General features: G+C 67.6%; 810 protein-coding genes, 15 tRNA genes, 14 pseudogenes and 3 riboswitches (1 of these 842 only partly in view). Of the genes and pseudogenes, 491 read left to right on the plus strand and 348 right to left on the minus strand.

Going from position 1 to position 901,734, the window contains the following annotated elements:
* Together IG194_RS20880 and IG194_RS20885 are read left to right on the plus strand one after the other, a co-directional pair.
* Positions 1 to 1,069: the 3' portion of an MFS transporter gene (locus IG194_RS20880; protein ID WP_058488631.1), read on the plus strand. The gene continues 134 nt to the left of window position 1, outside the view; 1,069 of the gene's 1,203 nt are visible here — the last part of the coding sequence; its start codon lies off the left edge, out of view; the stop codon is at positions 1,067 to 1,069.
* 31 nt (positions 1,070 to 1,100) lie between these two features.
* On the plus strand, positions 1,101 to 1,964 hold the full coding sequence (locus tag IG194_RS20885) for a LysR family transcriptional regulator (protein WP_043272399.1): 864 nt from the start codon (positions 1,101 to 1,103) through the stop codon (positions 1,962 to 1,964).
* On the opposite strand, the gene IG194_RS20890 is transcribed toward IG194_RS20885, so the two are convergent.
* Positions 1,961 to 3,100, minus strand: coding sequence for an HPP family protein (locus IG194_RS20890; protein ID WP_058488632.1), 1,140 nt, complete (start codon positions 3,098 to 3,100; stop codon positions 1,961 to 1,963). The genes IG194_RS20885 and IG194_RS20890 overlap by 4 nt on opposite strands.
* A 245-nt stretch (positions 3,101 to 3,345) precedes the next feature.
* A complete protein-coding gene (locus IG194_RS20895) occupies positions 3,346 to 3,948 on the minus strand; it encodes a glutathione S-transferase family protein (RefSeq protein ID WP_058488633.1) in 603 nt (200 codons plus the stop codon).
* Between the two features lie 139 nt (positions 3,949 to 4,087).
* On the opposite strand from IG194_RS20895, the gene IG194_RS20900 reads away from it, so the two are divergent.
* The 8 genes from IG194_RS20900 (at position 4,088) to IG194_RS20935 (ending at position 22,615) form a co-directional block, all read left to right on the plus strand.
* Positions 4,088 to 4,975, plus strand: coding sequence for a LysR substrate-binding domain-containing protein (locus IG194_RS20900; protein ID WP_058488634.1), 888 nt, complete (start codon positions 4,088 to 4,090; stop codon positions 4,973 to 4,975).
* Positions 4,976 to 5,294: 319 nt separating this feature from the next.
* Complete coding sequence (gene recC / locus IG194_RS20905) at positions 5,295 to 8,783, plus strand: exodeoxyribonuclease V subunit gamma (protein WP_058488635.1); 3,489 nt, start codon at positions 5,295 to 5,297, stop codon at positions 8,781 to 8,783.
* A complete protein-coding gene (gene recB / locus IG194_RS20910; protein ID WP_058488636.1) occupies positions 8,780 to 12,460 on the plus strand; it encodes an exodeoxyribonuclease V subunit beta in 3,681 nt (1,226 codons plus the stop codon). The genes recC and recB overlap by 4 nt, the downstream gene beginning before the upstream one ends.
* Complete coding sequence (recD, locus tag IG194_RS20915; RefSeq protein WP_058488637.1) at positions 12,457 to 14,499, plus strand: exodeoxyribonuclease V subunit alpha; 2,043 nt, start codon at positions 12,457 to 12,459, stop codon at positions 14,497 to 14,499. Before recB ends, recD begins: the two co-directional genes overlap by 4 nt.
* An 83-nt stretch (positions 14,500 to 14,582) precedes the next feature.
* Entirely contained in the window at positions 14,583 to 17,396 is a 2,814-nt protein-coding gene (locus IG194_RS20920; RefSeq protein ID WP_009618011.1) for an ATP-binding protein, read from the plus strand.
* The gene (locus IG194_RS20925) at positions 17,393 to 18,592 is read left to right on the plus strand and encodes an EAL domain-containing protein (protein WP_058488638.1); all 1,200 of its coding nucleotides are present in this window, start codon (positions 17,393 to 17,395) and stop codon (positions 18,590 to 18,592) included. The genes IG194_RS20920 and IG194_RS20925 overlap by 4 nt, the downstream gene beginning before the upstream one ends.
* Before the next feature lie 45 nt (positions 18,593 to 18,637).
* Positions 18,638 to 21,901, plus strand: coding sequence for a hybrid sensor histidine kinase/response regulator (locus tag IG194_RS20930; protein ID WP_225617129.1), 3,264 nt, complete (start codon positions 18,638 to 18,640; stop codon positions 21,899 to 21,901).
* A 63-nt stretch (positions 21,902 to 21,964) separates the two neighbouring features.
* On the plus strand, positions 21,965 to 22,615 hold the full coding sequence (locus IG194_RS20935; protein ID WP_009618015.1) for a response regulator transcription factor: 651 nt from the start codon (positions 21,965 to 21,967) through the stop codon (positions 22,613 to 22,615).
* A 9-nt stretch (positions 22,616 to 22,624) separates the two neighbouring features.
* On the opposite strand, the gene IG194_RS20940 is transcribed toward IG194_RS20935, so the two are convergent.
* From IG194_RS20940 to IG194_RS20960, 5 genes are all read right to left on the minus strand, one after another.
* Positions 22,625 to 23,356: a molecular chaperone gene (locus IG194_RS20940; RefSeq protein ID WP_009618016.1), complete on the minus strand. Its 732-nt coding sequence runs from the start codon at positions 23,354 to 23,356 to the stop codon at positions 22,625 to 22,627.
* The gene (locus tag IG194_RS20945) at positions 23,353 to 24,651 is read right to left on the minus strand and encodes a fimbrial protein (protein ID WP_009618017.1); all 1,299 of its coding nucleotides are present in this window, start codon (positions 24,649 to 24,651) and stop codon (positions 23,353 to 23,355) included. Before IG194_RS20945 ends, IG194_RS20940 begins: the two co-directional genes overlap by 4 nt.
* Positions 24,652 to 24,671: 20 nt before the next feature.
* Positions 24,672 to 27,311 carry a fimbria/pilus outer membrane usher protein gene (locus tag IG194_RS20950; RefSeq protein WP_058488640.1) on the minus strand — a complete coding sequence of 880 codons (2,640 nt, stop codon included), beginning with the start codon at positions 27,309 to 27,311 and terminating at the stop codon, positions 24,672 to 24,674.
* Positions 27,312 to 27,325: 14 nt separating this feature from the next.
* Entirely contained in the window at positions 27,326 to 28,054 is a 729-nt protein-coding gene (locus tag IG194_RS20955; RefSeq protein ID WP_058488641.1) for a molecular chaperone, read from the minus strand.
* A gap of 96 nt (positions 28,055 to 28,150) precedes the next feature.
* Positions 28,151 to 28,681: a fimbrial protein gene (locus IG194_RS20960; protein WP_009618021.1), complete on the minus strand. Its 531-nt coding sequence runs from the start codon at positions 28,679 to 28,681 to the stop codon at positions 28,151 to 28,153.
* A 353-nt stretch (positions 28,682 to 29,034) separates the two neighbouring features.
* On the opposite strand from IG194_RS20960, the gene IG194_RS20965 reads away from it, so the two are divergent.
* The 4 genes from IG194_RS20965 to IG194_RS20980 are packed head-to-tail and all read left to right on the plus strand — an operon-like array spanning position 29,035 to position 31,945.
* Positions 29,035 to 29,406 (plus strand): YciI family protein, encoded by a 372-nt coding sequence (locus IG194_RS20965; protein ID WP_009618022.1) that lies wholly within the window; start codon positions 29,035 to 29,037, stop codon positions 29,404 to 29,406.
* A gap of 49 nt (positions 29,407 to 29,455) precedes the next feature.
* On the plus strand, positions 29,456 to 30,238 hold the full coding sequence (locus IG194_RS20970; RefSeq protein ID WP_082996202.1) for a DUF899 domain-containing protein: 783 nt from the start codon (positions 29,456 to 29,458) through the stop codon (positions 30,236 to 30,238).
* 15 nt (positions 30,239 to 30,253) lie between these two features.
* Entirely contained in the window at positions 30,254 to 30,682 is a 429-nt protein-coding gene (locus IG194_RS20975) for a YybH family protein (protein WP_058488642.1), read from the plus strand.
* Between the two features lie 9 nt (positions 30,683 to 30,691).
* Complete coding sequence (locus IG194_RS20980) at positions 30,692 to 31,945, plus strand: RNA polymerase sigma factor (RefSeq protein WP_082996201.1); 1,254 nt, start codon at positions 30,692 to 30,694, stop codon at positions 31,943 to 31,945.
* A gap of 163 nt (positions 31,946 to 32,108) precedes the next feature.
* Here IG194_RS20980 and IG194_RS20985 read toward each other — a convergent pair whose 3' ends face one another.
* Positions 32,109 to 32,801, minus strand: coding sequence for a Crp/Fnr family transcriptional regulator (locus IG194_RS20985; protein WP_082996200.1), 693 nt, complete (start codon positions 32,799 to 32,801; stop codon positions 32,109 to 32,111).
* Between the two features lie 161 nt (positions 32,802 to 32,962).
* On the opposite strand from IG194_RS20985, the gene IG194_RS20990 reads away from it, so the two are divergent.
* The 3 genes from IG194_RS20990 (at position 32,963) to copD (ending at position 35,393) form a co-directional block, all read left to right on the plus strand.
* The gene (locus tag IG194_RS20990) at positions 32,963 to 33,826 is read left to right on the plus strand and encodes an SDR family NAD(P)-dependent oxidoreductase (protein WP_043272414.1); all 864 of its coding nucleotides are present in this window, start codon (positions 32,963 to 32,965) and stop codon (positions 33,824 to 33,826) included.
* A gap of 321 nt (positions 33,827 to 34,147) precedes the next feature.
* Positions 34,148 to 34,513 (plus strand): copper homeostasis periplasmic binding protein CopC, encoded by a 366-nt coding sequence (gene copC / locus IG194_RS20995; RefSeq protein ID WP_043272415.1) that lies wholly within the window; start codon positions 34,148 to 34,150, stop codon positions 34,511 to 34,513.
* Positions 34,514 to 34,532: 19 nt separating this feature from the next.
* A complete protein-coding gene (copD, locus tag IG194_RS21000; protein WP_058488643.1) occupies positions 34,533 to 35,393 on the plus strand; it encodes a copper homeostasis membrane protein CopD in 861 nt (286 codons plus the stop codon).
* 217 nt (positions 35,394 to 35,610) lie between these two features.
* Here the strand turns inward: copD and fahA are convergent, their stop codons facing one another.
* Positions 35,611 to 36,915 carry a fumarylacetoacetase gene (gene fahA / locus IG194_RS21005; protein ID WP_058488644.1) on the minus strand — a complete coding sequence of 435 codons (1,305 nt, stop codon included), beginning with the start codon at positions 36,913 to 36,915 and terminating at the stop codon, positions 35,611 to 35,613.
* 5 nt (positions 36,916 to 36,920) lie between these two features.
* Positions 36,921 to 38,210, minus strand: a complete 1,290-nt coding sequence (gene hmgA / locus IG194_RS21010) for a homogentisate 1,2-dioxygenase (protein ID WP_058488645.1) — start codon at positions 38,208 to 38,210, stop codon at positions 36,921 to 36,923.
* Between the two features lie 101 nt (positions 38,211 to 38,311).
* Here hmgA and IG194_RS21015 point away from each other — a divergent pair, with 101 nt between their 5' ends.
* Complete coding sequence (locus IG194_RS21015) at positions 38,312 to 39,100, plus strand: IclR family transcriptional regulator (protein ID WP_058488646.1); 789 nt, start codon at positions 38,312 to 38,314, stop codon at positions 39,098 to 39,100.
* Between the two features lie 208 nt (positions 39,101 to 39,308).
* On the opposite strand, the gene hppD is transcribed toward IG194_RS21015, so the two are convergent.
* The 3 genes from hppD to pobA all read right to left on the minus strand — a co-directional run bounded on the left by hppD (position 39,309) and on the right by pobA (position 42,496).
* Positions 39,309 to 40,385, minus strand: a complete 1,077-nt coding sequence (gene hppD / locus IG194_RS21020) for a 4-hydroxyphenylpyruvate dioxygenase (protein ID WP_043272420.1) — start codon at positions 40,383 to 40,385, stop codon at positions 39,309 to 39,311.
* 168 nt (positions 40,386 to 40,553) lie between these two features.
* Positions 40,554 to 41,183: a maleylacetoacetate isomerase gene (gene maiA / locus IG194_RS21025; RefSeq protein ID WP_058072715.1), complete on the minus strand. Its 630-nt coding sequence runs from the start codon at positions 41,181 to 41,183 to the stop codon at positions 40,554 to 40,556.
* 128 nt (positions 41,184 to 41,311) lie between these two features.
* Complete coding sequence (pobA, locus tag IG194_RS21030) at positions 41,312 to 42,496, minus strand: 4-hydroxybenzoate 3-monooxygenase (protein WP_058488647.1); 1,185 nt, start codon at positions 42,494 to 42,496, stop codon at positions 41,312 to 41,314.
* A 163-nt stretch (positions 42,497 to 42,659) separates the two neighbouring features.
* Here pobA and IG194_RS21035 point away from each other — a divergent pair, with 163 nt between their 5' ends.
* The 6 genes from IG194_RS21035 (at position 42,660) to pcaC (ending at position 47,795) form a co-directional block, all read left to right on the plus strand.
* Complete coding sequence (locus IG194_RS21035) at positions 42,660 to 43,532, plus strand: helix-turn-helix domain-containing protein (RefSeq protein WP_058072713.1); 873 nt, start codon at positions 42,660 to 42,662, stop codon at positions 43,530 to 43,532.
* Positions 43,529 to 44,458 carry a pca operon transcription factor PcaQ gene (gene pcaQ / locus IG194_RS21040; protein ID WP_009618054.1) on the plus strand — a complete coding sequence of 310 codons (930 nt, stop codon included), beginning with the start codon at positions 43,529 to 43,531 and terminating at the stop codon, positions 44,456 to 44,458. Before IG194_RS21035 ends, pcaQ begins: the two co-directional genes overlap by 4 nt.
* A gap of 120 nt (positions 44,459 to 44,578) precedes the next feature.
* A complete protein-coding gene (pcaH, locus tag IG194_RS21045; protein WP_058072712.1) occupies positions 44,579 to 45,298 on the plus strand; it encodes a protocatechuate 3,4-dioxygenase subunit beta in 720 nt (239 codons plus the stop codon).
* Positions 45,299 to 45,309: 11 nt separating this feature from the next.
* Complete coding sequence (gene pcaG / locus IG194_RS21050) at positions 45,310 to 45,915, plus strand: protocatechuate 3,4-dioxygenase subunit alpha (RefSeq protein ID WP_009618058.1); 606 nt, start codon at positions 45,310 to 45,312, stop codon at positions 45,913 to 45,915.
* A gap of 105 nt (positions 45,916 to 46,020) precedes the next feature.
* Positions 46,021 to 47,370, plus strand: coding sequence for a 3-carboxy-cis,cis-muconate cycloisomerase (locus IG194_RS21055; RefSeq protein WP_058488648.1), 1,350 nt, complete (start codon positions 46,021 to 46,023; stop codon positions 47,368 to 47,370).
* Positions 47,371 to 47,399: 29 nt separating this feature from the next.
* A complete protein-coding gene (gene pcaC, locus IG194_RS21060; RefSeq protein ID WP_058072711.1) occupies positions 47,400 to 47,795 on the plus strand; it encodes a 4-carboxymuconolactone decarboxylase in 396 nt (131 codons plus the stop codon).
* A 401-nt stretch (positions 47,796 to 48,196) separates the two neighbouring features.
* On the opposite strand, the gene IG194_RS21065 is transcribed toward pcaC, so the two are convergent.
* Positions 48,197 to 49,603 (minus strand): DUF2252 domain-containing protein, encoded by a 1,407-nt coding sequence (locus tag IG194_RS21065; protein WP_058488649.1) that lies wholly within the window; start codon positions 49,601 to 49,603, stop codon positions 48,197 to 48,199.
* Between the two features lie 171 nt (positions 49,604 to 49,774).
* Between IG194_RS21065 and IG194_RS21070 the strand changes: the two genes are divergently transcribed.
* The gene (locus IG194_RS21070) at positions 49,775 to 50,869 is read left to right on the plus strand and encodes a DUF1615 domain-containing protein (protein WP_058489725.1); all 1,095 of its coding nucleotides are present in this window, start codon (positions 49,775 to 49,777) and stop codon (positions 50,867 to 50,869) included.
* 75 nt (positions 50,870 to 50,944) lie between these two features.
* Positions 50,945 to 51,724 (plus strand): SIR2 family NAD-dependent protein deacylase, encoded by a 780-nt coding sequence (locus tag IG194_RS21075; RefSeq protein ID WP_058488650.1) that lies wholly within the window; start codon positions 50,945 to 50,947, stop codon positions 51,722 to 51,724.
* A gap of 21 nt (positions 51,725 to 51,745) precedes the next feature.
* Here the strand turns inward: IG194_RS21075 and IG194_RS21080 are convergent, their stop codons facing one another.
* Positions 51,746 to 52,378 (minus strand): DUF2931 family protein, encoded by a 633-nt coding sequence (locus IG194_RS21080; protein WP_043272429.1) that lies wholly within the window; start codon positions 52,376 to 52,378, stop codon positions 51,746 to 51,748.
* Positions 52,375 to 54,270: a PAAR domain-containing protein gene (locus IG194_RS21085; RefSeq protein ID WP_043272430.1), complete on the minus strand. Its 1,896-nt coding sequence runs from the start codon at positions 54,268 to 54,270 to the stop codon at positions 52,375 to 52,377. Before IG194_RS21085 ends, IG194_RS21080 begins: the two co-directional genes overlap by 4 nt.
* Before the next feature lie 125 nt (positions 54,271 to 54,395).
* Here IG194_RS21085 and IG194_RS21090 point away from each other — a divergent pair, with 125 nt between their 5' ends.
* The gene (locus IG194_RS21090) at positions 54,396 to 54,632 is read left to right on the plus strand and encodes a hypothetical protein (RefSeq protein WP_160329404.1); all 237 of its coding nucleotides are present in this window, start codon (positions 54,396 to 54,398) and stop codon (positions 54,630 to 54,632) included.
* A gap of 9 nt (positions 54,633 to 54,641) precedes the next feature.
* Here IG194_RS21090 and IG194_RS21095 read toward each other — a convergent pair whose 3' ends face one another.
* The 5 genes from IG194_RS21095 to IG194_RS21115 form a co-directional block, all read right to left on the minus strand.
* Positions 54,642 to 55,070 (minus strand): hypothetical protein, encoded by a 429-nt coding sequence (locus IG194_RS21095; RefSeq protein WP_058072709.1) that lies wholly within the window; start codon positions 55,068 to 55,070, stop codon positions 54,642 to 54,644.
* Between the two features lie 196 nt (positions 55,071 to 55,266).
* Positions 55,267 to 55,860, minus strand: a complete 594-nt coding sequence (locus tag IG194_RS21100; RefSeq protein ID WP_058488651.1) for a GNAT family N-acetyltransferase — start codon at positions 55,858 to 55,860, stop codon at positions 55,267 to 55,269.
* A 62-nt stretch (positions 55,861 to 55,922) separates the two neighbouring features.
* Complete coding sequence (locus IG194_RS21105) at positions 55,923 to 56,597, minus strand: polysaccharide lyase family 7 protein (protein ID WP_058488652.1); 675 nt, start codon at positions 56,595 to 56,597, stop codon at positions 55,923 to 55,925.
* Positions 56,598 to 56,772: 175 nt separating this feature from the next.
* Entirely contained in the window at positions 56,773 to 57,813 is a 1,041-nt protein-coding gene (locus IG194_RS21110; protein ID WP_058488653.1) for an aldo/keto reductase, read from the minus strand.
* A gap of 138 nt (positions 57,814 to 57,951) precedes the next feature.
* Positions 57,952 to 58,389: an Lrp/AsnC family transcriptional regulator gene (locus tag IG194_RS21115; RefSeq protein WP_058488654.1), complete on the minus strand. Its 438-nt coding sequence runs from the start codon at positions 58,387 to 58,389 to the stop codon at positions 57,952 to 57,954.
* A gap of 134 nt (positions 58,390 to 58,523) precedes the next feature.
* Here IG194_RS21115 and IG194_RS21120 point away from each other — a divergent pair, with 134 nt between their 5' ends.
* The 3 genes from IG194_RS21120 to IG194_RS21130 all read left to right on the plus strand — a co-directional run bounded on the left by IG194_RS21120 (position 58,524) and on the right by IG194_RS21130 (position 60,552).
* Positions 58,524 to 59,444 (plus strand): DMT family transporter, encoded by a 921-nt coding sequence (locus IG194_RS21120; RefSeq protein WP_058488655.1) that lies wholly within the window; start codon positions 58,524 to 58,526, stop codon positions 59,442 to 59,444.
* 60 nt (positions 59,445 to 59,504) lie between these two features.
* The gene (locus IG194_RS21125) at positions 59,505 to 59,906 is read left to right on the plus strand and encodes a hypothetical protein (RefSeq protein WP_082996198.1); all 402 of its coding nucleotides are present in this window, start codon (positions 59,505 to 59,507) and stop codon (positions 59,904 to 59,906) included.
* Between the two features lie 334 nt (positions 59,907 to 60,240).
* Positions 60,241 to 60,552, plus strand: a complete 312-nt coding sequence (locus tag IG194_RS21130) for a hypothetical protein (protein WP_141679698.1) — start codon at positions 60,241 to 60,243, stop codon at positions 60,550 to 60,552.
* Here the strand turns inward: IG194_RS21130 and IG194_RS21135 are convergent.
* The 4 genes from IG194_RS21135 to IG194_RS21150 form a co-directional block, all read right to left on the minus strand.
* Positions 60,534 to 61,343, minus strand: a complete 810-nt coding sequence (locus tag IG194_RS21135; protein WP_043272434.1) for a gamma-glutamyl-gamma-aminobutyrate hydrolase family protein — start codon at positions 61,341 to 61,343, stop codon at positions 60,534 to 60,536. The two genes, IG194_RS21130 and IG194_RS21135, sit on opposite strands and share 19 nt — an antisense overlap.
* A 402-nt stretch (positions 61,344 to 61,745) precedes the next feature.
* Entirely contained in the window at positions 61,746 to 62,963 is a 1,218-nt protein-coding gene (locus IG194_RS21140; protein ID WP_009618077.1) for a sensor domain-containing diguanylate cyclase, read from the minus strand.
* A 314-nt stretch (positions 62,964 to 63,277) separates the two neighbouring features.
* Positions 63,278 to 64,378, minus strand: a complete 1,101-nt coding sequence (locus IG194_RS21145) for a polyamine ABC transporter substrate-binding protein (RefSeq protein WP_009618079.1) — start codon at positions 64,376 to 64,378, stop codon at positions 63,278 to 63,280.
* 215 nt (positions 64,379 to 64,593) lie between these two features.
* Positions 64,594 to 65,157, minus strand: coding sequence for a hypothetical protein (locus IG194_RS21150; RefSeq protein WP_058488656.1), 564 nt, complete (start codon positions 65,155 to 65,157; stop codon positions 64,594 to 64,596).
* Between the two features lie 162 nt (positions 65,158 to 65,319).
* Here IG194_RS21150 and IG194_RS21155 point away from each other — a divergent pair.
* Positions 65,320 to 65,393 (plus strand) — tRNA-Gly (locus IG194_RS21155).
* 931 nt (positions 65,394 to 66,324) lie between these two features.
* Here IG194_RS21155 and IG194_RS21160 read toward each other — a convergent pair.
* The 12 genes and pseudogenes from IG194_RS21160 to IG194_RS21215 all read right to left on the minus strand — a co-directional run.
* Positions 66,325 to 66,558: a HEAT repeat domain-containing protein gene (locus tag IG194_RS21160; RefSeq protein ID WP_082996197.1), complete on the minus strand. Its 234-nt coding sequence runs from the start codon at positions 66,556 to 66,558 to the stop codon at positions 66,325 to 66,327.
* Positions 66,559 to 67,017: 459 nt separating this feature from the next.
* A pseudogene (locus IG194_RS21165) lies at positions 67,018 to 68,175 on the minus strand (TIGR03752 family integrating conjugative element protein); the annotation flags it as partial.
* A complete protein-coding gene (locus tag IG194_RS21170; protein ID WP_058488657.1) occupies positions 68,165 to 69,052 on the minus strand; it encodes a TIGR03749 family integrating conjugative element protein in 888 nt (295 codons plus the stop codon). The gene IG194_RS21170 and the pseudogene IG194_RS21165, both read right to left, overlap by 11 nt.
* A pseudogene (locus IG194_RS21175) lies at positions 69,049 to 69,618 on the minus strand (PFL_4703 family integrating conjugative element protein); the annotation flags it as partial. The pseudogene IG194_RS21175 and the gene IG194_RS21170, both read right to left, overlap by 4 nt.
* Positions 69,615 to 70,160 (minus strand): annotated as a pseudogene (locus tag IG194_RS21180) (toprim domain-containing protein); the annotation flags it as partial. The pseudogenes IG194_RS21180 and IG194_RS21175, both read right to left, overlap by 4 nt.
* A gap of 294 nt (positions 70,161 to 70,454) precedes the next feature.
* Positions 70,455 to 70,843: pseudogene (locus IG194_RS21185) on the minus strand (single-stranded DNA-binding protein).
* Positions 70,840 to 71,388, minus strand: a complete 549-nt coding sequence (locus IG194_RS21190) for a DUF3158 family protein (RefSeq protein WP_009618235.1) — start codon at positions 71,386 to 71,388, stop codon at positions 70,840 to 70,842. The pseudogene IG194_RS21185 and the gene IG194_RS21190 overlap by 4 nt, the downstream one beginning before the upstream one ends.
* Positions 71,385 to 72,173 (minus strand): PFL_4669 family integrating conjugative element protein, encoded by a 789-nt coding sequence (locus IG194_RS21195; RefSeq protein WP_043272437.1) that lies wholly within the window; start codon positions 72,171 to 72,173, stop codon positions 71,385 to 71,387. The genes IG194_RS21190 and IG194_RS21195 overlap by 4 nt, the downstream gene beginning before the upstream one ends.
* A gap of 159 nt (positions 72,174 to 72,332) precedes the next feature.
* Positions 72,333 to 72,698 carry a type II toxin-antitoxin system RelE/ParE family toxin gene (locus tag IG194_RS21200; RefSeq protein ID WP_043315149.1) on the minus strand — a complete coding sequence of 122 codons (366 nt, stop codon included), beginning with the start codon at positions 72,696 to 72,698 and terminating at the stop codon, positions 72,333 to 72,335.
* On the minus strand, positions 72,698 to 72,988 hold the full coding sequence (locus IG194_RS21205; RefSeq protein ID WP_009618238.1) for a type II toxin-antitoxin system ParD family antitoxin: 291 nt from the start codon (positions 72,986 to 72,988) through the stop codon (positions 72,698 to 72,700). The genes IG194_RS21200 and IG194_RS21205 overlap by 1 nt, the downstream gene beginning before the upstream one ends.
* Before the next feature lie 113 nt (positions 72,989 to 73,101).
* Positions 73,102 to 74,295: an STY4528 family pathogenicity island replication protein gene (locus tag IG194_RS21210; protein WP_058488659.1), complete on the minus strand. Its 1,194-nt coding sequence runs from the start codon at positions 74,293 to 74,295 to the stop codon at positions 73,102 to 73,104.
* 2 nt (positions 74,296 to 74,297) lie between these two features.
* Positions 74,298 to 74,384 (minus strand): annotated as a pseudogene (locus IG194_RS21215) (coproporphyrinogen III oxidase); the annotation flags it as partial.
* A gap of 808 nt (positions 74,385 to 75,192) precedes the next feature.
* On the opposite strand from IG194_RS21215, the gene IG194_RS21220 reads away from it, so the two are divergent.
* Entirely contained in the window at positions 75,193 to 75,603 is a 411-nt protein-coding gene (locus tag IG194_RS21220) for a helix-turn-helix domain-containing protein (protein ID WP_064987532.1), read from the plus strand.
* Positions 75,603 to 76,847 carry a type II toxin-antitoxin system HipA family toxin gene (locus IG194_RS21225; protein WP_058070491.1) on the plus strand — a complete coding sequence of 415 codons (1,245 nt, stop codon included), beginning with the start codon at positions 75,603 to 75,605 and terminating at the stop codon, positions 76,845 to 76,847. Before IG194_RS21220 ends, IG194_RS21225 begins: the two co-directional genes overlap by 1 nt.
* 21 nt (positions 76,848 to 76,868) lie before the next feature.
* Here IG194_RS21225 and IG194_RS21230 read toward each other — a convergent pair whose 3' ends face one another.
* From IG194_RS21230 to IG194_RS21260, 8 genes and pseudogenes are all read right to left on the minus strand, one after another.
* Positions 76,869 to 78,074, minus strand: coding sequence for a DUF3322 domain-containing protein (locus IG194_RS21230; protein ID WP_009618246.1), 1,206 nt, complete (start codon positions 78,072 to 78,074; stop codon positions 76,869 to 76,871).
* Complete coding sequence (locus tag IG194_RS21235; protein WP_043315146.1) at positions 78,071 to 81,448, minus strand: ATP-binding protein; 3,378 nt, start codon at positions 81,446 to 81,448, stop codon at positions 78,071 to 78,073. Before IG194_RS21235 ends, IG194_RS21230 begins: the two co-directional genes overlap by 4 nt.
* Positions 81,445 to 82,119, minus strand: a complete 675-nt coding sequence (locus IG194_RS21240) for a DUF4194 domain-containing protein (protein ID WP_058488660.1) — start codon at positions 82,117 to 82,119, stop codon at positions 81,445 to 81,447. Before IG194_RS21240 ends, IG194_RS21235 begins: the two co-directional genes overlap by 4 nt.
* 31 nt (positions 82,120 to 82,150) lie before the next feature.
* The gene (locus IG194_RS21245; protein ID WP_009618251.1) at positions 82,151 to 83,623 is read right to left on the minus strand and encodes a DUF3375 domain-containing protein; all 1,473 of its coding nucleotides are present in this window, start codon (positions 83,621 to 83,623) and stop codon (positions 82,151 to 82,153) included.
* A gap of 95 nt (positions 83,624 to 83,718) precedes the next feature.
* On the minus strand, positions 83,719 to 84,150 hold the full coding sequence (locus IG194_RS21250; protein WP_225617257.1) for a type IV toxin-antitoxin system AbiEi family antitoxin domain-containing protein: 432 nt from the start codon (positions 84,148 to 84,150) through the stop codon (positions 83,719 to 83,721).
* Between the two features lie 21 nt (positions 84,151 to 84,171).
* Positions 84,172 to 84,324, minus strand: a pseudogene (locus IG194_RS32855) (type IV toxin-antitoxin system AbiEi family antitoxin domain-containing protein); the annotation flags it as partial.
* A gap of 362 nt (positions 84,325 to 84,686) precedes the next feature.
* Positions 84,687 to 85,034, minus strand: a complete 348-nt coding sequence (locus tag IG194_RS21255) for a type II toxin-antitoxin system RelE/ParE family toxin (RefSeq protein ID WP_058488662.1) — start codon at positions 85,032 to 85,034, stop codon at positions 84,687 to 84,689.
* 9 nt (positions 85,035 to 85,043) lie between these two features.
* The gene (locus IG194_RS21260; protein ID WP_081884705.1) at positions 85,044 to 85,295 is read right to left on the minus strand and encodes a type II toxin-antitoxin system Phd/YefM family antitoxin; all 252 of its coding nucleotides are present in this window, start codon (positions 85,293 to 85,295) and stop codon (positions 85,044 to 85,046) included.
* Between the two features lie 456 nt (positions 85,296 to 85,751).
* Here IG194_RS21260 and IG194_RS21265 point away from each other — a divergent pair, with 456 nt between their 5' ends.
* The 4 genes from IG194_RS21265 to IG194_RS21280 all read left to right on the plus strand — a co-directional run bounded on the left by IG194_RS21265 (position 85,752) and on the right by IG194_RS21280 (position 90,095).
* Positions 85,752 to 87,167 (plus strand): amino acid permease, encoded by a 1,416-nt coding sequence (locus tag IG194_RS21265; protein ID WP_058488663.1) that lies wholly within the window; start codon positions 85,752 to 85,754, stop codon positions 87,165 to 87,167.
* Positions 87,168 to 87,292: 125 nt separating this feature from the next.
* Positions 87,293 to 87,829 carry a 2,4'-dihydroxyacetophenone dioxygenase family protein gene (locus IG194_RS21270; RefSeq protein ID WP_058488664.1) on the plus strand — a complete coding sequence of 179 codons (537 nt, stop codon included), beginning with the start codon at positions 87,293 to 87,295 and terminating at the stop codon, positions 87,827 to 87,829.
* A 56-nt stretch (positions 87,830 to 87,885) separates the two neighbouring features.
* Complete coding sequence (locus IG194_RS21275; RefSeq protein WP_058488665.1) at positions 87,886 to 88,791, plus strand: LysR family transcriptional regulator; 906 nt, start codon at positions 87,886 to 87,888, stop codon at positions 88,789 to 88,791.
* A 62-nt stretch (positions 88,792 to 88,853) separates the two neighbouring features.
* Positions 88,854 to 90,095: an aspartate aminotransferase family protein gene (locus tag IG194_RS21280; protein WP_058488666.1), complete on the plus strand. Its 1,242-nt coding sequence runs from the start codon at positions 88,854 to 88,856 to the stop codon at positions 90,093 to 90,095.
* A gap of 556 nt (positions 90,096 to 90,651) precedes the next feature.
* Here the strand turns inward: IG194_RS21280 and tatA are convergent.
* Positions 90,652 to 90,879: a twin-arginine translocase TatA/TatE family subunit gene (tatA, locus tag IG194_RS33370; RefSeq protein WP_058488667.1), complete on the minus strand. Its 228-nt coding sequence runs from the start codon at positions 90,877 to 90,879 to the stop codon at positions 90,652 to 90,654.
* 331 nt (positions 90,880 to 91,210) lie between these two features.
* Between tatA and IG194_RS21290 the strand changes: the two genes are divergently transcribed.
* Positions 91,211 to 92,116: a transporter gene (locus tag IG194_RS21290; RefSeq protein WP_009618267.1), complete on the plus strand. Its 906-nt coding sequence runs from the start codon at positions 91,211 to 91,213 to the stop codon at positions 92,114 to 92,116.
* A 323-nt stretch (positions 92,117 to 92,439) separates the two neighbouring features.
* On the opposite strand, the gene IG194_RS21295 is transcribed toward IG194_RS21290, so the two are convergent.
* Positions 92,440 to 94,290, minus strand: coding sequence for a sigma-54-dependent Fis family transcriptional regulator (locus IG194_RS21295; RefSeq protein ID WP_058488668.1), 1,851 nt, complete (start codon positions 94,288 to 94,290; stop codon positions 92,440 to 92,442).
* Between the two features lie 529 nt (positions 94,291 to 94,819).
* Here IG194_RS21295 and IG194_RS21300 point away from each other — a divergent pair.
* The 5 genes from IG194_RS21300 (at position 94,820) to IG194_RS21320 (ending at position 100,999) form a co-directional block, all read left to right on the plus strand.
* Entirely contained in the window at positions 94,820 to 96,295 is a 1,476-nt protein-coding gene (locus tag IG194_RS21300; protein WP_058488669.1) for an aldehyde dehydrogenase family protein, read from the plus strand.
* A gap of 44 nt (positions 96,296 to 96,339) precedes the next feature.
* Positions 96,340 to 96,675, plus strand: a complete 336-nt coding sequence (locus tag IG194_RS21305; protein WP_009618272.1) for a c-type cytochrome — start codon at positions 96,340 to 96,342, stop codon at positions 96,673 to 96,675.
* A gap of 10 nt (positions 96,676 to 96,685) precedes the next feature.
* A complete protein-coding gene (locus IG194_RS21310; protein ID WP_058488670.1) occupies positions 96,686 to 97,372 on the plus strand; it encodes a hypothetical protein in 687 nt (228 codons plus the stop codon).
* A 13-nt stretch (positions 97,373 to 97,385) separates the two neighbouring features.
* Positions 97,386 to 98,954, plus strand: a complete 1,569-nt coding sequence (locus tag IG194_RS21315; protein ID WP_058488671.1) for an FAD-binding oxidoreductase — start codon at positions 97,386 to 97,388, stop codon at positions 98,952 to 98,954.
* A 116-nt stretch (positions 98,955 to 99,070) separates the two neighbouring features.
* Complete coding sequence (locus IG194_RS21320) at positions 99,071 to 100,999, plus strand: methyl-accepting chemotaxis protein (RefSeq protein ID WP_058488672.1); 1,929 nt, start codon at positions 99,071 to 99,073, stop codon at positions 100,997 to 100,999.
* Between the two features lie 32 nt (positions 101,000 to 101,031).
* Here the strand turns inward: IG194_RS21320 and IG194_RS21325 are convergent, their stop codons facing one another.
* Positions 101,032 to 102,306 (minus strand): HD-GYP domain-containing protein, encoded by a 1,275-nt coding sequence (locus IG194_RS21325; protein ID WP_009618276.1) that lies wholly within the window; start codon positions 102,304 to 102,306, stop codon positions 101,032 to 101,034.
* Positions 102,307 to 102,592: 286 nt separating this feature from the next.
* On the opposite strand from IG194_RS21325, the gene IG194_RS21330 reads away from it, so the two are divergent.
* The 3 genes from IG194_RS21330 (at position 102,593) to IG194_RS21340 (ending at position 106,936) form a co-directional block, all read left to right on the plus strand.
* Positions 102,593 to 103,384, plus strand: coding sequence for a DNA-binding response regulator (locus IG194_RS21330; protein WP_058070500.1), 792 nt, complete (start codon positions 102,593 to 102,595; stop codon positions 103,382 to 103,384).
* Positions 103,374 to 106,049 carry an ATP-binding protein gene (locus tag IG194_RS21335; RefSeq protein WP_058488673.1) on the plus strand — a complete coding sequence of 892 codons (2,676 nt, stop codon included), beginning with the start codon at positions 103,374 to 103,376 and terminating at the stop codon, positions 106,047 to 106,049. Before IG194_RS21330 ends, IG194_RS21335 begins: the two co-directional genes overlap by 11 nt.
* Before the next feature lie 74 nt (positions 106,050 to 106,123).
* A complete protein-coding gene (locus IG194_RS21340; RefSeq protein WP_058488674.1) occupies positions 106,124 to 106,936 on the plus strand; it encodes a response regulator transcription factor in 813 nt (270 codons plus the stop codon).
* A gap of 18 nt (positions 106,937 to 106,954) precedes the next feature.
* On the opposite strand, the gene IG194_RS21345 is transcribed toward IG194_RS21340, so the two are convergent.
* The 3 genes from IG194_RS21345 to IG194_RS21355 form a co-directional block, all read right to left on the minus strand.
* Positions 106,955 to 107,767, minus strand: coding sequence for a response regulator (locus tag IG194_RS21345; RefSeq protein WP_058488675.1), 813 nt, complete (start codon positions 107,765 to 107,767; stop codon positions 106,955 to 106,957).
* 41 nt (positions 107,768 to 107,808) lie between these two features.
* Positions 107,809 to 108,267, minus strand: coding sequence for a two-component system response regulator (locus IG194_RS21350; RefSeq protein ID WP_009618285.1), 459 nt, complete (start codon positions 108,265 to 108,267; stop codon positions 107,809 to 107,811).
* A gap of 169 nt (positions 108,268 to 108,436) precedes the next feature.
* Positions 108,437 to 108,625 (minus strand): Flp family type IVb pilin, encoded by a 189-nt coding sequence (locus tag IG194_RS21355; protein WP_043272457.1) that lies wholly within the window; start codon positions 108,623 to 108,625, stop codon positions 108,437 to 108,439.
* A gap of 203 nt (positions 108,626 to 108,828) precedes the next feature.
* Here IG194_RS21355 and cpaB point away from each other — a divergent pair, with 203 nt between their 5' ends.
* The 11 genes from cpaB to IG194_RS21410 are packed head-to-tail and all read left to right on the plus strand — an operon-like array spanning position 108,829 to position 121,529.
* Complete coding sequence (gene cpaB / locus IG194_RS21360; protein ID WP_058488676.1) at positions 108,829 to 109,746, plus strand: Flp pilus assembly protein CpaB; 918 nt, start codon at positions 108,829 to 108,831, stop codon at positions 109,744 to 109,746.
* A 35-nt stretch (positions 109,747 to 109,781) separates the two neighbouring features.
* Complete coding sequence (locus tag IG194_RS21365; protein ID WP_082996193.1) at positions 109,782 to 111,050, plus strand: type II and III secretion system protein family protein; 1,269 nt, start codon at positions 109,782 to 109,784, stop codon at positions 111,048 to 111,050.
* Complete coding sequence (gene tadZ, locus IG194_RS21370; RefSeq protein WP_058488678.1) at positions 111,050 to 112,294, plus strand: type 4b pilus Flp biogenesis protein TadZ; 1,245 nt, start codon at positions 111,050 to 111,052, stop codon at positions 112,292 to 112,294. Before IG194_RS21365 ends, tadZ begins: the two co-directional genes overlap by 1 nt.
* Positions 112,291 to 113,532, plus strand: a complete 1,242-nt coding sequence (gene tadA, locus IG194_RS21375) for a type 4b pilus Flp biogenesis ATPase TadA (RefSeq protein WP_009618290.1) — start codon at positions 112,291 to 112,293, stop codon at positions 113,530 to 113,532. Before tadZ ends, tadA begins: the two co-directional genes overlap by 4 nt.
* A complete protein-coding gene (locus IG194_RS21380; RefSeq protein ID WP_058488679.1) occupies positions 113,529 to 114,425 on the plus strand; it encodes a type II secretion system F family protein in 897 nt (298 codons plus the stop codon). Before tadA ends, IG194_RS21380 begins: the two co-directional genes overlap by 4 nt.
* Positions 114,426 to 114,434: 9 nt before the next feature.
* Positions 114,435 to 115,346, plus strand: coding sequence for a type II secretion system F family protein (locus IG194_RS21385; RefSeq protein ID WP_058488680.1), 912 nt, complete (start codon positions 114,435 to 114,437; stop codon positions 115,344 to 115,346).
* Complete coding sequence (locus IG194_RS21390; protein ID WP_058488681.1) at positions 115,346 to 116,152, plus strand: hypothetical protein; 807 nt, start codon at positions 115,346 to 115,348, stop codon at positions 116,150 to 116,152. Before IG194_RS21385 ends, IG194_RS21390 begins: the two co-directional genes overlap by 1 nt.
* 60 nt (positions 116,153 to 116,212) lie before the next feature.
* The gene (locus IG194_RS21395; protein ID WP_058488682.1) at positions 116,213 to 116,494 is read left to right on the plus strand and encodes a DUF3613 domain-containing protein; all 282 of its coding nucleotides are present in this window, start codon (positions 116,213 to 116,215) and stop codon (positions 116,492 to 116,494) included.
* A gap of 23 nt (positions 116,495 to 116,517) precedes the next feature.
* A complete protein-coding gene (locus IG194_RS21400) occupies positions 116,518 to 118,266 on the plus strand; it encodes a pilus assembly protein TadG-related protein (protein WP_058488683.1) in 1,749 nt (582 codons plus the stop codon).
* Between the two features lie 45 nt (positions 118,267 to 118,311).
* The gene (locus tag IG194_RS21405; protein WP_058488684.1) at positions 118,312 to 118,770 is read left to right on the plus strand and encodes a TadE/TadG family type IV pilus assembly protein; all 459 of its coding nucleotides are present in this window, start codon (positions 118,312 to 118,314) and stop codon (positions 118,768 to 118,770) included.
* An 8-nt stretch (positions 118,771 to 118,778) separates the two neighbouring features.
* Positions 118,779 to 121,529: a PAS domain-containing sensor histidine kinase gene (locus IG194_RS21410; RefSeq protein ID WP_009618309.1), complete on the plus strand. Its 2,751-nt coding sequence runs from the start codon at positions 118,779 to 118,781 to the stop codon at positions 121,527 to 121,529.
* Between the two features lie 374 nt (positions 121,530 to 121,903).
* Here the strand turns inward: IG194_RS21410 and IG194_RS21415 are convergent, their stop codons facing one another.
* On the minus strand, positions 121,904 to 122,092 hold the full coding sequence (locus tag IG194_RS21415) for a hypothetical protein (RefSeq protein WP_009618311.1): 189 nt from the start codon (positions 122,090 to 122,092) through the stop codon (positions 121,904 to 121,906).
* Positions 122,093 to 122,326: 234 nt separating this feature from the next.
* Positions 122,327 to 122,872: a TetR/AcrR family transcriptional regulator gene (locus tag IG194_RS21420; RefSeq protein ID WP_058488685.1), complete on the minus strand. Its 546-nt coding sequence runs from the start codon at positions 122,870 to 122,872 to the stop codon at positions 122,327 to 122,329.
* Between the two features lie 459 nt (positions 122,873 to 123,331).
* Here IG194_RS21420 and IG194_RS21425 point away from each other — a divergent pair, with 459 nt between their 5' ends.
* Positions 123,332 to 124,342, plus strand: coding sequence for an MASE2 domain-containing protein (locus IG194_RS21425; RefSeq protein ID WP_160329405.1), 1,011 nt, complete (start codon positions 123,332 to 123,334; stop codon positions 124,340 to 124,342).
* A 422-nt stretch (positions 124,343 to 124,764) separates the two neighbouring features.
* Here the strand turns inward: IG194_RS21425 and IG194_RS21430 are convergent, their stop codons facing one another.
* Positions 124,765 to 125,814, minus strand: a complete 1,050-nt coding sequence (locus IG194_RS21430; RefSeq protein WP_058488687.1) for an RNA methyltransferase — start codon at positions 125,812 to 125,814, stop codon at positions 124,765 to 124,767.
* A 110-nt stretch (positions 125,815 to 125,924) separates the two neighbouring features.
* Complete coding sequence (locus IG194_RS21435; protein ID WP_009618323.1) at positions 125,925 to 126,209, minus strand: type II toxin-antitoxin system prevent-host-death family antitoxin; 285 nt, start codon at positions 126,207 to 126,209, stop codon at positions 125,925 to 125,927.
* Between the two features lie 395 nt (positions 126,210 to 126,604).
* On the opposite strand from IG194_RS21435, the gene IG194_RS21440 reads away from it, so the two are divergent.
* On the plus strand, positions 126,605 to 127,099 hold the full coding sequence (locus tag IG194_RS21440; protein WP_043272468.1) for a Bro-N domain-containing protein: 495 nt from the start codon (positions 126,605 to 126,607) through the stop codon (positions 127,097 to 127,099).
* Positions 127,100 to 127,235: 136 nt separating this feature from the next.
* Positions 127,236 to 127,796, plus strand: coding sequence for a DUF6436 domain-containing protein (locus tag IG194_RS21445; RefSeq protein ID WP_058488689.1), 561 nt, complete (start codon positions 127,236 to 127,238; stop codon positions 127,794 to 127,796).
* A 323-nt stretch (positions 127,797 to 128,119) separates the two neighbouring features.
* Here the strand turns inward: IG194_RS21445 and IG194_RS21450 are convergent, their stop codons facing one another.
* The 13 genes from IG194_RS21450 to galB all read right to left on the minus strand — a co-directional run bounded on the left by IG194_RS21450 (position 128,120) and on the right by galB (position 143,183).
* Entirely contained in the window at positions 128,120 to 129,454 is a 1,335-nt protein-coding gene (locus IG194_RS21450; protein WP_058488690.1) for a TldD/PmbA family protein, read from the minus strand.
* Entirely contained in the window at positions 129,454 to 130,890 is a 1,437-nt protein-coding gene (locus tag IG194_RS21455) for a TldD/PmbA family protein (protein ID WP_058488691.1), read from the minus strand. The genes IG194_RS21450 and IG194_RS21455 overlap by 1 nt, the downstream gene beginning before the upstream one ends.
* A 384-nt stretch (positions 130,891 to 131,274) precedes the next feature.
* On the minus strand, positions 131,275 to 132,168 hold the full coding sequence (locus tag IG194_RS21460) for an alpha/beta hydrolase (RefSeq protein ID WP_058488692.1): 894 nt from the start codon (positions 132,166 to 132,168) through the stop codon (positions 131,275 to 131,277).
* Between the two features lie 50 nt (positions 132,169 to 132,218).
* Complete coding sequence (locus IG194_RS21465; RefSeq protein ID WP_058488693.1) at positions 132,219 to 134,450, minus strand: TonB-dependent siderophore receptor; 2,232 nt, start codon at positions 134,448 to 134,450, stop codon at positions 132,219 to 132,221.
* A 75-nt stretch (positions 134,451 to 134,525) separates the two neighbouring features.
* Positions 134,526 to 135,872, minus strand: coding sequence for a sensor histidine kinase (locus IG194_RS21470; RefSeq protein WP_058488694.1), 1,347 nt, complete (start codon positions 135,870 to 135,872; stop codon positions 134,526 to 134,528).
* A complete protein-coding gene (locus IG194_RS21475) occupies positions 135,872 to 136,576 on the minus strand; it encodes a response regulator transcription factor (RefSeq protein ID WP_058488695.1) in 705 nt (234 codons plus the stop codon). Before IG194_RS21475 ends, IG194_RS21470 begins: the two co-directional genes overlap by 1 nt.
* A gap of 136 nt (positions 136,577 to 136,712) precedes the next feature.
* Positions 136,713 to 137,522, minus strand: a complete 810-nt coding sequence (locus IG194_RS21480; protein ID WP_058070514.1) for an ABC transporter ATP-binding protein — start codon at positions 137,520 to 137,522, stop codon at positions 136,713 to 136,715.
* Positions 137,519 to 138,559, minus strand: coding sequence for a FecCD family ABC transporter permease (locus IG194_RS21485; RefSeq protein WP_058488696.1), 1,041 nt, complete (start codon positions 138,557 to 138,559; stop codon positions 137,519 to 137,521). Before IG194_RS21485 ends, IG194_RS21480 begins: the two co-directional genes overlap by 4 nt.
* Positions 138,556 to 139,566: a FecCD family ABC transporter permease gene (locus tag IG194_RS21490; RefSeq protein WP_176707138.1), complete on the minus strand. Its 1,011-nt coding sequence runs from the start codon at positions 139,564 to 139,566 to the stop codon at positions 138,556 to 138,558. The genes IG194_RS21485 and IG194_RS21490 overlap by 4 nt, the downstream gene beginning before the upstream one ends.
* Complete coding sequence (locus tag IG194_RS21495; RefSeq protein WP_009618348.1) at positions 139,566 to 140,498, minus strand: ABC transporter substrate-binding protein; 933 nt, start codon at positions 140,496 to 140,498, stop codon at positions 139,566 to 139,568. Before IG194_RS21495 ends, IG194_RS21490 begins: the two co-directional genes overlap by 1 nt.
* Before the next feature lie 155 nt (positions 140,499 to 140,653).
* Entirely contained in the window at positions 140,654 to 141,733 is a 1,080-nt protein-coding gene (locus IG194_RS21500) for a 4-oxalomesaconate tautomerase (RefSeq protein ID WP_058488697.1), read from the minus strand.
* Positions 141,734 to 141,735: 2 nt separating this feature from the next.
* The gene (locus IG194_RS21505) at positions 141,736 to 142,452 is read right to left on the minus strand and encodes a 4-carboxy-4-hydroxy-2-oxoadipate aldolase/oxaloacetate decarboxylase (protein WP_058488698.1); all 717 of its coding nucleotides are present in this window, start codon (positions 142,450 to 142,452) and stop codon (positions 141,736 to 141,738) included.
* Complete coding sequence (gene galB, locus IG194_RS21510) at positions 142,449 to 143,183, minus strand: 4-oxalmesaconate hydratase (RefSeq protein WP_058488699.1); 735 nt, start codon at positions 143,181 to 143,183, stop codon at positions 142,449 to 142,451. The genes IG194_RS21505 and galB overlap by 4 nt, the downstream gene beginning before the upstream one ends.
* 156 nt (positions 143,184 to 143,339) lie before the next feature.
* Between galB and IG194_RS21515 the strand changes: the two genes are divergently transcribed.
* Positions 143,340 to 144,545, plus strand: coding sequence for a LysR family transcriptional regulator (locus tag IG194_RS21515; protein WP_058488700.1), 1,206 nt, complete (start codon positions 143,340 to 143,342; stop codon positions 144,543 to 144,545).
* Between the two features lie 494 nt (positions 144,546 to 145,039).
* On the opposite strand, the gene IG194_RS21520 is transcribed toward IG194_RS21515, so the two are convergent.
* From IG194_RS21520 to IG194_RS21535, 4 genes are all read right to left on the minus strand, one after another.
* Entirely contained in the window at positions 145,040 to 146,290 is a 1,251-nt protein-coding gene (locus IG194_RS21520; RefSeq protein WP_082996190.1) for an OprD family porin, read from the minus strand.
* Between the two features lie 89 nt (positions 146,291 to 146,379).
* A complete protein-coding gene (locus IG194_RS21525; RefSeq protein ID WP_043272481.1) occupies positions 146,380 to 147,642 on the minus strand; it encodes a gallate dioxygenase in 1,263 nt (420 codons plus the stop codon).
* Between the two features lie 21 nt (positions 147,643 to 147,663).
* The gene (locus IG194_RS21530; RefSeq protein ID WP_009618369.1) at positions 147,664 to 149,019 is read right to left on the minus strand and encodes an MFS transporter; all 1,356 of its coding nucleotides are present in this window, start codon (positions 149,017 to 149,019) and stop codon (positions 147,664 to 147,666) included.
* 217 nt (positions 149,020 to 149,236) lie between these two features.
* Complete coding sequence (locus tag IG194_RS21535) at positions 149,237 to 149,971, minus strand: siderophore-interacting protein (RefSeq protein WP_058488701.1); 735 nt, start codon at positions 149,969 to 149,971, stop codon at positions 149,237 to 149,239.
* Between the two features lie 77 nt (positions 149,972 to 150,048).
* Here IG194_RS21535 and IG194_RS21540 point away from each other — a divergent pair, with 77 nt between their 5' ends.
* The gene (locus IG194_RS21540) at positions 150,049 to 150,477 is read left to right on the plus strand and encodes a MarR family winged helix-turn-helix transcriptional regulator (RefSeq protein WP_009618373.1); all 429 of its coding nucleotides are present in this window, start codon (positions 150,049 to 150,051) and stop codon (positions 150,475 to 150,477) included.
* A gap of 341 nt (positions 150,478 to 150,818) precedes the next feature.
* Here the strand turns inward: IG194_RS21540 and ppnN are convergent, their stop codons facing one another.
* The gene (gene ppnN, locus IG194_RS21545; protein WP_009618376.1) at positions 150,819 to 152,195 is read right to left on the minus strand and encodes a nucleotide 5'-monophosphate nucleosidase PpnN; all 1,377 of its coding nucleotides are present in this window, start codon (positions 152,193 to 152,195) and stop codon (positions 150,819 to 150,821) included.
* Between the two features lie 229 nt (positions 152,196 to 152,424).
* A complete protein-coding gene (locus IG194_RS21550; protein WP_058488702.1) occupies positions 152,425 to 153,327 on the minus strand; it encodes an alpha/beta fold hydrolase in 903 nt (300 codons plus the stop codon).
* A gap of 489 nt (positions 153,328 to 153,816) precedes the next feature.
* Between IG194_RS21550 and IG194_RS21555 the strand changes: the two genes are divergently transcribed.
* Together IG194_RS21555 and IG194_RS21560 are read left to right on the plus strand one after the other, a co-directional pair.
* Positions 153,817 to 154,668, plus strand: a complete 852-nt coding sequence (locus tag IG194_RS21555) for a substrate-binding periplasmic protein (protein WP_043272486.1) — start codon at positions 153,817 to 153,819, stop codon at positions 154,666 to 154,668.
* Positions 154,665 to 157,547: an HD domain-containing phosphohydrolase gene (locus IG194_RS21560; protein ID WP_058488703.1), complete on the plus strand. Its 2,883-nt coding sequence runs from the start codon at positions 154,665 to 154,667 to the stop codon at positions 157,545 to 157,547. The genes IG194_RS21555 and IG194_RS21560 overlap by 4 nt, the downstream gene beginning before the upstream one ends.
* A gap of 118 nt (positions 157,548 to 157,665) precedes the next feature.
* Here IG194_RS21560 and IG194_RS21565 read toward each other — a convergent pair whose 3' ends face one another.
* The 3 genes from IG194_RS21565 to argF form a co-directional block, all read right to left on the minus strand.
* Positions 157,666 to 158,598: an IS110 family transposase gene (locus IG194_RS21565; RefSeq protein ID WP_058070024.1), complete on the minus strand. Its 933-nt coding sequence runs from the start codon at positions 158,596 to 158,598 to the stop codon at positions 157,666 to 157,668.
* A gap of 595 nt (positions 158,599 to 159,193) precedes the next feature.
* A complete protein-coding gene (locus tag IG194_RS21570) occupies positions 159,194 to 160,267 on the minus strand; it encodes an ABC transporter ATP-binding protein (protein ID WP_009618384.1) in 1,074 nt (357 codons plus the stop codon).
* A gap of 126 nt (positions 160,268 to 160,393) precedes the next feature.
* Positions 160,394 to 161,311, minus strand: coding sequence for an ornithine carbamoyltransferase (gene argF, locus IG194_RS21575; RefSeq protein ID WP_043272489.1), 918 nt, complete (start codon positions 161,309 to 161,311; stop codon positions 160,394 to 160,396).
* 326 nt (positions 161,312 to 161,637) lie between these two features.
* Here argF and IG194_RS21580 point away from each other — a divergent pair, with 326 nt between their 5' ends.
* From IG194_RS21580 to IG194_RS21595, 4 genes are all read left to right on the plus strand, one after another.
* Entirely contained in the window at positions 161,638 to 162,072 is a 435-nt protein-coding gene (locus IG194_RS21580; protein ID WP_009618388.1) for a hypothetical protein, read from the plus strand.
* Between the two features lie 197 nt (positions 162,073 to 162,269).
* The gene (locus IG194_RS21585; protein WP_058488704.1) at positions 162,270 to 164,363 is read left to right on the plus strand and encodes a molybdopterin oxidoreductase family protein; all 2,094 of its coding nucleotides are present in this window, start codon (positions 162,270 to 162,272) and stop codon (positions 164,361 to 164,363) included.
* A 103-nt stretch (positions 164,364 to 164,466) separates the two neighbouring features.
* Positions 164,467 to 164,793, plus strand: coding sequence for a Grx4 family monothiol glutaredoxin (gene grxD / locus IG194_RS21590; RefSeq protein ID WP_009618392.1), 327 nt, complete (start codon positions 164,467 to 164,469; stop codon positions 164,791 to 164,793).
* A 79-nt stretch (positions 164,794 to 164,872) separates the two neighbouring features.
* Positions 164,873 to 166,033 (plus strand): MFS transporter, encoded by a 1,161-nt coding sequence (locus IG194_RS21595; RefSeq protein ID WP_058488705.1) that lies wholly within the window; start codon positions 164,873 to 164,875, stop codon positions 166,031 to 166,033.
* Positions 166,034 to 166,073: 40 nt separating this feature from the next.
* Here the strand turns inward: IG194_RS21595 and bfrB are convergent, their stop codons facing one another.
* From bfrB to pyrC, 4 genes are all read right to left on the minus strand, one after another.
* On the minus strand, positions 166,074 to 166,550 hold the full coding sequence (gene bfrB, locus IG194_RS21600; protein ID WP_043315837.1) for a bacterioferritin BfrB: 477 nt from the start codon (positions 166,548 to 166,550) through the stop codon (positions 166,074 to 166,076).
* 207 nt (positions 166,551 to 166,757) lie between these two features.
* Positions 166,758 to 166,973, minus strand: coding sequence for a bacterioferritin-associated ferredoxin (locus IG194_RS21605; protein WP_009618406.1), 216 nt, complete (start codon positions 166,971 to 166,973; stop codon positions 166,758 to 166,760).
* 587 nt (positions 166,974 to 167,560) lie between these two features.
* Positions 167,561 to 168,235 carry a ribonuclease T gene (gene rnt / locus IG194_RS21610; RefSeq protein ID WP_009618408.1) on the minus strand — a complete coding sequence of 225 codons (675 nt, stop codon included), beginning with the start codon at positions 168,233 to 168,235 and terminating at the stop codon, positions 167,561 to 167,563.
* Positions 168,232 to 169,278, minus strand: coding sequence for a dihydroorotase (pyrC, locus tag IG194_RS21615; protein WP_058488706.1), 1,047 nt, complete (start codon positions 169,276 to 169,278; stop codon positions 168,232 to 168,234). Before pyrC ends, rnt begins: the two co-directional genes overlap by 4 nt.
* Before the next feature lie 141 nt (positions 169,279 to 169,419).
* Between pyrC and IG194_RS21620 the strand changes: the two genes are divergently transcribed.
* From IG194_RS21620 to gloA, 3 genes are all read left to right on the plus strand, one after another.
* The gene (locus IG194_RS21620) at positions 169,420 to 170,421 is read left to right on the plus strand and encodes a flagellar protein MotY (RefSeq protein ID WP_058488707.1); all 1,002 of its coding nucleotides are present in this window, start codon (positions 169,420 to 169,422) and stop codon (positions 170,419 to 170,421) included.
* A 117-nt stretch (positions 170,422 to 170,538) separates the two neighbouring features.
* Positions 170,539 to 171,756 (plus strand): argininosuccinate synthase, encoded by a 1,218-nt coding sequence (locus tag IG194_RS21625; protein WP_058070526.1) that lies wholly within the window; start codon positions 170,539 to 170,541, stop codon positions 171,754 to 171,756.
* Between the two features lie 93 nt (positions 171,757 to 171,849).
* Positions 171,850 to 172,242 carry a lactoylglutathione lyase gene (gene gloA / locus IG194_RS21630; protein ID WP_009618415.1) on the plus strand — a complete coding sequence of 131 codons (393 nt, stop codon included), beginning with the start codon at positions 171,850 to 171,852 and terminating at the stop codon, positions 172,240 to 172,242.
* 53 nt (positions 172,243 to 172,295) lie between these two features.
* Here gloA and IG194_RS21635 read toward each other — a convergent pair whose 3' ends face one another.
* The 11 genes from IG194_RS21635 to metG all read right to left on the minus strand — a co-directional run bounded on the left by IG194_RS21635 (position 172,296) and on the right by metG (position 181,789).
* Positions 172,296 to 172,475, minus strand: a complete 180-nt coding sequence (locus IG194_RS21635; protein WP_009620730.1) for a PA3496 family putative envelope integrity protein — start codon at positions 172,473 to 172,475, stop codon at positions 172,296 to 172,298.
* 108 nt (positions 172,476 to 172,583) lie between these two features.
* Positions 172,584 to 173,222, minus strand: coding sequence for an endonuclease III (gene nth / locus IG194_RS21640; RefSeq protein ID WP_058070527.1), 639 nt, complete (start codon positions 173,220 to 173,222; stop codon positions 172,584 to 172,586).
* Positions 173,219 to 173,926, minus strand: coding sequence for an electron transport complex subunit E (locus IG194_RS21645; protein WP_058488708.1), 708 nt, complete (start codon positions 173,924 to 173,926; stop codon positions 173,219 to 173,221). Before IG194_RS21645 ends, nth begins: the two co-directional genes overlap by 4 nt.
* Positions 173,919 to 174,563 carry an electron transport complex subunit RsxG gene (gene rsxG, locus IG194_RS21650; protein ID WP_043315824.1) on the minus strand — a complete coding sequence of 215 codons (645 nt, stop codon included), beginning with the start codon at positions 174,561 to 174,563 and terminating at the stop codon, positions 173,919 to 173,921. The genes IG194_RS21645 and rsxG overlap by 8 nt, the downstream gene beginning before the upstream one ends.
* Before the next feature lies 1 nt (position 174,564).
* Positions 174,565 to 175,602 carry an RnfABCDGE type electron transport complex subunit D gene (locus IG194_RS21655; RefSeq protein WP_058488709.1) on the minus strand — a complete coding sequence of 346 codons (1,038 nt, stop codon included), beginning with the start codon at positions 175,600 to 175,602 and terminating at the stop codon, positions 174,565 to 174,567.
* A 3-nt stretch (positions 175,603 to 175,605) separates the two neighbouring features.
* Positions 175,606 to 177,903 carry an electron transport complex subunit RsxC gene (gene rsxC / locus IG194_RS21660; RefSeq protein WP_058488710.1) on the minus strand — a complete coding sequence of 766 codons (2,298 nt, stop codon included), beginning with the start codon at positions 177,901 to 177,903 and terminating at the stop codon, positions 175,606 to 175,608.
* On the minus strand, positions 177,900 to 178,466 hold the full coding sequence (gene rsxB, locus IG194_RS21665; RefSeq protein ID WP_058488711.1) for an electron transport complex subunit RsxB: 567 nt from the start codon (positions 178,464 to 178,466) through the stop codon (positions 177,900 to 177,902). Before rsxB ends, rsxC begins: the two co-directional genes overlap by 4 nt.
* Positions 178,463 to 179,047, minus strand: a complete 585-nt coding sequence (gene rsxA / locus IG194_RS21670; RefSeq protein ID WP_058488712.1) for an electron transport complex subunit RsxA — start codon at positions 179,045 to 179,047, stop codon at positions 178,463 to 178,465. The genes rsxB and rsxA overlap by 4 nt, the downstream gene beginning before the upstream one ends.
* Before the next feature lie 43 nt (positions 179,048 to 179,090).
* Positions 179,091 to 179,402, minus strand: a complete 312-nt coding sequence (locus IG194_RS21675) for a CcdB family protein (protein WP_058488713.1) — start codon at positions 179,400 to 179,402, stop codon at positions 179,091 to 179,093.
* Positions 179,402 to 179,647: a type II toxin-antitoxin system CcdA family antitoxin gene (locus IG194_RS21680; protein WP_043272502.1), complete on the minus strand. Its 246-nt coding sequence runs from the start codon at positions 179,645 to 179,647 to the stop codon at positions 179,402 to 179,404. Before IG194_RS21680 ends, IG194_RS21675 begins: the two co-directional genes overlap by 1 nt.
* 108 nt (positions 179,648 to 179,755) lie before the next feature.
* On the minus strand, positions 179,756 to 181,789 hold the full coding sequence (metG, locus tag IG194_RS21685) for a methionine--tRNA ligase (RefSeq protein WP_058488714.1): 2,034 nt from the start codon (positions 181,787 to 181,789) through the stop codon (positions 179,756 to 179,758).
* 242 nt (positions 181,790 to 182,031) lie between these two features.
* On the opposite strand from metG, the gene apbC reads away from it, so the two are divergent.
* On the plus strand, positions 182,032 to 183,126 hold the full coding sequence (gene apbC / locus IG194_RS21690; RefSeq protein WP_058488715.1) for an iron-sulfur cluster carrier protein ApbC: 1,095 nt from the start codon (positions 182,032 to 182,034) through the stop codon (positions 183,124 to 183,126).
* A 60-nt stretch (positions 183,127 to 183,186) separates the two neighbouring features.
* On the opposite strand, the gene IG194_RS21695 is transcribed toward apbC, so the two are convergent.
* The 3 genes from IG194_RS21695 to IG194_RS33080 form a co-directional block, all read right to left on the minus strand.
* The gene (locus IG194_RS21695; protein ID WP_058488716.1) at positions 183,187 to 184,023 is read right to left on the minus strand and encodes a hypothetical protein; all 837 of its coding nucleotides are present in this window, start codon (positions 184,021 to 184,023) and stop codon (positions 183,187 to 183,189) included.
* 81 nt (positions 184,024 to 184,104) lie between these two features.
* Positions 184,105 to 184,683 carry a tetratricopeptide repeat protein gene (locus IG194_RS21700; protein WP_058488717.1) on the minus strand — a complete coding sequence of 193 codons (579 nt, stop codon included), beginning with the start codon at positions 184,681 to 184,683 and terminating at the stop codon, positions 184,105 to 184,107.
* Between the two features lie 130 nt (positions 184,684 to 184,813).
* Positions 184,814 to 184,942, minus strand: a complete 129-nt coding sequence (locus IG194_RS33080) for a hypothetical protein (protein ID WP_263866472.1) — start codon at positions 184,940 to 184,942, stop codon at positions 184,814 to 184,816.
* 72 nt (positions 184,943 to 185,014) lie between these two features.
* Here IG194_RS33080 and dcd point away from each other — a divergent pair, with 72 nt between their 5' ends.
* Positions 185,015 to 185,581, plus strand: a complete 567-nt coding sequence (gene dcd / locus IG194_RS21705; protein WP_009620709.1) for a dCTP deaminase — start codon at positions 185,015 to 185,017, stop codon at positions 185,579 to 185,581.
* Positions 185,582 to 186,365: 784 nt separating this feature from the next.
* On the opposite strand, the gene IG194_RS21710 is transcribed toward dcd, so the two are convergent.
* The 7 genes from IG194_RS21710 to IG194_RS21740 all read right to left on the minus strand — a co-directional run bounded on the left by IG194_RS21710 (position 186,366) and on the right by IG194_RS21740 (position 193,616).
* Positions 186,366 to 187,130 carry an ABC transporter ATP-binding protein gene (locus tag IG194_RS21710; protein WP_009620708.1) on the minus strand — a complete coding sequence of 255 codons (765 nt, stop codon included), beginning with the start codon at positions 187,128 to 187,130 and terminating at the stop codon, positions 186,366 to 186,368.
* A 40-nt stretch (positions 187,131 to 187,170) separates the two neighbouring features.
* The gene (locus tag IG194_RS21715) at positions 187,171 to 187,884 is read right to left on the minus strand and encodes an ABC transporter permease (protein WP_058488718.1); all 714 of its coding nucleotides are present in this window, start codon (positions 187,882 to 187,884) and stop codon (positions 187,171 to 187,173) included.
* Positions 187,881 to 188,606, minus strand: a complete 726-nt coding sequence (locus IG194_RS21720) for an ABC transporter permease (protein WP_058488719.1) — start codon at positions 188,604 to 188,606, stop codon at positions 187,881 to 187,883. The genes IG194_RS21715 and IG194_RS21720 overlap by 4 nt, the downstream gene beginning before the upstream one ends.
* A gap of 82 nt (positions 188,607 to 188,688) precedes the next feature.
* Positions 188,689 to 189,468, minus strand: a complete 780-nt coding sequence (locus tag IG194_RS21725) for an ABC transporter substrate-binding protein (protein ID WP_009620702.1) — start codon at positions 189,466 to 189,468, stop codon at positions 188,689 to 188,691.
* A 324-nt stretch (positions 189,469 to 189,792) separates the two neighbouring features.
* Positions 189,793 to 192,336: a penicillin acylase family protein gene (locus tag IG194_RS21730; protein ID WP_058488720.1), complete on the minus strand. Its 2,544-nt coding sequence runs from the start codon at positions 192,334 to 192,336 to the stop codon at positions 189,793 to 189,795.
* Between the two features lie 595 nt (positions 192,337 to 192,931).
* Entirely contained in the window at positions 192,932 to 193,123 is a 192-nt protein-coding gene (locus IG194_RS21735) for an SEC-C metal-binding domain-containing protein (RefSeq protein ID WP_009620699.1), read from the minus strand.
* Positions 193,124 to 193,130: 7 nt separating this feature from the next.
* A complete protein-coding gene (locus IG194_RS21740; RefSeq protein WP_009620697.1) occupies positions 193,131 to 193,616 on the minus strand; it encodes an LEA type 2 family protein in 486 nt (161 codons plus the stop codon).
* A 125-nt stretch (positions 193,617 to 193,741) separates the two neighbouring features.
* Between IG194_RS21740 and IG194_RS21745 the strand changes: the two genes are divergently transcribed.
* Complete coding sequence (locus tag IG194_RS21745; protein WP_058488721.1) at positions 193,742 to 194,290, plus strand: hypothetical protein; 549 nt, start codon at positions 193,742 to 193,744, stop codon at positions 194,288 to 194,290.
* Positions 194,291 to 194,294: 4 nt separating this feature from the next.
* Here the strand turns inward: IG194_RS21745 and IG194_RS21750 are convergent, their stop codons facing one another.
* From IG194_RS21750 to IG194_RS21760, 3 genes are all read right to left on the minus strand, one after another.
* A complete protein-coding gene (locus IG194_RS21750) occupies positions 194,295 to 194,921 on the minus strand; it encodes a trimeric intracellular cation channel family protein (RefSeq protein WP_009620693.1) in 627 nt (208 codons plus the stop codon).
* A gap of 247 nt (positions 194,922 to 195,168) precedes the next feature.
* The gene (locus IG194_RS21755; protein WP_043315793.1) at positions 195,169 to 195,642 is read right to left on the minus strand and encodes a YchJ family protein; all 474 of its coding nucleotides are present in this window, start codon (positions 195,640 to 195,642) and stop codon (positions 195,169 to 195,171) included.
* Between the two features lie 2 nt (positions 195,643 to 195,644).
* On the minus strand, positions 195,645 to 196,133 hold the full coding sequence (locus tag IG194_RS21760) for a DUF6231 family protein (RefSeq protein WP_009620689.1): 489 nt from the start codon (positions 196,131 to 196,133) through the stop codon (positions 195,645 to 195,647).
* A gap of 140 nt (positions 196,134 to 196,273) precedes the next feature.
* On the opposite strand from IG194_RS21760, the gene IG194_RS21765 reads away from it, so the two are divergent.
* The 3 genes from IG194_RS21765 to IG194_RS21775 all read left to right on the plus strand — a co-directional run bounded on the left by IG194_RS21765 (position 196,274) and on the right by IG194_RS21775 (position 198,059).
* The gene (locus IG194_RS21765; protein ID WP_009620687.1) at positions 196,274 to 196,906 is read left to right on the plus strand and encodes an OmpA family protein; all 633 of its coding nucleotides are present in this window, start codon (positions 196,274 to 196,276) and stop codon (positions 196,904 to 196,906) included.
* Positions 196,907 to 197,026: 120 nt separating this feature from the next.
* Positions 197,027 to 197,302 (plus strand): DUF1145 domain-containing protein, encoded by a 276-nt coding sequence (locus tag IG194_RS21770; RefSeq protein ID WP_043315788.1) that lies wholly within the window; start codon positions 197,027 to 197,029, stop codon positions 197,300 to 197,302.
* Positions 197,295 to 198,059 (plus strand): hypothetical protein, encoded by a 765-nt coding sequence (locus IG194_RS21775; protein WP_058488722.1) that lies wholly within the window; start codon positions 197,295 to 197,297, stop codon positions 198,057 to 198,059. Before IG194_RS21770 ends, IG194_RS21775 begins: the two co-directional genes overlap by 8 nt.
* Before the next feature lie 54 nt (positions 198,060 to 198,113).
* Here IG194_RS21775 and IG194_RS21780 read toward each other — a convergent pair whose 3' ends face one another.
* On the minus strand, positions 198,114 to 198,578 hold the full coding sequence (locus tag IG194_RS21780) for a CopD family protein (protein WP_058070166.1): 465 nt from the start codon (positions 198,576 to 198,578) through the stop codon (positions 198,114 to 198,116).
* Between the two features lie 387 nt (positions 198,579 to 198,965).
* Here IG194_RS21780 and dinG point away from each other — a divergent pair, with 387 nt between their 5' ends.
* From dinG to IG194_RS21810, 6 genes are all read left to right on the plus strand, one after another.
* On the plus strand, positions 198,966 to 201,110 hold the full coding sequence (gene dinG / locus IG194_RS21785) for an ATP-dependent DNA helicase DinG (RefSeq protein ID WP_058488723.1): 2,145 nt from the start codon (positions 198,966 to 198,968) through the stop codon (positions 201,108 to 201,110).
* Between the two features lie 85 nt (positions 201,111 to 201,195).
* Positions 201,196 to 203,484, plus strand: a complete 2,289-nt coding sequence (locus IG194_RS21790) for a beta-galactosidase (RefSeq protein WP_064987533.1) — start codon at positions 201,196 to 201,198, stop codon at positions 203,482 to 203,484.
* Positions 203,485 to 203,591: 107 nt separating this feature from the next.
* Positions 203,592 to 204,737, plus strand: coding sequence for an EstA family serine hydrolase (locus IG194_RS21795; protein WP_043314158.1), 1,146 nt, complete (start codon positions 203,592 to 203,594; stop codon positions 204,735 to 204,737).
* A gap of 264 nt (positions 204,738 to 205,001) precedes the next feature.
* Positions 205,002 to 205,790: an OmpA family protein gene (locus tag IG194_RS21800; protein ID WP_058488726.1), complete on the plus strand. Its 789-nt coding sequence runs from the start codon at positions 205,002 to 205,004 to the stop codon at positions 205,788 to 205,790.
* An 83-nt stretch (positions 205,791 to 205,873) separates the two neighbouring features.
* On the plus strand, positions 205,874 to 206,521 hold the full coding sequence (gene pdxH, locus IG194_RS21805) for a pyridoxamine 5'-phosphate oxidase (protein ID WP_058488727.1): 648 nt from the start codon (positions 205,874 to 205,876) through the stop codon (positions 206,519 to 206,521).
* Between the two features lie 401 nt (positions 206,522 to 206,922).
* Positions 206,923 to 208,062 (plus strand): glycerate kinase, encoded by a 1,140-nt coding sequence (locus IG194_RS21810; protein WP_058488728.1) that lies wholly within the window; start codon positions 206,923 to 206,925, stop codon positions 208,060 to 208,062.
* Here the strand turns inward: IG194_RS21810 and IG194_RS21815 are convergent.
* The gene (locus IG194_RS21815) at positions 208,047 to 208,283 is read right to left on the minus strand and encodes a hypothetical protein (RefSeq protein WP_058488729.1); all 237 of its coding nucleotides are present in this window, start codon (positions 208,281 to 208,283) and stop codon (positions 208,047 to 208,049) included. The genes IG194_RS21810 and IG194_RS21815 overlap by 16 nt on opposite strands.
* Before the next feature lie 185 nt (positions 208,284 to 208,468).
* On the opposite strand from IG194_RS21815, the gene IG194_RS21820 reads away from it, so the two are divergent.
* The 9 genes from IG194_RS21820 to IG194_RS21860 all read left to right on the plus strand — a co-directional run bounded on the left by IG194_RS21820 (position 208,469) and on the right by IG194_RS21860 (position 217,238).
* Positions 208,469 to 208,933 (plus strand): glycine zipper 2TM domain-containing protein, encoded by a 465-nt coding sequence (locus tag IG194_RS21820; protein ID WP_009620666.1) that lies wholly within the window; start codon positions 208,469 to 208,471, stop codon positions 208,931 to 208,933.
* Positions 208,934 to 209,144: 211 nt separating this feature from the next.
* Positions 209,145 to 211,940 (plus strand): monovalent cation/H+ antiporter subunit A, encoded by a 2,796-nt coding sequence (locus IG194_RS21825; RefSeq protein WP_058488730.1) that lies wholly within the window; start codon positions 209,145 to 209,147, stop codon positions 211,938 to 211,940.
* Positions 211,940 to 212,272, plus strand: a complete 333-nt coding sequence (locus IG194_RS21830; RefSeq protein ID WP_009620662.1) for a Na+/H+ antiporter subunit C — start codon at positions 211,940 to 211,942, stop codon at positions 212,270 to 212,272. The genes IG194_RS21825 and IG194_RS21830 overlap by 1 nt, the downstream gene beginning before the upstream one ends.
* Positions 212,269 to 213,768, plus strand: a complete 1,500-nt coding sequence (locus IG194_RS21835; RefSeq protein WP_058488731.1) for a monovalent cation/H+ antiporter subunit D — start codon at positions 212,269 to 212,271, stop codon at positions 213,766 to 213,768. Before IG194_RS21830 ends, IG194_RS21835 begins: the two co-directional genes overlap by 4 nt.
* Entirely contained in the window at positions 213,765 to 214,265 is a 501-nt protein-coding gene (locus IG194_RS21840) for a Na+/H+ antiporter subunit E (RefSeq protein WP_058488732.1), read from the plus strand. Before IG194_RS21835 ends, IG194_RS21840 begins: the two co-directional genes overlap by 4 nt.
* The gene (locus IG194_RS21845) at positions 214,250 to 214,519 is read left to right on the plus strand and encodes a K+/H+ antiporter subunit F (protein WP_043272521.1); all 270 of its coding nucleotides are present in this window, start codon (positions 214,250 to 214,252) and stop codon (positions 214,517 to 214,519) included. The genes IG194_RS21840 and IG194_RS21845 overlap by 16 nt, the downstream gene beginning before the upstream one ends.
* Positions 214,516 to 214,845 (plus strand): Na+/H+ antiporter subunit G, encoded by a 330-nt coding sequence (locus IG194_RS21850; protein WP_058488733.1) that lies wholly within the window; start codon positions 214,516 to 214,518, stop codon positions 214,843 to 214,845. Before IG194_RS21845 ends, IG194_RS21850 begins: the two co-directional genes overlap by 4 nt.
* Positions 214,846 to 215,218: 373 nt before the next feature.
* The gene (locus IG194_RS21855; protein ID WP_058488734.1) at positions 215,219 to 216,121 is read left to right on the plus strand and encodes a DMT family transporter; all 903 of its coding nucleotides are present in this window, start codon (positions 215,219 to 215,221) and stop codon (positions 216,119 to 216,121) included.
* Positions 216,122 to 216,140: 19 nt separating this feature from the next.
* A complete protein-coding gene (locus IG194_RS21860; protein WP_009620656.1) occupies positions 216,141 to 217,238 on the plus strand; it encodes a PLP-dependent cysteine synthase family protein in 1,098 nt (365 codons plus the stop codon).
* Between the two features lie 9 nt (positions 217,239 to 217,247).
* Here IG194_RS21860 and IG194_RS21865 read toward each other — a convergent pair whose 3' ends face one another.
* Entirely contained in the window at positions 217,248 to 217,916 is a 669-nt protein-coding gene (locus IG194_RS21865; RefSeq protein ID WP_058488735.1) for a COG3650 family protein, read from the minus strand.
* 97 nt (positions 217,917 to 218,013) lie between these two features.
* Here IG194_RS21865 and IG194_RS21870 point away from each other — a divergent pair, with 97 nt between their 5' ends.
* Positions 218,014 to 218,412 (plus strand): DUF488 domain-containing protein, encoded by a 399-nt coding sequence (locus IG194_RS21870; RefSeq protein ID WP_043272526.1) that lies wholly within the window; start codon positions 218,014 to 218,016, stop codon positions 218,410 to 218,412.
* 344 nt (positions 218,413 to 218,756) lie between these two features.
* On the opposite strand, the gene IG194_RS21875 is transcribed toward IG194_RS21870, so the two are convergent.
* The gene (locus tag IG194_RS21875; protein WP_058488736.1) at positions 218,757 to 219,356 is read right to left on the minus strand and encodes a short chain dehydrogenase; all 600 of its coding nucleotides are present in this window, start codon (positions 219,354 to 219,356) and stop codon (positions 218,757 to 218,759) included.
* 102 nt (positions 219,357 to 219,458) lie between these two features.
* On the opposite strand from IG194_RS21875, the gene IG194_RS21880 reads away from it, so the two are divergent.
* From IG194_RS21880 to IG194_RS21890, 3 genes are all read left to right on the plus strand, one after another.
* Positions 219,459 to 220,373, plus strand: a complete 915-nt coding sequence (locus tag IG194_RS21880; RefSeq protein WP_058488737.1) for a LysR family transcriptional regulator — start codon at positions 219,459 to 219,461, stop codon at positions 220,371 to 220,373.
* A 115-nt stretch (positions 220,374 to 220,488) separates the two neighbouring features.
* Positions 220,489 to 220,971, plus strand: coding sequence for a glycine zipper 2TM domain-containing protein (locus tag IG194_RS21885; protein ID WP_058070179.1), 483 nt, complete (start codon positions 220,489 to 220,491; stop codon positions 220,969 to 220,971).
* Between the two features lie 23 nt (positions 220,972 to 220,994).
* On the plus strand, positions 220,995 to 221,453 hold the full coding sequence (locus IG194_RS21890; RefSeq protein WP_058488738.1) for a hypothetical protein: 459 nt from the start codon (positions 220,995 to 220,997) through the stop codon (positions 221,451 to 221,453).
* A gap of 13 nt (positions 221,454 to 221,466) precedes the next feature.
* On the opposite strand, the gene IG194_RS21895 is transcribed toward IG194_RS21890, so the two are convergent.
* Both IG194_RS21895 and IG194_RS21900 read right to left on the minus strand, forming a co-directional pair.
* Entirely contained in the window at positions 221,467 to 222,789 is a 1,323-nt protein-coding gene (locus IG194_RS21895; RefSeq protein WP_058488739.1) for an aspartate aminotransferase family protein, read from the minus strand.
* Positions 222,786 to 223,850: a phosphotransferase gene (locus IG194_RS21900; RefSeq protein WP_058488740.1), complete on the minus strand. Its 1,065-nt coding sequence runs from the start codon at positions 223,848 to 223,850 to the stop codon at positions 222,786 to 222,788. Before IG194_RS21900 ends, IG194_RS21895 begins: the two co-directional genes overlap by 4 nt.
* Before the next feature lie 152 nt (positions 223,851 to 224,002).
* Here IG194_RS21900 and IG194_RS21905 point away from each other — a divergent pair, with 152 nt between their 5' ends.
* Positions 224,003 to 224,737 carry an SDR family NAD(P)-dependent oxidoreductase gene (locus tag IG194_RS21905; protein WP_009620642.1) on the plus strand — a complete coding sequence of 245 codons (735 nt, stop codon included), beginning with the start codon at positions 224,003 to 224,005 and terminating at the stop codon, positions 224,735 to 224,737.
* A gap of 64 nt (positions 224,738 to 224,801) precedes the next feature.
* Entirely contained in the window at positions 224,802 to 225,491 is a 690-nt protein-coding gene (locus IG194_RS21910; RefSeq protein ID WP_058488741.1) for a GntR family transcriptional regulator, read from the plus strand.
* 525 nt (positions 225,492 to 226,016) lie between these two features.
* On the opposite strand, the gene vapC is transcribed toward IG194_RS21910, so the two are convergent.
* From vapC to IG194_RS21945, 7 genes are all read right to left on the minus strand, one after another.
* On the minus strand, positions 226,017 to 226,430 hold the full coding sequence (vapC, locus tag IG194_RS21915) for a type II toxin-antitoxin system tRNA(fMet)-specific endonuclease VapC (RefSeq protein WP_058488742.1): 414 nt from the start codon (positions 226,428 to 226,430) through the stop codon (positions 226,017 to 226,019).
* Positions 226,430 to 226,660 carry a type II toxin-antitoxin system VapB family antitoxin gene (gene vapB, locus IG194_RS21920; RefSeq protein WP_009620639.1) on the minus strand — a complete coding sequence of 77 codons (231 nt, stop codon included), beginning with the start codon at positions 226,658 to 226,660 and terminating at the stop codon, positions 226,430 to 226,432. The genes vapC and vapB overlap by 1 nt, the downstream gene beginning before the upstream one ends.
* Before the next feature lie 184 nt (positions 226,661 to 226,844).
* Positions 226,845 to 227,546: an ATP-binding cassette domain-containing protein gene (locus tag IG194_RS21925; RefSeq protein ID WP_009620638.1), complete on the minus strand. Its 702-nt coding sequence runs from the start codon at positions 227,544 to 227,546 to the stop codon at positions 226,845 to 226,847.
* 3 nt (positions 227,547 to 227,549) lie between these two features.
* Complete coding sequence (gene livG, locus IG194_RS21930) at positions 227,550 to 228,317, minus strand: high-affinity branched-chain amino acid ABC transporter ATP-binding protein LivG (protein ID WP_009620637.1); 768 nt, start codon at positions 228,315 to 228,317, stop codon at positions 227,550 to 227,552.
* On the minus strand, positions 228,314 to 229,567 hold the full coding sequence (locus IG194_RS21935) for a high-affinity branched-chain amino acid ABC transporter permease LivM (protein WP_058488743.1): 1,254 nt from the start codon (positions 229,565 to 229,567) through the stop codon (positions 228,314 to 228,316). The genes livG and IG194_RS21935 overlap by 4 nt, the downstream gene beginning before the upstream one ends.
* On the minus strand, positions 229,564 to 230,484 hold the full coding sequence (livH, locus tag IG194_RS21940) for a high-affinity branched-chain amino acid ABC transporter permease LivH (RefSeq protein ID WP_009620635.1): 921 nt from the start codon (positions 230,482 to 230,484) through the stop codon (positions 229,564 to 229,566). Before livH ends, IG194_RS21935 begins: the two co-directional genes overlap by 4 nt.
* A 119-nt stretch (positions 230,485 to 230,603) precedes the next feature.
* The gene (locus IG194_RS21945; protein ID WP_009620634.1) at positions 230,604 to 231,725 is read right to left on the minus strand and encodes a branched-chain amino acid ABC transporter substrate-binding protein; all 1,122 of its coding nucleotides are present in this window, start codon (positions 231,723 to 231,725) and stop codon (positions 230,604 to 230,606) included.
* Between the two features lie 305 nt (positions 231,726 to 232,030).
* Between IG194_RS21945 and IG194_RS21950 the strand changes: the two genes are divergently transcribed.
* Complete coding sequence (locus IG194_RS21950) at positions 232,031 to 232,348, plus strand: DUF2288 domain-containing protein (RefSeq protein WP_043272537.1); 318 nt, start codon at positions 232,031 to 232,033, stop codon at positions 232,346 to 232,348.
* Between the two features lie 65 nt (positions 232,349 to 232,413).
* On the plus strand, positions 232,414 to 232,779 hold the full coding sequence (locus tag IG194_RS21955) for a DUF5064 family protein (protein ID WP_043314178.1): 366 nt from the start codon (positions 232,414 to 232,416) through the stop codon (positions 232,777 to 232,779).
* Positions 232,780 to 233,073: 294 nt separating this feature from the next.
* On the opposite strand, the gene phnE is transcribed toward IG194_RS21955, so the two are convergent.
* The 4 genes from phnE to IG194_RS21975 are packed head-to-tail and all read right to left on the minus strand — an operon-like array spanning position 233,074 to position 236,325.
* Positions 233,074 to 233,856, minus strand: coding sequence for a phosphonate ABC transporter, permease protein PhnE (phnE, locus tag IG194_RS21960; protein ID WP_058488744.1), 783 nt, complete (start codon positions 233,854 to 233,856; stop codon positions 233,074 to 233,076).
* Positions 233,853 to 234,674: a PhnE/PtxC family ABC transporter permease gene (locus tag IG194_RS21965; protein WP_058488745.1), complete on the minus strand. Its 822-nt coding sequence runs from the start codon at positions 234,672 to 234,674 to the stop codon at positions 233,853 to 233,855. The genes phnE and IG194_RS21965 overlap by 4 nt, the downstream gene beginning before the upstream one ends.
* Positions 234,668 to 235,471, minus strand: coding sequence for a phosphonate ABC transporter ATP-binding protein (locus tag IG194_RS21970; RefSeq protein WP_058488746.1), 804 nt, complete (start codon positions 235,469 to 235,471; stop codon positions 234,668 to 234,670). The genes IG194_RS21965 and IG194_RS21970 overlap by 7 nt, the downstream gene beginning before the upstream one ends.
* Complete coding sequence (locus tag IG194_RS21975) at positions 235,468 to 236,325, minus strand: putative selenate ABC transporter substrate-binding protein (RefSeq protein WP_058488747.1); 858 nt, start codon at positions 236,323 to 236,325, stop codon at positions 235,468 to 235,470. Before IG194_RS21975 ends, IG194_RS21970 begins: the two co-directional genes overlap by 4 nt.
* Positions 236,326 to 236,494: 169 nt before the next feature.
* Between IG194_RS21975 and IG194_RS21980 the strand changes: the two genes are divergently transcribed.
* The 3 genes from IG194_RS21980 to IG194_RS21990 all read left to right on the plus strand — a co-directional run bounded on the left by IG194_RS21980 (position 236,495) and on the right by IG194_RS21990 (position 239,982).
* Complete coding sequence (locus IG194_RS21980) at positions 236,495 to 237,382, plus strand: NAD(P)-dependent oxidoreductase (RefSeq protein WP_058488748.1); 888 nt, start codon at positions 236,495 to 236,497, stop codon at positions 237,380 to 237,382.
* Positions 237,383 to 237,393: 11 nt separating this feature from the next.
* Positions 237,394 to 238,185: a hydroxypyruvate isomerase family protein gene (locus IG194_RS21985; RefSeq protein WP_058488749.1), complete on the plus strand. Its 792-nt coding sequence runs from the start codon at positions 237,394 to 237,396 to the stop codon at positions 238,183 to 238,185.
* Between the two features lie 132 nt (positions 238,186 to 238,317).
* Positions 238,318 to 239,982, plus strand: coding sequence for a phosphoethanolamine transferase (locus tag IG194_RS21990; RefSeq protein WP_058488750.1), 1,665 nt, complete (start codon positions 238,318 to 238,320; stop codon positions 239,980 to 239,982).
* Positions 239,983 to 240,150: 168 nt separating this feature from the next.
* Here the strand turns inward: IG194_RS21990 and IG194_RS21995 are convergent, their stop codons facing one another.
* On the minus strand, positions 240,151 to 240,600 hold the full coding sequence (locus IG194_RS21995; RefSeq protein WP_009620619.1) for a universal stress protein: 450 nt from the start codon (positions 240,598 to 240,600) through the stop codon (positions 240,151 to 240,153).
* An 873-nt stretch (positions 240,601 to 241,473) separates the two neighbouring features.
* Entirely contained in the window at positions 241,474 to 244,329 is a 2,856-nt protein-coding gene (gene rapA, locus IG194_RS22000) for an RNA polymerase-associated protein RapA (protein WP_176707177.1), read from the minus strand.
* A 230-nt stretch (positions 244,330 to 244,559) separates the two neighbouring features.
* Here rapA and IG194_RS22005 point away from each other — a divergent pair, with 230 nt between their 5' ends.
* From IG194_RS22005 to ccoM, 4 genes are all read left to right on the plus strand, one after another.
* A complete protein-coding gene (locus tag IG194_RS22005) occupies positions 244,560 to 244,853 on the plus strand; it encodes a hypothetical protein (RefSeq protein WP_043314185.1) in 294 nt (97 codons plus the stop codon).
* 49 nt (positions 244,854 to 244,902) lie between these two features.
* Positions 244,903 to 245,496 (plus strand): alpha-ketoglutarate-dependent dioxygenase AlkB family protein, encoded by a 594-nt coding sequence (locus IG194_RS22010; RefSeq protein WP_058488752.1) that lies wholly within the window; start codon positions 244,903 to 244,905, stop codon positions 245,494 to 245,496.
* A 2-nt stretch (positions 245,497 to 245,498) separates the two neighbouring features.
* Positions 245,499 to 245,660, plus strand: a complete 162-nt coding sequence (locus IG194_RS22015; protein ID WP_009618525.1) for a hypothetical protein — start codon at positions 245,499 to 245,501, stop codon at positions 245,658 to 245,660.
* A 212-nt stretch (positions 245,661 to 245,872) separates the two neighbouring features.
* Positions 245,873 to 245,983 carry a cytochrome c oxidase subunit CcoM gene (ccoM, locus tag IG194_RS33170; protein ID WP_009618523.1) on the plus strand — a complete coding sequence of 37 codons (111 nt, stop codon included), beginning with the start codon at positions 245,873 to 245,875 and terminating at the stop codon, positions 245,981 to 245,983.
* A gap of 418 nt (positions 245,984 to 246,401) precedes the next feature.
* On the opposite strand, the gene IG194_RS22020 is transcribed toward ccoM, so the two are convergent.
* The gene (locus IG194_RS22020; RefSeq protein ID WP_009618521.1) at positions 246,402 to 246,872 is read right to left on the minus strand and encodes a MaoC family dehydratase; all 471 of its coding nucleotides are present in this window, start codon (positions 246,870 to 246,872) and stop codon (positions 246,402 to 246,404) included.
* On the minus strand, positions 246,869 to 247,819 hold the full coding sequence (locus tag IG194_RS22025) for an alpha/beta hydrolase (RefSeq protein ID WP_058488753.1): 951 nt from the start codon (positions 247,817 to 247,819) through the stop codon (positions 246,869 to 246,871). Before IG194_RS22025 ends, IG194_RS22020 begins: the two co-directional genes overlap by 4 nt.
* 221 nt (positions 247,820 to 248,040) lie before the next feature.
* On the opposite strand from IG194_RS22025, the gene fadD2 reads away from it, so the two are divergent.
* From fadD2 to hrpA, 4 genes are all read left to right on the plus strand, one after another.
* Complete coding sequence (gene fadD2 / locus IG194_RS22030) at positions 248,041 to 249,729, plus strand: long-chain-fatty-acid--CoA ligase FadD2 (RefSeq protein ID WP_058488754.1); 1,689 nt, start codon at positions 248,041 to 248,043, stop codon at positions 249,727 to 249,729.
* Positions 249,730 to 250,066: 337 nt separating this feature from the next.
* Positions 250,067 to 251,752, plus strand: a complete 1,686-nt coding sequence (gene fadD1 / locus IG194_RS22035) for a long-chain-fatty-acid--CoA ligase FadD1 (protein ID WP_009618515.1) — start codon at positions 250,067 to 250,069, stop codon at positions 251,750 to 251,752.
* Between the two features lie 71 nt (positions 251,753 to 251,823).
* Positions 251,824 to 253,509 (plus strand): methyl-accepting chemotaxis protein, encoded by a 1,686-nt coding sequence (locus IG194_RS22040; protein WP_058488755.1) that lies wholly within the window; start codon positions 251,824 to 251,826, stop codon positions 253,507 to 253,509.
* Positions 253,510 to 253,649: 140 nt separating this feature from the next.
* Positions 253,650 to 257,702 (plus strand): ATP-dependent RNA helicase HrpA, encoded by a 4,053-nt coding sequence (gene hrpA, locus IG194_RS22045; protein ID WP_058488756.1) that lies wholly within the window; start codon positions 253,650 to 253,652, stop codon positions 257,700 to 257,702.
* A 363-nt stretch (positions 257,703 to 258,065) separates the two neighbouring features.
* Here hrpA and IG194_RS22050 read toward each other — a convergent pair whose 3' ends face one another.
* Positions 258,066 to 258,770: a glutathione S-transferase N-terminal domain-containing protein gene (locus tag IG194_RS22050; RefSeq protein ID WP_058488757.1), complete on the minus strand. Its 705-nt coding sequence runs from the start codon at positions 258,768 to 258,770 to the stop codon at positions 258,066 to 258,068.
* Positions 258,771 to 258,891: 121 nt separating this feature from the next.
* On the opposite strand from IG194_RS22050, the gene IG194_RS22055 reads away from it, so the two are divergent.
* On the plus strand, positions 258,892 to 259,329 hold the full coding sequence (locus IG194_RS22055; RefSeq protein ID WP_009618509.1) for an HIT family protein: 438 nt from the start codon (positions 258,892 to 258,894) through the stop codon (positions 259,327 to 259,329).
* Between the two features lie 36 nt (positions 259,330 to 259,365).
* Here the strand turns inward: IG194_RS22055 and IG194_RS22060 are convergent, their stop codons facing one another.
* On the minus strand, positions 259,366 to 259,785 hold the full coding sequence (locus IG194_RS22060) for a hypothetical protein (protein WP_058488758.1): 420 nt from the start codon (positions 259,783 to 259,785) through the stop codon (positions 259,366 to 259,368).
* A gap of 214 nt (positions 259,786 to 259,999) precedes the next feature.
* On the opposite strand from IG194_RS22060, the gene IG194_RS22065 reads away from it, so the two are divergent.
* Positions 260,000 to 261,061, plus strand: coding sequence for a GGDEF domain-containing protein (locus IG194_RS22065; RefSeq protein WP_058488759.1), 1,062 nt, complete (start codon positions 260,000 to 260,002; stop codon positions 261,059 to 261,061).
* On the opposite strand, the gene IG194_RS22070 is transcribed toward IG194_RS22065, so the two are convergent.
* Positions 261,058 to 262,071, minus strand: a complete 1,014-nt coding sequence (locus IG194_RS22070) for an acyltransferase family protein (protein WP_058488760.1) — start codon at positions 262,069 to 262,071, stop codon at positions 261,058 to 261,060. The two genes, IG194_RS22065 and IG194_RS22070, sit on opposite strands and share 4 nt — an antisense overlap.
* A gap of 484 nt (positions 262,072 to 262,555) precedes the next feature.
* Here IG194_RS22070 and IG194_RS22075 point away from each other — a divergent pair, with 484 nt between their 5' ends.
* From IG194_RS22075 to IG194_RS22085, 3 genes are all read left to right on the plus strand, one after another.
* Complete coding sequence (locus IG194_RS22075) at positions 262,556 to 263,677, plus strand: beta-ketoacyl-ACP synthase III (RefSeq protein ID WP_058489730.1); 1,122 nt, start codon at positions 262,556 to 262,558, stop codon at positions 263,675 to 263,677.
* Between the two features lie 70 nt (positions 263,678 to 263,747).
* Positions 263,748 to 264,290: an RNA polymerase sigma factor gene (locus IG194_RS22080; RefSeq protein WP_232244912.1), complete on the plus strand. Its 543-nt coding sequence runs from the start codon at positions 263,748 to 263,750 to the stop codon at positions 264,288 to 264,290.
* Positions 264,284 to 264,523, plus strand: a complete 240-nt coding sequence (locus IG194_RS22085; RefSeq protein WP_009618502.1) for a zf-HC2 domain-containing protein — start codon at positions 264,284 to 264,286, stop codon at positions 264,521 to 264,523. The genes IG194_RS22080 and IG194_RS22085 overlap by 7 nt, the downstream gene beginning before the upstream one ends.
* A gap of 415 nt (positions 264,524 to 264,938) precedes the next feature.
* Here the strand turns inward: IG194_RS22085 and IG194_RS22090 are convergent, their stop codons facing one another.
* Both IG194_RS22090 and IG194_RS22095 read right to left on the minus strand, forming a co-directional pair.
* The gene (locus IG194_RS22090; RefSeq protein WP_141679796.1) at positions 264,939 to 265,130 is read right to left on the minus strand and encodes a hypothetical protein; all 192 of its coding nucleotides are present in this window, start codon (positions 265,128 to 265,130) and stop codon (positions 264,939 to 264,941) included.
* Positions 265,131 to 265,464: 334 nt separating this feature from the next.
* A complete protein-coding gene (locus IG194_RS22095; RefSeq protein WP_058488761.1) occupies positions 265,465 to 266,400 on the minus strand; it encodes a DedA family protein/thiosulfate sulfurtransferase GlpE in 936 nt (311 codons plus the stop codon).
* 294 nt (positions 266,401 to 266,694) lie between these two features.
* On the opposite strand from IG194_RS22095, the gene IG194_RS22100 reads away from it, so the two are divergent.
* The 3 genes from IG194_RS22100 (at position 266,695) to IG194_RS22110 (ending at position 270,885) form a co-directional block, all read left to right on the plus strand.
* Positions 266,695 to 267,993 carry an OprD family porin gene (locus IG194_RS22100; RefSeq protein ID WP_082996333.1) on the plus strand — a complete coding sequence of 433 codons (1,299 nt, stop codon included), beginning with the start codon at positions 266,695 to 266,697 and terminating at the stop codon, positions 267,991 to 267,993.
* Between the two features lie 505 nt (positions 267,994 to 268,498).
* Positions 268,499 to 269,638 (plus strand): acyl-CoA dehydrogenase family protein, encoded by a 1,140-nt coding sequence (locus tag IG194_RS22105; protein WP_058488762.1) that lies wholly within the window; start codon positions 268,499 to 268,501, stop codon positions 269,636 to 269,638.
* A 65-nt stretch (positions 269,639 to 269,703) separates the two neighbouring features.
* A complete protein-coding gene (locus IG194_RS22110) occupies positions 269,704 to 270,885 on the plus strand; it encodes a CaiB/BaiF CoA transferase family protein (RefSeq protein WP_058488763.1) in 1,182 nt (393 codons plus the stop codon).
* Positions 270,886 to 270,887: 2 nt separating this feature from the next.
* On the opposite strand, the gene IG194_RS22115 is transcribed toward IG194_RS22110, so the two are convergent.
* The 3 genes from IG194_RS22115 to IG194_RS22125 all read right to left on the minus strand — a co-directional run bounded on the left by IG194_RS22115 (position 270,888) and on the right by IG194_RS22125 (position 273,192).
* Positions 270,888 to 271,385, minus strand: coding sequence for a SprT family zinc-dependent metalloprotease (locus IG194_RS22115; RefSeq protein ID WP_009618490.1), 498 nt, complete (start codon positions 271,383 to 271,385; stop codon positions 270,888 to 270,890).
* 452 nt (positions 271,386 to 271,837) lie between these two features.
* Positions 271,838 to 272,434 (minus strand): Yip1 family protein, encoded by a 597-nt coding sequence (locus tag IG194_RS22120; RefSeq protein ID WP_009618488.1) that lies wholly within the window; start codon positions 272,432 to 272,434, stop codon positions 271,838 to 271,840.
* A 161-nt stretch (positions 272,435 to 272,595) separates the two neighbouring features.
* Positions 272,596 to 273,192 (minus strand): DNA-J related domain-containing protein, encoded by a 597-nt coding sequence (locus IG194_RS22125; RefSeq protein WP_058488764.1) that lies wholly within the window; start codon positions 273,190 to 273,192, stop codon positions 272,596 to 272,598.
* Positions 273,193 to 273,281: 89 nt separating this feature from the next.
* Between IG194_RS22125 and ttcA the strand changes: the two genes are divergently transcribed.
* Together ttcA and IG194_RS22135 are read left to right on the plus strand one after the other, a co-directional pair.
* Positions 273,282 to 274,109: a tRNA 2-thiocytidine(32) synthetase TtcA gene (gene ttcA / locus IG194_RS22130; RefSeq protein ID WP_058488765.1), complete on the plus strand. Its 828-nt coding sequence runs from the start codon at positions 273,282 to 273,284 to the stop codon at positions 274,107 to 274,109.
* 13 nt (positions 274,110 to 274,122) lie between these two features.
* Positions 274,123 to 274,794, plus strand: coding sequence for a DNA-3-methyladenine glycosylase I (locus IG194_RS22135; protein WP_043314198.1), 672 nt, complete (start codon positions 274,123 to 274,125; stop codon positions 274,792 to 274,794).
* On the opposite strand, the gene IG194_RS22140 is transcribed toward IG194_RS22135, so the two are convergent.
* Positions 274,791 to 276,206 carry a basic amino acid/polyamine antiporter gene (locus IG194_RS22140; RefSeq protein ID WP_058488766.1) on the minus strand — a complete coding sequence of 472 codons (1,416 nt, stop codon included), beginning with the start codon at positions 276,204 to 276,206 and terminating at the stop codon, positions 274,791 to 274,793. The two genes, IG194_RS22135 and IG194_RS22140, sit on opposite strands and share 4 nt — an antisense overlap.
* Before the next feature lie 122 nt (positions 276,207 to 276,328).
* Positions 276,329 to 277,093 carry a dimethylargininase gene (gene ddaH, locus IG194_RS22145; protein ID WP_058488767.1) on the minus strand — a complete coding sequence of 255 codons (765 nt, stop codon included), beginning with the start codon at positions 277,091 to 277,093 and terminating at the stop codon, positions 276,329 to 276,331.
* A gap of 177 nt (positions 277,094 to 277,270) precedes the next feature.
* On the opposite strand from ddaH, the gene IG194_RS22150 reads away from it, so the two are divergent.
* The 6 genes from IG194_RS22150 to IG194_RS22175 all read left to right on the plus strand — a co-directional run bounded on the left by IG194_RS22150 (position 277,271) and on the right by IG194_RS22175 (position 281,567).
* Positions 277,271 to 278,665, plus strand: coding sequence for a sigma-54 interaction domain-containing protein (locus IG194_RS22150; protein ID WP_058488768.1), 1,395 nt, complete (start codon positions 277,271 to 277,273; stop codon positions 278,663 to 278,665).
* Positions 278,666 to 278,678: 13 nt separating this feature from the next.
* Positions 278,679 to 279,443: an NAD-dependent deacylase gene (locus tag IG194_RS22155; RefSeq protein WP_058488769.1), complete on the plus strand. Its 765-nt coding sequence runs from the start codon at positions 278,679 to 278,681 to the stop codon at positions 279,441 to 279,443.
* Between the two features lie 65 nt (positions 279,444 to 279,508).
* A complete protein-coding gene (locus IG194_RS22160) occupies positions 279,509 to 280,141 on the plus strand; it encodes a C40 family peptidase (RefSeq protein ID WP_089391873.1) in 633 nt (210 codons plus the stop codon).
* An 82-nt stretch (positions 280,142 to 280,223) separates the two neighbouring features.
* A complete protein-coding gene (locus tag IG194_RS22165) occupies positions 280,224 to 280,754 on the plus strand; it encodes a C40 family peptidase (protein ID WP_043314203.1) in 531 nt (176 codons plus the stop codon).
* A gap of 16 nt (positions 280,755 to 280,770) precedes the next feature.
* Entirely contained in the window at positions 280,771 to 281,433 is a 663-nt protein-coding gene (locus IG194_RS22170) for a class I SAM-dependent methyltransferase (RefSeq protein ID WP_058488770.1), read from the plus strand.
* A 58-nt stretch (positions 281,434 to 281,491) separates the two neighbouring features.
* Positions 281,492 to 281,567 (plus strand) — tRNA-Ala (locus IG194_RS22175).
* A 54-nt stretch (positions 281,568 to 281,621) separates the two neighbouring features.
* Here the strand turns inward: IG194_RS22175 and IG194_RS22180 are convergent.
* The 5 genes from IG194_RS22180 to IG194_RS22200 all read right to left on the minus strand — a co-directional run bounded on the left by IG194_RS22180 (position 281,622) and on the right by IG194_RS22200 (position 285,796).
* Entirely contained in the window at positions 281,622 to 282,320 is a 699-nt protein-coding gene (locus tag IG194_RS22180) for a pirin family protein (RefSeq protein WP_058488771.1), read from the minus strand.
* A gap of 129 nt (positions 282,321 to 282,449) precedes the next feature.
* The gene (gene tcyN, locus IG194_RS22185) at positions 282,450 to 283,214 is read right to left on the minus strand and encodes an L-cystine ABC transporter ATP-binding protein TcyN (protein ID WP_009618464.1); all 765 of its coding nucleotides are present in this window, start codon (positions 283,212 to 283,214) and stop codon (positions 282,450 to 282,452) included.
* Positions 283,211 to 283,882 (minus strand): cystine ABC transporter permease, encoded by a 672-nt coding sequence (gene tcyL / locus IG194_RS22190; protein ID WP_024128231.1) that lies wholly within the window; start codon positions 283,880 to 283,882, stop codon positions 283,211 to 283,213. Before tcyL ends, tcyN begins: the two co-directional genes overlap by 4 nt.
* On the minus strand, positions 283,882 to 284,685 hold the full coding sequence (gene tcyJ / locus IG194_RS22195; protein ID WP_009618462.1) for a cystine ABC transporter substrate-binding protein: 804 nt from the start codon (positions 284,683 to 284,685) through the stop codon (positions 283,882 to 283,884). The genes tcyL and tcyJ overlap by 1 nt, the downstream gene beginning before the upstream one ends.
* A gap of 112 nt (positions 284,686 to 284,797) precedes the next feature.
* On the minus strand, positions 284,798 to 285,796 hold the full coding sequence (locus tag IG194_RS22200; protein ID WP_058488772.1) for a D-cysteine desulfhydrase: 999 nt from the start codon (positions 285,794 to 285,796) through the stop codon (positions 284,798 to 284,800).
* A 192-nt stretch (positions 285,797 to 285,988) separates the two neighbouring features.
* On the opposite strand from IG194_RS22200, the gene hflK (IG194_RS22205) reads away from it, so the two are divergent.
* The 9 genes from hflK (IG194_RS22205) (at position 285,989) to IG194_RS22245 (ending at position 295,093) form a co-directional block, all read left to right on the plus strand.
* Positions 285,989 to 287,962 carry a protease modulator HflK gene (gene hflK, locus IG194_RS22205; RefSeq protein WP_058488773.1) on the plus strand — a complete coding sequence of 658 codons (1,974 nt, stop codon included), beginning with the start codon at positions 285,989 to 285,991 and terminating at the stop codon, positions 287,960 to 287,962.
* Positions 287,959 to 288,984: a protease modulator HflC gene (gene hflC, locus IG194_RS22210; protein WP_058488774.1), complete on the plus strand. Its 1,026-nt coding sequence runs from the start codon at positions 287,959 to 287,961 to the stop codon at positions 288,982 to 288,984. The genes hflK (IG194_RS22205) and hflC overlap by 4 nt, the downstream gene beginning before the upstream one ends.
* A complete protein-coding gene (gene hflK, locus IG194_RS22215) occupies positions 288,977 to 290,002 on the plus strand; it encodes a protease modulator HflK (RefSeq protein ID WP_058488775.1) in 1,026 nt (341 codons plus the stop codon). The genes hflC and hflK (IG194_RS22215) overlap by 8 nt, the downstream gene beginning before the upstream one ends.
* 99 nt (positions 290,003 to 290,101) lie before the next feature.
* The gene (locus IG194_RS22220; RefSeq protein ID WP_009618457.1) at positions 290,102 to 290,590 is read left to right on the plus strand and encodes a hypothetical protein; all 489 of its coding nucleotides are present in this window, start codon (positions 290,102 to 290,104) and stop codon (positions 290,588 to 290,590) included.
* 12 nt (positions 290,591 to 290,602) lie between these two features.
* Positions 290,603 to 292,573 carry a cation-translocating P-type ATPase gene (locus IG194_RS22225; RefSeq protein ID WP_058488776.1) on the plus strand — a complete coding sequence of 657 codons (1,971 nt, stop codon included), beginning with the start codon at positions 290,603 to 290,605 and terminating at the stop codon, positions 292,571 to 292,573.
* 69 nt (positions 292,574 to 292,642) lie between these two features.
* Positions 292,643 to 292,846, plus strand: a complete 204-nt coding sequence (locus tag IG194_RS22230) for a hypothetical protein (protein WP_009618454.1) — start codon at positions 292,643 to 292,645, stop codon at positions 292,844 to 292,846.
* Between the two features lie 103 nt (positions 292,847 to 292,949).
* Entirely contained in the window at positions 292,950 to 293,207 is a 258-nt protein-coding gene (locus IG194_RS22235) for a hypothetical protein (RefSeq protein WP_009618451.1), read from the plus strand.
* A 2-nt stretch (positions 293,208 to 293,209) separates the two neighbouring features.
* Positions 293,210 to 293,977, plus strand: coding sequence for a precorrin-6A synthase (deacetylating) (gene cobF, locus IG194_RS22240; RefSeq protein ID WP_058489732.1), 768 nt, complete (start codon positions 293,210 to 293,212; stop codon positions 293,975 to 293,977).
* A gap of 90 nt (positions 293,978 to 294,067) precedes the next feature.
* Complete coding sequence (locus tag IG194_RS22245; RefSeq protein WP_058488777.1) at positions 294,068 to 295,093, plus strand: Fic family protein; 1,026 nt, start codon at positions 294,068 to 294,070, stop codon at positions 295,091 to 295,093.
* Positions 295,094 to 295,292: 199 nt separating this feature from the next.
* Here IG194_RS22245 and IG194_RS22250 read toward each other — a convergent pair whose 3' ends face one another.
* From IG194_RS22250 to IG194_RS22265, 4 genes are read right to left on the minus strand one after another with little or no spacing between them, the layout of a single operon-like run.
* Positions 295,293 to 295,913 carry an ABC-type transport auxiliary lipoprotein family protein gene (locus tag IG194_RS22250; protein ID WP_058488778.1) on the minus strand — a complete coding sequence of 207 codons (621 nt, stop codon included), beginning with the start codon at positions 295,911 to 295,913 and terminating at the stop codon, positions 295,293 to 295,295.
* Positions 295,910 to 296,848: an MlaD family protein gene (locus IG194_RS22255; protein ID WP_009618444.1), complete on the minus strand. Its 939-nt coding sequence runs from the start codon at positions 296,846 to 296,848 to the stop codon at positions 295,910 to 295,912. Before IG194_RS22255 ends, IG194_RS22250 begins: the two co-directional genes overlap by 4 nt.
* Positions 296,849 to 297,637, minus strand: coding sequence for an ABC transporter ATP-binding protein (locus IG194_RS22260; protein WP_009618442.1), 789 nt, complete (start codon positions 297,635 to 297,637; stop codon positions 296,849 to 296,851).
* Entirely contained in the window at positions 297,634 to 298,782 is a 1,149-nt protein-coding gene (locus IG194_RS22265) for an MlaE family ABC transporter permease (protein ID WP_058488779.1), read from the minus strand. The genes IG194_RS22260 and IG194_RS22265 overlap by 4 nt, the downstream gene beginning before the upstream one ends.
* A 131-nt stretch (positions 298,783 to 298,913) precedes the next feature.
* Here IG194_RS22265 and IG194_RS22270 point away from each other — a divergent pair, with 131 nt between their 5' ends.
* The 11 genes from IG194_RS22270 to IG194_RS22320 all read left to right on the plus strand — a co-directional run bounded on the left by IG194_RS22270 (position 298,914) and on the right by IG194_RS22320 (position 310,447).
* Positions 298,914 to 300,953 carry an FUSC family protein gene (locus IG194_RS22270; RefSeq protein ID WP_058488780.1) on the plus strand — a complete coding sequence of 680 codons (2,040 nt, stop codon included), beginning with the start codon at positions 298,914 to 298,916 and terminating at the stop codon, positions 300,951 to 300,953.
* A 22-nt stretch (positions 300,954 to 300,975) separates the two neighbouring features.
* A riboswitch (cobalamin riboswitch) is annotated at positions 300,976 to 301,197 on the plus strand.
* A 226-nt stretch (positions 301,198 to 301,423) separates the two neighbouring features.
* Positions 301,424 to 302,035, plus strand: a complete 612-nt coding sequence (gene cobO, locus IG194_RS22275) for a cob(I)yrinic acid a,c-diamide adenosyltransferase (RefSeq protein ID WP_043267745.1) — start codon at positions 301,424 to 301,426, stop codon at positions 302,033 to 302,035.
* Entirely contained in the window at positions 302,035 to 303,330 is a 1,296-nt protein-coding gene (locus tag IG194_RS22280) for a cobyrinate a,c-diamide synthase (RefSeq protein WP_058488781.1), read from the plus strand. The genes cobO and IG194_RS22280 overlap by 1 nt, the downstream gene beginning before the upstream one ends.
* Positions 303,327 to 303,977, plus strand: coding sequence for a 5,6-dimethylbenzimidazole synthase (bluB, locus tag IG194_RS22285; protein ID WP_043314224.1), 651 nt, complete (start codon positions 303,327 to 303,329; stop codon positions 303,975 to 303,977). Before IG194_RS22280 ends, bluB begins: the two co-directional genes overlap by 4 nt.
* Positions 303,974 to 305,011, plus strand: coding sequence for an adenosylcobinamide-phosphate synthase CbiB (gene cbiB, locus IG194_RS22290; RefSeq protein ID WP_058488782.1), 1,038 nt, complete (start codon positions 303,974 to 303,976; stop codon positions 305,009 to 305,011). Before bluB ends, cbiB begins: the two co-directional genes overlap by 4 nt.
* Entirely contained in the window at positions 305,004 to 305,990 is a 987-nt protein-coding gene (cobD, locus tag IG194_RS22295; RefSeq protein ID WP_058488783.1) for a threonine-phosphate decarboxylase CobD, read from the plus strand. The genes cbiB and cobD overlap by 8 nt, the downstream gene beginning before the upstream one ends.
* Before the next feature lie 17 nt (positions 305,991 to 306,007).
* Complete coding sequence (locus IG194_RS22300; protein WP_058488784.1) at positions 306,008 to 307,468, plus strand: cobyric acid synthase; 1,461 nt, start codon at positions 306,008 to 306,010, stop codon at positions 307,466 to 307,468.
* Between the two features lie 72 nt (positions 307,469 to 307,540).
* Entirely contained in the window at positions 307,541 to 308,062 is a 522-nt protein-coding gene (gene cobU / locus IG194_RS22305; protein ID WP_058488785.1) for a bifunctional adenosylcobinamide kinase/adenosylcobinamide-phosphate guanylyltransferase, read from the plus strand.
* Entirely contained in the window at positions 308,059 to 309,114 is a 1,056-nt protein-coding gene (cobT, locus tag IG194_RS22310) for a nicotinate-nucleotide--dimethylbenzimidazole phosphoribosyltransferase (RefSeq protein ID WP_058488786.1), read from the plus strand. The genes cobU and cobT overlap by 4 nt, the downstream gene beginning before the upstream one ends.
* The gene (gene cobC, locus IG194_RS22315) at positions 309,111 to 309,716 is read left to right on the plus strand and encodes an alpha-ribazole phosphatase family protein (protein WP_043314229.1); all 606 of its coding nucleotides are present in this window, start codon (positions 309,111 to 309,113) and stop codon (positions 309,714 to 309,716) included. Before cobT ends, cobC begins: the two co-directional genes overlap by 4 nt.
* Positions 309,713 to 310,447 carry an adenosylcobinamide-GDP ribazoletransferase gene (locus IG194_RS22320; protein ID WP_058488787.1) on the plus strand — a complete coding sequence of 245 codons (735 nt, stop codon included), beginning with the start codon at positions 309,713 to 309,715 and terminating at the stop codon, positions 310,445 to 310,447. Before cobC ends, IG194_RS22320 begins: the two co-directional genes overlap by 4 nt.
* 195 nt (positions 310,448 to 310,642) lie before the next feature.
* Here the strand turns inward: IG194_RS22320 and IG194_RS22325 are convergent, their stop codons facing one another.
* Complete coding sequence (locus IG194_RS22325; RefSeq protein WP_058488788.1) at positions 310,643 to 312,307, minus strand: MFS transporter; 1,665 nt, start codon at positions 312,305 to 312,307, stop codon at positions 310,643 to 310,645.
* A 205-nt stretch (positions 312,308 to 312,512) separates the two neighbouring features.
* Between IG194_RS22325 and IG194_RS22330 the strand changes: the two are divergent.
* A pseudogene (locus IG194_RS22330) lies at positions 312,513 to 313,830 on the plus strand (phospholipase); the annotation flags it as partial.
* Between the two features lie 57 nt (positions 313,831 to 313,887).
* Here the strand turns inward: IG194_RS22330 and IG194_RS22335 are convergent.
* The gene (locus tag IG194_RS22335; RefSeq protein ID WP_009618416.1) at positions 313,888 to 314,151 is read right to left on the minus strand and encodes a DUF2790 domain-containing protein; all 264 of its coding nucleotides are present in this window, start codon (positions 314,149 to 314,151) and stop codon (positions 313,888 to 313,890) included.
* A gap of 630 nt (positions 314,152 to 314,781) precedes the next feature.
* Positions 314,782 to 316,950: an FUSC family protein gene (locus tag IG194_RS22340; RefSeq protein WP_058488790.1), complete on the minus strand. Its 2,169-nt coding sequence runs from the start codon at positions 316,948 to 316,950 to the stop codon at positions 314,782 to 314,784.
* 322 nt (positions 316,951 to 317,272) lie between these two features.
* Here IG194_RS22340 and IG194_RS22345 point away from each other — a divergent pair, with 322 nt between their 5' ends.
* The 25 genes from IG194_RS22345 (at position 317,273) to IG194_RS22465 (ending at position 344,635) form a co-directional block, all read left to right on the plus strand.
* A complete protein-coding gene (locus IG194_RS22345) occupies positions 317,273 to 318,220 on the plus strand; it encodes a LysR family transcriptional regulator (RefSeq protein ID WP_058488791.1) in 948 nt (315 codons plus the stop codon).
* A gap of 221 nt (positions 318,221 to 318,441) precedes the next feature.
* Positions 318,442 to 319,440: a TRAP transporter substrate-binding protein gene (locus IG194_RS22350; RefSeq protein WP_009620733.1), complete on the plus strand. Its 999-nt coding sequence runs from the start codon at positions 318,442 to 318,444 to the stop codon at positions 319,438 to 319,440.
* A 46-nt stretch (positions 319,441 to 319,486) separates the two neighbouring features.
* A complete protein-coding gene (locus IG194_RS22355; protein ID WP_058488792.1) occupies positions 319,487 to 320,125 on the plus strand; it encodes a TRAP transporter small permease in 639 nt (212 codons plus the stop codon).
* Positions 320,122 to 321,402, plus strand: coding sequence for a C4-dicarboxylate TRAP transporter large permease protein DctM (gene dctM / locus IG194_RS22360; RefSeq protein WP_009620736.1), 1,281 nt, complete (start codon positions 320,122 to 320,124; stop codon positions 321,400 to 321,402). Before IG194_RS22355 ends, dctM begins: the two co-directional genes overlap by 4 nt.
* Positions 321,403 to 321,551: 149 nt before the next feature.
* Complete coding sequence (gene acs, locus IG194_RS22365; RefSeq protein ID WP_058488793.1) at positions 321,552 to 323,507, plus strand: acetate--CoA ligase; 1,956 nt, start codon at positions 321,552 to 321,554, stop codon at positions 323,505 to 323,507.
* A gap of 1,005 nt (positions 323,508 to 324,512) precedes the next feature.
* Positions 324,513 to 325,292 carry an ABC transporter substrate-binding protein gene (locus IG194_RS22370; protein WP_009620740.1) on the plus strand — a complete coding sequence of 260 codons (780 nt, stop codon included), beginning with the start codon at positions 324,513 to 324,515 and terminating at the stop codon, positions 325,290 to 325,292.
* Between the two features lie 425 nt (positions 325,293 to 325,717).
* Complete coding sequence (locus IG194_RS22375; protein ID WP_009620741.1) at positions 325,718 to 326,407, plus strand: ABC transporter permease; 690 nt, start codon at positions 325,718 to 325,720, stop codon at positions 326,405 to 326,407.
* A gap of 13 nt (positions 326,408 to 326,420) precedes the next feature.
* On the plus strand, positions 326,421 to 327,119 hold the full coding sequence (locus IG194_RS22380) for an ABC transporter permease (RefSeq protein ID WP_009620743.1): 699 nt from the start codon (positions 326,421 to 326,423) through the stop codon (positions 327,117 to 327,119).
* Between the two features lie 16 nt (positions 327,120 to 327,135).
* Complete coding sequence (locus IG194_RS22385) at positions 327,136 to 328,248, plus strand: succinylglutamate desuccinylase/aspartoacylase family protein (RefSeq protein WP_058488794.1); 1,113 nt, start codon at positions 327,136 to 327,138, stop codon at positions 328,246 to 328,248.
* Between the two features lie 15 nt (positions 328,249 to 328,263).
* Positions 328,264 to 329,028, plus strand: a complete 765-nt coding sequence (aotP, locus tag IG194_RS22390; RefSeq protein ID WP_009620746.1) for an arginine/ornithine transport ATP-binding protein AotP — start codon at positions 328,264 to 328,266, stop codon at positions 329,026 to 329,028.
* Positions 329,029 to 329,062: 34 nt separating this feature from the next.
* Positions 329,063 to 330,046: a transcriptional regulator ArgR gene (gene argR / locus IG194_RS22395; protein WP_058488795.1), complete on the plus strand. Its 984-nt coding sequence runs from the start codon at positions 329,063 to 329,065 to the stop codon at positions 330,044 to 330,046.
* Positions 330,047 to 330,678: 632 nt separating this feature from the next.
* Complete coding sequence (locus IG194_RS22400; protein WP_058488796.1) at positions 330,679 to 331,899, plus strand: aspartate aminotransferase family protein; 1,221 nt, start codon at positions 330,679 to 330,681, stop codon at positions 331,897 to 331,899.
* A 159-nt stretch (positions 331,900 to 332,058) separates the two neighbouring features.
* On the plus strand, positions 332,059 to 333,075 hold the full coding sequence (gene aruF / locus IG194_RS22405) for an arginine/ornithine succinyltransferase subunit alpha (protein WP_058488797.1): 1,017 nt from the start codon (positions 332,059 to 332,061) through the stop codon (positions 333,073 to 333,075).
* A 90-nt stretch (positions 333,076 to 333,165) separates the two neighbouring features.
* The gene (astA, locus tag IG194_RS22410; protein ID WP_043267706.1) at positions 333,166 to 334,185 is read left to right on the plus strand and encodes an arginine N-succinyltransferase; all 1,020 of its coding nucleotides are present in this window, start codon (positions 333,166 to 333,168) and stop codon (positions 334,183 to 334,185) included.
* 28 nt (positions 334,186 to 334,213) lie between these two features.
* Entirely contained in the window at positions 334,214 to 335,677 is a 1,464-nt protein-coding gene (gene astD / locus IG194_RS22415) for a succinylglutamate-semialdehyde dehydrogenase (protein WP_058488798.1), read from the plus strand.
* Positions 335,677 to 337,023, plus strand: a complete 1,347-nt coding sequence (gene astB / locus IG194_RS22420) for an N-succinylarginine dihydrolase (RefSeq protein WP_043314240.1) — start codon at positions 335,677 to 335,679, stop codon at positions 337,021 to 337,023. The genes astD and astB overlap by 1 nt, the downstream gene beginning before the upstream one ends.
* A gap of 5 nt (positions 337,024 to 337,028) precedes the next feature.
* Positions 337,029 to 337,310, plus strand: coding sequence for a hypothetical protein (locus IG194_RS22425; RefSeq protein ID WP_058072811.1), 282 nt, complete (start codon positions 337,029 to 337,031; stop codon positions 337,308 to 337,310).
* 51 nt (positions 337,311 to 337,361) lie between these two features.
* Positions 337,362 to 338,360, plus strand: a complete 999-nt coding sequence (gene astE / locus IG194_RS22430; RefSeq protein ID WP_058488799.1) for a succinylglutamate desuccinylase — start codon at positions 337,362 to 337,364, stop codon at positions 338,358 to 338,360.
* Positions 338,361 to 338,660: 300 nt separating this feature from the next.
* Positions 338,661 to 339,665 (plus strand): low-specificity L-threonine aldolase, encoded by a 1,005-nt coding sequence (gene ltaE / locus IG194_RS22435; RefSeq protein ID WP_009620768.1) that lies wholly within the window; start codon positions 338,661 to 338,663, stop codon positions 339,663 to 339,665.
* 121 nt (positions 339,666 to 339,786) lie between these two features.
* On the plus strand, positions 339,787 to 342,411 hold the full coding sequence (gene alaS, locus IG194_RS22440) for an alanine--tRNA ligase (RefSeq protein ID WP_058488800.1): 2,625 nt from the start codon (positions 339,787 to 339,789) through the stop codon (positions 342,409 to 342,411).
* A gap of 100 nt (positions 342,412 to 342,511) precedes the next feature.
* Positions 342,512 to 343,747, plus strand: coding sequence for an aspartate kinase (locus tag IG194_RS22445; protein ID WP_009620772.1), 1,236 nt, complete (start codon positions 342,512 to 342,514; stop codon positions 343,745 to 343,747).
* Between the two features lie 186 nt (positions 343,748 to 343,933).
* A complete protein-coding gene (gene csrA / locus IG194_RS22450; protein ID WP_003085981.1) occupies positions 343,934 to 344,119 on the plus strand; it encodes a carbon storage regulator CsrA in 186 nt (61 codons plus the stop codon).
* 61 nt (positions 344,120 to 344,180) lie between these two features.
* Positions 344,181 to 344,271: transfer RNA gene (locus IG194_RS22455), tRNA-Ser, on the plus strand.
* Positions 344,272 to 344,380: 109 nt separating this feature from the next.
* Positions 344,381 to 344,457 (plus strand) — tRNA-Arg (locus IG194_RS22460).
* Positions 344,458 to 344,558: 101 nt separating this feature from the next.
* A tRNA-Arg gene (locus IG194_RS22465) sits at positions 344,559 to 344,635 on the plus strand.
* A 68-nt stretch (positions 344,636 to 344,703) separates the two neighbouring features.
* Here the strand turns inward: IG194_RS22465 and bamE are convergent.
* Positions 344,704 to 345,213 (minus strand): outer membrane protein assembly factor BamE, encoded by a 510-nt coding sequence (gene bamE, locus IG194_RS22470; RefSeq protein WP_064987628.1) that lies wholly within the window; start codon positions 345,211 to 345,213, stop codon positions 344,704 to 344,706.
* Between the two features lie 323 nt (positions 345,214 to 345,536).
* Between bamE and mgtE the strand changes: the two genes are divergently transcribed.
* Entirely contained in the window at positions 345,537 to 346,979 is a 1,443-nt protein-coding gene (mgtE, locus tag IG194_RS22475) for a magnesium transporter (protein ID WP_009620782.1), read from the plus strand.
* A 420-nt stretch (positions 346,980 to 347,399) separates the two neighbouring features.
* Here mgtE and amrZ read toward each other — a convergent pair whose 3' ends face one another.
* Positions 347,400 to 347,729, minus strand: coding sequence for a transcriptional regulator AmrZ (gene amrZ / locus IG194_RS22480; protein WP_009620783.1), 330 nt, complete (start codon positions 347,727 to 347,729; stop codon positions 347,400 to 347,402).
* Between the two features lie 451 nt (positions 347,730 to 348,180).
* Between amrZ and phnN the strand changes: the two genes are divergently transcribed.
* The 11 genes from phnN (at position 348,181) to IG194_RS22535 (ending at position 361,551) form a co-directional block, all read left to right on the plus strand.
* On the plus strand, positions 348,181 to 348,753 hold the full coding sequence (gene phnN, locus IG194_RS22485; RefSeq protein WP_058489734.1) for a phosphonate metabolism protein/1,5-bisphosphokinase (PRPP-forming) PhnN: 573 nt from the start codon (positions 348,181 to 348,183) through the stop codon (positions 348,751 to 348,753).
* Between the two features lie 122 nt (positions 348,754 to 348,875).
* A tRNA-Arg gene (locus IG194_RS22490) sits at positions 348,876 to 348,950 on the plus strand.
* 129 nt (positions 348,951 to 349,079) lie between these two features.
* Positions 349,080 to 349,946 carry a LysR substrate-binding domain-containing protein gene (locus IG194_RS22495; protein ID WP_058488801.1) on the plus strand — a complete coding sequence of 289 codons (867 nt, stop codon included), beginning with the start codon at positions 349,080 to 349,082 and terminating at the stop codon, positions 349,944 to 349,946.
* Positions 349,947 to 350,249: 303 nt separating this feature from the next.
* Positions 350,250 to 351,311, plus strand: coding sequence for a putative 2-aminoethylphosphonate ABC transporter ATP-binding protein (locus IG194_RS22500; protein WP_058488802.1), 1,062 nt, complete (start codon positions 350,250 to 350,252; stop codon positions 351,309 to 351,311).
* A gap of 1 nt (position 351,312) precedes the next feature.
* Positions 351,313 to 353,025, plus strand: a complete 1,713-nt coding sequence (locus IG194_RS22505; protein WP_058488803.1) for a putative 2-aminoethylphosphonate ABC transporter permease subunit — start codon at positions 351,313 to 351,315, stop codon at positions 353,023 to 353,025.
* Between the two features lie 74 nt (positions 353,026 to 353,099).
* Positions 353,100 to 354,122 carry a putative 2-aminoethylphosphonate ABC transporter substrate-binding protein gene (locus IG194_RS22510; RefSeq protein WP_058488804.1) on the plus strand — a complete coding sequence of 341 codons (1,023 nt, stop codon included), beginning with the start codon at positions 353,100 to 353,102 and terminating at the stop codon, positions 354,120 to 354,122.
* A 212-nt stretch (positions 354,123 to 354,334) separates the two neighbouring features.
* A complete protein-coding gene (locus IG194_RS22515; RefSeq protein WP_009620792.1) occupies positions 354,335 to 355,465 on the plus strand; it encodes a TIGR03364 family FAD-dependent oxidoreductase in 1,131 nt (376 codons plus the stop codon).
* Positions 355,466 to 355,565: 100 nt separating this feature from the next.
* Complete coding sequence (locus tag IG194_RS22520) at positions 355,566 to 356,585, plus strand: transporter (RefSeq protein ID WP_009620800.1); 1,020 nt, start codon at positions 355,566 to 355,568, stop codon at positions 356,583 to 356,585.
* A gap of 176 nt (positions 356,586 to 356,761) precedes the next feature.
* Positions 356,762 to 358,375 (plus strand): inorganic phosphate transporter, encoded by a 1,614-nt coding sequence (locus IG194_RS22525; protein WP_043314323.1) that lies wholly within the window; start codon positions 356,762 to 356,764, stop codon positions 358,373 to 358,375.
* Positions 358,376 to 358,787: 412 nt separating this feature from the next.
* On the plus strand, positions 358,788 to 360,026 hold the full coding sequence (locus tag IG194_RS22530) for a glutamine synthetase family protein (RefSeq protein ID WP_176707178.1): 1,239 nt from the start codon (positions 358,788 to 358,790) through the stop codon (positions 360,024 to 360,026).
* Positions 360,027 to 360,219: 193 nt separating this feature from the next.
* Complete coding sequence (locus IG194_RS22535) at positions 360,220 to 361,551, plus strand: MFS transporter (protein WP_009620814.1); 1,332 nt, start codon at positions 360,220 to 360,222, stop codon at positions 361,549 to 361,551.
* An 18-nt stretch (positions 361,552 to 361,569) separates the two neighbouring features.
* Here the strand turns inward: IG194_RS22535 and IG194_RS22540 are convergent, their stop codons facing one another.
* From IG194_RS22540 to flgA, 4 genes are all read right to left on the minus strand, one after another.
* The gene (locus IG194_RS22540) at positions 361,570 to 362,319 is read right to left on the minus strand and encodes a flagellar brake protein (protein WP_141679795.1); all 750 of its coding nucleotides are present in this window, start codon (positions 362,317 to 362,319) and stop codon (positions 361,570 to 361,572) included.
* Positions 362,320 to 362,409: 90 nt separating this feature from the next.
* Positions 362,410 to 362,877: a flagella synthesis protein FlgN gene (locus IG194_RS22545; protein ID WP_043319397.1), complete on the minus strand. Its 468-nt coding sequence runs from the start codon at positions 362,875 to 362,877 to the stop codon at positions 362,410 to 362,412.
* Between the two features lie 40 nt (positions 362,878 to 362,917).
* Positions 362,918 to 363,235 (minus strand): flagellar biosynthesis anti-sigma factor FlgM, encoded by a 318-nt coding sequence (flgM, locus tag IG194_RS22550; RefSeq protein ID WP_043319388.1) that lies wholly within the window; start codon positions 363,233 to 363,235, stop codon positions 362,918 to 362,920.
* A 133-nt stretch (positions 363,236 to 363,368) separates the two neighbouring features.
* Positions 363,369 to 364,058, minus strand: coding sequence for a flagellar basal body P-ring formation chaperone FlgA (gene flgA, locus IG194_RS22555; RefSeq protein WP_009620823.1), 690 nt, complete (start codon positions 364,056 to 364,058; stop codon positions 363,369 to 363,371).
* A gap of 138 nt (positions 364,059 to 364,196) precedes the next feature.
* Between flgA and IG194_RS22560 the strand changes: the two genes are divergently transcribed.
* The 29 genes from IG194_RS22560 to IG194_RS22700 all read left to right on the plus strand — a co-directional run bounded on the left by IG194_RS22560 (position 364,197) and on the right by IG194_RS22700 (position 394,067).
* Positions 364,197 to 365,129: a chemotaxis protein CheV gene (locus IG194_RS22560; protein ID WP_009620824.1), complete on the plus strand. Its 933-nt coding sequence runs from the start codon at positions 364,197 to 364,199 to the stop codon at positions 365,127 to 365,129.
* Positions 365,130 to 365,240: 111 nt separating this feature from the next.
* The gene (gene cheR / locus IG194_RS22565; RefSeq protein ID WP_412536094.1) at positions 365,241 to 366,047 is read left to right on the plus strand and encodes a protein-glutamate O-methyltransferase CheR; all 807 of its coding nucleotides are present in this window, start codon (positions 365,241 to 365,243) and stop codon (positions 366,045 to 366,047) included.
* Positions 366,048 to 366,523: 476 nt separating this feature from the next.
* Entirely contained in the window at positions 366,524 to 366,931 is a 408-nt protein-coding gene (gene flgB, locus IG194_RS22570) for a flagellar basal body rod protein FlgB (RefSeq protein WP_009620829.1), read from the plus strand.
* A gap of 5 nt (positions 366,932 to 366,936) precedes the next feature.
* Positions 366,937 to 367,377: a flagellar basal body rod protein FlgC gene (flgC, locus tag IG194_RS22575; protein WP_009620831.1), complete on the plus strand. Its 441-nt coding sequence runs from the start codon at positions 366,937 to 366,939 to the stop codon at positions 367,375 to 367,377.
* 16 nt (positions 367,378 to 367,393) lie between these two features.
* Positions 367,394 to 368,095, plus strand: a complete 702-nt coding sequence (flgD, locus tag IG194_RS22580) for a flagellar hook assembly protein FlgD (RefSeq protein ID WP_043267665.1) — start codon at positions 367,394 to 367,396, stop codon at positions 368,093 to 368,095.
* Between the two features lie 27 nt (positions 368,096 to 368,122).
* The gene (gene flgE, locus IG194_RS22585; protein WP_009620835.1) at positions 368,123 to 369,430 is read left to right on the plus strand and encodes a flagellar hook protein FlgE; all 1,308 of its coding nucleotides are present in this window, start codon (positions 368,123 to 368,125) and stop codon (positions 369,428 to 369,430) included.
* Positions 369,431 to 369,623: 193 nt separating this feature from the next.
* Positions 369,624 to 370,367, plus strand: a complete 744-nt coding sequence (flgF, locus tag IG194_RS22590) for a flagellar basal-body rod protein FlgF (protein WP_009620836.1) — start codon at positions 369,624 to 369,626, stop codon at positions 370,365 to 370,367.
* 46 nt (positions 370,368 to 370,413) lie between these two features.
* Entirely contained in the window at positions 370,414 to 371,199 is a 786-nt protein-coding gene (flgG, locus tag IG194_RS22595) for a flagellar basal-body rod protein FlgG (protein WP_009620838.1), read from the plus strand.
* 58 nt (positions 371,200 to 371,257) lie between these two features.
* Positions 371,258 to 371,950, plus strand: a complete 693-nt coding sequence (gene flgH / locus IG194_RS22600) for a flagellar basal body L-ring protein FlgH (protein WP_058488805.1) — start codon at positions 371,258 to 371,260, stop codon at positions 371,948 to 371,950.
* Positions 371,951 to 371,964: 14 nt separating this feature from the next.
* Positions 371,965 to 373,074, plus strand: a complete 1,110-nt coding sequence (locus tag IG194_RS22605) for a flagellar basal body P-ring protein FlgI (protein ID WP_009620845.1) — start codon at positions 371,965 to 371,967, stop codon at positions 373,072 to 373,074.
* 10 nt (positions 373,075 to 373,084) lie between these two features.
* On the plus strand, positions 373,085 to 374,302 hold the full coding sequence (gene flgJ, locus IG194_RS22610) for a flagellar assembly peptidoglycan hydrolase FlgJ (RefSeq protein ID WP_058488806.1): 1,218 nt from the start codon (positions 373,085 to 373,087) through the stop codon (positions 374,300 to 374,302).
* Positions 374,303 to 374,328: 26 nt separating this feature from the next.
* Positions 374,329 to 376,335: a flagellar hook-associated protein FlgK gene (gene flgK / locus IG194_RS22615; protein ID WP_058488807.1), complete on the plus strand. Its 2,007-nt coding sequence runs from the start codon at positions 374,329 to 374,331 to the stop codon at positions 376,333 to 376,335.
* A 10-nt stretch (positions 376,336 to 376,345) separates the two neighbouring features.
* Positions 376,346 to 377,935 carry a flagellar hook-associated protein 3 gene (locus IG194_RS22620; RefSeq protein ID WP_058488808.1) on the plus strand — a complete coding sequence of 530 codons (1,590 nt, stop codon included), beginning with the start codon at positions 376,346 to 376,348 and terminating at the stop codon, positions 377,933 to 377,935.
* Between the two features lie 239 nt (positions 377,936 to 378,174).
* The gene (locus IG194_RS22625) at positions 378,175 to 379,617 is read left to right on the plus strand and encodes a flagellin (RefSeq protein ID WP_058488809.1); all 1,443 of its coding nucleotides are present in this window, start codon (positions 378,175 to 378,177) and stop codon (positions 379,615 to 379,617) included.
* A gap of 76 nt (positions 379,618 to 379,693) precedes the next feature.
* Entirely contained in the window at positions 379,694 to 380,038 is a 345-nt protein-coding gene (locus IG194_RS22630; protein ID WP_064987625.1) for a flagellar protein FlaG, read from the plus strand.
* Positions 380,039 to 380,122: 84 nt separating this feature from the next.
* Positions 380,123 to 381,526 (plus strand): flagellar filament capping protein FliD, encoded by a 1,404-nt coding sequence (fliD, locus tag IG194_RS22635; RefSeq protein WP_058488811.1) that lies wholly within the window; start codon positions 380,123 to 380,125, stop codon positions 381,524 to 381,526.
* Positions 381,527 to 381,659: 133 nt separating this feature from the next.
* Complete coding sequence (gene fliS / locus IG194_RS22640; protein ID WP_058488812.1) at positions 381,660 to 382,040, plus strand: flagellar export chaperone FliS; 381 nt, start codon at positions 381,660 to 381,662, stop codon at positions 382,038 to 382,040.
* Between the two features lie 26 nt (positions 382,041 to 382,066).
* A complete protein-coding gene (locus tag IG194_RS22645; protein WP_043267646.1) occupies positions 382,067 to 382,363 on the plus strand; it encodes a hypothetical protein in 297 nt (98 codons plus the stop codon).
* Between the two features lie 222 nt (positions 382,364 to 382,585).
* Entirely contained in the window at positions 382,586 to 384,061 is a 1,476-nt protein-coding gene (locus IG194_RS22650; protein WP_024128246.1) for a sigma-54 dependent transcriptional regulator, read from the plus strand.
* 122 nt (positions 384,062 to 384,183) lie between these two features.
* Positions 384,184 to 385,389, plus strand: coding sequence for a sensor histidine kinase (locus IG194_RS22655; protein WP_141679798.1), 1,206 nt, complete (start codon positions 384,184 to 384,186; stop codon positions 385,387 to 385,389).
* A gap of 4 nt (positions 385,390 to 385,393) precedes the next feature.
* A complete protein-coding gene (gene fleR / locus IG194_RS22660; protein WP_058488814.1) occupies positions 385,394 to 386,809 on the plus strand; it encodes a sigma-54-dependent response regulator transcription factor FleR in 1,416 nt (471 codons plus the stop codon).
* Positions 386,810 to 386,896: 87 nt separating this feature from the next.
* Positions 386,897 to 387,298 carry an endonuclease domain-containing protein gene (locus IG194_RS22665; RefSeq protein WP_412535688.1) on the plus strand — a complete coding sequence of 134 codons (402 nt, stop codon included), beginning with the start codon at positions 386,897 to 386,899 and terminating at the stop codon, positions 387,296 to 387,298.
* A gap of 300 nt (positions 387,299 to 387,598) precedes the next feature.
* Positions 387,599 to 387,934, plus strand: a complete 336-nt coding sequence (gene fliE, locus IG194_RS22670; RefSeq protein ID WP_009620871.1) for a flagellar hook-basal body complex protein FliE — start codon at positions 387,599 to 387,601, stop codon at positions 387,932 to 387,934.
* Positions 387,935 to 387,957: 23 nt separating this feature from the next.
* Positions 387,958 to 389,748: a flagellar basal-body MS-ring/collar protein FliF gene (gene fliF, locus IG194_RS22675; protein ID WP_058488816.1), complete on the plus strand. Its 1,791-nt coding sequence runs from the start codon at positions 387,958 to 387,960 to the stop codon at positions 389,746 to 389,748.
* Between the two features lie 6 nt (positions 389,749 to 389,754).
* Positions 389,755 to 390,771, plus strand: coding sequence for a flagellar motor switch protein FliG (gene fliG / locus IG194_RS22680; RefSeq protein WP_009620873.1), 1,017 nt, complete (start codon positions 389,755 to 389,757; stop codon positions 390,769 to 390,771).
* Positions 390,772 to 391,557, plus strand: a complete 786-nt coding sequence (gene fliH / locus IG194_RS22685) for a flagellar assembly protein FliH (RefSeq protein WP_058488817.1) — start codon at positions 390,772 to 390,774, stop codon at positions 391,555 to 391,557.
* A complete protein-coding gene (gene fliI, locus IG194_RS22690) occupies positions 391,547 to 392,902 on the plus strand; it encodes a flagellar protein export ATPase FliI (RefSeq protein WP_058488818.1) in 1,356 nt (451 codons plus the stop codon). The genes fliH and fliI overlap by 11 nt, the downstream gene beginning before the upstream one ends.
* A 32-nt stretch (positions 392,903 to 392,934) precedes the next feature.
* Positions 392,935 to 393,378 (plus strand): flagellar export protein FliJ, encoded by a 444-nt coding sequence (fliJ, locus tag IG194_RS22695; protein ID WP_058488819.1) that lies wholly within the window; start codon positions 392,935 to 392,937, stop codon positions 393,376 to 393,378.
* 38 nt (positions 393,379 to 393,416) lie between these two features.
* On the plus strand, positions 393,417 to 394,067 hold the full coding sequence (locus IG194_RS22700) for a DUF1345 domain-containing protein (protein ID WP_058488820.1): 651 nt from the start codon (positions 393,417 to 393,419) through the stop codon (positions 394,065 to 394,067).
* A gap of 6 nt (positions 394,068 to 394,073) precedes the next feature.
* Here IG194_RS22700 and IG194_RS22705 read toward each other — a convergent pair whose 3' ends face one another.
* The gene (locus IG194_RS22705) at positions 394,074 to 395,528 is read right to left on the minus strand and encodes a TrkH family potassium uptake protein (protein WP_009620890.1); all 1,455 of its coding nucleotides are present in this window, start codon (positions 395,526 to 395,528) and stop codon (positions 394,074 to 394,076) included.
* Positions 395,529 to 395,680: 152 nt separating this feature from the next.
* On the opposite strand from IG194_RS22705, the gene IG194_RS22710 reads away from it, so the two are divergent.
* A complete protein-coding gene (locus tag IG194_RS22710; RefSeq protein WP_058489736.1) occupies positions 395,681 to 396,058 on the plus strand; it encodes a YkgJ family cysteine cluster protein in 378 nt (125 codons plus the stop codon).
* A gap of 708 nt (positions 396,059 to 396,766) precedes the next feature.
* Positions 396,767 to 397,327, plus strand: a complete 561-nt coding sequence (locus IG194_RS22715; RefSeq protein ID WP_043267628.1) for a nitroreductase family protein — start codon at positions 396,767 to 396,769, stop codon at positions 397,325 to 397,327.
* On the opposite strand, the gene IG194_RS22720 is transcribed toward IG194_RS22715, so the two are convergent.
* The 7 genes from IG194_RS22720 to IG194_RS22750 all read right to left on the minus strand — a co-directional run bounded on the left by IG194_RS22720 (position 397,308) and on the right by IG194_RS22750 (position 401,958).
* Positions 397,308 to 397,787, minus strand: a complete 480-nt coding sequence (locus IG194_RS22720) for a hypothetical protein (RefSeq protein WP_058488821.1) — start codon at positions 397,785 to 397,787, stop codon at positions 397,308 to 397,310. The genes IG194_RS22715 and IG194_RS22720 overlap by 20 nt on opposite strands.
* 15 nt (positions 397,788 to 397,802) lie before the next feature.
* Positions 397,803 to 399,143 (minus strand): sensor histidine kinase, encoded by a 1,341-nt coding sequence (locus IG194_RS22725; protein WP_058488822.1) that lies wholly within the window; start codon positions 399,141 to 399,143, stop codon positions 397,803 to 397,805.
* Positions 399,144 to 399,237: 94 nt separating this feature from the next.
* The gene (locus IG194_RS22730; RefSeq protein WP_009620895.1) at positions 399,238 to 399,699 is read right to left on the minus strand and encodes a Spy/CpxP family protein refolding chaperone; all 462 of its coding nucleotides are present in this window, start codon (positions 399,697 to 399,699) and stop codon (positions 399,238 to 399,240) included.
* Positions 399,700 to 399,839: 140 nt separating this feature from the next.
* Positions 399,840 to 400,517, minus strand: coding sequence for a response regulator transcription factor (locus tag IG194_RS22735; protein WP_058488823.1), 678 nt, complete (start codon positions 400,515 to 400,517; stop codon positions 399,840 to 399,842).
* Positions 400,518 to 400,531: 14 nt separating this feature from the next.
* Positions 400,532 to 400,942 (minus strand): hypothetical protein, encoded by a 411-nt coding sequence (locus IG194_RS22740; RefSeq protein WP_058488824.1) that lies wholly within the window; start codon positions 400,940 to 400,942, stop codon positions 400,532 to 400,534.
* Between the two features lie 118 nt (positions 400,943 to 401,060).
* Positions 401,061 to 401,360: a YciI family protein gene (locus tag IG194_RS22745; RefSeq protein ID WP_043319343.1), complete on the minus strand. Its 300-nt coding sequence runs from the start codon at positions 401,358 to 401,360 to the stop codon at positions 401,061 to 401,063.
* A 1-nt stretch (position 401,361) separates the two neighbouring features.
* The gene (locus tag IG194_RS22750; RefSeq protein ID WP_009620899.1) at positions 401,362 to 401,958 is read right to left on the minus strand and encodes a septation protein A; all 597 of its coding nucleotides are present in this window, start codon (positions 401,956 to 401,958) and stop codon (positions 401,362 to 401,364) included.
* A 147-nt stretch (positions 401,959 to 402,105) separates the two neighbouring features.
* On the opposite strand from IG194_RS22750, the gene IG194_RS22755 reads away from it, so the two are divergent.
* From IG194_RS22755 to IG194_RS22785, 7 genes are all read left to right on the plus strand, one after another.
* A complete protein-coding gene (locus IG194_RS22755; RefSeq protein WP_058489737.1) occupies positions 402,106 to 402,975 on the plus strand; it encodes a PHP domain-containing protein in 870 nt (289 codons plus the stop codon).
* A complete protein-coding gene (locus IG194_RS22760; RefSeq protein WP_043319341.1) occupies positions 402,972 to 403,601 on the plus strand; it encodes an L-threonylcarbamoyladenylate synthase in 630 nt (209 codons plus the stop codon). Before IG194_RS22755 ends, IG194_RS22760 begins: the two co-directional genes overlap by 4 nt.
* 40 nt (positions 403,602 to 403,641) lie before the next feature.
* Positions 403,642 to 404,856, plus strand: a complete 1,215-nt coding sequence (locus IG194_RS22765; RefSeq protein ID WP_058072072.1) for a tryptophan--tRNA ligase — start codon at positions 403,642 to 403,644, stop codon at positions 404,854 to 404,856.
* Between the two features lie 457 nt (positions 404,857 to 405,313).
* On the plus strand, positions 405,314 to 406,162 hold the full coding sequence (locus IG194_RS22770; protein WP_225617239.1) for a segregation and condensation protein A: 849 nt from the start codon (positions 405,314 to 405,316) through the stop codon (positions 406,160 to 406,162).
* 83 nt (positions 406,163 to 406,245) lie between these two features.
* Complete coding sequence (gene scpB / locus IG194_RS22775) at positions 406,246 to 407,235, plus strand: SMC-Scp complex subunit ScpB (RefSeq protein WP_058488826.1); 990 nt, start codon at positions 406,246 to 406,248, stop codon at positions 407,233 to 407,235.
* Between the two features lie 215 nt (positions 407,236 to 407,450).
* Positions 407,451 to 409,739 carry a beta-glucosidase BglX gene (bglX, locus tag IG194_RS22780; RefSeq protein WP_058489738.1) on the plus strand — a complete coding sequence of 763 codons (2,289 nt, stop codon included), beginning with the start codon at positions 407,451 to 407,453 and terminating at the stop codon, positions 409,737 to 409,739.
* A 148-nt stretch (positions 409,740 to 409,887) separates the two neighbouring features.
* Positions 409,888 to 410,070: a DUF1289 domain-containing protein gene (locus tag IG194_RS22785; protein ID WP_009620910.1), complete on the plus strand. Its 183-nt coding sequence runs from the start codon at positions 409,888 to 409,890 to the stop codon at positions 410,068 to 410,070.
* A gap of 284 nt (positions 410,071 to 410,354) precedes the next feature.
* Here the strand turns inward: IG194_RS22785 and gap are convergent, their stop codons facing one another.
* Positions 410,355 to 411,359, minus strand: coding sequence for a type I glyceraldehyde-3-phosphate dehydrogenase (gap, locus tag IG194_RS22790; protein WP_058488827.1), 1,005 nt, complete (start codon positions 411,357 to 411,359; stop codon positions 410,355 to 410,357).
* A 128-nt stretch (positions 411,360 to 411,487) separates the two neighbouring features.
* Here gap and edd point away from each other — a divergent pair, with 128 nt between their 5' ends.
* The 11 genes from edd (at position 411,488) to IG194_RS22845 (ending at position 424,302) form a co-directional block, all read left to right on the plus strand.
* Positions 411,488 to 413,314: a phosphogluconate dehydratase gene (gene edd / locus IG194_RS22795; protein ID WP_058488828.1), complete on the plus strand. Its 1,827-nt coding sequence runs from the start codon at positions 411,488 to 411,490 to the stop codon at positions 413,312 to 413,314.
* 67 nt (positions 413,315 to 413,381) lie between these two features.
* Positions 413,382 to 414,380: a glucokinase gene (locus IG194_RS22800; RefSeq protein WP_058488829.1), complete on the plus strand. Its 999-nt coding sequence runs from the start codon at positions 413,382 to 413,384 to the stop codon at positions 414,378 to 414,380.
* 42 nt (positions 414,381 to 414,422) lie between these two features.
* Positions 414,423 to 415,151, plus strand: coding sequence for a response regulator (locus tag IG194_RS22805; protein WP_043267606.1), 729 nt, complete (start codon positions 414,423 to 414,425; stop codon positions 415,149 to 415,151).
* The gene (locus IG194_RS22810) at positions 415,151 to 416,599 is read left to right on the plus strand and encodes an ATP-binding protein (protein ID WP_043319330.1); all 1,449 of its coding nucleotides are present in this window, start codon (positions 415,151 to 415,153) and stop codon (positions 416,597 to 416,599) included. Before IG194_RS22805 ends, IG194_RS22810 begins: the two co-directional genes overlap by 1 nt.
* 170 nt (positions 416,600 to 416,769) lie before the next feature.
* The gene (locus IG194_RS22815; protein WP_058488830.1) at positions 416,770 to 417,132 is read left to right on the plus strand and encodes an endonuclease domain-containing protein; all 363 of its coding nucleotides are present in this window, start codon (positions 416,770 to 416,772) and stop codon (positions 417,130 to 417,132) included.
* A 295-nt stretch (positions 417,133 to 417,427) separates the two neighbouring features.
* Complete coding sequence (locus IG194_RS22820; protein WP_058488831.1) at positions 417,428 to 418,687, plus strand: ABC transporter substrate-binding protein; 1,260 nt, start codon at positions 417,428 to 417,430, stop codon at positions 418,685 to 418,687.
* Between the two features lie 100 nt (positions 418,688 to 418,787).
* The gene (locus IG194_RS22825; RefSeq protein ID WP_058488832.1) at positions 418,788 to 419,714 is read left to right on the plus strand and encodes a carbohydrate ABC transporter permease; all 927 of its coding nucleotides are present in this window, start codon (positions 418,788 to 418,790) and stop codon (positions 419,712 to 419,714) included.
* Positions 419,707 to 420,546 (plus strand): carbohydrate ABC transporter permease, encoded by an 840-nt coding sequence (locus IG194_RS22830; protein ID WP_058488833.1) that lies wholly within the window; start codon positions 419,707 to 419,709, stop codon positions 420,544 to 420,546. Before IG194_RS22825 ends, IG194_RS22830 begins: the two co-directional genes overlap by 8 nt.
* Positions 420,547 to 420,552: 6 nt before the next feature.
* The gene (locus tag IG194_RS22835) at positions 420,553 to 421,707 is read left to right on the plus strand and encodes an ABC transporter ATP-binding protein (protein WP_009620925.1); all 1,155 of its coding nucleotides are present in this window, start codon (positions 420,553 to 420,555) and stop codon (positions 421,705 to 421,707) included.
* Between the two features lie 36 nt (positions 421,708 to 421,743).
* Positions 421,744 to 423,099, plus strand: a complete 1,356-nt coding sequence (locus IG194_RS22840) for a carbohydrate porin (RefSeq protein WP_058488834.1) — start codon at positions 421,744 to 421,746, stop codon at positions 423,097 to 423,099.
* 357 nt (positions 423,100 to 423,456) lie between these two features.
* Entirely contained in the window at positions 423,457 to 424,302 is an 846-nt protein-coding gene (locus IG194_RS22845; RefSeq protein ID WP_058488835.1) for a D-hexose-6-phosphate mutarotase, read from the plus strand.
* A 251-nt stretch (positions 424,303 to 424,553) separates the two neighbouring features.
* Here the strand turns inward: IG194_RS22845 and IG194_RS22850 are convergent, their stop codons facing one another.
* Positions 424,554 to 425,411, minus strand: a complete 858-nt coding sequence (locus IG194_RS22850) for a MurR/RpiR family transcriptional regulator (protein WP_058488836.1) — start codon at positions 425,409 to 425,411, stop codon at positions 424,554 to 424,556.
* Positions 425,412 to 425,611: 200 nt separating this feature from the next.
* On the opposite strand from IG194_RS22850, the gene zwf reads away from it, so the two are divergent.
* Genes zwf through IG194_RS22865 form a run of 3 tightly spaced genes read left to right on the plus strand, consistent with a single transcriptional unit; the run spans position 425,612 to position 428,454 of the window.
* Positions 425,612 to 427,081: a glucose-6-phosphate dehydrogenase gene (zwf, locus tag IG194_RS22855; RefSeq protein ID WP_043267599.1), complete on the plus strand. Its 1,470-nt coding sequence runs from the start codon at positions 425,612 to 425,614 to the stop codon at positions 427,079 to 427,081.
* Positions 427,068 to 427,784: a 6-phosphogluconolactonase gene (pgl, locus tag IG194_RS22860; protein ID WP_058488837.1), complete on the plus strand. Its 717-nt coding sequence runs from the start codon at positions 427,068 to 427,070 to the stop codon at positions 427,782 to 427,784. The genes zwf and pgl overlap by 14 nt, the downstream gene beginning before the upstream one ends.
* Positions 427,785 to 427,803: 19 nt before the next feature.
* Entirely contained in the window at positions 427,804 to 428,454 is a 651-nt protein-coding gene (locus IG194_RS22865; protein ID WP_058488838.1) for a bifunctional 4-hydroxy-2-oxoglutarate aldolase/2-dehydro-3-deoxy-phosphogluconate aldolase, read from the plus strand.
* A 329-nt stretch (positions 428,455 to 428,783) separates the two neighbouring features.
* Here the strand turns inward: IG194_RS22865 and IG194_RS22870 are convergent, their stop codons facing one another.
* Positions 428,784 to 429,218: an NUDIX hydrolase gene (locus IG194_RS22870; protein ID WP_058488839.1), complete on the minus strand. Its 435-nt coding sequence runs from the start codon at positions 429,216 to 429,218 to the stop codon at positions 428,784 to 428,786.
* 137 nt (positions 429,219 to 429,355) lie between these two features.
* On the opposite strand from IG194_RS22870, the pseudogene rluB reads away from it, so the two are divergent.
* Positions 429,356 to 430,579: pseudogene (rluB, locus tag IG194_RS22875) on the plus strand (23S rRNA pseudouridine(2605) synthase RluB); the annotation flags it as partial.
* Positions 430,580 to 430,888: 309 nt separating this feature from the next.
* Here rluB and IG194_RS22880 read toward each other — a convergent pair.
* From IG194_RS22880 to IG194_RS22900, 5 genes are all read right to left on the minus strand, one after another.
* A complete protein-coding gene (locus IG194_RS22880; protein ID WP_058488841.1) occupies positions 430,889 to 431,818 on the minus strand; it encodes a GGDEF domain-containing protein in 930 nt (309 codons plus the stop codon).
* Positions 431,819 to 432,063: 245 nt separating this feature from the next.
* Complete coding sequence (locus IG194_RS22885; protein WP_058488842.1) at positions 432,064 to 432,807, minus strand: YciK family oxidoreductase; 744 nt, start codon at positions 432,805 to 432,807, stop codon at positions 432,064 to 432,066.
* Positions 432,808 to 432,897: 90 nt separating this feature from the next.
* Positions 432,898 to 433,578: an N-acetylmuramic acid 6-phosphate phosphatase MupP gene (gene mupP / locus IG194_RS22890; protein ID WP_135499859.1), complete on the minus strand. Its 681-nt coding sequence runs from the start codon at positions 433,576 to 433,578 to the stop codon at positions 432,898 to 432,900.
* Positions 433,575 to 434,273: a bifunctional 2-polyprenyl-6-hydroxyphenol methylase/3-demethylubiquinol 3-O-methyltransferase UbiG gene (gene ubiG / locus IG194_RS22895; RefSeq protein ID WP_043313483.1), complete on the minus strand. Its 699-nt coding sequence runs from the start codon at positions 434,271 to 434,273 to the stop codon at positions 433,575 to 433,577. Before ubiG ends, mupP begins: the two co-directional genes overlap by 4 nt.
* Before the next feature lie 116 nt (positions 434,274 to 434,389).
* A complete protein-coding gene (locus IG194_RS22900; RefSeq protein WP_009620950.1) occupies positions 434,390 to 435,715 on the minus strand; it encodes a TRZ/ATZ family hydrolase in 1,326 nt (441 codons plus the stop codon).
* Between the two features lie 157 nt (positions 435,716 to 435,872).
* Between IG194_RS22900 and mtnA the strand changes: the two genes are divergently transcribed.
* The 22 genes and pseudogenes from mtnA (at position 435,873) to IG194_RS23010 (ending at position 465,093) form a co-directional block, all read left to right on the plus strand.
* Complete coding sequence (gene mtnA, locus IG194_RS22905) at positions 435,873 to 436,949, plus strand: S-methyl-5-thioribose-1-phosphate isomerase (protein WP_043267580.1); 1,077 nt, start codon at positions 435,873 to 435,875, stop codon at positions 436,947 to 436,949.
* 212 nt (positions 436,950 to 437,161) lie between these two features.
* The gene (gene gyrA / locus IG194_RS22910; protein WP_009620952.1) at positions 437,162 to 439,921 is read left to right on the plus strand and encodes a DNA gyrase subunit A; all 2,760 of its coding nucleotides are present in this window, start codon (positions 437,162 to 437,164) and stop codon (positions 439,919 to 439,921) included.
* 15 nt (positions 439,922 to 439,936) lie between these two features.
* On the plus strand, positions 439,937 to 441,022 hold the full coding sequence (serC, locus tag IG194_RS22915; RefSeq protein ID WP_058488844.1) for a 3-phosphoserine/phosphohydroxythreonine transaminase: 1,086 nt from the start codon (positions 439,937 to 439,939) through the stop codon (positions 441,020 to 441,022).
* On the plus strand, positions 441,022 to 442,119 hold the full coding sequence (pheA, locus tag IG194_RS22920; protein ID WP_058488845.1) for a prephenate dehydratase: 1,098 nt from the start codon (positions 441,022 to 441,024) through the stop codon (positions 442,117 to 442,119). The genes serC and pheA overlap by 1 nt, the downstream gene beginning before the upstream one ends.
* Before the next feature lie 106 nt (positions 442,120 to 442,225).
* Positions 442,226 to 443,338, plus strand: coding sequence for a histidinol-phosphate transaminase (gene hisC / locus IG194_RS22925; protein ID WP_058488846.1), 1,113 nt, complete (start codon positions 442,226 to 442,228; stop codon positions 443,336 to 443,338).
* Entirely contained in the window at positions 443,331 to 445,556 is a 2,226-nt protein-coding gene (locus IG194_RS22930) for a bifunctional prephenate dehydrogenase/3-phosphoshikimate 1-carboxyvinyltransferase (protein WP_058488847.1), read from the plus strand. The genes hisC and IG194_RS22930 overlap by 8 nt, the downstream gene beginning before the upstream one ends.
* Entirely contained in the window at positions 445,556 to 446,260 is a 705-nt protein-coding gene (gene cmk, locus IG194_RS22935) for a (d)CMP kinase (RefSeq protein ID WP_009620966.1), read from the plus strand. Before IG194_RS22930 ends, cmk begins: the two co-directional genes overlap by 1 nt.
* Positions 446,261 to 446,618: 358 nt before the next feature.
* On the plus strand, positions 446,619 to 448,355 hold the full coding sequence (locus IG194_RS22940; RefSeq protein WP_058488848.1) for a GspE/PulE family protein: 1,737 nt from the start codon (positions 446,619 to 446,621) through the stop codon (positions 448,353 to 448,355).
* A 4-nt stretch (positions 448,356 to 448,359) separates the two neighbouring features.
* Positions 448,360 to 449,550: a type II secretion system F family protein gene (locus tag IG194_RS22945; protein WP_043313495.1), complete on the plus strand. Its 1,191-nt coding sequence runs from the start codon at positions 448,360 to 448,362 to the stop codon at positions 449,548 to 449,550.
* 14 nt (positions 449,551 to 449,564) lie between these two features.
* Positions 449,565 to 450,050, plus strand: a complete 486-nt coding sequence (gene gspG / locus IG194_RS22950; RefSeq protein WP_082996332.1) for a type II secretion system major pseudopilin GspG — start codon at positions 449,565 to 449,567, stop codon at positions 450,048 to 450,050.
* Positions 450,019 to 450,433 (plus strand): annotated as a pseudogene (locus IG194_RS33375) (prepilin-type N-terminal cleavage/methylation domain-containing protein). Before gspG ends, IG194_RS33375 begins: the two are co-directional and overlap by 32 nt.
* A gap of 17 nt (positions 450,434 to 450,450) precedes the next feature.
* A pseudogene (locus IG194_RS33380) lies at positions 450,451 to 450,861 on the plus strand (type II secretion system protein J); the annotation flags it as partial.
* Positions 450,858 to 451,460 carry a prepilin-type N-terminal cleavage/methylation domain-containing protein gene (locus IG194_RS22965; RefSeq protein WP_058488849.1) on the plus strand — a complete coding sequence of 201 codons (603 nt, stop codon included), beginning with the start codon at positions 450,858 to 450,860 and terminating at the stop codon, positions 451,458 to 451,460. The pseudogene IG194_RS33380 and the gene IG194_RS22965, both read left to right, overlap by 4 nt.
* Complete coding sequence (locus IG194_RS22970) at positions 451,450 to 452,439, plus strand: hypothetical protein (RefSeq protein WP_058489740.1); 990 nt, start codon at positions 451,450 to 451,452, stop codon at positions 452,437 to 452,439. Before IG194_RS22965 ends, IG194_RS22970 begins: the two co-directional genes overlap by 11 nt.
* Positions 452,423 to 453,457 (plus strand): hypothetical protein, encoded by a 1,035-nt coding sequence (locus IG194_RS22975; RefSeq protein ID WP_141679794.1) that lies wholly within the window; start codon positions 452,423 to 452,425, stop codon positions 453,455 to 453,457. The genes IG194_RS22970 and IG194_RS22975 overlap by 17 nt, the downstream gene beginning before the upstream one ends.
* A complete protein-coding gene (locus IG194_RS22980; RefSeq protein WP_064987624.1) occupies positions 453,458 to 454,051 on the plus strand; it encodes a hypothetical protein in 594 nt (197 codons plus the stop codon). It abuts the gene before it with no gap.
* Between the two features lie 193 nt (positions 454,052 to 454,244).
* Positions 454,245 to 454,733 carry a hypothetical protein gene (locus tag IG194_RS22985; protein WP_176707175.1) on the plus strand — a complete coding sequence of 163 codons (489 nt, stop codon included), beginning with the start codon at positions 454,245 to 454,247 and terminating at the stop codon, positions 454,731 to 454,733.
* Positions 454,717 to 457,029: a type II secretion system protein GspD gene (locus IG194_RS22990; protein WP_058488850.1), complete on the plus strand. Its 2,313-nt coding sequence runs from the start codon at positions 454,717 to 454,719 to the stop codon at positions 457,027 to 457,029. The genes IG194_RS22985 and IG194_RS22990 overlap by 17 nt, the downstream gene beginning before the upstream one ends.
* 354 nt (positions 457,030 to 457,383) lie before the next feature.
* Positions 457,384 to 459,186, plus strand: a complete 1,803-nt coding sequence (locus tag IG194_RS22995) for a hypothetical protein (RefSeq protein ID WP_082996334.1) — start codon at positions 457,384 to 457,386, stop codon at positions 459,184 to 459,186.
* Between the two features lie 355 nt (positions 459,187 to 459,541).
* On the plus strand, positions 459,542 to 461,224 hold the full coding sequence (gene rpsA / locus IG194_RS23000) for a 30S ribosomal protein S1 (protein WP_043267558.1): 1,683 nt from the start codon (positions 459,542 to 459,544) through the stop codon (positions 461,222 to 461,224).
* A gap of 309 nt (positions 461,225 to 461,533) precedes the next feature.
* Complete coding sequence (locus tag IG194_RS23005) at positions 461,534 to 462,616, plus strand: IS110 family transposase (protein WP_083540393.1); 1,083 nt, start codon at positions 461,534 to 461,536, stop codon at positions 462,614 to 462,616.
* Between the two features lie 602 nt (positions 462,617 to 463,218).
* Positions 463,219 to 465,093 carry an MFS transporter gene (locus IG194_RS23010; RefSeq protein ID WP_058488852.1) on the plus strand — a complete coding sequence of 625 codons (1,875 nt, stop codon included), beginning with the start codon at positions 463,219 to 463,221 and terminating at the stop codon, positions 465,091 to 465,093.
* 49 nt (positions 465,094 to 465,142) lie between these two features.
* Here IG194_RS23010 and IG194_RS23015 read toward each other — a convergent pair whose 3' ends face one another.
* The 4 genes from IG194_RS23015 to rdgC form a co-directional block, all read right to left on the minus strand.
* Positions 465,143 to 465,352: a cold-shock protein gene (locus IG194_RS23015; RefSeq protein ID WP_009620558.1), complete on the minus strand. Its 210-nt coding sequence runs from the start codon at positions 465,350 to 465,352 to the stop codon at positions 465,143 to 465,145.
* Between the two features lie 191 nt (positions 465,353 to 465,543).
* The gene (gene sugE / locus IG194_RS23020; protein ID WP_009620556.1) at positions 465,544 to 465,858 is read right to left on the minus strand and encodes a quaternary ammonium compound efflux SMR transporter SugE; all 315 of its coding nucleotides are present in this window, start codon (positions 465,856 to 465,858) and stop codon (positions 465,544 to 465,546) included.
* A 142-nt stretch (positions 465,859 to 466,000) separates the two neighbouring features.
* The gene (locus tag IG194_RS23025) at positions 466,001 to 466,945 is read right to left on the minus strand and encodes a bile acid:sodium symporter family protein (RefSeq protein WP_043271076.1); all 945 of its coding nucleotides are present in this window, start codon (positions 466,943 to 466,945) and stop codon (positions 466,001 to 466,003) included.
* A 62-nt stretch (positions 466,946 to 467,007) separates the two neighbouring features.
* The gene (gene rdgC, locus IG194_RS23030) at positions 467,008 to 467,928 is read right to left on the minus strand and encodes a recombination-associated protein RdgC (RefSeq protein WP_058488853.1); all 921 of its coding nucleotides are present in this window, start codon (positions 467,926 to 467,928) and stop codon (positions 467,008 to 467,010) included.
* 178 nt (positions 467,929 to 468,106) lie between these two features.
* Between rdgC and IG194_RS23035 the strand changes: the two genes are divergently transcribed.
* The 7 genes from IG194_RS23035 to IG194_RS23065 all read left to right on the plus strand — a co-directional run bounded on the left by IG194_RS23035 (position 468,107) and on the right by IG194_RS23065 (position 471,364).
* Positions 468,107 to 468,182 (plus strand) — tRNA-Val (locus tag IG194_RS23035).
* A 15-nt stretch (positions 468,183 to 468,197) separates the two neighbouring features.
* A tRNA-Asp gene (locus tag IG194_RS23040) sits at positions 468,198 to 468,274 on the plus strand.
* 231 nt (positions 468,275 to 468,505) lie between these two features.
* Complete coding sequence (locus IG194_RS23045) at positions 468,506 to 469,243, plus strand: FKBP-type peptidyl-prolyl cis-trans isomerase (protein ID WP_009620550.1); 738 nt, start codon at positions 468,506 to 468,508, stop codon at positions 469,241 to 469,243.
* A gap of 368 nt (positions 469,244 to 469,611) precedes the next feature.
* Positions 469,612 to 470,037 carry a YkvA family protein gene (locus tag IG194_RS23050; protein WP_009620548.1) on the plus strand — a complete coding sequence of 142 codons (426 nt, stop codon included), beginning with the start codon at positions 469,612 to 469,614 and terminating at the stop codon, positions 470,035 to 470,037.
* A gap of 171 nt (positions 470,038 to 470,208) precedes the next feature.
* Entirely contained in the window at positions 470,209 to 470,526 is a 318-nt protein-coding gene (locus IG194_RS23055; RefSeq protein ID WP_043271074.1) for a helix-turn-helix domain-containing protein, read from the plus strand.
* Complete coding sequence (locus tag IG194_RS23060; RefSeq protein WP_009620544.1) at positions 470,523 to 470,888, plus strand: hypothetical protein; 366 nt, start codon at positions 470,523 to 470,525, stop codon at positions 470,886 to 470,888. Before IG194_RS23055 ends, IG194_RS23060 begins: the two co-directional genes overlap by 4 nt.
* Positions 470,885 to 471,364: a hypothetical protein gene (locus tag IG194_RS23065; protein ID WP_058488854.1), complete on the plus strand. Its 480-nt coding sequence runs from the start codon at positions 470,885 to 470,887 to the stop codon at positions 471,362 to 471,364. The genes IG194_RS23060 and IG194_RS23065 overlap by 4 nt, the downstream gene beginning before the upstream one ends.
* A gap of 7 nt (positions 471,365 to 471,371) precedes the next feature.
* Here the strand turns inward: IG194_RS23065 and IG194_RS23070 are convergent, their stop codons facing one another.
* Entirely contained in the window at positions 471,372 to 473,120 is a 1,749-nt protein-coding gene (locus tag IG194_RS23070) for a GGDEF domain-containing protein (RefSeq protein ID WP_058488855.1), read from the minus strand.
* Between the two features lie 96 nt (positions 473,121 to 473,216).
* A complete protein-coding gene (locus IG194_RS23075; protein WP_058488856.1) occupies positions 473,217 to 475,298 on the minus strand; it encodes a carboxy terminal-processing peptidase in 2,082 nt (693 codons plus the stop codon).
* A gap of 152 nt (positions 475,299 to 475,450) precedes the next feature.
* Here IG194_RS23075 and IG194_RS23080 point away from each other — a divergent pair, with 152 nt between their 5' ends.
* Entirely contained in the window at positions 475,451 to 476,413 is a 963-nt protein-coding gene (locus tag IG194_RS23080) for an NAD(P)H-quinone oxidoreductase (RefSeq protein WP_058072896.1), read from the plus strand.
* 241 nt (positions 476,414 to 476,654) lie between these two features.
* Here the strand turns inward: IG194_RS23080 and IG194_RS23085 are convergent, their stop codons facing one another.
* The 6 genes from IG194_RS23085 to IG194_RS23110 all read right to left on the minus strand — a co-directional run bounded on the left by IG194_RS23085 (position 476,655) and on the right by IG194_RS23110 (position 481,843).
* Positions 476,655 to 477,308, minus strand: a complete 654-nt coding sequence (locus tag IG194_RS23085) for an HAD family hydrolase (RefSeq protein WP_058072895.1) — start codon at positions 477,306 to 477,308, stop codon at positions 476,655 to 476,657.
* A complete protein-coding gene (locus IG194_RS23090) occupies positions 477,308 to 478,303 on the minus strand; it encodes an ABC transporter ATP-binding protein (RefSeq protein WP_043271062.1) in 996 nt (331 codons plus the stop codon). Before IG194_RS23090 ends, IG194_RS23085 begins: the two co-directional genes overlap by 1 nt.
* A complete protein-coding gene (locus IG194_RS23095; protein ID WP_058072894.1) occupies positions 478,300 to 479,088 on the minus strand; it encodes an ABC transporter permease in 789 nt (262 codons plus the stop codon). The genes IG194_RS23090 and IG194_RS23095 overlap by 4 nt, the downstream gene beginning before the upstream one ends.
* Positions 479,072 to 479,914: an ABC transporter permease gene (locus tag IG194_RS23100; RefSeq protein WP_043271058.1), complete on the minus strand. Its 843-nt coding sequence runs from the start codon at positions 479,912 to 479,914 to the stop codon at positions 479,072 to 479,074. The genes IG194_RS23095 and IG194_RS23100 overlap by 17 nt, the downstream gene beginning before the upstream one ends.
* Positions 479,911 to 480,720, minus strand: a complete 810-nt coding sequence (locus tag IG194_RS23105; protein WP_058488857.1) for an alkaline phosphatase family protein — start codon at positions 480,718 to 480,720, stop codon at positions 479,911 to 479,913. The genes IG194_RS23100 and IG194_RS23105 overlap by 4 nt, the downstream gene beginning before the upstream one ends.
* Before the next feature lie 64 nt (positions 480,721 to 480,784).
* On the minus strand, positions 480,785 to 481,843 hold the full coding sequence (locus IG194_RS23110; RefSeq protein WP_058488858.1) for an ABC transporter substrate-binding protein: 1,059 nt from the start codon (positions 481,841 to 481,843) through the stop codon (positions 480,785 to 480,787).
* Between the two features lie 349 nt (positions 481,844 to 482,192).
* Here IG194_RS23110 and IG194_RS23115 point away from each other — a divergent pair, with 349 nt between their 5' ends.
* Positions 482,193 to 482,909 carry a UTRA domain-containing protein gene (locus tag IG194_RS23115; protein ID WP_009620522.1) on the plus strand — a complete coding sequence of 239 codons (717 nt, stop codon included), beginning with the start codon at positions 482,193 to 482,195 and terminating at the stop codon, positions 482,907 to 482,909.
* A gap of 306 nt (positions 482,910 to 483,215) precedes the next feature.
* Here the strand turns inward: IG194_RS23115 and IG194_RS23120 are convergent, their stop codons facing one another.
* The 6 genes from IG194_RS23120 to minC form a co-directional block, all read right to left on the minus strand.
* Entirely contained in the window at positions 483,216 to 484,505 is a 1,290-nt protein-coding gene (locus IG194_RS23120) for a M18 family aminopeptidase (protein ID WP_058488859.1), read from the minus strand.
* A gap of 511 nt (positions 484,506 to 485,016) precedes the next feature.
* Complete coding sequence (locus tag IG194_RS23125; protein WP_058488860.1) at positions 485,017 to 485,595, minus strand: class I SAM-dependent methyltransferase; 579 nt, start codon at positions 485,593 to 485,595, stop codon at positions 485,017 to 485,019.
* Positions 485,596 to 485,607: 12 nt separating this feature from the next.
* Positions 485,608 to 486,243, minus strand: coding sequence for an RluA family pseudouridine synthase (locus IG194_RS23130; RefSeq protein ID WP_058488861.1), 636 nt, complete (start codon positions 486,241 to 486,243; stop codon positions 485,608 to 485,610).
* 66 nt (positions 486,244 to 486,309) lie between these two features.
* Positions 486,310 to 486,564 (minus strand): cell division topological specificity factor MinE, encoded by a 255-nt coding sequence (gene minE, locus IG194_RS23135; RefSeq protein ID WP_009620516.1) that lies wholly within the window; start codon positions 486,562 to 486,564, stop codon positions 486,310 to 486,312.
* A complete protein-coding gene (minD, locus tag IG194_RS23140) occupies positions 486,561 to 487,376 on the minus strand; it encodes a septum site-determining protein MinD (protein WP_009620514.1) in 816 nt (271 codons plus the stop codon). The genes minE and minD overlap by 4 nt, the downstream gene beginning before the upstream one ends.
* 61 nt (positions 487,377 to 487,437) lie before the next feature.
* Complete coding sequence (gene minC / locus IG194_RS23145) at positions 487,438 to 488,307, minus strand: septum site-determining protein MinC (protein WP_058488862.1); 870 nt, start codon at positions 488,305 to 488,307, stop codon at positions 487,438 to 487,440.
* 158 nt (positions 488,308 to 488,465) lie between these two features.
* Here minC and IG194_RS23150 point away from each other — a divergent pair, with 158 nt between their 5' ends.
* The gene (locus IG194_RS23150; RefSeq protein ID WP_058072890.1) at positions 488,466 to 489,395 is read left to right on the plus strand and encodes a lipid A biosynthesis lauroyl acyltransferase; all 930 of its coding nucleotides are present in this window, start codon (positions 488,466 to 488,468) and stop codon (positions 489,393 to 489,395) included.
* A gap of 72 nt (positions 489,396 to 489,467) precedes the next feature.
* On the plus strand, positions 489,468 to 490,649 hold the full coding sequence (locus IG194_RS23155; RefSeq protein ID WP_043271042.1) for a patatin-like phospholipase family protein: 1,182 nt from the start codon (positions 489,468 to 489,470) through the stop codon (positions 490,647 to 490,649).
* A gap of 360 nt (positions 490,650 to 491,009) precedes the next feature.
* On the opposite strand, the gene IG194_RS23160 is transcribed toward IG194_RS23155, so the two are convergent.
* The 4 genes from IG194_RS23160 to IG194_RS23175 form a co-directional block, all read right to left on the minus strand.
* Positions 491,010 to 491,867, minus strand: a complete 858-nt coding sequence (locus IG194_RS23160) for a pirin family protein (RefSeq protein ID WP_058488863.1) — start codon at positions 491,865 to 491,867, stop codon at positions 491,010 to 491,012.
* Positions 491,868 to 491,977: 110 nt separating this feature from the next.
* The gene (locus tag IG194_RS23165; RefSeq protein WP_043271038.1) at positions 491,978 to 492,808 is read right to left on the minus strand and encodes a VacJ family lipoprotein; all 831 of its coding nucleotides are present in this window, start codon (positions 492,806 to 492,808) and stop codon (positions 491,978 to 491,980) included.
* Complete coding sequence (locus tag IG194_RS23170; protein ID WP_058488864.1) at positions 492,809 to 494,155, minus strand: serine/threonine protein kinase; 1,347 nt, start codon at positions 494,153 to 494,155, stop codon at positions 492,809 to 492,811. It lies immediately after the preceding gene.
* Between the two features lie 110 nt (positions 494,156 to 494,265).
* Positions 494,266 to 494,751, minus strand: coding sequence for a GNAT family N-acetyltransferase (locus IG194_RS23175; RefSeq protein WP_058488865.1), 486 nt, complete (start codon positions 494,749 to 494,751; stop codon positions 494,266 to 494,268).
* Between the two features lie 170 nt (positions 494,752 to 494,921).
* Here IG194_RS23175 and IG194_RS23180 point away from each other — a divergent pair, with 170 nt between their 5' ends.
* The gene (locus tag IG194_RS23180; protein WP_009620497.1) at positions 494,922 to 495,293 is read left to right on the plus strand and encodes a hypothetical protein; all 372 of its coding nucleotides are present in this window, start codon (positions 494,922 to 494,924) and stop codon (positions 495,291 to 495,293) included.
* A 1-nt stretch (position 495,294) separates the two neighbouring features.
* Here IG194_RS23180 and IG194_RS23185 read toward each other — a convergent pair whose 3' ends face one another.
* A complete protein-coding gene (locus IG194_RS23185; protein ID WP_412535690.1) occupies positions 495,295 to 496,902 on the minus strand; it encodes a beta (1-6) glucans synthase in 1,608 nt (535 codons plus the stop codon).
* Positions 496,903 to 497,148: 246 nt separating this feature from the next.
* Here IG194_RS23185 and IG194_RS23190 point away from each other — a divergent pair, with 246 nt between their 5' ends.
* From IG194_RS23190 to IG194_RS23235, 10 genes are all read left to right on the plus strand, one after another.
* Positions 497,149 to 498,006, plus strand: coding sequence for a glycine betaine ABC transporter substrate-binding protein (locus IG194_RS23190; RefSeq protein WP_043315653.1), 858 nt, complete (start codon positions 497,149 to 497,151; stop codon positions 498,004 to 498,006).
* Positions 498,007 to 498,637: 631 nt separating this feature from the next.
* Entirely contained in the window at positions 498,638 to 498,949 is a 312-nt protein-coding gene (locus tag IG194_RS23195; protein WP_024128557.1) for a DUF485 domain-containing protein, read from the plus strand.
* The gene (locus IG194_RS23200) at positions 498,946 to 500,601 is read left to right on the plus strand and encodes a cation acetate symporter (RefSeq protein ID WP_009620490.1); all 1,656 of its coding nucleotides are present in this window, start codon (positions 498,946 to 498,948) and stop codon (positions 500,599 to 500,601) included. The genes IG194_RS23195 and IG194_RS23200 overlap by 4 nt, the downstream gene beginning before the upstream one ends.
* A gap of 77 nt (positions 500,602 to 500,678) precedes the next feature.
* Positions 500,679 to 502,469: a DUF294 nucleotidyltransferase-like domain-containing protein gene (locus IG194_RS23205; RefSeq protein WP_058488866.1), complete on the plus strand. Its 1,791-nt coding sequence runs from the start codon at positions 500,679 to 500,681 to the stop codon at positions 502,467 to 502,469.
* A complete protein-coding gene (locus tag IG194_RS23210; protein ID WP_058488867.1) occupies positions 502,466 to 503,092 on the plus strand; it encodes a 3'-5' exonuclease in 627 nt (208 codons plus the stop codon). The genes IG194_RS23205 and IG194_RS23210 overlap by 4 nt, the downstream gene beginning before the upstream one ends.
* A gap of 138 nt (positions 503,093 to 503,230) precedes the next feature.
* Positions 503,231 to 503,383, plus strand: coding sequence for a DUF3309 family protein (locus IG194_RS23215; protein WP_009620484.1), 153 nt, complete (start codon positions 503,231 to 503,233; stop codon positions 503,381 to 503,383).
* Between the two features lie 114 nt (positions 503,384 to 503,497).
* Positions 503,498 to 503,803 (plus strand): hypothetical protein, encoded by a 306-nt coding sequence (locus IG194_RS23220; RefSeq protein WP_009620483.1) that lies wholly within the window; start codon positions 503,498 to 503,500, stop codon positions 503,801 to 503,803.
* Positions 503,804 to 503,932: 129 nt separating this feature from the next.
* A complete protein-coding gene (locus IG194_RS23225) occupies positions 503,933 to 504,745 on the plus strand; it encodes an SDR family oxidoreductase (RefSeq protein ID WP_009620482.1) in 813 nt (270 codons plus the stop codon).
* 234 nt (positions 504,746 to 504,979) lie between these two features.
* A complete protein-coding gene (locus tag IG194_RS23230) occupies positions 504,980 to 505,405 on the plus strand; it encodes a hypothetical protein (RefSeq protein WP_043271029.1) in 426 nt (141 codons plus the stop codon).
* A gap of 18 nt (positions 505,406 to 505,423) precedes the next feature.
* On the plus strand, positions 505,424 to 505,753 hold the full coding sequence (locus tag IG194_RS23235; protein ID WP_009620480.1) for a YnfA family protein: 330 nt from the start codon (positions 505,424 to 505,426) through the stop codon (positions 505,751 to 505,753).
* Between the two features lie 417 nt (positions 505,754 to 506,170).
* On the opposite strand, the gene IG194_RS23240 is transcribed toward IG194_RS23235, so the two are convergent.
* From IG194_RS23240 to IG194_RS23255, 4 genes are all read right to left on the minus strand, one after another.
* Entirely contained in the window at positions 506,171 to 506,401 is a 231-nt protein-coding gene (locus IG194_RS23240; RefSeq protein WP_043315660.1) for a YheU family protein, read from the minus strand.
* A gap of 69 nt (positions 506,402 to 506,470) precedes the next feature.
* The gene (locus IG194_RS23245; RefSeq protein WP_058488868.1) at positions 506,471 to 507,673 is read right to left on the minus strand and encodes an osmoprotectant NAGGN system M42 family peptidase; all 1,203 of its coding nucleotides are present in this window, start codon (positions 507,671 to 507,673) and stop codon (positions 506,471 to 506,473) included.
* Positions 507,670 to 509,442 carry an N-acetylglutaminylglutamine synthetase gene (gene ngg / locus IG194_RS23250; RefSeq protein ID WP_009620475.1) on the minus strand — a complete coding sequence of 591 codons (1,773 nt, stop codon included), beginning with the start codon at positions 509,440 to 509,442 and terminating at the stop codon, positions 507,670 to 507,672. Before ngg ends, IG194_RS23245 begins: the two co-directional genes overlap by 4 nt.
* A 61-nt stretch (positions 509,443 to 509,503) precedes the next feature.
* The gene (locus IG194_RS23255; RefSeq protein WP_058488869.1) at positions 509,504 to 511,273 is read right to left on the minus strand and encodes an N-acetylglutaminylglutamine amidotransferase; all 1,770 of its coding nucleotides are present in this window, start codon (positions 511,271 to 511,273) and stop codon (positions 509,504 to 509,506) included.
* Positions 511,274 to 511,413: 140 nt separating this feature from the next.
* Between IG194_RS23255 and IG194_RS23260 the strand changes: the two genes are divergently transcribed.
* Positions 511,414 to 511,884 (plus strand): MarR family winged helix-turn-helix transcriptional regulator, encoded by a 471-nt coding sequence (locus IG194_RS23260; RefSeq protein WP_043300126.1) that lies wholly within the window; start codon positions 511,414 to 511,416, stop codon positions 511,882 to 511,884.
* 276 nt (positions 511,885 to 512,160) lie between these two features.
* On the opposite strand, the gene mnmC is transcribed toward IG194_RS23260, so the two are convergent.
* Complete coding sequence (gene mnmC / locus IG194_RS23265; protein ID WP_058488870.1) at positions 512,161 to 514,128, minus strand: bifunctional tRNA (5-methylaminomethyl-2-thiouridine)(34)-methyltransferase MnmD/FAD-dependent 5-carboxymethylaminomethyl-2-thiouridine(34) oxidoreductase MnmC; 1,968 nt, start codon at positions 514,126 to 514,128, stop codon at positions 512,161 to 512,163.
* A gap of 107 nt (positions 514,129 to 514,235) precedes the next feature.
* Between mnmC and pap the strand changes: the two genes are divergently transcribed.
* Entirely contained in the window at positions 514,236 to 515,726 is a 1,491-nt protein-coding gene (pap, locus tag IG194_RS23270; protein WP_009620467.1) for a polyphosphate:AMP phosphotransferase, read from the plus strand.
* An 11-nt stretch (positions 515,727 to 515,737) separates the two neighbouring features.
* Positions 515,738 to 516,070, plus strand: a complete 333-nt coding sequence (locus IG194_RS23275) for a hypothetical protein (protein WP_058488871.1) — start codon at positions 515,738 to 515,740, stop codon at positions 516,068 to 516,070.
* Between the two features lie 224 nt (positions 516,071 to 516,294).
* Here IG194_RS23275 and IG194_RS33175 read toward each other — a convergent pair.
* Together IG194_RS33175 and IG194_RS23285 are read right to left on the minus strand one after the other, a co-directional pair.
* Positions 516,295 to 516,504, minus strand: a pseudogene (locus IG194_RS33175) (EAL domain-containing protein); the annotation flags it as partial.
* A gap of 62 nt (positions 516,505 to 516,566) precedes the next feature.
* Entirely contained in the window at positions 516,567 to 517,442 is an 876-nt protein-coding gene (locus IG194_RS23285) for a LysR family transcriptional regulator (RefSeq protein WP_058072880.1), read from the minus strand.
* Positions 517,443 to 517,684: 242 nt separating this feature from the next.
* Between IG194_RS23285 and IG194_RS23290 the strand changes: the two genes are divergently transcribed.
* The 4 genes from IG194_RS23290 to IG194_RS23305 are packed head-to-tail and all read left to right on the plus strand — an operon-like array spanning position 517,685 to position 521,615.
* Entirely contained in the window at positions 517,685 to 518,167 is a 483-nt protein-coding gene (locus IG194_RS23290; RefSeq protein WP_058072879.1) for a MaoC family dehydratase, read from the plus strand.
* Positions 518,168 to 518,220: 53 nt separating this feature from the next.
* A complete protein-coding gene (locus tag IG194_RS23295; RefSeq protein ID WP_064987663.1) occupies positions 518,221 to 519,585 on the plus strand; it encodes an MFS transporter in 1,365 nt (454 codons plus the stop codon).
* Positions 519,586 to 519,606: 21 nt separating this feature from the next.
* Entirely contained in the window at positions 519,607 to 520,827 is a 1,221-nt protein-coding gene (locus IG194_RS23300; protein WP_064987664.1) for a CaiB/BaiF CoA transferase family protein, read from the plus strand.
* 23 nt (positions 520,828 to 520,850) lie between these two features.
* A complete protein-coding gene (locus tag IG194_RS23305) occupies positions 520,851 to 521,615 on the plus strand; it encodes an enoyl-CoA hydratase (RefSeq protein ID WP_141679838.1) in 765 nt (254 codons plus the stop codon).
* A 91-nt stretch (positions 521,616 to 521,706) separates the two neighbouring features.
* Here IG194_RS23305 and lapD read toward each other — a convergent pair whose 3' ends face one another.
* The 4 genes from lapD to IG194_RS23325 all read right to left on the minus strand — a co-directional run bounded on the left by lapD (position 521,707) and on the right by IG194_RS23325 (position 525,432).
* Complete coding sequence (gene lapD, locus IG194_RS23310; protein ID WP_058488874.1) at positions 521,707 to 523,659, minus strand: cyclic di-GMP receptor LapD; 1,953 nt, start codon at positions 523,657 to 523,659, stop codon at positions 521,707 to 521,709.
* 9 nt (positions 523,660 to 523,668) lie between these two features.
* Entirely contained in the window at positions 523,669 to 524,370 is a 702-nt protein-coding gene (lapG, locus tag IG194_RS23315; RefSeq protein WP_058488875.1) for a cysteine protease LapG, read from the minus strand.
* A 62-nt stretch (positions 524,371 to 524,432) separates the two neighbouring features.
* On the minus strand, positions 524,433 to 524,834 hold the full coding sequence (locus tag IG194_RS23320; protein WP_009620458.1) for a YbaN family protein: 402 nt from the start codon (positions 524,832 to 524,834) through the stop codon (positions 524,433 to 524,435).
* 10 nt (positions 524,835 to 524,844) lie between these two features.
* A complete protein-coding gene (locus tag IG194_RS23325; RefSeq protein WP_043271008.1) occupies positions 524,845 to 525,432 on the minus strand; it encodes a YecA family protein in 588 nt (195 codons plus the stop codon).
* A 954-nt stretch (positions 525,433 to 526,386) separates the two neighbouring features.
* Between IG194_RS23325 and recQ the strand changes: the two genes are divergently transcribed.
* The 5 genes from recQ (at position 526,387) to IG194_RS23350 (ending at position 533,816) form a co-directional block, all read left to right on the plus strand.
* Positions 526,387 to 528,531, plus strand: a complete 2,145-nt coding sequence (gene recQ / locus IG194_RS23330; RefSeq protein WP_058488876.1) for a DNA helicase RecQ — start codon at positions 526,387 to 526,389, stop codon at positions 528,529 to 528,531.
* A gap of 125 nt (positions 528,532 to 528,656) precedes the next feature.
* Positions 528,657 to 529,814 (plus strand): diguanylate cyclase, encoded by a 1,158-nt coding sequence (locus IG194_RS23335; protein ID WP_058072873.1) that lies wholly within the window; start codon positions 528,657 to 528,659, stop codon positions 529,812 to 529,814.
* A gap of 93 nt (positions 529,815 to 529,907) precedes the next feature.
* Positions 529,908 to 530,924, plus strand: coding sequence for a DUF2804 domain-containing protein (locus IG194_RS23340; protein ID WP_192353601.1), 1,017 nt, complete (start codon positions 529,908 to 529,910; stop codon positions 530,922 to 530,924).
* Between the two features lie 94 nt (positions 530,925 to 531,018).
* Entirely contained in the window at positions 531,019 to 531,453 is a 435-nt protein-coding gene (slyA, locus tag IG194_RS23345; protein ID WP_009620445.1) for a transcriptional regulator SlyA, read from the plus strand.
* A gap of 281 nt (positions 531,454 to 531,734) precedes the next feature.
* The gene (locus IG194_RS23350) at positions 531,735 to 533,816 is read left to right on the plus strand and encodes a FimV/HubP family polar landmark protein (protein ID WP_058488878.1); all 2,082 of its coding nucleotides are present in this window, start codon (positions 531,735 to 531,737) and stop codon (positions 533,814 to 533,816) included.
* A gap of 707 nt (positions 533,817 to 534,523) precedes the next feature.
* On the opposite strand, the gene IG194_RS23355 is transcribed toward IG194_RS23350, so the two are convergent.
* Complete coding sequence (locus tag IG194_RS23355; protein WP_058488879.1) at positions 534,524 to 536,710, minus strand: patatin-like phospholipase family protein; 2,187 nt, start codon at positions 536,708 to 536,710, stop codon at positions 534,524 to 534,526.
* A gap of 66 nt (positions 536,711 to 536,776) precedes the next feature.
* Here IG194_RS23355 and IG194_RS23360 point away from each other — a divergent pair, with 66 nt between their 5' ends.
* The 3 genes from IG194_RS23360 to IG194_RS23370 all read left to right on the plus strand — a co-directional run bounded on the left by IG194_RS23360 (position 536,777) and on the right by IG194_RS23370 (position 538,815).
* A complete protein-coding gene (locus IG194_RS23360; protein WP_009620440.1) occupies positions 536,777 to 537,061 on the plus strand; it encodes a SelT/SelW/SelH family protein in 285 nt (94 codons plus the stop codon).
* Between the two features lie 109 nt (positions 537,062 to 537,170).
* A complete protein-coding gene (gene rfaD / locus IG194_RS23365) occupies positions 537,171 to 538,169 on the plus strand; it encodes an ADP-glyceromanno-heptose 6-epimerase (protein WP_058488880.1) in 999 nt (332 codons plus the stop codon).
* Between the two features lie 160 nt (positions 538,170 to 538,329).
* Positions 538,330 to 538,815 carry a hypothetical protein gene (locus IG194_RS23370; RefSeq protein ID WP_043270992.1) on the plus strand — a complete coding sequence of 162 codons (486 nt, stop codon included), beginning with the start codon at positions 538,330 to 538,332 and terminating at the stop codon, positions 538,813 to 538,815.
* Positions 538,816 to 539,293: 478 nt separating this feature from the next.
* On the opposite strand, the gene IG194_RS23375 is transcribed toward IG194_RS23370, so the two are convergent.
* The 3 genes from IG194_RS23375 to IG194_RS23385 all read right to left on the minus strand — a co-directional run bounded on the left by IG194_RS23375 (position 539,294) and on the right by IG194_RS23385 (position 541,402).
* Positions 539,294 to 540,157: a DMT family transporter gene (locus IG194_RS23375; RefSeq protein ID WP_082996378.1), complete on the minus strand. Its 864-nt coding sequence runs from the start codon at positions 540,155 to 540,157 to the stop codon at positions 539,294 to 539,296.
* A gap of 64 nt (positions 540,158 to 540,221) precedes the next feature.
* On the minus strand, positions 540,222 to 540,563 hold the full coding sequence (locus IG194_RS23380) for a tRNA-binding protein (protein ID WP_009620426.1): 342 nt from the start codon (positions 540,561 to 540,563) through the stop codon (positions 540,222 to 540,224).
* A 77-nt stretch (positions 540,564 to 540,640) separates the two neighbouring features.
* Entirely contained in the window at positions 540,641 to 541,402 is a 762-nt protein-coding gene (locus tag IG194_RS23385; RefSeq protein WP_058488881.1) for a helix-turn-helix transcriptional regulator, read from the minus strand.
* A gap of 124 nt (positions 541,403 to 541,526) precedes the next feature.
* On the opposite strand from IG194_RS23385, the gene IG194_RS23390 reads away from it, so the two are divergent.
* A complete protein-coding gene (locus tag IG194_RS23390) occupies positions 541,527 to 542,339 on the plus strand; it encodes a UDP-2,3-diacylglucosamine diphosphatase (protein WP_043270987.1) in 813 nt (270 codons plus the stop codon).
* On the plus strand, positions 542,336 to 543,364 hold the full coding sequence (locus tag IG194_RS23395; protein ID WP_058488882.1) for a glycosyltransferase family 4 protein: 1,029 nt from the start codon (positions 542,336 to 542,338) through the stop codon (positions 543,362 to 543,364). Before IG194_RS23390 ends, IG194_RS23395 begins: the two co-directional genes overlap by 4 nt.
* A gap of 3 nt (positions 543,365 to 543,367) precedes the next feature.
* Here IG194_RS23395 and IG194_RS23400 read toward each other — a convergent pair whose 3' ends face one another.
* Entirely contained in the window at positions 543,368 to 543,619 is a 252-nt protein-coding gene (locus IG194_RS23400) for a hypothetical protein (RefSeq protein WP_009620418.1), read from the minus strand.
* A 211-nt stretch (positions 543,620 to 543,830) separates the two neighbouring features.
* Between IG194_RS23400 and IG194_RS23405 the strand changes: the two genes are divergently transcribed.
* On the plus strand, positions 543,831 to 544,958 hold the full coding sequence (locus IG194_RS23405; RefSeq protein WP_058488883.1) for a GNAT family N-acetyltransferase: 1,128 nt from the start codon (positions 543,831 to 543,833) through the stop codon (positions 544,956 to 544,958).
* A gap of 88 nt (positions 544,959 to 545,046) precedes the next feature.
* Here IG194_RS23405 and IG194_RS23410 read toward each other — a convergent pair whose 3' ends face one another.
* From IG194_RS23410 to IG194_RS23435, 6 genes and pseudogenes are all read right to left on the minus strand, one after another.
* Positions 545,047 to 545,313: a DUF2790 domain-containing protein gene (locus tag IG194_RS23410; RefSeq protein WP_009620414.1), complete on the minus strand. Its 267-nt coding sequence runs from the start codon at positions 545,311 to 545,313 to the stop codon at positions 545,047 to 545,049.
* A 413-nt stretch (positions 545,314 to 545,726) separates the two neighbouring features.
* Positions 545,727 to 546,190, minus strand: a pseudogene (locus tag IG194_RS33385) (REP-associated tyrosine transposase).
* A gap of 148 nt (positions 546,191 to 546,338) precedes the next feature.
* A complete protein-coding gene (locus tag IG194_RS23420) occupies positions 546,339 to 548,171 on the minus strand; it encodes an ABC transporter ATP-binding protein (RefSeq protein ID WP_064987665.1) in 1,833 nt (610 codons plus the stop codon).
* 75 nt (positions 548,172 to 548,246) lie between these two features.
* On the minus strand, positions 548,247 to 548,807 hold the full coding sequence (locus IG194_RS23425; protein ID WP_064987669.1) for a peptidylprolyl isomerase: 561 nt from the start codon (positions 548,805 to 548,807) through the stop codon (positions 548,247 to 548,249).
* A 30-nt stretch (positions 548,808 to 548,837) separates the two neighbouring features.
* Positions 548,838 to 549,629, minus strand: coding sequence for an alpha/beta fold hydrolase (locus IG194_RS23430; RefSeq protein ID WP_058488885.1), 792 nt, complete (start codon positions 549,627 to 549,629; stop codon positions 548,838 to 548,840).
* A 15-nt stretch (positions 549,630 to 549,644) separates the two neighbouring features.
* Positions 549,645 to 550,568: a LysR family transcriptional regulator gene (locus tag IG194_RS23435; protein ID WP_009623637.1), complete on the minus strand. Its 924-nt coding sequence runs from the start codon at positions 550,566 to 550,568 to the stop codon at positions 549,645 to 549,647.
* Between the two features lie 55 nt (positions 550,569 to 550,623).
* Between IG194_RS23435 and IG194_RS23440 the strand changes: the two genes are divergently transcribed.
* The 4 genes from IG194_RS23440 (at position 550,624) to rarD (ending at position 553,780) form a co-directional block, all read left to right on the plus strand.
* Entirely contained in the window at positions 550,624 to 550,938 is a 315-nt protein-coding gene (locus tag IG194_RS23440) for a hypothetical protein (protein WP_009623635.1), read from the plus strand.
* 149 nt (positions 550,939 to 551,087) lie between these two features.
* Positions 551,088 to 551,687 carry an FMN-dependent NADH-azoreductase gene (locus IG194_RS23445; RefSeq protein WP_043270972.1) on the plus strand — a complete coding sequence of 200 codons (600 nt, stop codon included), beginning with the start codon at positions 551,088 to 551,090 and terminating at the stop codon, positions 551,685 to 551,687.
* A gap of 327 nt (positions 551,688 to 552,014) precedes the next feature.
* Complete coding sequence (locus tag IG194_RS23450; RefSeq protein ID WP_043312756.1) at positions 552,015 to 552,878, plus strand: carboxylate/amino acid/amine transporter; 864 nt, start codon at positions 552,015 to 552,017, stop codon at positions 552,876 to 552,878.
* Positions 552,875 to 553,780, plus strand: a complete 906-nt coding sequence (rarD, locus tag IG194_RS23455; RefSeq protein ID WP_058488886.1) for an EamA family transporter RarD — start codon at positions 552,875 to 552,877, stop codon at positions 553,778 to 553,780. The genes IG194_RS23450 and rarD overlap by 4 nt, the downstream gene beginning before the upstream one ends.
* A gap of 196 nt (positions 553,781 to 553,976) precedes the next feature.
* On the opposite strand, the gene IG194_RS23460 is transcribed toward rarD, so the two are convergent.
* From IG194_RS23460 to IG194_RS23475, 5 genes are all read right to left on the minus strand, one after another.
* On the minus strand, positions 553,977 to 554,579 hold the full coding sequence (locus tag IG194_RS23460) for a C40 family peptidase (protein WP_009623631.1): 603 nt from the start codon (positions 554,577 to 554,579) through the stop codon (positions 553,977 to 553,979).
* A gap of 368 nt (positions 554,580 to 554,947) precedes the next feature.
* On the minus strand, positions 554,948 to 555,076 hold the full coding sequence (locus tag IG194_RS32865) for a hypothetical protein (RefSeq protein WP_412535691.1): 129 nt from the start codon (positions 555,074 to 555,076) through the stop codon (positions 554,948 to 554,950).
* Positions 555,073 to 555,603: a dihydrofolate reductase family protein gene (locus IG194_RS23465; RefSeq protein WP_043312759.1), complete on the minus strand. Its 531-nt coding sequence runs from the start codon at positions 555,601 to 555,603 to the stop codon at positions 555,073 to 555,075. Before IG194_RS23465 ends, IG194_RS32865 begins: the two co-directional genes overlap by 4 nt.
* Before the next feature lie 118 nt (positions 555,604 to 555,721).
* Complete coding sequence (locus tag IG194_RS23470; protein WP_058488887.1) at positions 555,722 to 557,032, minus strand: mechanosensitive ion channel family protein; 1,311 nt, start codon at positions 557,030 to 557,032, stop codon at positions 555,722 to 555,724.
* Positions 557,033 to 557,194: 162 nt separating this feature from the next.
* Positions 557,195 to 558,559, minus strand: a complete 1,365-nt coding sequence (locus IG194_RS23475) for an MFS transporter (protein ID WP_058488888.1) — start codon at positions 558,557 to 558,559, stop codon at positions 557,195 to 557,197.
* A gap of 133 nt (positions 558,560 to 558,692) precedes the next feature.
* Between IG194_RS23475 and IG194_RS23480 the strand changes: the two genes are divergently transcribed.
* Positions 558,693 to 560,057, plus strand: coding sequence for a DEAD/DEAH box helicase (locus IG194_RS23480; protein ID WP_141679839.1), 1,365 nt, complete (start codon positions 558,693 to 558,695; stop codon positions 560,055 to 560,057).
* Between the two features lie 196 nt (positions 560,058 to 560,253).
* Here IG194_RS23480 and IG194_RS23485 read toward each other — a convergent pair whose 3' ends face one another.
* Entirely contained in the window at positions 560,254 to 562,074 is a 1,821-nt protein-coding gene (locus IG194_RS23485; RefSeq protein WP_058488890.1) for an acyl-CoA dehydrogenase C-terminal domain-containing protein, read from the minus strand.
* 144 nt (positions 562,075 to 562,218) lie between these two features.
* On the opposite strand from IG194_RS23485, the gene IG194_RS23490 reads away from it, so the two are divergent.
* From IG194_RS23490 to IG194_RS23500, 4 genes are all read left to right on the plus strand, one after another.
* Positions 562,219 to 562,635: a MarR family winged helix-turn-helix transcriptional regulator gene (locus IG194_RS23490; RefSeq protein WP_058488891.1), complete on the plus strand. Its 417-nt coding sequence runs from the start codon at positions 562,219 to 562,221 to the stop codon at positions 562,633 to 562,635.
* A gap of 75 nt (positions 562,636 to 562,710) precedes the next feature.
* Positions 562,711 to 563,907 carry an MFS transporter gene (locus IG194_RS23495; protein ID WP_141679843.1) on the plus strand — a complete coding sequence of 399 codons (1,197 nt, stop codon included), beginning with the start codon at positions 562,711 to 562,713 and terminating at the stop codon, positions 563,905 to 563,907.
* Positions 563,904 to 564,026, plus strand: a complete 123-nt coding sequence (locus IG194_RS33085; protein ID WP_263866500.1) for a hypothetical protein — start codon at positions 563,904 to 563,906, stop codon at positions 564,024 to 564,026. Before IG194_RS23495 ends, IG194_RS33085 begins: the two co-directional genes overlap by 4 nt.
* Positions 564,027 to 564,084: 58 nt before the next feature.
* The gene (locus IG194_RS23500) at positions 564,085 to 564,639 is read left to right on the plus strand and encodes a glutathione peroxidase (RefSeq protein ID WP_009623611.1); all 555 of its coding nucleotides are present in this window, start codon (positions 564,085 to 564,087) and stop codon (positions 564,637 to 564,639) included.
* Positions 564,640 to 565,140: 501 nt separating this feature from the next.
* Here IG194_RS23500 and IG194_RS23505 read toward each other — a convergent pair.
* From IG194_RS23505 to IG194_RS23515, 3 genes are all read right to left on the minus strand, one after another.
* Positions 565,141 to 566,418 (minus strand): outer membrane protein transport protein, encoded by a 1,278-nt coding sequence (locus tag IG194_RS23505; RefSeq protein ID WP_058488892.1) that lies wholly within the window; start codon positions 566,416 to 566,418, stop codon positions 565,141 to 565,143.
* A gap of 175 nt (positions 566,419 to 566,593) precedes the next feature.
* Positions 566,594 to 567,073 (minus strand): hypothetical protein, encoded by a 480-nt coding sequence (locus IG194_RS23510; protein ID WP_009623606.1) that lies wholly within the window; start codon positions 567,071 to 567,073, stop codon positions 566,594 to 566,596.
* A 250-nt stretch (positions 567,074 to 567,323) separates the two neighbouring features.
* Positions 567,324 to 568,178, minus strand: a complete 855-nt coding sequence (locus tag IG194_RS23515; protein WP_043270950.1) for a sulfurtransferase — start codon at positions 568,176 to 568,178, stop codon at positions 567,324 to 567,326.
* A gap of 106 nt (positions 568,179 to 568,284) precedes the next feature.
* On the opposite strand from IG194_RS23515, the gene IG194_RS23520 reads away from it, so the two are divergent.
* Positions 568,285 to 569,082 (plus strand): lysophospholipid acyltransferase family protein, encoded by a 798-nt coding sequence (locus tag IG194_RS23520; protein WP_043312774.1) that lies wholly within the window; start codon positions 568,285 to 568,287, stop codon positions 569,080 to 569,082.
* Positions 569,083 to 569,088: 6 nt separating this feature from the next.
* Here the strand turns inward: IG194_RS23520 and IG194_RS23525 are convergent, their stop codons facing one another.
* Positions 569,089 to 570,147 carry an SMP-30/gluconolactonase/LRE family protein gene (locus tag IG194_RS23525; protein ID WP_058489744.1) on the minus strand — a complete coding sequence of 353 codons (1,059 nt, stop codon included), beginning with the start codon at positions 570,145 to 570,147 and terminating at the stop codon, positions 569,089 to 569,091.
* A 134-nt stretch (positions 570,148 to 570,281) separates the two neighbouring features.
* Between IG194_RS23525 and rnd the strand changes: the two genes are divergently transcribed.
* The 3 genes from rnd to IG194_RS23540 all read left to right on the plus strand — a co-directional run bounded on the left by rnd (position 570,282) and on the right by IG194_RS23540 (position 573,015).
* Positions 570,282 to 571,421 carry a ribonuclease D gene (rnd, locus tag IG194_RS23530; protein WP_058488893.1) on the plus strand — a complete coding sequence of 380 codons (1,140 nt, stop codon included), beginning with the start codon at positions 570,282 to 570,284 and terminating at the stop codon, positions 571,419 to 571,421.
* Positions 571,418 to 571,711, plus strand: a complete 294-nt coding sequence (locus IG194_RS23535; protein ID WP_058488894.1) for a YcgL domain-containing protein — start codon at positions 571,418 to 571,420, stop codon at positions 571,709 to 571,711. The genes rnd and IG194_RS23535 overlap by 4 nt, the downstream gene beginning before the upstream one ends.
* Before the next feature lie 371 nt (positions 571,712 to 572,082).
* Positions 572,083 to 573,015, plus strand: a complete 933-nt coding sequence (locus tag IG194_RS23540; protein WP_058488895.1) for a D-2-hydroxyacid dehydrogenase — start codon at positions 572,083 to 572,085, stop codon at positions 573,013 to 573,015.
* Between the two features lie 32 nt (positions 573,016 to 573,047).
* Here the strand turns inward: IG194_RS23540 and IG194_RS23545 are convergent, their stop codons facing one another.
* On the minus strand, positions 573,048 to 573,641 hold the full coding sequence (locus IG194_RS23545) for a nitroreductase family protein (RefSeq protein ID WP_058488896.1): 594 nt from the start codon (positions 573,639 to 573,641) through the stop codon (positions 573,048 to 573,050).
* A 212-nt stretch (positions 573,642 to 573,853) separates the two neighbouring features.
* Here IG194_RS23545 and IG194_RS23550 point away from each other — a divergent pair, with 212 nt between their 5' ends.
* Entirely contained in the window at positions 573,854 to 574,303 is a 450-nt protein-coding gene (locus IG194_RS23550; RefSeq protein ID WP_058072849.1) for a YcgN family cysteine cluster protein, read from the plus strand.
* A 456-nt stretch (positions 574,304 to 574,759) separates the two neighbouring features.
* Here the strand turns inward: IG194_RS23550 and IG194_RS23555 are convergent, their stop codons facing one another.
* Positions 574,760 to 576,820 carry a S9 family peptidase gene (locus IG194_RS23555; protein WP_058488897.1) on the minus strand — a complete coding sequence of 687 codons (2,061 nt, stop codon included), beginning with the start codon at positions 576,818 to 576,820 and terminating at the stop codon, positions 574,760 to 574,762.
* A 98-nt stretch (positions 576,821 to 576,918) separates the two neighbouring features.
* On the opposite strand from IG194_RS23555, the gene IG194_RS23560 reads away from it, so the two are divergent.
* From IG194_RS23560 to IG194_RS23570, 3 genes are all read left to right on the plus strand, one after another.
* Positions 576,919 to 577,395, plus strand: coding sequence for a hypothetical protein (locus IG194_RS23560; RefSeq protein WP_058488898.1), 477 nt, complete (start codon positions 576,919 to 576,921; stop codon positions 577,393 to 577,395).
* Positions 577,396 to 577,566: 171 nt separating this feature from the next.
* Positions 577,567 to 578,340: a class II glutamine amidotransferase gene (locus tag IG194_RS23565; protein WP_009623588.1), complete on the plus strand. Its 774-nt coding sequence runs from the start codon at positions 577,567 to 577,569 to the stop codon at positions 578,338 to 578,340.
* A gap of 13 nt (positions 578,341 to 578,353) precedes the next feature.
* Positions 578,354 to 578,878, plus strand: coding sequence for a DUF2937 family protein (locus IG194_RS23570; protein ID WP_058488899.1), 525 nt, complete (start codon positions 578,354 to 578,356; stop codon positions 578,876 to 578,878).
* A 133-nt stretch (positions 578,879 to 579,011) separates the two neighbouring features.
* Here the strand turns inward: IG194_RS23570 and IG194_RS23575 are convergent, their stop codons facing one another.
* Positions 579,012 to 579,641, minus strand: a complete 630-nt coding sequence (locus IG194_RS23575) for a cysteine hydrolase family protein (RefSeq protein ID WP_009623584.1) — start codon at positions 579,639 to 579,641, stop codon at positions 579,012 to 579,014.
* A 121-nt stretch (positions 579,642 to 579,762) separates the two neighbouring features.
* On the opposite strand from IG194_RS23575, the gene IG194_RS23580 reads away from it, so the two are divergent.
* Complete coding sequence (locus tag IG194_RS23580) at positions 579,763 to 580,716, plus strand: GlxA family transcriptional regulator (RefSeq protein WP_009623582.1); 954 nt, start codon at positions 579,763 to 579,765, stop codon at positions 580,714 to 580,716.
* Between the two features lie 205 nt (positions 580,717 to 580,921).
* Here the strand turns inward: IG194_RS23580 and aceK are convergent, their stop codons facing one another.
* The 3 genes from aceK to cysK form a co-directional block, all read right to left on the minus strand.
* Entirely contained in the window at positions 580,922 to 582,646 is a 1,725-nt protein-coding gene (gene aceK / locus IG194_RS23585; RefSeq protein ID WP_412535692.1) for a bifunctional isocitrate dehydrogenase kinase/phosphatase, read from the minus strand.
* A gap of 134 nt (positions 582,647 to 582,780) precedes the next feature.
* Positions 582,781 to 583,878: a polyamine ABC transporter substrate-binding protein gene (locus tag IG194_RS23590; RefSeq protein WP_058488901.1), complete on the minus strand. Its 1,098-nt coding sequence runs from the start codon at positions 583,876 to 583,878 to the stop codon at positions 582,781 to 582,783.
* 173 nt (positions 583,879 to 584,051) lie between these two features.
* The gene (cysK, locus tag IG194_RS23595) at positions 584,052 to 585,026 is read right to left on the minus strand and encodes a cysteine synthase A (protein ID WP_009623576.1); all 975 of its coding nucleotides are present in this window, start codon (positions 585,024 to 585,026) and stop codon (positions 584,052 to 584,054) included.
* A gap of 284 nt (positions 585,027 to 585,310) precedes the next feature.
* Between cysK and IG194_RS23600 the strand changes: the two genes are divergently transcribed.
* The 3 genes from IG194_RS23600 to IG194_RS23610 all read left to right on the plus strand — a co-directional run bounded on the left by IG194_RS23600 (position 585,311) and on the right by IG194_RS23610 (position 588,687).
* Positions 585,311 to 586,156 (plus strand): AAA family ATPase, encoded by an 846-nt coding sequence (locus IG194_RS23600; RefSeq protein WP_058488902.1) that lies wholly within the window; start codon positions 585,311 to 585,313, stop codon positions 586,154 to 586,156.
* A 170-nt stretch (positions 586,157 to 586,326) separates the two neighbouring features.
* The gene (locus IG194_RS23605; protein ID WP_009623572.1) at positions 586,327 to 587,508 is read left to right on the plus strand and encodes a vWA domain-containing protein; all 1,182 of its coding nucleotides are present in this window, start codon (positions 586,327 to 586,329) and stop codon (positions 587,506 to 587,508) included.
* A 159-nt stretch (positions 587,509 to 587,667) separates the two neighbouring features.
* Positions 587,668 to 588,687, plus strand: a complete 1,020-nt coding sequence (locus IG194_RS23610; protein ID WP_058488903.1) for an AraC family transcriptional regulator — start codon at positions 587,668 to 587,670, stop codon at positions 588,685 to 588,687.
* 290 nt (positions 588,688 to 588,977) lie between these two features.
* On the opposite strand, the gene IG194_RS23615 is transcribed toward IG194_RS23610, so the two are convergent.
* Together IG194_RS23615 and csiR are read right to left on the minus strand one after the other, a co-directional pair.
* The gene (locus IG194_RS23615) at positions 588,978 to 590,021 is read right to left on the minus strand and encodes a class I SAM-dependent methyltransferase (RefSeq protein ID WP_058488904.1); all 1,044 of its coding nucleotides are present in this window, start codon (positions 590,019 to 590,021) and stop codon (positions 588,978 to 588,980) included.
* Positions 590,022 to 590,263: 242 nt separating this feature from the next.
* On the minus strand, positions 590,264 to 590,965 hold the full coding sequence (gene csiR / locus IG194_RS23620) for a DNA-binding transcriptional regulator CsiR (protein WP_176707190.1): 702 nt from the start codon (positions 590,963 to 590,965) through the stop codon (positions 590,264 to 590,266).
* A 193-nt stretch (positions 590,966 to 591,158) separates the two neighbouring features.
* On the opposite strand from csiR, the gene glaH reads away from it, so the two are divergent.
* The 6 genes from glaH (at position 591,159) to IG194_RS23650 (ending at position 598,962) form a co-directional block, all read left to right on the plus strand.
* Positions 591,159 to 592,136 (plus strand): glutarate dioxygenase GlaH, encoded by a 978-nt coding sequence (glaH, locus tag IG194_RS23625; protein ID WP_043270924.1) that lies wholly within the window; start codon positions 591,159 to 591,161, stop codon positions 592,134 to 592,136.
* Positions 592,137 to 592,257: 121 nt separating this feature from the next.
* Complete coding sequence (lhgO, locus tag IG194_RS23630; RefSeq protein WP_058488906.1) at positions 592,258 to 593,511, plus strand: L-2-hydroxyglutarate oxidase; 1,254 nt, start codon at positions 592,258 to 592,260, stop codon at positions 593,509 to 593,511.
* Positions 593,512 to 593,542: 31 nt separating this feature from the next.
* Positions 593,543 to 594,991 carry an NADP-dependent succinate-semialdehyde dehydrogenase gene (gene gabD, locus IG194_RS23635; RefSeq protein WP_058488907.1) on the plus strand — a complete coding sequence of 483 codons (1,449 nt, stop codon included), beginning with the start codon at positions 593,543 to 593,545 and terminating at the stop codon, positions 594,989 to 594,991.
* A gap of 36 nt (positions 594,992 to 595,027) precedes the next feature.
* Entirely contained in the window at positions 595,028 to 596,302 is a 1,275-nt protein-coding gene (gene gabT / locus IG194_RS23640; RefSeq protein WP_058488908.1) for a 4-aminobutyrate--2-oxoglutarate transaminase, read from the plus strand.
* Between the two features lie 143 nt (positions 596,303 to 596,445).
* Positions 596,446 to 597,846 (plus strand): GABA permease, encoded by a 1,401-nt coding sequence (gabP, locus tag IG194_RS23645; protein ID WP_058488909.1) that lies wholly within the window; start codon positions 596,446 to 596,448, stop codon positions 597,844 to 597,846.
* 306 nt (positions 597,847 to 598,152) lie between these two features.
* On the plus strand, positions 598,153 to 598,962 hold the full coding sequence (locus IG194_RS23650; RefSeq protein ID WP_058488910.1) for an MOSC domain-containing protein: 810 nt from the start codon (positions 598,153 to 598,155) through the stop codon (positions 598,960 to 598,962).
* Between the two features lie 456 nt (positions 598,963 to 599,418).
* Here IG194_RS23650 and IG194_RS23655 read toward each other — a convergent pair whose 3' ends face one another.
* Positions 599,419 to 601,347 carry a transglycosylase SLT domain-containing protein gene (locus tag IG194_RS23655; RefSeq protein WP_058488911.1) on the minus strand — a complete coding sequence of 643 codons (1,929 nt, stop codon included), beginning with the start codon at positions 601,345 to 601,347 and terminating at the stop codon, positions 599,419 to 599,421.
* A 195-nt stretch (positions 601,348 to 601,542) separates the two neighbouring features.
* Here IG194_RS23655 and IG194_RS23660 point away from each other — a divergent pair, with 195 nt between their 5' ends.
* Complete coding sequence (locus IG194_RS23660; RefSeq protein ID WP_058488912.1) at positions 601,543 to 603,444, plus strand: ATP-binding cassette domain-containing protein; 1,902 nt, start codon at positions 601,543 to 601,545, stop codon at positions 603,442 to 603,444.
* 66 nt (positions 603,445 to 603,510) lie between these two features.
* A complete protein-coding gene (locus IG194_RS23665) occupies positions 603,511 to 604,194 on the plus strand; it encodes a DUF6901 family protein (RefSeq protein ID WP_058488913.1) in 684 nt (227 codons plus the stop codon).
* A 36-nt stretch (positions 604,195 to 604,230) separates the two neighbouring features.
* Here the strand turns inward: IG194_RS23665 and IG194_RS23670 are convergent, their stop codons facing one another.
* On the minus strand, positions 604,231 to 604,671 hold the full coding sequence (locus IG194_RS23670; protein WP_043267328.1) for a universal stress protein: 441 nt from the start codon (positions 604,669 to 604,671) through the stop codon (positions 604,231 to 604,233).
* Between the two features lie 65 nt (positions 604,672 to 604,736).
* Between IG194_RS23670 and IG194_RS23675 the strand changes: the two genes are divergently transcribed.
* Positions 604,737 to 605,174 carry a hypothetical protein gene (locus tag IG194_RS23675; RefSeq protein ID WP_009621349.1) on the plus strand — a complete coding sequence of 146 codons (438 nt, stop codon included), beginning with the start codon at positions 604,737 to 604,739 and terminating at the stop codon, positions 605,172 to 605,174.
* 21 nt (positions 605,175 to 605,195) lie between these two features.
* Here the strand turns inward: IG194_RS23675 and IG194_RS23680 are convergent, their stop codons facing one another.
* Positions 605,196 to 606,002, minus strand: coding sequence for a hypothetical protein (locus IG194_RS23680; protein WP_043267327.1), 807 nt, complete (start codon positions 606,000 to 606,002; stop codon positions 605,196 to 605,198).
* Positions 606,003 to 606,437: 435 nt separating this feature from the next.
* Here IG194_RS23680 and fadB point away from each other — a divergent pair, with 435 nt between their 5' ends.
* The 6 genes from fadB (at position 606,438) to IG194_RS23710 (ending at position 613,775) form a co-directional block, all read left to right on the plus strand.
* Positions 606,438 to 608,585: a fatty acid oxidation complex subunit alpha FadB gene (fadB, locus tag IG194_RS23685; RefSeq protein WP_043267325.1), complete on the plus strand. Its 2,148-nt coding sequence runs from the start codon at positions 606,438 to 606,440 to the stop codon at positions 608,583 to 608,585.
* 29 nt (positions 608,586 to 608,614) lie between these two features.
* Complete coding sequence (gene fadA / locus IG194_RS23690; RefSeq protein WP_043319022.1) at positions 608,615 to 609,790, plus strand: acetyl-CoA C-acyltransferase FadA; 1,176 nt, start codon at positions 608,615 to 608,617, stop codon at positions 609,788 to 609,790.
* Between the two features lie 120 nt (positions 609,791 to 609,910).
* Positions 609,911 to 610,168 carry a DUF1653 domain-containing protein gene (locus tag IG194_RS23695; RefSeq protein ID WP_009621354.1) on the plus strand — a complete coding sequence of 86 codons (258 nt, stop codon included), beginning with the start codon at positions 609,911 to 609,913 and terminating at the stop codon, positions 610,166 to 610,168.
* 96 nt (positions 610,169 to 610,264) lie between these two features.
* Positions 610,265 to 612,874: a type I DNA topoisomerase gene (gene topA / locus IG194_RS23700; RefSeq protein ID WP_043267321.1), complete on the plus strand. Its 2,610-nt coding sequence runs from the start codon at positions 610,265 to 610,267 to the stop codon at positions 612,872 to 612,874.
* A gap of 66 nt (positions 612,875 to 612,940) precedes the next feature.
* Positions 612,941 to 613,462: a DUF6586 family protein gene (locus IG194_RS23705; RefSeq protein ID WP_058488914.1), complete on the plus strand. Its 522-nt coding sequence runs from the start codon at positions 612,941 to 612,943 to the stop codon at positions 613,460 to 613,462.
* A 79-nt stretch (positions 613,463 to 613,541) separates the two neighbouring features.
* Complete coding sequence (locus tag IG194_RS23710) at positions 613,542 to 613,775, plus strand: hypothetical protein (protein ID WP_009621357.1); 234 nt, start codon at positions 613,542 to 613,544, stop codon at positions 613,773 to 613,775.
* A 12-nt stretch (positions 613,776 to 613,787) separates the two neighbouring features.
* Here the strand turns inward: IG194_RS23710 and sulA are convergent, their stop codons facing one another.
* Together sulA and lexA are read right to left on the minus strand one after the other, a co-directional pair.
* Positions 613,788 to 614,261, minus strand: coding sequence for an SOS-induced cell division inhibitor SulA (sulA, locus tag IG194_RS23715; protein ID WP_058488915.1), 474 nt, complete (start codon positions 614,259 to 614,261; stop codon positions 613,788 to 613,790).
* Between the two features lie 11 nt (positions 614,262 to 614,272).
* Complete coding sequence (gene lexA / locus IG194_RS23720) at positions 614,273 to 614,887, minus strand: transcriptional repressor LexA (RefSeq protein WP_043267317.1); 615 nt, start codon at positions 614,885 to 614,887, stop codon at positions 614,273 to 614,275.
* Between the two features lie 231 nt (positions 614,888 to 615,118).
* Between lexA and IG194_RS23725 the strand changes: the two genes are divergently transcribed.
* From IG194_RS23725 to IG194_RS23740, 4 genes are all read left to right on the plus strand, one after another.
* The gene (locus IG194_RS23725) at positions 615,119 to 615,826 is read left to right on the plus strand and encodes a TetR/AcrR family transcriptional regulator (protein ID WP_058488916.1); all 708 of its coding nucleotides are present in this window, start codon (positions 615,119 to 615,121) and stop codon (positions 615,824 to 615,826) included.
* Positions 615,827 to 615,892: 66 nt separating this feature from the next.
* Positions 615,893 to 616,417 (plus strand): L,D-transpeptidase, encoded by a 525-nt coding sequence (locus tag IG194_RS23730; protein ID WP_058488917.1) that lies wholly within the window; start codon positions 615,893 to 615,895, stop codon positions 616,415 to 616,417.
* 10 nt (positions 616,418 to 616,427) lie between these two features.
* Positions 616,428 to 617,426, plus strand: coding sequence for a beta-N-acetylhexosaminidase (gene nagZ, locus IG194_RS23735; RefSeq protein ID WP_058488918.1), 999 nt, complete (start codon positions 616,428 to 616,430; stop codon positions 617,424 to 617,426).
* 9 nt (positions 617,427 to 617,435) lie between these two features.
* Entirely contained in the window at positions 617,436 to 618,173 is a 738-nt protein-coding gene (locus tag IG194_RS23740) for an S-methyl-5'-thioinosine phosphorylase (RefSeq protein ID WP_058488919.1), read from the plus strand.
* Between the two features lie 297 nt (positions 618,174 to 618,470).
* Here the strand turns inward: IG194_RS23740 and IG194_RS23745 are convergent, their stop codons facing one another.
* From IG194_RS23745 to mfd, 3 genes are read right to left on the minus strand one after another with little or no spacing between them, the layout of a single operon-like run.
* Positions 618,471 to 621,779 carry a DEAD/DEAH box helicase gene (locus tag IG194_RS23745; RefSeq protein ID WP_082996380.1) on the minus strand — a complete coding sequence of 1,103 codons (3,309 nt, stop codon included), beginning with the start codon at positions 621,777 to 621,779 and terminating at the stop codon, positions 618,471 to 618,473.
* Between the two features lie 17 nt (positions 621,780 to 621,796).
* On the minus strand, positions 621,797 to 622,450 hold the full coding sequence (locus IG194_RS23750; RefSeq protein WP_009621368.1) for a CsiV family protein: 654 nt from the start codon (positions 622,448 to 622,450) through the stop codon (positions 621,797 to 621,799).
* Between the two features lie 10 nt (positions 622,451 to 622,460).
* Complete coding sequence (mfd, locus tag IG194_RS23755; RefSeq protein ID WP_058488920.1) at positions 622,461 to 625,910, minus strand: transcription-repair coupling factor; 3,450 nt, start codon at positions 625,908 to 625,910, stop codon at positions 622,461 to 622,463.
* A 139-nt stretch (positions 625,911 to 626,049) separates the two neighbouring features.
* Between mfd and IG194_RS23760 the strand changes: the two genes are divergently transcribed.
* Positions 626,050 to 627,516, plus strand: coding sequence for a glyceraldehyde-3-phosphate dehydrogenase (locus IG194_RS23760; RefSeq protein ID WP_043267306.1), 1,467 nt, complete (start codon positions 626,050 to 626,052; stop codon positions 627,514 to 627,516).
* Between the two features lie 116 nt (positions 627,517 to 627,632).
* Positions 627,633 to 629,033, plus strand: coding sequence for an amino acid permease (locus IG194_RS23765; RefSeq protein ID WP_058071953.1), 1,401 nt, complete (start codon positions 627,633 to 627,635; stop codon positions 629,031 to 629,033).
* Between the two features lie 396 nt (positions 629,034 to 629,429).
* On the opposite strand, the gene IG194_RS23770 is transcribed toward IG194_RS23765, so the two are convergent.
* A complete protein-coding gene (locus IG194_RS23770; protein ID WP_058488921.1) occupies positions 629,430 to 630,110 on the minus strand; it encodes a TetR/AcrR family transcriptional regulator in 681 nt (226 codons plus the stop codon).
* A gap of 116 nt (positions 630,111 to 630,226) precedes the next feature.
* Here IG194_RS23770 and IG194_RS23775 point away from each other — a divergent pair, with 116 nt between their 5' ends.
* The 7 genes from IG194_RS23775 (at position 630,227) to sthA (ending at position 639,422) form a co-directional block, all read left to right on the plus strand.
* Complete coding sequence (locus IG194_RS23775; RefSeq protein WP_058488922.1) at positions 630,227 to 631,249, plus strand: efflux RND transporter periplasmic adaptor subunit; 1,023 nt, start codon at positions 630,227 to 630,229, stop codon at positions 631,247 to 631,249.
* The gene (locus tag IG194_RS23780) at positions 631,249 to 633,012 is read left to right on the plus strand and encodes an ATP-binding cassette domain-containing protein (protein WP_058488923.1); all 1,764 of its coding nucleotides are present in this window, start codon (positions 631,249 to 631,251) and stop codon (positions 633,010 to 633,012) included. The genes IG194_RS23775 and IG194_RS23780 overlap by 1 nt, the downstream gene beginning before the upstream one ends.
* Positions 633,009 to 634,130, plus strand: a complete 1,122-nt coding sequence (locus tag IG194_RS23785; RefSeq protein ID WP_058488924.1) for an ABC transporter permease — start codon at positions 633,009 to 633,011, stop codon at positions 634,128 to 634,130. The genes IG194_RS23780 and IG194_RS23785 overlap by 4 nt, the downstream gene beginning before the upstream one ends.
* Before the next feature lies 1 nt (position 634,131).
* Positions 634,132 to 635,247, plus strand: a complete 1,116-nt coding sequence (locus tag IG194_RS23790; protein WP_058488925.1) for an ABC transporter permease — start codon at positions 634,132 to 634,134, stop codon at positions 635,245 to 635,247.
* A 12-nt stretch (positions 635,248 to 635,259) separates the two neighbouring features.
* Positions 635,260 to 636,777, plus strand: a complete 1,518-nt coding sequence (locus tag IG194_RS23795) for an efflux transporter outer membrane subunit (RefSeq protein WP_058488926.1) — start codon at positions 635,260 to 635,262, stop codon at positions 636,775 to 636,777.
* A 63-nt stretch (positions 636,778 to 636,840) separates the two neighbouring features.
* Positions 636,841 to 637,848, plus strand: coding sequence for an FAD:protein FMN transferase (locus IG194_RS23800; RefSeq protein WP_082996381.1), 1,008 nt, complete (start codon positions 636,841 to 636,843; stop codon positions 637,846 to 637,848).
* Between the two features lie 179 nt (positions 637,849 to 638,027).
* The gene (sthA, locus tag IG194_RS23805) at positions 638,028 to 639,422 is read left to right on the plus strand and encodes a Si-specific NAD(P)(+) transhydrogenase (protein ID WP_058488927.1); all 1,395 of its coding nucleotides are present in this window, start codon (positions 638,028 to 638,030) and stop codon (positions 639,420 to 639,422) included.
* A 42-nt stretch (positions 639,423 to 639,464) separates the two neighbouring features.
* Here sthA and IG194_RS23810 read toward each other — a convergent pair whose 3' ends face one another.
* The 3 genes from IG194_RS23810 to IG194_RS23820 are packed head-to-tail and all read right to left on the minus strand — an operon-like array spanning position 639,465 to position 641,076.
* Positions 639,465 to 640,187 carry a glycerophosphodiester phosphodiesterase gene (locus IG194_RS23810; RefSeq protein ID WP_058488928.1) on the minus strand — a complete coding sequence of 241 codons (723 nt, stop codon included), beginning with the start codon at positions 640,185 to 640,187 and terminating at the stop codon, positions 639,465 to 639,467.
* Positions 640,184 to 640,501, minus strand: coding sequence for a hypothetical protein (locus IG194_RS23815; protein WP_058488929.1), 318 nt, complete (start codon positions 640,499 to 640,501; stop codon positions 640,184 to 640,186). The genes IG194_RS23810 and IG194_RS23815 overlap by 4 nt, the downstream gene beginning before the upstream one ends.
* A complete protein-coding gene (locus IG194_RS23820) occupies positions 640,498 to 641,076 on the minus strand; it encodes a PilZ domain-containing protein (protein ID WP_058488930.1) in 579 nt (192 codons plus the stop codon). Before IG194_RS23820 ends, IG194_RS23815 begins: the two co-directional genes overlap by 4 nt.
* A 135-nt stretch (positions 641,077 to 641,211) precedes the next feature.
* Here IG194_RS23820 and IG194_RS23825 point away from each other — a divergent pair, with 135 nt between their 5' ends.
* The 3 genes from IG194_RS23825 to IG194_RS23835 are packed head-to-tail and all read left to right on the plus strand — an operon-like array spanning position 641,212 to position 644,408.
* Positions 641,212 to 642,465 (plus strand): lipoprotein-releasing ABC transporter permease subunit, encoded by a 1,254-nt coding sequence (locus IG194_RS23825; protein WP_009621388.1) that lies wholly within the window; start codon positions 641,212 to 641,214, stop codon positions 642,463 to 642,465.
* Complete coding sequence (lolD, locus tag IG194_RS23830; protein WP_009621390.1) at positions 642,458 to 643,141, plus strand: lipoprotein-releasing ABC transporter ATP-binding protein LolD; 684 nt, start codon at positions 642,458 to 642,460, stop codon at positions 643,139 to 643,141. The genes IG194_RS23825 and lolD overlap by 8 nt, the downstream gene beginning before the upstream one ends.
* A 16-nt stretch (positions 643,142 to 643,157) precedes the next feature.
* Positions 643,158 to 644,408, plus strand: a complete 1,251-nt coding sequence (locus IG194_RS23835; protein WP_009621392.1) for a lipoprotein-releasing ABC transporter permease subunit — start codon at positions 643,158 to 643,160, stop codon at positions 644,406 to 644,408.
* Between the two features lie 396 nt (positions 644,409 to 644,804).
* Here IG194_RS23835 and IG194_RS23840 read toward each other — a convergent pair whose 3' ends face one another.
* Positions 644,805 to 645,335, minus strand: coding sequence for a DUF2062 domain-containing protein (locus tag IG194_RS23840; RefSeq protein WP_043316177.1), 531 nt, complete (start codon positions 645,333 to 645,335; stop codon positions 644,805 to 644,807).
* Between the two features lie 136 nt (positions 645,336 to 645,471).
* Here IG194_RS23840 and IG194_RS23845 point away from each other — a divergent pair, with 136 nt between their 5' ends.
* From IG194_RS23845 to murB, 8 genes are all read left to right on the plus strand, one after another.
* Positions 645,472 to 647,679: a DNA internalization-related competence protein ComEC/Rec2 gene (locus IG194_RS23845; RefSeq protein WP_176707191.1), complete on the plus strand. Its 2,208-nt coding sequence runs from the start codon at positions 645,472 to 645,474 to the stop codon at positions 647,677 to 647,679.
* Between the two features lie 72 nt (positions 647,680 to 647,751).
* Positions 647,752 to 648,387: a MotA/TolQ/ExbB proton channel family protein gene (locus IG194_RS23850; protein ID WP_009621398.1), complete on the plus strand. Its 636-nt coding sequence runs from the start codon at positions 647,752 to 647,754 to the stop codon at positions 648,385 to 648,387.
* Complete coding sequence (locus IG194_RS23855) at positions 648,384 to 648,830, plus strand: ExbD/TolR family protein (protein WP_009621400.1); 447 nt, start codon at positions 648,384 to 648,386, stop codon at positions 648,828 to 648,830. The genes IG194_RS23850 and IG194_RS23855 overlap by 4 nt, the downstream gene beginning before the upstream one ends.
* Positions 648,830 to 649,828, plus strand: a complete 999-nt coding sequence (lpxK, locus tag IG194_RS23860; RefSeq protein WP_009621402.1) for a tetraacyldisaccharide 4'-kinase — start codon at positions 648,830 to 648,832, stop codon at positions 649,826 to 649,828. The genes IG194_RS23855 and lpxK overlap by 1 nt, the downstream gene beginning before the upstream one ends.
* A gap of 40 nt (positions 649,829 to 649,868) precedes the next feature.
* Complete coding sequence (locus IG194_RS23865; protein ID WP_009621404.1) at positions 649,869 to 650,054, plus strand: Trm112 family protein; 186 nt, start codon at positions 649,869 to 649,871, stop codon at positions 650,052 to 650,054.
* A gap of 20 nt (positions 650,055 to 650,074) precedes the next feature.
* On the plus strand, positions 650,075 to 650,839 hold the full coding sequence (kdsB, locus tag IG194_RS23870) for a 3-deoxy-manno-octulosonate cytidylyltransferase (protein ID WP_058488932.1): 765 nt from the start codon (positions 650,075 to 650,077) through the stop codon (positions 650,837 to 650,839).
* Positions 650,839 to 651,303 (plus strand): low molecular weight protein-tyrosine-phosphatase, encoded by a 465-nt coding sequence (locus IG194_RS23875; protein ID WP_058488933.1) that lies wholly within the window; start codon positions 650,839 to 650,841, stop codon positions 651,301 to 651,303. The genes kdsB and IG194_RS23875 overlap by 1 nt, the downstream gene beginning before the upstream one ends.
* Positions 651,300 to 652,319: a UDP-N-acetylmuramate dehydrogenase gene (gene murB, locus IG194_RS23880; RefSeq protein ID WP_058488934.1), complete on the plus strand. Its 1,020-nt coding sequence runs from the start codon at positions 651,300 to 651,302 to the stop codon at positions 652,317 to 652,319. The genes IG194_RS23875 and murB overlap by 4 nt, the downstream gene beginning before the upstream one ends.
* Before the next feature lie 336 nt (positions 652,320 to 652,655).
* On the opposite strand, the gene rne is transcribed toward murB, so the two are convergent.
* Complete coding sequence (gene rne / locus IG194_RS23885; RefSeq protein ID WP_058488935.1) at positions 652,656 to 655,943, minus strand: ribonuclease E; 3,288 nt, start codon at positions 655,941 to 655,943, stop codon at positions 652,656 to 652,658.
* 579 nt (positions 655,944 to 656,522) lie between these two features.
* On the opposite strand from rne, the gene rluC reads away from it, so the two are divergent.
* Genes rluC through sppA form a run of 3 tightly spaced genes read left to right on the plus strand, consistent with a single transcriptional unit; the run spans position 656,523 to position 659,137 of the window.
* The gene (gene rluC, locus IG194_RS23890) at positions 656,523 to 657,479 is read left to right on the plus strand and encodes a 23S rRNA pseudouridine(955/2504/2580) synthase RluC (protein ID WP_058488936.1); all 957 of its coding nucleotides are present in this window, start codon (positions 656,523 to 656,525) and stop codon (positions 657,477 to 657,479) included.
* Complete coding sequence (locus tag IG194_RS23895; protein ID WP_058488937.1) at positions 657,472 to 658,167, plus strand: HAD-IIIA family hydrolase; 696 nt, start codon at positions 657,472 to 657,474, stop codon at positions 658,165 to 658,167. Before rluC ends, IG194_RS23895 begins: the two co-directional genes overlap by 8 nt.
* Positions 658,157 to 659,137 carry a signal peptide peptidase SppA gene (gene sppA / locus IG194_RS23900; RefSeq protein ID WP_058488938.1) on the plus strand — a complete coding sequence of 327 codons (981 nt, stop codon included), beginning with the start codon at positions 658,157 to 658,159 and terminating at the stop codon, positions 659,135 to 659,137. Before IG194_RS23895 ends, sppA begins: the two co-directional genes overlap by 11 nt.
* 218 nt (positions 659,138 to 659,355) lie before the next feature.
* Here sppA and IG194_RS23905 read toward each other — a convergent pair whose 3' ends face one another.
* Entirely contained in the window at positions 659,356 to 659,934 is a 579-nt protein-coding gene (locus IG194_RS23905) for a Maf family protein (protein WP_058488939.1), read from the minus strand.
* A gap of 110 nt (positions 659,935 to 660,044) precedes the next feature.
* Here IG194_RS23905 and IG194_RS23910 point away from each other — a divergent pair, with 110 nt between their 5' ends.
* From IG194_RS23910 to IG194_RS23970, 13 genes are all read left to right on the plus strand, one after another.
* Positions 660,045 to 660,575: a YceD family protein gene (locus IG194_RS23910; RefSeq protein WP_058488940.1), complete on the plus strand. Its 531-nt coding sequence runs from the start codon at positions 660,045 to 660,047 to the stop codon at positions 660,573 to 660,575.
* Between the two features lie 13 nt (positions 660,576 to 660,588).
* Positions 660,589 to 660,771, plus strand: a complete 183-nt coding sequence (gene rpmF / locus IG194_RS23915; protein WP_009621425.1) for a 50S ribosomal protein L32 — start codon at positions 660,589 to 660,591, stop codon at positions 660,769 to 660,771.
* A gap of 3 nt (positions 660,772 to 660,774) precedes the next feature.
* Positions 660,775 to 661,782: a phosphate acyltransferase PlsX gene (gene plsX / locus IG194_RS23920; protein WP_082656923.1), complete on the plus strand. Its 1,008-nt coding sequence runs from the start codon at positions 660,775 to 660,777 to the stop codon at positions 661,780 to 661,782.
* A gap of 205 nt (positions 661,783 to 661,987) precedes the next feature.
* Positions 661,988 to 662,926 carry an ACP S-malonyltransferase gene (gene fabD / locus IG194_RS23925; RefSeq protein WP_043316160.1) on the plus strand — a complete coding sequence of 313 codons (939 nt, stop codon included), beginning with the start codon at positions 661,988 to 661,990 and terminating at the stop codon, positions 662,924 to 662,926.
* A 15-nt stretch (positions 662,927 to 662,941) separates the two neighbouring features.
* Positions 662,942 to 663,685 (plus strand): 3-oxoacyl-ACP reductase FabG, encoded by a 744-nt coding sequence (fabG, locus tag IG194_RS23930; RefSeq protein ID WP_009621431.1) that lies wholly within the window; start codon positions 662,942 to 662,944, stop codon positions 663,683 to 663,685.
* 194 nt (positions 663,686 to 663,879) lie between these two features.
* Positions 663,880 to 664,116, plus strand: coding sequence for an acyl carrier protein (acpP, locus tag IG194_RS23935; RefSeq protein ID WP_007160597.1), 237 nt, complete (start codon positions 663,880 to 663,882; stop codon positions 664,114 to 664,116).
* Between the two features lie 128 nt (positions 664,117 to 664,244).
* Positions 664,245 to 665,489, plus strand: coding sequence for a beta-ketoacyl-ACP synthase II (gene fabF / locus IG194_RS23940; protein WP_009621439.1), 1,245 nt, complete (start codon positions 664,245 to 664,247; stop codon positions 665,487 to 665,489).
* Positions 665,489 to 666,304, plus strand: a complete 816-nt coding sequence (gene pabC / locus IG194_RS23945; protein ID WP_058488941.1) for an aminodeoxychorismate lyase — start codon at positions 665,489 to 665,491, stop codon at positions 666,302 to 666,304. The genes fabF and pabC overlap by 1 nt, the downstream gene beginning before the upstream one ends.
* Positions 666,305 to 666,310: 6 nt before the next feature.
* Entirely contained in the window at positions 666,311 to 667,393 is a 1,083-nt protein-coding gene (gene mltG, locus IG194_RS23950) for an endolytic transglycosylase MltG (RefSeq protein ID WP_043267255.1), read from the plus strand.
* 21 nt (positions 667,394 to 667,414) lie between these two features.
* Positions 667,415 to 668,047 carry a dTMP kinase gene (tmk, locus tag IG194_RS23955; protein ID WP_058488942.1) on the plus strand — a complete coding sequence of 211 codons (633 nt, stop codon included), beginning with the start codon at positions 667,415 to 667,417 and terminating at the stop codon, positions 668,045 to 668,047.
* Positions 668,040 to 669,026, plus strand: a complete 987-nt coding sequence (locus tag IG194_RS23960; protein ID WP_043267251.1) for a DNA polymerase III subunit delta' — start codon at positions 668,040 to 668,042, stop codon at positions 669,024 to 669,026. Before tmk ends, IG194_RS23960 begins: the two co-directional genes overlap by 8 nt.
* Before the next feature lie 34 nt (positions 669,027 to 669,060).
* Complete coding sequence (locus tag IG194_RS23965) at positions 669,061 to 669,417, plus strand: PilZ domain-containing protein (protein WP_009621447.1); 357 nt, start codon at positions 669,061 to 669,063, stop codon at positions 669,415 to 669,417.
* 79 nt (positions 669,418 to 669,496) lie between these two features.
* Positions 669,497 to 670,273, plus strand: a complete 777-nt coding sequence (locus IG194_RS23970; RefSeq protein WP_058488943.1) for a TatD family hydrolase — start codon at positions 669,497 to 669,499, stop codon at positions 670,271 to 670,273.
* Between the two features lie 1,083 nt (positions 670,274 to 671,356).
* Here the strand turns inward: IG194_RS23970 and IG194_RS23975 are convergent.
* Positions 671,357 to 672,490 (minus strand): aminotransferase class V-fold PLP-dependent enzyme, encoded by a 1,134-nt coding sequence (locus tag IG194_RS23975; RefSeq protein WP_058488944.1) that lies wholly within the window; start codon positions 672,488 to 672,490, stop codon positions 671,357 to 671,359.
* An 84-nt stretch (positions 672,491 to 672,574) separates the two neighbouring features.
* On the opposite strand from IG194_RS23975, the gene IG194_RS23980 reads away from it, so the two are divergent.
* The 5 genes from IG194_RS23980 (at position 672,575) to IG194_RS24000 (ending at position 676,418) form a co-directional block, all read left to right on the plus strand.
* Positions 672,575 to 673,213, plus strand: coding sequence for a TetR/AcrR family transcriptional regulator (locus IG194_RS23980; protein ID WP_009621451.1), 639 nt, complete (start codon positions 672,575 to 672,577; stop codon positions 673,211 to 673,213).
* Positions 673,214 to 673,296: 83 nt separating this feature from the next.
* The gene (locus IG194_RS23985) at positions 673,297 to 674,265 is read left to right on the plus strand and encodes a GTP 3',8-cyclase MoaA (RefSeq protein WP_058488945.1); all 969 of its coding nucleotides are present in this window, start codon (positions 673,297 to 673,299) and stop codon (positions 674,263 to 674,265) included.
* A gap of 29 nt (positions 674,266 to 674,294) precedes the next feature.
* Positions 674,295 to 675,185 carry a radical SAM protein gene (locus IG194_RS23990; RefSeq protein ID WP_009621455.1) on the plus strand — a complete coding sequence of 297 codons (891 nt, stop codon included), beginning with the start codon at positions 674,295 to 674,297 and terminating at the stop codon, positions 675,183 to 675,185.
* 64 nt (positions 675,186 to 675,249) lie between these two features.
* Entirely contained in the window at positions 675,250 to 675,861 is a 612-nt protein-coding gene (locus IG194_RS23995; RefSeq protein WP_058488946.1) for a DUF4823 domain-containing protein, read from the plus strand.
* On the plus strand, positions 675,858 to 676,418 hold the full coding sequence (locus IG194_RS24000) for a DUF1285 domain-containing protein (protein ID WP_058488947.1): 561 nt from the start codon (positions 675,858 to 675,860) through the stop codon (positions 676,416 to 676,418). Before IG194_RS23995 ends, IG194_RS24000 begins: the two co-directional genes overlap by 4 nt.
* Positions 676,419 to 676,740: 322 nt before the next feature.
* Here IG194_RS24000 and IG194_RS24005 read toward each other — a convergent pair whose 3' ends face one another.
* Complete coding sequence (locus IG194_RS24005) at positions 676,741 to 678,396, minus strand: electron transfer flavoprotein-ubiquinone oxidoreductase (protein WP_043316143.1); 1,656 nt, start codon at positions 678,394 to 678,396, stop codon at positions 676,741 to 676,743.
* A 346-nt stretch (positions 678,397 to 678,742) separates the two neighbouring features.
* On the opposite strand from IG194_RS24005, the gene IG194_RS24010 reads away from it, so the two are divergent.
* From IG194_RS24010 to fabV, 3 genes are all read left to right on the plus strand, one after another.
* Complete coding sequence (locus tag IG194_RS24010) at positions 678,743 to 679,492, plus strand: electron transfer flavoprotein subunit beta/FixA family protein (protein ID WP_009621462.1); 750 nt, start codon at positions 678,743 to 678,745, stop codon at positions 679,490 to 679,492.
* Positions 679,492 to 680,421 (plus strand): electron transfer flavoprotein subunit alpha/FixB family protein, encoded by a 930-nt coding sequence (locus IG194_RS24015; RefSeq protein WP_058071006.1) that lies wholly within the window; start codon positions 679,492 to 679,494, stop codon positions 680,419 to 680,421. Before IG194_RS24010 ends, IG194_RS24015 begins: the two co-directional genes overlap by 1 nt.
* A gap of 203 nt (positions 680,422 to 680,624) precedes the next feature.
* The gene (gene fabV, locus IG194_RS24020) at positions 680,625 to 681,821 is read left to right on the plus strand and encodes an enoyl-ACP reductase FabV (RefSeq protein WP_058488948.1); all 1,197 of its coding nucleotides are present in this window, start codon (positions 680,625 to 680,627) and stop codon (positions 681,819 to 681,821) included.
* A 58-nt stretch (positions 681,822 to 681,879) separates the two neighbouring features.
* On the opposite strand, the gene IG194_RS24025 is transcribed toward fabV, so the two are convergent.
* Positions 681,880 to 682,830: an alpha/beta fold hydrolase gene (locus IG194_RS24025; protein ID WP_058488949.1), complete on the minus strand. Its 951-nt coding sequence runs from the start codon at positions 682,828 to 682,830 to the stop codon at positions 681,880 to 681,882.
* 212 nt (positions 682,831 to 683,042) lie between these two features.
* On the opposite strand from IG194_RS24025, the gene IG194_RS24030 reads away from it, so the two are divergent.
* From IG194_RS24030 to IG194_RS24070, 9 genes are all read left to right on the plus strand, one after another.
* Positions 683,043 to 683,861 carry a substrate-binding periplasmic protein gene (locus tag IG194_RS24030; protein ID WP_043267233.1) on the plus strand — a complete coding sequence of 273 codons (819 nt, stop codon included), beginning with the start codon at positions 683,043 to 683,045 and terminating at the stop codon, positions 683,859 to 683,861.
* A 25-nt stretch (positions 683,862 to 683,886) separates the two neighbouring features.
* Positions 683,887 to 684,228: a DUF4398 domain-containing protein gene (locus tag IG194_RS24035; RefSeq protein ID WP_058071003.1), complete on the plus strand. Its 342-nt coding sequence runs from the start codon at positions 683,887 to 683,889 to the stop codon at positions 684,226 to 684,228.
* A complete protein-coding gene (locus IG194_RS24040) occupies positions 684,225 to 685,037 on the plus strand; it encodes an OmpA family protein (RefSeq protein WP_009621473.1) in 813 nt (270 codons plus the stop codon). The genes IG194_RS24035 and IG194_RS24040 overlap by 4 nt, the downstream gene beginning before the upstream one ends.
* 140 nt (positions 685,038 to 685,177) lie before the next feature.
* A complete protein-coding gene (locus IG194_RS24045) occupies positions 685,178 to 685,813 on the plus strand; it encodes a response regulator transcription factor (RefSeq protein WP_043267231.1) in 636 nt (211 codons plus the stop codon).
* A gap of 129 nt (positions 685,814 to 685,942) precedes the next feature.
* Complete coding sequence (locus IG194_RS24050) at positions 685,943 to 687,382, plus strand: PLP-dependent aminotransferase family protein (RefSeq protein ID WP_058071001.1); 1,440 nt, start codon at positions 685,943 to 685,945, stop codon at positions 687,380 to 687,382.
* A gap of 89 nt (positions 687,383 to 687,471) precedes the next feature.
* Positions 687,472 to 689,133, plus strand: a complete 1,662-nt coding sequence (locus IG194_RS24055) for a vWA domain-containing protein (protein WP_058488950.1) — start codon at positions 687,472 to 687,474, stop codon at positions 689,131 to 689,133.
* A gap of 1 nt (position 689,134) precedes the next feature.
* Entirely contained in the window at positions 689,135 to 689,719 is a 585-nt protein-coding gene (locus tag IG194_RS24060) for an RNA polymerase sigma factor (protein WP_082996383.1), read from the plus strand.
* Positions 689,716 to 690,348 (plus strand): hypothetical protein, encoded by a 633-nt coding sequence (locus tag IG194_RS24065; protein ID WP_058488951.1) that lies wholly within the window; start codon positions 689,716 to 689,718, stop codon positions 690,346 to 690,348. The genes IG194_RS24060 and IG194_RS24065 overlap by 4 nt, the downstream gene beginning before the upstream one ends.
* A gap of 108 nt (positions 690,349 to 690,456) precedes the next feature.
* Positions 690,457 to 690,990 carry a hypothetical protein gene (locus IG194_RS24070; protein WP_064987667.1) on the plus strand — a complete coding sequence of 178 codons (534 nt, stop codon included), beginning with the start codon at positions 690,457 to 690,459 and terminating at the stop codon, positions 690,988 to 690,990.
* Between the two features lie 310 nt (positions 690,991 to 691,300).
* Here the strand turns inward: IG194_RS24070 and IG194_RS24075 are convergent, their stop codons facing one another.
* The 8 genes from IG194_RS24075 to IG194_RS24110 all read right to left on the minus strand — a co-directional run bounded on the left by IG194_RS24075 (position 691,301) and on the right by IG194_RS24110 (position 703,029).
* Complete coding sequence (locus IG194_RS24075; RefSeq protein ID WP_058488953.1) at positions 691,301 to 693,127, minus strand: long-chain-acyl-CoA synthetase; 1,827 nt, start codon at positions 693,125 to 693,127, stop codon at positions 691,301 to 691,303.
* A gap of 176 nt (positions 693,128 to 693,303) precedes the next feature.
* Positions 693,304 to 694,125 carry an SDR family oxidoreductase gene (locus IG194_RS24080; RefSeq protein WP_058488954.1) on the minus strand — a complete coding sequence of 274 codons (822 nt, stop codon included), beginning with the start codon at positions 694,123 to 694,125 and terminating at the stop codon, positions 693,304 to 693,306.
* Positions 694,126 to 694,349: 224 nt separating this feature from the next.
* Entirely contained in the window at positions 694,350 to 696,338 is a 1,989-nt protein-coding gene (gene atuF, locus IG194_RS24085; RefSeq protein WP_058488955.1) for a geranyl-CoA carboxylase subunit apha, read from the minus strand.
* Positions 696,339 to 696,402: 64 nt separating this feature from the next.
* Complete coding sequence (gene atuE, locus IG194_RS24090; protein ID WP_058488956.1) at positions 696,403 to 697,200, minus strand: isohexenylglutaconyl-CoA hydratase; 798 nt, start codon at positions 697,198 to 697,200, stop codon at positions 696,403 to 696,405.
* A 107-nt stretch (positions 697,201 to 697,307) separates the two neighbouring features.
* On the minus strand, positions 697,308 to 698,468 hold the full coding sequence (atuD, locus tag IG194_RS24095; RefSeq protein ID WP_058070993.1) for a citronellyl-CoA dehydrogenase: 1,161 nt from the start codon (positions 698,466 to 698,468) through the stop codon (positions 697,308 to 697,310).
* 162 nt (positions 698,469 to 698,630) lie between these two features.
* Entirely contained in the window at positions 698,631 to 700,247 is a 1,617-nt protein-coding gene (gene atuC, locus IG194_RS24100) for a geranyl-CoA carboxylase subunit beta (protein WP_058488957.1), read from the minus strand.
* A 3-nt stretch (positions 700,248 to 700,250) separates the two neighbouring features.
* Entirely contained in the window at positions 700,251 to 701,126 is an 876-nt protein-coding gene (locus tag IG194_RS24105) for an SDR family oxidoreductase (RefSeq protein WP_058488958.1), read from the minus strand.
* Between the two features lie 106 nt (positions 701,127 to 701,232).
* Positions 701,233 to 703,029, minus strand: coding sequence for an acyclic terpene utilization AtuA family protein (locus IG194_RS24110; RefSeq protein ID WP_058488959.1), 1,797 nt, complete (start codon positions 703,027 to 703,029; stop codon positions 701,233 to 701,235).
* Between the two features lie 222 nt (positions 703,030 to 703,251).
* Between IG194_RS24110 and IG194_RS24115 the strand changes: the two genes are divergently transcribed.
* Entirely contained in the window at positions 703,252 to 703,875 is a 624-nt protein-coding gene (locus IG194_RS24115) for a TetR/AcrR family transcriptional regulator (RefSeq protein ID WP_009621522.1), read from the plus strand.
* On the opposite strand, the gene IG194_RS24120 is transcribed toward IG194_RS24115, so the two are convergent.
* On the minus strand, positions 703,876 to 704,640 hold the full coding sequence (locus IG194_RS24120; protein WP_009621524.1) for a CPBP family intramembrane glutamic endopeptidase: 765 nt from the start codon (positions 704,638 to 704,640) through the stop codon (positions 703,876 to 703,878). It lies immediately after the preceding gene.
* A gap of 108 nt (positions 704,641 to 704,748) precedes the next feature.
* Positions 704,749 to 704,922, minus strand: coding sequence for a DUF2897 family protein (locus IG194_RS24125; RefSeq protein ID WP_009621525.1), 174 nt, complete (start codon positions 704,920 to 704,922; stop codon positions 704,749 to 704,751).
* A 194-nt stretch (positions 704,923 to 705,116) separates the two neighbouring features.
* Between IG194_RS24125 and IG194_RS24130 the strand changes: the two genes are divergently transcribed.
* The 3 genes from IG194_RS24130 to pyrF all read left to right on the plus strand — a co-directional run bounded on the left by IG194_RS24130 (position 705,117) and on the right by pyrF (position 708,167).
* Positions 705,117 to 706,418, plus strand: coding sequence for a sensor histidine kinase (locus IG194_RS24130; RefSeq protein WP_058488960.1), 1,302 nt, complete (start codon positions 705,117 to 705,119; stop codon positions 706,416 to 706,418).
* A 1-nt stretch (position 706,419) separates the two neighbouring features.
* Positions 706,420 to 707,379: a response regulator gene (locus IG194_RS24135; protein ID WP_058070989.1), complete on the plus strand. Its 960-nt coding sequence runs from the start codon at positions 706,420 to 706,422 to the stop codon at positions 707,377 to 707,379.
* Between the two features lie 89 nt (positions 707,380 to 707,468).
* Positions 707,469 to 708,167 (plus strand): orotidine-5'-phosphate decarboxylase, encoded by a 699-nt coding sequence (gene pyrF / locus IG194_RS24140; protein ID WP_058488961.1) that lies wholly within the window; start codon positions 707,469 to 707,471, stop codon positions 708,165 to 708,167.
* A 539-nt stretch (positions 708,168 to 708,706) separates the two neighbouring features.
* Here the strand turns inward: pyrF and IG194_RS24145 are convergent.
* Positions 708,707 to 709,150, minus strand: a complete 444-nt coding sequence (locus IG194_RS24145; protein WP_058488962.1) for a multidrug/biocide efflux PACE transporter — start codon at positions 709,148 to 709,150, stop codon at positions 708,707 to 708,709.
* A gap of 114 nt (positions 709,151 to 709,264) precedes the next feature.
* Between IG194_RS24145 and IG194_RS24150 the strand changes: the two genes are divergently transcribed.
* The 6 genes from IG194_RS24150 (at position 709,265) to IG194_RS24175 (ending at position 716,168) form a co-directional block, all read left to right on the plus strand.
* Positions 709,265 to 710,125, plus strand: coding sequence for a LysR family transcriptional regulator (locus IG194_RS24150; protein WP_058488963.1), 861 nt, complete (start codon positions 709,265 to 709,267; stop codon positions 710,123 to 710,125).
* Positions 710,126 to 710,219: 94 nt separating this feature from the next.
* Positions 710,220 to 711,137, plus strand: a complete 918-nt coding sequence (locus IG194_RS24155; RefSeq protein ID WP_043267198.1) for an AAA family ATPase — start codon at positions 710,220 to 710,222, stop codon at positions 711,135 to 711,137.
* A 13-nt stretch (positions 711,138 to 711,150) separates the two neighbouring features.
* Positions 711,151 to 712,104 (plus strand): DUF58 domain-containing protein, encoded by a 954-nt coding sequence (locus IG194_RS24160; protein ID WP_058488964.1) that lies wholly within the window; start codon positions 711,151 to 711,153, stop codon positions 712,102 to 712,104.
* Positions 712,101 to 714,092 (plus strand): DUF3488 and DUF4129 domain-containing transglutaminase family protein, encoded by a 1,992-nt coding sequence (locus IG194_RS24165; RefSeq protein ID WP_058488965.1) that lies wholly within the window; start codon positions 712,101 to 712,103, stop codon positions 714,090 to 714,092. The genes IG194_RS24160 and IG194_RS24165 overlap by 4 nt, the downstream gene beginning before the upstream one ends.
* A gap of 95 nt (positions 714,093 to 714,187) precedes the next feature.
* Positions 714,188 to 714,949, plus strand: a complete 762-nt coding sequence (locus IG194_RS24170) for a CHAD domain-containing protein (RefSeq protein WP_009621543.1) — start codon at positions 714,188 to 714,190, stop codon at positions 714,947 to 714,949.
* A gap of 418 nt (positions 714,950 to 715,367) precedes the next feature.
* The gene (locus IG194_RS24175) at positions 715,368 to 716,168 is read left to right on the plus strand and encodes an acyl-CoA thioesterase (protein ID WP_043316103.1); all 801 of its coding nucleotides are present in this window, start codon (positions 715,368 to 715,370) and stop codon (positions 716,166 to 716,168) included.
* A 3-nt stretch (positions 716,169 to 716,171) separates the two neighbouring features.
* On the opposite strand, the gene IG194_RS24180 is transcribed toward IG194_RS24175, so the two are convergent.
* From IG194_RS24180 to IG194_RS24190, 3 genes are all read right to left on the minus strand, one after another.
* A complete protein-coding gene (locus tag IG194_RS24180; RefSeq protein ID WP_009621548.1) occupies positions 716,172 to 716,531 on the minus strand; it encodes an Mpo1-like protein in 360 nt (119 codons plus the stop codon).
* 156 nt (positions 716,532 to 716,687) lie between these two features.
* Positions 716,688 to 718,166, minus strand: a complete 1,479-nt coding sequence (locus IG194_RS24185) for a methyl-accepting chemotaxis protein (protein ID WP_009621550.1) — start codon at positions 718,164 to 718,166, stop codon at positions 716,688 to 716,690.
* 138 nt (positions 718,167 to 718,304) lie between these two features.
* Positions 718,305 to 719,120: a TatD family hydrolase gene (locus tag IG194_RS24190; RefSeq protein WP_058488966.1), complete on the minus strand. Its 816-nt coding sequence runs from the start codon at positions 719,118 to 719,120 to the stop codon at positions 718,305 to 718,307.
* 492 nt (positions 719,121 to 719,612) lie between these two features.
* Between IG194_RS24190 and IG194_RS24195 the strand changes: the two genes are divergently transcribed.
* On the plus strand, positions 719,613 to 721,037 hold the full coding sequence (locus IG194_RS24195; protein WP_058488967.1) for a transglycosylase SLT domain-containing protein: 1,425 nt from the start codon (positions 719,613 to 719,615) through the stop codon (positions 721,035 to 721,037).
* A 117-nt stretch (positions 721,038 to 721,154) separates the two neighbouring features.
* The gene (locus tag IG194_RS24200; protein ID WP_058488968.1) at positions 721,155 to 721,589 is read left to right on the plus strand and encodes a DoxX family protein; all 435 of its coding nucleotides are present in this window, start codon (positions 721,155 to 721,157) and stop codon (positions 721,587 to 721,589) included.
* Positions 721,590 to 721,655: 66 nt separating this feature from the next.
* Here the strand turns inward: IG194_RS24200 and IG194_RS24205 are convergent, their stop codons facing one another.
* The gene (locus IG194_RS24205; RefSeq protein ID WP_058488969.1) at positions 721,656 to 722,687 is read right to left on the minus strand and encodes a YeiH family protein; all 1,032 of its coding nucleotides are present in this window, start codon (positions 722,685 to 722,687) and stop codon (positions 721,656 to 721,658) included.
* A 93-nt stretch (positions 722,688 to 722,780) separates the two neighbouring features.
* Here IG194_RS24205 and IG194_RS24210 point away from each other — a divergent pair, with 93 nt between their 5' ends.
* Positions 722,781 to 723,674 (plus strand): LysR family transcriptional regulator, encoded by an 894-nt coding sequence (locus tag IG194_RS24210; RefSeq protein ID WP_043316088.1) that lies wholly within the window; start codon positions 722,781 to 722,783, stop codon positions 723,672 to 723,674.
* On the opposite strand, the gene thpR is transcribed toward IG194_RS24210, so the two are convergent.
* Positions 723,664 to 724,197 carry an RNA 2',3'-cyclic phosphodiesterase gene (gene thpR, locus IG194_RS24215; protein ID WP_009621562.1) on the minus strand — a complete coding sequence of 178 codons (534 nt, stop codon included), beginning with the start codon at positions 724,195 to 724,197 and terminating at the stop codon, positions 723,664 to 723,666. The two genes, IG194_RS24210 and thpR, sit on opposite strands and share 11 nt — an antisense overlap.
* Before the next feature lie 192 nt (positions 724,198 to 724,389).
* Here thpR and IG194_RS24220 point away from each other — a divergent pair, with 192 nt between their 5' ends.
* Positions 724,390 to 724,710, plus strand: a complete 321-nt coding sequence (locus tag IG194_RS24220; RefSeq protein ID WP_009621564.1) for a hypothetical protein — start codon at positions 724,390 to 724,392, stop codon at positions 724,708 to 724,710.
* Between the two features lie 824 nt (positions 724,711 to 725,534).
* Here the strand turns inward: IG194_RS24220 and greB are convergent.
* Genes greB through IG194_RS24235 form a run of 3 tightly spaced genes read right to left on the minus strand, consistent with a single transcriptional unit; the run spans position 725,535 to position 729,259 of the window.
* Positions 725,535 to 726,032 (minus strand): transcription elongation factor GreB, encoded by a 498-nt coding sequence (gene greB, locus IG194_RS24225; RefSeq protein WP_009623511.1) that lies wholly within the window; start codon positions 726,030 to 726,032, stop codon positions 725,535 to 725,537.
* A gap of 37 nt (positions 726,033 to 726,069) precedes the next feature.
* Positions 726,070 to 728,562, minus strand: coding sequence for an ABC transporter permease (locus IG194_RS24230; protein WP_141679844.1), 2,493 nt, complete (start codon positions 728,560 to 728,562; stop codon positions 726,070 to 726,072).
* A gap of 13 nt (positions 728,563 to 728,575) precedes the next feature.
* A complete protein-coding gene (locus tag IG194_RS24235; protein WP_009623509.1) occupies positions 728,576 to 729,259 on the minus strand; it encodes an ABC transporter ATP-binding protein in 684 nt (227 codons plus the stop codon).
* A gap of 10 nt (positions 729,260 to 729,269) precedes the next feature.
* Here IG194_RS24235 and IG194_RS24240 point away from each other — a divergent pair, with 10 nt between their 5' ends.
* The 3 genes from IG194_RS24240 (at position 729,270) to IG194_RS24250 (ending at position 731,276) form a co-directional block, all read left to right on the plus strand.
* Complete coding sequence (locus tag IG194_RS24240) at positions 729,270 to 729,875, plus strand: arylesterase (RefSeq protein ID WP_058488971.1); 606 nt, start codon at positions 729,270 to 729,272, stop codon at positions 729,873 to 729,875.
* A gap of 71 nt (positions 729,876 to 729,946) precedes the next feature.
* Entirely contained in the window at positions 729,947 to 730,225 is a 279-nt protein-coding gene (locus IG194_RS24245; protein ID WP_058488972.1) for a hypothetical protein, read from the plus strand.
* Between the two features lie 76 nt (positions 730,226 to 730,301).
* On the plus strand, positions 730,302 to 731,276 hold the full coding sequence (locus tag IG194_RS24250; protein ID WP_009623505.1) for a L,D-transpeptidase family protein: 975 nt from the start codon (positions 730,302 to 730,304) through the stop codon (positions 731,274 to 731,276).
* Positions 731,277 to 731,403: 127 nt separating this feature from the next.
* Here IG194_RS24250 and oprI read toward each other — a convergent pair whose 3' ends face one another.
* A complete protein-coding gene (oprI, locus tag IG194_RS24255; RefSeq protein WP_024128796.1) occupies positions 731,404 to 731,655 on the minus strand; it encodes an outer membrane lipoprotei OprI in 252 nt (83 codons plus the stop codon).
* Positions 731,656 to 732,534: 879 nt separating this feature from the next.
* Here oprI and IG194_RS24260 point away from each other — a divergent pair.
* On the plus strand, positions 732,535 to 733,119 hold the full coding sequence (locus IG194_RS24260) for a recombinase family protein (RefSeq protein WP_058488973.1): 585 nt from the start codon (positions 732,535 to 732,537) through the stop codon (positions 733,117 to 733,119).
* A 49-nt stretch (positions 733,120 to 733,168) separates the two neighbouring features.
* Here the strand turns inward: IG194_RS24260 and IG194_RS24265 are convergent, their stop codons facing one another.
* Genes IG194_RS24265 through IG194_RS24275 form a run of 3 tightly spaced genes read right to left on the minus strand, consistent with a single transcriptional unit; the run spans position 733,169 to position 739,208 of the window.
* Positions 733,169 to 736,351: a type I restriction endonuclease subunit R gene (locus IG194_RS24265; protein ID WP_058488974.1), complete on the minus strand. Its 3,183-nt coding sequence runs from the start codon at positions 736,349 to 736,351 to the stop codon at positions 733,169 to 733,171.
* Between the two features lie 15 nt (positions 736,352 to 736,366).
* A complete protein-coding gene (locus IG194_RS24270) occupies positions 736,367 to 737,629 on the minus strand; it encodes a restriction endonuclease subunit S (protein ID WP_160329407.1) in 1,263 nt (420 codons plus the stop codon).
* Complete coding sequence (locus IG194_RS24275; RefSeq protein ID WP_058488976.1) at positions 737,622 to 739,208, minus strand: type I restriction-modification system subunit M; 1,587 nt, start codon at positions 739,206 to 739,208, stop codon at positions 737,622 to 737,624. Before IG194_RS24275 ends, IG194_RS24270 begins: the two co-directional genes overlap by 8 nt.
* A 502-nt stretch (positions 739,209 to 739,710) precedes the next feature.
* Here IG194_RS24275 and IG194_RS24280 point away from each other — a divergent pair.
* Together IG194_RS24280 and IG194_RS24285 are read left to right on the plus strand one after the other, a co-directional pair.
* A complete protein-coding gene (locus IG194_RS24280) occupies positions 739,711 to 740,046 on the plus strand; it encodes a hypothetical protein (RefSeq protein ID WP_141679842.1) in 336 nt (111 codons plus the stop codon).
* Positions 740,025 to 740,558 (plus strand): annotated as a pseudogene (locus IG194_RS24285) (transposase). Before IG194_RS24280 ends, IG194_RS24285 begins: the two are co-directional and overlap by 22 nt.
* On the opposite strand, the gene IG194_RS24290 reads toward IG194_RS24285, so the two are convergent.
* Entirely contained in the window at positions 740,524 to 740,982 is a 459-nt protein-coding gene (locus IG194_RS24290) for a hypothetical protein (protein ID WP_058167250.1), read from the minus strand. The pseudogene IG194_RS24285 and the gene IG194_RS24290 sit on opposite strands and share 35 nt — an antisense overlap.
* Before the next feature lie 597 nt (positions 740,983 to 741,579).
* On the opposite strand from IG194_RS24290, the gene IG194_RS24295 reads away from it, so the two are divergent.
* Positions 741,580 to 741,726, plus strand: a complete 147-nt coding sequence (locus tag IG194_RS24295) for a hypothetical protein (RefSeq protein ID WP_168190971.1) — start codon at positions 741,580 to 741,582, stop codon at positions 741,724 to 741,726.
* Between the two features lie 245 nt (positions 741,727 to 741,971).
* Here the strand turns inward: IG194_RS24295 and IG194_RS24300 are convergent, their stop codons facing one another.
* A complete protein-coding gene (locus tag IG194_RS24300) occupies positions 741,972 to 742,373 on the minus strand; it encodes a MarR family winged helix-turn-helix transcriptional regulator (protein WP_058488977.1) in 402 nt (133 codons plus the stop codon).
* 386 nt (positions 742,374 to 742,759) lie between these two features.
* Here IG194_RS24300 and IG194_RS24305 point away from each other — a divergent pair, with 386 nt between their 5' ends.
* Positions 742,760 to 742,966 (plus strand): hypothetical protein, encoded by a 207-nt coding sequence (locus IG194_RS24305; protein ID WP_058488978.1) that lies wholly within the window; start codon positions 742,760 to 742,762, stop codon positions 742,964 to 742,966.
* A gap of 90 nt (positions 742,967 to 743,056) precedes the next feature.
* Positions 743,057 to 743,821, plus strand: coding sequence for a Bro-N domain-containing protein (locus IG194_RS24310; protein WP_082996385.1), 765 nt, complete (start codon positions 743,057 to 743,059; stop codon positions 743,819 to 743,821).
* Positions 743,822 to 743,990: 169 nt separating this feature from the next.
* Here IG194_RS24310 and IG194_RS24315 read toward each other — a convergent pair whose 3' ends face one another.
* A complete protein-coding gene (locus IG194_RS24315; RefSeq protein WP_058488979.1) occupies positions 743,991 to 745,706 on the minus strand; it encodes a site-specific integrase in 1,716 nt (571 codons plus the stop codon).
* Positions 745,707 to 745,802: 96 nt separating this feature from the next.
* Positions 745,803 to 745,892 (minus strand) — tRNA-Ser (locus IG194_RS24320).
* A gap of 160 nt (positions 745,893 to 746,052) precedes the next feature.
* On the opposite strand from IG194_RS24320, the gene earP reads away from it, so the two are divergent.
* A complete protein-coding gene (gene earP, locus IG194_RS24325) occupies positions 746,053 to 747,183 on the plus strand; it encodes an elongation factor P maturation arginine rhamnosyltransferase EarP (protein WP_058488980.1) in 1,131 nt (376 codons plus the stop codon).
* Between the two features lie 43 nt (positions 747,184 to 747,226).
* The gene (efp, locus tag IG194_RS24330) at positions 747,227 to 747,793 is read left to right on the plus strand and encodes an elongation factor P (protein ID WP_009623501.1); all 567 of its coding nucleotides are present in this window, start codon (positions 747,227 to 747,229) and stop codon (positions 747,791 to 747,793) included.
* Between the two features lie 561 nt (positions 747,794 to 748,354).
* On the opposite strand, the gene IG194_RS24335 is transcribed toward efp, so the two are convergent.
* From IG194_RS24335 to IG194_RS24350, 4 genes are all read right to left on the minus strand, one after another.
* Positions 748,355 to 749,374, minus strand: a complete 1,020-nt coding sequence (locus tag IG194_RS24335; protein ID WP_058488981.1) for an alpha/beta hydrolase — start codon at positions 749,372 to 749,374, stop codon at positions 748,355 to 748,357.
* A gap of 26 nt (positions 749,375 to 749,400) precedes the next feature.
* On the minus strand, positions 749,401 to 749,829 hold the full coding sequence (locus IG194_RS24340; RefSeq protein WP_043267177.1) for an organic hydroperoxide resistance protein: 429 nt from the start codon (positions 749,827 to 749,829) through the stop codon (positions 749,401 to 749,403).
* Positions 749,830 to 749,976: 147 nt separating this feature from the next.
* On the minus strand, positions 749,977 to 750,429 hold the full coding sequence (locus IG194_RS24345; protein ID WP_043316076.1) for a MarR family winged helix-turn-helix transcriptional regulator: 453 nt from the start codon (positions 750,427 to 750,429) through the stop codon (positions 749,977 to 749,979).
* Positions 750,430 to 750,474: 45 nt separating this feature from the next.
* Complete coding sequence (locus IG194_RS24350) at positions 750,475 to 751,446, minus strand: LysR family transcriptional regulator (protein ID WP_058488982.1); 972 nt, start codon at positions 751,444 to 751,446, stop codon at positions 750,475 to 750,477.
* 102 nt (positions 751,447 to 751,548) lie between these two features.
* Between IG194_RS24350 and IG194_RS24355 the strand changes: the two genes are divergently transcribed.
* Positions 751,549 to 752,289 (plus strand): sulfite exporter TauE/SafE family protein, encoded by a 741-nt coding sequence (locus IG194_RS24355; protein ID WP_058488983.1) that lies wholly within the window; start codon positions 751,549 to 751,551, stop codon positions 752,287 to 752,289.
* A 6-nt stretch (positions 752,290 to 752,295) separates the two neighbouring features.
* Here IG194_RS24355 and IG194_RS24360 read toward each other — a convergent pair whose 3' ends face one another.
* The gene (locus IG194_RS24360; protein WP_009623491.1) at positions 752,296 to 753,150 is read right to left on the minus strand and encodes a LysR substrate-binding domain-containing protein; all 855 of its coding nucleotides are present in this window, start codon (positions 753,148 to 753,150) and stop codon (positions 752,296 to 752,298) included.
* A 97-nt stretch (positions 753,151 to 753,247) separates the two neighbouring features.
* Here IG194_RS24360 and IG194_RS24365 point away from each other — a divergent pair, with 97 nt between their 5' ends.
* From IG194_RS24365 to IG194_RS24375, 3 genes are all read left to right on the plus strand, one after another.
* Positions 753,248 to 753,481, plus strand: coding sequence for a DUF1127 domain-containing protein (locus IG194_RS24365; RefSeq protein ID WP_058488984.1), 234 nt, complete (start codon positions 753,248 to 753,250; stop codon positions 753,479 to 753,481).
* 35 nt (positions 753,482 to 753,516) lie between these two features.
* A complete protein-coding gene (locus IG194_RS24370) occupies positions 753,517 to 753,987 on the plus strand; it encodes a DUF3291 domain-containing protein (protein ID WP_009623485.1) in 471 nt (156 codons plus the stop codon).
* Between the two features lie 62 nt (positions 753,988 to 754,049).
* Positions 754,050 to 755,273, plus strand: coding sequence for a winged helix-turn-helix domain-containing protein (locus IG194_RS24375; protein ID WP_058488985.1), 1,224 nt, complete (start codon positions 754,050 to 754,052; stop codon positions 755,271 to 755,273).
* Between the two features lie 3 nt (positions 755,274 to 755,276).
* On the opposite strand, the gene IG194_RS24380 is transcribed toward IG194_RS24375, so the two are convergent.
* Entirely contained in the window at positions 755,277 to 756,140 is an 864-nt protein-coding gene (locus IG194_RS24380; protein WP_058488986.1) for a universal stress protein, read from the minus strand.
* 179 nt (positions 756,141 to 756,319) lie between these two features.
* On the opposite strand from IG194_RS24380, the gene IG194_RS24385 reads away from it, so the two are divergent.
* A complete protein-coding gene (locus IG194_RS24385; RefSeq protein ID WP_058488987.1) occupies positions 756,320 to 756,925 on the plus strand; it encodes a tRNA-(ms[2]io[6]A)-hydroxylase in 606 nt (201 codons plus the stop codon).
* A 296-nt stretch (positions 756,926 to 757,221) separates the two neighbouring features.
* On the opposite strand, the gene IG194_RS24390 is transcribed toward IG194_RS24385, so the two are convergent.
* The 3 genes from IG194_RS24390 to IG194_RS24400 all read right to left on the minus strand — a co-directional run bounded on the left by IG194_RS24390 (position 757,222) and on the right by IG194_RS24400 (position 758,747).
* Entirely contained in the window at positions 757,222 to 757,431 is a 210-nt protein-coding gene (locus IG194_RS24390) for a YgdI/YgdR family lipoprotein (RefSeq protein ID WP_043267162.1), read from the minus strand.
* Positions 757,432 to 757,504: 73 nt separating this feature from the next.
* Positions 757,505 to 758,248 (minus strand): UDP-2,3-diacylglucosamine diphosphatase, encoded by a 744-nt coding sequence (gene lpxH, locus IG194_RS24395; RefSeq protein WP_058488988.1) that lies wholly within the window; start codon positions 758,246 to 758,248, stop codon positions 757,505 to 757,507.
* A 4-nt stretch (positions 758,249 to 758,252) separates the two neighbouring features.
* On the minus strand, positions 758,253 to 758,747 hold the full coding sequence (locus IG194_RS24400) for a peptidylprolyl isomerase (RefSeq protein WP_009623469.1): 495 nt from the start codon (positions 758,745 to 758,747) through the stop codon (positions 758,253 to 758,255).
* 123 nt (positions 758,748 to 758,870) lie between these two features.
* Here IG194_RS24400 and IG194_RS24405 point away from each other — a divergent pair, with 123 nt between their 5' ends.
* Both IG194_RS24405 and cysS read left to right on the plus strand, forming a co-directional pair.
* Positions 758,871 to 760,553 carry a glutamine--tRNA ligase/YqeY domain fusion protein gene (locus tag IG194_RS24405; RefSeq protein WP_058488989.1) on the plus strand — a complete coding sequence of 561 codons (1,683 nt, stop codon included), beginning with the start codon at positions 758,871 to 758,873 and terminating at the stop codon, positions 760,551 to 760,553.
* Positions 760,554 to 761,939 carry a cysteine--tRNA ligase gene (gene cysS, locus IG194_RS24410; protein WP_058488990.1) on the plus strand — a complete coding sequence of 462 codons (1,386 nt, stop codon included), beginning with the start codon at positions 760,554 to 760,556 and terminating at the stop codon, positions 761,937 to 761,939. It begins immediately after the preceding gene.
* 887 nt (positions 761,940 to 762,826) lie between these two features.
* Here the strand turns inward: cysS and folD are convergent.
* Positions 762,827 to 763,681 carry a bifunctional methylenetetrahydrofolate dehydrogenase/methenyltetrahydrofolate cyclohydrolase FolD gene (folD, locus tag IG194_RS24415; protein WP_058488991.1) on the minus strand — a complete coding sequence of 285 codons (855 nt, stop codon included), beginning with the start codon at positions 763,679 to 763,681 and terminating at the stop codon, positions 762,827 to 762,829.
* 264 nt (positions 763,682 to 763,945) lie between these two features.
* Here folD and IG194_RS24420 point away from each other — a divergent pair.
* The 9 genes from IG194_RS24420 to IG194_RS24460 all read left to right on the plus strand — a co-directional run bounded on the left by IG194_RS24420 (position 763,946) and on the right by IG194_RS24460 (position 772,882).
* A tRNA-Arg gene (locus IG194_RS24420) sits at positions 763,946 to 764,022 on the plus strand.
* Positions 764,023 to 764,051: 29 nt separating this feature from the next.
* Positions 764,052 to 764,127: transfer RNA gene (locus IG194_RS24425), tRNA-His, on the plus strand.
* Between the two features lie 52 nt (positions 764,128 to 764,179).
* A tRNA-Leu gene (locus IG194_RS24430) sits at positions 764,180 to 764,264 on the plus strand.
* A 142-nt stretch (positions 764,265 to 764,406) separates the two neighbouring features.
* Positions 764,407 to 765,717, plus strand: coding sequence for a trigger factor (gene tig / locus IG194_RS24435; RefSeq protein WP_009623462.1), 1,311 nt, complete (start codon positions 764,407 to 764,409; stop codon positions 765,715 to 765,717).
* A gap of 91 nt (positions 765,718 to 765,808) precedes the next feature.
* A complete protein-coding gene (clpP, locus tag IG194_RS24440; RefSeq protein WP_009623460.1) occupies positions 765,809 to 766,447 on the plus strand; it encodes an ATP-dependent Clp endopeptidase proteolytic subunit ClpP in 639 nt (212 codons plus the stop codon).
* Positions 766,448 to 766,554: 107 nt separating this feature from the next.
* On the plus strand, positions 766,555 to 767,835 hold the full coding sequence (gene clpX, locus IG194_RS24445; RefSeq protein ID WP_009623458.1) for an ATP-dependent Clp protease ATP-binding subunit ClpX: 1,281 nt from the start codon (positions 766,555 to 766,557) through the stop codon (positions 767,833 to 767,835).
* A 134-nt stretch (positions 767,836 to 767,969) separates the two neighbouring features.
* On the plus strand, positions 767,970 to 770,366 hold the full coding sequence (gene lon / locus IG194_RS24450) for an endopeptidase La (RefSeq protein ID WP_009623456.1): 2,397 nt from the start codon (positions 767,970 to 767,972) through the stop codon (positions 770,364 to 770,366).
* Positions 770,367 to 770,502: 136 nt separating this feature from the next.
* On the plus strand, positions 770,503 to 770,775 hold the full coding sequence (gene hupB, locus IG194_RS24455) for a nucleoid-associated protein HU-beta (protein ID WP_003087931.1): 273 nt from the start codon (positions 770,503 to 770,505) through the stop codon (positions 770,773 to 770,775).
* Between the two features lie 229 nt (positions 770,776 to 771,004).
* Positions 771,005 to 772,882, plus strand: a complete 1,878-nt coding sequence (locus tag IG194_RS24460; RefSeq protein ID WP_009623432.1) for a SurA N-terminal domain-containing protein — start codon at positions 771,005 to 771,007, stop codon at positions 772,880 to 772,882.
* Between the two features lie 416 nt (positions 772,883 to 773,298).
* On the opposite strand, the gene IG194_RS24465 is transcribed toward IG194_RS24460, so the two are convergent.
* A complete protein-coding gene (locus tag IG194_RS24465; RefSeq protein ID WP_058488992.1) occupies positions 773,299 to 774,069 on the minus strand; it encodes a DODA-type extradiol aromatic ring-opening family dioxygenase in 771 nt (256 codons plus the stop codon).
* 339 nt (positions 774,070 to 774,408) lie between these two features.
* Between IG194_RS24465 and IG194_RS24470 the strand changes: the two genes are divergently transcribed.
* Complete coding sequence (locus IG194_RS24470) at positions 774,409 to 774,600, plus strand: hypothetical protein (protein ID WP_009623417.1); 192 nt, start codon at positions 774,409 to 774,411, stop codon at positions 774,598 to 774,600.
* A 98-nt stretch (positions 774,601 to 774,698) separates the two neighbouring features.
* Positions 774,699 to 775,352, plus strand: coding sequence for a thiopurine S-methyltransferase (locus tag IG194_RS24475; RefSeq protein ID WP_058488993.1), 654 nt, complete (start codon positions 774,699 to 774,701; stop codon positions 775,350 to 775,352).
* Positions 775,353 to 775,388: 36 nt separating this feature from the next.
* Here the strand turns inward: IG194_RS24475 and htpX are convergent, their stop codons facing one another.
* The 3 genes from htpX to IG194_RS24490 all read right to left on the minus strand — a co-directional run bounded on the left by htpX (position 775,389) and on the right by IG194_RS24490 (position 778,078).
* On the minus strand, positions 775,389 to 776,276 hold the full coding sequence (gene htpX / locus IG194_RS24480; protein ID WP_009623413.1) for a protease HtpX: 888 nt from the start codon (positions 776,274 to 776,276) through the stop codon (positions 775,389 to 775,391).
* A 144-nt stretch (positions 776,277 to 776,420) separates the two neighbouring features.
* The gene (locus IG194_RS24485; protein ID WP_058488994.1) at positions 776,421 to 776,864 is read right to left on the minus strand and encodes a hypothetical protein; all 444 of its coding nucleotides are present in this window, start codon (positions 776,862 to 776,864) and stop codon (positions 776,421 to 776,423) included.
* A 2-nt stretch (positions 776,865 to 776,866) separates the two neighbouring features.
* Positions 776,867 to 778,078 (minus strand): pyridoxal phosphate-dependent aminotransferase, encoded by a 1,212-nt coding sequence (locus IG194_RS24490; RefSeq protein WP_058488995.1) that lies wholly within the window; start codon positions 778,076 to 778,078, stop codon positions 776,867 to 776,869.
* Between the two features lie 302 nt (positions 778,079 to 778,380).
* On the opposite strand from IG194_RS24490, the gene msrB reads away from it, so the two are divergent.
* From msrB to IG194_RS24505, 3 genes are all read left to right on the plus strand, one after another.
* Positions 778,381 to 778,782: a peptide-methionine (R)-S-oxide reductase MsrB gene (msrB, locus tag IG194_RS24495; protein WP_058070094.1), complete on the plus strand. Its 402-nt coding sequence runs from the start codon at positions 778,381 to 778,383 to the stop codon at positions 778,780 to 778,782.
* 110 nt (positions 778,783 to 778,892) lie between these two features.
* Complete coding sequence (locus IG194_RS24500; protein ID WP_009623405.1) at positions 778,893 to 779,378, plus strand: glutathione peroxidase; 486 nt, start codon at positions 778,893 to 778,895, stop codon at positions 779,376 to 779,378.
* Positions 779,375 to 779,842 carry a MarR family winged helix-turn-helix transcriptional regulator gene (locus IG194_RS24505; RefSeq protein ID WP_058488996.1) on the plus strand — a complete coding sequence of 156 codons (468 nt, stop codon included), beginning with the start codon at positions 779,375 to 779,377 and terminating at the stop codon, positions 779,840 to 779,842. The genes IG194_RS24500 and IG194_RS24505 overlap by 4 nt, the downstream gene beginning before the upstream one ends.
* Positions 779,843 to 779,855: 13 nt before the next feature.
* Here IG194_RS24505 and IG194_RS24510 read toward each other — a convergent pair whose 3' ends face one another.
* Positions 779,856 to 782,180: an ATP-binding protein gene (locus tag IG194_RS24510; RefSeq protein ID WP_058488997.1), complete on the minus strand. Its 2,325-nt coding sequence runs from the start codon at positions 782,178 to 782,180 to the stop codon at positions 779,856 to 779,858.
* Between the two features lie 141 nt (positions 782,181 to 782,321).
* Here IG194_RS24510 and IG194_RS24515 point away from each other — a divergent pair, with 141 nt between their 5' ends.
* Both IG194_RS24515 and IG194_RS24520 read left to right on the plus strand, forming a co-directional pair.
* Complete coding sequence (locus IG194_RS24515) at positions 782,322 to 783,215, plus strand: ATP-binding protein (RefSeq protein WP_058488998.1); 894 nt, start codon at positions 782,322 to 782,324, stop codon at positions 783,213 to 783,215.
* Positions 783,212 to 783,694, plus strand: a complete 483-nt coding sequence (locus tag IG194_RS24520) for a GAF domain-containing protein (RefSeq protein WP_058488999.1) — start codon at positions 783,212 to 783,214, stop codon at positions 783,692 to 783,694. The genes IG194_RS24515 and IG194_RS24520 overlap by 4 nt, the downstream gene beginning before the upstream one ends.
* Before the next feature lie 998 nt (positions 783,695 to 784,692).
* Here IG194_RS24520 and IG194_RS24525 read toward each other — a convergent pair.
* Complete coding sequence (locus IG194_RS24525; protein ID WP_058489000.1) at positions 784,693 to 785,370, minus strand: glutathione S-transferase family protein; 678 nt, start codon at positions 785,368 to 785,370, stop codon at positions 784,693 to 784,695.
* Between the two features lie 10 nt (positions 785,371 to 785,380).
* Positions 785,381 to 786,148 (minus strand): hypothetical protein, encoded by a 768-nt coding sequence (locus IG194_RS24530; protein WP_009618909.1) that lies wholly within the window; start codon positions 786,146 to 786,148, stop codon positions 785,381 to 785,383.
* Between the two features lie 217 nt (positions 786,149 to 786,365).
* On the opposite strand from IG194_RS24530, the gene IG194_RS24535 reads away from it, so the two are divergent.
* The 3 genes from IG194_RS24535 to IG194_RS24545 all read left to right on the plus strand — a co-directional run bounded on the left by IG194_RS24535 (position 786,366) and on the right by IG194_RS24545 (position 786,680).
* Positions 786,366 to 786,441: transfer RNA gene (locus tag IG194_RS24535), tRNA-Glu, on the plus strand.
* Positions 786,442 to 786,443: 2 nt separating this feature from the next.
* A tRNA-Gly gene (locus IG194_RS24540) sits at positions 786,444 to 786,519 on the plus strand.
* A gap of 85 nt (positions 786,520 to 786,604) precedes the next feature.
* Positions 786,605 to 786,680, plus strand: a tRNA-Gly gene (locus tag IG194_RS24545).
* A 41-nt stretch (positions 786,681 to 786,721) separates the two neighbouring features.
* On the opposite strand, the gene IG194_RS24550 is transcribed toward IG194_RS24545, so the two are convergent.
* Positions 786,722 to 787,318: a hypothetical protein gene (locus IG194_RS24550; RefSeq protein ID WP_141679776.1), complete on the minus strand. Its 597-nt coding sequence runs from the start codon at positions 787,316 to 787,318 to the stop codon at positions 786,722 to 786,724.
* A 290-nt stretch (positions 787,319 to 787,608) separates the two neighbouring features.
* Here IG194_RS24550 and IG194_RS24555 point away from each other — a divergent pair, with 290 nt between their 5' ends.
* On the plus strand, positions 787,609 to 788,970 hold the full coding sequence (locus IG194_RS24555) for an OmpA family protein (protein WP_058489002.1): 1,362 nt from the start codon (positions 787,609 to 787,611) through the stop codon (positions 788,968 to 788,970).
* Positions 788,971 to 788,997: 27 nt separating this feature from the next.
* Here IG194_RS24555 and IG194_RS24560 read toward each other — a convergent pair whose 3' ends face one another.
* The gene (locus IG194_RS24560; RefSeq protein ID WP_058489003.1) at positions 788,998 to 790,044 is read right to left on the minus strand and encodes an ornithine cyclodeaminase; all 1,047 of its coding nucleotides are present in this window, start codon (positions 790,042 to 790,044) and stop codon (positions 788,998 to 789,000) included.
* A 137-nt stretch (positions 790,045 to 790,181) separates the two neighbouring features.
* Here IG194_RS24560 and IG194_RS24565 point away from each other — a divergent pair, with 137 nt between their 5' ends.
* Complete coding sequence (locus tag IG194_RS24565) at positions 790,182 to 790,676, plus strand: Lrp/AsnC family transcriptional regulator (protein ID WP_009618932.1); 495 nt, start codon at positions 790,182 to 790,184, stop codon at positions 790,674 to 790,676.
* Between the two features lie 293 nt (positions 790,677 to 790,969).
* Here IG194_RS24565 and IG194_RS24570 read toward each other — a convergent pair whose 3' ends face one another.
* From IG194_RS24570 to IG194_RS24580, 3 genes are all read right to left on the minus strand, one after another.
* A complete protein-coding gene (locus IG194_RS24570) occupies positions 790,970 to 791,380 on the minus strand; it encodes a PA2817 family protein (RefSeq protein ID WP_058489004.1) in 411 nt (136 codons plus the stop codon).
* A gap of 78 nt (positions 791,381 to 791,458) precedes the next feature.
* A complete protein-coding gene (locus IG194_RS24575) occupies positions 791,459 to 791,875 on the minus strand; it encodes a PA2816 family glutamine-rich protein (protein WP_058489005.1) in 417 nt (138 codons plus the stop codon).
* A 143-nt stretch (positions 791,876 to 792,018) separates the two neighbouring features.
* The gene (locus IG194_RS24580; protein ID WP_058489006.1) at positions 792,019 to 794,457 is read right to left on the minus strand and encodes an acyl-CoA dehydrogenase; all 2,439 of its coding nucleotides are present in this window, start codon (positions 794,455 to 794,457) and stop codon (positions 792,019 to 792,021) included.
* 146 nt (positions 794,458 to 794,603) lie between these two features.
* Here IG194_RS24580 and IG194_RS24585 point away from each other — a divergent pair, with 146 nt between their 5' ends.
* The 4 genes from IG194_RS24585 to IG194_RS24600 all read left to right on the plus strand — a co-directional run bounded on the left by IG194_RS24585 (position 794,604) and on the right by IG194_RS24600 (position 797,810).
* Complete coding sequence (locus tag IG194_RS24585; RefSeq protein WP_058070105.1) at positions 794,604 to 795,275, plus strand: transglutaminase-like domain-containing protein; 672 nt, start codon at positions 794,604 to 794,606, stop codon at positions 795,273 to 795,275.
* Positions 795,276 to 795,390: 115 nt separating this feature from the next.
* The gene (locus IG194_RS24590) at positions 795,391 to 796,011 is read left to right on the plus strand and encodes a glutathione S-transferase family protein (RefSeq protein ID WP_009618939.1); all 621 of its coding nucleotides are present in this window, start codon (positions 795,391 to 795,393) and stop codon (positions 796,009 to 796,011) included.
* A 93-nt stretch (positions 796,012 to 796,104) separates the two neighbouring features.
* A complete protein-coding gene (locus IG194_RS24595) occupies positions 796,105 to 797,037 on the plus strand; it encodes an ABC transporter ATP-binding protein (protein WP_009618940.1) in 933 nt (310 codons plus the stop codon).
* Positions 797,034 to 797,810 carry an ABC transporter permease gene (locus IG194_RS24600; RefSeq protein WP_058489007.1) on the plus strand — a complete coding sequence of 259 codons (777 nt, stop codon included), beginning with the start codon at positions 797,034 to 797,036 and terminating at the stop codon, positions 797,808 to 797,810. Before IG194_RS24595 ends, IG194_RS24600 begins: the two co-directional genes overlap by 4 nt.
* A gap of 443 nt (positions 797,811 to 798,253) precedes the next feature.
* Here IG194_RS24600 and IG194_RS24605 read toward each other — a convergent pair whose 3' ends face one another.
* The gene (locus IG194_RS24605) at positions 798,254 to 800,299 is read right to left on the minus strand and encodes a TonB-dependent receptor (RefSeq protein WP_058489008.1); all 2,046 of its coding nucleotides are present in this window, start codon (positions 800,297 to 800,299) and stop codon (positions 798,254 to 798,256) included.
* 622 nt (positions 800,300 to 800,921) lie between these two features.
* Between IG194_RS24605 and putP the strand changes: the two genes are divergently transcribed.
* Positions 800,922 to 802,439, plus strand: coding sequence for a sodium/proline symporter PutP (putP, locus tag IG194_RS24610; protein ID WP_009618943.1), 1,518 nt, complete (start codon positions 800,922 to 800,924; stop codon positions 802,437 to 802,439).
* Positions 802,440 to 802,490: 51 nt separating this feature from the next.
* On the opposite strand, the gene IG194_RS24615 is transcribed toward putP, so the two are convergent.
* A complete protein-coding gene (locus tag IG194_RS24615) occupies positions 802,491 to 803,681 on the minus strand; it encodes a sugar transporter (RefSeq protein ID WP_058489009.1) in 1,191 nt (396 codons plus the stop codon).
* 235 nt (positions 803,682 to 803,916) lie between these two features.
* Here IG194_RS24615 and IG194_RS24620 point away from each other — a divergent pair, with 235 nt between their 5' ends.
* The gene (locus IG194_RS24620) at positions 803,917 to 804,141 is read left to right on the plus strand and encodes a VF530 family DNA-binding protein (protein ID WP_058489010.1); all 225 of its coding nucleotides are present in this window, start codon (positions 803,917 to 803,919) and stop codon (positions 804,139 to 804,141) included.
* 583 nt (positions 804,142 to 804,724) lie between these two features.
* Here the strand turns inward: IG194_RS24620 and IG194_RS24625 are convergent.
* A complete protein-coding gene (locus IG194_RS24625; protein WP_064987611.1) occupies positions 804,725 to 808,081 on the minus strand; it encodes a patatin-like phospholipase family protein in 3,357 nt (1,118 codons plus the stop codon).
* 144 nt (positions 808,082 to 808,225) lie between these two features.
* Positions 808,226 to 811,237, minus strand: coding sequence for a transglycosylase domain-containing protein (locus IG194_RS24630; RefSeq protein ID WP_058489747.1), 3,012 nt, complete (start codon positions 811,235 to 811,237; stop codon positions 808,226 to 808,228).
* A gap of 304 nt (positions 811,238 to 811,541) precedes the next feature.
* Between IG194_RS24630 and IG194_RS24635 the strand changes: the two genes are divergently transcribed.
* From IG194_RS24635 to IG194_RS24645, 3 genes are all read left to right on the plus strand, one after another.
* Positions 811,542 to 811,772 carry a hypothetical protein gene (locus IG194_RS24635; protein ID WP_009618948.1) on the plus strand — a complete coding sequence of 77 codons (231 nt, stop codon included), beginning with the start codon at positions 811,542 to 811,544 and terminating at the stop codon, positions 811,770 to 811,772.
* A 362-nt stretch (positions 811,773 to 812,134) separates the two neighbouring features.
* Positions 812,135 to 812,455, plus strand: coding sequence for a class I SAM-dependent methyltransferase (locus IG194_RS24640; RefSeq protein ID WP_058489013.1), 321 nt, complete (start codon positions 812,135 to 812,137; stop codon positions 812,453 to 812,455).
* 276 nt (positions 812,456 to 812,731) lie between these two features.
* Positions 812,732 to 814,114 carry an amino acid permease gene (locus IG194_RS24645; RefSeq protein WP_064987612.1) on the plus strand — a complete coding sequence of 461 codons (1,383 nt, stop codon included), beginning with the start codon at positions 812,732 to 812,734 and terminating at the stop codon, positions 814,112 to 814,114.
* Between the two features lie 211 nt (positions 814,115 to 814,325).
* Here the strand turns inward: IG194_RS24645 and IG194_RS24650 are convergent, their stop codons facing one another.
* Both IG194_RS24650 and IG194_RS24655 read right to left on the minus strand, forming a co-directional pair.
* The gene (locus IG194_RS24650) at positions 814,326 to 816,284 is read right to left on the minus strand and encodes a M48 family metallopeptidase (protein WP_058489015.1); all 1,959 of its coding nucleotides are present in this window, start codon (positions 816,282 to 816,284) and stop codon (positions 814,326 to 814,328) included.
* A 15-nt stretch (positions 816,285 to 816,299) separates the two neighbouring features.
* Positions 816,300 to 816,896: a LemA family protein gene (locus IG194_RS24655; RefSeq protein WP_058489016.1), complete on the minus strand. Its 597-nt coding sequence runs from the start codon at positions 816,894 to 816,896 to the stop codon at positions 816,300 to 816,302.
* Between the two features lie 143 nt (positions 816,897 to 817,039).
* A riboswitch (cobalamin riboswitch) is annotated at positions 817,040 to 817,246 on the plus strand.
* A gap of 92 nt (positions 817,247 to 817,338) precedes the next feature.
* Between IG194_RS24655 and IG194_RS24660 the strand changes: the two genes are divergently transcribed.
* Genes IG194_RS24660 through IG194_RS24670 form a run of 3 tightly spaced genes read left to right on the plus strand, consistent with a single transcriptional unit; the run spans position 817,339 to position 820,905 of the window.
* Positions 817,339 to 819,288 carry a TonB-dependent receptor plug domain-containing protein gene (locus tag IG194_RS24660; protein WP_141679778.1) on the plus strand — a complete coding sequence of 650 codons (1,950 nt, stop codon included), beginning with the start codon at positions 817,339 to 817,341 and terminating at the stop codon, positions 819,286 to 819,288.
* Positions 819,289 to 819,295: 7 nt separating this feature from the next.
* The gene (locus IG194_RS24665; protein ID WP_058489017.1) at positions 819,296 to 820,003 is read left to right on the plus strand and encodes a (2Fe-2S) ferredoxin domain-containing protein; all 708 of its coding nucleotides are present in this window, start codon (positions 819,296 to 819,298) and stop codon (positions 820,001 to 820,003) included.
* The gene (locus IG194_RS24670) at positions 820,000 to 820,905 is read left to right on the plus strand and encodes an ABC transporter substrate-binding protein (RefSeq protein WP_058489018.1); all 906 of its coding nucleotides are present in this window, start codon (positions 820,000 to 820,002) and stop codon (positions 820,903 to 820,905) included. Before IG194_RS24665 ends, IG194_RS24670 begins: the two co-directional genes overlap by 4 nt.
* 6 nt (positions 820,906 to 820,911) lie before the next feature.
* Here the strand turns inward: IG194_RS24670 and IG194_RS24675 are convergent, their stop codons facing one another.
* The 7 genes from IG194_RS24675 to IG194_RS24705 form a co-directional block, all read right to left on the minus strand.
* Positions 820,912 to 821,937: a spore coat protein U domain-containing protein gene (locus IG194_RS24675; RefSeq protein WP_058489019.1), complete on the minus strand. Its 1,026-nt coding sequence runs from the start codon at positions 821,935 to 821,937 to the stop codon at positions 820,912 to 820,914.
* A gap of 15 nt (positions 821,938 to 821,952) precedes the next feature.
* Entirely contained in the window at positions 821,953 to 824,334 is a 2,382-nt protein-coding gene (locus IG194_RS24680) for a fimbria/pilus outer membrane usher protein (RefSeq protein ID WP_058489020.1), read from the minus strand.
* A 3-nt stretch (positions 824,335 to 824,337) separates the two neighbouring features.
* A complete protein-coding gene (locus tag IG194_RS24685) occupies positions 824,338 to 825,084 on the minus strand; it encodes a molecular chaperone (protein WP_058070116.1) in 747 nt (248 codons plus the stop codon).
* Between the two features lie 19 nt (positions 825,085 to 825,103).
* Positions 825,104 to 825,649 carry a spore coat U domain-containing protein gene (locus IG194_RS24690; RefSeq protein WP_009618968.1) on the minus strand — a complete coding sequence of 182 codons (546 nt, stop codon included), beginning with the start codon at positions 825,647 to 825,649 and terminating at the stop codon, positions 825,104 to 825,106.
* A gap of 49 nt (positions 825,650 to 825,698) precedes the next feature.
* Positions 825,699 to 826,232, minus strand: a complete 534-nt coding sequence (locus tag IG194_RS24695) for a spore coat U domain-containing protein (protein ID WP_009618970.1) — start codon at positions 826,230 to 826,232, stop codon at positions 825,699 to 825,701.
* 270 nt (positions 826,233 to 826,502) lie between these two features.
* On the minus strand, positions 826,503 to 827,261 hold the full coding sequence (locus IG194_RS24700) for a CbtA family protein (protein WP_058489022.1): 759 nt from the start codon (positions 827,259 to 827,261) through the stop codon (positions 826,503 to 826,505).
* 17 nt (positions 827,262 to 827,278) lie between these two features.
* Complete coding sequence (locus IG194_RS24705; RefSeq protein ID WP_043267075.1) at positions 827,279 to 827,494, minus strand: CbtB domain-containing protein; 216 nt, start codon at positions 827,492 to 827,494, stop codon at positions 827,279 to 827,281.
* A gap of 58 nt (positions 827,495 to 827,552) precedes the next feature.
* Positions 827,553 to 827,616: riboswitch (cobalamin riboswitch) on the minus strand.
* A 72-nt stretch (positions 827,617 to 827,688) separates the two neighbouring features.
* Between IG194_RS24705 and IG194_RS24710 the strand changes: the two genes are divergently transcribed.
* The 4 genes from IG194_RS24710 to ddlA all read left to right on the plus strand — a co-directional run bounded on the left by IG194_RS24710 (position 827,689) and on the right by ddlA (position 831,081).
* Positions 827,689 to 828,237: a histidine phosphatase family protein gene (locus tag IG194_RS24710; protein ID WP_058489023.1), complete on the plus strand. Its 549-nt coding sequence runs from the start codon at positions 827,689 to 827,691 to the stop codon at positions 828,235 to 828,237.
* A gap of 49 nt (positions 828,238 to 828,286) precedes the next feature.
* Complete coding sequence (locus IG194_RS24715) at positions 828,287 to 828,700, plus strand: VOC family protein (RefSeq protein ID WP_009618981.1); 414 nt, start codon at positions 828,287 to 828,289, stop codon at positions 828,698 to 828,700.
* Positions 828,701 to 828,718: 18 nt separating this feature from the next.
* Positions 828,719 to 829,543, plus strand: coding sequence for an aldo/keto reductase (locus IG194_RS24720; protein ID WP_058489024.1), 825 nt, complete (start codon positions 828,719 to 828,721; stop codon positions 829,541 to 829,543).
* Positions 829,544 to 829,986: 443 nt separating this feature from the next.
* Positions 829,987 to 831,081: a D-alanine--D-alanine ligase gene (ddlA, locus tag IG194_RS24725; RefSeq protein ID WP_058070121.1), complete on the plus strand. Its 1,095-nt coding sequence runs from the start codon at positions 829,987 to 829,989 to the stop codon at positions 831,079 to 831,081.
* A 21-nt stretch (positions 831,082 to 831,102) separates the two neighbouring features.
* Here the strand turns inward: ddlA and IG194_RS24730 are convergent, their stop codons facing one another.
* The gene (locus tag IG194_RS24730; protein ID WP_141679779.1) at positions 831,103 to 831,330 is read right to left on the minus strand and encodes a hypothetical protein; all 228 of its coding nucleotides are present in this window, start codon (positions 831,328 to 831,330) and stop codon (positions 831,103 to 831,105) included.
* Between the two features lie 546 nt (positions 831,331 to 831,876).
* Here IG194_RS24730 and IG194_RS24735 point away from each other — a divergent pair.
* The 3 genes from IG194_RS24735 to IG194_RS24745 all read left to right on the plus strand — a co-directional run bounded on the left by IG194_RS24735 (position 831,877) and on the right by IG194_RS24745 (position 834,037).
* Entirely contained in the window at positions 831,877 to 832,305 is a 429-nt protein-coding gene (locus tag IG194_RS24735) for a hypothetical protein (RefSeq protein WP_134163460.1), read from the plus strand.
* A 237-nt stretch (positions 832,306 to 832,542) separates the two neighbouring features.
* Entirely contained in the window at positions 832,543 to 833,136 is a 594-nt protein-coding gene (locus IG194_RS24740; protein ID WP_058070123.1) for a histidine phosphatase family protein, read from the plus strand.
* A gap of 91 nt (positions 833,137 to 833,227) precedes the next feature.
* Positions 833,228 to 834,037: a class I SAM-dependent methyltransferase gene (locus tag IG194_RS24745; RefSeq protein ID WP_058489026.1), complete on the plus strand. Its 810-nt coding sequence runs from the start codon at positions 833,228 to 833,230 to the stop codon at positions 834,035 to 834,037.
* A 474-nt stretch (positions 834,038 to 834,511) separates the two neighbouring features.
* Here IG194_RS24745 and IG194_RS24750 read toward each other — a convergent pair whose 3' ends face one another.
* The 5 genes from IG194_RS24750 to IG194_RS24770 form a co-directional block, all read right to left on the minus strand.
* The gene (locus tag IG194_RS24750; RefSeq protein WP_058489027.1) at positions 834,512 to 834,868 is read right to left on the minus strand and encodes a type II toxin-antitoxin system PemK/MazF family toxin; all 357 of its coding nucleotides are present in this window, start codon (positions 834,866 to 834,868) and stop codon (positions 834,512 to 834,514) included.
* The gene (locus IG194_RS24755; protein WP_009618989.1) at positions 834,862 to 835,101 is read right to left on the minus strand and encodes an AbrB/MazE/SpoVT family DNA-binding domain-containing protein; all 240 of its coding nucleotides are present in this window, start codon (positions 835,099 to 835,101) and stop codon (positions 834,862 to 834,864) included. Before IG194_RS24755 ends, IG194_RS24750 begins: the two co-directional genes overlap by 7 nt.
* A gap of 130 nt (positions 835,102 to 835,231) precedes the next feature.
* The gene (locus tag IG194_RS24760; RefSeq protein ID WP_043315086.1) at positions 835,232 to 835,837 is read right to left on the minus strand and encodes a LysE family translocator; all 606 of its coding nucleotides are present in this window, start codon (positions 835,835 to 835,837) and stop codon (positions 835,232 to 835,234) included.
* Positions 835,838 to 835,888: 51 nt separating this feature from the next.
* Positions 835,889 to 836,725: an AraC family transcriptional regulator gene (locus IG194_RS24765; RefSeq protein WP_058489028.1), complete on the minus strand. Its 837-nt coding sequence runs from the start codon at positions 836,723 to 836,725 to the stop codon at positions 835,889 to 835,891.
* Positions 836,726 to 836,807: 82 nt separating this feature from the next.
* Positions 836,808 to 837,305 carry a MarR family winged helix-turn-helix transcriptional regulator gene (locus tag IG194_RS24770; protein ID WP_058489029.1) on the minus strand — a complete coding sequence of 166 codons (498 nt, stop codon included), beginning with the start codon at positions 837,303 to 837,305 and terminating at the stop codon, positions 836,808 to 836,810.
* Positions 837,306 to 837,422: 117 nt separating this feature from the next.
* Between IG194_RS24770 and IG194_RS24775 the strand changes: the two genes are divergently transcribed.
* Positions 837,423 to 838,583: an MFS transporter gene (locus IG194_RS24775; protein WP_058489030.1), complete on the plus strand. Its 1,161-nt coding sequence runs from the start codon at positions 837,423 to 837,425 to the stop codon at positions 838,581 to 838,583.
* A 35-nt stretch (positions 838,584 to 838,618) separates the two neighbouring features.
* Here IG194_RS24775 and IG194_RS24780 read toward each other — a convergent pair whose 3' ends face one another.
* Positions 838,619 to 840,235, minus strand: a complete 1,617-nt coding sequence (locus IG194_RS24780; protein WP_176707173.1) for a hypothetical protein — start codon at positions 840,233 to 840,235, stop codon at positions 838,619 to 838,621.
* A 306-nt stretch (positions 840,236 to 840,541) separates the two neighbouring features.
* Here IG194_RS24780 and IG194_RS24785 point away from each other — a divergent pair, with 306 nt between their 5' ends.
* Positions 840,542 to 841,201, plus strand: coding sequence for a glutathione S-transferase family protein (locus tag IG194_RS24785; RefSeq protein ID WP_043267061.1), 660 nt, complete (start codon positions 840,542 to 840,544; stop codon positions 841,199 to 841,201).
* A gap of 64 nt (positions 841,202 to 841,265) precedes the next feature.
* On the opposite strand, the gene IG194_RS24790 is transcribed toward IG194_RS24785, so the two are convergent.
* Positions 841,266 to 841,541, minus strand: a complete 276-nt coding sequence (locus IG194_RS24790; RefSeq protein ID WP_009618996.1) for a hypothetical protein — start codon at positions 841,539 to 841,541, stop codon at positions 841,266 to 841,268.
* Positions 841,542 to 842,327: 786 nt separating this feature from the next.
* Here IG194_RS24790 and IG194_RS24795 point away from each other — a divergent pair.
* Together IG194_RS24795 and IG194_RS24800 are read left to right on the plus strand one after the other, a co-directional pair.
* Positions 842,328 to 843,560 (plus strand): S-type pyocin domain-containing protein, encoded by a 1,233-nt coding sequence (locus IG194_RS24795; RefSeq protein ID WP_225617131.1) that lies wholly within the window; start codon positions 842,328 to 842,330, stop codon positions 843,558 to 843,560.
* Between the two features lie 3 nt (positions 843,561 to 843,563).
* Positions 843,564 to 843,815 (plus strand): bacteriocin immunity protein, encoded by a 252-nt coding sequence (locus IG194_RS24800; RefSeq protein WP_082996321.1) that lies wholly within the window; start codon positions 843,564 to 843,566, stop codon positions 843,813 to 843,815.
* A 214-nt stretch (positions 843,816 to 844,029) separates the two neighbouring features.
* Here the strand turns inward: IG194_RS24800 and IG194_RS24805 are convergent.
* Positions 844,030 to 845,013: pseudogene (locus IG194_RS24805) on the minus strand (methyl-accepting chemotaxis protein); the annotation flags it as partial.
* Positions 845,014 to 845,730: 717 nt separating this feature from the next.
* Here IG194_RS24805 and IG194_RS24810 point away from each other — a divergent pair.
* From IG194_RS24810 to IG194_RS24820, 3 genes are all read left to right on the plus strand, one after another.
* Complete coding sequence (locus IG194_RS24810; RefSeq protein ID WP_058489032.1) at positions 845,731 to 847,164, plus strand: ABC-three component system protein; 1,434 nt, start codon at positions 845,731 to 845,733, stop codon at positions 847,162 to 847,164.
* 199 nt (positions 847,165 to 847,363) lie between these two features.
* Entirely contained in the window at positions 847,364 to 847,876 is a 513-nt protein-coding gene (locus IG194_RS32870) for an ABC-three component system middle component 1 (RefSeq protein ID WP_318652541.1), read from the plus strand.
* Positions 847,873 to 850,251: an AAA family ATPase gene (locus tag IG194_RS24820; protein WP_058489033.1), complete on the plus strand. Its 2,379-nt coding sequence runs from the start codon at positions 847,873 to 847,875 to the stop codon at positions 850,249 to 850,251. Before IG194_RS32870 ends, IG194_RS24820 begins: the two co-directional genes overlap by 4 nt.
* Before the next feature lie 719 nt (positions 850,252 to 850,970).
* On the opposite strand, the gene IG194_RS24825 is transcribed toward IG194_RS24820, so the two are convergent.
* Positions 850,971 to 851,684, minus strand: coding sequence for a Crp/Fnr family transcriptional regulator (locus tag IG194_RS24825; RefSeq protein ID WP_058489034.1), 714 nt, complete (start codon positions 851,682 to 851,684; stop codon positions 850,971 to 850,973).
* A 151-nt stretch (positions 851,685 to 851,835) separates the two neighbouring features.
* Here IG194_RS24825 and IG194_RS24830 point away from each other — a divergent pair, with 151 nt between their 5' ends.
* Genes IG194_RS24830 through IG194_RS24850 form a run of 5 tightly spaced genes read left to right on the plus strand, consistent with a single transcriptional unit; the run spans position 851,836 to position 856,769 of the window.
* Positions 851,836 to 852,732, plus strand: coding sequence for an ABC transporter substrate-binding protein (locus IG194_RS24830; RefSeq protein WP_082996323.1), 897 nt, complete (start codon positions 851,836 to 851,838; stop codon positions 852,730 to 852,732).
* 10 nt (positions 852,733 to 852,742) lie between these two features.
* Positions 852,743 to 853,504, plus strand: a complete 762-nt coding sequence (locus IG194_RS24835) for an ABC transporter permease (RefSeq protein WP_058489035.1) — start codon at positions 852,743 to 852,745, stop codon at positions 853,502 to 853,504.
* Entirely contained in the window at positions 853,497 to 854,186 is a 690-nt protein-coding gene (locus tag IG194_RS24840) for an ATP-binding cassette domain-containing protein (RefSeq protein ID WP_058489036.1), read from the plus strand. Before IG194_RS24835 ends, IG194_RS24840 begins: the two co-directional genes overlap by 8 nt.
* Positions 854,183 to 854,626, plus strand: coding sequence for a CopD family copper resistance protein (locus IG194_RS24845; protein WP_009619009.1), 444 nt, complete (start codon positions 854,183 to 854,185; stop codon positions 854,624 to 854,626). The genes IG194_RS24840 and IG194_RS24845 overlap by 4 nt, the downstream gene beginning before the upstream one ends.
* Before the next feature lie 28 nt (positions 854,627 to 854,654).
* On the plus strand, positions 854,655 to 856,769 hold the full coding sequence (locus IG194_RS24850; protein ID WP_064987614.1) for a TonB-dependent receptor family protein: 2,115 nt from the start codon (positions 854,655 to 854,657) through the stop codon (positions 856,767 to 856,769).
* Here IG194_RS24850 and IG194_RS24855 read toward each other — a convergent pair.
* The gene (locus tag IG194_RS24855; protein ID WP_058489037.1) at positions 856,766 to 857,770 is read right to left on the minus strand and encodes a D-2-hydroxyacid dehydrogenase family protein; all 1,005 of its coding nucleotides are present in this window, start codon (positions 857,768 to 857,770) and stop codon (positions 856,766 to 856,768) included. The two genes, IG194_RS24850 and IG194_RS24855, sit on opposite strands and share 4 nt — an antisense overlap.
* A gap of 157 nt (positions 857,771 to 857,927) precedes the next feature.
* Here IG194_RS24855 and IG194_RS24860 point away from each other — a divergent pair, with 157 nt between their 5' ends.
* Positions 857,928 to 858,548, plus strand: coding sequence for a LysE family translocator (locus IG194_RS24860; RefSeq protein WP_058489038.1), 621 nt, complete (start codon positions 857,928 to 857,930; stop codon positions 858,546 to 858,548).
* 351 nt (positions 858,549 to 858,899) lie between these two features.
* Here IG194_RS24860 and IG194_RS32875 read toward each other — a convergent pair whose 3' ends face one another.
* From IG194_RS32875 to IG194_RS24885, 5 genes are all read right to left on the minus strand, one after another.
* Positions 858,900 to 859,493, minus strand: coding sequence for a hypothetical protein (locus IG194_RS32875; protein ID WP_197674165.1), 594 nt, complete (start codon positions 859,491 to 859,493; stop codon positions 858,900 to 858,902).
* 110 nt (positions 859,494 to 859,603) lie between these two features.
* Complete coding sequence (locus IG194_RS24870) at positions 859,604 to 860,083, minus strand: hypothetical protein (protein WP_009619018.1); 480 nt, start codon at positions 860,081 to 860,083, stop codon at positions 859,604 to 859,606.
* A 235-nt stretch (positions 860,084 to 860,318) separates the two neighbouring features.
* Positions 860,319 to 860,510: a hypothetical protein gene (locus IG194_RS24875; RefSeq protein ID WP_058489040.1), complete on the minus strand. Its 192-nt coding sequence runs from the start codon at positions 860,508 to 860,510 to the stop codon at positions 860,319 to 860,321.
* Positions 860,511 to 860,721: 211 nt separating this feature from the next.
* Positions 860,722 to 861,738, minus strand: coding sequence for a zinc-dependent alcohol dehydrogenase family protein (locus tag IG194_RS24880; RefSeq protein WP_058489041.1), 1,017 nt, complete (start codon positions 861,736 to 861,738; stop codon positions 860,722 to 860,724).
* Between the two features lie 55 nt (positions 861,739 to 861,793).
* On the minus strand, positions 861,794 to 862,921 hold the full coding sequence (locus tag IG194_RS24885; protein ID WP_058489042.1) for a zinc-binding dehydrogenase: 1,128 nt from the start codon (positions 862,919 to 862,921) through the stop codon (positions 861,794 to 861,796).
* 223 nt (positions 862,922 to 863,144) lie between these two features.
* On the opposite strand from IG194_RS24885, the gene IG194_RS24890 reads away from it, so the two are divergent.
* The 3 genes from IG194_RS24890 (at position 863,145) to IG194_RS24900 (ending at position 866,111) form a co-directional block, all read left to right on the plus strand.
* Positions 863,145 to 864,185, plus strand: coding sequence for a LacI family DNA-binding transcriptional regulator (locus IG194_RS24890; protein ID WP_064987615.1), 1,041 nt, complete (start codon positions 863,145 to 863,147; stop codon positions 864,183 to 864,185).
* 122 nt (positions 864,186 to 864,307) lie between these two features.
* A complete protein-coding gene (locus IG194_RS24895; protein ID WP_197674166.1) occupies positions 864,308 to 864,688 on the plus strand; it encodes a GFA family protein in 381 nt (126 codons plus the stop codon).
* A 46-nt stretch (positions 864,689 to 864,734) separates the two neighbouring features.
* The gene (locus IG194_RS24900) at positions 864,735 to 866,111 is read left to right on the plus strand and encodes an aldehyde dehydrogenase family protein (RefSeq protein ID WP_058489044.1); all 1,377 of its coding nucleotides are present in this window, start codon (positions 864,735 to 864,737) and stop codon (positions 866,109 to 866,111) included.
* A 127-nt stretch (positions 866,112 to 866,238) separates the two neighbouring features.
* On the opposite strand, the gene ykgO is transcribed toward IG194_RS24900, so the two are convergent.
* Both ykgO and IG194_RS24910 read right to left on the minus strand, forming a co-directional pair.
* Positions 866,239 to 866,388 carry a type B 50S ribosomal protein L36 gene (gene ykgO, locus IG194_RS24905; protein WP_009619020.1) on the minus strand — a complete coding sequence of 50 codons (150 nt, stop codon included), beginning with the start codon at positions 866,386 to 866,388 and terminating at the stop codon, positions 866,239 to 866,241.
* Positions 866,388 to 866,651: a type B 50S ribosomal protein L31 gene (locus tag IG194_RS24910; protein WP_009619021.1), complete on the minus strand. Its 264-nt coding sequence runs from the start codon at positions 866,649 to 866,651 to the stop codon at positions 866,388 to 866,390. The genes ykgO and IG194_RS24910 overlap by 1 nt, the downstream gene beginning before the upstream one ends.
* A gap of 499 nt (positions 866,652 to 867,150) precedes the next feature.
* Here IG194_RS24910 and IG194_RS24915 point away from each other — a divergent pair, with 499 nt between their 5' ends.
* On the plus strand, positions 867,151 to 868,917 hold the full coding sequence (locus IG194_RS24915; RefSeq protein WP_058489045.1) for an FAD-dependent monooxygenase: 1,767 nt from the start codon (positions 867,151 to 867,153) through the stop codon (positions 868,915 to 868,917).
* A 264-nt stretch (positions 868,918 to 869,181) separates the two neighbouring features.
* Here the strand turns inward: IG194_RS24915 and IG194_RS24920 are convergent, their stop codons facing one another.
* The 10 genes from IG194_RS24920 to IG194_RS24965 form a co-directional block, all read right to left on the minus strand.
* The gene (locus tag IG194_RS24920) at positions 869,182 to 869,697 is read right to left on the minus strand and encodes a DUF2846 domain-containing protein (protein WP_009619023.1); all 516 of its coding nucleotides are present in this window, start codon (positions 869,695 to 869,697) and stop codon (positions 869,182 to 869,184) included.
* Between the two features lie 17 nt (positions 869,698 to 869,714).
* The gene (locus IG194_RS24925; protein WP_009619025.1) at positions 869,715 to 870,389 is read right to left on the minus strand and encodes a hypothetical protein; all 675 of its coding nucleotides are present in this window, start codon (positions 870,387 to 870,389) and stop codon (positions 869,715 to 869,717) included.
* A 191-nt stretch (positions 870,390 to 870,580) separates the two neighbouring features.
* A complete protein-coding gene (locus tag IG194_RS24930; protein WP_141679780.1) occupies positions 870,581 to 871,072 on the minus strand; it encodes a hypothetical protein in 492 nt (163 codons plus the stop codon).
* A gap of 470 nt (positions 871,073 to 871,542) precedes the next feature.
* Entirely contained in the window at positions 871,543 to 871,785 is a 243-nt protein-coding gene (locus tag IG194_RS24935; protein ID WP_009619027.1) for a YdcH family protein, read from the minus strand.
* A gap of 727 nt (positions 871,786 to 872,512) precedes the next feature.
* Positions 872,513 to 872,752: a hypothetical protein gene (locus IG194_RS24940; protein ID WP_058489046.1), complete on the minus strand. Its 240-nt coding sequence runs from the start codon at positions 872,750 to 872,752 to the stop codon at positions 872,513 to 872,515.
* 356 nt (positions 872,753 to 873,108) lie between these two features.
* Positions 873,109 to 874,719, minus strand: a complete 1,611-nt coding sequence (locus IG194_RS24945) for an FMN-binding glutamate synthase family protein (protein ID WP_058070149.1) — start codon at positions 874,717 to 874,719, stop codon at positions 873,109 to 873,111.
* Between the two features lie 285 nt (positions 874,720 to 875,004).
* Positions 875,005 to 876,276: a carbohydrate porin gene (locus IG194_RS24950; RefSeq protein ID WP_058489047.1), complete on the minus strand. Its 1,272-nt coding sequence runs from the start codon at positions 876,274 to 876,276 to the stop codon at positions 875,005 to 875,007.
* A gap of 81 nt (positions 876,277 to 876,357) precedes the next feature.
* The gene (locus tag IG194_RS24955; RefSeq protein WP_058489048.1) at positions 876,358 to 878,775 is read right to left on the minus strand and encodes a glucose/quinate/shikimate family membrane-bound PQQ-dependent dehydrogenase; all 2,418 of its coding nucleotides are present in this window, start codon (positions 878,773 to 878,775) and stop codon (positions 876,358 to 876,360) included.
* Between the two features lie 102 nt (positions 878,776 to 878,877).
* Positions 878,878 to 880,257, minus strand: coding sequence for an L-serine ammonia-lyase (locus IG194_RS24960; RefSeq protein ID WP_058489049.1), 1,380 nt, complete (start codon positions 880,255 to 880,257; stop codon positions 878,878 to 878,880).
* A gap of 725 nt (positions 880,258 to 880,982) precedes the next feature.
* Positions 880,983 to 881,768: a helix-turn-helix transcriptional regulator gene (locus tag IG194_RS24965; RefSeq protein ID WP_009619040.1), complete on the minus strand. Its 786-nt coding sequence runs from the start codon at positions 881,766 to 881,768 to the stop codon at positions 880,983 to 880,985.
* A 194-nt stretch (positions 881,769 to 881,962) separates the two neighbouring features.
* On the opposite strand from IG194_RS24965, the gene IG194_RS24970 reads away from it, so the two are divergent.
* Together IG194_RS24970 and IG194_RS24975 are read left to right on the plus strand one after the other, a co-directional pair.
* The gene (locus IG194_RS24970) at positions 881,963 to 882,784 is read left to right on the plus strand and encodes a carbon-nitrogen hydrolase family protein (protein WP_058489050.1); all 822 of its coding nucleotides are present in this window, start codon (positions 881,963 to 881,965) and stop codon (positions 882,782 to 882,784) included.
* A gap of 153 nt (positions 882,785 to 882,937) precedes the next feature.
* Entirely contained in the window at positions 882,938 to 884,260 is a 1,323-nt protein-coding gene (locus tag IG194_RS24975) for an APC family permease (RefSeq protein ID WP_058489051.1), read from the plus strand.
* A 1-nt stretch (position 884,261) separates the two neighbouring features.
* On the opposite strand, the gene IG194_RS24980 is transcribed toward IG194_RS24975, so the two are convergent.
* The gene (locus IG194_RS24980; RefSeq protein WP_058489052.1) at positions 884,262 to 885,671 is read right to left on the minus strand and encodes an MFS transporter; all 1,410 of its coding nucleotides are present in this window, start codon (positions 885,669 to 885,671) and stop codon (positions 884,262 to 884,264) included.
* Positions 885,672 to 885,831: 160 nt separating this feature from the next.
* Positions 885,832 to 886,746: a LysR substrate-binding domain-containing protein gene (locus tag IG194_RS24985; RefSeq protein WP_058489053.1), complete on the minus strand. Its 915-nt coding sequence runs from the start codon at positions 886,744 to 886,746 to the stop codon at positions 885,832 to 885,834.
* A gap of 119 nt (positions 886,747 to 886,865) precedes the next feature.
* On the opposite strand from IG194_RS24985, the gene IG194_RS24990 reads away from it, so the two are divergent.
* Both IG194_RS24990 and IG194_RS24995 read left to right on the plus strand, forming a co-directional pair.
* Positions 886,866 to 888,584 (plus strand): acyl-CoA dehydrogenase family protein, encoded by a 1,719-nt coding sequence (locus IG194_RS24990; RefSeq protein ID WP_058489054.1) that lies wholly within the window; start codon positions 886,866 to 886,868, stop codon positions 888,582 to 888,584.
* 39 nt (positions 888,585 to 888,623) lie between these two features.
* Positions 888,624 to 889,811 (plus strand): CaiB/BaiF CoA transferase family protein, encoded by a 1,188-nt coding sequence (locus IG194_RS24995; protein ID WP_058489055.1) that lies wholly within the window; start codon positions 888,624 to 888,626, stop codon positions 889,809 to 889,811.
* A 315-nt stretch (positions 889,812 to 890,126) separates the two neighbouring features.
* Here the strand turns inward: IG194_RS24995 and metR are convergent, their stop codons facing one another.
* Together metR and IG194_RS25005 are read right to left on the minus strand one after the other, a co-directional pair.
* On the minus strand, positions 890,127 to 891,047 hold the full coding sequence (gene metR / locus IG194_RS25000) for a transcriptional regulator MetR (RefSeq protein WP_058489056.1): 921 nt from the start codon (positions 891,045 to 891,047) through the stop codon (positions 890,127 to 890,129).
* Positions 891,048 to 891,147: 100 nt separating this feature from the next.
* A complete protein-coding gene (locus IG194_RS25005; protein ID WP_009619061.1) occupies positions 891,148 to 891,591 on the minus strand; it encodes a CopD family copper resistance protein in 444 nt (147 codons plus the stop codon).
* Between the two features lie 190 nt (positions 891,592 to 891,781).
* Between IG194_RS25005 and IG194_RS25010 the strand changes: the two genes are divergently transcribed.
* Positions 891,782 to 892,777 carry an alpha/beta fold hydrolase gene (locus tag IG194_RS25010; protein ID WP_058489057.1) on the plus strand — a complete coding sequence of 332 codons (996 nt, stop codon included), beginning with the start codon at positions 891,782 to 891,784 and terminating at the stop codon, positions 892,775 to 892,777.
* 316 nt (positions 892,778 to 893,093) lie between these two features.
* Here the strand turns inward: IG194_RS25010 and IG194_RS25015 are convergent, their stop codons facing one another.
* On the minus strand, positions 893,094 to 895,121 hold the full coding sequence (locus IG194_RS25015; protein WP_141679787.1) for a DEAD/DEAH box helicase: 2,028 nt from the start codon (positions 895,119 to 895,121) through the stop codon (positions 893,094 to 893,096).
* A gap of 426 nt (positions 895,122 to 895,547) precedes the next feature.
* Complete coding sequence (locus tag IG194_RS25020) at positions 895,548 to 896,411, minus strand: DMT family transporter (protein ID WP_058489059.1); 864 nt, start codon at positions 896,409 to 896,411, stop codon at positions 895,548 to 895,550.
* Positions 896,412 to 896,535: 124 nt separating this feature from the next.
* Between IG194_RS25020 and IG194_RS25025 the strand changes: the two genes are divergently transcribed.
* The 4 genes from IG194_RS25025 to IG194_RS25040 all read left to right on the plus strand — a co-directional run bounded on the left by IG194_RS25025 (position 896,536) and on the right by IG194_RS25040 (position 900,460).
* Positions 896,536 to 897,927 carry a PLP-dependent aminotransferase family protein gene (locus IG194_RS25025; RefSeq protein WP_058489060.1) on the plus strand — a complete coding sequence of 464 codons (1,392 nt, stop codon included), beginning with the start codon at positions 896,536 to 896,538 and terminating at the stop codon, positions 897,925 to 897,927.
* A 384-nt stretch (positions 897,928 to 898,311) separates the two neighbouring features.
* On the plus strand, positions 898,312 to 898,605 hold the full coding sequence (locus IG194_RS25030) for a DUF3649 domain-containing protein (protein ID WP_009619068.1): 294 nt from the start codon (positions 898,312 to 898,314) through the stop codon (positions 898,603 to 898,605).
* On the plus strand, positions 898,602 to 900,131 hold the full coding sequence (locus IG194_RS25035; RefSeq protein ID WP_058489061.1) for a PepSY-associated TM helix domain-containing protein: 1,530 nt from the start codon (positions 898,602 to 898,604) through the stop codon (positions 900,129 to 900,131). Before IG194_RS25030 ends, IG194_RS25035 begins: the two co-directional genes overlap by 4 nt.
* Positions 900,131 to 900,460: a DUF3325 domain-containing protein gene (locus IG194_RS25040; RefSeq protein ID WP_058489062.1), complete on the plus strand. Its 330-nt coding sequence runs from the start codon at positions 900,131 to 900,133 to the stop codon at positions 900,458 to 900,460. Before IG194_RS25035 ends, IG194_RS25040 begins: the two co-directional genes overlap by 1 nt.
* A 340-nt stretch (positions 900,461 to 900,800) precedes the next feature.
* Here IG194_RS25040 and IG194_RS25045 read toward each other — a convergent pair whose 3' ends face one another.
* On the minus strand, positions 900,801 to 901,676 hold the full coding sequence (locus IG194_RS25045; protein ID WP_058489063.1) for a helix-turn-helix domain-containing protein: 876 nt from the start codon (positions 901,674 to 901,676) through the stop codon (positions 900,801 to 900,803).
* Positions 901,677 to 901,734: the final 58 nt, after the last annotated feature.

The following is a 901,734-nucleotide window of genomic DNA, read 5'->3' on the forward strand; positions in this document are numbered from 1 at the left end:
CTTCGACGCCACCACCGCGGGCCTGGTGATCGGCGCGCAATACCTGGCGACCCTCGCCTCGCGGCCGCTGGCCGGGCGCCTGACCGACACCCTGGGGGCCAAGCGCGCGGTGATCTACGGCCTGCTCAGCCTGGCCGGCGGCGGGGCGCTGGTGCTGCTGGCCACCAGCCTGCAGGCGCTGGCCTGGGTGAGCCTGGCGCTGCTGCTGGGCAGCCGCCTGCTGATCGGCTTCGCCCAGGGCCTGATGGGCATCGGCACGGCGAGCTGGGGCATCGCCCGGGTCGGCGCGCAGAACACCGCGCGGGTGATCTCCTGGAACGGCATCGTCTGCTACGGCGGCATCGCCCTGGGCGCGCCGCTGGGCGTGGGCATGGCCGCGCAGCTGGGGCTGTGGAGCCTGGGCGCCGGCATCCTGGCGCTGGCCGGCCTGGGCCTGCTGCTGGCCCGCGGCAAGGCGCCGGCGCCGATCATCGCCGGCACGCGCATGGCCTTCTTCGCCGTGCTCGGCCGGGTACTGCCCTACGGTATGTGCGTGGCCCTGGGCTCCATCGGCTTCGGCAGCCTGGCCACCTTCATCACCCTCTACTATGGCAGCCGCGGCTGGGCCGACCCGGCCTGGTGCCTGAGCCTGTTCGGCATCAGCTTCGTCGGCGCGCGGCTGCTGCTGTCCTGGACCATCAACCGCTTCGGCGGCTTCAACGTGGCGGTGCTCTGCCTGCTGGTGGAAAGCGCCGGCCTGCTGCTGTTGTGGCAGGCGCCGAGCCCGGCCTTCGCCCTGCTCGGCACGGCGCTGACCGGCGCCGGGCTGTCGCTGGTGTACCCGGCGCTGGGCGTCGAGGCGGTGCTGCGCATCCCCGCCGCCAGCCGCAGTTCGGCGCTGGGCGCCTACGCGCTGTTCTTCGACCTGGCCCTGGGCCTGGCCGGCCCGCTGATGGGCGCGGTGGCCGCGCACTCGGACTACGCCAGCATCTTCCTGGTGGCCGCGCTGCTGGCCGCCTGCGGCTTCCTCATCTGCCTCTGGCTGCTGCGCTTCACCCGCCAGCGCCACGAGGAACTGGACTTCGACTAGACTGCGGCATCCCCCGTCGTGACCGCTTCCCATGGACATCGAACTGGCGCGCACCTTCCTGGAAATCGCCCGTGGCGGCAGCTTCGTCGCCGCCGCGCAGCGCCTGCACGTGACCCAGACCACGGTCACCGCGCGGGTGCACAACCTCGAGACGCAGCTGGGCTGCCGGCTGTTCCAGCGCAGCCGCGCCGGCGCCCGGCTGACCGATGACGGCGAGCGCTTCCTCGGCTACGCCAACCAACTGGTGCAGACCTGGGACGCGGCGCGCCGCGACCTGCCGCTGCCGGCGGGCTACCGCGAGGTGCTCAACATCGGCGGCGAGCTGAGCCTGAGCAACCCGCTGATGCTCGCCTGGACGGTGCGCCTGCGCCAGCGCATGCCGGCCCTGGCCCTGCACGCCGAGATCGGCAGCGGCGAGCGCCTGCAGAAGCAGCTGGAGCTGGGCGTGCTCGACGCCGCGCTGGTCTACCGCCCGGACTACTGGCCGGGCATGCAGGTGGAGCAGTTGCTGGAGGAGAAGCTGATCCTGGTGCGCTCGACGCAGCAGCCGGAGCCCTACATCTACATCGACTGGGGCGAGGAATTCCGCCGCCAGCACGATGCCGCGCTGCCCGACCGGGCCCACGCCGCCACCAGCTTCAGCCTCGGCCCGCTGGCCCTGCAGCACCTGCTGCAATGCGGCGGCAGCGGCTACTTCCGCACGCGGGTGGTGCACAGCTACCTGCAGGCCGGGGTGCTGGAGCGGGTACCGCTGGCGCCGGAATTCATCTACCCGACCTACCTGGTGTATTCCCGCGAGAAGGATTCACCGGCGCTGCAGAACGCCCTGGCCATCCTCCGCGAGGTGGTGGCCGGGGACATCGACTGGTCGCAGCGCTGGGACTACGAGGCCTAGACCGCCACCTGCAGGGCGCGCTCGGCCTGCACCTGCGGCTGCAGCCAGAGGTGGCGGAAGGCGGCGATCAGGTCGGTCTGGCTGAGCATGCCGACCAGCCGGCCGGCGCCGTCGACCACCGGCAGGCAGTGGCGGCCCTGGTCGGAGAGCAACTGGATCAGCTCCGGAAGCTGGGCGTCCTCGCGCAGCGATTGCACGCGGTGCGTCATCAGGTTGCCGACGCGCTGGCCGAAGGGCGAGCGCAGGCGGCGCTGGCCGCGGAACAGGTCGCTCAAGGTGAGGATGCCCACCAGGTGGCCGCGGTCGAGCACCGGCAGGGCCTTGAGGTGGTGCTTGTCGAGCAGGCCCCAGGCTTCCTCGATGCGCGCGTCCGGGCTGACCGAGCGGATGTCGCGGGACATGATGTCGCGCGCGCGGATGCCGCCCAGCAGGCGTTCGCTGGCGTGCTTCTCGGCGGCCAGCAGCAGGCGTTCGAGGTCCTCGGGGGTGACGTCGACGAAGCCGCCGGCGCTGGCCAGGGCGCTTTCCAGGTCGTCGGCATGCAGGCCCAGGCGCTCGCCGGGCAGCGGGTCGGCGGTCAGGTGCGGGTTGCTGGCCGGGACGGCGAGCTTGCGCGGGTAGGGCGCGCGGGTGAGGTTGTTGTAGACCAGGGCCACGCCGATCAGCGCCAGCGAGGCCACGCCCACCGGCAGCAGCAGGTGCAGCAGATGCTGGTCCACCAGCGGCCCGCCTACGGCCAGGCTGAAGGCCATGGCCGTGCTCGGCGGGTGCAGGCAGCGCAGGCCGAGCATCAGCAGCACCGCCACCACCATGGACAGCGACGCCTGCGGCCAACTGTGGCCGAGCCAGTGGCCGAGCAGCAGGCCCACCAGCGCCGCCACCAGGTTGCCGCCCAGCAGCGACCAGGGCTGCGCCAGCGGGCTGGACGGCACGGCGATGGCCAGCAGGGCCGAGGCGGCCAGCGGCGGGCCGATGCGCAGCATGGTGTCGACGCCGAACAGCCAGGCGCACAAGGGCATGCACAGGCCCAGGGCGAACCCGCAGCCGAGCACGGCGCGCAGCCAGTCGCGGTTGGACGAGGGGCCGGCGCAGGGCGCCAGGCGGTGCAGCCAGGCGCCGAAGGCAGCGGCTTTCATCGCGGCACCTCGCGGGAGGCGCCGGGAAGGGGGGCAGTCAATGGATGCATGTCACGCAGGCACCGCGCATCACGATTCCGGCCTGGGGCCGGTCGGGCGGGCGCTTCCTTATGGTTGGTCGAGCGGCGTTCTGTCGCAGGGGCGAGGCCGACGGCCATCCTAGACAGCGTGACGATCCATATCCAATGAATGTTATTGCTGTTTGAGTGCAATATCGGTGAAGTGTGGGCTCGCCCGCGCGGGCCTCACACCGGCGGGAAGGCCTTGAACGCCTCCAGTGTCTCGGCATGGGCGGTCCAGTCGCGCAGGGCCGGGTAGTCGTCGGCGGCCACGCGCTCGGCATGCACCAGCTGGATGAAGGTCCAGGCCACGGCGGCGCTCAGGCCGGCCTGGTCGAGGCGGCCGTCGCGCGGCAGCGGCTGCGTCAGCAGCTCCAGTTCCAGGCCGGCGCAGGCGGCGCGCAGCTGCTGGTCCACCCGGGCGTACCAGGCGGCGTCGCGGCGGGCCTCGTCGCGCTGCAGCTCGTAGTACAGCTGCACGGCCTTCTCGCAGGCCGCCAGGGCCAGGCCCAGCAGGCGCGTGGCGCGCACCCGCTCGGCCGGCTCGGCGGGCATCAGGCTGCGCCCGGCCTGGTGTTCGGCCAGGTCGATGATCAGGCTCGAATCCATCAGCACCTGGCCGTCGTCCAGCACCAGGCTGGGCGCCTTGACCACCGGGTTGATGGCGCGGAACTCCTCGACGTGGCGGAACACCGAGAGCGAGCGGTGGCTGAAGTCGACGTCCAGCAGGCGCAGGCTGATGGCCACGCGGCGGACGTAGGGCGAGTCGAGCATTCCGATCAGTTGCATTGAGGCATCCTGTTATTGGAGATTACATGGGGTGGCCGGCTGCGAAGGCCGCATGGCAGCGCTGCTGTCGCTAAATCTAGCGGCTGGAAAGGCCGGAAAAAATCGACGATTTATAACTGCAAGGGTTAGCAGAACTTACATGAGCGCCTATCCACCCCTGTCCGCGCTGCGCAGCTTCGAGGCCGTGGCCCGGCTCGGCAGCGTGACCCAGGCCGCCGCCGAGCTGCACGTCACCCACTCGGCGGTCAGCCAGCAGGTGCGCCAGCTGGAGGAACTGCTCGGCGTCACCCTGCTGCAGCGCGAGGGCCGCGGCCTGCGCCTGAGCGAGGAGGGCCGCCTCTACGCCCTGCAGGTGCGCCGCGCCCTGCGCGACATAGCCGAAGCCACGCGCCTGGCGCGGGCGCGGCCCAGCGAGGGGGAACTGGTGGTGGCGGTGCTGCCGTCCTTCGCCCAGCAATGGCTGCTGCCGCGCCTGCCGGCGTTCCGCGAACGCCATCCCGAATACCGCCTGCGCCTGCTGGCCAGCCTGGAAGTCATCGACCTGCGCCAGGGCCTGGCCGACGTGGCCATCCGCATCGGCCAGGGGCACTGGGAGGGCCTGGCCCAGCAACGCCTGTTCGACGACGAACTGCTGGCGGTCTGCGCCCCGCACTTCAACGGCGGACGCCTGCCGCGCACGCCGCAGCAGATCCTCGCCGGCCCGCTGATCCACGGCTTCGAATCCTGGCTGCCCTGGTGCCAGGCGGCGGGCGTGGCGCTGCCCGAAGGCGACGGCCTGTTCACCGTCAACGACTCCAACCTGGTGGTGGAAGCCCTGCGCCTGGGCCTGGGCATAAGCGTCGAACGCCGCAGCCTGGTGGCCGGCGCCCTGGCCCGCGGCGAACTGGTGCAACTGGGCGAGGTCAGCGCGCCCTACGCCTACCCCTACTGGCTGGTGTGGCCACAGCGGGAGGAGACGCGGACCAAGGTGGCGGTGTTTGCCCAGTGGTTGGCGGAGGAGGTGGATGGGTATTTGGGGTGGGGGTGATGCGCGTCCAGCGTAGGGCGAATAACCGTTCGCGGTTATCCGCCGTTTCACAGAGCTTATGCCCGGCTTCGCGGTCGAGTCCGGAGTGCCCGGAAGCAGGTGCTTCGTGGCCCAACCCGAAGCGCGCCTGGGGTCGAGGTCAAACGGCGGATAACGCCGTAGGCGTTATGCGCCCTACACCTGGCCCAGCCAAAGCACGCGCTTCACGACACAGACCGTCGCCCCACCCCGATAAAATCCCCCCTCGCAGGAAAAACCCTCCCACCCCACCCCGGCTTCTGCTCAAATTGCCGGGCCCCCCGGCAAACCTGGAGAAACGATGAGCGAAGCCCTGAGCCCCGGCCTGATGGTCATCCACGGCAACCACCCCGAGGCGCTGCGCGACCTGCTGGTGGCCTGGATGGCGCGCTACCCGCTGGCGCCGCTGGAAAGCGAAACCATCCTGGTGCAGAGCAACGGCATCGCCCAGTGGCTGAAACTGGCCCTGGGCCGCGACGTCGCCGACGGCGGCTGCGGCATCACCGCGGCGCTGGACGTGCAGCTGCCCGCGCAGTTCCTCTGGCGCGCCTACCGCGGCGCGCTGGGCAAGGACCAGGTGCCGGAAGTCTCGGTGCTGGACAAGGCGCCGCTCACCTGGCGCCTGATGCGCCTGCTGCCGGCCCTCCTGGCGCGCGAGGAGTTCCAGGCCCTGCGCCGCTTCCTCGCCGACGACGCCGACCTGCGCAAGCGCTACCAGCTGGCCGAGCGCCTGGCCGACCTGTTCGACCAGTACCAGGTGTACCGCGCCGACTGGCTGGAGGACTGGAGCGAGCACCGCGACCAGCTGCGCACCGCCGGCGGCAACCTTCGCCCGCTGAACGACGACGAACGCTGGCAGGCCGAGCTGTGGCGCGCCCTGCTGGCGGAAGTGGGCGAGGACGGCCTGGCCGGCAGCCGCGCCGGCGTGCACCGGCGCTTCCTCGAACGCCTGCGCGAAGGCGCGCCGCCCAAGGGCCTGCCGCGCCGGGTGGTGGTGTTCGGCATCTCCGCCATGCCGGCGCAGACGGTGGAAGCCCTGGCCGCGCTGGCGCAGGTGGCCCAGGTGCTGCTGTGCGTGCACAACCCCTGCCGCCACCACTGGGCCGACATCGTCGCCGACAAGGACCTGCTGCGCCACGAGTACCGCCGCCAGCAGCGCCGCCCCGGCGTGCCGCTGCAACTGGACGACGACCTCCAGCACCAGTACGCCCAGCCGCTGCTGGCCGCCTGGGGCAAGCAGGGCCGCGACTACATCAACCTGCTCGACCAGTACGACAACCCCGAGAGCTACCGCAGCCGCTTCGGCGAGGTCAGCGGCGGGCGCATCGACCTGTTCAGCGAGGAGTCGCCGGCGCACCTGCTCGGCCAGTTGCAGGACGACATCCTCGAACTGCGCCCGCTGGCCGAGACCCGCGCGCAATGGCCGGCGCTGGAGCCGGCGCGGGACCGCTCCATCCGCTTCCACCTGGCCCACAGCGCCCAGCGCGAGGTGGAGGTGCTGCACGACCAACTGCTGGCGCGCTTCGACGCCGACCCCACGCTGCGCCCGCGCGACGTCATCGTCATGGTCCCCGACATCGACGCCTACGCGCCGCACATCCAGGCGGTGTTCGGCCAGCTCGGGCGCGACGACCGGCGCTTCATCCCCTTCACCCTGGCCGACCAGGGCCAGCGCGGCCGCGAGCCGCTGCTGGTGGCCCTGGAGCACCTGCTGCAACTGCCCGACAGCCGCTTCGCGGTGAGCGAAATCCTCGACCTGCTGGACGTCGGCGCCCTGCGCGCGCGCTTCGGCATCGGCGAGGCCGACCTGCCGCTGCTGCAACGCTGGATCGACGGCGCCGGGGTGCGCTGGGGCCTGGACGGCGAGCAGCGCGAAGACCTCGGCCTGCCCGCCGCCGAAGAGGCCAACACCTGGCGCTTCGGCCTGCGGCGCATGCTGCTGGGCTTTGCGGTGGGCGAGGGCGAGGCCTTCCAGGGCATCCAGCCCTATGCCGAGATCGGCGGCCTGGACGCCGCCGTGCTCGGCCCCCTGGCCGGCCTGCTGCAGCGCCTGGCCGAGGCCTGCGAGCGCCTGGCCGAGCCGGCGCCGCCGGAGGTCTGGCGCGAGCGCCTGCGCCAACTGCTCGACGACTTCTTCCTGACCCGCGACGAGCACGACGAACTGCTGCGCCAGCAACTGCTGCAACTGCTCGAACGCTGGCTGGAAACCTGCGGGCGCGCCGCTTTCGGCGAACCGCTGCCGCTGTCGGTGGTGCGCGAGGCCTGGCTCGGCGGCCTCGACGCCGGCGGCCTGAACCAGCGCTTCCTGGCCGGCGCGGTGAGCTTCTGCACGCTGATGCCGATGCGCGCCATTCCCTTCCGCGTGGTCTGCCTGCTGGGCATGAACGACGGCGACTACCCGCGCCAGCAGCCGCCGCTGGACTTCGACCTGATGCGCAACGACTACCGTCCCGGCGACCGCTCGCGGCGCGAGGACGACCGCTACCTGCTGCTCGAAGCCGTGCTCTCGGCGCGCGACCAGCTGTATGTCAGCTGGGTGGGCCGCAGCATCCGCGACAACAGCGAGCGCCCGCCGTCGGTGCTGATCGGCCAGCTGCGCGACCACCTGGCGGCCGGCTGGTCGCTGGCCGGCCAGCCCGGCGACGGCAAGGCGCTGCTCCACGCGCTGACCACCGAACACCCGCTGCAACCCTTCAGCCGCCGCTACTTCGAAGGCCGGGGCGAGGGCGTCGACGGCTTCTACACCTACGCCCGCGAATGGCGCGAGGTGCACCGCGACGACGAGCCGGCGGAACAGGCCGAGGCGCCGCTGCCCGAACTGCTGCCGGACGCGCCCATCGGCCTGCGCGCGCTCGCCGACTTCCTCGCCAGCCCGGTCAACGCCTTCTTCCAGCAGCGCCTGAAGGTGCGCTTCGCCGAGGAAGACCTGACCGGCCACGACGAGGAAACCTTCGCCCTCGACGGCCTGCAGGTCTGGCAGCTGCAATTCGAACTGTGCGAGCGCCTGCGCCCGTGGATCGAGCAGCACTGGGCCGACGGCGAACTGCCCGGCCGCATCGAGGGGCAGCTGGCGCGCCTGCGCGGCGAGGGGCGCCTGCCGCTGGCGGCCTTCGGCGCCTTCAGCGCCCGCGAGCTGAGCGCGCCGCTGGGCGAACTGCTGACGCGCTACCGCGAGGAACTGGAGCACTGGAGCGAGGCCGAGGAAGGCCAGCGCGAGCTTATCCACAGCCACGCGGCCAGCGGCGTGGAGCTGGGCGACTGGCTCGGCGGCCTGCGGCGCAACGCCGAGGGCCAGTGGGCCAGCGTGCAACTGGTCAGCGGCAAGCTGCACGAAGGCCGCGGCTACAAGTGGCACAGCCTGGTGCGCCACTGGGTGCGCCACCTGGGCTTGCAACTGTGCGGCGCGCCGGTGCGTAGCCTGCTGGTCAGCCAGACCGGCACCCTGGAGCTGCCGCCGCTGACCGCGGAGATCGCCCGCGGCCACCTGGACGCGCTGATCACCGCCTGGCTCGAAGGCCTGCGCCGGCCATTGCCGGTGGCCTGCAAGGCGGCCTTCGCCTGGCTGGGGGCCGACGGTGACGAGGCCCGCGCCGCCAGCGAGGCGGCCAAGCGCTACGACGGCGGCTTCGGCAGCAGCGGCGAGGCGGCTTCCTCGCTGGCTCTGGCGCGGGTCTACCCGGACTTCGCCAGCCTCAACGCCAGCGGCGAATTCGCCAGCTGGGCCGAGAACCTCTACGGCCCGCTGTACCAGCTGCTGCAACGCCGCGACGACGAGGAGCAAGGCCAATGAGCCGCGAACTGCGCGCCCTGGAATTCCCCCTGCACGGCAGCCGCCTGATCGAGGCCAGCGCCGGCACCGGCAAGACCTTCACCATCGCCCTGCTGTACCTGCGCCTGGTGCTCGACCACGGCGGCGAACTGGCCTTCGGCCGGCCGCTGAGCCCGCCGGAAATCCTCGTGGTGACCTTCACCGACGCCGCCACCCAGGAACTGCGCGAACGCATCCGCGCGCGCCTGGGCGAGGCCGCCGCCTGCTTCGCCGAGCCGGCGCTGCAGCACGACGCGCTGCTGGTCGAGCTGCGCGCCAGCTACCCGGAGCAGCGCTGGCCCGGCTGCGCGCGCCTGCTGCGCCTGGCCGCCGAATGGATGGACGAGGCCGCCGTGTCGACCATCCACAGCTGGTGCTACCGCATGCTCCGCGAGCACGCCTTCGACAGCGGCAGCCTATTCACCCAGGACCTGATCACCGACCAGAGCGAACTGCTCGCCGAAGTGGTGCGCGACTACTGGCGGCGCAACTTCTACCCGCTGCCGGCGCCGGCGGCGAAGGTGGTCGGCGACATCTACAAGGGCGGCCCCGAGGCCCTGGCGCGCCTGCTGCAGCCCTTGCTGGCGCAGCAGGAGGCCGGCTTCCGCTATGCCGACCAGCCGCTGAGCGCGCCCGGCTCGCTGCGCGAGCTGCTGGAGGAGACCGGCGCCTTCTACGCGCGCCTGGACGAACTGGAGCAGCAGGCCCGCGCCGCCTGGGCCGCCAACGCCCAGGGCCTACGCCAGCTGCTGATCGACCTGCGCCCGCAGCTCAACGGCAACAGCTACCGCAACAAGGACGACGACGCCGTCTTCGAAGGCTGGCTGCAGGCGCTGGAAGCCTGGAGCCTGGGCGGCGCGGCGCCGGAAAACCTCCACCGCTTCGGCCAGACGCGGATCAAGGTGAAGGGCAAGACGCCGGTGCCCGAGCATGCCGCGTTCCAGGCCATCGATGCCTGGCTGGAGGCCGCCGAGCAGCAGCCGGACATCGCCCCGCAACTGCTGCTGCACGCCCTGGGCGAAGTCAGCCGCGCCCTGGAGGCGGAGAAGCAGCGCCGCGCCGAACTGGGCTTCGACGACCTGCTGGCGCGCCTGGACCGCGCCCTGGCCGGCCCCGGCGGCGAGCACCTGGCCGAGCGCATCCGCCAGCAGTTCCCGGTGGCGCTGATCGACGAATTCCAGGACACCGACCCGCTGCAGTACCGCATCTTCGAGCGCATCTACCGCATCGCCGAGAACCCCAGGGATTGCGGCCTGTTCATGATCGGCGACCCCAAGCAGGCGATCTACGCCTTCCGCGGCGCCGACATCCACACCTACCTGCGCGCCCGCGCCGCCACCGCCGGGCGCCACTACACCCTGGGCACCAACTACCGCTCGACCCTCGCCGTGGTGGAGGCGGTGAACCACTGCTTCGCCTTCGCCGAGGGCCACGAACGCGGCGCCTTCCGCTTCGCCGCGCAGGGCGACAACCCGGTGCCGTTCCAGGCGGTGGCCGCCAAGGGCCGCGACGAGCGCCTGCTGATCGACGGCGAGGAAGCCGCGGCGCTGACCCTCTGGCAACTGGAGAACGACGGTCAGGTGGTCGGCAGCCGGCTCTACCGCGAGCAGATGGCCGCCGGCGCCGCCAGCGCCATCCGCCACTGGCTGAGCCTGGCCCAGCAGGGCCGCGCCGGGCTGTACAAGGCCGATGGCACGGGCCGCGCGCTGCGCCCGGCGGACATCGCCATCCTGGTGCGCGGGCGCAGCGAGGCCGAGGCGGTGCGCGCGGAACTGGCGGCGCGGCGCCTGGCCAGCGTCTACCTGTCCGACCGCGACTCGGTGTTCGACAGCCCCGAGGCCGGCGACCTGCTGCACTGGCTGCGCGCCTGCGCCGAGCCGGGCAACGACGCCCTGCTGCGCAGCGCCCTGGCTACCCGCACCCTGGGCCTGGGCTGGCAGACCCTGGAGCGGCTGAACCAGGACGAACAGTTCTGGGAAGGCATGCTCATGCGCTTCCGCGACTACCGCAGCCAGTGGCAGCAGCAGGGCGTGCTGCCCATGCTGCGCCGGCTGCTGGCCGACTTCGAACTGCCGGCGCGGCTGCTGCGGCGCGCCGACGGCGAGCGCAGCCTGACCAACCTGCTGCACCTGGCCGAATGGCTGCAGCGCGAGGCCGCCGAGCTGGACGGCGAGCATGCCCTGCTGCGGGTGCTGGCCGAGCAGCTGGCCAGCCCGTCGAGCGAGGAAATCCTCCGTCTGGAAAGCGACGCCGACCTGATCAAGGTGGTGACCATCCACAAGTCCAAGGGCCTGGAATACCCGCTGGTGCTGCTGCCGTTCATCTGCAGCTGGAAGGAGCTGGACGGCAAGAGCCAGACGCCGCCCAGCTTCCAGGGCGAGGACGGCAAGGTGATCGAGCTGGCGCGCGGCAAGGACTTGGCCGAGGCGGCCTACCGCCTGGCCAACGACGAACGCCTGGGCGAGGACATGCGCCTGCTCTACGTGGCCCTGACCCGCGCCCGCCACGCCCTGTGGCTGGGCGTGGCGCCGCTGGTGGCGGGCAACGCGAAGAACCCCGAGCTGCACAAGGGCGCCTTCGGCTACCTGCTCGGCGGCGGCGCGGCCATCGCCCTGGACGGCTTCGCCGGCTGCCTGCAGGCCCTGGGCGGCGGCTGCCCCGGCATCCGCATCGAACCCGTGCCGGCGGTGGACGCCACGGCCTACGACGAAGCCCGCGCCGGCCTGCTCGGCCAGGCCCGTGAACCGCAGCGGCGGGGGGCGGAGAAATGGTGGATCGCCAGCTATTCCGCGCTGGCCACCCTGGATGCCGAAGGCGACGCGCCGGCGCCGGCCAGCGAACCCATCAGCGCCGAGGAGGCCACCCTGCGCGAAGGCGACGCCGACAGCGCCGCGGCCGAACTGGCCCAGGCCGCGCCGGCCGCCGGCAGCCTGCACGCCTTCCCGCGCGGGCCCAACCCCGGCAGCTTCCTCCACGGCCTGCTGGAATGGGCCGCCGACGAGGACTTCGCCGTCGTGGCGGAGCAACCCGAGGCGCTGCGCGACCTGATCGCCCGGCGCTGCCAGCTGCGCGGCTGGGAAGCCTGGATCGAGCCCCTGGCGCAGTGGCTGCCGGCCTTTCTCCAGGCCGAACTGGCGGTGCCCGGCGCGGCGCCGGTGCAACTGGCGGCGCTGGCCAGCTACCAGAAGGAAATGGAGTTCTGGTTCGCCGTGAAACCCACCGACAGCACCCGCCTCGACGCCGCCGTGCGCGCCCACGTGCTGCCCGGCGAGGCGCGCCCGGCGCTGCAGCCGACGCAGCTGGGCGGCATGCTCAAGGGCTTCATCGACTTGGTCTTCGAACACGAGGGGCGCTACTACGTGGCCGACTACAAATCCAACTGGCTCGGCCCCGACGCCGCTGCCTACACCGCGCCGGCCCTGCGCGCGGCGGTGCTGGAGCACCGCTACGACCTGCAGTACGCGCTCTACCTGTTCGCCCTGCACCGCCTGCTCAAGGCGCGCCTGGCGGACTACGACTATGACCGCCACGTCGGCGGCGCGCTCTACCTGTTCCTGCGCGGCGGCGAGCACGGCGTGTTCCACGAATGCCCGCCGAAGGCGCTGATGGAGGCGCTGGAAGCGCTGTTCAGCCAACACGCCGAGGAGGTGCCGGCATGACCCGCGAGCAACTGCTGGAACTGCTCGGCCAATGGGCCGAACGCGGCTGGCTGCGCGAGCTGGACCGCGCCTTCGCGGCCTTCCTGGTGGAACAGGCGCCCGACGCCGAGCCGCTGCTGATCCTCGCCGCCGCCCTGGCCAGCCACCAACTGGGCCGCGGCCATGTGTGCCTGGACCTGGCCGCGACCCTCGCCGACAGCCGCTTCGCCCTGTCGCTGCCGCCGGACGGCGAGCTGGAAGGCACGCCGCTGACGCTGCCCGGCGAACTGCTCGATGGCCTCGACCTGGCCGCCTGGCAGGCCGCCCTGGCCGACCCGCGCCTGGTGGGCGAGGGCCCCGGCGCCACGCCGCTGGTGCTGGCCGGACCGCGCCTGTACCTGCGCCGCTACTGGCAGTACGAACGCGAGGTGCGCGCCGGCATCGACCAGCGCCTGGCCCGTGGCGAGGCCCTGCGCGCGGCGCTGCCGGCGGATGCCCTGCGCCAGGCCCTGGACGCGCTCTTCCCGAAACAGGCGAATGCCCCGGCGGACTGGCAGAAACTGGCCTGCGCCCTGGCCGCCGGCAACGCCTTCGGCATCGTCACCGGCGGCCCCGGCACCGGCAAGACCACCACAGTGGTGCGCCTGCTGGCGCTGCTGCAGAGCCTGGCCCTGGGCGGCGAGGGCGGGCGGCCGCTGCGCATCCGCCTGGCGGCGCCCACCGGCAAGGCGGCGGCGCGGCTCAACGAATCCATCGCCAACGCCATGGACCGCCTGGACCTCGGCGCCTTCGCCAACGGCGAGCAGATACGCCAGCAGGTGCCCAAGGAAGTCACCACCCTGCACCGCCTGCTCGGCAGCCGCCCGGACAGCCGCCAGTTCCGCCACCACCCCGGCAACCCGCTGGCGCTGGACCTGCTGGTGGTGGACGAAGCCTCCATGGTCGACCTGGAAATGATGGCCGCGCTGCTCGGCGCGCTGCCGGACAAGGCGCGGCTGATCCTGCTCGGCGACAAGGACCAACTGGCCTCGGTGGAGGCCGGCGCGGTGCTCGGCGAACTGTGCAGCCGCGCCCGCGAAGGCCACTACCGCGCGGCGACCCGCGACTGGCTGCAGGCGGTCAGCGGCGAGCAGGTCAACGACGACCTGCTCGACGCCCACGGCCAGCCCCTCGACCAGGCCGTGGCCATGCTCCGCCACAGCCACCGCTTCGACGCCGCCAGCGGCATCGGCCAGCTCGCCGAGGCGGTCAACGCCGGCGACGTGGCGGCCATGCGCGCGGTCTGGGAACGGGGCTACGCCGACCTGGCGCGCCTGGCCCTGGACGCCCGCGACGACCGCGGCCTGCGCGAACTGGTGGTGGAAGGCGGCGGCCGCTACTTCCTCGACGCCGCCGCCCGCCCGGATGTGGCGCCGCCCCAGGGCTACCGCCACTACCTGCAGGTGCTGCGCGACACCCGCCCGGCGCCGGACGCCGCCCAGGCCGAGTTCGACGCCTGGGCCGGGCGCGTGCTCGCTGCCCACGGCCAGTTCCAGGTGCTCTGCGCCCTGCGCCGCGGCCCCTGGGGCGTGGACGGGCTGAACCTGCGCATCGCCGAGCTGCTGCAGGACGAGGGGCTGATCCAGCCCCACAGCGGCGCCTGGTACCTCGGCCGCCCGCTGCTGGTCACGCGCAACGACTACGGCCTGGGCCTGATGAACGGCGACATCGGCATCACCCTGGCGCTGCCGCGGGAGGAGGGCGGCGAGCGCAAATGGCCGCTGCGGGTGGCCTTCGCCGACGGCCGCGGAGGCATCAAGTGGGTGCTGCCCAGCCGCCTGCAGGCGGTGGAAACGGTGTTCGCCATGACCGTGCACAAGTCCCAGGGCTCGGAGTTCACCCACGCCGCCCTGGTGCTGCCCGACGCGCTCAACCCCATCCTCACCCGCGAGCTGGTCTACACCGGCATCACCCGCGCGCGCAGCTGGTTCAGCCTGGCCAGCGCCGGACGCGGCCAGTGGGTGCTGGAGGCGGCCATCGAACGGCGGGTGCAGCGGGCCAGCGGGTTGCTGGAGGGCTGAGGGCTGCTTTCGTTACATGTGCTGGACGTCACAATTAGAATCGTCTGATAGAGGGGGTGGCACCATGCCGACATGCTGGCGGCATGAAACTCAAGCAATTCCTACAGCCGCTCGATGCCGGTTTCTCCACGCCCAGCGCTGCGCGCAAGCTACTGCGTATGCTCAGTTGCGCATTGATGTTCTGCCTGCTGTGCAGCCTGGCGTTCGCCTTGAGCATGGCGTTCAACCACGAAGTGTCGCTCAGGCGCCGCACCATGAACGCCGCCATGTACGAGGCCCAGCTGTACCTGAGCCATCGTGAGTCGTTGATTGACCATCTCAGCCGCAACGTGATGCCCGTATCGGTGGGCAGGACGTTGGTCGGCGAGGCCCTGAGCCGCGGGCAGGAACACGTGCCGACGATCCTGTCGTTGAATGCCGGCCAGGGGCTGCTGCTTTCCGCCCGCGACCTCGCCGAGCTGCAGGACAAGCGCCTGGGGCTGCTGTACGTCGTCGAGGCTGGCGCGCGCCCGGTGGTCGACCGCCTGATCCCTACCGGCATGCCCGAATCGCCATTGCCCGTGGCAGTGCTCGAAGCGCTACGCCAGGCGTCGTCGACGGCGCCGGCGGTGCGCGTGCACTGGCTGGCAGACGCCGAGGACAGCGAGCGCCGGTTGTTCCTGTTCGAGCCCCTGGGCGACGGCCATGATGCCGGCTGGCTGGGGCTGGAGATCCGTGGTGACGACCTCGACGCGGTGTTGCATGGGGCGGGTGCCGGCGAGTACCTGCTTCTCGACCGGCGACATCAGGTCGTTTTCGCCAGCGACGCCGGGAGCACCCAGGTCGATGCCCTTCGCACGCTCTGGGATGGCGACAGCTTCGACATCACCGGCTACGGCCCGCTACCGCAGCGCATGGTGCTGCTCAAGCACCTGGGCGCCTCGAACTGGATGCTGGTCTATTACCTGGGCATCGGGCAGTTGCTCGTGGCGTTGTGGTTGCCTCTGGTGCTGGCTTTCAGCCTGGCGCTGAGCGTCGGCATGTTGCTGTACCGGCTGGGGCGGCGTATCGACCAGCGGCTGATCCGGCCGGCGCAGCAGCGCCTCGAGGCACTGAAGGAGAGCGAGGCCTTCTCCCGCGCGGTGATCCAGACGGCGCCTGTGGCCTTGTGCGTGCTGCGCCGTGTCGATGCCGCGGTGGTGCTGGAGAATCCGCAGGCGAAGCAGTGGCTGGGTGATGGCCGGGTGATCGCCCGCGAGGGGCCGCGCTGGATTTCCCGTGCTTTCGCCGGGTCTGGCGAGGCGACCGGGGAGGAGATCGAGACCGAGGCCGGGTTGCATCTTTACCTCTGCTACGCGACCACTCGCTACAAGGGCGAAGACGTACTGTTCTGTGCCTTCAGCGACATCAGCGCGCGCAAGCAGACCGAGGCGGAGCTGGCCCGTGCCAAGCAATTGGCCGATGCTGCCAACGAGGCCAAGACGTTGTTCCTGGCCACCATGAGCCATGAGATCCGCACGCCCCTGTACGGGGTGCTCGGTACGCTCGAACTGCTCGGCCGTACCGAGCTGGACCTGCAGCAGACCGGCTATCTGCAGGCTATCCAGCGCTCCTCGTCGACCCTGCTGCAATTGATCAGCGATGTGCTCGACGTATCCAAGATCGAAGCCGGGCAATTGGACCTGGAGCCGGTGGAGTTTTCCCCGGTGGAACTGACCGAGGACGCGGTTCAGTCCTTTGCCGCCGCGGCCCAGGCCAAGGGCCTGCAGATATACGCCTGCCTTGACCCGGAGCTGCCGGCGCGGATGCGTGGCGACGCCGCGTGCATCCGGCAGGTCCTCAACAACCTGCTGAGCAATGCGGTGAAGTTCACCGATAGCGGACGTATCGTAGTGCGGGTGAAGGCTGGCGCAGCGGATGCCGAGCGCATGATGCTGACCTGGCAGGTCACCGATACCGGCTCGGGAATCGGCACCGAGGAGCAGGCCCGCCTGTTCGAGCCTTTCTACCAGGTGCGCCGTTCGGTGCACCAGGTTGGCGGCACGGGCCTGGGACTGTCGATCTGCCAGCGCCTGACGCAACTGATGAACGGCAGCCTGAAGCTGGTCAGCGAGCCGGGCCTGGGTAGCAGCTTCAGCCTCGGCCTGCCGTTGGAGCGTATCGCCGCGCCCACCGAGACCCAGGAACTGGTCGGTTGCGCGGTGCAAGTATTGGCCCCGGTGCGTGAGTTGGCGGACAGCCTGTGTGGCTGGATCGCACGCTGGGGCGGGCGGGCCCGGGTCGCCGTACCCGAGGTGCTGGCCGAGGCGGACGAGCGCACCCTGCTGGTGGAGGTGCAGTTGCCGGAGGCTCCTCAGGCGTCGGTGCCGCAGTGGCCCGGCTGCCGGGTGATCCTCTCCGTGGAGGGTTATGTCGAGCCGCGCCTGCAAGGCTGCGACTGGCTGGTGGGGCTCAACAGCCTGGATGGGTTGCGCCGTGCCCTGGGTCTGGCTCAGGGCTGCGTAAGCAGCGCCGTCGCCTGCCAGGGACCGGCCAAACCGGTGCGCGACCTGGGTATTCGTGTGCTGGTTGCCGAGGACAACGTGATCAACCAGTTGATCCTCAAGGATCAGTTGGAGGCGCTCGGCTGCGTGGTGGAACTGGCCTCCGACGGTCAGGAGGCGCTGCAGCGCTGGCGCCCGGAACGTTTCGACGCGGTGCTCACCGACATCAACATGCCGCGCTTGAACGGCTACCAACTGGCTGCCGAACTGCGTCGACGTGGCTGCCAGCAGCCGATCATCGGCGCCACCGCCAATGCCATGCGCGAGGAACGCGAGCGTTGCATGGCCGCCGGCATGAGTGATTGCCTGCTCAAGCCGGTGGACCTGGACTCGCTGCAGCGCTGCCTGGTGGCGGCGCTCGAGGTGGAGCTATGAGCACGCAATCCTATCGGGTGCTGGTGGTCGAGGACCAGCCGTTCCAGCGCGAGTATCTGCTCAACCTGTTCCGTGAGCGAGGCGTGGAATACCTGGTGGGCGCCGGCGATGGAGCAGACGCCCTGCGTTGGCTGGAGCGGGAGGAGTTCGATCTGATGCTCAGCGACCTGATGATGCCGGGTATGGACGGCGTGCAGATGATTCAGCAACTGTCGCGCCTGGAGCATCGCCCGCAACTGGCGCTGATGAGCTCGACTTCGCGACGCATGATGGTCAGCGCCAGCCTGGTGGCGCAGAGCCTTGGCCTGTCGGTGATCGATCTGCTGCCCAAGCCGGCTCTGCCCAGCGCCATCGGCCGCCTGCTGGCGCGCCTGGATAAACGCCTGCGGCAGGGGGGGGAGTCCCACGTCGGAGTCGGCCGCAGCGGCCGTTCGGCTCTGTCCGAAGCACTGGACAAAGATCAACTGCAGGCCTGGTTCCAGGCCAAGAAGTCCCTGCACACGGGGCGCATCGTTGGTGCCGAGGCACTGGTACGCTGGCTGCATCCACAGCAGGGGCTACTTCTGCCAGGTTGTTTCATGGCCGACATCGAGGCCCATGGCCTGCAGGAAACGCTGCTCTGGCACATGCTCGAGCAGACCCTGCGGGCCCAGACGCTGTGGCGTGAGTCGGGCTACGAAGTGCCGGTGTCGGTGAACCTGCCGACCCAGTTGCTGGACATCCCGGACCTGCCGGATCGCCTCGGCGAATTCGTTGGCGATCATGGTGCCAACCCCGGTTCGCTGTGCTTCGAGCTGACCGAGAACAGTGCCACGACATTGCCGGGCAACTACTACGCCGGAGCCTGCCGCCTGCGCATGAAGGGCTTCGGCCTGGCCCAGGACGACTTCGGGCAAGGCTACAGTTCGCTGTACAACCTGGTCTCGACACCCTTCACCGAGCTGAAGATCGACCGCTCCCTGGTGCATGGCTGCGTGGAGGACAGCGATCTGGCCGCCGCCGTGGCAAGCAGCATCGAACTGGGCCGCCAGCTACGCCTGGACGTGGTCGCCGAGGGCGTGGAGACCTGGGAGGAGTTGAGCCTGCTGCGCCGCCTGGGTTGCGACCGGGTGCAAGGCTTCCTGATTTCCGAGGCGGTCACCGCCCGCGTATTCGAGCAGCAGTTGCAAGAGGACGGACCAAGCGCCGGTGGCTAGCGCCGGCTGTCGCGGAATCGGTCGCGGGCATCTACAGTCAGCGCATTGTCGCTGCTGAAGGAACCGTGTCTCGTGAAGTCCGATCGCTCCGTGGAACACGACAACAGTTTGTTGCTGAAATGGGCGAGCATTTCGCAGGGCCTGAACATCGGCCTGCTCTGCGTAGCGGTGCTGGCCGTGTCGCTGTTCGGCATCTGCTACTGGGCGCTGGGGCGGGTGGTCGAGGAAGAGAAGGACAAAGTCAGCTTCCACTTCACCCGCCTGATGGGGGATATCCGCGAGCATGAGACCTTTCTCGCCCGCATTGCCCAGAAAAGCGATGATGCCACCCAGAAGAAGGACCAGGATGTCGTGCCATTGCAACGTCGGCTGCTGACGCGGGAAAGCGGCCTGGAAATCTATGAAGGGCGCGAGTTCTCCTTTGCCATGCCTTTCATCCTGGCCACCGGGCGCGAGCTGGACGAAGGCGGTTCGTGGGGACCCTTCTCCCTGGGCGTGCTGCTGGCCAACTTCTATGGCAGCTTCTGGAGTATCTCGCCATACCCGGCGCCGCAGCTGCTGGTCTTCGACCTGAACGGCGACACCAACCTGGCGGTGCCGGCCATCGATACCTCGGCGACGCATGACGGTCCGCGCGATACCTACCCTGAGCTCGCCGCGCGTATCCTCGCGCGTCTGCACGAGCGGCCACCAGGGAGCGACGACCTGCGCGTGCACTGGGCGCGTGCCGACCACTACCGCGGTCAGGCCCGGGAGCTGCTCGGCTACGTCGGCGTTGAGCTGCCCGCTCCGCTGTGGTGGCAGGGCGAAACGCGCCGCTCGATCGTCGCCGCGAGCCTGCTCGACCTGGGGCGTATCAACGATTTCGAACAATTGATGGAGCGTCCGGCCTTCGCGTCCTTCAGCCTGGCTTCGCCGAATGGCGAGATACTGGTGGGGACAGCGCCGCCGGCGGACCTGGTCGATGGCCTGAACCTGAGTCGCCAGGGCATTCTGATCCAGTTGCGCAGCCAGCCGGAGAGCGGCTGGACTGCCGTCTACCGGATCGACTACGCCAGTTTCTTCCGCCAGGCCCAGTGGCTGTTGGCGGGCCTGCTGCTGCTATTGCCCGGCTTCCTGCTGGCCGGCTGGTTGGGCTTGCGCTGGTATGCCCGCCGCGTGGTGCGTCCGGTGCACCGGGCGCACCGGCAACTGGTCGAGAGCGATACCTTCAGCCGTACCCTGATCCAGACCGCGCCCGTGGCTCTGGTGGTGCTCAGCCACGACGGCCGGAAACTGGTCACCTGCAATCACCTGGCCGCGCAGTGGTTGGGCGACGAGGCGGACATCCTCGCCCTGACCGCCGGCTGGAACCTTTTCGAGTCGCATGGCCAGGTGCCCGGAGGCATCTGCATCCAGGTCGGCGGACGCTACCTGCAGGCAGCCTTCGCGGCGACCCGCTATGCCGGTGTCGAGGCGGTGCTGTGCGTGTTCAACGATATCACCGTGCACTGCGAGGCGGAGGAGGCGCTGGCCAGCGCAAAGCGCGCGGCCGATGCCGCCAGCCAGGCCAAGACGCTGTTCCTGGCGAGCATGAGCCATGAGATCCGCACCCCCCTGTATGGTGTGCTCGGCACTCTGGAACTGCTCGGCCTGACCGACCTGGACAGCCGGCAGCGAGCCTACCTGCGCACCATCCAGAACTCCTCGTCGACCCTCCTGCAGTTGATCAGCGACGTGCTCGACGTTTCCAAGATCGAGGCCGGGCAGATGGCCCTGAACCCCGCCGCATTCAACCCCGCGGAGCTTGTGGAGGAAGTGCTGCGCAACTATGCCGCCAGCGCCGCGGCGAAGGGCTTGCAATTCTATGCTTGCATTGATGCGGGGGTGCCGGCGCAACTGCTGGGCGACGCCGCACGCATCCGCCAGATCCTCAACAACCTGGTGAGCAACGCGCTGAAGTTCACCGATATCGGTCGTGTGGTGCTGCGCCTGAAGTTGCTGGCCCGCGAGAACGGCCGTGCCAATCTGCAATGGCAGGTCGCCGACACCGGCGCTGGCATAGCCGAGGAACAACAGGGGCGCTTGTTCGAGGCCTTCTACCAGGTGCCCGGGGTACACCACACCAGCGGTACCGGCTTGGGGTTGTCGATCAGCTGGCGCCTGGCCGAGATGATGGGCGGCAGCTTGCGAGTGGTCAGCGAAGTGGGCTTGGGCAGCAGCTTCAGCCTGTTGCTCGAACTGCCCGAGGGTGGGCGCCAGGGGTTGGCCTTCCATCCGGCGTGCCTGCGGCCCGGCCCCGTATACGTCCATTCGCCGGTCCGCGAACTGGCCGACAGCGTTGCTGCCTGGCTGGAGTGCTGGGGCTGCAATGTGCTTGGCGGCGAGCCATCGTCCGACGGCTACGGGGGCGCGGTATTGCTGGAACTACTACCGGCGGCGGAGCCCCGAGCCTGGTCGGGGCCGCGGGTATGTGCGACGGCTGATGCACCCACCCAGCCTGAGCTGCGCGAGGATGGCTGGTACGTCAGCCTCTATAGCCTGACGGGCATTGCCCTGGCCCTGGCGCTGGCCCAGGGTAGCGAGCTGCCGGCGCCGGCCCGCGCGGCCGCGAACATCCGCTCCGAGGGCCTGGGTCTGCACGTGCTGGTTGCCGAGGACAATCCGATCAACCAGACGCTGTTGTGCGAGCAGCTCGAAGAGCTGGGCTGCAGCGTGAGCCTGGCCAGCGATGGTCGGGAGGCCCTGCGGTTATTCGACGACCGCCACTTCGATGTGCTGCTCAGCGACGTCAACATGCCTAACATGAATGGGTATGAGCTGACCCAGGCGTTGCGCGGGCGCGGAGAGACTCTCCCGATCATCGGCGTCACCGCCAACGCCTTGCGTGAAGAGGGCGAGCGCTGCCGGGCGGTGGGAATGGATGCCTGGCTGGTCAAGCCGATCAGCCTGCGGACCCTCAACGATCTGCTCGGCGAACTGGTCGGTAAGCCCGGCCTGGTTGCGCCGCAGGAGTCCAGCGAGCCGGCCATGGCGGAGGAGCCCTTGCAGGTGCCCGAGCGCATGCGCTCGCTGTTCCTGGAGACCATGGGCAAGGATCTGGCGGCGACCCGCGAGGCTGCCGGCCGGGGCGACGCGGAGGCGCTGCGGCAGGGCGTGCACCGCATGGCCGGGGCCCTGGCGGTGGCGCGCGCGCAGGCGCTGGTAATGGCCTGCCGGGAGGTCGAGGAAGGCCTCATGGAGGGCCGCCTGGGATGTACGGCCAGCGAGACGGCGCAGGTACTCGGACGCATCGAGCAGGCGCTGGAGCGCCTGAGGGAAGCGGGCTGACGAGGTCCCCGCCGACGGCGGGGCCAGTGGTTCGGCAATGCAGTCAGGATCCAAGAGAGGTTTATGGACAAGTTCAAAGTCGTGGTAGCCGATGACCATCCGATCGTGCGCATGGGCGTATGCGACATGCTCGAGCGCGACGGCCGCTTTCAGGTGGTGGGCGAAGCCTCCAGCCCCAGCGAACTGGTGACGCTGTATCAGCAGACCGATCCGGACATCGTCATCACCGACTACAGCATGCCCGGGGACGAGCGCTATGGTGATGGCCTGAAGCTGATGGACTACCTGCTGCGCAACTTCCCACGTACCCGGGTGCTGATCTTCACCATGCTCAGCAACAGCCTGATCCTTTCCAGCCTGTATGACCTCGGTGTGTCCGGCGTGGTGTTGAAGAGCGGTGACCTCGACGAGATCCTCAGGGCCCTCGACGTCATACTCCAGGGCCGTGCCTACCGTGGGCCCGGCATGCAGGATCCGAACAGCGTACTGGCCAGCCACGACGACGTGGAAGGGCGTATCGCCCGTTTGTCGCTGAAGGAATTCGAGGTGCTGCGCCACTTCGTCTCCGGGCTGAGCGTGCGTGACATCGCGCGGGTGCTCAACCGCAGCGTGAAGACCGTCAGCGCGCAGAAGATCTCGGCCATGCGCAAGCTGGAGGTGGATAGCGACCAGGCCCTGCTGACCTTCTGCGTGAAGGCCAATCTGTTCCAGTAACCGCCCGCCTCAGGGGGCCAGCGGCGCTTCGCCGGGAATCGGGAAGCCGGTGTCGTCCACCAGCCTGAAGCTGACCCGTGCGCCATTGGGGAGGGCGCCCTCTTCGAGCTGGTAGCGTTTTTCGCTGAAGGGCGGGGTCATCATGTCCATCTGCTGCTGCGCGGCCAGGGTACGGCCGTCGCCGCTGAGGCCCAGGGTGGTGAAGGAGGCATGGTAGGGCGTTGGGTTGCGGCACACCAGGAACCAGGCGTCGCCCTCGCGGCGCAGGTCGAAGGTCAGCTTTCCGGCGACCTGGTCCGGCGGCAGCGGCAGCTTCGCCGGGCGATAGAACAGCTTCAGCTGGGTGTTCATCGCCAGCTCCACGCGCGCTGGGTCGGGCTCCTTGCGCCCGGCGAGGGGGGGGATTTCATAGAGGTTCAGCCAGAATACCGATTCGCGGTCGCGCGGCAGCGCCTCGCCAGTGTGGATGATGCGCAGGCCCTGCAGGCCGCCCGGTTGCATACGGAACACCGCCGGCAACACGATGAACGGCGCCTGGGCGTTTTCCGGCGCGCCGCCGCCGCCGTCCACCCAGGTCTGCACCACCACCGGGTAGGGGTTGGTGTTGGCCAGCATCAGCGAGCGTTCGCGCAGGCCCTCGTCGTAGATCACCCGGGTGCCGCCGGCCAGCACCCCGGCCTGGGCCGCCGGCAGCCCGGCGGCCAGCAGGGCGAGCAGCAGGAGCCGGGCAAGGGTGTTCATTGCACCTTCACCAGGACGTAGGCTGTGGCGTGTACCTTGCCGGGCGTGGCGGTATTGCCCGGCAGTTGCTGCAGGCTGGCGGTGAAGGTCTGCAGGTAGTTGGTGTAGCCGGACTGCGAACTACCCAGGGGATTGGCGCCATCCAGCACCGGGTACCAGCCGGCGTTGGGGCCGGTCGGGTACTGGCTGGGCAGGTTGCCGGTGTTGCCGGGCTGGCCGACGAAGACCATCGCGGTGCCGGTTCCGGCATTCCTCAGGGTGATGCCGACCCCCTGGGCCAGGTTCGGATCGTTGCCGTAGTTGTCCGAGACCAGGGCCTCCACGCCACCGCTGCCGTTGACCAGGCCCAGGCTCTGGGCCGCGCTGTAGGCGCCCGGCGACACCTGGATGCCGATGGCTGTTTGCCCGCTGGCGGTGCCTGAGGCCGCCGAGTTGCTGCATTCGATCTGTACGTTGAAGTTTGCCTGGGTACTGGCGCCGGCCTGCAATTGCTGCACCGAGATACTCTGGAAGAGCACCAGCGGGGTGGCGTTGCGCGCCACGCAGGTGGCGGTCTGGGTGATGCTGGCAGCGTCGCGCATACCGTAGCCGAAACCGTTGTCGACACCCCAGAAATCGTAGTGGCTGTAGCTGTCCTCACCGATTTCGTCGTGGCTGATGCCCGGTCCTACCAGTTGGATGTAGGCGTTGGGCTGCACGCAGGTGTAGTTGCGCGGCGGGGCCAGCGGGCCGCCGCAGGCATAGGCGCCGGAGGGGGGGAGTGTGCTGATGCGGTACAGTTCGGCCTGCAGGGGGGGAATGTCCTGTAGGCGAATCTGGATGTTGTTGCCGGATTCGACGTAGGTGGTGAGCGGGACCTTCTGCCAGTAGCGGCTGACGGTGACCCCGGACATGGTCAGCTTGAGCCCGACGTAGGAGAAGTAGGTGGCGTAGACCCCGCTCAAGCCGTCGACCGCCCCGGTTTCGTGCTGGCCGCCGACGCGGCTGTCGCCATTGGTCGCGACCAGGAAGTAGAGGTTCGGCAGGTCGGTCTTGGCGCAGGTCCACAGCACCGTCGAGGCGGTGGCGCCGCCGTAGGTGTAGTTGGTCGGCGGCACCAGGGCGCTGCCCAGCAGGCTGCCCACCGGCTGCAGGTAAGTGTCGGTGAGGTTGATTTTGCCGAAAGGAATCTGCGCCGTGCGGGTGTCTTCAGTCTGGGCCTTGCCGCTCATGGTGCAGGCGGCGTGGCCGAGCAGCGGCAAGCCCAGTAGGGTGCAGGACAGCAGGGCGGCGGAGAGGATAGGTCGTCTGTGCATGCTTGTCTCCTTGGCGGCCGTCATTCGGGGGTGCAGGTGGCTTCCAGGCGGATCAGCACCTGTTCCAGGTCCTTTCCGGTGGTGTCGTAGGGCAGGCTGCAGCGCTCGTCGCTGTCCTCGCCCCAGCGCAGGCTCAGGCGGCCCCGGGGCTTGTCGCTGCGCACGTAGACCTGGCTGCCCTGGCCGACCATGCCGATCACGCTGCCGCTTTCGTCGTAGGCCTCGGCGCCCGGCGGCACGGCCTGGCCGTTGGCCAGGCGGGTGCGGATCAGCAGGGCATTGCCGGTACGGGTCTTGAACCTGACCTTCACTGCGGCGCCGGCATAGGGCGCCACGCGCTGCTCGCCATCTTCCAGTTCGGCCTTGCCCTGCATGCCCTGGGGGTCGAGGGCCACGCTGTTGTAGCGGTACGGCGTGACCGCAGGCACCAGGGCGTAGCCGTTGCCGTCGATGGTGGTGCCCTGGGCGTTGAGCACCTTGGCTCCAGTGGCGCCCTTGGCCTCGACAAGGGCGAAGGTGTCGCCCAGGTAGGGCCCGAAGGTGACCCCGCCGGAGTGGATGGCCAGGGCGCCCTGGGCGTTGCCCGCGGCCTGCCAGTAGTCGTCGCCGCGCGAGGCGCTCAAGCCCAGGCTGGTGCTGGGCAGGCGCTTCTGCAGGTTGCCGTTCCATACCGTCTGGCGCATTTCCTGGTCGCGGGTGACGCCCAGGCTGTAGCTCAGAGTCTGGTCCTGGTCGGCCATGCCGGAGACTGTGCTCTGGTACTGGCTGCCACCGCTGGTGCTGTGGCTGTAGGAGTTGCTCAGGGTTGGCGTGCGGGTGTTGGCCTGGCTGCCCAGCGGCAGGGACACCGAGAGGGTGGTGATGGTGTCGACGTCGCCGGAAATGCTGCCGTTGTAGCCGAAGCCAGGGTAGGACGGGTCGTTCTGGTCATAGCCGCCCGGCACCCGCGAGTCGTAGCCGCCGATGCGCTGGCGGGCGACGGATAGGTTGACGCTCACACCGTTGTTGAAGGCGTTGCCGTAGCCCAGCTGCAACTGGGTATCGCGGTCGCGGCCGTCGCGGTAGTTCTGCGTCGAGCCGGAGAGGAACAGGTTGCCGTAGAGTCCCAGGCTCTGGTTGACCGAGACCTCGAAGCGTGACTGCTGCAGGTAGGTGTTGGATTGCCAGGTATAGCCATCGCGCGCCGCGTCGCGCACCCCGAGCACGTCGCCGAGGTCGCGGTAGCCGCTGGTGGAGTAGCGGTAGCCGGCGATGGACAGGGTGGTGTTGGTCGGCTGGAAGGTGCGGCTGTAGGACAGGTGCGCCATCCAGCCGTCGAGGTAGCCGATGTCCGGCAGGTCGGCGCGCGAGTAGGTCAGATCCAGGCCGAAGGCGCCCAGGCTGCTGGCGTACACGCCACCGAGCATCAGCGCCTGGTAGCCGTCGGCGACGCGTACGCCGCTGTTGGCGGTGACGGTATTGCTCAGGCCGCGCTGGTAGGTGAGGTCGCCGAACAGCGAGTCGTCGCCGATGTCACGGGTGCGGCCCAGGGAGAAACTGTAGCGCGAGATGCCCGGGCGCAGGGATTCGGGCACTGCCGAGAAGGGCACGCTGAAGCGGCTGGTGGAGCCGTCGGCCTCGGTCACCTCGACCTCCAGGTCGCCGTTGTAGCTGGTCGGGTAGAGGTCGGCGATCTCGAAGGGGCCGGGGGCCACGGTGGTCTGGTAGATCTCCTGGCCGTTCTGGCGGATCGATACCCTGGCGTTGGTCCGCGCCACGCCGCGCACGGTTGGCGCATAGCCGCGCATGGAGTCCGGCAGCATGCGCTCGTCGCTGGACAGGTTCAGGCCGGTGTAGGCCAGGCCGGAGAAGAAACGTCCGGTGGTGTAGGTCTGGCCGAGCGACAATTGGCTGTCCATGGACGGCAGCGGCCGTTGCACATAGCTGCGGATGTTCTGCCAATGATTGCCGTAGTCGCGGTCGTAGGTCAGGTTCGACTGCTGGCGGTACTGCCACATGCCCAGGTTCACCCCGCCATTGAGCGACAGGTAGGCCGAGTCCTGGCTGCCGGAATAATCCCCGGTGTAGGACACGTGGTAGTAATTGCCGATGTAGTTGACGAAGCCGATGGCGCTGCCGGCTTCCAGGTCGGCAGGGTTCACGTAGCCGCGTGGCATGCGTTTCATCAGGCTCTGGGGCACGCTCAGGTCCAGGCGCAGGCGGGCCATGTCCAACTGGCTAGAGCTGCCTTTCAGCGCCTGATCGAGCAGCACGCAGTCACCTTTGGCAGCATGCTCCGGTGTGCCGTCGCCGATGTTTTCGGCATTGATGCCAGAGGCTTGCAACTGGTCTGGCGTCAGGCAGGGTTGCACCTGGCTGTCGGCGACATTGACGAAGCGTATGTCCGTGCGGTCGACGAAACGGTTATTGATGAACAGGTCGACCTTGTAGGTACCCGGGGCGACTGCGTTGACCTTGTTGAAGCGCGACAGCGTCGCCTGGCTCAGCGGGCCGCCACGGAACAGGCTGGAATCGAAGACGTAGCTGTCCGCCAGCAACTCCTCCGTGGACTTGCTGCCCCCCACCGCCATGGCGACGGCGGAGCACAGCAGCAGGACCGGCCCGGCGAGTCCTGCCGACTGGCGCGCGACGCGACGCGGAGGCGTGAATGGGAAGGCCATGGCGCGCTTCCGTATCAGGGCAGCAGGGGCAGTTCGCGGGTGACGTCGACGCCGTAGTCGTTGACCAGCGTCAGGCGCAGGCGGGCTTTGCCCGGGGCGCCGAGCGGGGTGCGTGGGCGCCACTGGGTCTGCGAGTGCGGCGGCACCATCAGCGAATCGGCCAGGGGCACGCTCTTGCCGTTCAGCAGCAGGCTGGCCTGGCGCACCACCGCGTGATAGCCGGTGGGGTTGGTGACCTGCAGGGAGCCGTCACGCAACTGAAAGGACAGCTGTCCAGCCAGGTCGTCCGGCGAGCCGGCCAGGCCCTTGGGTCGATAGAACACCTTGAGGCGGCTGTTGAACATCAGTACCAGCTTGTTGGCGTCCTGGTCGCGGACCTTGATCGCCGGCACCTGGCTGAAATTGAGGTAGAACACCGACTCGCGGTCTTGCGGCAGGCCCTCGCCGGTATAGACCAGCCGTACCATCTGCCCGGCGTGGGGCTCCATGCGGAAGATCTGCGGGCTGGCGACGAAGGGCGCATCGGCACTTTCCACGGTGGACTTCGGGTTGCCCTTGTCCAGCCAGACCTGCACCAGGTTGGGGTGTGCGTCGGTATTGGTCAGTTGGATGGTCTTTTCCCTGGCTGCGGCGGGGTAGATCACCCGCGTCCCGGTCATCACTACGCTGGCCTGTACCTGGCCTAGGCACAGGATGCCGATCAGGGTGAGGGCAGTGGACAAGTGCTTCAGATTCATGGACATGACAACCTCCCGCGCGCGACACAGCGCACGCCGAGACGGAGTTCGGGAATAACGTCCGCCCGCCGTGCCATCAGCCGGCAGGCGGACGTGGGGTGCTTACAGGTAGCTGAGCGTGTACTCGGCGACCGCGGTCACCGCCCCGGCGGTGGCGCCGCCGTCTTCGGAGATGTACTGGGCACCGAACTGGTAGCTGGCGCTGGTCTCGCCGTCGGACAGCACCAGGCCGGACACCGGGGTCACGCCGTTGAGCACGATCGGCGTGGTGCCGGCAGCGTCGCTGGTCAGCTGGATGGCGACGTTGCCAGCCGGGTTACTGGCGGCGATGTTGCCCAGGTTGCCGCCAGTGGTGACGTTGTGGCCGAGGAAGTTGGTGGTGATCTGCAGGTCGCCGGTCGGTGCCTGGCAATCGCTGACGGAGATGGTGAAGGGAGTCAGGCCGGCCTTGGCGCCGGCGCCGCTCAGCTCGGTGGCGGTGACGGTGGGCAACAGCACGATGCTGTTGGTTTCGCCGTTGATGGTGGCCTGGCAGGTCTGCGCGGTGACCTCGCCCTGGAAGGTCACGGTCGGGGCGGCGAGGACGATGCCCGGAAGCGCGCCTACAGCGAAGAGCAGAGTCGAGAGTTTCATGGTGTTCACCCAGTGATCGAGATTGTCGGTGGTGTTTCCCCTCAAGGTGCGTGTCGTGGGTAGCGGAACAGCCTCTGCCCAGGCGTCGGCCCTTCTTCGGAAAACACCTACAACTATTTCCGAGTGGCCATCTGTCAGATATCAGATGTTTCTTAATCCCGATCAGTTTTGTGGGATCTAGTCGATTGATTTAGATCAATTTTTCTCGCCGTTCCGAAGCGGCGAATCGTCTCTCTCCGCCACGCCCTGGCTGACCGTTGGTCTGCCAGCCGCGTTTTTTCCGGTCCGGTGTCGATCCCTGTATGTCCGGCGCGACTATAGGTATCTGCGTCCCACCGCCGGAGGAGCCGAGGATGAAATACCTGTGCCTGATCTACCTGGACGAGAAAGCCGCCGCGCAGCTGCCCGCCCATGACTACCGCGCCGTGGTGGAAGAGTGCCTGGGCTACGAGCAGCAGCTGCGCGAGCGCGGCCAGCTGCTGGCGGTGGAGGCCCTGCAATCGGTGGACAGCGCCACCACCCTGCGCCACCGCGACGGCCAGTTGTCGGTCACCGACGGGCCCTTCGCCGAGACCCGCGAGCAGCTCGGCGGCTTCTACCTGATCGAGGCGCGCGACCTCAACGAGGCCATCCAGATCGCCGCGAAGATCCCGCCGGGGCGCCTGGGCTGCATCGAGGTGCGGCCGATCCGCGACTGGGAGCAGCACTTCGCCGCCCGGGGCTGAGCCCCGCCACCCGCCGCGGCGGCGAGCCGCGCGAAGAGGAGAGCCAAGCATGAGCATCGACAACTTCACCCTGCCGCCCGTGGTGCCCCGCGAAGACTGGCTGGCCGCGCGCAAGCGCCTGTGGCGGCTGGAGCGCGAGGCCACCCACGCCCGCGACGCCCTCAACGCCGAGCGGCGCAAGCTGCCGCTGGTGCGCATCGACAAGGACTACCGCTTCGAAGGCCCCAGCGGCCCGCTGCGCCTGCTCGACCTGTTCGAGGGCCGGCCGCAGCTGATCGTCTACCACTTCATGTTCCACCGCGACCGCGGCGAGGGTTGCGAGGGCTGCTCCTTCCTGGTCGACAACCTCGGCCGCCTGGAGCACCTGCACGCCCGCGGCACCACCCTGGCCCTGGTGTCCCGCGCGCCGCTGGCGGAGATCGCGCCGTTCCGCGTGCGCATGGGCTGGCGGCTGCCCTGGTACTCGTCCTTCGGCAGCGACTTCAACTACGACTTCCACGTCACCCTCGACGAGAAGGTGGCGCCGATCGAATACAACTACCGCGACCTGGACGAACTGCGGCGCCTGGGCCAGGACTACCACATCCAGGGCGAGCAGCCGGGCATGAGCGTCTTCCTGCGCGACGGCGACAGCGTCTACCACAGCTACTCCGCCTACGGCCGCGGGCTGGAGGCGCCGCTGTTCACCTACCACCTGCTCGACCTCACGCCCCTGGGCCGCGGCGAGGGCTGGGGCGGCATGGCCGACCTCGACGGCAAGGGCATGAACTGGCTGCGCTACCATGACCGCTACGACGACGAGCAACCGCCGCACGGCTGCTGCGCGTCCTGAGGAGGAGGAATCGCCATGGGAAGTCCCATCGACCCGGCCATCCAGCGCCTGCTGGACGGCTGGCTGGAAGCGGTACAGGCCGGCGACGTGGCGGCCATCGTCCGCCACTACAGCGACGACGTGCTGGCCTTCGACGCCGTGGCCCAGCTGCAGTTCGTCGGCCGCGAGGCCTACGCGCAGCACTGGCGCACCTGCCTGCAGGCCTGCCAGCAGACGCGCTTCGAGCGCCACCACCTGGCGGTGGAGCAGGGCGGCGACGTCGCCTTCGGCCACTACCTGTCGTACTGCGGCGGCAAGGACGAGAAGGGCGAGGAGAAGGCCTCCTGGGCGCGGGCGAGCTTCGGCCTGCGGCGGGTGGATGGGGAATGGAAGATCGTCCACGAGCATTTCTCCATCCCCTTCGACATGCACACCGGGCAACTGCTGTTCGACGCCCAGCCATGAGCCGGCCGCATGCATGACTACGCGCCGCCTTCGCTGCGCGATACGGTGGATGACATCTACCGCCGCGAATCGCGGCGCGTGCTGGCCACGCTGATCCGCCTGCTGGGCGACTTCGACCGCGCCGAGGAAGCGTTGCACGACGCCTTCGCCGCCGCCGTGGAGCAGTGGGGGCGCGATGGCCTGCCGCACAACCCGCGGGCCTGGCTGGTGTCCGCCGGGCGCTTCAAGGCCATCGACCACCTACGCCGGCGGGTGCGCTTCGACGCCTCGCTGGAGCAGATCGCCCGCCAACTGGAGATCGACGCCCAGGGCGAGGAGGAGGCCGAGTACGAGGGGCTGGAGGACGACCGCCTGCGCCTGGTGTTCACCTGCTGCCACCCGGCGCTGGCCGCCGACGCCCAGGTGGCGCTGACCCTGCGCGAAGTCTGCGACCTGCGCACCGAGGAAATCGCCCGGGCCTTTCTGGTGCAGCCTGCGACCATCGCCCAGCGCATCGTCCGCGCCAAGCAGAAGATTCGCGATGCGCGCATTCCCTACCAGGTGCCGGAGCCGGCCGAGTTGCCGCAGCGCCTGGCCAGCGTGTTGCGCGTGGTGTACCTGGTGTTCAACGAGGGCTATGCGGCCTCCAGCGGCGAATCCCTGACCCGCGCCGACCTCTGCGCCGAGGCCATCCGCCTGGGCCGCCAGTTGCTGGAGCTGCTGCCGGAGCCGGAAGTGCTGGGCCTGCTGGCGCTGATGCTGTTGCAGGAGTCGCGGCGCGCCGCGCGCAGCGACGAGCACGGCGAGCTGGTGCTGCTGGAGCATCAGGACCGCTCGCGCTGGGACGCCGGGCTGATCGCCGAGGGCCAGCGCCTGGTCGGCCTGGCCCTGGCCAGCCGCCGCTTCGGTTCCTACACCTTGCAGGCGGCCCTGGCCGCGGTGCACGCCGAGGCGGCGGACCTGGCCAGCACCGACTGGCCGCGGATGCTGGCGCTGTACGACGCGCTGCTGCAACTGCAGCCCTCGCCGGTGGTGGAACTCAACCGCGCCGTGGCCCTGGCCATGCGCGACGGCCCCGAGGCCGGGCTGGCAGCGGTGGACGCCATCCTCGCCCGCGGCGAACTGGCCGACTACCACCTGGCCCACGCCGCCCGCGCCGACTTCTGCCGACGCCTGGACCGCCCCGCCGAAGCCCGCGAGGCCTACCAGCGCGCGCTAACGCTGACGCGCCTGGAACCGGAACGACGCTTCCTCGAACAGCGCCTGCGGGAGTTGGAAACGTAACCGCGCCAAGCCCGACCACGACGTAGGGCGCATAACGCCTACGGCGTTATCCGCCGTTTGACCGTGGTCCAGGCGGCTCCAAGGCTGACCTTGGCGTGGCTGTGACCTGGGCCAAACGGCGTATAACCGCGAACGGTTATACGCCCTACGCCCAGCCCATCCTTTACGTTTGCGCCGCCATCTCCCGCAGCCGCTCCAGCGAGACGATGCGTAGCTGCCGGTAGCCCAGCTCCAGCGCGCCGCCGGCCACCAGTTCGCGCAGTTCCAGGGACAGCGTCTGGCGGCTGATGCCGAGCATCATCGCCAGCTCGTCCTGGCTGATGCGCACCAGCTGGCGCTGTTCGCCGTCGATGCTGCCGTCGCCGCGCGCCAGCTGTTCCAGGCGGCTGGCGATGCGGGCGCGGGTGGAGCGCAGCATGGCGTCTTCCAGCAGGCGGTAGACCAGGCGCGTGTGCTGCGCCTGGAGCACGCAGACGGCGCGGGCGAAGCCGTTGTCGAGCATCAGCCGGTCGAAGGTCGCCTGGTCCACGCCCAGCACCTCGCTGTCGCGGCTGGCGAGCACGTCGTGGGTGCGCGGCAGGCCGTCGAGCATCGACGCCTCGCCGAACCAGTGGCCCGGCTCCAGCACCGCGAGGATCGCCTCCTTGCCGTCCTCGCGCAGGGTCGAGGCCTTCAGCTTGCCCTGCAGCAGGGTGAGGAAGTGCTCGCCGCGGTCGCCCTGGCGGAACACGAACTCGCCGGCGCGCAACGGCTGGCGCCGGCCCTCGGCGGCCAGGGTGCGGCGCACCGTGGGCGCCAGGCGGGCGAACCAGGGGTTGGCGCCCAATTGCTGCAGGAGGTCTTCGGTATCGGGCATGGGGCGGGTTCGGGCAGTGGGTCGAGGCACTTTGACCGCCTTGCCCGGCCGCTGCAAGCCAGGGCCAATTGTCGGGTTTCCGGCAGTCCTGCGCCGCGCGCTGGCCTAGCCTGCCTGGCAACGCGGGCGGCGTGCGCCCGCAGGCCAAGGAGAACAACAAGATGAGTTTCGCAGCCAAGGTAGTGTGGATAACCGGCGCCTCTTCCGGCATCGGCGAGGCGCTGGCGCTGGCATTGCTGGAGCAGGGCGCCGAGGTGATCCTCTCCGGCCGCCGCGTCGAGGCCCTGCAGGCGCTGGCCGGACGCGCCCCGCAGCGGGCCCTGGTGCTGCCCTTCGAAAGCACCGACTACGAGCGCCTGCCGGCCCTGGTGGAGCAGGCCTGGGCCTGGCGCGGGCGCATCGACCTGCTGGTGAACAACGCCGGCGTCAGCCAGCGCAGCCTGGCCCTGGATACCGGCCTTGCGGTCTATCGCCAACTGATGGAAGTGGACTACCTGGCCCCCGTGGCCCTGACCCAGGCCCTGCTGCCGCGCCTGGTGGAGCAGCGCGGCGGGCAACTGGCGGTGGTCAGCTCGGTGGCCGGCAAGGTCGGCGCGCCGCTGCGCACCGGCTACTGCGGGGCCAAGCACGCGGTGGTCGGCTACTTCGAGGCGTTGCGCGCGGAAGTGGAGGCGGCCTACGGCATCGGCGTCAGCGTGATCCTGCCGGGCTCGGTGCGCACCGCCATCGCGCTGAACTCCCTGGAAGGCAACGGCACCCAGCGCGGCCGTTCGGACACCAACATCGACAACGGCATCGACCCGGCGGTGGCGGCCCAGACCATCCTCGCCGGCCTGGCTGCGCGGCAGCACGACATCGTGGTGGCCGAGGGGATGGAGAAGCTGGCCTTGCAACTGCGGCAGGCTGATCCGGAGAAGCTTTTTGCGCTGGTTGCGCAGGAGGGGGCGCGTCTGGCGCAGCAGCGGGAGGAGTTGGGGGCTGGGGCTTCCATTGATCCGGGGGATGTGAGTCGGTTGCAGGGGTGATGTTGTCTTGCTCGCGAATGGTGCTTCCAGGGGAGTTGGGTGGCTGGGTTCTAGAGCGCCCTCTCCCTAACCCTCTCCCTGAAGGGAGAGGGGACCGTTCGGTGTGCTTGGGTACTCCTGAGTCAGCCGGCGAACACCATTCTCTCCGCTGGCACGGACAAGCCCCCTCTCCCTTCAGGGAGAGGGCTGGGGAGAGGGAGCGGAGTAAAACCACCGCACCAAAGCCACCAGCAAGCACCAACCCCCTACACCCCCAACCTCTTTGCTAAGCTGCCGGGTTTGCTAAGCTGCCGGGCGCCGCAATCCATTCGAGGTCCCGCCATGCGCCGTTCCCCCCTGTTCGCCACCCTTGGCCTGCTCGCCCTTCTCAACGCCCCCGCCGTCTTTGCCCACGCCCACCTGAAGAGCGAAACCCCCGCCGCCGACAGCACCGCCGCCGCCCCCAGGGAGCTGCGCCTGACCTTCTCCGAGGGCGTCGAGGCGAAGTTCACCAAGGTCACGGTCACCGCCGCCGACGGCAAGGCCGTGAAGGTGGCCGGCATCGCCACCACCGAAGGCGACGCCAAGGTGCTGGTGGTGACCTTCGACCAGCCGCTGCCCGCCGGCGAGTACAAGGTGGAATGGCACGCCGTTTCGGTGGACACCCACAAGAGCAACGGCAGCTACGCCTTCAAGGTCGCGCCCTGAACCATGAGCCGCATCCGCCATGGATGACGCCCTGGTCTTCTGCCGTTTCCTGCATCTCGCCCTGACCCTGACGCTGTTCGGCGTGGCGCTGTTCCGTGCGGTGCTGCGCCGCCAGGAGCCCGCCGTGCTCGCTGCGCTGGACGGCCACGTGCTGGCCGGGCAACGCGTCGCCGCCGCGCTGGCGCTGCTCGGCGGCCTGGCCTGGCTCGGCCTGGTGGCGGCGAGCATGGCCGGCGACTGGTCCGCCGCGCTGGACGGCCCGACGCTGCGGCTGGTGCTGGGGCAGACCTTTTTCGGCCAGGTCTGGGCCTGGCACCTGCTGGCGAACGTCGCGCTGCTGGTTGCGCTGTGCCTGCCGCTGTCGGCGGACAACCCGCTGCGCGTGCTGCTGGCCGGCGCGGTGCTGGCCAGCCTGGCCCCGGTAGGCCATGGCGCCATGCTCGACGGCTGGGCCGGCGTCGGGCTGATGCTCAACCAGGCGCTGCACCTGCTCTGCGCCGGCGCCTGGCTCGGCGGCCTGCTGTTGCTGGCGGCGCTGCTGTACCGCGCGCCGGATTCCACCCATGGCGAGGCGCTGCGGCGCTTCAGTGGCGTCGGCTACCTGTTGGTGGCCGGGGTTGCGGCCAGCGGGTTGGTGAACGTCTGGGCGCTGGTCGGGCAATGGCCGGACCCGCGCACCTCCACCTTCGGGCTGGTGCTGACGATCAAGCTGCTGCTGGTGGCGGGGATGCTCGCCCTGGCCCTGCTCAACCGCGTGGCGCTGGCCTTCCGTGAGAAGCGCCTGCTGGCGCTGCGGCGCAGCGTGGTGCTGGAGTGGGTGTGCGGGGTGGCCGCGGTGGCCGTCGTGTCGCTGTTGGGGACGTTGTCACCGGCGGGGTAGAGGGACGTCAAGGTTGGCTCCGCGCGATGCGGGGCCAAGGTCAGGCGGCGGATAACCGCGAACGGTTATTCGCCCTACGTCAAGGTCGGGCCTGGCGTAGGGCGCATAACGCCTACGGCGTTATCCGCCGTTTGGCCTTGGTCCCCGGCAGCTCCGGGGTTGACCTGGGCGTTGACTGTGGCCCCGGTGTATCGGCGGATAACCGCGAACAGGTGTTTCAACGCGCCGGCAGGATAACTCCGCGGCACTCGCCGAAGCCGATGCGCGGGTAGCCTTCGCGTTCGCACCAGGCGCGGAAGATCACTTCGTCGCCGTCCTGCAGGAAGGTGCGTTGTTCGCCGCCGGGCAGCTGCAGCGGCTGCTTGCCGCCGAAGGTGCTCTCCAGCAGGCTGCCGAAGGCTTCCGGCGCGGGCCCGGAGAGGGTGCCGGAGCCGAACAGGTCGCCGGCCTGCAGCTTGCAACCGCCGACGCTGTGGTGGGCGACCATCTGCGCCACCGTCCAATACATGTTCTGCGTGTTGCTCAGCGCCAGGCGCAGCGGCTCGATGCCCTGCTCGCGCATGGCGGCGGTCTGCAGCAGCACTTCCAACTGGATGTCGAAGGCGCCCTGGGCCTGGTCGTGTTCGTCCAGCAGGTAGGGCAGCGGCTGCGGGTCGCCTTCCGGGCGCGCCGGCTGGGCCTTGCGGAACGGCGCCAGGGCCTCGGCGGTGACCACCCAGGGCGACACGCTGGTGGCGAAGTTCTTCGCCAGGAACGGGCCCAGCGGCTGGTATTCCCACGCCTGCACGTCGCGCGCCGACCAGTCGTTGAGCAGGCAGTAGCCGGCCACGTGCTGCTCGGCCTGGCCGATGCCGATGGCCTCGCCCATCTCGTTGCCCGGGCCGATCCAGATGCCCAGCTCCAGTTCGTAGTCCAGCCGCTTGCTCGGGCCGAAGCCCGGGGCCTCGGCGCCCGGCGCCAGGGTCTGGCCGTTGGGCCGGCGCACCGCGGCGCCGGAGGCGACCACGGTGGAGGCGCGGCCGTGGTAGCCGATGGGCACGTGCTTGTAGTTGGGCAGCAGCGGGTTGTCCGGGCGGAACAGGCGGCCGACGTTGTTGGCGTGGTGGATGCCGACGTAGAAGTCGGTGTAGTCGCCGACCTGGGCCGGCAGGTGCAGCTGGCAGCTGGCCTGGGCCGGCAGCAGGCTGGCGCCCAGCTCCTGCATCCGCGCCTGCTGCGGGCTGCCTTCGGCCAGCAGCGCCTGCAACTGCTCGCGCAGCACGCGGCGCGGGCCGGCGCCCAGGGCGAAGAAGGCGTTGAGGCTGGCGCCGCTGGCGGCTTCGGCGGCGTGGCGGGCCTCGCCTTCGAACAGGTCGGCGGCCAGCGCCGCCTTCAGGTCGAGGATGTGCTCGCCGATGGCCACGCCGCCGCGCGGCTCGCGGCCGGGGCTGCTGAACACGCCCAGCGGCAGGTTCTGCAGGGGGAAGTCGGGGTGGCCGTTGGCGGAGTCGATCCAGCTGCGGCGGGTGTCTGCCTGGTTCATGGGGTTCAGTTCCTCTGGAAGGTCTTGGCCATGCCGCTCCAGCAGGCGTCGTAGTCGCGCTGCAGTTGCGGGCATTCGAGAGCGTAGCGGCTCGGGCGCAGCACGCGGCCGGTCTCGAACATGAAGGCCATGGTGTTTTCGATCTTGTGCGGTTTCAGCTCGGCGGCGATGGCCTGCACGGTGCTGGCGTTGTCCGGGCCGTGGGCGCTCATGCAGTTGTGCAGCGAGGCGCCGCCGGGGGCGAAGCCGTCGGCCTTGGCGTCGTAGGCGCCCTGGAGCAGGCCCATGAATTCGTTCATCAGGTTGCGGTGGAACCACGGCGGGCGGAAGGTGTTCTCGGCCACCATCCAGCGCGGCGGGAAGATCACGAAGTCGACGTTGGCCATGCCGTGGGTGTCGCTGGGCGAGGTGAGCACGGTGAAGATCGACGGGTCCGGGTGGTCGTAGCTGACCGTGCCGAGGGTGTTGAACAGGCGCAGGTCGTACTTGTAGGGCACGTTGTTGCCGTGCCAGGCGACCACGTCCAGCGGCGAGTGGTCCAGCTCGCAGGCCCACAGCTCGCCGAGGAATTTCTGCACCAGCTGCACCGGCGCGTCGATGTCTTCGTAGTGGGCCACCGGGGCGAGGAAGTCGCGGGGGTTGGCCAGGCCGTTGCTGCCGATCGGGCCCAGGTCGGGGATGCGCAGGGCGGCGCCGTGGTTCTCGCAGATGTAGCCGCTGGCGCTGGCGTCGAGCAGTTCGACGCGGAACTTCATGCCGCGCGGGATCACCGCGATCTCCAGCGGCTCGATGTCCAGCCGGCCCAGCTCGGTGGCCAGGCGCAGGCGGCCCTGTTGCGGGACGATCAGCAGCTCGCCGTCGGCGTCGTAGAACACCCGGTCCATGGAGCGGTTGGCGCGGTACAGGTGCACGCTGACGCCGCTGGCCTGCTCGGCGTCGGCGGTGGCGGCGAGGGTCAGCAGGCCGTCGAGGAAGTCGGTGGGCTCGCCGGGGATGTCCTGGGGGTTCCAGCGCAGGCGGTTGGGGTTCACCTGGCCCGGCTCGCGGCCGGGAATCTGCCGCGCCAGGCGCTCGAAGCGTGGGTGGCTGGCCGAGGGCTTGATGCGGTACAGCCAGGTGCGCCGGGCCTCGCTGCGCGGCACGGTGAAGGCGGTGCCGGAAAGCTGCTCGGCGTAGAGCCCGAAGGGCACCTGCTGCGGCGAGTTCTGCCCCTGGGGCAGGGCGCCGGGCAGGGCTTCGCTGCTGAACTGGTTGTTGAAACCCGACAGGTAGGTGAGCGATTCGGCGGACGACATGGCGACCTCGTTGTTTTTGTAATCGAATTACGAATAACGTAATTTGAACGCCGGAAGGGGTCAAGCTATAACAGCGCCTCCATCGACGAACGAGTCATTGCATGGCCATTCCCAGGGACACCGGCGACGCGCCGAAACGCCAGAAAGTGCAGGCCGCCGAAGTCGGCACCGACATCCTCAAGGGCCTGGCCGACCTGGCCCCGGCCACTTCGCTGTCGCGCCTGGCCGAGCACGTGGGCATGCCCGCGGCCAAGGTCCACCGCTACCTGCAGGCGCTGATCGCCAGCGGCTTCGCCGAGCAGGACGCGGCCACCAACCACTACGCCCTGGGCCCGGAGGCGCTGTTCGTCGGCCTGGCCGCCATCGGCCGGCTGGACGTGGTGCGCGCCGCCACGGCGCACCTGAGCGCGCTGCGCGACGAGCTGAACGAAACCTGCTTCCTCGCCGTGTGGGGCAACAAGGGGCCGACCGTGGTGCAGGTGGAGCAGCCGCTGCGCGCGGTGACCCTGGTCACCCGGGTGGGCTCGGTGCTGCCTCTATTGGGCTCGTCCACCGGCCTGGTGTTCAACGCCTACCTGCCCGACGGCGAGACCGCGCCGCTGCGCGAGGAGGAGAAAGGCATGCCTGGCGCGCTGGACGAGGCGGAGTTGCACAAGCAGACGTCGGAAATCCGGGCTTCCGGCTTGCACCATGTGCATGGGCTGTTGATGCCGGGGGTGAATGCGCTGTCGGCGCCGGTATTTGCGGTGGGTGAGCAACTGGCCGGGGTGGTGACGGTGGTGGGGGCAGCGAGTGCCTTTCGTGCGGAGACCCAGGGGCGGGCGGCGGAGTTGCTCAAGGAAGCGGCGGCGGCGATTACCGCGCGGATGGCGGGGCGTAGGCCGGAGTAGGGCGGATAACCGTTCGCGGTTATCCGCCGTTGGCCGGAACACCGTTGCCGGGGACGATGGCGGATAACGCCGTAGGCGTTATGCGCCCTACGGGGCCAAACAAAGCTCCGTAGGATGGGTTGAGCGAAGCGATACCCATCACCGTGGCCCGATGGGTATCGCAAGCTCAACCCATCCTACGAGAGCGCTTCGGAGCGGTGGGTCTGGCTCACTTCGTCTCCAACACCCCACGGCGAATCTGGTCGCGTTCGATCGACTCGAACAGCGCCTTGAAGTTGCCTTCGCCGAAGCCGTCGTCGCCCTTGCGCTGGATGAACTCGAAGAACACCGGGCCCATCAGGGTTTCCGAGAAGATCTGCAGCAGCAGCCGGCGGCTGCCGCCCTCGGAGGTGCCGTCGAGGAGGATGCCGCGGTTGCGCAGTTCTTCCACCGGTTCGCCGTGGTTGGGCAGGCGCTCTTCGAGCATCTCGTAGTAGGTCGCCGGCGGCGCGGTCATGAAACGCATGTTCAGGCCCTTGAGGGCATCCCAGGTCTTCACCAGGTCGTCGGTGAGGAAGGCCACGTGCTGGATGCCCTCGCCGTTGAACTGCATGAGGAATTCCTCGATCTGCCCGGCGCCCTTGGAGGATTCCTCGTTGAGCGGGATGCGGATCATGCCGTCCGGCGCGGTCATGGCCTTGGAGGTCAGGCCGGTGTACTCGCCCTTGATGTCGAAGTAGCGGATCTCGCGGAAGTTGAACAGCTTCTCGTAGAAGTCCGCCCAGTAGGCCATGCGCCCGCGGTACACGTTGTGGGTGAGGTGGTCGATGATCTTCAGGCCGGCGCCTTTGGGGTGGCGGTCCACGCCCTCGATGAACTCGAAGTCGATGTCGTAGATCGACGAGCCCTCGCCGAAGCGGTCGATCAGGTACAGCGGCGCGCCGCCGATGCCCTTGATCGCCGGCAGGCGCAGCTCCATCGGCCCGGTGGGGATTTCCACCGGCTGCGCGCCCAGCTCCAGGGCGCGGGCGTAGGCCTGGTGGGCGTTCTTCACACGGAAGGCCATGCCGCACACCGAGGGGCCGTGCTCGGCGGCGAAGTAGGCCGCCAGGCTCTTGGGCTCGTTGTTGAGAATCAGGTTGATCTCGCCCTGGCGGTACAGGTGCACGTCCTTGGAGCGGTGGCTGGCCACCTTGGTGAAGCCCAGGCTGGCGAAGATGGGTTCCATCACGCCGGGGGTGGGGGAGGCGAATTCGATGAATTCGAAGCCCATGAGGCCCATGGGGTTGTCGAAGAGGTCTGCCATGTTCGTGTTCCTCGCGGTGGACGGCGCTCGGCGGCGCGTCCGGGATTCGGAAAGTCGTGGGGTCAGCTGCGCGGCTGGCGCGGCGGCGAGCAGGGCACGCCGCGTACGCTGCGGGCGAGGAAGTCGCCGATGGTGACTTTGAATCCGAGGCTTTGCATGGCGCGCTCCTCAGGCCGGCTTGTCGGCCTGGACGTCCGGGTGGGCCTGGCGGAAGGCCGGGTGCTCCAGGGCCAGGCGCTCTACCCTGAGTATGCGCGGGAATGGGCTCAGGTCCACCTCGAAGCGGCGGGCGGCGTACAGCTGCGGTAGCAGGTAGACGTCGGCCAGGCCCGGCTGCGGGCCGCAGCAGAAGCCTTGGTCGCCGATCAGCGCTTCCACGGCCTTCAGCCCTTCGCCGATCCAGTGGGCGATCCACTGGTTCACGCCGTCCTCGTCTATGCCCAGGGCGCGCAGGCGGTTGAGCACGGCGACGTTGTGCAGCGGGTGGATGTCGCAACCGATGAGCGCCGCCACGCCGCGCTGGTGGGCGCGCTGCAGGGCGTCGGCCGGCAGCAGGGCGGGCTCGGGGTAGCGTTCTTCCAGGTATTCGATGATCGCCGGCGACTGGATCAGCAGTTCGCCTTCGTCGGTGCGCAGGGCCGGCACGCGGCCTTGCGGGTTCAGCGCCAGGTAGGCGTCCTGGCGGTGCTCGCCCTGCAGCAGGTTGACCGGGACGTGCCGGGGCTGCAGGCCCTTGAGGGCCAGGGCGATGCGCACGCGGTAGCTGGAGGTGGAGCGGTAGTAGGTGTAGAGGTCCATGGACTCTCACTCGCAGGCAGCGTGCGCGTCGTGGCGGGCACTGTTGTTTTCGTAATTGCCTTACACTCTGCGTAATTTTTCCGCCGAGGGCAAGCCCCCGCCTCCTTCGGGGGCTCGCCGCGCTGCCTTCAGTCGATGCGTTCGAAGGGCAGGCCGACGTAGTTCTCGGCGATGCAGGTGCGCCCGGCCTGGAAGTCGAGGAAATAGGCCAGTTCAGTATCGAGCATCTTCTGGGTGAAGGCGTCGTTGTCGGGGAATTTGTGCAGCATGCTGGTCATCCACCAGCTGAAGCGCTCGGCCTTCCAGATGCGCCGCAGGGCGACTTCCGAGTAGCGCTGCAGCAGCTCGACGCGGCCTTCGCCGTAGACCTTCACCAGGATGCGGTACAGGGCATCGACGTCGCTGGCTGCCAGGTTCAGGCCCTTGGCGCCGGTGGGCGGGACAATGTGCCCGGCGTCGCCGACCAGGAACAGCTTGCCGTATTGCAGCGGCTCCACCACGAAGCTGCGCAGCGGGGCGATACTCTTCTCCAGCGACGGGCCGGTGACCAGGCGCGCGGCGGCGTCGGCTGGCAGGCGGCGCTTGAGTTCGTCCCAGAAGCGTTCGTCCGACCAGTCCTCCACCTTCTCCTCCAGGCCCACCTGCAGGTAGTAGCGGCTGCGGGTGGCCGAGCGCATGCTGCTGAGGCTGAAGCCGCGCTCGCTGCTGGCGTAGATGAGTTCGTGGTTGACCGGCGGGGTGTCGCTGAGCAGGCCGAGCCAGCCGAAGGGGTAGACGCGTTCGTAGATCTTGAGTTTGTCGGCCGGGATAGTCTGCCGCGATACGCCGTGGAAGCCGTCGCAGCCGGCGATGTAGTCGCAGTCCAGGCGCGCCGTCTCGCCATCCTTGCTGAAGGTGACGTAGGGTTTCTCGCCCTGCACCTCGTGCAGTTGCACGTCGCCGGCTTCGTAGATGCTCAGGGCGCCGCTGGCCTGGCGGGCTTCCATGAGGTCGCGGGTGACTTCGGTCTGGCCGTAGACCATCACGTTCTTGCCGCCGGTCAGGCCCTTGAGGTCGATGCGCTCGCGGCGGCCGTCCAGCACCAGCTCGAAGCCGTCGTGGGGCAGGCCCTCGGCGTCCATGCGGGCGTGGGCGCCGGCCTCGCGCAGCAGGTCCACGGTGCCCTGCTCCAGCACCCCGGCGCGGATGCGCCCGAGCACGTAGTCCGGGCTCTGGCGTTCGAGGATGACGTTGTCGATGCCGGCGCGTTGCAGCAACTGGCCGAGCAGCAGGCCGGAAGGGCCGGCGCCGATGATGGCAACCTGGGTTTTCATTGTTGTTTTCCTCGTCGTCGCGGGCCGGGGCCTGGTCGTAGGCACGCCCCCTGGCCGCGTAGTTGTTATTGGCACCTGCATTTTTGGTGGATGAATCGCCGCGCAGAAGGCAATATCCAACAGATAACCTGGATTTTTCGTGGATAGCCCCGGCGGCCTATAAATGCACAAGACGCCCGCTTCGAATCCGGTCCCGGTGTTCCAGCTCTACGGCGAGACCCACGCCTGGCCGACACCCGACCCCCTGCACTGCGAGACCATCCCATCGCGCAGCAGCCTCTACGACTGGGAGATCCGCCCGCACCGCCACGCCGACCTGGTGCAACTGCTCTACGTGCGCGCCGGCGAGGCCGAGCTGGAAGTGGAGGGCAGCGTCACCCGCGTGCGCGAGGCCACAGTGCAGGTCTCGCCGCCCCTGTGCGTGCACGGCTTCCGCTTCACCGCGCAGATCGACGGCTACGTCCTCAGCCTGGCCCAGCCCTTCGCCGAGGAACTGCTGCGCCAGTTCGACCGCGCCGTGCTGGAGCAGCCGCAGTGCTACGCGGTGGGCGAGGACGAGCGCTACCTGAGCACCCTGTTCGACTCCATCGAGCGCGAATATTCCCGCCAGGAGCCGGGCCGCGAGCTGATGCTGCGCTCGTTGGTCAGCGCCCTGCTGGTGTGGCTGGGCCGCCGCCACCTGCAGGCCAGCCACGCCGCCAGCGCCGCGCCGGACCGTGGCCGCGAGCACCTGCAGGCGTTCCGCCGGCTGGTGGAGAAACACTTGCGCGAGCACCTGCCGATCGAGCGCTACGCCGAGCGCCTGGGCATCAGCGCGGCGCACCTCAACGCCCTGTGCCGGCGCCTGGCCGGCGTCTCGGCGCTGCAGCTGATCAGCCAGCGCCTGCTGCTGGAGGCCAAGCGCAACCTGGTGTACACGGACATGACCGTGCAGGAAGTCTCCGACCAGCTGGGCTTCTCGGAGCCGGCGTACTTCTCGCGATTCTTCAAGCGCGGCACCGGGCAGTCGCCCAGGGCCTTCCGGGGTAACCGATGAACATCGACTCACGCATCAAGTTCCGCCACCTGCTGTGCTTCCTCGAAGTGGCCCGCCTGGGCAGCCTGGCGCGCGCCGCCGACCGCCTGGCGGTGAGCCAGCCGGCGGTGTCGAAGACGCTCAAGGAGCTGGAAGAGGTGCTCGACGCCAGCCTGTTCGAGCGCGGCAAGGGCGGCGCCGTGCTGACCGAGGCCGGCATCGCCTTCCTGCGCTATGCCGGGCCCTGCGTGCAGGCCCTGCGCGACGGCGTGGAGAGCCTGCGCGGCGGCGAATACGCGGCCAGCAGCGCGCGCCTGGGCGTACTTTCCACCGTGGAGGGCGCCTTCCTCCCGGAAGTGGTGCGGCGCCTGCACGCGCGCCACGGGGCGCTGGTGGTCAGCGTGGTCACCGGGCCCAGCGCGCACCTGCTCTCGCAACTGCGCGTCGGCGAGCTGGACCTGGTGGTCGGGCGCATGACCGACAGCCCGCAGATCCAGGGCCTGACCTTCGAACACCTGTACAACGAGCCGCTGACTCTGGTGGTGCGCGCCGGCCACCCGCTGCTGGGACGGCCGCTGGACGCGGCGGAGCTGGAGGCATACCCGCTGGTGCTGCCCACCGCCGGCACCACCATCCGCAAGCGCGTCGACAGCCTGTTCGTCGAGCACGGCCTGCGCCAGTCGTCGCGGCGCCTGGAAACCCTCTCGCTGAGCCTGAGCCGGCGCTACGTCGACGACAGCGACGCGGTGTGGATGGCGCCGCTGGACGCGGTGCGCGCGGCCCTGGGCAAGGGCGAGCTGGCCGAGCTGGCGCCGCAGTTGCAGGAGGCCGGCGGCTCGGTGGGCATCTGCAGCAACGCCTCGCTGCCGCTGTCCCTCGGTGCGCACTGGTGCCAGGAGGTGCTGCGCGAGGTGGGGCAGGAATACCGCGAAGGGGTTTATCCATAACCATTTGGTTAAGGGTGGCGGGCAGCTTTTCAATTTTCCTGCGCGTCGAGCTGGCGGAAACTGCGGAGCACATGCCTGGTGCTCTACAGGCTCCTATAACTCCAACAACAGGAGACCGTCATGTCCGAAGTGGACAGCAGCCGGTTCGTCATCCGTGACCGCAACTGGCACCCCAAAGCCCTCACCCCCGACTACAAGACCTCCGTCGCCCGCTCCCCGCGCCAGGCGCTGGTGAGCATCCCGCAGTCGATCTCCGAGACCACCGGCCCGGACTTCTCGCACCTGAAGTTCGGCGAGCACGACAACGACCTGCTGCTCAACTTCAACACCGGCGCCCTGCCCATCGGCGAGCGCATCGTCGTCCACGGCCGCGTCGTCGACCAGTACGGCAAGCCGGTGCCCAACACCCTGGTGGAAATGTGGCAGGCCAACGCCGGCGGCCGCTACCGGCACAAGAACGACCGCTACCTGGCGCCGCTGGACCCGAATTTCGGCGGCGTCGGCCGCGCCATCACCGACAGCGACGGCCGCTACATCTTCCGCACCATCAAGCCCGGCCCCTACCCGTGGCGCAACGGCCCCAACGACTGGCGCCCGGCGCACATCCACTTCTCCATCAGCGGCCCGTCCATCGCCACCCGGCTGATCACCCAGCTGTACTTCGAGGGCGACCCGCTGATCCCGATGTGCCCCATCGTCAAGTCGATCGCCAACCCCGAGGCGGTGCAGAGCCTGATCGCGCGCCTGGACATGGGCATGGCCAACCCCATGGATTGCCTGGCCTACCGCTTCGACATCGTCCTGCGCGGCCAGCGCCAGACCCACTTCGAAAATCGCTGAGGAGCTTCGCCATGCCCGTTCAACTGCTCCCCGAAACCCCCTCGCAGACCGCCGGCCCCTACGTGCACATCGGCCTGGCCCTGGAAGCGGCCGGCAACCCGACCCGCGACCTGGAAATCTGGAACCAGATGGCCAAGCCCGGCGCCGCCGGCGAGCACATCCTGCTGCTGGGCCACGTCTACGACGGCAACGGCCACCTGGTGCGCGACTCCTTCCTGGAGTTCTGGCAGGCCGACCACGAAGGCAACTACGACAGCCGCTACGACGCCGAGAAGGCGTTCAACGGCTTCGGCCGCACCGCCACCACCTTCGATGCCGGCGAGTGGACGCTGAAGACCATCAAGCCGGGCGTGACCAAGGCCGCCGATGGCCGCCCGCAGGCGCCGCACATCAACGTGTCGCTGTTCGCCCGCGGCATCAACATCCACCTGCAGACGCGCCTGTACTTCGAGGACGAGGCCGAGGCCAACGCCAAGGACCCGGTGCTCAACCTGATCGAACAGGCGCCGCGCCGCGAGACCCTGGTGGCCCGCCGCTGCGAAGTGAACGGCCAGCTGGCCTATCGTTTCGACATCCGCATCCAGGGCGAAGGCGAGACGGTGTTCTTCGATTTCTGATGCGTTCCGACGCCTGAACGGGCGGTCCGCGCGAGCGGTCCGCCCGTCGGCGTTCACGGCATGGCGTAGGCTGTGCCTGATGACGAAGAAAACTGGAGCCCTTGCGTGAGCAACCGACTTTTCGACGCCTACTTCACCCAGCCGGCGATGCGCGAGCTGTTCTGCGACCGCGCGCGCCTGCAGGGCATGCTCGACTTCGAGGCCGCCCTGGCCCGCGCCGAGGCGCGCTGCGGGGTGATCCCGGCCAGCGCGGTGGTGCCCATCGAGGCCGCCTGTCGCGCCGAGCTGTACGACTTCGACGCCCTGGCCACGGCCATCTGCAGCGCCGGCAACTCGGCCATCCCCATGGCCAAGGCGCTGGGTCGCCAGATCGCAGCGACGGACGTGGAAGCCGAGCGCTATGTGCACTTCGGCGCCACCAGCCAGGACGCCATGGACAGCGGCCTGGTGCTGCAACTGCGCGCCGCCGTCGGCCTGCTGGAAGACGACCTGGCGCGGCTGGGCGCGGCCCTGGCCGAACAGGCGCGCCAGCACGCCGACCTACCCATGGCCGGGCGCACCTGGCTGCAACACGCCACGCCGGTGACCCTGGGCATGAAGATCGCCGGCTGGCTCGGCGCGGTCACCCGCCACCGCGAGCGCCTGGCCGAACTCAAGCCGCGCCTGCTCAGCCTGCAGTTCGGCGGCGCCTCCGGCAGCCTGGCGGCGCTGGGCGACGACGGCTTCGCCGTGGCCGAGGCGCTGGCCGAGGAACTGCGCCTGCAACTGCCGGAACAGCCCTGGCACACCCAGCGCGACCGCCTCGTCGAATTCGCCGCCTGGCTCGGCCTGGTGGCCGGCAGCCTGGGCAAGCTCGGCCGCGACCTCAGCCTGCTGATGCAGACCGAGGCCGGCGAAGTCTTCGAACCTTCCGCGCCGGGCAAGGGCGGCTCCTCGACTATGCCGCACAAGCGCAACCCGGTGGGCGCCGCCGTGCTGATCGGCGCCGCCACCCGCGCGCCGGGCCTGGTGGCGACGATGCTGAGCGCGATGCCCCAGGAGCACGAGCGCAGCCTCGGCCTGTGGCATGCCGAATGGGAAAGCCTGCCGGAGCTTTGCTGCCTGGTCTCCGGCGCACTGCAGCAGGCGCTGCTGGTGGTGCCGGGCCTGGAAGTGGACGCCCAGCGCATGGCCCGCAACCTCGACCTGACCCGCGGCCTGGTGCTGGCCGAGGCGGTGAGCATCGCCCTGGCCCGGCGCATCGGCCGCGACGCCGCGCACCACCTGGTGGAGCAATGCTGCCGCCAGGCCGTGGCCGAAGGCGCGCACCTGCGCCAGGTGCTGGGCGGCAACGCCGAGGTCTGCGCGCAATTGAGCGAAGCCGAGCTGGATCGGCTGCTGGATCCGGCCCACTACCTGGGCCAGTGCCGCCGCTGGGTGGAACGCGCCCTGGAAGAACACGCGCGCCTCGGCTGAGGCGCGACAGACAAGCGAGAGAGAACCCGATGGACGAGAAACAACGCTACGAAGCCGGCATGCAGGTCCGCCGCGCGGTGCTGGGCGACGCCCACGTCGACCGCAGCCTGCAGAACCGCACCGCCTTCAACGAAGAATTCCAGGAAATGATCACCCGCCACGCCTGGGGCGACATCTGGACCCGCCCCGGCCTGCCGCGCCACACCCGCAGCCTGGTGACCATCGCCATGCTCATCGGCATGAACCGCGAAGGCGAACTGAAACTGCACCTGCGCGCCGCCCGCAACAACGGCGTGAGCCGCGAGGAGATCAAGGAAGTGCTGCTGCAGAGCGCGATCTACTGCGGCATCCCGGCGGCCAACGCCACCTTCCACCTGGCGGAGGAAGTGTGGAACGAGCTGGGGACGGAGTCGCTGGAGGGGTGAGCCTGATCTAACGGCGTATAACCGCGAACGGCCCTACGCTATGGCGCTTTTCGTAGGAGCGAGCTTGCTCGCGAATGGTGTCTACCTTCGGCGATGGAGTATCAGAGGGATTCCGGCCCCCTCTCCCCAGCCCTCTCCCTGAAGGGAGAGGGGGCTTGTCCGTGCCGAGAGGAGGAATGGTTTCAGCCGGTAATCACTGTGCTAGCCGGCTAACGCCGAAGTATCAGTATCTGCCCAACGGTCCCCTCTCCCTTCAGGGAGAGGGTTAGGGAGAGGGCGCTCTTGAGGGTGCACACCAAACCTGCCCGGTAGAACGCTTTGGTTCCCGGCGGCTCCGAGGCTGACCTTGGCGTTGGCTGTGGCTTCGTGTAGCGGCCTATAACCGCGAACGGTTATACGCCCTACGGCATCCGATCCGCGACGAAATCCGCCTCCGAACGCGCCTCCAGCTGCCCCTTGCGGCAAGCGCGCTGGAACCGCTCGAAGTCCCGCTCGTTCTGCAGCGCGTAAGCCTTGGCGTAATGCACCAGCGCATCGTTCAGCGCATCGCTCTTGCCGATGTAGCCGGCGATCCGCGCCGCCTGGCCGCCGGACTTGGCGTGGGCGCAGGCCAGGGCCCGGCCGCACACGCGGGCGTAGGCGAGGAAGGCGTTTTCGTCGAAGGTCTCCAGTTCCGCCGAGACCTTCATGTCACGCAGCTGGCGCACGTAGAAGTGGCGGCCGCCGGGGCCGGTGGTCCAGCCGAGGAAGAGGTCGCTGGCCGACTGCATCAGGCGCTGGCCGTCCACCACCCGCTGGCCCTGGTGGCGGGTGCGCAGCTTGCTGCGCACGTAGCCGGCCAGCACCGAGGGACGGGCTTCCTTGTACTGCAGGAACAGCGGCTGTTCCTGGGCGTCGATCAGCAGCGCCACCAGGCAGCGGGTGCCGACGCTGCCCACGCCCACCACCTTGAACACCAGGTCCTGCACCTCGAAGCGGTCCAGCAGGTCGCGGCGGTCGGCCTGCAGGGTGGCGCGGTAGTCGCGCATGAAGGTGTCGTGCAGGTCCTGCCAGTGCTCCAGGTCCATCCAGTCGTCGTCCTTGTCCAGCAGCGAGGTCGAAGCGTGCAGGTGGAAGATCTCCGGCAGGTCGTCGCGGATCTGCAGGCGGCCCTTGGCGTCGCGCTCGGCGATCTTCGGCAGCAGCTCGGCGTGGGTGCGACGGTTGGCCTTCTCGATGGCGCGCTGCACGTGTTCGCGCAGGTCCTTTTCCTTCTCCTGCTCCAGCGCCACCTCGTAGTCGATGCGCCCGTACCACAGCTCCAGGGCGCCCATCTCGGCGCACTCGGCCATGTTCTGCTGGTAGGAGGCGACCAACTCGTGGCAGGCGTTCTCTTCCACGGTCTCGCCGTGGCGCAGGTCGCGGGCGGCGATCAGGAAGCTCGCCACCAGGCGCTTGAGGTCCCATTCCCAGGGGCCGGGGTGGACCTCGTCGAAGTCGTTGACGTTGAACAGCAGGTTGCGCTCGGGGGAGGCGAAGCCGCCGAAGTTCATCAGGTGGCAGTCGCCGCAGATCGGCAATTCCATGCCCATGTCCGGGGTGCCCGAGAGGTCGTGGGCCTGGAGCAGGGCGCTGCCGCGGAAGAAGGTGAAGGGCGACACCAGCATGCGCCCGTAGCGCAGCGCCACCAGCGACTGCACGCGGCCGGCGCTGGAGGCTTCGATCAGCGGCAACGGGTCGCGATCGATCTTCCCGGGTTCGGAGTGGCTGCTGCGCGGGCACTTGTCGCGGGCGTCCTTGCCCTGCTTGCGGAGTTCCTTGATGTCCATCGTTCACCTCGAATCCGGGGGTCATGAATTCGAGCTTAGAGGCTGGCCAGGGGCCTGCAAGTCGGCGCGTTGGGCTGGCCTGGAAAGGGCATTTCTGCGATGGTCGCGGCGTCTCGTCGTCAGGAAGCGTCCATGTCCGCCATCGCCATTGTGCTCGCCCGTCCCGCCAAAATGCCCTGGCGCGCCCTGGGCATCGCCCTCGGCCTGCTGGCCCTGGCCGGCTGCAGCTCGCAGTCCGCCCGTCAGGCGCCGGAGCCGACGCCGGCGCAGGTGCGCGCCACCCTGGCGCAGTTGCTGCCGGCCAAGGTGAGCGACCGCAGCGGCTGGGCCACGGACATCCAGGCGGCCTTCGCCGCCCAGCGCATCCGCCCGAGCACCGAGAACCTCTGCTCGGTGCTGGCGATCACCGAGCAGGAATCCAACTTCCAGGCCGACCCGCAGGTGCCGGGCCTGGGCCGCATCGCCCGCGGCGAGATGCAGAAGCGCGCCGCGCGCCTGCACGTCCCCAGCTTCCTGCTCGACGCCGCGCTGGCGCTGAAGTCGCCCACCGGCAAGAGCTACAGCCAGCGCCTGGACGCGGTGCGCAGCGAGCGCGAGCTGAGCGCCATCTTCGACGACTTCATCGGCATGGTGCCGCTCGGCCAGCAACTGTTCGGCCGCTTCAACCCGGTGCGCACCGGCGGGCCCATGCAGGTCGGCGTGGCATTCGCCGAGCAGCACGCCGAGGGCTACCCGTACCCGCTGAAGGGCAGCGTGCGCCAGGAGGTGTTCAGCCGCCGCGGCGGCATGTACTTCGGCATCGCCCACCTGCTGGGCTACCCGGCGGACTACCAGCGGCCGCTGTACCGCTTCGCCGACTTCAACGCCGGCTGGTACGCCAGCCGCAACGCCGCCTTCCAGCGCGCGGTGAGCCTGGCCACCGGCATCCCGCTGGCGCTGGACGGCGACCTGATCCGCTACGACTCCAGCGCCGCCGGCGCCACCGAGCTTGCGGTGCGCACCCTGGGCCCACGCCTGGGCCTGAGCGACAGCCAGATCCGCCGCGACCTGGAGCAGGGCGAGCGCGCCGAATTCGGCGAGACGAAGCTCTACGCCAAGGTCTTCGCCCTGGCCGAGAAGAACGAAGGCAAGCCCCTGGCCCGGGCGGTGCTGCCGGGCATCACCCTGCACAGCCCGAAGATCACCCGCAACCTCACCACCGCCTGGTTCGCCCAGCGCGTGGACGAGCGCTACCAGCGCTGCCTGGCGCGCGCTGGCAAGCGCTGACCGCCGCAGGCCGCCTTGCGCAGGCCGCCCGGCGCCGCGAATAATCCCGGGCCCACTCCCGACGAGGCGCCCGGTATGCCCGCATCCTTCCCTCCCGTCCTGCTCGATGCCCTGCGCCAGGCGCGGCACCTGGTGGTGTTCACCGGAGCCGGAGTTTCCGCCGAGAGCGGCATCCCCACCTTCCGCGATGCCCTGAGTGGCCTGTGGCAGCGCTTCGATCCCGCCCAGTTGGCCACCCCCGAAGCCTTCGCCGAAGACCCGGCGCTGGTCTGGGGCTGGTACGAATGGCGGCGCATGAAGGTGCTGGCCGCGCAGCCCAACCCGGCGCACCGGGCCATCGCCGAACTGGCCGCGCGGGTACCGCGCCTGAGCCTGGTGACGCAGAACGTCGACGACCTCCACGAACGCGCCGGCAGCCCGGCGGCGATCCACCTGCACGGCAGCCTGCACCAGCCGCGCTGCGTGGCCTGCGGCCGGGCCCACGACGGCCTTTCGACGAGCCTGCGGGAACCGGAAGAGGGCCGCCGTCTGGAACCACCACGCTGCGTCCATTGCGGCGAGCGGGTGCGCCCCGGCGTGGTGTGGTTCGGTGAAATGCTCCCGGAAGCCGCATTGGAGGAAGCCTTCGCCGCCGCCAGGGCTTGTGACTGCCTGCTCTCCATCGGCACCTCCGGCGTGGTCCAGCCCGCCGCGATGATTCCGCAACTGGCCGCGGAAAGCGGTGCCGTGGTCGCCCACGTCAACCCGCAGCCGGTGAGCGTGCGCGGGCCGCGGCAGTTCAGCCTGGAAGGGCCTGCCGGGGTGGTGTTGCCGGCGTTGAGCGAGGCGGCTTTCGGTTATCGGAGGCAGGTCTGAAGGAGGGGGGGCTTCGGGTAGCTACCAGGAGTCATAGGGAATGCCTTGTTCTCGGATATAGGCCTGGGCGGCTTCGGTCGGCGGACGGTAATAGATCCCCTTTGAATGCCCTTCATAGGGGCCCCGCTTATCGATGACTCCCTTGAAACGCCCGATTTCCTTCTCCTCGAGGCAGGGGCCGCCGACCCAGGCCTTGGCGATGCCGCCAGGGGCCATACCGATGGAGATCATCTTGCGGTAGTCAGTTACCCAACTCCTGTCGCCCAGGCAGTAGGCCTGCTGGGGTTTGAGCATCTCATCGCGGACCCACTGCGGGATGTTGATGCGCACGTTGTAGGTCTGGGGTTCCACGAGGGACTGCCAGCGGATGAAGATGATTTCCGGCAGATCGACGCCTGTTACCGGCTTCAATTTGCCCATGCCGTTCTTGGGCCAGCCGACAGGGCTTCCGCTGTAGCCGACGACCCCCCCATGTACGTGTTCGTAGGCCAGCCCGCGTCTGTCCACCACATCGACACTTTCGACCCAGACCTCCATGTATTTCGGCGCACCTATACCGACGGACCAGGCGTTGTAGGGCAGCTTGGGTCGACCTTGGCTTGTAGCGCAGCCAGTAAGCGAGACTGCAATTAGGACGAATAGGAGCTTTCTCATTCCGGGTAACCCTGCTGCGGTTTGTTGCTATAGGACAGCCGCCGATTCGGTGCGGGTTTGTTGACCATCACTCCGCTGCTGGGAGTCCAGTGGGCCGACAGGTGTATGTAGCGTATCCGTAGCAGGCGATTGTCTTCCTTGCTCAAGCGAAGAGGGGCGCCTTGGGCATAGGCCTGGATTTTGGTGGCGATAGAGTGAAGCTCGCCGGGTATTTCAAAGCGGCGATCTTCGGCGTTGAGAGTGTCGAAAGGTGCACCATGTTGTAAGGCCAATTCACGCATCACCCGAAGCGCCACCCGTGACAGTTCGCCTCGTACCCGACGCTGAATGGCTATGGCAACCAACGCCCTTTGCGACACGTCATGTTCATTGGCGTTGGGGAAATGCCAGCCGACCGGCTCCATCTGGCCATCGCCGGGCAGTCCGTCCAGTTCCAGCCGGGCGACCTCAAGCTGGGCCTCCCGCCATACCGAGCTGCGTTCCAGGGGCATGTTGGGGCTGACCCGGGTGGCGCGTGGCCGGCTCAGCAACAGTTTCTCCTGCATCAGGGCCGGGTAGCCGCCGCCGATGTCCGAATGTGCGCCGGGCAGGGAAATCTCCTGGTGGTGCGGGGCTACGCTTGTCAGGGGAAAGTTCCAGCGGCGTTCGTCGGCCGCGGTCAGTTGTACGACCTTGCGCGCGCAACCGGGGGGCAGGTAGAGGTTGATGCCGGGGTTGAGGTCGTTGGCTGGGCTCCAGTCGCCGCGCAGTGGGTCGACGATGGCGGCCACGGTATCGAACAGGCCGATGAAGTTGATGCGGACGTCGGTAGTCCAGTCGAAATCCGCCAGCAGGCCGAACTGCCCGGGCTTTAATACTTCGCCCAGGATGCCGCCATCGGGCTTGAGCACTTCGTTGGCGAAGTGGCGGGCTGCCGCCGCGCCGCGGCTGAAACCGAAGAGGTCGAATTCGAGACGGGCTATACGGGGGGCTGGGTTGGTTCTTATGAACAGCCGTAGTTGCTCTTTGATCGTTGCGGGGCTTTGTATTACGCGTTGCAGTACGCCGGTTTCTCCCAGCCCCGTTGCTTGGCTGACGCGTGAGTCCGGCGCGCCGCTGGTGGTGCCTATGCCTTCGATGTAGAAAGGCACGAAAGCCATGGTGGCATCGGGTTCTAGTGGGTCCCGTGCATGGTCTGGGTAGAGTTCAGATAGCAGGGCCACATTGCTCGGTGCATTCCCGTAGCTGTCATTCGGATGGCTCTGGAAGACGCCATGCTCGTCCGGGGCGCTGAAGCCGAAGCGTTCGCAGATGGCGATGGTGTCCAGCAGGGTTTCCTCGCCGAGCTGCTGACGGTCGTCTTGGCGGCAGCGCTCGGTCAGTGCCGCGTTGGCCAGGTTGTTGCCGGTGCCGTCGAAGAAGGCTGCCAGGCGCAGGGTCAGGCCTGGCGTCTCGTCCAGCTCTTCTTCTTCGTCTTCCTCTTCCGGTTCTTCCTGGTCAGTGGCTACTCGCACGGCCTGGCCGTCGAGCTCGAGTTGCTGGAATGCCTGCAAGGCCTCCAGGCTGGGGAAGCGCAGGTGTACGCCGCTGGCCATTTCGCCTGGCGGCTGCCAGTCCAGGCCGACGCTTTCCTCGGCCATCAGGGTGTGGGTCTGGCTGGCGATCAGTCGATGGCTGCCGGGCGGGCAGCCGCAGCTGACTACATGGTCATGGCCGGCCACCGGTTCACCGTTGGCCAGCCAGGTAGGGTTGCCTTCTGCGATCAGCCCGACGCTGCCACATCTCGGACAGCGCACCGGGTCGTTGCGCCGCGCAGCGAGGCGATGGCCGATGATCAGGTCAGGGGAGCCGGCGAGCACCTGGCCGCCGGTGGTAGTGCTGTCGTCCTTGCGAACGACGAAACGCTGGCCCATGTTGCAACTCCTGCAAGCATTCGGATGAGTCCGGCTGGCAGGAAATGCCTTTGTCGAGGGTTTGGCTGTCGGTGGTTTCTTGGCTGGGTGAGAGGCTTTTCCGGTTGCTTGCAGATTCGATCACAGTGCTCAGGCAATGCCGTCCGGCCGGGCGATTTCCAGCTCCGGCAACGGCTTGCCCAGCAGCTCCTGACCAGTACGGCGAACGTCAACGTTGCCACGCCGGCCACCTGCAGCAGCGTCTTGAAGCCACCGACGAAGGCCTGGCGCGCCAGCGGCGCCAGGGCTTCGCGCAGCGCCGAGCCGCCCAGCGCGTGGACGAGCGCTACCAGCGCTGCCTGGCGCGCGCTGGCAAGCGCTGAGGCGGCGGTTCAGTCGGTGCCGTATTTCTTGTCGATCTTGCGCTTTTCCAGTGTGTAGGCGGCGAGATCGATCTGGCCGTTCTTCAATTGGTCGTCGAGAGCGCTGAGTTCCTTTTCCGACTTCGACTCGAGGTTGGCGCGGGTGGCCTGGTAGTTGATCGACTTGGCAGCGTCATAGCCGCTGACCGGGTCCCAGAGGATCGACAGCGGCCACAGCAGCAGGTTGAGTACGCCGTAGCCGTACTCGCGACCGTAGAAGGAGCCGCCGCCCGGCAGCAGGCCAAGTGCCGCGCCGGCTCCGGGGCTCTTCTCCTCGATCAGTTGACCCTTGGCCTCGTAGCGGGCGTACTCGGCTTTCTGTGGGGCGCTCAGGCCGCTGGCGCAGCCGCTGCACAGGGCGATCAGCGCGGCCCCGGCGATAATGCGTTTAACGAACATCCTGTCACTCCATGTCATGTCACAAAACCGCCACTTGCTGGTGGCGGCGCAGACTAACATTGATAGTGGCTAGTGGCCATTTCTTTGTTCGGCAACGCGTTCGCTGCGCCCAGGTATTGGTTTCAGGTGCATTTGTGCAGGCTGGCCCGTCCCTGTTCTGCTCAGGCTGAGTCGAGCTCGGCGCGGTGGCTGAGCTTCAGCTGCGGCCCAGGCGCGCCAGTAACGCGGCCTTCACCGCCGGCCATTCGTCGTCGATGATGCTGAAGCGCACCGAGTCGCGCTTGCGCCCGTCGGGCATGATCCGCTCGTGGCGGACGATGCCCTCCTGCACCGCGCCCAGGCGCAGGAGGGCGGCGCGGGACTTCTCGTTGAGCACGTCGGTGGTGAACTGCACGCGCACGCAGTGCATGACTTCGAAGGCGTATTCCAGCAGCAGGAACTTGGCCTCGGTGTTGATCGCCGTGCGCTGCGCCGAGGCGGCCAGCCAGGTGTGGCCGATCTCCAGCTTGCGGTTGGCGCGGTCGATCTTCCAGAAACGCGTGCTGCCGACGATGCGCCCGCTGCGGCGGTCGCGGATGGCGAAGGGCAGCACGGTGCCGGCGTTGCGCCCGGCCAGGGCCTTGTCCAGGTAGGCGTCGAGGCTGTCCGGCCCCGGCACCACCGTGACCTTGAGGCTCCATAGCTCGCCGTCGGCCGCCGCGGCGAGGAGTTCGCCGGCCTGGTCGCGGGCCAGGGGCAGGAGTTCGGCGTGCTCGCCGGTGAGGCGGGGCTGGGGCTCAGGGGCGGTCATGGCGGTTTCCTTGGCTGGGCCCCCGAGCTTGCCGCGTTCGGGCGCGGAAGCAAAGCCGCACGCTAGACGTGGCTCAGCTGCAGGTCATGGATGATGCACACCGAACCGTCCGTGGCCAGGGTGGCGCTGGTGTAGTCGACCTGGTTGTACACCCCGCCGTGGAAGTCGAAGGCGTGGCCGGCCCAGTCCGGGTCGAGGGTCATGGGCGCGAGGTTGGAGGTGCGCCCGTCGCAGCTGGCCTGCACCGTGATCACGGCCGAGGCGGTGGCGTGGATGAGGATGCTGAAGCGCGCGCCCAGCGGCACCTTGTCCAGCACCGTGCTGTTCACCGGGTCGGGCTGGTCGAAGTGCTGACGAAAGCCCAGGGTGATCTTGCCCTTGTTCCAGAACACCTTGACCACCGGGCTGTCGTCGTTGAGCACGTGCATCTGCGAGATCACCACCTTCTGCGCCGAGTTCACCCGCGTCAGCGTCATCTCCTGGCGGTTGCTGTGCTCGCGCGCGCTTTCCAGCAGCCAGTACTTCGCCTCCTTCCATTCGCAGCGGGTGCGCTGGGTGCTCTTGCTGGATGCGCCGAGGGTCGGCGCGGTGAACTGCACGCTGCCGTCGGGCAGGCGTGTGACCAGCTCCGGGTACTGCTGCAGCGCCTGGCTGCCGGGGATCTCCAGGGCCACCGGGTTGGTGGCCGAGCGGGGGACGGGCAGGCCGATGGTCAGGTTGTCGATGTTCACGCTCATGTCGTCAGTCCTCTGCTGTGGGAAGGGCGCAAGCGAAAAGGCAGGCGCGGGGCCTGCTTGATGGATGCGACTGACGACGGCGGCGAATGCTCAGGATTTCCGCATGAGCGGTAGGCCGGGGCAGGGCGCCGGGGTGGCCGGGGCCCTGCCCGCGAATCGCGCGCAGAGCGCCTGCTCAGCGCCCGCCCAACTGGCCGCGGCGGTATTCGCCCTGGCGTTCGAGCATCCAGCCGGGGTATTCGGCCGGCAGCGCGCTGACCTGGGCGAGGGTGGCCAGTTCTTCGGCGTTCAGCTCGACCTGGGTGGCGGCGATGTTGTCCTCGAGCTGCTCCAGGCGCTTGGCGCCGATGATCACGCTGGTCACCGCTTCCTGATGCAGCAGCCAGGCCAGGGCCACCTGCGCCACCGATACGCCCTTGGCTTCGGCGATGCCGCGCATGGCGTCGATGCAGTCGTAGGCGCGTTCGCGGTTCACCGGCGGGAAGTCGAACTGGGTGCGCCGGCTGCCGGCCTCGGCCTGCTGGTCACGGCCGTACTTGCCGCTGAGCAGGCCGCCGGCCAGGGGGCTCCAGACCATCAGGCCGACCTTCTCGCTGCGCAGCAGCGGCACCAGTTCGCGCTCCAGGTCGCGGCCGGCGATGCTGTAGTACGCCTGCAGCGACTCGAAGCGGGCCAGGCCGAGGCGCTCGGCGGTGCCCAGGGCCTTCATGATCTGCCAGGCCGCCCAGTTGGAGACGCCGACGTAGCGCACCAGGCCCTGGCGCACCAGGTCGTCGAGGGCGCGCAGGGTTTCCTCGATCGGCGTGGCCGGGTCGAAGCCGTGCACCTGGTAGAGGTCGATGTGGTCCAGCTGCAGGCGCTCCAGGCTGGCCTGCACGCCGCCGGCGATGTGGTAGCGCGACAGGCCGCGGGAGTTGGCGCCGCGGGTGCCGGTCTCGCCGAACACCTTGGTGGCGATCACCACGTCCTCGCGGGGCACGCCGAGGTTCTTCAGGGCCTGGCCGGTGATGACTTCGGAGCGGCCCTCGGAATACACGTCGGCGGTGTCGATGAAGTTGATGCCGGCCGCCAGGGCCGCGCCGACCAGCTGCTCGGCCTCGGCCTGCTGCAGCTTGCCGATCTGGCTCCACAGCTGGCCTTCGCCGCCGAAGGTCATGGTGCCCAGGCAGAGTTCCGAGACGAACAGACCGGTGTTGCCGAACTTTCTGTAGCGCATGGCGAGCAATCCTCGGGAGGGGGCAGGGAAGGCGCCGCTGCCTCGCGCAGCGGCGGACGCCACCAGTATGGGCGCCGCGCCCTGGAAGGACGGCGCTCGATGCTGCCGCATTCTTGCCTATTGCTGCCGGCGCCCGCCTCAGGCCATGGGCGGCAGGCGGCGCTTGACCGGGGTCTTCTTGACGATGGCGGTGCTGGTCTCGGCGTAGGCGTTGAGGCGGTCGAGCAGGGTGTCCAGCTGCTCCATGTCGCGCACGCACAGGCGGGCGACGAAGCAGTCGTCGCCGGTGATCTTGTCGCACTCGGTGAACTCGGGGATGGCCTGGATCTGCCGTTCCACCTCGTGCAGCCGGCCGGGCAGCGGGCGCACGCGGACGATGGCCTGCAGCAGGTAGCCGAAGGCCTTCGGGTCCACCTCCAGGGTGTAGCCGCGGATCACCCCGCGGTCCTCCAGCTTGCGCAGGCGCTCGCCGACGCTGGGCGCGGACAGCCCGCTGACCTGGGCCAGGGCCTTGAGCGACAGGCGCGAGTCTTCCATCAGGCCGGCGATCAGCAACTGGTCGATTTCGTCGGTCATCTTCGGCTCGTTAGGTGATTGTGGGCAGACGCCTTGATAGTAAAGGCAGTATTTCGAGAGTGCCTTGCGTTTGCGATGGAAGGGCGGGGTGGCGCCTTGTCATGCTGTAGGCACACCTTGCAGGAGGAAGCCCCATGGACAAGTCCCTTCGACGCGGCACCCTGGAGATGACCGCGGCCATGCTGATCTGCGGCACCATCGGCTGGCTGGTGCTGGTGTCCGGCCAGCCGGTGCTGGACGTGGTGTTCTGGCGCTGCGTGTTCGGCGCCGCCACCTTGCTGGTCGCCTGCGCCCTGCTCGGGATGCTGCGCCCGGGCGTGCTTAGCCTTTCCGCCTTCGGCCTGGCGCTGCTCAGCGGGGTGGCCATCGTCGGCAACTGGGTGCTGCTGTTCGCCTCCTATTCGCGGGCGTCCATCGCCATCGGCACCGCGGTGTACAACACCCAGCCCTTCATGCTGGTGCTGCTGGCCGCGGTGTTCCTCGGCGAAAAGCTCAGTGCGCGCAAGCTCGGCTGGCTGGGGCTGTCCTTCGCCGGCATGCTGGCCATCGTCAGCTCCCACGGCAGCGGCGGGCCGGGCAGCGACTACCTGGGCGGCATCGCCCTGGCCCTGGGCGCGGCGCTGCTGTACGCCTTCGCCGCGCTGATCGTCAAGCGCCTGCAGACGGTGCCTCCGCATGTGATCGCACTGGTGCAGGTGTGCAGCGGCGTGTTGCTGCTGGCGCCCCTGGCCAACCTCTCGGCGCTGCCGCAGCAGCCGTCGGCCTGGGCCTGCCTGGCCACCCTCGGCATCGTCCACACCGGGCTGATGTACGTGCTGCTCTACGGCGCGATCCAGAAACTGCCGACGGCGCTGACCGGCGCGCTGTCGTTCATCTACCCGGTGGCGGCGATCCTGGTGGACTGGGTGGTGTTCGGCCACCGCCTGGGCCTGGTGCAGTGGCTGGGCGTGGCGGCCATCCTCCTGGCCGCGGCCGGCATGCAGCGCGACTGGGGGCTGCCGCGGCGGTTGGCTGCGCGCTTCGCATTGCGTGGGACGGATTACGGAAAGCGCTGAGGCGTGGGAATTTTTCCCCAGGCGGTGACTCCAACTCCCACCAAGTCACGCCATGGGTGAATGATGAACTACAAGCTGTTGCCAATGATCGGGTTCGCGGTGCTGCTCGGCGCCTGCGGCGGCAAGGAGGCGGAGGTGTGCGCCAGCAAGGACATGCGCGACCAGTTGGTGAAGGTATTCACCGACGGCCCGCTGTCCGGCCGCGGCGACCTGCTCAAGGACGTGGAGCTGCGCGACGCGGCCATCCTCGAGAAGGACCCGGACAGCGGCGTGCTCGAATGCGTGGCCACCTTCCGCGTGCCGGTGGGCCAGCAGGTGGTGCAGGGGCCGCTGGAGTACCGCATCGCCCCGGCGGCGAAGTCCGATCATGACTATCTGTTGCTGTTCACCAAGAGCGAGCGGGCGTTGGCGCTGGCCGACCGGATTCAGCGGGTGTTCCCGGCGGCGGGGACGTCGCAGTGATGATGGGAGTGTAGGAGCGAGCTTGCTCGCGAACCTCCTGGCGGTTGCGGTGTATCGGTTGTTCCCTCACCCCAGCCCTCTCCCGGAGGGAGAGGGAGCCGTTCGGCGTGAGTGGTGAATCCAGAGTCAGCCTGAAATGCCTGTCTGTCCCTGCGTTCGCAAGAGTGGCGAAGGGGAAGGATGGTGCCTGACCTCCAGACCGCTCAGGACAGCCCCCTCTCCCGCTTGCGGGAGAGGGTTGGGGAGAGGGTGCTCTTGAGCCTGGCACCTGCGCCACCGGCAGCTTCCATTCGCGAGCAAGGACCAGGCGTCCCCCTCGCTCCTACGAAAAGCCGTGCTCGCCTGCAACGTAGGCGCAACTGTCTTGGCGGCTGCGCCGAAGCGCGCCTCAACGGATGGGTTGAGCCTTGGCGAAACCCATGCGGTGGTGGTGATGGGTATCGCTTCGCTCAACACCATCCTACGAAAAGCCATGCTCGCTCATCCGCGAATCACGCCGATATCACCGGCTATCGCGGACGCGCAGGCAACTGCCAGCCTCTGCAGTGGCCCGAACGCCGCACAAACGAAAAAGCCGCTCCCCCATGAGGAGGAGCGGCTTTTTCATCAGCGCCTTTCGGCGCCCGCTCAGGCAGCGTTGCCGTAGCGGGCCTGCTTCTTCTTGACCTGCTGGCGGCACGCGTCGCCGAAGGCCTGGAAGATTTTCACCGAATCGGGGTTCTTCAGCGCCTGCCATTCCGGGTGCCACTGCACCGCGAAGAGGAAGGGCGACAGGCTCGGCGCGTGGATCGCCTCGACCAGGCCGTCTTCGGCGTGGGCGATGGGCTCCAGGCCCTTGCCGAGGTTCTTCAGGCCCTGGCCGTGCAGCGAGTTGACCTGGATCGAGTCGGTCTGCAGCAGCTTGTGCAGCCAGGTGTTCTGCGCCACGCGCACGCTGTGCGCCGGGGCGTATTGCACCTCGACCGGGTCTTCGGGGTTTTCCCGGTGGTCGTTGAAGCCGGGCTCGGCGTAGACCTTCTGGTAAATGTCGCCGCCCAGCGCCACGTTGATTTCCTGCATGCCGCGGCAGATGCCGAAGATCGGCAGGCCACGGGCGATGGCGGCCTTGATCAGGGGCAGGTCGAAGAGGTCGCGCTGCTTGTCCTGGGCCTTGCCGGGGGTTTCGTTTTCCTGGCCGTAGAGGGCCGGGTCGATGTTGCTGCCGGCGCCGGTGAGGTAGACGCCGTCGGCCATGTCGAGGTACTGCTCGAGATCGTCGATGCCGCAGCAGGTCGGCACCAGGACCGGCACGCAACCGGCGATGTCGCTGATCGGGGTGATGTACTTGTGGGTCATCACCTGATAGTCGTGGCCCTTGCGTTCCTGGGCGCCCATGGACATCAGGACGACGGGCTTGCGGAGTTTCTGATTGTTATTGCCAATGTTGCTGTTGGACATATGTCACCTTGGGACAGGCTCGGCCTGTCGTTTATGTGCAGGCGCGGCCGGGAGGGCGCTACCTGGGGCTCCGAGCACTGCCGTAGCGGGGCTGGAAGCGCCCGCAAACGGTCGAAGCCTGCCCACCAGCCTGCCAGAGCCGTAAAATATGTCAAACAATTTCGCTTTCGATCGTTAAAAATAATGGCCGAAATTCATGGCGATTTCATTTTCAACTCACTGTATTTAAAGGATTTTCTCTTTAATTCGATAAATATCGGTCCATTATTTTTTACGGATCAGACCTTTACATGAAAATTATACTGAACATTTTCACGGAAAATCGCCGGGCACGCGCCGGCCGCGCCCTTGAGCGGGCGCCGCGTCTGAAGCTTTCCTGCGGGGGCGCTGGCGCCCGGCCGGTCAGCCGGGCAGTTCGACCTTGCCGGGCGGCAGCGGCGCCTTGGCCGGATCGCCGCTGAAGGCTTCCACCCGGTTGCGCCCGCCGTGCTTGGCGGCGTACAGGGCCACGTCGGCGTTGCCCACCAGGGCTTCCTGGCTGGCCACCGGGCCCTGGGCGGTGGAGGCCACGCCGATGCTCACCGTCAGGTGGCCGCGGGCGGCCCAGGCGTGGGGCAGTTGCAGGGCCTCGACGGCGGCGCGGATGCGCTCGCCGATGGCGCAGGCGCTGGCCAGGTCGGCGCCGGGCATGACCACGGTGAACTCCTCGCCGCCGAAGCGCGCGACGAAGTCGCAGTGCTCGCGCACGTTGTCGCGGATGGCCTCGGCCACGCGGCGGATGCCGACGTCGCCGGCGAGGTGGCCGTAGCCGTCGTTGTAGAGCTTGAAGTGGTCGATATCCAGCATCAGCACGCTAAGCGGCTCGGCGTGCCGTGCGCAGCGGTGCCATTCGCGCTTGAGCGTCTCGTCCAGGTGGCGCTTGTTGGCGATGCGGGTGAGGTCGTCGGTGCGGCTGAGCACCGCCAGTTCCTGGTTGGCCAGCGCGTACTTGTGCGCCAGCACCTGGTGTTCCCAGGCCAGCTTGAGCGCCTCGTTGAAGCGGATCTGCAGGCGCCGGCCCATTTCCGCGATGAACGGGCAGACCACCCAGGCGGAGACCGCCAGGAAGGTCGCCTGGGGTTCGGGGTCGCGGAAATAGGCGATGCCCAGGAAGAAGAACATGGGCACGTGGAAGGCCAGGTGCGCCGGCCAGTAGGACACGTTGCTCATGGCCACCATCACCGAGGCCAGGGCGATGCAGCCGTAGATCACGTCCTCGTAGGGCGTGCCGTAGCTCATCAGCCAGATGGCGCCGATGCCCCAGGCCAGCCCCACGGCGCCGCACTGCAGCATGGTCAGGCGCGCCCAAGTCTGCGGCGCCAGGCGCTGCGGGTTGCGCCGCCAGGCGTACACCAGGCCCAGGCGCACGCTCATCAGCAGCACCAGCACGGCGAGCCAAAGGCAGCGCCCGAGCAGGGGCGCGCTGGCATGGTAGACGCCGAACACCATGGTGCCGGAGAACACGTTGCCCACCGCGGTGGACGGGCTGGTGGAGAACAGCGTGGCGACGCGCTCGGCCAGGTAGTCCTCGGCGGGGCGCTCGGGCAGCGGTGGCGGGTTGGTGTCGGGGTAGGCGGTCATGCCTGGGCTCCTGGGTGCGCCCCGGGACGGTGCGGCGGGGGCGGGCGCAGGCACGCGCCGGCCCGGCGCGCTGGCGCCTCGGTCCATGGCGGTGCGCTTGCCCGGCCCGACCGATGGCTTCCGTTGCGCGGGAAAATGCAGTGATGTCTCGACGCCATCATGCCTGGAGTACGATGGGAATTCGAGCCCGCGGACGACGGAAGGCAGCGCCGCCGGGCGGGAAGCGGAAAGCGAGACGCCCCCTCTCGCTGGGCGAAAAGGGGGCGTTTTTCTTGCCATTGCACCATCCTGGTGCGTTATCTCCCGGGTGCGGCTTACTTGCCGGTCTTGATGGTGGTCCAGCTGCGGGTCATCAGGCGCTGGGTGTTGGCCGGCAGGTCCGGGAAGGCGTACAGCTTCTTCATCACCTCTTCCTTCGGATAGATGCCCGGGTCGTTGCGGATTTCCTCGTTCACCAGCGCGGTGGCGGCAGCGTTGCCGTTGGGGAAGGAGGTGACGTTGCTGATCTCGGCGATCACCTGCGGCTCGAGCAGGAAGTTGACCCACTGCAGCGCGCCTTCGGGGTTCTCGGCGTCCTTCGGAATGGCCACGGTGTCGAAGAAGGCGCCGGCGCCTTCCTTCGGAATGTTGTAGAGCACGTGGACGTTGTTCTTCGCTTCCGCGGCGCGGGCCTTGGCCTGGTAGACGTCGCCCGAGTAGCCGACGGCGACGCAGATATTGCCGTTGGCCAGGTCCGAGATGTACTTGGAGGAGTGGAAGTAGGTGATGTACGGGCGGATCTTCTGGTACAGCGCGGTGGCCGCCTTGATCTCCTTCGGATCATTGCTGTCGGGCTTGTAGCCCAGGTAGTGGAGGGCCGCCGGCAGCATCTCGGTGGGCGAGTCGAGGAAGCTCACGCCGCACTGCTTGAGCTTCTGGATGTTCTCGGGCTTGAACACCAGGTCCCAGGAATCCACCGGGGCGTTGTCGCCGAGCACGGCCTTGACCTTGTCCGGGTTGTAGCCCAGGCCGATGGTGCCCCACATGTAGGGGATGGCGAACTTGTTGCCCGGGTCGCTGATCTCGAGTGTCTTCATCAGGTCCGGGTTGAGGTTCTTCCAGTTCGGCAGCTTGGACCTGTCCAGCGGCATGTAGACGCCGGCCTTGATCTGCTTGGCGAGGAAGTTGTTCGACGGCACCACCACGTCGTAGCCGGACTTGCCGGCCAGCAGCTTGGCTTCCAGCACTTCGTTGCTGTCGTAGACGTCGTAGACGACCTTGATGCCGGTGGCCTTGGTGAACTTGTCGACCGTGTCAGGGGCGATGTAGTCGGACCAGTTGTAAACGTGCAGCACTTTGTTGTCCGCCTGCGCCATACCAGCCACAGCGCCCGCCAGAGTCACGGCGAGCAGGGTCTTGCCGAAGGTCTTGAACATGCAGGTTGCTCCGATTTTCTTCTATCCGTGCGTAAGTTGGGTCTTCCGCACGGATCGACAGCAAGAACCATTCCCGATAATGGCGCCCGGCCATTCCCGGGGCGCAGGCCCCCGGCGGCTCTAGCCTGGCGCCAAGGGGCGGGAGGAGGGCAGGCGGGCACGGCGACGGAATCCCGGCGCGGGCTGTTACAAGGCGTACCGTCGTGCCAGGTGGCTCAATCGAGCCGGTAACGCGCGAGGTCCTGCGTAGAAAGCACGCGCATGCGCCCCGGCTCGATGGCCGCCATGTCGTCCAGCAGGGCGACGGGCACATCCATCTCGCGCAGATAGGCGGCAGGGCTGTAGCGGCTGGCGCCGTCGGCCAGCCAGGAATCGCCGCCGGGGAAGTAGGGACGGTGCAGGCCGACATAGCCGCGCACCCGCCGTGTGTGCCCGGCGGCCAGCAGGTAGACGCAGGTGCCCTGGCACACGCTGTTGCGCGGCACCCAGGTATCGAACCCGGCCTCGCGCAGCAGCCGGCCCATCTTGATGGCCTCGCCCAGGCTGCCGCCGATGGAATCGAGCAGGGCGATCTTGCGGGCGAACTTGCCGGGGTTGCGCTTCAGCCCCTGCAGCAGGCGCTCGTAGTCCCCCGGCGCGATGTCCTCGGTGACGCGCACCGCCAGGGTGAGCCCCAGCGACTTGTTCTGCACCGGCGCAACCTCGACCCGCGCGAACGCCGCCGTCGAACACAGCACCGAAAGACCGAGCACGGCCGCGCGCACCAGGGTATTGCCCATGAACCTGCCTCGCCTTGAACCCAGCGGGAAATCGATGGGAGCGGAAGATACCGCCGATGCTGGCATTTGGCATCCCCCGGCACAGCCGAATCGGCGAATGCCCCGAAGTGCAGCACCAAGGCTTCACTCCGCCCGCGCCTTCTGGTAAAAAGGCACCCCCAAGCGGGCGTCGTATAATGGTATTACCTGAGCTTCCCAAGCTCATGACGAGGGTTCGATTCCCTTCGCCCGCTCCAGATTCCACGGGCCTCTCAGCGGCCCAGCGAGACCTTCGCGAACAGCTGGGGGCCGTTTCGGGGGCCGTTTCTGTGAGTCTGTGCCAGCGTGCGCCGGAGTGTGAGCGCGGCAGAGTGGACCAGACTTACAACCCAGCGGCCGAAGGCATGACCTTCGTTTTATGTTGACCCATCGAAATTGGGTAATTTTGGTAATTTCATTTTTGAAATACCGTTTTTCCCTTTTTTTCAATGGATTGCAACGATTTCTTAAAGGTAATAATAGGGTAATTTTAGGGTAATCGAATTACCTTTCCCCAAGGTAAGTTTTCGGTTTTATCAAACCCTTGTAAATCAATCACTTACAGAAAAATTACCTTTCCAATTACCTCAAATTACCTTTCAAGGTAATCGCCTAAAGCCAGTAACGACGTGGCTTCCAGGGGTGTTCGAACCCCGAATTACCAAAATTACCTTTTCCCGAGGCCTCAACCGAAAACACGGCCTGGGACAGCCCTCTGCCGCGCCCAGGAAAAGGGGCTCCGGTGCAGGGATTCGCAGGTATTCCCCACCGCCGAAACGTGCAGCCAGCGCCCAGCCTGGGCCGCCTGGAGGGCTCCGCAGGGGTGAAGAAAAAGTGCCCCCTTTAGCCCGCAGGCGTGGCGGGGGGACGACTGCGCGCGCCGGGTGATTTAGGATCGAAACTTTCCGTTACTGATAAACAATCTCGTTTGCGGTAGTCGTTTAGCCTGCCCACGAGGTAAAAGGCGGCCTTCAACCGCTGGAGAGCGATACGCTGGTCATTCGTCAGGACGGGTACGGAAGGGGAAGGCTGGAGCGGAAGGTCAGTTCTTCCGGTGCGCACGGGATATGGGAGTGTTCCCCGTGGATGCGGGGATGAACCGGCGAATAGGCTGTATAGCGAAGGCCCGCAGCAGCAGGCCCTGTGATTTTAACCGATCAGATCTGCCGCTTGAGCGCGAGAAAGGAGTTGGCCGATTGCTTTAGCCGCGGCTCCCCGAACTGCTGCCGTTCCATCAGTTGTCATGGCCTTGCGCAGGGCGGACAAAGCTCCGGGGCCACCACAGTGACCAAGGCCCAAAGCCGCGCCGGCCCTTGCGTCAGGATGGCCATCTTTTTCAAGAGTGGTGATGAGTTCTTTTACGACATCTTCGAAATTAGCCATCTGTCATGCTCCGTGTTGGATGGTGCTTTGGCCTCCGTAGCCTACTCAGGCTTCTGGTAGTTTGAAATCCCTAAACTTGATCACCTCCTCCCCGACCCAGTCATTCACCTGGCGCAGCCGCGCCTGCAGCGGCGCCAGTTCGTTCGCCTCCCACACCGCCGTCGCATCCGTGATCGAGCCGAAGCCGCCGGCATTCTGCGGCACCACACCCAGCAGCTGCGGGTAGACGCGCAGCGCGGCGAGCTGGTCGTCGCGACTGATGTTCTTGATCGCCCCGAAGTCGTCCTTCGCCGCCACCTCGCTGACCGGGATCAGTTGGATCCCCTCCTTCTTCCCGTTGGGCGCGTAGATGAACAGGTTGCGGAAGTTGCCCGGGCCCTTTGCGTTCTTCAGTGCTGTGCGCAGGTTGTCGATGTCTGCCTGGTCCTGTGCGGCGTCGGTCATGTAGAGGATGAAGCCGGCGTGGCTGCCGTTGTCAGACTTGATGAGCGAAGCGGCGCCCGCGCCGGCAGCGGTGATCAACGCCTGCGATCCCAGGTACTGCTGGGCGTTGCTGCGGCGCTCGCCCGAGACGCACGGGATGCCGTAGGGATCGCTGATCCAGCTCAGGCCGTCCAGCAGACTGGTGCTGTCCTGGCTTCGACTGCGCTTGCCGTCTTCCTCCAGCACCGTGCGGATGGTGCCGTCGCTGAACACGAAGGTGATGGAGCGGACCTGCCCACGCACGCACGAGAGCGTCCAGTCGCCCGAGGCCGTGCCGCTGACCACCGCACCGGCCACGTCGGGAATCTCGATGCCGTTGGCCGCCAGGTTGTCGGCCCCGATCAGCACCTTGAAGGGAAACGGGTCGTTGACGGTGCCGTCGATGGGAATGCGCCCGATCAGCGCGGTCATGGCGACCGAGCCCATGAGTGTGGCATTGGCGGGCACCGTATAGACCGCCCGGGTGGTGTCGGCAACGGCCTGCGCCGTCCTGTCGCTGACGGCTTCCGCCGCGGCCGACAGCTCCGGCGAGGCCGGGCCGAAGCTGGAGGGAAAGGCGGGCAAGCGCGGGCTGCTCGAACCGCCCTTCGGATCGGGCCGGGCATCATCCGGTTCGATCCAGCGCATGCCGCCATCCTTGAGCGGCCCGCCGTCGTGCCCGTCCAGTCCAAGGCCGATCGGCAGGTCGGCGACATCGCCCTTGCCGGACAGCTCGTCCAGGCGGCGCTGCAGTTCCTGCATCAGCCCTTGCGTCTGCTGCCGGTCGCTGGCGGCCTGGGTGCGCTCCTGTTCCAGGCGACGGCGTTCGCTGTCGAGAGCGTTTTGGATGCGCTGGTCGATCGCACCCTCGCGGGTACGCAGGCGCTCGTTCTCGGCCTTGTGCTGGCGGTTGTCGCTCAGCGCGGTCTGCAATTCGGTACGGAGTTGCTTGACCTGCGCGACCAGGGTGGCGACGGTGTCGCGCGGGGTGTCGCCCGCGATGCCGAGCGCCTTCATTTCCTCCGGAGTGAGCTGCCCGGGGACATCCGGCTTGCCAGGTGCGGCGTCGCTGCCCGAGAACAGCCTGGCACCGACGAACACCAGCAACAATGCCATCGGAATCAGCAGCCACTTCAACAGGGGATTACTCCTCATCGGACGTCCTCCCCGCAGCGGCGGCCGGCGGCAAGTTCGTGCCGGCATCGATGGGGCTGAGCACCGGCATCAGGGACTCGGCCAGGCCGCGGTCGCGCGTGACCAGATAGACCATCGTGGTGTCGGTCGAAGCGCCCGCTGGCCCCAGGTCGGGATGCTGGAAGGTCGCGGCCACGAAGTCGCCTTGCAGCGCCCTTGGATCGAGATCGATACGGTGAGGCGAGGTGTTGGTCAGGCGCACCGCGGTGACCCACTGGTCTTCGAGTCGCCAGGCTGCCAGCGCCCGCGCCTTGAGCGGCAGCGTTGGCAGCAGTGTGTCCAGCGCGAGCGGGCGCCGCAGCGGCACGCGCCCGATGCCGGCCACGGGCTCGACGGTGCGCAGCGGTGCGTAAAGGTTCTGCGCAGCGTAGCGCGTCAGGACAACGGCTACCGGCGTCTGCCGACGCTTGGCGGGTTGCGCTGCTTGGCTCGGACCGGCGGCGGTGTCTTTGCTGGCCTCCGCGGCGGCGTCCTGCAGGACGATGCGTACAGGCTCCAGCGGCTGCTCGCCTTCCCGGGCGTCCGTGGCGGCGATGTCGACCAGCACGATGGCACCGGATTCCACGTCCTGCAGTTGCAGCCGCGTCGGCGCGATGGTCTCGCTGGCGCGCAGGTAGATGGCTCCACCCGCGCTCTGCACGCGCAGCCGCTCGCCCAGGCTCGGGGGCAGGCCGACACGCACGTTGCGGTCGATGAAGACCACGCGCTCCTGGCCGACGACCAGCGGGACGGCCAGCGGCAGCCGCTGCCAGCGCAGGATCTCGATGGCATGGCTGTCCGGTACCAGGCCGAAGCCAAGGGCCAGGCTCGCCACGATGGTGAAGACGTGGTGTTTCAAGGGTTGCCTCCCTGCGAAAGGCCGCCGCCGGGCGTGCCGGACGGAGGCACTGCCTGCGACGGTGCCTCGATCCGCTGCGGCGCGCCGTCATAGCAGTCCAGCGCAAGGCCGAAGGGGTTGCGCGGGGGATCGACGTCCAGCCGCACTACTTTCAGTGGATAGCGCACCAGGGCCCGCTTGACCTGCTCGGCGCCGTAGTACTCGTCCGCGCTGACATCGAGCGTGACGATCCAGTCGCGACTGGAAACCGTCTTTACCCGCATCGTGGGGTTGTCGCCGAAGCCGCGCCCCGGAATCTCGTAGATGCCGCGCACCCGCTGGCGCAGTTCGCCGCTGCTGCGCCGGTGCTCGTAGTCCTGGCGCAGGAAGGCCTGGCAGGCCGGTGTGAAATAGGCCGACAGCGCGTGGAGGTTGCGCGGGTAATTCTGTTCGCCATCCGTCGGCCAGCGCTGGACCTGCTGCCAGACGTAGAAGGCGAAGGCATAGACACTCTCGGGCGGCACATCCCACCAGGCGCGGGTGCTGCCCGAGCGCAGATCGGGGGGCACATGGATCGTCAGTTGCCTCCCTGGCGCCCGAGCAGGGTGAACAGCCGGCTCAGGTTCATGCCGATCAGCCAGTCGGCGCGCGATCGGGCGAGTGCGGAGAAATGCAGTGGCAGCGTCTCGGCGGACGGTTTGAGCGCGCCCAGCGCCTTGCGGATCGACGCATCGTTGAGCGCCGACAGCCACAGGCGCTGAATCGGCCCGTGGTAGCCGCACAGGTCGATGATCTCGCGGGCGATCATCTCGCCCTCGCGGTTGGCGTCAGTCGCGATCACCAGTTCGCTTGCCTTGGCGACGAGTTGCCGCACGACCTTGAATTGCGCCGCGGTCGCCGCCTTGGGCTCGACACGCCAGCGCTCGGGAAGAATGGGCAGTTGCTCGATGGCCCAGCGCTTGTATTGTTCGCCGTACCCTTCGGGCGGAACCGCCTCGACCAGATGACCGATGCACCAGGTCACGACGACCGCGGCACCGCTGTAGCAGCCGTTGCCGCGTTGGCCAGCGCCCAGCACACGGGCAATGTCCTTGCCCTGGGACGGCTTCTCGCACAGGAATACGCGCATGAAGCCTCCTCGGAAATATGCGGTTCATCGGATGGGCGTCAGCTTGGCAGGGCCAGGAGATGCCGGCAGCAAGGAAGCCGATTGAAGCAGGCGCCGCTTTGTGATCGGCAGGCAGTCCGTTGCCGCAGCGGTGCGCATAGACCGCAGGATCTGGCGCAGCAAGGACGTCGTTTCGGGAGGGGCGGCTGGAACTCCGTGGACGACCTTGGAGCCCCCCCTGGGGATGGCTCGCTGGTGCATCGCGGGCGCATGACGGTTGCTACAGCCGCCCTCGGGGGAACGGCTATGGGCGAATTACTGTCCGGCGGCGGGCCTGGCGCTGAGCGCCACCGACTCGATGCGGTACGGCAGGATGCCCACGCGCCGCGCCGCGCCTCGACCTTGAACGTGACGCGCTCGTTCTCGTCGGCGTCCTCCCATTCGTCGCGCACGGTGCGGCCCTCGACCAGCACCCGCATGCCTTTCTGGTACAGCGTCTTCCAGTGCTCGGCGTCGCGATGCCACAGCTCGACCGGTGCCCAGTAGCCGCCGCGATCTTCGTACTCGCCGTCCTTCTTCGGGATCGGGTTGTCGAAGTAGACGTTCAGGCGAAGCAGCCGGCGCGGCTCGTCGTTGCCGTTCGGAAATTCGCGATAGTCCGGCGCAGAACCGATGTTGCCCTCGCCGACGAAGTGCGTGCTCATGGTGACTCCTTGGTGGTGGGTGGAACGGCCGCGGTATGCCCGTGGACACGCCGCAGGTAAGCCGCTTCCGCCTGGGCGGCCTTGCTGGCGCATTCCAGGGCTTGGCGAGCGATGCTGTGGGTCAGGCTGATCTGCATGTTCAGCACGATGCGCTGCAGTTCCATCGCGTACAGTTCGTCGATCAGCGACGCCGGCGTCGCGGGGTTGGCCAGCAGGGCCTCCCACAACGACACGCCCATGGAGGAACGGTCCAGATTGCGCCAGCGCAGGAAGGTCGTCCCTGCGCCAGTGGCCTGCTGGGCCAGTTGCACGTCGAGCAGGCTGAAGGGGTAGGCGCGCGCCTGGGGCAGCACGCGCCGCTGCGCCAGGCCAATCACGTCGTCGCGCAGCGCTGCGCACTGGCTGGCCCAGGTCTCCAGACTCCCCTTACCCTTAAAAGGCTGTAAAAGGCCTTTTAGGTAGCCTGCGTGTTCCAGCCGCTGGAAGTCCGCCTGTTCCAGCGCCACGAAGCGCGTGGAGTGGCTGATGGGGGGCGATGCGGTCATGCGCCAGCCCCCTTGTCGCCCGCCGCACCATCGGCTGCGCCGTCCGTGGGAACCGGCGCATCGGGCTCGATGGCAGGCGCAACAGGCGGCATTCCGGGCTTGGTTGTCCGCCGCGCGATCGGTGGCGCGAAGCGCGAGCGGCGCGTGCCTTCCAGCACGTCCTGCGGCAGTTCGCCGAACTTCTCCAATGCTGCTCTCGCCGCGGCGTTCTTCGCCGCGAAGTCGTCGCGCGTCGTGCCCGAGTAGCGGTACTGCTGGGCCAGCGAGAAAAGGCTGCGCAACGCGTGCGCGCCATCATTGAGCCAGCGCTCCAAGGTGCTGCGGTCGATCAGCGCCGTGTGGTGCGCCAGGATGAGTTTGCGTGCCAGGTCGTCGTAGTCGGCCAGCAGGTACACCGCCATGAAGCCGAGTTGGGCGTTCACGAACAGCGGCAGCTTCACTGGCTGCACGTTCATGTTCTCGCCCAGCGACAGCGCCGGGGGTACATCGGCCAGCGCCTGGTCCACCTGCTCGCGCAGCGCCTGCAGCGTGCTCTTGGTCTGCTCCAGCTTGTCTTCGATACGCAGCATCCAGAAATCGGAGTACGGATCATCCTGCTCGGAACCGCGCTTCATCTTGTTCATCGCGCTGATGAAGCCGTTGAGGCCGATGATGCCGGCGCGTCCCTCCGCCGGTGCGCGGCCGTGCCAGATGCGCGAAGCGTGATGAGTGTGCAGCGTCAGCGACATCGCGCTGCGCAGCGATCCGAGATTCAGTTGCAGGGGTTCTGTGCGTTCGTTGGCCATGGGAGCGACTCGCGGTGAAGGGGCGAGTCGCCAGCATCGGCATCGGCAGGAAGGCCGTCAGTCAACAAACCGCAGCCCATGCGCGCCCGGTTTGTTCCGCACGGAAGGCTGTGTGTGCCGGCTATCCCCTGGGGATAGGTGTGCCGCAGGAGGTGCCGGTTATTCCCAGGACGCCTCGGGGTCGAGGTGTCGTGCCAGCTCCATCGCGTCGTGAAGCACACGACCGACGACGGTCACGTCGGTCTCCGTGCGGTAGATCAGGAAATGCCGCGGCCGACGTACGATGCCGCTATCGGTGCGGCCACGCTCCCGGCTCAAGTGCAGATGCCAGGAGCGCACGCCGTCGCCAAGCTCCGGTCGTTCGATACTACCGGGCCGGTCAGGTTGGGCGGAAACATCGCGCAACGCGGCCACGATCAACGCCTCGTAGCGCTTGCGTGCTACGTCGCCGAAGTGTTCGTGCGTCCAGGCCAGGATGTCGATGAGGTCCGTCTGTGCCGCAGCGGATAGTCGATATCGCGCCATCAGCGAGCTGTCTGCACCCGACCGGCGGCTTGTTGCCCCAACTGCCCGATGAAGTCTTCGAGCTTGTCATCGTCCACATCCGTATAGCGGCCGGCGGCCACATCGGCCCAGCCCGTCTTGGCGGCTTTCTGCAGCGCCTTGAGCTTGGTTTCTTCGAGTTGCTCGCGCCGCTCGATCAGGCGCAGGCCTTCGCGCAGCACTTCGCTCGCGTTCTGGTAACGCCCGGACTGAACCAGGGCCTCGACAAAAGCGTGTTGATGCTCACTGAGCACCACATTGCGGGTGGGCATGGTCTTGGCCTCCACGATGAAACAGCGTCAGAATAGCAGTGTTGGCATTTTATGCCAATGAGCCTCCCGGAAGGCTCCCTGTCCCAGCCATCCCCTGGGGATAGCCCGCTCGGTCAGGGGGCGCGCAGCGCCGCCCGCAGCCGTGCCAGGTGGGCACGCACCACCTCGGGGGATGCCGGTGCCGGTGCCGGTGCCGGTGCGGATGGCGGTGGACGAACTGCTGGCGCTACTGTGGCACCGTCGCCCGCCCACGCCTTGAACTCCCCGCGGATCGCCTTCTGGATGATGCCGAAGAGATAGCCGGCCGGGTTGCGCACCGCGCCGTTTCGGCAGCGTGCCGCCCACTCGTCGAGTACGGCCTGCCGCTGGGCCTCGTCCACCTGCTGCAGTGCCACCAGCGCACCGGCCTGCTGCTCGTCCTTCAGGCGCAGGAAACGCTCGGGCAGCCGCAGGTTCTGCAAGGCCCTCGCGCGCGGTACTGTACGTACTTCATTTATACGATCACTACGTACTGTACGGTCCTCCTTCGGAATCCGAAGAGAGCCGTCCGGCGCGGGTTTCGGCCCTGCTTCGGATTCCGAAGACGGGCGCGCAGCATTCCGAAGATGGGCTTCCTGGCCTTCTTCGGATTCGTGGTCCGCACCCTCCTGTGGATAACCTGGCGTCGTCCGGCCATGCAGCGCCATGCGCTGCGCCAGCACCTGCAGGCGGGTCGGCAGCGTGCGGCCGCTGAGCAGCGGGTCTTCGGCAATCTCCTTGAGCGTGTTCATGCCCACGATCTGCACCGCCTTGGCGGCATGGGTCAGCGCCTGGCTGACCAGGCCGAGGTAGTCGGCATCGAGCTGCATCGCCTCGAAGGGCGACAGCGGTTCGTCGTGCAGCACATAGAGGTTGCCTTGGATGCGGCCGGTCTTCGGGTCGCGCCGTCGTCGCACCAGGCTCAGCCAGCGCGTCAGCCGCAGCAGCGTCAGGGCGCGCGCCACGGTCTCGTGCGATGCCTGCGCCCCGCAGGGCATCGAGGCCAGGTAGGGGCGCAATTGGTCGTAGGTGGGAAAGGCGGTCACGCCGTCGTCGTTGAGCTGCAGGCGGAACACCTGCCAGGCGTTGCGCTCCAGCGGGGTCAGGCGCCGGTCGAGGAACAGTCGGCGCGGCACGCTCTCATGGCGGTTGCCGCTGTAGAGAAACCCGTCCTGGCTTGGCGCCGTGCCCTGCGCCGGTTCCTTCGGATCAAGGTGCCGCAGCGCCTCGTCGAACACCGCCGACAGCGCAACCGGGCCTTCGCGCCGTGGTGCGCCGGCCGTGGTCATGGCTACACCAGCCCCTGGTCGATCCAGTTCCGTATCGCCGACCAGATCACCGACATCGGCAGCCGGTTCATCCCCCTGGCGAGATCGAGGATGCGGCGCTCGAAGCGTGACAGCCCCGTCCACTGGATGGCCGCCTCGATCGGACGGTAAAAGACCTTGGCTTGGGGGCCGGATGAAGGTGGCTTTCGCATGGCTGCTCCCTGGTAACCGGATTCAGGACATCTGTTTCCCTCGTTGATTGGAATCGCTGCCGGCACGCACCTTCACGGCGCGAGACGGTGGCGGCTTGGCTTGTGGGAAAGGCCGGGATGACGGATGTTCACCAGAGCAGCCGCCTGTCGATATGGCACTTGTCCACCAGCACCGAGCCACTGCGTGGCGGTATGCTTCAAGGGGTTGACTGCTCATGGCAGGATGGCTCGATAACGAGGTTTTGCTACAGACGCCATCAAGGCGAAAGACGGATTCGGTCTTCTCGCGTTAGAGCCTGGTCGTCACCGGCATGCAAGACAGCGACGGTCTGTCAGCAGACGCGGTTCGGGCGGAATCAGGTGTAGTGATGCCGCTTAGACGGGGTGCGACGAGGTTTCGGGCAAGACTCCAGCGGTCTGCCTCCAGATCGACAAAGCATGCCCCCCGTTTCTCGCACGCGTGCGAAAGAGCCGTTTGGTGGCTCCTGCAACGCAATCGAGCGGTGAAGAGGCGAGATCACCCGTCGGATTTCAAATGGTGCTGGCAGCCCGTTGTTACCTCCCCCGAACAGGACCGCTCGCAATGGAACAGCGCGGTCACCGGAACTGCAAGGGGCAGGCATGGGCTGGATTGACCGCCCTCCATTTTTGCGTTCAAATATGAACGATTATTTGGTAAATAAGCTCATATTTGAGGCCGTAAAAGATGTCTTCTTCCGAGCAAAAGCGTTCTGGCACGCAGGTGGCGATGCCGCAGCCTGTCGCGCGCGCATTGCGCCGCCTAGGGCAGGACATCTCGGCGGCGCGGCGCATGCGCCGCCTGAGCCAGGAAGACCTTGCTCAACGCATCGGCACGTCCCTGAGCACCGTCAGGCGCATGGAAGATGGCTATCCCGGCACCGCGCTGCACACCTTCCTGCGCGCGCTGCACGTGCTGGGCCGGCTCGATGAACTGACCCAGGCGATGACCCTGGAGAACGACGCGCTCGGCATGGAACTGGTGCGGGAGCAACTGCCGCAGCGGGTACGCACCTCTGCCGGCAGGAAGCGGCAGGCAGCCCCCGTCGTCGACAAAGGCGATGTGCCCGCGCCGGCCGATGACCTGAAGGGATTCTGATGGCAGCGCCTCGGCCCACACGACGTCCGGACCTCGAAGTCCACCTGGGGGCGAGCGGCCTGGTCGTGGGGCGCCTACATCTGGGCAGCGGCCGGCGCAGCGCGTTCAGCTACGACGAAGGCTGGCTGCGGGATGCCCGTTTCTTCACGCTGTCGCCCGATCTCCAGCCGGTGGCCGGCGTGCAGCACCCCCGGCAGGTGTTCTTCCTCGCGCTGGAGGACACCGCGCCCGACGCCTGGGGCGAGCGCGTGATCCGGCGCGCCCATGCGAAGCTGCGGCAGGAAGACCGCGACACGCCCGCCCTGGACCCGGTGGACTTCGTGATGTGGGTGGATGACGAGGCGCGCATCGGCGCGCTGCGCCTGTTCGATCCGCAATCTGGCGCCTACCTGCGCGCCGGAGGAGCGAATCGGCGTGTACCGCCCCTGGTGGAACTGGACAAGGTGCTCCACGCGGCCCGCGCCCTGGAAGACGGAACGGAAAGCGTGCAGGACCTGCGCTACCTGCTGGGGCAAGGCACCTCGCTGGGTGGTGCCAGGCCCAAGTCCACGGTGCGCGATACCGATGGACGCCTGGCGGTCGGCAAATTTCCCAGCCAGGCGGATCGGCGCGACGTGATCCGGGGCGAAGTGCTGGCCATGCAACTGGCGGACGAGGCCGGCATCCGCGTGGCGCCGGCGCGCGTGGAAGTGATCGGCGGCACGGCGGTCGCCGTCATCCGGCGTTTCGACCGCACCGACGACGGCGCTCGCATCCCCTACGTGTCGGCCGCGACGATGCTCCAGTCCGATGGCCGAGACGCGACGCATGCCTACACCGAACTGGTGGATGTGCTGCTCCAGACCGGCGCCGATCCGATTGCCGACATCCATGAGCTGTGGCGCCGGCTGGTCTTCAATTTCCTGATCTGCAACACCGACGACCACCTGCGCAACACCGGCTTCCTGTACGACGCGCGCCAGCGCGGCTGGCGCCTGTCGCCGGCCTTCGACCTGAACCCGATGCCGGGCGACCGTCGGGAGAGCAAGACCTGGCTGACCGAGGATGCGGGCGTCATCGATAGTCGGGACATGCTGATGGCCGCGGCGCCGTATTTCAGGCTGGATCCAGCGCAAGCGGGAGCGATCTGGAACGAGGTGGCCCAGGCCGTGGCGGGCTGGCGCGCGGTGGCCCGGGGCTTGGGCATGCGCGGCACCGACCTGCTGGACTTCGAGCCGGCGTTCGTCGAATCGACCACGCCCTGACAACGCCGGCAGGAAATGCCGCTACGGCCGGAAATCGTCCCGGACTGTTGCGACCAACGCCGCGCACAGCCAGCGATAGCCGATGCGTTCCTGTTCCAGCCGCAGTTGTGGCCGGATTCGATCACCGCGCAAGTCGTCGTAGAGAGCGGGTTCATCATCGACCAGTCGGGACAAGGGCAACGTATGGCGTTTGTCGAGGGGCTCCTCACCCCATTGAAGTGCGTGGGCCATCAGGGTGGAGCGGTCCATGAGAAACGAAGCGGCCAGCGGGAAATACTTGCGCAGGCTGTCCAGAATGGCAAAGCCATGGGTATCGATGTCTCCCCAATAGTGCAGAGAGGCGCGATGCAGCCAGTCGGCCCGGGCGAGCGCTCCCCAGCCATAGCCAGCACCGAACACGACGATGGCACCGGACACCGGCGGAAAGGCCAGGAAGTTCACCTCGTTTTCGGTGATGAAGACACGCTGCGCAGGCAGTGCGAGCGCGGCGAAGCTGTCCTCATCCAGGGTGATGTCGGTCAGGCCGGTGCAGCCGGGAAGTTGGGGCAGTTGCGGATCGAGCAAGCGCAGGCGGATGCGAACGGGCTTTTCCAGAAAGCCGTAGCGACGGGCAAACCCGGTCATCCCGGTTGCAGCAGGCTCAATGGCTTCAGTCGGCAAGGCCAGGTCCAGCCACTGAGCCAGCGTACCGCGATGCGCTTCAATGAACTTGCTGTCCACGCCCGGAGCATCGACCTGCCGAAGATAGACGCCGGGGCGCGGATGGGTTTGCACCCAGGCCACCACGGCCAGCAGGCGCGGCCAGTGTTCGGCCAGTGCCAAGGTCTGCAACGGTGCTCTGTGCAGCCACGGCAGCAGTGCGGGTTGCGCTTCGGCAGTTTGCTGCCAGAGCGCCTGGAATCGGTGGGCATCGCCGGTCTTACCGATCATCGCCAGCGCGTCTTCCAGCGTATCGATCCAGAGCGTATCCGGCAGGCGCTGCCGTCCCTGCACCCGGTGCGTCCACTCGCGCCATTCGATGCGCACGAGTGGCATGGCGCTGATGTCGCGCACCCAGCCGCGCACGGCATCGAAACGGTTGCTGAGATCGGCGGCGGACGGCGATTTCAGCGACAGACGCAACGGCCAGCCCAGCGTGCCGTCGCCGACCACGGCACGCAGCAACTCGCCGCGCTGCCACAGCCGTTCGATCTGCGCGCGAAGGTCGGCGGGCTGGCTCCATGTCATACAGCGCCGCCCCTGGCGGCAGCCTTCTGTGCCCGGTATTCCTCGATGCTCAGGCTGCGCAGCCGCGACTCACGGCCGCCTTCGTTGTGCACGAAGCCGACGCTGGACACGTATGGCTCGATGATGTGGATCTTCTGCAGCGGCGTGATGATCAGCAGTTGCAGGTTGAGCTGGCGGAACAGTTCCAGCCCATACTGGGCCGATTCATCCGAGCCGCGCCCGAAGGCTTCGTCGATCACGACAAAACGGAACGAGCGAGAGCGCACCGCCCCCCATTCCAGGCCGAACTGGTAGGCCAGGCTGGCGGCCAGCACGGTATAGGCCAGCTTCTCCTTCTGCCCGCCGGATTTGCCGCCGGAGTCGGAGTAGTGTTCGTGCTCGGCATCGTCCTCGCGCCAGCGCTCGCTGGCGGAAAACAGGAAGCCGTTGCGCACGTCGGTCACCTTCTGCATCCAGCGCCGGTCGATCTCGGCCAGTCCCTCACGCCCCCGGAAGCGGTCGATGATGGCTTTGACCTGCAGGAACTTGGTCTCGGAATACTGTTCGTCTTCCGAGCCGCTCAGCGCGCCTTCGGTGCAGGCACGCAGATCCTGCAGGAAGTCGCGGATCTCCGCATCGGGGCTGGGTTGCGCCAGCAGCCGGATGTAGCGTCCGGGGTTGTAGTCGATCACCTGCAAGGATTGGTTGATGACATCGACCCGCTCCTTGATCGTTTCCCGCTCGCGCGCGAGCTGGGCATTGAAGTTGGCGATCTCGTTGATGGTATTGACGTTGAGCAGTTCCTTGAAACGCGCTTCGAAGCGCGGCAGGTCGTCGTGCTGCAAATCCTTCATCAGTCGCTCGAACTCGGGCAGCGCGGCCAGGCTGATGTCGATCTCGGCGGTCTCTGCCTTGAAGGCCTCCTTGAAACCGCGCATGGCGTTGATGATGCGTTCGGTCAAGCGTGAGAGACGCTTGTCTTCGGCATCGATGCGCGCCTGCAAGCCATTGCGCACGTCCTGTTCGCGGTTGTCGCAGGACTCCACCGTGAGCTGGTGGTCGCCCAGGACTTCGGCGCGCCAGCCCTCAAGAGATTGCAGCAACATGTCGTCGAGTGCGGCTTGCGTCTGGATTTCGAGAGCCTGCGCATGCTGTGCCTGGGCAGTTTCGTGTTTGCTGCGGATTTCTCCGCGTTTGCCTTGTGCCTCGCCAAGATCGTCTTCGATCTCCTTCAGGCGCTCAACGACCTGCGCCAGTTGGCTTTCCAGTTCCCGCAGGGTATCGGAGGCCGCCTTGAGGCGGTCGCGTTCCTCGGTCAGCCGGGCAATCTCGCGTGCCGGTGCCTGCCAGTCGATTTCGCTGTAGCGGGTGAAGACTTCGAGCTTGGCCAAGGCCTCCAGTTGCGCCTGGCATTGCCCGCGCAATCGCTGTGTGTTGGCAATGCGCAGACCGATGTCGCCCAGTTGCTGTTCCAAGCCCTCGCGTTCGTCGCGCAAGATGCGCAGCTTGTCGGCGTTGCTCCAGCCCAGCACGTAGCGGCTGCGGTCGTCGATGCGGCGGCGGTCGTCCTTTTCGTGGCGTCCGCTCGGGTCCTTGATCTGTCCGGCGCGGGTGATGGCGCGGGTCTCGCGGCGGAACTGCTCGGTGTTGTCGCAGCAGGCCAGGTCGAAGCGGTGGTGCAGTTCGCGTTCCAGCCAATCGTAGTGCGGCGTGTCGGGCTTGATGAGCAGCTTGCGCACCAGCGACTGGGGGGGCAGGCTGACGGCCTGCGTGGACTTGCGCGCACGCACGTGGAAGTACACCAGACGCGTGCCAAGGTGCTGGCGTTCCACCCAATCGGCCACGTCCTTGTAGTGCACATCCGGCACCAGCAGGGACAGGCCGAAGCCATGCAGCAGGCGTTCGGCCGCGCCCTCCCAGTCGCGTTCGTCCTCGCGCACCTGGATCAGTTCACCGGCAAAGGGCAGGTCTTCCTCTGCGATGGACAGGGCGGTGCACAATGCCTCGCGGATACGCACTTGGGCCGCGTCGATATTGCTCTTGCGACGCGCAAGGCTGTCGATCTCGTCGCTGAGCGCTTTGTGTTCTTCCTGACCCCGCCGCAGCGCATAGCCGTCTTCATTGATCTGCGTATCGTGGTCCGCAATGCTTGTACGCAGCGCTTCGGCGTGTTCTCCGATGGTGGATCTTTGTGTCATGAAAGCAGCTTCGTCTCCCGGCGCTGCTTCGCCAATGCACGTCAATAGCGTGGTGTACGCGTCGGCTTTCTCCTGCCGTTGCTGTTTCTCGGCCTCCTGCTGCTGAATGGCGGCAGCGAGTTGTTGCAGCCGGTCGCCGCCGTTCTCGCGCAGTGCGCCTTCGAGTTTCCCCTGCTCGATTCGGGCGTTGTCTCGTTGCTCTCCCAATTGCTTGATGCGGGCATCCCAGCGCGTCGCATCCTGAGTCAACAATTCCAGGCGCCTCTCCAGCAATGCTGCCTTCAAACCGGCAAAGTACGGGCGTAATGCATCGCGTCCTTGGCGCAGCGCCTGGATCTCGCCGGTGATTTGCCCGTGGCGAAGGCCATCCTCCACCAGCGGAGCCAACAACTCGATCTGGCGCTTGGCCTTGAGTACCGACTGGTGGGCGCGGTCGAGGTCATCGAAATGGCCGAGCAGTGCCTCGATGCGGCGCCCTACGTCGAACGGTTCGAGCATGTGGCTGCGCACGAAATCGGTCAGATTGCCAACCGATTTCATGGAAACCGTCTGATGGAACAGTTCCAGTGCCTGCTCGTGCTCGATGCCGAAGCGGCGGCGGAACCAGGCGCCGTAGGGCGGGAAGCTGTCGTTCAGTTCGCAGCCCATCGCGCGTAACTTCTTGCGCAGGCCGTTGATGTCGCTGCCGAATCCGGAAAAGTGCTCGGTGATGGACAGTTCCCGCTCTACAGCCACGAACAAGCGCGCAGGCTGGCCCTGTGGTTCGCGAAACCAGAAGACTTGCGCCAGTGTGACCGCCTGGCCGTAGCCTTCGTTGCGGAATACACCCAGGATCACGCTGTAGCTGGTGGTGTCGCGTAGCGCCACCGGGCGGGTGCTGCCGGTGGTTTCGTTGCGCTCGCTCTTGTAGTGGCCCAGCACGTAGGACCGCAGTGATCGTTCACGCGTCTCGGCGCCTGCAGCCTTGTTGTAGGCGATGCGTTGCGCCGGCACCAGCAGCGTGGTGACGGCATCGACCAGGGTGGATTTGCCCGAACCGATGTCGCCAGTCAGCAGGCCGTTGCGCCCATCGAGTTCATAGCGCCAGACACGCCGGTCGAATGTGCCCCAGTTCAGGACTTCCAGCCGCTGCAGGCGAAAGCCGACGCGGCTGTCGTCGGCCACGAAATCGAGCTCCTGTGGCGAAAAATCGTTCATCGGCCGGCTTCCTTGTCGCGATCGGCACCTGACAATGCGGTGCGATAGCCCTCCAGGCGTGCATCGAAGTCGGCCAGCCACTGTGCATCGACGAACGCCTTGAGGATGCGCCGTACCTCGTAGCGAGTTGCCTGCTGAGCTGCGCCAGCAGCGGGCTTGAGCTTGCGCAGATAACCCAGTTCCACCACCTTGGTGATGGTCGAATCCACTTGGTCGATGAGGCGCGCCTCGTTGGTGCCGTCCGGCAGGAACACGCGCATCAATTCGGCGATCTCCTCGCGCGACAGCACCAGCCGGGTATCGCTGCCGCTGGCGTCGGATTCGGCCATGCGCTTGCGCAGCAAGGCCAGCATCAGGCTGACCGGGTAGGACAGCGGCCGTCGCGCGATCAGGCGTGGCGGACGGGGTGTGGCGTCCGCATGCTCCGGCTCCGGCTGACTTTTGAGGAAGGCGTAACCCTCGGCTTCGTCCAGTACCAGATCCAGCAACAGCACCGCCGCCTGCTCCCGCACCCGCGCTTGCAGGCTCAGCAGGCTGGCCCACAGGCGCTCGTCGTCCTGACGGTACAACACGCCTTTGAGCAAATGCACCATCAGTTGCGAGAGTTCCGCGACAACGGGCGGGCGGGACTCGGTACTGCCTTCTGGATCATCCTGGTGCATGTCGTTCATGGCTCTTCGCTCTATCCGTCGCAGCTTGCATTCAACGCGCAAAAATAACGCGGGGCATTCGCGCCCGCCGTCGTACCGTTGAGCCATCGCTGTCCTGCATGGCCCATTCGACGATCTCCTGCACATCGTCATCCACCGTGGCCCTGAGGCCATCCAGCCCGCGGCTGCCCGCGTGCGCCAGTTCCAGCCAGGTCACCAGCTCGGCCAATCCCTGTTGCAGCGGCTGCGTCTCCAGCAACGCGCGCAAGCTGATCTGCGACTGCTGCCGCAATGCCTGCCGCAGGGCCTGACGCAGGCGGGTCTTGTCCACGACGTGCTGGTCGAACAGGCGTGCGGTGTCGATGTCGTCGTCACCGTCCTCAAGGACCAGTTCCGCCAGGCGTGGCTTGGCATGAAGCGCGAACAGGGGGCGTTCCTGCGGCAAGGCGATGTCCGCGCCCATCTCGTCGAGGCGTATCACGTCGCCGGCCGGAGGCATGTCGCGCAAGGCCAGCGCCTTGGTTTCGATGCCGTGCAAGAGTTCGAGGATGCGGCGGTTTTCCTGGAAGGCCCGGTCATCCAGGAAGCGGCGCAGTTGTTGCGACAACTGCGCTACCGTGCGTTGGGTATGTTCGCCCGCTTCCAGCCAATCGTGGTGCACCCGGCGGGTGCGCGGCTCCGGCTTGAGCGCAACCACGGCGGGCAGGCCGAGGATCTGGTCGAGCCGTGCGGACAGTTCTTCCTGGCGACGGCTGGACATCAGGAAGTCCCAGAATGCACGGAAGCTGCGCCCCTGGTCGGAATCCCCGATGGCGTCGCGCTCGCCCATGACCTCGTCGAGCAGCGCCCCCTTGCTCCCGTCCCACAACGCGATCTTCTCGCGGACGCTGCGGTCGAGTTGGCGGAAGTTGTGTTCCACCTGGCGAAAATCGCTCAGCAGTTCGCGCGCCAACTGCTGGAATTGCAGGAAGCGATCCTTGATGGCCGTGTCATCCATGAGCGGCACATCGCCGGACAGGACGCGGCCAATCTCGGCGTCGATCTCATCGCGCTTGCGGCGCAGTTCCTCCAGGCGCTTGGCTGGATCGGCCTCGCTTCCGGTGCTGATCTGCTCCAGCAGCGCGAACAAGGTCAGCAGGCGCGATTCGGTACCGACGAAAGGCCGTTCGGTCAGCGACACCAGCCAGGCGATGGCCTTTTCCGTGGCAGGGGTGAGATCGAACTGGGCCTCGTCGGTGCCGGGCTTGTAGAATTTGCGCAGCCAGCCCTTGTCCGGCGCGCACCAGTCATTCAGGTATTCGGTTGCGGCTTTCGGATACGCCTCGGCACCGAGCTGTTCGCGCAGGGCAAACAACTCGTCTTCCAGCATTTCGGCCAGATCCGCTTCGCTCGTCAGCCGCACGTTCGGTGCAACGAACACCCGGTACAGGAAGCTTGCTACCAATGGCGCATGTGGCGAGGCGAGCAATCGCCATGCAGGATGCCGATCGCGGTATGTCGTGAGCGTGAGGTGGTCCAGTGCCATGATGGGCTGCCTATTCGAGCCGTTCGTTGACAACGACGTCTCGATCCGAATTTACGGATCGGCTCGCCCGGCAAGCGTGAATCAAGGCAGCGTGGTCACTCATGCGAAACCGCCTCCAGGTAAGGACGCATGACATTTGCGACCCGACAGACCTTGGCATGGCGCCATAGGTCATCGGCTGAAGCCTTGCGTGTCCTCCAGGCAGCTGCCTCAATGGCCACGTCCAGGCCGATCTGGTTGCGGTGCTTGAAGCAGTCCGCCACGGTTTTTGCGGCACTGTAGATCCGCAGTCTAGCGCCGTCGCGTTCGTGCTCATCAATGCCCGAGGCATAGGCATCACCCGCCATCTGCACCATCTTGATCGGCGGCTGCTCGATACGTGGGGTGTGGCTGCCGCGAGGCATGGCAATCCAAACCTGGCGAGGCAGTTGCGTGGTCAGTTCGTGGAACTGGAGTGCCGTCAGCAAGCAGAACACGGCTTTGGGAACCTTGACTGCAATCGTGGCAAGGTCCTCGTGCTCGGACATGGGGGGGCCTGGCAAACGGTAGAGGCCGCGCCCGACACGCTCCAACTGCCCGGAAGTAGATAGACGTGTCAGCACCACCCGCGGCGCGGCGATGGTGTCCAAGTCGCTGGTGCGCAGGAAGCCCTGCTTGTGGAGCAGGGCAAGAGCGCGCTGGGCATGTGAGGATCTTTCCATCGTCCCAAAGGTGTTCCTTGATTTCGTTGATCTTATACATCAAACGATAGAATGAAACTCGCCTGCCTGGAGCGCGCGTTGATGACTGATCGCGAATGTCCGCAGACAAATGCGGACAGGATCTGGTTGCCGATGCGGTTCGACCGGTACATGATCTGGCCTGATTCCGTAGCGCCAACGGAATAAACCCGTTATCAATCAACGATATGAGTGCGGCGTGATGTTCCCTTCGCCCGCTCCAGAACACCCTGCCAAGCCCCTGAAATGCCTAGCGTTTCGGGGGTTTTGCTTTTTGGGGGCGGGAAGGTGTCGAAAAAGTGTCGAGGCATACTTGCTCATACGCACTCGGGCGCAGAGAGCCATCACCCGATAGGCCCCACCAAGCAGTAGCGAATCAATTGCTGTTCCACACTCTGCTTCTGGCGTAAGACCAGGATAACCGCGACCTCGCCTTGCTCTTCGTGTAGTTCGTAAAAGACGCGATAAGGGCCGGTATTGAGTTCGCGATAGTTCAACACCCCCAAAAGGCTTGCCTGCTGGCTGATTGGGTAACCTTGGGGTGTAAGAGAAATCTTCTCTTCAATCTCATCCAAAAGGCTCAGCACCGACTGGAGTGCAGCCTGCGAACCTTGGAATTGAGCCAAGTGGTGTATTTGGTCTTCGATGCTTTGTTCTGCGGTATCGGTGAGACGGATGACGACCTTGGACATCGAACCTCCTTATTCTGGTTGATCGAACCTCCTGGAAAGACGAGCTTTCAGATCATCTACAGAGCGATGTTTGCCTTCTGCGTATTGACGAGAGCCAATCGCAAGCAGCTTCACCAACGCAATTGCTTCGTCACGTTGCTTTCGTTCTGCATATGACTCAATCACGTAGGCAGGAACACCGTTCTGTGTGACGACCATTGGCTCGGATAAATCCAGGTCAGCCGCATGGCGTTTCAAATAACTAATTGTCTCGACTCGCATGAGTCGGTACCTCCATTGCTGTGGGAACACTCAAGGCCTGGAACTCAGGTTCTACGGTGTTCGAACTCCACCAGGCCCCATATCCAGGCAACCGATGGGATTCACACGTCGACAGTTGAATCTGCCGATCAGTTTCGTATCGTAGCCTGAATTCGGACCGAATTTGAACCGTCTGCGGACGCTTTTTTCTTTGCCTCTGCCAACACTGTGACGTTCAGCCTATGAGCGGGTTGAATCGATCATCGCTACCCAAATGGCGATCTTCAATGAGCAGCGCGGCTCCGACTGCACCGAGTCCTTCGGCTATCCCTCATCCCTATCTGTGAACCCAGTTCACAGCCCCTATGCCATCAACGGGGATTATCACCCCGCCCCCGGCTCCCTACCCTGCGCAGACCAGGGCCCGTGAGGCCCTGGACAATCACAAGAACAATCCTGCGTGCCGAGGTGCTGTCGATGAACGCGACGCCTGAGAACCCACCCAAGAACCGCCTGGGCCACGGCCTGAAGAACCGCCAGGTGACCATGATTTCCATCGGCGGCGTGATCGGCGCCGGGCTTTTCGTCGGTTCCTCCAATGCCATCGCCACTGCCGGGCCGGCGGTGTTGCTGGCCTATCTGCTGGCTGCGGTCATCGTCGTGCTGGTGATGCAGATGCTCGGCGAGATGGCCACCGCGCGGCCGGACACCGGCTCCTTCTCGTCCTATGCCGACCAGGCCATGGGGCGCTGGGCCGGGTTTTCCATCGGCTGGCTGTACTGGTGGTTCTACGTGCTGGTGATCAGCATCGAGGCCATCGTCGCCGGCAACATCCTCGCGCCCTGGCTGGGCGTGGCGCCCTGGGTGGCGGCGCTGGGCATCACCCTGGCGCTGACGCTGTGCAACTGCCTGAGCGTCGGCAACTTCGGCGAGCTGGAGTACTGGCTGGCGTTGTTCAAGGTGGTTTCCATCGTCGGCTTCATCGTCCTCGGCGTGCTGGCGATCTTCGGCTTGCTGCCGGGCTCTTCCACTTCCGGCGTGCAGCATCTGTATGCCGACGGCGGCTTCATGCCTAAGGGGCCGGTGTCGGTGGTGGCGGCCATGCTCACGGCGATGTTCAGCTTCCAGGGCAGCGAGATCGTGACCATCGCCGCCGCCGAGACCAGGGAGCCGCGCGCCAACATCCGCAAGGCGATCCGCGCGGTGGTCTGGCGCCTGGGCCTGTTCTACCTCGGCTCGATGCTGGTGGTGGTGTGCCTGGTGCCGTGGAACGCGCCGGGGCTGGCGCAGGGTTCCTACCAGTCGGTGCTGGCGGCGATGAACATTCCCTACGCGCCGCAGATCATGAGCGTGGTGGTGCTGGTGGCGGTGAGCAGTTGCCTGAACTCGGCGATCTACACCGCCTCGCGCATGGCCTACTCGCTGGCCTATCGCGGCGATGCGCCGCGCGCCTGGGGCCGCACCAACCGCCGCGGCGTGCCGCTGGGCGCGGTGCTGAGCACCGCCGGCGTGGCCCTGCTGGCGCTGGGCGCGAACTACCTGCTGCCCAAGGAGGTGTTCGACTTCCTGCTCGCCTCCAGCGGCGCCATCGCCCTGCTGATGTACCTGGTGATCGCCATCACCCAGCTGTGCATGCGCCGCAAGCTGCGCGCCAGCGGCGAGCCCCTGGCGGTGGAGATGTGGGCCTTCCCCTGGCTGACCCTGGCGACCATCGCGCTGATCGTCGGCATCCTGGCGATCATGTCGGTGTTCCCCGGCCACCGCGGAGAACTGCTCACCACCCTGGGCCTGAGCGCCGTGCTGGCGGGCATCGGCCTGTACCTGCAGAAGCGCCAGCCGCAGCTCTCCGCGCAGCGCGCACAGGGCGGCTTCGGCGAACTGGCGGCGCTGTGACGCCACTTCACAACGCCTGTGCCGGCGGCCCGGTTTTTCCGCCGCCGGCGCCCACCTAACCTGCCCGTGGTGGGGCTCGCCGAGCCCGCCGTGGCCTTCCCCAACTGCCTGATAGAGAGTGATCGATGAGCATCGCGATGAAGCCGGACGAACTGGCGATTCCCTACCAACTGCCGCAGGTGCCGTTCATGGCGCCGGACATGATCCTGCCCGGCGTGCTGGACCAGTGGCTGGAGGACGACCGGCTGTGGGTCCCGGTGACCGCCAGCGTCTCCTTCAAGCCGCTGCTGCTGAGCGTGAGCGGCGGCTACTACATCAACCTGCTGCGCGTGCGCCAGAGCGGCGTGCTGTCGCGCCATCGCCACACCGGCGGCGTGCACGCGCTGGTGCTCAAGGGCCGCTGGTGGTACCTGGAGCACGACTGGGTCGCCGAGCAGGGCTCCTTCGCCTTCGAGCCGCCGGGCGAGACCCACACCCTGTTCGTGCCCGAGGACGTCGAGGAAATGATCACCTGGTTCCACGTCCAGGGCGGCTACACCTACGTCGACCCGCAGGGCGTGGCGGTGGGCTACGAGGACGTCTTCACCAAGCTGGAGGCGGCGCGCCGGCACTATGCGTCCATCGGCCTGGGCGAGGACTACGTCGAGCGCTTCATCCGCTGAAGCGGGCCGGCACGGCGGGCGCTATGCTCGCCGCCACGGCGCATCGAGGACCGGACATGGACAACTATTCGCAACTGCTGGCCTTCATCTGGGCGGTCGAACACGGCAATTTCTCCGCCGCGGCGCGCGCCCACGAGATGACGCCTTCGGCGATCAGCAAGCTGATCAGCCGCCTGGAGGACCGCCTGCAGGTGCGCCTGTTCCAGCGCGGCACGCGGAGCCTGACGCTGACCGAGGAGGGCGCCGCCTACCTGCGCAGCGCCCGCGCCGTGGTGGAGGCGATGGCCGAGGCGGATTCGCTGGCCGAGGCGCTGCCGACGCGGGTCAGCGGCACCCTGCGCATCCACACCATGACCACCTTCGCCAAGCACCAGATAGCGCCCTGGCTGCCGGAGTTCCTCGACCGCTACCCGGCGCTGCAGGTGGAGATCCAGGTCGGCGCGCAGTACGTCGACCAGTTCGAGCAGGGCCTGGACCTGGCCATCCACAGCGGCGTGCTGCCGGACTCCAGCCGGGTGACCCGGCGCCTGGGCGAGACGCAGTGGATCACCTGCGCCGCCCCGGCCTACCTGGCGCGCTGCGGCACGCCGCGCCATCCGCAGGAGTTGCTGCGCTACCGCTGCTTCCAGTTCAGCTTCGACAGCCCGTGGAACCGCTGGAGCTTCCGCGCAGGCCCGGAGCGCCTGAGCGTACCGGTGACGCCCGCGGCGACCTTCGCCCAGGGCGACCTGCTGCGCGACATGGCCCTGGCCGGCGCCGGCATCGTGCGCCTGGCCGACTTCCACATCGGCGCCGACATCCGCGCCGGCCGCCTGGTGCAGGTGCTGGAGGAATACCCCAGCGACCTGTGCGAGCCGGTGTACCTGATCTATGCCAACCGCAAGCACCTGAGCCCGAGGATCAAGGTCTTCCGCGACTTCCTCGAGCAGCGCCTGCGGGAGGCTCCCTGGAGCCTGTCCTAGGGCAGGCCGTTACGACCCATTCACGAGGCGCCCGCACGGCGGGCGTGATGCAGGAGTAGACCATGGCCCATCTGGTGGGTGACGTATCCAGCGCCGCGCGCATTCTTCCCGACCTGGACGGCGAGAAGCTGTTCATCCAGCGGGGCAGGGGAGCCTACCTCTGGGATGCCCAGGGGCGGCGCTACATCGATACCGCGCTGGGCTTCGGCGCGGTGCTGCTCGGCCATTCCGAGCCGGCGGTGATCGAGGCGGTGGGCGCCGCCTTGCAGGACGCCGCCGCGCCGTCCTGGGCCCACGTGCGCGAGCATGCTGCCGCCGACTGCCTGGCGCGCCACGGCGGCGCGCTCGACAAGGTGATCTTCACCAACTCCGGCAGCGAGGCGGTGCACCTGGCCTGCCGCGCGGCGCGCGCCTACACCGGCCGGCCGCGCATCGCCAAGATGGCCGCCGGCTTCGACGGCTGGTTCGACGAGGTGACCCTGGGCAACGTCGGTTCCGCCGAAGCCACCTTCGCCCCTGGCGAGCGCCCGGCGAGCGAGCGCCTGACGCTGCTGCGCTACAACGACTTCGACGACGTCGAGCGGCTGTTCGCCGAGCACCACGACATCGCCGCCGTGCTGCTCGAACCCATGCTGGCCAATGCCGGCTGCATCATGGCCGCGCCCGGCTACCTGGCGCACGTGCAGCGCGTGGCCCACGCCCATGGCGCGCTGGTGATCAGCGACGAGGTGCTGATGGGCTTCCGCCGCCACGCCGGGCTGAGCAGCCTGTACGAGGGGCTGGACCCGGACCTGGCCAGCGTCGGCAAGGCCATCGGCAACGGCGTGCCGGTCTCGGCGGTGCTGGGCAAGGCGCACATCCTGGCCGGCTTCGAGGAAGGCCGGGTGCTGCGCGGCGGCACCTTCAGCGGCAACCCCATGGCCTGCGCGGCGGTGCAGGCAACGCTGGCACAGCTCGAAGACGCCGACTATGCCGCGCTGATGGCGCGTGGCGAGGCGCTTCGCAGCTGGATCGAGCAGCTGTTCCGCGAACACGGCATGCCCCTGGCCACCAGCGGCTACGGCAACGTCTTCGGCCTCTGGCCGGCCGAGCGGGCGCCGCGGGATTTCGACGAAGCCGCGCGCATCGCCAGTCCCGGCTTCAGCAAGGCGCTGCACCTGGAACTGCGCCGCGCGGGCCTGTTGCTGATGCCGTCGCCCTATGGCCGGCTGTACCTGTCCTTCGCCCACACCGATGCGGTGGTGGAGGAGATGAAGGCGGCGTTCGAGCAGGCGGTGGAGCGTTTGGCCGAGGTGCTCTTGTAGGAGGGAGCTTGCTCGCGAACAAGCGCGGTGCCATGCGGTTCGCGAGCAAGCTCGCTCCTACGAAAAGCCGTGCTCGCCTGCAACGTAGGAGCGGAGCTTCTCCGCGATAGCCGGATGTATCGGCGCGCTTCGCGGATAAGATCCGCTCCTACGCTGCCCCACCTGCGCCATTCCCCTGTAGGAGCGCGCCCTGCGCGCGAAATCGCGGGCAGGGCCCGTGCGGGAATGCGTGGTGTTTTTCCCGTAGGAGCGGAGCTTCTCCGCGATAGCCGGATGTATCGGCGCGCTTCGCGGATGAGATCCGCTCCTACGCTGCCCCACCTGCGCCATTCCCTTGTAGGAGCGCGCCCTGCGCGCGAAATCGCGGGCAGGGCCCGTGCGGGAATGCGTGGTGTTTTTCCCGTAGGAGCGGAGCTTCTCCGCGATAGCCGGATGTATCGGCGCGCTTCGCGGATGAGATTCGCTCCTACGCTGCCCCACCTGCGCCATTCCCTTGTAGGAGCGCGCCCTGCGCGCGATTTCGCGGGCAGGGCCCGCTCCTACAGGTTGTGGGCTTTCAGGCTTGCTGGCGGGCGCTTTCCTGCAGCCGCCGGGGCTCGGCGATGGCTTCTTCCCCGGCCAGCTTCTGCGCCGCCACCGGCTCGTCTTCGGCGTTGACCGAGCGGCGGAAGCCCTTGATGGCTTCGCCCAGGTCGCTGCCCAGGTGCTTCACCCGCTTGCTGCCGAATACCAGCAGCGCCACCAGCAGCAGGACCAGCCAGTGTTTCCAGTCGAATATGCCCATCACCATGTCTCCAGGTCGCGGTTCGGTTGTTGTTATTGGCGCCTGCATTCTTGGTGGGTGGGTTCTGCTGCAGAAGGCACTATCCAACAGATAACCTGGACTTTTCGTGGATCGTGCGGGTGACCGATCTACGGCGGGAAGGCAGGGCTGGAGACTTTTCCGCGAAGAGTGGAATTTTCTTAAGAGTATTCGCTTGGCTTGTCCGCTGAATATTTATAACTAATTGATTTTTAAGTATTTAACTCGTGGCATGGTAATTGATTGGGGGTCGCCGGCGCGGCACGCAAGTGGCCGCGCGCCAATCCGATAACAACAAAAGGCCGGCACTCCCATGTTCGATCAATCCGTTCGCCTTCGCGTATCCCGCCTCGCCTGCGCCATGCTCCTGGCCGGCGCCGCCACCTCGGCCCTCGCCACGGAGGGCGGCACCTCCTCCTGGCCCATGGGCATCGAGATCTACGGGATGGGCATCCTTCCACCGCCTGGCACCTACGCCCAGCTGTTCGCGGGCAACTACCTGGCCGATACGTTGCGCGACAACGGCGGCCACAAGGCCGCCGACATCGACCTGCGGGTTTCCACCCTGGTGCCGCGTTTCGTCTGGGTGACCGAGCAGAAGGTGCTGGGCGGCGACCTCGGCTTCCACGCCCTGCTGCCGCTCACCGACATGCGCCTGAACATCAAGAATGGCCCCCACGACCACAAGCGCGGCATCGGCGACGCCCACCTGGGGCCGGTGATCGGTTTCCACCCGAGCGAGAAGTTCCACGTGGCCACCGGCGTCGACTTCGTGCTGCCCACCGGCAGCTACGACAAGGACGACATCATCAACCTGGGCACCCACTACTACACCGTGCAGGCGGTGCTGGCGATGACCTACGTGGACCCGGCGGGGCCCAACGCCGACATCCGCCTGATGCACGACTACAACTTCGAGAACCGCGCCACCGACTACCAGTCCGGCCGTGAACTGCACGCCGACTACACCCTCGGCTGGGGCATGGGCAACGGCTGGGTGCTCGGCGTCGGCGGCCACGCCTACCAGCAGATCAGCGACGACAAGCTCGATGGCCATACCGTCGAGGACTCCCGCGGGCGGACCTTCTCCATCGGCCCGGCGGTGCAGTATGCGAGCAAGGACGGCTGGTTCTTCAGCGCCAAGTGGCAGGACGATACGGGCGTGCGCAACCGGCCGGATGGGCAGACCTTCTGGTTCAAGTTCACTACGCCGCTCTAAAAGCCCGAGGGCCTTTCGTAGGAGCGGAGCCTCTCCGCGATAGCCGGAACCACCGGCGCGATTCGCGGATGAGATCCGCTTGTATGGCGTTAGGGTAGGAACCTGTCGGGGGTGGAGGGACAAGACCCGCTCCTACGCTGCCCCGCCTACGCCATTCCCCTGTAGGAGCGCGCCCTGCGCGCGAATCGCGGACAAGGTCCGCTCCGGTAAACATGACGTCCCGTAGGATGGGTTGAGCCTGCGATACCCATGCGGTCGTGGTGATGGGTATCGCTTCGCTCAACACCATCCTACGACGGTATGCGCAGCTGCAGGCCCCCGCCTCAGCGCCCCTTCAGCCGGTAGCTGACCTGGGCGCGGCTCATGCCGAGCATCTGCGCGGCGGCGGTGATGTTGCCGCCGGTGCGTTCCATCGCCACCTGCACCAGGCGTCTTTCCACGTCTTCCAGTGAGATGCCGAGGGTCGGGTTGCGGCCGGAGACGAAGGCGAGCAGGCTGGCCAGTTCGGGTTCTTCCACGGCCTTGCCGGGCGCTGCCTCGGGCGTCGCTGGCGCCTGCGCGGGCGGTTCGCCGCCGGCTTCGGCGAGGGGGCGGGACAGCCGGCCTTCCGCCGTCAGCCCTATGGGCGCGGCGATCGGTGCGGCGCCGCCTTCGGCCAGGTGGATGACGTCCATCACCTCGCCATCGGCGGCGGCGATGACGCCGCGTTCGATGAGGTTCTGCAGCTCGCGGATGTTGCCCGGGAAGCGGTAGGTCAGCAGCGCGTTGACCAGGCGCGTGCTGAAGCCCGCCAGTTGCCGGCCGTGGCGCAGGCTGAACTTGCGCAGGAAGTAGCTCATCAGCAGCGGGATGTCTTCCCGGCGCTCGCGCAGCGGCGGCAGGTGGATGGGGAAGACGTTCAGGCGGTAGAACAGGTCCTCGCGGAAGCGCCCGGCCTCCACCTCGCGGCGCAGGTCGAGGTTGGTGGCCGCGACCACCCGCACGTCCACGCGGATCGCCGTGGTGCCGCCGACCCGCTCCAGCTCGCCTTCCTGCAGCACGCGCAGGATCTTGCTCTGCGCGGCCAGGCTGAGGGTGGCGATCTCGTCGAGGAACAGGGTGCCGCCGTTGGCCCTTTCGAAGCGCCCGGGCCGCGAGCGCTCGGCGCCGGTGAAGGCCCCGCGCTCGACGCCGAACAGCTCGGCCTCCACCAGGTTCTCCGGCAGGGTCGCGCAGTTCAGCGCCACCAGCGGCCCCTGGCTGCGCTTGCTGGCCTGGTGCAGGGTGCGGGCGAAGAGTTCCTTGCCCACGCCGGATTCCCCGGTCAGCAGCACCGTCGCCTGGGTCGGCGCCACGCGCTGCAGCAGTTGGCTGGCGGCCATGAAGGCGGCGGAGATGCCGACCATCGGCTGGTCTTCGTCGGGGCTGGGCAGCGTGGCGACCGTGGTCGCCTGGCTGCTGCCGTAGGTGCTGCGGCCGAGGAAGTCGCTGGCGTCCAGGTGGGCCAGGTCGGCGTCGATGTCGTCCCATTCCTCCGCCGGCTTGCCGATGATGCGGCAGGCGTGGTGGCCCATGGCGCGGCACTCCACCTCGCGGAACACCACCAGGCGCCCGAGCAGCGACGAGGCATAGCCGCTGGCGTAGCCGATGCCCATCCAGCACGAGGGCTCGCTGCCCAGGCCGTAGGTGGCGATGTGCTCGTCGGCCTCCAGCGAGTTGTGCCAGAAGAACTCGGAGTAGAAGTGGCCGATGCTGGTGTCGATCTCGAAGTTGATCGGCTCGACGTTGACCATCCCTTCGAGCATGTGCAGGCGCGGCCCGGCGCTGTACAGGCTGGCGTGGTCGCCCTCGGGCCACTGCTCGCTGACCTGCGCCGCGTCGCGCGCGCCGGCCTGCCAGCCGATGCGGGTGAGCAGGCCGCGGGCCTTGTCCAGCCCCTGGGCCTCGATCAGTTCGCGGCGGATGGCGCCGAAGGCGGAGCCCTGCAGCAGCATCATGCGCTGGCCGCACAGCCAGATGCTGCCGTCCTGCGGAGAGAAGGCCACGGTCTCGGCCAGTTGCTCGGCAGAAGGCAGGCCCCGTGGATCGAATTGGCAGGCGCGGTCGACGATCAGGCGTTTCTGCCGGCTGAGCATGTGCCGGAAGAACTCCTCATCCGCCGCGCGCCCGTTCTTGCCCGGATTTGTAATAGTCATAAGGCAGTTCAAGAAGACGCAGGCTGGTCTGGGGAGTATGCCGGCCCGGCCACGGCGGTCAATCGGATTCCAGTCTTACGGGGAGGGGCGGCGAGCGCAAAATGTACGATAACCGCACGAAATCCCGCTTTTGGCCGCGTCTGTCGAGCTTTCTCCAGCGCCGCGATTTTCTCTGCACAAAATTCCGCGGCCGCCGTGCCGCCAGCGCGAAAGGCGCCGCAGAAATCCTTCGATAAAATATCAACTATTTGTTTTTAAAGGATATTTTTATAGAAAGCGCAGCTGGCACGATAGTTGTTAATGCCGAAACACTTGCAACTGAAAAATCCATAACAAGAAACCGGTGATTTCGACATGAACATCCTCCGCGCTTTCCGCCATGCCCGTGCGCTAGCCCATCCCGCCCTTGCCCGGCGCCGCCCGGCCCGCCCCGGCGACTGACCTTCGCCCAGCCCGTTTCCCTGTTTCCGTGGCCTTCGCCCAGGCCGGCGGCGGCCGTCCCTCGTCCAGACAAGAGGCACCAGCAACGATGAGCACCAGACCCCAGCCCTACCAGAACCTCGACCTGCAGCCGATCGCCGGCGCCTGGCGCGCCGGCGGCAGCGGCCGGCACATGGAAGTCGTCGACCCCTACAGCGGGCAGAGCCTGCTGCGCCTGGCCTTGGCCGACCGCGCCGACCTCGACGCCGCCTATGCCAAGGCCACCGAGGCCCAGGTGGCCTGGGCCGCCACCGCGCCCGCCGAGCGCGCCCGGGTGATGCTCGAAGCGGTGCGCATCCTCGATGCGCGCCGCGAGGAGATCATCGACTGGCTGGTCCGCGAATCCGGCAGCACCCTGCTCAAGGCGCAGATCGAATGGGGCGCGGCGCGCGCCATCACCCAGGAGGCGGCCAGCCTGCCGAACCGCGTGCACGGGCGCATCGTCGCCTCCAACGTGCCAGGCAAGGAAAGCCGCGTGTACCGCGTGCCGCTCGGGGTGGTCGGGGTGATCAGCCCGTGGAACTTCCCGCTGCACCTCACCCAGCGTTCGCTGGCCCCGGCCCTGGCCCTGGGCAACGCGGTGGTGGTCAAGCCGGCCAGCGACACCCCGGTGTCCGGCGGCCTGCTGCTGGCGCGCGTGTTCGAGGAGGCCGGGCTGCCGGCCGGCGTGCTCAGCGTGGTGGTCGGCGCCGGCAGCGAGATCGGCGATGCCTTCGTCGAGCACCCGGTGCCGGCCTTCATCTCCTTCACCGGCTCGACCCAGGTCGGGCGCAACATCGGCCGCATCGCCAGCGGCGGCGCGCACCTCAAGCACGTGGCCCTGGAGCTGGGCGGCAACAGCCCCTTCGTGGTCCTGGCCGACGCCGACATCGAGCAGGCGGTGAACGCCGCGGTGGTGGGCAAGTTCCTCCACCAGGGGCAGATCTGCATGGCGATCAACCGCATCATCGTCGAACAGCCGGCGCTGGAAACCTTCACCCGGCGCTTCGTCGAGCGCGTCCAGGCGCTGCCCTACGGCGACCCGCGCAAGCCGGAAACCGTGGTCGGCCCGGTGATCAACGACCGCCAGCTGCAAGGCCTGCGCGAGAAGGTCGCCAAGGCCCTGGATGAGGGCGCGCGGCTGCTGGTCGGCGGCGAGCCCCAGGGCAACGTCATGCCGCCCCACGTGTTCGGCGACGTGCACGCCGGCATGGAGATCGCCCGCGAGGAAATCTTCGGCCCGCTGGTGGGCATCCAGGCCGCGCGCGACGCCGAGCATGCGCTGGAACTGGCCAACGGCAGCGAATACGGCCTGTCCAGCGCGGTGTTCACGTCGAGCCTGGAGCGCGGCGTGCAGTTCGCCCAGCGCATCCACGCGGGCATGACCCACGTCAACGACATGCCGGTCAACGACGAACCCAACGCGCCCTTCGGCGGCGAGAAGAACTCCGGCCTGGGCCGCTTCAACGGCGACTGGGCGATCGAGGAATTCACCACCGACCACTGGATCACCCTGCAGCACTCGCCGCGGCCCTATCCCTTCTGAGCGGCCGCCGGTCCCACCAATCCAATAACAAGATGGAGTACGAAATGTCCTTATCCTTCGACAGCCCGGCTGTGAAACGGACCTTCGCTGCTTGCCTTTGCGTGCCCTTGCTCGTGCTGGCCGGTAGCGCCTTCGCCGATGGCGACGGCGTGTGGAAAGGCGGCGCCAACGTCTACGAGAAAGTCTGCGGCCGCTGCCACGAGACCGGCATCGGGCCGGAACTGAAGGGGCGCCAGCTGCCGTCGCCCTACATAGTCGCGGTGGCGCGTAACGGCCTGCGGGCGATGCCGGCCTGGCCCGCCTCCTTCATCGACGACAAGGCGCTGCAACAGGTCGCCGACTACATCTCGCAGGCGCCCGCGCCGGCGGCCAAGCCCTGAGGAGCGCGCCATGAATCTCGAACGTCGTTCCCTGCTCAAGGGCATGGCCCTGGGCGGGCTGGCGGGCATCGCCATGGGCGGCTCCGGCCTGGCACTGGCGCGTGGCGTCGCCGGCAGCGCCGTGGCACAGCCGACGCTGGTGCTCATCAGCCCGGCCGTAGTCGGCTCGGCCTTCCTCCAGGGCCTCGCTGCCAACCCGGCCGCGGCCCGGGCCGAGCTGCTGCGCAGCGATGCCAGCCTGGCTTTCGTCCACGAGCTGCAACAGCGCCTGGAGGCCGGACGGCCGCAGCGCATCGTCGGCCTGCTGGACGACGCCAGCGCCGCGCTGGTGGTCGACCTGGCGCGCAGCGCCGGCGCCCGCGTGCAATGGCTCGGTGAGCACAGTGCCGATGCGCGCGCCTCGCGGCACCGGCTGATCACCGCGGACGCCGCCCACGGCCACGCTCTGCAACTGGGCCTGCAGCTGGACGCCTGCGGCGCCGGCTTCGACCTGCGCGAGCAGTGCCCGCTGGGCAGCCGCCAGCCCCTGCGCCTGGGCGCCGCCGGCCGCAACGCCGGCAATGCCGAGCAATGGGCCGCCACTCTCGGCTACGGCCTGGCCTCGCTCGGCGCGCAGCCGCCGGCGCCCGCGCCGCTGGTGGCCGGCCGCCCGAGCCCGCTGGCCGGGCATTTCGTTTCGTTCTCGATCCAGGCTTGAAGGAGCACCTCCCATGACTGACGCAACCAACAAGGCCGTGCTCCCGCGCGGCGTCGACGCCAGCCACTTCCAGCAGGCGCTGGCCAAGTTCCGCAAGCTGCTGGGCGAGGAGAACGTCCTGGCCAAGGACGACCAGCTGATCCCCTACGGCAAGATCATGATGCCGGTGGACAACGCCGAGCACGCGCCCTCCGCCGCCGTCACCGCCACCAGCCTGGAGCAGGTGCAGGGCGTGGTGAAGATCTGCAACGAGTTCAAGATCCCGCTGTGGACCATCTCCACCGGCCGCAACTTCGGCTACGGCTCGGCGGCCCCGGCGCAACGCGGCCAGGTCATCCTCGACCTGAAGAAGATGAACAGGATCATCCACGTCGACCCGGAGCTGTGCACCGCCCTGGTCGAGCCCGGCGTCACCTACGGCCAGCTCTACGACTACCTGCAGGAAAATAACCTGCCGCTGATGCTGTCGTTCTCCGCGCCCTCGGCCATCGCCGGCCCGGTGGGCAACACCATGGACCGCGGCGTGGGCTACACCCCCTACGGTGAGCACTTCCTCATGCAGTGCGGCATGGAAGTGGTGCTGGCCAACGGCGACGTCTACCGCACCGGCATGGGCGGGGTACCGGGCGACAAGGCCTGGCAGGTGTTCAAGTGGGGCTACGGCCCGACCCTGGACGGCATGTTCACCCAGGCCAACTACGGCATCTGCACCAAGATGGGCTTCTGGCTGATGCCCAAGCCGCCGGTGTTCAAGCCCTTCAGCATCGTCTACGACGACGAGGCGGACATCGCCGACATCGTCGAGATGATCCGCCCGCTGCGCATTGCCCAGATCATCCCCAACGCGGTGGTGATCGCCAACGCGCTGTGGGAGGCCGGCGGCATCAGCGTGCGCCGCTCGGACTACATCAAGGAGAAGGGCGCAACGCCGGATTCCGTGGTCCAGCAGATCGTCAAGGACAAGGGCCTGGGCCAGTGGAACGTCTACGCGGCGCTGTACGGCACCGCCGAGCAGGTGGAGGTGAACTGGAAGATCGTCACCGAGACCGTGAAGAAGTCCGGCAAGGGCCGCATCGTCACCCAGGAACAGGCCGGCGACACCCAGCCGTTCAAGTACCGCGCCGAGCTGATGAGCGGCGTGCCCAACCTGCAGGAATTCGGCCTGTACAACTGGCGCGGCGGCGGTGGCTCGATGTGGTTCGCCCCGGTCAGCCAGGCGCGCGGCAGCGAGTGCGACAAGCAGAAGGTGCTGGCCAAGCGCATCCTCAACAAGCACGGCCTGGACTACACCGGCGAGTTCATCGTCGGCTGGCGCGACATGCACCACGTGATCGACGTGCTCTACGACCGCACCGACCCCGAGGAGACCCAGCGCGCCCACGACTGCTTCGCCGAGCTGCTGGATGAGTTCGCCAAGGAGGGCTACGCGGTGTACCGCGTGAACACCGCCTTCCAGGACCGCGTGGCGCAGATCTACGGCCCGGTCAAGCGCAAGGTGGAGCACGCCATCAAGCGCGCCCTGGACCCGAACAACATCCTCTCGCCGGGCAAGTCCGGCATCGACCTCGCCAACAACTTCTAGCAACCGCAACGGCCCCTCCGGCAATCGCCGGCGGGGCCGTTTCGTGCAGCTGGATCAACAGGCCCGTTCCGCGCACGCCGGGTGCCGGGGGCCCCGGAACGGGAGCGACTCGCGCCATGCGCAACTGGTTTGACAACCTCGGCGTCACCTACAAGCTGGGGCTGGGCTTCGGCCTGGTCCTGTGCCTCACCGCGCTGCTCGCGGTGGGCGACTGGATCAGCCGCGAGAGCCTGTTGCAGCGCAGCCGGGCCCAGGAGGTCTACGGCGCACTCAACGAAGCGCTGGCGGAACTGCGCCTGTCGCTGCAGGACTATTTGCTGGACGGCGCCAAGGCAGCCAGCGAGCAGCGCCTGGGCGCGGCGCTGGACGACTTCGAGCGCCAGCAGGCGGCGATGCGCGCGCGCAAGCTGTTCGCCCGCGCGGACCTGCTCGCCCTGGAGCAGCAACAGGGCGAACTGGTCGGCGACTACCGCCAGGCCCTTGGCAAGCTGCAGGCCGCCAACCATGCGGCCAGCGCCGTTCGCGACGAGATGGCCGAGCGCGCCGAGCGGGCCTTCAAGGCGCTCAGCGCCCTGCAAGCGCTGGCGGCGGGCCTGGACGAACACGACGAGCGCCGCTTCGCCTACTACCAGGCCGGCACGCAGCTGATGCAGGACCTGCTGCTGGTCCGCTACCGCGCGGCGGGCTACGTGGCCCACCCCGGGCCGGAATCCGAGCGGCTGCTGAACGAACAGATGCGCCTGGCCATGGAAAACTTCCCGCGCCAGGCCAAGGTCTTCGGCGCACAGCCCCCCGCCGAGCTGTTGGCGGTGGCGGCGGACCAGCAGAGCTACGCCAAGTGCATCGAGGCCTACCGGGCCGCCACCGTCACGGTGGAACAGGCCCGCCAGGTGCTGGTCAAGGTCGCCGAGCAGACCCGCGAGATCACCCAAGAGCTGACCCGCCAGCAGGTCGAACTGCGCGACGAGGTGGCGGCCTTCAGCCGCCTGGCCCAGGCCAGCGTGGCCCTGCTGGCGATACTGGCTAGCGCCCTGGCCGCCTGGTTCATCACCCGCCGCATCACCCGGCCGCTGCACGAGACCCTGCAGGTGGTCGAGCGCATCGCCTCGGGCGACCTGTCGCAGAACATCCAGGTCAGCCGCCGCGACGAGCTGGGCAGCCTGCAGCAGAGCATGCAGCGCATGAGCGGGAACCTGCGCGACCTGATCGGCGGCATCCGCGATGGCGTGACGCAGATCGCCAGCGCCGCCGAGCAGCTCTCGGCGGTCACCGAGCAGACCAGCGCCGGCGCCAATAGCCAGAAGGTCGAGACCGACCAGGTGGCCACCGCCATGCACGAGATGTCCGCCACCGTGCAGGAAGTGGCGCGCAACGCCGAGCAGGCCTCCCAGGCCGCGTCCGCCGCCGACCGCGAGGCCCACGACGGCGACCGCGTGGTGAACCAGGCGGTGGAGCGCATCGAGCGCCTGGCCCGGGAAGTGGAACGCTCGGCCGACGCCATGCAGCGCCTGGAGCAGGAGAGCGAGAAGATCGGCAAGGTGATGGACGTGATCAAGTCGGTGGCCGAACAGACCAACCTGCTGGCGCTCAACGCCGCCATCGAGGCGGCCCGCGCCGGGGAAGCCGGCCGCGGCTTCGCCGTGGTGGCCGACGAGGTGCGCGGCCTGGCCCTGCGCACCCGGCAGTCCACCGAAGAGATCGAAACCCTGGTCGCCGGCCTGCAGAACGGCACCCGCCAGGTCTCCAGCGCCATGCTCGGCAGCCGCGAGCTGACCGCCAGCAGCGTGGCCCTCAGCCGCCAGGCCGGCGAGTCGCTGGGCAGCATCACCCGCACGGTGTCCAGCATCCAGGCGATGAACCAGCAGATCGCCACAGCGGCCGAGGAACAGAGCGCCGTGGCCGAGGAGATCAGCCGCAGCGTGGTCAGCGTACGCGACGTTTCCGAGCAGACCGCCGCGGCCAGCGAGCAGGTCGCCGCTTCCAGCGTGGAGCTGGCGCGGCTGGGCGGCGAGCTGCAGGCGCTGGTCGGCCGCTTCCACGTCTGAGCCCCGAACGCCGCCGGGGCCTGGGCGCGCCCTCAGTCGTGCCCGTCGTCGTGGCCCCGGCTCGGCACCATCCCGGGCGGCACCAGGCCGTCGGGCAGCCAGAGCCGCTCCAGGTTCCTGAAGCCCCAGCGCAGCGGGTCCTCGCGCTGGACGATGCGGTCGTAGATGCGCACGTCGGCCAGGTCGCGCAGTTCCTTGGCGATGGCCTGGCGCCGGTGGCTGCAGAAGAACACCTGCACCTGCGGGCGCGTCAGGTTCTCCGGGTTCTGCTGCACCACCACCCCGAGGTGCCCGGACTCCAGGCGCACCAGGCTGCCGATGGGGTAGATGCCGATGGTCTTGACGAAGGCCTGGAACAGCTGCGGGTCGAAATGCCCCTCCCAGCTGGCCATGCGCGCCAGGGAGCCGGCGGCTTCCCAGGCGCACTTGTACGGGCGGTCCGAGGTGATGGCGTCGTAGACGTCGCAGATCGCCGCCATGCGCGCCAGCAGGCTGATCTGGTTGCCGGCCAGGCGGTGCGGGTAGCCGGTGCCGTCGTAGCGCTCGTGGTGGTGCAGGCAGACGTCCAGCACCTGGGGCGACAGCCGGGTGTGCTGGCGCAGCATCTCGTGGCCGCGTTCGGGGTGGGTGCGCATGATGGCGAGCTCGGCCTCGTCGAGCTTGCCGGGCTTGTTGAGGATCGCCGGCGGCATGGCCATCTTGCCGATGTCGTGGAGCATCCCGGCCAGCCCGGCCTCGCGCTGGGCCTCGACGTCCAGGCCGAGCTGGCGGGCCAGGGCGACCATCAGCGCGCACACCGTCACCGAGTGCATGTAGGTGTATTCGTCCTTGTTCTTCAGCCGCGCCAGGCTGATCAGTGCCGAGGCGTCGCGGGCCAGCGAGGCGCAGATGTCCTCCACCAGCGGCAGGCACAGGTCCAGGTCGATCGCCCGGCCCATGCGCGCCTCGCGGAACAGCTCCATCAGCGTCAGCTTGGAGCGTTCGAGAATGCGCGCGGCTTCGAAGAACTCGTTCGGGTAGATGGCCGGCGGCGCCTCGCTGGCCAGCGCCACGACCGGCTCGGCGATGCCTGCGGCGGGCGCCGCGCCGGGGCCCTGCGCCGCCGGCGCGACGGCGTCGGTGACGCCCAGGCCGCGGGCGTCGTCGATCCACAGCCATTGCACGCCGCTGTTCTGCAGGGCGCGCAGGTCGCCGGGGTTCTCCAGCATGAAGCGGGTCTTCCAGAAGGGGTGGGACAGCCAGCTGCCCTCCAGCGACTGGATGAACATGCCCAGGCGAACCTGGTCGGTGCGAATCCGCTTAAGCATGGGGCAGGCTCCGTGGCGGTGGCGCCGGGCTGCGGCAGCCCTCCGGGGAACGCCGGCCGGGGCGGGCGGGCGAGACAGTCACGCACTCTGCTGGCATGGGGTACCTACGGGCCAAGGGGCCTCTCCTTCGTTCGGTGCCATTATCTCGGCGCCAGGAAGTAGCGCTTCTGCTGGAGTGTCATGGCCCTTTGCTAGCAGGGAAAATATTTTCGTCGTATACGGAAAATTCCCTCTGTAATGGCAAAGTAACGGTCGGGCGGGAACTGACGTGTAGGAACTCATCGGAATGCCGAGCTTTATTCCCGATGCGCTGGAGGGGCAGCGCATCCTGGTCGTCGATGATCTGGAGAGCGAACGTCGCCTGCTCGCCGAATACCTGCAGCAGCAGGGCTGCCGCATCTACCTGGCGAGCAACGGCCAGGACGCCTTCAAGAAAGTCCAGATGATCAACCCGGACCTGGTGCTGATGGACGTGCTGATGCCCGTGTGGGATGGCCTGACCTGCTGCCGGATGATGCAGGCGAACACCCATACGCGGGATATCCCGGTGGTGTTCCTGAGCGGGGCGAACACCCCCGAGGAACGCGTCCAGGGGCTGCTGGTGGGCGCCGTCGACTACATCGCCAAGCCCTTCAACCTCGAAGAAATCCGCCTACGCCTGGCCATCCACCTGCGCCGCTGGGGCACCGACCGGCAGGCCTCGCCCATGCCGCCCAGCCACGCTGGCAACCTCGACAGCATCCTCTTCCAGTCGGCCCGCCAGGTGCTGCTGCGCGCGCTGTCGCACACCCCGGAACTGCAGGAGCTGGCCGAGGCCGTGGGCACCAACAGCAAGCGCCTGAACGAGGCCTTCCGCCAGTGCGTGGGCGTGACGGTCTTCGAGTACCTGCGCGAGGAGCGCATGAAGGAGGCCTGCGTGCTGCTCAGCGGCACCGGCCTGCCGATCCAGGCCATCGCATTGGAGGTGGGTTTCACCAGCGGGGCCAACTTCTCCACCGCCTTCCGCGAGCGCTATGGCCTGTCGCCCAGCCAGTTCCGCCAGTCGCGCCTGGACCTGGAGCCCGGCGATGCGCCCTGACCCGCGCGCCGCCTTCACGGCCCTGCTGGGGAGCCTGGCGCTGCTGCTGGTCATGGGCGTGTCGCTGTTCCTCAACCGCGGCGACCTGCAGGCGCCCTACATCGACCTGACCCGCAGCGCCCAAGTGTTCGAGGAGGCCCCCGGCCAGGCGCTGACGCCCGAGCAGGCCTGGCGCCAGGCGGACTGGCGGCCGGCCGATGCCAGCAGCCTGGCGGCGCCGCGGCGGGAGTCGACGCTCTGGCTGCGCCTGCGGCTGGAAAACCCCGACGCCAGCGCCTGGGAGCGCTGGCTGGAAGTGGCGCCCTGGCGCGTCGGCGAGGTCGACCTGTACCGCCTGGACGCGGCCGGCGGGCGCGTCGACGGGCACTGGCGCATCGGCCTGTCGGTGCCCCTGGCCGAGCGTTCGCTGCACAGCCGGCGCAACCTGCTGCCGGTGGCGCTGGCCCCCGGGGAGAGCCGCGAGCTGCTGCTGCGGGTGCGCAGCGAGAGCCGCCCGAGCCTGGCCCTGAACCTGTGGGACATGGGCGCCGTGCTGGCCCAGGACAATGTCGAGCAACTGACCCATGCGATGCTGTTCGGCTGCGTGCTCACCCTGACCGTGCTGCTGTTGCTGCGCCTGGACTGGAGCTTCGCCATGCTCGCCGTGTGGCTGGGCGCGGCCTACGCCCTGGAGGCGGAAAAGGAGGGCTACCTGGCCTTCCACCTGTTCAGCGGGCAGTTCATCCACGGCCCGGGCATGCGCATCGCCTTCTGGCTGGTTTCCCTGGTCGGCTTCCTGGTCGCCGCTCGGCGCCTGCTCGGCCTGGCCGGGCAGGGCGCATGGCGGCGCCTGTACCTGGCCGGCGTGTTCGCCTGCCTGGCGCTGGCCGTCGCCCTGCCGCTGCTGCCGAACAACCTGGCGCGCACGCTGAACCTGTCGCTGAGCTTCTGCCTCCTGGCCTGCTGGCCGCTGTCGCTGTTCCCGCTGCGGCTGCGCGGCGACTTCTGCCGGCAGGTGCTGGCGGGGCTGTTCCTGCTGAGCTGGGCGGAAAGTTCCTGGTTCATCCTTCGCCACCTGCTCAACCTGGGCTACAGCGGGCAGTTCAGTGTGGACGTGGTGATGCTCAGGCTGAGCATCATCATCGGCATCATCGGCCTGTTCACCCTGCAGCAGCAGATGCGCAAGCAACGCCTGGAAACCGAGAGCCTGCAGAGCGAGCGCCGGCAGAAGGCGCAGCTGGAAGAGGCGGTATCCCGGCGCACCGCGGAGCTGCAGGCCGCCCTGGTGAAGGCCAAGGACGCCAACCAGGCGAAGATCGACTTCCTCGGGCGCGTCAGCCACGACCTGCGCTCGCCGCTGACCTCCATCATCGGCTACGCCCAGCTGCTGCAGGAGGAGGGCGGGCGCGGCACCCGCAAGGCCGGCGTCATCCTGCGCAGCGCCGGCCACATGCTGACCCTGATCAACGACCTGATCGACCACGCCCGCGGCGTTTCCAGCGACCGCCTGGATATCCAGCCGGTGTACATCCACGGCCTGCTCGACGCGGTGGCGATGGATGCGCACATCCTCGCCCAGCGCAACCGCAACGCCTTCCGCCTGACGCTGTGCGGCGACATTCCCACGGTGCTGCAACTGGATGCCAAGCGCCTGCGCCAGGTGCTGACCAACCTGCTGGACAACGCCGCCAAGTTCACCCGCGACGGGCGCATCGCCCTGCAGGTGCAGGCCGCCGGGCAGCCGCCCAAGGCGGGCCTGGCGCAGCTGCGCTTCTGCGTCAGCGACACCGGCTGCGGCATTCCCGAGCAGGACCTGCCCAAGCTCTTCACCCCGTTCTTCCGCTGCGATGCCACCGGCGTGGAAGGCGCCGGGCTCGGCCTGGCCATCGTCGAGCACTGGGTCCAGCTCATGGGCGGACGGGTGACGGTGCAGAGCGCGCCCGGCGAAGGCACCCGGGTTTCCTTCGAGCTGACCCTGGCCGTCGGCACCGAGCAGGACATGGCCCAGCCGCAGCTGTTCGACCTGCCGATGAAGAGCCTGCCGGTGCGCGGCGAGGGGCAGCTGGTGTGGGTCGTCGAGGACAACGCCGATATCCGCGACATGCTGGTGGACCTGCTCGAGGCCAGCCGCTTCCGCGTCGAGGCGGCCGTCGACGGGCAGGACTGCCTGGAGCGCCTGATGGGCCCGGGCGGGCAGCGGCCGGACCTGGTCCTGACCGACTACCTGATGCCGCGCTGCAACGGCGGCGAGCTCCTGCTGGCGCTGCGCGAGCGCTGGCCCGGGCTGCCGGTGGTGCTGATGTCCGCCACCCAGCAGACCATGCATTCCCTCGGCCAGGCGGGCGGCCTGCCGTTCGACGCCAGCCTGGTGAAGCCCATCAGCCTGGCCGACCTGGGCGTGACCCTGGCCCAGCTGCTGCGCCTGCGCGGCGGCCTGGCCGGCGTGACCGAAAAGCCTGACCGCCGTCAGCAAGCGCTGGCCGGACAGTTGGAATCCTTGAGCCGAGGGCAGCGGCAACAGCTTCAGGCGCTCGTGGAAGCGGGCGCCATCACCGACCTCATCGAATGGAGTCGAACACTCGCCGATGCCTCTGGGGAGTTGGCGGTGTACTTGCGAGAACTGGCAGAAACAGGGGACTTGGACTCCATGGAAGAAATGATGGGGTTACTGGGAAGCAACCCGTGAAGTCCCGCGTTTTATTTTTGGAAAGGAAAGGCCCTGGCGGCCTGCGGGCTTAGGGGGCGAGTGTGGGGAGTCAAATGAAAAACAAACAACGCCGGGCGTTCGAGGTGCTCGTCATCGACGATGAGCCGCTGGTCGCATCGGAGCTTTCCGAAGTGCTGGAGAGCGTCGGTTTCTCCTCGGTCGGTTGCAGTTCCATCGCCGAGGCGGTCGCGCTGTTCAAGAAGAACGCCAAGTTGCGCATCCTGGTGTGCGACCTGAACCTGGGCAGCGAATGGGGCCTGGACGCCATCAAGGAAATCCAAGGCGCCGTGGGCGACGACTACATCTTCGAAGTCATCGTCCTCACCGGGTACGGCGAAAGCGACAAGGTGGTCGAGGCGATGCGCGCCGGGGCCTCGGACTTCCTGATGAAGCCGGTGGCGCCGCAGGAGCTGATCGAGTCGGTGGAGCGGGTGGAGGGCAAGCTGCTGCAGAGCATCCGCCGGCAACGCAGGATCCTTCACCTCAACGGCCGGCTGGAACATATCGCGGAGTCGCTGAACTCGCTGTTCCAGGACGTCAGCGCGATAAAGATGGACGTCCACGGCGGCTCGAACGTCTTCGACCTGGACGATGACGAGCGCGCCGCCCCGGACAAGGTCGACATCAGCAGCCCGCTGTTCTTCAACCTGACGCAGCGCCAGCAGGAAGTCGCGCAGTTGATCTGCAAGGGCTATTCGAACTACCGGGTGGCCCATGAGCTGGGCATTTCCGAGAACACGGTGAAGCTCTACATCACCCAGATATTCAAGCTGCTGCGGGTCAGCAACCGCACCCAGCTGGCCATGCTGCTGGCCGCCTCCTCCGGCGCGCCGGGGGGCGTGGATGCCAGGGGGGCGCTGAGGTAATCCGCAATAAGCGGGCGCCTACAGGTCGTGGTTCGCCTTGCGCCTGGGCGATGACTTGAGCGCCAGCTGCGTGCGGTTGCTCAGCCCGGTGAGGCGCAGCGACTGGGAGACGTAGAGCTTCACCGTATGCTCGCTGATGCCCAGCTTGCAGGCGATCTGGTAGTTGCTCAGGCCCTTGCCGATCAGCCTGACCACGTCGAGCTGGCGCAGGGAGAGCTTGGCGAAGAAGGGGTTGGCCAACTGGTCTTCCGGCGTGTTCAACAGGGCCTCGTCGTCCTTCGAGGGCTCGCCCCTGGCGGGCCTGGACGAGGTGCTGGCGTAGTTGATGGCCTTCTTCGCATCGCTGGCCAGGGACTTCAGGCTCTCGGTCAGCACGTCCAGGCGCGACTCCGCGCGGATGACCCGCTGCCGGTCGCGGGCCCGTTCCTCCAGCTTTTCGGCCAGCTTCTCCAGCGCGGCCAGCAGGTGCTCGGGGTTCAGCGGCTTGGCGAGGAAGTCGCAGAAGCCGCTGCGCAGCACGTCGATCAGTTCGTCCTTGCCGGCCCGCCCGCTGATGGTGATGGCCTCGAACAACCGCTCGCTGCCGGCCAGCGCCTGCATGCGCTCCAGCACCCGCGGGCCCTGGCTGTCCTGCAGGTCGAAGTCGAGGATCAGCATGTCGATGCCGGGGTTGGCCTGGAACAGCGCCAGGGCCTGTTCCGCGGTGTGCGCGCCCAGGCAGGGGTAGCCGGCGCAGTCCAGCAGGTCGACGACCTCTTCGACGATGTCGGGCTCGTCGTCGAGGATGAGTGCCTGGTGCCCGTGCAGGTTCGCTTTTCTTGTCGTAGCCACTGTGTTCAGACCTTGTTGCGCAGGCGCCGGGCCCCGGCGGTTCAGCTGGATTGCGTGAGGTTCCGCGAGCGCAGTTCCAGGTATTCGCTCAGGTCCTGGAGCCTGTCGCGCTCCAGCTTCCTGCGCATGTGCGACCTGATCCGGCTGACGAAGGTGCGGGGCTCCACCGGCTTGGGGATGAAATCGGCCGCGCCCAGCTCGAAGCCTTCCAGCTCGGCTTCGGTGGTGTCCTCGCCGGTGAGGAAGATGATGGTGATGTCGCGGGTGCGCGCGTCGGACTTGATCGCTTCGCACAACTGATGCCCGTTCATGCCCGGCATGCCCAGGTCGGCGATGACGATGTCCGGCAGGGGCGTTTCCTCCAGCGTGCCGAGGGCTTCGTGGCCGGAACCCGCGGTTTTTATATTGAAGAGACTTTCGAACAACTCCGCCGTCGAGGCCAGTGCGTCCGGGTCGTCGTCAACGAGCAATATCAGCGGAAGTTCCGATCGGGTCAGCATCGCTTTTACCGAAGTTCTGCGGAGAGTGGTATTCGCCTGTTTCCTTTTGCATTTCCGCTGGGCAGGTCTTATTGATTGAACCTGCCCAGTGCGCGCGCGGATATTCATGAATTTGCCCCACTTCGATTGCGGATATGAAGTGGGGCGGTGCTATTGCCGCGGCGGGAAATCAGAGCGAGTTGGTGATCTTCTCGAAGACCGAGACCAGCTTGGGACCTAGCAGCTTCAAGGTGGCGATGATGGCCACGGAGATCAGCCCGGCGATGACCGCGTACTCGATCGCGGTGGCCCCTTCCTTGTCCTTGGCGAATGCCTTCATGGAAGAGACGAGTTTCTGGATTTTCAACTTGAAGTTCATGGTGCCTCCGTTGCGGGTATATCTTCCGATTTTTTTATGGGGAGTAACTTTTTACAACTAGTAGGAAGGGCCTAGTAGCTTTTGGTCGTTTTATTTATCGGGGCGCCAAGGTAGCTTGCCGGCCTTCTCGCGAGATCGACGAGTCTGCTTTCGATACTCGCTTCCCGAATGTGCTTTCCGCTGGCTGCAACGAAATAATCATCATGAAAAGTAAATTGTTGATGGCGTTTGCCGGGCTTCTGTTACTGGGGGCGGTGGTGGTCGGTTACCTGGGGTTGTCCATCGGCAGGCCCGAGGCGCCGGTGGTCGCCAGCGAACCCGTTCCTGCCGTGCTCCCCACCGACCCGGACAAGCTGCAGCGCACCCCCGTGGTGGTGGTCACCCGCGACCTGCCGGCGCTGGCGCTGCTGGGCAAGGACGACCTGCGCCTGGAATACCTGCAGACCGCGCCGGCGGGCAGCTACCCCAAGGTCGAGGCCTTGCTCGGCCAGCGCGTGTGGGTGCCGGTGGCGGCCGGCAGCATCCTTTCCGGCGCCGTGCTCGAACCCGGCGGCCCGCTGGCGCGGACCATCCGCGCGGACGAGCGGGCCATGGCCATCGCCGTGGACGACGTGGTCGGCGGCGGCGGCTTCGTGCTGCCGGGCGACTACGTCGACGTGGTGCTCTACGTCGCCGACCAGCAGGGCATCCAGCGCGACGTCCGCGCCCAGCTGGTGCTGCCGGGCGTGCGCGTCCTCACCTATGGCGAGCAGATCGCCGTGGCCGGCGACGGCCAGGCGCGCAACCCCGGCGACGGTCAGGACAAGGAACGCAAGGTGGCGCGCACCGCGGTGCTGGCGGTGCCGGCGAACGCCACCGCGCGGCTGATGCTGGCCAGCCAGGCCGGCTCGTTGCGCCTGGCGGTGCGCAGCAAGGACGAGAAGCTCTACGAGAAAGAGCAGCAGGGCAGCTACCAGCACACCGCCCTGAGCGCCGCGAACACCGAGTCCATCACCCTGGAGCAACTGCTCGGCCGCCGCCAGCCGGTGGCCGCGGCGGCTCCGCGCAGCCCGGCCCGGCCGCGGGCCGCTGCGGGCGTGACGGTCTACCGCGGCGGCACGGTCGCGCACGAGGCGCCTTGAATCAGCCCCTGAAGCAGGGAGAGGGAGTAGTTAGGATGGCTTGCAATATGGGATACCGGCGTCCGGCTGGTGGGGTGGGCGTTTGCCTCGCGGGCGTCATGGCATGGGCGCTGCTGGGTTCGGCGCAGGCCGCGCCCAAGGCCTGCGAAGGGCTGGCGCAACTGCCGCAGAAGCTGGTGCTGGCGCTGCAGCAGGGCGCCCAGCAGGACCAGCAGCTGCCGCTGCCGATCAAGCGCCTGGCCATTGGCGACCCGCAGATCGCCGACGTGCAGCTGCTGGACAAGCGCAATTTCCTGGTCACCGGCAAGGCCCAGGGCGAGACCAGCCTGCTGGTCTGGACCGGCTGCCCGGGCGACCCGCTGCGGGCCCAGGTGCAGGTGGCCGGGCGTTCGATCCGCGACGTGGGCGCGACCAGCGACGCCGTCGCCGCCGCCAACCTGGCCAGCCAGGTGCAGACCGACATCCGCTTCGTCGAGGTCAGCCGCAGCAAGCTCAAGCAGGCCAGCACCTCGCTGGTGCGGCGTGGCTCCAACCTGTTCATGCTCGGCGCGCCGGGCAGCCTGAGCGGCATCAGCGTGGGCTCCGACGGCGGCGTGACGGGCAACTTCGGCACCAGCGACAGCGGCTTCAATGTCATCTGGGGCGGCGGCAGCAGCAAGGTGCTGGGCTTCCTCAACATGCTCGAAGGCAGCGGCTTCGCCTACACCCTGGCGCGCCCCAGCTTGGTGGCCACCAGCGGGCAGAGCGCGTCCTTCCTGGCCGGCGGCGAGTTCCCCATCCCGGTGCCCAACGGCGATAACAACAACATCACCATCGAGTATAAGGAATACGGCGTGCGCCTGACCCTGACGCCGACGGTGATGTCCACCGGGCGCATTGCCCTGAAGGTGGCGCCGGAGGTCAGCGAGCTGGACTTCTCCGCCGGCATCCAGACCAACGGCATCGCGGTGCCGGCGCTCAACGTGCGGCGTACCGACACCAGCGTGATCCTCGCCGACGGCGAGAGCTTCGTGATCAGCGGCCTGATCAGCAGCAACACGGTGAGCAACGTCGACAAGTTCCCCGGCCTGGGCAACCTGCCGGTGCTGGGCGCGTTCTTCCGCTCCTCGCAGCTGGACAAGGACGACCGCGAACTGCTGATGGTGGTCACCCCGCACCTGGTCCAGCCGCTGGCGGCCAATACCGCGCTGCCCAAGCTGCCCGGCGAGGGCCTGCGCAACTACGACCCCGGCTTCGGCGAGTTCTACTTCCTGGAGAACGGCCAGTACGACGGCCGCGCTTCGGCCAGCGGGATGTCCCAGTGATGGCCGGCGATCCGCTGGGCCGCAGTGGCAGCCGCGTGCCCGCCGCGCAAAGCCGCAACGCCGCCCAGACCTTCGTCGCGCTGACCCAGCACGCCGGCGAGCTGGAATGGCTGCAGAGCAGCCTGGCCAGCGCCGGCCAGGTGGTCGCCGCCACCAGCGGCACCCTGGAGGAGCTGCTGGCGCTGCTGGAAGTGACCGGCGCCGGCGTGCTCTTCATCAGCCTGAACAAGGCCAACCTGATGGTCCACGGCGCCCTGATCGAGGGCCTGGTGTCGGCGCGGCCGATGCTGGCGGTGGTGGCCGTGGGCGATGGCCTGGACAACCAATTGGTGCTGGCGGCCATGCGCGCCGGCGCCCGCGACTTCGTCACCTACGGCGCCCGCGCCAGCGAACTGGGCGGGTTGGTCCGGCGCCTGGGCGGACGCCTGCCCAGCGTGCCGGTGAGCGCCGTGCAGCAGGGCGAACTGTTCGCCCTGGCCAGCGCCCGGCCGGACGCCGATGGCGCCTTCGTCGCCCTGCACCTGGCGTTGGCGTTGCAAGCCCAGGAGGGCAACCGGGTGCTGCTGGTGGACATCGGCCAGCCGGCCGGCGAAGCCCTGGCCATCCTCGGTATGGACGCGCCCTTCACCTTCGCCGACGCCATGCGCAACCTGCGCCGCCTCGACCAGACGCTGATCGACAGCGCCTTCAGCCGCCACGACTCCGGCCTGCGCCTGCTCAGCCTGACCGACGAGCCCGGGGTGCTGGAGCGCATGACCACCGCCGAGCTGTACCTGCTGCTGGGCAACCTGCGCACGGCCTTCAGCCACGTGCTGATCAACTTCACCGCCATGCCCGAAGGCGAGCTCGCCCGCCAGTTGCTGCAGCAGGCCAGCCGCGTGCTGTGGCTGGTGGACCAGAGCGTGCCCTCGTGCAAGAAGGGCCTGGAAAGCCTGCGCCGCCTGCGCGAGAACAGCCAGGCGCTGCCGCGCATCGAACTGCTGGTGGAGCGCTACCTGCCCGCGGTGCCGCCGGACGAGCAGGCCCTGGGCCGCATGTTCGGCCTGGAACTCTTCGGCGTGCTGCCGGCCTCGGCCGAGGCGCGCCTGCGGGCGAAGAACCTCGGGCGCAGCCTGTTCGAGGTGGCCCCGCGCGACCCCCTGGCGCTGAAGCTGCGCGCCCTGGCCGAGCCGCTCGGCGCGCTGGGCGGCCAGGCGCGGCGGCGCTTCCCCTGGTTCGGCCGCTTCCGGGGCGCGCGTCCATGAGCTACGCCAGCAGCCTCGGCGCGCACGAGCAGGAAATGCAGCTGCTGAAGATGCGCCTGCACCGCTACATCATCGACGAGATCGACGAAGACGGCGTGAACCTGCTGGAAGGCGCGCGCCCGGCGGTGGCCCAGTACGTCGCCGAGAAGGTCGGCGAATACGCCGCGCGGCGCCAGCTGGCGATCTCCCGCTACGAGCTGGATCGCCTGGCCGAGGAAGTGGTGGACGAGCTGACCGGCTTCGGCCCGCTGGAAGTGCTGCTGCGCGACCCGGACATCAGCGAAATCCTGGTCAACGGCCCCGACCGCGTCTTCATCGAACAGCGCGGCCGCCTGTACCAGAGCGACCTGCGCTTCATCGACGACCACCACGTGTACCGCGTCATCCAGCGCATCCTGGCGCCCCTGGGGCGGCGCCTGGACGAATCCAGCCCGATGGTCGACGCGCGCCTGCCCGACGGCAGCCGGGTCAACGCCATCATCCCGCCGGTGGCCCTGGACGGCCCGTGCATCTCCATCCGCAAGTTCAGCAAGGAGCTGCTGCAGAGCGCCGACCTGCTGGCCTACCAGAGCGTCGACGAAGCGCTGCTGGGGTTCCTCCGCCAGGCCGTGGAGAACCGCTGCAACATCCTCATCAGCGGCGGCACCGGCACCGGCAAGACCACGCTGCTCAACGTGCTGAGCGGCTTCATCGACGCGCGCGAGCGCATCGTCACCATCGAGGACACCGCCGAGCTGCAGCTGGGCCATGACCACGTGGTGCGCCTGGAGACGCGCCCGCCGAACGCCGAGGGCTACGGCGAGGTGACCGCCCGCGACCTGATCCGCAACGCCCTGCGCATGCGCCCGGACCGCATCATCCTCGGCGAGATCCGCGGGGTGGAAGTGCTGGACGTGCTGCAGGCGATGAACACCGGCCACGACGGCTCGATGAGCACGGTGCACGCCAACTCGGCGATGGATTCGCTGCTGCGCATGGAAATGCTGGTGGGCCTGGCCGGGCACAAGCTGCCCGAGCAGACGCTGCGGCAGATGATCTGCGCGGCGCTGGACATCGTGGTGCAGATCACCCGCCAGGCCAACGGCCGGCGCTGCATCAGCGAAGTGCTGGAAGTGCTGGAGGTGCGCGACGGCATCTACGTCACCAACTCGCTGTTCAGCCTGGACCGGCGCGCCAGCGGCAGGTTCGTGCGCACCGGCGTGCCGTCGGGGCTGAAGCTGCGCCAGGTGGCGGCATGAGCGCCGGGGCGCTGTTGCTGGCGGTGGCCAGCCTAGCGCTGGTGGGCCTGGCCGTGCTGCTGCTCGGCCTGGGCCTGCGCGCACGCAACAACGAACAGGTGGTGCGCCGCCTGGTGCCCGGCCAGGCCCTGGGCGACCTCGCCGCGGCGCGGCCGCGCACCCAGCATTGGCTGGTGCGGCGCATGCGCCGCGCCGGCATCGTGCAGATGCGCCCCTGGCTGGTCGGGGCGGGGCTGGCGATGCTGGCGCTGGCCGTGCCGGGCTGGCGCCTGTTGAACGTATTCGGCGTGCTGCTGGCCGTGCCGCTGGTGCTGCTGCTGTTCAACGGCCTGCTCGGCCTGCTGTACCAGCGCCGCCTGCAGAAGATGATCCGGCAGATGCCGGCATTCCTCGACCAGGTGGTGCGCAGCCTGCAGGCCGGGCGCACCCTGGGCGACGCCATCGAGCAGGCGGTGGTGGCGGCCGACGACCCGCTGCGCTCGATCTTCGCCCGCGCCAGCAGCCACGTGCAGCTGGGCATCAGCCTGCCCGAGGCGCTGCAGGACATCGCCGAACTCTACGACGTGGAGGAGCTGCACATCCTCGCCCTGGGCGTGACGGTGAACTACCGCTACGGCGGCAACACCACGGACCTGCTGGACAACATCATCAAGGTCATCCACGAGCGCGAGAAGATCGGCCGCCAGCTGCGCGCCATGACCGGCGAGACGCGCTTCAGCGCCCTGGTGCTGGCGGTGCTGCCGCTGGGCCTGGGCATGTACATCCTGGCCAGCAACCCCGGCTACCTGATGGCCATGTGGAGCGACGGCTTCGGCCGCACGCTGCTGCTGACCTCGCTGGGGCTGCAGGCGGTCGGCTGCGTCACGCTGTGGCGCATGCTCAAGAGCGTGTAGGAGACGGACATGGACGCAACCTGGTACGTACTCCTGGCCCTGCTGCTGTTCGGCGCGGCGCTGGCCCTGCTGGTGTCGCAGAGCCGCGCGGCCAACCGCGAGCAGCACCTGATCGAACAACGCCTGGGCGCCGCCGCGCAGGGCGGCGAGGACACCGCGCGCTGGGGCGCCCGGGCCATCGAACGGCTCGGCGACGGCCCGCTGGGGCGGCGCCTGCAGCCGGGCGACCAGGAGGTGCGCGACCTGCTGGCCCGCGCCGGCTGGAACGGCAACCTGCCGCGCAGCCTGTACCAGGCCGCGCAGCTGGCCGCGCCGCTGCTGGCCTGCGCCCTGGTGGCGCTGGCCGGCCTGCTGCGCGGCGACGCCCTGGACGACCTGCTGCTGCCGCTGGCCTTCGCCGCCGGCCTCGGCTTCCTGCTGCCCAAGCGCGTGCTGGCGCACCTGGCGGACAAGCGCTGCCGGCGCCTGGCCGAGGAAGTCATCGTCTTCATCCAACTGATCCGCATCCTCTTCGACACCGGCCTGACCGTGGAACAGGCGTTGCGGGTGGTGCAACTGGAGGGCCGCAACATCGTGCCGCTGCTGACCCAGGAGCTGGACCTGGTGCTGGCCCACGCCGACAGCGGCCTGGACCTGGCCGACGAGCTGGACCAGCTGGCCAGGCGCCTGCAGGTGGCCGAGCTCGCCGACTGCTGCGGCGTGCTGCGCCAGATGCTGCGTCAGGGCGGCAGCGCGCGGGCCTCGCTGGCGACGCTCAAGGCCCTGTTCGAGGACCGCCGGCTGACCTCGCTGCAGGAACGGATCAGCAAGCTGGCGGCGAAGATGAGCCTGGTGATGATCACCCTGCTGTTCCCGGCGCTGCTGATCATCCTGGCCGGGCCGGGGTTCATGGCCATCACCAAGGCACTGGGGGGAATGTGATGAGGACGTTGTGCTTGCTGGGCCTGATCGGCCTGGCCCTGGGCGGCTGCGCCAACCTGCCGGACGACCTGCGCGGCAACCTGGCGGAGAGCTTCCCGGCACTCGGCCAGAGCTGCGGCAGCCGCCTGAGCCAGGACCAGGAACTGCAGCTGGACATGGCCCGCGGCATGTTGCGCGAGGGCCGCCTGCACGCCGCCCTGGCGCACCTGCAGACGCTGCCGGCGCAGTCGCTGGACGTGCGCGAAAGCAAGGCCGTGGCGCTGCGCCGCATCGGCAGCCCGCAGGCCAGGGCCGAGTACCAGGCCCTGCTCGGCACCTGCAAGGCCGGCGAGGCGCACCACGGCCTGGGCCAGATCGCCCTGCGCGAGGGGCGCATCGCCGAGGCCGAGCGCGAACTGCGCGTGGCGGCGCGGTTGCAGCCCACCGACCGGCTGGTGCGCAACGACCTGGGCGTGGTGCTGCTGCGCAAGGGCGACCGCGAAGGCGCGCGTTTCGAATTCCTCACCGCCCTGGAACTGGACGGCGACGACAAGCTGCCGGCCAGCAACCTGCTCAGCCTGTTGCTGCTGGAGGGCAAGACCGCCCAGGCCACGGCGCTGGCCGAGAAGGCGCGGCTGTCCGACGAGCAGGTGCGCCAGGCCCGCCAGCGCGCCGATGCGCTCAGGAGCGGCGCGCCGGCGCCGCGGGTGGCTCAGGTGGCAGCGCCGCTGCCAGCCGTGCCGGCGGCGGACGGCGCCAGCGTGGCCCAGGTCCGCGTGCAGGCGCAGCCCCTGCCGCAGCCGCTGGTGGAACAGCAGATCAGGTAATCGACGGCGGGCGCCCGGCCGCAAGGCGGCCAGGGCCCGCGATGGAAACGGAGACTAGCTATGAAACGGATCATCCTCAGCGGCCTTCTGCTGGCCGCCCCCCTGAGCCTTGGCGCCACCGAGTCGGCGCGGCCGCAAGCGGGCAGCAGCGCCCGCGACCAGTGGGAAGTCGACCACTGGCTGCAACTGCAGCGCAGCGGCCAGCAGGCCTCGGCCAACCGCCAGGCCGCCACCGCGGCCGAGCGCGACCGCGCCTACCGGCGCTACCTGGACAGCTACAGCCACCCGATCCCCGAGTACCTGCTGGACGAGAACCAGGGCTTCAACACCGGCAGGAAGTGATCCCCGACGTCAAGGAGATGTCCATGTTCGGCAAACGGCAGCGCGGCGCTATCGGTGTGCTGGCGGCAGTCACCCTGCTGTTGGTGCTGATCTGCATGGCCCTGGTGGTGGACACCGGGCGCCTGTACCTGGAGCAGCGCAAGCTGCAGCGGGTGGCAGACATGGCGGCGCTGGAGAGCGCCACCCAGAGCGGCATGTGCGCTACCCAGGCGAACGCCGACGTGCAGGCGCTGGCGATCACCAGCGCGCGGCGCAACGGCTTCCCCGACGACGGCCGGCTGGTCGCAAGCCTGGGCGATGTGGTCTTCGACGGCAGCGGCCAGCGGCGCGTATTCCGCGCCGCCAATAGCAGCTGGAACGACTCGGTGCAGGTCGTCGCCAGCCGCACGGTGCCTTCGAGCCTGGTGCTGAACGTTGCCTCGGTGTTCGGCGCCGGCACGCCCACCAGTGTCACCCTCCAGGCCCAGGCGGTAGCCCGGCGCCAGGCCATGGCCGCGCTGTCGGCGGGCAGCGGCCTGCTGCGCCTGGACAGCAGCAATTCACCTCTGCTCAACGCCTTGCTCGGCGGCCTGCTGGGCACCCGGCTGAACCTCGACCTGGTGACCTACCAGGGCATCGCCGGCGCCAACGTCAGCCTGTTGGCGCTGGGGCAGGGGCTGCAGGCGGCCAAGGTGAACCTCAACCTCGGCTCGGTGGACAGCCTACTTCAGACCGATATCAGCGTGTTGCAACTGGTCACGGCGATGGCCAATGCCGCCGATGCCTCGCAGGTAGTTGGCATCAACACCGGCCTGCTGCGCACAGCGTTGGCGAAGGTGGAGGTGCCCAGCGCACGACTGACGCTAGGCCAGATCATTTCGGTCATCGCACCAGACGCGGCGCGCAATTCGGCCCTCGGGGCGAACGTCAACCTCGGCGACCTGCTGATGGCCACCGCCATGCTGGCCAACAAGGGACATGCGCTGGAACTGCCCAACCTGAGCATCGGCATCGCCGGCGCCAAGGCCACGGTAACGCTGGAAGTGATCGAGCCGCCGCAGATCGCCATCGGCTATCCCGGCAAGGATGACAGTGGCCAGTGGCGTACCGTCGCCAAGACGGCCCAGGTGCGGCTGGGGGCGACAGTGGATGCCGACCTGCTCAACCTGGGGCTGGTGCAGGCGCATATCGGGCTGGGTGTGCGGGTGGCGCAGGGCAGCGCCGCCTTGGACAGCATCCAGTGCGGCAGCGTCGGTCACTACGGCTCGGTCACGGTGCAGGCCACGCCGGGCATTGCTTCCATCGACAAATTGGAGCTCAAGGCCCATGCCCTCAGCAACCTGCTGAACGTCGAGACCGACGTTGCCACCATTGCGGGCGTGCAGATCGCCGCTTCGCCGATACAGCTCACCTACGATATCGCCGACGCCGACGACCTGCCCAGCACCGTGCAGCGCGCCTCCACCCCCCTGGGCCAGTCGCTGGCCAGCGCGCTTGGCGAACTGGGCAAGTCACTCAAACTGAAAATCACCCTAGGCAAGGACTCGAGCTGCAGGGGTTTGCTGTCCTGCCTGCTAGGAAGCGTGTGGGACAGCCTGAACAAGGTGCTCGCTGGCATCACCGATACGCTGGAGGGGCTGGTTCAGCTACTGACCGGGGCGCTGTCCTCACTGCTGGGGGCGTTGGGCCAGGCATTGCTGGACCCCCTGCTGCAACTGCTGGGCATCCAGACCGGCACCCTCGACGTGCGCATCATCGACCTGCGCACCCCGGGCGCCCAACTCCTGATCTAGGCCACGGCCGTCGCCAGGCAACCACGACTCTACCCGGGGGAACCCATGCAGCAGAAACACCCGAGCCGCCAGCGCGGCGCCGTGACCATCGAGTTCGCCGCCGCCTTCATCCTGTTCTTCACCGTGATGTACGGCGTGCTGGCGTACGGCATCCCCATGCTGGTGCTGCAGTCGTTCAACGACGCCGCGGCCGCCGGCGCGCGGGTGGCGCTGTCGGTGAACGACTCGCTGGGCTCGCAGCAGTACCAGGCGGCCCTGCAGGACACCGTGTCCCAGGCCGTGTCGAGCCGCCTGGGCTGGATGCCGAGCCGCTGGTACACCGGCTGCAGCGGCGGCAAGTACGTGGCCGCGCCGGTGGCCGAGGGCCGCTACACGCGCATCACCGTCTGCGTGCGCTACCCCGCTGATGCCACCCCGCTGGTGCCGGTGCTGACACTGCCGGGCATTGGCCCGGTGCCGCGGTTGCCCGCGGTGCTGCAGGCCCAGGCCAGCCTGCTGCTGTGAGGTCGACGATGCGAGGCCTGTTCCGTGGCCAGTCCAACGACAAGGCCGCCCCGGTACCCGGTGGCGATGCGCTGATGCAAGAGACACAGAGCGGCCTGGACGAGCCGTTCTGGCAATGGAGCCAGGCGCACTGGGACCTGTGCATCGAGCTGGATGCCGAGGACCGCGTGTGCCGCCTGGGCGGGCGCCGCGCCCGCTGCCTGGCGCAGCCGACACATGCCGATGCGGCGCGCCTGGGCGACTACCTGGAGCGCAGGTCCCGGCCCGCCGGGGCGCCGCTGGAATTGCGCCAGGGCCGCCAGGCGGACCTGGCCCTGCGCAGCCTCGACCAGCAGCCGCTGGTCTTCCGCGTGCAGGTCAGCCCGCTGGCCGGCCGCGGCTGCCTGCTGCTGGGCACCGACATCTCCGACCTGAACTGGCAGAGCGACCGGGAAAAGTCGCAGATGCAGTGCTTCAACGTGATCAAGCAGTTGCTCTCCCGGCTCAGCCACGTCGCCCTGGCCGAGCTGCCGGGCGCGCTGGGCGAAGTGCTGGAGGTCATGGCCAACAGCTTCGCGCTGCAATCCATGGCGCTGGTCCTGGCGGAGCCGGGCGGCGGCGGGCGGGTGTTCGCCTGCTACGTCCGCCCCGGCGCCCACAGCCTGCTGCGCGAAGGCCTGGCCCTGCCGGATTGCGGGCTCGCCGCCCTGGCCGACAGCACCCTGCTCGGCGCCGGCGGGCCCGGCTCGGCCTTGCTCAAGCAACTGTGCTGCGAACGCCTGCGGGTGGTGCCGGCGACGCCGCAGGGCGGGCAGGGCGCCTGGCTGATCGGCGAACCGGACGGCCTCGACGAAGGCCGCGCGGGACTGTCGCCCGGCGACTGGCAGTGCCTGGCCGAACAACTGGCGCTGCAGGTCTTCGGCCGCCTCGAACGCAAGCGCCTGCGCAATGCCCTGCACCGGCTGAACCTGCTGGAGAGCAGGGTGCAGGGCGGCTACTGGCGCTACGACGCGGCGCGCGAAGGCTTCGAGTTCTCCGCCGCGGTGGCGGCCATCCTGGAATTGCCCGAGGGGCAGACGCGGCTGTCGCGGGAGGAACTGCTGCAGCGGCTGCATCCCGCCGATGCCGACGAACTGCTGATACGCCTGCGCCAACTGGGCCCCGGCGGGGAGCTGGCGCAGGACCTGCGCCTCTGCCCGGATTCCTGGACCCGCATCCGCCGCTGGCTGCACCTGCAGGGGCGCTGGCAGGGCGGCAGCGAGCACGGTTTCCTCGACGGCGTGCTGCTCGACGTCAGCGAGGCCCGCCAGCAGGCGCAGCAGGCCGAGGCCACCCATGCGCGCCTGCGCAACCTGATCGACAAGGCGCCGGTGGTGATCTACGTGCAGCGCGTGGAAGACGGCCAGCTGATTCCGGAGTTCTACAGCGAAAGCGCCGGCAACCTGCTGGGCCTGGACCTGCAGGCGAACAGCTGGCAGGCCCTGGCCGAGCGCGTGCACCCGGACGACCTGGGCAGCTTCTTCGAGCGCGGCCGCACGCTGCTGCGCGAAGGGCGCGTCAACGCCGAATACCGCCTGCGCGACGGCGCCGGGCAATGGCACTGGCTGTACGACGAGGCCAAGCTGCTGCGCGACGCCCAGGGCCTGCCGCGGGAAGTGGTGGGCCTGTGGCTGGACGTGACCGAGCGGCACCAGGCCGCGCAGCGCATCGCCGAGAGCGAGGAGCGCTACCGGATGCTGGTGGAGGATTCGCCGGCGCTGATCTGCCGCTATTCGGCCAGCCTGGTGCTGACCTTCGTCAACCACACCTTCGCCAGCTTCCTCGGCGAGCCGGTGGAGGCCCTGCTGGGGCGGCGCCTGGACTACTGGCTGTCCGAGCGCGATTGCAGCGCCCTGCGCGCCCGCCTGGTCGAAGGGGCCGGCGGTGGCGTCGAGGAATCCTGGGAGCTGCGCTTCAACCTGCCCGGGCGCGAGTGCCGCTGGCTGATCTGGAGCGACCGCCTGCTGTTCGACGACCAGGGCCGGCTGCGCGAAGTCCAGGCGGTCGCCCGCGACAACACCTCGGTGCGCCATTCCCAGCAACAGCTCGCCCAGGGCGCCAAGATGGCCGCCCTGGGGCAGATGGTCAGCGGCATGGCCCACGAGATGAAGCAGCCCCTGCACGTCATGCGCCTGGCGCTGTTCAACGCCTGGCAGCGCCTGGACGACCCGCAGTACCTGGGCGAGAAGCTCAAGCGGGTGGATGCCCAGGTCGACCGGCTGACCCGCGTGGTCAACCACATGGGGGTGTTCAGCCGCAAGTCCGACCTGGACATGGCCCCGTTCGATCCCCAGGCCTGCTGCGAGGCGGTGGTGCTGCTGCTGGGCGAGAGCATGACCCAGCAGGGCATCACCCTGGAGCTGGAGGCGCCCCAGGCGCGGCCGAAGGTCATGGGCTTCGCCGACCAGTTGGAACAGGTGCTGGTGAACCTGCTGGCCAACGCCCGCGACGCCTTGCTGGAAAAGCGCGAGGGCGACAGGTGGATCCGCCTGGGCCAGCACCCTTGCGCCGAGCCCGGGTGGCTGGAACTGCACGTGTGCGACAGCGCCGGGGGCATCGAGCCGGCACTGCTGGAACGCATCTTCGAACCCTTCTTCACCACCAAGCCGGTGGGGCAGGGCACCGGGCTGGGCCTGTCGGTGAGCCACGACCTGATCCGCAACATGGGCGGCAGCCTGTGCGTGAGCAACGCCGAAACGGGGGCGCTATTCGTCATCCGCCTGCCCCTGGCGGAAGGCTGAAAGTTCCGGGGTGATGATTGCCGGCGAAGAAGTTCGCCGGTTTTTTCTTGCGATGTAGAAATAGATTCCGATGTTGGGCAAAGTTGCCCCCGGGGCATACTTTGTTTTTCATCATTCGAAGAACGATTGATTGCGACGATGATATAGCGAGGGCATTGATATGCTGTTGGCGATTCTTGCTGGCGTGCTTGTTGTTATTGTCCTTGAGTTTCTCCGCGTATTGAGAAACTCCGCCCGTAGGCGGCGCAATCCTGAAGACGAATGAGGTAGAAAAGGCGGGAGGCTGTCCCTGCAACGGGGCGGCCAGGTGTTGCTCAGGGGCGCGCGGCTAGGAACGTAGCGGCTGCGCGAAGGGGGCGAGGTTGCGCGCCGGGCTAGCCGGCCCGGGCCCTGGAGAAGCGGATCTTCTGCCAGCTGACCTCGCTTCTGAAGTCACCGGTATCACCCAGCAGCCTGAAGCGCATGCTGCGGTACAGGGCGGTGGGGAAGCTGCAACCTATTCTTCTGAGATGACCATACATCCAGAGCAGACCGGAGTCCTCGTATTGAACTTTCGCTTGCATGGCATTCCTTGAATGAAGGATGAGTCGTTCTTCTGGTTTTGCATAGGGCTCGACTTTTGAATTATGGAAGTGGGTGGATGAATTGGATATATCCACATGGAACTAGTTGCTTCGTCTAGTTATTGAGTAGGCGCGACTTTCCCGGGGTTATCCCGGTGGGATATCGGCGTGGGTTCTCGGGCGGCGGGTGTACTACGCAAAGGGAAGGCCTGCGCCTCCCCGGTCACCGGGCGTTCATTCCCCTGGCGGGAGCAGCGTGTCGATCTCGCGGAAGATCGCCTGCCATTCCGCCTCGCTCATCTCCATCAGGCCGAAGGAGCGCAGCAGGAAGGCGCCCTTGGCGGCGAGGAAGGCCAGGCGGGCGTTGCGGCTGCGCTCGTCGTCGCCGCCGTCCTGGATCAGCAGGGGGCGGTACCAGTCGCTGGAGCGCTGGCGCAGCTCCTCGCGGCTGAGCATCGCCGCCAGCACCGCCGCGGCGCGCTTGCCCAGGGCCTCGTCGCTGGCGGCCAGCAGTTGCACATGGGCGCGCAGGTTGTCGAGCGGTTCCGCTTCGTCTGGGGCGTTGTCGCGCACAGCCACCTCGAACTCCGCCTTCCATCGGTTGAACATGGCCTCGATCAGCCCATCCTTGGTGCCGAAGCAGGATTGCACGCCACCCTTGCTGATCCCGGCGGCCTTGGCCACCTCGCCAATGGACAGCGCCGCAACGCCTTCGCGCATGACCAGGCCTTCGGCGGCATCCAGGACCTTGCCTCTATCAATGACGGGGCGCTTACTCATCAGGCCTCTTCTGCATTAGAATACGTTCGTATTTTAAGGTTGGCCAGCCGTGCGGCCGCCCGTGCTCGTCCTGCTTTGCTGCGCCTGGCAGCCAGGGGACGGCACGGCCCTTCTCGATTCGCAGCAGCCGCTGGAGCTGCGCGCTTGCGGTAATGGCCAGGGACCCTGTCCGGCAGGGAGGCGGTGGCTTCCATTCCTGATCGATTCGTCAACGCTTGCCACCCGCCTGGCGAGGGGCAAGTCATCACTGTTCATGGCAATGGCGTTTTTTTGACATTGCCGGTCTTGCGGGTGAACGTCGCCGCTATGTGGACGGAAGGCTGACGCTTTCACCCAATGGGGAAGCATAACGCGCCCAGCGGGAAAGGCACGTCAGACATGCTGGCAATTTACAGGCGCCATTGCCGATGCCGCCTGTCGACCCTCCGCCGAAGGCCGTCTCTGGATTGATGTATGGAAATGGAAAGCAGTACTTGCGCCGGTATCGCCTTCGCCAGGCGCATCCACGCGCCACGCAGCCTGGGCTGCGGTCTCAGCTTCGTGTTCATCGCGGTGCTCACCTATCCCGGGCACCCCGCGCTCTGGGCCTGGATGCTGGTCAACGGCTTCCTCTGGCCGGGCCTGGCCCGCTTCATCGCCGTGCGCGCCGCCGAGCCCTACCGGGCCGAACTGCGCAACCTGCTGCTGGATTCGCTGTTCGCCGGCGGCTGGGTGGCGCTCATGCACTTCAGCCTGCTGCCCTCGGCGCTGCTGCTGTCGATGGTCACCATGCACAACGTGGCGGCCAACGGCCCCGGCTTCATGCTCAAGGGCCTGCTGGCCAACGCGGCGGGCATCCTGGCGATGGGCTTGCTGACCGGCTACCAGGTGGACCTGGAGACGCCCGGGCGGGTGATCTGGGCCTGCCTGCCGATGCTGTTCTTCTACCCGCTGGCGGTGGGCTGGACCAGCTACAGCCTGGCGCGCCGCCTGCACGCCCAGCGCCGCGCCTTCTCCCTGGTGGACTGCTTCGACCAGCAGTTGCTGCTGTCCTACGACGTCTGGCTGCACCGCCTGGCCCAGGAATTCGGCCGCTGCCGGCGCGGCGGGCCGCGGGCGACCCTGGCGCTGATCCGCATCGACGACCACGCCCGCCTGCGCCTGCGCTACGGCAACCTCACCGCCGAAGCCCTCAGCGTGCGCCTGGGCCACCTGATCAAGGCCGAGGTGCGCAACACCGACCACGTCAGCCGCAAGCACCCGGACGAATACCTGGTGCTGTTCCGCCAGACCCACGCCGCTGGCGCCCGGGCCTGCGTCGAGCGCATCGCCCAACTGTTCGGCAACTTCGACGAAGCCTCGCTGCCGCCGCTCTCGCTGAGCATGGGCCTGGCCGACTACTCGACCGACTTCGCCAGCGAACACGACTGGATCGAACACGCCCGCCAGGCCCTGGCGCCGTGCGCCGCCGCCGAGGACGCAGCCCCGTAGGAGCGGGCCCTGCCCGCGAAATCGCGCGCAGGGCGCGCTCCTACAGGGGAATGGCGCGGGTGGGGCCGCGCGGATCCCTTCCGCGAACCGCGCCGGTGGTTCCGGTTATCGCGGATAAGATCCGCTACGGGGGAGGAATACCGTGCTCCCCAGCAACCTGTAGGAGCGGGCCCTGCCCGCGATTTCGCGCGCAGGGCGCGCTCCTACAGGGGAATGGCGCGGGTGGGGCCGCGCGGATCCCATCCGCGAACCGCGCCGGTGGTTCCGGCCATCGCGGACAAGGTCCGCTCCTACGGGTAACTCTGGATTCGCCATTCGCTCCGAACGGCCCCCTCTCCCTTCAGGGAGAGGGTTGGGGAGAGGGCGCTCTTACCCCCAACACCACAGTCACCGGGAAACTCCCTTCGCGAGCAAGCTCGCTCCTACGAAGAGCGCCTCGGCGCGATGCTCAGCCGGCTGGTATCCACCAACTCCACCACCCGCGCCCGCAACTGCCCGCAACCACCCTCTACATCCTGCCCGGCGCTGTTGCGCACCTTGGTCAGCACCCCCCGACTGTGCAGGTAGCGCACGATCTCGACGATGCGCTCGCCGTCCGGGCGCTGGTAGGCGTCGCCTTCCAGGGCGTTGAAGGGGATCAGGTTGAGCACCGCGAACTTGCCCCTGAGCAGGCGCAGGATGCCATCCAGCTCATCCTTGCCATCGTTCACGCCCTTGAGCAGCGTCCACTGGTACTGGATGGGGTAGCCGACCTGGCGGGCGTAGGCTTCGCCCAGCTCCACCAGTTCGTCCGGGGTGAGCTTCGGCGCCTTGGGCAGCAGGTGTTCGCGCAGGTCCGCGCGGGTGGTGTGCAGCGACAGGGCCAGGGCCGGTTTCACCCGCTGTTGCGGCAGGCGCTCGAACACCCGCGGGTCGCCCACCGTGGAGAACACCAGGTGCTTGTGGCCTATGCCGCCGTCGCTGCCGAGGATGTCGATGGCCTCCAGCACGTTGTCGAGGTTGTGCGCCGGCTCGCCCATGCCCATGAACACCACCTTCTTCACCCGCCGCAGGCGCCGCGCCAGCACAACCTGGGCGACCATCTCGGCGGCGCTGACCTGGCGCAAAAGGCCGCTGCGGCCGGTCATGCAGAAGCGGCAGCCCACCGCGCAGCCGACCTGGCTGGACACGCACAACCCATCGCGCGGCAGCAGCACGCTCTCCACCATCTGCCCGTCGGCCAGACTCACCAGCAGGCGCTCGGAGCCGTCGCCGGCGGGGTGGCGAGAATGCAGGCGCGCCAGACCTTCCAGCTGCGCGGCCAGCTCCGGCACGGCGTTGCGCACCGCCAGCGGCAGGAAGTCCTCGCTGGCCTGGCGCTTGGTCCCGGCGTCCAGCGCCCGGCCCTGCAGCCAGGCACGCAGCATCCGCCCGCGATGGCGGGGCAGGGCGCCGAGGTCGGCGAGGCGTTGGTCGAAATCGGTCAGGCGCATGGGGCGCGCATGCTAACACCGGCACGGGGTGTGGCGAAGGTGGGGCGACGGATGCCGGTACTCCATGGGAGCACCGGCGCTCGCCCATGTGGCGGCGCCTGAAGAGGTGTTCAGCGGTCGCTGAAGCTTTCCACGAGATCCTCATGGCGGATCGCCTGGCCCGGTTCGAAACCGGCCAGGCGATCATGGGCGAGGTTCTCCAGGCGCAGGTCGTACAACTCATCGAGCAGGGCCTGGTAGGACTCGACGTCCAGGATGACCGCCATGGGAATCCTGCCCCTGACGACTACCAGTTTCTCGTGCTTTCGCGCCGCGACTTCCCGCAGCCTGGCGTCGAGCGTTCTTTTCAACTGGGTGAGCGAAACGGCGCGTGCCGTATGTTGGCGTGTGTTCATGGTGGTGCTCCCGATAGGCGAAGGCTGGACGATGGTTGAGCGGGCCCGCTCGGGCCATGCCCCGAACAGCGTTTCGGAGGCTTCCCACATGGCTATCCGTTACGGGCTTACATCGTGCCTCTCTATCCTCCGCCAGCCACGGCCGATCCGTGGCCGGGTTTGACGACCCGTGGAACAGGCGCGATCGCGCCGATGGCGTATGCGAAAACGGCGTAGCGTTTTTTGCAGGCCCCCGTGCGCAGTTCGATCCATCTGCCACGCTTCATGGCGGATCGCGCGGGGAGGCCTTCGGGCCTGCCGGTACCTGTTCCCGGTTCGTCAACCCCGCGCGGTCCGCCTCCCTTCGTTTGACGACGTAGCGGTGGACTCCCCCTCTCTGAACAGGAGTTCCCAGCATGCATGATGCCTATACCGCCACCACCTTCCTCCGCCACAACCGTCCCCTGCGCGGCCTGCTGATCGATGACCAACCCTGGTTCGTCGCCCACGACCTGGCGCGGCTGCTCGGGCTGCATCATCCACAGGCGCTGGCGCGGCGGCTGGATGCGCACGAAGCGCGCTCGGTGCTGTTGTGCGCGGCCTCCGGCGCCGAGGAGTGGCTGGAGGTGGTCAACGAAGCCGCGCTGTACAAGGCGTTGATCCGCTTCGGTCACCCGGAGAACCGAGCCCTGGGGCGTTGGCTGGGCGAGCAGGTGATTCCGCTGCTGCGCGACCAGGGCCGCGTCGATCCGCAACGGCCCCGGCGGGTGCTGATGAGCTGGCGCTCGCAACGGGTGACGCTGCTGGACTGGCAGGGTGAGCTATGGGTGCCGCTGCAGCAATTGCCCACCTTCAGCCCTTGCAGCGGCGAAGGAAGTGGCTGGCTGGGGCGCCTGCGAGCTTCGCTCTAGCCTGCGTATGCGAACGGGGCCGCCTGGTTTTGTCGTCATCCGGCAGGCTGCGGCCGCAGCCTGCCGGTCAGGAAAGGCTTGCCCTGGCGGCTGGACGTGGCAAGCTAGCGGCCCTCCCGTCCACCCCTTCCGCATCATGTCGCTCAATCGCAAAGTCGTTCTCGCGGGCGTGCTCATCGTGGCCTGGCTCGGCATCCTGTTCGCCGCCTTCTGGTCGTTCCACGGCCGCTACCTGCGCAGTTATCCCGATACCACCCAGCTGTTCGATGGCCAGGCGCTGCAACTGCCGGCGCAACTGGCCGGCCCGGGGCACATCCGCGTGGTGCATTTCTGGGACCCGGAATGCCCGTGCAACGTCGCCAACCAGCAGCATCTGGCCTCGCTGATCAAGCGTTTCGAACCCCAGGGCGTGGATTTCTACGCCTACCGCAAGCCCGGCACCCAGGGCCGCCTGGCCAGCGAGCTGTGGGGCCTGAAGCCGCTGCCGGAATTCCCCTCGCCGCCGCCCATCGCCGCCAGCCCCTCGGTGGCGGTGTGGGACCGCGACGGCAAGCTGGCCTACTTCGGTCCCTACAGCGAAGGCGCCACCTGTACTTCGGCCAACAGCTTCATCGAGCCGGTGATCCAGGCGCTGGTCGAAGGCCGCCAGGTGAAGTCCCCCAGCACCCTCGCCACCGGCTGCTACTGCGACTGGTAACGGCGTTGGGCGTGACGTAGGGCGAATAACCGTTCGCGGTTATCCGCCGATACACCGAGGCCACAGCCAACGCCCAGGCCAACCCCGGAGCCGCCGGGGACCAAGGCCAAACGGCGGATAACGCCGTAGGCGTTATGCGCCCTACGCCAGCCCTGACCGTGACGTAGGGCGGATAACCGTTCGCGGTTATCCGCCGTTTGACCTTGGCCCCAGGGCGCGCCGGATTCGAACCCGAAGCTCCCGTTTCCGAGCGCTCCAGGCTTGACCAGGAGGCCAGCGTCGAAATGGGTGTAACGGCGTACAACCGCGAGCGGTTGTACGCCCTACAGCGTCAGCGTGAAACGCTCCACCAGCGCGCCTGGCAGCAACTGGGTGGCCGCGCTGCGGCGTCCGTAGGTGTTGGTGTCGATGCGCAGCGAGCGTTCGCGGGTCAGCGCCTGCAGGTGTTCGCCGAGCAGGCTGTAGAGGCTGTTGTCGAAGCGCATGCTGGCCAGGGGCGCGACTATCCGGCCGTCTTCCACCCAGAAGCTGGCGAAGCGCGTCATGCCGGTGATGCGCGCGGCGGCCAGGTCCGAGTAGTTCAGGTACCAGAGGTTGCCGATGTACAGGCCGGTGCCCAGGCGCGCCAGTACTTCGTCCTCGGGCAGTTCGCCGGCGGCCATGACCAGGGACTGCGGCGTCTCGTGGCTGTTGGCGCCGTAGGCGGGCAGGTTGAACTCCTTCGCCGAGCGCGGGCTGACCAGTTGGCCGACCATGCGCCCGCCTTCGATCAGCGCCTGGTCGCGGCGCAGGAAGCCGTCGCTGTCGAACAGCGGTTCCAGGCCGGCGCTGGCCGCTTCCTCCAGGCTGACCTGCGGCGACAGGCTGGCATGGCCCAGGTGCAGCGACAGCAGCGGGCTCTGGCGGGTGGCCAGTTCGCGGGCGGAGAAGCCGCCCCAGCACAGCAGCGAGATGATTTCCTCCAGCGCCGCCGGCGCCAGGTAGGCGCGGTAGGCGCCGGGTTGCAGCGTGCGCCGCGGGCGTTGCAGGTAGTCCAACTGCTCGCGGGCGCGGGCGAAGGCCTGGCCCAGGGCGGCGGCGTCCCAGTCGCGCGCGGCGTAGGTGGTCTTCACCGCCTCGCCGTTGCTGGCGAACAGGCTCCAGTCCAGGCTGGCGCTGCCGGCGGCGTGCCAGCCGAAGCTGCCGCGGGTGTTGGCGAAGCCGCGGTACAGTGGGCCGCCGGCGTAGATGCCGACCAGGTCCAGGCTTTGCGCCTGGGCGTCCACCTGGTCGATCACTTCGCGGACTTCCGGCAAGCGGCCGGGGGCTTCCTGGATGCGGGTCCAGGGCTCGTCCTCCAGCAGCAGGTACGGGTCTTCCGGGACCACTTCCAGGGTGCCGCGCAGTTGTTCCAGGCCTTGCTGCAGGCGCTGGCGGTCTTCCTCCGCGCCGCCGGTCAGGCTCAGCTCCAGACTGGCGTGGCGGGCGCCGCGGATCAGCCGCAGCTGCGCCTCGATCTGCAGCACGCGGGTGGCCTGGCGCACTTGGGCGTGGTTGAAGCGCACGAAGTCGGAGTCCTCGGCGGCGAGCCACAGGCTGAATTCCTCGTCGCCGCGCAGCCGGCCCTTGAGCCAGTCGGCGAGTTCGCGCAGGTGGTCGGGGGACAGTCGCAGTTGCATCAGGCCTGCCCTCCGAACACGGTGACGTCCTTGAACACGCAGGCCGGCGAGGCGTGGCCGACGGTGATCGCCTGGTTGGGCTCGCCCTTGCCGCAGTTGGCGGTGCCTAGCACGCTGAAGGTGGAGGCGTCGCCCACCGCGCCCAGGCTGCGCCAGAATTGCGCGGAGATGCCGCGGTAGTTGGGGTTGCGCACCACGCCGGCGAGTTCGCCGTTTTCGATCAGCTGGCCCCATTCGCAGCCGAACTGGAACTTGTTGCGCGCGTCGTCGATGGACCAGGAGCGGTTGGTGGCCATGAGGATGCCTTTCTCGATGCCGCCGATCAGTTGCGCCAGGCTCTGGTCGCCGGGCTCGACGTTGAGGTTGGCCATGCGGTCGATGGGCGCGCGGTTCCAGCTGCTGGCGCGGCTGTTGGCCACCCCGGCGAGCTGGCTGCGGGCCTGGGACAGGGCGCCGCCCAGGGGGCGCTGGAGGATGCCTTCGGCGATCAGCAGCTGGCGCTCGGCGGGGGTGCCTTCGTCGTCGTAGGCGTAGCTGGCCAGTTCGTCGGGCACGTCCGGGGCGAAGCTGACGTTGAGCAGCGGCGAGCCGTACTGGTAATGGCCGAACATGTCCGGCGTGACGAAGCTGGTGCCGGCGTAGTTGCGCTCGTCGCCGAGGATGCGGTCCAGCTCCAGCGGGTGGCCGATGGATTCGTGGATCTGCAGGATCATCTGGTCGGGCATCAGCAGCAGGTCGCGGGTGCCTTCCGGGGTGTTGGGCGCCAGCAGCAGTTGCAGGGCCTCGTCGGCGACGCGCGCGGCGGCGCCAGCGAAGCCGCTGTGCAGCACCACTTCGGCGCCGCCCTGGCGCGCCACGTCGAAGGTGCGCGTCTGGCTCTGGCGGCCGTCGAAGGCGGTCACCGAGAGCCAGGGGTAGAGGCGCTGGGTCTCGTGCAGCAGGTCGCTGCCGTGGCGGTCGAGGTACAGCTGCCGTTCGCGCACCACGCGCAGGCTGGCGCTCCAGTCGACGATGCGTTCCTCGCGCGGCACCGCGGCGCATTCCGCGCGCAGCAGGTCCAGCCATTGCGCCAGGTCCGGCAGCGGGATGTCGAGGTTCGGGCTGCTGCGCCGCTGGCGGCCGAGGTCGGCGCCGGCCTGGGCCGGGCGCGGCAGGGCGTGGGCGGCGATGCCGGCGGCGAGCTGGCGGGCGCGTTCGAAGGCCTGGCGCAGGCCCTGTTCGCTCAGGTCGCTGGTGGCAGCGAAGGCTTCCACGCCATCGACCTCGGCGCAGAGCATGGCGCCCTGGTCGAGGCCGTGGCGCACCGGGTCGGGCTGGTCGCGGGTCACGCCGCAGTCGAGGCTGTGCCGCTGCACCAGGCGCAGGGAGCGGAAGGCCGGGTCGTGGCGCAGGGTGGAAACGAAGTGGCGCAGGGCCGCATGCAGGCTGTCGGGCATCCGGGGGCTTCCTGGGGAGGGGCGAACCTTGGATTGTGCTCCTGCCGCAAACTTCATTGCCAGTGTGAAAAAGGGGGAGGGGCGGAGGGGATGGCTTTGGTTTTTCGGCTTTTTGGCTTTTTGGCTTTTCGTAGGAGCGAGCTTGCTCGCGAAGGGTGTCTCCCGGTGGCTGCGGTGTATTGGGTTGACTCCGTTCCCTCTCCCCAACCCTCTCCCTGAAGGGAGAGGGGGCTGTCCTCTGCGGGCTGGAGGTTAGGCGCCATCCTTGTACATCGTCATTTTCGCGAACGGTTGTACGCCCTGCATCACCGGGTGGACCTGGCGTAGGGCGAATAACCGTTCGCGGTTATCCGCCGTTTGACCGTGCTCCCCGGCGCGCCTCGGTTACGGGTAATGCTCCAGCAGATAACGCAGCGACGCCGGCAACATGGGCCCATGCCCCAGGCCGTCGAAGCGCTGGTACTGCACCTGCAGGCCCGGCACCTTGGCCAGGTCGGCGCTGAGTTCGCGGGCCGGGCGTTCGGCGTCGCCTTTCAGCGGGCCGCGCGGGTTGCCCGGTTCGTCGCCGCCGCGCATCAGCAGCAGGCGCGGGCGGCTTTCGCCCAGGCGTTGTTGCAGGCCGGCGGCTTCGCGGACGATGGCGCCGTCGTGCCACCACAGCGAGGGGCTGGCGGCGGCGTAGGTGTTGAACTCGCCGGGGCGGGTGAACAGGGCGTGGAGCACGGCCAGGCCGCCGTAGGAGTGGCCCCAGAGGGTCTGCCGGCTGGCGTCGATGGGGGCGACGGCGGCGACCATGGGGCGCATGCGTTGGCGCAGCAGGTCGAGGAAGGCGTCGATGCCGCCGCTGGGCTGGCCGGTCAGCGGGTCGAGTTGCCTGGCTTCGCCGGGCAGCGGCGGGGTGTAGTCGTAGGTGCGGGCGTTGCGTTCGATGCGCTGCTCGGTCTGGTAGCCGACCGCGACCAGCAGCGGCGCCTGGCCGCTGGCGAGCTTGTCCAGGCTGGCGGCATCGAGCGCGCCGAGGGCGGCGTTGCCGTCGAGCATCCACAGCACCGGGTAGCCGGCGGCGGGCGCCGGGCGTTCGGGCTTGCCGACCCACAGGCGGTAGTGGCGCTGGCCGTCGGCGGAGTCGAGTTCCAGCTGGGTGAAGCGGTAGGCCAGGTCCTGGCGTTGCAGCAAGGTGGTGTCCATCTTCTGGTCCGGCGCCGGTTGCGCCAGGGCCGCCGGGGCCGGCGCGGCCAGTGCCAGCGCCAGGACCAGGGGCAGGGTGGTGGTTTTCATCAGGCGATCTCGTCTGCCGGCCCCCGCCGGGAGCGGGGGCCGGGTGGTCCTCAGAAGGACGCGGTCAGGCTGGTGTAGAGGGTGCGGCCGGGTTCGTTGTAGGTGGCGGCGCCGGCGCCGGCGATGTTGGTCACGCCCTGGGCGTTGCCGGCGCGGTACAGGCGCTTGTCGAAGATGTTGTCGACGCCGGCGGTGACGCTGAGGTTCTTGCTGATCTTGTAGGTGCCGCTGGCGCCGGTCAGCGCGTAGGGCGAGAGCTGGTCGTTGGCGCTGCCGGTCACGCGGTTGCCTTGGTAGTCGTACTTCTTCGGCTTCTGCTTGCCGTACCAGGCCACGCTCAGTTGCAGCGAGAGGTCGTCGCTGGCCTGCCAGTCGAGCATGGAGTTGAGGGTGTACTTCGGCGTCACCGAGAGCACGTCGCCGGTTTCCTTGTTCTTCGACTGCAGCATGTAGGTGAAGTTGTTGTTCCAGGTCAGCTGCGCGGCCAGCGGGACGCTCAGGGTGCCTTCCAGGCCCTCGACCAGCGCCTTGGGCACGTTCTCCCACTGGTAGATCGCGGCGTTGGCGTAGCTGCCGGTGCCGCCGGTCGCGTTGCCCACCGGGGTCAGGCCGGAGTCGATCTTGTTCTTGTAGTCGTTGCGGAAGTAGGTCAGCCCGGCGACCCAGCCGTCGTCCTTGAACTCGATGCCCAGTTCCTTGTTGACGCTGGTCTCGGCCTTGAGGTTCTCGTTGCCCTGCAGGTAGCAGCTGGTGCTCTGCCCGTAGCAGCCCTGGCCGCGGCTGTAGAGCAGGTAGTCGGGGTTGAGCTGGTACAGGTTCGGCGCCTTGTAGGCGCGGGCGATGCCGGCCTTCAGGGTGAGGGTGTCGGTCAGCGCGTGGGACAGGTTGAGCGACGGGCTCCAGTTGTCGCCGACGATGCTGTGGTGGTCGAAGCGCAGCGCCGGGGTGAGCATGGTGCCGGGCAGGATCTCGATGTTGTCTTCGGCGAACAGCGAGAAGATCTGCGCCTGCGAGGTGGTGTCGCGGCCGCTGCTGGTCAGGCCTGCGACCGAGCCGCCCTCGGTGGTGGTCTGGGTGTTGGCGCTGGGGTCGTCGAGCTTCTGCTGGTTCCACTCGCTGCCCAGGGTCAGGGTCTGGTCGCGCCAGGCGTGCAGCGGCAGGTTGACCTCGCCGTGGGCGGTCAGGTCGCGCAGGGTCGAGGTGTAGAAGTCGGTGTTGCTGAAGATGCCCTCGGTGCCGCCGGCCAGGCCTTCGTTGATGCGGCTGTTGCGCGTCTTCTCGTACTGCAGGTAGGCCATCGAGCTGCCGAAGTCCCAGTCGCCGCGGTGGGTGACCGAGTAGTTCTCGCGGTACATGATGTTGGTCTCGTGACCCAGCATGCTCTTCACGTTGGCGTTGCTGTTGGTGTTCTGGGTGTCGCCGGTGTAGATGTTGCCCTGGCGGCTGAAGCCGCTTTCGAACTCGAGGCTCTGGTTGGGCGCCAGTTTCCAGCTCAGCTGGCCGTTGATGTCCTTGTTGCGCACGCCTTCGCGGCCGGCGGGGAGGGTGCCGGCCTGGTTGCCGGTGCGCGCCGATTCGTGGCCGGCGTTGATGTCCCAGTCGTCGGCGTCGGTCTTGGCCAGGTTGCCGTAGACGCGGTAGCTGAGGGTATCGGTCAGCGGGCCGTTGAGGCCGAAGCTCACGCGCTTGCTGGCGCCTTCGTCGCCGTGCTGCGGGAAGTTCTGGTAGACGGTGAGGTTGCCGTGGGTTTGCTTGGCCGCCTGCTTGGTGATGATGTTCACCACCCCGCCCATGGCGCCGGAGCCGTAGCGCGCCGCCGCCGGGCCGCGGATGACTTCGATGCGCTCGACCTGGTCGGCCGGCACCCAGTTGGTGTCGCCGCGGGTGTCGCGCTCGCCGCGCCAGCCGTAGCGCACCGAGCTGCGGCTGCTGACCGGCTTGCCGTCGACCAGGATCAGGGTGTTCTCCGGGCCCATGCCGCGGATGTCGATCTGCCGGTTGTTGCCGCGCTGGCCGCTGGTGGAGTTGCCGGTGAGGTTGACCCCCGGCATGGTGCGGATGATCTGCGACAGGTCGTTGGCCGGCGGGCGCTTGGCGATGTCCTCGGCGGTGATGACGGACACGCCCGGGGCCTGCTTGGTCTCTTCCTGGGCGGTGGCGACCACGGTCTGGCTGTCCAGTTCGACGGGCTGCTCGTCCTGGCTGGCGGCATGGACGGCGCTGGCCAGCAGGCAGCTGGACAGCAGCAGGAAGGGGACTAGGGGTTGGGCACGGGACGACATCTTCGATCTCCGGAAGTTCAGCCTGAAGGCGAGAGATCGAAGATGATAATTACTCACAATTGCGAGTAAAGCGCATTAACTTTCTAAACACTTCCAGGCCGCCGGCAACAGCAGGTGCAGGCACAGGCCGGGGTGGGCGTTGGTGGCCCACAGGCGGCCGCCCTGCAGCTCGATGGCGCGGCGGGCGATGGCCAGGCCCAGGCCGAAGCCGGCGCCGCTGCCTTCCAGGCGCTGGTAGGGCTCGAAGATGCGCTCAAGGTCGGCCTCGGCCACGCCGGGGCCCTGGTCGCGCAGGCACAGGTGCCAGTGCCGGCCTTCGCGCCAGCCGTCGAGGCTGACGCGGCCGCCCGCCGGCGAATGGCGGATGGCGTTGCGCAGCAGGTTCTCCAGGGCCTGGGCCAGGCTGTCCAGGTGTACCTGCACGCAGCATTCGGTGCCCAGCGAGCAGGGCAGGCGCGCGGGCTCCCAGCCGCTTTCGAAGCAGGCGTCCTCGCGCAGCGCTTCCCACACCGAGAGCACCAGCACCGGTTCGGTGGGCAACTGCGGGCGCTCGGTGTCCATCCAGGCCAGGTCGAGGGTGTCTTCCAGCAGCCGCTGCATGTCGGCCACTTCGCGGCCCAGGCGCTGGCGCAACTGCTCCGGCGGCAGCTCGCCGTCGTGGGCGATGCGCAGCCGCGCCAGGGGCGTGCGCAGTTCGTGGGACAGGGTGCGCAGCAGCAGGCGCTGCTGGGCCAGGCTCTGGCGCAGGCGCGCGGCCATGTGTTCGAAGGCCTGGGCCAGTTCGCCCAGTTCGTCGCGGCGCTCCTGCAGCGGCAGGCCGGGGCTGTCGAGGTCGTCGGCGCGCAGGGCGTCGGCGCGGTCGCGCAGGCGGTTGAGCGGCACCACCAGGTGGCGGTACAGGGCCAGGCCCAGCAGCAGGGCCAGCAGGGTCGGCGCCACGCCGTGGGTGATGACGTGGGTCCAGGGCGTCAGGCCGCTGGGCAGCAGGCGCTCGGGCAGCTGGATGACCAGGCGGCCGTCCTCGGGGCGTTCGGGGAATTCGATGCTGACGTAGGGCAGCTCGTCCTGCAGGCGCCGGCTCATGGGCCAGTCGAGCTTGCGCATGAAGGTCAGGTGGCTGGCCTCCTCGGCGCTCAGCGGCGTGGTGCCGAGGCTTTCCAGGCGCGGGCCGACCAGGGCGACCCAGGTGTCTTCCTCGCGCTCCAGCTGGCGGCGGAAGGCTTCGGCGCCGGCCGTGCCGCCCTGGCGCCAGGCCTGCTCAGCCTGCTGGGCGTAGCGCGCGAGGTAGAGGCGGTCGGCTTCGTCGAGGAAGTAGGTGCTGCGTTCCACCGACAGGCCCCAGTTCCAGATCAGCCAGGTCAGCGTCAGGCAGAAACCCACCTGCAGCAGGGCCAGCTTCCACAGCAGCGGGTGGCGGCGCATCAGGCGCCGTCCGTTTCGACCAGCACGTAGCCCTGGCCGCGCACCGCCTGGATCTGCAGGTGCTGCGCGCCGATGGCGGCGAGCTTGCGGCGCAGGTTGCAGACGTGCACGTCCAGGCCGCGGTCCAGGCGGGTGTAGGCGCGGTGCAGCACGCTCTGGTAGAGGAAGGCCTTGCTCAGCGCCTCGCCGGGGTGTGCGCGCAAGGTCGCCAGCAGGCGATACTCGGAGCCGGTGAGGCCGGCGGCGCGGCCCTGGTGGGTGACGTCGCGGGCCTCCTCGTCGAGGGTCAGCTCGCCGTCCCGGGGGGCCTCGGCCGGGCGTCGGTCGAGGGCCACGCGGCGCAGCAGGGCGTCGACCCGGGCGTCCAGCTCGGCCAGGCTGAAGGGCTTGGGCAGGTAGTCGTCGGCGCCGCGGGTGAAGCCGCTGATGCGGTCCTGCTCGGCGCCCAGGGCGGACATCAGCATCACCGGCACGGTCTGCCGGCGGCGCAGTTCGTCGAGCAGGCTGAGGCCGTCGACGCCGGGCAGCATGATGTCCAGCAGCACCAGGTCGAAGCGGCCCTCGCGCAGCGCGGCCAGGCCCTGGGTGCCGTTCTCGCAGGCGTGCACGGCGAAGCCGCGGGCCTGGAAGTGGCGTTCCAGGGCCGGGCGCAGGTGGGCGTCGTCTTCCACGAGGAGTAGTTGCGGTGACACGTGATCGGCCATGGATGAGAACAAAAAGCAATTGCAAATGATCCCACTGGCGGTGGGGGCGGGGCAATGGCTGGGTGCTGGCATTTCGTCGCATCTGAGTGCTGGGGGAATGGGATGGTGCTTTTCGTAGGAGCGAGCAAGCTCGCTCCTACGAAAAGCAGGCTCGCACCCGACTGGCCCCGACGATCAGCGGCGTGCCGCTGTACGGATCGCTCAGCAACGTACAGCGCACGCCATACAGCGCCTCCACCAGTTCCGCCGTCACCACCCGGGCCGGCGCGCCTTCGGCCAGCACCTGGCCGCCCTTCATCGCCACCAGGTGGTCGGCGTAGCGGCAGGCGCTGGACAGGTCGTGGACCACCATCACCACCGTCTTGCCGGCCTCGGCCAGGTGGCGGATCAGTTCGAAGACCTCGATCTGGTGGCCCAGGTCAAGCGCCGAGGTGGGTTCGTCGAGCAGCAGCAGCGGGGTGTCCTGGGCGATGGCCATGGCGATCCAGGCGCGCTGGCGCTGGCCGCCGGACATGGATTCCAGCGGCCGCTCGGCCAGCTCGCCGAGGTCGGCGGCGGCCAGGGCGGCGTCCACCACCTGCTGGTCCTCGGCGCTCCATTGCTGGAACAGGCCCTGGTGCGGCTGGCGGCCGAAGCGGATCAGCTCGGCCACGGTGAGGCCGTCCGGGGCGCTGGCGTCCTGGGGCAGCAGCGCCAGGCGCCGCGCCACTTCTTTCGACGGCAGGCTGGCGATGGCCTTGCCGTCGAGCAGCACGGCGCCGCCGCTGGGCTTCTGCAGGCGCGCCAGGCCCGCCAGCAGGGTGGACTTGCCGCAGCCGTTGGGGCCGACGATGGCGGTGACCTGGCCGGCCGGCAGGCGCAGGTCCAGGCCTTCGATGATCGGCCGCTTGCCGTAGGCCATGCACAGGCCGCGGGTTTCCAGCGGGGCGACGGGGTTCGGGTTCATGGCTGTCTCCCGGAGGGTTGGCGCAGGATGATCCACAGCAGGTAGGGCGCGCCTATCACCGCCATGACGATGCCCACGGGGATTTCGATGGGCGCCAGCAGGGTGCGCCCCAACCAGTCGGCCAGCAGCGTCAGCAGGGCGCCGGCCAGGGCCGCGTTGAGCACCGGCACGCCGTGCTGGCCGCCCAGGTAGCGCGCCGCCTCGGGGGCGATCAGCGCCACCAGGCCGACCGGCCCGGCCACCGCCACGGCCAGCCCGGTGAGGGCCACGCTCAGCGCCAGGGTGGCGATGCGCATGGCGCCCAGGCGCACGCCCAGGCCGATGGCCACGCTGTCGGAGAAGCGCATCGTCGTCAGCGGCCGCGTCAGCAGGCGCGCCGCCGGCAGGCCCAGGGCCAGGCCGCCGGCCAGCAGCCACACGGCCAGCGGCGGGCGGGCGTTGAGGCTGCCGACGGTCCAGGGGTAGGCGGCGTTGGCCGCGTCTATGTCGGCGCGGGCCAGCATCAGGTTGGTCAGGGCGCCGAACAGCGCGCCTATGCCCAGGCCGACGACGATGAAGCGATAGCCGCGGGCGCCGGCCCCGGCCGCGAGCAGGAAGGTCAGCGCAGCAGCGCTGGCGGCGCCGGTCAGGGCCAGCGCGGAGGGCGCCAGGCTGGTCGGCACCGCGACTATGGAGGCCACGGCGAAGGCGGTGGCGCCGTTGTCCAGGCCGACCATGCCGGGGGTGGCCAGGCGGTTGCGCGCCAGGGTCTGCATCAGGCAGCCGGCGGCGCCCAGGGCGGCGCCGCTGAGCAGGCCGGCGAGCAGGCGCGGCAGGCGCAGTTCGCGCACCAGCAGTTGCTGGAAGGGGTCGCCGTGCCCGAGCAGGGTGGCGATGGCCTGGCCGGCGCCGAGGCCGTCGCCGCTCAGGCAGAACACGAAGGCGGCGGCCAGTGTTGCCAGCAACGCCAGGCCGACCATGAGGCTGCGGCGGTGCCAGAGCAGCGACAGCCGGCCCAGGCGCAGCAGGCCGTAGCCGTGGGGAGAGGGCGCGTTCATTGGCGTTGCAGCGTCGGCAGGCGGTGCGAGCGCACCACGGCGATGAGGATGGGCGCGCCGACGAAGGCGGTGACCACCCCCACCGGCATCTCGTAGGGGCGCACCAGCAGGCGCGCGATTATGTCGGCCAGCAGCAGTACGCAGGGCCCCAGCAGCAGGCACAGGCCGAAGCAGCTGCGGATGTCGCTGCCCACCAGGCGGCGGGCGATGAAGGGCACGATCAGACCGAGGAAGGCGATGGGGCCGGCGGCGGCATTGGCCGTGCCCACCAGCAGCGCCACCGCCAGCAGGGTGGCCAGGCGCACCCGCTGCGGGTGGTGGCCGAGGCCGCTGGCCACGCGTTCGCCCAGGGCCAGGGCGGCCAGCGGGCGGACCAGCGGCAGCGCCACCAGCAGGCCGAGCAGCAGCCCCGGCAGGCTCCAGTGCAGGGTATCCAGCGGCCGGCCGGCGAGGCTGCCGACCACCCAGAAGCGCACTTCGTCGGCGGTGCGCTGGTCCCACAGCAGCACCAGGCTGCTCAGGGCGGTGAGCAGACCGGAGAAGGCCACCCCGGCCAGCACCAGGCGCACCGGGTCGTCGCCCACCCCGCGCAGGCGCGACACCGCCAGCACCAGCAGGCAGCCGCCCAGGGCGCCGAGCACGGCCACCGCCAGGTTGAGGCCGGCGGCGGTGGCGCCGAGGTTGATCGCCAGGGTCACGGCGAAGGCCGAGCCGGCGCTGACGCCCAGCAGGCCGGGCTCGGCCAGCGGGTTGCGCGTCACCGATTGCAACAGCAGGCCGGCGGCGCCCAGGGCCATGCCCACCAGCAGGGCCAGCTCGGTGCGCGCCAGGCGCAGCACGCCGACGACGAAGCGGGTGTCTTCGTCGGCACCGCCGAACAGGGCTTGCAGGCTGGCCCAGGGCCCGGCATCACCGGCGCCCAGCAGCAGGCTGGCCAGGCACAGCAGCAACAGAAGCGAAGCCGCCAGCCCGAGGGCCAGCGGCAAGGGCAGGCGCGCGGGCAGCATCAGTTGGCCAGCGCCTTCTCCACGTCATCCAGCACCTGCTGGGCGGCCAGGTAGCCGGAGCTGCTGCTCCAGATCTGCCCGTCGACGCTGGCCAGGTGCCCGGCCCGCACCGCTTTCAGGCGGGTGAAGGCCGGCTGCCGGCGGGCTTCGGCCAGGGCCTTCTCGCCGTCGGGGTTGAGGGTGGCGAGGAAGATCCAGTCGGCATCGGCCTTGGACAGGTTCTCCAGGCTGAGGATGTCGGTGTGCGGGCGCTGGGTCTGCTGCGCCGCCAGCGGGTTGGGCTGCAGGCCCAACTGGTCGAGCAACTGGCCGGCGAACAGGTGGCTGGACATCATGATCGGCCCCTGCGGGTTCCAGCGCACCACGCTGAGGCTGGTGTTGGCCGGCAGGCGCGGGCGCAGCCCGGCGATGCGCTGGTCGAGCTCCTGCAGGCGCTGCTCGGCCTCGGCGTTCCTGTCCAGGGCCGCGGCGTAGGTGCGGAAGGCCGCGCGCCAGTCGTCCAGGGCGCCGCCCTTGGGCACCACGGTGGGCGCCATCAGGCTGAGCTTGGCGTACTGCTCGCGGGTCAGGCCGGGGCTGGCCAGGATCAGGTCCGGGCGCAGCTTGAGCACCGCCTCCAGGTTGACCTCGCGCACGGTGCCCACCAGCGGCAGCTTGCCGGCCTTGGCCTTGAGGTATTCGGGGATGTCGCTGCCGCCGCGGCTGGCCAGCGCGCCCAGGGGTTGCACGCCCAGGGCGAGGGCGGCGTCCAGGGTGTTCTCGCCCAGGGCCACCACGCGCTGCGGGTGGTCCTTGACCTGCACCGGGCCGAAGGCGGTGTCCAGGGTGGCGGCGCTGGCGCCGCTGGGCAGCAGGAGCAGGAAGGCGCTGGTGACGGCGGCGGCCGCGCAGGCCAGCAGGCGGCGGGAGAGGGGAAGGGCTCGGGCTTGCATGGAGGTTTTCCTGAGGCGCCGAAGATGGCGGGCGGTTGGGAAACGCCCATAGATACGACAGAAGCGAGTTGGAATCACTCGCATTTACCGTTTTTTTACAACTGCGATGATTTGTGTCAAAGCCGCGCGGCAGGGCGCCGCGCGGTTCGCCCGGGTCAGTGGCCGGCCCACACCGCGCGGGGAATGCACACCTGGCCGTCGAACAGCAGGCGCGCGCTGCGCACCAGGCCGCAGCCGGCTACCTGGCCGTCGCGCAGGCGGATTTCCACGCTGAATTCGCCGCTGGGGTGTTCCACCGCCAGGCGCCGCACTTCGCCTTCGCCGGCGCGAGCGACGTCCTGCGCCACCGAGCCTTCGACCAGGCAGGCGCTGGCCACGCTCACCGCGCCGAACACGCCGATGGAGGCATGGCAGCGGTGCGGGATGAACGAGCGGGTGTTGATCGCCCCGCCCTGGCGCGGCGCCGAGACCAGGCACATCTTCGGCACGTTGCGCTGGCCGACGTCGCCCAGGTTCATGCGCGGGCCGGCCTGCAGGCGGATGGATTCCAGGCGCGCCTTCAGCTCGGCGTCGGCGTCCAGTTCCTCGCGGCTCTCGCAGCCGCTGCGGCCCAGGTCCTCGGCGCGCAGCAGCACCACCGGCATGCCGTTGTCGATGCAGGTGACCTCGATGCCGTCGAAAGTGTCGCGGGCGTTGCCGGTGGGCAGCAGGGTGCCGCAGCTGGAGCCGGCCACGTCGGCGAATTCCACCACCAGCGGCGCGGCGCTGCCGGGCACGCCGTCGATGCGTGTGTCGCCGGCGTATTCCACCTCGCCGTCGGGCGTGGGGACGTGCGCCACGGCGATCTGCCCGGTGTTCTCCATGAAGATGCGCACCGCCGTGCTGGCGCCGCGCACCGGCACCAGGCCGCGCTCGAGGGCGAAGGGGCCGACGCCGGCGAGGATGTTGCCGCAGTTCTGCCCGTAGTCCACCCGCGCCTCGTCCACCAGCACCTGGGCGAACAGGTAGTCGACGTCGGCGTCCTCGCGGCGCGAGGCCTGGACGATGGCGACCTTGCTGGTCAGCGGGTCGGCGCCGCCGAGGCCGTCGATCTGGCGCTTGTCCGGCGAGCCCATCACCGCCAGCAGCACGCGCTCGCGCAACCCGGCGTCGGCGGGCAGGTCGGTGCTCAGAAAGTAGGCGCCCTTGGAGGTGCCGCCACGCATGAGCAGGCAGGGGATGCGCGTCTGGCCCATGTTCAGCCTCCCAGTTCGTCGAGGCTGTCCACGTAGCGCAGGCCCTTGGCGGCCAGGCGCGGGCGCATTTCGTAGATGTCCAGGCCGAGTTCGCCGGCGGCCAGGCGCAGGCGCTTCTGTTCTTCCAAATCGGCGCGCTTGCGTGCGGCTTCCAGCACCTGGGCCGCTTCACCGTGGCGCACCACGACCACGCCGTCGTCGTCGGCGACGACGATGTCGCCGGCGTTCACCAGTTGCCCGGCGCACAGCAGCGGCAGGTTCACCGAGCCGAGCACTTCCTTCACCGTGCCCTGGGCGTTGATGGCCTTCGACCAGACTGCAAAGCCCATCTCGCGCAGGGTGTGGCTGTCGCGGATGCCGGCGTCTATGACCAGGCCGCGCACGCCGCGGGCCTTGAGCGAGGTGGCGAGCAGGTCGCCGAAGTAGCCGTCGCTGCACGGCGAGCTGGGCGCCACCACCAGCAGGTCGCCGGGGCGGCACTGCTCGACGGCGACGTGGAACATCCAGTTGTCGCCCGGCGCCACCAGCACGGTCACCGCGCTGCCGGCCACCGCCACGCCCTGCTGGATCGGGCGGATGCCGGTGTTCAGCAGGCCCTTGCGGCCCTGGGCCTCGTGCACGGTGGCCACGCCCAGGCGGCCGAGTTCGTCGATCACTTCCGGCGCAGCGCGGGGGATGTTGCGCACCACGATGCCGGTCTTGCCGATCAGCGCGCTCATGCCAGGTTCTCCGTCACGCGTGGGAACAGGCTCTGGAAGCCTTCGGCGTAGACGATGTTGCGCGCGCTGGTGATGCCGACGTTGCGCTTGGCCTGCACGCCGCGCTGCAGGGCGACGCGGGTGTAGTACTCCCACAGGTGTTCCTGGCCGGCCATGCACTGGATGGCGGCGTACTTCCTGTCCCACACGCCGGTGATGTCGAGGAAGGTGTCCGGGCGCCACTCGCACTGCTCCGGCTGGTGCGGCTCGAAGGCGTACACCGGTGGCGCGCCGACGATCTTCTCGCCCGGCTTGTAGCCCTCGGCCTGGGCGATGATGCGTGCTTCCTGGGCGAGGTTCATGGCCAGCGGGTGGTCGTAGTTGTACGGGTCTTTCAGCGAGTGGCTGAGGACGAATTCCGGCTGCACGCGGCGGAACACGTCGGCCAGGCGGAACAGGGTGTCCTTGTCGGCGCGCATCGGGTAGTCGCCGATGTCGAAGAACTCGACGCTGGCGCCGAGGATTTCGGCGGCGGCCAGGGCTTCCTCGCGGCGCGCGGCCTTGACCTTCTCTTCGGTCATCTCGCCCTTGCGCCACAGCTTGGCGGATTCGCCGCGCTCGCCGAAGGACAGGCAGACGATGTGCACGGCGTAGCCCTGCTCGGCGTGCAGGGCGATGGCGCCACCGGCGCGCCAGACGAAATCGGCGGAATGGGCGCTGACCACCAGGGCGGATTTTTGTGCTGCGTTCATGTGGGTGGGCTCCGGTTGGGAATGTGTCGAGGATGTCACCGAGGGCCACGGCGGACTAATGCGTTCAGTTGTTGGAGGTATGCGTTCTGCTTATTGCGCTTGTCCGGAGGGCTGGGCATAGTCCCGTCGGAGTGGGGCTGCGCGCCGGGAGGGGATATGAGCGACTTCGAGCTGCCGAACCTGATGCAGGTCCGCGCCTTCGTCCGCGTGGCGGACCTGGGCAGCGTGTCGCGGGCTTCGGAAGCGCTGTTCCGCGCGCAGTCGGTGGTCACCCGCGCCATTTCCGAGCTGGAGGCGCGGCTCGACGCGCCGCTGTTCGAACGCCACGCCAACGGCATGCGCCTGACCGACTACGGCGACTGCGTGCTGCCCCGCGCGCGCCGCGTGCTGGCCGAGCTGGAGAGCGTGCCCAGGGTGCTGGGCGCGGCGCCGGTGGAGCCGCTGTACCTGTTCCAGGGGCGGCGCCTGGAGGTCTTCGTCAAGCTCTGCGAGACGCGCCACATGCAGACCGTGGCCAGCCACTTCGGCCTCAGCCAGCCGGCGGTCAGCTCGGCGCTCAAGGTGCTGGAGGGCGGCTGCGGCCGGCCATTGTTCGAGCGCACCCCGCGCGGCCTGCAGCCGACGCGGGCGAGCCACGAGATCCTGTTCCCGATCCGCCGCGCGCTCAACGAGCTGCGCCACATCGAGACCGACCTCAGCGCCATGCGCGGCAGCCTGCAGGGCGTGGTGCATGTCGGCGCGTTGCCGCTGGGGCGCACGCGCATCCTGCCCGAGGCCATCGTCCGCCTCACCGCCGAGCATCCCGGGGTGCGGGTGATCACCAACGAAAGCCCGTTCGACCTGCTGGCCACCGAGTTGCGCGCCGGCGACCTGGACTTCGTCTTCGGCGCCCTGCGCTCGGCGGACTACGCCAGCGACCTGGCCGGCGAGGCGTTGCTCACCGAGGAAATGGTGCTGCTGGCGCGCCGCGGCCACCCGCTGCTGGAAGGCACCCGCGAGCTGGCGGAACTGCAGCAGGCGCGCTGGGTGCTGCCGCGCGCGGGCTCCCCGGCCCGGGGCCTGCTCGACGCCTGCTTCGCCGCTTCGGGCATGGCCGCGCCCTGGCCGGTGGTGGAGAGCGGCGACCTGGCGACCATCCGCGGCCTGCTGCTGCGCTCGGACATGCTCGCGGCGGTGTCGGCGCACCAGCTGGAACACGAGATAGCCTCCGGCGAGCTGTGCCGCCTGCCGGTGCAGTTGCAACAGACCACCCGCGCCATCGGCCTGACCTGCCGCAGCGGCTGCCTGCATTCGCCGGTGTCGGCGGCGTTGATGCAGAGCATCCGCGAGGTGGTCCAGGGGACAGGGCCCCACACCCTGTAGGAGCGGGCCCTGCCCGCGATTCGCGCGCAGGGCGCGCTCCTACAGGGGAATGGTGCGGGTGGCGTAGGGTAGGCGGATCTCATCCGCGAATCGCGCCGGAGGTTCCGGCTATCGCGGACAAGGTCCGCTCCTACGGGGGAGAATGCCATGCCTCACGGAAACCTGTAGGAGCGGGCCCTGCCCGCGATTTCGCGCGCAGGGCGCGCTCCTACATGGGAATGGTGTGGGTGGCGTAGCGTAGCGGATCTCATCCGCGAATCGCGCCGGAACGCCCGGCTATCGCGGACAAGGTCCTACGGGGGGAGAATGCCATGCCTCACGGAAACCTGTAGGAGCGGGCCCTGCCCGCGATTTCGCGCGCAGGGCGCGCTCCTACATTGGAATGGTGCGGGTGGGGCAGTCGTAGGATGGGTTGAGCGAAGCGATACCCATCGCCATGGCCGCATGGGTTTCGCAAGTTCAACCCATCCTACGAAAGCGCCTCGGCGTGGGGCCTACAGCAGGCTCAGCGGATAGCTCACGATCAATCGGTTCTCGTCGAAGCTGTTGGTCCGCCCCCAGTCGCGGCGCATGTTGGAGTTGCGCCATTTGACGTTCAGCGTCTTCAGCGGCCCCGACTGCACGGTGTAGGCCAGCTCGCTCTCGCGGGCCCATTCGGTGCCGTCGTCGGTGCTGGCGTTGTGCACGTTGTCGCCGTGGATGTAGCGGTTCATCAGCGTCAGGCCGGGCACGCCGAGGGCGGCGAAGTCGTAGTCGTGGCGCAGCTGCCAGGAGTGTTCCCTGGCGCTTTCGAAGCTGGAGCCGAAGGCGTCGTTGGCCAGGGTGCCGCCGCTGGCGCCGTTGACGCGGAACCACTCGTCGTCGCCCATGACCTTCTGCAGGCCGACGTAGAAGGTGTTGCCGCCGACCTTCGCCGAGAACATCCCCGAGGCGGTGCGGTTGTCCAGGTCGCCGGCCTTGGCGCTGCCGTCTTCCTTACCCCAGAAGTAGCCCAGGTTGGCGCCCAGCACCCAGTCGCCGAGCGGCTGGAAGTGCTGCACCTGCAGGTACTGCTGCTGGTAGATGTCCTTCAGCTCGGCGTTCCACAGGCCGACCAGGGTGCGCTCGTGGTTGAAGCGGTATTCGCCGCCGACGAAGTCGAAGCGGTCGGAGGTGTAGGCCGTGCGGTTGAACAGGCTCATGTCCTCCATGCTGGCGTCGTTGCGCGGGCTGTTCTGGCGGAATTCGCCGCCGTAGAGGGTCAGCCCGGCGAGTTCCTTCGAGGTCACCTGCGCGCCCTGGAAGGTCTGCGTCAGCGAACGACCGTCGTCGGAACGCAGGATCGGCAGCGCCGGCGCCCATTCGCCGACTTTCAGTTCGGTCTTGGAAATGCGTGCCTTGCCGGCGACCGCCAGGCGGCCGAAGTCGTCGGCCGGGCGGCCGTCGTCGTGCACCGGCAGCAGCTGGGTGCCGGCGGTGCCGCGGCCGCCATCGAGCTTGATGCTGTACAGGCCGAGCACGTCCAGGCCGAAGCCCACGGTGCCCTGGGTGAAGCCGGACTTGAAGTCGAGGATGAAGCTCTGCGTCCATTCCTCGGCCTTGCCCTGGGCGGCATCGCCGGTGTAGTCGCGGTTCATGTAGAAGTTGCGCAGGGTCAGGCTGGACTTGGCGTCGTCGAGGAAGCCTTCGGCCAGGGCCTCCAGCGGCAGGGCCGAGGCCAGGGCCAGGGTGCAGACGAGACGGTGCTTGTGGGACGGGCGGATCATTGTTGTTGTTCTCCGTTTCTTGGGCAAAGCGTCGCCGGCCAGCGGCGCGGTGGCGTCGCTGGTGGGCGGTGAAGCTGGGGGGAGCGGGGTTAGCGCGGGGCCTTGCCGGCCACCGAGTAGCGCACCTGCTGGTTGCGCGTCTTCATGAAGTCTTCCAGGCTCTGGCCGCGCATGGCGGCGTAGATGTCCAGGTTGGAGACGCCCAGCACGGCGCCGAGTTTCTCCAGCACGAAGAAGATCACCCCGTAGTGGATCAGCCCGCGCCAGTCGCGGCGGCGCAGCAGGTCGCGCTCTTCCTCGCTGAGTTCGGCCTCGGCATACAGCGCCTCGGGTTCGGCGAGGAAGCGCTGGCGCCACTGCGGCTCGATCATGCGGTGCAGGAACTTGTTCAGCCGGTAGCCCTTGGCGCTGCGCTCCAGGGTGTAGGGGTAGGTGCCTTCGAGCTGCTCGGCGCCGGCCAGCTGGTGCTGCATGTGCTGGCGGTGGCGCTCGATGGCCGGGGCCGGCAGGCGCTGGTCGCGGTTCTGCAGCAGCAGGGTGGCGATGCCGGTCATGGACGGCAGGTAGTAGTCCTGGTGCAGCTTGTCGACGCTGGCGGACAGCGCGCCGCGCATGATCAGCCAGGTGATCACCTCGGCGCCCTCCATGCCGCCGAGGGTGGCGTATTCGGCGACGGTCATTTCGGTCAGGCGCTCGGGGTCGTTGACCAGCAGCTCGATGAACTGCGCGTCCCATTCCGGGTTGTTGAAGCCGCAGCGCTCGCCGTGGACCTGGTGCGACACGCCGCCGGTGGCGACGATGGCGACCTTGAGGTCTTCCGGGTAGCTCTCGATGGCGCGGCGCAGGGCCTGGCCGAGCTTGTAGCAGCGCCGCGCGCTGGGGATCGGCAGCTGCAGCACGCCGACCTGCAGCGGCACTATCTGCAGCGGCCAGCCGTCGGCGCAGGGCAGCAGCGCCGACATCGGCGAGAAGAAGCCGTGGTCCAGCGGCTTGTCGCGGAAGAAGCTCATGTCGAACTCGTCGGCCATCAGGCTCTGTCCGATGTGCCGCGACAGCGCCGCGTGGCCACCCACCGGCGGCAGCTCGCGCGGGTTGCCGCCCTCGTCGGCGACGCCATAGCGGTCGTCGACGCCAAGGGTGAAGGCGCTGTAGTGGTCGAAGAAGAACGAGGTGACGTGGTCGTTGAAGATGTAGAAGAGCACGTCTGGGCGCTGTTCCTGGAGCCAGGCGCGGATCGGCTCGAAGCTCTTGAAGATCGGCGCCCAGGCCGCCTCTTCCTGCTTGTCGTGGTCGACGGCGAAGCCGATGGTCGGGGTGTGGGAGACGGCTAGGCCACCAATGATGCGTGCCATGACGGGGTCCTCTGGTTCAGGTTACTGCGTGGCCAGTACCTGGCTCGCGCGGCGCCGGGCGTGGCCGTTGGCCAGGATCGCCAGGGCCGCGACGAACGCCGGCAGGCCGAGGAAGGTGAACAGCAGCGGCAGGCCCAGGCCGAGGCTGAGCACCGCGCCGCCGATGAGCGAGCCGAAGATGGCGCCGAAGCGGCCGATGCCGAGCATCCAGCTTACCCCGGTGGCGCGGAACTCGGTGGGGTAGTAGCCCGGGGCGAAGGCGTTGAGGCCGGTCTGCGCGCCGCTCATGCAGAAGCCGGCGGCGGTCACGCCGACCACCAGCAGGCTGGATTCCAGGCTCAGCGCACCGAGGCTGACGATGCACAGGCCGCCCAGGGCGTAGGCGATGGCGATGACGCGGTTGGGGTTGCGCCGGTCCATGATCCAGCCGACCACGATGGCGCCGACGGTGCCGCCGATCTGGAACAGCCCGGTGATGGTGGCGGCGCGTTCGATGGACAGGCCGCCGTCGCGCAGCAGGGTGGGCAGCCAGCCCATGGTCAGGTAGATCACCAGCAGGCCCATGAAGTAGGTGGCCCACAGCGCCAGGGTGCCCAGGCGGAAGCGCCCGTCGAACAGCTGGCGCACCGGCGCCTTGTGCTGCACCGGCGGCTCGCTGACGCTGAAGCGGGTGCCTTCGGCGAAGTGCCCGCCGAGCTTGGCCAGGGCCGCGGCGATCTGCTCGGCCGGGGCCTTGCGCGCGGCCATGAAGCGCGCGGACTCGGGCAGCAGCCACAGCAGCAAGGGCAGCAGGGCCAGCGGCAGCAGGCCGCCGGCGAGCAGCACCGCCTGCCAGCCGTGGTGCGGGATCAGCCAGGCGGCGAGGAAGCCGCCCAGGCCCGAGCCCATGTTGAAGCCGGTGAACATGATGGTGATCAGCAGCGAGCGGCTGCGCTCGGGCAGGTATTCGGCCAGCAGCGTGGTGCTGTTGGGCATGGCCGCGCCCAGGGCGACGCCGGTGAGCAGGCGCAGGAAGGCCAGTTCGTAGGGGCTGCGGGCGAAGGCGCAGGCCAGGCTGAGCAGGCTGAAACCGGTCACCGCGATCAGCAGCACCTTCTTGCGGCCGAGGCGGTCGGCGTAGGGGCCGGCGGTCAGCGCGCCTATGGCCAGGCCGATCATCCCGGCGCTCATCACCGGGCCGAAGGCGGCGCGGGACAGGCCCCACTCCTGCATCAGCGACGGGGCGATGAAGCCCATCACGGCGACGTCGAAGCCGTCGAACAGGACGATGAGGAAGCACAGCGAGAGGATGAGCCACTGGTAGGCCGAGATCGGGCGGCTGTCGATCCAGTCTTTGACATCGACGGTCTCCATGCCACCGGGGTTTTGCTTGAGCATTCGCGTTCACCTTTTGTTCTTGTAGTGGTGAAAATTCCAACAGGCTTCGAAAACGATGATGACCGGCAGGAATCACCTCGCCGTTTTTCGGCGTGGGGCGACTGTAAGGCTCAAGGGGCGGGGCCTGCCTCTGGGAAATCTTTAAGCGGGTATCGGTTTTGTTTATGAGGCGCTTGCGCAGGCGTTGCCGGGGGCGGCGACGCCTGGCGGGCGGGTTTCACTGGCTGAGTTCCTCGTGGTAGTCGGCCTGGCCCTGGCGCCAGTAGGCGGCGACGCGCATGGCTTCCTTCGGCTGGCCCTTCTCCAGCAGCAGGTTGCGCACGCGGACCATGGCCGCGGCCTCGCCGGCGCCCCAGGCGAAGCCTTCGCCGGCGGGCAGGTGCAGGGCCTCGACGGCGGCCAGCAGGGTTTCGCCGTCATCGAACCAGCGCAGTTCGAGGTCGGCGGCAGTGGTGAACTGGCGACGGTCGGCCGCTTCCACCTGCAGCAGGACGATGGCGCGGGTGCCGGCCGGCATTTCCTCCAGGCGCCGGTGCACGGCGGGCAGGCCGGTGGCGTCGGCGACGAACAGGTGCCAGGCGAAGTCCAGCGGGACGATCATCGAGCCGCGCGGGCCGCCGATCACCGCGTTGTCGCCGACCTGGGCGTGCTCGGCCCACTGGCAGGCCTTGCCGTGGCCGTGCAGGGCGAACTCCACGGTCAGCTCGCGGGCTGAGGCGTCGAAGCGGCGCGGGGTGTAGTCGCGGCGCACGATGCTGCCGTCGTCGTCCTCGAACATGAACTTGACGTGGTCGTCGAAGCCGGCAGAAACGAAATCGGCCAGGGCCTCGCCGGCGAAGGTGAGGCTGACGAAGTGCGGGCTGAGCTGTTCGCGGCGGGCGACCTGCACTTCGCGCATGCGCAGTTCGTGGCGGACGCGTTGCACGCGGCGTTGTTGGGTGGCTTGGGTCATGGCTGGCCCTCTTGGGCTATGGTTGATAATATCAACGATCATAAGAATCATTAGTTGATAAAGTCAACCGTATAGCCATGAAAGCCGACGACGTTCTCGAAACCATCCACTCCGTCATGCACCTGTACCGTTCGCGGCAATATCGCGAACTGCGCGACGGCCCCCATGACCTGACGCACATGGAATTCAAGGTGCTGGCCTTCTTCGCCCGCCGCCCGGGCGCCACCCAACGCCAACTGGTGGAGCACAGTGGCCGTGACAAGGCGCAGATCGCCCGGCTGATCCAGGGCCTGCGCAACCGTGGTTTGCTGGAGGGCAGCGCCGATGCATTGGACAAGCGCAGCGTGTGCCTGAGCCTGAGCGCTGCCGGCCAGGCGGTTTACGCCGAGGTGGAAGGGCAGGGCCGGCATTTGTCGGAGGTGGCGGTGCGGGGGTTCAGCGCGCAGGAGCGGGAGCAGTTGCAGGGGTTGCTGGCGCGGGTGGAGGCGAATTTGCAGGGGGAGTGAGGGGTGTTTTTTGTGGGGGCTCGCCGGTGGTTTCGGTGGGGTGGGTGGGGCCGTTCCCTCTCCCCAGCCCTCTCCCTGAAGGGAGAGGGGGCTAGTTCGTGCCGAGAGGAGGAATGGTTTCAGTTGGAAACCTTCGGTGTTGCCGGCTAACTCCAGAACATCCGTATCTGCCCAACGGTCCCCTCTCCCTTCAGGGAGAGGGTTAGGGAGAGGGCGCGGAGGTTGGCATGGCAGCGGAGCCGCCGGTTACCTCGTTCGCGAGCAAGCTCGCTCCTACGAAAAGCCGTGCAGTCCGGAATACCGATGCCCAAGGGCAATGGCGGCGCCCCCGTAGGAGCAGGTCAGCCCTCCACCACCCGATAGCACGGCTCATACGCCGCCCCACCCGGCAGCTTCATCCGGTGCTGCTTGACGAACGCGTGTAGCAGTTCATCCAGGCGTCGCATCAGCGCGGGTTCGCCGTGGATTTCGTAGGGGCCGAACTCCTCGATGGCGCGCACGCCCTTTTCCTTGACGTTGCCCGCGACTATCCCGGAGAACGCCCGGCGCAGGTTGGCGGCCAGTTCGTGGGCCGGCAGGTCGGTGCTCAGTTGCAGGGCGGCCATGTGTTCGTGGGTGGGGTCGAAGGGGCGCTGGAAGCCGACGTCGATCTTCAGCAGCCAGTTGAAGTGGAAGGCGTCGTTGCGCTCGCGGCGGAACTGCTTGACCTCCTTCAGGCCCTGGGCCATGTGCCGCGCTACTTCGGCCGGGTTGTCGACGATGATCTGGTAGCGCCGCTGCGCCGCCTCGCCCAGGGTGGCGCCGACGAAGGCGTGCAGTTGCTCGAAGTAGGCCGAGGCGCTGCGCGGCCCGGTGAGCACCAGGGGGAAGGGCAGGTCCTGGTTGTCCGGGTGCATGAGGATGCCCAGCAGGTAGAGGAATTCCTCCGCCGTGCCGACGCCGCCGGGGAAGATGATGATGCCGTGGCCGACGCGGACGAAGGCCTCCAGGCGCTTCTCGATGTCCGGCAGGATCACCAGTTCGTTGACGATCGGGTTGGGCGCCTCAGCGGCGATGATCCCCGGCTCGGTCAGGCCCAGGTAGCGGCCGCCGTGGTGTCGCTGCTTGGCATGGCCGATGGTGGCGCCCTTCATCGGCCCCTTCATCACGCCCGGGCCGCAGCCGGTGCAGACGTCCAGGTTGCGCAGGCCCAGCTCGTGGCCGACCTTCTTGGTGTACTTGTACTCCTCGGTGCTGATGGAGTGGCCGCCCCAGCACACGACTATCTTCGGCTCCACGCCCGGGCGCAGGGTGCGCGCGTTGCGCAGCAGGTGGAAGACGTAGTCGGTGATGCCTTGCGAGGTGTGCAGGTCGACGCGCTGGTTGTCCAGCTCGTTGGCGGTGTAGACGATGTCGCGCAGGGCGCTGAAGAGCATCTCGCGGGTGCCGGCGATCATCTCGCCGTCGACGAAGGCGTCGGCCGGCGCGTTGACCAGTTCCAGGCGCACGCCGCGGTCCTGCTGGTGGATGCGCACCTCGAAGTCGCGGTAGGCGTCGAGGATGGTCTTGGCGTTGTCGATGCGCGCGCCGGTGTTGAGGATGGCCAGGGCGCACTGGCGGAACAGTTGGTAGACGCTGCCCGAGCCGGCTTCGCTGAGTTGCTGGACTTCGCGCTGGGACAGGGTTTCGAGGGTGCCCTTGGGGCTGACCGAGGCATTGATGGTGGGTCTGGGGGACATTACAGCTTCCATTGGTGCGGATGCCCGGGAGGGCACCTGGGTACTCGACCGCGCGGGTGGCGGTGTCCTGCCCCGGGATGGCCGCAAGGGCGGCCCGGTGAGGGTGGGGCTTAAGCGGATAGTAGTGCGTGGGGAGCGAGGCCGCGAGCCCTGCGGATTGCCATCACGGCTGCGGGAAGGCCTCGGCCACCCGCCGGGAAGGCGGGAGCCGGACGACGGGACGGGGCGTTCAGCCGGCCAGGGCGGCCAGCGGAATGCCTTCGTGGTTAGGCAGGTAGCCGTTGCCCAGGGACAGGCTGACCGGCTGGCGCTGCGGCTTGAGGAAGCCGAGCAGGGCATCGCGGGTGTCCTGCCAGCCCTGCTTGTGCTCGACATCGATGAAGTGCCCGGCATTGCGGATGGTGCGGAACTCGCAATCGCGGATCAGCTGCTGGAACAGCTTGGCCTCGGCCGGCGTGGTGTAGAGGTCCAGCTCGCCGTTGAGGAACAGCAGCGGGATGTCGATGGCCGCGAACTTCTCCATGTAGCTCTCGGCGCTGAGCTTGAGCACCTGGCAGACGTGGAAGTGCATCTGCCGGTACTCGTGCTCGTCCAGGCCGGCGACGTGGCGGAAGTTGTAGCGCTTGAACAGGTGCGGCAGGTAGCGGCCGATGGTGTCGTTGACCAGGTTGGCGATGTTCGGCCGGTCGCAGGCGCCCAGGTAGTCCAGGCCGCGGTGCAGGTAGTCGAGCATCGCGGCGTTGAGCAGCGGCGAGAAGGAACTGATCACCGCCTTGCGGATGCGGCTGGGGCGCTGCGCCAGGGCCAGCAGGGTGGCCACCCCGCCCCAGGAGAAGGACATCACCACGTCGGCGCGGTAGTGCTCGATCAGCCCGAGCAGCAACTGCGCCTCGTACTCCTTGCTGATGAATTCGCGGCAGTCGTTGTGCGCCTTGGACCGGCCGGCATAGGGCTGGTCGTAGCAGACCACGTTGAAGTGCGGTTGCAGGTATTTCACCGTTTGCGCAAAGGAGGCGGTAGTAGCCAGCGAGCCGTTGACCAGGATGATGGTCTGGCGTGCTTCCCTGTTGGCGTGGAACTCCGTGTAGACCCGGTGTTGCAGAATTTCGACGACGGCGGTTTCCGGCCTCATGTCGCTTCCTCCATACGCAGCTCGAATGGATGCACCCACGATTGGGTACGAGAGAACTACCAGGCAGAAGGAAAGCGCCTTGAGGTGACAGCTTCATGTCACCTGGCGAAAGTTCATATTTCTTTTATTTTCAACAGCTTATAAGTGCAAAAGCGAAGCGCCGAACCTCTTCGGGAGGGCCGTGCGCGGGGCTTTCGAGGCAGGTAGGAAAGGCTGGGCGAGAAGTGCCGAGCGGAAAAAATCTTCTTGGACGTAATGCGTGACCGATGAGTCACGCATGGGCCAGAGTTAAGCAGGACGGTTCGCCCGCCGCAAGCCTGTGGCGGGCGTTTTCCCGCCGCCGCCGGGGTGGAATCCGACGAACTGCGTTTTTCCGGCAAAAGGCCAGCCTCCTATTACACTTTCCTACAGCTCTTTCTTACTAATTCTCCTGCCGCGGAAGAGGTCGTTGCGCTCCTCCCTGGCCGACACAACGGATGGGTCGGATTCATGGTCGTGCACCCTGTTTTGCGAACCGGGCTGGTTTTCGCCGTGCTGGCCTGCCCGGCCCCGCCCGCGGCTGCGGATGACCCCTACGGCTGCGCGCAACCGGTGCGCCTGGCGTTCTACCGCAACCAGGTGTTCTACCACGACGGCAAGGGCCTGGACGCTGACCTGGTGGCGGAGTTGGCGCGTCGCACCGGCTGCGCCTTCGAGGTCTCGGTGCGGCCGCGGGCGCAGATCTGGACGGCCCTGCAGCGCGGCGAACTGGACATGGCCACCAGCGCCGTGGCCACCGTCGAGCAGCGCCGCTACGCCTACTTCGTGCCCTACCTGCGCCTGCGCGAACGGCTGATCGTGCCGCTGGACCTGTCCGCCGACCTGCACAGCCTGGACGACTTCCATGCGCTGCCGGGCGTGCGCCTGGGCGCGGTCGCCGGCTACAACCACGGCCCCTACCTGGACGCCATGCTGCGCATCCTGCGCAGCGAGGGGCGGGTGCGCGAATACGTCGACGAGACGGCCTGCTTCAACGCCCTGCTGGGCGGCGAGGTGGACGGGCTGATCGGCCACGAACTGAGCCTGGCCGGGCTGCTCCACGAGCCGGCGCTGCGCCACCGCTTCCGTGGCATCGACGTGGCCCGCGGGCCCGGCGTGCCGCGCAGCCTGGTGCTGGCCCGCGGGCGTTTCAATGCGGCGCAGAGCGCGCAGTGGCAGCGCCTGTTCGAGGACCTGCGGCTGGACGGCTCGCTGGTCCGCATCTTCCTGCGCAACGCGCCGCTGGACGTCGCCGCGGCGCTTCTCGACAACGGCTACCGGCCGACCCCCGACGGGCAAGGCGGACAGGACGAGGCACCATGAGGGCAGACAAACGCGGCATCCCCCTGCAGGTCCTTGTGACCGGCGCCATCATCCTGAGCATGCTGGTGCTGGCCGTGTCCCTGCTGGTGCAGGGCTACCGGGGCGTGGAAGGGGCGTTGGTGACGGCGGCGGGGGAATCCGCAGCGCAGCTCGGGGTGACGGTCAACGAGCGCATCCGCCGGCTGCTCGACCCGGCGCAGAACACCCTGCGCCTGCTCAGCTACGACGGCATCTCGCAGACCGACAACCTGCCGGCGCGCCTGGAACGCCTGCCGATGCTGGCCGAGAACCTGCGCGCCAACCGTACCCTCAGCGCGCTCTACGTCGGCTACCCGAACGGCGAGTTCCTGCTGATCCGCGCCCTGCGCACGACGAAGGCGCGCCAGGCGCTCAAGGCCCCGGAGAAGACCTTCTACCTGGTGCAGAGCCAGACCCTCGGCGAGCAGGGCGCGCTGGTCGGCGAGTGGCGCTTCTACGACGCGCGCCTGCAACTGTTGCAGCGCCAGGAACGCCCCGACTACTGCTACGACCCGCGCCAGCGCCCCTGGTACAAGGACGCCTATGCCGGCAAGGGCACGGTGCTGACGCAGCCCTACGTGTTCTTCACCACCCAGGAGATCGGCCTGACCCTGGCCCTGCGCAGCGTCGACGGCGCGGCGGTGATCGGCATGGACGCCTCGGTGGACGACCTGGCCACCGAAATGGGCGGCCTGCGCCAGACCGCCAACACCGAGCTGGCGGTGCTCGGCGCGCAGAACACGGTGATCGCCTACCCGGACCTGGAGCGTTTGCTGCTGCACCAGGGCGACGAAGTGCGCCTGGCCCATCTCGACGAACTCGGCGTGCCCAGCCTGGAACGCCTGGTGGAGCTCGGCGGCCCGCCCGGCACGCCGCAGCGCTACCAGGTGGCGGGCCAGGACTGGTACGGCATCTGGGTACCGCTGGTGAGTTTCGCCAGCGGCCAGGCGCGGGTGCTGATCGGCATCCCGGCCGACGAACTGCTGGCCGGCGCGCGGCAGATGCTGCTGCGCCAGGCCGCCTGGAGCGGCGCGCTGCTGCTGGCCCTGCTGCTGCTCGGCTGGCTGATCGGCCGGCGCATCGCTCGCCCGCTGCGGGCCCTGGCCGACCAGGTGGGGGCGCTGGCGGCCTTCGACTTCGCCCGGCCGGTGGGCGTCGATTCGAAGATCCGCGAGGTGCGCGAACTGAGCCGGGTGCTCGGCGGCATGTCGCGGACCATCCACAACTTCCAGGGCATCACCCTCAGCCTGAGCCGCGAGACGCGCCTGGACAGCATGCTCGCCGAGGTGCTGTCGCGCCTGGTGGTGGCCACCGGCGTGCAGGGCGGCGCGGTGTACCTGCTGCAGGAGCAGGACAACCGCCTGGCGCAGGCCTGCGCGGTGAACGGCGAGCACTACCCGCAGTCGCTGCTCATCGAGGGCTTCGACGAGGCGCAGCTGGCCAGCCTGCTGGACCAGGCCCTGAGCGGCCGCGGCCGGCATATGGAGGTGCCGCTGAGTAATCGCAGCGGGGAGCTGCTGGGCATCCTGGTGCTGCAACTGCAGGAGGAGGGCGAGCGTCGGCGCACGCCGCGGCGGCCGTTCAAGCGCTTCGTCGAGGAGCTGTCCGGCGCCGCCGCCGTGGCCATCGAGACGCGCCAGCTGATCGAGGCCCAGCAGCGCCTGCTGGACGCCATCATCAAGCTGCTGGCCGACGCCATCGACGCCAAGAGCCCCTACACCGGCGGCCACTGCGAGCGGGTCCCGCAACTGGCCGACATGCTGCTGCAGAAGGCCATCGACGACCGCGATGGGCCCTACGCGGCGTTCGCCATGAGCGACGCCGAGCGCTACGAATTCCAGATCGCCGCCTGGCTGCACGACTGCGGCAAGATCACCAGTCCCGAGTACGTGGTGGACAAGGCCACCAAGCTGGAGACCCTGTACAACCGCTTGCACGAAGTCCGCATGCGCTTCGAGGTGCTCTGGCGCGACGCCGACATCCGCTACTGGCGCGACCGCGCCGAGGGCGGCGAGGAAAGCCAGTTGCGCGAGCGGCGCGATGCCGAGCAGCAGGCGCTGCGCGAGGACTTCGCCTTCGTCGCCCAGGCCAACGTCGGCGGCGAGTTCATGAAGGACGAGGACATCGAGCGCCTGGAGCGCATCGGCGAGCGCCGCTGGTGGCGGCATTTCGACGACCGCATCGGCATTTCCCACGACGAGGCCGAGCGCCTGGCCGCGACGCCAATCGAGCCGCTGCCGGTGGAGGAACGCCTGCTGGCCGACAAGCCCGCGCACCAGGTGCCCTGGGGCGAACGCAAGCCGCCGGTGGCCAAGGACGACCCGCGCAATACCTGGGGCTTCGACATGCGCCTGCCGGCCTTCGCCAGCCACTACGGCGAGCTGTACAACCTGGGCATCCGCCGCGGCACCCTGACCGACGAGGAGCGCTTCAAGATCAACGAGCACATCGTCCAGACGCTGATGATGCTCAGCGCGCTGCCGCTACCCCGGCACCTGCGCCGGGTGCCGACCATCGCCGCCAACCACCACGAGAAGATGGACGGCACCGGCTACCCGCGGCGGCTGTCGGGCGAGGCGATGAGCATTCCCGAGCGGATCATGGCCATCGCCGACATCTTCGAGGCGCTGACCGCCGCCGACCGCCCCTACAAGGCGCCGAAGACGCTGTCCGAGTCGCTGAAGATCCTCGCCTTCATGGCCCGCGACCGTCATGTGGACGCGGGGCTGTTCCGGCTGTTCGTGGCCAGCGGCGTGTACCGCGAGTACGGCGAACGCTTCCTGCGGCCGGAGCAGATGGATGTGGTGGACGAAGCGGCGGTGCTGGCCATCGTCGAGGCGGGGCAGGCGGAGAAGGCCTGAGCCGCGGCGCAATGCGGTTCGCTACGGCGTTATCTGCCGAATCGCGGACGGAGTCCGCTACGGGGGAGGAATACTGTGCTTCCCGGCAACCTGTAGGAGATTCTATGTCAATGACGGCTTATCCCCGGGGTTGGTAGGTCGTCTGTGTCTGCATCAGGGCAAAGGCGATTCTGGCGAGTTTGCGGGCCAGGACGGTCAAGGCCTCGGTTGTCTTCAGCCCGCGTGCCAAATAGCCCTGATAGAGCTCCCTCCAGCGTTTGGTGCGAGCTGCAGCCATGGCGGCGTTGTGCAGTAGCCGGCGGATTTCCGGATCGCCTTGCTTGGTCAGCTTCCGCCGGCCGCTGTAACGGCCAGACTCCTTGAGTCGCACATCCAGCCCCAGAAATGCGATGAAGGCGTCGCTGTTGCGGAAATGCCCTCGCAGAAACGCCAGGATCAGCGCTGCGGCCGTCAGTGGCCCGATCCCCTCGATGGCCTGGCAACGCTTGCTCTGCTCCTTCAGCCCGGCCTCCTCCAGCACGAGCTGGATCTGTGTCTCCAGGCGTTGCTCCAGGACAGCCATGCGCTTGAGGACTGGCTTCAATGCCCTTGCCAGCATAGGGTCCTGGGAGAAGCTCTGACGCAGCGACGTGACATTCCGGACGAGCACGGCTCGACGGTGCAGCAACGCCTGCAAGCGGCAGTACACCTTGCTCGGCGGCTGCCAGGGCTCCAACTGCGCCTGTTCATGGGACAGGTAGCGGGCCAGGAGCTGGGCGTCGCTACGGTCGTCCTTGTTTCGCCCACCGATCCCCTTGCGATAGTTGCTCAGGCGGAAGCCGTTGATGAGGTAGATCCGGTGCTTCCGGGCATGCGCCAGGCTGGCAACCAGCACGTGGTAGATGCCCGTTGCCTCGATTGCGATGGCGCAGTTGGATGGCAGCGTCTTGAGCCAGGCCTTGATCGCACGGGCTTCGTTAGGCAGTTCGAACACCTCACCGGTGCGGGCATCGCACAGGCTCAGTGTTTCCTTGGCAACATCGATTCCAATAACCGTGACCTGGCTTGTCATGGTGTTCTCCGACGGTGAAGATGGGGTCGACCTGTCGGGGCTCACGGTGGCGCAGGCTTGCTGATATTGTCGGTTTGAGCGGCTACTCAAATCCGATGGATTCCTTATCGGCGCTTGTCGTGAGCGCGTGGGTGGGGGAAGTCTCCTACCGTCTGGCTTGCAGAAGCGGGTCTTGTCCCTCCACCCCCGACAGGTTCCTACCCTAACGCCATACAAGCGGGCCCTGCCCGCGATTCGCGCGCAGGGCGCGCTCCTACATGGAAATGGCGTGGGTGGGGCAGCGTAGGAGCGGATCTCATCCGCGAAGCGCGCTGGTGGCTCCGGCTATCGCGGACAAGGTCCGCTCCTACGGGGGAGTGCCGTGCCTCGGGGCAACCTGTAGCGGGCCCTGCCCGCGATTCGCGCGCAGGGCGCGCTCCTACATGGAAATGGCGTGGGTGGGGCGGCGTAGGAGCGGATCTCATCCGCGAATCGCGCCGGATTGTCCGGCTATCGCGGACAAGGTCCGCTCCTACGGGGGAGGCATACCGTGCTTCCCGCAACCTGTAGGGCCCTGCCCGCGATGGGATTCACCGGCACGAACAACGGGGCGGCGTCAGCGCGCCGAGTCCAGCGCCACGCTGCCCTCGGCCTGGAACAGCACCAGGTGGTCGGCGGCCACGCCGATGCCCACTTCCTCGCCCGGCTGGTGGTCGGCATGGCTGGGGAAGATCGATTCCAGCAGGGTGCCGGTGGCCAGCTGCAGGCGGTACAGGGTGGCCGCGCCGAGGAACGACTTGCCGACGATGCGCGCCTTCAGGGTGCCCTGCGGGGCGTAGACCAGGTCGTCCGGGCGCAGCAGCACGTCCACCGCGCTGCCCTGGGGCAGGCTGTAGGCGCGGTTGCCGCGCAGCACGCCCAGTTCGGTCTGCACGCTGTCCGGGTCGAGCATCTGCCCGCGGATGAAATAGCCCTGGCCGATGAAGCTGGCGACGAAGGGCGTCTGCGGCTCGTGGTAGAGGTTGAAGGGAGTGTCCCACTGCTCCAGGTGGCCGTGCTTGAACACGCCGACCTGGTCGCTGACGGCGAAGGCCTCTTCCTGGTCGTGGGTCACCAGCACGGCGCTGGTGCCGCGCGCCTTGAGGATTTCGCGGACCTCGTGGCTGAGCTTGCGGCGCAGCTCCACGTCGAGGTTGGAGAAGGGCTCGTCGAGCAGCAGCAGCAGCGGCTCGGGGGCCAGCGCGCGGGCCAGGGCCACGCGCTGCTGCTGGCCGCCGGACAGCTCGTGGGGGTAGCGCCGGCCGAGCTTGTCGAGCTTCACCAGCTCCAGCAGCTCGGTGACGATGCGCCGGCGTTCGGGGTGCTTGCGGATGCCGAAGGCGACGTTGTCCTCCACCGTCAGGTGCGGGAACAGCGCGTAGTCCTGGAACACCATGCCGATGCGGCGCTTCTCCGGCGCCAGGGTGAAGCCGGGGCGCGAGATGGTCTCGCCGGCCAGGTGGATCTCGCCTGCCTGCACCGGCTCGAACCCGGCGATGGCGCGCAGGGTGGTGGTCTTGCCGCAGCCGGAAGGGCCCAGCAGGCAGCCGATGTCGCCGGCGTTCAGGTGCAGGCTGACGTCCTGCACCACGCGCTGCTGCCCATAGCCACAGGAGAGGTTTCTGAGTTCGAGCAACAGCGGTCGGGTCATGGATCGGGCCGTGGAGAAAGAAGCGGAGGCAGAGAGTTTACACGTGGCGAATGAGAATTACTCGCCGGCGCGAACGCGGCGACCCCGTGCCGCACGGCGGGCCGGGGCCGTGCGGCTGGGTGAAGGTCAGGCGTAGTGGGCGTGTTCGACCAGCAGTTCGAGCAGCGCCTTCTGCGCGTGCAGGCGGTTCTCCGCCTGGTCCCAGGCCACCGAACGCGGGTCGTCCAGCAGGTCTTCGCTGATCTCCTCGCCACGGTGCGCCGGCAGGCAGTGCATGAACAGCACGTCCGCGGCGGCGCCGTCGAGCAGTTCGCGGCTCACCTGGTAGGGGCGGAAGGTGCGCAGGCGCGCCTGGGCTTCGTCTTCCTGGCCCATGGAGGCCCAGACGTCGGTGCTCACCAGGTGCGCGCCGGCCATCGCCTCGCGCGGGTCGCGCACCACGCGCACGCGCTCGCCGGCCAGTTCCTGCAGCGCGGCGCTGGGCTCGTAGCCTTCGGGGCAGGCCACGCGCAGCTGGAAGTCGAAGCGGATGGCCGCCTCGATGTAGCTGTTGCACATGTTGTTGCCGTCGCCGATCCAGGCCACCGTCTTGCCGGCGATGCTGCCGCGGTGCTCGTGGAAGGTCTGCATGTCGGCCAGCAACTGGCAGGGGTGCAGGTCGTCGGACAGGCCGTTGATCACCGGTACGCGGGAGTTGGCGGCGAACTCGGTGAGGGTGCTGTGGGCGAAGGTGCGGATCATCACCGCGTCGACCATGCGCGACATCACCTTCGCCGCGTCGGCGATGGGTTCGCCGCGGCCCAGCTGGGTGTCGCGCGGGGAGAGGAAGATCGCCTGGCCGCCGAGCTGGATCATGCCGGCTTCGAAGGAGATCCGCGTGCGGGTGGAGGCCTTCTCGAAGATCATGCCCAGCACGCGGTTCTTCAGTGGCTCGTAGAGCACGCCTCGGTCGCGCAGGTCCTTCAGCTCGCTGCCGCGGCGGATCAGACCGAGGAGTTCGTCGGTCGTGTAATCCAGCATCGAGAGGAAGTGCCTTGCGCTCATGATTCAGTACCTACTGCTTGTTCTCAGAGTTGCGACCGAGGGTCTGGCCGGCTTTTCGAGAAAAAACGGACTGAACCTGCGGCCTGACCGCATGCAGCGGAAATTTAGGGGGAAGACGCGATCCTATAAGGAAATTACGCATCCACGCAAGTTTGCCGCGGAGAGCCCCGCCGGGCCCGGTGACGGCGGGTTTCGGAACATTTCGCAAACGAACGGAAAGGTCCTATTGGGTCTGGCGAGCGGGACTACATAAATGCCCGCGTCTCCCTTGATAGCTTTTCGCCGCCGCCGAGTCCGGCGGCACAAGCCATTAGGAGAAGCTTTCAATGAAGAAACTATGGATGAGCACCGCCCTGGCAGCGGTGATCGTGACCGCCAGCGGTTGCACCAGCTACAACGTCAACCAGCCGTCGGCGCCCATGGATGGCGTGGTGAGCACCGACCTCAAGGCCGACGTCCGCGTCGGCGAGCCGATCACCGGCCAATCCTCGGTGAACATCCTGTTCGGCTTCCTCAAGTTCGGCGGCGACAACCAGTTCGCCGACGGCGTGGCCTACGGCGGCACCGACGGCGGCTCGCTGCTGTCCTTCGACCCGGTGTCCAGCGTCAAGTCCGCCGCGGCCTTCAAGGCCGTCAAGAGCTCCGGCGCCGACCTGATCGTCGCGCCGCGCTACGAGGTGTCGGTACAGGACTACTTCGTGTTCAAGAAGGTCGACGTCAAGGTCACCGGCAACAAAGGCAACATCGCCGGCATCCGCTGATGCCGGCACGGTCGGCATCCCCCCTCTGCCGACCGTCGTCCCCTGGTGGAGGGCCGGCCTCGTGCCGGCCCGATTCACGTCTATATCTCTCGATTCACTGCACTTAGGCTTGTGGCGTTCGCCGCGGCGCGGTTCCATAGTGCTCGCTCTGGTAACGACCGGCCCATGAAGGCCGGCGCAACAACAAGAGGCGAGCCATGAGCAAGACCCTCCACCACCGTGCGTGCCACCTGTGCGAGGCCATCTGCGGCCTGACCATCGAAACCGAGGACCAGCGCATCCTGTCGATCAAGGGCGATGCGCAGGACAGCTTCAGCCGCGGCCACATCTGCCCCAAGGCAGTGGCCCTGCAAGACATCCAGAACGACCCCGACCGCCTGCGCCAGCCGATGCGGCGGGTCGGCAACGAGTGGCAGCCGATCGCCTGGGACGAGGCCTTCGAGCTGGTCGCCGCGCGCCTGGCGGAGATCCGCGAGCGCCACGGCAACGACGCGGTGGCCGTGTACCAGGGCAACCCCAGCGTGCACAACTACGGGCTGATGACCCACAGCAACTACTTCCTCGGCCAGTTGAAGACGCGCAACCGCTACTCGGCCACCTCGGTGGACCAGCTGCCGCACCACCTGGTCAGCCAGCAGATGTTCGGCCACGGCCTGCTGATCCCCATCCCGGACATCGACCACACCGACTTCATGCTGATCCTCGGCGGCAACCCGCTGGCCTCCAACGGCAGCATCATGACCGTGCCGGACGTGGAGAAACGCCTCAAGGCCCTGAAGGCCCGCGGCGGTCGCCTGGTGGTGGTGGACCCGCGGCGCACCGAGACCGCGGCGCTGGCCGACCAGCACCTGTTCATCCGTCCGGGGCAGGACGCGGCGCTGCTGCTGGGCATCCTCGACGTGTTGTTCGGTGAGCATCTGGGGCGCGCCAGCCACCTGCCGGTGGTTGGGCTGGAGGAGGTGCGCGCGGCGCTGGCGCCCTTCGGCGTCGAGGCCATGGCGCAGCGCTGCGGCGTGCCGGCGGCGAGCATCCGCGCCCTGGCCCGGGATTTCGCCGCCGCCGACAAGGCGGTGTGCTACGGGCGCATGGGCGTTTCCACCCAGCGCTTCGGCACCCTCTGCCAATGGCTGGTGCAACTGATCAACCTGGTCACCGGCAACCTCGACCGCGTCGGCGGCAGCCTCTGCACCACGCCGGCCGTGGACCTGGTGGCGAGCACTTCCGGCGGCGCCTTCGGCCGCTGGCGCAGCCGGGTGTCCGGCTTGCCGGAGTACGGCGGCGAGCTGCCGGTGGCGGCCCTGGCCGAGGAAATGCTCAGCGAGGGCGAGGGCCAGGTCCGCGCGCTGGTCACCGTGGCCGGCAACCCGGTGCTCTCCACCCCCAACGGGCGGCGCCTGGAGCAGGCCCTGGACGGCCTGGAGTTCATGCTCGCCATCGACCTCTACATCAACGAGACCACGCGCTACGCCGACCTCATCCTGCCGCCCACCGCGCCGCTGGAGCACGAGCACTACGACAGCACCTTCAACGTCTTCGCGGTGCGCAACGTCACCCGCTTCAACGAGGCGGTGCTGCCCAGGCCCGCCGGCGCGCTGCACGACTGGGAAATCTTCGTCGGCCTGGCCAAGGCCTATGCTGCGCGCCAGGGCACCGAGCTGAAGCCGACCATGGCGCCGGAACAGATGATCGACATGGGCCTGCGCTTCGGTCCCTATGGCGATGCCAGCGAGCACAAGCTCAGCCTGGCGCGGCTGCGCGAGCATCCCCACGGCCTCGACCTGGGCCCGCTGCGGCCGAACCTGGCGGCTCGCCTGAAGACTCCCAGCCGGCAGGTGGAAGCCGCGCCGGCGTTGTTCCTCGCCGACCTCGGGCGCTTCGCCGACACCCCGGCGCCGGCCGAGGGCCAGTTGCTGCTGATCGGCCGCCGCCACGTGCGCAGCAACAACTCCTGGATGCACAACTACCACCGCCTGGTGAAGGGCAAGCCGCGCCACCAGTTGCTGATGCACCCCCGGGACCTGGCCAGCCGCGGCCTGGTGGACGGCCAGCGGGTGCGGGTGCGTTCGCGGGTGGGCAGCGTCGAGATCGAGGTGGCGGCCAGCGACGAGGTGATGGCCGGCGTGGTCAGCCTGCCCCATGGCTGGGGCCATGCGCGCCCCGGCGTGCAACTGGCCATCGCCAGCGAGCAGGGCGGCGCCAGCGCCAACGACCTGACCGACGAGCGCCACCTCGACGCGCTGTCCGGCAACGCCGCGCTCAACGGCGTGCCGGTGGAGGTGGAGGCGGCCTGAGGCGCGCGGCAAAGCCGAGCGCTGTGCTCGGCTTTCCGGTACACTGTCGGCAAAGTACCGGCTGCATTGCCGGGCAGTAGCGAAGTTCAGCCGAGGTTAGCCAATGGACATCATCGATACCATCAAAGAGCAGATCGCCAACAACCCCATCCTGCTGTACATGAAAGGTTCGCCGAACGCTCCGCAGTGCGGTTTTTCCGCCCGCGCCGCGCAGGTGCTGATGGCCTGCGGCGAGAAATTCGCCTACGTGGACATCCTGCAGAACCCGGAAATCCGCGCCAACCTGCCGAAGTACGCCAACTGGCCGACCTTCCCGCAGCTGTGGGTGGGGGGCGAACTGGTCGGCGGTAGCGACATCCTCGTCGAGATGTTCGAAAAGGGCGAACTGCAGCCGCTGATCAAGCAGGCCGTCGGCAAGACCGAAGCCTGATCGCAGGCGTAGTCGCCGTAGCGAAGAACCCCGCGCCAGCGCGGGGTTTTTCATTTGTGCGGAGAAAGGATTCGAACCGATGGACGACCGCAAGAGAGCCCGCGCGGCCCGCTGGGCCTGCGCCTTCTGCTTCGGCGCCGGCGGGCTGGTGCATGGCAGCGCCATGGGGCGTATCCCGGCGCTGAAGAACCTCGCCGGCGTCGACGAGCAGGGCCTGGGCCAGGCGCTGCTGGGCGCCGGGCTCGGCGCATTGCTGGCGTTCTCCTTCGCTGGCTCCCTGGTGCGGCGCCTCGGCAGCCGGCGGGTGACCCTGGCCAGCGCCGCGGCGCTGCTGCTGGTGTTCCCGCTGCTGGGCCTGTGCCAGAGCTGGTGGGCGCTGGCTCTCGCGCTGCTGCTGGTAGGGCTGACCTTCGCCACCCTGGACGTGGCGATGAACACCCAGGCGGTGGAGGTGGAGCGCCTATTGGGCCGGCCCTGCCTGTCCAGCCTGCATGGCATGTACAGCCTCGGCGGCCTGCTCGGCGCGCTGGGCGCGGCCTTGCTGGCGGGGCTCACGCCGTTCCGGCATTTCAGCCTGCTCGCCGTGCTGGCGTTGCTGGCCCTGCCGCTATTCGGCCGGCGCCTGCTGGAAGGGCGCAGCGAACCACAGGCCGACGCGCAACCGCGCCGGCGGGGGCTCCGGCTGCCGCCGGCGGCGCTGGTCGGCCTGGGGCTGCTGACGCTCTGCGCCTTCGTCTCCGAAGGCGCGGTGGCGGATTGGAGCGCGCTGCTGCTGCACAGCGTGCTGGGCGCTTCGGAGCGGATGGCAGCGCTGGGCTTCGCCGCTTTCTCGGCGACCATGGTGATCGGCCGGCTGTTCGGTGACCGGCTACGCCTGCATGTCGCCGACGTGGCCCTGGTGCGCGGGCTCAGCCTGCTGGCCATCGCCGGCATGCTGCTGGCGCTGTTTGGCGGCCGCGTCGAGCTGTCGGTGGCGGGCTTCGCCCTGGTCGGCCTGGGCCTGTCGGTGGTGGTGCCGATCCTCATCGGCGCGGCCGGCAACCGGCCGGGCGTGGAGGCATCGAGCGGGGTCGCGGCGGTGGCGTCGTTCGGCTATGGCGGGCTACTGCTGGGGCCGCCGCTGATCGGCATCCTGGCCGAGCACATCGGCCTGCGCCAGGCGTTGCTGGTGGTGGTGGGGCTGTGCGCGGGGCTGCTGTTCTGGGCGCACCTGGTGCGCCGCCCGCAGCAGGCGGGGTAGGGAAGGGCGGGGGCGCCGCGCGAGGCGGCGCCCGCAACCGTCAGTCGTCTTCGTGCATGTGCGACTGCAGGTAGTTCTCCAGGCCGACCTTCTGGATCAGGCCGAGCTGGGTCTCCAGGTAGTCGATGTGCTCTTCCTCGGATTCGAGGATGTTCTTGAGCAGATCGCGGCTGACGTAGTCATGCACGCTTTCGCAATGCACGATGGCCTCGCGCAGGTCCTTCGCGGCCTTGAGTTCCAGGTTCAGGTCGCACTGCAGCATTTCCTGGGTGTTCTCGCCGACCAGCAGCTTGCCCAGGTCCTGCAGGTTGGGCAGGCCCTCGAGGAAGAGGATGCGCTCGATGAGCTTGTCCGCATGCTTCATCTCGTCGATCGACTCGTGGTACTCGTGGGCGCCGAGGCGCTTCAGGCCCCAGTCGTTCCACATGCGCGAGTGCAGGAAGTATTGGTTGATGGCGATCAGCTCGTTACCGAGGACCTTGTTCAGATGCTGGATGACTTTCTTGTCGCCTTTCATGCCGAGTCCTGCCGTGTGGAGTGGGTAGGACTGGAATTTTCGCCCTCTTATAACCGGATGTCAAACGTAAGCTATTGATTTAGTTATAAAAAGGAATATGAATACGAATGTTTTCATTCCGCAGTTAGGCGCTAAATCCTTGAATTGCGGGCATAAAAAAACCGGGCCTGGGCCCGGTTCTTCTGGCGTATGCCGAATCGGCATCGCTCAACTGGCGGCATAGGCCAGCGAGTAGTTCATCGTTTGCGCGCCCTGCAGGTCGCCGAGGGTCTCGCGGACCACCTGCTTGGCGAGGCAGGCGCACTTGCCGCACTGAGTGCCGACGCCGGTGCTTTCACGCACTTCGCGGTAACTGCAGCATCCCTCATAGATCGCGTCGCGGATCTGGGTATCGGTAACACCTTGGCAGAGGCAGACGTACATGGATGGCACTACTGGTGTGGGGTTGTTGGCGTCGATACTAATGTTAATGAGAATGATTGTCAAAGCTTGAGAAGAGACTTTTTGGCGTGTCGACGAACGGTCTTTCGGGGGGGAAGGGCCCAATCGCGGACGGAGTCCGCTCCTACGGTTCCAGGAAGCATGGCTTTTCGTAGGATGGCGTTGAGCGAAGCGATACTCATCACCCCGGCAGCATGGGTATCGCAAGCTCAACCCATCCTACGAAGAGCACCTCGGCGTAAGCCTAAGGTTCAGGGAGGTACGGGCGTAGGAGCGGACTCCGTCCGCGATGGGGTTCACCGGCCACGCCGGACGCCCCGGTGGCACGAACAGCCCCAGGCATCGATCCAATAAAAAAGCCCCGCATCGCAGGCTGTGTGAAAACCTCCGGATCGGTCCAGCTGGTTAAAAAACAACCTGGATTTCGCGTTTCTACGCGGATTCTGGGTTGGCTGAATAGCCAAGCCTTTTCAGATTTCACGTAGGAACGCACTCTTCGAAGAGCCGCTCGGGTTTTCACACAGCCTGATCGGCGGGGCTTTCTCATAGCAAAGGGCCAAGAACAAGGATCAGTCCTCATCCTCCATCCACCCACCGCATTCCTTCCAGCGGTTGACGATCCCGCAGAACAGCTCCGCGGTCTTCTCGGTGTCGTAGCGCGCCGAGTGCGCCTCGCGGTTGTCGAACTCCATGCCGGCGGCCTGGCAGGCCTTGGCCAGGACCGTCTGGCCGTAGGCCAGGCCGGCGAGGGTGGCGGTGTCGAAGCTGGAGAAGGGGTGGAACGGGTTGCGCTTGATCCCGGTGCGGTTCACCGCGGCGTTGAGGAAGCCCAGGTCGAAGCTGCTGTTGTGGCCGACCAGGATCGCCCGCTTGCAGCCGTTGGCCTTCAGCGACTTGCGCACGCCACGGAAGATCTCGGTGAGCGCCTGCTCCTCGGCCACCGCCATGCGCAGCGGGTGGTCGAGCTTGATGCCGGTGAACTCCAGGGCCGCCGGCTCGATGTTGGCGCCTTCGAAGGGCTCGACGCGGAAGAAGTGGGTATGTTCCGGGAACAGGTAGCCGTTCTCGTCCATGCCGATGGTCACCGCGGCGATTTCCAGCAGGGCGTCGGTGGCGCAGTTGAAGCCGCCGGTCTCGACGTCCACCACCACCGGCAGGTAGCCGCGGAAGCGGCGCGCCATGGGGTGACGCGGGCCGGGGGGGAAGTTGCCGTCGAACTCCTCTTCGTAATGCTCCTCGCTCATGCGCCGGCCTCCAGCAGGCGCCAGCACAGTTTCTCGCCGGCGCGCAGGGGCACCACCTCATGGTCGCCGAAGGGCAGGCTGGCCGGCGCCTGCCATTCCTCGCGGACCAGGGTGATGCTGTCGGCGTTGCGCGGCAGGCCGTAGAAGTCCGGGCCGTGGAAGCTGGCGAAGGCTTCCAGCTTGTCCAGGGCGTTGCGCTGCTCGAAGGCCTCGGCGTACATCTCGATGGCGGCGTAGGCGGTGTAGCAGCCGGCGCAGCCGCAGGCCGCTTCCTTGGCGTGGCGGGCGTGGGGCGCCGAGTCGGTGCCGAGGAAGAACTTCGGGTTGCCGCTGGTGGCGGCGTCGAGCAGGGCTTCCTGATGCACGTTGCGCTTGAGGATCGGCAGGCAATAGAAGTGCGGGCGGATGCCGCCGACCAGCATGTGGTTGCGGTTGTACAGCAGGTGGTGGGCGGTGATGGTGGCGCCGACGTTGGCCGGGGCGGCCAGGACGAACTGCGCCGCATCGCCGGTGGTGATGTGCTCGAACACCACCTTGAGCGTCGGGAAGCGCTCGACCACGCGGGCCAGGTGCTCGTCGATGAAGCGCTTCTCGCGGTCGAATACGTCCACCTCGGCGCGGGTCACCTCGCCGTGCACCAGCAGCGGCAGGCCGACCTCGGCCATGGCTTCGAGCACGTGGAAGATGTTGTCGATACTGGTCACGCCGGAATCGGAGTTGGTGGTGGCGCCGGCCGGGTACAGCTTGGCCGCGTGGACGAAGCCGCTGGCCTTGGCGTTGCGCACGTCCTCGGTACTGGTGCGGTCGGTGAGGTAGAGCACCATCAGCGGTTCGAAGCGGCTGCCGGCCGGGCGCGCGGCGAGGATGCGCTGGCGGTAGGCGTCGGCTTCGCCGGCGTTGCGCACCGGTGGCACCAGGTTGGGCATGATGATGGCGCGGCCGAAGGTGCGCGCGGCATCGCCGACGGTCTGGGCGAGGGCGGCGCCGTCGCGCAGGTGGATGTGCCAGTCGTCGGGGCGCAGCAGGGTCAGGCGGTCGGACATGGGGATACCAGAGGACGATTTGCAGCGGAATTGAAGTGGGGAAATGCTACCGGAAAAGCCCGCCGCCGGCACTCGCTATCAAGTTTCGCCGGGACTGTCCGATATCTCCTGGGTACTTTCCAGCATTACCCGGAGCCGTCCGTGCGCCATTCCTACTTTCTCCTGCTCGGCCTGTGCGCCAGCCTGCCGGCCTGGGGGCTGACCTTCCAGACGCGCCTGGAGAACGCGCGCTGGACGGCGGCGGGCGACCAGTTCGAATGCCGCCTGTCGCAACAGGTGGACGGCTTCGGCGTCGGCGAGTTCGTCTGGCGCGCCGGCGAGCAGCCGACCTTCCGCCTCAAGCCGCAGCGCAACTGGGCCGGCGGCGGTTCGGCGACGCTCCTGGCGGCGGCGCCGCCGTGGCGGCCGACCCAGGGCGACATCAACCTGGGCTCGGTGGCCCTGGTCGCCGGCGAGGTGCCCTTCACCAGCAGCCAGCAGCAGGCCGGGCGCCTGCTCGACGGCGTGCTGGAAGGGCGCAGCCCCGAGGTGCGCCTGCGCGCGACGGGCGGCCAGGACCTGCGGGTGCGCCTGCTGCCGGCGCGCTTCGCCGACGGCTACGCGCAGCTGCAGGATTGCTCGACGAAGATGCTGCCGGTGAACTTCGAGCAGGTGCGCCAGGCGCAGGTCGGCTTCCCCGGCGGCGGCGACGCCCTGGACGCCGTGGCCCGCGCCAAGCTGGACATCGTCCTGCAGTACCTCAAGGCCGACCCGACGGTGAACCGCATCGAGCTGGACGGCCATTCCGACAACAGTGGCAACCGCCTGAGCAACCGCGACATCTCGCGGCGCCGCGCGGTGGCGGTGATGGAATACCTCAAGGCCCACGGCGTGCCCGAGGAGCAGATCACCGTGCGCTTCTACGGCGAGCGCTACCCGCTGGTGAAGAACAATTCCGAGGCCAACCGCGCGCGCAACCGCCGGGTGACCCTGCACCTGTCCCGCGAGGCCGTGCCGGAAACCCCGCCGGCGCCCACCGCCGCGCCCAGCGCGACGCCGCCCGCGCCGCCAGCCCCCGCGCCCGCTGCCCCGCAGGCCAAGACACCGGCCGGCAATGCCCCGGCTTCGGCGCCGCCGGGCCAGTCGCCAGCACGCGGCGCCTAGTCGCACTCACGATAGAATCTGTCGCTTTGTCGTCAAAAGCTGTCGCGCCTCTGTAATTTCCTGAAGCGCGGCAGTAGAATCGGGGGTTTTCGTGACAACCCCCCGTGGAGTGATGGCATGGCGGACGTGAAGAAGGTAGTCCTGGCGTATTCCGGTGGCCTGGATACCTCGGTGATTCTCAAGTGGCTGCAGGATACTTATAACTGCGAAGTGGTGACCTTCACTGCCGATCTCGGCCAGGGCGAAGAGGTCGAGCCTGCCCGCGCCAAGGCCAAGGCCCTGGGTGTGAAGGAAATCTACATCGAGGACCTGCGAGAAGAGTTCGTCCGCGACTTCGTCTTCCCGATGTTCCGCGCCAACACCATTTATGAAGGCGAGTACCTGCTGGGTACTTCCATCGCCCGTCCGCTGATCGCCAAGCGCCTGATCGAGATCGCCAACGAGACCGGCGCCGACGCCATCTCCCACGGCGCCACCGGCAAGGGCAACGACCAGGTGCGCTTCGAGCTGGGCGCCTATGCGCTCAAGCCGGGCGTCAAGGTCATCGCCCCCTGGCGCGAGTGGGACCTGCTGTCCCGCGAGAAGCTGATGGACTACGCCGAGACCCACGGCATCCCGATCGAGCGCCACGGCAAGAAAAAGTCGCCGTACTCCATGGACGCCAACCTGCTGCACATCTCCTATGAAGGCGGCGTGCTGGAAGACACCTGGACCGAGCACGAAGAAGACATGTGGAAGTGGACCGTCTCCCCGGAGAAGGCCCCTGACGCCCCCACCTACATCGAGCTGACCTACCGCAAGGGCGACATCGTCGCCATCGACGGCAAGGAAATGACCCCGGCGCAGGTGCTGACCGAGCTGAACCGCATCGGCGGCGCCAACGGCATCGGCCGCCTCGACATCGTCGAGAACCGCTATGTCGGCATGAAGTCCCGCGGCTGCTACGAGACCCCCGGCGGCACCATCATGCTCAAGGCCCACCGCGCCATCGAGTCGATCACCCTGGACCGCGAAGTCGCTCACCTGAAGGACGAGCTGATGCCGCGCTACGCCAAGCTGATCTACACCGGCTACTGGTGGAGCCCGGAGCGCGAGATGCTGCAGCAGATGATCGACGCCTCCCAGGAGTACGTGAACGGCGTGGTGCGCCTGAAACTGTACAAGGGCAACGTCATCGTGGTCGGCCGCAAGTCCGACGACTCGCTGTTCGACGCCAACATCGCGACCTTCGAGGAAGACGGCGGCGCCTACAACCAGGCCGACGCCGCGGGCTTCATCAAGCTCAACGCGCTGCGCATGCGCATCGCCGCGAACAAGGGCCGCAAGCTGTTCTGATAAGCTTGCCAGCCTGAGCCAGACAAGCCCCGGCCACGAGCCGGGGTTTGCTTTTATGCGCCCGAAACGGGCCGGATGAGGAGAACGACCCCCATGAGACTGCTGCATACCATGCTGCGCGTCGGCGATATGGACAAGTCCATCGCCTTCTACACCGAAGTCCTGGGCATGACCCTGCTGCGCCGCAAGGACTACCCGGACGGCCAGTTCACCCTGGCCTTCGTCGGCTACGGCGCCGAGGACGAGAACAGCGTCATCGAGTTGACCTACAACTGGGGCGTGGACAAGTACGAGCTGGGCACCGGCTACGGCCACATCGCCCTGGAAGTGGACGACGTCTACAAGGCCTGCGAGGACATCCGCTCGCGCGGCGGCAAGATCACCCGCGAGCCGGGCCCGATGAAGCACGGCACCAGCATCCTGGCCTTCGTCGAGGACCCGGACGGCTACAAGATCGAGCTGCTGTCGCCGCAGCGCAAGGACTGAGCCGGAAAGACGAAGCCCCGCCAAGTGCGGGGCTTTTTCATGCGGGGCAAGGCTCAGAGATCGAAATCGTAGTCCGACAGCTGGCGCTGCAGGCGGCGCTCTTCGAGGTAGTTGTCGATGATGCGGCGCTTGGTGAGGTTGGTCTTGGCGACTTCGACGACGGCTTCGACGCTGTCGTCGGCATCGTCGGTGCTCACTTCGTCTTCGAGCTCGAGATCTTCTTTATCGGCCATAACGATCACTCCAACGTGCGGGGTGTGCTTGGCGCCCCTTATAGCGACAAAGCTCGGGGCGGTAAAAAAGATTTTTTCAATGAGCAGCGATGCTTTTGACGATAGCACTCAATCGTCGGAAGTCTTGTGCTTGTACTCGCACAGGTCCTCGATGCGGCAGCTGCCGCACTGCGGCTTGCGCGCCTTGCAGACGTAGCGGCCATGCAGGATCAGCCAGTGGTGGGCGTCCAGCAGGTATTCCCTGGGCACGAACTTGAGCAGCTTGCGCTCCACCTCCAGGACGTTCTTCCCCGGCGCGATGTTGGTGCGGTTGGCGACGCGGAAGATGTGCGTGTCCACCGCCATGGCCAACTGGCGGAAGGCGGTGTTGAGCACCACGTTGGCGGTCTTGCGCCCGACGCCGGGCAGGGCCTCCAGGTCCTCGCGGTTCTCCGGCACCCGGCTGCCGTGCTTCTCGATGAGGATGCGGCAGGTCTCGATGACGTTCTTCGCCTTGCTGTTGTACAGACCGATGGTCTTGATGTATTCCGACAGCCCGTCCACGCCCAGGGCGTAGATGGCTTCCGGGGTGTTGGCCACCGGGTAGAGTTTGGCCGTGGCCTTGTTCACCCCGACGTCGGTGGCCTGGGCGGAGAGGATCACCGCGATGAGCAGCTCGAAGGGCGAGTCGTAGGCCAGCTCGGTCTTGGGGTCGGGGTTGTCTTCTCGCAGTCGGCGGAAAATCTCCGCGCGCTTGGCGGCATTCATTCGATCACTCCGGTCACGCGGACGCGCTGGCGCTCTGCGGCGGGTACGTTGCCCACCTGCGCCTTGGCGCGTTCCGCCAGGCTTTCATCGATACGGTTCTTCAGGGCTATCAGCAGGCCCAGCAGGAGGAAGGCGCCGGGCGGCAGCACGGCGAGCAGGAAGCCCTGGTAATCGGCTATCTGCAGCTTCCAGCCGGCGGCGGCCGGGCCGAACAGCAGGTTCATATCGGCCAGCAGGGTGCCGTGGCCGATGAGTTCGCGCAAGGTGCCCAGTACCAGCAGCACCAGGGCGAAGCCGGCGCCGGTCATCAGGCCGTCGAAGGCCGCGCGGGCGACGCCGTTGCGCGCGGCGAAGGCCTCGGCGCGGCCGAGGATCACGCAGTTGGTGGTGATCAGCGGGATGAAGATGCCGAGGATCTGGTACAGCTCGTAGGTCCAGGCCTGCATCAGCAGTTCGATGCAGGTGGTCAGCGCGGCGATGATCAGCACGAACACCGGCAGCCGCACCGCCTCGCCGACCCAGCGGCGCGTCGCGGAGATGGCGGCGTTGGAGCAGGCCAGCACGAAGATGGTCGCCAGGCCCAGGCCGAGGGCGTTGACCATGGAGTTGCTGGTGCCCAGCAGCGGGCACAGGCCCAGCAGCTGGACCAGCCCGGGGTTGTTCCGCCACAGGCCCTGGCGGGCGATTTCGCGGTAGCTATTCATGTTGTTCGCCTCCGGCCGCCGGCGCGAGCAGCGCGGCCTTGTGCGCATCGAAATACTGCAGCGCCTTGTGCGTGGCCTTGACCACGGCGCGCGGGGTGACGGTGGCGCCGGCGAACTGGTCGAACCGGCCGCCGTCCTTCTTCACCTTCCAGCCGGCCTCGTCCGGGTCGGCCAGGGAGCGGCCGTCGAAGCCGTGCAGCCAGTCGCTCTTGCCCGGCTCGATCTTGTCGCCCAGGCCCGGGGTTTCCTTGTGCGCCACCACGCGCACGCCGAGCAGGCGGCCTTCGGCGCTGACCCCCACCAGCAGCTCGATGGCGCCGCTGTAGCCGTCCGGCGCGGTGGCCGGGAGTATGACGCCGGTGGCGCGGCCCTGCAGGCGGGCGACGAAGGCCTGGGCCGGCTGCGGCTTGCCCAGCAGCTTGGGCTCGAAGACTTCGACGGGGGCGTCCAGCGGGTGGTTGTCGTAGCTGCCCGGCGGCAGCAGTTCCAGCAGCAGGCGCCCGCGCGCCTCGCGCTGGGCCTGCTCGATGCGTGCCTGGGTGAACTGGTGGACCACCGCCACCAGGCCGACGCAGAGCACCGCGAAGGCCCCCAGCAGTAGGGCGTTCTTCAGCATGGAACGGCGGCTGTCGGCCATCTCATTCCCCCAGCTTGAAGCCGCGCTTGGGCTTCTTGTGCCCGTAGGTGCGCGGGCGGGTGTAGTAGTCGATGGTCGGCGCCGCCAGGTTCATCAGCAGCACGGCGAAGGCCACGCCGTCGGGGTAGCCGCCCCAGGCGCGGATCACGTAGGTGACGATGCCCACGCCGAGGCCGAACACCAGGCGCCCGCGCTTGCTGGTGGCGCCGGAAACCGGGTCGGTGACGATGAAGAACGCGCCGAGCATGGCCGCCCCGCTGAACAGGTGGAACAGCGGCGAGCCGTGGGAGTCCGAGCCCGAGCCGTTCCAGAACAGCAGGCTCATGACGAACAGGCCGCCGAGCATGCCCAGCGGCGCATGCCAGGTGAACAGCTTGCGCCAGAGCAGGAACAGGCCGCCGGCGAGGAAGGCCAGGTTGACCAGCTCCACGCCGCGCCCGCCGACATGGCCGAAAGCCGTACTCTGCGTCACCAGCTCGTCGATGGTCAGGCTGTGGTTGTTCTTCAGCACGTCCAGGGCGGTGGCGCCGGCCCAGGCGTCCGGCGGCGGCGCGCCCAGGCCGAGGATGCGCGACAGGCTGTCGACCAGGCCGAGGCCGGCGTCGGGGCTGGGCCAGCGCGTCATTTCCAGGGGGAAGGACACCAGCACCACCACGTAGCCGAGCATCGCCGGGTTGAACGGGTTCTGCCCGAGGCCGCCGTACAGGTGCTTGCCGAACACCAGGGCGAAGGCGGTAGCCAGCAGGCTCAGCCACCAGGGCGCGTAGGGCGGCAGGGCCAGGGCCAGGAGCACGGCGGTGACCAGCGCGCTGCCGTCCTTGAGGAACACCGCCAGCGGGCGCTTGCGCAGGTGCAGCATCAGCGCTTCGGTGCCCAGGGCCACGGCGCTGCACCAGAGCAGGTTGAACAGCGGGCCGACGCCGTACAGGGCGATCAGCGCCAGGGCGCCCGGGGCCAGCGCGGCTAGCACCTGCAGCATGACCTTCTGCGTGCGGTTGGCGCCGGTGGCGTGGGGCGAGGAAAAACGCGGCAGGGCCATGGGTCACTCCGTATCGCGCGCGGCCAGCGCGTTTTCCGCCGCCGCCAGGCGCTCGCGCGCGGCAGTTAGGCGGGCTTCGTCGGCGCCTTCGCGTTCGAGCTTCTTGAGATCGGCGCGGGCGTAGGCCAGTTCGGTCTTGAGGGCGCGGGTGGCGGCGTCCACCGGGCGCTTGTCGATGCGTTGCAGGTTCGGCGCCGGCTTGCCGCTGGCGTCCTCGGCGGCGTGCAGCTGGCGCTCGGCCTCGACCAGGGCTTCGCGCAGCAGGGCCAGTTCGGCATCGCCGGCACCGTCCTGCTCGGCTTTCCTCAGCTCGGCGCGGCGGGTGACCAGGGCGATCTTGGCCTTCTTCAGGTTCGCCATGCCGTCGCCGGCGGGTTCCGCCTTGGCTTCGGGCGCTGTCTGCAATTGCGCCAGGTGACGCTCGGCCCGTTCGGCGGCTTCGCGCAGCTGGGCGAGGGTGGCCTGCTGCTGTTCGTCTGGCGCTTCGCCAAAGGCTTTCTCGGACTTCTTCAATTGGGCGCGGGCCATGGCGGCGTCGATCTTCGCCTTCTTCAGGACCGCTTCGTCGCCGATCGCTGGTTTGGGAGCGGCGGGGGCTGGTTCGGCTTCGGCGGCTTCCAGGGCCTGGCGGGCCTGCTCGGCGGCCTGGCGCAGCGTCTCGACCTGGGCGCGCAGTTGCTCGGTGTCGTGGGCGGCCAGTTGCTTCTCGGCCTTCTGCAGGGCGACGCGGGCCATGCTGGCTTCGATCTTCAGCCGCTTGAGGTCGGCGCCGGCGTTGCCCACGGCCTTCTCCGCCTTCACCCGTTCGATGACCGACTGCGGTGCTTCCGCCACTGGCGCGGCAGCCTGGGCTTCGCGGGCGCGGGCGGCGCGTTCCAGGCGGGCCTGGCGTTCCTCGGCCTTGCGTTGCTCCTCGCGGCGCAGGCGTTCCTGGCGGTGCTCGAAGCGCAGGCGCGAGTGTTCGGCCTTCTGCTGTTTCAGCTGCAGTTCGCGGATGTCCGCCTTGGCCGCGCGGTAGTACTGCACCAGCGGGATGCTGGAGGGGCAGACGTAGGCGCAGGCGCCGCACTCGATGCAGTCGAACAGGTTGTAGGCCTGCAACTGCTCGTGGTCGTCGCCCTGGGCGAAGAAGTACAGCTGCTGCGGCAGCAGGCTGGCCGGGCAGGCCTGGGCGCAGTCGCCGCAGCGGATGCACGGCAGCGCCGGCGGCGGCGCCGGCAGTTCCTCGGCGGTCGCGGCCAGCAGACAGTTGGCGGTTTTGATCAGCGGGGCCTGCAGGTCGCCGAGGGTGATGCCCATCAGCGGGCCGCCCATGACCAGGCGGCCGAGCCGGCCGCGATTCAGCCCGGCGAATTCCAGCAGTTCGCCGACCGGCGTGCCGAGCAGCGCCTCGACGTTCATCGGCCGCGCCAGGGCGGCGCCGGTCAGGGTGGTGATGCGCGAGATCAGCGGGCGCCCGAGGACCAGCGCATCGCGCAGCGCCACGGCGGTGCCGACGTTGACGCAGACCATGCCGATGTCCGCCGGCAGGCCGCCGCTGGGCACCTCGCGGCCGCTGAGCAGCTGGATCAGTTGGCGTTCGCCGCCGGAGGGGTACTTGGTGGGGACCACCCGCAGTTCGATGGCGCGCTCGCCGATGGCCTGGCGCAGGGCCTCGATGGCCTGGGGCTTGTCGTCCTCGATGCCGAGCAGCACCTGCTGCGGCTGCAGCAGGTGCATGAGAATCTCGATGCCTTCCACCAGTTCGGCCGCGCGTTCGCGCATCAGCATGTCGTCGGCGCTGATGTAGGGCTCGCACTCGGCGCCGTTGATCACCAGGGTGTGCAGGTCTTCGGCGGCGCGGGCGGCCAGCTTGGCGGCGGTGGGGAAGCCGGCGCCGCCGAGCCCGGCGATGCCGGCCTGGCGGATGCGCTCCAGCAGGGCGGCGGGGCTTTCCTGGCGGTAGTCGGGGCAGGGCTGCAAGGGCGCCCATTCGTCCAGCCCGTCGGCGTCGATGACGATGGCTTCGGCCAGCAGGCCGGAAGGGTGTGGATAAGGTTGCTCGCCGATGGCCACCACCGTGCCGGAGGTCGGCGCATGCACGGCGGCGCTGATGGCGCTGCCGGGGCTGGCGATCATCTGGCCCTTGAGCACGCGCTCGCCGACGTCCATGCAGGGCAGGGCCGGCGCGCCGGTGTGTTGCTGCAGCGGCAGGATCAGCCGGCTGGGCAGTGGCGCCCGGACGATGGGGCCGGCGGTGGATTGCGCCTTGTTGGTCGGCAGATGCAGGCCGCCGGGGAAGTCCCAGGCCTTGGCGTTCATGCGGCCTGCTCCCGGTCGCTGGCGATCAGCCGGGCATCGGGCAGCGGCCATTTCCAGTCGCGCACGCCGACTTCCAGGTCGAGCATGTCGATGCAATCCACCGGGCAGGGCTCGACGCACAGGTCGCAGCCGGTGCATTCGGCGGCGATCACCGTGTGCATCTGCCGCGCGGCGCCGACGATGGCGTCCACCGGGCAGGCCTGGATGCACTTGGTGCAGCCGATGCACTCGGCCTCGCGGATGAAGGCCACGCGCGGCGGGGTTTCCGCCGGCGCGTCCAGGGGCGGCGCCTCGACGTCGAGCAGGTCGGCCAGGGCGGCGATGGTGGCGCTGCCGCCGGGCGGGCACTTGTTGATCGCGTCGCCCTGGGCGATGGCCTCGGCGTAGGGCTTGCAGCCGGCATAGCCGCATTGCCCGCACTGGGTCTGCGGCAGCAGGGCGTTGACCTGTTCGGCCACCGGGTCGCCCTCGACGCGGTAGCGCACCGCCGCGTAGCCGAGCAGGGCGCCGCTGGCCAGGCACAGGGCCAGCAGCACACTGACCGCGAGCAGCACGGCAGTCATAGCTTGATCAGCCCGGTGAAGCCCATGAACGCCAGGGACATCAGCCCTGCGGTGATCATGCCGATGGCCGCGCCCTGGAACGGCTTGGGCACGTCGGCGATGGCGATGCGCTCGCGCAGGGCGGCGAACAGCACCAGCACCAGGGAGAAGCCCAGCCCGGCGCCGAAGCCCTGGACGCTGGACTGCAGGAAGCCATACTCGGGCTTGTTGGCGTTGAGCAGGGCCACGCCGAGGACGATGCAGTTGGTGGTGATCAGCGGCAGGAAGATGCCCAGCACGCGGTACAGCAGCAGGCTGCTCTTCTTCACCAGCAGTTCGGTGAACTGCACCACCACGGCGATCACCAGGATGAAGCCGATGGTGCGCAGGTACTCCAGGTCCAGCGGGCGCAGCACGTAGCGCTGCAGGATGTAGCTGCAGATCGAGGCCAGGGTCAGCACGAAGGTGGTGGCCAGGGCCAGGCCGATGGCCGTCTCGATCTTGCGCGACACGCCCATGAACGGGCACAGGCCGAGGAACTGCACCAGCACGAAGTTGTTGACCAGGATGGCGCTGACCAGGATCAGGGCGAGTTCGGTCATGGCCGGGTGCCTCGGGCCGGGCGGTGGCGGAGCTTGGGCATGCTCAGATTCCCGTGATCAGCAGGTCGATGGCGGCGATGATGTCCAACCGCAGGTGCGCCAGGCTGCCCACCGGCTCGCCCAGCTCGCGGCGCGCCACGCCGGCCATCTGCGGGGTGAGCAGCAGCAGTTTCTCGCCCTCCACCGTCACCTCGGGCATCAGCCGGTCGATGCCGGCCAGGCCCTTGCCGCGGCTGAGCGGGATCACCACGCGGGTGTTCAGCGAGGCGAGCAGGTCGCTCTGCACGTCCAGCAGCAGCGGGATGTCCTCGCGGCTGCGCGGGCTGGGGTTGCGGTACAGGTCGAACTGCGGCATCAGAAGCTCCGCAGGTCGTCGGCGAACACGCCGGCGCCGTCCACATGCTGATTGTAGGCGTCGATGGCCTGGCGGTTCTGTTCCAGCCAGCGTTGCCGCAGGCGTTCGCGCACTACGTCGGCCAGCGCTTCCTCCAGCACCGCCGAGAGGTTCACGTCCAGCTCGCGGGCCTGCTTGAGCAGGTCGCTGTTCAGGCTGAGGTTGGTGGCTTTCTTCGGGGCTTGGGGATCGTAGGTCGTGTGCATGGGAACCTCCGAGGCGGATGCGCATAGGTTATGCGCATGGTCTTGCCCGGGCAAGGCAGAAACGACGACGCCGGCCCCGGGGCCGGCGTCGCGTTCGGCGCGTGCCGCTTACTTCACGCGCTGGCCCGGCTTGGCGCCGCTGTCCGGGCTGAGCAGGTAGATTTCCTCGCCGCCGGGGCCGGCGGCCAGGACCATGCCTTCGGAGACGCCGAACTTCATCTTGCGCGGGGCCAGGTTGGCCACGTACAGGGTCAGGCGGCCTTCGAGCTTGCTCGGGTCCGGGTAGGCGCTCTTGATGCCGGAGAACACGTTGCGCTTCTCGTCGCCGATGTCCAGGGACAGGCGCAGCAGCTTGTCGGCACCCTCGACGAACTCGCACTTCTCGATCAGCGCGATGCGCAGGTCGACGGCGGCGAAGGCGTCGAAGTTGATTTCCGCGGCCAGCGGGTCCTTCACCAGTTCGCCGTTGCCGGCGGGTTGGTTGGCAGCGGCGAGGTCTTCCTTGGAGGCTTCGATCATGGCTTCGATTTTCGCGGGCTCGATACGGGTCATCAGCGGGTTGAACGGGTTCAGCTGGTGGTTGGCCAGCAGTTGCTCGTGGTCGCTCCACTTCAGCGGGGCGACGTTGAGGAAGGCTTCGGCGGCCTCGGCCAGCTTCGGCAGCACCGGCTTGAGGAAGATCACCAACTGGCGGAACAGGTTCACGCCCAGGGCGCAGATGGCCTGGACCTCGGCCTGCTTGCCTTCCTGCTTGTTCAGCGCCCAGGGCGCCTTGTCGGCGATCCAGGCGTTGGCCTGGTCGGCCAGGGCCATGATTTCGCGCATGGCGCGGCCGAAGTCGCGGGCTTCGTAGGCGGCGGCGATGCTCGGCGCGGCGGCCTTGAAGGCTGCGACCAGCTCCGGCGCCGGGTCGGCGTCCACCAGCAAGCCGGCGTTGCCCTTGTGGATGAAGCCGGCGCAGCGGCTGGCGATGTTGACCACCTTGCCGACCAGGTCGGAGTTGACCTTCTGCACGAAGTCCTCGAGGTTCAGGTCGAGGTCGTCGACGCCGCGGCCGAGCTTGGAGGCGTAGTAGTAGCGCAGGTATTCCGGGTCCAGGTGGTCCAGGTAGGTGCGCGCCTTGACGAAGGTGCCGCGGGACTTGGACATCTTCTGCCCGTTGACGGTCAGGTAGCCGTGCACGTTCAGCGCGGTGGGCTTGCGGTAGCCGGCGCCTTCGAGCATGGCCGGCCAGAACAGCGCGTGGAAGTTGACGATGTCCTTGCCGATGAAGTGGTACAGCTCGGCCTTGGAGTCCTTGTTCCAGAAGGCGTCGAAGTCCAGCTCCGGGCGGCGCGCGCAGAGGTTCTTGAAGCTGGCCATGTAGCCGATGGGCGCGTCCAGCCAGACGTAGAAGTACTTGCCCGGGGCCTCGGGAATCTCGAAGCCGAAGTAGGGCGCGTCACGGGAGATGTCCCATTCCTGCAGGCCGGCGTCCAGCCATTCGGCGATCTTGTTGGCCACCGACTCCTGCAGCGCGCCGCTGCGCGTCCACTGCTTGAGCATGGCGTCGAAGTCCGGGAGCTTGAAGAAGTAGTGCAGCGACTCCTTGAGCACCGGGGTGGCGCCGGAGATGGCCGATTTCGGGTCCTTCAGCTCGGTGGGCGCGTAGGTGGCGCCGCAGGCTTCGCAGTTGTCGCCGTACTGGTCGGCGGTGCCGCACTTCGGGCAGGTGCCCTTGATGAAACGGTCGGCCAGGAACATCTGCTTTTCCGGGTCGAAGTACTGGGTCACCGGGCGGGTGGCGATGTGCCCGGCGTCGCGCAGCTTCAGGTAGATGGCCGAGGACAGCTCGCGGTTCTCTTCCGAGTGCGTCGAGTGGTAGTTGTCGAAGTCCACCAGGAAGGCGGCGAAGTCGGCCATGTGCTCGGCGCGCACGGCGTCGATCAGCTGTTCCGAGGTGATGCCTTCGCGCTCGGCGCGCAGCATGATGGCCGAGCCGTGGGCATCGTCCGCGCAGACGTACACCGCCTGGTTGCCACGCATCTTCTGGAAACGCACCCAGATGTCGGTCTGGATGTATTCCAGCATGTGGCCCAGGTGAATGGAGCCGTTGGCGTAGGGCAGGGCGCTGGTGACGAGGATCTGGCGGTTTTCGGACATGATGCTCAGGCCATTGGGGTAAATCGAGGGAAGTCGGTAACTATAACAGGCTGCAGGCAGCAGGCTATAGGCTACAGGTAGGAGCGAAGAGCGATCGGTGCTTGAAGCCCGAAGCCTGAAGCCTGAAGCCCGAAGCCCGAAGCCCGAAGCCCGAAGCCCGAAGCCCGAAGCCTGCAACCTATAGCCTGCCGCTGCTGTTAATATTCCCGCCTACCGTGCTCAGCCTTTTTTCGGGAGAACCCATGAGCGTCGTCACCCGCGCCACGGTGGAGGCCGTCCTCCGCCAGATCACCGACCCGCACACCGGCCAGAACCTGCTCGACGCCGGCTACCTGCGCGACCTCGACATCCAGGGCGGGCGCATCGCCCTGGGCCTGGAGCTGGGCTATGCCTGCGGCCTGTTCAGGAATGGCCTGGCGCAGACCGTGCAGATGGCCCTGGAAGCCCTCGACGGGGTGGACTCGGCCCAGGTGAAGGTGGACGTGAAGATCGCCGCGCACAAGGCCCAGGCCCAGGTGCCGGGCATGAGCAACGTGAAGAACATCATCGCCGTGGCCTCCGGCAAGGGCGGCGTGGGCAAGTCCACCACCGCCGCCAACCTGGCCCTGGCGCTGGCCCGCGAAGGGGCCAAGGTGGGCATCCTCGACGCCGACATCTACGGCCCCAGCCAGGGCATCATGTTCGGCATTCCCGAGGGCACCCGGCCGAAGGTGCGCGAGCAGAAGTGGTTCGTGCCGCTGGAGGCCCATGGCGTGGAAGTCATGTCCATGGCCTTCCTCACCGACGACAACACTCCTGTGGTGTGGCGCGGGCCGATGGTCTCCGGCGCGCTGCTGCAACTGATCACCCAGACCGCCTGGAACGACCTGGACTACCTGGTGATCGACATGCCGCCGGGTACCGGCGACATCCAGCTGACCCTGGCGCAGAAGGTCCCGGTGGCCGGCGCGGTGATCGTCACCACCCCGCAGGACCTGGCCCTGCTCGATGCGAAGAAGGGCGTGGAGATGTTCCGCAAGGTCAACATCCCGGTGCTGGGCGTGGTGGAGAACATGGCGGTGCACATCTGCTCCAACTGCGGCCACGCCGAGCACCTGTTCGGCGAGGGCGGCGGCGAGAAGCTGGCGGCGCAGTACGGCGTGGAACTGCTGGCTTCGCTGCCGCTGTCCATGGCCATCCGCATGCAGGCCGACGGCGGCAAGCCGACGGTGATCGCCGACCCGGAAAGCCAACTGGCGATGATCTACCAGGAAATGGCCCGCTGCGTGGGCGCGCGCATCGCCCTGAGCGAGAAGGACGCGCCGGCGATGCCGAGCATCTCCATCAGCGAGGACTGATCAAGGGCGCGGCCTGGCGGCCGCGCTCGTCATTTGCCGGACGCCGTGGCCGCGGTGGCCTCAGTTGACCTTCAGCTTGCCGCCACGGCCCAGCCCGCCCTCGACGTTCTGGGCCTTGTAGTCCTGCAGGGACACGACCATCTTGTTCCAGGCATCGATGAAGGCGACCACCGTGGCCTTGCCTTCGGGCGTGCGGGAAAAGCCGCCCAGCCCCCCGCCGACGCCACCGCCGAAGCCGGCCAGCGCGGCTCCGTAGTTGGTCGCGGTCGAGTTGCCTTCGGCTGCGGCGATCTGCACCGAGGAGCGAATGTCGAACAGCGAGAGCGTGACCACCGAGGCCTTGGTTTGCAGCGCGCCGGCGAGTTGGCCGATGGCGGCGTTGCCGATCAGCCCGCCGAGGGTTCCGGCCAGGCCGCCAATGGCGGAGTCGTTGATGATGATCTGCGGTTCCAGGTAATAGTCGGCGGCGACCCGCTGGCCCTTGTGCTGTTTAGAACCGGCGCGGTATTCGCCGGATAGCCGCTGTATCTCGGTGATGCGCGATAGGCGGGCGTCGGATCGCTGGTTGCCGATCGAGGTGATGACGAAGCAGTTCGATTGCTGTACCGCCAGGCGCAGCAGGGGTTCGATGGAGGTCATCTGCGTGGCGCTGCCGAAGGGGCCGTACCAGTCGGCCTCGCGCCCGTCGTCCACGGCGATGGTGCCCAGTGGCCTGTCGCAGCGCTGCAGCGATTGCTGCGCGCCGTTGCTGTTGCCGCCGGCCGCCGCGCCGGAAACCCCGGCATGCTGTCCCCCCGGCGAGATCAACCCCCCGCCCAGTGCCGCGCATCCATTCAATGTGCCGGCAATGGCCGCGCCCAGCATGTATTTAACAATGCTCTTCGATTTTGATTTCATGTTGTTTTGCCGTTTGGTGTTGGGGGGTGTTTGTTCTTCTGCCAGTTGCCGTTGCGGAAACTTTCGACTTGTGACTTCCAGCTAGCGCCAGTGCCAGTTGTCATCCCGCCAATAACTGCGATAGGGATAGGCCGAGTACCAATAGCGCAGGGTCATTTCCCGCCAATCGGTCTTCCACTTGAAATAGGCAGCTTCGGAGTTTTTGGCGGCGCGGGCCTGGGCCAGGAGTTGCATCGACTCCTGGTCGCCTCGGCCCGCGGCCATCGCCAGCCATTTCTCGGCTTCCTGCGGGTCGGCGCCCATTTCCTCGAGGCCGCCCAGGTAGAGGCCGCCGAGGGCCTTCTGCGCCTCCAGGTCCCCGCGCTCCGCGGCGCTGCGCATCCACTGCAGCGCCTGGTAGCTGTCCTGGGCCACGCCATCCCCGCGGAAATAGCGCAGCCCCAGGTCGTAGGCCGCGCGCGGGTCGCTGGCGGCGAGGGACAGGAGCGCGCTCGAGGCTCGGTCCGCGTCGATATCCGCGGGGTTATTGCCGGCAGCTGAAGATGACGCTGGGGGCTGTTGTGCTCCACAGCCTTGTTCATCGCAAACCGGCTTCGGGTCGTTTGTCGTGCACGCAATCAGCAACAAGGGAAACAGCAGGAGGGGAATCTTTGGATTCATGGGAGTTCCCTGCGGGGCGTTTATTGTGATTTCCGCTGTAGGCAACTTATGGCGGGGCAGGGGACAAAGTATCTTTCACGTCCGGTTCAAGGTGCAGGTGAGGTTTCTTTTGAGTCTTGTGAGATTTTTCTTAAAAATTCAGAAGTATCTCGGCAATATCTGAAATACGCGTTGGCCCGCTACTTTCGCGGCCTGCATTCGTGCATTGCTGGAAGGTCTTCGGCGGGCCTGTGCGCAACGCGTTCTCGACGTTGGTCATGCAGCCTTTGCTGCCGACGGGCGCTGCCGGTAAGATTCGCGTTTCTTTTTCAGCAGCTACGGGACGCCCGCCATGAGCATCAAATCGGACAAGTGGATTCGCCGCATGGCCCTGGAGCACGGGATGATCGAGCCCTTCGTCGAGCGCCAGGTGCGCGGCGCCGACGACAGCCGGGTGATCTCCTACGGCGTCTCCAGCTACGGCTACGACGTGCGCTGCGCGGCCGAGTTCAAGGTGTTCACCAACATCCACTCGGCGGTGGTGGACCCGAAGAACTTCGACGAGAAGAGCTTCGTCGACATCAACAGCGACGTCTGCATCATCCCGCCGAACTCCTTCGCCCTGGCGCGCACCGTGGAGTACTTCCGCATCCCCCGCGACGTGCTGACCATCTGCCTGGGCAAGAGCACCTACGCGCGCTGCGGCATCATCGTCAACGTCACCCCGCTGGAGCCGGAGTGGGAAGGCCACGTGACCCTGGAGTTCTCCAACACCACCAACCTGCCGGCGAAGATCTATGCCCACGAGGGCGTGGCGCAGATGCTGTTCCTGCAGTCGGACGAGGCCTGCGAGGTGTCGTACAAGGATCGTGGGGGCAAGTACCAGGGGCAGACTGGGGTGACGCTGCCCAAGGCTTGAGGCTTGAGGCTTGAGGCGAACGCGAGAAACCGGGCTTTGGCCCGGTTTTTTGTTGCCGGCTGACTCCTGACCTTCAACCTGCTCAGGACAGGCTCCCTCTCCCTTCAGGGAGAGGGCTGGGGAGAGGGGACGGACTTCGACGACACTCCGGCGCTGGGACTTGGCCCCGTTCCCCCTCCCTAACCCTCCCCCGCAAGCGGGAGAGGGGACCGTTCGGTGTGAAGCGGGGCTACGGAGCTCCCTGCGAGACTATGGCGTTGCCGGCTGACTCCTGATCTTCAGCCTGCTCAGGACAAGCCCCCTCTCCCTTCAGGGAGAGGGCTGGGGAGAGGGGACGGACTTCGACGATACGCCGGCGCTGGGCTTGGCCCCGTTCCCCCTCCCTAACCCTCCCCCGCAAGCGGGAGAGGGGACCGTTCGGTGTGAAGCGGGGCTACATCGCTCCCTGCGAGACTATGGCGTTGCCGGCTGACTCCTGATCTTCAGCCTGCTCAGGACAGGCCCCCTCTCCCTTCAGGGAGAGGGCTGGGGAGAGGGGACGGACTTCGACGACACTCCGGCGCTGGGACTTGGCCCCGTTCCCCCTCCCTAACCCTCCCCCGCAAGCGGGAGAGGGGACCGTTCGGTGTGAAGCGGGCTACGGAGCTCCCTGCGAGACTATGGCGTTGCCGGCTGACTCCTGATCTTCAGCCCGCTCAGGACAAGCCCCCTCTCCCTCCGGGAGAGGGCTGGGGTGAGGGGAACGGATTCCGATGGCACGCCAGCGCCGAGCCTGGCACCACCCCTACTTCAGATTCCCACTGAGAAACTGCCGCAACCGCTCGCTCTTCGGCTGGCCCAGCACCTCCTGCGGCGGCCCCTGTTCCTCGACGCGGCCCTGGTGGAGGAACAGCACCTGGCTGGAGACCTCGCGGGCGAAGGCCATTTCGTGGGTCACCAGGATCATGGTGCGGCCTTCCTCGGCCAGGGCCTTGATCACCTTGAGCACCTCGCCCACCAGTTCCGGGTCCAGCGCCGAGGTGGGTTCGTCGAACAGCATGATCTCCGGCTCCATGGCCAGGGCGCGGGCGATGGCCACGCGCTGCTGCTGGCCGCCGGAGAGGAAGGCCGGGTACTTGTCCTCCACCTGGGTCGGCAGGCCGACCTTGGCCAGGTAGCTGCGCGCGCGTTCCTCGGCTTCCTTGCGCTCGACGCCCAGGACGCGGCGCGGGGCCAGGGTGACGTTCTCCAGCACCGTCATGTGGCTCCACAGGTTGAAGTGCTGGAACACCATGGCCAGGCGCGTGCGGATGCGCTGCAACTGCGCCGCGTCGGCCACGCGCATGCCGCCGGGGCTGGCGACCATGCGGATTTCCTCGCCGTCCAGGCTCATGCGGCCTTCGTCGGGCTGTTCGAGGAAGTTGATGCAGCGCAGGAAGGTGCTCTTTCCCGAGCCGCTGGCGCCGATCATGCTCACCACGTCGCCGGTGCGGGTCTCCAGGGACACACCCTTGAGCACCTCGTTGTCGCCGTAGCGCTTGTACAGGCCTTCGATCTTCAGTGTGGTCATGGAGTCCTCAGGTTACGACCGCCGCGCGGCCGGGATGGGTTCAGCCATGGCTGGGGCCGAGGAAGGCCAGCCAGCGGCGTTCGGCGAGGCGGAACAGGCCGACCAGGGTGAAGGAGGTCACCAGGTACAGCGCCGCGGCTATGCCGAAGGACTGGAAGGAGAGGAAGGTGGCGGCGTTGGCGTCGCGGGCGATCTTCATGATGTCCGGCACCGTGGCGGTGAAGGCCACGGTGGTGGAGTGCAGCATGAGGATCACCTCGTTGCTGTAGTAGGGCAGCGAGCGGCGCAGCGCCGAGGGCATGATCACGTAGCGGTACAGGCGCCAGCCGCTCAGGCCGTAGGCGCGGGCCGCTTCCACCTCGCCGTGGGCGGTGTTGCGGATGGCCCCGGCGAATATCTCGGTGGTGTAGGCGCAGGTGTTCAGGGCGAAGGCCAGCAGCGTGCAGTTCAGGCCGTTGCGGAAGAAGGCGTCGAGGATCGGCTGCTCGCGCACCGCCGCCACGCTGTAGATGCCGGTGTAGCAGACCAGCAGCTGGATGTAGAGCGGCGTGCCGCGGAACACGTAGGTGTAGAACTGCACCGGCCAGCGCAGCAGCGGGTTGCGCGAGACGCGGGCGATGGACAGGGGAATGGCGAAGGTGAAGCCGAAGGCGATGGACACCGTCAGCAGCCAGAGCGTCATGGCCAGGCCGGTGATGTGGTAGCCGTCGCTCCAGAGGAAGGCCTTGCCGTACTGCTGCAGCAACTCGATCATCGCAGGGCCTCGCGCACGCCGATGGCGTAGCGGCGCTCAAGGGCGTTGAGCACGATGTTGGAGACGGTGGTGAAGAGCAGGTAGATGGCCCCGGCCACCAGCAGGAAGAACAGCAGGCGGTAGCTGCTCTTGCCGGCGTCCTGGGCGGCGCGCACCACGTCGGAGAGGCCGATGATGGAGACCAGCGCGGTGGACTTGATCAGCACCATCCAGTTGTTGCCCACCCCCGGCAGGGCGAAGCGCATCATCTGCGGGAAGAGCACGAAGCGGAAGCGCTGCAGGCGCGTCAGGCCGTAGGCGCTGGCCGCCTCCAACTGGCCGCGCGGCACGGCGAGGATGGCGCCGCGGAAGGTCTCGGTGAAGTAGGCGCCGTAGATGAAGCCGAGGGTGATGATGCCGGCGCTGAAGGGGTCGATCTCGATGTAGTCCCAGTCCATGTAGTCGGTCAGGTCCGCCAGCCAGGTCTGCAGGCTGTAGAAGATCAGCAGCATCAGCACCAGGTCGGGCACCCCGCGGATCAGCGTGGTGTAGCAGGTGGCGGGGAAGCGCAGCAGCCTGGAGCCGGACAGCTTGGCGCTGGCGCCCAGCAGGCCGAGGGTCACCGACAGCAGCAGCGAGCAGATCGACAGCTTGACGGTCATCCAGGTGCCGTCGAGGAGGATGGAGCCGTAGCCCTTGAGGCTCATGGTCTCGGCCAGGGTACGGAAGAAGTCCTGGAGCATGCGCAGGAAACTCCTTGTGCCTTGTCAGCAGAATAGACCGCACCCGGCCGCCTTGGCGGCAGCCGGGCGCGGTGGACGCGGGTCAGTCGTTGTAGATGTCGATGTCGCCGAAGTATTTCTTCTGCAGCTTGTCGTAGGTGCCGTCGGCGTGGATCGCCTTGATGCCCTTGTTGATCATCTCGCGCAGTTCGTTGTTGCCCTTCTTGATGCCGATGGCGATGTCGGCCGGCATCAGCGGGTCATGCACCGGCTTGCTGATCTCGAAGCCCTTGCCCTGGTCGGTGGTGAGGAAGCCCTGCTCGGCCTGCAGCATGTCCTGCAGCGAGACGTCCAGGCGCCCGGACACCAGGTCGGCGTAGACCTGGTCCTGGTTCTGGTAGCTCTTCACGTTGACCCCGGCCGGCTCCAGCTTGGCCTTGGCGAAGGTTTCCTGGATGGTGCCCTGCTCGACGCCGACGGTCTTGCCCTTGAGCGATGCGGCGGTGGCCTCCAGGCCCGAGCCCTTCTTGCTGATCATCGCGGTGGGGCTGGTGAACAGCTTGTCGCTGAAGTCGATTTCCTTCTGGCGCGCCTCGGTGACGGTCATCGAGGAGATCACGCCATCGAACTTGCGAGCCTTCAGGCCCGGGATCATGCCGTCGAAGTCGTTGGCCATCCACACGCACTTGACCTTCAGGTGCTCGCAGATGGCGTTGCCCAGGTCGATGTCGAAGCCGACCAGGCTGCCGTCCGGCGCCTTGGATTCGAAGGGCGCGTAGGACGGGTCGGTGGCGAAGCGGATTTCTTTCCATTCCTTGGCCTGCAAAGCTCCGGCGCCAGCCAGCAGCACCAGGGCGGAGAGGGTCAGCCATGCTTTTTTCATCGGTTGGAATCCTTGGTGGTTGATTCAAGCAGTGGAACCAAAGGCATAACATCAATGTGACAGCAAGTTTCGAACCAGAGGCGCAACCACGGGCCTCGGCGGTAGGAGACGGACGACAGGCGCGTTCCTACGACAGGTATAGCAGCCGGTCGGGGAAGGGATGCCCCAAGACGGGGCGAGGAGGCGGGGTTTTCGGTAACAGCCTGGTGCGCCGGTTGTGGCGTGGGCAGCAAAAAAAAGGCACCCGAGGGTGCCTTGAAGATGATCATGGAGTAAGTCGACAGATCCGACCCGCCGGCGCGGCGGAAGTTCCGCGCCGCGCGCTCATTTCTGCGGAACGAGGGTCAGGCGCTTGCTGCCGTAGACGCGGTCGAGGTTCTGGCTCTGGAACGGGAAGCTCATGTAGTCGCCCTTCAGCCAGGCGTCGATGCCGTCGGCGTAGTGCGGGCTGGCCGGGTTGCCGGACTGGCCGCTGCTGTTGACGCCGAGCATGGGCTCGCTCTGGCCGAAGTCGACGACCATGCGCATGGCCGGGATCAGCCAGGTGTCGAAGTTCTGGCCCCAGTTGTAGGCCGAGACGTTCAGCGTGCTGTGGTCGCCGCCGGCCGGGTAGGGGCCGCGGTCCAGGTAGCCCTTGATGGCGCCCAGGCCGGCGCGCTGTCCGGCGTCCAGGTAGGGCGCCATCTTGGTGCTGTCGCTGACCCAGTTGTAGGTGTGCAGCTTGCCCCACTGCCAGGCATGGCGGTCGCTGCCCAGCTTCTGTTCGCAGAAGGCGGTGGCGGCGGCCAGGCTGCGCGCGAGGATGGCCGGCTTGTCTTCCTTCTGCGGCGTTTTCACGTCGTCCCAGAAGGGGCTGTCGTCGCGGCCCAGCAGGTGGTCGGCCTGGGCCGAGTAGGAGAGGTCAGCGTTCTGCACGAAGGCCTTCCAGGCCGGGCTGTCTTCCGGGCCCAGTTCGTCGAGGAAGATCTGCTTGGCGCTTTCCTGCAGAAAGGCCTCGTAGAGGGCGGCGTCGGCGGAGCTGGCGGAGAGCTTGCCGTCGAAGGCCATCAGCCGGTCCAGGGCCTCGCGGGCGCGCTCGCGCTGGCCTTCGGGCAGGGCCTGGATCGCCTGCTTCAGCGGCGCGGCCATGCCGGGCGCGTCGAGCATGCCCTGCAGCTTGGCGGCGAAGGGCGTGGTCTGGTCGTACTGCATGGCGATCATGCTGCGCGCGTCGTGGCGGTTGCTGGCGTTGGCCAGCTGGGCGATGCGCTCGGCGCGTTCGGGGTAGTACCAGGAGCTGGACAGCTGCGCGCCGTAGCCGGGTTGCACGGTGCGGTTGTTGGCGGTGCCCAGCCAGCCCTGCTGCGGGTCCTGGTCGGAGGGATGGAGGATCGGGTCGGCATAGCCGTCCCAGTCGTAGCGCCCGTCCCAGCCGGGGGAGGGCAGCAGGCCGCGGCCGTCCTTGCGGTTGGGGAAGCGCCCGGTGACCTGCCAGCCGATGTGCTTCTCGTCGGCGAACACGATGTTCAGCGGCATGGCGCGGACTTCGCGGGTGGCGTCGAAGGCCTGCTCGACGCTCTTGGCCCGGGACAGGTCGAAGAAGGCGTCCAGGCTCTTGTCCGACACCGCCTGGATGCTCTGGTAGGCCAGGCCGTAGCCGCTGCTCATCGGCAGCGGCTGCAGGTCGTTCTTCTTCGCGCCGAGCAGGGCGCTGTTGAGCAGCGGGCCGTGGCGGGTTTCGTAGATGGTCTCGCGCACCGGGCGCTGGCCCTTGATGAAGAAGGTCTCGACGCGCTCGCTGGCCGGCTTCCACTGGCCGTCGGCCAGGTAGTAGAGCTTGCCGCCCTGGCGCCGTACCTGTTCGAGGAAGACGTCCTGGTTGTCGCCCATGACCATGGTCATGCCCCAGGCCAGCTTGCCGTTGAAGCCGGCCACCACGCCGGGTACGCCGGCGATGGTGACGCCCGCGGCGCTGTACTTCGGCGAGCGGATCTGCATGAAGTTCCAGATCGACGGCATCGACAGCGGCAGGTGGGTGTCGTTGGCCAGCAGGCTCTTGCCGCTGCGGCTGCGCTGCGGGGCGATGGCCCAGTTGTTGGAGGCGGCCACGCCGAGCATCTGCAGCCCGGCCACTGCCTCGGCGGCGCCACCGACCTCGGCCAGGCCGGGAATCTGCCCGGCGAGTTTCAGGCCCTTGAGCTTGTCGGCCTCGGCGAAGGGCAGTTCCTCGTCGGGGTAGATGGGCGTGAGCCAGGCGAGCTTCCCGGCGCCGACCTTCTGCGCGAGCACCAGAGAGTCCAGTTCCTCCTGCAGGTTCACCGCCAGGCCGAAGTTGAGCAGGGCGAAGACCAGCGCCGAGTCCTCGGGCTTCCAGTATTCCGGGCGGTAGCCGGACTCGGCGATGTCCATCGGCAGCTTGTCGCGGTAGCGGAACAGGTAGGCGTTGACGCCGCGCGCGTAGGTTTCGAAGAAACGCTTCAGGCGCGGCGAGGAGCCGGCGTAGAGGGCATTGGCGGCCTGCCTGAGGTTGACCGTGCGCATGAAACGGTCGATCTCCAGGGCGCCCGGGCCGACCATCTCCGACAGCCGCCCCTGGGCCATCAGGCGCAGGCCGACCATCTGGCCGATGCGGTCGCTGGCATGCACGTAGCCCATGGCGAAAAGCGCGTCGTGGAAGGTGCTGGTCTCGATCAGCGGCATGCCCAGGGCATTGCGGCGCACCGACACGCTTTCGGCCAGGCCCTTGATCGGCTGCACGCCGGAGGTGGGCGGCAGGCTGTCGGCGTAGCGGTCGTTCAGCCAGGTCTGACAGCCAGTCAGGCTGACGGCGGCGCTGAGGGTGGCGGCGAGGCCGAGTCGGGGAAGCGGGCGGAAGGCTCGCGAGGCCATGGAAGCGTGCTCCTGCACAGGGCTTGCGGAAAGCCGCTACGTTAGAGAGCCGCGCACCTTCGCGCAAGCCGCGGGGGCAGGGAATTCGCGGGGTGTGGGTGGTTCGGGAGGGTGGGCGCGGGGATGCTCGCGATGGGTGTTCGTGCCGCCGGGGCGTCCGGCGTGGCCGGTGAGTCCAATCGCGGACGGAGTCCGCTCCTACCCCACCGGCACACAAGGCCTCGTAGGATGGCGTTGAGCGAAGCGATACCTATCACCACGACCGCATGGGTTTCGCCAAGGCTCAACCCATCCGTTGAGGCGCGCCTCGGCGCCGCCGGTAAGACAGTTGTTCCTACGCCCTCCGGCAAATACGACGCCGCGTAGGATGGCGTTGAGCGAAGCGATACCCATCACCACGACCGCATGGGTTTCGCCAAGGCTCAACCCATCCTACGAAAAGCGTCTCGGCGCAGTCGGCACTACGATCACCGGGGAGGCATGGCATTTCCCTCGTGGGAGCGGATTGCTCCTACAGGGGCTTTTGTGCCCGCCGGATACGAAAACGCCGTTTCCCCTCACGGAAGAAACGGCGTTCTCACCTAGCCCACCCGCCTCAAGCGCCGTGGCACTTCTTGAACTTGGCGCCGCTGCCGCAAGGGCACGGATCGTTGCGGCCAACGTCCTTCAGCGGATTACGCACCGGCTCGTGGCTGTGGTTGCAGTGCGGGCCGTGCACGTGGTGATGATGGTCATGATCATGGTCGTGGTTGCAGTCGGGACCATGTACATGGGGTTCCTGGCTCATGGGTGCCTCACTCCGGGATGAAATCGCCGGGGATTATCTCGCCATTGCGCGCGATATGCACGGTGCGGCCGAACAGCAGGCCGGTCTTCACGTCGCCTTCGAGGCTGTAGCGGATCGGCTTGTCCGGGTCTTCCAGCAGCTTGACGATGTACTTCATGTGCCGCCAGAGGTTGGTCTGCACCGGCACCTCGAAGAACTGCCGGCCATTGGCGGGCACGGTGAACCAGACGCTGGATTCGCCTTCGGCCAGGTCGACGTCGTTCAGCTTGACCTTGTAGGCCAGGCCGCGCACCGGCAGGCTGAAATCGTTCGGGTTGTCGATACGGAAGTGCAGTGTGAACTGTTGCTCTAGCAGGCGGGCTTTCACCACGTCCACTTTCATCAGCTTCACGTCGGGGCTTTCGAAGCTACCGGTCATCCAGCTGCAACCGGAGAGGAGCGCGAAAATCCAGACTAGGCTGATAATTCTTATCGTTTGCGCCTGATAATTCATTTCAATCCCCCAAGACGTCCCAGTGTACCAAGCGGCTGCTTGGCCGCAAGTTGTTGTTGCGTTAAAAGAAGTTGTCCCATACTGGGCCGCCCGTCGGCAGACGGGAGAACACAGGAGTGTGATGGATGAGCCGTTTCGAAATCGTCTTTTCCGGTCAGACGCTTCCAGGCGCTGATCCGGAAGCGGTGAAGGCCAACCTGGCCAAGCTGTTCCAGGCCGATGCGCAACGCATCGCCCTGCTGTTTTCCGGCCGCCGCCTGGTGCTGAAGAATAACCTCGACGCCGCCGCCGCCGACAAGTACCGCGCCGCTCTGGAACGGGCCGGCGCGCAGGTCGAGGTGGTGGACATGGCCCCCGCGGTGGAGGAGATCGAACTGGCCCCGCCGCCCGCCGCCGAACCCGCTCCTACCCCGGCACCGGCCGCGGCTACGCCGGGACGGCTGAAGGTAGCCCCGCGCGACGAGTACATGGCGGCCTTCGCCGAGGTGGACGCGCCGGACTTCGGCCTGGCCCCGGTGGGCGCCGACCTGCAGGACGACAAGGCCGAGCCGCGTGCGCCGCAGGTCGATCTCAGCCAGTTCAGCCTGGCGCCGGTGGGCAGCGACATGGGCCAGGCCAAGGCGGACCCCGCCGCGCCGGCGCCCGACACCAGCCATCTGAAGCTGGCCGACTGAGCGCTCAGCCGTTCTGCTGGGGATCGTCCTTGTAGACGAACTTGGGCATTTCCCAGTGGAAACGGATCGCCAGCAGGCGGAACAGGAAGCCGGCGAACAGGGTGATCAGCATGGCCTGCTCGTTGGGCAGCTCCAACTGGATGCAGATCAGGTAGCACCAGGCGCTGGCGAAGGACACGCTGGCGTACAGCTCGCGGCGGAAGATCAGTGGCACGTCGTTGCAGAAGATGTCGCGCAGGATGCCGCCGAACACCCCGGTGATCACCCCGCTGACCGCGGCGATCAGCAGGCTGTGGCCCATCTCCAGGCCGACCTGGCAGCCGATCAGGGTGAAGGCCACCAGGCCGATGGCGTCGAGCACCAGGAACAGCGAGCGCAGGTGGCGCATCAGCGGCGCGATGAATACCGTGACCAGCGCGGCGCCGGCGGTGAGCGCCAGGTATTCCGGGTGGCGCACCCAGGTCAGCGGGTAGTGCCCCAGCAGCATGTCGCGCATCGAGCCGCCGCCCAGGGCGGTGACGCAGGCCACCAGCACCACGCCGAACAGGTCCATGCTGCGGCGCCCGGCCGAGAGCGCGCCGGTCATGGCCTCGGCGATGATGGCGATGATGTAGAGGGTGGTCAGCAGCATGGCGGGGCCCGCGGAAAAGCGCGCATTCTAGCCGATGGGCCCGATGCACCCAATGGGTGCATGAGGTGTCCCTTTTGGGTGGCAATGAATCCTTTGCTATCCACGCCCGCCGGAAGGCCGCTGGCTACCGGTGCAAGAGAAACGCTGACGTAGGATGGGTTGAGCTTGCGATACCCATTACCATGGCCGCATGGGTATCGCTTCGCTCAACCCATCCTACGAGGCACGCCCCGGTGCGTCCGCCGCGTCAACCGATCCACGGCCCGCAGCATTTCTTCAGCTTGCCGCCGGCGCCGCACGGGCAGGGATCGTTGCGGCCCAGCTTGAGCGGCACCGTCGGGTCGAGGAAATACCAGCGGCCGTCGCGCTGGACGAAGCCGGAGCATTCGCGGTGGCTGTGCTCGCCGTTGGCGTCGTGCCAGCGCGCGGTGAAGGTGACGCGGGCATGCTCGGGCGTGCCGCCGAGCACCTCGTGGCTTTCCACCTCCAGGCCCAGCCAGGTGCTGCCCAGGCTCCAGGCGCGGATGGCCTCCAGGTCCAGGCCGGGCTGCTGGGCCGGCAGCGTGGTGTCGCGCAGGTAGTCCACCAGGCCCAGGGCGTAGGCGCTGTAGCGCGAACGCATCAGCGCCTCGGCGGTGGGCGCCGGCTGGCCGGCGTGCAGGCGGCCGCAGCAGTCCGCCAGGGGCAGGCCGCTTCCACAGGGGCAGCAGGGCTCGGTCATGGTCACCACCAGTACTTGCCGAAGTTTTCCGGGTTGGCCCAGAACTTGGCGTTCAGCCAATCCGGGACCTGCTTGTATTCACGCAGATCGTAGGTGAACAGTGTGAGTGTCTGATCGTCGCGCTGGAAGCGTTCGCTGGCCTGCATGCCCAGGGCGTAGAAGTCGATTTCGGCGACGCCGGCTTCGGCCAGGTCGACCAGCACGGCGACGCGGCTGCTGTTGAGGTTGCGGATGCCGCCGACCAGTTGCAGCGCCGCGCGGCGCTCCAGATGCTCCAGGCAGTCGGCCAGCAGCGCCAGGTCGTAACGCTGCGCCGCCAGTTCCGCCGGCAGCTCGCCTGCGGCGGCGCCGTGCACCTGGCAATCGGGGTGGGCCTGGCGGAAGGCTTCCACGGCGGGAATGCCGCTGGCGCCTACCAGCAGCAGGCGTTGCGGGGCGTAGCGGTCGAGCAGGGCGGCCAGCGCCTGCTGGGGCGTGCGATCGGAAATCATCGGTGTGCGGAAACTCTCGTTCGGAATGCGCAGAGACTAGCCTGTGAACCCCTTCATGGCCTAGTGCTGGCGTATTCGTGCATCGCCGTCTTTACTCGGTAATTGTCGGTTCAGACCCATCTCACAGGAGAGACTGATATATGAGCATCAAAAGGACCGCTTTACCCCTGCTGCTGGTAAGCACGCTGCTCACCGGTTGCGCAGGGTTGCAGAAGTCCGACTGGCCGACCTGCGCATTGGTCGGTGGTGTAGGGGGCGCTGGCCTGGGCTCCATCGAAAGCAGTGCCTGGGCGGGCTGGGGCGCGCTGATCGGCGGCGTGCTCGGCGCGTCCTACTGCTGGGTGCATGGCGAAGGCGAGAAGGTGGTCGAGGCGCCGCCGCCCGCACCGGCTCCCGAACCGGCTCCGGCACCGCTGCCGAAGGAAGAGACCATCGTTGTCAGGGACCTGCACTTCGCCTTCGACTCGTCGAAGATCGACAACCGTGACAAGGACAAGCTCGACACCATCGCCACCCGCCTGAAAGAGGAAGCCTCCACCACCACGCTGGATATCTCCGGCCACACCGACAGCGTCGGCACCGACGCCTACAACCAGAAACTGTCCGATCGCCGCGCCCATGCGGTGGCCAACTACCTGGTGGATGCCGGCGTGCCTGCCAGCAGCATCAAGTCGGTGGAAGGCTACGGCGAAAGCAAACCGGTCGCCGACAACAAGACCAAGGAAGGCCGCGCGGAAAACCGTCGCGTGGAAATCCTGATCAAGCGCCAGTAACACCCGGCGTGTGCTGAAGCGAAAGGGGCCTATGCGCCCCTTTCGTGTTTCCACCGCCTATGGAAATCGTCACCGCCTCCGGAGTATGGTGCCGGCACAAGAAACCGGGGGAGCATCTACATGAAGGCTTTTGTGGGGCTGGGCAAGCTGGTTGCCCTGTTGTTCTGGCTGGCGGTGCTGGCCAATCTGCTGCATCCCTTCGCCCATCCGTTCGCGACCCTGCTGAAGGTCGCCGGGGGCCTCATCCTGCTGATCCACATCCTTGAACTGCTGGCGCTCGGCGCACGCCTGAAGGGGCGTTCGTCTCCCTGGCTGGACCGCATCCAGGTCCTGCTGTTCGGCATCTTCCATTTCCTCTCGCTGCCGGCACCGGCCAAGGAGGGCGGCCATGCGTAAGCTGCTGTTGGGCCTGATGCTGCTGGCGCCGATCGAGGCCGCCAGCGCCGCCTCGGTACAGGTGGAGGCCAATACCGTGCTGCGCCTGCCGGTGAAGGGCGAGTCCCTGAGCCTGGAACACGTCCGCGTAGCGGAGGGCGGCGCGCTGCTGATCCCGTCGCGGGTGAAGGTGCTGCACATCGACGAACTCGACCTGCAGAAGAACGCCCGCCTCGGCGTGTTCCCCGGCGAGCAGCCGCTGCGCATCGAGGTGGCTCGCGGGCACCTCGCCGATGGCAGCGTGATCGCCGCCCAGGGCGCTTCCGGCAGCTTCCATCGCCCGGCCAGCGCCGGCCGCACCCTGACCCTGCGCCTGCAGGACGTGCAGGTGGAGAACCTGCTGGTCGACGTGCGCGGCGGCGTCGGCGCGCCGGGCTACGACGGCCTCGACGGCGCCCACGCGCGCAGCGGCGGCTGCCTGTGGGGCGGCGCGGAACAGGGCGGCGACGGCCAGGACGCCGGCGACGGCCAGACCGGTGGCGCCGGCGGCGTGGTGCGCCTGGAAGTGCCCCAGCAATTCCCCGTGGAACTGGTCAAGGTGCGCCTGGAAGGCGGCGCCGGCGGTGCCCCGGGCAAGCCGGGCAAGGCCGGCGCGCGCAGTGGCGAGAAGGGCTGCCTGCTGTACTCGGTGGACGGCGGCAAGGCCGGCCATGACGGTGGCGCCGGCAAGCCCGGCCCCAGCGGTGCCCAGGGCCGTCTGGACGTAGTGCGTTTCTGACTGTAGTGCGTTTCTGATTGAAACCGGCGCGGGCCCCGCGGCCCGCGCCAATGCTCACCAGTGCGGGCGCGCGGCGACTATCGCCACTAGCGCCAGGCCCAGCAGCAGGTTGCCGCCCACGGTGCGGCGGATGCGTCCCAGCACCGCGCCGCCGGCGGGCCAGTCGGACGCCTCGATGGCGCGGCGCAGCTCCGGCAACTGCAGCGCCTGCACCCGCAGGAACAGCGCCAGCATGGCCACGTACAGTCCCATCATCACCTGCACGTAGCGCGGCGCGCCGGCCACGCCGTTGAAACTCAGCTGCAACATGCCGATACCAGTCACCGGCAGCGCCAGCACCGCCACCCAGACCCACACGAAGAAGCGCCGGAACACCTCGGCCCACAGCTTCAGCCGCGCCGGCGCATCCAGCGCGGCGACGGCCGCCGGACGGAGGATCATCCAGGCGAAGAACATCCCTCCGACCCAGACCAGGGCGGCCAGGACGTGCAGGGCGTAGACAGGGGCAAAGGCGGTCATTCGGCGATCTCCGCTGGCGGTTGAAAATAAGCGCGCTATCATAGCCGGCCCACAGGGTCTGTTGACGTTTTGTCGCGAGCCGCGTTGCAGCGACAAATGGCGCCAGGCTAGGCGCGGGACGCAGGCAATGGCGTTCCCTTGGCAAGTCCCGCAACGACGCATGGCGCCATTTGCCGCGCAACCCGAAGGGACGGGCCCTTTTTTGCGTGGTGCCGCGTTACTCGTCGTTCATTTGGAATGACCAAACCGCTCTCCTCGCGCCTTGCCCCACGCAAAAAATGGCTCCGTCGCGGTCGTGACAAAACGCCAACAGACCCTGCTACCACTGAAAATTTATCCAGCATCCGGACATGTCCCGATGGACAGTCCCGCATGCCCGGGAATTCCATGCTCAGCAACGAACTCAAGGCCACCATCCAGGGCGCCTACACGCGCTTCCTGGAAGCCAAGGAACTCAAGCCGCGCTACGGCCAGCGCCTGATGATCGCCGAAGTGGCCAAGGTCCTGGGCACCATCGAGACCGACGAGGAAGGCCAGCGCAGCGGCGAGCCCGCGGTGGTGGCCGTGGAGGCCGGCACCGGCACCGGCAAGACCGTGGCCTACAGCCTGGCCGCCATCGCCTGCGCCAAGGCCGCCGGCAAGCGCCTGGTGATCGCCACCGCAACCGTGGCGCTGCAGGAGCAGATCGTCCACAAGGACCTGCCCGACCTGCTGCGCAACAGCGGCCTGGCCTTCAGCTTCGCCCTGGCCAAGGGCCGCGGCCGCTACCTGTGCCTGTCCAAGCTCGACCACCTGCTGCAGGAGGGCCAGGCGCAGAACGCCACGGCCCAGCTGTTCGAGGAAGAAGGCTTCCGCATCGACGTCGACGAGAGCGGCAGCAAGTTGTTCAACCAGATGATCGAGCGCCTGGCCGGCAACCGCTGGGACGGCGACCGCGACTCCTGGCCCGAGGCCATCGAGGACGCCCACTGGGCGCAGCTGACCACCGACCACAGCCAGTGCACCAACCGGCATTGCCCGAACTTCCAGCAGTGCGCCTTCTACAAGGCGCGCGAGGGCATGACCAAGGTCGACGTCATCGTCACCAACCACGACCTGGTGCTGGCCGACCTGGCCCTGGGCGGCGGCGCCATCCTGCCGGACCCGCGCGAGACCCTCTACGTCTTCGACGAAGGCCACCACCTGCCGGACAAGGCCATCGGCCACTTCGCCCACTTCACCCGCCTGCGCGCCACCGCCGACTGGTTGGGGCAGGTGGAGAAGAACCTGACCAAGCTGCTGGCGCAGAACCCGCTGCCCGGCGACCTCGGCCGGCTGATCGAGCAGGTGCCGGAGCTGGCCCGCGAGCTGCGCACCCAGCAGCAGTTCATGTTCACCGCCTGCGAGGAGATCGGCGACTTCCGTGCCGGCGAGGACATGGAAGGCCGCGAGCGCCCGCGCCACCGCTTCGTGGGCGGGGTGGTCCCCGAGCACATCCGCGAGATGGGTATCGAGCTGAAGAAGGGTTTTTCCAAACTCACCGACCTCTTCACCCGCCTCACCGAACTGCTCAAGCAGGCCATGGACGGCGAGGGCACCGCCGGTGTCGCCAGCTACCAGGCAGAGGAGTGGTACCCGCTGTTCGGCAGCCTGCTGTCGCGCGCCCAGGGCAACTGGGAACTGTGGACCGCCTTCACCTGCGAGGACCCGCAGGACGGCCCGCCCATGGCGCGCTGGCTGACCCTCGCCGAAAGCGGCAGCTTCTACGACATCGAAGCCAACGCCAGCCCGATCCTCGCCGCCGAGACCCTGCGCCGCAACCTGTGGAACGTGGCCTACGGCGTGCTGGTGACCTCCGCCACCCTGACCGCCCTGGGTACCTTCGACCGCTACCGCATGCGCGCCGGCCTGCCGCGCGCGGCGGTCACCGCCGTGGTGCCCAGCCCCTTCCACCACGCCGATGCCGGCCTGCTGCGGGTGCCGGACCTGAAGGCCGACCCGCGCGACGCCGCCGCCCACACCGCGGCCATCGTCCGCGAGCTGCCGGCCATGGTCGAAGGCGCCCGCGGCACCCTGGTGCTGTTCGCCTCGCGGCGGCAGATGCAGGACGTGTTCGACGGCCTGGAGCGCGACTGGCGCAAGCGCGTGCTGATCCAGGGCAACCTGTCCAAGCTGGAGACCCTCAACAAGCACAAGGCCCGCGTCGACGACGGCGAGCCCAGCGTGCTCTTCGGCCTGGCCAGCTTCGCCGAGGGCGTCGACCTGCCGGGGGCCTACTGCGAGCACGTGGTGATCGCCAAGATTCCCTTCGCGGTGCCGGACGACCCGGTGGAAGCGGCGCTCTCGGAGTGGATCGAGGCGCGCGGCGGCAACCCCTTCATGGAGATCGCCGTGCCCGACGCCTCGCTGCGCCTGGTGCAGGCCTGCGGGCGCCTGCTGCGCACCGAGCAGGACCGCGGCACCATCAGCCTGCTGGACCGCCGTGTGGTGACGCAGCGCTACGGCAAGGCCATCCTCAACGCGCTGCCGCCGTTCCGCCGCGAGATCGCCTAAGGCGCGGCATCCGTAACAGGGGCGGCGCGCCGTCCCAGGTCGCAAATCCCGGTGGCGCCCGGCGCCGCCCCAAGGACAAGGTTGCATGCGTTCACTCCGTTGGCATCTGCCCCTGCTGTTCAGCCTGAGCCTCGCCTGCGCCCCGCTGTGGGCCGCGCCCAGCGAGGACGTCCTGTTCAACTTCGTCAAGCCGATGGCGGTGGTCAGCGTCGGCCTGCAGGACGCCGACCTGCCCAGCGCCACCGCCGAGGCCACGCCCGAGGGCGAGATCCTGCGGCGGGTGAAGTTCCACCCGGCGGCGCGCCCCACGCTCACCCTCAAGCCCGCCGCCGGCAGCTGGGACTGGTCGCGGGCCGACGCCATGAGTCTGCGCATCCAGAGCGCCATGGACTGGGCGCTGACCCTGGAGATCGACATCGACAACCTCGACGGCACGCCCGGCCTGCACGCCAGCGTCGCACTGCCCGCCGGCCCGGCGCAGACCCTGCTGGTGCCGCTGCAGGCCACCGCGCCGCAGCTGTTCGGCATGCGCGCCGGGGTGCCGATGCCGATGAGCCTCGACGGCCAGCGCGTGCTCATCGCCCCGGTGGTCACCGGCGAGCTGCAGCGCAACAAGGTCGGCGCGGTGCGCCTCTACCTGAACGCCCCGAAGGCGGCCCAGGACATCCTCGTCGGCCGCTTCGGCACCCGTTCCGGCGGCGACGAGCTGCGCAAGGCCTACACCGGCATCATCGACGCCTATGGCCAGTCCACCCGCAGCGACTGGCCGGAGAAGGTCAGGAGCGTCGAGCAACTGGCCAATGCCTGGAAGGCCGAGGGCGAGCAACTGAAGAAATGGCAGGCCCAGGCGCAGCCCACCGACACCTTCGGCGGCCTGCCGGAAGGCCCGGACTTCCAGGCCACCGGCTTCTTCCGCACGGAGAAGCGCAACGGCCGCTGGTGGCTGGTGACGCCGGACGGGCACCCGTACTGGTCCCTGGGCGTGAACACGGTGAACAGCGAAAGCAGCCAGACCTACGTCGAAGGCCGCGAATACATGTTCACCGAACTGCCCGCCGAGGGTGAGCCGCTGGCCGACTTCTACGGCCAGAGCGACGACCGCGACGGCGTCGGCGCCCAGCAGGGCAGGGCCTTCGGCCACGGCCGCTGGTACGACTTCTACGCCGCCAACCGCTACCGCGCCACGGGCGGGCTGAGCGGCCAGCCGGCCGCCGACGCCTGGCTGGAGCGCACCCTGGCGCGCCTCGACGCCTGGGGCTTCAACGGCCTGGGCAACTGGAGCCAGCCGGCCTTCGCCGGCGCCTCGCGGATTCCCTACAGCCTGCCGCTGGCCATCGGCGGCGACTACGCCACGGTCAGCACCGGCTACGACTGGTGGGGCGCCATGCCCGACCCCTTCGACCCGAAATTCGCCATGGCCGCCGAGCGCGCCATCGCCATCGCCACCCGCGACCACCGCGAAGACCCCTGGCTGCTCGGCTACTACGCCGACAACGAACTGGCCTGGGCCGGGCAGGGCAACGAGCCGCGCAACCGCTACGCCCTGGCCTTCGGCACCCTGGCGCTGTCCACCGACAGCCCGGCCAAGCGCGCCTTCATCAAGCAGCTCAAGGACAAGTACCACGAGCACGAGGCCCTGGCCGCAGCCTGGGGCGTCGAGCTGGGCGCCTGGGAAGACCTGGACGCGCCGGGCTACCAGGCCCCTGAAGTGCAGGCCGAACACCCGGCCATCGAGCAGGACTACAGCGCCTTCCTGCGCCTGTACGCCGACCAGTACTTCAAGACCCTGCGCGACTCCCTCAGCTGGCACGACCCCAACCACCTGCTGCTGGGCGGGCGCTTCGCGGTGAACACCCCCGAGGCGCTGGCCTCCTGCGCGCAGTATTGCGACCTGCTGAGCTTCAACCTCTACGCGCCGACGCCGCAGCAGGGCTACGACGCCGCCTACGTGCGCAGCCTCGACAAGCCGGTGCTGATCAGCGAGTTCCACTTCGGCTCCCGTGACCGCGGCCCGTTCTGGGGCGGGGTTTCCGAGGTGTACAACGAGCAGCAGCGCGGCGAGCGCTACCAGCAGTTCCTCGCCGCCGCGGTGAAGGACCCGCAGATCGTCGGCGCGCACTGGTTCCAGTACCTCGACCAGCCCGCCAGCGGCCGCCTGCTCGACGGCGAGAACGGCCACATCGGCCTGGTCGGCATCACCGACCTGCCGTTCGCCGGCTTCATCGACGCGGTGCGCAAGGGCAACCAGCAGGTGATGAAGACCATGCTGGAGGAGGCCCGCGCCGCCGCCAAGGCGGCGCCCGAGGCGCCCACTCCGCGGGTCGATCCGGACGCCACCGCCAGCGTCGCGCCGGACGCGCCGGCGGTGCAATAGAGCGGCATTCGCCGCGGCCATGATGGCCGCGGCCCTACCCTGGTCGGGTTCACAAGCCGGCAGGGGGCTGGAAGAATGCGTCTTTCGCCCACAGCCCGGAGTGCCCCATGACCCTGCAAGGCCATTGCGACAGCCGCTTCACCCCCGTAGCCGACGCCTTCGCCGCGCTCTTCGAGGACCCGCAGGAGCGAGGCGCCGCGCTGTGCATCCAGGTCGGCGGCGAGACCCTGGTGGACCTCTGGGCCGGCAACGCCGGCAAGGACGAAGGCCAGGCCTGGCAGGCCGACACCATCCTCAACCTGTTCTCCTGCACCAAGACCTTCGCCGCGGTGGCCGCCCTGCAACTGGTGGGCGAGGGCCGCCTGGAACTGGACGCCCCGGTGGCGCGCTACTGGCCGGAGTTCGCCGCCGCCGGCAAGCAGGCCATCACCGTGCGCCAGTTGCTCTGCCACCGCGCCGGGCTGCCGGCGCTGCACGAGATGCTGCCCGCCGAGGCGCTGTACGACTGGCAGGCGATGACCGCCGCGCTGGCCGCCGAAACGCCCTGGTGGACGCCGGACAGCGAGCACGGCTACGCGCCCATCACCTACGGCTGGCTGATCGGCGAGGTGATCCGCCGGGTGGATGGCCGCGAGCCCGGCACCGCCATCGTCGAGCGCACCGCCAGGCCCCTGGGCCTGGACTTCCACATCGGCCTGGACGACGCCGAGTTCCCGCGCGTGGCGCACGTCGCCCGGGCCAAGGGCAACCTCGGCGACGCCGCGGCGCAGCGCCTGCTGCGCACAATGATGAGCGAGCCGAACGCGCTGACTACCCGCGCCTTCACCAACCCGCCGTCGATCCTCACCAGCACCAACAAGCCCGAGTGGCGGCGCATGCAGCAGCCGGCCGCCAACGGCCACGGCAATGCCCGCGCCCTGGCCGGTTTCTACGACGGCCTGCTGCAGGGCAAGCTGCTGGATGCCGCGCTGCTCGCCGAGCTGACCTGCGAACACGCCCGCGGCGAGGACCGCACCCTGCTCACCGGCACCCGCTTCGGCCTGGGCTGCATGCTCGACCAGCCGGAACTGGCCAACGCCACCTACGGCCTCGGCCCGCAGGCCTTCGGCCACCCCGGCGCCGGTGGCTCGGTGGGCTTCGCCGACCCCGAGCGCAGCCTGGCCTTCGGCTTCGTCACCAACACCCTCGGCCCCTACGTGCTGATGGACCCGCGCGCGCAGAAGCTGGCGCGCATTGCCGGCGACTGCCTGTAGGAGCCCGGGCCAGACGCCGCGCAGCGCCCGGCCGACGAAGCGGCGGAACCTTCCGCCGCGGCTCCGCTCGAATGGCGACTTCATGGGGAAACCGCGCCGGGTTTCGTCGCGGTTTTTCCCCCGCTGCTACGGCCGGGGTTCCACCGCTCGTCAGTTGAAGAGCAAAATACCCATTTCCCTTAGTAAGTTATGTTCGAATCTTGATTCGCGACATTAACTTGTGTCCGTCCCTGTTGCCCAAGACCGTCCAATGGAATTCCGCCCATGAGACTGCTCAAGCTTTCCACCCTGACCCTCTGCGTCACCCTCGGTGCCTGCAGCCACTTCCAGTCCCAGGACGCCGCCGCGCCGGCGCCCAGCCAGGCCAAGGCCGACGGCGGCAGCCACTGGTGGTGGCCGTTCGGTAACAGCGCAGCCAGCGCCCAGGCCGAGGCCAAGGCCCCCGCCCAGGTGCCCAAGCCGGTGGTGGCCCAGGTGGACGCGGCCACCGACAAGTCCGCCGGCGGCCACTGGTGGTGGCCCTTCGGCGATTCCGCCTCGGCCCAGGCCAAGGCGGAAAACCCGGTGGCCGCGCCCAGCGCCCAGGACACCAAGGCCTGGCTGGACCAGCACGAAGCCGCCGTGCGCGCCGCCGTGGCCGGCAGCAAGTTCAGCGTCGAGCGCCGCGACAACGCCCTGGTGCTGACCGCGCCGGTGGACGGCTCCTTCAATCCCAAGCGCCAGGAACTGCTGCTGCCGATCACCCTGGCGCCGCTGGCCAACGTCGCCAAGATCGTCGAGAAGGACCCGCAGGCCGGCGTGTTCATCCTCGGCCACAGCGACAGCAGCGGCGACAAGGCGGCCAACGACAAGGTCAGCCAGCAGCGCGCCGTGGCCATCGCCGCGATCTTCCGCCTGAGCGGCCTGGGCAACGACCGCCTGCGCTACAAGGGCGTGGGTGACGCGCAACCGATCGCCGACGACAAGACCAAGGCCGGCCGCGCCAAGAACCGCCGCGTCGAAGTCATGCTGACCCCGCGTGGCGGCCTGCTGGCCCTCGCCCAGAGCAACTGAAGCAGCGCGGCGCTTGTCGCCGGTCAAGCAATCTCGGCTACCACTGGTTAAGCTAATGCACTGGCTTTTTCGAGGAGACGACGATGGCCCAGACCCTGGCCGACATGCGCCGCGAATACACCCGGGACGGACTCAACGAGGCCCAGGCGCCCGCCGAGCCCTTCGTCCTGTTCCAGCAATGGTTCGAGGACGCGGTGAAGACCGAGCAGTTGCCGGTCGAACCCAACGCCATGACCCTGGCCACGGTGGACGCCGACGGCCAGCCGCACTGCCGGGTGCTCCTGCTCAAGGGGCTGGATGACCGCGGCTTCACCTTCTTCAGCAACTACGACAGCGCCAAGGGCGACCAACTGGCGGCCAACCCGCGCGCGGCCATGACCTTCTTCTGGCCGGCGCTGGAGCGCCAGGTGCGCATCGAAGGCCGGGTGGAGAAGGTCTCGCCGGAAGAATCCGACGCCTACTACCGCGTGCGCCCGCTGGGCAGCCGCCTGGGCGCCTGGGCCTCGCCGCAGAGCCGGGTGATCGGCAGCCGCGAGGAACTGGAGCGGATGCTGGCGGAAACCGAGAAGCGCTTCATGGACGTCGCCCCGCACTGCCCTGACCACTGGGGCGGTTACCGCCTGCTGCCGCAGCGCATCGAATTCTGGCAGGGCCGCCCGAGCCGCCTGCACGACCGCCTGAACTACCGCCTGGTGGACGGCGCCTGGCAGCGCGAGCGCCTAGCGCCCTGATCCCGCACGGTGCTTTTCGTAGGATGGGTTGAGCTTGCGAAACCCATGCGGTCATGGTGATGGGTATCGCTTCGCTCAACGCCATCCTACGGCGGCTCGTACAAAGCTCCGCGCCCTTCCATGTAGGAGCGCGCCCTGCGCGCGATTCGCGGGCAGGGCCCGGCGGGCACGGCTTCTCGTAGGAGCGAGCTTGCTCGCGAACAGACTCCGCTGCGGGGCTCATTCGCGAGCAAGAACTAGGCGTCCCCCTCGATCCTACGAAGAGCGCTCCGGCATGAGTCCGAGTGGGATACGGCCAAGGTCAAACGGCGGATAACGTCGTAGGCGTTATGCGCCCTACGGGGAAACCCTGGGTAATGCGGTGTAGGATTCCTCCTCTCGCCTTGCCCACGGACCCGCCCATGAAACTCGTCATCGCCCCCGATTCCTTCAAGGAAAGCCTGTCCGCCCCCGAGGTCGCCGCCGCCATCGCGCGGGGCTGGTCGCGGGCGCGGCCGCTCGACGAGATATTGCTGCGGCCCATGGCCGATGGCGGCGAGGGCACCGTGGATGCGGTGCTGGCGGCCACCGGCGGCGAGCGCCGCGAATGTGCGGTGCGCGGGCCGTTGGGCGCGCCGGTACAGGCCCACTGGGGCTGGCTGGAGGAGGGCGCCGCGGTGATCGAGATGGCCGCCGCCAGCGGTCTGCACTGGGTCGCCCCGCAGCAGCGCGACGCCACCCGCACCACCAGCTACGGCACCGGCGAGCTGATTCGCGCGGCGCTGGAGGCCGGCGCGCGCAAGATCATCCTCGGGCTCGGCGGCAGCGCCACCAACGACGGTGGCATGGGCCTGCTGCAGGCCCTGGGGGTGTGCTTCCTCGACGAACGCGGCGAGCCCCTGGGCGACGGCGGCGCGGCGCTGGCCGGGTTGCATGCGATCGACCTGGCGGGCCTGGACCCGCGCCTGGCCGGGGTCGAAGTGGAAGTCGCCGCCGACGTGAACAATCCGCTGTGCGGCGAACACGGCGCCTCGGCGGTATTCGGCCCGCAGAAGGGCGCCAGCCCCGAGCAGGTCCGCCAGCTCGATGCCGCGTTGGCGCGCTACGCCGAAGTCGCCGCGCGCACCCTCGGCCAGGATCACAGCCTGTTCCCCGGTGTGGGCGCGGCGGGTGGCCTGGGCTTCGCCGCGCGGGCCTTCCTCAGGGCGCGCTTCCGCCCGGGCGTGGAGTTGGTGGCCGAGGTTTCCGGCCTGGCCGAGGCGCTGCAGGGCGCGGACCTGGCGATCACCGGCGAGGGCCGCCTGGACGAGCAGAGCCTGCACGGCAAGACGCCCATCGGCGTGGCTCGGCTGGCACGGGAGGCAGGGGTTCCGTTGATCGCCCTGGCCGGCAGCCTGGGCAAGGGCTATGGCCGCCTGCACGAGGCGGGCATCGCCGCGGCCTTCAGCCTGGTCCCGGGGCCGATCAGCCTGGCCGAGGCCATGGCCGGCGCCGCGGGTGAACTGGAGGCGCGCGCCGAGGAGCTGGCGCGGCTGTGGAGCCTGGCTCAGCCGGCGCGGTAGTCGTCGGCGGCGCGCTGTAGCCAGGCCGGCAGCTGGCTGCGCGACACGCCTTCGTCGCGGGCCAGTTGCAGGCACTGCAGCAGGTACTCGCGCTTGTGCGGGTCGTCGCCGGCCAGCGACAGCGCCAGGTCGCGGTCCATCCAGCGGCGGATGCGCACGAACAGCCACCAGTGGAAGTACAGGCCGGCGGCGGTGGTGACGACGATGATGAAGTAGTCCATGGGCCTTCCTCGTGGGGATGCTGACCTTACCCCAGGCGGGATGGGGGAATGAACGCGCGCTTTTGCCGCAGCTGTAGGACGAAGCTGTACGGCGGCTGAATCGAACGAAAACTTTGACCTGGCCGGCGTGACAGCAAGTGGCGCGGCAGAGTCTAATATTCACATATCTATCCGGAGGTTCCCGTATGCGTAAATCCGCCTTCCTGCTCGCCGGTTTCACTGCAGTGGCCCTGGCCCTCGGCGGCTGCCAGTCCAGCCTGACCGGCGACACCTACAGCCGTGACGAGGCCCGCACCGTGCAGAACGTGCGCTGGGGCACCATCGAAGCCCTGCGTCCGGTGAAGATCGAGGGCACCAAGACGCCGATCGGCGCCGCGGCGGGCGCCGCCGTGGGCGGCATCGGCGGCAGCGCCATCGGTGGCGGCAAGGGCAGCTACGTGACCGCCATCATCGGCGCCGTGGCCGGCGGCCTGCTGGGCGCGGCCACCGAAGAGGGCCTGACGCGCACCCAGGGCGTGGAGATCACCGTCCGCGAAGACGACGGCAGCTCCCGCGCCTACGTGCAGGAAGTCGACCAGGGCGCCATCTTCCGCGTCGGCGAGCGCGTGCGCATCCTGACCGTCAACGGCACCAGCCGCGTTTCCCACTGATCGGCCCGCTCCGCCCACCCGGGCGGCGGTTCCTGGCGCGCGACACCGGTTTCCGGTGTCGCGCGCTATCGTTTCCGGGTAGCGCTTTTTCCCGCGCCCAGCCTTTCGTAATAGTTCTATCCAAGACGCGCATTCGATAGATATGGATAATCGCCCGGTTCCATGGCTTTCCTGGTAAGTCAGCCATGTCTGAAGGATTAAGGAGAAGGTGATGATGCTGGCGCTGTTGATCGCGCTGCCTTTCCTGGGCTGTTGCCTGCCTGCGCTGTTCGAGCGCCTGGGCCGCAACGCCTGCGCCGCGGCGGCGGCCGTCGCGCCCTTGCTGGGCCTGGGGATTCTGTTCGGCCAACGCGGCGTGCTCGGCGGCGAGCGCCTGCTGGCGCGCTACGACTGGCTGCCGGAGCTGGGCCTGAACCTCAGCCTGCGCCTGGACGGCCTGGGCTTCCTGTTCGCCCTGCTGATCCTCGGCATCGGCCTGCTGGTGATCCTCTACGCCCGCTACTACCTCTCCGAGCGCGAGCCCACCGGGCGCTTCTACGGCTTCCTGCTGCTGTTCATGGGCTCCATGCTCGGCGTGGTGCTCAGCGAGAACCTGCTGCTGATGCTGGTGTTCTGGGAGCTCACCAGCCTGTCGTCGTTCCTGCTCATCGGCTTCTGGAGCCACCGCTCCGACGCCCGCCGCGGCGCGCGCATGGCCCTGGCGGTCACCGGCGGCGGGGGCCTGGCGCTGCTCGCCGGCATCCTGCTGATCGGCCAGGTGGTGGGCAGCTTCGAGCTGAGCGACGTGCTCGCCGCGCGCCAGGTGCTGCAGGCCAGCGCGCTGTTCCCGCTGATCCTGGTGCTGGTGCTGCTGGGCGTGTTCACCAAGTCGGCGCAGTTCCCCTTCCACTTCTGGCTGCCCCACGCCATGGCGGCGCCCACGCCGGTGTCGGCCTACCTGCACTCGGCGACCATGGTGAAAGCCGGCGTGTTCCTGCTGGCGCGCCTGTACCCGGCGCTGGCCGGCAACGACCTGTGGTTCTACCTGGTCGGCCTGACCGGCCTGGCGACGCTGCTGCTGGGCGCCTTCCTGGCGCTGTTCCAGAACGACCTCAAGGGCCTGCTGGCCTACTCGACCATCAGCCACCTGGGCCTGATCACCCTGCTGTTCGGCCTGGATTCGCCCATGGCCAACGTCGCGGCGATCTTCCACATCATCAACCACGCCACCTTCAAGGCCTCGCTGTTCATGGCCGCCGGCATCATCGACCACGAGACCGGCAGCCGCGACATGCGCCGCATCAACGGCCTGTGGAAGTACATGCCGCACACCGCGGTGCTGGCCATGGTGGCCTCGGCGTCCATGGCCGGGGTGCCGCTGCTCAACGGCTTCCTCAGCAAGGAGATGTTCTTCGGCGAGACCCTCTCGCAGAACATGGCCGGCGCCTTCAACTGGCTGATCCCGACCCTCGCCACCGTGGCCACGCTGTTCTCGGTGGCCTATTCGGTGCGCTTCATCCACGACGTGTTCTTCAACGGCGAGCCGGTCGACCTGCCGAAGACGCCCCACGAGCCGCCGCGCTACATGAAGGTGCCGGTGGAGGTGCTGGTGGGCCTGTGCCTGCTGGTGGGCATGGCCCCGGCCTGGACGGTGGCGCCGCTGCTGTCGGCGGCCGCCTCGGCGAGCCTGAACGGCGCGCTGCCGGCCTACAGCCTGGCGATCTGGCACGGCTTCAACGCGCCGCTGGCGATGAGCCTGATCGCCCTGGTCGGCGGCATCGCCCTGTACCTGCAGCGGCGGCCGCTGTTCGCCTGGTTCGCCGGCCTGCCGGCGGTGGATGCCAAGGCGGTGTTCGAGGCGCAGGTGCAGCGCTTGGTACGCTTCTCCAGTGGGCTCACCGGGTTGCTGGAGAACGGCTCGCTGCAACGTTACGTGCTCTGGCTGCTGCTGGCGGCCGTGGTGGTGGTCTGCGCTGGCCTGGCGGGCCTGCCTGCGCTGGCCGGCAGCCGCGCCTTCGTCGAGGTCGATGCCGTCACCGCCCTGTGCCTGGCGCTGCTGGCCCTGGCCGGGCCGCTGACCGTGGTGTTCCACCGCCAGCGCCTGGTGGCGCTGGTGCTGCTGAGCATCGCCGGGCTGCTGGTGGCCCTGGCCTTCGCCCGCTTCGCCGCGCCGGACCTGGCGCTGACGCAGCTGGCGGTGGAAGTGGTGACCATGGTGCTGCTGATGCTCGCGCTCTACTACCTGCCGCAGCGCACGCCGAAGGAAAGCAGCAGCCTGCGCGGCCTGCGCGACTTCCTGGTGGCGCTGGCCTGCGGCGTGATGGTGGCGCTGCTGGCCTACGCGGTGTTCAGCCGGCCCTACGACAGCATCGCCGGCTACTACCTGCAGCACAGCGTTTCCGGCGGCGGTGGGCACAACGTGGTGAACGTCATCCTGGTCGACTTCCGCGGCTTCGACACCCTGGGCGAGATCAGCGTGCTGGCCATCGCCGCGGTGGGCATCTTCGCCCTGCTCGACGGCCTGCGCCTGCCGCGCCGCGCCCGCGACGCCGAGGGCCTGGCCTGGTCGGCCGACGTCCACCCGCCGATCCTCGCCACCCTGGCCCGGCTGCTGCTGCCGCTGGCCCTGCTGGTGGCGGTGTTCATCTTCCTGCGCGGGCACAACCTGCCGGGCGGCGGCTTCATCGCCGGGCTGGTCACCGCGGTGGCGCTGATCCTCCAGTACATCGCCTGCGGCAGCCGCTGGGTGCGTACCCGCCTGCCGCTGAACTACTCGCGCACGGCGGGGCTGGGCGTGTTCGTCGCCGGCCTCACCGGACTGGGCAGCTGGGCCTTCGGCTATCCGTTCCTGACCTCGTCCTTCGGCCACTTCCAGCTGCCGCTGGTGGGCGAGTTCGAGCTGGCCACGGCCATGCTCTTCGACCTGGGCGTCTACCTCACCGTGGTGGGCGCGACCCTGCTGATCCTCGCCGGCCTCGGCGAACTGAACGCGCCGCCGCAGCCGGCGCCGGCCAAGGAGGCCCGCTGATGGAAGCGCTGTTCGCCATCACCCTCGGCCTGCTCACCGCCAGTGGCGTGTACCTGCTGCTGCGGGCACGCACCTTCCCGGTGGTGCTGGGCCTGACCCTGATCTCCTATGCGGTGAACCTGTTCCTCTTCGCCATGGGCCGCCTGGCCGGCGAGCCGGCGGTGCTGGGCCAGGTCGCCAACCCCGGGGACCCCATCCCCCAGGCGCTGGTGCTGACCGCCATCGTCATCGGCTTCGCCATGACCGCCTTCGTCATCGTCCTGGCCCTGCGCGGCCTGGCCGAGACCGGTGACGACCACGTCGACGGCAAGGCGCGGGAGGACGGCGAATGAATCACCTGCTGATTGCGCCAGTCCTGCTGCCGCTGTTCGCCGGCTGCCTGCTGCTGCTCGCCGGCCACGCCTCGCGCGCCGCGCGGGGCATCTCGCTGCTGGCCACCCTGGCGCTGCTGCCGACCGCCGCGTTGCTGCTGCAACAGGCCGCCGGCGGCCAGGTGCAGTTCTACGCCCTGGGCAACTGGCAGCCGCCGTTCGGCATCATCCTCGTGCTCGACCGCCTGAGCGCGCTGATGCTGCTGGCCAACGCGGTGCTGGCCAGCTTTGCCTTGCTGTACGCGCTGCGCGGCGACGACCGCCGCGGCAAGCATTTCCACGCGCTGTTCCAGTTCCAGCTGCTGGGCCTCAACGGCGCCTTCCTCACCGGCGACCTGTTCAATCTCTTCGTGTTCTTCGAGATCCTGCTGATCGCCTCCTACGCGCTGCTGCTGCACGGCGGCGGGGCAGGACGGGTGCGCGCCGGGGTGCACTACGTGGTGCTCAACCTGGTGGGCTCGGCGTTCTTCCTGATCGCCGTGGGCACGCTCTATGGCGTGACCGGCACCCTGAACATGGCCGACATGGCCGTCCGCGTAGCCCAGCTGGGCGCGGCCGACGCGCCCCTGGTGCGCGCCGCGGCGCTGCTGTTGCTGGTGGTGTTCGGCCTCAAGGCGGCGCTGCTGCCGCTGTACTTCTGGCTGCCGCGGGCCTATGCCGAAGCCAGCGCGCCGGTGGCGGCGCTGTTCTCGATCATGACCAAGGTGGGCATCTACTCGATCCTGCGGGTGTACACGCTGATCTTCGGCGACCACGCCGGCGAGCTGGCCAACCTGGCCCAGGCCTGGCTGTGGCCGCTGGCCCTGGCCGGCATCCTGGTCGGCACCTTCGGGACGTTGGCGGCCACCCGTCTGCAGGGCCTGCTGGCGTACCTGGTGGTGGTTTCCGCCGGCACCCAGCTGGCGGTGCTGGCGCTGGGTTCCGCGCAATCCCTGGCGGCGCTGCTGTTCTACCTGCTGCACAGCACCTGGGTGGTGGGCGGGTTGTTCCTGCTCGCCGACCTGATCGCCCGCCAGCGCGGCGACAAGGCCGGGCAACTGGTGCAGGGCCCGGCGCTGCTGCAGCCGCAGCTGCTGGGCGCGCTGTTCTTCGTCGGCGCCATCGCGGTGGCCGGCTTGCCGCCGTTCTCCGGCTTCTTCGCCAAGCTGCTGATCCTGCGTTCGGCCAGCGGCGGCGAGGCGCTGGCGCTGTGGGCTGTGGTGCTGGGCAGCGGCCTGCTGGTCACCGTGACCCTCAGCCGCGCCGGCAGCACGCTGTTCTGGAACACCGGGCGCAGCGTCCTCGGCAACGCCGAGCGTGACCCGCTGCGCCTGCTGGCGGCGGTGGCGCTGCTGGCTGCGGCCGTGCTCCTGGTGCTGTTCGCCAAGCCGCTGCAGGGCTACCTGCAGGCCACCGCCGAGCAGTTGCTGGACGTCGACCTGTACCGCCGGGCGATCCTGGCCGGAGGTGGCGCATGATCCGCCGCCTGCTGCCGCATCCGCTGCTCAGCCTGTGCCTGCTGCTGGGCTGGGTGTTGCTGGTCAACGACTTCTCCTTCGGCCACTGGCTGCTCGGCGCCATGCTCGGCCTGGCGCTGCCGCTGCTGTGCCGCGACATGCTGCTGGCGCCGCTGCGCATCCGCCGCCCGGGCCTGCTGCTGCGCTTCATCGGCCTGGTGCTGTACGACATCGTGGTGGCCAACCTGCAGGTCGCGCGCCTGGTGCTCGGGCCCACCGGCAAGCTGCAGCCGGGCTTCGTCGAGGTGCCGCTGGAGCTGCGCGAGGACTTGCCCATCGCCATCCTCGCCAGCGTCATCACCCTGACCCCCGGCACCGTCTCCGCCGACCTCAGCGCCGACCGCCGCAGCCTGCTGGTGCACGGCCTGGACGTGCCCGACCCGCAGGCCCTGGTAGCGGACATCAAGGCGCGCTACGAGGCGCCGCTGAAGGAGGTGTTCGAATGCTCGCCTACGTGATCCCGCTGTGCCTGGCGCTGATCGCCCTGGCCCTGCTGCTGACGGTGGCGCGCCTGGTGCGCGGGCCGAGCGCGGCCGACCGCATCCTGGCGCTGGACACCCTATCGGTGGAGGCCATCGCGCTGATCCTGCTGTACGGCCTGTGGAGCGGCAGCGGCCTGTACTTCGAGGCGGCGCTGCTGATCGCGGTGATGGGCTTCGTCAGCACCGTGGCGCTGTGCAAGTTCCTGCTGCGTGGAGACATCATCGAATGAACCTGTTCGTGGAAATCCTCGTCAGCGTGCTGTTGCTGGGCGGCAGCCTGTTCGCCCTGCTCGGCGCCGTGGGCCTGTACCGCCTGCCGGACTTCTACACGCGCCTGCACGCGCCGACCAAGGCTTCGACCCTCGGCGTGGGCGGCGTGGCGCTGGGTTCGCTGCTGTACTTCAGCACCAGCGGCAACGGCGTGAGCCTGCACGAGGTGCTGATCACCCTGTTCCTGTTCATCACCGCGCCGGTCAGCGCCCACCTGCTGGCCAAGGCCGCCATGCAGGCGCGCCTGCCGCGCACCCCGCGTACCCGCGGGGAGCCTTGGGAGTAGGGCTTCCGGCTGCGCCGGGGTGCTCTTCGTAGGATGGGTTGAGCCTTGGCGAAACCCATGCGGTTGCGCTGATGGGTATCGCTTCGCTCAACACCATCCTACGGGTCTCGTGCTTGCCGGAGGGGGTAGGAACGGACCTTGTCCGCGATAGCCGGAGGTTCCGGCGCGGTTCGCGGATGAGATCCGCCTACGCTGCCCCACCCACGCCATTCCCTGCAGGAGCGCGCCCTGCGCGCGAAATCGCGGACGGAGTCCGCGCCTACGGGCGGGAGAGACGCTGGCGCGGGCCATTACAGTTTTCCCCCGGCGCTGTGCCTGTCGGCCACCCGCGGCGCGCTTCTATACTGCGGGGATTCATTTCCTGGAGCGTCCCGTGCAGCAGTCCCGGCCCTTCGCCCTGGCATGCCTGGTCCTGGCCATGGCGCTGTGGGGCAGTTCCTTCATTGCGCTGAAACTGGCCTTCGCCGAATGGCCGGCGATGTGGGTGATCTTCGCCCGCATGGCCATCGGCAGCCTGATCTTCCTCGCCGCCTGGCGCTGGCGTGGGCGGATGGACTACCGGGCGGGCGACTGGAAGTACCTGGTGGGCCTGGCGGTGTGCGAGCCGTGCCTGTACTTCGTCTGCGAATCCTTCGCCCTGCAGTACACCAGCGCCGCCCAGGCCGGGATGATCACCGCGCTGCTGCCGTTGCTGGTGGCGGTCGGCGCCTTCCTCCTGCTGCACGAGCGCGTCGCCCGCAACACCTGGGCCGGCTTCGCCCTGGCGGTGCTCGGCGCGCTCTGGCTGACCCTCGCCGGCGAGCCCGACCAGCATGCGCCGCAGCCGCTGCTGGGCAACTTCTTCGAGCTGCTGGCGATGGTCTGCGCCACCGGCTACACCCTGCTGCTCAAGCACCTGTCGGCGCGCTACTCGCCCTTCATCCTGACCGCCATGCAGGCCTTCATCGGCTCGGTGTTCTTCCTGCCGCTGGCGGCTGTCGGCTCCGGCGTGCCGCCGGCGCCCAGCGGCCAGGGGCTGTTCGCCCTGGTCTACCTGGGCAGCGTGGTCACCGTCGGCGCCTACGGCCTGTACAACTTCGGCGTCAGCCGGCTGCCGGCGAGCCAGGCCACCGGCTTCATCAACCTGATCCCGGTGTTCACCCTGGTGTTCGCCTGGCTGCTGCTGGGCGAGCGCCTGAACGGCCAGCAGTTGCTGGCCGCCGGCCTGGTGTTCGCCGGCGTCGCCCTCAGCCAGTGGCGCAGCGCCACGCCCGCGCCCGCCGGGGTGCTCGACTGACCGAACGAGGAACCGCCCCATGTCCATCGACATCCGTGACTGGACCCGCGAAGCCATCCGCATCATCGAGGCGGACTTCCAGCGCAGCGCCGACACCCACCTGATCCCCCTGGAGGCGCCGGGCCTGCCCGGCATCGACCTGTACTTCAAGGACGAGTCCAGCCACCCCACCGGCAGCCTCAAGCACCGCCTGGCGCGCTCGCTGTTCCTCTATGCGCTGTGCAACGGCTGGCTGAAGCCGGGGGCGCCGGTGATCGAGGCTTCCAGCGGCTCCACGGCGATCTCCGAAGCCTACTTCGCGCGCCTGCTGGGGCTGCCCTTCATCGCCGTGGTGCCGGCCAGCACCTCGAAGGAGAAGATCGCCCAGATCGCCTTCTACGGCGGCCGCAGCCACCTGGTGGACGACCCCACGCAGATCTACGCCGAATCCGAGCGCCTGGCCCGCGAGAGCGGCGGGCACTTCATGGACCAGTTCACCTACGCCGAGCGCGCCACCGACTGGCGGGCGAACAACAACATCGCCGAATCGATCTTCCAGCAGCTGCGCCACGAGCGTTTCCCCGAACCGGCCTGGCTGGTCTCCAGCCCCGGCACCGGCGGCACCCTGGCCACCCTCGGGCGCTTCGCCCGCTACCGCCGGCACCAGACCCGCGTGCTCTGCGCCGACGCCGAGCGCTCGGTGTTCTTCGATGCCTACCGCACCGGCGACCGCAGCCTGACCCTGGACTGCGGCTCGCGCATCGAGGGCATCGGCCGGCCGCGGGTGGAGGCGTCCTTCCTGCCCGCGGTGCTCGACGCCATGGTCAAGGTGCCCGACGCCTGGTCGCTGGCGGCCATGCACTACCTGGCGCAGCGCCTGGGCCGGCGCGTCGGCGGCTCCAGCGGGACCAACCTGGTGGGCGCGCTGCTGGCGGCGCGGAGCATGCTCGCGCGCGGCGAATCCGGCTCGATCGTGGCGATCCTCTGCGATGGCGGCGAACGTTATGCGACCAGCTACTACGACCCGCTGTGGTTGATCCAGCAGGGCTTCCAGCTGGAGCCGCTGATCGACGCGGTGCGCGCCTGCGTGGAGCAGGGCAGCGCACTGCCGGAGGCGCTGCCGGCGCTGGGCTTGTGAGGGGCGGGCTTATTCCTGGTAGGCGGCGCCGGGGTAGGCGCAACCGCGCATGACCTTGTCGTCCAGGCGCAGCTCGGCGGTGAGGTTGTTCACCGCGCCGCTCATGCTGTTGACGCAGCGCGCCGGGGCCACCCACAGCTCCAGCTTCTCGCCGTTGGCCTCGGTGGAATAGCTGCTGCTGCCGCCGGGCACGCTTTCCACCACGTAGGGCAGCACCTGGTCCGGCTGCCCCGGGCGCTGCAGCAGCAGGCCCTGGGCGTTGACCATCACGCTCCAGCCCGGCTCGTTGCCGCCGGCCTGGACGATGGTCTGTTTGAAGTTGGGGTCGTCGCAGCCGTGGCCCTCGTTCTGCAGGCGGTACAGCGAGCGCACCTCGAACTTGCCGTCGGTGTTGCTGGCCTGGCCGCCGGAATAGGCGCCGCGGGCGTCGATGAACAGCTTGCCGGCGCCGTCGGCGAACAGGTCGCGGGACTCGCGGGCCACGGCGCTGTCGGCGCCGTCCACCAGGTTGAAGCGGCGCTGCTCGTTGCACGGCCGCAGCACCAGGCCGCCATCCTCGCGGGTGACTTCGCCCTGTACTCGCGTCGGCGCATCCAGGCGGGTGGGCTCGGGCTTCCACACCTGGCAGGCGGCGAACAGGGGCAGCAGGGCATAGAGGAAGAGGCGGGCTTGACGCATGAGATAGGGCTCCCGGAAAAATGCGCCCACGTTACCGAGCCAATGGCACCTGCTCAAGGGCTACAGTGGTAGGGACAGTCGCAAAAGGAGGCATCCGATGATTCGCTACAAGCGCGCCTACGAGGCCCCGGCCGCGGAGGACGGCTACCGGGTCCTGGTGGACCGGCTCTGGCCCAGGGGTATCAGCAAGGAAGAACTGCACATGGACGAATGGCTCAAGGACGTGGCGCCGTCCACCGAGCTGCGCCAGCGCTTCCACCACGATCCCGGCCTGTTCGAGGAATTCCGCCGCGCCTACCACGCCGAACTGGCGGCGCACCCGGAGCACTGGTGGAAGCTGCTGGGGATCGCCGGCAAGGGCGAGCTGACGCTGCTCTATGGCGCGAAGGATACCGAGCACAACAATGCGCGGGTGTTGGCGGAGTTTCTGGAGGATGAGATGGAAAGGGTGGGGGAGGGGAGTTCGCCGGTGTGTTATGCGGGGAAGAAGGAGTGAGGGGGTTGGCTTTTCGTAGGAACGAGCTTGCTCGCGAACGGAGTTATCCGGTGGCTTCGGTGTTTGGGGTTGACGCCGTCCCCTCTCCCCAACCCTCTCCCTGAAGGGAGAGGGGGCTTGTCCGTGCTGAGAGAGGGTCAGGTTTCAGCCGGTAGCTTTCGGTGTTACCGGCTAACTCCAGAACATCCGTGTCTGCCCAACGGTCCCCTCTCCCTTCAGGGAGAGGGTTAGGGAGAGGGCGCTCTTGAGGATGCGCACCGAAGTCGCCGGATAACCTCGTTCGCGAGCAAGAACTAGGCGTCCCCCTCGCTCCTACAAGTAGCAAGTAGCCACCCGCCCCCCACTCACCAAACCTTGTAGACCCGCCCCGTCTCCGCCCCTTCCACGCTCCGCGCGAACCCCAGCGCCGCGTCCGCCGCCGGCACCGGCTTGAAGCCGCGGAAGAACGGCCCGTAGCCCGCCATCGACTCCACCAGCACATTCGGACTCACCGCATTGATCCGCTGCCCGCGTGGCAGTTCGATGGCGGCACTGCGCACGAAGCCTTCCACTGCCGCGTTGACCAGGGTCGCCGAGCTGCCCTGGCGGATCGGCTCCTCGCTGAGGATGCCGGTGGTCAGGGTGAAGGATGCGCCGTCGTTGGCGTAGCGGCTGCCGATCAGCACCAGGTTGACCTGGCCCATCAGCTTGTCCTTCAGGCCGACGGCGTACTCGGCTTCGCCCATCTCGGCGAGCGGGGCGAAGTGCACCTTGCCGGTGGCGCTGACCAGGGCGTCGAAGGGGCCCACCTGCTCGAACAGGGCGCGGATCGAGGCGCTGTCGGTGATGTCCACGCGCAGGTCGCCGCTGCTGCGGCCGACGCGGACGATCTCATGGCGCTGGCCCAGTTCGCTGGCCACGGCCTGGCCGAGGGTGCCGCTGGCGCCGACGAGGATGATCTTCATGCTGACTCCGGGAGTGAGTGGGTGACGGAGCCAGTCTAGGGACGTATTTTGTTGAGATAACCGGGGTAATCGGCAACCTGGCGTTTTCGTGGGGAAACAATCATGGGCGAACTGGAAGACCTCTCGGCTTTCGCCGTGCTGCTGGAATGCGGCAGCTTCACCCGCGCCGCCGAGCGCCTGGGCTGCAGCAAGGGGCAGTTGTCCAAGCGCATCAGCGCCCTGGAGCAGGCCCTGGGCGTGACCCTGCTGCACCGCACGACGCGCAGCCTGGCGCTGACCGCCGCCGGCCAGGCCCTGCTGCCCGAGGCCCAGGCGCTCAACGCCCAGGCGGCGCGGGCGCGGCAGGCGGTGGCGCGGTTGCAGGAGGAGGCGCGTGGCACGGTGCGCATGAGCGTGCCGGTGTCCCTCGGCGAGACCTTCTTCGACGCCTGGCTGGTGGAGTTCTCCCGCAGCCACCCGGGCATCCGCCTGGAGCTGGATCTGGCCAACGAGCGCCGCGACCTGGTGGCCGAGGGCTTCGACCTGGCGATCCGCTCCGGCATCGGCGGCGACGAGCGCCTGGTGGCGCATCCGCTGTTCGCCCTGCAGGAGCTGACCTGCGCCACCCCGGCATACCTCGCCGCCCACGGCGAGCCGCAGCGGCCGGCGGACCTGGCCGGGCACAACTGCCTGCTCAACACCCACTACCCGGGCCCTGGCCCGTGGCTGTACCAGCGCCAGCACGAGCTGTTCCGCGTGGAGGTCGGCGGGGTGCTGGCGAGCAACCATTACACCCTGCTGAAGAAGGCGGCGCTGGCCGGCGTCGGCATCGCCCGGCTGCCGTCCTACATGCTCCAGGACGAACTGGCCGACGGGCGCCTGTGCTGGCTGCTGCGCGACTACCAGACGCGCAGCACGCCGGTGTTCCTGGTGCACCCGTACCAGGGCGGGCTGCCGCGGCGCACGCAACTGCTGGTGGACTACCTGCTGGCCTGGTTCGAGCGCGCCCGCCAGCGTCTGCTGCAATTGCAGGGCTGAAACCGGCTTCGTTCAGCTTCGTTCAGTGCGGGTTCAGCTGGAGTTCAGGGGGTGTTCAGTGACGAGGGAATAGGCTTTGTCCATTCCCTTAGTGACCGTCCGCGAGGACCTGAGCATGAAAACCCCGACCCCGAAAGCCTCCCGCTCCCTGCTGCTCGCCGCCTTCGTCGGCAGCGCCCTGGTGCTGTCCGGCTGTGCCTCGAACCTGTCCGGCAGCAGCTATTCCCGCGCCGATGCCCGCGCGGTGCAGAGCGTGCGCATGGGCACCATCGAATCCCTGCGCGCGGTGCAGATCGAAGGCACCAGGACGCCGATCGGCACCCTGGCCGGCGCCGCCGTCGGCGGTATCGCCGGCAGCGGTATCGGGGGTGGCCGTGGCGCCGCCATCGCCACCGTCCTCGGCGGCGTCGCCGGTGGGGCCGCCGGCTCGGCGCTGGAAGAAGGCCTGACGCGTACCCAGGGCGTGGAAATCGTGGTCCGCGAGGACGACGGCATGTCCCGCGCCTACGTCCAGGCTGTGGATGCCGGCCAGCGCTTCCGCGTTGGCGACCGCGTTCGCATCATGAGCGTCAACGGCGCCAGCCGCGTGACGCTCTGAGCCGCCGTGCAGGAGGCACAGTCATGAACAAGGCGCTGATCCTGCTGGCGGCGTTGCTGCTGGCGCCCGCTGCCTGGGCCGGCGAGGGCGATTCCTGGTACCTGCAGACCAGCGTGTTCACCCGGCACTGGAACCACGACCCGCAACACAACAACCACCAGGATCTGATCGGTGTCGAGCGCAACCGCGACGATGGCTGGGTGTGGGGCGGCGCGACCTTCCGCAATTCGTTCCGCCAGCGCTCCAACTACGTCTACGCCGGCAAGCGTTTCGACCTGGACGACTCGCCGTTCTACTTCAAGGTTACCGGCGGCGTCATCCAGGGCTACCGCGGCGAGTACCGCGACAAGATCCCGCTCAACCGCTACGGCGTGGCGCCGGCCGTCATTCCCTCGGTCGGCGCCCAGGTCGGCCGCTTCGCCAGCGAGTTCGTGGTGCTGGGCAACTCGGCCGGGATGATCAACCTGGGCGTGCACCTGTAGCGGCGCACCCCGCTCAGCCGGCGGTTTCGGCCAGGGCGGCGTCCAGGGTATCGATCAGCAGGTCGGCGTGTTCCTGTTCGAAGGCCAGCAGCGGGCGGATCTTGAGGATGTTCTCCTGCGGCCCGGCGGCGCTGATCAGCACGCCGCGCTCGCGCATGGCGTTGACCACCCGGCGCGTCTGCGCGGCGGCCGGGGCCTTGCTGGCGCGGTCGGCGACCAGCTCCACGCCGAGGAACATCCCGGCGCCGCGCACGTCGCCGATCAGTTCGTGGCGCCGGGCCAGGCGCTGGAAGCCTTCGCGCAGGTAGTTGCCGAGCCGTTCCGAGCGTTGCTGCAGGCCTTCGTCGCGGATCACGTCGAGCACCGCCTGGCCGGCGGCGCAGCTCACCGGGTTGCCGCCGAAGGTGTTGAAGTAGCGCACGCTGCGGCCGAAGCTTTCCAGCACCTCGGGGCGCGCCACCACGCCGGCGATGGGCTGGCCGTTGCCCATGGGCTTGCCCAGGGTGACCAGGTCCGGCTGCACGCCGTGGCGCTGGAAGCCCCACATGCGTTCGCCGGTGCGGGCGAAGCCGCTCTGCACTTCGTCGGCGATGTAGAGCAGGCCTTCGCTGCGGGCCACGGCCACCGCCTCGGCGAGGACGCCGATGGGGCCTGCGAACACGCCGTCGCTGGCGAAGATGCCATCCACCAGCAGCGCGGCGGGCTCGATGCCGTTGGCGCGCAGCTCGGCGATGGCGGCGCGCACGTCCTCGGCGAGCAGGCGGGCGACGTTCTCCGCGCCCAGGCGGTAGGCGTCCGGCGCGCGCACGGTGCGCGCGTGGGCGGGCAGGGTGATGCCGCTGCCCAATGCCGGCGAGAGTTCGGAAATGTCGCCGGTGACGCCGTGGTAGGCGAAGCGGGTGACGATCACCCCGCTGCCGCCGGTGTGGTGGCGGGCGATGCGCAGGGCCAGGTCGTTGGCCTCGCTGCCGGTGCAGGTGAACATCACCTGGCCGAGTTCGGCAGGGAAGGTGGACAGCAGGTCCTCGGCGTAGTCGAGGATGCCTTCCTGCAGGTAGCGCGTGTGGGTGTTCAGCAGCGCCGCCTGGCGGGCGATGGCCTCGACCACCCGCGGGTGGCAGTGGCCGACCGAGGCGACGTTGTTGTAGGCGTCGAGGTAGCGCCGGCCCTGCTCGTCGTAGAGCCACACGCCCTCGCCGCGCACCGTGTGCAGCGGGCGCTCGTAGAACAGCCGGTAGGCCGGGCCGAGCAGGCGCTCGCGGCGCTCGATCAGGCTGCGTTCCTTGTCGCTCAGGCGCTCGGCGTCGGCCGGGCTGTAGCCATTGGTCATGGTCATGCGGGGGACTCCTCGTGGCAGGCGCGGGCGATGCGTTCGCGCGCCTCGGATCGGGACAGCCCGGCCAGGCCCTGCAGGCTGGCGCGGGCCTGGCGGGCGTTGCGCAGGATGTAGTCGCGGTTCTCCGGGTGCAGGCTGGCGCGCCAGGCGGTGATGCCCAGGGTGAGCACCAGGCGGGTGGCCATGAGGTCGCAGAGGATGTCCTGCTCGGCTTCCAGCAGCGGGTTGCGCGCGTGATAGGCGGCGATGAATTCCAGGGCCGGGGCCAGCACGTCGCCCTCGCTGCCCAGCTGGTAGGCGGCGGCCACGCCGAGGTCGTTGACCAGCGGGGCATGGACCATGTCGCCGAAGTCGAGGATGTTGCGCAGCCGCTCGGGGTGCGCGGCGTCGACTATCACGTTGTGCGGGTTGAGATCGTTGTGGATCACCTGGGCGCGCAGCGTCGGCAGGCGCGGCAGGGCGTGTTCCTCGAAGTTGTCCAGGGCGCGCTCGACCAGGGCGCGCAGCTCGCCGTCGTCGATGTGCCGCAGCAGCGGGCGCAGGCGCTGGGCGTGCTGCAGGTCCCAGAGCAGTTCGTGGCCGGAGGCCGGGTGCTGGTAGCCGTGCAGGGCCAGGTCCAGGCGCGCCAGGGCTTCGCCCAGGTTGCGCCGCAGCGCCGTCGAGCGCTGGGGCACGCGGTGCAGCGGCAGGCCTTCGACGAAGGACATCAGCCGCGCCAGCATGTGCTGGCCGTCCACTTCCACCCAGGTCTGGTACTGGCCGTCGAGGGCCGGATAGACGCGCTGCACCGGCAGGTCCGGGTCGGCCTGCTGGACGCGCAGCAGGGCACGGTTGTGGAAGTCCACCACCTGCGGGTCCTCCAGCGGGTGGGACAGCTTGAGCAGGCGGCTGGCGCTGTCGTGGGCGCCGATCTGGAAGTTCAGGTCGCGCTCCCCGGCCAGGCGTTGCAGCGGGCCTTCCAGGCCGAAGCAGTCGCGGGCGATGGCCGCGGCCTGGTCCGGCGTGACCTGGGCGGGCGCGGCTTCCAGCAGGGGATCGTGGGCGAGGGCGGTCAGCGGCATGCGCGGGGGCTCCGGTTCTTGTCGTGCTTGTCGTTCTTGTGGGGCTGGCGGCCATTAAAGCATAAAGAAAATATGATGCATCATATTTTATTCGGCGGTCGATTGCGTCATCATCGAACGCACTCCGCAAGCCCGAATGGATGGACACGCACATGAGCGAACCCAGGACCCTGCTGCTCACCGGCGCCAGCCGCGGCATCGGCCACGCCACCGTGAAGCACTTCAACGCCGCCGGCTGGCGCGTGTTCACCGCCTCGCGCCAGGACTGGGTGGCCGAATGCCCCTGGGCCGAGGGGCTGCTCAACCACATCCACCTGGACCTCGAGGACATCGCCAGCGTCGAGGCCGCCCTGCCAGCCATCCGCGAGAAGCTCGGCGGTCGCCTGGACGCCCTGGTGAACAACGCCGGCATTTCGCCCAAGGGCCCGGAAGGCCAGCGCATGGGCGTGCTGGAGAGCGACTACGGCACCTGGCTGAAGGTGTTCAACGTCAACCTGTTCTCCACCGCGCTGCTGGCCCGCGGCCTGTTCGAGGAGCTGAAGGCGGCCCAGGGCAGCATCATCAACGTCACCTCCATCGCCGGCTCGCGGGTGCACCCCTTCGCCGGCGTCGCCTACGCCTCGTCCAAGGCCGCGCTGGCGGCGCTGACCCGCGAGATGGCCTACGACTTCGGCCGCCACGGCGTGCGGGTGAACGCCATTGCGCCGGGGGAAATCGATACCTCGATCCTGTCGTCGGGCACCGAACTGATCGTCGAGCGCGACATCCCCATGCACCGCCTGGGCAAGCCGGAGGAGGTCGCCTCGCTGATCCACTTCCTGTGCACTCAGGGGGCTTCGTACGTGAACGGCGCGGAAATCCACGTCAATGGCGGCCAGCACGTCTGAGCGGGTGGCTGGCAATTCGCCGGCGACCGCCGCATCATCGCGCCCGGAATAGCACGAGGAGCCCATGAACTATCCCATCGACGGCCTCAACCACGCCTACCTGGGCAGCGGCGTCTACGCGTTGCTGCGCGAGGCGCTGATCACCGGACGCTTCCAGCCCGACGACCGCCTGCGCATCCGCGACCTGGCGCAGCAACTGGGCACCAGCGTGACGCCGGTGCGCGACGCCATCCTGCAACTGGCCAAGGAGCAGGCCCTGGTGCTGCGCACGCCAAGGGACATCCGCGTGCCGGTGCTGAGCCGCGAGCAGTACCTGGAAATCCGCAGCATCCGCGTGGCCCTGGAGGGCCTGGCCGCCGAGACCGCGGCCGGCCGCGTCACGCCCGCGCAACTGGCGATGCTGGAGAAGAACATCCGCGACAACCTCGCGGCCATCCATGCCGACGACCTGGTGGCGGCGCTCAAGCTCAACCAGGCCTTCCACTTCGCCCTCGCCGAGATCGCCGGCATGCCGCTGCTCAGGGGCTTCCTCGACAGCCTGTGGATGCGCACCGGGCCGCTGATCGCGCGGACCTACGGCAGCTTCAACGAACGCATGGCGGTGGAACACCACTGGGAAGTGCTGCATGCGCTGCAGAAAGGCGATGGCGCGGCAGCCCGCGCGGCCATCTGCGCCGACCTCACCGACGGCAGCCAGAAGATGCTGGAGTTCCTCGCCCAGCGCGAAGAGGACGAGGCGCGGGCGGCGGGGTGAATCCCCCATGGGAATGGCGCGGGTGGGGCAGCGTAGGAGCGGATCTCATCCGCGAACCGCGCCGGTGGGTCCGGCTATCGCGGACAAGGTCCGCTCCTACGACCGTGCATCCCTTGCGGCTATCCGCCATGCCAATGTAGGAGCGGGCCCTGCCCGCGATTTCGCGCGCAGGGCGCGCTCCTACTCGCGAACGGTGTTTACCGGCGGCAACTGTGTTTCGGATTGACTCCGCTCCCTCTCCCCAACCCTCTCCCGCAAGCGGGAGAGGGGGCTGTCCGTGCGACCGGGGAGGGAGGTTTCATCCTGCCGTTTTCGCAGCTCCGCAGAGGGCGCAGTCGTAGGATGGGTTGAGCGAAGCGATACCCATCGCCATGCATGGCCGCGCGCCGGCCTTTTCGGTCATGCCATTCCAATGTAGGAGCGCGCCCTGCGCGCGATTCGCAGGCAGGGCCTGCTCCTACGCTACAGGCGTGCACGGCTTTTCGTAGGAGCGAGCTTGCTCGCGAACAGATTCCGCAGCGGCACCTAAGGCGATGGGGCTACGGTCCAGTCCTCCAGGCGCAGCCCCGGCACTCGCTCGAATTCGCGCAGGTTGTTGCTGACCAGGATCAGCCCGCGGGAACGGGCGTGCCCGGCGATCATCTGGTCGTAGGGGTCGATGGGCTTGCCGATTCGCGCCAGCTCGGCGCGCAGTTGCCCGGTGTGGGCCGCCGCGTTGCCGTCGTAGTCGAGCACTTCCAGGCGTGCGGCGAAGCCTTCGACGATGCCCAGGTTGTGTTCCGGCATGGAGGACTTCTCGGCGCCGTATATCAGTTCCATCAGCGTCACCGAACTGATCGCCAACTGCCCATGGTGCTGGTTGAAGGCCTCGCGAACGACTTGCGGCTTGTTCTTGATGGTGAAGATGCAGATGTTGGTATCGAGCATGAACTTCAGCATCAGAACCCCTCGCGTTCCTGTTCCGCCGGTTGCTCGCGCTCGCTCATGAAGTCGGCGCTGACGTTCTCGCCGTCGAACCAGCTGTCCCAGCTCTCCCCGGCCGGGGTGAGGATGCGGGTTCGGCCGATGGCCACGACGTCTACGCGCTTCACGTCTTCAGGCAGCGCGACGGCCTTGGGCAGGCGCACGGCCTGGCTGCGGTTGCTCTGGAATACGGCGCCTTGTTCCATGCTCGGCCTCCGAGAAGGGGAGGTTCCATGGTAAGGCGAACTTGGGATATGTCAACGGGATATACCAGGCTTCAATCGTAGGATGGGTTGAGCGAAGCGATACCCATCGCCAGGGCTCGACCCATCCTGCGAAGAACCAAAGAAAAACGGCCCCGAAGGGCCGTTTTCTCTTGCCGCAAGAGGCTCAACCCCCCAGGTAGGCGTCGCGTACCTTGGGGTTGACCAGCAGGTTGGCGCCGGTGTCCTGCATCACGATGTGGCCGTTCTCCAGCACGTAGCCGCGGTCGGCGAGCTTCAGCGCCTGGTTGGCGTTCTGCTCGACGAGGAAGACGGTCACGCCTTCGCTGCGCAGCTGTTCGATGATGTCGAAGATCTGCTGGATGATGATCGGCGCCAGGCCCAGGGACGGTTCGTCGAGCAGCAGCAGCTTGGGCTTGCTCATCAGCGCGCGGCCGATGGCGAGCATCTGCTGCTCGCCGCCGGACATGGTGCCGCCGCGCTGGCTGAAGCGTTCCTTCAGGCGCGGGAACAGGCCCAGGACGCGGTCCATCTGCTCCTGGTAGTCGCCCTTGCTGGTGAAGAAGCCGCCCATGGCCAGGTTTTCCTCGACGGTCAGGCGGGCGAACACCCGGCGGCCTTCGGGGACCACCGCGATGCTCTTGCGCATGATGTGCGAAGACTCCTGGCCGACCAGTTCCTCGCCGAGGTACTTGATGCTGCCGGAGGCCGCCCGCGGCGAGCCGCAGAGGGTCATCAGCAGGGTCGACTTGCCGGCGCCGTTGGCGCCGATCAGGGTGACGATCTCGCCCTGCTGCACTTCCAGGCTGACCTCGTGCAGGGCCTGGATCTTGCCGTAGAAGGTGGAGACCTTGTCGAACTTCAGCATGGCTCAGGCCTCCCCCAGATAGGCTTTGATCACGTCCGGGTTGTCGCGGATCTGCTCCGGGGTACCGTCGGCCAGGGGCGTGCCCTGGTTGATCACGTAGATGTGGTCGGAAATGCTCATCACCAGCTTCATGTCGTGCTCGATCAGCAGCACGGTCACGCCGTGCTCGGCGCGCAGCATGGCGATCAGCGCCTTGAGGTCCTCGGTCTCGCGCGGGTTGAGGCCGGCGGCCGGCTCGTCGAGCATGAGGATCTGTGGGCGCGTCATCATGCAGCGGGCGATCTCCAGGCGGCGCTGCTGGCCGTAGGCCAGGGTGCCGGCCGGGCGGTTGGCGACGTCCTTGAGGTTGACCACTTCCAGCCAGTGCGCCGCGTAGTCCAGCGCCTCGGCCTCGGCGCGGCGGAACCCGGGAGTCTTCAGCAGGCCGGCGAAGAAGTTGGTGTTGATGTGCCGGTGCTGGGCCACCAGCAGGTTCTCCACCGCGGTCATTTCCTTGAACAGGCGGACGTTCTGGAAGGTACGCACCACGCCGCGGTGGGCGATCTTGTGGCCCGGCAGGCCCTGGATCGGCTCGCCGCGCAGCAGGATCTGCCCGCCGGTGGGCTGGTAGAAGCCGGTCAGGCAGTTGAACACGGTGGTCTTGCCGGCGCCGTTGGGGCCGATCATCGAGACCACCTGCTTTTCCTCGACCTTGAGCGCGACGCCGTTGACGGCCAGCAGGCCGCCGAAGCGCATGGTCAGGCCGGATACTTCAAGAATCGGTCGACTCATTTACGCAACTCCAGGTGCGGGCGCTGCATCGGCAGCAGGCCCTGCGGACGCCAGATCATCATCAGCACCATGATGGCGCCGAACATCAACATGCGGTATTCGCTGAACTCGCGCATCAGCTCGGGCAGCAGGATCATCACCACGGCGGCGAGGATCACGCCCAGCTGCGAGCCCATGCCGCCGAGGACGACGATGGCGAGGATGGTGGCCGACTCGATGAAGGTGAACGACTCCGGGGTCACCAGGCCCTGGCGCGCGGCGAAGAAGCTGCCGGCGAAGCCGGCGAAGCAGGCGCCGAGGGTGAAAGCGGAGAGCTTGATGATGGTCGGGTTCAGGCCCAGCGCGCGACAGGCGATCTCGTCTTCGCGCAGCGCTTCCCAGGCGCGGCCCAGGGGCATGCGCAGCAGGCGGTTGATGACGAACAGCACCAGCAGCACCAGCAGCAGCGCCACCAGGTAGAGGAACACGACCTTGTAGTTGGAGTTGTAGGCGATGCCGAAGAACTCGTGGAAGGTCTGCATGCCCTCGGGGGCGCGGCGCTCGAAGGTCAGGCCGAGCAGGGTGGGCTTCTCGATGCTGCTGATGCCGTTGGGGCCGCCGGTCAGGCCGGTGAGGTTGCGCAGCAGCACGCGGATGATCTCGCCGAAGCCCAGGGTCACGATCGCCAGGTAGTCGCCGCGCAGGCGCAGCACCGGGAAACCGAGCAGGAAGCCGAACAGCGCGGCCATCGCCCCGGCGATCGGCAGGCAGGTCCAGAAGCCCAGGCCGTAGTAGTGCGAGAGCAGCGCGTAGCTGTAGGCGCCCACGGCGTAGAAGCCGACGTAGCCCAGGTCGAGCAGGCCGGCGAGGCCCACCACGATGTTCAGGCCCAGGCCCAGCAGCACGTAGATCAGCACCAGGGTGGCGATGTCCACCGCCCCGCGCGAGCCCCAGAAGGGCCAGGCCAGGGCGACCAGGATCATCACGATGATCACCTTGCGCTGCACCGAAGGCTGCGTCAGCGAGCGGTACAGGAAGTTGTTCTCGCCCATGTGCAGGGTACGGCCACGGCTGAAGCTGAAGCGGTCGCGCACCAGTTGCCAGACGAACATGGCCACGGCGCACGCGGCGATGGTCCACAGGGTGCTGGGGCTGACGCCTTCCAGCTGCAGGCCGATGCCGATGACGCTGAGTTTCAGGCCGAGGATCGGGTAGGCCACCGCCAGCACCAGCAGGGCGCTGAAGAAAGCCGTCTTGAGTCGCTTGTTCATACCTTCTCCACCTCCGGACGACCGAGCAGACCGGTGGGGCGGAACAGCAGCACCAGGACCAGCAGGCTGAAGGCCACTACGTCCTTGTACTGGTCGCCGAACACGTCGGCGCCGAAGGCTTCGGCGACGCCCAGCACCAGGCCGCCGAGCATGGCGCCCGGGATGCTGCCGATGCCACCGAGCACCGCGGCGGTGAAGGCCTTGATGCCGGCGAGGAAGCCGATGTTCGGGTTGATCACGCCGTACTGCAGGCCCAGCAGCACCGCGGCCACGGCGGCCAGGGTGGCGCCGATGACGAAGGTCAGGGCGATGATGTTGTTGGTATTGATCCCCAGCAGGTTGGCCATCTTGATGTCCTCGGCGCAGGCGCGGCAGGCGCGGCCCAGGCGGGAACGGGAGATGAACAGGCTGAGGCCGTACATGGCCAGCAGGGTGACGATGAAGATCAGCACCTGCATGTACGAGACGGTCACCCCGTAGGTGGGATCGCCGAAGACGAAGTTCCCCGGCAGCAGGTTGGGGATGGCCTTGTCCTTGGAGTCCTGGGCGAGCAGGACCTCGTTCTGCAGGAAGATCGACATGCCGATGGCCGAGATCAGCGGGATCAGCCGGTTGCTGCCGCGCAGCGGGCGGTAGGCGATCCGTTCGATGCTGTAGCCATAGGCGCTGGTGACGATGATGGCGGCGGCGAAGGTGCAGAAGATGACGATCGGCAGGCTGACGATCCCCATCATGGCCAGGCCGGTGATCACGATGAAGGCTACGTACGAGCCGATCATGTAGACCTCGCCATGGGCGAAGTTGATCATGCCGATGATGCCGTAGACCATGGTGTAGCCGATGGCGATCAGGGCATAGGTGCTGCCAACGGTAAGGCCGTTGACCAGCTGTTGCAGGTAGTGATAGAGCTCAGGCATCACCTAACTCCTCGGGCGTCGCGTGAAGCGGCGCTTGTGGCGCGACGGACCCCCGGAATACGCGGAATAAACAAAGCCCACTGCGGGCGCAGTGGGCTCTGGACCTCAGGCGGCGGACCTTATTTGACTTCGGTCTTGGTGCCGTCCTTGTGCCACTGGTAGACCACGAAGTTGAAGTTCTTCAGGTCGCCCTTCTCGTCGAAGGCCAGGGCGCCGGTGGGCGTGTCGAAGGTGTTGCTGCGCAGGGCGGCGGCGACCTTTTCGGTATCCTCGCTGCCGGCTTTCTTGATGCCGTCGGCGATGACCTGCACGGCGGCGTAGGCCGGGAACACGAACGGGCCGCTCGGGTCCTGGTTCTTGGCCTTGAAGGCGGCGACCAGGGCCTGGTTCTTCGGATCCTGGTCGAAGGACTTCGGCAGGGTCACGTACAGGCCTTCGGAAGCCGGGCCTGCGATGGCGGAGATTTCCTTGTTGCCGACGCCTTCCGGGCCCATGAAGCCGACTTTCAGGCCTTTCTCGGAAGTCTGGCGCAGCAGCAGGCCCAGTTCCGGGTGGTAGCCGCCGTAGTAGACGAAGTCGACCTTGGCCTGCTTGAGCTTGGCGATCAGCGAGGAGAAGTCCTTGTCGCCGGCGTTGATGCCTTCGAACAGGGCGACTTTCACGCCGGCGTCTTCCAGGGTCTTCTTGACCGCGGTGGCGATGCCTTCGCCGTACTGCTGCTTGTCGTGGATGACCGCGACGATCTTCGGCTTGACGTGCTCGGCGATGAACTTGCCGGCGGTCGGGCCCTGCATGTTGTCCAGGCCGATGGTGCGGAAGATCAGCTTGTAGCCGCGGCTGGTGATGTCCGGGCTGGTGGAGGCCGGGGAAATCATCAGGACGCCTTCGTCCTCGTAGATGTCCGAGGCCGGCTGAGTGGAGCTGGAGCACAGGTGGCCGACGACGAACTTGACGCCGTCGTTGACGATCTTGTTGGCGACCGCCACGGCCTGCTTCGGATCGCAGGCGTCATCGTAGACCACGCCTTCGAGCTGCTTGCCGTCGACGCCGCCGGCCTTGTTGATCTGTTCGATGGCCATCTTGGCGCCGACGAACTCCATCTCCCCGTACTGGGCGACCGCACCGGTCACCGGACCGGCCAGGGCGATCTTGATGGTATCGGCGGCCATCGAATAGCTGGCGACGCCGGCCAGGGCCATGGCGGTCAACAGTTTGGAAAGACGTTGGGTACCCTTTTTCATAATGCTCCACTCTTTCTTGTGTTTTCGTTCTTGTGGTTCGTGGCCGCGGTTCGACGGGCTTTGCGCCCGGGGGAAGCCGCCGGCAACTGTACCGGTACAGTGTAGAGTGCCGCTTCGCCGCTTGAAAAGCCGCTGGCGGCGGGGCGTTTCGCCCCATGTCGCAAAGACGAAACAAACGTATAGAAAAACGGCGTTGTGCCAGTAGCCCTCCTTTGGTCACATCCACCCCCCGCGCAACTCCCGGGAAACTTGCCTGGCGACGACCGGGCGGTATCATGGCGCCGCCTGATTTCCCGGTGAGTACCATGACTGAACAAACTAGCACCCTCTATGCCAAGCTGCTCGGCGAGACCGCGATGATTTCCTGGCAGGAGCTGCAGCCGTTCTTCGCCCGCGGCGCCCTGCTGCAGGTGGGCGAGGCCGTCGACCTGGTGGAGGCCGCGCAGGCCGTGGCCGAGGACGACCGCCAGAAGGTCGCCGCCTGGCTGGCCAGCGGCGACCTGGCGCGGGTCGACGAGGCCCGCGCCCGCGACTTCCTGGAGCGCGACCCGCAGCTGTGGGCGGTGGTGGTGGCGCCCTGGGTGCTGGTTCAGGAACGTGCGGAAAAAAACACGCTGCATTGACCCGGGGCGGCTTGCGTTGCCCGCAGGCGAGCTAGACTTGCGGGACCACTGCAAGGAGTCACGTCATGTTCGAGCCTGGTCACCTGCATCTCCACGCCCTGCCGGGCCTTGACCAGCAGGCGCTGGATATCAACCTGTACTACGAGATTCGCCACGACGCCGAGAAGGGCGCCTACGTCCACTTCACCATGGACGGCAGCATCGACGGCAATGCCTTCAAGGAAGAGTTCGACATGCCCAAGGACCAGGCCTTCAACTTCGCCAGCGATGCCACCCGCATTGCGCAGAAGCACGGTCTGCACCCGCGCTTCGGGCCGATCGTGCGTATCCACAAGGAATACGATGCGATGTTCGAGGACATCCGCGTCAAGCTGGGGACCCATCCGGGGGATCCGGTGGACCTGGACAAGGTGCTCCATGGCGGCGAGTGAGCCGCGATACGAAGAAGCCCGGCATGTGCCGGGCTTTTTCATGGGCGCGAAACCGCTGGGTTGCCACCGGGGCTGGCTGACGATGTGCCCACCGCCGAACCACCGGTAGCCGCGGACGGCGTCTCCCGCAAGGCGCAGGAGAAACACCGTCGTAGGATGGTGTTGAGCGAAGCGATACCCATCACCGCAACCGCATGGGTTTCGCAAGCTCAACACCATCCTACGAAAAGCCATGCTCGTTCATGCGGTAGGAGCGGACTCTGTCCGCGATTCGGCGGATAACGCCGTAGGCTGTCAGGCGCTGACCCACCGCTGCCGCGCCCAGGCGCTGAGGCTGTCGACGCCCAGCACCAGCACCAGCATGGCGAGGATCACCGTGGCCGCCTGGGCCTGCTGGAACAGGCTGAGGCTGAAGTAGAGCATCTGCCCCAGGCCGCCGGCGCCGACGAAGCCGAGCACGCTGGCCATGCGGATGTTGTTCTCCCAGCGGTAGAGGATGTAGGCCACCAGCTGCGGCCAGACCGCCGGCAGGGTGCCGTAGGCGAAGGCGGTGACCCGCCCGCTGCCGCCCAGGCGCAGGGCTTCGGCGGGTTCGGCCGGGGTGTTTTCCAGGGCTTCGGCGAACAGCCGGCCGAGCACGCCGCCGGTGTGCAGGGCCAGGGCCAGGGTGCCGGCGTTGGGGCCCAGGCCCGCGGCCAGCACCATGAGCGCGCCCCACACCAGTTCCGGCACTGCGCGCAGGGCGTTGAGAACGAAGCGCGCCAGGCTCTGCGCGGCGGCGCCGAAGCGGCCGGCGGCCGGTAGCGCGAAGAGCATCCCCAGCAGCGCCGCGAGCAACGTGCCCAGGGCCGACATGGCCAGGGTTTCCAGGGCTCCGCGGCCTACCGCACTCAGGTGCGTGGCGGACAGGTCCGGCGGGAAGAAGTCGCCGGCGTAGCCGAGCATCTGCCGCAGCCCTTCGCCGCTGAGCAGGCCGTCGCTGTCGACTTGCAGGTAGACGAAGGAGGCCACCACCGCGAGCAGGATCGCCAGGCTCCAGCCGATGGCGCGCAAGAGGCCGGCGCGGGCGCGGTTCATTCCAGCCTCCGGCGCAGGAAGCGGCTCAGCTGGTCGGCGCCCAGCACCAGCAGCAGGAAGGTCAGCAGGATGCTCGCCACCTCGCCGCCGGCGAACATGCGCAGCGACAGGTCGACCTGCTGGCCGAGCCCACCGGCGCCGACGAAGCCCATGACCACCGAGGCGCGGATGGCGCACTCCCAGCGGTACACGGTGTAGGAGATCATCTCGCTCGCCGCCTGGGGCAGCAGGCCGTAGGCGAAGGCGCCCAGGCGCGAGCCGCCGCCCAGCAGCAGCGCGCGGGTGGGGCGCGGGTCCACCGATTCGAAGATTTCCGCGTAGACCTTGCCGAGCATGCCGCCGTAGGTGATGGCGATGGCCATGACGCCGGCGGTGGGGCCCAGGCCGACGGCGCGGACGAACAGCAGCGCCCAGACGATCTCCGGGATGCTGCGCAGCACGATCAGCAGCAGCCGCACCGGCCAGCGCAGGGCGCGCGCCCACCAGGCCGGCAGGCCGCCACGGGGCAGGGCGGACAGCGACAGCGCGCGGGTGGCCAGCAGCGCCGCGGGGAAGGCGATGAGCCAGGCCAGGGCCATGCCGGCGGTGGCGATGGCCAGGGTTTCCAGGGTGGCGCGGCCGAGGATGGCGAGGAATTCGGCGTCGTGGGCCGGCGGCCAGAAGCCGGCGAGGAAGCCGGCCATGGTGCGCGCGTTGTCGCCAGTGAACAGGCCGGGGATGTCCAGTTCGCTCAGGCGCAGGCCGGGCCACAGCAACAGCAGCGCCAGGACGGTCAGCAGCAGCCGCGGCAGGGCGGCGGGATCGCGGGGTTTCAGCATCGCGGGATCTGCACCACGTGCAGGGGCTCGACCGGCGCCGGAGCATCCAGGCTCAGTTGCTCGTTGGCGTAGAGCTGCTGCAGGTCGTCCGGGCTGACGCTGGCGGCCGGCTTGTCGAAGACGATGCGGCCGTCGCGGATGCCGACGATGCGCGGGAAGTGCGCCAGGGCCAGGTCGACGGCGTGCAGGCTGGCCAGCAGCGTCAGGCCACGGTTGGCGGCCTCGCGGGTGAGCAGGTCGAGGGTGTGCCCGGCGAGCACCGGGTCCATCGCCGAGACCGGCTCGTCGGCCAGCAGCAGCTGCGGCTGCTGGTACAGCGCGCGGGCGATGCCGACGCGCTGCAGCTGGCCGCCGGAAAGCTGGTCGCAGCGCTGGAACAGCTTGTCGGCCAGGTCCAGGCTGCGCAGGGCCTCGCGGGCGCCGTCGATGTCCAGCGGGTAGAGCAGGCTGGCCAGGCTCTTCCACAGCGGCCACTGGCCGAGGCGCCCGGCCAGCACTGCGTTGACCACCCGCTGGCGCGGCGGCAGCGGCGGCGCCTGGTGGATCAGGCCGATGCGCGCGCGTAGGCGCTGGCGGGCCCAGCTGCTCAAGCGCCAGGGCTGGCTGCCGAGCAGTTCGATCTCGCCATGGCTGGGCTTCAGCGCGGTGGCCAGCACGCGCAGCAGGGTGGTCTTGCCGGCGCCCGAGGGGCCGATGATCGCCACCCGCTCGCCGGCCTCGACGCTCAGGTCGATGCCGGCGAGGGCGCGCTGGCCGTTGGCGTGCTGGTGCTCCACGCCGGTCAGGCGCAGGCTCACTTCAACAGGCCGGCGGCGCGGGCCGACTCCTCGATGCCCTTGTAGTTCTCGGGCTTGGTCTCGATGAAGCGGCTGGCCGCCTGCAGGTCGAGGATGGCCTTGTCGCGCGGCTTGCTCGGGTCGAGGTCGAGGAAGGCCTGCTTGATCTTCTCGGCCAGGGCCGGGTCGAGGTTGCCGCGCACCGTCCAGTTATAGTCGTAGTAGGTCGGGGTGGTGGCGAAGACCTTCACCTTGTTGGTGTCGACCTTGCCGGCGTCCACCAGCTTCTGCCACACCGAGGCGTTGAGCACGCCGGCGTCCACCTTGCCGGCCTGGACCCAGGCCACGGTGGCGTCGTGGGCGCCGGAGTAGGCCACGCGGGAGAAGAACTGCTCGGGGACGATGCCGTCCTTCTGCATGAAGTAGCGCGGCATCAGGCTGCCGGAGGTGGAGGATACCGAGCCGAAGGCGAAGGTCTTGCCCTTGAGGTCCTGCAGCGACTTCACGTTGGCATCGGCAGTGATGAATTTGCTGGTGAACTGCTGGTCCTGCTCGCGCTGCACCAGGGGGATGGCGTTGCCGGTCTTCAGCCGCGCCTGGACGAAGGTGAAGCCGCCCAGCCAGGCCATGTCCAGGCGGTCGGCGGCCAGGGCCTCGACCACGCCGGCGTAGTCGGACACCGGGATGAACTTCACCGGCATGCCCAGGCGTTCCTGCAGGTATTCGCCCAGCGGCTTGAACTTGCGCAACAGCTCGGTGGGGGCTTCGTCGGGGATCGCCGAGACCTTGAGTTCCTTCAGGGGTTCGGCCTGGGTGAAGCTGGCGGAAAGGGACAGCGCAAAGCAGGCGGCGAGCGCCAGGGTGCGTTTCAGCATGGGAGCAGTCTCCGGTTCAATAGCGGAAAAAGCCTGGGAAGTATAGTGGCGGTCTGCCGGTGCGCGTGGAAATGACCACGGCGGCGGGCTCGCAGGCTCGGCGAAGGCGGCGGTGGACGGTTAAGATGGCCGTCCCCGTGCCCGCTATTTTGCCCGACAGGAGTCATCCATGTCTGCCTTGCCCTCCATCGCCTTCGCCGGCCTCGGCCTGATGGGCGTGCCCATGAGCCGCCGCCTGCTGGCCGCCGGCTACCCGTTGACCGTGTGGAACCGCTCCGCCGCCAAGCGCGAGCTGCTGGCCGGGGAGGGCGCCCGCGTCGCGCAGAGCCCCGCGCAGCTGTGCGCGGATGCCGAGATCGTCATGCTCTGCCTGGCCGACACCGCCGCCGTGCGCGAGGTGGTGTTCGGCTCCGGCGGCATCGTCGAAGGGGCGAAACCGGGGCAGTTGCTGGTGGACTTCTCCAGCCTGGAGCCGGCCGCCACCCGCGAGATGGCCGCCGAGCTGGAGGCGCGCAGCGGCATGCGCTGGATCGATGCGCCGGTCTCCGGCGGCACCCCGGGCGCCGAGGCCGGCAGCCTGGCGATCATGGCCGGCGGCCGGGTGGAGGACATCGAGCGCGTCCGCCCCGTCCTCGCCCATCTCGGCCAGCGCCTGACGCGCATGGGCGAGGTCGGCGCCGGCCAGGTGACCAAGGTGTGCAACCAGATGATCGTCGCCTGCAACGCCCTGGTGATCGCCGAAGTGGTGGCCCTGGCGGAGAGCGCCGGGGTCGACGCCAGCCTGATCGCTCCGGCCCTGGCCGGCGGTTTCGCCGACTCCAAGCCCTTGCAGATCCTCGCCCCGCAGATGGCCGAGAGCCGCTTCGAGCCGATCAAGTGGCACGTGCGCACCCTGCTCAAGGACCTGGACACCGCGGTGAAGCTGGCCCGCGAGCAGGGCTCGGCCACGCCCATGAGCGGCCTGGCCGCGCAGCTGATGCGCCTGCACGGCAGCCAGGGCCACCTGGCGCACGACCCGGCCACCCTGGTCGAGCAGTACCGCCAACCCCGCGATTGAGGAAAGCCGCCATGCCGATCTGCGCCAACCTGTCCCTGCTGTTCACCGAGCTGCCGCTGCTGGAGCGCGTGCGCGCCGCCGCCGAGGCCGGTTTCGCCGGGGTGGAGATCCAGTTTCCCTACGAGGTGCCGGCCGCGGCATTGCAGGCCGAGCTGCAGCGCAGTGGCCTGCCGCTGGTGCTGTTCAACCTGCCGGCCGGCGACCTGATGCAGGGCGGCGCCGGGCTGGCCGCGGTGCCGGGGCGCGAGGCGCAGTTCGCCGCCGGGCTGCGCCAGGCCCTGGAGTACGCCGAGGTGCTGCGGCCGCAGAAGATCAACGTGCTGGCCGGGCGCCTGGCCGAGGGCGTCGAACGCGAGCAGGCGCTGGCGCTGCTGGCCGAGCACCTGCGGCAGACCGCCGAGGCCTTCGCCGGGCGCGGCATCGCGGTGCTGATGGAGGCGATCAACCTGCACGACATGCCCGGCTTCCTGCTCAACACCCCGCAGCATCTGCTGGACATGCTGGCGCGCGTCGGCCACCCGAACCTGGCGGCGCAGCTGGACTTCTACCACATGGCGCGCATGGGCCTGGACCTGGCCGACTGCGTGCGCCAGCTGCAAGGGCATATCGGCCACGTGCAGTTCGCCGACGCCCCCGGGCGCGGCGAGCCGGGCAGCGGCGAACTGGACTTCGAGCCGGCGCTGGCGGCCCTGCGGGCCCAGGGCTACGCCGGCTGGCTGGGCGCCGAATACCGCCCGGTCGGCGCCACCAGCGCTGGCCTGGGCTGGTTGCCGGGTTGGCGGGAACGTCTGCAATCGGCCTGAGCCGACAAACGTTGTATCGATTCAGTGGCAAATTTGACATTTTTTTGACTAACTGATCAGTAGATTCGGCGCGCCCGCCGCGACGGCGGGCGATGCCGTTCTTTCCGCTGCGCCCAGTCAAGGAGTGCCTCGATGTCCGAGGGCAACCGCCGCCTGTTACCCACCATCAGTTCCAACCGCCTGGTGCTGCTGTTTTCCCTGGCCCTGGTGCTGTTCTACAACCTCGCCACCTGGAAGGCCCTGGATGGCCTGGTGCCGCTGCAGGGGGCGTACCGCATCGCCTTCTTCGCTTCCTTCGGCGTCTTCCTCTGGGCCGCCTTCACCCTGTTGCTGACCCTGGTGTCGTTCCGCCCGCTGCTCAAGCCGGCGCTGACCCTGGTGGCGCTGTGCTCGGCGGCGGCCGCCTACTTCATGAACAGCTACGGCATCGCCATCGACACGGTGATGGTGCAGAACGTCTTCGAGACCAACCCGGGCGAGGCCGAGGCGCTGTTCAGCGGCCGGCTGGTGGCCTACCTGCTGCTGCTCGGGGCGCTGCCCTCGGCGCTGGTCTGGGCGCTGCCGGTGGCCTACAAGCCGTTCCTGCGCGGGCTGCTGAACAAGGTGCTGGTGGTGTTCGCCTGCGTGGTCGCGGTGGCGGTGATGGTGGGTAGCTTCTATTCCACCTATGCGCCGATCTTCCGCGAGGAAGACAAGCTGACCCACTTCATCAACCCGACCAACTACATCTACGCCGTGAGCAAGTACGGCAAGCAGCGCCTGGGCATCAAGAAGGCCGACCTGGTGGTACAGAAGATCGGCGAGGACGCGGTGCAGAGCGCCAAGGCCGCGCAGCGGGCGAAGAAGTCGCTGTTCGTCTTCGTCGTCGGCGAGACCGCGCGGGCCGACCACTTCTCGCTCAACGGCTACGCCCGGCAGACCAACCCGGAGCTGGCGAAGCTGGACATCCTCAACTTCACCCAGGTGCATTCCTGCGGCACCTCCACCGCGGTCTCGGTGCCCTGCATGTTCTCCAGGTTCCCCCGCGAGGACTACAGCGACAAGAAGGGCAAGACCTACGAGAGCCTGCTGGACGTGCTGCAACGCGCCGGCCTGCAGGTGCTCTGGCTGGACAACAACAGCGACTGCAAGGGCACCTGCCTGCGCGTGCCGCACCGCGACATCCCGAAGAACCAGCCCGGCCCCTTCTGCGACGGCAACCGCTGCCTGGACGAGGCCCTGTTGCAGGACCTGCAGGCGTACATCGATGGCCTGAAGGACAACGCCATCATCGTCCTGCACGCCGACGGCAGCCACGGCCCGGAGTACTACGACCGCTACCCGGCGGACATGGAGCGCTTCAAGCCGGTGTGCCGCACCAACCAGTTGGGCAGCTGTTCGAAGGACGAGCTGGTGAACGTCTACGACAACACCATCCTCTACACCGATTTCTTCCTGTCGAAGGTCATCGAGCTGCTGAAGAAGAACAGCGACAGGTACGACACCTCGATGCTCTACGTCTCCGACCACGGCGAGTCGCTGGGCGAGAACGGCGTGTACCTGCACGCCGCGCCCTACGCCATCGCCCCGGCGGCGCAGGTCCATGTGCCCATGGTGATGTGGTTCGGCCCCTCGACCCTGCGCGACCTGGGCATCGACCGCGGCTGCCTGGCCGGCAAGCGCGACGAGCAGGACCTGAGCCACGACAACCTGTTCCACTCGGTGCTCGGCCTGCTGGACGTGCGCACCAGCCTGTATCAGCCCGGCCTGGACATCTTCCACTCCTGCCGCGGCAACGCGGTGGCGGCGGGTGAATGACGCCGATGCCGTAGCCTTCCGCTTTTCGTAGGAGCGAGCTTGCTCGCGAACGAGCCCCGCTGTGGAATCCGTTCGCGAGCAAGCTCGCTCCTACAGGGTGGGGGCTCCAGGTGAAAAAAAGGCCGTGCGGGGTGACCCGCACGGCCTTTTTCGTTTCGTGGGTTGCCGTTACTTGTCGCGGACCAGCAGCACCGGGCGGTTGCTGACGCGCAGCAGGCCCTCGGCCACGCTGCCCAGCATCAGCCGGCGCACGCCGCGGCGGCCATGGGTGCCCATGACGATCACGTCGGCCTTGGCGTCCTCGGCCTCCAGCTCGATACGCTCGGCGACTTCCTCGCTGGCACGCTCCTGGCACACACGGTCGAACTTCGCCTTGACCTTGTCGCCGACCTGCTCGCGGGCCTTGGCCAGTACGTCGTCGGCGGCCTTCAGCGCGGCTTCGCGCAGCGGCTCGGGGTTGTAGTAGACGGCATAGTCGGGCAGGTGGCGCAGCGGGCTATCGACGATGGTGATGACGCGCAGCTCGCCGCCAGTCAGTTGCGCCAGCTTGACCGCCTCGCCCAGCGCGCGGTCGGAAACCGGGCTGCCGTCCACTGCTACCAGAATGCGCTCGTACATGATGTATCCCTCAATGAGTGGCTTGGTGGGAAAACTCTAGCTCTCCCCGGGGTGGATTCCCTTGCGCAGCGTCAATAGTAGACCGTGAGGGCGGATGTGCCGGCGGTGGGAGGGGAATGCCTGAGTTGTAGGAGCGGGCCCTGCCCGCGATTTCGCGCGCAGGGCGCGCTCCTACAGGGGAATGGCGGGGGTGGGGCAGCGCGGATCTCATCCGCGAATCGCGCCGGATCGTCCGGCTATCGCGGACAAGGTCCGCTACGGGGAGGAATGCCGTGCTTCCCGGCGACCTGTAGGAGCGGGCCCTGCCCGCGAAATCGCGCGCAGGGCGCGCTCCTACAGGGGAATGGCGTGGGTGGGGCAGTGTAGATCTCATCCGCGAATCGCGCCGGATCGTCCGGCTATCGCGGACAAGGTCCTACGGGGGGCATGCCATGCTTCCCGGCGACCTGTAGGAGCGGGCCCTGCCCGCGATATCGCGCGCAGGGCGCGCTCCTACAGGGGAATGGCGTGGGTGGGGCAGCGCGGATCTCATCCGCGAATCGCGCCGGGATGTCCGGCTATCGCGGACAAGGTCCGCTCCTACGGGGAGGCATGCCATGCTTCCCGGCGACCTGTAGCGGGCCCTGCCCGCGAAATCGCGCGCAGGGCGCGCTCCTACATGGGAATGGCGGGGGTGGGGAAGCCCCGTAGGATGGGTTGAGCGAAGCGATACCCATCGCCATGGCAGCATGGGTTTCGCAAGCTCAACCCATCCTACGAAGCGCACCTCGGCGCAGCCGGCAAGACAGTTGCTCCTACGGGGTGACGCCAATTGGGCAGGCATGAAAAAGGCCGCCGCGGTTTCCCGGGGCGGCCTCTTTGGCGTGGCGCGGATCAGCCGGCGACCAGCACGCGGATCGCCTCCAGGCGCAGCGAGGCCTTGTCCAGCAGGGCGACGCTCTCGTCGCGCTGGGTGCGCAGGGCTTCCAGCTCGCTGTCGCGCACGCTGGGGTTGACCTGCTTGAGCGCGGTCAGGCGCGCCAGTTCCTCGTCCAGGCTCGCCACCAGTTGCTGGCGGGCCTTCTCCACGCGCTCGGCGTGGCGCGGGGCGATCTTGGCCTCGCCGATGGCGAACTGCTTGGCCAGCACGTCGCGCTGGGCCTGGACGAACTTGTTGGCGCTGGCGCGCGGCACGCTTTCCAGTTGCTCGTGCAGTGTCTCGAAGGCCACCCGGGCGGCCAGGTCGTTGCCGTTGGCGTCGAGCAGGCAGCGCAGCGCCACCGGCGGCAGGAAGCGCCCCAGCTGCAGCTTGCGCGGGGCCACCGCCTCGCTGACGAAGAGCATCTCCAGCAGCACGGTGCCGGGCTTGAGCGCCTTGTTCTTGATGATCGCCACCGAGGTGTTGCCCAGCGAGCCGGACAGCACCAGGTCCATGCCGCCCTGCACCATGGGGTGTTCCCAGGTGAGGAACTGCATGTCCTCGCGGGCCAGGGCCTGGGCGCGGTCGTAGGTGACGGTCACGCCCTCGTCGTCGCCCAGGGGGAAGCTGGCGTCGAGCATCTTCTCGCTGGGCTTGAGGATCAGCGCGTTCTCGGAGTGGTCCTCGCTGTCGATGCCGTAGGTGTCGAACAGCTTCTCCATGTAGATCGGCAGGGCGAACTGGTCGTCCTGTTCCTCGATCGCTTCCACCAGCGCCTCGCCCTCGCCGGCGCCGCCGGAGTTCAGCTCCAGCAGGCGGTCGCGGCCGCTGTGCATTTCCGCTTCCAGGGCCAGGCGCGCGGCCTGGCCTTCTTCGAGCAGGGCGGCGAAGGCGTCGTCGTCGCCGCCTTCGAGCAGTTCCACCAGGCGCGGGCCATAGCGGTGCTGCAGGGCGTTGCCGGTGGGGCAGGTGGCGAGGAAGGCGTTGAGCGCCTGGTGGTACCACTGGAACAGGCGTTCCTGCGGGCTGTTCTCCAGGTGCGGCACGTGGATCTGGATGGTGTGCCGCTGGCCGATGCGGTCCAGGCGGCCGATGCGCTGTTCCAGCTGGTCCGGGTGGGCCGGCAGGTCGAACAGCACCAGGTGGTGGGCGAACTGGAAGTTGCGGCCCTCGCTGCCGATTTCCGAGCAGATCAGCACCTGGGCGCCGAATTCCTCGTCGGCGAAGTAGGCCGCGGCGCGGTCGCGCTCGAGGATGCTCATGCCCTCGTGGAACACCGTGGCCGGGATGCCCGAGCGCAGGCGCAGGGCGTCTTCCAGGTCCAGGGCGGTCTCGGCGTGGGCGCAGATCACCAGCACCTTGAACTGCTTGAGCATCTTCAGGGTGTCGATCAGCCATTCCACGCGCGGGTCGAAGCGCCACCAGCGGGCGTTCTCGTCGGTGTTGTCGTCGACTTGCGCCTGGAAGCTCACTTCCGGGTACAGGTCCGGATGTTCGCCGACCGGCAGCTCCATGTATTCCACCGGGTTGGGCAGCGGGTAGCTGTGCAGCTGGCGCTCGGGGAAGCCCTGCACCGCGGCGCGGGTGTTGCGGAACAGCACGCGGCCGGTGCCGTGGCGGTCCAGCAGCTCGCGGATCAGGCGCGCGCGGGCATCGTCGTCGCCACTCTCGACGGCGGCCAGCAGCTCGTCGCCGGCTGCGCCGAGGAAGCCATGGATGGCCTCGCGTGCGGTGGGGGACAGGCGGCCGTGGTCGATCAGTTCCTGCACCGCCTCGGCGACCGGGCGGTACTGGCTGCTCTCGCGGCGGAAGGCTTCCAGGTCATGGAAGCGGTCCGGGTCGAGCAGGCGCAGGCGCGCGAAGTGGCTGTCCAGGCCCAGCTGTTCCGGGGTGGCGGTGAGCAGCAGCACGCCGGGGATGATCTGCGCCAGGGTTTCCACCAGCTGGTACTCGCGGCTGGCCTGCTCCGGATGCCAGACCAGATGGTGGGCCTCGTCGACCACCAGAAGGTCCCAGCCGGCGGCGCACAGGGCGTCCTGGGCGCGCTCGTCGGCGCGGATCCACTCCAGCGCCACCAGGGCCAGTTGGCTGTCCTCGAAGGGGTTGCTGGCGTCGCTCTCGGCGAAGCGCTCGCGGTCGAACAGCGCCACTTCCAGGTTGAAGCGCCGGCGCATCTCCACCAGCCACTGGTGCTGCAGGTTCTCCGGCACCAGGATGAGCACGCGGCTGGCGCGCCCGGAGAGCAGCTGGCGGTGGATCACCAGGCCCGCCTCGATGGTCTTGCCCAGGCCCACTTCGTCGGCCAGCAGCACGCGCGGGGCGATGCGGTCGGCGACCTCGCGGGCGATGTGCAACTGGTGCGCGATGGGCTGGGCGCGGGCGCCGCCCAGGCCCCAGAGGGAGGATTGCAGCAGGCGGGTGCGGTGTTCCAGGGTGTGGTAGCGCAGGGCGAACCAGGGCATCGGGTCGATCTGCCCGGCGAACAGGCGGTCGCTGGCCAGGCGGAACTGGATGAAGTTGGACAGCTGGGTTTCCGGGAGTATCTTGGCGTCGTTGTGCGAGTTGATGCCGTGGTAGACCAGCAGGCCGTCGGCTTCCTCGACCTCGCGGACGGTCATCTTCCAGCCTTCGAAGTGCGTCACCTCGTCGCCCGGGGCGAAGCGCACGCGGGTCAGCGGGGCGTTGCGTTCGGCGTACTGGCGGGTATCCCCGGTGGCCGGATAGAGCACGGTGAGCAGCCGTCCGTCGAGCGCCAGGATGGTGCCCAGCCCCAATTCTGCTTCACTGTCGCTGATCCAGCGTTGACCCGGTTGATACTGCGCCATGGACACCTCCCGCAAAAAGCCGGCTATGGTAACGGAACACGCGGCTTTCAGCGACGCCCGTTCGCACGCAGCGGCCGGGTGGCATCGCCGCTTCGGGGGGCGATGGGCCTGCGCCGGCTCCGCGCCGCCGGCCAGGACCGGGATGGATGCGGATTGTTCCGTGAAGTGTAGCGACGGCCCCGGCGCCTGCCGCCGCCAGCCGACAACCTGAAGCCCGCGAGGAGCCAGCGACAGCCATGATCCCGCCGATCCCCAGCGACGTACTGCCGGTCACCGCGCAGCAGGACCCGGCGCGCTCGCGCCCGGACGTCGCCCCGGTGGCGCCGGTGGTTCCTGCCACGGGCGATGCCGCCGTGGGCCTGGAGCGCCGCCCGGCGGAAATGACGCCGGAGGAAGAGTACCCGCAGCACCAGCGGCGCCGGCAGCAGGCGCAGGGCGAGGAGGCTGAGCCCGAGGCACCGGAGGAGCCCGCCGACGACGGCCTGGGCGAGGCGCCGCGCAAGGGCGTGTGGATCGACATCGAGGTCTGAGCGCGCCGCGTAGTAAGCTGTTCTTTCCGACCTGCCTCCTGTCACCGCCATGCTCTTCGCCGACGCGCCCATCCACCTCGAACACGCCGAGCTGCGCCTGATCCCGCATTGGTGCGATGAAGCCTGCGCCACGGCCTGGTTCGCCGAGCTGGTCGAGCACACTCCCTGGGAACAGCCCAGCGTGCACCTGCACGGCCGCGACTACCCGGTGCCGCGCCTGCTGGCCTGGTATGGCGACGCCGAGGCCAGCTACCGCTATTCCGGCCTGGTCCACCGGCCGCTGCCGTGGACGCCGCTGCTGGCGGAAATCCGCGAGCGCGTGCAGGCCGAGGTCGGCCAGCGCCTGAACGGCGTGCTGCTCAACTATTACCGCGACGGCCAGGATTCCATGGGCTGGCACAGCGACGACGAGCCGGAGCTGGGCCGCAACCCGCTGGTGGCCTCGCTGAACCTCGGCGGCACGCGGCGCTTCGACCTGCGCCGCAAGGGCCGCGCGGCCATCGAACACTCCCTGCAACTGGATTCCGGCAGCCTGCTGGTCATGTCCGGCGCAACGCAGCATTATTGGCAGCATCAGGTGGCCAAGACGCGGCGCCCGGTCGCCCCCCGCCTGAACCTGACCTTCCGCCTGGTGCACGCCTGATCATGAGCAACGACGACAAGCTGATCGACTTCAACGCCGAGCGCGACAAGCGCATCCACGACGTCCACGAGAAGCGCCTGCAGGAAGTGCGCAAGGCCTTCGAGCAGGCCCTGCCGCTGGGCAAGGCACGCAAGAAGGGCAAGGGCAAGCCGAAGAAGCGCTGAATCCGCTCCGCCCGTTCCGAACATCCCGCCAGAAGCCGCCCCGCGCGGCCATGCACCGCATCCCAACCCGCCCCGAACTTGATCTGGATCAGTTATCCGAAGCCCCGTGAACCGGGGCTTTGCGGCCATTGATCCAGGTCAATATCGCGCCCCCGGCCGACGCTAACCTGAGCCCATCTTCAAAACGCACAGGGAATCAGGAGGCCAGCATCATGTTCATCGACGAAGTGGTTCTCGCCGGCATTGTCACCGTTGGTCTGATGGTCCTGTTCTGCGGTGGAGTCGGATATTTCATCTGGAAGGACAGCCACAAGAAGGGCTGATCGCCTTCCCGATCACAGAGCACGCAAGGCACTTGGGGCGACTTCGGTCGCCCGTTTTTTTTGCCTGCGATTTTTCATGGGGCCGGGTAGGGCAGGAGAAACGCCATCGTAGGATGGGTTGAGCGAAGCGATACCCATCGCCACGACCGCATGGGTTTCGCAAGCTCAACCCATCCTACGAAAAGCATCTCGGCGCAGTCGGCTACGACCGTGCGTCCCTGAAGAGTAGGGCGCATAACCGTTCGCGGTTATCCGCCGATACGCCGGGGCCACAGTCGATGCCAAGGTTGGCCCCGAAGGTGCCGGAGACCAGGGCCAGGCGGCGGATAACGCCCTAGGCGTTATGCGCCCTACGGTTGGCCAATGAAAAACGCCGCTTCCCCCTCGGGGGAAAGCGGCGTTTTTTTGTGGGCGCGGATCAGCCGATGGTGATCGGCGGCAGCGCCGGCAGTTCGATGTCCAGCTTCTGCTTCGGCGCCAGCACTTCGGCTTCGCCTTCGACCACCGCCTCGCCGTTCTGGTTGAGCACGCGGGTGCCGATGCGCACGCGGTTCTTCGGCAGTTTTTCCAGCACTTCCAGCTCCACGTCGAGCACGTCGCCGATCTTCACCGGGCGGGTGAAGCGCAGGCTTTGGCCCAGGTAGATGGTGCCCGGGCCGGGCAGGGTGGTGGCGATCGCGGCGCTGATCAGCGCGCCGCTGAGCATGCCGTGGGCGATGCGCTCCTTGAACAGGGTGGTGGCGGCGTAGTCGGCGTCCAGGTGGACCGGGTTGCGGTCGCCGGAGACTTCGGCGAAGAGCTGGATGTCGCGCTCGCCGACCGGGCGCTGGAAGCTGGCCTTCTGCCCGACTTCGAGCTCGGCGTAGGGAACGTTCTGCACCTGGGTCATGGCTTTTCCTCGTGGTTCGCGCCTTGGCCTGCGGAAAGGACTCCGTCCAGCCAGGCGATCAGGTTGCGGGTGACCTCGTCGCGGTTGGTCTCGTTGAACAACTCGTGGCGGGCCTCGGGGTAGATCTGCGTCTGCACGTCGCGCAGCCCGGCGCGGCCCAGCGCCCCGGCCAGGTCGCGCAGGCGCCTGCCCTGGCTGACCGGGTCGCGCTCGCCGCCAATGATCAGCAGCGGCAGGGCCTTGTCGATGCGCGCCAGGTGCTGCACCGGGGTGATGTCCTCCAGGCCGCCGAGCAGGTCCAGCCACAGCTGGTTGCTGCAGCGGAAGCCACACAGCGGGTCGCTGATGTACTTGTCCACCTCGCGGGTGTCGCGGCTGAGCCAGTCGAACTCGGTGCGGTTGGGCTTGAAGGCCTTGTTGAACGAGCCGAAGGAGAGGAACTCGATCAGCGCGCTGCGCCCCAGCGGGCCCTGGCGCCAGCGCTCGAAGCGGGCCACCAGGCGCGCGGCGCGGTACAGCGCGATGCTCTGGTAGTTGGAGCCGGAGAGCACCGCGCCTTGCAGCGTGGCGCTGTGCTGCAGCAGGTAGGCGGTGGCGATGTAGCTGCCCATGCTGTGGCCGAGCAGGACCACCGGCAGGCCGGGGTGCTGTTCGCGCGCGTGGCGGTTGAGGCTGAGCAGGTCGCCCACCACCTTGCCCCAGCCGCCCTGGTCGGCGTAGTGGCCCAGGTCGCCGTGCTCGGCGGTACGGCCGTGGCCGCGCTGGTCGATGGCCAGCAGCGACCAGCCGGCGGCGTTCAGCGCCTCGCCCAGGCGGGCGTAGCGCCCTGCGTGCTCGGCCATGCCATGGGAGAGCATCACCACGCCCTTGGCTGCGTCTGCGGTCCAATGGTGGGTGTACAGCGGGGTCTGGTCGCTGGCGGTCAGCCAGTAGGCGGCGTACGGCATGGGCAATCCTTGTGCCGGCTCGGGGTGGCGGCATTCTAGCAGCGCCTGGCGCCGCGCAGCATCCCGCCGGCGGTGGCGCAAGATTCACGAAGTAAATGGGAACGGCCGAAGTATTTGCGCTGCACCGGGCAACTGCTACTTTGCGACGGATGCCCCTGCGCCGGATGCCCGAGGGAGCCGGCCGGGAACAGCCTTGCAGGTAATAAAGAGGACAACAGCCAATGCAAGCGGAATTCTGGAACGACAAACGTCCCGCCGGCGTGCCCAGCCAGCTCGACCTGGGCGCCTACAAATCGGTGGTGGAAGTGTTCGAGCGCTCCTGCAAGCGCTTCGCCGACCGCCCGGTGTTCAGCAACATGGGCGTGACCCTCACCTACGCCGAGCTGGACCGCCTGTCCGCCGCCTTCGCCGCCTACCTGCAGCGCAACACCGACCTCAAGCCCGGCGAGCGCATCGCCGTGCAGATGCCCAACATCCTGCAATACCCCATCGCCGTGTTCGGCGCCCTGCGCGCCGGCCTGGTGGTGGTCAACACCAACCCGCTGTACACCGCCCGCGAGATGCGCCACCAGTTCAAGGACTCGGGCGCGCGGGCGCTGGTCTACGTCAACCTGTTCGGCAAGCTGGTGCAGGAAGTGCTGCCGGACACCGGCATCGAATACCTGATCGAGGCGCAGATGGGCGACCTGCAGCCGGCGCTCAAGGGCCTGCTGGTCAACGCCGCGGTCAAGTATGTGAAGAAGATGGTCCCGGACTACCGGCTGCCCCAGGCGGTGCCCTTCAAGGAGGTGCTGCGCCAGGGCCGCGGCCATGCGCTGCAGCCGGTCAAGGTCGGCCTGGAGGACCTCGCCGTGCTGCAGTACACCGGCGGCACCACCGGCGTGGCCAAGGGCGCCATGCTCACCCACGGCAACCTGGTGGCGAACATGCTGCAGGTGGACGCCTGCCTGTCGCAGCACGGCCCCGACGGCCGCCCGCTGATGAACGAGGGCGGCGAGGTGATGATCGCGCCGCTGCCGCTGTACCACATCTATGCCTTCACCGCGAACTGCATGTGCATGATGCACAACGGCAACCACAACGTGCTGATCAGCAACCCGCGGGACATCCCCGGCTTCATCAGGGAGCTGAAGAAGTGGCGCTTCTCCTCGCTGCTGGGGCTGAACACCCTGTTCGTGGCGCTGATGGAGCACCCGGAGTTCAAGGACCTGGACTTCTCCAACCTCAAGGTCACCAACTCCGGCGGCACCGCGCTGGTCTCGGCCACCGCCGAGCGCTGGAAGGCCGCCACCGGCTGTACCGTGGTCGAGGGCTACGGCCTCACCGAGACCTCGCCGGTGGTCAGCACCAACCCCTACGGCGAGCTGGCGCGCCTGGGCACCGTGGGCATCCCGGTGCCGGGCACCGCGCTGAAGGTGATCGACGACGAGGGCAACGAGCAGCCCCTGGGCGAACGAGGCGAGCTGTGCGTGAAGGGCCCGCAGGTGATGAAGGGCTACTGGCAGCGCCCGGAGGCCACCGAGGAGGTGCTGGACGCCGAGGGCTGGCTGCGCACCGGCGACATCGCGGTGATCGACGAGGACGGTTTCGTGCGCATCGTCGACCGCAAGAAGGACCTGATCATCGTCTCCGGCTTCAACGTCTACCCCAACGAGATCGAGGACGTGGTCATGGCCCACCCGAAGGTGGCCAACTGCGCCGCGGTCGGGGTGCCGGACGAACGTTCCGGCGAGGCCGTCAAACTCTTCGTCGTGGCCCGTGAGCCGGGTCTGACGGTGGAGGAGCTGAAGGCCTACTGCAAGGAGAACTTCACCGGCTACAAGGTGCCCAAGCAGATCGTCCTCAAGGAGGCCCTGCCGATGACCCCGGTGGGCAAGATCCTGCGCCGGGAGCTGCGCGAAAGCGCCTGACCGCATCAGCCCTCGCAACCCTCCGAACGGAGGCTGGTCCGCCGACCCGCCTCCGTTTTTTTCGTCTCGCTTTCCCCGGCAGTGTCTTTGTCAGACAATCCAACAAGGCCGCAGCCCTTCTGGCACGGGCTTTTCCGACCGATGGGCGGGTTGTGACCGATTTACCTGCTCTTGGTCATTTTTATGACTGGGTAGGCTGTGTTTGGTGCTGGTCGGGTTTTGGCAAAGCTGTTAATCTCGGCCCGCTTTTCGCTCCCCGACCCGGGGAAAGCGGCACAAACACAACAAAGAACCGCGTACGCGGTAAAGATAAGCTGTTGCTTAGGAGTGGGCTTCCATGATCGACAATTTCTGGAAGGACAAATACCCAGCAGGTATCGCTGCCGAGATCAATGCCGACCAGTACCCGAACATCCTCGCGGTGCTCAAGGAGTCCTGCCAACGCTTTGCCAACAAGCCTGCCTTCAGCAACCTTGGCAAGACACTGACCTACGGCGACCTGTACCGCCTCTCCGGTGATTTCGCCGCCTACCTGCAGAACGACACCGACCTGCAGCCGGGCGACCGCATCGCGGTGCAGCTGCCCAACGTCCTGCAATATCCCATCGTGGTGTTCGGCGCCATGCGCGCCGGCCTCATCGTGGTCAACACCAACCCGCTGTACACCGCGCGGGAGATGGAACACCAGTTCAACGACTCCGGCGCCAAGGCGCTGGTGTGCCTGGCCAACATGGCCCACCTGGCCGAGGAAGTGCTGCCGCGCACCGGCATCCGCCACGTGCTCATCACCGAGGTCGCCGACCTGCTGCCGCCGCTCAAGCGCCTGCTGATCAACGCGGTGGTCAAGTACGTCAAGAAGATGGTCCCGGCCTACCACATCGGCAACGCCGTCAAGCTCAACGACGCCCTGGCCAAGGGCCGCGGCAAGAGCGTGCGCGAGTCCTCACCGAAGAGCGACGACGTGGCCGTGCTGCAGTACACCGGCGGCACCACCGGGGTGGCCAAGGGCGCCATGCTGACGCACCGCAACCTGGTGGCCAACATGCTGCAGTGCAAGGCACTGATGGGCGCCAACCTCAACGAGGGCTGCGAGATCCTCATCGCGCCGCTGCCGCTGTACCACATCTACGCCTTCACCTTCCATTGCATGGCGATGATGCTCACCGGCAACCACAACATCCTGGTGACCAACCCGCGCGACCTGAACGCCTTCTCCAAGGAACTGGCGCAGTGGAAGTTCACCGGCTTCGTCGGCCTGAACACCCTGTTCGTCGGCCTGTGCAACAACGAGGCGTTCCGCAAGCTGGACTTCTCCAGCCTGAAGCTGACGCTCTCCGGCGGCATGGCCCTGCAACAGGCCGCGGCCGAGCGCTGGAAGGAAGTCACCGGCTGCTCCATCTGCGAAGGCTACGGCATGACCGAGACCAGCCCGGTGGTGTCGGTGAACCCGTTCCAGAACATCCAGATCGGCACCATCGGCATCCCGGTCCCGTCGACCCTGTGCAAGGTCGTCGACGACGCCGGCAACGAGCTGCCCCTGGGCGAGCGCGGTGAGCTGTGCGTCAAGGGCCCGCAGGTGATGAAGGGCTACTGGCAGCGCCAGGAGGCCACCGACGAGATCCTCGACAAGGACGGCTGGCTGCGCACCGGCGACGTGGCGATCATCCAGGAAGACGGCTACATGCGCATCGTCGACCGCAAGAAGGACATGATCCTGGTCAGCGGCTTCAACGTGTACCCCAACGAGCTGGAAGACGTCCTCGCTACCCTGCCGGGCGTGCTGCAGTGCGCCGCCATCGGCGTGCCGGACGAGCGTTCCGGCGAGGTGATCAAGGTGTTCGTGGTGCCGCGCCCGGGCGTGACCCTGACCAAGGAGCAGGTGGTCAAGCACATGCACGACAACCTGACCGGCTACAAGCGTCCGAAGTACGTGGAATTCCGCGAGAGCCTGCCGACCACCAACGTCGGCAAGATCCTCCGTCGCGAATTGCGCGACCAGGAGCTAAAGAAGGCTCAGGCCTGAGCCGATAACAAGAAACCCGCCCCACGGCGGGTTTTTTGATGCCGTTGCCCCTGCCTATGGAGGCTGCCACCGTGATTCCCTCCCTGCGCCTGCGCGCCAAGGTCCTGAGCCTGGCGCTACTCCCGATCCTGATCCTCACCCTGGTGCTCTGCGCCGTGACCCTGGTGGCGCTGCAGCGGCTGTCCGGCCAGCAGGAAGAACAGATCCGCCAGAGCCTGATCGAAGACCGCCAGGTCCAGCTCAAGCAGTTCGTCGACGTCGCTCTGGCGGCGGTCGGCCCGCAGTACCAGGCCGCGGCCGAAGGCGATGCGGCGGCGCGCGAGGCCGGGGTGGCGCTGCTCAAGCGCCTGGCCTACGGCAACGGCGGCTACTTCTGGGGCTACGACACCCGCTCGGTGCGCGTCTTCCAGGGCACCAGCGAAGAGCGCATCGGCGAAGACTTCAGCAGCTTCCGCGACCCCAACGGCGTCTACGCCATCCGCGAGCTGGTGCGCGCCGGCCAGGACGACAGCCACTACGTGCACTACAGCTTCACCCGCCCGGGCAACAGCGCCGTCGTGCCGAAGATCGGCTACGCGCAGTACCTGCCGAAGTGGAACCTGGTGTTCGGCACCTCGCTGAACCTGGACGACATCGAGGAAGACGTGGCCAAGGCCCGCGAACAGCTGCACGGGCAGATCAACAGCCTGCTGACGCTGATGATCGGCTCGGCCCTGGCGCTGCTGGTGATCATCGCCCTGGTGGCGGTGCCCACCGGCAACGCCATCGTCCGCCCGCTGCTGCGGATCAAGGCCAACCTCGACGACATGGCTGCCGGCGACGGCAACCTGACCCACCGCCTGCCGGTGGAAAGCCGCGACGAACTGGGCGAGCTGGCGCAGTCGTTCAACCGCTTCGTCGAGAAGATCCACACCCTGGTGCAGCAGGTGGCCGGCACCACCGGGCAACTGTCCGGGCTGGTCGGCAACGTCGCCCAGCAGGCGCAGCGCTCGGAGCAGGCGATGGCCGGCCAGCGCAGCGAGACCGACCAGGTGGCCACGGCGATCAACGAGATGACCGCCGCCGCCCAGGAAGTGGCGCGCAGCGCCCAGCGCGCCGCCGACGCCGCCCGCGACACCGACCGCGAGGGCCAGGCGGCCAAGCGCGAGGTGGACCTGTGCGTGGCGCAGATCAACGATCTGGCCGGCGAGGTGAGCAGCAGCAGCGAGGCCCTGGACACCCTCAGTCAGGACGTGCGCGGCATCGTCGGCGTGCTGGAAGTGATCCGCTCCATCGCCGAGCAGACCAACCTGCTGGCGCTCAACGCCGCCATCGAGGCGGCCCGCGCCGGCGAGGCCGGGCGCGGCTTCGCGGTGGTCGCCGACGAAGTGCGCGCGCTGGCCAGCCGCACCCAGCAGAGCACCGGCGAGATCCAGCAGATGATCGACCGCCTGCAGGCCACTACCGCCGGCTCCGTGCAGGCCATGCAGCGCGCCAGCGAGATGGCCGGGCGCACCCGCAGCCAGGCCGACCAGGCCGGGCAGTCGCTGGACGCCATGGCCAACCTGATCGGCACCATCAACTCGATGAACGCGCAGATCGCCAGCGCCGCCGAGGAACAGACCGCGGTGGCCGAGGAGATCAACCGCAGCGTGCACCAGATCGCCGACGGCGTGGACCGGGTGGCCGAGGACGCCGTGCAGGGCGCGCGCACCGCCAGCGAGCTGAGCGGCCTGGGCGAGCGCCTGCGCCAGCTGGTCGGCCAGTTCCGCATCTGATCCGCGCCTGAAACCCCGCCGCCACGCACTGGGCGTGGCGACGCGGGGCGTTACTCTGCGACAATCGCGTCTTTGCCCCTTTCCGGAAGCGGCCGCCGCCAGGCGCGCGGCCGCCTTTCGCACAGACGCCAGCGCAGCCGATGACCGACGTAACGCCCAGCCCCGAACAGCTCCTGCAACGCCTCGACCACGCGTTGATCCGCGACCGCCACCGCCTGCGCCGGCAGTTCCACGAACTGCGCAAGCACCCCGACGACGGCAAGCTGGCGCAGTGGGTGGAGCGCTTCCAGGCCTCCTGCGCCAAGGTCGAGGCGCGCCGCGCCAGCGTCCCGGCGATCCGCTACGACGACAGCCTGCCGATCGCCGCCAAGCGCGACGAAATCAAGGCCGCGCTGCTGAAGAGCCAGGTGGTGGTGATCGCCGGCGAGACCGGCTCGGGCAAGACCACCCAGCTGCCGAAGATCTGCCTGGAACTGGGCCGCGGCAGCCACGGCCTGATCGGCCACACCCAGCCGCGCCGCCTGGCCGCGCGCAGCGTCGCCACGCGGGTGGCCGAGGAGATCGGTACGCCGCTGGGTTCGCTGGTGGGCTACCAGGTGCGCTTCGAGGACCAGAGCGACGACAGCACCCTGGTCAAGCTGATGACCGACGGCATCCTGCTGGCCGAGACCCAGCACGACCGCTACCTGGAGCGCTACGACACCATCATCGTCGACGAGGCACACGAGCGCAGCCTGAACATCGACTTCCTGCTCGGCTTCCTCAAGACCCTGTTGCCGCGCCGGCCGGACCTGAAGCTGATCATCACCTCGGCGACCATCGACCTGGAGCGTTTCTCCAAGCACTTCGGCGATGCGCCTATCGTCGAGGTTTCCGGGCGCACCTACCCGGTGGAAACCTGGTACCGCCCGCTGGCCGCCGAAGTGGACGAGGACGGCGAGGCGCTGTTCGACGACCTTTCGGTGGACGAAGGTATCCTCCGTGCCCTGGACGAAATCGCCGCCCACGAGCGCGAAGTCGGCAAGCGCCCCGGCGACGTGCTGGTGTTCCTCCCGGGCGAGCGGGAAATCCGCGATGCCGCGGACATGCTGCGCAAGGCCAACCTGCGCCACACCGAAGTGCTGCCGCTGTACGCGCGGCTGACCCCGGCGGAGCAGCAGAAAATCTTCGCGCCCATGCCGGGACGCAAGATCGTCCTGGCCACCAACGTCGCCGAGACCTCGCTGACGGTGCCGGGCATCCGCTACGTGATCGACAGCGGCACCGCGCGCATCAGCCGCTACAGCTACCGCGCCAAGGTCCAGCGCCTGCCCATCGAGGCCATCTCCCAGGCCAGCGCCAACCAGCGCAAGGGCCGCTGCGGGCGGGTCGAGCCGGGCATCTGCGTACGCCTGTACAGCGAGGAGGACTTCAACGCGCGGCCGGCCTTCACCGACCCGGAAATCCTGCGTACCAACCTGGCGGCGGTGATCCTGCAGATGCTCCACCTGCGCCTGGGCGACATCGAGGCCTTCCCCTTCATCGAGCCGCCGGACGGCAAGGCGATCAAGGACGGCTTCACCCTGCTGCAGGAACTCTCGGCGGTGAACCGCGAGGGCCAACTGACCCCGCTGGGCCGCCAGTTGGCGCGCCTGCCGGTGGACCCGCGGCTGGGCCGCATGCTGCTGGAAGCGGCCCACCAGGGCAGCCTGAACGAAGTGCTGACGGTGGCCAGCGCGCTCTCCGTGCAGGACCCGCGCGAACGCCCGATCGAACGCCAGCAGGCCGCCGACCAGGCCCATGCCCAGTGGAAGGACCCGGACTCCGACTTCGCCGCGCTGATCAACCTCTGGCGCGGCTTCGAGGAACAGCGCCAGGCCCTGGGCTCCAACGCCCTGCGCGCCTGGTGCCGGAAGAACTTCCTGAATTACCTGCGCCTGCGCGAATGGCGCGATGCGCACCGCCAGCTCACCCTGATCTGCCGCGAACTCAAACTCCCCTTCGGCAAGCCGGAAGGCTCTCGTAGGAGCGAGGGGGGCGCCTCAGCCATTGCTCGCGAACAACCCAACGCTGCGAAACCCCAGGCGACCAAAGACGCGAAGAGCGTTCGCGAGCAAGCTCGCTCCTACAAAGACGGGGAGCAGTCCAAGCGCGACATCGACTACGCCGCCGTGCACAAGGCCATCCTCTCCGGCCTGCTCAGCCAGATCGGCCAGAAGTCCGAGGACGGCGACTACCTGGGCGCGCGCCAGCGGCGCTTCTGGGTCCACCCCTCCAGCGTCATCGGGCGCAAGAAGCCGCAGTGGATCATGGCCGCCGAACTGGTGGAGACCACCAAGCTGTTCGCCCGCATGGTCGCCAGGATCGAGCCGGACTGGCTGGAACCCCTGGCCGGCCACCTGGTGAAGAAGAACCACCTGGAACCGCACTGGGAGAAGAGGCGCGGCCAGGTGGTGGCCTACGAGCAGGTGACCCTCTACGGGCTGATCGTCGTCGGCCGCCGCGCCGTGCACTACGGCCCCATCGACCCTCCGGTGGCCCGCGAGCTGTTCATCCGCGAGGCCCTGGTGCGCGGCGAAATCAACAGCCGCGCCAGGTGCCTTGCCGCCAACCGCCAGTTGCTGGAGAAGCTCGACGAACTGGAGGCCAAGGCGCGCCGTCGCGACATCCTCGCCGACGAGGAAACCCTGTTCGCCTACTACGACGCGCGCCTGCCGGCGGACATCTACCAGACCGCCAGCTTCGAGAAGTGGTACGAGCGCGAGCACAAGCAGCAGCCCGACCTGCTGATCATGCGCGAGGAAGACGTGCTGGCCCGCGACGCCAGCGAAGTCACCGCCGGCCTCTACCCGGACCGCCTGCGCCTGGGCGAGCTGCAGTTGCCGCTGACCTACCACTTCGAGCCGGGCCACCCGCGCGACGGCGTGACCCTGCGGGTACCGGCGCCGCTGCTGCCGCAACTGCCCGCCGAGCGCCTGGAATGGCTGGTGCCGGGCCTGCTGGAAGCCAAGTGCGTGGCCCTGGTGCGCAACCTGCCCAAGGCCATCCGCAAGAACTTCGTGCCGGTGCCGGACTTCGTCCGCGCCGCCATCGGCAAGATGACCTTCGCCGAAGGCGCGCTGCCCGAGGCCCTGGGCCGCGAGCTGCAACGCATGACCGGCAGCCGCGTGGCCGAGGAAGCCTGGGCCGAGGCCGAAACCCAGGTGGAAAGCCACCTGCGCATGAACATCGAAGTGGTGGACGCCCGCGGCAAGTTCCTCGGCGAAGGCCGCGACCTCGCCGAACTCACCGCGCGCTTCGCCGAAGCCAGCCAGGCCGCCCTGGCCATTCCCCAGGCCGACAAGCCGCAGAAGCCGGTGGAAGCCAAGGGCTTCGCCGAAGTGGCGGAAAAGGCCCAGCAGAAGATCGCCGGGCTGTCGATGACGGTCTACCCGGCGCTGGTGGAAGAGGGCGGGGTGGTCAAGGAAAACCGCTTCCCCACCCAGGCCGAGGCCGAGTACCAGCACCGCCGCGCCCTGCAGCGCCTGCTGCTGCAGCAACTGGCCGAGCCGGCGAAATTCCTGCGTGGCAAGCTGCCGGGGCAGACCGAGATGGGCCTGCTGTACCGCGAACTGGGCCGCGTCGAGGCGCTGGTGGAAGACATCCTCCTGGCCAGCCTGGACGCCTGCATCCTCGAAGGCGAGACCAGCCTGCCCCGAGACGGCGCGGCCCTGGCGTCCCTCGCCGAGAAAAAGCGCGGTGCCTGGACCGAACACGCCGAACGCATCGCCCGCCTGGTGCTGGACATCCTCAAGCTCTGGCACGGCCTGCAGAAGCGCTTCAAGGGCAAGGTCGACCTGGCCATGACGGTGCCGCTCAACGACGTGAAGGGGCAACTGGCCAACCTGGTCTACCCCGGCTTCGTCCGCGACACCCCGCTGGAATGGCTGAAGGAATACCCGCGCTACCTCAAGGCCGTGGAACAGCGCCTGGACAAGGTCGCCGGCCAGGTCCTGCGCGACCGCGTGTGGAGCGGCGAGATGGCCGGCTACTGGGACCAGTACAAGGCCCGCCAGGCCAAGCACGCCCAGGAAGGCAAGCGCGATCCGGAACTGCTGCTGTACCGCTGGATGCTGGAGGAATACCGCGTATCGCTGTTCGCCCAGCAACTGGGGACCAAGGTGCCGGTGTCGGACAAGCGGCTGAGCAAGCAGTGGGGCCAGGTCGAGGCCTGACGAGGTTTTTCGTAGGAGCGAGGGGGACGCCTAGTTCTTGCTCGCGAACAGTGTTTCCCGGCTGCTCCGGTGTTCGAGAGGGACTCCGCTCCCTCTCCCTAACCCTCTCCCTGAAGGGAGAGGGGACCGTTCGGCGTGCTCGGGTGTTTCGGCGTTAGCCGGAAGAGGGGGCGTTGGGCCGAACGGGATGTTTTGGAGTTAGCCGGCAGCACCGAAGGTTTCCGGCTGAAACCATTCCCTCTCTCGGCACGGACAAGCCCCCTCTCCCTTCAGGGAGAGGGCGGGGGGGAGAGGGCTGCGGACTTCGACACCGCTCCGTAGCCAAGCTGGACACCATCGTTCGCGAGCAGCCCAACCCCAACCTCAACCCCTCTGCGGAATCCCCAACCCCCGCTGCACCGCCGGCCGCGCCAGGAACGCCTCCAGCACCCGCTTCACATTGCCGAAGCGCTCGAACTGCACCAGATCACCCGCCTCGTAGAAACCCACCAGGTTGCGCACCCAGGGGAAGATGGCGATGTCGGCAATGCCGTACTCCTGCCCCATCACCCAGTCGCGCCCTTCCAGGCGCTGGTCCAGCACCGCCAGCAGCCGCCGGGACTCCTCCACGTAGCGATTCAGCGGCCGCTTGTCCTCGATCTCGCGGCCGGCGAATTTATTGAAGAAGCCCAACTGGCCGAACATCGGGCCGATGCCGCCCATCTGGAACATCAACCACTGGATCGCCTCGTAGCGCCGCGCCGGGTCCTGGGGCAGCAACTGGCCGGTCTTGTCGGCCAAGTAGATGAGGATGGCGCCGGACTCGAACAGCGCCAGCGGCTGGCCGCCGGGGCCGTTGGGGTCGAGGATGGCGGGAATCTTGTTGTTCGGGTTCAGCGAGAGGAATTCCGGGCTGAACTGGTCGTTGCGCTCGAAACTGACCAGGTGCGGCTCGTAGGCCAGGCCGGTTTCCTCTAGCATGATCGAGACCTTCACCCCGTTGGGCGTGGGCAGCGAGTACAGCTGCAGGACGTCGGGGCGGGTGGCGGGCCATTTGCGGGTGATCGGGAAGTCGGCGAGCGAAGGCATGGGAACTCCGGTCTGAAAGTCGAACGCCCAGCATACGCCGCCGATCGCGCAGGGGGGAGGTGCCAGCGGCGCCGCGAGCCGGTATGGTGCCGTCTCCGATCCACCGCTCAAGGACAGCGCCATGAGCCTGCAAGGCACCTATGACCCGCAGAACATCTTCGCCCAGATCATTCGCGGCGACGCCCCCTGCTACAAGCTGTACGAGGACGACGACGTGCTCGCCTTCCTCGACCTCTTCCCGCAGTCCCACGGCCATGCGCTGGTGGTGCCCAAGCGCAGCGCCGCGCGCAACATCCTCGAAGTCGACGCCGATGCGCTGTGCAAGGTGATGGGCGTGGTGCAGCGCCTGACCCGCGCGATAGTCGAGGAACTCAACCCCGACGGCGTGCAGGTGGCCCAGTTCAACGGCGCGCCCGCCGGGCAGACGGTGTTCCATATCCACGTGCACATAGTGCCGCGCTACGCCGGCCAGGGCCTGGGCATCCACGCCGTGCAGAAGGCCGACCCGGCCGAGCTGGAGCAGCTGCAGGCGCGCCTGGTGCGACGCATCAACGGGTAAGCCGGGGAAGGGCGGGGCCGTGGCCCCGCCCGGGCGTCAACGCTGGGCCGGGAGGATGTCGAAGCCTTTGTTGGCGTCGCTGAGGATGCGGAACTGCGCGGTCTCGCCGGCGGCGAGGTCCACCAGCAGTTCGCGGCGCAGCAGGCCCTTGCTGCACAGGCCCTCGCCCTGTTCGTCGGCGCCGATGCCGACGATGTGCTGGCCGGGCGGCAGCTGGAAGCTGGCGGTCTCGCCCACGGCGATGCGCGCGGCCAACTGGCGGTCGATCTTGAAGGCGACCATGCAGCCGCCGCCGAGGAAGCCCAGGTCGCGCTCGACCTCGACCCTGGCGCCGCCCTGGGCGTCCTGCTGGAAGCCCAGCAGACGGTCGGCGGGCACCGGGCCGGTTTCCCTGGCCTGGTAGGACGAGCAGCCGGCCAGGGCCAGCAGGGACAGCGAAGCGATCAATGCGCGCATGGGCGCCCTCCGTGGTTGGGGTTCCTCGAAGGCTAGCGCAGCGGCGATGAAGCTGCCGTGAATTCACGGCGTTGGTCGCCATGCTTGCACCGTCCGGCGGGCGACGACCGGCTGTGCTGCCGGGCGGGCGGACTGGCTAGACTCCATCCACGCGGATGGGCGGTCGTTTCGTCCAGCGCTCCGCCATGCCTGGCGGGGCCAGGGAAGGGTAGCCATGCACGACAAGGCCAAAGCCAATGCGCCGGGGGAGCCGGCAGCCAGCACCAGCGGACTGGACCTGGCCGACCAGCGTCTGCTGATGCGCCTGATCTTCTTCTGCACCGGGCTGACCCTGGGAATCTTCTCGGTGCTCCAGTGCCTCAACGGCAACTACCTGCTGGCGGGCCTGGAGGCGCTGGTCTGCGCGCTGCTGCTGTGGGCCACCTCGCGCCTGGCGCGGGTGCGCGACCTGACGCCGTGGATCTACGCCTACCTGCTGCCCACCTTCTGCTTCCTGGTCTACATCATCATCATGCCGCAGGCCTCGGCCACGGCCTTCGTCTGGCTCTACCTGATGCCGGTGATGGCCTACCTGCTGCTGGGCGCGTGGCGCGGCTTCCTGCTCTCGGTGCCCTTCGTCGGCGTGGCCGCGCTGCTCTACCTGCGCCAGCACCCGCTGCGCCTGGACGCCCCGGGGATGATCGACCTGGGCAACGCCATCCTCTGCGGCCTGCTGATCATGGCCTTCGTGCACATCTACGAAACCCGCCGCGCCCAGGCCCAGCAGTTGCTGCAGCGCCTGGCGCTGAGCGACGCGCTGACCGGCGCGGCCAGCCGCGAGGCCTTCCAGCGCGCGGTGCTGCGTTGCCTGGAGGATTCCCGCGGCAACGGCCAGCGCTGGGTGCTGGTGCTGCTGGACGTGGACCACTTCAAGGACGTCAACGACCGCTGGGGCCACGACGCCGGCGACAAGGCCCTGCAATACCTCTGCGCCCGGCTGCGCCTGCACCTGCGCGCCGGCGACATGATCGGCCGCCTGGGCGGCGAGGAGTTCGCCCTGCTGCTGCGCAACACCGTCCGCTTCGACGCCGCGCCGCTGGTGGAGCGCCTGCGCACGGATCTGGCGGCCAACCCGCTGCTGTACCGCGGCCATGTCATCCCGCTGTCGGCCACCTTCGGCCTGGCCGAGTGGCCGGTGGACGGCGACGACGCCGAGGCCCTGTACCGTTGCTGCGACCACCGCCTGTACCGCGGCAAGGCCCAGGGGCGCAACCGCCTGGTCTGCGGCGACGGCTAGGCCGGCACCGGGCGCGGCGCCCAGGCCTGCTTCAGGCGCCGGCCCAGGCGCAGTTCCACCCATTCGTAGCTCAGCCAGGACAGCAGCAGGATCGCCGGCAGGCACAGCGCCAGCGTCTGGTACGGACCGAGGCCCAGGCGCTGGTGCAGCCAGTAGCTGGCCAGCCACAGCACTATCACGTGGACCAGGTACACCGAATAGCTCCAGTCGCCCAGCGCCTTGAGCGGGCGGCAGCCGGCGAACCATGGCTCCAGCGCCACGCAGGCGGCCACCAGCACCGCGCTGGGCAGGCCCCAGGTCAGCGGGCGCCAGGGATGGTCGGCGGGGAAGTGCAGCAGCACCAGCACCGCGCCCAGCGCCAGCGGCAGTGCCACCGATGCCCGCAGGCGCAGCAGGCCGCGGCGGTACAGCTCGGCCAGAAGTAGGCCGAAGAGGAATTCGCAGACGATGGGGTTGCGGTAGAAGTTGCTCAGCCACGGCGCCTTCGCCAGCACGCCGCTGACCAGTGCCAGCAACGCGCCCACCAGCCAGGGGCGCCAGCGTTCGCCCACGGCGAAGGAGAGGGCGAACAGCAGGTAGAAAAGCATCTCGAAGTTCAGCGTCCAGCCCACCGGCAGTATCGGGTAGAAGCCGAAGCCGCCGGGGTTCTGGCTGGGCAGGAAGAGCAGCGACAGCAGCAGCTGCGGCAGGGCCACGCCGTAGACCGGCATCAGGTTGCCGAAGGCGTAGAGGATCAGCGCGGTGATGGCGGTGTACAGCCAGTAGGCCGGGGCGATGCGCGCCAGCCGCTGGGCCAGGAAGGTCAGGCCGGGCACCTGGCGCCCGGCGCAGGACAGCTGGATGACGAAACCGCTGAGGACGAAGAAGATGTCCACCCCGACCTGGCCGCGGGTGGACAGCAGGCGCCCGCCGAGGCTGTCGGCGCGAAAATCGAAGAACACCTGCATGAAATGATGGAACACCACCAGCCAGGCGGCCAGGGCCCGCAGCGCCTGAAGGGAAACCAGCATCGCTACCTCTGTGCTTGCCAATGAAAAGGGGCGCCGGCGGGCGCCCCTTTCCTCGACAGCGGTTTTCCCGCCGGGGTTCAGCGCAGCTGCCCGGTGGCATGCGGGTATTCGCCCCAAGGGCATTTGCGCAAGAGCGCAGGGCGCTTCCGCCAACTCGCCCGGATGGCCTGGCTATCGAGGCTTTCGGGAATTTCAATCACCGGCCGGTACAAGGTCTGTATGCTGGAAAACTGCGCCGCGGTAGCGGCATTTGCCGACGATTTGCCGCATAATCGGCGGTTATTCGAGCGCCGCGCAGCGCCGTCGCCGTTGGGCGGTGGAAGATGCCGGCACGCCACCTTCGATGGCACACTGCCTGGTCATCAGGCCGTGCCCTCAGGCCCATGCGGGCCGAACCCCTTTTGCAGTGCCGGCCCGCGGGCGGGCACATCGATGCCTAACCATGCTGCCGGGGCCGGCAGCCAGATTGAGAAGAGGATTGACCGTGCATAAAGTCGTGATCAGCGGAACCGGTCTCTATACCCCGCCGTTCAGCATCTCCAACGATGAACTGGTGGAGTCCTTCAATGCCTACGTCCGCCAGTACAACGACCAGCACGCCGAAGCCATCGCCAAAGGCGAACTGGAAGCGCTGAGCGAATCCAGCTCGGCGTTCATCGAGAAGGCCTCCGGCATCAAGAGCCGCTTCGTGGTCGACAAGCAAGGCATCCTCGACCCGCAGCGCATGGTCCCGCGCATCCCCGAGCGCAGCAACGACGACTGGGGCATCCTCTGCGAGATGGCCGTGCACGCCGCCAAGGAGGCGCTGCACCGGGCCGGCCGCAGCGCGGCGGACATCGACGGCGTCATCGTCGCCTGCTCCAACCTGCAGCGCGCCTACCCGGCGGTGGCCATCGAGGTCCAGGCGGCCCTCGGCATCCAGGGCTTCGGCTTCGACATGAACGTTGCCTGCTCCTCGGCCACCTTCGGCCTGCAGGCCGCAGTGAACAGCGTGCAGCTGGGCCAGGCCCGCGCCATCCTGATGGTCAACCCGGAAATCTGCACCGGCCACCTGAACTTCCGCGACCGCGACAGCCACTTCATCTTCGGCGACGCGGCCACCGCGGTGATCGTCGAGCGCGCCGACCAGGCCATCGGCAAGCAGCAGTTCGACATCGTCAGCACCAAGCTGCTGACGCAGTTCTCCAACAACATCCGCAACAACTTCGGCTTCCTCAACCGCGCCGCGGAAGAGGGCATCGGCCAGCGCGACAAGCTGTTCGTCCAGGAAGGCCGCAAGGTGTTCAAGGACGTCTGCCCGATGGTGGCCGAGCTGATCGGCGAGCACCTGGCGCAGAACGCCATCCCGGTCGGCGAGGTCAAGCGCTTCTGGCTGCACCAGGCCAACCTCAACATGAACCTGCTGATCACCCGCAAGCTGCTCGGCCGCGACGCCGAGGCCCACGAGGCGCCGGTGATCCTCGACACCTATGCCAACACCAGCTCGGCCGGCTCGGTGATCGCCCTGCACAAGTACCACGAGGACCTGCCCGCCGGTTCCATCGGCGTGCTCAGCTCCTTCGGCGCCGGCTACTCCATCGGCAGCGTGATCCTGCGCAAGCGCTGACCGGGTGGGCGAAGCCGACGGCGAACTGCTGGCGCGCCTGCGCGCCGGCGAGGACGCGGCCTTCCGCGAGATGGTCGCGGCCTACCAGGGCGCCATGCGCGCCGTGGCCCTGGCCATCGTCGGCAGCCCCCACGCCGACGAGGTGGTGCAGGACGCCTGGCTCGCCGTGGTGCGCCACCTGGACGGCTTCCAGGGGCGCTCCAGCCTCAAGACCTGGCTGCTGACCGTTACCGCCAACACCGCCAAGAGCAAGCTGCGCCAGGTGCGCCGGGAAGTCTCCCTGGACGACCTGCCGGCGCCCCACGGCAGCATCGACGACAGCCGCTTCGCCGCCGACGGCCACTGGAGCGCCGCGCCCCTGGCCTGGCATTCGGACTCGCCCGAGGCCCTGCTGGCCGAGGACGAACTGCGCGAATGCCTGGAAAAGACCCTGCTGAGCCTGTCGGACCTGCAGCGCAGCGTGGTCCTGCTGCGCGAGCGCCAGGGCCTGGAATTGCAGGAGATCTGTAATCTTCTGTCGCTTTCCCTCTCCAATGTCCGGGTGCTGCTGCACCGCGGGCGGCTGAAGCTGTTCGCCACCCTGGAGCATTTCGAGGAGACCGGCCAATGCTGACCTGCAAGGAACTGGTGGCCCTCTCCAGCGACCTGCTGGACAGCCAGCTCGGCCTGCGCGAGAAACTCGCGGTGCGCCGCCACCTGCTGCTGTGCCGCCACTGCCGGCGCTTCATCCGCCAGATGCGCCTGACCCAGGCCAGCGTGCGCCGCCTGCCGGAAGACCGCGCCACCGGCCTGGACCTGCTGGCCGCCCGCCTGGCCGAACTGCGCCGGGACCATTCGCGGCGCTGAGCGCAGTCGCGGATGAGATCAGCGCGCCCGGGAATGGCGAGGGTGGGACAGCGTAGGAGCGGATCTCATCCGCGAACCGCGCCGATACGTCCGGCTATCGCGGACAAGGTCCGCTCCTACGGGGGGAATACCGTGCCTCCCGGTAACCTGTAGGAGCGGGCCCTGCCCGCGATTCGCGCGCAGGGCGCGCTCCTACAATGGGAATGGCGCGGGCGGGGCAGCGTAGGAGCGGATCTTATCCGCGATCCGCGCCGGATCGTCCGGCTATCGCGGACAAGGTCCGCTCTACATGGGAATGGCGCAGGTAGCACACCGTAGGATGGGTTGAGTGAAGCGATACCCATCACCGTGACCGCATGGGTATCGCAAGCTCAACCCATCCTACGCAAGGCGCCTCGGCGCTCAGGCCCGTTCTCTAGCGGCCTCGTAGAGCCGGGAGGCATCGCGCAGCAACAGTTCGGCCGGCGAGGGTGCCCTCGTCCGGGCAGCCCAGGTCCGGCGCGCCAGCCAGCAGGCGCAGGGCGTCGCAGGCGGCGGAGTGACGGGCCTGGGCGGCGTCGAAGAGGTCGAGGGAAGTCGCTTCTTTGGAAATATGTAATGGATGCATGGTTGTGTCCTGACGAAAAGTACCTAGAACTGCCCGTCTGACGCCAATCAGGGAGGGCAGACCGTACAGGTTGGCGTACCGGTCAGAACATCCGGCGCATCCGAAGATGCCCTGCACGGCCTGCCCATGACACAGGTACGACCATGCCGACGCTCGCCCTGAGGCTCGCGTCTGTTCTGATACCGGGACGCCAATCCCGCACCGCTCGGTTGAGCGGCTGGGCAACGGTAAGGGCTGGTCGGCGCAACGTCAATCGATGGACGCCGCGCTTTTTGTAGGAACCCTGTCTGCCCGTGATAGCTGTGGTGATGGGTATTGCTGCGCTCACCCCATCCTACGAAAGCCCATCGGCGCCAGCTTGGGCCTGGCTCGCCTGCCATGCCTCCAGCCCGCCGGACAGCGCCCAGGCGCGCGGGTAGCCGTGCTTGCGCAGGCGCTCGGCGAGCATGGCCGCGGAGAGTTCGTTGGGGCAGGCGCAATAGATGACCACGTCGGCCTGGCCGAGGCTGTCGGCGAGCCCGTCCAGCGGACTGTCCAGGGTCATCGGGATGGCGCCGGGGATGCCGTCCTCGCCGGCCTCGGCGCGCACGTCGAGGATCAGCGGGGTGTCGCCCTGGTCCAGGCGTTCGCGCAGTTCCTCGACGCTGATCCGGGGAATCCGCGCGGTGCGTCGCAGCAGGCTGTAGCGCTGCCACAGGCGCCAGGCGATGAACAGCGCGAAGGCCGCCAATAGCAACAGCAGGCCGCGGGTGGCGTAGTCGTGCAGCCAGCCCAGCAGGCTGTCGACGGTGTCGCTGAAGATGGCGCCCAGCAGCAGCGCCGAGCCCACCCATAGCGCCGAGCCGGCGAAGTCGTAGCCGAGGAAGCGGCGCAGCGGCGTGCCGGTCATGCCGGCCAGGCTGGTGGACAGCGCGCCGGCGCCGGGCAGGAATTTGCTGATCAGCAGCGCGCGCGGGCCTATGCGCAGGTACAGGCTCTGGCTCTGGCGGATGCAGCTGTCGCGCGACAGCGATACCCTGCAGATGCTGCGCAGTAGGAAGCCGCCGTAGCGGCGGCCGGCGAAGTACCAGGCGGTGTCGGCGATCAGGCAGGCCAGGGTGGCCACCGCCAGCGCTTCGCCCAGGGACACCCCGTGCCCCTGCAGCGCCAGGGCGCCGGCGACGATCAGCGCCGGGTAGGCCGGAATCGGCAGGCCCAGCTGCTCCAGCAGCACATTGAGGAAGAGCAGGGCGGGGCCGTAGCGTTCGATCAGCGGTTGCAGTTCTTGCATGGAATGGGCGCGGTGGCGGAGGGGGAGGCGACAGCATACTGCCGCTCGTCCGGTGCGTCAGTCCCCGCTGACAGCCGCTGCTGTCAGCCCATGACCGCGTAGTCGAATTTTTCGGAAAAGTTCAGCTGTAACAAAAAGTTTATATCTATGCAGCCGATCTGAAATAACCCCCCGCCAAGATTCCCCGCAACACAGAAGAGCCGCCAAACGGCTGCGCGAGACCATGGGGGCCGCGCCCTGCATGCCAGGCGCTCAGCGTGTTCAACGCTTAAAACACCATAAGGGGAAATCCTGATGATCCGTAAGAACTACGCCGGTTTTGCCATGGGCGGCCTGGCGCAGGCCGTGCTCGGCGCCAGCATTGTCGTACCTGCAGTCGCTCACGCCGACTTCATTTCGGACAGCAAGGCCAACGTTGAACTGCGCAACTTCTACTTCAACCGCGATTTCCGCAGCTCCACCCAGGCGCAGCAGAGCAAGCAGGAAGAGTGGGGCCAGGGCTTCATCCTGAAATTCGAGTCGGGCTACACCGACGGCACCATCGGCGTGGGCGTCGACGGCATCGCCGCGCTGGGCCTGAAGCTGGACTCCAGCGCCGACCGCACCGGCACCGGCCTGCTGCCCAAGACCGCCGACGGCGACGCGCCGGACGATTTCAGCAAGGGCGGCGCGACCCTCAAGCTGCGCTACGAGAAAAACACCCTGAAGATGGGCACCCTGACGCCCAAGCTGCCGGTCGTGGTGACCAACGACAGCCGCCTGCTGCCGCAGCTCTTCGTGGGTAGCGCGGTCAACTCCACCCAGCTCGAAGGCCTGAACTTCGACGCCGGCCGCCTGAACCAGACCAACCGCCGTGACTCCTCCAACTACGAGGAAATGACCGTCACCACCGGCGGCAAGAAGAACATCACCGTGCGCAGCGGCAACACCACCAACGAGTTCGACTACGCCGGCGCCACCTACAACTGGACCAAGAACTTCAGCACCGGCTACCACTACGGCCAGTTGGACGACTTCTACAAGCAGCACTACCTGACCCTCGGCTGGACCCTGCCGATCGCCGAAGGCCAGTCGCTGAAGTCCGACGTCCGCTGGGCCAAGTCCACCGACGACGGCGGCAGCAATGTCGACAACAAGGCGTTCAACGCCATGGTCACCTATAACCTGGGCTACCACGCCTTCGGCGTCGGCTACCAGAAGATGAGCGGCGACACCGGCTTTGCCTACATCAACGGTACCGACCCCTACCTGGTGAACTACATCCAGATCCTGGACTTCGCCAACAAGGACGAGAAGTCCTGGCAGGCCCGCTACGACTACAACTTCGCCGGCCTCGGCATCCCCGGCCTGACCTTCATGACCCGCTACGTGAAGGGCGACAACGTCGACCTGCTGAACGCCAGCGGCGACGACGGCAAGGAATGGGAACGCGACACCGACATCGCCTACGTCGTCCAGGAAGGCGCGCTCAAGGGCTTCGGCGTCAAGTGGCGCAACGCGACCACCCGCAGCGACTTCGCCCGCAACAGCGCCTCGTCCAACAAGGCCGACGAGAACCGCCTGATCCTCAGCTACACCATGCCGCTGTGGTAATGGCGGGCTGAAGCAAGACGTCACTCCTATGGTTTGAGCCCCGCCGCCTGGCGGGGCTTTTTTATCCGCCGAACCGCCCATCGCGGACGGAGTCCTCCTACAGGGGGAACACCGCGATTTCCCAGCTGCGGGCCCTGCCCGTGATTCGCGCGCAGGGCGCGCTCCTACAGGGGAGCGGCGCGGCTGGGGCAGCGTAGCGGATCTCATCCGCGAACCGCGCCGATACGTCCGGCTATCGCGGACAAGGTCCGCTCCTACGCCCTCCGGCAAACACAAGACCCGTAGGCTGGCGTTGAGCGAAGCGATACCCATCAGCATGGCCCGATGGGTTTCGCACGCTCAACCCATCCTGCGAAGGGCGCCTCGGCGCACCGTCAATGCTGGCTGCCGTCCAGGCATGGCGCTTGACCGAAAGCGTCAATCCAGGCTGAGCGCTGCCGTCATTGAGGCGTGGCGGGGCTGGCACCTAACCTGCCGGCACTTCCACCGACCAGGATTCGCCAGCATGCAGCGCATACACTTCGAGACCGAGCACAACCTGTTCCGCGATGCCTTCGCCGCCTTCCTCGCCAAGGAAGTGGTGCCGCACCAGGAGGCCTGGGAAGAGGCCGGGGTGGTCGACCGCAGCGTCTGGCTGAAGGCCGGCGAGCTGGGCTTCCTGCTGCCCTGGGCCGACGAGGAATACGGCGGCGCCGGGCTGAAGGACTTCCGCTACGAGCAGATCATGTGCGAGGAGTTGGCGCGCATCAACGAGCCGGGCTTCATGATCCCGCTGCACTCGGCGCTGTGCGGGCCCTACATCGCCGAATACGGCAACGCCGAGCAGAAGGCGCGCTTCCTGCCCGGGATCATCCGCGGCGAGACCATCCTTGCCGTGGCCATGACCGAGCCTGCCGCCGGCTCCGACCTGGCCGGCATGCGCACCACCGCCGTGGACAAGGGCGACCACTACGTCCTCAACGGCTCCAAGGTGTTCATCTCCAACGGCCTGCTGGCCGACCTGGTGATAGTCGCGGCCAAGACCGACCCGAACAACAAGCACGCCATGGGCCTGTTCCTGGTCGAGCGCGGCATGCCCGGCTTCGAGCGCGGGCGCAACCTGAAGAAGCTCGGCATGAAAAGCCAGGACACCGCCGAACTGTTCTTCAACGACGTGAAGGTGCCCAAGGAGAACCTGCTGGGCGACGCCAAGGGCGGCTTCTACTACCTGATGAACATGCTCGCCCAGGAACGCCTGACCAACGCCTGCGGCGCGGTGGCCGGGGCCGAAGCGGCGCTGCAGGCCACCCTCGACTACGTGAAGGAGCGCAAGGCCTTCGGCCGGCCCATCGCGCACTTCCAGAACACCCGCTTCAAGCTCGCCGAGATGCGCACCCAGGTGGACGTGGCTCAGGTGTTCACCGACCGTTGCGTGATGGACCACAACCAGAAGAAGCTCAGCCCCGAGGTGGCCGCCGAGGCCAAGCTGTTCACCACCGAACTGCTCGGCAAGGTGGTCGACGAGGGCGTGCAACTGCACGGCGGCTGGGGTTACATGTGGGAATACCCGATCTGCCGGATGTACGCCAACGCGCGCATCCAGCGCATCTTCGCCGGCACCTCGGAGATCATGAAGGAGATCATCAGCCGCGGCATGAAGCTCTGAGGCGCGGCTGCTTCACTGGGCCCCCGCGAACGCGGGGGCGCGGAAAACCAGACCCAGGAGTTCCCATGAAAGGCCCGCTCGCCTCGCTGAAAGTCCTCGACTTCTCCACCCTGCTGCCGGGGCCCTTCGCCTCGCTGCTGCTGGCCGACATGGGCGCCCAGGTGCTGCGGGTGGAATCGCCCACGCGCATGGACCTGGTGCGCGTGCTGCCGCCCCATGACGACGGCGTCTCGGCCAGCCACGCCTACCTCAACCGCAACAAGCGCAGCATCGCCCTGGACCTGAAGCGGCCCGAGGCGGTGGAGGTGGTGAAGCAACTGGTGCGCGAGTACGACATCGTCCTGGAGCAGTTCCGCCCCGGCGTCATGGACAAGCTGGGGGTGGGCTACGAGGCGCTCAAGGCGATCAACCCGAAGCTGATCTACGTTTCCATCACCGGCTACGGCCAGACCGGGCCCTACCGCGACCGCGCCGGGCACGACATCAACTACCTGGCCCTGGCCGGCGTAGCCAGCTACACCGGGCGCCGCGACACCGGCCCGCTGCCCCTGGGCGTGCAACTGGCGGATATCGCCGGCGGCTCGCTGCACGGGGTGATGGGCTTGCTCGCTGCAGTCATCCACCGGCAGCAGACCGGCGAGGGCCAGCAGGTGGACATCAGCATGACCGACTGCGCCTTCAGCCTGAACGGCATGGCTGGCGCCGGTTACCTGGCCTGCGGCGTGGAGCCGGGCATGGAGGCCCAGGCGCTGAATGGCGGCAGCTTCTACGACTATTACCGCACCCGCGATGGCCGCTGGTTCTCGGTCGGCAGCCTGGAGCCGCAGTTCATGCAGCAGTTCTGCGCCGCCATCGGCCGCCCCGAGCTGGCCGCGCGTGGCCTGTCGCCCAAGGCCGAGGACCAGCGACTGCTCAAGCGCGAGATCGCCATCGAGTTCGAGAAGCGCGATTTCGCCGACTGGCGCGAGCGCTTCGCCGCCGTGGACGCTTGCGTGGAGCCGATGCTGCCGCTGTCCGAAGCGGTGGAGCACCCGCAGATCCAGGCCCGCGGCCTGGTCACCGAAGTGCCCCGCGGCGATTGCCGCAGCCAGCGGCAGATGGCCTGCCCGATCCGCTTCTCCGCCGGCCTGCCGGCACCGAAACACATAGGCGTGGCGGCGGGCGCGCACAGCGCCGAGGTCCTGGCCGAACTGGGCTACAGCGACGAGCAGGTGGCGGCGCTTAAGGCCGCGGGCGCGGTGGGCTGAGGCTACTCGCGGACCACTTCCCCGGTGAACACCAGGGTGGTGCGGCAGCGCCGGCAGTAGTAGCGGCGGCCCTGGGCCACCAGGTTGTGGCGCTGGGCGGAGAAGGGGAAGTCGGGGTTCTCGTCGCAGCGGCAGCGGTAGATGTAGCGCGTGGCGCGGCGCCGCTTGATCTCGTAGGTGTGGCAGCGGTCCGGCGGCAGGCCGTAGACGCCGCGCATGATCAGTTGCCACTCCTCGCCGTGGGGGCGGATGCGCGGGCCGAACATCTGGTGCGCGATCAGGTGCGCGACCTCGTGGGCCACGGTCTGCTTGAGGAAGTGCTCGCGGTTCTCGCGGTAGAGCTGGGGGTTGAAGCGCAGCAGGTTCTCGTCCAGGTGCGCCACCCCGGCCTTCTGCCCGCGCAGGCGGAAGCTCACTTCCGGACGCGGGAAGCGGCGCTGGAAGAAGCTTTCCGCCAACTGGTAGCAGGCTTCGACACGGGCGTTGAGCTGTTCGGGCATACAGTATTTTCTCCGACGGCTGCCGATTATGCCGCAGGCGCCGGCGTTGTGCAGGCCGCTCGTCTGCCGTGCAGGTTCGGGCAAGCGGCAGGGAGTTTCAGGCAAGGAAGAGCAGGTGTTGTAGGAGCGAGCTTGCTCGCGAACGGAGTTTGCCGGCGGCGTAGGTGCCAGGTTCAAGAGCGCCCTCTCCCCAGCCCTCGGCTGCGCGCCCCGCCCTGAAGGGAGAGGGGGCTTGTCCGTGCCGAGAGAAGTGATGGTTTCAGCCGGAACCTGCCGGGCTGACCGGCTGACGCCATAACGCCAGATTCTGCCCAACGGTCCCCTCTCCCTTCAGGGAGAGGGTTAGGGAGAGGGGGAGGACTTCGACAACGCTCTGTGGCCAAGCCAGAAACCAAACCCCAAAAAACGAAAACCGGGCCCCCAGGGCCCGGTCTGCCTTCGCTAGTCAAGCCTCAGGTATATTCCGGCCCCACCCCGCTCCCCCAGAGGATCACCGACAGCGCGATCATCGCCACCAGCACCACCAGGCCCACCGCCAGCACCGAGCTGGAGAACAGGAAGCCTTCGTCCTTGGGAATGTTCATGAAGGTCGGGATGCCGACGTACAGCAGGTAGACCGTGTAGCAGATCGCCGCGGTGCCTATGACCATGCCCAGCCACAGGTGCGGGTAGAGCGCGGCCACGCCGCCGATGAACAGCGGGGTCGCCGTGTAGGCGGCGAACACGATGCACTGGGTCATGCTCGGAGTGGCGTCGTAGGTGCGCGCCATCCAGTGGATGAAGGCGCCCATGACGGCGACGCCGGCGAGCATCGCCACGTAGGTGAGCACGGTGAGCTGGATCGCGCTCGCCGGTGTCAACTTGACCGGTCCCGCGCTGCCCAGCACCCAACCCACCTGGGTGGTGCCAATGTAGGCGCAGATGACCGGGATGGCAGCCAATATCAGCACATGGGTCAGGTACATGTGGCTGATGCTTTCTTCTTCGCCGCGGATTTCCTGCCATTCCTGATCGGGATGGGTGAAGAGCCCCCACACATGATGGATCATCTCGGCAACCTCCTCGTTATTATGCAGGCCGCCTCCCAGCGCCGCGCCGGGGACGCATGGCCAGCGCCTTCCGGTGCCCGTCAGACTCGTGCGACCTTGTGTCGCAGTATAGGAAAGCCCCGAAGGCCGCGTCCTGCCTGAGGTTAGAGCAAATCGGAGCTTCATGGGCGGCTGTAATAGCGCTCGAGAATTTCCATCGCCTTGTTGATCGACTGCAGGCGCGTGGTGCTGCCGCCGCGGTCCGGGTGGTGCTGGCTGACCAGTTGGCGGTAGCGCAGCTTGATCAGCGCGTAGTCCACCGGGCCGTCTTCCAGCTCGAACAGGGCCAGCGCGGCGGCCTTCTCGCCGTCGCCCTGCATGCGTGTCCAGAAGCTTTCCAGCAGCTTCTCCACGTCGCGCTCGGTGGTGTCGCGCAGGTTGCTTTCGTCCAGGTAGTAGTCGCGCAGCGGGTCGCTCTCCACCAGGCCCGGCGCGCCGGGTTGCCAGGGCAGCAGGCTGATCTGCAGCGGGCCGATCTGCAGGAAGCCGGCCTCGTCGGCGCAAAGCTTATCGCGCAGGCGGTAGAGGGCGTTGAACACCAGGAAGTGGGTGCGGAACAGCACCAGCTTGTCCAGCAGCGGCAGGTGCGGGACATGGGTGGAATGCCGCGCCTTCAGCTGCTGGATCAACTGATATTCGGAAAGGCCTTCAGGGGCCTCGCGCAGCAGTTCGAGCAACTGCCCGGCGAGGTCGAGGCGGGCGTCGAGGTCGGGTGTCATGGGCATGAGCCTAGCATCAGGCTACCGATGAAGGCGGGGTGCGCGTAAAATAACCAGCTTTTCGTCTTCCCCCCGGATTCCACAGCACCATGGCCAGCACCCTTTCGGTCAACCAGAACAAACTGCAGAAACGCCTGCGCCGCCAGGTCGGCGAGGCCATCGCCGACTTCAACATGATCGAGGACGGCGACAAGGTCATGGTCTGCCTGTCCGGCGGGAAGGACAGCTACACCCTGCTCGACATCCTGCTGTACCTGCAGAAAGTCGCGCCGATCAAGTTCGAGATCGTCGCGGTGAACATGGACCAGAAGCAGCCCGGCTTCCCCGAGCACGTGCTGCCGGCCTACCTGGAGTCCATCGGCGTGCAGTACCACATCATCGAGAAGGACACCTATTCGGTGGTGAAGGAGAAGATCCCCGAGGGCAAGACCACCTGCTCGCTGTGCTCGCGCCTGCGCCGCGGCACCCTCTACACCTACGCCGACGAAATCGGCGCGACCAAGATGGCGCTGGGGCACCACCGCGACGACATCCTCGAGACCTTCTTCCTCAACATGTTCTACGGCGGCACCCTCAAGGCCATGCCGCCCAAGCTGCTGTCCGACGACGGCCGCAACGTGGTGATCCGGCCGTTGGCCTACTGCAACGAGAAGGACATCGAGGCCTACTCGGTGCTCAAGGAATTCCCGATCATTCCCTGCAACCTCTGCGGTTCGCAGGAGAACCTGCAGCGCCAGGTGGTCAAGGAAATGCTGCTGGAATGGGAGCGCAAGACCCCCGGCCGCACCGAGATCATGTTCCGCGCCCTGCAGAACGTGGTGCCCTCGCAACTGGCCGACCGCAACCTGTTCGACTTCGCCAGCCTGCGTATCGACGACAACGCCACGCCGCGCTTCGTCGACGTGATGAACCTGTAATAAAGGAAGGGCGATGCGCGACTACCAATGGCTGCACGAATACTGCCTGAACCGCTTCGGCTCGGCGGCGGCGCTGGAGGCGCGCCTGCCGCAGCCCAAGAGCCCGGCCGAACTGGCCGCGGTGAGCGATGACCGCTACCTGTCGCTGATCAGCCTGCGCATCTTCCGCGCCGGCCTCAAGCACAGCCTGGTGGACGCCAAGTGGCCGGCCTTCGAGGAAGTGTTCTTCGGCTTCGACCCGCAGAAGGTGGTGCTCATGGGCGGCGAGCGCCTGGAGAACCTGATGCAGGACACCCGCCTGATCCGCCACCTGGGCAAGCTCAAGAGCGTGCCGCGCAACGCCCAGATGATCCTCGACATTGCCCATGAGCACGGCAGCTTCGGCAAGCTGCTGGCGGACTGGCCGGTGACCGACATCGTCGGCCTGTGGAAGCTGCTGGCCAAGCGCGGCAACCAGCTGGGCGGGCTGTCGGCGCCGCGCTTCCTGCGCATGGCCGGCAAGGACACCTTCATCCCCAGCGACGACGTGGTCGCCGCGCTCAAGGCCCAGGAAATCGTCGACAAGGCGCCCACCAGCCAGAAGGACCTCGCCGCCGTGCAGGCCGCCTTCAACGCCTGGCACGAGCAGAGCGGCCGGCCGCTGTGCCAGCTCTCGATGATGCTGTCGTACACCGTCAACCACTAGAGCCCCAGGCGGCCGCTGCCGACCATCCACAGCGCGGCCAGCGCCAGGGCCAGCACCAGCGCGCCCAGCGCCCGCTCCCCGGTGTTGCCGAAGGCCGCCAGGCCGCGCTGGCGCCGGGCGTGGACGAAGAAGCCCAGCCCCGGGGCGTAGAGAATCATCGACAGCAGCAGGTACTTCAGGCCGGCGGCATACAGCAGCCAGACGCCGTAGAGCGTGCCCAGCGTCGCCATCGCCAGCAGCGCCGGGCTCGGCTGCCGCAGCACGCGCTTGAGGCAGAAGCCGGCACACAGCAGGTAGGGGATCAGCGCCATCGAGGTGGCCAGCTGGATCAGCGCGTTGTAGCCGGAGGCGTTGAGGAAGGCGACCAGCAGCAGCGCCGAGATCAGCGCGTTGGTCAGCCACAGCGCCGGGGCTGGCGTATCCACGTCGTTGGTCCTGCCGAACAGCGCCGGCGCGGTGTGCCCTTCGCCGCGGCTGGCCAGGTAGAGCATCTCCACCGCCAGCATGGTCCAGGCCAGCAGCGCGCCGCCCACCGAAACGATCAGGCCGGCGTTGATCAGCGTGGCGCCCCAGGGGCCCACGGCCGCGGCCATCACCTGGGCCATCGACGGGTTCTTCATCTGCGCCAGCTCGTGCTGCGGCACCACCCCCAGCGACAGCACCGAGACGCAGACCAGCAACAGCAGGGTGATGACGAAACCGAGCAGGGTGGCCCGGCTGACGTCGGCCGCGCGCCGCGCGTGGCTGGCATAGACGGTGGCGCTTTCGATGCCGAGGAAGACCCACACGGTGTACAGCATGGTGGTTTCCACCTGGCGGGTGACGCTGCCCAGCGCCGGGCTGCCCCAGAAGTCCAGGCGGAACACCTCGACGCGGAAGGCCAGGGCGACGCAGAGGATGAACAGGGCGATGGGCACCACCTTGGCCAGGGTGACGATGGCGTTGGTGATGGCCGCGTTGTGCACCCCGTGCAGGACGAAGGCGTGCATCAGCCAGAGCACCGCCAGCTCGCCGAGCAGCGCCGGCCAGGTGGTGCCGTCGCCGAAGAAGGCCAGCGCGCCGAACGAACCCAGGGCGCTGAACAGCACGACGAGGTAGCCGACGTTGCCGACCCAGGCGGAAATCCAGTAACCCCAGGCGGCATTGAAGCCCAGGTACTCGCCGAAGCCCTCGCGGGCGTAGCCGTAGACGCCGTCGTCCAGTTCCGGGCAGGTGGTCGACAGCCACTGGAAGACCCGCGTCAGCGTCAGCATGCCGACGAAGGTGATGCCCCAGGCGATGAGAATGGCCCCGGCGCCGGCGCCTTCGGCCATGTTCTGCGGCAGGCTGAAGATACCGCTGCCGATGATGCCGCCCACCACCAGGGCGGTCAGCGCCGGCAGGCCGAGTTTTCCTTTATCCGAAATCGACATCTTGCGCCTCCGAAACGGCAACCGGTGGCGTGGCGGCACTTGCCGCCACGCATGACGCCGACGCAGGGGAGGGGGCCCGCGCCGGCGCGACGGGCCGGCAGGCCCGCCGCTGGAGCGGCCGTTCAGAAGCGCAGGGACATGCAGCTGACGCCGCCGTCGATCTTGCGGTACTCGGAGGTGTCGACCTCGATCACCCGGTAGCCGAGGTCGGCGATCTTCTGCCGCGTGCGCGGGTAGCCGGCGGGCATGATCACCCGTTCGTTGACCCAGATGCAGTTGGCCGCGTAGGCCTCCTCCTCGGGGATCTCGACGATGTTCAGGTGCTGGAACTCCGGCTTGTCGACGAACTCGCCGGCAGCCAGCAGGTTGCCGTGTTCCAGGTAGGCCAGCCCGGTCTTCAGGTGCAGCACCTTCTCCAGGCGCACTACCGAGCCGGTGAAGCCGTGCTTGGCGAGGAGGGCGATCATCTGCCGGGCGCCCTCGGCGTTGGTCCGCGCCGATTCGCCGATGTAGAAGTGCTCGCCGACCATCATGATGTCGCCGGCTTCCACCGTGCCGGGCGCCTCGATGCGCTCGACCTTGCCCGGATAGAAGCGCTGGATGGTCTCCTCGATGATCGCGGTCTCGCCGCGCCGCGACTCGGCGCCAGGGCGGGTGATGATGGCGCAGCGCGAGGTGCAGAGCACCGGGTCCTCGACGAACACCGAGTCGGGGAAACGCTCGTCCGGCGGCAGCAGGGTGATGTCCAGGTCGCAGGTCTGCAGCGCGCGGATGTAGGCGTTGTGCTGCTCCAGGGCCCTGGCGAAGTCCGGTTTGCCCAGGTGGCTGGAGGTCAGGCCGTCGACCAGGCTGCTGGCCGGGGTGCGGGCGATGATGTGCTTGAACATGGCATTTCCTCTTGCAGGTGGATGCTTGCCGCGTTGCAAGGCGTGCGCCAGGCGGGCCGGCGTGTCGCAGACGGTTTTCCTGGCCTGGCGTTGACCCGCAGCGGGGCGGGCTCGCGCGCTTTCGTCGAAACTGGGACAGTTGTCGAAAACCGGACGGATATAAAAGGCTGGGCTGCCATGGCTGTTGTCGAGAATGCGACGGTTCCTACGGAAAAGGACGAATTGCGCTGGCTGGTGGACAGCCTGGCGCCGATCTTCGATGGGCTGCGGCAACCGGTCACGGTGGTCGACACCCAGGGGCGTTTCGTCTACTACAACCAGGCCAGCGGCCTGCTCGACGGCCTCGATCCGCGGCAGGCGCTGGGCATGCACGTGCTGCAGAGCGCGCCTTGGCTGGAGGCGGAGCAGAGCACCTTGCTGCGTTGCCTGGCCCAGGAGCGGCCATCCATCGATACGCTGCAGGCCTATGTCGGCGCCGGCGGCGAGCTGCTGCAGTACCGGCACCGGGCGATCCCGCTGCATGGCCGCGGCGGCCAGTTGCTCGGGGCGATGGAGGTGGGCGAGGTGGTGGCGGAATGCGCCGCAACGGACGACGAGCCGGACTGCCCGCCGATCCTCAGCGTCACCCCCGGCCTGCAGCGGCAGTTGCAGCGTCTGGACATCTTCGCCGCGACCGACCTGCCGCTGCTGATCCATGGCGAGACCGGCACCGGCAAGGAACTCTTCGCCCGCCGCGCCCACGCCCTCAGCCCGCGGCGCAACGGCCCGATGATCAGCCTGAACTGCGCGGCCATCCCCGAGACGCTGCTGGAGAGCACCCTGTTCGGCACCACCCGCGGCGCCTTCACCGGCGCCGAGAACCGCAAGGGCATGTTCGCCCTGGCCGAAGGTGGCACGCTGTTCCTCGACGAGATCAACTCCATGCCCATGGCCCTGCAGAGCAAGCTGCTGCGCGTGCTGCAGGACGGCAGTTATCTGCCGCTGGGCGGCCTGCGGCCGATGCGCGCGGACGTGCGCCTGGTCGCCGCGAGCAACCAGGCGCCGCGCCAGGCGATCGCCGAGGGGCGCCTGCGCGAGGATCTCTACTACCGGCTGGAGGTCGGTTGCCTGAGCATTCCGCCGCTGCGCGAGCGCCCGGCTGACGTCGAGCTGCTGGCCCGGGCCTTCGTGCGCCGCGACGCGCGCAGCCTGAACCCGCGGGTGACGGCCCTGGGGCCGCGGGCGCTGGCGCGCCTGCAGGCCTGCGCCTGGCCGGGCAACGTGCGCCAGCTGGAAAACGTGATCCGCCGCAGCCTGCTGCTGCATGGCCAGGGCGGACTGGTGCTTGACGAGGTGGTCTTCGCCGACGAGGAATCGCAGGACATGGCGGTGGCCGGAGACGAGTCGCCGGCGCTGGGCCTGCGCGAGAGGCTGGCGGAACAGGAGCGCAAGCTGATAGAAGAGGCCTTGCGCCGGGCGCGGGGCAACCTCTCGCAGGCCGCCGCCAGCCTGCGCATCCCACGGACGACGCTGCTGGGGCGCCTGCAGCGCCTGGCCATACGGCACCCACCCGCTGGCGACACGCCGGCCTGACAGGAACCCGCTCATGGACTCATCAATGGCCGCGCTCGTCCACGCCGTGCAGGCCGCCGAACGCATCCTGGTGATCACCGGCGCCGGCCTCTCGGCGGATTCCGGCATGCCCACCTACCGTGGCCTGGGCGGCCTGTACAACGGCGTGACCGAGGAGGGCATCGCCATCGAGCAGGCCATCTCCGGGCCCATGCTGCGGCGTGACCCGGCGCTGTGCTGGAAGTACCTGGCGCAACTCGGCCGGGCCTGCCTCGCGGCAGCGCCCAACGCCGGCCACGAGGCCATCGCCGAACTGCAGCGGCGCAAGCCGGAGTGCTGGGTGCTGACGCAGAACATCGACGGTTTCCACCGCCAGGCGGGCTCGCCGCTGGAGCGGCTGATCGAGATCCACGGCGAGCTGCGGCCGCTGTACTGCCAGTCGTGCGGGGCCGAGAGCGATGAGCTGGAGGAACACCTGCAGCGTCCGCTGCCACCGCGATGCGCGGTCTGTGGCGGTGTACTGAGGCCGCCGGTGGTGCTGTTCGAGGAGATGTTGCCGGAGGCGGCGATCGACAGCCTCTACGGCGAATTGCGCAAAGGCTTCGAACTCGTGCTGCTGGTGGGGACCACGGCGAGCTTCCCCTACATCGTCGAGCCGGTGCTGCGCACACGGGCCGCCGGCGGCTTCGTCGCCGAGGTGAATCCGGCGCCGACCGACCTCAGTTCGAGGGTCGATGTAAAAATTGCAGGACGAGCCTTAGACATTCTGCCGCAACTGATAGGTCACATTTCGCGATAAAAAACTTGCATCGGCTCGATCGAGCGGGCAAATTAGCGCGCTAATGGAACTAATGAGACACGGTCGTGCCCATGCTTAGACGCTTCGCACCCCTCGTGCCCATGAGTTTCGTCTTGCTGCTGGCCGCTTGCGCCAGCCATTCGCCAGAGTCCCAGCCGGGTCAACAGCAGGTCGCCGTAGAGCAGGCCACCCGCAGCTGGGCTCAGATTGACCACCATCAGGCAACGCTGGCGGATGTAGAAGACGAGGGGGCAGGAAATGATAACGGGAACCCGTCAGGGCGGGTTTCCAGCATTCTGGATCGCGCATTCGAACTGATCGGCACGCCGTATCGCTTCGGGGGCCGTTCGGAAAAAACCGGTTTCGATTGCAGCGGCTTCGTCGGCTACCTGTTCCGCGAAGAGGCTGGGATCAAGCTGCCGCGTTCCACGCGCGAGATGATCACCATGGACGTCCCGCTGGTCTCCAAGGAAGACCTGCAACCGGGCGACCTGATCTTCTTCAACAACCGTGGTCGCGGACGTGTGAGCCACGCCGGCATCTACATCGGCGATGGCCAGTTCATCCACTCCGCCAGCCGCCGCGGCGGTGGTGTACGGGTGGACAACCTGGACGACAGCTACTGGCGCCTGAGCTACATGGAAGCCAAGCGCGTCCTGGAGCCGGGTTACCAGGCGCAACAGACGGTAACGCGCTAATCTTAAAGTTTTACTTTAAGTATTGCGCTTAAGCGTTTGACGGTGCAAAGTGATGGCATTCCTGAACAGGGGATGCCATCACATGCATACCTCCCTCCGCATCATCACCCTCGCACTCGTTTCCCTGCTGGCCGCCTGCGCCAGCCATACGCCGCCCGCGCCGCCTCCGGTGGTCTACGCGCCCTCGAACAACTTCAGCGATTCCCAGGCTGCGGACGACGTGCTGATCCGTGCCATCGGCCTGGTGGGTACGCCCTATCGCTGGGGCGGCAATACCCCGGATGGCGGTTTCGACTGCAGCGGCCTGATCGGCTACGTCTACCGCGACGCCACCGGCCTGCAACTGCCGCGCTCCACCCGCGAGATGATCGGCATGCGCGCCCCCGTGGTCGGCCGCGAAGGCCTGCAGAGCGGCGACCTGGTGTTCTTCGCCACCAACGGTGGACGCAACGTCAGCCATGCGGGTATCTATGTCGGCGAGGGGCGCTTTGTGCATGCGCCCAGAACGGGCGGGACCGTACGCCTGGACAGCCTCGACAGCCCCTACTGGCAGCGGGCCTTCCTGGAAGCCAAGCGCGTCCTCGCGGTACAGAGCCTCGCCCTCCACCCCTGATCTCCAGGAGGGCCACATGACCACCCGTACGCTCAACCTCGACGACGCGCTCTACCAGTACCTGCTCGATACCTCCCTGCGCGACACCCCGCTGAAGGCGCGCCTGCGCGAGGAAACCGCCGCCCTGCCCACGGCGCGCTGGCAGATCGCCCCCGAACAAGGCCAGTTCCTGGCCCTGCTGGTCAAGCTGACCGGCGCCCGGCGCATCCTCGAAGTGGGCACCTTCACCGGCTACAGCGCCCTGTGCATGGCCGAGGCGCTGCCCGAAGACGGCCACATCCTCTGCTGCGACCTGCCCGGCGACTACAACGCCACGGCGCAGTCCTACTGGCGCGAAGCCGGCGTCGACAGCCGCATCGAACTGCGCCTGGGCCCTGCGCTGGACACCCTGGCCGGCCTGGAAAGGGCAGGGCAGGCGGGCAGCTTCGACATCGCCTTCATCGACGCCGACAAGGCCAACTACCCACGCTACCTGGAACACGCCCTGACCCTGCTGCGCCAGGGCGGCCTGGCGATCTTCGACAACGTGCTGTGGAGCGGCCGGGTACTCGAAACCAACCCGCAAAGCGCCGACACCCGCGCCATCCAGCAACTGAACCTGGCACTGAAAAGCGACGCGCGGGTGGACTATTCGCTGCTGCCGCTGGGCGATGGCATGGGGCTGTGCCGCAAGCGCTGAGCACCCGCGCAAGGGGCATTGCCTGGCGTCGCCGGCTGGGCTAGATTCTGCCTACCTCGGGCCGATAGCTCAGCTGGGAGAGCGCCGCGTTCGCAATGCGGAGGTCGGGAGTTCGATCCTCCTTCGGTCCACCAGACGAATGAAAAAGGGCACGCAAACGCGTGCCCTTTTTCGTTTCGCCACGGCCCTCAGGCAACATCCACCAGAATCACCTCGCTGTCCTCCAGCGCCGTCACCTTCACCACCGCTTCCTCGGCGATGGCCGCGCCGTCGCGGGCTTCCAGGACCACGCCGTTGACTTCCACCTTGCCAGCCGCCGGCACCAGGTAGGCGCGGCGGTCGTTGCCCAGGGCGTATTCGGCGCTCTGGCCGGCCTTCAGGGTGGCGGCGGCCAGGCGGCCGTCGGCGCGGATGCGCAGGGTGTCCTCGTCGTTTTCGTCGCCGCTGGCGAGGATCACGAAGCGGCCGGCGCGGTCGCCTTTGGGGAACGGCTTGGCGCCCCAGGACGGCGTGCCGCCGCGTTGCGTCGGCAGGATCCAGATCTGGAAGATCCTGGTCACGTCCTGCTCCAGGTTGTATTCGGAGTGGACGATGCCGCTGCCGGCGCTCATCACCTGCACGTCGCCCGCTTCGGTACGGCCCTTGTTGCCCAGGCTGTCCTGGTGGGTGATCGCCCCCTGGCGCACGTAGGTGATGATTTCCATCTCGCGGTGCGGGTGCGGCGGGAAGCCGGTGCCCGGGTCGATCTCGTCGTCGTTCCAGACGCGCAGGTTGCCCCAGCTCATGCGCTCGGGGTCGTAGTACTCGGCGAAGGAGAAGTGGTGCTTGGCGTTCAGCCAGCCGTGGTGGGCGCCGCCGAGCTGGGCGAAGGGTCTGCGTTCGATCATGGGATCAGTCCTCTTGGGGCGCCGGGCCGGCGAGTCGGCCGGCCTGCGCGGTTCATGGAGGCTATGTTGATCCCGCTTTAGTCGATATAAAAGCGCAAATATCCGAACTTTCATATCGGCTTATTTGATTTATTCAGGTCGCCCCTGGTCGGGATTGAGGAACTTGCTGAGGAACTGCCGGGTGCGTTCCTCGCGGGGCTGGGCGAACAGCGTCTTGGCGTCGCCCTGTTCGACGATCACGCCCTTGTCGATGAAGATCGCCCGGTTGGCGACGTCGCGGGCGAAGCTCATCTCGTGGGTGACGATGACCATGGTGCGCTTTTCCTGGGCCAGGCCGCGGATGGTCGCCAGCACTTCGCCGACCAGCTCCGGGTCGAGCGCCGAGGTGGGTTCGTCGAAGAGGATCACGTCCGGCTGCATGGCCAGGGCCCGGGCGATGGCCACGCGCTGCTGCTGGCCGCCGGAGAGGCGCTTGGGATAGGCGTCTTCCTTGCCGGCCAGGCCGACCTTCGCCAGCAATTGGCGGGCGCGTTGCACGGCGCTGTCGCGGGGCTCCTTCTTGACGATCACCGGGCCTTCGATGACGTTTTCCAGCGCGGTGCGGTGGGGGAACAGGTTGAAGTTCTGGAACACGAAGCCGACGTGCTGGCGCAGCTTGCGGATCAGCCCCTGCTGCGGCTTGAGCGGGCGCGAGGCGTCGATCTCGATGTCGCCGACGCGGATGGTCCCGCCGTTGGGGATTTCCAGCAGGTTCAGGCAGCGCAGCAGGGTGGTCTTGCCCGAGCCGCTGGGGCCGATGATCGCCACCACCTCGCCGGCCGCGACCGACAGGTCGATGCCCTTGAGCACTTCCTGGCCGCGGAACTGCTTGGTGAGCTTGCGTACCTCGATCATGCCTCGTGCTCCCGGTCATGGCGGTTGACCCGCTCTTCCAGGCGGTTCTGCAGGTGCGCCAGGACGCTGGCGAGCACCCAGTAGATGAGCGCGGCGGTGAGGTACATGGTGAACACCTCAAAGGTCCGCGCGGTGATCAGCTGCGCCTGGCGGAACAGCTCCGGCACCTGGATGGTGGCGGCCAGGGCGGTGTCCTTGACCAGCGAGATGAAGCTGTTGCCCAGCGGCGGCAGGGCGGTGCGCGCGGCCTGCGGCAGCACCACCCGGCGCAGCGTCTGGGCGCGCGTCATGCCGATGCTGGAGGCTGCCTCCCACTGGCCGCGATCGATGGAGCCGATGGCGGCGCGGAGGATCTCGCAGACGTAGGCGGCCATGTTCAGCGAGAAGCCGATCAGCGCCGCCGGCAGCGGGTCAAGCTCCAGGCCCAGCTGCGGCAGGCCGTAGTAGATCATGAACAACTGCACCAGCAGCGGCGTGCCGCGGAAGAACGACACGTAGATGCGCGCCAGCCAGCTGAACAGCGCATGGCCATACAGCCGCGCCAGGGCGAGGATGAACCCCAGCAGCAGGCCGAAGAACATCCCGCCGATGCTGAGGACTACGGTAAAGACCGCGCCCTTGAGCAGGAAGGGCGCGGAATCCAGAGCGAGCTGCAGGCTTTCGTCGATCATTGGGTGACGTCAGCCTGGAACCACTTCTCCGAGAGCTTTTTCAGCGAGCCATCGGCCTTGAACTTCTCGATGGCCTTGTTCAGCGCGCCGAGCAGCTCGGGGTTGCCCTTGCGCAGGGCGATGCCGGCTTCCTGGCGGGCGAAGGGCGCGCCGGTCAGGGCCATGGCGCCCTTGGTCTTGTTGACCATGTCGAAGGCGGCCAGGCGGTCCACCAGGATCACGTCGATGCGCCCGCTGCGCAGGTCCTGGAACTTGGTCGGGTCGTCCTCGTAGGTGCGCACGTCGGCCTGCGGCACGTTCTGCTTCAGCCACTGCTCGTAGTTGGTGCCCAGGCCCACGCCGACCTTCACCCCGGCGAGCTTCTCGGGCGTGTCGTACTTGCTTTCGTCGCCCTTGCGCACCAGGGCCTGGATGCCGGAGACGGTGTAGGGCTCGGAGAAGTCGTACTTCTTCTTGCGCTCCTCGGAGATGGTCACCTGGTTGATCACCACGTCCAGGCGCTTGGACTCCAGGGCGGCGAGGATGCCATCCCACTTGGTCGGCTGGAGCTTGGCCTTCACCCCCAGTTCCTTGGCCAGCAGCTCGGCGAAGTCCACTTCGAAGCCGGACAGCTTGCCGTTCTCGTCGACGAAGCTGAAGGGCGGGTAGGTGCCTTCCAGGCCGACCTTGATCGCGCCGTTGCCCTGGATCTGTTTGAGCAGGTCCTCGTCGGCCGAGGCCTGCTGGCCGAGGAAGCTGGCGCCGAGGGCCAGGGTCAGGCCGGCGAAGATGAAACCGCGTCGCAGGATGGAGAAGTTCATGGTTGCCCTCGTTCTTGGTGTTTCAAGCAGGTTAGTAGGCTGCGCGACTATAGGGGGTCAATGGTTATGCAATAAAATAATGAAATATCCTGTTCATATAACTTGAATGAATTCACAGCCGCGACGGGTAGGCGAACAGCGCCGGGGCGCCGCCGGTGTGCAGGAACAGCAGCGGGCCTTCGGCGAAGCGGCCGTGAGCCACGCCATCGAGCAGGCCGGCCATGGTCTTGCCGGTGTAGACGGGGTCCAGCAGCAGGCCCTCGGTCGCGGCGAGCAGGCGCACCGCGTCCAGGGTGCCGGCGTTGGGCTCGCCATAGCGCGGGCCGAAGTAGGCGTCCCACAGGTGCACGGCGAAGTGCGCTGCCAGCGGCCGGCCGAGCAGGTCCGCGGTGCGTTGCGCCAGGCCTTCCACCTTGGGCCGCTGGGTGGCGTCGGGACGCGAGACGGTAACGCCGATCACCGGGGTTTCCGGCAGCGCTTCGGCCAGCGCCAGGGCCAGCCCGGCGTGGGTGCCGGCGCTGCCGGAAGCGAGCACCACGGCGGCGAAGTGCCGGCCGCCGGCGCGCACCTGCTCGGCCAGCTCCAGGCCGGCACGCACGTAGCCCAGGGCACCGAGGGCGTTGGAGCCGCCGATGGGCACCAGGTAGGGCTTGCGCCCCTGGGCGCGCAGGCGCTCGCAGGCGTCCTGCAGCAGGGCGTCGGCGTCGTCGAGGTTGGCGACCGCTTCCACCTGGGTGCCGAACAGGTCCAGCAGCAGGCGGTTGCCGTTGCCCAGGTAGTTGGCGTCGTCGGTGCCGATGGGGTTTTCCAGCAGGGCCAGGCTGCCCAGGCCCAGGCGCGCGGCCAGCGCCGCGGTCTGGCGCGCGTGGTTGGACTGGATGGCGCCGGCGGTCACCAGCACGTCGGCGCCGGCGGCGAGGGCATCGGCGGCGAGGTACTCCAGCTTGCGCACCTTGTTGCCGCCCATGGCCAGCGGGGTGAGGTCGTCGCGCTTGACGAAGAGCTCCCGGCCCAGCTGCGCCGACAGGCGCTCCAGCTTGTCCAGCGGGGTCGGGGCGCCGACCAGGTCGAGGCGGGGGAAGCGGGCGAGGGCGTCGCGCAGGGAGCTCATCGGAGGGGACCTCGGCGGTACTTGAACGATCCGCCAAGATAGAACGGGGCAGGGGCGCGCGGCAATTCGCCGGCGGGGCTTTTCTTTGCGCCGCGTCTCGACGAGAATTTCACGCCGATTGTTATAAGGTTACATTTTGTTTCCCTGCGCGCCGATGTACCGGCTGGCCCCCTGGCCGCCTCTGGAGTTGTGATGCGAGTCGACCTGGACACCGCGGGCGAGGACCTGCAGGCGCTGCCGCGCTTCCAGCAGGCCGCGGTGCATGCCCGGCGCCTGTTCGCCCTGGCCCTGGGCAGCGGCCTGCTGGCCGCGCTGTTGTTCCTCCTGGCGATCCTCATCGGTCTGTTCGCCGCCCGCTCGCCCTGGCTGCCGCTGTTGTGCAACAACGCCGCGGCCTTGCTGCTGCTGGCCGCGGCGGCGCAGTCGGCCTGGCGCGTCGACGCCTGGCGGGCGCTCGCCCTGGGACAGGAGCCTTCGCTGCGCTGGTTCGGCGGGCGTGAGACGGCGGACGAACCGCTAGCCCCCGAGGCGCTGAGCGCCTATGACCGCTTCCTCGACAGCATCGGCCGTGGCATCCGTTCGCTGCTGCGGCGCATCGGCCCGGGCGCGCTCTGGCTGGCGGGGCTCTGCGTCGCCGCGCTGCTGGTGATCCGCGCCGGCTGGAGCCTGGCGCTGCCGGGCGCCGACCTTGGCCAGGCGGCTTATGTCGGCGCCGGGCTGTTGTTGCTGGGCGCCTTCGGCCTGCTGGTGCTGGAGCGCCACTTCGCCGCCAGCGGCGAGGCCCGGTGGCCGGAAGCCGCCGCCCTGGCGCCGCTGCTGCGGCTGGTCATCGCCGTGCAGCTGCTGTCGCTGCCCGGCCTGCTGTTCGCCAGCGCCGACAACCTCTGGCCGGTGCGCCTGCTAGTATTGCTCGGCTTGCTGCCCGCCGCGGTGGCCGTGGAGTTGCTGGCGCGCGCGGTGTTTTCCGCCTTCCTGCCGCAACGCGAGCGCGAGGAGCCGCGCCTGGTCGGCCGCAGCCTGGTGGCCGGGCAACTGCGCTGGCCGCCGCGGCCGCTGCAGTTCCTGCAGGACGAGCTGCAGCAGCGCTTCGGCATCGATCTGCGCCAGGTCTGGGCGTTCGCTTTCATGCGTCGCGCCTTTCTGCCGGTGGCCGCGCTGGTGGCGCTGGTCGGCTGGCTGCTCAGCGGCATACACGAGGTGTCCCTGGACGGCCGCGGTGTCTACGAGCGCTTCGGCAAGCCCGAGGCGGTGCTGCAGCCGGGCCTGCATGTTGGCTTGCCCTGGCCGTTCGGGCGGGTGATCGCGGTGGAGAACGGTGTGATCCACGAACTGGCCACCTCCGGCGATTCCGCCGTCGCCGACCCGCCGGGCCCGGCCGAAGGCCCCGCGCCGGACAGCGCCAACCGCCTATGGGATGCCTCCCACCGCAGCGAGAAATCCCAGGTGATCGCCAGCGCCGCCGAGGGCAAGCAGAGCTTCCAGGTGGTCAATATGGACGTGCGCTTCGTCTACCGCATCGGCCTGGACGATGCTGCGGCCCTGGCGGCGACCTACAACAGCGCCGACGTGCCGGCGCTGATCCGCAGCACCGCCAGCCGCGTGCTGGTCCACGATTTCGCCTCGCGCACCCTGGACGGCGTCCTCGGCGGCGAGCGCGAGGCCCTGGCGCAGGACATCGGCAAGGCCGTGCAGGCCGACCTCGACGAGCTGCACAGCGGCGTGGAAATCCTCGCCACCGTGGTCGAGGCCATTCACCCGCCGGCCGGCGCGGCGAACGCCTACCATGGCGTGCAGGCGGCGCAGATCACCGCCCAGGCCCTGATCGCCCGCGAGCGCGGCAAGGCCGCCGAGCAGGGCAACGAGGCCCGCCTGGCCGCCAGCCAGGCGGTGGACAAGGCCAATGCCGACGCCCGCGAGACGCTGGCCGCGGCCCGGGCCGCCGACCTGCGCTTCGGCGCCGAGCGCAAGGCCTGGCAGGACGCCGGCCAGTCGTTCCTGCTGGAACAGTATTTCGCCCGCCTGGGCCAGGGCCTGGGCAATGCCAACGCCCTGGTCATCGACCATCGACTGGGCGCCGGCGATGCGCCGACCCTCGACCTGCGCGGCTATTTCACCGCGCCCTTCGACCCGGCGCGCAAGCCGGCCAAACAGGAGCTCGCCCCTTGAGTTCGTCGCACAGCCACGACCACGCGCACCACGACCACGAGCATGAGCACGGTCACCCCCCTCACGAGCATGAGCACGGCGGCGCCGGGCCCTTGCCCTGGCGGCGCATCGGCCTGGCCGCGCTGCTGGTGCTGTTCGCCGTCGCCACCGCCTGCCTGGTGCAGGTGCGCTCCGGCGAGGCCACGGTCGTCACCCGTTTCGGCAACCCGGTGCGCGTGCTGCTGCAGCCGGGCCTGGCCTGGCGCCTGCCGGTGCCGTTCGAGGCGGCCATCCCGGTGGACCTGCGCCTGCGCACCACCTCCAGCGGCCTGCAGGACGTCGGCACCCGCGACGGCCTGCGCATCATCGTCCAGGCCTACGTGGCCTGGCAGGTGCAGCCCGACGCGGACGACGTGCAGCGCTTCATGCGCGCGGTGCAGAACCAGCCCGACGAGGCGGCGCGGCAGATCCGCACCTTCGTCGGCTCGGCCCTGGAAACCACCGCCAGCGGCTTCGACCTGGCCGACCTGGTGAACACCGACGGCAGCAAGGTGCGCATCGCCGATTTCGAACAGCGCCTGCGCGGGCAGATCGACAAGACCCTGCGCGACACCTACGGCGTGCGCGTGCTGCAGGTGGGCATCGAACGCCTGACGCTGCCCTCGGTGACCCTCGGCGCCACCGTCGACCGCATGCGCGCCGAGCGCGAGACCATCGCCACCGAGCGCACCGCCGAGGGCAAGCGCAAGGCCGCCGAGATCCGCTCCGCCGCCGAGCGCGACGCGCGCATCCTGCAGGCCGACGCCACGGTCAAGGCCGCCGACATCGAGGCGCAGTCCCGCGTCGAGGCGGCGGACATCTACGCCAAGGCCTACGCCGGTTCGCCCGAGCTGTACAACCTGCTGCGCTCGCTGGATACCCTGGGCACCATCGTCAACTCCGGCACCCGCCTGGTCCTGCGCACCGACGCCGCGCCCTTCCGCGTGCTGGTGGACGGCCCGCCGCAACTGCCGGCGCCCAAGCCGGGTGCGCAGCATGAGTGAGCGCGCCGAGGGCGGCAGCCCCTGGCTGCAGGCCGGGCGCCTGGCGTTCGTCGCGCTCTATGGTGTGACGCTGCTGGCGGCGCTCGGCTGGGCGCTGTCCAACGTCCGCGAGATCGGCCCGGACAGCCGCGCTGTGGTGCTGCGCATGGGCGCCCTGCAGCGCATCGCCAACCCCGGCCTGCTGCTGGCCTGGCCGCGGCCCTTCGAGCAGGTGGTGCTGCTGCCGGCGGCCGAGCGCGTCATCGAGCGCCGGGTGGAAACCCTGCTGCGCTCGGCCCAGGCGCAGAAGGCCGACCTCGACGTCAGCCTGGTCAACGACGCCACGGCCGGCTCCGGCTACCTGCTGACCGGCGACGCCGGCGTCGTGCAACTGGACGTGCGGGTGTTCTACAAGGTGGTCGACCCCTACGCCTACGTGCTCCAGGGCGAGCACGTGCTGCCGGCGCTCGACCGCCTGGTGGCGCGCAACGCCGTGAGCGTGTGCGCGGCCCGTGACCTGGACACCATCCTGGTCGCCCGCCCCGAACTGGTCGGCAGCGACAGCGCCGTGGCCGAGCGCCGCGAGCGCCTGCGCGGCGATCTGCAGCAGGGCATCAACCAGAGCCTGGCGGCACTGGCCGCCGCCGGCAGCGGGCTGGGCATCGAGATCGAGCGGGTGGACGTGCAGTCCTCGCTGCCGCGCGAGGCGGTGAGCGCCTTCAACGCCGTGCTCACCGCCAGCCAGTTGGCCGAGCAGAACGTCGCCAGCGCGCAGAACGACGCCGCGCGGCAGACCCAGGCGGCCACCCAGGCCGCCGACCGCACCCTGCAGGTGGCCCGCGCCCAGGCCGGCGAGCGCCTGGCCAAGGCCCATGCCGACACCGCGACCATCACCAGCCTGGCCGCCAGCCAGGACCCCGGCCTGCTGCTGCGTCTGTACCGCGAGCGGGTGCCGGGCATCCTCGGCAAGGCCGGCGCGGTCACCACCGTCGACCCCCGCGACGCCGGCCGCCTGATCCTCCAGGGGCCGCAGCCGTGAAGCAATGGGCGGACAGATGTCACATGGACGCGCTAGGCTCGCCGAGGGCCGCAGGCCCGACACCCACATTCCGAGAAAACACCTAGGGCGGGACACTCCATGAACGCTGTCGCTTACCGGCACTCTTCCACTTCGTCGCGGGGCAACCGCTGGCGCCCCCTGGGCGCGCTGCTGCTGGCCCTGGGCCTGCTGCTCGGCGCCGGCAGCGCCGAGGCCGGCCGCGAACTGCCCTCGGGCATGCTGGTGGGCGTGGTGGACAGCGCCAGCTTCCCGGTCATCACCCTCAAGCGGCCCAAGCCCAACCTGCTCAAGCAGGTGGTCAGCCTGGGCCTGTACCAGAAGACCGTGAGCTACCCGGTGGCGGTCTCGGTGCGCATCCGCAACGAGAACAACCTGTTCATCGTCAACGGCCTGATGCCGCAGCTGAAGGACAAGTTCGTCGCCCTGAAGAGCGGCCTCAGCGGCCAGGTCAACCAGATCTGGGTGCTGACCGAGGCCGAGGCCGAGGAATACGTACAGCGCCCGGACACCCGCTTCCCGCCCCGGGCCACCCTCCTCAAGGACGACGAGACCGCGTCGAGCCAATGACCTGAGCGATAGATGAGCGCACACCACCACCACGGCCATCACCATGGCCACAGCCACGGCCACCTCACCGGGGCCATGCTCAGCCGCGACGAGCAGCGCGCCGCCGCCCGCCAGCTGAGCCTGGCCATGCTTGCCCTCGGCCTGTTGCTGCTCGGCCTGCTCTGGCGCTGGCTGGCGCCGCAGCAGGAAGGCGTGGCGCAGATGCTGCTGGGCGTCGCCTCGCTGCTGGTGGCGGTGCCGGTGCTGCGCTCGGCCGCCGCCAGCCTGCGCCACCCCAGCCTGCACGGCATCACCGACCAGTTGATCGCCCTGGCGATGCTCGGCGCCTGGGCCACCGGCGACCTGCTGACCGCGGCGCTGCTGCCGATCATCATGATCTTCGGCCACGTGCTGGAGGAGCGCAGCGTGATCGGTTCCCAGGAAGCCATCGAGGCCCTCGGCCGCCTGACCCGCAGCCAGGCCCGGCGCATCCGCGCCGACGGCGCCGTGGAGGAAGTGGACAACGCCCAACTGCGCGCCGGCGACCAGGTGGAAGTGCGCGCCGGCGACCGCGTGCCGGCCGACGGCCGGGTGCTGGACGGCCAGGCCAGCCTGGACACCGCGCCCATCACCGGCGAATCGGTGCCGCTGGAGGCGCAGGCCGGGATGGAAGTCTACGGCGGCGCCATCAACCTCGACGGCCTGCTGCGCATCGAGGTGACACGCACCGGCGAGGAATCCACCCTGGGCAAGGTGATCGCCCTGATGCAGCGCGCCGAGCGCGCCAAGCCGCCGATCACCCGCCTGCTGGAACGCTACGCCGGGCGCTACATGGTGCTGGTGCTGCTGATCGCCGCGGTCACCTGGTTCGTCACCAACGACCCCCAGGCCATGCTCGCCGTGCTGGTCGCCGCCTGCCCCTGCGCCCTGGTGCTGTCGGCGCCGGCCACGGCCATCGCCGGCATCGCCGTGGCGGCGCGCCACGGCATCCTGATCCGCAGTTCGGCCTTCCTCGAAGAGCTGGCCGACCTGACCTCGCTGGTGGTCGACAAGACCGGCACCCTGACCCACGGCAGCCTGCGCCTGCAGGCCCTGCGCGGCGAGCCCGGGGAAGACCCGGCGGCGCTGCGCCAACTGGCCGCCAGCCTGGGCGCGGCCAGCAGCCACCCGGTCAGCCGCGCCTTGGCCGCGCTGGTACCCCACGATGCCTACCACCCGCTGGAGGACATCCGCGAACGCCAGGGCCTGGGCGTCATCGCCCACACCCCGCAGGGCGAGGCAGCTCTTGGCCGGCCCGAACTGTTCGCCCAGCTGGGCATCGCCACCGTGCCGGTGCCCGAGCACGACGGCCCCATCGCCGGCCTGGCCCTAGGCGGGCGCTTCCGCGCCTGGCTGCTGCTGGCCGACAGCCTGCGCCCGGAAGCGCCCCAGGCCATGACCGAGCTGCGCGAACTGGGCCTGGGCCGCCAACTGCTGCTCACCGGTGACCGCCAGAGCGTCGCCGAAGGCGTGGCGCGCGAAGTGGGCATCGCCGAAGTCAGCGCCCAGGCGCTGCCCGAAGACAAGCTGCACCGCGTCGGCGAGGAGATCGACAAGGGCTTCCGCCCGCTGGTGGTGGGCGACGGCATCAACGACTCGCTGGCGCTCAAGGCCGGCGTGGTGGGTGTGGCCATGGGCGCCGGCGGCGCCGACATCGCCCTGGCCTCGGCCGACGTGGTGCTGATCGGCAGCGACCTGCGCCGCCTGGGCACCTGCGTGCGGCTGAGCCGCCAGTGCCGGCGCACCCTGCAGGTGAACGTGGCGATCGGCCTGGGCTGGACCCTGGCGATAGTCGCGGCGGCCGCCTTCGGCCTGCTCGGCGCCGCCGGGGCGATGATCGCCGCCGTGCTGCACAACCTCAGCACCCTGCTGGTGCTGGGCAACGCCGGGCGCCTGCTGCGCTTCGACGAAAGCCTCGGTCAGGCGCGCCCGGAGGGGGCTTCCGGGCAGCCGGTCGGCGCCTGAGGAGCAGCGGGCACGGTGCCTATCGGGTATGATGGGCGCCGTTTCCGCATCTTTCACCCGGTCTCTATCATGACTTCCTCGCAACAGCCGCCGCGCGACGACAGCGCGGACACCCCGGCCCAGGCCCCGCTGTCCCTGGCCGAACTGACCCGCGCCGCCCTCGCCGCGCAGAAGGACGCCGCCGCCGGCTACCAGCCGCGCAAGGCCCACGACAAGGATGTACGCCGCCCGCCGGCGCCCCGCGGTTCGCGCCGCTCCATGGGCAAGCGCTGAGCGCCCCGGCGGGGAGCAAATGGCCGCCGGGCTTGTCGAAACAGGCCCGACATCCTCAGAATGACCGGCTCGCACCTTTGCCGGTCGCAGACAAGGAGAGGCAATGAAAGCGATTCCCCTGTTGCTCGGTGCCAGCCTGCTGGTGCTGGGCGGCTGCAAGACCTTCGGCGGCCACTACGAGATAGACGCCGTCGACGCCAACGGGCAGAAGCTCAACAAGAAGTCCTTCCTGGCCCAGGGCAGCGGCATCTACACGGTGCGCAACGCGCTCTGCTCCAGCTACCCCAAGGCCACGGTGATCATCCGTGACATCGACGCCGACCAGGAACTGGAAGGCGAAAGCCCCTACCACTGCAAATGACCATGAAACGACTGCTGCTGATCGGCGTGGGCGCCGGCGACCCCGAGCAACTGACCCTTCAGGCGGTCAAGGCATTGAACCGCGCCGACGTGTTCTTCCTGCTCGACAAGGGCGTCAGCAAGACCAAGCTGCTCGACCTGCGCCGCGACATCTGCGAGCGCTACGTCGAGCGCGGCGATTACCGCGTGGTGGAGGCCGAACTGCCGGAGCGCGAGCGCGGCGTGGCCGACTACGCCGGCAGCGTGGTGGACCTCAACGCGGCCAAGCAGGCGCTGTTCGAGCGGCTGATCGACGAGCACGTGGCCGAAGACGGGTGCGGCGCCTTCCTGGTCTGGGGCGACCCGGCGCTGTACGACAGCAGCATCCGCATCCTCGACGCCATCCTCGCCAGCGGCCGGCTGCGCTTCGACTACGAAGTCATCCCCGGCATCACCAGCGTGCAGGCCCTGGCCGCGCGCCACCGCATCCCGCTCAACCACATAGGCGGCGCGGTGCAGATCACCACCGGCCGCCGCCTGGCCCGCGAAGGCCTGCCCGCCGGCGTGCAGGACGTGGTGGTGATGCTCGACGCCCAGGACAGCTACACCGGCCTGCGCGGCCAGGACCTGGAAATCTTCTGGGGCGCCTACGTCGGTACCCCGGACGAACTGCTGATCGCCGGCCGCCTGGACGAAGTCGCCGAACGCATCCGCGACACCCGCCTGAAGGCCCGCGAGGCCAATGGCTGGATCATGGATACCTATCTGTTGCGGCGGGTGGAGAACCAATAACGTGCGCTCGGTGTTTGCCACGGGTGGCAGTGCCGCCAATGTACGCACTATCGCTTCGGATGCCTGCGCAGACTCGGACCCGATATCGCCATGAAGGCCTATGAACCACCGCTTGCCCTTTCCGCTTCACTGCTGCGATTGGTCGGTGAAATCTGCGAGCGGGTCGGTCGGCTTTCGGTGGGTGGCGACTCGGCATTGACGCCTCAACTACGGCGCGGCAACCGTATCCGTACCATCCAGGCCTCTCTGGCCATCGAAAACAACACCCTCAGCGTCGAGCAGGTCACTGCCGTGCTGGAGGGGAAGCGGGTGCTGGGATTGCCCCGTGAAATCCAGGAAGTGCGCAATGCCTTTCGCGCCTATGAATACCTGCCTTCCTGGCACCCGACCTCTCAACCCGATCTATTGGCAGCCCACGCCAGCCTGATGGAAGGGCTCATCGACGACGCGGGGCATTTTCGACAGGGTGGTGTCGGCATCTACCGGGGTGACCAACTGCTACACATGGCGCCGCCGGCCAACCGTGTCCCGACGCTGGTGGGGCAGTTGCTGGAGTGGCTGGGCCATACGGACTGGCACCCGCTACTGGCGAGTTGTGTTTTTCATTACGAGTTCGAATTCATTCACCCGTTCGCCGATGGCAACGGGCGCATGGGACGACTCTGGCAGACCTTGATACTCAGTCGCTGGAATCCGCTGTTGGCTTACTTGCCGGTGGAGACGGTCATCCATGCCCAGCAGGAGGCCTACTACGCGGCCTTGGCCGAGGCCGATCATGTTGCACAGGCGACGCCTTTCGTTGACTACATGTTGCGGGCATTACTGGCAGCCATGGACGAAGTCGCGCAGACCGAACAAGTAAGCGATCAAGTTACCGATCAAGTGAACGAGAGCGTGCAACAGCTGTTGCAGGCTTTCAACAAGGGAGAAACCCTCAAGTCCTCGGAAATCATGCGCAGGTTGGGGTTGTCGCACCGGCCAACCTTCCGGAAGAACTACCTGGGGCCGGCGATGGTGTCCGGATTGCTGGAAATGACCCAACCGGATTCTCCGCGCAGTCCCCTGCAGTGTTATCGCTTGACCGATCCGGGTTGGCGCAGGCGGGTTTCCGACTAGCCGTGGCGATGGGTATCGCTTCGCTCAACCCATCCTACGAAAGGCGCTCCGTAGGGCGTATAACCGTTCGCGGTTATACGCCGATACGCCGAGGCCATAGCCAACGCCACGGTTGGCCTCGGAGCCGCCGGGGACCGAGGCCGAACGGCGGATAACGCCGTAGGCGTTATGCGCCCTACGTGCCATGGAGTGCGGTCTTTCACCGCTCGAACTTCTGCGCCTGCCCCTGCTGCAACGTCCAGCCCACCACCTCTGCCGCCAGGCGGTCGGTGGCCTGGCCGAAGGCGCTGACCACTTCCGGCACCTTTTCCCCGGCGGCCGGCTGGCGGACCTCGAAGCGTCGCGTCGCGACGATGCGCTGGGTGGCGCTGCGCACCAGGCGGGCTTCGAGGATGACCACCGCTTCCACGCCCTTGTCGCGGTATTCGGCCTGGAAGGCGCGCAGGTCGCCGCCCAGTTCCAGGTCGGCCTGCAGGCTGACTTCGTCGCTGCTCAGGGCCTGGATGCGGCCGTCGGCGCGGAAGGCGTCGAGCAGGCGGTCGCGCAGCAGCGGCGGGGCGCCGTCGGCCCAGCGCGCGCCCTTGTAGACGCTGAGCAGGTCGCCCCTGGGCTGCACGGCGATGCGGTTGCTGTCCAGCACCTGGCTGGTCCTGGGCGCCAGCACCCGCAGCGACCAGTCCACCGCCGGGGAGGCACGCGGCGGTTGCTGCTGCGCCGGCAGCAGGTAGATGTCCGGGGTCTCCGCCCTGGGCAGGATCGAGCAGGCCCCGAGCAGGGCGGCGAGGGCGCTGTAGCCGAGCAGGCGCAGGGGGGCCTTCATGGTTGGAACTCCTTGGTGCGGTTGCCGCCGAACAGGTAGTTGGTCGGGTTCTCTTCCAGGCGCCGGGTGACCCGCTGCAGGTTCTCCAGGGTGGCGCGCAGTTCGCGTACCGCCGGGCCTATCTCGCCCAGGCCGTTCAGCCCGCCGTTGACCGAGTCGTAGTTGCTGTCGAGCAGGCGCTCGACCTTCTCGCTGCTGCGTTGCAGCGCGGCGAGGGTCTGCTGGGCGCTGACCAGCGAATCCTTGCCCTGGCTGCCGAGCAACTGGTTGGCGTTGCCCAGCAGCTGGCTGGCGTTGGCCAGGGTCAGCTTGGCTTGTTCGCTGGCCGCGGCCAGTTCCTGCACGGTGCGGCGGATGTCGCCGCGCTGCTCGGCGATCACCGCGGTGGCCTGGTCGATGTGGTCGAGGGTGCGGCTGATGCGGTCGACGTTCTCCTGGGAGAACATGCGGTTGACGTTGTTGATCAGGTTGCTGACGTTGGTGGCGATGTCCTCGCCGTTGGCCAGCAGCTTGCTCAGCGGCGAGGGGATGGTCTTGATCACCGGCACCTGGCCGTCCTTGCCCACCAGCGGCGGGCTTTCCGGCGAGCCGTTGCTGAGCTGGATGATGGCGGTGCCGGTGACCCCGGTGATGGCCAGCTTGGCGCGGGTGTCCTGGCGGATCGGCGTCTGGTCGAAGACGCGGATGCGCGCCAGCACCTTGCGCGGGTCGCGCGGATCGAGCCGCAGGCTGACCACGTCGCCGACCTTGATCCCGCTGTACTGCACGGTGCCGCCCTGGGACAGGCCGGTCACCGCCTCGGTGAAGATCACGTCGTAGTAGTTGTACTGCTGGTCGCTGCTGTTCTTGGCCAGCCACAGGCCGAAGAGCAGGCCGCCGGCCGCCACCAGCACGGTGAACAGGCCGATGACCACGTGGTGGGCGCGGGTTTCCATTCAGTTCTCCTCCCGCAGGCGGTCCGCCGCCTGCTGCGCGGCACGGCCGCGCGGGCCGTGGAAATAGTCCTGGACCCAGGCGTCGGGGTTGGCCGCCACCTCGTCGAGGCTGCCGACCACCAGCACGCGCTTCTGCGACAGCACGGCGACGCGGTCGCAGATGGTGTAGAGGGTGTCCAGGTCGTGGGTGACCAGGAACACGGTGAGGCCGAAGGCCTCGCGCAGGGTCAGGATCAACTGGTCGAAGGCCGCCGCGCCGATCGGGTCGAGGCCGGCGGTGGGCTCGTCGAGGAACAGGATGTCCGGGTCCAGGGCCAGGGCGCGGGCCAGGGCTGCGCGCTTGACCATGCCGCCGGACAGCTCCGCGGGATACTTGTCGCCGGCCTCCGGCGGCAGCCCGGCCAGGGAGATCTTCACCTTGGCCAGGTACTCGGCGTCGTCGCGGGTGAGCCCGGCGTGCTCGATCAGCGGCAGGCAGACGTTCTCGCTGACGGTCAGCGAGGAAAACAGCGCGCCGTTCTGGAACAGCACGCCGAAGCGCCGTTCGATCTTCGAGCGCTGCTCCGGCGGCAGTTCCAGCAGGTTCTGCCCGAACACGTGGATCTGCCCCTCCTGGGGCCGGCGCAGGCCGATGATGGCGCGCAGCAGCACCGACTTGCCGGTGCCGGAGCCGCCGACCACGCCGAGGATTTCGCCGCGGCGCACGTCCAGGTCCAGGTGCTCGTGCACCGCGTGGTCGCCGAAGCGGTTGCACAGGTCGCGGACCTGGATGATGGCTTCTTCGCTCACCAGCCCATCTCCATGAAGAACAGCGCGGCGATGGCGTCGATGAGGATCACCGCGAAGATCGACTGGACCACCGCCGAGGTGGTGTGCTCGCCCACCGACTGCGCGCTGCCGCTGACGCGGAAGCCTTCCAGGCAGCCGATCACGGCGATCACGAAGGCGAACACCGGCGCCTTCACCAGGCCCACCAGGAAGTGCTGCACGGCGATGTCGTTCTGCAGCATGACCATGAACATGCGCGGCGAGATGTCCAGCGACAGCGCGCAGACCACGCCGCCGCCGACGATGCCCGAGAGCATCGCCAGGAAGGTCAGCAGCGGCAGCACCAGCAGCAACGCCAGCACCCGCGGCAGCACCAGCAATTCCATCGGGTCCAGGCCCAGGGCGCGGATGGCGTCGATCTCCTGGTTCGACTTCATCGAGCCGATCTGCGCGGTGAAGGCGCTGGCGGTGCGCCCGGCGAGGAGGATGGCGGTGAGCAGCACGCCGAACTCGCGCAGGAACGAGAAGCCCACCAGGTCGACGGTGTAGATGGCCGCGCCGAACTTGTTCAGCACGGTGGCGCCGAGGAAGGCCACCACGGCGCCGACCATGAAGGTCAGCAGGGCCACGATGGGCACGGCGTCCAGGCCGGTCTGCTCCATGTGCGCGGCCAGCGAGGTGGGCCGCCAGCGCCGTGGGTTCAGGGCGCAGCGCGCCAGGCTTTCGAGGGTCAGGCCGATGAAGCCGAGCACGCCCACCAGGTCCTTCCAGAAGACCTCCATGGCGCGGCCGATGCGTTCCAGCAGGTCGACCAGGGCGTTGCCTGGCGGCGGCTTCTTCTCGTGCAGGCGGCACTGGGTGATGGAGCTGCCCACCGCGCGCAGCAGGTCGCGGCGCTCCCTGGGCACGTCGGCGGCGATCTCGTCCAGGCGCTGCAGGCCGCTGGCGCCGATCAGGTCGGCGAGCAGGCTGGCGCCGGCGGTGTCGAGGGCGCCGAGCCGGCTGAAGTCGAAGCCCCCGGCGTGGGTCCGCTGGCCGTCGAGGGCGCCGACCTGGCGCTGCAGGTCGGCGAAATGGGCGAGCGTCCAGTCGCCGCTGACTTGCAGCAGGGGCGGGGAGGCGGAGGTGTCCAGGCGCAGCTGGCCGGCTTGAGCGGTTTCGGTCATCCCACGGAGTCTAGCGGAGTTGTGTGACGAGACCATCCGTCGCCTTCCACTCAGGGCGGTTACAGGATGTTTCTTGACATTGTTAGCAGGCTATTTAATAGTTCGGTCAACGATTTTGCCGGTATGTCTGCATGCCTGCCTTCCTCTCGCTGTTCACCGAGTTCTTTCGCGCCGTGCTGCGCCCGCGTCGCACGGACCTGCAGTTCGCCAGCAAGTCGCTGCTGGCCGGCATTCTCGCGCTCTACCTGGCGTTCCGCTTTGAGTTGCAGCAACCGCAATGGGCGCTGGTCACGGTATTCGTGGTCAGCCAACCGCTGAGCGGCATGGTGTTGGCCAAGAGCGTGTTCCGCCTGCTCGGCACCTGCATCGGGGCCGTGGTCTCGGTGGCGCTGATCGCCCAGTTCGGCCAGGCGCCGCTGCCATTCCTGCTGGCCATGGCCGCCTGGCTGGCGTTCTGCACCGCCGGCGCCTCGCTGCTGCAGAACTTCTCTTCCTACGGTTTCGTGCTCGCCGGCTATACCACGGCGATCATCGCGCTGCCCTCCAGCGCCGCGCCCATGACGGTGTTCGACCAGGCCGTGGCGCGCTGCTCGGAGATCGGCCTGGGCATCCTCTGCGCATCGCTGGTGAGCATCGTGCTCTGGCCGCGGCGCGTGCAGCAGCAACTGGCGGAGCAGGGCAGGGGCGCCTGGGAAACCGGCCTGCAGGCGGCCGCTGCCGAACTGACCGGCGCCGACGAGCGCGGCCCGCTGATCCGCGCCATGGGCCGCATCGTGGCGGTGGACGCGCAGCGCGAACACGCCTGGTTCGAGGGCGAGAGCGGCCGGCGCCGGGCCCAGGCGCTGCGGGTGCTGAACGCCGACCTGCTGGGCCTGCTGCGCGCGGCACGCAAGGTGGCGCGGGAGTGGCGGCTGCTGGACCAGGCCGCGGCGGCCGCGCTGGAGTCCTGGCGGCGCGAGGTCATGGAACTGCTGGAGAAGGCCGGGTACCGCGCCTTCGAGGATTGCCGCGAACGCCTCGGCGCCGCCGCGCGGGAACGCGACAACGCCCAGCAACGCCTGTGCCTGGAATGCCTGGCGCGCACCCTGGAGATGGCCGGCGAGGCCCAGCGCAGCATGCAGGCGCTGGTCTACGGCGAGGCGCCGCGCAACGCGCCGGGGGTGATCGTCTGGCACCGCGACATCGAACGCGGCCTGCTCTACGGCCTGCGCAGCGCCCTGGCGTTCCTCTGCGTGTCGGCCTTCTGGCTGGCCACGGCCTGGCCCAGCGGCCTGGGCGCGGTGTCCATCACCGGCGTGGTGCTGAGCCTGTTCGCCAGCCGCGACAACCCGGCTGGCGCCGGGCTGAACTTCCTGCGCGGCATCGTCCTGTCGGTACCTTTTGCCGGCGTCGCAGGCCTGGTGATACTGCCGTTGTGCGATGGTTTCCCGGCGTTGGCGCTGGTGCTGGGCGTGCCGCTGTTCATCGCCGCGCTGTGCATGACGCGGCCGCCGATCGCCGCCATCGCCTCGTCCTTCTGCATCTTCTATGTGAAGAACATCGGGCCGAGCAACGCGATGAGCTACGACCTCGGCCACTTCCTCAATTCGGCGCTGGCCACCGTGATCGGCGTGGCCTTCGCCGTGCTGGTGTTCAACCTGGTGCGCCTGGCGCCCGGGCAGCGCCATTACCGCCGCGTGCTGGCGGCCATCCTCGCCGACCTCGCGCGGCTCACCCGCGGTCCGTTGCCGCCGCTGGAGGTCTGGTTCGACGGCCGCAGCGCCGACCGCCTGCTGCGCCTGGCGCAGTTCTACAAGAACCTGCCGGCCGAGCGCCGCGCGCGCTGGCGCGGCGGCCTGCTGGCGCTGGACCTGGGCGACGAGCTGCTGTTCCTGCGCGCGCGCCTGGCCGCTGCCCGCGGCCCCGTGCGCCGGGCCCGCGACGCCTACCTGCTGTGTTTGCACGACCTGTTGCTCGCCGGCGGCCCGCGCGCCGGCCGCGAGCAGGCCCTGGAGGCGGCCAGCATGGCGCTGTTCAAGGCCCTGGAAAACGACCACCGGCTGCCGGCCGAGGACCGCGAGCTGGCCCGCGCCACCCTGGTCCAGCTGCAGTTCATCTGGCTGCGCTGGTGCCGCCAGGACCCGGCCGCCGCACCCGCGCAGCAGGCGCGACCCATCGCCGCCTCCGATTGACCGGCCACCCCGCCTGCCTCTAAGCTGCGCGCCTGCTACAGGTGCCCTCGGCCATGGCCGAAGGTGAAACAGGGAAGCCGGTGCAACCGAGCCCATTCGGTCATTCCGGCGCTGCCCCCGCAACGGTAGGCGAGTCACGCGGACGCAACAGCCACTGTGCCAACGGCATGGGAAGGCGCAGCCGCAGAGGTCCGGTGACCTTCACTCGCGAGCCCGGAGACCGGCCCGTAGCGACGACGACGCGCAGGACGCCGTCGGGCGCTGCCCAGGCCGCGCTCCGATCGCCCCGCGTCATCCCGGTTTACTAGCCGCGCGGGTGAGAGCGGTGGAGCGATCAGGCAGATGAGCATTCTCCTTCCAGCCACGGCCCCGCGCCGCGCGGCTGCTTTCCGTCGTCCCTCCCGCACGCCCCTTCAGCCCCGGTGCCTTGGCATCGCGAGCACGGCCGCCTTCGGCCAGGAGACCCAACGATGAGCGAATCCCCGGAAAAGGACGAGCGCCACCGCGCGCGCATGCAGCGCAAGAAGGACGTGATCGACGAGAAGATCGCCCAGGCCCGGGACGAGCGCGGCGTGCTGCTGGTGCTCACCGGCAACGGCAAGGGCAAGAGCAGCTCGGCCTTCGGCATGCTCGCCCGCGCCCTCGGCCACGGCATGCAGGCCGGCGTGGTGCAGTTCATCAAGGGCGCCGCGAGCACCGGCGAGGAAGCCTTCTTCCGCCGCTTCCCCGAGCAGGTGCGCTACCACGTGATGGGCGAGGGCTTCACCTGGGAGACCCAGGACCGCCAGCGCGACATCGAGAAAGCCCGGCAGGCCTGGGACGTGGCCCGCGAGCTGCTGGCCGACCCGGCCGTCGGCCTGGTGCTGCTGGACGAGCTGAACATCGCCCTCAAGCACGGCTACCTGGAACTGGACGCCGTGCTGGCCGACATTGCCGCGCGCCCGGCGCACCAGCACGTGGTGGTCACCGGCCGCGCCGCCCAGCAGGGCATGATCGACGCCGCCGACACCGTCACCGAGATGGGCCTGGTCAAGCACGCCTTCAAGGCCGGCATCAAGGCGCAGAAAGGGGTGGAGTTCTGATGACCCGGGCGCGCCAGTGCCCGGCGCTGCTGATCGCCGCTCCCGCCTCGGGGCAGGGCAAGACTACCGTCACCGCCGCCCTGGCCCGCCTGCACGCGCGCCAGGGGCGCCGGGTGCGGGTGTTCAAGGTGGGCCCGGACTTCCTCGACCCGATGATCCTCGCCCGCGCCAGCGGCGCGCCCGTACACCAGCTCGACCTGTGGATGGTCGGCGAGGCGCAGAGCCGCCGGCTGCTCTGGGAGGCGGCGGGGGAGGCCGAGCTGATCCTCATCGAAGGGGTGATGGGCCTGTTCGACGGCACGCCCTCGGCGGCCGACCTGGCGCGCACCTTCGATGTGCCGGTGCTCGGCGTGATCAACGGCCAGGCCATGGCGCAGACCTTCGGCGCCCTGGCCGTGGGCCTGGCCACCTACCAGCCGGGCCTGCCGTTCTCCGGCGTGCTCGGTAACCGCGTCGGCAGCCAGCGCCACAGCGACCTGCTGCGCGACAGCCTGCCGGAGTGGATCCGCTGGTACGGCGCGTTGCCGCGCAGCGCCGACCTGGAACTGCCCAGCCGCCACCTGGGCCTGGTGCAGGCCGAGGAACTGGCCGACCTGGACGCGCGCCTGGACGCCGCCGCCGACGCCCTGGCCGCCAGCAGCGCAGTGGACCTGCCGCCGCCGGTGAGCTTCGCGGCGCCCACCGAGCACGAACTGCAAGCGTCCCTGGCCGGCGTGCGCATCGGCGTGGCGCGGGACGCCGCCTTCGCCTTCCTCTACCAGGCCAACCTCGACCTGCTGCGCGAACTGGGCGCCGAGCTGAAGTTCTTCTCGCCGCTCACCGGCGAATACTTGCCGGAGGTGGATAGCCTCTATCTACCCGGCGGCTATCCGGAACTGCACCTGGCGCAGCTGGAGAACAACCGCGCCATGGCCGAGGCCATCCGCGCCCACCATGCCGCCGGCAAGCCGCTGCTGGCCGAGTGCGGCGGCATGCTCTACCTGCTCGATGGCCTGACCGACGCCGAGGGGCGCAGCGGTCGGCTGCTCGGCCTGCTGCCCGGCCGCGCCACCCTGCAGAAGCGCCTCGCCGCCCTGGCCCTGCAGGAAGTGGAACTGCCGGAAGGCCCGCTGCGCGGCCACACCTTCCACCATTCGCTGCTGGACAGCCAACTGGAGCCGGCCCTGCGCGGCACCTGCCCGAACGCCAAGCCGGTGGCCGAGGCGGTGTTCCGCCTGGGTCGCCTGACCGCGTCCTATATCCACTTCTACCTGCCGTCGAACCCGGCGGCCGCCGCCGCGATCTTCCGCCCATGAACGAGCACGCCTACAGCCCCGAGGAACGCGCGGCCATCTACCGCGCCATCGCCGAGCGCCGCGACATGCGCCACTTCAGCGGCGGCGAGGTGGCGCCGGCGCTGCTGGCGCGGCTGCTGGAAGCGGCGCACCAGGCCCCCAGCGTCGGCCTGATGCAGCCCTGGCGCTTCATCCGCATCACCCGCCCGGCACTGCGCGAGGCCATCCACGGCCTGGTGGAGGCGGAGCGGGTGAAGACCGCCGAGGCCCTGGGCGAACGCTCCGAAGAATTCATGCGTTTGAAGGTCGAGGGCATCCGCGACTGCGCCGAGCTGCTGGTGGCGGCCCTGGCGGACGGCCGCGAAGCCCACGTCTTCGGCCGCCGCACCCTGCCGCAGATGGACCTGGCCTCGCTGGCCTGCGCCATCCAGAACCTCTGGCTGGCGGCCCGCGCCGAAGGCCTGGGGATGGGCTGGGTGTCGCTGTTCGAACCCGCCGCCCTGGGCGAACTGCTCGGCCTGCCGGCGGGCAGCGAGGCGGTGGCGGTGCTGTGCCTGGGCCCGGTGGCGGAGTTCTACCCGGCGCCCATGTTGGCCCTGGAAGGCTGGCGCCAGCCGCGCCCGCTGAACGAACTGCTTTACGAAAATCACTGGGGAGAACGCCCATGAGCCTGGCCCTGCTGAGCGTCGCCGGCGTGGCCCTGGACGGCCTGCTCGGCGAGCCGAAGCGCTGGCACCCGCTGGTAGCCTTCGGCCGCCTGGCCGACCGCCTGGAGCGCCGCTTCAATCGTTCACGTACTCCAGACCTGCCGGTTGGCAGCGTCGACTCCCTCGCCCTTCAGGGGGGGCCGCCTTCCGGAGAGGGCCGGGGAGAGGGCGCTCTTCTTCCAACCTCCCCAACCTCCGATAACCACACCCCCGGTCTCGGCTGGCGCAGCCACGGCGTCACCGCCTGGGCCCTGGCCGTGCTGCCACTGACCTTCCTCACCTGGCTGCTGACCCTGGTCCCGCACCTCGGTTGGCTGGTCTCCGCCATTGCCCTCTACGCCGCCATCGGCCTGCGCAGCCTGGGCGAGCACGCCGAGCCCGTGGCTCTGGCCCTGCGCGACGGCGACCTGCCCGAGGCGCGCAAGCGCGTGGGCTACATGGTCAGCCGCGAGACCGCCGGACTGGACGACAGCGCGGTGGCCAAGGCCGCCACCGAATCGGTGCTGGAGAACGGCAGCGACGCGGTGTTCGCCGCGCTCTTCTGGTTCGCCGTGGCCGGCGCGCCGGGCGTGGTGCTGTACCGCCTGAGCAACACCCTGGACGCCATGTGGGGCTACCGCAACCCGCGCTTCGAACGCTTCGGCTGGGCCGCGGCGAAGATCGACGACGCCCTCAACTACATCCCCGCGCGCCTGGTCGCGCTGACCTACGCGCTGCTCGGCAACACCCGCCTGGCCCTGCGCAGCTGGCGCCGCCAGGCGCCGCAATGGGACAGCCCCAACGCCGGCCCGGTGATGGCCGCCGGCGCCGGTGCGCTCGGCGTGGCCCTGGGCGGCAACGCCGTCTACCACGGCGAACTGCATGAGCGCCCGCAACTGGGCGAAGGCCCGGCGCCAGGCGCCCGCGACATCTGGCGGGCCCTGGCCCTGGTGCGCCAGGGCGTGCTGCTGTGGCTGCTGGCGATCCTCGGCCTGGGGGCGCTGCTGCATGCTTGAGCACGGCGGAAAGCTGCGCGCAGCCGCGCAGCGCTACGGCATCGCGCTGGAGGACTGGCTCGACCTGTCCACCGGCATCGCGCCCTGGCCCTGGCCGCTGGCGGACATCCCCGCCAGCGCCTGGCAGCGCCTGCCGGAAGAGGATGACGGCCTGGAGCAGGCCGCGCGCGATTACTACGGCTGTGACTCATTGCTGCCGCTGCCCGGCAGCCAGGCGGCGATCCAGGCCCTGCCGCGCCTGCGCGCACCGGGCCGGGTCGGCGTGCTCGCGCCTTGCTACGCCGAACACGCGGCGGCCTGGAAACAGCATGGCCATGAGCTGCTGGAACTGGCCGACGATGAGGTGGACGGCCTGGTCGACCAGCTCGACGTGCTGCTGCTGGTCAACCCCAACAACCCCACCGGCCGGCGCTTCGACAGCCAACGCCTGCTGGCCTGGCATCAGTGCCTGCGGGCCCGCGGCGGCTGGCTGGTGGTGGACGAGGCCTTCATGGACTGCACCCCCGGGCACAGCCTGCTGCCCCTGGCCGGCGGCCAGCCGGGCCTGGTGGTGCTGCGTTCGCTGGGCAAGTTCTTCGGCCTGGCCGGCGCGCGCCTGGGCTTCGCCTTCGCCGAGCCATCGCTGCTGCGGGGCCTGGCCGAGCTGCTCGGGCCCTGGGCGGTGAGCGGGCCGACGCGCTGGGTGGCCCGGCACGCCCTGGCCGACCATGCGCGGCAAAGTGAACGCCGCGCAGCGCTGGAGCAGGCCGGCGCACGCCTGGCCGCGCTTCTGAAAACGCACCGGTTGCTGACCCAGGGCACCGCGCTGTTCCAGTGGCTTGCCTACCCTCGGGCCGGCGAACTGCACGAGCACCTGGCCCGCCGCGGCATCCTCGTGCGCCTTTTCGACAGCCCGCCGAGCCTGCGCTTCGGCCTGCCCGCCGACGAAGCCGGCTGGAGCCGCCTGGGCCAGGCCCTCGGCGAATGGAGCCCGACATGACCACCGGCACTACTTTAATGGTGCAAGGCACTACTTTAATGGTGCAGGGCACCACCTCCGACGCCGGCAAGAGCACCCTGGTGACCGCGCTGTGCCGCTGGCTGCGCCGCCAGGGCGTGGCGGTGGCGCCGTTCAAGCCGCAGAACATGGCGCTGAACAGCGCGGTGACGGCCGACGGCGGCGAGATCGGCCGCGCCCAGGCGGTGCAGGCCCAGGCCTGCCACCTGGCACCGCACACCGACATGAACCCGGTGCTGCTCAAGCCCAACAGCGACGTGGGCGCCCAGGTCATCATCCACGGCCGCGCGGTGACCAGCATGAACGCCGCCGCCTATCACGATTACAAAAGGGTCGCCAAACAGGCTGTGCTCGAATCCCACCAGCGCCTGCTCGACGCCTACCAGGTTGTGATGGTGGAAGGCGCCGGCTCCCCGGCGGAGATCAACCTGCGCGCCAACGACATCGCCAACATGGGCTTCGCCGAAGCGGTGGATTGCCCGGTGATCCTCATCGCCGACATCGACCGCGGCGGCGTCTTCGCCCATCTGGTCGGCACCCTGGAGCTGCTTTCCGAAAGCGAGCGGGCGCGGGTGAAGGGCTTCGTCATCAACCGCTTCCGCGGCGACATCGCCCTGCTGCAGCCGGGCCTGGACTGGCTGGAGGAACGCACCGGCATCCCGGTGCTCGGCGTGCTGCCCTACCTGATGGACTTCCATCTGGAAGCCGAGGACGCCATCGACACCCGCCAGGCCGCCAAGGCCGGGGAAAGCCTCAAGGTGGCGGTGCCGGTGCTGCCGCGCATCAGCAACCACACCGACTTCGACCCGCTGCGCCTGCACCCGCAGGTGCAACTGACCTTCGTCGGCCCCGGCCAGCCGCTGCCGGCGGCGGACCTGGTCATCCTGCCCGGCTCCAAGAGCGTGCGCGCCGACCTGGCCTTCCTCCGCGCCCAGGGCTGGGACGCCGCCATCGAGCGCCACCTGCGCTACGGCGGCAAGCTGCTGGGCATTTGCGGCGGCTTGCAGATGCTCGGCCGCACGCTGTCCGACCCCCACGGCCTGGAAGGCGCTGCCGGCGGCAGCGCCGGCCTCGGCTGGCTGGAGCTGGACACCGTGCTGGAACCAGAGAAGCAACTGCGCAACGTCCGTGGCCGACTGGCCCTGGAAGACGCCGAGGTCGGCGGCTATGAAATCCACGCTGGCGTCACCAGCGGGCCGGCATTGGAGAGCCCTGCGGTGCGCCTGGACGACGGCCGTTGCGACGGCGCCCTGAGTGCCGACGGCCAGGTCATGGGCACCTATCTGCACGGCCTGTTCGAGTCCCCCGCCGCCTGCGTCGCGCTGCTGCGCTGGGCCGGCCTGGGCGAAGTGCAGCAGCTGGACTACCACGCCCTGCGCGAGCGCGACATCGAGCGTCTGGCGGACCAGGTGGAGGCGCATCTGGACACGCAAAAACTGAAATCCCTATGTGGCCTTTGAGCCGGGGGCAATCGATGGGTATCGCTTCGCTCCACCCATCCGACGAAAAGCGTTCCGTGCGGAGAAAACCCCATGCTTGAACTCATCCTCGGCGGCGCCCGCTCCGGCAAGAGCCGTCTGGCCGAGCGCCTGGCCCGGGACAGCGGCCTGCCGGTCACCTATTTCGCCACCGCGCAGGCCGGCGACGGCGAGATGGGCGAGCGCATCCGCCAGCACCGCGACCGCCGCCCCGCCGAATGGGGCCTGGTGGAGGAGCCGCTGCATCTGGCGCGGGCCCTCGCCGAGCACGCCGCGCCGGACCGCTGCCTGCTGGTGGACTGCCTGACGCTGTGGCTGACCAACCTGCTGCTCGCCGACGACGGCGCGCACCTGCAACACGAACTGAACGAACTGCTGGCCACGCTGCCGGCCCTGCCGGGCCGCATCCTCCTGGTCAGCAACGAAACCGGGCTGGGCGTGGTGCCCCTGGGCGAGCTGACGCGGCGCTACGTCGACGAGGCCGGCTGGTTGCACCAGGCCCTGGCCGAGGCCAGCGAGCGGGTGCTGTTCACCGTCGCCGGCCTGCCCATGACCCTCAAGGGAGACCCCGTATGAGTCTGCAATGGTGGCGCGAAGCCTGCCAACCCACGGACCGCGTGGCGCGCGACAAGGCCGCCGCGCGCCAGGACCAGCTGACCAAGCCGCGCGGCGCCCTGGGCCGCCTGGAAGAGGTGGCCGTGCACCTGGCCAGCCTGCAGGGCCGCGAGCGGCCGAGCCTGGAGCACCTGTGGATCGCCCTGTTCGCCGGCGACCACGGCGTGGTGGAGGAGGGCGTCTCGGCCTACCCGCAGGCGGTGACCGGCGAGATGCTACGCAACTTCGTGCGCGGCGGCGCGGCCATCAGCGTGCTGGCCCGCGATCTGGGCGCGCGCCTGGAGGTGATCGACCTGGGCACCGCCGTGCCCCTGGAACCGCTGCCCGGCGTGCTGCACCTGATGGTCGGCGCCGGCACCCTGAACTTCGCCCGCGAGCCGGCGATGACCGCCGCGCAGTGCCTGATCGCCCTGGAAGCCGGGCGCGAATCGGTGCGCCGCGCGCAGCAGGCCGGCAGCGAGCTGTTCATCGGCGGCGAGATGGGCATCGGCAACACCACCTGCGCCGCGGCGCTGGCCTGCGGCCTGCTGGGCGAGCGCGCGGCTGCCCTGGTCGGCCCCGGCACCGGGCTGGATGTGCAAGGCGTGGCACACAAGGCCGAGGTCATCGAGCGCGCCCTGGCCTTGCATGGCGGGCACTGCGCCGAGCCCTTCGAGGCCCTGTGCCGCCTCGGCGGCTTCGAGGTGGCGGCCCTGGCCGGCGCCTACCTGGCCTGCGCGCAGAAGGGCATCGTCGCCCTGGTGGATGGCTTCATCTGCAGCGTCGCGGCGCTCTGCGCGGTGCGCTTCAACCCGCAATGCCGCGACTGGCTGCTGTTCGCCCACAGCGGCGCCGAGCCCGGCCACCAGCGCGTGCTCCAGGCCCTGGAGGCGCAACCGCTGCTGGACCTGGGCCTGCGCCTGGGCGAGGGCAGCGGCGCCGCCCTGGCCGTGCCGCTGCTGCGCCAGGCCTGCCGGCTGCACGCCGGGATGGCCACCTTCGCCGAGGCGGCGGTGTCGGACCGCCCGGCATGAGCCTGCGCCTGGACCTGCTGCGCCACGGCGAAACCGAACTGGGCGGCGGCTTCCGCGGCCGCCTGGACGACGCCCTGACCGCCGCCGGCTGGGCGCAGATGCAGGCCGGCCTGGGCCTGGAGCAGCCCTGGGAGGCCCTGGTCAGCTCGCCGTTGCGCCGTTGCGCCGCCTTCGCCGAGCGCCTGTCGGCTGCAAGCGGCCTGCCGCTGCAGCTGGAACCGGACCTGCGCGAGATGGATTTCGGCGAGTGGGAAGGGCTTTCCGCAGCTAAGCTGATGGAGACTGATAGCGATGCGCTAGCCCGCTTCTGGAACGACCCCTACGCCTTCACCCCGCCGGGCGGCGAACCGCTCGCGGCCTTCGAGGCGCGGGTGTTCGCCGCCCTGCAGCGGCTGTACGCGACGCATGCCGGAAAGCACCTGCTGCTGGTGACCCATGGCGGCGTGATGCGCCTGCTCGGCGCGCGCGCCCAGGGCCTGCCGCGCGAGCAGTTGCTGCAGGTGAGCGTCGCCCACGGCGAACGGCTGGCGCTGCGCATCGAGCCGCAGGCCGGCGGCTGGAGCATCCAACCGGTCGAGTCCGCCGTGAGCGCGCCCCGATGAGCAACCTGTTCCTGCCGTTGATCGCCCTGCAGTTCCTCAGCCGCATCCCGATCCGCCTGGGCGAGGTGCCCACGCCCGAGCAGTTCGGCCGCGCCACCTTGTTCTACCCGCTGGTAGGCGCGCTGATGGGCGGCGGGCTCTACGCCCTGGGCTACTTCTTCTGCGAGACCTACCTGCTGCTGCACGCCGCGCTGCTGCTGGCCGTGTGGGTGGCTTTCAGCGGCGCCCTGCACCTGGACGGCCTGGCCGACACCGCCGACGCCTGGGTGGGCGGCCTGGGCGACCGCGAGCGCACCCTGGCGATCATGAAGGACCCGCGCAGCGGCCCGGTGGCGGTGGTGGTGCTGGTAGTGCTGTTGCTGGTGAAGTTCTGCGCCATCGCGGCGCTGCTCGACGCCCACCACTTCTGGGCCCTGCTGCTGGCGCCTTGGCTGGCGCGGGTGGCCCTGCCGCTGCTGTTCCTCACCACCCCCTACGCCCGCCCCGGCGGCCTCGGCCAGGCCCTGGCCGACCACCTGCCGCGCCGCGCGCTGCCCTGGATGCTGGCGTTCAACGCCGCGCTGATGCCGCTCACCGGCCTGAGCGGCCTGGTGGCGCTGGTGGTGGCGCTGGCGGTGTTCCTCTGGTGGCGCAACCGGCTGATGGCGCGGCTGGATGGCACCACCGGGGATACGGCGGGGGCTTTGGTGGAGTTGGTGGAGTGTGCGGTGTTGGTGGCTCTGGCGATTTAGCCAGGCATGCCATCGCCCTGCCCACACAGTTCCATGTAGGAGCGCGCCCTGCGCGCGAATCGCGGGCAGGGCCCGCTCCTACAGGTTGACGCCGAATTTCCAGTCCATACCGAACGGTCCCCTCTCCCTTCAGGGAGAGGGCTGGGGAGAGGGAGCGGACTTCCCGCCGGGCACCTCACCCCAAGGCGAACACCCTCACCCCAACGTCTCCGGCGGCGCCTCGTAGCTCCCCGACTCATAGCTCACCCCATGCCTCATCTTCGGCGGCGCATCCCCCGCATGCAGGCTGGTGACCGTGTCGATGATGGTCTTGTCTTCCAGCGTCATGCGGTCGAGCATCCTCAGGTGGGCGATCCAGTTGTCCACCAGGAACACCTCCTGCCAGGCCTCCTTGTCGCTGATGTCGCGGTACAGCGCCCAGCGTTCGGCGCCGTTGCGCAGGCGCAGGCGGCGCAGCGCCTTGGCCGCGCGGACGAAGTCGCGGGTGCGCTCGGCCGGGATGCGGTATTCGATGGTCACCAGCACCGAGCCGCGCTGGGTGTCGAAGACGAAGGTCGGCTCCCCCGGCAGGGTGCTGGGCGCGCGGGTGATGCTGCCGGGGTCGAGTTCCGGCAGGCGCGAGTTGTACAGCAGCGCCACCGACACCAGCAGCAGGCAGCCGGCGGCCAGCAGCGCGCCCTGCACGCCCAGGGTGCCGGCGAAGTGGCCCCAGAGGAACGAGCCCAGCGCCAGGCCGCCGTAGATGGCGGTCTGGTACAGCGCCAGGGCGCGCGCCTTGACCCAGTCCGGCACCAGTATCTGCACCGCCGAGTTGTAGCTGGCCACCGCGGCTATCCAGCAACTGCCGCCGAGGATCAGCGCCGGGAACAGCACCCAGAGGTTGTCCACCGTGCCGAGGATCAGCAGCACCAGGCCTAGGGTGCCGCCGCCCAGGCTGATCAGCCGGCTGGTGCCGATCACCTTGCGCAGGCGGCCGACCAGGGTGCTGCCGAGGATGGCGCCCAGGCCCAGGGCGCCGAGCATGTAGCCGTACACCGAGGCGTTGCCATCGGGGTTGCGGTGCGCCAGCAGCGGCAGCAGCGCCCAGACCGCGCTGGCCGACAGGCCGAACACCGCCGAGCGCAGCATCACCAGGCGGGTGACGCTGGAGTACTGGGTGAAGCGCAGCGCCGCCACCACCCCTTCGACGATGTGTTCCGGCGGCAGGGTGCGCTTGGGTACCTCGCGGCGCCATTGCCAGATGGCCCAGATCAGCGAGGCGTAGCACAGGCAGTTGAACAGGAACACCCAGGGCGCGCCGGTGGCCGACAGCAGCAGGCCGCCGATGGCCGGGCCGACCGCGCGGGCGACGTTGTAGTTGACGCTGTTGAGCAGCACCGCATCGCCTACCAGGCGCGGCGGCACCTGCTCGTTCACCGCCGCCTGCCAGGCCGGGATGGTGATGGAGCTGCCCAGCGACAGCCAGAGGATGGACGCGATCAGCAGCAGCGGGTCGAGGTAGCCGAGGAACGCCAGCAGCGTCACCAGGGCGGCGCCGGACAGTTCGATGGTGAGGCCGACGAGCATGATCTTGCGCCTGTCGTGGTTGTCCGCCAGCACCCCGGAGAGGATCGACAGCAGCACCAGCGGCAGCGCCGAGGCGACCTGGATCATCGCCACCATCAGCGGGCTGGCGTGGGCCTCGGTGACCACCCAGGCGGCGGCCACCGACTGCGCCCAGGTGCCCAGGTTGGCGAACAGGTTGCAGATCCAGATGATGCGGAAGGCCGCGATGCCGAACGGGGCGAGCACACCGCTACGCTGGGGATCGGCCTCGTTCTTCAGCGGCAGGTCGTTCTTCGGTGACACGGATTGCAGCATGGGGGAAATGCCTTCTTGCGATGGCCGGCGGCAACGGCGCCCTGCCGGCAGGTCATGCCCGGCAAGTGTAGTGGCTGGCCCCGCGCTCGCCATTGATGATGGTCAGCCTGGCCTTATCGGTGAATCGCCCTGGCCCTCTGCGACAGTGCCCCGCGGCGCCGGGATTGCTAGGCTGCGGGCATCGTCCGAGAAGAGTGGAGGCCCCATGAGCCACCGGTTGCGCATTTGCCTGCTGCTGTCCCTGCTGATCCTGCCGCGTTGCCTCTGGGCCTGGTCCAACCATGCCCTGGGCAGCTACCAGGCCCTGGCGCAATTGCCGGCCGTGGCCACTGCGCCGGCGGTGCCCATGGAGCCGCTGGAAGCCTTCCTCGCCGCCGAACGCGAGGGCCTGGTGCCGCTGCTCGACGAGCAGGAGCGCTTCGCCCGCGAGCACTTCCGCCAGTACCCGGCGCGCCCCGACGCACTGCGCTTCACCGGCGCGGAGCAGGACCTGCGCCTGGCCTTTCTCACGGCCCTGCGGCTGAACCCGGAGATCAAGCTGGCCAACGCCATCCAGCCCGAGCAGGGGCACGACCAGCCCGCGCGGCCGCACCTGAAGGCGTCCGACGTGCTGGTGTTCCACGACCTCGCCGGCTGGGCGCGCTGGCGCTTCATCGCCCTGCAGCCGGGCGAGCCGGTGCCGGCCCTGGCGGTGCTGGCCAGCGCTAGCGACGAGCCGGACTTCGGCCATGACATCCACCTGTTCAGCGACAACCCTGGAACGGCTGGCCAGCGCTATGGCTTCGGCCCGCAGCCGTTCGGCGACCCGGGCTACGAGTTCAGCTCCCAGGCGCCGTTCCACATGGGCTTCTACCACGAGTCGCCGATCATCTTCGCCGGCGCGCCCTACCTGCAGCGCAGCTGGCCGGAATGGCGCGCCTACCAGTTCCACGGCCTGGCGCGTTATGCCTTCGAACATGGCCATCCATACTGGGGCTACCGTTTCCTCGGCTGGTCGATGCATTACATCCAGGACCTGACGCAGCCCTACCACAGCACGCCATTACCCGGCGAAACCACCGCCAGCATGCTGTGGACCGCGCTCAAGGCCATGGCCGGTTTCGACGCCGACAAGAAGGCCGCCATCAGCCGCGTGGCCAGCCGCCACCTGGGTGTGGAGCGCTACCAGCTGGACTGGCTGCTGGAATCGCTGCGCAAGCCGCAGGGTTCGGCGTTGCTCGCCGCCTATGCCGATGCTTCCGGCGACGGGGGCTATCCGGCGTATTCGGCCGATTACCCGCGGGAGGTGGTGGCGGCCGAATCCCATGCCCATGCGGCGGCCTTCGATGCGGCGATCGGTCATTGGCTGGCGACGGTCCCGGCGGATGCCGGCGTCGGTTTCAGCGCCGGCAACGAACTGGCGCCGCTGCAGCACGATGCGCAGCTGGACGAACAGCTATTGGCGTTGATCCGGGCGTTCGGGGCGCACAGCCGCAACCTGGCGAGGTCGGTGCTGCAGCGTTAGGGAAGGGGGAGGGGAGAAAACCTGCAACGCGCCGCGAAGGGGGCGTGGACCCTTCGCGGTTGCGTTCCGGATGGGCCTAGCCGCCAGTGCAGCCGTTGCCCCAGACCTGGTACTCGATGGTGTGACGCTCGCCCTTCGAGTCTTCGTAGGTCATCTGCGCGGGCACGACCCCGCACTGGTTGGAGACGTCGGTGGTGGAAACCACGTGGGCGACGTCCAGGTTCATTCCGTAGGTGTATTGCTCCACTGCCGGACTCTGAGGTTGGGCAGCCTCGTCCGCTTGCGCAGCGAGGGCGAGCGAGGAGAAGCCGGCCAGGGCCAGAACGACTAGGGCTTTCATGAATTTTCCTGCCTTTTTCCCGAGCGGGAGCCGCATCCGGGCGCACGCGGCCAGGACGAAGTTCATCGGCTTCATCGGGAAGATGTCTTTAGGGATGTTGCAATCGGGTTCTTGGGTGTTGCGGCGCGCTTCAACAGCAAGCAAATGGTAGGTCCGCGGCGGGCATATTCATATGCCTGGAAGCCAGAAATACCTCGTACTAATAGGCAACAATCCAGCAACGGCGCGGGTTTTCGGGGGGCGCGCGGGCATAATGACGCTGCGCGGTCGTGTCGCAGCCGTCGCGCAATGGGTATCAGGATGCACCAATTGTAGGAGCGGGCCCTGCCCGCGATTTCGTGCGCAGGGCGCGCTCCTACATGGAATCGCGCCGGTGGGTCCGGCTATCGCGGACAAGGTCCGTTCCGACCGTGCTTCCTGGAACCGTAGGAGCAACTGTCTTGCGGGCCGCACCGAGACGCTCTTCGTAGGATGGGTTGAGCTTGCGAAACCCATGCGGTTGCGGTGATGGGTATCGCTTCGCTCAACACCATCCTACGAAAAGCCATGCTCGCTCATGCGGTAGGAGACTCTGTCCGCGATTCGCGCGCAGGGCGGGCTCCTACAGGTGGGGCACGGCGCGCGGCTTCCTCAACCCCGCGAGCTCTCCCGCAGCGGCGAGCTGGGGTCGAGCAGCGAGGTGCGGATGAAGTGCAGGTAGCTGCACATGCGCCGCAGCGGCGAGGTGTCGAAGTGCGGCGGGCGCGGTTCCTGGGTGCTGCGGGTGCTGTGGATGGCGTGCTCTACCGCCGCCAGGGCGCGCAGGCGGTTGTGCTCGCTGGGCTGGATGAACAGGCGGATCAGTGCCCGGCCCATGGCGCGGATGGCGCGGCGCCAGGGCATGTGCTCGGCGTACCAGGGCTCGTCGGGCAGCACCGCCTGTTCGCGGCGCAGCTCGATGATCGCCAGGCCCACTTCCTGCACCTGGAACATCCAGCGCAGCAGCCGGCGTTGCACGTCGGGGCGGCCGCTGGCCAGGCCGTAGGCCTGGTTGAGCAGGTCGCGGGTGCCGCTTTCGAAACCGGCCGACAGGCCCTTCAGCGGGTCGCTGATGGTGTGCACCACGCGCATGCGCAGTTCGGCCTCCAGGCGCTCCCACAGCCAGGGGCGGTTGGGCGGCAGTATCACCATCGCCGCCACCACCGCCATGCCCATGGACAGCAGCATGGCCAGGTATTCGTTGATGAAGGTGTAGGCGTCGTAGCGCGCCAGGTTGGCCGGCAGCGAGGCGATGCAGAACCACACCAGCAGGCCCACGCCGTAGCCGCTCCATTGCGGGCGGGTGATGAGGAAGGCGCCGAGGGCGAACACCGGCGCCAGCACCATGCACAGCAGCGGGAAGCCATCCAGGTGCGGCAGCACGCGGAAGGTGAGGATGAAGCCCAGCGTGGCGCCCAGCAGGGTGCCGAAGGTCAGCTGCAGCGACAGGCGCTTGGGGTTGGGCGAGGCCGAGGACAGCGCGGCGATCAGCACCGAGGTGAGGGTGAAGGTGGCGCCGCTGAGCCACGAAGTCTCGATCCAGAACACCCCGCCGACCAGCACCAGCAGCGCGCAGCGCAGCCCGGCGACGGCCGCGGCCACAGCGTTGGCCTTGGGCGTGAAGCGTTCCTTCCACTGCTCGCGGATGTGCTTGTGGGCGGCCAGGGAGGCGTGGGTCTGGGCGTAGTCGTGGAGGTCGCCGGCGAAGCGGAACAGCAGCTCGGCGGCGGTCTCGAAGTCCAACTGGTCGGCCTCCCGCGGGCAGGCGTGGGCGAGTCTGGCGCGGGCCTCGCGGATCTGCGGCATCAGCTGCTGGCGGCAGTGTTCCAGCTGGGCGGCGAGAAAGGCCGCGTCGGCGTCGCGCAGCGGCCGGCCATGCCAGCCGGCGAGCAGCCCGCCGACCTCCACCAGGCACGGCATCAGCACTTCCAGCACGGCGCCGGCCTGGCGTTCGCGCAGGCGGTCGAGCAGGCGCTGCAGGGCGTGGAAGCGCGTGGTCAGCTGCATGAACTCGCTGTTCAGGCGCGCCAGGCGGCCGCTGCGCAGGCGCATGTGCGGGTCTTCGAAGGCGGTGACGTTGCGCAGGTTCTCCAGGCCCACGGCCTCGGCGGCGATGCGCGCGGCGGCCTGCTCGAAGCGGGCGTGGTCGAGGGTGCCTTCCAGGCCGGCGGCGGCCAGCCCGGCGAAGTCGCCGAAGCGGCTGTCCAGGGCGTTGCGCAGCGCGGCGCTGCTGGTCTGCGGCAGCACCAGGGCGCTGACCAGGCCGGTGCAGAAGATGCCCAGGGTGATCTCCAGCACCCGCCACAGCGCCGCCATGAAGGCGCCCTCCGGGTGCAGGGTGGCGGGGATGCCGATCATCACCGCGGTGTAGCCGGCCAGCAGGCAGGCGTAGGCGCGGAAGTCGCGGTAGCGCGCGGCGCCGGCGGTGCACAGGCCGACCCAGAGCGACACGCAGAGCAGGAACAGCACGCGCTCCTGGGCGAACAGGGCGATGAAGGTGACCATCACCGTGAGCCCGGCCAGGGTGCCGAGGATGCGGTAGAAGCTCTTGGCCAGGACCTGCCCGCTCTGCGGCTGCAGCACGATGAAGGCGCTGACCAGCACGGTGTTCGGCTGCGGCAGCTCCAGGCGGTAGGCCAGCCACAGGGCGAGGAAGGCGGTGAGCAGGGTCTTGCCGATGAACACCCAGGTCACCCCGTCGCTATGGGCCCAGGCGGACGCCGCCTGGCGCAGCGCGTCGGCGCCGGGCAGGCGCGCGCTGATGCGGGTGAGGCTGTTCATCGGGGCAGCGGCGAGTCGGGAACTGTGCAACCGCAGGGCTGCGGGAAGGGCGACGGAGCAGGGGCGAAACGAGCCTGGCGCGTATGGCGGAACACAGCTGTGAATCCTGGGAACTGCGGAGGGGCCGCGGTGGGGAGGCGATTCTAGAAAACCGCCGGAGGCAGGATAAGCTGACAGTTGGGCGAATTATTGTTGCCTGAAAAACAACAATTCGCCGTGGGCAGTTATGCGACAATTCGCCGCCTGTCGCGAATCTGTAACAAGACTTTGCTGTAGCCGGCATCGCCCGGCACGGCGCGCGGACAGGCTCTCAGGAGAAATGATGGACCTGCTGCACAACATGCGTGCCTTCGTCTGTGTCGCCGAGACCGGCAGCTTCACCGCCGCCGCCCAGCGCATGGACCTCACCACGGCCTACGTCTCGCGTACCGTGGCCAAGCTCGAAGCCCACCTGCGTACCCGCCTGCTGCACCGCACCACCCGCCGCATCGCCCTCACCGAGGCCGGCCAGCGCTACCTGCTGCGCTGCCAGCAGATCCTCGGCTACATCGAGGAAGCCGAGGCCGAGGCCAGCGACGCCCACTCGCGCCCGGCCGGCAAGCTCAAGGTGCATGCCATGACCGGCATCGGCCAGCACTACCTGATCAAGGCGATCTCCCAGTACAGCGAGATGTACTCGGAAGTCAGCTTCGACCTGACCCTGGCCAACCGCACCACCGACATCCTCGACGAGGGCTACGACATCTCGGTGGTGATCGCCCCCGAGCTGCCCGACTCCGGCTTCGTCTCCAAGCGCCTGGGGCAGACCCACAGCGTGCTCTGCGCGGCGCCCGCCTACGTGACGCGGCATGGCTCGCCCAAGGTGCCGGCGGAACTGGCCGGGCACCGCTGCCTGCGCCTGGTGAACAGCGTGATGTCGCTGGACAAGTGGCTGTTCCACGGCCCGGACGGCGAGGAGCTGGCGCACATCGACCACACCCACTTCCAGGTCAACACCGCCGACGCCCTGACCGAGGCGGTGGTGGCCGGCATGGGCATAGGCGCGCTGCCGGTGTACTCGGCGGTGGAGGGCCTGCGCAACGGCAGCCTGGTGCGGGTGATGCCCGGCTACAGCCTGTTCCACCTGAACATCTACGCGCTCTACCCGTCGCGGCAGTTCCTCGATGCGAAGATCCGCACCTGGGTCGAATTCCTCCGCGACTGCATCCCCGGCATGCTCGCCGAGGACGAGCAACTGATGCTCGAGCACAGCGCGCGCCTGCCCAACTGAGGCGCCAGGCCGCCTGAACCGCGCCGCCCGCCCGGGCGGCGCCTTGCTTCCCGGATTCGTCCCACAGCCCGTCGCGCGTGGCCTTGTGGGCTGCGTTCCAGCAAACCGAATGCGGCTTTGGGAAAACGCGAATTCTCCGAACGCCAGCATTGCGTCAGTCTCATCGCGGGCCTACCACCCGGCCCACCTCGCCACTACAAGAACAACCTGAGGGTGACGCGATGTTCGGATCGATCCGGCGGGTTCTGCTCGCCGTTCTGGCGCTGTCCTGCGCCGTCGCGGCGCAGGCCGCCGACGCGCCCATAGTGATCAAGTTCTCCCACGTGGTCGCGGAGAACACCCCCAAAGGGCAGGGCGCGCTGCTGTTCAAGCGCCTGGCCGAGGAACGCCTGCCCGGCCGGGTGCGCGTGGAGGTCTACCCCAACTCCTCGCTGTTCGGCGACGGCAAGGAGATGGAGGCCCTGCTGCTGGGCGACGTGCAGATGCTGGCGCCGTCGCTGGCCAAGTTCGAGCAGTACACCAGGAAGGTGCAGATCTTCGACCTGCCGTTCCTGTTCGACGACATCCAGGCCGTCGACCGTTTCCAGCGCAGCCCCCAGGGCCGCAGCCTGCTGACCAGCATGCAGAGCAAGGGCATCCTCGGCCTGGCCTACTGGCACAACGGGATGAAGCAGCTTTCCGCCAACCGCCCGCTGCTGGAGCCGGCCGATGCCCGCGGCCTGAAATTCCGCGTGCAGGCCTCGGACGTGCTCAACGAACAGTTCCGCGCGCTGCGCGCGATCTCCCGCAAGATGTCCTTCGCCGAGGTCTACCAGGGCTTGCAGACCGGGGTGGTCAACGGCACCGAGAACACCTGGTCGAACTACGAGAGCCAGAAGGTCAACGAGGTGCAGAAGTATTTCACCGAGTCCGACCATGGCCTGGTGGACTACATGGTGATTACCAACGCGGCGTTCTGGAACGGCTTGCCGGCGGATGTGCGGCAAACGCTGCAGGCGGTGATGGACGAGGTCACCGTGCAGGTCAACCAGCAGGCCGAACGCCTCAACCAGCAGGCGCGCGAACGCATCCTGGCCACCGGCGCCAGCGAGATTCGCAAGCTCACCCCGCAGCAGCGCGCCGACTGGCGCGAGGCCATGCAGCCGGTGTGGCGCAAGTTCGAAGGCAACGTCGGCGCCGACTTCCTCCAGGCCGCCCAGGCCGCCAACCGCCCCCAATGACCCCCAGCAGCGCCCCGCCTGGCGGGGCGCTTCGGAGTGCGCAGCCATGAAATCCCTCGTGCGCGTCTGCAACCACCTGGAGGAGGGCGTGATCGCCCTGCTCCTGGCGGCCATGACGTTGGTGACCTTCGTCTACGTGGTGCTGACCAACGTCTTCACCGTCTTCTACGACCTCGGCGACAACCTGCCGGCCCTGCAGCGGCCGGCCTACGCCATCGGCGACGCGCTGCTGGGCGTTGCCCAGGACATGTCCTGGAGCAATGCCCTGACCAAGGCGCTGTTCGGCTGGTTGATCTTCTTCGGCATCGCCTACGGCGTGCGCACTGCCGGCCATCTCGGCGTCGATGCCCTGGTGCGCCTGGCGCCGCGCCGGGTGCAGCGGGCCATCGGCGTAGTCGCCTGCCTCTGCTGCCTGGCCTACGCCGGGCTGTTCATGGTCGCCAGCTTCGCCTGGGTGAAGACCCTGTTCGTCGCCGGCATCGGCGCGGAGGACCTCGATCACTTCGGCATCCTCCAGGCCTACATCGCCGTGATAGTGCCGATCGGCTTCGCCCTGGTGCTGGTGCGCTACCTGGAAATCCTGGTGCGTCTGCTGCGCGGCAGGCAACTCGGCCTGGGCCTGGCCGACGAGGCCGCCGAGGCCACCCGCCTGGCCGGCGAGGAAGCGAAGGAGACGCGCCCATGACCGTCCTGGTGCTGTTCCTGCTGCTGTTCCTGCTCATGTTCATCGGCGTGCCCATCGCCATCTCCCTGGGCCTGTCCGGGGCCCTGACCATCCTGATGTTCAGCCAGGACTCGGTACGCTCGCTGGCGATCAAGCTGTTCGAGACCTCCGAGGCCTACACGCTGCTGGCGATCCCGTTCTTCCTGCTCTCCGGGGCCTTCATGACCACCGGCGGGGTGGCCCAGCGGCTGATCGACTTCGCCAACGCCTGCGTCGGGCATATCCGCGGCGGCCTGGCGATCGCCGCGGTGCTGGCCTGCATGCTGTTCGCCGCGCTGTCCGGCTCCTCGCCGGCGACGGTGGCGGCGGTGGGTTCCATCGCCGTGGCCGGCATGGTGCGCTCGGGCTATCCGCGCGAGTTCGGCGCCGGGATCATCTGCAACGCCGGTACCCTGGGCATCCTCATCCCGCCATCGATCGTCATGGTGGTCTACTCGGCCGCTACCGAGACCTCGGTGGGCAAGCTGTTCGTCGCCGGGGTGGTGCCGGGGCTGCTGCTCGGGGTGATCCTGATGGTGGTGATCTACATAGTCGCGCGGATCAAGAAGCTGCCGGCGCAACCGCGGGTGAGCCTGCGCGAGTGGCTGGCCACCGCGCGCCGCGCCGGCTGGGGCCTGGCGTTGCTGGTGATCATTCTCGGCGGCATCTACTCCGGGCTGTTCACCCCGACCGAGGCGGCGGCGGTGGCGGCGGTCTATTCGGCCTTCGTCGCGCTCTTCGTGTACAAGGACATGCGCCTGCGCGACTGCCCCAAGGTGCTGGTGGAGTCGGGGCGGCTGAGCATTATGCTGATGTTCATCATCGCCAACGCCATGCTCTTCGCCCACGTGCTGACCACCGAGCAGATCCCCCAGCAGATCACCGAATGGGTGGTGCAGGAGGGCCTGACGCCGATCGGCTTCCTGCTGATGGTCAACGTGGTGCTGCTGGTCGCCGGCAGCTTCATGGAGCCTTCGGCGATCACGCTGATCCTCGCGCCGATCTTCTTCCCCATCGCCATGAAGCTGGGTATCGATCCGATCCATCTGGGCATCGTCATGGTGGTGAACATGGAAATCGGCCTGGTGCACCCGCCGGTGGGGCTCAACCTGTTCGTCACCTCGGCGGTCACCGGCATGCCGCTGGGGGCGACCATCCGCGCGGCGCTACCGTGGCTGATGATCCTGCTGCTGTTCCTGATCCTGGTCACCTACGTGCCCTTCATCTCCCTCGCGCTGCCGCAGGCGCTGGGCATGTGACGCATTGCCGCAGGCCCCGTCAGCCGGGCTGATGGGGCCTATCACTACGACTAAGGATTGGTAAGACCATGGTCGTATGGTCCCTGCGCACCCCGGCCGTTACAACTTGGTCCCAACAAGAACAACACTCCGAACCGAGGTAATGCGTCATGAGTGCGGCATCCGTGTATCCCGTGCGTCCCGAAGTGGCCGCCAATACCCTGACCGACGAAGCCAGCTACAAGAAGCTGTACCAGCAGTCGGTGGTCAACCCCGACGGCTTCTGGCGCGAGCAGGCCCAGCGGGTGGAGTGGATCAAGCCCTTCACCAAGGTCAAGCAGACCTCCTTCGACGACCACCACGTCGACATCAAGTGGTTCGCCGACGGCACGCTCAACGTTTCCTACAACTGCCTGGACCGTCACCTCGCCGAGCGCGGCGACCAGTTGGCGATCATCTGGGAAGGCGACGACCCGTCCGAGCACCAGGAAATCACCTACCGCCAGCTGCACGAGCAGGTCTGCAAGTTCGCCAACGCCCTGCGCGGCCAGGACGTGCACCGCGGCGACGTGGTGACCATCTACATGCCGATGATCCCGGAAGCCGTGGTGGCCATGCTCGCCTGCACCCGCATCGGCGCCATCCACTCCGTGGTGTTCGGCGGCTTCTCCCCCGAAGCCCTGGCCGGGCGCATCATCGACTGCCGCTCGAAGATCGTGATCACCGCCGACGAAGGCGTGCGCGGCGGCAAGAAGACCCCGCTCAAGGCCAACGTCGACGATGCCCTGACCAACCCGGAAACCAACAGCGTGCAGAAGATCATCGTCTGCAAGCGCACCGGTTCGGACATCAAGTGGAACGCGCACCGCGACGTCTGGTACGAAGACCTGATGAAGGTCGCCGGCACCACCTGCGCGCCCAAGGAAATGGGCGCCGAGGACCCGCTGTTCATCCTCTACACCTCCGGCTCCACTGGCAAGCCCAAGGGCGTGCTGCACACCACCGGCGGCTACCTGGTGTACGCCTCGCTGACCCATGAGCGGGTGTTCGACTACCGCCCCGGCGAGGTCTTCTGGTGCACCGCCGACATCGGCTGGGTCACCGGCCACAGCTACGTGGTCTACGGCCCGCTGGCCAATGGCGCCACCACCGTGCTGTTCGAAGGCGTGCCGAACTACCCGGACATCACCCGCGTCGCCAGGATCGTCGACAAGCACAAGGTCAACATCCTCTACACCGCGCCCACCGCCATCCGCGCCATGATGGCCGAGGGCAAGGCCGCGGTCGAAGGCGCCGACGGTTCCAGCCTGCGCCTGCTGGGCTCGGTGGGCGAACCGATCAACCCGGAAGCCTGGCAGTGGTACTACGAGACCGTCGGCCAGTCGCGCTGCCCGATCGTCGATACCTGGTGGCAGACCGAGACCGGCGCCTGCCTGATGACCCCGCTGCCGGGCGCCCACGCGCTGAAGCCGGGCTCCGCCGCCAAGCCGTTCTTCGGCGTGGTGCCGGCGCTGGTGGACAACCTGGGCAACATCATCGAGGGCGCGGCCGAGGGCAACCTGGTGATCCTCGACTCCTGGCCGGGCCAGGCGCGCACCCTGTACGGCGACCACGACCGCTTCGTCGACACCTACTTCAAGACCTTCAAGGGCATGTACTTCACCGGTGACGGCGCCCGCCGCGACGAGGATGGCTACTACTGGATCACCGGCCGCGTCGACGACGTACTCAACGTCTCCGGGCACCGTATGGGCACCGCCGAGATCGAGAGCGCCATGGTCGCCCACCCGAAAGTGGCCGAGGCCGCGGTGGTTGGCGTGCCGCACGACATCAAGGGGCAGGGCATCTACGTCTACGTCACCCTGAACGCCGGCGAGGAAGCCAACGAGCAGCTGCGCCAGGAACTCAAGGCCTGGGTGCGCAAGGAGATCGGCCCGATCGCCACCCCGGACGTCATCCAGTGGGCCCCGGGCCTGCCGAAGACCCGCTCGGGCAAGATCATGCGCCGCATCCTGCGCAAGATCGCCACCGCCGAGTACGACGCCCTGGGCGACATCTCCACCCTGGCCGACCCGGGCGTGGTGCAGCACCTGGTGGACACCCACCGGGCGATGAAAGCCGCCTGATCCGCCTCCGCAACGAAAAACGCCCCGGCTTGCCGGGGCGTTTTTCTTTCTTCCACTGTAGGACAGACCGAGCCAGAATGCTCTTCGTAGGAGCCATGCTCGCCTGTAACGTAGGAGCAACTGTCTTGCCGGCTGCGCCGAGGTGCTCTTCGTAGGATGGGTTGAGCTTGCGAAACCCATGCGGTGGCGGTGATGGGTATCGCTTCGCTCAACCCATCCTACGGGGCTTCCCTGGAACTGTAGGAGGACCTTGTCCGCGATAGCCGACCGTCCCGGCGCGATTCGCGGATGAGATCCTACAGGTTGATTGCCAAGGCGGTTTCCTGAGGGCTGATAGACCACTCCTACCGCCGTTTCGTCCGTTTTCGATCGTTCACCATGACGCATGCCATGCAGGATTCATGATTCTGGATGGGAGATCAGCATGACGAGAAAGCGCGACATCTTTGCCGAGCTACTGGAAGGGTTTGAAGAGCTGGCGACGATGCGTCCTGGCAATGGCGAACCACTCTCCGAGAAGAAGTCCGCCAGGTCAGATTCAGAACGACAGGGTAGGGACCGGCCTTTGCGCAAGCGGTAACACCTCCCGCCCTGCTGCGACAAAATGAGGCGCCTGGAAACATTTCGCCCGCTTTCTGTGCGCCTTTTCTGAACTCCAGAAAACTACCCCAGGCTGGAGGCCGCGTATTCATTGAGGTGTCCATTAATTGGCTCGATACCTGCAGTGAAAATTGGTTTTACTCTTCCCGCCTTGATCACCTAAAATCCGCCCCGTCAAGACGTCGGAGCCCGCTCTCCGGTGCTTCTATAATTAGTTGTCGCATTGAAGAAATAACCGCCCAGGGGCTGTCGCTAGAATGCCGCTCACCCTGGATGGCGTGGTTTTCCACGAGAAACCCGCCACGGCAATGCGCGCAGACGACAATAACCTTCACTTCTGCACGGGCAGCCTGGGCCAACCCCTTTCTCCTGCCAATCGAAGTCCTACCCTCGAAGGAGTTACTGATGAAGAAGTTCGCACTTCTCGGCGCGCTGGCGCTCTCCGCTATCACCGCTATGGCCCACGCCGACGACAAGCCCGTGCGTATCGGCATCGAAGCGGCCTACCCGCCGTTCTCCTTCAAGACTCCCGATGGCCAACTGGCCGGCTTCGACGTCGACATCGGCAACGCCCTGTGCGAAGAGATGAAGGTCAAGTGCACCTGGGTCGAGCAGGAATTCGACGGCCTGATCCCGGCGCTGAAAGTGCGCAAGATCGACGCCATCCTCTCGTCGATGACCATCACCGACGAGCGCAAGAAGTCCGTGGACTTCACCAACAAGTACTACAACACCCCGGCCCGCTACGTGATGAAGGAAGGCTCGGCGCTGAACGACCCGCTGACCGACCTCAAGGGCAAGAAGGTCGGCGTGCTGCGTGGCAGCACCGCGGATCGCTACGCTTCCGGCGAACTGACCCCGGCCGGCGTGGAAGTGGTGCGCTACAACTCCCAGCAGGAAGCCAACATGGACCTGGTGGCCGGCCGCGTGAACGCGGTGGTCGCCGACTCGGTCAACCTCGACGACGGCTTCCTCAAGACCGACGCCGGCAAGGGCTTCGCCTTCGTCGGCCCGCAACTGACCGACGAGAAGTACTTCGGCGAAGGCGTGGGCATCGCCGTGCGCAAGGGCGATAGCGCCCTGGCCGGCAAGTTCAACGCGGCCATCGCCGCGCTGCGCGCCAACGGCAAGTACAAGCAGGTCCAGGACAAGTACTTCAAGTTCGACGTCTACGGCTCGAACTGATCCCTGACCGGAAAGTGGCGCAAACCCGGGCCGAGGCCCGGGGATCGTTGCCGTTTCGGCGCGAGTCGCGTTGCTGCGACAAATGACGCCAGGCTAGGCGCGGGATGCAGGCAATGGTGTTCCCTTGCCAAATCCCGCAACGACGCATGGCGTCATTTGCCGCGCAACCCGAAGGGACGGGCTATTTTTTGTGCGGGGGCCTCGCTCGCTGTTCATCTGGGATGACCGAGCCGTGACGCGTGCACCTTGCCCCGCGCAAAAAATTGTTCCGTCGCGGCCGTGACGAAACGGTAACGGTCCCTGCTGTTTGTGCCACTTTTTTATTGGGCGGCGGACGCTGGGCGACCGCGGCCGGTTTTCCCGGGCTCCGTGGCCCGTCGTTCTGCGTTCGCCGCTGCGGCGAGCGGTTGCATGAGGTGCTGACCATGTTCAACGGTTACGCGGCCACCATCGTCGATGGTGCCTGGCTGACCCTCCAGCTCGCCCTGTTGTCGATGGCCCTGGCGGCGGTGCTCGGCCTGGTCGGCGCGGCCTTCCGCCTGTCGCCGGTCAGGTGGCTGGCCTGGTGCGGCGACGCCTACTCCACGGTGATCCGCGGCGTACCCGACCTGGTGCTGATCCTGCTGATCTTCTACGGCGGCCAGGACCTGGTGAACCGCGTCGCGCCGCTGCTGGGTCACGACGACTACATCGACCTCAACCCCTTCGTCGTCGGCGTCGGCACCCTCGGCTTCATCTTCGGCGCCTACCTCTCGGAAACCTTCCGCGGCGCCTTCATGGCCATCCCCAAGGGCCAGGCCGAGGCCGGCTTCGCCTACGGCATGAGCCACCTGCAGGTGTTCTTCCGCGTGCAGGTGCCGCAGATGATCCGCCTGGCCATCCCCGGCTTCACCAACAACTGGCTGGTGCTGGTCAAGGCCACTGCGCTGATCTCGGTGGTCAGCCTGCAGGACATGATGTTCAAGGCCAAGCAGGCCGCGGACGCCACCCGCGAGCCGTTCACCTGGTACCTGTTCGTCGCCGCCCTCTACCTGGTGGTGACCAGCGTCTCGCTGCTGTTGCTGCGCCTGCTCGAGCGCCGCTACTCGGTGGGCGTCAAGGTCGCGGATTTGTAAGGGGAGCCACGCGATGATTTTCGACTACACCGTCATCTGGGAAAACCTGCCGCTGTACTTCGGCGGCCTGCTGGTGACCCTCAAGCTGCTGCTGATCTCCCTGGCCGTGGGCCTGCTGCTGGCCGTGCCGCTGGCGCTGATGCGCGTGTCCAAGCGCCCGGCGGTGAACCTGCCGGCCTGGCTGTACACCTACGTGATCCGCGGCACGCCCATGCTGGTGCAGCTGTTCCTGATCTACTACGGCCTGGCCCAGTTCGAGACGGTGCGCAACAGCGTGTTCTGGCCCTGGCTGTCCAATGCCAGCTTCTGCGCCTGCCTGGCCTTCGCCATCAACACCAGCGCCTACACCGCGGAAATCCTCGCCGGCAGCCTCAAGGCCACGCCCCATGGCGAGATCGAGGCGGCCAAGGCCATGGGCATGTCGCGCCTGAAGATGTACCGCCGCATCCTCCTGCCCTCGGCGCTGCGCCGCGCGCTGCCGCAGTACAGCAACGAGGTGATCATGATGCTGCAGACCACCAGCCTGGCTTCCATCGTCACCCTGGTGGACATCACCGGCGCCGCGCGTACCGTGAACTCGCAGTACTACCTGCCGTTCGAGGCCTTCATCACCGCCGGGGTCTTCTACCTGATCCTGACGCTGATCCTGGTGCGCCTGTTCAAGGCCGCCGAACGCCGCTGGCTGGCCTACCTGGCGCCGCGCAAGCACTGAGGCGGAGGAGGGGAACATGCAACGCATCGATCACCTGTTGCCCTGCGCCAGCCTCGGCAGCGAACGCCGCCTGAGCCTGTTCCGCTACGGCGCCGGCCCGCGCAAGGCCTACATCCAGGCCAGCCTGCACGCCGACGAGCTGCCGGGCATGCGCACCGCCTGGGAGCTGAAGCTGCGCCTGGCCGCGCTGGAGGCCGAAGGCCGCCTGCTGGGCACGGTCGAGCTGGTGCCGGTGGCCAACCCCATCGGCCTCGACCAGTGGCTGCAAGCCAGCCACCTCGGGCGTTTCGAGGCGAACAGCGGGCAGAACTTCAACCGCGGCTTCGTCGACCTGGCATCCCTGGTCGAGCCGCGCATCGCCGGCCAACTGGGTGACGACGCCGAGGCCAACGTGCAGCTGATCCGCCAGCACATGCGCGAAGTCCTCGACGCGCTGGCGCCGGCCACCTCCGAGCTGCAAGCCATGCAGCGCCTGCTGCTGCGCCATGCCTGCGACGCCGACGTGGTGCTCGACCTGCACTGCGACTTCGAGGCCTGCATCCACCTCTACGCCATTCCCCAGCACTGGCCGCAATGGCGCTCCCTCGCTGCACGGCTGAAGGCGGGCGTGGCGCTGCTGGCCGAGGACTCCGGTGGCAACTCCTTCGACGAATCCTGCTCGCTGCCCTGGCTGCGCCTGGCCCGTGCTTATCCACAGGCCGCCGTGCCTGCGGCATGCATGGCCACCACAGTCGAGCTGGGCAGCATGGGCGATACCCGCGTCGAGCAGGCGCGCGACAACGCCGAGGCGATCCTGGCCTTCCTCGCCGAACAGGGGCTGATCGCCGGCGAATGGCCGCAAGCGCCGGCCGAATGCTGCGAAGGCATGCCCTTCGAGGGCACCGAATACCTCGCCGCGCCCCACGCCGGGGTGGTCAGCTTCCTGCGCCGCGCCGGCGACTGGGTGGAGAAGGGCGAGGCGCTGTTCGAGGTGGTGGACCCGTTGAACGACAAGGTCAGCACCGTGTGCGCCGGAACCGCCGGCGTGCTCTTCGCCCTGGAGCGGGGGCGCTACGCGCTGGCGGGACACTGGATGGCCAAGGTGGCCGGGCGCGAGCCGTTCCGTACGGGCCGGCTGATCAACGACTGAATTCGAGTAACCGACATGTACAAACTGGAAATCCAAGACCTGCACAAGCGCTACGGCACCCACGAAGTGCTCAAGGGCGTTTCCCTGGCGGCGAAAGCGGGCGACGTGATCAGCATCATCGGCTCCTCCGGCTCGGGCAAGAGCACCTTCCTGCGCTGCATCAACCTGCTGGAGCAGCCCCACGCCGGCAAGATCCTGCTCAACGGCGAGGAGCTGAAGCTGGTGCCGAACAAGGACGGCGCGCTCAAGGCCGCCGACACCCGTCAGCTGCAGCGCATGCGCTCGCGCCTGTCGATGGTGTTCCAGCACTTCAACCTGTGGTCGCACATGAGCGCCCTGGACAACGTCATCGAGGCGCCCGTGCACGTGCTCGGCGTGTCGAAGAAGGAAGCCCTGGAGAAGGCCGAGCACTACCTGGCCAAGGTCGGCGTGGCGCACCGCAAGGACGCCTACCCGGCGCACATGAGCGGCGGCGAGCAGCAGCGCGTGGCCATCGCCCGCGCCCTGGCCATGGAACCGGAGGTGATGCTGTTCGACGAGCCGACCTCGGCGCTGGACCCGGAGCTGGTCGGCGAAGTGCTCAAGGTCATGCAGGACCTGGCCCAGGAAGGCCGCACCATGGTGGTGGTGACCCACGAGATGGGCTTCGCCCGCGAGGTCTCCAACCAGCTGGTGTTCCTGCACAAGGGCCTGGTGGAAGAGCGCGGTTGCCCGAAGGAAGTCCTGGCAAATCCTCAATCGGACCGCCTCAAGCAGTTCCTTTCCGGCAGCTTGAAGTAAGCTGTCCCCCGACGAAGTCGACAGAAGCCTCCGCATGACTGCCCAACGCATCGGTTTCCTGCTCTGGCCCCAGACCCGCGCGCTGACCCTGGCGCTCGCCGAGGAGGCCCTGCGGGTCGCCCGGCGCCTGCACCCCGAAGCGCTCTACGACCCGGTGTTCATGAACGCCGAGCAACCCGCCGAGGGCGAAGGCTGGCGCCTGCCGGGGCAGGCCTGGCAGGGCGTGCTGGAGCAGTGCCAGCGCGTCTTCCTGGTCGCCGACGAGGCGCCGCAGCAGGTTTCCGCGCCGCTGGCCGCCGCGCTCAAGCAACTGGCCCGCGGTGGCGCCAGCGTCGGCGCGCTGTCCGCCGGCATCTACCCGCTGGCCCAGCTCGGCCTGCTCGACGGCTACCGCGCCGCGGTGCACTGGCGCTGGCACGACGACTTCACCGAGCGCTACCCCAAGGTCATCGCCACCAACCACCTGTTCGAGTGGGACCGCGACCGCCTCAGCGCCTGCGGCGGCATGGCCGTGCTCGACCTGCTGCTGGCGGTGCTGTCCCGCGACCACGGCGCGGAACTGGCCGGCGCGGTGTCCGAGGAGCTGGTGGTCGAGCGCATCCGCGAGGGCAGCGAGCGCCAGCGCATCCCGCTGAAGAACCGCCTCGGCTCCAGCCACCCGAAGCTCACCCAGGCGGTGCTGCTGATGGAAGCGAACATCGAAGAGCCGCTGACCACCGACGAGATCGCCCAGCACGTCTGCGTGTCGCGTCGCCAGCTGGAGCGCATCTTCAAGCAGTACCTGACCCGCGTGCCCAGCCAGTACTACCTGGAACTGCGCCTGAACCGCGCGCGGCAGATGCTCATGCAGACCAGCAAGTCGATCATCCAGATTGGCCTGTCCTGCGGGTTCTCCAGTGGGCCGCACTTCTCCAGTGCTTACCGTAATTTCTTTGGCGTTACCCCTCGTGAGGACCGGAACCAGCGTCGTGGGCAGGGGGCTGCCGATGGTGCGCTGGGGCCGGGGGAGCGGGGGTGAGCGGAGCGGGAGAGGCTCCCGGTTATGCTGGTGTTGGGCTTGGCCGCGTTCCCTCTCCCCAGCCCTCTCCCTGAAGGGAGAGGGAGCCGTCCGTGCCGAGAGGAGGCCAGGTTTCAGTCGGCGATATTTGGCGTTGCCGGCTGACGCCAGAACATCCAGCCCTGCCCAACGGTCCCCTCTCCCTTCAGGGAGAGGGTTAGGGAGAGGGGCGGAGCCGAGCCAAGGCACCGTAGCCACCGGGGAATCCCCTTCGCGAGCAAGCTCGCACCTACAAGAGCAAGCGCGGTGCTGCGTGGGCTTTTCGTAGGAGCGAGCTTGCTCGCGAACAATCGGGATTTCCCGGCACCGCCGAACGCCCCGAAGGGGAAGGGCCAGGCGTCCTCTCGCTCCCACGAAAACCCCACCCAACCTTCCCCCGTCCGACCATCGAACAAATTCCCCCGCGCCTTGTACCCGCAGGCCCGCCCTGGCTTTACACTGCGCCTTACCGACGCTTTCTGTCGCATTTCCGAAAGCCTCGGAAATCCACGGGTTGGCGCTATAAGAAGTTGTCGCTTGGCGGCAATGCCAACCGGTTTTTCGTCCCTACAATCCTTCCATCGATAGCCGCCTCACCAGGCAGGAGAACACCGATGTCCGCTCCGCACGCTCAGGTACAACGCTCCGACTTCGACCAGCTGATGGTCCCCAACTACTCCCCGGCCGCTTTCATTCCGGTGCGTGGGCAGGGTTCGCGAGTCTGGGACCAGAGCGGCCGCGAGCTGGTGGACTTCGCCGGTGGCATCGCCGTGAACTCCCTGGGCCACTGCCACCCGGCGCTGGTGGGCGCGCTGGCCGAGCAGGCCAACAGGATCTGGCACGTATCCAACGTGTTCACCAACGAGCCGGCCCTGCGCCTGGCGCAGAAGCTGATCGGCGCCACCTTCGCCGAGCGGGTGTTCTTCGCCAACTCCGGCGCCGAGGCCAACGAGGCCGCGCTCAAGCTGGCGCGCCGTTACGCCCACGACGTCTACGGCCCGCAGAAGTACGAGATCATCTCGATGGTCAACAGCTTCCACGGCCGCACCCTGTTCACCGTCAACGTCGGCGGCCAGGCCAAGTATTCCGACGGCTTCGGGCCGAAGGTCGAAGGCATCACCCACATCCCGTTCAACGACCTGGACGCGCTCAAGGCCGCCATCTCGGACAAGACCTGCGCGGTCATCATCGAGCCGGTGCAGGGCGAGAGCGGCGTGCTGCCGGCCGACAAGGCCTACCTGGAAGGCGTGCGCAAGCTGTGCGACGACAACGGCGCGCTGCTGATCTTCGACGAAGTGCAGAGCGGTTTCGGCCGTACCGGCTACCTTTACGCCTACCAGCACTACGGCGTGGTCCCGGACATCCTCTCCAGTGCCAAGAGCCTGGGCGGCGGCTTCCCCATCGGCGCCATGCTGACCACCGCGAAGATCGCCGAACACCTGGTCGTCGGCACCCACGGCACCACCTACGGCGGCAACCCGCTGGCCTGCGCGGTGTCCGGCGCGGCCTTCGATGTGATCAATACGCCCGAGGTGCTCGAAGGCGTGCGCGCCAAGCACGAGCGCTTCAAGGCGCGCCTGGAGAAGCTCGGCCAGGAATACGGCATCTTCACCCAGGTCCGCGGCCTCGGCCTGTTGATCGGCGCGGTGCTGGCCGATGCCTGGAAGGGCAAGGCCAAGGACGTGTTCAACGCCGCCGAGAAGGAAGGCCTGATGATCCTGCAGGCCGGTCCGGACGTGGTGCGCTTCGCGCCCAGCCTGGTGATCGACGACGCCGACATCGACGAAGGCCTGGATCGCCTGGAGCGCGCGGTGGCCAAGCTCACCCGCGGCTGATCCGCAGTACGGCGCCGGGCATCCCGCCGGCGCCGGTTCGATGCGGCCGGCTTGCCCGGCCGTTTTTCGCAGGCCCCGAATGCGTTGGCGCAGGCTGTGCCGTGCCCGCGACGCGACGGGGAAGTTCATATGGTTTTGTCTGGTTAGAGGAGTGACGCCATGCTGGTGATGCGCCCCGCCCAAGCGGCCGACCTGCAGCAGGTGCAGCGTCTCGCCGCGGACAGCCCGGTCGGCGTCACGTCGCTGCCGGACGACGCGGAACGGCTGAAGGAAAAGATCCTGGCCTCGGAGGCCTCGTTCGCCGCCGAAGTCAGCTACAACGGCGAGGAAAGCTACTTCTTCGTCCTCGAGGACACGCAGACCGGGCGACTGGTCGGCTGCTCGGCCATAGTCGCCTCGGCCGGCTTCTCCGAGCCCTTCTACAGCTTCCGCAACGAGACCTTCGTGCACGCCTCGCGCGAGCTGAAGATCCACAACAAGATCCACGTCCTCTCGCTGTGCCACGACCTCACCGGCAACAGCCTGCTGACCAGCTTCTACGTGCAGCGCGAGCTGGTGAACACGCCCATCGCCGAGCTCAACTCCCGCGGCCGCCTGCTGTTCATGGCCAGCCACCCGGAGCGCTTCGCCGACGCCGTGGTCACCGAGATCGTCGGCTACAGCGACGAGCAGGGCGAATCGCCGTTCTGGAACGCCGTGGGGCGCAACTTCTTCGACCTCAACTACAGCGAGGCCGAGAAGCTCTCGGGCCTGAAGAGCCGCACCTTCCTCGCCGAGCTGATGCCGCACTACCCGATCTACGTGCCGCTGCTGCCGGACGAGGCCCAGGAAGCCATGGGCCAGGTGCACCCGCGGGCGCAGATCACCTTCGACATCCTGATGCGCGAAGGCTTCGAGACCGACAACTACATCGACATCTTCGATGGCGGCCCGACCCTGCATGCGCGCACCTCGGGCATCCGCTCCATCGCCCAGAGCCGCCTGGTGCCGGTGCGCATCGGCGAGGTGCCCAAGGCCACGCGCAGCTACCTGGTCACCAACGGCCTGCTGCAGGACTACCGCGCCCTGGTCGCCGAGCTGGACTGGGTGCCCGGCAAGCCGGTGACCCTCAGCGCCGAAACCGCCGAGGCCCTGGGCATCGGCGAAGGCGCCAGTGTGCGTCTGGTAGCGGTTTAACGAGCTGGAAGCCAGAAGCCGGAAGCTGGAGGCTCAGCGCTTTCAACTTCCAGCTTCCGGCTTCCGGCTCATAGCTTGAACGGAGTGAATATGATCGTTCGTCCTGTCACCAGCGCCGACCTGCCGGCCCTCATCGAACTGGCGCGCAGCACCGGCACCGGGCTGACCACGCTGCCGGCCAACGAACAGCGCCTGGCGCACCGCGTCGGCTGGGCCGAGAAGGCCTTCCGCGGCGAAGCCGAGCGCGCCGACGCCGACTACCTGTTCGTCCTCGAGGACGATGCCGGCAAGGTCGTCGGCATCTCCGCCGTGGCCGGCGCCGTCGGCCTGCGCGAGCCCTGGTACAACTACCGCGTCGGCCTCACCGTCAGCGCCTCCCAGGAACTGGGCATCCACCGCGAGATCCCCACGCTGTTCCTGGCCAACGACCTCACCGGGCAGTCCGAGCTGTGCTCGCTGTTCCTGCATGCCGACCACCGCACGGGCCTCAACGGCCGGCTGCTGTCCAAGGCGCGCTTCCTGTTCATCGCCGAGTTCCGCGAGCTGTTCGGCGACAAGGTGATCGCCGAGATGCGCGGCATGTCCGACGCCGACGGCCGCTCGCCGTTCTGGGAAAGCCTGGGCCGGCACTTCTTCAAGATGGAATTCAGCCAGGCGGACTACCTGACCGGCGTCGGCAACAAGGCCTTCATCGCCGAACTGATGCCGAAGTTCCCGCTGTACACCTGCTTCCTCTCGGAAGAGGCGCGCAACGTGATCGGCCGCGTGCACCCGGACACCGAGCCGGCGCTGGCCATGCTCAAGGCCGAGGGCTTCAGCTACCAGGGCTACGTCGACATCTTCGACGCAGGCCCGGCCATCGAGGCGCCGACCGAGAAGATCCGCGCCATCGCCGACAGCCAGGCGCTGGTGCTGGCCATCGGCACGCCCGGCGACGACGCCGAGCCTTACCTGATCCACAACCGCAAGCGCGAGGAATGCCGCATCGCCGCGGCCCCGGCGCGGGTCGCCGCCGGCTCCCTGGTGGTCGACGCGCAGACCGCCAAGCGCCTGCGCCTGTCCGCCGGCGCCTCGGTGCGCGCGGTGCCGCTGTCCGCCGGAAAACGCTGATCCCGCGCGGATCGGAGGAGAACAAGAGATGACTACCCACTACATCGCCGGCCAGTGGCAGGCGGGCGAGGGCGCTACCCTGGAATCCCTCGACCCGGTCAGCCAGGCCGTGGTCTGGAGCGGCCGCGCCGCCAGCGCCGGACAGGTCGACACCGCCGTGGCCGCCGCCCGCGCCGCCTTCCCGGCCTGGGCGCGGCGCCCGCTGGAAGAGCGCATCGCCGTGCTGGAAGCCTTCGCCGCCACCCTCAAGGTGCGCAGCGACGAGCTGGTCCGGGCGATCGGCGAGGAAACCGGCAAGCCGCTGTGGGAAGCCAGCACCGAAGTCACCAGCATGGTCAACAAGGTGGCCATCTCGGTCCAGGCCTACCGCGAGCGCACCGGCATCAAGAGCGGCCCGCTGGCCGACGCCACGGCCGTGCTGCGCCACAAGCCGCACGGGGTGGTCGCGGTGTTCGGCCCCTACAACTTCCCCGGCCACCTGCCCAACGGCCATATAGTGCCGGCGCTGCTGGCCGGCAACTGCGTGATCTTCAAGCCCAGCGAACTGACGCCCAAGGTCGCCGAGCTGACCGTCCGCGCCTGGATCGACGCCGGCCTGCCGGCGGGCGTGCTCAACCTGGTGCAGGGCGCCCGCGACACCGGCGTGGCCCTGGCTGCGCACGCGGACATCGACGGCCTGTTCTTCACCGGCTCCAGCCGCACCGGCAATCTGCTGCACAGCCAGTTCGGCGGCCAGCCGCAGAAGATCCTGGCGCTGGAGATGGGCGGCAACAACCCGCTGATCGTCGATGAAGTGAAGGACATCGACGCCGCCGTCTACACCATCATCCAGTCCGCCTTCATCTCCGCCGGCCAGCGCTGCACCTGCGCGCGGCGCCTGCTGGTACCGGCGGGCGAGTGGGGCGACGCCCTGCTGGCGCGCCTGGTGGCGGTGACCGCGAGCATCAAGGTCGGCCGCTTCGACGAACAGCCGGCGCCCTTCATGGGCTCGGTGATCTCCCTGGCCGCCGCCGAGCACCTGCTCAAGGCCCAGGAGCACCTGCTGGCCAACGGCGCCGTGGCCCTGCTGGCCATGTCCCAGCCGCTGGAAGGCGCGGCCCTGCTGACCCCCGGCATCCTCGACGTGAGCGGCGTGGCGCAGCGCCCGGACGAAGAATTCTTCGGCCCGCTGCTGCAGGTCATCCGCTACGGCGATTTCGACGAAGCCGTGCGCGAAGCCAACGCCACCCAGTACGGCCTGGCCGCCGGCCTGCTGTCCGATTCCCGCGAGCGCTTCGAGAGCTTCCTGCTCGACAGCCGCGCCGGCATCGTCAACTGGAACAAGCAACTGACCGGCGCCGCCAGCAGCGCGCCCTTCGGCGGTATCGGCGCCTCCGGCAACCACCGCCCGAGCGCCTACTACGCCGCCGACTACTGCGCCTATCCGGTGGCTTCGCTGGAAAGCGAAAGCCTTGCCCTGCCTGCAACCCTGACTCCGGGAGTGAGCCTGTGATGACCGCCTATGAAATGAACTTCGACGGTCTTGTCGGCCCGACGCACAACTACGGCGGCCTGTCCTACGGCAACGTCGCCTCGCAGAGCAACAGCCAGGTGGCGTCCAACCCGAAGGAAGCCGCCAAGCAGGGCCTGGCGAAGATGAAGGCGCTGATGGAGATGGGCTTCAAGCAGGGTGTGCTCGCCCCGCAGGAACGCCCGGCCGTGGCGTCGCTGCGGGCCCTCGGCTTCAGCGGTAGCGATGCCGAAGTCATCGCCAAGGCGGCCAAGGAAGCCATGCCGCTGCTCGCCGCGGTCAGCTCGGCCTCCTGCATGTGGACGGCCAATGCCGCCACCGTCAGCCCCAGCGCCGACACCGCCGATGGCCGCGTGCACTTCACCGCGGCCAACCTGAACTGCAAGTTCCACCGCTCCATCGAGCACCCGGTCACCAGCCGCATCCTCGGCGCCATGTTCCGCGACGAGAAACACTTCGCCCACCACGCGGCGCTGCCGGCGGTGGCGCAGTTCGGCGACGAGGGCGCGGCCAACCACACGCGCTTCTGCAAGGGCTACGGCGAGGCCGGCGTGGAGTTCTTCGTGTTCGGCCGCAGCGCCTTCGACAGCCGCTTCCCGGCGCCGCAGCGTTACCCGGCGCGGCAGACCCTGGAAGCCTGCCAGGCGGTGGCCCGCCTGCACGGCCTGGGCGAGGAGGGCGTGGTCTACGCCCAGCAGAACCCGGCGGTGATCGACCAGGGCGTGTTCCACAACGACGTGATTTCCGTGGGCAACGGCGAGGTGCTGTTCTACCACCAGGACGCCTTCCTCGACACCGACAAGGTACTGGCCGAGCTGGACGCCAAGCTGGGCCGCCGTGGCGGCCGCTTCCAGCCGGTCTGCGTGCCGGGCGACCAGGTGAGCGTGGAAGACGCGGTCAGGTCCTACCTGTTCAACAGTCAACTGCTCAGCCGCGCCGACGGCAGCATGCTGCTGATCGTCCCGGAAGAGTGCCGGCAGAACGAGCGCGTGTGGAACTACCTGTCGCGCCTGACCGCCGAGGGCGGGCCGATCCGCGAAGTGAAGGTCTTCGACCTCAAGCAGAGCATGCAGAACGGCGGCGGCCCGGCCTGCCTGCGCCTGCGCGTGGCGCTCAACGAGGCCGAGCTGGCCGCGGTGAACCCGGGCGTGGTCATGACTCCGGCGCTGTACGACACCCTGGTGGCCTGGGTCGACAAGCACTACCGCGACCGCCTGTCCGAAGCCGACCTGGCCGACCCGCAGCTGCTGGTGGAGTGCCGGACGGCATTGGATGAACTGAGCCGGATCCTTAAACTGGGCTCCGTCTATCCCTTCCAGATGAGTTGAACATCATGAGCACCGAAAGCCTCCCGCTGATCCTCGAAGACGCCACCGGCGCCCGTCGCGAGACCCACAGCGCCCGCCTGGCCATCCGTCTGGAGGGCCGCGACCTGTGGCTGGAGGCCGACGGCAAGGGCGGCCTGCTGATCTACGCCGAGTCCTTCGAGGAGGACACCGAGGTACCGCTGCTGGTGGTCCGCCCGCAGGCGGTCAACCAGCTCAGCCTGAGCCTGGAGCTGGAGGCCGCCGAAGTCCACGAACATGGTCCAGACTGTGGATGTGACCATCACTGATCGCAGGGGCCGCCGCCCGCAGGTGCCGGCGGCCAACCGGGAGACCCGCGCATGCTAGCACTGGGCAAGCTGCTCGACCTGACCCTCGTCGGTCGCGAGCCGACCGAGAAGATCCAGCTCACCGCCGACGGCACGCGCCTGCACTGGCTGGCCGAAGGCGCCCTCGAGGTGACCCCCGCCAGCGGCCGCGACAACGGCCTGGACCTGCTGCTCTCGGCCGGCATCCACGGCAACGAGACGGCGCCCATCGAACTGCTCGACCGCCTCGTCCAGCGCATCGCCCGCGGCGAGCTGAAGCCGGCGGCGCGCCTGCTGTTCCTGCTTGGCAACCCGGAGGCCATGCGCCGCGGCGAGCGCTACCTGGAACAGGACATCAACCGCCTGTTCTGCGGCCGCCACGAGGACGGCAGCGGCAGCGAGGCCCTGCGCGCCGCCGAGCTGGAACGCCTGGCCGCGGCCTTCTTCGCCCGCGACGGGCGCCAGCGCCTGCACTACGACCTGCACACGGCGATCCGCGGTTCGAAGATCGAACAATTCGCCCTCTACCCTTGGAGCGAGGGCCGCAAGCACTCCCGCGCGGAGCTGGCGCGCCTGCGCAGCGCCGGGATAGACGCGGTGCTGCTGCAGAACAAGACCGGCATCACCTTCAGCTCCTACACCTACAGCCGCCTGGGCGCCGAGGCCTTCACCCTGGAGCTGGGCAAGGCGCGGCCGTTCGGGCAGAACCAGGTGGTCAACCTGGGCCGCCTGGAGGCGCTGCTGCAGGTGCTGGTCGACGGCAGCGAGGCGCCGGTGGAGGAGGGCGGGCTGGACGGCTTGCAGCTGTTCGCCGTGTCCCGCGAGGTGATCAAGCACAGCGACCACTTCCGCCTGCACCTGGACGACGCCGTGGACAACTTCACCGAGCTGGACCACGGCTACCTGCTAGCCGAGGACATCGGCGGCACCCGCTGGATAGTCGAAGAGAAAGGCGCGCGCATCATCTTCCCCAACCCGCGGGTGAGGAACGGCCTGCGCGCCGGCATTCTCGTGGTGCCCACCAAGCTCTGAGCGCCCGGCGTTTGGGCGCTGCCCCACCCACGTCATTCCCCTGTAGGAGCGCGCCCTGCGCGCGAAATCGCGGGCAGGGCCCGCTCCTACAGGTTGCCGGGAGGCACGACATTCCTCACGCCGTAGCGGACCTTGTCCGCGATAGCCGGACACACCGGCGCGATTCGCGGATAAGATCCGCTCCTACTCTGTTCCACCCACGCCATTCCCCTGCCCGCGAAGAGCTGCCTTCCGAGCCTTGTCCCCAGGCAGCCAAGCACATAGCATCGGGCTCTTTCCCCGCGTTCCAGGAGCCCCGTCATGTCCGTCATCGACCTTCGCAGCGACACCGTCACCCTGCCCAGCGCCGGGATGCGCGAGGCCATGGCCCGGGCCGAGCTGGGCGACGACGTGTATGGCGAGGACCCCACCGTCAACCGCCTGGAGGCCGTCCTGGCCGAACGCCTGGGTTTCGAGGCCGGGCTCTTCGTGCCCAGCGGCACCATGAGCAACCTGCTCGGGCTGATGGCCCACTGCGAACGCGGCGACGAGTACATCGTCGGTCAGCAGGCCCACACCTATAAATACGAAGGCGGCGGCGCCGCGGTGCTCGGCTCCATCCAGCCGCAGCCCATCGAGGGCGAGGCCGACGGCTCGCTGGACCTGGCCAAGGTCGAGGCGGCCATCAAGCAGGACGACTTCCACTTCGCCCGCACCCGCCTGCTGGCGCTGGAAAACACCATGCAGGGCAAGGTCCTGCCGCTGGCCTACCTGGCCGCCGCCCGCGAGCTGACGCAGCGCCGCGGCCTGGCCCTGCACCTGGACGGCGCGCGCCTGTACAACGCCGCGGTCAAGCTGGGCGTGGACGCCGGCGAGATCACCCGCCACTTCGATTCCGTCTCGGTGTGCCTGTCCAAGGGCCTGGGCGCGCCGGTGGGCTCGGTGCTGTGCGGCAGCGCCGGGCTGATCGGCAAGGCCCGGCGCCTGCGCAAGATGGTCGGCGGCGGCATGCGCCAGGCCGGCGGGCTCGCGGCGGCCGGGCTGTACGCGCTGGACCACCAGGTGCAGCGCCTGGCCGAGGACCACGCCAACGCCGAAACCCTCGGCCGCGGCCTGGCGGACCTGGGCTACGCCGTCGAGCCGGTGCAGACCAACATGGTCTATGTCGACCTCGGCGAGCGTGCCGCGGCCCTGCGCGACTTCCTCGGCGAGCGCGGCATCCGCGTCAGCGCCGCCCCGCGCCTGCGCCTGGTTACTCACCTGGACGTGAAAACCGCGGACATTCCCCGTATCGTCGAGGCTTTCGCCGCCTTTCGTCGCGACTGACTAGGATAGAGGCGCAATAGCTGCCATCTATCGTAGAAACACACTGTACCCGGTGCGCAGGGCCGATATAATGCGGCCCTTTGCCGGCGATTCGTGGCCGCATTTTTCCGTGGAAGAACCTATGAAAAGCGCTGAAATCCGTGAAGCCTTCCTCCGCTTCTTCGAAGAGAAGGGGCACACCCGCGTAGCGTCCAGTTCGCTGATTCCGGCGAACGACCCGACCCTGCTGTTCACCAACGCCGGCATGAACCAGTTCAAGGACTGCTTCCTCGGCCTGGAAAAGCGCGCCTACACCCGCGCCACCACCAGCCAGAAGTGCGTCCGCGCCGGCGGCAAGCACAACGACCTGGAAAACGTCGGCTACACCGCGCGCCACCACACCTTCTTCGAAATGCTGGGCAACTTCAGCTTCGGCGACTACTTCAAGCGCGACGCCATCCACTACGCCTGGGAATTCCTCACCTCGGACAAGTGGCTGAACCTGCCCAAGGACAAGCTCTGGGTCACCGTCTACGCCAGCGATGACGAGGCCTACGACATCTGGACCCAGGAAGTCGGCGTGCCCGCCGAGCGCATGGTGCGCATCGGCGACAACAAGGGCGCCCCCTACGCCTCCGACAACTTCTGGGCGATGGGCGACACCGGCCCCTGCGGCCCCTGCACCGAGATCTTCTACGACCACGGCGCCGACATCTGGGGCGGCCCGCCCGGCTCCCCGGAAGAGGACGGCGACCGCTACATCGAGATCTGGAACAACGTGTTCATGCAGTTCAACCGCACCGCGGACGGCGTCATGCACCCGCTGCCGGCGCCGAGCGTGGACACCGGCATGGGGCTGGAGCGCATCAGCGCCGTGCTGCAGCACGTCCACTCGAACTACGAGATCGACCTGTTCCAGAGCCTGCTCAAAGCCTCCGCCGAAGCCATCGGCTGCGCCAACGACGACGCGCCGTCGCTGAAGGTGGTGGCCGACCACATCCGTTCCTGCAGCTTCCTCATCGCCGACGGCGTGCTGCCTTCGAACGAAGGCCGCGGCTACGTGCTGCGCCGCATCATCCGCCGCGCCTGCCGCCACGGCAACAAGCTGGGCGCCAAGGGCAGCTTCTTCCACAAGATCGTCGCCGCGCTGGTGGCCGAGATGGGCGAGGCCTTCCCCGAGCTGAAGCAGCAGCAGGCGCACATCGAGCGCGTGCTCAAGACCGAGGAAGAGCAGTTCGCCAAGACCCTGGAGCAGGGCCTGAAGATCCTCGAACAGGACCTGAACGAGCTGAAAGGCAGCGTCATCCCCGGCAACGTGGTGTTCAAGCTGTACGACACCTACGGCTTCCCGGTGGACCTGACCAACGACATCGCCCGCGAGCGCAGCCTGACCCTCGACGAGGAAGGCTTCGAGCGCGAGATGGAGGCCCAGCGCGAGCGCGCCCGCTCCGCCAGCGCCTTCGGCATGGACTACAACGCCCTGGTCAAGGTCGATGGCGACACCCGCTTCCTGGGCTACCAGGGTGTGTCCGGCGCCGGCCAGATCATCGCGCTGTTCAAGGACGGCAAGGCCGTCGAGAAGCTCAATGAAGGCGAGGAGGGCGTGGTCGTCCTCGACCAGACGCCGTTCTACGCCGAATCCGGCGGCCAGGTCGGCGACTGCGGCACCCTCTCCGGCGCCGGCGTGCGCTTCGACGTGCGCGACACCACCAAGGCCGGTGGCGCCCATCTGCACCACGGCATCGTCGCCCAGGGCAGCCTGAGCGTCGGCGCCGCGGTCAAGGCCGAGGTCGATGCCAATGTGCGCCAGGCCACCGCGCTGAACCACTCCGCCACCCACCTGCTGCACGCCGCGCTGCGCCAGGTGCTGGGCGACCACGTGCAGCAGAAGGGCTCGCTGGTGGACAGCCAGCGCCTGCGCTTCGACTTCAGCCACTTCGAGGCCATCAAGCCCGAGCAGCTGAAGCAGCTGGAAGACATCGTCAACCGCGAGATCCGCGCCAACAGCGTCGTGGAAACCGAAGAGACCGACATCGACACCGCCAAGGCCAAGGGCGCCATGGCGCTGTTCGGCGAGAAGTACGGCGACCAGGTGCGCGTGCTGACCATGGGCGGCGGCTTCTCCGTCGAACTGTGCGGCGGCACACACGTCGGCCGCACCGGCGACATCGGCCTGTTCAAGATCACCAGCGAAGGCGGCGTGGCTGCCGGCGTGCGCCGCATAGAGGCGGTGACCGGCGCGGCTGCGCTGGCCTACCTCAATGGCGCCGAAGAGCAGCTCAAGGAAGCGGCCGGCCTGGTCAAGGGTAGCCGCGACAACCTGCTGGACAAGCTCGCCGGCCTGCTGGAGCGCAACCGCCAGTTGGAGAAGGAGCTGGAGCAGCTCAAGGCCAAGGCCGCCAGCGCCGCCGGCGACGACCTGGCCGGCTCGGCCGTGGACGTGGCGGGCGTGAAAGTGCTGGCCGCGCGTCTCGACGGCCTGGACGGCAAGGCGCTGCTGGCGCTGGTCGACCAGCTGAAGAACAAGCTGGGCAGCGGCGTGATCCTGCTCGGCGGCGTGTTCGAGGAGAAAGTGGTGCTGGTCGCCGGGGTGACCCAGGACCTGGCCGCCAAACTCAAGGCCGGCGACCTGATGAAGCAGGCCGCGGCAGCCGTGGGCGGCAAGGGCGGCGGTCGCCCGGACATGGCCCAGGGCGGCGGCACCGACGCCGGCAAGCTGGACGAGGCCCTGGCCCTGGCCAAGGCCTTCGTCGAACAGGGCCGGTAAGCACTGGCAAGGCCAGGCCCGCGGCGCGCCCGGCGGGCCTTGGCAAGGGGCAGCGATGTCTGTCTAATGGGCGCCCTTCAGGAATCAGGCGGCTTTTGAAATGGCTTTGATCGTACAGAAGTTTGGAGGGACCTCCGTCGGCACCGTCGAGCGTATCGAGCAGGTAGCCGAGAAGGTGAAGAAATTCCGCGAGGCGGGTGACGATATCGTGGTGGTGGTTTCCGCCATGAGCGGCGAGACCAACCGCCTGATCGGCCTGGCCAAGCAGATCATGGACCAACCGGTTCCGCGCGAACTGGACGTCATGGTCTCCACCGGCGAGCAGGTGACCATCGCCCTGCTGAGCATGGCCCTGATCAAGCGCGGTGTGCCGGCGGTTTCCTACACCGGCAACCAGGTGCGCATCCTGACCGACAGCGCGCACACCAAGGCGCGTATCCTGAGCATCGACGACGCCAACATCCGCGCCGACCTCAAGGCCGGCCGCGTGGTTGTGGTCGCCGGCTTCCAGGGCGTGGACGAGCACGGCAGCATCACCACCCTCGGCCGCGGCGGCTCCGACACCACCGGCGTGGCCCTGGCCGCGGCGCTGAAGGCCGACGAGTGCCAGATCTATACCGACGTCGATGGCGTCTACACCACCGACCCACGCGTAGTGCCGCAGGCCCGCCGACTGGACAAGATCACCTTCGAGGAAATGCTGGAAATGGCCAGCCTCGGCTCCAAGGTGCTGCAGATCCGCTCGGTAGAGTTCGCCGGCAAGTACAATGTTCCGCTGCGCGTGCTGCACAGCTTCCAGGAGGGTCCGGGCACCCTCATTACCCTTGATGAAGAGGAATCCATGGAACAGCCGATCATCTCCGGCATCGCCTTCAACCGCGACGAAGCCAAGCTGACCATCCGTGGCGTACCGGATACCCCCGGGGTGGCCTTCAAGATCCTCGGGCCGATCAGTGCCGCGAACATCGAAGTCGACATGATCGTGCAGAACGTCTCGCACGATAACACCACCGACTTCACCTTCACCGTGCACCGCAACGACTACCTGGCCGCCCTGGAAATCCTCAAGCAGACCGCCGCCAACATCGGCGCGCGCGAAGCCACCGGCGACACCAACATCGCCAAGGTCTCCATCGTCGGCGTCGGCATGCGTTCCCACGCCGGTGTCGCCAGCCGCATGTTCGAGGCGCTGGCCAAGGAAAGCATCAACATCCAGATGATCTCCACCTCGGAAATCAAGGTGTCCGTGGTCATCGAGGAAAAATACCTGGAGCTCGCGGTGCGCGCCTTGCACACTGCCTTCGAGCTGGATGCCCCGGCCCGCCAGGGCGAGTAAGAGGGCATCATGCAAAAGGCGCGGCTCATCCCGCGCCTTTTGTCGTTTTTGACCGGGCCGCCGGAACTTTCATTCCGCGCGGACTGGTCAATACTTGGGTGAAGGAGCACACACTTGATATTCAGTGGCTCTGCCGCCATTTCTTTTTTTGCAGACTGCTTATCCGAAACACGAAAGGAGAAAGGAATGCTGATTCTGACTCGCCGGGTCGGAGAGACCCTGATGGTTGGTGATGACGTCACTGTGACTGTGCTGGGCGTCAAGGGAAATCAGGTGCGCATTGGCGTGAACGCGCCGAAGGAAGTCGCTGTTCACCGCGAAGAGATCTACCAGCGCATCCAGAAAGAGAAAGACCAAGAACCAAACCATTAATTTTTCTATAAAAAATTCTTTGCAAACGGGGAAAACATGGATATCATGCGCCCCGTGTTGCGGAGAGGTGGCCGAGTGGCCGAAGGCGCTCCCCTGCTAAGGGAGTACACCTCAAAAGGGTGTCGGGGGTTCGAATCCCCCCCTCTCCGCCATTTGCACGTTCTGCTGCGAATGACGAGTCAGGTAGCTAAGCTACTGAAAAGATTGAAAAATCTGTTTGACACGTCTGAATGTTCGGACTAGAATTTGCGCCCCATCAGCGCACTCATAGCTCAGCTGGATAGAGTACTCGGCTACGAACCGAGCGGTCGGAGGTTCGAATCCTCCTGAGTGCGCCACTACACAGGCGGTACGCGAAAGCGGACGCCAGCAGCGACGAAAGGCCTCGGCCCGAGAAGCTGCACCAGTTGGTGAACCTGGCTAAACTGCACCAACCAGCGCACTCATAGCTCAGCTGGATAGAGTACTCGGCTACGAACCGAGCGGTCGGAGGTTCGAATCCTCCTGAGTGCGCCATACACCGAAAGGGCCTGCAGCAATGCAGGCCCTTTTTCTTTGTCCGCATTTTTCCAAGTCGGCCGGGCTCAGCGCCGCTTGCGTGTGGCCTTGCCCTGCACGCAGCCGAACTCGTCGAAGGTCACCGTGCGCCGGCCCTGGCCGGGCCTGGCGTCGTAGTGGTAGCGCTGCCGGTCATCCAACTGGCTGATCCGGTCCGGGCGGCCGAAGGCGCTTTCCACGTCCGCGCGGGTCATGCCGGTGCGGATGCGTTTCTGCAGGATCGCGGTGCGTCTTTCCCGGTCGTCGAGGCGGTTGCCGCAGCCGTCCTGGCGCTCGCCGACCACCACCAGCGGCGTGTCGGATGGCGTGCGCCGGCTCTCCTGGGAAGGGCGGGCGAGGGGCACCGGCCTGCCGCTGCCCGGCGTCGGGTTGTGCGCGCGCTGCCGGCTTTGCGCCTGGCCCGGCGGGCAGCCATGCTGGTGGAAGCTGACACGGCCATCGGCGGCCTCGCAGCGGAACGGCGTGGCGGCGGGATTGTCCATTGGCATGAGGGCGAGCAGCGGGAGCAGCAGGCAGTGCAGGGGCGACAGGCGCATCTCCGATCCTCCGTGACAGGGTTGCATGCAGCCTATCCCGCCTGGCCTCCGCGAAATTTCCGGGTGTCTCGACAGCTTTTTCCGGCGTCTGTGATAGCCAGTGAAGTAACCCTCAACTTTGTGCCGCAAGCGATTGTTCTAGCCGCTATTTTGTAACGCTGAACAGGCTCCGGAGTGTTATCATTTCTCCTATCTGCCCGATATGGGCGCGTGGGCACACCACCATGGACTTACCCAGTAGTTACCCAGAACCCCGATTGCCTCAACACGACCTGATGTTTTAAGCCCCCGTGCGCGCTCCGCCGCTGGGGGTGGAGCGTGCTATGACCGAAGTAGAAGCCAAGAAGCCGCAGGAAAGCCTGCAGGACCGCCTGAACCAGGTGGTCGAGCTGCTGAACAAGCACAAGCTGGTCGAAGACCTGGCGCACCGCCAGGAGGGCCAGCACCAGGACCTCGTCGAGAACCTGGTACACCGGCAGAACCTCGCCGAGCTGCAGCGCAAGCTCGATGACCTGCACCCCGCCGACATCGCCCACATCCTCGAATCGCTGCCGCTGGGCGACCGCCTGACGGTCTGGCAGCTGGTCAAGGCCGAGCGCGACGGCGACATCCTCCTCGAAGTTTCCGACGCCGTCCGCGAGACGCTGATCGCCGACATGGACGATCACGAGATCCTCGCCGCGGCCAAGGAGATGGACGCCGACGAACTCGCCGACCTGGCGCCGGAACTGCCGCGCGACGTCGTCCACGAGCTGATGGAAACCCTCGATGCGCAGCAGCGCGAGCGCGTGCGCTCGGCGTTGTCCTACGAGGAAGACGAAGTCGGCGCGCTGATGGACTTCGAGATGGTCACCATCCGCGACGACGTCAGCCTGGAAGTGGTGCTGCGCTACCTGCGCCGCCTGAAGGAGCTGCCGGGGCATACCGACAAGCTGTTCGTGGTCGACTACGACGGCCTGCTCAAGGGCGTGCTGCCGATCAAGCGCCTGCTGGTCAACGACCCGGACAAGCAGGTGGCCGAGGTCATGGCCACCGACCCGGTGACCTTCCAGCCCGACGAGGACGGCTACGACGCCGCCCAGGCGTTCGAGCGCTACGACCTGATCTCCGCCCCGGTGGTGGACAAGAACGGCAAGCTGATCGGCCGCCTGACCATCGACGAGATGGTCGACCTCATCCGCGAGGAGAGCGAGACCGAAGTGCTGAACATGGCCGGTCTGCGCGAGGAGGAAGACATCTTCGCCTCGGTGTGGAAGTCGGTGCGCAACCGCTGGACCTGGCTGGCCACCAACCTGATCACCGCCTTCGTCGCCTCGCGGGTGATCGGCCTGTTCGAAGGCTCCATCGAGAAGCTGGTGGCGCTGGCCGCGCTGATGCCCATCGTCGCCGGCATCGGCGGCAACTCGGGCAACCAGACCATCACCATGATCGTCCGCGCCATCGCCCTGGACCAGATCCAGACCAGCAACGCCACGCGCCTGCTGCGCAAGGAGCTGGGCGTGGCGCTGGTCAACGGCCTGGTGTGGGGCGGGGTGATAGGCGTGGTGGCCTTCTACCTGTACGGCAACTGGGAGCTGGGTGTGGTGATGACCGCGGCCATGACCCTCAACCTGCTGCTGGCGGCGCTGGCGGGGGTGCTGATCCCGATGACGCTGCTGCGCCTGGGGCGCGACCCGGCGATGGGATCCAGCGTGATGATCACCGCCATGACCGACAGCGGTGGGTTCTTCATCTTCCTGGGCCTGGCCACGCTGTTCCTGATGTAGGCCCGCAGTGGCCGCGAAAAACCGCCTTCGGGCGGTTTTTGCATTTCAAGGGCGGGGCTTTGCGGGCAGGAATCGGGGCTCTCGCTACATCCGTATCACAGGACCTCCTGAGCGCCGGATCGCGGACAGAGTCCGCTCCTACGGTTCCGGGAAGCACGACTTTTCGTAGGATGGCGTTGAGCGAAGCGATACCCATCATCAGGGTTCGATGGGTTTCGCAAGCTCAACCCATCCTACGAAGAGCACCTCGGCGCAAGCTTAAGGTTCAGGGAGGCACGGGCGTAGGAGCGGACCTTGTCCGCGATCGGATTCACCGGCCACGCCGGACGGGGCATGGGGCGCGGGAATGAAAAATGCCGTTTCCCCCATGGGAGAAACGGCATTTCCGTTTAAGCGAACAGCGCTTCGGTGCAGTTGGGCTCAGGCGTTGCTGGCCATTTCCGCATCGTGGGCGATCAGGGCGATCAGGGCATTCTGCTGGCGGTGGGTCAGCTGGCGGAAGCGCTGCAGCAGCTCACGCTCGTGCAGGCTCAGCTCGGGGCTGTCCAGGCGGATGCCGAGATTGTCCTGCAGGGCACCCTCTTGCAGCAGGCTCTGCTCCAGGCGGGCGATGATTTCCGAGTTCATGCTGCGATGGTGATTGCGGGCGACCTCGGCGATACGCTCGCGCATGCCTTCGGGCAGACGGACGACGAACTTGTCGGCGGTGCGACTGGAGTAGCTTGGGGTTGCCTGTTTCAATGGGCGCATACATTAAACCTGTAAGTCAGGGAAACGGTGCCAGGGGGTCTGTGTTCGAGTCCCTATGACAGCGAAATCCGTTGGCCGTTCAGCGCAAGGGCAGTAATCAGGTGGCCGACCAATTACTTGACGTCAATTCTGCGACGTATTTTGCGTCGTATGAAGGCTAAATGCCAGCACCAATCGTCCGAAATGCGAGGCTATCTGCATATCTTTCTTTCGATGGGTGGCGCGGCCCAAGGGCTCCATTCGCTCAGATTAGCTCAAGTCCCAGGTCCCGGCCGCCATTGCGCCATCATCCGACCACCCGCACGGGCAATGGTTCACGAGGGGCGCGGATGATGTCGCAACCTGGCTCGCCATGCAGCGCCGGGCCGGCCATTTTCCCGCTTCCGCGGCGCCGGCGGGCGGGTATCATACGCGGCGTCCGCGCCCCGGGAGGCGCGGTGCAGAGATGAGCATGAGCGGCAAGTTGATCTATCTGATGGGGCCTTCGGGCTCGGGCAAGGACAGCCTGCTCCAGGCCGCGGCGGCGCCGCTGGCCGAGCGGGGCGGGCAGGTCGTGCGGCGGGTGATCACCCGCTCCGCCGAGGCCCGCGGCGAGGACGCCGAAGCGGTGACCCCCGAGGCCTTCGAACGCCTGGAGCGCGAGGGCGCCTTCGCCATGAGCTGGCGGGCCAATGGCCTGTGCTACGGCATCCCGCGGCAGATCGACCACTGGCTGGCCCAGGGGCGCGTCGTGCTGGTCAACGGCTCGCGCGGCTACCTGGAGGAAGCGCGGCGCCGCTATCCGGGCCTGCTCGCGGTGCTGCTGCAGGTCGCCCCCGAGGTGCTGCGCCAGCGCCTGGTCGCCCGCGGCCGGGAAACCCTGGCGGAGATCGAGGCGCGCCTGGCGCGCAATGCCGCCTTCGCCGAGGGCCTGGCGCCGCCGCTGCGGGTGCTGGACAACTCCGCCAGCCTGGAGACCAGCGTGCGCGGCCTGCTGGCCCTGCTGGACGACGCCGGGCTCAGCGCAGCGGCAAACCCAGGCTGACGCCGCTGTTCGTTCAGGCGGACCTTCTCGGCAGGTGTGAAATCCGCGCCGCGGCATGACAAATGCGTCGACGCTGGTTAACATGCCCACCCGGTCCCGGCAGCCGCCGCGGGCCCAGGCGTGTCCCCATAGTTCAAGGGATAGAATAAGCCCCTCCTAAGGGCTAGATACTGGTTCGAATCCAGTTGGGGACGCCATCCTTCCCGCCGTTTCCTCGTTGCCCCCGGTTTCTTGCCACTGCGCCTGGCGCCGATACCCGATAGTCGAATCCAGACGTCTGGCGATGACGGAGAAGCGATGAGCCATTTCCCGGAGCGGTCCGAGCGATGCTGAGCGCCGAACTCAAGGCCTTCTATATGGTGGCCCGCCTGGGCAGCATCACCCAGGCGGCGAAGAAGCTCGGCCTCAGCCAGCCGACGGTGACCACGCAGATCCGCAGCCTGGAAGGCCAGTACGCCGTGGAGCTGTTCTACCGCGGCGGCCGCCGCCTGACCCTCACCGACGAAGGCGCGCGCCTGCTGCCCATGGTCCAGGCGCTGCTGCAGCAGGAGTCGGACATCGAGTTCTTCCTGCGCAACTGCGGACAGATGCAGGGCAGCCTGCGCATCGGCGCCACCTCGCCCTACTACGTGCTGGGGCTGATCAAGGCCTTCCGCGAGCGTTACCCGCAGATCGAGGTGTCGGTGGAGATCGGCAACTCGCAGCAGGTGCTGGAGGCCCTCTACGAATGCCGGGTGGACCTGGCGGCCTCGTCGCAGCCGGTGGAGGACGCGCGGCTGATCCACCTGGTGCTCGGCCGCGACCCGCTGGTGCTGGCGGTGCACCGCAGCCACCCGCTGGCGGCGCAGCGCTCGGTGGCCCTGGGCGAGCTGCGCAACCATTGCCTGCTGATGCGCGAGGCCGGTTCCACTACCCGCGAACTGACCGAGAAGCTGCTGCGCGAGTCCGTGGTAATGCCGGCCTCGATGCTGGAGATCGGCAGCCGCGAGTCGATCCGCGAGGCGGTGATCCGCAACCTCGGGGTGAGCATCATTTCGCGCCAGGAAGTGCCGGATAACCCCGAACTGCGCGTGCTGGAGCTGCAGGGCGCGCCGCTGATCGACGAATACCTGTTCTGCCTGAAGGAACGCCGCCAGGCGCGCCTGACCAGCGCCTTCCTCGCCCTGGCACGGGAAACCGCGCCCGCCGCGTAGCTGCGGGGTTTTTCGTAGGAGCGGACCTTGTCCGCGATAGCCGGACATCCCGGCGCGATTCGCGGATGAGATCCGCTCCTACGCTGCCCCACCCGCGCCATTCCCCTGTAGGAGCGCGCCCTGCGCGCGAAATCGCGGGCAGGGCCCGCTCCTGCAAAAAGCCTTTCGCCATCGCAAATCTGCCTATACCTCTATCGGCGCAGTTGCACCCATCGCAACAGAGCCTTCGCATTCCTTCCCTAGCATGGCCCTCCATCGAGCCCCGCGGTCTGTCGCCGCGGGTCAGCTGCAAGAGGTTCCGCCATGCACGATTCCCTCTCCACCGGCACCCCGCTGCGGGTGCGCGACATGCACAAGCGCTTCGGCCACTTCGCCGCCCTCGACGGCGTTTCGCTGGATATCGAGGGCGGCGAGCTGGTCTGCCTGCTCGGCCCCTCCGGCTGCGGCAAGACCACGCTGCTGCGCTGCATCGCCGGGCTGGAGCGCCAGGACGGCGGCATCATCCATATCGGCGAGCGCGACGTCTCGCGCCTGCCGCCCCAGGCCCGCGACTACGGCATCCTGTTCCAGTCCTACGCGCTGTTCCCCAACCTCAGCGTCGAGCAGAACGTCGCCTATGGCCTGACCGGCGCCAGCCGCGAGGAAGCGCGCCGGCGGGTGGGCGAGATGCTCGAACTGGTCGGCCTGGCCGGCAGCGAGAAGAAGTACCCCGGCCAGCTCTCCGGCGGCCAGCAGCAGCGCGTGGCCATGGCCCGCGCGCTGGCCCCGGCGCCGTCGCTGCTGTTGCTCGACGAGCCCATGTCGGCGCTGGACGCCCGGGTGCGCGAGCACCTGTGCGGCGAGCTGCGCCAGCTGCAGAAGAGCCTGGGCATCACCACCCTGATGGTCACCCACAACCAGGACGAGGCCATGCTGATGGCCGACCGCATCGCCGTGATGAACCACGGCAAGGTCGAGCAGTACGGCAGCGCCCAGGACATCTACAGCGCCCCGGCCACGCCCTTCGTCGCCGAGTTCGTCGGCCAGGGCAACTGGCTGCCCTTCGAGCGCGGAGCCGACGGCCTGGCGCGGGTCGGCGGCCTGAGCCTGCGCCTGCACGGCGAGCGCGCCAACGCCACGCGCGGCCGGCTGTTCTGCCGCCCGGAGGCGATCGGCATCAACCCGGTGGTGCACCAGGAGAACCTGTTCCGCGCCCAGGTCCGCGAGATCACCTTCCTCGGCAACCGCTGCCGCATGAGCTTCGAACTGCACGAGCTGCCCGGCCACGCGCTGCTGGCCGAGCTGGCCCCGGAGCAGATGCCGCGCCTGGGCAGCGCGGACATCTGGGTCTCGCTGCCGCCGCAGAGCCTGCAGGTGTTCGCCTGAGATGGATGCCGCAGTGAAACTCGACCCGGCCCTGGCCGCTGGCAAGTTGCGCGGCGACCTCGGCGACCGCCTGTTCATCCTCGGCGGCAAGCTGTTGCTGCTCGCCCTGTTGGCCCTGGCCGTGCTGCTGCCGCTGCTGGCCATCTTCTGGCGCGGCTTCAGCGGCGCCGAAGGGCAGGGCGGTGGCCTGGCGGCCATGGCCGAGCTGCTGGCCAGCGCCAACTTCCACTGGCTGCTGGGCAATAGCCTGAAGGTCTCGCTGAGCGTGGCGGCCATCGTGGTGCCGCTGGCCTATGGCTTCGCCTACGCCCTGCAGCGCACGCTGATCCCGGCCAAGGGCCTGTGGCGCGGCATCTCCCTGCTGCCGCTGCTGGCGCCATCGATGCTGCCGGGCATCGCGCTGATCTACCTGTTCGGCAACCAGGGCCTGCTGCGCAGTTGGGTGCCGGACAACATCTACGGTTTCTGGGGCATCGTCCTGGGCGAGGCCATCTACACCTTCCCCCACGCGCTGATGATCCTGCTTTCGGCGCTGTCGCTGGCCGACGCGCGGCTGTTCGACGCCGCCTCCAGCATGGGCGCCAGCCCCTGGAAGGCCTTCTGTAGCATCACCTGGCCGGCCTCGCGGCAGGGCGTGTTCGCCGCCTTCTGCCTGGTGTTCACCCTGACCATCACCGACTTCGGCGTGCCCGTGGTGGTCGGCGGCGACTACCAGGTGCTGGCGCTGGAAGCCTACAAGGCAGTGGTCGGCCAGCAGCAGTTCGGCCGCGGCGCGCAGATCGGCATGCTCCTGCTGCTGCCGGCGCTGTTGAGCTTCGCGGTGGACGCCTGGCTGCGCCGGCGCCAGGGCGACTCCATGAGCGGCCGCGCCCAGGTCTACCAGCCCAAGCCCTCGCGCCGCCGCGACGGCGCCTACCTGGCGCTGGTGCTGCTGGTCAGCGCGGTGATCCTCGGCGTGCTGGGCATGGCCGTGTATTCCTCGCTGGTGAAGTTCTGGCCGTACAACCTGTCGCTGTCGCTGCGCCACTATGCCTTCGAGGAAACCGCCGGCGGCGGCTGGCTGGCCTACCGCAACAGCCTGACCCTGGCCTGCTGCACCGCGCTGTTCGGCAGTGCGCTGATCTTCACCGGCGCCTACCTGTTGGAGAAGACCCGCGAGCAGGCCTGGCTGAACCAGCTGCTGCGCATGTTCTGCTTCGTGCCCATGGCGGTGCCGGGCCTGGTCCTGGGCCTGGGCTACGTGTTCTTCTTCAACCTGCCGGGCAACCCGCTGCACGTGTTCTACGGCAGCATGACCCTGCTGGTGGTGTGCACCATCGCCCACTACCTGACCACCGCGCAGATGACCGCCACCACCGCGCTGCGCCAGCTCGACGGCGAGTTCGAGGCCGCCGCGCTGTCGCTGAAGATGCCGCTGTGGCGCCACTACCTGAAGGTGACACTGCCGATCTGCCTGCCGGCGCTGCTGGACATCGTCCGCTACCTGTTCGTCTCGGCGATGACCACGGTGTCGGCGGCGATCTTCCTCTACAGCCCGGACAGCATCCTCGCCGCCGTCGCCGTGCTGAACATGGACGACGCCGGCAACGTCGGCGGCGCCGCCGCCATGTCCACCTTGATCCTGCTCACCTCGGCGGCCGCTTCCATCGTCCTGGCCCTGGCCTCGCGCGGCCTGCTGCGCCGGTCCCAGGCCTGGCGCCGGAGCGGCCACTGATTCCCCACGACCCACGTTGCACCTGACCGCCACCCCCGCGAACGCGGGGGCCCAATAAACAGAAGGAGCGCACCATGTTCAAACGCCTCGCCCTCGCCGCCGCCGTGCTCGCCGGTTTCAGCCTGCACGCCAGCGCCGCCACCGAACTGACCGTCTACACCGCCCTGGAGCCGGAACAGCTGAAGGCCTACAAGGAAGCCTTCGAGAAGCAGAACCCGGACGTCGAGATCAAGTGGGTGCGCGACTCCACCGGCATCGTCACCGCCAAGCTGCTGGCCGAGAAGGACCGCCCGCAGGCCGACGTGGTCTGGGGCCTGGCCGCCTCCAGCCTGGCCATCCTCGATGCGCAGGGCATGCTCGAGCAGTACTCGCCCAAGGACCTGGCCGCCATCGGCAAGAACTACCGCGACCCGGCCAACCCGCCGGCCTGGGTGGGCATGGACGTGTGGGCCGCGACCATCTGCTTCAACAGCGTGGAAGCCGAGAAGCAGGGCCTGTCGAAGCCCATCAGCTGGCAGGACCTGACCAGGCCCGAGTACAAGGGCAAGATCGTCATGCCCAACCCGGCGTCCTCCGGCACCGGCTTCCTCGACGTCTCCGCCTGGCTGCAGACCTTCGGCGAGAAACAGGGCTGGGCCTACATGGACGCCCTGCACGAGAACATCGGCCAGTACGTCCACTCCGGCTCCAAGCCGTGCAAGCTGGCCGCCGCCGGCGAATTCCCGATCGGCATCTCCTTCGAATACCCGGCCGTGCAGCTCAAGCGCCAGGGCGCGCCGCTGGACATAGTGCTGCCCAAGGAAGGCCTGGGCTGGGAAATCGAAGCCACCGGCATCGTCAAGGGCACCCAGCACCTGGATGCGGCGAAGAAACTCGCCGACTTCTCCGCAAGCCCCGCGGCCATGGAGCTGTACAAGGAGAACTTCGCCGTGCTCGCCCAGCCGGGCATCGCCAAGCCGCAGACCGAACTGCCGGCCGACTACGAGCAGCGCCTGATCAAGAACGACTTCGCCTGGGCCTCGAAGAACCGCGACGCCATCCTGGCCGAATGGCGCAAGCGCTATGACGGTAAGTCGGAGAAGGTGGCGCAGCAGTAACTCCCTGTGGCCGCGGCTCCCTCTCCCCAACCCTCGACTGCGCGCCCCGCCCTGAAGGGAGAGGGGCTGTTCGGCACGCGGGATCAGCTCTGGCGCATACCTGAAAGCCTCAGGAAAAACACCGCTATTGCCATCCTGCAGAGGAGGGTTCCCTCTCCCTTCAGGGAGAGGGCTAGGGAGAGGGGCTCTTCACGCACCCAAGGACCACCCCCATGTCCCAACAAAACACCGACATCGCCATCATCGGCGCCGGCATCCTCGGCCTGTCCCACGCCTACGCCGCCGCTCGCCGCGGCCTGCGCGTGCGCGTCTTCGAACGCAGCGCCACGCCGCTCGGCGCCTCCATCCGCAACTTCGGCCAGGCCCTGGTCGGCGGCCAGCCGCCGGGCGTCATGCTCGACCTGGCCCGCGCCAGCCGCCCGCTGTGGGCCGAATGGGCCGAGCGCGCCGGCTTCGCCATCCGCCGCAACGGCTCGCTGCTGTTCGCCCGCAGCGAGGCCGAGGAAAACCTGCTGGAAGCCTTCTGCGCCGGCCGCGCCAGGGAGCACGGCTACCGCGCCGAACTGCTCCGCGGCAAGGCCCTGGACGCGCTCTACGACGGCGCTTTCAGCAAGCACCGCGCGGCCCTGCACAGCCTCGATGACCAGCAGCTCTACTCTCGCGAAGCGCTGCCGGCGTTGATCGACTGGCTGCGCCGCGAGCTGAAGGTGGAATTCCACTTCTCCACCCTGGTGCGCGACATCGAGCCGGGCCTGCTGCGCACCACTGCCGGCACCTTCCAGGCCGGGCAGATAGTGGTCTGCTCCGGCCACGACTACCAGACCCTGCTGGCCGAGCAACTGGCCGCGCTGAAGCCGCAGGTGTGCCGCCTGCAGATGCTCCGCGCCCGCCCCGAGCGCGATCTGGGCCTGGGCCACGCGCTGCTGACCGGGCTGAGCTGCGTGCACTACGGCGCCTTCGCCGACCTGCCGCAGGCCCAGGCGATCCACGAACAGATCCGCCGCGAGACGCCGGCGCTGGAGAGCCACGGCATCCACCTGCTGATCAGCCCCACGCCCTACGGCGAGCTGATCATCGGCGATTCCCACGACTACGGCAGCGATGCCGCGCCCTTCAACGCCGAAGCGGTGGACCGCCTGATGCTCGACCTGGCCGAGGACACCCTGGGCATGCGCGTCGAGGTGGTCGAGCGCTGGCAGGGCGTGTACGGCGCGCGTGGCCCGGCACCGTTCTCGGTGTTGCAGGTGGAGGCGGGCATCAGCGCGGTGCTGATGCACACCGGCGTCGGCATGAGCGTGGGGCCGGCGTTGGGCGAGCGGACCATCGCCGGGCTGTTCGGCTGAGGAGCCCCGTCATGGCCCTGTCACCGGATCGTCATGCCGGCCTGCTAAGCAGGAAGGCCGCCGGCCCGGCCCAGGGCGATGCCACATTCAGCGAGCGCGCATGAACCAACGTTTCACCCAGGACCCCTGGGATTCCGACCTGTTCGGGTTGCTCTACGGCTTCCGCTTCCACCCCGGGCAGCGCGGCCAGGAACTGGATTCCAGCGCCGCGCTGCGCTGGCTGGAGGCGCCGGGGGAGGGCGAGGACTTCGTCTGGCTGCACCTGAACCTCGCCCACGCCGCCTGCGAGCGCTGGATGAAGGGCCACCTGGAGCTGCCCGAAACCTTCTTCGAGACCCTGCGCGAGGGCTCGCGCTCCACGCGCATCGAGCACGTCGACGCGGCGCTGCTGGCGGTGGTCAACGACGTGGTGTTCAACTTCGGCAGCGTCTCCTCGGACGTGGCCACCCTGTGGGTCTGCGCGCGCCGGCGCCTGCTGGTGACCGCGCGCATGCAGCCGCTGCGCTCGGTGGACCGCCTGCGCTCCTCGGTCAAGCACGGCGAGTGCTTCCGCTCGCCGCTGGAGCTGCTGGTGCATTTGCTGCGCGACCAGGGCGACATCCTCACCCAGATCGTCCGCGAGACCACCGTGGGCGTGGACCGCATCGAGGACCGCCTGCTGTCGCAGAACCTCTCCGACAACCGCGCCGACCTGGGCGCCATGCGCCGCGTGCTGGTGCGCCTGCAGCGCCTGCTGGCGCTGGAGCCGGGTTCGCTGCTGCGGCTGCTCAACCGCCCGCCGGAATGGTTGCAGGAGGCCGACGTGCGCGACCTGCGCGAGGCCACCGAGGAATTCTCCCTGGTGATCAGCGACCTCACCTCCCTGGGCGAGCGCATCAAGCTGCTGCAGGAAGAGATCGCCGCGCAGCTCAACGAACAGAGCAACCGCACCCTGTTCACCCTGACGGTGGTCACGGTGCTGGCGCTGCCGATCAACATAGTCGCCGGCTTCTTCGGCATGAACGTCGGCGGCATTCCCCTGGCGGAGAACCCCCACGGTTTCTGGCTGCTGGTGATGCTGGTGGCCAGCTTCACCCTGCTGGCCTGGCGCTGGGCCTTCCGCAAGCGCAACGACGCCTGAGCTGTCACGCGCCTGACACCGGCGCGGCCAGGGCGTGGTCGATGAGGAAGGCGAGGCGGCGTATAACCGCGAACGGTTATCCGCCCTACGCCAGGGATGTTCTCGGCCTCCCAGACATAAATTGTCACACTTGCCCGTCATGCTGGCGCGGTCATCTCCCGCAACCGGATTCCCGCATGACTAGCGAAACCCTGGCCAGGGACGGCGCCGCCGTTCTCGAAGGCCGCCCGCACCTGGACAGCAAGCCCGGCCGTCTCACCGCCCTGGCGTTCTATGCATTGCTGGCCGTCGGCCTGCTGTTCTCTGCCTGGAGCCTGGTCCACGACGTCGACGAGGTGGCCAGCGCGGTCACCACCTGGACGCCTTTCCTGCTGCTCGGCGTGGCCCTGCTGATCGCCCTGGGGTTCGAGTTCGTCAACGGCTTCCACGACACCGCCAACGCCGTGGCCACCGTCATCTATACCCATTCGCTGCCGCCGCATTTCGCGGTGGTCTGGTCCGGCTGCTTCAACTTCCTCGGCGTGCTGCTCTCCAGCGGCGCGGTGGCCTTCGGTATCATCGCCCTGCTGCCGGTGGAGCTGATCCTGCAGGTCGGCTCCTCGGCCGGCTTCGCCATGGTCTTCGCCCTGCTGATCGCCGCCATCCTGTGGAACCTCGGCACCTGGTGGCTGGGACTGCCGGCGTCGTCCTCGCACACTCTGATCGGCTCGATCATCGGCGTCGGCGTGGCCAATGCGCTGATGCACGGCCGCGACGGCACCAGCGGGGTGGACTGGGCGCAGGCGACCAAGGTCGGCTACTCGCTGCTGCTCTCGCCGCTGATCGGCTTCGCCTGCTCGGCCCTGCTGCTCCTGGCCCTGCGCCTGTTGGTGAAGAACCGCGCGCTGTACAAGGCGCCCAAGGCCAAGGCGCCGCCGCCGTGGTGGATTCGCGGGCTGCTGGTGCTGACCTGCACCGGGGTGTCCTTCGCCCACGGCTCCAACGACGGGCAGAAGGGCATGGGCCTGATCATGCTGATCCTGATCGGCACCGTGCCCATGGCCTACGCGCTGAACCGCGCCATCCCGGCCGACCAGACCACCGCCTTCGTGGTCCTCGCCGAGGCCACCCAGCAGGGCCTGCAACGCAGCGCCCAGGGCTCGGCGCCGGCCGACCCGCGCCCGGTGCTCTCGGAATACATCCGCACCCATGAAGTGAAGCCGGCCGTGGTGCCCTCGCTGGCCGCGCTGACCGGCAGCATCGGCGCCGAGGTGAAGAGCTACGGCAGCCTGGCCAAGGTGCCCGCCGAGGCCATGGCCAACGTGCGCAACGACATGTACCTGGCCTCCGAGACCATCCGCGTGATGGACAAGGACAAGGCCGGCGACTTCGACGCCGATACCCAGGCGCGGCTGATGGCCTTCAAGGGCAAGATCGACGACGCTACCCGCTTCATCCCGCTGTGGGTGAAGATCGCCGTGGCCATCGCCCTCGGCCTGGGCACCATGGTCGGCTGGAAGCGCATCGTGGTGACCGTCGGCGAGAAGATCGGCAAGAGCCACCTGACCTACGCCCAGGGCGCCTCGGCCGAGGTGGTGGCGATGCTCACCATAGGCGCGGCGGACATGTACGGCCTGCCGGTGTCCACCACCCACGTGCTGTCCTCCGGCGTGGCCGGGACCATGGCGGCCAACGGCTCGGGCCTGCAGATGCGCACCATCCGCAACCTGCTGATGGCCTGGGTGCTGACGCTGCCGGCGGCGATCGTGCTATCTGGCTCGCTGTACTGGCTGTTCACCAAGCTGTTCTGACGGATCGCCAGGTTCGCAGCGCCGCCCCTCGGGGCGGCGTTTTCGTTCATGGGCGCGGTGTGTGGCGTACCCCGTAGGAGCGGGCGGGGCAGCCCCGTAGGATGGGTTGAGCGAAGCGATACCCATCACCATGGCCCGATGGGTTTCGCAAGCTCAACCCATCCTACGAAGAGCGCCTCGGCGCAGTCGGCACACTACGGTGGCGTACGGAAATTCCCTTCATCCACCTGCTTGAAATATCGAACGACCGGTGCGTATTTTGTACAGGTCGCACAGCCTGTGTGCGGCCGTATTACAAGGATAAGAAGTCATGACTAGCGAAGGACGCAGCCCGCTCGCCGAGCGCCTGGCTGGAGTCGAAGAGATCGAATGCGTCACCCCCGACCTCAACGGGGTGCCGCGCGGCAAGGTGATGACCAGCGAGGGCTTCCTCTCCGGGCGGCGCCTGCAGCTGGCCCGCGGCGTGCTGCTGCAGTGCATCATGGGCGGCTACCCGCCGGCGCGCTTCTACGGCAGCGACGACGGCGACCTGGCCCTGATCGCCGAGCCCACCCAGGTCCACCGCCTGCCCTGGAGCGACACTCCGCGCGCCCTGGCCATCTGCGACGCGGTGGAGTTGGACGGCCAGCCCTCCGGCCTGTCCAGCCGCGGCCTGCTCAAGCAGGTGGTGGCGCGCTACGCCGAACATGGCTGGCAACCGGTGGTGGCCACCGAGCTGGAGTTCTTCGTCTTCGCCCCCAACCCGGACCCGCAACAGCAGTTCCAGCCGCCGCTGGGCCTGGACGGCCGCCGCGAGATGGGCCATTCGGCGTTCAGCGTGTCGTCCAACAACGGCCTGCGTCCGTTCTTCGAGGACGTCTACCGCTGCATGGCCGCGGTGGGGCTGGAGCGCGACACCTTCATGCACGAGATGGGCACCAGCCAGTTCGAGATCAACTTCCTGCACGGCGACCCGGTGCTGCTGGCCGACCAGACCTTCCTGTTCAAGCACCTGCTCAAGGAAGTGGCGCTCAAGCACGGCCTGCTCGTCGTGTGCATGGCCAAGCCGCTGGCGCACACCCCGGGCAGCTCCATGCACATCCACCAGAGCGTGGTAGACGGCGAGGGCCGCAACATCTTCAGCGACGCCGAGGGCGAGGCCACGCCAGCCTTCCGGCATTTCATCGGCGGCCTGCAGGCCTGCCTGGCCGACTTCACCCTGCTGTTCGCGCCCAACGTCAACTCGTTCCAGCGCCTGTGCCACCCCTACGCCTCGCCGAACAACGCCTGCTGGTCCCACGACAACCGCGCCGCCGGCCTGCGCATCCCGGCCAGCCCGCCGGTGGCGCGGCGGGTGGAGAACCGCCTGGCGGGCGCCGACGCCAACCCCTACCTGGCCATCGCCGCCAGCCTGGCCGCCGGCCTGCACGGCATCGACAACGAGCTGGAGCCCAGCGCGGCCATCCAGGGCGAGTTCGAGGTGCCGGACGAGCTGCTGCTGCCCTGCACCATGTACGACGCCTTGCGCCGCCTGAAGCGCAGCGAGCTGGCGCGGCGGATGTTCGGCGCCGAATTCGTCGACGGCTACGTGGCCAGCAAGGAGCTGGAACTGACCAGCTTCTTCGACGAAATCACCCCCTGGGAGCGCCGGGTGCTGGCCGCCCAGGCCTGAGGCCGAGCGGAGCCCGCCACGGCGGGTTCCGACCGCCGGCTTTGCCGTGGACGACGCCTTTCTTTGCGTACCCGTCAAAGGGCTCGACGCGCCTTGCGGCAGGCTCTAGGCTGGTAGCGAACGCCCGCCTTCGCGCGGGCGTGCTTCGTGTAGTACGGCGGCGTCCTGCCGCCCGTCTTGGACCGGAGGTCCGATGCGGATTTTCACTGCCTTCCGTGCGCTTTACTTCGCCACCCTCACCCTGCTCACCGGCTCCGGCCTGCTGAGCACCTACCTGGGCCTGCGCCTGGCCGCCGAGAAGGTCGACGGCCTGTGGATCGGCGCCATGATGGCGGCCTATTACCTGGGCCTGGTGCTGGGCGGCAAGATCGGCCACCGGCTGATCGCCCGCGTCGGCCACATCCGCGCCTACGTCGCCTGCGGCGGCCTGGTGGTGGCGGCAGTGCTGGGCATCGGCCTGACCAGCTGGCCGGCGATCTGGCTGCTGCTGCGCACGCTCATCGGCCTGGGCATGATGTGCCAGTACATGGTCATCGAGAGCTGGCTCAACGAGCAGGCCGAAGCGCGCCAGCGCGGCGCGGTGTTCGCCGGCTACATGGTGGCCTCCTACCTGGGCCTGGTGGCCGGCCAGCTGATCCTGGTGGCGCACCCGGGGCTGGGCCCGGACCTGCCGATGATGATCGCGCTGGCCTTCGCCCTGTCGCTGATCCCGGTGTCCATCACCCACAAGGTCCACCCCGCGCCGCTGCACCCGGCTCCGCTGGAGCCGCGCTTCTTCATCCAGCGGGTGCCGCAGTCGTTGACCACGGTGCTGGTCTCCGGGCTGGTGATCGGTTCCTTCTACGGCCTGGCGCCGCTGTACGCCACCGAGCAGGGCCTGAGCGTCGAGCAGATCGGCGTGTTCATGGGCGTGTGCATCTTCGCCGGCCTGCTGGTGCAGTGGCCGCTGGGCTGGCTGTCGGACCGCTACGATCGCGCGCTGCTGATCCGCAGCGCCGGCATCCTGCTGCTGGTGTTCGCCTTGCCGCTGGCGGTGCTGCCGTCGCTGCCGATGGAGGCCATGGTGCCGATGGGCTTCATGGTCTGCCTGGTGCAGTTCACCCTCTACCCGCTGGCGGTGGCCTTCTCCAACGACCACGTCGAGGGCGAGCGGCGGGTATCGCTGACCGCCATGCTGCTGGTCACCTTCGGCGTCGGCGCCTGCGTCGGCCCGCTGGCGACCGGAGCGCTGATGCGCGCCTTCGGCCCGAACATGCTCTACGCCTTCGCCGCGACCTGCGCGCTGATCGTCATCTGGCGCGTGCGTCCGGAGAAGGTCACCGGTCTGCACCGTGTCGACGAGGCGCCGGTGAAGCACGTGCCCATGGCCGACAGCCTGGCCAGCTCGCCGCTGTCGGCGGCGCTCGACCCGCGGGTGGCCGACGAAACGGTGGAAGAACAGATGAAGACCACCCCGGCGCCAGCGCCCGCGGTACCGGAGGCAGCCGGCGTGCCCGAGGCGGAAGAGGAAAGCCGGCCGGGGTAGGGCGGGGAAGGGCGGGTGCTAGAACAGCTCGTCCTTCTCGAAGCGCCGCGCTTCGCGCTGCAGCTGGTAGACGAAGCGCTCGATGTGGCGCTGCTCCAGGCCGCTCAGGCGGTTGAAGCGCAGGCCGGCGAAGCTGGCGTTGACCTTCTCGTCGAAGTGCACGTGGCGCAGCTCCACTTCCACGGTGATGGCGCCGAACGGCAGGCGGGCGGTGAAGCGCTCGTAGAGCTGGCCGGGTTGCAGGCGCTCGTGCACGTCGCCGGCGAAGCGCACCTTGCAGCCGGTGGCGGAGATGTCCAGCAGGTTGCCGCTCAGCGCGGCCTTGAGCTTGTCGCCGGCCAGTTCCACGGCCACCGGCTGGGTCTGCTTGAGGGGCGCGCGGTAGGCGTTGCGGCGCTGGTGGTAGAGCATCTCGGCGGGCATCGGCAGCCAGTAGCAGCGGGCGCCGTCGAGTTCGCTGAACTGCGCGGCCTGCTGGCATTCCCAGGCGATCCGCACGCCTTCATGGAAGGCTTCGATGCGGAAGTTCTCGCCATTCTGCAGGAAACGCTCGCCGTCATTGGGGATCAGTTCGTCCAGGGCCACCCGGTTGCGTTCGCGGTCCACCGCGACGACGAAGCTCTGGAAGCGCTGGTTGCGCTCGGCGAAGCTGATCACCAGCGGGTCATGGCTATCCATCAGGATTCGCAGGTTGGCCTGGATCTCCACGGCCGCCTTGAGCGTTTTCGGCGGTTGCGGGCCATTTTCCTCGGCGAACGGGCTTGCCACTGTCCTACGATCTCCAGATGTATTTATTGTGGGAATTTTCTTTTGAAAGGCGATGGCATTCTGCCGCATCGCCCTGCCGGACGCCAGGGCTCAGGCCTGGCTGAGGGGACGCTGGCGGCTGCCCTGGGTCGCGCCGCCACGGCGATCGTAGAGGCTGGGGGTGTCCTGGCCGCGGAGGATATCCAGCAGGCGGCCGGTGGCGTGCTGGTTGTTGCGGATGATGCGGCCGTTGCGCAGGTTGGCCTGCTGGCATTGTTCCAGCAGCGCCGCCAGGCGCTCGCTGAGTTCCACGGTGCCCGGCTCCACCTTGCCCTGCGCGGCCAGCGCGGCGAGGCCTGCGCGGTCGCTGCTGACGCCGGCCTGGCGCAGCGTCTCGCTGCGCTGGCGGCCATTGCGCTCCAGCTGCTGGAGCAGCGGCAGCTTGCTGTCGAGCAGGCCCTGCAGGCGCTCCAGGTCACGCGCGTCGAGGGCGTGGAATTCGTCCTCGATCAGCTGCAGAAGAGCCTCGGCGGCGCCGATATCCTCGGTGATCAGATGGAGCAGGCTGGCGTTTGGCATGGCGGCTCGGCGTTCAGGGCGTCCTTGGGGAACCCCGCGCTCAGCGCTGGGATTCGAAGTCGAGCAGTTTGCCGGCGACTTTCTGGCTGTCGACCTGGTAGCTGCCATCGGCGATGGCCTGCTTCAGCCGCGCGACCTTTTCCGAGTCGACGACGGGTTGGTCTTTCAGCTGGTCGCTGGCTTTCTGCAATTGCTGGGCGGTGCTGCTCAGTTGCACGGACTCACCGCTGCCAGTGGCCGACGCGCTGCCGGCGCTTTCGCTGCCGGCGGCTTCGCTGCGGCCGGCCTGGGGCTTGCCGGTGCTGCCGGTGGAGACCGGCGCGCTGGCATTGTTCAGCCGGTTGAAGTCGATGACCATGGTAGTGAACCTCTGCGGGTTTAGGACGCTTGCCTGTAGGTTTCGGCTGACATCCATAAAACTTTAGGGCGGTTTTTCGTGCGCCTTCGCACAGTTTAGTGAAGGCTGGCGCGCAAGCGCCAGACTTCCGCCGCTAGAGCGTGACCTGCACCGCGCCTGGCTCCACCACCCGGGCCTTGATGATGCGCTGCGAACGCAGATTGCGCACGCGAATCTGCTCGCCGGGCACCCCGTCGGCCATGGCCTCGCCGGGCATCACCACGTTGACCGCGCCGGTTTGCGCGCGGATCACCACCTGGTCGCCCTTGCGCACCGCCGCGGCCTGTTCGAGGAAGACCGGGGCGAGGATCTGGTCGCTGACCGTCGGTCGCTTGAGCTTCTGCCCCACGGCCTGCTGCGGGTCGGTCAGGTAGCCCTGGCTGAGCAGGCCGATGTCGCGCTCCATCAGGCTGATGTCGCCCGGCTCCAGCACGTGGTCGCGCTTGAGCGGCTGGGTGGTCACCACCACCTGGCGGAACAGCTTGACCTGGGCCGGCACGTATACCGACCAGGGCGAGGAGCCTTCGCAGCGCACCAGCACCGAGACGCGCCCCACGGGCTGCGCGGGGCTTTCCAGGGATTGCGTCAGGTCCTTGTCGCAGGCCGCCAGGCGCAGGCGCGGGTCGATGCGCGCCACTTCTATCTCGTAGCGTGCCTCGATGCCGCTGCGTTGCAGATAATCTTCCACCTTGAACTCAAGAAAGCCCTGGGTGGAGCCGATAAGAATCTCGGGCGCGGTGAAGTCGTCGGCCCAGGTCGGACCCGGGGCGAACGCGCCCAGCATGCCGAGCACTCCACAGAGTGACAGGGCATGGGCTCGGGACCGTCGGAAAAACGTCGTTGGCAGTTTCATGCCACGACTTCAAGCAAGGCTCGTGCCGATTGCCGCCCTGGGCGGCACGGCGGATACGAAGGGGGCGCAATGGCCGGAGTCATGGATTCGGTCAACCAGCGAACGCAGCTGGTTGGGCAGAATCGTCTCGAACTGCTGCTGTTCCGGCTGGATGGCAGCCAGTTGTACGGCATCAACGTGTTCAAGGTGAAGGAGGTACTGCAGTGCCCGCGCCTGACCGTGATGCCCAAGTCCAGTCCGGTGGTGCGCGGGGTGGCGAACATCCGTGGCGGCACCATTCCGATCCTCGACCTGTCGATGGCCACCGGCCGTCGCGGCCTGCGCGAGATCGACAACAGCTTCGTGATCATCACCGAGTACAACACCAAGGTGCAGGGCTTCCTGGTGCATTCGGTGGAACGCATCGTCAACATGAACTGGGAGGAGATCCATCCGCCACCCAAGGGCACCGGCCGCGACCACTACCTGACGGCGGTGACGCGGGTGGACAAGCAACTGGTGGAGATCATCGACGTGGAGAAGATCCTCGCCGAGGTCGCGCCCACCAGCGAGGACATCTCCGAAGGCGTGATCGACGCGGACACCCAGGCCCAGGCGGTGACCAAGCGGGTGCTGGTGGTGGACGACTCCTCGGTGGCGCGCAAGCAACTGATCCGCTGCCTGGAGACTGTCGGTGTGGAAGTGCTCGCGCTCAATGACGGACGCCAGGCGCTGGACTACCTTCAACAGATGCTGGCCGCCGGTGGCAATCCGGGCCAGGAATTGCTGATGGTGATCTCCGACATCGAGATGCCGGAAATGGACGGCTACACCCTGACCGCGGAGATTCGCCACGATCCGCGGCTGCAGGACCTGCACATTCTCCTGCATACTTCGCTGTCCGGGGTGTTCAACCAGGCGATGGTGCGGAAGGTCGGCGCCAACGACTTCCTCGCCAAGTTCCGGCCCGATGATCTGGCGGCGCGTGTCGTCGAGCGCATCAAGGCGGCGGACGCACGCTGAGGAGGGCACTTCGGGGTAGTCTGCAACGGCCGGGGGGCGACCCCGGCCGCCTGGCGTCGGGATCGACGCCCGGCCAACTGGAAAGAGGCGTGATCGGTGACATCGACCAACATGGAATTCGAGCTGTTCCGGGACTTCCTGGAAAAGGCCTGCGGCATCGTCCTGGGTGCCAACAAGCAGTACCTGGTCGCCAGCCGCCTGAACAAGCTGATGGAGCAGCAGGGCATCAGGAGCCTGGGCGAGCTGGTGCAGAAGATCCAGGTCCGCAGCCAGCTGCGCGAGCAGGTGGTGGATGCCATGACCACCAACGAGACCCTCTGGTTTCGCGACACCTACCCCTTCGAGGTGCTGAAGAACCGCATCCTCGCCGAGCTGATCAAGGCCAACCCGGGCCAGCGCCTGCGCATCTGGTCGGCGGCCTGCTCCTCGGGGCAGGAACCCTATTCGCTATCGATGACCATCGACGAGTTCGAGAAGACCAACCTCGGCCAGCTCAAGGCCGGCGTGCAGATCGTCGCCACCGACCTCTCCGGCTCCATGCTCAACGCGGCGAAGGCCGGCGAGTACGACAGCCTGGCCATCGGCCGCGGGCTGTCCCAGGAGCGCCTGCAGCGCTACTTCGACACCAAGGGGCCGGGGCGCTGGGCGGTGAAGCCGGCGATCAAGGGCCGCGTCGAGTTCCGCGCGCTGAACCTGCTGGAGAGCTACGCCACCCTCGGCAAGTTCGACCTGATCTTCTGCCGCAACGTGCTCATCTACTTCTCCGCCGAGGTCAAGCGCGACATCCTGCTGCGCATGCACGCGGCGCTCAAGCCCGGCGGCTACCTGTTCCTCGGCGCCTCCGAGGTGCTCAACGGGCTGCCGGAGCATTACCAGATGGTCCAGTGCAACCCGGGGATCATCTACAAGGCCAAGTAGCCGGGCATTACGCCGATCACAGAAGGGCGCCCCTGGGGCGCCCTTCGCCTATCCGCACGGAGTCCGCTCCTACGCTTCCGGCAAACACCACGCCCCGTAGGATGGGTTGAGCGAAGCGATACCCATCGCCACCACCGCATGGGTTTCGCAGGCTCAACCCATCCTACGGTTCCAGGGAAGCACGGGCGCGTAGGAGCGGACCTTGTCCGCGATTGGACTCACCGCCCACACCGGACGCCCTGGTGGCTCGGGCAGCCCCCTCTCCCGCTTGCGGGAGAGGGCCGGGGTGAGGGTAACCCCTTCGAATGGGCAGAACGCTTTGCCGCCGGGCGGTAAGGCCTTGCCGCTTGCCGCGATTTGCCGCCCCTTGCCGCTCTTGATTCAGCGGCAATCCATTGATTCATAAGGCTTTAACGTTTTGGCACGCACCTTGCTGAAGTGCTGGCAAGCCCACACCGGCAAACAGGTTCGTGACCATGAGCATCAGCTTCGACTCCGCCCTCGGCATCCACGCACAAGCGCTCAGCTTCCGCTCGCAGCGCGCCGAAGTGCTGGCCAACAACCTGGCCAACGCCGACACCCCCAACTACAAGGCGCGCGACCTGGACTTCGCTTCCGTGCTCGCGGCCCAGGCCGACAAGGCCAAGAGCGGCACCTTCAGCACCGCCGTCACCAACGCCCGGCACATCGAGGCCGACGGCGTGGCCATGGGCGACGACTCGCTGAAATACCGCATCCCGACCAACCCCTCCATCGACCAGAACACCGTCGACGAGCAGGTCGAGCAGGCCAACTACGCGCAGAACGCCGTGCAGTTCCAGGCCAGCTTCACCTTCCTCAACAGCAAGTTCAAAGGCCTGATGGGCGCCCTGCGCGGAGAGTGATAGCCATGTCCCTTGCCAGTGTCTTCAACATCGCCGGTAGCGGCATGAGTGCCCAGACCACCCGTCTGAACACCACCGCCTCGAACATCGCCAACGCCGAGAGCGTGTCCTCGAGCATCGACCAGACCTACCGCGCCCGCCACCCGGTGTTCTCCGCCATGTTCCAGCAGGCGCAGAGCGGCCAGGGCTCGCTGTTCCAGGACACCGACCAGGCCGGCACCGGCGTGCAGGTGCTGGGCGTGGTCGAGGACCAGAGCCCGCTGGTGCCGCGCTACGAGCCGAACCATCCGGCCGCCGACGCCAACGGCTACGTGTACTACCCCAACGTCAACGTGGTGGAGGAGATGGCCGACATGATGTCCGCCAGCCGCTCCTTCCAGAGCAATGCGGAAATGATGAACACCGCCAAGCAAATGATGCAGAAGGTCCTGACCCTGGGTCAGTAAGCGCAGAGGACGCCCCATGAGCATCGATAACACCAGCAGCACTTCGAACTCGATCCTCTCGTCGCTGAACGCCGGGTCGAGTTCCTCGTCTTCCACCTCGGAAACCGGCACCAGTGCGCTGGGCAAGGATTCGTTCCTGCAACTGCTGGTCACCCAGTTGAACAACCAGAACCCGCTGGACCCGCAGGACAACACCCAGTTCGTCTCCCAGCTCGCCCAGTTCAGCAGCCTGGAGAGCATGGAGAACCTGGATACCACCCTGGGCAACTTCTATTCCTCGTTCCAGTCGTCCCAGGCGCTGCAGGCCTCGTCCCTGGTCGGCCGCTCGGTGATCGTCAACTCCAGCAAGGTCCAGGTCGACGACCCCAGCGCCGGCGTGCAGGGCTCGCTGGTGATGCCGTCCAACGGCGATGGCGTGACCCTGAAAATCTATGACGACGACGGCGAGCTGGTGCGCACCATCGACATGGGCAGCCAGAAGAGCGGCAACATCGACTTCACCTGGGACGGCAAGGACGACAGCGGCGAGCAGGTGGCCTCCGGCACCTACACCATCAAGGCCACGGCCTCGCTGGACGGCACCAGCACCGCCCTGACCACCTACCTGCCGGCCACGGTCAACAGCGTCACGCTGGGCCAGAGCGGCGGGGAAATGACCCTCAATCTCGCTGGCATAGGCAGTGTCTCCGCCTCCAGCATTCAGACCATCGGAAAATAACGCCGTCCTTCGGCACGGGAGCTGACCATGTCTTTCAATACCGCCCTGAGTGGTTTGAACGCCGCTAGCACGGACCTGAACGTGACCGGCAACAACATCGCCAACGTCGGGACCACCGGCTTCAAGTCCTCGCGCACCGAGTTCGCCGACCTGTACGCCGCCTCGATGCTCGGCACCGGGCGCAACGCCGTGGGCAGCGGCGTGATCACCCAGTCGGTGTCGCAGCAGTTCACCCAGGGCAACCTGACCTCCACCGGCCGCAGCCTGGACCTGGCCATCAGCGGCAACGGCTTCTTCATGGTCAGCGACAACGGCAGCCGCCTGTACACCCGCAACGGCTCCTTCAACACCGATGCCAACGGCTACATCGTCGACGGCTCCGGCAATCGCCTGCAGGGCTATGGCGTCAACGGCAACGGCTCGGTCGTCAACGGCGTGATCACCGACCTGAAGGTGGACACCGCCAACCAGCCGCCGAGCCCGACCTCGAAGATCACCTCGACGCTGAGCCTGAACTCGGCGGCCAGCACGCCGACCAACGCCACCTTCGACCCGGCCGATTCCGACAGCTACAACTGGTCGACTTCGGTGGACATCTACGACTCCCAGGGCAACTCGCACACCATGACGAACTACTTCGTCAAGGACAGCAGCAACAACTGGACCATGCACACCCTGGTGGACGGCCGCTCGCCGACCGACCCGACCAGCACCACGCCGCTGACCAGCCAGCTGAGCTTCAACAGCTCCGGCCAGCTGACCGGCGTCACCTCCACCGGCATGACCGTCAATGCGGACAAGACCATGACCCTCACCGGCTGGGTGCCGGCAGCGATCACCGATTCCACCACCGACCCGGTGACCTGGGGCGCCAACGGCGCGGCCGGGGCCACCGGCGGCATCAGCCTCGACCTGACCAAGACCACCCAGACCAACGCCGCCTTCGCGGTCACCGCGGTGACCCAGGACGGCTACGCCACCGGCCAGATGTCCGGCCTGTCGGTGGACGTGGACGGGCAGATGTACGCCACCTACACCAACGGCCAGTCCAAGGTGATCGGCCAACTGGTGCTGGCCAACTTCGCCAACACCCAGGGCCTGACCCCGGTCGGCAGCACCGCCTGGAAACAGTCGCTGGCCTCGGGCGAGGCGGTGATCGGCACGCCGACCTCCGGCACCCTCGGCTCGGTGGGTTCCGGCTCGCTGGAAGAGTCCAATGTCGACCTCACCGCGCAACTGGTCAACCTGATAGTCGCGCAGCGCAACTACCAGGCCAACGCCAAGACCGTGCAGACCGAGAGCACCATCTCCGACACCATCATCAACCTGCGTTGATGGCGGCAAAGCGCTCTTGCCGCAGGCGGCAGCCCCTCGCCGCCTGACGGCCCCTCAGGCTCCTTCGGGAGCCTTTTCTTTTTCATTCGTCCTTTTGAATCAGCGGCTTGCGTTGATTTTTCAATTCTGGCACAGCCCTTGCTGAGACACCTCCAGCACCGCCGGGAATCCGACCCGGCACTGGAGGAATGCCTTGGACAGAATGCTGTATGTCGCCATGAGCGGCGCGAGCCAGAACACGCAGGCCATGCAGGCTCACGCCAACAACCTGGCGAACATTTCCACGACCGGTTTCCGTCGCGACTTCGAACAGGCGCGCGCGATGCCGGTCTTCGGCGACAGCTTTCCGGCGCGCGTGTTCGCCATGAGCGAACGCCCGGCCACCGACTTCACCGCCGGCGCCCTGCAGGAAACCGGGCGTGACCTGGACGTCGCCGCCAAGGGCGACGCCTGGATCGCCGTGCAGGCCCCGGATGGCGGCGAAGCCTACGTGCGCACCGGCAGCCTGGAAATCGACGCCCTCGGCCAGCTGCGCACCGGCGACGGTTTGCCGGTGCTCGGCAATGGCGGGCCGATCGCCATTCCGCCGGAAGAGAAGATCGAGATCGGCGAGGACGGCACCATCACCGTCCGCGGCCAGGGCAACAATCCCAACGCGCTGGCCACCGTCGACCGCATCAAGCTGGTCACCCCGGACCCGAAGCAGCTGGAGAAGGGCACCGACGGCATGATCCGCATGAAGCAGGGCCAGCCGGCGCCGCAGCCCGACGCCAACGCCACCGTGCAGTCCGGCTTCCTCGAGGCGAGCAACGTCAACGCGGTGGAAGAGATGACCTCGATCCTGGCGCTGTCCCGCCAGTTCGAGCTGCACGTGAAGATGATGCGTACCGCCGAGGACGATTCCCAGGCCATGGCGCGGGTTTTGCAATTTAGCTAATCACCAGATCGAGGCGTCATGAATCCGACGCCCGAGGAGAAGACATATGCTTCCGGCACTGTGGGTCAGCAAGACCGGCCTGTCCGCCCAGGACATGAACCTGACCACCATTTCCAACAACCTGGCGAACGTCTCGACCACCGGCTTCAAGCGCGACCGCGCCGAGTTCCAGGACCTGCTGTACCAGATCAAGCGCCAGCCCGGCGCCCAGTCGACCCAGGACAGCCAACTGCCCTCGGGCCTGCAGCTGGGTACCGGCGTGCGCATCGTCGGCACCCAGAAGAACTTCACCGCCGGCAGCCTGCAGACCACCGACAACCCGCTGGACATGGCGGTCAACGGCCGCGGCTTCTTCCAGGTGCTGACCCCGGACGGCACCGTCGCCTACACCCGCGACGGCAGCTTCCACCTGAATTCCGACGGCCAGATCGTCACCTCCAACGGCAACGCCCTGGAGCCGGCCATCGTGGTCCCGGCGGAAACCCAGACCTTCACCGTCGGCAACGACGGCACCGTCTCGGTGACCGTGGCCGGCAACTCGCAGCCGCAGATCATCGGCAACATCCAGACCGCCGACTTCATCAACCCGGCGGGCCTGCAGGCGACCGGCAACAACCTGTTCCTGGAAACCGCCGCCAGCGGCGCGCCGCAGGTCGGCACCCCGGGCCTGAACGGCCTGGGCACCGTGCAGCAGAACACCCTGGAGAACTCCAACGTCAGCGTGGTGGAGGAGATGGTCAACATGATCACCACCCAGCGCGCCTACGAGATGAACTCCAAGGTGATCTCCACCGCCGACCAGATGCTGTCCTTCGTCACCCAGAACCTTTGATGCATGACGCGGGCCCCGCGGCCCGCGAGTTAGTGGCTCTCCCCGAGAGGTAGTTGCAATGAACCGTTCCCATCTTCTCTCGCTGCTGGCGCTCGCCGCGCTGGCCGGTTGCGTCAGTCCTCCGCCGAAGCCGGACGACCCGTACTACGCGCCGGTCATGCCACGCACGCCCATGCCCGCGGCACAGAACAACGGTTCCATCTACCAGGCCGGGTTCGAAAACAACCTCTACGGCGACCGCAAGGCCTTCCGCATCGGTGACATCATCACCATCACCCTCAACGAGAAGACCCAGGCGAGCAAGAAGGCCAACTCGGACATCTCCAAGGACAGCAGCAACAAGATGGGGCTGACCTCGCTGTTCGGCAGCAAGGCCACCACCAACAACCCCTTCGGCAGCGGCGACCTGAGCCTCAGCGCCGAGTACAGCGGCAACCGCGAGACCAAGGGCGACAGCGCGGCGGGGCAGAGCAACAGCCTGACCGGCTCGATCACCGTGACCGTGGCCGAAGTCATGCCCAACGGCATCCTCGCCGTGCGCGGCGAGAAGTGGATGACGCTGAACACCGGCAACGAGCTGGTGCGCATCGCCGGGCTGATCCGCGCCGACGACATCGCCACCGACAACACCGTGTCCTCGACCCGCGTGGCGGATGCGCGCATCACCTACTCGGGCACCGGCGCCTTCGCCGACGCCAGCCAGCCGGGCTGGCTGGACCGCTTCTTCCTCAGCCCGCTGTGGCCGTTCTGAGCAGGTGACCTGAGATGTCGATGTTCTCCCGCCTGCTCTTAGTACTCGGCCTGTCCTGCCTGACGCTCGCCGCCCACGCCGAGCGCCTGAAGGACATCGCCAGCATCCAGGGCGTGCGTAGCAACCAGCTGATCGGCTACGGCCTGGTGGTCGGCCTCAACGGTTCCGGCGACCAGACCACGCAGACGCCCTTCACCCTGCAGACCTTCAACAACATGTTGGCGCAGTTCGGCATCAAGGTGCCGGCCGGCAGCGGCAACGTGCAGCTGAAGAACGTCGCCGCGGTGTCGGTGCACGCCGACCTGCCGGCGTTCGCCAAGCCGGGCCAGACCATCGACGTGACCATCTCCTCCATCGGCAACGCCAAGAGCCTGCGCGGCGGCAGCCTGCTGATGACCCAGCTCAAGGGCATCGACGGCCAGACCTACGCCATCGCCCAGGGCAACCTGGTGGTGGGCGGCTTCGACGCCGAGGGCCGCGACGGCTCGAAGATCACCGTCAACGTGCCGTCGGCCGGGCGCATCCCCTCCGGCGCCACCGTCGAACGCGCGGTGCCGAGCGGCTTCGACCAGGGCAACAGCCTGACGCTGAACCTCAACCGCCCGGACTTCACCACCGCCAAGCATATCGTCGACCGCATCAACGACATGCTCGGCCCGGGCGTGGCCCAGGCCATCGACGGCGGCTCGGTGCGCGTCAGCGCGCCGCTGGACCCGAACCAGCGGGTGGACTACATGTCGGTGCTGGAGAACCTGGAGATCCAGTCCGGAGAGGCGGTGGCCAAGGTCATCATCAACTCGCGCACCGGCACCATCGTCATCGGCCAGAACGTGCGCGTGTCGCCGGCCGCCGTGACCCACGGCAGCCTCACCGTGACCATCACCGAGGACCCGATCGTCAGCCAGCCCGGCCCCTTCTCCAACGGCGAGACCGCGGTGGTGCCGCGCTCGCGGGTGAACGCCGAGCAGGAAGCCAAGCCGATGTTCAAGTTCGGCCCCGGCACCACCCTGGACGAGATCGTCCGCGCGGTGAATCAGGTGGGCGCGGCGCCCAGCGACCTGATGGCCATTCTCGAAGCCCTCAAGCAGGCCGGCGCGTTGCAGGCCGAGCTGATCGTCATCTGAGGACGCCGCCATGGACGCACGACTGCTCAACTCCGGCGCCAGCGCCAGCGACAGCCAGGCCTACACCGACCTCAACCGCTTGAGCCAGCTGAAGAGCGGCGACCGCAACAGCCAGGGCAACATCCGCAAGGTGGCCCAGGAGTTCGAGTCGCTGTTCCTCAACGAGATGCTCAAGTCGATGCGCTCGGCCAACGAGGTGTTCGCCAAGGACAACCCGCTCAACAGCGAGACCGCCAAGCAGTACCAGGACATGTACGACCACCAGCTGTCGGTGTCCCTGGCGCGCGAGGGGCACGGCATCGGCCTGGCCGACGTGCTGGTCAAGCAGATGGAGAAGATGCAGGGCGTGCGCCACACCGGCAACAACCCCTTCGCCCAGGTGCAGGCGCAATCCGATACCCAGGCCACCCAGGCTGTAGCGGGGCAGGACCGGCAGCGGGCCAGGAGCCTGTGGTCCGCCAGCGGCAAGCCGCTGACGCAGCCCGAGCCCGGCCGCGACGACCGCCAGGCGCTGAACGCGCGGCGCCTGGCCTTGCCGGGCACGCTGGCCAAGCGCATCGCCGCCGGCATAGTGCCGGACGCCAATGCCGCCAGCGCCAGCCAGCCGACGCAGTTGGCCAGCAGCGACTGGCGCAACGGCAGGGGCTACGCCCGCCAGGACGATACCGCCGGCAGCGCCGCCGTCGCCGATACCTCGGCCATCTCGACCAAGCCGGGCAAGTCCATGTTCGCCTCGGCCGACGACTTCGTCGCCACCATGCTGCCCATGGCCGAACGCGCGGCCAAGCGCATCGGCGTCGACCCGCGCTACCTGGTGGCCCAGGCCGCGCTGGAAACCGGCTGGGGCAAGAAGATGATCGCCCAGCGCGACGGCAGCAGCAGCCACAACCTGTTCGGTATCAAGACCGGCTCGAGCTGGAGGGGCGATTCGGCGCGCGCGCTCACCAGCGAGTACGAGAACGGCAAGCAGGTGAAGGAGGTGGCCTCGTTCCGTGCCTACAACTCCTTCGAGCAGAGCTTCCAGGACTACGTCAGCTTCCTGCAGAACAACGACCGCTACCAGGGCGCCCTGGACTCCGCCGCGCGCCCCGAGCAGTTCATGAAGGAACTGCAGCGCGCCGGCTATGCCACCGACCCGCAATACGCGCGCAAGGTCTCGCAGATCGCCAGGCAGGTGCAGGTCTACCAGACCGTGGCCATGGCCGACGCCCCGACCCGTACGCTTTGAAGAATGGAACGCTCTAAGGAAAGCCCATGAGCCTGTTATCCATAGGACTGTCCGGCCTCAACGCCTCGCAAACGGCGCTGAGCACCACCGGCAACAACATCACCAACGTCGACACCGCCGGCTATACCCGCCAGCAGTCGATGCAGGTCAGTTCGGCCGCGCAGTTCTCCGGGCGCTACTACGTGGGCACCGGCACCACGGTGCAGGACGTGCGCCGGATGTACAGCGAGTTCCTGGCCAACCAGCTGCGCGGCGCGACGGCGGTGAACAGCGATGCGCAGACCTACCTGAGCCAGGTCAACCAGGTCGACTCGCTGCTGTCGGACAGCACCACCGGCCTGTCCTCGGTGATGCAGAACTTCTTCGCCTCGCTGCAGACCGCGGCCGGCACCCCGACCGACTCCGCCTCGCGGCAACTGGTGCTGACCCAGGCGAAGAACCTGGCGCAACGCTTCAATTCCATCTCCACCCAGCTGGGCACCCAGAACAGCTACGTCAACACCCAGATGAGCAGCCTGGCCGGGCAGGTCAGCGACCTGGCCAAGACCATCGCCCAGTACAACCAGGCGATCACCGCCGCCGAGTCCGCCGGCGCCAGCGCCAACGACCTGCAGGACAAGCGCGACCAGGCGGTGGTGCAGCTGTCGGACATGATCGGCGTCAGCGTGGTCAAGCAGGGCAGCAGCTACAACCTCTACCTGGGCTCCGGCCAGCCGCTGGTGGTGGGCAGCAACGCCTCGACCCTGAGCGCCGCGCCCAGCGCCAGCAACCCGTCGCAGTACAGCCTGTCGCTGAACTCCAGCTCCAGCGGCGTGACCGTGGACGTCACCTCGGTGGTCACCGGCGGCCAGATGGGCGGCCTGCTGCGCTACCGCAGCGAGGTGCTGAACACCACCCAGAACGAACTGGGGCGCATGGCCATCGTCCTCGCCGACACCTTCAACAGCCAGCTGGCCCAGGGCCTGGACCTCAACGGCAACTTCGGCGCCGCGCTGTTCAAGGACATCAACGACGCCAGCGTGATCGGCAACCGCAGCCTGGCCAACGGCCTCAACAGCGGCACCGGCAACCTCAACGTCAGCATCGACGACAGCAGCGCGCTGACCACCAGCGACTACGAGGTGACCTTCACCTCGGCCACCGGCTACACCGTCAGGCGCCTGTCCGATGGCGAGGTGATGGGCAGCGGCGACCTCACCGACGATCCGCCCAAGGAATTCGACGGCTTCAGCCTCAGCCAGCAGAGCGTCGGCACCATCCAGGCCGGCGACCGCTTCACGGTGATCCCCACGCGCACCGCCGCGGCGGACATCTCGGTAGCGATGACCGACGCCAACCGCCTGGCGCTGGCCTCGCCGCTGGTCTCCACCACCACCACCGGCAACATCGGCAGCGGCACCATCAGCGGCACCAGCCTGACCACCGAGCTCGACGCCAGCAACAGCGCCGACCTGGCGGCGGCGATCAAGGCCGGCATGCCGGTCAAGCTGGTGTTCGACGCCGCTGCCGGCGACGGCACCCAGGGCTACACGATCTACGATTCCGCCGGCAACTCGCTGGGCACCGGCAGCATAGTGCCGGGGCAGAGCAACGACATCAGCGTCACCGTGCCCGGCACGCCGTCGTTCAGCTTCCAGACCAGCATCGGCGGCTACCCGGGCAAGGGCGACAGCTTCACCGTCGCCTTCAATTCCGATGGCGATGCCGACAACGGCAACGCGCAGAAGCTCATCGACCTGCAGAGCGCCAAGACCGTGGGCAGCGGCACCGGCAGTGGCAGCGGCATGAGCCTGACCGGCGCCTACAGCAGCCTGACCGAGACCGTCGGCGCCCAGGCCAACCAGGCCAAGCTGGACGCCACCGCCACCGACGCGGTGCTGACCCAGGCGCAGAACACCCGCGACTCGCTGTCGGCGGTCAACCTCGACGAGGAAGCGGCCAACCTGGTGAAGTTCCAGCAGTACTACACGGCCTCCGCGCAGATCATCAAGACCGCGCAGACGCTCTTCGACACCCTGATCAACAACATCTGAGGCGGCCGTGATGCGTATTTCCACCCCGCAGATCTTCAGTTCCAACATCGACAACTACAACCGCGGCTACGCCAGCCTGGCCAAGACCCAGGAGCAGATCTCCAGCGGTGTGCGCATCCAGACCCCCGCCGACGACCCCGTCGGCGCCGCGCGCCTGCTGCAACTCGAGCAACAGCAGGCATTGCTGGGCCAGTACAGCGGCAACATGACCACAGCCACCAACAGCCTGAACCAGGAGCAGAGCGTCCTCGACTCGATCAATACCGCGCTGCAGCGCGCCCGCGAGTTGACCCTCCGTGCCGGCGACGGCTCCCTGAGCGATGACGACCGGGGCGCCATCAGCGAGGAGCTGGGCCAGATCCAGAAACAGCTGCTGACGCTGATGAACAGCAAGGATGCCAGCGGCAACTACCTGTTCTCCGGCAGCAAGAGCACAGTGCAGCCGTTCATCCAGAACGCCGATGGCAGCTACAGCTACCAGGGCGACCAGAGCTCGCTGAATTTGCAAGTCTCGGACAACCTGCTGATCTCCACCAACGACAATGGCTGGAGCATCTTCGAGATGGCAGCCAACGCCAGCCGCACCGTCAGCTCGCTGACCAGTGAGCCGAACGCCGATGGCGTACAGCGGGCCTTCCTGTCCCAGGGCACGGTGACCAACGACAAGAGCTACAACGGCAGCTTCCGCGATGGCGCGCCCTACACCCTGAATGTGCTCAGTGGCACCCAGTACCAGATCCTCGACAAGGACGGCAACGACGTCACCAGCGAGGCCAATACCAACGGTACCTACGACGCCACTTCCACCGACAGCAACGCCATCATCTTCCGCGGCGCGCAATTCCAGCTCGACGTCTCCCTGCCCAAGACCGACGACGCCAGCAATATGGACAGCCTGGTCGATGGCTACAGCTTCAGCTTCGGTACCGCCCCGGACACCCTCTCGGTGAAGCGCAGCGCCGCCAACACCTCGTCGGCCCAGGTCACTTCGGCCACGGTGAGCAACGCGAACACCTACACCACCCAGTTCCCGAGCAACGGCGTGCAGCTGAAATTCACCAGCGCCACCGACTACGAGGTCTACGCGCTGCCGGCAGTCCAGGGCGCCACGCCGATGGCCAGCGGTACCCTGGGCGCGACCTTCCCGCAGACCATCAGCGTCGCCGGTATCGACATGGCCATCAGTTCGGCGCCGGCGGCCGGCGACCAGTTCAGCGTCACCGCCAGCTCGCCGGAGCGGCAGAACATCCTCAATACCCTGGGCGACCTCCGCGCGGCGCTGGATACCTCCACCGCCAACGATCCGCAGGCGCAACTGAACATCCGCAACATGGTGGCCAGCGCGGTGACCAACCTCGACAAAGCCACCAACCAGGTGCTGACGACGCAATCGTCGATAGGCGCACGCCTGAACACCATCGAGGTGCTCAACCAGGAAAACCAGAGCCTGAGCCTGACCAACACCACCACCCAATCGTCGATCCGCGACACCGACATGGCAGCGGCGACGTCGCAGCTGGTGCTGCAGCAAACCATGCTCGAAGCGGCGCAGGCGGCGTTTGCGCGGATCAGTCAGTTGAGTTTGTTCAACAAGCTCTGAGTTGCCACAAAGCCGTGGTTTCAGCTTTCCGAGGCTGGTTTTCCGATGGCCCAGGCCGTTTTTCAACCTACTGATCTACTTGCATTTTTCCACCAGTTCGGCAAACCAGGAAAAAAACTGCGGGAAAAACCTAAAGCTTCCCGGTAAGCCGACGATAACCCTAACGAAGGTTCTCCACGCCACTTGGGATACTCGCCGGGGCAGGGAAACCGCATAGCCCAACATACGAGGAATTCGTCATGGCTCTTACCGTCAACACCAACGTCGCCTCGCTGTCGGTTCAGAAGAACCTGACCAAGGCCTCCAACGCCCTGTCCACCTCCATGACCCGCCTGTCCACCGGCCTGCGCATCAACAGCGCCAAGGACGATGCCGCCGGCTCGCAGATCTCCAACCGCCTGACCAGCCAGGTCAAGGGCCTGGACGTAGCCGTGAAGAACGCCCAGGACGCCAACTCCATTGCCCAGGCTGCCGAAGGCGCCCTGCAGGAGTCCACCAACATCCTGCAACGCATGCGCGAGCTGTCCCTGCAGTCGGCTAACGGCTCCAACAGCAAGGAAGACCAGGAGTCGCTGAACCAGGAGTTCAAGTCCCTGACCGCCGAACTGACCCGTATCTCCCAGACCACCACCTTCGGTGGCGGCACCTCGGGTATCAAGCTGCTCGACGGTTCGGCCGGCGGCACCGGTACCCTGACCTTCCAGGTCGGCGCCAACGCCAACGAGACCATCAGTTTCACCCTGGGTGATATGAGTGCAGCAGCTCTGAAGGGGTCTTCTAACCTGGCAACTGTGTCTGGCAGCGTCGCCATCAAAGCTGATGTCGAGGGTGCTGGCGGTACTGTCACTGCAGATAGCACTCTGACTATCAATGGCACTAGCGTTGCTATCAAGAAAGGTGCTAGTGCAAACGATATCGCAGCAGCAATTAACACCAACGTAACTGGTGTAAGCGCTACCGCTGATAAAGATGGAAAACTGCAATTGACTTCTGGTAGCGATATCAAAGTAACTGGCGCTTTGGCTTCTGCATTAGGTATTTCAGATGGTGCTGCGGCTGCTGGAGCGACCCAGACTAGCGGCACTTCCACTACGTTTGCTGCCGGTACACTTAAAATTGGTAGTGTTGATGTTGCTACTACTACGGCAGCTTCTACAGTTGACACAGTGTTGGCAGATATACAGGCAAAAATTACAGATGGTACGCTGACTAACGTAGCCGCTTCGAAAGATGCTAGCGGTGCGCTAGTACTGAGTTCTCTGGACGGAACGGCTCTTACTGTTAGTGCAGGGACTACTGGTTTGGCTTTTACTGCTTCAACTGCCGTTGCTGCAGACCCTGATTTTGGTAAAGCAGAGACTTCATATTCCTCGGTGCAGGATCTCGATATCAACACCGCTGGTGCGGCTCAGTCTGCCACCCAGGTCATCGACGCCGCCCTGAAGCAGATCGATACCCAGCGTTCCGCCCTGGGTGCCGTGCAGAACCGTCTGGACAGCACCATCTCCAACCTGCAGAACGTGTCGGAAAACGCCACCGCTGCGCGCAGCACCATCCAGGACGTGGACTTCGCTTCGGAGACCGCGGAAATGACCAAGCAGCAGACCCTGCAACAGGCCGCCACCGCGGTGCTGGCCCAGGCCAACCAGCTGCCGTCCGCAGTCCTGAAGCTGCTGCAATAAGGGCTCGCCGGAAGGTGGAAATCGAGGAAGGGCGCACTGCGCCCTTCCTTGCTTTGCGTGTGGAGGGTAAACCCTGATGGATACCAGCCTCGGATTCAATACCGTACGGACCGTGGATACACCGGCCACGTCTAGCGCCAGGCAGGCCGCTGGCAATACCTTGCCGCAAAGCGCCAAGGAATCGCCAGCCGCTGCCGGTCGTCGTAACCTGAACGATGCCGTCAGCCGCCTGCGCGAGCAGGCGCAATCGGTGCAGCGCAACCTCGAATTCTCGGTGGACGAGGCCAGCGGCGAAACCGTGGTCAAGGTTGTCGCTGCCGATACCGGCGAAGTCATCCGGCAGATTCCGTCGGAGGTCGCCCTGCGGCTTGCGGAGAGCCTGAAGGATGCGGGCAATCTGTTGTTCAGCGAGCGTGCCTGAGGCCTGGCGCGATTCTTGAATAGAGCGTCCTAGACACATGGCGTGTGTAGAAACCGCCAGAAATTTGGACAGGAGGGTGGGCAAATGGCTGGGACTTCGATCAATGGCGTGGGTTCGGGAATCGACATTGATTCCATCGTGACCTCGCTGGTGAACGCGCAGAAGACGCCGAAGCAGAACCAGATCACCAACCAGAAGACCGCCACCAATACCACGCTATCCGGTATCGGCACCCTGCAGAGCGCGCTGGAAACTTTCCAGAAGGCGCTGGACAAGCTCAACGACTCCACTTCGAACGCTTTCGCCGGTCTGGCGGTGAAGTCATCGGATACTGAGGCGCTGACCGCCAAGCTGGGCTCCGGCGCAGCAGCAGGAACCTATAAGGTCGAGGTCACCAGCCTAGCCACCAGTTCCAAGGTCGCTACCCAGTACATCGACAAGGCGACGACCTTCGGCAGCGGTTCCCTGAGCATCACCCAGGGCAGCAGTACCTACAATGTCAACGTCAGCGCCGGGGCCAGCCTCTCGGATATTCGTGACAGCATCAATACTCAACTACAGAGCAGCGGCATCACCGCGAACATCATCACCGACGATTCCGGCTCGCGCCTGGTGCTTAGCTCCAGTGTCACCGGTGCAGGTAGCGACATCAGCGTCACTGCCTCCGGTGACGACAGCCTGCAGGCCTTCGCCATCGATGGCGCCAATACCCAGGCTTCGGCCAGCGCTGGTGGCTATATCACCGCTCCTGCGGCCAATGCGGTGTACAGCATCGATGGCCTGCCGATGAGCAGTTCGACCAACAGCATCAAGAACGCCATCAGCGGCGTGGAGTTCGACCTGGTCGCCAAAGGCGAATCGACCATTACCGTCAGCACCAACACCGATGGCCTGAAGAGTTCGGTGCAGTCTTTCGTCAGTGCCTACAACGCATTGATGACCTCGATGAACTCGCTGACCAAGGTCACCAGCACCACCGACAGCGACGGTAATCCGACTACCTCTTCGGCGGCGCTGGCCGGCGACGCCATGACCCGTTCGCTGCTCAATACCCTGCGTACCGAACTGGTCGGTTCCTCGACCAATGGCGGCACCATCAAGCTGCTCTCGCAGCTGGGTGTCTCTACCCAGAACGACGGTACCCTCTCCATCGACGATGACAAGCTGGACACGGCCCTGGAGAAGAACTTCGCCTCGGTACAGGGGTTCTTCACCGGCAGTGGCGGCCTGCTCGAACGCATGAGCAGCAGTCTGGATGTGTATACCAAGAGCAATGGCCTGCTCGACCAGCGCAAGGCTACGCTGAACGATACCCTCAGCGACCTGGCTACCCAGCAGACTGCGCTGGACAACCGCATGGATAAGCTGACCGCTACTCTGATGGCCAAATACAACGCCATGGATACCCTCGTGGCTCAATTGAATGCTACCAGCGATAGCGTGCTGACCACCTTGAATGCCCTGAACAAGAAGGATTCGGATAGCTAGGTTTCGATCCGTTAGCCCCCATCCGCTCTAGGGCGGGACTGTAGGGCGAGATCTTCTCCTAAAGATATTTCCGTATGCGCCGATATCCTTGGTACCAACGATATGTTCGTTCAAGGAACCAAGGGGATATCGCATGAACGCCATGGCCGCGCTGCGCCAGTATCAGAGTGTCAACACCCAATCCCAGGTACATGACGCTTCTCCCCATCGTCTGATCCAGATGCTGATGGAAGGTGGCCTCAGTCGCATCGCTCAGGCCAAGGGCTCCATGGAGCGCGGTCAGTTCGCCCAGAAGGGGGTGCTGATAGCCAAGACCTCGGCTATCATCGCCGGCTTGCGTGAAGCACTGAACTTCGAGGCCGGTGGTGAGTTGGCCCAGGGGTATGCCAATCTCTATGACTACATGACTCGCCGCCTGGGCGAGGCCAACCGCAGCAACGACGTGGAAATCCTCGACGAAGTCTCGGGCCTGCTGCGGACCATCAAGGACGGTTGGGACGCCATCCCTCAGTGAGAGCGTCCCGCCAGGAGAGACATGACATGACCCTCGCCGTCGAGCGTATCGAACAAACCCGCAGCGCCCTGGGCACCGCCCTGGCAGAGCAGGACTGGGAAGCCATCGCCCGGCTGGACCTGGAGTGTCGCCAGCACGTGGATGCCGCCATGCACGAGCCGCTGGACGACGACAGCGACCTCAAGCGCAGCCTCGAAGGCCTGCTCGTGCTGTACCGCGAACTGGTCCAGGAAGTCACCCGCCAGCGCCAGGGCGTGGCCGAGGAGATCATCCGCGTCAATCGGTCGCACAAGGGCGCCAAGGTCTATCAGCTTTTCGGCTGAGCCCCGCGGGTCGCCCGTTCGGCGCGGCCCCTCGTTTTCGCCGTTGCCGCCGTTCGTGCCAGCAGGTAAGTTCTTCCGTCGGAAACAACGAATAAATCACGCCATAAATTTGACTCCTGCCACATTTTTGACTTTACTTGGTGGCTAAATGATGGCGGATTGTTTCCGCCTCTTTCCCGTTGCCGTTCGCCGGCCCACATGCCTTCGGAAGACAAGAGCAAGATGTGGCGTGAAACCAAGATTCTGCTGATTGACGACGACCTGGAGCGTTGCCGCGAACTCTCCACCATCCTCAACTTCCTCGGCGAGGACCAGTTGTCCTGCCGCAGCCGCGAATGGCGCCTGGCGGTCGACGACCTGCCCAACGGCAGCCGCGGCGTGCTCTGCGTGCTGCTCGGCAGCGTCGAGCACAAGGGCGGCGCCCTGGAGCTGCTCAAGCAGCTTTCGGCCTGGGACGAATTCCTGCCGGTGCTGCTGATCGGCGACTCGGCGCCGACCGACTGGCCGGAAGAGCTGCGCCGCCGCGTGCTGGCCAGCCTGGAGATGCCGCCCAGCTACAACAAGCTGCTCGATTCCCTGCACCGCGCCCAGGTCTACCGCGAGATGTACGACCAGGCCCGCGAGCGCGGCCGCCAGCGCGAGCCCAACCTGTTTCGCAGCCTGGTCGGCACCAGCCGGGCCATCCAGCAGGTACGGCAGATGATGCAGCAGGTGGCCGACACCGACGCCAGCGTGCTCATTCTCGGCGAGTCCGGCACCGGCAAGGAAGTGGTGGCGCGCAACCTGCACTACCACTCCAAGCGTCGCGAAGCGCCCTTCGTGCCGGTTAACTGCGGGGCCATTCCCGCCGAGCTGCTGGAAAGCGAACTGTTCGGCCACGAGAAGGGCGCCTTCACCGGCGCCATCACCAGCCGCGCCGGGCGCTTCGAGCTGGCCAACGGCGGCACCCTGTTCCTCGACGAGATCGGCGACATGCCGCTGCCGATGCAGGTCAAGCTGCTGCGCGTGCTGCAGGAGCGCACCTTCGAGCGCGTCGGCAGCAACAAGACGCAGAACGTCGACGTGCGCATCATCGCCGCGACCCACAAGAACCTGGAGAAGATGATCGAGGGCGGCAGCTTCCGCGAGGACCTGTACTACCGCCTCAACGTCTTCCCCATCGAGATGGCGCCGCTGCGCGAGCGGGTGGAAGACATCCCGCTGCTGATGAACGAACTCATCTCGCGCATGGAGCACGAGAAGCGCGGCTCCATCCGCTTCAACTCCGCCGCCATCATGTCGCTGTGCCGTCACGACTGGCCGGGCAACGTGCGCGAGCTGGCCAACCTGGTGGAACGCCTGGCGATCATGCACCCCTACGGGGTGATCGGCGTGGGCGAGCTGCCGAAGAAATTCCGCCACGTCGACGACGAGGACGAGCAACTCGCCAGCAGCCTGCGCGAGGAGCTGGAAGAGCGCGCCGCCATCACCGCCGGGCTGCCGGGCCTGGACTCGCCGGCGATGCTGCCGGCCGAGGGCATCGACCTCAAGGACTACCTGGCCAACCTCGAGCAGGGGCTGATCCAGCAGGCCCTAGACGACGCCAACGGCGTGGTCGCCCGCGCCGCCGAGCGCCTGCGCATCCGCCGCACCACCCTGGTGGAGAAGATGCGCAAGTACGGCATGAGCCGCCGCGAGGAGGAAGTGGCGGAGGATTGACGCCGCTTGCCTTTGCGTTTCAATAAGTGCTTGAAAATAAAGGATTAATTTTTAGGCACGCAGATTGCTAAGACTCTGCCAGCCGACGCTTTCACGACGTCGGATGGAAGAGAGACAGCATGATGCCAGCCGTACCCCAGCAGTCCCAGCCGACCTCCAGCGATGCGCCGGAGGAGAACGGCCGCGCCGGCCTGGACCAGGCCTTCGCCCTGTTCAACCAGATGTCCACCCAGCTGAACCAGTCGTACAGCATGCTGGAGGCGCGGGTCAGCGAACTGAAGGGACAGCTGGCCCTGGTCAGCGCCCAGCGCATGCAGGAGCTGGCGGAGAAGGAACGCCTGGCCAACCGCCTGCAGAGCCTGCTGGACCTGCTGCCCGGCGGCGTCATCGTCATCGACGGCCAGGGCGTGGTGCGCGAGGCCAACCCGGCGGCGCGCGGCCTGCTCGGCCAGCCCCTGGTAGGCATGCTGTGGCGCCAGGTCATCGCCCGCTGCTTCGCGCCGCGCAAGGATGACGGCCACGAGATTTCCCTGCGCGACGGGCGCCGCCTGTCCATCGCCACCCGCTCGCTGAACGGCGAGCCGGGGCAACTGGTACTGCTCAACGACCTCACCGAGACCCGCCGCCTGCAGGACCAACTGGCCCGCCACGAGCGCCTGTCGGCCCTGGGCCGGATGGTCGCGTCCCTGGCCCACCAGATCCGCACGCCGCTGTCCGCGGCCATGCTCTATGCCGGCCACCTGAGCGAGCAGGCGCTGCCGCTGGAGCAGCAGCAGCGCTTCGCCGGGCGCCTCAAGGAGCGCCTGCAGGAACTGGAGAACCAGGTGCGCGACATGCTGGTGTTCGCCCGCGGCGACCTGCCGCTGCCGGACCGCCTGAGCCCGGCGGAGCTGTTCGCCGGCCTGCGCGCCGCCGCCGAGGCCCATGTCGCCGGCCTGCAGCTGCGCTGGCAATGCGACGTGCGCGGCGGCGAGCTGCTGTGCAACCGCGACACCCTGGTCGGCAGCGTCCTCAACCTGCTGCACAACGCCATCCAGGCCGGCGGCCAGGACGTGAGCCTGAAAGTCCACCTCTACGCTCGCGGCGACAGCCTGCGCCTGGCCATCAGCGACAGCGGCCCGGGCATGGACGCCGCCACCCTGGCGCGCCTGGGCGAGCCCTTCTTCACCACCAAGACCACCGGCACCGGCCTCGGCCTTGCGGTGGTCAAGGCGGTGGCCAAGGCGCACCACGGCGAACTGCGCCTGCAATCGCGACCGGGCCGTGGCACCTGCGCCAGCCTGATCCTGCCGCTGATCGCGGCCCCCGTCCGTGAACACAAGGAATAACCCAATGCCCGCCAGAATCCTGCTCGTCGAAGACGACCGCGCCCTGCGCGAAGCCCTCTCCGATACCCTGCTGATCGGCGGCTGCGAGTTCACCGCCGTGGACAGCGCCGAGGCGGCCCTGGTCGCCCTGCAGCGCGAGGCCTTCGGCCTGGTGGTCAGCGACGTCAACATGCCCGGCATGGACGGCCACCAGTTGCTCGGCCTGATCCGCGCCCGCTACCCGCAGCTGCCGGTGCTGCTGATGACCGCCTTCGGCGCCGTCGAGCGCGCCGTCGACGCCATGCGCCAGGGCGCCGCCGACTACCTGGTGAAGCCCTTCGAGCCCAAGGTGCTGCTGGAGCTGGTGGCCCGCCACGCCCTGGGCCAGGCGCCCGTCGCCGAAGGCGAGGGCCCGGTGGCCGTGGAACCGGCCAGCCGCCAGTTGCTGGAGCTGGCCGCGCGGGTGGCGCGCAGCGATTCCACCGTGCTGATCTCCGGCGAGTCCGGCACCGGCAAGGAAGTGCTGGCGCGCTACATCCACCAGCAGTCGCCGCGCGCCAACAAGCCCTTCATCGCCATCAACTGCGCGGCCATTCCCGACAACATGCTCGAGGCCACCCTGTTCGGCCACGAGAAGGGCGCCTTCACCGGCGCCATCGCCGCGCAGCCGGGCAAGTTCGAGCTGGCCGACGGCGGCACCATTCTCCTCGACGAGATTTCCGAGATGCCCCTGGCCCTGCAAGCCAAGCTGCTGCGCGTGCTGCAGGAGCGCGAGGTGGAGCGCGTGGGCGCGCGCAAGCCGATCGAGCTGGACATCCGCGTGCTGGCCACCACCAACCGCGACCTGCTCGGCGAGGTGGCGGCGGGGCGCTTCCGCGAGGACCTGTACTATCGCCTGTCGGTCTTCCCCCTGGCCTGGCCCGCCCTGCGCGAGCGCCCGGCGGACATCCTGCCGCTGGCCGAGCGCCTGCTGGCCAAGTACGTGAAGAAGATGAACCTGGGCGCGGTGAGCCTGGCCGCCGACGCCCGCGACGCCCTGCTGACGCACCCCTGGCCGGGCAACGTGCGCGAGCTGGACAACGCCATCCAGCGCGCGCTGATCCTGCAGCAGGGCGGCCAGGTCCGCGCCCTGGACCTGTGCCTGAACGCCCCCATCGGCATGGCGCCCGCAGCGCCCGTGATCCCCCTGGTGCAGCCCGCCCCGGCGGCGGCCGCCGCCAGCGCCGGAATTCCGTCGGCGCCCGCGGACAACGCCGGCGGCCTCGGCGAAGACCTGCGCCGCCGCGAGTTCCAGATGATCATCGACACCCTGCGCAGCGAACGCGGCCGCCGCAAGGAAGCCGCCGAACGCCTGGGCATCAGCCCGCGCACCCTGCGCTACAAGCTGGCGCAGATGCGTGACGCGGGGATGGATGTGGAGGCCTACTTGTACGCCAGTTGAGTGGCGCCGGTTTCCCCTGTTCGGGCCCGCTGTTCGCGGGCCTTTTCTTTGTCTGGTGAGGGGCGTTTCCCGTGGTGGTTTCAGCGCTTGCCGGCAGTCGTGACGGCGGTGGGTGGCGCAGGGTTCTGCTTTTCCATGGAGGAAGGGCAGGGCATGTCGAGGCCAACGGAATTCGCCCGGGAACTGCGGCGTCGGCAAACCGACGCGGAGCGGTTGTTGTGGAGTCGCCTGCGGGATCGCCGGCTACTCGGCTGGAAATTCAGGCGCCAGGTGCCGCTGGGGCCGTATGTGGTGGATTTCTATTGCCATGAGCGGCAACTGGTGGTGGAACTGGACGGCGGGCAGCATCTGGGAAACGTCGCGGATGTCGAGCGGGACGCCTGGTTGAGGGGGCAGGGGCTGCGGGTGTTGCGGTTCTGGAATCATGATGTGCTGGTACGGACGGAAGGGGTGTTGGAGGCGATTCTGTTGGCATTGGAGCCTGGATAGAGCACCCTCACCCCAGCCCTCTCCCAGAGGGAGAGGGGGCCGTTCGGCGTGGCGACAAGTAATGGATTTCTCCTGGCATATAGGTGTGGCCGGCACCGATGTTCCAGGCTGCATGCCTTGATTCGTACGGCAGAGGAGGGGCTCCCTCTCCCTCCGGGAGAGGGCTGGGGTGAGGGGCTCTTGCTCCCAATTACCTCATCCTGCAAGTCCCCCCTGAAACCTGGCACCCTTGTTGCAATCCCCTATGCCAAAGCGCCGCGGCGTCAAAAAAGCCGCGGCCCGTAGTCAGAGGGAAAGCCAATGAGTCAGGGTATCGAGTTCAACCGCCTGCTACTGGAAATGCGCTCCATGCAGATGGACGCCATGGCCAAGGCCAAGCCGGCCGCCTCGGCGCCGGCTGCCGTGGAGGGCGCGCCGAGCTTCTCGGACATGCTCGGCCAGGCGGTGAACAAGGTGAACTCCACCCAGCAGGCCGCCAGCGCGCTGGCCAATGCCTTCGAGGTGGGCCAGAGCAACGTCGACCTGACCGACGTGATGATCGCTTCGCAGAAGGCCAGCGTGTCCTTCCAGGCCATGACCCAGGTGCGCAACAAACTGGTCCAGGCCTACCAGGACATCATGCAGATGCCCATCTGAGCCACGGGGTAGGTAGATAGTTCATGGCCGAAGCCACTGTAGACAACCAGGTCCCCGCCAAAGCCGGCGCAGCCGAAATGCTGAAGAAGCCGCTGATGGGCCTGCAGTTCCTCGAGAACCTCGCCGAGATGCCGGTGCTGCGCCAGGTCGGCCTGCTGGTCGGGCTGGCGGCGAGCATCGCCATCGGCTTCGGCATGGTGCTGTGGTCCCAGCAGCCGGACTACAAGCCGCTGTACGGCAGCCTCAACGGCGTCGACGCCAACAAGGTGGTCGAGACGCTGAACGCCGCCGACATCAACTACAAGGTCGACCCCAACTCCGGCGCCCTGCTGGTCAAGGCCGACGACCTCGGCCGCGCCCGCATCAAGGTGGCCGGCGCCGGCCTGACGCCCACCGACAGCAACGTCGGCTTCGAGATCCTCGACAAGGAACAGGCCCTGGGCACCAGCCAGTTCATGGAGGCGACCAATTACCGCCGCGGCCTGGAAGGCGAGCTGGCGCGCACCATCTCCAGCCTGAACAACGTCAAGGCCGCCCGCGTGCACCTGGCCATCCCGAAGAGTTCGGTGTTCGTCCGCGACGAGCGCAAGCCCACCGCCTCGGTGCTGGTCGAGCTGTACCCGGGGCGCAGCCTGGAGCCCAGCCAGGTGCTGGCGATCGTCAACCTGGTGGCCACCAGCGTGCCGGAACTGGACAAGTCCCAGGTCACCGTGGTCGACCAGAAGGGCAACCTGCTCTCCGACCAGCAGGAGCTTTCCGAACTGACCATGGCCGGCAAGCAGTTCGACTATTCCCGGCGCATGGAAAGCATGTTCACCCAGCGCGTGCACAGCATCCTGCAGCCGGTGCTGGGCGACGGCCGCTACAAGGCCGAGGTGTCCGCCGACGTCGACTTCAGCGCCGTGGAATCCACCGCCGAGTCCTACAACCCGGACCAGCCGGCCCTGCGCAGCGAGCAGGTGAACAACGAAGAACGCCAGAACAGCAACGGCCCGCAGGGCGTGCCGGGTGCGCTGTCGAACCAGCCGCCGGGCCCGGCCAGCGCGCCGCAGCAGACCGGCAAGAGCGCCGGCGGTGATTTCGTCGCCCCGGGCCAGCCGCTGAAGGACGCCAACGGCCAGACCATCATCGACCCGAAGACCGGCCGTCCGGTGCTGGCGCCGTACCCCACCGACAAGCGCGAGCAGAACACCCGCAACTACGAGCTGGACCGTTCCATCAGCTACACCAAGCAGCAGCAGGGCCGCCTGCGCCGGCTTTCCGTCGCGGTGGTGCTGGACGACCACATGGTCGCCGACCCCAAGACCGGCGAAGTCAGCCACAAGCCCTGGAGCGCCGACGAACTGGCGCGCTTCACCCGCCTGGTGCAGGACGCGGTGGGCTACGACGCCAGCCGTGGCGACAGCGTCAGCGTGATCAACGCGCCCTTCGCCCCTGAGCAGAACCTGGAGATCGCCTCGCCGCCGTTCTACTCGCAGCCCTGGTTCTGGGACATCGTCAAGCAGGTGCTGGGCATCGTCTTCATCCTGGTGTTGGTGTTCGGCGTGCTGCGCCCGGTGCTGAACAACCTCGCCGGCAACAAGAACAAGGCCCTGGTGGCCGGCGCCGGCGGCGACATGGCCCTGGGCGAGATGGGCGGCCTGGAAGGCGAGCTGGCCGAGGACCGCGTCAGCCTGGGCGGCCCGCCGAGCATCCTGTTGCCCAGCCCCAGCGAGGGGTACGATGCGCAGCTGAACGCGATCAAGAGCCTGGTGGCTCAGGACCCGGGCCGCGTGGCCCAGGTAGTGAAGGATTGGATCAACTCCGATGAGTGATGCGGTATGAGCGAGACCCGGTTGAACGCCAAACTGACCAAGGTCGACAAGGCTGCGATTCTCCTGCTGTCCCTCGGCGAGACCGACGCGGCCCAGGTGCTGCGGCACATGGGGCCGAAGGAAGTGCAGCGGGTCGGCGTGGCCATGGCGCAGATGCGCAACGTGCATCGCGAGCAGGTCGAGCAGGTGATGAGCGAGTTCGTCGAGGTGGTCGGCGACCAGACCAGCCTGGGCGTCGGCGCCGACGGCTACATCCGCAAGATGCTCACCCAGGCCCTGGGCGAGGACAAGGCCAACAACCTCATCGACCGCATCCTGCTGGGCGGCAACACCAGCGGCCTGGACAGCCTGAAGTGGATGGAGCCGCGCGCCGTAGCCGACGTCATCCGCTACGAGCACCCGCAGATCCAGGCCATCGTCGTCGCCTACCTGGACCCGGACCAGGCCGCCGAAGTGCTCAGCCACTTCGACCACAAGGTGCGCCTGGACATCGTCCTGCGCGTGTCCTCGCTGAACACCGTGCAGCCCTCGGCGCTGAAGGAACTCAACCTGATCCTCGAGAAGCAGTTCGCCGGCAACGCCAACGCCACCCGCACCACCATGGGCGGGGTGAAGCGCGCGGCGGACATCATGAACTACCTCGACAGCTCGGTGGAGGGCGCCCTGATGGACGCCATCCGCGACGTCGACGAAGACCTTTCCGGGCAGATCGAGGACCTCATGTTCGTCTTCGACAACCTCGCCGACGTCGACGACCGCGGCATCCAGGCGCTGCTGCGCGAAGTCTCCTCGGACGTGCTGGTGCTGGCCCTCAAGGGCTCGGACGAGGGCATCCGCGAGAAGATCTTCCGCAACATGTCCAAGCGCGCCGCCGAACTGCTGCGCGACGACCTGGAGGCCCGCGGTCCGGTGCGCGTCAGCGAAGTGGAGGGCGCGCAGAAGGAAATCCTCACCATCGCCCGGCGCATGGCCGACTCCGGCGAGATCGTCCTCGGCGGCAAGGGTGGCGAGGAGATGATCTAAGTGAGTGGTCCCGCGAAACCCAAGGGCGAGGAACACGATGGCCTGATCCGCGCGCGCGACGTCGCCGGCTTCGACCGCTGGGCGTTGCCCAGCTTCGACCCGGTGGTGGAACGGCCGCCGGAGCCTGCGCCCGAGCCGCAGGCGCCGGAAACCCCGGCGGTGGAGGAAGTCCCCGTCGAGGAAGTCAAACCGCTGACGCTCGAAGAACTCGAAGCGATCCGCCAGGACGCCTACAACGAAGGCTTCGCCACCGGCGAGAAGGACGGCTTCCACGCCGGCCAGCTCAAGGCCCGGCAGGAGGCCGAGGTGGCGCTGCAGGAGCGCCTGGCTGGCCTGGAGACACTGATGGGCCAGCTGTTCGAGCCCATCGCCGAGCAGGACCTGCTGATCGAGCAGATGCTGGTCAACCTGGTCGGCCAGGTGGCGCGCCAGGTCATCCAGCGCGAGCTGGAGGGCGACTCCAGCCAACTGCGCCAGGTATTGCGCGAGGCGCTCAAGCAACTGCCGATGGGCAGCGACAACGTGCGCATCCACGTCAACCCGCAGGACTTCGAACTGGTCAAGGCCCTGCGCGACCGCCACGAGGAAAGCTGGCGCATCCTCGAGGACGAGCAGCTGCTGCCCGGCGGCTGCCGCATCGAGACCGAGCATTCGCGCATCGACGCCAGCATCGAGACGCGCCTGGCGCAGATCACCAAGCAACTCTTCGAACAGCAGCGCGAGCAGGCCACCCACGCCCTGGAGCCGGACCTGCACATCGACCTGGACCAGACCGATGCGCCTTGACCGGGTAAGTTTCGCCAGGCGCCTGGAAGGCTACCTGGACGCCGCCAAACTGCCGGCGCAGCCGGTGGTGGAAGGCCGCCTGCTGCGCATGGTCGGCCTGACCCTGGAGGCTGAGGGCCTGCAGGCGGCGGTGGGCAGCCGCTGCATGGTGATCAACGACAGCGGCTACCACTCGGTGCAGGTGGAAGCCGAGGTCATGGGCTTCTCCGGCGGCAAGATCTTCCTCATGCCGGTCGGCAGCCTCGCCGGCATCGCCCCTGGCGCCCGCGTGGTGCCGCTGCCCGACAGCGGCCGCCTGCCCATGGGCATGTCCATGCTCGGCCGCGTGCTCGACGGCGTCGGCCGCGCCCTGGACGGCAAGGGCGGGATGCGCGCCGAGGACTGGGTGCCGATGGACGGCCCGACCATCAACCCGCTCAAGCGCGAGCCGATCCACGAACCCATGGACGTCGGCATCCGCTCGATCAACTCGCTGCTCACCGTCGGCCGCGGCCAGCGCCTGGGCCTGTTCGCCGGCACCGGCGTGGGCAAGTCGGTGCTGCTGGGCATGATGACCAAGTACACCAAGGCCGACATCATCGTGGTCGGGCTGATCGGCGAACGGGGCCGCGAGGTGAAGGAATTCATCGAGCACATCCTCGGCGAGGAAGGCCTCAAGCGTTCGGTGGTGGTCGCATCCCCCGCCGACGACGCGCCGCTGATGCGCCTGCGCGCGGCCATGTACTGCACGCGCATCGCCGAATACTTCCGCGACAAGGGCAAGAACGTCCTGCTGCTGATGGACTCGCTGACGCGCTTCGCCCAGGCCCAGCGCGAGATCGCCCTGGCCATCGGCGAGCCGCCGGCGACCAAGGGCTACCCGCCATCGGTGTTCGCCCGCCTGCCACGCCTGGTGGAGCGCGCCGGCAACGGCGAGAAGGGCGGCGGTTCGATCACCGCCTTCTACACCGTGCTCAGCGAGGGCGACGACCAGCAGGACCCGATCGCCGACTCCGCCCGCGGCGTGCTCGACGGCCACTTCGTGCTGTCGCGCCGGCTGGCCGAGGAAGGCCATTACCCGGCCATCGACATCGAGGCCTCGATCAGCCGGGTGATGCCCCAGGTGGTCAGCCCCGAGCAATTGCAGCACGCCCAGCGCTTCAAGCAGCTATGGTCGCGCTACCAGCAGAGCCGCGACCTGATCAGCGTCGGCGCCTACGTCGCTGGCGGCGATGCGGAAACCGACCTGGCCATCCAGCGCTTCCCGGTGATGCGCCAGTTCCTCCGCCAGGGCCTGAACGAAAGCCAGAGCCTGGAAGACAGCGCCCAGCTGCTGGACGCCGTGCTGTCCGGCAAGGCCGGCTGAGGTTGCCGCATCATGCCTGAGGCCCGCCTGCCATGAACCGCCGCGCCGACCGCTTGGCTCCTGTCGTGGAGATGGCCCTGAAGGCCGAACGCGAGGCCGCGCGCCAGCTCGGCCAGGCGCAGAACCAACTGCTCCAGGCGCAGCGCAAGCTGGCCGAGCTGGAGCGCTTCCGCGCCGACTACCAGCAACAGTGGATCGACCGCGGCCGCCAGGGCGTCAGCGGCCAGTGGCTGCTGGACTACCAGCGCTTCCTGGCGCAGCTGGAAACCGCCGTGGAGCAGCAGAACCGCAGCCTGGCCTGGCACCAGGACGTGGTGGAGAAGGCGCGTGTCGCCTGGTCGGAGAAGTACGCCCGCCTGGAGGGCCTGCGCAAGCTGGTGGAACGCTACCGCGAGGAAGCGCGGCTGCTGGCCGACAAACAGGAACAGAAGCAGCTCGACGAATTCGCCCAGCGCCTGCGGCCGCCGGTCTACTGAGCTAGGCTCAGCCCAGGTCCCCGCCTGGAACGCCACGCATGCTGCTCAGCCGTACCCTGCTGCACACCCATCCGCGCCTGCTCCTCGCCTGCGCCGCCGGCCTGGCGCTGGGGCTGGCCTGCTACCACCTGCCGCCGCTGATGCGCACGCTGGTCGGCTGGAACGTCGCCGCCTGGGGCTACGTGCTGCTGATCACCGTGCTCGCCCTGCGCGCCGGGGCGGACCAGGTGCAGCGCCTGGCTGCCATCGAGGACGAGAACGCCCAGGCGGTGCTGGTGCTGGTCAGCGCCGCGGCCATCGCCAGCCTGGTGGCGATCGTCTATGAGCTGGCCGGCGCGCGCCAGCTGCCGGGGAGCGAGCGGCTGCTGCGCTACGCCTTTACCGGCAGCACCGTTCTGGGCTCCTGGTTCCTCATCGGGACCATCTTCGCCATGCACTACGCGCGCATGTTCTACACGGCGGCGGACGGCGAGGCGCCGCTGCAGTTCCCCGACCGCGGGCGGCAGCCGGACTACTGGGACTTCGCCTACTTCTCCTTCACCCTCAGCGTCGCCGTGCAGACCTCGGACGTGGCCATCGCCTCGCCGGCGCTGCGCCGGGTGGCCCTGGCGCAGTCGATCATCTGCTTCCTGTACAACACGGCGATCCTCGGCCTGAGCATCAACATCGCCGCCGGCATCCTCGGCTGACGCGCCTCAGTGGCGCCAGAAGGCCGGGGTGAACAGCACCAGCACGGTGAGGATCTCCAGGCGCCCGGCGAGCATGCCGGCGCACAGCAGCCACTTGGCGGCGTCCGGCAGGGACGAGAAGTTGCCTGAGGGGCCGATCACCGGGCCCATGCCCGGGCCGACGCCGGAGACGGTGCTGGCGGCGCCGGTCAGCGCGGTCATCCAGTCCAGGCCGAGGAAGGTCAGAGCCAGGCCCAGGCCGCCGACGGTGGCGCCGAAGAAGAACGAGAAGGTCAGGATCGAACGCACGATCTCCTCGTCCAGGCGGTGGCCGTTGTAGCTCTGGCGCAGCACCGCGCGCGGGTGGATGAGCTGGTACAGGCTGGCCTTGAGCAGGATGTAGGCGACCTGGAAGCGGAAGATCTTCAAACCGCCGGCGGTGGAGCCGGAGCAGCCGCCGATGAAGCCCAGGTAGAAGAACACCATGATCGAGAAGTGGCCCCACAGGCTGTAGTCGCCCAGGGCGAAGCCGGTGGTGGTGACCACCGAGGTGACGTTCACCGCGACGATGCGCAACGCGTCCTGCCAGGACAGGTCGGAATTGAAGGCGTACCAGGTGCCCATCACCAGCCAGGTGAACACCAGCAGGCCGATGAAGCCGTGCACCTGGCTGTCCTTGAGCAGCGCCTTGCGATGGCCGCGCAGGGTGGCGACGTAGAGGGCGAAGGGCAGGCTGCCGAGGATCATGATCACCACCGCCACCCAGTGCACCGCCGGCTGGTGCCACTTGGCCAGGGACTGGTCGGAGGTGGAGAAACCGCCGGTGGAGATCGCCGACATGGCGTGGTTGAGCGAATCGAACAGACCCATGCCGGCCCACCACAGGCCCAGGGTGCCGAGGATGGTGATGCTGACGTACACCGCGACTATGTACTTGGCGACCATGTGCGAGCGCGGCATGACCTTGTCGCTGCGGTCCGAGGATTCGGTCTGGAACAGGCGCATGCCGCCGATGCGTAGCATCGGCAGGATCGCCACCGCCATGCCGATGAAGCCGATGCCGCCCAGCCAGTGCAGCATCGAGCGCCAGATGAGGATGCCCGGCGACATGTTGTCCAGCCCGGAAAGCACCGTCGAGCCGGTGGCGGTGATGCCCGACATGCTCTCGAAGAAGGCGTCGGTGACGCTCATGTGGCGGGCGATGATGAAGGGCAGGGCGGAGAAGAAGCAGACGATCACCCAACTGGAGACCGTGAGCATGTACATGTCCCGCGGGCGCAGGTGGGCCTGCTCGGGGCGGCCCGGCAGGACCAGGCCGAGGCCGGCGCTGAAGGTGATCAGGCTCGACCAGATGTAGGGCGAGAGTTCCTGCGGGCGGTGGTAGTAGAGCAGGGTGGCCATGGGCACCAGCATGGCCACCGCCAGGGTGATCAGGAACAGGCCGATGATGTATCCGAGGGTGCGTAGTGTCGGCAGCGCCATGAAGCGGACTCGATGGACATGAACCCTCCATTGTACCTGCCCTCGGCGCGATGCGCAGCGCGCCGGAGGGCTCTTCACAACGGCTGCGCAATCGCTAGAATTCTGCGCTGCCCGCCGGCGCTCGCCGGTTTCTTCTGGTGCATTCGCACATCATGTCCATCGACAATCCGTGTTTGAACTGTGGCGCCTGCTGCGCGCATTTCCGTGTGTCCTTCTACTGGGGCGAGTGCCGTTCCGCCGGCGGCAACGTACCCGACGACCTGGTGGTGCAGGTCGGCCCGTACCATGCCGCCATGCGCGGCACCGAGGCCAAGCCGGTGCGCTGCGTGGGGTTGCTGGGCGAGGTCGGCTGTGGCGTGCGCTGCACGGTCTACGAGCAGCGCTCCAGCACCTGCCGGGAATTCGAGGCCTCCTGGGTCGACGGCCAGCACAACCCCAACTGCGACGCGGCCCGCGCCGCCTACGGCCTGCCGCCGCTGACGCCGCCGTTGCAGCCGATCGTCACGCCGTCGCCGGAGCGGGTGGCTTGACTGTGAGCGCATGACTTTGGGCTCCCTGTAGGAGCGAGCTTGCTCGCGAATGGAGTTTCCCGGTAGCTGCAGTGTTTTCGACGGACTCCGTTCCCTCTCCCCAACCCTCTCCCTGAAGGGAGAGGGGGCTTGTCCGTGCCGAGAGAAGGAATGGTTTCAGCCGGAGGCCTTCGGAATTGCCGGCTGACTCAGGACTGTCAAAACGCACCGAACGGTCCCCTCTCCCTTCAGGGAGAGGGTTAGGGAGAGGGCGCTCTTGGAATGAACACTGAACCACCACACACCAAGCGCTCACCGGCAAATACCCCCTGGCCCCGTAGGGCGCATAACGCCTATGGCGTTATCCGCCATCGTGCTCAGGCCGTGCGGTTCCGGCCAACGGCGGATAACCGTGAACGGTTATGTGCCCTACGTTTCTGAACGCAGATGGGGCTGTCCGTGCCGAGAGAAGGAGTGGTTTCAGCCGGAGGCCTTCGGAATTGCCGGCTGACTCAGGACTGTCAAAACGCACCGAACGGTCCCCTCTCCCTTCAGGGAGAGGGTTAGGGAGAGGGCGCTCTCAGGACGAACACCAGTGTTCGCCGATAGAACTGTTCGCGAGCAAGCTAGCTCCTACACGGATACGAAGCACCCTGGCTGCAGGTGAGCAGACAGATGAGAAGCCTTTGCGATTACAATGGCCGTCCTTGTGTGTACAGGAGGTAGCCCATGGAGGCCTACGAAGCGCTGGTCAACCGTGTATCCCATGCCCGCCTGGGCGAGCCGGCGCCCACTGCCGGGCAGCTCGAGCGGCTGTTCCGCGTCGCCCTGCGCGCGCCGGACCATGGGCAGTTGCGCCCGTGGCGCTTCCTCACGGTGGAAGGCGAGGCGCGGCAGCAACTGGGTGAGTTGTTCGCCCGTGCGCTGAATGCCGAACAACCCGACGCCAGCCCCGAGGCGCTGGCCAAGGCCCGCGCCATGCCGTTGCGCGCGCCGACCCTGGTGGTGGCCATCGCGCGCCTGCAGGAGCACCCCAAGGTGCCGGAGATCGAGCAGATGCTGGCCGCCGGCTGTGCCGCCTATGGCATCGTCCAGGCGGCTTTCGTCGAGGGGCTGGGGGCCATGTGGCGCACCGGTGCCATGGCTTTCGATCCAGTCGTGCACCAGGGCCTGGGCCTGGCGGCCAACGAGCGCATCGTCGGCTTCATCTACCTGGGCACGCCCATGGGTGAGCTGCGCCAGCCGGCGCCGCTGGACCCGGCGGCCTTCGTCAGCGCCTGGCGGGGCTGAGCGGCAGGCTCAGGCGGACTTTCCAGCGCGCCCCGCCGGCCCGCCAGAGCAGCCGGCCGCCCTGCCAGGCGGCCAGGCGCTGGGCGGCGCGCAGGGCCCGGGGCAGCCAGCGCCGGGCCTGTTCGTCGGTGCCGCCGAGGTCCAGGCGCAGCAGGCCGCGCTCCAGGTGCGGTTCCAGCACGATGGCGGCGTCCTGCTGCCATTCCACCGCGGTATCCAGCAATTCATCCAGGGCTTCGTGCAGCGCCTGCGGCCAGCTGTGCAGCGGCCAGGTGCCGCCGCGCGGCAGGCTCAGGCGCAGTTCCGGCCAGCGGCGCCGCCAGCGCTGCGCCAGCAGCCCCAGTTCCACCGCCAGCACCAGGCTCTGCGGCTCGTCCCGCGGGCGCTCCCGCGGCAGGCCGGCGGCCGCCAACGGCAGGGCCGGAGTGGGGGACGGCAGGTATTCGGCGGCTAGGCTCATGATCGGGCTCCGGGGTCAGGCAGCGTGGCGCGCCAGCGGTATTTCCAGGGTGGCGACGAAACCGCCGTCGGGGTGATTGGCCAGGCGCAGGCGGCCGGCGTGGCGCTCCACCGCGCGGCGGGCGATGGCCAGGCCCAGGCCGTGGCCGGGGCTGTCCTGGTTGGGCGCGCGGAAGAAGGGCTCGCCCAGCTGCGCCAGGTGTTCGGCATCGGCTCCCGGGCCATGGTCGCGAACGCGCACGCGCAGCACGGCGCCGTCGCTGTCGGCTTCGACTTCCAGCGGCTTGTCCGCCGGGTTGAAGCGCAGGGCGTTGCGCAGCAGGTTGTCCAGCGCCCGTTCGAGCATGTCGGGCCAGCCATCCAGGGCCAGGTCGGCGGGAACCCGCAGTTGGATGTGCTGTTCCGGGGAAAGCAGCTGGGCGTCCTCGCGCAGGCGTTCGAGCAGCGGCAGCAGTTCGACGCGGCTGGTCGGCCCGGGCTCGGCGTCCAGGCGGGCGAGGGCGAGGATTTCGGCGATCAGCGCTTCCAGGCGGTCGCACTCCTGCTCCAGGCGCGGCCACATGCTGGCGCGCTGTTCGGGGCTGGCGCGCTCGGCCAGGGCCAGGGAGATGCGCAGGCGCGCCAGCGGCGAGCGCAGTTCGTGGGAAACGTCGCGCAGCAGCTGGCGCTGGCTGCTGATCAGCCGTTGCAGGCGCGCGCCCATGCGGTTGAAGTCGCGGGCCAGCACGCCCAGCTCGTCGCCGCGGCGGGCCAGGCGCGCCAGGCTGTCCTGCTGGTAGGCGGTCTGCCCGAGGTCGTGCACGGCGCGGCGCAGGCGGTTGAGCGGGCGGGTGATGGACAGCGTCACCAGCAGGCTGAAGATGGTCAGCACCACCAGGGCGATGCCCAGCGCGCTGAGCGGCCACAGCAGGCTGCCGCGGTGCCAGGCTTCCAGCGCGCCGTGGGGAATCCGGTAGATGAACAGGTAGGTGTGGTCGCTTTCCGCGCTGGTGTATTCCTGGCTGAGCTGGCGCCAGGGGAAGCGCGGCAGGTTCCGGCGGTCGAAACCTTCGTCGTTGTTGCGTCGTGGCGGGCGCGGCAGGTAGGTGCCGTCGACCAGGCGCTGGCCGCTTTCGTCGAGCACCTGCACCGACAGGTCGTAGTCGCGGCGGCGTTGCTCCAGCAACTGCTGGGCGGCGGCGGGGCCCTGGTTCTCGTAGAGCCGCGTCCATTGCTGGGCGAGGTCGTGCATGCCGGGGTAGCGGGCGATGATCCAGGTGTCCTGGTTCAGCGCGCGACCGAGCAGGATGGACAGGCCGGCAACCAGCAGCAGGGCGAGCCAGAAGGCGGCGAGGATTCGCCAGAAGAGCGAGCGCATGGTCTTTCGGTTCAGTCGCATGTCCGTTTCGGGTCAGGGGCGCGGGCACGCCGAGGCGCCGGGGGTGAGCCCGGCGCCCGGGTGGCTGGCGCTATCAGTTGGTCTTGCCATCCTTCTGCGCTTTCCATTGCTGGAACTCGGCCCATTCGGCCTTGCGCTGCTCGCGCTCTTTCTTCAGCTCGTCGAACTTCTTCTGCTGTTCGGGCGTCAGGAGCGCGCGGATGTCCTTCTGCGTCTTGTCGTGGCTGGCCTTGAGTTCGTCCTGCATGGCCTTCTGGTCGGCGGCCGAGAGTTTGCTCAGGTATTTGTCGGTGATGTCGTGGCGGCTCTTCATCGAGTCGCCCATCAGCTTGCCGACCTGCTGGCGCTGCTCGGGGCTCAGGTTCAGGGCCTTGAAGGGGCCGTTCCAGCCGCCGCGCGGGCCGTGGCCGTCCTTCATGTGGCCGCCCATCATATGGGCGGGCGGCGGAGGAGTATCGGTCGGTACCGGCGTGGCAGCCATGGCCAGGGTCGGCAGGGCGGCGGCGAACATCAGGGCGGTGAGGGTCTTGCGCATGAATCTTCTCCTTTCGTGGACCGGTTTCTGAACCGGATGTGCCCAGTCTAGGGATGGCAAGGTCAAGGGCGGTCAGGGCCGGGTAAAGCTTCGGTAAAGATTGCGTCTACCGCTCTGGGGCGGGGTTCCCGGCCGTTCGCTCAGGGCGCGTAGAAATAGCCGCGCCCGCGCAGGGCGAGGATGCGCGGACGCCCGTCCGGGTGCGCGCCGAGCTTCTTGCGCAGGTTGCTGACGTGCATGTCCAGGCTGCGGTCGTAGAGCGTCAGCTTGCGGCCCAGGGCGATCTGCGCCAGGGCCTGCTTGTCCAGCGGCTCGCCGGGCTGGCGCAGCAGCGCCTCGAGGATGCGGCTCTCGGACAGCGTCAGGCTGACCTCCTGGCCGGCGACGCTGGCCACGCCGCGGGCCAGGTTCAGGCTCAGGTCGCCGAGGTCGACCTGGGCGCTGGGCTGCGCCGGGTGGCTGCGGCGCAGCACGGCGCGCAGGCGCGCGGTCAGCTCGCGCGGATCGCAGGGCTTGGCCAGGTAGTCGTCGGCGCCCAGTTCCAGGCCGAGGATGCGGTCCAGCGGCTCGCCGCGGGCCGAGAGCATCAGCACCGGCAGGTCGGGGTGCTCGCTGCGCAGCTGCTTGAGCAGCTCCAGGCCGCTGCCGTCGGGCAGCATCACGTCCAGCACCACGGCGTCCGGCGTGCGGCTGGCCAGGGCGCTACGGGCCGCGCCGCCATCGTGGCTGGCGCGCACGCTGAAGCCTTCCTGGGTCAGCCAGGTGCACAGCAGTTCGCACAGTTCACGGTCGTCGTCGATCAGCAGCAGCTCACTCATTGCTCGGGCTTCTTTCAGTTGATCCATTCACGGCGCCGGCGGCGTCGGCCGCGGCTCAGGGCGCCGAGAACGAAGGCGACGAGGGCGACGGCGCCGCCGGTCGCGAACCAGGTCTGCTCGTCGCTGAGCAGGCGCGGCGGTTGTTGGGCCTGCAGCTCGCGCAGTTGCAGCTTCAGGCGCTGGTTTTCCTGGCGCAGGCGGCCCACCACGGCGCTTTCCGCCCCTTGCAGCTGGGCGGCGAGGTCGGTGCGCTGCTTCTCGCTCTCGTCCAGGCGCTGTTGCAACTGGGCGAGGTCGTCGCTGGCCGGAGCCGGCGTGGCGGAGGGGGTGGGCCCGGCGCCGGGGTCGGTGGCGGGCTCCTCGCCGTGGGCGGCGAGCGGCAGGCTCAGGCAGAACAGCAGGGGCAGCAGATGACGTCGGGACATCGGAACTCCTTGTACGCTGATGAGCCGCCGGGCACCGCGCTCCGGGCGCTGTCCGGTCGCGGGGCCGGGCCTGGGTGTCCGGCCATGCGGCGTCGTCCGTACACCGCCGCTCGCCGGTTTACGGCAGGACTTTCTTGAACGGCTTGACCACGACTTCGGCATAGACGCCGGCGGCGCGGTACGGGTCGGCATCGGCCCAGGCCTGGGCGGCGGCCAGCGACTCGAACTCGGCGACGATCAGGCTGCCGGTGAAGCCGGCCGCGCCCGGGTCGGGGCTGTCGATGGCCGGGTGCGGCCCGGCCAGGACCAGGCGGCCCTCGTCCTTGAGCTGCTCCAGGCGGGCCAGGTGCGCCGGCCGCGCGGCCAGGCGGCGTTCTTGGGAAGCGGTGATGTCGCGGGCGATGATTGCGTAGAGCATGTCAGTCCTTGGGCTTTTCGCCGGTTGGGGCGTCGTGCATGTGGCGGGCCAGGAACACGCCCTGGCCGATCAGGAAGAGCAGGGTCATGCCCAGGCTGCCGAACACCTTGAAGTCCACCCAGAAACGCTCGAAGGTGAAGGCGACGAACAGCTGGACGCAGCCGCAGAACACGAAGAACAGCACCCAGGCCAGGTTCAGGCGCTGCCAGATCGGTTCCGGCAAATGCACGGCATGGCCCATGATGCGCTGGATCAGCGGCCGGCGGTCGCCCACCAGGGTGCTGCCGAGGAAGCCCAGGGCGAACAGCCAGTTGACCACCGGGGCCTTCCACTTGAGGAAGGTCTCGCTGTGGAAGGCCAGGGTCATGCCGCCGAACACCAGGCAGGCGGCCAGGGTCAGCCACTGGCCCTTGTCCAGCTTGCGCTGCTTGATCAGCAGCGCGCCGTAGACCACCACCGAGGAGGCGATCAGCACCGCCGTGGCGCTGTAGATGCCGCCCAGGCTGAAGGAGTGTCCGGCGAGTTCGACCGTGCGCGGGTCCAGCTTGTAGACGATGAAGAACAGGATGAGGGGGATGAAATCGATGAATTGCTTCATTACGGCAGCCAGAGCCCAGTTGTGGCGGCATAATACCAACCTGCGGAAGAACTGAAATAGTCACCCGTCTCGTGCCGTTGCGCTCGCACGCCGTGAATCGCCGCCGCGCAGCGTCTATACAGAAGTAAAACCCGTCCCGGTATGCCCATGCGTGTCGACCTGCATTGCCATAGCACCGCCTCCGACGGCCAGCTGCCGCCCGCTGCCGTGGTGGCCCGCGCGCACCAGCGCGGCGTGCGCCTGCTCGCCCTGAGCGACCACGACACCCTGGAAGGTTTGCCCGAGGCGCGCGCCGCCGCCGAGGAACTGGGGGTGACCCTGGTCAACGGCGTGGAGCTGTCCTGCACCTGGGGCGGGGCGACCATCCACGTCCTGGGTTACGCCTTCGACAGTGCCGCCGAGCCGCTGGTTCGCGCCCTGGACGACCTGCACCGCGGGCGCTGGGCGCGCGCCGAGGAGATCGGCCGGCGCCTGGAGGCCAAGGGCATGCCCGGCGCCTTCGAGGGCGCGCGGGCCGTCCAGCGCGAGCTGGGCGACAGCGAAAATGCCCCGGCGCGGCCGCACTTCGCCGAGTTCCTGGTGCGCGCCGGCCATGTCGCCGAGCGCGCCGAAGCCTTCCGCAAGTGGCTGGGCGCCGGCAAGCTGGGCGACGTCAAGCAGCACTGGCCGAGCCTCGCCGAGGCGGTCGGCACCCTGCGCGCGGCGGGGGCCTGGGTCAGCCTGGCGCACCCCTACCAGTACGATTTCACCCGCACCAAGCGGCGCAAGCTGATCGCCGACTTCATCGACGCCGGCGGCCACGCCATCGAAGTGGTCAACGGCCTGCAGCCGGCCGAGCAGGTCGGCGTGCTGAGCATCCTGGCCCGCGAATTCGGCCTGCTGGTCAGCGCCGGCAGCGATTTCCACGGCCCCAGCGACTGGTCGGAGCTGGGGCTGTACCGGCCCGTGCCGGACGACCTTCCGCCCTTGTGGACGCGCTTCGCCGGCGCGGCCCGGGCCCTCGAGGAGACTTCATGAGCCAGTTCTTCCAGGTCCATCCTGAAAACCCCCAGCCACGCCTGATCAAGCAGGCGGTGGAGATCGTCCGCCAGGGCGGGGTGATCGCCTATCCCACCGATTCCTCCTACGCCCTGGGCTGCCGCCTGGGCGAGAAGGGCGCGGTGGAGCGCATCCGCCGGCTGCGCAAGCTCGACGACAAGCACAACTTCACCCTGGTGTGCCGCGACCTGTCCGAGCTGGGTCTGTACGCCAAGGTCGACACCCGCCTGTTCCGCCTGCTCAAGGCCCACACGCCGGGGCCCTACACCTTCATCCTCGACGCCACCCGCGAGGTGCCGCGCATGCTGCTGCACCCCAAGCGCCGCACCATCGGCCTGCGCGTGCCGGCCTGCCCGATCGCCCAGGCGCTGCTGCAGGAGCTGGGCGAGCCGCTGATGAGCGTGAGCCTGATCATGCCCGGCGAGACCGAGCCGATGAGCGACCCCTATGAGATGCGCGGCGCGCTGGAGCACCAGGTGGACCTGGTGCTGGACGGCGGCCATGGCGGCGTCGAGGCTTCCACGGTGATCAACCTCACCGGCGAGGAGCCGGAGGTGATCCGCGTCGGCTGCGGCGACCCGGCCCCCTTCGAGGCCTACGCCTGAAGCGCTCTTCCATACTGCCGCCCTTGCCGAGGTCCCGCGCTTGAGCAATGTCGAATCCCAGCGCCGTGTGCTGTCCGGCATGCGCCCTACCGGGCGCCTGCACCTGGGCCACCTGCACGGCGTGCTGCGGAACTGGGTGCGCCTGCAGCACGAGTACGAATGCTTCTTCTCCATCGTCGACTGGCATGCCCTGACCACCGAATACGACGACGTCGGGCCGATCCGCCAGCACGTCCGCGACATGGCCGTGGACTGGCTGGCGGTGGGCGTCAGCCCCAGCGCCTCGACCCTCTTCATCCAGTCCCAGGTGCCCGAGCACGCCGAGCTGCACCTGCTGCTGTCGATGATCTGCCCGCTGCCCTGGCTGGAGCGGGTGCCAACCTACAAGGAGCTGCAGGAAAAGCTCGGCCACAAGGACCTGTCGACCTACGGCTTCCTCGGCTACCCGCTGCTGCAGGCGGCGGACATCCTGGTCTACCGCGCCGGCCTGGTGCCGGTGGGCTCGGACCAGTTGGCCCACGTCGAGTTCGCCCGCGAGGTGGCGCGGCGCTTCAACCACCTCTACGGCGGCGAGGTGGACTTCGAGGACAAGGCCCAGGCCGCCGTCGCGCGCCTGGGCAAGAAGACCTCGAAGCTCTACGGCAGCCTGCGCAAGGCCTGGCAGGAGCAGGGCGACGAAGATGCCCTGGAAACCGCGCGGGCACTGCTCAAGGAGCAGCAGAACCTGACCCTCGGCGACCGCGAGCGGCTGTTCGGCTACCTCGAAGGCAGCAGCCGCGTGCTGCTGCCCGAACCGCAGACGCTGGTCGGCAGCGCCTCGCGCATGCCGGGGCTGGACGGGCAGAAGATGTCCAAGTCCCACGACAACACCATTGGCCTGCGCGAAAGCCCGGCGGAGGTGGAGGAGAAGATCGCGCGCATGCCCACCGACCCGGCGCGGGTGCGGCGTAATGATCCGGGCGACCCGCAGCGCTGCCCGGTGTGGCAGTGGCACCTGATCTACTCCGACGACGCCTGCCGCCAGTGGGTGCAGGAGGGCTGCAGCAGCGCCGGCATCGGCTGCCTGGACTGCAAACGGCCGCTGATCGAGTCGATCAACCAGGAACTGGCGCCGATCCGCGAGCGCGGCCTGGACTACGAGGACAACCCCGAACTGGTGCGCAGCATCCTCGCCGAGGGCGCCGAACACGCCCGCGAAGCGGCGCGCGAGACCTTGGTGGAAGTGCGCCAGGCCATGGGGCTGGTGTACCGCTAGGCCGCCCGGCATTGCGGACAAAATCCTGCGTTGCAGGCGAGCATGGCTCGCTCCTACAGGGGAATGGCGTGGGTGGGGCCGCGTAGGAGCGGATCGCATCCGCGAATCGCGCCGGCGGTTCCGGCTATCGCGGACAAGGTCCGCTCCTACGGGGAAACGGCATCTCAGGGAAAATTGTAGGAGCGGGCCCTGCCCGCGAAATCGCGCGCAGGGCGCGCTCCTACAGGGGATGGCGTGGATGGGCGCCATTCCGTCCAATTCCCTCACCATCGCCGCTGAAAAGCAGGGATAATGCCGCCCTGAGCCCGCCCCGCCCGACGAGAGGCCGATGAGCGACCTGACCGAGCCGCAAGCCCCTTCCAGCCCCGACGAGTACCGCGAGCCGGTGCAGCTGGCGCTCGTCTATGGCGAGGCGGTCACCGAGCTGCCCCAGGACCTGTACATCCCGCCGGACGCCCTGGAGGTCTTCCTCGAAGCCTTCGAAGGGCCGCTCGACCTGCTGCTGTACCTGATCCGCAAGCAGAACATCGACGTCCTCGACATCCCGGTGGCGGAAATCACCCGCCAGTACATGACCTACGTCGAGCTGATGAAGTCGGTGCGCCTGGAGCTGGCTGCCGAGTACCTGGTGATGGCCGCCATGCTCGCCGAGATCAAGTCGCGCATGCTGCTGCCGCGCTCGGCCGAGGCCGAGGAGGACGAGGAAGACCCGCGCGCCGAACTGATCCGCCGCCTGCAGGAATACGAGCGCTTCAAGCAGGCCGCCGAGGACCTCGACGGCCTGCCGCGCCAGGGCCGCGACTACGTGGTGCCGACCGTGGCGGCGCCGCAGGCCAAGGCGCGCAAGCTGCTGCCGCAGGTGGACATGCAGGAGCTGATGCTGTGCCTGGCCGAGGTGCTGCGCCGCGCCGACCTGTTCGAGAGCCACCAGGTGACCCGCGAGATGCTCTCCACCCGTGAGCGCATGAGCGAAATCCTCGAACGCCTGAAGGACGCCGGCTTCGTGCCCTTCATCGAGCTGTTCCGCATCGAGGAAGGCCGCCTGGGCGTGGTGGTGACCTTCATGGCAGTGCTGGAGCTGGTCAAGGAACAGCTGGTGGAGCTGGTGCAGAATCAGGCCTTCGCGCCCATCCACGTGCGCGCCCGCATCGAGGTGGAGGAGGGCGCTGCGCCGGTCGAGGCCCTGGAGGAGGGCGACGAAGGCGTGTTCGAGGAGACCGAGGCACCGGCGCCGGAGCCGACCTTCGAGGACGGCGGCTTCGACGAGACGGCGGACGCCGAGGACTTCGACGAGGAGCCGCTCTGAGCCCCCGGCGTTGCCCTGGCGCCGCGCATTGAGTAGTTTTCCCGCCAGACCGGCGATTCCCGCAACCCGAACCGAGCGACCCGATGAATCTCTCCGACCCCCACGAACTGGCGACCCTGCTCGAAGGCATCCTGCTGGCCGCCGGCCGGCCGCTGTCGCTGGAACGCCTCGGCGAGCTGTTCGAGGAGGCCGAGCGCCCGGAGCCGCAGCAGTTCCGCGATGCCCTGGCGATCCTGTCGCTGTCCTGCGCCGGCCGCGCCTTCGAGCTCAAGGAAGTGGCCAGCGGCTACCGCCTGCAGATCCGCGAGCCGCTCTCGCCCTGGGTCGGCCGGCTGTGGGAGGAGCGCCCGCAGCGCTACTCCCGCGCGCTGCTGGAAACCCTGGCTCTGATCGCCTACCGCCAGCCCATCACCCGCGGCGAGATCGAGGAAATCCGCGGCGTGGCGGTGAACACCCAGATCATCAAGACGCTGATGGAACGCGAGTGGATCCGCATCGTCGGCTACCGCGAGGTGCCGGGGCGCCCGGCGATGCTCGCCACCACCCGCACCTTCCTCGACTACTTCAACCTCAAGAGCCTGGAAGAACTGCCGCCGCTGGCCGAGCTGCGCGAGATGGAAGCCGAGCCGGAAGACGTGCAACTGGTGCCGGTCCACCTGCCCAGCCCGATCCTCGACGAAGACTACGTGCCGGCGTCGATCCAGGCCCTGGCCGACCAGGCGCTGCGCGAAGCCGGCGAAGAGCCGGAAGCCGCGGCGCCGGAGGGGAAGCCCGAGGAAACCAGCTTCCGCAGCCTGCTGGCCGAACTGGACGAGATGGAGCAGGGCCTGAAGACCGACTTCGACGACCTGATCGAACCGCCGCCGGTCGCCGAAGACGAGGCCGCGGACGACCCCGCAGCAGCCGAAGAAGCCTTGCCGACAGCGTCCGACGACGCCGTCGAGGCAGCCCCGGAACCCGCCGCAGAGCCCGCCGCGCCGGCGCCCGAGGCCGAGGAGTACGACGAGGAGCGCGCCCTGGCCGAGGCCATGCGCGAGGAACTCGAGGCCATGGCCAGGGAACGCGACCACTGATCCGCGCGTCCGAAAGTCGGGGGCGCCGCCCCTGAAAGCTTTCAACCGTTGACTTCCATCGCGCGCGGGACGACCTTATGTGCCGCGCCGCACGGGCGCCGGCGGCAGCACCTGGGGGAGCCGCCGGAACAGCGCCGGGCATGGCCATCATCGAACCTTCCAACATTCAACAGTCGGCCGCCGCCCTGGCGCGGGCCACTGAGTGCGCACACATAATGAAGAGAACACACCTCTGCCTCGGCCTCCTGCTGGGGTTGAACAGCGTTTCCCTGCTCGCTGCCGAGGGGCCGGCGGTTCCGCTGCCGGGGCAGTCCAAGGACGCCTTCATCAGCCAGCTGATGCAGCAGATGACGCAGGACGAGAAGATCGGCCAGCTGCGCCTGGTCAGCGTCGGCCCCGACCATCCCAAGCCGGTGTTGCTGGAAGAGATCAAGGCCGGCACCACCGGCGCCATCTTCAACACCGTGGTCCGCCCGGGCATCCGCGACCTGCAGGACGCGGCCATGCACAGCCGCCTGAAGATCCCGCTGTTCTTCGCCTACGACGTGGTCCACGGCCATCGCACCGTGTTCCCCATCGGCCTGGGCCTGGCCGCCAGCTGGGACATGGACGCGGTCGCCACCAGCGCGCGCATCGCCGCCCTGGAGGCCAGCGCCGACGGCCTCAACCTGACCTACTCGCCCACTGTCGACATCGCCCGCGATCCGCGCTGGGGGCGCGTGTCCGAAGGCTTCGGCGAGGACACCTACCTGGTCAGCCGCATCGCCGAAACCGTGGTCAAGGCCTACCAGGGCAAGGGCCTGGACCAGCCGGGCACCATCATGGCCGGGGTCAAGCACTTCGCCCTGTACGGCGCCGGCGAGGGCGGGCGCGACTACAACACCGTGGACATGAGCCTGCCGCGCATGTTCCAGGACTACCTGCCGCCGTACCGCGCGGCCATCGACGCCGGCGCCGGCGCGGTGATGGTCTCGCTGAACAGCGTCAACGGCGTGCCGGCCACCGCCAACAAGTGGCTGCTGCAGGACGTGCTGCGCAAGCAATGGGGCTACAAGGGCGTGCTGCTCAGCGACCACGGCGCGGTCATGGAGCTGATCAAGCACGGCGTCGCCGGCGAACCGCGCGAGGCCGCGCGCCTGGCGATGACCGCGGGCGTCGAGATGAACATGAACGACGACCTCTACGGCAAGGAACTGCCGGAGCTGCTCAAGGCCGGCGCCATCAGCCAGGCCGACATCGACCGCGCCTGCCGCGACGTGCTGGCGGCCAAGTGGGACATGGGCCTGTTCAAGGACCCGTACCGCTATCTGCAGGGCGCCGACCCGCTCGACACCGACGCCGAAAGCCGCCTGCACCGCGCCGAGGCCCGCGACGTGGCGCGCCGCGGCATGGTGCTGCTGAAGAACGAAGGCGACGTGCTGCCGCTCAAGCGCGGCGGCACCATCGTCCTGGTCGGCCCGCTGGCCGACAGCAAGCGCGACGTGATGGGCAGCTGGTCCGCCGCCGGCAAGGCCTTCCAGGCGGTGACCCTGCTCGAAGGCATGGGGCACGCCACCCGCGGCAAGGCCGCGCTGCTCTACGCCAAGGGCGCCAACGTCACCAACGACGAAGAGATCATCAAGTACCTCAACGAATACAACGAGGACGTGAAGATCGACCCGCGCAGCCCGCAGGCAATGATCGACGAGGCGGTGGCCAAGGCCAGGCAGGCCGACGTCATCGTGGCGGCGATCGGCGAGGCCCAGGGCATGGCCCACGAGGCGTCGAGCAAGACCAACCTGCACATCGCCCAGAGCCAGTACGACCTGCTCAAGGCGCTGAAGGCCACCGGCAAGCCGCTGGTGCTGGTGCTGATGAACGGCCGCCCGCTGGACCTGCGCTGGGAAACCGCGAACGCCGACGCCGTGCTGGAGACCTGGTTCAGCGGCACCGAGGGCGGCAACGCCATCGCCGACGTGCTGTTCGGCGACTACAACCCCTCGGGCAAGCTGCCGATGACCTTCCCGCGCTCGGTGGGGCAGATTCCGATCTACTACAACCACCTCAACACCGGCCGCCCGTTCGACCACGAGCACCCGAACAAGTACACCTCGCGCTACTTCGACTCGCAGAACGGCCCGCTGTACCCCTTCGGCTACGGCCTGAGCTACACCCGCTTCAGCGTTTCCGACGTGCAGCTGTCCAGCCCGCGGATGCACAAGGGCGACACCCTCAAGGCGCGGGTGACGGTGAAGAACACCGGCAAGCGCGCCGGCGAGACCGTGGTGCAGCTGTACCTGCGCGACGAGGTGGCTTCCATCAGCCGCCCGGTGAAAGAGCTCAAGGGCTTCCGCAAGGTCATGCTGCAGCCGGGCGAGTCGAAGGTGGTGGAATTCCCGATCCGCGAGGAAGACCTGCGCTTCTACGACAGCAACCTGCGCTACGCCTCGGAACCGGGCGAGTTCAAGGTGATGATCGGCCTGGACTCGGACGACGTGAAGGAAAGCCAGTTCACCCTGCTCTGAGCCGGCGTGCCGAACCACGATATCGCCCCGATTGGCCCGGCCAATCGGGGCGATGTCTTTTCTGCGTTGGACCTTTCGTCGCCTGTGCCTTCAAGTAGGCCCGGCATATCCCCATGGTGGAGGTGTGCGCGACCCATCGGGAGGCCCCGTGAAAGATCCCTGCATCAAGGTCTGCGAATTCGACGACGGCATCTGCCGCGGCTGCGGCCGCAGCCGCGCCGAGGTCAAGGCCTGGAAGAAACTCGACAAGCCCGAGCGCCTGGCGGTGCTGGCCGAAGCCGACATGCGCCTGCTGGTGCTGCAGGCGCAGGGGCGGCGCAAATACCGCTAGGCCAGCGGTTATCTGCCCTACGGGGATGCTCGGGCGTAGCGGACCTTGTCCGCGATAGCCGGGCATATCGGCGCGGTTCGCGGATAAGATCCGCTCCTACGAAGAGCCTCGCGGTGTAGCCGGCAAGACAGTTGCTCCTACGTCATGCCCACCTCCGGACCCATTTGTAGGAGCGCGCCCTGCGCGCGAATCGCGGGCAGGGCCCGCTCCTACAGGGGCCCCGTCGTTGGCCGTCGCAACGGTGTTCCGGGCCAACGGCGGATAACCGCGTTCACCGCCGCGCCTCAGGCCGGTGCCCGCCACAGCGCCAGGGCGTTGTCCAGCATGCGGTTGGAGAAGCCCCATTCGTTGTCGTACCAGGCCATGACCTTCAGCAGCCGGCCGCTGACCTTGGTGTGGTTGGCGTCGAAGATTGCCGAGCGCGGGTCATGGTTGAAGTCCACCGACACCAGCGGCTGGCTGTTGTAGCCGAGGATGGGCGAGCCCTGGCTGGCTATCCTGAACAACTGGTTGACCTCCTCGACCGTGGTGTCGCGGCCGACCTGCACGGTCAGGTCCACCAGCGAGACGTTGATCACCGGCACCCGCACCGCAAGGCCGGTGAGCTTGCCGGCCAGCTCCGGCAGCACCAGGCCCACCGCCTCGGCGGCGCCGGTGCGCGTGGGGATCATCGACTGGGTGGCCGAGCGCGCGCGGTAGAGGTCGCCGTGGTACACGTCGGACAGGCTCTGGTCGTTGGTGTAGGCGTGTATGGTGGTCATCAGGCCCTGTTCGATGCCCAGCTCGCGGTGCAGCACCTGGGCCACCGGGGCCAGGCAGTTGGTGGTGCAGGAGGCATTCGAGATGATCTGGTGCGAGGCGCGCAGCAACTCGTGGTTGACGCCATGGACGATGGTGGCGTCGACGCCGGCCCCCGGCGCCGAGACGATCACCTTGCGCGCGCCGGCGGACAGGTGCGCGGCGGCCTTGTCGCGCTGGGTGAAATGTCCGCTGCACTCCAGGACGATATCGACGTCCAAACCTTTCCAGGGCAATTGCGCCGGGTCGCGCAGGGCCGTGACGGCGATGCGGTCGCCGTTCACCGTCAGGCTCTCGTCATCGTGCTCGACCTGCCCGGGGAAGCGCCCGTGGACGCTGTCGTACTGCAGCAGGTGGGCGTTGATGGCGGCGTCGCCGAGGTCGTTGATGGCCACCACTTCGAGCTGTTGGCGGTAGTCGGCGGTATAAAGGGCGCGGAGGACGTTGCGGCCGATGCGGCCGAACCCGTTGATCGCCAGGCGAATGGTCATGGAGGTCGTCTCTTTTGTGTTTTTGTGGTAAAAACCATTAAATTTTTTCGTCAAACAAAAGTAAATATCCTTTAACCGATGATTATGTTGTAAAAACAACAATCGTTAGTCTGCAGGAGAATGCTGCCATGCACCCGCGCGTGCTCGAAGTCACCCGTCGCATCCAGGAACGCAGCGCCGCTACCCGCCAGCGCTACCTCGCCATGGTCAAGGCCGCCGCCACCAAGGGCCCGCACCGCGGCACGCTGCCCTGCGGCAACCTGGCCCACGGCGTGGCCGCCTGCGGCGAGCACGACAAGCAGGCGCTGCGCCTGATGAACCAGGCCAACGTCGGCATCGTCTCTGCCTATAACGATATGCTCTCGGCGCACCAGCCGCTGGAACGCTTCCCAGAGCTGATCAAGGACGCCCTGCGCGAGATCGGCTCGGTGGGCCAGTTCGCCGGCGGCGTGCCGGCCATGTGCGACGGCGTGACCCAGGGCGAGCCGGGCATGGAGCTGTCCCTGGCCAGCCGCGACGTGATCGCCATGGGCACCGCCATCGCCCTGTCCCACAACATGTTCGACGCCGCGCTGTGCCTGGGCGTGTGCGACAAGATCGTCCCCGGCCTGCTGATCGGCGCGCTGCGCTTCGGCCACCTGCCGGTGGTGTTCGTCCCCGCCGGGCCCATGCCCACCGGCATCTCCAACAAGGAGAAGGCCGCGGTGCGCCAGCTCTACGCCGAGGGCAAGGCCAGCCGCGAGCAGTTGCTGGCCTCGGAGATGGCCTCCTACCACGCGCCGGGCACCTGCACCTTCTATGGCACCGCCAACACCAACCAACTGCTGGTGGAAGTGATGGGCCTGCACCTGCCGGGCGCCTCCTTCGTCAACCCGAACACCCCGCTGCGCGACGAGCTGACCCGCGAGGCCGCGCGCCAGGCCAGCCGCCTGACCCCGGAAAACGGCCAGTACGTGCCCATGGCCGAGGTCATCGACGAGCGCGCCATCGTCAATTCGGTGGTGGCCCTGCTGGCCACCGGCGGCTCCACCAACCACACCCTGCACCTGCTGGCCATCGCCCAGGCCGCCGGCATCCAGCTGAGCTGGCAGGACATGGCCGAACTCTCCGAGGTGGTGCCGCTGCTGGCGCGCATCTATCCCAACGGCCAGGCCGACATCAACCACTTCCAGGCCGCCGGCGGCATGTCCTTCCTGATCCGCCAACTGCTCGACGGCGGGCTGCTCCACGAAGACGTGCAGACCGTGGTCGGCAAGGGCCTGCGCCGCTACCTGCAGGAACCCTTCCTCGACGGCGGCAAGCTGGTCTGGCGCGAGGGCCCGGCCGACAGCCTGGACGAGGACATCCTGCGCCCGCTGTCGCGCCCGTTCTCCGCCGAGGGCGGCCTGCGCCTGATGGAAGGCAACCTCGGCCGCGGCGTGATGAAGGTTTCCGCCGTGGCCGCCGAACACCAGGTGGTCGAGGCGCCGGTGCGCATCTTCCACGACCAGACCAGCCTGGCCGCGGCCTTCAAGGCCGGCGAGCTGGAGCGCGACCTGGTCGCCGTGGTGCGCTTCCAGGGCCCGCGCTTCAACGGCATGCCCGAGCTGCACAAGCTGACGCCCTTCCTCGGCGTGCTGCAGGACCGCGGCTTCAAGGTGGCGCTGGTCACCGACGGGCGCATGTCCGGCGCCTCCGGCAAGGTGCCGGCGGCCATCCACGTGTCCCCGGAAGCCAGCGCCGGCGGCCCGCTGGCGCGCCTGCGCGACGGCGACGTGGTGCGCGTCGACGGCACCACCGGCGAGCTGCGCGTGCTGGTCGACGCCGCCGAGTGGCAGGCCCGCCCGCTGGCGCTGTTGCCCGAGGACGACGGCAGCGGCATGGGCCGCGAGCTGTTCGCCTTCATGCGCCAGTCGTTCAGTTCCGCGGAGCAGGGCGCCTGCGCCTTCACCGCCGAGCTGGAGAGCTTGCGGTAGGGGCTATGCTTGGCGGAGCATTCGCCTCCCGGAACCCGCTCAAACCTTTCAGTTGCCCGAGCTTGCGATGAATTCCAACAACAAATCCCAAGCACCGACCGGCATCGCGCTGGTCGGCGACATCGGCGGGACCAACGCCCGCTTCGCCCTCTGGCGCGAGCAGCGCCTGGAGGCCATCGAGGTGCTGGCCTGCGCCGACTACCCGCGCCCGGAAGACGCCGTGCGCGAATACCTGCAGCGCGTCGGCCAGCCGCTCGGCGCCATCCACAGCGTCTGCCTGGCCTGCGCCGGGCCCGTGGGCGATGCCGACTTCCGCTTCACCAACAACCACTGGGTCATCAGCCGCGAGGCCTTCCGCGCCGAGCTGGGCCTGAGCCACCTGCTGCTGGTCAACGACTTCAGCACCATGGCCTGGGCCGCCTCGCGCCTGGGCGGCGAGGACCTGGTGCAGGTGCGCGACGGCCAGGCCCTGCCGGGCCGCGCCAAGCTGATCATCGGCCCCGGCACCGGCCTGGGCGTCGGCAGCCTGGTGCCGCTGCCCGGCGGCGGCTGGGACGTGCTGCCCTGCGAGGGCGGCCACGTCGACCTGCCGGTGACCGGCGAGCGCGACTTCGCCATCTGGCAGCAGCTGCGCGAGAAGTACGGCCACGTCTCGGCCGAGCGCGCGCTGTCCGGCAGCGGCCTGGAGAACATCTACCAGGCCAGCTGCAAGGTCGACGGCATCCAGCCACTGGCGCTCTCCGCGGCGCAGATCGGCGAGCGCGCCCTGGCCGGCGACGCCTACTGCGACGCGGTGCTGGAGCACTTCTTCGTGTGGCTGGCGCGGGTCGCCGGCAACGCGGTGATGACGGTCGGCGCCCTGGGCGGCGTGTACATCACCGGCGGCATAGTCCCGCGCTTCCTCGAACGCTTCCAGCGCAGCGGTTTCGCCGAGGCCTTCTGCACCCGCGGCAAGACCAGCGGCCCCTACCTGAGCCAGGTGCCGGTATGGGTGATGACCGCCAGCCATCCGGGCCTGTTCGGCGCCGGCGTGGCCCTGGAGCAGGCGCTGCAGGCAAAAGCCTGAACGACCAACGGCAACCACTGGAACAACAACAAGGGATGCCCCGTGAACGCACCCGCCAAATCCATCCTGCTGGTGGATGACGACCAGGAAATCCGCGAGCTGCTGGAAACCTACCTGAGCCGCGCCGGCTTCCAGGTGCGCAGCGCCGCCGACGGCGCGGCCTTTCGCCAGGCGTTGCTGGCAGAGGAGGCCGCCCTGGCCATCCTCGACGTGATGCTGCCCGACGAGGACGGCTTCAGCCTGTGCCGCTGGATTCGTTCGCACCAGCGCCTGGCCTGCATGCCGGTGATCATGCTCACCGCCAGTTCCGACGAAACCGACCGGGTGATCGGCCTGGAGCTGGGCGCCGACGACTACCTGGGCAAGCCCTTCAGCCCGCGCGAGCTGCTGGCGCGGATCAAGGCCCTGCTGCGCCGCGCGCAGTTCACCCAGGTGCGCGGCGGCGAGGTGCTGGCCTTCGACGACTGGCGCCTGGACACGGTCAGCCACCGGCTGTTCCACGAGGACGGCGAGGAGTTCTTCCTCAGCGGCGCCGACTTCGCCCTGCTCAAGCTGTTCCTCGACCACCCGCAGCAGATCCTCGACCGCGACACCATCGCCAACGCCACCCGCGGCCGCGAGGTGATGCCCCTGGAGCGCATCGTCGACATGGCGGTCAGCCGCCTGCGCCAGCGCCTGCGCGACACCGGCAAGGCGCCGCGGCTGATCCAGACCGTGCGCGGCAGCGGCTATCTGCTGGCGGCGCAGGTCCGCCCGCACCTGGGGCTGTGATGGGCGAGCGGCGGCGCTGGCCGCTGGTCCCGCGCTCGCTGCTGGGGCGCATGCTGCTGCTGACGCTGCTGGCGATCCTCGTCGCCCAGGGCCTGTCCAGCCTGTTCTGGCTCTCGCACCTGCGCTCCAGCCAGCGCGAGGGCCTGCTCACCAGCTCGCGCAGCCTGGCCTATTCCATGGCCGCCAGCGTCAGCTACTTCCGCTCGTTGCCCATCGGCTACCGCCCGCTGGTGCTGGACCAGCTGCGCAGCATGGGTGGCACGCGCTTCTTCGTCTCGCTCAACGAGCGCCCGCTGCAGATGCAGAGCCTGCCGGACACGCCGAACAAGCAGGCGGTGCTGGACATCGTCCGCGACGTGCTGCAGCAGAAGCTGGGCAAGGACGTGGAGCTGGAAGTGGAATTCGTCGCCCCGGACGACCTGCGCCTGTTCAACAGCCAACTGAAGCTGGAGGAACTGCCGCGCTCCTGGGCCCACTACGCGCTGACCCTGGAGCCGGTGAACCCGCCGGTGCTGGTGACGCAGATCCGCATCGGCGAGAACGAATGGCTCTACATCGCCAGCCTGATGCCGGCGCCCTACGTCAGCCTGGAGCCGGAGGCGCTGCAGCCGCAGCAACTGCTCTCCATCGGCCTGACCAGCCTGTTGCTGCTGCTCTTCGCCGGCCTGCTGGTGCACCAGCAGAGCCGCCCGCTCAAGCGCTTGGCCCGCGCCGCCCGCGAAGTCGCCCTGGGCAGCCCGGCGGCGCCGCTGGAAGAGCGCGGCGCCCGCGAGCTGGTGGAAGTCAGCCGCGCCTTCAACACCATGCGCGAGAGCATCGACCGCTACCTCAGCGAGCGCGGCCAGCTGTTCAGCGCCATCTCCCACGACCTGCGCACGCCCATCACCCGCCTGCGCCTGCGCGTCGAACTGCTCGACGACGAGCCGCAGCGCGACAAGCTCAACCAGGACCTCGACGAGCTGGAACTGCTGGTCAAGGGCGCCCTGCAATGCGTGAAGGACACCGACATCCACGAGAACATCGAGCCGGTGGACGTCAACCAGCTGCTGCAGCACGTCGCCGGCCCCTACCTGGCCGACGGCCGCGTGAAGCTGCTGGGGGAGGCGGGCGAACCCTATCCCGGCAAGCCCCTGGCCCTGCGCCGCTGCATCGGCAACCTGCTGGACAACGCCCTGAAGTACGGCGAGCGCGCGCAGGTGCAGGTCGAGGACGGCCTGGAAGCGCTGCTCGTGCACGTCGACGACGAGGGGCCCGGGGTGCCTGAGCAGCGCTTGGAACAGGTGTTCGAACCGCGGGTGCGCCTGTCGCAGCGGGGGCAGGGGTATGGGTTGGGGTTGGGGATCGCGAGGAATATCGCGCATACCCATGGCGGGGAGGTGAGTTTGCAGAATCGGCGGGAAGGGGGGCTGAGGGTGACGTTGAGGTTGCCGAGGTTGGTGGTCGAGTAAAGACGCTTCCTTTCCTCAGCTCAGAAGGTTCCGGCGTGCTCCATGATTGCGCCTTGCAGAGGACAGCCCCCTCTCCCTTCAGGGCGGGGCGCGCAGCCGAGGGCTGGGGAGAGGGGCTCTTCAACCAAGGCCGAGTAACTTCCCTGATCTCACAAAAAAGGAGATCAAGGATGCCGTCATACCGCGACTTCTCCCGCCAACTCCGCAAGGGCCAGACCGACGCTGAGCGGGCCCTCTGGCAACAACTCCGCGGCCACCGCTTCATGGATTTGAAGTTCAAGCGCCAGAAAGTGGTAGGCCACTACATAGTCGACTTCATCTGCCTGGAAAGAATGCTGGTGATCGAATTGGACGGCGGCCAGCACCTGGGCTCTGCTCCCGATCTGGAGCGAGACGCCTGGCTCTGTGCCCGAGGTTTCCAGGTGCTACGGTTCTGGAACCATGACGTGTTGTTGAGGATGGATTCGGTGCTGGAGGCGATACGCTTGGCGCTCGATTTGAGTCCGCAACCCTCTCCCCATCCCTCTCCCTGAAGGGAGAGGGGGCCGTTCGGCGCGGGCTGCAATCATGGAGTTAGCCGGCAACACTGGGCTATTAGGATGACTCAGGACATATAGCCCCTCAGGACCAGTCCCCTCTCCCTTCAGGGAGAGGGTTAGGGAGAGGGGCTCTTGGCTCTTCAAATCAACCCCAACCCAGCCACCCCAAATGTCACCACCCCGTGACAATCCCCCATCCCTTCGTTACCCGGAGCAGGAAATGCCTTGGATAGACTCGGACTACCGCAAGCGCAGACTTGCCCCGAATAACAAGAAAAGGTCCTCCCCCATGAATGCGCTCCGCCGCCTTTCCGCCGCTGTCTGTCTTTCCTCGCTCTATCTCGCCACCCCGGCCCACGCCGGCGAAGTCGAAGTCCTGCACTGGTGGACTTCCCCCGGCGAGGCGCGCGCCGCCGAAACCCTGAAGAAACTCGTCCAGGCCAAGGGCCACACCTGGAAGGACTTCGCCGTCGCCGGCGGTGGTGGCGAGGCCGCCATGACCGTGCTGAAGACCCGCGCCGTGTCCGGCAACCCGCCGGCCGCCGCGCAGATCAAGGGGCCGGACATCCAGGAGTGGGGCCAGCTCGGCCTGCTCGCCGACCTCAACCAGGTCGCCGCCGAGGGCAAATGGGACCAACTGCTGCCGCCGCAGGTGGCGCAGGTCATGAAGTACCAGGGCGACTACGTCGCCGTGCCGGTCAACGTGCACCGGGTGAACTGGCTGTACATCAACCCCGAGGTCTTCAAGAAGGCCGGCGCCACGCCGCCGACCACCCTCGACGAGTTCTTCGCCGCCGCCGACAAGCTCAAGGCTGCCGGCTTCGTCGCCCTGGCCCATGGCAGCCAGCCCTGGCAGGACGGCACCCTGTTCGAGAACCTGGTGCTCAGCAAGATGGGCCCGGACGGCTACCGCAAGGCCTTCGTCGAGCAGGACAAGGCCACCCTCACCGGGCCGCAGATGGTCGAGGTGTTCGGCGCGCTGAAGAAACTGCGCGGCTACATCGACGCCGACGCCGCCGGGCGCGAGTGGAACGTCGCCACCAGCATGGTCATCAACGGCAAGGCCGGCATGCAGATCATGGGCGACTGGGCCAAGAGCGAGTTCACCGCGGCCAGCAAGGTCGCCGGCAAGGACTACCAGTGCCTGCCGTTCCCCGGCACGCAGAAGGACTTCGACTACAACATCGACTCCCTGGTGATGTTCAAGCTGAGCAACGCCGAGAACCGCAAGGCCCAGGAAGACCTGGCGCGCGCGGTGCTCGACCCGGCGTTCCAGAAGGACTTCAACCTGGCCAAGGGCTCCATCCCGGTGCGCCTGGACGCCGACATGGCGCCCTTCGACGCCTGCGCCCAGCAGTCGATGAAGGACTTCAAGGCGGCCTCCGAGGCCGGCACCCTGGTGCCGAGCATGGCCCACAGCATGGCCGCATCCAGCTACGTGCAGGGCGCCATCTTCGACGTGGTGACCAACTTCTTCAACGACCCCGCCGCTGACCCGCAGAAGGCTGCCCAGCAGCTCTACGCGGCCATCGAGGCGGCGGCGCAGTAAGCCGCGCGGCGCCTTCCGCCAGGCGCCGCCCCACTCCCAGCCGACCCACTCCGGGCCATCGCCATGGCCCGGACGGCTTCACTCGCACCCGGGAAGACCCATGGCGACAGAAAACCCCACCTTCACCCCCGCGGCGGCTCCGCGCGCCTCGCTGTTCGACGGCCTGCAGCGCTGGCTGCCGAAACTGGTGCTGGCCCCGAGCATGCTCGTGGTGCTGGTCTGCGTGTACGGCTACATCGGCTGGACGCTGCTGCTGTCCTTCACCAATTCGCGCTTCATGCCCAGCTACAGCTGGGCCGGGCTTGGCCAGTACCTGCGCCTGTGGGACAACGACCGCTGGTGGGTGGCCAGCCGCAACCTGCTGCTGTTCGGCGGCCTGTTCATCGTCATCTGCCTGCTGCTCGGGGTGTTCCTCGCCGTGCTGCTGGACCAGCGCATCCGCCGCGAGGGCTTCATCCGCACCGTCTACCTGTACCCCATGGCGCTGTCGATGATCGTCACCGGCACCGCCTGGAAGTGGCTGCTCAACCCCGGCCTGGGCCTGGACAAGCTGCTGCGCGACTGGGGCTGGACGGGCTTCCGCTTCGACTGGCTGGTGGACCCGCAGCGCGTCGTCTACTGCCTGGTGATCGCCGCCGTGTGGCAGGCCTCGGGCTTCGTCATGGCGCTGTTCCTCGCCGGCCTGCGCGGCGTCGACCCGGCCATCGTGCGCGCCGCCCAGGTGGACGGCGCGAGCCTGCCGACCATCTACCTGCGCATCGTCCTGCCGAGCCTGCGCCCGGTGTTCTTCAGCGCGCTGATGATCCTCGCGCACATCGCCATCAAGAGCTTCGACCTGGTCGCCGCGATGACCGCCGGCGGCCCCGGCTACTCCTCCGACCTGCCGGCGATGTTCATGTACGCCCACACCTTCACCCGCGGGCAGATGGGCCTGGGCGCGGCGAGCGCGATGCTGATGCTCGGCGCGGTGCTGGCCATAGTCGTGCCCTACCTGTATTCCGAACTGCGAGGCAAGCGCCATGCGTGACGCGACCTTCAAGCCCAGCCTCGGCCGCCTGGCGGTCCACGCCACCCTCTGGGGCGCCGTGGCGCTGTACCTGATCCCGCTGCTGGTGATGCTGCTGACCAGCTTCAAGAGCCCCGAGGACATCCGCAACAGCAACCTGCTGGCGCTGCCGGAAGTGTTCACACTGATCGGCTGGGTGAAGGCCTGGGGCGCGGTGGGCGACTTCTTCTGGAACTCGGTTCGCATCACGGTGCCCGGCGTGCTGATCTCCACCTTCATCGGCGCGCTGAACGGCTACGTGCTGTCCATGTGGCGCTTCCGCGGCTCGCAGCTGTTCTTCGGCGCGCTGCTGTTCGGCTGCTTCCTGCCGTTCCAGGTGATCCTCCTGCCGATGTCCTTCACCCTCGGCAAGCTGGGCCTGGCCAACACCACCACGGGCCTGGTGATGGTCCACTGCATCTACGGCCTGGCCTTCACCACGCTGTTCTTCCGCAACTACTTCGTGGCCATCCCGGATGCCCTGGTGAAGGCCGCGCGGCTCGACGGCGCCGGCTTCTTCACCATCTTCACGCGCATCCTCCTGCCGATGTCCACGCCCATCGTCATGGTCTGCCTGATCTGGCAGTTCACCCAGATCTGGAACGACTTCCTCTTCGGCGTGGTGTTCGCCAGCGGCGACGCCCAGCCGATCACGGTGGCGCTGAACAACCTGGTGAACATCAGCACCGGGGTCAAGGAATACAACGTCGACATGGCCGCGGCGATGATCGCCGCGCTGCCGACGCTGATCGTCTACGTACTGGCTGGAAAGTATTTCGTGCGCGGCCTGACCGCCGGCGCGGTCAAGGGGTAATCGGACATGGCAACACTCGAACTGCGCAACCTGCACAAGTCCTACGGCAGCGGCCTGGCGGACACCCTCAAGTCCATCGACCTGGCGATCGAGTCCGGCGAGTTCCTGATCCTGGTCGGCCCCTCCGGCTGCGGCAAGTCCACGCTGATGAACTGCATCGCCGGCCTGGAGGACATCAGCGGCGGCGCCATCCTGGTGGATGGCCGCGACATCAGCGGCATGAGCCCGAAGGACCGCGACATCGCCATGGTGTTCCAGTCCTACGCGCTGTACCCGACCATGACGGTGCGCGAGAACATCGCCTTCGGCCTGAAGATCCGCAAGCTGCCCCAGGCGGCCATCGACGAAGAAGTGGCGCGGGTGGCCAAGCTGCTGCAGATCGAGCACCTGCTGCAGCGCAAGCCCTCGCAGCTCTCCGGCGGCCAGCAGCAGCGCGTAGCCATGGGCCGGGCGCTGGCGCGGCGGCCGAAGATCTACCTGTTCGACGAACCGCTGTCGAACCTCGACGCCAAGCTGCGGGTGGAGATGCGCACCGAGATCAAGCTGATGCACCAGCGCCTGAAGACCACCACGGTCTACGTCACCCACGACCAGATCGAGGCCATGACCCTCGGCGACAAGGTGGCGGTGATGAAGGATGGCATCGTCCAGCAGTTCGGCACACCGCAGCAGATCTACAACGACCCGGCCAACCTGTTCGTCGCCAGCTTCATCGGCTCGCCGCCGATGAACTTCATCCCGCTGCGCGTGCAGCGCCAGGGCAGCCGCCTGGTCGGCCTGCTGGACAGCGGCCAGGACCGCTGCGAGCTGCCGCTGGAGCTGGACGCCGAAGTGGCCGAGGGCCGCGAGCTGATCCTCGGCGTGCGTCCGGAACAGATCGGCGTGGCCGAGAACGGCAACGGCCTGGTGGACGTGCGCGCCGAGGTCGAGGTGCTGGAGCCCACCGGCCCGGACACCTTGGCCTTCGTCACCCTCAACGGCGCCAAGGTCTGCTGCCGCCTGGCCCCGGACGCCGCGCCGGCCCTGGGCTCGACCCTGCAACTGCGGCTGGACCCGGCGCGGGTACTGCTGTTCGACGCGGGCAGCGGCGAGCGCCTGCGCAAGGCGCCGGGCGGGGCGGGGGAGGCCAAGGTCACCCCGCTGGCCCGGCACAAGCACTGAACGCCGCAAGGCATTTCACCAACGAGGACGTCAGCAATGCATAAGAACAACAAGATCCGGCCCGCCCTGGGCTGCCTGCTCGCCCTGGGCGCCGTCGGCCTGAATGGCCTGGCCTGCGCCGACGAGGCCTTCTCCGTCGATTCGAAATGGGGCCTGGGGGACTGGGGCGGCACCCGCAGCGAGCTGCTGGAGAAGGGCTACGACTTCAAGCTGGACTACGTCGGCGAGGCCGCGGGCAACCTGCACGGCGGCTACAACGACGACAAGACCGCGCGCTACACCGACCAGTGGGCGCTGGGCACCCACCTGGACCTGCAGAAGATCCTCGGCTGGCACGGCGCCGAGTTCCAGCTGACGGTGACCGAGCGCAGCGGCAACAACCTCTCCAACGACCGCCTCAGCGACCCGCGCGCCGGCCAGCTCAGCTCGGTGCAGGAAGTCTGGGGCCGCGGCCAGACCTGGCGGCTGACGCAGATGTGGTACAAGCAGACCTTCCTCGACGATGCCCTGGACATCAAGGTCGGCCAGTTCGGCGAGGGCGAGGACTTCAACAGCTTCCCCTGCGACTTCCAGAACCTGGCGTTCTGCGGCTCCCAGGTGGGCAACTGGGTGGGCGGCATCTGGTACAACTGGCCGGTGGCGCAGTGGGCGCTGCGGGTGAAATACAACCTCAGCCCGGAATTCTTCGTGCAGGTCGGCGCCTACGAGCAGAACCCCTCGAACCTGGAGACCGGCAACGGCTTCAAGCTCAGCGGCAGCGGCACCAAGGGCGCCATCCTGCCGGTGGAGCTGGTGTGGTCGCCGAAGGTGGGGGCGCAGCAACTGCCGGGCGAATATCGCCTGGGCTACTACTACAGCACCGCCAAGGCCGACGACGTCTACGAGGATGTGAACGGCCAGCCCCAGGCGCTGACCGGCAACGCCTTCAAGTCCCACGGCAGCAAGCACGGCTGGTGGGTGGTGGCGCAGCAGCAGGTCACTGCGCACAACGGCGACGCTTCGCGCGGGCTGAGCCTGTTCGCCAACTTCACCGTGCATGACCAGGCGACCAACAGCATCGACAACTACCAGCAGGTGGGCATGGTCTACAAAGGCCTGTTCGATGCGCGGCCGAAAGACGACATCGGCCTGGCGGTGGCGCGCATCCACATCAACGACGATGTGACCAGGCACCAGAAGCAGATCAACGAAGTCTCCGGCATCGACGACTACGACAACCCGCTGTTCCAGCCGGTGCAGCACAGCGAATACGACGCCGAGCTGTACTACGGTGTGCACGTGACCAACTGGCTGACAGTGCGGCCGAACCTGCAGTACATCAAGCATCCCGGCGGCGTCTACGAGGTGGACAACGCCCTGGTCGCCGGGCTGAAGATCCAGTCCAGCTTCTGATGCGCCAAACGACACGCTCCTGAGGTGCTGCTGTACTTGGCCCGCCCGCCATCACCGGGGCGGGCTTTTTGTTCGTGGGGCGCATAACCGTTCGCGGTTATCCGCCGATACGCCGGGGCCACGGCCAGCGCCCAGGTCAACCTGGGAGCCGCCGGGCAGCGAGGCTGGACGGCGGATAACGCCGTAGGCGTTATCCGCCCTACGTGACCGGCCTGGGACGAAAAAATCCGGACATGTGACTGGGGTTCTATGCTTTTCAGGTAGAATCTGCGCTTTTTTCACCAACGTGTAGTAAAACTACATAGATGTCATGCCCCGGGAGCGTCCGGGAAGGGATTGATTCAGGACCTCCGGACAATGCTCGAGCATCCGCTGCAGCGCTTCTTCCATTCCATGCGTGCCAAGCGCCCCTTCGACTGGGTGCGCTTCCAGCGCCGCGACCTGCTGCTGATCGATCATCCCCTGTGCCAGGCGGTCTTCAGCCGCCAGGGCGCGCAGCTGCTGCACTTCCGGCCCCAGGGCGAGCGCTCCATGCTGTGGTGTTCCAGCCAGTGGCCGGCGCTGAGCACGGCGCCCATCCGCGGCGGCATCCCGGTGTGCTGGCCGTGGTTCGGCAGCCACCCCAGCGAGCCCGACTGGCCGCCCCACGGCTGGGCCCGCCAGCGCGAATGGCGCCTGCTCGACGCCCACGCCGACGAGAGCCTGGTGCAGGTGAGCTGGCAGCTGGACATCGAGGACTGGCACGTGCGCCTGGACGCGCGCCTGGGCCGCGAACTGGAGATGGAACTGTCCAGCTACCACGAGGACGACAGCGACTGCCTGTTCAGCTTCGCCCTGCAACCCTACTGGCGCATCGGCTCGCTGCGCCGCAGCGTGGTCCACGGCATGGAGCTGGAGGGCGGCCAGCGCCCAACGGCGCCGCTGCCCAACACCTGGACGCCGCGGGGCGCGGTCAAGCAGGTGCTGTACAACACCGGCGCGCTGGTGCTGGAAGACGCCGGCTGGCAGCGCCGCCTGCGCATCGACAAGAACGCCGCCGCCGGCAGCGTCATCTGGCACCCCGGCAGCCGCGCGGTGGAGCAGGTGGAGCCGGGCGAGGCCGACCGCTTCCTGTGCATCGGCGCCGCCGGCTACCGCCCCGGCGGCCTGATCCTGGCCCAGGGCGAGCGCATGCGCCTGCGGTTGAAGGCCGGGTTGGTCTGACGGTTTCCGCTGCGCGGGGTTTGAGCGTAGGAGAACAACGGTCTTGCCGACTGCGCCAAGGTGCTCTTCGTAGGATGGGTTGAGCTTGCGATACCCATCGAACCATGGTGATGGGTATCGCTTCGCTCAACACCATCCTACGAACAGCCGTGCTTCCTGGAACGTAGGAGCGGACTCCGTCCGCGATGGGCTGATCTCTGGCGCCGAAATCGCGGATAAATCCGCGCCTACGAAACCACCACGCCGCGGCGTCAGTCTTCCTCGTCCAGCTGGTACCGCGTCGGCACCAGGCTCTCCTTGATCTTGCGCAGGTGCGGCTGGAAGTCCACGCCGCGGCGCAGGGTCACGCCGGTGGCGAGCACGTCGAGCACCGTCAGCTGGATGATCCGCGAGGTCATCGGCATGTAGATGTCGGTATCTTCCGGCAGCGGGATGTCCAGGGTCAGGGTGCAGACCTTGGCCAGCGGCGAGTCGGCGGCGGTCAGGCCGAGCACCGAGGCGCCGTTGTCCCGCGCCAGGCGCGCCACGTCCACCAGTTCGCGGGTGCGGCCGGTATAGGAAATCACCACGAACAGGTCGCCGGTGTGCGCCACCGAGGCGATCATCCGCTGCATCAGCACGTCGCTCTGCGCCGACACCGCCAGGTTGAAGCGGAAGAACTTGTGCTGCGCATCCAGCGCCACCGAGCTGGAGGCGCCTAGGCCGAAGAAGTGGATCTGCCGGGCCTGGATCAGCAGGTCCACGGCGCGGTCCACGGCGCGCGGGTCGATCAGCTTGTAGGTGGCGTCCAGCGAGGCGATGGTGCTGCCGAAGATCTTCCGCGTGTACGCCTCGGGGCCGTCGTCCTCGGCCACTGCCTGGGTGACGAAGGCCGCGCCGCTGGCCAGGCTCTGCGCCAGCTGGATCTTCAGCTCCGGGTAGCCGCTCATGCCGAAGGAGCGGCAGAAGCGGTTCACCGTCGGTTCGCTGACGCTCGCGGCCTGGGCCAGCGCGGCAATGCTGAAGCGGGTGGCCTGCTGCGGGTTCTGCAGTATCACCTCGGCGACCTTGCGTTCGGCCTTGTTCAAGTCTTCCAGGCGCGTCTGGATCTGCTCCAGCAGGTTCTTCATCCGTTCTCCTTGGTGGCCCCGGCGGGGCAATCGACGGCCGGGGACGTACCTGCGGCCAGCGGCGCTATCCTAACGTCAGGTCGGCAGACGACCAACAGGACCGCGTCTTGGGAAAAATATGTTGTTTAATTACTACATTTTTGCCTTAATGGCCCGGTGTATTCGGCAAATGTTCCTCAAAATCTGTTTGGTAACAACAAATGCCTGATGTCCGCGTTCTGCCTTGCACCCTGGCGCTGTTCGGCGCGCTGGGCGACCTCGCCCTGCGCAAGCTGATCCCCGCCCTCTACCAGCTCGACCGTGAAGGCCTGCTCCACGGCGACACCCGCATCCTCGCCCTGGCCCGCGACGAGGGCGACCCCGCCGCCCACCTGGCCACCCTCGAGAAGCGCCTGCGCCTGGCCGTGCCGGCGCGCGAATGGGACGACGCCGTGTGGGCGCGCTTCCAGCAGCGCCTGAGCTACCTGAGCATGGACTTCCTCGACGCCGCTTCCTACCCGGCGTTGCGCGACGCGGTGCCGGCCGGCTTGCCGCTGGTGGCCTACTTCGCCACCCCGGCCGCGGTCTACGGCGGCATCTGCGAGAACCTCGCCGCCCTCGGCCTGGCCGAACGCACCCGAGTGGTGCTGGAGAAGCCCATCGGCCACGACCTGGCGTCGTCCCGCGAGGTGAACGAGGCGGTGGCGAAGTTCTTCCCGGAGAACCGCATCTACCGGATCGACCACTACCTGGGCAAGGAAACGGTGCAGAACCTCATCGCCCTGCGCTTCGCCAACAGCCTGTTCGAGACGCAGTGGAACCAGAACCACATCTCCCACGTGGAAATCACCGTGGCCGAGAAGGTCGGCATCGAAGGCCGCTGGGGCTACTTCGACCAGGCCGGCCAACTGCGCGACATGGTGCAGAACCATCTGCTGCAGCTGCTCTGCCTGATCGCCATGGACCCGCCCAGCGACCTCTCCGCCGACAGCATCCGCGACGAGAAGGTCAAGGTGCTGCGCGCCCTGGAGCCGATCCCGCCGGAGCAACTGGCCGGCCGCGTAGTGCGTGGCCAGTACACCGCCGGCTTCATCGACGGCAAGGCGGTGCCCGGCTACCTGGAAGAGGAACACGCCAACCGTATGAGCGGCGCCGAGACCTTCGTCGCCCTGCGCGTGGACATCCGCAACTGGCGCTGGTCCGGCGTGCCCTTCTACCTGCGCACCGGCAAGCGCATGCCGCAGAAGCTGTCGCAGATCGTCATCCACTTCAAGAACCCGCCGCACTACATCTTCGCCCCGGAGCAGCGCTCGCTGATCAGCAACCGCCTGATCATCCGCCTGCAGCCGGACGAGGGCATCTCCCTGCAGGTGATGACCAAGGACCAGGGCCTGGGCAAGGGCATGCAACTGCGCACCGGGCCGCTGCAGCTGAGCTTCTCCGAGGCGTACCAGGCCGCGCGCGTGCCGGACGCCTACGAGCGGCTGCTGCTGGAAGTGATGCAGGGCAACCAGTACCTGTTCGTGCGCAAGGACGAAGTGGAGTTCGCCTGGAAGTGGTGCGACCACCTGATCGCCGGCTGGGAACGCCTGGGCGACGCCCCCAAACCCTACGCCGCCGGCACCTGGGGACCTCAGGCGGCCGTGGCGCTGATCGCGAGAGACGGGAAAGACTGGTATGGCGACCATTGATCTGAAGCTGCCGGCCGGCGTGCGCTGGACGGCCTGGGAAAGCCCGGTGGCGCAGGCCCGCGGCCTGGCCGCCAATGTGGCCGAACAACTGCGCGGGGCCATCGCCGAGCGCGGCCGCGCGCTGCTGGCGGTGTCCGGCGGGCGCAGCCCGGTGGCTTTCCTAGAAGCACTGAGCGGCGAAGTCCTCGACTGGGGCAAGGTGACCGTGACCCTCGCCGACGAGCGCTGGGTGCCGGAAGTCCACCCGGACAGCAATGCCGGCCTGGTGCGCCGCCACCTGCTCAAGGGCGCGGCGGCCAAGGCGCTGTTCTGCGGCCTGTATCACTCGGCGCCGAGCCTGGAGGAAGCGGCGGCCATCGCCGACCGCCAGGTCGCCGAGCTGGCCCTGCCCATCGACGTGCTGGTGCTGGGCATGGGCGACGACGGCCACACCGCCTCGCTGTTCCCGGCCAGCCCGGGCCTGGCCGAGGCCCTCGACCCGGCCGGCGCGCGCCATTGCCTGCCGGCCTGGGCGCCGAGCGTGCCGCACCAGCGCCTGACCCTCAGCCGCGCGCTGCTGGCCGCCTCGCGGGTGCAACTGCTGGCGATCCAGGGCGAGGCCAAGCTGGCCACCCTGAAGGCCGCGCTGGCCGCCGAAGACGAAGCAAGCATGCCGGTGAGCGCCTTCCTCCGCGCTCCCCTGTCGATCCACTGGTGCCCTTGAGGCACGGAGTTACCGCAACATGAACCTCGATTCCCACATCCAGCGCATCGACGCCCTCGCCGAGCGCGCCCGCATCCTGCCGGTGATCACCATCGATCGCGAGCAGGACATCCTGCCCATGGCCGACGCCCTGGCCGCCGGCGGCATCACCGTGCTGGAAGTGACCCTGCGCACCCCGCTGGGCCTGACCGCCATCCGCACCCTGGCCGAACAGCGCCCGGAATTGTGCGTGGGCGCCGGCACCGTGCTGGACCCGCAGACCTTCCGCCAGGCGGAAGAGGCCGGCGCGCAGTTCATCGTCACCCCCGGTTGCACCGAGGAACTGCTGCAGCACGCGGTGAGCCGCCCGGTGCCGCTGCTGCCCGGCGTGGCCACCGCCTCCGAGATCATGGCCGCCTACCGCCACGGCCTGCGCCGCTTCAAGCTGTTCCCGGCCAAGGTGTGTGGCGGCGTGGAAGCGCTCAAGGCCTTCGCCGGCCCCTTCCCGGAAGTGCGCTTCTGCCCCACCGGCGGGGTAGGACCGGACAACCTGAACGACTACTACCGCCTGGACAACGTGATGTGCGTGGGGGGCACCTGGATGCTGCCCAAGGCCGCCGTCGCCAGCGGTGACTGGGCCGCGGTCGAGCGCCTGTCGCGCGAGGCCCTGGCGCTGCTCGAATCACACTGAGCTGTCCCACGATCGGACGTGCCCGGCCTTGTGCCGGGCTTTTTTATGGGGCTCTTCGTAGGAGCGAGCTTGCTCGCGAACGGTACTCGTCGGTTGTACCGACGTGGGGTTTGACTCCGCTCCCTCTCCCTAACCCTCTCCCTGAAGGGAGAGGGGACTGTCCTCTGCCTGCTGAGGTCCCCGAGTGGTCCTGTGGTTTCCGGCTGACGCCTGACTTCCCAAGCACGCCGAACGGCCCCCTCTCCCTTCAGGGAGAGGGCTGGGGAGAGGGTGCTCTTAAACCCGGCACCTACGCCACCGGGAAACCCCGTTCGCGAGCAAGCTCGCTCCTACGAAACAATCCCCTCCAGATAATCCCGCAACCGCTCCTGCAGATAGGGCACCGCTTCCCCCTCATCCAGCCCGAGGTACTCCTCCACCGCCATCAGCCGCCAATACTGCCCCTCGTCGCCGAAGCGGATCGCTGCGAACTCCGCCGCCCGCAGCCGCGCCACCAGGAACCAGGCCCAGGGCGCCGGGCCGTGGGTGGCGCGGTAGCGGCGCTGCCATTCGATGCGCTCCTGGCCCAGGCGGATGGCGAACTCCTCCTCCAACTCGCGCAACGCGCATTCGGCCGGGGTTTCCTGGCCTTCGCGGCCACCGCCGGGAAAGTCCCAGCAGCCGGGGAAGGGGATACCGGGTTTCTCGTCGCGCAGGTAGACCACTAGGTGGCCGTCGTGGAACAGCGCCAGCTTGGCGCCGGTGAAGGCGGATTGGTCGCTCAACTCGGTTTCCCCCTGAAAGCGGCGCGAATGGCAAAAGCGGCTAGGCTTTCCCGATCACGGACGGTGCTTTGCCGCGCCCAAGCGCGTATGATGCGCGACCTTTTTCTTCGTTGCATGACACACCGGGAGGTGCCCAGATGAACGACACGCACGAAACCACCGAAATTTCCCCCGCCGGCGAGAAGCTGCAGAAGGTCCTGGCCCGTCTGGGCGTCGGCTCGCGCCGTGACGTCGAGGCCTGGATCGAGGAAGGCCGGGTCAAGGTCAACGGCGTGGTCGCCAGCCTTGGCCAGCGCGTGGAAAGCCACGACGCCATCGCCGTCGACGAGCACCTGATCCGCCGCGAGCAGGCCGAAGAGCACGTGCGCCGCGTGCTGATCTACAACAAGCCCGAGGGCGAGGTCTGCACCCGCGACGACCCGGAAGGCCGCCCGACCGTGTTCGACCGCCTGCCGCGCCTGCGCAGCGGCCGCTGGATCAACGTCGGTCGCCTGGACATCAACACCACCGGCCTGCTGCTGTTCACCACCGACGGCGAGCTGGCCAACCGCCTGATGCACCCGTCCTACGAGATGGACCGCGAGTACGCCGTGCGCGTGCGCGGCGAAGTCGACGAAGAGATGATCGAGCGCCTGAAAGCCGGCGTGATGCTCGAAGACGGCCCGGCCAAGTTCAGCGACATCCAGCAGGCGCCCGGCGGCGAAGGCTTCAACCACTGGTACCACGTGGTGGTGATGGAAGGCCGCAACCGCGAAGTGCGTCGTCTGTGGGAATCCCAGGGCGTGGTGGTGAGCCGCCTGAAGCGCGTGCGCTTCGGCCCGGTGTTCCTCACCTCCGAGCTGACCATGGGCCGCTACCGCGAGATGGACCAGCGCGAGCTGGACATCCTCAGCGAGGAGGTCGGCCTGAAGCCGGTGAAACTGCCGGAGATGACCACCAAGGCCAAGGACAAGCTCGAACGCCAGCAGCGCAAGCTGGCCAAGCCGCTGCCGCGCAGCGAGCGCCCGGATGCCGGTCGCGGCAACCGCCAGCGCAAGGAATCCTTCGGCGGCGAGCGCCCGGCCCGTGGTCCGCGTCCGGTGGCCGGCGAGCGTCCCGCCCGAGGGCCGCGTCAGGACTCCGACCGTCCGGTTCGTGGTCCGCGCCAGGATTCGGATCGCCCGGCCCGTGGTCCGCGCCAGGATGCCGACCGTCCGGTTCGTGGTCCGCGCCAGGATTCGGATCGCCCGGCCCGTGGTCCGCGCCAGGACTCTGATCGTCCGGCTCGTGCTCCACGCCAGGATTCGGATCGTCCGGCTCGCAGCCCGCGCAAGGACTCCGACCGTCCGGCCCGCGGCCCGCGTCAGGATTCGGATCGTCCGGCTCGCGGCCCGCGCAAGGACTCCGACCGTCCGGCCCGTGGTCCGCGCCAGGATTCCGACCGCCCGGCCCGCGCGCCGCGTCCGGAAGGCCGTGGCAAGGCCCCGGCCGGCGAAGCGCCGCGTTCGCGTCCGGCCAAGCCGAGCGCCGAGCGTGACGAGCGCCCGTCCAAGCCGGTGGCGCGCAAGCCGTTGAACAAGCGCCGCCCGCAGCCGGCCGGCGACGGCATGCGTCCGGGCTTCAAGCGCTAAGCGTCAGGTATGAAAAAAGGGCTCCGCGGAGCCCTTTTTTTCGTCTTCCGGAAAGTCCGCTCAGCCAGCGCAGGCCAGGCGGTTACGGCCGTCGCGCTTGGCCGCGTAGAGCGCGGCGTCGGCCCGGTGCAGCAGGTCGTCGACGCGCTCGCCGGCGATCAGGGTGGCGCAGCCGAGGCTGACGGACAGCGGCACCGGCTTGCCATCGACGGCAAAGTCCAGCTCCTGGATGGCATGCCGCAGCCTTTCGCCGACCTGGGCGGCGCTGCTGCTGGGCGTGTTGGACAGCAGCACGAGGAACTCCTCGCCGCCGAAGCGGAAGACCATGTCGACGTTGCGCAGGCTGGCCTTGATCGCCCTGGCCACGCAGCGCAGGGCCTCGTCGCCGTGGCTGTGGCCGTACTGGTCGTTGATGCGCTTGAAGTGGTCCAGGTCGAGCATCAGCACCGACAGCGGCTGCAGGCTGCGCCGCGCCAGCTCGACCTCGCGGCCCAGGGCCTGGTCCATGGCGATGCGGTTGCCGGTGCCGGTCAGCGCGTCGCGCAGGGCGGCCTGGATGGCTGCGCGGTAGAGCAGCGCGTTGCGCAGCGGGTAGAGCAGGCTGGCGATCAGGCTTTCCAGCTGGCCCAGCTCGGTCTCGTCGAAGGGGCGGCGGCGGCGGAAGGCCAGCTCGCCCAGGTATTCCCCGGCATGGTTGAGGTTGTAGGTGGCGCCGTGGCTGGCCGCTTCGCCGAACTCCAGGCGCAGGTCGGCGCTGCCGTTCTGGTAGCTCAGGTAGTCCAGCGGCAGCAGCGCCTGGATCTCCTGGAAGAACAGGCCCAGGACGCGTTCGATCTCGAGGCTGGTCTGCAACTGCACGGCGAGTTGCCGGCGCACGTCCGTCAGGCTGGCCGGGCGCCGGCCGCGCGGGCGGCCGCTCTCGCCCTGGCTTAGGCGCTGGAGCTTGGCGGTATCGAAATCGATGGTGTTGGACTGCTTGGGCGGGGCCATGACGCGTGGCGACCTCTGGCGCAAAACGGCGACAGTGAGGGCTGAGCTATTTTCGTGCCAACCCGCGAAAAGTTCTGTTCTGACGGCTCAAGGGACCGTCTGGCGCGGGCTTGGTTCCGTAGGCTGGGGGTGCCTCGGAGGGTGGGATGTCAAAATGATGGCGAACTTTCCGAGGAATGCGTGGGGGATTTCCTCGGGCGTAGTCGGAAAACCGGCGGGGCGGCTGTCGCGCCGCCCCGCGCCGGTCAGGCCTGGGCGTCGAAGGCCTGGCCGTTGACGCCGATGCTGTCCGGGCCCATCAGGTACAGGTAGACCGGCATGATCTCGTCCGGCGCCGGGTTGTTCGCCGGGTTCTCGCCCGGGTAGGCCATGGCGCGCATGCTGGTGCGGGTGGCGCCGGGGTTGACGCTGTTGGCGCGGACGGCGTTGGTGCCGTCGCACTCGTCGGCCATCACCTGCATCAGGCCCTCGGTGGCGAACTTGGATACCGCGTAGGCGCCCCAGTAGGCGCGGCCCTTACGCCCGACGCCGCTGGAGGTGAAGATCACCGAGGCGTCGCTGGCCAGCTTGAGTAGCGGCAGCATGGCGTGGGTCAGCATGAACACCGCGTTGACGTTGACCTGCATGACGCGCATGAAGTTTTCCCCGGAAATCTGCTCGATGGGCGAGCGCAGGCCGAGGATGGAGGCGTTGTGCAGCAGGCCGTCGAGCTTGCCGCATTCCTTCTCGATGGTCGCCGCCAGCTCGTCGTACTGGTGCGGCTGGGCGGTTTCCAGGTTGAAGGGGATGACCACCGGCTGCGGGTGGCCGGCGGCCTCGATCTGGTCGTAGGTCTGGTTGAGGTTTTCTTCGCTCTTGCCCAGCAGCAGCACGGTGGCGCCGTGGGCGGCATAGGCCCGCGCGGCGGCGGCGCCGATGCCGCGGCCGGCGCCGGTGACCAGGATCACCCGGTCCTTGAGCAGGTCGGGGCGGGCGGAATAGTTGAACATGGAAACTCCTTGGGAGCGCTGGAAGCCTGAAGCCGGAAGCTTGAAGTCGAGCGGCGGAGCGCTTCCGGCTTCAGGCTTCCAGCTTCAAGCTCAACAGGAACAAAGCGCGCGGTCGAGCACCGCCAGCAGGTCGCGCGGGTGGTCGACGATCACGTCGGCGCCCCAGTGCGCGGGGTTGTCCTCGGGGTGGATGTAGCCGTAGCGCACCGCCGCGGTCTTGGTGCCGGCGGCGCGGCCGGACTCGATGTCGCGCAGGTCGTCGCCGATGAACAGCACCTGGGCCGGGTCGATGCCCAGCTGGCTGCAGGCCAGCAGCAGCGGCTCCGGGTCGGGCTTGCTGTTGGTCACGTGGTCCGGGCAGACCAGCACCGCCGAACGCTCGGCCAGGCCCAGCTGCTGCATGATCGGCTCGGCGAAGCGCACCGGCTTGTTGGTCACCACGCCCCAGATCAGGTTGGCACGCTCGATGCTTTCCAGCAGCTCCGGCATGCCGTCGTAGAGGCGGCTGTAGACCGCGCAGTGGTCCTGGTAGCGGTCGAGGAATTCCTGGCGCAGCGTCTCGAAACCGTCGGCTTCCGGGTCCATGTCGAAGGTCGCCGCGACCATGGCGCGGGCGCCGCCGGAGACCACGTCGGCGATGCGCTGGGCGTCGATCGGCGGGCGGCCGTGGGCGGCGAGCATGGCCTGGCACACGGCGATGAAGTCCGGCGCGGTGTCCAGCAGGGTGCCGTCCATATCGAAGAGAACCGCTCTGAGCTGCATCGCCGTCATTCCTCGCGCAGGGTCTGGATCATGTAGTTGACGTCGACGTCGTCGGCCAGCTTGTAGTGTCTGGTCAGCGGGTTGTAGGTCAGGCCGATGATGTCCTTGACCGCCAGGCCCGCATCGCGCGACCAGGCGCCCAGCTCGGAGGGGCGGATGAACTTCTTGAAGTCGTGGGTGCCGCGCGGCAGCAGGCGCATGACGTACTCGGCGCCGACGATGGCGAACAGGTAGGCCTTGGGGTTGCGGTTGATGGTGGAGAAGAACACCTGGCCGCCGGGCTTGACCATCTTGTGGCAGGCGCGGATCACCGAGGCCGGGTCGGGCACGTGCTCGAGCATCTCCAGGCAGGTGACCACGTCGAACTGCCCGGGCATTTCCTCGGCCAGCTGTTCGGCGGTGATGCGCCGGTATTCCACCGGCACCCCGGATTCCAGCTGGTGCAGCTGGGCCACCGCCAGCGGCGCCTCGCCCATGTCGATGCCCATGACGGTGGCGCCGCGCTGGGCCATGGCCTCGCTGAGGATGCCGCCGCCGCAGCCGACGTCCAGCACCTTCTTGCCGGCCAGGCTGGCGCGCTCGTCGATCCAGTTGACGCGCAGCGGGTTGATGTCGTGCAGCGGCTTGAACTCGCTCTCGCGGTCCCACCAGCGATGGGCCAGTGCCTCGAATTTGGCGATCTCGGCGTGGTCGACGTTGCTCATGGCGTACCTTCGTTGCAAATCATGGGAAATCGTGGCGCGCAGGCCGACTATGATGCCAGCTTCGCGCGGCGGATGGGCGCGGCATGACAGATTGTCGCAGCCGCGCCCGGCAGTGTTCAGGCGCCGGCGATGCGCCGGCCCCAGGCGCCGACCTCGGCGGCCAGGCGGCCCTCGTCCAGGCGCGTCAGGCGGCCGGCGTCCAGCAGCTGCTTGCCGCTGACCCACAGGTGGCGCACGCAGTCGCGGCCGCTGGCGTAGATCAGTTGCGAAACCGGCTCGTAGACCGGCTGCTGGGCCAGCCCGGAGAGGTCGAAGGCCACCAGGTCGGCGGACTTGCCCAGCTCCAGCGAGCCGATTTCCTGCTCCAGGCCCAGGGCGCGGGCGCCGTTCAGGGTGGCCATGCGCAGCGCGCGGTGGGCGTCCAGGGCGGTGGCCTGGCCGGCCACTGCCTTGGCCAGCAGGGCGGCGGTGCGCGTCTCGCCGAGCAGGTCGAGGTCGTTGTTGCTGGCCGCGCCGTCGGTGCCTATGGCGACGTTGACCCCGGCCTGCCACAGGCGTTCCACCGGGCAGAAGCCGCTGGCCAGCTTGAGGTTGGATTCCGGGCAGTGGATCACCGAGCTGTTGGTTTCCACCAGCAGTTCCAGGTCCTCGTCGCTCACCTGGGTCATGTGCACGGCCTGGAAGCGCGGCCCCAGCAGGCCCAGGCGGTGCAGCCGGGCCAGCGGGCGCTCGGCGCTCTTCTCCAGGGCCTGCTGGACCTCGAAGGCGGTCTCGTGGACGTGCATCTGGATGCCGGCGTCGAGTTCCTCGGCCAGCATCAGCACGTTCTCCAGCTTGTCGTCGCCGACCGTGTAGGGCGCGTGCGGGCCGAAGGCCACGCGGATGCGCGGGTGGTGCTTGAGGTCGTCGTGCAGGGCCACGCCCTGGCGGATCGCCTCCTGGGCGTCGCGGGCGCCGGGCATGGGGAAGTCCAGCACCGGCACGCACACCTGGGCGCGGATGCCGCTGTCGTGGACCGCCTCGCAGGTCACCCGGGGGTGGAAGTACATGTCCGAGAAGCAGCTGATGCCGCCCTTGATCTGCTCGGCGATGGCCAGCTCGCTGCCGGTGCGCACGAAGTCCTCGTCCACCCACTTCGCCTCGGCCGGCCAGATGTGCTCCTGCAGCCAGGTCATCAGCGGCAGGTCGTCGGCCAGGCCGCGGAACAGGCTCATGGCGGCGTGGCCATGGGCGTTGACCAGGCCCGGGGCGAGCAGCATGCCCGGCAGCTCGCGGGTTTCCGCCGCCGGCTGGCGCAGGGCCTCGGCGCGCGGGGCGAGGAGGGCGATGCGGCCGTCGCGGATGCCCAGCGCATGGTCGCGCAGGACCACGCCGGCGGGCTCCACCGGGACTATCCAGGTCGGCAGCAGAAGCAGGTCGAGAGGGGCTTTGGCGTCGGGCATGGGGCGCTTCCTGCGGCGCGGGAACGGGTGGCCGGCAGTATACCCGAGCACCTTGGCCTGCGGCTCGTTATACTCGCGGGTTTTCCCGGCCCTGGCCGGGCTCGATATCGGCGCGCCGTCCGGCGCGCCCGGACCTGATAGAAGAACGAGGTGTTCCATGCGTGAGCGACTGTTGGCGGCCGAGCGGGTCACGGCCATTGATTGGCGCAAGGGCACCCTTCGTCTGCTCGACCAGCGCCTGCTGCCGCTGGAGGAAACCTGGCTGAGCTACGACAGCGCCGCCGGCGTCGCCGAGGCCATCCGCCAGATGGTGGTGCGCGGCGCCCCGGCCATCGGCATCGCCGCGGCCTACGGCCTGGTGCTGGGCCTGCAGGCCCGCCTGAACAACGGCGGCGCCTGGCGCGAGGCCCTGGAGGACGACTTCCGCGTGCTGGCCGAGTCGCGGCCCACGGCGGTCAACCTGTTCTGGGCGCTGAACCGCATGCGCGAGCGCCTCGAGCGCCTGAAGCCGGGCGACGACCCGCTGCAGGTGCTGGAGGCCGAGGCCATCGCCATCCACGAGAGCGACCGCGAGGCCAACCTGACCATGGCCCAGCTCGGCGTCGAGCTGATCCGCAAGCAGCACTCCGGCCCGCAGAAGATCCTCACCCACTGCAATACCGGCGCCCTGGCCACCGGCGGCTTCGGCACCGCCCTGGGGGTGATCCGCGCGGCGCACCTGGAGGGCCTGGTCGAGCGCATCTACGCCGACGAGACGCGCCCCTGGCTGCAGGGCGCGCGCCTGACCGCCTGGGAGCTGGCCAACGAGGGCGTGCCGGTCACCCTGAATGTCGACGCCGCGGCGGCGCACCTGATGAAGACCCAGAGCATCACCTGGGTCATCGTCGGCGCCGACCGCATCACCGCCAACGGCGACGTGGCGAACAAGATCGGCACCTACCAGCTGGCGATCAACGCCATGCACCACGGCGTGCGCTTCATGGTGGTGGCGCCCAGTTCGACCATCGACATGAACCTGGAAAGCGGCGAGGACATCCCCATCGAAGAGCGCAACGGCCGCGAACTCCTGGAAATCGGCGGCAAGCGGATAGCCGCCGAGGTGGATGCCTACAATCCGGTGTTCGACGTGACCCCGGCCGACCTGATCGATGCCATCGTGACCGAACGCGGCGTGGTCGAGCGTCCGGACACCGAGCGCATGGCCCAGTTGATGAGCCGCAAGCGCCTGCATTGAGGGCGCCCGGCGGGGATAGGTGTTCCCCCGGGCTTGTGGTAAGCTCCGACGGTTCTCAGTGGGGCCTTTTTCTGGCCCCGTCGATTGCGCGGATCATTGACCTAAGTCGTTGATTTGTTGTGAGTCGATGGCGTTCTGATGGCGCTGTCGCACTCCGCCGGGCTCGGGACGGGCGAGGCGGAGTTCCATCTGCAAAAGGAACCAGGCTTCTCATGGGCGAACTGGCCAAAGAAATCCTCCCGGTCAACATCGAAGACGAACTCCGACAGTCCTACCTCGATTACGCCATGAGCGTGATCGTCGGTCGTGCCCTGCCCGATGCACGCGATGGCCTCAAGCCCGTGCACCGCCGCGTCCTGTACGCCATGAGCGAACTGGGCAACGACTGGAACAAGCCCTACAAGAAATCCGCCCGTGTGGTCGGCGACGTGATCGGTAAATACCACCCGCACGGCGACACCGCGGTGTACGACACCATCGTGCGCATGGCCCAGCCGTTCTCGCTGCGCTACATGCTGGTGGACGGCCAGGGCAACTTCGGTTCGGTGGACGGCGACAACGCCGCGGCCATGCGCTACACCGAAGTGCGCATGGCCAAGCTGGCCCACGAGCTGCTGGCGGACCTGGACAAGGAAACCGTCGACTGGGTGCCCAACTACGACGGCACCGAGCAGATCCCGGCGGTCATGCCGACCAAGATCCCCAACCTGCTGGTCAACGGCTCCAGCGGCATCGCCGTGGGCATGGCGACCAACATCCCGCCGCACAACCTGGGCGAGGTGATCGACGGCTGCCTGGCGCTGATGGACAACCCCGAGCTGTCCGTCGACGAGCTGATGCAGTACATCCCCGGTCCCGACTTCCCGACCGCCGGCATCATCAACGGCCGCGCCGGCATCATCGAGGCCTATCGTACCGGCCGCGGGCGCATCTACATCCGCGCCCGCGCCGATATCGAGGACATGGAGAAGGGCGGCAATCGCCAGCAGATCATCATCACCGAGCTGCCCTACCAGCTGAACAAGGCGCGGCTGATCGAGAAGATCGCCGAGCTGGTGAAAGAGAAGAAGATCGAGGGCATCACCGAGCTGCGCGACGAGTCCGACAAGGACGGCATGCGCGTGGTCATCGAGCTGCGCCGCGGCGAAGTCGGCGAGGTGGTGCTGAACAACCTCTACGCCCAGACCCAGCTGCAGAGCGTGTTCGGCATCAACGTGGTGGCCCTGGTCGACGGCCAGCCGCGCACGCTGAACCTCAAGGACATGCTCGAAGTCTTCATCCGCCACCGCCGCGAAGTGGTGACCCGGCGGACCGTCTACGAGCTGCGCAAGGCCCGCGAGCGCGGCCACATCCTCGAAGGCCAGGCGGTCGCCCTGTCGAACATCGATCCGGTGATCGAGCTGATCAAGACCTCGCCGACCCCGGCCGAGGCCAAGGAACGCCTGATCGCCACCCCCTGGGAATCCAGCGCGGTGGAAGCCATGGTCGAGCGCGCCGGCGCCGATGCCTGCCGTCCGGAAGACCTGGACCCGCAGTACGGCCTGCGCGAGGGCAAGTACTACCTGTCGCCGGAGCAGGCCCAGGCCATCCTGGAACTGCGCCTGCACCGCCTGACCGGCCTGGAGCACGAGAAGCTCCTGTCCGAATATCAGGAAATCCTCACCCTGATCGGCGAGCTGATCCGCATCCTGACCAACCCGCAGCGTCTGATGGAAGTCATCCGCGAGGAGCTGGAGAAGGTCAAGGCCGAGTTCGGCGACGCCCGCCGCACCGAGATAGTCGCCTCCCAGGTGGACCTGACCATCGCCGACCTCATCACCGAGGAAGAGCGCGTGGTGACCATCTCCCACGGCGGCTACGCCAAGTCGCAGCCGCTGGCCGCCTACGAGGCCCAGCGCCGCGGCGGCAAGGGCAAGTCGGCGAGCGGAGTGAAGGACGAGGACTACATCGAACACCTGCTGGTGGCCAACAGCCACGCCACCCTGCTGCTGTTCTCCAGCAAGGGCAAGGTCTACTGGCTGCGCACCTTCGAGATCCCGGAAGCCTCGCGCACCGCGCGCGGCCGTCCGCTGGTCAACCTGCTGCCGCTGGACGAAGGCGAGCGCATCACCGCCATGCTGCAGATCGACCTGGAAGCCGTGCGCGCCCAGTTCGCCGGCGAGGAAGGCGATGACGACGACGTGGTCGCCGAGCAGGTCGCCGAAGTGGTGGAAGCCGAAGAGGCCGAAGAGGGCGACGACGCCGACTTCAGCCAGGACGAGCCGACCGGCGCGTACATCTTCATGGCCACCATGAAAGGCACCGTGAAGAAGACCCCGCTGATCCAGTTCACCAAGCCGCGCTCCAACGGCCTGATCGCGCTGAAGCTGGAGGAGGGCGACTCGCTGATCGCCGCCGCCATCACCGACGGCTCGAAGGACGTGATGATGTTCTCCGACGCCGGCAAGGTGATCCGCTTCAAGGAAAGCAAGGTGCGCATCATGGGCCGCAACGCCCGTGGCGTGCGCGGCATGCGCCTGGCCGAAGACCAGCGCATCATCTCCATGCTGATCCCCGAATGCCGCGAGGCGCAGATCCTCACCGCCTCCGAACGCGGCTACGGCAAGCGCACGCCGCTGGCCGACTACCCGCGCCGCGGCCGTGGCGGCCAGGGCGTGATCGCCATGGTCATCAACGAGCGCAACGGCAAGCTGGTGGGCGCCGTGCAGGTGCTGGACGGCGAGGAGATCATGCTGATTTCCGACCAGGGCACCCTGGTCCGCACCCGCGTCGACGAAGTCCGCGGCGCGGGCCGCAACACCCAGGGCGTGATCCTCATCAAGCTGGCCGCCGACGAGACCCTGGTCGGCCTGGAGCGGGTGCAGGAGCCGACCGTGGTCGAGGGCGAAGTCGTGGACGACGAAGCGTTCGACGAGAATCAAGAAGCAGGCGAAGCCGCGGCCGAGGAAGCGCCGCAGGCCAGCGAAGACTGATTAGCGAGAGTGGATGTGAGCAAGCGAGCCTATAACTTCTGCGCAGGTCCAGCTGCGCTTCCCACCGAGGTGCTGGAGCGCGCCCGCGAAGAGCTGCTCGACTGGCAGGGCAAGGGCCTGTCGGTCATGGAGATGAGCCACCGCAGCGACGACTACGTGGCCATCGCCGAGAAGGCCGAGCAGGACCTGCGCGACCTGATGGGCGTGCCGTCGAACTACAAGGTGCTGTTCCTCCAGGGCGGCGCCAGCCAGCAGTTCGCCGAGATTCCGCTGAACCTGCTGCCCGAGGACGGCGTGGCGGACTACGTGGAAACCGGCATCTGGTCGAAGAAGGCCATCGAGGAAGCGCGCCGCTTCGGCAACGTCAACGTGGTCGCCAGTGCCTCCAAGTACGACTACTTCGCCATTCCCGGGCAGAACGAGTGGAACCTGACGCCGAACGCAGCCTACCTGCACTACGCGTCCAACGAGACCATCGGCGGCCTGGAGTTCGACTGGGTTCCGCAGGTCGGCGACGTGCCGCTGGTGGTGGACATGTCCTCGGACATCCTCTCGCGCCCGGTCGACGTGTCGAAGTTCGGCCTGATCTACGCCGGCGCGCAGAAGAACATCGGCCCGTCCGGCCTGGTGGTGGTCATCGTCCGCGAAGACCTGCTCGGCCGCGCCCGCAGCATCTGCCCGACCATGCTCAACTACAAGGTCGCCGCCGACAACGGCTCCATGTACAACACCCCGGCCACCTATTCCTGGTACCTCTCCGGCCTGGTCTTCCAGTGGCTGAAGGAGCAGGGCGGCGTCGAGGCCATGGAGCGGCGCAACCGCGCCAAGAAGGACCTGCTGTACTCCTTCATCGACGCCAGCGACTTCTACACCAACCCGATCCAGCCCAGCGCCCGTTCCTGGATGAACGTACCCTTCCGCCTGGCCGACGAGAAGCTCGACAAGGCCTTCCTCGCCGGCGCCGACGCCCGTGGCCTGCTCAACCTCAAGGGCCACCGTTCGGTGGGCGGCATGCGCGCCTCCATCTATAACGCCCTGGGCCTGGACGCCATCGAGGCCCTGGTGGCCTACATGGCCGAGTTCGAGAAGGAGCACGGCTGATGAGCGACGCTGACCAGCTCAAGGCTTTGCGCGTACGCATCGACAGCCTCGACGAGAAGATCCTCGAGCTGATCAGCGAACGCGCCCGCTGCGCCACCGACGTGGCGCGGGTGAAGATGCAGTCCCTGGCCGAGGGCGAGAAGCCGGTGTTCTACCGGCCCGAGCGCGAGGCCTGGGTGCTCAAGCACATCATGGAGCTGAACAAGGGCCCGCTGGGCAACGAGGAAGTGGCGCGGCTGTTCCGCGAAATCATGTCCTCCTGCCTGGCCCTGGAGCAGCCGCTCAAGGTCGCCTACCTCGGCCCCGAGGGCACCTTCACCCAGGCCGCGGCGCTCAAACACTTCGGCCATGCGGTGATCAGCACGCCGATGGCGGCCATCGACGAAGTGTTCCGCGAAGTGGCCGCCGGCGCGGTGAACTTCGGCGTGGTGCCGGTGGAGAACTCCACCGAGGGCGCGGTCAACCACACCCTGGACAGCTTCCTCGAGCACGACATGGTGATCTGCGGCGAGGTCGAGCTGCGCATCCACCACCACCTGCTGGTGGGCGAGAACACCAAGACCGACAGCATCACCCGCATCTATTCCCACGCCCAGTCCCTGGCCCAGTGCCGCAAGTGGCTGGACGCGCACTACCCGAACGTCGAGCGCGTGGCGGTGCCGAGCAACGCCGACGCCGCCAAGCGGGTGAAGAGCGAGTGGAACAGCGCGGCCATCGCCGGCGACATGGCGGCCAGCCTGTACGGCCTGGACAAGCTGCACGAGAAGATCGAGGACCGCCCGGACAACTCCACGCGCTTCCTCATCATCGGCAACCAGGAAGTGCCGCCGACCGGCGACGACAAGACCTCGATCATCGTCTCCATGCGCAACAAGCCCGGCGCGCTGCACGAACTGCTGGTGCCGTTCCACACCAACGGCATCGACCTGACGCGCATCGAAACCCGCCCGTCGCGCAGCGGCAAGTGGACCTACGTGTTCTTCATCGACTTCGTCGGCCACCACAAGGACCCGCTGATCAAGGACGTGCTGGAGAAGATCAACGGCGAAGCCGTGGCGCTGAAGGTGCTGGGCTCCTATCCCAAGGCGGTACTCTAACAAGCGGCTGGAAGCCGGAAGCCCGAAGCTGGAAGTTGGAGTCGCGCGGTCGCTTCCAGCTTCAAGCCTCCAGCTTTCGGCTTTCAGCTCCAGCGGAGCTGAAAAAATGTCTTGCGACTTCCTCGCCCTGGCCCAGCCGGGCGTACAGAAACTCTCGCCCTACGTGCCGGGCAAGCCGGTGGACGAACTGGCCCGCGAACTGAACCTGGACCCGGCGAAGATCGTCAAGCTGGCCAGCAACGAGAACCCGCTGGGCCCCAGCGCCAAGGTGCTGGAAGCGATCCGCGGCGAACTGGCGGAAATGACCCGCTATCCCGACGGCAACGGCTTCGAGCTGAAGAGCAAGCTGGCCGCCCGCTGCGGCGTGACCACTGCCCAGGTGACCCTCGGCAACGGCTCCAACGACATCCTCGACCTGGTCGCCCGCGCCTACCTGGCGCCGGGCCTGAACGCCGTGTTCAGCCAGTACGCCTTCGCCGTCTACCCGATCTCCACCCAGGCCGTCGGCGCCGAGGGCAGGGCGGTGCCGGCGAAAGACTGGGGGCATGACCTGGAAGCCATGCTGGCGGCCATCGACGCCAACACCCGCGTGGTCTTCATCGCCAACCCGAACAACCCCACCGGCACCTGGTTCGGCCCGGATGCGCTGGAGCGTTTCCTCTCCCGCGTACCGGAAAACATCCTGGTGGTGCTGGACGAGGCCTACATCGAGTACGCCGAGGGCGACGAACTGCCCGACGGCCTGGCCTACCTGGCCCGCTACCCGAACCTGCTGGTCTCGCGCACCTTCTCCAAGGCCTACGGCCTGGCTTCGCTGCGCGTCGGCTATGCCATCTCCTCGGCGCAGATCGCCGACGTGCTCAACCGCGTGCGCCAGCCGTTCAACGTCAACAGCCTGGCCCTGGCCGCCGCCTGCGCCGCGCTGGACGACGCCGACTACCTGGCCGAGGGCAAGCGCATCAACGACGCCGGCATGCAGCAGCTGCAGGACGGCCTGCGCGCCCTGGGCCTGGCCTGGATCCCGTCGAAGGGCAACTTCCTCGCCGTCGACCTGCAGCGCGACGCCGGCCCGGTCTACCAGGCCCTGCTGGCGGAAGGCGTGATCGTCCGTCCGGTGGGCGGCTACGGCATGCCGCAGCACCTGCGCATCTCCATCGGCCTGCCGGAAGAGAACGCACGCTTCCTCGAAGCCCTGGCCAAGGTGCTCGCCCGTGCCTGAGGTGACGCCACGCAAGCTCCGCCGCCTGGTGGTGGTGGGGCTGGGCCTGATCGGCGGCTCCTTCGCCAAGGGGCTGCGCGAGAAGGGCCTGTTCGAGGAAGTGGTCGGCGTCGACCGCGACCCGCAGACGCGCCGCCTGGCAGTGCAGCTGGGCGTGGTCGACCGTTGCGAGGAGAGCCTGCGCGAAGGCTGCCGCGACGCCGACGTGATCCAGCTCGCCGTACCCATCCTGGCCATGGAGAAGGTGCTCGCCGAACTGGCCACCTTCGACCTCGGCCATGCGGTGCTCACCGATGTCGGCAGCGCCAAGGGCAACGTGGTGCGCGCGGCCAGGGCCGCCTTCGGCGAAATGCCGGCGCGCTTCGTTCCCGGCCATCCCATCGCCGGCTCCGAGCAGAGCGGGGTGGAAGCGGCCAACGGCAAACTGTTCCGCCGTCATAAAGTCATCCTCACGCCGCTGGATAATGCCGATGCGGACGCGGTCCAGTGCGTCGAGGCACTGTGGCGCGAGCTGGGCGCGGACGTCGAGCTGATGGAAGTCGAGCACCATGACGAAGTGCTCGCCGCCACCAGCCACCTGCCGCACCTGCTGGCCTTCACGCTGGTCGACTCGCTGGCCAAGCGCAGCGAAAATCTGGAAATCTTCCGTTATGCCGCCGGCGGCTTCCGCGACTTCACGCGGATCGCCGGCAGCGACCCGACGATGTGGCACGACATCTTCCTTGCCAACCGCAAGGCGGTGCTGCGCATCCTCGACGTTTTCCGCGACGACCTCGACGCCCTGCGCGAGGCCGTCGATGCAGGGGACGGGCAGCAACTGATGGGCGTGTTCACCCGCGCCCGCGTCGCCCGTGAACATTTCAGCAAAATCCTGGCCCGCCGGGCCTATGTGGACGCCATGCACAACAACGACCTGATTTACCTGGCCCAGCCGGGTGGCCGCCTGTCCGGGCGCGTACGCGTTCCGGGCGACAAGTCCATCTCCCACCGCTCGATCATGCTCGGCTCCCTGGCCGAAGGCACCACCGAGGTGGAAGGCTTCCTCGAGGGCGAGGACGCCCTGGCCACCATTCAGGCGTTCCGCGACATGGGCGTGGTCATCGAAGGCCCGCACCACGGCCGCGTGACCGTCCACGGCGTCGGCCTGCACGGCCTGAAGCCGGCGCCGGGCCCCATCTACCTGGGCAACTCCGGCACCTCCATGCGCCTGCTCAGCGGCCTGCTGGCGGCGCAGCCGTTCGACAGCACCCTGACCGGCGACGCCTCGCTGACCAAGCGCCCGATGAACCGCGTGGCCAAGCCGCTGCGCGAGATGGGCGCGGTGATCGAGACCGCCGCCGAAGGGCGCCCGCCACTGACCATCAAGGGCGGCCAGAAGCTGACCGGCATGCATTACGACATGCCCATGGCCAGCGCCCAGGTGAAGTCCTGCCTGCTGCTCGCCGGCCTCTATGCCGCCGGTGAGACCTCGGTGACCGAGCCGGCGCCGACCCGCGACCACACCGAGCGCATGCTGCGCGGCTTCGGCTACCCGGTGGACGTGGAAGGCAGCACCGCCAAGGTCGAAAGCGGCCACAAGCTCAGCGCCACCAACATCGAGGTACCGGCGGACATCTCCTCCGCGGCCTTCTTCCTGGTCGCGGCGAGCATCGCCGAAGGCTCGGAGATCGTCCTCGAACACGTCGGCATCAACCCGACCCGCACCGGCGTCATCGACATCCTCAAGCTGATGGGCGCCGACATCACCCTGGAGAACCAGCGTGAAGTCGGCGGCGAGCCGGTGGCCGACCTGCGCGTGCGCTCGGCCAGGCTGAAGGGCATCGACATCCCCGAGGACCTGGTGCCCCTGGCCATCGACGAGTTTCCCGTGCTGTTCGTCGCCGCCGCCTCGGCCTCCGGCCGCACCGTGCTGCGCGGTGCCGAAGAACTGCGGGTGAAGGAATCCGACCGCATCCAGGTCATGGCCGACGGTCTGCTGGCCCTGGGCGTGAAGTGCGAGCCGACCCCGGACGGCATCATCATCGACGGCGGCCCCTACGGCGGCGGCGAAGTCTGGAGCCACGGCGACCACCGCATCGCCATGTCCTTCAGCGTGGCCTCGCTGCGCGCCTCGGCGCCGATCCGCATCCACGACTGCGCCAACGTCGCCACCTCCTTCCCGAACTTCCTCGGCCTGGCCGCGGGCGCCGGCATCCGCGTGGCGGAGGAGGGCAACTGATGGCCGCCTCCGACTTCGCCGCGGCCTGGCCGGTGGTCGCCATCGACGGCCCCAGCGGCTCCGGCAAGGGCACCGTGGCCGGCATCCTGGCCAAGCGCCTGGGCTGGAACCTGCTGGACTCCGGCGCGCTGTACCGCCTGCTGGCCTTCGCCGCCGGCAACCACGGCATCGACCTGACCAACGAGGAAGCCCTCAAGGTCCTGGCCGCGCACCTGGACGTGCAGTTCACCCACGCCAAGGGCGGCGAGGGCCAGCACATCATCCTCGAAGGCGAAGACGTCACCGACACCATCCGCACCGAACAGGTCGGCGCCGGCGCCTCCCAGGTCGCCGCGCTGCCGGCGGTGCGTGACGCCCTGCTGCAGCGCCAGCGCGCCTTCCTCGAAGCCCCGGGCCTGGTGGCCGACGGCCGCGACATGGGCACCGTGGTGTTCCCCGGCGCGCCGCTGAAGATCTTCCTCACCGCTTCGGCCGAAGAGCGCGCCCGCCGCCGCTACCTGCAGCTCAAGGGCAAGGGCGTGGACTGCGACATGGCCGCGCTCACCGAGGAAATCCGCGCCCGCGACGAACGCGACAGCCAGCGCAGCGTGGCCCCGCTGAAACCAGCCGAAGGCGCCATCGTGGTGGACTCCACCAGCATGAGCATCGAGGCGGTGGTGGACAGCATTCTTGGTGAGGTCGAGAGGCTAGGTCTGACCGACTGAGGCCTGGGAATCCTTCAGCTGCGGCAGTTTTCGGCGTCGCGTGCTTGAAGATATTTCTGAGGATGATTCCTCTTGATGCTGAGGACGTTTCTTCTAGAGACGTCTTGCCCGGGCTGCCAAACTTCCGCGCTATTCAATAGAGCCCACTCGACCGGAGCGGGCCGTGAATGGCATGGAGGCCCCTTGTCCCACACTCCCGTTTCCATCGCACTGTATGCTTCGCGGGGCGCATCGGCTTCGTTCGCACTGACCCGGCGTGAAATCCTAGCGTGCTATCAGGGCGTACCGGCAGGGGATGCCGGCATCGTCCTCCTGTTGGCGCCGTTGTGGTTCCGGCGTATGAAGGACGGTTTCGCCGATGTCCTCTGAACCGCTCGCCGACACCGTGCCGGCGGTCGTTGCCGATGCCCGCCCGCTGGGGCAGATGCTCGTCGAGCGCGGCCTGTGCAACGCCCAGGAGCTGGAACGCGCGCTGGAACTGCAGGCCAGGATCGGCGGGCGCCTTGGGGCGCTATTGTTGCGCTCGGGCGGTGTTTCGGAGGCGGCCCTGCTGGAAGTGCTCGCCGAACAACTGCGCCTGCCTTTGGTGGGCGTGGACCTGGAGGCCCCCGGCAACGCCGAGTTGCTGGCCTTCCTCGAAGCGACCTCCATCGGTGTGGAATGGTTCGTCGCCGAACAGGTGGTCGTCTGGAACGATGCCCAGGGCGGCCTGCTGGTCGCCTCCCGTGACCCGATGGCGTCCTTCGTCCTGGAGGTCCTGCGCTATTTCCATCCCGGGCAGTCGCTGCGCACGGTGCTGTGCCGCTCCCAGGATCTCGACGCCTGGCTGGAGCTGCTCAAGGAACGCCTGCAGCAGGAGAGCCGCGAGGGGCTGCGCTTCGCTTCCGACGACATCCGCCAGCTGCGGGAAATGGCGGAGGAGGCGCCCATCGTCGAACTGGTCAACAACGTCATGAGCCAGGCGGTGGAGAAACGCGCCTCGGACATCCACATCGAGCCGCGCGAATTCAATTTCCATATCCGCTTCCGCATCGATGGCGTCCTGCAATCGCAGCTTAGCCTGCCGCGGGAGCGCTTCGCCGCGGTGGTCTCGCGGATCAAGCTGATCTCCGCCATCGACATCGCCGAGCGGCGCCTGCCCCAGGACGGGCGGATGAGCACCAGAGTGGGCGGGCAGGACATGGACGTCCGCGTTTCCACGCTGCCCGGGGTGCATGGCGAGTCGGTGGTGATGCGCCTGCTGCCCAAGGCCCGCGAAGGTCTGCGCCTGGACCGCCTGGGAATGCTGGCGGACCACCTGGAACTGATGCGCGCCTGGATCGCCGAGCCCCACGGCATCGTGCTGGTCACCGGGCCCACCGGCTCCGGCAAGTCGACGACCCTCTACGGCACGCTCGAGGCCATCAACGACGGCATCCGCAAGATCATCACGGTGGAGGACCCGGTCGAGTACCAGGTGCCGAACATCACCCAGGTCCAGGCCCACGCCGACATCGGCCTGACCTTCGCCGCCGCCCTGCGCTCGATCCTGCGCCAGGACCCGGACGTGATCATGATCGGCGAGATCCGCGACCTGGAGACGGCGGAGATCGCCGTGCAGTCGTCCCTCACCGGCCACCTGGTGTTCTCCACGCTGCACACCAACGATTCGCTCAGCGCTTTCACCCGCCTGATCGACATGGGCATCGAGCCGTTCCTGGTCGCCTCGCCGGTACGCGGCGTCCAGGCCCAGCGTCTGGTGCGCACTCTGTGCCGGCATTGCGCGGAGCCCTATGAGCCCGGCCTGGCGGCAGAGGACAAGGCTGCGCTGGACGCGGCGATCCAGCGCCTCTACCCCGGGCAGGCACCGAACTGGCTCCGCGCGAAGGGCTGCGAGCAGTGCCAGGGCACGGGCTATCACGGGCGGCTGGGAATCTACGAGATGGTGGACGTCGGCCCCGAACTGCAGGCGCTCATCCTGCAACAGGCGCCCGTCGAGCAGATGCGCCGGCTGGCGGCCAGCCAGGGTTTCCGCAGCATGCGCGAAGACGGCTTCATCAAGGCCTGGCTGGGCCTGACCTCGCTGGACGAGGTACATCGGGTCACCAGCGGTTAACGGCATGCGCTTCGAATACCAGGCAGTGGACCGGCAAGGCCGGCGTTGCAGTGGCGACCTCGATGCCGGCTCTCGCAGCGACGCGCTTCGTCAACTGGAGGCCCAGGGCCTGACGCCCCTGAGCCTGGAGGCGGGCCAGCGTGCGCTGCAACCCGGGCGCCGGCGCCTGCGCGCGGAAGAATTGAACATGGCCCTGCACGAGTTGGCGACCCTGCTGGGGGCAGGCGTCGCCCTGGCCGATGCGGTCTCCGCCCAGGAGCGCTCTAGCAGCCATCCACGCCTCTGCGCGGCGCTGCAGAGCATGAGCGAAGGCCTGCGCCAGGGACGTTCCTTCCCTCAGGTGCTGGAGACAGCTGGCTTGCCCCTGCCGCGTTACGCCTACCAGTTGGTGGCGGCGGGCGAGCTGACCGGCAACCTGGCGGCGGCGCTGCGGGACTGCGTGACGCAGATGGAGTACGAGCGGCGCACCCGCGAGGAAGTGCGCAACGCCCTGATCTACCCGAGTGTGCTGGTGCTCAGCGGAATCGGGGCGGTCATGGTGATGTTCGTCTTCGTCGTGCCCAAGTTCGCCAACCTGCTGGAGCACGCCGACAAGCTGCCTTGGCTGGCCTGGGCAGTGCTCAGTACCGGCGTCTGGAGCAAGGCCAACGCCTTGCCGCTGCTGCTCGCCGGCCTGCTGCTGGGTGCCCTGGGGCTGCCGTTGGCCAGGAGCGAGAAGGTTCGCGGCCGCTTCCTCAACGGCTTGTTGCGTTTGCCATTGCTCGGCGACTGGCTGTTGCAGGCGGAGATCGCCCAATGGGCCAAGGTCCTCGGCACCCTGCTGGGCAACCGCGTGGCGCTGGTCGAGGCCCTGCGCCTGGCCAGCGCGGGCGTGCGCATCGGTCTGCAACGCGAGCTGCTGGAAAGGGTCACCCAGGACGTGAGGGGCGGGACTTCCCTGTCCGAGGCATTGGAACTGCGCAGGGCGATCACCGCCACGGGCGGCAACCTGGTGCGCGTCGGCGAAAGGTCCGGGCGTCTGGCCGAGATGCTCGACAGCCTCGCCGAACTCTACGAGGGGCTGGGGCGTTCGCGCATGCGCAAGGTCCTGGCGCTGATCGAGCCGCTGGCGATCCTGCTGATCGGCGCGCTGTTCGGCGTGATCATCACCGGCGTGGTGCTGGCCATCACCAGCGCCAACGACATTGTGTTCTGAAAAAGGGGAAGTGGATGCGCGACTGGCATGAGGGAAGGGGGCCCCGGCAGGGGAGCAGGAAAGTGCCGGCGCCGGGATGCGAGCGCGGTTTCACCCTGCTGGAAATGATCGTGGTGCTGGTGATCATCGGGCTGCTCATGGGGCTGGTCGGGCCACGTCTGTTCAGCCAGGCCGACAAGGCCAAGGTGCAGACCGCGGATACCCAGGTGAAGATGCTCAAGGGGGCGCTGATGACCATGCGCCTGGACATCGGCCGCCTGCCCAGCGAGCAGGAAGGGCTGGCCCTGCTCAATGCGGCGCCCGCGGACGAGCGGATCAAGGCCTTCTGGAAAGGCCCCTATCTGGACGGTGGGGTGCCGCTGGATCCCTGGAACCGCGCCTACGTATATAGCAACGCGCCCAGTGCTGAGCAGCCGTTCTCGCTGTACAGCCTGGGCGCCGACGGGCAGCCTGGCGGGGAAGGGGAGAATGCGGACATCGGCTTCCTGCCCCGGCAATGAGCGCTGCGGCGGTTTCACCCTGCTCGAACTGCTGGTGGTGCTGGCCCTGGTCGCCGCGGTGAGCGCCGTCGTCATGCCCAACCTGCTGAACATGCAGGAGGCCTGGCGTCGGCGTATCGACCTGCAGGACATCGCCAACCAGCTGCAGACGCTGGGCTACCGAGTCCGGCTGGAAGCCCGGCAGACCCTCATCGGGCCGGCTGGCGTCGAGCCGCCGCAGATGCTGAAGCTGCCCCAGGGCTGGACGCTGAGCGCAAGCGCGCCCGTCATCTACCTGGCCAATGGCGTCTGCCTGGGGGGGGGCGCTGGAGTTGCGGCAGGGGGATGTCGCTCGGCAGTTGCAACTGGTTCCGCCGCAATGCCTGCCGGAGTTCGTCCAGTGAAGCGCGGGCGGCAAGCCGGTTTCACACTGCTGGAAGCGGTGGTCGCCCTGACGTTGCTGGCCGTGGTGGGCAGCGCGCTGCTGGCCTGGCTGGGGACGGGCTTCCGCAGCCTGGAGCGAATGAACGAGGTTCAGCGCCGCATCGATGCGACCCGCACCGGCCTGGCGTTTCTCGAGGGGCTCAACCCGATGCTCCAGCCGAGCGGCAGCGCCGCCCTTGGAAGCTACCGGCTGGACTGGGAGAGCCGGCTTCTCGCCGCTCCGCGCCCCGTCGTCAGCCGCTACAGCGGCCACCCCGGACCCTTCGACAGCGCCCTGTATCGCGTCCAGGCGACCTTGTCCGGCGAGGACCTGCCGCCGCTGCCCTTGAGCCTGGAACTGGCGGGGTACCGGATGGCTCGCCTGCCGGACGGCGGGGGTGCGCCATGAGCCGGCGCATTTCGCGGGGGCGGGAGCGGGGCTTCACCCTGCTGGAACTCATCGTGGTCCTGTTGTTGGCGGCGATGGTCACCACCCTGTTGATGCAGGGGATGGACTATGTCTCGCGGGCCAACGACAGCTTCCTGCGCCAGGGCGAGTCACGGCAACTACGGGTGTTGGCCTTCGGCTGGTTCGACGACGCGATAGCGCAGCTGGCTGCGCCGGTCAGGGGGGATGCGCCGGCTCGTTTCCGCGGCGATCCGCTCAGCTTCGAAGCCGTCTCCCTGGCCAGCGCCGAGCGTATCGAAGGCGTCCCGGTGCCCTTTGCCTTTCGCCTGGAACGGCTTGGCGAGCCGGGCCGGGAGCGGACCGCGATGATCTACGTGCGCCGGTTGCAGGCCAGCCGCTGGCCACTGCTGGAATTGCAGGGGGCTGCGCATTTTCTCTATCGCGACGAGCAGGGAGCCTGGCATGACAACTGGCCGCCCTTGCCGGTGCTGGCCGACAGCCTTCCCGCGGCGGTGGCGTTGAACGCGCCCGCGGAGCGCCTGTTCCGCCTGGCCAGGGTCGCGACGCCGCTTCGACGGGTGAATGCGGATGCGGACTGAGCGTGGTTTCGTGCTGGTCGGCGTCATCTGGTTTCTCGCCATCATGACCTTGGTGGTGGCCTCGGCCGTGACCTGGATCGAACGCTCGCTGGACGGTATCGAAAAGGAGCGCCAGGGGTTGCTGCGCGACATGACGGAACGCTCCATGCTCAGCCGGCTGACCTGGCTGGCATCGACCCAGCGCTTGACCCTGGCCGGATTGACCACACCCGACAGCCCGGCGCCGAGCCTTGCCGACATGGATATGTCGGTCCTGCCGGTAGGGGCCGAGCTGGCCCTGGATGGCCGCGAATACTGCCTGGCCAACGGCTGGTGCTTCGCCTTCGTCGACCGCGCATCGCGTCTTGGCCTGGAGCAGGCCCCGCCGGCGGCCTTGGCCTCGTTGCTGGAAGGGCTGGGGATAGCGCCGGAGAGGATAGCGCCAATGCTGGCGGAGCTTGCCGGCCATTTGCGCGGCCCACCGGGTAGCGCCGTGCTGCGCAGCCTGCATGCCCCGCAGGAAGTCTTCGTCCTCGACAGCTGGCGCCCCTGGGAGGCCGCGTTGCGGGCTGCCGGCTGGGAGGAACTGGTCACGGTCGGCGAGCCGTCCCTGAACGTGAACACCGCCAGCGGCCAGCTCCTGCGGCTGGCCTGGCGGCTGCCGGAGGACAGCCTGGCGCTGTTGCTCGCGGCGCGCCATGAGCGGCCGTTGCGAGGCGTGGGCGACCTCGAGGGCGTGTTGGGCATGTATCTGCAGCAATTACCCGCGGAGAACTGGTCGCGCCTGGCCAGCGCCACCCTGTTCATCCGCCTGCGCCCCGCGGACGCCGTGGCGCGTTACGAATACCAACTGCGACTCGAGAGCGACGACCTGCAAGGGTCGCCCTGGCAATTTCTGCAACGGAGGTCCCTGCCGCGCAATGTCCCCATCACCGACACAGCGCCCATCCATCATGAGGCGCCTGGACTGCTTTCCGCCCCGCTTGTGGCAAGCCCATGACGTGGATGGCTCGCCCTGCCTGGAGTGGCGGCGCCAACCCCGTGGCCTGGGGCGGATGCTCCGCACGCAGTGGGTCATCGAGCGTTCGCAATGCCTGTACCGCTGCCTGGACCTGTCCCATGTGCCGGCCAGCGGGAGGGCCCAGGCCCTTGCCCTGAAGCTCGCCGGCCTGTCGCCGTTCCGCTTGCCGGGGCACTACGCGGTCTGGCGCGACGGCTGGGTGCAGCTGTGGCTCTGGGACGAACAGCAGCGCCAGCGGCTCGCCGAAGCGCAACAGGCTGCGTCCGGCTGCCTCTGCCTGCCGGAAACCCTGCTGCAGGCTCCGCCGGCGGCGACTCCAGAGCCAAGTGTTCGCCTGGTGAGCGTCCAGGACGGTGTGGACCTGCAGGTCTGGCGGGCCGGCGTGCTGCGGGCGAGCATCTTCCAGGATGGCCTGCCGCTGTCCGCGACGGCCTGGCAGGCAGTGCGAGGGGTTCCCGGCGTACGCCTGCCCGAGCGGCTGGAGGAAGAGGTACCGGCCTGCCTCGAGCGTCCCTGGGCCTCCGGCGCCAGTCTGGTGGGACGGGACTGGGAGCGCTGGTTGCCCTATGGCCTGGCGGCCACCCTGCTGGCGGGCAGCGCCTTCAACCTGACGCAGGGGGCGCAATGGTGGTGGGCCGAGCGCGGCCTGGCGGGGCAGCAGGTCGTGCTGGCCCAGCAGGTCGAGCCGGTGCTGGCGGCACGTACTCGGGCCATGCAGGCCGAGAGCGAAATCCAGGCTCTGCTGCGCTTGCAGGATGCACCTTCGCAGGTCGAACTGCTGCGCACCGTGGCGGGGCTGCTGCCGGAGGATAGCCGCCTGCTGAGCTGGCGCTTCCGGGAAAACGCGCTGGAACTGCTCATCCAGAGCAGTCGCGCGGACCCGCGGTTCTTCGTCCAGCGGCTGCAGGAGGGCGGCAGGTTCCAGGATGTCCGGGTCGAACCCTCGCCCAGGGGCGATGGCCTGCAACTGGCCATGAACATTCGACAGGGGGAATAGATGGACGCTCGATTACAAGAGGTGCTGCCCCACTGGTCCCGGCTGCGCGAGCAGTGGCGGGAACAGCCCCGCCTGCGCCTGGCGGGATGGATGATCCTGGCGCTGCTGGTCGTGCATCTGCTGTTGCTGGGCAACGACTGGCGCGAAGCCCGCCGTCAGGCGTTCGAGGAGTCGGCCAGGCGCCTGGCGCAGATGCGCGCGCTGGCCGCCCAGGAGCACTGGCCGGACCGCGCCGTCCAGGCGGAAGACGTGCGCAGCGCATTGCGCATGCGTTTGTGGCAGGCGCAGAACCCCTCGTTGGCCAGGGCCGATGTGCAGGCCTGGCTGGATGTCCAGACCAAGCAGAGTGGCCTGCAGGAGGCCCGCATCTCGGTGTTGCCGCCCCTGGACTTCGACAAGGAGGGCGTCGGCGCCCGGGTCCAGGCACAAGTGCGCGGACGTTTCGAGCCGAAGAGTTTCGGCCAACTGCTGCATGCGCTGGAAACGGCGGAGCACTGGGTGAGCATCGACGCCCTCGAGTTGAACGACCGCGGCTCGCCGTCGGTGAACCTGCAACTCACCTTCCATTTTCGTCCGAACGCAACGCCCCCTTGAGCGGATGAGCGCGGAACGCCCTGATTCGGACGGACATTCAGGCCATTCAGGCACTGTCGATCGTTCGCAGTCCCAGGTTGGGAAACTTCCTTCATGGAAAGCGGCAAAGGCAGCATTTCTGTAATGACAGAATCCCGCCTTCAACTTGTTTCGAATGCACCTTTCCCTAGCGGTATCGATTCATCGGTTTCCTATGACTTCCTTCTTCCCCTTCCGATTGGCCTGGGCGGCGCTTGCCGGCGGCGTCCTGCTGGCGCTGCTCTGGCAACCACGGGCAGCCATACCCGAGGCTCCGGCTGAGACTGCGCAGTGGCAGCTACCGGAGGTCCGGCCTGTCTCCCGTAATGCCAGCATTCCGGCGCAGATTGCTGGCATGTCCTGGTGGGGCAGCGCCAGGGAGGAGGCCGAGAAAGCACGCTCGGCGCGCATCAGCGTGGACGAGCAGGGCGTGGCCCGGGTCAAGGTCCAATGGCTGTTTCGCGGTGTGGTCGCCGAGGGTGGACAGCGTTTCGCCCTGATCGCCAAGGATGCCGCCGCGCCGCTGTTGCGCTATGCCCCGGGCGACCAGCTACCGGGAGGCGAACGCCTCGAACGGATCGCAGGGCAGGGCATTCGTTTCTCGCTGTCCGAGGATGGCGCAACACAGGACTTTGAAAGGAAACTCTATGTCCCCCTCGAATGACGCCCTTGCAGGTTTTCCCCAGCATCCCCTGTGGCTCGCGATCTGCCTGGGACTGCTGGGAGGTTGCAGTACGGCGCAGCTTCAACTGCCCGCGCCCTTGCTGGAGCAGCGTCAGGCCACGGAAGAAAGCCTGCCGCAGGAAGGGGGCAAAGGGCCTTCGCAGCGACCGCAGCAATCCATGGGGCCGTTGGTGAGTGCGACGCCGACGCCACCCGCTGGGCCCATCGGCGGGCGCGTGGACAAGGCCGATCGCCTGGTGCTCGATGACAAGAATGCCGATCTGCAGGTAAACGTCGAGGATATCGCCCTGCCGGGCTTCATCAACGAAGTCTTCGGCAACCTGCTGGGGCTTTCGTTCGAGATCGACGGCAACCTGAAGAATCGCAACGACCGGGTCACCCTGCGCCTGGAGCAAGCGCAGACCCGGCAGACCGTCTACGACATCGCCTCGCAGGTCATGGCCAATTACGGCGTCGAGATCGTCAAGCAGGGCGGCATCCTGCGCTTCCAGGTCAAGCAGGTCGGCCTGAGTCCCGAGGAACCGCCGATCCTCATCAGCGGCGAGGCTCGGCCGGACGTGCCTATAGCCTACCGACCGGTCTTCCAGTTCGTGCCGCTGCACAACGTTGACCCGAAGGACGTGATCCCCTGGTTGAACAGTGCCTACGACAAATCCGGACTGTCGGCCAGCGCGGACAATCCGCGTGGTGGTCTGATGCTCAAGGGCATGGCCTCCATCGTCAGCCAGGCGGCGCAGGCCGTGAGGCTGCTCGATCAACCATTCATGCGGGGCCAGTACAGTCTGCGCATCGACCCGGCATTCATCACCTCGGCAGAGATGGCCAAGCAACTGAAGACATTGCTCGAGGCCCAGGGTTACAGCGTCAGCATCGGCGAAGCTTCCGGGAGCGTCGTACTGGTGCCGCTGGAAAACTCCAATGGCCTGATCGTGTTTTCCAGCCGGCGCTCGCTGCTGGACCTGGCGCGTGACTGGGCCGGACAGGTGGACCGGGTGCCGCTGGCCAGCGCTGTGGATTCCGCTGGCGCCGGAGCGGAAAGCGAGGGGCTGTTCTTTTATGAGGTGCGTAATACCCGGGCCCAGGAGGTCGCCCGTTCCCTGCGGTCGCTGGTTTCCGGCCTGGGGGCGGGGGGAGCCTATGGGCTGACGCCTGGCCTGGGCAATAGCGCTTCGAGCCGGGCCGCGGCCGCCGCTGGCAACAATGCCCCGTCTTCGCGCCTGGCGATGGGGCGGGGCGACGGTGACATGGGGGCCGGACGATCCGGCGTCGCCCCGCTCGTGCGCCTGGCCGGCGCCCAGGCTCTGCTCTCGGGCAACAACAGTAGCCTGATGGACAGCCTGGCGGCTGGTGTATCGGGCAGCGGCACCATCGTCGAGGACGAGAATCGCAACGCCATCCTGTTCCGTGGCCCGGCCAGGGTCTGGCAGCAAATGCAGCCACTGCTGCGGCAGTTGGACAAGCCGGCGCGCCAGGTGTTGATCGAGGTGACGGTTGCCAGCGTCACCCTGGGCGACAACCAGGCCATGGGGGCGAACTGGTCGTTCCTGAGTGGGGTGGCGAATGTTGACCCCAGGTTCGCACGGGATATCTCCGGAGGGGAGTCCGGCTTCAAATACATGATCAACACCGCCGGGGGGACGAAAGCGACATTGACGGCTCTGGCCAACGACTCTCGTACGCGAATCCTGGCCACCCCTCGGATCCTGGTGAAAAGTGGCGAGCAGGCCAACATCAATGTCGGCACCGACATTCCGATCGTGACCGGCCGGCAAACCGATGGCAGCAACACCGGTGGAAACTCCAACCTGCTGCAATCGATCTCCTATCGCTCCACCGGCGTCATCCTCAATGTTTCTCCGGTCGTCTACTCGAACAACCGGGTCGACCTGACGGTCAGCCAGGAAGTCAGCGATGGTGGCGGCGGGGCCTCTACCGGGAGCGATGGAGGCGATGTTTCCTCTCCACCGATCAAGCGCACGTCGCTGGAGACCTCGCTGACGCTGCAAAGCGGCGGCTCCATCTTCATGGGCGGGTTGATCAACGAGAGCCATGTGGACAGCAATGCCGGCGTACCGTGGCTGAAGGATCTGCCGGTCTTAGGCTATCTGTTCGGCAAGCAGTCCCGGACCAAGTCCAAGGACGAGGTGGTGATGCTGATCCAGCCCTACATCATCGACGGCGCGGAAGACACCAGGGAGATCACCGAGAAGCTTCGGCGGATGATCGAACCCGCAATCAACTGTGACAGGTCGCTAGCCGAGTGTCGCAGCGTGTAAGAATCGATTTTTATATTTCTGGTTTCAGTCTGAAATAAAGTTGATGTTTAGTAGGAGATTTCCTGTTTTTTCAAATTTGCTTATGCGGTCTTATTTGAGGGAATTGTTAGGTTCATGGCGTTGCAAATTACTCATCAGGGACGGGAATATCCACTCATGGAATGCCAGGTTAGTCTGTCGTTTCATATTCAGTTCTTGGGACGGTGCCGCTGAGGCTGAGTCCCTATTCTGGTAGTGATTATGGAGCCGGCTTGATTTGTTCCGGGTGAAAAGTTTTGCTCGGAGAAAATCGGAGTTCGGTCTATTGCCAGTGTTCGACTGAATGGAGTGAGTCAAATACAAATGGAGATTGAGATGAGAAAGACAATTCTGAGTGCGGCTATTGCTTCCATGGTTTTCGCAGGTGGAGCCAACGCAGGGGTTATCAGTATTGCAAGTGGGCAGGGCGGGGAAGGTGTCATCAAGAACTCTCCGGGCGTAGTCGATCAGTATGCTCCGGGGCAGGACAACTACAAATCCGGAGCAAGCCTAGGGAGCGGCGCCGGCTATACCAGCCGAGCTGCCAACATGACCATAGCCCAGGAAGTATTCGGCAGGAATGCCGAACGAGTCGAACTGGTTCTTCCTGACGTTGAATACCAGTTGGATGCGGCCAAGGCAAAGCACATCAGGGCTGGGCACGCGATCCGTGTGTCCCTGGACCAGTCGAGCGGACGTTTTGCCAACGGCGTGACTGCAAACCAGATTCAAATAGGTACCCTTGCTCCCGGCAAGGGCTTCGTTGTCGAGGGTAGCGTGGGGACCAGCACGCTGAGCCTGACGCTGGATGAGCTTGGTGCCCTGGAGCTCGCAAAGGGGAGCGCCGAGAGTTCGATCGTTCGTTTCAATTTTCGAACGCCTAATACTTCCAGCCGGCAGTCTACTTCGGTCAATGATCTGAGCAACGCATTGCGGGGGGATTCGACTTTCCTGGGGCAGTCCGATATCGGCATAGCAGGAGGTGAGTTGTCGGATGATCGGCCGTTCCATGTGACGCTGTCCGCCCTGCTGGATACGACTGTCGGCCCCAATGCCGGGAGTGCGCAGAATAACGATTCGACTCAGCCCTTGATGATATTCACTTCCTTGCCTGCGGTATATTGGGATGTATTGAACGTCAATAAATACGGTCAGAACAGGGTTCTGTATCCCTTGAATGGCTCTGATAGGAAGTTTGATACCTCTGCCTCCGCGAATCCGGAAGTGCGTGATAACTCCAACTATGGCGATAGCTATGCTCGCTTGGGTAGCGTGCGCTTGGGAGTGAATCAGGACGTACTGAACGCTTGGAGGGAAGGGGAAAGGCGGTTCTTCATCGAAACCAGCGATCAGCTTTCCACTTACATCGCTGGTAACTTCTCTGGTATCAAGTCGGTTGCTCTGACGACATCCAGTTGCCGAGAATATAAAGAAGGCGTTGCTGGAGCTGCGCATGTATGGCAGGGGAAGGAGCTCGTTGGAAAGCCTGAGGCCGACGGTGTAACCCAGCTGTGGTTCGGGTTGTCGAATAATGATGCGAACAAGGTTTACAACATTTGCGCGGTTGCCGATGGCGTAACGCCGATGGCCGCTCAGCAGAATTTTGCCGTCGGAAACTTGATCGTGAATTTCACCAATTACAATTATGTCGATCGGGTGCTCCCTGGCGGCAAACTCGATCATTTCTGGAGAAACAGCTGCGTTGCAAGCCTGTTCAACCTTCCAAACTCGAGCAACTCCGATATCTTTTATATTCGTTTGACGAATACCAGTAACGATGGTCGTTCTGGAGGGGTGCGTGGCGTTCTATATGATGAGAATGGAAAGCGCTACCCCGCGAAAGGCAGTGCGTCCCTTGTCGACCAGAGCGGAAAAACGATGCTGCGTGCGCATGAGACGGGTATCTACACCGTTCGGCAGGTAGCCTCGGCTTTTGGTGTGGATGGCGCAAACTGGAACGGTGCGAATGGTCGAGCACGGTTGGTCCTGGAGGGCGATTTCCCGTCTTGTGAGGCTTTGGGCCTGCTGCGGATGGCGAATGGCACTTTGGTGAACATGACTGCGACTACCCAGGGCAATTTCAATGGTGATGGTCCTTCCACCACCGTTGGGCACAATGCAGGCAACAATCGCAATTGATCTGCTCTGGGGCGGGGAGAGGCGGGCTGTCTCTCTCCGCTCTTTTCGAAGGTGTCTCCCTGGGCGCTGCAGCCGCAAGCATGAGGTCTGCATGAGCAGGCTGCTCGCGAGTCTGCCGGCATTTGACGCCTGTGACAGCGATTGCTAACATTCCAGACCTTGTATTGGGAGGCTTTCGTCCATAGTTGGCGGAGCAACCCGTAAAAATTGAATGTGGAGTGCCCGGCTTCGGCCTGGCGCGGCCAGGGGCCGGCAGGATACCAGTCTCGATCCTGCTGGCTTCTTTTTCATCACTTGACCGCGTTCGCTGGTGGCGCGGAGCCGGGCCTACAGGCCTTTGACTACAGGTATAAACATGAGCGAAAGCTTCGCAGAACTCTTTGAAGAAAGTCTGAAATCCCTCGACATGCAGCCGGGTGCCATCATCACCGGCATCGTGGTCGACATCGACGGTGACTGGGTCACCGTGCATGCCGGCCTGAAGTCCGAGGGCGTCATCCCGGTCGAGCAGTTCTACAACGAACAGGGCGAGCTGACCATCAAGGTGGGTGACGAAGTCCACGTTGCGCTGGACGCGGTTGAAGATGGCTTCGGTGAAACCAAGCTGTCCCGCGAGAAAGCCAAGCGTGCCGAATCCTGGCTGGTTCTGGAAGCTGCCTTCAACGCTGATGAAGTGGTCAAGGGCGTAATCAACGGCAAGGTCAAGGGCGGCTTCACCGTCGACGTCAGCGGCATCCGCGCGTTCCTGCCGGGTTCCCTGGTCGATGTCCGTCCGGTGCGTGATACCACTCACCTGGAAGGCAAAGAGCTCGAGTTCAAGGTCATCAAGCTGGACCAGAAGCGCAACAACGTTGTCGTTTCCCGTCGTAGCGTCCTGGAAGCCGAGAACAGCGCCGAGCGCGAAGCCCTGCTGGAATCCCTGCAGGAAGGCCAGCAAGTCAAGGGTATCGTCAAGAACCTCACCGACTACGGCGCATTCGTGGACCTGGGCGGCGTAGACGGCCTGCTGCACATCACCGACATGGCTTGGAAGCGCATCAAGCACCCGTCGGAAATCGTCAACGTCGGCGACGAGATCGATGTCAAGGTTCTGAAGTTCGACCGCGAGCGCAACCGCGTATCCCTGGGCCTGAAGCAACTGGGCGAAGACCCGTGGGTTGCCATCAAGGCTCGTTACCCGGAAGGCACCCGCGTCATGGCCCGCGTCACCAACCTCACCGACTACGGCTGCTTCGCCGAGCTGGAAGAGGGCGTGGAAGGCCTGGTGCACGTCTCCGAAATGGACTGGACCAACAAGAACATCCACCCGTCGAAAGTCGTTCAGGTTGGCGACGAAGTGGAAGTTCAGGTTCTGGACATCGACGAAGAGCGTCGTCGTATCTCCCTGGGCATCAAGCAGTGCAAATCCAACCCGTGGGAAGACTTCTCCGGCCGCTTCAACAAGGGCGACAAGATCTCCGGCACCATCAAGTCGATCACCGACTTCGGTATCTTCATCGGTCTGGAAGGCGGCATCGACGGTCTGGTTCACCTGTCCGACATCTCCTGGAACGAAGCCGGTGAAGAAGCCGTGCGTCGCTTCAAGAAGGGCGACGAGCTGGAAACCGTCATCCTCTCCGTCGATCCGGAGCGCGAGCGCATCTCCCTGGGCATCAAGCAACTGGAAGACGATCCGTTCTCCAGCTACGCCGGCCAGCACGAGAAGGGCAGCATCGTTCGCGGCATCGTCAAGGAAGTTGACGCCAAAGGCGCCGTCATCAGCCTGGGCGACGAGATCGAAGGCGTTCTGAAGGCTTCCGAAATCAGCCGCGACCGCGTCGAAGACGCCCGCAACGTGCTGAAGGAAGGCGAAGAAGTCGAAGCCAAGATCATCAGCATCGACCGCAAGAGCCGCGTCATCAGCCTCTCCATCAAGTCCAAGGACGTCGATGACGAGAAGGATGCGATGAAAGAGCTGCGTAGCAAGCAAGAAGTAGAAAACACCGGTCCGACCACCATTGGTGATCTGATTCGTGCGCAAATGGAGAATCAGGGCTAAGTCCTGATTCCTCTAAGAAAAAGGGCGACCTCGGTCGCCCTTTTTCGTTTTCCAGGAAGCGCCCTTACCAAGGAATCTTGCAGGCCGCGCCGAGGTGCTCTTCGTAGGATGGGTTGAGCTTGCGATACCCATCGGGCCATGGTGATGGGTATCGCTTCGCTCAACCCATCCTACGGGGCTCGCGAATAAGCCCCCGCCGAGACCATCTGTAATTGGATGGACTCACCCTCACCGAGGCGTCAAGGCGCCACGGTGGCGGTCTAAGAAGCCACCGACAGTGAGGGTGAGTCCATGAAAAAGCATACGACGATGAATAAGCCGGTGTCTGCAACCGATGTATCGGTGTGCATGACAGTCGCCGTGGATCTGGCGAAAAAGGTCCAGGTGGCGGGGGAAGACGCCCTGGGTCAACTGGCGTACGAACAGCGAATCAAGTCGCGTGAAGCGTTTCAGGTGTTTCTGCAGAAGCTGCCGGAGGGCGTGACGGTGCTGATGGAGACCGGTCCTGGAGCACAAGCCTGGGCCCGGCTGCTGCAGGCGCAGGGCAACCTGGTGCGTATCCTGCCGGCCCAGCGGGTGGCCGAGCACCGGAGCGGAGCGAAGAATGATCGCAATGATGCCCACGCCATTCTGCGGGCGGGCCGGGATAGCAGTATTGCGTCGGTACCGGTGAAGAGCGTCGCGGCACTGGCGATGCAGGCCTGGCACCGTGTCCGGCGGGGCTATGTGCGGCGGCGCACCGCCATGGGTAATCAGATCCGCGGGCTGCTGCTGGAGCAGGGTATCGCCCTGGCGCAGGGGGATGTGGGCTTGAAGCAAGGTGTCACCCGGGTGCTGGAGGACGCCAGCCAGCCGTTGCCGGCGCTGCTGCGCGAGCTGATCGACGAGATGCTGAACGAATGGAAACGGCTGGGCGAGCGTATCGCCGCGCTGACCGGGCGTCTGGAAGCCTGTGCCGCCGCCGACCCGACAGCCAAACGGCTGATGACGGTACGTGGTATCGGTCCGATCACGGCCACGGCTTTGCTGGCCAAACAGGTCGAGCCGGAACGTTTCGCCAATGCGCGTCAGTTCGCTGCCTACTTCGGTATCGTGCCCGACCAGCACAGCAGCGGGCAGAAGGTGCGGCTGGGCAAGATGACCAAACGTGGCGACGCCTATGTGCGCAGCCTGATGGTCGTGGGCTCGCATGCGGTGTTGAAGCAACTGCGGCCCGATTCCGAACACCCGGACGATCGGCGCCTGCAGCGCTGGCTACAACGTCTGGGGCGCAAGGGCGCGGCAGTGCGACTGGCCAACCGCAACCTGCGTATCGCCTGGGTGCTGCTGTGCAGCGAACAGACCTACCAGCGCAAGCCGAATGCTTGCCGGGAGATGGAAATGAGCCACTGATCAACGAGTTCCCGCCAACGGGGCGCCAAGTCGCTCCAACCCTTGCTGAAGAACATTGACCCCTGGTCAGACCGTCGCGGATCGATGCCTACGCTCCTACCGGCCTTCGAGGCCTCTTTGTAATCGGCATTCCGCGGGCTTACCCAATGTTGGCCAGAAGCCCGACGTGGCTTCCTCGAACAGGCCTAATACATAGATGCAGTCGGGTTTTCATGTTCAAAAGCGGGTTGACGGTGGGGGTGAGTCCATACATAGGAGCGGGCCCTGCCCGCGATTTCGCGCGCAGGGCGCGCTCCTACATGGGGCCGGTGTGGGTGGGGCAGCCCCGTAGGATGGGTTGAGCGAAGCGATACCCATCGCCATGACCGCATGGGTTTCGCAAGCTCAACCCATCCTACGAAGCGCACCTTGGTGCAGTCGGAAACAACGAGCGCACTCTGTCCGCGATTTCGCCCCGGCCTGTCCGGCCATGCGAGAGGCAATTCGGAATTTTTGCCCGTGGATGTGGCCAGAGGCATCGCAGTTGCAGTCAAATCTGCGATGGACGCCGCGGCGTCCTCCCGGCCCGCTTTCGGGGTCGCCTGACCAGGTACACACGGACGATGAGCCAACACTCGCAATTCGCCCTGCTGGGCTCCCGGCGCTTTTTGCCGTTCTTCATCACCCAGCTGTTCGGCGCCTTCAACGACAACATCTTCAAGCAGTCGCTGATCCTGGCGATCCTCTACCACCTGAGCATCGGCGGTGACCGCAACCTGCTGGTCAACCTCTGCGCCCTGCTGTTCATCCTGCCGTTCTTCCTGTTCTCCGCCCTGGGCGGGCAGTTCGGTGAGAAGTTCAACAAGGACGCGCTGATGCGCGCCCTGAAGCTGGCCGAGGTGGTCATCATGCTGGTCGGCGCCGCGGGCTTCCTGCTCGGCAGCCTGCCGCTGCTGTTCCTCGCGCTGTTCGCCATGGGCACCCACTCGGCGCTGTTCGGCCCGGTGAAGTACTCGATCCTGCCGCAGCACCTGCGCGACGACGAGCTGGTCGGCGGCAACGCCCTGGTGGAGATGGGCACTTTCCTGGCCATCCTCGCCGGCACCATCGGCGCCGGCGTGCTGATGTCGCGCCAGGCCTACGCCCCGGCGGTGGGCATCGCCGTGGTGCTGGTGGCCGTCTGCGGCTACCTGGTCAGCCGCGGCATTCCCCGCGCCGCCGCCGCGCTGCCGCAGCTGCAGCTGGACTGGAACATCTTCAAGCAGTCCTGGGCCATCCTGCGCCTGGGCCTCGGCCAGCGCCCGGCGGTGTCGCGCTCGCTGGTGGGCAACTCCTGGTTCTGGTTCCTCGGCGCCGTCTACCTGACGCAGATCCCCACCTACGCCAAGGAGCTGCTGCACGGCGACGAGAGCGTGGTGACGCTGATCCTCACCGTGTTCTCGGTGGGCATCGCCCTGGGCTCGATGCTCTGCGAGAAGCTCTCGGGCAAGAAGGTGGAGATCGGCCTGGTGCCCTTCGGCTCCATTGGCCTGAGCCTGTTCGGCATCCTGCTGTGGTGGCACAGCGGCGGCTTCCCCGTCGGCGCCGCGCCGTTCACCTGGCTGGAAGTGCTGGAGCACCCGCAGAGCTGGGCGGTGCTCGGCGACATCCTCGGCATCGGCGTCTTCGGCGGCTTCTACATAGTGCCGCTGTACGCCCTGATCCAGGCGCGCACCGAGGAGGACAAGCGGGCCCGGGTAATCGCCGCGAACAACATCCTCAACGCGCTGTTCATGGTGGTCGCCGCCGTCGTCTCGATCCTGCTGCTGTCGGTGGCCAAGCTGAGCATTCCGCAGCTGTTCCTGGTGCTGTCGCTAATGAACGTCGCGGTGAACGTGTACATCTTCAAGATCGTGCCCGAGTTCACCATGCGCTTCCTGGTCTGGCTGCTCAGCCACTCCATGTACCGCGTCGACCACCAGAACCTCGAGGCCATCCCCGACGAGGGCCCGGTGGTGCTGGTGTGCAACCACGTGTCCTTCGTCGATGCGCTGCTCATCGCCGGCTCCATCCGCCGCCCGGTGCGCTTCGTGATGTACTACAAGATCTTCCGCCTGCCGGTGCTCAACTTCATCTTCCGCACCGCCGGCGCCGTGCCCATCGCCGCGCGCCACGAGGACGAGCGCATCTACGAGGAGGCCTTCCGCCGGGTTGCGCAGTACCTGAAGGACGGCGAGGTGGTGTGCATCTTCCCCGAGGGCAAGCTGACCGCCGACGGCGAGATGAACGAGTTCCGCGGCGGGGTGGAGCGGATCATCGAGGAAACCCCGGTGCCGGTGATCCCCATGGCGCTGCAGGGCCTGTGGGGCAGCTTCTTCAGCCGCGACCCGGACAAGGGCTTCTTCCGCCGCTTCTGGTCGCGCGTGCGCCTGGTGGCGGGGCAGCCGCTGCCGCCGCAGGAGGCTGGGCGCCAATACCTGCAGGCGCAGGTGGCTGGCCTGCGCGGCAACGCCCGCTGAAACGAAAAAGCCCCGGCAGAGCCGGGGCTTTTTCACAGGGGCGCGAGGTTCAGATGACCTGAACTTCGTCCGCCTGCAGGCCTTTCTGGCCTTCTACAACGATGAAGGAGACCTTCTGGCCTTCCTGCAGCGACTTGAAGCCATTGCCCTGGATGGAACGGAAGTGAACGAACAGGTCGCCACCGTTTTCCTGGGTGATGAAGCCAAAGCCCTTGGCATCGTTGAACCATTTGACGGTGCCGGTCTGACGATTCGACATGGAGTTACACCTTGAACGTTGTGGTTTGCTGCACGGCGTTACCGCCGCCTGTTCTGAGTTGCAAGGTGTGGGCCGGGCCGAACGAAGAGCGTCGCCGCCTTCAGGTCATCAGCCGTGACGATCCTGGCAAGCACAGTTGCCGCAGCATACCGGGACTTTTCCGGGAAAGCGACAGGACGGACGTGCCGATTTCAATGGCTTAACTTCAGCCCGACCAGGCCGCAGAGGATCAGCGCGATGCTGAGCAGGCGCAGCGGGGCGACGGATTCGCCGAACAGCAGGATGCCGAGGGTCACCGTGCCCAGCGCGCCGATGCCGGTCCAGATGGCGTAGGCGGTGCCCAGCGGCAGGTGTTTCATGGCCAGGCCCAGCAGGCCGATGCTGGCGGCCATGGCCAGCGCGGTCAGCACGCTGGGCCACAGGCGGGTGAAACCTTCGGTGTATTTCAGACCGACGGCCCAGGCCACTTCGAACAGGCCGGCGAGGAAAAGGATGAACCAGGACATGGGGACCTCCGAGGGTAGTCGATGGCAGGGCCGTCCCCGTCGGTGCACCAGGCGGTGGTGAGGTCGTCCTCACGATGTGCAGTATTTTGCACAATCTGGCCCGGACGGCAACCTGTGCAGGCGCCGCCCGGGCCAGCAGGTTTCAGGAGGTCTGTTCGGGCTTGTCCGTCAGGCGGCGGAACCAGCTCGACAGGGTGGCCCCGGAGATGTTGTGCCAGACGCTGAACAACGCGCTGGGCACCGCCGCCAGCGGCGAGAAGTGCGCGCTGGCCAGGGCCGCGCCAAGCCCGGAGTTCTGCATGCCGACTTCCAGGGCCAGCGACTTGCGCTGCGCCAGGGGCAGGCCGAAGACGCGCCCGGCGAGGTAGCCGAGGAGGAAGCCGAAGCCGTTGTGCAGGATCACCACGGCCATGATCAGCAGGCCGGACTCGGCGATCTTCGCCTGGCTGGCTGCCACCACCGCCGCGACTATCACCACGATGCACACCACCGAGACCAGCGGCAGCACCTCCACCACCTTGCCCACCCGCGCGCCGAACAGGCGCTGGGCGACCACGCCGAGGGCGATGGGCAGCAGCACCACCTGCAGGATCGACCAGAACAGCTCGGCGAAGGACACCGGCAGCCAGGCCGAGGCCAGCAGCCAGATCAGCGCCGGCGTCAGCAGCGGGGCGAGCAGGGTGGTCACCGCGGCGATGGCCACCGACAGCGCCAGGTCGCCGCGGGCGAGCCAGGTCATGACGTTGGAGGCGGTGCCGCTGGGGCAGCAGCCGACCAGGATCACGCCCACGGCGATCTCCGGCGGCAGGTGCAGCAACTGGCACAGCAGCCAGGCCACGCCGGGCATGATGACGAAGTGGGCGACCACGCCCAGGCACACGCGCCAGGGGTGCCGCGCCACTTCGGCGAAGTCTTCCAGCTTCAGCGTCAGGCCCATGCCGAACATGACGATGCCGAGCATCGGCACTATCGCCGGCGCCAGCGGGCGGAACCACTGCGGCGCGAGGAAGGCCAGCACGGCGAACAGCAGTACCCAGAGGGCGAAGGTGTTGCCGACGAAGCGGCTCAGCAAGGCGATGGCGCGCATGGACGGTGATCCTTGTCGTTATTGTCGGGCCGGCGCCATATAGGGCGCCGGCCGGGATGGGCTTAAATGCCCTGTGGGATTTCCTCGCCACCGAGCGCTTCGAACAGCGCCGGCAGGAACTGGCCGAAGGTCAGCATCATCAGGATGAAGCTGGCGTCGAGCTGGCCGAGGGCGTCGTCGCCGCCGTCCTTCTCGGCCTGCTCCTGCAGCAGTTCCTCGAAGCGCAGGCGCTTGATCGCCAGCTTGTCGTCGAGCACGAAGCTGAGCTTGTCCGACCAGGCCAGCGCCAGCTGGGTGACCAGCTTGCCGGAGGACAGGTGCAGCTGGATCTCGTCGCTGGTCAGGTCCTGGCGCTTGCAGCGCACCACGCCGCCGTCCTCGTGGGTGTCGCGCAGTTCGCACTCGTCGAGCACGAAGAAGTCGCCGGCGGCCTCCTGGGTCTTCACCCAGTCGGTGAGGGTGGCGCTGGGCGCGACCTTGATGCTGAGCGGGCGCACCGGCAGCGAGCCGAGGGCCTCGCGCAGGGTGGAGAGCAGGTCCTCGGCCTTCTTCGCGCTGGCGGTATCGACCAGGATCAGGCCCAGCTCCGGGGCGATCGCGGCGAAGGTCGAGGAGCGGCGGATGAAGGCGCGCGGCAGCAGGCTCTGGACGATCTCGTCCTTGAGCTGGTCGCGTTCCTTCTTGTAGACCTTGCGCATCTGCGCGGTCTCGATCTCGTCCACCTTGTCCTTCAGCGCGTCGCGCACCACGCTGCCGGGGAGGATGCGTTCCTCCTTGCGCGCGCTGATCAGGTAGAAGCCCTGGCTGACGTGGGCCAGGGGCGCGTCGGGGCCCTTGCCGAAGGGCGCGGTGAAGCCGTAGGTGGTCAGTTCCTGGCTGGCGCAGGGGCGCGCCGGCTTGCTGGCCAGGGCTTTCTCGAGGGCATCGGCATCGATCTGCAGATCCTGGGTGAGGCGGTAGACGAGCAGGTTACGGAACCACATGAGGGTCAAACTCCCGGACACAAAGGACTGCATTATTCCCACAGCGGCGGTCCAGGCCAAGCCCATGGCGTTTCGCCGGCGTTTTCCTAAGCCTTTGGAACGGCAGAAAAAATTTTTCACGCGGGGGCTTGCCAGGGTGCGAATGCCTCCGTAGAATGCGCCCCACTTCGAGAGTGAAGGGTGATTAGCTCAGCTGGGAGAGCATCTGCCTTACAAGCAGAGGGTCGGCGGTTCGATCCCGTCATCACCCACCAAACTCGAGGTCCGACGCAGCGGTAGTTCAGTCGGTTAGAATACCGGCCTGTCACGCCGGGGGTCGCGGGTTCGAGTCCCGTCCGCTGCGCCATATTCCAAGCCCTCAGGCAGAAATGCCTGGGGGCTTTGTCTTTTCCGGCTCCGGAAAAGGCCCGCGTGCGACGCCGTTCGCAACGCCTATCCCGTTAATTTTTCTATAAGTTTGCCGTGGGAACTTATCCCCCGGCAGTGGTTCCTATTGCCCATAGCCATTGGCCGCGGCGCCCTGATAAGCTCGCGGTTTCATCGAAATGCCAGCATGGCAATCAGACAAGGAATCAGCATGAAACAACATCGGTTGGCGGCAGCGATCGCACTGGTCGGCCTGGTTCTCGCGGGCTGCGATCAGCAGGCTGCCAATGTGGAGCTCAAGACGTCGGCGCAGAAGGCCTCCTACGGCATCGGCCTGAACATGGGCAAGAGCCTGGCCCAGGAAGGCATGAACGATCTGGACTCCAAGGCCGTCGCCCAGGGCATCGAAGATGCCATCGGCAAGAAGCCGCAGCGCGTCACCGATGAAGAGCTGACCCAGGCGTTCACCGACCTGCAGAAGCGTTCCGAGGAGCGCATGGCCAAGCTGAGCGAGGAAACCCTCAAGGCCGGCAAGAAGTTCCTCGAGGACAACGGCAAGCGCGAAGGCGTGGTCACCACCAAGTCCGGCCTGCAGTACGAAGTGGTGAAGAAGGCCGACGGCCCGCAGCCCAAGGCCACCGACGTGGTCACCGTGCACTACGAGGGCAAGCTGACCGACGGCACCGTGTTCGACAGCTCCATCCAGCGCGGCAGCCCCATCGACCTGCCGGTCAACGGCGTGATCCCGGGCTGGGTCGAAGCCCTGCAGCTGATGCACGTGGGCGAGAAGATCAAGCTGTTCATCCCCAGCGAACTGGCCTACGGCTCGCAGAGCCCGAGCCCGACCATCCCGGCCAACTCGGTGCTGGTGTTCGACCTGGAACTGCTGGGCATCAAGGATGCCAACCAGGCCGGCGGCGAGCAGCCGCAAGCCCCGGCGCAGAACTGAGTACATTCGTACCAAGAGGACGCCCCGCCCGTGCGGGGCGTTCCTGTTTCTGCAGGAAGATGGCGCTGCTCCGCGGCTGACCAGCCGGTCGGAAAGGGCGTAGTCTGGTGCGGGATGTTACCCTTATGCACATATATGTCGCAGCCGTGGTTACGGCCGGTGCTTGACAGCGAAGGGTGATATCGAATAGCCGCAACTGTATGATTTTTATAAGGTTTCCCGAGCTGAACAAAAAATCGCCGATCTGTCTGTAGGCCGCTGGCGACGGGCTTTCCGGCGTGGAGACCGGATACTTTCAACAGAGTTATCCACAGGAAAGGTGGATAACCCAAACGTCCCCCGGCGACAGCGCCGGGACGAGGTGCCCGATGAAGAAACCCGCCGGTTTCGACCGTTATCTGGCCCTGGCCGAACGCTTTCTCGCCCGGGGCCGGGTACCGGCGCTGCTGTTCGCCGTGGCGCGCAAGAGCGCGCGCCTGAAGCTGGTCAAGGCCGACCTGCGCCTGCTGCAGGAACTCGCCCTGGCCACCGTGCGCGGGCAGTATCGCCAGCTCAACCCCAGGGCGCTGCTGGCCGTGGTGGCGGCGCTGCTGTATTTCCTCTCGCCGCTGGACATGATTCCCGACTGGCTGCCCGGCGTGGGCCTGCTGGACGACCTGGCGGTGCTGGCCTGGGTGGTGCGCCACTGGCAGGCCGAGCTGGATGCCTTCAAGCTCTGGCGCGACGCGCAGAGCCGCGAGACGCGCCAGTCCCTGGCGCTGCTGCCGGGGCCGGAGCGGCCGGCGCGCGGCTGAGTTGCCGTCCACGCGAACCGTGCGCGGCGTTGCGATGCCGTGCGCGATGATGCGCCCGATGAGGCCGAGCGGCGTTTCATGGGCGATACTGTGAAGGGTCGGAATGCCGGGCAGGCGCCAGTGGTTGCCGTCATTGCCCGTTGAAATGCCGGCATGCAAGGAGTGTTGTCGATGAATGTGCAAGTGATCACACGAGACGGCGAAGCGGAGTACGCCGTGCTTCCCTGGGCCGACTACCAGGCGCTGCTGGCCGCTGCCGGCGCCCGCGCCGCCCCGCCAGCGGCAGCCGTCGTCACGGCGGCGGCGCCGACCGCCTCCTGGCGCGAGTTGCGCGAGGCGCGTGGCCTGTCCCTGGAGAGCGTGGCCCGCGAGGTGGGGATCAGCCCGTCCTACCTGGGGATGATCGAAAGCGGCGAGCGCGAGGTCAGCGAAGCCATCGAGCACGGCCTGCGTCGCGCACTGGGAGCGAAGTCGGAGTCGGCATCTTGAGCGTGCATATCAGCCGCAAGCACTGGCAGGGCTTGCTGGACGAGCTGGAAGACGCGCGCCGCCAGCGCCACCTGTTGACCTACCGGGCACTGATCGAGCGCCTGCAACTGCCGACCCCGGCGATGACCACCCTGACCGCGGCCCTGGAACACCTGGCGCAGCTCGATGCCCGCGCCGGCCGGCCGCTGCGTAGTTCGCTGGTGATCAGCCAGGGCGCCAGCCGCCTGCCGCGCACCGGGTTCTTCGAGTGCGTGGAGCGCCTGGGGCGCTTCTCCGGCGCTTCTGACGGCCCGGCGGCGGCGGGCTGGCATGCCGCCGAGGTGGTGCGGGTGTTCGAATTCGACTATCCGGAAGAGCCGTGAGCCGCGAGTTCGTCTGGCGCCTGCGCGCCCGCCTGTCCTACGCCGTGGCGCGACGTCTGATGGGCTGGCCCTGGCTGGTCCGCCAGCCGCGCGCCTGGCAGTGGATGCAGGGGCAGTTCTCGCGCATGGCCAACCTCGGCGACGTGGCTGCGCAGAGCTTCTACGGCCACCTGCTGCTGTTCCGCGGCCAGGGTTTCGGCGCCCGTGAGGAGGGCCTGCGCCTGCTCGCCCTGGCGGCTGCCGGTGGGGATGCCAAGGCTGCCTATCAGTTGGGCGTGCAGGCCCTGCAGGGCAGCGCGCAGCGGCAGCCGGACGGCGCCGCCGCGGCGCGTCATTGGGCCCAGGCCGCCGAGGCTGGTCACCCGCTGGCCGCGCGGCGCCTGGCCGAGCTCTATCGCGACGGGGCGCCCGGATTGGCGACCGATGCCGAGCAGGCCGCGCGCTACCAGGCCCTGGCGGCGCAACTGGGGCTTTGAGCGCCGCCTATTCCAGGGTGATGACGTGCCGGCTGTAGCCGGGGATTTCCTTGGCGTGGCGCTTGGCCTCGGAGGCGATGCTCGCCAGTTGCGCCGCGTCCAGGCGTTCGCCGGCGCCGGGCTTGAGGTGCACCACGCCGATCGATAGCGACAGCAGCGGGAACTCCTGGCGCTGGCCGCGGCGGTTGTAGGCGACGAAGCAGCCGGCCTGCAGGTGCTCCTGGTTGTAGAAGCGCCGGCACTGGCCCTGGAAGTCCTCCAGCAACTGGTTGAGGCGGTTGCGCCAGTCCCCGGAGGTGAACACCAGCATGAAGTCGTCGCCGCCGATGTGGCCGACGAAGTCGCAGCCGGGGTCCACCCGGTCGCTCAGGCATTGCGCCAGGCACAGCAGCACTTCGTCGCCGCGGGCGTAGCCGTAGAGGTCGTTGAAGGGCTTGAAGCTGTCGATGTCGACGTAGCACACCGCCGCCTCGCGTTCCTGCTGCAGCAGGCGCCCCAGGCACTGCTGGATGGGCACGTTGCCCGGCAGCAGGGTCAGCGGGTTGGCGTAGCGTGCCTGGCGGATCTTCAGTTCGGTGATCAGCTTGAGCACGTCGATCACCCGGCCCAGGCCGAGGTAGCGGCCGCCCTGGGTGATGATGAAGTCTTCCTCGATGCGCTGCCGCGCGCGGCTGGTGAGCAGGCGGCTGACCTGCTGCAGCGACTGGCTGCGCTCCACCGCGAGAAAGTCCTCGCTCATCAGCCGGCTGATCGGCTTGCGCGCGTACAGCTCGGTGCCGAAGGGCTTGAGCAGGGCATCGGAGAGCGCGTGGCGGTGGACGATGCCCACCGGCTGCTGGTGCTCGTCGAGCACCGCCAGGGCGTTCAGGTTGGCCTGGGCGCGGAACGCTTCCAGCACTTCGGCGATCGGCGTGTCGCGGCCCACCGCCGGCTGTTCCAGCAACAGCGGGCGCAGGTCGGCCTGTTCCTCGCCGTGCAGGGCGTCCGTGCGGTCGAGGTCCGGCAGCAGCCCGCGGACCTCGCGCACCGGCTGTTCCTGCGGGCGGCCGATCAGGTAGCCCTGGACCAGGTCGACGCCCATCTCCGAGAGCACCGCCAGTTCCTCCGGCAATTCGATCCCCTCGGCTATCACCTGGGCGCGGGAGGCGTGGGCCATCTTCAGGATGGAGCCGACGAACTCGCGCTTGACGCCGTCCTGGTGGATGCCGTCGATGAAGTGGCGGTCGATCTTCACGTAGTCCGGGCGCAGCTCCGACCACAGGCGCAGGCTGGAGTAGCCGGCGCCTAGGTCGTCCAGGGCGATGCAGAAGCCCATGGCGCGGTAGTGGTGCAGGGCGGTGTCGAGCAGGCCGAAGTCCTCGATGGGCGCCTGCTCGGTCAGCTCGATGACCACGTCGCCCGGCGCTATGCCGAGGGTCTGCAGCAACTGCAGGGTGCGGCCGGGCTGGTGGTTGGGGTCCAGCAGCGACTCGGGGGCGACGTTGAGGAACAGCTTGCCGCCCAGCCCCAGCTCGTGGAAGCGCTGGCAGGCGCGGCGCCGGCAGAGCACGTCCAGCTCGCTCAGGCGGCCGGCGTGGCGCGCGGTGCTGAACAGGGTGAGGGGGGAGTGCAGCGGGCTGTTGGAGGGGCCGCGGGTGAGGGCCTCGTAGCCTACCAGGCGCCGTTCGGAGAGCGACACTATGGGTTGGAACAGACAATGCAGGTCGCCGTGAGCGATGATCTGGGCCAGCGCGCTCAACTGCTCGGTGACGGTCATGACGGTTCTCTGTGGGTGAAAAGACGAAGGGCCGGTCTCCCGGCCCTTGCGCATTTCACTACTGAGTCATGACTGTTTCGTGACGACTCCGCTCTTTCAGTGCTTGGCCAGCGCCGAGCTGAGCGTCAGGTAGTCCAGCAGGATGTGCCCGGACTCGGTGAGGTAGGCGTCGTCCTGCGGCTTGGTCTTGTCGTCGTCCGGCAGGGCGTTGTCGTCTTCCTGCTTGAGTTCCTTCAGCGGCTCCTGGCCCTTGGATTTGCGCAGTGCGTTCTCCATGGCCAACTGGCGGCCCTCGATGCTGCTCTGCTGGGCGCGGCGCTTGGCCTCGTTCAGGCTGACGGTCTTCTCCTTCATCAGTTCCTGGGCCAGGGCCAGGCGCTGGCGGGCGTAGACGAAGTCGGCATTGTTCGCGGTGCGCGCGTCGTGCTGGGTCTTCAGCTGGTCGAGGAATGGCTTGAAGGGGTCGCTCTGCGCCGACAGCACCGGGCGGATGGTGTCCCAGGGCATGGAGTCGGGCAGGGCGCTCTCGCCGATTTCCTTGTCGTCGACGATGGACGGGTAGGCGATGTCCGGGATCACGCCCTGGTGCTGGGTGCTCTGCCCGGAGACGCGGTAGAACTTGGCCAGGGTCAGCTTCAGCTCGCCGTGGTTGAGCGGCTGGATGGTCTGCACGGTGCCCTTGCCGAAGGTCTGGCCGCCGACGATGAGCGCGCGGTGGTAGTCCTGCATGGCGCCGGCGAAGATTTCCGAGGCCGAAGCGGACAGGCGGTTGACCAGCACGGTCATCGGCCCGGTGTAGAAGGCCTTGCCCTCGTCATCGTTGAGCACGTCGACGCGGCCGTCGCTGTTGCGCACCAGCACGGTCGGGCCCTGGTCGATGAACAGGCCGGTCAGCTCGGTGGCTTCCTGCAGGGAGCCGCCGCCGTTGTTGCGCAGGTCGATGACGATGCCGTCGACCTTGTCCTTCTGCAGCTCGCCGATGAGCTTCTTCACGTCGCGCGTGGTGCTCTTGTAGTTCGGGTCGCCGGCGCGGTAGGCCTTGAAGTCCAGGTAGAAGGCCGGCACGTCGATCACGCCGAGCTTGTAGTTGCGGCCGTCGTGGTCGAGGGTGATTTCCGACTTCTTCGCCGCCTGGTCTTCGAGCTTCACCGCCTCGCGGGTGATGGTGACGATCTTGCTGGTCTGGTCGTTCGGCGCGTTGCTCGCCGGGATGACTTCCAGGCGCACCTGCGAGCCCTTCGGCCCGCGGATCAGCTTGACCACCTCGTCCAGCCGCCAGCCGACCACGTCGACCATCTCGCCCTTGCCCTGGGCGACGCCGATGATCTTGTCCGAGGTGGCGATCTGCTTGCTCTTCTCCGCCGGGCCCGCCGGCACCAGGCGCACGACCTTGACGTAGTCGTTGTCGCTCTGCAGCACCGCGCCGATGCCCTCCAGGGAGAGGCTCATGTTGATGTCGAAGTTTTCCGCGCTGTCCGGCGACAGGTACTGGGTGTGCGGGTCGTAGGTCTGCGCGAAGGCGTTGATGTAGGCCTGGAAGATGTCTTCGCTGCGCGTCTGCTCCAGGCGCATCAGCTGGTTCTTGTAGCGCTTGGTCAGCTGTTCCTGGATGGCCTTGTCGTCCTTGCCGGCGATCTTCAGGCGCAGCACCTCGTCCTTGACCTTCTTGCGCCAGAGGTCGTCGAGCTCGGAGCTGTTCTTGGCCCAGGGCGCGTTCTCGCGGTCGATGGTCAGGCTCTCGTCGACCTTGAAGTCGATCTTGTCGACGCCCTTGCCGAGCATCGCCAGGGCGAAGTCCAGGCGCTCCTTGAGGCGGTCCAGGTGACGCTTGTAGATGGTGAAGCCGGGGTCCAGCTCGCCGCTCTTGAGGAAGTCGTCGAACTGGGTGCGCCAGGGCGCGAACTGGGCGATGTCGCCGGCGGTGAAGTACATCCGCGACGGGTCCAGGGCCTTGATGTAGGCGTCGTAGATCTTCGCCGAACGGTCGTCGTTGAGCGGCGGCTTGCTGTAGTGATGGCGCTTGAGCAGCTCGACGATGTTGAGGCTGGCGATCACCTGGTCACGGTCCGGCTGCAGGCCGTCCCAGGAGTTCTGGCCGGCGGAGGGCGCGGCGAACGCGGACAGGGCGCTGGCGCCGAGGACCAACAGCAGGGCGGTGCGGGGCAGAAATCGCTTCATGCTTAATCGACTGGGTGCGGAGTTATGACGCATATTAGGCCGTATCTGGCGTCGCCGGGTTCCAAGCTTGTCGAGATTGGGCTCTGGCGCGACGAGCGAAGAGAAAGGCCCGACCGACGTGGTGCGGGCCGTGCAAGCACTATGGAGGTAGCGTGAACGCATTGCAAGGTATCGAAGGGCGGGTGGAGTGGGCCGAGCGCGCCGCGCCGACCTGCGGGGCGGGGCAGGTGCGCATCCGCGTGGCCGCGGCCGGGCTCAACCGCGCCGACCTGTTGCAGCGCGCCGGGCTCTACCCGCCGCCGCCGGGGGCCAGCGACGTGCTCGGCCTGGAATGCGCCGGGGTGATCAGCGAAGTGGGCGCCGGCGCCACCTGGCAGGTGGGCGACCGCGTCTGCGCGCTGCTGGCCGGCGGCGGCATGGCCGAGGAAGTGGTGGTCGACGCCCGCCACGTGCTGCCGGTGCCCACCGGCCTGTCGCTGGCCGAGGCGGCGGGATTGCCGGAGGTGTACGCCACGGCCTGGCTCAACCTGTTCCAGCTGGCTGGCCTGCAGCCGGGCGAGAAGGTCCTGCTGCACGCCGGCGCCAGCGGCGTGGGCTCGGCCGCCATCCAGCTGTGCAAGGCCTTCGGCAGCCCCTGCTGGGTCAGCGTCGGTTCCGCCGACCGCCTGGCCTACTGCGAGGCCTTGGGCGCCGAGGGCGGCGTTCTGCGCGGCGAGGGGCTGGAATCGCTGCGCGATTTCGCACCCTTCGACGTGATCCTCGATCCGGTGGGCGCCAACTACGCGGCGCTCAACCTGCAGGTGCTGCGCCAGGACGGCCGCTGGGTGGTCATCGGCCTGATGGGCGGACGCAAGGCCGAGCTGGACCTGGCGCTGCTGCTGGGCAAGCGCATCCAGCTGACCGGCTCGACGCTGCGCAGCCGCGACGCCGACTTCAAGGCACAACTGATCGCCGAGCTGGGCACCCGCGTCTGGCCGCTGTTCGCCAGCGGCCAGCTGCAGCCGCGGCTGGAACGCCAGTTCGCCGCCAAGGATGCTGAGCAGGCCTTCGAGGCCCTGGCCAGCAACCAGGTGCAGGGCAAGGTGGTGCTGCTGATCGACGAAAGCCTGGCCTGACGGGCTGTTCCGCACGGTGTTTGCCCTGAATCTGTAGGCGCAACTGTCTTGCCGGCTGCGCCGAGGCGCTCTTCGTAGGATGGGTTGAGCCTTGGCGAAACCCATGCGGCCATCGGTGATGGGTATCGCTTCGCTCAACACCATCCTACGCGGCGTCGTGTTTGCCGGTGGGTAGCGGGCCCTGCCCGCGATTTCGCGCGCAGGGCGCGCTCCTACAGGGGAATGGCGTTTCCTGGTGGACTCAGCGCCAGGCGAGGATTTCCCAGCCGTGCTTTTCCGCCTCGGCGCGCAGCACCGGGTCGGGGTTGACCGTGTGCGGGTTGCCGACGCGGCGCAGCAGCGGCAGGTCGTTGCGCGAGTCGGAATAGAAGTGCGCGGCGGCCAGCGGGTCTTCGTCGCCGCCCAGCCAGTCGAGCAGGCGGATGATCTTGCCGTCGCGGTAGGTCAGCACGCCCTGGGTGCGGCCGGTGTAGTGGCCGTTCACTACCTCCAGGTCGATGGCCAGCACGTCCTGGATGCCGATGCGCTCGGCGATCGGCTGCACCAGGTGCACGCCGGAGGCGGAGATCACCAGCGGGCTGTCGCCGGCGGCGCGGTGGCGCGCCAGGGTGCGGCAGGCGTCGTTGTAGATCAGCGGTTCGATGACGTCCTCGACGTAGGCCTCCACCTCCCGCTCCACTTCCTCGACGCTGCGCCCGGCCATGGGCTCCAGGCTGAAGGCCATGTAGGCCTCCATCGACAGCTCGCCCAGGGCGTAGCGCGCCATCAGTTCGGTGTCGCGGCGGATGAAGGATTCGCCGTCGACCCAGCCCAGCTCGGCCATGCGCCGGCTCCACAGGCTGGCGCAGTCGCCGTCGATGAGGGTTTCGTCAAGGTCGAAGATCACCAGGGCCATCAGGCCACCTCCCGGATGCTTTCATGATCGATCGCCAGCGCCAGTTGGCTGCCGGCCGGATAGAGACGTTCCGCGCTGCGGTTGAGCACGTCCACCGTGAGTTCGACGCCGTTGGCCCGCACCCGGTAACGGATGACGTTGCCCAGCAGGCTGTGGGACAGCACTTGGGCGGCGATGCCGTCGCCCGCGTCCAGGCTCAGGCGCAGGGATTCCGGGCGGATCGCCACCTGCCCGGTGAAGGGCCGGCCGAGCAGGCGGCCGGCCTGCTCGGCGTCGAGCAGGTTGTAGTTGCCGATGAAGCCGGCGGCGAAGGCGTCGGCCGGCGCGGTGTAGAGGGTTTCCGCGTCGCCGCTCTGGACGATGCGCCCGGCGTTCATCAGCACGATGCGGTCGGACAGCGTCAGCGCCTCCTCCTGGTCGTGGGTGACGAACACCGTGGTCAGCTGCAGCTCTTGCTGGATGCGCCGGATCTGCTCGCGCAGGTGCTTGCGGATGCGCGCGTCCAGCGCCGACAGCGGCTCGTCGAGCAGCAGCAGGCGCGGGCGGGTGACCAGCGAGCGGGCCAGGGCCACGCGCTGGCACTGGCCGCCGGAGAGCTGGTGCGGGTAGCGCGCGGCGTACTGGCCCAGCTCGACCATCTCCAGCACCTCGGCCACCCGGCTGGCGGCCTCCGCGGCCGGCACCTTGTGCATGCGCAGGCCGAAGGCGACGTTCTGCTGCACGGTCATGTTGGGGAACAGCGCGTAGCTCTGGAACACCATGGCGATGCCGCGCTTCTGCGGCGGCAGCGGCACCAGGTCCTGGCCGTCGACCAGGATGCGCCCGCTGTCCACCGCGGTGAGCCCGGCGATGCAGCGCAGCAGGGTGGACTTGCCGCAGCCGCTGGGGCCGAGCAGGGTGACGAACTCGCCGCGCCGGGCGGCGAAGTCGATGTCCTGGAAGACCTGGGTGTCCCCGAAGCTCTTGTCCAGGCGTTCGACGCTGAGGAAGCTCATGTGCGGTCCTTGTTCAGGCGGTTGGCGGCCCAGGTCAGCAGCAGGATGAAGAGGAAGTAGGAGACCACCACCGCGCTGGTGTAGTGGCCGCTGCTGTTGCGCATGTTGTTGAGGAAGACCTGCAGCGTCTCGTAGCGGGTGCCGACCAGCAGGTTGGCGAAGACGAACTCGCCGATGAGGAAGCTGAAGGACAGGAACAGCGCCACCATCAGGCCCTTGCGCAGGTTCGGCAGCACCACCAGCAGGGCCGCCTGCCAGGTGCTGGCGCCCAGCAGCTGGGCGGCGTCCATCAGGTCGTGCAGGTTGATCGCCTGCAGGTTGTTGCCGATGGCCCGGTACATGAACGGCAGGGCGATGGTGAAGTAGCAGCCGATGAGGATCCAGGGCGTGCCGGTCAGCGGCAGGGGGCCTGCGGCATACAGCTGCAGCAGGCCCACCGAGGAGACCACCGGCGGCACCGCGAAGGGCAGCAGGATGAGCACGTTCATCAGCGCGTCCAGGCGCGGGTAGTGGTAGTGCACCACGAACATCAGCGGCAGGATCAGCAGCACGCTCAGCAGCAGCGCGCCGAAGCACACCAGCAGCGACTGGCCGAAGGCGGTGAGGAAGCGCGGGTCGGTCCACAGCGCCAGGTACCACTTCAGTGTCAGGCCGTCGGGCAGCACGCTGGCCGACCACTGGGTGGCCAGGGAGTAGAGCAGGGTGGCGGCCAGCGGCAGCAGCAGGATCAGGAACAGGGCCCAGACCACCAGCCGGTGGTACAGCGGGCTAGCGTTTCTGGACATGGTAGCTCCGCCGCAGCAGCCACTGGTGGGCTAGGGTGATGACGGTCATCAGCCCGACCAGGATCATCGCCAGGGCGCTGGCCATGTTCGGGTCGAGGAAGACGTCGCCGGAGACCAGGCCGGCGATGCGGATCGGCACCACGTTGAAGTTGCCGGTGGTCAGCGAGTAGACGGTGGCGTAGGCGCCCAGGGCGTTGGCCAGGAGGATGACGAAGGTGCCCAGCAGCGCCGGCGTCAGCACCGGGATGCCGATGTGCCGCCAGAACTGCCAGTGGTTGGCGCCCAGCAGCGCCGCCGACTCGCGCCAGTCCTCGCGCAGGGCATCGAAGGCCGGGTAGAGCAGCATCACCCCCAGGGGAATCTGGAAGTAGGTGTAGAGGATGATCAGGCCGGTCTTGGAATAGAGGTTGAAGTCCTCGATCAGCCCGGCCTGCTTGAGCAGCAGGGTGATGGCGCCGTTGAAGCCGAGGATGATGATGAAGGCGAAGGCCAGCGGCACCCCGGCGAAGTTGCTGGTCATGTTGGCGAAGGCCATGACGAAGTCGCGCAGGCGGCTGTCCACCTGGCGCAGCGAATAGCTGCCGAGCACGGCGATGGCCAGGCCGATCAGGCTCGACCACAGGGAAATCTCCAGGCTGTAGCGGATCGCCTGGCGGTAGAAGGGCGAGGCGAATATCTCGGCGAAGTTGCCCAGGCCCCAGGCGTCTTCGCTGCGCAGGCTGTTGATCGCCACCCACAGCAGCGGGGCGATCTGGAAGGCGAAGAAGAACAGCGCGAAGGGCAGCAGGCAGAGCAGGGCCAGGCGCTTTCCGCGGTTCGCGCTCATGGCCGCAGCAGCCCTTGGCAGACCGGCTTGTCGTGGGGCGCGCCGAGGATTTCGCAGAGGCTGCCGCACAGCTCGACCTGGCGCGGGCGCACCTGGTCGTCGAGGCTGAAGGCCTCGCCGAAGACGAACAGCGGCACCTCGCGCTCTTCGGGGAGGATGCCGCCGTGGGTATGGTCGTCGTTCATGCCGTGGTCGGCGGTGACCATCACCTGGTAGCCGGCGGCCAGCCACTGGTGCAGGTATTCCGAGAGCAGCACGTCGGCCTGGCGCGCGGCGTTGCGGTACTGGGCGCTGTTCAGGCCGTGGCGGTGACCGGCGTCGTCGATGTTCATCGGGTGCGCCAGCAGCACGTCGGGCTTGTGACGGCGGCGCAGGTGCTCGGCGTCGGCCAGCAGGTGCGAGTCGGGGTAGTGGTCGGTCCAGTAGAAGTGGCCGAACTGGATCGGCAGCGCCGCGTCCTCGGTGTGGCGGTCGCGGGCCGCGTCGAAGGGCGAGCGGTTGTACAGCTCGCTGACCCAGTGGTAGGCCGCCGCCGCGGTGCTCAGGCCCGCGTCGCGGGCGTAGTGGAACAGACTGCGCTCCCTCGACAGGCGCGACACCTGGTTGTGCAGGATGCCGCTGTCAATCGGCGCGACGCCGGTGAGCAGGCATTCGTAGAGCGGCCGCGACAGCGACGGCAGCTCGCACTGCAGGCGGTAGAGGCGGCCGCGGCCGGCGTTGCAGAGTGCCTGCAGGTGGCCCATGCAGTCATGGGCGACGCCGTAGTTGAGGCCGTCGAGAATGACCAGGATGACGGGACGGGACATCGTAGCTGCCTGTGCTGGGAAACCGGAACGGGCGCCCCCGGCCATGGCCGGGGGCGGTGCCGCGTTACTGCATGTTGATGATCACGCTCTCCTGCCACATGCGCGGCAGGCGCTTGGAGGTCGCTTCCCAGGCCTGGCCGTCCTTGATCGGCTGGGCCTTGGCGTACTGCTCGTTGGGCAGCAGCTTGGCCTTGACCTCGGCCGGCAGTTGCAGGTGCTCGGCGCGGATCGGCCGGGCGTTGCCCTTGGCCAGGTTGATCTGCCCGGCGTCGCTGAAGATGTACTCGCGGGCCAGCTTGGCGGCGTTGGGGTGCTTGGCGTACTTGTTGATGATGGTGGTGTAGCCGGAGATCACCGAGCCGTCGGAGGGGATCAGCACCTCGAAGCGGCTGGGGTCGATCTGGTCGCGGTAGCTCAGGCCGTTGAAGTCCCAGACGATGCCGACTTCCACCTCGCCCTTCTCCAGGGTGTTGATCACCGGGTTGGTCAGCGACAGGCGGCCCTGCTTGGCCAGTTGGGCGAAGAACTCCAGGCCCGGCTTGATGTTCTTCTCGTCGCCGCCGTTGGCGATGGCCGCGGCCAGCACGCCGTTGACCGCCTGGGCCGCGCTGCTGACGTCGCCGATGGTGACCTTGTACTTGCCCTTGAGCAGGTCGGCCCAGCTGCGCGGCACGTCCTTGACCAGCTGCTTGTTGACGATGAAGGCGATGGTCCCGGTGTAGGCCAGGGCCCAGTGGCCGTCCTTGTCCCTGGCCCATTCCGGGACCTGGTCCCAGGTGCTCGGCTTGTAGGGCTGGCTGACGTCCTGTTGCACGGCGATGGGGCCGAAGGCGGCGCCGACGTCGCCGATGTCGGCGCTGGCGTTCTCGCCCTCGGCCTTGAACTTGGCTAGCTCCTGGGCCGAGCTCATGTCGGTGTCCATGTGCTTGAGCCCGTACTTGCTCTCCAGGTCCTTCCAGGTGTCCTTCCAGTTCGCCCAGCTGTCGGGCATGCCCACGCTGTTCACCTGGCCTTCCTTGCGCGCGGCCTGTTCCAGCGCCTGCAGGTCGGCCTCGGCGGCCATGGCGGTCGCGCTGCCCAGGGCAATCGCGGTTCCCAGCAGTGAAGCAAGCAAGCGTTTCATTCGGTGCTCCTTCGGTCATCGGGTTTGGCAGTCGGGCCCGCGCCCCGGCAAGGGCGCGGCGCATCGCTGGTCTAGATCAGCAAGACCCAGGCCAATCTACGAAGCGGGCATGACAATTTCGTGTCCGGGCGGCGGCATGGGGGTCAGCAGGTGGCGCCCGGATACAGCCTAGACCATGCACAAGACCTTGATGCGCCGGGGCTATGCCGGGCCCGGGAGCTGGCATGGGGCCTGCTTGCCATGGCATTGTCACCGGACGGTCACCGGCGATTCCTACAGTGGAAGCTGCCGCCGGTTGCGGTGAAGTGCCCCAGGTTGGGGCTGGTCTAGTCCAAAAGAGGGAAACAGCATGCGCGACGAGGCGCTACCGACGGTGACGGCGATCTGCCGGGCGCTGCTGGAACAGATCGACAGCGGCCTGCTGCCGGCCGGCGGCAAGCTGCCGGCGGAACGGCGCCTGAGCGAGCTGTTCGACACCACGCGCATCACCCTGCGCGAGGCGCTGACGCAGCTGGAAGCCCAGGGCCTGATCTACCGCGAGGAGCGCCGCGGCTGGTTCGTCTCGCCGCCGCGGCTGCTGTACAACCCGCTGGTGCGCAGCCACTTCCACGCGATGGTCGCCGGCCAGCAGCGGGTGCCGGCCACCGAGGTGCTGTCGGCGCGCCAACTGCCGGCCAGCCCGGCGATCTGCGCGCACCTGGAGCTGCCGGCGCTGTCCAGCGTCTACCAGATCCGCCGCGCACGAAGGGTGGACGGGCGCTTGGTGCTGTACGTGGAGCACTACCTGAACCCGGCCTACTTCCCCGGCATCCTCGACAGCGACCTGCGCCAGTCGCTGACCGATCTCTACGCCAGCCGCTACGACATCCGCTACGGCCGCGTGCGCTTCGACATGGTGCCCACCGCCCTGCACGGCGAAGCCGCCAGCGCCCTGCGGGTGGCCGAAGGCAGCCCGGCGCTGCGCATCACCCGCATCAACCGCGACCAGCACGGCCGGGTGATCGACTGCGACCTGGAGTTCTGGCGGCACGATGCCATTCATGTGAGCGTGGAAGTGCCGGATTGAGGGGAGGGCTCTTCGTAGGAGCGAGCTTGCTCGCGAACCTGGCTCTTCATGCGTTTGGCTGACCTTCGCCCCCTCTCCCCAGCCCTCGGCTGCGCGCCCCGCCCTGAAGGGAGAGGGGGCTTGTCCGTGCCCGCAGAGAGTAATGGTTTCAACCTGAGGCTTGATTACCGGCTGACGCCGAAATATCTACTCGCTCCGAACGGTCCCCTCTCCCTTTAGGGAGAGGGAACAGAGGTCACCCCGAACATCGGAGTGCCCGGGAAACGCCGTTCGCGAGCAAGCTCGCTCCTACGAAAAGCCGCAGCCTCAAGGCAACTCGGCACTGCCGTAGAACGCCCCCAGCACCTTGGCCAGGTAGCGCAGGTCGTGGCTGCCGGCCAGTTCGCGGATGCTGTGCATGGCAAAGGTCGGCAGGCCGATGTCGACGGTGCGCACGCCCAGCTGGCTGGCGGTGATCGGGCCGATGGTGGAGCCGCAGCCCATGTCGCTGCGGGTCACGAAGCTCTGCACCGGCACTTCGTTCTCCAGGCACAGGTGGCGGAAGTAGCCGGCGGTCTCGCTGCTGGTGGCGTAGCGCTGGTTGCTGTTGACCTTGATCACCGGGCCGCCGTTGAGCAGCGGGCCGTGGTTGCCGTCGTGCTTGTCGGCGTAGTTGGGGTGCACGCCGTGGGCGTTGTCGGCGGAGACCAGCAGCGAGCGCTGGATCACCCGCACGAAGGCGTCGCCGTCGGGCAGCAGGCGGCGCAGCACCTGTTCCAGGAAGGGGCCGTCGGCGCCGCAGGCCGAGCAGGAGCCGACTTCCTCGTGGTCGGTGCAGACCAGCACCGCGCTCTGCTCGTCGCCGCTGGCCAGCAGGGCCTCCAGGCCAGCGTAGCAGGACAGCAGGTTGTCCAGGCGGGCGCCGGCGATGAACTCGCCGCCCAGGCCCACCACCGCGGCGCGCTGGGTGTCGTAGAAGCTCAGTTCGTAGTCGAGGATGGCGTCGGCGATGATGCCGTGCTCGTTCTGCAGCTGTTCGCCGAGCAGGTCGCGGAAGTCGCGGGTCTCGCCGGCGGCTAGTTGGGCGAGGATCGGCGGCAGTTCGGTCTGGGCGTTGATCGCCCAGCCCATGTTGGCGTCGCGGTTGAGGTGGATGGCCAGGTTGGGGATCACCGCGATGGGCGCGCGGAAGTCGATCAGGCGGCTTTCCACCTTGCCGGCCAGGCGGAAGGTGACGCGCCCGGCCAGGGACAGGTCGCGGTCGAACCAGGGCGCGAACAGGGCGCCGCCGTAGACCTCGACGCCCAGCTGCCAGTAGCCCTTGCGGGCCAGTTCCGGGTTCGGCTTGACGCGCAGGCAGGGGCTGTCGGTGTGCGCGCCGACCAGGCGCAGGCCGTGCTCCAGCGGGGCGTTGCGGCCGAGCTTGAAGGCGATCAGCGAGGAGTCGTTGCGCGTCACGTAGTAGCGCCCACCGGCCTCGGTGCGCCAGGCGTCGCGCTCGTCGAGGCGCTGGTAACCGGCCTCCTCGAGGCGCCGGGCGAGGCTGGCGGTGGCGTGGAAAGGCGTCGGCGAGGCCGCGAGGAAATCGATCAGGCCCTGGTTGAGATCTGCACGCATGGGAAACTCCGGACAACGATGGGCGGAAGTTTATCGCAAATGACGGGGGCGGCGGGGCTGTGGCAATGCCGGCAGGGATTCATCGCGGACTCCGTCCGCGATTCGCGCGCAGGGCGCGCTCCTACAGGGGAATGGTGTGGGTGGGGCGGCGTAGGAGCAACTGTCTTGCCCAGCGCACCGGGGCGCTTTTCGTAGGATGGGTTGAGCCTGCGATACCCATCGGACCATGGCGATGGGTATCGCTTCGCTCAACACCATCCTACGGGGCCTTGTGTGCCGGTGGCGTAGGCGGATCTTATCCGCGAATCGCGCCGGGACGGCCGGCTATCGCGGACAAGGTCTGCTCCTACGGGGGCACCATGCCTCACGGTGAATTGTAGGAGCGGGCCCTGCCCGCGATTTCGCGCGCAGGGCGCGCTCCTACAGGGGAATGGTGCGGGTGGGGCGGCGTAGGAGCGGATCTCATCCGCGAATCGCGCCGGGATGTCCGGTTATCGCGGACAAGGTCCGCTTACGGGCGCCGTGCCACCACGGCGAAGATATGCCAGTGCTTGATGCCTCCGACGGCTGTCTTGCCTTGCCATTCGTGTTCTTCGAAGCGCAGCGTTTCCCAGCCCTCGAAAAGAGCCTGAGTGGCTTCGCGGGTGTGGAAGCTCATGCCGTCGCGCCCCTGCCACTGGTCGCGCTCGCCGAAGAAGTGCCCGGCAAACAGCCCGCCACGTTCCAGGGCGGCTTCGATGCTTTGCCACAGGTGCGGAAAATCGGCAGGCGGGCAGAAGGGCAGGGCGAAGCTGCTGTTGATCAGCTGCGCGTTGGGCAGGGCGGTGTCCTGGAAGCGTTCGCAGCGGGTTCGCAGGCGTTCGGCCTGGCCCGTGGGTAAACCGTCCATCAGGTGCTGCAGGCCGGCGGCGTTGCTGTCGATCGCCAGCACTCGCCAGCCCCGGCGCAGCAGTTCATGGGTGTCGCGCCCGGAGCCGCAACCCAGGTCGAGGGCCAGGCCGGGTGCGTCGTGCCAGTGCTCCAGCACCTGCAGTAGCGAGGGATGGGGCGGGGCGCCGCGGGTTGCCCGGTGGAAGTCTTGCCGGTCCATGGCGGTTCCCGCTCAGAACGGCGCCGGCGACTCGAAGCGCAGGCGCTCGCCGGTCTGCGGGTGGGTCAGGCACAGCAGGCTGGCGTGCAGGCACAGGCGGTCGCGCAGGGTCAGGGCTTCGCCTTCGGCGTAGAGGCGGTCGCCGAGCAGCGGGTGGCCGATGGACAGCATGTGTACGCGTAGCTGGTGCGAGCGGCCGGTGATCGGCGTCAGCTCGACTCTTGCGTACTGGCCGTAGCGTTCCACCACGCGCCAGAAGGTCAGGGCGTGGCGGCCGTGCTCGTGGTCGACGATGTGTCGCGGCTTGTTCTCCGGGTCGTAGCGCAGCGGCAGTTCGATGCGCCCGCTGTCCAGCTCCGGTTCGCCCCAGCACAGGGCGGTGTAGGCCTTTTCGGTCTCGCGGTCGTGGAACTGCCGGGACAGCTCGCGGTGGCTGTCGGGGTCGCGGGCCAGGACCATCAGGCCGGAGGTTTCCCAGTCCAGGCGGTGGACGATGCGTGCCTCCGGGTAGCCGTTTTCCTGCAAGCGGGTGACCAGGCAGTCCTTGTTGTCCTCGGCGCGGCCGGGCACCGAGAGCAGCAGGGTGGGCTTGTTCACCACCAGCAGGGCGGCGTCCTGGTGGACGATCTGGATGTTCGACAGCGGCATGGGGCCTCGACAGCGGCTAGAAATGACTGCGGCGGCCGAAGCCGCCGCAGTTCACTCCGGGAACGATCAACGTTCCGGCAGAGTGATGTTGAGTTCCAGGATCGAGCAGCTGCCCTGGTTGGCCAGTTCCACCTGGACCTGTTCCTGGTCGATCGGAACGTATTTGCGGATCACTTCCAGCAGGTCTTTCTGCAGCTGCGGGAGGTAATCCGGTTGCGAACGGTTGCCGCGCTCGTGGGCGACTATGATCTGGAGTCTTTCCTTCGCGATGGACGCGCTGTTCGGCGCTTTCCGGCTGCGAAAGAAGTCTAAAAGGCTCATTCACGTCCTCCGAACAGTCGTTGCAGGAATCCTTTCTTCTGCACATCGAGGAACCGATGTGGCATCTCTTTGCCCAGCAGGCGGTCGACCGCGTCGCTGTAGGCCTGGCCGGCGTCGCTCTGCTCGTCGAGGATGACCGGCACGCCCTGGTTCGAGGCCTTGAGCACGGCCTGCGACTCGGGGATCACGCCCAGCAGACGGATTGCCAGGATTTCCTCGACGTCTTCCACGCCGAGCATCTCGCCCTTGGTGACGCGCTCGGGGTTGTAGCGGGTCAGCAGCAGGTGTTCCTTGATCGGCTCCTCGCCCTTCTCGGAGCGCGCCGACTTGCTGGCCAGCAGACCGAGCATGCGGTCGGAGTCGCGCACCGAGGAGACTTCCGGGTTGGTCACGACGATCGCCTCGTCGGCGAAGTACATGGCCAGGTGGGCACCCTTCTCGATGCCGGCCGGGGAGTCGCAGATGATGTATTCGAAGTTCTGCTTGAGTTCTTCCATGACCTTGCCGACGCCTTCCTGGGTCAGGGCGTCCTTGTCACGGGTCTGGCTGGCGGCCAGGACGAACAGGTTCTCGAGGCGCTTGTCCTTGATGAGGGCCTGGGTCAGCGTGGCTTCGCCGTTGATGACGTTGACGAAGTCATAAACCACGCGGCGTTCGCAGCCCATGATCAGGTCGAGGTTACGCAGGCCCACGTCGAAGTCGACGATGACGGTCTTGTGGCCGCGCAGGGCCAGGCCGGTGCCGATGGCGGCGCTGGTGGTGGTTTTACCGACGCCACCCTTACCGGATGTGACTACGAGGATCTTGGCCAAGGTGATTCACCCCAAAGAAAAAACGAAGAGTTCTGGTCCCTGAAATTCGCGGCAGTATCCGTTAAAGGCGGGTGATGTTCAACACGTCTCCCGACAGGCTGACGTGTACCGCCTGCCCCCATTGCGGACTGCGCCTAAGGTCTTCTGCCACCTTGTAATTCCCGGCGATCGAGACCAGTTCGGCGCCCAGTTGCTGACAGAAGATTCGCGCGCTGGTGTCGCCCTTGACGCCGGCCAGGGCACGACCGCGCATCGGACCGTATACGTGGATGTTGCCGTCGGCGAGAAGTTCCGCACCGGGGCTCACGGGGGCGAGCACGATGAGGTCGCCGCCGGCGGCGTAGATCTGCACGCCGCCGCGTACCGGGGTGGTCACCAGTTTAGTCGGACGGACGGCCGGGGCGGCGGGTTCGGCGGCCTTTTCAGAGGTCTTTTCAGGGGCTTTTTCAGGCGCCTTGTCCGCCGTCTTGCCGTTGGCCTTGTCGATGGCTTTTTCGACCACCGGTTCGGCCAGCTTCTCGCTGCGCGGGCGGCGCACTATGCCTTCGTTCGCCGGGGCGGCGACGGCGTCCCTGGGCTCCAGCGGGCGGTCGCGGGAGCCGGAGGGCGGCAGCACCGGGATGTCCAGCATGGTCGCCAGGCGCAGGTCTTCCTCGCGGTTGGCGCGGATGGCCAGGGTGCGCAGGCCGTGGCGGCGGCAGATGTCCAGCACGCCCTGCAGGTCGAGCTGGCCCTCGCCGTCGGGGAGCTTGTCCAGGGCCAGCACCAGCGGGGTGTCGCGGAAGAAGTTGGGAGCCTGGGCGACCTTGTCGGCGAGCTGACGGTCCAGGCGCGACAGGTCGTTGTGCGCCAGTTCCAGCACGGTGACGGCGAGCATGCTGCCCTTGAGCTGGAAAACGGGATCTTGGTCGAGGAGGTCGGCTTGGCTCATGGTCGCACTGCATCGCTAAATGGCCTCGACTTATAGCGAACCCTCCCGGCAGCCGCAAGCCTGGCGCGGGGCCAGGTGCGATAGTGGCACCGGGGCGGCGGCGCAAAGGCGGCGCTCGCGGTAGAATGCCGCCTTTGCCCGTCATTTCGGAACCCTCCATGGATCGTCCCAGCTTTCGTCCCGCCTTCCTCCATCCGCGCTACTGGCCGCTGTGGCTGGGCCTGGGCGCGCTGTGGCTGGTGGTGCAGCTGCCCTATCCGGCGCTGCTGGCGCTGGGGCGCGGCCTGGGCGCGCTGATGTACCGCGTGGTCGGCAGCCGCCGGGCGATCGCCGCGCGCAACCTGGAGCTGTGCTTCCCCGAGCTGTCCGCCGCCGAGCGCACCCGGCTGCTCAAGGCCAACTTCGCCTCCACCGGCATCGCCTTCTTCGAGATGGCCATGAGCTGGTGGTGGCCCCGGGCGCGCCTGGCCAGGCTCGCCCATATAGAAGGCCTGGAGCACCTGCGCCAGGCCCAGGCCGAAGGCAAGGGTGTGATCCTCATGGCCATGCACTTCACCACCCTGGAGATAGGCGCGGCGCTGCTGGGCCAGGTGCAGACCATCGACGGCATGTACCGCGAGCACGACAACCCGGTGTTCGACTACGTGCAGCGCCGCGGCCGCGAGCGGCACAACCTGGACGCCAGCGCCATCGAGCGCGAGGACGTGCGCGCCATGCTCAAGGTGCTGCGCGCCGGACGCGCCATCTGGTACGCCCCGGACCAGGACTACGGCGCCAAGCAGAGCCTGTTCGTGCCGCTGTTCGGCATCCAGGCCGCCACCGTCACCGCCACCACCAAGTTCGCCCGCCTGGGCCGCGCGCAGGTCATGCCCTTCACCCAGACGCGCCTGGCCGACGGTTCCGGCTACCGTCTGGTGGTGCACCCGCCGCTGCAGGACTTCCCCGGCGAGAGCGAGGAGGCCGACTGCCTGCGCATCAACCAGTGGGTGGAAGCCGAGATCCGCCAGCAGCCCGAGCAGTACCTCTGGGCCCACCGCCGTTTCAAGAGCCGCCCGGAGGGCGCGCCGAAGCTCTACGACAAGCGCTGAGCGCGGCGGCCGGCTTTACCGCGGCGAGCGGCGCTGCATACTCAAATGCAGGACGCATCCAGGACTCCGGTCGTGACTGAATCTGCCGTTCCCCCATCCCCCCAGGCCGTCACCGGCCTCATCCTCTCCGGCGGCGGCGCCCGCGCCGCCTACCAGGTGGGCGTGCTGGCGGCCATCGCCGAGCTGCTGCCGGAGGGCGCGGCCAATCCCTTCCCGGTCATCGTCGGCACCTCGGCCGGCGCCATCAACGCCGTGGGCCTGGCCTGCGGCGCGTTGTCCTTCCGCGAGGCCATCCACAGCCTGACGCGGGTGTGGAAGGGCTTCCACACCGGCCAGGTGTACCGCGCCGATTTCACCGGGGTGCTCGGCCAGGCCCTGCGCTTCCTCGGCCACAGCCTGCTGGGCCTGGGCCGGCGGCGGCCGGTGGCGCTGCTCGACAGCACGCCGCTGCGCCACCTGCTGGCCCGCGAGATGGACTTTTCCGGCATCAGCGCCGCCCTGCAGCAACGCAAGCTGCGCGCGGTGGCGGTGACCGCCTTCGGCTACGACTCCGGGCAGGCGGTGACCTTCTACCAGGGCCGCGCCACCATCGAGCCCTGGCTGCGCCACCGGCGCATCGGCGTGCCGACGCGTCTGTGCCTGGAGCACCTGCTGGCCAGCTCGGCGATCCCGCTGCTGTTCGCCCCGGTGCGCATCAAGCGCGAGTACTACGGCGACGGCGCGGTGCGCCAGCAGGCGCCGATCAGCCCGGCGCTGCACCTGGGCGCCAACCGCGTGCTGGTGATCGGCGTCAGCGGGAACCCGATGCGCAACGACCCCAACGAAGGCGCCGGCCAGGCCAGCGGGCGGCCGCCGACCCTGGCGCAGATGGGCATCCACCTGCTCAACAGCACCTTCATCGATAGCCTGGAGGGGGATATCGAGGTGTTGCAGCGCGTCAATTACCTGGGCTCGCTGGTGCCCCAGGAGCGCCGTTGCCACGAAGCGGGACTGCGCGAGGTGGAAGTGCTGCTGGTGTCGCCGTCGCGGCCGCTGGACGAGATCGCGGCCAAGCACCGCAAGGAACTGCCCTGGGCGGTCCGCCTGTTCCTGCGCGGCCCGGGCGCGACGCGGGCGAGCGGGGCGGGGGTGCTGAGCTACCTGCTGTTCGAGCGCGGCTATTGCCACGAGCTGATCCGCCTGGGCTACAAGGATGCGATGGACAAGCGCGCGGAGCTGGTGCGCTTTCTTGGGCTGGAGGAGCATTGCCTGTAGGGTGGGGCAGCGTAGGACCTTGTCCGCGATAGCCGGAGGTTCCGGCGCGGTTCGCGGATAAGATCCGCTCCTACGCCGCCCCACCCATGCCGTAACCATGTAGGAGCGCGCCCTGCGCGCGAAATCGCGGGCAGGGCCCGCTCCTACAGGTTGCCGGGGGCGCGGTATTCCTCCCCCGTAGGAGCGGACCTTGTCCGCGATAGCCGGGCGTCCCGGCGCGGTTCGCGGATGAGATCCTACGCTGCCCCACCCGCGCCATTCCAATGTAGTGGTGGCGATGGGTATCGCTTCGCTCAACGCCATCCTACGAAAAGCCATGCCCGCTACAGGCGCGGGAGATCCATCCGCGACCCCGGCGGCTCAGACCGCCAGCACGCCATCCCGGTAATCGCGCAGGGCCTGTTCGATCTCCTCGCGGCTGTTCATCACGAAGGGCCCGTACTGCACGATCGGCTCGTTCAGTGGCTTGCCGGCCAGCAGCAGGACGCGCGCGCCCTGGTCGCTGTGCAGCTGTACCGCGTCGCCTTCGCCCAGGCGCGCCAGGCGGTTGGTGCCGACCTCGCCGCCGCGCTCGGCCTGCACCTGCAGGCTGCCTTCGTAGACGTACAGCAGCGCGCGGTGGCTGGCCGGCAGGTTGAGGCCGATGTCGGTGCCGGCCGGCAGCTTCAGGTCGTAGTAGTGCGGTTCGGTATCCGGGCGCTGCACGGCGCCGTCGAGTTGCACCTGGCCGTCGTCGAAGCGCCCGGCGATCACCGTCACTTTCACGCCGCCGGCGGTGGTGGTGCGCGGTACGTCTTGCGGCTCGATGTCGCGGTAGCCGGCCGGGCCGAGCTTGCTCTTGCCGGGCAGGTTCAGCCACAGCTGGAAGCCGCGCATGGCGCCGTGCTCCTGCTCGGGCATCTCGCTGTGGATGATGCCGTGGGCGGCGGTCATCCACTGCACGCCGCCGGGCTTGAGCAGGCCCTCGTTGCCCAGGTGGTCGCGGTGGCGCATGCGCCCTTCGAGCATGTAGGTCACTGTCTCGAAGCCGCGGTGCGGGTGGTCGGGGAAGCCGCCGATGTAGTCGTCGGGGTTCTGCGTGTCGAACTGGTCGAGCATCAGGAAGGGATCGAAGCGTTCGATGCCCGGGCCGCCGATCACGCGGGTCAGGCGCACGCCGGCGCCGTCGGAGGCGGGGCGGCCGATGTGCAGGTCGATCAGGTTGCGCAACTGGGTCATGGGGGACCTCCTCGTTCAGGCATGGAGGCCATGGTAGTCCCGCCGATTGAATGAATGGTTGCGAGTTTTGCGGGCCGAATATCGAATTTGTCGATATTCGGCCCGCCGTCTCATTCGCCGATCTGCAGCTTGCGCGCCTCGGTATAGAAGTAGCGCAGCTTCTCGTACTCGAAGGGCGTGTTCATCTGCCCGTAGCGGAAGCTGTTGCTGTAGCGCCGGTCGATGATCTCCAGGGTGGGGATTTCCCAGTAGTCGCCGCTGGCGCTGGCCACGCCCAGGTAGTCCACCTGCTGGCCGGCGACGAAGTCGGTGACCAGCCCGCCGGTGTCGCGCAGGTTGGACGGGCCGAGGATCGGCAGCATCAGGTAGGGGCCGGCGGGCACGCCGTAGAAGCCGAGGGTCTGGCCGAAGTCCTCGGGTTGCCGCGGCAGGCCCATGCGGGTGGCCGGGTCCCACAGGCCGAGTACGCCGAAGGTGGTGTTGAACAGCAGCCGCGCGGTGGTGTTCATGGCCCGCTTGCCTTTGAACTGCAGCAGGCTGTTGAGCAGGCTCGGCACCTCGGCGATGTTGCTGAAGAAGTTGCTCACGCCGCTGCGCACGAAGCGCGGGGTGACGTACTCGTAGCCGTGCACCACGGGCAGGAACACCCACTCGTCGAAGCGGTAGTTGAAGTGGTAGACGCGGCGGTTCCACGACTCCCAGGGGTCGTAGACGTTGAGCGCGCTGAGGGTGGCGCGTTCGAACTCGCGCTGGTCCAGGCCGGGGTTGAACTTGAGCGCGTCCAGCGGGTGCTTGAAGCCGTCGGCGTCGGGCGTCAGCTGCACCTGCCTGGCGGCCGAGGGCGGCACGGCGGGCGCCGGGCCGAGGTCGGAGGCGTTGTCGGCGTGGGCCAGCGCGCTGCCCAGCAGCAGGGCCAGCAGCCAGGGGGATCGGCGGGTCATCTAGCGCTTTCCTGTGTCGGCGGCGGCCTGCAGCGTGGCGTCCTGGCCGCGGAAGAAGTCCAGCATGTCCTGGGCGTTGACCCGGTAGTTGAGGTTGCCGCAATGGCCGCCCAGCGGGTACAGCGTCAGCCGGTCGCCGAAGGTGCGGCGCAGGAAGCCGATGTCGCCGGGGCCGAGGATGACGTCGTCGGCGTTGTGCATCACGGCGATCTTCGGCGTGTCGTGCAGGTACTGCTGCAGGGCGTACAGGCTGGCCTGCTGGATCAGCTGCGGCAGGCTGCCGCCGCCATGGCGCTTGCGCCACATGGGGATCAGCTGCTCGACCATGTAGCAGTCGAAGTCGCATTGCAGCGCGCGCTTGAAGAAGGGTTCCAGGCTGGTGCCCTCGTTGATCGGGTAGTGCGGCGGGGTGACCAGCCCGCGCTGGTTGATCAGGTCCGAGGTGAAGGCGATGTCGGCGGACGAGAAGCGGAAGCTCGTGCCGATCAGCATGGCCATCTCTTCGTTGGTCAGGTGCTGCTTGGAGTGCTGGAAGTCGTAGAGGAAGGCATCGTTGAGGTCGATGTAGCCCTTCTGCTGGAAGTAGCGCGTCAGTTTGCCGAGCACCAGCTGGTAGTAGGTCCTGGAGTCGGTGATGCCTTTGACCTGGGTCTGCACCAGGCGGTCGAGGTTGCTCACCGAGGTGTAGAGGTTCACCGGCGGGTTGAGCAGCAGCACGCGCTTGAAGTTGAAGCTGCGGCGGGTTTCGTCGAGGTGGCTGACGAAGGCCGCGTGCAGCGCGCCGAGGCTGTAGCCGGTGAGGTAGTAGCCGGTGACCGGCAGGCTCGGGTGCTGGGCGCGCACCGCCTGCATCACCCGGTACAGGTCGTCGGCGTCGTCGGGGCTGTAGCCGGGGGTGGCGCGCATCGAGGCGCCGGCCATGAAGTCCCAGCTGGTCGGCGAGGAAATCTGCACCACGTGGTAGCCGGCGCCGTAGAACAGGCGCTTGAGGTACTCCGGGGTGCTGCTGAGGTAGCTGGCGCCGGTGCCGGCGATGATGAACACCAGCGGCGCGGGGTGGTCCTGGCGGGCCAGGCGGTAGTGCAGCTTCTTCACCGGCCAGAAGTTGTCCGGCAGTTGGAACTCGCGCTCCGGACGCAGCTTGAGGGCGTAGTCGTGCTGGTCGATGTCGGCATCGTCCGGCAGTTGCGGGCGCAGTTCCGCCGGGGTGGTGGCGATGGTCGCTTCGAAGGGGTTGCCCAGGGGGTAGCCGTAACTGGCCGGGTCGACATCCCTGGCGAGCGCCGGACCTGCGAAGCCCATGACGAGGCTGCCGAGCAGGGCAGCCACGCGCGTAAGCAGAGGCATGCGGTGGATTCCTTTCAGTAGGACGCGAAATGCAGTGAAACCGAGCACTGTGACAAGTGCAAGTTCTACAAGTGCTGTAGGACGCGTCCGGAATCCTCCTGGGTGGTCGTTCAGTAGCGCCGGCCGAGGCGGGCGAGGGCATCGCCGGCCAGGCGGTAGACGGTCCATTCGTCCAGGGGCACGGCGCCCAGGCTGCGGTAGAAGCCGATGGCCGGTTCGTTCCAGTCCAGCACCGACCACTCCAGGCGCCCGCACTTGCGTTCCACCGCCAGGCGCGCCAGTTCGCTCAGCAGCGCCTTGCCCAGGCCCAGGCCACGGGCGCTGGGGCGCACGTAGAGGTCTTCGAGGTAGATGCCGGGCTGGCTCAGCCAGGTGGAGTAGTTGTGGAAGAACAGCGCGAAGCCGGCGCCGACGCCGTCCACCTCGCCGATCAGCACCTCGGCGTAGGGGCGCGGGCCGAACAGGTGCTCATGCATGCGCCCGGCGTCGGCCTTGTTCTCGTGGGACAGGCGTTCGTAGTCGGCCAGCTCGGCGATCAGTTCGAGAATCAGCGGGACGTCGTCGGGGCGGGCGGGGCGCAGCTGGATGCGGGACATGGCGATCTCCTTGAAGCGGACCGCCGAGCATGCCGTGCCGGCCCGGCGCTGGCAACCTCGGCGGTGGGGGATGCGCAGCTGCTGCAGCCGCCCACGCCAGGGGGCTGCGCCTCTTGCATCGGGCCTTGCGCTGGTTATGCTGGGCGCCCTTCGCCCGCGGAAGTGGCGCCATGCCCTCACGTTCATCGCTGATCCTGCTCTGCCTCGCCGCCCTCTGGCTGGCCGCCTGCTATGGCGTGCGCTTCGGCCTGCTGGAAAACGGCAGCTGGGTGGACGTGTGCGCCGACGATGCGGCGCTATGGGCGTGCCAGGCGCGCTCCGGGCTGGGCCTGCTGATCCATTTCGGGGTGTTCGGCCAGGCGGCGTTGGCGGCGTCCGTGCCGGCCTTTCTGCTGCCAGGGCGCATCGGCTGGTGGCTGGCGGTCCTGGCGCTGTTCGTCGGCCTGCTGGCGCTGGTGTTCTACAGCGTGAGCATGGCGGTGTTCGCCGTGGTGCTGGCCGGGCTGCGCCTGGTGCGCCAGCCACGCCCGGCGCGGGCCTGAATCAGGTGGTCGAGGCTGCGGCGGTCACGTACCTTTCCTGGCGCAGGCCGCGCCACAGGGCGCCGGCGAGCAGCAGGGCGATCCCCGCCCAGATCAGCGCCTGGCGGTTGCCCAGCCCTTCCAGCACGAGTTGCGGGACTATGCCCGCGGCGATCAGCAGCGCCAGCAGGCCGGCCTCGCGGCGCGGCGCGGTCGTTGGCCGGCAGAGGTAGACCAGCGCCGGGAACAGCAGCGCCGCGTTGGGGAAGTTGCGGTAGCGCGCGTCGAACACCAGGGCCAGCATCCACACCGCGCCGGCGAAGCCGCTGGCCAGCAGCCACCAGCCGCCGCGGGCCTCCAGCCAGGCCAGCAGGCGCGCGCGCCAACCGGCCCCGGCGCCCAGCGCCAGGGAGAGGTGTGCCAGCACCAACAGGTTGAGCAGCACCAGGTACGCCGCCCACAGCCATTCGTCGAGGAAGGTGCAGATCACCTGGGCCTGGGCGCCCCAGAGGCCAACGCAGGCAGCGCCGAGGGCGGCAGCCAGTGGCTGCAGCAGGGCGTCACGGGCGTGGGCCGGGCGGCCGCCGAGCAGCAGCGCGGCGCCCCACAGCGCCAGCGACAAGGCCAGCCAGCGCGGCCAGTCCGGCTGGTTGGAAACCGGCCCGGCGAGCACGTTCTTGTCCTGCCGGTCGGCGTCGAACAGGCCCCAGTAGCCGCCCACGGCGCCCTCGATACGGCGCTTCCACGGCTGGTCGAAGGCCTCGATCAGGTTGTAGCGCCAGCCGTGCGCCTCGGCCAGGCGCACGAAGTCGCGGATGTAGCGCGCCTCGTTGACGCGGCTGGGCAGGGCGGTCTGGCGCTGGCGGCCCTCGCTGGGCCAGCCGGTCTCGCCGATCAGGATGGCCTTGCCGGGGAAGGCCTGGTCGAAGCGCCGGCGGATGTCCGCGACGTGTTCCAGGGCGCCGTCGATGCCGCTGGGCTGGTTGTCCCAGTAGGGCAGCAGGTGCAGGGTGATGAAGTCGACGCCGCCGGCCAACTGCGGGTGCTTGAGCCAGTATTCCCAGACCTCGGCGTAGGACACCGGCTGGCGCACCTGGCTCTTCACCCGCGCCAGCAGGCCTTCGAGGTACTTGCTGGTGACCTCCTGGCGCAGCAGCGTCTCGTTGCCGACGATTACCGCCTGGACCACGTCGGGGTAGGCGTTGGCCGCCGCTATCAGCTTCTGCACCTCGCGTTCGCTGTCGGCGGGGATGGCGTTGATCCAGGCGCCGAGGATCAGCTTCAGGCCATGCTTGCGGGCCAGCTCGGGAATGCCCTCCAGGCCGCTCATGGAATAGGTGCGCACGCAGGTGAAGCGCGTCGCCAGCAGCGCCAGGTCGGCGTCCATTTGTTGAGGGCGCAGGGTGAAGGGCTGGTCGAAGGGCGACTGGTCCTTGCCGAAGGGGCTGTAGGAGGCGCACTGCAGCTTGTGCGTGGGGCCGGCCGCGTCGGGCAGGACGATGGCGCGGCCTTGCAGGTACCAGGTGGCGCAGAGGGCAAGGGTGGCCAGGAGCAGACCGAGACAGTAGGCTGAAAAAGGATGGCGCTGGAATCTGGGCATGGGCGCGGTGCTTTCGAGCAGGTCGCGCATCTTAGCAATGCCCCGCCTCCGGCGTCTGCGCAGACGAGCGTGGGATGGCTCTCTGGCATCAGTGGGGGACACGAGCATGTCGTAAATGCTCCGTGGTTGTCGCAATTGGACAGTCGTTGTCGCGTACCAGCAGGTTGCGCGTCGTTCTCGGAGCAGCCCGCCAGCCCCTCGCGCAGATGATGGAGGGGCGGCCAAGACCGTCCCGGAGCGCTCGTTCCGGTGAACCTAGAACAAGGGGAGACTCTTATGCGAATGATGCGACGACTGATGGGCCTGGGTGCGGGGCTCGTGCTGTCGGCGGCAGCGGGCCTGGCCGGTGCGGCGGCCAAGCCGGAGATCACCATCGGCTACGTGGATGGCTGGTCGGACAGCGTGGCGACCACCCACGTGGCCGCCGAAGTGATCCGCGAGAAGCTCGGCTACCCGGTCAAGCTGATGCCGGTGGCGGCCGGGATCATGTGGCAGGGCGTGGCCCGCGGCAAGCTCGACGCCATGCTCTCGGCATGGCTGCCGGTGACCCACGGCGCCTACTACGCGAAGATGAAGGACCAGGTGGTCAACCTGGGCGTCAACTACCCCGGGGCGAAGATCGGCCTGATCGTGCCGGAGTACGTCAAGGCCAACAGCATCGAAGACCTCAAGGCGATGAAGGACGACTTCGGCGGCCGCATCGTCGGCATCGACGCCGGCGCCGGGGTGATGCTCAAGACCGACCAGGCGATCAAGGACTACGGCCTGGACTACAAGCTGGTGGCCAGTTCCGGCAGCGGCATGATCGCCGAGCTGACCCGCGCCGAGAACGACAAGAAGGCGGTGGCGGTGACCGGCTGGATTCCGCACTGGATGTTTGCCAAGTGGAAGCTGAAGTTCCTCGATGATCCGAAGAAGGTCTACGGCGAGGAAGAGCACGTCGACAGCGTGGCCAACCCGGCGCTGGAGAAGAAGGCCCCGGAAGTCTGGGCGCTGCTGAAGAAGCTGCAGTGGAAGGACGGCGCGGAGATCGGCCAGGTGATGCTCGCCATCCAGGACGGCGCCAAGCCCGAGGAGGCGGCCAAGCAGTGGGTGGCCAGCCATCCGGACCGGGTGAAGGAGTGGACGCAGTAAGGCTTTGCCTGGCCTGGCGGTAGGTTGCTGCCGGGTCGGTGGAGGTTGTGAGGAGAGCCGCTTCCTTTTTGGGGGAAGCGGCTTTTTTGTTTGTTGGGGGCTGTTCGTGCCACCGGGGCGCCTGGCGTGGCCGGCGAATCCAATCGCGGACAAGGTCCGCTCCTACGCCCGGCCTTCCTGGAACTGTAGCGGGCCCTGCCCGCGATTTCGCGCGCAGGGCGCGCTCCTACATGGGAATGGTGCGGGTGGGCGGCGTAGGAGCGGCTCCTGCGAAGAGCCCACGGCGTGGCCGCCAAGGCTCAACCCATCCTACGAAAATCATCCTGGCGCGGTCGGCAAATGACGGGAGTGGAGGAGGGTGCCGGACTGGCAAGCCACTCCGAACGGTCCCCTCTCCCTCTGGGAGAGGGCTGGGGTGAGGGCGCCCTTGAACCCAGCACCATAACTCCCGGCAAACCCCATTCGCGAGCAAGCTCGCTCCTACAGGTACCTCCGCCATTTCTTCGCCGAAGGCTCTAGAAAGCCCCTCCCAGCCCGCTACGACTAAAGTCGTCTGGAGGCCTTGCACCAGAGTCCTAAAGTGGGGATCGACGACATCCGCGTCATCCCCCGCTGTGAGGACAAGAACAAAATGAACGACAGCATCTACCAGCGGATTGATACCAATCCGCGCTTCAAGGAACTGGTGGCCAAACGCGAGCGATTCGCCTGGCTGCTCTCACTGATCATGCTGGGCCTGTACGTGGCCTTCATCCTGCTGATCGCATTCGAACCACAAGTGCTGGGCACCAAGGTGAGCCCCGATTCCTCGGTGACCTGGGGCATTCCCCTGGGCGTCGGGCTGATTCTGTCCGCCTTCGTCCTCACCGGCATCTACGTGCGCCGCGCCAATGGCGAGTTCGACCGCCTGAACCAGGAAGTCCTCAAGGAGGTCCAGCAATGATCGCCCGCCTGTTCGCGGCCCTCGGCCTGGCCGCCTTCGCCCCCGCCCTCTGGGCCGACGCCCTGACCGGCGACGTGCAGCGCCAGCCAATCAACGTCTCGGCGATCGTCATGTTCGTCGCCTTCGTCGGCTTCACCCTGTGCATCACCTACTGGGCCTCCAAGCGCAGCAAGTCGGCTGCCGACTTCTACACCGCAGGCGGCAGCATCACCGGCTTCCAGAACGGCCTGGCGATCGCCGGCGACTACATGTCCGCCGCGTCCTTCCTGGGGATTTCCGCGCTGGTGTTCACCTCCGGCTACGACGGCCTGATCTACTCCATCGGCTTCCTCGTGGGCTGGCCGATCATTCTCTTCCTGATCGCCGAGCGCCTGCGCAACCTCGGCAAGTACACCTTCGCCGACGTGGCCTCCTACCGCCTCAAGCAGAAGGACATCCGCACCCTGTCCGCCTGCGGCTCGCTGGTGGTGGTGGCCTTCTACCTGATCGCGCAGATGGTCGGCGCCGGCAAGCTGATCGAACTGCTGTTCGGCCTGAACTACCACGTCGCCGTGGTCATGGTCGGCATCCTGATGGTGCTCTACGTGCTGTTCGGCGGCATGCTGGCCACCACCTGGGTACAGATCATCAAGGCCGTGCTGCTGCTGTGCGGCGCCTCCTTCATGGCGATCATGGTGCTCAAGCACGTCAACTTCGACATCAGCGCGCTGTTCTCCGAAGCCATCAAGGTGCACCCCAAAGGCGAGGCCATCATGAGCCCCGGCGGCCTGGTGAAGGACCCGATCTCGGCCTTCTCCCTGGGCTTCGCGCTGATGTTCGGCACCGCCGGCCTGCCGCACATCCTGATGCGCTTCTTCACCGTCAGTGACGCCAAGGAAGCCCGCAAGTCGGTGTTCTTCGCCACCGGCTTCATCGGCTACTTCTACATCCTGACCTTCATCATCGGCTTCGGCGCCATCGTGCTGGTGAGCACCAACCCGGCCTTCAAGGACGCCGCCGGCGCCCTGATCGGCGGCAACAACATGGCCGCCGTGCACCTGGCCGACGCCGTGGGCGGCAGCCTGTTCCTCGGCTTCATCTCCGCGGTGGCCTTCGCCACCATCCTCGCGGTGGTCGCCGGCCTGACCCTGGCCGGTGCCTCGGCGGTGTCCCACGACCTGTACGCCAGCGTGATCAAGGGCGGCAAGGCCAACGAGAAGGACGAGCTGCGCGTGTCGAAGATCACCACCGTCGCTCTGGGCGTGGTCGCGATCGTCCTCGGCATCCTGTTCGAGAAGCAGAACATCGCCTTCATGGTCGGCCTGGCCTTCTCCATCGCCGCCAGCTGCAACTTCCCGGTGCTGCTGCTCTCGATGTACTGGAAGAAGCTGACCACCCGCGGCGCCATGATCGGCGGCTGGCTGGGCCTGATCACCGCGGTGGTGCTGATGATCCTCGGCCCGACCATCTGGGTGCAGATCCTCGGCCACGAGAAAGCCATCTACCCGTTCGAATACCCGGCGCTGTTCTCCATGGCCGTGGCCTTCATCGGCATCTGGTTCTTCTCCATCACCGACAAGTCGGCGGCGGCGGACGAGGAGCGCGCACGCTTCTTCCCGCAGTTCATCCGCTCGCAGACCGGCCTGGGCGCCAGTGGCGCAGTAGCCCACTGATGCCTCGCGGCTGACCCGACGAAGCCGGAGGCTCGCCTCCGGCTTCGCCTTTTACGCACTGCCACAAGGGGCTCGCGATGCCCGAGAGCTTCAACTTCTCCGCGCCGCCGTTCGATCAGCTGCGCGCGGGCGAGCGCCAGGCCTTCGCCGAGGCCCTGAGCGTCGCCTACTACACCAGTGGCGAGACCGTTCTCGAAGCCGGCGCGGCGGTACCCTGCCTGTTCATCGTGCTCAAGGGCGTGGTGGAGGAACGCGGCGAGGACGGCCGTTTGTTCGCCCAGTACGCCGGCGACGACCTGTTCGACATCCGCGGGCTGTTCTCCGGCAGCAGCAAGCACGCCTACCGCGCGGTGGAGGAGAGCATCCTCTACGAACTGCCGGCCAGCACCTTCCACCAGTTGTGCGGCGACAACCCCGGCTTCGCCCGCTTCTTCCAGGCCGACCTCGCGGCCAAGCGCCAATTGGCGCGGCGCGACGGGCAGAACCTGGCCGAATTCATCCTCACCCGCATCGCCCGCGAGCACCTGCTGCCGGCCATCGAAGTGGACGCCGGGCTGCCCCTGGGCGACGCCGCGCGCCTGCAGCTCAGCCATGGCGCCGATGCCCTGCTGGTGCGCAGCGGCGGCGAGCTGGGCATCGTCACCCGCACCGACCTGATGCGCGCGCACTTCCGCGACGGCCGCGCCGAGGACGAGGCCATCGGCCCGCTCGCCCACGGCCCGCTGGCCAGTGTCGAGCTGGGCGACTTCCTGTTCGACGCCATGATCCTCATGACGCGCCTGCGCATCGAGCGCGTCGCGGTGCACGAGGAGGGCGAAGTGGTCGGCCTGCTGCACCTGACCCAGGTGCTCAGCCTGTTCTCCACCCATTCCCACGTCCTGGCGCTGCGCATCGCCCGCGCCGAGACCGAGGAGGAGCTGCGCGGCGCCGCCGAGACGCTGCACACCCTGATCGCCACCCTGGCCGGCAACGGCATCCGCCTGCGCTTCATCATGCAGCTGGTCGGCGCGCTCAACGAGCAATTGCTCGAACGCCTCTTCGAACTCTTGATACCGGCGCCGCTGCGCAGCCGCTGCTGCCTGGTGGTGATGGGCAGCGAAGGCCGCGGCGAGCAACTGCTCAAGACCGACCAGGACAACGCCCTGATCCTCGCCGACGACTTCCCCCAGGAACAGGCCCTGGCGCTGATGCAGCGCTTCAGCGAAGCACTGCTGGCCTGCGGCTACCCGCCGTGCCCCGGCGGCGTCATGGCCAGCCACGCGCAGTGGTGCAAGCCGCTGGCCGCCTGGCAGCGCGAGCTGAATGCCACGGCCCTGGAGGGGCGCCCGGAACAACTGCTGCGCCTGTCGATCCTCGCCGACGCCTGGCCGGTGGCCGGCAACCGTCAGCTGTTCGACGGCCTGCGCCAGGGCCTGCTGGGCTTCGCCGCGGACGGCGAGCGCTGGCTGGCGGACATCGCCGTGGCGGCCCTGCAGTTCGACACCCCGCTGACCTTCCTCGGCCAGCTGAAGACCCGCGAAGAACACCTGGACATCAAGCGCGGCGGCATCTTCCCCATCGTCCACGGCTGCCGCGTGCTGGCCCTGCGCGAAGGGCTGGAGGCGCGCGGCAGCCTGGCCCGGCTGGAGGCGCTGAAGGCGCGCGGCGTGCTCGACGAGGGCCTGGCGGAGAACCTCGCCGAAGCCTTCGAGCTGTTCCTGCAACTGCGCCTGGTCCAGCAACTGGCCGGCGAGCGCGATGGCCGCCAGCAGGGCCTGGACGTCGCCCGCCTGAGCCGCCACGAGCGCGATATGCTGCGCTTCGGGCTGCATGCGGTGAAGAAGTTCAAGCAGAGCCTGGAACGGCAGTTCCACCTGGAGAGCCGATGAACGCCCTGGTGAAGATTCCCGACCATCACTGGTCCGGCTGGCGCCGCCGGCTGTACTGGTGCCTGCACGCCCCGGAGGAGGCCGAGGAGATCGTCTCCCTGGACCTGGAGACCACCAGCCTCGACCCGCGCAAGGCGGACATCCTCAGTATTGGCGCGGTGCTCATCCGCCGCGGCAAGCTGGTGCTCGGCGAGCGCCTGGAGCTGCTGGTGGAGCCGCCGGCCAGCCTCGACGGCGAGTCGATCCGCATCCACAAGCTGCGCCGCGCCGACCTCGAAGGCCAGTTGCCGCTGGAAGAGGCGCTGCGCCGGACGCTGGCCTTCATCGGCGACCGCCCGCTGCTGGGCTACTACCTGTCGTTCGACGTCGCCGTGCTGCGCCGCCACCTGCGCGAGCGCCTGGGCGAGGCCCTGGGCAACCCGCGCATCGAGGTCTCCGCGTTGTACCAGCGCAAGATGGCGCGGCGCTACCCGGACCTGCACCTGGACCTGCGCTTCGACACCCTGGCGCGCACCCTGGGCATTCCCGTGGAAGGCCGTCACACCGCGCTGGGCGATGCGCGCAGCGTGGCGCTGATGTTCCTGCGCCTGCGCAAGGGCTCGCTGCCCGACCTGCAGCACTGAGCCCGCGGCGCAGAAAAACTGAATCCCGGCGTTGCGGCGCCAGTCCCAATAGCAGGTGGGCAGCCCGTGCGCTGCCCGTTCCGCGGACGCGGGCCGGCATTGCCGGCGTGCCGTCCGACTGCCTACGGGAGGCGCACCATGGGAACCATTCTGCTGGTCATCCTCATCCTTCTGCTCATCGGCGGCCTGCCGGTGTATCCCTATTCGCGTAGCTGGGGCTACGGGCCCTCGGGGATCCTCGGCGTGGTCCTGGTGGTGCTGCTGGTCATGCTCCTGCTGGGCTACGTATAGCGTGAACCCTTTGCGGTTCGCCGCCGGCGCAAGGTGCGCAAAGTGATCCAGGACACAGCCCGCCGTCCGCCCACGCCCTACCATGATGGCCTTTTGCAGGACGGGGGAAAGGGAATGCTCGGAGTCGTACTGGTCGCCCTGGGCAGCCTGTGGCTGCTCGGCCAGTTGCTCAGTGGCCTGGTGGCGCTGCCGGCGGCGGACTGGCTGGCGCGGGAGAGCGATCCGCAACGTTACTGGCAGTTCGTCTATTTCGCCCCGGCCCTGCTGCTGGCGCTGGGTTTCTTCCTGTTGCGCTACCGCGTGCATTCGTTCGCCGGCCTGCGCCGCGAGAAGGTCAATTGCGCGGCCTTCGTGCTGATCTTCGCGGGCGTCGCGCTGGTTCTCGGGAAGCTTTCCTGTCTGCTGCTTCCATTGTTCTGAAGGCCGCGCCTTACCTGGCTGTGGCGCCGGTTTGCCGGCGCCATTCAGCAGCCTGATTAAAGCGCAGCGCGGGCGGGGCCTTGGCTACACTGCCGGACAATTCCCCGGACAAGACAAGGCAACCCCCCTATGCAAAACCGCATGATGATCACCGGCGCCGGTTCCGGCCTGGGCCGCGAAATCGCCCTGCGCTGGGCCCGCGAAGGCTGGCGCCTGGCCCTGGCCGACATCAACGACGACGGCCTGGCCGAAACCCTGCGCCTGGTGCGCGAGGCCGGCGGCGACGGCTTCACCCAGCGCTGCGACGTGCGCGACTACAGCCAGTTGACGGCGCTGGCCCAGGCCTGCGAGGAGAAGCTCGGCGGCATCGACGTTATCGTCAACAATGCCGGCGTGGCCTCCGGCGGCTTCTTCGAGGAGCTGTCGCTGGAAGACTGGGACTGGCAGATCTCCATCAACCTGATGGGCGTGGTCAAGGGCTGCAAGGCCTTCCTGCCGCTGCTGGAGCGCAGCAAGGGGCGCATCGTCAACATCGCCTCCATGGCCGCGCTGATGCAGGGCCCGGCGATGAGCAACTACAACGTGGCCAAGGCCGGCGTGGTGGCCCTGTCGGAAAGCCTGCTGGCCGAGCTGAGCCTGGTGGACGTGAAGGTCCACGTGGTCTGCCCGTCGTTCTTCCAGACCAACCTGCTGGACTCCTTCCGCGGCCCCAGCCCGGACATGAAGAACCAGGTGGGCAAGCTGCTGGAAGGCTCGCCGATCAGCGCCGCCGACATCGCCGACTACATCCACCAGGAAGTCGAGCGCGGCAGCTTCATGATCCTGCCCCACGAGCAGGGCCGCCTGGCCTGGCAGGTCAAGCAGCAGAACCCGCAGGCGATCTACGACGAGATGACGCGCATGGCGCAGAAGATGAAGGCCAAGCAGCGCAGCCTGGCCTGAGTTTTCGCACCGCTTCGGTGCAAGCGAAAACAGCGCTTGCCCAGGGCGGTGCAAAAGCGTAGTTTTGCTTCACCGGCCTGCCTGCCGATGTAAGTTGGACCCCAGTGAAAGCCCCGCCTCCATCGCGGGGCTTTCGCTTTTCCGGGCCGGGCCACGCAACATTGCCGCCCGGCGCTTCCGTGGCGCCAGCGCCTGTGCTAGAAGGCAGCGTCGTCCAGAGGGAGTCTCACCGTCTTGCAGTCCGAATCCATCGTCTATGGTTGCATCCGCGACTGGCCCGGCGACTCCATGGAGCGGCGCCTGCGCCGCGCGGCCAACCGCAAGGTGCTGGACAGCCTGCCGGTGGGCGAGGCCTGGCCGTTCCTCGGCCGCGAGATGTTCAGCCGCTGCGAGCAGGAAGGCGCCGGCCTGTACCAGTCCCAGGTGATCCACTTCGGCGCCAGCTACCCGGCCATCGAATACGAGTGGAACCTGTGGGTGGAGCAGTTCGAGGCGCTGCTCAAGCGCCTGTACTGGGCCAGCGCGGTGGTGCACCTGGAAACCGAACTCAACGGCTGCCACACCTTCCGCTGGGAATCCGAACGCGGCTTCCACAGCCCCCAGGAAGGCGACCTGCGGGTACGCTGCGCCTGGGAACGCGAAGGCGGCCTGCGCGGCTGAGCCGCCAAGGAAAGCGAGATGCTCAACTACCTGTGGTTCCTCCTGGCCGCGTTCTGCGAGATCGCCGGCTGCTACGCCTTCTTCCTCTGGCTGCGCCTGGACCGCACGCCCCTGTGGATAATTCCCGGGCTGTTCAGCCTGCTGTGCTTCGCCCTGCTGCTGACCCGCGTCGAGGCGGCCTATGCCGGGCGCTCCTATGCGGCCTATGGCGGCATCTACGTGGCGGCGTCGCTGTTCTGGTTGGCCTATGTGGAGAAGAGCCGGCCGCTGTGGAGCGATTGGCTGGGCGTGGCGCTGTGCATCGTGGGGGCGAGCGTGGTGCTGCTGGGGCCGAAGTTGGCGCCTTGATGGGGGGCTGGCTTTTCGTAGGAGCGAGCTTGCTCGCGAACAAGCTCCCCGGTGACTCCGCTGCCGGGCCCACCTCTGTTCCCTCTCCCTAACCCTCTCCCTGAAGGGAGAGGGGACCGTTCGGCGTGCTCGGGTATTTTGGAGTTAGCCGGCAACTCCGAAGGTTGCCGGCTGAAACCATTTCCTCTCTCGGCACGGACAAGCCCCCTCTCCCTTCAGGGCGGGGCGCGCAGCCGAGGGCTGGGGAGAGGGTGCTCCAAAGCCCAGCACCTAAAGTCCCCGGCAAGCGCCATTCGCGAGCAAGCTCGCTCCTACGCGGCATCAGCCATGGCGTACCCCTGTAGGAGCGGGCCCTGCCCGCGATATCGCGCGCAGGGCGCGCTCCTACACCACCACACACCGTAGGATGGGTATCGCTCAGCTCTCCAGCCACTCCTTCGGCACTTCCACCTTGAGCATCAGCTGGCACTGCTGGCTCTCCGGATCGAACACGATCACCGCCTCGCCGCGCCTGAGCGCGTGGCGGGCCCGTTCGACGCGGGTGGCCAGGGGCGTGTCGTCGCCGTTGTCGGTGCCTTCGCGGGTGACGAAGTCTTCCAGCAGGTTGTTGAGGGTCTCGGCTTCGAGCAGGTCGTAGGGAATCAGCATGGGCGGGCACTCGGCGGAACTGGCGGCGATTCTAGTCGCGCGCCGGCCCGCCGGCGAGTGCGGAACGCCTCAGTGGTGCCCCTTTTCATCGTCCTTGCTGTTGTCCAGCAGTTCGCCCACCGGTTGCACGTGGGTGGTGCTCTCCATGTGCACCGGGTGTTCCAGCTGCTTGCTGAAGCGCTCGATGGCGCCTTCCTTGGGCTCGGCGTCGCTGTCGAACACCGGCGGGCTGAGCAGGTAGGCGCAAAGCAGGCGCGCCAGGTTGGCCAGGCTGTCGATGTGGGTGCGCTCGTAGCCGTGGGTGGCGTCGCAGCCGAAGGCCAGCAGCGCGGTGCGGATGTCGTGGCCGGCCTCGATCGCCGACTGCGCGTCGCTGTGGTAGTAGCGGAACAGGTCGCGGCGCACTGCCACCTCGTGGCGCTCGGCCAGGCGCAGCAGGTGCCGCGAGAGGTGGTAGTCGTAGGGCCCGCCGGAATCCTGCAGGGCCACGCTCACCGCATGCTCGCTGGAGTTCTGCCCCTCGGCCACCGGGGCGATGTCGATGCCGACGAATTCGCTCACGTCCCAGGGCAGGGCGCCGGCCGCGCCGGAGCCGATCTCCTCGGTGATGGTGAACAGCGGGTGGCAGTCGATCGGCGGCTCCTGGCCGCTTTCGACGATAGCCTTGAGCGCCGCCAGCAGCGCCGCCACGCCGGCCTTGTCGTCCAGGTGGCGGGCGCTGATGTGGCCGCTGTCGGTGAACTCCGGCAGCGGGTCGAAGGCCACGAAGTCGCCGATGGACACACCCAGCGAGGCGCTGTCGGCCGGGCTCACGGTGTAGGCGTCCAGGCGCAGCTCGACGTGGTCCCAGCTGATCGGCAGGCTGTCCACCGCGGTGTTGAAGGCGTGCCCCGAGGCCATCAGCGGCAGCACGCTGCCGCGCAGCACGCCGTTGTCGCAGAACACGGTGACGCGGCTGCCCTCGGCGAAGCGGCTCGACCAGCAGCCCACCGGGGCCAGGGCCAGGCGGCCGTTGGGCTTGATCTCGCGGACGATGGCGCCGATGGTGTCCAGGTGCGCCGAGACCGCGCGGTCCGGGCTGTTGCGGCGGCCGGCGAGGGTCGCGCGGATGGTCCCGCGGCGGGTCATCTCGAAGGGGATGCCGATCTCCTCCAGGCGCTCGGCGACGTAGCGCACGATGGTGTCGGTGAAGCCGGTGGGGCTGGGGATGGCGAGCATCTCCAGCAGCACCCGCTGCAGGTAGTTGAGGTCCGGTTGCGGCAGTCGGCTCATGCGGGCACCTCGCGGTCCAGGGGTTCGCGGCTGAGCGGGAAGAGCAGGTCGAGGAAGCGTTCGGCGGTGGGCTGCGGCTCGTGGTTGGCCAGGCCCGGGCGCTCGTTGGCTTCGATGATCACGTAGTCCTCGCCCTCCACGTCGGGCACCAGCAGGTCGAGCCCGGTGACCGGGATTTCCAGCGCCCGCGCGGCGCGGATGGCGGCCTCGCTCAGGGCCGGGTGGAGCTTGTCGGTGACGTCTTCCAGGGTGCCGCCGGTGTGCAGGTTGGCGGTGCCGCGCACGGCCAGGCGGCGGCCTTCGGGCAGCACGTCGTCGTAGCCGAAGCCGGCGGCCTGCAGGGTGCGCTCGGTCTCGCCGTCCTGGGGGATGCGGCTTTCGCCGCCGGTGGCGGCCTGGCGCCGGCGGCTCTGCGCCTCGATCAGCTGGCGGATGCTGTGGCGGCCGTCGCCGATCACCGTGGCCGGGTGGCGCACCGCGGCGGCCACCACCTCGTAGCCGATCACCAGCACGCGCAGGTCCTGGCCGGGGTGGTAGCTCTCCAGCAGCACGCGGCCGTCGAACTGGCGGGCGTGTTCGATGGCGGCCTCGACCTCTTCGCTGTTCGTCAGGTTCACCGCCACGCCCTGGCCCTGCTCGCCGTCCACCGGCTTGACCACCAGCGCGCCGTGCTCGGCGAGGAAGGCGGCGTTGTCCGCGGCGCTGGCGGCCAGGCGCTGCTGCGGCTGCTTCAGCCCGGCGCGTTCCAGCGCCCGGTGGGTCAGGCGCTTGTCCTGGCAGAGGGTCATGCTCACCGCGCTGGTCAGGTCGCACAGCGACTCGCGGCAGCGGATGCGCCGGCCGCCTTGGGTCAGGCTGAAGATGCCGGCCTCGGCGTCCTGCACCTGCACCTCGATGCCGCGGCGATGGGCCTCGTCGACGATGATCCGGGCGTAGGGGTTCAGGCCCTGCTCGGGGCCGGGACCGAGGAACAGCGGCTGGTTGATGCCGTTCTTGCGCTTGATGGCGAAGGTCGCCAGCTCGCGGAAGCCCAGCTTGCGGTACAGCGCCTTCGCCTGCTTGTTGCTGTGCAGCACCGAGAGGTCGAGGTAGGCCAGTTCGCGGCTCATGAAGTGCTCGATCAGGTGGCGCACCAGCGCCTCGCCGACGCCGGGCCGGCTGCATTGCGGGTCCACCGCCAGGCACCAGAGGCTGGAGCCGCCTTCGGGGTCGTGGAAGGCCTTGGCGTGGTTCAGGCCCATGACCGCGCCGACCGCATTGCCGGTCTCGCTGTCCTCGGCCAGCCAGTAGGTGGGCCCGCCCTGGTAGTGCGGGGTGAGCCGCTGCGCGTCCACCGGCAGCATGCCGCGGGCCAGGTACAGGCGGTTGACCGCCGCCCAGTCGTCCTCGCCGTGTACCCGGCGGATGCGGAAGCCGCGGAACGAGCGGCGCGCCGGGCGGTAGTCGGTGAACCACAGGCGCAGGGTGTCGGAGGGGTCGAGGAACAGCTGCTGCGGCGCATGGGCCAGCACCTGCTGCGGCGCCGCCACGTAGAGGGCGATGTCGCGCTCGCCGGGGCGCTCGTTGAGCAGCTCGCCGGCCAGCGCGTCGGGTTCGGCGAAGGTGTGCCCGATCAGCAGCCGGCCCCAGCCGCAGTGCAGGCTGTGGGGCTCGCAGCCGGGCCGCTCGTGGTCCTCGGCGAAGCGCGCCTGCAGGCGCTGGTAGGTCGGCACCTGGCCGCGCAGCAGGCGCTGGTTGTGCGGATGGGGCAGGTTGAAATGGCTTTTCATGGTTCGCTCCCTGGAGGGCGGGCCGCCGGTATGGTGCCGGCGGCCCGCGCTGCTGGCTGGGTCAGAGTCCCTGTTCGGTCAGCCAGAGGTTGAGGGCGGCCAGCTGCCAGAGCTTGGAGCCGCGCAACGGGGTGAGGTCGTCCTGCGGGCTGCCGAGCAGGCGGTCGATCTGCGCCGGCTCGAACAGGCCGCGGTCCTGGCTCGGGTCCAGCAGCAGTTCGCTGACCCAGGCCCGGGTGTTGCCCTGCAGGTGCTTGAGGCCCGGCACCGGGAAGTAGCCCTTGGGCCGGTCGATCACCTCGGCCGGGATCACCCGCCGCGCCGCGGCCTTGAGCACCTGCTTGCCGCCGTCGCCGAGCTTGAAGCGCGCCGGGATGCGCGCCGAGAGTTCGGCCAGGCGGTAGTCGAGGAACGGCACGCGGGCCTCCAGGCCCCAGGCCATGGTCATGTTGTCGACGCGCTTGACCGGGTCGTCCACCAGCATGATGGTGCTGTCCAGGCGCAGCGCCTTGTCCACCGCGTCGCTGGCGCCGGGCATGGCGAAGTGCTCGGCGACGAAGGCCTGGGCTACGTCCTCCACGCGCATGGCCGGACGCACCGTGGCCTCGTACTCGCCGTGGCTGCGGTCGAAGAAGGCCGCGCGGTAGGCGTGCAGCGGCGAGGCGGCGTCGACCATGGGCGGGTACCAGTGGTAGCCGGCGAAGAGTTCGTCGGCGCCCTGGCCGCTCTGCACCACCTTGCAGTGCTTCGACACCTCGCGGGCGAGCAGGTAGAAGGCGATGCAGTCGTGGCTGACCATGGGTTCGCTCATGGCGCGGAAGGCCGCCGGCAGCTGCTCGATCACCTCGTTCTCGCCGATGCGCAGCTGGTGGTGGCGCGTGCCGTAGCGGCGGGCGATGAGGTCGGAGTAGCGGAACTCGTCGCCGCGCTCGCCGCCGGCATCCTCGAAGCCGATGGAGAAGGTCAGCAGGTCGTCCACCCCGGCCTCGTGCAGCAGGCCGACCAGCAGGCTGGAGTCCACCCCGCCGGAGAGCAGCACGCCCACCTCGCGGGCGGCGCGCTGGCGGATGGCCACGGCCTCGCGCAGGCTGTCCAGCACGCGGTCTTCCCAGTCCTCCAGGCGCAGTTCGCGCTCGTCCTCGCGGCAGCCGTAGTCCAGGCGCCACCAGCAGTGCTGCTCGCTGCGGCCGTCGGCGTCGATGCTCATCCAGGTCGCTGGCGGCAGCTTGCGCACGCCGTTGAGAATGGTGCGCGGCGCGGGCACCACGGCGTGGAAGTTCAGGTAGAGGTTGAGCGCCTCGGCGTCCAGGCTGGTGTCGACGCCGCCGCCCTGCAGCAGCGCCGGTAGGCTGGAGGCGAAGCGCAGGCGCTTGTCGTCCCGGGCCAGGTACAGCGGCTTGATGCCCAGGCGGTCGCGGGCGATGAACAGCCGGCGGGCGTCGCGCTCCCAGATGGCGAAGGCGAACATGCCATTGAGCTTGGGCAACAGCTCCTTGCCCCAGGCGTGGTACCCCTTGAGCAGCACCTCGGTGTCGCCGCCGGAGAAGAAGCGGTAGCCGAGGGCTTCCAGCTCCTTGCGCAGCTCGGGGTAGTTGTAGATGGCGCCGTTGAACACCAGGGACAGGCCCAGGGTGGTGTCGATCATCGGCTGGCCGGAGGCTTCGGCCAGGTCCATGATCTTCAGCCGGCGGTGGCCGAGGGCCACTGGCCCTTCGCTGTGGAAGCCCCAGGCGTCGGGTCCGCGGGGGGCGAGATGGTGGGTGATGCGTTCGACCGCCGCGAGGTCGGCCGGTTGATTGTCGAAGCGTAGTTCTCCTGCTAAGCCGCACATTTTCCTTACCGGTTCTCCGTTGGGGATGAATGGGGTTCAGGCCGGGGCCCTTTTTTGTGTTAACAGAAAGACTCTTTCATGTGAAAGTAGTTCTATGATTTTTTTATGAATTACTGCGGTTTTTGAACGGACGATTGATTATGGTTGAAAGGAAAAATGCCTTGGAGGATGCCTATGCGCTGTCCATGTTCCAGGCCCTGCGGCGGCTGCAGCAGGGCAGCGAGGTGCACGCCAAGCGCCTGAGCCGCTTCGGCGGGCTGACGCCGCTGCAGTTGCTGATCCTGCAGGTGATGCTGGTGGAGCGGGAGATCACCGCCAGCCGCCTGGCCAAGCGCGTGAGCCTGTCCCAGGCTTCGCTGTCCGGGGTGCTCGACCGTCTGGAAAGCCGTGGCCTGCTGGCGCGCCGGCGTGATGAGCAGGACAGGCGCAAGCAGTGGTTGCTGCTGGAGGACGCCGGCCGCGATGCGCTGCTGTCGGCGCCGCCGCTGTTGCCGGAGTATGTGCTGGCGCGCTTCGCCGAATTGCCCGAGTGGGAGCGGCATGCGGTGCTGGCGGGGTTGTTGCGGGCGGCGGAGTTGTTCGAGTTGCCGGAGGAGGAGGAAGAGGAGTGATGGGGCCACGCAATGCCAATCGCGGTACGACCGTGCCTCAGCGTAGGGCGAATAACCGTTCGCGGTTATCCGCCGATGCACCGAAGCCACAGCCCACGCCAAGGTCAACCCAGACGCCGCCGGGAACCAAGGCCAAACGGCGGATAACGCCGTAGGCATTATGCGCCCTACGATTTTCTGATGGGTATCGCTTCGCTCGACACCATCCTACGGGGTGGTTTGCCGGCCACGCCGGACGCCCCGGTGACAATCCGTTCAGCCTTCAGCCTTCAGCCTTCAGCCTTCAGCCTTCTTCTGCCCCCGCACCAACTCGCGCAGGAAGAACCGGTTGGGATGGCAGGCCTCGGCCACGGCGCGGGGCAGGGGTAGCGGTTCGTCGTCCAGCCAGGCTGCCAGCAGTTCGCCGGACAGCGGCGCGCTGATCAGCCCGCGGGAGCCGTGGGCGCTGTTCAGGTACAGGCCGTCGAGCCAGGGGCAGGGCGCTTCGGGCACCTGGCGGGCGTCCTTGGCCAGCACGGCGTAGGCCTCGGCGAAGGCTTCGCGCGCGGCCAGCGGGCCGATCAGCGGCAGGTAGTCCGGGGTGGTGCAACGGAACGCGGCGCGGCCTTCGAGGGCTGCCGGGTCCTGGGGGCCCAGGCGCTGCAGCAGGTCCGGGGAGATTTCCCGCAGCAGTTCGAGGTTGCCCAGGTGTTCGGCGACGGTGGGCTGCAGGTCGTCGCTGTGAAAGTCGAAGCTGGCGCCCAGGGTGTGCTCGCCCAGGCGCGGCGGGGCGACGTAGCCCTCGGCGCAGACCACGGTACGCAGCGCCGCGCTGGCGTCGGTGGCCGGAAGGCGGCTGATCTGCCCGCGGATGCGCTTGAGCGGCAGGCTGGCCGCGCCGGGGAAGGCGCGTACCTCGGCCGCGGTGGCCAGGACTGCCACCGGCGCCGAGGCCAGGCGCTGCTCGCCGTCGAGGGCATGCCACTGCCCGCCGTCGCGCTCCAGGCGCACCTCGTGGCCGCTCAGCAGCTCGATGTTCGGGTGTTCGGCCAGGGCCCGGCACAGTGCCGGCGGATGCGCCCAGCCGGCTTCGGGGAAGAACAATCCGCCGGCGGGCAGGGCGACACCGGCGCGGGCCTCGGCGTCTTCCTTCGACAAGGCTTGCAGCAGGTCCTCGGGGAAGGCTTCGGCCAGCTTCGCCTGGCGCTTGCCCTCGGCTTCGTCGAAGGCCAACTGCAGCACGCCGCAGGCGTCCCAGTCGCGGCCGCGCTGCAGGCGTTCCAGCAGCCGGCGGGTATGGCCGAAGCCGGCCACCACCAGGCGCGACAGCGCCGTGCCGTGGGCCGAGAGCTTGAGGTAGAGCACGCCCTGGGGATTGCCCGAGGCCTCCGCGGCCAGTTCGCCATGGCGTTCCACCAGGCTCACCTTCCAGCCGCGCACAGCCAGGCTGGCGGCGGTGGCGCAGCCGGCCAGGCCGCCGCCGACGACCAGCGCGCGGCGCTCGCCCACGGGCGCCGGCGGGCGCGCATACCAGGGCTTGGCGGCGCCCTGCGGCTGGCCCTGGAACTCGCCCACCAGCATCTCGCGCTTCTGCCCGAAGCCCTTGACCCGCTGCATGGCGAAACCGGCGGCGATCAGCCCGCGGCGGACGAAGCCGGCGCTGGTGAAGGTGGCCAGCGTCGCGCCGGGGGCTGCCAGCCGCGCCAGCTCGGCGAACAGCGGCTCGGTCCACATCTCCGGGTTCTTCGCCGGCGAGAAGCCGTCGAGGAACCAGGCGTCGATGCGTGCGTCCAGCTCCGGCAGGGTTTCCAGCACGTCGCCCACCAGCAGGGTGAGCACTACCCGGCCACCGTCGAACAGCAGGCGCTGGAAGCCGGGGTGGATGGCCTGGTACTGCGCCAGCAACTGCTCGCTCCAGGGCCGCAGTTCGTCCCACAGGGCCAGGGCGCGCGCCAGGTCGTCGCGGCGCAGCGGGTACTTCTCCACGCTGACGAAGTGCAGGCGCGCATCCGCCGGGGCCAGGGCTTGGAACTGGCGCCAGGCGCAGAGGAAGTTCAGGCCGGTGCCGAAGCCGGTCTCGCCGATGCACAGGCGCCCGCCCGCCGGCAGTGCGGCGAAGCGTCGCGGCAGCTGGTTGCCGTCGAGGAACACGTGGTGGGTTTCCGCCAGGCCCGAGGCGCGGGAGAAGTACACGTCGCCGTAGGCGCGCGACAGGGGCTGGCCGTTTTCGTCCCAGTCGAGCTGGGCGCTGTGGTGGTCGGGCATGGGGCTACCGGCAGGAAAGCGAAGCGCGCATTTTAGCCGATCCCCCGCGCAGACAGCCTGCGTCACATCCGCTACCTTCAATGCAACCCGCAGTCAGGAGGCAGTGCATGTTCGAGTCCGCCGAGATCGGCCATTCCATCGACAAGGAAACCTACGAAAGGGAAGTCATAGAGCTGCGCGAAGCCTTGCTGGAGGCCCAGTACGAGCTCAAGCGGCAGGCGCGGTTCCCGGTGATCATCCTGATCAACGGCATCGAGGGGGCCGGCAAGGGCGAGACGGTCAAGCTGCTCAACGAGTGGATGGACCCGCGGCTGATCCAGGTGGACAGCTTCCTCTGGCCCACCGACGAGGAGCTCGCGCGACCGCCGCAGTGGCGCTTCTGGCGGCGCCTGCCGCCCAAGGGGCGCACGGCGATCTTCTTCGGCAACTGGTACAGCCAGATGCTCCACGCGCGGGTCAACGGCGACATCAAGAGCAGCCGCCTGGACGTGGCCATCGACGCCGCCGAGCGTTTCGAGCGCATGCTCTGCGACGAGGGCGCGTTGATCTTCAAGTTCTGGTTCCACCTGTCCAAGAAGCAGCTCAAGGAGCGCCTGAAGACACTGGAGAAGGACCCCCAGCGCTCCTGGCAGCTGAGCGAGATCGACTGGCTGCAGAGCGAGGTCTACGACAAGTTCGTGCGCTACGGCGAGCGCGTGCTGCGCCGCACCAGCCGCGACTACGCGCCCTGGTACATAGTCGAAGGCGCGGACGAGCGCTACCGCAGCCTGACCGTCGGCCGCACCATCCTCGAAGGCCTGCAGGCGGCGCTCGACGTCAAGGACCGGCCGCGCCGGCAGCCCCATGCCGCGCCGCTGGTGGCCAGCCTGGACAACCGCGGCCTGCTCGACAGCCTCGACCTGAGCCTGGCGCTGAGCAAGGACCAGTACAAGACGCAACTGGCCCGGGAGCAGGCGCGCCTGGCCACGCTGATCCGCGACAAGCGCTTCCGCCAGCATTCGCTGCTGGCCGTGTTCGAGGGCAACGACGCCGCCGGCAAGGGCGGCGCCATCCGCCGCGTCACCGACGCCCTGGACCCGCGCCAGTACCACATCGTGCCCATCGCCGCGCCCACCGAGGAGGAGCGCGCCCAGCCCTACCTGTGGCGCTTCTGGCGGCACATGCCGGCGCGCCGGCAGTTCACCATCTTCGACCGTTCCTGGTACGGCCGGGTGCTGGTGGAGCGCGTCGAGGGCTTCTGCCCGCCGGCCGACTGGCTGCGCGCCTACTCGGAGATCAACGACTTCGAGGAGCAACTGGTGGAGTTCGGCATAGTGGTGGTGAAGTTCTGGCTGGCCATCGACAAGGACACCCAGTACGAGCGCTTCAAGGAGCGCGAGAGCATTCCCTTCAAGCGCTACAAGATCACCGAGGAAGACTGGCGCAACCGCGACAAGTGGGACCAGTACGTCGACGCGGTGGGCGACATGGTGGATCGCACCAGCACCGAGATCGCGCCCTGGACCCTGGTCGAGGCCAACGACAAGCGCTTCGCCCGGGTCAAGGTGCTGCGCACGCTCAACGATGCGCTGGAGGCAGCGTTCGACAAGGACAAGTGAAGGAGACGGCGATGGTCTACGTGCAGCGCGATGAGAACGGCCGCCTGGTGCGGGTCGAACGCGAACCCTTCGCCGGCGGCCAGGGCGCCCCGGCCGACGACCCCGAGGTGCTGGCCTGGATGAGCGGCGCCCTGGACGCGCGCCTGCAATCCCTGCAGCGCTCGGACCTGGAACTGGTGCGGGTGATCGAGGACCTGGTGGGCGTGCTGGTGGGCCGCGGCCTGATCCGCTACACCGACCTGCCCGAGGCGGCCCGGCGCAAGCTGGAGGACCGCGCTACTACCCGCGCGGGGCTGGATGGGTTGGGGGCTTTGGTGGAGGAGGAGGATGAGCGGTTGTTATGAGGGTGGTGAATCCAATCGCGGACAGAGTCTCCTACAGCATGAACGAGCATGGCTTTTCGTAGGATGGTGTTGAGCGAAGCGATACCCATCACCACAAACGACGCAGCGGAATTTCCAGCGAACATCCGTTCGCGAGCAAGCTCGCTCCTACGAAGAGCAGGATTTCCAGAGAAACATCCAAGCGCACCGGAACGCCCCTTCAGAAGGCCGAGCGAAACCCGCGCTCAGGAGTCATGCGACATGGAAGCCCCCTTGATCCCCATCTCCCGCAACACCCGCAGTTCCCCCTCGCTCTCCACCATCTCCGCGATCAGCGGCAGGTCGATGCTGTTGGTGGCGCGGAACACCGCCTCGATGAACAGGCGCTTGGCCTGGTTCTGGTCGATGGCGCGGATGTAGCTGCCGTCGAGCTTCAGGTAGGCCAGGCCCCAATGGCAGCGGAAGCGACTGCAAAAGATGCAGTGCTCGTATGGTCTTGCGAGCCGCGTTCCGAGCGTTACGTCATGTATGAGATGAAGCTTCTGACATAGTGCGGAAGGTTCGAAAAGCTATTCGCCACCAACCACTGCTTGCGATGTCGCCAGGATTCCTCCAGGGAGACTCCGGCAATTCGATGTTCACTGATGGCTGTGCTGGCAATGCTGCGGGGCACAATGGAGACACCTACGTTTTCCTCGACCAGTTGAAGCAGCGTGGGGAAGTTCTGCACGTTCACCCGGGCATTGATGCGTTTCCCCAGTTTTCCCGCCAGCTTGGAGAGGAACAGGAAGTTGCTGCTGCGGCGATCCAGGCAGATGAAGTCGGAATCCAGTGCGGTGGCAAGGCTGACCTGCTGTGCGTTGGCCAGGGGGTGGAAAACCGCAGTGATCAATATCAGTTCATCCTGCCCATATGGCTTGGATTCGAGCGCCATCACATCGACCTCGCCTGCCAGCAGGCCTATGTCTGCCGTATTTTCCGTAACGGCAAGAACGATGTCTTCGCTCAGCCGCTCCTCCAGTTCCACATTGATATTGGGATGTGCGACCAGATAGCGGCTAAGTGGCGCGGTCAGACCGGCCAGGCAACTGCTATTGGCGACAATTCGTATTTGCCCTCTGATGTTATTGGAGAAGCGCGACAGGTCACCTTCCATATGCTGGACCGACGTGAGGATGCCACGCACATGGTCCAGGAATACGCGCCCGGCTGGCGTTAGCGCCATGCCCTTGGCGCTTCTCAAGAACAATGTGGTTCCCAGGGCCTGCTCCAGATTCTTGAGCCGGTAGCTGGCCGACGGTGCGGAGAGGAAGCGGCTGGATGCTCCGATCGAGAGGCTTTCCGATTCGGCAATGGCGAGAAACAGTCGTAGATCGGTCAACTCGTATCGCATGGGCACCTCGGGGTTTGCATTGAGTCGTCGGTAGGGGGCGCCTGGCCGAATATATCCTCACCACCATCGGAAGTTTCGGCAAGTCTGTTTTTTAAGTCTGAGCATACCCTTCCAATATCCCGATCACCCCCTTCGAATATTTCAACTGTTTTCCAGTCCGGCAGACCTCTAGTCTGATTATGTCGTTATGGCCGTACCGACCTTGAGATGTTTCTATTTCAAAAATAATAGGGCTACGATACATGCATTCTTCCCCTGATCTTCCCTGCGCGAGTCATCGGATCTGTGCGCAACGCTATTTCGAGGATTTCGAAATAGGCGAGCGTTTCATTCTTCCGTCCCGAACGATGACCGATGCGCTTTTCGCGGCCTTTCAATTGGCCAGCGGCGATAATCATCCGGTTCATTACGATATCGAATACTGCCGGGCGCACGGTATGCCGAATATGCTGGCGCACGGGTTCCAGGTCGCGATCCAGACGGCCGCCGGTGCGGGGCTGTTTCCGCACATGGTGGAAGATTCGCTGAAGGCATTCCTGGGGCAAAGCAGCGAGTTTCTCAAGCCGGTGTATGTGGGAGACACGCTCTACAGTTCACTGGAAATTATCGAACTGATTCCTGGCCGGACAACTGGTGTGCTGGAAATGGCCTCATGCATCGTCAATCAGCGAAGTGAGCAAGTATTGCGCGGCAGGCAGAGATATCTGCTTCGCAAGCGCGCGTAATCATACCGGAGCGGCGCTCTTTCCTGTGACATTAGAATAAGAACGGAGTCACTATGAGCCAGTTGGGAGTTTTATCGAAAAGCAATGTAGGAAGTGCTTCAGCGGACTTGGCGTCGGAAGCAGAAGAAGCACTACTGTACAGAAAGATTACCTGGAGACTGATCCCCTTTCTGCTGTTGGCCTACGTCATCTGTTATATCGACCGGGCCAATGTCAGCTTCGCCTACCTGAGGTTCAAGGATGATATCGGACTGTCCGACGCCGCTTATGGCCTGGGGGCCGGAATCTTTTATCTTGGATACATAGTCTTCGAGCTTCCAAGCAATATTCTGCTGGAAAAGCTGGGTGCCCGAACCACCTTGATGAGGATCATGGTGCTTTGGGGGCTGGTTTCGGCCGGAACGGCCTTCGTGAGTTCTCCCGAGCAATTCTATATCGCGCGTATCCTGCTGGGCGCCGCTGAGGCCGGGTTCTTCCCGGGCTTGATCCTGTACCTGACCTACTGGTTCCCGGCCAACAGACGTGGGCGTGTCACCTCGTTGCTGATGCTGGGACTGTGCATAGCCGGGGTCATTGGCGGCCCTGTTTCCGGCGGCATACTGGATTTGTTCGAAGGCTCCACGGTCATGAAGTCCTGGCAGTGGATGTTCCTGCTCGAAGGCCTGCCCGCCGTCATTATCGGTTTCGTGGCGTTCTTCTACCTCAGCGATGGCCCGATGGACGCCAAATGGCTGAGCGAGGACGAAAAGCGACGGGTATTGGCCAACCTGGAACGGGACCAGCAAGGCAAGGTGCAACAGCATGGAGGCAAGGCCGTGCTGCTCAAGTTGCTCACCGACCCCAAGGTCTTCATCGCCTCGGTCGCCTACTTTTTCAGCCCCTGGGCGCTGAGTGTCCTCAATGTCTGGGGGCCCGCCATCATCAAGCAGTCCGGCGTCGAGAATGCGTTCGCCATCGGCCTGCTGACCATCGCCCCGAACCTGGCGGGAGCTATCGCCATGGTTTACGTGGGGCGCCGATCCGACCGGCATGGAGAAAGGCGCTGGCATTTCATGTTCAGCGTGGGCATCACCGCTATCGGTTCCCTGATGCTCGCGTCGATGCATGACAACTGGGTGGCAGCCACTGTTTTCCTGACGCTGGTGGGGATCGGTCAGTACGCCGCCTTCGTCGTGTTCTGGAGCATTCCTCCCAGCTATTTCTCCCGTACCACGGCTGCGGCGGGCATCGCGATCATCAGCAGCCTCGGGCAGGTTTCCGGTCTCTTGTCGTCCTGGATTCTCGGAATCCTCAAGGAGGCCACGGGCAGCATGGTGGTCGGCCTGTACCTGGTCACCGCCATCCAGATCCTGGCCGGACTGTTGATCGTCTTCGGGTTTCGCGAGCGAGTGCCTGCCGAAAAGCACACGGGCCACTGAGTCATTGCACAGGTGAGCAAAATGAATACTGCATTGGAAGGTATCCGCATTCTCGATCTTTCGAGGATTCTCGCTGGCCCCTGGTGTACCCAGAACCTTGCGGACCTGGGCGCCGATGTGATCAAGGTGGAAAGCCCATGGGGCGGGGACGACAGCAGGGACTGGGGGCCTCATTACCTTGAGGTGGCCGATGGCGAGGAGCGGCTGTCCGCCTATTTCCTCAGTTGCAACAGGGGCAAGCGTTCCATCGCCATCGATTTCTCCCGGCCCGAGGGGGCCGAGGTGGTCCGGCGACTGGCCAGGCAGGCCGACGTCGTGATCGAGAACTACAAGTCCGGATCGCTGGCCAGGCATGGCCTCGACTATGAAAGCCTGAGCGATGGCAATCCGGGCCTGATCTACGTGTCGATCACCGGTTTCGGCCAAACCGGGCCGATGGCGGGGCGCCCCGGATACGACTACATCTTCCAGGGTTTCGGCGGGCTCATGAGCTATACCGGGCATCCCGACGGGGAACCCGGAGCGGGGCCGTTGCGTACCGGCGCATCCATCATCGACCTGAGCACCGGAATGTACGCAACGGCCGCAGTCCTGGCGGCGTTGATCGAGCGGGCTCGCACCGGCAGCGGTCGGTACGTCGATCTCGCCCTCTCAGACGTTGCCATCGCCATCAATGCGAACCATAACCTTGGCTACCTGATCTCCGGGCGGGTGCCCGAGCGCATGGGGAACACCCATGCGAACCTGGCTCCCTACGAAGTATTCGCCTGCGCCGATGGCTATCTGATCCTGGCGATCGGCAATGATCAACAGTTCACCAGGTTCTGTGCTCTGGCGGGCGAGCCTGGTCTTGCCAGCGATGCCAGGTTCGCCAGCAACGAGCAGCGCCTGCGCAACAGACCGGCGTTGCGCGAGGCGGTCGCCGTGCTCCTGGCGAGGAAGACCCGCTCGGCCTGGAAGGAAGTTCTCGATGGCGCCGGTATTCCCTGGGGACCCATCAATACGTTGCAACAGGCATTCGATGATGTGCAGGCCAGGCATCGCCTCGTTCGCCAGACGCTTCGGCATCCCCGCGCAGGCGACATTCCCTGCGTCAGGAATCCGCTGCTGGCCGGGGACGTGAGTGCCGGAAGGGCACCGCCGATGCTTGGCGAGCACACCAGCGAAATACTCTCCGAACTGCGCTTCGACAAGGCACGGATCGACGCGCTGAAGAACGCTGGAATCGTTGCCGGCGATTGATGACCAGCAAAGGGAATCAGCCAATGAACCATCACGTCAGCCTCTCCATCGACTCGCGAGGCGTTGCAGTGCTCTGCATCAGGAATGCAGGCCCATTGAACATTCTCGGTACCGAAGTGGTAAGCGACGTACTTGCGGCCTTGAATGCCATCTCGTCGAACGAAGCCGTTCGGGTAGTGGTCTTGAGCACATCGGGTAGCAAGGCCTTCATCGGCGGCGCCGACATAAAGGAAATGGTGGATTTCGATGCGCAGGAGGGGAGGCGCTTCATTTCCTCCCTGCGCGACCTGTGCGTTGCCTTGAGGCAGTGCAGGGTTCCCGTGGTGGCGAGAATCCAGGGTTGGTGCCTGGGAGGAGGGCTCGAAGTCGCCGCGGCCTGCGACATACGGGTGGCCGCGGGCAATGCCCGCTTCGCCATGCCGGAGGTCAGGATGGGCATTCCTTCGGTGATCCATGCGGCTTTGCTGCCTGCGCTGATTGGCAGTGGGCGGGCGCGCTGGCTCATGCTGTCGGCGGAAGCGATCGACGCGCAGACGGCCCTGGCGTGGGGGCTGGTCACGGACCTGGCCGACGACGCCGAACTGGACCAGGCGGTGGAGCGTGTGCTGGAGCCCTTGCTGCAGATCCAGCCGGGGGCGATGGTTGCCCAGAAGTGTCTGCTGAATGACTGGGAGGAGTACGCGCTGGGCGATGCCATCGACTCCAGCATCCCGTGCTTCGGTGACGCCTTCGGCACCGGCGAGCCTAGTCGATCGATGCGCGAGTTCATTTCCAGGCGCCGTGGCTGAGTCGGGGCTGTCCGCCAACAGGTTCAGACGCCTGCCAGCCTGGCGCTCGGAGCTTCGATCCTGTGCGCCGTGGGCCACCTCCTGCACTGATTCAGGACGGTTGTCCGTCCCACGGCGCCGGCGCCCCGACCAACCGCCCCATCGCCCCCTTGATCCCCATCTCGCGCAACACCCGCAATTCCCCCTCGCTCTCCACCATCTCCGCGATCAGCGGCAGGTCGATGCTGTTGGTGGCGCGGAACACTGCCTCGATGAACAGGCGCTTGGCCTGGTCCTGGTCGATGGCGCGGATGTAGCTGCCGTCGAGCTTCAGGTAGGCCAGGCCCAGATGGGTGAGGTTGCCGATCAGGCTGAAGCGCCCGCCGAAGTGCTGCAGGCCGAGGCTGGCGCCGGTTTCGCGCACGGCCTGGCCGAGTTGTTCCAGTTCGGCCGGCGGCGGCAGGTAGCGCTCGTCCAGTTCCAGGGTCAGCAGGGCGGCCTGCTGCGGGTTGGCCTTGATGGCTTCGAGCAGTTGCCGCAGCTCCCGGGGCTCGCGCACGCTGGCGGCCGACAGGCTCAGCGCCACGGGCTCGGGGTGCTGGGCCAGATGGGCCAGGGCGTGTTCGAGCATGGCCCGGTCCAGGCGGGCCGCCCAGCCGAAGCGCTCCACCCAGGGCAGGAACTGTCCGGCGGCTACTGCCTGGCCCTGCGGGTCGAGCAGGCGCGCCAGCAGCTTCTGCTGCAGCAGGGCGCCGTCGGCGCAGGCGCGTACCGGCTGGAACCACAGTTGCAGCTGGCTCTTCTGCAGCGCGCTGTCGATCCAGGCGTGCCAGGCATGGCTGTCCTGGGCCGTCTGGCCATTGGATTCGTCGAGGCGTTGCCAGGGCCGTTCGGCATTGGCCTGGGCGCTGGCCAGGGCCTGGTCGGCGCGGGCCAGGACGCTGACCGCCGCTTCCCCCGGGCGGAACGCGGCCAGACCCAGGTGCGCCACCGGCTGGACGTCGCTGGCGCCGGTGCGCTGGAGGCTTTCCAACTGGTCGCTGAGGGCTTCGGCCAGGCGCTCGGCGCCGCTGCCGTCCAGCCCCGGGGCGAGCAGGGTGAACTCGCCGCCGCGGCTGCGCGCGGCCAGCCAGTCGGGCTTGCCGTGCTGGGCCTGGGCGCCCTGCAGCAGGCCGGCGACTTCGCGGATCAGCGCGTCGGTGCGCTGGCCGCCCAGGCGCTGGTTGAGCCCGGCCAGGTCGTTCAGGCGCAGCAGCAGCAGGTAGCCGGCGGCGCTCTGCTCGCCGGGGGTCAGCTGGGCTTCCAGGCGGGCGTCGAACAGGCGGCGGTTGGCCAGGCCGGAGAGGCTGTCCTGGTAGGCCTCCTCGCGCAGCTTCTCGCTGCGCGAGGCCTCCTCGGCGAACAGCGCCTTGAGCTTCTCGACCATCTGGTTCATCGCCTGCACCACCCGGCGCAGTTCCGGGGTGCGCGGCTCGCGGGGCAGGGTGAGGAATTCGCGGCGGGTGATGGCCCGGGCCTGTTGCACCATCTGGTCCAGCGGGCGTAGCTGGGTGCGCAGCAGCCAGCCGCCGAGGATCGCGCTGACCACTCCGCAACCGAGCAGCCAGGCCAGGCTGCCCAGGGCGCTGTCCCACAGCCGCGCCAGGGCGAACTGCGGGTGGCTGACCACCTCGACCCGCGCCGCCTGCTCCCAGCCGCGCATGATCAGGGCGTCGCCGCCTTCGGCCTTGAGGTTGACCAGGCGGGCGAACCAGCCGGGTACCTCGCCGTTGCCCGGGGCGGCCTTGCGTTCCACCAGCACCTGGCCGTCGGCGATGCGCACCACGCGGATGCTGGCGAAGTAGCCGCTGTCGAAGATCGAGCTGACCATCAGCTCGATCATCGCCGGGTCGTCGACGTGGGGCGTCAGCGACAGGCCCAGGGCGGTGGCGGCGTCCTGGGCGTGGGAGCGCAACTGGCTTATGAGCTGCTCGCGGGAACTCTCCAGGCTGGTGGCGAAGCTGCCGGCGAAGGCCACCACCAGGAACAGGCAGATGGCCAGGAAGAGTTGCTTGAGTAGCGACATGCATGCCTCCTAGCGCGTCTCGTCGAGGATCAGCCCCTCGCCGCGCATCTTGGTCAACAGGTCCTGCCAGCGCGACAGCTGCTTGCTGCTGCCGCTGCGCTTGCCGCCGCCGGGGCCGGGCAGCCACAGCCCCTCGGCGTTGAAGGCGTAGACCGGGAGCAGGTCCTGGCGCTGCGAGGCGGGGCGGATCTGCAGGATGAGGTTGTCGAGCACCAGCGGCTCGGCGTCGGGGCTGGCGTACCAGGTCAGCACCATGTGCGCCTGGTTCAGGCGGAGCGCCTTGACGTAGGTGATGCGCAGTTTGTCGCTGGGGATGCCGAGCTGGCGCAGGGTGACGTACTTGGCGATGGCGTAGTCCTCGCAGTCGCCGGCGCCCTTGTACAGGGCCTCGACGGGCGTCGCCCAGTAGTCCTCCTGGCCCCACACGCTGCGGTCGTCGCGGAACGCCAGGCTGGCGTTGAAGAAGTCGTTGGCGGCCTTGAGCTTGCCGGCCTCGTCCTGGCCCCGGGCGCTTTGCAGCAGCTCGCCCCAGTCGCGGATGCGCTGGCGCGCCGGGCCCAGGTCGCCCCAGCGTTGCTCGGCGCTGCGCAGGATGGCGTCGAAGTCCCACTGCGCCTGGATGCCCAGGGCCAGGACGAGGAGCAGCGCCAGGCCGGCCCGGAGGTGGGGCAGGCAGACGAACAGCCGACGGGCTCCTCGCAATGGCTGCATCGCCAGTGCTCCAGGGGGGATGTGGCAAGTCTAGGCGCTGTTCGCCGGCTGTCGATGCCGCCTCAGAGACGGCGGGTCTTCACCTTCAGCAGGATGTACAGGCTGACCAGCACCGCGCTGGCGAGCATGAACACCCGGGCCCAGAGGTGCGGGACCAGGTAGCAGGAGAAGCCGATGCTGATCCACATCAGCCCCACGGTGTAGAGCTTGCCCTTGAGCGGGATGCCGTTGCCTTCCAGGTAGTCGCCGATCCAGGGGCCCAGCCTGGGGTGGCTCACCAGCCAGTCGTAGAAGCGCTGCGAACTGCGCATGAAGCAGGCCGCGGCGAGCAGCAGGAAGGGCGTGGTGGGCAGCAGCGGCAGGAAGATCCCGGCCACGCCGAGCGCCACGCTGAGCCAGCCGACGGCCAGCAGCAGGTAGCGCACCCAGGCGTGACGGCTATGGCGGATTTCCCGCGTTGCCATAGGCGCCGGATCAGTGTTGGCGGGGCTTGAGCAGCGCCGGCTTCTCTTCCGGGGCCTGGCAGAGCAGGAACAGGTTGGTCAGCAGCTCGGGGATCTGCGCGACCATGTCGTCCACCAGGTGGCGGTCGCGGGCGATCTCGTCGAACTCCGGCTGCTCGTCGAACAGCCCGGAACCGACCATGATCGGCAGCAGCAGCTCGCTGACTTCTTCCTCGGCCTGCTCGAACCACACGGCTTCGCGCAGGAACACGCCTTCCATGAAGCCGATGCACCAGCCGCGGATATCGGAATCGTCCGGCTCGTCGCCCAGGTAGGGCTCGCAGGGCAGCTCCAGCTCCTCGTCGCCGGCCAGTTGGCGGGTGATGTGCGCCTTGAGCAGCAGCAGGGAGCCCTCGATTTCCTCGCGCTCGGCGTCGCTGCGGTAGTGCGGCGGCTCGGCGAAGAGCGCGTCGATCCACTCGCGGTCGGGCACCTGGTCGGGGCAGATCGCCAAGGCGGTCAGGTAGCCGTGGGCCGCGACATAGTCCAAGGCTTCCTCGTGCAGGTCGTCGGCATCGAGAAAGGCTTGCAGGCGGGCCAGTTGGTCGGCGAAGGACATCGGTTACTACCTCGGCGGGGATGCGGGCCTGAATTGTAGTCTTTCCGCGGCCCGCGGGCCAGCCACGGGGCTTGGTGGCCGGCGTGGGGTTCTGCTTTTCGTGGGAGCGAGCTTGCTCGCGAACGGAGTTCCCCGGTTGCAACGGAGCCTTGGATTGACTCCGTTCCCTCTCCCCAGCCCTCTCCCTGAAGGGAGAGGGGGCTAGTCCGTGCCGAGAGGTGGTGTGGTTTCATCCTGATGGCGCGGAGTAGCCGGCTAACGCCGAAACATCAGCGCGCTCCGAACGGTCCCCTCTCCCTTCAGGGAGAGGGTTAGGGAGAGGGCGCTCTTCAGGACTCGCACCGACCCCACCCGGCAGAACGCCATTCGCGAACCTCCTGAGCGGGGGGTTCGTTCGGCCTTCTGAAGGGGCGTTTCGGTGCGCTCGGATGTTTCATCGTAGGGCGGAGTCCGCTCCTACGCCTGAACCTTAGGCGTAACTGTCTTGCGCCGAGGTGCTCTTCGTAGGATGGGTTGAGCTTGCGAAACCCATGCGGTGGCGGCGATGGGTATCGCTTCGCTCAACCCATCCTACGGGATTGCCTTGCCGGCCACGCCGTGGGGCTCTTCGTAGGAGCGGACCCTGTTCGCGATAGCCGGACATATCGGCGCGATTCGCGGGTGAGAGCCGCTCCTACGCCGCCCACCCGCACCATTCCCATGTAGGAGCGCGCCCTGCGCGCGAAATCGCGGGCAGGGCCCGCTCCTACAGTTCCGGGAAGGCCGGGCGTAGGAGCGGACTCTGTCCGCGATTGGATTCTCCGGCCACGCCGGACGCCCCGGCGGCACGAACGGCGCTCTCTTCCGTCAGGGAGAGGGCGCTCTAATAGAGCAGGTGCCTCCATCCATTGCGACGGCTGACCCACCCCCATCGCCCCGCTTGCGTATAATGCCCGGCTCGAAACGGAGTCCCCCATGCTCGACCAGGCTCAGCGCATCCTCAAAGACGTATTCGGCTACGACGCCTTCCGCGGCAACCAGGCTCGCATCATCGAACGCGTGGCCAGCGGCGGCGACGCCCTGGTGCTGATGCCCACCGGCGGCGGCAAGTCGCTGTGCTTCCAGGTGCCGGCGCTGCTGCGCGAGGGCCTGACCGTGGTGGTTTCGCCGCTGATCGCGCTGATGGAGGACCAGGTCGCCACCCTCGACGAGCTGGGCGTGCCGGTCGCCGCGCTGAATTCCTCGCTCAGCCCCGAGGCGCAGCGCGACATCGCCGCGCGCCTGCAGCGCGGCGAGATCAAGCTGCTCTACCTCGCCCCCGAGCGCCTGGTGCAGCCGCGCATGCTGGACTTCCTGCAGCGCCTGAACGTCAGCCTGTTCGCCATCGACGAGGCGCACTGCGTGTCGCAGTGGGGCCACGACTTCCGCCCGGAATACCTGCAGCTGGGCCAGCTCGCCGAACTGTTCCCGGACGTGCCGCGCATCGCCCTGACCGCCACCGCGGACATGCGCACCCGCGAGGAAATGATCCAGCGCCTGCACCTGCAGAACGCCGAGCAGTTCCTCTCCAGCTTCGACCGGCCGAACATCTTCTACCGCATCGTGCCCAAGGAGCAGCCGCGCAAGCAGCTGCTGGGCTTCCTCGCCGAGCGCCGCGGCGACGCCGGCATCGTCTACTGCCTGTCGCGCAAGAAGGTCGAGGAGGTCGCCGAGTTCCTCTCCAACCAGGGCTTCCCGGCGCTGCCGTACCACGCCGGGCTGTCCAACGAGCTGCGTGCCTTCCACCAGAAGCGCTTCCTCAACGAGGAAGGCCTGATCATGGTGGCGACCATCGCCTTCGGCATGGGCATCGACAAGCCCAACGTGCGCTTCGTCGCCCACCTCGACCTGCCCAAGAGCCTGGAGGCCTACTACCAGGAAACCGGCCGCGCCGGCCGCGACGGCCTGCCGGCGGACGCCTGGATGGCCTACGGCCTGCAGGACGTGCTGCTGCTGCGGCAGATGATGCAGAACTCCGAGGGCGACGAGCGCCACAAGCGCGTCGAACGGCACAAGCTCGAAGCCATGCTGGCCCTGTGCGAGGAGCCGCGCTGCCGGCGCCAGGCGCTGCTGGCCTACTTCGACGAGGTCATGCCCAACCCCTGCGGGCATTGCGACAACTGCGTCGACGGCGTCGAGACCTGGGACGCCACCGAGCCCGCGCGCCAGGCGCTGTCGGCCATCTACCGCAGCGGCCAGCGCTACGGCGTCGGCCACCTGGTGGACATCCTGATGGGCAAGGAGACCGAGAAGGTGCGCAGCCTCGGCCACCAGCACCTGGCGGTGTTCGGCATCGGCAAGGGCCGCCCCGAGGACGAGTGGCGCACCCTGTTCCGCCAGTTGGTGGCGCGCGGCCTGGCCGACGTCGACCTCGACGGCTACGGCAGCCTGCGCCTGACCGAGGCCTGCCGGCCGCTGCTGCGTGGCGAGGAAACCCTGGCCCTGCGCCGCGATCCCAAGCCGCAGCGCAGCAAGTCCCCGTCCTCCGGCGGCGCCAGCCCGGCCAGCCAGCTGGTGCGCCAGGAAGAGCGCGAAATGTGGGAAGCCCTGCGCACCCTGCGGCGCAAGCTGGCGCAGGAGCATTCGGTGCCGCCCTACGTCATCTTCCCCGACGCCACCCTGCTGGAAATGCTGCGCAGCCAGCCGACCACGCTCACCGCCATGGCCCAGGTCAGCGGCGTCGGCGCGCGCAAGCTGGAGCGCTACGGCCAGGCCTTCCTCGACGTGCTCACCGAGTCCGAGGCGGCGCCCGCCACGCCGGCGCCGGTGGTCGACCTCAGCCACGAACTGGTCAGCCTGGCCCGCGCCGGCATGACCCCGGCGCAGATCGCCCGCCAGCTCGACTGCAGCGAGAAGAACGTCTACAACCTGTTGGCCGAGGCCATTGCCGCGCAGCAGCTGAGCCTGGAACAGGCCCTGGACCTGCCCGAGGAGCTGCTGGCCGAAGTGCAGGACGCCTTCCTCGAAGAGGACGGCGAGCTGCCGCCGGTAGCGGCCCTGGCCGAGCGCTTCGAGGGCCGCGTGCCGCAGGGCGTGCTGCATTGCGTGCGCGCCGCGCTGCAGGCCGAGCTGGAAGTCTGAGGCCGGCGCCGGCCATGCTGGCGCTCTGATGGCTGACAGAAAAGTGGCGTTTCGAGGCGACAAACTTGTGACGCGCTTCGCAACGGGCTAAGGTGTGCCCAAGACCTCCACCAGAAGAGGCGGACGTGCCACACCATGCCTGGCTCGACGACGTGCGCGCCAACCCCTACGCCGAACAGCTCGCCCGCGGTTTCCGCCGCCTGCGCTTCGACGCGCCCGTGGAAGGCGAGTACCGCGCCTACCTGCTGGAAGACAACTTCGCCCTCAAGTGCAGCGCCCTCGGCTTCGCCGTGCTGGCCTGGCTGGCGCTGGCGGCCATCGACCTGCTGCTGATCCCTGGGCCGGAGCACTGGAGCATGCTCGCCGTGCGTGCCGCGGTGCTGGTGCTGCTGGTGGTCTGCGGCGGGCTGATCCTGCAACGGCGCTTCGTGCGCCTGGTGGTGCCGCTGAGCCTCGCCTGCATCCTCGCCGTGGGCATCGGCGCCGCCGTGGTGGTGGGCATCGCCCACCGCGTCGACCCCGGCTATCCCTACGAGGGCCTGCTGCTGGTCAGCATGGCCGCCTACTTCCTGGTCGGCCTGCGCTTTTCCGAGGCGCTGGGTTCGGCCTCGCTGATCCTCCTGGCCTACCTGGGCTGCGAGCTCTACGCCGGCCTGGCGCCGGCCAAGCTGCTGAACAACCTGGTGTTCCTGCTGCTGGGCAACCTGGTCGGCGCGGTGGGCTGCTACCTGCTGGAGTACAAGTCCCGCGAGCACTTCCTGGTCAGCCGGCTGATGCGCCAGATGGCCGACCACGACGCCCTCACCGGCCTGCACAACCGGCGCAGCTTCGACCGCCAGTTAGAGCGCCTGTGGCGCCAGGCCCAGCGCGACGGCACGCCGCTGTCGCTGCTGCTCTGCGACGTCGACCACTTCAAGGCCTACAACGACCGCTATGGCCACCAGGCCGGCGACGAGGTGCTGCGCAGCATAGGCAGGGCCCTGGCGGCCAGCGCGCGGCGGCCGCTGGACATGGCCGTGCGCCTGGGCGGCGAGGAGTTCGCCGTGCTGCTCTATGGCACCGACCTGGACGAGGCCCGGCAGCGCGCCGAGGTGTTGCGCCAAGCGGTGCAGAGCCTGGGCATCAGCCACGAGGGGTCGAGCACCGCGGCGGAGGTGACGCTGTCCATCGGCGTTTCCTGCCTGCAGCCCGGCGCCGCCTCGGCCCTGCAGGCGATCTACGCCCATGCCGACCGCGCCCTCTACGAGGCCAAGGCGTTCGGCCGCAACCAGGTGGTGGCCTGACCCATTCGGTCCCCCGTCCTGGCGCCGCCGGTGACTGCGCCTGCCGGCACGCCGGTGCTAGGATGCCGCCGACCCCGCAGCCGAGCGCCCGCCATGCAGCGACTGATCCAGGCCAACGGCCAGCCCCACTACGGGGTGTTCGCCGAGACCCCGCAGGACGTCAACCACCGCGACTTCGACTACCGCTCGCCCATGGGGCGCAAGCTGGGCGCGCTGAGCAAGTGGCGCAATTTCCACCAGTTCCAGTACTTCGGCCTGATCAGCCCGCAACTGATCGGCGGCTGCGCCCTGGCCGAACTGAGCCTGGTGGCCGTCGGCTTCGTCTACCTCTACGAGCCGCGCAGCGGGCGCATGCTCGAACGTCGCTTCAAATGCCCGCTGGGCTTGGGCACGCGCTTCTCGCAGCGCCCGGACGACGGCGCCTGCGAACTGCGCCAGGGGCGCAACCGGTTGCGTCTGGAGAACTCTGCCGGGCCGCTGCGCAAGCGCCTGCTGGTGGAACTGGACGATGGCACGCGCATCGACGCCTGTTTCGACGAGACTGAGCCGGCCTTCCAGCCCATGAGCCTGTGCACGCCCGCGGCGGTGAACGGCTGGGTATACGCACGCAAGGTCGCCGGGGTGCGCTGCGCGGGCCAGGTGCGCAGCGCCCTGGGCGATTTCGACCTGCGCGCCATCGACGCCTTCGCCCACCACGACTGGTCGGCCGGCTACATGCGCCGCGAGACCTTCTGGAGCTGGGCCTGCCTGTCCGGCGAAGCGCAGGGGAGGCGGGTGGGGCTGAACCTGTCGTGCGGGGTCAACGAGACCAGCTTCACCGAGAACTGCTTCTGGCTCGACGGTGAGCTGTGCAAGGTCGACAGCGTGCGTTTCGAGTTCGACCGCGACCGGGAGCTGGGCCCCTGGCGCATCCGCTCCTTCGATGGCCAGGTGGACCTCACCTTCGAGGCCCACGGCCTGCATCGCGAACGCCTGAACCTGGGCCTGCTGGCGAGCAACTTCAAGCAGATCTTCGGGCGCTTCCGCGGCGAGCTGCGCCCCCATGGCCGCGCGTCGCTGGTCATCGACGACCTCTGGGGCTTCGTCGAGGACCAGTACGCCAAATGGTGAACGGGTAAAGCCCTGCGACAAAATGTCATTGTACGGGCTTGATTAGCCGACTAATAATTAGCCAAATCAATTAGCCTGAAACTGCTGCAGCACAATGACAGATAAAGACAAGCACTACTTCGGCACCCAACTGGCCCAGGCCTCGCGTGCATGGCGCGCCGAACTCGACCGCCGCCTCAGCCACCTGGGGCTTTCCCAGGCCCGTTGGCTGGTGTTGTTGCACCTGGCGCGCAATTCCGGCATCCCCACCCAGCGCGAGCTCGCGCAATCGGTCGGCGTCGAAGGCCCGACCCTCGCGCGCCTGCTCGACGGCCTCGAATCCCAGGGCCTGGTGCGCCGCCAGGCGGTGGCCGAGGACCGCCGCGCCAAGCGCATCTGCCTGACGCCCAAGGCCGACGTGCTGATCGCCGACATCGAGAACATCGCCGCCAGCGTACGCAATGACGTATTGGCCGGCATCGATGAGTCGGACATAGCAATCTGTCAGAAAATCCTCTCCCGCATCCTCTCCAACCTGGAAAAGAACTGAGCGATTCTTCACACTTTTTCGAGTAGAATTGCCAAACTTCTGACGGCTCCTACGGGGGCCGTCATCCGTTCGGAGTGGTACCCAGACCTTTCGCCGGGTTTCCGACGAATTGTCTTGACCTAGACGGGGCCTGCGCCTAATCGTGATGGCAATGAGCCTTTATGGCGTTGCCGGGCCAACCCACGTCCCGGATGGGCGTCTATATTGCATGGACAGCACGACCGATCGCACAGCGAGGTCAAGGATGGCCTGCAGACCTGGACACAACTGGGATGGGACCTATGGCTCGACTCACTCGCTTGCCGCTGGCAATGGCCGTACTCTCGGCACTCATGACTTCCCAGGCCCATGCTCTGGGGCTCGGCGACATCACCGTGCGCTCGGCGCTGAACCAGCCGCTGGATGCGGAGATCGAGCTGCTGCAGCCCGGCGACCTGAGCAGTGACGAACTCATCGCCCGCCTGGCCGACATGGCCACCTTCGAGCGCATGGGCGTGGACCGCACCGCCTTCCTGCAGAACCTGCGCTTCACCCCGGTGATCCGTAACGGCCGCGGTTACATCCGTGTGGTTTCCACCCAGCCGGTGCATGAGCCCTACCTGAATTTCCTCCTCGAACTGGAGCGTCCCAACGGCCGCCTGCTGCGCGAGTACACACTGCTGATCGACCCGCCGGGCTATGCCGGCGGCAGCTATGCCCAGAGCGCTCCCACGCGCGGTGCCGACAGCGGATCGGCAGCCAGCCGCCCGGCCAAGCGCAGTGCGGCAGCGCGCCCAGCCCCCGTTCCGAGCGCGCCCATCGCCGCGGGCGAGGGGCGCTACACCACCGCCGCGGGCGACACCCTGTGGAGCATCTCCGGCCGCCTGGGCGCCAAGGGCGCCGCCCGCCAGGCGCTGATGACCCAGCTGCAGCAGCTCAACCCGCAGGCGTTCATCGGCGGCAACCCGCACCGCCTGCGCCTCGGCTACCAGTTGGTGCTGCCCGCCGGCCAGGCTGCGCCTGCGGCTGCCACGAACACCGCTGCTGCCGCCGCGCCGACCAGCGCCGCGCCTGCCGCGCCGGCGCCGAGCGAGGCGATGGTGGCCCAGGCCCAGGGGCAACTGGCCGACCTGACCGCCGAGCGCGAGCGCCTGAACCAGCGCATGGACACCCTGCAACAGCAGCTCGACACCCTGCAGAAGGCCCTGGAAAGCCGCGACCAGCAGGTGCAGAGCCTGCAGGCCGAACTGGCCCGGCGCCAGGCCGAGCAAGCGGCCGCGCCGGCCAGCGTTCAGGTGCCTGAAGCCGCGCCTGCCGCACCCGTGGCTGCACCGGCTGCTGCGCCTGCGCCGACGGCGGAAGCCGCCAAGCCGGCGCCCCAGGCGCCCGCCGCGCAGGATGAAGAAAACGCCTCCCTGAGCCGCTACTGGCCGTGGGCCGCCCTGGCAGCCCTGGTGCTGGCCCTGGGCCTGGTCTACAAGCGCCGGCGCAAGCCCAGCGGCGACGAGCCGCCCCAGGCGCAGCCCGAGGCCGTCAGCCTGCCACCGCTGGCGCCGGCCCGCCCGGCAGCACCGGCCAGGCCGGTGGTGGCTTCCGCCGTCGAGCCGCTGGCCAGCGTCAACGAAGCCTCCCTGGCACGGCTGCCGGCTGCCAGCAGCGACAGCCTGGAAGGGGCGAACATCTACATCGCCTACGGCCGCTTCGGCCAGGCCCGCGACATGCTGGTCAAGTCCGTCGCCGCCGAACCGCAGCGCCGCGACCTGCGCCTGAAGCTGCTGCTGGTGCTCGCCGAGCTCGGCGACCGGACCACCTTCCACGAGCAGGAGCGGGCGTTGCAGGCGATGGGCGGCGACCAGAAGCAGATCGACCAGCTCAAGGCCCGCTACCCCGCCATGCTCGAGCGTGAAGACGAGCAGGCCATCAGCGACGGCCTCGGCGAATGGGACGGGCTGGAGCTGGGCGACATCGGCGAGCACCCCGCGCCGGCACAGCCGCCACTGAGCGACGCCGGCGACCTGAACCTGGGCGAGCTGTCCCTGGACCTGGACTGGAACAGCCTGGACGCCTTCGATTCGCCCAAGGGCTCGCCGGCCAAGGGCGGCAAGGACGACACCGACGATCTGCTGAAGGATTTCCGCAGCAACCTGCGCGAGTTGCCCGAAGTCACCGAGTTCGACCTGGACGACGAACAGGCCGGCGCCTTCGGCCTGCCGAGCCGTTCCGGCGGCGAGCAGGACAAGTTGCTGGCCAGCCTCGACCAGGCCCGTGCCTGCATCGACCGCGGCGACCTCGACGAGGCCTACCGGATCCTCGAACAAGTGTTGCAGAAGGGCGACAAGCAGGAACAGGAAGAGGCCCGCGAGCTGTTGGCGCGGATTGCCTGAAGCATCCTGAGTCATCCGGAGCCCGGCCTTGTGCCGGGCTTTTTGTTGCCTGAAGCCGGTGAGGCTCGGCGCTCGGGCTTTCCCCTCACCCCAGCCCTCTCCCGGAGGGAGAGGGGGCAGTACGTGCCGGCTGGGAGTGAGGTTTCAGCCGGAGAATCCTTACTCTCCGGCTAACTCCAATCTCCCCGAGCACGCCGAACGGTCCCTTCTCCCTCCGGGAGAGGGTTAGGGTGAGGGAGCCGCAGGCCTGCTCCCTCAATCCCGAGGGGAATGGTGCGGGGGAGCAACTGTCTTGCAGGCCACGCCGGAGGGCTCTTCGTAGGAGCGAGCCGTGCCCGCTCGTACGGTAGGAGCGGATCTCATCCGCGAATCGCGCTGGGATGTCCGGCTATCGCGGACAAGGTCCGCTCCTACAGGGGAAGGAATACCGTGCCTCCCGGCGACCTGTAGGAGCGGGCCCTGCCCGCGATATCGCGCGCAGGGCGCGCTCCTACACCACCGCACACCCCGTAGGATGGGTTGAGCGAAGCGATACCCATCACCGTGGCCGCATGGGTTTCGCAGGCTCAACCCATCCTACGAAGAGTGCCCTGGCGCAGTCGGCAAGACAGTCGCTCCTACACCCGCGTCCGACCGTAGGGCGAATAACCGTTCGCGGTTATCCGCCGCCAGCCGGAACACCTGCGCCCGAGGACGGCAGGGCTCCCTCAGAAATTCCGCCCCAGGTTCAGGTACACCGCATGCTCATCGGCATCGTTGAGCCCGTAGCTGAACGACAGCGGCCCCAGCGGCGTCTCGAAGCCGAGCATGATGCTCATGGCGTTGATGTAGCCGGTGTCGTAGCTGTTGTCGTTGTTCCACACCCGTCCGCGTTCCAGGCTGCCGCCGAGGTAGAAGGGGAAGTCCAGGGGCAGGAACGAACGCTCGGTCATGCGCCGGTAGTAGATCACCCGGCCGAGGCTGTAGTTCTGCCCGGCCAGGGCGTCCTGGCGGAAGCCGGAGAGTTCGCGCGCGCCGCCGAGCAGGAAGCTCGACACCACCACGTCGGCGTCGTCCAGGGTGCGCCCGTAGCCGCCGCCGAGCACCCAGGTGTTCGGCCCGCTGCTCAGCGCCTTGTCCAGGCGCAGTTCCCACTGGCGGTAGCGGTCGTCGTCGCCCAGCGACGGCGTGTGCTCGCGGTAGCCGGCCTGGATGTCCTCGCCCTCGCGGGGGAAGTCGACGTTGTCCATGGTGTCGAAGGAGTACTTCAGCTCGGCGTAGCCTTCGTTGAAGTGGAAGTCCGGCAGGTCCTGCTGGCCCACGCGCACGTCGGCCTTGCCGAAGGCCTGGGCCACGCCCAGGCGGATCTCGCCGTTGTTGGCGATCTGCCGGCCGAGGTTGAGGCCGTAGCCGTAGCGCTCCAGGCGGTATTCGGCTATGGGGTCGTCGTTGTCGGTGGCCTCGACGTTGCGCGCCTCGTTGAACAGGTAGGGCGCCACGAAGTAGCGCGAGCCGGCGTCCAGCGGCTGGTAGAACTCGCTGTAGAGTTCCTGCTGGTCGCCGATCTGCAGGCGCGTCAGCCATTCCGCGCCCAGGCGGTTGATGCCGTTGACGCGATAGCTGGCGCCGACGTTGAAGGTGCTGTCGCCGCGCAGGTCGTCCGACAGGTTCAGGCCCAGGCGCAGGTAGTCGGTGCCGCTGCGCTTGCCCAGGGCATGGATGACCAGGGCGTTGCCGCCTTTCTCGCGGACCACGCGGTACTGCACCTGGTCGAAGTAGTCCAGGCCGTAGAGGGTGCTCATGTCGCTCTGCAGGCGCTCCAGGTCCAGCGGCTGGCCCAGCGGCTGGCGGATGTAGTGGCGGATCACCTCGTCGCCGACCTTGGAGTCGTTCTCCACGCGGATGCTGCCGATCACCGGGGTGCGCTCGTCCGGCGTGCGCGCCTCGGCCAGGGCCACGGCCTCCTGGTCGCGGGGCTTGCGCAGGGCCGCCAGGCGCGTGGCGAGGATGCTGGTGGCGCGGTAGCCGGCGTCGATCAGCTGCGGCACGCGGCCGAAGTCGGTGGAGCTGTAGCCGCTGAGCGGCGGCTGGATGAGCACGTCGTCGGGCTTCAGGGTGGCCAGCTGCGCCTCGGAATTCTTGCGTGTCATCAGGGTGACCGACTGGTTGAGCATGTCCACCACCGTGGTCAACTGCTTGCGTTCGAGCAGCGGGTTGCCGATGTCGACCACGATGACCACGTCGACGCCCATCCTGCGCGCCACGTCCACCGGGATGTTGTCGACCATGCCGCCGTCCACCAGCAGCTTGCCGTCGACCTCCACCGGGGCGAACACCGCCGGGATCGACATGCTGGCGCGGATCGCCTGGGGCAGGTGGCCGCGGTCGAATACCACCTTCTCGCCGGTGGCGATGTCGGTGGCCACGGCGCGGAAGGGGATGGCCAGCTTGTCGAAGTCGCGGGTGCCGCTGGTGTGCACCAGCAGGCTTTCCAGGAGCATGGTCAGGTTCTGCCCCTGGATGGCGCCCAGGGGCAGGCCGAGGGAGCCGTCGTCGCGGAAGCTGAGCTTCTGCTTGACCAGGAAGTCGCGGTCGTCCTGCTTGCGCCGGAAGGGCACGTCCACCCGCGGCGGCGAGTCGGACAGCGCCTGCTGCCAGTCCAGGCCGAGGGCGATGCGCTCCAGCTCCTTGGGCGTGTAGCCGGCGGCGTAGAGCCCGCCGACCACCGCGCCCATGCTGGTCCCGGCGATGGCGTCGATGTGGATGCCCTGTTCGTCCAGGGCCTTGAGCACGCCGATGTGGGCCAGGCCGCGGGCGGCGCCGCCGGACAGCACCAGGCCGATCTTCGGCGGGTGCCCGGCGGCGAGGGTGAACAGCGGAAGGAGCAGCAGCAGGGCGAACAGCAGGCGGCGCATGGGGCGGGGTCCGATCGGGCTTCCAGGCGGCTATTATAGGCATCCCAGAGCAGGAGCCCGGTCGCCATGAGCCAGCCCAGAGCGGAAATCGTCATCACCTATTGCACCCAGTGCCAGTGGCTGCTGCGCGCCGCCTGGCTGGCCCAGGAGCTGCTCAGCACCTTCGCCGACGACCTCGCCCGGGTGAGCCTGGAGCCCGGCACCGGCGGGGTGTTCCGCATCACCTGCGACGGCGAGCAGATCTGGGAGCGCAAGGCCGACGGCGGCTTCCCCGAGGCCAAGGTGCTCAAGCAGCGGGTCCGCGACCGCATCGACCCGCAGCGCGACCTGGGGCACAACGACCGGCCGTGAGTCGGGTATTCCGTTAGTGAGCTATCTTTTCCTGCCTTATATCAAAGGCTGCCGGCGTCGCGCGCAATAGCCTGTGGGCAACTCATTCTCCCCAGGGGAGGGGTGCCACATGAGCATCATCGTCACCGGGGCGGCCGGCTTCATCGGCAGCAACCTCGTCAAGGCGCTGAACCGGCGTGGTGAAACCGACATCATCGCGGTCGACGACCTGACCGAGGGAGACAAGGTCCGCAACCTGGCCGACTGCGACATCGCCGACTACCTGGACAAGCGCGACTTCGTCGAGCGCTACGCCCGCGGCGGCTTCGGCGTGGTCCGCGCGCTGTTCCACCAGGGCGCCTGCTCCAGCACCCTGGAAGGCGACGGCCGCTACCTGATGGACAACAACTACCGCTACAGCTGCGACCTGCTGGAAGCCAGCCTGAAGCTCGGCGTACCGTTCATCTACGCCTCCTCGGCGGCGGTGTATGGCGCCGGCCGCGACTTCCGCGAGCTGCGCGAGTACGAGCGGCCGCTGAACGCCTACGGCTACTCCAAGTTCCTCTTCGACCAGCGCGTGCGCCGCGCCCTGCCGCAGGCGCGCAGCCAGGTCGTCGGGCTGCGCTACTTCAACGTCTACGGCCCGCGGGAGCAGCACAAGGGGCGCATGGCTTCGGTGGCCTTCCACTGCTTCGAGCAGTTCCGCGCCAGCGGCAAGGTGCAACTGTTCGGCGAATACGGCGACTACCCGGCCGGCGGCCACCTGCGCGACTTCGTCTACGTGGACGACGTGGCGCGGGTCAACCTGCACTTCCTCGACAACCCCGGCCGCAGCGGCATCTTCAACCTCGGCAGCGGCCGCGCCCAGCCCGTCAACGACGTGGCCCTGGCGGTGATCAACAGCCTGCGCGCGCAGCAGGACCAACCGCCGCTGGACCTGCAGCAGGCCATCGCCCAGGGGCTGCTGGAATACGTCGAATTCCCCGACAGCCTGCGCGGCAAGTACCAGTGCTACACCTGCGCCGACATCGCCTTCCTCCGCGAGGCCGGCTACCGCGCGCCCATGCTGGGCGTGGAGGAGGGGGTGGAGCGTTATTGCCGGTGGTTGCTGGAACAGGAAGCGGCCTGAGCAGCCGAGCTCTTCGCATGAGAGCCTTCCATACGTGCGGATGTATCGGTTGTTTTACCCAGTCTTTACCAAGCGCTGACAACCGACAGGCCCCGGACGAGCGATGATAGGCACCATGAAAGGCGGGCGCTTGGCGCCCGTGTCCGGAGGTGCAATCAAGATGTCGTCGCAAGCTGTGCTCAAGTCGATCGCCGCTGCTCTGGCCCTGAGCCTGTCGGCCGCCGCCGTGGCCGGGCCGCCCGGTTATGGTCCCGGCCCGGGGCATGGCTGGGGGCCGGGCCCCGGGCATGGCCATGGCCTGCCGGATTATGCGCGGTCGCTGTGGATCGGCAGTGCGCTCTATTTCGTCGCTGCGGGCACCTACTACCTGTGGAACGCCGACCGTCGCGAATACGTGGTGGTGGAGCCGCCGCCGGCGGTGCAGCAGGCGCCGGCGGGTGTGAGCTACGACGTGATCGCCTACCCGGCGCGCGGGCAGACGCCCGACCAGCAGAGCCGTGACCGCTACGAGTGCCACACCTGGGCCGTTGGCCAGAGCGGCTTCGACCCGGCCGCGGCCAGCCAGGCGCCGGCACCGGGCGTGGCGGATACCTACCGGCGGGCGCTGGGCGCCTGCCTGAACGGGCGCGGCTACAGCATCAACTGAAACAACCGGCCCCGGGCCGGACCGAACAGGCCGCTTCGCAGGCAATCGTGCGGTGATTCCTTGGCAATCCCTCCCCAGGGCAAGGAGTCGGGTTACGCATGCTGCGGGGCGGCCTTCTTATTTTTCCCGACGCTATTGGAGCGGAATCATGCCCTCACCCCAGCCCTCTCCCGGAGGGCGAGGGGGCCGTTCGGAGCGGGGCTGAGTCCGGAGCCATCCTGAAACGTCTACGGCGTATTCGCCGAATCGCGGACAGAGTCCTGCACCTTCCGGCAGTGCCCCGTAGGATGGCGTTGAGCGAAGCGATACCCATCGCCATGGTCCGATGGGTATCGCAGGCTCAACCCATCCTACGAAAAGCGCCCCGGTGCGCTGGGCAAGACAGTTGCTCCTACAGCTCCAGGGAAGCACGGGCGTAGGAGCGGACTTTGTCCGCGATTGGATTCACCGGCCACGCCGGACGTCCCGGCAGCACAGGCTAAGCGGCACTACGCGCACTGAGGAAGGTGGCGAAGATGATCAGCGCGCCACCGGCCAGCATCCGCAGGCTCGGCTGCTCGCCGAACAGTACGGCGGCGAAGGCGATGCCGTAGACCGGCTCCAGGGCAAAGATCACCGCCGCGGTGCGCGCCTTGATCAGCTGCAGGCTGGCGACGAACAGGCTGTGCGCCACGCCCGTGCACAGCACCCCCAGCAGCACCAGCCACAACCAGTCCAGCGCGCGCACCGCGGGCAGTTCGAACAGGGCCAGCGGCGCCAGGCAGAGGACGATGGTGAGGTTCTGCGCGAAGGCCGAGAGGATCGGGTCCAGCCCGCGCACGCTGGCGCGGTTGGCCAGCGACAGCAGGGCGAACAGCAGGCCGGAGGCGATGCCCCAGAACAGCCCGGCGGTGGCGCCCTGGCTGAAGTCCAGGTTCGGCGTCACCAGCACCAGGCCCAGGCACACCAGCCCCACCACCAGGTACTCGGCGCGACGGATGCGTTCGCGGAACAGCAGCCCTTCCAGCAGCACGGTGAAGGCCGGGAAGCTGGCGAAACCCAGGGTGGCCACGGCGACGTTGCCCACCTTCACCGCGAGGAAGAAGGTCAGCCAGTGCGCGCACAGCAGCAGCCCGCTGCCGGCCAGCGCGGCGGCCTGGCGCAGGCTCGGCCGCGGTTGCGCCGCCAGGTGCCCGGCGAAGGCGCCGCCCAGCGCCGCCAGGCCGAACAGCGCGCGGCCGAAGACGATCACCAGCGGGGCGGCGAGGATGAGTTTGCCGAAGATGCCGCTCAGGCCGAACATCAGGGCGCCTACGTGCAGGCCGATCAGGGCCGAGCGGGGTGTCAGTCGGGGAACGCGCATTGCTTCTCTATCTATCGCGGGATCGCAGGTGCTCGATGAGCCAGTCGCCTGGCGGTTGAAGGCCTCAGGCCAGGCGCGCGCCGTTGGGCAGCGGCTTGTCGAAGCCGGCCAGCACCACTTTGTCGTCGCTGTCGTAGACGCCGGTGACCAGCACTTCCGAGCGCACCCCGGCGATGGACTTGGGGGCGAAGTTGCAGACGCACAGGACCTGGCGGCCGAGCAGTTCGTCGAGGGAATAGTGCGCGGTGATCTGCGCGCTGGAGGTCTTCAGCCCCAGCGGGCCGAGGTCGACCTGCAGGATGTACGCCGGCTTGCGCGCCTTGCTGTTGGGTTCGGCGTGGACGATGGTGCCCACGCGCAGTTCGACGCGCTCGAAATCCTGCCACTCGATGGTTTCTGCCGACATCGCCGATCTCCTCAGCTCATCTGCTCAATGATGGAGCGGCAGTCTAGGGCGTGGCGGGGCGTTTGTCTGTCGCGCGGCTAGCGGGAATTGTCGCGTGCCTCGCGGCGGATCTGCCGCGGCGTGCTGCCGAACTGGCGGACCAGGGCGGCGGTGAAGGCGCTCTGCGAGGCATAGCCGACCCGCGCGGCGATTTCGCCCACCGCCAGGTGCGTGGCGCAGAGCAGTTCGCGGCCCAGTTGCAGGCGGCGCTGGCGCACGTAGTCCATGGGCGTCTGCCCGGTCTCGGCGAGGAAGCGGGCGTGGAAGCGCGCCGCCGACAGCCCGGCCAGCCGCGCCAGGTCGGCGACTTGCAGCGGGTGCCCGGCGTGGCGGTCGACGTAGGCGTCCAGGCTGGCCAGCGGCAGGCGCGCCGGTTCCTCGGCGGCGTGCATGCCGGCCAGGCTGGCGAGCAGCAGCAGGGCGCCCTGGCGGGCGATCACCGGGTCCTGCAGGGGGCTGGCGGCCAGCCAGTGCACCAGTTGCCCCTGGGCCGGGTTCAGGGCCAGGGCGGCGGGGCGTTCCAGCAGGCGGCGGATGCTCTGCGCGTGCTCGCCCAGGCCGCGCAGCAGCAGGTCCTCGTCCTCCAGGTCGAACACCAGGCACTGGCTGCCGCCGGGGGCGGCGCAGGCGTGGTGCGCGCCGCGCGGGACCACCGCGAAGTGCTGGCGGGTGACGCGGCTGCCCAGGCCGCCGACCTCGAACTCCAGATCGCCGGACAGCCCCAGGACCAGTTGCGCGTGGTCGTGGCTGTGGGCGAGGTGCTCTTGGCTGTAACGGCGCAGGGAGAGGATCTGGCTCATGGCGGGCTCCGGGGGCAGGCCCACAGTCTAGCGCGGCGCAGGCTGTCACGGGACTGTCGCGCGGCCGTCACGCGCGGGTCACCGCCGGGCCGGAAAATCGACTAAACCCCGCCGGAGGCCGCCCATGACCAGCGCCCAACGCCTGATGCCGACCAAGAAACAACGGGTGCGCACCCTGTGGATATCCGACGTCCACCTGGGCACGCGCGACTGCCAGGCCGAGCACCTGGCGGGCTTCCTCAAGCGCTACCACGCCGAGCGCATCTATCTGGTGGGCGACATCATCGACGGCTGGAAGCTGCGCGGCGGCATCTACTGGCCGCAGGCGCACACCAACGTGATCCGCCGCCTGCTGACCATGAGCAAGCGCGGCACCGAGGTGATCTACGTCACCGGCAACCACGACGAGTTCCTGCGCCGCTACTCCACGCTGCTGCTGGGCAACATCCGCCTGGTCGACGAGATCGAGCACACCACCGCCGACGGCCGCCGCCTGCTGGTGATCCACGGCGACCAGTTCGACGTCATCACCCGCTACCACCGCTGGCTGGCGTTCCTCGGCGACTCGGCCTACGAATTCACCCTGACCCTCAACCGCTGGCTGAACCACTGGCGCAGCCGCTACGGCTATGGCTACTGGTCGCTGTCGGCGTACCTGAAGCACAAGGTGAAGACCGCGGTGAACTTCATCAGCGACTTCGAGGAAGCCATCGCCCACGAAGTCCACAAGCGCGGGCTGAACGGCGTGGTCTGCGGGCACATCCACCACGCGGAGATCCGCCGGATCGGCGAGGTGGAGTACCTCAACTGCGGCGACTGGGTGGAGTCCTGCACGGCGCTGATCGAGCACTGGGACGGCAGCATCCAGCTCTACCGCCTGGCCGAGGAGCAGCTCCAGCACGCCAGCGAGGCCATCGTCGCCGAGCCGGCGGCATGAGGCTGCTGATCGTCAGCGACGCCTGGGCGCCGCAGGTGAACGGCGTGGTGACCAGCCTGCGTGCTCTGGTCGCCGAACTGGAGGCCATGGGGCACCAGGTACGCCTGCTGTCGCCGGCCGAGTTCCGCAGCCGGCCCTGCCCGAGCTACCCGGAAATCCCCCTGGCCTGGGACCTGTGGAAGGTCGGCCCGGCCATCGAGGCCTTCGCCCCGGACTGCGTGCACCTGGCCACCGAGGGCCCGTTGGGCTGGGCCGCGCGGCGCTGGCTGTTGCGCCGCGGCCTGGCCTTCACCACGGCGATCCACACGCGCTTCCCGGAATACCTGAACAACCGCTGGGCCTGGCTGCCGCTGGCGTTCGGCTATGCCGTGCTGCGCCGCTTCCACGCGCCCAGCGCGGCGGTGCTGGTGAGCAGCGAGCGCATGCGTGGCGCCTTCGCCGATTGGGGCGTACAGGCCCTGGAGTTGTGGCGCAAGGGTGTGGATACCACGCAATTCCAGATGGGACCGGGGCCTGTCGAGGGCCCGGTGTTCCTCTATGTCGGGCGCCTGGCGCCGGAGAAGAACCTGGAAGCCTTCCTCGACCTGGACCTGCCCGGGCTCAAGCGGGTGGTGGGCGACGGCCCGTCACGCGGCGAGCTGCAGGCGCGTTATCCCCAGGTGGAATTCCTCGGCAACCGCCATGGCGAGGCGCTGGCCGAGGCCTATCGCGCGGCCAACGTGCTGGTGTTCCCCTCGCGCACCGACACCCTCGGCCTGGTGATGTACGAAGCCCTGGCCTGCGGCACGCCTGTGGCCGCCTTCCCGGTGCCGGGCCCGCTGGACGTGCTGGAGGAGGGCGTCACTGGCGCCATCGATAGCGACCTGCGCAAGGCCTGCCTGCGCGCCCTGGCGCTGGACCGCCAGGCCTGCGCCGAGTGGGCCGCCGGGCAGTCCTGGCGGCTCTCGGCGCAGCAGTTCCTGGCCCTGCAGCGGCCGCTCGGCGAGCCGGGTGGCATGACCGAGGCCGAGGCCCTGGTCGACTGAGGCCTAGTGGAACAGGTCGCGGTCGCTGTCCAGGCTCTGGTCCACCAGCCACTTGCCGTGGGCGATGGAGGCGTGCTGCGCGGCGTCCAGGTCGGCGAGGAAGGCCATCTTCGTCGGCAGCGGCTGGCGCCGCGTGCTGCGTCCGTCCGGGGCGATGATCTGGCAGCCGCCGGCATAGGGCGTGGGCAGCCCCGGGTGTTCGAAGACGCGGGCGATGATGGTGTAGTCGCGATGGGTGCATTGCAGGGTTTGCATGGCATGGACCTCGCTGTCGGGCCAGGGGGCGCCGCCTGCGCCATTGCCGGCGCCAGGCGCCGCGCCGCTCTGGCATGGCTGTCCCGCCGGTGGCGGGGCCTGTGCTTTCGCGTATCCCCACCTTAGAACAGCGGGCCGGCCGTGCAAGGACGGGGCGACGAAGGGCGCCGCGGCACTTTTCTTCCGCCGCGCCCGGCGCCAGACTGTCGGCATGCCTATCCATAGACTTTCCCGCCTCGGCGACCTCGCGCCCAGCCAGTGGGACGCTCTGCTGCCGGACGCCCAGCCGTTCCTGCGCCACGCCTTCCTCGCCAGCCTGGAGGACAGCGGCAGCGTCACCGCGCGCACCGGCTGGCGCCCGGCGCACCATGTGCTGCTCGACGACGCCGGGCGGCTGCGCGCGGCGCTGCCGGCCTACGTGAAGGCGCATTCCTATGGCGAATACGTGTTCGACTGGGGCTGGGCGGACGCCTGCCAGCGTGCCGGTATCCGCTACTACCCCAAGCTGCTGATGGGCGTGCCCTTCTCGCCGGTGAGCGGCGCGCGCCTGCTGGGCACGGACGAGGGCATCGCCGAATTGCTGGGCGTGCTGGCCGAGGGCACCGCGGAAGGCGTGTGGTCCGGCGTGCACGTGAACTTCACCGAGCCGCGCGCCGACGGGCTGATCGCCGCGCAGGGCGGCTGGCTGGAGCGCCTGGGCTGCCAGTACCACTGGTTCAACCGCGGTTACCGGGATTTCCAGGACTTCCTCGATGCCCTGGCCTCGCGCAAGCGCAAGCAACTGCGCAAGGAGCGCGAGCAGGTGGCCGGGCAGGGCATGGAGTTCCGCTGGATGGAGGGGCCCGAGCTGGTCGAGGCCGACTGGGACTTCGTCTACGCCTGCTACGCCAGCACCTATGAGGTGCGCGGCCAGGCGCCGTACCTGACGCGGGAGTTCTTCAGCCTGCTGGCCGAGCGCATGGGCGAGGCGATCCGCGTGGTCTTCGCCCGCCGCAACGGACGGCCGGTGGCCATGGCCTTCAGCCTGGTGGATGGCGACACCCTCTACGGGCGCTACTGGGGTTGTCTGGCGGAGTACGACCGCCTGCACTTCGAGACCTGCTTCTACCAGGGGCTGGACTATGCCCTGGCCGCCGGGCTGCGCCGCTTCGACGCCGGCGCCCAGGGCGAGCACAAGCTGATCCGTGGCTTCGAGCCGGTGCTCACGCGCTCCTGGCACCAACTGGGGCACCCGGGCCTGCGCGCCGCGGTGGACGACTTCCTCGCCCAGGAGCGCGCCGGCATCCGCGCCTACGCCGAGGAGGCGCGGGCGGCGCTGCCTTACCGGCAGGCGGAGTAAGGGGAAGGCGGGTAGAAGGTCGGCCCCCGGCCGCTACGACAGGCTCGCGGGGTGGCCAAGTCGGCCAGGGACCGAGACCGGGTGGGGCTCAGACGTGGCTCGCCTGGCCGCCCCATTCGAGGAAGCGCACGCGGTGCGTGGTGCCCTCGTGGTCCTGGTACACGAGGTAGGCGGGGACCATGCCCACCTTGTGCGAGTTGTCGGTACGGTGCAGCACCTTGTCGATATCCAGCGACATGCCGTAGTGATATTCGACCGTCGGAAGGTCGGCGCCCGGCTCCTTGATCGCGTCCTGGGCGAAGACCATGGGAGCGAGGCTGGAAAGCACCGCCGATACGACAGAAGCAATCTTCATTCTGGTGGTCCTCATAGCGAAGGGGATGAAGCCCCGCCCTGGAGCACTGGCATCCGATGTCTGGCCGCGGGTCCGGGGGCGGGCAGGGGGCGATGCTTCAGGCGTCCACCGCGTGGCGGGGCGTGGAACAGATATGACCACCGAACCACCCCACGCGAGAAATTGATGTGCTTGCTAATGATCATCGACCAGGGTGATGCGGCGACTTGTCGCAGGGTTCGGGATGGAGGCTTAAGGCTTCATTAACGGACTGGGCGATATGCCGCAGGAATCCTGTAGGAGCGGGCCCTGCCCGCGATTCGCGCGCAGGGCGCGCTCCTACAAGGTGTGGTGCTTTGCGAATGGGCTGGGCAGGAGATTCGGCGTCAACCTGTAGCGGGCCCTGCCCGCGATTTCGCGCGCAGGGCGCGTTCCTACAGCCAGACCGCGTTCCAGAAGGGGTAGTCGCCAACCTTGGCCACCAGGCCGGCACGTAGGGGATTGGCGACGACGTAGCGTGCGGCGGCACGCAGGTCCTCGTCTCGGCGCAGTGCGCGATCATGATACGCCCGTGCCCATAGTGTTCCGGACCTGCCCAGGCACTGGTTCACGTGCCGGGCACTGCATGATTTCAGACGGTTCACAAGACTGTTCAAGCTCGCCCCAGAACCGATCTGGAGCAGCCAGTGGGCATGGTCGGGCATCAGTACCCAAGCCAGCATATGGCAGTCGTCGAGGAGCCTCGGGTCGCGAAGCAGCGCGCTGCCGCACAGGCGGCAGGAAAGCAGCGAAAAATGGGGGGGCGGTCGTATGTGGTGGTCGTAACCAGGTAGGTCGTATGAGGCTGGGAAAACCGACCTTTGCGCAGCGCCGAATGGCCCGGGGATTGCTCGTCCATATTCAGTCCTCAGGGGAAAGGACTGAATATCGCTTCCAACCCCTGAGGAAAGAGCGCTGGCCGCCACCGAATGCGCTGCCTGCCCTGTAGGAGCGGGCCCTGCCCGCGAAATCGCGCGCAGGGCGCGCTCCTACAGGGGGATTGTTGGTTAATCCACCCCCACGAACCCGCCGGTCTGGTGGCGCCACAGGCGGGCGTAGAGGCCGCCGTGTTCGATCAGTTCGGCGTGGCTGCCGCTTTCGACGATGCGGCCGTGTTCCAGCACCACCAGGCGGTCCATGCGGGCGATGGTGGAGAGGCGGTGGGCGATGGCGATCACCGTCTTGCCTTGCATCAGCGTCTCCAGGCTTTCCTGGATGGCCGATTCCACTTCCGAATCCAGCGCCGAGGTGGCCTCGTCGAGGATCAGGATCGGCGCGTCCTTGAGCAGCACGCGGGCGATGGCGATGCGCTGGCGCTGGCCGCCGGAGAGCTTCACGCCGCGCTCGCCGACATGGGCGTCGAGGCCGGTGCGGCCCTGGGCGTCGTACAGCTGCGGGATGAACTCGCTGGCGCGGGCCTTGCGCACCGCCTCCTGCAGTTCTTCCTCGCTGGCGCCGGGGCGGCCGTAGAGCAGGTTGTCGCGGATCGAGCGGTGCAGCAGCGAGGTGTCCTGGGTGACCATGCCGATCTGCGCGCGCAGGCTCTCCTGGGTCACGTGGGCGATGTCCTGGTCGTCGATCAGGATGCGCCCGCCTTCCAGGTCATACAGGCGCAGCAGCAGGTTGACCAGGGTCGACTTGCCGGCGCCGGAGGGGCCGACCAGGCCGATCTTCTCGCCCGGGCGCACCACCAGGTCCAGGCCCTGGATCAGGCCGCTGCCCTTGCCGTAGCTGAAGTCCACCTCGTCGAAGCGCACCTCGCCGCGCGTCACCACCAACGGCTTGGCGTCGGGCGCGTCGACCACCTGGCGGGGGATGGCGATGGTCTGCATGCCGTCCTGCACCTGGCCGATGTTCTCGAAGATGCCGCCGACCACCCACATGATCCAGCCGGACATGTTGTTGATGCGGATCACCAGGCTGGTGGCCAGGGCGATGGCGCCCACCGAGATCAGTTCCTGGCTCCACAGCCACAGCGCCAGGCCCGTGGTGCCGGCGATGAGGATGCCGTTCATGATGGTGATGCTGACGTCCATGGAGGTCACCACGCGCCCGGCGCGCTGGGCCTTGTGCGTCTGCTCGGCGATGGCCTCGCGGGCGTAGTCCTCTTCCTGGCGGGTGTGGGCGAACAGCTTGAGGGTGGTGATGTTGGTGTAGCCGTCGACGATGCGCCCCATCAGCTTGGAGCGCGAGTCCGAGGCGGCCACCGAGCGGCGCTTCACCTGCGGCACGAAGTAGGCGAGGGCGCCAACGTAGGCGATCACCCAGAGCACCAGCGGGATCATCAGCCGCCAGTCGGCCTCGGCGAACAGCACCAGGGCGCTGATGGTGTAGATCGCCACGTGCCAGAGCGCGTCCACCACCTGCACCGCCGAGTCGCGCAGCGAGTTGCCGGTCTGCATGATGCGCTGGGCGATGCGCCCGGCGAAGTCGTTCTGGAAGAAGCCCAGGCTCTGCTTGAGCACGTAGCGGTGGTTCTGCCAGCGGATCAGGTTGGTCATGCTGGGGTTGATGCTCTGGTGCACCAGCATGTCGTGCAGGGCGTTGAACAGCGGGCGCAGCACCAGCGCCACCGCGGCCATCCAGGCCAGTTCGTTGCCGTGCAGGCGGAAGAAGTCGGCGGGCGCGGTGTTCTGCGCCAGGTCGACGATGCGCCCCAGGTAGCTGAACAGCGCCACCTCGATCAGGGCGACGATCAGGCCGACCACCAGCAGGACCGAGAACACCGGCCAGACCTGGCGCAGGTAGTAGGTGTAGAAGCGCCAGACGTCGGCCGGCGGCATGTGCTCGGGGGCGTCGCGGAAGGGGTCGATGAGCTTTTCGAAGCGGCGGTAGAGCATGATGTCTCTCGGTTGTCGCGGGCCCGTCCCGGGCCCGCCGTTTCAGGCCTCCGTCAGCGTGGGAATCGGGGATTCTCAGAGACGCTTGGCGGAGAGTATGACCACCGGCTCGGCGGGCACGTTCTGGTACATGCCGCGGTTGGTGGTGGGCACCTTGGCGATCATGTCGACCACGCCCATGCCGCGCACGACCTTGCCGAACACCGCGTAGCCAAAGTCGCGCTGGCCGTGGTCGAGGAAGTCGTTGTCGGTCAGGTTGACGAAGAACTGGCTGGTGGCCGAGTCCACGTCGCTGGTGCGGGCCATGGCCAGAGTGCCGCGGGCGTTGAGCAGGCCGTTGTCGGCCTCGTTCTTGATCGGCTCGCCGGTGTCCTTCTCCTGCATCTTCTCGGTGAAGCCGCCGGTCTGCACCATGAAGCCGGGGATCACCCGGTGGAAGATGGTGCCGTTGTAGAAGCCGCTGTCGACGTAGCCGAGGAAGTTCTTCACGCTGATCGGCGCCTTGGCGCTGTCGAGTTCCACCTCGATCTCGCCCAGGGTGGTGGAGAGCAGCACGTGGGGTTTCGCCGGGTCGGCGGCGAGCGCCGAAGTGGCCAGGACGAGGGTACAGGCGGCGAACAGGAAGCGTTTGAACAGGGTCATTTTGCGGATGTTTCCTGAGGTGTTTTAGGAATGGTCTGCCTGCTCGAGGAAGTCGAGCAGGGTGCTGTTGAAGGCTTGCGGCTGGTCCAGCGGGGTGGCGTGGCGCGAATCCTCGATCACCACCAGGCGCGCGTTGGGCAGGCGCTCCACGTAGGCCTGCTTGAGCGTCACCGGGGTGTAGTCGCGGTCGGCGCTGACCACCAGCGTCGGACAGGTTATGCGCCCCAGGCGCTCCTGCACACCCCAGCCGATGATGGCGTGCAGGCTGGAAAGGTAAGCGCGTTTGTCGTTCTGCGGCCAGCGCTGCTCGATCTTGCGCCGCAGGTCGGCCTGCTCCGGCTTGGGGAACAGCAGCTTGCCCAGGGCCTTGCCCACGGTGTCCAGGCCCAGCACGTGGGCGAGGAACAGCCGGCGCGCCACTTCCAGGTATTCGCGCAGGGTGCGCGGCTTCACTTCCGGGGCGCTGTTGACGATGGTCAGGCTCTTGAGCAGTTCCGGCCGGCGGGTGGCCAGCTCGAAGCCGATCATCCCGCCCATGCTGATGCCCACCAGGTGCACCGGGGCCAGGCGCAGTTCCTCGATCAGCGCCGCCACGTCCTCGGCGAAGCCGGCGATGCTGTAGCGCTCGCGGGGCTTGTCGGACTGGCCGTGGCCGCGCACGTCGAGGGCGATCACCCGGTGCCGCCGGAGCAGCTCCGGCACCTGGTATTCCCAGTCACGGCTGCTCGAGCCCAGGCCGTGCACCAGCAGCACGGGCGTGCCCTGGCCGCTGTCCTCGAAGTACAGGCGCTGGCCGTCGTGGTGCAGGTAGGGCATCGGCGGTTCTCCGGGTCAGGCGCTCGGCGGCGCGGCGAAGGGGGCGTCCAGGGGTACGTTGGCGAAGGTCTTCAGCAGTTCGACGAGGATCTGCGTGGCCGGGCCCAGGGGCTTTTCCTTGTTCGGATAAAGATAGAAGCGGCTCTCGCGGGTGACGCCCTGGGTCAGCGGCAGCGGCTTGAGCGAGCCGTCGCGCAGTTCGCGCTCGATCATGTGCCGCGGCAGCCAGGCGAAGCCCAGGCCGTTGCCGACGAAGGTGGCGGCGGTGGCCAGGCTGCCCACCGTCCAGCGCTGCTCGGCGCCCAGCCAGCCGACGTCGCGCGGCTGCAGGCGGCCGGAGTCGCGGATGACCACCTGCATCTGGCTTTCCAGGTCCTGGTGCGTCAGCTCGCGCTGCAGGCGGTGCAGCGGATGGTCCGGGTTGGCCACGGCGACGAATTCCACGGTGCACAGGTCGGCGCCCAGGTAGCCGGCGATGTTCAGGCCGCTGATGGCCAGGTCCGCATGGCCCTGCTGCAGCGCCTCTTCGACGCCGGAAAGCACCTCCTCGCGCAGCAGCACGCGGCAGCCGCGGCTCTGCGGCACGAACGCGGACAGCGCGCGGACCAGGCGCAAGGTGGGGTAGGCGGCGTCCACCACCAGGCGCACTTCCGGCTCCCAGCCCTGCTCCATGTGGTGGGCCAGTTCCTCCAGTTGGCCGGCGCTCTTCACCAGTTGCCGCGAGCGCCGCAGCAGCACCTCGCCGGCCTCGGTGAGCACCGCCTTGCGGCCGTCGATGCGCAGCAGCGGCACGCCGAGCTGCTCCTGCATGCGCGCCACCGTGTAGCTGATGGAAGACTGCGAGCGGTGCAGGGCCTCGGCGGCCTGGGCGAAGCCGCCGTGGTCGACCACCGCCTGCAGCGTGCGCCATTGATCCAGGGTAACGCGGGGCGCTTTCATCCTCGCCTCCTCTTGTCTAATCTGGCGCTCTGCCTGAACCGAGCGAGACCGCCACATGAAAAGAATCTGCTGTGCGTTGCTGCTGTCGCTGCCGTTGACCGCCCTGGCCTACCCGATCGAGGTGGAGAAGTCCCTCAACGGCACGGAGATCGACGTCCAGACCCAGGACATCGGCGACAGCATGGGCGCCGTGCTGTTGCAGAACTACGGCAAGCAGGACGTGGCCTGCACCGCGGTGTTCCAGAACGGCCCGGAGTCGCCCAAGGTGCGCAAGACGGTGCTCGCCGCCGGCAAGTCCAGCAACCTCACCGCCAGCTTCGGCCGCGCCATCATCAAGCTGCGCATCAAGCTGACCTGCAACCCGGCCTGAGCCGGCAGCGCATGTTCTCCAGACTAGGAGCAGACGCGGTACAAATCAACTAAATCGATATTTTGAAGCAATTATTTCTGCTTTTTTATCGATAAGTCATTCCATAAGCTGGCCTCCATCGACGCAAACGACCGCTGGAGGTCAAGCCCATGTCCCGTGTTCTGGTAATCGAAAGCAGCGCCCGCCAACAAGGTTCGGTCTCCCGCCAGCTGACCGCCGAATTCATCGCCAACTGGCGCGCCGCCCACCCCGCCGACGAGATCCAGGTCCGCGACCTGGCGCTGGAACAGGTGCCGCACCTGGACGCCGACCTGCTGGGCGGCTGGATGAAGCCGGCCGAGCAGCACAGCGCCGCCGAGCAGGCCGCGCTGCAGCGTTCCAACCTGCTCACCGAGGAGTTGCTGGCCGCCGACGTGCTGGTGCTGGCCGCGCCCATGTACAACTTCGCCATCCCCAGCACCCTGAAGTCCTGGCTGGACCACGTGCTGCGCGCCGGCGTCACCTTCAAGTACACCGAGACCGGCCCCCAGGGCCTGCTCGGCGGCAAGCGTGCCTACATCCTGACCAGCCGCGGCGGCGTGTACGCCGGCGGCCCGCTGGACCACCAGGAACCCTACCTGCGCCAGGCCCTGGCCTTCATCGGCATCCACGACGTCACCTTCGTCCATGCCGAGGGCCTGAACATGGGCCCCGAGTTCGCCGAGAAAGGCCTGGCCAAGGCCCGCGAGCAACTGGCCGCGGTGGCCTGACCCCCTGATTCCGGCTTACCACTTGCGCGCCCGTCGCTCCTGGGCGCGACGCCCGGTCGACGCACTTCCCCCCTGCGAATGTCGACCGGGCTTTTTCTTTGCCGGGGTTCGCGATGACATGGGGCGCCGGCCCTGCCGGCGGGATCGCGGATGAATCCTATCCACGTCGTTCCCATGTAGGAGCGCGCCCTGCGCGCGAATCGCGGGCAGGGCCCGCTTACAGGTCGACGCTGAACCTCCCGTTCATGCCGGACAGCGCCCTGGCCCTTTCTTCGCCCCGGCAAAACCGCTATGTTCCACGCCCCTTTTCGGTGCGCCTGTTCGGTCATGCCTTACCTGCTTTTCGTAACCGTCCTTTGGGCGTTTTCCTTCAGCCTGATCGGTGAATACCTCGCCGGCCAGGTGGACAGCTATTTCGCCGTGCTCACCCGGGTGCTGCTGGCCGGCGCGGTGTTCCTGCCGCTGACGCGCTGGCGCGGGGTGGCGCCGCGCTTCATCGGCGGGGTGATGCTGGTCGGCGCGCTGCAGTTCGGCATCACCTACGTCTGCCTGTACCAGAGCTTCCGGGTGCTGACGGTGCCCGAGGTGCTGCTGTTCACCGTGCTCACGCCGCTGCACGTGGCGCTGATCGACGACGCCCTGAACCGCCGCTTCAACCCCTGGGCGCTGCTGGCCGCGGCGGTGGCCGTGCTGGGCGCGGCGATCATCCGTTACGACGGCGTCAGCGGCGACTTCATCGAAGGCTTCCTGCTGCTGCAACTGGCCAACGCCACCTTCGCCGCCGGCCAGGTGCTGTACAAGCACCTGGTGGCGCGCTACCCCTCGGACATCCCGCAGTACCGGCGCTTCGGCTACTTCTTCGTCGGCGCGCTGCTGGTCGCGCTGCCCGGCTGGGCGCTGCTGGGCAACCCGGCCAAGCTGCCGACCACCGAGGTGCAGTGGCTGGTGCTGCTGTTCATGGGCCTGCTGGCCACCGCCCTGGGGCAGTTCTGGTGGAACAAGGGGGCTACGCTGGTGGATGGCGGCACCCTGGCGGTGATGAACAACCTGCACGTGCCGGTGGGGTTGCTGATCAACCTGCTGATCTGGAACGAACATGCCGACCTGGTCCGCCTGGCCCTGGGCGGCGGGGTGATAGTGGCGTCGCTCTGGGTGAACCGCCTGGGGCTGGCGCGGAGGGCCGTGGCATGAACATTTCCGGTCGCGGCGTCGTCCTTTCCCTGGCCGCCTCGGTGCTCTTCGTCACGCTGCCGGGCTACCTGCGCTGGCTGGCGCCGCTGGACAGCATCCAGATCGTGGCGCACCGGGTGGTCTGGTCGATCCCCATGGTCCTGCTGCTGGTGGCCTTCACCGGCCAGGGCGGCGTGCTGCGCGATGCCGGCCGGCGCCTGCTGCGCGAGCGCTGGCTGCTGCTGTGCTTCCCGCTGAGCGCGGCGATGATGCTGGTGCAGTGGGGCGTGTTCATCTACGCGCCCATGGTCGGCCAGACCCTGCAGCTGTCCCTGGGTTACTTCCTGCTGCCGCTGACCATGGTGCTCTGCGGCCGGCTGTTCTACGGCGAGCGCCTGACGCCGCTGCAGGGCATCGCCGTGGCCTGCGCGCTGGTCGGCGTGCTCCACGAACTCTGGCTGACCCGCGCCTTCTCCTGGTTCAGCCTGATCACCGCCCTGGGTTATCCACCGTATTTCATGCTGCGCCGGCGCATGGGCGTGGACGCGTTGTCCGGCTTCGTCTTCGAGATGGCGGTGCTGCTGCCCTTCGCCCTGTGGACCATCTGGCACTTCGGCGACCTCCAGGTGTTCGCCGAGACGCCGCGGCTGTGGGCGCTACTGCCGATGCTGGGGCTGATCAGTGCCCTGGCCTTCGCCGCCATGATGGCCTCCAGCCGGCTGCTGCCCATGGGGCTGTTCGGCATCCTCAGCTATGTCGAGCCGATGCTGCTGTTCCTGCTGGCGGTGCTGTTCCTCGGCGAGGCGTTCCAGCCGCAGCAGTTGTGGACCTACGGGCCGATCTGGCTGGCCATCCTGCTCACCGGCTGGGACAGCGCGCGGCTGCTGCGCAAGCAGGCGCGGCGCGAGCGGCGCATACCCTGAGCCCGTTGCGGAAAATATGGCATCCATAGGATGGTGTTGAGCGAAGCGATACCCATCACCAGGGGCCGATGGGTATCGCAAGCTCAACCCATCCTACGAAGAGCCTCCGGCGCGGCCTGCAAGGCACTCGCGCCCATGAAAAACGCCGTTTTCCCGGGCAGGGAAAACGGCGTCCTTGTTCTTGCGGCGCGGGCCCTTACTCGAAGCGATTGCCCGGCAGGTCGGCCTTGGCCAGAGTCTCCGGCAGCACGCGCTTGGCCGCCAGGTAATGGCGTTGCCAGTACTTGTCGTTGAGGTTGGCCACTTTCACCCGCTGCCCGCGGCGCGGGGCGTGGACGAAGCGGTCGTTGCCGACGTAGATGCCCACGTGGTCGACGTTGCGGCTGCGGATGCGGAAGAACACCAGGTCGCCGGGCTGCAGGTCGCGGCGCGCCACCTTGGGGTTGCTGCTCTGGTAGATGGCCCGGGCGGTGCGCGGCAACTCGACGTCGTCGACGTCGCGGAACACGTACTTGACCAGGCCGCTGCAGTCGAAACCCTTGGGCGATGTGCCGCCCCAGCGGTAGGGCGTGCCGATCATGCTGAAGGCGCGCTGGGTGACCTGGTGGGCGTCACTGGGCTGCTGCTTCGCCGGTTGGGCGATGCTCAGCAGCTCCTTGCCCTGTACCGGGACACGGAGTTCGAGAGGGGCGGGCGCGTAGGAACGCGAGGCCCGTGGGGAAGCTTCCACCCCGGTTACAACGGCGGCCAAACTGGCTGCCAAGCCTATGGAAAGGCATGTCAAAAGGGTACTGCGCATTCGGCATGTCTTCTTTCTGGTTGTGGATGTAACCCAGACTCCGCTGGATCGCCGTTGCTCTTCGGCGGGCGATGGTTTCCTTTGGTCCGCGAAAAATTCCGCGCATTCTGACCGACTTTTCGTGACAGTGTTTTGACCGTCCGTCGCTTGCGGGGAGCGCCGTGTGACTCGGCGGGCATTCGGTGACATGTGTTCGGACTGCCCGGTCGGGCGCCGACCTTATAGCCGAAAGCCCTATGCCAGGCGGGTTGCCGGGAGATGGCCAGGGGCCGCGCGAGCATGTCCGGAAGGGGGCGGGAAGGGCGCGGGGTGGGACCTGATGTCGCAGGGAAAAACCCGACGAAATGCAGGCTCTCTGACGATTTTCGTCAGTCGGCGAGGTGTTCGGGCAGCGCCGGCAGGACTTTTTCGCGCAGCAGCGGCGCCAGCGGCTCGGGGTGGCGGCCGTCTTCCAGCCAGGCCAGCTCTTCCGGTTCGGCGGCGGCGCGGGGGCTCACTTGAGGACCTGGTAGCGCACCTGCACGATGCCGCTGGGGAAGCTGCGCTGTTCCAGCAACTGCAGGCGCCGTTCGAGCCCGATGCCGAACAGCGGGATGCCGGCGCCGAGCAGGTGCGGAATGATGCTGACGATCACCTCGTCGAGCAAGTCCGCCGCCAGGCAGTTGCCGGCCAGGCTGCCGCCGCCCACCAGCCAGATGCGCTGGCAGCCGCGGGCCTCCAGGTTGGCCAGGGCTTCGCTGGGCGGGCAGTGCTGCAGTTCCACCCGGGGCGAGGCCAGCGGCAGCTGGTTGGCGCGGGTGAGGACGATGGCCGGCTTGTCCGGGTAGGGCCAGTCGCCGAAGTCCAGGCATTGCAGGTAGGTGCCGCGGCCCATCAGCAGGCCGTCGATGCCGGCGTAGAAGGCTGAATAGCCATGGTCGTCGTCATGGCCGTCGAATGCGTCCAGCCAGTCGACGCTGCCGTCGGGGCGGGCGATGTAGCCGTCCAGGCTGCTGGCCACGTAATAGATGAGGGTGGCGGACACGGCGTTTCTCCGGGAAAGGCGCGCGGAAGCGCGCGCCTGCCTTGAGCATGGCACCGGCCCGGGCGGGCGGCCAGGCCGGGGGCTGTCGCCCGTCCGATCGGAGCCTGGCGCGGGGTTCTCAGGCCTGTTCCATGTCCAGCGCCGGGTGGCGTTCGCTACGAGCCGCCGGCGCCGGCAACAGGCCCTGCAGCCCGCCACGCAGGTCCTGGCCGCTGGGTTGCTGGTAGACGCCCAGGCCGAACTCCGGCAGCACCGCCATCAGGTAGTCGAAGATGTCGCCCTGGATGCGCTCGTAGTCCAGCCACGCGGTGGTGCGGGTGAAGCAGTAGATCTCCAGGGGTACGCCCTCGGCGCCGGGCTGCAGCTGGCGGACCATGCAGGTCATGTGCGGATGGATGTCCGGATGGGCCTTGAGGTAGGCCTCGGCGTAGGCGCGGAAGGTGCCGATGTTGGTCAGCCGGCGGCGGTTGGCCGACAGCGGCACGTTGCCGGCGTTGGCCTGGTTCCACTCGGCCAGCTCGTCCTGCTTGCGCCGCAGGTAGTCGGTCAGCAGGCGCACGCCGGACAGCTTCTGCGCCTCGGCCTCGTCGAGGAAGCGCACCTGGCTGGCGTCGAGGTACAGGCTGCGCTTGATGCGCCGTCCGCCGGACTGCTGCATGCCGCGCCAGTTCTTGAACGACTCGGACATCAGGCGCCAGGTGGGCACCGAAACGATGGTCTTGTCCCAGTTCTGCACCTTCACCGTGTGCAGGGTGATGTCCACCACGTCGCCGTCGGCGCCGACCTGGGGCATCTCGATCCAGTCGCCCACGCGCAGCATGTCGTTGCTGGTCAGCTGCACGCTGGCGACGAAGCTCAGCAGGGTGTCCTTGTAGACCAGCAGCAGGACCGCGGACATGGCGCCCAGGCCGGAGAGCAGCAGCATCGGCGAGCGGTCGATGAGGATCGACACCACCACTATGCCGCCGAAGACGAAGAGGAACAGCTTGGCCAGTTGCACGTAGCCCTTGATCGAGCGGGTGCGGGCGTGTTCGGTGCGCGCGTAGATGTCCAGCAGGGCGTCGAGCAGGGCGCTCAGGGCCAGCAGCAGGAACAGCGCGGTGACCGCCATGGCCAGGTTGCGCAGGAAGGCCTCGGGCCTGCCGGCCAGGTTGGGGATCAGCGCCAGGCCGAACTGCACCACCAGCGACGGCACGGTCTGCGCCAGGCGCTGGAACACGCGGTTGTCGCGCAGGTCGGCGAGCCAGCTCAGGGCCGGCTGGCGCGCCAGCAGGTCGGCCGCGCGGCGGACCAGGAAGCGGGCCAGGCGGCCGACGATCCAGGCCACTGCGAGGAGGATGACGAGGCCGAGGGCGGCGCTGGTCAGCGGGTGTTGGTCGAGCAGGGCCCAGTAGCCCTGGAGGGTGGCGAGGGGAGAGGAAAGGTCCATAGGCCGGAAACATCCTTTGGATCGGGGCGCCAGTGCGGGGTGGCGCGTGGTGCGGAGGCTACGGGGTAGCCGCGAAGGCCCGGCCGCGGTGGCCGGGATGAGCGCGGCATTGTAACGGCAGGGTAGCGGCAGGGCCGAGCAGGATATTTCCGAAATGTAACCTCAGCCCGCCAGCTCCTCCAGGGTGCGCCCGCGGGTCTCGATGCCGAAGCCCCAGACCACCGCCGCGGCGACCAGGAAGCACAGCGCGCCGAGGGTGAACACGCCGCCCTGGCCGGCCACCGGCAGGACCAGGCCGCTGACGGTGGGGCCCAGCAGCGAGCCGACGCGCCCCACCGCCGAGGCGAAGCCCGAGCCGGTGGCGCGCGCCGAGGTGGGGTACAGCTCCGGAGTGTAGGTGTAGAGCACCGCCCACATGCCGAACAGGAAGAACTGCATGGCCAGGCCGAAGCCGATCAGCAGCGCTAGGCTGCCGCCGAACACCGCGGTCTGTCCGTAGGCGTAGGCCATGGCGCCGCCGCCCAGGAGCATCAGCACGCAGCTGGGCTTGCGGCCCCAGCGCTCCACCAGCCAGGCGGCGCAGAGGAAGCCGGGGATGCCGGCCAGGGAGATCAGCACCGTGTAGTACACCGACTGCGTCACGGCGAAGCCGGATTGCTGCAGCAGCGCGCTGAGCCAGGAAGTCAGCCCGTAGAAGCCGAGCAGGGCGAAGAACCACAGGCTCCAGACCGTCAGGGTGCGGCTGCGGTAGGCCGGCGACCAGAGTTCGGCGAAGGCGCTGAAGAAGCCCGGGCGGTTCGGCTCGGGGCGCGCCAGGGCCTGCGGCTCGGGCAGGCTGGATAGCTTCAGCGAGGCCATCACCCGCGCCTCGATGCGCTGCAGCGAGCGCTCGGCCTTGTCCGCCAGCCCGGCCTGCTCCAGCCAGCGCGGCGATTCCGGGACCATGAAGCGGATGGCCAGGACGAACAGCGCCGGGAAGGCCAGCAGCAGGAACAGGCTGCGCCAGCCGGCCAGCGGCAGCACGAAGTAGGACAGGCAGCCGGCGGCGATGAAGCCCAGCGGCCAGAAGCCGTCCATGAGGGCGATGTAGCGGCCGCGGGCCCTGGCCGGGATCATCTCCGAAAGCAGCGACTGGGCGATGGGGAATTCCATGCCCATGCCGATGCCCAGCAGCACGCGGTACAGCGTCAGGCTCTGCACGTCGCCGGCGGTGGAGCACAGGTAGCTGGCCAGGCCCCAGAGCACGATGCTCCACTGGAACACCGGCTTGCGTCCGAAGCGGTCGGCGAGCATCCCCGACAGCGCCGCGCCCAGGACCATGCCGAAGAAGCTGGAGCTGGCCAGCAACCCGGCCTGGGCGCTGGACAGGCCGAACTCGGTTTTGATCGAGCCGAGCAGGAAGGTCATCATCGCCAGGTCCATGGAGTCGAAGAAGAACGCCAGGGCGATGATCACGAAGATCAGCCGGTGGTAGGGGCTCAGCGGCAGGCGCTCGAGGCGCTCGGCGGCGGTGGGGCGATGCGGCATCTCGACACTCCTTAGGCTGTCCTGCGCCAGTCTGGGACGGGCCTGCGCGGCGGACTTGCCCGAGGGCGACACGGGGCGTGCGGATCGCGACCGGCGAATAAAACCTGCTTTCGGGCGCGGCAACCGTTAGGCTATGCAGCTATTTGGTCTTTTCGTCTTCCCGAGGTCTGCCTTGTTCGCCCAATTCGCCCTCCACGAACGCCTGCTCAAGGCGCTGGAAACCCTGTCCTTCACCGAGCCGACCGCCGTCCAGGCCGCGGCCATCCCGAAGGCGCTGGAGGGCCGCGACCTGCGCGTGACCGCGCAGACCGGCAGCGGCAAGACCGCCGCCTTCGTGCTGCCGCTGCTGCACCGCCTGCTCAGCGAGGAGAAGCCCAAGACCGGCGCCCGTGCGCTGATCCTGCTGCCGACCCGCGAGCTGGCCCAGCAGACCCTCAAGGAAGTCGAGCGCTTCGCCCAGTTCACCTTCATCAAGGCCTGCCTGATCACCGGCGGTGAGGACTTCAAGGTGCAGGGCGCGCGCCTGCGCAAGAACCCGGAGATCATCATCGGCACTCCCGGCCGGCTGAACGAGCAGTTCAACGCCGGCAACCTGCCGCTGGGCGACGTCGAGGTGCTGGTGCTGGACGAGGCCGACCGCATGCTCGACATGGGCTTCGCCGAGGACGTGCTCAAGCTCGCCGGCGCCTGCCCGGCGCAGCGCCAGACCCTGCTGTTCTCCGCCACCGCCGGCAGCGGCCTGCACGCGATGGTCGAGCAGGTCCTGCGCGAGCCGGAAAGCCTGCAGCTGAACCGCGTCAGCGAGCTGAACGAGGACATCGCGCAGCAGGTCATCCTGGTCGACGACAACGCCCACAAGGAAGCCATCCTGCACTGGCTGCTGGAGAACGAGACCTTCGAAAAGGCCATCGTCTTCACCAACACCCGCGTGCAGGCCGACCGCCTGACCGGCCGGCTGATCGCCGCCGGGCACAAGGTCTTCGTGCTGCACGGCGAGAAGGACCAGAAGGACCGCAAGCTGGCCATCGAGCGCCTGAAGCAGGGCGCGGTGAAGATCCTCGTCGCCACCGACGTGGCCGCCCGCGGCCTGGACGTCGAGGGCCTGGACCTGGTGCTGAACTTCGACATGCCGCGCCGCGGCGACGAGTACGTGCACCGTATCGGCCGCACCGGCCGCGCGGGCGAGGCCGGCCTGGCCATCTCGCTGGTGTCGCACAGCGACTGGAACCTGATGTCGAGCATCGAGCGCTACCTCAAGGTGCGTTTCGAACAGCGCACCATCAAGGAGCTCAAGGGCAGCTACAAGGGGCCGAAGAAGGTCAAGGCCTCGGGCAAGGCCGCCGGCACCAAGAAGAAAAAGACCGATTCCGGCAAGAAGGCCGGGGCCAAGCCCGCCGCCAAGCGCAAGCCGGCGAACAAGCCGAAGGCGGCGCCCTCGTCGGTGGTCAGCAACGACGGCATGGCGCCGCTCAAGCGCAAGAAGCCGGCTGCCGAGTAAGCCGTAGCCCGCGCGGGCCCTGCCCGCGATCGCGCGCAGGGCGCGCTCCTACAGGTTGACGCTGAACTTCTCGCACACGCCGAACAGCCCCGTAGGATGGGTTGAGCGAAGCGATACCCATCGCCATGACCGCATGGGTTTCGCAAGCTCAACCCATCCTACAACAACTGCCGGGACCTGGCAGACGCCCTACGGATCACTCGAAGGCGAAATGCTCCGCCTTCAGCCCCATCACCGAACGCACCGGCTTGCCCATGGCCGCCGCGTGGCCCTTGGCGCGGGGCAGCAGGCGGGCGAAGTAGAAGTCGCTGGTGGCGATCTTGGCCTTGTAGAAGTCGCTCGACTCGCTGCCGCCCTGGCGCAGGCGCTTGCGGGCCGTGGCTTCCTGCAGCGCCCAGGCGTAGGCCAGGGCGACGTAGCCGGAGAACATCAGGTAGTCGTGGCTGGCGGTGCCCACCAGGTCGCGCTGCTTGCGGGCGCTCAGGGCGATGCGCAGGGTCAGCAGGTTCCATTGCGCGCACAGCTTCAGCAGCGTCAGCGCGCGACCACGCATGGCCGGCTCGTCCTTGAGCAGCCCGGTGGCGAACTTGCCCACGACGCTGGTGAAGTCGCGCACCGCCTTGCCCTGGGTCATCAGCAGCACCTTGCGCCCGAGCAGGTCCAGGGCCTGGATGCCGGTGGTGCCTTCGTAGAGGGTGGCGATGCGCGCGTCGCGGACGATCTGTTCCATGCCGTGCTCGCGGATGTAGCCGTGGCCGCCGAACACCTGCATGCCCAGGTTGGCGCTCTCCAGGCCCAGTTCGGTGAGGCAGCCCTTGAGGATCGGGGTGAGGAAGCCGAGCTTGTCGTCCCAGCGCTCGTACTCGGCGTTGTCGTTGGTGAGCAGGCCCTGGATCATCTTGTCGGCGTACTGCGTGGCCAGGTAGACCAGCGCGCGGCCGCCCTCGGCCACGGCCTTCTGCGTCAGCAACATGCGCCGCACGTCGCCGTGGTGCATCAGGCTGTCGGCCACCTGTTCCGGTTCCTTGGTGCCGGACAGCGCGCGCATCGAGCGGCGCTCGCGGGCATAGGCCAGGGCGCCCTGGTAGGCCAGCTCGGCGGTGGCCACGCCCTGAATGGCGGTGCCGATGCGCGCGCTGTTCATGAAGGTGAACATGCATTCCAGGCCCTTGTTCGCCGGGCCGATGAGAAAGCCCGTGGCGCCGTCGAAGTTCATCACGCAGGTGGCCGAGGCCTTGATGCCCATCTTCTTCTCCAGCGCGCCGCAGACCACGCCGTTGCGCGGGCCGAGGCCGCCGCCTTCACCGGGCAGGAACTTGGGCACGATGAACAGCGAGATGCCGCGGGTGCCCCTGGGCGCGTCGGGCAGGCGGGCGAGGACGATGTGCACGATGTTCTCGGTGAGGTCGTGCTCGCCGGAGGAGATGAAGATCTTGCTGCCGGTGATGGCGTAGCTGCCGTCGGCTCTGGGCTCGGCGCGGGTCTTCACCTGGCCCAGGTCGGTGCCGCACTGCGGCTCGGTGAGGCACATGGTGCCGCCCCAGCGGCCTTCGGTGAGGGGCGTCAGGTAGGTGCGCTTCTGCTCCTCGGTGCCGTGCTGCATCAGGGTGTTCATGGCGCCCAGGGACAGCCCCGGGTACATGGAGAAGGGCCAGTTGGCGGTGCCGAGCATTTCCTGCTTGAGCGCGCCCAGGCTCATCGGCAGGCCCTGGCCGCCGTATTCCGCCGGGTGCGACAGGCCTTGCCAGCCGCCGGCCACGTAGGCGTCGTAGGCTTCCTTGAAGCCCTTGGGCGTGCGTACCTCGCCGTTCTCCAGGTGGCAGCCTTCCTCGTCGCCGGAGTGGTAGAGCGGGGCGATCACTTCCTCGCAGAGCTTCGCGCATTCGCCGAGGATGGCGTCGACCATGTCCGGCGTGGCCTCGGCGCCGTTGATCAGGTTGCGGTAGTGCTCGGGGAAGTCGAAGACCTCGTTGAGCAGGAAGCGGGTGTCGCGCAGCGGGGCTTTGTAGACGGGCATCGCGGTGATCTCGGAAGGACGGTGGGCGCAGTTATACGGCCGCGCACCCGGTCTGGCCTTGGCAGCGGCAACAGCCGGCGCCTGGCAGATCGGACAATCGACCGCGATTGACCTTCACGGGTATCGCGGGTATATACACGTATCATGCTGACCACCCAATGCCTCTGCACCCAGTTGCGCCGCGCCGCCCGAGGTGTCACCCGCGTCTATGACGATGCCCTGCAGGGCATCGGGCTGACGGTCGCGCAGTTTTCCCTGCTGCGCCACCTGGCGCGCCTGGAGCGCCCGAGCATTTCCGAACTGGCCGAGGCCATGGGCCTGGACCGCAGCACCCTGGGGCGCAACCTGCGGCCGCTGCAGGCCGAGGGCCTGGTGGAGCTGCAGGGCGACGCCGGCGACCAGCGCAACCGCCTGGTGCTGCTCACCGCCGCCGGGCGCGAACGCCTGGAGCAGGGCACGCAGCCCTGGGAAGCGGCGCAGCGGCGGATGTACGAACGCCTCGGGGTGGAGCGCCGCGAGCAGCTGATGGCGTTGCTGGGGGAGCTGGAAGCCCTCGATTGAATGCCTTGCCAAGGGCGTTCGTATGGATGAATGCGGGTATATACCCCTGTTGGAGCGAGAAGAACAATGTCCAAGCTGTCGCGTGCGGGTTTCTGGATACTGCTGTCCGGCGCCCTGATCCTGGCCCTGTCCCTGGGCGTCCGCCACGGCTTCGGCCTGTTCCTCGCGCCCATGAGCGCCGAGTTCGGCTGGGGCCGCGAGGTGTTCGCCTTCGCCATCGCCCTGCAGAACCTCATCTGGGGCATCGCCCAGCCCTTCACCGGCGCCCTGGCCGACCGCTTCGGCGCTGCGCGCGCGGTGCTGGTGGGCGGCCTGCTGTACGCCCTGGGCCTGGTCATGATGGGCTACTCGGACTCGGCAGCGAGCCTGTCGCTGTCCGCCGGGCTGCTGATCGGCATCGGCCTGTCCGGCACCTCCTTCTCGGTCATCCTCGGCGCCGTCGGCCGCGCTGTGCCGCTGGAGCGGCGCAGCATGGCCATGGGCATTTCCGCCGCCGCCGGCTCCTTCGGCCAGTTCGCCATGCTGCCCGGCACCCTCGGCCTGATCGGTTGGCTCGGCTGGTCGGCGGCGCTGCTCGCCCTCGGCCTGCTGGTGGCGCTGATCGTGCCGCTGGCCGGGTTGATGCGCGACAAGCCGCTGCCGGTGCAATCCCATGAGCAATCCCTGGGCGAGGCGTTGCGCGAGGCCTGCGGGCATTCCGGTTTCTGGCTGCTGTCGCTGGGCTTCTTCGTCTGCGGCTTCCAGGTGGTGTTCATCGGCGTGCACCTGCCGGCCTACCTGGTGGACCGCCACCTGCCGGCCACCGTCGGCACCACGGTGCTGGCGCTGGTGGGGCTGTTCAATGTGTTCGGCACCTACATCGCCGGCTGGCTCGGCGGGCGCTTCAGCAAGCCGAAGCTGCTGACCGCGCTGTACCTGATCCGCGGCCTGGTGATCCTGGCCTTCCTCTGGGCGCCGCTGACGGTGTGGACGGCCTACGCCTTCGGCATCGCCATGGGCCTGCTGTGGCTGTCCACGGTGCCGCTGACCAATGGCACCGTGGCCACCCTGTTCGGCGTGCGCAACCTGTCGATGCTCGGCGGCATCACCTTCCTGTTCCACCAGATCGGCGCCTTCCTCGGCGGCTGGCTAGGCGGCTACGTCTACGACCATACCGGCAACTACGACCTGGTCTGGCGGATCGCCATTCTCCTCTCGCTGCTCGCCGGCCTGCTCAACTGGCCGGTGCGCGAGCGCCCGGTGGCGCGCCTGGGCGCCGCGGAGGTAGCGTGAGGCCGCTATTGCGCCTGGGCGCGGCCGTGCTGGTCGCGGCGCTGTTGGGCCTGGCCTGGTGGGGCTGGCGGCATGGCGGCCTGGCGCTGCTGCAGGCCGGCCTGGGCCATTGCTTCTGAGGATTGCCGCGGGCGGGGCAGGGGAGTAGCGTCCTTCGATCGAAGAAGGAGAATCGCCATGTCCCGCTACCTGTTCCTCGGCCTGCTGTGCTGCCTGCCCCTGGCCGCCCAGGCTGCCGACTGCCCGCCGCTGCTGGCGCAGCAGGGGCACCTGCAGAAGCTGCGCTCGAAGGTCGACCTCGACCTCTGCGGGCTCTACGCCGGCAAGCCGCTGCTGGTGGTCAACACCGCCAGCCACTGCGGCTTCACCCCGCAGTTCAAGGGCCTGGAGGCGATCTACCAGCGCTACAAGGGCCAGGGCCTGGAAGTGCTGGGCGTGCCCTCGGACGACTTCAAGCAGGAGGCCGACGACGCCGCCGAGACCGCCCAGGTCTGCTACGGCAACTACGGCGTGACCTTCAACATGACCCAGGTGCAGCCGGTGCGCGGCGACGACGCCATCCCGCTGTTCCGCGAACTGGCGCGCCAGGCCGACCAGGCGCCGCGCTGGAACTTCTACAAGTACGTGGTGGACCGCCAGGGCAAGGTGGTGGCGCAGTTCCCCAGCCTGACCAAGCCGGACGATCCGGCCTTGCAGGCCGCCATCGAGAAGGCCATCGCCAGCCAGCCGTGAAGATGGAAGAACCGGTCCAGCGTGGCTCCGCTCCCTCACCCCAGCCCTCTCCCGGAGGGAGAGGGGGCCGTTCGGGGTGGGCGGATAATGCAGCGTCAGCCGGCAAGTTCGTAGGGCGGATAACCGTTCGCGGTTATCCGCCGTTGGCCGTGCCGCCGGGGTGTCCGGCGTGGCCGGTGAGTCCAATCGTGGACGGAGTCCTACGGTTCCAGGAAGCACGGCTTTTCGTAGGATGGTGTTGAGCGAAGCGATACCCATCACCACGGCAGCATGGGTATCGCAAGCTCAACCCATCCTACGAAGAGCACCTCGGCGTAAGACAGTTGCTCCTGCGCCCGTGCTTTCCTGGCGTCGTAGCGGACTTTGTCCGCGATGGAACCATGTCCCGCGCTCGCCATCCCAAATGAAAAAATGCCGTTTCCCCCATGAAGAGAAACGGCATTTTTTTAAGGGAATGGCATCAGGGCATCTGCCCGGCTCTTCCCCGTGCGCTCGCGCCTATCAGAAGCGATAGGTCACTTGCGCGGTCAGACCGTTGGCGCTGTTGTCGTACTTGGCGCTGTAGGCCGGTTGCAGACCGATGCCGGTGCCGTCCTTGACGTTGACGCTGGCGGTGTCTTCCCACAGGTAGGCGTAGGCGAAGTCGACGGTCAGGTCCGGGTTCGGCGACCAGCCGGCACCGAAGGTGACGATCTGGCGGTCGCCCACCGGGATGCGCACGTTGCGGTAGTCGTTGTCGGTCGGCGACGGATCGTAGGCATAGCCCGCGCGCAGCACCCATTCCGGGTTCAGCTGGTAGGACGCGCCGATCGAGCCGGACCAGGTGTCGTGCCACTTCAGGTCTTCGCCGATGGTGCCGAAGCCCAGTGCCTGGCCCAGGGCCGGTACGCCGCTGTTGCGCACTTCGATGGCTTCCAGGCGGCTCCAGCGGGTCCACACGGCGCCGATGTAGCCGGTCCACTTGTCGTTGAACTTGTGGGTGAGGGAGGTATCCACGGACTCCGGCAGGGTGATGTCCAGCTTGGCGTCGTAGCTGCCGTTCAGGCCCAGGGCGCCAGGGGCGTTCTTGACCTTGGTGTGGCCGCCCAGGTGGTAGTCGACCTTGGAGTGGTAGGTCAGGCCCCAGGTGGTGTCGTCGGTCAGGTCGACCATCACGCCCAGGTTGTAGCCCAGCGCGGTGTCGTCGCCCTTGATGTCGATGTGGGTGTCGCCATTGCCGCCGTTGAGCGCATTGGTCGCCAGGTCGTTCTTCAGCTGGCCGTCGATGCGGTTGAAGGTCGGGCCGAAGCCGACGGAGACCTTGTCGTTGATCTTGTAGGCGATGGTCGGCTGGACGGTGATCACCTGGACCTTGCTGTAGGAGCCGTGGTAGCTGCCCTGGAAGCCGTTCTCGTAGTCGTTGATGATGCCGTAGGGCACGTAGATGCCCAGGCCTACGGTGAAGTCTTCGTTGATCGGCGTGGAGAAGTAGCCGAACGGCACGGCGGCCAGGGGCACGGAATCGCCCTTGTTGGAGCCCGGGCCGGAGGCGCCGCTGATGTCGTCCTTGGCATCGACGATGGCCAGGCCGCCGCTGACTTCGGTGCGCTTGAGCTTGGACAGGCCGGCCGGGTTGCCGTAGATGGTGCTGGCGTCGAGCGCGGAGGAGGCACGGCCCGCGTAGGCGGTGCCGGCGCCGCTGGCGCTCTGTTCGTTGATGGCGATGCCGTTGGCCAGGGCCTGGGCAGAGGCAGCGCTAATCGTCAGTGCGAGAGTGGTTTTGAGCCATGTTGTTTTCATTGTAAGAGCAACTCCTGTGGTCAACGGCGCGCAAGCTACCAAGATTCCCAGGCCTTTGGTAGTACCTCTGGGGGCTCTATATCGGGCATCTGCGCGTAAAGTACCGTCCTTGTGCGAGGTTTTCCCTTCGTTAATGTATGTAAACGAAAGTTGACTGATCGGTCATTGATCGTGGTCAGGCTGCGAGGAGCGAATCGCCGATGTACGCCTGCCAGGCGTCGAGGAAATCACGCAGGTGGCCGTGGGGTTGGAAGACCCGTCGCCAGACCCTGGCCTGGCCGAGGTGATCGCAGGCTTCGGGCAGTGGCAGGCGTTGGGATTCCACCAGCATCCAGGCGATGGCGGTGCTGTAGCGCAGGTTCACGGTCAGTTCCAGGTGCGGAGCGTCGAGGAAGGCGTGCTGGCTGGCCAGGCCGCGCACGCGGCTGGCGAGGTTCGGGTCCAGGGCCAGGTAGCGATCCCAGAGCTGTTGGTGGCGGTGTTCGTCGATGCGGAAAAGGCCGTGTCCGCGGCCGCTGTCCAGGCTGCTGCCAAGCGCCGATTGACAGGCCGCCGCTCCCAGCAACAGCGCCTCGGCCGCCCCGCTGTGACGTTCCAGGTACAGCAGGGTGGGCCGGATGACGTGCTGTCGCAGGTCGCAGGCGGCGATTCCCATGGTCTTGTCCCTCAATGAACGGCGGGGCTGGGCGTCTTGGCAGCTTCTGATGTTCTCCTGGGCCCCGCCGTAAGCGGACTTAGCCGCTCGATTTGAAGTGTAGTGCGATAAACCTGCTGTAAAGGACTGTTTTTAAATTGTTTTGACTTTCTGCAGCGCAGGCATATTCCTCGATGTGATTAACCGGGAATGGGTTACCGCGTCGGGAAAGGAGCCCCAGGCCGCGCCAGATGCGGCCTGGGGCGGCGCGTCAGGCGCCGGTGGCCACCGGGTGCCGCGGGTCGGTGATCCACTCGCTCCAGGAGCCGGCGTAGAGACGGCCCAGGGGATAGCCGGCCAGGCTCAGGGCGAACAGGTTGTGGCAGGCGGTGACGCCGGAACCGCAGTAGGCCACCAGCTCCTGGGCCGGGCGGCCGCGCAGCAGGTGGGCGAAGCGCTGGTGCAACTGCGCCGGCGGCAGGAAGCGGCCGTCGCTGCCGAGGTTGTCGGTGAAGGCCGCGCACTGCGCGCCGGGGATGTGCCCGGCGACCGGGTCGATGGGCTCCACCTCGCCGCGGAAGCGCGGCTCGGCGCGGGCGTCGATCAGCGGCAGCTGCGGGTCGGCCAGCAACGCCGAGAGTTCGCCGGCGTCGATCAGCAGGCCGTTGTCCGGCTCGCCGTGGAAGGCGCCCGTCGGCACCGCCGGCTCGGCGGTAGTCAGCGGCAGGCCGGCGGCGCGCCAGGCGTTCATGCCGCCGTCGAGCAGGTATACGCCGTCGCGCTTGCCCAGCCACAGCAGCAGCCACCAGGCGCGGGCGGCGAAGGCGCCGGGACCGTCGTCGTAGAGCACCACCTCGTCGCTGTTGTCCAGGCCCCAGGCGCGCAGGCGCTGGATCAGCGCGTCGGCGTCGGGCAGCGGGTGGCGGCCGGTCACGCCCTTGACCACCGGGGCCGAGAGATCGCGTTCGAGGTCGGCGTACTGGGCGCCGGGAATGTGGTTCTCGGCGAACACGCGGGCGCCGTAGCCCGGGTCGTCCAGGGCGAAGCGGCAGTCGAGGATCAGCAGGCCGGGTTCGTCCAGGCGGGCTGCCAGTTGTTGCGGGCTGAGCAGGCGGGCGAGTGACATCGTGCGGGTTCCTGTGTCGTGACGGTTTCCTCGCGCATCATAAGGCTTGTGCAATGGAAAACGCCGGTTCGCGGCGGCTTTCTTCGATCCGATGGAGTTTTCGCCCATGTTCAGTCTGCAACCGGCGACCCAGGCGGCCTCGCGGGCGCGCGTCTGCGCCATCGCCCTGGCGACCGGCCTGATCACCCTCTACTACAGCCTGCTGGTGCTGTCCCTGGCCGCCATCGGCCGCCTGCGCCGCGAGCGCGTGGACCGCTACACCCGCCAATGGTCGGGCCTGCTGCTGCGCCTGGTGCGTATGCGCCTGAGCGTGCACGGGGCCATGCCGGACTTCGGCGACGGGCGGCGCTACATGATCCTCTGCAACCATTCCAGCCACTACGACATCCCGGCCAGCTTCGCCGCGCTGCCCGGCTCGATCCGCATGCTGGCCAAGAGTGAGCTGTACCGCATCCCGGTGCTCGGCCGGGCCATGCGCGCCGCCGAGTTCCCCTCCATCGACCGGCACAACAGCCAGCGCGCCCGCGCCGACCTGCAGCGCGCGCGGCAGATGATGGAGAGCGGCATAGTGCTGTGGGCGGCGCCGGAAGGCACCCGCTCGGACGACGGGCGCCTGCTGCCGTTCAAGAAGGGCTGCTTCCGCCTGGCCCTGGACACCGACGCGGTGATCATCCCGGTGGCCATCCGCGGCATCCACCGGGTGCTGCCGGCGCGCACCTTCGACCTCAACCTGGGCCAGCCGGTGGACCTGCTGGTGGGTCGCCCGGTGGACGCCGCGGCCTTCCACGGGCAGGGCCTGGATGCCCTGATGGGCGAGGTGCGCGGGCGCATGCAGGAACTGCTGGAGCCGGGCGCCGCGAAATGCGCCGAAGCGGCCCGCGAGGAGCCGCTGGCGCTGGGCTGAGGTGCTTCAGCGAATCTTCAGGCGGCCGATGCGGTCGTTTTCCAGGCTGCCGAAGTAGAGGTAGTCGCCCACCGGCTTGGCCGAGGTGATCATGCGCAGGTGCTGGCCGCTGGTGTCGTGCAGGCTGCGCACGATCTGGCCGTTCTCGTCCACGGCGATGACCAGGCCATAGGGCACCGGCTTGGGCAGCAGCGCGCGCGGCAGCTTGGTCAGCTGGCGCTTGAGCCAGGGTTGGCCGAGGATGAAGTCGGCGTCGGCCTTGCGCGGCGTCGGCAGGGCCACCCAGAAGGTGCCCTTGCGGTCGCCCTGGAGGTTGTCCGGCAGCCCCGGCAGGTTGTCGATGAAGATGTCCTGCTGCCCGGCCTTCGGGCCTTTCAGCCAGTAGCGGGCGATGCGGTAGCGGTAGGTCTCGTTGACCAGCACGAAGTCCTCGTTGGCCGACAGCGTCACGCCGTTGGCGAAGTACAGGTCCTTGAGCAGCGTCTCGGTCTTGCCGGTCGCCGGGTCGTAGCGCAGCAGGCGGCCGTGGGGGCGGGTCTCCAGGTAGTCGAGGATGTAGTCGGGCTGGTGGAAGCGGCTGGAGGCGTCGCTGAAGTAGATGCGCCCGTCGCTGGCGATGTCCAGGTCGTCGGCGAAGGCGAAGGGCAGGCCGTCGGCCTCAGTGCTGAGCACCGTGATCTTGCCCTGCGCGTCGATCTTCAGCAGGCCCTTCCAGGCGTCGGCGACGATCAGGTTGCCCTGGGCGTCGAAGTCCATGCCCAGCGGGCGGCCGCCGGTCTCGGCGAAGGTGCTGACCTGGCCGTTGTCCAGGCGCACCACGCGGCCGTCGTCCAGGCCGGCGTAGACGCGGCCCTGGGCATCCACCGCGGTGTCTTCCGGGCCCTTCACCTGGCCCAGGCCGAGCAGCTCGGCCTTCATCAGGGTGTCGTTGGGTTCCAGCACGCCGGTCATCGATGGCGCCGGCGGCGGGTTCCAGGCCACGGGGTCGATGGGGCTGGGGGTGATGGCGAGGTAGACCGCGGCGGCGGCGATCAGCAATACCAGCAGGCTTGCGAATTTCTTCATCATGAAGGCTCTTGTCATGGGTCCTGGGGCAGGAAAGATAAGCCTTCGTTCGCGTCTGTACAGCCTTGTAGGCAAAAGCGGAATGCTCGGACATCATCCAGCCCGATATACTGCGCTCCACGTGAAGCAAGGAGATGTTCGTGAGCGCCCTCGATATCCGGTGGATCCGCGACGATGCCAGCCTGGCGCAGCAATGCCGGGACTGGAAACAAAGGCCGTACCTGGCACTCGATACCGAGTTCATGCGCGTCGATACCTTTTACCCCGAAGCCGGCCTGGTGCAGGTCGGCGACGGCGAGCGGGCGTGGCTGATCGACCCGCTGCTGATCCGCGACTGGTCGCCCTTCGCCGAGGTGCTGGAGGCGTCCTCGGTGGTCAAGGTGTTCCATGCCTGCGGCGAGGACCTGGAAGTCTTCCAGCGCCTGACCGGCAGTCTGCCGCAGCCGCTGTTCGACACCCAACTGGCCGCCGCCTACCTGGGCATGGCGCATTCCATGGGCTATTCCAAGCTGGTGCTGGAGATCCTCGGCCTGGACCTGCCCAAGGACGAGACGCGCTCGGACTGGCTGCAGCGCCCGCTGACCGACATGCAGGTGCGCTACGCCGCCGAGGACGTGCAGCACCTGGCCGAGGTCTACGTGAAGCTGGCGCCGCGCCTGCCCGAGCACAAGCTGGCCTGGCTGCTGGCCGACGGCGCCGACCTGGTCGCCAACCAGACCCGCGTCAGCGACCCGCGCCAGGCCTGGCGCGACGTCAAGCTGGCCTGGAAGCTGGCCCCGCAGCAACTCGCCGTGCTGCGTGAACTCTGCGCCTGGCGCGAGGAACAGGCGCGCCTGCGCAACCAGCCGCGCAACCGCATCCTGCGCGAGCAGACGCTGTGGCCGCTGGCGCGCCTGCAGCCGAAGGACAAGCTGGCGCTGTCGCGCATCGACGAGATGCACCCGCGCACCGTGCGCCAGGACGGCGACACCCTGCTGGCGCTGCTCGCCCATGCCGCCGCGCTGCCCGCCGAGCAATGGCCCGAGCCGCTGCCCGAGCCGCTGCCGCGCGAGGTGGCGCCGCTGCTCAAGCAACTGCGCGAGGTCGGCCAGCGCGAGGCCGAGCGCCAGGGCATGGCCCCGGAGCTGATGCTGCGCAAGAAGATTCTCGAGGCGCTGCTCAAGACCGGCTACCCCGATGGCCCCTACCGCCTGCCCGATTCCCTGCAGGGCTGGCGCCGTGAACTGATGGGCCAGGCCCTGCTGGACTGCCTGGCCACCCCGGAGAAACCATGAAACGCATCTGCTCCATCTACAAGAGCCCGCGCAAGAACGAGATGTACCTGTACGTCGACAAGCGCGAGGTCCTGAGCCGTGTGCCCGAGGCGCTGCTGGCGGCGTTCGGCGCGCCGCAGCACGCCTTCGACCTGGTGCTCAGCCCCGAGCGCAAGCTGGCCCGCGAAGATATCCACAAGGTACTGGAGAACATCGAGAAGCAGGGCTTCCACCTGCAGATGCCTCCAGTGGAGGAGGAATACATCGAGCACCTGCCCGAAGAGTTGCTGCGCATGAACGACCCACTTTGAGAACCTGTCTACGCTCTGCTGCGCGTCGGCATAACTGCGTTGAAAACAGGCGAGTGATGCTCATTTAGCGGCCTAAACTGCGCTCCCTCGCCTGTTTTCGCCTTGTTCTGCTCTAGCTCGCGAGACCGTAGACAGGCTCTCAGGCGTCGAAAAGTCGTCGCCATCGCGAATTGGTACGAAATTGCTGTGCAAGTTGTAGGCTCAAGAGCATTATTGCGTCAGAAATTGCCTGAGCAGGCGGAACGCCTGGGCTTCCTGCCGGTCTACAGGCCCTTCGTTCAACTCGCACAAAATCGCCGCTGCATGCAGGGACGATAACGACAATGCCAATCAACGTGCCTACGCCTTGCCACCCCGGTGCGATCTAGACCATGCGCCTGCTCATCCTCGATCGCGAACACACCCTCTACGCTGCGCTGACCATGGCTGCCGAGCCCGGTCTCAGCGTGGTATCCGGCGACAAACCCGACAACCTCGTCGAGGCCGCCGCCGAATGCCCGGTATGGCTGGGCGAGCCCGACCTGGTGGCGCAGCTGCTGCGCAAGGGCGTGCACCCCGTCTGGGTGCAGTCCACCTGGGCCGGCATCACCCCGCTGCTGGCCGACGACCTGCCCAAGGACTATGCCCTGACCCGCGCGGTGGGCATCTTCGGCCAGGTGATGAGCGAATACCTGCTGACCTACATGCTGGCCCACGAACGCCAGTTCCTCGGCCGCCTGGCCAGCCAGGTCGGCAGCCAGTGGGACGACCGCGCCCCCGGCAGCCTGCGTGGCCGCCACGTGCTGCTGGTGGGCACCGGCGAAATCGGCCTGGCCGTGGCGCACATGCTGGCGGCCTTCGGCGTCGAGCTGACCGGCGTGGCGCGCACGCCGCGGCCGCTGCAGCCGTTCCAGCGGGTGGGCGCGCTGGACGAGTTGCCGCGTCTGGTGGAAACCGCCGACTACGTGGTCAACCTGCTGCCCGACACCCCGGACACCCAGGACATCTTCGACCTGGCGCTGTTCCAGCGGATGAAGCCCTCGACGCTGTTCATCAACGCCGGGCGCGGTGTCGCGGTGGTCGATGCCGACCTGATCAGCGCCCTGGAAAACAATCGCCTGGCAGGCGCCGTCATCGATGTCTGCCGCCAGGAGCCGCTGCCGCCGCAGCACCCGTTCTGGAACGCGCCGCGCCTGCTGCTCACCGGCCACACCGCCGCGCCGACGTTGCCGGGGCCGATGGTGGAGCTGTTCCGCGAGAACCTGTCGCGCTTCTGGGCCGGGCAGCCCATGCGCGGCGAGGTGGACTTCACCCGCGGCTATTGAAAGCGGGCGCCCCGCGCGGGGCGCCCTGTCCCTCACAGGCTGAAATCGCCCTCGGCGGCCAGTTGCTCCAGCGGCCGGCGCGGGCTGGGGATTTCGCGCGCCTGCAGGCTTTCCGAGAGGATCGACTTGTCGCCGAGCCTGCCGATGGCGATGGCGGCGTGGATCTCGTGGTCGTCCGGCACCTTCAGTTCGACGCGGGTGGCCTCGCGGTCGAAGCCGGCCATGCCGTGGCTGTGCCAGCCGGCCAGGCTCGCCTGCAGGGCCAGGAAGCCCCAGGCCGCGCCGGTGTCGAAGGTGTGCCAGAGCGCCGGTTTCTCTTCGCTGGAGCCGGGCGGGGCGAAGGTGGTCTTGGACAGCACTATCACCAGCGCCGCGGCGTTCTGCGCCCAGCCGCGGTTGAACTCGCCCAGCAGGTCCAGGTAGCGCTGCCAGTTCGGCGTGTCGCGGCGCGCGTAGAGGAAGCGCCAGGGCTGCGAGTTGAACGAGGAGGGCGCCCAGCGCGCGGCTTCGAGGAAGCCCAGCAGGGTTTCCTCGGGGATGCTCTCGCCACTGAAGGCGCGGGGCGACCAGCGATTGATGAACTGCGTGTCGATGGGATAGTCGGCAACGCGGGGATTGGCGCTCATGGCGGCTCCTGCTGGCAAAGGGGGATGGTGCCGTGGACGGCTGGGCATCGCGGATCGTGGGTGAGGCGGCGGCCCGCTCGGGCCTGATGGTGGGGGAAAGCTACCCAGCCGCGCGGCCCCTGGCAAGCGCTCCGGCGGTCACCTGCGCTTGGCCGGCGCGGCGCCTGGGCATAGACTTGGCGCCCCCGTGAAAAGCCCTACCTAGAAAAACGATGGCCGCCAAAGTCGAACCCTTCTGGAAACGCAAGACCCTCGAACAGCTCGACCAGCAGGAGTGGGAGTCGCTGTGCGACGGCTGCGGCCTGTGCTGCCTGCAGAAGCTCGAGGACGAGGACGACGGCACCGTCTACTACACGCGCATCGCCTGCAAGCTGCTGGACCTGAAGACCTGCCGCTGCACCGACTACGCCAACCGCCGCGCCAGCGTGCCCGACTGCATCCAGCTCACCCCGGCCCAGGCCGACGAGTTCCGCTGGCTGCCGCCGACCTGCGGCTACCGCCTGGTGGCCGAGGGCAAGGACCTGCCGCTGTGGCACCACCTGGTCTGCGGTGATCCCGATGCGGTGCATCAGGAGCGGATTTCGCAGTCGGGGCGGATGCTCAGCGAGACTGTGGTGGCTGAGGATGACTGGGAAGAGCATCTGATCTTCCGGGCGGGGTGAGGTTGCTGGGCGGGAATTGGTTTTCGTGGGAGAGAGCTTGCTCGCGAATGGCATTTCCCGGCTGCATTGGTGTTTCGGGGTTACTCCGCTCCCTCTCCCCAACCCTCGGCTGCGCGCCCCGCCCTGAAGGGAGAGGGGGCTGTCCTGAGCGGTGTGTCGGTCAGGCGTCATCCTCCCAACCCCGTCATTCCCCGCGAACGCGGGACGCGGCTCCATCGCGAACAAGGTCCGCTTACGGTTCCAGGGAAGCACGGGTGTAGGAGCGGACCTTGTCCGCGATGGGGTTTACCGGCCACGCCGGACGCCCCGGTGGCACGAACAGCCCCCTCTCCCGCTTGCGGGAGAGGGCTGGGGTGAGGGTGCTCTTGAATATAGAAACCACGCGAACAGCAACACACCGAACCGGCTCTTCTCCCACCCCGGCTCAGCGCCAGACAGGCTCTATGCCACCTGGCATCAGGCCGCCTCCAGCAGGCCCAGCACCTTGAGCACGAAGGCGTATTCCAGGGCCACGTCCTTCAGCCCCTGGTAGCGCCCGCTCATGCCGCCGTGGCCGGCGCCCAGGTCGGTCTTGAGCAGCAGCAGGTTGTCGTCGGTCTTGCTGGCGCGCAGCTTGGCCACCCACTTGGCCGCTTCCCAGTACTGCACGCGGCTGTCGTTGTAGCCGGCCACCACCAGCAGCGCCGGGTAGTCCTGGGCGCAGACGTTCTCGTAGGGCGCGTAGGCGCGGATGCGCTCGTAGACCTCGTGCTCCTGCGGGTTGCCCCACTCGTCGTACTCGGTGACGGTCAGCGGCAGGTCCGGGTCGAGCATGGTGTTGAGCACGTCGACGAAGGGCACCTCGGCGATGCACGCGGCGAACTGCTGCGGGCGCTGGTTGAGCACCGCGCCCATCAGCAGGCCGCCGGCGCTGCCGCCGCTGATCACGGTCCGCTGCGGCGTGCTGTAGCCCTCGGCGCAAAGGTGCTCGGCGCAGGCGATGAAGTCGCTGAAGCTGTTCTGCTTGTTGGCCAGCTTGCCGGCGCGGTACCAGGCCTCGCCCAGCTCGCCGCCGCCGCGCACGTGGGCGATGGCGAAGACGAAGCCGCGCTCCAGCAGGCTCAGGCGGGCGTGGGAGAACCAGGGATCAAGGCTCGCCCCGTAGGCGCCGTAGCCGTACAGGTACAGCGGCGCCGGGCGGCCGGCGGCGATGCCCTGCAGCACCTCGCGGCGCGCCACCAGGCTGATCGGCACCTGCACGCCGTCGACGCTGCTGGCCCAGAGCCGGCGGCTTTCGTAGGCGTCGGCGTCGAAGGGGCCTTCCACCGGGGTTTCCTTGAGCACCTTTTGGGCGCCGTCGAGCAGGCCCAGCTGGCGGATCTGCGCCGGGCGGTTGAGCGCCTCGTAGCGCAGGCGGATGACCGGGCTGTGGAATTCCAGGCTGTCCTGCACGTACAGGTTGTAGGCCGCGTCCGGCAGCTCCACGCGGCGCGGCGCCTGGCCGGCGGCGTGGACCTCGACGATCGGCAGGCCGCCCTCGCGCAGGCTGAGGGTGAAGGCGTCCTGGTTGAGGGTGAGGTCTTCGAGCATCACGCTGTCGCGGTGGGCGATCAGCTCGCGCCAGTGCTCGCGGCCGGGCGCCGCTTCGCTGGCGCTGTAGAGGGCGAAGTTGATGCCGCCCTGGTTGCTGCGGATGAACCAGGTCCACTCGCCGTCCAGCAGGCCGTGGTCGACGTGGTACTCGTGCTCTTCTTGGCGCGGGGCGACGCAGCGGAATTCGCCGCGCGGCTGTTCGGCATCCAGCACCCAGGCCTCGCTGGTGGTCTTGCTGCCCAGCAGCAGCACCAGCTGGCGCTCGGAGCTGGCGCGGTAGCAGTGCAGGAAGAAGCGCCCGTCGCGCTCCTCGAACACCTGCTCGGCGCCGGGTTCGTCCAGGGTGTGGCGGTACAGCTTGTGCGGGCGGTGGGTGTCGTCCAGCTCGCCGAAGAACAGGGTGCGGCTGTCGTTGGCCCAGGTCATGCTGCCGTCGCAGTCGTCGAAGGGCAGTTCCTCCACGGCGCCGCTGGCCAGGTCCTTGACGTACAGGCGGTAGATCTCGTCGCCGCTGGTGTCCAGGCTGTAGGCCAGGCGCGAGTGGTCGGGGCTGATGCTGAAGGCGCCGAGGGAGAGGAAGCCGCCGGCGGCCAGCTCGTTGGGGTCCAGCAGCAGTTGCTCGGCGCTTTCGTCCACGCTCAGCGAGTCGTCGGCCGGGCGCGGGCAGCGGTAGTGGCGCGGGTATTCGTCGCCGGCGGTGGTGCGCTGGTAGTACAGCCACGGGCCCCAGGGCGAAGGCAGCGACAGGTCGGTCTCGCGGATGCGGCCCTTGATCTCCTGGAACAGCTGCTCGCGCAGTTCGGCCTGGCCGGCCAGTTCGCTTTCGAGGTAGGCGTTCTCCGCTTTGAGGTAGTCGAGCACTTCGGCGCTGTCGCGCTGCTGCAGCCAGGCGTAGGGATCGGCGGCGGCTTCGCGGCGGGCGACGGGGGGCTGGCGGTCGGTCATGGCGGCTCCTTGGCGGGGCAGGGGTGACACCCGGCTGCGCACCCGTGGGGAAAAGCGGCTATCATAAGCCCCCTTCCGCCGCCATCGCACGCACGCGCATGAACGAACACGATTATCAACTCGCCTGGGGCGTCTACCTGTTCGCCGCTTTCGGACTCCTGGTCGTCTGGTTCCTGATGACCGGCTGGATGTGGCGCTGGCTGCGCGAACCGCTGCGGGTGATCGTGCCCGTGCTGTTGTTCACCCCGACGCCGGTTGACCCGGCCAACAACGAATACGCCCCGGCCATCGCCATCACCGCCCTGGACGTGCTGTTCAAGGTGGGCAACAACGCCTGGCGCGCCGTGTCCGACCTGGCCCTGGTGCTGCTGGCGGCCTTCGTCGTGTACCTGATCTTCGTCGCCGTGCGCTGGCCCATCGAGCGTGCCGCGCGCAACCGCCGCCAGCGCGCCGAGGCGGAGAACGAGCCGACCATGCGCCAGCTCATGCAGCCGCAGCTGATGCCCGACGTGGACGACAGCCGCGCCGACGAGCGCAACGGCAACCGCGGCATGCGCATCGAGCCGCGCCTCTGAGCGAGCCCGGCGCCGCCCTTGCGCGGCGCCCATCCGGCGTTCAGCATGGCGGCATAGCCGTAGCGGAACGAGCCCGATGCTGCCCCAGACCTTCGCGCCAGGCCGGCGCCTGATTTCCCTTTCCACCTTCCAGTCCGTGCCGGGCGACCGCCTGCCACAGGAGCGCTGACCATGTGCGAACTGCTCGGCATGAGCGCCAACGTCCCCACCGACATCGTCTTCAGCTTCACCGGCCTGATGCAGCGCGGCGGCGGCACCGGCCCGCACCGCGACGGCTGGGGCATCGCCTTCTACGAGGGGCGCGGCGTGCGTCTGTTCCAGGACCCGAGCGCCAGCGTCGAGTCGGAGGTGGCGCGCCTGGTGCAGCGCTACCCGATCAAGAGCGAGACGGTGATCGGCCACATCCGCCAGGCCAACGTCGGCAAGGTCTGCCTGTCCAACACCCACCCCTTCGTGCGCGAGCTGGGCGGGCGCTACTGGACCTTCGCGCACAACGGCCAGCTGGCCGACTTCGCGCCGCCGCCGGGGCTGTACCGGCCGGTGGGCGACACCGATAGCGAGGCGGCCTTCTGCGACCTGCTCAACCGCGTGCGCCGGGCCTTCCCCGAGCCGGTGCCGGTGGAGGTGCTGCTGCCGACGCTGGTCTGCGCCTGCGCCGAGTACCGGCAGAAGGGCGTGTTCAACTGCCTGCTGAGCGACGGTGATTGGCTGTTCACCTTCTGTTCCAGCAAGCTGGCGTACATTACCCGTCGCGCGCCCTTCGGCCCGGCGCGGCTGAAGGATGCCGACCTGACCGTGGACTTCCAGTCCGAGACCACGCCCAACGACGTGGTCACGGTGATCGCCACCGAACCGCTGACCGACAACGAGCACTGGTCGGTGCAGCAGAGCGGCGAGTGGATGCTCTGGTGGCGCGGCGAGATTCTCGACCAGGGCCGCGTCTGAGAGGGGGACTCCCATGTTGCGCAGCTACATCCGCCTGGTGCTTTTCGCCCTCGGCCTGCTGGTCGGGGTGCAGGTGCCGGGTTTCATCAAGGACTATTCGATCCGCGTCGATGCCCACCGCCAGGAGGCCCTGCAGGCCCTGGAGGGCTATCGCAACACCGCCGGGCAGTACTTCCAGGGCGACCTCGACGCCCTGGTGGCGCACTACCGCGGCAGCCCGGACCCGGTGTTCCAGCGCGACGGCGACAACGTCGAGCGCCTGCTGCGCCGGGCCAAGCTGTTCGACAGGGAATGGCAGGCCCTGCAGGGCCCCTGGTACGCCCGCGCCTGGCACCTGCTGAGCGCGCCGAACCGCGAGCTGCTGCAGGAGACCCTCGACGGCTACAGCTACCAGGTGGTGCTGGCGCCGGAGGCGATCGGTTGGGCCCTGGGCGGCGGTTTGCTGCTGGCCTGGATCGTCGAGCTGCTGATCGTTTCGGTCGGGGCGCTGGCGGGGCTGGGGGACAACCGCAACGTCGCGCGGCGGCATTGGAGCTGATGAGGGCCGGTTGGACGCCGTGCGGGACGGGGAGGGCGGTCAGGCGGCGGATAACCGCGAACGGTTATTCGCCCTACGTCCATGATGGTCCTCGCGTAGGGCGGATAACGCCACGGCGTTATCCGCCATTTTCCTAACCGCGGGCGTTGATGGCCCGCTGGTTGGAGGCGTAGATGTTGTCGCGCTCCAGGGCCTTGCCGCTTGCCACCGCCGCCAGCCAGTCGGCGGTGCTGGCCACCGCGGCGAACGACGAATGCAGCACCACGCTGAACACCCGGTGGATTTCCTCGGCAGTGGCCGCGCCCGCGCTATTGGCGTAGGGCAGCGAGCCGCTGGCGTCGTCGAGGAATTCCACCTGCCAGCCTTCGTGGGCGGCCTGGCGGGCGGTGGAGTCGTCGCAGTTGTGCGTCATGTAGCCAACGATCGTCAGGGTGTCGACGCCGCGTTCGCGCAGCCAGTCGCCCAGCCCGGTGTCGCTGAGGGCGCTGGCCTTGCTCTTGTCCAGCAGCAGGTCGCGGGGGCGCTCGGCCACCTGCGGGTGCAGTTCCACGCCGTGGCTGCCGGGGGCGAAGATGGGCGCGCCGGCCGGGGCCTGGTGGCGCACCACCACCACCGGGATGCCGGCGGCGTGGGCGGCGTCCATGGCGCGCAGGATGTTCGGCAGCGAGTCGCCGACCGGCGGGTATTCGATGCGCAGGTTGCCGCTGAAGTATTCGTTCTGCACGTCGATGACGATCAGGGCGCGTTTCGGGGCGTTGCTCATGCTGGGTGTCTCCGCTGGAGTGGGGATGGGGCCATTCTGCGCAGGGGCCGGCGGTCGGCGTGAGTGGCCCGCAAGACAGCTTTCGCTAGAATCGGGCCAAAGCCTTGCCCGGATGATGCCCATGGAAACCCATCGCGTGGCCGTGGTGGCCTTCGACCAGATCAGCCCCTTCCACCTCTCGGTGCCCTGCCTGGTGTTCGGCGAGGGCGACCCGGGCGGGACGCGCACGCGCTTCGAACTGCAGGTCTGCGCCGCCGAGCCGGGGCCGCTGAACACCACGGCCGGCTTCGCCATCGATACGCGCCACGGCCTGGAGGCGCTGGAAACCGCCGATACCCTGATAGTGCCGAGCTGGCGCGAGCCGGCGGAACGCCCGCCGCAGGCCCTGCTCGACGCCCTGGTGGCTGCGCATGCGCGCGGCGCGCAACTGGTGGGCCTGTGCCTGGGCGCCTTCGTCCTGGCCGAGGCCGGCCTGCTCGACGGGCGCCGCGCCACCACCCACTGGCTGTGGGCGGACTATTTCACCCAGCGTTATCCCCAGGTGCGGGTGGAGCCGGACGTGCTCTACGTCGACGATGGCCCGATCCTCACCTCCGCCGGCACCGTGGCCGGCATCGACTGCTGCCTGCACCTGCTGCGCCAGCGCTGCGGCGCCGGCCTGAGCAACCAGCAGGCCCGCCGCCTGGTGGTGGCGCCGCACCGCCAGGGCGGCCAGGCCCAGTTCATCGAACAGCCGCTGCCGGCCACGGCGCGGGACAACCGCCTTTCCGGCCTGCTCGACTGGGTACGCGAACGCTTAGACCAGCCCCACGACCTGGACAGCCTGGCCGAACGCGCGCTGATGAGCCGGCGCAGCTTCAGCCGGCACTTCCGCCAGCTCACCGGCAGCACCCTGGGCGACTGGCTGCGCGGCGAACGCCTGGCCCTGGCGCAGCGGCTGCTGGAGTCCACCGAACAGCCTATTCCGGAGGTGGCGGCGCTGGCGGGGTTCGGCTCGGTGGCTTCGTTGCGGCAGCATTTCAGCGCGGCGCTGGGGGTGTCGCCGAGTGCCTATCGGCAGGCGTTTCGGGGGTGAGCGGGGGCCCCGGCGCGGCCGGGAAATCTACGGTTACAGGGAAGCACGGGTTTTCGTAGGATGGCGTTGAGCGAAGCGATACCCATCACCACGGCAGCATGGGTATCGCAAGCTCAACCCATCCTACGAAGAGCACCTCGGCGCAAGCGGACTCTGTCCGCGATTCGGCGGCGTTATGTGCCCTACGGATTTCCAGGGAAGGCTCTTACTCCGCCAAAGCCTTCTCCGGCAACTCATTACGCCGATAGGGGAACACGTCTATCACCTTGCCCGCCCGTATCTGCGTCTGCAGCCCCTTCCAGTAATCCGCGTCGTAGAGATCGCCATGCAGCTTGGCGAACAACCGACGCAGCTTCAGGTCGACGAACAGGAAGCGCGGAAACTCCTCGGGAAACACATCCATCGGCCCCACCGAATACCAGGGCTCGGAAGACATCTCGTCCTCCTCGTAGCGCGGCGGCGGGATGTGGCGGAAGTTCACCTCGGTGAGGTAGCTGATCTCGTCGTAGTCGTAGAACACCACGCGGCCGTGGCGGGTGACGCCGAAGTTCTTCAGCAGCATGTCGCCGGGGAAGATGTTCGCCGCCGCCAACTGCTTGATGGCCAGGCCGTAGTCGTACAGCGCCTCGTGCACCTGGGCCTCGGTGGCGTGCTCCAGGTAGAGGTTCAGCGGGGTCATGCGGCGCTCGGTCCAGCAGTGGCGGATCAGCACCACGTCGCCTTCCATCACCACCGTGGAAGGCGCCACCTGCAGCAGTTCGGCCAGGCACTCGGGCTCGAACTTGGCCACCGGGAAGCGGAAGTCGGCGAACTGCTGGGTGTCGGCCAGGCGGCCGACACGGTCGTGGTTCTTCACCAGTTGGTACTTCTGCACCACGGTGGCATGGTCCACGGTCTTGGCCGGGTTGAAGTTGTCCTTGATGATCTTGAACACGGTGTTGAAGCCGGGCAGGGTAAACACGCTCATCACCATGCCGCGCACGCCGGGGGCCATGATGAAGCGGTCGTCGGTGCTCGCCAGGTGGTTGATCAGCGCGCGGTAGAACTCGCTCTTGCCCTGCTTGTAGAAGCCGATGGAGGTGTACAGCTCGGCGATGTGCTTGCCCGGCAGCAGGCGCTTGAGGAAGGCCACCAGCTCCGCCGGCACCGGCACGTCGACCATGAAGTAGGAGCGGGTGAAGGAGAAGATGATCGACACCTCCGCCTCGTCGGTGATCACGGTGTCGAAGCGGATGCCGCGGCCCTCGCGGTGGATCAGCGGGAACACCAGCGGCCACTGCTCGTCGGGGGTGAACAGGCGGCCCACCAGGTAGGCGCCCTTGTTGCGGTAGAACACCGAGCCGATCAGCTCCAGGGCCAGCTCCGGGTCCTTGCACACCCAGTCGGGCAGGTTGCTGTGCAGCAGGGCGTCCAGGCGCGCCAGGTCGCCTTCGGCATCCTCGTAGGGCACCTGGAAGCGGTAGTCGGCGAAGATCTGCTGCAGCGCCTGGCGCAGGTTGCCCCGGGGCCGGTAGAGGCGCGTGTGCGGGTCGCGCGCGTGGGGCCGCAGCGACGGCCGCGTGGTGTGCACGAACATGGTGCCGTCGCTGATGTTGTCGTGGCTGAACAGGCCGCAGAAGATCGAGTTGAACCAGGTTTCCGCCAACTCGTCGTCGTTGCGCGGGTCGATCAGGGCGATGTAGGCGCTCTTGATCAGTGGCCAGCGCTCCACGTCCAGCAGCTCCGCCGGGCTGAAGCGGCTGCCGACCCGCGCCACGGTCTCGGCGACCTTTTCCTCGTAGAGGTCGATGCGCTCGGCCGAGGTCCGCTGGATCTCCTGCCACTGCGCCTGCTCGAAGCGCGCCTGGGCGCCGTCGGTGATCTGCTTGAAGCGCTCGCGGTAGACGTCGAAGCCGTCGAGGATGGTCTGCGCGATCTGGGCATGGCTCATGGGGCGCATCTCGTTCATGGGATGTGCAGCGAGCTTAGCCAGACTCGGGGGGCGGCGAAAGCGACACGGCCGACCGGCCGGTCAGGAAGCGGGGGCGTCGCCGCCCCCGTTCGTTCAGTACCTCGCGCGGAGGCTTACTTGCCGGTCTTGACGTTGGTCCAGATGCGCGTGCGCAGGCGGTCGATCTTCATCGGCATGGATTGCAGGGCGAACAGCTTGGCCATCTTGTCCTGCGGCGGGTAGATCGCCGGGTCGGCCTTGATCGCCGCGTCCACCAGCGGCTCGGAGGCCAGGTTGCCGTTGGCGTAGTGCACGTAGTTGCTGATGCCGGCCATCACCTCCGGGCGCAGCAGGTAGTTCATGAAGGCGTAGGCGGCCTTCTCGTCGGGCGCGTCGGCCGGCATGGCGATCATGTCGAACCACAGCGGCGAGCCTTCCCTGGGCGTGGAGTAGTGGATCTCGATGCCGTTCCTGGCTTCCTTGGCGCGGGTGGCGGCCTGCAGGATGTCGCCGGAGAAGCCGACGGCCACGCAGATGTTGCCGTTGGCCAGGTCGCTGACGTACTTCGAGGAGTGGAAGTAGGCGATGTAGGGGCGAACCTTCATCAGCGCTTCCTCGGCCTTCTTGTAGTCCTCGGGGTTCTGGCTGTGGTGCGGCAGGCCCAGGTAGTTCAGGGCGATGGGCAGCAGCTCGGGGCCGTTGTCCAGCACGGCGACGCCGCACTTGGCCAGCTTCTGCATGTATTCGGGCTTGAAGAACAGGTCCCAGGAGTCCAGCGGTGCGTCTGCGCCCAGCACTTCCTTGACCTTGGCCGGGTTGTAGCCGATGCCGGTGGTGCCCCACAGGTAGGGGAAGCCGTACTGGTTGCCCGGGTCGTTGACCTCCAGGGCCTTCATCAGCACCGGGTTGAGGTTCTTCCAGTTGGGCAGTTGGCTCTTGTCCAGCTTCTTCAGGGCGCCGGCCTGGATCTGCTTGGCCATGAAGTGGTTGGAGGGCACCACGATGTCGTAGCCGGACTTGCCGGTCATCAGCTTGCCGTCCAGCGTCTCGTTGCTGTCGTAGACGTCGTAGGTGGTCTGGATGCCGGTTTCCTTGCCGAAGGTGGCGACGGTGTCGGGGGCGATGTAGTCGGACCAGTTGTAGATCTTCAGGGACTCGGCCTGGGCGCCGGCGGCGACGCCCAGGGTGAGGGAAAGCGCTAGGGCACTGGACAGCGGTGCGGTCGTTTTCATTGTTGTTTCCTGACGGCAAACGGTAGTGGCGCGGCCGGGGTGGGGCCGCGGCTGCTCAAGGAATAACCGGATTGCCGGAGGATTTGGAGGGGGCGCGGTTGCCCGCGGGTCCGCAGACAGTGGCAAAGGGCCGCCGCGCGGGGCGCCGCCCCGCAGTGGGGCGGCGCGGGGGCTTACTGCACCATTTCCTGCTCGTCGAACACGCCTTCGAAGAGCATGCTCGACAGGTAGCGCTCGGCCGAGTCGGGGAGGATGACCACGATGGTCTTGCCCTGCATGGCCGGCTCCTCGGCCAGGCGCACGGCGGCGGCCATGGCGGCGCCGCAGGAGATGCCGCAGAGGATGCCTTCCTCGTGCATCAGGCGCTGGGCCATGCTGCGGGCCTCGTCGTCGCCGACCAGCTCGACGCGGTCGACCATGGCCAGGTCGAGGTTCTTCGGCACGAAGCCGGCGCCGATGCCCTGGATCTTGTGCGGCGAGGGCTTGACCTCTTCGCCGGCGAGGGTCTGGCTGATCACCGGTGAGCTGGTCGGCTCCACGGCCACCGAGAGGATCGGCTTGCCCTTGGTGTTCTTGATGAAGCGCGACACGCCGGTGAGGGTGCCGCCGGTGCCGACGCCGGCCACCAGCACGTCCACCGCGCCGTCGGTGTCGTTCCAGATTTCCGGGCCGGTGGTCTTCTCGTGGATCGCCGGGTTGGCCGGGTTGTCGAACTGCGCCGGCATGAAGTACTGGGCCGGATCGCTGGCCACCAGCTCCTCGGCCTTGGCGATGGCGCCCTTCATGCCCTTGGCCGGTTCGGTGAGGACCAGCTCGGCGCCGAGGGCCTTGAGCACCTTGCGCCGTTCCAGGCTCATCGACGAAGGCATGGTCAGCACCAGCTTGTAGCCGCGCGCGGCGGCGACGAAGGCCAGGCCGATGCCGGTGTTGCCGGAGGTCGGCTCGACGATGGTCATGCCCGGCTTCAGGCGGCCGCTGGACTCGGCATCCCAGATCATGTTGGCGCCGATGCGGCACTTCACCGAGTAGCCGGGGTTGCGGCCCTCGATCTTGGCCAGGATGGTGACGCCGCGCGGGGCCAGGCGGTTGATCTGGACCAGCGGCGTGTTGCCGATGGACTGCGCGTTGTCTGCGAAGATGCGGCTCATGATGGGTGTCCTTGTGGATCGATGCTGACCCACCAGCCTATTCCCCGGCGCCCTGGCCGTAAAGCCGCGAAACCGTCGGAAAGGTCGGCTCCAGGCCGGCGGCCCCGGTGAGAGGGTGGTACGCGCAGGTAGCCTTCGACGAATGGATGAATGGCCGTGCATTCAGTGACTGAATGCCATGCCTGCGTTCACAGTCGACAGAGCTGCGCGGTATAGTCGCAGTCTGTCTCCCAGTTCCTGCAGCCCGGGCAGCGGCCCGGCCGATACCGTTCGAGGATTCCCCGATGAAGTTCGAAGGCACCCAGTCCTACGTCGCCACCGACGACCTCAAGCTGGCGGTCAACGCCTCCATCACCCTGCAGCGCCCGCTGCTGGTGAAGGGCGAGCCGGGCACCGGCAAGACCATGCTCGCCGAGCAGCTGGCCGAAGCCTTCGGTGCCAAGCTGATCACCTGGCACATCAAGTCCACCACCAAGGCCCACCAGGGCCTCTACGAGTACGACGCGGTGAGCCGCCTGCGCGACTCGCAGCTGGGCGTGGACAAGGTCCACGACGTGCGCAACTACATCAAGAAGGGCAAGCTCTGGGAGGCCTTCGAGGCCGACGAGCGCGTCATCCTGCTGATCGACGAGATCGACAAGGCCGACATCGAGTTCCCCAACGACCTGCTGCAGGAGCTCGACAAGATGGAGTTCTACGTCTACGAGACCAACGAGACCATCAAGGCGAAACAGCGGCCGATCATCATCATCACCTCGAACAACGAGAAGGAGCTGCCGGACGCCTTCCTGCGCCGCTGCTTCTTCCACTACATCGCCTTCCCCGACCGCGAGACGCTGCAGAAGATCGTCGACGTGCACTACCCGGGCATCAAGGCCTCGCTGGTCAGCGAGGCGCTGGACATCTTCTTCGACGTGCGCAAGGTGCCGGGCCTGAAGAAGAAGCCCTCCACCAGCGAGCTGGTCGACTGGCTGAAGCTGCTGATGGCCGACGACATCGGCGAGGCGGTGCTGCGCGAGCGCGATCCGACCAAGGCCATCCCGCCGCTGGCCGGCACCCTGGTGAAGAACGAGCAGGACGTGCAGCTGCTCGAGCGCCTGGCGTTCATGAGCCGCCGCGCCAGCCGCTGAAAAATCGCCCCAGGGACGGCTGCGCGTCGGCCATGCTGCGTTGGGGGCAGGTGAGGAATGCTCATTTACAGTCGTAAACTCCGCTTCCTCGCCTGCCCCCGCCTTGCCTGGCTCTAGCTCGCCGCCCCTGGAACGATTTTGGGTGTCAACGAATACATGAGGGTGCAGCCATGCTGCTCAACCTGTTCAACGAAATGCGCGCGGCCAAGGTGCCTGTGTCGGTGCGCGAGCTGCTGGACCTGATCAACGCGCTCCAGCAACGCGTGGTGTTCGCCGACATGGACGAGTTCTACTACCTCGCCCGCACCATCATGGTGAAGGACGAGCGCCATTTCGATAAGTTCGACCGGGCTTTCGGCGCCTACTTCAAGGGCCTGGAGAAGCTCGACGACCACCTCAAGGCGCTGATCCCCGAGGAATGGCTGCGCAAGGAGTTCGAGCGCCTGCTGACCGACGAGGAGCGCGCGCAGATCCAGTCCCTGGGCGGCCTGGACAAGCTCATCGAGGAGTTCAAGAAGCGCCTGGAGGAGCAGAAGGAACGCCACGCCGGCGGCAACAAGTGGATCGGCACCGGCGGCACCAGCCCGTTCGGCTCCGGCGGCTTCAACCCCGAGGGCATCCGCGTGGGCGACGCCGGCAAGCGCCAGGGCAAGGCGGCCAAGGTCTGGGACCAGCGCGAGTACAAGAACCTCGACGACCAGGTCGAGTTGGGCACGCGCAACATCAAGATCGCCCTGCGCCGCCTGCGCAAGTTCGCCCGCGAAGGCGCGGCGGAAGAGCTGGACATCGACGGCACCATCGACCACACGGCCAAGGACGCCGGGCTGCTCAACATCCAGATGCGCCCGGAGCGGCGCAACACCGTGAAGCTCCTGCTGCTGCTGGACATCGGTGGCTCCATGGACGCCCACGTGAAGGTCTGCGAGGAACTGTTCTCGGCCTGCAAGACCGAGTTCAAGCACCTGGAATACTTCTACTTCCACAATTTCATCTACGAGTCGGTGTGGAAGAACAACCTGCGCCGCACCAGCGAACGCACCGCCACCTTCGACCTGCTGCACAAGTACGGGCCGGACTACAAGGTGGTGTTCGTCGGCGACGCGGCCATGGCGCCCTACGAGATCACCCAGGCCGGCGGCAGCGTCGAGCACTGGAACGAGGAAGCCGGCTACGTGTGGATGCAGCGCTTCATGGAGAAGTACAAGAAGCTCATCTGGATCAACCCGTACCCGAAGGACACCTGGAACTACACCGCCTCCACCAACCTGGTGCGCGAACTGGTGAAGGACCAGATGTACCCGCTGACCCTGCGCGGGCTGGAAGAGGGGATGCGCTTCCTTTCGCGCGGGTGAGCCCGCTCTGCGCCAACCATCGCGCTCCCCTGTAGGAGCGCGCCCTGCGCGCGAATCGCGGGCAGGGCCCGCTCCTGCAATTGCCGCCTTTGCCTTGCCAAATCCCATGCCCGCGACGGTAACATCGCGGGCACGGCGCAGCGCTCCTATGGGCAAGACATGACCGGAACCAGTTTTTCCCGCAACACCTGGCTCAACTCCCTGCACATGACCACCCTGACGGTTTCCCTGCTGGAAGCCGAAGGCCATGAGCGCGACGGCATCCTCGAAGGCAGCGGCATCACCGCCGCCGACCTGGTGGACCTGCGCCGCCTGGTCAGCCCCTGGCAGGAGCAGCAGGTGTTCGCCAACGCCGAGCGCCTGGCCGCCGAACCCGCCCTGGGCCTGCGCCTGGGCCTGCGCACGCGGATTTCCGCCTACGGCCTGCTGGGCTATGCGCTGCTTTCGGCGCCGACCCTCGGCGAGGCGCTACGCATCGGCCTGAGCTACCCGGTGCTGCTGGGCACCTACTTCCACCTGGCGCTGCAGGTCGAAGGCGAGGTGGCCTGGCTGGTGGCCACCGGCTACAGCGAGGACGAGGCCCTGCGGCCGTTCAACACCGAACTCTGCCTGGGCTCGATGAAGGTCACCTGCGGCGACCTGCTGGGCCAGCCGCTGGAGCTGCTGTGCGCGGAGTTCGACTATGCCGGCCCGCCCGAGCGCGAGGCCGCCTACGCCGAAGGCTTCGCCTGCGGCCTGCGCTTCGGCGCTTCGCGTAGCGCCTTCGGCTTCCCCGCCGCCTGGCTGGAGCGCCGCCTGCCGCTGGCCGACCCGGTGACGCACCGCGAGATGCTCGAACAGTGCCGCCGGCAGAACGTCGACCTGGCCGCCCGTCGCGCCTGGCTGGACAAGGTCCGCGGCATCCTCGGCGAGCGCCTGCAGGCGCCGCCGGGCCTGGAGGAACTGGCGCGGCGCCTGAACTGCTCCTCGCGCAGCCTGCGCCGGCACCTGCAGCAACAGCAGACCAGCTACCAGCAACTGCTCGACGAACTGCGCTTCGCCCGCGCCAAGGAACTGCTGCAGGGCGGCGACATGCCCATCTACCGCATCGCCGAGGAACTTGGCTTCAGCGAAACCGCCAGCCTGCGCCACGCCTTCCAGCGCTGGAGCGGCCAGCCGCCGAGCCATTTTCGCGCCTGAAACCCGTAGGGCGCATAACGCCTACGGCGTTATCCGCCGTTTGACCTTGGTTACCGGCTCGCTCGGTGTTGAGCTTGGCGCTGGTCATGCATTTCCCCGGATCGACCGAGGCAGGGTCGATGAGAAAGGTGAGGCGGCGGATAACCGTGAACGGTTATTCGCCCTACGCAACCCCACCCGCGCCGTTCCCATGTAGGAGCGCGCCCTGCGCGCGAATCGCGGGCAGGGCCCGCTCCTACGAAGAGCAGCCCGGCGCGGCCTGCAAGACAGTTGCTCCTACGATCGACCACTCATGGCCGCGCCTCCAGGATCAGGTTGAACGGCGTCTCCGCCGCCCGGCGGAAGCGGGTGAACCCGGCTTCTTCGAACACCGCGCGCAGCCGCGCCTCGCCCGCCTGGGCGCCCAGGCCCAGGCCCACTTCCTGGGACAGCGAGTTGGGCGTGCAGATGAAGGTCGAGGCGGCGTAGAACAGCTTGCCGATGGGCGTCAGGTTGTCTTCCAGTCGGTCGCCGGCGTAGGGCTCCACCAGCAGCACCGTACCGTCCGGCGCCAGGTGGCGCAAGGCGTGGCGGGCGGCGCCCACCGGGTCGCCCATGTCGTGCAGGCAGTCGAAGTAGCAGATCAGGTCGTACTCGCCCAGGTAGTCCTTGGCGCTGGCCTGGGTGAAGGCCACGCGGTCCTCGACGCTGGCCTCGCGGGCGCGCTGGCTGGCGGTTTCCACCGAGGGCGCGTGGTAGTCGAAGCCGGCGAAGCGCGAGGCCGGGAAGGCCTGGGCCATGATCACCGTGGAAGCGCCGTGGCCGCAGCCGATGTCGGCCACCCGCGCGCCGTTCTGCAGCTTGGCCACCACGTCGTCCAGCGCCGGCAGCCACTCGTCCACCAAGTGCGCGCGGTAGCCGGGGCGGAAGAAACGCTCGGTGCCGCGGAACAGGCAGGGGTGGTGGTCGCCCCAGGGCAGGGCGCCGTCGCCGCGCATGGCGGCCAGCAGCTTGTCCTTGTCCTGGTACAGCGAGGCCAGCACGCCGGCGCCGCCGGCCACGTACACTGGCGAGTCCTCGATGGCCAGGGCCATGGCCTGTTCCTCGGGCAGGCGGAAGTTGCCGCCTTCGTGCTCCAGGTAGCCGGCGGCGGCCTGGGCGCTGAGCCATTCGCGCAGCAGCCGCGGGTTGCAGCCGGTGCGCTCGGCCAGGGCCTGCGGGCTTACCGGCTGGTTGTCGGCCATGGCCCGGTACAGGCCCAGTTCGTCGCCGAGGATGACGTTCGCCAGCATGGCCGCGCCGCCCATGTCGGCGACCAGGCGGCCCATGAAGTCGTTGAGTTTGGCTTCGTCCATGGCAGCTCCTCCGCTGTCGGGCGCCCGCGCGGCGGCGGGGGCTCCGGGTGGATGGCGGGAGGTGCCGGTTCTCCGTACGCGAGGCGAACAGCGGGGCAGGGCAGGCGCCGGCCCGGGGCGGGCGCGTGCCGGCAGCCGCGGTTCGCGCGTCATTGCCGGCCCGGGGCGGGCGGCCCCTCGGCGGGGCGTCGTTTCAGTCTAGCGCTGCGGCCGCGGCGGGTGGCGCCGGCCGACGCCCGGCGTCAGCGGGCGGAATCGCCCAGGCCGCCGTTGCGCATGATCTGCGCGATGATCGGCACCGGCGTCATCAGGTGGTTGCGCATCATCTCGCTGGCCTTGGCGGCGTCGCGGGCGAGGATCGCCTCGACCAGCGCGGCGTGCTCCTGGCGCTTGAGCTCCAGGGCCTGCTCGGAGAACACCGTGTGCGTCAGCCACAGGTGGCGGTAGCGCTCGGCCTGGTCGAACAGGTAGGTGCGCGCCTGCAGCAGGTGCTTGGAGCCGCAACCCTGGGCGATGGCGGTGTGGAAGGCCTTGTGCCGCTCGTCCCAGACGTCCAGGCGCTGCTCGCGGGTCTTCACTTCCACCACCTTGGCCAGGGTGTGCGAATTCGCCAGCACCTGCGCTTCCCAGGCGTCGTCGCCGCGCTGGATGGCCAGGCCGACGATCATCGCTTCCAGGTTGGCGCGGGCGTCGTAGATGTCCTGCATCTCTTCCAGCGACATGGGCGCCACGCGGTAGCCCTTCTGGCTGATGGCCACCACCAGGTGCTCCGCCACCAGTTGCGACAGGGCCTCGCGCAGCGGGCCCACGCCCAGGTCGTAGCGCTCCTTCAGGGTGCTCATCAGCAGCTTTTCGCCGGGTTTGAAGACGCCGCGGATGATGTCCTTCTTGAGCCACTCGTAACCGCTGACGGCCGAGTTCTGACGGGGGGCGATCGCTTCCAAATCCAGCTCCTGTGGGGATTTGCGCTGGATCATACCCAAATGTCGTAGGGACGAAAAACAATAGACAGGACGGCTATTTGTCTTCGAAAAATAAAAATGTAGACATTCTTATGTTGTGGCGATATTTTTCTCCTGCCCGCCTGATCCAGGTCATTGCCGGACGGCGCCACCCCATCATTGCCAGGACACCGCCATGAACGCCTTCACCTCCATCCAGGACCTCGCCATGCCCCTGCCGCTGGAGACCCGCGGCTACTCGGTAGCGCCCTCGGCGCAGTCGCCGCGCCTGCTGGAACTGACCTTCGCCCGTGAAACCGTGCAGGCCTTCGTCGAGGCGGTGGCGCAGTGGCCGGTGCAGGCCCTGGAGTACAAGTCGTTCCTGCGCTTCCGCGTCGCCCAGATCCTAGACGAGCTGTGCGAAGGCACCCTGCGCCCGGTGCTGCTGAACACCATCCTCGACCGCGCCACCGGCGGCATGCTGGTCAAGCCCGAGGGCCTGGACGACGTGGCCCAGGCCGAGGACATGGTGAAGTTCTCCACCGCCATCGCGCACCTGATCGGCCGTTCCAACTACGACGCCATGAGCGGCCAGTTCTATGCCCGCTTCGTGGTGGTCAACAGCGACAACTCCGACAGCTACCTGCGCCAGCCGCACCGCGTGATGGAGCTGCACAACGACGGCACCTTCGTCAATCAGATCACCGACTACGTGCTGATGATGAAGATCGAAGAGAAGAACATGGAGGGCGGCGACTCCCTGCTGCTGCACCTGGACGACTGGAACGAGCTGGACGAGTTCTACCGCCACCCGCTGGCCCGCCGCGAAATGCGCTGGACCGCGCCGCCGAGCAAGAAGGTCAGTGAGGACGTGTTCCACGCGGTGTTCGACTGCGACGCCGAAGGCCGCCCGACCATGCGCTACATCGACCAGTTCGTGCAGCCGAAGGACTTCGAGGAAGGCATCTGGCTGAATGCCCTGTCCGACTCCCTGGAAACCAGCCCGGCCAAGCTCTCGGTGCCGGTGCCCCAGGGCTGCTTCCTGCTGATCAACAACCTGTTCTGGCTGCACGGCCGCGACCGCTTCACCCCGCACGAGGGCCTGCGCCGCGAGCTGATGCGCCAACGCGGCTACATCGCCTACCAGAAACCGCTGTACCAGCGCGGCCAGTAATTCCGACAGCGTCACCCTTGCCACAGGAGTGGGCTCGCCCGCGAAGGTCCGCGCACGGTCTTCGCCGGCGGCCCGCTCCTGTGGGTCTTTTTCAGCTGAGCCAGTGCGCGAGGTAATGGCTGTGTACGATTTCATCATCATCGGCGGCGGCATCGTCGGCATGTCCACCGCGATGCAACTCACCCAGGTCTACCCGGACGCGAAGATCCTCCTGCTGGAGAAGGAAGCCGGCCCGGCCCGCCACCAGACCGGGCACAACAGCGGCGTGATCCACGCCGGCGTCTACTACACCCCCGGCAGCCTCAAGGCGAAGTTCTGCCTGGCCGGCAACAAGGCCACCAAGGCCTTCTGCGACAAGCACGGCATCCGCTACGACGAATGCGGCAAGCTGCTGGTGGCTACCAACGAGCTGGAGATGGAGCGCATGCGGGCGCTCTGGGAACGCACCGCGGCCAACGGCCTGGAGCGCCACTGGCTGAGCGCCGGCGAGCTGCGCGAACGCGAGCCGAACATCGTCGGCATGGGCGGCATCTTCGTGCCCTCCAGCGGCATCGTCAGCTACGCCGAAGTCACCGCCGCCATGGGCCGCGAGTTCCAGGCCGCCGGTGGCGAGATCCGCTACAACGCCGAGGTGACGGCGCTGGACGAGCGCGCCGAGGAAGTGGTGGTGCGCACCACCGACAACGAGTTCCGCGGCCGCTACCTGGTCACCTGCTCGGGCCTGATGGCCGACCGCATCGTGCGCATGCTGGGCCTGGAGCCGCAGTTCATCATCTGCCCGTTCCGTGGCGAGTACTACCTGCTGCCCAGGCAGCACAACCAGATCGTCAACCACCTGATCTACCCGATCCCCGATCCGTCCATGCCGTTCCTCGGCGTGCACCTGACGCGGATGATCGACGGCACCGTCACCGTCGGCCCCAACGCCGTGCTGGCGATGAAACGCGAAGGTTACCGCAAGACCGACGTCAGCCTTTCCGACCTGTTCGAGACACTGACTTCGCCGGGCATCCTCAAGGTGCTGGCGAAGAACCTGCGCCCGGGCCTGATCGAGATGAAGAACTCGCTGTTCAAGGGCGGCTACCTCAAGGAAGTGCAGAAGTACTGCCCGAGCATCGTCAAGAGCGACCTCACCGAGTACCCGGCCGGCGTGCGCGCCCAGGCCGTGTCGCGCGACGGCAAGCTGATCGACGACTTCCTCTTCGTCAACACCAGGCGCAGCGTCAACGTCTGCAACGCGCCGTCGCCGGCCGCCACCTCGGCCATCCCGATCGGCGCCTACATCGTCGAGAAGGTCCGTGAACAGGTCGCAGCCCAAGGCGGCGACTTCGCCAGGGCCGCCACCCCCGACAACAACCTGCGGGCTGCCGGCTGAGCCGCCCGCCGCCGATAACGAGGAAGAACGCGTGCAACTCAAAGACTCCAGCCTGTTCCGCCAGCAGGCCTACATCGACGGTGCCTGGGTGGATGCCGACAACGGCCAGACCCTCAAGGTCAACAACCCGGCGACTAACGAGATCATCGGCAGCGTGCCGAAGATGGGCGCCGCCGAGACCCGCCGCGCCATCGAAGCCGCCGACCGCGCCCTGCCGGCCTGGCGCGCGCTGACCGCCAAGGACCGTGCCAACAAGCTGCGCCGCTGGTTCGAACTGATGATCGAGAACCAGGACGACCTGGCTCGTCTGATGACCCTCGAGCAGGGCAAGCCGCTGACCGAAGCCAGGGGCGAGATCGCCTACGCCGCCTCCTTCCTCGAGTGGTTCGGCGAAGAGGCCAAGCGCGTCTACGGCGACATGATCCCCGGCCACCAGCCGGACAAGCGCCTGATGGTGATCAAGCAGCCCATCGGCGTCACCGCGGCCATCACGCCGTGGAATTTCCCCTCGGCGATGATCACCCGCAAGGCCGGCCCGGCCCTGGCCGCTGGCTGCACCATGGTCCTCAAGCCCGCTTCGCAGACGCCGTATTCCGCCCTGGCCCTGGCCGAGCTGGCCGAGCGTGCCGGCATCCCGAAAGGTGTGTTCAGCGTGGTTACTGGCAGCGCCGGCGAAGTCGGCGGCGAGCTGACCAGCAATCCCGTCGTACGCAAGCTGACCTTCACCGGCTCCACCGAGATCGGCCGCCAACTGATGGCCGAGTGCGCCAAGGACATCAAGAAGGTCTCGCTGGAGCTGGGCGGCAACGCGCCCTTCATCGTCTTCGACGATGCCGACCTGGACGCCGCCGTGGACGGTGCGCTGGTTTCCAAGTACCGCAACAACGGCCAGACCTGTGTCTGCGCCAACCGCCTGTACATCCAGGACGGCGTGTACGACGCCTTCGTCGAGAAGCTCAAGGCTGCCGTCGCCCGCCTGAACATCGGCAACGGCCTGGAAAACGGCGTGACCACCGGCCCGCTGATCGACGCCAAGGCCGTGGTCAAGGTCGAGGAGCACATCGCCGATGCCGTGAGCAAGGGCGCCAAGGTCGTCGCCGGCGGCAAGCCCCACGCCCTGGGCGGCACCTTCTTCGAGCCGACCATCCTGGTCGACGTGCCGAACGACGCCGCCGTCGCCAAGGAAGAAACCTTCGGCCCGCTGGCGCCGCTGTTCCGCTTCAAGGACGAGGCCGAGGTGATCGCCATGTCCAACGACACCGAGTTCGGCCTGGCCGCCTACTTCTACGCCCGCGACCTGGGCCGCGTGTTCCGCGTCGGCGAGGCGCTGGAGTACGGCATCGTCGGCATCAACACCGGGATCATCTCCAACGAAGTCGCTCCCTTCGGCGGCATCAAGGCCTCGGGCCTGGGCCGCGAAGGCTCCAGGTACGGCATCGAGGACTACCTGGAAATCAAATACCTGTGCATCGGCGTGTAAGCCGCGGCCACCCCCATTCCTGACCTGGAGACAGCTATGAACAGCAACCAGAGCCTGCAACAACGGCGCATGGCCGCCATCCCGCGCGGCGTCGGCCAGATCCACCAGATCTACGCCGAGCGCGCCGAGAACGCCACCATCTGGGACGTGGAAGGCCGCGAGTACCTGGACTTCGCCGGCGGCATCGCCGTGCTCAACACCGGCCACCTGCACCCGAAGGTGATGGCCGCCGTGCAGGCGCAGATGGCCAAGCTGACCCACACCTGCTTCCACGTGTTCGGCTACGAGGGCTACGTGGCCCTGGCCGAGAAGATCAACGGCATGATTCCCGGCGACTTCGAGAAGAAGACCCTGCTGGTGACCACCGGCGCCGAAGCCGTGGAGAACGCCATCAAGATCGCCCGCGCCGCCACCGGCCGCAGCGGCGTGATCGCCTTCACCGGTGCCTACCACGGCCGCACCCACTACACCCTGGCGCTGACCGGCAAGGTCGTGCCGTACTCCGCCGGCCTGGGCCTGATGCCCGGCGGCGTGTTCCGCGCGCAGTACCCGAACGCGCTGCACGGCGTATCGGTGGACGACGCCATCGCCAGCATCGAGCGCATCTTCAAGAACGACGCGCAGCCGCGCGACATCGCCGCGATCATCCTCGAGCCGGTGCAGGGCGAGGGCGGCTTCAACCCGGCGCCGAAGGACTTCATGCAGCGCCTGCGCGCCCTGTGCGACGAGCACGGCATCGTGCTGATCGCCGACGAAGTGCAGACCGGCGCCGGCCGCACCGGCACCTTCTTCGCCATGGAGCAGATGGGCGTCGCCGCCGACCTGACCACCTTCGCCAAGTCCATCGCCGGCGGCTTCCCGCTGGCCGGCGTGGCCGGCAAGGCCGAGCTGATGGACGCGGTGGCCCCGGGCGGCCTGGGCGGCACCTACGCCGGCAACCCGATCTCCTGCGCCGCCGCCCTGGCGGTGATCGAGGCCTTCGAGGAAGAAAACCTGCTGCAGCGCGCCCAGGCCGTGGGCGAGATCCTCGGCGCCGGCCTGCGCCAGATCGGCGAGCGTCACGCCAGCGTTGGCGACGTGCGCATCCTCGGCGCCATGGTCGCGGTGGAACTGTTCGAAGCCGACGGCCGGACCCCAGCCGCCGAGCTGACCGCGAAGATCGTCGCCAAGGCCCGCGACAAGGGCCTGGTGCTGCTGTCCTGCGGCACCTACTACAACGTCCTGCGCATCCTCGTGCCGCTGACCGTCAGCGACGCCGACCTGCAGCGCGGCCTGGGCATCATCGGCGAGTGCTTCGACGAACTGGCCTGAGGTTCCTCCGCGTGCGCCGCGGTCCCTTTCCCTGAAGGGGCCGCGCCGAAGAGAACAAAGACGGACCCCGTACCCGCCCGTGCCCACGCACGGGTGGGCCGGGCCATTTCCGCCGCAGGGACGCAGCTTTACAAGGTGAGACCATGCAACAGCTCAACAAGAACAACCTGAGCCATGGGTTGAAATCGCGGCATGTGACCATGCTGTCCATCGCCGGCGTGATCGGCGCCGGCCTCTTCGTCGGCTCCGGCCGCGCCATCGCCGAGGCGGGCCCGGCGGCCATCCTCGCGTACATGCTGGCCGGCGCCCTGGTGGTGATCGTCATGCGCATGCTGGCCGAGATGGCCGTGGCGTCGCCCGACACCGGCTCCTTCTCCACCTACGCCGACCGCGCCATCGGCAAGTGGGCCGGCTACACCATCGGCTGGCTGTACTGGTGGTTCTGGGTCCTGGTGATCCCCATCGAGGCGAACATCGCCGCCACCATCATCAACAGCTGGGTGCCGCAGCTGGACATCTGGGTGCTGTCCCTGGCCATCACCCTGCTGCTCACCGTGACCAACCTGTTCAGCGTGAAGAACTACGGCGAGTTCGAGTTCTGGCTGGCGCTGGTGAAAGTGATCGCCATCGTCGGCTTCATCATCCTCGGCGCCTGCGCCATCCTCGGCCTGCTGCCGGATACCGGCGTCAGCGGCGTGTCGCGCCTGTGGGACAACGGCGGCTTCATGCCCAACGGCTTCGGCGCGGTGCTCAGCGCCATGCTGATCACCATGTTCTCGTTCCTCGGCGCGGAAGTGGTGACCATCGCCGCCGCCGAATCGGACGCTGCCGAAAAGCAGATTTCCAAGGCCACCAACTCGGTGATCTGGCGGATCACCCTGTTCTACATCCTGTCGATCTTCATCGTCGTCGCCCTGGTGCCCTGGACCGATTCGCGCCTGGCCGCCGACGGCTCCTACGTGACCGTGCTGGAAGTGCTCGGCGTGCCCCACGCCAAGGCGCTAATCGACGTGGTGGTGCTGACCTCGGTGACCAGCTGCCTGAACTCGTCGCTGTACACCGCCTCGCGCATGCTCTACTCGCTGAGCAGCCGCGGCGACGCCCCGGCCGCCGCGCGCATCACCAGCCGCGCCGGCACCCCGGTGGTGGCGGTGCTGCTGTCCACCGCCGCGGCCTTCGCCACGGTGATCGCCAACTACCTGGTGCCCGCGCAGGTGTTCGGCTTCCTCATGGCCAGCTCCGGCGCCATCGCCCTGCTGGTGTACCTGGTGATCGCCATCTCCCAGCTGCGCATGCGCAAGCGCATGAACGCCGAGGGCCAGGTGCCGCAGTACCGCATGTGGCTGTTCCCCTGGCTGACCTGGGGTGTGATCCTGTTCATCGTCGGCGTCCTGGTGCTGATGCTGCTGCGCCCGGACCACCGCGTGGAAGTGACCGCCACCGCGTTGCTGAGCGTGCTGATCGTCTGCTCCGGCCTGCTGGTCACCCGCCGCCGCGCGCGTGGCGAGCAGGGCGCTACACGCCTGAGCGTGGCCGAGCGCTGATGGGCTTTTCGTAGGAGCGAGGCACGTAGCTCAACCGTAAGCGGACCTTGTCCGCGATAGCCGGACGTCCCGGCGCGATTCGCGGATGAGATCTCCTACAGGTTGCCCATACGCCGTGCCCTTGTAGGAGCACGCCCTGCGCGCGAATCGCAGGCAGGGCCTGCTCCTACAGGTTTCCGTGAGGCACGTAGTTCAACCGTAGGATCTCATCCGCGAATCGCGCCGACAGGTCCGCGATGCCCGATTGCGAGGCGCCGGTCTGCCCCGTATAACGGCTTCTTTGCCCGTAACAAGGAAGCCGCCAGCATGATCACCCTCAGCGCCCTCTACCGTTACCCGCTCAAGTCCGGGCAGTTCGAGCCCCTGGAGCGCATCGGGCTGGACGCCCTCGGCCTGCAGGGCGACCGTCGCTGGATGGCGGTGGAGGCTTCCAATGGGCGCTTCCTCACCCAGCGCCTGCTGCCGCAGTTGGGCCGCATCGAGGCGCGCTGGCAGGACTCTGGCAAGGCCCTGCGCCTGCGTGCGCCGGGGATGGAGGACCTGCTGGTGGCGGTGCCCGGCGTGGACGATGCGCTGCGCGGCGTGACCATCTGGCGCGACAGCCTGCAGGTGCCGGATGCCGGCGAGGCCGCAGCGGACTGGCTGAGCCGCTTCCTCGGCCGCCCGTGCCGGCTGGTGGAGATTCCCGAGCAGCGCGCCCGGCAGGTGGACACCGCCTATGCCGAGCCGGGCGAGAAGGTGCATTTCGCCGATGGCTTCCCGCTGCTGCTGATGAGCCAGGCCTCGGTGGACGACCTGGCCGCGCGCGTCGGCCATCCCCTGGAGATGCTGCGCTTCCGCCCCAACCTGGTGCTGGAGGGCAGCGCGCCCTATGCCGAGGATGGCTGGAAGCGCATCCGCATCGGCGAAGTCGAATTCCGCGTGGTCAAGCCCTGCGGCCGCTGCATCCTCACCACCATCGACCCGCACACCGGCGAGCGCGACCCCAACCGCGAACCCCTGGCGACGCTGCTCAAGTACCGCCAGGTGGACGGCGAGGCGCTGCTCGGGCAGAACCTGCTCCCCCTCGGCCGCGGCGAGCTGCGCGTGGGCATGCCGGTGGAAATCCTGGAGTGATCCAGCTCCCGCGGATGCGCATCCGCCCGCACCTGTAGGAGCGGGCCCTGCCCGCGATTTCGCGCGCAGGGCGCGCTCCTACAGAAGAGCGGCGAGGAGCGGATCTCATCCGCGAATCGCGCCGGTGGTTCCGGCTATCGCGGACAAGGTCCTACCCCCTTCGGCAGGCACAAGACCCGTAGGATGGTGTTGAGCGAAGCGATACCCATCAGCGCAACCGCATGGGTTTCGCAAGCTCAACCCATCCTACGAAGAGCATCTCGGCGCGGCCGGCAAGACAGTTGCTCCTACATTCTTCGGTAGACACAACCCTAGGATGGGTGGAGCGAAGCGATACCCATCGCCACGATTCTGGAAGGCGCTCCGGCCCGCGCTCGAAGTGCGCGGATGCGAAGGTCAGGCGGCGGATAACCGCGAACGGTTATCCGCTCTACGCCAAGCGTGCGGGAGGGGCGGTCAGAGCTCGTCGAAGAAGCGCTCGTGCCAGTCCACCAGCGGCTGCGGCACGCCGATCTTCTGGCCGTAGATGACCGCGTAGGACAGCACGTTCTGCACGTACTGGCGGGTTTCATCGAAGGGGATGCTCTCCACCCAGACGTCGAAGGACAGGTGGCGGGCGTCCTTCAGCCACTGGCGCACGCGGCCGGGGCCGGCGTTGTAGGCGGCGGTGGCGAGCACGCGGTTGCCGTTGAACTGGCCCTGCACCTGGCTGAGGTAGGCGGCGCCGAGGCGGATGTTGAGGTCCGGCACTATCAGCTGCTGCGGCCCGGCCAGGGGAATGCCGAACTTCTTCGAGGTTTCCTTGGCGGTGGCCGGCATCAGCTGCATCAGGCCGGTGGCGCCGACGCCGGAGCGCGCATCGGACATGAAGGCGCTTTCCTGGCGGGTGATGGCGAACACCCAGCTGGGGTGCAGGTCGCGGTTACGCGCTTCGCGCAGCAGGCTGTCGCGGTGCGCCACCGGGAAGCGGATGTCGAGGTCGTCCCAGTACTGCGCCTGGCTGATGGCGCGGATGGCCGGGAAGTACCACTGCATGTCGTAGGCCATGCGGGCCTGGGCCAGCAGTTCGTCGCGGTTGAACACCCGCGCGGCGTAGTACCACTCGCGGCGGGCGCTGATCACGTCGCCGCGGGCGTAGAACTCCAGGGCGCGGCGGGTGCTGGCGGCGTTGCGCACGCGCTGCATCACCTGCGGGCTGATGCTCACCGGGCGGTTGTTCAACTGGTAGGGCGCGTTGATCCGGTCGGCGGCGAGGAAGCCGTAGAAGTCGCGTTCGCGCGCCAGCGGCTGGTACAGCGCCATGGCCTGCGGGTTCTGCGGCTGGGCCAGTTGCAGGGTGCGCGCCTGCCAGTAGCGCCAGCGGTTGGTTTCGGCGAGGTCCTTGGGCAGCTGGCGCGTCAACTGGTAGGCGTCTTCCCAGCGGCCCAGGCGCATCAGCAGGCGCAGGCGCCATTCGCTGACGGTGTTGTCGCGCAGCTCGGGATCGTAGCGGGTCATCAGCGGCAGGGCGCGCGGGTCGTAGCGGCGCGCCAGGCCCAGGCCGATCTGCCGGGCGATGTTGACCTTCTCCTCGCCGGTGAACGGCAGGCTGCTCTCGTAGCCGTCGAGCAGGCCCAGGGCGCGTTCCGGGTCCTGCTTGGCCAGGCGCCGCAGGCCCAGGCCGACGACGTCGGCCATGGCGTGGGTGCGCAGGCTGAAGCGTTCGGTCTGGCTCAGCTGGGCGGGGTTCTGCGCCACCTTGACCATCAGCTCGCCGAGGCTGCCGAGGGTCGGCAGGCGCTTGGCGAGGGTGGTGGCCAGGCCGTAGTTGCCTTTCTCGGCCGCCAGCTTCAGGCGCCTCCAGACCATGTCCTCGGTGAGCTGGCCGTCGGTCTGCCAGAGATCGAACAGGGTGTCGCAGGCGTCGGGTTGCGACTTGCCCACCAGCCACAGCTTCTGCGCGGTCTCGTAGCCGGCGGCCTTCTGCCCGTGGGTGAGCTGGTACTGGCCGTACAGGCAGTCCAGCTCGGTGAAGTTCATCTTCGGGTCGTAGTAGTTGAGGAAGGTCTTCCAGTCCTGGCGGTCGGCCAGCTGGCGCAGCCAGCGCAGCTTCAGCCAGTTGATCTGCGGCAGGTCGCCGTGCTCGGTGAGGAAGCCCTCGATCTCGGCGTCGCTGGCGCTTTTCAGACGGTTGGTCAGGTCGTCGTAGCCCAGGTAGGGTTCCAACGGATAATCCGCCAGGGCCTGGCGGTAGCGCAGGTAGGGGCCGTTGTCGTTGCGCGCCAGGGCGGCCTTGGCCTCGTCGTACATCTGCCGCTGTTGCTGCAGCGGGGCAGCGTGCGCCGGCGCGGCGCTGGTCAGGGTGAGGATCAGGCAGGAGAACAATAGTGAAAGGCGACCGCGCATGACTCTTCCGCAAAGTGATTCGTGGCGCGGTCTGGCCGGCGCCGATAGGCACAAGCTTAGCCTGTTGCGCGGCGGCGGAGGAAGCGTTGCGGCGGTACCGTCGGGCACAAAAGATGACAGCCGCGGCGCTCGTGCAAGGCTCTGACTTTTTTCGAGTTTCCCTTACACTGCGGCCCCAGTTTCCGGAGATGCCCCATGACCCTGCTGAAGTTCACCGATGTATCCCTCGCCTTTGGCACCACGCCGCTCCTGGACAAGGTGTCCTGGCAGATCGAGAAGGGCGAGCGGGTCTGCATCATCGGTCGCAACGGCACCGGCAAGTCGAGCATGCTCAAGCTGGTCAAGGGCGAGCAGATGCCCGACGACGGCGCCATCTGGCGCGCCCCGGCGCTGAAGATCGGCGAGCTGCCGCAGGAGCTGCCGGTGGCCGACGAGCGCACGGTCTACGATGTGGTCGCCGAGGGCCTGGCCGAGGTCGGCGAGCTGCTCAGCCGCTACCACCACCTGAGCCTGCACATCCAGGGCGAGGACGACCTGACCCAGCTGGCGCGCGTCCAGCAGGCCCTGGAGGCCCGCGACGGCTGGCGCCTGCAGCAACTGGTGGAAACCACCCTGACGCGCCTGCAACTGCCGGCCGACAAGACCCTCGCCGAGCTTTCCGGTGGCTGGCGCCGCCGCGTGCTGCTGGCCCAGGCGCTGGTCGCCGAGCCGGACCTGCTGCTGCTGGACGAGCCGACCAACCACCTGGACATCGGCGCCATCGCCTGGCTGGAAGAGGCGCTGTCCGGCTTCCCCGGCGCGGTGCTGTTCATCACCCACGACCGCGCCTTCCTGCAGGCCGTGGCCAACCGCATCCTCGAACTGGACCGCGGTCACCTGATCGACTGGAAGGGCGACTACGCCAGCTTCCTGGTGCACAAGGAGCAGCAACTGGCGGCGGAAGAGGCGGCCAACGCGCTGTTCGACAAGCGCCTGGCCCAGGAGGAAGTGTGGATCCGCCAGGGCATCAAGGCCCGGCGCACCCGCAACGAGGGCCGCGTGCGCGCGCTCAAGGCCATGCGCAACGAGCGCGCCGAGCGCCGCGAGCGCACCGGCAAGGCCAGCTTCCAGATGGAGACGGCGGAGAAGTCCGGCAAGCAGGTGATAGTCGCCGAGAGGGTCGGTTTCGCCCATCCCGGCGGCGAGCCGCTGATCCGCGATTTCTCCCTGGTGCTGCAGCGCGGCGACCGCATCGGCCTGCTGGGCGCCAACGGCACCGGCAAGACCACGCTGCTCAAGCTGCTGCTGGGCGACCTGCAGCCGACTTCCGGCAGCATCAAGGAAGGCACGCGCCTGGAAGTGGCCTATTTCGACCAGTTGCGTCACCAGCTGGAGCCGGAAAAGACCGTCATCGACAACATCGCCGAAGGCCGCGAATTCATCACCATCAACGGCCAGAACCGCCACGTGCTGAGCTACCTGGGCGACTTCCTGTTCTCCCCGCAGCGCGCCCGCACGCCGGTCAAGGCGCTGTCCGGCGGCGAACGGGCACGGCTGTTGCTGGCCAAGCTGTTCAGCAAGCCGGCCAACCTGCTGGTGCTGGACGAACCGACCAACGACCTGGACGTGGAAACCCTGGAGCTGCTGGAAGAGGTGCTGCTGGGCTTCGACGGCACCGTGCTGATGGTCAGCCACGACCGCGCCTTCCTCGACAACGTGGTGACCAGCACCCTGGTGTTCGAAGGCGAGGGCCGCGTGCGCGAGTTCGTCGGCGGCTACCAGGACTGGCTGCGCCAGGGCGGTTCGCCGCGCCTGCTGGGCGTGGGCGAGGAGAAGGCGGCGAAACCCGAGCCGGCCCCGCAGGCAGCTGCGGCACCGGCCGCGGCGCCGGAGGCGGCGAAGAAGAAGCTCAGCTACAAGCTGCAGCGCGAACTGGAGGCCATCCCCGGGCAGATCGACGCCCTGGAGGCCGAACTGGCCGGCGTGCAGGAAGAAATCTCGGCGCCCAGCTTCTACCAGCGCCCGGCGGAGGAGACCCGCGTGGTGCTGGAGCGTCTGGACAGCCTGCAGGCCGAGCTGGACCGGCTGATCGAGCGCTGGGCCGAACTGGAAGAATGACCCGCCCCGTCGGGAAGGTGCCCGGGGGCTGCCGCTGCGGCGGCGATCGGCGAGTTGGGGAAGGGCATGGCGATCGAGTACCGCATCAATCTGGATGACGAACAGGGCTTCAGCTACCGCATCGAGCTGGAACGCCGCTTCGATGGCGAACAGGCCGTCGGGGCGCCGGCGTGGACGCGCCTGGAGCACAACCAGTGCAGCAACTGCCCGCTGTCCCGCGAGCAGCACAGGCATTGCCCGGCTGCGGTGGACCTGCACCGGGTGATCGAGGATTTCCGCGGCCTGCCGGCGCTGAAGAAGGTGGACGTGCTGGTGCGCACCCCCGAACGCGAGTACCACAAGCAGGTCGGCCTGGAGGAAGGCCTGCGGGCGCTGCTGGGGGTGATCATGGCCACCAGCGCCTGCCCGCTGCTGGGGCGGCTCAAGCCCATGGCCCAGCAGCACCTGCCGTTCGCCAGCAACCAGGAGTTCATCACCCGCGCGGTGTCGCTATACCTGATGCGCCAGTACTTCAACTACCGCGAGGGGCGCCACGCCGACTGGGAACTGAAGGGGCTGGTGCGTCTGTACCAGCAGCTGCAGCTGGTCAACCAGGCGTTCTGGCAGCGCATCCACGACAGCTGCGTGGGCGACTCCAACCTCAAGGCCTTCCTCAGCTTCTTTTCCATGTCCTCGAGCATGAGCTATTCGCTGGAGGCACAGTTGCAGAAGGTTCGCCCGGTCCTGATGAGCGGGGGAGAGGTGTTCTGAAACCGGGCGCCCGCCGCGGCAGGCGCCCGGGCTGACTCACTCGGTCTTCTGCAGGCGCACCGCCAGCACGTCGCAGGGCGCGCCGTGCAGCACGTCGTTGGCGGTGGAGCCCAGCAGCAGGGCCAGGCCGTGGCGGCCGTGGCTGCCGACGATGATCAGGTCGCAGCCCTGTTCCTTGGCCAGGCGGTGGATTTCCTGGCGCGGCTGGCCGTAGACCAGGTGGCTCTGGGCGATGGATACCTGCGGGTAGCAGAGGGTGAACTGGTGCATGCGCTCCTTGGCCTGGTCGAACTGCTGTTGCTGCAGCATCGACAGGTCCATCGGCACGTCACCGCCGAAGGCCATGGCCATGGGCTCGACCACGTGCACGGTGGACAGCTGCGCCTGGGTGCTGGAGGCCAGCGCCACGGCGCGCTTCATCACCGGATCGCATTCGTCGGTGAGGTCCACGGCGACCAGGATGTGTTGGTAGGGCATGAGCGTCTCCTCCGGGGGACAGTTATGAATGCAAGTATGGCTCTTTGGGCCGAGGTATACCCGATATGACGGTCTGGTGGTCGATTCTGCTCCTGGCGCTGGTGCTCAGCCCGCTGGCCTGGCTGATGCCCTCGCGCGGCCAGCGCGGGCAGATGGACCTGCGCCTGCAGGCGCGGCGCCTGGGGTTGGCCATGCAGATGGCGCGCCAGGAGTGGCCGCACTGGCTGGAGCGGCAGCCGCCGCAGAGCTGCGCGCAGTACCACCGCGGCCGCAGCCGTGGGCGCAACGACGAGTGGCGCTACTGGCAGAGCGCACCGGGCGTGTGGCTGGACCGCTGGCGCGAGCCTTGCGCCGATGCGCAGCTGCTCGCCGACCTGGCGACGCTGCCGGGCGACGTGTACATGGTCGAGGCTTCGGCGCAGTTCATCGCCCTGTACTGGGGCGAGCGCGGCGACGCCAGCCACCTGCAGCGCATCGCCGAGTTCCTTTCCCGGCGCGCCTGAGCGCCGTGGCGCTGCCGTCATTCAGAGCTGCGCCGCGGCATAGCGGCCGGAGACCTGCTCCAGGTCGGCGATGATGCCGTCGGAGTACTTGTCGATGAGGAAGGGCACGTTGCTCTGCGCGGCGCCCTGCAGCGATTTCTCGATGAACCGCCACTTGGTGGAGATGGCCCGCAGTTCGCGGCCGATCTCCGGGCTGGTCTGCGGCGCCTGTTGCAGTTGCAGCAGGTTGATGGCGAAGCGGTTGGTCAGGTCGTCCAGGGCCTGCTGGTCCTCGCTGCGCACCGGGTTGGCGCCCACCGAGGCGTTGCGCGACACGTAGTTCCAGGTGATCGACTGCATCAGCAGGCTCTGCTCGCGGCTCTGCTGGGTGAGCGGCGGCACCTGCTGGCCGCTGTCCTTCTGGATGCCCTCGTAGAGCTGTTCGGCGGTATCCAGCAACTGGCTGTTGCGGCGGGCCAGGTCGCCCAGGGGCTGGAAGTCGTTGTAGCCGTTCTGCTTCTGCGCCTGCAGCTGCTGCTCCAGGGCCTGGCGGTAGCCGTCCCACTGTTCCTGCAGCTTGCCCCTGAGCTGCGCCGAGGCGCTGCCGGGCATCTGCCCCAGGCGCTCCAGGGCGGCGTCGGCGTCGGCCGTGGAGCTGGCCACCAGGCCCGCGTAGCGCGGGTCCCCGGCCATGGCGTTGAGCAGGAACAGGTCGCTCAGGCTGCGCTGGGCGGCCAGGCGCATCTGGTGCAGCGCCAGCAGGTCGCCGGCGGGCTCGGCGTGGGCCAGAAAGGGCAGGGCGGACAGGACGAACAGGGACAACAGGCGGGCCAGCGGTCGGCATGGCATGGGCGCGTCTCCTTGGGGCCGTGGGGCTTCTTGTTGTTCTTCGCGATGCTCGGCGACAAGCGATTCGCCGGACTCTAACCTGCGTCCGGGCATTTTGCCAACGACGCGGCTGGCCCCGGGCCAGACAGCGGCACGGGGCGCCATGGTTTTGCTGAATGTCGCGGCAGAACCTCGCTGAATGCGGCGAACCAGAGGCCTTTCGGACAGCCGTCCGCGATTGACAAGCGCAGGCTTTTCGAAGAAGGTGTGCACACCCGAATCAAACGGGCGTATGAATCGAGCGTTTGCCATGTACGAACGGTCGAACCAAGGCCCCGACTATCGCATCGGCGGGTGTGCCGCAGGCTTTGGGACTATGCTCCGCGACTGCGGAACGGTCCCGATACACGGCGTCCGATGCGTGAGTTCAAGCTTCCCTAGCGTGGAGATCAGTTGATGATTTACCAAGGTAAAGCCATCACGGTTAAGGCTCTTGAGAGCGGCATCGTCGAGCTGAATTTCGACCTCAAGGGCGAGTCCGTCAACAAGTTCAACCGGCTCACCCTGAACGAACTGCGTGAAGCAGTCGATGCGATCAAGGCCGATGCGTCCGTCAAGGGCGTGATCGTGACCAGCGGCAAAGGCGTGTTCATCGTCGGCGCCGACATCACCGAATTCGTCGACAACTTCAAGCTGCCGGACGAAGAACTGCTGGCCGGCAACCTCGAAGCCAACAAGATCTTCAGCGCCTTCGAGGACCTCGAGGTCCCGACCGTCGCCGCGATCAACGGCATCGCCCTGGGCGGCGGCCTGGAAATGTGCCTGGCCGCGGACTTCCGCGTGATGAGCGCCACCGCCAAGATCGGCCTGCCGGAAGTCAAGCTGGGCATCTACCCGGGCTTCGGCGGCACCGTGCGCCTGCCGCGCCTGATCGGCGTGGACAACGCCGTCGAGTGGATCGCCTCGGGCAAGGAAAACCGTGCCGAGGACGCCCTGAAAGTCGGCGCCGTCGACGCCGTGGTCGCCCCCGAGCAGCTGCAGGCCGCGGCCCTGGATCTGGTCAAGCGCGCCATCGCCGGCGAGCTGGACCACAAGGCCCGCCGCCAGCCCAAGCTGGAAAAGATCAAGCTCAACGCCATCGAGCAGATGATGGCCTTCGAGACCGCCAAGGGCTTCGTCGCTGGCCAGGCCGGCCCGAACTACCCGGCCCCGGTCGAAGCCATCAAGTCGATCCAGAAGGCCGCCAACTTCGGCCGTGACAAGGCGCTGGAAGTCGAGGCCCAGGGCTTCGTCAAGCTGGCCAAGACCTCGGTCGCGCAAAGCCTGATCGGCCTGTTCCTGAACGACCAGGAACTGAAGAAGAAAGCCAAGCAGTACGACGAAGTCGCCAAGGACGTGAAACTGGCCGCCGTGCTCGGCGCCGGCATCATGGGCGGCGGCATCGCCTACCAGTCGGCGGTCAAGGGCACCCCGATCCTGATGAAGGATATCCGCGAAGAGGGTATCCAGATGGGCCTGAACGAGGCCTCCAAGCTGCTCGGCAAGCGCGTCGAGAAGGGCCGCCTGACCCCGGCCAAGATGGCCGAGGCGCTGAACGCCATCCGCCCGACCATGTCCTACGGCGACTTCGGCAACGTCGACATCGTCGTCGAAGCCGTGGTCGAGAACCCCAAGGTCAAGCAGATCGTGCTGGCCGAGGTGGAAGGCGTGGTCAAGGAGGACGCGATCCTCGCTTCCAACACCTCGACCATCTCCATCAGCCTGCTGGCCCAGGCCCTGAAGCGCCCGGAAAACTTCGTCGGCATGCACTTCTTCAACCCGGTGCACATGATGCCCCTGGTCGAAGTCATCCGCGGCGAGAAGTCCGGTGAAGTGGCCGTCGCCACCACCGTGGCCTACGCCAAGAAGATGGGCAAGAACCCCATCGTGGTGAATGACTGCCCCGGCTTCCTGGTCAACCGCGTGCTGTTCCCGTACTTCGGCGGCTTCTCCAAGCTGCTGGGCTTCGGCGTCGACTTCGCGCGCATCGACAAGGTGATGGAGAAGTTCGGCTGGCCCATGGGCCCGGCCTACCTGTCCGACGTGGTCGGCATCGACACCGGCCACCATGGCCGCGACGTGATGGCCGAAGGCTTCCCGGACCGCATGGCCGTTGAAGGCAAGACCGCCGTCGACGTCATGTACGAGGCCAACCGCCTGGGCCAGAAGAACGGCAAGGGCTTCTACGCCTACGAGACCGACAAGCGCGGCAAGCCGAAGAAAGTCAGCGACCCGCAGGCCTACGAACTGCTCAAGGCCATCGTCAGCGAGCAGCGTGAGCTGAGCGACGAGGACATCATCAACTACATGATGATCCCGCTGTGCCTGGAGACCGTGCGCTGCCTGGAAGACGGCATCGTCGAAACCGCCGCCGAGGCCGACATGGGCCTGATCTACGGCATCGGCTTCCCGCCCTTCCGTGGCGGTGCGCTGCGCTACATCGACTCCATCGGCGTGGCCGAATTCGTCGCCCTGGCCGACAAGTACGCCGACCTGGGCCCGCTGTACCACCCGACCGCGAAGCTGCGTGAAATGGCCAAGAACGGCCAGAAGTTCTTCGGTTGAGTGCGAACGAATAGAGCGAGAGTGAATTTATGAGCCTGAATCCGAGAGACGCCGTCATTGTCGACTTCGGCCGCACCCCGATGGGCCGTTCCAAGGGCGGGATGCACCGCAACACCCGTGCGGAGAACATGTCCGCGCACCTGATCAGCGGCGTGCTTGCACGCAACCCGAAGGTCGACCCGGCGGAAGTCGAGGACGTCATCTGGGGCTGCGTGAACCAGACCCTGGAACAGGGCTGGAACATCGCGCGCATGGCCTCGCTGATGACCCAGATCCCCCACACCAGCGCCGGCCAGACCGTCAGCCGCCTGTGCGGCTCGTCGATGAGCGCCCTGCACACCGCCGTGCAGGCGATCCAGACCGGCAACGGCGATGTCTTCGTCGTCGGCGGCGTGGAGCACATGGGCCACGTCGGCATGATGCACGGCGTCGACCCGAACCCGCACCTGTCGCTGTACGCCGCCAAGGCCTCCGGCATGATGGGCCTGACCGCCGAGATGCTGGGCAAGATGCACGGCATCACCCGCGAGGCCCAGGACAAGTTCGGCGTGCGTTCGCACCAGTTGGCGTGGAAGGCCACCCAGGAAGGCAAGTTCAAGGACGAGATCATCCCGATGGAAGGGTATGACGAGAACGGCTTCCTGAAGGTCTTCGACTTCGACGAGACCATTCGTCCGGAAACCACCCTGGAAGGCCTGGCCTCGCTGAAGCCGGCGTTCAACCCCAAGGGCGGCACCGTGACCGCGGGCACCTCCTCGCAGATCACCGACGGCGCTTCCTGCATGATCGTCATGAGCGCCCAGCGCGCCAAGGACCTGGGCATCCAGCCGATGGCCGTGGTCCGCGCCATGGCCGTGGCGGGCGTCGACCCGGCGATCATGGGCTACGGCCCGGTGCCCTCGACCAACAAGGCGCTCAAGCGCGCCGGCCTGACCATCGACGACATCGACTTCGTCGAGCTCAACGAAGCCTTCGCCGCCCAGGCCCTGCCGGTGCTGAAGGACCTCAAGCTGCTCGACAAGATGGACCAGAAGGTCAACCTGCACGGCGGCGCCATCGCCCTGGGCCACCCGTTCGGCTGCTCCGGTGCGCGCATCTCCGGCACCCTGCTGAACGTGATGAAACAGAACGGCGGCACCCTGGGCGTGTCCACCATGTGCGTGGGCCTCGGCCAGGGCATCACCACCATCTTCGAACGCGTCTAAGCTTTCGTCGATGGACGAGCCGGGGCCTTGTGCCCCGGCTTTCGTTTTTCCGGGCGGCGGGGTTGCCCCGATCGCCCTGGGCCTGGAGAATCGCGGCTTTTTTGCCGAGGAGGGCAGCGAATGGAACTGCAGACCGGCCTGTACCGTCACTACAAGGGCCAGCACTACCGCGTGCTGGGCGTGGCGCGGCATTCGGAGAGCGAGGAGACCCTGGTGGTCTACCAGGCTCTGTACGGCGAGTTCGGCCTCTGGGTGCGCCCGCTGGGCATGTTCACCGAAGCGGTGGAGGTGGACGGCGAGCTGGTTCCGCGCTTTGCTCTGGTGAGCGCCGAAAACGACCCGCTGGGATTGACCCAGGTCGGTTTCGGCGAATCCTGAACTTGACCTTGGGCGGACCACCACTATATATAGCGGTGCCGTTCCGGGCGCCTCCCTCCTTATATTCATCTTCTCGAAGCAGGAATCTTCCGATCCATGGGTAAATCGCTGGTCATCGTGGAATCACCGGCCAAGGCCAAGACCATCAACAAGTACCTGGGCAGCCAGTACGTGGTGAAGTCGAGCATCGGCCACATTCGCGACCTGCCCACCAGCGGTTCGTCCAGCGCGAAGGAGCCGGCCGCGGCCAAGGCCCGCAAGAGCGCTGCCGAAGCCCCTGCGCTGTCGCCGAAGGAGAAGGCCAAACGCCAGCTGTTCACCCGTATGGGCGTGGACCCGGAGCACGGCTGGAAGGCCAAGTACGAGATCCTCCCCGGCAAGGAGAAGGTGATCGAGGAGCTACGCCGCCTGGCCAAGGATGCCGACACCATCTATCTCGCAACCGACTTGGACCGCGAAGGGGAGGCCATCGCCTGGCACCTGCGCGAGGCCATCGGCGGCGACGACAGCCGCTACAAGCGCGTGGTGTTCAACGAAATCACCAAGAAGGCCATCCAGGAAGCCTTCTCGCAGCCCGGCGAGCTGGACATCAACCGCGTCAACGCCCAGCAGGCGCGGCGCTTCCTCGACCGCGTGGTGGGCTACATGGTCTCGCCGCTGCTGTGGTCGAAGATCGCCCGCGGCCTGTCCGCCGGCCGCGTGCAGTCGGTGGCGGTGAAGCTGGTGGTGGAGCGCGAGCGCGAGATCCGCGCCTTCGTTCCCGAGGAATACTGGGAAATCCACGCCGACCTGAACACCCCGCGCGGCGATAAGGCCCGCTTCGAAGTGGTGCGCGAGAAGGGCGAAGCCTTCAAGCCGCTCAACGAAGCCCAGGCCATGGCCGCCCTGGAGAAGCTCAAGGCCTCCAGCTACAGCGTGGCCAAGCGCGAGGACAAGCCGACCTCCAGCCGGCCCTCTGCGCCCTTCATCACCTCGACCCTGCAGCAGGCCGCGAGCAACCGCCTGGGCTTCGGCGTGAAGAAGACCATGATGATGGCCCAGCGTCTCTACGAGGCCGGCTACATCACCTATATGCGTACCGACTCGACCAACCTGTCGGCCGACGCCATCGACATGGTGCGCGGCTTCATCGACAGCGAGTTCGGCAAGAAATATCTGCCGGCCAAGCCGAACTTCTATTCCAGCAAGGAAGGCGCCCAGGAAGCGCACGAAGCGATTCGTCCGTCCGACGTCAACCTGCGTCCGACCCAGCTGTCGGGCATGGAGCGCGACGCCGAGCGCCTGTACGACCTGATCTGGCGCCAGTTCGTGGCCTGCCAGATGCCGCCGGCCGAGTACCTGTCCACCACCGTCAGCGTCGCCGCCGGTGACTTCGAGCTGCGCGCCAAGGGCCGCATCCTCAAGTTCGACGGCTACACCAAAGTGCTGCCGCAGCAGAGCAGGCCGGGCGAGGACGACGTGCTGCCGATGATGGACCAGGGCGATGCGATGAAGCTGCTCAAGCTCGACCCGAGCCAGCACTTCACCAAGCCGCCGGCGCGCTATTCCGAAGCCAGCCTGGTCAAGGAGCTGGAGAAGCGCGGCATCGGCCGCCCGTCGACCTACGCGGCGATCATCTCGACCATCCAGGAGCGCGGCTACGTCACCACCCACAACCGCCGCTTCTACGCCGAGAAGATGGGCGACATCGTCACCGACCGCCTCAACGAGAGCTTCTCCAACCTGATGGACTACGGCTTCACCGCCGGCATGGAAGAGCACCTCGACGACGTGGCCCAGGGCGAGCGCGACTGGAAACACCTGCTCGACGAGTTCTACGGCGACTTCAAGAAGAAGCTCGAAGTGGCCGAGGTCAGCGAGAAAGGCATGCGCGCCAACCAGCCGACGCTGACCAGCATCCCCTGCCGCGAGTGCGGCCGGCCGATGATGATCCGCACCGCCTCCACCGGCGTGTTCCTCGGCTGCTCCGGCTACAGCCTGCCGCCGAAGGAGCGCTGCAAGGCCACCATCAACCTCATCCCCGGCGACGAGATCGCCGCGGACGACGAGGGCGAGTCCGAATCCCGCGTGCTGCGCGGCAAGCACCGCTGCCCGATCTGCAGCACGGCGATGGACGCCTACCTGCTGGACGAGAAGCACAAGCTGCACATCTGCGGTAACAACCCGGACTGCCCGGGCTACGAGATCGAGGAAGGCCAGTACCGCATCAAGGGCTACGAAGGCCCGAGCCTGGAATGCGACAAATGCGGCAGCCAGATGCAGCTCAAGACCGGCCGCTTCGGCAAGTTCTTCGGTTGCACCAACCCGGCCTGCAAGAACACCCGCAAGCTGCTGAAGAACGGCGAGCCGGCGCCGCCGAAGATGGACGCCATCCGCATGCCCGAGCTCAAGTGCGAGAAGGTCGACGACGTCTACGTGCTGCGCGACGGCGCTTCCGGCCTGTTCCTGGCCGCCAGTCAGTTCCCCAAGAACCGCGAGACCCGCGCGCCCCTGGTGAGCGAGCTGATCCCGCACAAGGACGAGCTGGACCCGAAATACCACTTCCTGCTCGCCGCGCCGCAGAAGGACCCGGACGGCCGCCCGGCGGTGATCCGCTTCAGCCGCAAGACCAAGGAGCAGTACGTGCAGTCCGAGGTGGACGGCAAGCCCAGCGGCTGGCGCGCCTTCTTCGACGGCGGCAAGTGGAAGGTCGAGGACAAGCGCTGATGGGCGGCGCGCCCCGCGCAGGCGGGGCGCGCATATACTGCCGAGTGACCGCATGAGGGCGCGCTGATGGCTCAGGAACTCTACACCCGCACCAACCAGAAGCTGTATTTCGCCGGCCTGGCCCTGGAAGCCTGGCGCAAGGCGGAAGAGGCGCGGCCGATGAACGCCCAGGCGCTGGTGCAGGCCGAGCGCGAGGCGGCGCTGTTCCACCTGTATGGCGCGGTGCTGGGCGTAGCCCATGAGATCGCCGGCTACTACCGCCTGCCCGAGGCCAATGCGCCGTGCGTCGAGCTGCTGCTCAACGCCGAGGTGCTGGCGGCCTCGCCGAGCCCGGAGCTGGCCGAGCTGGTGGAGCTGGCGCAGCAGCCGGAAACCTGGCTGGCGCAGTTGCTGGCCGCCTACGCCGAGCTGTTCCAGCCGCCGCGCGAGCCGCGCAAGGCCAAGGTCGACCCGACCCAGCCGCTGATCCAGGCCGTCAGCCTGGACGAGGAAGAGCCGCAGCTCCTGGGCAACGCCGAACTGGAAGCCTGGCGCAAGTCGCTGAAGGAAATGGTGTTGCGCTTCCGCGGGGCGCTGACCGAGCTCTGAGCCTGCCGGAAGTCGGTTGGGCTAGGGGAGAGCGGCCATGACTGTTACAATGGCCGTTCTGCTGTGAGAGAACCTAGCCATGCCGACCTCATTCCTGGAAATCGTTGAACTGCCCGATGGGCGCATCGTACTGCGCCGCGCGGAAGACGAGGAGGCGCTGGTGACCCTGGAGTTCTCCAACGACGCCAAGGGCTTCCTGCAGGGCCAGCACATCGAGATCGCCAAGGCGATGTTCAACGTCGGCGTGCAACTGGCCGGCCGCCTCGCCGAAGGTGGCGAGGTCGAGCAGGACGGCCCGCGCGTCCTGCACTGATCCCTTCCTTTACTACCCCAGACGGATATTCAGGCTCTGCGCCTGCCCGGCGAGCGCCGCGCGGGACAATTGCGCGCGCGCCTTGCCGCCGAGCGCCGATAGCCAGCTGACCACCGTGTGGCTGTGGCCCAGGCGCAGCGCCTCGCAGGCCAGGCTCAGGGCGGAGGCCTGGTCGCGCGCCGGCAGCAGCAGGATGCGCTCGCGGTTCAACCCGGCCTTGCGCAGCCAGTCGTGGGTGAGGCTGGCCGGCGGGGCGATCAGCGTCAGCCAGCGGGCATCCTTCTCTTCGCTGAGTTCGCGCAGGATGGGCGCCAACAGGCTCTGGCAGTGGCCCGGCAGGCCGCGCAGCGACAGTTCGCTGAAGGCTTCGTCCTCGACGGCATCCGGTTCTGCCAGCTTGGCCAGCAGGGGCTCTTCGGCGTTGGCCCAGAGCGCCTCCTGGAACAGCGGCAGTTGGGGCAGGTCCAGCGGCTGGGGATACTGCATGGGGCCTCCTGTCAGCGGCGGATGACGCCGACGCTCAAACCTTCGATGGTCAGTTCCTGTTCCTCGAGGTCGACCTCGATGGGCGCGAACTCGGGGTTCTCGGCGATCAGCCAGACCTTGCTGCCCTCGCGCTTGAAGCGCTTCACCGTGACCTCTTCGCCAAGGCGGGCGACGACGATCTGGCCGTTGCGCGCCTCGCGGGTGACGTGCACGGCGAGCAGGTCGCCGTCGAGGATGCCGACGTCCTTCATGCTCTGCCCGCGCACGCGCAGCAGGTAGTCGGCGCGCGGGTTGAAGAAGGCCGGGTTGATGCGGCAGGCGTCCTCGACGTTCTGCTCGGCGAGAATCGGCGCGCCGGCGGCGACGCGGCCGATGATCGGCAGTTCGTCCTCGTTGGCGGCGGCCTTGGGTTCGAAGCCGGGGATGCGGATGCCGCGCGAGGCGCCGGGGGTCATCTCGATGGCGCCCTTGCGGGCCAGGGCCTTGAGGTGCTCCTCGGCGGCGTTGGGCGACTTGAAGCCGAGCTCCTGGGCGATCTCGGCGCGCGTCGGCGGGTAGCCGTTGTCTTCCAGGCAACGCTTGATGAAGGAGAGGATCTCGGCTTGGCGCGGCGTCAGCTTCTGCATGTCCCTACTCTGTCTTTTTGTACAGTGGCTGGGATTATATACAGTGGTCGGCCGCTGGCAACGAATTATTTCATCGGCCGGGGGCTGTAATTCGGCGGATTCGGCCAACGTCCCGCTGGCATCGTTCGTCGTATTGCCCGAGAATCCGCAACAATCCCCCCGCGCCAGGCTTGACAATGGATTGATTTGAAACGTAAGTTTCAAACAAGTGTTTGTCAGGTGAAATCATCCATGGCCCAGTCGGAAACCGTCGAACGTATCCTCGATGCTGCGGAGCAGCTGTTCGCGGAAAAAGGCTTCGCCGAGACCTCGTTGCGTCTGATCACCAGCAAGGCCGGGGTCAACCTGGCGGCGGTGAACTACCACTTCGGCTCGAAGAAGGCGCTGATCCAGGCGGTCTTCTCGCGCTTCCTCGGGCCCTTCTGCGCCAGTCTGGAAAAAGAGCTGGACCGGCGCCAGGCCAAGCCCGACGCGCCGCGCGCCAGCCTCGAGGAACTGCTCGAACTGCTGGTGGTGCAGGCCATGGCGGTGAAGCCGCGCAGCGGCAACGACCTGTCGATCTTCATGCGCCTGCTGGGTCTGGCCTTCAGCCAGAGCCAGGGGCACCTGCGCAAGTACCTCGAAGAGGTCTACGGCAAGGTGTTCCGCCGCTACATGCTGCTGGTCAACGAGGCTGCGCCGCGCCTGCCGCCCATCGAGCTGTTCTGGCGCGTGCACTTCATGCTCGGCGCCGCGGCCTTCAGCATGTCCGGGATCAAGGCGCTGCGCGCCATGGCCGAGAACGACTTCGGGGTGAACACCTCCATCGAGCAGGTGATGCGCCTGATGGTGCCGTTCCTCGCCGCCGGCATGCGCGCCGACAGCGGCGTCAGCGACCCGTCCCTGGCCGGCGCCCAGCCCAAGCCGCGCAGCAAGGCGCCGGCGCCGGCCAAGGTCTGAGCGCGCTGGGCCTGCCACGACCGATCGGCTAAAGTAGCGGGCCATTCCTGCTGTCGCTGGCGGACGATGCCCGATCTCGACCTGCTGCACATTTCCCTCGCCGACCAGATGCTCTACGGCTTCGCCGCGCAGCGTCTGGTGCTGCGTTTGCCCGTTTCCACCGCGCTGAACGGCGCCGGCGAGCGCCAAGGCTCCGGCTGCACGCCGCGCGGCCTGCACCAGGTGCGGGCGAAGATCGGCGAAGGCCTGCCCTGCGGCGCGGTGTTGCGTGGCCGGCGCTGGACCGGCGAGGTGTGGAGCCCGGCGCTGCACGAGCAGTTCCCCGGGCGCGACTGGATCCTCACCCGCATCCTCTGGCTGAGCGGCTGCGAGCCGGGCGTCAACCGCCTGGGCGAGGTGGATACCTTCCGTCGCTACATCTACCTGCACGGCACGCCGGATTGCGAACCCATGGGCGCGCCGTTGTCCCATGGCTGCGTGCGCCTGCGCAACGCCGACCTGCTGCAACTCTTCCCCCGTGTGCCGCTGCACTGCCCCGTGCGCCTCGACGAGGCGCCGCAGCCGCAGTGGCGCGCGGCCGAACTCTGTTAAGGATTCCCCCATGCAAGGCTCCCTGATGCTCGACATCGGCGGCACCTGGCTCACCGCCGAGGACCGCCGGATCCTGCGCCACCCCGAAGTGGGCGGGCTGATCATCTTCGCCCGCAACATCGAAAGCCCGCGCCAGGTGCGCGAACTCAGCGCGGCCATCCGCGCCCTGCGCCCGGACCTGCTGCTGGCGGTGGACCAGGAGGGCGGCCGCGTGCAGCGCCTGCGCCAGGGCTTCCTGCGGCTGCCGGCGATGCGCGCCATCGCCGACAACGCCAACGCCGAGCGCCTGGCCGAGCAGTGCGGCTGGCTGATGGCCACCGAGGTGCTGGCGGTGGGCCTGGACCTGAGCTTCGCCCCGGTGCTGGACCTGGACCACCAGCGCAGCGCCGTGGTCGGCAGCCGCGCCTTCGAGGGCGACCCGGCGCGCGCCACGCGGCTGGCCGGCGCCTTCATCCGCGGCATGCACGCCGCCGGCATGGCCGCCACCGGCAAGCACTTCCCCGGCCACGGCTGGGCCGAGGTGGATTCCCACGTGGGGATTCCCGAGGACGAGCGCAGCCTCGATGAGATCCGCCGCAGCGACCTGGTGCCTTTCCAGCGCCTGGCCGGCGAGCTGGATGCGGTGATGCCCGCCCACGTCATCTACCCGCAGGTGGATGCCGGCCCCGCCGGTTTCTCGCGGCGCTGGCTGCAGGACATCCTGCGCGGCGAGCTGGGCTTCGACGGGGTGATCTTCAGCGACGACCTGTCCATGGCCGGCGCCCATGTGGTGGGCGACGCCGCCAGCCGCATCCAGGCGGCGCTGAATGCCGGCTGCGACATGGGCCTGGTGTGCAACGACCGTGGCTCGGCGGAACTGGCCCTGGGCGCCCTGCAGCGCCTGAAGGTGAAGGCCCCCGAGCGCCTGGCTCGGATGCGCGCCAAGGCCTGGCCGGGCATCGAATACAAGCAGCTGCCGCGCTGGCAGCAGGCCGTGGGCGAACTGCGCGCGGCACAACTGATCGACTGAGGATTCGCCATGACCGTCTACGCCATCATCGGCGGCACCGGCCTGACCCAGCTGGAAGGCCTGACCCTGAAGGATTCGCTGAACCTGGACACGCCCTACGGCGTGCCCTCGGCGCCGATCCAGCGCGGCGAGTACGCCGGCCGCGAGGTGCTGTTCCTGGCCCGCCACGGCCACCCGCACCGCTTCCCGCCGCACCAGGTGAACTACCGTGCCAACCTCTGGGCGCTCAAGCAGGCCGGCGCCCAGGCGGTTCTGGCGGTCAACGCGGTGGGCGGCATCCACGCGGCCATGGGCAGCGGCCACCTCTGCGTGCCGCACCAGATCATCGACTACACCTACGGCCGCGAGCACACCTACTTCGCCGGCGACATCGATCACGTCACCCATATCGACTTCAGCCATCCCTATGACGAAGGGCTGCGTCAGAAGCTGGTGGCGGCGCTGCAGGCGCTGGGCCACCCGCACAGCAGCCATGGCGTCTACGCGGCGACCCAGGGCCCACGCCTGGAGACGGTGGCGGAAATCGCCCGGCTGGAGCGCGACGGCTGCGACATCGTCGGCATGACCGGCATGCCCGAAGCCGCCCTGGCCCGCGAGCTGGAGCTGCCCTATGCCTGCCTGTCGCTGGTGGTCAACCCGGCGGCGGGCAAGTCCAGCGGCATCATCACCATGGCCGAGATCGAACAGGCCCTGCACGAGGGCATCGGCAAAGTGCGCGAGGTGCTGGCGCGGGTGTTGGTGGGCTGATAGGCCTGCCGTCGCGATTCGTGCTGATCGCGGACAAGGTCCGCTCCTACAATGGAATGCCATGTCTCCCGGCGGCTGTAGCGGGCCCTGCCCGCGATTTCGCGCGCAGGGCGCGCGTATGGTGTGAGGGCGTACCCGTAGGCGGATCTTATCCGCGAATCGCGCCGGGACGTCTGGCTATCGCGGACAAGGTCCGCTCCTACAATGGAACGCCATGCCTCCCGGCGGCTGTAGGAGCGGGCCCTGCCCGCGATTTCGCGCGCAGGGCGCGCTCCTACATGAGAATCGTGCGGCAGGTCAGGCTTTCGGCAGGGGCGCGAAGAGGGCGTCTATATCGCTGTCCTGCAGCTGAAGACCGCTGTCCTTGCCTTCTTCCAGCACACCGGCGGCCAGCGCTGCCTTCCTTGCCTGCAACTGCTGGATCTTCTCTTCCAGGGTGCCGCGGGCGATCAGCTTGTAGACGAACACCGGCTTGTCCTGGCCGATGCGGTAGGCGCGGTCGGTGGCCTGTTGTTCCACCGCCGGGTTCCACCAGGGGTCATAGTGGATCACGGTGTCGGCGGCGGTGAGGTTGAGGCCGGTGCCGCCGGCCTTCAGGCTGATCAGGAACAGCGGCACGCGGCCCTGCTGGAAGTCTTCCACCGGCTGGCGGCGGTCGCGGGTGTCGCCGGTGAGCAGGGCGTAGGGGATGCCGCGTTGCTCCAGCTCCGCCTGGATCAGTTCGAGCATCGAGGTGAACTGCGAGAACAGCAGCACGCGGCGGCCTTCCTCCAGCAGTTCGTCGAGCATTTCCAGCAGGCCGGCGAGCTTGCCCGAGCCCGCCGCCGGCAGGGTTTGGTCCAGCAGGCGCGGGTCGCAGCAGACCTGGCGCAGCTTGAGCAGGGCTTCGAGGACCACGATATGGCTGCGCGCCAGGCCCTTGCGCTGGATTTCCGCGCGGACCTTGCTGTCCATGGCCAGGCGCACGGTTTCGTAGAGGTCGCGCTGCACGTCGCTGAGTTCCACCCAGTGGGTGATCTCGCTCTTGGGCGGCAGTTCGTTGGCCACCTGTTCCTTCTTGCGCCGCAGCAGGAAGGGCTTGATGCGGGCGTTGAGGTGGGCCAGGCGCTGGCTGTCGCCGGCCTTTTCGATGGGGGTGCGGTACAGGCGGGCGAAGCTGCGCGCATCGCCCAGCCAGCCGGGCATGACCAGGTCGAACAGCGCCCAGAGCTCGCCCAGGTGGTTTTCCAGCGGCGTGCCGGTCAGGCACAGGCGCTGGCGGGCGTCGAGCTTCGCCGCGGCCCGGGCCGACTTGCTGCTGGCGTTCTTCAGGTACTGCGCCTCGTCGAACACCGCCAGGTGCAGCGGCTGGCGGCTCAGCGCCTCGATGTCCCGCGGCAGCAGGGCGTAGGTGCTGAGCAGCAGGTCGTACTGGCCGAGTTCGTCGAAGCCCTTGTGGCGGTCGCTGCCGTGCAGGGTGAGCACGCGCAGGTCCGGGGCGAAGCGTTGTGCCTCGTCCTGCCAGTTGGCCACCAGGCTGGTGGGCATCAGCACCAGGGCCGGGCGGTCCAGGCGCCCGGCGCGTTTTTCCGTGAGAACGTGCGCCAGCACCTGCAGCGTCTTGCCCAGGCCCATGTCGTCGCCGAGGATGCCGCCCACTTCCAGTTCGCGCAGCGCCTGCATCCAGGCCAGGCCCTGCAGCTGGTAGGGGCGCAGCTCGGCCCGCAGGCCCTCGGGGGGCTGGCACGCTTGCTGGTGGTGGTCGCGCAGGCGCTTGGCGAAGCGCAGCAGGCGTTCGCCGCCCTGCCAGTGCAGGGGATGTTCGTCGAGCGGGGCGAGCAGCCCGGCGTCGGCGCTCGACAGGCGCAGGCTGTCGCCGTTGTTTTCCGGGCTGGCGAGGTACAGCCCCTCCAGAACCTGCAGTATCGCCTTGACCCGCTCCAGCGGCAGGCTGACCTTCAGCGGCTTGCCGTCGGCCTGGCGATGCGCGTGGAGCCGTATGGGCAGCTCGGCTCCGGGGGCGTTGGCTGCGCCATCACGCAGCGCCTCGGGGCGCTGGCGGAGCAGTTCCAGCAGCGGTTGCAGCAGGCTGACTTCCTGGCCGTCGACGCGGATGCCCAGCTCCAGGTCGAACCAGGCGTTGCCGGCCTCTTCCTCTATGTGGACGAACCAGTCCTCGACTTCGCTGAAGTCGAGGAGAAACTCGTCGGCCATCTCCACCACCCAGCCCTGTTCGCGCAGTTTCGGCAGGCCGCGGAGAACCGCGGGCCAGCGCTCGGCATCGGCCGAGAAGACTTCGGACTTGTACTCCAACTGGCGGGGAGTGTCGTATTTGCCGAGTTTCTCCAGGCCCAGCTTCTGCAAGCTCTTGCGCAAGGCCTGCTCGATCTTGGGTTGGCGCTCGATGGTGACGAAGCTGCCATCGACGTGGAAGCGGATCGGCTGGTCCTTGCGTGCAGGGCCATGCACCCGCTGCCCCTGGTAGGCGAAGTCCAGGGCGGCGAGGTGGCGCAGCTCCTCGACGAAGCCATAGCGTTCCCTGCTGTAGGAGCGCTGGGTCAGGCTGGTCAGGTACAGGTGGGGAACGGGGCGGACGTCTTCCAGGCGCTGTTCCGCGTAGCTCACCGGCAGGGGCGCCTGGGGCGCCAGTTCCTTCAGTTGCAGGGCGAACAGCATGGCCTCTTCCTCGCTCACCGGCGGTGCGCTCGGCAGATAGCTGGCCAGGGCCTCGGGCAGGCCGTGGTGCAGCGGGCCCACGCGCAGGTTCTTGCGGTCGAGGTACCAGGGTGGCGTCAGTTGCGTCAGCAGTTGTGGCCGGGGCTCGGCGTCGGTATCCCAGGCGACCCTGTAGTCACCGTACTCGTCCCTGCGCCAGGCGAGCCGAGCGGGCAGTTCCGGCCCTGCGAGCAACTGGCTGGCCGGCGGGCCCAGGTCGAGGAACAGGCGCCCGCTGCGCAGGATCAGCTCCAGCAGATCGGCGCCCTTGCGGCCCTTGAGCGCTATTTCGCTGGTGTGGGGCTGGGTGCCCGGGGCGTCCAGTGCGCGGACCAGGATTTGCTGGTCCACGGCATCCACGCAGGGCAGGCTCTGGGCTATCGAGGAGATGCGCAGGTAGCCCTGGAGCTTGCCGCCTGCCGTATGGGCGGCGGTGTGGATCAGTATTCGGCCGCTCTTGGTCAGGCGGTAGTACAGTGGCGACTCGTGCAGCGCCGTGCCGGGCGGCTGCTCCCTGAGGACGGCGGGCAGCTTCCTCAGCCAGTGCTGCAGGTCGTAGGACAGCTCGGTGGCGGTCCTCTGGGGTGGGCGGGCGGCTGGCGCGGGCTCCGCGGAGGTCGAGGGGGGCAGGCCTTCCAGCAGGTGCAGCAGCGCCGCCGCGCAATGCTTGCAGTCGAAGCCGACCGGGCAATCGCACTGGCACTCGAGGGTGTCGCCGCTGGCGGAAAGGCCGATGCGCTGGCGGTAACGATTGCTGCCCGAGCCATCGCACACGCTGTCCAGCGTGCGCTCGGTCAGGCGGGTGATCTGTATCCGGCCCTCGCGGGCGTAGGCTTCGCCGCGGACCAGGGTGACGCTGGGGAACAGGCGGCGCCAGGGAATGCGTCGCAGATGCTCGATGAACGGCGGCATGCTGCCCCCCTTTGCGTTTACTGCTGGTCTGGCTCGCTCGCCGGCGGGGCGTCGAAGCCGCCGTTGGCTGGGGCTTCCGGGGCGGGTTGCTGCGGTTGCCCGGCCGGCGCCTCTTCCTGCATTTCCGCCGGCGGCGGTGTGGTCGGCTTGGCGTTGAGCGGGCTGACGCGGATCAGCATGCCCAGGCTGGGATGGTCGAGGTAGGCCAGCACGTCGTTCTTCAGGCTGACGTCCTGGACCATGTGCTGGCTGTTGGCGAGCAGGCCGTCGGCGCCGAACTGGTTGATCCAGAAGTCCACCTGGGTGTCGACGAAGCGCTGCTGGCGCAGGCTGATGGTGCCTTCCACGGGGAAGTGGTCATCCTGCTGGCGGCCTTCGCTGAGGGCGATCTTCACCGGCGTGTCGCCGATGGACTGTTTCCAGGCCTTGTGCATCAGCACGTGGTAGCCCTGGGCCTGGGCCAGCTTGTTGGCCTGGGCGTCCATCGCCGTCGGCCGGCGGGCGTCCTCGCCCAGCGGCTGGGCGCCCTTGGCCCAGTCGTCGGGCGCCGGCTGGCTGGAGTAGACGACGTCGCCTTCCTGCTGGAACAGGATCAGTTCGACCTGGTAGAGGTCGTCGGCGAAGCTCGCCGGGGCGATAAGGGCAAGCAGCAGCGGCAGGTAGCGGAACATACTGGTCCTTTCAGGATGCGTTGGGCGCGAGGCGCTCGAACAGCGCCTCGAGGGTGTTGAAGCGTTCTTCCGGGCGCTCCATGGGCACCTGGAACTTGAACAGGGTCGCGCCTTCGAACTTGTAGCGGTTCGGCTGGCTCTGGATCAGCTTGATCAGCACCAGTGGGTCGACGCAGGTATCGGCGGCGAATTCTACCCGGCCTCCCTGGGGGCCGGCATCCACCTTGACGATGCCGAGCTTCTCCGCCTGCAGTTTCAGGAGCGTCAGACGCACCAGGTTCTTCGCCGGCTCCGGCAGCAGGCCGAAGCGGTCGATCATCTCCACCTGCAGTTCGCGCAGGCCGTCCTCGTCCAGCTGGTTGGCGATGCGCTTGTAGAGGATCAGCCGGGCGTGCACGTCGGGCAGGTAGTCCTCGGGGATCAGCGCCGGCACCCGCAGGTTGATGTCCGGGCCGCCGCCCAGGGGCTGCTCCAGGTTGGGCTGCTCGCCCTTGCGGATGGCTTTCACCGCGCGTTCGAGCATTTCCATGTAGAGGGTGAAGCCCACCGCCTGGATCTGCCCGCTCTGGCCTTCGCCGAGCAGCTCGCCGGCGCCGCGGATTTCCAGGTCGTGGGTGGCCAGGACGAAGCCGGCGCCCAGGTCCTGGGCGTTGGCGATGGCCTCCAGGCGTTTCTCGGCGTCGGGCGTCATCTGCTTGCGCGGCGGCGTCAGCAGGTAGGCGTAGGCCTGGTGGTGGCTGCGGCCGACGCGCCCGCGCAACTGGTGCAGCTGGGCCAGGCCGAACTTGTCGGCGCGCTCGATGAGGATGGTGTTGGCGCTGGGCACGTCGATGCCGGTCTCGATGATGGTCGAGGCCACCAGCACGTTGAAGCGCTTGTGGTAGAAGTCGCTCATCACTCGTTCCAGATCGCGTTCGTGCATCTGCCCGTGACCGATGCCGATGCGCGCCTCGGGCACCAGTTCGGCCAGGTCGCGGGCGCACTTCTCGATGCTTTTCACCTCGTTGTGCAGGTAGTAGACCTGGCCGCCGCGCAGCAGCTCGCGCAGCAGCGCCTCCTTGATCACCGCGTTCTGCTGCTCCATGACGAAGGTGCGCACCGACAGGCGGCGCGCCGGCGGCGTGGCGATGATCGACAGGTCGCGCATGCCGGCCACGGCCATGTTCAGGGTGCGCGGGATCGGCGTGGCGGTGAGGGTGAGGATGTCCACCTCGCTGCGCAGGGCCTTGAGCTGCTCCTTCTGGCGCACGCCGAAGCGGTGTTCCTCGTCGATGATGACCAGGCCGAGGTTCTTGAAGCGCACGTCCTCCTGCAGCAGCTTGTGGGTGCCGATGACGATGTCCACCTTGCCTTCGGCGAGCTGGCCGACCGCGCCTTCGACTTCCTTGGCGGTCTTGAAGCGGCTCATCACCTCCACCGTCACCGGCCAGTCGGCGAAGCGGTCGCGGAAGCTGTTGTAGTGTTGCTGGGCTAGCAGGGTGGTAGGCACCAGCACCGCTACCTGCTTGCCGCTGTGCACGGCGACGAAGGCGGCGCGCATGGCTACCTCGGTCTTGCCGAAGCCGACGTCGCCGCACACCAGGCGGTCCATCGGCTTGTCGGCGAGCATGTCGGCCACCACAGCGTCGATGGCCGCCTGCTGGTCCGGTGTCTCCTCGAAGGGGAAGCCGGCGGAGAAGGTGGCGTAGTCGGCCTGCGGGTCCTTGAATGCGTAGCCCTTGCGCGCGGCGCGGCGGGCGTAGATGTCGAGCAGTTCGGCGGCGACGTCGCGGACCTGCTCGGCGGCCTTGCGCTTGGCCTTCTGCCAGGCCTCGGAGCCGAGCTTGTGCAGCGGCGCCAGGGCGTCGTCGCTGCCGGTGTAGCGGGCGATCAGGTGCAGGTTGGCCACCGGCACGTAGAGCTTGGCCTCGTCGGCGTACTCCAGGGCCAGGAACTCGGCGTTCTGCCCGTCGATCTCCAGGGTGATCAGGCCCATGTAGCGGCCGACGCCGTGGTCGATGTGCACCACCGGCGCGCCTTCGCGCAGCTCGGTGAGGTTCTTGATGACGTTCTCGCCGCCGTCGCGGGTCTTCTCGCGGCGCCGGCGCTGCATCACGCGCTGGCCGAACAGCGGGCTCTCGGCGATCAGCGCGACTTCGCCGCTCAGCAGCAGGCCGTCGTCCAGCGGCGCGATGGTGATGGCCAGGCGCTCGGGCTGGGCGAGGAAGGCCGGCCAGCCGTCGACTTCGCCGGGGCGCAGCTTCAGCCGCGCCAGCAGTTCCAGCAGCACCTCGCGGCGCCCGGCGGATTCGGCGCTGAACAGGATGCGCCCGGGGAATTCCTCGATGAAGCGGCGCAGCCGGGCCAGCGGCTCGCTGGCCTTGGCCTCGATGGCCAGGTCCGGCAGGGGCTCGGCGGGGAAGCTCTCGCGGCCCACGCCCGGCTCGACCGGCTCGGCGCTGACCACCACGCGCGGCCAGCTCTTCAGGCGGGCGAAGCAGTCCTCCACTGGCAGGAACAGCTCGGCCGGCGGCAGCAGCGGCCGCTCGGGGTCGTAGCGGCGGTCCTCGTAGCGGCTGCGCACGTCGTTCCAGAACTGCTCGGCGGCCTGCTCGATGCCCGGCAGGGAGAACACCTGGGTGTCCTGGGGCAGGTAGTCGAACAGGGTGGAGGTCTCGCCCTCCTCGAAGAACAGCGGCAGGTAGTACTCGATGCCGGCCGGGGTCAGGCCGCTGGCCAGGTCCTGGTAGATCGGGCAGCGCCGGTAGTCGACGTCGAAACGCTCGCGGAAGCGCCCGCGGAAGCCGGTGACCGCCTCCTTGCGCAGGGGGAACTCGCGCGCCGGCAGCAGGCGGATGCTCTGCACCTTGTCGATGGAGCGCTGGTTCTCCGGGTCGAAGGTGCGCAGCGTCTCGATCTCGTCGTCGAACAGGTCGATGCGGTAGGGCAGCTCGCTGCCCATCGGGAACAGGTCGATGAGCGCGCCGCGCACGGCGAACTCGCCGTGTTCGTAGACGGTGTCCACGCAGCGGTAGCCGGCGGCTTCCAGGCGCAGGCGCATCTGCTCGACGTCGAGCTTCTGGCCGATGTCCAGCACCAGGCTGCCGCCCAGCAGGAACTTCACCGGCGCCAGGCGATGCAGGGCGGTGGCGATGGGCGCCACCAGCACGCCGCGGCGCAGCTCGGGCAACTGGTAGAGGGTGGCGACGCGCTGGGAAATGATGTCCTGGTGCGGCGAGAACACGTCGTAGGGCAGGGTTTCCCAGTCCGGCAACTGCAATACCGGCAGGTCCGGGGCGAAGAAACGCAGCTCCTGTTCCAGGCGCTCGGCGCTCTGGCTGTCGGTGGTCAGCAGCAGGGTGAAACGGCTGGCCCGGGCGGCGGCCTCGGCCACCGCCAGGCTCAGGGCGGCGCCGGGCAGGTTGCCCCAGGTTTGCTTGCCGGCCGCGGCCGGCAAGGCGGGAATACGCAATACGGACACGGGCGTAGCGGGCTCCGGTCGGAAATTTGACCGGGTGGATTGTAACTATCCCGATTGACGGCTGTCAGTCTTTGCAGCGCTGCAGATTGCCGGCGATGGCCTGCACCGTCATAATGTAGCCCCTTTTTTCTTCTCCTACATGTGGAAGGTAATGCCCGTGAATCAGAAGCCCGACCAGTGTCTCGGTGAGTGGATCGATCGTGAAGCCCTCGCGGAAGCCATGATTCCGCTGATCGGCCAGCTCTACCGCAACAACAACGTGGTGACCTCGATCTACGGCCGTGGCCTGATCAACCGTTCGGTGATCGACATTCTCAAGGCGCACCGTTTCGCCCGCCACCGCCTGGCCGACGAAGCCGAGCTGTCGGTTCACGACACCTTCCCCGTCCTCAAGGCCATGAGCGAGCTGAAACTCGGCGCCGCCTCGGTCGACCTGGGCAAGATGGTCGCCAAGTTCAAGGCCGAGGGTAACGGCCGCAGCATCGAGCAGTTCACCAAGGACGAGCTGGCCGACGTGGTCGGCAAGCAGAACGGCGCCGCCCGCGAAGGCACCGACGTCGTGCTGTACGGCTTCGGCCGCATCGGCCGCCTGCTGGCGCGCATCCTCATCGAGAAGACCGGTGGCGGCGACGGCCTGCGCCTGCGCGCCATCGTCGTGCGCAAGGGCGCCGAGAACGACCTGGTCAAGCGCGCCAGCCTGCTGCGCCGCGACTCCGTGCATGGCAAGTTCGACGGCACCATCACCATCGATGAGGCCAACAACACCATCACCGCCAACGGCAACCTGATCCAGGTGATCTACTCCAACGATCCGTCCTCGGTGGACTACACCCAGTACGGCATCAAGAACGCCCTGCTGGTCGACAACACCGGCAAGTGGCGCGACGCCGACGGCCTCGGCCAGCACCTGAAGTGCCCGGGCGTCGACCGCGTGATCCTCACCGCTCCGGGCAAGGGCGCGCTGAAGAACATCGTCCATGGCATCAACCATGGCGACATCACCGCCGACGACAAGATCGTCTCCGCCGCCTCCTGCACCACCAACGCTATCGTGCCGGTGCTCAAGGCAGTCGATGACCAGTACGGCATCGTCAACGGCCACGTCGAAACCGTTCACTCGTACACCAACGACCAGAACCTGATCGACAACTTCCACAAGGGCAGCCGCCGCGGCCGCAGCGCTCCGCTGAACATGGTGATCACCGAGACCGGTGCCGCCACCGCCGCCGCCAAGGCCCTGCCGGTGCTCAAGGGCAAGCTGACCGGCAACGCCATCCGCGTTCCCACCCCGAACGTGTCCATGGCCATCCTCAACCTGAACCTGAACAAGTCGACCTCCCGCGAGGAGATCAACGAGTACCTGCGCCAGATGGCCATGCACTCGGACCTGCAGAAGCAGATCGACTTCGTCAGCTCGCAGGAAGTGGTCTCCACCGACTTCGTCGGCTCCCGCCACGCCGGCGTGGTCGATGCCGAAGCCACCATCTGCAACGACAACCGCGTCGTGCTGTACGTGTGGTACGACAACGAGTTCGGCTACAGCTGCCAGGTGGTCCGCGTGATGGAAGAGATGGCTGGGGTCAACCCGCCGGCCTTCCCGCGCTAAGCCAGGCCTGAAAATCGAAAACGGGAGCTCTCGGGCTCCCGTTTTTCGTTAGTCTTCGCGCTTACCCGCGCACCATAACGATAAAAATGCCAACCCCTCTACCGAGGAACCCCGCAATGGATGGACACCCCCATCTGCATGAAGGCTCGCTCAAGCGTGGCCTGAAGAACCGCCACATCCAGCTGATCGCCCTGGGTGGCGCCATCGGTACCGGCCTGTTCCTGGGCTCGGCCGGTGTACTGCAATCCGCCGGCCCGTCGATGATCCTCGGCTACGCCATCGGCGGCTTCATCGCCTTCCTGATCATGCGCCAGCTCGGCGAGATGATCGTCGAGGAACCGGTCGCCGGTTCCTTCAGCCACTTCGCCCACAAGTACTGGGGCGGCTTCGCCGGCTTCATGTCCGGCTGGAACTACTGGGTGCTGTACATCCTGGTCGGCATGTCGGAACTCACGGCGGTCGGCAAGTACATCCAGTTCTGGTGGCCGGAGTTCCCCACCTGGGCCACGGCGGCGATCTTCTTCGTGCTGATCAACGCCATCAACCTGTTCAACGTGAAGGCCTTCGGCGAGACCGAGTTCTGGTTCGCCATCATCAAGGTCGCCGCCATCATCGGCATGATCCTGCTCGGCATCTGGCTGCTGGCCAGCGGCCACGGCGGCCCGCAGGCCTCGGTGAGCAACCTGTGGAGCCACGGCGGCTTCTTCCCCAACGGCATTTCCGGCCTGGTGATGGTCCTGGCGATCATCATGTTCTCCTTCGGCGGCCTGGAGCTGGTGGGCATCACCGCGGCCGAAGCGGCGGAGCCGAAGAAGGTGATCCCCAAGGCGATCAACCAGGTGATCTACCGCATCCTGATCTTCTACATCGGCGCCCTGGCCGTGCTGCTCTCGCTGTACCCGTGGGACGCGCTGCTGCAGAGCATCAACAGCTCCGGCGACCCGTACAGCGGCAGCCCCTTCGTCAAGGTGTTCTCGCTGCTGGGCAGTGATGTCGCGGCCAACGTGCTGAACTTCGTGGTGCTGACCGCGGCGCTGTCGGTCTACAACAGCTGCGTGTACTGCAACAGCCGCATGCTCTTCGGCCTGGCCGAGCAGGGCGACGCCCCGCGCGCCTTCGCCAAGGTCGACGATCGCGGCGTGCCGCTGCTGGCCATCGGCGTCTCGGCCTTCATCACCCTGGCCTGCGTGGTGGTCAACTACGTGATCCCGCACCAGGCGCTGGAGCTGCTGATGTCGCTGGTGGTGGCGGCGCTGGTGATCAACTGGGCGATGATCAGCCTGGCCCACCTGATGTTCCGCCGCGCGAAGAACCGCGAGGGCGTGCGCACCAGCTTCCGCGCCCTGTGGTACCCGTTCGGCAACTGGCTGTGCCTGGCCTTCGTGGTGTTCATCCTCGGCATCATGCTGCAGATCCCGGGCATCGACGTGTCGGTGTACGCCATCCCGGTATGGGTGGTGCTGATGGGCATCTGCTACCTGCTCAAGCGCAAGGGCGAGGCACGGGCTACCGCCTGATCCCGCCGGCGCTGGACGAGAAAGGGCCGCATTCCTACCGGGGTGCGGCCTTTTTGTTTGCGGCGGCGGATAACCGCGAACGGTCATGCGCCCTACGTCATGGTTGGGCATTGCGTAGGGCGCATAACGCCTACGGCGTTATCCGCCGTTTGACCGTGATTCCAGGCGCGTTCCGGGTCACCTGTTCCCGGGCACTCCGGGCCCGACCCGCCATGGCGATGGGTATCGCTTCGCTCAACCCATCCTACGGGGGAATGGCGTGGGTGGGGCAGCGAACCGCGCCGATACCTCCGGCTATCGCGGACAAGGTCCGCTCCTACAGATTGCCCGGAGACATGGCGTTCCCACCCGTAGGATGGGCCCCACCGGCGACGCTGTAGGCCGGCCAGCGCCGTACTACAGCCGCCCGTCGCGGTAATCCCGCGCCACCGCCTCCAGCCCCGCCTGGGCGAACAGCTGCAGGTGGCGGGCGAGGTCTTCCGGCGGCTGTTCGAACAGGCCGGTCAGCGGCGTGGGGATTTCCCGGCTGATCACCTGCAGCGTCAGGTAGGGCGCTATCACGCTGAACAGGCAACGCAGCAGCGCCGGCTCCTGGGCGGGGATGCCGGTGACCTCGCCGAGCAGCGCCAGCACCAGGCGCACCTTGGGCATGGCCTCCCGGTCGATGAGTTCGGAGAGGAAGGGCGAGGGCGTCAGCAGCTCGCGGGCCCACAGGCGCGCCTGCCAGCGCTGGCCGTTGGCAACGTTGAGGGTCAGTGCCGCGATCAGGTCGGCGAGCTTGTCGCGGGGCGGGCGCTGGCCGCAGGTCAGTCGTTCGAGCTGGTCGTAGCCGATCAGGTGCTTGTGCATGTCCTGCAGCACCGCGCGGTAGAGGCCGTCGCGGCTGCCGAAGTGGTAGTTCACCGCGGCCATGTTGCACTGCGCGCGCTGGCAGATGGCCTTGCTGGTGGTGTCGGTGTAGCCACGCTCGGCGAACAGTTCGCCGGCCGCCAGGAGTATCCGGCGACGAGTGGCTTCGCCGTCCTGGCGCGGCGCGCGGGGCGGCTCCTGGCGAGCCTTGCGGGGTGGTCCAGGCATGCTTGCACCCTGCTGGATGGGAGTCTGTGCAGACTAGAGCCGGGCTAGATCAAATTCAAATTTGAATTCGTTGTCTATGCTTGCCCCTTGTCGTCAACCGATAGCGGGTCGTCATCATGCGCAAGAAGCTCGTCGTTGTCCTGCTGCTGCTCGCCGTAGCGGGCCTGGGGGCCTGGTACTACTTCCACTCGAAGGCCGAGCAGGGCGGCGACCTGGTGCTCTACGGCAACGTCGACATCCGCCAGGTGTCCCTGGCCTTCACCGGCAGCGAGCGCATCGCCGAGATGCGCGTGGAGGAGGGCGACGCGGTCAAGGCCGGGCAGGTCCTGGCCAGCCTCGACAGCCGCACCCTGAAGCTGCAGATCGACCAGGCCAAGGCGCAGATCGCCGCCCAGGAAGCCAACGTCCTGCGCCTGCACAACGGCTCGCGCCCCGAGGACATCGACCGCGCCAAGGCCCAGGTGGACGGCGCCAGGGCCCAGGTCGAACTGGCCGGCATCCAGCTGCGCCGCCTGCAGGGCATCCGCGCCAACAGCCCCGGCGGGCGCGCGGTCAGCCAGCAGGACCTGGACAACGCCAGCGCCCAGCTGAAGGTCGACCAGGCCCGGCTGGAGGATGCGCAAAAGGCCCTGCGCCTGGCGAAGATCGGCCCGCGCGCCGAGGACATCGCCCAGGCCGAGGCCCAGCTGCAAGGCGCCCGCGCCCAGCTCGCGCTGCTGCAGCACAACCTCGACGAAACCCAGCTGCGCGCCCCGCAGGACGCCACGGTGCGCTCGCGCCTGCTGGAGCCGGGCGACATGGCTTCGCCGCAGCGCGCGGTCTACGCCCTGGCCATCACCGATCCGAAGTGGGTGCGGGTGTACGTCAACGAAACCCAGCTCGGCCACATCAAGCCGGGCATGCGCGCCAGCGTCAGCACCGACAGCCATCCGCAGCAGCCGGTGCAGGGGCGCGTCGGTTACATCTCCGACGTCGCCGAGTTCACCCCCAAGGCCGTGCAGACCGAGGAGCTGCGCACCGCGCTGGTCTACGAGGTGCGGGTGATAGTCGAGGACAAGGACAACCGCCTGCGCCTGGGCATGCCGGCCACGGTGCGCATCGCCGAGGGCGACCAGGTGCGCGACGGGAAGGCCGACTGATGGACCTGGTGATAGACGCCCGCGGCGTCGCCAGGCAGTTCCTGGTCAAGGAATCCGGGCAGATCGTGCAGGCCTTGCACGGCCTCGACCTGCAGGTGCGCAAGGGCGCGCTGACCGCGCTGGTTGGCCCGGACGGCGCCGGCAAGACCACCTTCCTGCGCCTGGTGGCCGGGTTGCTGCGCGCCGACGGCGGCGAGCTGGAGGTGCTCGGCATCGACGTCAAGGCGCACCCGCAGCGCGTGCAGGACCTGATCAGCTACATGCCGCAGCGCTTCGGCCTCTACGAAGACCTGAGCGTGCAGGAAAACCTCGATCTCTACGCCGACCTCCATGGCGTCGGCGCGCAGCAGCGCCGCCAGCGCTTCGAGCGCCTGCTGGCGATGACCGACCTGGGACGCTTCACCGACCGCCCTGCGGGCAAGCTGTCCGGCGGCATGAAGCAGAAGCTCGGCCTGGCCTGCACCCTGGTGCGCTCGCCGCAACTGCTGTTGCTGGACGAGCCGACCGTGGGCGTCGACCCGCTGTCGCGCCGCGAGCTGTGGGAAATCGTCCAGCAGTTGGTGGAGGAGGAGAGTCTCAGCGTGCTGCTGACCACCTCCTACATGGACGAAGCCGAGCGCTGCTCCGAGGTGTACCTGCTGCACCAGGGCCAGTTGCTGGCCCAGGGCCTGCCCGAGGACATCCGCCGCCACGCCGATGGTCTCTGCCGCATCGCCGTGCCGCCGGTCGGCGAGCCGGCGCGCAAGCTGCAGGCGCGGCTGCTGGACGATCCGCAGAACATCATCGACGCGGTGCCCCAGGGCGGCGAGGTGCGCTTCATCCGCCAGCGCGATGCCGATGAAAAGCGCCTGGACGAACTGCTCGACGGCGCCCCGGTGCGCGAGGTGGACGCGCGCCTGGAGGACGGCTTCATGGTCCTGCTGCGGGCCAGGAGCGGCGCCGAGCAGGTGGATACCGAGGCGCTCAAGGCCGCCGCGCCGGGCGGTACTTCCGGCAACGGCGAGGCGGTGATCGAAGTGAAGGACCTGGTGCGCAAGTTCGGCGACTTCACCGCGGTGGACCGCACCAGTTTCAGCGTGGCCCGCGGCGAAATCTTCGGCCTGCTGGGCCCCAACGGCGCCGGCAAGACCACCACCTTCCGCATGCTCTGCGGGCTGCTGCCGGCGTCGTCCGGCAGCCTGCAGGTGGCGGGCGTCAACCTGCGCCACGCCCGCGCCCAGGCGCGCCGGCGCATCGGCTACGTGTCGCAGAAGTTCTCGCTGTACGGCAATCTCTCGGTGCGCGAGAACCTGCAGTTCTTCGGCGGCGCCTACGGCCTGGCCGGCAGGCAACTGGGGCGGCGCATGGACGAGGTGTCGCGGCAGTTCGACCTTTCCGGCCACGAGGGCGAGCCCAGCGGCCAGCTGCCCGGCGGCTACAAGCAGCGCCTGGCCATGGCCGTGGGCCTGCTCCACGAGCCGGAAATCCTCTTCCTCGACGAACCCACCAGCGGCGCCGACCCCCTGGCCCGGCGCGGTTTCTGGCAGCGCATCACGGCGCTGGCGGCCGGCGGCACCACCATCATCATCACCACCCACTTCATGGAAGAGGCCGAGTATTGCGACCGCATCGTCATCCAGGACGCCGGGCGCATCCTCGCCATGGGCACGCCGCAGCAGGTGCGCGAGCAGGCCGGCGGCCAGGGTAGCTCGCTGAACATGGAGCAGGCCTTCATCGAGATCGTCGAGCAGGCCCGCCAGCACCAGCAGGAGGCGCGCGCATGAGCGGTTCGTTCTGGCGCCGGCTGCTGTCGCTGACGCGCAAGGAAGTGCGCCAACTGCTGCGCGACCACAGCAACCTGATGATCGGCATCGGCCTGCCCATCGCGCTGATCCTGATCTTCGGCTACGGCCTGTCGCTGGACGTGCGCCACAGCCTGGTGGCGGTGGTGCAGGACGACCCGGCGCCGCAGGCCCGCGACCTGCTCGCCAGCATCAGCGACTCGGAATACCTGCGGCCGCTGCCGCTGAAGTCCTTCGAGGAGGGCCGGCGGATGCTGGAGTCGCGCCAGGCCGACGCCCTGGTCTACCTGCCCGCCGACTTCAGCCGCCGCCTGCAGGACGGCAACGCCCAGGTGCTGGTGCTGGTGCAGGGCTCCGACGCCACCCGCGCCTCGGGGGTGAGCAACTACCTCAACCAGGCCCTGGCGCTGTGGGGTGAGAAACAGGCGGCGCGCAACGCCGGGCTGCAATCCGGCGGCGTGCGCATCGAGCAGCGCATGTGGTTCAACGCCGCCAACACCAGCACCTGGTACCTGGTGCCAGGGCTGATCGTGCTGATCATGACCCTGGTGGGCGCCTTCCTCACCGCGCTGGTGATGGCCCGCGAATGGGAGCGCGGCACCCTGGAGGCGCTGTTCGTCACCCCGGTGCGCTCGGTGGAAATCCTCCTGGCGAAGATCATCCCCTGCTTCCTGGTCGGCCTGCTGGGCCTGGCGCTGTGCCTGCTGGCGGCGCGCCTGCTGTTCCACGTGCCCATGTACGGCTCGTTGCTGGCGCTGCTGGTCAGCTCCATGCTCTACCTGTTCGTCGCCCTGGGCATCGGCCTGCTGATCTCGGCGGTGACCAAGAACCAGTTCCTCGCCAGCCAGATTTCCCTGCTCGCCAGCTTCCTCCCGGCGATGATGCTCTCGGGCTTCATCTTCGACCTGCGCAACGTGCCCACCGCCGTGCGGGTGATCGGCAACCTGCTGCCGGCCACCTACTTCATGGAGCTGGTGAAGTCGCTGTTCCTGGCCGGCGACTTCTGGCCGCTGATCATCCGCAACTGCCTGATCCTCGCCGGCTACGCCGTGGTCCTGCTGGGCCTGGCGCAGTTGGCCACGCGCAAGAGGCTGGACTGAGATGGGCGCCTTCGTCGAACTGCTGCGCCGCCTGGCCAATCTCTGGCGCAAGGAGCTGCTGGTGATCCTCAAGGACCCGGCCAACCGCATCGTGCTGCTGGCGCCGGTGCTAATGCAGAGCCTGCTGTTCGGCTACGCGGTGACCTTCGACCTCAACGACGCGCCCTACGCGCTGCTCGACCAGAGCCACAGCGAGTCGTCCCAGCGCCTGGCCAACCGCCTGGACGGCAGCGGCATCTTCCACCGCGTGGCGACCCTGCGCGCGCCGCGCGACATCGCCAGCGTGATCGACGCCGAGAAGGCGCTGCTGGTGATCCAGATTCCCGCCGACTTCGAGACGCGCCTGACCCGCGGCGAGCCGGCGCCGCTGCAGGTGATCCTCGACGGGCGCAACTCCACCACCGCCGGCGCCGCGGCGGCCGGGCTGGCCAGTGTGGTCAACGACTTCAACCGCGAGCGCGGTCTGGCCCAGGCGCCGGTCAGCGTGGTCACCCGCGCCTGGTACAACCCCAACCTGGAGACGCGCTGGCCGCTGATCCCGGCGCTTATCGCCTCGCTGAGCATGCTGCAGACGCTGATGCTCAGCGCGCTCTCGGTGGCCCGCGAGCGCGAGCAGGGCACCTTCGACCAACTGCTGGTCACGCCCTATTCGCCCATGGAGATCATGCTCGGCAAGGCCCTGCCGCCGATCCTCATCGGCCTGGTGCAGGCGTCGCTGGTGCTGCTGATGGCGCTGTACTGGTTCCGCATCCCCATGGCCGGCTCGCTGCTGGATTTCTACGGCGGGCTGCTGGTGTTCATGGTCTCCTGCGTCGGCCTGGGCCTGTCGATCTCGGCGGTGTCGCTGAACATGCAGCAGGCGATGCTCTACACCTTCGTGCTGATCATGCCGATCATGCTGCTCTCGGGCCTGGCCACGCCGGTGCGCAACATGCCCGAGGCGCTGCAGATGGCCACCTACATCAACCCGCTGCGCTTCGCCATCGACCTGATCCAGCGCATCTACCTGGAAGGCGCCAGCCTGTTCGAGGTGGCCCATGACCTGTTGCCGATGCTGGTGGTGGCGAGCGTGACCCTGCCGCTGTCCGCCTGGCTGTTCCGCAATCGACTCGCCTGACCGGAGGCCGCCATGCCGTCGTCGCCCAATCCCTACTTCCTCCTGCCGCTGCTGCTGGCGCTGGGCGCCTGCGCGGTGGGGCCGGACTACCAGGCGCCGCAGCCGCAGGCCCCGGCCGACTGGCGCGCGGCCCATGCCGGCGATGCCGCGCTGCTGAGCGCGGGGCAGGGCGGCCAGGCCATCCCCGCGCAGTGGTGGACGCAGTTCGCCGACCCGGCGCTGGACTACCTGCAGCGCCGCGCCACGGCGGCCAGCCCGGACCTGCAGAGCGCCGCGCTGCGCTTCGCCCAGGCGCGCATGCAGCGGCAAATGGTCGCTGCCCAGCGCGGGGTGAACGTCGACGGCAAGGCCGACGTGCAGCGCCAACGGCAGAGCGAGCGTGGCGCCAGCGCGCGGATGATCTCCAGCCTGGCGCCGGGCGACAGCGACGAACTGGCGAAGACCCTGGCCCAGCCCTTCACCCTCTACGAAGCCGGCTTCGACGCCTCCTGGGAAATCGACTTCTGGGGCCGCGTGCGCCGCTCCATCGAGGCCGCCGACGCCCGCGTCGAGCAGCAGCGCGCCTTGCTGGAACAGGCGCGGCTGCTGGTCGCCAGCGAGGTGGCGCGCGGCTACTTCGAGCTGCGCCGGGTGCAGCAGCAGATCGCCGTGACCCAGGAAGACCTGCGCGCCACCGAGGAATCCCTGGAACTGGTGCAGGCCCGCGCCGACGGCGGCCTGGTGGACGACTTCGACCTGGTGCGCCAGCGCAGCCAACTGGAAGAGCTGCGCTCGCGCCTGCCGCAACTGCAGGCGGCCGAGGGCCAGGCGATCAACCAGCTCGGCGTGCTGGTCGGCGCGCAGCCGGGCGAGCTGCAGGCGCAGCTGAAGACGCCGCCCGCGCAACCCGCCGTCTTGCCCGACCTCAGCCCCGGCCTGCCCTCGGAAGTGGCGCGCCGGCGCCCGGACATCCGCGCCGCCGAAGCGCAATTGCACGCCGCCACGGCCAACATCGGGGTGGCGGTGGCCGAGCTGTACCCGAGCATCCGCCTGGGCGCCAGCTTCGGCTATTCCTCCTTCGAGAGCGGCGACCTCTCCGACTGGGGCAGCCGCCAGTGGGCGGTGGGGCCGAGCCTGAGCGTACCGATCTTCGACAACGGCCGGCGCCGCTCCCAGGTGACCCTGCGCAAGCTGGAGCAGCAGGAAGCCGCGGTGAACTACCAGCAGACCGTGCTCAAGGCCTGGCAGGAAGTGGACGACGCCCTCAGCGGCTACGGCGCCGAGCGCCAGCGCAATGCCCAGTTGCAGGCGCGGCTGAACAGCGCCGGGCAGGCCTACGACATGGCCAAGGCGCGCTACGCCGGCGGCATGACCGATTTCCTGGTGGAGCTGGACGCCCAGCGCAACTACCTGCAGGCGCGCCGCGACCTGGTGGACAGCGACGGCCAGCTGCGCCTGGACCTGGTGGCGCTGTACAAGGCCCTGGGCGGCGGCGCGCCGCTGCAGGGCGGCGATTCGGTCAACGAACCTTTACCGCCTGGGCAACAGTAAGCCCCGCCGTTTCCGGTAGAATGTGCGCCGCCCGTGCCGGGGCAGGGGAATGGAGGTGGTGCGTTGCGAGGCATCTGGCTGTGCTTGGGGCTGTTGGCGTTGGCCGGTTGCGGTGAGCGTGTCGAGCGCTTCGGCGGCCCGACCATGGGCAGCAGCTATTCCGTGCAGTACCTGCCGACGGCGCAGAGCCCCGCGCCGCAGCGCCTGCAGGCGGAGGTCGAGGGCATTCTCGGCGAACTCGACCGGCAGTTCTCCACCTACCGCGACGACTCCGAGGTCTCGCGCTTCAACGCCCTGCCGGCCGGCGCCTGCCAGGCCATGCCGACCGAGCTGGTGGAACTGCTGCGCTACGGCAACGAGCTGTCCGAGGCCAGTGCCGGCGCCTTCGACCTCAGCGTCGAGCCGCTGATGAATCTCTGGGGCTTCGGCCCGCAGTCCCGCGGCGAGCTGGTGCCGGCGCCCGAGGCGCTGGAGCGCGAGCGGGCGCGCGTCGGCTATCGTCATGTGCGGGTGGACGGCAGCCTGGTGTGCAAGGACGTGGCGGCGCAGCTGGACTTCGACAGCATCGTCGCCGGCTACGCGGTGGACCGCGTCAGCCAGCGCCTGGCCGAGCTGGGTGTGAAGAATTACCTGGTGGAGATCACCGGCGAACTCAAGGCCGTGGGCCACAAGCCCGACGGCTCGCCCTGGCGGGTGGCGCTGGAGGTGCCCAGCGGTGAACGCGAGCGCAGTGTGGCGCGCTCGCTTGCGGTGGACGGCTACGGGGTCTCGACCTCGGGTGACTACCGCAACTATTTCGAGGAAGGTGGGCAGCGCTACTCGCACACCTTCGACGCGCGCAGCGGCACGCCGGTGCGCCACAGGCTGGCGGCGGTGACCGTGGTCGATCGCTCGACGCTGCACGCCGACGGGTTGTCGACCCTGCTCATGGTGCTGGGCCCGGACGAGGGCTACCGCTACGCCGAGCAGCACGGGCTGGCCGCCTGGTTCGTCGTGCACCAGGGGCAGGGCTTCGCCATGCGCGCCAGTACGCGCTTCGCCGAGCTCTTCCCCGATCCGGCGCGGCCATGAAAGCCGCACCAAATGTAGTGATGGCAAAATTCGCCTACCGCACGACCAAGCGCTAATGTGCAGCAATTTGTCGCGCGGCTAAGCTGCCAACATCGATTCGATCGCTCCCGGCGCCAGGCGCGCCGGGACTTTGCCGGAAGCGCCACAGGGGCGCCCCGGCCTGTTCTGAAGGAGTACGCATGGCTGTCTACAACTACGACGTGGTGATTCTCGGCACGGGCCCGGCGGGCGAGGGGGCGGCGATGAACGCCTCCAAGTACGGGCGCAAGCTGGCGGTGGTGGACAGCCGTCGCGTGGTCGGCGGCAACTGCACGCACCTGGGCACCATCCCGTCCAAGGCGCTGCGTCACTCGGTGAAGCAGATCATCGAGTTCAACACCAACCCGATGTTCCGGCAGATCGGCGAGCCGCGCTGGTTCTCCTTCCCCGACGTGCTGAAAAGCGCCGAGAAGGTGATCAACAAGCAGGTCTCCTCGCGCACCGGCTACTACGCGCGCAACCGCATCGACATGTTCAACGGCACCGCCAGCTTCGTCGACGAGCGCACCGTCGAGGTGGTCACCCCCAGCGGCGCCGTGGAGCGCCTGGTCGCCGACCAGTTCGTCATCGCCACCGGCTCGCGCCCCTATCGCCCGGCGGACATCAACTTCAACCACCCGCGGGTCTACGACAGCGACACCATCCTCTCGCTGAGCCACACCCCGCGCCGCCTGATCATCTACGGAGCCGGCGTTATCGGCTGCGAGTACGCCTCGATCTTCAGCGGCCTGGGCGTGATGGTCGACCTGATCGACACCCGCGACCAACTGCTGAGCTTCCTCGACGACGAAATCTCCGACGCCCTGAGCTACCACCTGCGCAACAACAACGTGCTGGTGCGCCACAACGAGGAGTACGAGCGCGTCGAGGGCCTGGACAACGGCGTGATCCTGCACTTGAAGTCGGGCAAGAAGATCAAGGCCGACGCCCTGCTGTGGTGCAACGGCCGTACCGGCAACACCGACCGCCTGGGCCTGGAGAACGTCGGCATCAAGGTCAACAGCCGCGGCCAGATCGAGGTGGACGAGAACTACCGCACCTCGGTGTCGAACATCTATGCCGCCGGCGACGTGATCGGCTGGCCGAGCCTGGCCAGCGCCGCCTACGACCAGGGCCGCTCGGCCGCCGGCAACATCGTCGAGCAGGACAGCTGGCGCTTCGTCAACGACGTGCCCACCGGCATCTACACCATCCCGGAGATCAGCTCCATCGGCAAGAACGAGCACGAGCTGACCGCGGCGAAGATTCCCTACGAGGTGGGCAAGGCGTTCTTCAAGGGCATGGCCCGCGCGCAGATCTCCAACGAGCCGGTGGGCATGCTGAAGATCCTCTTCCACCGCGAGACCCTGGAAATCCTCGGCGTGCACTGCTTCGGCGACCAGGCCTCGGAGATCGTCCACATCGGCCAGGCGATCATGAACCAGCCGGGCGAGCTGAACACCCTGAAGTACTTCGTCAACACCACCTTCAACTACCCGACCATGGCCGAAGCCTACCGCGTAGCGGCGTTCGACGGCCTCAACCGGCTTTTCTGAAATACCCCGACCGGCGGCCTGAGCCGGCCGGGGGCGACCCGCTCAGCGATTCCCGAGCGTGGCAGTGGCCAAACCGGGAAAGTCTGTAATCAGGCTGTCCACGCCGAAGTCGGCGAGCCGGCGCATCAGCGCCGGTTCGTTGACCGTCCACACCGACACGTGCAGCCCCTGCTTCTGCGCCTTGAGCAGCCGCTCGGGGGTGCACAGCGTCCAGTTCAGCGCCAATAGCTCGCAGCCATAGTTCGCCGCAACCTTCAGCGGGTCGAGCCAGGCGTATTCGGCCACCAGCCCGCGGGACAGGTCCGGCGTCAGCTGCTGCAGCGCGCGCAGCACGGTGCGCGAGCTGGAGGTCACGGTGATGCGCTCGCGCAGGCCGAAGCGCCCGACCAACTGGTGGATGGCCTGCACGGTGCGCGCCGCGCGCTCGCGCGAAGCGCTCTTCACTTCCAGTTGCCAATGCTCGAACTCGCAGCGCTCGAACAGCTCGGCCAGCCGCGGGATGGGGCAGGGGCGCACCCAGCCCGGGCCGCCCTGGCGCGCGTCGTAGGTGATCAGGTCCTCGGCCAGTTGCTCGGACACCTTGCCGCGGCGCCCGGTGGTGCGCTTGAGCGTCGGGTCGTGGATCACCATCAGTTCGCCGTCGCGGGACAGGTGCAGGTCCAGTTCGCAACGCGTCACGCCGTGTTCCAGGCAACGCTGGAAGCTGGGCAGGGTGTTTTCCGGCGCTTCGCCTTTGGCGCCGCGATGGCCATAGATGAGAGTCACTGGGGCTCCTTGGGAGAGGAAGGGATCGGGTTCTGCGGGCGATGCGCGCGAACCGCGTCGACCACGTGATCGTATTCGAAATAGACGCTGAATTCGCGGTAGTCCCAGCGGGTGATCGGCGGGCTGCCCACGGCCGGGTGCTCCTCGTCGGGCAGGCCGAAGCGCTCCAGCACTGCGCGCCGGCTCTCGCCGCGGGCGGGCAGAGCGATGCTGGCGTCGCCCTGGGCGCCGACGGGGATTTCCAGGGTGTCGGCCGCGGCCGGCAGGGCCATGCCCAGGCACAGCAGCAGGAAGGGGATGTGCAGGGCCTTCATGGGTCGTCGCGGTCCTTCGCCTGGCGCCGTTCGGCCGCCTGTTTCTGCAGTATGTGCCGGGCCAGCAGTTGGCGCTGCGGCTCCTCGATGTTCTCGAACAGGGTGCCGATCTCGTATTCGCCCAGCCCGCGCGACTCGCAGTGGGTGACCCGCGCGCGCAGGCTCAGGCCCAGGGCCTGGGGCAGCAGCACCAGCTTCAGCGCCAGCAACTGCCCGGGGTGGAAGGGCTCGGGGGCGATGAAGGCGATGCCGCCCTCGGAGAGGACCACCGGCTGCGCCGGGCCGACCTGCTCCAGCAGCCCGCGGGCGAGGGCGCCGGCCACCAGGTCCAGGCGCTTGTCGAGCAGCTTCAGGTAGCTGGCCAGGGGGCGGTCGCGCTCGGCGATCTGCCGCAGCAGGTGCTGCGCCTCCACTTCCAGCAGGTGCAGGTCGCCGAGCAGGTTGAACAGCGGCGAATCATCCTGTAACGCTTGCGCCACCTGCTCCGCGTCCTCCGCAAGAGGGCGAAATTCCAGTGCGAGGTGATCCTCGATACGGTAGTATTCGCGGCGGTCATCCGCGTCTGGAGTGGACATGGCGAACCCACGGCGGCAGTGATGGTCTGAGTGTAAAGCCGCCCGCCGTAGCTCGCCACAACGGCCTCCGCAAACCCTTGCGCGGTAGCGGACGCCGGCCGGACCGACGCCCCAATCCCCTGACAACGGCCCCACATGTTCAGACCTCTTTCCGTCTATATCGGGACGCGCTACACCCGCGCCAAGCGCCGCAGCCACTTCGTTTCCTTCATCTCCCTGACTTCCATGATCGGCCTGGCGCTCGGCGTCATGGTGATGATCGTGGTGCTCTCGGTGATGAACGGCTTCGACCACGAGATGCGCACCCGGGTGCTGGGCATGGTGCCGCACGCCACCGTCGAGGCCTACCAGCCGATCGACGACTGGCGCGGCCTGGCCACGCAGATCAAGGCGCAGCACCCCAACGTGCTGGAAGTGGCGCCCTTCATCCAGATGCAGGGCCTGCTGAGCAACAACGGCGTGGTGCAGAAGATTCTCATCAACGCCGTGGACCCGGCCGAGGAAGGCAAGGTCTCGATCATCGGCGACTTCTTCAGGCAGGGCAGCCTGGCCAGCCTCAAGCCCGGCGAGTTCGGCATCATCATCGGCGACAAGGCCGCGGCCAACCTGGGGGTGAAGGTCGGCGACAAGGTCACCTTCGTCGCCCCCGAGGTCTCGGTGACCCCCGCCGGCATCTTTCCGCGCATGAAGCGATTCACCGTGGCCGGCATCTTCCACGTCGGCGCCGGCGAGCTGGACGGCTACGTGGCCCTGGCCAACGTCGAGGACGCCGCGCGCATGCAGCGCTTCAAGGACGGTGAGGTCCAGGGCCTGCGCCTGAAGCTCGACGACCTGTTCCAGGCGCCGCGCACCGCCTGGGAAATCGCCCAGACGCTGAAGGGCAACGACTTCTACGCCCGCGACTGGACGCGCACCCACGGCAACCTCTACCAGGCCATCCAGATGGAGAAATCCATGATCGGCCTGCTGCTGCTGCTGATAGTCGCGGTGGCGGCGTTCAACATCATTTCCACGCTGGTGATGGTGGTCACCGACAAGAAGTCGGATATCGCCATCCTCCGCACCCTGGGCGCCACGCCGGGGCAGATCATGGCCATCTTCATGGTCCAGGGCAGCGTGATCGGCGTGATCGGCACCCTGATCGGCGGCGTGCTCGGCGTGCTCGCGGCGCTCAAGGTGAGCGACGCCATCGCCCTGCTGGAGAAGCTGATCGGCCACAAATTCCTCAGCTCGGACGTCTACTTCATCGATTACCTGCCCTCGCAGCTGATGCGCGAGGACGTGATCCTGGTGTGCGCCGCCGCGCTGATCCTGAGTTTCTTCGCCACCCTGTATCCGGCCTGGCGTGCCGCGCGCACCCAGCCCGCGGAGGCCCTGCGTTATGAGTGACAAGACCGTCCTGAGCTGCCGCAACCTGCGCAAGAGCTACGAGGAGGGCCCGCAGTCGGTCGAGGTGCTGGTCGACGTGCAACTGGAGCTGTTCCCCGGCGAGCGCGTGGCCATCGTCGGCAGCTCCGGCTCCGGCAAGAGCACCCTGCTGAACATGCTCGGCGGCCTCGACATCCCCAGCAGCGGCAGCGTCTGGCTGGCCGGCGAGGAGCTGTCGGCGCTCAACGAGAAGCAGCGCGGCCTGCTGCGCAACCGCGCGCTGGGCTTCGTCTACCAGTTCCACCACCTGCTGCCGGAATTCACCGCCCTGGAGAACGTCTGCATGCCGCTGCTGATCGGCCGCATGCCGATCCCCGAGGCCCGCGAGCGCGCCGCCGCGCTGCTGGAGCGGGTGGGCCTGAAGCCGCGCCTGCAGCACAAGCCGTCGGAGCTGTCCGGCGGCGAGCGCCAGCGCGTGGCCATCGCCCGCGCCCTGGTCAACCAGCCGCAGCTGGTGCTGCTCGACGAACCCACCGGCAACCTCGACCAGCACACCGCGCATTCCATCCAGGAGCTGATGCTCGAACTGTCGCAGTCGCTGCAGACGGCCTTCCTGGTGGTAACCCACGACCCGCACCTGGCGCAGCAGATGGACCGCGTGCTGCGCCTGGAGGACGGCCGCCTGATCGCTGCCTGATCGAGCCGCAGACGCCATGTTCAGACCCTTATCGATCTTCGTCGGCACCCGCTACACCCGGGCCAAGAAGCGCAACCACTACATCTCCTTCATCTCCCTGACCTCGATGATCGGCCTGACCCTCGGGGTGCTGGCGATGATCGTGGTGCTCTCGGTGATGAACGGCTTCCAGAAGGAAATGCGCTCGCGCATCCTCGGCATGGTGCCCCACGCCGTGCTGCAGAACGCCGACGGCAAGCCGCTGGCCGACTGGCAGGCGGTGGCCGCCGAGGCCTCGAAGCAGCGCGAGGTGGTCGGCGCGGTGCCCTACACTGAGCTGGACGGCATGCTCTCGTTCAAGGGCATGATGCAGCCGATCGAGGTGGACGGCGTCGACCCGGCCCTGGAGCCGAAGGTCTCGATCATCGGCTCGCACATGGTCCAGGGCAGCCTGGACGCGCTGAAGTCCGGCGAGTCCGGGGTGGTGATCGGCCAAATCACCGCGCGGCGCTTCCGCGTCAACGTCGGCGACAGCCTGCTGCTGATCGTTCCCGAGTCCACCTCCGCCGCCGGCGGCGTGACGCCGCGCATGCAGCGGTTGAATGTGGTCGGGGTGTTCAAGGTCGGCGCCGAGCTGGACGGCACCCTGGCGCTGGTCCACGTCGACGACGCCGCGCACCTGCTGCGCTGGGAGCCGGGCCAGGTACAGAGCGTGCGCATCGCCCTGAAGGACCTGTTCCAGGCGCCGGAAGTCGGGCAGCGCATCGCCGCCGACCTGGGGCCGGGCTTCCGTTCGGTGGACTGGACGCACACCCAGGGCAGCCTGTTCGGCGCCATGAAGATGGAGAAGACCATGATCGGCCTGCTGCTGCTGCTGATCGTCGCGGTGGCGGCCTTCAACATCATCGCCACGCTGATCATGGTGGTGGCCGACAAGCGCACCGACATCGCCATCCTCCGCACCCTGGGCGCCACGCCGGGGCAGATCATGACCATCTTCATGGTCCAGGGCACGGTGATCGGGGTGATCGGCACCCTGGTCGGCGGCACCCTGGGCGTGCTGGCGGCGTTCAACGTCACCGCCATCGTCTCGGCGATGGAGAAGGCCCTGGGCACCCACGTGTTCAGTTCCGACGTCTACTTCATCAACTACCTGCCCTCCGACGTGCAGGTGACGGACGTGCTGCTGGTGTGCTGCGCGGCCCTGCTGATGAGCTTCCTCGCCACGCTGTACCCGGCCTGGCGCGCCGCCAGGACGCAGCCGGCCGAAGCGCTGCGCTACGAATGAACGAAGCCGCCCCGAGGGGCGGCTTCTTCGTTTCGTGGGGCACTGTCTTGCCGACTGCGCCGATCTGCTTTTCGCAGGATGGGTTGAGCTTGCGAAACCCGTCGGGCCATGGTGATGGGTATCGCTTCGCTCAACCCATCCTACGGGAATGGCATGGGTGGGGCAGCGTAGGCGGATCTCATCCGCGAATCGCGCCGATACCTCTGGCTATCGCGGACAAGGTCCGCTTACGGGGAGGAATGCCGTGCCACCCGGCGACCTGTAGGAGCGGGCCCTGCCCGCGATTTCGCGCGCAGGGCGCGCTCCTACAGGGGAATGGCATGGGTGGGGCAGCGTAGGAGCGGATCTCATCCGCGAACCGCGCCGATACCTCCGGCTATCGCGGACAAGGGGGGCTCACAACCCCTGCCGCAGATTGCGCAACGCCTGGCGCCGCCGCCAGCTGCGGCCTATCCACCAGCGCCAGTAGGCCTGGGTGGCCAGGTAGCCGAGCAGGCCCACCAGCAGCCCGCAGATGATCGAACCGAGCAGGAACGGCTGCCAGAGCAGCGACAGCTCGCCGCTGATCCATTCCCAGGTGAGGTTCTCCGGCAGCGTGCGCGCCGGCACGCCCATGACCCAGGCGCCCATCTTGTAGGTGCAATAGAACACCGGCGGCATGGTGATGGGGTTGGTCAGCCAGACCAGCCCCACCGAGATCGGCAGGTTGGCGCGCACCCACACCGCCAGCGTGGCGGCCAGCAGCATCTGCAGGGGAATGGGCACGAAGGCGGCGAACAGGCCCATGCCCATGGCGCGGGATACCGACCTTCGATTCAGGTGCCAGAGGTTGGGCGAGTGCAACAGGGACCCGAAGCAGCGCAGGGACTTGTGGTTCCTGATCAGCTCGGGGTCCGGCATGTAGCGCTGGAAAAGTCGGCGCGGCATGGGGAAATCTCTGGCAGACGAACACCGGCCATTATGCCTAGCTAGATGACAGCTTCTGTTCACCAACTATGTCCATGTGTAACCGGGCGCGGTGCACCGGACTTCGCTGCCAGGGAGGCAACCCGTGCGCACAGGGATGATGGCGCTGGCCTGCGGCCTGGTGCTGCTGCGTTTCCTGCCCCAGTTGCCACCCCTGGCAGCCCTGCTGCCATTGGTCGGAATGGCGCTGCTGTGCCTGCATCGGAATCATCACGCGGTGGCGCTCTTCCTGCTCGGCTTCGCCTGGGCCTGCCTGTTCGCCCATGTCTCGTGGGAAGGGCGCCTGGCTCCCGAACTGGATGGGCGGACGCTGTGGCTGGAAGGGCAGGTTGCCGGCCTGCCGGCTACCGCGGATGGCATCGTCCGCTTCGAGCTGGAGGACGTCCAGGCGCGCCTGGACCTGCCCGGGCGCATCCGCGTGTCCTGGTATGGCGGCCCGGAGGTGCGGGCCGGGGAGCGCTGGCGCCTGGCGGTCACCCTGCGCCGCCCCCATGGCCTGGCCAACGACTTCGGTTTCGACTATGAAGCCTGGCTGGCGGCCGACGGCATAGGCGCCACCGGCAGCGTCAAGGATGGCCGGCGCCTGGCCGAGGCCACGGGACCGATGGCCTGGCGCGAAGCCTGGAAGGACCGGCTGCTGGCGGTGGATGCCCGGGGACGCAACGCCTACCTGGTGGCCCTGGTCCTCGGCGACGGCAGCGGCCTGGGCCGGGACGACTGGGACATGCTGCAGGACACCGGCACCCTGCACCTGATGGTGATCTCCGGCTCGCACATCTCCCTGCTGGGCGGCTTGCTCTACGCCCTGGTGGCGGGTCTGGCGCGCCTGGGAGCCTGGCCGGCGCGCGTGCCCTGGCTGCCCTGCGCCTGTGCCGCCGCACTGGCTGGCGCCTGGGGCTATGGCTGGATCGCCGGGCTGCAGGTGCCGGCATTGCGCGCCTGCCTGATGCTCAGCATGGTGCTGCTGTGGCGCCTGCACTTTCGTCGCCAGGGCGTCTGGCTGCCGCTGCTCGGCGCTCTGCTGGTGGTGCTGCTGGTCGATCCATTGGTCAGCCTGACGCCCGGCTTCTGGCTGTCCTTCGCCGCCGTGGCGCTGCTCGTCTACGGCTTCGCCGGGCGCCTGGGGCGGGGGGCCGGCTGGCTGGCCTGGGGGCGCGCGCAGTGGCTCATGGCTCTCGGCCTGGCACCGGTGTTGCTGGCCCTGGGCCTGCCGCTGAGTCCCGCCGGCGCGCTGGCGAACCTGATCGCGGTGCCCTGTGTCGAGTTGCTGGTGGTGCCCCTGGCGCTGGTCGGCAGCCTGCTGCTGTGGCTGCCGGCGGTGGGCGAGGGGCTGCTGTGGCTGGCCGGTGGCGTGCTCGACGTGCTGCTGGGCCTGCTCGGGCGCCTGTCGCTGTATTCCCCGGCCTGGCATCCCATGGCACCGCCGGCCTGGAGCATCGCCCTGGCCCTGTTCGGCGCGCTGCTGTGCCTGGCGCCGGCCGGGCTGCCGCTGCGCCCGCTGGGCCTGGCGTTGCTGTTGCCGATGTTCTGGCCGCATTCCACTACGCCGCCCCATGGCCATGCCGAAGTGCGGGTGCTGGACGTGGGCCAGGGGCTGTCCGTGCTGATCCGCACCCGCCAGCACACCTGGCTGTACGACGCCGGACCGCGCCGGGGCGAGTTCGACCTCGGCGAGGTGGCGGTGCTGCCGACTCTCCGTGGCCTGGGCATCGAGCGCCTGGATATGCTGCTGCTCAGCCACGCCGACAATGACCACGCCGGCGGCGCCCGCTCGGTGGCGGCGGCCGTGCCGGTAGCGCGGATCATCAGCGGCGAGCCCGGGCGTTTGCCGGACAGCCTGCCTGCCGGCCCCTGCTGCAACGAGGCATGGCAGCTGGACGGCGTGCGCTTCTCCACCTGGCAGTGGCCCGATGCGACGGACAGCAACGGCCGCTCCTGCGTGCTGCACGTCGAGGCTGGCGGCGAGAGCCTGCTGCTCACCGGCGACCTGCCGGCCGCAGGCGAGGCCGCCTGGCTGGCCAGCCATCCTGGGCTCGGCGCCGACTGGCTGCTGGCCGGCCACCATGGCAGCCGCAGCGCCTCTTCCGCGGCCTTCGTCAGGCAACTGGCGCCCCGAGCAGCGCTGGTTTCCCGCTCGCGCCACAACGCCCATGGCCATCCGTCCAGCGAGGTGCTGCAACGCTTTGCCGAGCAGGGGACGAAGGTGCACGATGTGGCCCGGGAGGGCGCCCTGCGCGTGCTCCTGGGGCAGCGCGGAACGCTGCGCGGCGTGCGCGAAAATGCCGGATTCTGGAGGGAAAAATGAGAACGGCGACGGTCGGCGGGGCAGGGGCCCTGTGCTAGAGTGTCGCCACTTTTTTTCAGGGGATTCGCCACTGTGTGGGAACTGGTCAAAGCCGGCGGCTGGATGATGCTGCCGATCATTCTGAGCTCCATCGCCGCCACCGCCATCGTCGCCGAACGACTCTGGACCCTGCGCCGCAGCCGCATCGCCCCGCCGCAGCTGCTGGGCCAGGTGTGGAAGCAGATCAAGGACAAGAAGCTGAACAGCCAGGCGCTCAAGGAGCTCAAGGCGTCTTCCCCGCTGGGCGAGGTGCTCGCCGCCGGCCTGGTCAACTCCAAGCACGGTCGCGAGATCATGAAGGAGTGCATCGAGGAGGCCGCCGGCCGGGTGATCCACGAGATGGAGCGCTACCTCAACGCCCTCGGCACCATCGCCGCCATGGCCCCGCTGCTCGGCCTGCTGGGCACCGTGTTCGGCATGATCCAGATCTTCAGCGCCTTCATGGGCGACGGCATGGCCAACGCCCCGCAGCTCGCCGGCGGCATCTCCAAGGCCCTGGTGACCACCGCCTCCGGCCTGATCGTGGCCATCCCGGCGGTGTTCTTCCACCGCTACCTGCTGCGCCGCGTCGATGAGCTGGTGGTGGCCATGGAGCAGGAAGCGATCAAGCTGGTGGAAATGGTCCAGGGCGACCGCGAGGTCGACCTCTCCGAGGATGGCAAAGCGTGAAATTCCGCCGCAGAAACGGCAGCGCCGCCCGCGATGACGTGTTCATCAACCTGGCGTCGCTGATCGACGTGATCTTCGTCCTGCTGCTGTTCTTCGTGGTCACCACCACCTTCAGCCGGCCGACGCAGCTGAAGGTCGAGCTGCCCGAGGCGGTCAGCGGCACGCCGCCGGAAGCCACCGACATCAAGCCGCTGGAACTGGACATCGACGCCGCCGGCCACTACGCGCTGAACGGCCAGACTCTGGTCAACGGCGACATCGCCACCCTGATGGCGGCGATGCAGAAGGAATCCGCCGGCGACAGCAGCCTGCCGCTGGTGATCACCGCCGACGGCAAGGCCACCCACCAGTCGGTGGTCACCGCCATGGACGCCGCCGGCAAGCTCGGCTTCAGCCACCTGCGCATCACCACCGTCGAGGCGCAGCCGGCGGCCAAGCCCTGATGGCGTTTTCCGAGCGCCTGCTGCAGGCCTGGTACCAGGGCCACCCGGCCCTCGGCCTGCTGCGCCCGCTGGAGGCGCTGTACCGGCGCATCGCCCTGCGCAAGCGCGCCGACTACCTGGAAGGCCGGCGCCAGGCCTACCGCGCGCCGGTGCCGGTCATCGTGGTCGGCAACGTCACCGTCGGCGGCACCGGCAAGACGCCGATGATCCTCTGGCTGATCGAGCACTGCCGCGCCCGCGGCCTCAAGGTCGGCGTGGTCAGCCGCGGCTACGGCGCCAAGCCGCCGAGCCTGCCCTGGCGGGTGCGCGCCGAACAGAGCGCGGCGCAGGCCGGCGACGAGCCGCTGATGATCGTCCAGCGCTGCGGCGTGCCCCTGGTCATCGACCCGGACCGCCCGGCCGCGGTGCGCGCGCTGCTGGCCGAAGAGCCGCTGGACCTGATCCTCTGCGACGACGGCCTGCAGCACTACCGCCTGGCCCGCGACCTGGAACTGGTGCTGATCGACGCCGCACGCGGCCTGGGTAACCGCCGCTGCCTGCCGGCCGGCCCCCTGCGCGAGCCGGCCGAGCGCCTGGAGTCGGTGGACGCGGTGCTCTACAACGGCGCCAGCAGCGATCCGGCCGGGGCCTTTTCCTTCGTCCTGCGGCCGAGCGCACTGGTCAACCTGCGCAGCGGCGAGCGCCGCGACCTGACGCACTTCCCGCCGGGCCAGCAGGTCCACGCCCTGGCCGGCATCGGCAACCCCCGGCGTTTCTTCGCGACGCTCGAGGCGCTACACTGGCGGCCTGTTCCGCACGCCTTCCCGGACCACGCGGCCTACAGCGCCGAGCAGCTGCAATTCAGCCCGCCGCTGCCCTTGCTGATGACCGAGAAGGATGCGGTGAAATGCCGGGCCTTCGCCGCCGCCGACTGGTGGTACCTCGCGGTCGACGCGCAGCCATCCCCGGCCTTCGTCGCCTGGTTCGACGCCCAGCTCGAGCGTCTGATCGCGCGCTGACGGGTGGCGCCGCCACCCATTGCTTTCCAAGGATTCCGCCATGGACCCGAAACTCCTCGACATCCTCGCCTGCCCGCTGTGCAAGGGGCCGCTGAAGCTCACCGACGACAAGTCCGAACTGATCTGCAAGGCCGACGGCCTGGCCTACCCGGTGCGCGACGGCATCCCGGTGATGCTCGAGGGCGAGGCCCGCACGCTGAACGTCGACGAACGCCTGGACAAGTGACCGAGAGCCGAGACCCTGCGATGAGCCAAGCCTTCACCGTCGTCATCCCGGCCCGCTTCGCCTCCACCCGCCTGCCCGGCAAGCCGCTGCAGGACATCTGCGGCAAGCCCATGGTCCAGCACGTCTGGGAGCAGGCGCGCAAGAGCGCCGCATCTCGCGTGGTTATCGCCACCGACGATGCGCACATCCTCGAAGCGGCCAACGTCTTCGGCGCCGAGGCGCTGCTGACCCGCGTCGACCACAACTCCGGCACCGACCGCCTGGCCGAGGTGGCCGATGCCCTGGGCCTGGCCGACGACGCCATCGTGGTCAACGTGCAGGGCGACGAGCCGCTGATCCCGCCGGCCATCATCGACCAGGTGGCGGCCAACCTGGCGGCCCACCCGGAAGCCGGCATCGCCACCCTGGCCGAACCGATCCACGAACTGGGCGCGCTGTTCAACCCGAACGTGGTGAAGGTGGTGACCGACCTCAACGGCCTGGCGCTGACCTTCAGCCGCGCGCCGCTGCCCTGGGCCCGCGACGCTTTCGCCAAGGAGCCGGACGGCCTGCCCCAGGGCGTGCCCTACCGTCGCCACATCGGCATCTACGCCTACCGCGCGCGCTTCCTCCGCGACTTCGTCGCCTGGGGCCCGTGCTGGCTGGAAGACACCGAGTGCCTGGAGCAGCTGCGGGCGCTCTGGCACGGCGTGCGCATCCACGTCGCCGACGCCCTGGAGGCGCCGCAGGCCGGGGTGGACACCGCCGAGGACCTGGAGCGCGTCAGGCGCATCCTGGGGGGCTGATGCGGGTTCTCTTCGTCTGCCTGGGCAACATCTGCCGTTCGCCCACCGCCGAGGGCGTATTCCGCCACAAGCTGCGCGAGGCCGGGCTGGAGGCGCGGGTGACCGTCGATTCCGCCGGCACCGGCGACTGGCACGTGGGCAAGGCGCCGGACGCCCGCACCCGCGTCGCTGCCATGCGCCGTGGCTATGACCTGTCGGCGTTGCGTGCGCGCCAGGTGAGCACTGCCGATTTCACCGACTTCGACCTGATCCTGGCCATGGACCTGAGCAACCTGGCTCATCTCGAACGCCTGGGACGGGGCGCCGGCCCGGCCGAACTGGACTTGTTCCTGCGCCGCTACGCCGGCGCGCTGGACGAGGTGCCCGATCCCTATTACGGCGGCGAGGCCGGTTTCGAGCAGGTGCTGGACCTGATCGAGCTGGCCTGCGACGCCCTGCTGCTGGAAGTGAAGGGGCGCCTGTGAGCCTGGTTTTGCAGAAAGACGTTTCCCTGAAAGCCTTCAATACCTTCGGCATCGAAGCGCGCGCGCAGTTGTTCGCCGAAGCCCGCGACGACCAGGAAGTGATGCAGGGCCTTGCCCTGGCGGTGGAACACGACCTGCCGCTGCTGGTGCTCGGCGGCGGCAGCAACCTGCTGCTGACCCGCGACGTCGAGGCCCTGGTATTGCGCATGGCCAGCCGTGGCGTGCGCATCCTCGAAGACGACGGTGATCGGGTGCGTATCGAAGCCGAGGCCGGCGAGGTCTGGGACGACCTGGTGCGTTGGAGCCTGGCGCAGGGCTTCGCCGGCCTGGAGAACCTCAGCCTGATCCCCGGCACCGTCGGCGCCGCGCCCATGCAGAACATCGGCGCCTATGGCGTGGAGCTGAAGGACGTGTTCGACAGCCTGGTGGCGCTGGACCGCCACAGCGGCGGTCTGCGCGAATTCCACCTGGACGATTGCGCCTTCGCCTACCGCGAGAGCCTGTTCAAGCGCGAGCCGGGGCGCTGGGTGATCCTGCGCGTGCGCCTGAAGCTCGCGCGCCGGGCCAGCCTGCACCTCGACTACGGTCCGGTGCGCCAGCGCCTGGCGGAGGAGGGCATAGACGCTCCTGGCCCCGCCGACGTGGCGCGGGTGATCTGCGCCATCCGCCGCGAGAAGCTGCCCGACCCGGCAGTGCTGGGCAATGCCGGCAGCTTCTTCAAGAACCCGCTGGTATCCGCCGCCGTGGCTGAGCGCCTGCGTGGCGAATACCCGGACCTGGTGGCCTATCCCCAGGCCGACGGCCAGGTCAAGCTGGCCGCCGGCTGGCTGATCGACAAGGCCGGCTGGAAGGGCTTCCGCGACGGCGCCGCCGGCGTGCATGCCCAGCAGGCGCTGGTGCTGGTCAACTACGGCGGCGCCAGCGGGGCGCAGATCCAGGCACTGGCCGAGCGTATCCGCGAGGACATCCGGCAGCGCTTCGGCGTGGAGCTGGAGATGGAGCCCAACCTCTACTGAGGTGTGCGGGCTTGGAAAAAGGCGCTTGCCGGCAACGGCAAGCGCCTTTTTTTGTCCGTGCTGCTTTTCGTAGGAGCGAGCCGTGCCCACCGGTATGGGTGTAGGAGCGGACCTTGTCCGCGATAGCCGGACATCCCGGCGCGATTCGCGGATGAGATCCGCTCCTACACTGCCCCACCACTCCATTCCCCTGTAGGAGCGCGCCCTGCGCGCGATATCGCGGGCAGGGCCCGCTCCTACAGTTGTTGTCGTGAGGCATGGCGATCTACCCCGCGCAACCCAGAAACCATAAAAAAAGGGGATGCCTAGGCATCCCCTTTTTCAGCACGCGGGCGATCAGCCGTGGTGCTTTTCCACTTCTTCGCGGTGCTGCTCGGCCTTGTCGGCTTCGACTTGCTCCTCGACGGCCTGGATGGTCTGCTCGCCTTCGGCAGCTTCGGCAGCTTCGGCAGCTTCGGCAGCTTCGGCAGCTTCGGCAGCGGGTGCTTCGGCGGCTTCGGTGGTGGCAGACGCTTCGACAGTCTCCTGGGCCGCTTCTACGACGCTTTCTTCCGCGGCCTCGACTTGCTGCTCGGCGATGGCTTCCACCTCGGCGGCCTGTTCGACCCCGGCGGTTTCTACTACGGCCGGAGCGGCAGCGGCGGCTTCCGCGGCTTCACGGGCCAGGCGCTCGGCTTCGCGCTGCAGGCGACGACGCTCGCGCGGGTCGTTCAGGGCGCGGCCGGTGGCGTTGGCTGCCGGCTGGGCTTCGTCCTGGCTCGGCGCGGCAACAGCAGGCTCGGCCTGGGCGACCGGGGCTTCGACCACCTCGGGTTCGACGTGAGCGGTCTCGACGACCGGAGCGGCTTCGACCACGGCTTGCGCAGCAGGCTGCTCGACCGGCTCGGCGGCGGCCGGGGCGGATTCGCTCGGCTGCAGGCTGAACTCGACGATCTGCTCGCCGGCGCTTTCCTCGCGGGTCTCGGTGACCACGACGGTGTCGGCGCCGGCTTCGACGGCAGCGACCGGCTCGGCGGTTTGCTCGCTGGCGGCTTCGACGACCTGCTCGGCGACCACGGCTACCGCGGCAACGCCGGTTGCGGCCAGGGCCGGGGCGGACGGCGACTCGCTGCCTTGCGGCTGCTCACCGGCCTCCGGGCCTTCCACGCCGACTTCGCGCTGACGCTCGCGGCGGTTGCTGCGGCGGCGCTGGCCACGGGAACGGCGGCGCGGACGATCGTCATCGCTGCCTTCCTGGTCGTCCTGCTCCAGCAGTTCCTCGTTGTTCGGCTCTTCGGCTTCCAGCGCGGCTTCGCGGGCCTGGCGCTCCTCGCGGGGCTGGCGTTCGCCACGTTCGCGACGCTCACCACGCTCTTCGCGCGGCTGGCGTTCTTCACGGGGCTGACGCTCTTCACCCGGCTGGCGCTCGGCGCGTTCTTCACGCGGTTGGCGCTCCTCACGGGGCTGGCGCTCGGCACGCTCTTCACGCGGTTGGCGTTCCTCGCGGGGTTGACGCTCGGCGCGCTCTTCACGCGGTTGGCGCTCCTCGCGGGGCTGACGCTCGGCACGCTCTTCGCGCGGCTGACGTTCCTCGCGGGGCTGACGCTCGGCGCGCTCTTCACGCGGCTGGCGTTCCTCGCGCGGCTGACGCTCGGCACGCTCTTCGCGCGGTTGACGTTCCTCGCGCGGCTGGCGTTCGGCGCGTTCTTCACGCGGCTGGCGCTCTTCGCGGGCCGGGCGCTCGGCGCGCTCTTCACGACGGCGCTCGTTGCGCTCGCCACGCTCCTCGCGGGGCTTGCGCTCGTCGTCGCGACGGCCGCCATCACGGCGACGGTTCTGCTGGCGGCCGTTGCGGCGCTCGTCCGGGGTCGAGCTGCGCTCGCTGGCGGGTTTCTCCGCGCTGGCGGCCGGCTTGGCCTCTTCTTCCTTGCCGGCGAACAGGCTCACCAGCGACTTGACCAGGCCCTGGAACAGGCTCGGCTGCGGCATCGGCTTGGCGGCTTCCACCGGTTGCGGCGCGGCGGCCTGTTCGGCCTGCTGCGGAGCGGGAGTCTGCGGGGAAACGGTCTTCACCGCGGCTTCCTGGCGTACCAGGGTGCGGGTGGCGCTGACCGGCTGGACTTCCTCGTGCTCGACCTGGGCCATCTCGTAGCTGGTGTGGCCGACCAGCAGGTCCGGGTTGTCGTCACGCAGGCGCTGCACTTCGAAGTGCGGGGTTTCCAGATGCTCGTCCGGCAGGATGAAGATGCGCGCGCGGGTGCGCAGCTCGATCTTGGTGATGGCGTTGCGCTTCTCGTTGAGCAGGAAGGCGGCGACCTGGAAGGGCACGCGGGCGCGGACTTCCGCGGTGCGGTCCTTCAGCGCTTCTTCCTCGATCAGGCGCAGGATGGCCAGCGACAGGGATTCCACGTCGCGAATGATGCCCTGGCCGTTGCAACGCGGGCAGACGATGCCGCTGGTCTCGCCGAGGGACGGACGCAGGCGCTGGCGGGACATCTCCAGCAGGCCGAAGCGCGAGATGCGCCCGACCTGCACGCGCGCGCGGTCGGCCTCGAGGGCTTCGCGCACGCGCTCTTCCACGGCGCGCTGGTTCTTCGCCGGGGTCATGTCGATGAAGTCGATGACGATCAGGCCGCCGATGTCACGCAGGCGCAGCTGGCGGGCGATTTCCTCGGCCGCTTCCAGGTTGGTCTGCAGGGCGGTTTCCTCGATGTCGCCGCCCTTGGTGGCGCGCGCCGAGTTGATGTCGATGGAGACCAGGGCCTCGGTCGGGTCGATGACGATGGAGCCGCCGGAGGGCAGCTTCACTTCGCGCTGGAAGGCGGTCTCGATCTGGCTCTCGATCTGGAAGCGGTTGAACAGCGGAACGCTGTCCTGGTACAGCTTCACCTTGCTGGCGTACTGCGGCATCACCTGGCGGATGAAGTTCAGGGCTTCTTCCTGGGCGTCGATGCTGTCGATCAGCACTTCGCCGATGTCCTGGCGCAGGTAGTCGCGGATGGCGCGGATGATGACGTTGCTTTCCTGGTAGATCAGGAAGGGCGCGCCGCGCTCGCCGGAGGCTTCCTTGATGGCGCCCCACAGTTGCAGGAGGTAGTCCAGGTCCCACTGCAGTTCTTCGGAGCTGCGGCCCAGGCCCGCGGTGCGGACGATCAGGCCCATGTCGGCGGGGGCGTTCAGGCCGTTCAGGGCTTCGCGCAGTTCGTTGCGCTCTTCGCCCTCGATGCGGCGGGAGATGCCGCCGGCGCGGGGGTTGTTCGGCATCAGCACCAGGTAGCGGCCGGCCAGGCTGATGAAGGTGGTCAGGGCCGCGCCCTTGTTGCCGCGCTCTTCCTTCTCGACCTGGACGATGACTTCCTGGCCTTCGCTGAGCACATCCTTGATGTTGATGCGCCCTTCGGGGTTCTTCTTGAAGTACTCGCGGGAAATTTCCTTGAGGGGGAGGAAGCCGTGGCGCTCGGCGCCGAAGTCGACGAAGGCGGCTTCCAGGCTGGGCTCGACGCGGGTGATGCGGCCCTTGTAGATGTTGGCCTTCTTCTGTTCGCGCGCGCCGGACTCGATGTCCAGGTCGAACAGACGCTGGCCATCTACCAGCGCTACACGCAACTCTTCGGGTTGAGTTGCGTTGATCAGCATTCTTTTCATGTAGTACCAATGGTTTCCGGGGCCACCGGAAACGGCAATCGGCACCCACGACTCTCACGGTCGGTGCTCAGGCGCGTACTCAGGAACGGCGGACCATTCCCGTGTCCAGCGACGTCCGGCCAGCAACGGGCCGGGTCGCGACTACGTCTCCTGCTTGTCCTGCGAACAAGCAATCAACAGGAGGAGGAATCAGCTGTCGGAGGCGGACGAAAGAGTGCGTCTGAAACAAGGCTATGCCAGCTACGCGGTCCGACAGTTGTGCATCTCCACCCTGCACGTTTCCTATTGAAGAAGCGGGTGCCGCTCGCAGAATCCGGGAGCGGGTTGGCTTTTCACGGCTACCGAGGCAGCCGTGCGTCATGTCTCAAGGCTCGGGTTCCGAATCGTTGCGGCGAGGGATTCATGGGTCCGCCACGGCAACGCTTCGCAGGACTGCCTCACGTCCGTTCAATGTGCTTGCAGGCAGCGGGGATGGCGATTTCGCTGACATCCGCGGGCCCGGCCACTTTTGGCGGCCTCCCGAATATAGCAGCAATGATTAAGTGCTTCAATTGAATGAAAAATTGCTATGATGGGCGGATGACGACTTCCTCCCCTCCGACTTCCGGCGTCCAGCTGCTTGAAGTCGCGCCGGAATATGCCGGCCAGCGCATCGACAATTTCCTCAGAACTCAGCTCAAAGGCGTACCCAAGACCTTGATCTATCGCATCCTGCGCAAGGGCGAGGTGCGGGTGAACAAGGGGCGGATCAAGCCCGAGTACAAGCTGCAGGCCGGGGACGTGGTGCGTGTGCCGCCGCTGCGCCTGGCCGAGCGCGACGAGCCGGCGCCGCTGGCCCAGGGGCTGCTCGAGCGCCTGGAGGCCGCCATCGTCTACGAAGACAAGGCGCTGATCGTGATCAACAAGCCCGCCGGCATCGCCGTGCACGGCGGCAGCGGCCTCAGCTATGGCGTGATCGAGGCCTTCCGTCAGCTGCGCCCGGAGGCCAAGGACCTGGAGCTGGTGCACCGTCTGGACCGCGACACTTCCGGCCTGCTGATGATCGCCAAGAAGCGCAGCATGTTGCGCCACTTGCATGATGCGCTGCGCAACGAGCACGTGGTGGACAAGCGCTACCACGCCCTTGTGCGCGGCAGCTGGCCGGCGGCGAAGAAGCAGATCCGCGCGCCGCTGCTGAAGAACAACCTGCGTTCCGGCGAGCGCATGGTGGAGGTCAACGTCGAAGGCAAGGACGCGCTCACCGAGTTCAAGGTGCTGCGCCGCTTCGGCGACTTCGCCACCCTGGTGGAGGCGCGGCCGATCACCGGGCGCACCCATCAGATTCGCGTGCACGCCAAGCACGCCGGGCATTCCATCGCCGGCGACGCCAAGTACGGTGACGACGAATTCTCTCGCGAAATCCGCGAGCTGGGCGGCAAGCGCCTGTTCCTGCACTCCGCGCAGCTGCGCGTGCCCATGCCCGACGGCTCCACCCTGGAGCTGGACGCCGAGGTGGATGACATCTGGCGCAGCACCCTGGAGCGCCTGGATGCCTGATTACGCGCTGCTGGTCTTCGACTGGGACGGCACTCTGGTCGATTCCGTCGGCCGCATCGTCGAGTCGATGCGGGTGGCGGCCGAGCGTTCCGGCCTGCCGCGGCGCAGCGACGAAGCCATAAAAGGCATCATCGGCCTGGGGCTGCCGGAGGCGATCCAGACGCTGTACCCGGAAGTCGACGATGAGGCGGCGCTGACAGTCTTTCGTGGCGATTACGCCGAGCATTATCTGATGCTGGAGGTCGAACCTTCTCCTTTGTTCCCCGGCGTGGCCGATGCGCTGGAGCATTTCCGCCAGTCCGGCTACCGTCTGGCGGTCGCCACCGGCAAGAGCCGCCGCGGCCTGGATCGGGTGCTGAAGGGGCGGGGCTGGGAAGGCTTCTTCGACATCACCCGCGCCGCCGACGAGTCGGCGAGCAAGCCCGACCCACGCATGCTGCATGAAATCCTCGCGCATTGCCGGGTCGAGCCGGGCCGCGCGCTGATGGTCGGGGATGCGCCCTTCGACCTGGAGATGGCGCGCCGGGCGGGCATGGATTCGGTGGCGGTGTCCTACGGGGCGCAGCCGCTGTCCGTGCTGCGCGAATACGGCCCGCGCCTGGAAATCGGGCATTTCAACGAATTGCGCGCCTGGCTGGATGGCCGGGCGCAGGACCTACGGATCGAGGTGAGCGAGCATGTCGGATGAGTGGAAGGCCGAGGAGCCCGGCAAGGAAGACGCGAAGAGCTGGAAGCTGCTGGAGAAGGCTGTGCTGGCGGGCGTGCAGGAACAGCGCCGGGCCCGTCGCTGGGGCATCTTCTTCAAGCTGCTGACCTTCGTCTACCTGTTCGGCGCCCTGGCGCTGTTCACCCCCTTGAGCGGTCTGTCCAAGTCCGCCTCGCGCAGCGGCAGCCATACCGCGCTGATCGAGGTGAAGGGCATGATTGCCGACGACGAGCCGGCCAGCGCCGACAATGTCGTCGGGGCGCTGAAGGCGGCCTTCGAGGACAGCGGCACCAAGGGCATCGTCCTGCGCATCAACAGCCCGGGCGGCAGTCCGGTGCAGTCCGGCTATATATATGACGAGATCAAGCGCCAGCGCGGCCTGCATCCGGACGTGAAGGTCTACGCGGTGATCAGCGACCTGGGGGCGTCCGGCGCCTACTACATCGCCAGCGCCGCCGATGAGATCTACGCCGACAAGGCCAGCCTGGTCGGCTCCATCGGCGTCACCGCCGCCACCTTCGGCTTCGTCGGCACCATGGAGAAGCTCGGCGTCGATCGCCGCGTCTACACCTCCGGCGAGCACAAGGCCTTCCTCGATCCCTTCCAGCCGCCCAAGGCCGAAGAGACGCAGTTCTGGCAGGGCGTGCTGGACACCACCCACAAGCAGTTCATCGACAGCGTGAAGAAAGGGCGCGGCGATCGCCTGAAGGACAAGGACCACCCCGAGCTGTTCTCCGGGCTGATCTGGTCCGGCGAGCAGGCGCTGCAACTCGGCCTGATCGATGGCCTGGGCAGTACCAGTTACGTGGCGCGCGATGTGGTCAAGGAAAAGGAAATCGTCGACTACACCGTGCAGGAAACGCCGTTCGACCGCTTCGCCAAGAAGATCGGCGCCAGCGTCGCCGAGCGCCTGGCGCTGTGGATGGGCTGGCAGGGGCCGGCGCTGCGCTGAGGCCCTGGTGCTCGAAACGAGCCGCTGCCTTTATATATAGAGGCAGCGGCTTTTTCGTTTCCGGGCGGGCCTTGTCGACCTCCGCTCCTACACCGCCCGCCCATGCCATTCCCCTGTAGGAGCGGGCCCTGCCCGCGATTCGCGCGCAGGGCGCGCTCCTACATGTTCCGGAAGGGGGCCGATTGTAGGGGGAGGGGGGCGGACTCCGTCCGCGATGCTCAGGGAACCTGCACGCCTTCCGCCAGCAGCATGTCCACCAGGCGGATCAGCGGCAGGCCGACCAGGCTGGTGCCGTCCTCGCCCTCTGTCGCGCGGAACAGGCTGACGCCCAGGCCCTCGGCCTTGAAGCTGCCGGCGCAATCGAAGGGGCGTTCGGCTTCGAGGTAGCGGCGGATGCGCGCCTCGTCCAGTTCGCGGAAGTGCACGCGGAAGGGGATGCAGTCCACCTGGCAGCGGCCGCTGGCGCTGTCCAGCAGGGCCAGGCCGGTGAGGAAGCTGACGCTGTTGCCGCTGGAGGCCTTGAGTTGCTCCATGGCCCGCTCCAGGGTGTGCGGCTTGCCGAGGATCGCCTGGCCCTGGACGGCGGCCTGGTCCGAGCCGATGATCAGGTGCTCGGGAAAGCGCGCCGCCAGCGCCCGCGCCTTGGCTTCGGCGAGGCGGCGCACCAGTTGTTCGGCGCTTTCGCCGGGCAGCGGGCTTTCATCTATATCCGGGCTCGCGCATTCGAAGGGCAGGCGCAGGCGTTGCAGCAATTCGCGGCGGTAGGGCGAGCTTGAGGCGAGAATCAGTGGGCGCATCGGGAGTCTCCTGGGCGAAGTCCGCGATTCTAGCGAAAAGGCTGTCCATACAGCGGTTTATGCCTAATTTCCTTTGACAGAGGCGGGTGCATCCCTATAATGGCGCGCTTATGTTGAATGGGCCGATACCACCTCACGTCGATCCGCGCAAATTGGTAGAGCGCGAAGCCACCCTCGAGGGTGTGCTGCCGCTCGCCAGTATGCCGCGGGTGTGCGAACAGCTGACCAGCAGCGAAGGCAACGTCCGGGCGAAGTTCTTCTTCCACCGCGACGAGCAGAAGCTGGCGGTCATGCATGTCGAAGTCGACGCGCAGGTGAGCATGGTATGCCAACGCTGCCTCGAGCCGGCGACCTTCCAGGTCACCAGCGAGTCCGACTTCGCCATCCTCTGGGAAGGCCAGTCTGCCGAAGGGCTGCCGAAGGGGTACGATGCGCTGGAAGTGGGGGAGGAACCCCTCGACCTGCCGCCTCTGGTCGAGGACGAGCTGTTGCTCGCCTTGCCCATCGTTCCGGCCCATGACCCTGAAGAATGCCAGCATCCGGCGGGATTTGCAGCAGCGCCCGAGCCGAGCGAGAACGTGGAAGAACGTCCCAACCCGTTCAGCGTACTGGCGCAGTTGAAGCGTGACCCAAACGTTTAGGAGTTAATCAATCATGGCTGTTCAGCAGAACAAAAAATCCCGTTCCGCTCGTGACATGCGTCGTTCCCACGATGCGCTCGATGCGAACGCTCTGTCCGTGGAAAAGAGCACCGGTGAAGTCCACCTGCGCCACCACGTCTCCCCGGACGGCTTCTATCGCGGCCGCAAGGTCGTAGACAAGGGCTCTGACGAGTAATCCTTGTCCGCACCAATCATCGCGATTGATGCAATGGGTGGGGACTTCGGTCCCCACTGCATTGTTCCGGCCAGCATTTCCTTCCTGGCCCGGCACCCCGCTCTGCAACTGGTCCTCGTCGGCCAGGCTCCCCTTCTCGAAGAACTCTGCGCCCGCGTTCCCGCGGTCGACCGCCCGCGCCTGCACATCCAGCACGCCAGCGAAGTCATCGGCATGGACGAACGCCCGTCCCAGGCCCTGCGCAGCAAGCCCGACTCCTCCATGCGCGTCGCCCTGGAACTGGTCCGCGACGGTACGGCCCATGCCTGCGTCAGCGCCGGCAATACCGGCGCGCTGATGGCCCTGTCGCGCTATCTGCTCAAGACCCTGCCGGGCATCGACCGGCCGGCCATGGTCACCGCCGTGCCGACCCAGACCGGGCATTGCCACCTGCTGGACCTGGGGGCGAACGTCGATTGCAGCGCCGAGCACCTCTACCAGTTCGCCGTGATGGGCGCGGTGGCGGCCGAGGCGCTGGGCAAGGCCAACCCGAGGGTGGCGCTGCTCAACGTCGGCACCGAGGAAATCAAGGGCAACCAGCAGGTCAAGCTGGCCTCGACCCTGCTGGAGCAGGCCCGCGGCATCAACTACATCGGCTACATAGAAGGCGACGGCCTGTACCGTGGCCTGGCCGACGTGGTGGTGTGCGACGGCTTCGTCGGCAACATCCTGCTGAAAGCCAGCGAGGGGCTGGCGGCCATGGTGGTCAGCCGCCTGGAGCAACTGTTCGCGTCTAGCCTGTCGGCGAAAGCCATTGGCCTGGTGGCCATGCCGCTGCTGCGCCGCCTGCGCAGCGACCTGACGCCGGCCCGGCACAACGGCGCGAGCTTCCTGGGGCTGCAGGGCATCGTGGTGAAGAGCCACGGCAGCGCGGCCGAGGAGGGCATCCAGAGTGCTCTGCGCCGGGCCCTGGCGGAAATCCGCGAGAACCTGCCGCAGCGGCTCCACGGGCGACTCGAGAGCCTTCTCTAAGTAACTGAATAGAAAGGAAATAGAGATTTCTGGCGGTAATGGAAGTATGCTTGCGCACCGCGCTCGCAAGGCCGCCCGGCGAGATGATGTCCTCGCCCTGGCGATGTGACCGCGCGGTCGAGGCCGTCATCCAACTGTCAGTTCCATGCGCCAGGCTGCTGCTGGCGTTACCCTTCGACGAAACAGACACAAGGGACCCGTTGCAATGTCCGCATCCCTCGCATTCGTTTTCCCCGGCCAGGGCTCGCAATCCCTCGGCATGCTGGCCGAGTTGGGCGCGCAGCACGCACTGGTGCGTGACACCTTCGCCGAAGCCTCGTCGGCCCTGGGCTACGACCTCTGGGCTCTGGTGCAGGAAGGCCCGGAAGAGCGCCTGAACCAGACCGACAAGACCCAGCCCGCCATCCTCACCGCCTCCATCGCCCTGTGGCGCCTGTGGCAGGCCGAGGGCGGCGCCGCGCCGGCCTACGTCGCCGGCCACAGCCTGGGCGAGTACTCGGCCCTGGTCGCCGCCGGCAGCCTGGGCTTCGCCGAGGCGGTGAAACTGGTCGAGCGCCGCGGCCAATTGATGCAGGAAGCGGTGCCCGCCGGTACCGGCGGCATGGCCGCGATCCTCGGCCTGGAAGACGCCGACGTGCTGGCCGCCTGCGCCGAAGCCGCGCAGGGTGAGGTGGTCAGCGCCGTCAACTTCAACGCTCCCGGCCAGGTGGTGATCGCCGGTGCCGCCGCCGCGGTCGAGCGTGCCATCGAGGCCTGCAAGGCGCGCGGCGCCAAGCGCGCCGTGGCGCTGCCGGTCAGCGTGCCGTCGCACTGCGCGCTGATGCGCCCGGCCGCCGAGCGCTTCGCCGAAGCGGTGGAAGCCATCGCCTGGCAGGCTCCGCAGATCGCCCTGGTGCAGAACGTCAGCGCCCAGGTGCCGGCGGACCTCGACACCCTCAAGCGCGACCTTCTGGCGCAGCTGTACAGCCCGGTGCGCTGGGTCGAGACCGTGCAACTGCTCGCCGCCAAGGGCGTGAGCGATCTGGTAGAGTGCGGCCCTGGCAAGGTCCTGGCCGGCCTGAACAAGCGTTGCGCCAAGGGCGTGAACACCCACAATCTGGATTCGGCGGACGCCTTCGCGGCGGCTCGTGCGGCTCTGGCTTGAACAGGAGATAAGAGCATGAGTCTGCAAGGTAAGGTTGCCCTGGTCACCGGCGCGAGCCGCGGCATCGGCCAGGCCATCGCCCTGGAACTGGGCCGCCTGGGCGCCATCGTCATCGGCACCGCCACCAGCGCCTCGGGCGCCGAGAAGATCGCCGAATACCTCAAGGCCAACGGCATCGAAGGCGCCGGCCTGGTCCTGGACGTTTCCAGCGACGAATCCGTCGCCTCCACCCTCGAACACATCCAGCAGCACCTCGGCCAGCCGCTGATCGTGGTCAACAACGCCGGCATCACCCGCGACAACCTGCTGATGCGGATGAAGGACGACGAGTGGTTCGACGTGGTCAACACCAACCTCAACAGCCTCTACCGTCTGTCGAAAGCCGTGCTGCGCGGCATGACCAAGGCTCGCTGGGGTCGCATCATCAACATCGGCTCGGTGGTCGGCGCCATGGGTAATGCCGGGCAGACCAACTATGCCGCGGCGAAGGCCGGCCTAGAGGGCTTCACCCGCGCCCTGGCGCGCGAAGTGGGCTCCCGTGCCATCACCGTCAACGCGGTGGCCCCGGGCTTCATCGACACCGACATGACCCGCGAGCTGCCCGAAGCCCAGCGCGAAGCGCTGCTCGGCCAGATTCCGCTCGGGCGTCTCGGCCAAGCCGAAGAGATCGCCAAGGTGGTAGGATTCCTCGCCTCCGATGGTGCCGCCTATGTGACCGGCGCCACGGTACCGGTGAATGGCGGAATGTACATGAGCTGAATGTGACCTTACTCTTCGCGGATGTGTCATATGCGCTGTCTAAAATCCGTTATATAGATGCAACTGGGTTATAGACAGAACATCGTGGTGGTCGCGAAGGGGCGTCGGCGTTCAGCTTGAAATGCAGAAAACCCTTTCTATACACTTACCCGCAGCCCAGCTGTACGGATTGTCCATAGGAGTGAAAACAAGGTATGAGCACCATCGAAGAACGCGTCAAGAAGATCGTTGCTGAGCAACTCGGCGTTAAGGAAGAAGAAGTCACCAACAGCGCTTCCTTCGTCGAAGACCTGGGCGCCGACTCCCTTGACACCGTTGAGCTGGTGATGGCTCTGGAAGAGGAATTCGAGACCGAAATCCCCGACGAGCAAGCCGAAAAGATCACCACCGTGCAGGAAGCCATCGACTACATCGTTGCCCACCAGCAATAAGTAGCCGTTTCCGACGGAAGAAGCCGCACGGCCTGCAAAGGCGTGCGGCTTTTCTTTAGCATGGCGCTGGACAGCCCTGGTCGCGGTCCGGCGCCTATGCCGTGTATTCGCAAAATGAGGAAGTCGTAGTGTCGCGCAGACGCGTCGTCATCACTGGCATGGGTATGCTCTCGCCGCTGGGCGTGGACGTGCCGAGTTCCTGGCAGGGTATCCTGGCCGGCCGCAGCGGTATCGCCCCGATCGAGCACATGGACCTTTCCGCCTTTTCCACCCGCTTCGGCGGTTCGGTGAGGGGGTTCGACGTCGAGCAGTACATGTCCGCCAAGGAAGCCCGCAAACTCGACCTGTTCATCCAGTACGGCCTGGCCGCCAGCTACCAGGCGGTGCGCGATTCCGGTCTGGAAGTTACCGACGCCAACCGCGAGCGCATCGGCGTCGCCATCGGCTCGGGCATCGGCGGCCTGACCAACATCGAGAACACCTGCCGTTCTCTGTTCGAGCAGGGGCCGCGGCGCATTTCGCCGTTCTTCGTGCCCGGCTCGGTCATCAACATGGTTTCCGGGTTCCTGTCGATCAACCTCGGTCTGCAGGGCCCCAACTACGCCATCACCACCGCTTGCACCACCGGCACCCACAACATCGGCATGGCCGCGCGCAACATCGCCTACGGCGAGGCTGACGTGATGGTCGCCGGCGGTTCGGAAATGGCCACCTGCGGCCTGGGCATCGGCGGTTTCGGCGCCGCCCGCGCGCTGTCCACCCGCAACGACGAGCCGGCCAGGGCCAGCCGCCCGTGGGACAGGGACCGCGACGGCTTCGTGCTCTCCGACGGCGCCGGCGCAGTGGTGCTGGAAGAGCTGGAGCACGCCAAGGCCCGCGGCGCGCGCATCTACGCCGAGCTGGTCGGCTTCGGCATGAGCGGCGACGCCTTCCACATGACCGCGCCGCCGGAAGATGGCGCCGGCGCTGCCCGTTGCATGAAGAACGCCCTGCGCGACGCCGGCCTGAACCCGGAGCAGGTCGACTACATCAACGCCCACGGCACCTCCACCCCGGCCGGCGACATTGCCGAGATCTCCGCGGTGAAGTCGATCTTCGGCGAGCACGCCTACAAGCTGTCGATGAGCTCGACCAAGTCCATGACCGGCCACCTGCTCGGTGCCGCCGGTGCGGTGGAAGCCATCTTCTGCATCCTGGCGCTGCGCGACCAGGTGGCGCCGCCGACCATCAACCTGGACAACCCGGACGAAGGCTGCGACCTCGACCTGGTGGCGAACCGGCTCAAGGAGCGCAGCATCGAAGTGGCGGTGTCCAACTCCTTCGGCTTCGGCGGCACCAACGGTTCCCTGGTGTTCCGCCGGTTCAACGGCTGATGTCCGCCTGGGTCGACGGCCGGCCCGCCGAGGCCCTGTCCGTGCGCGATCGCGGGCTGGCCTACGGCGATGGCCTGTTCGAGACCATTGCCGTGCGCGCCGGCCGGCCACGCCTGCTGGCGCGGCACCTGGCGCGCCTGGAAGAGGGCATCCGGCGCCTGTTCCTGCCGGTGTCGCTGGCCCAGGTCGAGCAGGAACTGCTGGCCTTCGCCGCGCAGCTGGGCGAGGGCGTGGCCAAGCTGATGCTGACCCGCGGCGAAGGCCTGCGCGGTTATGCCGCGCCGGCCGACGCCCAGGTGCGGCGCATCCTCATCGGCTCGCCGGCGCCGGCCTACCCGGCGGCCCATTTCGACGAGGGCATCGCCCTTTTCCCCTGCGCCACCCGCCTGGCCGAGCAACCGCTGCTGGCCGGCCTCAAGCACCTCAACCGCCTGGAGCAGGTCCTGGCCCGCAGCGAATGGAGCGACCCGGCCTTCGCCGAGGGGCTGATGCGCGACCAGGGCGGGCGCGTGGTCGAAGGCGTATTCAGCAACCTGTTCCTGGTCCGCGACGGCCAATTGATCACGCCCGAACTGAGCCGCTGCGGAGTGGCCGGGGTGATGCGCGCCGAACTGCTGGAGTGGGCGGCGGGGCAGGGCATTCCCACTGCGGTTCGGGATGTTGCCTACGTCGAACTGTTGCAGGCCGATGAGGTCTTTCTCTGCAACAGCCTCTATGGTGTCTGGCCGGTGCGTCGACTCGAAGCCCATGCCTGGCCGGTCGGGGCGATCACCCGTAAACTGCAAGCCCACTTCCGCGAACGCCTGGATTCCTGACCTGTGATGCGCAAATTGCTGGTGCTGCTGGAAAGCGGCCTGCTGTTGGCCGGGCTGTTGCTCGGCCTGGCCGGCTGGGAGCAGCGCCGGGCCCTGCAGCAGCCGCTGCAGCTGACCGAAGAACGCCTGCTGGACGTCCCTTCCGGCGCCACGCCGGGGGCGCTGCTGACGCGCCTGCAGGACGAGGAAGTGCTGCACGGCGCCTTCTGGCTGCGCCTGTACTGGCGCTTCAACCTGGCCGGGCAGGCCCTGCACAGCGGCGAATACCGACTCAAGCCGGGGATGAGCGGCGATGACCTGCTGGAGCTGTGGCGCGAAGGCGACGTGGTGCAGTACAGCCTGACCTTGGTAGAGGGCTGGACCTTCCACCAGTTCCGCGAACTGCTGGCGCGCCAGCCCAAGCTGGAAGCCACCCTGGCCGGCCTGAGCGACGAAGAGGTGATGAAGCGCCTGGGCAAGGCCGGCGTCGTGCCCGAGGGGCACTTCTTCCCGGACACCTACCGCTATGTCCGCGGCATGCGCGACATCGACCTGCTCAAGCTGGCCTACCAGCGCATGGAGCGCATCCTCGACCAGGAGTGGCAGGGCCGCAGCGGCGACCTGCCCTACAAGGACCCGTACCAGGCGCTGATCATGGCATCGCTGGTGGAGAAGGAAACCGGCGTGCCCCAGGAGCGCCCGCAGATCGCCGGGGTCTTCGTGCGCCGCCTGCAGAAGAACATGCTGCTGCAGACCGACCCGACCGTGATCTACGGCATGGGCGAGCGCTACAGCGGCAAGATCAGCCGCGCCGACCTGCGCGAGCCCACCCCCTACAACACCTACGTGATCGCCGGCCTGCCGCCGACGCCGATCGCCATGCCCGGGCGCGAGGCGATCCATGCCGCGCTCAATCCGGCCGATGGCCAGAGCCTGTATTTCGTCGCCCGTGGCGATGGCAGCCACGTGTTTTCCGACAACCTCGACGACCACAACAAGGCGGTGCAGGAATACCAGCTGAAGCGGCGCGCGGACTACCGGTCCAGCCCCGCGCCGATTCCCGCACCGGCGCCGGCGGAAGCTCCTGGGCAACCGCCGGCGCAGCAGTAGCACAGACAGAAGGAGAGCCGAGTGAGCGGCCTGTTCGTCACCCTGGAAGGCCCCGAAGGCGCGGGCAAGACCACCAACCGCGAGTACCTGGCCGAGCGCCTGCGCGAACGCGGCGTGGAAGTGCAGCTGACCCGCGAGCCCGGCGGCACGCCGCTGGCCGAGCGCATCCGCGAGCTGCTGCTGGCCCCCAGTGACGAGCCGATGGCGGTGGATACCGAGCTGCTGCTGATGTTCGCCGCCCGCGCCCAGCACATCGCCCAGGTCATCCGCCCGGCCCTGGCCCGCGGCGCCGTGGTGCTCTGCGACCGCTTCACCGACGCCACCTACGCCTACCAGGGCGGTGGCCGCGGCCTGCCGGAGTCGCGCATCGCCGAACTGGAACGCTTCGTCCAGGGCGAGCTGCGCCCGGACCTGACGCTGGTCTTCGACCTGCCGGTGGAAGTCGGCCTGGCCCGCGCCGCCGCCCGCGGCCGCCTGGACCGCTTCGAGCAGGAAGGCCGCGAATTCTTCGAGGCGGTGCGCCAGACCTACCTGCGCCGCGCCGCCGCCGAGCCGCAACGCTACCAGGTGCTCGACGCCGCGCAGCCGCTGGCGCGCGTACAGGCCGACATCGAGGCCCTGCTGCCGAACCTGCTGGAGCGCCTGCATGGCTGAGATCTACCCCTGGCAGGCCACGCTCTGGCAGCAGCTCAGCGGCCGCCCGCGGCATGCCCACGCCTACCTGCTGCACGGCCCCGCGGGCATCGGCAAGCGCGCCCTGGCCGACAACCTGGTGGCCCTGCTGCTCTGCCAGCACCCGGCCGGCGGCCGTGCCTGCGGCCAGTGCAAGGGTTGCCAGCTGCTGGCCGCCGGCACCCATCCGGATTTCTTCCTGCTGGAGCCGGAGGAGCCGGAGAAGCCCATCCGCGTCGACCAGGTCCGCGAACTGGTGGACTTCGTGGTGCAGACCGCGCAGCTGGGCGGGCGCAAGGTGGTGCTGCTGGAGCCGGCCGAGGCGATGAACCTCAACTCCGCCAACGCCCTGCTCAAGAGCCTGGAGGAGCCCTCCGGCGACACCGTGCTGCTGCTGATCAGCCACCAGCCCAGCCGCCTGCTGCCGACCATCAAGAGCCGCTGCGTGCAGCAGGCCTGCCCGCAGCCGAGCGCCGAGCAGAGCCGCGCCTACCTGGCCAGCGTGCTGCCCGGCGAGGACGCCGCCGCGCTCGACGAGCTACTGGTCCTGGCAGGCGGCTCGCCGCTGACCGCCCAGCGCCTGTACGGCCAGGGCGTGCGCGAACAGCGCGCGCTGGTGGTGGAGGGAGTGAAGAAGCTGCTCAAGCAGCAGATCGCCCCCGGCCAACTGGCGGAAAGCTGGAACGCCGTGCCGCTGCCGCTGCTGTTCGACTGGTTCTGCGACTGGGCGCTGGGCATCCTGCGCTACCAGCTGACCCGCGACGAGGCGGGGCTGGGCCTGGCGGACATGCGCAAGGTGCTGCAGTACCTGGCGGAGAAGTCCACCCAGCCCAAGGTCATGGCGATCCAGGACTGGCTGCTGGAGCACCGGCAGAAAGTCCTGAACAAGGCCAACCTCAACCGTGCCCTGCTTCTCGAAGCCCTGCTCGCGCAGTGGGCAAGCCTGCCGGGGCCGGGCTAGAATCGGCCAATCGGATCATCGCTAGGACAGCCCAATGAGCTTGCCACCGAACCTGGGACCGCGTAACGGTATCCTGTCCCTGACCATCAAGGACAAGTCCGTACTCTATGCCGCGTACATGCCGTTCATCCGCAACGGCGGGCTGTTCATCCCGACCAACAAGACCTACAAGCTGGGCGACGAGGTCTTCATGCTGCTCAACCTGATGGACGAGCCGGAGAAGATCCCGGTGGCCGGCAAGGTGGTCTGGATCACCCCCAAGGGCGCCCAGGGCAACCGCGCCGCGGGCATCGGCGTGCAGTTCAACGACGGCGACAACACCGCGCGCAACAAGATAGAGACGTACCTGGCCGGGGCGCTGAAGTCCGACAGGCCGACCCACACCATGTAAGTCGCGCGCCGCGGCGCGCATGAGCAGAACGCAGGAGGCGCCCGCAGGGGCGCTTCGTCATTTCCGGAGTACCCATTCGATGCTGGTCGATTCCCATTGCCACCTCGACCGCCTGGACCTCGCGGCCCATGGCGGTTCGCTGGACGCCGCCCTGGACGCCGCGCGCGCCCGTGGCGTCGGGCAGTTCCTCTGCATCGGCGTCAGCGCCGACAACGCCTGGGCGGTCAAGGCCCTGGCCGAACGCTACGCCGACGTGCACTGCTCGGTGGGCGTCCACCCATTGGACCTGGAACCCGGCGCAGCCCCGGCCCTGGACTGGCTGCTGGCCGAACTGAACCACCCGCGCGTGGTGGCTATCGGCGAGACCGGCCTGGACTACCACTACGAACCCGAGGCCGCCGAACTGCAGCAGGAAGCCTTCCGCCTGCACCTGGAAGCGGCGAAGCTCACCGGCAAGCCGGTCATCGTCCACACCCGCGAGGCCCGCGCCGACACCCTGGCGCTGCTGCGCGAGGCGGCGCTGCCCCAGGCCGGCGTGCTGCACTGCTTCACCGAGGACTGGGAAATGGCCAAGGCGGCGCTGGACATCGGCTTCTACATCTCGCTGTCGGGCATAGTCACCTTCCGCAACGCCGAAGCCCTGCGCGAAGTGGCCCGCCAGGTACCGGCCGACCGCCTGCTAGTGGAAACCGATTCGCCGTACCTGGCGCCGGTACCGCACCGCGGCAAGCCGAACCTGCCGGAATACGTGCGCGAAGTGGCCGAGTACCTGGCGGTGTTGCGTGGGGTGAGCTTCGAGGTGTTGGCTGAGCAGACTACGGCGAACTTCAAGCGGTTGTTCCCGTTGGCGGTGTGATCTGATCGCCGGCCTGTATGTAGGAGCGAGCTTGCTCGCGAACTGGCCGATGACATCCGCGCACGGGTTCAACTCCGCCCCTCTCCCTAACCCTCGGCTGCGCGCCCCGCCCTGAAGGGAGAGGGAACCGTTGGGCAGGGCTTGATGTTATGGCGTTAGCCGGCAGCCTCGGTGATGTCCGGCTGGAGCCAATTCTTTTCTCGGCACGGACTGCCCCCTCTCCCGCTTGCGGGAGAGGGTTGGGGAGAGGGCGCTCTTAACCCCAACACCTACGCCCCCGGCAAACCCCATTCGCGAGCAAGCTCGCTCCTACGAAAAGCAAAAGCGGCTCTGCTCTGGCTTTTGCTCTTGGGACTTCCAGAGAAACCTCCGCGCACTCCGAAACGCCCCTTCAGAAGGCCGAACGAAACCGGCGCTCAGGAGGTCATGCGACATGGATGTCGCGAGAGCCCCGATGGGCTACAGGGACGTACCCTCGGGGCGGGCCTCCGTGGCGGGGGAGTTCGTGAGGGTAGCCCGACTCTGTCGGGCCCGTATGTCGGGGCAAGCCTTTTTGGTTCCTTTTTGCGGGGGTGGCCTTCCACCGTTTGACAAAAGGGACTCGCCCGAGGGGGCGAAACGAGAAACATCCAAGCACTCGGTGCGGCGCGCTACACCAAGCCCCCAAGCCACTGGGTTATCCCCCTTCGGGCCAGCGCACACGCTGTTCGCGATGGAGCCGCGTCCCGCGTTCGCAGAAATGACGGGGATGGAAGTGCGGGCCAAGGCTCGCGCCTACAGGCAGGAAAGGGCACGCACAGCCCAATTATTTCACGCACATAAAAAAAACCCGGGTTCTGGGGGATGAATCCGGGTCAAGACCATTAGGAGTGTAACAATAAGGTACGCGATCCTCGGTACCTTCACTGGCGGGGCACTTGGGGGGAGATGCCGCACACCAGTAAGTTGAAGTATTGGCCAAGATGGCGGAGCTTCCACAACCGCCCGGCGGTTTTTTAAACGGATTTGGAATACTGCTCCGCCCATGGCCCGCCATTTGCCGCCTGCGCCCGGGGGCAGGCCCCCTGGCTCGCGGGTTGCGGCTTATTCCCGGGCCAGGGCCGAGATGATGGCCAATGTGTCCTCTATCACCTTTTCCGGGGTGTAGAAGTGCGGCGAGAAGCGCACCCCGGCGCCGCGCTGGATGCAGACTACCTGCTCGGCCTTCAGCCGCTCGTGCAGGCGGGCGTTGTCCCAGCCGTCGAGGCTGAAGGTCAGGATGCCGGCCCGGCGCTCGGCTTGCAGCGGGCTGTGCAGGCGCGCTCCGGGGATGCGTTGCAGGCCATCCTGCAAGGCCTGTACCCGTTCGGCCAGGGCTGCGCCGACCGCCGGCATGCCGAACTCCTCCAGCAGCCCCAGGCTGGCGTCCAGGGCCACGGCGCCGAGCATGTTCGGGCTGCCGCATTCGAAGCGCCGTGCGCTGCGCGCCGGCTGCCAATCAGTCTGGTTGTAGTTGCCGGCGTTCTCCAGCATGTGCCAGCCGTATTCCTGCAACGACAGCAGGTCGCGCTCGGCGGCGCGGCAGTAGAACACCCCCAGGCCCTCGGGGCCGAGCATCCACTTGTGGCCGTCGGCCATGGCGAAGGCGCAGTCGTAGGCCTGGGCGTCGAAGGGCAGGGCGCCCAGTTGCTGGATGGCATCGATGCAGAACAGCACGCCCCGCTGGCGGCAGCCGGCACCGAGGCGCTCCAGGTCCATGCGCAGGCCGCTGGCGTACTGCACGGCGCTGATCGACAGCAGGCGCGTGCGCGGCCCGCAGGCGGCCAGCAGGTCGGCCTCGGGATCGGCGCCTTCCAGGCTCACCTGGATGACCTCCACCCCGCGCGGCTTCAGGGCTTCCCAGACGACGCGGTTGGAGGGGAATTCCTGGTCGCTGATTACCACCTGGTCGCCGGGGCGCCAGTCGAGTCCGAAGGCCACGAAGGAAAGGGCTTCGGACGTATTCTTCACCAGGGCGACGTCGCCCGTGGTGGCGGCGCCGACCAGCTGCGCAAGGCGCTGGCGCAGGCGGTTCTCCACCTGCAGCCACTGCGGATAGTCGCGCGCGCCCAGGCGGATGTTCTCGCTGGCGAAGGCGGCAACGGCGTCGGCGCTACGCTTGGGCCAGGGCGCCACGGCAGCGTGGTTCAGGTAGCGCAGGCCGGGTTCCTGGGGAAACTCGAAAGAAAGCGGATTCATGGCGGATGTTCCGTGCATTTTGTCGCTGAATAGGCATAATACGCGGCTCCGGATTTTGACTATTTTTGACCGAACAGTCTTTTTATGCAGAAAGAGCCACGCAAGGTTCGCGAATTCCGTCGTCGCGAACAGGAGATCCTCGACACCGCCCTCAAGCTGTTCCTTGAGCAGGGCGAAGACAGTGTCACGGTCGAGATGATCGCCGATGCCGTGGGTATCGGCAAAGGCACCATCTACAAGCACTTCAAGTCGAAGGCGGAGATCTACCTGCGCCTGATGCTCGACTACGAGCGCGACCTGGCGGCGCTGTTCCACTCCGAGGACGTCGCCCGCGACAAGGAACGCCTGTCGCGCGCCTACTTCGAGTTCCGCATGCGCGATCCGCAGCGCTACCGCCTGTTCGACCGCCTGGAAGAGAAGGTGGTGAAGAACAGCCAGGTGCCGGAGATGGTCGAGGAACTGCACAAGATCCGCGAATCCAACTTCGAGCGCTTGAGCCAGTTGATCAAGGAGCGCATCGCCGCCGGCAAGCTGGAGGACGTTCCCGCGTACTTCCACTACTGCGCGGCCTGGGCCCTGGTGCACGGCGCCGTGGCGCTGTACCACTCGCCCTTCTGGCGCGAGGTGCTGGAAGACCAGGAGGGCTTCTTCCAGTTCCTCATGGACATCGGCGTGCGCATGGGCAACAAGCGCAAGCGCGACGGCGACACCCCTGCCGCCTGAGCCAATGCCGGCGGCGCTTTCGGGCCGCCGCCGCGGCCCGGCGGGGATATACTGACAGAACCACTCTCCGCCGGAGTCGATCGATGATCGTCGACCGCCAGGGCAGGCGCTTCCGCAACCTGCGCGTCAGCCTTACCGCCGCCTGCAACTACGCCTGCACCTATTGCGTGCCGAACGGCAAGCGCCTGGTCGCCGCGCAGGACGAGCTGTCCGCGCAGAGCCTGGTGCGTGGCGTGGCCTACCTGATCGAGGCCGCCGGCATCGAGCGCCTGCGCATCACCGGCGGCGAACCCCTGGTCAGCCCCAAGCTCGACGAATTCCTGCATGGCGTCAGCCGCCTGGGCTTGAAGGACATCAGCCTGACCAGCAACGGCCAGTTGCTTTCGCGCAAGCTGCCGCTGCTGCTGGAATGCGGTATCCGCCGGTTGAACGTCTCCCTCGACACCCTGGACGCCGCGGCCTTCCGCGGCATCGCCCGCGGCGGCGACCTGGCCACGGTGCTCAAGGGGCTGGACGAGGCCAGCGCCGCGGGCATGAAGGTCAAGGTCAACATGGTGCCGCTGCGCGGGCAGAACCTCGACCAGGTCGTCCCGCTGCTGGACTACTGCCTGGCGCGCGGCTTCGAGCTGCGCTTCATCGAGCTGATGCGCATGGGCCACCTGGCCCGCGACGGCAACGCCTTCGCCAGCCAGTTCGTCGGCCTGCGCGAGCTGCTCGAACTGATCGGCCGCGACCATCCCTACGTCCAGGCCGACGCCCCGGTGGACGCCACCGCGCTGCGCTATGAAGTGCCGGGGCGCGGCTTCTTCGGCGTGATCGCCAACGAAAGCGTACCCTTCTGCCGCACCTGCTCGCGCCTGCGCCTGTCCTCCACCGGCTGGCTGCACGGCTGCCTGTCCTCCAGCAACCGCCACTACGTCGGCGACCTGCTCGACAAGCCGCGCCACCAGGCCCTGCCGGCCCTGCAGCGGCTGCTGGTGAAGGCCCTGGCGGACAAGCAGGAAGTGGCCTTCTCCGGCGGCGTCACGGTGATGAAGATCATCGGCGGCTGAAACCCGACATTCCCCAAGCCAAGCGATCCATGCACGACTTCCCCATTTCCTATATCGAACCGGTGTTCCGCCCGCCGAGCGAGGCGCATTCGCTGATCCTGCCGGTGACCAACGGCTGCTCCTGGAACCAGTGCGGCTTCTGCGAGATGTACACCCAGCCGCAGAAGAAATTCCGCGCCCGCGACGAGGCCGAGGTGCTGGAGGAGATCCGCCGCTGCGGCGAGCGCCTGATCGTCCAGCGTGTGTTCCTCGCCGACGGCGACGCCCTGGTGCTGCCGACGCGGCGCCTGCTGAACGTCCTGCGGGCGATCCGCGAGCACCTGCCGGAGGTGCGGCGGGTGTCCAGCTACTGCCTGCCGCGCAACCTGCGCAAGAAGTCGGTGGCGGAACTGAAGGAGCTGGCCGACGCTGGGCTGGGCATGGCCTACGTCGGCGCCGAGTCCGGCGACGACGAGGTGCTGGCGCGGGTGAACAAGGGCGAGACCTACGCCTCGACCCTCGATGCCCTGGACAAGCTCGGCCAGGCCGGCATCAAGCGCTCGGTGATGATCCTCAACGGCCTCGGCGGCCAGGGCCTGAGCGAGCAGCACGCGGACAACTCGGCGCGGCTGATGAACGCCGCGCAGCCGGAGTTCCTCTCCACCCTGGTGGTCAGCTTCCCCACCGGCGAGCAGCGCTTGCGCGAAGGCTTCCCCGACTTCCAGCCGCTGGGCCAGGCCCAACTGTTCGCCGAGGTCGAGCGCCTGCTGCAGGGTCTGGAGTTGCGCGACACCGTGTTCCGTAGCGACCACGCCTCCAACTACCTTGTGCTCAAGGGCGTGCTTGGCGCCGACAAGCCGCGCCTGCTGGCCCAGGTGCGCGAGGCCATCGAGCGGCCGCAGCAGGCGAAGTTGCGCCAGGAATGGCAGCGCGGCCTGTGATGGCGCGGAAGCTGCATCCGTCCGGCCAACGCCGGTTTTTCGACGCCGGCCGCGGAGAGATCGAATGCGCTACCTGTTGTTGACCCTGGCCCTGGCTGCGCTGGCCGGCTGCATGAAGCCCAGCGACATGGCCGAACGCACCGGCTACTACATGGGCGACGCCGGCTTCCTCGACCACAGCCACACCCGCCGCACGGGGAACTGGCGGGTGCAGCCGGACTCCTTCATCTACATCGCCCAGGGGCACTTCGTGCCGCCGGGGCATCCCTACGCGCGGCCCAACGTGGTGGCGGAGGAGGCCTTCAAGGGCTTCGTCGAATACTTCCCGCAGGTGCGCCGGGCCAAGGTCCCGGAGGGCCTGGACGAGGCCATGCAGGAGGCGCGGGCGGCCGGCGCCGACTACCTGCTGTACACGCGCTTCGCCCGCGGCGAGGACAATGTGGGAAACTGGGAAGAGTATGAAGACACCGACAACAACGTCGGACGCGACCGCAGCGTGATCCAGGTGATGCTGATCGACACCGGCAACCGCTTCCTGCTGGACAGCGCCACCATCCGCAGCCGCGGCGGTTTCCTGACGTTCTACGACGCCCGGCCCGAGGACCTGATCGGGCCGCCGCTGGAAGACTACGCCCGCAGCCTGCTGGGGGTGAAGGCGACCGAGGAGTTCCAATGACCGATACAGGCAAGGCCGGCGACCTGCTGGCGCAGATTCCCGCCAGCAAGGGCCTGCCGCCCGTGCACCTGTGGAACCCGCCGTTCTGCGGCGACATCGACATGCGCATCGCCCGCGACGGCACCTGGTACTACCTGGGCACGCCCATCGGGCGCAAGCCGATGGTCAAGCTGTTCTCCAGCATCATCCGCCGCGATGGCGACGACTACTTCCTGGTCACCCCGGTGGAGAAGTGCGGCATCCGCGTCGACGATGCGCCTTTCGTCGCCGTGACGCTGAGCGTGGAAGGGCAGGGCGAGGCCCAGCAACTGCGCTTCACCAGCAACGTCGAGGACGAGTTCGTCGCCGGCCCCGAACACCCGATCCGCGTCGACATCGACCCGCAGACCCAGGAACCGGCGCCCTACGTGCTGGTGCGCAGCAACCTGGAGGCGCTGATCCACCGCAACGTCTTCTACCAGCTGGTCGAACTGGCCGTGCCGCGCCTGATCGATGGCCGGGAATGGCTGGGCGTGTGGAGCGGCGGCGAGTTCTTCGCCATCGGCCCGCAGTCGTGACCGGCGGGTCCCGGAGCGGCCGGTAGTTCGCGGAAGGTGTCGCTACAGCGGTTGGGGCCTCAAGCCCCTGCGCCCGTACTCCTTGTAGGAGCGCGCCCTGCGCGCGATTCGCGGGCAGGGCCCGCTCCTACGAAAAGCCGTGCTCGCCTGCAATGTAGTCGTAGGATGGGTTGAGCGAAGCGATACCCATCACCACGACCGCATGGGTTTCGCAGGCTCAACCCATCCTACGAAGAGCACCTCGGCGCAGGCACAAAAAACGCCGTTTCCTGTGAGGGAAACGGCGTTCTTTCTACGCGACGGCCTTACATGTTGGGCTGATTTACATATTGGGATAGTTCGGCCCGCCGGTGCCTTCCGGGGCGATCCAGGTGATGTTCTGCGCCGGGTCCTTGATGTCGCAGGTCTTGCAGTGCACGCAGTTCTGCGCGTTGATCTGGAAGCGCTTGCTGCCGTCGTCGTTGCTTACCACTTCGTACACGCCGGCCGGGCAGTAGCGCTGCGCGGGCTCGTCGTAGAGCGGCAGGTTCTTGGCGATCGGCACGCTCGGATCGGTCAGCTTGAGGTGGATCGGCTGGTCTTCCTCGTGGTTGGTGTTGGAGAGGAACACCGAGGAGAGCTTGTCGAAGCTCAGCTTGCCGTCCGGTTTCGGGTAGTCGATCTTCGGCGCTTCGCTGGCCTTCTTCAGGCAGGCGTAGTCCGGGGTGGTGTCGTGCAGGGTGAGCGGAATCTTGCCGCCGAAGAAGTTCTGGTCGATGAAGTTGAAGGCACCGCCGCCGATGGCGCCGAACTTGTGGATGGCTGCGCCGAAGTTACGGCTGCGGAACAGCTCGTCGTACAGCCAGCTGGCCTTGAAGGCGTCCACGTAATTGGTCAGCTCGTCGCCGCCTTCACGGCCGGCGGCCAGGGCTTCGGCGATGGCCTCGGCGGCCAGCATGCCGGACTTCATGGCGGTGTGGCTGCCCTTGATCTTGGCGAAGTTCAGGGTGCCCAGGTCGCAGCCGATCAGCGCGCCGCCGGGGAAGACCATCTTCGGCAGCGAGTTCAGGCCGCCCTTGCAGATGGCGCGGGCGCCGTAGGCCACGCGCTTGCCGCCTTCGAGGTACTGCTTGATCACCGGGTGGTGCTTGTAGCGCTGGAACTCGTCGAAGGGCGACAGGTGCGGGTTGCTGTAGGACAGGTCGATGATCAGGCCGACCACCACCTGGTTGTTCTCCAGGTGATAGAGGAAGGAGCCGCCCGGGTTGTCGTCGTTCAGCGGCCAGCCGGCGGTGTGCACCACCAGGCCCTGGTCGTGCTTGGCCGGGTCGATGTCCCAGATTTCCTTGATGCCGATGCCGTAGTGCTGGGCGTCGGCGTCGCTGTCGAGCTTGTACTTCCTGATCAACTGCTTGCCGATGTGGCCACGGCAGCCTTCGGCGAACAGGGTGTACTTGGCGCGCAGCTCCATACCCGGGGTGTAGTACCCTTCTTTCGGATTGCCTTCGCGGTCGACGCCCAGGTCGCCGGTGACGATGCCGCGGACCACGCCGTTCTCGTCGATCAGCGCTTCCTGGGCGGCGAAGCCCGGGTAGATCTCGACGCCCAGGCCTTCGGCCTGCTGGGCCAGCCAGCGGCACAGGTTGCCCAGGGAGATGATGTAGTTGCCCTCGTTGTGCATGGTCTTGGGCACGAAGAAGTTCGGCACCTTGGTGGCGGCCTGGTCGTTCTTCAGGACGTAGATGTCGTCGCGCTTGACCGGGGTGTTCAGCGGGGCTTCGAGTTCCTTCCAGTTGGGGAACAGCTCGTTCAGCGCGCGGGGCTCGAACACGGCGCCAGAGAGAATGTGGGCGCCTACTTCGGAACCCTTCTCGACCACACAGACGCTGATTTCCTGACCCGCGTCGGCGGCCTTCTGCTTCAGTCGGCATGCGGCGGACAGACCGGCAGGGCCGGCGCCGACGATGACGACGTCGAATTCCATGTATTCGCGTTCCACTTCTCGATCTCTCCTAACTCAAGGCTCTACAGGCTATTTGTTGGTATGGGGCCGGGGGCGCTACCCCGGACAGAGCGGGGCGCAATTATAGCGACAGGGCCCAGCATAGTTATACCCCCCGTTTTGGGCAATACAAACGTTTGTTTGAAATGCGCGGAAGCCTGATAGAATCGGCTTCCGCGCCTTATGAACGGGCATTCACGCGTATTGACCCGACAGGGCGATGCGGTCAAGATAGCCACGGTTTTGCGGTCGCGGTCTCGCTGGATGTAGTCGCAGATGGCGTGCACTACCGGCCAGGCCTGTCTGGCGACATTCCTATTCACCGGAGAAAAACGAGGAATCCATGAAGGTTCTTGTAGCTGTCAAACGAGTGGTTGACTATAACGTCAAGGTCCGCGTCAAGGCGGACAACTCCGGCGTCGATCTCGCCAACGTGAAAATGTCCATGAACCCCTTCTGCGAAATCGCCGTGGAAGAGGCCGTGCGTCTGAAGGAAAAAGGCGTCGCCACTGAAATCGTCGCCGTCTCCGTCGGCCCGACCGCGGCCCAGGAACAACTGCGCACCGCCCTGGCCCTGGGCGCCGACCGCGCCATCCTGGTCGAGACCAACGAAGAACTGAATTCCCTGGCCATCGCCAAGGCCCTGAAGGCCGTGGTCGACAAAGAGCAGCCGCAGCTGGTGATCCTCGGCAAGCAGGCCATCGACAGCGACAACAACCAGACCGGCCAGATGCTGGCCGCGCTGACCGGCTACGCCCAGGGCACCTTCGCCTCCAAGGTCGAAGTCGCTGGCGACAAGGTCAACGTCACCCGTGAAATCGACGGCGGTCTGCAGACCGTTGCGCTGAACCTGCCGGCGATCGTCACCACCGACCTGCGCCTGAACGAGCCGCGCTACGCGTCGCTGCCGAACATCATGAAAGCGAAGAAGAAGCCGCTGGACGTGGTGACCCCGGACGCCCTCGGCGTTTCCACCGCTTCCACCGTGAAGACCCTGAAAGTGGAAGCTCCGGCTGCCCGCAGCGCCGGCATCAAGGTCAAGTCCGTGGCTGAACTGGTCGAGAAACTGAAGAACGAGGCGAAAGTAATCTGATGGCTATCCTGGTAATCGCTGAGCACAACAACGGCGTCCTGGGCGCTGCCACCCTGAACACCGTCGCTGCCGCACAGAAGATCGGTGGCGATGTCGCCGTGCTGGTCGCCGGCCAGAACGTCGGTGCCGTGGCCGAAGCCGCCGCCAAGATCGCGGGCGTTGCCAAGGTGCTGGTCGCCGACAACGCCGCCTACGCCCACCAACTGCCGGAGAACGTCGCTCCGCTGGTGGCCGACCTCGGCAAGGGCTACAGCCACATCCTGGCCGCCGCCACCACCAACGGCAAGAACTACCTGCCGCGCGTCGCCGCGCTGCTGGACGTCGACCAGATCTCCGAGATCATCGACGTGGTCAGCGCCGACACCTTCAAGCGCCCGATCTACGCCGGCAACGCCATCGCCACCGTGCAGTCCTCGGCCCCGGTCAAGGTCATCACCGTGCGCACCACCGGCTTCGACGCCGTCGCCGCCGAAGGCGGTTCGGCTGCCGTCGAGCAGGTTTCCGGCCCGGCCGATGCCGGCAAGTCCGCCTTCGTCGGCGAAGAGCTGGCCAAGTCCGACCGTCCGGAACTGACCGCCGCCAAGATCGTGGTCTCCGGTGGCCGCGGCATGGGCAACGGCGACAACTTCAAGATCCTCTACGCCCTGGCCGACAAGCTGGGCGCCGCCGTCGGCGCTTCCCGCGCCGCCGTCGACGCCGGTTTCGTGCCGAACGACATGCAGGTCGGCCAGACCGGCAAGATCGTCGCCCCGCAGCTCTACATCGCCGTGGGCATCTCCGGTGCCATCCAGCACCTGGCGGGCATGAAGGACTCGAAAGTCATCGTGGCCATCAACAAGGACGAAGAGGCGCCGATCTTCCAGGTCGCCGACTACGGCCTGGTTGGCGATCTGTTCGAACTCGTACCGGAGCTGGAAAAGGCCGTCTGAGCCTGAACCGCTGACGAAGGAACCCGCTCCCAGGAGCGGGTTCTTTCATTTCGGGCCCCGGGTTTCCCGTGTTCGCCGCAGGGGATGACCCACTGGTCACGAATCTTCTCCCGGTTGCGCCCAAGAGAAGGTGTCTCATCTACAATGCGCGACGTCTTCAGTACCTGAACCTGTTCTAACGGCACCTGGCAAACGAGGTTTTCATGATCATCAAACCGCGCGTGCGTGGCTTCATCTGCGTCACTACCCATCCGACCGGCTGCGAAGCCAACGTCAAGGAACAGATCGAGTACGTCGAGGCGCATGGCCCCATCGCCAACGGTCCGAAGAAGGTCCTGGTGATCGGCTCGTCCACCGGCTACGGCCTGGCCGCGCGCATCAGCGCCGCCTTCGGCGCCGGCGCCGCCACCCTGGGCGTGTTCTTCGAGCGCCCCGGCAGCGAGACCAAGGCCGGCACCGCCGGCTGGTACAACTCGGCGGCCTTCGAGAAGTTCGCCCACGCCAAGGGCCTGTATGCCCGCAGCATCAATGGCGACGCCTTCTCCGACGAGGTGAAGAAGGTCACCATCGAAACCATCAAGCAGGACCTGGGCAAGGTCGACCTGGTGGTCTACAGCCTGGCCGCCCCGCGCCGCACCCATCCGAAGACCGGCGAAGTCTTCAACTCGGTGCTCAAGCCGGTGGGCAAGACCGTCAACTTCCGCGGCCTGGACACCGACAAGGAAGTGATCAAGGAAAGCGTGATGGAGCCGGCGACCCCCGAGGAAATCGCCAACACCGTCGCGGTGATGGGTGGCGAAGACTGGCAGATGTGGATGGACGCGCTGCAGGAAGCCGGCGTACTGGCCGATGGCGCCAAGACCACCGCCTTCACCTACCTGGGCGAAGAGATCACCCACGACCTGTACTGGAACGGCTCCATCGGCGCCGCCAAGAAGGACCTGGACCAGAAGGTCCTGGGCATTCGCGAGAAGCTGGCCGCCACCGGTGGTGACGCCCGCGTGTCGGTGCTCAAGGCCGTGGTCACCCAGGCCAGCTCGGCCATCCCGATGATGCCGCTGTACCTGTCGCTGCTGTTCAAGGTGATGAAGGAGAAGGGCACCCACGAGGGTTGCATCGAGCAGGTCGACGGCCTGTTCCGCGACAGCCTCTACGGCAGCCAGCCGCACCTGGACGCCGACGGCCGCCTGCGCGCCGACTACAAGGAGCTGCAGCCGGACGTGCAGGACAAGGTGAAGGAACTGTGGAACCAGGTGACCAACGAGAACCTGTATCAGCTGACCGACTTCACCGGCTACAAGACCGAGTTCCTGCGCCTGTTCGGCTTCGAGATCGCCGGGGTGGACTACGAGCAGGACGTCAATCCGGACGTGCAGATACCCGGCCTGATCCAGCTTTAAGCGCTGATCTTCGCTCCGCACAGAACCGGCGCCCAGCCGCCGGTTCTGCATTCCGGCTTCAGCGAATCGCGGTGCGCTGGGCCCTGGCCTGTTCGAGGAAGTCCAGGTAGTGGCTGGCGGTCTCTTCCGGGCGTTCGATCATCGGCACGTGGCCGCAATCGCGCAGGATGGCCACGCTGGGATGCCTGAGCAGCGGCTTCATCACCTCGATGCTGGAAACGTCCAGCACGCGGTCGCGGTCGCCCCACAGCAGCAGGGTGGGTGCGGTGATCTTCGGCAGTTCCGGCTCCAGCGGGATGTAGCGCTCGCGCAGCTGGCCGAAGATGTAGGCGTTGAGCTGGCTGCGCTGCACGCCGCGCTCGCCCAGGTACAGTTGCAGGCGCTCGGGCATCGGCGGGCGCTGGTAGAAGACGAAGTCCATCAGCCCGGAAAAGTCCTCGGGGCGGCTCAGCACCAGCGGGTTGGACTTCCCGCCGAGCAGACGCTTGAACAGCTCGCTCTGCTGCGGGGCCATGATCCCGGCGTTGTCGAACAGGCCCACGGAGAAGGCCATGTCCGGATGCCGCGCGGCCATCAGCGCGACTATCTGCCCGCCCATGGAGTTGCCCACCAGGTGCAGGCGGCCGATGCCCAGGGCCTTGGCGAAGTCCACCAGGCGCTCGGCCTGGGTGCCGACGTCGTAGCTGATGGCCTGGGGCTGGCTGCTTTCGCCGAAGCCGGGCAGGTCGGGGATGAGCACGTGGTAGCGCGAGGTCAGGTAGCGGGCGAAGCGCGGCCAGTTGTCCTTGTCGGCGCCGAAGCCGTGGACCAGCAGGACGGTCTCGGCCTCGCGCGGGCCACCCTCGTAGTAGCGGATGTCCAGGCCGTCGACGCGCACGCTCTGCTCGTCCAGGCCGGCGCGGGTGCGCTCGACGAACTGGGCGCTGGCCAGCAGGGTGGAAGGGAAGGCGTAGAGCACGCCGGCGCCGGCGGCCAGCAGCAGGACGAGGGCGAGCAGGACTTTCTTCATCGGTGATCCTTGTGACCGGGGTAGCGGAAATCGAGGGGCGGGAAGGGAACGCGACGGTTCCCGGCTTGGCGTATCCACCTGAACAGTGACATGCTGCACTGGCGTCCGAATTCGCCTAGTCTGACCCTTCGCTCAGAACTTTTTCTTACAGAAGCTAGCATGCCGTCGTCATACGCACCGCCCTCCCTTTCGCCGGTTCGCGAGGACCGCGCATGATCAGGCGCAGCCGCGTCCTGCTGGCCATGGTCGGCCTGCTGGCGCTGTATGCCCACGCCCAGAGCAGCCAGTGTTCGGTGCTGGTGGCCAGCGGCAACCCGGAATACCCGCCGTTCCTCTGGCGCGACCCCGCCCAGCCGGAGCGCCTGGTCGGGGCCAGCGCCGAGCTGCTGGAGCAACTGGGCAAGTCCATGGGCGTGAGCATCCGCGTGCGCTACACCGGCTCCTGGGCCCGCGCCCAGGAAGAGGCGCGCCTGGGCCGCGTCGACCTGCTCGCCGGCGCCTTCCTCACGCCCGAGCGCGAGGCGATCATGGACTACATCCGCCCGGCCTTCCTCAGCACCGACAACGTGGTCTGGGTGCACAAGGGCGAAGGCTTCCCCTACGCCCGCTGGGAAGACCTGCGCGGCCACAAGGGCGGCACCCTGGTGAACAACAGCTTCGGCGCCGCCTTCGACGACTTCGCCGAGCAGCAGCTGACCCTGGAAGAGGTGCCCAGCGTAGCCCAGGCCTTCCAGAAGCTGGCCCTGGGGCGCACCGACTACGTGCTCTACGAGCGCTTCCCCGGCCTGGCCACGGCGGCCCGGCTGGGCCTGCAGCAGCGCCTGCAACCGCTGGAGCCGCCGATCTCCAGCGAAGGGCTGTACCTGACCCTGGCCCACGCCTCGCCCTGCTACGGCCCGGAACTGCGCGGACAACTGCAGGAAAAGATGACAGAATTGATTGCCGCCGGCGTACCGCAGCGCCTGTTGCAGCGCAACCTGCAGCGCTGGCAGGCCGAGCAAGCGCGGTCCGCCGCCTCTCCCACGCAGTAGAGAAGATTTCGTGAGCAAGCCAAGCATGACCCTCCCCGGGCTGTTGCTGTGCGCCCTGGCGGGATGCGCCAACGACCCGCTTCCCAACGAGCAGATGCGTCTCACCGAGCAGGCCCTGGACCAGGCCCGGGCGGTCGGCGCCACGGACGCGGTGGCCGAGTTCAAGCTGGCCGAGGACAAGTACCAGGCCGCCCGCGAGGCCCTGGCCGGCGCCGCCAACAAGCGCGCCCGGCAGCTCGCCGAGCAGGCCGAACTGGACGCGCGCCTGGCCGAGGCCAAGGTGCTGACCGGCAAGAGCGCCGCGCAACTGGCCGAGCAGGGCAAGAGCATCCAGCGCCTGCGCCGTCAGCTGGGGGAAGTGAAATGAGCCCGCGCCGGTTGATGCCATGCGGCCTGGTCGCCGCCGCCCTGGCCCTGGCGGGCTGCACCCACGGGCAGCTCGCCGAGCAGTCCCTGGAGCGCGCGCGCAGCGAGTTCCAGGCGGTCAAGGACGACACCGGTGTGCTGCACAGCGCGCCGCGCGACGTGATCCGCGCCGGCGAGTCCCTGGCCCGCGCCGAGCGCCTGTCCAGCTACTGGGGCAGCAACGACGACGTGCTGCAGTACGCCTACCTCAGCCAGCGCTACAGCGAGATCGCCCGCGAGCGCAGCAACCTGGCGCTGAACCAGGAGCGCCTGGCCCGCCAGCAGCTCGACCGCGAGCGCCTGCAGCTGGCCCTGCGCGAGGCCAAGCTGGCCAGCGTGCAGGAGCAGAGCAAGTGGCTGGAAGAGCAGATGGTCAGCCTGGCCACCGACCAGACCGAGCGCGGCCTGGTGCTGACCCTCGGCGACGTGCTGTTCGACAGCGGCGAGTCCGACCTCAAGCCCGCCGCCAACCGCACCGTGCTCAAGCTGGTGCAGTTCCTCCAGCTCAACCCGCGGCGGGTGATCCGCATCGAGGGCTACACCGACAACCAGGGCGACGAGCAGGAGAACCAGCAGTTATCCCGGGACCGCGCCCAGGCGGTGGCCGACGTGCTAACCGACCTCGGCGTGGACGCCAAGCGCATCCAGGTGCAGGGCTTCGGCGAGGCCTACCCGGTGGCGGACAACGCCTCGTCCCTGGGCCGCGCGCAGAACCGCCGCGTGGAAATAGTCTTCTCCGACGACAAGGGCCAGCTCGGCGCCCAGCGCTGAGCCCCCGGCGCCGGGCGGGCCGGCTCGGCGCTGCTAACCTGTTGGCAGGGCGGCATCTCGAAGCTGTTCGAGGGTCGCCTTGGCGAAAATACGCCGATGGGACCACCCCACTCCGGGGCGTCCGCCAGCAGGAACCCGCAATGCCCTTCAAACGTGAAACTCTCAAAGCCCTCGTCGCCGATGCCCAGCCGCTGACCGGCTGGGGGTTGCAGCGCTACCTGGCCGACCAGAGCCAGGTGCAGGTGCTGGACTGGGTCACCGATACAGATTCGCTGCTGCGCCAGTTGAGCGAACGCCCCGACCTCGATCTGCTGATCACCGAGATGGCCTTGCCCGGCTCGCGCGGGCGCGATGGCGTGCACTTGCTCGAATGGCTGCAGCGCAACTACCCGCAGCTCAAGGTGCTGGTCTACTCGGTGTCGGGGGCGCCGCTGATGGCGCGGGCCTCGCTCAAGTGCGGCGCCAGCGCCTATGTCTGCAAGCGCAGCCCGTTGTCGGTACTGGACGAGGCGGTGACGCGGATTCGCCAGGGGCTGGCCTACACCGACCCCACCCTGCGCCCGCAGCGCCATACCGGCCAGCCGCTGAGCCCCACCGAGATCGACATCCTGCTCCGCCTGTCCCATGGCGCCACGGTCGGCGAGATCGCCGAGCGCACCAGCCGCAGCGTTTCCACCATCAGCACCCACAAGCGCAACGCCATGAGGAAGCTGGGCGTGACCAACGACGCGCAACTGGTGATCGCCGGCATGCTGGACTGGCTCGGGGAGTTCTGAGGCGCTCTGGCGCGCGGCCTGCGCCGATCATCGGCGGCGGGCTGTATCGGCATGTTTCCCTGCTACTGTTCTGGAACAGTTTCGAGTTTTTGGCTACTGTTTCGGTCCAATGCCCGAGGGATCGCCGCCATGAGCAATCTGCTTCTGTACCAACGCATCGCCCAGCAACTCGCCGAGGACATCCGCCGCGGCGTCTACCAGCCGGGCGAGCGCGTGCCCTCGGTACGCAAGCTGAGCACCCAGCTCAACGTCAGCCACGCCACCGTGCTGCAGGCCTACGCCACCCTGGAGGACCAGGGGCTGATCCGCGCGCGCCCGCAGTCCGGCTTCTACGTGCACCACACCCCGGCGCTGACCGCCTCGACCCCGGACATCGCGCGGGTCGAGCGCCCGGGCCTGGTGACCCGCAGCAGCATCATCAACCAGGTGCTGGCCGAGGCGCGCCGCGAGGGCGTGTTCCCCCTGGGCGCGGCGGTGCCCCACGTGGACTACCTGCCGGTGCGCGCGCTGCACCAGCAACTGGCCAAGGTCACCCGCTTCTCCAGCCCGCGGGCCTTCAGCTACATGTTCAGCCCCGGCTACGAGCCGCTGCGCCGCCAGGTGGCGATCCGCATGCGCGACGCCGGCGTGGTGGTCGATCCCAGCCAGGTGACCATCACCCACGGCTGCGTGGACGCCATCCACATGGCGCTGCGGGTGATGACGCGCCCGGGCGACCTGATCGCCACCGAGTCGCCCAGCTACTACGGCCTGCTGCAACTGGCCGACATCCTCGGCCTGAAAGTCATCGAGATCCCCAGCGACCCGCTCACCGGCATCAGCCTGGAGGCCCTGCAGCTCGCCGCCAACCAGTGGCCGATCAAGGCCCTGGTGCTGACCGCGCGGCTGTCCAACCCGCTGGGCGGGACCATCCCCGAGGAGCGCCAGAAGCAACTGCTCAAGCTCACCGCCGAGCACAACATCGGGGTGATCGAGGACGACATCTACGGCGAGCTGATGTTCGACGAGGGCCAGACCAAGTCACTCAAGGCCCATGACCGCGAGGGCCGGGTGGTGTACTGCTCGAGCTTCTCCAAGACCATCTCGCCGGGAGTGCGCATCGGCTGGATCATCGCCGAGCGCTACCAGGAGGAAATCCGCCGCCTGCAGACCTTCACCACGCACTCGGCGTGCACGGTGACGCAGATGGGCGTGGCCGCCTACCTGGAGAACGGCGGCTACGACCGCCACCTGCGCTACATCCGCCAGGAGTACCGCAAGAACATGACCGCCTACCAGTTGGCGGTGCAGCAGTACTTCCCCGAAGGCACGCAGATGACCCGGCCCAAGGGCGGCTTCATCCTCTGGGTCAGCCTGCCGGCCAAGGTGAACACCAAGGAACTGCACGTGCGCGCGCTGGAGCAGGGCATCAGCATCGCCCCGGGGCTGATCTTCAGCAACACCGAGCAGTTCAACAACTGCCTGCGCCTGACCTGCGGCATCCCGTGGAACCGCGAGGCGGAGCGGGCGATCATGACCCTCGGCATGCTGGCCTGCCAGCTGTGCCAGGAGGAGCAGATCGCTGCCTGAAACACCTGGGGTTGAATAGGGTTGATGCTTAACCCGTTTTGGCTGACGGCCTCGTCTGAAGGTTTGACTCCTTCACCGAGGCCGCCGTCATGTCCCTTCCCGCTTCCGCCTTCCGTCCCCTCGCCATCGGCCTGCTGCTGGCCGTGGGCGGTTGTGGCCAGTCCACCCAGCAACAGGCCGCCCAGCCTTCGATGACGAAACAGGCGCCGCGCGCCGACCTGGCCGCCAAGCGCGAGGCCCGCCGCGCCACGCCGGCCGCCACGCCGATGCTGGAAAGCTACGCCCTGCCCGTGGCGCCCGAGCCGTTGCCGGCCGGCTATCGCGACCAGGACCGCGAGCAATACCAGAAGCTGGCGCAGAACCCGGTACACAGCGTCGCCGAGGCGCCGGTGTCGACCTTCAGCATCGACGTGGACACCGGCAGCTACGCCAACGTCCGCCGCCTGCTCAACGAGGGCCGCCTGCCGCCCCAGGGCGCGGTGCGCCTGGAAGAGATGCTCAACTACTTCCCCTATGCCTACGCGCCGCCCAGCGACGAGAGCCCCTTCGGCATCACCACCGAGCTGGCGCCGTCGCCATGGAACCCGCACACCCGGCTGCTGCGCATCGGCATCAAGGCTTCGGAGAGCAGCGTCGAGCAACTGCCGCCGGCCAACCTGGTATTCCTGGTGGACGTCTCCGGCTCCATGGACCGCCGCGAAGGCCTGCCGCTGGTGAAGGGCACCCTCAAGCTGCTGGTGGACCAGCTGCGGCCGCAGGACAAGGTATCGCTGGTGGTCTATGCCGGCGACTCGCGGGTGGTGCTGGAACCCACCTCGGGCAAGGACAAGGCGAAAATCCGCGCCGCCATCGAGCAATTGCAGGCCGGTGGCTCCACCGCCGGCGCGGCGGGCATCGAGCTGGCCTACCGCATGGCGCAGCAGGGTTTCATCGACAAGGGCATCAACCGCATCCTGCTGGCCACCGACGGCGACTTCAACGTCGGCATCAGCGACTTCGACAGCCTCAAGGCCATGGCCGCCGAGAAGCGCCGCAGCGGGGTGTCGCTGACCACCCTGGGCTTCGGCGTGGACAACTACAACGAGCGCCTGATGGAGCAGCTGGCCGACGCCGGCGACGGCAACTACGCCTACATCGACAACCTGCGCGAGGCGCGCAAGGTGTTGGTGGAGCAGCTCAGCTCGACCCTCGCGGTGCTGGCGAAGAACGTGAAGCTCCAGCTGGAATTCAACCCGGCGCAGGTCAGCGAGTACCGCCTGCTGGGCTACGAGAACCGCGCGCTGAAGCGCGAGGACTTCAACAACGATCAGGTCGACGCCGGCGAGATCGGCGCCGGGCATACGGTCACCGCGCTCTACGAAATCGTCCCGAAAGGGCAGAAGGGCTGGCTCGAACCGCTGCGCTACCAGGCCGAGGCCAAGCCCGCCGGCAAGGGCGACGAACTGGCCTGGCTGCGGGTGCGTTGGCAGAGGCCGGAGGGCGGGCCCAGCCAGCTCGTCGAACGCCCGATAGCCACAACCGGCGCTACCGATCTGGCCCGGGCCAGCGACGACCTGCGCTTCGCCGCGGCGGTGGCGGCCTTCGCCCAGCAGCTCGACGGTGCGCGCTACACCGGCGGCTTCGACCTGGGCGATACTCTGGCCCTGGCCCGAAGCGCGCGCGGCGAGGACCCGTTCGGCCTGCGCGGCGAATTCCTCCAGCTCGTCGAGCTGGCGCGCAGCCTGCAAACCCCCTTGGCACGGAACCCCTGACTTGACCACGGACGAAGACGACGCCGCGCTGCTGCGGCGCTACCGCAAAGGCGATGCCGAGGCCTTCGCCGCGCTCTACGCGCGCCATCGCCTGGGCCTGTACCGCTTTCTCTGCGGCCTGGGCGGTGACGTCGCGCAGGCCGAGGAAGTGTTCCAGGAAACCTGGCTGAGCCTGATCCGCAGCGACAGCGAGCCCGAGGGCCGGGCCAGCTTCCGCACCTGGCTGTACCGGATCGCCCGCAACCGGCTGATCGACCACTGGCGGCGCAACGGCCGGCGCAGCGCGCAGCACGAGGCCTTCGACGAGCAGTTGCACGGCGAGGCGCTGCCCGGCGAGGCCGAGGACCCGCTGCGGCAGCTGAGCCTGAGCCGCGACCGCGAGCGCCTGCAGCAGGCCCTGGAGGCGTTGCCCGGCGAGCAGCGCGAAGTGTTCCTGCTGCGCGCCCACGGCGACCTGGAACTGCAGGAGATCGCCGAACTGACCCGCACGCCCGCCGAGACGGTGAAGAGCCGCCTGCGCTACGCGTTGCAGAAACTGCGCCGGTTGCTCGCCGACCCGGCGGCGACCCAGGAGGTAGCCCCATGACCCGCCATCCGCAGCGGCCGGACGCCGAGGAAGCCGAGCTGCTCGAGCATTTCCGCCGGCACGGCGGCGAGCAGCCCCCGGCGCAGCTGGACGCCCGCATCCTGGCCGCGGCCCGCGCCGCCGTGCAGCCGCGCGCGAATGCCTGGCAGCGCCTGGGCCGCTGGTTGTTCGGCCGGCCGCAGCGCTGGTCGGTGGCCCTGGCCGGGGTGGCGACCCTGGGCATCGGCCTGAGCCTGGCCTTGCGCACCTTCGAGGAAGCCCCGCGCTACGACGCCGTCGCGCCGGCCATGGCCCCGGCGCCCAAGGCCGAATCCATGGCCCGCTCCGCCCGCCAGGCCGCCCCGGCGCTGTACTCGGCGCCGGCCGCCCCCGCCGTGGCGCCGGCGCCGCAGCTGGAGCAGCGCAAGCAGATGGCGGAAAGCGCGGTAGCCGCTGACGAGGCAGCACCCATGGCCAAACGCAGCGCCGAGCCGGCCCCGGCGGAACCGCAGGCCAGCCTGCGGCGCCTGGCCGAGTTGCGGCAAAAGGGCGACCAGGCGGCCGCCGCGAGCCTGCGCGAGGACCTGCAGCGGCGTTATCCGCGGCTGGATATCGACGCCGAGCTGCGGCGCCTGGAGGCCCGCCCTTGAGAGCCTGAGCGCGTCCATCGGAATTGCCTTCGGATTGATCCGAGCCTCTTGTCTTACAGATCAACTAAGGCGAGGATGGCGCGCCCCTGGCCATTTGCCTGCCCCGTGATGTTGCGACGCTTCGTTCTGCTGACCCTCCTGCCGCTGTTGCTGAGCGCCTGCGGCGATGCCGACAAGACGCCACCGGCCAAGGCCGAGGCGCCCGCGGTGGCGCCCGCCGCCCCGGCGGAAAAGGCCCCGCCGCCCGAACCCGCAGCGCCGCCCAGGCCGGCGCCCGCCGCCAGCGCGAAGCCGGCCGCGCCCAAGGCGGAACTGGGCAAGCCCCTGGCCCCCGAGCGCCTGCCGGTGGCCGACGCCAAGCCGAAGAAAGCCGCCGAGCCCAGCGTGAACAAGCCGCTGCCGCCCTCCAAGCTCGACCTGCGCCTGCCCAGGGACATGCTGCACGGCCTGGAACCGGGCCGCGCCCTGCGCGAGGACCTGGACAAGCCGCTGCTGCCGCCGATGTTCGAGGAGAAGGAGAGCCCGTTCCAGGTGGGTGGCCGGTTGATCCAGCGGGAGCGCGGGGAGCGCAGCGATCCCAGTGACGACAGCTGGCATTCGGAGATTCGTGGGGCGGAGGTGCAGTTTCAGTTTCGGAATTGAGTTGGGGGGCTCTTCGTAGGAGTTTGCTCGCGAACAGCCGAGTCAAGCTCGACTCCGGAGCGATGTCGAAGTCCGTCCCCTCTCCCCAGCCCTCTCCCTGAAGGGAGAGGGGGCTTGTCCGTGCCGGCTGAAGGTATGGTTTCAGCCGGATGCCGTAACGTCCGGCTGACTCAGGAATATCCAAGCACTCCGAACGGTCCCCTCTCCCTTCAGGGAGAGGGTTAGGGAGAGGGCGCTCTTCAGGGCACGCACCACGCCCAATTTGGAAACCCCTTCGCGAGCAAGCTCGCTCCCACGAAAGAAAAGCCCGTCAGAACCGATGTTCCCCGCGCTGGATCGCCCCGAACACCCCCTCATCCAGCAGCCGATAATCCACCTCGCCCGGCAACCGCACGAACAGCGCCTCGCCAACCTGCCGCGGATCGAACCCGGCGCTCTTCAGGTCGGCCTTCTTGTACTTGAAGGTCCCGGTGGTTTCCACCTGCTGCAGCAGGCGCAGGAACAGCGGCACGGCATAGGCCGGCAGTTCGCGGTCCAGGTGTTCGGCCAGTGCCTTGCCGTCCAGCGCCTGGCCGGGCGCCAGGCGTAGCGCGGCCATGCCGCAGCGGCCGTCGGTGCCGGGGATTTCCACGCCGTAGACCACCGCGTCTTCCACGCCGGGGAAGGCGCCGAGGACGTTTTCCACCTCGGTGGTGGAGACGTTCTCGCCCTTCCAGCGGAAGGTGTCGCCCAGGCGGTCGACGAACTGGGTGTGCTTGAAGCCCAGGTCGCGCATCAGGTCGCCGGTGTTGAACCAGGCGTCGCCCTGCTTGAACACGTCGCGGTAGATCACCGCCTGGGTCTTGGCCGGGTCGGTGTAGCCGTCGAACGGCCACTTGTCGCTGATCTCGCTGATCAGCAGGCCCGACTCGCCCTTGCCGACCTTCTCCATGAAGCCCTTGGCGTCGCGCAGAGGCCGGTCGTTTTCCAGGTCGTAGCGGACGATGGCGTAGGTGGCCGGGGAGAAGCCCACGGTGTTGTCGAAATTGAACACGTTGGTGAAGCCGATGTTGCCTTCGCTGGCGGCATAGAACTCGGTGATGCGCTCGATGCCGAAGCGGTTCTTGAACTCGCCCCAGATGGACGGGCGCAGGCCGTTGCCGATCATGCAGGTCAGGCTGTTGTCGCGCTCTTCCTCGCAGGGCGGCTGGTTGAGCAGGTAGCGGCACAGTTCGCCGATATAGCCGAAGCAGGTCGCGTTGTAATGGCGCACGTCCTTCCAGAAGGCCTTGGCGGAGAACTTGCGGCGCAGGGCGATGGCCGCGCCGCCGGCCAGCACCGCGCTCCAGCACACGGTGACGGCGTTGTTGTGGTAGCAGGGCAGGGTCAGGTAGAGCACGTCGTCGCGGCCCAGGCCCAGGCCGGAGTGGCCGAAGCCGCCATAGGCCTTGATCCAGCGCCCGTGGCTCATGATCGAGGCCTTCGGCAGGCCGGTGGTGCCGGAGGTGTAGATGTAGAAGCAGGCGTCCTTCAGGCGCACCTGGGTGGTTTCCGCCAGGTTGTCGGAGCTTTGGGCCTGGGCCAGGCGCATCAGGTTGGCCCAGCCCGCCGGGGCCTGGCCGGGGTCGCGCAGGGTGTCGTCGTCGGCCACCCAGTACAGGCGTTCGGCGCCGCCTTGCAGGTTGGCGCGGACTTCGTCGAAGGCCTCGCGCAGTTCCTCGCCGACCACGAAGTGGCCGGGGCTGACCAGGTTCAGGCTGTGGGCCAGCACCTGGCCGCGCTGGGTGGTGTTGATCAGCGCGCCCACGGCGCCGAGCTTGGCCAGGGCGGCGAGGGTCACCAGCAGTTCGGCGCGGTTCTCCAGCATCACCGCGACCACGCTGGCGTGCTTCACGCCCTCGGCCTGGAAGGCGCGGGCCAGGCGGTTGGCCCAGCCGTTGAACAGGGCATAGGACAGGCGCCGCTGGCCCTCCAGCAGGGCCGGGGCGTCCGGGTACAGGCGCGCCGCGCGCTCCAGGGCCCAGCCCAGGGACAGGTTCTTCTCGCGGTTGCGGATGCCGGTGTAGTAGAGCCCGCGCAGCATGCGCGGCACGCGCCCGAGGGTGGCGGGCAGGTGGGCGATGAAGCGGGTGGGGGTGATCAGGTCGGCATGGCTCATTGACGCGGGCCCTTGTTGTCATTGTTGTCTGGCGTGTGCACGCCCGTTCGACTCTAGGACGCCGGCGAGGCTGGGGCTATGACTCTGGCGCGTTTTGCGGGGGGCAGTTGGGTCAAGGGGGAGCTGGAAGCTTGAAGCCGGAAGCTGGAAGTCAAAAGCTGCGACGCCTCCAGCCTTTAGTCCAGAAACAGATCCGGCACCAGCGGGCCGCCCTGCGGATCGAAGCGATATTGCTCGAAGTCGCTCACGCCCTGTTCGCGGAGGATTTCCTCGTCGATCAGCAGGCGCCCGCTGATGCTGCGGCCCGTGCTGTCGAGGATGGCGTGGGCGGCGTCGGCCATGATCGCCGGCGTGCGGGCGCGCTTGAAGGCGTCGCGGCTGCCCAGCTCGAACTCGATGGCGGCGGTGGCGATCATGGTCTTCGGCCACAGGGCGTTGACGCTGATGCCGTACTTCCCGAACTCCTGGTGCATGCCGAGGGTGAGCATGCTCATGCCGTACTTGGTGACCGTGTAGGGGCCGTGCTGGGCGAACCATTTTTCGGCCAGGTTCAGCGGCGGCGACAGGCTGAGGATGTGGCCCTGGCTCTGCTTCAGGTAGGGCAGGGCGGCCTGGCTGCAGACCATCACCGCGCGGGTGTTGATCTGGTACATCAGGTCGAAGCGCTTGGGCTCCAGGCGCTCCACGCCCACCAGCTTGATGGCGCCGGCGTTGTTGACCAGCCCGTCGATGCCGCCGAAGTGCTCGGCGGCGCGGGCCATGGCCTCGCGCACGGCGTTCTCGTCGCGCACGTCCAGCTGCAGGGCCAGGGCCTTGCCGCCGGCAGCCTCGACTTCCTCGGCGACGCTGTGGATGGTGCCGGCCAGCTTGGGATGGGGTTCGGCGCTTTTCGCCGCGATCACGACGTTGGCGCCGTCGCGCGCGGCGCGCAGGGCGATCTCGCGGCCGATGCCGCGGCTGGCGCCAGTGATGAAGAGGGTCTTGGCGTTCAGGGACATGGTTTGGCTCCGTGTTCTTGTTGTGTTCGGACTGCACTTGTAGGAGCGAGCTTGCTCGCGAATGGGGTTTCCCGGCGGTTCTGGTGCGTTGGGTTGACTCCGTTCCCTCTCCCTAACCCTCTCCCTGAAGGGAGAGGGTTAGGGAGAGGGCGCTCTTCAGGCTTTGCACCGAAGCCACCAGCAGAACCCCCTTCGCGAGCAAGCTCGCTCCTACGAAAAGCGTTTCAGGCGTCTTCGGCCTCCACCTCCACCAGCAACTGGCGGCTCTTGACCTGTTCGCCCTTGCTCACCTGGATGCGGCGGATAATGCCGTCGACCCCGGCCTTGAGCGGATGTTCCATTTTCATCGCCTCCAGCACGAGCAGCAGCTGGCCCTTGCTGACCCGCGCGCCTTCGCTGACCAGCACGTCGACGATGGCGCCGTCCATCGGCGCCTTGACCGTACCCGACGCCACACCGCCCTGGGTCCCGGCGGGCTCGTGGCTGACGTCGCGCAGTTCCAGGTTGCCGCCGGCGCCATACAGCCAGACGCGTTCGCCCTGGGTATGGTGGGCGATGCGTCGGCGGATGCCGTTGACCTCGGCGACCACCCAGCGCTCGTCGATGGCGATCAGGCTCAGCGCCACCACCGATTCGCCGATGTAGGCCAGCAGCTTGGGCTGCGCGCCGGGCTCCAGCACGTCCAGTTCCACCGCGTGTTTCTGTTCGCCGTCGTGCAACTGGTAGCGCCAAGGCAGGCTGCCGGCGTTGCGCCAGCCGGCCAGGCCGCCCTGGTGCGCGCGGGCGCTGGCCGAGGCCTGGTAGAGCAGGGCGGCGGCCAGGGCCAGTTCGGCGGGCTGTGGCGCCTGCGGGCGCAGGCTGGGGTCGTCTGCGAAGTGTTCGGCGATGAACGCAGTGGTGGCCTCGCCGGCGGCGAATTCGGGGTGCCGGAGCAGGTTGGCGAGGAAGCGCTGGTTGGCCTTCACCCCGAGCAGCACGCAGTCTTCCACGGCGCGCACCAGCTTGCGCCGGGCCTCGTCGCGGGTGGTGCCGTAGGCGATCACCTTGGCCAGCATGGGGTCGTAGAAGGGCGTCACCGCCTGGCCCTCCACCAGGCCGTGGTCGATGCGGATGCCGTCCAGCAGCTGCGGCTCCCAGCGCAGCACTTCGCCGGTCTGCGGCAGGAAGCCGTTGCCGGCGTCCTCGGCGTACAGGCGCACCTCGATGGCGTGGCCGCGCAGCTGGATTTCCTCCTGCTTCAGCGGCAGCGGCTGGCCCTCGGCCACGCGGATCTGCCAGGCCACCAGGTCCTGGCCGGTGACCAGTTCGGTGACCGGGTGCTCGACCTGCAGGCGGGTGTTCATCTCCAGGAAGTAGAAGGCGCCGCTGGCGTCCAGCAGGAACTCCACGGTGCCGGCGCCGACGTAGTTCACCCGCGCCGCCGCCTTCACCGCCGCCTCGCCCATGGCCTGGCGCAGTTCGGCGCCGAGCACCGGGCAGGGCGCTTCTTCGATCACCTTCTGGTGGCGGCGCTGCACCGAGCAGTCGCGCTCGCCGAGGTAGACGAGGTTGCCGTGGCTGTCGCCGAACACCTGGATTTCCACGTGACGCGGGCGGATCACCGCCTTCTCCAGGATCAGCTCGTCGCTGCCGAAGGCGTTCAGCGCCTCGGAGCGCGCGGTGCGCAGCTGCGCGGCCAGCTCGTTGGCCGCCTGCACCAGGCGCATGCCGCGACCGCCGCCGCCGGCGCTGGCCTTGATCATCAGCGGGTAGCCGATGCGCTCGGCCTCGCGGGCCAGGGTGGCGTCGTCCTGCTCGGCGCCTTCGTAGCCGGGGATGCAGGGCACGCCGGCTTCGAGCATGGCCAGCTTGGACAGGCGCTTGCTGCCCATCAGGTGGATGGCTTCCACGCCGGGGCCGATGAAGACGATGCCGGCGGCCTCGCAGGCGCGGGCGAACCCGGCGTTCTCCGAGAGGAAGCCGTAGCCCGGATGCACGGCGTCGGCGTCTGTGCGCTGAGCTGCGTCGAGGATGGCCGCAGCCTTCAGGTAGGACTGGCCGACCGGCGCCGGGCCGATGCACACGGCCTCGTCGGCCAGTTGCACGTGGCGCGCCTCGGCGTCGGCCTCGCTGTACACCGCCACCGTGCGGTAGCCCAGGGCCTGGGCGGTGCGGATCACCCGGCAGGCGATCTCGCCGCGGTTGGCGATGAGAATCTTGTCGAAGCTGGGCATGCTGGTTTCCCTCTCCCCAACCCTCTCCCTGAAGGGAGAGGGGGCTGTCTGTTGCGGCCGGCGGCTACTGCGCCCACTGCGGTTTGCGTTTCTGCACGAAGGCCAGGGTGCCTTCGGCGCCTTCCGCGCCGGTCACGGCGGCGGCGAACTGTTTTGCGGCCTCGTCCAGCAGCGGGCCCAGGGCCTCGGTCTCGCTGGCCAGCAGCAGCGCCTTGGTCTGCGCGTTGGCGCCGGGGGCACAGCGGCGCACCTGTTCCAGGCATTCCGCCAGGCGCTGGCCGAGCGCATCGGCACCGGCCTCGCTGAAGTGCACCAGGCCCAGGCGCAGCGCCTCGCGGCCGTCGAAGCGGGCGGCAGTGAGCGCCAGGCGGCGGGCCTGGGTCAGGCCGATGCGCTTGACCACGAAGGGGGCGATCTGCGCCGGCAGCACGCCAAGGCTGGTTTCCGGCAGGCCGAACTGGGCGCCGTCGGCGGCGATGGCGATGTCCGACACGCAGGCCAGGCCGAAGCCGCCGCCGAGCACCGCGCCTTCCAGCACCGCGACCAGCACCTGCGGCTGCGCCTGGGCCTCTTCCAGCAGGGCGCCGAAGGCGCGGTTCAGCGCGGCGTAGGCGTCCGGGCCGGCGGCGCGGGCGCCGGCCATGTCCTTGATGTCGCCGCCGGCGCAGAAGTGCCCGCCGGCACCGCGCAGGACGATGGCGCGCACTTCGCGTTGGTCGCGCACCGCGGCCAGCACCGCGCGCAGTTCGCCGACCATGGCCAGGCTCATGGCGTTGCGGCTGTCCGGGCGGTCGAGGGTGACGTGCAGCACGCCGCCTTCGCGTTCCAGCAGCAGGGTTTCGCAGTTCGGCAATTCGCTCATGCCGCAAATCCTCATACGATCGCTTCAGGCTTCAGGCTTCAGGCTTCAGGCTTCAGGCTTCAGGCCAGGGCGACGCATCGCCTGCCGCCTGTAGCCTGCCGCCGCTCTCAGCCCTTCTTCTTGCCCGGCAGGGTGCCCATCAGCTTGCAGATGATGCCGAGCATGATCTCGTCGGCGCCGCCGCCGATGGACACCAGGCGGGTGTCGCGGTAGGCGCGGGAGATCGGGTTCTCCCACATGAAGCCCTGGCCGCCCCAGTACTGCAGGCAGGCGTCGGTGACCTCGCGGGCCAGGCGGCCGACCTTGAGCTTGGCCATGGAGGCCAGGCGCGTCACGTCCTTGCCGCGGATGTACTGTTCGGTGGCCTGGTAGGTGAGGGCGCGCAGGCACTCGATCTCGGTCATCAGCTCGGCCATGCGGAAGTGGATAACCTGGTTGTCGATCAACGCCTGGCCGAAGGTCTTGCGCTCCTTGCAGTAGTCGATGGTGGCGTTGACGCAGTACTCCATGCCCTTGATCCCGCTGGCCGCGCCGAACAGGCGCTCCTCCTGGAACTGCAGCATCTGCATCATGAAGCCCGCGCCCTCGGCGCCGATGCGGTTGCGCTGCGGCACGCGCACGTCGTCGAAGAACACCTGGGCGGTCTCCGAGCTGCGCATGCCGAGCTTGTCCAGGTGCGGGCTGACGCTGATGCCCTTGCTCTTCATCGGCACCATGATCAGCGACTTGTTGACGTGGGGCTTGTCGTCGGAGGTGTTGGCCAGCAGGCAGATGAAGTCGGCCGACGGCGAGTTGGTGATCCACATCTTGCTGCCGTTGATCACGTAGTCGTCGCCATCCTTGCGCGCAGTGGTCTTCAGCCCGGCCACGTCGGAGCCGGCGCCGACCTCGGAGACGCCGATGCAGCCGACCATCTCGCCGGCGATGGCCGGGCGCAGGAACTCCTCGCGCAGCTCGTCGGAGCCGAAGCGGGCCAGGGCCGGGGTGCACATGTCGGTCTGCACGCCGATGGACATGGGCACGCCGCCGCAGTGGATGGTGCCGAACTCTTCGGCGGCGACCACCGAGTAGCTGTAGTCCAGGCCCATGCCGCCGAACTTCTCCGGCTTGGAGATGCCCAGTAGGCCGAGGGCGCCGGCCTTCTTGAACACTTCATGGATGGGGAAGCGGCCGTCCTTTTCCCACTGGTCGACGTAGGGGTTGATCTCCTTGTCGACGAAGTTGCGGACGGTGCGGCGGAGTTCTTCGTGTTCCTGGGTGAAGAGCATTTTTGTTGTACTCCTTGAGCCTTGTCTGGTTCCCCACCTCTGGCCCTCTCCCCAACCCTCTCCCTGAAGGGAGAGGGGGCTGTCCGGAGTGGCCGGGTGGTCCGTTGCATGCCGGGTTGCTTTGGCTCCCTCTCCCTTCAGGGAGAGGGAGCCTGTATCAGGTCAGAACCTCGCTACCCCGAAACTGTTGCCCTTCAGCGGCCGTACCGCCGCCTCCGCGCAGATGTCCAGCAGATAGCCCAGCAGCCGGCGGCTGTCGCGCGGGTCGATCAGCCCGTCGTCCCACAGGCTGGCGGTGCCGTAGAGCGCGGTGGACTGGGCGTCGAGCTTCTGCGCGGTCACCTGTTCGAGCATGTCGAGCATCTTCGCGTCGGCCTCCTTGCCCTCCTTGGCGTGCTTTTCCTCGGTGACGATGCGCAGCACCTTGCCGGCCTGGGCGCCGCCCATCACCGCGGTGCGGCTGTTCGGCCAGGCGAAGATGAAGCGCGGGTCCAGGCCGCGGCCGCACATGGCGTAGTTGCCGGCGCCGTAGGAGCCGCCGACGACGAGGGTGAGCTTGGGCACCGTGGCGTTGGCCACCGCCTGGATCATCTTCGAGCCGTGTTTGATCACGCCCAGGCGTTCGGACTCGGTGCCGACCATGAAGCCGGTGGTGTTGTGCAGGAACAGGATCGGCGTGTTGCTCTGCTCGCACAGCTGGATGAACTGCGCCGCCTTGGCCGCGCCCTGCGGGGTGATCGGGCCGTTGTTGCCGATCAGGCCGCAGGCGTGGCCCTCGATGTGCAGGTGGCCGCAGACGGTCTGGGCGTCGAACTCGTTCTTGAAGGCGAGGAAGCGCGAACCGTCGGCGATGCGCGCGATGATCTCGCGCACGTCGTAGGGCTTGCGGGCGTCCGCCGGGACCACCCCGAGAAGCTCTTCGGCCGGGTACAGCGGCTCGTCCCATTGCCTTGTCGGGCGCGCCGGCAGCTGGGCGTTCCACGGCAGGGCGGCGAGGATCTCGCGGGCCAGGCGCACGCCGTCGGCGTCGTTCTCGGCCAGGTACTCGGCGGTGCCGGCGACCTGGGCGTGCAGTTCGGCGCCGCCCAGTTCCTCGTCCGTGGCCACCTCGCCGGTGGCGGCCTTGAGCAGCGGCGGGCCGGCGAGGAACATCTTGGCCTTGCCGCGCACCACCACCACGTAGTCCGACAGCCCCGGCTGGTAGGCGCCGCCGGCGGTGCTGGAGCCGTGCACCACGGTGACCTGCGGGATGCCGGCGGCCGACAGCCGCGCCTGGTTGGCGAAGCCGCGGGCGCCCTCGACGAAGATTTCCGCCGCGTAGTTGAGGTTGGCGCCGCCGCTCTCGGTCAGGGCCACCAGCGGCAGCTTGTTCTCCAGGGCCACCTGCTGCAGGCGCAGGGTCTTCTTCAGCCCGGTGGGCGAGATGGTGCCGCCCTTGATCGCGCTGTTGCTGGCGCTGACCAGGCAGCGCACCCCGGCCACGTAGCCGATGCCGGAGATGATGCCGCCGCCGGCCTGGGTGCCGTCCTTGTCGTCGTGCAACTTGTAGCCGGCCAGGGAGCAGAGTTCGAGGAAGGGCGCGCCGGGGTCGAGCAGCAGGTTCAGGCGCTCGCGCGGCAGCAGCTGGCCGCGCTTGTCGAACTTCGGCTTGGCCTCGGCGGCCTTGTCCAGCACCTTCTGCTCGACCTCGCGGAAGCTCGCCACGGCGGCCAGCATGGCCTCGCGGTTGCGGGCGAAGTCCTCGCCCTGGGTGTCGAGTTCGGAGACGATCACCGGCATGGCTTACTCCTGGTCCTTCAGCACGTCGGGCAGGTAGGCGCGGTGGAAGCCGTTGTAGGAACGGCTCTGCCCGGGCTTGGCCTTGCTCAGCGGGAAGGCACGGCTGCCCTGGCTGGCGGCGCCATCGATGCGGATGGTGTTGCCGCTGATGAAGGCGGCGCCGGGGGAGAGCAGGAAGACGATGGCGGAGGCCACTTCCGACTCGGTGCCGATGCGCTTGAGCGGCACGTGCTCGCGCAGGGTCGGGATCACCGCCTTGAAGGCGCCCTCGTAGGTGTCCATGCCGCTGGAGGCGATCCAGCCCGGCGCCACGGCGTTGACCCGTACCCCGGCGTGGCCCCACTCGACGGCGGCGGTCTTGGTGAAGTTCTCCATGCCCGCGCGGGCGGCGCCGGAGTGGCCCATGCCGGGCATGCCGCCCCACATGTCGGCGAGCATGTTGACGATGCTGCCGCCGGTCTTGCTCATGCTCTGGTTGAACACTTCGCGGGCCATGAGGAAGCCGCCCACCAGGTTGGTGCGCACCACCGCCTCGAAGCCCTTGAGGTTGATCGAGGCCAGCGGCGCGGGGTACTGGCCGCCGGCGTTGTTGACCAGGTGCCGGATCGGCCCGCGCTCGGCGAGCACCTGCGCCACCAGCGCCTTCACCGCCTCCTCGTCGCGGATGTCGCAGCTGTGCCAGCTGGCGCTGCCGCCGTCCTCGACGATTTCGTCGGCGGTCTTCTCCAGCTTCTCGGCCTTGCGCCCGACCAGCACCACATGGGCGCCCAGGGCCGCCAGTTCATGGGCGGTGCAACGGCCGATGCCGCTGCCGCCGCCGGTGACGATTACAGTCTGGCCGGCGAACAGGCCGGGCTTGAAGATCGAGTCGTATGCCATTGTTCTTGTCGTCCTGCTCAAGCGTTCGTTCTTGTCGTAGGAGCGAGCTTGCTCGCGAATGGATTTCCCGGCGACTGCGTTGCCGGGCTGGTTCGCGAGCTCGCTCCTACGAAGAGCTGAGTTCATCGGCGATGTGCTGCGGCACCGCCACCGGGAATTCCAGCAGTTGCTGGGCGAAGGCCTTGCCCTGCGGGTCGATGCGCAGGCTGGCCACGCCGCCGCCGCCCAGGGCGTGCTCCAGCAGGAAGTTCAGGCTGTGGCTGGCCGGCAGGTACCAGCGGCTGACGCGGCCCAGCTGCGGGTCCAGCACGTGCTGCATCCACTCGGCCACTGCGCCTTCGCTCAGCGCCTCGGCGATCCACGGCAGGTACTCGGGCTTGCGCGCCATCACGCCGATGTTGCTGTGGTCGCCCTTGTCGCCGGAGCGCGCCACCGCCAGCCTCACCAGCGCCACGCTGGCCGTGGCCTGGCCGTTGGCGGCAGGGGCTTGCGCGGCCTCGGCCAGGTTCGCCGGGTCGAAGTGCTCCAGCTGCGGCAGGGCGACGGCATGGCTGTCCTCGCCGATGCGCACCGCCAGTTGGCAGCGCGCCTTGTCCACCAGGAAGGAGAACAGGCGGATCACCGGGTACACCGTGGGCCGCCCGCCGACGATGCCGGTCAGGCCCGGGGCCATGCCGGTGGCGGCCTGGGCGATCTCGCGGGAGAACAGCAGCAGTGCCTCCTTGCGGGCGTGGCGCACAGCGAGCTTGACGACGATCTCGCGGCTGTCCTGGCGCCGGCCGTGGGGGCCGTAGGTGGCTTCGCTGCCGAGCAGTTCGATGCTGGTTTCGCGGTAGGGCCCCCAGCCGCGTTCGGCGAACATTTCCTCGGTTCTGGCGATGATCGCCCGGCTCACCCGCTCGGCCTTCTTCACTGCGTCGATGCCGGCGATCAGGCAACTGGCGGTGCAGCGGAAGCCGTCGGGGTAGGTGGCGCTGACCTTGTACTGGCCAGTGGGCGGCAGGCCGTGGGCGCCGCCGAGGGCGACGCGGTCGGGGCCGGCCTGGCGCAGCTGCACGCCGGTGAAGTCGCAGACCACGTCGGGCAGCAGGTAGGCGCGCGGGTCGTCGATCTCATAGAGCATCTGCTCGCCGACGCTCAGCGGCGTGACCAGGCCGCCAGTGCCCTGCGGCTTGGTGACCACGAAGTCGCCGCTGGCCTGCACTTCGACGATGGGGAAGCCGATGTGCTCGTAGTCCGGCACGCTTTCCCAGTCGGTGAAATTGCCGCCGGTGCACTGCGCGCCGCATTCGATGATGTGCCCGGCCAGTGCGGCCTGGGCGAGTTTGTCGTAGTCGTTCCAGGCCCAGCCGAACTCGTGCACCAGGGCGGCGCTGACCACCGCGCTGTCCACCACCCGGCCGGTGATGACGATGTCCGCGCCCAGCGCCAGCGCTTCGACGATGCCGGGCGCGCCCAGGTAGGCGTTCATCGACACGCACATCGGCGGCAGCGGGGCGCCGCTGAACATTTCCACGGTCCCGGCCCTGGCCAGTTCGCCGGCCTGGGGCAGCAGGTTGTCGCCCTCCAGCACGGCGATCTTCAGCTGTACCCCGGCCTTCTTGCAGGCGGCTGCCAGGGCCTTGGCGCAGGCTTGCGGGTTGACCCCGCCGGCATTGCTGATGACGCGGATGCGCTTGCCGGCGATCTCGCCCAGCAGCGGCGCCAGCACCTCGACGAAGTCGGTGGCGTAGCCCGCCTCGGGGTTCTTCAGGCGCGCGCCGGCCATGATCGACAGGGTGATTTCGGCCAGATAGTCGAACACCAGGTAGTCCAGCTCGGCGCCCTTCACCAGCTGGGCGGCGGCGCTGCAGGTGTCGCCCCAGAAAGCCGAGGCGCAGCCGATGCGTACGGTCTTGGTCATTGTTCTGCCCGTGACGGTCGAGAGGTGCTTCGACATTACCAAGCAAGCGCTTGGTTGAAAAGAGGGCATAAGCGCCAGACACCCCAACCAAGTGATGGCCAAGCGCTTGCTTGGTTGCCGCCGCAGGCATACATTTCACCTGTATGCACAAGTACTTGCGTGGCGATCATGGAATCGCCCTGAACAGTGGTGGCCGGATGGCGGACGAGGGGAGAGCAGAGCGTGGATGACCAGAAAGCGCGCGAAGTGATGCTGGAGCTGGTGGCGAACGGGCAGGTCACCGACCCGGAGAGCGCCCGCGGCAAGCTGCTGCAGACCGCCGCCCACCTGTTCCGCGCCAAGGGCTACGAACGCACCACGGTGCGCGACCTGGCCGGCGCCGTGGGCATCCAGTCCGGCAGCATCTTCCACCACTTCAAGAGCAAGGACGAAATCCTGCGCTCGGTGATGGAGGAGACCATCCTCTACAACACCGCGCTGATGCGCGCCGCCCTGGCCGACGCCGAGGACCTGCGCGAGCGCCTGCTGGCGCTGATCCGCTGCGAGCTGCAATCGATCATGGGCGGCACCGGCGAGGCCATGGCGGTGCTGGTCTACGAGTGGCGCTCGCTGTCGCCGGAGGGCCAGGCCTACATCCTCGGCCTGCGCGACATCTACGAGCAGATGTGGCTGGACGTGCTCGGCGAGGCGCGCGCCGCCGGCTACTGCGAGGGCGACCCGTTCATCCTGCGGCGTTTCCTCACCGGCGCGCTGTCCTGGACCATGACCTGGTTCCGCCAGGACGGCAGCATGACCCTCGACGACCTGGCCGAGCAGGCCCTGCTGCTGGTCTACAAGGCCGCCTGATCAGCCCAGGCCCAGGTGCAGCGGGTAGCTCAGCAGCAGCAGGTGCACGCTGTTGACCACCCCGTGCAGGAGGATGGGCACCAGCATGCGCCCGCTGAAGTGCAGCGCCAGGCCGTAGCCGAGCCCGGCGATGCCGGCCACCACGGCGAACTGGCCGCTGAAGGGCAGGTGCGCCAGGCCGAACAGCAGGCTGCTGACAATGATCCCGGCGGGCGCGCCCAGGCGCTCCACCAGCGAGGTCTGCAACAGGCCGCGGAAGATCAGTTCCTCGGTCAGGGCGATCACCGCGAAATTCACCAATAGCCAGATCCATAGGCCGTCGGGCCATTTCGGCCGCCACACCACCAGGCCCAGGGCGGTGGCCAGCAGCGGCACGGCGAACAGGGTGGCGACCACGGTGATGCCGGCATAGTCCGGCGAGGCCCCCGCCAGCGGCGGCCGGCGCAGCCACCAGGCGAGCAGGGTGACGCCGGCCAGCGCCTTGTCCCAGGACAGGCGCAGCGCGTAGGCCGGGGCGTCGGCGGAGAGCTGCCGCGGCGGCCAGAGCGTCCACGACTGGGTGCCGGGCAGCAGGTGCGCGGCCAGGGCGAAGCTCGCCAGCAGGCACACCGGCCACCAGAGCAGCCAGGGCAGGCGTTGTTCGCCGTAGAGTGTCCAGGCGACGAAGAGTGCGCCTATCAAGAGCCCCAGGGGTTGGACGAATCCGAGGGCGAAACCGCCGAGCAGGAGCAACCCTGGCAGCAGCGGGAGTAGCTTCCTGAGCATCGTGTCCTCCATCCACCGGCCGCAGTCTAGGCAATTCGCCCTGCCTGATCCATGCCTGCGGCGGTGAATGAGGGAAATGACCTCGGGCGCCGGGGCGGCCGGCGGCGCTCAGCGCTTGTCGTCGCGGGCGTCCTGGGCGTCCATTTCGGCGTTGCGCTGATGGATGCGCTTGAGCTGCTCCTCGGTCAGCGGCAGCTTGCGGGCGCTATCGCGCAGCAACAACAGGCCGCCGAGGATGGAGCCCAGGGCGAGGGCGATGATCAACCAGGCGTACCAGGGCATGGCGTTCTCCTTGGGATGCGAGCTTTCACCATAAACCCGCGCGCCCGGCTTGTCAGTGCGTGGCGGTGGTCGGACGCAGGCTTGTTGCCGGCGTATGACCTTCCCGTGAAGGATGCGTGGCGCGCGACCGCTGTCACATGATGGCAATCTGGACCTGATTGACTGGCGGACATTTCAGCCAGCGGAGTCCGCCGATGACCACCAGCGCCCTGCACGCACTCCTGCGCGCCGTGGAACCGCTGCAGGCGCAGATGAGCCTCAGCGACGTCGCCGACCGCCTGCTCACCGCCGAGCACCGCGCCTTCCTCTCGCTGCCGGTGGTGGACGGGCAGGGCCGGCCGCTGGGGCTGATCAGCCGCTACACGCTGCAGGACATCTTCATGCAGCGCTTCGGCCGCGATCTCTGGGGCCGCCGCCCGGTCAGCGAGATGATGAATGCCAGCCCCTTGCGGGTGGACATCGAGTGGAGCCTGGAACAGGCGGCGCAGCAGGTCACCGCGCAACTGAAGTACCCGATCACCGAGGACTTCATCCTGGTCGACGGCGAAGGCGTCTACCTGGGCCTGGGCACCGTGCTCGACCTGCTCAAGGCCATGGAGGCGCGCATCGCCCAGCGCAACCGCGTGCTGCGCAAGGCCCTGGTCGACCTGCGGGAGTCCCAGGCGCAACTGGTGCAGTCGGAGAAGATGGCCTCCCTGGGGCAGATGGTCGCCGGCGTCGCCCACGAGCTGAATACCCCGCTGGGCTACGTGCGCAACAACCTCGAGCTGCTCCGCGAGCAGCTCCTGCCGCTGCTGCAACTGGCCGAGAGCCAGGCCGAGCTGGCGGACTGCCTGAACGACGCGGCCTGCGACGAGGCTCGCCTGGCCCAGGCCCTGCAAACCGCCGGGCAGGTGCGCGCGGAAGCCGCCCTGGAGCAGTTGCTGGGCGACCTCGACCAACTGTTCGGCGACACCACCTACGGCCTGGCGCAGATCGGCGAGCTGGTCGGCGGGCTCAAGGACTTCGCCCGCCTGGACCGCGCCATGAGCGAGGAGGTGGACCTCAACGAGTGCGTGAAGAGCGCGCTGCTGATCGCCCGCAACAGCGTCAAGGACAAGGCCGAGATCATCCGCCAGCTCGGCGAGCTGCCGCGCATCGCCTGCGCGCCCTCGCAGATCAACCAGGTGCTGCTCAACCTGTTCACCAACGCCGCCCAGGCCATGGACGGCTACGGCCACATCCACGTCAGGACCTGGGCCGACGAGGCGGCGGTGTACGTCTCGGTGCAGGACAACGGCAAGGGCATGCCCGCCGAGGTGATGGCGCGCATCTTCGACCCCTTCTTCACCACCAAGCCGCCGGGCCAGGGCACCGGCCTGGGCCTGTCGATCAGCTACAAGATCGTCCAGGACCACGGCGGCAGCATCCGCGTCGCCTCCGAGCCGGGGCGCGGCACGCGATTCCTCATCCGCCTGCCGCGCGCGCAGGCCAGCGACCTGAAACGGAGTGCCTGACATGACCCAGCCGCTCAAGGCCCTGCCGCAGTCCGGCCAGGCCCGGCCCACCGGCCTGACCCGCATCCTCTTCGTCGACGACGAGGAACGCATCCTGCGCAGCCTGGCCATGCAGTTCCGCCGGCACTACGAGGTGCTCACCGAGTCCGACCCGCGGCGCGCCCTGGAGCGCCTGCGCAGCGAGCCGGTGCAGATTCTCGTCAGCGACCAGCGCATGCCGCAGATGAGCGGCGCCGAGCTGCTGGCCCGGGCCCGCGAGATCGCCCCGGACTGCCTGCGCATCCTGCTCACCGGCTACTCCGACCTGGACGCGGCGGTGGAAGCGCTGAACAACGGCGGCATCTTCCGCTACCTGACCAAGCCCTGGGACCCGCAGGAAATGGCCTTCACCCTGCGCCAGGCGGCGGAGATCGCCGGGCGCCAGGCCGCCGCGCCCGACCTGCAGGCCATCAGCCGGCTGGCCGCGCCGCTCAACGTGCTGCTGCTGGACGACGACGCCGACACCCTGGCCTGCGTCGGCGACTTCTGCGCCGCCGGCAACCACCAGCTGCACCGCGCGCGCAACCTGGCCGAGGCGCTGCTGCGGCTGAACGCCGAGCCCATCGACATCCTGGTCAGCGACCTCAAGCTCGCCGGCGAGGACACCGCGCCGCTGCTCAAGTCCCTGGCCCAGGCCCACCCGCGCCTGCTCAGCCTGGTGGTGACGCCGTTCCGCGATACCCAGGACCTGCTGGCGCTGATCAACCAGGCGCAGATCTTCCGCTACCTGCCCAAGCCGATCCGCCGCGGCCTCTTCGAGAAGGGCCTGAAGGCCGCCGCCGAGCAGGCCCAGCTGTGGCGCGCGCAACCGCAGCCGCAGGTGGCGCGCCTGGCCGAGGCGCCGCGCGAGGAGCGCGAGCGGGAGAAGGTCGGCAGCCTGCTGGGCATGCTCGGCCGCCTGCGCGAGCGCCTGAGCGTATAGGGCGGGCAACGCGTCGCCGGAAGCTGCCGGCGGCGGCGCTTTCTGCGACAATGCGCGGCGTTTTTCAGAATCCCCCCGCGAGAGAGCCCATGTCCGTCTGCCAGACCCCGATCATCGTCGCCCTGGATTTCCCCACCCGCGAGGCCGCCCTGGCGCTGGCCGACCAGCTCGACCCGAAACTGTGCCGGGTGAAGGTGGGCAAGGAACTCTTCACCAGTTGCGCCGCGGGTATCGTCGAGACGCTGAACGGCCGTGGCTTCGAGGTGTTCCTCGACCTGAAATTCCACGACATCCCCAACACCACCGCGATGGCCGTGCGCGCCGCCGCCGAGATGGGCGTGTGGATGGTCAACGTACACTGCTCCGGCGGCCTGCGCATGATGGCGGCCTGCCGCGAGACCCTCGACGCCTTCGATGGCCCGAAACCGCTGCTGATCGGCGTGACCGTGCTGACCAGCATGGAGCGCGAGGACCTGGCCGGCATCGGCCTGGACGTCGAGCCCCAGGAACAGGTGCTGCGCCTGGCGGCCCTGGCCGAGAAGGCGGGCATGGACGGGCTGGTCTGCTCGGCCCAGGAAGCCCCGGCCTTGAAAGCCGCGCACCCGGCCCTGCAACTGGTCACCCCGGGCATCCGCCCGGCCGGCAGCGCCCAGGACGACCAGCGCCGCATCCTCACCCCGCGCCAGGCCCTGGACGCCGGCTCCGACTACCTGGTGATCGGCCGCCCGATCAGCCAGGCCGCCGATCCGGGCGCGGCGCTGGCGGCGATAGTCGCTTCCCTGGCCTGAACGAGGGGGCTGTTCGTGCCAGCGGGGTGTCCGGCGTGGTTGATGAACCAATCGCGGACGGAGTCCGCTCCTACGTCCGTGCTTCCCTGAACCCTAGGTGAGCGAAACCCATGCTGCCGTGGTGATGGGTATCGCTTCGCTCAACGCCATCCTACGAAAAGCCGTGCTTCCTGGAACCGTAGGAGCGGACTCCGTCCGCGATTCGGACTTCCAGAGAAACCTCCGAGCGCACCGTAACGCCCTTTCAGCAGGCCGATTTGGTCCCTTTTTGCGGGGGTGGCCTTCCACCGTTTGACAAAAGGGACTCGCCCGAGGGGGCGAAACAAGACGGTCGGGCAAACCCGGAGCGACGCAGAAACACCCAAGCCAAGGCAGCGCAAGCGCTGTTCGCGGGAATGACGAGGGTGGGAGGATGGCGCCTGACCGACGCATCGCTCAGGACAGCCCCCTCTCCCGCTTGCGGGAGAGGGCTGGGGAGAGGGTGCTCTCGAATTCAGCACCGAAAGTCCCCGGCAAACACCGTTCGCGAGCAAGCCCCCTCAACGCACCAAAACCTCCCGTGGCCGCTCCATCCACCGCGCCCGCAGCGCGTCATACACCCAGTTGAAGGCAATGGTGTACGGCAAGAAGAACAGAATCAGCCCGATATCCAGCACGAACGCCTCCACCAGACCGATACCCAGCCACCAGGCCGCCAGCGGCACCAGCATGAAGATCAACCCCAGCTCGAACAGCGAGGCGTGCAGCACGCGCACCGGCAGGGTGCGGGCGAACTGCAGGCGCCGCTGGGCGCGGTCGAACAGGGTGTTGTAGACCATGTTCCACAGCGTGGCGATCAGCGAGAACATCAGCGTCAGGGCGCCCATGTGGCCCAGCGGCTGGTCCATCAGCCAGGCCAGGGCCGGGGCGCAGATGGCCAGGGCGATGAATTCGAAGAGCAGGACGTGGAACAGCCTTTCCTTCAGCGTCTTTTGCATGCTCATGGGTTTTCTCCAGATAAAGAGGGGCCCCACCGGGCCGGCTGGCGGCTATTCTCATCGGTTGAAGGGTTGTTTCGAAGTTGGCTAGCATCGGCAAAACCGATGGACGAGGCCCCCATGCAATATTCCCCCGAATCCCTCCAGGCCTTTGCCGAGGCCGCCTGCCTGGGTTCCTTCAGCGCCGCCGCGCGCAAGCTGGGCAAGAGCCAGTCCACCGTCAGCGAGGCCATTGCCCGCCTGGAGATCGACCTGGGCCTGGAGCTGTTCGACCGCAGCGCGCGCCAGCCCAGGCTCACCGAGGCCGGCAAGGCCCTGCTCGGCCGCGTCGAGGAAGTGCTGATGGCCAACGACCGCCTCGGCCAGCTGGCCGGCCAACTGGCGGCCGGCATGGAGCCGCGGCTGACCCTGGCGATGTCCGATACCTACCAGTCCGAACCCTTCGAGAAGCGCCTGGCGGAAATCGACCAGCACTTCCCGGACATCGAGTTCGAATGGCTGATCGCCGAGCACGGCGACGTCATCGACCTGGTCGGCCAGGGCCGCGCTTCCCTGGGCCTGCTCGCCGCGCAGCCGAACTACCCGCCGGACATCGGCTCGGCCACCCTCGGCGAATGCGCCGAGTTCGGCCTGTTCGTCAGCCGCGCGCACCCGCTGGCGCAGCTGGAAAAGGTCGAGCGCAGCGACCTGCTGGGCCACCGCAACCTGCGCCTGAACACCTTCATCGACGACGCCGAGCCGCCCCTGGGCGGGCGCTGCTGGTCGGCGCCGACCTACCTGTTGCTGCTCGATATGGCAGTGCTCGGCTTCGGCTGGGTGGAGCTGCCGACCTGGATGAACCAGCGCTTCGCCAACGGCCGCCTGCACCCGCTGCAGGTGCCCGGCTGGCCGCGCAGCGTGGCGGTCGACGTGGTCTGGTCGCGGCAGCGCAGCCTGGGCCCGGCGGCGCGCTGGCTGGTGCAGCGGCTGCTGGCCAGTTGAGCCGGCCCCGTCACAGTTTGTGGCGAAGCGGCCTGTTCGCTGCCGCGGCGGGCCAGTAGGATCGGACTTTTCGTCTGCACGGCACGAGGTGAGGATGCGCGGCAAGCTGGAGCAATGCCTGGAAGCGGTGGACCGGATCCTGCTGGGCAAGCAGGTCCAGGTGCGCCTGGCCATGACCTGCCTGCTGGCCCGCGGGCACCTGCTGATCGAAGACCTGCCGGGGATGGGCAAGACCACCCTCAGCCACGCCCTGGCGCGGGTGCTGGGGCTGAGCTTCCAGCGCATCCAGTTCACCTCCGACCTGCTGCCCGGCGACGTGCTCGGCACCTCGGTGTTCGACAAGGACACCGGGCAGTTCGTCTTCCACCCCGGGCCGATCTTCGCCGAGCTGGTGCTGGCCGACGAGATCAACCGCGCCACGCCCAAGGCGCAGAGCGCGCTGCTGGAGGCCATGGAAGAGGGCCAGGTGACCATCGAGGGCGCCACCCGGCCGCTGCCCGAGCCCTTCTTCGTGATCGCCACGCAGAACCCGGTGACCCAGGGCGGCACCTTCGCCCTGCCCGAATCCCAGCTCGACCGCTTCCTCATGCGCCTGTCCCTGGGCTACCCGGGGCGCGCGGCGGAGAAGGCCCTGCTGCTGGGCGAGGCGCGGCGCGACCTGCTGCCGCGCCTGGAGCCGATCCTCACCCCCGCCGAGCTGGCGGCGCTGCAGGCCGAGGTGCCGAAGGTCCACGTCAGCGACGCCCTGGTGGACTATGTGCTGCGCCTGGCCGAGGCCACCCGCAGCCAGCCGGCCTTCGCCCTCGGCCTGTCGCCGCGCGGCAGCCTGGCGCTGCTGGCCGCGGCGCGCGCCTGGGCCCTGCTGGCCGGGCGCGACTACGCCATCCCCGAGGACGTCCAGGCGGTGCTGCCGTCGGTGGCCGGGCACCGCCTGCGCGACCAGGCCGACCCTTCCGGGCACGGCGGCGGCGCCCTGGTGCAGTGGCTGCAGCGCGAAGTCCCGGCGCTGTGAGCGGGGCCCGGCCATGCTGGTGAAGGTCCGCCCGCTGTGGCAGAGCTGGATCGCCCGGCGCATCCCGCCGTCGCCCTCGCTGCAACTGAACCAGCGGCGCATCTTCATCATCCCCTCGGGGCAGGGCGTGGCCTTCGGTGTCGCCGTGGTCCTGCTGCTGCTCACCGCCATCAACTACCAGAACAGCCTGGCCTACGGCCTGACCTTCCTGCTGCTGTCGCTGTTCATCGTCGCCATCCTGCACACCTACCGTAACCTCGGTGGCCTGCGCCTGACCGCGCTGGGTGCGCTGCCGGTGTTCGTCGGCGAGCAGGTCTGCTTCCGCGTGCGCCTGGAAGGCGAAGGTCGCGAACGCCGGGCCATCGGCCTCGGCTGGTCGGAACAGGCGCTGCAGTACGCCGACGTGCGCGCCAATGGCGCCGAGGAACTGCTGCTGACGCTGCCGGCCGAGCGCCGCGGCTGGCTGCGCCCGGGCCGCCTGCGGGTGGAGAGCCGCTTCCCCCTGGGCCTGCTGGTGGCCTGGAGCTGGCTCGACCTGGACCAGACCGGTCTGGTCTACCCGCGTCCGCTGCCCGCCGACCTGCCCCTGGAAGGCGGCCGCGCTGACGAGCACGACGAGGGCCTGCGCGCCAGCGGCAGCGGCGCCGACGACTTCCAGGGCCTGCGCCCCTACCAGAGCGGCGACTCGCGCCGGCGTCTGCACTGGAAGGCCTACTCCCGCGGCCAGGGCCTGTTGGTGAAGGACTTCGCCGCGCTCAGCGGGCGCGACCTCTGGCTGGACTTCGAGCTGCTCGGCGGCGACGTCGAGACGCGCCTGTCCTGCCTCTGCCACTGGGTGCTGCAGCTGTCCCTGCGCGGCCAGAGCTTCGGCCTGCGCCTGCCCGGCGTGCAGCTGCCGCTGGCCAGCGGCGACGCCCACCGCGGCGCCTGCTTGCGCGAACTGGCGCTGTTCGGAGTACGGCCGTGAGCCAGCAGCCGATCCCGCGCATCGCCCTGACCTGGCTGCTGGTGGCCCAGGCCCTGGTGATACTGCCGCACCTGGAGCACCTGCCGTTCTGGGTGGTGGGCTTCTGGCTCGGCTGCGCGGCCTGGCGCGTGCAGGTCTACCGCATGCGCGCGCGCTACCCCAACGGCCTGGCCAAGCTGGCCCTGGTGATCGCCGCCGGCATCGGCGTGTGGCTGTCGCGCGGCTCGCTGATCGGCCTGGACGCCGGCGTGGTGCTGCTGATCGCCGCTTTCGTCATCAAGCTGGTGGAGCTGAAGACGCGCCGCGACGCCCTGGTGCTGATCCTGCTCGGCTTCTTCGCCGTGGCCACCAGCTACCTGTTCGACGCCAGCCTGCTGGCCGCGGCCTTCAGCCTGCTGCCGGTCACCGCGTTGCTGGCGGCGCTGATCGGCCTGCAGCAAAGCAGCTTCGCCGAAGGCCCCTGGCGCACCCTGCGCCTGGCCGGCGGTCTGCTGCTGCAGGCGCTGCCGCTGATGTTGCTGCTGTTCCTGCTGTTCCCGCGGCTGGGCCCGCTGTGGTCGCTGCCGCTGCCCGGCGGCCAGGCCACCACCGGGCTCAGCGACTCGATGATGCCCGGCGACTTCGTCGAGCTGAGCCAGTCCACCGAACTGGCCTTCCGCGTCAAGTTCGACGACGCCGCGCCGCCCCAGGACCAGCTCTACTGGCGCGCCCTGACCCTGGAGAATTTCGACGGCCAGCGCTGGACGCAGTCCTGGCAGGGGCGCAGCGAACGAGCGCCGGACTGGCGCAGGCAGGGGCCATCGCTGAGCTACCAGGTGATCATGCAGCCCAGCTCGCGGCCCTGGCTGTTCACCCTCGACGTCGCCGAGGGCGGCCCGGACGATGCGCGCATGATGAGCGACTTCCGCCTGGAGCGGCGGCGCCCGGTGCAGGACGTGCTGATGTACCGCGCCAGCTCCTGGCCCCGGGCCCTGCGCGAGCCGGACAGCAGCGCCACGGCGCTGCGCCGCGACCTGCAGCTGCCGGCCCGCGGCAACCCGCGCGCGCGGGCCTGGGCCGCAGAGCTGCGCGAGCGCTACCCGCAGCCCGAGGCGCTGGTGCAGGCGGTGCTGCGCCACTTCCACGACCAGCCCTACGCCTACACCCTGCGTCCGCCGGCCACCGGCGAGGAGCGCATCGACGGCTTCCTGTTCGACACCCGCCGTGGCTTCTGCGAGCACTACGCCGGGGCCATGACCTTCGTCCTGCGCGCGGCGGGCATCCCGGCGCGGGTGGTCACCGGCTACCAGGGCGGCGAGCTGAACCCGGCCGGCGACTACCTGCTGGTGCACCAGTTCGACGCCCACGCCTGGGTCGAGTACTGGTCGCCGGGCGCGGGTTGGCGCAGCGTCGACCCGACCTTCCAGGTCGCCCCCTCGCGCATCGAGCGCGGCCTGCAGGCGGCGCTGGCGGAGGAGGGCAGCTTCCTCGCCGACTCGCCCTTCGCCCGCCTGCGCTATGGCGGTTTCGGCCAGCTCAGCCAGCTGCGCCTGAGCTGGGACAACCTCAACTACGACTGGCAGCGCTGGGTGCTGGGCTACCAGGGCGAGCAGCAGGCGGGCCTGTTGCGGGCCTGGTTCGGCGAGCGCGACAGCCTCTGGACCGGCGTGCTGCTGGTGGGCGGCGGGGCGCTGTCGCTGGGCCTGCTGGCGCTGCTGCTGTTCAAGCCCTGGCGGCGGACGCGGGATGCGCAGCTGCGCAGCTTCGAGCGCTTCGAACAGCTTCTGGCTGCCCAGGGCCTGCAGCGCCACGCCGGCGAAGGGCCGCGCGCCTTCGCCGAGCGGGCGATGGTTGCGCTGCCGGCCCAGGCCGCGAGCATCCAGGCCTACCTGGCGGCGTTCGAGCGCCAGCGCTACGCCGGCGCCGGTTCCGCGCCGCAGGAACTGCGCGAGCACCTGGCGCGGCTGCGCCGGCAACTGCCCTGGCGGCTGGCCCGGCGCGGCCGCTGAAACGCCTTGCGACCATCGGCCACGGGCGGCGGCTTGCCGCCGATGCGCCGCCAGCTAACCTCATAGATTCCAGGCCCCGACGGACGGAGTTCGCCGTGTCATCCTTCAGCGACTATCTGGTTTCCCATGTGATCGAGCAGGAGGTGGCCCTGTTCGCGGCCTCCGAGCGCCTGCGCGCGCGCTCCGACAGCGAGGCGCTGCACGACCTGCGCATCGCCGTGCGGCGCCTGCGCAGCCTGCTGCATCCGGCCCAGGGCATGCCCGGCATCGACGAGATCGAGGCGGCGCTGAGCGAACTGGGCCGCCTGAGCGGGCCGCTGCGCGACCTCGAAGTGCTGCTGCCGGTGCTGGAAGCCGAAGGCCTGGAAAAGGCCGCCGCATTGCGCCGGCCGGCACTGACCTCCGGCTACCTGGCGCTGCTCGCCAGCCCGCAGTGGGACCGGCTGATGCGCCTGCTCGACGGCTGGCCGATGCTCTGGCGCACCGCCGAACGCCACGGCGTGCTCGAAGGCCTGCACGCCCAGGTGCGCAAGCGCCTGGCCAAGCAGTGGCACAAGCTGCGCGAAGCCCTCAAGGACCCGGCCCACGACCGCCATCGCCTGCGCCTGCTGATCAAGCGCGTGCGCTACGCCCTGGAGGCCTACCCGAAGGATTCGCCGCTGCCGCAGAAGGTGCTGGCGCCGCTGAAGGAGGCCCAGTCCACCCTGGGCACCTGGCACGACTACGAGCAGTGGCTGATCCGCAGCGAGCGCGAACTCGACCTGATGCCCCTGCAGCCGCACTGGAACGCCCTGCACGACCTGGCCGAGCGGGATGCCGACGAGAGCCTGGAGCGGCTGCTCAAGGCGCTGGGCTGAGCGCCATCCGCCGTTTTCAGCGACGGATGATCGCGGACGGAGTCCTACCTTGCGCGGAGGTGCTTCGTAGGATGGGTTGAGCTTGCGATACCCATGCTGCCGTGGTGATGGGTATCGCTTCGCTCAACGCCATCCTACGAAAAGCCGTGCTTCCTGGAACCGTAGGCGCGGACTCCGTCCGCGATTGGCTCATCAACCACGCCGTTTGACCATGGCATCCGGCCGCTCCGGGTTCGGCCTTGGCGCGGCTCATGGTTTGGGTATCTCGGCGGATAACCACCACAGGGTCATGCCCCACTCCCATCTATGAACGAACATTCGCCCCTTGAGTGGACCCGCGTTCAGCCCTAAGGATGGTTGCCAGCCCCGCCGCCTTTCCCCCTAAGATGCCCCCTGGCCCAGTCAGCAGGAGGCGACGATGACCTTTCCCGAACTCATCCAGGCGGTGCGCAATGCGCCGGAAAAAGTGGTGATCCCGGCACAGTGGGGCCAGGGCCGCGCCAGCTTCGGCGGCCTGGTGGCGGCCATGGCCTACGAGGCGATGGCCGCCGTTGCCGAGGCCGGGCGGCCATTGCGTTCGCTGGCCGTTACCTTCGTCGGCCCCGTCGAGCCGGAAGTGCCGGTGAGCTTCCAGGCCGAGGTGCTGCGCGAAGGCAAGGCGGTCAGCCAGGTGTTCTGCCGCGCCGTGCAGAACGGCCAGGTGCTGACCCTGGCCCAGGCCAGCTTCGGCCTGCCGCGCGAATCGGTGGTGCAGGTCGAGGGCCTGCCGGCGCCGGCCTTCAAGGCGGTGGACGACTGCCAGGAGCTGCCCTTCATCCGCAAGCTGATGCCCGAGTTCACCCGCCACATCGCCATGCGCTGGGCTGTGGGCGGCATGCCCTTTTCGTCGAGCACTTCACGGGAGATGGGCGGCTGGATGCGCTTTCGCGGCGACGGCGTGGGCGACGAGCCGATGGAGGTCAGCCACCTGCTGGCGCTGATCGACGCCTGGCCGCCGGCGACCCTGCCGATGCTCAAGACGCCGGCGCCGTCCAGCTCGCTGACCTGGACCATCGAATTCGTCCAGCCGCAACCGGCCCTGCCGGCCAACGGCTGGTGCCAGTACCTGGCGACCATCGAACACGCCCGCGACGGCTACGGGCACATCGCCGCCCAGTGCTGGACGGCGGACGGCCAGCTGCTGGCGATCTCGCGGCAGACCGCGACCATCTTCGGCTAGGGCTCAGCGCCGGCGGTTGCGCCAGGCGCGCCACCAGGCGCCGCTGAGGACGAAGCGCGGGAAGGTGACGAACTGCTCGGCGAGCAGGCGGCTCACGGCGTCCTTGCGGTCGCTGAACGGCTCGGGGGCCTGTTCCTCCAGCTTGTGTCCGCGGCCCTGGATGGCCAGCGCCGCGACCATGCCGATGACGCCCAGCAGGATGCTGCCCAGGCTCAGCTTGAACAGCCCGCCCAGCAGCACCAGGGCGGCGACCACGAACAGCGGCACCGCCACCAGGTGCAACGCCAGGTTGGTCGGGTTGCGGTGGTTGGCGGCGTAGCCTTGCCATTGCCAGGCGAACAGGTTGGGATGACGTTTGCCCATAGGCGGACTCCTTTTCCGGTCTTGCCCGTTTTCACGGACGCTTGCACAAAGTCTAGGTCTCTGGCGGGTGCGCGGCGAGTGACTATCGCCTATGGCTTCGATAGCCGGAAACGACGCGGCCCGGACAATGCCGGGCCGCGTGGCAGGGCGGGGCGATTACAGGCGCAGTTGGCGGATCGCCCGGCTCAGCTCGCCGGCCAGCTCGGCCAACTGGTGGCTGGTGCCGGCCGAATCCACCGTCTGCTGCACGGTCAGCTCGGTGACGTCGCGGATGCCCACCACCGAGCGCGTCATCTCCTCGGCCACCTGGCTCTGCTGCTCGGCGGCCACGGCGATCTGCGTGTTGCTCTCGCGCATCAGCGCCACCGCACCGGCGATGGCCGCCAGCGCCTCGCCGGCCTCCTGGGCTTGCTCGACGCAGCCGTCGGCCTTGATCGAGCTTTCCTGCATGAATTCCACGGCGTCGCGGGTGCCGGACTGCAGGGCGTTGATCATCTGGGTGATCTCGTCGGTGGAGTCCTGCACGCGCTTGGCCAGGTTGCGTACCTCGTCGGCCACCACGGCGAAGCCGCGGCCCATCTCGCCGGCGCGGGCGGCCTCGATGGCGGCGTTGAGGGCGAGCAGGTTGGTCTGCTCGGCGATGCCATGGATGACGCTGACCACGCTGCTGATCTTCTGGCTGTCCTCGGCCAACTGCTGGATCATCTGCGCGGTCTGTTGCACACCCTGGGACAGCCCGGCGATGGACTCGCCGACGCGGCCCACCACCTGCTGGCCGGCGCCGGCCAGGCGGTCGGCTTCCTGCGACTGGTCGCGGGTGTCGGCGGCGTGCTGGGCGATGTGGTGCACGGTGGTGGACATCTCGTTGATCGCGGTGGCGGCCTGGTCGGTCTCGCTCTGCTGGCCGAGCATGCCCTGGCGCACCTGGCCCATGCTCTGGGCGAGGGTGCGCGCGCCTTCGTCGAGGCGCCCGGCGGCCTGGGCCACGGTGCCGACCACGCGCTGGTAGCCGGCCTGCATGGCGTTGAAGGCAGTGGCCATCTGGCCCACCTCGTCGCGGCTGTCCAGCGGCACGCGGGCGGAAAGGTCGCCGCTGCGCTCCACGTGCTGCATCACATCGCGCAGCTTCAGCAGGTGGGTGAGGATGAAGCGGATCAGCAGTTGCGAGGCGGCCAGCAGGGCCATCATCAGCACCAGCACCGCGCCGGCGTAAGCCAGGGCGCGCTCGCCGAACACCTGCCAGAGATCGGCCCCGGGGGCCAGCACCGCGATGCGCTGGCCGTCGCCGGCATCCCGCACCCAGGCGCCGGCCAGCGGGCCGAGGCGGCTGGAGGCGCCGCCCAGGTCGACCCAGCCGTTGCCGCGAGCCAGCGCGCCGGTGTCCACGCCCGGCAGTTGCGGGGCGCTGCCGCTGGCGAAGCTCAGCAGGTTGTCGGCGCTGGGCAGCGCCGTGCCGGCCGGCCAGTTCTGCAGCAGCCGGGCCTGGGCCTCGGCGCCCTGGCGGGCGGCCTGGTTGCGTGCGTCCACCTCCTGGTGCATGGCGAACAGCACGAGCAGCAAGGTGGTGAAGAAGGCGACCGCGTTCACGGCCCAGAACTTGTACTTCAGAGAGATATCGCGGATCCAGGCGCCCATGGGGATGCTTCTTGTAGTGGGAATGATAGCTTTTGGCCTTCATTCTCGTTGAAGAGAAGAAGTCTGTCTTGATGAGGGTCAAGACAGCTTCGCCTCCCAGGTTAGCGTCGCTTTCCGGACATTCTTGAGGGGTATTCGTCAGCCTTGTTCGGCAATTTCCGACAGGCCAAAGAAGCGCCGGGCGCAGGCCGTGGTATGGGCCGCCAGGTCGTCTTCCGTCTCGCCGCGATGCAGGGCGGTGATGCGCAACACCTCGGGGAGGAAGGCCGGCTCGTTCTGCCCGTGCTTCGGCTTTGGCCGCAGGCTGCGCGGCAGCAGGTAGGGGGCGTCGCTCTCCAGCATCAGGCGGCCGCGGGGGATTTCCCGCACCAGCTCCTGCAGGTGGGTGCCGCGGCGCTCGTCGCAGATCCAGCCGGTGATGCCGATGTGCAGGTCGAGATCGAGATAGTTGTATAGCGTGCGCCGCTCGCCGGTGAAACAATGCACCACGGCGGCCGGCAACTGGTCGCGGAAGCCCTTGAGGATGGCCAGCAGGCGCTCGCCGGCGTCGCGCTCGTGGATGAACACCGGGTGCTGCAGCTCCACGGCCAGGGCCAACTGCTCCTCGAAAGCCTTTTCCTGTTGCGGTCGCGGCGAGAAATCCCGATTGAAGTCAAGGCCGCACTCGCCCACCGCGCGTACCCTGTCTTCCGCCAGCAGGCCCCGCAGGGTGGCGGCGCTGGCGCTGTTCCACTGCGAAGCATCGTGCGGGTGGACGCCGGCGGTGCAGAACAGCCGTTGGCCGCTTTCGTCGTGTTCGCGGCACAGGTGCAGGGCGGCTTCGCTCTCGTCGAGGCTGGTGCCGGTCAGCACCATCTGCACCACGCCGGCGCCGATGGCCTGCTCGATGACCGCCGGCAAACGGTTGGCGAAAGTCGGATGAGTGAGGTTGACGCCAATGTCGATCAGTTGCATGGTTCACCGGGGTCTGAAGATGTTTGATCACGAACCGCGTTGCTGCGTCAAATGGCGCCAGGTTAGGCGCGGGACGCCGGGAATGGTGCCCCCTTGCCAAGTCCCGCAACGACGCATGGCGCCATTTGCCGCGCAACCCGAAGGGACGGGCCTGTTTTTGTGCGGTACGTCGTTGCTCGTCGTTTATTTGGAATGACCAAACCGCTCTCCTCGCGCCTAGTCCCGCACAAAAACAGGCGCCGTCGCGGTCGTGATCAAACATCTTCAGACCCCTGTGGCTTCGGGCGGGCAGCATAGCAGAATCTTCTTTTTTCTTAAGAAAGCCTTAAAAAACAGCCTGTTGAATGCACTTGTGAAAGTGCTTCGGGAATTTTGGATTGGCATCGATCTCCGCTTGTGAGACGCTCGCGCCCCTTTTTTCGGGGCCGGGAACTTGTAAGGGACGCCGGTTTCTCAGGACCGCCGGCGAATCACCAATCCTTGGAGACCTGGATGACGCGACTGCTGCTGCTCTCCCTCTGCCTGCTGGCACTGCTGCCGCAGCCGGCGGCCGCGCGCCTGACCAGCCAGCCGGACAACTGGCAGCGCGAGAGCGCCGACACCCGCGACCTGGCCAGCATCCGCAGCAGCGGTGTGCTGCGCGTGCTGGTCAACCAGAGCCGCAACAGCTCCGGCGAGATCAAGGGCGAGCCCATCGGCGTCGAGTACAACCGCCTGCGCGCCTTCGAGCAATACCTCAACGACAACGCCCCCGGGCGCAAGCCGCTCACCCTGAAGTTCATTCCCAAGGCCAAGGATCAACTGCTGGCCGCGCTGCTGCGTGGCGAAGGCGACCTGGTCGCCCCCGGCGAGGTGCTGGTGGCCCGCGACGGCCAGGACGTCGCCGCCAGCCTGCCGTGGCGCCAGGACGTGCCGCTGGTGCTGGTCTCGCGCCAGGGCAACAAGCGCTATGCGCGCCTGGAGCAACTGGCCGGCAAGCGCATCGCCCTGGCCCCCGGCAGCGCCGCCGGCGAGGCCATCGGGCAGGTCAACGAGCGCCTGGCGCAACGCCATCTGGCGCCCATCGGCATCGACTGGGTGGACCCGTCCCTGGCGGTGGAAGACGTGCTGGAGATGGTCCAGGCCGGCATCTATCCCTGCACCGTGGTGGAACAGCCGATCGCCGAGCGCTGGGCCAAGGTGTTCAAGAAGATCCGCATCGACCGCCACCTGGTGCTCGACAACCGGCGGAACATGACCTGGTACGTGCGCCGCGACGCCTCCATGCTGCACGCCAGCGTCGACCGCTTCCTCAAGGACTACCACGCCCCGGCGGAGCAGGACGGCAACTTCCAGCGCCTGTACCGCCACGCCTACCAGGTGCGCAACCCGCTGGAGAAGGGCGACCGCAAGAAGCTCGAAGCGGTGCGCCCGACCCTGCAGCGCTTCGCCGAGCAGTACCGCCTCGACTGGCTGGCCCTGGCCGCGGTGGCCTACAAGGAATCCAACCTCACCCCCGGCGCCCGCGGCGCGTCCGGCGCCACCGGGCTGATGCAGGTCACCCCGGCGGCGGCGCGCAGCGTCGGGCTGCGTTCGGTGGAAGGCAAGGAGAACAACGTGCAGGCCGCCAGCAAGTACCTGGCCATGCTGCGCCGCAGCTACTTCAACAGCCCGCGCATGGACGAACACGAGCGCCTGGGCTTCATCCTCGCCGCCTACAACATCGGCGCCGAGCGCGTCCAGGGCCTGCGCGCCCAGGCCCGCCGCCAGGGCCTGAACCCGGATCGCTGGTTCTTCCAGGTGGAGCGCGTGGCGGCCCAGGAAGTGGGCATGGGCGTGGTGAACTACGTCAGCAGCGTCAACAAGTACTATCTTGCCTATCAGCGGGAGCGCGATGGGTTGGAGTCCCGGCAGCGGGTAGCTTCCGTCCAGAAGTAATCGGTCTTTCCGATATGTTTTAGCGTGTTTTTGCGCTTTTTATATCGATTGAATGATCTATATTGCTTCTCACGCAACGACGGTTGCCTCACCCTTTCCTCTGCACAAGGACGCACCATGAACACTCTGGTCAAATCCATTCTGTCCACCAACGCCGGCGTCGGCCTGGCCGTGCTGCGCATCACCACCGGCCTGACCTTCATGGCCCACGGCTCGCAGAAGCTCTTCGGCCTGTTCGGCGGCCCGGGCCTGTCGGGCATGGCCCAGTGGCTGGAATCCCTCGGCGTGACCCCCGGTTACCTGATGGCCACCCTGGCGGGCAGCGCGGAGTTCTTCGGCGGGCTGTTCCTGGTGCTCGGCCTGCTGGTGCGCCTGGCCAGCATCCCGCTGATCGTCGCCATGCTGGTGGCCGTGTTCAGCGTGCACATCGCCAACGGCTTCTTCATCACCAACAACGGCTTCGAATACGCCTTCACCCTGATCATGATCAGCGTGGCCCTGCTCATCAGCGGCGCCGGTCCCTTCTCCCTGGACCGCAAGCTCTCCAGCTGAGCGACCCCGCGGCCATGAAAAAGGCGGATGCCCACCGGCATCCGCCTTTTTTATTTTCATTGTGCTTCAGCCCAGCAGGTGCTGCACGCCGCTGTTGATCAGGCCGCCGCCCACCAGCAGGAAGATGAACAGCCCGGCGCCCAGCAGCAGCGGTTTGGGGCCTTCGCGGCGCAGGTCGCCGAGGCGGGTGGCCAGGCCCAGGGCGGCCATGGCCATGCCCAGCAGCACGTCGTCCAGCTGCTGCAGCGGCGCCAGCCAGGCTTCCGGCACCAGGCCCAGCGAGCGCAGGCCGGTGACCAGCAGGAATGCCACGGCGAAGCCGGGGATGTGCAGGCGGCGCTTGCCTTCGCCGGCCGCTTCCTCGCTGGCGGCGAAGCGCCCCAGGCAGAGCAGCGCCGGGGCCAGCAGCAGGACGCGGAGCATCTTGCTGATCAGCGCGGCGTCGGCGGCGGCCGGGTCCATGGCGCGGCCGGCGGCGACCACCTGGGCCACCTCGTGGATGGTCGAGCCGCTGAAGATGCCGAAGGCCTTGGCGCTGCCGAACAGGTGCGGCAGGTGGGCGAACAGCAGCGGGTGCAGGAGCATGGCCAGGGTGCCGAACAGCACCACGGTGGCCACCGCCACGGCGGTGTGCTCGGCGCGGGCGCGCAGCACCGGGCTGCTCGCCATGACCGCGGCGGCGCCGCAGATGGCGCTGCCGGCGCCGATCAGCAGGGCGCTCTCGCGCGGCAGCTTGAGCCAGCGCACGCCGACCCAGCCGGCGACCAGCAGGGTGCTGGCGACCATCAGCACGTCGATCACCAGCGCCGCCGGGCCGAGGGCGGCGATGTCCTGGAAGGTCAGGCGCAGGCCGTAGAGCACCACGCCCAGGCGCAGCAGTTGCTGGCGCGACAGCTCGACGCCGGGGCGCAGGCCGCCGAAGCGGGCCAGGCCGAGGTTGCCCAGCAGCAGGCCGAGGAGGATGGCCAGGGTCAGGCTGCCCAGGCCGAGATGGCTGATGGCGGGGATGCTCACCAGCAGGTTGGCGGCGCCGGCGATCAGCAGGCAGAGCAGGGCGCCGGGGATCAGGTAGGGCGTGCGGCGCAGGCGGGTAAGCATGACGGGCTCCTTGTGTAAGGTGCTGTCATGGTGCGCGGCGGGTGCTTAGTGTAAAAACGGATTGTTCTTATTGGATCAAACGGTTTTATCGATATGGCCCCGCGAATCACCCTGCGCCAGCTCGCCACCTTCACCGCCATCGCCGAGCACGGCAACGTGACCCAGGCGGCGGCCGCCATCGCGCTTTCGCAATCGGCGGCCAGCCAGGCGTTGCAGGAGCTGGAGCGCACCCTGCAGACGCGCCTGTTCGACCGCAGCGGCAAGCGCCTGGCGCTCAACGACAACGGCCGCGCCCTGTATCCCCGGGCCTGCGCCCTGCTGGCCCAGGGCGCCGAGCTGGAGACGCTGTTCCAGCACGCGCCGGTGCAGCTGGCCCTGGGCGCCAGCCGCAGCATCGGCGGCTACCTGCTGCCGCGGGTGATGGCCGGGTTCCTCGCCGAACTGCCGGACAGCCGCCTGCAACTGCAGGTGGCCAACAGCCGCGAGATCCTGGCCGCGCTCTGCGAGTTCCGCCTGGACGTGGCCTACATCGAGTCGCCCATCCAGCATCCCCAGGTGCAATTGTTGCCGTGGGTCGAGGACGAGTTGCTGCTGGTCGCGGCGCCCGAGCATCCGCTGGCGCGGGCGGCGCAGGTGACCTTCGAGCAGTTGGCGGCGACACGCTGGATCCTCCGCGAGGCCGGCTCCGGCACCCGGGTGACCTTCGAGCAGCAGGTGCTGCCGCGCCTGGGCAGCCTGGCGGCGCCGCTGGAGGTGAGCAACGCCGAGGCGATCAAACACCTGGTGGCCAGCGGGGCCGGCATCAGCTGCCTGTCGCGGCGGGTGGTGGCCGACGAGCTGGCCAGCGGCGAGCTGGTCGCCCTGGACAATCCCCTGGGGCCGCTGCGGCGCACCTTCTTCCGCGCGCTGCACGTGGACAAGTACCCGACCCAGGGGCTACGCCGCTTCCTCGATTACGCCGAGGCGTGGGCGGCGCTCAATCGCTGAGCGGCCGTTCGCCGTCCAGGGGCCAGCGGCCGATGGCCCGGTAATGCACGCCGTGGGGACCGTTTTCCGAGCTGTACAGCACCAGCTCGCGGGCCGGCCAGGCGAATTGCGCCTCGGCATCGGGCGCATGGCGGCAGTGGCGGGCCAGGGTCAGGTGCGGGCGGAAGGGCCGCCGCTCGATCTCGAAGCCGCTGACCTGCAGGGCGTCTTGCAGGGCCTGGACCAGGCTGGGCAGCGCCGGCGGGATGGTCGTCGGCGCCAGGTGCAGGATGCCGTTGCGCCAGCGTTCCAGGCGGTCCAGCAACAGTTCGAAGGGCGTGCGCGGCAGGCTTGCGCCCAGGGCCAGCAGCTCGGCCTTGCGGGCGCGCGGCACCGAGCCGAGGAAGGCCAGGGTGAGGTGCAGGTTGGCCGCCGCCACCGGCTGGCCGTCGATGACCAGGCCGTCGCGCCAGGCGGCCAGGGGCGCGCGGATTTCCTCCGGGCAGGGCAGGGCGAAGAACAGACGCAGGGGCGGGGTGCTCATCGGGGCTCTCTCGTCAGCCGGAAGTCGCCTTGACAGTATCGCCGGGGCTTCTCTAGGATGCCGCACAGCGCCGATTTAAGTAGCAACTTGCGGGGCGCTGATGCCTCAGGGGCATCGAAATACCGCTAAAGCGCTGGTTCGGTGTGCCTCTCGCCGCGTCCAGCAGGACCCCAGAGGCGGAGACATGACACCATGACCTGTCCCAATCCCCAGGTGCGCCTGGCCCCCATCACCACCGGCCTGCTGCGGCGCAACCCGCGCATCCTCCTGTGCGGCCACCATCAGCCCACCCTGGTTCGCTACCTCGAAGGCTGGCCGAAGCGCTGGCAGGGCTCGCGCACTTTCCTTATCCAGTTCGCCGCCGACCTCGCGGAAATCGCCCGCTTCCCCCGCGACCATTTCGACTTCGCGGTGATCCAGTCGCCGCGCGCCGAGGAACTGCAGCCGCTGGTCCACGAGCTGACCCGCGTCGCCCGCCAGGGGCTGATCACCCGCCGGCCGCCGGTGTTCTGAGGGGGCGATAGCCGGAACCACCGGCGCGATTCGCGGATGAGATCCGCTCCTACGCTGCCCCGCCCGCGCCATTCCATATAGGAGCGCGCCCTGCGCGCGATTTCGCGGGCAGGGCCCGCTCCTACAGGTTGCCGGGAGGCACGGTATTCCTCCACCCGTAGGAGCGGACCTTGTCCGCGATAGCCGAAACCTCCGGCGCGATTCGCGGATGAGATCCGCTCCTACGCTGCCCCGCCCGCGCCATTCCCTTGTAGGAGCGCGCCCTGCGCGCGAAATCGCGGGCAGGCCTGCGGCCCCCTCACCCTAACCCTCTCCCGGAGGGAGAGGGGACCGTTCGGAGTGCGTTGGTGTTTCGGCGTTAGCCGGCTAGCACAGGGATCGCCGGCTGAAACCAGGCCTCCTCTCGGCACGGCCTGGCTCCCTCTCCCTCCGGGAGGGGACCGTTCGGAGTGCGTTGGTGTTTCGGCGTTAGCCGGCTAGCACAGGGATCGCCGGCTGAAACCAGGCCTCCTCTCGGCACGGACTAGCCCCCTCTCCCTCCGGGAGAGGGCTGGGGTGAGGGGAAAGCCCGTGCGCCGATGTCATTTCCCTGTAGGAGCGCGCCCTGCGCGCGATTCGCGGGCAGGGCCCGTTACAGGTTGCACGGCATTCTTCCCCCCGTAGGAGCAACTGTCTTGCGCCGAGGTGCTCTTCGTAGGATGGGTTGAGCTTGCGAAACCCATGCGCTGATGGGTATCGCTTCGCTCAACGCCATCCTACGAAAAGCCGTGCTTCCTGAGACCGTAGGAGCGGGCCTTGTCAGCGATTGCACCGCGGGGCTTCGCTCAGGGATAGTCGATCTCGACCACGAACCAGAGCTTCTCGCCCGCCGGCGTCCGCACCACTACTTCGGCGTCCAGTTCCTTGCCCACCAGGGCGCGGGCCAGGGGCGAGTCGATGCTGATCTGGTTGCTGCGCAGGTCCAGCTCGTCCGGGCCGACGATGCGGTAGCGAGCCTGTTCGCCGTCCTCGTCCTCCAGCGTCACCCAGGCGCCGAAGTAGACCTTGTTCGGGTCGCCCGGACGGTCGCGCACCACCTTGAGGTTCTCCAGGCGCTTGCGCAGGAAGCGCACGCGGCTGTCGATCTCGCGCAGCATCTTCTTGCCGTAGATGTACTCGGCGTTCTCCGAACGGTCGCCGAGCGCGGCCGCCTCGCTCACCGCCTGGGTCACCTGGGGGCGGCGCACGTTCCACAGTTCGTGCAGTTCGGCGCGCAGGCGCGCTTCGCCTTCGGGGGTGATCAACGGGGTTCCGGCGGTGCGCGGCGGGCGATAGCGGCTCATGGGGTTCCGGCTGTGGCTGGGCAGGTCAGGGAGTCTATCAGCCTTCGCGGAGCAGGCGCAGCGGGCTCAGGGTCAGCGCCCGGCGGGTGCCGAACAGCCCAGCGCCGCCCACCAGCAACGCGCCCAGCAGCGGCAGGCCGAGCAGCCAGGGGTGCGGATGCCAGGGCAACTGGAACACCAGGCTGTAGAGCAGGTAGCTGATCAGCTCGCAGCCCAGGGCCGCCAGCACGCCGCTGACCGCGCCGAGCAGGGCGAACTCGCTGCGCCGGGTGCGTTGCAGCAGCTCGCGCTCGGCGCCCAGGGCGCGCAGCAGGGCGCCCTGGCGCAGGCGCTCGTCGAGGGTGGCCTGCAGGCCGGCGAAGAGCACTACGAAGCCGGCGGCGAGGACGAACACCAGCACGTATTCCACCGCCAGGGTGACCTGGTCGAGGATGCTGCGCAGCTGTGCCAGCAGCACGTCCACCGGCAGCAGGGTGACGGTGGGGAAGGCTCGGGCCAGCTCGATGGCGCTGCGCTGGTCGCTGGCGGGCAGGTAGAAGCTGGTCAGGTAGGTCACCGGCAGGTCGGCGAGGGTGCCGGGCTGGAAGACCATGAAGAAGTTCGGCTGGAAGTTGTCCCACTTCACCGAGCGCAGGCTCTGCACCTGCACTTCGCGGGTCTGCCCGGCGACGTTGAAGCTCAGGCGGTCGCCGAGCTTGATGCCGAGGTTGCCGGCGAGCTTTTCCTCCACCGAGACGCCGGGCAGTTCGCCGGCTGGCGCATTGCCCCACCAGCGCCCGGCCACCAGCTGGTTGCCGGCGGGCAGCTTCTGCGACCAGGTCAGGCCGAGGTCGCGCTGCAGGGCGCGCTCGCTGCGCACGTCTTCGCTGAGCGCCTGCACCGGCTGGCCGTTCACCGCGACCAGACGCCCGGGGACCATGGGGAACAGCCCTTCGGCGTTGGGCGAGACCTGGCGCACGCGGGCTTCGAAGGCGTCCTTTTCCGCCGGCAGGATGTTCAGGGCGAAATAGTTGGGCGCGTTGGCCGGCAACTGGGCGTGCCAGGTGTCCAGCAGTTCGCCGCGCAGCAGGGCGATCAGCGCCATGGCCAGCAGGATCAGGCCGAAGGCCAGGCTCTGCCCGGCGGCGGCCAGCGGGTGGCGCAGCAACTGGCCCAGGCCCAGGCGCCAGGGCAGGCTGGCGCGCGACAGCAGGCGGCGCAGGCCGTTCAGGGCGAGCAGCAGCAGGGCGCCGAGGATGGCTGCGGCGACCACGCCGCCGCCCAGCAGGGCCAGGGTCAGGCGCAGGTCCAGGCTCAGCCGCCACATGATCAGGCCCAGCGCCAGCAGCGCGCAGCCGTAGGCCAGCCAACTGCGCATGGGTACTGGCAGCAGGTCGCTGCGCAGCACCCGCAGCGGCGGCACCCGGCCCAGGGCGGCCAGCGGCGGCAGGGCGAAACCGGCGAGGGCGACCAGGCCGGTGGCCACGCCGGCCAGCGCCGGCACTGGCCCGGCCGGCGGAATCTGTGGCGGCAGCAGGTCGCCCAGCAGCGTCACCAGGCCGAGCTGCGCCAGGTAGCCGAGCAGCGCGCCGAGCAGGCTGGCGGCCAGGCCCAGGCTGAACAGCTGCAGGCCATAGAGCAGCAGTGCTTCGCGGCGCGTCAGGCCCAGGCAGCGGAGCAGGGCGCTGGCGTCGAAGCGGCGGGCGGCGAAGCGGTTGGCCGAGAGCGCCACCGCCACGCCGGCGAGGAGGATGGCCGCCAGGCTGGCGAGGTTCAGGTAGCGCTCGGCGCGTTCCAGGGCGTCGCCGATCTGGCGGTTGCCGTGGTGCGCGTCGAGCAGCCGCTGGTTCGCCGCAAGCCCCGGTTCCACCGCGCGGCGGTAAGCCTGCAGGGCCTGGCCGTCGCCTTCCCAGAGGTCGCGGTAGCGCACCCGGCTGCCGGGCTGGACCACGCCGGTGGCCTCTAGGTCGTGCAGGTTCATCATGACCCGCGGGGTGAGGCTGTAGAAGTCGCCGGCGCGGTCCGGCTCGTAGGTCAGCACGCGGGCGATGCGCAGGGCCTGGCGGCCGATCTCGATGCTGTCGCCGACCTTCAGGTCGAGGCTGGTGAGCAGCCGCGACTCCACCCAGACCTCGCCGGGTTGCGGCCGGCCGCCGGCGCGTTCCGGCTCCAGGGGCGCCGCTGCGCTCTTCAGCTCGCCGCGCAGCGGGTAGCTGTCGTCCACCGCCTTGACGCTGCTGAGCTGGATGCCCTGGTCGGTGGCGATGACGCTGGAGAACTCGACGCTGTAGGCGTGCTTCAGGCCCAGGCGGTTGCCGCTGTCGATCTGCTCCGGGGCGGCCGGCTGGGTGCCGCTGAGGACCAGGTCGGCGCCGAGGAATTCCGAAGCGCGCACCAGCATGGCGCCGTTCAGCCGTGCGCTGAAGTAGCCGATGGCGGAGCTGGCGGCCACCGCCACCAGCAGGGCGAAGAACAGCACGCGCAGCTCGCCGCTGCTCCACTCGCGCAGCAATTGGCGCAGGGCCAGGCCGAACAGGCGCGACAGCGGCAGCGACTTCATCGGCTCAGGGCTCCGCGTGGTCGATCAGGTGGCCGCTTTCCAGGCGGATCTGCCGCTGGCAGCGGTGCGCCAGGCGCTCGTCGTGGGTGACCAGGACCAGGGTGGTGCGGCGCTCGCGGTTGAGTTCGAAGAGCAGGTCGCTGATACGCTCGCCGGTGGTGCTGTCGAGGTTGCCGGTGGGCTCGTCGGCGAACAGCACGTCGGGTTCGGCGGCGAAGGCGCGGGCGATGGCGACGCGCTGCTGCTCGCCGCCGGAGAGCTGGCGCGGGTAGTGGGTCAGGCGCTGGCCCAGGCCGACGCGCTCGAGCAGGGTGCGGGCGCGCTCGCGGGCATCGCCGCGGCCTTCCAGCTCCAGGGGCAGCATGACGTTTTCCAGGGCATCGAGGCTGTCGAGCAACTGGAACGACTGGAAGACGAAGCCGACGTGGGCGGCGCGCACCCGCGCGCGCTGGTCCTCGTCGAGCTCGCCCAGGCGGTGCCCGGCCAGTTCGACGCTGCCGCCGCTGGGCTCGTCGAGCCCGGCCAGCAGGCCGAGCAGGGTGGACTTGCCGGAGCCGGAGCTGCCGACGATGGCCAGGCTGTCGCCGCGCTGCAGGGCCAGGGAGAGGTCGTGGAGGATGGTCAGCTCGCCTTCCGCGCTGGGAACGACCTTGCTAAGGTTGCGCGCGGTGAGAATGCTTTCGCTCATGGAGGGTCCGATGCGTGCATGGCTATCGAGCGTCTGCCTGGCGTTGCTGCTGGTCGCCCAGCAAGCCGCGGCGCAGACGCTGCTGGTCGTCGGCGATAGTATCAGCGCCGGTTTGGGGGTGGATACCGGCCGCGGCTGGGTCAGCCTGCTGGAGCAGCGGCTGAAGGACGAGGGTTTCGACTACCGGGTGGTCAATGCCTCGGTCAGCGGCGACACCAGCGCCGGCGGCCTGGCGCGCCTGCCGGCGCTGCTTTCCGGGGAGAAACCCAGCGTCGTGGTGATCGAGCTGGGCGGCAACGATGGCCTGCGCGGGCAGGCGCCGCAGCAATTGCAACAGAATCTTGCTTCGATGGTCGCGGCCTCGCGCCAGGCCGGGGCCAAGGTGCTGTTGCTGGGCATGCGCCTGCCGCCCAACTATGGTGAACGCTATACCCAGGCTTTCGCCCGGGTGTTCCAGCAAGTCGCCGAGCAGGGCGGGGTGCCGCTGGTGCCGTTCTTCCTCGACGGCGTGGGCGGCGTGCCGCAGATGATGCAGGCCGACGGCATCCATCCGGCCGTGGCCGCGCAGCCGCGCCTGCTGGAGAACGTCTGGCCGCAGCTCAAGCCGTTGCTCTGATCGCCGGGCTGTCGGAAGGCTTCCCCGCGCGGGGGCTTTCCGCTATGTTTGCGCACCCTTCAGGAGCCGCCATGTCCCGCCCCGCCTGGACCCTCTTCGCCTACCAGCTGATCGAACCCGATTCCCAGCTCGATCTGTTCGCCTGCCGCGAGGTGCGCGTGCATCTCGTCGCCCGGCAGTTGGAGCTCGGCTCCCCCGCGGACCGCACCCTCTGCGGCGGCCTGCTGCCGGCGCAACCGCTCTGGCGCGAGGCCCGGCGGCCGCAGCTGCGTGACCGGCGGCTGTGCCCGGAATGCCTGAAACGTCTGGAACAGGAAAAACGCGGGCAACGATTTTCCTGGATATTGTGAACTCTCCCGGAAAATAGGGTCTGAGTGGTACACTACCGCCCCCTCTGTCAACTGTGCTCTCGCCAAGGATCTCCGGATGTTGTCGCGTGTTATCGCCGCCTGCTCGCTGTCTTTTGCCGCGCTGCTCTCGGCCGGCCCCGTTTCCGCCCTCGAGCTGCCGCTGCCGGCGCCCGGCGAGGATATCGTCGGCCAGGTGCAGGTCATCAAGGCCAAGTACGAAGACACCTTCGCCGACCTCGGCCAGACCTATGACCTGGGCTACCAGGAAATGCTCGCCGCCAACCCGGGCGTCGACGCCTGGCTGCCCGGCGTGGGCACCGAGGTCATCATCCCGACGCGCTTCATCCTGCCGCCGGGCCCGCGCGAAGGCATCGTGATCAACATCGCCGAGTACCGCCTGTACTACTTCCCCAAAGGCAAGAACGTGGTCTACACCTACCCGCTGGGTATCGGCCGCGAGGGTTGGGGCTCGCCCATCGCCCACACCAGCATCGTCGCCAAGACCAAGGACCCGGCCTGGTACCCGCCGGCGTCGATCCGCGCCGAGCACGCCGCCGACGGCGACCCGCTGCCGACCGTGGTGCCGCCGGGGCCGGACAACCCGCTGGGCCCGTTCAAGATGTCCCTGGGCGTTCCCGGCTACCTGATCCACGGCTCGAACAAGAAGTTCGGCATCGGTACCCGCACCAGCCACGGTTGCTTCCGCATGTACAACGGCGACGTGACCGAGCTGTTCCCGATGGTGCCGGTGGGCACTTCGGTGCGCATCATCAACGAGCCGTACAAGTTCGGCCGCAGCGAAGGCAAGATCTACCTCGAGGCCCATACGCCGATCGACGACCACGGCAACCCCTCGGTCGTGGACAAGCACACCGCGGTGATCAATGCGCTGCTCAAGCGTGAAGACATCGCCAACCAGATGCAGATGGACTGGAACGTGGTGCGCGAAGTGGTGGCCGCCGAAGACGGCCTGCCGGTGGCCATCGCCATGCCGCAGCAGCCCGGTTCCTCGGTGGCTGCCAGCGAGAACACCACCGTGCAGATGCCCTGACGCCTGCGCCGTTGTGCCGAGCCCGCCGACCGCAAGGTCCGCGGGCTTTTCATTGCCTAGGAGAAAGTCCGGGCAATAAAAAAGCCGACCTCGAGAGGTCGGCTTTTCGAACAGATCCGAGGATCTATTACTTGCGGCTGGCTTTGTCCAGCATACGCAGAGCGCGCTCGTTAGCCTCGTCAGCAGTCTGCTGGGCTTTCTGAGCAGCGGCCAGAGCTTCGTCAGCGTGACGATAGGCTTCGTCAGCGCGGGCTTGGGCACGGGCAGCGGCGTCTTCAGTAGCGGTCAGACGGGCTTCGGTTTCTTTCGAGTGGCTGCTGCAACCGGTGGCCAGAACAGCAGCCAGAGCCAGAGCAGAGAATTTCAGAACGTTGTTCATCGTGTTCCCCTTAAGGTGGACATTTCCATTAAAGCAATTCCCCATGGGACTGGGAAATTAGCCGGACTACATAGTACTCATTACTTGTAGTAAGTAAACTGACCAAGCGCAAGTACGGCACTTTTTTTTCATGCCGGGCCTGCTTGAACTCTTAATTGCCCGGTAGTTGTGCAAAAAATGTGCAAGTGTCCGCGGCTGCCCTACAGCGGGGCTGTTGGGAGGAGCCGAGGCGAGGGCGGAATATCCGAGTATAGACGTCCGAAGTAATGCTAAAACGCGATAGGACGAAAGTCTGCTGGGAACTAATGGCGACTAACTGTGTCGCCAATTGCAAGAGTGCATTGCGAGTGCAACGCGCTGGAACGAAAAAGCCCGGCTAACTTCATCAGTCAGCCGGGCTTTTTGATCTGGCGGTGAGGGAGGGATTCGAACCCTCGATCTGCATTCCGACGCCGCAAGCCCTTGATTTGCTTGGCATGTCGCCTTTCTTGTGTGGATCTTGTACTGCTTACCTGTACCAGTCAAGACACTTGAGGCGGCCATTTTTTGGCAAAAAATGCGAGCCGGTATCTATCGAGCCATGCAGTCCTGTTTCCCCCGGTACCCCCCCTCACCGCTGGGAAAAAAGGGGGCACCCCCCGCCCATCGATGGAGTCACCGGGCCAGGACAGGTGCGAGCTACGTACCGCGCGGTAAAGGCGTTCTGAGCGTATTGGGGTGGATCAGAAGGTGTACCTTCCGAGCCAAGCTAAGCACAGCTTGAGCCAGACGAAGCGCTGCGGCCACTAGATGGATCAGAACTGTTGATTTCTACCGATCCACCAAATAGCATCTTGAGCCAGCTTTGTGATCCATCTGGCACTCAAGGAGCTATTAGCCATGACCGCCACCATCGCCTACGTCCGAGTCAGTACCGACGACCAAACAACTGAGGCCCAGCGCCACGCCATTAGCCAACGCTTCAATGTGAACGAGTGGTTCTCTGATGAGGCAACCAGCGGAGCCACCAAGGCACTGCAACGGGAGGGCTTCAAGGCACTCCACGCCTATGCCAGGAAGGGAGACACGGTTGTCGTGGCAGCCATCGACCGCCTGGGCAGGGATACCATCGACGTTCTGGAAACAGTGGAAGCCCTGAAAGCCAAAGGCGTGACGGTGGTCTCGATGCGCGAAGGCTTCGACCTATCCAGCGCAGTCGGTAAGGCCATGCTCACCATGCTGGCTGCAGTAGCTGAGCTGGAACGAGCCAACATCAAGGCCCGCCAGATGGCCGGGATCGAGCGAGCCAGGGCGCAGGGCAAGAAGCTGGGCGCACCGAAGGTGATCGATGATCAGGCTGTGGCCATCTGGAGGAAAGAGAACGAGGCCAGCATCGCGGATACGGCCAAGCACTGGGGGATTTCAACGGCTGCGGTGAAGCGGGCTTGCAGAGTGCTGCGAGTGCCACAAGCTGCAGCCGTATAGGCGAGGTTGCGTGTTAGGGGGTGCATTATTTTTTGCCCCCCAAGCACCATTAACGCATGGCCGAGTACACGCTCTCACCAGCCCCGTAGTAGCTCGTGAAGATGTGGTGGAAGGCCATCTCGCACTTCTCGTTGTAGATCCCCTCGTCGTAACTCTCAGGCAATCCCCGGTCGAAGACGATCTCCAGAGTACGCTGCACATCACTTCTGGCCCTGTCTTTCTTGCGCCAGTCGAGCACCAGCTTCTCGGCCTTCAGTGTATCCAGAAGCTCCTTGCAGACCTTCTTCACCTGCGCCCTTTCCTTATCTGCAAGTTCAGGCACTGGCTTGGTCAGGATGTCGAACAGGGCTAGCTCTTCTTCCGAGAGGTTCTCGCGGATAGCTCGTTGATCCTCGACCTGTAGATCAGCAGTGAGATACACCAGCTCCTTGAAGAACACCTCGATGTTCAGGCTGCCAGAGTTGTAGGCATCGATCAGCTTCTGGAACTTCTCCATGAAGTCCTTGCGAGTGGGGTTCTCGGTCAGCATGGTTTCCAATTTCATGCTCAGCAAAGCACGGAGCTTCTCGGCCTCGGTGCGTTTGCGACCCTGATTGAACTTCTCCTTGAGCTTCTCGAAGTCGATCTGGCTGAGGTCATGCAGTGGCTGATCGTCGTCTTCCTTGATGATGTAAGGCACCGGAGCGATGGAGCGATCCAGCAATTCCTCGACCTGCTGCATTACCTCGGAGATGTCGACGGGTGGAGCCAGTGCCTTGATCTTCTGGGCAATCACGGAGATCAGCACAGCATCAGGAGCAAGCTCATTGGCATCGGGATCAGGAAGAATCGCTCTGTAGACCCGAGACACAATCCGGGCCTGACTCATAAAGCTGTTCTTGGTTTCCTCATTGGCAATGAGTTGCTCAACCGCATCGTCCAGCTTGGCCACCTTCTCGAAGCCTTGAGCATCCTTGATGGCCTGGGCATTCACACCATGCTCGGACAAGAACGAGATCCCCCTGGCAAGCAGGTGCTTCAAGTACTCGACCAGCTCGGACTTGTTCTTGATTGGCTCACCCTCACCACCTTCGCCAGAAGAAGCCCCACCGTAGATCGCCAAGGCTTCCTGCAGCTTACGGAAGACCCCAACATAGTCGACGATCAGCCCCGCCTCCTTGCCCGGATACTTCCGGTTGGCTCGAGCAATGGTCTGCATCAGGGTGTGATTCTTCATCGGCTTGTCGAGGTAGATGGTCGAGCAAGACGGCACATCAAAGCCGGTGATCCACATGGCGCACACGAAGACCAACCGCAGCGGATCCTTGGAATCCTTGAACTTCTCGCCCAGGCTCTCCTCATTCATGCGCTTACGGTGCGGGATGATATCCAGCCCTTTGTCGGCTAGCTCCTTCACCTCGTTCTGACCTTGGGAGACAACCACCGCCATGTCGGTCGATATCATCACCTGGATCTTGTGCTGCAACTCCTCCTGTTGCTCCTTGGGAGCCTTTGCGAGCTGAGCTTTCAGGTCAGCCAGATACGTCTTCCAGTGATCCTGAACCTTGTTGTACATGCGGACGGCGGTGGCCTTGTCGATGCACACCAGCATGGCCTTGCCCTGGTAACCACGCCCAACGAAGTGGTTCACCAGATCCTTGGCGATAGCCTCTAGTCGATCCTCTCGGGTGATCAGGTGGTACTCACGGGCGAAGACCTGCTCGACTTTACGCTCCTGCTCCTCATCCAGCTCAGCCTCTTCGAGAAGCGCCGCCATGTCCTCGTTGAGGTTGTCATTGATTAGCTGCATCTCGGGAATGCGGTTCTCGTAGTACAGCGGAACCGTGGCACCGTCAGCGATGGACTGGCCGAAGTCATAGACCGAGATGTAGTCACCGAAGACCTCTTTGGTCTTCTCCTCGCCAGCCATCAGTGGCGTCCCGGTGAAACCCAGGAAGGCGGCATTCGGGAGTGCCGTCCTCATGTTCATGGCCAGGGTGTCGTACTGGGAACGGTGAGCTTCGTCGGTGATGACGATGATGTCCTGGCGGTCAGAGAGCTGCGGGTAGACCTCGCCTTTCTTCGTGCCGAACTTCTGGATCAACGTGAAGACGTAGCGGTGATCTTCGCTGAGCAACTGCTTGAGGTGAGCACCGCTGGTGGCATGTGCCTCGACCTCACCCACAGCACCTGTAGCGGCGAAGGTCTTGTAGATCTGCTCGTCCAGTTCGTTGCGGTCGGTGACGATCACGAACGTCCAGTTGCCTGGGATCTTGCGAAGGATCTTCTGAGCGAAGAAGACCATCGACAGAGACTTGCCTGACCCTTGGGTGTGCCAGAAGACGCCCAACCGCCCAGCCTGATCCTTGGGACGATCCTTGGTACGCCAGACCTCGGCGATGGCTTTATTGACCCCCAGGTACTGGTGATTCTTGGCGATCTTCTTGATCACACCACCAGCCACGTCCTCGAAGACGGTGAAGTTCTCGACGATATCCAGCAGCCTGGAAGGCTCACCGATGCCCCTGATGGCTGTTTCCAGGGAGACGACGCCCTTCTCACCTTCATCATTGATCCGCTTCCACTCGAACAGATGTTCCCAAGGCGAGAAGGTGCTACCCACCACCGTCTGAGAACCGTTCGAAAGCATCAGTGCGCCGTTGTAGGTGAAGAGCTGCGGGATGACCGTGCGGTAGTCGGTGAGGTTGTCGTCGTAAGCGGCCTTGAGCGTCTTGTGCGTTGCCTTCAGCTCAACGAACAACAGCGGGATACCGTTCACGAAGCCCAGCAGATCAGTGCGCCGTGTGTGGTAGTCCCCCTTCACCCAGAACTGGGAGGCTAGAAAGAAGTCGTTCTCCTCAACGCAGCCCCAGTCGATGACCTTGGCCACCTTGAGCGTGTTGTGCCCGTGCTCATCGGTGACCGAGACAGGAACCCCATCCTTCAGCAGCCGGTAGACCTCCTGATTAGCGTTGACCGGCAGCAGCTTGGAGCGATCTCGGGCCAACTCTTCGACCACCAGATTGATAGCCTCGTTGGGCAGATCAGGATTGAGCTTGCTGAGTGCAGCCCGAAGACGCCCCTCCAGCACCACATCCTGCTGGGTCTGTCGACCTTCGCTGGAGGAGCTACCTGTCCACTCTGCGTAGAGACTCCCAGTTTCCCAGCCGAGAGACTCGAACAGCGCAATGGCTGGCTGCTCGACCAACGTGTCCTCGGAATAGTCGTGCGAATGCGGTGCTGCTGGACTCATGCGCCTGAACTCCTTTTAGGTCGGCATGGGGATATTGGATACGTCGATCTCACCGGAGATTAGCTTGGGGAGGAGAAGATCACGTTGCGCTCGGAGGTTGGCGTTCTTCCTGTAAAGAGCAAAACATAGTGTCAAAAACGGAGTCACGGCCATCTCGAATTGCTCGTGTACCTCATCAGAAGCCCTCAATAACCTGAACTTCTTTATCACATCCTGACTAATGTTTTGCTGCGCAGCGCCGGCTCTGAGATCAATCAGAGCTTGACGCCTGGAAAAAAGACTTAGATAGGCGTAGCCCCACCCGCAACCTTGACTATTTGGCAGGATCGCACAACAGGCCTGATTCGTTGCAGACTCTTCTTGAAGAACTCCCAAACGACCAATAGTCGCGCCATACATAGCAATCAGTACAGTATTGCGAGGGAATAGCTTTGCTGACGATTTTTTAAGCCCCTCCTCACTGATCCTCTCCTCAGTATCGAAGACAGGACAATCCTGGAGTTCTTTTGTTTTTACCCAGCGATAATCACTGCCATAAAACTCAGGATTCTTGCGACTCGGAGTTCCTCCCGACCCTGTTCGGTAGATATCGCCCAATGGAACGAAATCCCAGCCTTCAGGAATGAACCCAAGCTCACTCTCCTTGAACTTCACTCCCTCATACCCCGGAAAGCGGAACTGAACGAACCACTCCTCGTACAACCGCCGCGCCATTTCTTCGAGGATCTCGATGCGGCGCGTGTTGTTTTCGATTAGGTCGTCGTAAGCGGATACAATTGAAGCGATACGGCACTGATGCTCCCAGTCAGGCAAGATTAACTGCATTAGCTTTACATGAGTTGGCCCAAAGTTCGGCTGAGCGGAACCAACCACAAAACGCTCAATCTGACCTCTAAAGAAGTCTGATCTGAGAAAGGCGTACAAATAGTCCGGGTGCAGTTTATTAGAATTGATCGGATGAAACCTAATGACGCTTGTGTTCATCATAATTGGTAGGTGACAAGCTCTGACTCTACCAACCTTCCCATAGGTATTTCCCGAGCTTGCAACAACAACATCACCCGCCTCGACGGCAAAATGTGAATACTTTTGCCTGAACTCATCCAGCGAGATGAACCTACTAGTATTCGATATATCGACAGACCCATCCGAAAGAATATTGGTTACATTGATAACCTTCATTCCCTCTTCAGTCCATTGCCATTTTCTAAGTCCAGGGCCCTCCTGAAAAAAGACATAGTCCTTCAAATCCACAATAGGATAAGGGCAGTTAGTCATTGAAGACTCCTGCATTCTCATAGGCTTTGCCATCTAAGATACAAGATATGTTCGACAAAACGCTTTCTTCCAGCCCCCTTGCTTCAGAACTGAGAGCCTCTAATTCCTCAGCCAACTGCTCCAGTCGAGCAGTGAAATCGATATCCTCAGCCTCTCTAGCAGCAGCACCCACGTATCGGCCAGGATTCAACGACCAGCCCTGTGCTTCAATCTCCTCCCGAGTAGCAACCTTGCAAAGCCCAGGCACATCCACATAGCCATCGCCCAGCCCCTTCTCGGCCAGCAGCTCAGTACTGCCGAGTTCCAGCTCCGGCGCTTGCCCACGGTACAGCCGCACGATATTGGCAAGAAACTCGATCTGTTCAGGCTTGAAGTCACGGTGTGCCCGGTCGATTTGCCGGTAGATGTGGCGAGCGTCGATAAACAGAACCTTGTCTGCGCGCTCGGCATCACGCTCTTTCGCTCGGTCGAAGAACCACAGGGTGCAAGGCAGAGTCACGGTGTAGAAGAAGTTCGAGCCGACCGACACGATCACATCGACTGCACCGCTCTCAATCAGCTTCTGCCGGATCACCTGCTCGCTGCCTCGGGCATCACCTGCCGAGTTCGCCATAACGAAACCAGCGCGACCGTTCTTGTTCAGCGATGCGTAAAAGAGCTGGATCCAGAGGTAGTTGGCGTTGTCGGTCTTCGGTACTCCGAACGGAAACCGCAAATCGCCCTCAAGACGCTCCTTGTCGACACCCGATACGTTGAACGGCGGATTGGCCATAACGAAATCAAAGCGCCCACCATCACGAGTAACTGCCTCGTGAGGGTCTTCGTAGTAGGTGTTAGCAATGCGCACATCACCCGACAGGCCATGCACAGCCAGGTTCATCTTGTTGAGGTTGACCGTGACCTGCTCTTTCTCGGTGCCGAAGATGGAGATTTCTTCCATCGCCGTCTTGTGGTGACGCTTAACGAAGTCAGCCGACTGGGCGAACATACCGCCGGAACCACAAGCCGGGTCGAAGATCCGGCCATGGAACGGCTCGATGATCTCGACGATTAGCTTCACGATGGACTCGGGGGTATAGAAGACCCCGCCTTTCTGGCCTTCCTTCAGCGCGAAGTTGCCCAGGAAGTACTCGTAGACCTTACCGAAAGCATCCCCACTGAGATCCACCGGGCCGAGCAGCTTGATCAGCTCCAGCAGCACCTTGTTACCAAGCTGGACGTAGTTGCGAGGCAGAGCGCCTTTGAGGTCGACATTCTCTTCCTCAACGGCCTTCATGGCTTCGTTGATCGCCAGACCGATAACATCGCCCTCGGTAAGGGTCTGCAGATAGGAGAAGCGGGCCTTCTCTGGAAGGAAGATCACGCCCTCGGCCAGATAATCATCTTTGCTGACCTTGCGGCGACCACCAGAGCCAATCGGCCCCAGCTTCTCTTCGGCAGCGGCGTACATCTTCTCGGCATATCGCAGGAAGATCAGCCCCAGAACAGGCACCGAGAACTCCCCCGGCCTCAACCCCGTGTTGGCCCATAGTTGGTCAGCTACAGCCCACAAACGCTTCTCTACATCTCCAGTGACCAAGGCACATCTCCACGCAGTAATACACAAATGCCGATGAGCTTACTACAGACGAGAGCCAATCAAACGCATGGCTATAACCGGAGCAGACCAGAGTGCCATCACGTGCTCTGCTACCAACGAGGAGCAGCCAGCTTGCCACTAATGCCATATCAGCAAGATCGCAGCACGTTCGACGAAGATCGATTAACACACAGTTATGGAGGACAGAGCGCGCAACCTCGGACGTTCAATCCTCGACCATGACGCTCGGTCATCCCCGCCGCAAACAGCCGTAGGGATGGATTGAGTCAGGGAAAGGCAACAGCCCAGCGAGGCGACCGCCGAGTACCTACTGCTACTTTGAGCTTCAGGCGTACAGCCCCTCTCACTGCCCCGACCAATCGGCCAGCAGTCACGGGTGATGACGAACCTGACATAGCTGGCTGGGAGGTGATGGCACCCAGTCGAGGCTGGCTACCTGCGATGACTCGCGGGGTGTAGCGGTGGATGGCGAAGCCACTCTATGAGTGTCTTTGAGCTGTCCTTCATCCATGGTCATTACCATCAATCCATCAATGAAGAACGAAGCAATGAGACAGCATCAAGCCTGTCTTGCGGAGGACACTGGCAGGTGCTCTTCAAGCTGCACCGCAAGTTGCTCTTGATGCCCACCGATTCTGCTGACACAGGATCGATGATCACCGATGGCGATGTTGTCAGTGATCATCCCTGTCAGTGGCTGTCAGGAAGCGGAAGCATCTCTGTCAGCCCTCCTCCTGCTCATTTTTATGTACCTCCAGATGACTACGCCCAGGAGTCTCCCCATTCGCCTCTGTCATCCATCAGCCCTGGCAGTTGATCAAGGATCTGGCTTCCCCGGAACAGAAAATGAGCCGACCTCGAAGTCATGATCCGCTGGTGCTCAACCGCATCTTTTGGATCCTCCGCTCCAGAGCAGCCTGGTTCTGCCAGAGCGTATCGGCCCGTGGTCGACGTTTTATCAACGGCTCCGTGAATGGCGAGACGACGGCACGCTTGACCGAGTACTTGAGCGCTTGCACGTCCGGATGGATCAGAGGGGTCTGATTGACCTGGGTACGTGGATGATCGACTCCACCACAGTGTGTGCAAACCCAAGCCAGGACCATCCCGACTGTTTGATCATCCGTAATACCGACAGCGGAATATCATCGAGCGGATGTTTGGCTGTCTCAAAGAGAACCGGAGAATCGGCACACGTTACGACAACTCGCAAGGAGTTTTGCCGCAATGGCCGCGCCGGCTTGCACGCTGCGATGCCTAAGGCCGTACTTTCTTATAGAAACCAAGTGCAATCTCAGAGGATGCCAAACTGCAGCTCTATGTGATTGACCAGCGAGTCCGCACCCTGCCAGCTGTGATAAACCTCACGGCTTTCGCCGGTCAGTTTATGGCCAGCCGTGCGGGCCTTCTCGACGAGCTCCGCATAGCCTCGGACAAAGAGGTCGGCGAGTGGTCCGCGGTAGTCGTCATGGACACAGCGCATGGCCGTTAGCAGCTTGCATTCGACTGCACCAACTGGCTCGCCCAGGCTACCCTCCACTGGCAGGCAAAACTCGATCCGGAAGCGGTCGCTGGCATTGTCAGGCAGCTTGTGGGAGACGAACACCCAAGGGCCAGCGACTTGAAGTCCCCGCTCTTGGGCCACTCGTATGATTTCGGCACAACATACCTGCGCTTGCTCGGCGACTTCCGGGATGGACAACTCTTGGCCGATGAAAAGCACCCGCTGTGGGGCAATGACTTTTTCCTTCATCTATAACTCCCTGTTTGCCCGGCAAATCACCACGGGCACTTGCATCCCTTAACGAAATAACCTGTATTGCCTCCGCCCAGCTTTAGCCAATCGAAAAGAGCCATTGCTGACCCGAGCAGCTAAAAAGAACAGAAGTTGCGGCAACATCCTGGCCAGAGGCAGTCCCTGGAACCGCCGATACCGGATACGGCTATCTAGCCAAGTATTATGCCGAATAGGCTCTGCATGATCAAAGGCGGGCGCCCCCGCCACTATGTATCAGCGACTCTTCCTACAGCGACTTTTCGTACAGAACCTAGGCAGCCACTGCTGCCCTGGCTTTGGCTCATGGATGGCATCCAAGCACCAGGGAACTCTTGGGCAAGTCGCCAAGCATCAACCCTGCATCCCTTGCAGATACCCCTCAAACCCAGCCCGTTTTGTCCAGCCGTCCGAGCCGTCCGTGCTTTCCCTGTAGATGGGAGCTGGTGGCATGGATGGAAGGGACTCTGACGGCTGAACAAAAAGGAACATCTACGCCATGAAAAGCAAACGAACTGGCAATACCTACACCCACAAGCCTTTCGACCGTCTCAAGACCCCAGCGGAGGTAGCCTGATGCGTCTACCTGAACTGATCTTCCTGGGCGCCCTGCTTCTCTGGCCTTTGGTTCCCCTGGTGTACCTGCTGTGCATCGCCTGGCAGACCGACTTCAAGCTGGTAGCTCGATCCAAGCAGAGATCAACAGAAGGCTCTCGCTCATGAAGAGCATCGCCAGCGAAGTGAGGAAGACCAGGAGTCGGAGCACTTCGGGCTTGGCTGCGACTGTCGGAGGCACCGCCCAACATCCGCTGCTGAGCGAGATCCTGGCTGCAGACAAGCGCAGATGGAAAGCAGCCCAGCAGATGACTCCGGCTGGCACCAACGAGCAGCAACTGACAGAACCCCCATCACCCTTAACCTGGAAAGCCAGGAGGCCGACCTATCGGCTTGGTGCTGGGGGTTATTTTTTACCGTGCCACCTTCGAGAACGACGACAGTCGAACCGGGTTCATCACTGCCTCGGTCAGGGATAAAGCTAGTTTTTCCCCCTTCTCGGTCAACTGCACGATCTTCCTACGGCGCTCCATCGGATCTGGCGATGCCACTATCAATCCGAGTCCTGGTTTTTCAAGACGATGCCATTCCGACAAGGCCGAGACGTTTCTTGAACAGGACGATTGGGTGATCCCAAGGTTCTTCTGCAGATCCGTCATCGTGCAGCCTGGGTAGATCGCCGAGTAGAGGAACAATGCGATGCCTTGTGCCGGCATCTCTGGATCAATGCCACGGAACTCCTCAATCGCCTTGAAAAGCTGGACAAGTGCATACCGGTCATAGGCCAGGGCGTGCTTGCTGAATGGGGGCTCCATACACCTCACGCTCCATCCTTGCCGAAACAGAAACCAGTGCTATTCCAGGCCAGCTCAAAGCACCTCGGCACTCGGATATACACGTCACCGATGAATAAGCAAAAGCGTGCTTTCCCAATAGAGATGCTGAAGCCAAATTGACTACCGATCATTGGCTGAATCCTCCGATTCATTTTTCAGATTCGCTACAGATAGCAAACCGTATCGGGGCGCTTCAACGTTCCCACTTTCGCGTTATTTACAGTGCTGAATTAAATGCAAAACCCAATAGTTGGCAGCACCAGTCCGTACAAGGGCTGCAGCGGTATCGCGCCCCAACCGGCCAGCCCCACTAACCGCACACGCATAATTCGCCTCTCGGCCTTACCTCCCGACGAGAGGCCCGCATGATCCAGCTCAACAAGATCCTCAAGTCCTTCCAGAAGGTCATCGACCAGCTCGAACAACTGACCGCCGCCAACAACGTGGAGGTCAGCCGCAACACCGAGCAGATCGACCGACTGCAGGAGAAGAACCTGCTCCTGATCGCAGAAGCCCAGGCAGCCAAGGAGACCGCCGAGAACCTGAAAGCCCTGGTCGGCCCAGCCCTCTGACTTTTTTCCACGATCACGGAAAAACCCTCACTACAAGCGACACCCATAGCCCGCCTCTGAGCGGGCTTCGTCTTTTCTGGAGGACAGAACATGAGCAACGTGAGCATCTATAAGTTCGAGAACAAGGCTGATATCCGTGTACTGAGCGTCAACGAAGCACCCTGGTTCGTTGCCGTCGATGTGTGCCGAGCACTCAATCTGGCCGAGCATCCGATGGGAGGATTCGGTCATCACCTCAAAGGTCTGGCTGACGATGAGGTTACCCCCATCTCAAAACTGGGGGTAAAGCTGCCGGGTAAAGGCATGGGCAACGCGCGGGCTGTAGCCGAGTCCGGCCTGTACAAGCTGATCATGCGCTCGGACAAACCCGAAGCCCGCCGTTTCCAAGACTGGGTAACCCGCGACGTACTCCCGGCCATCCGCAAGGACGGCGCCTACATCATGGGCGAGGAAAAGGTAGCGACCGGCGAGATGGACGAGGACGCCTTCGTCTTGAAGGCCATCGAGATTCTCCAGCGGAAGATCGACCGGCTGTCCAGCGAGAACAAGCAGCTCACCACCGAGCGTGACGGTCTGTCGTCTGTGGTCGGTCAGCATCGCCACACCCTGGCCCGCTTCGCCCGCACTCTGCCGGGCATCAACATCAACTCCGTGAAGCGCGACCTGATGCGCCTGGGCTACCTGTACCGCACCCCGGCGTCCTACCGGGTGTACCGCCGCTTTGCCCACCTGCTGGAGGAGAAGATCAACGAGGACTTCGGGAAGATCGAAATCTACCCGACCGAGGAAGGTAAGCGCCTGATCACCGTCCTGGCTCAGGAAGGCAAGCTCACCAAATTGAAGTCCGCAGTATGAGCGAGTGGGTGCAAACCCACTTGCCTTGTCCCTGTGGCCAATCTTCTGACGCCTACTCCATCAACGACAAAGGTTGGGGGAAGTGCTTCTCGTGCGGGAAGAACTTCAACGAAGTAATTGCCCAGAAGGTGCATAGCCATACGGTCATCGCCGATGAGCTAGCCTGTGGTTAGCCTTCTGTTGTCCCTTGCGGTAGCAGCCCTGCGGTCCTTGCGATGCTCGGGAACTTCTCCAGCTCGCTGGCCATCCTGCATAGCGGATTGCTCCCGTAGGTAGCACCCACGTTGGGTGCCGCGTGCCCGGTGATCCAGTCGCTGACAGCAGTCTCGATTCCCACCTCCCGGCACAGCGTCTTGAAGGTATGGCGGAAGCCGTGAGAGGGGCTGGCCTGGCTGTCCAGTTTCACCACTTCTTTCAGGTACTTCGCCCAAGCCTTGCCGACTGCATGGCCGTAGCCGTTATCCGGGTGCTCCTCCAGCTTCGGGAAGAGACGCCCTGAAGCCGCTAGGCTGTTGCGGTAGTCGATGAAGCCCAGCGCCAGCAGATCGGCATGAAGGGGAACCTTCCGGCGGCTGCTGAGGGTCTTCACGGTTTTCCCCTCGCCCGGCGCGATGGACAGGTACCAAATGCCGGAGTCGTCATCCTGGCGCACATCGGCAACCAGCAGTTGAGCCAGCTCCTCCCGGCGAGCACCCGTATAGATCATCAGCAGGGGCAGCCAGTAGAGCGCCTGACCGAAGTCGGAGCGGGGCGGCTGCCAGTTCCCGGTGAACAGGGGACTGGTGAAGATAGTGGCCAGTTCAGAGCGGCTGTAGTGCTTGTCTTCTGCATCCCTGGTCTCGGCTCTGCGGGCGGCCTTGGCGATGCCCCGAAGCATCCCAGAGGCAGAGATCGGCTCTTCGTCGATGGCATCGAGGCGCTGTGCGGCGAAGTTCAACACTGCAGACATGGCCCGTAGTTGCTTCTTCACGGTGGCCAGTCCAGCAGTGGGCAGACCTTCGACCTCGGCCTTGGCGATCTGCTCAGGGGCGCTCAGTCCACGGATACCTTCGCCCTTGGTGGGCAGCTTGCTGAGGGCAGTCCTGAACTCCTGACACAAAGCACGGGTGATCCGATCCACCGGCAGGTCACCGAACAGCTCGATGAAGCGGGTGATGGTGGCCCCGAACTCCGAGATCGTCTTGTTGGTGCTGCGGGTGTCGCCATCGGTGAGGCGCTTGTCATCGGCCCAGGCACTGAAGACCTCCGACAGCCTCGGCCCGGAGCGGGTAGCCTGTTGCGCCTTCTGCTCGACAGCCAGAGGCTTCTCAGCTGCAGGAAGCTCCAGAGACTCCCTCCAGTTCCCTGTAGAGCGGGTGAAGGCTATCTGGCAGAGGTCGTGCCAGCGAGCGAAGAAGGCATCCACCAGCGCCCTGGAGGCCAGCTCCTGATCGTCCGGCATGGGCAGGTTGTGCTCTGCCAGTGTCGTCTTGAGGAACTCGATGATGGCCGCCTTGCGGGCCTTGGGGTTGCTGCTGTCCACAGCATCACAGGCGAGGGTAAGGTCGCTGCTCTCGTCGGATTGGATCAGGAAGTCCTGCACTGCATCGGGGTTGGCGTCCCAGAAATCCATTACGTCCTGTGCCCAGCGATCAGCGAGCTTGGGTGCATCGGAGGCGAGGACTCGTGGTTGCCCTGCGAGTTGGTCTCGGGCGGCAGCGAAGGTTTCCTCGCACCGGGCGAGTTCGGAGGCAAAGCGGGGGCGGGCTGCGGAGAAGTCTCGGGTTCTGAGTGAGACCTTCCACTCGCGGCGACCGATGATCTTGCGGATGTCTGCGGGGACTTCACGGCGGAAGTAAAGAATCCCCGACTGAGGATGCTTCCACGGTTTTGTCATGGCGTTCATCTGTACCACCTCTCTGTACCAATGGACGAAAGGCGGTAGGGCTGTATAACGAAAAAGCCCCTGATTCTCTAAGAAAATCAAGGGCTTATCGGAAAGTGGCGGTGAGGGAGGGATTCGAACCCTCGATACGGTTTCCCGTATACACACTTTCCAGGCGTGCTCCTTCAACCGCTCGGACACCTCACCAGGGTTTCGACAGCGCTTGTCTGTCGAGGCGCGCACTTTACTCAAAGGTTTTCCGAAAGGCAAATGTTTTTTCAACGGATTCATCGGCTTAAGGACGTCGAGGGGAAACCGGGGCGGCCCGCCTTGCTAAACTGGCGGCTTCCTTCCAAAGGCGAGTGCGATGGCGAGCTGGGACATCTTCTGCTGCGTGGTGGACAACTATGGCGACATCGGCGTGACCTGGCGCCTGGCCCGCCAGCTCGCCGGCGAGCATGGCCAGGCGGTGCGCCTGTGGGTGGACGACCTGAATGCCTTCGCGCGGCTGTGCCCCGGGGCCGATCCAGCGCTGCCCGGCCAGCGCCAGGCGGGCGTCGAAGTCCGCCACTGGCCCGCGCGCTGGGAAGACACGCCGGCCGCCGACGTGGTCATCGAGGCATTCGCCTGCCCATTACCGCCGGCTTACGTGGAGGCCATGCGCGAGCGCGCCGTGCCACCGCTGTGGCTGAACCTGGAATACCTCAGCGCCGAGGACTGGGTGGCTGCCTGCCACGGCCTGCCTTCGCTGCAGGCCAACGGCCTGCAGAAGTACTTCTATTTCCCCGGGGTGCAGCCGGGCGTCGGCGGCCTGCTGCGGGAGGCGGGGCTGCTCGAGCGGCGCCGGGCCTTCCAGGCGGACGACGCCAGCCGCCGGGCATTCCTGGCCTCCCTTGGCGTGGAAGTGGAGGGTAGGGAACGTCTGATTTCCCTGTTCGCCTACGAGAACCCGGCGCTGGCGCCCTGGCTGGACGCGCTAGCGCAAGACGCGCAGCCGACGCTGCTGCTGATCCCCGAAGGGCGGGTGCTGGGCGATGTCGCCGACTGGCTGGGCCTGCCGGGACTGGCTCCGGGCGACCGCCATCGGCGCGGCAACCTGCGCCTGCAGGTCTTGCCGTTCGTCCGCCAGGAGGACTACGACCTGCTGCTGTGGAGCTGCGACCTCAACGCGGTGCGCGGCGAGGATTCCTTCGTCCGCGCGCTCTGGGCGGGGCGGCCATTCGTCTGGCACATCTACGAGCAGGAGGAGGGCGTGCACCTGGAGAAGCTGGACGCCTTCCTCTCTATCTATACCCAGGGCATGGAGCCCGGGCTCGAGGCTGCCCTGCTGGCCTACTGGCACGCCTGGAACGGCCTTGGCAATGCGGCGACGGCCTGGGCGACGCTGCAGAAACGGGCTGGAGCCTGGCGGGAATGGGCGCTGCGCTGGAGCGAAAAGCATGCCGCACAGCCGGATCTCGCCGCGGGGCTGGTGCGTTTTTATACAAATTGGCTATGATACGTCCCCTGTTTTTTGTCTCCAATCCAAATCGGATATTCGTATGAAAACCGCTCAAGAGTTCCGCGCAGGCCAGGTTGCCAACATCAACGGCGCCCCCTGGGTCATCCAGAAGGCCGAGTTCAACAAGTCCGGCCGTAACAGCGCCGTCGTCAAGATGAAGCTGAAGAACCTGCTGACCGGCGCCGGCACCGAGACCGTGTTCAAGGCCGATGACAAGCTGGAACCGATCATCCTCGACCGCAAGGAAGTGACCTACTCCTACTTCGCGGACCCGCTGTACGTCTTCATGGACAACGAGTTCAACCAGTACGAGATCGAGAAGGGCGACCTGGAAGGCGTGCTGACCTTCATCGAAGACGGCATGACCGACGTCTGCGAAGCGGTTTTCTACAACGACAAGGTGATCTCCGTCGAACTGCCGACCACCATCGTTCGTGAAATCGTCTACACCGAGCCGGCCGTCCGTGGCGACACTTCCGGCAAGGTCATGAAGACCGCCCGCCTGAAGAACGGTGCCGAGCTGCAGGTTTCCGCGTTCTGCGAAATCGGCGACTCCATCGAGATCGATACCCGCACCGGCGAGTACAAGTCTCGCGTCAAGGCTTGAGCCTTCGCGTGATGTGAAAAGCCCGGCAGATGCCGTAGAGCTTTTCACTCAAGAAAGAATGCCGTTTCTCTGCCTGGGAGAAACGGCATTTTTTCATTCGCGAGCTCCCCGCCACGCAGGCCCGAACCAGGCGCCGCCGGGCGTAGGAGCAACTGTCTTGCCGGCTGCGCCGAGGTGCGCCTCAACGCATGGGGTGAGCCTTGGCGAAACCCATGCGGTCGTGGTGATGGGTATCGCTTCGCTCAACGCCATCCTACGGGTCTTGTGTTCGCCGGAGGGGGTAGGAGCGGACCTTGTCCGCGATAGCCGGACGTATCGGCGCGTTTCGCGGATGAGATCCGCTCCTGCGCTGCCCCAGCCGCGCCATTCCCCCTGTAGGAGCGCGCCCTGCGCGCGAATCGCGGGCAGGGCGCGCTCCTACAAGTTGCCGGGAAGGACTCCGTCCGCGATTGGAACCACCGGCCACGCCGGACGCCCCGGTGGCACGAACTGCCCCCTCTCCCTTCGGGAGAAGGCTGGGGTGAGGGGGCAGATGCCGGGCCTTTTCGGTTCTGGCGCGGGTTATTTCAGGTGCGCCTTCAACTCCTCGCCAGCCTGGCGCATGGCTGCCTGTACGGCGGGCACCTTGGCCAGCGGGTTGAGCAGGCCGTAGTCGTGGATCATGCCGTTGTAGCGCGTGGCGGTGACGGCCACGCCGGCGGCGTCCAGCTTGCGGGCGTAGGCTTCGCCTTCGTCGCGCAGCACGTCGAACTCGGCGGTCTGCACCAGTGCCGGCGGTAGGCCTTTCAGTTGCTCGGTGCTGGCGCGCAGCGGCGAGGCGTAGATCTCGGCGCGCTGCTTGGCGTCGGTGGTGTAGCTGTCCCAGAACCACTGCATCATCGGCTTGGTGAGGAAGTGCCCCTGGGCGAACTGGCCGTATGAGCCCGTTTCGAAGCTGGCGTCGGTCACCGGCCACAGCAGGGCCTGGAAGCGCAGCTTCGGTGTGCCCTTGTCCTTGGCCATCAGTGCGACCACCGCGGCCATGTTGCCGCCGACGCTGTTGCCGGCCACCGCCAGGCGCGCGCCGTCGACGTCGATTTCCTTGCCGTGCTCGGCCACCCACCTGGTGGCGGCGTAGGCCTGGTTGATCGCCACCGGGTAATGGGCCTCGGGGGAGGGCGTGTAGTCGACGTACACCGCCACCGCGCCGGAGTTCACCACCAGGTCGCGGATCAGCCGGGCGTGGGTCGGGTAGTCGCCCAGCACCCAGCCGCCGCCGTGGAAGAACATGAACGCGGGCAGGGTGCCCTTGGCGCCTGCCGGGCGCACGATGGTCAGCCTGATGCGCTGGCCGTCGGCCTGGATGGTCTTCTCGCTGACCTGGGTGCCGGAAAGGTCGACCTTCACCGAGGCCTGGGCGCCGCTCAGTACCGCGCGGGCGTCTTTCGGCGACAGGGTTTTCAGAGGTTTGCCGCCGCTGGCCTGCAGGGCTTCGAGGAAGGCCTGGGTGTCGTGCTGCACGCCGGGGCTGCCGGCGGCGAAGGCGTTGCCGATGGCCAGGGCGAGCAGGCTGCCTGCGAGGGTTTTGCTGAGCGCTTTCATGTTCGGGTCTCCTTGGGGTGCGTGGGTCAGACTGCGATGTTCAGGCGCACGTCGATGTTGCCGCGGGTGGCGTTGGAGTACGGGCAGACCTGGTGGGCCGCGGCCACCAGTTCCTCGGCGATGGCGCGCTCCAGGCCCGGCAGGGCAATGTTCAGTTCCACTTCCAGGCCGAAGCCGCCGGGGATCTGGCCGATGCCGACCTTGCCGGTGATGGAGGCGTCGGTGGGCAGTTGACGCTTGCTCTGACTGGCGACGAACTTCAGCGCGCCGATGAAGCAGGCCGAGTAGCCGGCGGCGAAGAGCTGTTCGGGGTTGGTCGCGGCGCCGCCCTGGCCGCCCAGTTCGCGCGGGGTGGTCAGTTTCACGTCGAGGTTGCCGTCGGAGGAGACGGCGCGGCCGTCGCGGCCTCCGGTCGCGGTGGCAGTGGCGGTGTAGAGGGCTTTGATGGTTTGCATGGCGGTGTCTCCGGATGTCTGTTTGTCCGTTAAAATTTTGCGCACTAACCAAGTGCGTGAGGCAGAAGTTAGTCCTGAGTTATTTTGCGCGCAAGATATTTATTGGAAGAATTCGCGATAAGGTATTCGCGATCCTGGAATAAGCGCCTAGTCCGAGCCTTGCAGGCTGCCGCGCAGGTCCACCAGTTCGTTCTTCAGCCTGCCCAGTTCTTCGAGGGACAGGCCGCTGGCGGCGAGGATGCAGGCCGGGATGCTCTCGGCCTGCTGGCGCAGCTCCCGGCCCTTGTCGGTCAGGCGCAGTTCGACCACCCGCTCGTCGCTGGCGCTGCGCTTGCGGGTGATCAGGCCTTCGCCCTCCAGGCGCTTGAGCAGCGGGGTGAGGGAGCCGGGGTCGGTGAGCATGCGCGCGCTGATCTCGCCGACGGTGATGCCGTCCTGTTCCCAGAGCACCAGCATGGCGATGTACTGCGGGTAGGTCAGGCCCAGTTGCTGGAGCAGGGGCTTGTACACCTTGGTCATCTGCAGCGAGGTGGAGTAAAGGGCGAAGCACAGCTGGTTGTCGAGCTTGAGCGATTCGCAGGCGTCCTTGGGTTGGCTCATGACGGGCCTCCGAATAGATGATTGCGCCTTAATTTAGCGCGCTGGCTATTTCTTCGCCAGTTCCTTGCCTGCCAGGTGCGCGGCGAGGGCGCTGTCCCAGGGTGGCGGGAAGCCGAAGCGCGCGACGAGGAAGGCCAGCAGGCGCTGGCTGCGCGGGTGGGTGCCGCGCTCCAGGCGCAGGGCGTGGATGCCGCCCGGTTCGGCTTCCGGCAGGCCCGGCTCGCAGAACAGCGGCTGCAGTTCGCCGCGCACCAGGTATTCGCTGCACAGCCAGGTCGGCAGATGGGCCATGCCGAGCCCCTGCAAGGCGCCTTCGACCAGGGTTTCCGCGTTGTTGGCGGTCAGCCGCAGGCGCCGCGGGCGCAGGTGCTGCAGGCGCCCGTCGACGGCGAAGCGCCAGGCCAGCGGCGGCGCCAGGCCTTCCCAGTCCAGGCCGACGTGCTCGGGCAACTGCAGCGGCGAGGTCGGCCGGCCGTGGCGGGCCAGGTAGTCGGCGCTGGCGCAGACGATGCGGCGCATGGGCGCCAGCGGCGTGGCCACCAGGCGGCTGTCCGGCAGCGGGCCGATGCGCAGCACCAGGTCGACCTGGCCGAGGTTGTCGCCCTGCAGGTCGGTGAAGCTGTCGATCAGGCGCAGTTGCACGTCCAGGCCGGGGTTGGCCTTGAGGAAGTCGGCGATGGCCGGTGCCAGGTGGCGGCGGCCGAAGGGCACGGGCGCGTCTATGCGGATCAGGCCTTCGGGCGCGGTGCTCAGCGACACCGCCTCGGCGCGGGCCTGGCGCAGTTCTTCGACTATGCGCCGGGCGCGCTCGGCGAAGGCCAGGCCCGCCGGCGTGGCGCGCACCACGTGGGTGCTGCGGGCCAGCAGCGGGCTGCCGAGGCCGCGTTCGAGGGCGTCCATGCGCCGCGCCACCGCCGAGGGCGTGAGCTGGCGCAGGCGCGCGGCGGCGGAAAAGCTGCCGCTGTCGAGCACGTCGAGGAACAGGTCCAGCTGGTCTTCCAGGGCGGTGGGAGTCATGGTGCTTGCCTATGCGTAAAGCGCAAAGCCATTGTGCTGGGCTTTGCGTTTCCCATCCAGCGGCGGTTTTCTAGCATGGTCTCGACGTATTTGGAGGTTCGCATGCTGGAGATGGGGCTGGATTTCGTCCTGGGGTTGGTCCTGGGTTGCCTGGGCGGGTTGTTCGGGATCGGCGGCGGCCTGCTGGCGATCCCGGTGCTGGGCGTGCTGTTCGGCCTCGACCAGCAACTGGCCCAGGGCACGGCATTGGTGATGGTGGTGCCCAACGTGCTGCTGGCGCTGCGCCGTTATCACCAGCGCAATCGCATCGATCCCGGCCAGGCGGCGGTGCTTGCGGTGACCGGCCTGCTCTGCGCCTTTCTCGCCTCCAGCCTGGCGCTTCGTATCGACGCGGCGCACATGCGCACGGCCTTCGTGGTGTTCCTGCTGGCCCTGGCCGGCTACCTGCTGCTGCGCCAGCGCAGCGAGGCGCAGCCGCGCGAGGAAACACCGGGCCTGCCCTGGTTCGCCGCCCTCGGCCTGGGTGCGGGTTCCCTGGGCGGGCTGTTCGGGGTGGGCGGCGGCGTGCTGGCCACGCCGGTGCTGACCTCGCTGTTCGGCTTCACCCAGGTGGTGGCCCAGGGGCTGGCCCTGGCGTTAGCCGCGCCGAGCACGGCGATGGCGCTGGGTACCTATGCGCTGCATGGCCACGTCGACTGGCGCATGGGCGCTTGCCTCGCGGCCGGCGGCCTGCTGAGCATCTCCTGGGGCGTGAAGCTGGCCCACGCGCTGCCCGAGCGCGCCCTGCGCTTCGCCTTCAGCCTGTTCCTGGTGGTTTGCGCGCTGCTCCTGCTGCGCCAGTGAGCCGGCTCAGGCGGCGAAGCCTTCGACGATGTAGTCGGCCAGCTTGTCGGTGACCGGCGACTGCCGCGCCGGGTTGCGCAGCAGCACGATGCTCGCCGAGGGCAGGGCCGGCAGGCCTTCCTCCTCGCCGATGATGCGCAGGTTGCCGGTGAGCAGGCTGCGCAGCTGGGCGGTGACCGCCAGGCCCGCGCTGGCCACGGCGAACAGCGCCGAGAGGCTGGGGCTGCTGTAGGCGATGCGGTAGTCGATCTCCAGCGCTTCCAGGGCGTTGCAGGCCCAGGCGCGGCAGAAGCAGGTGGTGTTGAACATCGCCAGCGGCAGCGGGCGCTGTTCCTGCGGGCAGAAGCTTTCCGCGGCCATCCAGACGAAGGGCTCCTGGCGCAGCAACTGGCCGATCTCGGTGCCCGGCTCGCGGGTGACTATGGTCAGGTCCAGGTCCTTGCGGGTGAGCAGTTGCGAGGAGCTCTCGCAATGCACTTCCACCTGCACCAGCGGGTAGGCCTGGGCGAAGCGCGAGAGGATTTCCGGGAGGAAGCGCATCACGTAGTCGTCCGGCGTGCCGATGCGCACCGCGCCGACCATGTGCGGCTGGCGCAGGGTGTTGAACACCTCGCCCTGCAGCCGCAGGATGCGCCGCGCGTAGCCCAGCAGCACCTGGCCTTCGGGCGTCAGGCGCACCTGGCGGCCGTCGCGCTCGAACAGGGTGCGTTCCAGCACGTCTTCCTCCAGGCGCTTCATCTGCATGCTCACCGCCGACTGGGTGCGGTTGACCACCTCGGCGGCGCGGGTGAAGCCGCCGTGGTCGGCGATGGCGACGAAGGTGCGCAGCAGTTCGCTGTCGATGCTGGGGAAGGCGCTCATACATCAATCTCCAAGATGGGATGCATAAGAATGATTCGTTGGATTGATCTTATGCCCGGCGCGAGACTGGTGCCAACCCCACAGGGAGGACGACACGATGAAAGCGCAATTCGGTTTCGTGATGACACCCTCGGCCTTCACCCGCCGGCACGCCGGCGCGGCCTTCTGGCCGCGCCTGCTGGGCCGCATCCGCCGCTGGCGGGAACTGGCCCGGCAGCGCGAGCAACTGGCCAGGCTCAGCGATGCGGCGCTCAAGGACATCGGCCTGAGCCGCGCCGACATCCTGCAGGAGGCGGAAAAGCCCTTCTGGATCGACCACCTGCGTCGCTGATCCTCTTCCATATCCACGAGCACAAGGAAAGGCCCATGCCGCAACGCTACCACCTGGCCCAGGTCAACATCGCCCGGGCCAGGGCTCCCCTCGACCACCCGCTGATGCAGGATTTCGTCGACCAGCTGGCGCCCATCAACGCCCTGGCCGAGGCCAGCCCCGGCTTCATCTGGCGCCTGCAGGACGAGGCGGGCGACGCCACCGGCGTCCAGGCTTTCGACGACCCGCGGATCATCGTCAACCTGTCGCTCTGGGAATCCCTGGATGCGTTGCGCGACTATGTCTATGGCGGCGAGCACCTGAGCGTGCTGCGCCGGCGCAAGGACTGGATGGAGAAGCTGCCGGGGCCGAGCCTGGCGCTCTGGTGGCTGCCGGCCGGGCAACTGCCGAGCCTGGCCCAGGCCCGCGCGGCCTTGCAGCGCCTGGCCGAGCACGGGCCGAGCGCCGAGGCTTTCAGCATCGCCCGGCCGTTCCCCGCGCCCAGCGCGCGAGCCCTGCCGGCCTGATGTCGGCGCTGGCGGCTTTGGCGTAGGATCGAGGGCTTCGATCCAGCCGGCAGGAAGCGCCCATGACCGACAGCCTGTCCCTCAAGCAAGCCCGCCGCCTGGCCCTGGCGGCCCAGGGCTTCGCCAGCCGGCGGCCGCGCGCCCAGGTGCAGCGCCGGCACCTGCAACAGGTGCTGGAACGCCTGGGCGTGCTGCAGATCGATTCGGTCAACGCCCTGACCCGCTCGCACTACCTGCCGCTGTTCTCGCGCCTGGGCAGCTACCCGCAGGCCCTGCTGGACGAGGCGGCCTGGAGCGCCGGGCGCCACCGGCGGATGTTCGAGTACTGGGGGCACGAGGCATCCCTGCTGCCGCTGGAACTCTATCCGCTGATGCGCTGGCGCATGCGCCGCGCGGCCGTGGGGCAGGGCATCTACAAGCAACTGGCGCGCTTCGGCGAGGAACGCCGCGAGGTGATCGAGCGCGTGCTGCAGGCGGTGCGCGAGCAGGGCGCCCTGGGCGCCGGCAGCCTGACCACCCGCAGCGAGCGGGCCGGCCCCTGGTGGGACTGGAGCGACGAGAAGCACGCCCTGGAATGGCTGTTCGCCGCGGGCGAGGTGACGGTGGCCGGGCGCCGTGGTTTCGAGCGGCTGTATGACCTGCCGGAGCGGGTGCTGCCCGCCGCTGTGCTGGATGCGCCCGAGCTGGATGCCGAGCAGGCCCAGCGTGGCCTGCTGTTGCACGCCGCGAACGCCCTGGGCGTGGCCAGCGAGACCGACCTGCGCGACTACTTCCGCCTGGAGCCGGCGGACAGCAAGGCGCGCCTGGCCGAACTGGTCGAGGCCGGCGCGCTGCGCCAGGTGCGCGTGCAGGGCTGGTCGCAGGCGGCCTACGTCGCCGGCGAGCCGGTCATTCCGCGCAAGGTGGCGGCCAGCGCGCTGCTGTCGCCCTTCGACTCCCTGGTGTGGGAGCGCACCCGCACCGAGCGGCTGTTCGACTTCCGCTACCGCCTGGAGATCTACACCCCGCAGCACAAGCGGGTCTACGGCTACTACGTGCTGCCCTTCCTGTTCGACGAACGCTTGGCGGCGCGCATCGACCTGCGCGCCGAGCGGGCGGCGGGACGCCTGGCGGTCCATGCCGTGCACGAGGAACAGCGGCCGCTGGGCGAGGAGGGGATGCTGGCGCTGGCCGGCCAGTTGCGCGAAATGGCCACCTGGCTGGGCCTGGAGGGCGTGCATGTGAACTGCCGCAAGGCGGAGGGCGTCCGCCTGCGGGCGATGCTCGGCGCCGGGGCTGGCGCCTAGCTGTCAGGCCTTGGTCGCCAGTTCGTCGAGGTGGGCGATGACTTCGTCCGGCTTGAGCACCAGCACGTCGCTTTCCAGGGCATCGAGCACCACCTCGGCGGTGTTGCCGATCAGCGCGCCGGAGAAGCCGGTGCGCGCCACGGTGCCGATCACCGTCACCGCCGCGTCCAACTGGTGCGCGGTACGCGGGATGAGCACGTCGGCCGGGCCTTCCTCGATGTGCAGGTGCTGGTCGTCCACCCCGTACTCGGCCTGGAATGCCTTGCAGGCCTCGCGGTAGCGAGCTTCGATGGTCTCGCTGAGCTGGAAGGTCGGGTCGGCGGCAGACAGCATCGGCGAGGGGTGGGCGCTGATCACGTGCAACTGGCCGTGGGTCAGCCCGGCGATGTCGTAGGCGTGGCTGACGATATTGGCGTGCAGCGCGTGGTGCTCGGCGTCGTTGTTGCCGACGTCGACCGCGGCGAGGATGTTGCGCCCGGCCCAGGGCGTGGCGCTCTTCACCAGCAGCACGGGGGCGGGGCAGTAGCGCAGCAGCTTCCAGTCGTCGGGGGTGAGCAGCGCCTTCTTCAGCGGGCTGTCGGGGTGGTGCTGCTTGACCACCAGGCCGCAGCCTTCGGCCTGCTGCTCGGCGATGATGGTGGCGTGCAGGCTGTCGTGCCAGGCCTGCCGGCAACTGCTGCTGTAGCCTTCCTCGCGCAGGCTGGCGGTCAGTTCCTCCAGCCGGGCGCCGGCATCGCCTTGCTTGCTGCAGGCCAGCAGGTGCAGGTGGGATTGAGTGACGCTGGCGATCAGCTTGGCGCGTTTGAGCGCCAGGCCGTCGGGCTGGTCGGGGGCCACTACTACGAGAATGCTGCGGATGGCTTGCATGGTCGTCTCCCTTGGCACTTGCCGTTGCTTTGCAGCAACTGTAGACGCGATCCGGCCGAGCGGTTCTTGAGGTGCATCAAGTGTGGCGCTGGCCGTGCGCCGCTGCATTCGTATAATGCTCCGCCTTTGGCCGCCGGCGAACCCTTTTGCGCGGCGGCGATGAGTGACTGGAGCCCGTCATGTTGTCCGAAATCCACGAATTCCTCGGTTGCGCCACGCCCGATGCCTGGGTCGAGGCCGCCTTGCGGGACCAGGAAGTGCTGCTGATCGACCACAAGAACAACGAGTTCAAGGCCGCCAGCACCGCCCTGGCGCTGATCGCCAAGTACAGCGCCCACGAGGAACTGGTGAATTTCATGTCGCGCCTGGCGCGCGAGGAACTGCGCCACCACGAGCAGGTGCTGGCGATCCTCAAGAAGCGCGGCATTCCCCTGCGGCCGATCTCCGCCGGCCGCTACGCCTCGGGCCTGCGCGCGGCGGTGCGCAACCACGAGCCGCACAAGCTGGTCGACACCCTGATCGTCGGCGCCTTCATCGAATGCCGCAGCTGCGAGCGCTTCGCCGCCCTGGTCGACCACCTGGATGCGGACCTGGCGAAGTTCTATGGTTCGCTGCTCAAGTCCGAGGCGCGGCACTTCCAGGGATATCTGGCGCTGGCGCGGCGTTATGGCGATGAGGCCGATATACAGCGGCGGGTGGAGCATATTCGTGGGGTCGAGGCGGGTCTCATCAGCTCGCCGGATGGGGAGTTCCGCTTTCATAGTGGTGTGCCGCAGGTGGCTTGAGGCTTTTGGCTTTCAGGTTGGGGTGAAGGGGCTCGGTGCTACCGGATAACCCAGCGTGGCCGGCGGGCCCAATCGCGGACGGAGTCCGCTCCTACACCTCCGGGAAAGCACGGTTTTTCGTAGGATGGCGTTGAGCGAAGCGATACCCATCATCACGACCGCATGGGTTTCGCCAAGGCTCAACCCATCCTGCGAAGAGCGCCTCGGTGCAGCCGGCAAGACAGTTGCAAAGCACGGGCGTAGGAGCGGACTCCGTCCGCGATTGGTGGATAACGCCCCATGCAATGGGGGCGCCTTCAGCGCTCGATGATCTGCCGAATCTGCGACTGCGGAATCATCTGCTCCTTGCCCTCGGAATCCTCGAAGCGAATCATCCCGCTGGCCTTGTCCAGCTTCGGCTTGTTGTCGGTAGTGATCATCTGCCCATCGGCGGTACTGATGATGTACTCGCTGGAACAACCGGCGAGGGCGAGCAGGCAAGCGGCGAGCAGCAGGTGTTTTTTCATGGCGATCCCGGACGATGCGGCTATGGATGGATTGAGCATAGCTGCTGGCCCGGGGCCATGAGGTTGATCCGCGTCAGTGGCCGGACGGCCCCGCTTCGAGACTGAAGGGCGCCTGGTGCAGGCCGTTGGCGTCGGCCTGCAGGGCCCAGCCTTGACGGTCCCAGTCGCCGAGGACGATGCGCCGGGCCGGCTGGCCGTCGAGCTGCAACTCGTGCACCGCCGGGCGGTGGGTGTGGCCGTGGATCAGGGTGCGCACGCCATGCTGGCGCATGACCTTGAGCACCTCGTCCGGCGTCACGTCGATGATCTCGCTGGCCTTCATGCGCGTCTGCGCGCGGCTTTCCTTGCGCAGCTTGCGCGCCAACTGGTGGCGCCTGGAAAGCGGCAGATTGCGCAGGATAAACAGCGAGACCGGGTTGCGCAGCCAACGGCGCAGCTTCATGTAGCCGACGTCCAGGGTGCACAGGCTGTCGCCGTGCATCAGCAGCACCTTCTCGCCGTTCAGGCGGATCACGCTGGGGTCGCGCAGCAGGGTGCAGCCGGCCTCGCGGCAGAACGCCTTGCCGATCAGGAAGTCGCGGTTGCCGTGCATCAGGTAGATGCGCGTGCCGCTGTCGGCCAGTTCGCGCAGGGCGCGGGCGATGGAATGCTGGAACTCGTCCATGCCGTCGTCGCCGATCCAGGCCTCGAAGAAGTCGCCGAGGATGTAGAGCGCTTCGGCCTGGCGGGCGCGGCTGCGCAGGAAATGCAAGAACGCCCGGGTGATGTCCGGGCGTTCCGCTTCGAGATGCAGGTCCGAGATGAACAGGACGTTCATCGACTCACTCGACGATCTCGGCCTTCTCGATGATCACGTCTTCGCTGGGCACGTCCTGGTGGCCGGCGCGCATGGTGGTGGCCACGCCCTTGATCTTGTTGACCACGTCCATGCCGTCCACTACCTGGCCGAACACGCAGTAGCCCCAGCCCTGCACGGTCGGCGCGCTGTGGTTGAGGAAGTCGTTGTCGGCGACGTTGATGAAGAACTGCGCGCTGGCCGAATGCGGCTCCATGGTGCGGGCCATGGCCACGGTGCCGACCTTGTTGCCGACGCCGTTGTTGGCCTCGTTCTTGATCGGGGCGCGGGTGCTCTTCTGCTTCATGCCCGGTTCGAAACCGCCGCCCTGGATCATGAAGTTGTTGATCACGCGGTGGAAGATGGTGTTGTCGTAATGACCGCTCTTCACGTACTCCTTGAAGTTGGCCACGGTCTCCGGGGCCTTGTCTTCGAAGAGTTCCAGGGTGATGACGCCATGGTTGGTGTGCAGCTTGATCATGAGGGGATTCCACTCTGTCGGGAAAATCGAAGGCCTGTCAGGGGGTTGACAGCTTCGGCTATGATAAGCGCTTTGGTTTGGCCGGCCTACCCTGGCCGAACGTCAGTAACGATCAAGGACACCATGAGCAAGCCCACCGCCGATTCGAAAGAAGCCACTGTCGCCGCCAACTTCCTGCGCCCCATCGTCCAGGCAGACCTGGACAGCGGCAAGCACCAGAAGATCGTCACCCGCTTCCCGCCGGAGCCCAACGGCTACCTGCACATCGGCCACGCCAAGTCGATCTGCCTGAACTTCGGCCTGGCCCGTGACTTCGGCGGCGACTGCCACCTGCGCTTCGACGACACCAACCCGGCGAAGGAAGACCAGGAATACATCGACGCCATCGAGGCCGACGTGAAGTGGCTGGGCTTCCAGTGGGCCGGCCCGGTGCGCTTCGCCTCCGACTATTTCGACCAGCTGCACGCCTGGGCGGTGGACCTGATCAAGGCCGGCAAGGCGTTCGTCTGCGATCTCAACGCCGAGGAAATGCGCCAGTACCGCGGCAGCCTGACCGAGCCGGGCAGGAACAGCCCGTTCCGCGAGCGCTCGGTGGAGGAGAACCTCGACCTGTTCGCGCGCATGAAGGCCGGCGAGTTCCCCGACGGCGCCAAGTCGCTGCGGGCGAAGATCGACATGGCCTCGCCGAACATCAACCTGCGCGACCCGATCCTCTACCGCATCCGCCACGCCCATCACCACCAGACCGGCGACAAGTGGTGCATCTACCCCAGCTACGACTTCACCCACGGCCAGTCGGACGCCATCGAGGGCATCACCCACTCCATCTGCACCCTGGAGTTCGAGGACCATCGCCCGCTGTACGAGTGGTTCCTGGCCAACCTGCCGGTGCCGGCGCAGCCGCGCCAGTACGAGTTCGCCCGGCTGAACCTGAACTACACCATCACCAGCAAGCGCAAGCTCAAGCAACTGGTCGACGAAGGCCACGTGGACGGCTGGGACGACCCGCGCATGTCGACCCTCTCCGGTTACCGCCGCCGCGGCTACACCCCGGCCTCGATTCGCAACTTCTGCGACATGATCGGCGTGAACCGCGCCGGTGGCGTGGTCGACATCGGCATGCTGGAATTCGCCATCCGCGACGACCTGGACGCCAACGCCGCGCGCGCCATGTGCGTGCTCAAGCCGCTGAAGGTGGTCATCACCAACTACCCCGAAGGCCAGGTCGAGAACCTCGAGCTGCCGCGTCACCCGAAGCAGGATATGGGCGTGCGCGTGCTGCCGTTCAGCCGCGAGATCTACATCGACGCCGGCGACTTCGAGGAAGTCCCGCCGGCCGGCTACAAGCGCCTGGTCCCCGGTGGCGAAGTGCGCCTGCGCGGCAGCTACGTGATCCGCGCCGACGAAGCCATCAAGGACGCCGCCGGCAACATCGTCGAACTGCGCTGCAGCTACGACGAGAACACCCTGGGCAAGAACCCGGAAGGCCGCAAGGTCAAGGGCGTGATCCACTGGGTGCCGGCCGCCGAGAGCGTCGAGTGCGAAGTGCGCCTGTACGACCGCCTGTTCCGCTCGGCCAACCCGGAAAAGTCCGAAGAGGGCGGCAGCTTCCTCGACAACATCAACCCCGAGTCCCTGGTGGTGCTCAAGGGTTGCCGCGCCGAGCCGTCGCTGGCCAGCGCCGGCGCCGAGGAGCGCTTCCAGTTCGAGCGCGAAGGCTACTTCTGCGCCGACAGCAAGGATTCCAAGGCCGGCGCCCTGGTCTTCAACCGCACCGTGACCCTGCGCGATTCCTGGGGGCAGTAAATGGCGCTTTCCGTCTACAACACCCTGAGCAAGGCCAAGGAGCCGTTCCAGCCGCTGGTCGGCAACCAGGTGCGCATGTACGTGTGCGGCATGACCGTGTACGACTTCTGCCACATCGGCCACGCCCGCGTCATGGTCGCCTTCGACGTCATCGCCCGCTGGCTGCGCCAGCGCGGCTATGAGCTGACCTACGTGCGCAACATCACCGACATCGACGACAAGATCATCCGTCGCGCCCAGGAGAACGGCGAGCCCTTCGACGCCCTGACCGAACGCATGATCGCCGCGATGCACGAGGACGAGGCGCGCCTGTCGGTGCTGCGCCCGGACGTCGAGCCGCGCGCCACCGGCCACATCGCCGGCATGCACGCGATGATCCAGACGCTGATCGACAAGGGTTTCGCCTACGCTCCGGGCAATGGCGACGTCTACTACCGCGTCGGCAAGTTCGTCGGCTACGGCAAGCTGTCGCGCAAGAAGATCGAAGACCTGCGCATCGGCGCGCGCATCGAGGTCGACGAATCCAAGGAAGACCCGCTGGACTTCGTGCTGTGGAAGGCGGCCAAGCCGGGCGAGCCGAGCTGGGAGTCGCCCTGGGGCGCCGGGCGCCCGGGCTGGCATATCGAGTGCTCGGTGATGTCCACCTGCTGCCTGGGCGAGACCTTCGACATCCACGGCGGCGGCCCGGACCTGGTATTCCCGCACCACGAGAACGAGATCGCCCAGAGCGAGGCGGCCACCGGCAAGCCCTACGCGGCCACCTGGATGCACGCCGGCGCGGTGCGCGTGGACGGCGAGAAGATGTCCAAGTCCCTGGGCAACTTCTTCACCATCCGCGAGGTGCTGGAGAAGTACCACCCCGAGGTGGTGCGCTTCCTGCTGGTGTCCAGCCACTACCGCAGCCCGATCAACTACTCCGAGGACAACCTCAAGGAAGCCAAGGGCGCGCTGGAACGCTTCTACACCGCGCTGCGCGGCCTGCCCGAGGTCGAGGCGGCCGGTGGCGAAGCCTTCGCCGAGCGTTTCGCCGCGGCCATGGATGATGACTTCAATACCCCCGAGGCCGTCGCCGTGCTGTTCGAGATGGCCCGCGAAGTGAACCGCCTGCGTGAAGCCGACCTGCAGGCAGCAGCGGCCTTGGCGGCGAAGCTTCGGGAGCTGGCCGGCCTGCTCGGCGTACTGCAACTGGAGCCGGATGCCTTCCTCCAGGCCGGCGCCGCCGGCAAGGTCGACGCCGCCCAGGTGGAAGCGCTGATCCAGGCCCGCCTGGAAGCCCGCGCGGCGAAGAACTGGGCCGAGTCCGACCGCATCCGTGACGAGCTGACGGCCATGGGCGTGGTTCTGGAAGACGGCAAGGGCGGTACCACCTGGCGTTTGGCCGAGTGATCGAGCGCTGAAAGGAAAGAAGGCCGCTGATGCGGCCTTTTTTCTGCCGATTGCGCCGAGGTACTCTTCGTAGGATGGGTTGAGCTTGCGATACCCATGCTGCCGTGGTGATGGGTATCGCTTCGCTCAACGCCATCCTACGAAAAGCCATGCTTCCTGGAGCCGTAGGAGCAATTGTCTTGCCGACTGCACCGAAGTGCTTTTCGTAGGATGGGTTGAGCCTTGGCGAAACCCATGCTGCCGTGGTGATGGGTATCGCTTCGCTCAACGCCATCCTACGAAAAGCCGTGCTTCCTGGAACCGTAGGAGCAATTGTCTTGCCGACTGCACCGAAGTGCTTTTCGTAGGATGGGTTGAGCCTTGGCGAAACCCATGCTGCCGTGGTGATGGGTATCGCTTCGCTCAACGCCATCCTACAAAAAGCCGTGCTTCCTGGAACCGTAGGAGCAATTGTCTTGCCGACTGCACCGAAGCGCTTTTCGTAGGATGGGTTGAGCCTTGGCGAAACCCATGCTGCCGTGGTGATGGGTATCGCTTCGCTCAACGCCATCCTACGAAAAGCCGTGCTTCCTGGAACCGTAGGAGCAATTGTCTTGCCGGTTGCACCGAAGCGCTTTTCGTAGGATGGGTTGAGCCTTGGCGAAACCCATGCGGTCGTGGTGATGGGTATCGCTTCGCTCAACCCATCCTACGGGGCTGCAACGTAGCGGACCTTGTCCGCGATAGCCGGGCGTTCCGGCGCGATTCGCGGATGAGATCCGCTCCTACGCCGCCCCGGCACGCCGCCCCCTGTAGGAGCGCGCCCTGCGCGCGAATCGCAGGCAGGGCCTGGGCGCGCCATGAAAAAAAGGCCGCAGATGCGGCCTTTTTTTGCTGGAGCAAGGCTGTTACGCGTGCAGCTCTTCCGCAGCGTACAGGGTGTTCTCCAGCAGGCAGGCGCGGGTCATCGGGCCGACACCGCCCGGCACCGGGGTGATCCAGCTGGCGCGCTCGGCCGCCACTTCATATTCCACATCGCCCACCAGCCGGCCGTCGGCCTGGCGGTTGATGCCCACGTCGATGACGATGGCGCCTTCCTTGATCCACTCGCCCTTGACCAGGCCCGGCTTGCCGGCGGCCACCACCACCAGGTCGGCGCGGCGCACGTGGTCGGCCAGGTCGCGGGTGAAGCGGTGGGTGACGGTCACGGTGCAGCCGGCCAGCAGCAGCTCCAGGGCCATGGGGCGGCCGACGATGTTGGAGGCGCCCACCACCACCGCGTCCATGCCGTACAGGTCGGCGCCGGTGCTTTGCAGCAGGGTCATGATGCCTTTCGGGGTGCACGGGCGCAGCAGCGGGATGCGCTGGGCCAGGCGGCCGACGTTGAACGGGTGGAAGCCGTCCACGTCCTTGTCCGGGTTGATGCGTTCCAGCAACTGCGAGGCGTCGAGCTGGGCGGGCAGGGGCAGCTGGACCAGGATGCCGTCGATCGCCGGGTCGGCGTTGAGGCGGTCGATCAGGTCCAGCAGTTCTTCCTGGGTGGTGCTTTCCGGCAGGTCGTAGGCCTGGGACAGGAAGCCCACTTCCTCGCAGTCCTTGCGCTTGTGCGCGACGTAGACTTGGGAAGCCGGATCGCTGCCGACCAGGATCACCGCCAGGCCGGGAATGCGCAGCCCTTGCTGGCGGCGCTCGGCGACGCGTTGGGCTATCTGCTGGCGGAGGCTGGCGGCGATCGCTTTGCCGTCGATCAGTTGTGCGGTCATGTCGGAGGAGCAACCATAGAGACGGGGAAAAAAGGACGCGCATTTTCGCACGCCGTCCACATAAGGCAAAGGCGGGCCGTCCCCGATTTGCCGTAACTCCTTTATCTCTTTGAAATTTTTTTGAAAAAACCGTTGACGAGGGTAGGGCTCGTCGCTAACATGCGCCCCGCTTGCCGAGCACAGCCTGAAGCAAGAAAGCCAAGGCAGTGCAAACCGGTTCAGTGGTTTCCACTGATCTGCTTAGCAAGGGTTGCAGCCACTAAAGCGCCCGTAGCTCAGCTGGATAGAGCATCCGCCTTCTAAGCGGATGGTCGCAGGTTCGAGTCCTGCCGGGTGCGCCATACTGGCGTTCGGTGAAGCATGTAATATGGTGGGCGTAGCTCAGTTGGTAGAGCACAGGATTGTGGCTCCTGGTGTCGTGGGTTCGATTCCCATCGTCCACCCCATATTCCGAAGCGCCAGGCCCCGAGCCTGGCGTTTTCGTTTCTGCGGTTCCCTGCGGACGTGGTGAAATTGGTAGACACGCCGGATTTAGGTTCCGGTGGCGCAAGCTGTGAGAGTTCGAGTCTCTCCGTCCGCACCATTCTTTTCCAGAAGCTCTCGCAGCCCGAGTATTTCCGCCGCTTTCAGCCTGGGTGACTTCTGCATTTCTTGTGACTAGAATGCTTGCCCTTGATTCTGGGAGCCGGAAGGACCGGCTTACGTCTGTGCCACGAGGAATATCCATGCAAGTTTCCGTTGAAAGCACCTCCGCTCTTGAGCGCCGCATGACCGTTGGCGTGCCGGCTGAGCGCATCGAGACCGAAGTCAACAAGCGTCTGCAGCAGACCGCTCGTCGCGCCAAGGTTCCCGGCTTCCGTCCCGGCAAGGTGCCGATGAGCGTGATCCGCCAGCGCTACGAAGCCGCCGCTCGTCAGGAAGCCCTCGGTGACCTGATCCAGGAAACCTTCTACGAAGCCGTGGTCGAGCAGAAGCTGAACCCGGCCGGCGCTCCGTCCGTCGAGCCGAAAGTGTTCGAGAAGGAGAAGGGCCTGGAATACGTGGCCACCTTCGAAGTCTTCCCGGAATTCCAGGTTGCCGGCTTCGACGGCATCGAGGTCGAGCGCCTGCAGGCCGACGTGGCCGACGCCGACGTCGACAACATGCTGGAAATCCTGCGCAAGCAGAACACCCGCTTCGAGGCCGTCGAGCGCGCCGCGCAGAACGACGACCAGGTGAACATCGACTTCGTCGGCAAGATCGACGGCGAAGCCTTCGCCGGCGGTTCGGCCAAGGGCACCCTGCTGGTGCTGGGCTCCGGCCGCATGATCCCGGGCTTCGAAGAAGGCCTGGTCGGCGCCAAGGCCGGTGAAGAGCGCGTGCTCAACCTGAGCTTCCCCGAGGACTACCAGAACCTCGACCTGGCCGGCAAGGCCGCCGAGTTCACCGTCACCGTGAACACTGTCAGCGAGCCCAAGCTGCCGGAACTGACCGAAGAGTTCTTCGCCCTGTTCGGCATCAAGGAAAGCACCCTGGAAGGCTTCCGCGCCGAAGTTCGCAAGAACATGGAGCGCGAACTGCGCCAGGCCATCAAGTCCAAGGTGAAGAACCAGGTGATGGAAGGTCTGGTGGCCGCCAACCCGATCGAAGTGCCCAAGGCCCTGATCGGCAACGAAGTGAACCGTCTGCGCGTGCAGGCCGTCCAGCAGTTCGGCGGCAACATCAAGCCCGAGCAACTGCCGGCCGAGCTGTTCGAAGAGCAGGCCAAGCGCCGCGTGGTCCTGGGTCTGATCGTCGCCGAGCTGGTCAAGCAGCACGAGCTGAAGGCCGACGAAGCCCGCGTTCGCGAGATGATCGAAGAGATGGCTTCGGCCTACCAGGAGCCCGAGCAAGTGGTCGCCTGGTACTACAAGAACGACCAGCAACTGAACGAAGTGCGCTCGGTTGTACTGGAAGAACAAGTTGTAGATACTGTCCTGCAGAAGGCCAAAGTGACCGATAAGCAGGTATCCTACGAAGACGCGGTCAAGCCTGCTGAAGCTCCTGTGGCGGCCTGATCCAACCCTTCGTTCGATCGTCATAAGCCAGCCCTCGGGCTGGCTTATGTCTTTGAGACATATCTATTTCATTAGGGAGTGATCGTCGGACATGCCGAATACCTTCATGCCGCAAGTTCCGAACATCCAGGCCGCCGGTGGCCTTGTGCCGATGGTGGTGGAGCAGTCCGCCCGCGGTGAGCGTTCCTACGACATCTATTCGCGCCTGCTGAAGGAGCGGATCATCTTCCTGGTCGGCCAGGTCGAGGACTACATGGCCAACCTGGTGGTGGCCCAGCTGCTGTTCCTCGAAGCCGAGAACCCGGACAAGGACATCCACCTGTACATCAACTCGCCGGGCGGTTCGGTGACTGCCGGCATGTCCATCTACGACACCATGCAGTTCATCAAGCCGGACGTGTCGACCATCTGCGTCGGCCAGGCCTGCAGCATGGGCGCGCTGCTCCTGGCGGGCGGCGCCGCCGGCAAGCGCTACTGCCTGCCGCACTCGCGGATGATGATCCACCAGCCGCTGGGCGGCTTCCAGGGCCAGGCCTCGGACATCGAGATCCACGCCAAGGAAATCCTCTTCATCAAGGAGCGCCTGAACCAGGTGCTGGCGCACCACACCGGCCAGCCGCTGGACGTCATCGCCCGCGACACCGACCGCGACCGCTTCATGAGCGGCGAGGAAGCGGTGCAATATGGTCTGATCGATCAGGTTTACACTCAGCGCCCCTCGGCCGCCTGAGTCTTTCCGCTCGAACACGGCCGGGCGACCGGCCGTTTCGCGGGCTTGAAAATGCCCGCATTTGCCTTCATCTTGTGTTTCAAGCCCTATCCGACTGGAACGATCTAATGACTGACACCCGCAACGGCGAGGACAACGGCAAGCTGCTGTATTGCTCCTTCTGCGGCAAGAGCCAGCACGAAGTGCGCAAGTTGATTGCCGGCCCCTCGGTCTTTATCTGCGACGAGTGCGTCGACCTGTGCAACGACATCATCCGCGAGGAGGTGCAGGAAGCACAGGCGGAGAGTAGCGCGCACAAGCTTCCGGCGCCGAAAGAGATCCGTTCCATCCTCGATCAATACGTGATCGGCCAGGAACGTGCCAAGAAAACCCTGGCGGTAGCGGTCTACAACCACTACAAGCGCCTGAATCAGCGCGACCGCAAGGACGACGTCGAGCTGGGCAAGAGCAACATCCTGCTGATCGGGCCGACCGGCTCGGGCAAGACGCTGCTCGCCGAGACCCTCGCGCGCCTGCTGAACGTGCCTTTCACCATCGCCGACGCCACCACCCTGACCGAAGCCGGCTACGTGGGCGAGGACGTCGAGAACATCATCCAGAAGCTGCTGCAGAAGTGCGACTACGACGTAGAGAAGGCCCAGATGGGCATCGTCTACATCGACGAGATCGACAAGATCTCGCGCAAGTCGGACAACCCGTCCATCACCCGTGACGTGTCCGGCGAAGGCGTGCAGCAGGCCCTGCTGAAGCTGATCGAAGGCACCGTCGCCTCGGTTCCGCCCCAGGGCGGCCGCAAGCACCCGCAGCAGGAGTTCCTGCAGGTCGATACCCGCAACATCCTGTTCATCTGCGGTGGCGCGTTCGCCGGCCTGGAAAAGGTCATCCAGAACCGTTCCACCAAGGGCGGCATCGGCTTCAGCGCCGAAGTGCGCAGCCAGGAGATGGGCAAGAAGGTCGGCGAGGCCCTGCGCGAAGTGGAGCCCGAAGACCTGGTCAAGTTCGGCCTGATCCCGGAATTCGTCGGCCGCCTGCCGATCATCGCCACCCTCGACGAGCTCGACGAGGCGGCGCTGATGCAGATCCTCACCGAGCCGAAGAACGCCCTCACCAAGCAGTACGCCCGGCTGTTCGAGATGGAAGGCGTGGACCTGGAGTTCCGCCCGGACGCCCTCAAGGCCGTCGCCCGCAGGGCCCTGGAGCGCAAGACCGGCGCCCGTGGCCTGCGTTCGATCCTCGAAGGCATCCTGCTCGACACCATGTACGAAATCCCCTCGCAGACCGAGGTCAGCAAGGTGGTCATCGACGAGAGCGTCATCGACGGCTCGTCCCAGCCACTGCTGATCTACGAGAACAGCGAGCAGCCTGCCAAGGCTGCGCCTGAGGCATAAAGAAAAGGGGGCCTTCGGGCCCCCTTTTTCCTTCCCGTCTACCGCGCTTGTTTTTTCCCTGGCCTAACCCCATCTTAGGTCCAAGGGTCTAACCCCATCTTTTTTGGCCAAGTGCCGCTGTAGAGCCGAATATCATGAAAACACTCGTCGAGTTGCCCCTGCTTCCCCTGCGTGACGTAGTGGTCTATCCGCACATGGTCATCCCCCTGTTCGTGGGGCGCGAGAAATCCATCGAGGCCCTGGAGGCCGCGATGACCAGCGACAAGCAGATCCTCCTGCTGGCGCAGAAGAACCCCGCCGACGACGACCCGGGCGAAGACGGCCTGTACCGCATGGGCACCGTGGCCACCGTGCTGCAGCTGCTGAAGCTGCCCGACGGCACCGTGAAGGTCCTGGTGGAGGGTGAGCAGCGCGGCCATGTCGAGCGTTTCATCGACGAAGACGCCCATTGCCGCGCCGAAGTGTCGATCATCGACGAGGCGCCGGTCGGCGAGCGCGAGTCCGAGGTCTTCATCCGCAGCCTGCTGAGCCAGTTCGAACAGTACGTGCAACTGGGCAAGAAGGTCCCGGCCGAAGTGCTGTCGTCGCTGAACAGCATCGACGAGCCGGGCCGCCTGGTCGACACCATGGCCGCGCACATGGCCCTGAAGATCGAGCAGAAGCAGGAAATCCTCGAAATCACCGAGCTGGCCGCCCGCGTCGAGCACGTGCTGGCCATGCTGGATGCCGAGATCGACCTGCTGCAGGTCGAGAAGCGCATCCGCGGCCGCGTGAAGAAGCAGATGGAGCGCAGCCAGCGCGAGTACTACCTGAACGAGCAGATGAAGGCCATCCAGAAGGAACTGGGCGACATCGACGAGGGCCACAACGAGGTCGAGGAGCTGAAGAAGCGCATCGACGCCGCCGGCCTGACCAAGGAGGCGCTGGCCAAGGCCAACGCCGAGCTGAACAAGCTCAAGCAGATGTCGCCGATGTCCGCCGAGGCCACCGTGGTGCGCTCGTACATCGACTGGCTGGTGAACGTGCCGTGGAAGGCCGAGAGCAAGGTGCGCCACGACCTGGACAAGGCCGAGGACATTCTCGACACCGACCACTACGGCCTGGAAGAGGTCAAGGAACGCATCCTCGAATACCTCGCCGTGCAGAAGCGTGTGAAGAAGGTCAAGGGCCCGGTGCTCTGCCTGGTCGGCCCGCCCGGCGTGGGCAAGACCTCGCTGGCCGAGTCCATCGCCCGCGCCACCAACCGCAAGTTCGTGCGCATGGCCCTGGGCGGCGTGCGTGACGAGGCCGAGATCCGCGGCCACCGCCGCACCTACATCGGTTCCATGCCCGGCCGTCTGATCCAGAAGATGACCAAGGTGGGCGTGCGCAACCCGCTGTTCCTGCTCGACGAGATCGACAAGATGGGCAGCGACATGCGCGGCGACCCGGCCTCGGCGCTGCTGGAGGTGCTGGACCCGGAGCAGAACCACAACTTCAACGACCACTACCTAGAAGTCGACTACGACCTCTCGGACGTGATGTTCCTCTGCACCGCCAACTCCATGAACATCCCGGCGCCGCTGCTGGACCGCATGGAAGTCATCCGCCTGCCGGGCTACACCGAGGACGAGAAGGTCAACATCGCCTCGAAATATCTTGTACCGAAGCAGACTGCGGCCAATGGTCTCAAGAAGGGCGAGCTGACCTTCGACGAAGCGGCCATCCGCGACATCATCCGCTACTACACCCGCGAGGCGGGCGTGCGCAGCCTGGAGCGGCAGATCGCCAAGGTCTGCCGCAAGGCGGTGAAGGAGGGGGCCAGGGCCAAGCGCATCGAGGCCAAGGTCACCACCGAGACCCTGGAGAACTACCTGGGCGTGCGCAAGTTCCGTTACGGCCTTGCCGAGCAGCAGGACCAGATCGGCCAGGTCACCGGGCTGGCCTGGACCCAGGTGGGCGGCGAACTGCTGACCATCGAGTCGGCCATCGTCCCCGGCAAGGGCGCGCTGACCAAGACCGGTTCGCTGGGCGACGTGATGGCGGAGTCCATCACCGCTGCGCTGACCGTCGTGCGTAGCCGTGCGAAAAGTCTGGGAATTCCGGCGGACTTCCACGAAAAACACGATATCCATATCCACGTCCCGGAAGGCGCCACGCCCAAGGACGGCCCCAGCGCCGGCATCGGCATGTGCACCGCGCTGGTCTCGGCGATCACCCAGATCCCGGTGCGCGCGGACGTCGCCATGACCGGCGAGATCACCCTGCGCGGCCAGGTGCTGGCCATCGGCGGGCTCAAGGAAAAACTTCTGGCGGCCCACCGCGGGGGAATCAAAACCGTGATCATCCCGGAAGAAAATGTCCGTGATCTCAAGGAAATTCCGGATAACATTAAGGCAGATCTCGTTATTAAACCGGTTAAATGGATTGACGAGGTCCTGCAAATTGCGCTGCAATACACGCCGGAGCCCTTGCCCGATGCGGCTCCCGAGATGGTTGCAAAGGATGAAAAACGCGAGTCTGATTCCAAGGAGCGAATCAGCACGCATTAGCCGGGGGGCTTTCTTGACACTGTTTTTGGGCCCTTGTTATAAAGCGGCACTTGCTTTGTCAGTTGGCAAACCAGCACCTGCTTTTGCTTACACCTAACACATAGAAACATACTCAACAGAAATAAGGGGACTTAGAGTGAACAAGTCGGAACTGATCGATGCAATTGCCGCATCTGCTGATATCCCGAAAGCTGTTGCCGGTCGCGCTCTGGACGCGGTAATCGAGTCCGTCACTGGCGCCCTGAAGGCGGGTGACTCCGTCGTACTGGTTGGCTTCGGCACCTTCGCTGTCAAAGAGCGTGCTGCCCGCACCGGTCGCAACCCGCAAACCGGCAAGCCGATCAAGATCGCTGCCGCTAAGATCCCGGGCTTCAAAGCCGGTAAAGCCCTGAAGGATGCTGTCAACTAAGCGTCTTTCTGGACTTGACCTGTCCGGTCCGGCCTAGCGTCGGATCGGCCGCGGAGCGGCGCTCGGGATGGGTTACCATCCCGCATCGCCGGGGGTCGCGGGCCTGGCCCGCTAGCTCCGCCAGTTGCGAGAAGGCGCATCCTCGGATGCGCCTTTCTCATATCCGCATATTAAATACCCACGCCTCGCCGCCACTGACGGCAGGTGCGTGGCCGCTTTTGGGGGCCGCATGCTGCAAAACATCAGGGACAATTCCCAGGGCTGGATCGCCAAGACCATCATCGGTGTCATCGTCGTGCTGATGGCGCTGACCGGTTTCGATGCCATCATCCGGGCTACCCATCATGAGAATGTCGCTGCCAAGGTCAATGGCGATGACATCAGCATCCCCGAGCTGCAGCAGGCTCAGGAAATGCAGCGCCGCCAGCTGCAGCAGCGCCTGGGCAAGGACTTCGACGCCTCGACCCTGGACGACAAGCTGCTCAAGGACGCCGCACTCAAGGGCCTGATCGAGCGCAAGCTGCTGCTCCAGGCCGCACAGAACGACAAGTTCGCCTTCACCCAGCAGCAGGTCGACCAACTGATCCTGCAGACTCCCGAATTCCTGGTCGACGGCAAGTTCAACGCCGACAAGTTCGACCAGGCGCTGCGCCAGAACGGCTACACCCGCATGCAGTTCCGCCAGATGCTCGAGCAGGAAATGCTCATCGGCCAACTGCGCGCCGGCATCGCCGGTTCCGGCTTCGTCACCGACAACGAACTGCAGGCCTTCGCCCGCCTGGAGAAGCAGACCCGCGACTTCGCCACCCTGACCTTCAAGGCCGATCCGTCCAAGGCCAAGGTCGAGGACGCCGACATCAAGGCCTACTACGATGCCCACAAGGCCGAGTTCATGAGCCCGGACCAGGTGGTGATCGACTACATCGAGCTGAAGAAGTCGTCCTTCTTCAACCAGGTCGTCGCCAAGGACGAGGACCTGCAGGCCCAGTACCAGAAGGAAATCGCCGGTCTCTCCGAGCAGCGCGACGCCGCGCACATTCTCGTCGAGGTCAACGCCAAGCAGACCGATGCCCAGGCCAAGGCCAAGATCGAAGAGATCAAGGCGCGCCTGGCCAAGGGCGAGGACTTCGCCAAGCTGGCCAAGGAGGAATCCAACGACGTCGGCTCCGCCAACAATGGCGGTGACCTGGGCTATGCCGGCCGTGGCGTCTACGACCCGGCCTTCGAGGATGCGCTCTACGGCCTGAAGGCCAAGGGCGATGTGTCCGAGCCGGTGCGTACCCAGTACGGCTGGCACCTGATCAAGCTGCTGGGCGTGCAGGCGCCGGAAGTCCCGAGCTTCGCCAGCCTGAAGCCGAAGCTGGAACAGGACCTGAAGAGCCAACTGGTGGAGCAGCGCTTCGTCGACGCCACCAAGCAGCTGGAAAGCTCTGCCTACGAAGCCTCCGACCTGGCCCAACCGGCCCAGGAACTGGGCCTGAAGGTCGAGACCAGCAAGCCCTTCGGCCGCGAGGGCGGCGAGGGCGTCGCCGCCAACCGCCAGGTCGTCCAGGCTGCCTTCAGCACCGAGGTGCTGGAGGATGGCGCCAACAGTGGCGCCATCGAGCTGGATCCGGACACCGTGGTGGTGCTGCGCGTCAAGGAGCACCACAAGCCGCAGCAGCAGACCCTGGAGGAAGTCACCGCTTCCATCCGCGAAGTGCTGCAGCGCCAGCATGCCGCCGATGCCGCCAAGGCACAGGGCGAAGCCCTGCTGGCAGGCCTGCGCGACGGCAAGACGCCGCTGGCCCAGGCCCAGAGCGGCCAGACCTGGAAAGTGGTGGAAGCCGCTTCCCGTGGCCAGGACGGCGTCGATCCGCAGCTGCTCCAGGAAGTGTTCCGCATGGCGCGCCCGGCCAAGGCCGAGCAACCGACCTTCGCCGGCGTGACCCTGGGCAATGGCGACTACGTGCTGATCCGCCTGAACGGCGTCAGCGAGCCGAGCGCCACCCTGAGCGACCAGGAGAAGGCCATGTATCGCCAGTTCCTCGCCTCGCGCAGCGGCCAGGAAGACTTCGCCGCCTTCCGTCGCCAACTGAGCGACAAGGCCGAGGTCGAGAAGTACTGATCCATCGGCTGTGAGAAAAGGCGGAGTAGGGTGACCTGCTCCGCCTTTTTCGTATCCGCCGCATACCGATGCCATCCCATGTAGGCGCGAGCCGTGCTCGTCTGCAACGTAGGAGCGGACCTTGTCCGCGATAGCCGGACGATCCGGCGCGATTCGCGGATGAGATCCGCTCCTACGCTGCCCCACCCACGCGATTTCAATTGTAGGAGCGCGCCCTGCGCGCGAAATCGCGGGCAGGGCCCGCTCCTACAGGGTGCCTTGAGGCCCGGCATTCTCACCCGTAAGTCGATCTCGATTGGTGGATAACGCCGCAGCGTTATGCGCCCTACGGGGCCGCTACGTAGGATGGGTTGAGCGAAGCGATACCCATCGCCATGGCCGCATGGACTGCCTCATCCTTCCCTTCGTAGCGAGCCTCAGCCGAAGCGGTAGATGTCCATGCCCAGGGCGCCCAGGGTGAAGCCAGCGTGCTCGACGTGCATGGCGGGGCCGCCGGCGCCGCGGGCGAAGTACAGCGGCAGCAGGTGTTCGTCGCTGGGGTGGTTTCGCGTTGCCGACGGTGCCTGCTGGCGATAGTCGAAAAGCGCGGCTTCGTCGTTGCTCGCCAGCTTCTCGACGATCCAGTCGCGGAAGGCCCGGGCCCAGGGTTCGACCACGTCGGGGCCGGCGTGCCAGTCCAGTTCGCCGAGGTTGTGGGTGATGCTGCCCGAGCCGATGAGCAGGATGCCTTCCTCGCGCAACTGGCGCAGGGCCTTGCCGACATGGTCCTGCAGGCGCGGACCGAGGCGGCTGGGCAGCGACAGCTGCAGCACCGGGATGTCCGCGGCCGGGTACATCAGGCTCAGCGGCACCCAGGCGCCGTGGTCCAGTGGCCGCTCGGCGTCCAGGCTGGCCGGGATGTTCTGGCTGGCCAGCAGTTCGACGACGCGTTGGGCCAGCTCCGGGGCGCCGGGTGCGGGGTACTGGACCTCGTAGAGGGCGCGGGGGAAGCCGTAGAAGTCGTGCCAGGTCTCCGGCCGGGGATTGGCGGTGACGCGCAGGTCCGGCGTTTCCCAGTGCGCCGATACCACCAGGATCGCCTTCGGCCGGGGCAGCTCGGCGGCCAGGCGCTGGAGAGGCGCCGCGCTGGCACCGGGCTCCAGCGCCAGCATGGGGGAGCCGTGGGATATGAACAGGGTGGGGAGCATGGAACACCTCCAGGGGAATGGCGTTATGTTCCCGCTGGGATAGATCGAAATCCAGTATGGGTTTTCGACCATAACAATCCGTTAATTCGATGCCATCAAGCTGTGCCGCGAAGCGACGGTCGGGCGGAACCTGGATGGCCAGTGGCCGCTCCAATACCAGTGGTCGCTCTCGACTGTGACGGGGTCGAGGCGTTTTTGCCGGCTGCGTCGCAAAGCCATCTATTCTCGGAAAAGAGCCACAGCAAGTTGCGGCTTGCGTCTCTTTGGCTGAGGGGCGGGGGTGAGGATAATTCGCGCCCCGCGGTGCAGTCGTCGTTTCCAGCGTTCGAGGTTCCATCCATGCAAGCCTTCAGGCAAGAGCTGATCCTTCGGGAAGGCGATCGTTTCGTGCTCGACGACGGTACCGAACTCATCGTCCGCCGCATCCGCGCGGGGCGGGTGAGCCTGGGGGTGGTCGAGCAGCGCGAGCAGGCCGAGCGCCACGGCTGGCTGCACTGGCCGCTGCGGCCGGCGTTGCTGCGCGGTCGCTAGCGGCAGACGCCCGGCTGGGCGATCATGGGCATCCGGCGGAGCCGCTCCGCCGATTCCGTGCAGGCAATCCGGCCTGCACCGCAGCAGGAATGGAGCCCATGCACGAAGACTTCTGGCAGGCGCGCTGGTCGCGCAACGAAATCGGTTTCCACCTCGCCGAGGTCAACCCCTACCTCGTTCGTCACTGGCCGGCGCTGGCCCTGCCAAGGGGCGCGCGCGTGCTGGTGCCGCTGTGCGGCAAGTCGCGCGACCTGGTCTGGCTGGCGGAGCAGGGCTACCGGGTGCTGGGGGTGGAGCTGGCCGAGCGTGCGGTGAAGGATTTCTTCGCCGAGCAGGGCTGGCAGCCCGAGGTGGAGCAGCGCGGCGCGCTGCGCTGTTATCGGCATGGCGCGGTGGAAATCCTCCAGGGCGACTTCTTCGACCTGGCGGCCGAACACCTGGCCGATTGCCAGGCGCTCTACGACCGGGCTGCGCTCATTGCCCTGCCGCCGGACATGCGCGAAAGCTACGCGCGGCACCTGTCCGCCATCCTGCCGCGGCCGCTGGATGGCCTGCTGGTCACCCTGGAATACCCTCAGGAGCAGATGTCCGGACCGCCGTTCGCGGTGCTCGCGGATGAGGTGAGGGAGCGCTTCGCGCAGTGGCAGGTCGTGGAACTGGAGCGCCTGGACGTGCTGGGCGAGAACTGGAAGTTCCTCGACCGCGGGGTGAAGCGCCTGGAAGAGGTGGTGTTCCGGCTGCACCGGGACTGAAAGAAGAAGGGCGGCCCTGGGGCCGCCCTTGTTTCATCAGCGCGCGTTGCGCAGCGCCTCGATGCGTTCTTCCAGCGGCGGGTGGCTCATGAACAGGCCGGCGAGGCCGTGCTTGAGGCCGCCGTTGATGCCGAAGGCGGTCAGGCTGTCGGGCATGTGCACCGGCACGCCCTGCTCGGCGCGCAGGCGCTGCAGCGCGGCGATCATCGCATTGCTGCCGGCCAGGTGGGCGCCGGCGGCGTCGGCGCGGAACTCGCGGCGGCGCGAGAACCACATGACGATGATGCTGGCGAGGATGCCCAGCACCAGTTCCGCGACTATGGTCGCGATGTAGTAGGCCGGGCCGCGGCCTTCTTCGGTCTTGAACACCGCCTTGTCGACGAAGTTGCCGAAGATGCGCGCGAAGAACATGACGAAGGTGTTCACCACGCCCTGGATCAGCGCCAGGGTGACCATGTCGCCATTGGCCACGTGGCCGATCTCGTGGGCGAGCACCGCGCGCACCTCGTCCGGCGAGAAGCGCTCGAGCAGGCCCTGGCTGACGGCCACCAGGGCGTCGTTGCGGTTCCAGCCGGTGGCGAAGGCGTTGGCCTCGTAGGCCGGGAAGATCCCCACCTCGGGCATCTTGATGCCGGCTTCGCGCGAGAGCTGCTCGACGGTCTGCAGCAGCCACTGTTCGTGGCGGGTGCGCGGCTGGCTGATGATTTCCGTGCCGGTGGTGGTCTTGGCCATCCACTTGGACAGGAACAGCGAGATGATCGAGCCGGCGAAGCCGAAGACGGCACAGTAGACCAGCAGCGCTTGCAGGTTGAGGTCGACGCCGTTGGCGGCCATGACCCCGTTGAAGCCGAGCAGGCTCAGGGTGATGCTGGCGACGAGCACGACCGCCAGGTTGGTGGCCAGGAACAGCAGGATGCGCATCATGGGTAAGACTTCTCCTCGCGACTTGGGCGCACGGCGCGCAGGGGCGCGCCGGTGCCCCGGGCGTGCGCGCTCCGGGGCCGGGCTGGATTATGCGGGGTATATACGGTCGGCCCCTAGGCGATTCAACGTGGGGACTATTTCAAACTATGTCTCTTTTTCCACGCCAGCACATTCGAAGAGTAGCCGGGCCAGGCGCGAGATGCGTTCGCTGTGCGCATCGGCCAGCGCGTCGCGCAGTTGCTGCGCGAGGGTGGCCTGCTGGCGCCGCACGCTGGCGGGCAGTTGCGCGTCGTCGGCGCCGCGGGGCAGGGCGCGGCTCAGGCGCAGGAAGCCCTTTTCGCTGAGCACGGCCTGGTCCAGGGCTTCGTGGCGGATGCAGCTGTCGTAGCGCAGGTAGCCTTCCTCGGCCAGCCACAGCAGCGCGCCCAGGCAGGCCTGGTGACGCTTGCTGGGCAGGCCGAACTCGTCGTGTTCCTCGCGGCCGATGAGGTCTTCCACGTATAGGGCGATCTTGCGCGGGAAGGCCTGGTAGAGCAGGAGCATCCCGGCGGCGGCGTCCTTGTAGAAGTCGTCGATCTGCAGGTCCATGGTTACTGACGATAGCTGCTGAGGAAGTTGCCGATGCGCCCGATGGCCTGCTCCAGGTCGTCGACGCGGGGCAGGGTGACCACACGGAAATGGTCCGGCCACGGCCAGTTGAAGGCGGTGCCCTGGACGATCAGCAGCTTCTCCGAGAGCAGCAGGTCGAGGACGAACTTCTCGTCGTTGTGGATAGGGCAGACCTTCGGGTCGATGCGCGGGAAGGCGTAGAGCGCGCCCATGGGCTTGACGCAGCTGACCCCGGGGATGTCGTTGAGCAGTTCCCAGGCGCGGTTGCGCTGTTCCAGCAGGCGGCCGCCGGGCAGCACCAGGTCGTTGATGCTCTGGTAGCCGCCCAGGGCGGTCTGGATGGCGTGCTGGCTCGGCACGTTGGCGCACAGGCGCATGTTGGCCAGGATGTCCAGGCCCTCGATGTAGCTCTGCGCCTTGTGCTTGGGCCCGGAGATGGCGATCCAGCCGGAGCGGAAGCCGGCCACGCGGTAGGCCTTGGACAGGCCGTTGAAGGTCAGGCAGAGCACGTCCGGCGCCAGGGAGGCGGTGGAGATGTGCACGGCCTCGTCGTAGAGGATCTTGTCGTAGATCTCGTCGGAGAAGATCACCAGGTTGTGCTGGCGCGCCAGTTCGACGATGTCCAGCAGCACTTCCTTCGAGTAGACCGCGCCGGTGGGGTTGTTCGGGTTGATCAGCACCAGCGCCTTGGTGTTGCTGGTGATCTTGGCCTTCATGTCGGCGATGTCGGGGAACCAGTTGGACTGCTCGTCGCACAGGTAATGCACCGGCTTGCCGCCGGCCAGCGACACCGAGGCGGTCCACAGCGGGTAGTCGGGCGCCGGGATCAGCACCTCGTCGCCGTTGTTGAGCAGCGCCTGCAGGGCCATGACGATCAGCTCGGAGACGCCGTTGCCCAGGTAGATGTCCTCGATGCCGACGCCTTCCACCTGCTTCTGCTGGTAATACTGCATCACCGCCTTGCGCGCGCTGAACAGGCCCTTGGAGTCGCTGTAGCCCTGGGCCGTGGGCAGGTTGCGGATGACGTCCTGGAGAATCTCGTCAGGGGCTTCGAAACCGAACGGCGCCGGGTTGCCGATGTTCAGCTTGAGGATGCGATGGCCTTCCTCTTCCAGGCGTTTGGCGTGCTTGAGCACCGGCCCGCGGATGTCGTAGCAGACGTTGGCGAGCTTGTTCGATTTGCTGACCTGCATGATGTGGCGTTCCCGAAATGAAGGTTCCCGCGCTCCGGCCCTGGCTTGGCAGGCTGTAACGCGGGTGACAGACTGGCGTCTATACGAGGTGCGGAATGTCGCGCGTCCTGGCGGTAAAACTGAAAAAACGCCTGGTTGACGGAGAAACGAACGAAAAAAAGCCCATAAAAAGGCTTTTTTATCGTAGATGATCCCCTGTGCGGCAGATTCTGCATCCAACGATGACGTCACGCATCATACGTGCGGCCCGTTTCCCGCGAAAGGGCGCGGACGGGCTTTTTTCAAGCTTGCGAGGTACAGCGATGGAAAAGATCGAGAAGCCCCTGGAAAGCTGGCGCGAGGAGCTCGACGAACAGCAGTTCCACATCTGCCGCCTGGGCGGCACCGAGCGTGCCTTCACCGGCGAGTACTACGCGACCAAGACCCCCGGCATCTACCACTGTGTGTGCTGCGGCGCGGCGTTGTTCGACTCGGACGCCAAGTACGATTCCGGCAGCGGCTGGCCGAGCTACTTCCAGCCGGTGTCCAAGGATGCCATCGCCGAACTGGAAGACTTCAGCCACGGCATGCACCGCATCGAGGTGCGCTGCGCGGCCTGCGAAGCCCACCTGGGCCACGTGTTCCCCGATGGGCCGCGGCCGACCGGGCTGCGCTACTGCATCAACTCGGCGTCGCTGAAGCTGGTGCCGCGCGACGGGGCTTGAGTGACGCAAGGCCCGCCGGTCGCCGGCGGGCCTTTTTTCGGCGGAAATAAATTGTGTGCAATTTAATTGCGAGCTATCTTGATCGTTCCCACTTTCCTGGAGCCGGTTCCATGAGCGACGCATTGTTGGATATCCCCTGCACGACCATCAAGGGCGAGCAGAAGACCCTGGCCGATTTCGGCGGCAAGGCCCTGCTGGTGGTGAACACCGCCAGCCAGTGCGGCTTCACCCCGCAGTACAAGGGCCTGGAGGCGCTGTGGGAGAAGTACCGCGACAAGGGCCTGGTGGTGCTGGGCTTCCCCTGCAACCAGTTCGGCAAGCAGGAGCCGGGCGACGAAGGCGAGATCTCGCAGTTCTGCGAGCTGAACTTCGGCGTCAGCTTCCCGCTGTTCAAGAAGATCGACGTCAACGGCGCCGGCGCCCACCCGCTCTACGTGCAGTTGAAGAAGCGCGCGCCGGGCGTGCTGGGCAGCCAGGGCATCAAGTGGAACTTCACCAAGTTCCTGGTCAGCCGCGACGGCAGCCAGGTCAAGCGCTTCGCCCCGCTGACCAAGCCGGAGGAACTCACCGCCGAGATCGAAGCGCTGCTGCGATGAGCCACCGCGAACCTGAACAGGCGCTGCTGCTGGACAACCAGCTGTGCTTCCGCCTGTACGCTGCCTCGCGGGCGATCATCCGCGGCTACCGGCCGATGCTCGACGCGCTCGGCCTGACCTACCCGCAGTACCTGGTGATGCTGGTGCTGTGGGAATGGCAGGACAAACCGCCCGCGCAGCCGACGGTGAAGGCCCTGGGCGAGCGCCTGATGCTCGACTCCGGCACCCTGACGCCGCTGCTCAAGCGCCTGGAGCAGCTCGGCCTGGTGCAGCGCCGGCGGGCGCGGCAGGACGAGCGCGAGGTGCACCTGGGCCTGAGCGGGGAGGGCATCGCCTTGCGCGAGAAGGTGGCGCCGCTGCGCGAGGCGCTGCTGTGTGCCAGCGGCCTGGACCTCAATGCGATGGACGAGCTGCGCGGACGCCTGGACGACCTGCTCGGACAACTGCTGGCGCTGGAGCCGTAAGGCGCCGCCGGCCTCAGGCATCCAGCCGGGGCTGCGCCCAGCGCTCCAGCATCGCCGCCATCTCGTCGCGGTGGAAGGGCTTGGCCAGGTAGTCGTCCATGCCGGCCAGGCGGCAGCGCTCGCGCTCGTCGGGCAAAGCGTTGGCGGTCAGGGCGATTACCGGCAGGTCCTTCCAGCGCGGCTGCTGGCGGATCAGGCGGGTCGCCTCGTAGCCGTCCATCACCGGCATGTTGCAGTCCATCAGCACGAGCTCAAAGTCTTCCTCGGCCAGGGCATCCAGGGCCTCCTGGCCATCGGCGGCGACCCGCACCCGGCAGCCGAGCTTCTGCAGCAGGCCCCGGGCCACCAGTTGGTTGACCGGGTTGTCTTCCACCAGCAGCACGCGCGCGGCGAACTGCTCCGGGGCCTCGCCCGGCAACTGCCGCTGGGGCTGTATGGCCGGGCGGCGGAGGGCCTGCTGCAGGGCCTGGTGCAGGGTGGCGCGGCTGAGCGGGCGGGCCAACTGGCGCAGGGGCGCCAACTGCTGCGCCAGTTCGGCCTCGAGGAAGCTGCCGTAGGCGGTGACCAGCAGCACCGGGCGGTCCTTGAGGTGCTGGCGCAGGCCGACCAGGCAGTCCGGGCAGTCGGACACCAGCACGTCCAGCTCCACGCCCAGCAGGCTGGCGTCGATGTCCAGGCGCCGGTAGTCCAGGCCCCAGCGCGGCAGCCAGGTCTGCAGCAGTTCGGCCAGGCCGCTGCCGGCCGGGCACTGCGCCACCACCTTGCCGCTCAGGGGCTCCAGCGCCTGCGCGGGGTCCAGGGCGGGCAGCGGCAGGGTCGCGGCGAACTCGCTGCCCAGGCCCGGTTGCGAGCTGACGCTCAGCTCGCCCTGCATGGCCTCGCAGAGCTTGCGCGTCAGCGCCAGGCCCAGGCCGGTGCCGCCGAACTGGCGGGTGATGCCGGCGTCGGCCTGGGTGAAGGGCTGGAAGATGCGCTGCAGGGCGTCGGCGGCGATGCCGATGCCGGTGTCGCGGACACTGATGCGCACGCCGTCCTCCCAGGGCTCGACGCGCAGGTCGACGCGGCCCAGGCGGGTGAACTTGAGGGCGTTGGAGAGCAGGTTGCTGACGATCTGCCGCACCCGCGTCGGGTCGCCTTCCAGCTGCGCCGGCAAGTCGGGGCTGACCAGGCAGGTCAGCTCTACCGCCGGGGCGGCGTTCTGCGACAGCAGGCTGGCGGTGTCCTCCACCAGGGTGGCGAGGTCGAAGGGGATCTTCTCCAGCTCCAGTTGGCCGGACTCGAACTTGGACAGGTCGAGCACGTCGTTGAGCAGGTCCACCAGCACCTTGCCCGAGTCGTGGGCGATGGACAGCTGCTGGCGCTGTTCCGGGCTCAGCGGGCCGTCCAGGGCCAGGCCGAGCATGCCCAGCAGGCCGTTGAGCGGGGTGCGGATCTCGTGGCTCATGTTGGCCAGGAAGGTGGCGCGGGCCTGGGCCATGTCCAGGGCGTTGAGGCGGGCGCGCTCCAGTTGCTGGTTGGACTGCGTCAGGCGGGCGTTGGCCGCCTTCAGCTCGGCGGTGCGCGCCGCCACTATGTTCTCCAGCTCGGCCAGGTAGCGGGTCAGGCGGTCCTCGGCCTCGCGGCGCTGCTCCATCTCCACGGCGATGTGGCTGAGCTGGCGGTTGGTCACCTCCACCAGCACGCCGATCTCGTCGCGCTCGTGGCCCTGGGGGCAGGGCAGGCGCAGGCGCGTGGGCGAGCGCGGGTCGTGGCGGGCGAGCACCTCGATCAGGCTCACCAGCGGCTTGGTCAGCAGGCCGTAGAACAGCACCAGGAGGATCAGCGATAGCAGCAGGCTGCGGACGAAGCCGGAGATCAGCGTCATGCCGGCGCGGCGCAGGAAGTCGTTGCCGAAGACGAAGGTGTCGATCTCCAGGCGCAGCACGCCGAGGGATTCCTTGGGTTGGTGCTCTATATACAGCGGCTCCTCGTAGACGCGCATATGCCCGAAGAGGAAGTCGCTGAGCGGGCGCAGGTTGCTTTCCGCCGGCGGCCGGCCGGCGCTGGCCAGGGCCACGTCGGCGCTGTCGATGATCTCCGCGCGGATCACCGCCGGCGAGCGCAGCAGGCCCACCACCAGTTCCTGGGCCAGTTCGGCGTCGATGTTGTAGGCGATGCGCGCCGCCGGGTTGTGGCTGACGTCCAGCAGGGCGCGTACTTCGCGGTTGATGGAGGCGTCCTGGCTGGCATAATCGACGCCCACCTGGATGAGGCTGAGCAGGGTGCCGAGGATGAAGGCGACCAGCACCGTCAGGCTGGCCTGCTTGAACGAGAGGCGATGGGTGAGCGCAATATCCATGAGGTGCGGTACTTCGCCTCGAGAATGCTTTCCAGGCGCGTAGCATAGCCCAAGCCGGCAGGCTGTCGGCAGAGGCGATGCCATCCATGTGACATGACCGAACGACAGCGTCGCTACGCTGAAGATCCCAGGGAGAAAGCCGTGGATTCCCGTCTGAATGATTTCCTGGCCCGCGCCGAAAGCGTGCTGGCCCGGCTGGAGCCGTTGCTCCCGGCGCTGCGCGAGCCCATCGACTGGCAGCGCTGCCTGGCCGCCCGCTGGCACCGCGATGGCCGCAGCGGCTACCTGCAGGCGCTGCAGGTGAGCCTCGACCTGCGCCTGGACGACCTGCTCGGCGTCGACAAGCAGCGCGAACAGCTGGCCCGCAACACCCGCCAGTTCGTCGCCGGCAGGCCGGCCAACCACGCCTTGCTGTGGGGCGCCCGGGGGACGGGCAAGTCCTCGCTGGTGCGCGCGCTGTTGGCCGAGCTGGCCGGCGACGGCCTGCGCCTGATCGAGATCGAGCGCGACCACCTGGCCGACCTGCCGCGGGTGGTGGAGCAACTGCACGGGCTGCCGCAGCGCTTCGTGCTGTTCTGCGACGACCTCTCGTTCGACGCCGGCGAGGGCGACTACCGGGTGCTCAAGAGCGTGCTCGACGGCTCGCTGGAGCAGGCCCCGGACAACGTCCTGCTGTACGCCACCTCGAACCGCCGCCACCTGGTCTCGGAGAAGCAGAGCGACAACGAGAACTGGAAGATGGTCGACGGCGAGCTGCACCCCAGCGAGGCGGTGGAGGACAAGATCGCCCTGTCGGATCGTTTCGGCCTGTGGCTGTCGTTCTACCCCTTCACCCAGGAGCACTTCCTGGACGTGGTGCGGCACTGGGTGAAAGTGCTGGCCGGCCGTTCGGGGCTGGCCTTCACCTGGGACGAGCCGCTGGAGAAGGAAGCCATCCGCTGGGCCCTCGGGCGCGGCAACCGCAACGGCCGCTGCGCCTATCAATTCGCCCGCCAGTGGGTGGGCCGTCAATTGCTCGAAGGAGAAGAACCATGATCGACCTGCAACAGACCGGCGCCGGGCTGGGTGGCTACGCGCTGCTGGCGGCGCAGGCCGAAGCGCTGTTCGCCGACGAGCGCGACTTCATCGCCAACGCCTCGCAGTTCGCCGCCTTGCTGTTCCACGAACTGGGCGACCTGAACTGGGCCGGCTTCTACCTGAACAAGGACGAGGAGCTGGTGCTGGGCCCGTTCCAGGGCAAGGTGGCCTGCGTGCGCATTCCCTTCGCCAAGGGCGTGTGCGGCGCCGCGGCGCGCACCCGCCAGACGCAGCGGGTGGAAGACGTGCACGCCTTCCCCGGGCACATCGCCTGCGACAGCGCCTCCAACAGTGAGTTGGTGGTGCCCCTGGTCAAGGACGGCCGGCTGATCGGCGTGCTCGACCTGGACAGCCCGAGCGTCGGCCGCTTCAGCGCCGAGGACCAGGCCGGCATCGAGCGCCTGGCCGAAATCTTCCTGCGCCTGACCGATTGCTGAGGCACGAATTGTAGGCGCGGGCCCTGCCCGCGAAATCGCGCGCAGGGCGCGCTCCTACAGGGGAATGACGTCGGTGCTCGGGCTTTCCCCTCACTCCAGCCCTCTCCCGGAGGGAGAGGGGGCTAGTCCGTGCCGAGAGGAGGCCTGGTTCCAGCCGGCGACCCCTGCGCTAGCCGGCTAACGCCGAAACACCAACGCACGCCGAACGGTCCCCTCTCCCTCCGGGAGAGGGTTAGGGTGAGGGGGCCGCAGGCCTGCTCGCTCGATTCCGTGCCCCTATGCGCTCCGTGAGGCACGGCGTTTCCCCCCGCACCTGTAGAGCGGGCCCTGCCCGCGAAATCGCGCGCAGGGGAATGGCATCGGCGCTCGGGCTTTCCCCTCACCCCAGCCCTCTCCCGGAGGGAGAGGGAGCCAGTCCGTGCCGAAAGGAGGCCTGGTTTCAGCCGGCGATCCCTGTGCTTGCCGGCTGACGCCGAAACACCAATGCACGCCGAACGGTCCTCTCCCGAGGGAAGGAGCCAGTCCGTGCCGAGAGGAGGCCTGGATTCAGTCGGCGATCCCTGTGCTAGCCGGCTGACGCCGAAATACCCATGTACTCCGAACGGTCCTCTCCTGGAGGGAGAGGGAGCCAGTCCGTGCCGAGAGGAGGCCTGGATTCAGTCGGCGATCCCTGTGCTAGCCGGCTAACGCCGAAACACCAACGCACGCCGAACGGTCCCCTCTCCCTCTGGGAGAGGGTTAGGGTGAGGGGGGCCGCAGGCCTGCTCGCTCGATTCCGTGCCCCTATGCGCTTCGTGAGGCACGGCATTTCCCCCCGCACCTGTAAGAGCGGGCCCTGCCCGCGAAATCGCGCGCAGGGCGCGCTCCTACAAGGGAATGGCGCGGGTGGGGCGGCGTAGGATCTCATCCGCGAACCGCGCCGATACCTCCGGCTATCGCGGACAAGGTCCGCTCCTACGGGGAGGTACGCCGTGCCCCGGCCGGCGGCGTCTTTCTATTCAGGCCGGCGCCTGGGCGATGCGTGCGCGAATCTTCTCGACGACCCGCTGTTCACCCTCGAGAAGCGCCTGCAGGGCAGGGCGCTGCAGCATGCGCTGGAAGTGCGCGGCCAGACGCGGCCAGCGCCCGGCATCCAATACTTCCCCGCCGTGGCGCATGTTCACCAGTTGGCTGGCCACGGCGATGTCCGCCAGGCTGAAGCGGTCGTCGACGAAATACTCGGCTTCGCCCAGGCAGCCTTCCAGGTAGTCGAAGTGCGGCGGCAGTTTCTCCTGCAGCGCAGCTTCCACCGCCGCCTCGTCGCACGGCTTGCCCAGCAGCGGCTTGAGCAGGCGGTTGCGGAACACGGTGAAGGTGGCCAGGGGCGCCACTTCGTAGTCGGCGTATTTTTCCAGCCAGCTGATCCGCGCGCGGGCCAGGGCGTTGCCGCCGCACAGGGGCGTGGCCTGGGGATCGCGGTCGTCCAGGTAGTGGCAGATGACGCTGGAGTCGGCCAGGGTGACGTCGCCGTCGCGCAGGGCAGGGATGCGTCGCAGCGGGTTGAGGTCGGCGTACCAGTCCGGCTGGTTGAACGGGTCGACGTTCTCCAACTGGTAGTCCAGGCCCTTCTCCGCCAGGCACAGGCGGACCTTGCGGACGAAGGGGGATAGGGCGGCGCCGTAGAGGGTCAGGCTCATGCGGGTCTCCTCAGTCGTAGAGATTCTTCTTCTTCCAGATGTCGTCTTCGTCCAGCGCCTTCAGGCCTTCGGTCAGCTCGGTGTTCTCCTCGGCGGAGGGCTTGCTGCTTTCCAGGACCAGGGCGTTGGCGCGTTCGAGCTGTTGTTCCAGTTGCTTCAGCTGGGCCTGGTAGCGGCCGAGGTCGGCCTGCTTCTGCAGGTACTGCACGCCGCGCTCGAAGGCCAGGCGGGCCTGGCGGGGCTGGCCCTGCTGCAGCGCCTGCTGGCCGATGTTGGTGAAGAACTCTATATGCAGCTGGGTGAGCAGGTGGCGGATTTCCTTCAGCCAGCGCTGGGCGTCGTTGCGCGACAACAGGCCGTCCTGGGCGAAGCGGTTGATCTGGGCGTGCAGGCCCTCGAAAAGGAAGCGGACTTCCTTGGCCTTGGCTTCGGTGAGGATCAACTGCGGGGCGTTGCGCACTTCCATGGCGCTACCCTGGCTTACCAGACGGTTGAGTTCGGCGACGCGCTCGGCGACCTGGGGCGTTTTTTCCAGCTTGAGCAGGCGTTCGCCCAGGGCGAGTTCGAAACGGCTGAGCAGCAGCTTGAGGTCCGCGGAGATGAACTGGCCGGGCAGGCTCTCGGCGATGGCGCCGCAGCGGCGGAAGCGATCCTGCAGGTCGGCTTTCTCCCGGGCCTTCTCCAGCTTGCGGTTTTCCAGCTGCTGGTTGATGAAGACGATGGCGATCAGAATGACGATGCCGGCGACGACCAGGGCGGTGATGACGAGTGGCGACACCTTGGAAACTCCCTGAAGGATTTTTCCCGAGTGTAATGGCTCGCTGACACCGGTCATAGCGGCGGCGCAAAATTTGACCAGAAGTCTTTGATTTAAAAAAATTTTTCCGGAAGGGTTGACGCCCCTCCAAAGGCTCCATAGAATGCGCGCCACTTCGACGCGAAAGCCGAAAGGCAGAGCGAAGAAGCCGGAAAGAATGTTGTAAGTTCCGGGCCGCGTCCCCTTCGTCTAGTGGCCTAGGACACCGCCCTTTCACGGCGGTAACAGGGGTTCGAGTCCCCTAGGGGACGCCATTGCGGGAATAGCTCAGTTGGTAGAGCACGACCTTGCCAAGGTCGGGGTCGCGAGTTCGAGTCTCGTTTCCCGCTCCAAATTCTCGGTCATCGCCCCGGCGGTGAACGGAAAGCGAAATGGCGTTACCCTCCGGCCGAAAGCCGGAGGTTGCAACAAGTTGATGCGGGAATAGCTCAGTTGGTAGAGCACGACCTTGCCAAGGTCGGGGTCGCGAGTTCGAGTCTCGTTTCCCGCTCCAATCCGGATCGCCTTCGCGGTGATCCACACAAAAAGGCTGCCTCAGGGCAGCCTTTTTGCGTTTCCGTCCCCTCGCTTATCCGCAGGTGCCGGCTCGCTGCCCCGCGTTTCCCGCTCCAGCGCCTGGCGCAGGCTGGGCATGGTCGGTTGCGCGAGGTCGTCCAGGCGCCAGGCTCCCCCGCGCCTGACCAGGCGCAGCAGCACGCCGCGGCGCCACTGCTCGTGCACCAGGATCACCCTGGCCGTGGCCCGGCCCTCGCCGGCCAGGTTGACGTGCAGTTGCTCCAGCTCCAGGCCTGGCGAACGCCGGCAGACGCAGAGCGGGTCGTTCTCCAGCAGCCCCGCACCTTCGTGGCGGGCTGCGCGGTAGGCCTTCAGCGCCCGCGCCAGCGCCGGGCTCAGCCAGCGCCGGGCGCGCGCCTCGCCGATATCGCCGGACAGCGCCCCGGGGCCTTCGTCGCCGTACAGCCGGCGCACGAAGCTTTCCACCTCGACCTTCGCCGTCCGCTGCCCGCCCTGGCTCTGGCCCTGGCTGCTGGGCGCCAGGCTCGCCAGCAGCACCAGCAGCAGGGCGAGGATGCTGCCCGAGCGCAGCCGCAGCCCTCCATGGCTGGTGGTCATCGGTGGAAGGTGCGGCATGGGGAGGTCCTGCGATAGCGCCTTGGCGAAGTGTTCCGGCCAGCTTGGCAAGGCTTGCCCGGCCGGTGGAATAAGGCGCAGGCGCGGGCGCCAGTGAGACGTTTCCTCGCCCCCGGGCAATGCCGGCGCCGGGCAGCGAATTCGGATTGCCCTTATTTGGTCCGCCGGGGGGATTTGCTCTGATAGCGCCGGCTTCCCCGGCGCGCATCGGCGCCTGGGCAGCATTGCAGGGACCGTGTGGCCGCAATGCCTGGCACGGGTCGATGGATATTCTCCGAGTAGTTCTTCATATGTATGACGATTTCATTGGGCGGCTCCTGGAGACGCTCGTCCGCCGCTTCGGCCTGGCGCCGGAAAACGCCGGGAAGCTCCTGGGCCTGCTGGCTCACCTGGTGCTCGACGAGCAGCGCGGCGGCTGGGCCGGTTTCGTCCAGCACCTGCGCCGGCAGGGACTGGGCGCCTGGCTGCAGGGTGGCCCCCCTGCGCAGGCGCCCGACCGCGCCCAGCTGGAGCAGGTGTTCGACGCCGAGACGCTGGGCCGCTTCGCCCGGCAGCTGGGGCTGTCCGACGAGGGGCTGGAGGAGGCGGTCGCCGCCTGCCTGCCGGAACTGCTGGCCGGGCTGGACGCCGCCGGTGGCGCGGCGCAGGCCGGGGCCGAGGGGCTGACGGTGCTGATGGCCGACACCGCCGAATTGCTGCCGGCGCTGCGGCCGGAGGCGATCGGCGAGCCGGCCGGGCCGCGACCGGAGGCGAAGCGTGGGCTGGCGCCCTGGTTGGGCGCGCTGCTGGTGCTGTCGTTGCTCACCATGGTGCTGTCGTTCCGCCATTGCTCGTCCACGCCCGTGGCCCAGGCGCGGGTGGCGGCAGCCGTGGAGGTGGTTCCGCAGCCCGAGGCCAGCCCGGTGCTGGAGGCGCCGCGCTTCATGCTCGAACTGCGCGAGGGCAAGGTGCGCATCAACGGCCAGCTCACCAGCATCGACGAGCGCGCTGCGCTGCTGGGGCGGCTGAAGGAGGTCTTCGGCGCGGAGCGCCTGCGGGGCGACATCCTGGTCAAGCGGCAAACCAGCCCCGCGGCCTGGCTCGACGGCTTGCTGGAGCTGCTGCCGGAACTGAAGGTCGAGGGGCTCAAGCTGGGCTTCAACGGCGAGCGCATCCGCATGGATTCCACCGCGCTGAGCCAGGGGCAGCGCATCGAGCTGTCGCAGAAATTGCGCGAGACCTTCGGCGGCTTCGAATTCCTGGGGCTGTGGAACCGCACCCTGGCCGCCCTCAACGGCCTGCCGCCGGGCTCCGGCGCCCGGCAACTGGCCGATGCCCTGACGCAGTTGGGGATTCGCTTCGACAACCGCTCGAGCACCATCAGCCGCGACAGCGACGAAGTGCTGGCCGAAGCCGCCGAAGCCATCCGCCAGGCGCCGCCGGGCACCCTCGTGGAAGTGGGCGGGCACACCGACGACAGCGACGATTCGCAAAGCAGCCAGCAGGCCTCCCGCGTTCGGGCCGAGGCCGTGGTGGCGCGCCTGGTGGAGCTGGGCGTGGCGCCCGACCGCCTGCAGGCCAAGGGCTACGGGCGCAGCCAGCCGCTCTTCAGCAACGCCACCGAGGCGGGCCGGGCGCGCAACCAGCGCATCGAGTTCAGCGTGCTGGAGTGAGCCGGCCCTTGCCCTGGCGCGCCAGGCTCAGCGCACGGCGCGCAGGGCCTGGCCCTGAGGCTGCCGGACCAGGCCGAACAGGTCCTTCGGGTCCTGCGGCCGTGGAACCAGCTCGATGTCGCGGCCGATGCCGCGTTCGCGCGCGGCGTCGTGCAGCCAGCGCAGGGCGGAGAAGTCTTCCAGGGCGAAGCCGACCGAGTCGAACACGGTGATCTGTTCGGCGTTCTGCCGGCCCTCGGCGGCGCCGGCGAGGATGCGTTGGAACTCGATCACCGGGAAGTTCGCCGGCATCTGCTGGATGTCGCCTTCGATGCGGGTCTGAGGTTCGAACTCGACTATCACCCGCGCGCGCTCCAGCACTTCGGCCTGCAGCTCGGTCTTGCCCGGGCAGTCGCCGCCCACGGCGTTGATGTGCATGCCCGGTTCGAGCATGTCGGCCGTGAGGATGGTGGCGTTGGTCTTGTCGGCGGTGACCGTGGTGACGATATCGGCGCCGCGCACCGCTTCACGCACCGAGTCGGCGACTACCAGCTTCAGGCCGGGAAGGCCGGCGAGGTTGCGTCGCAGCTTGGCGGTGGCCGCCGGGTCGATGTCAAACAGGCGGATTTCCTCGATGCCCAGCAACTCGTGGAAGGCGATGGCCTGGAACTCGCTCTGCGCGCCGTTGCCGATCAGCGCCATGCGGCGGGCGTCGGGGCGGGCCAGGCAGCCGGCGAACAGCGCCGAGGTGGCGGCGGTGCGCACGGCGGTGGTCAGGGTCAATTCGCCGAGCAGCAGCGGGTAGCCGCTGTCCACCGTGGCCAGCACGCCGAAGGCCATTACCGTGGGCAGGTCGACGCGGTGGTTCTGCGGGTGGCCGTTGACGTACTTGAAGGCATACAGCTTGCCGTCGTCGGCGGGCATCAGTTCGATCACGCCGAGGGCCGAGTGGTTGGCGACGCGGGCGCACTTGGTGAATTCATCCCAGCGTCGGTAGTCGGCCTCGATGTAGCCGGCCATGGCGCGGATGGCCGCGCCCGGGCCGACCTCGCTGAGCAGTCGGCCAACGTCCTGCACATCCAGATAACGGGTCATGCTGCCATCCTCCTGAGTGGGAGCGCCGCGCGTTCATCGGGCGCCTGGGGTCAGTCTATGCCGCTGGCCGGGAATAACTGTGCTTTCTGACTGCATGGGCTAGGCTTCTGCGCAATGACAGACTCAGGATGAGAGAAATGAAGAAAAGAAATTCCAGCGTGGCCGACCTGGATGCCACCGACCTGGCGATGCTGCGCCTGTTGCAGGAGGACGCCAGCCTGTCCAACGCCGAGCTGAGCGAGCGCCTGGCGCTGAGCGTCACGCCCTGCTGGCGGCGGCGCAAGCGCCTGGAGGAGGAGGGCTACATCCGCGACTACCAGGCCAACCTCGACCGCCGGCGCCTGGGCCTGGACATCCTGGCGTTCGTCCACGTGCGCTTCGCCGCCCACTCCGACGACGCCTCGGACCGCTTCGAGGCGACCGTGCGCGACCTGCCGGAGGTGCTGGCCTGCCACAAGATCACCGGCGATGCGGACTTTCTCCTGCAGGTACTGGAGAAGGACCTGGACGCTTACGCGGAGTTCGTCGAGAAGGTGCTGCGCAAGCAGCCGGGCATCGCGTCGATCCAGTCGACCCTGGCGCTGCGGGAGATCAAGGATTGCCACCGGATACGGGTGCCGGAGGAGGGGTAGGGCGGCCTGGCGGCCGGATCGCGGACGCAGTCCTCCTACGGTTCCAGGAAGCACGGCTTTTCGTAGGATGGCGTTGAGCGAAGCGATACCCATCGCCGCAACCGCATGGGTTTCGCAAGCTCAACCCATCCTACGAAGAGCACCTCGGCGCAAGACAGTTGCTCCTACGATCGTGCTTCTCTGCCAATGCCCAGGCCAACCCCGGAACCGCCGGGGATCGAGGCCAAACGGCGGATAACGCCGTAGGCGTTATGCGCCCTACGCGGTGTCCCCGTATCCGCGATTGCGCCGGCTCAATGCTTGGCCGAGTCTTCCGGCAGCGCCAGCAAAGCCTTTTCCTTGTTCCAGTCGAAAGGCTCGCCGTTTTCCTCGGCGGCGAAGCGGCGTTCGTCCAGTTGCTGGTACAGGTCGATCTCTTCGTCGGGCATGAAGTGCAGGCAGTCGCCGCCGAAGAACCACAGCAGGTCGCGCGGCACCAGGTGGGCGATCTGCGGGTAGCGGTGGAAGGTCTGGGAAATCAGGTCCTGGCCCAGGTACTGGGCGCCCACCGGGTCGCTCGGCAGTTCCTGCAGCAGCTCGTCGAAGCGTTCGAGGAACAGGCCGTGGTTCTCCTCCGGGACCTGCTCGGCTTCGCCCAGGGCGCCGAGGATCATGCGCAGGTGCTGCAGCAGGGCGAGGTGGTGGTCAAGGTAGGCGCTGGCCATGGTGGGGTCCTCTGCGGAAACGGCTGAAACGGGGGCGGAGTATATAGGGGTTTCACCGGCCCCGCCGCGCGGCGCCATTCAACGGAGCGGCCGCGATTGCGTCTGCCGGCGCTGGTTGTCGATCATCCGCCGCTGCATGTCGAGCTGCTGCTGTTGCTGCTGCAGGCGGAACTGCTGGAGGTCGGTGCGCTGGCGCTCGATGGTCTGGTCCTGCAGGCGCTGTTGCTGGCGCTGGCGGTCCAGGGCCTGCTGCTGGTCCTTGAGCTGTTGCTGCTTGAGCTGCAGGCGCTGGTCTTCGTACTGCAGGCGCTGGTCCTGCTGCTGCGCGCGGCGTTGTTCGGCCTGGCGCTGCAGGCTGTCGATCTGCTGCTGTTGCGGATCCAGGTCGACCAGCGGCGCCGGTGGCGGGCTGTTGCGGCTCGGGTAGAGCCAGGAGTCGGCCTGGGCGGTGCTCGCCAGGGCCAGGCCGACGAGAAGGATGGGCAGGATGCGCATGGGCGTTCTCCCGGTTGCCTTTGCCTGCCAGTGTGCACCCATCCGCCGGCACTGGCAGCCCCCGGGGCGAAAACGCCAAGGGCGCCGTGTCGGCGCCCTTGGCGTACTGCTCCCTTCATGGGGTAGGGAAGGGTTCTGGGTGGTCAGACCTTGCCGGGCTGGCCGAGTTCCTCCTTGGCGAAGTCGTCGACGTCGATCACCTGGCGCCGGGCCTTCTCCGCAGCGTGCAGCTGCTGGCCCTGGTCCTCGTCCAGCACCCGCGCGGCCACCGCGGCGTCGATCGGCGACTGGCCGGGCGCCGGGCGCACCTTGCCTTCCTTGAGCGCCTTGTGCAGCTGTTTCTGCAGGGGCGCGACCTCGCGCAGGGCGGTGAGGGCGCGCTCCAGGTCGGCCAGCGGGTCGTCTTGCGCCGTGGGCAGGAAGGCGCCGTAGAGGATCGCCTGCAGCGCCGGGTCGTCCAGCGGACGGCCGAGGATGCCGGCGATCTCCGCGTCCAGCGCATCGCTCGGGCCCTTGTGGCGGCGGCCCAGGGGGAACACCAGGAGCTTGAGCAGGCAGCCGACGCAGCGGTTGGGGAAGTTCTCCAGCAGGGCGGCCAGGGCTTCCTCGGCCTTCGCCAGGTTCTCCTCCAGGGCCCAGCGCAGCAGCGGTTGCAGGTGCTCGGCGTGGTTCAGGTCGTGGTAGCGCTTGAGCGCCGCCGAGGCCAGGTAGAGGTGGCTGAGGGCATCGCCCAGGCGCGCCGAGAGGCGTTCCTTGCGCTTCAGTTCGCCGCCCAGCAGCATCATGCTGAAGTCGGCGAGCATGGCGAAGCTGGCCGCCAGGCGGTTCACCGCGCGGAAGTAGGGGCGCGTCAGGCGGTCGCCGGGCACGTGGTCGAAGCGGCCGAAGCCCAGGCCCAGCAGCAGGCTGCTGGCGGCGTTGCTCACCGCGAAGCCGATGTGCCGCAGCAGCAGGCGGTCGAACTCGTGGGCGGCGTGGGCCTGGTCTTCCTGCTGGGCCAGGGCCATCTCCTTGAGCACGAAGGGATGGCAGCGGATGGCGCCCTGGCCGAAGATCATCAGGTTGCGCGAGAGGATGTTGGCGCCTTCCACGGTGATGAAGATCGGCGCCGTCTGCCAGGCGCGGCCCAGGTAGTTGCGCGGGCCGAGGATGATGCCCTTGCCGCCGTGGATGTCCATGGCGTGGCTGATGCACTCGCGGCCGCGCTCGGTCAGGTGGTACTTGAGTATGGCCGAGAGCACCGAGGGCTTCTCGCCCAGGTCCACCGCGTGGGCGGTGAGGATGCGCGCGCAGTCCATCATCCAGGCGTTGCCGCCGATGCGCCCGAGGGCTTCCTGGATGCCCTCGAAGGCGCCGATGGGCACGTTGAACTGCTCGCGGATCTGCGCGTAGCGCCCGCTGCTGTAGCTGCAGCCCTTGGCCGCGCTGGTGCCCACCGCCGGCAGGGAGATGGAGCGGCCCACCGACAGGCAGTTCATCAGCATCATCCAGCCTTTGCCGATCATGGCCTGGCCGCCGATGATGCAGTCCAGCGGCAGGAACACGTCCTTGCCCGAGTTCGGCCCGTTCATGAAGGCCGCGCCCAGGGGCACGTGGCGCCGGCCGATCTCCACCCCGGGGGTGTCGGTGGGCACCAGGGCCAGGGTGATGCCCAGGTCTTCCTCGCCGCCCAGCAGGTGGTCCGGGTCGTGGCACTTGAAGGCCAGGCCGAGCAGGGTGGCCACCGGGCCCAGGGTGATGTAGCGCTTCTCCCAGGTCAGGCGCAGGCCGAGCACTTCCTCGCCCTGCCACTGGCCCTTGCAGACGATGCCGATGTCGGTCATGCCGCCGGCGTCGGAGCCGGCCTGCGGGCTGGTCAGGCCGAAGCAGGGGATTTCCTCGCCGCGCGCCAGGCCCGGCAGGTAGCGCTGGCGCTGCTCGTCGGTGCCGTAGTGCAGCAGCAGCTCGGCCGGGCCCAGGGAGTTGGGCACCATCACGGTGGAGGCCAGATCGCCGCTGCGGCTGGCCAGCTTCATCACCACCTGGGAGTGGGCGAAGGCGGAGAAGCCCTTGCCGCCGTATTCCCTGGGGATGATCAGGCCGAAGAAGCCCTGTTCCTTGATGAAGGCCCAGGCCTCGGGCGGCAGGTCCATGCGCCGGGAAATGTCCCAGTCGTTGACCATGGCGCAGAGCTGTTCGGTGGGGCCGTTGATGAAGGCCTGCTCCTCCTCGGTGAGCTGCGGCGCCGGGGCGCCCAGCAGCTTGCTCCAGTCCGGGCGGCCGCTGAACAGGTCGCCGTCCCACCACACGGTGCCGGCCTCTATGGCCTCGCGCTCGGTGTCGGACATCGGCGGCAGCACCTGCTTGAACCAGGCGTACAGCGGGCCGCTGAACAGCTTGCGGCGCAGGTCGGGCAGGGCCAGGGCGGCGGCCACCGCCAGCCAGGGCAGCCAGAGCAGGATCATCCAGCCGTGGGCGTGGCTGAACAGGCCCATGAAGATGAGATAGACGGCGACTATGCCCAGCGCCGGGGCCGGCGCCACGCGCCGGTGGGCCAGCCAGGCGACGCCGAGCACGAGAACGATCAACCAGAGCAACGACATGCACTTTCCTCCATGACGAACGACGGGGCGATCCCTCACAGCTTAGCCGGGTGTTGGCGCCTTCCTCGGCGAGCTTGGCCGGATCGTCCTCCACGGCATGCGGACGGGCTGTTTAGACTGGCCGGAACCGTGAAGGAGATTCCCCCATGCAGGCTTACCTCGAACCCGGCCGCTACCTGGATAGTGACCACCCCGCGGTGATCGAGTTCGCCCAACGGCACCGTGGCGCCTCGCCGCAGCCGCGCGAGCAGGCGGTGGCGCTGTACTACGCGGTGCGCGACGGCATCCGCTACAACCCCTATGTGTTCAGCCTGGATGCGCAGACGCTCAAGGCCAGCCACGCGCTGCAGGCCGGGCAGTCCTACTGCGTGCCCAAGGCCGCGCTGCTGGCGGCATGCGCCCGGCATTGCGGCATCCCCGCGCGCATCGGCCTGGCCGACGTGAAGAACCACCTGGCCAGCGGGCGCATGGTGGAGATGCTGCGCAGCGAGGTGTTCGCCATGCACGGCTACACCGAGCTGTTCCTCGACGGCCGCTGGGTCAAGGCCACGCCGGCCTTCAACCGCGAGCTGTGCGAGGCCTTCGGCGTGCTGCCGCTGGAATTCGACGGGCGCCAGGACAGCGTCTTCCACGAATTCGACCAGGGCGGCCGGCGGCACATGGAGTACCTGTGCGACCACGGCCAGTTCGCCGACGTCCCCGAGGACCTGTTCTTCGGCCACCTGCGGGCCTGCTACCCGCACCTGTTCGACGCCGGCCCCACGCCGCTGTCCGGCGACATGCAGGCCGAAGCGCCGAAGCATGAAGGCAATCGATAGTCATCATCAGTCCGCACGCCTTTCTTCTTGCCGCGCCGACCGGTAGGGTGCTCGCATTCACCGGCCGACCTGCCGCGGCCGCGTTCACCCACCGAACAAGAAGAGGCTGCACGCCATGCTGAAAATCTGGGGCCGCAAGAATTCGTCCAACGTGCGCAAGGCGCTGTGGTGCGCCGAGGAGGCCGCGGTGGCCTACCAGCGCATCGACGCCGGCGGCGCCTTCGGCGTGGTGAACGAGCCGGCCTACCGCGCGCTCAACCCCAACGGCGTGGTGCCGACCCTGGAGGACGGCGACTTCGTGCTCTGGGAATCCAATGCCATCGTCCGCTACCTGGCGGCGAAGTACGCGCCCGACAGCCTCTACCCGCAGGACCTGCAGCAGCGCGCCAGCGCCGAGAAGTGGATGGACTGGACCACCTCGACCTTCGCCGGGCCCTTCCGCACGGTGTTCTGGGGTACCCTGCGCACCCCGCCGGAGCAGCGTGACGAAGCGGCCATCGCCGCCGGCATCGAGGCCTGCGTGACGGCCCTGGCGGTGCCCGAGCAGGCCCTGGGGCGCCAGCCATACTTGTCCGGCGAGCGCTTCGGCATGGGCGACATCCCCCTGGGCAGCTTCATCTACGCCTGGTTCGAGATGCCCATCCAGCGCCCGCCGATGCCGCACCTGGAGGCCTGGTATGCCCGCCTGCGCGAGCGCCCGGCCTACCGCAGCGCGGTGATGACCGAGCTGACCTGAACCGCCCGCGGCGCCGGTGAAGGTTGCAATTGCCGGCGCCGGCCCTTATCTAGCTGTTCCATTTTCATGCGCCGCCCAGCCACGGGAAATTCCATGAGTTCCGCGCTTACCCTCCGTCAACTGACGAAAACCTACGGCAACGGTTTCCAGGCCCTCAAGGGCATCGACCTGGACGTCGCCGAGGGCGATTTCTTCGCCTTGCTCGGCCCCAACGGCGCCGGCAAGTCCACCACCATCGGCATTCTTTCCACCCTGGTGAACAAGACCAGCGGCACGGTCACGGTGTTCGGCCACGACCTCGACCGCGAGCCGCTGAAGGTCAAGCGCTGCCTGGGCGTGGTGCCCCAGGAGTTCAACTTCAACCAGTTCGAGAAGGTCTTCGACATCGTCGTGACCCAGGCCGGCTACTACGGCATCCCGGCGAAGATCGCCAAGGAGCGCGCCGAGAAGTACCTCAACCAGCTGGGCCTGTGGGACAAGCGCAACTCGGCCTCGCGCGAGCTTTCCGGCGGCATGAAGCGCCGGCTGATGATCGCCCGCGCGCTGATCCACGAGCCGCGCCTGCTGATCCTCGACGAACCCACCGCCGGGGTGGACATCGAGCTGCGCCGCTCGATGTGGAACTTCCTCACCGAACTGAACCAGCAGGGCATCAGCATCATCCTCACCACCCACTACCTGGAGGAGGCCGAGCAGCTCTGCCGCAACATCGCGATCATCGACCACGGCACCATCGTCGAGAACACGAGCATGCGCAAGCTGCTGACCCAGCTGCACGTGGAGACCTTCGTGCTCGACCTCAAGGGCGCCGTGGCCCAGCTCCCGCAACTGCCCGGCTACCCTGCGCGGCTGCTGGACGACCACACCCTGGAGGTGCAGGTGGACAAGGCGGCCGGCATCAACGGCCTGTTCGCCCAGCTGAACGGGCAGGGCATCGAGGTGCTGAGCCTGCGCAACAAGACCAACCGTCTGGAGGAGCTGTTCGTGTCGCTGGTCGAGAAGAACCTGTCGAAGGTGGCGGTATGAGCGAGCTGCGCGCCAACTGGGTGGCCCTGAACACCATCGTCTACCGCGAAGTCCGCCGCTTTACCCGCATCTGGCCGCAGACCCTGCTGCCCCCGGCGATCACCATGGTTCTGTACTTCGTCATCTTCGGCAACCTGATCGGCCGGCAGATCGGCGGCATGGGCGGCTTCAGCTACATGCAGTACATAGTGCCGGGGCTGATCATGATGTCGGTGATCACCAACGCCTACGGCAACGTGGTGTCGAGCTTCTTCGGCAGCAAGTTCCAGCGCTCCATCGAGGAGCTGCTGGTGTCGCCGGTGTCGCCGCACACCATCCTTCTCGGCTACACCGTGGGCGGTGTGTTGCGCGGGCTGGCGGTGGGCGTCATCGTCACGGCGCTGTCGCTGTTCTTCACCAAGCTGCAGGTGCACCACCTGGGCATCACCGTGCTGGTGGTGGTGCTGACGGCCACCATCTTCTCCATGGGCGGCTTCGTCAACGCGGTGTACGCGCGCAACTTCGATGACATCTCGATCATCCCGACCTTCGTGCTGACGCCGCTGACGTACCTGGGCGGGGTGTTTTATTCCATCCACATGCTGCCGGAATTCTGGCAGACGGTATCGCTGGCCAACCCCATCCTGCACATGGTCAACGCCTTCCGCTACGGCATCCTCGGGGTGTCGGACATCCAGATCGGCACGGCGCTGGTGTTCATGCTGGTGGCGACGGTGATCCTGTATTTCTTCTGCATCCGCCTGCTGGTGAGCGGGCGGGGGATGCGCCAGTAGCGGCGCGGTAGGTGGGGTGGGCGCGGCTTTGATGGCGGCTCCGTGCCTGGCAGCGAGCGGGGCATGGCCAGGGCCAAGCGGCGGATAACGCCATAGGCGTTATGCGCCCTACGCCAGGCTCGACCGTGACGTAGGGCGAATAACCGTTCGCGGTTATCCGCCGCTACACCGACCTTGTCGGCCATGCCGTGGTTGAACCGGGCGCGGCTTTGATGGCGGCTCCGTGCCCGGCAGCGAGCGGGGTGTGGCCAGGGCCAAGCGGCGGATAACGCCATAGGCGTTATGCGCCCTACGCCAGGCTCGACCGTGGCGTAGGGCGAATAACCGTTCGCGGTTATCCGCCGCTACACCGTCCTTGCCGGCCATGCCGTGGTTGAACCGGGCGTGGCTTTGATGGCGGCTCCGTGCCTGGCAGCGAGCGGGGCATGGCCAAGGCCCGTTCTTCAGAACGCCACCTTCACCCCCGCCTCGATGCCGCGCCCGGCCGCCGGCACGCTGTCGCGCAGGATGGAGCTGGCGTAGCGCACCGTCTGGTTGGTCAGGTTCTCGCCCTTGACGAAGGCCAGCCACTGGCTGCCGCCCATGTCGAACCTGTAGCCGACGCTGGCGCCCAGGGTGGTATAGCCGTCGGTGGAGAGTTCCTCGTCCGGCACGCGGTGCTGGGAGGCGGCGTGTTCCACTTCCAGGCGCGCCTGCCACTGCTGCAGTTCCCAGATCAGCGCGCTGTTCAGGCGCAGCGGGGCGATGCGCGGCAGCGGCTGACCGGTGTCGCGGTTCTTCGCCCGGGTGTAGTCGCCGGACAGTTCCAGGTCGAAGTTGCCGTAGGGGCTTTCCAGCAGGTGGATGCGGTCCTGTGCCTCGACGCCGTAGAAGTCCGCGCGCACGCCGCTGTAGAGGTATTCCGGCAGGGCCTCGTCGTTGTCGGCGGCGACCACCTCGCCTTCCTCGTCGCGGTAGCGGCCGCTGGCGAGCAGGCCGATGTAGTTGGAGAAGCGGCTGTAGAACACGCCGACGCTGCCCTTGTGGATGCCGTTGTCGAAGCGCAGGGCCAGGTCGGTGGAGACCGCCTTTTCCTTGTCCGCATCGGCGTCGCCCACCTCGTAGGTGCCGGTGGCCGCGTGCGGGCCGTTGGCATACAGCTCGTAGAAGGTCGGCGCGCGCTCGGTGTAGCTGAGGGTAGCGGCCAGCGCCCAGATCGGCGTCAGCTGGTACACCGCGCCGGAGGACAGGCTGCCGGCGGTGAAGCTGCGGCTGCCGTCGTTCTCGGCGAAGCGCTCGTTGTCCTTGGCGTCGGGGTCGACGCGGCTGTGTTCGACGCGGCCGCCGAAGCTCAGCGCCAGGCGCTCGCTGGCCTGCCAGTTTTCCAGGAAGAACAGCGCCGCGCTGTCGGTTTCGGTGTGCGGCACGAAGGCCTCTTCGCCCAGGGCCGAGAAGCGGCTGTTGGCCACCTGTGCGCCGACCACGCCTTCGAGCGGGCCCAGCGGCTTGTGGCGGGCCTCGATGCGCGCCTCGTAGCCGTCGTTCTTGAAGGTGGTGCCTGTCTCGCCGTCCTCGATCTCCTTGTGCTGGTACTCGGTATAGGCGGCGTCCAGCTTCACCGAGCTGAACGGGCCTTCCAGGTCGCGGATCTCCGAGGCGAAGGCATAGCGGTCCTGCTGCATCTTCAGGCGCACGTCGTCCTCGGCGGGGGAGCCGTAGTTGCCGTCGTAGCCGCTGTAGGAGAGCCCGGCGTAGCCGTGGTCCCAGTGGTAGCTGCCGCCGATGGCGCCGCTGTCCTGGCGGCCGTCGCTGTTCTCGACGCGGTGCTTCGAATCGTCGCCGTCGATCGCGCGCTGGGCCCTGGAATGGGCGTAGCCGGGGATGCGCAGGTCGTTGAACTCGCGGGAGCCGGCGTCCAGGTGCAGGGCGAAGTTGCCGTCGCCGGCTTCCAGCGCGCCGGCGGCGCTACGGGTGGTGTCGGCGCCGCCGTAGCGCAGCTCGCCGCGGCCGTGCACACCGTCCACCGGTTCGCTGGGGATGCGGTTGTCGAAGCTGTTGACCACCCCGCCGATGGCGTTGCCGCCGTAGAGCAGGGCAGCCGGGCCGCGGACCACTTCGATGCGCTCGACCACGTTGGGGTCTTCCGGCACCGCGTGGTCGTAGGACAGCGACGAGGCATCCAGCGCGCCCACGCCGTTGCGCAGCAGGCGGATGCGGTCGCCGTCCATGCCGCGGATGATCGGCCGGCTGGCGCCGGGGCCGAACCAGGTGGAGGACACCCCCGGCAGGCCGTCGAGGGTCTCGCCCAGGCTGCCTTTCTGGCGCAGCGTCAGGTCGTCGCCCTGTAGCACGCTGCTGGGCGCGGCGGGTTGCACCTCGCCCAGCGGGTTGGCGGTGATCACCTGGGGCTGCAGCTCGGCAGGGCGGGTGTCGGCGAGCGCGGGAACGGCGAACAGCGCGAGGGTCAGCGGCGCGAGTGGCCAGCGGGGCAGGGGGCGGGACGTGGACATTGGGGACTCCTTGGTTTTTTCGGGCAGAACGCGCCCCTCCCGTGGCGATCCGGGCTGCGCGAAGGCTCTAGGCAGGGGCTTGGCGGGTCGCTCGGTGGGGTGGCCTTGATTTATATTGTTATAACATAACATTCCCTGTGGTTTGAAAATCAAGTGCTTTCAGATCCGAAAGTGCTAGCCGTTGGCTGCGAAGGACGGGCGTCCTGGAGTTTTTCGCAACAAGTCCAGAGCTTTTCGCAAGAATGCCGGGGCAGGGTGCCACTAGATTCCGCCATTCGCCCATCCGGGTTGCACCTTGAGTGCAACCGTTCGGCGATTCGGTGCAACAAGGGCTTTTCCTTGCGCTAGAATCCGCCGCCCGCGCGTGTCCCCGGACGTGCGCCGGGCAATGTGGCGACGGCTGCCCCGGGACGGTGAGGGGGCGCCGAAGAATCAGCCGCCCGCGTGGTGCAACCGCGACGGGGGGCGACAGGGGTGGTAGCGGAGCTTGCGCAGGGCCGCTGCCGCCCCGCCGTGCCGAAGGGCACGGCAGGGGGACCGACGCCAACCGCGCCGGCCCCGACGAGCAAGGGCCCGGGCTACCCTCCGGGCCTGGATAAAAACAAGCTTCAGGGGAGCCCCCATGAGCGTCAACACGCCAACACTGGTCACGTTCGTGATCTACATCGCGGCTATGGTCCTGATCGGATTCGCCGCCTACCGTTCCACCAACAACTTCTCCGACTACATCCTCGGCGGCCGCAGCCTCGGCAGCTTCGTCACGGCCCTGTCGGCCGGCGCCTCGGACATGAGCGGCTGGTTGCTGATGGGCCTGCCGGGGGCGATCTACCTCTCCGGCATCTCCGAAAGCTGGATCGCCATCGGCCTGATCGTCGGCGCCTACCTGAACTGGCTGTTCGTCGCCGGGCGCCTGCGCGTGCACACCGAGCACAACGGCAACGCGCTGACGCTCCCCGACTACTTCACCAACCGCTTCGAGGACAACAGCCGCATCCTGCGCGTGCTCTCGGCGGTGGTGATTCTGGTGTTCTTCACCATCTACTGCGCCTCGGGCATCGTCGCCGGCGCCCGCCTGTTCGAAAGCACCTTCGGCATGTCCTACGAGACCGCCCTGTGGGCCGGCGCCGCCGCGACCATCGCCTACACCTTCGTCGGCGGCTTCCTGGCGGTGAGCTGGACCGACACCGTGCAGGCCTCGCTGATGATCTTCGCGCTGATCCTCACCCCGATCATCGTGCTGTTCGCCACCGGTGGCGTGGAGCCGACCTTCGCCGCTATCGAGCTGAAGGACGCGGCCAACTTCGACATGCTCAAGGGCGCCTCCTTCATCGGCGTGATCTCGCTGATGGCATGGGGCCTGGGCTACTTCGGCCAGCCGCACATCCTGGCGCGCTTCATGGCCGCCGACTCGGTCAAGTCGATCCCGGCCGCGCGCCGCATCTCCATGACCTGGATGATCCTCTGCCTGGGCGGCGCCGTGGCCGTGGGCTTCTTCGGCATCGCCTACTTCCAGGCCAACCCGGAGCAGGCCGGCGCGGTCACCGAGAACCATGAGCGCATCTTCATCGAGCTGGCGAAAATCCTGTTCAACCCGTGGATCGCCGGCGTGCTGCTGTCGGCCATCCTCGCCGCGGTGATGAGCACCCTGAGCTGCCAGCTGCTGGTGTGCTCCTCGGCGCTGACCGAAGACTTCTACAAGGCCTTCCTGCGCAAGAACGCCAGCCAGCTGGAGCTGGTCTGGGTCGGCCGCGCCATGGTGCTGCTGGTGGCGCTGATCGCCATCGCCCTGGCGGCCAACCCGGAAAACCGCGTGCTGGGCCTGGTGTCCTACGCCTGGGCCGGCTTCGGCGCCGCCTTCGGCCCGCTGGTGCTGTTCTCGGTGCTGTGGAAGCGCATGAACCGCAACGGCGCCCTGGCCGGCATGCTGGTCGGCGCGGTCACCGTGATCGTCTGGAAGCAGTTCGGCTGGCTCGGCCTGTACGAGATCATCCCCGGCTTCCTGTTCGCCAGCGTCGCCATCGTGGTCTTCAGCCTGCTCGGCCCGGCCCCGTCCAGGGCCATGCAGCAGCGCTTCGACGAAGCCGAGGCGGAGTACGGCGAGGCCCACCTGCCGGCCTCGGCTCCCGCCGCCGGCCGCTGATCCGCTGAGCGGTAGCCAAGGCCGCGGTCCCGCAAGGGGCCGCGGCCTTTTTCATTTGTGCCCGTTGCGCAGTGCCTCGGCATAGCGCCAGCAGGCGAACAGGCACAGCGCCAGGCCGGCCATGGCCACGGCGCCGCCGACGTTGCCGATCTGCGCCAGGCCGATGCCGCCGACCACCTGGCTGCCGAGCAGCGCGCCGCCGCCGATGCCGACGTTGTACAGCCCGGAGAACATGGCCATGGCCACGTCGGTGGCGTCGTGGGCCAGCTGCAGCACCTTGGCCTGCAGGGCCAGGCCGAAGCAGAGGATGGCGGCGCCCCAGAACAGACTCAGGCCGAGCAGCGCCAGGGGCTCGTGAGCCAGCGGCAGGAGCAGCAGCAGGCAGCTGCCGAGCACGGCGATGGTCAGGCACGGGAAGCCGCGCGGGAAGCGCTCGCTGTAGCGGCTGAAGAGGATCGAGCCGAACAGCCCGGCGCCGCCGAACAGCAGGAGCAGCAGGGTGGTGCGCTGGCTGTCCAGGGCGGCCACCTCGCGGGCGAAGGGCTCGATGTAGCTGTAGGCGGTGAACTGCGCGGTGATCACCAGCACGGTGAGCACGTACAGCGACACCAGCGCCGGGCGCCGCAGCAACAGCGGCAGGCTGCGCAGCGAGCCGGAATTCTGGCTGGGCAGCAGCGGCAGCGCGCGGGCCAGCCAGAGCACCACCACCAGCGAGACGCCGGCGATGGCCAGGAAGGTCGCGCGCCAGCCCATGGCCTCGCCGAGCACGCGGCCCAGGGGAATGCCCAGGACCATCGCCAGGATGGTCCCGGTGGCCAGCAGGCCCAGGGCTTTCGCCTGCTGGCCCGGCGGCGCCACGCGCACCGCCAGGGACGCGGTGATCGACCAGAACACCGCGTGGGCGAAGGCGATGCCGAAGCGGCTGAGCATCAGCGTGGTGAAGCTCCAGGCGACGCCGGAGAGCAGGTGGCTGCCGATGAACAGGCAGAAGATCGCCACCAGCAGGCGCCGCCGCTCCATGTTGCGCGTGGCCAGCATCAGCGGCAGCGAGGTGAGCGACACCACCCAGGCGTACAGGGTGAGCATCAGCCCGGCCTGTTCCGGGCGCATGTCGAAGCTGCGGCCGATGTCGCTGAGCAGGCCCACCGGTACGAACTCGGTGGTGTTGAAGATGAAGGCGGCGATGGCCAGGGCGATGACGTTCAGCCAACTGCCGGTGCGGGTGTCTTGCGCGGTGTGCATGGGAATCCTGAGTGAGGGTGGGGCTCAGGCCGAGTCCCCCGGCCACGCGTGATGCCCCGGCGGCAAAGGGCCGGGTGCTGGCGGGCGAAGAGGAATCGTTGTTGGTATGGGGGGCTGCGGCAGTCGCGGCGGCCATTCTACGCCGCGCGCCGGGCACCTGTCTGCGCCCGGGCTGCGCGCCTGGCGGCTTGCTGCTAAGGTGCGCGCACTTACGCACCGACGACGAAGCCCGACCATGAGCGAGAAACCCAAGGACCCGCTGCACGGCATGACCCTGCAGGCCATCCTCGAACGCCTGCTGGAGCAGTACGGCTGGGAAGGGTTGGCCAAGCGCATCGACATCCGCTGCTTCAAGAGCGAGCCCAGCATCAAGTCCAGCCTGACCTTCCTGCGCCGCACGCCCTGGGCGCGGGAGCAGGTGGAGAAGCTCTACGTGCAGATGGTACGCGGGCGGGGTTGAGCGGATGGCCCGTCCCCCGGCGACCTGTAGGAGCGGGCCCTGCCCGCGATTTCGCGCGCAGGGCGCGCTCCTACAGGGGAATGACGCGGGTGGGGCAGCGTAGGAGATCTCATCCGCGAATCGCGCCGGGGCGTCCGGTTATCGCGGACAAGGTCCGCTCCTACGGGGGCGGATACCGTGCCTCCCGCGGGCCTTGCCCGCGATTCGCGCGCAGGGCGCGCTCCTACAGGGGAATGGCGCGGGTGGGGCGGCGTAGCGGATCTCATCCGCGAATCGCGCCGGGGCGTCCGGCTATCGCGGACAAGGTCCGCTCCTACGGGGGGCGGATACCGTACCTCCCGGCAACCTGTAGGAGCGGGCCCTGCCCGCGAATCGCGCGCAGGGCGCGCTCCTACAGGGGAAGGGCGTGGCGTAGGATCTCATCCGCGAATCGCGCCGATACCTCCCGGCTATCGCGGACCATACCGGTGCACATGGCTTCTCGTAGGAGCGAGCTTGCTCGCGAACCGTATGGCACCGCGTCTGTTCGCGAGCAAGAACTAGGCGTCCCCCTCGATCCTACGAAGAGCACTTCGGCGTCACCTCAATTGGGCTTCGCCTGCGCCGGCAGCCAGAACTCGATGACCCCGGGCGAGGCCTGCAGGCTTGCCGCCAGCGGCAGGGCCACGGCCTTGTCGCTGAACTTCTGCGCCAGCCAGCGGGCGCATTCGCCGTCGCGGCGGGCATGGTAGATGAAGGTCGGCCGCGGCCAGGGCAATGGCGGCGGCGAGCCGCGGCGGGCGGCGGCGCTGACCACGTTCTCGATGCCCGGGGTGCTGATGCCGCTGCCTTCCAGCAGCTTGAGGAAGTCCCGCGCCGTGCGTTGCTCGTCGGCCGAGTAGATCTGCGTGTAGAGCACCACCGGCCGCCTGCCTTCGCGCATGCAGGGGTTGGCCACCGGCTCTGCTGCGGGCGCGGGCGCGGCGCCGGCCGTGACGGCGGGCGGTGGCGCCATCTCGGCGCTGACCGGCGGCGCTGCCGGCGCCGCGGCTGGCGGTGGCGGAGGGGGCGGCGGCGGAGCGCTGGCCAGCGTCGGGTTGTCTTCGGGCAGCGGGGTGAAGCCGAACCAGTATTGCTGCACCGGGCTGTTGGGGTGCGGGTCGCTGGTGAGCTGGCGCAGGTAGTTGCAGTCGGCCGACTCGGCGCCATTGGCGCAGGCCGCGCTGGCACGCTCGAACAGGGTGCGCATGTCACTGGCGAACGCCACCGACAGGCCGTTGCGGCTGGCGAAGTTCTCCAAGTGGCCGATGCGCGTGCGCAGGGCGTCGCTGACCTTGTTGCCCTTGGCGTAGAGGTCGGCGATGGCCTCCAACTGGCTGGCGTACTTCGACTCGCTGTCGGCGATGTTGCCGCGGTACTGCTCCAGGCCCTGCCAGAGCGCCACCACCAGGCTGGCGGAGAGGCCCACGCCGAGGGTGGTGCGCACGTTCTGGGCGATGCGCTGGCGGCGGTTCGGGCCGTTGGCCGGGGCCGGCTGGCCGACTGCGGTGAGGGTCACGATGCTGGCCAGGTCGGCCCAGCCCGGCAGGCGCTGGAGGAAGTCGCGGCTGAGCACCGAGCCCAGCGCCAGGCCCAACTGGTGGTAGGCCTCCCACTGGCTTTCGTCGAAGAACTGGTCGTCGGTGCCCTGCTGCGGGAAGGCCGGGTTGCGGTCGGCGTAGCCCACCAGGTCGAAGGGCAGTTCCAGCAGCGGCGAGTCGCAGCGGTGCGGCTTGACCACCAGCAGGGTGCCGCGCCTGTGGCTGGCGTAGGTGATGCGCGCCAGCAGCAGGTATTCGCGGCCGCAATCCGGCGAGATGGACTCCGGGGTGCCGAACAGCAGAGTACGCGCGTCGCCGGCGGAGACCCGCGCCAGGCTGGCCGGGTCGATGAACTCGATGTCGGCGTCGTAGTCGATCTTGGCCTTGCGCACCAGGTTCTCCAGGTCCTCGAACAGGTAGCGCGGGTCGGCGCCGCAGTCGCTGGCGACGATCAGGTCGACCTCGCGCTTGAGCAGGGCGTAGACGCCGCTGTTGTCGAAGTGGCCGCCGTCGGACAGGTACCAGAAGGGCGCGCGCAGGCCGGGGAACTGGGCGAGCATCTCGGCGCGGGTGGCCAGGTACTTGGCCAGGCGCGCGCGCCAGCCGGTCTCGGCGGCGCGCGTCGGGTTGGGCAGCCAGAAGCCCAGGCGCAGGCCGGTCATGAACACCAGTGCGGCCAGCCCGGCGCTGGTGCGCGAGCCCATGCCGGTGCTCAGCGCGGCGCCGGAGATGGTCGCCCATTGCGCCAGGCTGCTGCGCTCCAGGCCCTGGGGCGGCCGCGGGCCGTGGGTGCCGGTCTCCACGCCCAGGGCGCTGACGGTCAGGGCCACGCCCTTGCGGTCGGCGTTGTAGCTGTGGGTGCGGTCGTCGAGGGTCTGGTTGATGCAGCAGTTGATCAGGTGCAGCGGCCCGCCGTAGGCGTGCGGCTGGTAGTCGGCCAGGGCCACGTCGTCGCCGGGCAGTATCTCCCGCAGCGACTCGATGCCCTCGATCAACCCGCGTTCGGCCGGCACCAGCAGCGAGGCCGGGAAGCGCGCCTCGGGGCCGCCGTGGTTGGCCACCGCGACGTAGGTGCGGGCCAGGCGCGAGCGGTAGAAGTAGTGCAGCGAGGCGAGGTTCAGCTGGGTGAGGTTGGCGCCGCTGATACCGATGTAGAAGCCCAGCGCGGCCAGCACCAGGGCCCAGTACAGCAGCGGCAGCCAGGGCTGCATGGCGGCGCCGGGGCTGAGCAGGTTGCCGCCCAGGTAGAGGAAGGCCTGCAGCAGCGTCAGCCAGGCCAGCAGCAGGAACGCCAGCAGGGCCAGGCCCAGCAGGTTGGCCAGCTGGCTGCCGTAGGCGCTCGGCAGGCCCTGCTGGCGCAGGCGCTCCAGCAGCGTCGGCAGCAGGGCGCGCAGCAGCACCACGGCAAGGCCCGTGGAGCCCAGTACGCTGGAGGAAATGAGGGTGAAGTTGCCGCTCTCGCGCAGGCGCACGACCAAGTGCCAGGTGACCGCCTCGCAAACGCCCAGCAGCAACACCCCGGCGCCGCCCAGCAGCACCCAGCCCAGCCAGTGGGTCAGGCGCAGGCGCTGCTGCTCCGGCGGACAGGCGCGCAGCGGCAGGCGCAGCAGCCAGCCCAGCGGGGCGATCAGCAGCGCGCCGGCCAGAACGGCGTAGGCCAGCAGCCGCGGGCCCAGCTCGATGTCGCTCTGCAACTGCGGCCACAGGCCCTGCACCGCCAGGACCAGCGCGGCGAGCAGGGCCAGCAGCACCGAGAGCAGGTCGCGCAGGGCGTGGTCCTGGCGGTCGCGGCTGAACCAGTAGGCCCAGCACAGCGCGCCGGCGGCCAGCAATAACAGCGGCACGACGAGGAACCACAGCGACCAGAGGTTGCCGAGGAACACCGGCGGCGTGCCCAGCAGCGCCAGCAGCACGTGGGGCAGCACCGTGAACATGCCGATGCACAGCAGCAGGATGCCGATCTCCAGCTGGGTGGCCATGAAGCCACGGAGCATCGAGGCGCCGGCCATCAGCAGGTCGCGGCCGCCGGCCGGGGCCAGGTAGCGGCCGTTGTTGCGCAGCCACCAGAGCAGCAGCGAGTCGTCCGCCGCCAGGCCGTTCTCCACCTCGCGGGCGCCCTGGGCGGGGCCGTACAGGCGGCCGAGCATGGCGCCGACGTAGCCGCCGCCGGACACCGTGGAGAGGTAGTCGAAGCGCTTGAGCACGTGGTTCTTCGCCAGCGCCCGCAGCAGGCCGAAGTTGAAGGTGGCGCTGCGCACGCCGCCGCCGGAGAGGGCCAGGCCCCAGCTGAAGTCACTCGGCACGTCGATGCCGGCCTGGGCGCGGCGCTGGCGCAGCAGCGCCTGTTCCTGGTCCCTGAGGTTCCCATGGCGGCGCGGCATGGCGGTGCCCTCCGGCTCCGGACCCGCGCGGCAAGGGGCGCCGCGCCAGGTCATGCTGACGGCCGGCCGGACCTCCCGGCGCCGAACCCTTGGCGCCGTGCTTCCCTGGCCTTTCCCGGGTTCAGGCCGCGGCGGCGCGCGGCCTCATAGCCAGCTCACCCGAAGGGTGTCCTGGGGCGCGTGGCACTCGGTGCCCGGCTCCAGGTAGTGCTGCAGCATCGGCGCCATGCCCTTGAGCACCTGCACCGGCAGCGCCGAGGTGAACTTGAAGTTGCTCGACGCGCTGCCGGCCACGTAGGCGGTGAGGGTGCCGAAGTGCCGCGGGCCGAGGTAGAACACGAAGGTCGCGGTGCGGTTCAGCGAGCGCGAGCTCTTCACCGCCCCGCCGCGGGTGAAGCTTTCGATGCGGTTGTCGCCGGTGCCGGTCTTGCCGCCCATCACCAGCGGGCTGCCGTCGTCGCGGCGGAAGCTGCCGGACAGCCGCCGCGCGGTGCCCTGGTCGACCACCTGGGACAGCGAGTCGCGCAGGGTGCTGGCCACCTCCGAGGTCATCACCCGGGTGCCGACGTTGGCCTGCGGCGCCAGGCTCACCTCGTAGGGCGTGCCGGCGGCGAAGTGCAGGCTGTCGATGCGCAGGGTGGGCAGGCGGATACCGTCGTTGAGGATGATGCCCATCAGCTCGGCCAGCGCCGCCGGGCGGTCGCCGGAGCTGCCCAGGGCGGTGGCCAGCGAGGGCACCAGGTGGTCGAACGGGTAGCCCAACTGCTTCCACTGCTGGTGGATGTCGAGGAAGGCCTCCACCTCCAGCATGATGCGGATGCGCTTGTCGCGGGCGGCCTTGTAGCGCGACTTGTACAGCCAGCCGTAGACCTGCTTGCGCTCGGCATTGCTGGCGGCCACCGCGTCGGCGAAGCTGGCCTGGGGCTGGCGCTGCAGGTAGCCCAGCAGCCACAACTCCAGCGGGTGCACGCGGGCCACGTAGCCCTGGTCGTTGAGGTCGAAGGCGCCGGGGCCGTAACGCTTGTAGAGGTCGGCGATGCGCTTGTCGGTGAGCTTCTCGCCGGTGTAGTGGCTCTGCTTCAGGCGGTCCTGGAGGAAGGCGGCGAAGGTCGCCTGGTCGGCCTGGGGCTGCAGGTAGCGGTGGATCGCCGCCAGGCGCACCGGCCACGGGCGCAGGCCGTCGAGGAAGGTGTCCAGGCGCTCGTCGGCGTTCTGCCCGCGGTACTTCTGCCAGAAGCGCAGCAGGTAGACGCGGCTTTCCTGGTCGACGAAGCGGTCCAGGTACAGCTGGCGGCGCGGGTCCTTGTCGTCCTGCAGCACGGTCAGCTTGTTGCCGTCCTTCTGGTACATGTCGTGGCGCACCAGGTCGCGCAGCAGGCGCACGAAGGGCAGGTTGATGGATTCGCGCAGCGCTTCGAGCAGGGTGGGGATGCGCCCGTTGTCTTCCTTGCGGAAGTTGGAGAAGGTGTGCACGCCGCCGCCGGTGAAGAAGCTCTCGTAGGGGCTGGCCGAGTACTTGCGCTGCATGGCCGCGGCGAGCATGGCCGAGAGGTCGGCGTTGGGGGTGGCGATCAGGTAGTCGATGGACCAGCGGCTGATGAAGTCCAGCGGCTCCACCGGCACCTTGCGCAGCTCGGCGGCGGGCTTGCCGTTGTAGGCGCGGTACTGGTCGGCGATGCGCTCCAGATAGTTGGACAGCACCCGCAGCTTGGCGGTGGAACCCAGCTCCAGCTTGCTGCCCTCGTTGATGTCGAAGGGCTGGTCGGTGCTGTCGGTCTGCACGCGCACGCGGTTGCCGTCGGCGGTGCGTTCGAACAGCACGAAGCTGTAGCGCACGTCGGCGGTCTTGTCCTTGGACAGCAGGTGCTCGCCGAACAGGCCGATCTGCGAGGCGAAGTCCGGATCGGCCAGTTGCTTGAGGTAGGCGCTGACCTTGTTCTGCAACTCGTCCTGCAGGGTGGTGCTGAAGCTCAGGTCGAGGCGGTCCAGGTCATACAGCGGCACGTTGAGCATCCCCGCCAGGCGGGTGCGGGCCAGGCTCACGCCCTTGTTCGGCTCCAGCGGCTGCACCGTCGGCTGGTTCTGCGGGTCGCGGAACTCCAGGCGCTGGGCCAGGGCGGCATCGCGCAGCGGCGCCTCGATCACCCCGGCCTGGGCCAGCAGGCGCAGGTAGCTGTCGGTCAGCTCGCCCAGCGGCTTGCGCCCGCGCGCCAGGTAATAGGACGGGCGGCGGTGGGCGATCATCAGCGACACCACCTGGCGCAGCGCCCGGCCCTGGGCCTCGAGCTCGGCGCCCTGGCCGACGGGCGAGGAGAGCAGGCGGTTGACCTGCTGGTAGTCGGCGCCATACCAGATCCACAGGCCGTCGGGCAGGCCGCTGACCTCGCCGTAGCCCGGCTGCGCCGAGAGCGGCACCGAGTTGAGGTAGGTGAGCACCACGTTGCGCCGCGCCGGCAGGTTCTCGGCGCCGCCCTGGTAGGCGCGCACGCTGGCCGAGGCCATCTGCCGCAGCTTGTCGCGGATGGAATTGGTGCGCCCGTCCACCGAGTGGCGGTACTTCTCGATCTGCGTGGCCAGGGTGCTGCCGCCGGGGGCGTGGTTGCCCATGCCGACCAGGCGCCCGGCCTGGGCCACGGCGGCCTGGGTGAAGCGGCTCCAGTCGATGGCCGGGTTGAGGTAGGGGCGGCTGGCGTCGAGCAGGTCGCGGTTCTCGATGTACAGCAGGCTCTGCACGATCAGCGGGGCGATGGCGTCGTAGCTGGCGTAGAGCCGCTGCGGGTAGCGGAAGTTGTAGATCGGCAGGCCGCGGCAGTCGCTGATGTCGACGCCGGCCTGGGCCTTCTCGGCGTAGGGCGGGAACATGCCGTAGCCGGCGTATTGCAGCAGGGCAGGGGAGAAGCGCGCCTGGTCGAGGGTGACGAAGTCGCGGTCGTGCAGGCGCTGCAGGAAGTCCGGCAGTTGCAGGTAGCCCAGGCGGCGGTCGAAGGGGCCGTCCTTCGGGTAGACCACCTGGTCGCTGGAACCGGCGCCGACCTGCCAGGTCAGCTCGCCGGCCAGGCGCGCCAGCTCGCGGGCCTGCAGCTTGGAGGTATGCGCCTCGTAGAGCAGCGCCGCGCCCATCGCCGCCAGCAGTGGCAGGACGAACAGGAACAGCAGCAGGAAGCGGTGGTGGCTGGGTTTTTTCGGGGAAAAGCCAGGCTCCGGCACGCCCGGTTGAGAATGCAGTTGACCGGTATGCTCCGTATGCGCCATATCACGACCTGCCCATGCTTGCGAAAGCCTGAGTAAGCGGTCTCCGCCGACGTGACGACCGGCACCCATCCCGGTGCCGCGAAAGCCCCCGTGCCAGCGGCCTCCCCTTTCTTTGAGCGTAGTAGGCGGGGAAAATTCTGCTGAATGTCGTGCCTTCGTCCGGCCCAAGCCGCGACAATGCCCGACGAGTGACCTGGAAAACGACCCGATGCGCCTGTTCCTGCTGTTCCTGCCGTTGATCGCCAGCCTGAGCGCCCATGCCGCGCCCATGCCGTTCTACCTGTGGCAGAGCCGCGTGGACGGCCACCTGACCTGCAGCCAGACCTCGCCGGGGGAGGGCTGGACGCGGCTGTCCGGGCCGTTCGGCGATGCGGGGTGCCGGCAGCCGTTGAAGAGCGGGCCCTCGACCAAGGGGCTGGCGGTGCCGAAGGGGTTGTGAGGGGCGGGCTTTTCTTTTGTAGGAGCGAGGGGGACGTCCAGTTCTTGCTCGCGAATGGAGTTTCCCGATAGCTGCGGTGCAGGTCCCGAAGAGCGCCCTCTCCCTAACCCTCTCCCTGAAGGGAGAGGGGACCGTTGGGCAGAAACGGGGGCTCTGGAGTTAGCCGGCAGCACCGAAAGTTTCCGGCTGGAACCACCCCTTTCTCTCGGCACGGACTAGCCCCCTCTCCCTTCAGGGAGAGGGCTGGGGAGAGGGTACGGAGTCCATCGAAAGCACCGTAGCCACCAGCAGAACACCCTTCGCGAGCAAGCTCGCTCCTACAACCTAAAATGGAATCTTCCCTTTCCCCTCGGACCCCCACCATGCCCGACAACCCCACCCGCATCCGCCACAGCTGGGACAGCAACGCCGGCGCCTGGACCCGCGCAGTACGCGAGCAGCGCATCGACAGCCGCCGCCTGGCCACCGACGAGGCCATCGTCCGCGCCGTGCTGGAAGGTTCGCCGCATCGTGTGCTGGACATCGGCTGCGGCGAAGGCTGGCTGTGCCGGGTGCTGGAGGCCCAGGGCTGCGAAGTGGTGGGCATCGACGCCTCGCCAGCCCTGATCGAGGCTGCGCGTCAGGCCGGCGAAGGGCAGTACGAGGTGCTGAGCCAGGCCGAGCTGGTGGGCGAGGCTGGGTAAGCCTTTGGTCTCGTTCGCACCATAAGGGGGCAGACGCCCCGGCAATCTTGTGCAACACTCCGCGGCGACCTCAGTGGTTCACTCCCGCAATGCCCACGTCCGCTCCACAAGGGCGGGCAGCCTCTTCCGGTGTGCAGTCCCGGAAGGCCCCAGACGAATCCTCCCCGTGCCCACCGGCGCGGCGGCGGCGCTTTTTCCGTCGCGGGCCTTCCTCATCCCGATTGCGCTTCGAGTCGCCGCTGATATACCCAACAACAAAATCGAGGTTGCACCATCATGTCGTCCCACGATCTCCAACGGGATCTCAACGAGCGGCACATCCGTCTCATGGCCCTCGGCGCCTGCATCGGCGTCGGCCTGTTCCTCGGCTCCGCCAAGGCCATCCAGATGGCCGGCCCGGCCATCATGCTCTCCTACATCATCGGCGGCCTGGCCATCCTGGTCATCATGCGCGCCCTCGGCGAAATGGCCGTGCACAACCCGGTGGCCGGCTCCTTCGCCCGCTACGCCCAGGACTATCTCGGCCCGCTGGCCGGCTACCTGACCGGCTGGAACTACTGGTTCCTGTGGCTGGTGACCTGCGTCGCCGAGATCACCGCGGTGGCCATCTACATGGGCATCTGGTTCCCCGAGGTGCCGCGCTGGATCTGGGCCCTGGCGGCCCTGGCGAGCATGGGCACCATCAACCTGATCGCGGTGCGCGCCTTCGGCGAGTTCGAGTTCTGGTTCGCCCTGATCAAGGTCGTCACCATCCTCGCGCTGATCCTGGTGGGCGGCGGCATGATCGTCTTCGGCCTGGGCAACGGCGGCGTGGCCACCGGCATTTCCAACCTGTGGAGCAACGGCGGCTTCATGCCCCATGGCATCACCGGCGTGCTGATGTCGCTGCAGATGGTGATGTTCGCCTACCTGGGCGTGGAGATGATCGGCCTCACCGCCGGCGAGGCGAAGAACCCGCAGAAGACCATCCCGGGCGCGATCAACTCGGTGTTCTGGCGCATCCTGCTGTTCTACGTCGGCGCGCTCTTCGTGATCATGTCGATCTACCCGTGGAGCGAGATCGGCACCCAGGGCAGCCCCTTCGTGATGACCTTCGAGCGCCTGGGCATCAAGACCGCCGCCGGCATCATCAACTTCGTGGTGATCACCGCCGCGCTGTCTTCCTGCAACGGCGGCATCTTCAGCACCGGGCGCATGCTCTACAGCCTGGCCCAGCACGGCCAGGCGCCGGCGGTCTTCGCCAAGACCTCCAGGGGCGGCGTGCCGCGCAATGCGCTGATCCTGTCCATAGTCGCGCTGCTGTTCGGCGTGCTGCTGAACTACCTGGTGCCGGAGAAGGTGTTCACCTGGGTGACCTCCATCGCCACCTTCGGCGCCATCTGGACCTGGGCCATGATCCTGCTGGCGCAGCTGAAGTTCCGCCGCGGCCTGAGCCCGGCCGAGGCCGGCAAGCTGCAGTTCCGCATGTGGCTGTACCCGCTGAGCTCCTACCTGGCCATGGCCTTCCTGGTGCTGGTGGTGGCGCTGATGGCGTTCTTCGAGGACACCCGCATCGCCCTCTACATCGGCCCGGCCTTCCTGGTCCTGCTGGTGGTGCTGTACCGCGTGTTCGACCTGGCGCCCAAGGGCGAGCAGGGCGCGGTCGCCAGCGGCGCGTGAGCGTAGCGGTGAAATGACAAAGGGCCTCTTCGGAGGCCCTTTTCTTTTGTGTGGCGAATCGCGGACGGAGAGGAAACTCCATGCCTCACGACAACTGTAGGAGCGGGCCCTGCCCGCGAAATCGCGCGCAGGGCGCGCTCCTACATGGGAATGGCGCGGGTGGGGCAGCGTAGGAGCGGATCTTATCCGCGAATCGCGCCGGAACCTCCGGCTATCGCGGACAGAGTCCGCTCCTACGAAAAGCCGTATCCGCCAGCAACGGCGGCATCGGGCAATCGAGGATGTCGGCCACCGCGCGCAGCAGTTCCGCCTCGGCCACGCTGATGCGCCCGTCGTATTCGCCGCAGCGGACCATGGCCTTGAGCAGCTGCGGTTTCTGCAATGGGCGCAGTTGCGCCAGGCGCCGCAGCGCCGCTTCCAGCTCGCGCAGGGTGCCGGCCTGCGGCGGCTGCCGCACGGCGAAGGGCAGGCTGGCCCAGGCCTGGGCGAAGGCCTGTTCGGCATGGGCCGCTTCGGCTCCGTCGACGCCGGCGAGGAAGGCCAGCAGGACCGCCGCCTCGTCGCCCAGTTCGGCCAGCGGCAGGTTGCCGATGCGCGCCGGGGCCGGGCGCAGGTTGCGTTCGACGATGCGCAGCAGCGTCCACTCCAGCAGCTTCACCCGGCGGTCGGCCTTGATCAGCAGCGCCATGTTGCCCAGCAGGCTCGTCACCTGGGTGGCGTCCAGCTGCTTCAGCGCCGGCATGGCCAGGTCCAGCAGAGGCAGGCGCTGGCCCGGATCGAGGGCGTGCAGGTGCTCCTCCAGGCGGTCGAACTGGAAGGCCACGCCCAGCTCCAGGCGCGGCTTGAGCAGTTGCAATTGCTGGGCGCGGGCCAGCGCTTCGGCGTCCAGCAACAGGCCGTAGACCAAGGCCTGCGCGCCATCGACCTTGTGCGCCGCCGTCCGCAGGCTTTCATCCAGCCGCTGCAGGGTGTGCCGCGCTTGCTCCAGGTGCGCCCCGGCCGGCTCGCCGATGGCCTCGACCGACGCCAATGCAGCGCCCGAGGGGTAGCCGCGCAGGGCGGCGTTCCAGGTCTCGCGGTCCACCAGCGGGGTGTCCAGGCGCGGCTCCAGCTTCGAGTAGAGGCCGTCCCAGCCCGGCTCGATGCGGCGGATGCGCGCCTCCAGCGGCGGGTGGGTGGCCAGGCCGAACCAGTGGTTGGCCAGGCCGTCGCTGAAGTACAGGTGGCTGAACTCGGCGCGGTGCAGGGCGCCGAGCAGCGAGCCGTAGCCGCCGACCTTCTTCAGCGCCCCGGCGATGCTGGCCGGGTTGCGGGTGAACTGCACGGCGGAGGCGTCGGCGAGATATTCGCGCTGGCGGTTCACCGCGGCCTTGATCAGGCTGCCGAAGAAGGTCCCGACCGAGCCCAGCCCCCACAGGCACAGGCCGGCGACGAAGGCCAGCGCGATGAAGCCCAGGGCCGAGCCGGAGCCGCTGTCATTGCCGGCGTTGCTGCGCTGCATGCGGATGCGCGCCACGTCGTCGGCGCGGTGGCTGTCCCACAGGCCGCGGACCATGGTCTCGCCGATCAGGCCCAGCAGCAGGATGCCGTGCAGCAGCGCCACCAGGCGGGTGTTCAGGCGCATGTCGCCGTGGTGGATGTGGCTGAACTCGTGGGCGATCACCCCCTGCAGCTCGTCGCGGCTGAGCAGGGCGATGGTCCCGCGGGTGACGCCGATGACCGCGTCGCGCGGCGTCAGGCCGGCGGCGAAGGCGTTGATGCCGCTGTCCTCCAGCAGGTACACCGGCGGCACCGGGGTGCCCGAGGCGATGGCCATTTCCTCGACCACGTTGAGCACCCGGCGCTCATCGGCGTCGCGGGCGTCCAGGTTGATCAGCCGGCCGCCCAGGCGCTCGGCCACGGCGCGGCCGCCCAGGCGCAGCTGGCGGTGCTTGTACCAGGCGCCGACCACCACCACGCCGACCACCACCAGCGCCACCCACAGGTAGAGTTCGAGGTCGGGCAGGCGCTGCGGCGAGGTCCAGTGGCTGGCGGGCTCGCCGATGTGGCGCCAGAGCCAGCCCAGGACCAGGCTGGTGAGCGTCACCAGGCAGGCCACCGCCGCGGCCAGGAGCAGGATCAGCCGGCCGGTCTGGCGGCGGGCGCGGTCCTGGTGCTGGAAGAAGTTCATCGCGCGCACCGCCCGTCAGAAGGCGATCTTGGGTGCGTCCTGGATCTGTTTGCTGTCGGCGAACTCCAGCTGCGCGACCTCGGCCTTGTGGCCGAAGTTCGCCGCCAGCACCACGGCGGGGAACGACTGGCGGTAGGCGTTGTACTCCATCACCGCGTCGTTGTAGGCCTGACGGGCGAAGGCCACCTTGTTCTCGGTGCTCGACAGCTCCTCGGTGAGCTGCTGCAGGTTCTGCGAGGCCTTGAGGTCCGGGTAGGCCTCCATGGTCACGTTGAGCCGCCCCAGCGCGCCGCCCAGGGCGCCCTCGGCGTTGGCCAGCTGGGCCAGGCCGGCGGCGGCGCCGGGCTGGCTGGCGGCGGCCTTGAGCCCGGCCACCGCGGCATTGCGCGCGGCGATCACCGCCTCCAGGGTTTCCCGTTCGTGCCTGAGGTAGGCCTTGGCGGTTTCCACCAGGTTGGGGATCAGGTCGTAGCGCCGCTTGAGCTGCACCTCGATCTGCGCGAAGGCGTTGCGGTAGCGGGCGCGCAGGTTCACCAGGCGGTTGTAGATGGCGATGACGCCGAAGAACAGCACGGCGAGGACGAGCAGGGTGACCAGGGAGGAAACCGACATGGGAGGTCCTTTTCGAGCGTCGGGAAAGGTCCGCCGATGATAGCGGAAAGCTTCCACGGCGGAAGGAAAGGCATCACGGGCTGTGCCCGGAAGCGGAAGCATGCTGTAAAGGGCTGCCCTTGACGCCCCGTCGCACCAATGATCAGATGCGGGCCGTTCCAGGTGCCTCACGCCGCCGTGCGTGAGGTGAAACGGGAAGCCGGTGCGTCGCCCTTGGCGATCAGTCCGGCGCTGCCCCCGCAACGGTAAGCGAGCGGGGCATCCACGAGGCCACTGTGCTCAGGCATGGGAAGGCGGATGCTCCAGAACCCTCGCAAGCCCGGAGACCGGCCTGGAGCGTTGTTGGCAAACCCGCGGTGGGCGGGCGTGAGCCGGATTCCGGACGCGCTCGCGCCGGAACTCGCTGCGCCGCCTGCGAAATTCCCGTTTCGAGGCGATCACCTTGCACTTCCCTTCTTCCGAATCCGCACTTCGGCTTGCCCCCTGGCTCGCCGGCCTGTGCCTGAGCCCCTGCCTGAACGCCGAGCCCCTGGGCCTGCGCGATGAAATCGTCAGCGCCCCTTCGGTGGAGTCCACCACCGTCGCCGAGATGGCCCGCTACGGCAGCAAGCTCGAAGTCATCGAGCGCGAGCAGATCGAGCGCGCCGGCCCCAGCGCCGACATCACCCGCGTGCTGCAGATGTACGTGCCGGGCCTGTTCGTGGCGCCGAAGAACGGTCCCTTCGACTACGGCACCTACTCGCTGCTGGGCGGGCGCAACGACGACACCTTGATCCTGCTCGACGGCGTGCGCCTGAACAACCGCCTGTACGGCGGCCTCTACCTGGACACCCTGCCGACCACCGCGGTGGAGCGCATCGAGGTGCTCAAGGGCGGCCAGGGCCTGCTGTTCGGCACCCAGGCGGTGTCCGGGGTGATCAACATCGTCACCCGCAGCGCACGCAGCCGCGAGGCTTCCGGCGAGGTCAACCTGGGCCTGGACAGCTTCCGCGGGCGCAACGGCGATGCGAGGGTGGAGAAGGTGCTGGAGAACGGCCTGGGCGACCTCGGCCTGCTGGCCTACGTCAGCCACAACCGCTCCGACGGCTACAAGCCGTTCCGCGAACAGGACATGACCGCCACCGTCAGCGACAAGCGCCGCTCCTACGACGTCAACGTGTTCGGCGCCAAGGCCATCCAGGCTTTCGGCGACAGCTCGCGCCTGGAGCTGTTCTACCAGTACGCCGACGCCGACCTGGACTTCGCCCGCCCGGCGGACAACCACCACACCAGCAACGACCGCATCCAGCAGATCGCCACGGCGACCTTCGAGCAGCGCCTGAACGACGACTTCAGCTGGTTCGCCAAGGCCCACCTGAACGACTGGGACACCCGCTACACGCGCATCTACAACCTCGCCGGCGGCGGCACCCGCACGCTCAACCACAACGACTACTGGGGCTTTACCGACTGGGGCGCGCAGCTGGAGGGCAAGGCGCGCCTGGCCGGCGGCCACGAGCTGGTCTTCGGCAGCGACAACCAGTGGTACAAGGGCCAGGACGACGTGCTGGTCATCGACAACGACAAGGCCGAGTCCCACGCCCTGTACGCGCAGTTGCGCCCGCAGCTGGACCTGCTGCCGAACTGGCACCCCAGCCTGGGCGTGCGCCGCGAGGAAATGAGCGGCGGCGAGGGCGCCACCGTGTGGATGCTCACCTCGCTCTACGACCTCAGCGACCAGCTCAAGCTGCGCGGCCAGCTGGGCACCGCCTTCAAGCTGCCCAACGCCGAGCAGCTGTTCGTCAACGAGCCGGGCAGCGAGATCGGCAACCGCGACCTCAAGCCTGAGCGCAGCCGCAACGCCGAGCTGGGCCTGGACTACAGCGGCGCGCTGTTCGGCCAGCCCTGGAGCGGCAGCGTCACCATCTTCCGCCGCGAGATAAAGGACCTCATCACCCTGGCCGGCGACCAGTGGGTGAACGGCGACGGCGAGATCGAGGTGCGCGGCATCGAGGCCAACGGCCAGTGGCGGCTGGGTGAGCACTGGCAACTGGACGCCGACGCCACCCGCAACCTGGTGGACACCCGCGAGGGCGTGACCGTGAACAACATCCCGCACTTCTTCGCCCGCACCCGCCTGGGCTACGACCAGGCCCCGTGGGGCTTCGGCATGGCGCTGCGCTACGTCGGCTCCATCGTCAGCCCCCAGGGCGACGACTACGGCCACTACAGGGTGCTCGACGGCGACGCCTACCGCTACCTGGACGGCGCCCGCCGTCACCGCCTGAGCCTGCTGCTGGAGAATCTGCTGGACCGCGACTACGCCACCAGCCGCACCACCAACGGCATCCGCCAGGTGGACAACCTGGGCCGCCCGCGCACCGCCGAGCTGCGCTACACCTTCAGCTTCTGAGGTGGCCATGGACCAGGCGCTGCTGATCGTCGGCCCCCTCGCGGGCGCCCAGGGCGAGGCCTTGCGCGCCGAGCTGGCGGCAACCCACCGTGCCGTGACGCTGGTCGATACCAGCGACGGCTTCGATGCCCTGTGGCCGGCCATCCGCACGCACCTGCAAGCGGGCAGGGCGCTGCTGCTGGTGGATATGGAACCGGCCAGCGACGGCGCCTACCTCGACTGGCTGCGCGGCGAGGTGGCGCAGCTGGCCGGCGACTTTCCCCAGGCGCCGTGCCCGCGGCTGACCGCCTCCGCCCTCGGCCGCCGTGGCCTGGACGCCCGGCTGGTCGGCGCGGCCATCGACGACGGCCGCCAGCAATTGGAATGCCGCGCCGTCGGCCCGGTGCCGGAACAACCGGACTGGTCGGCGCCGCCGCCGCACAAGCGCCAGGTGTTCCTCTGCACCGGCCCGCGCTGTGTGCGCCGCGGCGCCTTGCCCTTGTGGAAGTCGCTGCGCCGCGAACTGGCCAGGCGCGAGCTGATCGAAACCGCCGAAGGCGTGCTGCTGACCCGCACCGGTTGCCAGTTCCCGTGCAATCGCGGGCCGCTGCTGACGGTCTACCCGGATCGTTGCTGGTATGGCGTGCATGACGAGGCCCAGGTGCTGCGGGTGGTGGAGCAGCACCTGGCGGGCGGCGAGCCGGTGGCCGAACTGCTGATCGAGGGCGCGCCATGAAAGGCTTCGCCCTGCTGCTGGGGCTGTTGGTGGCGGCGTCGGCCCTGGCCGCCGAGGACTACCGCAACTGCGGCGAGACCTGGCACCTGGCCAAGGCGCCCGAGCGCATCCTCGCGCTCAACCAGCATGCCGCCGACCTGCTGCTGGAACTGGGCGCCGGGGAGCGGCTGGCGGGCGTGGCCTATCTGGACGACCCGGGGCCGCAGTTGCAGGGCGACCGCTACCGCGGCGTGCCCGTGGTGTCGGCGCGCTATCCGTCCACCGAACTGCTCTATGCGTTGCGCCCGGACCTGGTGGTGGGCGGCTTCGCCACGGCCTTCGACCCCGGGCGCGGGCGCGCCGAACTGGCCGCCGCCGGGATCGCCAGCTACCTGCTGGAGGCGGCCTGTGCTCAGCGCACGGGAGATGGCTTCGGCAACGTGCGCGACGACCTGCGCACCCTGGGCCGGCTGCTCGGCGCCGAGCCACGGGCCCAGGCGCTGATCGACGCCCAGCAGGCCGACCTGCGCGCGGCGGCTGCCAGGGCTGACGGCCGCGCGCCGCTGCGGGTGTTCTACCTCGACAGCAGCGACGGCGGCCTGGCCAGCCAGGGCGGGCGCGGCTTTGTCAGCGAGCTGCTGCGCGCCGCCGGGGCGCGCAACCTGTTCGAGGCGGTAGCGCTGCGCGGCTACCTGGCCAGTCCCGAGACGCTGCTCGCGGGCGACCCGGACGTGATCCTGCTGGCCGATGCGCGCTGGTCGCCGGCGGCGGAGAAGGTCCGCTACCTGCGCGCGCACCTGCTGCTCTCGCGGCTGCGCGCGGTGCGCGAAGGGCGCTTCGTGACGTTGCCGTTCAGCCAGTTGGTGCCGGGCGTGGAAAGCGGCCGCGCGGCGCGGTCGCTGGCCGAGGCCCTGTATCCCTGAGCACGCTCAGAAGCGCACATCCACCACCACGCTGTCGCTGTAGGTGCCGGCTGGCGGCGTGGGCTGGTCGGGAAGGATTTCCGCGCGGTAGTCGAAGCCCTGGTAGGTGAGGCCGTCGAGGCTGCCGGGGTTCAGTTCGGCGCTGCTGCTGGGGCGCCTTTCAGTGCCCGCAGAGCCCCAGCGCTCGCTGCCGCTGCTCGACTTGTACAGCTCGTAGGCCAGGCGGTTGCCGCCGCTGGCCATGTGCCGCTGGCCGCCGCTGGCGTTGACGCCGTCGCTCAGGCCGACGTCGTAGCTCGTGCCCTTGGAGCAGCGCACCTGGATGCGCTGCTGCACCGGGCGGAAGCCGGCGATCAGCGGCGCGCTGCCGAAGTTCACGGCGGGCGCGTTGAGCTGGCAGTCGCGGCGGACCTGCACCGTCAGTTGCAGGCTGGTGAGCACGCCCGTGCCCCAGTCGGTCGGCGCCGAGGTGCAGACTTCCAGCAGGCAGCCGCCGCTTACGCCGGGCGTGATGTCCCAGCCGGGGAAATAGCAGGCGCCCAGCACCCGGCCGGCCACGCAGATGCGCCAGTGCCAGCGCAGCTGGATGGTGGCGGTATAGGTGCCGGGCGCCACGTTGGCCGGGCGCAGGCGGGCGTGCAGGGGGAATTGCGAGACGTCCGGCGTGCCGCCGGGAAACGGGAAGCGGGAATAGTCGTAGAACAGGCCCTGCTGCAGGCGCTGGGTCAGGCCGGCGTCGCCGTACAGCTCGAAGGGGATGGTGTCGCCCGTGGCGGCGTTGCGCAGCACGCCGCCGTTGAGGTTCTCCGGGAGCAGGCGTATCCAGTTCTCGCGGATCGGATAGCCCTTGAGGCTGCATTGGGCGCCGCCGGAGAGCTGCCTGGCCGGGGCCCCGTTGGCGATGGTCATCGAGCCGTGGGTGCCGAAGCTCGCGTTGCCGGGGTTGGGCTTGCATTGCTCGGTCACGGTATGGGCCAGGCCGGTGAGTGGCGCCAGGGCCAGGAGGGGGAGCAGGTAGCGCGGTATGGTCATGGTCGACTCCGGGGTTCAGCGGCAGGGCAACGGGCCCAGCTGCGCCAGTTCTTCGGCCTGCGGGTCGAGGTCGAAGACCAGGCTGCAGGCCTGGCCGTCGGGCAGGCTTACGCGCAGGCGGTTGTGCGCCTGCAGGTGTTCCAGGTAGACCAGCCCGTCCCAGCCCATGGGCACCGGCGGGCCACCGTTGACGCGGGCCTGGGCGCCGATCGGCAGCGGCCGGCCGTGGCTGTCGTGCAGCAGCAGGCTGGCGGCCAGCACCCGCTGCAGCGGGAAGCGCAGCAGGTAGCCGCTGCCGGAGCGCACCGCCACGCGCTGCTCCACCAGCGGCGCCACGACGTTGGAGGCCAGGCCCAGCGGGTCGATCTCGTACTTGCCGGCGTAGTAGGCGCTGCTCCAGGGCACCAGCAGGTGGCCGTCGGCGTTGGTGTGGCCAACCAACTGGTTCTCGTAGCGCACCGGAACGCCGGCCTGGCCGTCGGTGCTGACCAGCACGAAGGCGTCGTGCACGCGGTTGGCGGGGAACAGCGCGCCGTCCATCCAGGCCAGCGAACCGCTGGCGTCGGCCCAGTGGGTCTGCTCCCGCGCGCTGCCATAGACGCCGCCCTGGAGCTGCAGGCGGTCGCCGCGCCAGTTCAGCGCGGCATGGCGCCAGTCGTCGGCCCGGCCGTTGTCGACGTAGCCGAGGTTCCAGCCGAAACCGCCCTCGCTGGGCGCCGACTCGCTGTAGTCGACGCGGCGGCTGCCGTCCCCGCTGGCGCTGCGTTCGACGCCGACGCTGAGGGTGCCGCGCAGGTCGAACGGCACCACCAGTTGCACGGCGCTGCTCCATTTGCCGTTGCCCAGCTCGCGGTTGGCGGACAGGTAGAGGCTGGCATCGCCCCACAGCGGCCGGCTCCAGGACAGGTTGAGCAGGCGGGTGCGGCTGCCGTCGCCGGCCTCGACGTCGAAATAGCCGGCGCCCAGGCTGCCCCAGTCGTCCAGCGTCACGCTGGCGGTGGCCTGGGTGCTGCTGCGGCTGGGGCGTAGGCGCCAGTAGCGGTCATCGTCGTCGTCCTGGCGGCGCCGGGGGCGCTGCCGGGTGTCGTCGTAGCGGGCCAGGTCGCTGTAGTCGGCATCGCGCTGCAGGCGTTGCACGGTGAAGCTGAAGCGCCGCGCGTTGTACTGGTAGCCGAAGCTCAGTTGCCGTCCGCCGTCGCCGCCGTGCTGGCCGTGGCTGATGGCGCCGTTGAGCACGCCCAGGGTGCCCAGGCGCAGCATGCCGCCCAGGCCGGCCTGGGCGAGGCCGGCGGCGGCTTCGGCCTGGGCCTCCAGGGTGAAGGTGTCGCTCAGGCCGTGGCGCAGGGCGCCGGTGAAGGCGCCTGGCCCGTAGGCGAAGTTGTCCTGGCCATAGCCGCGCCGGAGGTTGCCCAGGCCCAGGGAGAAGTCGCTCAGGCCCGGGCGCAGCAGGTCGCTGCTGACGTAGAAGGGCACGCTGGTGGAGATCTGGCGGCCCAGGGCGTCGGTGGTCTGCAGCACCGCCTGGCCGGCGCCGTTGATGTAGGGCAGGTTGCCGATGCTGAAGGGGCCGGGCTGCAGTTCGAAGCGGCCGTTGCGGTAGCCGTCGATGAACAGGTCCAGGGTGCTGGGCAACGCCGCTTCGCCGGCGAAGCGCGGCAGCGGGTAGGTCAGCACGTCGGGGCGGATGGCGAAGTTGCGCGACAACTGCAGCCCGCCCAGGCGCACCGGCGTGCTCCAGGCCAGGGAGCGGCTGACCAGGTCGCCGGCCTCGTAGGTCAGCAGGCGTTCCTCGTCGTCGTAGCGCCAGTTGCTGTCGTAGCGCAGGTAGCGGCTGGGCTGTGCCGAACCGTCATGGACCTGCTGGTAGACGCCGCTGTGGCTGAAGACGCCGAAGCCGCCGAACAGGCGCAGGTCGGCCCAGGCCGTGCTCGTATCCTGGCCGCGTCGCGGGCTGCTGGCGTAGAACTGGTAGTTGAGCAGAGCGCCGAAGCTGCTGCGTGCCGGCACGTAGCCGGTGGCGCGCGCCTGGCCGAGCTGCTGCTCGGGCAACCACTGCGGCGGCACCTGCAGCAGCAGGCGCTGGCTGGCGGCCTCGTAGCGCACCTCGACGCCGGGCAGGCCGCCGACATCGACCTGGCCGCCGCGCGGCACCGGCAGGCCGGCCGCGCGCAGGTCGGCGGCCTCGACCCAGAAGCGGCCCTGGCGCAACGTCACCGCCACCACCTGGCCGCTCGTGCGCAGGTTCACCAGCAGCTCCAGGTAGAGTTGCTGGTCGTCGGACAGGGCGCCCGCATCCCGGGGCGGCGGTGGCAGCGGCGCACTCGACAGGCGTTCCGCCTCGAACAGCAGGGTGGCGCCGGTGAGCAGCGGCAGCCAGGGGCGCGTCTGCCTGCCCATGCTTCAGGGCGCCGCGGCGGGAATCTCGCCGCGCACGCCATTGATCTCGGCCCACAGGCGCCCGCCGCTGGCGGGCTTGCGCGGCATTGGCCAGCGCATGGCGCTGCCGGCCAGCACGTAGCCGAGCAGGTCGTCGCCCACCGGCAGGGTACCGTCGCCCTGTTCGATGGCCGCCCGCGTCAGGCGGACATGCACCGCGCCGCGGTTGCGCACCTCCAGGTAGGTGCGGCCGCCTTCGTCGACCAGGCGCCAGTCCAGCCGTGCGGCCGTCGCGTCCTTCGCGCCGAGCCCGTCGCCGTAGAGGAACAGCGGCACCGAATAGCGCAGCTGGAAGCGGATGTCGCTGCCCTCGGCCGCTGGCTGCTGGGCCTGCGGCGCGGGAATCTCGTCGATGACGATGCGGTAGGCGCGCTCGCTGCCGGGGGCGGTCGGCGCCAGGCGGGTGAGGCGCACCAGTTGCCTGGCCCCCGCCGGGATGCGCAGCATCGGCGGGCTGCCGACCACCTCGCGCTGCGCCTGGAAGTGCTCCTCGCCGCCGGCCTGGCTCCAGGCGAAGATGCGCAGTTGCAACTGGGCCGGCTCGGCGCCGCGGTTTTCCAGCCAGAGCGCGCTGGCCCGCTGGTCGTGTTCCAGCACCGGGTCGATCGGCCAGATCAGGATCGAGCTGGCGGCGCGGGCCGTGGCGGCCGGCAGGGCGAGGGCGGCGAGCAGGGCCGCGACGAAGCGCAGGCGGGTATCGGGCAAGGGCATCACGGGGCTCCTGGCGCGCTCACCATGACAGGGTCACGGTGAGCCGGTCCTGGTAACGCCCGGCGGACTGGTTGCCGGGCAACTGGAGGGCGGCATGGATCGGCAGGCGGATGTCGTCGGGGTTGCCGTAGTCGATGCTCAGGTTGCCGCCGATGGGGATTTCCCGGCTGAGGCCGGCATCGGCGTACAGGCGATAGGCCAGCCGCGCGTTGCCCGCGCCAAGGTGGCGCAGGCCACCGGTGGCGTGCTGGCCGCCATCGACCGTCATACGCAGGGCGATGCCGGGGGTGCAGGCGAGAGTGATGGCGCCATTGGGCGTCAGCTGGGCGCCGATCCTGGCCGTGGAAGTGGCCGGATGGCGGCCGAAGTCCAAGCGGCCGAGGTTGCCCAGGTTGCCGCCGTTGCCGGGCGGCGCATGGTTGACCAGGCAGCCCTGGGTAACGCTGGCGGAGACGCGGAAGCCGGCCCGGGTGGCGGCATCGCTGCCCGGCGCCTGCAGCAGGCTGGCTAGCAGCAGGGCCAGCCCGGTCGCCGCGGCGCGAGGCAGCAGGTGAGGAAGCGTCATGGCGGGGAAGGACCGGCCGGTTTCGCCCTGGGCGATTGCGGCAGCGGCCTCAGAATTCCAGGGTGAGGGTCAGCGTGTCCCTGTAGACGCCGCTGCCCTTGGCGTTGGCGTTCGGTGCGATGGTGCCGTAGATCGGCACATCCACGGCCTTGCCGTCGGCGGGAACCCTGAAGGTTGCCCCTCTGTTGATGACATAGGGGCTCTTGCCGGCGGAGTCCCGGTACAGCAAGTAGCTGACCGTGTCGGTGCCGCTGCCGTTGAGCAGTGAGCGGTCACCGCGCAGGCCGCCGTCGATGATGACATTGAAGAAAGTGGTGACCGGGTCGCAGGTGACCTGAAGGCTGTTGCCGTCCGGGCCGGCCAGGCGTGCCTTGAGCGCGCGGGTCCAGGTCGGGCTGGTCCGGGGGAAGTTGAGCGTACCGAAGTTGAGGATGCCTTCGCTGGAGGCGCTGCCCTGGGTCACCTGGCAGCCTTTGGAAACCTCCAGGACGACACCCACCTGGCCCTTGATGTCCGCCGCGGCCTGGCTCAGGGGCAGGGCGAAGGCGGTGGCTAGGACGTACTTGAGCTTGTGATGCGGCATGGTCTTGGCCTCGCTAAGGGAATTGCGGAAATTTTCCCCAGGAATGACCAAGTCGAACTATCTGAAACTGCTGCTGGGTTCGTAGGCTTATTCGCCAGATCGAGAAGGTGTTTTTTGTAGGCCGATGTAGGCCTTGCAGGCCTCAAGAATCGACGGCTTTGTCTACAGTGCCGATGGGGGAGGGTGTCTGGAAAAAGCGGGGAGATGGTGGGGTAGGAAAGCGGGTCCCGATGACGGGACCCGCGGCGGAAAATGGCTGGCCGGAGGCGGTCAGGCCTTTCCTATGAGCGATTGACTCAGCGGCCGGGATTCGATCCACCAGCCGAACACCAGCCCGACGGTGCTCCAGAGGATCGCCTGGATGCCCAGGGACACCAGGCGGAACTGCCACAGCAGGTCGGCCGGGAAGTCCGCCGGCACTTCGCGCACCGCCGGGAACAGCAGGCCGGCGACGGCGCAGATGCCCAGGTACACGGCGATGCCGGCGACGGCGCCGGTCCAGGCGCCGTGCTCGGCGAGCAGGCGGCGGCCCAGGTTCAGCGAGATGACGGCGGCGGCGATGGACAGCGCGATCATCAGGAAGAACAGCGCGGTGCGCTGGCGGATGCTCTCCGGGTCGCCCACCGACGGCGGGTTGGCCGGGTATTTCAGGCTCGGCACCAGGTACAGGGCGACGAAGGCCGCCAGGGCCAGCAGGGCGCTCAGCGCGCGCGGGCTCAGGCGCCCGGTGCGGCCCAGGCCGTAGGCGAACACCAGGGCGAACAGCCCGCCCATGGCGGCGCCGTAGACCACCACGCCGGTGAGCAGGCCGAAGCTGGCCTGGACCTCGCGGCTGACCAGCTCTTCCTCGTGGTCGTGGGCGGCGCCGCCGCTGGTGGCTTCCTCGGCCTCGTGCAGGGCCGACATCTGTTCTTCGAAGGCGATGGCGCGGTCCACCTGGGGCTCGCCGAAGACGAAGGCGAACGCGAAGACGATCAGGCCCGCCAGGACGCCGACGAGCATCCCGCGCAGCAGGAGTTTTCCAGTCATGTCAGGGTGTCCCCGGGTCAGTGGCAGGGGAAGCCCAGCAGGTGGCGGCCGTCGTGGACGAATTCGTGCACGTACATGCCCTTGAACATCGAGGTGGCGCCCTGTTCGGCGCCGACGAAGTACAGCGCCAGGAGCAGCAGCAGGCCGCCGAAGATGGCCCAGGGCAGCAGCTCGGAAAGCGGGATGACGGGGAGCGATGTGCCGGTATCGGCGTGGGTGGCTGAATGAGCCATGGAAACCTCCTAGGATTGCGCGTCCTGAAACGGTTGGCGGTTCGTTTTGTGGGGAAGGGTCTGACTCTCGGTGCCGGGACCGAATACAGTGGCGCGACCGTGCCGGGTTTTCACCGGCTTCCTTCCAAGTAACAAAGTGCTACGAGAGCGTCGGGCAGTGTAAACCCCGGCGCCTGCGAATGGGAGAGAATTCGATGCCGAGCCGCCTGAGCTTCGTCTGCCACGGGCGCACCGCCGCCCAGCGCCAGGGCTGCTTCGCCCAGGCCGACGAGCCATTGGAGCCGGGCCAGGACGAACGCCTGGCCGAGCGTCGCGCCGGGCTCAAGGCGCCGCGCCGGGTGCTCTGCGCCCCCGAGCTGCGCGCCCGGCAGACCGCCGCCGCCTGGGGCGCCGAGCCGCAGCTGGTGGAAGCCCTGCGCGACTGCGACTACGGCGCCTGGCGCGGACAAAGCCTGGAGGCCCTTCAGGCCACGGCAGCGCAGGACCTGGCCGCCTGGCTGACGGACCCCGTCGCCGCGCCCCACGGCGGCGAATCCCAGGTGCAGTTGTGCGAGCGCGTGGGCGCCTGGCTCGATGCCTTCGACGAGGACGGCCACTTCATCGTCGTCAGCCATCCCGCGGTGCTGCGCGCCGCCGCGCTGCACGTGCTGCGGGCCGATGCGGCGGCGTTCAACGCCATCGACGTCGAACCGCTGGGCGTGCTGCGCCTGGTCCGCAACGGCCGCTGGCGCCTGCGCCTGTGACGGGGCGCGGTCTATGCTGTGTGGGCCCCAGCGCCACGAGGAGACCGCCATGGCCAGCCATCCCCGCCTGATCCCCTGCCTGCGCTACCGCGACGCGCCGGCGGCCATCCAATGGTTGTGCGACACCTTCGGCTTCGTCCGCCAACTGGTGGTGGACGACGGCGAAGGCGGCGTGGCCCATGCCCAGCTGTGCCTGCCCGACGGCAGCGGCATGCTGATGCTGGGCTCGGCGGTGGACAACGAGTATGGCCGGCTGATGCGCCGGCCCGAGGACGTCGGCGGCTGCACCCAGAGCCTGTACCTGCTGGTGCCCGACGCCGAGGCCCTGTACCGCCGCGCGCTGGACGCCGGCGCGCGGATGGTCATCGACATCCGCGACGAGGACTACGGCGGCCAGGGTTTCACCTGCCGCGACCCCGAGGGCCACGTGTGGAGCTTCGGCACCTACGACCCCTGGCATTGAACGAAGAAGGAGCAAGGCATGAAAGAGGTGGTATTCGCCGATGGCGCCTACGTCCCGGCCATCGGCCAGGGCACCTGGCGTCTGGGCGAGGACAGGGCGGCGCGCAAGCGCGAGGTGGCGGCCCTGCGCGAAGGCATCGAGCTGGGCCTGACGCTGATCGACACCGCCGAGATGTACGGCGAGGGCGGCTCGGAAGAGGTGGTCGGCGAAGCCATCCGCGGCCTGCGCGAGCAGGTCTTCCTGGTCAGCAAGGTCTACCCGCACAACGCCAGCGCCCGCGGCGTGCCGGCGGCCTGCGAGCGCAGCCTGAAGCGCCTGGGCACCGACTGCCTGGACCTCTACCTGCTGCACTGGCGCGGCCAGTACCCACTGGAGGAAACCGTCGAGGCCTTCGAACGCCTGCGCCAGGACGGCAAGATTCGCCGCTGGGGCGTCTCCAACTTCGACCTCGACGACATGCGGGAACTGGGCGCCCTGCACTGCGCCACCAACCAGGTGCAATACAGCCTGGAAGAACGCGGCATCGAATGGGACCTGCTGCCCTGGTGCCAGGAACAGCGCATGCCGCTGATGGCCTACTGCCCGGTGGGCCAGGGCGGCCGCCTGCTGCGCAACGCCACCCTGCGCGAAGTGGCCGAACGCCACGGCGCCACTCCGGCGCGGGTGGCCCTGGCGTGGCTGATCCGCCAGGAAGGGGTGATCGTCATTCCCAAGGCGGTGGAGGCTGTGCATGTCCGCGACAATGCGGCGGCGCTGCAGCTGCGGCTGGATGGGGAGGACCTGGCGAAGCTGGACGCGGCCTTCCCGCCGCCGCGGCGCAAGATGCACCTGGCGGTGGTTTGAGGCTGTCCGTGCTTTTGGCTTTCCGGCTTTCTGGCTTTCAGCTTTCAGCTTTCAGCTTTCAGCTTTCAGCTTTCGGCTTTTCGTAAGCGAGTTTGCTCGCGAATGGTGTTTGCCGGCGGCGTAGGTGCTGTGTTCAAGAGCGCCCTCTCCCCAGCCCTCGGCTGCGCGCCCCGCCCTGAAGGGAGAGGGGGCTTGTCCGTGCCGAGAGGAGGAATGGTTCCAGCCGGAAACCTTCGGTGCTGCCGGCTGACTCAGGAATACCCACGCACTCCAAACGGTCCCCTCTCCCTTTAGGGAGAGGGTTAGGGAGAGGGAGCGGAGCCAAGCCCGAGCACCCAGGTACCCGGTAGGCACCCTCCGCAAGCTCTCTCACCCGACCACCGCTCCTATAAAAATCCCCCCCACCATGATAAGAAGCGCCCATCAGCAAGCTGGAGGCAGTCATGGGCAAGTTGCGTGTCGGGGTGATTTTCGGTGGGCGTTCGGCGGAGCATGAGGTATCGCTGCAGTCGGCGAAGAACATAGTCGATGCCCTGGACCGCTCGCGGTTCGAGCCGGTGCTGATCGGCATCGACAAGGACGGCCGCTGGCACCTGAACGACGCCTCCGACTACCTGCTCAACCAGGAGAACCCGGCGCTGATCGCGCTCAATCGCTCCAACCGCGAGCTGGCCGTGGTGCCCGGCAAGGCCGAGCGGCAGCTGGTGGAAACCGGTAGCCGGCAGTTGCTCGACCACGTCGACGTGATCTTCCCCATCGTCCACGGCACCCAGGGCGAGGACGGCTGCCTGCAGGGCCTGCTGCGCATGGCCGACATCCCCTTCGTCGGCGCTGACGTGCTCGGCTCGGCCATTTGCATGGACAAGGACGTGAGCAAGCGCCTGCTGCGCGACGCCGGCATCGCCATCACCCCCTTCATCACCCTGACCCGCGCCACCGCCGCGCGCACGCCCTTCGCCGAGGCGCAGCGCCAACTGGGCCTGCCGCTGTTCGTCAAGCCGGCCAACCTGGGTTCCTCGGTGGGCGTGAGCAAGGTCGAGGACGAGGCCGGCTACGTCGCCGCCGTGCAACAGGCCCTGGCCTTCGACGACAAGGTGCTGGTGGAGGCCGCGGTGAACGGCCGCGAGATCGAGTGCGCGGTGCTTGGCAACGACGAGCCCATCGCCAGCGGCTGTGGCGAGATCGTGGTGCGTGGCGGCTTCTACTCCTACGACAGCAAGTACATCGACGAAGACGCCGCCCGGGTGGTGGTGCCGGCGGACATCGATGCCGCGGCCTGCGAACGCATCCGCCAGCTCGCCGTGGAAGCCTTCCAGGTGCTGGGCTGCTCGGGCCTGGCGCGGGTCGACGTGTTCCTCACCGGCGATGGCCAGGTGCTGGTCAACGAACTCAACTCGCTGCCCGGCTTCACCCGCATCAGCATGTACCCCAAGCTCTGGCAGGCCGCCGGCATGAGCTACAGCGAACTGGTCAGCCGGCTGATCGACCTGGCCCTGGAACGCCACGCCGCGCGCCGCCGCCTGCAGACCAGCCGCTGAGGCGGGCGCGGCGGGGGCCGGTTACTCCGGGCGTTCCTCGTGGGTGCGCTGGTGCGCAGCCTCGAGCAGTGCCTGGGTGTCGGCGTGGAGCATGCGCAACGTCGCGCTCCAGCGCGCCAGGTCCCACTGCGAGGCACTGGCGGCGGGGTGCTCCTCCAGCAGGTCGAGCACGCCGCCGAGCGCCCGCAGGCGCTGCAGGGCGGTGTCGAGCAACTGCGTCGAGGGAGCCAGCGTGTCGATGTAAAGCACTTCGGAGAAGGCCTGAGAGCTTTCCGGAAGGGGTTTGAACTCACGAATCCTGAAAGGCTCTTGAATGCCCGGGCGGGCGTTCTTCGCGCGGAGGGGCGCGGGCTTGGAAGGGAACTGGTGCATTTCCTTACGCTCCTTGGACCGGATGGAACCCGCCGCTTCCGTTGCGACACGGAGGGCGGCGAGCCGTGCAGGGGTCGCAAACCGGAGGTCCAAGGAGAATCCGGCCAGGCGGAAGCCTGCCCTGCACGGCCAGCCATGACCAAGGCAAACGCTAGGCGCAGGTAGCGCCTTTGCTTTGAATGCTGCTGCTGTGCTGAAGGACCTTTGGGTTGCGACACCCTGTCATGGCAAACGCCATGACGGCGGGAAGACTATCGATCCGGCTCGTGGGAGCTGAGCGTTATGTGCTGTAGGGAAATTCCTTGATGAGGGTTTTCTCGATGGCGTTCCCGGTTTACCGAGGCCATGCCCGGTGGCTGCAAATTTGACCGTCCAGCCTCTACACTCCTCGAAGTCACATTGGCCAGCCTAAGGAGCCAGACGATGAGTTCTTCCTCGCGGACGGTATTGGCGGCAGCGCTGGCGGCGCTGCTGGTTGCTGTTGTTCCGGTCGCACACAACCCGGCCTGGGCCGAGGACGCCGCACCGCCCAGCGGCATGGAGGCCGACGACCAGCAGGGCCCGCTGGGCGACCTCAGCGAATATGGCCGCCTGGCCGAGGAGTCGCTCGACGCGGTGGGCGCCGACGACTTCGCCAGCGCCCGGGCCAAGGTCGACGCCCTGCAGACCAAGTGGCGCGCCGCCGCCGCCGAGCTCAAGCGCAAGAGCCCGGAGGACTGGAAGGCCGCCAACGCGGCGGTCGAAGGCGCGGTGCGGGAACTGCACGCCAAGTCCCCGGACAAGGACCGCAGCCTGGACTCGCTGAACACCCTGCTGTCCACCTTCAACGACATCCAGGGCATCAGCGACTGACCCCCGCCCGGCCAGGGCCCGCCGACGGTCCTGGCCCTGCGGGTCGTCGGCCTCCCGAGCGGCGGCCGGCGCTCAACGAAATCCTCACATTCGCCTCGCGGAGTTTTCACCTTCGCCCGTGCAGGATGGCGGCCAGCATCCGGCAGCGTGCCGGGTGCGTCCCGAACCATCGAGCGCGAGGCCTGTGGCGAAGTGAGGCAGATTCCGGAAACCTGGCGGCGTCCATCCGGACGGGTAATGGCCCTGGCCTGTGGGCTGCTCGGCCTGCTGGCCGTGGCCCTGTGCGGCGCGGCCAGCGTCGCGGCGCAGCGCCCGCCGCTGCCGGGCGAGGACGACCTGGCCCGGCACTGGCGCCTGGGCGAGGTGGTGGTGCTGGTGCGCCACGCCGAGCGCTGCGACCGTTCCGACGCCCCCTGCCTGGGCGCCGAGGATGGCATCACCGTGCGCGGCGGGGCGCTGGCCACGGCCCTGGGCGACGACTACCGCAGCCGCTTCGGCCTGGGCAATGCCGACGTCTACGCCAGCCCGCTGACGCGCACCCTGCAGACCGCCAGCCTGATGTTCGGCGACGGCACCCTGGGCCAGGCCTGGGTCGCCGACTGCACCGGCAACCTGCTCAACCAGGTGCTGGAACACAAGGCCAGCCACCGCAACCTGATCCTGGTCACCCACAGCGAATGCATGGAGCAACTGGCCCAGGCGCTCAGCCACCGGGACCTGGAAACCCCCGGCTACGGCACCTCGCTGGTGCTGTTCAGCGACGCCCGCGGCGGCCTGCAACTGGCCGGCGAGATTGCCCCGCGGGACTGGGCCCGCCTGCAATTGCGCTGAGCCGGCGCCGCCGCTGCGCTTGCGGCATCCGCCGATGCGGTCCTAGGCTTGCGGGGGAGGGCGGTGCCGTCGTCCGCCCCGGGAGCCGCCAATGCCACGCGTCCAGCTTGGCGGGGTCAAGGAAACCCTGCTGATCACCTTCTACGCCAAGGCCATGGAAAGCCGCCTGCCCGATTCGTTGCTGCAGGACCGCTTCGCGGCCGCCGCGCTGGCGCGCCTGGACTACGACTTCGCGCGCTTCCGCCTGGGCCGCAGCAGCTACGTCGGCATCGCCCTGCGCGCCTGGAAGCTCGACCGCTGGGCCGCCGAATTCCTCGCCGCCCACCCCGACGCCTGCGTGGCGCACCTGGGCTGCGGCCTGGACAGCCGGGTGTTCCGCCTGGACCCGCCGCCCAGCGTGGCCTGGTTCGAAGTGGACTACCCGGACGTGCTGGCGCTGCGCGGCGAGGTATACCCGGTGCGCGAAGGCTGCACCCTGCTGCCCGGCGCCATGGGCGACCCGTCCTGGCTCGACGCGCTGCCCACCGGCCGCCCGCTGCTGATCGTCGCCGAAGGCCTGATGCCCTACCTGCGCGAAGCGGAGGTGAGCGCGCTGCTGCGCGGCCTGCTGGCGCGTTTCCCCCACGGCGAGCTGATCTTCGACGGCTACAACCGCTTCGGCATCCGCATGCTGGGGCTGTTCCTGCCCTTCTGGGCACGCGGCGCCCGGGTGCACTGGGCACTGGACGAGCCCAAGGAGCTGGAAGCGCTGGTGCCGGGGCTGCAACTGGTCGAGGAGCGCCTCACCTACACCCCCGAGGAATGCCGGCGGATGGCCTGGTCATCCCGCGCATTCGTGCAACTGATGCAGCGCTGGCCCACCCTGGGCCGTATCGGTCGGTTGCTGCGCTATCGCTGGTAGGTGGCTGCATGGGTGTGACATCGGCGCTCGGGCTTTTCCCTCACCCCAGCCCTCTCCCGGAGGGAGAGGGGGCTAGTCCGTGCCGAGAAGGGAGATGGAGTCAGTTGGGAATCCCGTAGTTGCCGGCTAACGCCGAAACACCCGCGCACGCCGAACGGTCCCCTCTCCCTCCGGGAGAGGGTTAGGGTGAGGGGGCCGCAGGCCTGCTCGCTCGATGCCATTCCCCTACGCTCTCCGCGAGGCACAGCACTCCCCCACACCTGTAGGAGCGGGCCCTGCCCGCGATTCGCGCGCAGGGCGCGCTCCTACAATGGGAATGACATTGGAGCTCGGGTTTTCCCCTCACCCCAGCCCTCTCCCTGAAGGGAAAGGGCTCTTCAGGCCACAAACCGCAGGCCGCGCTCAACCCCCGCCCACGTCGAGAGTGTCGGCAGGTCAGCACCTTTCGCGCAGCGTGCCTACTGGAGCCGGGGACTACTCCAGGATCGCCCCGACCAGCGAAAGCACGTAGTTGGTTACGGAATCGGGGGCCTTTTCCTTGAATGCGGCTCGGCGCGCCCTCCAGTCCAGCGTCCGCACCTGGTGGCTGTGGACATTGCCCTGGGTATCGGTGCCTTCGCCCATCAGGGTGACAAGGAAGCCCTGGTTGCGCGCCACATTGGATGCGCCTTGCGAGATGGGGCAGACCAGGGCCAAGCCCATTTCATTGAATTCGCGTTTCGACAGGACCAGGCAAAAGTGGTCGCCGATCATTTCACGGCCCGTCGAGGGATCGAACTGCAAGTGCCAGATCTCACCGCGGTTGGGAACGCTCGGCGGGCGCCTCACCATTGTTCCGCGCCTACGGCCGGCATGCTGTCCCAGTCCGGGGCGAGCGAGTCTTTGGGCGTTTCGGCGATCAGTTGGGCCAGGCTCGGGCGCGTCATCGGCTTGATCACCAGGGCTCCCTCAACGATGTCGCACTCAACCTGACTGCCAGCGTGCAGTTTGTTCTGGGCGACGAAGGCCGAGGGAACCGAAATGATCAGGGACCCCCCGGATTTGCGCAGGGCAAGCGTGGTCATGGACATGCCTCCTGTTGGGGTTTTACAGAAGTATAACTCGTCGAGTTTTATTTTTATAAAACCACTCGTCTCGAAGCCTGTCTGTTCAGGGGCGGCATCTTTCCGGGATGGATAGAACGCTCCACCCCTCCTACAAAACCCCAGCCCACGCCGACAGCACCAAAAGCACCGCCAGCCCCCGATTCAACCGCTGCAGCGCCCGCGGCGAGCGCAACAACCGCGCACTGCCGGCGCCGAGCCCCGCCCAGGCGCTCAGGCAAGGCACGCCAACCATGAAGAACAACAGCGACATCAGTTGGATGCGCAACAGCCGGTCATCGCCTTGCCCCGCATAGACGCCGATCACCGCCAGGGCCACCGTCCAGTTCTTCGGGTTCACCAACTGCAACAGCGCCGCATCCAACAGGCCAACGCGCCGTGCCGGAGCGGCATCTTCCAGCCCGGGCGGCGGGCTGCTCCAGATCTGCCAGGCCAGCCAGGTCAGCCACAGCACCCCGGCGGCGGCCATGATGCCCTGCACCTGCGGCCGCCCGGCGAGCAGCTCGCCCAGGCCGCTGCCCACCGCCAGCACCACCAGCGCCGCGCCGCCGCAGCCGCCGAAGACGATGGGTAGCGCCGCGCTCCAGCCGTGGCGGGCGCTGTTGCTGAAGATCAGCAGGTTGGTCGGCCCCGGGGTAATGGCGGCGACGAAAGCGAACAGCAGGAAGGGCAGCCATTGCTGCAGGGCCTGGATCATGGCGGGGGCTCCGTGGGACGTGGAGCCGCTATCCTCGCTGCGACCCGGGCGTCAGTCTGGAAGCTTTGAGCAGCGCTGCCGGTAGTACGCCGGGGTAACGCCATAGGCGCGGCGGAACCAGCGCCCCAGATGGCTCTGGTCGGCGAAACCGAGGTCGGCGGCGACCTGCGCCGGAGCCAGGCCGCGGCCCAGCAACTGGCGTGCGCGGGCCAGGCGTAGTTGGATCAGGTACGCGTGCGGCGGCAGGCCGAAGGCCTCCTTGAACGCGCGGCTGAGGCGGAAGCGGTCGCAGCCGGCGGCGCGGGCCAGGTCGTCGAGGTCGATGTCCTGCATCAGGTTGGCGTGCAGGTAGTCCCGGGCGCGCAGGGCCACCAGCGGCAGGCGCGGGTGGTCGTCGATGCGCTTGCGCCAGTGCAGGCGCTGGGTGAGGCCGCCGAGCAATTCGTCGAGGGCCGCCTGGCGCACGATGCGCAGGTCCTGGCCATGCACGGCCTGGAAGGCGGCGTCGATGGCGGCGGCCATGCGCGCGTCGTCGAACAGCACCTGGGGCACGCTCAGCTGGCAATCGGCCGGGGCCTCCTCGAACAGCGCGCCCACCTCGCGCTCCAGCCACTGCGGGTCGAGGTAGAGCATGCGGTAGGTGAAACCGCCGGCGGTGGGCGCGTCGCCGTCGTGGATCTCCCCGGGTTCGAGGAAAAACACCTTGCCCGGCGTGCTGACGTTGCGCGCCTGGCGGCAGCGGAACTGCTGCACGCCGGTTTCGGTGAAGCCGATCAGGTAGGCGTCGTGCCAGTGCGGATCGTAGGCGTGGCCCTTGAAATGGGCGCGCAGCGTCTCGATGCCGGTGTCGGCATCCTGCGCCAGGTCGATCCAGTTGTCGCTGTGCATGCCGCGCCTCCGCCGCGCCCGCGAGTCGTTCAGCATACCGCGCGGGTGGGCGGCGTCTGGAAGATTTGTGCAGCCGGCCAGCTCAGTGGTCGTCGTCCGGCAGCGTGGCCAGCAGTTTCTCCAGCAGTCCGGCGAGTTGCACCTGCTCGGCCGCATCGAGCCCAGCCAGCACGCGGCGCTGGTTGGCCACGTGGGCGTTCACGGCCCCGTCGATCAGCGTCAAACCCGCCTCGCTCAGGCCCACCAGGGTGCCGCGGCCGTCCTCGGGGTTGGGCAGGCGCTGCACCAGGCCGGCCTTCTCCAGGCGGTCCAGGCGGTTGGTCATGCTGCCGGAGGAGATCATCGCCGCCTCGTACAGGGTGGTGGGTGTTAGGCGGTAGGGTGGGCCGCTGCGGCGCAGGGTGGCGAGCACGTCGAATTCGCCGGGCTGCAGGCCGAAACGGGCGAACAACGGGTTGAGGTGGTCGCGGGCGATCAGCTGCGCGGCTTCGGCCAGGCGGCCGAGAACCACCATGCCGGCAGTGTCGAGCCCGGGCAACTGCTGGCGCCATTGTTCGGCGGCGAAGGTGGCTCTGTCCATGGGGGGTTCCTTTTTATCTTGATGTAGAGATAGATTGAATATGTCTTGATGTAGAGATATTTGCCCGTGCCGCTTCCCGACGCAAGGGGAAAGGCGCCCCACAGGAGGATTCTCCCCATGTCGCGTTCACTCGTTTCCCTCTGGTACCTGTCGGCCATCGTGCTGGTGGGCCTCAACCTGCGCCCGGCGCTGGCCTCCATCGGCCCATTGCTCGATGCCTTGCAAACCGGTGCCGGCCTGGGGGACGGTCTGGCCAGCCTGCTGACCAGTCTGCCGGTGCTGCTGATGGGCCTGGGCGCCCTGTTCGCTGGGCAGTTGCTGCGCTTGTTCGGCGTGCGCCTGGGTGTCGCACTGGGCCTGCTGCTGGTGGCCCTGGCCTGTGCCTTGCGCTTGTATCCGGGGGCGTCGGGGCTGCTCGGCGGGGCGCTGTTGGCCGGGCTTGGCATCGCCGTCTGCCAGGCACTGCTGCCGGTCTTCGTGCGGCAGTGCTTCGGCGCTCGCAGCGGGAGCGCCATGGGGGCCTATTCCACGGCGATCATGGGGGGCGCGGTACTGGCCAGTGTCGGCTCGCCCTGGCTGGCGAAAGCCTGGGGCGCATTGCCGGCGTTGGCCTTCTGGGCGTTGCCGGCGTTGCTGGCGCTGCCGCTATGGGCCCGTGTTACCGGACACACCGCGCCGGCCAGCAGCGCCCCGGTCTTCACCGGCATCGCTCGGCGCGGCGCCTGGCTGGCGCTGTTCTTCGGCCTGGGCACCGGTGCCTACGTCTTGGTGCTTGCCTGGTTGCCGCCGTACTACACGGCACTGGGCTGGTCACCGGCGGCGGCCGGGGCGCTGCTGGGTGGGCTGACCCTCACTCAAGTGATCGCCGGCCTGCTGGTCTCGGCCTTCATCGAGCGCCTGCCGGACCGTCGCCCGGCGCTGTACCTGGCCATTGCCACCTTGCTGCTCGGCCTGCTGATGCTGGTGGGCGCACCGCAGCAGTTGGCCCTGCTGGCCGCACTGTGCCTGGGGTTGGGCATAGGCGCGCTGTTCCCGCTGTCGCTGATCGTGACCATGGACCGTGCCGCCAGCCCGGCCGAGGCCGGTGCTCTGGTGGGCTTCGTGCAGGGCGTGGGCTACCTGATCGCCGCGCTGTTCCCACTGCTGGCGGGGCTGGCGCGGCAGTCCATGTCCAGCCTGACGCCGGCCTGGCTAGGCATGGCCATGGTCTGCCTGGTACTGCTGGCGCTGGCCAGCCGTTTCGCACCACCGCTGGCGCGGCCCTGTGCGGCCGCCTGAAATCTCTTTCCAGATGCCGTATGCCCGGAGGTGAGTCAGGGCCAACTGCCCTCCGGATTCCAGGTCGAAACCATCAACCGCACCTGCCCTTTGATGGCGGCGGCGGCGGGGTTGCCCTGGACGTCGCTGTCGATCGGCAGCAGCACCTGGATGCCGCTGCCGTCCAGCTCCTTGGCCTGCAGCGGGATGGTCGCGGTGTTCATCCCGGTGTTCTGCCAGGCGTAGCGGATGGTCCACTGGTCGCTGCTGTCGGTGGGGCGCTCCAGCTGGATGATCACGGTGTCGCGGTACAGGTAGCTGCCTTCGTAATGGCTGTTGGGCCAGAAGCGCGTGTCGATCTCGTAGTCCGGCACCCGCACGCCGAGGGTGAGGCTGTAGGCCAGGCCGGGCAGTTCGGGGTCGACCTTGCCGAACTCGGCGAGGAACACGCTGGACAGGTACAGCTGCGTGCCCGGCTTCCAGTCCGCCTGGGTGAGGCAGGCCGCGGAGTCCTCCTCCGCCGTGCGCCGCGACAGGTACCAGGGCTTGCTGCGCGGCGAGGCCAGCAGCTCGATCTGGTAGAGCGCGTTGACCGTCGCACCGTCGGCGGCATCGAGCACCTCCTTGGGCAGGCGCAGCTCGTCGATGTCCAGCCAGATGTCGACGCGCACGTTGCCGAACAGGAAGCGCACCAGGTTCTGGAAACTCTCCTCGCTGTTGACGATCCCGAAGAAGCCCGAATGCGCGCGGTAGGCGAACGCCTTGGCGCATTCCTCGCCGAGCGTGCCGTCGGCGTTCAGGCCGTGCAGGGTGGCGTTCTCGATGCGCACCAGGCCGTCGCTGCCGTGGCCGACGAAGGTGCGCGACAGGCCCGCGGCTACCTCGTAGTCGCTGCGGTTGGTGCCCACCATGCAGAACACGCGGCTGGAGGGCAGGGCGCTTTCGGGCAGCAGGTCGACCTTGTCGTAGCCCTTCGGCAGCTTGGGCAGGCGCAGGTATTCGCGCATGCGCTTGTCGCGGTTGAAGTTCTCGATGTCGAACGGCAGCGAAAAGGCCGGGACATTGAGGCCTGCGACGTCGATGCCGTTGTGCGGCGTGGCGTAGGTGAAGAACTTGTCCACCGCCGCGCGTGCCTCCGGCGAGCCGCAGGCCGGGTTCTGCAGGAAGGTGCGGCAGACCAGGCCGCCCATGGAGTGCGCCACCAGGTGGCAGCGGAAGTCTTCCTTCTTCGCCAGCTCGTTGGCCGGGTTGGCGAAGGCCAGGTCGCGCAGGTGCAGGATCAGGTCGTTCAGGCCCTGGGCGAACTGCTCCATGCTCGGCGTCTTGCCGACGCCCAGCAGCGTGGAGGCCGGGTCGTAGTAGCGGTAGATGACGATGGAGCGGGCGGCCAGCTTATTGTTGTTCTGCGTCAGCCAGTTGGGGTCGAGGACGTCGTAGCCGTCCTCGTACACGTCGCCGTAGCCGAACTGGCTGGCCAGGCGGATCACCGGCGATTCGAACACGAACTTGCGCGGCGGCGCGCCCGCGGTGGCCACCGCGCGCATCACCGTGGAACCCAGGTTGAAGCCGCAGAAGGGGTCGGCGGTGGTCTCGTCGATTTCGCCGCGGCTCATGGCGTAGCCGCGCACGTAGATGATCGGGTAGAAGGGTGCCTTCATCGGTTGCTGTTCCATGGTCGATCTCCTTGTCGGGCCGTAGCGGGGCGGGCGATGGCTCAGGCGGATTCCACCGTCTGCGGCGAAGCGCCTTCTCCGTTCGGGACAGCAAGGGGGATGATCCATGACGCCTGATCATCGGCAGCGACAGGGCGATGCATGCCAGGGGCAGCCGGGCCATACCGTTTCGTATATACGCTGGGCGGAAACTTGCAAGGACCCACCCGCCGGGCGGCGATGAGGTCGGCCGTCGGATTCGCGGCGCGGGCCGCGGGGCTGTGCTACCACTTGCCCTCTGTCCCCTCGGCAAACAGGCGGTCCGCCATGGCGCTCGTGCTCTACGGTCACCCGTTTTCCTCGTACACCCAGAAGGTGCTGATGGCGCTGTACGAGAACCAGACGCCCTTCGAATTCCGCTGCATCGGCCCCGACACGCCGCAGCACGCGGCGCAGTGGTTGCGGCTATGGCCGCTGGGCAAGTTCCCGCTATTGCTGGACGGCGAGCGCAGCCTCGCCGAGAGCAGCATCATCATCGAATACCTGCAGCTCACCCACGGCGGCCCCGTGCGCTGGCTGCCGGACGACCCGCTGGCAGCGCTGGACGTGCGCTTTCTCGACCGCTTCTTCGACCTGCACGTGATGACGCCGGTGCAACACGCCGTGGGCGGCGCGCTGACGGGCGACGCGACCAAGCGCCAGGAAGCCCTGGCCGACGCGGTGGAAAAGCTCGAACGCGCCTACGCCTGGCTGGAAGGCCAACTGCCGGGCCGCACCTGGGCCGCGGGCGAAGCCTTCACCCTGGCCGACTGCGCGGCCGCGCCCTCGCTGTTCTACGCCGACTGGACGCACCCCATCGGCGAAGCCTACCCGACCCTGCGCGCCTACCGCGCCCGCCTGCTGGCGCGCCCCTCGTTCGCCAGGGCGGTGGACGAGGCCCGGCCCTACCGCCCGCTGTTCCCGCTGGGCGCGCCCGACCGCGACTGAACCCGCACGAAAAAGGCCGGCCCCGTTGGCACGGGCGCCGGCCTGGTCAGGCAGTGGAACGGGGTTACGCGTTGGCGGGAGCTTGTGCGCGCTTGCGCGCCAGCTCGTACAACTGCCGCGCTTCGCCCACCAGCGGCACCAGGGCGGAGGCGACCCGCGCCGTTTCATGCACCAGCACATCATGGCCTTCGTGCACCTCCAGCACCCGCAGCAGGTCCTCCAGCGCGTTCATCCGGCGCTCGGCCACGTCGTAGAGATGCTCCGCAGGGGCGGAAAGGTCGACATACAGCACGCCATCGAAGGCCTGGGATTGCAGCGCTACCAGCTTGCGATCAGGCATGACGCACCTCCGGGATGGAGGCGAAGAGGAGGGAGGACAGCAAGGCACGTACAACGAACAGTGGGTGTTTAGGCATTTCCGTTGCTCCTGTTTCGGAGGAAGGAGCCGCCCGCCCGGAAAGGGCGGCGGACCGTGCGGGGTCGCAGTACCGGTTGTCGGTGTGAGCAATAACCCGGCCAGGCAGAAGCCTGCCCCGCACGGTTCGCCATAGCTGCGCCAAGCAGCAGGCGATAAAAAGCGCCTTCGCTGGGAGCGCTGGCGCTTTTCAGCTCACTGGACAATTCCGGACTGCGATCCGGGCCACGGGATTGACCGTGGCAGGAACGGAATCTATCGATGGGGTTTGTAGGCTCACAAGGGCGAATGTGGGTGGGAAATTTCGGGTGGTTTGGAAGGCCGCCGTCCATATTCAACGAGGTGTTACGAAGGGGCGTATGTGATTGGAGTAACTAAAAGCCTATTCAAAATTTTCTGAATCTTGAGATGGATGTGCGTAGTGGAGTTCTTCTCCAACTTTCCCTGGATTCTCTTGGGGTACTGGGGTGGGGCTGAGAGAATAGGTCTCTATCAATTTCCTCTGGAGCTAAAAGAAAGGCCGTTTCAATAGGCTTTCTTGTTTATGGGATGTGTCTCAGAGGGAAAAAGGAAGCTTCCTTCAGGCTTGCTACTTGCACAAGCATGCAGCGCCGCTAATCGTATTTCTTTGTTCATGGCAGTAATCAAGGAAATACCATGGGTAACCGAAGTTCAGGGCCAGGGCCAATGCCGCAGGTATGCAAACCTGCGATGCCCAATCCACCGCTCAAGAAAATGAAGTACAAGGAACAGGAGCCAGATTGGCCACGTGAGTCGTCATACCCCAGGAAAATTCCTGTACCTGTAGAAACCCGTCCTACGATACCTGGGTTTGTGTTTGCGAAATCCTGCAAGCTACCTGACGCTGTAATCGATCATGCCAATCCGATTCCTGTAGGAAACTTAGAGGATTACGGTAGCTTTGCGTTGCTGGGAGGGCGCGAAGTCGACGGTGAGGGAAGTCTCCTTCTAAAGAAAATCAGCGGGGATGTACCCTCAACCTTCGGTCGGCTGGTGTTGCAAGGGCTTTCGGTAAGAGGAGCATCTTGCGCAGGTCGTTGCACACCGCTCAGTGGGCCTGTTGTCACCACTGGCGTAGCAGCGGGCACATTCGTAGGGCTTGTTGCATTGCTGTGGCCTTCTAGCCTGGGAGATAGCGCCCTTTACAGTGAGGAACAATTGAGGTCGCTCGGCAAGGCCAGATCAAGGGTCAGGTTACGTATTGAAGAACAGCCAGATGGAAGCCTGAAGGGATATGGCTTCAATACACAGAAGAATCGCGATTGGGAAATGCTGGATGTTGTCCAGTTCAACGAGCGAAGGGTTGCTGATTTGGGCGACGGAATTACGCTGCTCTGGACTCCCGCTGTTGATTCTTCCAGCAGAATTCCTGCATTAGAAGCTCCTCCACGAGCGCCGCTTATCTGGATATTCCCGCCTACCGAAAAGGCGGAACAGATAATCGTCAATCCCATCTATCCTCCTGAATACAAGGACTTTGTTCTTGTTTTTCCGGCGGATTCCGGAGTTGAGCCGTTATATATAGTTCTGAATGTCCGGCGCGAACCGGGAGTTGTTACAGGAACGGGCGAGGATGTGCAGGGCATCTGGTTGGCTGGAGCAGGAGAGGGAAGTGGGAGTCCTATTCCTACGCAAATTGCTGATACGCTACGAGGGATGAGTTTCAACAGCTTTGATAGTTTCAGAGAAATGTTCTGGAAGTCTGTAGCAAGTGATGCTGAGCTGGCAAGCCAGTTCGGGCATGATAACCTTGAACGGATGCTAGGCGGCAATGCTCCAATTGCACGGAACAGGGATGCGATGGGGAAACGCAAGTCTTTTGAGTTGCACCATGTAGAGTTGGTGTCCGAAGGCGGTGAGCTGTATGGGATAGATAATCTCCGCGTCGTTACGCCAAAAAATCATATTGATATTCATAGGTGAGTCATGAAGAGAATTACTGACTACACGGAAGATGAGTTTATTCGGCTCGTTGACGAGATACGTGCGGCGAATAAGTCGGCTTCAGATGGTGTGCTAGGAGAGCTTTTAGAGAACTTTTGTGAAATTACTGAGCATCCGGATGGTACAGACCTTATCTACTACCCAGAAGAGGGCGCGGATAATTCGTCTGCTGGTATCGCTCTCGCTGTAAAAACATGGCGTGAGGCCAATGGCCTGCCTGGATTCAAGACTTAGAACGGTATTGTTTATCAAAAAGTATCTTCTAAGCCTTACACCATTTTAATAATGTAGCTGGAACGATTGACCGGCTTCGGGAGAAAAATAAATCCGGTCTCATTGCCCGGCATAGTTACAACCTCTTAGACGTGACGGCCCAACGCGCCATAGCAGCTATACGCCTTTTCGAGGCGAAGCGAGCGAGGTCGCACGACCTCGCTCAGCCCTGGCCCTGCTGCTTGTTGAGCATCGACTGGATGTGCAGCACCGAGTCCTGGGTGCGCTTGGCCAGGTTGCGCACCTCGTCGGCCACCACGGCGAAGCCGCGCCCCTGCTCACCCGCCCGCGCCGCCTCGATGGCCGCGTTCAGGGCCAACAGGTTGGTCTGCTCGGCAATGCCCTTGATCACGCCCGCCATCTGCGAAATCTCGGCGTAGGTGTTCTGGATGCTCACCTGCTCCCGCTCGCGCAGCGCCTCCGCAGCCTTCTCATCGGTGATTTCCCGGGTCGCGCCGGTCACCCGCAACAGCACGCCATTGGCATCGCGCAGGCAACGCCCGCGCTCGCGGAACCACAGGTCGCCGCGGGTCTTGTGGCGCATGCGGTACTCGACGACATAGACGCGTTGCCCGGTGGGGTCGGCCATCATCTCGCCGAAGGCGCGCATGACGCGCTGCTGGTCCTCGGGTTGGGTGATGGCGAAATAGCTGTCCCAGCCATCGGGAAACTCCTGGCGGTTGTAGCCGATCAACGAACGGAACTGATCCGACCAGCGAATCACGTTGGCCGGATGGTCGGGGTTGCCATCGACCACGCAGAGGTCCCAGCAACCCTCGGTCAGCGTCTGCTTGGTCAACTCCCACACCTGCTGCTCCTCCAGCAACCGAGCCCGCTCGGCTTCGACCGCAGCGGCCCACTCCTCGGCACGCTTCAGCGCCTGCTCGGCTTCGGCTTGCTGTTGCTCGCGCAAGCTGAGCGAGGCCTGCAGTTCCTGCAGTTGGGTTTCATCGACGAAGGCGTGGTGTTCCACCTGGCGCTCCAGGGTGGCGATGTTGTCCTGCCAGTGGTTCTGGACGTCCTGCAGGGCCAGCGCAAGCTCGCGGTGCCGGCTCAGCGCGGCATACTCGGCCGGGCTACGCCAATTCCCCGCCAGCCACTGCCGGCACAGCTCACCCACCTCACCCGCCAGTTCCCTCGCCCCCTTTGCGAACCACATGCCTCGCCACTCCTCGCCGCTTGCGGTGATGTCAAATTAATGTGAAATCATATCTTATATGTAAAAAGAGGTGGTGAGGGAAGGGGAGGGATGTTTTTGGGCCTGGGTGAGGGCTTCGTCTGACATCACCTGGCCTTGCTGAGCGAGGTGCTGGTTCTGGAGTTGGCAAGCTTTCCGGCCGGCTTGCGCGCTGACCCGTCCATCGACAGGGTCCAAGATGTGGGGGGGAACATGGGTTAGTGGCTATCAGCCGTTCGCCATTGGCTGCAACCGGCCAGGAGCGGCCGCTCGCCTATAGCCAGCTGCTCCTGATCCGAAACCGTCATCAAGGGTTTAGAAGCAGGGGCAACTCTCGCCGGAATTACCCCAGAACATCAGCGCCCCGGCCGAACAGTACACGCCATCGCTGATGAGTTCGAAGCTGCTACAGGTGAAGGGCAAGCATGGAGACTAGTCCGGGCGGAGGCACCTGATTGCTGGCCATCTAAACGACCGCAACGACCTGTTGGAAGGCCTGGATTTGCGCAGCCCCGAACGTCCACTGGAACCCGGTAAGCACCTTCACGCACCTAACGAGCGAAACAATCCCTACAGAAAAGTGGCACTCTGCTATGAAATTTCGCCTAATATCGGCACGTGCGTAAGGAGACGCCGAAGCCTCGCTGTCGTCCTTTCCGTGCGCGCATTTCGTCGTAGATGCAGTGCTGGAGTTTTCTAATGGCTTTCGATGCGTCTCCTTCTTGGAGCGGCTTCAATTACCAAGGCAAGGTCGCTCTCTACTACGCCCTAAGGCTGATAAACGCAGAGCCTGTAGACGCAGATCTGTCGAGTTACAGCTTGATGCTAGAGTCCACTGAGGACTTCGAGATCCGGCGCGACGGAGATCCCGTCTCGTTCCATCAAGTAAAGGCATATAACTCTAGCACTTACAGTGACTACTCCGATGCCCTGTTCGGGATTACCCTGGAGCTATACAAGCAGCCAGGCGTTACCGGGCGAATCCACACTTGGAAGTTAATACACTCCAAGCCCGATTTTCAGGACCTGACAACATCGATACGAGATGACCTGAGCACCATTCTCACTCAGTATCAAAATAAAAACCCTAAGGATGGGAGTACGGTGCTCGAAAAGGCCGTATCCGATGAGAAAAATATTCCTAAGCCAGCAGCAATACTAAGGGCCGCCTTCAAGGGTAAGACCGCAGATCAGTTATACGCTCTTTTAGACTCTATCCTAAATGGCCAAAATGACGCTCTCGCCAGACTTGACTCTTATCAATATGACGATGGCAACAGGTTCTGCAGCCTAGACGACATCAACACCAAGATAAAGTCGGAAATCTCTAACGCGCTGACTGACAGAGCGGCCATTGTCACACCTGAGCATCTGGAAAAAACCTTTCACTGCTTTCTAGGGATGATAGACCGATACATCATCCACAGGCACAAGACCAAACAACAAGGCACGAAAACCCCTATAACCTTCGAGGAGATAGTTCGAGCCCTTGAGATTGACCATGAAGATATTGGTGAAGAATACCTAGCCTGTAAATTTAAAGAAAAATTTGCCCATTTGATAGATGAATACATGGGTGACCAAGACGATTACACAGATTTAGGTCAGGGTGAATACTGCAACCTGAAAGAAGCAAGAAAACTTCTACTAGGCTTGAGCGCCACGGATCTCTGGGGGCACTATCGTAGCTTCTCTCCTCAAATTTATCTCCAGCATACCAACAATACGGAAAATGCCTTTTCCACAAACTTAGAAGGCATTCGCCATGTACTTATAAAAATCCTACACACAATTAACTTTGAGCGCGCCTCGCACAACGCAACCAAGTATAAGTTCACCTATCGCACAACGACGCTGCCGCATCAGCATTACCTGCCAACCACCATTACAAATACCGCACGAATTAGCCAGATCGAAAGGAAAATCACAGCCAATCCGAGCATGAGCGAGATACTATTCGAAGTTGAAAATCTCATATATGACGGCTTAGAGCCTCACCCATTTTCGCCCACGTCGATGGTGCATACAGAGGCTCCAAAAGCAGAAAATGCAGACCCCCGCTCTAAAAGAGACGAAGTCTTGAGGCTTATAACCCTCGTCCCTATAGCGACTGCGAAGGATGCATTAGCATAATGATAAATATCATCAACAACATCCTCTCCAGCAGTGGTTATAAGCAGGTCGAAATAGAGACCCCCTTCAATAATCAAGCTTTCTATCTTTTCTGCCTGCCCGAGGAAAGCAAGCGGGAAGAGTACTTCGTCACTATACAACTCCAAACGCAATCCGACGCAGCGGCACAGGCGTTACTAGAAGAAAAAGCGCAGGAGCTATTCGAGGCAATCAGCAACTCGGGGGAAGTAGACCGCCCCTTCGAAAAAACTGCACCATGCTCATCTGCCACGAAGAGGAAAGAATTAGCAGGCAAACAATACTTGCCCTTGAAGAAGACCAGTACAACTTCAAGAAGAATGTTATCACCTATACTCCACGTGAACTCGCAAATCTAAAAGCCCACCTCTCCGAGAGCGGGATAGAGAAAATAACCAATAACGTCATAAATGAGATAATTAACTCAGAAGGCGGAAGAAACTTTCTTACCTTCAAGGACGACCATGCGAACAGCAAAGGCTACTATTCACTCGCACTAAAGGCCGCACTCAAACTACCATTCATTACCTACAGCCCGCAGGAACAGCAACTCACCAATTTGAATGACGAGATCAAAAACTCTCTCGACCCATATCAATCTTCGATCTACAGTCAATTGATAGAGTCCGAGACAGAATGGACTGATGACAATATCCATCAGCAAGTCGCGAAAATCTGGGGGGACTTGGTATGATCAACCTCAACAAAATCACCCTCAGGAACTTCAAGATATTTGGTGGCGAGCCATACACCATCAGTTTCGAGGACAACAATCTCGTTCTGCTTGACGGGCCAAATGGATATGGAAAGACATCCGTCTTCGATGCTATTGAATTAGGCCTGACAGGAAATATTACTCGCCTTATCTCTCTAGAGAACCGTCAAAACCCAGCAGACATAGTTGTTGCACATAAAGGCGCAGAAAGCGTTGAGATCATTCTGGAATTCAAAGGCAAAGACTCAAAACTTAAGGTATTTCAACGAAAACTAAAGGATCAAGTTCCTAACATATCCAAGAGGATATCTAGATTCACAGAGCTTTGGGAACTCAATGAAATTATAGATGGAAGGTCCGTCCCCGCGCGTCAGAATGCGCTGGAGCAATACTTTGATAGCCAGGACTTTTCACGGGACTTCCTGCTATTTCATTACGTGCAGCAAGAAGAAACCTCTAGGTTCCTGAAGACGAACAACGAAACGCAGCGGGCTGAAGAGCTCGCACAACTATTTGGCAATACACGGGAAGCTGATGAGAGGCTTAGTAAGCTGACAGACATTTCGCGCAAGGTAGTAGCTTCCAAAAGAAGCGTTACGTCGCGGATCGAGGGCATCAAACACCTGTACAAAATCGATGACAATACCAGCATCACAACCGGAGCCATCGAGCCACACGCTTACGCTTTTCCATGGCTGGCCGAGACCAATAAGAGCCCATTCTGGGACGTAATTACGATCGCGGAGTTGAATCAGGAGAAACTCAACAGCTCCTTGGTAGAGATCAACAACGTCAAAAATCTTCTTGCGCATCAGCACTTTTTCGTTAGAAGCCGCCGATTTGAGAATGCCGCTCTCCAGAGAGAGGTGCTTGAGCTCTATGTTGGCTACTACAATTCGATAAATGATCATGATCTGCATGTCACAAGGAGCGGCACGTATCAATTAATCCGGCAATCCCATACGACGCTTAAAAGTGGCGATCTGAAGCTAATTCGCACTATCACGAACTTTGAGGCCATCTTCCAAGCCTTGGCCCTCGGAAGCAGCGCCGCATTTGAAGCTGCCCTTCAAGCACTCATCGAAGAGGAGAACAAAGCGAGTGGTTTGAGTTCCATTTACTCCGAACTCCTCAAACACCACGATGCCATGTCTGCTGGGCTTCAGAAGGTGCCAAACGAGGCTGCCTGCTTGCTTTGCGGGCACGACTATAAGACCCATGATGCGTTAGCTCACGCCATTGCTCAGCATGGTCATCTAATTCGATCACAACTCTCGGGGCAGGATCGGCAGTTGGTGGCGGCCAGGGATGCGTTCAACTCGACTTATCTCTCTCCCTTGCTCCAGGCCTGCGCCGCTTATCTCGAGCAGACGGCGGCTTCCACCCAGGAGGATTTACTCTCACTATCTAAAGCGTCAGCTGCAAAAGAGCGCTTTGAGAAGCTCAGCAAATGGCTACTGTCGGAACGCATTGAGTACAATGACTTGCTCGCAACGACGTTCCCGGTGCAAGGCGGAGATAACTACATTGCCGAGGCGACAGAAAACCTATGTGAGCGGATACGCTCGGCAATCGGTGCAGCACCAGAGGGCTATTACGAAGCCAACGGTGGCAACGTATTTGAAAGAATTTATAGGGATTACTTCAATGGCGAACAGGACAAGCTGGCTCTGGTGAGCATCGCTCTGCTAGACAAGAAAGAGAGCTACATCAAGAGCCTCTATTTCAGCTCGCTGAAGGAGATCTCCGAAGAGCTCGCCAAGCTGACGAAGCAGTCTCAAAATTTAGAGCGTGCTGCGGCTGACGTAGGTGAACTCATCACAATAGTTCGGACTCAGATCCGGCAGTACCGGAAAAAACTGATCACCGACATCGAGATCCCCTTCTACATCTACTCCGGCAAGATTCTCCAGACCCACCAGGCTGGGCTTGGCCATGGCATCTTCATCAAAGACCCAACGGGTGAGGATGAGCTGAAGAATGTACGCCTGGTTTCCAACTGGGAAAGCGACCACGATATTCTCAACACCATGAGCTCCGGACAGATATCTGCCGTTGTCATCGCTCTGACCCTGGCGCTGCATCGGGTCTACTCCACCAAGTTCTCTAGCATCCTCATCGACGACCCGGTCCAGACCATGGACGACATCAACATGGCCTCTCTGGTCGAGTTGCTGCGCAACGACTTCAGCGAGAAGCAGATCATCCTGTCCACGCATGAGGACAAAGTAGCCAGGTACTTCACCTACAAGTATTTGAAGCACAGCGAGAACGTCAAAATCATCAACCTGATGCAAAGGAAAGAGTACGTTCCAAGTAACAAATATCTATACAGGTCGGAAATCACCAGCTAATTCCCGCCCGACAATGTGGTTGGGCTAAACGTCAAAGTCAATATGGATCTTCGAGTGTTACAAGTCGCAGCTCAGCAGGTTCGCCGGAGGCCCGCTGAGCAGTGCGTCGGCCAAGTAAAGGACAAGGAATAGCGGGGGACTTACTGCTGATCCTTGCTGGCGTCCCACCGGAGGCCGGGAAAATGGCTGACATTTACGCCGAGTTCAAAGACTGCTTCCCGCCTACTGATCCACCTTACAAGCGGACGTTTGAACCTGTGCATTGAGCTCCTTTCGGAGGTCTGCTTCTAGCCCAGGCTGTGTAAAAACGTTTTCGAAAACGATAGCTGCTCAGAAAATGAGCAAATTTCACGTTCGCTTGCGAATTTTGGGCGAGCCAACTGGGAAAATTTCTTCAGATTTCACGTAGCAACGTGAACCTCAAAATTGGTCGAGCGTTTTTACACAGCCTCGACCGATAGCCACCACTGGCTGAAGGTCCCCCAGCGTCAGCCTGGACAATCAACCCCCTTGAACCGATTTCGAATTCATCAGGCGTAGTCCGGCTCCGGTGTGGGCGAGCCCCACTGAACGGCTTTGCACCTCCCTGGAACCTCCTGGCCGTGCAGGTGAAAAGCGCTCAGCCAAGCACGATCTTTCACCCAGTTTCCGTGTCGGCACGGCTCGCTCGACTAGCGACATGGCGATGATCAGGTGCAGGCGAGCACAAGCCGCCCCCCTCAGAAAGAGCGTACCGCCGGGCTGGCCAGTTCCTGCAGGTAGGTGAGGTCGCACAGCCGCCATTGCCGGAGGCGGCCCTGGATGCGCCCTGCCTGTTGCCAGTCGGAGAGCAGGCGGCTGAGGGATTCCGGGCGAATGCCCAGGTGGGTGGCGAGTTGGCGCTGGCTGATCGGCAGCATCAGGCTTTCGCCCTGGCGACGGTGCAGGCCCAGCAGGTAGGCGGCCAGGCGCTGGGAGGCGGAGCTGGCGGTCAGCCAGTCGACCTCGTTGACCTGGCGATAGAGACGCAGGCTGAGGCTTTCCAGCATGCGCATGGCCAATGGCGGATGGCCCTCGCAGGCCTTGTGCAGTGCGTTGCGGCTCAGTCGGAAGAATTCGCCGCTACCCTGGCAGCGGGCGTTCATCGGGTAGCGGCCGTGGGGCATGAACATGGCCGCCTCGGCGATCAGCTGACCTTCGCGGAACAGTTGGAAGACATGCTCTTCGCCGTCGCAGGTGAAGCGCAGCATTTCCACACAGCCACGCCGCACCAGCAGGAAGTGCTCGGCCGGGTCGCCTTCGCGGAACAGCAGTTTGCCGCCCTCGGCGCGCAGCGGGCTGGCCGAGTTGCACAGGCTGGCCATGAGGTCCTGCGGCAGGTCGGCGAAGAGGGGGATGGCGCCCAGCAATCGCAGGCATTCGCCGCGATCTGGCGCGAACTTAACATTTGTCATTCGTGGCGGGCGTGCGGGCTGCAATGATCTGCGAATGAAGATAAGTCTTATTCGCAAGTCAATCAATCGAAGGCTCCTCCGCCTGCTCTTTTCTTTCGTTCTGGCGGCTGGCGCGTGTCTGCAGGCGCCAGCCGGTACGGCCAGGGAAGCGGTGCTGCGGCTGGGCGGCCCCGGCGCGGTGGTGAGCTTCCCGTTGCTGCACATGGTGGAGAGCGGCGCTCTGCAGCAGTACGCCGAGCGCGTTGAATTCCGCCTCTGGCAGAACCCCGATCAGTTGCGCGTGCTGCTGGCCAAGAACGAACTCGACTACAGCGCCGCCCCGGTGAACCTGCCGGCGCTGATGGCCGGGCGCGGGCAGCCCGTGCGGCTGCTCAACGTCTCGGTGTGGGGAATCATCTGGCTGGTGAGCCGCGACCCCCAGGTGAAGGGTTTCGCCGACCTGGCCGGCAAGGAGGTGGTGCTGCCGTTCCAGCGCGACCTGCCGGCGATCCTGGTCGATGAACTGCTGCTCAGCCACGGCCTGAGGCCGGGCAGGGACCTGACGCTGCGCCCAGTCCGCGATGGCCAGGACGCCCAGGCGCTGCTGCTGGCAGGTCGCGCCGATCATGCCCTGCTGGTGGAGCCGGCGGTGTCCCTGCTGCTTTGGCGCAACCGCAGCCAGGGCGGGGCGCCGCTGTACCGCGTGCAAAGCCTGGAGAGCTCCTGGCGGCAGGCCTTTCCGCAGCAGGCCGAACTGCCTCAGGCAGGGCTGATGAGCAGCCCGCAGCGCGCCGAGGACGGCGAACTGGCGCGGGCGGTGGATGCCGCCTACGCCGAGTCCGCCCGTTGGTGCAGCGCGCACCCGCGGGCCTGCGCGGAGCTGGTCCATCGGCACCTGCCGCACCTGCCGGTGGAGGCGCTGGAAGAGTCCATCCGCGTCACGCGCCTGGAGAGTGTTTCCGCCAGCGCGGCGCGTGGGCCGCTGGAGGCGCTGTTCGGGCTGATCGCCAAGCGCCATCCACAGGCAATCGGGGGCGCCCTGCCGCCCGCCAGCTTCTATGGGCCCTGAGATGAGACCCATGACTTCCCGACGCTGGGCCTTGCTGGGCGGCGCGCTTCTGCTGGTGGGCTGGCAGTTGCTGGCGCTGCGCCTGGGCCCGCTGCTCATGGCGACGCCATGGCAGACGCTGCAAGCCATGGTCCGCCTGCCTTTCGAGGCCGACTTCCGCCTCAACGCCGGCGCCAGTCTGCTGCGTATCGTCCTGGGCGTCGGCCTGGGCTGCCTGCTGGGCTTCTGCCTGGGGCTGCTGGCCGGGCTCGACGCCCGTGTGCGCGGTCTGCTGGAGCCGCTGCGCTGGCTGCTGATGTCGGTGCCGCCGGTGGTGGTCGTGGTGCTGGCGATGCTCTGGGTCGGTCTCGGTTCGGCCATGGTGGTGCTGATCAGTGTGCTGATGCTGGCGCCGGGCATGTACGTGAACACCGTCAAGGGCATGCAGATGGTCGATCGCGGCCTGCTGGAGATGGCGCGGGTCTACCGTTTCAGCCCCTGGCAGAAGTTGCGGCGGCTCTATATCCCGTCACTCACCGCGCCGCTGGGCGCGGCGCTGTTGATCGCCACCTGCGGCGGCGTGCGCCTGGTGGTGATGGCCGAAGTGCTCGGCGCGGAAAGTGGCGCCGGTTTCGCGCTGGCCAATGCGCGCAGCACCTTCGATAGCGCCGGGCTGTATGCCTGGACGCTGCTGATCCTGTTGCTGGTCGCCGCGCTGGAGTTTCTTCTGCTGCAGCCGCTGCAGCCGCTGCAGCGGCGCATGGGCCGTTGGCAGGAGGCCGCCCATGCTTGAGTGGCACGGCGTCGATCTGGTGCTGGGCGAGCGTCGGGTGTTTGCCGACGTCTCCCTGCGCCTGCTGCCCGGCGAGCGGGTCGGCATTCTCGGGCCCAGCGGCGCCGGCAAGAGCAGCCTGCTGCGCCTAGCTGCAGGCCTTCTGAGGCCTCGCCGGGGGCGGCTGGAGAATGGATTCCGCCATCCCGTGCTGGCCTTCCAGGAGCCGCGCCTGCTGCCTTGGTGCCGGGTCGCGGAGAACCTGGAAATCCCCCTGCGGGCGAGCGGCCTCGAGCGTGCGGCTGCGCGGCGGATGGCCAGCCACTGGCTGGAACGCGTCGGCCTCGCCGGGCACGAGCGCGCCTGGCCGCATCAACTGTCCGGCGGCATGGCCCAGCGCGTTGCCCTGGCGCGGGCGTTCTCGATCGAGCCGGACCTGCTGCTGCTCGACGAGCCATTCAGCGCGCTGGACCCGGCCCTGCGCGAATCCCTGCTCGACCTCTGCCGCGACTGGCTCGCCAGCTCGGGCGCGGCGCTGCTCTGCGTCAGCCACCATCCGGCCGAGCTGATCGGCCTGGTGGAGCGCTTCGTGCTGGTCAACGACGGCGCGTTGCAGCCCTTCGACCTCACCGGATACGCCGCCGACCAGGCGGCGACGGTGCTGCATCAGACCCTGCTGGCCCTGGAGGCACCCGCGCCATGATCTATCCCATCCTGCTGACCCTGCACCTGTTCGCCGCGCTGATGTTCGTCGGCACGGTGTTCTTCGAGGTGCTGATCCTCGAAAGCGTGCGCAAGCACGTACCGGCCGCGGTGATGCGCCAGGTGGAGCAGGGCATCGGCAAGCGTGCGCGGCGGCTGATGCCCTGGGTGCTGCTGGTGCTGTTCGGCGCCGGCCTGGGCATGGTCTGGACGCGCTACCTGCCGCTGCTGGCGGACCCGCTGGCATCGTCCTTCGGCACCTTGCTGAGCCTGAAGATCCTGCTCGCCCTGAGCGTGCTCGGGCACTTCTTCAGCGCCATGTTCCTGCTCCACAGCGGGCGCATGAATTCGACGTATTTCCGCCGAATCCACCTGAGCGTCTTCAGCCACATGGTCGGCATCGTGCTGCTGGCCAAGGGCATGTTCTACCTGAGCTGGTAAGCCAGATTTCGTGCAGACGGAGCTTGTCATGAGTCGTTGTCCTTCCCCGAAACGCCATTTTCCCTCGAAACTTTCACTTCCCCTGCTGGCCCTCGGCCTGCTGCCACTGGCGGTGGCGGCGGAGGACCGCCTCGAGCTGGAGCCGATGCAGATCAGCGAAAAAAGCCTCGCGCCGGTCAGCCAGTCCGCGCAGGCCGAGCGCCAGCGCCTGGCCCGCGTACCGGGCGGCACCAACCTCGCCGAGCCGCAACAGGAAACACGCCTGGCGACCCTGCGCGATGCGCTGGACTACCAGCCCGGCCTGGTGATCCAGGACTTCTTCGGCGGCACCGACCAGCCGCGCCTGAACATCCGGGGTTCGGGCATCCAGAGCAATCCGGTCAACCGCGGCGTGCTGCTGTTGCAGGATGGGCTGCCGCTCAACGAGGCCGACGGTTCCTTCATCATCGGCCTGCTGGAGCCGCGCAATGCGTCGTGGATCAGTGCCCGCCGCGGCGCCAACGCCGGCAGCCCCGGCGCTACCGCCCTGGGTGGCGAGCTGGAGTTCAACTCGCTGACCGGCGCCGACGAAGCCGGACGCGTCCGCCTGGAGGCCGGCAGCTTCGGCCGCCAGGGCCTGCAGGCTGCCGCCGGTCTGGATGAGGGGCGGTACGATGGACGGGTGAGCGTCAGCCACGACGAGTACGACGGCTATCGCCACCACTCCGCTTCCCATCGCTCCCTGGTGCAGAGCAACTTCGGCCTGGACCTGGGCAACGGCGTACAGAATCGCAGCTACCTGTCCTACAGCGACCTGACTTTCGAGATTCCCAACGTCATCACCAAGGCGCGCCTGAAGGACGACCCGCGCAGCGTGCTGGGCGACGGCAACACGCCGCAGGACCGCCTGCTCAACGTCTACCAGCGTGACCCGCACCGCGATACCCAGCAACTGCGGCTGGCCAACCGTACGCAGTGGAGCGGGGCGGGCTGGCAGCAGAGCTTCGGCGTCTACGGGCAGAACACCCAGGACGATTTCACCGACCCGCTCAGCCACACCCTGACCGACAGCGACACGCTCGGCGCGCAATGGCTGCTCGAAGGCGAGCAGCGCCTGTTCGGCTACCGCCTGGGCGCCAGTTGGTCCTACAGCGATATGACCCGTGAGCTGTATGCCAACAACCCCCAGAACGGAAGCCGCATGCAGCGTTTCGGCAACTTCGACCTCACGGCCTCCAACCTCGATCTGCTGCTTGGCCTGGACTGGAACCTGGCGGCGGACTGGACCCTGGTGACCGAGGTGAAGTGGAGCGACGTCAGCCGCGATGCGGATTCGCGCGATGGCGCCGGCCATCTCGACCAGGGCTGGAACTTCGCCACGCCGAAGATCGGCCTGAACTGGACGCCCAGCCCGGACCTGCGCTGGTACGCCAACATCAGCCGCAGCCACGAAGCGCCGACGTTCTGGGAAATCGTTTCCGCCGAAGTCTCGCCCGCAGCCCCGGCGACGGCGCAGGCGCAACTGGTCGACCTCGACGTGCAGCGCGCTACCACCTACGAGATCGGCGGCGCCGGTCGCATCGCCCGCACCGACTGGAGCCTGACGCTGTACCAGAGCGACGTGGAAGACGAGCTGATCTCCACCAGCGACGCCTACGGGGTGAAGGTGGGAACCTACAACTACGGCTCGCGCACCCGCCACCGCGGCGTCGAAGCGGGGCTCAACGGCTTGCTGCCGACGGCATCCAGCATCGGCGGCGACCTGGCCTACCGGGTGGCGTGGACCTTCAGCGACTTCCGCTTCCGCGGCGGCGAGTTCCAGGGCAACCGGATCGCCGGCGTGCCGCGCCAGCTCTGGTCGGCCGAGCTGCTCTACCGGCGCGGGCCGTGGAGCGTCGGGCCCAACCTGCGCTGGCTGCCCCAGGACACCCCGACCGACCACGCCAACACGCGCAACAACTATCAGGACGCCTACGCGCTCTGGGGCCTCAAAGCCGCCTACAAGGCGCGCGAGGGCCTGAGTGTGTACGTGCAGGGCGACAACCTGGCGGACAAGACCTATGCCAGCAGCTACGTGATCCGCAACCGCGCCGATGCCAGCCAGCCGACCTTTCTCAGCGGCAACGGGCGCAGCCTGACCGTGGGGGCGGAATACGCTTTCTAGGGGCGCTTGCTCCCAGCCTGCTCGCCACGCCGCACCGCCAGCGCCTGCGGGTTCGCAACGTTCTTCGGCTTGCCTTCGAAGAAGGCCAGCACATTGTCGAAGGCATCGCCGAAGTACAGCTCATAGCCGTTCTTCTCCACGTACCCCAGGTGCGGGGTGCAGAGCGCGCGCGGGTGGTTCAGCAGGGGATTGTCGGGGGCGAGCAGGGGCTCCTGTTCGTAGACGTCCACGGCCGCGTAGCCGGGGCGCCCCGCGTCCAGGGCCTGGAGCAATGCGCCGGGGGCGATCAGCTCGGCGCGGCTGATGTTCACCAGCAGGGCGCTGTTTTTCATCCTGGCGAGGTCGTCGAAGGTGACGCCATGGCGCGTGCGCTCGGACAGGCGCAGGTTGAGGCTGAGGATGTCCGCTTCGGCGAAGAAGGCTTCGCGAGAGGCCGCTGCCTGATGGCCGTCGGCCGTGGCGGCCGCCCGGCTGCCTTCGCTGCCCCAGACCAGCACCGGCATGTCGAACGCCCGGGCGTAGCGCGCCAGGCGCTGGCCGATCTTGCCGTAGCCCCAGATGCCCAGCGTTTGCCCGGCCAGTGCCTGGCCCACATTGACCTGCCAGTGGCCAGCCTTGAATGCCTCGATGGCCGGTACCAACTGCCGGCGCGCATCGAGGATGAGCGCCCAGGCCAGTTCGGCGGGCGCCACGGGCGAGCCGCGGCCTTCGGTCACGACGATGCCGCGCTCGGTGCAGGCGTCGAGGTCGAGATGGCCCGAGACCTTGCCCGTCTGGCTGATCAGCTTGAGCTTCGGCAGCCTGTCGAGCAGCGCGGCATCGATGCGTGTGCGTTCGCGGGTGAGCACCAGGGCGTCGGCGTCGGCGAACCGCGTCGCCAGTTCGTCCGGCGACGCAGGGCCCAGGTCGTGGATCAGGGTGACCTCGTGTCCGGCCAGGCGGGCGAAGCAGTCGAGCGTTTGAATGGCGTGTTGGTAGTCGTCGGGGATGACGATGTGCATGTGGGTTCGGCCCCTGCGGTCATGTGAGCGACCTCGGGACGATAGCCGATTTCCGGGGGGATTTCGTGGGTGACGGCTTGCGGCCCGGAGCGTGGACCTTGCCATCAGCGCGCCTGTGCTAATGTGCGCGCACCCCACCTCCAGGTCCCGAATGCTCATGTCCATCGCCGACAGCCTGCTTGCCTTTACCTTCGCTGCCACATTGCTGGCGCTGACTCCCGGCCTGGATACCGCCCTGGTGCTCAGAACGGCCGCGGTGGAAGGCAAGCGGGAAGGGCTGCGCGCCGCGCTGGGCATCAACGCCGGCTGCCTGCTGTGGGGCGCCGCCGTCGCTTTCGGGCTGGGCGCATTGATCGCCGTGTCCGAGTTGGCCTTCAACGCGCTGAAGTACTGCGGCGCCGCCTACCTGGCATGGCTCGGGTTGAACCTGCTGCTGCGGCCGCGGCATAGCCTGGCGCCGGTCGAAACCCAGGGCAGGGCGGAAACCAACTGGTTCCTCAAGGGCATGCTGGGCAACCTGCTGAACCCCAAGGTCGGTGTCTTCTACGTCTCGTTCCTGCCCCAGTTCATCCCGCAGGGCCAGCCCCTGGTGGCCTGGACCTTCGGCCTGGTCGGCATCCACGTGGCGATAGGCCTGCTCTGGTCGCTGGCCCTCATCGGCGCGACCCGACCACTGGCGGGCGTGTTGTGTCGCGAAAAGGTCATCAGGTGGATGGACAGGACGACGGGTATGGTCTTTCTCCTGTTCGCCGCGCGGCTGGCGCTGAGCCGGCGTTGAGGCCCGCCGCGCCAAAGATGGCGTTATCCGCCGAATCGCGGACGGAGTCCGCTCCTACAAGGTAGCCGGGAAGCACGGCATTCCTCCCCCCGTAGGAGCGGACCTTGTCCGCGATAGCCGGAGGTATCGGCGCGGTTCGCGGATGAGATCCGCTACGTAGCCCCACCCGCGCCATTCCCCTGTAGGAGCGCGCCCTGCGCGCGAATCGCGGGCAGGGCCCGCTCCTACGAAGAGCAGCGCATGCTCCAGCAGGCTGCAGGCAAGAGCCTGCACCTACCCCCCCGTAGGATGGGTTGAGCGAAGCGATACCCATCACCAATGGCAGCATGGGTTTCGCAGGCTCAACCCATCCTACGAAGAGCGCCTCGGCGAGTGGCTCTTACGTTCCCCGTCCGCGATGGGGCTCACCGGCCACGCCGAACGCCCCGCTGGCACGGCCTGCTGCCGAACCACGGTTGCGGCGGGGCCTTGCGGTCGGATGCTCTGCGCAACCGGTGATAGACTGGGCCATTTCAGCGCCCCTGTCTGGCCAAGGAGATTCAGGCGGGGCAGGTCGTTGGCCCCATCGATGCCGATCGGCAGCTCGTCGGCGTAGCCATCGCCGTCGAGGTCCACCGAGCCGTAGGTGAAGGCCTTGTCCAGGTGCTGGTATTCGCCGCCGAGGGTGAATTCGTGGGTGCGGCCGGCGAACTGGAAGGGCGCGGTGACGAAGCTGTCCAGGCCGAGCGTCTTGATGCGCTCGTAGTACGAGTAGCGCGCCGCATCCGCGGTCTGGGTGTCCGGGTCGATCCCCAGGTGGTCCAGCTGATTCTGATCATTCAGGCGCAGGAAGGTGCCCTGGGCCAGGTCGGCCGCCTGGCTGGTGCAGCCCAGGCGACCGTACAGCCAACCCTTCAGCCAGCTGTTGTGCTCCATGTACAACAGCCCCATCTGATCCTTGCTCAAGCCACGACCTCCCACCCAGGAAGCGTGAACGATAATTGATAGTCATTCTCGCTTCAGTGGGTGGCCGTCGGTTCGGTGTGCGGGCCTGTCTGGGGGATCGCCGATGTCCTTTAAGCGCTTGCGTTCTTCTTCTGCAGGATCACCGACGCTTCGTTATAGGCACGCTGGAAGGCCTCGCTTTCGACCCAGGCCAATGCCGTGTCTTCGTCTTCGCCGTGGAGGATCGAGCGATAGACGATCAGCAGGCCTATGATGAAATCGGTCGCAGCCTCTTCCGGCTCCTCGGCGATCACCAGCTGCAGCAGCGGGTATTGCAGGAACACCAGGCACATGGCGAGCAGGCTGATGTCCTCGGCGTCTTCCATGGCCTGGAACAGATCGCTGAAATATGCCGGGTCGAAGCCGTTCTCCTCGATGTTCTCGAAGTCGAAGGCGCTCAAGTCGAGATCGAAATCCTCGAACGGCTCGTTGATCAGTGGATTGGCCAGAAGCGGATGGACGACATGGGCTTTCGACTTGCCCATGCGGTTCTGCTTGGCCTTGGCTTTGGCCCGTCGGGCACGCTTCTTCTGTTTGTCTGGGGAGGCCATGGAGGCGGGTTCCTTCTTGGCTGGGTTCTACGGTCGAACTGGCGACGCCGAGCCCCCGAAGCAGATCGGAGTTCGGCCACAATGCACATCTTAACTTCTGGCCGCTCTCTGTCGGTCGTGACTGGCAGAACGCTCCGCTCGGCGGCCAGGGACGGGGGCATTGATGGCGTAGCCTACATGAGCTCAAGACCTGGATGGTGAACCACCTTGCTGGATGCCAGCAGGGACCGATGCGCTAGTTCGCGGATTTGGCATTCTGCCGGATCTTCTCCAATTGCTCCTGCAGGCCGACCGTGCGGAAGGTGCCGTCGACGCCTTTGACGCAGAGATCCGGAAGCACGGGGCGTTCGAGGGTGGTGGTGCCGACGTTGCTCAGCTTGCGAGCGCGGATCACGCAGCCGCTCTTGAAAGTGCTGATCTTGAGCATTTCCAGCTGGAGTTTGTAGTCGTGTTTGGGCGACGGGCGTGCGTTGTCGCAGCGTCCCGTTCTCTCGATGACGGAAAAACGAATGCCCGCAAATCGCGGGCATCCGGGGGCAGGTGGGAGGATCCGGTGGAGCTTCCCGCAAGGTAGCGATGACGTTGCGCGGCGTGCTGTTTCTGTTGCCCTGTTGGCGGCCCGCCCCGGCCGCAAGGGCCTACACTGTGACCACGATCTTGCCGATCTGCTGGCCCTGCTCCATGTAGCGATGCGCCTGGACGATGTCGGCGAGGGGGAAGGTGCGGTCGATGCGTGGCTTCAACTGCCCGCTGTCCAGCTTTTCGTATACGTAGCGCTCGGCCTGCCGCAGCGTCTCGGGGTCGCCGGTTATCGCGAACATCGTGTAGCCCATCATCCTGAAGGGTTTGCCCTGGGCGCCCTGGGCCCAGGCCTCGAAGACCGGGAACGGCGTCGGCTCGGGGGCCAGCGTGCCGTAGACCATGATGAGCGCGTCCCTGGCCGTGGCCTTAGCGAGTTCGAGGAGCCCGGCCCCGGCGACGGCGTCGAAGATGATTTTCGCGCCCACGCCATTGGTGATCGCCATGATCCGCCCGGCGACGTCGCTTTCCTCGTTGGTCACGATCACGTGGTCGGCCCCCGCGGCGAGCAGTTCGTCGCGCTTGTCCGAGGTGCGGGTGGTGGCGATGGCGATGCCGCCTTCGGCCTTGACGATCTGGATCGCGGCGATGCCGACCGAACTGGTGGCCGCGGTCAGGACGACGTGGTCGCCCCTGGCGATGCGCCCGTTGTGCACGATGGCGCCGTAGGCGGTGATGTATTGCATCCAGATGCTCGTGCCTTCCTCGAAGGACAGGCGCTGCGGATAGGCGGCGAGGGCAGAGGCGGGGACTATCGCCACTTCGCCATACACGCCGTACTTGTTCAGGGGGAACGCCGGCACGGTCGAGCGCACCTGGCCGACCAGGCCGGCGTCGACGCCTGGGCCGACGGCTTCGACCATGCCAGAGGCTTCATAGCCGATCTTCGACGGCAGGTCGGGGGCGAGGAAATACTGGCCCTCGCGGAACATGATCTCGGCCCGGTTGAGGCCGATGGCCTTGACCCGCAGGCGTACCTCGCCGGGCCCCGGCTCCGGCAGCGGCAGTTCGTCGATGCGCAGTACCTGCGCATCTCCCGTCTCGTGGAAACGTACGATTTTCACCAGGTTCGGCATTTCGATTCTCCATGCTCAGTGGTTGGGCTTTTTCTGGAAGGGCGGTTGCGCGAGATCAGCCCCGGCTCGGGTCGATAAGGAACTTCTCGCCGGTCGCCTTGCGTTCGATGGCGCGCAACACGTCGGGTTGCAGTACCTCGGCCAGACCGATGGTCCGCGTGTAGTGGTTGGCGAAGGTGGTGGTCAGCTCGTTCGCCACGCGCTGGTGGAGACGTTTCACCAGCGCGGGCTCGGCCTTGCGGAGGAAGGGGAAGAGCAGCCAGGCCGACAGGCTCCATTCGTAGCCCAGCATGGCGCGGTCGAGTACGGTCGGCCCGTTGTCGAGGCTGCCGTAGATATAGAGTTGCTTGAAGACGTCCGAGCCGTAGCGGTTGTAGGTGGTCATCCTGCGCACGGCGGCGCGCTCCATCGCCAGCAGGATGTCGCTGCCGAGCCTTCCGCCGCCGATCGCGTCGAACGCGATGCTGGCGCCGGTCTGTTCGATCGCATCGGTCAGGCGAGCCGCGAAGTCGTCGTCCCGGCTGTTCAGCACATGGGATGCGCCGAGCTTGCGCAGGAGGGTGGCCTGCTCCTCGGAGCGCACGATGTTGACCAGGGGGATGCCGTCGGCGAGGCAGATTCTCTGCAGCATCTGGCCGAGGCTGGACGCCGCGGGGCTGTGGACGATCGCCTTGTGCCCCTCGCAGCGCGCGGTCTCGACGAAACCGAGCGCGGTGAGCGGGTTGATGAACATCGATGCGCCCTGGGCTGCGCTGGCGCCTTCGGGCAGGGGCATCACGTTCGCCATGGCGATCTTGCGGTAGTCGGCGTACATCGCGCCGCCGAACATGCCGACGCGCTTGCCCACGAGTGCTGCCGCGTTCTTTCCGGCGGCCACGACCGTGCCGGCGCCTTCGTTGCCGATGGGCAGCGACTGCCCCAGCCGGCCCGCGACCGAGGCCAGGCGTTGCGGCGGCACGCCGAGCACCAGCCTGGGCCCGTGGCTGCTATCGGAGGTCTGGATGCTGGAAAGGTCCGCCGGGCCCAGCAGCAGGCCCATGTCGCTCGGATTGATCGGCGTGGCTTCGACGCGGACTATCAGCTCATCGTCGCCGGGCTCTCCCAGTTCCACGGGTTCAAGCGACAGGACGAGCCTGCCGTTGCTGTCGATCGTGGAGCGCATTTCACGTCCTGCCCAGGTCATGTTCACCTCCTGCCTGCCGGTTGTGCTTTCGTGCGTGCCGCGTCGGTGCGCGGCGGGGGATGGGAACAGCCTGTCTCGGCAGGGGATACAATCCCGGCCGCGATAGGTGCTCGATCCGTAGAGCGTGACTCTACAGAAGAATATGACTCTACAGAAAACGTTTTCGAAATGCACCGGGCAATTCAGGCATACTCAAGCGAACGTCGGCGGTAATGGGGGAGAGATGAAGCAGCGGATCAATATCGTGGAACTCGCGCGGCAGCTGGGGTTGTCGGTTTCCACGGTCTCCAAGGCGCTCAATGGCCGGGCCGACGTGAGCGACGCCACCCGCCAGCGGGTGCGCGAAGCCGCGGAGCAGTGCGGCTTCTCGCCGGACCCCGCCGGCAGGCGGTTGCGCCGGCAGTCTTCCGAGACCATCGGCTTCGTCCTGTCGCCGCCGCAGAGCCATTTCGCCCATCCCTTCTTCCTCGATCTGCTGACGGGGATCGACCGGGCTCTGGAGAAAACCAGCTTCCAGTTGGTGATAGTCACGGCGCGGACGGTGGAGACGGAGCTGGACAGCTTCCGGCGCCTGGTCGAGCAACAGCGGGTGGATGCGGTGATGTTCGGCCGCACGCGGCGGGACGACGAGCGGATTCGCTATCTGCAGGAGCGCAACCTGCCGTTCGTCACGCTCGGCCGGAGCGTGACCGGCAACCCCTTCCCGTTCGTGGACATCGACAGGACGGTGGCCGGCAGGAACGGCACTGCCCGCTTCATCGGGCTGGGACACCGGCGGATCGGGCTGCTGAGCACGCCGGGCTACCTGATGATGAGCCACTACCTGCAGGAAGGTTACCGGGCGGCGCTGGCCGCGGCGCGCCTGCCTTTCGATCCCGCCCTGGTGATCGAATGCGCCTTCGGCGAAGAGGGCGGCCTGGAGGGCGCCCGCCGGCTGCTGGCCCTGGAGCGGCCGCCCACGGCGATCATGTGCGGCCACGACCTCATCGCCAGCGGCGCCATGCAGGCGGTCGTCGAAACCGGCCAGCGCGCCGGCACCGATGTGGCGATCATCGGCTGCGACAACCACCCGCTCGGCCCCTACCTGAACCCGCCGCTGACCACCTTCTCGGCTCCGACGATCGAGGCGGGGAGCCGGATGGTCGAGCTGCTCCTGGGCTTGATGGACGGCCAGCGTCCTGAGGCGCTGCAGGAAGTCTGGTCGCCGGAACTGATCCTGCGCTCGTCCCACGGCGCACCCCTGGAAGCGCCGCTCCCGACCTGACGCGACTGCTGTCCCTTGACATGTCCGGTCGCTGTGCTTAATTTTCGAAAACGTTTTCGATCATTTCGACAGTGGAGGAGGATCACATGCGGGATCAAGCAGGCGGGTGCTTGTGCGGGGCCGTGCGCTTCGTGCTCAAGGCCGAGCCACAGGCGGTGGTGATCTGCCACTGCACGCATTGCCGGAAGCAGAGCGGCAGCGCCTTTTCAATCAACCTGCTGATGCGTGAGGACGATGTCGAAGTGAGCGGCGAGACGCGCTTCTTCGTCGACCACGGCGACAGCGGCCTGCCGTCCTATCGGCACTTCTGCCCGAACTGCGGCTCCCCGCTCATGACCCGGGCCGAGAACCTGCCTGGCGTGGCGATCGTGAAGGCCGGCGCCCTCGATGACCCGGCCTCGGTGCGGCCGCAGGCCGAGATCTACACCGACCATGCGCTCGGCTGGTTCACCCCGGTGGCCGGCGCGGCCCGGTACGAACAGGCCCCGCCCCCGGCCCGGTAACGGCGTGGCGGCGGATTTTTCCAGAATCGAACCCAAGGAGCAGACCATGAGCTTTCAGGCGATCAACCCGGCAACCGGCGAAGCGGGGCCGGAATACCCGTTCATTTCCAACGAGGCGGCCTTCGCGGCGCTGGATACGGCGGACCGCTGCTTCCGCGACGACTGGCGCAGGCGCTCGGTCGCCGAGCGGGCCCGCATCGTCGGCCGCGCGGCGCAGATACTGCGGGAGAAGCGCGACGAGTATCAGCGCTATCTTACCCAGGAGATGGGCAAGGTGACCCGTTTCGGCTACATGGAGGTCGACCTCGCCGCCGATATCCTCGACTACTACGCCAGGCACGGCGAGCGCTTCCTGGCGTCCAAGGCCTTGCCCGACGTGCCCGGCGCCACCGTGGTTTCCGAGCCCATCGGCGTCATCCTCGCCATCGAGCCCTGGAACTTCCCCTACTACCAGCTTGCCCGCGTCGCCGGTCCGCAACTGGTCGCGGGCAACGTGGTGCTGATGAAGCACGCGCCGAACGTGCCCCAGTGCGCGCTCGCCTTCGCGCGGCTGTTCGAGGAGGCCGGCGCGCCCGAGGGCGCATACACCAACCTGTTCTGCAGCGTGGAGCAGGTCGCCGGCCTGATCGACGACTTCCGCGTGCGCGGCGTGGCATTGACCGGCAGCGAAAGGGCGGGCGTTTCCGTCGGCGAGCGTGCCGGGCGCAACCTCAAGAAGGTGATCCTAGAGCTGGGCAGCAGCGATCCCGCGCTGATTCTCCCTGGCGCGCCGCTCGACCACGCGGTGGAGCAGGTGGTGATGGGCCGCACCTTCAACTCCGGCCAGGGCTGCGTCAACATCAAGCGCGTCATCGTGGTCGGCAGGGAGCGGGGCGAACGGATGCTGGCGGCCTTGCAGGCCCGCTTCGCGGCGATCAGGGTGGGTGACCCCGGCGACGAGGCGACCGACATCGGGCCGGTGGTCAGCGAACGCGCCCTGGAAACGCTCCTGCAACAGATCGCCGCCGCGAAGGCCGCGGGGGCGGAGGTCGTCTTCGGCGGCAAGCGGGTCGATCGCCCCGGCTTCTTCCTGGAGCCGACGATCCTCACGAATATCACGCGCGACAATCCGCTGTTCGGCCAGGAAGTGTTCGGGCCCGTCCTGTCCTTCCACGTCGTCGAGAGCGAGGAAGAAGCCATCGAATTGGCGAACGCCACCCGGTTCGGCCTGAGCGGCTATGTGTTCGACGCAGACGTCCAGCATGCGCAGGAAGTCGCGGCGCGCATCGATTCCGGCATGGTGTACATCAACACCTGCTTCATGGATGCGCCGGAAACCCCCTTCGGCGGCGTCAAGAACTCCGGCTTCGGGCGCGAGCTGTCCGAGGTGGGCATCGGGGAATTCCTCAACCTCAAGCTCATACGGGTGACGGAAGTCGCCTGACGGCGAAGGGGCGCATGGAGCCCGGCCAGGGGAAGGCCATGCGTTGCCCGCGCCGGCGGCCTGGGCAACTGCCTCCGTGCGGACACGGCCAGCCCCGCCATTGCAGCGGGCGCTGGCTGGAAGGACCTCAACGCCGGACCTTCGGCTTGGGCCGGCCCTGTACGCACTTGAAGCGCGGGTTGGACTTGCAGATCACGTACAGCCGGCCGCGCCGTTTCACCACCTGGCAATCGCGGTGGCGCAGCTTGGCCTTCTTCAGCGAGGCGAGGACTTTCATCACGCCCCCTTGTTGCCGACGAACCCGGCAAAGCGCTTGTTGAAGCCGGCCACGCGGCCCTCGGCCTTGGTCTTGCGCTGCTCGCCGGTGTAGACCGGGTGCGAGGCGCTGGATACGTCCAGGGTCATGTAGGGGTAGGTGTTGCCGTCGACGTAGGTGTGAGTCTTGTCCGTCTGCGCGGTGGAGCGGATCAGGTAGAACACGTCGGCGGCCGTGTCGTGGAACAGCACGGGGCGGTACTCGGGGTGGATGCCTGGTTTCATGGTGCCTCCTTTATGCAATGTAATAATATTACATTTAGTCGAGAAGGATTCGCAATACCGCATGTCCGGAGGCTCAAGGTCGGGCCTTTCAGGGAGGAGAAGGGGCTACCGCATGGACATGCCTGCCCTTGTTGCACGTGTCTCCAACGATCAACGCGCGGGTGCGTTTGAATACACCCGTACTTGCCGCCGTCCAGCGTTCACAAAATGGAACGCTGAAGGCCATTTGGCGCGACTACCGGCAACATCGTTGCGGAATTACCGTGACTGCCGTCGGCTACGTCGAAAGCGCTGGAGGCCTCGCCCCCAGGCCGTTTCAGCTTCGACACCGGGACCGGCACGCGTCGCTCCCGGTCCGCATTCCCTTCGTATTTGCCGGCAGCCAGGGCAGGCGGCACGGGTTCGGCTTGTCCGCGCTCCGTGAATTGGGCCCAGGCCTGTGCGCCCGTCCTGGCGGGCACCTTTCCGATTTCAAGAACAAGAGTACGGAGTCACGCTCATGAACCCGCAAAACATCTCCCATGTCATCGAAGTCCCGGTCCTGATCGTCGGCGGCGGCCCCTCCGGCCTGACGGCTTCGCTGCTGCTGTCGCGCTATGGCATCCGCAACCTGCTGGTCAACAAGTACCGCTGGACCGCCAACAGCCCGCGTGCGCACATCACCAACCAGCGCACCATGGAGGTGTTCCGCGACGCGGGCGTCGAGGCGCAGGTGGTGGCCGCCGCCAGCCCCCACGAACTGATGGCCAACAACGTCTGGGCCACCAGCTTCAGCGGCCAGGAGCTGGGCCGCCTGCTCACCTGGGGCAACGCCATCGAGCGCAAGTCCGACTATGAGCTGGCCAGCCCCTCGGCCATGTGCAACATCCCCCAGCACCTGATGGAGCCGATCCTCGCCAACGAGGCCCTGCGCGCGGGCAGCGAGATGCGCTTCAACAACGAACTGCTGGACTTCACCCAGGACGGGGAGGGCGTCACCGCGCGCATTCTCGACCGCGGCACCGGGCGCGAATTCACCGTGCGCGCCCAGTACATGATCGGCGCCGACGGCGCCCGCAGCCGGGTGATGGAACTGCTCGGTATCCCCCTGGAAGGCGAGATGGGCCTGGGCTGCGCGGTGAACGTCTGGCTGCGCGCCGACCTGCGCCGCTACTGCGAGAGCCGCCCGGGCGTGCTCTACTGGATGGTCCAGCCGGGCAACGACTACTGGGTCGGCAGCGGCACCTTCATCTGCGTCCGCCCGTGGAACGAATGGGTGATGCTGTTCATGTACGACCCCGCCCAGGGCGAGCCGGACCTCAGCGAGGCCGCGGTGATCGAGCGGGCGCGGCGGGTGATCGGCGATGCCGACATCCCGGTGGAGATCCTGGCCACCAGCAAGTGGCAGATCAACCACGTGGTCGCCCAGCGCTATGCCGAGGGCCGGGTGTTCTGCTGCGGCGACGCCGTGCACCGCCATCCGCCGGCCAACGGCCTGGGCACCAACACCTCGGTGCAGGATGCCTACAACCTGGCCTGGAAACTGGCCCTGGTGCTCAAGGGCCAGGCCGGCCCCGGGCTGCTGGACAGCTACTGCGCCGAGCGCCAGCCCGTCGGCCGCCAGGTGGTGGACCGGGCCATGGAAAGCGTGCGCAACATGCTGCCGATCTCCAACGCCCTGGGCTTCAAGCCGGGCCAGAGCGAGGCCGAGGGCTGGAACAGCCTGCACGAACTGAGCGCCGACAGCCCGCTGGGCCGCGAACGCCGCGCCGCCCTGGAAAAGGCCATCCAACTGCAGCACTACCAGTTCAGCTGCCACGGCGTGGAACTGGGGCAGCGCTATCGCAGTGGCGCGGTACTCGCCGACGGCAGCGAAGAACCGGCCTACACCCGCGACCGCGAACTCTACTACCACCCCACCACCTGGCCCGGCGCCCACCTGCCGCACGCCTGGCTGCACGACACCGCCGGACGCAAGCTCTCCACCCTCGACCTCTGCGGCCAGGGCCGCCTGACCCTGCTCACCGGCCACGGCGGCGATGCCTGGTGCCGGGCTGCCGAGACCATGAGTCGCGAACTGGGTATCGACCTGGCGGTGCGCCGTATCGGCCTCGGTCTCGATTACGAAGACAGCTATGGCGACTGGGCGCGGCTGCGGGAGATCGACGAGGATGGATGCCTGCTGGTGCGGCCGGATCAGCATGTGGCCTGGCGTTCGCAGGGCGCGGCGGCTGATGCTGAGGCGGTGTTGTTGGGGGCGGTCAGGGCGGTGTTGGCGCGGGGGTGAAGTTTCGTTCCACGTTCTGCGGGATAGCGGCCCAGGGAGGGGCCGCGGTGGTTGATTGGCGAGTTGCTTGGTTTTTATTCGAGGGCAGAAAAGTAAATCTCGCTATCTCCCAGACTGTTTGTGACCGATAACTGCTTTTGGCGAGGGGTTGCTTCCGACCCATTGCGGACGCTCATGTTGCGGCCTAAAGACCCAATTTCTTGGGCCTGCCACCGGAGACTATCTGAGTTCCATCCGTTCGCTGTAGTAGCCCGAGTTTCAACCTCAGCGCACCGGTGTACTTTTCTGACACCACTTAAGCGCGCGCAGTGCTTCATCTTGGGTTACCAGGGCGTAACGGAAATAGAACGGGCTACGCTGGTAGTTGGCGTGGGACTCCAATCCAAGCAACTGGCCGTCGGCTTTGAAGGGCTCTGTGTTTTCCTGGTCGGCGATGAAGTAGGTCTTGCCACTCTCAACCTGCAGATCGAAAGCGCTATTGTCCCGGCTTGCAAGCAGGGGCGAGGTTGACGACTTGATGTGGTACTTGCCAGCTGGCAGGTGGGTGACGAAATAGCTTCCACCTAGCAGTTCGCCGGCGGTGTTGCCGTTGACGGTGATGGTTGCCGGGACCTTGGCTGCGATGGTGGGCATGACTCGGTAGAAGTACAGGGTGGCCTGGTCGGCGCGTGGCGCTTCGAGTGTGTCGAAGAATGGGCGCCCCTCCAAGTTGGAAGTGCTGCAGCCGGCGAGGAGGAGGGAGGTGGCGACCGCTACAGCGGCCAGGAAGTGCTTGATCATCGTGGGGGGCTACTCGATCAGAAGTTGCAGAGGCCTTTGCCATCGTCACGGGCATCAGACGTGGGCCAGGGGGCGAAGGGGACGCTCTCGGCGACGTTGTTGATGGGGCGGTCTTTGAGTATCGGGAACTTCTTCACCAAAGGCTCCACGGCCGGCTCCAACTGGCTGTTGCGGGTCAGACAGTAGCTCAGGGAATTAGCGGTGTAGTTGCCGATGTAAGCTACTTCTCCAGCCTTGACGGTGAAACGGTCGGCGGTGCGCCTGGCCATCGACTTGCCAGCGTAGTACTGGTACTGCCAACCGGTGACTTCATAGGTACCTGGTGGAACCTGGTACATGAAGTGTTCGCCCAGAACGAAACGGCCGTGGATGTCTTTGTTGTTGCCGAGGGTCCTGAGCTGGATACGTGTGGCGGGCTCGCCCTGACGTTGGATGTCTATCTGCAGACCGTGCGGTTGCGTGAGGAAACCTTCGGCGATGCGGCCAACTATGACGGCTTGAGTTGGGTCCAGGGGTTTGCTGTTGTCGTACTGGTTGGCAGTGCATCCGCTGAGGATGAGGGCGACCGTGACCAAGATAAAGCGGGCATACATAGGGCTCTGTTCCTTGAGGTGATCGAGGCCATTAGGCCTGTGAGCGTCCGTGTAGATCAATTCGACCTTGTTCGGGTAACGATTCAAGCGGATATGCATGTCTTGCCTCGCAACGTCTGCGAGGCGTTAAGTTGAATAGCTTTTAGTTTCGTGGGTTCCTCCTACCCTCAAATTCTGGCCATCGTGAGCGTCCGCCCCTGGCCGATTGCTGCCTTCGACCAAGGGCCGCTACCGACCCAAAGCAGCCATCCAAGGCATAAAGGTCCGATCTTGATGAGCGTCTGGCGTTATCAGCGAACGGTGACTCCGCCGTTTACACAATCGTGAATGACGCCTTCTATCTTTCGACACAAAACGATCAGCACGTCCGAAATTTCGAAATTGGAAGGATCTATCGCCGTACCAAGCGTAGAGACGGTTATCGAAGATCCATCATTAATAACTTGGTCGGTCGTGGTCGACTGGACGGCTAATCTGGCATCACATTGAGCGATTCTTTGGGCAATATCAGAGTTCGGATCGAGATCTTCCCATTCGATAATTTCCTGAATTTCCCCAGGCACCCAATCAGGATCGTCCTCTATCTGAATTAGAAAAGGGATGGGAGTCTGGACTAGCAATTGTGGCACTACAATCCCATAGCCGCTCCACTCAGTCACTGAGACGTGCCACGAGGAGTTTTCTCGCAGATGTTTGGCAATGTCTGACAAAGTCAAACTAAAGCGTTTTGAGTTGTAGCAGATGTGTGCAGAGCTAGTCATAGCAGCGCGGCTGTCGACCATCGGTTATTTGCCTGGGATGCTAACGCTCTTGTGTTTTATAAACAATTTCAAATGACCGCTAATGGCCGAAAGCGGTCGCTCAACGTGTCGAAATCAACGAGCCAGAAAGCCACGAACCCAGTTTTGGAGCCTGCGAAAACTCGAGCAACAGGACGCACTGGGCTGCTCTGTCATAGTGGTTTCAAGGGTTCGATTTTCTACTCATGAAAGGTTTGCTTCCGGCTGTGGATTCAACCGGTGGCTCGGCTACTGCGTGGTGACCTGGTACCCCAAGAAGACGAGTCAGGGGACCTTGGCAGGATCAATTCAACGACGTTGTGCCGCAGGCAGGGCAGGGGCTGAAATGATGAAACCCCAGCTAGTAGCTGGGGTTTCATTATCGGTGAATCGTTGTGGTAGTCGGGGCCCGTGGTCGTTGGCCTGATTCAACGGCTTTGCATCGAAGGCCGGGATCTATGCCCCGGGGCTAGTCAACCGCCGCAGCCATGTCCGCATTGGCAGCCATCTTTCTTGCGCAGAATTTCGTAGAGATCGTCCTTGAGCTGCAGCTTCTGCTTCTTCAGCGACTCGATGGTGTCGTGGGTTGCGGGAGTGATGCCCGCTTCCATGTTCTTGATCTCCTGGTCGAGCTCGTTGTGGCTATGGAAGAGCTTTGCAAAATGCGGATCCTCGGTCTTGAGGCGAGAAATCTTTTCGCGGAACTCGGGAAACATGAGGGTTCTCCAGGGGAGTGAAAAAGGCACTTTGCGGGATTCGAACCTGGCCAGTGTTGAGGTAGATCACTGAAGACGCCACACGAAAGGGCTTGTCCGCTCCTGGCGGATAACCACCGTCCCCTTACGGCAATCTTCGGCCCACCGCTACCGCCGAAAAGCTCACCCTCATACTGACCGGCGACTGGAACCGCCTGACCCTGGGCGGCGGCGCCAGCTGGAACTCCAGCAACTCGCTGTACTTCAGCCGCTACAACAGCCGAGTGGGGCAGGACGACTACACCGTGGTCAACCTGATGGCGCGCTACCGGCTCACCGTCCAGCTTCTGGTCTTCCTGGTTTGGGAGGTTGATACACAAGCTGGTGCAGTAATGCGGCTTTTTCTACGCGCCCGGGATTCGCGCGCAGGGCGCGCTCCTACAAGAGGCTCGGTGTGTGGCTGCCCGTAGGAGTGGATCTCATCCGCGAATCGCGCCGGTGAGTCCGGCTATCGCGGACAAGGTCCGCTCGGTCTCAGGACGCACGGCTTCTCGTAGGAGCGAGCTTCAGCAAACACTGGACCTCGTAGGATGGGTTGAGCGAAGCGATACCCATCGCCATGACCGCATGGGTTTCGCAAACTCAACCCATCCTACGAAGAGCGCCTCGGCGCAGTCGGCACGACAGTTGCGCCTATGGGATTGAAGCGCCACCCACTACTGGCGGATAGCGCTTCACGTCACGCCCCTTACGCCCGGCCGCGTTCCTCAGCGGCGGCATACAACCGCTCGGCATCGGCCGCCAGGTACTCCAGCGCGCAGAAGGCGCCGTCCAGCACATCCTCGGCGGGCGAACCCAGGTCCGGCGCGCCGGCCAGCAGGCGCAGCAGATTGACCAGGGCCGATTGGCGGGATTGGGCAGCGTCGTAAAGCTCCGACGGGGCGGTGTTCTTGAGAGGGTGGGGTAGAACAGCGGATGCGATATGCATGGGAAAATCTCCGAGTAGGCTGGTTTTCCGCGCCCTGACGCCAATCAGGGTGGGCGGACCGTGCAGGTTGGCGTACCGGACTCGGACCGGCGCATCCGAAGATGCCCCACACGGCCCTCCCATAACGCGGGTGCAGCCGTGCCAGGCGCAGGACAAAGTCTCCTGCGCCTACCGAGTACGGGACGCCAATCCCGTACCGCCCAGGTTGGGCGGCGAGGCAACGTTAGGGAGTTGCCGCGGGGCTGTCAATCGGACGGAACAGGGCGACGGCTGGGGCGAGAATTTTGAATAGGCAATCTGCTCCTGGCCAATAGCTACCGGCCACCGACCTGTTCGCTCTGCCGATCTCCTCAGGATCAGGCCCCATTGGCCTCAAAGCTGTCACTGCGCGCCATGCGCCACATGCGCTCGTAGAACTCCCCTTCGATATTGCCGCTGAGCAGTTCGCCCGGCTTGAGGAAGTAGTGCAGGTGGGCGAACAGGCGGATTTCGCTGGACGACACTCGGCGCACCAGGTGTTTGGCTTCCACTTCCGAGGGGTGGCGCAGGCCGGCGGCGGCGAGCATTTCGGCCAGGGCTTTCAGGGTGTTGCGGTGGAAGTTGTAGACGCGTTCGGCCTTGTCTGGCACTACCAGGGCGCGTTGGCGCAGTGGGTCCTGGGTGGCTACGCCGGTGGGGCATTTGTTGGTGTGGCAGCTCTGGCTCTGGATGCAGCCGATGGCGAACATGAAGCCGCGGGCGGAGTTGGCCCAGTCGGCGCCCATGGCCAGTACGCTGGCGATGTCGAAGGCGCTGACCACCTTGCCGCTGGCGCCGACGCGGATCTTGTCGCGCAGGTTCAGGCCGACCAGGGTGTTGTGCACGAACAGCAGGCCTTCGCGCATCGGCAGGCCCATGTGGTCGACGAATTCCACCGGGGCGGCGCCGGTGCCGCCTTCCTTGCCGTCGACCACGATGAAGTCGGGGAGGATGCCGGTTTCGTGCATGGCCTTGGCGATGCCCATGAATTCCCAGGGGTGGCCGATGCACAGCTTGAAGCCCACCGGCTTGCCGCCGGAGAGTTCGCGCAGGCGGACGATGAAGTCGAGCAGTTCCTTGGGCGTGCTGAATTCGCTGTGGCTGGACGGCGACACGCAGTCCTGGCCCATGGGCACGCCGCGGGTGGCGGCGATTTCGGCGGTGAGCTTCTCCTTGGGCAGGATGCCGCCGTGGCCGGGCTTGGCGCCCTGGCTGAGCTTGATTTCGATCATCTTCACCTGCGGGCTGGCGGCCTGGGCGGCGAAGCGCTCGGCGTCGAAGCGGCCGTCGTCGCCGCGGCAGCCGAAGTAGCCGCTGCCCAGTTCCCAGGTCAGGTCGCCGCCGTACTCGCGGTGGTAGGGGCTGATGCTGCCTTCGCCGGTGTCGTGGATGAAGTTGCCCATGCGCGCGCCCTTGTTCAGCGCGCGGATGGCGTTGGCGCTGAGGGCGCCGAAGCTCATGGCGGAGATGTTGAACACCGAGATGGAGTAGGGCTGCTTGCACTCCGGCCCGCCGACCATCACGCGGAAGGTGCTGGGGTCGGCCAGCGGCGCCGGGCGGATGGAGTGGGCGATGAATTCGAAGCCGGACTCGTAGACGTCGATGAGGGTGCCGAAGGGCTTGTCGGCGGTTTCCTGCTTGGCGCGGGCGTACACCAGGCCGCGCTGGGCGCGGGAGAAGGGCAGGGCCTCGCGGTCGCCTTCGAGCAGGTACTGGCGGATTTCCGGGCGGATGCCTTCGACCAGGTAGCGGATGTTGCCGAGGATGGGGTAGTTGCGCCTTACGGCGTGGGGCGCCTGCAGCAGGTCGAACACGCCCAGCAGGCTGAGGGCGAGTGTCACCAGGGTGAAGGGCCAGACCCAGTCGTGCCCGAGGAAGGGCAGGCTGAACAGGGTAAAGAGCACACAAGCGGCGAAGAAGGCGTAACGGCTTAGCAGCGACAGGTTCATGGAATCTCCAGTCGTCGGGCTTGATCACGGGGTGGGCTGCCGGCATGGCGCAGCGGACCGCCATTGAGCATGGCAGGCGTTGCGCCGCTGCGCTCGGGCGGAGGTCAATGGGCTGGGCGTTGCGGGCGGATTCTTATGCTGTGGAAGGCTTGCGAGGCCGAACTTAGCCCGAAGCGGGGAAAAAAGAAAGCAAGCTAACGATATTTTCTGTCGCTGAGAAAGCTTGTGGCGCGAACTGCAATATTGGCGCGCCGGCCGCCGCCCGCTGGCGGCCGGCGGCGGGGATCAGAGCGTGGCCTTGACCTGCAGGCCGAAGACCAGGGCGTTGTCGATGCCTTGCCCGGAGAAGGCGCCCGGTTCGATCACGTATTGCACGTCCGGGCGCAGCAGCAGCCAGGGGGTGGCCTGGAAGCCGTAGCTCAGTTCGACCAGGCGTTCGGCGTTGTCCAGCTCGGGGTAGGCCTGGCCGTTGGCCAGGGCGTCGTCTTCCTGCACTTCGCGGCTGCGCGGGTTGGGCACGGCGCGGCCGAAGCCCAGGGCGAGGGTGTCGCGTGGGCGGCTGGCGAAGGGCTGGTAGAGCACCACGCCTGCGCTGTACCACTTGGTGAAGGGCGAGGCCGCCGAGCTGGCCACCGAGGCCTGGCCGAAGAGGTGCAGGCTTTGCCCCGGGCGGTCCTGCGCGTGCCATACGGCCTGGTCGGCCAGCAGGTAGTGGCCGCCGCGCCCGGCGACCTTCTCGTCGCTGCCGATGCGCTGGGCGTCGGAGCTGTCGTAGTACCAGCCCAGCTTGTATTCGCCGGGCAGTTCGTCGAGGCGCTTGTAGACCAGTTCGACGGGCACCACGGTGCCGGTGCTGTGCTTGGGCGTGAGGTGCCAGGCGCGGCTGGAGTTGCCGTTGCTCTCGGGGTCGACGTCGAAGGCCGCCACGCGCAACTGCCAGGCCGGCGAGAAGCTGTATTTCAGGCGCACGCCCAGGTGCGCGTTGGGGTAGTTGCTCCAGCCGCTGCCGCCGGACATGTTCAGCGGATGGCCGCAGAAGCCGGCGTTCATGAAGTTGCAGAGGATGCCGCTGTCCAGGCCGCCGAGGTCGTTGCCCATGGCCATGTAGCCGAGCTTCACGTCCAGTGCCGGGGTGAACAGGCTGCGCTCGTAGCTCAGTTCGGTGAGGCGGGTGTAGAGGCCGCCGTAGTTTTCCTGCACCGGCAGGCGGTTGCCGACCAGGTCGCCGGAGCCGTCGTTGCCGCGGCGGTCGTTCACGGTCAGTTGCACCAGGCCGCCGTTGTCCAGGCCGTACAGCTTGCCCAGGTCGAAGCGCACGCCGAGCTTGAGGTTCTGCGAGTAGCGCGCCGAGCGCTTGAGGCCGCCGTCGGCGTTGTACACAGTCTCGCCGCTGTATTCGCCGGTGAAGCGGATGCCCTGGTCGTCCAGTTCGTGGCGCAGGCCGCCCCAGTCGCCGCTCAGCGTCGAGCGTTCGAGCGGGTCGTCGGCCAGGGCCAGGGACGGGGTGAGGCAGGCGGCGCCCAGCAGCAGGCGCAGGGAGGTGGAGGGGAATCGCATGACGGAACACTTACCGGATGAGGGGAGGCGCGGCCCTGGGCCGCGCCGGAAGAGGGCGCCCGCCGAGGGCGGGCGCGGGGTTCAGGGCAGGGCGTAGGCCAGCACGTAGTCGCCGCGGTCCGGCGACTGGCGGGCGCCGCCGGCGGTGACCACGATGTACTGCTTGCCGGTCTTGGGCGAGACGTAGGTCATCGGGCCGCCCTGGCTGCCCACGGGCAGGCGGGCCTTCCAGATTTCCTTGCCGTTGCCGCTGTCGTAGGCGCGCAGGTAGAAGTCCTGGGTGCCGGCGATGAACACCAGGCCGCCCTGGGTGGACAGGGTGCCGCCGAGGGTCGGCAGGCCGATGGGGATCGGCAGGTGCATGCGGATGCCCAGCGGGCCGGTGTCCTCGACCGTGCCCACCGGCACCTGCCAGGCGACCTTGCGGGTCTTCAGGTCGATGGCGCTGAGGGTGCCGAAGGGCGGCGCCTGGCAGGGGATGCCGGCCACCGAGAGGAAGCGGTTCTTGTTCACCGCGTAGGGCGTGCCCTTGAGCGGCACCGCGCCCATGCCGGTGTTCAGCGCCTCGCCGCCGGAAGCGGCCTGGCCCTTGTTGGCCGAGGGGACCATCTGCACCCACAGGCCCAGGCGCATGTCGTTGACGAAGATGAAGCCGTGCACCGGGTCGGTGGAGATGCTGCCCCAGTTCATGCCGCCCAGGGAGCCGGGGAAGCTCAGCGAGAGGTCGGTGCCAGGCGCGGTGTAGAGGCCGTCGTAGCGCATCTTCTTGAAGTCGATGCGGCACAGCAGCTGGTCATAGGGCGTGGCGCCCCACATGTCCGACTCGGTGAGGGTCTGCGCGCCTATCTGCGGCATGCCCACCGACTTCGGCTGCGTCGGCGAGTAGGGCTCGTTGGGGATGTTGGCGGCTTTCACCGGCACTTCTTCGACCTGGGTCAGCGGCTTGCCGGTGGCGCGGTCGAGCACGTAGATCTGCCCGGCCTTGGTGCCGATCACCACGGCCGGCACGCGCTTGCCGTCGGCCACGGGGAAGTCCACCAGGCTCGGCTGCATGGGCAGGTCGAAGTCCCAGAGGTCGTTGTGCACGGTCTGGAACACCCACTTCTCGGCGCCGGTGGTGGCGTCCACGGCGAGGATCGAGGCGCCGTAGGTGTGGTCGAGCTTGGTGCGCTCCACGCCGTAGATGTCGGTGGAGGAGCTGCCCATGGGCAGGAACACGGTGTTCATCGCCGCGTCGTAGGACATCGGCGCCCAGCTGTTGGGGGTGCTGCGCACGTAGGTGCTGCCCGGCGCCGGGGCCTGCTTGTCCTGCGGGTTGCCCGGGTCGAAGGCCCAGCGCATCTGCCCGCTGATGACGTCGAAGCCGCGGATCACGCCGCCGGGCATGTCGGTCTGGACGTTGTCCGCCACGCGCCCGCCGACCACTACGGTGGTGCCGGCCATCAGCGGCGCGGAGCTGAGCTGGTAGTAGGAGTCGGGCACGTCGCCCAGGCCGGCCTTGAGGTCCACCTGGCCGTTGTTGCCGAAGCCCTGGCAGAAGGCGCCGGTGTCGGCGTCCACGGCGATCAGGCGGGCGTCGATGGTGTTGGTCAGCAGACGGCGCTGGCAGTTGGCGCCGGCCGGCACGCTGACGACGGTGACCGGCGTGCTGTTGGGCTGGGTGGGCTGGGCGACGGCCTTGGTCGCGTCGAAGTAGGCCAGGCCGCGGCAGCGCTGCCAGACCTTGGATTGCGCGTTGATCTGGTTCTTCCACAGCTGCTTGCCGGTGTCGGCGTCCAGCGCGATCAGGTCGTTGTGCGGGGTGCAGATGAACACCTTGTCGCCGACCTGCAGCGGGGTGAGCTGGTCCTCGGCGCCGTTGCCGTCGCTCTCGGCCACGTCACCGGTGTGGTAGGTCCAGGCCACCTCGAGCTTGTCGACGTTGCCGCGGTTGATCTGGTCCAGCGCGGCGAAGCGGCTGCCGCCCTCGGTGTTGCCGTAGTGGGCCCAGTCCTTCTGCGCGTGGGCCGGGTCCACCGACGTCAGCCCCGGGCCGTCGCCTGCGGGGGCGACGCTGGGGTGGGCGACGAACATGTTGCCGGCGGCCACCGCCAGCAGCACGGCGAGCACCGCGGCCACGCCATAGGCGCCGCGCCCGGCGACGCCGCCGGAGGCGCGCACCAGCATGGGGTAGACCAGCGCCACCGCCAGGCCGATGGCGGCGAACATGAACAGCCGCGAGAACAGCGGCCAGAAAGCCAGCCCGGCGTCGGCCAGGGCCCAGAGGGCGGTGCCCGCCAGGAAGGCGGCGAACAGCCAGGCGCCGGCCGGCTTGCGCAGCGCCAGCAGGACGCCGGACAGGGCCATGGCCAGGCCGCCGATGAGGAAGTACCAGGAACCGCCCAGGCTGGCCAGGCGGGCGCCGCCGGCGGCCAGGGCGAGGCCGAGGAGGGCGATGACCACCCCCAGGCCGACCAGAATGAAGGTGCTGGCGCCAGAGGCGCGCTGTGCTTGTCTCATGCCGGGAATCTCGCAGTGTGGGAGTGCGAATTATACCCTTAGCAAGCTAATTAACTAGATGGTTAATGGTGTTTTGTCCGATTTCCGACCAGGCGGTCGTGCTCAGCAGGCGATCACGTTCACCGCCAGGCCGCCCTTCGAGGTCTCCTTGTACTTGTCCATCATGTCGCGGCCGGTTTCGCGCAGGGTGTCGATGGCCTTGTCCAGCGACACCAGGTGCTGGCCGTCGCCGCGCAGGGCCAGCTGGGCGGCGTTGATGGCCTTGAGCGAGGCCATGGCGTTGCGCTCGATGCAGGGCACCTGGACGAGTCCTGCGACCGGGTCGCAGGTCAGCCCGAGGTTGTGTTCCAGGCCGATTTCGGCGGCGTTCTCCACCTGTTCCAGGCTGCCGCCCAGCACTTCGGCCAGGCCCGCCGCGGCCATGGCGCAGGCCGAGCCGACCTCGCCCTGGCAGCCCACCTCGGCGCCGGAGATGGAGGCGTTGAGCTTGCACAGGATGCCGACGGCGGCGGCGGTCAGCAGGTAGCGCTCGATGGCGTCCATGGGCGCGTCGGCCTGGTAGTGGGCGTAGTAGTGCAGCACCGCCGGGACTATGCCGGCCGCGCCGTTGGTGGGGGCGGTGACCACGCGGCCGCCGGCGGCGTTCTCCTCGTTCACCGCCAGGGCCCAGAGGTCCACCCAGTCCATGGCGCCCAGGGTGCTGGCGATCAGGTTGCCGCTGCCGGCCTCGTTCAGGCGGCGGTAGAGCATGGGCGCGCGGCGGCGCACCCTGAGGCCGCCGGGCAGGGTGCCCTCGGTCTCCAGGCCGCGGCGCACGCAGGCCTGCATTTCCGCCCAGATGTGCGCAAGGCCGGCGTGGATCTGTTCTTCGCTGCGCAGGCTCAGCTCGTTGGCCCACATCAGGTCGCTGATGCGCCGGAAGCCGTGGGCATGGCACAGCCGCAGCAGTTCCTCGGCGCTGTGGAAGGGGTAGGGCATGGGGTTGTCGGGCAGGGCGCGGTCGGTGTTGAAGTCGGCCTCGTCGACCACGAAGCCGCCGCCCACCGAGTAGCAGGTGCGCTCGGCCAGCAGGTGGCCGGCGGCGTCCAGGGCGCGCAGACGCATGCCGTTGGGGTGGGCCGGCAGGCTGCCGTCGTGGAACACCAGGTCGCGGCCGGGGCTGAAGTCGATGACGTGCTCGCCGTCCAGGGCCAGGCTGTGTTCGGCGAAGATGGCGTCCACCAGCGGCGCCAGGGCGGCGGGGTCGGCGTCCGCCGGGTCGATGCCGAGCAGGCCGATCAGGCAGGCGCGGTCGGTGGCGTGGCCCTTGCCGGTGGCGCTGAGCGAGCCGTAGAGGTTGACCTCGACGCGCGCCACGCGGGTCAGTTGGTCGGCCGTGCGCAGGCGCTCGACGAACTCGCGGGTGGCGCGCATGGGGCCGACGGTGTGCGAGCTGGACGGGCCGACGCCGGGCTTGAACATGTCGAAGACGCTGAGGGTCATGGTTGTGGTCCTCCTTTGTTCAAGCATGGACCTGTTTGGGGGGATGGTCGATTGGGGCTGGTTGGTGGTTTGGGGGGGGCGGGTTCAAGAGCGCCCTCACCCCAGCCCTCTCCCGGAGGGAGAGGGGGCTGTTCGGAGTGGATGGAGAATCCGGAGCTATCCTTCCACCACGCCACTCCCGCGAACGCCGGAAGCCAGAGCCTTGCACAGGGTTCAGGGAGCTGGGTGGTTTCGCTTCACGCCGAACGGTCCCCTCTCCCGCTTGCGGGGGAGGGTTAGGGTGGGGGAGCGGAGTGCAGGGTTGGCAGTGGAGTGTCGGCGAAGTCCCGTTGCCCTCACCCCAGCCCTCTCCCGGAGGGAGAGGGGGCTGTTCGGAGCGGATGGAGAATCCGGAGTTATCCTTCCACCACGCCACTCCCGCGAACGCCGGAAGCCAGAGCCTTGCACAGGGTTTCAGGGAGCTTGGTGGTTTCGCTTCACGCCGAACGGTCCCCTCTCCCGCTTGCGGGGGAGGGTTAGAGTGGGGGAGCGGAGTACGGGGCTGGCAGTGGAGTGTCGGCGAAGTCCATTGCCCTCACTCCAGCCCTCTCCCGGAGGGAGAGGGAGCCGTTTGGCGTGGGTGGATAACGCCGCGTCAGCCGGCAAGTTCGTAGGGCGCATAACCGTTCGCGGTTATCCGCCGCCGGCCTATGCACCAAAGCCCGGCGACGCCCTACGAACTCCCCTTACCCCTGCGCCTGCAGGAACAACGAAAACAACTCCGACTGCGACTTGATCCCCAGCTTGCTGTACATGTGCTTGCGGTGCACCTTCACCGTCTCCGCCGAGATCGCCAGCTTGCGCGCTATCTCCTTGCTGGAGCAGCCGCTGAGCATCAGCCGGCCCACTTCCAGCTCGCGGGCCGTCAGCGGGGTTTCCAGGCGTTCCACGGTTTCTTCCAGACGGCTCTGCCAGCGCGGCGCCGGTGGGGTGGCCTGCTCCAGCAGTTCGCGTTCGAAGGCCATGCGCTGGCGCATCAGGCCGGCCACCCAGGGGCGCAGCAGGTCGAGCAGGGCGGCCTGCTCGGCGCTGAAGCGGCCCTTGCTGCCCAGGGACAGGCACAGGGTGCGCTCGGCGTCGAGCTGCACGTTGAACTGCACCTCGTCGGCCACCACGTTGAGGCGGAAGTAGCGCTGGTAGTAGTCGGTCTGCTCGAAGCATTCCGGGGCCACGTCGGCCAGGCGCAGCAGGCCGCTGCCCGGGGCCTCGCGGCTGGCGATGTAGAAGGGGTCGAGCAGGTACAGGCCCTTGAGGTAGTCCTGGAACAGCGGGTCGGGGCCGCCGTCCTCGCCCGGGCATTCGGCGAACACCTGCGGGCGGCCGTTGCTGAAGAGCAGCGCCACCCAGCTGTCGAATGGCACATACTCGTTCAGCAGGCGCACCAGGGCGAGCCAGAAGTTGGGCTTGTCCAGCGTCTCGATCAGTTGCCCGACCGAGCGGTGCCAGGCGATGTCCTGCAGCGTAAGGTTCATGCCTCTACCCCTGTTGGGTTACCACGTGGGCGTAATTACCCGGGCGCGATGGCGAACTGCATACTCGGTGAATGCCTTGCACCGGCCCGGCGCGCATTCTGACCCTTTTGCGCCGGGCGGTCATGTTTCCCGCCAGGATGGCCGATCCACCCCGCGCGGCGAACGAGCCCGCAACAAGAACGACAGGAGCTGCAATGAAGGTCGAACTCGTCCAACTGGCCGGCCGCGACGGCGACACCGCCTACAACCTCGGGCGTACCCTGGCGGCGATCCGCGCCTGCGCCGCGGACACCGACCTGGTGGTGTTCCCCGAGACCCAACTGATGGGCTTCCCCACCGAGGACAACGTCGCCCGCCTCGCCGAGCCGCTGGACGGCCCCAGCGTGCGCGCCGTGCAGCAGGCCGCGCGGGAGCGCGACGTCGCCGTGGTGGTGGGCATCGCCGAGGCCGGCGACGACGGCCGCTTCTACAACACCACGCTGCTGGTCACCCCCGAGGGCATCGCCCTGAAGTACCGCAAGACCCACCTGTGGGCCTCCGACCGCGGCATCTTCACCCCCGGCGACCGCTACGCCACCGCGCTGTTCAAGGGCGTGCGGGTGGGCATCCTGATCTGCTTCGACATCGAGTTCCCGGAAAGCGCCCGCGCCCTCGGCCAACTGGGCGCCGAGCTGATCCTGGTGACCAACGGCAACATGGACCCCTACGGCCCCACCCACCGCACCGCGATCACCGGCCGGGCCATGGAGAACCAGGCCTATGCGGTGATGGTGAACCGCGTCGGCGAAGGCGACGGCGGCCTGGTGTTCGCCGGCGGCAGCGCGGTGGTCGACCCCTTCGGCCAACTGCTCTGCGAGGCCGGCCGCGAGGAATGCCGGATGCGCGTGGAACTGGACCTGGCGCGCCTGCAGCAGGCGCGCCGCGACTACAGCTACATCGTCGAGCGCCGCTTCGTGCTGCCCGGCGAGACGCGCGAGCACGCCGACGGCCTGCGCGAGCTGCTGATTCCGGGCTGAGCCCCGGAAGGCGCAGGGCCGCGCCAACCGATCTTGCCAAGAAGTACCGGCGGGGGCGCCCCTCCCGCCTGCGTCTCCCGGGTGAGGGGAGGCGCCTTTGCACGCGTCGATTTCGACTCTGCCATAACAAACACAACTCGGAGTAAGCACTCAATGGCTCGACTCAAGCGCACCCTCTCGCTGGGTTCGGTGGTGCTGTTCGGCATCGCCTACATGACCCCCATCATCGTCCTCGGCACCTTCGGCATCCTCGCCGACACCACCGGCGGCGTGGTGCCCGCGGCCTACCTCGTGGCCTCGGTGGCGATGCTCTTCACCGCGCTCAGCTACGGGCGCATGGCCGCCGCCTTCCCAGTGGCCGGCTCGGCCTACACCTACGTGCGCAAGTCCATCAGCCCCAAGCTGGGCTTCCTCGCCGGCTGGGGCGTGCTGCTGGACTACCTGTTCCTGCCCATGGCCATCTGGCTGATCGGCGCGGCCTACCTGCACTCGGCCTTCCCGGCGGTGCCCCAGGCGCTGTGGGTGCTGGCCTTCATCGGGGTGACCACCGGCATCAACGTCATCGGCCTGCGCCTGGCGAAGAACGTCAACAGCGTGCTGATGCTGGTGCAGTTCCTGGTGCTGGCGGCCTTCGTGCTGCTGGCGGTGCACTACGTGCTGGGTGACGCCAGCAAGCCGCTGTGGTCGCTGGAACCCTTCTTCAAGGAAGGCGTGCAACTGCCGCTGATCATGAGCGGCGCGGCCATCGCCTGCTATTCGTTCCTGGGCTTCGACGCGGTCAGCACCCTGACCGAGGAAACCCACGAGCCGCGCAAGAACATCCCGCGCGCCATCCTGCTGATCACCCTGATCGGCGGCTTCATCTTCATCGCCGCCAGCTACTTCGTGCAGCTCGCGCACCCGTCCACCGAGTTCCAGAACGCCGACTCGGCGGCCTACGAGATCGCCCGCAACATCGGCGGCGACCTCTTCGTCAGCATCTTCCTCATCGGCCTGATCGTCGGCCAGTTCACCTCCGGCCTGTCGGCCCAGGCCAGCGCCTCGCGCCTGCTGTTCGCCATGGGCCGCGACGGCGTGCTGCCCAAGGCCTTCTTCGGCACCCTGAGCGAACGCTTCGGCACCCCGGTGGGCAGCATCGTGTTGTGCGGCGTGGTGGCCCTGCTGGCGCTGGAGATGGACGTGACCACCTCCACCTCGTTCATCAACTTCGGTGCCTTCCTGGCCTTCAGCCTGGTCAACCTGTCGGTGATCTTCCACTACTGGATCGCCCGCGGCGAACGCGGCCTGCGCGGCGCGGTGCTGTTCCTGGCCTTCCCGCTGATCGGCCTGGTCGCCGACCTCTGGCTGATGGCCAGCCTCGACCACCTGGCCATCTACCTGGGTCTGGCCTGGCTCACCGCCGGGGTGCTGTACCTGGCCGTGCTCACCGGCGGCTTCCGTCAGCAGCCGCCGGAGATGCACTTCGAGGAAGCCTGACTCAGGCCGGGTGCGGGCCGGCGGGCAACGGCCGGCCGCGCTCGGGTGCGTCGGGCTCCGCCGCGGCGCCCGCGGCTAGTTCGCGGGCGTCGGCGCGTTCGGCGCTGGACAGCTCGCCGGCCCGGAAGCCGGTGATGCGCAGCAGCGCCAGGGTGCAGGCCAGCGAGACCAGGGCGTAGAGCCCCGAGGCGATGGCCACGCCGACGATGCTGCCGGTGCTGTTGAGTATCCACTGCGCCAGCACCGGCGTGCCGCCGCCCACCAGCAGCGAGCACAGCTGGTAGGCCAGCGACAGCCCGGTGTAGCGCACCCGCGCGGGGAAGGCGCGGGCGAGGATGCCGCCCACCGCGCCGTAGAACATCGCGTGCGGCACCGTGGCCAGGCACATGCCCACGGCGGCGATCCAGTAGACGTTGGTCTCCACGGCGAAGAACATCGCCGGCATCAGGATGAACTCCGGCAGCACCATCAGGCACGCCGCCTTGCGCATGTCGATGCGCGAGGCCAGCAGCGCGCCGAACGGCTGGCTGAAGAACTGCACCACCAGGGCGATGACGATGATGCTGAGGAAGGTGCCCTGGCTGTAGCCGAGGGTCTTGGTGGCCCAGGACAGGGCGAAGGTGCTCTTGAAGTAGGTGACGTGGATGATCGGCAGCACCCCGGCGCCCAGCAGCACGATCAGCCAGTGCTCGCGCAGCACCTCCACCAGCGGCAGCTTCACGGTCTTGTTCTGCTGCAGCAGGCGCTTCATGTCCTCGGACTCTTCCAGCTTCAGGCGGATGACCATGCCGACGATCACCAGCGCCGCGGAGATCAGGAACGGGATGCGCCAGCCCCAGAGCATGAAGTCCGGCATGGGCAGGGCGCTGAGGGCGAAGAACACCAGGGTCGCCAGCAGGTTGCCGGTGGGCGAGCCCTGCTGGGCGAAGGCCGCGTAGAGGATGCCCTTGCCCTTGGGCGCGCTTTCGCTGGCGATGAGGATGGCGCCGCCCCATTCGCCGCCCACGGCGACGCCCTGGATCACCCGCAATGCCACCAGGGCCACGGGCGCCCACACGCCGATCTGCGCGTAGACCGGCAGCAGGCCGATGCAGGTGGTGGCGATGCCCATCATGATCAGGGTGATCACCAGGGTGTTCTTGCGCCCGATCCGGTCGCCCAGGTGGCCGAAGATGATGCCGCCCAGCGGGCGGGCGACGAAGCCGGACCAGAGGGTGACGAAGGACAGCAGCGTGGCCAGGCCCGGGTCCATGTCCGGCGGGAAGAACACCTTGCCGAACACCAGGGCGGCGGCCAGGCCGTAGATGTAGAAGTCGTACCACTCGATGGTGGTGCCGATGAAGGAGGCGATGCCGGCCTTGCGGGCCTTGCGGTGCAGCGCTGCGTCTGCGGAGGAGGGCGTGCTGGGCATGGGCGGGTCCTGCTTATTGTTGTTGTTCTGGTCGCCGACGCGCAGGCCCCGCGCGCGCCCTCCGGGGGAGGGCGCGGGGTGGCGACTGGCGTGCGTCGGTGTTGCCCCGGGTTGGTTCGGAGTCTATGCGGCGCCCCTGCGGATCAATAGTTTTTTAATCTTATGGTGCGATAAGCGATTGCGTATCGACGCCCTCGTCCAGGCAGGCCTTGAGCGTGGCCAGGAAGGCCTGGGCCGCATGGGGCGCGTCCTGCGTGGCGAGGATGGCGTGGATTTCCGAGCGCGCGCCGCTCTGCTCGATCTCCAGGTAGCGCACCTGGTTCTTCCAGGCCAGGCACAGCGTCTGCGGCAGCAGGGCCACGCCCATGCCCAGACCGACCATGGCCGCGATGGTCTGCCACAGCCGCGCCTCGTGGCGGATGTGCGGGCTGAAGCCGGCGTCCACGCAGCGGGCGATGATCAGGTCGTGGTAGTGCGGCGACAGGCTGCGCGGGAAGAGGATGAAGCCCTCGTCGCGCAGCTCGGCGAGGTCGATGCGCGCCCGTCCGGCCAGGCGGTGGCCGGCCGGTACGCAGCAGAGGAAGGGGTCGGCGACCAGGCATTCGGAGGCGATCCCGGCCGGCAGCCTGGCCCAGTGCACGAAGCCGATGTCGATCTGCCCGCGTTGCAGCGCCAGGGCCTGTTCCGAGGTGTTCATCTCCATCAGCAGCACCTCCATGTTCGGCTGCTCCGCCTCGAAGCGCGCCATGGCCCGCGGCAGGCCGCGGTAGAGCATGGAATTGACGAAGCCCACGCGCAGCTGGCCCACCGCGCCCTCGGCGGAGAGCAGCGTCAGGCGCTTCACCTTCTCGGCCTGCAGCAACAGGCTGCGCGCCTCGTCGAGCAGCACCTGGCCGGCGTTGGTCAGCTTCACCGACTTGTTGTTGCGCACCAGCAGCTGGATGCCCAGTTGCTCCTCCAGCTTCTTGATGTCGAAGCTCAGCGCCGGCTGGGAGATGAACAGGCGCGCGGCGGCGCGGCCGAAATGCAGCTCCTCGGCGACGGCGATGAAGTAGCGCAGTTGCTTGAGGTCCATGGCAGGGCACCCGGGTTTCTACGATTTGTTTTTCTTATCGTGGATGATTTTTATTGTATTGGATACTTATCGTCACGCACTCCTAGTCTCGGCGCCAGAACAAGACCCGGAGACGCGCCATGACCGCCATGCCTGAAGTCCGCCCCGAAGACGCCCTGAATATCCCCGACAGCCGCGGCATCAACCTGTATGCCTGCGACCCCTCGCTGCAGCGCCTGCTGGAGGTGTATCTGCCGCCGGAGGTGCTGGCGCAGTGGCGCGACACCCTCGAGCGCCTCGGCGCCCGCGCCGGCGACGAGCTGGACGTGCTGGCCCTGTCGGCCGACAGGAACCCGCCGCAGCTGGCGCCGCGCACCCGCCGCGGCGAAGACCTGCAGAGCATCCGCAAGCACCCGGACTACGTCGCCCTGGAGCGCGTGGCCTATTCGGAACTGGGCCTGGCCTCCATGAGCCACCGCCCGGACGGCGCGCCGCCGCTGGTGAAGTACGCGCTGACCTACCTCTTCGTGCAGGCCGAGTTCGGCCTGTGCTGCCCGGTCAGCATGACCGATTCGCTGACCCGCACCCTGCGCAGGTTCGGCGCGCCGGAGCTGGTGGAGCGCTACCTGCCGTCGCTGGCCTCGCGGGACTTCGACAGGCTGTTCCAGGGCGCCATGTTCATGACCGAGCAGGCCGCCGGCTCCGACGTCGCCCGCACCCGCACCCTGGCGCGGCAAGAGGACGGCGAGTGGAAGCTGTACGGCGACAAGTGGTTCTGCTCCAACCCCGACGCCGACCTGGCCATGGTCCTGGCCCGCCCCGAAGGCGCGCCCGAGGGCATGAAGGGCGTGACCCTGTTCCTGCTGCCCAGGCACCGCCCGGACGGCTCGCGCAACGCCTACCGCATCCTGCGCCTGAAGGACAAGCTGGGCAGCCGCTCCATGGCCAGCGGCGAAATCTGCCTGGAAGGCGCCAGCGCCTACCTGATCGGCGAGGTCGGCCGCGGCTTCCAGCAGATGGCCGACATGGTCAACATGTCGCGCCTGTCCAACGGCGTGCGCGCCGCCGGCCTGATGCGCCGGGCGCTCAGCGAGGCGCTGTTCATCGCCCGCCACCGCCGCGCCTTCGGCAAGCACCTGATCGACATGCCGCTGATGCAGAAACAGCTGCTGAAGCTGATGCTGCCGGCCGAGCAGGCGCGCTCCATGTTCATGCAGATCGCCACCCTGCTGCCGCGCGCCGACGCCGGCGACGCCGCGGCGCAGAAGTGCGTGCGCATCCTCACCCCGCTGATCAAGTTCCGCGCCTGCCGCGATGCCCGGCGCGTCACCGGCGACGCCATGGAGGTGCGCGGCGGGGTGGGCTACATCGAGGAATGGAGCGACGCGCGCCTGGTCCGCGACGCCCACCTGGGCTCCATCTGGGAAGGCACCAGCAACATAGTCGCGCTGGACATCGCCCGCGCCGTCACCCGCGAACAGGCCCTGGAGCCGCTGCACCAGTACCTGCGCGGCCTGCTGGCCGAGAGCGGCCTGCCGGAGGCCAGCCGCGCCCGCTTCGAGGCGCTGCTGGAGCGCAGCGTGGCGCTCATGGCCGACGTGGCCGAGGCGCGCCAGGACGAGCAGGTGCGCCAGGCCGGCAGCGCGCTCTACCACATCGCCAGCGCCATCTTCATGGCCTGGGAAGCCGGCCGCCAGGCCAGCGACCGCCGGCGCCTGGCCCTGGCCCACCTGGTGCTGCAGCACAAGCTGCTGCCGCGCGACCCGCTGGGCCTGCAAGCCGGGGCGCCGCTGCTGGCCCGGCTGCTCGACGAGGGCGAGATGAGCCTGGACGAAGCCATGCAGCTGCTGCCGGCCTGACTTCCCGCAACCGACAAGAATCGACAAGAGAGAGTTGCCATGAACCACGAGACCGGTGCCCTGCGTGGCCTGAAAGTCATCGACCTGAGCCGCGTGCTGGGCGGCCCCTACTGCTCCCAGACCCTGGCCGACCACGGCGCGGAAGTGATCAAGCTGGAACCCCTGGGCGGCGACGAGACGCGCGGCTGGGGCCCGCCCTTCGAGGGTGGCACGGCTTCCTATTTCCGCGGCGTGAACCGCAACAAGAAGGGCATCGCCGTCGACCTGTCCAGGCCCGAGGGCATCGAGTTGCTGCTGCAACTGCTGGAAGGCGCCGACGTGCTGATCGAGAACTTCAAGCCCGGCACCCTGGCGCGCTGGGGCATCGGCTACGCCGAGGTGCTCAGCCCGCGCTTCCCGCGGCTGATCCACTGCGCGGTATCCGGCTTCGGCGCCGACGGCCCGCTGGGCGGGCTGCCCGGCTACGACGCGGCGATCCAGGCCATGGCCGGGCTGATGAGCGTGAACGGCGAGGCCGAGGGCGGGCCGTTGCGCATCGGCCTGCCGATCGTCGACATGGTCACCGGGCTGAACGCCGTGGCCGGCATCCTGCTGGCGCTGCACGAGCGCGAACGCAGCGGGCGCGGGCAGTCGGTGGACATCGCCCTGTACGACTGCGGCATCTCGCTGCTGCACCCGCACCTGCCGAACCACTTCGCCTCCGGCCGCACGCCGCAGCGCACCGGCAATGCCCACCCGAACATCGCCCCCTACGACAGCTACCGCACCGGCGGCGAGCCGATCTTCCTCGCCGTGGGCAACGACCGCCAGTTCGCCAGGCTGTGCGACTACCTGGGCGCCGGCGAGCTGCTGGAAGACCCGCGCTTCGCCGACAACGGCCAGCGCTCGGTCAACCGCGAAGCGCTCAAGCAGGCGCTGGAGGGCCACCTGGCGACGCACGACGGCCGCGAGCTGGCCGAACGGCTGATCCGCCTGGGCGTGCCCTGCGGCGCCATCGCCACGGTGGACCGCGTGGTGGAGCACCCGCACACCGCGCATCGCGGCCTGGTGGTACAACTGGGCGACTACCGCGGCATCGCCTCGCCGGTGAAGCTCTCGCGCACTCCGGCCAGTTACCGCAGCGTGCCGCCGGCCCTGGGCGGGAACACCCGCGAGGTGCTCGCGGAGCTGGGCCTGGCGCCCGAGACCATCGAGGCCCTGTACCAGCGCGGCATCGTCCGCGGCTGAGCCTTTCCGGCGGCTTGGCCCGCGTGGAGGACCCGCGCCAGGCTCGACACCGAGCGGGCCGGTAACCAAGGTCAAACGGCGGATAACGCCGTAGGCGTTATGCGCCCTACGGATTGGAATGGCGTAGGTGGGGCAGGGTAGGGATCTCATCCGCGAACTGCGCCGGGACGTCCGGCTATCGCGGACAGAGTCTCCTACGTGGCAGGAGTCGCCCCGTAGGACGGCGTTGAGCGAAGCGATACCCATCACCACGACCGCATGGGTTTCGCAAGCTCAACCCATCCTACGAAGAGCGCCCAGGCGCCGCCCGCGATTTCACCCCTTCGCCGCGCTGACCCCCTCCAGGGTGGCGAAGGAGGTGTCCTTGGCCGTCAGCAGGAAGTCGCGCATGAAGGGCGCATCCAGCATGTCCGCGCGGATGGCCGCGTAGAGCGTGCAGTACAGACCCTTCTCGCCCAGGCGCTTGGCCGTTACGTAGCCGCGCGAGCTGTATTCGTGCAGCGCCCAGTTGGGCAGGCTGCACACGCCGCGGCCGGAGGCCACCAACTGCATCATCATCACCGTCAGCTCCGAGGTGCGCACCTGGGCCGGCTCGACGTCGGCCGGTTCCAGGAAGCGGGTGAAGATGTCCAGGCGGTCGCGCTCGATGGGGTAGGTGATCAGCGTCTGGCTGGCCAGGTCTTCCGGCACTATGTAGGGCTTGCCGGCCAGCGCGTGGTGGTTGTCCACCGCCAGCAGCGCCTCGTAGGTGAACAGCGGCACGTAGGTGATGCCGGCGATGTCCACCGGGTCGGAGGTCACCACCAGGTCGAGGTCGCCGCGGGCCAGGGCCGGCAGCGGGGCGAAGGAGAAGCCCGAGGCCAGGTCCAGCTCCACCTCCGGCCAGGCGTCGCGGAACTGGTCGATGGTCGGCATCAGCCACTGGAAGCAGCTGTGGCATTCGATGGCCATGTGCAGGCGCCCGGCAGTGCCGCCGGCCAGGCGGGACAGGTCGCGTTCGGCGGTGCGCAGCTGCGGCAGGATGGCGTCGGCCAGCTGCAGCAGGCGCAGGCCGGCGCTGGTGAAACGCACCGGCTTGGTCTTGCGGATGAACAGCGACAGGCCCAGGCGGTCCTCCAGTTCCTTGAACTGGTGGGACAGGGCGGACTGGGTCAGGTGCAGGCGTTCGGCGGCTTCCACCAGACTGTCGGCTTCACGCAGGGCGTGGAGGGTTTTCAGGTGACGAATCTCGAGCATGGCGCCGCTTCCAACATGAGTAAAACTTGATTACATCCGAAACTGGATTGAGTTTGTCTCATGCGCGGCCGGCTGTCGACCCGCCCGTGCCGCCGCCGATCTACCAGCTCAGATAGAACATGCCCTTGGCCAGCAGCACTATGCCCAGGACGTGGGCGAAGACGCTGTAGTGGATGATCCGCGAGCGCCTTCCGGTCATCCCGCCGCTGTGCATCAGGTACATGGCGCAGAAGAAGTGGCAGAGCACGCTGGCGGCCAGCAGCAGCTTCAGGCTCAGCAGGGTGGCGAAGGGCGAGTCCAGCGGATGGGCCAGCAGCGGCAGGTAGCGCAGTTTGAGCATACCCAGGCCGCTGCCGAAGAGGGTCAGGATCACCCAGGGCATCACCCGCCGCAGGCGCTGGCCGAGGGCGCGTTCCACGGCGCGCAGGGCGTCTGCCGGTACATGGCGGCGCACCCGTTCGAGAATCAGCACCTCGAAGAACACGGTGCCGACGAAGGCGATGGCGGCCAGCAGATGCAGGACCAGCAGGATCGGATAGCTCATGGGCGCCCCTTGGCGAACGACTGCTTCCCTGGAACCATGCCGGGCCGGCCGCGCCCGTGCCATGACGCCGGTCAGGCTGGCGGCGACCGCTCGGCGCCTTTCATCAAAGTGTCACGGTTGTGTGGCAGAGCGATGCACGGAAATTCATCAGAATCGGCTTTCACTGGGGTTCTGCATTCCGGATTTTCACATGCGTGCGTTTCTCTTGGCGCTGGCACTGTCGTGCCTGGCGCCCCTCACTGCCTTTGCCGGCGATCGTTGCGACCCACGGGTGCCCACCGACACCCTGGACCTGGGCGACGTGCGCCTGGCCTACCAGAGCATAGGCTCGCCGAAGGACCCGACGCTGCTGCTGATCATGGGCCTGGGCGGCCAGCTCATCCACTGGCCCGACGAAGTGGTGCAGACCCTCTGCCAGCAGGGCTTCCGCGTCATCCGCTACGACAACCGCGACGTCGGCCTGAGCGCCTGGCGCGTGCCCACGCCCGGCGCCAACCTCACCTACGAGGTGATCCGCTACCGCCTGGGCCTGCCGGTCAGCGCGCCCTACAGCCTCACCGACATGGCCTGGGATGCCCTGCGCCTGCTGGACGGGCTGCACGTCGAGCAGGCCCACGTGCTGGGCGCGAGCATGGGCGGAATGATCGCCCAGCACGTCGCCGACCTGGCGCCGCAGCGGGTGCTCAGCCTGACCCTGGTGATGACCAGTTCCGGCGCCGAGGGCCTGCCGGCGCCCAGCGACAGCCTGCTGAAACTGCTGGCCCGGCGCGAGGCTGGCAGCCGCGAACAGGCCATCGAGCAACAGGCCGACCTGCTCGCCGCCCTGGGCAGCCCGGAGGTGAAGGACGACCGCGAGCAATTGCTGCAGCAGGCGGCGCAATCCTTCGACCGCGCCTTCAACCCCGAGGGGGTGCAGAGGCAGATGCTGGCGATCCTCGCCGAGCCCAGCCGGGTCGACCTGCTCAACCGTTTGAATGTGCCTACCCTGGTCATCCATGGCACCGCCGATCCGTTGTTGCCGGTGATGCATGGGGTGCATGTGGCGGCGCATATCCACGGGGCGGAGCTGAAGCTGATTCCGGGGATGGCCCATCGTTTCCAGGAAGCCTTCAAGGCGCCGTTGCTGGCGGCGGTGTTGCCCTACCTGCGGGCGCATCAGACGGCGGGGCATGTGGCGCAGTTGTAGGGGACTTTCGTAGGAGCGAGCTTGCTCGCGAATTGGCGTTTGCCGGTGGCATAGGTGCTGGGTTCAAGAGCGCCCTCTCCCCAGCCCTCTCCCTGAAGGGAGAGGGGGCTTGTCCGTGCCAGCGGGAAGGTCAGTTTCAGCCGGATAGCCCAAGATTGCCGGTTGACTCAGGAATACCAAAGCGCTCCGAACGGTCCCCTCTCCCTTCAGGGAGAGGGTTAGGGAGAGGGAGCGGAGTCGGCCCCAGAAACAGTGGCCAAAGGGATACGCCCATTCGCGAGCAAGCTCGCTCCTACAGACCGCCCCACGAACCTCCTCAAACCGCCTTCGGCAAAGGCGCGAACAGCGCGTCGATATCGGCATCGTCCAGCTGCCAATCCGTTCCCGCGCCTTCTAGGATGCCGGCCGCCAGCGCGGCCTTCTCCCGCTGCAGCAGCTGGATCTTCTCTTCCACCGTGCCGCGGGCGATCAGTTTGTAGACGAACACCGGCTTGTCCTGGCCGATGCGGTAGGCGCGGTCGCTGGCCTGGTTCTCGGCGGCCGGGTTCCACCAGGGGTCGTAGTGGATCACCGTGTCCGCCGCGGTCAGGTTCAGGCCCACGCCGCCGGCCTTCAGGCTGATCAGGAACAGCGGCACGCGGCCCTGCTGGAAGTCTTCCACCGGCTGGCGGCGGTCGCGGCTGTCGCCGGTCAGCAGGGCGTAGTCGATGCCGCGTTGCTGCAGGGCTTCGCCGACCAGCGCGAGCATCGAGGTGAACTGCGAGAACAGCAGCACGCGGCGGCCTTCGGCGAGCAGTTCCTCGAGCATGTCCAGCAGGTATTCCAGCTTGCCCGAGGTCACTGCCTTGGCGCGGCCGCTGGGTGGCTGGGCGTCCTTCTGCACCAGGCGGATGTCGCAGCACACCTGGCGCAGCTTGAGCAGCGCCTCGAGGATGATGATGCGGCTGCGCGCCAGGCCGCGGCGGGCGATTTCGTCGCGGACCTTGCGGTCCAGGGCCAGGCGCACCGTCTCGTAGAGGTCGCGCTGGGCCTCGCTGAGCTCGATGTGCTGGATGAACTCGCTCTTGGGCGGCAGCTCCGAGGCCACCTGTTCCTTGGTGCGGCGCAGCAGGAAGGGGCGGATGCGCGCGGCCAGGTGGGCCAGGCGCGCCTGGTCGCCGTGGCGCTCGATGGGCGTGCGGTAGTGCTGGGCGAACTGCTTGGCGTCGCCCAGCCAGCCGGGCAGCAGGAAGTGGAACAGCGACCAGAGCTCGCCCAGGTGGTTCTCCAGCGGCGTGCCGGTCAGGCACAGGCGGTGCCGCGCATTCAGCTGGCGCGCGGCCTGGGCCGCCTTGGTGCCGGCGTTCTTGATGTTCTGCGCCTCGTCGAGGATCAGCAGGTGGTAGGCGTGCTTGCCGAGCTTTTCCGCATCGCGCGGGAGCAGGGCGTAGGTGGTGAGGATGAGGTCGTGTTCCTCGATCTTCGCGAAGTCGCGGCGCCGGCCGGCGCCGTGCAGGGCCAGCACGCGCAGGCCGGGGGTGAAGCGCTCGGCCTCGTCCAGCCAGTTGGGGATCAGGCTGGTGGGCATCACCACCAGGGCCGGCGCGTTGAGGCGCCCGGCCTGCTTCTCCAGCAGCACGTGGGCCAGGGACTGCAGCGTCTTGCCCAGGCCCATGTCGTCGGCGAGGATGCCGCTGGCGCCCACCGCGCGCAGCGTCTGCATCCAGCTCAGGCCCTCGTGCTGGTAGGCGCGCAGCTCGGCGCGCAGGCCCTCGGGCAGCGGTGCCGGCTGGGCGCGGTAGTCGCGCAGGCGCAGGGCGATCTCGCGCAACTCGTCGCCGCCCTGCCAGCGTAGCGGCAGTTCTTCCAGCTCGGAGAGCCGAGCGGCGTCCGGCGCGCCCATGCGCAGGCGGCGCACCGGCGCCTGGTCGCCCAGGTAGAACTCCGACAGCGTGCCCAGCAGCGGCTTGAGCTTGCCGAAGGGCAGGGCCACCCGCAGCGGCCGCTCCGAGGCGGTCTGCCAGCTGTGCACCGGGTTGCGCCCGGCGTCCAGGCGCAGCACCAGTTGCTCGTCGTCGGGGTGGCGGGCCAGGGCCTGCGGGTCGAGCAGCGCCGGCATGCGCCGGATCAGTTCGATCAGCGCCGGCAGCAGGCTGATGCGGCGGCCGTCGACCTCGATGCCCAGTTCCAGGTCGAACCACTGGCGGTCGTCGGTCTCCTCGATCTCGGCGTACCAGTTCTCGATGGGCGTCAGGTCGAAGACGAACTCCGGGCGCACGTCCACGTCCCAGCCGAGCTCGCGCAACTGCGGCAGGCCCTCGCGCATGAACTGTTGCCAGGTGGCGTCGTCGGGCAGCTCGAACATTTCCCCGGCGCTTTCCTCCAGGGCGTCGCTGCGGCGCATCGCCGGCTTGAAGCCGAACTGGCGCAGTTGCTGGCGTAGTTGCTGCTCGCGCTCGGGCTGGCGGCTGAGGCGGACGATGCGGTCGTCGCGGAACACCCGCAGCTCGCTGCCGGTGCGCGGGTTGATCGGCCCCGAGACGGGCATGCCGGCGTACAGGAAGGCCAGCGCGGCGCGGTGCCGGGCGATGTTCTGCATGCGCCCGCTGCGCAGGTCGAAGCCGCTGTGCACGTGGCTACCCAGGGTCAGGCGCGGGCGCGGCGCCAGGTCGGCGGGCGCCGCGGGCGGCTCGGCGGGTGGGGTCATCGGAGGTTCCTTCCGGCAAGCCCGGGGAAATACACAAACGCCCGATGATACCCCTATTTCCCGCGACGCGCTGCCACAGGCGGCTCAGCGGGCGAAGTGCCGCGCCCCCGCCACGCAGGCCACCACCGCCAGGGTCGAGACGGCCATCAGCGGGCTGACCTGCTCGTGCAGCAGCAGGCCGGCCAGGGCCAGGCCGAAGAAGGGTTGCAGCAGCTGCAGCTGGCCCACCGCGGCGATGCCGCCGCGGGCCAGGCCGTGGTACCAGAAGAAGAAGCCGATGAGCATGCTGAACAGCGACACGTAGCCCAGGCTCAGCCAGGCCGGCAGGCTGGCCGCGGCGAGGTCGGCCGGCCAGGTCCACAGGGTCAGTGGCAGCATCAGCGGCAACGACAGCACCAGCACCCAGCAGATCACCTGCCAGCTGCCCAGGTGCCGCGACAGCCGCGCGCCCTCGGCGTAGCCCAGGCCGCAGGCGAGGATGGCCGCCAGCATCAGCACATCGCCCATCAGGCTGCCGGCGCCGCCCTGGCTCAGCGCGTAGCCGGCCACCGCCGCGCTGCCGAGCAGCGAGAACGCCCAGAACGCCGGGCGCGGCCGCTCGCCGGCGCGCAGCACGGCGAAGCTGGCGGTGGCCAGCGGCAGCAGGCCGACGAAGACGATGGCGTGGGCCGAGCTGACGTGGCGCAGGGCCAGGGCGGTGAGCAGCGGGAAGCCGACCACCACGCCCAGGGCCACCACCAGCAGCGCCGGGATGTCCTGGCGCGCCGGGCGGCGCTGGCGCAGCACGAAGAGGATGGCCGCGGCCAGCAGCCCGGCGATGCTGGCCCGGGCCAGGGTGAGGAAGGTCGGTTCGAAGCTGCCCACCGCCACCCGCGTGGCCGGCAGCGAGCCGCTGAAGATGAGCACGCCGAGGAAACCGCTGAACCAACCGCCTAAAGAAGCATTCATCGAGCATTCGCCAAGAGCAGAGGGGAGTCTCGATGGTGGCGCCGGGAAGGGCGGGCGGCCAGTGACAGATCAGTACAATTCGAACAAACTGTCCTGGATTTTCATCGGTACAGTCGAGGTGGCCATGGCCGTGACACGGGTGGACGGGGTGATGCGCCAGGTGCGCGAACGCCTGGCGGCGCGCAGCCTGGTGCCGGGCGAGCGGCTGCCGTCGATCCGCGCGCTGGCGCAGAGCCTGGAGGTGTCCAAGAGCACCGTGGTGGAGGCCTACGAGCGCCTTGCCGCCGAGGGGCTGATCGCCGCCCGGCGCGGTTCCGGCTTCTACGTCTGCGGCCGGCTGCCGCCGCTGTCGCTGGCCGAGATCGGCCCGGCGCTGGACCGCAGCATCGACCCGCTATGGATTTCCCGACAGGCGCTGGAAGCCGCAGAGGACTCGCTCAAGCCCGGCTGCGGCTGGCTGCCGCCGTCCTGGCTGCCGGAGGACGAGCTGCGCCGTGCCCTGCGCCAACTGGCCCGCGAGCCGCAGTCGAGCCTGCTGGAGTACGGCCGCCCCTACGGCCATGCCGGCCTGCGCGAGCAGCTGGCGCGGCGCCTGGGCGACTACGGCCTGCAGGTCGGCGCGCAGCAGATTGTGCTCACCGACGGCGGCACCCACGCCATCGACCTGGTCTGCCGCTTCCTGCTGGAGCCCGGCGACGAGGTGCTGGTGGACGACCCCGGCTACTTCAACTTCCAGGCCCTGCTGCGCGCCCATCGCGCGGTGGCCATCGGCGTGCCCTACACGCCGCAGGGGCCGGACATCGAGGCCCTGGCCGGCATCCTGCAGCGCCACCGGCCGCGCCTGTACATCACCAACTCGGCCTTCCACAACCCCACAGGCGCGCAGCTCTCGCCGCTGGTGGCGCACCGCCTGCTGAAGCTGGCCGAGGCCCATGACCTGCTGATAGTCGAGGACGACATCTTCGCCGACTTCGAGCACGAGCAGGCGCCGCGGCTGTCCGCCTTCGACGGCCTGCAGCGGGTGATCCAGGTCGGCAGCTTCTCCAAGACGCTGTCCGCCTCGGTGCGCTGCGGCTATATCGCGGCGCGGCCGCAGTGGTGCGAGCAACTGGTGGACCTGAAGCTGGCCACGTCCTTCGGCAACAGCCCGTTCAACGCCGAGCTGCTCCACGAACTGCTGCGCAAGGGCGGCTACCGCCGGCATATAGAAGGCCTGCGCGTGCGCCTGGCCGACGCCATGGGCGACACCCTGGCGCGCCTGCGCGGCCTGGGCCTGCAACCCTGGCTGGAGCCGCGCGGCGGGGTGTTCGTCTGGGCGCGGCTACCCGGCGCTCTGGATGCCGCCGCGGTGTCCCGCGCGGCGCTGGAGCAGGGCATGGTGCTGGCGCCGGGCAACGTCTTCAGCCTGGGCCAGAACGCGCCGGACTTCCTGCGCTTCAACGTCGCCCAGTGCCAGTCGCCGCGGGTCTTCCAACTGCTCGAACGGGCCATGGAGCAGGCCCGGCGGGGGCGCTGAAAACTTTTCTGATTTTTTCTGCAGGTTTTCCACGGTCGTTCGGCCTCTGTGCAATCCCGCTTGTGCGAACGAGGAAATCCACAGCATGTCCCGCTTCCCCAACACGTCGCCGCGCCCGCTGCTGCGCGCCCTGCGCCCAGGACAACTTCCTGCCGGCCTCGGGCGCGCTCAGCCACAGCGCCTACGCCCGGCCTGGAATGCCCTGATGGTGGGGAAGAGGCGCGGGATTATTCACATCCGTTCTTGCGTATCTCTTTCAAATGCGAACGCATTTCATATAAATTTCCGCTTTTGCCCACCCCTGTTCGGGGTGAACTTCTGTCAGCAGGTGAGCACAGCCATGCACCCGTCCGGATTCCCGCCGTTCCAGCCCGAGGTACGCCCATGAGCAGCAAGGGCCGCTTCGGCGCGCAACTCAGCGCGCGCATCCTGGCCGCATTGTTCGGCGGCTATGCCCTGGCCTACACCAGCACCGCCTTCCTCAGCGTCTACCTGCCGCTGGCCCGCGCCGACCGCGTGGCCTTCGCCAGCCTGGGCTGCTTCATGGTCTGGGTGGTGGCCATCCTCTACGTGTTCGCTGCCCGCAGCACCTGGCGCGCCTGCCTGGTGCCGCTGGCGCTGAGCGCGCTGCTGGCGCTGGCCGCGTTCCTGCCCCACGACTTCGGAGTGCGCCCATGAGCCTGCGCCAGTCGATGTCCGGACTGCATACCTGGAGCGGCCTGCTGGTCAGCTGGCTGCTGTTCGTGGTGATCTTTTCCGGCAGCCTGTCGTGCTTCGAGCCGGAGCTGACGCGCTGGATGCTGCCGCAACTGCACGAGGCGCAGCAGCCGGCGGTGGGCGTGGACCAGGTCCACGCCGCCCTGGTCGAGCGCGCGCCCAAGGCCCATGCCTACTGGATGCTGCCGCCGACCGAGCGCGGGCCCTACTGGACCGCCGGCTGGGTGCCCAGCGACCTCAGCGCCTTCCGCTCCTTCCTGATCGACGCCCAGACCGGCGAGGAACTGCCGAAGACCGTTGGCGGCGGCTTCTTCTTCGAGCTGCACTACACCCTGCACGCCGGCACCCTGGGCATCTACATCGTCGGTATCGCCGGGATGTTCATGCTGGTGGCGCTGGTCAGCGGGGTGATCGTCCACCGGCGCATCTTCAAGGACTTCTTCACCCTGCGGCCGAAGGCGGCGCGCCAGCGCAGCTGGCTCGACGCGCACAACGTGCTGGGGGTGATCGGCCTGCCGTTCCACGTGCTGCTGGCCTACACCGGGCTGGTGATCTTCATCACCCTGTACATGCAGGCCGGCATCAAGGTCGCCTACAAGGGCGACTTCGAGCGCTTCGAACACGAGGTGCAGCACGCCTTCGACCGCGAGGAGCTGGGCCGCCCGGCCAAGCCGCCGAAGCCGATCTCGCGCATGGTCGAGCGCGCCCGCGAGCAGTGGGGCGATGACAGCCGGGTGGGCTGGATCAACCTCGAACACCCCAACGACGCCTCGTCCATGGTGCAGATCCGCCGGGCCGTGGACCGCGGCATGGTCAACGACCAGCGCACCGTTTCCTTCGACGCCGCCACCGGCGCGCTACTGCACGTGCAGCCGCCCTACGGCAACGGCTACAAGACCTACGCCTGGCTGACCGGGCTGCACATGGCGCAGTTCGGCGGCACCCTGGTGCGCATCCTCTACCTGCTGCTGGGCCTGGTCGGCTGCGGGATGATCTTCGGCGGCCTGCAGGTCTGGGTGGCCAAGCGCGAAGCCCGCGGCAGCGCCGGCCTGGGACTGGTGCGCACGCTCAATGCCGCGGTCTGCGGCGGCCTGCCGCTGGCCAGCCTGGGGCTGCTGGCGGCCTCGCGCCTGCTGCCGACGGAACTGGCCCAGCGCGATCGCTGGGAAATCACCAGCTTCGTGGTGGTCTGGCTGCTGGCGCTGCTGCACGCGGCGTGGCGCCAGGGCAGCGGCCGCACCGCCCGCGAGCAGGCGCTGGTCGCCGCCGTGCTGGCCCTGGGCCTGCCGCTGCTGGGGCTGTTCGGCCCCGAGCCGGGCCGCCTGACCAGCAGCCTGGCCCGCGGCGATTGGCTGCTCGCCGGTATCGACCTGGCGCTGCTGCTCACCGGCGCGCTGTGCGCCGCCCTGGCCTGGCGCCTGGGCCGCCCGCCGGCGCCCGAAGCCAAGGCGCGCCGCCGTGAACGGGTGGAAGGGGAGTACGCCTGATGCTGCTGGTCTTCGGTCTCAACCTGCTGGCGATGACCGCCGCCTGCCTGGGCCTCGCCCGCCACCACCGCGAGCTGTTCGGCCGCGCGCCCAGCGAGGCCCGCGTGCGCCTGCTGCGTGGCGTGGCGCTGGTGGACGGCGGCCTGGCGCTGGCCTACTGCATCCACCTGCTGGGCCTCGAGCTGGGCCTGGTCTACTGGGCCTGCCTGCTGATGCTCGCCACCACCACCCTGGTGGCCCTGCTGGCCTGGCTGCCGCGCCTGACGCTGCCGGCGGCGGCGGCGGCGGGGGTGCCGCTGGTGGGTGGGGTGTTGGCGGTGTTGGGGTGATTGCTGGGGGGATGGGCTTTTCGTAGGAGCGAGCTTGCTCGCGAATGGGGCCTCCCGGTTACTTGGATGCCTGGGCTTGGCTCCGCTCCCTCTCCCTAACCCTCTCCCTGAAGGGAGAGGGGACCGTTGGGCAGGGTTTGATGTTATGGCGTTAGCCGGCAGCATCGAAAGCTACCGGCTGAAACCTAGCCTTCTCTCGGCACGGACAGCCCCCTCTCCCTTCAGGGAGAGGGCTGGGGAGAGGGGACGGAGTTCATCCAAACACCAATAACGCCAGGATAAGCCCCATTCGCGAGCAAGAACTAGGCGTCCCCCTCGCTCCTACAAAAAGCCCCGTCGTTCAGCCGTTGAACGCCGCGCGGTATTCCCCCGGCGTAGCCCCCAGCGCCGCGCGGAAGCGGTTGGCGAAGTGGCTGGCGCTGGAGAAGCCGCAGGCCAGGGCTATCTCGCTCAGCGCCAGGCTGCCCTGGCGCAGCAGTTCGCAGGCATGGGCCAGGCGCCTGGCCAGCACGTACTGGTGTGGCGGCATGCCGAAGCTTTCGCGGAACATGCGCGCGAAGTGGTATTCCGAAAGCGCCGCCAGTGCTGCCAGCTCGCCCAGGCTGAGCGGTTCGGCGAGGTTCTGCTCGATGTAGTCGCACAGCCGCCGGCGCAGGGCAGGGGCCAGGCCGCCCTTCAGGCGCAGGCCGTCGCGGCGGCCGACCTGGGTCAGCAGGGCATGGTCGACGATGGCCTGGGCCAGGCTGCTGGTGTGCAGGCGTTCGCCCGGCTCGTTCCAGTCCAGTTGCACCAGTTGGCGGAAGCGCGCGGCCTGCTGCGGGTCGTCGAGGAAGGTGTGTTCGCGCAACCGCAGCTCGCGCGGTTCGCGGTCGAGCAGTTGCACGCAGCCCAGGGCGAAGCGTTCCGGGCTGAAGTACAGGTGCGCCAGGCGGATGTCGCCGTTGACGATCCACGAGGCTTCCTCGCCGGCCGGCATGATGCACAGCTTGTCCGGCGCGCCCTTGGCGCCGGGGGCGCCGCGGCGGAAGGTGCCGGTGCCGCCGGCCAGGTAGCAGGACAGCGTGTGGTGGTCGGGGCTGAGGTAGTCGCGGGCGTCGTGGCGGTTGCTCCACATGGCCGCGGACAGGCCGTCGCCCAGCTCGGCGCAACGCTCCAGGCGGGCGTTGGGCGAACTGTTCATGGACTGGAAGACCTGCAGCTGTTCGATGGCGGACATGGGGCGACTCCTTCAGGCCTCCACTCTACCCGCGCCCGCGCGCGTTGCCAGCCCGGTT

This window comes from Pseudomonas sp. ADPe (genome assembly GCF_014843515.1).
GTDB lineage: Bacteria > Pseudomonadota > Gammaproteobacteria > Pseudomonadales > Pseudomonadaceae > Pseudomonas > Pseudomonas citronellolis.

Coding starts and splice junctions, on each gene's coding strand:
- IG194_RS20885 (WP_043272399.1), top strand. CDS start 1,101: ATGGACATCGAACTGGCGCGCACCTTCCTGGAAATCGCCCGTGGCGGC.
- IG194_RS20890 (WP_058488632.1), bottom strand. CDS start 3,100: ATGAAAGCCGCTGCCTTCGGCGCCTGGCTGCACCGCCTGGCGCCCTGC.
- IG194_RS20895 (WP_058488633.1), bottom strand. CDS start 3,948: ATGCAACTGATCGGAATGCTCGACTCGCCCTACGTCCGCCGCGTGGCC.
- IG194_RS20900 (WP_058488634.1), top strand. CDS start 4,088: ATGAGCGCCTATCCACCCCTGTCCGCGCTGCGCAGCTTCGAGGCCGTG.
- recC (WP_058488635.1), top strand. CDS start 5,295: ATGAGCGAAGCCCTGAGCCCCGGCCTGATGGTCATCCACGGCAACCAC.
- recB (WP_058488636.1), top strand. CDS start 8,780: ATGAGCCGCGAACTGCGCGCCCTGGAATTCCCCCTGCACGGCAGCCGC.
- recD (WP_058488637.1), top strand. CDS start 12,457: ATGACCCGCGAGCAACTGCTGGAACTGCTCGGCCAATGGGCCGAACGC.
- IG194_RS20920 (WP_009618011.1), top strand. CDS start 14,583: ATGAAACTCAAGCAATTCCTACAGCCGCTCGATGCCGGTTTCTCCACG.
- IG194_RS20925 (WP_058488638.1), top strand. CDS start 17,393: ATGAGCACGCAATCCTATCGGGTGCTGGTGGTCGAGGACCAGCCGTTC.
- IG194_RS20935 (WP_009618015.1), top strand. CDS start 21,965: ATGGACAAGTTCAAAGTCGTGGTAGCCGATGACCATCCGATCGTGCGC.
- IG194_RS20940 (WP_009618016.1), bottom strand. CDS start 23,356: ATGAACACCCTTGCCCGGCTCCTGCTGCTCGCCCTGCTGGCCGCCGGG.
- IG194_RS20945 (WP_009618017.1), bottom strand. CDS start 24,651: ATGCACAGACGACCTATCCTCTCCGCCGCCCTGCTGTCCTGCACCCTA.
- IG194_RS20950 (WP_058488640.1), bottom strand. CDS start 27,311: ATGGCCTTCCCATTCACGCCTCCGCGTCGCGTCGCGCGCCAGTCGGCA.
- IG194_RS20955 (WP_058488641.1), bottom strand. CDS start 28,054: ATGTCCATGAATCTGAAGCACTTGTCCACTGCCCTCACCCTGATCGGC.
- IG194_RS20960 (WP_009618021.1), bottom strand. CDS start 28,681: ATGAAACTCTCGACTCTGCTCTTCGCTGTAGGCGCGCTTCCGGGCATC.
- IG194_RS20965 (WP_009618022.1), top strand. CDS start 29,035: ATGAAATACCTGTGCCTGATCTACCTGGACGAGAAAGCCGCCGCGCAG.
- IG194_RS20970 (WP_082996202.1), top strand. CDS start 29,456: ATGAGCATCGACAACTTCACCCTGCCGCCCGTGGTGCCCCGCGAAGAC.
- IG194_RS20975 (WP_058488642.1), top strand. CDS start 30,254: ATGGGAAGTCCCATCGACCCGGCCATCCAGCGCCTGCTGGACGGCTGG.
- IG194_RS20980 (WP_082996201.1), top strand. CDS start 30,692: ATGCATGACTACGCGCCGCCTTCGCTGCGCGATACGGTGGATGACATC.
- IG194_RS20985 (WP_082996200.1), bottom strand. CDS start 32,801: ATGCCCGATACCGAAGACCTCCTGCAGCAATTGGGCGCCAACCCCTGG.
- IG194_RS20990 (WP_043272414.1), top strand. CDS start 32,963: ATGAGTTTCGCAGCCAAGGTAGTGTGGATAACCGGCGCCTCTTCCGGC.
- copC (WP_043272415.1), top strand. CDS start 34,148: ATGCGCCGTTCCCCCCTGTTCGCCACCCTTGGCCTGCTCGCCCTTCTC.
- copD (WP_058488643.1), top strand. CDS start 34,533: ATGGATGACGCCCTGGTCTTCTGCCGTTTCCTGCATCTCGCCCTGACC.
- fahA (WP_058488644.1), bottom strand. CDS start 36,915: ATGAACCAGGCAGACACCCGCCGCAGCTGGATCGACTCCGCCAACGGC.
- hmgA (WP_058488645.1), bottom strand. CDS start 38,210: ATGTCGTCCGCCGAATCGCTCACCTACCTGTCGGGTTTCAACAACCAG.
- IG194_RS21015 (WP_058488646.1), top strand. CDS start 38,312: ATGGCCATTCCCAGGGACACCGGCGACGCGCCGAAACGCCAGAAAGTG.
- hppD (WP_043272420.1), bottom strand. CDS start 40,385: ATGGCAGACCTCTTCGACAACCCCATGGGCCTCATGGGCTTCGAATTC.
- maiA (WP_058072715.1), bottom strand. CDS start 41,183: ATGGACCTCTACACCTACTACCGCTCCACCTCCAGCTACCGCGTGCGC.
- pobA (WP_058488647.1), bottom strand. CDS start 42,496: ATGAAAACCCAGGTTGCCATCATCGGCGCCGGCCCTTCCGGCCTGCTG.
- IG194_RS21035 (WP_058072713.1), top strand. CDS start 42,660: ATGCACAAGACGCCCGCTTCGAATCCGGTCCCGGTGTTCCAGCTCTAC.
- pcaQ (WP_009618054.1), top strand. CDS start 43,529: ATGAACATCGACTCACGCATCAAGTTCCGCCACCTGCTGTGCTTCCTC.
- pcaH (WP_058072712.1), top strand. CDS start 44,579: ATGTCCGAAGTGGACAGCAGCCGGTTCGTCATCCGTGACCGCAACTGG.
- pcaG (WP_009618058.1), top strand. CDS start 45,310: ATGCCCGTTCAACTGCTCCCCGAAACCCCCTCGCAGACCGCCGGCCCC.
- pcaC (WP_058072711.1), top strand. CDS start 47,400: ATGGACGAGAAACAACGCTACGAAGCCGGCATGCAGGTCCGCCGCGCG.
- IG194_RS21065 (WP_058488649.1), bottom strand. CDS start 49,603: ATGGACATCAAGGAACTCCGCAAGCAGGGCAAGGACGCCCGCGACAAG.
- IG194_RS21070 (WP_058489725.1), top strand. CDS start 49,775: ATGCCCTGGCGCGCCCTGGGCATCGCCCTCGGCCTGCTGGCCCTGGCC.
- IG194_RS21075 (WP_058488650.1), top strand. CDS start 50,945: ATGCCCGCATCCTTCCCTCCCGTCCTGCTCGATGCCCTGCGCCAGGCG.
- IG194_RS21080 (WP_043272429.1), bottom strand. CDS start 52,378: ATGAGAAAGCTCCTATTCGTCCTAATTGCAGTCTCGCTTACTGGCTGC.
- IG194_RS21085 (WP_043272430.1), bottom strand. CDS start 54,270: ATGGGCCAGCGTTTCGTCGTTCGCAAGGACGACAGCACTACCACCGGC.
- IG194_RS21095 (WP_058072709.1), bottom strand. CDS start 55,070: ATGTTCGTTAAACGCATTATCGCCGGGGCCGCGCTGATCGCCCTGTGC.
- IG194_RS21100 (WP_058488651.1), bottom strand. CDS start 55,860: ATGACCGCCCCTGAGCCCCAGCCCCGCCTCACCGGCGAGCACGCCGAA.
- IG194_RS21105 (WP_058488652.1), bottom strand. CDS start 56,597: ATGAGCGTGAACATCGACAACCTGACCATCGGCCTGCCCGTCCCCCGC.
- IG194_RS21110 (WP_058488653.1), bottom strand. CDS start 57,813: ATGCGCTACAGAAAGTTCGGCAACACCGGTCTGTTCGTCTCGGAACTC.
- IG194_RS21115 (WP_058488654.1), bottom strand. CDS start 58,389: ATGACCGACGAAATCGACCAGTTGCTGATCGCCGGCCTGATGGAAGAC.
- IG194_RS21120 (WP_058488655.1), top strand. CDS start 58,524: ATGGACAAGTCCCTTCGACGCGGCACCCTGGAGATGACCGCGGCCATG.
- IG194_RS21125 (WP_082996198.1), top strand. CDS start 59,505: ATGATGAACTACAAGCTGTTGCCAATGATCGGGTTCGCGGTGCTGCTC.
- IG194_RS21135 (WP_043272434.1), bottom strand. CDS start 61,343: ATGTCCAACAGCAACATTGGCAATAACAATCAGAAACTCCGCAAGCCC.
- IG194_RS21140 (WP_009618077.1), bottom strand. CDS start 62,963: ATGACCGCCTACCCCGACACCAACCCGCCACCGCTGCCCGAGCGCCCC.
- IG194_RS21145 (WP_009618079.1), bottom strand. CDS start 64,378: ATGTTCAAGACCTTCGGCAAGACCCTGCTCGCCGTGACTCTGGCGGGC.
- IG194_RS21150 (WP_058488656.1), bottom strand. CDS start 65,157: ATGGGCAATACCCTGGTGCGCGCGGCCGTGCTCGGTCTTTCGGTGCTG.
- IG194_RS21160 (WP_082996197.1), bottom strand. CDS start 66,558: ATGGCTAATTTCGAAGATGTCGTAAAAGAACTCATCACCACTCTTGAA.
- IG194_RS21190 (WP_009618235.1), bottom strand. CDS start 71,388: ATGACCGCATCGCCCCCCATCAGCCACTCCACGCGCTTCGTGGCGCTG.
- IG194_RS21195 (WP_043272437.1), bottom strand. CDS start 72,173: ATGGCCAACGAACGCACAGAACCCCTGCAACTGAATCTCGGATCGCTG.
- IG194_RS21200 (WP_043315149.1), bottom strand. CDS start 72,698: ATGGCGCGATATCGACTATCCGCTGCGGCACAGACGGACCTCATCGAC.
- IG194_RS21205 (WP_009618238.1), bottom strand. CDS start 72,988: ATGCCCACCCGCAATGTGGTGCTCAGTGAGCATCAACACGCTTTTGTC.
- IG194_RS21210 (WP_058488659.1), bottom strand. CDS start 74,295: ATGACCACGGCCGGCGCACCACGGCGCGAAGGCCCGGTTGCGCTGTCG.
- IG194_RS21220 (WP_064987532.1), top strand. CDS start 75,193: ATGTCTTCTTCCGAGCAAAAGCGTTCTGGCACGCAGGTGGCGATGCCG.
- IG194_RS21225 (WP_058070491.1), top strand. CDS start 75,603: ATGGCAGCGCCTCGGCCCACACGACGTCCGGACCTCGAAGTCCACCTG.
- IG194_RS21230 (WP_009618246.1), bottom strand. CDS start 78,074: ATGACATGGAGCCAGCCCGCCGACCTTCGCGCGCAGATCGAACGGCTG.
- IG194_RS21235 (WP_043315146.1), bottom strand. CDS start 81,448: ATGAACGATTTTTCGCCACAGGAGCTCGATTTCGTGGCCGACGACAGC.
- IG194_RS21240 (WP_058488660.1), bottom strand. CDS start 82,119: ATGAACGACATGCACCAGGATGATCCAGAAGGCAGTACCGAGTCCCGC.
- IG194_RS21245 (WP_009618251.1), bottom strand. CDS start 83,623: ATGGCACTGGACCACCTCACGCTCACGACATACCGCGATCGGCATCCT.
- IG194_RS21250 (WP_225617257.1), bottom strand. CDS start 84,150: ATGTCCGAGCACGAGGACCTTGCCACGATTGCAGTCAAGGTTCCCAAA.
- IG194_RS21255 (WP_058488662.1), bottom strand. CDS start 85,034: ATGTCCAAGGTCGTCATCCGTCTCACCGATACCGCAGAACAAAGCATC.
- IG194_RS21260 (WP_081884705.1), bottom strand. CDS start 85,295: ATGCGAGTCGAGACAATTAGTTATTTGAAACGCCATGCGGCTGACCTG.
- IG194_RS21265 (WP_058488663.1), top strand. CDS start 85,752: ATGAACGCGACGCCTGAGAACCCACCCAAGAACCGCCTGGGCCACGGC.
- IG194_RS21270 (WP_058488664.1), top strand. CDS start 87,293: ATGAGCATCGCGATGAAGCCGGACGAACTGGCGATTCCCTACCAACTG.
- IG194_RS21275 (WP_058488665.1), top strand. CDS start 87,886: ATGGACAACTATTCGCAACTGCTGGCCTTCATCTGGGCGGTCGAACAC.
- IG194_RS21280 (WP_058488666.1), top strand. CDS start 88,854: ATGGCCCATCTGGTGGGTGACGTATCCAGCGCCGCGCGCATTCTTCCC.
- tatA (WP_058488667.1), bottom strand. CDS start 90,879: ATGGGCATATTCGACTGGAAACACTGGCTGGTCCTGCTGCTGGTGGCG.
- IG194_RS21290 (WP_009618267.1), top strand. CDS start 91,211: ATGTTCGATCAATCCGTTCGCCTTCGCGTATCCCGCCTCGCCTGCGCC.
- IG194_RS21295 (WP_058488668.1), bottom strand. CDS start 94,290: ATGACTATTACAAATCCGGGCAAGAACGGGCGCGCGGCGGATGAGGAG.
- IG194_RS21300 (WP_058488669.1), top strand. CDS start 94,820: ATGAGCACCAGACCCCAGCCCTACCAGAACCTCGACCTGCAGCCGATC.
- IG194_RS21305 (WP_009618272.1), top strand. CDS start 96,340: ATGTCCTTATCCTTCGACAGCCCGGCTGTGAAACGGACCTTCGCTGCT.
- IG194_RS21310 (WP_058488670.1), top strand. CDS start 96,686: ATGAATCTCGAACGTCGTTCCCTGCTCAAGGGCATGGCCCTGGGCGGG.
- IG194_RS21315 (WP_058488671.1), top strand. CDS start 97,386: ATGACTGACGCAACCAACAAGGCCGTGCTCCCGCGCGGCGTCGACGCC.
- IG194_RS21320 (WP_058488672.1), top strand. CDS start 99,071: ATGCGCAACTGGTTTGACAACCTCGGCGTCACCTACAAGCTGGGGCTG.
- IG194_RS21325 (WP_009618276.1), bottom strand. CDS start 102,306: ATGCTTAAGCGGATTCGCACCGACCAGGTTCGCCTGGGCATGTTCATC.
- IG194_RS21330 (WP_058070500.1), top strand. CDS start 102,593: ATGCCGAGCTTTATTCCCGATGCGCTGGAGGGGCAGCGCATCCTGGTC.
- IG194_RS21335 (WP_058488673.1), top strand. CDS start 103,374: ATGCGCCCTGACCCGCGCGCCGCCTTCACGGCCCTGCTGGGGAGCCTG.
- IG194_RS21340 (WP_058488674.1), top strand. CDS start 106,124: ATGAAAAACAAACAACGCCGGGCGTTCGAGGTGCTCGTCATCGACGAT.
- IG194_RS21350 (WP_009618285.1), bottom strand. CDS start 108,267: ATGCTGACCCGATCGGAACTTCCGCTGATATTGCTCGTTGACGACGAC.
- IG194_RS21355 (WP_043272457.1), bottom strand. CDS start 108,625: ATGAACTTCAAGTTGAAAATCCAGAAACTCGTCTCTTCCATGAAGGCA.
- cpaB (WP_058488676.1), top strand. CDS start 108,829: ATGAAAAGTAAATTGTTGATGGCGTTTGCCGGGCTTCTGTTACTGGGG.
- IG194_RS21365 (WP_082996193.1), top strand. CDS start 109,782: ATGGCTTGCAATATGGGATACCGGCGTCCGGCTGGTGGGGTGGGCGTT.
- tadZ (WP_058488678.1), top strand. CDS start 111,050: ATGGCCGGCGATCCGCTGGGCCGCAGTGGCAGCCGCGTGCCCGCCGCG.
- tadA (WP_009618290.1), top strand. CDS start 112,291: ATGAGCTACGCCAGCAGCCTCGGCGCGCACGAGCAGGAAATGCAGCTG.
- IG194_RS21380 (WP_058488679.1), top strand. CDS start 113,529: ATGAGCGCCGGGGCGCTGTTGCTGGCGGTGGCCAGCCTAGCGCTGGTG.
- IG194_RS21385 (WP_058488680.1), top strand. CDS start 114,435: ATGGACGCAACCTGGTACGTACTCCTGGCCCTGCTGCTGTTCGGCGCG.
- IG194_RS21390 (WP_058488681.1), top strand. CDS start 115,346: ATGAGGACGTTGTGCTTGCTGGGCCTGATCGGCCTGGCCCTGGGCGGC.
- IG194_RS21395 (WP_058488682.1), top strand. CDS start 116,213: ATGAAACGGATCATCCTCAGCGGCCTTCTGCTGGCCGCCCCCCTGAGC.
- IG194_RS21400 (WP_058488683.1), top strand. CDS start 116,518: ATGTTCGGCAAACGGCAGCGCGGCGCTATCGGTGTGCTGGCGGCAGTC.
- IG194_RS21405 (WP_058488684.1), top strand. CDS start 118,312: ATGCAGCAGAAACACCCGAGCCGCCAGCGCGGCGCCGTGACCATCGAG.
- IG194_RS21410 (WP_009618309.1), top strand. CDS start 118,779: ATGCGAGGCCTGTTCCGTGGCCAGTCCAACGACAAGGCCGCCCCGGTA.
- IG194_RS21415 (WP_009618311.1), bottom strand. CDS start 122,092: ATGCAAGCGAAAGTTCAATACGAGGACTCCGGTCTGCTCTGGATGTAT.
- IG194_RS21420 (WP_058488685.1), bottom strand. CDS start 122,872: ATGAGTAAGCGCCCCGTCATTGATAGAGGCAAGGTCCTGGATGCCGCC.
- IG194_RS21425 (WP_160329405.1), top strand. CDS start 123,332: ATGGAAAGCAGTACTTGCGCCGGTATCGCCTTCGCCAGGCGCATCCAC.
- IG194_RS21430 (WP_058488687.1), bottom strand. CDS start 125,814: ATGCGCCTGACCGATTTCGACCAACGCCTCGCCGACCTCGGCGCCCTG.
- IG194_RS21435 (WP_009618323.1), bottom strand. CDS start 126,209: ATGAACACACGCCAACATACGGCACGCGCCGTTTCGCTCACCCAGTTG.
- IG194_RS21440 (WP_043272468.1), top strand. CDS start 126,605: ATGCATGATGCCTATACCGCCACCACCTTCCTCCGCCACAACCGTCCC.
- IG194_RS21445 (WP_058488689.1), top strand. CDS start 127,236: ATGTCGCTCAATCGCAAAGTCGTTCTCGCGGGCGTGCTCATCGTGGCC.
- IG194_RS21450 (WP_058488690.1), bottom strand. CDS start 129,454: ATGCAACTGCGACTGTCCCCCGACCACCTGCGCGAACTCGCCGACTGG.
- IG194_RS21455 (WP_058488691.1), bottom strand. CDS start 130,890: ATGCCCGACAGCCTGCATGCGGCCCTGCGCCACTTCGTTTCCACCCTG.
- IG194_RS21460 (WP_058488692.1), bottom strand. CDS start 132,168: ATGAAAACCACCACCCTGCCCCTGGTCCTGGCGCTGGCACTGGCCGCG.
- IG194_RS21465 (WP_058488693.1), bottom strand. CDS start 134,450: ATGTCGTCCCGTGCCCAACCCCTAGTCCCCTTCCTGCTGCTGTCCAGC.
- IG194_RS21470 (WP_058488694.1), bottom strand. CDS start 135,872: ATGCGCCGCCACCCGCTGCTGTGGAAGCTGGCCCTGCTGCAGGTGGGT.
- IG194_RS21475 (WP_058488695.1), bottom strand. CDS start 136,576: ATGGCCGATCACGTGTCACCGCAACTACTCCTCGTGGAAGACGACGCC.
- IG194_RS21480 (WP_058070514.1), bottom strand. CDS start 137,522: ATGAACCCGAACCCCGTCGCCCCGCTGGAAACCCGCGGCCTGTGCATG.
- IG194_RS21485 (WP_058488696.1), bottom strand. CDS start 138,559: ATGAACGCGCCCTCTCCCCACGGCTACGGCCTGCTGCGCCTGGGCCGG.
- IG194_RS21490 (WP_176707138.1), bottom strand. CDS start 139,566: ATGCTGCCCGCGCGCCTGCCCTTGCCGCTGGCCCTCGGGCTGGCGGCT.
- IG194_RS21495 (WP_009618348.1), bottom strand. CDS start 140,498: ATGCAAGCCCGAGCCCTTCCCCTCTCCCGCCGCCTGCTGGCCTGCGCG.
- IG194_RS21500 (WP_058488697.1), bottom strand. CDS start 141,733: ATGGGCCAGACGCGCATCCCCTGCCTGCTCATGCGTGGCGGCACCTCC.
- IG194_RS21505 (WP_058488698.1), bottom strand. CDS start 142,452: ATGAGCGCGCTGATCGGCAAGACCGGCATCGTGGTGCGCAACATCCCC.
- galB (WP_058488699.1), bottom strand. CDS start 143,183: ATGAACGCAGCACAAAAATCCGCCCTGGTGGTCAGCGCCCATTCCGCC.
- IG194_RS21515 (WP_058488700.1), top strand. CDS start 143,340: ATGAGCGACTTCGAGCTGCCGAACCTGATGCAGGTCCGCGCCTTCGTC.
- IG194_RS21520 (WP_082996190.1), bottom strand. CDS start 146,290: ATGATCCGCCCGTCCCACAAGCACCGTCTCGTCTGCACCCTGGCCCTG.
- IG194_RS21525 (WP_043272481.1), bottom strand. CDS start 147,642: ATGGCACGCATCATTGGTGGCCTAGCCGTCTCCCACACCCCGACCATC.
- IG194_RS21530 (WP_009618369.1), bottom strand. CDS start 149,019: ATGCTCAAGCAAAACCCCGGTGGCATGGAGACCGTCGATGTCAAAGAC.
- IG194_RS21535 (WP_058488701.1), bottom strand. CDS start 149,971: ATGACCCAAGCCACCCAACAACGCCGCGTGCAACGCGTCCGCCACGAA.
- IG194_RS21540 (WP_009618373.1), top strand. CDS start 150,049: ATGAAAGCCGACGACGTTCTCGAAACCATCCACTCCGTCATGCACCTG.
- ppnN (WP_009618376.1), bottom strand. CDS start 152,195: ATGTCCCCCAGACCCACCATCAATGCCTCGGTCAGCCCCAAGGGCACC.
- IG194_RS21550 (WP_058488702.1), bottom strand. CDS start 153,327: ATGAGGCCGGAAACCGCCGTCGTCGAAATTCTGCAACACCGGGTCTAC.
- IG194_RS21555 (WP_043272486.1), top strand. CDS start 153,817: ATGGTCGTGCACCCTGTTTTGCGAACCGGGCTGGTTTTCGCCGTGCTG.
- IG194_RS21560 (WP_058488703.1), top strand. CDS start 154,665: ATGAGGGCAGACAAACGCGGCATCCCCCTGCAGGTCCTTGTGACCGGC.
- IG194_RS21565 (WP_058070024.1), bottom strand. CDS start 158,598: ATGACAAGCCAGGTCACGGTTATTGGAATCGATGTTGCCAAGGAAACA.
- IG194_RS21570 (WP_009618384.1), bottom strand. CDS start 160,267: ATGACCCGACCGCTGTTGCTCGAACTCAGAAACCTCTCCTGTGGCTAT.
- argF (WP_043272489.1), bottom strand. CDS start 161,311: ATGAGCGCAAGGCACTTCCTCTCGATGCTGGATTACACGACCGACGAA.
- IG194_RS21580 (WP_009618388.1), top strand. CDS start 161,638: ATGAAGAAACTATGGATGAGCACCGCCCTGGCAGCGGTGATCGTGACC.
- IG194_RS21585 (WP_058488704.1), top strand. CDS start 162,270: ATGAGCAAGACCCTCCACCACCGTGCGTGCCACCTGTGCGAGGCCATC.
- grxD (WP_009618392.1), top strand. CDS start 164,467: ATGGACATCATCGATACCATCAAAGAGCAGATCGCCAACAACCCCATC.
- IG194_RS21595 (WP_058488705.1), top strand. CDS start 164,873: ATGGACGACCGCAAGAGAGCCCGCGCGGCCCGCTGGGCCTGCGCCTTC.
- bfrB (WP_043315837.1), bottom strand. CDS start 166,550: ATGAAAGGCGACAAGAAAGTCATCCAGCATCTGAACAAGGTCCTCGGT.
- IG194_RS21605 (WP_009618406.1), bottom strand. CDS start 166,973: ATGTACGTCTGCCTCTGCCAAGGTGTTACCGATACCCAGATCCGCGAC.
- rnt (WP_009618408.1), bottom strand. CDS start 168,235: ATGAGCGAGGAGCATTACGAAGAGGAGTTCGACGGCAACTTCCCCCCC.
- pyrC (WP_058488706.1), bottom strand. CDS start 169,278: ATGTCCGACCGCCTGACCCTGCTGCGCCCCGACGACTGGCACATCCAC.
- IG194_RS21625 (WP_058070526.1), top strand. CDS start 170,539: ATGGCGGACGTGAAGAAGGTAGTCCTGGCGTATTCCGGTGGCCTGGAT.
- gloA (WP_009618415.1), top strand. CDS start 171,850: ATGAGACTGCTGCATACCATGCTGCGCGTCGGCGATATGGACAAGTCC.
- IG194_RS21635 (WP_009620730.1), bottom strand. CDS start 172,475: ATGGCCGATAAAGAAGATCTCGAGCTCGAAGACGAAGTGAGCACCGAC.
- nth (WP_058070527.1), bottom strand. CDS start 173,222: ATGAATGCCGCCAAGCGCGCGGAGATTTTCCGCCGACTGCGAGAAGAC.
- IG194_RS21645 (WP_058488708.1), bottom strand. CDS start 173,926: ATGAATAGCTACCGCGAAATCGCCCGCCAGGGCCTGTGGCGGAACAAC.
- rsxG (WP_043315824.1), bottom strand. CDS start 174,563: ATGGCCGACAGCCGCCGTTCCATGCTGAAGAACGCCCTACTGCTGGGG.
- IG194_RS21655 (WP_058488709.1), bottom strand. CDS start 175,602: ATGGCCCTGCCGCGTTTTTCCTCGCCCCACGCCACCGGCGCCAACCGC.
- rsxC (WP_058488710.1), bottom strand. CDS start 177,903: ATGAACGCCAAGGCCTGGGACTTCCCCGGCGGCCTGCATCTGCCGACC.
- rsxB (WP_058488711.1), bottom strand. CDS start 178,466: ATGACTGCCGTGCTGCTCGCGGTCAGTGTGCTGCTGGCCCTGTGCCTG.
- rsxA (WP_058488712.1), bottom strand. CDS start 179,047: ATGACCGAACTCGCCCTGATCCTGGTCAGCGCCATCCTGGTCAACAAC.
- IG194_RS21675 (WP_058488713.1), bottom strand. CDS start 179,402: ATGCCGCAGTTCGACCTGTACCGCAACCCCAGCCCGCGCAGCCGCGAG.
- IG194_RS21680 (WP_043272502.1), bottom strand. CDS start 179,647: ATGCACACGACCTACGATCCCCAAGCCCCGAAGAAAGCCACCAACCTC.
- metG (WP_058488714.1), bottom strand. CDS start 181,789: ATGTCCGAAAACCGCCAGATCCTCGTCACCAGCGCCCTGCCCTACGCC.
- apbC (WP_058488715.1), top strand. CDS start 182,032: ATGAGCGTCGTCACCCGCGCCACGGTGGAGGCCGTCCTCCGCCAGATC.
- IG194_RS21695 (WP_058488716.1), bottom strand. CDS start 184,023: ATGAAATCAAAATCGAAGAGCATTGTTAAATACATGCTGGGCGCGGCC.
- IG194_RS21700 (WP_058488717.1), bottom strand. CDS start 184,683: ATGAATCCAAAGATTCCCCTCCTGCTGTTTCCCTTGTTGCTGATTGCG.
- IG194_RS33080 (WP_263866472.1), bottom strand. CDS start 184,942: ATGACCAACGTCGAGAACGCGTTGCGCACAGGCCCGCCGAAGACCTTC.
- dcd (WP_009620709.1), top strand. CDS start 185,015: ATGAGCATCAAATCGGACAAGTGGATTCGCCGCATGGCCCTGGAGCAC.
- IG194_RS21710 (WP_009620708.1), bottom strand. CDS start 187,130: ATGACCACACTGAAGATCGAAGGCCTGTACAAGCGCTACGGCGACAAC.
- IG194_RS21715 (WP_058488718.1), bottom strand. CDS start 187,884: ATGATCGAGTTGCTGCAGCAGTACGGCAAGGCCTTCCTCTGGAGCGAC.
- IG194_RS21720 (WP_058488719.1), bottom strand. CDS start 188,606: ATGCTCCAGGACTTCTTCCGTACCCTGGCCGAGACCATGAGCCTCAAG.
- IG194_RS21725 (WP_009620702.1), bottom strand. CDS start 189,468: ATGAAAAAAGCATGGCTGACCCTCTCCGCCCTGGTGCTGCTGGCTGGC.
- IG194_RS21730 (WP_058488720.1), bottom strand. CDS start 192,336: ATGGCCTCGCGAGCCTTCCGCCCGCTTCCCCGACTCGGCCTCGCCGCC.
- IG194_RS21735 (WP_009620699.1), bottom strand. CDS start 193,123: ATGAGCCAGGAACCCCATGTACATGGTCCCGACTGCAACCACGACCAT.
- IG194_RS21740 (WP_009620697.1), bottom strand. CDS start 193,616: ATGAATTATCAGGCGCAAACGATAAGAATTATCAGCCTAGTCTGGATT.
- IG194_RS21745 (WP_058488721.1), top strand. CDS start 193,742: ATGAGCCGTTTCGAAATCGTCTTTTCCGGTCAGACGCTTCCAGGCGCT.
- IG194_RS21750 (WP_009620693.1), bottom strand. CDS start 194,921: ATGCTGCTGACCACCCTCTACATCATCGCCATCATCGCCGAGGCCATG.
- IG194_RS21755 (WP_043315793.1), bottom strand. CDS start 195,642: ATGACCGAGCCCTGCTGCCCCTGTGGAAGCGGCCTGCCCCTGGCGGAC.
- IG194_RS21760 (WP_009620689.1), bottom strand. CDS start 196,133: ATGATTTCCGATCGCACGCCCCAGCAGGCGCTGGCCGCCCTGCTCGAC.
- IG194_RS21765 (WP_009620687.1), top strand. CDS start 196,274: ATGAGCATCAAAAGGACCGCTTTACCCCTGCTGCTGGTAAGCACGCTG.
- IG194_RS21770 (WP_043315788.1), top strand. CDS start 197,027: ATGAAGGCTTTTGTGGGGCTGGGCAAGCTGGTTGCCCTGTTGTTCTGG.
- IG194_RS21775 (WP_058488722.1), top strand. CDS start 197,295: ATGCGTAAGCTGCTGTTGGGCCTGATGCTGCTGGCGCCGATCGAGGCC.
- IG194_RS21780 (WP_058070166.1), bottom strand. CDS start 198,578: ATGACCGCCTTTGCCCCTGTCTACGCCCTGCACGTCCTGGCCGCCCTG.
- dinG (WP_058488723.1), top strand. CDS start 198,966: ATGCTCAGCAACGAACTCAAGGCCACCATCCAGGGCGCCTACACGCGC.
- IG194_RS21790 (WP_064987533.1), top strand. CDS start 201,196: ATGCGTTCACTCCGTTGGCATCTGCCCCTGCTGTTCAGCCTGAGCCTC.
- IG194_RS21795 (WP_043314158.1), top strand. CDS start 203,592: ATGACCCTGCAAGGCCATTGCGACAGCCGCTTCACCCCCGTAGCCGAC.
- IG194_RS21800 (WP_058488726.1), top strand. CDS start 205,002: ATGAGACTGCTCAAGCTTTCCACCCTGACCCTCTGCGTCACCCTCGGT.
- pdxH (WP_058488727.1), top strand. CDS start 205,874: ATGGCCCAGACCCTGGCCGACATGCGCCGCGAATACACCCGGGACGGA.
- IG194_RS21810 (WP_058488728.1), top strand. CDS start 206,923: ATGAAACTCGTCATCGCCCCCGATTCCTTCAAGGAAAGCCTGTCCGCC.
- IG194_RS21815 (WP_058488729.1), bottom strand. CDS start 208,283: ATGGACTACTTCATCATCGTCGTCACCACCGCCGCCGGCCTGTACTTC.
- IG194_RS21820 (WP_009620666.1), top strand. CDS start 208,469: ATGCGTAAATCCGCCTTCCTGCTCGCCGGTTTCACTGCAGTGGCCCTG.
- IG194_RS21825 (WP_058488730.1), top strand. CDS start 209,145: ATGATGCTGGCGCTGTTGATCGCGCTGCCTTTCCTGGGCTGTTGCCTG.
- IG194_RS21830 (WP_009620662.1), top strand. CDS start 211,940: ATGGAAGCGCTGTTCGCCATCACCCTCGGCCTGCTCACCGCCAGTGGC.
- IG194_RS21835 (WP_058488731.1), top strand. CDS start 212,269: ATGAATCACCTGCTGATTGCGCCAGTCCTGCTGCCGCTGTTCGCCGGC.
- IG194_RS21840 (WP_058488732.1), top strand. CDS start 213,765: ATGATCCGCCGCCTGCTGCCGCATCCGCTGCTCAGCCTGTGCCTGCTG.
- IG194_RS21845 (WP_043272521.1), top strand. CDS start 214,250: ATGCTCGCCTACGTGATCCCGCTGTGCCTGGCGCTGATCGCCCTGGCC.
- IG194_RS21850 (WP_058488733.1), top strand. CDS start 214,516: ATGAACCTGTTCGTGGAAATCCTCGTCAGCGTGCTGTTGCTGGGCGGC.
- IG194_RS21860 (WP_009620656.1), top strand. CDS start 216,141: ATGTCCATCGACATCCGTGACTGGACCCGCGAAGCCATCCGCATCATC.
- IG194_RS21865 (WP_058488735.1), bottom strand. CDS start 217,916: ATGCGTCAAGCCCGCCTCTTCCTCTATGCCCTGCTGCCCCTGTTCGCC.
- IG194_RS21870 (WP_043272526.1), top strand. CDS start 218,014: ATGATTCGCTACAAGCGCGCCTACGAGGCCCCGGCCGCGGAGGACGGC.
- IG194_RS21875 (WP_058488736.1), bottom strand. CDS start 219,356: ATGAAGATCATCCTCGTCGGCGCCAGCGGCACCCTCGGCCAGGCCGTG.
- IG194_RS21880 (WP_058488737.1), top strand. CDS start 219,459: ATGGGCGAACTGGAAGACCTCTCGGCTTTCGCCGTGCTGCTGGAATGC.
- IG194_RS21885 (WP_058070179.1), top strand. CDS start 220,489: ATGAAAACCCCGACCCCGAAAGCCTCCCGCTCCCTGCTGCTCGCCGCC.
- IG194_RS21890 (WP_058488738.1), top strand. CDS start 220,995: ATGAACAAGGCGCTGATCCTGCTGGCGGCGTTGCTGCTGGCGCCCGCT.
- IG194_RS21895 (WP_058488739.1), bottom strand. CDS start 222,789: ATGACCATGACCAATGGCTACAGCCCGGCCGACGCCGAGCGCCTGAGC.
- IG194_RS21900 (WP_058488740.1), bottom strand. CDS start 223,850: ATGCCGCTGACCGCCCTCGCCCACGATCCCCTGCTGGAAGCCGCGCCC.
- IG194_RS21905 (WP_009620642.1), top strand. CDS start 224,003: ATGAGCGAACCCAGGACCCTGCTGCTCACCGGCGCCAGCCGCGGCATC.
- IG194_RS21910 (WP_058488741.1), top strand. CDS start 224,802: ATGAACTATCCCATCGACGGCCTCAACCACGCCTACCTGGGCAGCGGC.
- vapC (WP_058488742.1), bottom strand. CDS start 226,430: ATGCTGAAGTTCATGCTCGATACCAACATCTGCATCTTCACCATCAAG.
- vapB (WP_009620639.1), bottom strand. CDS start 226,660: ATGGAACAAGGCGCCGTATTCCAGAGCAACCGCAGCCAGGCCGTGCGC.
- IG194_RS21925 (WP_009620638.1), bottom strand. CDS start 227,546: ATGCTGAAGTTCGACAAGGTCTCCACCTTCTACGGCAAGATCCAGGCC.
- livG (WP_009620637.1), bottom strand. CDS start 228,317: ATGAGTCGACCGATTCTTGAAGTATCCGGCCTGACCATGCGCTTCGGC.
- IG194_RS21935 (WP_058488743.1), bottom strand. CDS start 229,567: ATGAACAAGCGACTCAAGACGGCTTTCTTCAGCGCCCTGCTGGTGCTG.
- livH (WP_009620635.1), bottom strand. CDS start 230,484: ATGCCTGAGCTCTATCACTACCTGCAACAGCTGGTCAACGGCCTTACC.
- IG194_RS21945 (WP_009620634.1), bottom strand. CDS start 231,725: ATGAAAAAGGGTACCCAACGTCTTTCCAAACTGTTGACCGCCATGGCC.
- IG194_RS21950 (WP_043272537.1), top strand. CDS start 232,031: ATGACTGAACAAACTAGCACCCTCTATGCCAAGCTGCTCGGCGAGACC.
- IG194_RS21955 (WP_043314178.1), top strand. CDS start 232,414: ATGTTCGAGCCTGGTCACCTGCATCTCCACGCCCTGCCGGGCCTTGAC.
- phnE (WP_058488744.1), bottom strand. CDS start 233,856: ATGAACCGCGCCCGCGCCGGCCTCTTGCGCGCCATCGGCTGGAGCCTG.
- IG194_RS21965 (WP_058488745.1), bottom strand. CDS start 234,674: ATGCTGAAACCCCGCGATCCCGCCGCCCTGCCGCGGCTGCTGCTGACC.
- IG194_RS21975 (WP_058488747.1), bottom strand. CDS start 236,325: ATGCTGAAACGCACCCTGGCGCTCGCCGCCTGCTTTGCGCTGTCCCTT.
- IG194_RS21980 (WP_058488748.1), top strand. CDS start 236,495: ATGTCTGCCTTGCCCTCCATCGCCTTCGCCGGCCTCGGCCTGATGGGC.
- IG194_RS21985 (WP_058488749.1), top strand. CDS start 237,394: ATGCCGATCTGCGCCAACCTGTCCCTGCTGTTCACCGAGCTGCCGCTG.
- IG194_RS21990 (WP_058488750.1), top strand. CDS start 238,318: ATGTCCGAGGGCAACCGCCGCCTGTTACCCACCATCAGTTCCAACCGC.
- IG194_RS21995 (WP_009620619.1), bottom strand. CDS start 240,600: ATGTACGAGCGCATTCTGGTAGCAGTGGACGGCAGCCCGGTTTCCGAC.
- IG194_RS22005 (WP_043314185.1), top strand. CDS start 244,560: ATGATCCCGCCGATCCCCAGCGACGTACTGCCGGTCACCGCGCAGCAG.
- IG194_RS22010 (WP_058488752.1), top strand. CDS start 244,903: ATGCTCTTCGCCGACGCGCCCATCCACCTCGAACACGCCGAGCTGCGC.
- IG194_RS22015 (WP_009618525.1), top strand. CDS start 245,499: ATGAGCAACGACGACAAGCTGATCGACTTCAACGCCGAGCGCGACAAG.
- ccoM (WP_009618523.1), top strand. CDS start 245,873: ATGTTCATCGACGAAGTGGTTCTCGCCGGCATTGTCACCGTTGGTCTG.
- IG194_RS22020 (WP_009618521.1), bottom strand. CDS start 246,872: ATGACCCAGGTGCAGAACGTTCCCTACGCCGAGCTCGAAGTCGGGCAG.
- IG194_RS22025 (WP_058488753.1), bottom strand. CDS start 247,819: ATGCCGTACGCCGCCTACTGGCTGACCGCCAGCGACCAGACCCCGCTG.
- fadD2 (WP_058488754.1), top strand. CDS start 248,041: ATGCAAGCGGAATTCTGGAACGACAAACGTCCCGCCGGCGTGCCCAGC.
- fadD1 (WP_009618515.1), top strand. CDS start 250,067: ATGATCGACAATTTCTGGAAGGACAAATACCCAGCAGGTATCGCTGCC.
- hrpA (WP_058488756.1), top strand. CDS start 253,650: ATGACCGACGTAACGCCCAGCCCCGAACAGCTCCTGCAACGCCTCGAC.
- IG194_RS22050 (WP_058488757.1), bottom strand. CDS start 258,770: ATGCCTTCGCTCGCCGACTTCCCGATCACCCGCAAATGGCCCGCCACC.
- IG194_RS22055 (WP_009618509.1), top strand. CDS start 258,892: ATGAGCCTGCAAGGCACCTATGACCCGCAGAACATCTTCGCCCAGATC.
- IG194_RS22060 (WP_058488758.1), bottom strand. CDS start 259,785: ATGCGCGCATTGATCGCTTCGCTGTCCCTGCTGGCCCTGGCCGGCTGC.
- IG194_RS22065 (WP_058488759.1), top strand. CDS start 260,000: ATGCACGACAAGGCCAAAGCCAATGCGCCGGGGGAGCCGGCAGCCAGC.
- IG194_RS22070 (WP_058488760.1), bottom strand. CDS start 262,071: ATGCTGGTTTCCCTTCAGGCGCTGCGGGCCCTGGCCGCCTGGCTGGTG.
- IG194_RS22080 (WP_232244912.1), top strand. CDS start 263,748: ATGGTCGCGGCCTACCAGGGCGCCATGCGCGCCGTGGCCCTGGCCATC.
- IG194_RS22085 (WP_009618502.1), top strand. CDS start 264,284: ATGCTGACCTGCAAGGAACTGGTGGCCCTCTCCAGCGACCTGCTGGAC.
- IG194_RS22090 (WP_141679796.1), bottom strand. CDS start 265,130: ATGCATCCATTACATATTTCCAAAGAAGCGACTTCCCTCGACCTCTTC.
- IG194_RS22095 (WP_058488761.1), bottom strand. CDS start 266,400: ATGCAAGAACTGCAACCGCTGATCGAACGCTACGGCCCCGCCCTGCTC.
- IG194_RS22100 (WP_082996333.1), top strand. CDS start 266,695: ATGATCCGTAAGAACTACGCCGGTTTTGCCATGGGCGGCCTGGCGCAG.
- IG194_RS22105 (WP_058488762.1), top strand. CDS start 268,499: ATGCAGCGCATACACTTCGAGACCGAGCACAACCTGTTCCGCGATGCC.
- IG194_RS22110 (WP_058488763.1), top strand. CDS start 269,704: ATGAAAGGCCCGCTCGCCTCGCTGAAAGTCCTCGACTTCTCCACCCTG.
- IG194_RS22115 (WP_009618490.1), bottom strand. CDS start 271,385: ATGCCCGAACAGCTCAACGCCCGTGTCGAAGCCTGCTACCAGTTGGCG.
- IG194_RS22120 (WP_009618488.1), bottom strand. CDS start 272,434: ATGATCCATCATGTGTGGGGGCTCTTCACCCATCCCGATCAGGAATGG.
- IG194_RS22125 (WP_058488764.1), bottom strand. CDS start 273,192: ATGACACCCGACCTCGACGCCCGCCTCGACCTCGCCGGGCAGTTGCTC.
- ttcA (WP_058488765.1), top strand. CDS start 273,282: ATGGCCAGCACCCTTTCGGTCAACCAGAACAAACTGCAGAAACGCCTG.
- IG194_RS22135 (WP_043314198.1), top strand. CDS start 274,123: ATGCGCGACTACCAATGGCTGCACGAATACTGCCTGAACCGCTTCGGC.
- IG194_RS22140 (WP_058488766.1), bottom strand. CDS start 276,206: ATGTCGATTTCGGATAAAGGAAAACTCGGCCTGCCGGCGCTGACCGCC.
- ddaH (WP_058488767.1), bottom strand. CDS start 277,093: ATGTTCAAGCACATCATCGCCCGCACCCCGGCCAGCAGCCTGGTCGAC.
- IG194_RS22150 (WP_058488768.1), top strand. CDS start 277,271: ATGGCTGTTGTCGAGAATGCGACGGTTCCTACGGAAAAGGACGAATTG.
- IG194_RS22155 (WP_058488769.1), top strand. CDS start 278,679: ATGGACTCATCAATGGCCGCGCTCGTCCACGCCGTGCAGGCCGCCGAA.
- IG194_RS22165 (WP_043314203.1), top strand. CDS start 280,224: ATGCATACCTCCCTCCGCATCATCACCCTCGCACTCGTTTCCCTGCTG.
- IG194_RS22170 (WP_058488770.1), top strand. CDS start 280,771: ATGACCACCCGTACGCTCAACCTCGACGACGCGCTCTACCAGTACCTG.
- IG194_RS22180 (WP_058488771.1), bottom strand. CDS start 282,320: ATGATCGAACGCAGACCCTTCGCCCAGCTCGGCGGCGCCCACCACGGC.
- tcyN (WP_009618464.1), bottom strand. CDS start 283,214: ATGATCGAGGTACGCAAGCTCACCAAGCAGTTCCGCGGCCAGGAAGTG.
- tcyJ (WP_009618462.1), bottom strand. CDS start 284,685: ATGAACTTCTCCATCCTGCGACGCGGTTTCATCTTCGCCGGCCTGACC.
- IG194_RS22200 (WP_058488772.1), bottom strand. CDS start 285,796: ATGAGCTCCCTGCGCGACGCCCTCGCCCGCTTCCCCCGCCTCGACCTG.
- hflK (WP_058488773.1), top strand. CDS start 285,989: ATGCGAGTCGACCTGGACACCGCGGGCGAGGACCTGCAGGCGCTGCCG.
- hflK (WP_058488775.1), top strand. CDS start 288,977: ATGAGTGAGCGCGCCGAGGGCGGCAGCCCCTGGCTGCAGGCCGGGCGC.
- IG194_RS22220 (WP_009618457.1), top strand. CDS start 290,102: ATGAACGCTGTCGCTTACCGGCACTCTTCCACTTCGTCGCGGGGCAAC.
- IG194_RS22225 (WP_058488776.1), top strand. CDS start 290,603: ATGAGCGCACACCACCACCACGGCCATCACCATGGCCACAGCCACGGC.
- IG194_RS22230 (WP_009618454.1), top strand. CDS start 292,643: ATGACTTCCTCGCAACAGCCGCCGCGCGACGACAGCGCGGACACCCCG.
- IG194_RS22235 (WP_009618451.1), top strand. CDS start 292,950: ATGAAAGCGATTCCCCTGTTGCTCGGTGCCAGCCTGCTGGTGCTGGGC.
- cobF (WP_058489732.1), top strand. CDS start 293,210: ATGAAACGACTGCTGCTGATCGGCGTGGGCGCCGGCGACCCCGAGCAA.
- IG194_RS22245 (WP_058488777.1), top strand. CDS start 294,068: ATGAAGGCCTATGAACCACCGCTTGCCCTTTCCGCTTCACTGCTGCGA.
- IG194_RS22250 (WP_058488778.1), bottom strand. CDS start 295,913: ATGAAGGCCCCCCTGCGCCTGCTCGGCTACAGCGCCCTCGCCGCCCTG.
- IG194_RS22255 (WP_009618444.1), bottom strand. CDS start 296,848: ATGGAAACCCGCGCCCACCACGTGGTCATCGGCCTGTTCACCGTGCTG.
- IG194_RS22265 (WP_058488779.1), bottom strand. CDS start 298,782: ATGACCGAAACCGCTCAAGCCGGCCAGCTGCGCCTGGACACCTCCGCC.
- IG194_RS22270 (WP_058488780.1), top strand. CDS start 298,914: ATGCCTGCCTTCCTCTCGCTGTTCACCGAGTTCTTTCGCGCCGTGCTG.
- cobO (WP_043267745.1), top strand. CDS start 301,424: ATGAGCGAATCCCCGGAAAAGGACGAGCGCCACCGCGCGCGCATGCAG.
- IG194_RS22280 (WP_058488781.1), top strand. CDS start 302,035: ATGACCCGGGCGCGCCAGTGCCCGGCGCTGCTGATCGCCGCTCCCGCC.
- bluB (WP_043314224.1), top strand. CDS start 303,327: ATGAACGAGCACGCCTACAGCCCCGAGGAACGCGCGGCCATCTACCGC.
- cbiB (WP_058488782.1), top strand. CDS start 303,974: ATGAGCCTGGCCCTGCTGAGCGTCGCCGGCGTGGCCCTGGACGGCCTG.
- cobD (WP_058488783.1), top strand. CDS start 305,004: ATGCTTGAGCACGGCGGAAAGCTGCGCGCAGCCGCGCAGCGCTACGGC.
- IG194_RS22300 (WP_058488784.1), top strand. CDS start 306,008: ATGGTGCAAGGCACTACTTTAATGGTGCAGGGCACCACCTCCGACGCC.
- cobU (WP_058488785.1), top strand. CDS start 307,541: ATGCTTGAACTCATCCTCGGCGGCGCCCGCTCCGGCAAGAGCCGTCTG.
- cobT (WP_058488786.1), top strand. CDS start 308,059: ATGAGTCTGCAATGGTGGCGCGAAGCCTGCCAACCCACGGACCGCGTG.
- cobC (WP_043314229.1), top strand. CDS start 309,111: ATGAGCCTGCGCCTGGACCTGCTGCGCCACGGCGAAACCGAACTGGGC.
- IG194_RS22320 (WP_058488787.1), top strand. CDS start 309,713: ATGAGCAACCTGTTCCTGCCGTTGATCGCCCTGCAGTTCCTCAGCCGC.
- IG194_RS22325 (WP_058488788.1), bottom strand. CDS start 312,307: ATGCTGCAATCCGTGTCACCGAAGAACGACCTGCCGCTGAAGAACGAG.
- IG194_RS22335 (WP_009618416.1), bottom strand. CDS start 314,151: ATGAAAGCCCTAGTCGTTCTGGCCCTGGCCGGCTTCTCCTCGCTCGCC.
- IG194_RS22340 (WP_058488790.1), bottom strand. CDS start 316,950: ATGAACAGCCTCACCCGCATCAGCGCGCGCCTGCCCGGCGCCGACGCG.
- IG194_RS22345 (WP_058488791.1), top strand. CDS start 317,273: ATGGACCTGCTGCACAACATGCGTGCCTTCGTCTGTGTCGCCGAGACC.
- IG194_RS22350 (WP_009620733.1), top strand. CDS start 318,442: ATGTTCGGATCGATCCGGCGGGTTCTGCTCGCCGTTCTGGCGCTGTCC.
- IG194_RS22355 (WP_058488792.1), top strand. CDS start 319,487: ATGAAATCCCTCGTGCGCGTCTGCAACCACCTGGAGGAGGGCGTGATC.
- dctM (WP_009620736.1), top strand. CDS start 320,122: ATGACCGTCCTGGTGCTGTTCCTGCTGCTGTTCCTGCTCATGTTCATC.
- acs (WP_058488793.1), top strand. CDS start 321,552: ATGAGTGCGGCATCCGTGTATCCCGTGCGTCCCGAAGTGGCCGCCAAT.
- IG194_RS22370 (WP_009620740.1), top strand. CDS start 324,513: ATGAAGAAGTTCGCACTTCTCGGCGCGCTGGCGCTCTCCGCTATCACC.
- IG194_RS22375 (WP_009620741.1), top strand. CDS start 325,718: ATGTTCAACGGTTACGCGGCCACCATCGTCGATGGTGCCTGGCTGACC.
- IG194_RS22380 (WP_009620743.1), top strand. CDS start 326,421: ATGATTTTCGACTACACCGTCATCTGGGAAAACCTGCCGCTGTACTTC.
- IG194_RS22385 (WP_058488794.1), top strand. CDS start 327,136: ATGCAACGCATCGATCACCTGTTGCCCTGCGCCAGCCTCGGCAGCGAA.
- aotP (WP_009620746.1), top strand. CDS start 328,264: ATGTACAAACTGGAAATCCAAGACCTGCACAAGCGCTACGGCACCCAC.
- argR (WP_058488795.1), top strand. CDS start 329,063: ATGACTGCCCAACGCATCGGTTTCCTGCTCTGGCCCCAGACCCGCGCG.
- IG194_RS22400 (WP_058488796.1), top strand. CDS start 330,679: ATGTCCGCTCCGCACGCTCAGGTACAACGCTCCGACTTCGACCAGCTG.
- aruF (WP_058488797.1), top strand. CDS start 332,059: ATGCTGGTGATGCGCCCCGCCCAAGCGGCCGACCTGCAGCAGGTGCAG.
- astA (WP_043267706.1), top strand. CDS start 333,166: ATGATCGTTCGTCCTGTCACCAGCGCCGACCTGCCGGCCCTCATCGAA.
- astD (WP_058488798.1), top strand. CDS start 334,214: ATGACTACCCACTACATCGCCGGCCAGTGGCAGGCGGGCGAGGGCGCT.
- astB (WP_043314240.1), top strand. CDS start 335,677: ATGACCGCCTATGAAATGAACTTCGACGGTCTTGTCGGCCCGACGCAC.
- IG194_RS22425 (WP_058072811.1), top strand. CDS start 337,029: ATGAGCACCGAAAGCCTCCCGCTGATCCTCGAAGACGCCACCGGCGCC.
- astE (WP_058488799.1), top strand. CDS start 337,362: ATGCTAGCACTGGGCAAGCTGCTCGACCTGACCCTCGTCGGTCGCGAG.
- ltaE (WP_009620768.1), top strand. CDS start 338,661: ATGTCCGTCATCGACCTTCGCAGCGACACCGTCACCCTGCCCAGCGCC.
- alaS (WP_058488800.1), top strand. CDS start 339,787: ATGAAAAGCGCTGAAATCCGTGAAGCCTTCCTCCGCTTCTTCGAAGAG.
- IG194_RS22445 (WP_009620772.1), top strand. CDS start 342,512: ATGGCTTTGATCGTACAGAAGTTTGGAGGGACCTCCGTCGGCACCGTC.
- csrA (WP_003085981.1), top strand. CDS start 343,934: ATGCTGATTCTGACTCGCCGGGTCGGAGAGACCCTGATGGTTGGTGAT.
- bamE (WP_064987628.1), bottom strand. CDS start 345,213: ATGCGCCTGTCGCCCCTGCACTGCCTGCTGCTCCCGCTGCTCGCCCTC.
- mgtE (WP_009620782.1), top strand. CDS start 345,537: ATGACCGAAGTAGAAGCCAAGAAGCCGCAGGAAAGCCTGCAGGACCGC.
- amrZ (WP_009620783.1), bottom strand. CDS start 347,729: ATGCGCCCATTGAAACAGGCAACCCCAAGCTACTCCAGTCGCACCGCC.
- phnN (WP_058489734.1), top strand. CDS start 348,181: ATGAGCGGCAAGTTGATCTATCTGATGGGGCCTTCGGGCTCGGGCAAG.
- IG194_RS22495 (WP_058488801.1), top strand. CDS start 349,080: ATGCTGAGCGCCGAACTCAAGGCCTTCTATATGGTGGCCCGCCTGGGC.
- IG194_RS22500 (WP_058488802.1), top strand. CDS start 350,250: ATGCACGATTCCCTCTCCACCGGCACCCCGCTGCGGGTGCGCGACATG.
- IG194_RS22505 (WP_058488803.1), top strand. CDS start 351,313: ATGGATGCCGCAGTGAAACTCGACCCGGCCCTGGCCGCTGGCAAGTTG.
- IG194_RS22510 (WP_058488804.1), top strand. CDS start 353,100: ATGTTCAAACGCCTCGCCCTCGCCGCCGCCGTGCTCGCCGGTTTCAGC.
- IG194_RS22515 (WP_009620792.1), top strand. CDS start 354,335: ATGTCCCAACAAAACACCGACATCGCCATCATCGGCGCCGGCATCCTC.
- IG194_RS22520 (WP_009620800.1), top strand. CDS start 355,566: ATGAACCAACGTTTCACCCAGGACCCCTGGGATTCCGACCTGTTCGGG.
- IG194_RS22525 (WP_043314323.1), top strand. CDS start 356,762: ATGACTAGCGAAACCCTGGCCAGGGACGGCGCCGCCGTTCTCGAAGGC.
- IG194_RS22530 (WP_176707178.1), top strand. CDS start 358,788: ATGACCAGCGAGGGCTTCCTCTCCGGGCGGCGCCTGCAGCTGGCCCGC.
- IG194_RS22535 (WP_009620814.1), top strand. CDS start 360,220: ATGCGGATTTTCACTGCCTTCCGTGCGCTTTACTTCGCCACCCTCACC.
- IG194_RS22545 (WP_043319397.1), bottom strand. CDS start 362,877: ATGCCAAACGCCAGCCTGCTCCATCTGATCACCGAGGATATCGGCGCC.
- flgM (WP_043319388.1), bottom strand. CDS start 363,235: ATGGTCATCGACTTCAACCGGCTGAACAATGCCAGCGCGCCGGTCTCC.
- flgA (WP_009620823.1), bottom strand. CDS start 364,058: ATGCTGGGCGCGTTCGCCCCGGGTCCGACCTGGGCCGACGACTTCACC.
- IG194_RS22560 (WP_009620824.1), top strand. CDS start 364,197: ATGGCCGGAGTCATGGATTCGGTCAACCAGCGAACGCAGCTGGTTGGG.
- cheR (WP_412536094.1), top strand. CDS start 365,241: ATGGAATTCGAGCTGTTCCGGGACTTCCTGGAAAAGGCCTGCGGCATC.
- flgB (WP_009620829.1), top strand. CDS start 366,524: ATGAGCATCAGCTTCGACTCCGCCCTCGGCATCCACGCACAAGCGCTC.
- flgC (WP_009620831.1), top strand. CDS start 366,937: ATGTCCCTTGCCAGTGTCTTCAACATCGCCGGTAGCGGCATGAGTGCC.
- flgD (WP_043267665.1), top strand. CDS start 367,394: ATGAGCATCGATAACACCAGCAGCACTTCGAACTCGATCCTCTCGTCG.
- flgE (WP_009620835.1), top strand. CDS start 368,123: ATGTCTTTCAATACCGCCCTGAGTGGTTTGAACGCCGCTAGCACGGAC.
- flgG (WP_009620838.1), top strand. CDS start 370,414: ATGCTTCCGGCACTGTGGGTCAGCAAGACCGGCCTGTCCGCCCAGGAC.
- flgH (WP_058488805.1), top strand. CDS start 371,258: ATGAACCGTTCCCATCTTCTCTCGCTGCTGGCGCTCGCCGCGCTGGCC.
- IG194_RS22605 (WP_009620845.1), top strand. CDS start 371,965: ATGTCGATGTTCTCCCGCCTGCTCTTAGTACTCGGCCTGTCCTGCCTG.
- flgJ (WP_058488806.1), top strand. CDS start 373,085: ATGGACGCACGACTGCTCAACTCCGGCGCCAGCGCCAGCGACAGCCAG.
- flgK (WP_058488807.1), top strand. CDS start 374,329: ATGAGCCTGTTATCCATAGGACTGTCCGGCCTCAACGCCTCGCAAACG.
- IG194_RS22620 (WP_058488808.1), top strand. CDS start 376,346: ATGCGTATTTCCACCCCGCAGATCTTCAGTTCCAACATCGACAACTAC.
- IG194_RS22625 (WP_058488809.1), top strand. CDS start 378,175: ATGGCTCTTACCGTCAACACCAACGTCGCCTCGCTGTCGGTTCAGAAG.
- IG194_RS22630 (WP_064987625.1), top strand. CDS start 379,694: ATGGATACCAGCCTCGGATTCAATACCGTACGGACCGTGGATACACCG.
- fliD (WP_058488811.1), top strand. CDS start 380,123: ATGGCTGGGACTTCGATCAATGGCGTGGGTTCGGGAATCGACATTGAT.
- fliS (WP_058488812.1), top strand. CDS start 381,660: ATGAACGCCATGGCCGCGCTGCGCCAGTATCAGAGTGTCAACACCCAA.
- IG194_RS22645 (WP_043267646.1), top strand. CDS start 382,067: ATGACCCTCGCCGTCGAGCGTATCGAACAAACCCGCAGCGCCCTGGGC.
- IG194_RS22650 (WP_024128246.1), top strand. CDS start 382,586: ATGTGGCGTGAAACCAAGATTCTGCTGATTGACGACGACCTGGAGCGT.
- IG194_RS22655 (WP_141679798.1), top strand. CDS start 384,184: ATGCCAGCCGTACCCCAGCAGTCCCAGCCGACCTCCAGCGATGCGCCG.
- fleR (WP_058488814.1), top strand. CDS start 385,394: ATGCCCGCCAGAATCCTGCTCGTCGAAGACGACCGCGCCCTGCGCGAA.
- fliE (WP_009620871.1), top strand. CDS start 387,599: ATGAGTCAGGGTATCGAGTTCAACCGCCTGCTACTGGAAATGCGCTCC.
- fliF (WP_058488816.1), top strand. CDS start 387,958: ATGGCCGAAGCCACTGTAGACAACCAGGTCCCCGCCAAAGCCGGCGCA.
- fliG (WP_009620873.1), top strand. CDS start 389,755: ATGAGCGAGACCCGGTTGAACGCCAAACTGACCAAGGTCGACAAGGCT.
- fliI (WP_058488818.1), top strand. CDS start 391,547: ATGCGCCTTGACCGGGTAAGTTTCGCCAGGCGCCTGGAAGGCTACCTG.
- fliJ (WP_058488819.1), top strand. CDS start 392,935: ATGAACCGCCGCGCCGACCGCTTGGCTCCTGTCGTGGAGATGGCCCTG.
- IG194_RS22700 (WP_058488820.1), top strand. CDS start 393,417: ATGCTGCTCAGCCGTACCCTGCTGCACACCCATCCGCGCCTGCTCCTC.
- IG194_RS22705 (WP_009620890.1), bottom strand. CDS start 395,528: ATGGCGCTGCCGACACTACGCACCCTCGGATACATCATCGGCCTGTTC.
- IG194_RS22710 (WP_058489736.1), top strand. CDS start 395,681: ATGTCCATCGACAATCCGTGTTTGAACTGTGGCGCCTGCTGCGCGCAT.
- IG194_RS22715 (WP_043267628.1), top strand. CDS start 396,767: ATGGAGGCCTACGAAGCGCTGGTCAACCGTGTATCCCATGCCCGCCTG.
- IG194_RS22720 (WP_058488821.1), bottom strand. CDS start 397,787: ATGAGCCTAGCCGCCGAATACCTGCCGTCCCCCACTCCGGCCCTGCCG.
- IG194_RS22725 (WP_058488822.1), bottom strand. CDS start 399,143: ATGCGCTCGCTCTTCTGGCGAATCCTCGCCGCCTTCTGGCTCGCCCTG.
- IG194_RS22730 (WP_009620895.1), bottom strand. CDS start 399,699: ATGCGCAAGACCCTCACCGCCCTGATGTTCGCCGCCGCCCTGCCGACC.
- IG194_RS22735 (WP_058488823.1), bottom strand. CDS start 400,517: ATGAGTGAGCTGCTGCTGATCGACGACGACCGTGAACTGTGCGAACTG.
- IG194_RS22740 (WP_058488824.1), bottom strand. CDS start 400,942: ATGTCCCGACGTCATCTGCTGCCCCTGCTGTTCTGCCTGAGCCTGCCG.
- IG194_RS22745 (WP_043319343.1), bottom strand. CDS start 401,360: ATGCTCTACGCAATCATCGCCCGCGACATCACCGCTTCCCAAGAACGC.
- IG194_RS22750 (WP_009620899.1), bottom strand. CDS start 401,958: ATGAAGCAATTCATCGATTTCATCCCCCTCATCCTGTTCTTCATCGTC.
- IG194_RS22755 (WP_058489737.1), top strand. CDS start 402,106: ATGCGTGTCGACCTGCATTGCCATAGCACCGCCTCCGACGGCCAGCTG.
- IG194_RS22760 (WP_043319341.1), top strand. CDS start 402,972: ATGAGCCAGTTCTTCCAGGTCCATCCTGAAAACCCCCAGCCACGCCTG.
- scpB (WP_058488826.1), top strand. CDS start 406,246: ATGAATCTCTCCGACCCCCACGAACTGGCGACCCTGCTCGAAGGCATC.
- bglX (WP_058489738.1), top strand. CDS start 407,451: ATGAAGAGAACACACCTCTGCCTCGGCCTCCTGCTGGGGTTGAACAGC.
- gap (WP_058488827.1), bottom strand. CDS start 411,359: ATGACCATTCGCCTGGCGATCAACGGGTTCGGCCGCATCGGCCGCAAC.
- edd (WP_058488828.1), top strand. CDS start 411,488: ATGCACCCGCGCGTGCTCGAAGTCACCCGTCGCATCCAGGAACGCAGC.
- IG194_RS22800 (WP_058488829.1), top strand. CDS start 413,382: ATGAATTCCAACAACAAATCCCAAGCACCGACCGGCATCGCGCTGGTC.
- IG194_RS22810 (WP_043319330.1), top strand. CDS start 415,151: ATGGGCGAGCGGCGGCGCTGGCCGCTGGTCCCGCGCTCGCTGCTGGGG.
- IG194_RS22815 (WP_058488830.1), top strand. CDS start 416,770: ATGCCGTCATACCGCGACTTCTCCCGCCAACTCCGCAAGGGCCAGACC.
- IG194_RS22820 (WP_058488831.1), top strand. CDS start 417,428: ATGAATGCGCTCCGCCGCCTTTCCGCCGCTGTCTGTCTTTCCTCGCTC.
- IG194_RS22825 (WP_058488832.1), top strand. CDS start 418,788: ATGGCGACAGAAAACCCCACCTTCACCCCCGCGGCGGCTCCGCGCGCC.
- IG194_RS22830 (WP_058488833.1), top strand. CDS start 419,707: ATGCGTGACGCGACCTTCAAGCCCAGCCTCGGCCGCCTGGCGGTCCAC.
- IG194_RS22835 (WP_009620925.1), top strand. CDS start 420,553: ATGGCAACACTCGAACTGCGCAACCTGCACAAGTCCTACGGCAGCGGC.
- IG194_RS22840 (WP_058488834.1), top strand. CDS start 421,744: ATGCATAAGAACAACAAGATCCGGCCCGCCCTGGGCTGCCTGCTCGCC.
- IG194_RS22845 (WP_058488835.1), top strand. CDS start 423,457: ATGCTCGAGCATCCGCTGCAGCGCTTCTTCCATTCCATGCGTGCCAAG.
- IG194_RS22850 (WP_058488836.1), bottom strand. CDS start 425,411: ATGAAGAACCTGCTGGAGCAGATCCAGACGCGCCTGGAAGACTTGAAC.
- zwf (WP_043267599.1), top strand. CDS start 425,612: ATGCCTGATGTCCGCGTTCTGCCTTGCACCCTGGCGCTGTTCGGCGCG.
- pgl (WP_058488837.1), top strand. CDS start 427,068: ATGGCGACCATTGATCTGAAGCTGCCGGCCGGCGTGCGCTGGACGGCC.
- IG194_RS22865 (WP_058488838.1), top strand. CDS start 427,804: ATGAACCTCGATTCCCACATCCAGCGCATCGACGCCCTCGCCGAGCGC.
- IG194_RS22880 (WP_058488841.1), bottom strand. CDS start 431,818: ATGGCCCCGCCCAAGCAGTCCAACACCATCGATTTCGATACCGCCAAG.
- IG194_RS22885 (WP_058488842.1), bottom strand. CDS start 432,807: ATGTTCAACTATTCCGCCCGCCCCGACCTGCTCAAGGACCGGGTGATC.
- mupP (WP_135499859.1), bottom strand. CDS start 433,578: ATGACGGCGATGCAGCTCAGAGCGGTTCTCTTCGATATGGACGGCACC.
- ubiG (WP_043313483.1), bottom strand. CDS start 434,273: ATGAGCAACGTCGACCACGCCGAGATCGCCAAATTCGAGGCACTGGCC.
- IG194_RS22900 (WP_009620950.1), bottom strand. CDS start 435,715: ATGCCCGACGCCAAAGCCCCTCTCGACCTGCTTCTGCTGCCGACCTGG.
- mtnA (WP_043267580.1), top strand. CDS start 435,873: ATGCGTGAGCGACTGTTGGCGGCCGAGCGGGTCACGGCCATTGATTGG.
- gyrA (WP_009620952.1), top strand. CDS start 437,162: ATGGGCGAACTGGCCAAAGAAATCCTCCCGGTCAACATCGAAGACGAA.
- pheA (WP_058488845.1), top strand. CDS start 441,022: ATGAGCGACGCTGACCAGCTCAAGGCTTTGCGCGTACGCATCGACAGC.
- hisC (WP_058488846.1), top strand. CDS start 442,226: ATGTCTTGCGACTTCCTCGCCCTGGCCCAGCCGGGCGTACAGAAACTC.
- cmk (WP_009620966.1), top strand. CDS start 445,556: ATGGCCGCCTCCGACTTCGCCGCGGCCTGGCCGGTGGTCGCCATCGAC.
- IG194_RS22940 (WP_058488848.1), top strand. CDS start 446,619: ATGTCCTCTGAACCGCTCGCCGACACCGTGCCGGCGGTCGTTGCCGAT.
- IG194_RS22945 (WP_043313495.1), top strand. CDS start 448,360: ATGCGCTTCGAATACCAGGCAGTGGACCGGCAAGGCCGGCGTTGCAGT.
- gspG (WP_082996332.1), top strand. CDS start 449,565: ATGCGCGACTGGCATGAGGGAAGGGGGCCCCGGCAGGGGAGCAGGAAA.
- IG194_RS22965 (WP_058488849.1), top strand. CDS start 450,858: ATGAGCCGGCGCATTTCGCGGGGGCGGGAGCGGGGCTTCACCCTGCTG.
- IG194_RS22970 (WP_058489740.1), top strand. CDS start 451,450: ATGCGGACTGAGCGTGGTTTCGTGCTGGTCGGCGTCATCTGGTTTCTC.
- IG194_RS22980 (WP_064987624.1), top strand. CDS start 453,458: ATGGACGCTCGATTACAAGAGGTGCTGCCCCACTGGTCCCGGCTGCGC.
- IG194_RS22985 (WP_176707175.1), top strand. CDS start 454,245: ATGACTTCCTTCTTCCCCTTCCGATTGGCCTGGGCGGCGCTTGCCGGC.
- IG194_RS22990 (WP_058488850.1), top strand. CDS start 454,717: ATGTCCCCCTCGAATGACGCCCTTGCAGGTTTTCCCCAGCATCCCCTG.
- IG194_RS22995 (WP_082996334.1), top strand. CDS start 457,384: ATGAGAAAGACAATTCTGAGTGCGGCTATTGCTTCCATGGTTTTCGCA.
- rpsA (WP_043267558.1), top strand. CDS start 459,542: ATGAGCGAAAGCTTCGCAGAACTCTTTGAAGAAAGTCTGAAATCCCTC.
- IG194_RS23005 (WP_083540393.1), top strand. CDS start 461,534: ATGAATAAGCCGGTGTCTGCAACCGATGTATCGGTGTGCATGACAGTC.
- IG194_RS23010 (WP_058488852.1), top strand. CDS start 463,219: ATGAGCCAACACTCGCAATTCGCCCTGCTGGGCTCCCGGCGCTTTTTG.
- IG194_RS23015 (WP_009620558.1), bottom strand. CDS start 465,352: ATGTCGAATCGTCAGACCGGCACCGTCAAATGGTTCAACGATGCCAAG.
- sugE (WP_009620556.1), bottom strand. CDS start 465,858: ATGTCCTGGTTCATCCTTTTCCTCGCCGGCCTGTTCGAAGTGGCCTGG.
- IG194_RS23025 (WP_043271076.1), bottom strand. CDS start 466,945: ATGCGCGCCATCGCCTTGCTGAGCCGCTTCGTCGGCAACACCTTCGCC.
- rdgC (WP_058488853.1), bottom strand. CDS start 467,928: ATGTGGTTCCGTAACCTGCTCGTCTACCGCCTCACCCAGGATCTGCAG.
- IG194_RS23045 (WP_009620550.1), top strand. CDS start 468,506: ATGAAACAACATCGGTTGGCGGCAGCGATCGCACTGGTCGGCCTGGTT.
- IG194_RS23050 (WP_009620548.1), top strand. CDS start 469,612: ATGAAGAAACCCGCCGGTTTCGACCGTTATCTGGCCCTGGCCGAACGC.
- IG194_RS23055 (WP_043271074.1), top strand. CDS start 470,209: ATGAATGTGCAAGTGATCACACGAGACGGCGAAGCGGAGTACGCCGTG.
- IG194_RS23070 (WP_058488855.1), bottom strand. CDS start 473,120: ATGACCGTCACCGAGCAGTTGAGCGCGCTGGCCCAGATCATCGCTCAC.
- IG194_RS23075 (WP_058488856.1), bottom strand. CDS start 475,298: ATGAAGCGATTTCTGCCCCGCACCGCCCTGCTGTTGGTCCTCGGCGCC.
- IG194_RS23085 (WP_058072895.1), bottom strand. CDS start 477,308: ATGGCCCTGGTGATCTTCGACCTTGACGAAACCCTCATCGACGGCGAC.
- IG194_RS23090 (WP_043271062.1), bottom strand. CDS start 478,303: ATGAGCTTCCTCAGCGTCGAACGCCTGGACAAGAGCTTCGGGGACACC.
- IG194_RS23095 (WP_058072894.1), bottom strand. CDS start 479,088: ATGTCCAGAAACGCTAGCCCGCTGTACCACCGGCTGGTGGTCTGGGCC.
- IG194_RS23100 (WP_043271058.1), bottom strand. CDS start 479,914: ATGAGCGCGAACCGCGGAAAGCGCCTGGCCCTGCTCTGCCTGCTGCCC.
- IG194_RS23105 (WP_058488857.1), bottom strand. CDS start 480,720: ATGTCCCGTCCCGTCATCCTGGTCATTCTCGACGGCCTCAACTACGGC.
- IG194_RS23110 (WP_058488858.1), bottom strand. CDS start 481,843: ATGAAACGCTTGCTTGCTTCACTGCTGGGAACCGCGATTGCCCTGGGC.
- IG194_RS23115 (WP_009620522.1), top strand. CDS start 482,193: ATGCGCGACGAGGCGCTACCGACGGTGACGGCGATCTGCCGGGCGCTG.
- IG194_RS23120 (WP_058488859.1), bottom strand. CDS start 484,505: ATGCGTGCAGATCTCAACCAGGGCCTGATCGATTTCCTCGCGGCCTCG.
- IG194_RS23125 (WP_058488860.1), bottom strand. CDS start 485,595: ATGGACCGGCAAGACTTCCACCGGGCAACCCGCGGCGCCCCGCCCCAT.
- IG194_RS23130 (WP_058488861.1), bottom strand. CDS start 486,243: ATGCCGCTGTCGAACATCCAGATCGTCCACCAGGACGCCGCCCTGCTG.
- minE (WP_009620516.1), bottom strand. CDS start 486,564: ATGAGCCTTTTAGACTTCTTTCGCAGCCGGAAAGCGCCGAACAGCGCG.
- minC (WP_058488862.1), bottom strand. CDS start 488,307: ATGAGCCAAGCCGACCTCCTCGACCAAGATCCCGTTTTCCAGCTCAAG.
- IG194_RS23150 (WP_058072890.1), top strand. CDS start 488,466: ATGGATCGTCCCAGCTTTCGTCCCGCCTTCCTCCATCCGCGCTACTGG.
- IG194_RS23160 (WP_058488863.1), bottom strand. CDS start 491,867: ATGACCCAGTTGCGCAACCTGATCGACCTGCACATCGGCCGCCCCGCC.
- IG194_RS23165 (WP_043271038.1), bottom strand. CDS start 492,808: ATGACCCGCCGATCCCCCTGGCTGCTGGCCCTGCTGCTGGGCAGCGCG.
- IG194_RS23170 (WP_058488864.1), bottom strand. CDS start 494,155: ATGCCTCTGCTTACGCGCGTGGCTGCCCTGCTCGGCAGCCTCGTCATG.
- IG194_RS23175 (WP_058488865.1), bottom strand. CDS start 494,751: ATGTCCCGCATCCAGCTGCGCCCCGCCCGCCCCGACGACGTCCCGCTG.
- IG194_RS23180 (WP_009620497.1), top strand. CDS start 494,922: ATGCCCTCACGTTCATCGCTGATCCTGCTCTGCCTCGCCGCCCTCTGG.
- IG194_RS23185 (WP_412535690.1), bottom strand. CDS start 496,902: ATGCGCGACCTGCTCGAAAGCACCGCGCCCATGCCCAGATTCCAGCGC.
- IG194_RS23190 (WP_043315653.1), top strand. CDS start 497,149: ATGCGAATGATGCGACGACTGATGGGCCTGGGTGCGGGGCTCGTGCTG.
- IG194_RS23195 (WP_024128557.1), top strand. CDS start 498,638: ATGAACGACAGCATCTACCAGCGGATTGATACCAATCCGCGCTTCAAG.
- IG194_RS23200 (WP_009620490.1), top strand. CDS start 498,946: ATGATCGCCCGCCTGTTCGCGGCCCTCGGCCTGGCCGCCTTCGCCCCC.
- IG194_RS23205 (WP_058488866.1), top strand. CDS start 500,679: ATGCCCGAGAGCTTCAACTTCTCCGCGCCGCCGTTCGATCAGCTGCGC.
- IG194_RS23210 (WP_058488867.1), top strand. CDS start 502,466: ATGAACGCCCTGGTGAAGATTCCCGACCATCACTGGTCCGGCTGGCGC.
- IG194_RS23215 (WP_009620484.1), top strand. CDS start 503,231: ATGGGAACCATTCTGCTGGTCATCCTCATCCTTCTGCTCATCGGCGGC.
- IG194_RS23220 (WP_009620483.1), top strand. CDS start 503,498: ATGCTCGGAGTCGTACTGGTCGCCCTGGGCAGCCTGTGGCTGCTCGGC.
- IG194_RS23225 (WP_009620482.1), top strand. CDS start 503,933: ATGCAAAACCGCATGATGATCACCGGCGCCGGTTCCGGCCTGGGCCGC.
- IG194_RS23235 (WP_009620480.1), top strand. CDS start 505,424: ATGCTCAACTACCTGTGGTTCCTCCTGGCCGCGTTCTGCGAGATCGCC.
- IG194_RS23240 (WP_043315660.1), bottom strand. CDS start 506,401: ATGCTGATTCCCTACGACCTGCTCGAAGCCGAGACCCTCAACAACCTG.
- IG194_RS23245 (WP_058488868.1), bottom strand. CDS start 507,673: ATGAGCCGACTGCCGCAACCGGACCTCAACTACCTGCAGCGGGTGCTG.
- ngg (WP_009620475.1), bottom strand. CDS start 509,442: ATGAAAAGCCATTTCAACCTGCCCCATCCGCACAACCAGCGCCTGCTG.
- IG194_RS23255 (WP_058488869.1), bottom strand. CDS start 511,273: ATGTGCGGCTTAGCAGGAGAACTACGCTTCGACAATCAACCGGCCGAC.
- IG194_RS23260 (WP_043300126.1), top strand. CDS start 511,414: ATGGTTGAAAGGAAAAATGCCTTGGAGGATGCCTATGCGCTGTCCATG.
- mnmC (WP_058488870.1), bottom strand. CDS start 514,128: ATGCCCGACCACCACAGCGCCCAGCTCGACTGGGACGAAAACGGCCAG.
- pap (WP_009620467.1), top strand. CDS start 514,236: ATGTTCGAGTCCGCCGAGATCGGCCATTCCATCGACAAGGAAACCTAC.
- IG194_RS23275 (WP_058488871.1), top strand. CDS start 515,738: ATGGTCTACGTGCAGCGCGATGAGAACGGCCGCCTGGTGCGGGTCGAA.
- IG194_RS23285 (WP_058072880.1), bottom strand. CDS start 517,442: ATGCGATACGAGTTGACCGATCTACGACTGTTTCTCGCCATTGCCGAA.
- IG194_RS23290 (WP_058072879.1), top strand. CDS start 517,685: ATGCATTCTTCCCCTGATCTTCCCTGCGCGAGTCATCGGATCTGTGCG.
- IG194_RS23295 (WP_064987663.1), top strand. CDS start 518,221: ATGAGCCAGTTGGGAGTTTTATCGAAAAGCAATGTAGGAAGTGCTTCA.
- IG194_RS23300 (WP_064987664.1), top strand. CDS start 519,607: ATGAATACTGCATTGGAAGGTATCCGCATTCTCGATCTTTCGAGGATT.
- IG194_RS23305 (WP_141679838.1), top strand. CDS start 520,851: ATGAACCATCACGTCAGCCTCTCCATCGACTCGCGAGGCGTTGCAGTG.
- lapD (WP_058488874.1), bottom strand. CDS start 523,659: ATGTCGCTACTCAAGCAACTCTTCCTGGCCATCTGCCTGTTCCTGGTG.
- lapG (WP_058488875.1), bottom strand. CDS start 524,370: ATGCAGCCATTGCGAGGAGCCCGTCGGCTGTTCGTCTGCCTGCCCCAC.
- IG194_RS23320 (WP_009620458.1), bottom strand. CDS start 524,834: ATGGCAACGCGGGAAATCCGCCATAGCCGTCACGCCTGGGTGCGCTAC.
- IG194_RS23325 (WP_043271008.1), bottom strand. CDS start 525,432: ATGTCCTTCGCCGACCAACTGGCCCGCCTGCAAGCCTTTCTCGATGCC.
- recQ (WP_058488876.1), top strand. CDS start 526,387: ATGCTCGACCAGGCTCAGCGCATCCTCAAAGACGTATTCGGCTACGAC.
- IG194_RS23340 (WP_192353601.1), top strand. CDS start 529,908: ATGCAGCGACTGATCCAGGCCAACGGCCAGCCCCACTACGGGGTGTTC.
- slyA (WP_009620445.1), top strand. CDS start 531,019: ATGACAGATAAAGACAAGCACTACTTCGGCACCCAACTGGCCCAGGCC.
- IG194_RS23350 (WP_058488878.1), top strand. CDS start 531,735: ATGGCTCGACTCACTCGCTTGCCGCTGGCAATGGCCGTACTCTCGGCA.
- IG194_RS23355 (WP_058488879.1), bottom strand. CDS start 536,710: ATGCGCCGCCTGCTGTTCGCCCTGCTGCTGCTCCTTCCGCTGTTCACC.
- IG194_RS23360 (WP_009620440.1), top strand. CDS start 536,777: ATGAGCCAGCCCAGAGCGGAAATCGTCATCACCTATTGCACCCAGTGC.
- rfaD (WP_058488880.1), top strand. CDS start 537,171: ATGAGCATCATCGTCACCGGGGCGGCCGGCTTCATCGGCAGCAACCTC.
- IG194_RS23370 (WP_043270992.1), top strand. CDS start 538,330: ATGTCGTCGCAAGCTGTGCTCAAGTCGATCGCCGCTGCTCTGGCCCTG.
- IG194_RS23375 (WP_082996378.1), bottom strand. CDS start 540,157: ATGCGCGTTCCCCGACTGACACCCCGCTCGGCCCTGATCGGCCTGCAC.
- IG194_RS23380 (WP_009620426.1), bottom strand. CDS start 540,563: ATGTCGGCAGAAACCATCGAGTGGCAGGATTTCGAGCGCGTCGAACTG.
- IG194_RS23385 (WP_058488881.1), bottom strand. CDS start 541,402: ATGAGCCAGATCCTCTCCCTGCGCCGTTACAGCCAAGAGCACCTCGCC.
- IG194_RS23390 (WP_043270987.1), top strand. CDS start 541,527: ATGACCAGCGCCCAACGCCTGATGCCGACCAAGAAACAACGGGTGCGC.
- IG194_RS23395 (WP_058488882.1), top strand. CDS start 542,336: ATGAGGCTGCTGATCGTCAGCGACGCCTGGGCGCCGCAGGTGAACGGC.
- IG194_RS23400 (WP_009620418.1), bottom strand. CDS start 543,619: ATGCAAACCCTGCAATGCACCCATCGCGACTACACCATCATCGCCCGC.
- IG194_RS23405 (WP_058488883.1), top strand. CDS start 543,831: ATGCCTATCCATAGACTTTCCCGCCTCGGCGACCTCGCGCCCAGCCAG.
- IG194_RS23410 (WP_009620414.1), bottom strand. CDS start 545,313: ATGAAGATTGCTTCTGTCGTATCGGCGGTGCTTTCCAGCCTCGCTCCC.
- IG194_RS23420 (WP_064987665.1), bottom strand. CDS start 548,171: ATGCTCTACCGCCGCTTCGAAAAGCTCATCGACCCCTTCCGCGACGCC.
- IG194_RS23430 (WP_058488885.1), bottom strand. CDS start 549,629: ATGCCCTACCTGCACCACGACGGCCAGCGCCTGTACTTCGAGGACAGC.
- IG194_RS23435 (WP_009623637.1), bottom strand. CDS start 550,568: ATGAAAGCGCCCCGCGTTACCCTGGATCAATGGCGCACGCTGCAGGCG.
- IG194_RS23440 (WP_009623635.1), top strand. CDS start 550,624: ATGAAAAGAATCTGCTGTGCGTTGCTGCTGTCGCTGCCGTTGACCGCC.
- IG194_RS23445 (WP_043270972.1), top strand. CDS start 551,088: ATGTCCCGTGTTCTGGTAATCGAAAGCAGCGCCCGCCAACAAGGTTCG.
- IG194_RS23450 (WP_043312756.1), top strand. CDS start 552,015: ATGCCTTACCTGCTTTTCGTAACCGTCCTTTGGGCGTTTTCCTTCAGC.
- rarD (WP_058488886.1), top strand. CDS start 552,875: ATGAACATTTCCGGTCGCGGCGTCGTCCTTTCCCTGGCCGCCTCGGTG.
- IG194_RS23460 (WP_009623631.1), bottom strand. CDS start 554,579: ATGCGCAGTACCCTTTTGACATGCCTTTCCATAGGCTTGGCAGCCAGT.
- IG194_RS23470 (WP_058488887.1), bottom strand. CDS start 557,032: ATGGACCTTTCCTCTCCCCTCGCCACCCTCCAGGGCTACTGGGCCCTG.
- IG194_RS23475 (WP_058488888.1), bottom strand. CDS start 558,559: ATGCCGCATCGCCCCACCGCCGCCGAGCGCCTCGAGCGCCTGCCGCTG.
- IG194_RS23480 (WP_141679839.1), top strand. CDS start 558,693: ATGCAGCTATTTGGTCTTTTCGTCTTCCCGAGGTCTGCCTTGTTCGCC.
- IG194_RS23485 (WP_058488890.1), bottom strand. CDS start 562,074: ATGCCCGTCTACAAAGCCCCGCTGCGCGACACCCGCTTCCTGCTCAAC.
- IG194_RS23490 (WP_058488891.1), top strand. CDS start 562,219: ATGCTGACCACCCAATGCCTCTGCACCCAGTTGCGCCGCGCCGCCCGA.
- IG194_RS23500 (WP_009623611.1), top strand. CDS start 564,085: ATGTCCCGCTACCTGTTCCTCGGCCTGCTGTGCTGCCTGCCCCTGGCC.
- IG194_RS23505 (WP_058488892.1), bottom strand. CDS start 566,418: ATGAAAACAACATGGCTCAAAACCACTCTCGCACTGACGATTAGCGCT.
- IG194_RS23510 (WP_009623606.1), bottom strand. CDS start 567,073: ATGGGAATCGCCGCCTGCGACCTGCGACAGCACGTCATCCGGCCCACC.
- IG194_RS23515 (WP_043270950.1), bottom strand. CDS start 568,178: ATGTCACTCGCCCGCCTGCTCAGCCCGCAACAACTGGCAGCCCGCCTG.
- IG194_RS23520 (WP_043312774.1), top strand. CDS start 568,285: ATGTTCAGTCTGCAACCGGCGACCCAGGCGGCCTCGCGGGCGCGCGTC.
- IG194_RS23525 (WP_058489744.1), bottom strand. CDS start 570,147: ATGAAGAAATTCGCAAGCCTGCTGGTATTGCTGATCGCCGCCGCCGCG.
- rnd (WP_058488893.1), top strand. CDS start 570,282: ATGTTCGTGAGCGCCCTCGATATCCGGTGGATCCGCGACGATGCCAGC.
- IG194_RS23535 (WP_058488894.1), top strand. CDS start 571,418: ATGAAACGCATCTGCTCCATCTACAAGAGCCCGCGCAAGAACGAGATG.
- IG194_RS23540 (WP_058488895.1), top strand. CDS start 572,083: ATGCGCCTGCTCATCCTCGATCGCGAACACACCCTCTACGCTGCGCTG.
- IG194_RS23545 (WP_058488896.1), bottom strand. CDS start 573,641: ATGAGCGCCAATCCCCGCGTTGCCGACTATCCCATCGACACGCAGTTC.
- IG194_RS23550 (WP_058072849.1), top strand. CDS start 573,854: ATGGCCGCCAAAGTCGAACCCTTCTGGAAACGCAAGACCCTCGAACAG.
- IG194_RS23555 (WP_058488897.1), bottom strand. CDS start 576,820: ATGACCGACCGCCAGCCCCCCGTCGCCCGCCGCGAAGCCGCCGCCGAT.
- IG194_RS23560 (WP_058488898.1), top strand. CDS start 576,919: ATGAACGAACACGATTATCAACTCGCCTGGGGCGTCTACCTGTTCGCC.
- IG194_RS23565 (WP_009623588.1), top strand. CDS start 577,567: ATGTGCGAACTGCTCGGCATGAGCGCCAACGTCCCCACCGACATCGTC.
- IG194_RS23570 (WP_058488899.1), top strand. CDS start 578,354: ATGTTGCGCAGCTACATCCGCCTGGTGCTTTTCGCCCTCGGCCTGCTG.
- IG194_RS23575 (WP_009623584.1), bottom strand. CDS start 579,641: ATGAGCAACGCCCCGAAACGCGCCCTGATCGTCATCGACGTGCAGAAC.
- IG194_RS23580 (WP_009623582.1), top strand. CDS start 579,763: ATGGAAACCCATCGCGTGGCCGTGGTGGCCTTCGACCAGATCAGCCCC.
- aceK (WP_412535692.1), bottom strand. CDS start 582,646: ATGAGCCATGCCCAGATCGCGCAGACCATCCTCGACGGCTTCGACGTC.
- IG194_RS23590 (WP_058488901.1), bottom strand. CDS start 583,878: ATGAAAACGACCGCACCGCTGTCCAGTGCCCTAGCGCTTTCCCTCACC.
- cysK (WP_009623576.1), bottom strand. CDS start 585,026: ATGAGCCGCATCTTCGCAGACAACGCGCAGTCCATCGGCAACACGCCG.
- IG194_RS23600 (WP_058488902.1), top strand. CDS start 585,311: ATGAAGTTCGAAGGCACCCAGTCCTACGTCGCCACCGACGACCTCAAG.
- IG194_RS23605 (WP_009623572.1), top strand. CDS start 586,327: ATGCTGCTCAACCTGTTCAACGAAATGCGCGCGGCCAAGGTGCCTGTG.
- IG194_RS23610 (WP_058488903.1), top strand. CDS start 587,668: ATGACCGGAACCAGTTTTTCCCGCAACACCTGGCTCAACTCCCTGCAC.
- IG194_RS23615 (WP_058488904.1), bottom strand. CDS start 590,021: ATGGACGAAGCCAAACTCAACGACTTCATGGGCCGCCTGGTCGCCGAC.
- glaH (WP_043270924.1), top strand. CDS start 591,159: ATGAACGCCTTCACCTCCATCCAGGACCTCGCCATGCCCCTGCCGCTG.
- gabT (WP_058488908.1), top strand. CDS start 595,028: ATGAACAGCAACCAGAGCCTGCAACAACGGCGCATGGCCGCCATCCCG.
- gabP (WP_058488909.1), top strand. CDS start 596,446: ATGCAACAGCTCAACAAGAACAACCTGAGCCATGGGTTGAAATCGCGG.
- IG194_RS23650 (WP_058488910.1), top strand. CDS start 598,153: ATGATCACCCTCAGCGCCCTCTACCGTTACCCGCTCAAGTCCGGGCAG.
- IG194_RS23655 (WP_058488911.1), bottom strand. CDS start 601,347: ATGCGCGGTCGCCTTTCACTATTGTTCTCCTGCCTGATCCTCACCCTG.
- IG194_RS23660 (WP_058488912.1), top strand. CDS start 601,543: ATGACCCTGCTGAAGTTCACCGATGTATCCCTCGCCTTTGGCACCACG.
- IG194_RS23665 (WP_058488913.1), top strand. CDS start 603,511: ATGGCGATCGAGTACCGCATCAATCTGGATGACGAACAGGGCTTCAGC.
- IG194_RS23670 (WP_043267328.1), bottom strand. CDS start 604,671: ATGCCCTACCAACACATCCTGGTCGCCGTGGACCTCACCGACGAATGC.
- IG194_RS23675 (WP_009621349.1), top strand. CDS start 604,737: ATGACGGTCTGGTGGTCGATTCTGCTCCTGGCGCTGGTGCTCAGCCCG.
- IG194_RS23680 (WP_043267327.1), bottom strand. CDS start 606,002: ATGCCATGCCGACCGCTGGCCCGCCTGTTGTCCCTGTTCGTCCTGTCC.
- fadB (WP_043267325.1), top strand. CDS start 606,438: ATGATTTACCAAGGTAAAGCCATCACGGTTAAGGCTCTTGAGAGCGGC.
- fadA (WP_043319022.1), top strand. CDS start 608,615: ATGAGCCTGAATCCGAGAGACGCCGTCATTGTCGACTTCGGCCGCACC.
- IG194_RS23695 (WP_009621354.1), top strand. CDS start 609,911: ATGGAACTGCAGACCGGCCTGTACCGTCACTACAAGGGCCAGCACTAC.
- topA (WP_043267321.1), top strand. CDS start 610,265: ATGGGTAAATCGCTGGTCATCGTGGAATCACCGGCCAAGGCCAAGACC.
- IG194_RS23705 (WP_058488914.1), top strand. CDS start 612,941: ATGGCTCAGGAACTCTACACCCGCACCAACCAGAAGCTGTATTTCGCC.
- IG194_RS23710 (WP_009621357.1), top strand. CDS start 613,542: ATGCCGACCTCATTCCTGGAAATCGTTGAACTGCCCGATGGGCGCATC.
- sulA (WP_058488915.1), bottom strand. CDS start 614,261: ATGCAGTATCCCCAGCCGCTGGACCTGCCCCAACTGCCGCTGTTCCAG.
- lexA (WP_043267317.1), bottom strand. CDS start 614,887: ATGCAGAAGCTGACGCCGCGCCAAGCCGAGATCCTCTCCTTCATCAAG.
- IG194_RS23725 (WP_058488916.1), top strand. CDS start 615,119: ATGGCCCAGTCGGAAACCGTCGAACGTATCCTCGATGCTGCGGAGCAG.
- IG194_RS23730 (WP_058488917.1), top strand. CDS start 615,893: ATGCCCGATCTCGACCTGCTGCACATTTCCCTCGCCGACCAGATGCTC.
- nagZ (WP_058488918.1), top strand. CDS start 616,428: ATGCAAGGCTCCCTGATGCTCGACATCGGCGGCACCTGGCTCACCGCC.
- IG194_RS23740 (WP_058488919.1), top strand. CDS start 617,436: ATGACCGTCTACGCCATCATCGGCGGCACCGGCCTGACCCAGCTGGAA.
- IG194_RS23745 (WP_082996380.1), bottom strand. CDS start 621,779: ATGCCGCCGTTCATCGAGCATCTGCGACGCATTCCCTGGCGCCGCCTG.
- IG194_RS23750 (WP_009621368.1), bottom strand. CDS start 622,450: ATGTTCCGCTACCTGCCGCTGCTGCTTGCCCTTATCGCCCCGGCGAGC.
- IG194_RS23760 (WP_043267306.1), top strand. CDS start 626,050: ATGTGGAAGGTAATGCCCGTGAATCAGAAGCCCGACCAGTGTCTCGGT.
- IG194_RS23765 (WP_058071953.1), top strand. CDS start 627,633: ATGGATGGACACCCCCATCTGCATGAAGGCTCGCTCAAGCGTGGCCTG.
- IG194_RS23770 (WP_058488921.1), bottom strand. CDS start 630,110: ATGCCTGGACCACCCCGCAAGGCTCGCCAGGAGCCGCCCCGCGCGCCG.
- IG194_RS23775 (WP_058488922.1), top strand. CDS start 630,227: ATGCGCAAGAAGCTCGTCGTTGTCCTGCTGCTGCTCGCCGTAGCGGGC.
- IG194_RS23780 (WP_058488923.1), top strand. CDS start 631,249: ATGGACCTGGTGATAGACGCCCGCGGCGTCGCCAGGCAGTTCCTGGTC.
- IG194_RS23785 (WP_058488924.1), top strand. CDS start 633,009: ATGAGCGGTTCGTTCTGGCGCCGGCTGCTGTCGCTGACGCGCAAGGAA.
- IG194_RS23790 (WP_058488925.1), top strand. CDS start 634,132: ATGGGCGCCTTCGTCGAACTGCTGCGCCGCCTGGCCAATCTCTGGCGC.
- IG194_RS23795 (WP_058488926.1), top strand. CDS start 635,260: ATGCCGTCGTCGCCCAATCCCTACTTCCTCCTGCCGCTGCTGCTGGCG.
- sthA (WP_058488927.1), top strand. CDS start 638,028: ATGGCTGTCTACAACTACGACGTGGTGATTCTCGGCACGGGCCCGGCG.
- IG194_RS23815 (WP_058488929.1), bottom strand. CDS start 640,501: ATGAAGGCCCTGCACATCCCCTTCCTGCTGCTGTGCCTGGGCATGGCC.
- IG194_RS23820 (WP_058488930.1), bottom strand. CDS start 641,076: ATGTCCACTCCAGACGCGGATGACCGCCGCGAATACTACCGTATCGAG.
- IG194_RS23825 (WP_009621388.1), top strand. CDS start 641,212: ATGTTCAGACCTCTTTCCGTCTATATCGGGACGCGCTACACCCGCGCC.
- lolD (WP_009621390.1), top strand. CDS start 642,458: ATGAGTGACAAGACCGTCCTGAGCTGCCGCAACCTGCGCAAGAGCTAC.
- IG194_RS23835 (WP_009621392.1), top strand. CDS start 643,158: ATGTTCAGACCCTTATCGATCTTCGTCGGCACCCGCTACACCCGGGCC.
- IG194_RS23840 (WP_043316177.1), bottom strand. CDS start 645,335: ATGCCGCGCCGACTTTTCCAGCGCTACATGCCGGACCCCGAGCTGATC.
- IG194_RS23845 (WP_176707191.1), top strand. CDS start 645,472: ATGATGGCGCTGGCCTGCGGCCTGGTGCTGCTGCGTTTCCTGCCCCAG.
- lpxK (WP_009621402.1), top strand. CDS start 648,830: ATGGCGTTTTCCGAGCGCCTGCTGCAGGCCTGGTACCAGGGCCACCCG.
- IG194_RS23865 (WP_009621404.1), top strand. CDS start 649,869: ATGGACCCGAAACTCCTCGACATCCTCGCCTGCCCGCTGTGCAAGGGG.
- kdsB (WP_058488932.1), top strand. CDS start 650,075: ATGAGCCAAGCCTTCACCGTCGTCATCCCGGCCCGCTTCGCCTCCACC.
- IG194_RS23875 (WP_058488933.1), top strand. CDS start 650,839: ATGCGGGTTCTCTTCGTCTGCCTGGGCAACATCTGCCGTTCGCCCACC.
- rne (WP_058488935.1), bottom strand. CDS start 655,943: ATGAAAAGAATGCTGATCAACGCAACTCAACCCGAAGAGTTGCGTGTA.
- rluC (WP_058488936.1), top strand. CDS start 656,523: ATGACGACTTCCTCCCCTCCGACTTCCGGCGTCCAGCTGCTTGAAGTC.
- IG194_RS23895 (WP_058488937.1), top strand. CDS start 657,472: ATGCCTGATTACGCGCTGCTGGTCTTCGACTGGGACGGCACTCTGGTC.
- sppA (WP_058488938.1), top strand. CDS start 658,157: ATGTCGGATGAGTGGAAGGCCGAGGAGCCCGGCAAGGAAGACGCGAAG.
- IG194_RS23905 (WP_058488939.1), bottom strand. CDS start 659,934: ATGCGCCCACTGATTCTCGCCTCAAGCTCGCCCTACCGCCGCGAATTG.
- IG194_RS23910 (WP_058488940.1), top strand. CDS start 660,045: ATGTTGAATGGGCCGATACCACCTCACGTCGATCCGCGCAAATTGGTA.
- rpmF (WP_009621425.1), top strand. CDS start 660,589: ATGGCTGTTCAGCAGAACAAAAAATCCCGTTCCGCTCGTGACATGCGT.
- fabD (WP_043316160.1), top strand. CDS start 661,988: ATGTCCGCATCCCTCGCATTCGTTTTCCCCGGCCAGGGCTCGCAATCC.
- fabG (WP_009621431.1), top strand. CDS start 662,942: ATGAGTCTGCAAGGTAAGGTTGCCCTGGTCACCGGCGCGAGCCGCGGC.
- acpP (WP_007160597.1), top strand. CDS start 663,880: ATGAGCACCATCGAAGAACGCGTCAAGAAGATCGTTGCTGAGCAACTC.
- pabC (WP_058488941.1), top strand. CDS start 665,489: ATGTCCGCCTGGGTCGACGGCCGGCCCGCCGAGGCCCTGTCCGTGCGC.
- mltG (WP_043267255.1), top strand. CDS start 666,311: ATGCGCAAATTGCTGGTGCTGCTGGAAAGCGGCCTGCTGTTGGCCGGG.
- IG194_RS23960 (WP_043267251.1), top strand. CDS start 668,040: ATGGCTGAGATCTACCCCTGGCAGGCCACGCTCTGGCAGCAGCTCAGC.
- IG194_RS23965 (WP_009621447.1), top strand. CDS start 669,061: ATGAGCTTGCCACCGAACCTGGGACCGCGTAACGGTATCCTGTCCCTG.
- IG194_RS23970 (WP_058488943.1), top strand. CDS start 669,497: ATGCTGGTCGATTCCCATTGCCACCTCGACCGCCTGGACCTCGCGGCC.
- IG194_RS23975 (WP_058488944.1), bottom strand. CDS start 672,490: ATGAATCCGCTTTCTTTCGAGTTTCCCCAGGAACCCGGCCTGCGCTAC.
- IG194_RS23980 (WP_009621451.1), top strand. CDS start 672,575: ATGCAGAAAGAGCCACGCAAGGTTCGCGAATTCCGTCGTCGCGAACAG.
- IG194_RS23985 (WP_058488945.1), top strand. CDS start 673,297: ATGATCGTCGACCGCCAGGGCAGGCGCTTCCGCAACCTGCGCGTCAGC.
- IG194_RS23990 (WP_009621455.1), top strand. CDS start 674,295: ATGCACGACTTCCCCATTTCCTATATCGAACCGGTGTTCCGCCCGCCG.
- IG194_RS23995 (WP_058488946.1), top strand. CDS start 675,250: ATGCGCTACCTGTTGTTGACCCTGGCCCTGGCTGCGCTGGCCGGCTGC.
- IG194_RS24000 (WP_058488947.1), top strand. CDS start 675,858: ATGACCGATACAGGCAAGGCCGGCGACCTGCTGGCGCAGATTCCCGCC.
- IG194_RS24010 (WP_009621462.1), top strand. CDS start 678,743: ATGAAGGTTCTTGTAGCTGTCAAACGAGTGGTTGACTATAACGTCAAG.
- IG194_RS24015 (WP_058071006.1), top strand. CDS start 679,492: ATGGCTATCCTGGTAATCGCTGAGCACAACAACGGCGTCCTGGGCGCT.
- fabV (WP_058488948.1), top strand. CDS start 680,625: ATGATCATCAAACCGCGCGTGCGTGGCTTCATCTGCGTCACTACCCAT.
- IG194_RS24025 (WP_058488949.1), bottom strand. CDS start 682,830: ATGAAGAAAGTCCTGCTCGCCCTCGTCCTGCTGCTGGCCGCCGGCGCC.
- IG194_RS24030 (WP_043267233.1), top strand. CDS start 683,043: ATGATCAGGCGCAGCCGCGTCCTGCTGGCCATGGTCGGCCTGCTGGCG.
- IG194_RS24035 (WP_058071003.1), top strand. CDS start 683,887: ATGACCCTCCCCGGGCTGTTGCTGTGCGCCCTGGCGGGATGCGCCAAC.
- IG194_RS24040 (WP_009621473.1), top strand. CDS start 684,225: ATGAGCCCGCGCCGGTTGATGCCATGCGGCCTGGTCGCCGCCGCCCTG.
- IG194_RS24045 (WP_043267231.1), top strand. CDS start 685,178: ATGCCCTTCAAACGTGAAACTCTCAAAGCCCTCGTCGCCGATGCCCAG.
- IG194_RS24050 (WP_058071001.1), top strand. CDS start 685,943: ATGAGCAATCTGCTTCTGTACCAACGCATCGCCCAGCAACTCGCCGAG.
- IG194_RS24055 (WP_058488950.1), top strand. CDS start 687,472: ATGTCCCTTCCCGCTTCCGCCTTCCGTCCCCTCGCCATCGGCCTGCTG.
- IG194_RS24065 (WP_058488951.1), top strand. CDS start 689,716: ATGACCCGCCATCCGCAGCGGCCGGACGCCGAGGAAGCCGAGCTGCTC.
- IG194_RS24070 (WP_064987667.1), top strand. CDS start 690,457: ATGTTGCGACGCTTCGTTCTGCTGACCCTCCTGCCGCTGTTGCTGAGC.
- IG194_RS24075 (WP_058488953.1), bottom strand. CDS start 693,127: ATGAGCCATGCCGACCTGATCACCCCCACCCGCTTCATCGCCCACCTG.
- IG194_RS24080 (WP_058488954.1), bottom strand. CDS start 694,125: ATGTCCCTGAACGCCAAGACCCTCTTCATCACTGGCGCCAGCCGCGGC.
- atuF (WP_058488955.1), bottom strand. CDS start 696,338: ATGCCCAGCTTCGACAAGATTCTCATCGCCAACCGCGGCGAGATCGCC.
- atuE (WP_058488956.1), bottom strand. CDS start 697,200: ATGAGCGAATTGCCGAACTGCGAAACCCTGCTGCTGGAACGCGAAGGC.
- atuD (WP_058070993.1), bottom strand. CDS start 698,468: ATGCTCTTCACCCAGGAACACGAAGAACTCCGCCGCACCGTCCGCAAC.
- atuC (WP_058488957.1), bottom strand. CDS start 700,247: ATGCCGGTGATCGTCTCCGAACTCGACACCCAGGGCGAGGACTTCGCC.
- IG194_RS24105 (WP_058488958.1), bottom strand. CDS start 701,126: ATGGCATACGACTCGATCTTCAAGCCCGGCCTGTTCGCCGGCCAGACT.
- IG194_RS24110 (WP_058488959.1), bottom strand. CDS start 703,029: ATGACCAAGACCGTACGCATCGGCTGCGCCTCGGCTTTCTGGGGCGAC.
- IG194_RS24120 (WP_009621524.1), bottom strand. CDS start 704,640: ATGCTCAGGAAGCTACTCCCGCTGCTGCCAGGGTTGCTCCTGCTCGGC.
- IG194_RS24125 (WP_009621525.1), bottom strand. CDS start 704,922: ATGCCCTGGTACGCCTGGTTGATCATCGCCCTCGCCCTGGGCTCCATC.
- IG194_RS24130 (WP_058488960.1), top strand. CDS start 705,117: ATGACCACCAGCGCCCTGCACGCACTCCTGCGCGCCGTGGAACCGCTG.
- IG194_RS24135 (WP_058070989.1), top strand. CDS start 706,420: ATGACCCAGCCGCTCAAGGCCCTGCCGCAGTCCGGCCAGGCCCGGCCC.
- pyrF (WP_058488961.1), top strand. CDS start 707,469: ATGTCCGTCTGCCAGACCCCGATCATCGTCGCCCTGGATTTCCCCACC.
- IG194_RS24145 (WP_058488962.1), bottom strand. CDS start 709,150: ATGAGCATGCAAAAGACGCTGAAGGAAAGGCTGTTCCACGTCCTGCTC.
- IG194_RS24150 (WP_058488963.1), top strand. CDS start 709,265: ATGCAATATTCCCCCGAATCCCTCCAGGCCTTTGCCGAGGCCGCCTGC.
- IG194_RS24155 (WP_043267198.1), top strand. CDS start 710,220: ATGCGCGGCAAGCTGGAGCAATGCCTGGAAGCGGTGGACCGGATCCTG.
- IG194_RS24160 (WP_058488964.1), top strand. CDS start 711,151: ATGCTGGTGAAGGTCCGCCCGCTGTGGCAGAGCTGGATCGCCCGGCGC.
- IG194_RS24175 (WP_043316103.1), top strand. CDS start 715,368: ATGACCTTTCCCGAACTCATCCAGGCGGTGCGCAATGCGCCGGAAAAA.
- IG194_RS24180 (WP_009621548.1), bottom strand. CDS start 716,531: ATGGGCAAACGTCATCCCAACCTGTTCGCCTGGCAATGGCAAGGCTAC.
- IG194_RS24185 (WP_009621550.1), bottom strand. CDS start 718,166: ATGGGCGCCTGGATCCGCGATATCTCTCTGAAGTACAAGTTCTGGGCC.
- IG194_RS24190 (WP_058488966.1), bottom strand. CDS start 719,120: ATGCAACTGATCGACATTGGCGTCAACCTCACTCATCCGACTTTCGCC.
- IG194_RS24195 (WP_058488967.1), top strand. CDS start 719,613: ATGACGCGACTGCTGCTGCTCTCCCTCTGCCTGCTGGCACTGCTGCCG.
- IG194_RS24200 (WP_058488968.1), top strand. CDS start 721,155: ATGAACACTCTGGTCAAATCCATTCTGTCCACCAACGCCGGCGTCGGC.
- IG194_RS24205 (WP_058488969.1), bottom strand. CDS start 722,687: ATGCTTACCCGCCTGCGCCGCACGCCCTACCTGATCCCCGGCGCCCTG.
- IG194_RS24210 (WP_043316088.1), top strand. CDS start 722,781: ATGGCCCCGCGAATCACCCTGCGCCAGCTCGCCACCTTCACCGCCATC.
- thpR (WP_009621562.1), bottom strand. CDS start 724,197: ATGAGCACCCCGCCCCTGCGTCTGTTCTTCGCCCTGCCCTGCCCGGAG.
- IG194_RS24220 (WP_009621564.1), top strand. CDS start 724,390: ATGACCTGTCCCAATCCCCAGGTGCGCCTGGCCCCCATCACCACCGGC.
- greB (WP_009623511.1), bottom strand. CDS start 726,032: ATGAGCCGCTATCGCCCGCCGCGCACCGCCGGAACCCCGTTGATCACC.
- IG194_RS24235 (WP_009623509.1), bottom strand. CDS start 729,259: ATGAGCGAAAGCATTCTCACCGCGCGCAACCTTAGCAAGGTCGTTCCC.
- IG194_RS24240 (WP_058488971.1), top strand. CDS start 729,270: ATGCGTGCATGGCTATCGAGCGTCTGCCTGGCGTTGCTGCTGGTCGCC.
- IG194_RS24245 (WP_058488972.1), top strand. CDS start 729,947: ATGTCCCGCCCCGCCTGGACCCTCTTCGCCTACCAGCTGATCGAACCC.
- IG194_RS24250 (WP_009623505.1), top strand. CDS start 730,302: ATGTTGTCGCGTGTTATCGCCGCCTGCTCGCTGTCTTTTGCCGCGCTG.
- oprI (WP_024128796.1), bottom strand. CDS start 731,655: ATGAACAACGTTCTGAAATTCTCTGCTCTGGCTCTGGCTGCTGTTCTG.
- IG194_RS24260 (WP_058488973.1), top strand. CDS start 732,535: ATGACCGCCACCATCGCCTACGTCCGAGTCAGTACCGACGACCAAACA.
- IG194_RS24265 (WP_058488974.1), bottom strand. CDS start 736,351: ATGAGTCCAGCAGCACCGCATTCGCACGACTATTCCGAGGACACGTTG.
- IG194_RS24270 (WP_160329407.1), bottom strand. CDS start 737,629: ATGACTAACTGCCCTTATCCTATTGTGGATTTGAAGGACTATGTCTTT.
- IG194_RS24280 (WP_141679842.1), top strand. CDS start 739,711: ATGAGTGTCTTTGAGCTGTCCTTCATCCATGGTCATTACCATCAATCC.
- IG194_RS24290 (WP_058167250.1), bottom strand. CDS start 740,982: ATGAAGGAAAAAGTCATTGCCCCACAGCGGGTGCTTTTCATCGGCCAA.
- IG194_RS24295 (WP_168190971.1), top strand. CDS start 741,580: ATGCGTCTACCTGAACTGATCTTCCTGGGCGCCCTGCTTCTCTGGCCT.
- IG194_RS24300 (WP_058488977.1), bottom strand. CDS start 742,373: ATGGAGCCCCCATTCAGCAAGCACGCCCTGGCCTATGACCGGTATGCA.
- IG194_RS24305 (WP_058488978.1), top strand. CDS start 742,760: ATGATCCAGCTCAACAAGATCCTCAAGTCCTTCCAGAAGGTCATCGAC.
- IG194_RS24310 (WP_082996385.1), top strand. CDS start 743,057: ATGAGCAACGTGAGCATCTATAAGTTCGAGAACAAGGCTGATATCCGT.
- IG194_RS24315 (WP_058488979.1), bottom strand. CDS start 745,706: ATGAACGCCATGACAAAACCGTGGAAGCATCCTCAGTCGGGGATTCTT.
- earP (WP_058488980.1), top strand. CDS start 746,053: ATGGCGAGCTGGGACATCTTCTGCTGCGTGGTGGACAACTATGGCGAC.
- efp (WP_009623501.1), top strand. CDS start 747,227: ATGAAAACCGCTCAAGAGTTCCGCGCAGGCCAGGTTGCCAACATCAAC.
- IG194_RS24335 (WP_058488981.1), bottom strand. CDS start 749,374: ATGAAAGCGCTCAGCAAAACCCTCGCAGGCAGCCTGCTCGCCCTGGCC.
- IG194_RS24340 (WP_043267177.1), bottom strand. CDS start 749,829: ATGCAAACCATCAAAGCCCTCTACACCGCCACTGCCACCGCGACCGGA.
- IG194_RS24345 (WP_043316076.1), bottom strand. CDS start 750,429: ATGAGCCAACCCAAGGACGCCTGCGAATCGCTCAAGCTCGACAACCAG.
- IG194_RS24350 (WP_058488982.1), bottom strand. CDS start 751,446: ATGACTCCCACCGCCCTGGAAGACCAGCTGGACCTGTTCCTCGACGTG.
- IG194_RS24355 (WP_058488983.1), top strand. CDS start 751,549: ATGCTGGAGATGGGGCTGGATTTCGTCCTGGGGTTGGTCCTGGGTTGC.
- IG194_RS24360 (WP_009623491.1), bottom strand. CDS start 753,150: ATGAGCGCCTTCCCCAGCATCGACAGCGAACTGCTGCGCACCTTCGTC.
- IG194_RS24365 (WP_058488984.1), top strand. CDS start 753,248: ATGAAAGCGCAATTCGGTTTCGTGATGACACCCTCGGCCTTCACCCGC.
- IG194_RS24370 (WP_009623485.1), top strand. CDS start 753,517: ATGCCGCAACGCTACCACCTGGCCCAGGTCAACATCGCCCGGGCCAGG.
- IG194_RS24375 (WP_058488985.1), top strand. CDS start 754,050: ATGACCGACAGCCTGTCCCTCAAGCAAGCCCGCCGCCTGGCCCTGGCG.
- IG194_RS24380 (WP_058488986.1), bottom strand. CDS start 756,140: ATGCAAGCCATCCGCAGCATTCTCGTAGTAGTGGCCCCCGACCAGCCC.
- IG194_RS24385 (WP_058488987.1), top strand. CDS start 756,320: ATGTTGTCCGAAATCCACGAATTCCTCGGTTGCGCCACGCCCGATGCC.
- IG194_RS24390 (WP_043267162.1), bottom strand. CDS start 757,431: ATGAAAAAACACCTGCTGCTCGCCGCTTGCCTGCTCGCCCTCGCCGGT.
- lpxH (WP_058488988.1), bottom strand. CDS start 758,248: ATGAACGTCCTGTTCATCTCGGACCTGCATCTCGAAGCGGAACGCCCG.
- IG194_RS24400 (WP_009623469.1), bottom strand. CDS start 758,747: ATGATCAAGCTGCACACCAACCATGGCGTCATCACCCTGGAACTCTTC.
- IG194_RS24405 (WP_058488989.1), top strand. CDS start 758,871: ATGAGCAAGCCCACCGCCGATTCGAAAGAAGCCACTGTCGCCGCCAAC.
- cysS (WP_058488990.1), top strand. CDS start 760,554: ATGGCGCTTTCCGTCTACAACACCCTGAGCAAGGCCAAGGAGCCGTTC.
- folD (WP_058488991.1), bottom strand. CDS start 763,681: ATGACCGCACAACTGATCGACGGCAAAGCGATCGCCGCCAGCCTCCGC.
- tig (WP_009623462.1), top strand. CDS start 764,407: ATGCAAGTTTCCGTTGAAAGCACCTCCGCTCTTGAGCGCCGCATGACC.
- clpP (WP_009623460.1), top strand. CDS start 765,809: ATGCCGAATACCTTCATGCCGCAAGTTCCGAACATCCAGGCCGCCGGT.
- clpX (WP_009623458.1), top strand. CDS start 766,555: ATGACTGACACCCGCAACGGCGAGGACAACGGCAAGCTGCTGTATTGC.
- lon (WP_009623456.1), top strand. CDS start 767,970: ATGAAAACACTCGTCGAGTTGCCCCTGCTTCCCCTGCGTGACGTAGTG.
- IG194_RS24460 (WP_009623432.1), top strand. CDS start 771,005: ATGCTGCAAAACATCAGGGACAATTCCCAGGGCTGGATCGCCAAGACC.
- IG194_RS24465 (WP_058488992.1), bottom strand. CDS start 774,069: ATGCTCCCCACCCTGTTCATATCCCACGGCTCCCCCATGCTGGCGCTG.
- IG194_RS24470 (WP_009623417.1), top strand. CDS start 774,409: ATGCAAGCCTTCAGGCAAGAGCTGATCCTTCGGGAAGGCGATCGTTTC.
- IG194_RS24475 (WP_058488993.1), top strand. CDS start 774,699: ATGCACGAAGACTTCTGGCAGGCGCGCTGGTCGCGCAACGAAATCGGT.
- htpX (WP_009623413.1), bottom strand. CDS start 776,276: ATGATGCGCATCCTGCTGTTCCTGGCCACCAACCTGGCGGTCGTGCTC.
- IG194_RS24485 (WP_058488994.1), bottom strand. CDS start 776,864: ATGGACCTGCAGATCGACGACTTCTACAAGGACGCCGCCGCCGGGATG.
- IG194_RS24490 (WP_058488995.1), bottom strand. CDS start 778,078: ATGCAGGTCAGCAAATCGAACAAGCTCGCCAACGTCTGCTACGACATC.
- msrB (WP_058070094.1), top strand. CDS start 778,381: ATGGAAAAGATCGAGAAGCCCCTGGAAAGCTGGCGCGAGGAGCTCGAC.
- IG194_RS24500 (WP_009623405.1), top strand. CDS start 778,893: ATGAGCGACGCATTGTTGGATATCCCCTGCACGACCATCAAGGGCGAG.
- IG194_RS24505 (WP_058488996.1), top strand. CDS start 779,375: ATGAGCCACCGCGAACCTGAACAGGCGCTGCTGCTGGACAACCAGCTG.
- IG194_RS24510 (WP_058488997.1), bottom strand. CDS start 782,180: ATGGATATTGCGCTCACCCATCGCCTCTCGTTCAAGCAGGCCAGCCTG.
- IG194_RS24520 (WP_058488999.1), top strand. CDS start 783,212: ATGATCGACCTGCAACAGACCGGCGCCGGGCTGGGTGGCTACGCGCTG.
- IG194_RS24525 (WP_058489000.1), bottom strand. CDS start 785,370: ATGAGCCTGACCCTCTACGGCGCCGCCCTATCCCCCTTCGTCCGCAAG.
- IG194_RS24550 (WP_141679776.1), bottom strand. CDS start 787,318: ATGCCGCACCTTCCACCGATGACCACCAGCCATGGAGGGCTGCGGCTG.
- IG194_RS24555 (WP_058489002.1), top strand. CDS start 787,609: ATGTATGACGATTTCATTGGGCGGCTCCTGGAGACGCTCGTCCGCCGC.
- IG194_RS24560 (WP_058489003.1), bottom strand. CDS start 790,044: ATGACCCGTTATCTGGATGTGCAGGACGTTGGCCGACTGCTCAGCGAG.
- IG194_RS24565 (WP_009618932.1), top strand. CDS start 790,182: ATGAAGAAAAGAAATTCCAGCGTGGCCGACCTGGATGCCACCGACCTG.
- IG194_RS24570 (WP_058489004.1), bottom strand. CDS start 791,380: ATGGCCAGCGCCTACCTTGACCACCACCTCGCCCTGCTGCAGCACCTG.
- IG194_RS24575 (WP_058489005.1), bottom strand. CDS start 791,875: ATGCGCATCCTGCCCATCCTTCTCGTCGGCCTGGCCCTGGCGAGCACC.
- IG194_RS24580 (WP_058489006.1), bottom strand. CDS start 794,457: ATGTCGTTGCTCTGGTTGATCGTTCTCGTGCTCGGCGTCGCCTGGCTG.
- IG194_RS24585 (WP_058070105.1), top strand. CDS start 794,604: ATGCAGGCTTACCTCGAACCCGGCCGCTACCTGGATAGTGACCACCCC.
- IG194_RS24590 (WP_009618939.1), top strand. CDS start 795,391: ATGCTGAAAATCTGGGGCCGCAAGAATTCGTCCAACGTGCGCAAGGCG.
- IG194_RS24595 (WP_009618940.1), top strand. CDS start 796,105: ATGAGTTCCGCGCTTACCCTCCGTCAACTGACGAAAACCTACGGCAAC.
- IG194_RS24600 (WP_058489007.1), top strand. CDS start 797,034: ATGAGCGAGCTGCGCGCCAACTGGGTGGCCCTGAACACCATCGTCTAC.
- IG194_RS24605 (WP_058489008.1), bottom strand. CDS start 800,299: ATGTCCACGTCCCGCCCCCTGCCCCGCTGGCCACTCGCGCCGCTGACC.
- putP (WP_009618943.1), top strand. CDS start 800,922: ATGAGCGTCAACACGCCAACACTGGTCACGTTCGTGATCTACATCGCG.
- IG194_RS24615 (WP_058489009.1), bottom strand. CDS start 803,681: ATGCACACCGCGCAAGACACCCGCACCGGCAGTTGGCTGAACGTCATC.
- IG194_RS24620 (WP_058489010.1), top strand. CDS start 803,917: ATGAGCGAGAAACCCAAGGACCCGCTGCACGGCATGACCCTGCAGGCC.
- IG194_RS24625 (WP_064987611.1), bottom strand. CDS start 808,081: ATGCCGCGCCGCCATGGGAACCTCAGGGACCAGGAACAGGCGCTGCTG.
- IG194_RS24635 (WP_009618948.1), top strand. CDS start 811,542: ATGCGCCTGTTCCTGCTGTTCCTGCCGTTGATCGCCAGCCTGAGCGCC.
- IG194_RS24640 (WP_058489013.1), top strand. CDS start 812,135: ATGCCCGACAACCCCACCCGCATCCGCCACAGCTGGGACAGCAACGCC.
- IG194_RS24645 (WP_064987612.1), top strand. CDS start 812,732: ATGTCGTCCCACGATCTCCAACGGGATCTCAACGAGCGGCACATCCGT.
- IG194_RS24650 (WP_058489015.1), bottom strand. CDS start 816,284: ATGAACTTCTTCCAGCACCAGGACCGCGCCCGCCGCCAGACCGGCCGG.
- IG194_RS24655 (WP_058489016.1), bottom strand. CDS start 816,896: ATGTCGGTTTCCTCCCTGGTCACCCTGCTCGTCCTCGCCGTGCTGTTC.
- IG194_RS24665 (WP_058489017.1), top strand. CDS start 819,296: ATGGACCAGGCGCTGCTGATCGTCGGCCCCCTCGCGGGCGCCCAGGGC.
- IG194_RS24670 (WP_058489018.1), top strand. CDS start 820,000: ATGAAAGGCTTCGCCCTGCTGCTGGGGCTGTTGGTGGCGGCGTCGGCC.
- IG194_RS24675 (WP_058489019.1), bottom strand. CDS start 821,937: ATGACCATACCGCGCTACCTGCTCCCCCTCCTGGCCCTGGCGCCACTC.
- IG194_RS24680 (WP_058489020.1), bottom strand. CDS start 824,334: ATGGGCAGGCAGACGCGCCCCTGGCTGCCGCTGCTCACCGGCGCCACC.
- IG194_RS24685 (WP_058070116.1), bottom strand. CDS start 825,084: ATGCCCTTGCCCGATACCCGCCTGCGCTTCGTCGCGGCCCTGCTCGCC.
- IG194_RS24690 (WP_009618968.1), bottom strand. CDS start 825,649: ATGACGCTTCCTCACCTGCTGCCTCGCGCCGCGGCGACCGGGCTGGCC.
- IG194_RS24695 (WP_009618970.1), bottom strand. CDS start 826,232: ATGCCGCATCACAAGCTCAAGTACGTCCTAGCCACCGCCTTCGCCCTG.
- IG194_RS24700 (WP_058489022.1), bottom strand. CDS start 827,261: ATGACTGGAAAACTCCTGCTGCGCGGGATGCTCGTCGGCGTCCTGGCG.
- IG194_RS24705 (WP_043267075.1), bottom strand. CDS start 827,494: ATGGCTCATTCAGCCACCCACGCCGATACCGGCACATCGCTCCCCGTC.
- IG194_RS24710 (WP_058489023.1), top strand. CDS start 827,689: ATGCCGAGCCGCCTGAGCTTCGTCTGCCACGGGCGCACCGCCGCCCAG.
- IG194_RS24715 (WP_009618981.1), top strand. CDS start 828,287: ATGGCCAGCCATCCCCGCCTGATCCCCTGCCTGCGCTACCGCGACGCG.
- IG194_RS24720 (WP_058489024.1), top strand. CDS start 828,719: ATGAAAGAGGTGGTATTCGCCGATGGCGCCTACGTCCCGGCCATCGGC.
- ddlA (WP_058070121.1), top strand. CDS start 829,987: ATGGGCAAGTTGCGTGTCGGGGTGATTTTCGGTGGGCGTTCGGCGGAG.
- IG194_RS24735 (WP_134163460.1), top strand. CDS start 831,877: ATGAGTTCTTCCTCGCGGACGGTATTGGCGGCAGCGCTGGCGGCGCTG.
- IG194_RS24740 (WP_058070123.1), top strand. CDS start 832,543: ATGGCCCTGGCCTGTGGGCTGCTCGGCCTGCTGGCCGTGGCCCTGTGC.
- IG194_RS24745 (WP_058489026.1), top strand. CDS start 833,228: ATGCCACGCGTCCAGCTTGGCGGGGTCAAGGAAACCCTGCTGATCACC.
- IG194_RS24750 (WP_058489027.1), bottom strand. CDS start 834,868: ATGGTGAGGCGCCCGCCGAGCGTTCCCAACCGCGGTGAGATCTGGCAC.
- IG194_RS24755 (WP_009618989.1), bottom strand. CDS start 835,101: ATGACCACGCTTGCCCTGCGCAAATCCGGGGGGTCCCTGATCATTTCG.
- IG194_RS24760 (WP_043315086.1), bottom strand. CDS start 835,837: ATGATCCAGGCCCTGCAGCAATGGCTGCCCTTCCTGCTGTTCGCTTTC.
- IG194_RS24765 (WP_058489028.1), bottom strand. CDS start 836,725: ATGCACAGCGACAACTGGATCGACCTGGCGCAGGATGCCGACACCGGC.
- IG194_RS24770 (WP_058489029.1), bottom strand. CDS start 837,305: ATGGACAGAGCCACCTTCGCCGCCGAACAATGGCGCCAGCAGTTGCCC.
- IG194_RS24775 (WP_058489030.1), top strand. CDS start 837,423: ATGTCGCGTTCACTCGTTTCCCTCTGGTACCTGTCGGCCATCGTGCTG.
- IG194_RS24780 (WP_176707173.1), bottom strand. CDS start 840,235: ATGGAACAGCAACCGATGAAGGCACCCTTCTACCCGATCATCTACGTG.
- IG194_RS24785 (WP_043267061.1), top strand. CDS start 840,542: ATGGCGCTCGTGCTCTACGGTCACCCGTTTTCCTCGTACACCCAGAAG.
- IG194_RS24790 (WP_009618996.1), bottom strand. CDS start 841,541: ATGCCTGATCGCAAGCTGGTAGCGCTGCAATCCCAGGCCTTCGATGGC.
- IG194_RS24795 (WP_225617131.1), top strand. CDS start 842,328: ATGCCCAATCCACCGCTCAAGAAAATGAAGTACAAGGAACAGGAGCCA.
- IG194_RS24800 (WP_082996321.1), top strand. CDS start 843,564: ATGAAGAGAATTACTGACTACACGGAAGATGAGTTTATTCGGCTCGTT.
- IG194_RS24810 (WP_058489032.1), top strand. CDS start 845,731: ATGGCTTTCGATGCGTCTCCTTCTTGGAGCGGCTTCAATTACCAAGGC.
- IG194_RS24820 (WP_058489033.1), top strand. CDS start 847,873: ATGATCAACCTCAACAAAATCACCCTCAGGAACTTCAAGATATTTGGT.
- IG194_RS24825 (WP_058489034.1), bottom strand. CDS start 851,684: ATGACAAATGTTAAGTTCGCGCCAGATCGCGGCGAATGCCTGCGATTG.
- IG194_RS24835 (WP_058489035.1), top strand. CDS start 852,743: ATGACTTCCCGACGCTGGGCCTTGCTGGGCGGCGCGCTTCTGCTGGTG.
- IG194_RS24840 (WP_058489036.1), top strand. CDS start 853,497: ATGCTTGAGTGGCACGGCGTCGATCTGGTGCTGGGCGAGCGTCGGGTG.
- IG194_RS24845 (WP_009619009.1), top strand. CDS start 854,183: ATGATCTATCCCATCCTGCTGACCCTGCACCTGTTCGCCGCGCTGATG.
- IG194_RS24850 (WP_064987614.1), top strand. CDS start 854,655: ATGAGTCGTTGTCCTTCCCCGAAACGCCATTTTCCCTCGAAACTTTCA.
- IG194_RS24855 (WP_058489037.1), bottom strand. CDS start 857,770: ATGCACATCGTCATCCCCGACGACTACCAACACGCCATTCAAACGCTC.
- IG194_RS24860 (WP_058489038.1), top strand. CDS start 857,928: ATGTCCATCGCCGACAGCCTGCTTGCCTTTACCTTCGCTGCCACATTG.
- IG194_RS24870 (WP_009619018.1), bottom strand. CDS start 860,083: ATGGCCTCCCCAGACAAACAGAAGAAGCGTGCCCGACGGGCCAAAGCC.
- IG194_RS24875 (WP_058489040.1), bottom strand. CDS start 860,510: ATGCTCAAGATCAGCACTTTCAAGAGCGGCTGCGTGATCCGCGCTCGC.
- IG194_RS24880 (WP_058489041.1), bottom strand. CDS start 861,738: ATGCCGAACCTGGTGAAAATCGTACGTTTCCACGAGACGGGAGATGCG.
- IG194_RS24885 (WP_058489042.1), bottom strand. CDS start 862,921: ATGACCTGGGCAGGACGTGAAATGCGCTCCACGATCGACAGCAACGGC.
- IG194_RS24890 (WP_064987615.1), top strand. CDS start 863,145: ATGAAGCAGCGGATCAATATCGTGGAACTCGCGCGGCAGCTGGGGTTG.
- IG194_RS24900 (WP_058489044.1), top strand. CDS start 864,735: ATGAGCTTTCAGGCGATCAACCCGGCAACCGGCGAAGCGGGGCCGGAA.
- ykgO (WP_009619020.1), bottom strand. CDS start 866,388: ATGAAAGTCCTCGCCTCGCTGAAGAAGGCCAAGCTGCGCCACCGCGAT.
- IG194_RS24910 (WP_009619021.1), bottom strand. CDS start 866,651: ATGAAACCAGGCATCCACCCCGAGTACCGCCCCGTGCTGTTCCACGAC.
- IG194_RS24915 (WP_058489045.1), top strand. CDS start 867,151: ATGAACCCGCAAAACATCTCCCATGTCATCGAAGTCCCGGTCCTGATC.
- IG194_RS24920 (WP_009619023.1), bottom strand. CDS start 869,697: ATGATCAAGCACTTCCTGGCCGCTGTAGCGGTCGCCACCTCCCTCCTC.
- IG194_RS24925 (WP_009619025.1), bottom strand. CDS start 870,389: ATGCATATCCGCTTGAATCGTTACCCGAACAAGGTCGAATTGATCTAC.
- IG194_RS24930 (WP_141679780.1), bottom strand. CDS start 871,072: ATGGTCGACAGCCGCGCTGCTATGACTAGCTCTGCACACATCTGCTAC.
- IG194_RS24935 (WP_009619027.1), bottom strand. CDS start 871,785: ATGTTTCCCGAGTTCCGCGAAAAGATTTCTCGCCTCAAGACCGAGGAT.
- IG194_RS24940 (WP_058489046.1), bottom strand. CDS start 872,752: ATGCATATCGCATCCGCTGTTCTACCCCACCCTCTCAAGAACACCGCC.
- IG194_RS24945 (WP_058070149.1), bottom strand. CDS start 874,719: ATGAACCTGTCGCTGCTAAGCCGTTACGCCTTCTTCGCCGCTTGTGTG.
- IG194_RS24950 (WP_058489047.1), bottom strand. CDS start 876,276: ATGCGATTCCCCTCCACCTCCCTGCGCCTGCTGCTGGGCGCCGCCTGC.
- IG194_RS24955 (WP_058489048.1), bottom strand. CDS start 878,775: ATGAGACAAGCACAGCGCGCCTCTGGCGCCAGCACCTTCATTCTGGTC.
- IG194_RS24960 (WP_058489049.1), bottom strand. CDS start 880,257: ATGACCCTCAGCGTCTTCGACATGTTCAAGCCCGGCGTCGGCCCGTCC.
- IG194_RS24965 (WP_009619040.1), bottom strand. CDS start 881,768: ATGAACCTTACGCTGCAGGACATCGCCTGGCACCGCTCGGTCGGGCAA.
- IG194_RS24970 (WP_058489050.1), top strand. CDS start 881,963: ATGAAGGTCGAACTCGTCCAACTGGCCGGCCGCGACGGCGACACCGCC.
- IG194_RS24975 (WP_058489051.1), top strand. CDS start 882,938: ATGGCTCGACTCAAGCGCACCCTCTCGCTGGGTTCGGTGGTGCTGTTC.
- IG194_RS24980 (WP_058489052.1), bottom strand. CDS start 885,671: ATGCCCAGCACGCCCTCCTCCGCAGACGCAGCGCTGCACCGCAAGGCC.
- IG194_RS24985 (WP_058489053.1), bottom strand. CDS start 886,746: ATGGACCTCAAGCAACTGCGCTACTTCATCGCCGTCGCCGAGGAGCTG.
- IG194_RS24990 (WP_058489054.1), top strand. CDS start 886,866: ATGACCGCCATGCCTGAAGTCCGCCCCGAAGACGCCCTGAATATCCCC.
- IG194_RS24995 (WP_058489055.1), top strand. CDS start 888,624: ATGAACCACGAGACCGGTGCCCTGCGTGGCCTGAAAGTCATCGACCTG.
- metR (WP_058489056.1), bottom strand. CDS start 891,047: ATGCTCGAGATTCGTCACCTGAAAACCCTCCACGCCCTGCGTGAAGCC.
- IG194_RS25005 (WP_009619061.1), bottom strand. CDS start 891,591: ATGAGCTATCCGATCCTGCTGGTCCTGCATCTGCTGGCCGCCATCGCC.
- IG194_RS25010 (WP_058489057.1), top strand. CDS start 891,782: ATGCGTGCGTTTCTCTTGGCGCTGGCACTGTCGTGCCTGGCGCCCCTC.
- IG194_RS25015 (WP_141679787.1), bottom strand. CDS start 895,121: ATGTTCGAGCTGCCCGACGACGCCACCTGGCAACAGTTCATGCGCGAG.
- IG194_RS25020 (WP_058489059.1), bottom strand. CDS start 896,411: ATGAATGCTTCTTTAGGCGGTTGGTTCAGCGGTTTCCTCGGCGTGCTC.
- IG194_RS25025 (WP_058489060.1), top strand. CDS start 896,536: ATGGCCGTGACACGGGTGGACGGGGTGATGCGCCAGGTGCGCGAACGC.
- IG194_RS25030 (WP_009619068.1), top strand. CDS start 898,312: ATGAGCAGCAAGGGCCGCTTCGGCGCGCAACTCAGCGCGCGCATCCTG.
- IG194_RS25035 (WP_058489061.1), top strand. CDS start 898,602: ATGAGCCTGCGCCAGTCGATGTCCGGACTGCATACCTGGAGCGGCCTG.
- IG194_RS25040 (WP_058489062.1), top strand. CDS start 900,131: ATGCTGCTGGTCTTCGGTCTCAACCTGCTGGCGATGACCGCCGCCTGC.
- IG194_RS25045 (WP_058489063.1), bottom strand. CDS start 901,676: ATGTCCGCCATCGAACAGCTGCAGGTCTTCCAGTCCATGAACAGTTCG.